The organism is Brevibacillus sp. 1238 (assembly GCF_029892995.1).
Lineage (GTDB): Bacteria > Bacillota > Bacilli > Brevibacillales > Brevibacillaceae > Brevibacillus > Brevibacillus parabrevis.
Genome location: NZ_JARXWC010000002.1, coordinates 1 through 816,630 on the forward strand (window position 1 = coordinate 1; position 816,630 = coordinate 816,630).

General features: G+C 53.1%; 733 protein-coding genes, 11 tRNA genes, 1 rRNA gene, 1 other RNA gene, 6 pseudogenes, 6 riboswitches and 4 other annotated features. Of the genes and pseudogenes, 587 read left to right on the top strand and 165 right to left on the bottom strand.

Annotated features, from left to right (window positions below; genetic code table 11):
* The 6 genes from M2298_RS03750 to M2298_RS03775 form a co-directional block, all read left to right on the top strand.
* A 23S ribosomal RNA gene (locus M2298_RS03750) occupies nucleotides 1-155 on the top strand; the annotation flags it as partial.
* Nucleotides 156-204: 49 nt separating this feature from the next.
* Nucleotides 205-295 (top strand) — tRNA-Ser (locus M2298_RS03755).
* 10 nt (nucleotides 296-305) lie between these two features.
* Nucleotides 306-382, top strand: a tRNA-Met gene (locus M2298_RS03760).
* Nucleotides 383-408: 26 nt separating this feature from the next.
* A tRNA-His gene (locus M2298_RS03765) sits at nucleotides 409-484 on the top strand.
* 5 nt (nucleotides 485-489) lie between these two features.
* Nucleotides 490-563 (top strand) — tRNA-Cys (locus M2298_RS03770).
* Nucleotides 564-655: 92 nt separating this feature from the next.
* Nucleotides 656-729: transfer RNA gene (locus M2298_RS03775), tRNA-Arg, on the top strand.
* A 391-nt stretch (nucleotides 730-1,120) separates the two neighbouring features.
* On the opposite strand, the gene M2298_RS03780 is transcribed toward M2298_RS03775, so the two are convergent.
* Both M2298_RS03780 and M2298_RS03785 read right to left on the bottom strand, forming a co-directional pair.
* Nucleotides 1,121-1,717, bottom strand: a complete 597-nt coding sequence (locus M2298_RS03780) for a class I SAM-dependent methyltransferase (protein WP_348521712.1) — start codon at nucleotides 1,715-1,717, stop codon at nucleotides 1,121-1,123.
* Nucleotides 1,669-1,857 carry a hypothetical protein gene (locus M2298_RS03785; protein ID WP_173595576.1) on the bottom strand — a complete coding sequence of 63 codons (189 nt, stop codon included), beginning with the start codon at nucleotides 1,855-1,857 and terminating at the stop codon, nucleotides 1,669-1,671. Before M2298_RS03785 ends, M2298_RS03780 begins: the two co-directional genes overlap by 49 nt.
* Nucleotides 1,858-2,397: 540 nt before the next feature.
* On the opposite strand from M2298_RS03785, the gene M2298_RS03790 reads away from it, so the two are divergent.
* Nucleotides 2,398-2,910 (top strand): hypothetical protein, encoded by a 513-nt coding sequence (locus tag M2298_RS03790; RefSeq protein ID WP_280648239.1) that lies wholly within the window; start codon nucleotides 2,398-2,400, stop codon nucleotides 2,908-2,910.
* Here M2298_RS03790 and M2298_RS03795 read toward each other — a convergent pair.
* Nucleotides 2,851-3,108, bottom strand: a complete 258-nt coding sequence (locus tag M2298_RS03795; protein ID WP_122965629.1) for a hypothetical protein — start codon at nucleotides 3,106-3,108, stop codon at nucleotides 2,851-2,853. The genes M2298_RS03790 and M2298_RS03795 overlap by 60 nt on opposite strands.
* A gap of 380 nt (nucleotides 3,109-3,488) precedes the next feature.
* Between M2298_RS03795 and M2298_RS03800 the strand changes: the two genes are divergently transcribed.
* From M2298_RS03800 to mnmL, 3 genes are all read left to right on the top strand, one after another.
* Nucleotides 3,489-3,573 (top strand) — tRNA-Leu (locus M2298_RS03800).
* Nucleotides 3,574-3,874: 301 nt separating this feature from the next.
* Nucleotides 3,875-5,113, top strand: coding sequence for a glycosyltransferase family 2 protein (locus M2298_RS03805; RefSeq protein WP_122965630.1), 1,239 nt, complete (start codon nucleotides 3,875-3,877; stop codon nucleotides 5,111-5,113).
* A gap of 165 nt (nucleotides 5,114-5,278) precedes the next feature.
* Nucleotides 5,279-6,253 carry a tRNA modification radical SAM protein MnmL/YtqA gene (gene mnmL / locus M2298_RS03810; RefSeq protein ID WP_173595578.1) on the top strand — a complete coding sequence of 325 codons (975 nt, stop codon included), beginning with the start codon at nucleotides 5,279-5,281 and terminating at the stop codon, nucleotides 6,251-6,253.
* A gap of 67 nt (nucleotides 6,254-6,320) precedes the next feature.
* On the opposite strand, the gene M2298_RS03815 is transcribed toward mnmL, so the two are convergent.
* On the bottom strand, nucleotides 6,321-7,052 hold the full coding sequence (locus M2298_RS03815; protein WP_280648240.1) for a glycerophosphodiester phosphodiesterase: 732 nt from the start codon (nucleotides 7,050-7,052) through the stop codon (nucleotides 6,321-6,323).
* Between the two features lie 96 nt (nucleotides 7,053-7,148).
* Nucleotides 7,149-7,235, bottom strand: a complete 87-nt coding sequence (locus M2298_RS28230) for a YjcZ family sporulation protein (protein ID WP_122965633.1) — start codon at nucleotides 7,233-7,235, stop codon at nucleotides 7,149-7,151.
* A gap of 190 nt (nucleotides 7,236-7,425) precedes the next feature.
* Between M2298_RS28230 and ablB the strand changes: the two genes are divergently transcribed.
* Nucleotides 7,426-8,274 (top strand): putative beta-lysine N-acetyltransferase, encoded by an 849-nt coding sequence (gene ablB / locus M2298_RS03820; RefSeq protein ID WP_274875173.1) that lies wholly within the window; start codon nucleotides 7,426-7,428, stop codon nucleotides 8,272-8,274.
* Nucleotides 8,275-8,276: 2 nt separating this feature from the next.
* Here the strand turns inward: ablB and M2298_RS03825 are convergent, their stop codons facing one another.
* Nucleotides 8,277-9,821, bottom strand: a complete 1,545-nt coding sequence (locus tag M2298_RS03825) for a PucR family transcriptional regulator (protein ID WP_280648241.1) — start codon at nucleotides 9,819-9,821, stop codon at nucleotides 8,277-8,279.
* Nucleotides 9,822-9,970: 149 nt separating this feature from the next.
* Between M2298_RS03825 and M2298_RS03830 the strand changes: the two genes are divergently transcribed.
* From M2298_RS03830 to M2298_RS03860, 7 genes are all read left to right on the top strand, one after another.
* Nucleotides 9,971-11,323 carry an aspartate aminotransferase family protein gene (locus tag M2298_RS03830; protein ID WP_122965635.1) on the top strand — a complete coding sequence of 451 codons (1,353 nt, stop codon included), beginning with the start codon at nucleotides 9,971-9,973 and terminating at the stop codon, nucleotides 11,321-11,323.
* A 16-nt stretch (nucleotides 11,324-11,339) separates the two neighbouring features.
* Complete coding sequence (locus M2298_RS03835) at nucleotides 11,340-12,032, top strand: 3-oxoacid CoA-transferase subunit A (RefSeq protein ID WP_063227722.1); 693 nt, start codon at nucleotides 11,340-11,342, stop codon at nucleotides 12,030-12,032.
* Nucleotides 12,014-12,691, top strand: a complete 678-nt coding sequence (locus tag M2298_RS03840; RefSeq protein ID WP_122965636.1) for a 3-oxoacid CoA-transferase subunit B — start codon at nucleotides 12,014-12,016, stop codon at nucleotides 12,689-12,691. Before M2298_RS03835 ends, M2298_RS03840 begins: the two co-directional genes overlap by 19 nt.
* Before the next feature lie 54 nt (nucleotides 12,692-12,745).
* Complete coding sequence (locus M2298_RS03845; protein ID WP_242771941.1) at nucleotides 12,746-14,026, top strand: peptidase; 1,281 nt, start codon at nucleotides 12,746-12,748, stop codon at nucleotides 14,024-14,026.
* A gap of 166 nt (nucleotides 14,027-14,192) precedes the next feature.
* Nucleotides 14,193-15,611, top strand: coding sequence for an aldehyde dehydrogenase family protein (locus tag M2298_RS03850; protein ID WP_173595582.1), 1,419 nt, complete (start codon nucleotides 14,193-14,195; stop codon nucleotides 15,609-15,611).
* A gap of 74 nt (nucleotides 15,612-15,685) precedes the next feature.
* Nucleotides 15,686-15,774 (top strand) — tRNA-Ser (locus M2298_RS03855).
* A 333-nt stretch (nucleotides 15,775-16,107) separates the two neighbouring features.
* A complete protein-coding gene (locus tag M2298_RS03860; protein WP_173595583.1) occupies nucleotides 16,108-17,676 on the top strand; it encodes an acyl-CoA synthetase in 1,569 nt (522 codons plus the stop codon).
* A 396-nt stretch (nucleotides 17,677-18,072) separates the two neighbouring features.
* On the opposite strand, the gene M2298_RS03865 is transcribed toward M2298_RS03860, so the two are convergent.
* Nucleotides 18,073-20,163: an exo-beta-N-acetylmuramidase NamZ domain-containing protein gene (locus M2298_RS03865; protein ID WP_280648242.1), complete on the bottom strand. Its 2,091-nt coding sequence runs from the start codon at nucleotides 20,161-20,163 to the stop codon at nucleotides 18,073-18,075.
* 256 nt (nucleotides 20,164-20,419) lie between these two features.
* Between M2298_RS03865 and M2298_RS03870 the strand changes: the two genes are divergently transcribed.
* The 7 genes from M2298_RS03870 (at nucleotide 20,420) to M2298_RS03900 (ending at nucleotide 29,023) form a co-directional block, all read left to right on the top strand.
* Entirely contained in the window at nucleotides 20,420-21,226 is an 807-nt protein-coding gene (locus M2298_RS03870; protein ID WP_173595585.1) for a copper amine oxidase N-terminal domain-containing protein, read from the top strand.
* A 65-nt stretch (nucleotides 21,227-21,291) separates the two neighbouring features.
* Nucleotides 21,292-21,915, top strand: a complete 624-nt coding sequence (locus tag M2298_RS03875; RefSeq protein ID WP_122965886.1) for a sporulation protein — start codon at nucleotides 21,292-21,294, stop codon at nucleotides 21,913-21,915.
* Between the two features lie 118 nt (nucleotides 21,916-22,033).
* Nucleotides 22,034-25,261, top strand: a complete 3,228-nt coding sequence (locus M2298_RS03880) for an AfsR/SARP family transcriptional regulator (protein ID WP_173599754.1) — start codon at nucleotides 22,034-22,036, stop codon at nucleotides 25,259-25,261.
* Between the two features lie 175 nt (nucleotides 25,262-25,436).
* On the top strand, nucleotides 25,437-26,018 hold the full coding sequence (locus tag M2298_RS03885) for a TetR/AcrR family transcriptional regulator (protein WP_122965644.1): 582 nt from the start codon (nucleotides 25,437-25,439) through the stop codon (nucleotides 26,016-26,018).
* Nucleotides 26,019-26,058: 40 nt separating this feature from the next.
* Nucleotides 26,059-27,249 (top strand): HlyD family secretion protein, encoded by a 1,191-nt coding sequence (locus tag M2298_RS03890; protein WP_173595587.1) that lies wholly within the window; start codon nucleotides 26,059-26,061, stop codon nucleotides 27,247-27,249.
* Nucleotides 27,239-28,417 (top strand): ABC transporter permease, encoded by a 1,179-nt coding sequence (locus M2298_RS03895; protein ID WP_173595976.1) that lies wholly within the window; start codon nucleotides 27,239-27,241, stop codon nucleotides 28,415-28,417. Before M2298_RS03890 ends, M2298_RS03895 begins: the two co-directional genes overlap by 11 nt.
* A gap of 93 nt (nucleotides 28,418-28,510) precedes the next feature.
* On the top strand, nucleotides 28,511-29,023 hold the full coding sequence (locus M2298_RS03900) for a DUF3907 family protein (RefSeq protein WP_063227734.1): 513 nt from the start codon (nucleotides 28,511-28,513) through the stop codon (nucleotides 29,021-29,023).
* Between the two features lie 29 nt (nucleotides 29,024-29,052).
* Here the strand turns inward: M2298_RS03900 and M2298_RS03905 are convergent, their stop codons facing one another.
* The 7 genes from M2298_RS03905 to M2298_RS03935 all read right to left on the bottom strand — a co-directional run bounded on the left by M2298_RS03905 (nucleotide 29,053) and on the right by M2298_RS03935 (nucleotide 35,946).
* Nucleotides 29,053-29,646 carry an NAD(P)H-dependent oxidoreductase gene (locus M2298_RS03905; protein ID WP_122965647.1) on the bottom strand — a complete coding sequence of 198 codons (594 nt, stop codon included), beginning with the start codon at nucleotides 29,644-29,646 and terminating at the stop codon, nucleotides 29,053-29,055.
* A 33-nt stretch (nucleotides 29,647-29,679) separates the two neighbouring features.
* Nucleotides 29,680-31,083, bottom strand: coding sequence for a S8 family peptidase (locus M2298_RS03910; protein WP_280648243.1), 1,404 nt, complete (start codon nucleotides 31,081-31,083; stop codon nucleotides 29,680-29,682).
* Nucleotides 31,084-31,153: 70 nt separating this feature from the next.
* Complete coding sequence (locus M2298_RS03915) at nucleotides 31,154-31,786, bottom strand: trimeric intracellular cation channel family protein (protein ID WP_122965649.1); 633 nt, start codon at nucleotides 31,784-31,786, stop codon at nucleotides 31,154-31,156.
* A 19-nt stretch (nucleotides 31,787-31,805) separates the two neighbouring features.
* A complete protein-coding gene (locus tag M2298_RS03920) occupies nucleotides 31,806-32,582 on the bottom strand; it encodes a Cof-type HAD-IIB family hydrolase (protein WP_122965650.1) in 777 nt (258 codons plus the stop codon).
* Between the two features lie 156 nt (nucleotides 32,583-32,738).
* Nucleotides 32,739-33,854, bottom strand: a complete 1,116-nt coding sequence (locus M2298_RS03925) for an ABC transporter ATP-binding protein (RefSeq protein WP_063227739.1) — start codon at nucleotides 33,852-33,854, stop codon at nucleotides 32,739-32,741.
* A gap of 108 nt (nucleotides 33,855-33,962) precedes the next feature.
* Nucleotides 33,963-34,997: a PucR family transcriptional regulator gene (locus tag M2298_RS03930; protein WP_280648244.1), complete on the bottom strand. Its 1,035-nt coding sequence runs from the start codon at nucleotides 34,995-34,997 to the stop codon at nucleotides 33,963-33,965.
* A 49-nt stretch (nucleotides 34,998-35,046) separates the two neighbouring features.
* Nucleotides 35,047-35,946, bottom strand: a complete 900-nt coding sequence (locus M2298_RS03935; RefSeq protein WP_280648245.1) for a metallophosphoesterase — start codon at nucleotides 35,944-35,946, stop codon at nucleotides 35,047-35,049.
* Between the two features lie 163 nt (nucleotides 35,947-36,109).
* Here M2298_RS03935 and acsA point away from each other — a divergent pair, with 163 nt between their 5' ends.
* Nucleotides 36,110-37,825, top strand: a complete 1,716-nt coding sequence (gene acsA / locus M2298_RS03940; protein WP_280648246.1) for an acetate--CoA ligase — start codon at nucleotides 36,110-36,112, stop codon at nucleotides 37,823-37,825.
* A 207-nt stretch (nucleotides 37,826-38,032) separates the two neighbouring features.
* Here the strand turns inward: acsA and M2298_RS03945 are convergent, their stop codons facing one another.
* From M2298_RS03945 to M2298_RS03955, 3 genes are all read right to left on the bottom strand, one after another.
* Nucleotides 38,033-39,091 carry a cation diffusion facilitator family transporter gene (locus tag M2298_RS03945; protein ID WP_280648247.1) on the bottom strand — a complete coding sequence of 353 codons (1,059 nt, stop codon included), beginning with the start codon at nucleotides 39,089-39,091 and terminating at the stop codon, nucleotides 38,033-38,035.
* A gap of 25 nt (nucleotides 39,092-39,116) precedes the next feature.
* Entirely contained in the window at nucleotides 39,117-40,163 is a 1,047-nt protein-coding gene (locus M2298_RS03950; RefSeq protein WP_122965654.1) for a flavin-containing monooxygenase, read from the bottom strand.
* Nucleotides 40,164-40,302: 139 nt separating this feature from the next.
* A complete protein-coding gene (locus M2298_RS03955; RefSeq protein WP_122965655.1) occupies nucleotides 40,303-40,704 on the bottom strand; it encodes an ArsR/SmtB family transcription factor in 402 nt (133 codons plus the stop codon).
* A 139-nt stretch (nucleotides 40,705-40,843) separates the two neighbouring features.
* Here M2298_RS03955 and M2298_RS03960 point away from each other — a divergent pair, with 139 nt between their 5' ends.
* Together M2298_RS03960 and M2298_RS03965 are read left to right on the top strand one after the other, a co-directional pair.
* The gene (locus M2298_RS03960) at nucleotides 40,844-41,848 is read left to right on the top strand and encodes a permease (protein WP_122965656.1); all 1,005 of its coding nucleotides are present in this window, start codon (nucleotides 40,844-40,846) and stop codon (nucleotides 41,846-41,848) included.
* A gap of 13 nt (nucleotides 41,849-41,861) precedes the next feature.
* Nucleotides 41,862-43,070 carry a TIGR03943 family putative permease subunit gene (locus M2298_RS03965; RefSeq protein ID WP_122965657.1) on the top strand — a complete coding sequence of 403 codons (1,209 nt, stop codon included), beginning with the start codon at nucleotides 41,862-41,864 and terminating at the stop codon, nucleotides 43,068-43,070.
* A 212-nt stretch (nucleotides 43,071-43,282) separates the two neighbouring features.
* On the opposite strand, the gene M2298_RS03970 is transcribed toward M2298_RS03965, so the two are convergent.
* From M2298_RS03970 to M2298_RS03980, 3 genes are all read right to left on the bottom strand, one after another.
* Nucleotides 43,283-43,684, bottom strand: coding sequence for an SET domain-containing protein (locus M2298_RS03970; RefSeq protein ID WP_122965658.1), 402 nt, complete (start codon nucleotides 43,682-43,684; stop codon nucleotides 43,283-43,285).
* Between the two features lie 97 nt (nucleotides 43,685-43,781).
* Nucleotides 43,782-44,432 (bottom strand): response regulator, encoded by a 651-nt coding sequence (locus M2298_RS03975; protein WP_063227749.1) that lies wholly within the window; start codon nucleotides 44,430-44,432, stop codon nucleotides 43,782-43,784.
* On the bottom strand, nucleotides 44,429-45,235 hold the full coding sequence (locus tag M2298_RS03980) for a sensor histidine kinase (RefSeq protein WP_122965659.1): 807 nt from the start codon (nucleotides 45,233-45,235) through the stop codon (nucleotides 44,429-44,431). Before M2298_RS03980 ends, M2298_RS03975 begins: the two co-directional genes overlap by 4 nt.
* Nucleotides 45,236-45,341: 106 nt before the next feature.
* Here M2298_RS03980 and thiD point away from each other — a divergent pair, with 106 nt between their 5' ends.
* A complete protein-coding gene (gene thiD, locus M2298_RS03985) occupies nucleotides 45,342-46,136 on the top strand; it encodes a bifunctional hydroxymethylpyrimidine kinase/phosphomethylpyrimidine kinase (protein WP_122965660.1) in 795 nt (264 codons plus the stop codon).
* A 61-nt stretch (nucleotides 46,137-46,197) separates the two neighbouring features.
* On the opposite strand, the gene M2298_RS03990 is transcribed toward thiD, so the two are convergent.
* A complete protein-coding gene (locus M2298_RS03990) occupies nucleotides 46,198-47,541 on the bottom strand; it encodes a DUF4179 domain-containing protein (protein WP_254456760.1) in 1,344 nt (447 codons plus the stop codon).
* A gap of 10 nt (nucleotides 47,542-47,551) precedes the next feature.
* Nucleotides 47,552-48,076 carry a sigma-70 family RNA polymerase sigma factor gene (locus M2298_RS03995; RefSeq protein WP_242771916.1) on the bottom strand — a complete coding sequence of 175 codons (525 nt, stop codon included), beginning with the start codon at nucleotides 48,074-48,076 and terminating at the stop codon, nucleotides 47,552-47,554.
* A gap of 141 nt (nucleotides 48,077-48,217) precedes the next feature.
* Here M2298_RS03995 and M2298_RS04000 point away from each other — a divergent pair, with 141 nt between their 5' ends.
* The 4 genes from M2298_RS04000 to M2298_RS04015 all read left to right on the top strand — a co-directional run bounded on the left by M2298_RS04000 (nucleotide 48,218) and on the right by M2298_RS04015 (nucleotide 51,107).
* The gene (locus M2298_RS04000) at nucleotides 48,218-48,427 is read left to right on the top strand and encodes a hypothetical protein (RefSeq protein ID WP_122965663.1); all 210 of its coding nucleotides are present in this window, start codon (nucleotides 48,218-48,220) and stop codon (nucleotides 48,425-48,427) included.
* A gap of 84 nt (nucleotides 48,428-48,511) precedes the next feature.
* Nucleotides 48,512-49,585, top strand: a complete 1,074-nt coding sequence (gene splB / locus M2298_RS04005; protein ID WP_173595596.1) for a spore photoproduct lyase — start codon at nucleotides 48,512-48,514, stop codon at nucleotides 49,583-49,585.
* A gap of 145 nt (nucleotides 49,586-49,730) precedes the next feature.
* Nucleotides 49,731-50,366: a deoxynucleoside kinase gene (locus M2298_RS04010; protein WP_122965665.1), complete on the top strand. Its 636-nt coding sequence runs from the start codon at nucleotides 49,731-49,733 to the stop codon at nucleotides 50,364-50,366.
* A gap of 51 nt (nucleotides 50,367-50,417) precedes the next feature.
* Nucleotides 50,418-51,107 (top strand): deoxynucleoside kinase, encoded by a 690-nt coding sequence (locus M2298_RS04015; RefSeq protein ID WP_122965666.1) that lies wholly within the window; start codon nucleotides 50,418-50,420, stop codon nucleotides 51,105-51,107.
* 98 nt (nucleotides 51,108-51,205) lie between these two features.
* On the opposite strand, the gene M2298_RS04020 is transcribed toward M2298_RS04015, so the two are convergent.
* Both M2298_RS04020 and M2298_RS04025 read right to left on the bottom strand, forming a co-directional pair.
* Nucleotides 51,206-51,796: a TetR/AcrR family transcriptional regulator gene (locus M2298_RS04020; protein ID WP_280648248.1), complete on the bottom strand. Its 591-nt coding sequence runs from the start codon at nucleotides 51,794-51,796 to the stop codon at nucleotides 51,206-51,208.
* A gap of 43 nt (nucleotides 51,797-51,839) precedes the next feature.
* On the bottom strand, nucleotides 51,840-52,262 hold the full coding sequence (locus M2298_RS04025) for a VOC family protein (RefSeq protein WP_122965668.1): 423 nt from the start codon (nucleotides 52,260-52,262) through the stop codon (nucleotides 51,840-51,842).
* A 162-nt stretch (nucleotides 52,263-52,424) separates the two neighbouring features.
* Here M2298_RS04025 and M2298_RS04030 point away from each other — a divergent pair, with 162 nt between their 5' ends.
* The 6 genes from M2298_RS04030 to M2298_RS04055 all read left to right on the top strand — a co-directional run bounded on the left by M2298_RS04030 (nucleotide 52,425) and on the right by M2298_RS04055 (nucleotide 56,305).
* The gene (locus M2298_RS04030) at nucleotides 52,425-53,162 is read left to right on the top strand and encodes a class I SAM-dependent methyltransferase (RefSeq protein WP_173595598.1); all 738 of its coding nucleotides are present in this window, start codon (nucleotides 52,425-52,427) and stop codon (nucleotides 53,160-53,162) included.
* 87 nt (nucleotides 53,163-53,249) lie between these two features.
* On the top strand, nucleotides 53,250-53,534 hold the full coding sequence (locus M2298_RS04035) for a 4a-hydroxytetrahydrobiopterin dehydratase (protein WP_122965670.1): 285 nt from the start codon (nucleotides 53,250-53,252) through the stop codon (nucleotides 53,532-53,534).
* Nucleotides 53,535-53,640: 106 nt separating this feature from the next.
* Nucleotides 53,641-53,964: a hypothetical protein gene (locus M2298_RS04040; protein WP_122965671.1), complete on the top strand. Its 324-nt coding sequence runs from the start codon at nucleotides 53,641-53,643 to the stop codon at nucleotides 53,962-53,964.
* Nucleotides 53,961-54,734, top strand: a complete 774-nt coding sequence (locus M2298_RS04045; RefSeq protein WP_122965672.1) for a DUF3109 family protein — start codon at nucleotides 53,961-53,963, stop codon at nucleotides 54,732-54,734. The genes M2298_RS04040 and M2298_RS04045 overlap by 4 nt, the downstream gene beginning before the upstream one ends.
* Before the next feature lie 68 nt (nucleotides 54,735-54,802).
* The gene (locus tag M2298_RS04050) at nucleotides 54,803-55,312 is read left to right on the top strand and encodes an acyl-CoA thioesterase (RefSeq protein WP_173595978.1); all 510 of its coding nucleotides are present in this window, start codon (nucleotides 54,803-54,805) and stop codon (nucleotides 55,310-55,312) included.
* Between the two features lie 75 nt (nucleotides 55,313-55,387).
* Nucleotides 55,388-56,305: an aldo/keto reductase gene (locus M2298_RS04055; RefSeq protein ID WP_280648249.1), complete on the top strand. Its 918-nt coding sequence runs from the start codon at nucleotides 55,388-55,390 to the stop codon at nucleotides 56,303-56,305.
* Nucleotides 56,306-56,358: 53 nt separating this feature from the next.
* On the opposite strand, the gene M2298_RS04060 is transcribed toward M2298_RS04055, so the two are convergent.
* The 5 genes from M2298_RS04060 to uvsE all read right to left on the bottom strand — a co-directional run bounded on the left by M2298_RS04060 (nucleotide 56,359) and on the right by uvsE (nucleotide 60,760).
* A complete protein-coding gene (locus M2298_RS04060) occupies nucleotides 56,359-56,787 on the bottom strand; it encodes a thiol-disulfide oxidoreductase DCC family protein (protein ID WP_173595600.1) in 429 nt (142 codons plus the stop codon).
* Nucleotides 56,788-56,978: 191 nt separating this feature from the next.
* The gene (gene hutH / locus M2298_RS04065) at nucleotides 56,979-58,484 is read right to left on the bottom strand and encodes a histidine ammonia-lyase (RefSeq protein WP_274875192.1); all 1,506 of its coding nucleotides are present in this window, start codon (nucleotides 58,482-58,484) and stop codon (nucleotides 56,979-56,981) included.
* A 327-nt stretch (nucleotides 58,485-58,811) separates the two neighbouring features.
* Nucleotides 58,812-59,405 carry a hypothetical protein gene (locus tag M2298_RS04070; protein ID WP_242771910.1) on the bottom strand — a complete coding sequence of 198 codons (594 nt, stop codon included), beginning with the start codon at nucleotides 59,403-59,405 and terminating at the stop codon, nucleotides 58,812-58,814.
* Nucleotides 59,406-59,430: 25 nt separating this feature from the next.
* Complete coding sequence (locus tag M2298_RS04075) at nucleotides 59,431-59,763, bottom strand: hypothetical protein (protein ID WP_173595601.1); 333 nt, start codon at nucleotides 59,761-59,763, stop codon at nucleotides 59,431-59,433.
* Between the two features lie 64 nt (nucleotides 59,764-59,827).
* Nucleotides 59,828-60,760, bottom strand: a complete 933-nt coding sequence (gene uvsE, locus M2298_RS04080) for a UV DNA damage repair endonuclease UvsE (protein WP_122965678.1) — start codon at nucleotides 60,758-60,760, stop codon at nucleotides 59,828-59,830.
* Nucleotides 60,761-61,072: 312 nt separating this feature from the next.
* Between uvsE and M2298_RS04085 the strand changes: the two genes are divergently transcribed.
* From M2298_RS04085 to M2298_RS04120, 8 genes are all read left to right on the top strand, one after another.
* Nucleotides 61,073-61,210 carry a hypothetical protein gene (locus tag M2298_RS04085; protein WP_167470353.1) on the top strand — a complete coding sequence of 46 codons (138 nt, stop codon included), beginning with the start codon at nucleotides 61,073-61,075 and terminating at the stop codon, nucleotides 61,208-61,210.
* 22 nt (nucleotides 61,211-61,232) lie between these two features.
* The gene (locus M2298_RS04090; RefSeq protein ID WP_122965679.1) at nucleotides 61,233-62,762 is read left to right on the top strand and encodes an amino acid permease; all 1,530 of its coding nucleotides are present in this window, start codon (nucleotides 61,233-61,235) and stop codon (nucleotides 62,760-62,762) included.
* Between the two features lie 121 nt (nucleotides 62,763-62,883).
* The gene (locus tag M2298_RS04095; protein WP_280648250.1) at nucleotides 62,884-63,408 is read left to right on the top strand and encodes a hypothetical protein; all 525 of its coding nucleotides are present in this window, start codon (nucleotides 62,884-62,886) and stop codon (nucleotides 63,406-63,408) included.
* 270 nt (nucleotides 63,409-63,678) lie between these two features.
* Complete coding sequence (locus M2298_RS04100; protein WP_122965680.1) at nucleotides 63,679-64,854, top strand: amidohydrolase; 1,176 nt, start codon at nucleotides 63,679-63,681, stop codon at nucleotides 64,852-64,854.
* Between the two features lie 34 nt (nucleotides 64,855-64,888).
* Nucleotides 64,889-65,719 (top strand): DUF3100 domain-containing protein, encoded by an 831-nt coding sequence (locus M2298_RS04105; protein WP_122965681.1) that lies wholly within the window; start codon nucleotides 64,889-64,891, stop codon nucleotides 65,717-65,719.
* Nucleotides 65,716-66,153, top strand: a complete 438-nt coding sequence (locus M2298_RS04110) for a hypothetical protein (RefSeq protein ID WP_122965682.1) — start codon at nucleotides 65,716-65,718, stop codon at nucleotides 66,151-66,153. The genes M2298_RS04105 and M2298_RS04110 overlap by 4 nt, the downstream gene beginning before the upstream one ends.
* A gap of 162 nt (nucleotides 66,154-66,315) precedes the next feature.
* On the top strand, nucleotides 66,316-67,107 hold the full coding sequence (locus tag M2298_RS04115; RefSeq protein WP_280648251.1) for an ABC transporter ATP-binding protein: 792 nt from the start codon (nucleotides 66,316-66,318) through the stop codon (nucleotides 67,105-67,107).
* Between the two features lie 97 nt (nucleotides 67,108-67,204).
* Entirely contained in the window at nucleotides 67,205-67,894 is a 690-nt protein-coding gene (locus M2298_RS04120) for an MBL fold metallo-hydrolase (protein ID WP_122965684.1), read from the top strand.
* A gap of 85 nt (nucleotides 67,895-67,979) precedes the next feature.
* On the opposite strand, the gene M2298_RS04125 is transcribed toward M2298_RS04120, so the two are convergent.
* The 3 genes from M2298_RS04125 to M2298_RS04135 all read right to left on the bottom strand — a co-directional run bounded on the left by M2298_RS04125 (nucleotide 67,980) and on the right by M2298_RS04135 (nucleotide 71,522).
* Nucleotides 67,980-68,600: a peptidylprolyl isomerase gene (locus M2298_RS04125; protein WP_173595604.1), complete on the bottom strand. Its 621-nt coding sequence runs from the start codon at nucleotides 68,598-68,600 to the stop codon at nucleotides 67,980-67,982.
* A 202-nt stretch (nucleotides 68,601-68,802) separates the two neighbouring features.
* Nucleotides 68,803-69,489 (bottom strand): tetratricopeptide repeat protein, encoded by a 687-nt coding sequence (locus M2298_RS04130; protein ID WP_173595605.1) that lies wholly within the window; start codon nucleotides 69,487-69,489, stop codon nucleotides 68,803-68,805.
* Nucleotides 69,490-69,569: 80 nt separating this feature from the next.
* On the bottom strand, nucleotides 69,570-71,522 hold the full coding sequence (locus M2298_RS04135) for a beta-propeller domain-containing protein (protein WP_280648252.1): 1,953 nt from the start codon (nucleotides 71,520-71,522) through the stop codon (nucleotides 69,570-69,572).
* A 186-nt stretch (nucleotides 71,523-71,708) separates the two neighbouring features.
* Between M2298_RS04135 and M2298_RS04140 the strand changes: the two genes are divergently transcribed.
* The 3 genes from M2298_RS04140 to M2298_RS04150 all read left to right on the top strand — a co-directional run bounded on the left by M2298_RS04140 (nucleotide 71,709) and on the right by M2298_RS04150 (nucleotide 74,195).
* Entirely contained in the window at nucleotides 71,709-73,244 is a 1,536-nt protein-coding gene (locus tag M2298_RS04140) for a fumarate hydratase (protein ID WP_280648253.1), read from the top strand.
* A 261-nt stretch (nucleotides 73,245-73,505) separates the two neighbouring features.
* Nucleotides 73,506-73,883, top strand: a complete 378-nt coding sequence (locus tag M2298_RS04145) for a LysM peptidoglycan-binding domain-containing protein (protein ID WP_122965689.1) — start codon at nucleotides 73,506-73,508, stop codon at nucleotides 73,881-73,883.
* Between the two features lie 120 nt (nucleotides 73,884-74,003).
* Complete coding sequence (locus M2298_RS04150; RefSeq protein ID WP_063227780.1) at nucleotides 74,004-74,195, top strand: hypothetical protein; 192 nt, start codon at nucleotides 74,004-74,006, stop codon at nucleotides 74,193-74,195.
* Between the two features lie 227 nt (nucleotides 74,196-74,422).
* Here M2298_RS04150 and M2298_RS04155 read toward each other — a convergent pair whose 3' ends face one another.
* Complete coding sequence (locus M2298_RS04155) at nucleotides 74,423-74,677, bottom strand: alpha/beta-type small acid-soluble spore protein (RefSeq protein WP_280648254.1); 255 nt, start codon at nucleotides 74,675-74,677, stop codon at nucleotides 74,423-74,425.
* Between the two features lie 31 nt (nucleotides 74,678-74,708).
* On the bottom strand, nucleotides 74,709-75,824 hold the full coding sequence (gene yfkAB / locus M2298_RS04160) for a radical SAM/CxCxxxxC motif protein YfkAB (RefSeq protein ID WP_173595609.1): 1,116 nt from the start codon (nucleotides 75,822-75,824) through the stop codon (nucleotides 74,709-74,711).
* Nucleotides 75,825-75,902: 78 nt separating this feature from the next.
* On the opposite strand from yfkAB, the gene M2298_RS04165 reads away from it, so the two are divergent.
* Together M2298_RS04165 and M2298_RS04170 are read left to right on the top strand one after the other, a co-directional pair.
* Entirely contained in the window at nucleotides 75,903-76,583 is a 681-nt protein-coding gene (locus M2298_RS04165; RefSeq protein WP_173595610.1) for a DUF1385 domain-containing protein, read from the top strand.
* 82 nt (nucleotides 76,584-76,665) lie between these two features.
* On the top strand, nucleotides 76,666-77,211 hold the full coding sequence (locus M2298_RS04170) for a GNAT family N-acetyltransferase (protein ID WP_280648255.1): 546 nt from the start codon (nucleotides 76,666-76,668) through the stop codon (nucleotides 77,209-77,211).
* Between the two features lie 40 nt (nucleotides 77,212-77,251).
* On the opposite strand, the gene M2298_RS04175 is transcribed toward M2298_RS04170, so the two are convergent.
* Entirely contained in the window at nucleotides 77,252-77,782 is a 531-nt protein-coding gene (locus tag M2298_RS04175) for a gamma carbonic anhydrase (RefSeq protein WP_173595612.1), read from the bottom strand.
* Between the two features lie 13 nt (nucleotides 77,783-77,795).
* On the bottom strand, nucleotides 77,796-78,104 hold the full coding sequence (locus M2298_RS04180) for an iron-sulfur cluster biosynthesis family protein (RefSeq protein ID WP_122965696.1): 309 nt from the start codon (nucleotides 78,102-78,104) through the stop codon (nucleotides 77,796-77,798).
* Between the two features lie 134 nt (nucleotides 78,105-78,238).
* Between M2298_RS04180 and rnpB the strand changes: the two genes are divergently transcribed.
* From rnpB to M2298_RS04195, 3 genes are all read left to right on the top strand, one after another.
* Nucleotides 78,239-78,627: RNase P RNA component class B (rnpB, locus tag M2298_RS04185), an RNA gene on the top strand.
* Nucleotides 78,628-78,886: 259 nt separating this feature from the next.
* The gene (locus M2298_RS04190) at nucleotides 78,887-80,929 is read left to right on the top strand and encodes a molybdopterin-containing oxidoreductase family protein (RefSeq protein ID WP_274875196.1); all 2,043 of its coding nucleotides are present in this window, start codon (nucleotides 78,887-78,889) and stop codon (nucleotides 80,927-80,929) included.
* 57 nt (nucleotides 80,930-80,986) lie between these two features.
* Nucleotides 80,987-81,616 (top strand): IseA DL-endopeptidase inhibitor family protein, encoded by a 630-nt coding sequence (locus M2298_RS04195; RefSeq protein WP_217021680.1) that lies wholly within the window; start codon nucleotides 80,987-80,989, stop codon nucleotides 81,614-81,616.
* Between the two features lie 39 nt (nucleotides 81,617-81,655).
* Here the strand turns inward: M2298_RS04195 and asnB are convergent, their stop codons facing one another.
* Complete coding sequence (asnB, locus tag M2298_RS04200) at nucleotides 81,656-83,503, bottom strand: asparagine synthase (glutamine-hydrolyzing) (protein ID WP_280648256.1); 1,848 nt, start codon at nucleotides 83,501-83,503, stop codon at nucleotides 81,656-81,658.
* Nucleotides 83,504-83,639: 136 nt separating this feature from the next.
* Here asnB and M2298_RS04205 point away from each other — a divergent pair, with 136 nt between their 5' ends.
* From M2298_RS04205 to M2298_RS04230, 6 genes are all read left to right on the top strand, one after another.
* Complete coding sequence (locus M2298_RS04205; protein WP_274875198.1) at nucleotides 83,640-85,391, top strand: LytS/YhcK type 5TM receptor domain-containing protein; 1,752 nt, start codon at nucleotides 83,640-83,642, stop codon at nucleotides 85,389-85,391.
* The gene (locus M2298_RS04210; RefSeq protein WP_274875199.1) at nucleotides 85,391-86,128 is read left to right on the top strand and encodes a LytR/AlgR family response regulator transcription factor; all 738 of its coding nucleotides are present in this window, start codon (nucleotides 85,391-85,393) and stop codon (nucleotides 86,126-86,128) included. The genes M2298_RS04205 and M2298_RS04210 overlap by 1 nt, the downstream gene beginning before the upstream one ends.
* A gap of 134 nt (nucleotides 86,129-86,262) precedes the next feature.
* The gene (locus tag M2298_RS04215; protein WP_122965702.1) at nucleotides 86,263-86,610 is read left to right on the top strand and encodes a DUF485 domain-containing protein; all 348 of its coding nucleotides are present in this window, start codon (nucleotides 86,263-86,265) and stop codon (nucleotides 86,608-86,610) included.
* Nucleotides 86,610-88,136, top strand: a complete 1,527-nt coding sequence (locus M2298_RS04220; protein WP_208715233.1) for a solute symporter family protein — start codon at nucleotides 86,610-86,612, stop codon at nucleotides 88,134-88,136. The genes M2298_RS04215 and M2298_RS04220 overlap by 1 nt, the downstream gene beginning before the upstream one ends.
* Nucleotides 88,137-88,220: 84 nt before the next feature.
* Nucleotides 88,221-89,786, top strand: coding sequence for a solute symporter family protein (locus tag M2298_RS04225; RefSeq protein WP_370641099.1), 1,566 nt, complete (start codon nucleotides 88,221-88,223; stop codon nucleotides 89,784-89,786).
* Between the two features lie 45 nt (nucleotides 89,787-89,831).
* Entirely contained in the window at nucleotides 89,832-90,143 is a 312-nt protein-coding gene (locus M2298_RS04230) for a hypothetical protein (protein WP_122965705.1), read from the top strand.
* 48 nt (nucleotides 90,144-90,191) lie between these two features.
* Here M2298_RS04230 and M2298_RS04235 read toward each other — a convergent pair whose 3' ends face one another.
* On the bottom strand, nucleotides 90,192-91,283 hold the full coding sequence (locus M2298_RS04235) for a Ger(x)C family spore germination protein (protein WP_122965706.1): 1,092 nt from the start codon (nucleotides 91,281-91,283) through the stop codon (nucleotides 90,192-90,194).
* Nucleotides 91,280-92,377, bottom strand: a complete 1,098-nt coding sequence (locus M2298_RS04240) for a GerAB/ArcD/ProY family transporter (protein WP_167470354.1) — start codon at nucleotides 92,375-92,377, stop codon at nucleotides 91,280-91,282. Before M2298_RS04240 ends, M2298_RS04235 begins: the two co-directional genes overlap by 4 nt.
* A 356-nt stretch (nucleotides 92,378-92,733) precedes the next feature.
* Between M2298_RS04240 and fdhF the strand changes: the two genes are divergently transcribed.
* The 10 genes and pseudogenes from fdhF to M2298_RS04290 all read left to right on the top strand — a co-directional run bounded on the left by fdhF (nucleotide 92,734) and on the right by M2298_RS04290 (nucleotide 103,022).
* The gene (fdhF, locus tag M2298_RS04245; RefSeq protein ID WP_280648257.1) at nucleotides 92,734-95,685 is read left to right on the top strand and encodes a formate dehydrogenase subunit alpha; all 2,952 of its coding nucleotides are present in this window, start codon (nucleotides 92,734-92,736) and stop codon (nucleotides 95,683-95,685) included.
* On the top strand, nucleotides 95,685-96,164 hold the full coding sequence (locus M2298_RS04250; RefSeq protein WP_173600090.1) for a helical membrane plugin domain-containing protein: 480 nt from the start codon (nucleotides 95,685-95,687) through the stop codon (nucleotides 96,162-96,164). Before fdhF ends, M2298_RS04250 begins: the two co-directional genes overlap by 1 nt.
* A gap of 92 nt (nucleotides 96,165-96,256) precedes the next feature.
* Nucleotides 96,257-96,523 (top strand): annotated as a pseudogene (locus tag M2298_RS04255) (phosphate-starvation-inducible protein PsiE); the annotation flags it as partial.
* Between the two features lie 105 nt (nucleotides 96,524-96,628).
* On the top strand, nucleotides 96,629-96,979 hold the full coding sequence (locus M2298_RS04260) for a Na-translocating system protein MpsC family protein (RefSeq protein WP_122965718.1): 351 nt from the start codon (nucleotides 96,629-96,631) through the stop codon (nucleotides 96,977-96,979).
* Between the two features lie 34 nt (nucleotides 96,980-97,013).
* Nucleotides 97,014-97,835 carry a formate dehydrogenase accessory sulfurtransferase FdhD gene (gene fdhD / locus M2298_RS04265; RefSeq protein ID WP_173600098.1) on the top strand — a complete coding sequence of 274 codons (822 nt, stop codon included), beginning with the start codon at nucleotides 97,014-97,016 and terminating at the stop codon, nucleotides 97,833-97,835.
* Nucleotides 97,825-98,829, top strand: coding sequence for a GTP 3',8-cyclase MoaA (gene moaA / locus M2298_RS04270; protein WP_280648396.1), 1,005 nt, complete (start codon nucleotides 97,825-97,827; stop codon nucleotides 98,827-98,829). The genes fdhD and moaA overlap by 11 nt, the downstream gene beginning before the upstream one ends.
* 5 nt (nucleotides 98,830-98,834) lie before the next feature.
* Nucleotides 98,835-100,097, top strand: a complete 1,263-nt coding sequence (locus M2298_RS04275) for a molybdopterin molybdotransferase MoeA (protein ID WP_280648258.1) — start codon at nucleotides 98,835-98,837, stop codon at nucleotides 100,095-100,097.
* Nucleotides 100,098-100,136: 39 nt separating this feature from the next.
* Nucleotides 100,137-100,760, top strand: coding sequence for an HD-GYP domain-containing protein (locus tag M2298_RS04280; protein ID WP_280648259.1), 624 nt, complete (start codon nucleotides 100,137-100,139; stop codon nucleotides 100,758-100,760).
* A gap of 183 nt (nucleotides 100,761-100,943) precedes the next feature.
* Nucleotides 100,944-102,005 carry an HD-GYP domain-containing protein gene (locus M2298_RS04285; RefSeq protein ID WP_122965722.1) on the top strand — a complete coding sequence of 354 codons (1,062 nt, stop codon included), beginning with the start codon at nucleotides 100,944-100,946 and terminating at the stop codon, nucleotides 102,003-102,005.
* A 147-nt stretch (nucleotides 102,006-102,152) separates the two neighbouring features.
* A complete protein-coding gene (locus tag M2298_RS04290; protein ID WP_122965723.1) occupies nucleotides 102,153-103,022 on the top strand; it encodes a universal stress protein in 870 nt (289 codons plus the stop codon).
* Nucleotides 103,023-103,024: 2 nt separating this feature from the next.
* Here the strand turns inward: M2298_RS04290 and M2298_RS04295 are convergent, their stop codons facing one another.
* The gene (locus M2298_RS04295) at nucleotides 103,025-104,278 is read right to left on the bottom strand and encodes an MFS transporter (RefSeq protein ID WP_280648260.1); all 1,254 of its coding nucleotides are present in this window, start codon (nucleotides 104,276-104,278) and stop codon (nucleotides 103,025-103,027) included.
* Between the two features lie 61 nt (nucleotides 104,279-104,339).
* Nucleotides 104,340-104,933: a TetR/AcrR family transcriptional regulator gene (locus M2298_RS04300; protein ID WP_122965725.1), complete on the bottom strand. Its 594-nt coding sequence runs from the start codon at nucleotides 104,931-104,933 to the stop codon at nucleotides 104,340-104,342.
* A 153-nt stretch (nucleotides 104,934-105,086) separates the two neighbouring features.
* Between M2298_RS04300 and M2298_RS04305 the strand changes: the two genes are divergently transcribed.
* Nucleotides 105,087-105,929: a deoxyribonuclease IV gene (locus tag M2298_RS04305; RefSeq protein WP_173595630.1), complete on the top strand. Its 843-nt coding sequence runs from the start codon at nucleotides 105,087-105,089 to the stop codon at nucleotides 105,927-105,929.
* Between the two features lie 59 nt (nucleotides 105,930-105,988).
* A complete protein-coding gene (locus M2298_RS04310; RefSeq protein WP_063227799.1) occupies nucleotides 105,989-106,390 on the top strand; it encodes a hypothetical protein in 402 nt (133 codons plus the stop codon).
* 205 nt (nucleotides 106,391-106,595) lie between these two features.
* Here M2298_RS04310 and M2298_RS04315 read toward each other — a convergent pair whose 3' ends face one another.
* Nucleotides 106,596-108,020 carry a sigma-54 interaction domain-containing protein gene (locus M2298_RS04315; RefSeq protein WP_122965726.1) on the bottom strand — a complete coding sequence of 475 codons (1,425 nt, stop codon included), beginning with the start codon at nucleotides 108,018-108,020 and terminating at the stop codon, nucleotides 106,596-106,598.
* Nucleotides 108,021-108,308: 288 nt separating this feature from the next.
* Here M2298_RS04315 and M2298_RS04320 point away from each other — a divergent pair, with 288 nt between their 5' ends.
* The 6 genes from M2298_RS04320 (at nucleotide 108,309) to M2298_RS04345 (ending at nucleotide 113,217) form a co-directional block, all read left to right on the top strand.
* On the top strand, nucleotides 108,309-108,974 hold the full coding sequence (locus M2298_RS04320) for a CoA transferase subunit A (protein WP_122965728.1): 666 nt from the start codon (nucleotides 108,309-108,311) through the stop codon (nucleotides 108,972-108,974).
* Nucleotides 108,974-109,636 (top strand): 3-oxoacid CoA-transferase subunit B, encoded by a 663-nt coding sequence (locus M2298_RS04325; RefSeq protein ID WP_122965729.1) that lies wholly within the window; start codon nucleotides 108,974-108,976, stop codon nucleotides 109,634-109,636. The genes M2298_RS04320 and M2298_RS04325 overlap by 1 nt, the downstream gene beginning before the upstream one ends.
* A 39-nt stretch (nucleotides 109,637-109,675) precedes the next feature.
* Complete coding sequence (locus M2298_RS04330) at nucleotides 109,676-110,485, top strand: transporter substrate-binding domain-containing protein (protein ID WP_173599195.1); 810 nt, start codon at nucleotides 109,676-109,678, stop codon at nucleotides 110,483-110,485.
* Nucleotides 110,486-110,571: 86 nt separating this feature from the next.
* Nucleotides 110,572-111,237 carry an amino acid ABC transporter permease gene (locus tag M2298_RS04335; RefSeq protein WP_063227804.1) on the top strand — a complete coding sequence of 222 codons (666 nt, stop codon included), beginning with the start codon at nucleotides 110,572-110,574 and terminating at the stop codon, nucleotides 111,235-111,237.
* 18 nt (nucleotides 111,238-111,255) lie between these two features.
* The gene (locus M2298_RS04340; protein ID WP_122965731.1) at nucleotides 111,256-111,996 is read left to right on the top strand and encodes an amino acid ABC transporter ATP-binding protein; all 741 of its coding nucleotides are present in this window, start codon (nucleotides 111,256-111,258) and stop codon (nucleotides 111,994-111,996) included.
* A gap of 33 nt (nucleotides 111,997-112,029) precedes the next feature.
* Nucleotides 112,030-113,217, top strand: a complete 1,188-nt coding sequence (locus M2298_RS04345; RefSeq protein WP_122965732.1) for a thiolase family protein — start codon at nucleotides 112,030-112,032, stop codon at nucleotides 113,215-113,217.
* A gap of 191 nt (nucleotides 113,218-113,408) precedes the next feature.
* Here the strand turns inward: M2298_RS04345 and M2298_RS04350 are convergent, their stop codons facing one another.
* The 4 genes from M2298_RS04350 to M2298_RS04365 all read right to left on the bottom strand — a co-directional run bounded on the left by M2298_RS04350 (nucleotide 113,409) and on the right by M2298_RS04365 (nucleotide 117,887).
* Nucleotides 113,409-114,686 (bottom strand): erythromycin esterase family protein, encoded by a 1,278-nt coding sequence (locus M2298_RS04350; RefSeq protein ID WP_280648261.1) that lies wholly within the window; start codon nucleotides 114,684-114,686, stop codon nucleotides 113,409-113,411.
* Between the two features lie 64 nt (nucleotides 114,687-114,750).
* A complete protein-coding gene (locus M2298_RS04355) occupies nucleotides 114,751-115,119 on the bottom strand; it encodes a hypothetical protein (RefSeq protein WP_122965734.1) in 369 nt (122 codons plus the stop codon).
* 172 nt (nucleotides 115,120-115,291) lie between these two features.
* Nucleotides 115,292-117,007, bottom strand: a complete 1,716-nt coding sequence (argS, locus tag M2298_RS04360; RefSeq protein ID WP_280648262.1) for an arginine--tRNA ligase — start codon at nucleotides 117,005-117,007, stop codon at nucleotides 115,292-115,294.
* A 76-nt stretch (nucleotides 117,008-117,083) separates the two neighbouring features.
* Nucleotides 117,084-117,349 (bottom strand) — a binding site (T-box leader).
* 43 nt (nucleotides 117,350-117,392) lie between these two features.
* The gene (locus M2298_RS04365; protein WP_122965890.1) at nucleotides 117,393-117,887 is read right to left on the bottom strand and encodes a hypothetical protein; all 495 of its coding nucleotides are present in this window, start codon (nucleotides 117,885-117,887) and stop codon (nucleotides 117,393-117,395) included.
* A gap of 207 nt (nucleotides 117,888-118,094) precedes the next feature.
* On the opposite strand from M2298_RS04365, the gene M2298_RS04370 reads away from it, so the two are divergent.
* Nucleotides 118,095-118,667, top strand: a complete 573-nt coding sequence (locus M2298_RS04370) for a sigma-70 family RNA polymerase sigma factor (RefSeq protein ID WP_122965891.1) — start codon at nucleotides 118,095-118,097, stop codon at nucleotides 118,665-118,667.
* On the top strand, nucleotides 118,658-120,826 hold the full coding sequence (locus M2298_RS04375; protein ID WP_280648263.1) for a YcdB/YcdC domain-containing protein: 2,169 nt from the start codon (nucleotides 118,658-118,660) through the stop codon (nucleotides 120,824-120,826). The genes M2298_RS04370 and M2298_RS04375 overlap by 10 nt, the downstream gene beginning before the upstream one ends.
* 69 nt (nucleotides 120,827-120,895) lie before the next feature.
* Here M2298_RS04375 and M2298_RS04380 read toward each other — a convergent pair whose 3' ends face one another.
* On the bottom strand, nucleotides 120,896-121,003 hold the full coding sequence (locus M2298_RS04380; RefSeq protein ID WP_083955646.1) for a YjcZ family sporulation protein: 108 nt from the start codon (nucleotides 121,001-121,003) through the stop codon (nucleotides 120,896-120,898).
* 209 nt (nucleotides 121,004-121,212) lie between these two features.
* Nucleotides 121,213-121,313, top strand: a riboswitch (SAM riboswitch).
* 116 nt (nucleotides 121,314-121,429) lie between these two features.
* Between M2298_RS04380 and metH the strand changes: the two genes are divergently transcribed.
* Together metH and M2298_RS04390 are read left to right on the top strand one after the other, a co-directional pair.
* Complete coding sequence (gene metH, locus M2298_RS04385; RefSeq protein WP_173595635.1) at nucleotides 121,430-124,879, top strand: methionine synthase; 3,450 nt, start codon at nucleotides 121,430-121,432, stop codon at nucleotides 124,877-124,879.
* Between the two features lie 34 nt (nucleotides 124,880-124,913).
* A complete protein-coding gene (locus M2298_RS04390; RefSeq protein WP_280648264.1) occupies nucleotides 124,914-126,779 on the top strand; it encodes a bifunctional homocysteine S-methyltransferase/methylenetetrahydrofolate reductase in 1,866 nt (621 codons plus the stop codon).
* 72 nt (nucleotides 126,780-126,851) lie between these two features.
* Here the strand turns inward: M2298_RS04390 and M2298_RS04395 are convergent, their stop codons facing one another.
* The 4 genes from M2298_RS04395 to M2298_RS04410 form a co-directional block, all read right to left on the bottom strand.
* Nucleotides 126,852-127,838 (bottom strand): phosphotransferase, encoded by a 987-nt coding sequence (locus tag M2298_RS04395; RefSeq protein WP_173595637.1) that lies wholly within the window; start codon nucleotides 127,836-127,838, stop codon nucleotides 126,852-126,854.
* Between the two features lie 77 nt (nucleotides 127,839-127,915).
* On the bottom strand, nucleotides 127,916-128,494 hold the full coding sequence (locus tag M2298_RS04400; RefSeq protein WP_217021727.1) for a mismatch-specific DNA-glycosylase: 579 nt from the start codon (nucleotides 128,492-128,494) through the stop codon (nucleotides 127,916-127,918).
* Between the two features lie 123 nt (nucleotides 128,495-128,617).
* Nucleotides 128,618-128,761 (bottom strand): hypothetical protein, encoded by a 144-nt coding sequence (locus tag M2298_RS04405; RefSeq protein WP_167470357.1) that lies wholly within the window; start codon nucleotides 128,759-128,761, stop codon nucleotides 128,618-128,620.
* 195 nt (nucleotides 128,762-128,956) lie between these two features.
* Nucleotides 128,957-130,477: a carboxypeptidase M32 gene (locus tag M2298_RS04410; RefSeq protein WP_280648265.1), complete on the bottom strand. Its 1,521-nt coding sequence runs from the start codon at nucleotides 130,475-130,477 to the stop codon at nucleotides 128,957-128,959.
* A gap of 191 nt (nucleotides 130,478-130,668) precedes the next feature.
* Here M2298_RS04410 and M2298_RS04415 point away from each other — a divergent pair, with 191 nt between their 5' ends.
* Nucleotides 130,669-132,267 (top strand): peptide chain release factor 3, encoded by a 1,599-nt coding sequence (locus tag M2298_RS04415; RefSeq protein ID WP_122965742.1) that lies wholly within the window; start codon nucleotides 130,669-130,671, stop codon nucleotides 132,265-132,267.
* Nucleotides 132,268-132,393: 126 nt separating this feature from the next.
* On the opposite strand, the gene M2298_RS04420 is transcribed toward M2298_RS04415, so the two are convergent.
* Nucleotides 132,394-132,912 carry a GNAT family N-acetyltransferase gene (locus M2298_RS04420; protein ID WP_173595639.1) on the bottom strand — a complete coding sequence of 173 codons (519 nt, stop codon included), beginning with the start codon at nucleotides 132,910-132,912 and terminating at the stop codon, nucleotides 132,394-132,396.
* Nucleotides 132,913-133,071: 159 nt separating this feature from the next.
* On the opposite strand from M2298_RS04420, the gene M2298_RS04425 reads away from it, so the two are divergent.
* The 9 genes from M2298_RS04425 (at nucleotide 133,072) to M2298_RS04465 (ending at nucleotide 147,821) form a co-directional block, all read left to right on the top strand.
* Nucleotides 133,072-134,229 (top strand): MFS transporter, encoded by a 1,158-nt coding sequence (locus tag M2298_RS04425; protein ID WP_173595640.1) that lies wholly within the window; start codon nucleotides 133,072-133,074, stop codon nucleotides 134,227-134,229.
* Nucleotides 134,230-134,619: 390 nt separating this feature from the next.
* Nucleotides 134,620-140,169: an AAA family ATPase gene (locus tag M2298_RS04430; RefSeq protein ID WP_242771876.1), complete on the top strand. Its 5,550-nt coding sequence runs from the start codon at nucleotides 134,620-134,622 to the stop codon at nucleotides 140,167-140,169.
* Nucleotide 140,170: 1 nt separating this feature from the next.
* Nucleotides 140,171-141,214 (top strand): hypothetical protein, encoded by a 1,044-nt coding sequence (locus M2298_RS04435; RefSeq protein WP_242771873.1) that lies wholly within the window; start codon nucleotides 140,171-140,173, stop codon nucleotides 141,212-141,214.
* A gap of 552 nt (nucleotides 141,215-141,766) precedes the next feature.
* Nucleotides 141,767-142,228 carry a GNAT family N-acetyltransferase gene (locus M2298_RS04440; RefSeq protein WP_280648266.1) on the top strand — a complete coding sequence of 154 codons (462 nt, stop codon included), beginning with the start codon at nucleotides 141,767-141,769 and terminating at the stop codon, nucleotides 142,226-142,228.
* A 288-nt stretch (nucleotides 142,229-142,516) separates the two neighbouring features.
* Nucleotides 142,517-143,104 carry a GNAT family N-acetyltransferase gene (locus tag M2298_RS04445; RefSeq protein WP_173595645.1) on the top strand — a complete coding sequence of 196 codons (588 nt, stop codon included), beginning with the start codon at nucleotides 142,517-142,519 and terminating at the stop codon, nucleotides 143,102-143,104.
* 440 nt (nucleotides 143,105-143,544) lie between these two features.
* Nucleotides 143,545-144,198, top strand: coding sequence for a hypothetical protein (locus M2298_RS04450; RefSeq protein ID WP_242771867.1), 654 nt, complete (start codon nucleotides 143,545-143,547; stop codon nucleotides 144,196-144,198).
* A 193-nt stretch (nucleotides 144,199-144,391) separates the two neighbouring features.
* Nucleotides 144,392-144,655, top strand: coding sequence for a hypothetical protein (locus M2298_RS04455; protein ID WP_280648267.1), 264 nt, complete (start codon nucleotides 144,392-144,394; stop codon nucleotides 144,653-144,655).
* Between the two features lie 142 nt (nucleotides 144,656-144,797).
* Nucleotides 144,798-145,316, top strand: coding sequence for a hypothetical protein (locus M2298_RS04460; RefSeq protein ID WP_280648268.1), 519 nt, complete (start codon nucleotides 144,798-144,800; stop codon nucleotides 145,314-145,316).
* Between the two features lie 582 nt (nucleotides 145,317-145,898).
* Nucleotides 145,899-147,821: an AraC family transcriptional regulator gene (locus M2298_RS04465; protein ID WP_173599187.1), complete on the top strand. Its 1,923-nt coding sequence runs from the start codon at nucleotides 145,899-145,901 to the stop codon at nucleotides 147,819-147,821.
* 365 nt (nucleotides 147,822-148,186) lie between these two features.
* Here M2298_RS04465 and M2298_RS04470 read toward each other — a convergent pair whose 3' ends face one another.
* Nucleotides 148,187-148,972: a DUF817 domain-containing protein gene (locus tag M2298_RS04470; RefSeq protein WP_280648269.1), complete on the bottom strand. Its 786-nt coding sequence runs from the start codon at nucleotides 148,970-148,972 to the stop codon at nucleotides 148,187-148,189.
* A 732-nt stretch (nucleotides 148,973-149,704) separates the two neighbouring features.
* Here M2298_RS04470 and M2298_RS04475 point away from each other — a divergent pair.
* Complete coding sequence (locus M2298_RS04475) at nucleotides 149,705-150,214, top strand: hypothetical protein (protein ID WP_280648270.1); 510 nt, start codon at nucleotides 149,705-149,707, stop codon at nucleotides 150,212-150,214.
* Nucleotides 150,215-150,354: 140 nt separating this feature from the next.
* On the opposite strand, the gene M2298_RS04480 is transcribed toward M2298_RS04475, so the two are convergent.
* The gene (locus M2298_RS04480; protein ID WP_280648271.1) at nucleotides 150,355-150,768 is read right to left on the bottom strand and encodes a DUF4288 domain-containing protein; all 414 of its coding nucleotides are present in this window, start codon (nucleotides 150,766-150,768) and stop codon (nucleotides 150,355-150,357) included.
* Nucleotides 150,769-150,912: 144 nt separating this feature from the next.
* A complete protein-coding gene (locus tag M2298_RS04485; protein WP_280648272.1) occupies nucleotides 150,913-151,740 on the bottom strand; it encodes a sulfurtransferase in 828 nt (275 codons plus the stop codon).
* 96 nt (nucleotides 151,741-151,836) lie between these two features.
* On the opposite strand from M2298_RS04485, the gene M2298_RS04490 reads away from it, so the two are divergent.
* Nucleotides 151,837-152,445 (top strand): DUF502 domain-containing protein, encoded by a 609-nt coding sequence (locus tag M2298_RS04490; RefSeq protein ID WP_122965754.1) that lies wholly within the window; start codon nucleotides 151,837-151,839, stop codon nucleotides 152,443-152,445.
* 124 nt (nucleotides 152,446-152,569) lie between these two features.
* Here M2298_RS04490 and M2298_RS04495 read toward each other — a convergent pair whose 3' ends face one another.
* Both M2298_RS04495 and M2298_RS04500 read right to left on the bottom strand, forming a co-directional pair.
* Nucleotides 152,570-152,818, bottom strand: coding sequence for an OadG family protein (locus M2298_RS04495; protein WP_122965755.1), 249 nt, complete (start codon nucleotides 152,816-152,818; stop codon nucleotides 152,570-152,572).
* A gap of 163 nt (nucleotides 152,819-152,981) precedes the next feature.
* On the bottom strand, nucleotides 152,982-153,425 hold the full coding sequence (locus M2298_RS04500; RefSeq protein ID WP_122965756.1) for a DUF2621 domain-containing protein: 444 nt from the start codon (nucleotides 153,423-153,425) through the stop codon (nucleotides 152,982-152,984).
* A 174-nt stretch (nucleotides 153,426-153,599) separates the two neighbouring features.
* Here M2298_RS04500 and M2298_RS04505 point away from each other — a divergent pair, with 174 nt between their 5' ends.
* From M2298_RS04505 to M2298_RS04515, 3 genes are all read left to right on the top strand, one after another.
* Nucleotides 153,600-153,974, top strand: coding sequence for an ATPase (locus tag M2298_RS04505; RefSeq protein WP_122965757.1), 375 nt, complete (start codon nucleotides 153,600-153,602; stop codon nucleotides 153,972-153,974).
* A gap of 98 nt (nucleotides 153,975-154,072) precedes the next feature.
* Entirely contained in the window at nucleotides 154,073-155,035 is a 963-nt protein-coding gene (locus M2298_RS04510) for a tetratricopeptide repeat protein (protein ID WP_122965758.1), read from the top strand.
* A 183-nt stretch (nucleotides 155,036-155,218) separates the two neighbouring features.
* On the top strand, nucleotides 155,219-155,608 hold the full coding sequence (locus M2298_RS04515; RefSeq protein WP_122965759.1) for a VOC family protein: 390 nt from the start codon (nucleotides 155,219-155,221) through the stop codon (nucleotides 155,606-155,608).
* Between the two features lie 27 nt (nucleotides 155,609-155,635).
* Here the strand turns inward: M2298_RS04515 and M2298_RS04520 are convergent, their stop codons facing one another.
* The 4 genes from M2298_RS04520 to M2298_RS04535 all read right to left on the bottom strand — a co-directional run bounded on the left by M2298_RS04520 (nucleotide 155,636) and on the right by M2298_RS04535 (nucleotide 158,855).
* Complete coding sequence (locus M2298_RS04520) at nucleotides 155,636-156,133, bottom strand: 8-oxo-dGTP diphosphatase (RefSeq protein WP_122965760.1); 498 nt, start codon at nucleotides 156,131-156,133, stop codon at nucleotides 155,636-155,638.
* Nucleotides 156,134-156,265: 132 nt separating this feature from the next.
* The gene (locus M2298_RS04525; RefSeq protein WP_122965761.1) at nucleotides 156,266-157,072 is read right to left on the bottom strand and encodes an ABC transporter permease; all 807 of its coding nucleotides are present in this window, start codon (nucleotides 157,070-157,072) and stop codon (nucleotides 156,266-156,268) included.
* Entirely contained in the window at nucleotides 157,053-157,856 is an 804-nt protein-coding gene (locus M2298_RS04530) for an ABC transporter ATP-binding protein (RefSeq protein ID WP_122965762.1), read from the bottom strand. Before M2298_RS04530 ends, M2298_RS04525 begins: the two co-directional genes overlap by 20 nt.
* Nucleotides 157,857-157,862: 6 nt before the next feature.
* Nucleotides 157,863-158,855 (bottom strand): ABC transporter substrate-binding protein, encoded by a 993-nt coding sequence (locus M2298_RS04535; protein WP_242771848.1) that lies wholly within the window; start codon nucleotides 158,853-158,855, stop codon nucleotides 157,863-157,865.
* A 130-nt stretch (nucleotides 158,856-158,985) separates the two neighbouring features.
* Here M2298_RS04535 and rnz point away from each other — a divergent pair, with 130 nt between their 5' ends.
* From rnz to M2298_RS04550, 3 genes are all read left to right on the top strand, one after another.
* Nucleotides 158,986-159,963 carry a ribonuclease Z gene (gene rnz, locus M2298_RS04540; protein WP_242771845.1) on the top strand — a complete coding sequence of 326 codons (978 nt, stop codon included), beginning with the start codon at nucleotides 158,986-158,988 and terminating at the stop codon, nucleotides 159,961-159,963.
* 121 nt (nucleotides 159,964-160,084) lie between these two features.
* Nucleotides 160,085-160,696: a YczE/YyaS/YitT family protein gene (locus M2298_RS04545; protein WP_217364905.1), complete on the top strand. Its 612-nt coding sequence runs from the start codon at nucleotides 160,085-160,087 to the stop codon at nucleotides 160,694-160,696.
* Nucleotides 160,697-160,828: 132 nt separating this feature from the next.
* On the top strand, nucleotides 160,829-160,918 hold the full coding sequence (locus M2298_RS04550) for a YjcZ family sporulation protein (RefSeq protein ID WP_122965765.1): 90 nt from the start codon (nucleotides 160,829-160,831) through the stop codon (nucleotides 160,916-160,918).
* An 84-nt stretch (nucleotides 160,919-161,002) separates the two neighbouring features.
* Here the strand turns inward: M2298_RS04550 and M2298_RS04555 are convergent, their stop codons facing one another.
* Nucleotides 161,003-161,242 (bottom strand): stage VI sporulation protein F, encoded by a 240-nt coding sequence (locus M2298_RS04555; RefSeq protein WP_063230750.1) that lies wholly within the window; start codon nucleotides 161,240-161,242, stop codon nucleotides 161,003-161,005.
* A 192-nt stretch (nucleotides 161,243-161,434) separates the two neighbouring features.
* Between M2298_RS04555 and M2298_RS04560 the strand changes: the two genes are divergently transcribed.
* Nucleotides 161,435-162,382, top strand: a complete 948-nt coding sequence (locus tag M2298_RS04560; protein ID WP_280648273.1) for a S8 family peptidase — start codon at nucleotides 161,435-161,437, stop codon at nucleotides 162,380-162,382.
* A 107-nt stretch (nucleotides 162,383-162,489) separates the two neighbouring features.
* On the opposite strand, the gene M2298_RS04565 is transcribed toward M2298_RS04560, so the two are convergent.
* Nucleotides 162,490-162,804, bottom strand: a complete 315-nt coding sequence (locus M2298_RS04565; RefSeq protein WP_063230752.1) for a hypothetical protein — start codon at nucleotides 162,802-162,804, stop codon at nucleotides 162,490-162,492.
* Nucleotides 162,805-162,887: 83 nt separating this feature from the next.
* Here M2298_RS04565 and M2298_RS04570 point away from each other — a divergent pair, with 83 nt between their 5' ends.
* Both M2298_RS04570 and M2298_RS04575 read left to right on the top strand, forming a co-directional pair.
* Nucleotides 162,888-163,352: a YaiI/YqxD family protein gene (locus M2298_RS04570; protein WP_122965767.1), complete on the top strand. Its 465-nt coding sequence runs from the start codon at nucleotides 162,888-162,890 to the stop codon at nucleotides 163,350-163,352.
* Entirely contained in the window at nucleotides 163,339-164,004 is a 666-nt protein-coding gene (locus M2298_RS04575) for a phosphatase PAP2 family protein (protein ID WP_122965768.1), read from the top strand. The genes M2298_RS04570 and M2298_RS04575 overlap by 14 nt, the downstream gene beginning before the upstream one ends.
* Before the next feature lie 5 nt (nucleotides 164,005-164,009).
* On the opposite strand, the gene M2298_RS04580 is transcribed toward M2298_RS04575, so the two are convergent.
* On the bottom strand, nucleotides 164,010-164,894 hold the full coding sequence (locus tag M2298_RS04580) for a LysR family transcriptional regulator (RefSeq protein WP_122965769.1): 885 nt from the start codon (nucleotides 164,892-164,894) through the stop codon (nucleotides 164,010-164,012).
* Nucleotides 164,895-165,026: 132 nt separating this feature from the next.
* Here M2298_RS04580 and M2298_RS04585 point away from each other — a divergent pair, with 132 nt between their 5' ends.
* A complete protein-coding gene (locus M2298_RS04585) occupies nucleotides 165,027-166,244 on the top strand; it encodes an MDR family MFS transporter (RefSeq protein WP_173595728.1) in 1,218 nt (405 codons plus the stop codon).
* A gap of 307 nt (nucleotides 166,245-166,551) precedes the next feature.
* Here the strand turns inward: M2298_RS04585 and M2298_RS04590 are convergent, their stop codons facing one another.
* A complete protein-coding gene (locus M2298_RS04590; protein WP_122965771.1) occupies nucleotides 166,552-167,985 on the bottom strand; it encodes an amino acid permease in 1,434 nt (477 codons plus the stop codon).
* Between the two features lie 215 nt (nucleotides 167,986-168,200).
* Complete coding sequence (locus M2298_RS04595; protein WP_229049948.1) at nucleotides 168,201-169,541, bottom strand: sigma-54 interaction domain-containing protein; 1,341 nt, start codon at nucleotides 169,539-169,541, stop codon at nucleotides 168,201-168,203.
* Between the two features lie 278 nt (nucleotides 169,542-169,819).
* On the opposite strand from M2298_RS04595, the gene M2298_RS04600 reads away from it, so the two are divergent.
* Both M2298_RS04600 and sda read left to right on the top strand, forming a co-directional pair.
* Nucleotides 169,820-171,031: an ornithine--oxo-acid transaminase gene (locus M2298_RS04600; RefSeq protein WP_122965773.1), complete on the top strand. Its 1,212-nt coding sequence runs from the start codon at nucleotides 169,820-169,822 to the stop codon at nucleotides 171,029-171,031.
* A gap of 277 nt (nucleotides 171,032-171,308) precedes the next feature.
* Complete coding sequence (gene sda, locus M2298_RS04605; RefSeq protein ID WP_063230759.1) at nucleotides 171,309-171,446, top strand: sporulation histidine kinase inhibitor Sda; 138 nt, start codon at nucleotides 171,309-171,311, stop codon at nucleotides 171,444-171,446.
* A 141-nt stretch (nucleotides 171,447-171,587) separates the two neighbouring features.
* Here the strand turns inward: sda and M2298_RS04610 are convergent, their stop codons facing one another.
* On the bottom strand, nucleotides 171,588-172,091 hold the full coding sequence (locus M2298_RS04610; RefSeq protein ID WP_122965774.1) for a hypothetical protein: 504 nt from the start codon (nucleotides 172,089-172,091) through the stop codon (nucleotides 171,588-171,590).
* A 181-nt stretch (nucleotides 172,092-172,272) separates the two neighbouring features.
* Between M2298_RS04610 and M2298_RS04615 the strand changes: the two genes are divergently transcribed.
* The 4 genes from M2298_RS04615 to M2298_RS04630 all read left to right on the top strand — a co-directional run bounded on the left by M2298_RS04615 (nucleotide 172,273) and on the right by M2298_RS04630 (nucleotide 176,869).
* On the top strand, nucleotides 172,273-173,442 hold the full coding sequence (locus M2298_RS04615) for a MalY/PatB family protein (protein ID WP_280648274.1): 1,170 nt from the start codon (nucleotides 172,273-172,275) through the stop codon (nucleotides 173,440-173,442).
* Between the two features lie 81 nt (nucleotides 173,443-173,523).
* Complete coding sequence (glsA, locus tag M2298_RS04620; protein ID WP_280648275.1) at nucleotides 173,524-174,456, top strand: glutaminase A; 933 nt, start codon at nucleotides 173,524-173,526, stop codon at nucleotides 174,454-174,456.
* A 93-nt stretch (nucleotides 174,457-174,549) separates the two neighbouring features.
* On the top strand, nucleotides 174,550-174,831 hold the full coding sequence (locus M2298_RS04625) for an Fpa/YlaN family protein (RefSeq protein WP_063230762.1): 282 nt from the start codon (nucleotides 174,550-174,552) through the stop codon (nucleotides 174,829-174,831).
* A gap of 102 nt (nucleotides 174,832-174,933) precedes the next feature.
* Nucleotides 174,934-175,175: a binding site (T-box leader), on the top strand.
* A 42-nt stretch (nucleotides 175,176-175,217) separates the two neighbouring features.
* Nucleotides 175,218-175,466, top strand: a binding site (T-box leader).
* A 62-nt stretch (nucleotides 175,467-175,528) separates the two neighbouring features.
* Nucleotides 175,529-176,869 carry a sodium-dependent transporter gene (locus M2298_RS04630; RefSeq protein ID WP_280648276.1) on the top strand — a complete coding sequence of 447 codons (1,341 nt, stop codon included), beginning with the start codon at nucleotides 175,529-175,531 and terminating at the stop codon, nucleotides 176,867-176,869.
* A gap of 116 nt (nucleotides 176,870-176,985) precedes the next feature.
* Here M2298_RS04630 and cax read toward each other — a convergent pair whose 3' ends face one another.
* Entirely contained in the window at nucleotides 176,986-178,029 is a 1,044-nt protein-coding gene (cax, locus tag M2298_RS04635; RefSeq protein WP_063230764.1) for a calcium/proton exchanger, read from the bottom strand.
* A gap of 170 nt (nucleotides 178,030-178,199) precedes the next feature.
* Here cax and M2298_RS04640 point away from each other — a divergent pair, with 170 nt between their 5' ends.
* On the top strand, nucleotides 178,200-178,460 hold the full coding sequence (locus M2298_RS04640; protein WP_122965778.1) for a hypothetical protein: 261 nt from the start codon (nucleotides 178,200-178,202) through the stop codon (nucleotides 178,458-178,460).
* Nucleotides 178,461-178,534: 74 nt separating this feature from the next.
* On the opposite strand, the pseudogene sleB reads toward M2298_RS04640, so the two are convergent.
* A pseudogene (gene sleB, locus M2298_RS04645) lies at nucleotides 178,535-179,185 on the bottom strand (spore cortex-lytic enzyme); the annotation flags it as partial.
* Nucleotides 179,186-179,442: 257 nt separating this feature from the next.
* Here sleB and M2298_RS04650 point away from each other — a divergent pair.
* Together M2298_RS04650 and M2298_RS04655 are read left to right on the top strand one after the other, a co-directional pair.
* Complete coding sequence (locus M2298_RS04650) at nucleotides 179,443-181,071, top strand: thiamine pyrophosphate-binding protein (protein WP_280648277.1); 1,629 nt, start codon at nucleotides 179,443-179,445, stop codon at nucleotides 181,069-181,071.
* A 76-nt stretch (nucleotides 181,072-181,147) separates the two neighbouring features.
* Nucleotides 181,148-181,483, top strand: a complete 336-nt coding sequence (locus M2298_RS04655) for an Asp23/Gls24 family envelope stress response protein (protein WP_173595731.1) — start codon at nucleotides 181,148-181,150, stop codon at nucleotides 181,481-181,483.
* A gap of 52 nt (nucleotides 181,484-181,535) precedes the next feature.
* Here M2298_RS04655 and ftsW read toward each other — a convergent pair whose 3' ends face one another.
* Nucleotides 181,536-182,705 (bottom strand): putative lipid II flippase FtsW, encoded by a 1,170-nt coding sequence (gene ftsW, locus M2298_RS04660; protein WP_122965782.1) that lies wholly within the window; start codon nucleotides 182,703-182,705, stop codon nucleotides 181,536-181,538.
* 71 nt (nucleotides 182,706-182,776) lie between these two features.
* The gene (locus M2298_RS04665; RefSeq protein ID WP_063230770.1) at nucleotides 182,777-183,121 is read right to left on the bottom strand and encodes a YugN family protein; all 345 of its coding nucleotides are present in this window, start codon (nucleotides 183,119-183,121) and stop codon (nucleotides 182,777-182,779) included.
* Between the two features lie 182 nt (nucleotides 183,122-183,303).
* On the opposite strand from M2298_RS04665, the gene M2298_RS04670 reads away from it, so the two are divergent.
* From M2298_RS04670 to M2298_RS04800, 27 genes are all read left to right on the top strand, one after another.
* Nucleotides 183,304-183,744 carry a CBS domain-containing protein gene (locus tag M2298_RS04670; protein ID WP_063230771.1) on the top strand — a complete coding sequence of 147 codons (441 nt, stop codon included), beginning with the start codon at nucleotides 183,304-183,306 and terminating at the stop codon, nucleotides 183,742-183,744.
* Nucleotides 183,745-183,873: 129 nt separating this feature from the next.
* The gene (locus M2298_RS04675; protein ID WP_122965783.1) at nucleotides 183,874-184,923 is read left to right on the top strand and encodes a MerR family transcriptional regulator; all 1,050 of its coding nucleotides are present in this window, start codon (nucleotides 183,874-183,876) and stop codon (nucleotides 184,921-184,923) included.
* A 403-nt stretch (nucleotides 184,924-185,326) separates the two neighbouring features.
* Entirely contained in the window at nucleotides 185,327-186,832 is a 1,506-nt protein-coding gene (locus M2298_RS04680) for a YcdB/YcdC domain-containing protein (RefSeq protein WP_280648278.1), read from the top strand.
* A gap of 81 nt (nucleotides 186,833-186,913) precedes the next feature.
* Complete coding sequence (locus M2298_RS04685) at nucleotides 186,914-187,456, top strand: RNA polymerase sigma factor (protein WP_280648279.1); 543 nt, start codon at nucleotides 186,914-186,916, stop codon at nucleotides 187,454-187,456.
* Nucleotides 187,440-188,999 carry a hypothetical protein gene (locus M2298_RS04690; RefSeq protein ID WP_274875207.1) on the top strand — a complete coding sequence of 520 codons (1,560 nt, stop codon included), beginning with the start codon at nucleotides 187,440-187,442 and terminating at the stop codon, nucleotides 188,997-188,999. Before M2298_RS04685 ends, M2298_RS04690 begins: the two co-directional genes overlap by 17 nt.
* Before the next feature lie 161 nt (nucleotides 189,000-189,160).
* The gene (locus tag M2298_RS04695; protein ID WP_217021738.1) at nucleotides 189,161-189,910 is read left to right on the top strand and encodes a thermonuclease family protein; all 750 of its coding nucleotides are present in this window, start codon (nucleotides 189,161-189,163) and stop codon (nucleotides 189,908-189,910) included.
* 40 nt (nucleotides 189,911-189,950) lie between these two features.
* Nucleotides 189,951-190,493, top strand: coding sequence for a hypothetical protein (locus M2298_RS04700; protein WP_280648280.1), 543 nt, complete (start codon nucleotides 189,951-189,953; stop codon nucleotides 190,491-190,493).
* 567 nt (nucleotides 190,494-191,060) lie between these two features.
* Nucleotides 191,061-191,714, top strand: coding sequence for a sensor histidine kinase (locus M2298_RS04705; RefSeq protein WP_280648281.1), 654 nt, complete (start codon nucleotides 191,061-191,063; stop codon nucleotides 191,712-191,714).
* The gene (locus tag M2298_RS04710) at nucleotides 191,711-192,541 is read left to right on the top strand and encodes a sensor histidine kinase (protein WP_173599170.1); all 831 of its coding nucleotides are present in this window, start codon (nucleotides 191,711-191,713) and stop codon (nucleotides 192,539-192,541) included. Before M2298_RS04705 ends, M2298_RS04710 begins: the two co-directional genes overlap by 4 nt.
* Nucleotides 192,519-193,649: a response regulator gene (locus M2298_RS04715; RefSeq protein WP_173599169.1), complete on the top strand. Its 1,131-nt coding sequence runs from the start codon at nucleotides 192,519-192,521 to the stop codon at nucleotides 193,647-193,649. The genes M2298_RS04710 and M2298_RS04715 overlap by 23 nt, the downstream gene beginning before the upstream one ends.
* A gap of 268 nt (nucleotides 193,650-193,917) precedes the next feature.
* Nucleotides 193,918-195,249, top strand: a complete 1,332-nt coding sequence (locus tag M2298_RS04720; RefSeq protein ID WP_173599168.1) for a globin-coupled sensor protein — start codon at nucleotides 193,918-193,920, stop codon at nucleotides 195,247-195,249.
* Nucleotides 195,250-195,287: 38 nt separating this feature from the next.
* Nucleotides 195,288-197,735: a bifunctional diguanylate cyclase/phosphodiesterase gene (locus M2298_RS04725; RefSeq protein ID WP_173595743.1), complete on the top strand. Its 2,448-nt coding sequence runs from the start codon at nucleotides 195,288-195,290 to the stop codon at nucleotides 197,733-197,735.
* A gap of 172 nt (nucleotides 197,736-197,907) precedes the next feature.
* Complete coding sequence (locus tag M2298_RS04730) at nucleotides 197,908-198,486, top strand: glycerol-3-phosphate responsive antiterminator (RefSeq protein WP_280648282.1); 579 nt, start codon at nucleotides 197,908-197,910, stop codon at nucleotides 198,484-198,486.
* Between the two features lie 147 nt (nucleotides 198,487-198,633).
* Nucleotides 198,634-199,896 carry a PTS galactitol transporter subunit IIC gene (locus tag M2298_RS04735; RefSeq protein ID WP_280648283.1) on the top strand — a complete coding sequence of 421 codons (1,263 nt, stop codon included), beginning with the start codon at nucleotides 198,634-198,636 and terminating at the stop codon, nucleotides 199,894-199,896.
* A gap of 21 nt (nucleotides 199,897-199,917) precedes the next feature.
* On the top strand, nucleotides 199,918-201,432 hold the full coding sequence (locus tag M2298_RS04740) for an FGGY-family carbohydrate kinase (protein WP_280648284.1): 1,515 nt from the start codon (nucleotides 199,918-199,920) through the stop codon (nucleotides 201,430-201,432).
* Nucleotides 201,433-201,446: 14 nt separating this feature from the next.
* Nucleotides 201,447-202,205, top strand: a complete 759-nt coding sequence (locus M2298_RS04745) for an SDR family NAD(P)-dependent oxidoreductase (RefSeq protein ID WP_173595745.1) — start codon at nucleotides 201,447-201,449, stop codon at nucleotides 202,203-202,205.
* Nucleotides 202,206-202,234: 29 nt separating this feature from the next.
* Complete coding sequence (locus M2298_RS04750; RefSeq protein ID WP_122965797.1) at nucleotides 202,235-203,089, top strand: class II fructose-bisphosphate aldolase; 855 nt, start codon at nucleotides 202,235-202,237, stop codon at nucleotides 203,087-203,089.
* A 20-nt stretch (nucleotides 203,090-203,109) separates the two neighbouring features.
* Complete coding sequence (locus tag M2298_RS04755) at nucleotides 203,110-204,150, top strand: 2-hydroxyacid dehydrogenase (RefSeq protein ID WP_280648285.1); 1,041 nt, start codon at nucleotides 203,110-203,112, stop codon at nucleotides 204,148-204,150.
* A 157-nt stretch (nucleotides 204,151-204,307) separates the two neighbouring features.
* On the top strand, nucleotides 204,308-204,892 hold the full coding sequence (locus M2298_RS04760; protein WP_173595748.1) for a TetR/AcrR family transcriptional regulator: 585 nt from the start codon (nucleotides 204,308-204,310) through the stop codon (nucleotides 204,890-204,892).
* Nucleotides 204,893-204,925: 33 nt separating this feature from the next.
* Nucleotides 204,926-206,242 (top strand): cytosine permease, encoded by a 1,317-nt coding sequence (locus M2298_RS04765; protein WP_280648286.1) that lies wholly within the window; start codon nucleotides 204,926-204,928, stop codon nucleotides 206,240-206,242.
* Nucleotides 206,243-206,273: 31 nt separating this feature from the next.
* The gene (locus M2298_RS04770) at nucleotides 206,274-207,371 is read left to right on the top strand and encodes a DUF917 domain-containing protein (protein ID WP_007785255.1); all 1,098 of its coding nucleotides are present in this window, start codon (nucleotides 206,274-206,276) and stop codon (nucleotides 207,369-207,371) included.
* Entirely contained in the window at nucleotides 207,368-208,921 is a 1,554-nt protein-coding gene (locus M2298_RS04775; RefSeq protein WP_007785257.1) for a hydantoinase/oxoprolinase N-terminal domain-containing protein, read from the top strand. The genes M2298_RS04770 and M2298_RS04775 overlap by 4 nt, the downstream gene beginning before the upstream one ends.
* A 150-nt stretch (nucleotides 208,922-209,071) precedes the next feature.
* On the top strand, nucleotides 209,072-209,314 hold the full coding sequence (locus M2298_RS04780; protein WP_007785259.1) for a spore coat associated protein CotJA: 243 nt from the start codon (nucleotides 209,072-209,074) through the stop codon (nucleotides 209,312-209,314).
* Nucleotides 209,304-209,570: a spore coat protein CotJB gene (locus M2298_RS04785; RefSeq protein ID WP_007785261.1), complete on the top strand. Its 267-nt coding sequence runs from the start codon at nucleotides 209,304-209,306 to the stop codon at nucleotides 209,568-209,570. Before M2298_RS04780 ends, M2298_RS04785 begins: the two co-directional genes overlap by 11 nt.
* A 20-nt stretch (nucleotides 209,571-209,590) precedes the next feature.
* A complete protein-coding gene (locus tag M2298_RS04790; protein ID WP_005827166.1) occupies nucleotides 209,591-210,160 on the top strand; it encodes a manganese catalase family protein in 570 nt (189 codons plus the stop codon).
* A gap of 225 nt (nucleotides 210,161-210,385) precedes the next feature.
* On the top strand, nucleotides 210,386-210,733 hold the full coding sequence (locus M2298_RS04795) for a hypothetical protein (RefSeq protein WP_007785263.1): 348 nt from the start codon (nucleotides 210,386-210,388) through the stop codon (nucleotides 210,731-210,733).
* Between the two features lie 108 nt (nucleotides 210,734-210,841).
* The gene (locus tag M2298_RS04800; RefSeq protein ID WP_007785265.1) at nucleotides 210,842-211,261 is read left to right on the top strand and encodes a hypothetical protein; all 420 of its coding nucleotides are present in this window, start codon (nucleotides 210,842-210,844) and stop codon (nucleotides 211,259-211,261) included.
* A gap of 86 nt (nucleotides 211,262-211,347) precedes the next feature.
* Here M2298_RS04800 and M2298_RS04805 read toward each other — a convergent pair whose 3' ends face one another.
* Entirely contained in the window at nucleotides 211,348-211,788 is a 441-nt protein-coding gene (locus M2298_RS04805) for a protease complex subunit PrcB family protein (protein WP_035317423.1), read from the bottom strand.
* Between the two features lie 40 nt (nucleotides 211,789-211,828).
* On the opposite strand from M2298_RS04805, the gene M2298_RS04810 reads away from it, so the two are divergent.
* Together M2298_RS04810 and M2298_RS04815 are read left to right on the top strand one after the other, a co-directional pair.
* The gene (locus M2298_RS04810; RefSeq protein WP_217364871.1) at nucleotides 211,829-213,751 is read left to right on the top strand and encodes a hypothetical protein; all 1,923 of its coding nucleotides are present in this window, start codon (nucleotides 211,829-211,831) and stop codon (nucleotides 213,749-213,751) included.
* 72 nt (nucleotides 213,752-213,823) lie between these two features.
* Nucleotides 213,824-214,279 carry a YlbF/YmcA family competence regulator gene (locus M2298_RS04815; RefSeq protein ID WP_007785272.1) on the top strand — a complete coding sequence of 152 codons (456 nt, stop codon included), beginning with the start codon at nucleotides 213,824-213,826 and terminating at the stop codon, nucleotides 214,277-214,279.
* A gap of 7 nt (nucleotides 214,280-214,286) precedes the next feature.
* Here the strand turns inward: M2298_RS04815 and M2298_RS04820 are convergent, their stop codons facing one another.
* Entirely contained in the window at nucleotides 214,287-214,622 is a 336-nt protein-coding gene (locus M2298_RS04820) for a hypothetical protein (protein WP_007785273.1), read from the bottom strand.
* A 75-nt stretch (nucleotides 214,623-214,697) separates the two neighbouring features.
* Between M2298_RS04820 and M2298_RS04825 the strand changes: the two genes are divergently transcribed.
* A complete protein-coding gene (locus M2298_RS04825) occupies nucleotides 214,698-215,042 on the top strand; it encodes a YlbG family protein (RefSeq protein WP_007785275.1) in 345 nt (114 codons plus the stop codon).
* Between the two features lie 159 nt (nucleotides 215,043-215,201).
* A complete protein-coding gene (locus tag M2298_RS04830) occupies nucleotides 215,202-215,966 on the top strand; it encodes a 5-oxoprolinase subunit PxpA (RefSeq protein ID WP_007785277.1) in 765 nt (254 codons plus the stop codon).
* Between the two features lie 63 nt (nucleotides 215,967-216,029).
* Here M2298_RS04830 and M2298_RS04835 read toward each other — a convergent pair whose 3' ends face one another.
* The 3 genes from M2298_RS04835 to modA form a co-directional block, all read right to left on the bottom strand.
* Complete coding sequence (locus M2298_RS04835; protein ID WP_007785279.1) at nucleotides 216,030-216,692, bottom strand: sulfate/molybdate ABC transporter ATP-binding protein; 663 nt, start codon at nucleotides 216,690-216,692, stop codon at nucleotides 216,030-216,032.
* 18 nt (nucleotides 216,693-216,710) lie between these two features.
* Complete coding sequence (gene modB / locus M2298_RS04840; protein ID WP_007785281.1) at nucleotides 216,711-217,394, bottom strand: molybdate ABC transporter permease subunit; 684 nt, start codon at nucleotides 217,392-217,394, stop codon at nucleotides 216,711-216,713.
* A gap of 101 nt (nucleotides 217,395-217,495) precedes the next feature.
* Nucleotides 217,496-218,311: a molybdate ABC transporter substrate-binding protein gene (modA, locus tag M2298_RS04845; RefSeq protein WP_007785283.1), complete on the bottom strand. Its 816-nt coding sequence runs from the start codon at nucleotides 218,309-218,311 to the stop codon at nucleotides 217,496-217,498.
* Between the two features lie 144 nt (nucleotides 218,312-218,455).
* Between modA and M2298_RS04850 the strand changes: the two genes are divergently transcribed.
* The 5 genes from M2298_RS04850 (at nucleotide 218,456) to M2298_RS04870 (ending at nucleotide 222,531) form a co-directional block, all read left to right on the top strand.
* A complete protein-coding gene (locus M2298_RS04850; RefSeq protein ID WP_173595751.1) occupies nucleotides 218,456-219,424 on the top strand; it encodes a substrate-binding domain-containing protein in 969 nt (322 codons plus the stop codon).
* Between the two features lie 201 nt (nucleotides 219,425-219,625).
* Nucleotides 219,626-221,494 (top strand): stalk domain-containing protein, encoded by a 1,869-nt coding sequence (locus tag M2298_RS04855; RefSeq protein WP_173595752.1) that lies wholly within the window; start codon nucleotides 219,626-219,628, stop codon nucleotides 221,492-221,494.
* The gene (locus tag M2298_RS04860; RefSeq protein WP_173595753.1) at nucleotides 221,491-222,012 is read left to right on the top strand and encodes a shikimate kinase; all 522 of its coding nucleotides are present in this window, start codon (nucleotides 221,491-221,493) and stop codon (nucleotides 222,010-222,012) included. The genes M2298_RS04855 and M2298_RS04860 overlap by 4 nt, the downstream gene beginning before the upstream one ends.
* Before the next feature lie 65 nt (nucleotides 222,013-222,077).
* On the top strand, nucleotides 222,078-222,239 hold the full coding sequence (locus M2298_RS04865; protein ID WP_083955784.1) for a YqzE family protein: 162 nt from the start codon (nucleotides 222,078-222,080) through the stop codon (nucleotides 222,237-222,239).
* A gap of 37 nt (nucleotides 222,240-222,276) precedes the next feature.
* The gene (locus M2298_RS04870; protein ID WP_063230799.1) at nucleotides 222,277-222,531 is read left to right on the top strand and encodes a YkuS family protein; all 255 of its coding nucleotides are present in this window, start codon (nucleotides 222,277-222,279) and stop codon (nucleotides 222,529-222,531) included.
* A 97-nt stretch (nucleotides 222,532-222,628) separates the two neighbouring features.
* Here the strand turns inward: M2298_RS04870 and M2298_RS04875 are convergent, their stop codons facing one another.
* From M2298_RS04875 to M2298_RS04885, 3 genes are all read right to left on the bottom strand, one after another.
* Nucleotides 222,629-223,477, bottom strand: a complete 849-nt coding sequence (locus M2298_RS04875; protein ID WP_122965895.1) for a hypothetical protein — start codon at nucleotides 223,475-223,477, stop codon at nucleotides 222,629-222,631.
* Between the two features lie 109 nt (nucleotides 223,478-223,586).
* Entirely contained in the window at nucleotides 223,587-224,711 is a 1,125-nt protein-coding gene (locus M2298_RS04880; RefSeq protein ID WP_173595754.1) for a YqhG family protein, read from the bottom strand.
* Between the two features lie 42 nt (nucleotides 224,712-224,753).
* Nucleotides 224,754-226,454 (bottom strand): DEAD/DEAH box helicase, encoded by a 1,701-nt coding sequence (locus M2298_RS04885; protein ID WP_173595755.1) that lies wholly within the window; start codon nucleotides 226,452-226,454, stop codon nucleotides 224,754-224,756.
* 220 nt (nucleotides 226,455-226,674) lie between these two features.
* Nucleotides 226,675-226,771, top strand: a riboswitch (glycine riboswitch).
* A riboswitch (glycine riboswitch) is annotated at nucleotides 226,772-226,888 on the top strand.
* A 91-nt stretch (nucleotides 226,889-226,979) separates the two neighbouring features.
* Between M2298_RS04885 and gcvT the strand changes: the two genes are divergently transcribed.
* The 5 genes from gcvT to M2298_RS04910 all read left to right on the top strand — a co-directional run bounded on the left by gcvT (nucleotide 226,980) and on the right by M2298_RS04910 (nucleotide 233,029).
* Complete coding sequence (gene gcvT / locus M2298_RS04890; protein ID WP_122965811.1) at nucleotides 226,980-228,080, top strand: glycine cleavage system aminomethyltransferase GcvT; 1,101 nt, start codon at nucleotides 226,980-226,982, stop codon at nucleotides 228,078-228,080.
* 46 nt (nucleotides 228,081-228,126) lie between these two features.
* Nucleotides 228,127-229,479, top strand: a complete 1,353-nt coding sequence (gcvPA, locus tag M2298_RS04895) for an aminomethyl-transferring glycine dehydrogenase subunit GcvPA (protein WP_173595756.1) — start codon at nucleotides 228,127-228,129, stop codon at nucleotides 229,477-229,479.
* Nucleotides 229,472-230,941 carry an aminomethyl-transferring glycine dehydrogenase subunit GcvPB gene (gene gcvPB, locus M2298_RS04900; RefSeq protein WP_122965813.1) on the top strand — a complete coding sequence of 490 codons (1,470 nt, stop codon included), beginning with the start codon at nucleotides 229,472-229,474 and terminating at the stop codon, nucleotides 230,939-230,941. Before gcvPA ends, gcvPB begins: the two co-directional genes overlap by 8 nt.
* 107 nt (nucleotides 230,942-231,048) lie before the next feature.
* Nucleotides 231,049-232,122 carry an undecaprenyldiphospho-muramoylpentapeptide beta-N-acetylglucosaminyltransferase gene (locus tag M2298_RS04905; protein ID WP_280648287.1) on the top strand — a complete coding sequence of 358 codons (1,074 nt, stop codon included), beginning with the start codon at nucleotides 231,049-231,051 and terminating at the stop codon, nucleotides 232,120-232,122.
* A 76-nt stretch (nucleotides 232,123-232,198) separates the two neighbouring features.
* The gene (locus tag M2298_RS04910) at nucleotides 232,199-233,029 is read left to right on the top strand and encodes a lipoate--protein ligase family protein (protein WP_063226803.1); all 831 of its coding nucleotides are present in this window, start codon (nucleotides 232,199-232,201) and stop codon (nucleotides 233,027-233,029) included.
* A gap of 93 nt (nucleotides 233,030-233,122) precedes the next feature.
* Here the strand turns inward: M2298_RS04910 and dat are convergent, their stop codons facing one another.
* Nucleotides 233,123-233,974 (bottom strand): D-amino-acid transaminase, encoded by an 852-nt coding sequence (dat, locus tag M2298_RS04915; protein WP_122965815.1) that lies wholly within the window; start codon nucleotides 233,972-233,974, stop codon nucleotides 233,123-233,125.
* Between the two features lie 353 nt (nucleotides 233,975-234,327).
* On the opposite strand from dat, the gene M2298_RS04920 reads away from it, so the two are divergent.
* Complete coding sequence (locus tag M2298_RS04920; RefSeq protein WP_280648288.1) at nucleotides 234,328-235,656, top strand: M28 family peptidase; 1,329 nt, start codon at nucleotides 234,328-234,330, stop codon at nucleotides 235,654-235,656.
* A gap of 359 nt (nucleotides 235,657-236,015) precedes the next feature.
* On the top strand, nucleotides 236,016-237,698 hold the full coding sequence (locus M2298_RS04925) for a PAS domain-containing sensor histidine kinase (protein ID WP_280648289.1): 1,683 nt from the start codon (nucleotides 236,016-236,018) through the stop codon (nucleotides 237,696-237,698).
* Here M2298_RS04925 and M2298_RS04930 read toward each other — a convergent pair.
* A complete protein-coding gene (locus M2298_RS04930) occupies nucleotides 237,689-238,699 on the bottom strand; it encodes a hypothetical protein (protein ID WP_280648290.1) in 1,011 nt (336 codons plus the stop codon). The two genes, M2298_RS04925 and M2298_RS04930, sit on opposite strands and share 10 nt — an antisense overlap.
* A 159-nt stretch (nucleotides 238,700-238,858) precedes the next feature.
* On the opposite strand from M2298_RS04930, the gene M2298_RS04935 reads away from it, so the two are divergent.
* The 3 genes from M2298_RS04935 (at nucleotide 238,859) to M2298_RS04945 (ending at nucleotide 240,995) form a co-directional block, all read left to right on the top strand.
* Entirely contained in the window at nucleotides 238,859-239,425 is a 567-nt protein-coding gene (locus tag M2298_RS04935) for an NADPH-dependent FMN reductase (protein WP_122965819.1), read from the top strand.
* 96 nt (nucleotides 239,426-239,521) lie between these two features.
* On the top strand, nucleotides 239,522-239,950 hold the full coding sequence (gene mntR, locus M2298_RS04940; RefSeq protein WP_063226809.1) for a transcriptional regulator MntR: 429 nt from the start codon (nucleotides 239,522-239,524) through the stop codon (nucleotides 239,948-239,950).
* Nucleotides 239,951-240,065: 115 nt separating this feature from the next.
* Nucleotides 240,066-240,995 carry a patatin-like phospholipase family protein gene (locus M2298_RS04945; protein WP_173595762.1) on the top strand — a complete coding sequence of 310 codons (930 nt, stop codon included), beginning with the start codon at nucleotides 240,066-240,068 and terminating at the stop codon, nucleotides 240,993-240,995.
* A gap of 55 nt (nucleotides 240,996-241,050) precedes the next feature.
* On the opposite strand, the gene M2298_RS04950 is transcribed toward M2298_RS04945, so the two are convergent.
* Both M2298_RS04950 and M2298_RS04955 read right to left on the bottom strand, forming a co-directional pair.
* Nucleotides 241,051-241,404 carry a hypothetical protein gene (locus M2298_RS04950; protein WP_063226811.1) on the bottom strand — a complete coding sequence of 118 codons (354 nt, stop codon included), beginning with the start codon at nucleotides 241,402-241,404 and terminating at the stop codon, nucleotides 241,051-241,053.
* Nucleotides 241,405-241,439: 35 nt separating this feature from the next.
* The gene (locus M2298_RS04955; RefSeq protein ID WP_167470360.1) at nucleotides 241,440-242,375 is read right to left on the bottom strand and encodes a DUF1385 domain-containing protein; all 936 of its coding nucleotides are present in this window, start codon (nucleotides 242,373-242,375) and stop codon (nucleotides 241,440-241,442) included.
* 134 nt (nucleotides 242,376-242,509) lie between these two features.
* On the opposite strand from M2298_RS04955, the gene M2298_RS04960 reads away from it, so the two are divergent.
* The 4 genes from M2298_RS04960 (at nucleotide 242,510) to efp (ending at nucleotide 245,320) form a co-directional block, all read left to right on the top strand.
* Complete coding sequence (locus tag M2298_RS04960; RefSeq protein ID WP_122965823.1) at nucleotides 242,510-243,025, top strand: YqhR family membrane protein; 516 nt, start codon at nucleotides 242,510-242,512, stop codon at nucleotides 243,023-243,025.
* Nucleotides 243,026-243,175: 150 nt separating this feature from the next.
* Nucleotides 243,176-243,616, top strand: coding sequence for a type II 3-dehydroquinate dehydratase (gene aroQ / locus M2298_RS04965; protein ID WP_122965824.1), 441 nt, complete (start codon nucleotides 243,176-243,178; stop codon nucleotides 243,614-243,616).
* A gap of 33 nt (nucleotides 243,617-243,649) precedes the next feature.
* Nucleotides 243,650-244,720: a M24 family metallopeptidase gene (locus tag M2298_RS04970; RefSeq protein WP_122965825.1), complete on the top strand. Its 1,071-nt coding sequence runs from the start codon at nucleotides 243,650-243,652 to the stop codon at nucleotides 244,718-244,720.
* A 42-nt stretch (nucleotides 244,721-244,762) separates the two neighbouring features.
* Complete coding sequence (gene efp / locus M2298_RS04975; protein WP_122965826.1) at nucleotides 244,763-245,320, top strand: elongation factor P; 558 nt, start codon at nucleotides 244,763-244,765, stop codon at nucleotides 245,318-245,320.
* A 149-nt stretch (nucleotides 245,321-245,469) separates the two neighbouring features.
* Here efp and M2298_RS04980 read toward each other — a convergent pair whose 3' ends face one another.
* Genes M2298_RS04980 through comA form a run of 3 tightly spaced genes read right to left on the bottom strand, consistent with a single transcriptional unit; the run spans nucleotide 245,470 to nucleotide 247,508 of the window.
* On the bottom strand, nucleotides 245,470-245,940 hold the full coding sequence (locus tag M2298_RS04980; RefSeq protein ID WP_063227107.1) for a DUF441 domain-containing protein: 471 nt from the start codon (nucleotides 245,938-245,940) through the stop codon (nucleotides 245,470-245,472).
* A gap of 39 nt (nucleotides 245,941-245,979) precedes the next feature.
* Nucleotides 245,980-246,696: a 2-phosphosulfolactate phosphatase gene (locus M2298_RS04985; protein WP_122965827.1), complete on the bottom strand. Its 717-nt coding sequence runs from the start codon at nucleotides 246,694-246,696 to the stop codon at nucleotides 245,980-245,982.
* Complete coding sequence (comA, locus tag M2298_RS04990) at nucleotides 246,687-247,508, bottom strand: phosphosulfolactate synthase (RefSeq protein ID WP_122965828.1); 822 nt, start codon at nucleotides 247,506-247,508, stop codon at nucleotides 246,687-246,689. The genes M2298_RS04985 and comA overlap by 10 nt, the downstream gene beginning before the upstream one ends.
* A 149-nt stretch (nucleotides 247,509-247,657) precedes the next feature.
* On the opposite strand from comA, the gene M2298_RS04995 reads away from it, so the two are divergent.
* The 21 genes from M2298_RS04995 (at nucleotide 247,658) to M2298_RS05095 (ending at nucleotide 262,490) form a co-directional block, all read left to right on the top strand.
* Nucleotides 247,658-247,921, top strand: a complete 264-nt coding sequence (locus M2298_RS04995; protein ID WP_122965829.1) for a YqhV family protein — start codon at nucleotides 247,658-247,660, stop codon at nucleotides 247,919-247,921.
* A 75-nt stretch (nucleotides 247,922-247,996) separates the two neighbouring features.
* Nucleotides 247,997-248,482 carry a CD1247 N-terminal domain-containing protein gene (locus M2298_RS05000; RefSeq protein ID WP_122965830.1) on the top strand — a complete coding sequence of 162 codons (486 nt, stop codon included), beginning with the start codon at nucleotides 247,997-247,999 and terminating at the stop codon, nucleotides 248,480-248,482.
* A 163-nt stretch (nucleotides 248,483-248,645) separates the two neighbouring features.
* Nucleotides 248,646-249,608 carry a stage III sporulation protein AA gene (gene spoIIIAA / locus M2298_RS05005; RefSeq protein ID WP_122965831.1) on the top strand — a complete coding sequence of 321 codons (963 nt, stop codon included), beginning with the start codon at nucleotides 248,646-248,648 and terminating at the stop codon, nucleotides 249,606-249,608.
* The gene (gene spoIIIAB, locus M2298_RS05010; RefSeq protein WP_280648291.1) at nucleotides 249,596-250,114 is read left to right on the top strand and encodes a stage III sporulation protein SpoIIIAB; all 519 of its coding nucleotides are present in this window, start codon (nucleotides 249,596-249,598) and stop codon (nucleotides 250,112-250,114) included. The genes spoIIIAA and spoIIIAB overlap by 13 nt, the downstream gene beginning before the upstream one ends.
* A 16-nt stretch (nucleotides 250,115-250,130) precedes the next feature.
* Nucleotides 250,131-250,334, top strand: coding sequence for a stage III sporulation protein AC (gene spoIIIAC, locus M2298_RS05015; protein ID WP_005827263.1), 204 nt, complete (start codon nucleotides 250,131-250,133; stop codon nucleotides 250,332-250,334).
* 14 nt (nucleotides 250,335-250,348) lie between these two features.
* Nucleotides 250,349-250,738: a stage III sporulation protein AD gene (gene spoIIIAD, locus M2298_RS05020; RefSeq protein ID WP_063226823.1), complete on the top strand. Its 390-nt coding sequence runs from the start codon at nucleotides 250,349-250,351 to the stop codon at nucleotides 250,736-250,738.
* A gap of 16 nt (nucleotides 250,739-250,754) precedes the next feature.
* Nucleotides 250,755-251,948, top strand: coding sequence for a stage III sporulation protein AE (spoIIIAE, locus tag M2298_RS05025; protein ID WP_122965833.1), 1,194 nt, complete (start codon nucleotides 250,755-250,757; stop codon nucleotides 251,946-251,948).
* 8 nt (nucleotides 251,949-251,956) lie between these two features.
* The gene (spoIIIAF, locus tag M2298_RS05030) at nucleotides 251,957-252,634 is read left to right on the top strand and encodes a stage III sporulation protein AF (protein WP_173595764.1); all 678 of its coding nucleotides are present in this window, start codon (nucleotides 251,957-251,959) and stop codon (nucleotides 252,632-252,634) included.
* Nucleotides 252,635-252,665: 31 nt separating this feature from the next.
* Nucleotides 252,666-253,304 (top strand): stage III sporulation protein AG, encoded by a 639-nt coding sequence (gene spoIIIAG / locus M2298_RS05035; RefSeq protein ID WP_173595765.1) that lies wholly within the window; start codon nucleotides 252,666-252,668, stop codon nucleotides 253,302-253,304.
* A 13-nt stretch (nucleotides 253,305-253,317) separates the two neighbouring features.
* Entirely contained in the window at nucleotides 253,318-253,992 is a 675-nt protein-coding gene (locus M2298_RS05040) for a SpoIIIAH-like family protein (protein ID WP_122965836.1), read from the top strand.
* A 213-nt stretch (nucleotides 253,993-254,205) separates the two neighbouring features.
* Nucleotides 254,206-254,715 (top strand): acetyl-CoA carboxylase biotin carboxyl carrier protein, encoded by a 510-nt coding sequence (accB, locus tag M2298_RS05045; protein WP_122965837.1) that lies wholly within the window; start codon nucleotides 254,206-254,208, stop codon nucleotides 254,713-254,715.
* Nucleotides 254,716-254,731: 16 nt separating this feature from the next.
* Nucleotides 254,732-256,087, top strand: a complete 1,356-nt coding sequence (gene accC, locus M2298_RS05050; protein ID WP_122965838.1) for an acetyl-CoA carboxylase biotin carboxylase subunit — start codon at nucleotides 254,732-254,734, stop codon at nucleotides 256,085-256,087.
* Nucleotides 256,088-256,157: 70 nt separating this feature from the next.
* Nucleotides 256,158-256,574 (top strand): Asp23/Gls24 family envelope stress response protein, encoded by a 417-nt coding sequence (locus M2298_RS05055; RefSeq protein ID WP_122965839.1) that lies wholly within the window; start codon nucleotides 256,158-256,160, stop codon nucleotides 256,572-256,574.
* A gap of 143 nt (nucleotides 256,575-256,717) precedes the next feature.
* Nucleotides 256,718-257,281, top strand: a complete 564-nt coding sequence (gene amaP, locus M2298_RS05060; RefSeq protein ID WP_173595766.1) for an alkaline shock response membrane anchor protein AmaP — start codon at nucleotides 256,718-256,720, stop codon at nucleotides 257,279-257,281.
* A gap of 12 nt (nucleotides 257,282-257,293) precedes the next feature.
* On the top strand, nucleotides 257,294-257,506 hold the full coding sequence (locus M2298_RS05065) for a DUF2273 domain-containing protein (protein WP_122965841.1): 213 nt from the start codon (nucleotides 257,294-257,296) through the stop codon (nucleotides 257,504-257,506).
* Between the two features lie 51 nt (nucleotides 257,507-257,557).
* Complete coding sequence (nusB, locus tag M2298_RS05070; protein ID WP_122965842.1) at nucleotides 257,558-257,962, top strand: transcription antitermination factor NusB; 405 nt, start codon at nucleotides 257,558-257,560, stop codon at nucleotides 257,960-257,962.
* An 18-nt stretch (nucleotides 257,963-257,980) separates the two neighbouring features.
* Entirely contained in the window at nucleotides 257,981-258,943 is a 963-nt protein-coding gene (locus tag M2298_RS05075; RefSeq protein ID WP_173595767.1) for a tRNA (adenosine(37)-N6)-threonylcarbamoyltransferase complex transferase subunit TsaD, read from the top strand.
* An 88-nt stretch (nucleotides 258,944-259,031) separates the two neighbouring features.
* Nucleotides 259,032-259,886: a bifunctional methylenetetrahydrofolate dehydrogenase/methenyltetrahydrofolate cyclohydrolase FolD gene (folD, locus tag M2298_RS05080; RefSeq protein WP_122965844.1), complete on the top strand. Its 855-nt coding sequence runs from the start codon at nucleotides 259,032-259,034 to the stop codon at nucleotides 259,884-259,886.
* 103 nt (nucleotides 259,887-259,989) lie between these two features.
* Entirely contained in the window at nucleotides 259,990-261,369 is a 1,380-nt protein-coding gene (xseA, locus tag M2298_RS05085; protein ID WP_122965845.1) for an exodeoxyribonuclease VII large subunit, read from the top strand.
* Entirely contained in the window at nucleotides 261,338-261,589 is a 252-nt protein-coding gene (xseB, locus tag M2298_RS05090; protein WP_005827293.1) for an exodeoxyribonuclease VII small subunit, read from the top strand. The genes xseA and xseB overlap by 32 nt, the downstream gene beginning before the upstream one ends.
* 7 nt (nucleotides 261,590-261,596) lie before the next feature.
* Nucleotides 261,597-262,490 carry a polyprenyl synthetase family protein gene (locus M2298_RS05095; protein WP_173599155.1) on the top strand — a complete coding sequence of 298 codons (894 nt, stop codon included), beginning with the start codon at nucleotides 261,597-261,599 and terminating at the stop codon, nucleotides 262,488-262,490.
* Nucleotides 262,491-262,629: 139 nt separating this feature from the next.
* On the opposite strand, the gene M2298_RS05100 is transcribed toward M2298_RS05095, so the two are convergent.
* Nucleotides 262,630-264,324: a M3 family oligoendopeptidase gene (locus M2298_RS05100; RefSeq protein ID WP_122965847.1), complete on the bottom strand. Its 1,695-nt coding sequence runs from the start codon at nucleotides 264,322-264,324 to the stop codon at nucleotides 262,630-262,632.
* Nucleotides 264,325-264,579: 255 nt separating this feature from the next.
* Between M2298_RS05100 and dxs the strand changes: the two genes are divergently transcribed.
* From dxs to M2298_RS05160, 11 genes are all read left to right on the top strand, one after another.
* A complete protein-coding gene (gene dxs, locus M2298_RS05105) occupies nucleotides 264,580-266,463 on the top strand; it encodes a 1-deoxy-D-xylulose-5-phosphate synthase (protein ID WP_173599153.1) in 1,884 nt (627 codons plus the stop codon).
* Nucleotides 266,460-267,278 carry a TlyA family rRNA (cytidine-2'-O)-methyltransferase gene (locus M2298_RS05110; RefSeq protein ID WP_122965849.1) on the top strand — a complete coding sequence of 273 codons (819 nt, stop codon included), beginning with the start codon at nucleotides 266,460-266,462 and terminating at the stop codon, nucleotides 267,276-267,278. Before dxs ends, M2298_RS05110 begins: the two co-directional genes overlap by 4 nt.
* 113 nt (nucleotides 267,279-267,391) lie before the next feature.
* Nucleotides 267,392-268,249 carry an NAD(+)/NADH kinase gene (locus M2298_RS05115; RefSeq protein ID WP_173595769.1) on the top strand — a complete coding sequence of 286 codons (858 nt, stop codon included), beginning with the start codon at nucleotides 267,392-267,394 and terminating at the stop codon, nucleotides 268,247-268,249.
* Between the two features lie 5 nt (nucleotides 268,250-268,254).
* Complete coding sequence (gene ahrC, locus M2298_RS05120) at nucleotides 268,255-268,704, top strand: transcriptional regulator AhrC/ArgR (RefSeq protein WP_122965851.1); 450 nt, start codon at nucleotides 268,255-268,257, stop codon at nucleotides 268,702-268,704.
* Between the two features lie 16 nt (nucleotides 268,705-268,720).
* On the top strand, nucleotides 268,721-270,445 hold the full coding sequence (gene recN, locus M2298_RS05125; protein ID WP_173595770.1) for a DNA repair protein RecN: 1,725 nt from the start codon (nucleotides 268,721-268,723) through the stop codon (nucleotides 270,443-270,445).
* Between the two features lie 164 nt (nucleotides 270,446-270,609).
* The gene (spoIVB, locus tag M2298_RS05130; RefSeq protein ID WP_063226844.1) at nucleotides 270,610-271,944 is read left to right on the top strand and encodes a SpoIVB peptidase; all 1,335 of its coding nucleotides are present in this window, start codon (nucleotides 270,610-270,612) and stop codon (nucleotides 271,942-271,944) included.
* 338 nt (nucleotides 271,945-272,282) lie between these two features.
* Entirely contained in the window at nucleotides 272,283-273,071 is a 789-nt protein-coding gene (spo0A, locus tag M2298_RS05135) for a sporulation transcription factor Spo0A (RefSeq protein WP_005827306.1), read from the top strand.
* 365 nt (nucleotides 273,072-273,436) lie between these two features.
* A complete protein-coding gene (locus M2298_RS05140) occupies nucleotides 273,437-273,808 on the top strand; it encodes a hypothetical protein (protein ID WP_173595771.1) in 372 nt (123 codons plus the stop codon).
* Between the two features lie 589 nt (nucleotides 273,809-274,397).
* A complete protein-coding gene (locus M2298_RS05150) occupies nucleotides 274,398-274,625 on the top strand; it encodes a hypothetical protein (RefSeq protein ID WP_122965855.1) in 228 nt (75 codons plus the stop codon).
* A gap of 94 nt (nucleotides 274,626-274,719) precedes the next feature.
* On the top strand, nucleotides 274,720-275,298 hold the full coding sequence (locus tag M2298_RS05155; RefSeq protein ID WP_122965856.1) for a beta-class carbonic anhydrase: 579 nt from the start codon (nucleotides 274,720-274,722) through the stop codon (nucleotides 275,296-275,298).
* Entirely contained in the window at nucleotides 275,267-276,157 is an 891-nt protein-coding gene (locus M2298_RS05160; RefSeq protein ID WP_242771783.1) for a metallophosphoesterase, read from the top strand. The genes M2298_RS05155 and M2298_RS05160 overlap by 32 nt, the downstream gene beginning before the upstream one ends.
* Here the strand turns inward: M2298_RS05160 and M2298_RS05165 are convergent.
* On the bottom strand, nucleotides 276,151-277,017 hold the full coding sequence (locus tag M2298_RS05165) for a LysR family transcriptional regulator (RefSeq protein ID WP_173595774.1): 867 nt from the start codon (nucleotides 277,015-277,017) through the stop codon (nucleotides 276,151-276,153). The two genes, M2298_RS05160 and M2298_RS05165, sit on opposite strands and share 7 nt — an antisense overlap.
* Before the next feature lie 97 nt (nucleotides 277,018-277,114).
* Between M2298_RS05165 and M2298_RS05170 the strand changes: the two genes are divergently transcribed.
* The 8 genes from M2298_RS05170 to M2298_RS05205 all read left to right on the top strand — a co-directional run bounded on the left by M2298_RS05170 (nucleotide 277,115) and on the right by M2298_RS05205 (nucleotide 282,748).
* A complete protein-coding gene (locus M2298_RS05170; RefSeq protein ID WP_173595775.1) occupies nucleotides 277,115-277,918 on the top strand; it encodes a class I SAM-dependent methyltransferase in 804 nt (267 codons plus the stop codon).
* A complete protein-coding gene (locus M2298_RS05175) occupies nucleotides 277,902-278,276 on the top strand; it encodes a VOC family protein (protein WP_122965860.1) in 375 nt (124 codons plus the stop codon). The genes M2298_RS05170 and M2298_RS05175 overlap by 17 nt, the downstream gene beginning before the upstream one ends.
* 1 nt (nucleotide 278,277) lies before the next feature.
* A complete protein-coding gene (locus M2298_RS05180) occupies nucleotides 278,278-279,069 on the top strand; it encodes a class I SAM-dependent methyltransferase (protein WP_280648292.1) in 792 nt (263 codons plus the stop codon).
* Nucleotides 279,070-279,190: 121 nt separating this feature from the next.
* Nucleotides 279,191-279,367, top strand: a complete 177-nt coding sequence (locus M2298_RS05185; protein ID WP_122965862.1) for a DUF2759 family protein — start codon at nucleotides 279,191-279,193, stop codon at nucleotides 279,365-279,367.
* Between the two features lie 111 nt (nucleotides 279,368-279,478).
* Complete coding sequence (gene steA, locus M2298_RS05190) at nucleotides 279,479-280,651, top strand: putative cytokinetic ring protein SteA (RefSeq protein WP_280648293.1); 1,173 nt, start codon at nucleotides 279,479-279,481, stop codon at nucleotides 280,649-280,651.
* Nucleotides 280,652-280,660: 9 nt separating this feature from the next.
* Nucleotides 280,661-281,218, top strand: a complete 558-nt coding sequence (locus M2298_RS05195) for a copper transporter (protein WP_173599148.1) — start codon at nucleotides 280,661-280,663, stop codon at nucleotides 281,216-281,218.
* The gene (locus tag M2298_RS05200) at nucleotides 281,205-281,888 is read left to right on the top strand and encodes a glycosyltransferase family 2 protein (protein ID WP_173599147.1); all 684 of its coding nucleotides are present in this window, start codon (nucleotides 281,205-281,207) and stop codon (nucleotides 281,886-281,888) included. The genes M2298_RS05195 and M2298_RS05200 overlap by 14 nt, the downstream gene beginning before the upstream one ends.
* On the top strand, nucleotides 281,885-282,748 hold the full coding sequence (locus tag M2298_RS05205; RefSeq protein ID WP_280648397.1) for an MraY family glycosyltransferase: 864 nt from the start codon (nucleotides 281,885-281,887) through the stop codon (nucleotides 282,746-282,748). The genes M2298_RS05200 and M2298_RS05205 overlap by 4 nt, the downstream gene beginning before the upstream one ends.
* A 40-nt stretch (nucleotides 282,749-282,788) precedes the next feature.
* On the opposite strand, the gene M2298_RS05210 is transcribed toward M2298_RS05205, so the two are convergent.
* Nucleotides 282,789-283,049, bottom strand: coding sequence for a DUF2627 domain-containing protein (locus M2298_RS05210; protein WP_063226857.1), 261 nt, complete (start codon nucleotides 283,047-283,049; stop codon nucleotides 282,789-282,791).
* Nucleotides 283,050-283,222: 173 nt separating this feature from the next.
* Here M2298_RS05210 and M2298_RS05215 point away from each other — a divergent pair, with 173 nt between their 5' ends.
* The 10 genes from M2298_RS05215 to M2298_RS05260 all read left to right on the top strand — a co-directional run bounded on the left by M2298_RS05215 (nucleotide 283,223) and on the right by M2298_RS05260 (nucleotide 297,345).
* Nucleotides 283,223-285,298 (top strand): sigma 54-interacting transcriptional regulator, encoded by a 2,076-nt coding sequence (locus tag M2298_RS05215; protein ID WP_122965866.1) that lies wholly within the window; start codon nucleotides 283,223-283,225, stop codon nucleotides 285,296-285,298.
* Between the two features lie 209 nt (nucleotides 285,299-285,507).
* Nucleotides 285,508-286,599: a Glu/Leu/Phe/Val dehydrogenase dimerization domain-containing protein gene (locus M2298_RS05220; protein WP_063226859.1), complete on the top strand. Its 1,092-nt coding sequence runs from the start codon at nucleotides 285,508-285,510 to the stop codon at nucleotides 286,597-286,599.
* Between the two features lie 202 nt (nucleotides 286,600-286,801).
* Nucleotides 286,802-288,223, top strand: a complete 1,422-nt coding sequence (lpdA, locus tag M2298_RS05225) for a dihydrolipoyl dehydrogenase (RefSeq protein ID WP_280648294.1) — start codon at nucleotides 286,802-286,804, stop codon at nucleotides 288,221-288,223.
* Nucleotides 288,224-288,240: 17 nt separating this feature from the next.
* On the top strand, nucleotides 288,241-289,233 hold the full coding sequence (locus M2298_RS05230; protein WP_063226861.1) for a thiamine pyrophosphate-dependent dehydrogenase E1 component subunit alpha: 993 nt from the start codon (nucleotides 288,241-288,243) through the stop codon (nucleotides 289,231-289,233).
* 13 nt (nucleotides 289,234-289,246) lie between these two features.
* Nucleotides 289,247-290,230 (top strand): alpha-ketoacid dehydrogenase subunit beta, encoded by a 984-nt coding sequence (locus tag M2298_RS05235; RefSeq protein WP_063226862.1) that lies wholly within the window; start codon nucleotides 289,247-289,249, stop codon nucleotides 290,228-290,230.
* 21 nt (nucleotides 290,231-290,251) lie between these two features.
* Complete coding sequence (locus tag M2298_RS05240; protein WP_280648295.1) at nucleotides 290,252-291,625, top strand: dihydrolipoamide acetyltransferase family protein; 1,374 nt, start codon at nucleotides 290,252-290,254, stop codon at nucleotides 291,623-291,625.
* A 249-nt stretch (nucleotides 291,626-291,874) separates the two neighbouring features.
* Nucleotides 291,875-294,007 (top strand): copper amine oxidase N-terminal domain-containing protein, encoded by a 2,133-nt coding sequence (locus tag M2298_RS05245; protein ID WP_274875222.1) that lies wholly within the window; start codon nucleotides 291,875-291,877, stop codon nucleotides 294,005-294,007.
* Nucleotides 294,008-294,351: 344 nt separating this feature from the next.
* Nucleotides 294,352-294,789 (top strand): methylmalonyl-CoA epimerase, encoded by a 438-nt coding sequence (mce, locus tag M2298_RS05250; RefSeq protein WP_122965897.1) that lies wholly within the window; start codon nucleotides 294,352-294,354, stop codon nucleotides 294,787-294,789.
* Nucleotides 294,790-294,896: 107 nt separating this feature from the next.
* On the top strand, nucleotides 294,897-296,018 hold the full coding sequence (locus M2298_RS05255; protein ID WP_122965870.1) for a M20/M25/M40 family metallo-hydrolase: 1,122 nt from the start codon (nucleotides 294,897-294,899) through the stop codon (nucleotides 296,016-296,018).
* A 118-nt stretch (nucleotides 296,019-296,136) separates the two neighbouring features.
* Nucleotides 296,137-297,345, top strand: a complete 1,209-nt coding sequence (locus tag M2298_RS05260; RefSeq protein ID WP_280648296.1) for a DUF3866 family protein — start codon at nucleotides 296,137-296,139, stop codon at nucleotides 297,343-297,345.
* A 7-nt stretch (nucleotides 297,346-297,352) separates the two neighbouring features.
* Here the strand turns inward: M2298_RS05260 and M2298_RS28185 are convergent.
* Nucleotides 297,353-297,400: pseudogene (locus M2298_RS28185) on the bottom strand (hypothetical protein); the annotation flags it as partial.
* A 102-nt stretch (nucleotides 297,401-297,502) separates the two neighbouring features.
* Between M2298_RS28185 and M2298_RS05265 the strand changes: the two are divergent.
* The 30 genes from M2298_RS05265 to M2298_RS05410 all read left to right on the top strand — a co-directional run bounded on the left by M2298_RS05265 (nucleotide 297,503) and on the right by M2298_RS05410 (nucleotide 327,588).
* The gene (locus M2298_RS05265; protein WP_122965898.1) at nucleotides 297,503-298,066 is read left to right on the top strand and encodes an NUDIX domain-containing protein; all 564 of its coding nucleotides are present in this window, start codon (nucleotides 297,503-297,505) and stop codon (nucleotides 298,064-298,066) included.
* Nucleotides 298,066-299,235 carry an endonuclease Q family protein gene (locus tag M2298_RS05270; RefSeq protein ID WP_173595782.1) on the top strand — a complete coding sequence of 390 codons (1,170 nt, stop codon included), beginning with the start codon at nucleotides 298,066-298,068 and terminating at the stop codon, nucleotides 299,233-299,235. The genes M2298_RS05265 and M2298_RS05270 overlap by 1 nt, the downstream gene beginning before the upstream one ends.
* 66 nt (nucleotides 299,236-299,301) lie before the next feature.
* A complete protein-coding gene (spoIIM, locus tag M2298_RS05275; RefSeq protein WP_122965874.1) occupies nucleotides 299,302-299,928 on the top strand; it encodes a stage II sporulation protein M in 627 nt (208 codons plus the stop codon).
* A gap of 94 nt (nucleotides 299,929-300,022) precedes the next feature.
* Nucleotides 300,023-300,487, top strand: a complete 465-nt coding sequence (fur, locus tag M2298_RS05280) for a ferric iron uptake transcriptional regulator (RefSeq protein WP_063226868.1) — start codon at nucleotides 300,023-300,025, stop codon at nucleotides 300,485-300,487.
* Nucleotides 300,488-300,603: 116 nt separating this feature from the next.
* Nucleotides 300,604-301,734 (top strand): alanine dehydrogenase, encoded by a 1,131-nt coding sequence (ald, locus tag M2298_RS05285; protein ID WP_173599143.1) that lies wholly within the window; start codon nucleotides 300,604-300,606, stop codon nucleotides 301,732-301,734.
* Nucleotides 301,735-301,792: 58 nt separating this feature from the next.
* A complete protein-coding gene (locus tag M2298_RS05290) occupies nucleotides 301,793-302,032 on the top strand; it encodes a YqzK family protein (protein WP_122965876.1) in 240 nt (79 codons plus the stop codon).
* Nucleotides 302,033-302,123: 91 nt separating this feature from the next.
* Nucleotides 302,124-303,011 (top strand): site-specific tyrosine recombinase XerD, encoded by an 888-nt coding sequence (gene xerD, locus M2298_RS05295; RefSeq protein ID WP_122965899.1) that lies wholly within the window; start codon nucleotides 302,124-302,126, stop codon nucleotides 303,009-303,011.
* Nucleotides 303,012-303,135: 124 nt separating this feature from the next.
* Nucleotides 303,136-304,308: a phosphopentomutase gene (gene deoB, locus M2298_RS05300; RefSeq protein WP_122965877.1), complete on the top strand. Its 1,173-nt coding sequence runs from the start codon at nucleotides 303,136-303,138 to the stop codon at nucleotides 304,306-304,308.
* A gap of 59 nt (nucleotides 304,309-304,367) precedes the next feature.
* Nucleotides 304,368-305,177, top strand: a complete 810-nt coding sequence (locus M2298_RS05305; RefSeq protein ID WP_122965878.1) for a purine-nucleoside phosphorylase — start codon at nucleotides 304,368-304,370, stop codon at nucleotides 305,175-305,177.
* Between the two features lie 24 nt (nucleotides 305,178-305,201).
* On the top strand, nucleotides 305,202-306,509 hold the full coding sequence (locus M2298_RS05310; RefSeq protein WP_173599142.1) for a pyrimidine-nucleoside phosphorylase: 1,308 nt from the start codon (nucleotides 305,202-305,204) through the stop codon (nucleotides 306,507-306,509).
* Nucleotides 306,510-306,838: 329 nt separating this feature from the next.
* Nucleotides 306,839-307,309 carry an Lrp/AsnC family transcriptional regulator gene (locus tag M2298_RS05315; RefSeq protein ID WP_063226874.1) on the top strand — a complete coding sequence of 157 codons (471 nt, stop codon included), beginning with the start codon at nucleotides 306,839-306,841 and terminating at the stop codon, nucleotides 307,307-307,309.
* Nucleotides 307,310-307,421: 112 nt separating this feature from the next.
* On the top strand, nucleotides 307,422-309,077 hold the full coding sequence (locus tag M2298_RS05320) for a peptide ABC transporter substrate-binding protein (protein WP_173599141.1): 1,656 nt from the start codon (nucleotides 307,422-307,424) through the stop codon (nucleotides 309,075-309,077).
* Nucleotides 309,078-309,322: 245 nt separating this feature from the next.
* Nucleotides 309,323-310,255 (top strand): ABC transporter permease, encoded by a 933-nt coding sequence (locus M2298_RS05325; protein WP_063226875.1) that lies wholly within the window; start codon nucleotides 309,323-309,325, stop codon nucleotides 310,253-310,255.
* A 7-nt stretch (nucleotides 310,256-310,262) separates the two neighbouring features.
* Entirely contained in the window at nucleotides 310,263-311,180 is a 918-nt protein-coding gene (locus tag M2298_RS05330; protein ID WP_122965880.1) for an ABC transporter permease, read from the top strand.
* 14 nt (nucleotides 311,181-311,194) lie between these two features.
* Nucleotides 311,195-312,190: an ABC transporter ATP-binding protein gene (locus M2298_RS05335; RefSeq protein ID WP_063226877.1), complete on the top strand. Its 996-nt coding sequence runs from the start codon at nucleotides 311,195-311,197 to the stop codon at nucleotides 312,188-312,190.
* A 14-nt stretch (nucleotides 312,191-312,204) separates the two neighbouring features.
* Entirely contained in the window at nucleotides 312,205-313,164 is a 960-nt protein-coding gene (locus M2298_RS05340) for an ABC transporter ATP-binding protein (protein WP_122965881.1), read from the top strand.
* A gap of 178 nt (nucleotides 313,165-313,342) precedes the next feature.
* A complete protein-coding gene (locus M2298_RS05345; protein ID WP_122965882.1) occupies nucleotides 313,343-315,415 on the top strand; it encodes a methyl-accepting chemotaxis protein in 2,073 nt (690 codons plus the stop codon).
* Nucleotides 315,416-315,514: 99 nt separating this feature from the next.
* The gene (locus M2298_RS05350; protein ID WP_122965883.1) at nucleotides 315,515-316,702 is read left to right on the top strand and encodes a D-alanyl-D-alanine carboxypeptidase family protein; all 1,188 of its coding nucleotides are present in this window, start codon (nucleotides 315,515-315,517) and stop codon (nucleotides 316,700-316,702) included.
* Between the two features lie 149 nt (nucleotides 316,703-316,851).
* Nucleotides 316,852-317,202 carry an anti-sigma F factor antagonist gene (spoIIAA, locus tag M2298_RS05355; protein ID WP_063226881.1) on the top strand — a complete coding sequence of 117 codons (351 nt, stop codon included), beginning with the start codon at nucleotides 316,852-316,854 and terminating at the stop codon, nucleotides 317,200-317,202.
* A 21-nt stretch (nucleotides 317,203-317,223) separates the two neighbouring features.
* Nucleotides 317,224-317,652, top strand: coding sequence for an anti-sigma F factor (spoIIAB, locus tag M2298_RS05360; protein ID WP_173598839.1), 429 nt, complete (start codon nucleotides 317,224-317,226; stop codon nucleotides 317,650-317,652).
* Nucleotides 317,653-317,663: 11 nt separating this feature from the next.
* Entirely contained in the window at nucleotides 317,664-318,419 is a 756-nt protein-coding gene (gene sigF / locus M2298_RS05365; RefSeq protein ID WP_063226883.1) for an RNA polymerase sporulation sigma factor SigF, read from the top strand.
* A 178-nt stretch (nucleotides 318,420-318,597) separates the two neighbouring features.
* Nucleotides 318,598-319,212, top strand: coding sequence for a stage V sporulation protein AA (locus M2298_RS05370; RefSeq protein WP_173598780.1), 615 nt, complete (start codon nucleotides 318,598-318,600; stop codon nucleotides 319,210-319,212).
* Entirely contained in the window at nucleotides 319,209-319,628 is a 420-nt protein-coding gene (locus M2298_RS05375) for a stage V sporulation protein AB (protein WP_122963635.1), read from the top strand. Before M2298_RS05370 ends, M2298_RS05375 begins: the two co-directional genes overlap by 4 nt.
* A gap of 105 nt (nucleotides 319,629-319,733) precedes the next feature.
* Nucleotides 319,734-320,219: a stage V sporulation protein AC gene (spoVAC, locus tag M2298_RS05380; RefSeq protein ID WP_122963634.1), complete on the top strand. Its 486-nt coding sequence runs from the start codon at nucleotides 319,734-319,736 to the stop codon at nucleotides 320,217-320,219.
* 16 nt (nucleotides 320,220-320,235) lie between these two features.
* A complete protein-coding gene (gene spoVAD / locus M2298_RS05385) occupies nucleotides 320,236-321,261 on the top strand; it encodes a stage V sporulation protein AD (RefSeq protein ID WP_122963633.1) in 1,026 nt (341 codons plus the stop codon).
* Entirely contained in the window at nucleotides 321,261-321,611 is a 351-nt protein-coding gene (gene spoVAE / locus M2298_RS05390; RefSeq protein WP_063226888.1) for a stage V sporulation protein AE, read from the top strand. Before spoVAD ends, spoVAE begins: the two co-directional genes overlap by 1 nt.
* 31 nt (nucleotides 321,612-321,642) lie before the next feature.
* The gene (gene spoVAEA, locus M2298_RS05395; protein ID WP_122963632.1) at nucleotides 321,643-322,257 is read left to right on the top strand and encodes a stage V sporulation protein SpoVABEA; all 615 of its coding nucleotides are present in this window, start codon (nucleotides 321,643-321,645) and stop codon (nucleotides 322,255-322,257) included.
* A complete protein-coding gene (locus M2298_RS05400) occupies nucleotides 322,211-323,680 on the top strand; it encodes a spore germination protein (protein ID WP_122963631.1) in 1,470 nt (489 codons plus the stop codon). The genes spoVAEA and M2298_RS05400 overlap by 47 nt, the downstream gene beginning before the upstream one ends.
* Before the next feature lie 174 nt (nucleotides 323,681-323,854).
* Nucleotides 323,855-325,177 (top strand): diaminopimelate decarboxylase, encoded by a 1,323-nt coding sequence (lysA, locus tag M2298_RS05405; protein WP_173598782.1) that lies wholly within the window; start codon nucleotides 323,855-323,857, stop codon nucleotides 325,175-325,177.
* A 131-nt stretch (nucleotides 325,178-325,308) separates the two neighbouring features.
* Nucleotides 325,309-327,588: a GGDEF domain-containing protein gene (locus M2298_RS05410; RefSeq protein ID WP_122963629.1), complete on the top strand. Its 2,280-nt coding sequence runs from the start codon at nucleotides 325,309-325,311 to the stop codon at nucleotides 327,586-327,588.
* A gap of 62 nt (nucleotides 327,589-327,650) precedes the next feature.
* On the opposite strand, the gene M2298_RS05415 is transcribed toward M2298_RS05410, so the two are convergent.
* Nucleotides 327,651-328,085: a peptidylprolyl isomerase gene (locus tag M2298_RS05415; protein WP_122963628.1), complete on the bottom strand. Its 435-nt coding sequence runs from the start codon at nucleotides 328,083-328,085 to the stop codon at nucleotides 327,651-327,653.
* 188 nt (nucleotides 328,086-328,273) lie between these two features.
* On the opposite strand from M2298_RS05415, the gene M2298_RS05420 reads away from it, so the two are divergent.
* The 14 genes from M2298_RS05420 (at nucleotide 328,274) to M2298_RS05485 (ending at nucleotide 341,541) form a co-directional block, all read left to right on the top strand.
* Nucleotides 328,274-328,696: a hypothetical protein gene (locus M2298_RS05420; RefSeq protein ID WP_122963627.1), complete on the top strand. Its 423-nt coding sequence runs from the start codon at nucleotides 328,274-328,276 to the stop codon at nucleotides 328,694-328,696.
* Nucleotides 328,697-328,975: 279 nt separating this feature from the next.
* Nucleotides 328,976-329,644: a site-2 protease family protein gene (locus M2298_RS05425; RefSeq protein WP_173595788.1), complete on the top strand. Its 669-nt coding sequence runs from the start codon at nucleotides 328,976-328,978 to the stop codon at nucleotides 329,642-329,644.
* A 20-nt stretch (nucleotides 329,645-329,664) separates the two neighbouring features.
* The gene (locus tag M2298_RS05430; protein WP_274875229.1) at nucleotides 329,665-330,426 is read left to right on the top strand and encodes a segregation/condensation protein A; all 762 of its coding nucleotides are present in this window, start codon (nucleotides 329,665-329,667) and stop codon (nucleotides 330,424-330,426) included.
* The gene (scpB, locus tag M2298_RS05435) at nucleotides 330,416-331,000 is read left to right on the top strand and encodes an SMC-Scp complex subunit ScpB (RefSeq protein ID WP_063226896.1); all 585 of its coding nucleotides are present in this window, start codon (nucleotides 330,416-330,418) and stop codon (nucleotides 330,998-331,000) included. The genes M2298_RS05430 and scpB overlap by 11 nt, the downstream gene beginning before the upstream one ends.
* 97 nt (nucleotides 331,001-331,097) lie before the next feature.
* Nucleotides 331,098-332,270, top strand: a complete 1,173-nt coding sequence (locus tag M2298_RS05440; RefSeq protein WP_280648297.1) for a D-alanyl-D-alanine carboxypeptidase family protein — start codon at nucleotides 331,098-331,100, stop codon at nucleotides 332,268-332,270.
* Nucleotides 332,263-332,853, top strand: coding sequence for a nucleoside recognition domain-containing protein (locus tag M2298_RS05445; protein WP_173595790.1), 591 nt, complete (start codon nucleotides 332,263-332,265; stop codon nucleotides 332,851-332,853). The genes M2298_RS05440 and M2298_RS05445 overlap by 8 nt, the downstream gene beginning before the upstream one ends.
* 11 nt (nucleotides 332,854-332,864) lie before the next feature.
* Nucleotides 332,865-333,398 (top strand): spore maturation protein, encoded by a 534-nt coding sequence (locus M2298_RS05450; RefSeq protein WP_280648298.1) that lies wholly within the window; start codon nucleotides 332,865-332,867, stop codon nucleotides 333,396-333,398.
* Nucleotides 333,399-333,512: 114 nt separating this feature from the next.
* Nucleotides 333,513-334,262 (top strand): pseudouridine synthase, encoded by a 750-nt coding sequence (locus tag M2298_RS05455; protein WP_173595792.1) that lies wholly within the window; start codon nucleotides 333,513-333,515, stop codon nucleotides 334,260-334,262.
* A gap of 109 nt (nucleotides 334,263-334,371) precedes the next feature.
* On the top strand, nucleotides 334,372-334,899 hold the full coding sequence (gene resA, locus M2298_RS05460; RefSeq protein ID WP_122963620.1) for a thiol-disulfide oxidoreductase ResA: 528 nt from the start codon (nucleotides 334,372-334,374) through the stop codon (nucleotides 334,897-334,899).
* 8 nt (nucleotides 334,900-334,907) lie between these two features.
* Nucleotides 334,908-336,536 carry a cytochrome c biogenesis protein ResB gene (gene resB / locus M2298_RS05465; RefSeq protein ID WP_122963619.1) on the top strand — a complete coding sequence of 543 codons (1,629 nt, stop codon included), beginning with the start codon at nucleotides 334,908-334,910 and terminating at the stop codon, nucleotides 336,534-336,536.
* A 23-nt stretch (nucleotides 336,537-336,559) separates the two neighbouring features.
* Nucleotides 336,560-337,789, top strand: coding sequence for a cytochrome c biogenesis protein CcsA (gene ccsA / locus M2298_RS05470; protein WP_122963618.1), 1,230 nt, complete (start codon nucleotides 336,560-336,562; stop codon nucleotides 337,787-337,789).
* An 89-nt stretch (nucleotides 337,790-337,878) separates the two neighbouring features.
* Nucleotides 337,879-338,595 (top strand): response regulator transcription factor, encoded by a 717-nt coding sequence (locus M2298_RS05475; RefSeq protein ID WP_012686105.1) that lies wholly within the window; start codon nucleotides 337,879-337,881, stop codon nucleotides 338,593-338,595.
* Nucleotides 338,596-340,386, top strand: coding sequence for an ATP-binding protein (locus M2298_RS05480; RefSeq protein WP_122963617.1), 1,791 nt, complete (start codon nucleotides 338,596-338,598; stop codon nucleotides 340,384-340,386). It abuts the gene before it with no gap.
* 15 nt (nucleotides 340,387-340,401) lie between these two features.
* The gene (locus M2298_RS05485) at nucleotides 340,402-341,541 is read left to right on the top strand and encodes an HAD family hydrolase (RefSeq protein ID WP_280648299.1); all 1,140 of its coding nucleotides are present in this window, start codon (nucleotides 340,402-340,404) and stop codon (nucleotides 341,539-341,541) included.
* A gap of 136 nt (nucleotides 341,542-341,677) precedes the next feature.
* Here the strand turns inward: M2298_RS05485 and M2298_RS05490 are convergent, their stop codons facing one another.
* The 6 genes from M2298_RS05490 to M2298_RS05515 all read right to left on the bottom strand — a co-directional run bounded on the left by M2298_RS05490 (nucleotide 341,678) and on the right by M2298_RS05515 (nucleotide 348,022).
* A complete protein-coding gene (locus M2298_RS05490) occupies nucleotides 341,678-341,953 on the bottom strand; it encodes a hypothetical protein (protein WP_242771762.1) in 276 nt (91 codons plus the stop codon).
* Between the two features lie 12 nt (nucleotides 341,954-341,965).
* Nucleotides 341,966-343,249: an ArsB/NhaD family transporter gene (locus tag M2298_RS05495; RefSeq protein WP_122963614.1), complete on the bottom strand. Its 1,284-nt coding sequence runs from the start codon at nucleotides 343,247-343,249 to the stop codon at nucleotides 341,966-341,968.
* A 134-nt stretch (nucleotides 343,250-343,383) separates the two neighbouring features.
* On the bottom strand, nucleotides 343,384-344,967 hold the full coding sequence (gene serA / locus M2298_RS05500) for a phosphoglycerate dehydrogenase (RefSeq protein WP_242771760.1): 1,584 nt from the start codon (nucleotides 344,965-344,967) through the stop codon (nucleotides 343,384-343,386).
* Entirely contained in the window at nucleotides 344,960-346,114 is a 1,155-nt protein-coding gene (locus M2298_RS05505) for a pyridoxal-phosphate-dependent aminotransferase family protein (protein WP_122963612.1), read from the bottom strand. The genes serA and M2298_RS05505 overlap by 8 nt, the downstream gene beginning before the upstream one ends.
* Nucleotides 346,115-346,181: 67 nt before the next feature.
* Nucleotides 346,182-346,431 (bottom strand) — a binding site (T-box leader).
* Between the two features lie 363 nt (nucleotides 346,432-346,794).
* Nucleotides 346,795-347,001: a ferredoxin gene (locus M2298_RS05510; protein ID WP_031305339.1), complete on the bottom strand. Its 207-nt coding sequence runs from the start codon at nucleotides 346,999-347,001 to the stop codon at nucleotides 346,795-346,797.
* Nucleotides 347,002-347,104: 103 nt separating this feature from the next.
* On the bottom strand, nucleotides 347,105-348,022 hold the full coding sequence (locus tag M2298_RS05515) for a hypothetical protein (RefSeq protein ID WP_122963611.1): 918 nt from the start codon (nucleotides 348,020-348,022) through the stop codon (nucleotides 347,105-347,107).
* A gap of 87 nt (nucleotides 348,023-348,109) precedes the next feature.
* On the opposite strand from M2298_RS05515, the gene M2298_RS05520 reads away from it, so the two are divergent.
* From M2298_RS05520 to M2298_RS05550, 7 genes are all read left to right on the top strand, one after another.
* Nucleotides 348,110-349,228: a YpbB family protein gene (locus tag M2298_RS05520; protein ID WP_280648300.1), complete on the top strand. Its 1,119-nt coding sequence runs from the start codon at nucleotides 348,110-348,112 to the stop codon at nucleotides 349,226-349,228.
* Nucleotides 349,221-350,729, top strand: coding sequence for a RecQ family ATP-dependent DNA helicase (locus tag M2298_RS05525; protein ID WP_280648301.1), 1,509 nt, complete (start codon nucleotides 349,221-349,223; stop codon nucleotides 350,727-350,729). Before M2298_RS05520 ends, M2298_RS05525 begins: the two co-directional genes overlap by 8 nt.
* A gap of 18 nt (nucleotides 350,730-350,747) precedes the next feature.
* A complete protein-coding gene (locus M2298_RS05530) occupies nucleotides 350,748-351,329 on the top strand; it encodes a CPBP family intramembrane glutamic endopeptidase (RefSeq protein WP_280648302.1) in 582 nt (193 codons plus the stop codon).
* Complete coding sequence (locus tag M2298_RS05535) at nucleotides 351,326-352,033, top strand: LysM peptidoglycan-binding domain-containing protein (RefSeq protein WP_173598788.1); 708 nt, start codon at nucleotides 351,326-351,328, stop codon at nucleotides 352,031-352,033. The genes M2298_RS05530 and M2298_RS05535 overlap by 4 nt, the downstream gene beginning before the upstream one ends.
* A gap of 60 nt (nucleotides 352,034-352,093) precedes the next feature.
* A complete protein-coding gene (locus M2298_RS05540; RefSeq protein WP_280648303.1) occupies nucleotides 352,094-353,005 on the top strand; it encodes an NAD(P)/FAD-dependent oxidoreductase in 912 nt (303 codons plus the stop codon).
* Nucleotides 353,006-353,190: 185 nt separating this feature from the next.
* Nucleotides 353,191-353,556 (top strand): hypothetical protein, encoded by a 366-nt coding sequence (locus M2298_RS05545; RefSeq protein WP_173595800.1) that lies wholly within the window; start codon nucleotides 353,191-353,193, stop codon nucleotides 353,554-353,556.
* A gap of 288 nt (nucleotides 353,557-353,844) precedes the next feature.
* The gene (locus M2298_RS05550) at nucleotides 353,845-354,444 is read left to right on the top strand and encodes a genetic competence negative regulator (RefSeq protein WP_122963604.1); all 600 of its coding nucleotides are present in this window, start codon (nucleotides 353,845-353,847) and stop codon (nucleotides 354,442-354,444) included.
* Between the two features lie 80 nt (nucleotides 354,445-354,524).
* Here the strand turns inward: M2298_RS05550 and M2298_RS05555 are convergent, their stop codons facing one another.
* The gene (locus M2298_RS05555; RefSeq protein ID WP_173595801.1) at nucleotides 354,525-355,277 is read right to left on the bottom strand and encodes a PIG-L deacetylase family protein; all 753 of its coding nucleotides are present in this window, start codon (nucleotides 355,275-355,277) and stop codon (nucleotides 354,525-354,527) included.
* Between the two features lie 313 nt (nucleotides 355,278-355,590).
* On the opposite strand from M2298_RS05555, the gene M2298_RS05560 reads away from it, so the two are divergent.
* Nucleotides 355,591-356,880: a Glu/Leu/Phe/Val family dehydrogenase gene (locus tag M2298_RS05560; protein ID WP_063226919.1), complete on the top strand. Its 1,290-nt coding sequence runs from the start codon at nucleotides 355,591-355,593 to the stop codon at nucleotides 356,878-356,880.
* 145 nt (nucleotides 356,881-357,025) lie between these two features.
* Here the strand turns inward: M2298_RS05560 and M2298_RS05565 are convergent, their stop codons facing one another.
* Nucleotides 357,026-357,997 (bottom strand): asparaginase, encoded by a 972-nt coding sequence (locus M2298_RS05565; protein WP_122963602.1) that lies wholly within the window; start codon nucleotides 357,995-357,997, stop codon nucleotides 357,026-357,028.
* Nucleotides 357,998-358,079: 82 nt separating this feature from the next.
* On the opposite strand from M2298_RS05565, the gene prsW reads away from it, so the two are divergent.
* The 17 genes and pseudogenes from prsW (at nucleotide 358,080) to M2298_RS05650 (ending at nucleotide 371,221) form a co-directional block, all read left to right on the top strand.
* The gene (prsW, locus tag M2298_RS05570; protein ID WP_063226921.1) at nucleotides 358,080-358,754 is read left to right on the top strand and encodes a glutamic-type intramembrane protease PrsW; all 675 of its coding nucleotides are present in this window, start codon (nucleotides 358,080-358,082) and stop codon (nucleotides 358,752-358,754) included.
* A gap of 21 nt (nucleotides 358,755-358,775) precedes the next feature.
* Complete coding sequence (locus tag M2298_RS05575; RefSeq protein WP_005831362.1) at nucleotides 358,776-358,934, top strand: hypothetical protein; 159 nt, start codon at nucleotides 358,776-358,778, stop codon at nucleotides 358,932-358,934.
* Between the two features lie 95 nt (nucleotides 358,935-359,029).
* Nucleotides 359,030-359,627 (top strand): annotated as a pseudogene (locus tag M2298_RS05580) (cell wall hydrolase).
* Nucleotides 359,628-359,662: 35 nt separating this feature from the next.
* Entirely contained in the window at nucleotides 359,663-361,030 is a 1,368-nt protein-coding gene (gene ypeB, locus M2298_RS05585; RefSeq protein ID WP_122963600.1) for a germination protein YpeB, read from the top strand.
* Nucleotides 361,031-361,143: 113 nt separating this feature from the next.
* Nucleotides 361,144-361,830, top strand: a complete 687-nt coding sequence (locus tag M2298_RS05590; RefSeq protein WP_122963599.1) for a flagellar brake protein — start codon at nucleotides 361,144-361,146, stop codon at nucleotides 361,828-361,830.
* 17 nt (nucleotides 361,831-361,847) lie between these two features.
* On the top strand, nucleotides 361,848-362,039 hold the full coding sequence (locus M2298_RS05595; RefSeq protein WP_229049950.1) for a hypothetical protein: 192 nt from the start codon (nucleotides 361,848-361,850) through the stop codon (nucleotides 362,037-362,039).
* A gap of 187 nt (nucleotides 362,040-362,226) precedes the next feature.
* The gene (gene cmk / locus M2298_RS05600) at nucleotides 362,227-362,898 is read left to right on the top strand and encodes a (d)CMP kinase (protein WP_063226926.1); all 672 of its coding nucleotides are present in this window, start codon (nucleotides 362,227-362,229) and stop codon (nucleotides 362,896-362,898) included.
* Nucleotides 362,895-363,488: a lysophospholipid acyltransferase family protein gene (locus M2298_RS05605; RefSeq protein WP_063226927.1), complete on the top strand. Its 594-nt coding sequence runs from the start codon at nucleotides 362,895-362,897 to the stop codon at nucleotides 363,486-363,488. Before cmk ends, M2298_RS05605 begins: the two co-directional genes overlap by 4 nt.
* Nucleotides 363,489-363,674: 186 nt before the next feature.
* On the top strand, nucleotides 363,675-364,847 hold the full coding sequence (gene rpsA, locus M2298_RS05610; RefSeq protein ID WP_122963597.1) for a 30S ribosomal protein S1: 1,173 nt from the start codon (nucleotides 363,675-363,677) through the stop codon (nucleotides 364,845-364,847).
* A 99-nt stretch (nucleotides 364,848-364,946) separates the two neighbouring features.
* Nucleotides 364,947-365,996, top strand: coding sequence for a type 2 isopentenyl-diphosphate Delta-isomerase (fni, locus tag M2298_RS05615; RefSeq protein WP_280648304.1), 1,050 nt, complete (start codon nucleotides 364,947-364,949; stop codon nucleotides 365,994-365,996).
* A gap of 82 nt (nucleotides 365,997-366,078) precedes the next feature.
* On the top strand, nucleotides 366,079-366,714 hold the full coding sequence (locus tag M2298_RS05620) for a YphA family membrane protein (RefSeq protein WP_063226930.1): 636 nt from the start codon (nucleotides 366,079-366,081) through the stop codon (nucleotides 366,712-366,714).
* 6 nt (nucleotides 366,715-366,720) lie between these two features.
* On the top strand, nucleotides 366,721-367,626 hold the full coding sequence (locus tag M2298_RS05625; protein WP_280648305.1) for a YIEGIA family protein: 906 nt from the start codon (nucleotides 366,721-366,723) through the stop codon (nucleotides 367,624-367,626).
* Nucleotides 367,627-367,629: 3 nt separating this feature from the next.
* Nucleotides 367,630-367,812, top strand: a complete 183-nt coding sequence (locus M2298_RS05630) for a capping complex subunit for YIEGIA (protein ID WP_122963594.1) — start codon at nucleotides 367,630-367,632, stop codon at nucleotides 367,810-367,812.
* A 53-nt stretch (nucleotides 367,813-367,865) separates the two neighbouring features.
* A complete protein-coding gene (gene der, locus M2298_RS05635) occupies nucleotides 367,866-369,179 on the top strand; it encodes a ribosome biogenesis GTPase Der (protein ID WP_122963593.1) in 1,314 nt (437 codons plus the stop codon).
* A 15-nt stretch (nucleotides 369,180-369,194) separates the two neighbouring features.
* Complete coding sequence (gene plsY, locus M2298_RS05640) at nucleotides 369,195-369,797, top strand: glycerol-3-phosphate 1-O-acyltransferase PlsY (protein WP_063226933.1); 603 nt, start codon at nucleotides 369,195-369,197, stop codon at nucleotides 369,795-369,797.
* A 37-nt stretch (nucleotides 369,798-369,834) separates the two neighbouring features.
* Nucleotides 369,835-370,884, top strand: coding sequence for an NAD(P)H-dependent glycerol-3-phosphate dehydrogenase (locus tag M2298_RS05645; protein WP_173598792.1), 1,050 nt, complete (start codon nucleotides 369,835-369,837; stop codon nucleotides 370,882-370,884).
* A gap of 67 nt (nucleotides 370,885-370,951) precedes the next feature.
* Nucleotides 370,952-371,221: a stage VI sporulation protein F gene (locus M2298_RS05650; protein ID WP_122963591.1), complete on the top strand. Its 270-nt coding sequence runs from the start codon at nucleotides 370,952-370,954 to the stop codon at nucleotides 371,219-371,221.
* Between the two features lie 120 nt (nucleotides 371,222-371,341).
* On the opposite strand, the gene M2298_RS05655 is transcribed toward M2298_RS05650, so the two are convergent.
* Nucleotides 371,342-371,872: a hypothetical protein gene (locus M2298_RS05655; RefSeq protein ID WP_173598793.1), complete on the bottom strand. Its 531-nt coding sequence runs from the start codon at nucleotides 371,870-371,872 to the stop codon at nucleotides 371,342-371,344.
* A gap of 129 nt (nucleotides 371,873-372,001) precedes the next feature.
* On the opposite strand from M2298_RS05655, the gene M2298_RS05660 reads away from it, so the two are divergent.
* From M2298_RS05660 to M2298_RS05875, 44 genes are all read left to right on the top strand, one after another.
* Nucleotides 372,002-372,190 carry a DUF2768 family protein gene (locus tag M2298_RS05660; protein WP_063226937.1) on the top strand — a complete coding sequence of 63 codons (189 nt, stop codon included), beginning with the start codon at nucleotides 372,002-372,004 and terminating at the stop codon, nucleotides 372,188-372,190.
* A 14-nt stretch (nucleotides 372,191-372,204) separates the two neighbouring features.
* Nucleotides 372,205-372,501: a 2Fe-2S iron-sulfur cluster-binding protein gene (locus tag M2298_RS05665; protein WP_122963589.1), complete on the top strand. Its 297-nt coding sequence runs from the start codon at nucleotides 372,205-372,207 to the stop codon at nucleotides 372,499-372,501.
* Nucleotides 372,502-372,516: 15 nt separating this feature from the next.
* Nucleotides 372,517-372,858 (top strand): 2Fe-2S iron-sulfur cluster-binding protein, encoded by a 342-nt coding sequence (locus M2298_RS05670; protein WP_063226939.1) that lies wholly within the window; start codon nucleotides 372,517-372,519, stop codon nucleotides 372,856-372,858.
* A gap of 22 nt (nucleotides 372,859-372,880) precedes the next feature.
* Nucleotides 372,881-373,609, top strand: coding sequence for a hypothetical protein (locus M2298_RS05675; protein WP_122963587.1), 729 nt, complete (start codon nucleotides 372,881-372,883; stop codon nucleotides 373,607-373,609).
* Between the two features lie 180 nt (nucleotides 373,610-373,789).
* Nucleotides 373,790-375,268 (top strand): stage IV sporulation protein A, encoded by a 1,479-nt coding sequence (spoIVA, locus tag M2298_RS05680; protein ID WP_063227114.1) that lies wholly within the window; start codon nucleotides 373,790-373,792, stop codon nucleotides 375,266-375,268.
* Between the two features lie 237 nt (nucleotides 375,269-375,505).
* Nucleotides 375,506-375,778: an HU family DNA-binding protein gene (locus M2298_RS05685; RefSeq protein WP_005831316.1), complete on the top strand. Its 273-nt coding sequence runs from the start codon at nucleotides 375,506-375,508 to the stop codon at nucleotides 375,776-375,778.
* A 326-nt stretch (nucleotides 375,779-376,104) separates the two neighbouring features.
* Nucleotides 376,105-376,671: a GTP cyclohydrolase I FolE gene (gene folE / locus M2298_RS05690; protein WP_173595995.1), complete on the top strand. Its 567-nt coding sequence runs from the start codon at nucleotides 376,105-376,107 to the stop codon at nucleotides 376,669-376,671.
* A 92-nt stretch (nucleotides 376,672-376,763) separates the two neighbouring features.
* Nucleotides 376,764-376,840: transfer RNA gene (locus M2298_RS05695), tRNA-Pro, on the top strand.
* Nucleotides 376,841-376,976: 136 nt separating this feature from the next.
* Nucleotides 376,977-377,657, top strand: a complete 681-nt coding sequence (locus M2298_RS05700; protein ID WP_173595807.1) for a lytic transglycosylase domain-containing protein — start codon at nucleotides 376,977-376,979, stop codon at nucleotides 377,655-377,657.
* 36 nt (nucleotides 377,658-377,693) lie between these two features.
* On the top strand, nucleotides 377,694-377,921 hold the full coding sequence (mtrB, locus tag M2298_RS05705; RefSeq protein ID WP_063226943.1) for a trp RNA-binding attenuation protein MtrB: 228 nt from the start codon (nucleotides 377,694-377,696) through the stop codon (nucleotides 377,919-377,921).
* 70 nt (nucleotides 377,922-377,991) lie between these two features.
* Nucleotides 377,992-378,507 (top strand): hypothetical protein, encoded by a 516-nt coding sequence (locus tag M2298_RS05710; protein ID WP_173595808.1) that lies wholly within the window; start codon nucleotides 377,992-377,994, stop codon nucleotides 378,505-378,507.
* A gap of 115 nt (nucleotides 378,508-378,622) precedes the next feature.
* Entirely contained in the window at nucleotides 378,623-379,456 is an 834-nt protein-coding gene (locus M2298_RS05715; RefSeq protein ID WP_122963584.1) for a heptaprenyl diphosphate synthase component 1, read from the top strand.
* Nucleotides 379,457-379,460: 4 nt separating this feature from the next.
* Nucleotides 379,461-380,180: a demethylmenaquinone methyltransferase gene (locus M2298_RS05720; RefSeq protein WP_278189448.1), complete on the top strand. Its 720-nt coding sequence runs from the start codon at nucleotides 379,461-379,463 to the stop codon at nucleotides 380,178-380,180.
* Nucleotides 380,181-380,230: 50 nt separating this feature from the next.
* Nucleotides 380,231-381,100 carry a UbiA-like polyprenyltransferase gene (locus M2298_RS05725; RefSeq protein ID WP_122963582.1) on the top strand — a complete coding sequence of 290 codons (870 nt, stop codon included), beginning with the start codon at nucleotides 380,231-380,233 and terminating at the stop codon, nucleotides 381,098-381,100.
* A complete protein-coding gene (locus tag M2298_RS05730) occupies nucleotides 381,097-381,693 on the top strand; it encodes a UbiX family flavin prenyltransferase (RefSeq protein ID WP_122963581.1) in 597 nt (198 codons plus the stop codon). Before M2298_RS05725 ends, M2298_RS05730 begins: the two co-directional genes overlap by 4 nt.
* 4 nt (nucleotides 381,694-381,697) lie before the next feature.
* On the top strand, nucleotides 381,698-382,561 hold the full coding sequence (locus tag M2298_RS05735) for a menaquinone biosynthesis protein (protein ID WP_173595810.1): 864 nt from the start codon (nucleotides 381,698-381,700) through the stop codon (nucleotides 382,559-382,561).
* 16 nt (nucleotides 382,562-382,577) lie between these two features.
* Complete coding sequence (locus M2298_RS05740) at nucleotides 382,578-383,543, top strand: polyprenyl synthetase family protein (protein ID WP_122963579.1); 966 nt, start codon at nucleotides 382,578-382,580, stop codon at nucleotides 383,541-383,543.
* A 104-nt stretch (nucleotides 383,544-383,647) separates the two neighbouring features.
* Complete coding sequence (ndk, locus tag M2298_RS05745) at nucleotides 383,648-384,091, top strand: nucleoside-diphosphate kinase (RefSeq protein ID WP_063226951.1); 444 nt, start codon at nucleotides 383,648-383,650, stop codon at nucleotides 384,089-384,091.
* A 130-nt stretch (nucleotides 384,092-384,221) separates the two neighbouring features.
* Nucleotides 384,222-384,995: a CheR family methyltransferase gene (locus M2298_RS05750; protein WP_122963578.1), complete on the top strand. Its 774-nt coding sequence runs from the start codon at nucleotides 384,222-384,224 to the stop codon at nucleotides 384,993-384,995.
* Nucleotides 384,996-385,072: 77 nt separating this feature from the next.
* Complete coding sequence (locus tag M2298_RS05755) at nucleotides 385,073-385,240, top strand: hypothetical protein (protein WP_007785434.1); 168 nt, start codon at nucleotides 385,073-385,075, stop codon at nucleotides 385,238-385,240.
* Between the two features lie 203 nt (nucleotides 385,241-385,443).
* The gene (aroC, locus tag M2298_RS05760; RefSeq protein WP_122963577.1) at nucleotides 385,444-386,607 is read left to right on the top strand and encodes a chorismate synthase; all 1,164 of its coding nucleotides are present in this window, start codon (nucleotides 385,444-385,446) and stop codon (nucleotides 386,605-386,607) included.
* On the top strand, nucleotides 386,607-387,710 hold the full coding sequence (aroB, locus tag M2298_RS05765; RefSeq protein ID WP_173595811.1) for a 3-dehydroquinate synthase: 1,104 nt from the start codon (nucleotides 386,607-386,609) through the stop codon (nucleotides 387,708-387,710). Before aroC ends, aroB begins: the two co-directional genes overlap by 1 nt.
* Nucleotides 387,710-388,087: a chorismate mutase gene (gene aroH, locus M2298_RS05770; RefSeq protein ID WP_122963575.1), complete on the top strand. Its 378-nt coding sequence runs from the start codon at nucleotides 387,710-387,712 to the stop codon at nucleotides 388,085-388,087. The genes aroB and aroH overlap by 1 nt, the downstream gene beginning before the upstream one ends.
* Nucleotides 388,088-388,370: 283 nt before the next feature.
* Complete coding sequence (gene trpE, locus M2298_RS05775; protein ID WP_122963574.1) at nucleotides 388,371-389,885, top strand: anthranilate synthase component I; 1,515 nt, start codon at nucleotides 388,371-388,373, stop codon at nucleotides 389,883-389,885.
* Nucleotides 389,879-390,904, top strand: coding sequence for an anthranilate phosphoribosyltransferase (gene trpD, locus M2298_RS05780; RefSeq protein WP_122963573.1), 1,026 nt, complete (start codon nucleotides 389,879-389,881; stop codon nucleotides 390,902-390,904). Before trpE ends, trpD begins: the two co-directional genes overlap by 7 nt.
* Nucleotides 390,894-391,691 carry an indole-3-glycerol phosphate synthase TrpC gene (gene trpC / locus M2298_RS05785; protein ID WP_122963572.1) on the top strand — a complete coding sequence of 266 codons (798 nt, stop codon included), beginning with the start codon at nucleotides 390,894-390,896 and terminating at the stop codon, nucleotides 391,689-391,691. Before trpD ends, trpC begins: the two co-directional genes overlap by 11 nt.
* Nucleotides 391,688-392,359, top strand: a complete 672-nt coding sequence (locus M2298_RS05790; RefSeq protein WP_280648306.1) for a phosphoribosylanthranilate isomerase — start codon at nucleotides 391,688-391,690, stop codon at nucleotides 392,357-392,359. Before trpC ends, M2298_RS05790 begins: the two co-directional genes overlap by 4 nt.
* Complete coding sequence (gene trpB / locus M2298_RS05795; RefSeq protein WP_122963570.1) at nucleotides 392,319-393,551, top strand: tryptophan synthase subunit beta; 1,233 nt, start codon at nucleotides 392,319-392,321, stop codon at nucleotides 393,549-393,551. Before M2298_RS05790 ends, trpB begins: the two co-directional genes overlap by 41 nt.
* Complete coding sequence (gene trpA, locus M2298_RS05800) at nucleotides 393,551-394,369, top strand: tryptophan synthase subunit alpha (RefSeq protein WP_122963569.1); 819 nt, start codon at nucleotides 393,551-393,553, stop codon at nucleotides 394,367-394,369. The genes trpB and trpA overlap by 1 nt, the downstream gene beginning before the upstream one ends.
* A 29-nt stretch (nucleotides 394,370-394,398) precedes the next feature.
* The gene (hisC, locus tag M2298_RS05805; protein WP_122963568.1) at nucleotides 394,399-395,493 is read left to right on the top strand and encodes a histidinol-phosphate transaminase; all 1,095 of its coding nucleotides are present in this window, start codon (nucleotides 394,399-394,401) and stop codon (nucleotides 395,491-395,493) included.
* A gap of 70 nt (nucleotides 395,494-395,563) precedes the next feature.
* Nucleotides 395,564-396,667, top strand: coding sequence for a prephenate dehydrogenase (locus tag M2298_RS05810; RefSeq protein ID WP_122963657.1), 1,104 nt, complete (start codon nucleotides 395,564-395,566; stop codon nucleotides 396,665-396,667).
* An 81-nt stretch (nucleotides 396,668-396,748) separates the two neighbouring features.
* Complete coding sequence (aroA, locus tag M2298_RS05815) at nucleotides 396,749-398,029, top strand: 3-phosphoshikimate 1-carboxyvinyltransferase (RefSeq protein WP_173598799.1); 1,281 nt, start codon at nucleotides 396,749-396,751, stop codon at nucleotides 398,027-398,029.
* Between the two features lie 389 nt (nucleotides 398,030-398,418).
* Nucleotides 398,419-399,540: an amidohydrolase family protein gene (locus tag M2298_RS05820; protein WP_122963656.1), complete on the top strand. Its 1,122-nt coding sequence runs from the start codon at nucleotides 398,419-398,421 to the stop codon at nucleotides 399,538-399,540.
* Nucleotides 399,541-399,686: 146 nt separating this feature from the next.
* Nucleotides 399,687-400,277, top strand: coding sequence for an RNA polymerase sigma factor (locus M2298_RS05825; RefSeq protein WP_063226965.1), 591 nt, complete (start codon nucleotides 399,687-399,689; stop codon nucleotides 400,275-400,277).
* Nucleotides 400,274-400,924, top strand: coding sequence for a zf-HC2 domain-containing protein (locus M2298_RS05830; protein ID WP_122963566.1), 651 nt, complete (start codon nucleotides 400,274-400,276; stop codon nucleotides 400,922-400,924). Before M2298_RS05825 ends, M2298_RS05830 begins: the two co-directional genes overlap by 4 nt.
* Before the next feature lie 101 nt (nucleotides 400,925-401,025).
* Nucleotides 401,026-401,970: a tetratricopeptide repeat protein gene (locus tag M2298_RS05835; RefSeq protein WP_122963565.1), complete on the top strand. Its 945-nt coding sequence runs from the start codon at nucleotides 401,026-401,028 to the stop codon at nucleotides 401,968-401,970.
* Nucleotides 401,971-402,099: 129 nt separating this feature from the next.
* A complete protein-coding gene (locus tag M2298_RS05840) occupies nucleotides 402,100-403,218 on the top strand; it encodes a hypothetical protein (protein ID WP_122963564.1) in 1,119 nt (372 codons plus the stop codon).
* A 9-nt stretch (nucleotides 403,219-403,227) separates the two neighbouring features.
* On the top strand, nucleotides 403,228-403,443 hold the full coding sequence (locus M2298_RS05845) for an IDEAL domain-containing protein (protein WP_063226969.1): 216 nt from the start codon (nucleotides 403,228-403,230) through the stop codon (nucleotides 403,441-403,443).
* Between the two features lie 88 nt (nucleotides 403,444-403,531).
* Entirely contained in the window at nucleotides 403,532-403,957 is a 426-nt protein-coding gene (locus M2298_RS05850; protein ID WP_173595817.1) for a DUF2487 family protein, read from the top strand.
* 222 nt (nucleotides 403,958-404,179) lie between these two features.
* Nucleotides 404,180-404,698, top strand: a complete 519-nt coding sequence (locus tag M2298_RS05855; RefSeq protein ID WP_063226971.1) for a Rieske (2Fe-2S) protein — start codon at nucleotides 404,180-404,182, stop codon at nucleotides 404,696-404,698.
* 1 nt (nucleotide 404,699) lies between these two features.
* Nucleotides 404,700-405,371: a menaquinol-cytochrome c reductase cytochrome b subunit gene (gene qcrB, locus M2298_RS05860; protein ID WP_049740092.1), complete on the top strand. Its 672-nt coding sequence runs from the start codon at nucleotides 404,700-404,702 to the stop codon at nucleotides 405,369-405,371.
* Between the two features lie 29 nt (nucleotides 405,372-405,400).
* Nucleotides 405,401-406,195 (top strand): menaquinol-cytochrome c reductase cytochrome b/c subunit, encoded by a 795-nt coding sequence (locus M2298_RS05865; RefSeq protein ID WP_122963562.1) that lies wholly within the window; start codon nucleotides 405,401-405,403, stop codon nucleotides 406,193-406,195.
* A 75-nt stretch (nucleotides 406,196-406,270) separates the two neighbouring features.
* Complete coding sequence (locus tag M2298_RS05870; RefSeq protein ID WP_217021773.1) at nucleotides 406,271-406,870, top strand: DUF1405 domain-containing protein; 600 nt, start codon at nucleotides 406,271-406,273, stop codon at nucleotides 406,868-406,870.
* Nucleotides 406,871-406,919: 49 nt separating this feature from the next.
* Entirely contained in the window at nucleotides 406,920-407,735 is an 816-nt protein-coding gene (locus tag M2298_RS05875) for a sporulation protein YpjB (RefSeq protein ID WP_122963561.1), read from the top strand.
* 69 nt (nucleotides 407,736-407,804) lie between these two features.
* On the opposite strand, the gene M2298_RS05880 is transcribed toward M2298_RS05875, so the two are convergent.
* Nucleotides 407,805-408,662 carry a YitT family protein gene (locus M2298_RS05880; RefSeq protein ID WP_063226975.1) on the bottom strand — a complete coding sequence of 286 codons (858 nt, stop codon included), beginning with the start codon at nucleotides 408,660-408,662 and terminating at the stop codon, nucleotides 407,805-407,807.
* Between the two features lie 231 nt (nucleotides 408,663-408,893).
* On the opposite strand from M2298_RS05880, the gene M2298_RS05885 reads away from it, so the two are divergent.
* The 37 genes from M2298_RS05885 (at nucleotide 408,894) to M2298_RS06065 (ending at nucleotide 451,465) form a co-directional block, all read left to right on the top strand.
* A complete protein-coding gene (locus M2298_RS05885; protein WP_122963560.1) occupies nucleotides 408,894-409,241 on the top strand; it encodes a nucleotide pyrophosphohydrolase in 348 nt (115 codons plus the stop codon).
* Nucleotides 409,234-409,986, top strand: a complete 753-nt coding sequence (dapB, locus tag M2298_RS05890) for a 4-hydroxy-tetrahydrodipicolinate reductase (protein WP_122963559.1) — start codon at nucleotides 409,234-409,236, stop codon at nucleotides 409,984-409,986. The genes M2298_RS05885 and dapB overlap by 8 nt, the downstream gene beginning before the upstream one ends.
* 50 nt (nucleotides 409,987-410,036) lie before the next feature.
* Nucleotides 410,037-410,447, top strand: coding sequence for a methylglyoxal synthase (locus M2298_RS05895; RefSeq protein ID WP_063226978.1), 411 nt, complete (start codon nucleotides 410,037-410,039; stop codon nucleotides 410,445-410,447).
* A complete protein-coding gene (gene bshB1 / locus M2298_RS05900; protein WP_122963558.1) occupies nucleotides 410,444-411,139 on the top strand; it encodes a bacillithiol biosynthesis deacetylase BshB1 in 696 nt (231 codons plus the stop codon). Before M2298_RS05895 ends, bshB1 begins: the two co-directional genes overlap by 4 nt.
* A 20-nt stretch (nucleotides 411,140-411,159) precedes the next feature.
* Entirely contained in the window at nucleotides 411,160-412,275 is a 1,116-nt protein-coding gene (bshA, locus tag M2298_RS05905; protein ID WP_122963557.1) for an N-acetyl-alpha-D-glucosaminyl L-malate synthase BshA, read from the top strand.
* Nucleotides 412,276-412,430: 155 nt separating this feature from the next.
* Nucleotides 412,431-413,654 (top strand): CCA tRNA nucleotidyltransferase, encoded by a 1,224-nt coding sequence (locus M2298_RS05910; RefSeq protein WP_122963556.1) that lies wholly within the window; start codon nucleotides 412,431-412,433, stop codon nucleotides 413,652-413,654.
* Nucleotides 413,644-414,627, top strand: a complete 984-nt coding sequence (locus tag M2298_RS05915) for a biotin--[acetyl-CoA-carboxylase] ligase (RefSeq protein WP_122963555.1) — start codon at nucleotides 413,644-413,646, stop codon at nucleotides 414,625-414,627. The genes M2298_RS05910 and M2298_RS05915 overlap by 11 nt, the downstream gene beginning before the upstream one ends.
* Nucleotides 414,628-414,889: 262 nt before the next feature.
* Nucleotides 414,890-415,744 carry a 3-methyl-2-oxobutanoate hydroxymethyltransferase gene (gene panB, locus M2298_RS05920; RefSeq protein ID WP_122963554.1) on the top strand — a complete coding sequence of 285 codons (855 nt, stop codon included), beginning with the start codon at nucleotides 414,890-414,892 and terminating at the stop codon, nucleotides 415,742-415,744.
* On the top strand, nucleotides 415,741-416,604 hold the full coding sequence (panC, locus tag M2298_RS05925; protein ID WP_122963553.1) for a pantoate--beta-alanine ligase: 864 nt from the start codon (nucleotides 415,741-415,743) through the stop codon (nucleotides 416,602-416,604). The genes panB and panC overlap by 4 nt, the downstream gene beginning before the upstream one ends.
* A 53-nt stretch (nucleotides 416,605-416,657) precedes the next feature.
* Entirely contained in the window at nucleotides 416,658-417,041 is a 384-nt protein-coding gene (gene panD / locus M2298_RS05930) for an aspartate 1-decarboxylase (RefSeq protein WP_122963551.1), read from the top strand.
* Between the two features lie 90 nt (nucleotides 417,042-417,131).
* A complete protein-coding gene (locus M2298_RS05935; protein ID WP_280648307.1) occupies nucleotides 417,132-418,655 on the top strand; it encodes a tetratricopeptide repeat protein in 1,524 nt (507 codons plus the stop codon).
* Nucleotides 418,656-418,745: 90 nt separating this feature from the next.
* Nucleotides 418,746-421,652, top strand: a complete 2,907-nt coding sequence (dinG, locus tag M2298_RS05940) for an ATP-dependent DNA helicase DinG (protein ID WP_280648308.1) — start codon at nucleotides 418,746-418,748, stop codon at nucleotides 421,650-421,652.
* 41 nt (nucleotides 421,653-421,693) lie between these two features.
* Nucleotides 421,694-422,590 (top strand): ComEC/Rec2 family competence protein, encoded by an 897-nt coding sequence (locus M2298_RS05945; RefSeq protein WP_280648309.1) that lies wholly within the window; start codon nucleotides 421,694-421,696, stop codon nucleotides 422,588-422,590.
* Nucleotides 422,591-422,605: 15 nt separating this feature from the next.
* Entirely contained in the window at nucleotides 422,606-423,229 is a 624-nt protein-coding gene (locus M2298_RS05950; protein ID WP_122963546.1) for a redox-sensing transcriptional repressor Rex, read from the top strand.
* A 15-nt stretch (nucleotides 423,230-423,244) separates the two neighbouring features.
* Complete coding sequence (locus M2298_RS05955) at nucleotides 423,245-424,549, top strand: amidohydrolase (protein ID WP_063226990.1); 1,305 nt, start codon at nucleotides 423,245-423,247, stop codon at nucleotides 424,547-424,549.
* A 377-nt stretch (nucleotides 424,550-424,926) separates the two neighbouring features.
* On the top strand, nucleotides 424,927-425,622 hold the full coding sequence (locus tag M2298_RS05960; RefSeq protein WP_122963545.1) for a hypothetical protein: 696 nt from the start codon (nucleotides 424,927-424,929) through the stop codon (nucleotides 425,620-425,622).
* A gap of 30 nt (nucleotides 425,623-425,652) precedes the next feature.
* Complete coding sequence (locus M2298_RS05965) at nucleotides 425,653-426,132, top strand: cell wall elongation regulator TseB-like domain-containing protein (protein WP_122963544.1); 480 nt, start codon at nucleotides 425,653-425,655, stop codon at nucleotides 426,130-426,132.
* A gap of 171 nt (nucleotides 426,133-426,303) precedes the next feature.
* Nucleotides 426,304-426,831, top strand: a complete 528-nt coding sequence (locus tag M2298_RS05970; RefSeq protein ID WP_122963543.1) for a hypothetical protein — start codon at nucleotides 426,304-426,306, stop codon at nucleotides 426,829-426,831.
* Complete coding sequence (locus M2298_RS05975) at nucleotides 426,824-428,338, top strand: AAA family ATPase (protein ID WP_122963542.1); 1,515 nt, start codon at nucleotides 426,824-426,826, stop codon at nucleotides 428,336-428,338. Before M2298_RS05970 ends, M2298_RS05975 begins: the two co-directional genes overlap by 8 nt.
* Nucleotides 428,339-428,515: 177 nt before the next feature.
* The gene (locus M2298_RS05980) at nucleotides 428,516-430,933 is read left to right on the top strand and encodes a WIAG-tail domain (RefSeq protein WP_229049901.1); all 2,418 of its coding nucleotides are present in this window, start codon (nucleotides 428,516-428,518) and stop codon (nucleotides 430,931-430,933) included.
* A gap of 192 nt (nucleotides 430,934-431,125) precedes the next feature.
* Complete coding sequence (gene asnS / locus M2298_RS05985) at nucleotides 431,126-432,415, top strand: asparagine--tRNA ligase (protein WP_173595822.1); 1,290 nt, start codon at nucleotides 431,126-431,128, stop codon at nucleotides 432,413-432,415.
* 111 nt (nucleotides 432,416-432,526) lie between these two features.
* On the top strand, nucleotides 432,527-433,210 hold the full coding sequence (locus tag M2298_RS05990; protein WP_063226996.1) for a DnaD domain-containing protein: 684 nt from the start codon (nucleotides 432,527-432,529) through the stop codon (nucleotides 433,208-433,210).
* Nucleotides 433,211-433,321: 111 nt separating this feature from the next.
* Nucleotides 433,322-433,744 (top strand): hypothetical protein, encoded by a 423-nt coding sequence (locus tag M2298_RS05995; protein WP_122963539.1) that lies wholly within the window; start codon nucleotides 433,322-433,324, stop codon nucleotides 433,742-433,744.
* Nucleotides 433,725-434,903 carry a glycosyltransferase family 4 protein gene (locus M2298_RS06000; RefSeq protein ID WP_122963538.1) on the top strand — a complete coding sequence of 393 codons (1,179 nt, stop codon included), beginning with the start codon at nucleotides 433,725-433,727 and terminating at the stop codon, nucleotides 434,901-434,903. The genes M2298_RS05995 and M2298_RS06000 overlap by 20 nt, the downstream gene beginning before the upstream one ends.
* 123 nt (nucleotides 434,904-435,026) lie before the next feature.
* A complete protein-coding gene (locus tag M2298_RS06005; RefSeq protein WP_122963655.1) occupies nucleotides 435,027-436,073 on the top strand; it encodes a glucose-1-phosphate thymidylyltransferase in 1,047 nt (348 codons plus the stop codon).
* Nucleotides 436,070-436,873: a glycosyltransferase family 2 protein gene (locus tag M2298_RS06010; protein WP_063226999.1), complete on the top strand. Its 804-nt coding sequence runs from the start codon at nucleotides 436,070-436,072 to the stop codon at nucleotides 436,871-436,873. Before M2298_RS06005 ends, M2298_RS06010 begins: the two co-directional genes overlap by 4 nt.
* Complete coding sequence (locus tag M2298_RS06015) at nucleotides 436,870-437,820, top strand: NAD-dependent epimerase/dehydratase family protein (RefSeq protein ID WP_122963537.1); 951 nt, start codon at nucleotides 436,870-436,872, stop codon at nucleotides 437,818-437,820. The genes M2298_RS06010 and M2298_RS06015 overlap by 4 nt, the downstream gene beginning before the upstream one ends.
* A 25-nt stretch (nucleotides 437,821-437,845) precedes the next feature.
* Nucleotides 437,846-438,919, top strand: coding sequence for a glycosyltransferase (locus M2298_RS06020; protein WP_173595823.1), 1,074 nt, complete (start codon nucleotides 437,846-437,848; stop codon nucleotides 438,917-438,919).
* Between the two features lie 12 nt (nucleotides 438,920-438,931).
* Nucleotides 438,932-440,218, top strand: coding sequence for a UDP-glucose dehydrogenase family protein (locus M2298_RS06025; RefSeq protein WP_122963535.1), 1,287 nt, complete (start codon nucleotides 438,932-438,934; stop codon nucleotides 440,216-440,218).
* A 150-nt stretch (nucleotides 440,219-440,368) separates the two neighbouring features.
* On the top strand, nucleotides 440,369-442,180 hold the full coding sequence (gene pepF, locus M2298_RS06030) for an oligoendopeptidase F (protein WP_242771728.1): 1,812 nt from the start codon (nucleotides 440,369-440,371) through the stop codon (nucleotides 442,178-442,180).
* Nucleotides 442,181-442,433: 253 nt separating this feature from the next.
* On the top strand, nucleotides 442,434-443,657 hold the full coding sequence (locus M2298_RS06035; protein WP_122963533.1) for an efflux RND transporter periplasmic adaptor subunit: 1,224 nt from the start codon (nucleotides 442,434-442,436) through the stop codon (nucleotides 443,655-443,657).
* A 4-nt stretch (nucleotides 443,658-443,661) separates the two neighbouring features.
* Nucleotides 443,662-446,757 (top strand): efflux RND transporter permease subunit, encoded by a 3,096-nt coding sequence (locus tag M2298_RS06040; protein WP_242771726.1) that lies wholly within the window; start codon nucleotides 443,662-443,664, stop codon nucleotides 446,755-446,757.
* A gap of 197 nt (nucleotides 446,758-446,954) precedes the next feature.
* Entirely contained in the window at nucleotides 446,955-447,743 is a 789-nt protein-coding gene (locus M2298_RS06045; protein ID WP_280648310.1) for an SDR family oxidoreductase, read from the top strand.
* A gap of 32 nt (nucleotides 447,744-447,775) precedes the next feature.
* Nucleotides 447,776-448,267 carry a YajQ family cyclic di-GMP-binding protein gene (locus M2298_RS06050; protein WP_063227007.1) on the top strand — a complete coding sequence of 164 codons (492 nt, stop codon included), beginning with the start codon at nucleotides 447,776-447,778 and terminating at the stop codon, nucleotides 448,265-448,267.
* Between the two features lie 91 nt (nucleotides 448,268-448,358).
* Nucleotides 448,359-448,838, top strand: a complete 480-nt coding sequence (locus M2298_RS06055) for a hypothetical protein (protein WP_122963528.1) — start codon at nucleotides 448,359-448,361, stop codon at nucleotides 448,836-448,838.
* Between the two features lie 118 nt (nucleotides 448,839-448,956).
* Nucleotides 448,957-450,615 (top strand): AMP-binding protein, encoded by a 1,659-nt coding sequence (locus M2298_RS06060; protein ID WP_173595828.1) that lies wholly within the window; start codon nucleotides 448,957-448,959, stop codon nucleotides 450,613-450,615.
* 337 nt (nucleotides 450,616-450,952) lie between these two features.
* Nucleotides 450,953-451,465, top strand: coding sequence for a GNAT family N-acetyltransferase (locus tag M2298_RS06065; protein WP_122963523.1), 513 nt, complete (start codon nucleotides 450,953-450,955; stop codon nucleotides 451,463-451,465).
* 104 nt (nucleotides 451,466-451,569) lie between these two features.
* Here M2298_RS06065 and leuD read toward each other — a convergent pair whose 3' ends face one another.
* A complete protein-coding gene (leuD, locus tag M2298_RS06070) occupies nucleotides 451,570-452,154 on the bottom strand; it encodes a 3-isopropylmalate dehydratase small subunit (protein WP_122963521.1) in 585 nt (194 codons plus the stop codon).
* On the bottom strand, nucleotides 452,151-453,581 hold the full coding sequence (leuC, locus tag M2298_RS06075) for a 3-isopropylmalate dehydratase large subunit (protein WP_122963519.1): 1,431 nt from the start codon (nucleotides 453,579-453,581) through the stop codon (nucleotides 452,151-452,153). The genes leuD and leuC overlap by 4 nt, the downstream gene beginning before the upstream one ends.
* Nucleotides 453,582-453,697: 116 nt before the next feature.
* Between leuC and M2298_RS06080 the strand changes: the two genes are divergently transcribed.
* From M2298_RS06080 to M2298_RS06095, 4 genes are all read left to right on the top strand, one after another.
* Nucleotides 453,698-454,585 carry a LysR family transcriptional regulator gene (locus tag M2298_RS06080; RefSeq protein WP_122963518.1) on the top strand — a complete coding sequence of 296 codons (888 nt, stop codon included), beginning with the start codon at nucleotides 453,698-453,700 and terminating at the stop codon, nucleotides 454,583-454,585.
* Between the two features lie 88 nt (nucleotides 454,586-454,673).
* Nucleotides 454,674-455,021 (top strand): thioredoxin family protein, encoded by a 348-nt coding sequence (locus M2298_RS06085; RefSeq protein WP_122963654.1) that lies wholly within the window; start codon nucleotides 454,674-454,676, stop codon nucleotides 455,019-455,021.
* 30 nt (nucleotides 455,022-455,051) lie between these two features.
* Entirely contained in the window at nucleotides 455,052-455,960 is a 909-nt protein-coding gene (locus tag M2298_RS06090; RefSeq protein ID WP_173595830.1) for an RluA family pseudouridine synthase, read from the top strand.
* 59 nt (nucleotides 455,961-456,019) lie between these two features.
* Entirely contained in the window at nucleotides 456,020-457,138 is a 1,119-nt protein-coding gene (locus M2298_RS06095; RefSeq protein WP_122963516.1) for a YheC/YheD family endospore coat-associated protein, read from the top strand.
* A 96-nt stretch (nucleotides 457,139-457,234) separates the two neighbouring features.
* On the opposite strand, the gene M2298_RS06100 is transcribed toward M2298_RS06095, so the two are convergent.
* The 3 genes from M2298_RS06100 to M2298_RS06110 all read right to left on the bottom strand — a co-directional run bounded on the left by M2298_RS06100 (nucleotide 457,235) and on the right by M2298_RS06110 (nucleotide 459,567).
* Nucleotides 457,235-457,984: an alpha/beta fold hydrolase gene (locus tag M2298_RS06100; protein ID WP_229049902.1), complete on the bottom strand. Its 750-nt coding sequence runs from the start codon at nucleotides 457,982-457,984 to the stop codon at nucleotides 457,235-457,237.
* Nucleotides 457,985-458,582: 598 nt separating this feature from the next.
* Entirely contained in the window at nucleotides 458,583-459,086 is a 504-nt protein-coding gene (locus M2298_RS06105) for an NUDIX hydrolase (RefSeq protein ID WP_122963515.1), read from the bottom strand.
* 28 nt (nucleotides 459,087-459,114) lie between these two features.
* Nucleotides 459,115-459,567 (bottom strand): GNAT family N-acetyltransferase, encoded by a 453-nt coding sequence (locus M2298_RS06110; RefSeq protein WP_280648311.1) that lies wholly within the window; start codon nucleotides 459,565-459,567, stop codon nucleotides 459,115-459,117.
* Nucleotides 459,568-459,770: 203 nt separating this feature from the next.
* Here M2298_RS06110 and M2298_RS06115 point away from each other — a divergent pair, with 203 nt between their 5' ends.
* Complete coding sequence (locus tag M2298_RS06115) at nucleotides 459,771-460,169, top strand: NUDIX hydrolase (RefSeq protein ID WP_280648312.1); 399 nt, start codon at nucleotides 459,771-459,773, stop codon at nucleotides 460,167-460,169.
* Between the two features lie 78 nt (nucleotides 460,170-460,247).
* On the opposite strand, the gene M2298_RS06120 is transcribed toward M2298_RS06115, so the two are convergent.
* Nucleotides 460,248-461,885, bottom strand: a complete 1,638-nt coding sequence (locus M2298_RS06120) for a helix-turn-helix domain-containing protein (RefSeq protein ID WP_280648313.1) — start codon at nucleotides 461,883-461,885, stop codon at nucleotides 460,248-460,250.
* 126 nt (nucleotides 461,886-462,011) lie between these two features.
* Nucleotides 462,012-463,043, bottom strand: coding sequence for an ABC transporter substrate-binding protein (locus M2298_RS06125; protein ID WP_280648314.1), 1,032 nt, complete (start codon nucleotides 463,041-463,043; stop codon nucleotides 462,012-462,014).
* A 312-nt stretch (nucleotides 463,044-463,355) separates the two neighbouring features.
* On the opposite strand from M2298_RS06125, the gene M2298_RS06130 reads away from it, so the two are divergent.
* From M2298_RS06130 to M2298_RS06205, 16 genes are all read left to right on the top strand, one after another.
* Nucleotides 463,356-464,726: a D-serine ammonia-lyase gene (locus M2298_RS06130; RefSeq protein WP_280648315.1), complete on the top strand. Its 1,371-nt coding sequence runs from the start codon at nucleotides 463,356-463,358 to the stop codon at nucleotides 464,724-464,726.
* Nucleotides 464,727-465,071: 345 nt separating this feature from the next.
* Nucleotides 465,072-465,740: a helix-turn-helix transcriptional regulator gene (locus M2298_RS06135; protein ID WP_122963509.1), complete on the top strand. Its 669-nt coding sequence runs from the start codon at nucleotides 465,072-465,074 to the stop codon at nucleotides 465,738-465,740.
* Nucleotides 465,737-466,843 (top strand): alanine racemase, encoded by a 1,107-nt coding sequence (locus M2298_RS06140; RefSeq protein ID WP_280648316.1) that lies wholly within the window; start codon nucleotides 465,737-465,739, stop codon nucleotides 466,841-466,843. Before M2298_RS06135 ends, M2298_RS06140 begins: the two co-directional genes overlap by 4 nt.
* Before the next feature lie 10 nt (nucleotides 466,844-466,853).
* Complete coding sequence (locus tag M2298_RS06145) at nucleotides 466,854-467,816, top strand: ornithine cyclodeaminase family protein (protein ID WP_173598810.1); 963 nt, start codon at nucleotides 466,854-466,856, stop codon at nucleotides 467,814-467,816.
* 16 nt (nucleotides 467,817-467,832) lie between these two features.
* On the top strand, nucleotides 467,833-468,783 hold the full coding sequence (locus M2298_RS06150; RefSeq protein ID WP_280648318.1) for a dipeptidase: 951 nt from the start codon (nucleotides 467,833-467,835) through the stop codon (nucleotides 468,781-468,783).
* A 30-nt stretch (nucleotides 468,784-468,813) separates the two neighbouring features.
* Nucleotides 468,814-470,478: a peptide ABC transporter substrate-binding protein gene (locus M2298_RS06155; protein WP_280648319.1), complete on the top strand. Its 1,665-nt coding sequence runs from the start codon at nucleotides 468,814-468,816 to the stop codon at nucleotides 470,476-470,478.
* Between the two features lie 37 nt (nucleotides 470,479-470,515).
* A complete protein-coding gene (locus M2298_RS06160; RefSeq protein WP_173598813.1) occupies nucleotides 470,516-471,448 on the top strand; it encodes an ABC transporter permease in 933 nt (310 codons plus the stop codon).
* Nucleotides 471,445-472,473: an oligopeptide ABC transporter permease gene (gene opp3C, locus M2298_RS06165; protein ID WP_242771696.1), complete on the top strand. Its 1,029-nt coding sequence runs from the start codon at nucleotides 471,445-471,447 to the stop codon at nucleotides 472,471-472,473. Before M2298_RS06160 ends, opp3C begins: the two co-directional genes overlap by 4 nt.
* A 13-nt stretch (nucleotides 472,474-472,486) precedes the next feature.
* The gene (locus M2298_RS06170; RefSeq protein WP_217021785.1) at nucleotides 472,487-473,503 is read left to right on the top strand and encodes an ABC transporter ATP-binding protein; all 1,017 of its coding nucleotides are present in this window, start codon (nucleotides 472,487-472,489) and stop codon (nucleotides 473,501-473,503) included.
* A gap of 8 nt (nucleotides 473,504-473,511) precedes the next feature.
* A complete protein-coding gene (locus tag M2298_RS06175) occupies nucleotides 473,512-474,489 on the top strand; it encodes an ABC transporter ATP-binding protein (RefSeq protein WP_217021786.1) in 978 nt (325 codons plus the stop codon).
* 5 nt (nucleotides 474,490-474,494) lie between these two features.
* Nucleotides 474,495-475,817 carry a serine hydrolase domain-containing protein gene (locus M2298_RS06180; RefSeq protein ID WP_280648320.1) on the top strand — a complete coding sequence of 441 codons (1,323 nt, stop codon included), beginning with the start codon at nucleotides 474,495-474,497 and terminating at the stop codon, nucleotides 475,815-475,817.
* The gene (locus M2298_RS06185; protein ID WP_173598817.1) at nucleotides 475,814-476,767 is read left to right on the top strand and encodes an alpha/beta hydrolase; all 954 of its coding nucleotides are present in this window, start codon (nucleotides 475,814-475,816) and stop codon (nucleotides 476,765-476,767) included. Before M2298_RS06180 ends, M2298_RS06185 begins: the two co-directional genes overlap by 4 nt.
* An 18-nt stretch (nucleotides 476,768-476,785) precedes the next feature.
* On the top strand, nucleotides 476,786-477,427 hold the full coding sequence (locus tag M2298_RS06190; RefSeq protein WP_280648321.1) for an FMN-binding negative transcriptional regulator: 642 nt from the start codon (nucleotides 476,786-476,788) through the stop codon (nucleotides 477,425-477,427).
* A gap of 1 nt (nucleotide 477,428) precedes the next feature.
* Nucleotides 477,429-478,499: a M42 family metallopeptidase gene (locus M2298_RS06195; protein WP_242771689.1), complete on the top strand. Its 1,071-nt coding sequence runs from the start codon at nucleotides 477,429-477,431 to the stop codon at nucleotides 478,497-478,499.
* A 72-nt stretch (nucleotides 478,500-478,571) separates the two neighbouring features.
* Nucleotides 478,572-480,173 (top strand): serine hydrolase domain-containing protein, encoded by a 1,602-nt coding sequence (locus tag M2298_RS06200; protein ID WP_280648322.1) that lies wholly within the window; start codon nucleotides 478,572-478,574, stop codon nucleotides 480,171-480,173.
* 320 nt (nucleotides 480,174-480,493) lie between these two features.
* Nucleotides 480,494-480,940: a hypothetical protein gene (locus M2298_RS06205; RefSeq protein WP_122963495.1), complete on the top strand. Its 447-nt coding sequence runs from the start codon at nucleotides 480,494-480,496 to the stop codon at nucleotides 480,938-480,940.
* An 80-nt stretch (nucleotides 480,941-481,020) separates the two neighbouring features.
* Here M2298_RS06205 and M2298_RS06210 read toward each other — a convergent pair whose 3' ends face one another.
* From M2298_RS06210 to M2298_RS06220, 3 genes are all read right to left on the bottom strand, one after another.
* Nucleotides 481,021-481,191, bottom strand: a complete 171-nt coding sequence (locus tag M2298_RS06210) for a hypothetical protein (protein ID WP_173595849.1) — start codon at nucleotides 481,189-481,191, stop codon at nucleotides 481,021-481,023.
* 113 nt (nucleotides 481,192-481,304) lie between these two features.
* The gene (locus tag M2298_RS06215) at nucleotides 481,305-481,781 is read right to left on the bottom strand and encodes a GNAT family N-acetyltransferase (protein WP_122963652.1); all 477 of its coding nucleotides are present in this window, start codon (nucleotides 481,779-481,781) and stop codon (nucleotides 481,305-481,307) included.
* Nucleotides 481,782-481,907: 126 nt separating this feature from the next.
* Entirely contained in the window at nucleotides 481,908-483,359 is a 1,452-nt protein-coding gene (locus M2298_RS06220; RefSeq protein WP_280648323.1) for an amidase family protein, read from the bottom strand.
* Between the two features lie 125 nt (nucleotides 483,360-483,484).
* Between M2298_RS06220 and M2298_RS06225 the strand changes: the two genes are divergently transcribed.
* Nucleotides 483,485-484,180: an HAD family hydrolase gene (locus M2298_RS06225; RefSeq protein ID WP_280648324.1), complete on the top strand. Its 696-nt coding sequence runs from the start codon at nucleotides 483,485-483,487 to the stop codon at nucleotides 484,178-484,180.
* On the opposite strand, the gene M2298_RS06230 is transcribed toward M2298_RS06225, so the two are convergent.
* The 3 genes from M2298_RS06230 to trhO form a co-directional block, all read right to left on the bottom strand.
* Entirely contained in the window at nucleotides 484,173-484,637 is a 465-nt protein-coding gene (locus M2298_RS06230) for an NUDIX hydrolase (protein WP_229049904.1), read from the bottom strand. The genes M2298_RS06225 and M2298_RS06230 overlap by 8 nt on opposite strands.
* Nucleotides 484,638-484,657: 20 nt before the next feature.
* Entirely contained in the window at nucleotides 484,658-484,861 is a 204-nt protein-coding gene (locus M2298_RS06235) for a hypothetical protein (protein WP_122963486.1), read from the bottom strand.
* 225 nt (nucleotides 484,862-485,086) lie between these two features.
* Nucleotides 485,087-486,031, bottom strand: a complete 945-nt coding sequence (gene trhO / locus M2298_RS06240) for an oxygen-dependent tRNA uridine(34) hydroxylase TrhO (protein WP_122963485.1) — start codon at nucleotides 486,029-486,031, stop codon at nucleotides 485,087-485,089.
* Between the two features lie 208 nt (nucleotides 486,032-486,239).
* Here trhO and dut point away from each other — a divergent pair, with 208 nt between their 5' ends.
* Nucleotides 486,240-486,776 (top strand): dUTP diphosphatase, encoded by a 537-nt coding sequence (gene dut / locus M2298_RS06245; RefSeq protein ID WP_280648325.1) that lies wholly within the window; start codon nucleotides 486,240-486,242, stop codon nucleotides 486,774-486,776.
* A gap of 93 nt (nucleotides 486,777-486,869) precedes the next feature.
* Here the strand turns inward: dut and M2298_RS06250 are convergent, their stop codons facing one another.
* Complete coding sequence (locus M2298_RS06250; RefSeq protein ID WP_122963651.1) at nucleotides 486,870-487,172, bottom strand: DUF3846 domain-containing protein; 303 nt, start codon at nucleotides 487,170-487,172, stop codon at nucleotides 486,870-486,872.
* Between the two features lie 77 nt (nucleotides 487,173-487,249).
* Between M2298_RS06250 and M2298_RS06255 the strand changes: the two genes are divergently transcribed.
* The 6 genes from M2298_RS06255 to M2298_RS06280 all read left to right on the top strand — a co-directional run bounded on the left by M2298_RS06255 (nucleotide 487,250) and on the right by M2298_RS06280 (nucleotide 493,631).
* On the top strand, nucleotides 487,250-487,435 hold the full coding sequence (locus tag M2298_RS06255; RefSeq protein ID WP_280648326.1) for a hypothetical protein: 186 nt from the start codon (nucleotides 487,250-487,252) through the stop codon (nucleotides 487,433-487,435).
* A gap of 187 nt (nucleotides 487,436-487,622) precedes the next feature.
* Nucleotides 487,623-488,690, top strand: a complete 1,068-nt coding sequence (locus M2298_RS06260) for a sulfate ABC transporter substrate-binding protein (protein WP_122963482.1) — start codon at nucleotides 487,623-487,625, stop codon at nucleotides 488,688-488,690.
* 41 nt (nucleotides 488,691-488,731) lie between these two features.
* On the top strand, nucleotides 488,732-489,568 hold the full coding sequence (gene cysT, locus M2298_RS06265) for a sulfate ABC transporter permease subunit CysT (protein WP_141254161.1): 837 nt from the start codon (nucleotides 488,732-488,734) through the stop codon (nucleotides 489,566-489,568).
* Between the two features lie 12 nt (nucleotides 489,569-489,580).
* On the top strand, nucleotides 489,581-490,447 hold the full coding sequence (cysW, locus tag M2298_RS06270) for a sulfate ABC transporter permease subunit CysW (RefSeq protein WP_141254163.1): 867 nt from the start codon (nucleotides 489,581-489,583) through the stop codon (nucleotides 490,445-490,447).
* A complete protein-coding gene (locus M2298_RS06275; RefSeq protein WP_122963481.1) occupies nucleotides 490,444-491,559 on the top strand; it encodes a sulfate/molybdate ABC transporter ATP-binding protein in 1,116 nt (371 codons plus the stop codon). The genes cysW and M2298_RS06275 overlap by 4 nt, the downstream gene beginning before the upstream one ends.
* A gap of 458 nt (nucleotides 491,560-492,017) precedes the next feature.
* A complete protein-coding gene (locus tag M2298_RS06280) occupies nucleotides 492,018-493,631 on the top strand; it encodes an ABC-F family ATP-binding cassette domain-containing protein (RefSeq protein WP_122963480.1) in 1,614 nt (537 codons plus the stop codon).
* Between the two features lie 74 nt (nucleotides 493,632-493,705).
* Here the strand turns inward: M2298_RS06280 and M2298_RS06285 are convergent, their stop codons facing one another.
* Nucleotides 493,706-493,897: a hypothetical protein gene (locus M2298_RS06285; protein ID WP_280648327.1), complete on the bottom strand. Its 192-nt coding sequence runs from the start codon at nucleotides 493,895-493,897 to the stop codon at nucleotides 493,706-493,708.
* A 40-nt stretch (nucleotides 493,898-493,937) separates the two neighbouring features.
* Nucleotides 493,938-495,596, bottom strand: coding sequence for a PucR family transcriptional regulator (locus tag M2298_RS06290; protein ID WP_280648328.1), 1,659 nt, complete (start codon nucleotides 495,594-495,596; stop codon nucleotides 493,938-493,940).
* 165 nt (nucleotides 495,597-495,761) lie between these two features.
* Between M2298_RS06290 and M2298_RS06295 the strand changes: the two genes are divergently transcribed.
* The 17 genes from M2298_RS06295 (at nucleotide 495,762) to M2298_RS06375 (ending at nucleotide 512,292) form a co-directional block, all read left to right on the top strand.
* A complete protein-coding gene (locus M2298_RS06295; RefSeq protein WP_063227036.1) occupies nucleotides 495,762-495,965 on the top strand; it encodes a DUF3311 domain-containing protein in 204 nt (67 codons plus the stop codon).
* On the top strand, nucleotides 495,962-497,455 hold the full coding sequence (locus M2298_RS06300) for a sodium:solute symporter family protein (protein ID WP_280648330.1): 1,494 nt from the start codon (nucleotides 495,962-495,964) through the stop codon (nucleotides 497,453-497,455). The genes M2298_RS06295 and M2298_RS06300 overlap by 4 nt, the downstream gene beginning before the upstream one ends.
* 45 nt (nucleotides 497,456-497,500) lie before the next feature.
* A complete protein-coding gene (locus M2298_RS06305; RefSeq protein ID WP_280648331.1) occupies nucleotides 497,501-499,123 on the top strand; it encodes an amidohydrolase in 1,623 nt (540 codons plus the stop codon).
* On the top strand, nucleotides 499,120-500,379 hold the full coding sequence (locus M2298_RS06310; RefSeq protein ID WP_280648332.1) for a M20 family metallo-hydrolase: 1,260 nt from the start codon (nucleotides 499,120-499,122) through the stop codon (nucleotides 500,377-500,379). The genes M2298_RS06305 and M2298_RS06310 overlap by 4 nt, the downstream gene beginning before the upstream one ends.
* Before the next feature lie 155 nt (nucleotides 500,380-500,534).
* Nucleotides 500,535-501,392 carry a carbon-nitrogen hydrolase family protein gene (locus tag M2298_RS06315; RefSeq protein ID WP_280648333.1) on the top strand — a complete coding sequence of 286 codons (858 nt, stop codon included), beginning with the start codon at nucleotides 500,535-500,537 and terminating at the stop codon, nucleotides 501,390-501,392.
* Nucleotides 501,393-501,418: 26 nt separating this feature from the next.
* The gene (locus tag M2298_RS06320; RefSeq protein ID WP_173595861.1) at nucleotides 501,419-502,087 is read left to right on the top strand and encodes a GNAT family N-acetyltransferase; all 669 of its coding nucleotides are present in this window, start codon (nucleotides 501,419-501,421) and stop codon (nucleotides 502,085-502,087) included.
* A gap of 36 nt (nucleotides 502,088-502,123) precedes the next feature.
* Nucleotides 502,124-502,795 carry a GNAT family N-acetyltransferase gene (locus M2298_RS06325; protein ID WP_242771654.1) on the top strand — a complete coding sequence of 224 codons (672 nt, stop codon included), beginning with the start codon at nucleotides 502,124-502,126 and terminating at the stop codon, nucleotides 502,793-502,795.
* A 110-nt stretch (nucleotides 502,796-502,905) separates the two neighbouring features.
* Nucleotides 502,906-503,151 (top strand): LPXTG cell wall anchor domain-containing protein, encoded by a 246-nt coding sequence (locus M2298_RS06330; RefSeq protein WP_122963472.1) that lies wholly within the window; start codon nucleotides 502,906-502,908, stop codon nucleotides 503,149-503,151.
* Nucleotides 503,148-504,449 carry a sigma-54 interaction domain-containing protein gene (locus M2298_RS06335; protein ID WP_122963471.1) on the top strand — a complete coding sequence of 434 codons (1,302 nt, stop codon included), beginning with the start codon at nucleotides 503,148-503,150 and terminating at the stop codon, nucleotides 504,447-504,449. Before M2298_RS06330 ends, M2298_RS06335 begins: the two co-directional genes overlap by 4 nt.
* 158 nt (nucleotides 504,450-504,607) lie before the next feature.
* Nucleotides 504,608-505,477, top strand: coding sequence for an energy-coupling factor transporter ATPase (locus tag M2298_RS06340; protein WP_173595864.1), 870 nt, complete (start codon nucleotides 504,608-504,610; stop codon nucleotides 505,475-505,477).
* On the top strand, nucleotides 505,474-506,334 hold the full coding sequence (locus M2298_RS06345) for an energy-coupling factor transporter ATPase (RefSeq protein ID WP_122963469.1): 861 nt from the start codon (nucleotides 505,474-505,476) through the stop codon (nucleotides 506,332-506,334). Before M2298_RS06340 ends, M2298_RS06345 begins: the two co-directional genes overlap by 4 nt.
* 12 nt (nucleotides 506,335-506,346) lie before the next feature.
* Entirely contained in the window at nucleotides 506,347-507,183 is an 837-nt protein-coding gene (locus M2298_RS06350) for an energy-coupling factor transporter transmembrane component T family protein (RefSeq protein WP_173595865.1), read from the top strand.
* A gap of 61 nt (nucleotides 507,184-507,244) precedes the next feature.
* The gene (locus M2298_RS06355) at nucleotides 507,245-507,802 is read left to right on the top strand and encodes an ECF transporter S component (protein ID WP_122963467.1); all 558 of its coding nucleotides are present in this window, start codon (nucleotides 507,245-507,247) and stop codon (nucleotides 507,800-507,802) included.
* A 3-nt stretch (nucleotides 507,803-507,805) separates the two neighbouring features.
* Nucleotides 507,806-508,765, top strand: coding sequence for a P1 family peptidase (locus M2298_RS06360; RefSeq protein WP_280648334.1), 960 nt, complete (start codon nucleotides 507,806-507,808; stop codon nucleotides 508,763-508,765).
* 58 nt (nucleotides 508,766-508,823) lie between these two features.
* Nucleotides 508,824-510,041 (top strand): M20 family metallopeptidase, encoded by a 1,218-nt coding sequence (locus M2298_RS06365; RefSeq protein ID WP_122963465.1) that lies wholly within the window; start codon nucleotides 508,824-508,826, stop codon nucleotides 510,039-510,041.
* A gap of 128 nt (nucleotides 510,042-510,169) precedes the next feature.
* Nucleotides 510,170-511,951, top strand: coding sequence for a M3 family oligoendopeptidase (locus M2298_RS06370; protein ID WP_280648335.1), 1,782 nt, complete (start codon nucleotides 510,170-510,172; stop codon nucleotides 511,949-511,951).
* 98 nt (nucleotides 511,952-512,049) lie between these two features.
* Nucleotides 512,050-512,292 (top strand): hypothetical protein, encoded by a 243-nt coding sequence (locus M2298_RS06375; RefSeq protein WP_063227052.1) that lies wholly within the window; start codon nucleotides 512,050-512,052, stop codon nucleotides 512,290-512,292.
* A gap of 63 nt (nucleotides 512,293-512,355) precedes the next feature.
* Here the strand turns inward: M2298_RS06375 and M2298_RS06380 are convergent, their stop codons facing one another.
* Nucleotides 512,356-513,264: a C40 family peptidase gene (locus M2298_RS06380; RefSeq protein WP_122963463.1), complete on the bottom strand. Its 909-nt coding sequence runs from the start codon at nucleotides 513,262-513,264 to the stop codon at nucleotides 512,356-512,358.
* Between the two features lie 185 nt (nucleotides 513,265-513,449).
* Here M2298_RS06380 and M2298_RS06385 point away from each other — a divergent pair.
* The 5 genes from M2298_RS06385 to M2298_RS06405 all read left to right on the top strand — a co-directional run bounded on the left by M2298_RS06385 (nucleotide 513,450) and on the right by M2298_RS06405 (nucleotide 514,455).
* Nucleotides 513,450-513,526, top strand: a tRNA-Asp gene (locus tag M2298_RS06385).
* Nucleotides 513,527-513,568: 42 nt separating this feature from the next.
* Nucleotides 513,569-513,644 (top strand) — tRNA-Thr (locus tag M2298_RS06390).
* Nucleotides 513,645-513,655: 11 nt separating this feature from the next.
* Nucleotides 513,656-513,739, top strand: a tRNA-Leu gene (locus M2298_RS06395).
* 196 nt (nucleotides 513,740-513,935) lie between these two features.
* Entirely contained in the window at nucleotides 513,936-514,076 is a 141-nt protein-coding gene (locus M2298_RS06400; protein ID WP_280648336.1) for a hypothetical protein, read from the top strand.
* 13 nt (nucleotides 514,077-514,089) lie between these two features.
* The gene (locus M2298_RS06405) at nucleotides 514,090-514,455 is read left to right on the top strand and encodes an imm11 family protein (protein ID WP_217021797.1); all 366 of its coding nucleotides are present in this window, start codon (nucleotides 514,090-514,092) and stop codon (nucleotides 514,453-514,455) included.
* 396 nt (nucleotides 514,456-514,851) lie between these two features.
* Here M2298_RS06405 and M2298_RS06410 read toward each other — a convergent pair whose 3' ends face one another.
* Complete coding sequence (locus tag M2298_RS06410) at nucleotides 514,852-515,352, bottom strand: hypothetical protein (protein WP_280648337.1); 501 nt, start codon at nucleotides 515,350-515,352, stop codon at nucleotides 514,852-514,854.
* A gap of 160 nt (nucleotides 515,353-515,512) precedes the next feature.
* Nucleotides 515,513-516,175, bottom strand: coding sequence for a hypothetical protein (locus tag M2298_RS06415; protein ID WP_122963460.1), 663 nt, complete (start codon nucleotides 516,173-516,175; stop codon nucleotides 515,513-515,515).
* Between the two features lie 218 nt (nucleotides 516,176-516,393).
* Between M2298_RS06415 and M2298_RS06420 the strand changes: the two genes are divergently transcribed.
* The 7 genes from M2298_RS06420 (at nucleotide 516,394) to M2298_RS06450 (ending at nucleotide 523,976) form a co-directional block, all read left to right on the top strand.
* Nucleotides 516,394-516,849 carry a hypothetical protein gene (locus M2298_RS06420; RefSeq protein ID WP_173598827.1) on the top strand — a complete coding sequence of 152 codons (456 nt, stop codon included), beginning with the start codon at nucleotides 516,394-516,396 and terminating at the stop codon, nucleotides 516,847-516,849.
* A gap of 219 nt (nucleotides 516,850-517,068) precedes the next feature.
* On the top strand, nucleotides 517,069-517,656 hold the full coding sequence (locus M2298_RS06425) for a TetR/AcrR family transcriptional regulator (RefSeq protein ID WP_217021800.1): 588 nt from the start codon (nucleotides 517,069-517,071) through the stop codon (nucleotides 517,654-517,656).
* A gap of 38 nt (nucleotides 517,657-517,694) precedes the next feature.
* Nucleotides 517,695-519,077: an MATE family efflux transporter gene (locus M2298_RS06430; RefSeq protein ID WP_280648338.1), complete on the top strand. Its 1,383-nt coding sequence runs from the start codon at nucleotides 517,695-517,697 to the stop codon at nucleotides 519,075-519,077.
* Between the two features lie 260 nt (nucleotides 519,078-519,337).
* Nucleotides 519,338-521,161, top strand: a complete 1,824-nt coding sequence (locus tag M2298_RS06435; RefSeq protein WP_173595874.1) for a glycerophosphoryl diester phosphodiesterase membrane domain-containing protein — start codon at nucleotides 519,338-519,340, stop codon at nucleotides 521,159-521,161.
* Nucleotides 521,162-521,763: 602 nt separating this feature from the next.
* On the top strand, nucleotides 521,764-522,825 hold the full coding sequence (locus tag M2298_RS06440; protein ID WP_122963449.1) for a methyl-accepting chemotaxis protein: 1,062 nt from the start codon (nucleotides 521,764-521,766) through the stop codon (nucleotides 522,823-522,825).
* A 43-nt stretch (nucleotides 522,826-522,868) separates the two neighbouring features.
* On the top strand, nucleotides 522,869-523,291 hold the full coding sequence (locus M2298_RS06445) for a hypothetical protein (RefSeq protein ID WP_063227061.1): 423 nt from the start codon (nucleotides 522,869-522,871) through the stop codon (nucleotides 523,289-523,291).
* Nucleotides 523,292-523,472: 181 nt separating this feature from the next.
* Nucleotides 523,473-523,976, top strand: a complete 504-nt coding sequence (locus tag M2298_RS06450) for a DinB family protein (RefSeq protein ID WP_063227062.1) — start codon at nucleotides 523,473-523,475, stop codon at nucleotides 523,974-523,976.
* A 481-nt stretch (nucleotides 523,977-524,457) separates the two neighbouring features.
* Here M2298_RS06450 and M2298_RS06455 read toward each other — a convergent pair whose 3' ends face one another.
* Nucleotides 524,458-525,114: a TetR/AcrR family transcriptional regulator gene (locus tag M2298_RS06455; protein WP_122963650.1), complete on the bottom strand. Its 657-nt coding sequence runs from the start codon at nucleotides 525,112-525,114 to the stop codon at nucleotides 524,458-524,460.
* Nucleotides 525,115-525,657: 543 nt separating this feature from the next.
* On the opposite strand from M2298_RS06455, the gene M2298_RS06460 reads away from it, so the two are divergent.
* Both M2298_RS06460 and M2298_RS06465 read left to right on the top strand, forming a co-directional pair.
* Entirely contained in the window at nucleotides 525,658-526,824 is a 1,167-nt protein-coding gene (locus M2298_RS06460; RefSeq protein WP_063227063.1) for an SMP-30/gluconolactonase/LRE family protein, read from the top strand.
* A 422-nt stretch (nucleotides 526,825-527,246) separates the two neighbouring features.
* Nucleotides 527,247-528,083 carry a hypothetical protein gene (locus tag M2298_RS06465; protein ID WP_063227064.1) on the top strand — a complete coding sequence of 279 codons (837 nt, stop codon included), beginning with the start codon at nucleotides 527,247-527,249 and terminating at the stop codon, nucleotides 528,081-528,083.
* A gap of 132 nt (nucleotides 528,084-528,215) precedes the next feature.
* On the opposite strand, the gene M2298_RS06470 is transcribed toward M2298_RS06465, so the two are convergent.
* Nucleotides 528,216-529,535, bottom strand: a complete 1,320-nt coding sequence (locus M2298_RS06470; RefSeq protein ID WP_122963448.1) for a serine hydrolase domain-containing protein — start codon at nucleotides 529,533-529,535, stop codon at nucleotides 528,216-528,218.
* 259 nt (nucleotides 529,536-529,794) lie between these two features.
* On the opposite strand from M2298_RS06470, the gene M2298_RS06475 reads away from it, so the two are divergent.
* From M2298_RS06475 to M2298_RS06550, 16 genes are all read left to right on the top strand, one after another.
* On the top strand, nucleotides 529,795-530,478 hold the full coding sequence (locus tag M2298_RS06475; RefSeq protein ID WP_217021801.1) for a response regulator transcription factor: 684 nt from the start codon (nucleotides 529,795-529,797) through the stop codon (nucleotides 530,476-530,478).
* A complete protein-coding gene (locus M2298_RS06480; RefSeq protein ID WP_242771638.1) occupies nucleotides 530,479-531,480 on the top strand; it encodes a sensor histidine kinase in 1,002 nt (333 codons plus the stop codon).
* A 101-nt stretch (nucleotides 531,481-531,581) separates the two neighbouring features.
* A complete protein-coding gene (locus M2298_RS06485) occupies nucleotides 531,582-532,265 on the top strand; it encodes an ABC transporter ATP-binding protein (protein WP_122963445.1) in 684 nt (227 codons plus the stop codon).
* Nucleotides 532,262-534,853, top strand: coding sequence for an ABC transporter permease (locus M2298_RS06490; protein WP_280648339.1), 2,592 nt, complete (start codon nucleotides 532,262-532,264; stop codon nucleotides 534,851-534,853). The genes M2298_RS06485 and M2298_RS06490 overlap by 4 nt, the downstream gene beginning before the upstream one ends.
* 28 nt (nucleotides 534,854-534,881) lie before the next feature.
* Nucleotides 534,882-535,814 (top strand): VanZ family protein, encoded by a 933-nt coding sequence (locus M2298_RS06495; protein ID WP_280648340.1) that lies wholly within the window; start codon nucleotides 534,882-534,884, stop codon nucleotides 535,812-535,814.
* Between the two features lie 237 nt (nucleotides 535,815-536,051).
* Entirely contained in the window at nucleotides 536,052-536,402 is a 351-nt protein-coding gene (locus tag M2298_RS06500; protein WP_280648341.1) for a TroA family protein, read from the top strand.
* 160 nt (nucleotides 536,403-536,562) lie between these two features.
* Nucleotides 536,563-537,231, top strand: coding sequence for a helix-turn-helix domain-containing protein (locus M2298_RS06505; RefSeq protein ID WP_280648342.1), 669 nt, complete (start codon nucleotides 536,563-536,565; stop codon nucleotides 537,229-537,231).
* Nucleotides 537,203-537,646, top strand: a complete 444-nt coding sequence (locus tag M2298_RS06510) for an ABC transporter substrate-binding protein (protein WP_280648343.1) — start codon at nucleotides 537,203-537,205, stop codon at nucleotides 537,644-537,646. The genes M2298_RS06505 and M2298_RS06510 overlap by 29 nt, the downstream gene beginning before the upstream one ends.
* A gap of 216 nt (nucleotides 537,647-537,862) precedes the next feature.
* Nucleotides 537,863-538,474, top strand: a complete 612-nt coding sequence (locus M2298_RS06515; RefSeq protein ID WP_122963439.1) for a VanW family protein — start codon at nucleotides 537,863-537,865, stop codon at nucleotides 538,472-538,474.
* 157 nt (nucleotides 538,475-538,631) lie between these two features.
* On the top strand, nucleotides 538,632-539,165 hold the full coding sequence (locus M2298_RS06520; protein ID WP_122963438.1) for a hypothetical protein: 534 nt from the start codon (nucleotides 538,632-538,634) through the stop codon (nucleotides 539,163-539,165).
* 72 nt (nucleotides 539,166-539,237) lie between these two features.
* Complete coding sequence (locus M2298_RS06525) at nucleotides 539,238-539,867, top strand: fumarylacetoacetate hydrolase family protein (RefSeq protein ID WP_280648344.1); 630 nt, start codon at nucleotides 539,238-539,240, stop codon at nucleotides 539,865-539,867.
* A gap of 280 nt (nucleotides 539,868-540,147) precedes the next feature.
* Entirely contained in the window at nucleotides 540,148-541,053 is a 906-nt protein-coding gene (locus tag M2298_RS06530) for a C40 family peptidase (RefSeq protein WP_122963436.1), read from the top strand.
* 222 nt (nucleotides 541,054-541,275) lie between these two features.
* Nucleotides 541,276-542,856 carry an acetate--CoA ligase gene (locus M2298_RS06535; RefSeq protein ID WP_280648345.1) on the top strand — a complete coding sequence of 527 codons (1,581 nt, stop codon included), beginning with the start codon at nucleotides 541,276-541,278 and terminating at the stop codon, nucleotides 542,854-542,856.
* A 109-nt stretch (nucleotides 542,857-542,965) separates the two neighbouring features.
* Complete coding sequence (locus M2298_RS06540) at nucleotides 542,966-543,799, top strand: transglycosylase domain-containing protein (protein WP_173595880.1); 834 nt, start codon at nucleotides 542,966-542,968, stop codon at nucleotides 543,797-543,799.
* Nucleotides 543,800-544,107: 308 nt separating this feature from the next.
* Nucleotides 544,108-544,356: a YuzF family protein gene (locus M2298_RS06545; RefSeq protein ID WP_173598837.1), complete on the top strand. Its 249-nt coding sequence runs from the start codon at nucleotides 544,108-544,110 to the stop codon at nucleotides 544,354-544,356.
* A 68-nt stretch (nucleotides 544,357-544,424) separates the two neighbouring features.
* Nucleotides 544,425-545,318, top strand: a complete 894-nt coding sequence (locus M2298_RS06550) for a manganese catalase family protein (protein WP_063227078.1) — start codon at nucleotides 544,425-544,427, stop codon at nucleotides 545,316-545,318.
* A 100-nt stretch (nucleotides 545,319-545,418) separates the two neighbouring features.
* Here the strand turns inward: M2298_RS06550 and xerS are convergent, their stop codons facing one another.
* The gene (gene xerS, locus M2298_RS06555; protein ID WP_122963432.1) at nucleotides 545,419-546,531 is read right to left on the bottom strand and encodes a tyrosine recombinase XerS; all 1,113 of its coding nucleotides are present in this window, start codon (nucleotides 546,529-546,531) and stop codon (nucleotides 545,419-545,421) included.
* A 173-nt stretch (nucleotides 546,532-546,704) separates the two neighbouring features.
* Here xerS and M2298_RS06560 point away from each other — a divergent pair, with 173 nt between their 5' ends.
* The 5 genes from M2298_RS06560 to M2298_RS06580 all read left to right on the top strand — a co-directional run bounded on the left by M2298_RS06560 (nucleotide 546,705) and on the right by M2298_RS06580 (nucleotide 551,036).
* The gene (locus M2298_RS06560; RefSeq protein ID WP_122963431.1) at nucleotides 546,705-547,082 is read left to right on the top strand and encodes a (2Fe-2S) ferredoxin domain-containing protein; all 378 of its coding nucleotides are present in this window, start codon (nucleotides 546,705-546,707) and stop codon (nucleotides 547,080-547,082) included.
* Between the two features lie 310 nt (nucleotides 547,083-547,392).
* Nucleotides 547,393-548,586, top strand: coding sequence for a glycine C-acetyltransferase (locus M2298_RS06565; RefSeq protein WP_280648346.1), 1,194 nt, complete (start codon nucleotides 547,393-547,395; stop codon nucleotides 548,584-548,586).
* Complete coding sequence (locus M2298_RS06570) at nucleotides 548,583-549,545, top strand: L-threonine 3-dehydrogenase (protein WP_122963430.1); 963 nt, start codon at nucleotides 548,583-548,585, stop codon at nucleotides 549,543-549,545. Before M2298_RS06565 ends, M2298_RS06570 begins: the two co-directional genes overlap by 4 nt.
* 153 nt (nucleotides 549,546-549,698) lie before the next feature.
* Nucleotides 549,699-550,505, top strand: coding sequence for a TrmB family transcriptional regulator (locus tag M2298_RS06575; protein ID WP_173598838.1), 807 nt, complete (start codon nucleotides 549,699-549,701; stop codon nucleotides 550,503-550,505).
* 57 nt (nucleotides 550,506-550,562) lie between these two features.
* Complete coding sequence (locus M2298_RS06580) at nucleotides 550,563-551,036, top strand: GNAT family N-acetyltransferase (protein ID WP_122963428.1); 474 nt, start codon at nucleotides 550,563-550,565, stop codon at nucleotides 551,034-551,036.
* A gap of 105 nt (nucleotides 551,037-551,141) precedes the next feature.
* Here M2298_RS06580 and M2298_RS06585 read toward each other — a convergent pair whose 3' ends face one another.
* Nucleotides 551,142-552,746, bottom strand: a complete 1,605-nt coding sequence (locus M2298_RS06585; protein ID WP_229049905.1) for an S-layer homology domain-containing protein — start codon at nucleotides 552,744-552,746, stop codon at nucleotides 551,142-551,144.
* A gap of 151 nt (nucleotides 552,747-552,897) precedes the next feature.
* Here M2298_RS06585 and M2298_RS06590 point away from each other — a divergent pair, with 151 nt between their 5' ends.
* The gene (locus M2298_RS06590; protein ID WP_122963427.1) at nucleotides 552,898-553,875 is read left to right on the top strand and encodes a YpdA family putative bacillithiol disulfide reductase; all 978 of its coding nucleotides are present in this window, start codon (nucleotides 552,898-552,900) and stop codon (nucleotides 553,873-553,875) included.
* Between the two features lie 17 nt (nucleotides 553,876-553,892).
* Here the strand turns inward: M2298_RS06590 and M2298_RS06595 are convergent, their stop codons facing one another.
* Both M2298_RS06595 and M2298_RS06600 read right to left on the bottom strand, forming a co-directional pair.
* Nucleotides 553,893-554,231, bottom strand: a complete 339-nt coding sequence (locus M2298_RS06595) for a histidine triad nucleotide-binding protein (RefSeq protein ID WP_122963426.1) — start codon at nucleotides 554,229-554,231, stop codon at nucleotides 553,893-553,895.
* Between the two features lie 433 nt (nucleotides 554,232-554,664).
* Complete coding sequence (locus M2298_RS06600; protein WP_173595884.1) at nucleotides 554,665-555,951, bottom strand: acyl-CoA thioesterase/bile acid-CoA:amino acid N-acyltransferase family protein; 1,287 nt, start codon at nucleotides 555,949-555,951, stop codon at nucleotides 554,665-554,667.
* A 155-nt stretch (nucleotides 555,952-556,106) separates the two neighbouring features.
* Here M2298_RS06600 and M2298_RS06605 point away from each other — a divergent pair, with 155 nt between their 5' ends.
* The 11 genes from M2298_RS06605 (at nucleotide 556,107) to M2298_RS06655 (ending at nucleotide 565,142) form a co-directional block, all read left to right on the top strand.
* Nucleotides 556,107-556,547, top strand: coding sequence for an Rrf2 family transcriptional regulator (locus M2298_RS06605; RefSeq protein WP_274875263.1), 441 nt, complete (start codon nucleotides 556,107-556,109; stop codon nucleotides 556,545-556,547).
* A gap of 265 nt (nucleotides 556,548-556,812) precedes the next feature.
* A complete protein-coding gene (locus tag M2298_RS06610; protein ID WP_122963423.1) occupies nucleotides 556,813-557,202 on the top strand; it encodes a response regulator in 390 nt (129 codons plus the stop codon).
* A 298-nt stretch (nucleotides 557,203-557,500) separates the two neighbouring features.
* The gene (locus M2298_RS06615; protein ID WP_122963422.1) at nucleotides 557,501-558,862 is read left to right on the top strand and encodes an ethanolamine ammonia-lyase subunit EutB; all 1,362 of its coding nucleotides are present in this window, start codon (nucleotides 557,501-557,503) and stop codon (nucleotides 558,860-558,862) included.
* A 22-nt stretch (nucleotides 558,863-558,884) separates the two neighbouring features.
* Entirely contained in the window at nucleotides 558,885-559,718 is an 834-nt protein-coding gene (gene eutC / locus M2298_RS06620) for an ethanolamine ammonia-lyase subunit EutC (protein ID WP_173598725.1), read from the top strand.
* A gap of 76 nt (nucleotides 559,719-559,794) precedes the next feature.
* On the top strand, nucleotides 559,795-560,004 hold the full coding sequence (locus M2298_RS06625) for a hypothetical protein (protein WP_122963420.1): 210 nt from the start codon (nucleotides 559,795-559,797) through the stop codon (nucleotides 560,002-560,004).
* A gap of 112 nt (nucleotides 560,005-560,116) precedes the next feature.
* A complete protein-coding gene (locus M2298_RS06630; RefSeq protein ID WP_280648348.1) occupies nucleotides 560,117-561,061 on the top strand; it encodes a helix-turn-helix transcriptional regulator in 945 nt (314 codons plus the stop codon).
* A 74-nt stretch (nucleotides 561,062-561,135) separates the two neighbouring features.
* Complete coding sequence (locus M2298_RS06635; RefSeq protein WP_242771608.1) at nucleotides 561,136-561,627, top strand: GyrI-like domain-containing protein; 492 nt, start codon at nucleotides 561,136-561,138, stop codon at nucleotides 561,625-561,627.
* Nucleotides 561,628-561,758: 131 nt separating this feature from the next.
* Nucleotides 561,759-562,361, top strand: coding sequence for a TVP38/TMEM64 family protein (locus tag M2298_RS06640; RefSeq protein ID WP_122963417.1), 603 nt, complete (start codon nucleotides 561,759-561,761; stop codon nucleotides 562,359-562,361).
* Nucleotides 562,362-562,384: 23 nt separating this feature from the next.
* Nucleotides 562,385-563,074, top strand: a complete 690-nt coding sequence (locus M2298_RS06645) for a response regulator transcription factor (protein WP_280648349.1) — start codon at nucleotides 562,385-562,387, stop codon at nucleotides 563,072-563,074.
* Nucleotides 563,075-563,081: 7 nt separating this feature from the next.
* Nucleotides 563,082-564,419: a sensor histidine kinase gene (locus M2298_RS06650; RefSeq protein WP_280648350.1), complete on the top strand. Its 1,338-nt coding sequence runs from the start codon at nucleotides 563,082-563,084 to the stop codon at nucleotides 564,417-564,419.
* 96 nt (nucleotides 564,420-564,515) lie between these two features.
* Nucleotides 564,516-565,142 carry a LysE family translocator gene (locus M2298_RS06655; protein WP_122963414.1) on the top strand — a complete coding sequence of 209 codons (627 nt, stop codon included), beginning with the start codon at nucleotides 564,516-564,518 and terminating at the stop codon, nucleotides 565,140-565,142.
* Nucleotides 565,143-565,295: 153 nt separating this feature from the next.
* On the opposite strand, the gene M2298_RS06660 is transcribed toward M2298_RS06655, so the two are convergent.
* The gene (locus M2298_RS06660; protein ID WP_122963413.1) at nucleotides 565,296-566,525 is read right to left on the bottom strand and encodes an MFS transporter; all 1,230 of its coding nucleotides are present in this window, start codon (nucleotides 566,523-566,525) and stop codon (nucleotides 565,296-565,298) included.
* Between the two features lie 226 nt (nucleotides 566,526-566,751).
* Entirely contained in the window at nucleotides 566,752-568,206 is a 1,455-nt protein-coding gene (locus M2298_RS06665; RefSeq protein ID WP_173595889.1) for a SulP family inorganic anion transporter, read from the bottom strand.
* A 414-nt stretch (nucleotides 568,207-568,620) separates the two neighbouring features.
* On the opposite strand from M2298_RS06665, the gene M2298_RS06670 reads away from it, so the two are divergent.
* From M2298_RS06670 to M2298_RS06685, 4 genes are all read left to right on the top strand, one after another.
* Nucleotides 568,621-569,370 carry a YheC/YheD family protein gene (locus M2298_RS06670; RefSeq protein ID WP_122963411.1) on the top strand — a complete coding sequence of 250 codons (750 nt, stop codon included), beginning with the start codon at nucleotides 568,621-568,623 and terminating at the stop codon, nucleotides 569,368-569,370.
* A 197-nt stretch (nucleotides 569,371-569,567) separates the two neighbouring features.
* The gene (locus M2298_RS06675) at nucleotides 569,568-571,316 is read left to right on the top strand and encodes an ABC transporter ATP-binding protein (RefSeq protein ID WP_122963410.1); all 1,749 of its coding nucleotides are present in this window, start codon (nucleotides 569,568-569,570) and stop codon (nucleotides 571,314-571,316) included.
* A 90-nt stretch (nucleotides 571,317-571,406) separates the two neighbouring features.
* Complete coding sequence (locus M2298_RS06680) at nucleotides 571,407-572,192, top strand: IucA/IucC family C-terminal-domain containing protein (RefSeq protein WP_242771604.1); 786 nt, start codon at nucleotides 571,407-571,409, stop codon at nucleotides 572,190-572,192.
* 185 nt (nucleotides 572,193-572,377) lie between these two features.
* Entirely contained in the window at nucleotides 572,378-574,630 is a 2,253-nt protein-coding gene (locus tag M2298_RS06685; protein WP_173598731.1) for an EAL domain-containing protein, read from the top strand.
* A gap of 64 nt (nucleotides 574,631-574,694) precedes the next feature.
* Here the strand turns inward: M2298_RS06685 and M2298_RS06690 are convergent, their stop codons facing one another.
* The 4 genes from M2298_RS06690 to M2298_RS06705 form a co-directional block, all read right to left on the bottom strand.
* Nucleotides 574,695-574,832: a hypothetical protein gene (locus tag M2298_RS06690; protein WP_173595891.1), complete on the bottom strand. Its 138-nt coding sequence runs from the start codon at nucleotides 574,830-574,832 to the stop codon at nucleotides 574,695-574,697.
* A gap of 2 nt (nucleotides 574,833-574,834) precedes the next feature.
* The gene (locus M2298_RS06695; protein WP_173598732.1) at nucleotides 574,835-577,702 is read right to left on the bottom strand and encodes a DEAD/DEAH box helicase; all 2,868 of its coding nucleotides are present in this window, start codon (nucleotides 577,700-577,702) and stop codon (nucleotides 574,835-574,837) included.
* Nucleotides 577,699-579,303 (bottom strand): SWIM zinc finger family protein, encoded by a 1,605-nt coding sequence (locus M2298_RS06700; protein WP_280648351.1) that lies wholly within the window; start codon nucleotides 579,301-579,303, stop codon nucleotides 577,699-577,701. The genes M2298_RS06695 and M2298_RS06700 overlap by 4 nt, the downstream gene beginning before the upstream one ends.
* Before the next feature lie 77 nt (nucleotides 579,304-579,380).
* A complete protein-coding gene (locus tag M2298_RS06705) occupies nucleotides 579,381-580,424 on the bottom strand; it encodes a DUF4855 domain-containing protein (protein WP_173595894.1) in 1,044 nt (347 codons plus the stop codon).
* A gap of 291 nt (nucleotides 580,425-580,715) precedes the next feature.
* Between M2298_RS06705 and M2298_RS06710 the strand changes: the two genes are divergently transcribed.
* The 7 genes from M2298_RS06710 (at nucleotide 580,716) to cdaS (ending at nucleotide 586,614) form a co-directional block, all read left to right on the top strand.
* Nucleotides 580,716-581,600, top strand: a complete 885-nt coding sequence (locus M2298_RS06710; protein WP_122963648.1) for a YitT family protein — start codon at nucleotides 580,716-580,718, stop codon at nucleotides 581,598-581,600.
* 272 nt (nucleotides 581,601-581,872) lie between these two features.
* Nucleotides 581,873-582,646 (top strand): IclR family transcriptional regulator, encoded by a 774-nt coding sequence (locus tag M2298_RS06715; RefSeq protein WP_173595896.1) that lies wholly within the window; start codon nucleotides 581,873-581,875, stop codon nucleotides 582,644-582,646.
* Nucleotides 582,647-582,677: 31 nt separating this feature from the next.
* Nucleotides 582,678-583,325 carry a pyroglutamyl-peptidase I gene (pcp, locus tag M2298_RS06720; RefSeq protein WP_173595897.1) on the top strand — a complete coding sequence of 216 codons (648 nt, stop codon included), beginning with the start codon at nucleotides 582,678-582,680 and terminating at the stop codon, nucleotides 583,323-583,325.
* Between the two features lie 57 nt (nucleotides 583,326-583,382).
* Complete coding sequence (gene pxpB / locus M2298_RS06725; protein WP_122963402.1) at nucleotides 583,383-584,096, top strand: 5-oxoprolinase subunit PxpB; 714 nt, start codon at nucleotides 583,383-583,385, stop codon at nucleotides 584,094-584,096.
* Nucleotides 584,093-585,121 (top strand): 5-oxoprolinase subunit C family protein, encoded by a 1,029-nt coding sequence (locus M2298_RS06730; RefSeq protein ID WP_122963401.1) that lies wholly within the window; start codon nucleotides 584,093-584,095, stop codon nucleotides 585,119-585,121. The genes pxpB and M2298_RS06730 overlap by 4 nt, the downstream gene beginning before the upstream one ends.
* Complete coding sequence (locus tag M2298_RS06735) at nucleotides 585,118-585,879, top strand: LamB/YcsF family protein (RefSeq protein WP_122963400.1); 762 nt, start codon at nucleotides 585,118-585,120, stop codon at nucleotides 585,877-585,879. Before M2298_RS06730 ends, M2298_RS06735 begins: the two co-directional genes overlap by 4 nt.
* Nucleotides 585,880-585,954: 75 nt before the next feature.
* A complete protein-coding gene (gene cdaS / locus M2298_RS06740) occupies nucleotides 585,955-586,614 on the top strand; it encodes a sporulation-specific diadenylate cyclase CdaS (RefSeq protein ID WP_122963399.1) in 660 nt (219 codons plus the stop codon).
* 115 nt (nucleotides 586,615-586,729) lie between these two features.
* Here the strand turns inward: cdaS and M2298_RS06745 are convergent, their stop codons facing one another.
* Nucleotides 586,730-587,956: an aminopeptidase gene (locus M2298_RS06745; RefSeq protein ID WP_173595898.1), complete on the bottom strand. Its 1,227-nt coding sequence runs from the start codon at nucleotides 587,954-587,956 to the stop codon at nucleotides 586,730-586,732.
* A gap of 238 nt (nucleotides 587,957-588,194) precedes the next feature.
* Between M2298_RS06745 and pepF (M2298_RS06750) the strand changes: the two genes are divergently transcribed.
* Together pepF (M2298_RS06750) and M2298_RS06755 are read left to right on the top strand one after the other, a co-directional pair.
* Nucleotides 588,195-590,000 (top strand): oligoendopeptidase F, encoded by a 1,806-nt coding sequence (pepF, locus tag M2298_RS06750; protein ID WP_173595899.1) that lies wholly within the window; start codon nucleotides 588,195-588,197, stop codon nucleotides 589,998-590,000.
* Between the two features lie 103 nt (nucleotides 590,001-590,103).
* On the top strand, nucleotides 590,104-590,436 hold the full coding sequence (locus M2298_RS06755; RefSeq protein ID WP_122963396.1) for an MGMT family protein: 333 nt from the start codon (nucleotides 590,104-590,106) through the stop codon (nucleotides 590,434-590,436).
* Here the strand turns inward: M2298_RS06755 and M2298_RS06760 are convergent.
* Nucleotides 590,433-590,792, bottom strand: a complete 360-nt coding sequence (locus M2298_RS06760; protein ID WP_122963395.1) for a Lin0512 family protein — start codon at nucleotides 590,790-590,792, stop codon at nucleotides 590,433-590,435. The two genes, M2298_RS06755 and M2298_RS06760, sit on opposite strands and share 4 nt — an antisense overlap.
* A 166-nt stretch (nucleotides 590,793-590,958) precedes the next feature.
* On the opposite strand from M2298_RS06760, the gene M2298_RS06765 reads away from it, so the two are divergent.
* A complete protein-coding gene (locus M2298_RS06765; RefSeq protein WP_173595900.1) occupies nucleotides 590,959-592,923 on the top strand; it encodes an ATP-dependent DNA helicase in 1,965 nt (654 codons plus the stop codon).
* Between the two features lie 104 nt (nucleotides 592,924-593,027).
* Here M2298_RS06765 and M2298_RS06770 read toward each other — a convergent pair whose 3' ends face one another.
* The 3 genes from M2298_RS06770 to M2298_RS06780 form a co-directional block, all read right to left on the bottom strand.
* A complete protein-coding gene (locus tag M2298_RS06770) occupies nucleotides 593,028-594,662 on the bottom strand; it encodes a multicopper oxidase family protein (protein WP_280648352.1) in 1,635 nt (544 codons plus the stop codon).
* A gap of 186 nt (nucleotides 594,663-594,848) precedes the next feature.
* Entirely contained in the window at nucleotides 594,849-596,036 is a 1,188-nt protein-coding gene (locus M2298_RS06775) for a multidrug effflux MFS transporter (RefSeq protein WP_173595902.1), read from the bottom strand.
* Between the two features lie 323 nt (nucleotides 596,037-596,359).
* Nucleotides 596,360-596,749 carry a hypothetical protein gene (locus tag M2298_RS06780; RefSeq protein ID WP_173595903.1) on the bottom strand — a complete coding sequence of 130 codons (390 nt, stop codon included), beginning with the start codon at nucleotides 596,747-596,749 and terminating at the stop codon, nucleotides 596,360-596,362.
* Nucleotides 596,750-597,339: 590 nt separating this feature from the next.
* Between M2298_RS06780 and M2298_RS06785 the strand changes: the two genes are divergently transcribed.
* From M2298_RS06785 to M2298_RS06795, 3 genes are all read left to right on the top strand, one after another.
* Entirely contained in the window at nucleotides 597,340-599,481 is a 2,142-nt protein-coding gene (locus M2298_RS06785) for an acyltransferase family protein (RefSeq protein ID WP_280648353.1), read from the top strand.
* Between the two features lie 203 nt (nucleotides 599,482-599,684).
* Nucleotides 599,685-600,611 (top strand): MsnO8 family LLM class oxidoreductase, encoded by a 927-nt coding sequence (locus M2298_RS06790; protein WP_280648354.1) that lies wholly within the window; start codon nucleotides 599,685-599,687, stop codon nucleotides 600,609-600,611.
* Between the two features lie 103 nt (nucleotides 600,612-600,714).
* A complete protein-coding gene (locus M2298_RS06795; RefSeq protein WP_122963388.1) occupies nucleotides 600,715-601,635 on the top strand; it encodes a DMT family transporter in 921 nt (306 codons plus the stop codon).
* Between the two features lie 323 nt (nucleotides 601,636-601,958).
* Here the strand turns inward: M2298_RS06795 and M2298_RS06800 are convergent, their stop codons facing one another.
* On the bottom strand, nucleotides 601,959-603,275 hold the full coding sequence (locus M2298_RS06800) for a helix-turn-helix domain-containing protein (RefSeq protein ID WP_217364883.1): 1,317 nt from the start codon (nucleotides 603,273-603,275) through the stop codon (nucleotides 601,959-601,961).
* Between the two features lie 389 nt (nucleotides 603,276-603,664).
* Here M2298_RS06800 and M2298_RS06805 point away from each other — a divergent pair, with 389 nt between their 5' ends.
* The 25 genes from M2298_RS06805 (at nucleotide 603,665) to M2298_RS06925 (ending at nucleotide 634,564) form a co-directional block, all read left to right on the top strand.
* A complete protein-coding gene (locus M2298_RS06805; RefSeq protein WP_122963387.1) occupies nucleotides 603,665-604,597 on the top strand; it encodes an ABC transporter permease in 933 nt (310 codons plus the stop codon).
* Between the two features lie 3 nt (nucleotides 604,598-604,600).
* A complete protein-coding gene (locus M2298_RS06810) occupies nucleotides 604,601-605,545 on the top strand; it encodes an ABC transporter permease (RefSeq protein WP_063228298.1) in 945 nt (314 codons plus the stop codon).
* Nucleotides 605,546-605,573: 28 nt separating this feature from the next.
* Nucleotides 605,574-606,593 (top strand): ABC transporter ATP-binding protein, encoded by a 1,020-nt coding sequence (locus M2298_RS06815; protein ID WP_173595904.1) that lies wholly within the window; start codon nucleotides 605,574-605,576, stop codon nucleotides 606,591-606,593.
* Nucleotides 606,594-607,541 carry an ABC transporter ATP-binding protein gene (locus M2298_RS06820; protein WP_122963385.1) on the top strand — a complete coding sequence of 316 codons (948 nt, stop codon included), beginning with the start codon at nucleotides 606,594-606,596 and terminating at the stop codon, nucleotides 607,539-607,541. It begins immediately after the preceding gene.
* A gap of 36 nt (nucleotides 607,542-607,577) precedes the next feature.
* Complete coding sequence (locus tag M2298_RS06825; protein WP_173595905.1) at nucleotides 607,578-609,215, top strand: peptide ABC transporter substrate-binding protein; 1,638 nt, start codon at nucleotides 607,578-607,580, stop codon at nucleotides 609,213-609,215.
* Nucleotides 609,216-609,348: 133 nt separating this feature from the next.
* On the top strand, nucleotides 609,349-611,142 hold the full coding sequence (locus M2298_RS06830; protein ID WP_173595906.1) for a S9 family peptidase: 1,794 nt from the start codon (nucleotides 609,349-609,351) through the stop codon (nucleotides 611,140-611,142).
* A gap of 7 nt (nucleotides 611,143-611,149) precedes the next feature.
* On the top strand, nucleotides 611,150-613,174 hold the full coding sequence (locus M2298_RS06835) for a S9 family peptidase (protein ID WP_280648355.1): 2,025 nt from the start codon (nucleotides 611,150-611,152) through the stop codon (nucleotides 613,172-613,174).
* Between the two features lie 59 nt (nucleotides 613,175-613,233).
* Nucleotides 613,234-614,616: a M20/M25/M40 family metallo-hydrolase gene (locus M2298_RS06840; protein ID WP_280648356.1), complete on the top strand. Its 1,383-nt coding sequence runs from the start codon at nucleotides 613,234-613,236 to the stop codon at nucleotides 614,614-614,616.
* A gap of 147 nt (nucleotides 614,617-614,763) precedes the next feature.
* Nucleotides 614,764-615,741 carry a peptide-methionine (S)-S-oxide reductase MsrA gene (gene msrA, locus M2298_RS06845; RefSeq protein ID WP_280648357.1) on the top strand — a complete coding sequence of 326 codons (978 nt, stop codon included), beginning with the start codon at nucleotides 614,764-614,766 and terminating at the stop codon, nucleotides 615,739-615,741.
* Nucleotides 615,742-615,858: 117 nt separating this feature from the next.
* Nucleotides 615,859-617,430: a glutathione ABC transporter substrate-binding protein gene (locus M2298_RS06850; protein ID WP_481752848.1), complete on the top strand. Its 1,572-nt coding sequence runs from the start codon at nucleotides 615,859-615,861 to the stop codon at nucleotides 617,428-617,430.
* A 239-nt stretch (nucleotides 617,431-617,669) separates the two neighbouring features.
* Nucleotides 617,670-618,596 (top strand): bile acid:sodium symporter family protein, encoded by a 927-nt coding sequence (locus tag M2298_RS06855; protein ID WP_122963380.1) that lies wholly within the window; start codon nucleotides 617,670-617,672, stop codon nucleotides 618,594-618,596.
* Between the two features lie 173 nt (nucleotides 618,597-618,769).
* Nucleotides 618,770-619,693 carry a M15 family metallopeptidase gene (locus M2298_RS06860; RefSeq protein ID WP_280648358.1) on the top strand — a complete coding sequence of 308 codons (924 nt, stop codon included), beginning with the start codon at nucleotides 618,770-618,772 and terminating at the stop codon, nucleotides 619,691-619,693.
* Between the two features lie 142 nt (nucleotides 619,694-619,835).
* Nucleotides 619,836-620,483: a TetR/AcrR family transcriptional regulator gene (locus M2298_RS06865; RefSeq protein ID WP_167470249.1), complete on the top strand. Its 648-nt coding sequence runs from the start codon at nucleotides 619,836-619,838 to the stop codon at nucleotides 620,481-620,483.
* A 237-nt stretch (nucleotides 620,484-620,720) separates the two neighbouring features.
* Entirely contained in the window at nucleotides 620,721-621,254 is a 534-nt protein-coding gene (gene accB, locus M2298_RS06870; protein ID WP_280648359.1) for an acetyl-CoA carboxylase biotin carboxyl carrier protein, read from the top strand.
* A gap of 28 nt (nucleotides 621,255-621,282) precedes the next feature.
* Entirely contained in the window at nucleotides 621,283-623,406 is a 2,124-nt protein-coding gene (locus tag M2298_RS06875; RefSeq protein WP_280648360.1) for a methylmalonyl-CoA mutase family protein, read from the top strand.
* Nucleotides 623,403-625,589, top strand: a complete 2,187-nt coding sequence (gene scpA / locus M2298_RS06880; RefSeq protein ID WP_280648361.1) for a methylmalonyl-CoA mutase — start codon at nucleotides 623,403-623,405, stop codon at nucleotides 625,587-625,589. Before M2298_RS06875 ends, scpA begins: the two co-directional genes overlap by 4 nt.
* Nucleotides 625,586-626,632, top strand: coding sequence for a methylmalonyl Co-A mutase-associated GTPase MeaB (gene meaB, locus M2298_RS06885; protein WP_122963374.1), 1,047 nt, complete (start codon nucleotides 625,586-625,588; stop codon nucleotides 626,630-626,632). Before scpA ends, meaB begins: the two co-directional genes overlap by 4 nt.
* A 21-nt stretch (nucleotides 626,633-626,653) precedes the next feature.
* Nucleotides 626,654-628,204 carry an acyl-CoA carboxylase subunit beta gene (locus M2298_RS06890; RefSeq protein ID WP_173598748.1) on the top strand — a complete coding sequence of 517 codons (1,551 nt, stop codon included), beginning with the start codon at nucleotides 626,654-626,656 and terminating at the stop codon, nucleotides 628,202-628,204.
* A gap of 16 nt (nucleotides 628,205-628,220) precedes the next feature.
* Nucleotides 628,221-628,688 carry an acetyl-CoA carboxylase biotin carboxyl carrier protein gene (locus tag M2298_RS06895; RefSeq protein WP_122963372.1) on the top strand — a complete coding sequence of 156 codons (468 nt, stop codon included), beginning with the start codon at nucleotides 628,221-628,223 and terminating at the stop codon, nucleotides 628,686-628,688.
* Nucleotides 628,689-628,702: 14 nt separating this feature from the next.
* On the top strand, nucleotides 628,703-630,076 hold the full coding sequence (gene accC / locus M2298_RS06900; RefSeq protein ID WP_173595917.1) for an acetyl-CoA carboxylase biotin carboxylase subunit: 1,374 nt from the start codon (nucleotides 628,703-628,705) through the stop codon (nucleotides 630,074-630,076).
* 337 nt (nucleotides 630,077-630,413) lie between these two features.
* Nucleotides 630,414-631,892, top strand: coding sequence for an Lsa family ABC-F type ribosomal protection protein (locus tag M2298_RS06905; RefSeq protein WP_280648362.1), 1,479 nt, complete (start codon nucleotides 630,414-630,416; stop codon nucleotides 631,890-631,892).
* A 116-nt stretch (nucleotides 631,893-632,008) separates the two neighbouring features.
* The gene (locus tag M2298_RS06910) at nucleotides 632,009-632,584 is read left to right on the top strand and encodes a hypothetical protein (protein WP_173595919.1); all 576 of its coding nucleotides are present in this window, start codon (nucleotides 632,009-632,011) and stop codon (nucleotides 632,582-632,584) included.
* A gap of 33 nt (nucleotides 632,585-632,617) precedes the next feature.
* A complete protein-coding gene (locus M2298_RS06915) occupies nucleotides 632,618-632,962 on the top strand; it encodes a hypothetical protein (RefSeq protein WP_173595920.1) in 345 nt (114 codons plus the stop codon).
* A 654-nt stretch (nucleotides 632,963-633,616) separates the two neighbouring features.
* Entirely contained in the window at nucleotides 633,617-634,228 is a 612-nt protein-coding gene (locus tag M2298_RS06920) for a DUF4304 domain-containing protein (RefSeq protein WP_173595921.1), read from the top strand.
* Between the two features lie 144 nt (nucleotides 634,229-634,372).
* Nucleotides 634,373-634,564 carry a hypothetical protein gene (locus M2298_RS06925; RefSeq protein WP_122963366.1) on the top strand — a complete coding sequence of 64 codons (192 nt, stop codon included), beginning with the start codon at nucleotides 634,373-634,375 and terminating at the stop codon, nucleotides 634,562-634,564.
* A 196-nt stretch (nucleotides 634,565-634,760) separates the two neighbouring features.
* Here M2298_RS06925 and M2298_RS06930 read toward each other — a convergent pair whose 3' ends face one another.
* Together M2298_RS06930 and M2298_RS06935 are read right to left on the bottom strand one after the other, a co-directional pair.
* The gene (locus tag M2298_RS06930) at nucleotides 634,761-635,765 is read right to left on the bottom strand and encodes a phosphotransferase (protein ID WP_173595922.1); all 1,005 of its coding nucleotides are present in this window, start codon (nucleotides 635,763-635,765) and stop codon (nucleotides 634,761-634,763) included.
* A gap of 62 nt (nucleotides 635,766-635,827) precedes the next feature.
* Nucleotides 635,828-636,550, bottom strand: a pseudogene (locus M2298_RS06935) (alpha/beta fold hydrolase).
* 204 nt (nucleotides 636,551-636,754) lie between these two features.
* Between M2298_RS06935 and M2298_RS06940 the strand changes: the two are divergent.
* Both M2298_RS06940 and M2298_RS06945 read left to right on the top strand, forming a co-directional pair.
* Complete coding sequence (locus tag M2298_RS06940) at nucleotides 636,755-637,702, top strand: helix-turn-helix transcriptional regulator (RefSeq protein ID WP_173595923.1); 948 nt, start codon at nucleotides 636,755-636,757, stop codon at nucleotides 637,700-637,702.
* A gap of 21 nt (nucleotides 637,703-637,723) precedes the next feature.
* Nucleotides 637,724-637,948 carry a helix-hairpin-helix domain-containing protein gene (locus tag M2298_RS06945; protein ID WP_173595924.1) on the top strand — a complete coding sequence of 75 codons (225 nt, stop codon included), beginning with the start codon at nucleotides 637,724-637,726 and terminating at the stop codon, nucleotides 637,946-637,948.
* 161 nt (nucleotides 637,949-638,109) lie between these two features.
* Here the strand turns inward: M2298_RS06945 and M2298_RS06950 are convergent, their stop codons facing one another.
* The gene (locus M2298_RS06950) at nucleotides 638,110-638,745 is read right to left on the bottom strand and encodes a TVP38/TMEM64 family protein (protein ID WP_167470248.1); all 636 of its coding nucleotides are present in this window, start codon (nucleotides 638,743-638,745) and stop codon (nucleotides 638,110-638,112) included.
* A 227-nt stretch (nucleotides 638,746-638,972) separates the two neighbouring features.
* On the opposite strand from M2298_RS06950, the gene M2298_RS06955 reads away from it, so the two are divergent.
* The 4 genes from M2298_RS06955 to M2298_RS06970 all read left to right on the top strand — a co-directional run bounded on the left by M2298_RS06955 (nucleotide 638,973) and on the right by M2298_RS06970 (nucleotide 644,986).
* Entirely contained in the window at nucleotides 638,973-639,251 is a 279-nt protein-coding gene (locus M2298_RS06955; protein WP_122963360.1) for a heterocycloanthracin/sonorensin family bacteriocin, read from the top strand.
* Between the two features lie 193 nt (nucleotides 639,252-639,444).
* A complete protein-coding gene (locus M2298_RS06960) occupies nucleotides 639,445-641,442 on the top strand; it encodes a putative thiazole-containing bacteriocin maturation protein (protein ID WP_280648363.1) in 1,998 nt (665 codons plus the stop codon).
* Complete coding sequence (locus M2298_RS06965; protein WP_173595926.1) at nucleotides 641,399-643,339, top strand: TOMM precursor leader peptide-binding protein; 1,941 nt, start codon at nucleotides 641,399-641,401, stop codon at nucleotides 643,337-643,339. Before M2298_RS06960 ends, M2298_RS06965 begins: the two co-directional genes overlap by 44 nt.
* Before the next feature lie 27 nt (nucleotides 643,340-643,366).
* Nucleotides 643,367-644,986 (top strand): SagB family peptide dehydrogenase, encoded by a 1,620-nt coding sequence (locus M2298_RS06970; protein ID WP_280648364.1) that lies wholly within the window; start codon nucleotides 643,367-643,369, stop codon nucleotides 644,984-644,986.
* 111 nt (nucleotides 644,987-645,097) lie between these two features.
* Here M2298_RS06970 and M2298_RS06975 read toward each other — a convergent pair whose 3' ends face one another.
* Complete coding sequence (locus tag M2298_RS06975) at nucleotides 645,098-646,351, bottom strand: cation:proton antiporter (RefSeq protein WP_122963356.1); 1,254 nt, start codon at nucleotides 646,349-646,351, stop codon at nucleotides 645,098-645,100.
* A 1-nt stretch (nucleotide 646,352) separates the two neighbouring features.
* Entirely contained in the window at nucleotides 646,353-646,850 is a 498-nt protein-coding gene (locus M2298_RS06980) for a cation:proton antiporter regulatory subunit (RefSeq protein WP_280648365.1), read from the bottom strand.
* A 253-nt stretch (nucleotides 646,851-647,103) separates the two neighbouring features.
* Between M2298_RS06980 and M2298_RS06985 the strand changes: the two genes are divergently transcribed.
* The 17 genes from M2298_RS06985 to M2298_RS07065 all read left to right on the top strand — a co-directional run bounded on the left by M2298_RS06985 (nucleotide 647,104) and on the right by M2298_RS07065 (nucleotide 669,251).
* A complete protein-coding gene (locus tag M2298_RS06985; protein ID WP_280648366.1) occupies nucleotides 647,104-647,715 on the top strand; it encodes a DedA family protein in 612 nt (203 codons plus the stop codon).
* An 87-nt stretch (nucleotides 647,716-647,802) separates the two neighbouring features.
* A complete protein-coding gene (locus M2298_RS06990; protein ID WP_122963644.1) occupies nucleotides 647,803-648,258 on the top strand; it encodes a DUF2716 domain-containing protein in 456 nt (151 codons plus the stop codon).
* A gap of 144 nt (nucleotides 648,259-648,402) precedes the next feature.
* Nucleotides 648,403-648,681 (top strand): hypothetical protein, encoded by a 279-nt coding sequence (locus tag M2298_RS06995; protein WP_229049908.1) that lies wholly within the window; start codon nucleotides 648,403-648,405, stop codon nucleotides 648,679-648,681.
* 207 nt (nucleotides 648,682-648,888) lie between these two features.
* Entirely contained in the window at nucleotides 648,889-649,749 is an 861-nt protein-coding gene (kynA, locus tag M2298_RS07000; RefSeq protein ID WP_122963353.1) for a tryptophan 2,3-dioxygenase, read from the top strand.
* Nucleotides 649,750-649,801: 52 nt separating this feature from the next.
* A complete protein-coding gene (locus tag M2298_RS07005) occupies nucleotides 649,802-650,212 on the top strand; it encodes a DUF2268 domain-containing putative Zn-dependent protease (protein ID WP_173595929.1) in 411 nt (136 codons plus the stop codon).
* A 96-nt stretch (nucleotides 650,213-650,308) separates the two neighbouring features.
* Nucleotides 650,309-651,409, top strand: coding sequence for an ATP-binding protein (locus M2298_RS07010; RefSeq protein ID WP_173595930.1), 1,101 nt, complete (start codon nucleotides 650,309-650,311; stop codon nucleotides 651,407-651,409).
* Nucleotides 651,370-653,751 (top strand): DUF5682 family protein, encoded by a 2,382-nt coding sequence (locus tag M2298_RS07015; protein WP_173595931.1) that lies wholly within the window; start codon nucleotides 651,370-651,372, stop codon nucleotides 653,749-653,751. The genes M2298_RS07010 and M2298_RS07015 overlap by 40 nt, the downstream gene beginning before the upstream one ends.
* Nucleotides 653,736-654,875: a VWA domain-containing protein gene (locus M2298_RS07020; RefSeq protein WP_122963349.1), complete on the top strand. Its 1,140-nt coding sequence runs from the start codon at nucleotides 653,736-653,738 to the stop codon at nucleotides 654,873-654,875. The genes M2298_RS07015 and M2298_RS07020 overlap by 16 nt, the downstream gene beginning before the upstream one ends.
* Before the next feature lie 26 nt (nucleotides 654,876-654,901).
* A complete protein-coding gene (locus M2298_RS07025) occupies nucleotides 654,902-658,372 on the top strand; it encodes a DUF4132 domain-containing protein (RefSeq protein WP_280648367.1) in 3,471 nt (1,156 codons plus the stop codon).
* A gap of 2 nt (nucleotides 658,373-658,374) precedes the next feature.
* Nucleotides 658,375-660,039, top strand: coding sequence for an SWIM zinc finger family protein (locus M2298_RS07030; protein ID WP_122963347.1), 1,665 nt, complete (start codon nucleotides 658,375-658,377; stop codon nucleotides 660,037-660,039).
* Between the two features lie 26 nt (nucleotides 660,040-660,065).
* Entirely contained in the window at nucleotides 660,066-660,362 is a 297-nt protein-coding gene (locus tag M2298_RS07035) for a hypothetical protein (RefSeq protein ID WP_122963346.1), read from the top strand.
* A gap of 49 nt (nucleotides 660,363-660,411) precedes the next feature.
* Nucleotides 660,412-661,392 (top strand): helix-turn-helix transcriptional regulator, encoded by a 981-nt coding sequence (locus M2298_RS07040; RefSeq protein WP_167470247.1) that lies wholly within the window; start codon nucleotides 660,412-660,414, stop codon nucleotides 661,390-661,392.
* Between the two features lie 161 nt (nucleotides 661,393-661,553).
* Nucleotides 661,554-662,735 carry an MFS transporter gene (locus M2298_RS07045; RefSeq protein WP_173595934.1) on the top strand — a complete coding sequence of 394 codons (1,182 nt, stop codon included), beginning with the start codon at nucleotides 661,554-661,556 and terminating at the stop codon, nucleotides 662,733-662,735.
* Nucleotides 662,736-663,001: 266 nt separating this feature from the next.
* Nucleotides 663,002-664,906, top strand: a complete 1,905-nt coding sequence (locus M2298_RS07050; RefSeq protein ID WP_280648368.1) for an AraC family transcriptional regulator — start codon at nucleotides 663,002-663,004, stop codon at nucleotides 664,904-664,906.
* A 498-nt stretch (nucleotides 664,907-665,404) separates the two neighbouring features.
* Entirely contained in the window at nucleotides 665,405-666,271 is an 867-nt protein-coding gene (locus tag M2298_RS07055; RefSeq protein ID WP_280648369.1) for an ABC transporter substrate-binding protein, read from the top strand.
* Nucleotides 666,272-666,297: 26 nt separating this feature from the next.
* Nucleotides 666,298-667,941 carry a helix-turn-helix domain-containing protein gene (locus M2298_RS07060; RefSeq protein ID WP_280648370.1) on the top strand — a complete coding sequence of 548 codons (1,644 nt, stop codon included), beginning with the start codon at nucleotides 666,298-666,300 and terminating at the stop codon, nucleotides 667,939-667,941.
* Nucleotides 667,917-669,251: an LLM class flavin-dependent oxidoreductase gene (locus M2298_RS07065; RefSeq protein ID WP_280648371.1), complete on the top strand. Its 1,335-nt coding sequence runs from the start codon at nucleotides 667,917-667,919 to the stop codon at nucleotides 669,249-669,251. The genes M2298_RS07060 and M2298_RS07065 overlap by 25 nt, the downstream gene beginning before the upstream one ends.
* A 219-nt stretch (nucleotides 669,252-669,470) precedes the next feature.
* On the opposite strand, the gene M2298_RS07070 is transcribed toward M2298_RS07065, so the two are convergent.
* Together M2298_RS07070 and M2298_RS07075 are read right to left on the bottom strand one after the other, a co-directional pair.
* Nucleotides 669,471-670,022 carry a hypothetical protein gene (locus M2298_RS07070; RefSeq protein ID WP_274875293.1) on the bottom strand — a complete coding sequence of 184 codons (552 nt, stop codon included), beginning with the start codon at nucleotides 670,020-670,022 and terminating at the stop codon, nucleotides 669,471-669,473.
* 48 nt (nucleotides 670,023-670,070) lie between these two features.
* A complete protein-coding gene (locus M2298_RS07075; protein ID WP_280648372.1) occupies nucleotides 670,071-670,595 on the bottom strand; it encodes a GNAT family N-acetyltransferase in 525 nt (174 codons plus the stop codon).
* Here M2298_RS07075 and M2298_RS07080 point away from each other — a divergent pair.
* Nucleotides 670,572-670,853 (top strand): hypothetical protein, encoded by a 282-nt coding sequence (locus M2298_RS07080; protein WP_280648373.1) that lies wholly within the window; start codon nucleotides 670,572-670,574, stop codon nucleotides 670,851-670,853. The genes M2298_RS07075 and M2298_RS07080 overlap by 24 nt on opposite strands.
* Before the next feature lie 284 nt (nucleotides 670,854-671,137).
* Nucleotides 671,138-671,425 carry a hypothetical protein gene (locus M2298_RS07085; protein ID WP_122963339.1) on the top strand — a complete coding sequence of 96 codons (288 nt, stop codon included), beginning with the start codon at nucleotides 671,138-671,140 and terminating at the stop codon, nucleotides 671,423-671,425.
* A gap of 66 nt (nucleotides 671,426-671,491) precedes the next feature.
* On the opposite strand, the gene M2298_RS07090 is transcribed toward M2298_RS07085, so the two are convergent.
* Entirely contained in the window at nucleotides 671,492-671,971 is a 480-nt protein-coding gene (locus M2298_RS07090) for a GAF domain-containing protein (RefSeq protein ID WP_122963338.1), read from the bottom strand.
* A gap of 198 nt (nucleotides 671,972-672,169) precedes the next feature.
* On the opposite strand from M2298_RS07090, the gene msrA (M2298_RS07095) reads away from it, so the two are divergent.
* On the top strand, nucleotides 672,170-672,685 hold the full coding sequence (msrA, locus tag M2298_RS07095; RefSeq protein WP_122963337.1) for a peptide-methionine (S)-S-oxide reductase MsrA: 516 nt from the start codon (nucleotides 672,170-672,172) through the stop codon (nucleotides 672,683-672,685).
* Nucleotides 672,686-672,783: 98 nt separating this feature from the next.
* Here msrA (M2298_RS07095) and M2298_RS07100 read toward each other — a convergent pair whose 3' ends face one another.
* Complete coding sequence (locus tag M2298_RS07100) at nucleotides 672,784-672,981, bottom strand: hypothetical protein (protein ID WP_173595942.1); 198 nt, start codon at nucleotides 672,979-672,981, stop codon at nucleotides 672,784-672,786.
* 84 nt (nucleotides 672,982-673,065) lie between these two features.
* Nucleotides 673,066-673,413 carry a YkgJ family cysteine cluster protein gene (locus M2298_RS07105; RefSeq protein WP_122963335.1) on the bottom strand — a complete coding sequence of 116 codons (348 nt, stop codon included), beginning with the start codon at nucleotides 673,411-673,413 and terminating at the stop codon, nucleotides 673,066-673,068.
* A gap of 247 nt (nucleotides 673,414-673,660) precedes the next feature.
* On the opposite strand from M2298_RS07105, the gene M2298_RS07110 reads away from it, so the two are divergent.
* Complete coding sequence (locus M2298_RS07110; RefSeq protein WP_280648374.1) at nucleotides 673,661-674,128, top strand: DUF3862 domain-containing protein; 468 nt, start codon at nucleotides 673,661-673,663, stop codon at nucleotides 674,126-674,128.
* A gap of 54 nt (nucleotides 674,129-674,182) precedes the next feature.
* On the opposite strand, the gene M2298_RS07115 is transcribed toward M2298_RS07110, so the two are convergent.
* A complete protein-coding gene (locus tag M2298_RS07115; RefSeq protein ID WP_280648375.1) occupies nucleotides 674,183-674,860 on the bottom strand; it encodes an O-methyltransferase in 678 nt (225 codons plus the stop codon).
* Between the two features lie 675 nt (nucleotides 674,861-675,535).
* On the opposite strand from M2298_RS07115, the gene M2298_RS07120 reads away from it, so the two are divergent.
* Nucleotides 675,536-675,982, top strand: coding sequence for a YhcN/YlaJ family sporulation lipoprotein (locus M2298_RS07120; protein ID WP_280648376.1), 447 nt, complete (start codon nucleotides 675,536-675,538; stop codon nucleotides 675,980-675,982).
* A gap of 95 nt (nucleotides 675,983-676,077) precedes the next feature.
* Here the strand turns inward: M2298_RS07120 and M2298_RS07125 are convergent, their stop codons facing one another.
* Entirely contained in the window at nucleotides 676,078-676,320 is a 243-nt protein-coding gene (locus M2298_RS07125; RefSeq protein WP_063231054.1) for a hypothetical protein, read from the bottom strand.
* Between the two features lie 181 nt (nucleotides 676,321-676,501).
* On the opposite strand from M2298_RS07125, the gene M2298_RS07130 reads away from it, so the two are divergent.
* The 3 genes from M2298_RS07130 to M2298_RS07140 all read left to right on the top strand — a co-directional run bounded on the left by M2298_RS07130 (nucleotide 676,502) and on the right by M2298_RS07140 (nucleotide 678,041).
* A complete protein-coding gene (locus M2298_RS07130; RefSeq protein ID WP_280648377.1) occupies nucleotides 676,502-677,476 on the top strand; it encodes a bile acid:sodium symporter family protein in 975 nt (324 codons plus the stop codon).
* An 87-nt stretch (nucleotides 677,477-677,563) separates the two neighbouring features.
* Nucleotides 677,564-677,764: a hypothetical protein gene (locus tag M2298_RS07135; RefSeq protein WP_063231052.1), complete on the top strand. Its 201-nt coding sequence runs from the start codon at nucleotides 677,564-677,566 to the stop codon at nucleotides 677,762-677,764.
* A complete protein-coding gene (locus tag M2298_RS07140; protein ID WP_122963329.1) occupies nucleotides 677,748-678,041 on the top strand; it encodes a YolD-like family protein in 294 nt (97 codons plus the stop codon). Before M2298_RS07135 ends, M2298_RS07140 begins: the two co-directional genes overlap by 17 nt.
* Before the next feature lie 242 nt (nucleotides 678,042-678,283).
* On the opposite strand, the gene M2298_RS07145 is transcribed toward M2298_RS07140, so the two are convergent.
* The 3 genes from M2298_RS07145 to M2298_RS07155 all read right to left on the bottom strand — a co-directional run bounded on the left by M2298_RS07145 (nucleotide 678,284) and on the right by M2298_RS07155 (nucleotide 679,879).
* Nucleotides 678,284-678,508: a hypothetical protein gene (locus M2298_RS07145; RefSeq protein ID WP_122963328.1), complete on the bottom strand. Its 225-nt coding sequence runs from the start codon at nucleotides 678,506-678,508 to the stop codon at nucleotides 678,284-678,286.
* Nucleotides 678,509-678,605: 97 nt separating this feature from the next.
* Nucleotides 678,606-678,797: a hypothetical protein gene (locus M2298_RS07150; protein WP_122963327.1), complete on the bottom strand. Its 192-nt coding sequence runs from the start codon at nucleotides 678,795-678,797 to the stop codon at nucleotides 678,606-678,608.
* A gap of 71 nt (nucleotides 678,798-678,868) precedes the next feature.
* Nucleotides 678,869-679,879 (bottom strand): glycerophosphodiester phosphodiesterase family protein, encoded by a 1,011-nt coding sequence (locus M2298_RS07155; protein ID WP_280648378.1) that lies wholly within the window; start codon nucleotides 679,877-679,879, stop codon nucleotides 678,869-678,871.
* Between the two features lie 170 nt (nucleotides 679,880-680,049).
* On the opposite strand from M2298_RS07155, the gene M2298_RS07160 reads away from it, so the two are divergent.
* Both M2298_RS07160 and M2298_RS07165 read left to right on the top strand, forming a co-directional pair.
* On the top strand, nucleotides 680,050-680,295 hold the full coding sequence (locus tag M2298_RS07160) for a hypothetical protein (RefSeq protein WP_173595944.1): 246 nt from the start codon (nucleotides 680,050-680,052) through the stop codon (nucleotides 680,293-680,295).
* A 30-nt stretch (nucleotides 680,296-680,325) separates the two neighbouring features.
* Complete coding sequence (locus M2298_RS07165) at nucleotides 680,326-680,676, top strand: DUF952 domain-containing protein (RefSeq protein WP_122963325.1); 351 nt, start codon at nucleotides 680,326-680,328, stop codon at nucleotides 680,674-680,676.
* 13 nt (nucleotides 680,677-680,689) lie between these two features.
* Here M2298_RS07165 and M2298_RS07170 read toward each other — a convergent pair whose 3' ends face one another.
* On the bottom strand, nucleotides 680,690-680,911 hold the full coding sequence (locus tag M2298_RS07170) for a hypothetical protein (RefSeq protein ID WP_122963324.1): 222 nt from the start codon (nucleotides 680,909-680,911) through the stop codon (nucleotides 680,690-680,692).
* A gap of 119 nt (nucleotides 680,912-681,030) precedes the next feature.
* Here M2298_RS07170 and tlp point away from each other — a divergent pair, with 119 nt between their 5' ends.
* From tlp to M2298_RS07190, 4 genes are all read left to right on the top strand, one after another.
* Nucleotides 681,031-681,246, top strand: a complete 216-nt coding sequence (gene tlp / locus M2298_RS07175; protein ID WP_122963323.1) for a small acid-soluble spore protein Tlp — start codon at nucleotides 681,031-681,033, stop codon at nucleotides 681,244-681,246.
* A gap of 148 nt (nucleotides 681,247-681,394) precedes the next feature.
* A complete protein-coding gene (mnmA, locus tag M2298_RS07180; protein ID WP_122963322.1) occupies nucleotides 681,395-682,507 on the top strand; it encodes a tRNA 2-thiouridine(34) synthase MnmA in 1,113 nt (370 codons plus the stop codon).
* A gap of 19 nt (nucleotides 682,508-682,526) precedes the next feature.
* On the top strand, nucleotides 682,527-682,859 hold the full coding sequence (locus tag M2298_RS07185) for a hypothetical protein (RefSeq protein WP_122963321.1): 333 nt from the start codon (nucleotides 682,527-682,529) through the stop codon (nucleotides 682,857-682,859).
* Nucleotides 682,860-682,893: 34 nt separating this feature from the next.
* Nucleotides 682,894-683,406, top strand: coding sequence for an ACT domain-containing protein (locus tag M2298_RS07190; RefSeq protein ID WP_063231043.1), 513 nt, complete (start codon nucleotides 682,894-682,896; stop codon nucleotides 683,404-683,406).
* Between the two features lie 113 nt (nucleotides 683,407-683,519).
* Here the strand turns inward: M2298_RS07190 and M2298_RS07195 are convergent, their stop codons facing one another.
* Nucleotides 683,520-684,341 carry an alpha/beta hydrolase gene (locus M2298_RS07195; RefSeq protein WP_280648400.1) on the bottom strand — a complete coding sequence of 274 codons (822 nt, stop codon included), beginning with the start codon at nucleotides 684,339-684,341 and terminating at the stop codon, nucleotides 683,520-683,522.
* Between the two features lie 173 nt (nucleotides 684,342-684,514).
* Nucleotides 684,515-684,712: riboswitch (cobalamin riboswitch) on the top strand.
* Nucleotides 684,713-684,866: 154 nt separating this feature from the next.
* Between M2298_RS07195 and nrdI the strand changes: the two genes are divergently transcribed.
* From nrdI to M2298_RS07265, 14 genes are all read left to right on the top strand, one after another.
* Nucleotides 684,867-685,226 carry a class Ib ribonucleoside-diphosphate reductase assembly flavoprotein NrdI gene (nrdI, locus tag M2298_RS07200; protein ID WP_173595946.1) on the top strand — a complete coding sequence of 120 codons (360 nt, stop codon included), beginning with the start codon at nucleotides 684,867-684,869 and terminating at the stop codon, nucleotides 685,224-685,226.
* The gene (gene nrdE, locus M2298_RS07205; RefSeq protein WP_063231041.1) at nucleotides 685,213-687,297 is read left to right on the top strand and encodes a class 1b ribonucleoside-diphosphate reductase subunit alpha; all 2,085 of its coding nucleotides are present in this window, start codon (nucleotides 685,213-685,215) and stop codon (nucleotides 687,295-687,297) included. The genes nrdI and nrdE overlap by 14 nt, the downstream gene beginning before the upstream one ends.
* 49 nt (nucleotides 687,298-687,346) lie before the next feature.
* Nucleotides 687,347-688,300 carry a class 1b ribonucleoside-diphosphate reductase subunit beta gene (gene nrdF / locus M2298_RS07210; protein WP_122963319.1) on the top strand — a complete coding sequence of 318 codons (954 nt, stop codon included), beginning with the start codon at nucleotides 687,347-687,349 and terminating at the stop codon, nucleotides 688,298-688,300.
* A 428-nt stretch (nucleotides 688,301-688,728) separates the two neighbouring features.
* Complete coding sequence (brnQ, locus tag M2298_RS07215; protein ID WP_122963318.1) at nucleotides 688,729-690,081, top strand: branched-chain amino acid transport system II carrier protein; 1,353 nt, start codon at nucleotides 688,729-688,731, stop codon at nucleotides 690,079-690,081.
* Nucleotides 690,082-690,239: 158 nt separating this feature from the next.
* Nucleotides 690,240-690,440, top strand: a riboswitch (cobalamin riboswitch).
* 140 nt (nucleotides 690,441-690,580) lie between these two features.
* Nucleotides 690,581-692,866, top strand: coding sequence for a 5-methyltetrahydropteroyltriglutamate--homocysteine S-methyltransferase (metE, locus tag M2298_RS07220; RefSeq protein WP_280648379.1), 2,286 nt, complete (start codon nucleotides 690,581-690,583; stop codon nucleotides 692,864-692,866).
* Nucleotides 692,867-692,897: 31 nt separating this feature from the next.
* Nucleotides 692,898-693,374 carry an acyl-CoA thioesterase gene (locus M2298_RS07225; protein WP_229049910.1) on the top strand — a complete coding sequence of 159 codons (477 nt, stop codon included), beginning with the start codon at nucleotides 692,898-692,900 and terminating at the stop codon, nucleotides 693,372-693,374.
* A gap of 132 nt (nucleotides 693,375-693,506) precedes the next feature.
* The gene (locus tag M2298_RS07230; protein WP_173595950.1) at nucleotides 693,507-694,490 is read left to right on the top strand and encodes a hypothetical protein; all 984 of its coding nucleotides are present in this window, start codon (nucleotides 693,507-693,509) and stop codon (nucleotides 694,488-694,490) included.
* A gap of 10 nt (nucleotides 694,491-694,500) precedes the next feature.
* Nucleotides 694,501-695,070: a 4Fe-4S single cluster domain-containing protein gene (locus M2298_RS07235; RefSeq protein ID WP_173595951.1), complete on the top strand. Its 570-nt coding sequence runs from the start codon at nucleotides 694,501-694,503 to the stop codon at nucleotides 695,068-695,070.
* A gap of 13 nt (nucleotides 695,071-695,083) precedes the next feature.
* The gene (locus M2298_RS07240) at nucleotides 695,084-696,706 is read left to right on the top strand and encodes an AAA family ATPase (RefSeq protein ID WP_274875296.1); all 1,623 of its coding nucleotides are present in this window, start codon (nucleotides 695,084-695,086) and stop codon (nucleotides 696,704-696,706) included.
* A gap of 17 nt (nucleotides 696,707-696,723) precedes the next feature.
* Complete coding sequence (locus tag M2298_RS07245) at nucleotides 696,724-697,347, top strand: DUF2997 domain-containing protein (RefSeq protein ID WP_280648380.1); 624 nt, start codon at nucleotides 696,724-696,726, stop codon at nucleotides 697,345-697,347.
* 290 nt (nucleotides 697,348-697,637) lie between these two features.
* On the top strand, nucleotides 697,638-698,525 hold the full coding sequence (locus M2298_RS07250) for a MurR/RpiR family transcriptional regulator (protein ID WP_063231037.1): 888 nt from the start codon (nucleotides 697,638-697,640) through the stop codon (nucleotides 698,523-698,525).
* A gap of 37 nt (nucleotides 698,526-698,562) precedes the next feature.
* Nucleotides 698,563-699,867: a CapA family protein gene (locus tag M2298_RS07255; protein ID WP_122963311.1), complete on the top strand. Its 1,305-nt coding sequence runs from the start codon at nucleotides 698,563-698,565 to the stop codon at nucleotides 699,865-699,867.
* Between the two features lie 41 nt (nucleotides 699,868-699,908).
* Nucleotides 699,909-701,165 (top strand): MFS transporter, encoded by a 1,257-nt coding sequence (locus M2298_RS07260; protein WP_274875298.1) that lies wholly within the window; start codon nucleotides 699,909-699,911, stop codon nucleotides 701,163-701,165.
* Nucleotides 701,166-701,228: 63 nt separating this feature from the next.
* The gene (locus M2298_RS07265) at nucleotides 701,229-702,725 is read left to right on the top strand and encodes a long-chain-fatty-acid--CoA ligase (RefSeq protein WP_280648381.1); all 1,497 of its coding nucleotides are present in this window, start codon (nucleotides 701,229-701,231) and stop codon (nucleotides 702,723-702,725) included.
* A gap of 61 nt (nucleotides 702,726-702,786) precedes the next feature.
* Here M2298_RS07265 and M2298_RS07270 read toward each other — a convergent pair whose 3' ends face one another.
* Nucleotides 702,787-704,919, bottom strand: a complete 2,133-nt coding sequence (locus tag M2298_RS07270; RefSeq protein ID WP_280648382.1) for a helix-turn-helix domain-containing protein — start codon at nucleotides 704,917-704,919, stop codon at nucleotides 702,787-702,789.
* 124 nt (nucleotides 704,920-705,043) lie between these two features.
* Here M2298_RS07270 and M2298_RS07275 point away from each other — a divergent pair, with 124 nt between their 5' ends.
* Nucleotides 705,044-706,495, top strand: coding sequence for an aldehyde dehydrogenase family protein (locus M2298_RS07275; protein WP_242771498.1), 1,452 nt, complete (start codon nucleotides 705,044-705,046; stop codon nucleotides 706,493-706,495).
* 26 nt (nucleotides 706,496-706,521) lie between these two features.
* A complete protein-coding gene (locus M2298_RS07280; protein ID WP_242771496.1) occupies nucleotides 706,522-707,415 on the top strand; it encodes an NAD(P)-dependent oxidoreductase in 894 nt (297 codons plus the stop codon).
* Nucleotides 707,416-707,548: 133 nt separating this feature from the next.
* Here M2298_RS07280 and M2298_RS07285 read toward each other — a convergent pair whose 3' ends face one another.
* Nucleotides 707,549-707,866: a hypothetical protein gene (locus M2298_RS07285; RefSeq protein ID WP_141254150.1), complete on the bottom strand. Its 318-nt coding sequence runs from the start codon at nucleotides 707,864-707,866 to the stop codon at nucleotides 707,549-707,551.
* Nucleotides 707,867-708,240: 374 nt separating this feature from the next.
* Here M2298_RS07285 and M2298_RS07290 point away from each other — a divergent pair, with 374 nt between their 5' ends.
* Nucleotides 708,241-708,876 (top strand): type 1 glutamine amidotransferase family protein, encoded by a 636-nt coding sequence (locus M2298_RS07290; protein ID WP_274875300.1) that lies wholly within the window; start codon nucleotides 708,241-708,243, stop codon nucleotides 708,874-708,876.
* Between the two features lie 204 nt (nucleotides 708,877-709,080).
* Here M2298_RS07290 and M2298_RS07295 read toward each other — a convergent pair whose 3' ends face one another.
* From M2298_RS07295 to M2298_RS07315, 5 genes are all read right to left on the bottom strand, one after another.
* Nucleotides 709,081-709,380: a hypothetical protein gene (locus M2298_RS07295; RefSeq protein WP_122963303.1), complete on the bottom strand. Its 300-nt coding sequence runs from the start codon at nucleotides 709,378-709,380 to the stop codon at nucleotides 709,081-709,083.
* Entirely contained in the window at nucleotides 709,377-709,583 is a 207-nt protein-coding gene (locus M2298_RS07300; protein WP_122963302.1) for a helix-turn-helix transcriptional regulator, read from the bottom strand. Before M2298_RS07300 ends, M2298_RS07295 begins: the two co-directional genes overlap by 4 nt.
* A 150-nt stretch (nucleotides 709,584-709,733) precedes the next feature.
* Complete coding sequence (locus tag M2298_RS07305; RefSeq protein WP_280648383.1) at nucleotides 709,734-710,525, bottom strand: hypothetical protein; 792 nt, start codon at nucleotides 710,523-710,525, stop codon at nucleotides 709,734-709,736.
* Nucleotides 710,526-711,161: 636 nt separating this feature from the next.
* Entirely contained in the window at nucleotides 711,162-711,413 is a 252-nt protein-coding gene (gene lepB, locus M2298_RS07310) for a signal peptidase I (protein ID WP_229049911.1), read from the bottom strand.
* A gap of 360 nt (nucleotides 711,414-711,773) precedes the next feature.
* Entirely contained in the window at nucleotides 711,774-712,157 is a 384-nt protein-coding gene (locus tag M2298_RS07315; RefSeq protein WP_208715194.1) for a DUF6979 family protein, read from the bottom strand.
* Nucleotides 712,158-712,346: 189 nt separating this feature from the next.
* Between M2298_RS07315 and M2298_RS07320 the strand changes: the two genes are divergently transcribed.
* The 3 genes from M2298_RS07320 (at nucleotide 712,347) to M2298_RS07330 (ending at nucleotide 714,522) form a co-directional block, all read left to right on the top strand.
* Nucleotides 712,347-712,655, top strand: a complete 309-nt coding sequence (locus tag M2298_RS07320; protein ID WP_280648384.1) for a thioredoxin family protein — start codon at nucleotides 712,347-712,349, stop codon at nucleotides 712,653-712,655.
* 64 nt (nucleotides 712,656-712,719) lie between these two features.
* A complete protein-coding gene (locus M2298_RS07325) occupies nucleotides 712,720-714,003 on the top strand; it encodes a glycoside hydrolase family 18 protein (protein ID WP_122963299.1) in 1,284 nt (427 codons plus the stop codon).
* Nucleotides 714,004-714,294: 291 nt separating this feature from the next.
* Nucleotides 714,295-714,522, top strand: coding sequence for a hypothetical protein (locus M2298_RS07330; RefSeq protein WP_063231025.1), 228 nt, complete (start codon nucleotides 714,295-714,297; stop codon nucleotides 714,520-714,522).
* 15 nt (nucleotides 714,523-714,537) lie between these two features.
* Here the strand turns inward: M2298_RS07330 and M2298_RS07335 are convergent, their stop codons facing one another.
* Nucleotides 714,538-714,924 carry a DUF2203 domain-containing protein gene (locus M2298_RS07335; RefSeq protein WP_063231024.1) on the bottom strand — a complete coding sequence of 129 codons (387 nt, stop codon included), beginning with the start codon at nucleotides 714,922-714,924 and terminating at the stop codon, nucleotides 714,538-714,540.
* A gap of 115 nt (nucleotides 714,925-715,039) precedes the next feature.
* Between M2298_RS07335 and M2298_RS07340 the strand changes: the two genes are divergently transcribed.
* From M2298_RS07340 to M2298_RS07415, 16 genes are all read left to right on the top strand, one after another.
* The gene (locus tag M2298_RS07340; protein ID WP_122963298.1) at nucleotides 715,040-716,251 is read left to right on the top strand and encodes an alanyl-tRNA editing protein; all 1,212 of its coding nucleotides are present in this window, start codon (nucleotides 715,040-715,042) and stop codon (nucleotides 716,249-716,251) included.
* Nucleotides 716,252-716,293: 42 nt separating this feature from the next.
* Nucleotides 716,294-716,677, top strand: a complete 384-nt coding sequence (gene kapB / locus M2298_RS07345) for a kinase-associated lipoprotein KapB (RefSeq protein ID WP_063231022.1) — start codon at nucleotides 716,294-716,296, stop codon at nucleotides 716,675-716,677.
* Between the two features lie 41 nt (nucleotides 716,678-716,718).
* Nucleotides 716,719-716,829: riboswitch (TPP riboswitch) on the top strand.
* Nucleotides 716,830-717,040: 211 nt separating this feature from the next.
* Nucleotides 717,041-717,244 (top strand): sulfur carrier protein ThiS, encoded by a 204-nt coding sequence (gene thiS / locus M2298_RS07350; protein WP_063231021.1) that lies wholly within the window; start codon nucleotides 717,041-717,043, stop codon nucleotides 717,242-717,244.
* Nucleotides 717,245-717,249: 5 nt separating this feature from the next.
* Complete coding sequence (locus M2298_RS07355) at nucleotides 717,250-718,020, top strand: thiazole synthase (protein ID WP_122963637.1); 771 nt, start codon at nucleotides 717,250-717,252, stop codon at nucleotides 718,018-718,020.
* Nucleotides 718,013-719,308, top strand: a complete 1,296-nt coding sequence (locus tag M2298_RS07360; RefSeq protein ID WP_280648385.1) for an acetylornithine deacetylase — start codon at nucleotides 718,013-718,015, stop codon at nucleotides 719,306-719,308. The genes M2298_RS07355 and M2298_RS07360 overlap by 8 nt, the downstream gene beginning before the upstream one ends.
* Before the next feature lie 6 nt (nucleotides 719,309-719,314).
* Nucleotides 719,315-719,995, top strand: a complete 681-nt coding sequence (gene tenA / locus M2298_RS07365) for a thiaminase II (protein ID WP_280648386.1) — start codon at nucleotides 719,315-719,317, stop codon at nucleotides 719,993-719,995.
* Nucleotides 719,980-720,762: an ABC transporter ATP-binding protein gene (locus tag M2298_RS07370; RefSeq protein WP_122963295.1), complete on the top strand. Its 783-nt coding sequence runs from the start codon at nucleotides 719,980-719,982 to the stop codon at nucleotides 720,760-720,762. The genes tenA and M2298_RS07370 overlap by 16 nt, the downstream gene beginning before the upstream one ends.
* The gene (locus M2298_RS07375) at nucleotides 720,759-721,520 is read left to right on the top strand and encodes an ABC transporter permease (protein ID WP_280648387.1); all 762 of its coding nucleotides are present in this window, start codon (nucleotides 720,759-720,761) and stop codon (nucleotides 721,518-721,520) included. The genes M2298_RS07370 and M2298_RS07375 overlap by 4 nt, the downstream gene beginning before the upstream one ends.
* Before the next feature lie 20 nt (nucleotides 721,521-721,540).
* Nucleotides 721,541-722,578: an ABC transporter substrate-binding protein gene (locus M2298_RS07380; RefSeq protein WP_122963293.1), complete on the top strand. Its 1,038-nt coding sequence runs from the start codon at nucleotides 721,541-721,543 to the stop codon at nucleotides 722,576-722,578.
* Between the two features lie 245 nt (nucleotides 722,579-722,823).
* Complete coding sequence (locus M2298_RS07385) at nucleotides 722,824-723,090, top strand: autorepressor SdpR family transcription factor (RefSeq protein WP_173596005.1); 267 nt, start codon at nucleotides 722,824-722,826, stop codon at nucleotides 723,088-723,090.
* A 1-nt stretch (nucleotide 723,091) separates the two neighbouring features.
* Complete coding sequence (locus M2298_RS07390) at nucleotides 723,092-723,721, top strand: SdpI family protein (RefSeq protein WP_122963291.1); 630 nt, start codon at nucleotides 723,092-723,094, stop codon at nucleotides 723,719-723,721.
* Nucleotides 723,718-724,473: a CPBP family intramembrane glutamic endopeptidase gene (locus M2298_RS07395; RefSeq protein ID WP_122963290.1), complete on the top strand. Its 756-nt coding sequence runs from the start codon at nucleotides 723,718-723,720 to the stop codon at nucleotides 724,471-724,473. The genes M2298_RS07390 and M2298_RS07395 overlap by 4 nt, the downstream gene beginning before the upstream one ends.
* Before the next feature lie 179 nt (nucleotides 724,474-724,652).
* Nucleotides 724,653-727,772 carry an efflux RND transporter permease subunit gene (locus tag M2298_RS07400; RefSeq protein WP_173598772.1) on the top strand — a complete coding sequence of 1,040 codons (3,120 nt, stop codon included), beginning with the start codon at nucleotides 724,653-724,655 and terminating at the stop codon, nucleotides 727,770-727,772.
* A gap of 20 nt (nucleotides 727,773-727,792) precedes the next feature.
* On the top strand, nucleotides 727,793-729,127 hold the full coding sequence (locus M2298_RS07405) for an efflux RND transporter periplasmic adaptor subunit (RefSeq protein WP_274875304.1): 1,335 nt from the start codon (nucleotides 727,793-727,795) through the stop codon (nucleotides 729,125-729,127).
* Nucleotides 729,128-729,147: 20 nt separating this feature from the next.
* Nucleotides 729,148-729,939: a linear gramicidin aldoreductase LgrE gene (lgrE, locus tag M2298_RS07410; protein WP_274875305.1), complete on the top strand. Its 792-nt coding sequence runs from the start codon at nucleotides 729,148-729,150 to the stop codon at nucleotides 729,937-729,939.
* Nucleotides 729,936-731,486: an aldo/keto reductase gene (locus tag M2298_RS07415; protein ID WP_280648388.1), complete on the top strand. Its 1,551-nt coding sequence runs from the start codon at nucleotides 729,936-729,938 to the stop codon at nucleotides 731,484-731,486. The genes lgrE and M2298_RS07415 overlap by 4 nt, the downstream gene beginning before the upstream one ends.
* Before the next feature lie 125 nt (nucleotides 731,487-731,611).
* Here M2298_RS07415 and M2298_RS07420 read toward each other — a convergent pair whose 3' ends face one another.
* A complete protein-coding gene (locus tag M2298_RS07420) occupies nucleotides 731,612-732,376 on the bottom strand; it encodes an ABC transporter permease (protein ID WP_274875306.1) in 765 nt (254 codons plus the stop codon).
* A gap of 1 nt (nucleotide 732,377) precedes the next feature.
* Nucleotides 732,378-733,313 (bottom strand): ABC transporter ATP-binding protein, encoded by a 936-nt coding sequence (locus tag M2298_RS07425; protein ID WP_242771484.1) that lies wholly within the window; start codon nucleotides 733,311-733,313, stop codon nucleotides 732,378-732,380.
* 480 nt (nucleotides 733,314-733,793) lie between these two features.
* On the opposite strand from M2298_RS07425, the gene lgrA reads away from it, so the two are divergent.
* The 15 genes and pseudogenes from lgrA to M2298_RS07495 all read left to right on the top strand — a co-directional run bounded on the left by lgrA (nucleotide 733,794) and on the right by M2298_RS07495 (nucleotide 816,319).
* On the top strand, nucleotides 733,794-740,615 hold the full coding sequence (lgrA, locus tag M2298_RS07430) for a linear gramicidin non-ribosomal peptide synthetase LgrA (RefSeq protein WP_280648389.1): 6,822 nt from the start codon (nucleotides 733,794-733,796) through the stop codon (nucleotides 740,613-740,615).
* Nucleotides 740,616-740,643: 28 nt separating this feature from the next.
* A complete protein-coding gene (locus M2298_RS07435) occupies nucleotides 740,644-756,132 on the top strand; it encodes a non-ribosomal peptide synthetase (protein WP_280648390.1) in 15,489 nt (5,162 codons plus the stop codon).
* Nucleotides 756,133-756,163: 31 nt separating this feature from the next.
* Nucleotides 756,164-757,564, top strand: a pseudogene (locus M2298_RS28235) (condensation domain-containing protein); the annotation flags it as partial.
* Nucleotides 757,565-757,585: 21 nt separating this feature from the next.
* Entirely contained in the window at nucleotides 757,586-779,374 is a 21,789-nt protein-coding gene (locus M2298_RS07440; RefSeq protein ID WP_481752849.1) for a non-ribosomal peptide synthase/polyketide synthase, read from the top strand.
* A 75-nt stretch (nucleotides 779,375-779,449) separates the two neighbouring features.
* Entirely contained in the window at nucleotides 779,450-794,707 is a 15,258-nt protein-coding gene (gene lgrD / locus M2298_RS07445; RefSeq protein WP_280648392.1) for a linear gramicidin non-ribosomal peptide synthetase LgrD, read from the top strand.
* 102 nt (nucleotides 794,708-794,809) lie between these two features.
* Nucleotides 794,810-795,004, top strand: a complete 195-nt coding sequence (locus M2298_RS07450; RefSeq protein ID WP_063231004.1) for a PLD nuclease N-terminal domain-containing protein — start codon at nucleotides 794,810-794,812, stop codon at nucleotides 795,002-795,004.
* A 30-nt stretch (nucleotides 795,005-795,034) separates the two neighbouring features.
* Complete coding sequence (locus tag M2298_RS07455; RefSeq protein WP_122963280.1) at nucleotides 795,035-795,955, top strand: ABC transporter ATP-binding protein; 921 nt, start codon at nucleotides 795,035-795,037, stop codon at nucleotides 795,953-795,955.
* Nucleotides 795,952-796,737, top strand: a complete 786-nt coding sequence (locus M2298_RS07460) for an ABC transporter permease (RefSeq protein ID WP_173595973.1) — start codon at nucleotides 795,952-795,954, stop codon at nucleotides 796,735-796,737. The genes M2298_RS07455 and M2298_RS07460 overlap by 4 nt, the downstream gene beginning before the upstream one ends.
* Nucleotides 796,738-796,752: 15 nt before the next feature.
* A complete protein-coding gene (locus tag M2298_RS07465; protein WP_173595974.1) occupies nucleotides 796,753-797,517 on the top strand; it encodes a CPBP family intramembrane glutamic endopeptidase in 765 nt (254 codons plus the stop codon).
* A gap of 8 nt (nucleotides 797,518-797,525) precedes the next feature.
* Entirely contained in the window at nucleotides 797,526-797,843 is a 318-nt protein-coding gene (locus M2298_RS07470; RefSeq protein WP_122963277.1) for a heavy metal-binding domain-containing protein, read from the top strand.
* A 3-nt stretch (nucleotides 797,844-797,846) separates the two neighbouring features.
* Nucleotides 797,847-798,071, top strand: a complete 225-nt coding sequence (locus tag M2298_RS07475) for a hypothetical protein (RefSeq protein WP_063230999.1) — start codon at nucleotides 797,847-797,849, stop codon at nucleotides 798,069-798,071.
* Between the two features lie 340 nt (nucleotides 798,072-798,411).
* Entirely contained in the window at nucleotides 798,412-809,451 is an 11,040-nt protein-coding gene (locus tag M2298_RS07480) for an Ig-like domain-containing protein (RefSeq protein WP_280648393.1), read from the top strand.
* A gap of 16 nt (nucleotides 809,452-809,467) precedes the next feature.
* Nucleotides 809,468-810,448, top strand: coding sequence for an RCC1 domain-containing protein (locus M2298_RS07485; RefSeq protein WP_122966898.1), 981 nt, complete (start codon nucleotides 809,468-809,470; stop codon nucleotides 810,446-810,448).
* A 57-nt stretch (nucleotides 810,449-810,505) separates the two neighbouring features.
* Complete coding sequence (locus tag M2298_RS07490) at nucleotides 810,506-815,923, top strand: RHS repeat domain-containing protein (RefSeq protein WP_280648394.1); 5,418 nt, start codon at nucleotides 810,506-810,508, stop codon at nucleotides 815,921-815,923.
* 63 nt (nucleotides 815,924-815,986) lie between these two features.
* Nucleotides 815,987-816,319: an epimerase gene (locus M2298_RS07495; RefSeq protein WP_229049917.1), complete on the top strand. Its 333-nt coding sequence runs from the start codon at nucleotides 815,987-815,989 to the stop codon at nucleotides 816,317-816,319.
* The last annotated feature ends 311 nt before the right edge of the window (nucleotides 816,320-816,630 follow it).

Consider the following 816,630-nt stretch of genomic DNA (forward strand, 5'->3'; position numbering starts at 1 on the left):
CTGAAAGCATCTAAGCGTGAAGCCCCCTCCAAGATGAGACTTCCCACAGCGCAAGCTGGTAAGACCCCTCATAGACGATGAGGTTGATAGGTTCGATGTGGAAGCGCGGTAACGCGTGGAGCTGACGAATACTAATCGGTCGAGGACTTATCCACACATGCTTAGCAATCATGCATATCCGGTTTTGAAGGAACATATAATTACGGAGAGTTACCCAAGAGGCCGAAGGGGACGGTTTGCTAAACCGTTAGTATGCGCAAGCGTAGCGAGGGTTCGAATCCCTCACTCTCCGCCATTTTTATTTTGGCGGCGTAGCTCAGCTGGTTAGAGCGTTCGGTTCATACCCGAAAGGTCGGGGGTTCGATTCCCTCCACCGCTACCAAAAACATAAGACAAGCAAAAGTTATGGCGGTCGTGGCGAAGGGGTTAACGCACCGGATTGTGGCTCCGGCACTCGTGGGTTCAAGTCCCATCGATCGCCCCATGCATGGGAGTATAGCCAAGTGGTAAGGCACGGGTCTGCAAAACCCTCACCCCCGGTTCAAATCCGGGTACTCCCTCCATAGTTGTCCCAGTAGCTCAGCAGGATAGAGCAACGTCTTCTAAGTGTAGGTACTCGTATGGAAACCACCTGCTGGAACATTCTTTTTAATGTGTCCTGATAGCTCAGCAGGATAGAGCATGCGCCTTCTAAGCGCACGGTCGGGGGTTCGAATCCCTCTCAGGACGTTAGTTTTAAAGTATTTGAAGTCGCTATAGCTGGCGGCTTTTTTGTTGTATGGAGGTACATAGCTTGGCATGGAACAAGGCGCTGGCTACAGATCAAGCTTTCATTTCACCGGTAAAAGCAGGAAAACACCACTGGCACATAGCTAGTGGTGTTTTCGAATAAAAAGCAAGTAGGTGGGGTGTACGATGTGCTGCGAGCATTGCCTTGATGGATAATATCTGCCGTTTAGCGCGTGAGTACAACGCTATAGACAGGCGTTATAGCAAGCTTGGCTGCACGCATGAAAAGGAGAAGCTGCGTATTTCAGTCCAATTGCAGTATGACTCAGCATGGAGGGCGTTGAGCGACTATCCCTTACACTCATACTAGGTTTGGTTTGCGCCGATACGGTCATGGCTGTTTTCTTGCAACGAATATAATCAGTTCATTCTTGCCAGTAAACGGTGATCGATTCCAGTTGCTATATTCACTTTGAATATCAAATCCATGTTCGCTTAACAATTTGCGAATCGATTCAGGCTCAGTAAACAAACATAAAATCTCTGATTCCCGCTCATAGCTTTGGAATTTACGAATCGTCGTCCATTTCATTATATTCGTATCAGGGTTATATTTCTGTTTCCCGCCCACTTCTACAGGATTCCCCTCATAATCCTGAAATGTATGCCAATATTCATAATCACAGTCTGTAAGATCATGGCCACTTGGGTTGCGCGTCTCAAAAATAAATTTCCCGCCTGCCTTGAGTAGCTTGTTCACATTTTCCAGCAGCGAATTTTGAGCGTCACGAGTTAAAAACGCTTGGAACGCATTACCCGTCAAATATACAAAATCATAGGCAATCGCCGAGGGAAAGGTCATGGCATCCCCAACATAAAACCGGGCATTTTCGTTTGTGTTTTTCTGTTTGGCATACTGTATCATATTCGGTAAAATGTCTACCCCGTCAATATGTACACCTCGTTCAGCGAGGTAAGCGTCGTTAATCCCGTTCCACTGGCAAGCTCAAGCACATGTTGACACGGCTTCGCTTCCTGCAGAAACAACTCGTATTTCTTCCACTCTCTACCAAATTCAGCGTCGTAGTTTTTCGGATCAACATACTCTTCAGCGTTATGAAATGTCATCAAATTCTCCTCTCATGACGTTCAAAGTTATGCCGCTATATGTATGAAATATCATAATTCCATTAATATATAATAGCTGAATTATACTTACAATCATTATGTAAAATGGGAGCCTGCCCGGCAGTGTGTCTTGTGCACCGCATGGATGCGAGAACCGGGGGAGGGCGTTCCTGTTGGCCATGCAGCGTTTATGGCTTTGCAAAGGCTAAGAATGATTGCTTGCAAGTCAAATAAAGTCCTGCTTTTTTACAGCAGAGATCACAGGAGCAGGAAGAGCAACAAAAACAAGAGCCATTTTATCGACAAAAAATGACTAAAATTGACGTACATATAATAAGGAAGCTTTTCGATAATGAGCATATTCTTTGCAAGGAGTTCCCTGTTAGTTTCACTCTCTACTCTATGTAACGTTTAGGGGAGAAAAAAGATACTCATTTTTACAAAAATGTTTTCACGGGATGTTCTTTTCTTGAGGGGCAATTCGAAGACAGGGCAGGCAGAGAACGCAGGACAGAGTACAGAAAAGAGAGCAGGCAGAGAATGCAGGACAGAGTACAGAAAAGAGAGCAGGCAGAGAATGCAGGACAGAGCACAGAAGAGAGAGCAGGAAGAGAACGCCGGACAGAGTACAGAAGAGAGAGCAGGAAGAGAATGCCGGACAGAGCACAAAAGAGAGCAGGAAGAGGAAAGCAGGACAGAGCACAGAAGAGAGAGCAGGAAGAGAACGCCGGACAGAGCACAGAAGAGAGCAGGCAGAGGAAAGCAGGACAGAGCACAGAAGAGAGAGCAGGAAGAGAACGCCGGACAGAGGACAGAAGAGAGAGCAGGACGGAGCACAAAAGAGACAGCAGGAAGAGAACGGCTAGAACAGAGAGCAGAAGAAAGCACAGAAAAGGGCGCAGAACTGATCAGAGCGCGACACCGAAGACAAAGACGAGCGCAGGCAGAGCACAAGCAAAGCACGAAGAAAGGAAGACCACGAACAGCTCGTGGTCAAATAAAAGGATTGTAGTAGTAGAGACCGTGGAAGTAGCGCCGCTCAGCTTTTTCTAATGCAATCGCTTTCTCGTTCTCCAGTGAGGCATGAAGCTTTTCCCAATAGTCTGGGGTGGCATCGCTCAAATCAACTTCCAGCTGCTCGCCAACCAGATTGCGGATCAGCTGCCAATCATCGGGATGCTCGTACTGCTTCATACCGCCACCAATTAGCCGAATATCGTGGAGCAACTGTTTGATATTTTCGGGAATCATCGGTTTCCCCCAATAACGAAAAATTTTTTTGAGAACGATGGGTTTCTACTACTGGTAATAATTTGTCTGATTCGCCATGAAATATGTAAGAAAACCAAAAAATATGGAGTCGCAGTTGATCGGTTATGGTGACGAAACCTTGAAATTTTCCATCAACACGATCGCCGCATTTTCTAGAAGAAGAGACAAAACACGCTTTCAACCGACAATGGCTTAAAGCAGAAACATGCCACAAAAATATTCCAATGATTAGCAACGAAAATAGGCGCTCTGGATGGAGAAAAACGCTATTGACTTCTAAATTTCGATTGTGTATACTCAAAAACATGATTTCGCGGCAGGAATTTTGGCAAGGAAGTCCGCGATTATCAAGGAAACAGGCGGTCGTGGTGGAATTGGCAGACACACCATCTTGAGGGGGTGGCGGGGCGACCCGTGCGAGTTCGAGTCTCGCCGACCGCACCATCGTGATACCAGACTGAGGCTATTTTCGAGCTGAAATGAGCCGTTGCGTTTTCGAAATATATCAAGCCTTTTCGACAAGGGCTTTTTTTTCTGCTCATGTCCAAGGCTTGTCGAATAGAAAGAGAAAAAGGTGGGAAAGGTGATAGCAGTGCCTTCGTTTTTCCCACTTTTGGGTCATTGATCTTGAAACGCTTTTGATGTACACTCCCAATTGGGAGAATTACAATAGAGAAATGTTGGAAAAACAACACTACCTAAATCGGATCAGACCCAATTTGATTTAGGTCGAGGAGAAGAACCCATGAGTGTAATTAGAGAGATCATTGAGGGATTATTCATCGGATTCACTTCAACGGTAGGTGTGATCAGCACGTACCAAACACTGGTTTCTTGCGCAGGTCTGTTCCGCAAAAAGGAGCAGGTGACAAGCGAGCCACAAAAGACTTTTGCTGTACTGGTTGCGGCGCATAACGAAAGTGCCGTAATCGCGCCACTGATTGAAAACCTGAAAAAGCTCGACTACCCGCGTGAAATGTACGACATCTTCGTCATTTGCGACAACTGTTCGGACAACACAGCTGAGATCAGTCGGGCACACGGAGCCATCGCGTGCGAGCGTTTTGACACGTCCAAGCGCGGAAAAGGCTACGGGATTGAGTGGATGCTGGAAAACCTCTGGGCTAGACCGAAGCAGTATGATGCAGTCGTCATGTTTGACGCCGACAACCTGGTTGAAAAGAACTTCCTGCGCGTGATGAACGACCGTCTGGTCAAAGGCGCACGCGTGATCCAGGGCTATCTCGATTCGAAAAACCCGTTTGACTCCTGGATTACCCTGTCTTATGCGGTGACGTACTGGTTTACGAACCGCATGTGGCAACTGGCCCGTCACAACCTCGGTCTGCCAAACACATTGGGCGGAACAGGCTTGTGCATCGAGAGCAACTTGCTCAAAGAAATGGGCTGGGGTGCGACAAGTCTCACGGAAGACCTGGAGTTTGCTACCCGCTGTATTGAACGCGGCATTTATCCAACCTGGGCTCACGACACGAAGGTATGGGATGAAAAACCGATTGATTTGAAAGCTTCCATGCGCCAACGTTTGCGCTGGATGCAAGGTCACTATGATGTAGCAGGGCGTTACATCGGAAGCGTACTGAAGAATGGCTTGAAGTCGAGAAAGCTGGGAATGCTCGACGCAGCGTTCTACCTGTTCCAGCCGATGTACGTGTTGATGGTGACCATGATGTCCTTGCTGTTCCTGGGCAGATTTTTTGACATTGCGGCTCTGACGCCGGCTGCGACGATCCTGCCAACTTGGCTGGTGTACGGCTCTACCGCTGTGTTTTATTTGCTGCCAGTGCTGGCGCTCTATCTGGAAAAGGTGCCGCTCAAAGGATATTTGGGACTGCTGTTGTTGCCGTTCTTTTTCCTGACCTGGCTTCCGATCATGTTTTACGCGTTTTTCACCAAGAAAAATCAAGTGTGGAGCCATACGTCCCACACGCGCGCCATTCGCATCGAGGAGATCCAGCAATAGGATTGTCAAACAAACCACAGGGACATCGGACCTGTGGTTTTCTTATGGGAAAGTAGCGAAAAAGGGCGCTGATCTGGTATAATGACGCGATCACGCGTATGAGAGCAAGAGCCGTGGGAGCAAGGCACAGGGCTTTTGGCTGTGCCACGAGGAGGAAAAGCGGTGATGAAGCTGGCACCACAACCACAACAATGCGAACAAACTACTCCCGTGTTTTGGGGAGATAAGCGTTACCATACATGGAACTATCATTTGCGCTCGACGTTTCACGAAAAGATTTTCAAGGTGCCGCTGGACGGGGGCTTCAGCTGCCCAAACCGGGATGGCAAGGTGGCGACAGGCGGCTGTACGTTTTGCAGCGCTCGTGGCTCGGGGGATTTCGCTGGCGATCGGCGGATGGATCTGGAGCGGCAGTTTCACGACGTAAAAGGCCGGATGCACGAAAAGTGGCCGCAGGCAAAATACCTCGGCTTTTTCCAGGCGTACACGAACACGTACGCACCTGTTCACGAGCTGCGCGAGATGTACGAAGTCATTCTCAGGCAGGAAGGCGTAGTCGGCTTGTCCGTCGCCACGCGTCCCGACTGCCTCCCGGACGATGTCGTCGAATACCTGGCTGAGCTGAACGAGCGGACGTACTTGTGGGTCGAGCTTGGGCTGCAAACGGTTCACGAGCATACGGCACAGCTCATCAACCGGGCGCACGACTACGCCTGCTATGTCGATGCGGTGGAAAGACTGCGCAAGCACAATATTCGCGTCTGTTCCCATATCATTTACGGGTTGCCAGGGGAAACGCACGAGCAGATGATGCAGACGGCCGATGCGGTTGCCCACCTGGATGTGCAGGGGATCAAAATTCACCTGCTGCACCTGTTGCGCAAGACGCCGATGGTCAAACAGTACGAGGCAGGGCTGCTTGAGTTTCTTTCCCTGGAAGAGTACATCAAGCTCGTCGTGGATACGCTGGAAATTTTACCGCCCGAGATGATCGTGCACCGGGTCACCGGAGACGGGCCAAAAGACTTGTTGATCGGGCCGATGTGGAGCCGCAAAAAGTGGGAAGTGCTCAACGGCATCCATGCCGAGTTGCAAAACAGAAACAGCTGGCAAGGGAAGTTTTATGTTCCGCGCGCCTGAAATGCCGCTCAAACGGCTCGATCAACTGCATAAAAAAGGGAGCCGGAAAATGGCTCCCTTTTTGACGTTACGCATCCGCCTCGATGATTTTTCTTGCGCGGCCAGGGTAATTCGTAATGATTCCGTCCACGCCGTATTCGATGGCATTCTGGATTTGCCGACTGCTGTTCACTGTCCAGCCGTAGACGGTCAGATTGCGCTGCTTGGCTTGCCGCACCAGCTCGGGTGTCAGCTGATCGTACGGCACATGCAGCTGCTCGCAGCGATACTGGCTGGCGACTGCCCACGGTTTTGCAATCGGGCCGACATAGAGCAGTCCGGTTGTCTGGGCAGGGTCCAGTTTTTTGATGCGCAGCAAGCTGTCGAAGTTGAAGGTGGAGATGATCGTCCGCTCTGTGAGCTGGTAGCGCCTGATCAGCTCGATGACCTTTTCCTCAAGCTGGGGCTGGGCCAAAAAGAAATTTTTCAACTCGATGATGAAGTGCAACGATGTATCGGAAAAGGTTTGAAATACCTCGCGCAGGACTGGAATCCGGGCTTTGGGAACACGCATGGAGCTGTCCTTGTCGGCGCGCAGCTGACGAAGCTCGCGCATCGTGTAGCCGCGCACCAGACCGGAGCCGTTCGTGGTCCGTTCGAGTCGATGGTCGTGAATGACGACGAGCTTGTCGTCGCGGCTTAGCTGAACGTCCAGCTCGATTCCGTCCGCGCGCTTGCGGACAGCAGCGTGGAACGCTTCCATCGTGTTTTCCGGATGCAGGCCGGAAGCGCCGCGATGCGCGAACACAAGTGTGGACACGGGGGCTTCCTCCCTTCTCAGACGTTACATAGCTTATTACATGCATATGTAAGTGGCCCCTCGATACTGCCTATCAAGAGGGGCACATACGAGTACCTATGAGATGGCGACGAGAACAATCACGAGAAGAACGAACAAAACCAAAACAAGGGCGAAATCGTTGTTTCCGCTGCTGCAGCTCATGAATACCCCCTCCTTCCCAGATGGAGCAACTCCTTCATCTTATGAACGTATAGGGAAAATGGCGCTCATCGAATGCCTACCCGCCTGAGATTTGTGCTTGGCAGCCCACTTTTTATACAGATTGGCAGATGACGGGAAGGTGCATTTTGCTACAATGGAGTCACAAGGCAAACAGGGGAGGGAAGGCTTCATGATACAGATCGAGGAAATGCTCGCCACGGGTGATTTGGTGGACGATCAGCAAAATCGCAGGGTCAAACTGCACGAGTACGATCGGACGCGCATCAGCGAGTACGACGAACTGCTCAAGCAGGTCGGAAAAAAGTCTGCGGCGAGCAAGCTGATCGTTTACGGAAAAAAGCAGGACGTTGGGGAATGGCTTGCGCGGGGATATCGCCAGGAGGGAATCATCGACGGCTTTTTCCAGGGGCAAAACGCTTACATGCTCACGGCTTATCTCACGGAGGATCGGGCGACATCTGCTGCTCCCAAGCTGGCCGAGGAAATTTTGGCGCTGAGTCTGGCGAAAGCGGGACCAGGCGAAGAAAAGCCGCTCCCGGAAGGATATCGCATGCGCCCGGCAACAGAAGCGGACGCAGAGGAGCTGGCGAAGCTGTACGGCCTCGTTTTCGCGACGTATCCTACGCCGATGGATGATCCCGCGTACATTCAAAAAACGATGCAGGAGGGCACGGTGTACTTCGTAGTCGAGCGGGACGGGCAAATCGCCTGTGCGGCGTCTGCGGAGGTGTCAGAGCGCATGGGATCGGCAGAGATGACCGATTGTGCCACCCATCCGGATCACGCAGGAAAAGGGCTCCTCCAGCCGTTATTCCACGCGTTGGAACACAAGATGGAGGAAGCAGGGATTTACTATTTGTACACGTTGACGCGGGCCCAATCGGCGGGCATGAACGTAACAGCCGCCAAAATGGGCTACGAATACCGGGGGCGGCTGATCAACAACTGTACGATTTTTTCCGGATTCGAAGACATGAACATCTGGGTGAAGCCACTTCGGCCTACACGCGATGAATAAGGCTACTCTTGTGAGGAAGACAGCTGCTGTTGCAGTCGGCGGGCCATAAGCGCCAACTGAAGCTGCCAGCGCTGATGCGCGTCCTCCAGGCGGTAGCCTGTTTTTTCTTCAATCTGGGTCAAGCGGTATTTCAGCGTATGCCGATGAATATATAACGCTTGGGAGGTTTGCAGGCCGTTTCCGTTTTGGGCCAAGTACACTTCCAATGTTTCGAGCAGCTGTTGATTGTACTTGCTGTCGTAGCGGATCAGCGGCTCCAGAATCGGCTTCCACAATGCCGTCATGCTGTGCTCGTCCCGGTGGTAAGGAAACAGAAACTGATAGCCCTGCATGTCCCGGTAACGCAGCAAATCGGGAGCGGTAGCGAGCAAAGGATACGCTTGCAGCGCGAACATCGCTTCTTCTGCGGCCGAGGAAACATCTGTCAGCAAATCGCGGGGATTGCTGATCGCCACTTGCAGGGTGGTGGCAGAGTGCAGCCCTTCCCACCTGGCTGCAAACTGTTCGAGCAGCTGCAGGCTCGTCCGGTCGTCGGGCAAAATGAACAAAAGACAGTGCGGGCGCTCCCGCAAAAGGTACGAACGCTGATGGCGGTCGCACAGTCTGCGCATCAGGGTAATGACGCTTTGATGCAGCTCCGCGAGCCTGTTGTGCTCGACCGTCTCGACTTTGACCGCGACCACGAGGTGCTTGCCGGAGAGCGGATAGCCGAGCATGCGACAGCGGCTTTCCAGGTCTTGCGGACTCATTGGCTTTCCGTTCAGCAGCTCCTCGACGAAATCCCCTTTCAACCGCCACTCCGTCGCTGAAACAGCGCGTTCTTTTACATATTCCAGCGCACACAAGGTGGCTGCGTGCTGGAGCGCTACGTCGTCAAGCTCTTTCCACGATTCCCGCGGCTTGCTCAGGCTGAGTGTGCCAAAATGCTCGCGACTTGCCCGGATCGGCACCGAATGCACATGCTCCTTGCCTTCTTCCGTGTACGGCTCCGCCTTGCAGCCGTGCTGGGTCACTTCAAACCCGAGGGCGTCGAGAAGCGTCACCGCACCGCCCGTAAGCTCAGCAAGCTCGCCTGCGATCGCTGGCAGCCCGCCTTTGGACAGGGCTGCTTCAATCATCCGGTTGTGAATGGCTTGCGAGTAGGCCAGTGTCTCAAACTGCCGATTGACGATCGGCTGCAAAATCGCTTTGGTAATCGTCGAGAAGTTGATTTCGGTCGGGATTTCGATGAGCGGCAACTGATGGCGGTCCGCCAGTTCGAGAAAGCTTTCGGGAATTTCCCGCATGTAAAATCCGGTATGAATAGCGACTCCGCTGAGCTTTTGCCTGGCTAACATCGGGATGAATGAACTGAGCCGCTCGACATTTTCCATCAGCCCAAATCCGGTTGTAATCAAAAATTCCCCTTCTTGCAGACGGCTGGCATCCTCCAGCACTTCCACGATCGTCACCCAGCGGATCGGATTGTCCAGCCCGCCAGCACCTGCGATCAGACGCGTCTGAACCATGTCGGGCAGTTGCAGAGCCTCTCTGATCGTAATTGTCATGAGGTACACCTCCGTGTTGCGAAGTTCTTTATACAAAATGTACAAAAGATTTTGTCTCTTTGCCACGTTTTTTTTGCCAGCGCGTCGGATGGATGAAACGGGCTGGTCAGCTAGGATAGAGGTAGAGAATAAGCGAGGTGGCGACGATTATGAGCAGAAGCTATGTAATTAAACCGGAACTGGGCAAGACATATCCGTTCATTTCTCATGGAAAAGGCATTTATTTATACGATAAAGACGGCAAGCGCTATATCGATGGCTGCGGTGGCGCTGTCACGGCGAGCATCGGTCACGGCGTGGAGGAAATAGCCGACGCGATGTATCAGCAGGCAAAAGAAGTATCTTTTGCGTACCGCTCGCATTTCAGCAGCGATGCCGTAGAGGAGCTGGGAGCCAAGCTGGCTGAGTGGGCGCCTGGTTCGCTGAACTGGACGTTTTTCGTCAGCAGCGGCTCGGAAGCGACCGAAACAGCGCAAAAGATCGCGATCCAATACTGGCAGGAAAAAGGCAAGCCGACGAAAAATCGGATCATTTCCCGCTGGATGAGCTATCACGGCATCACGATGGGCGCGCTGTCCATGTCGGGTCACGTATTGCGCCGCAAGCGTTTTGCTCCGCTTCTGGAGGACTATCCGACGATCACTGGCCCGTATCCGTACCGCAGACCTGAAGGAATGTCGCTTGAGACATACGCCTTGGAATGTGCGAACGAGCTGGAACGCGCCATTTTGCGAATCGGTGCGGAGCAAGTCGCGGCCTTCATCGCTGAGCCAGTCATTGGCGCATCCGGCGGTGCAGTCGTGCCGCCAGATGGCTACTTCCAGCGCATTCGGGAAATTTGCGACAAGTATGAAGTGCTGTTCATCGCCGACGAGGTGATGACGGGAGTAGGGCGCACAGGGAAAGCGTTCGGGATCGATCACTGGGGCGTCGTGCCTGACTTGATGACTTTGGGCAAAGGCATGAGCGCAGGCTATACGCCGATGGCCGCGACGATGGTGTCGGATGAGATCATCGAGACGATTACCCAAGGAAGCGGTCTGATCATGGCTGGCCACACGTACAGTGCCAATCCGCAGTCCGCTGCTGTCTCCCTGGCTGTTTTGCAATATGTAGAAAAAAATCAGTTGTTTGACAAAGCAGCCGAGCAAGGCGCTTACTTGCTGGCACGTCTGCAAGAGCTGGCGGATGAACTGCCGCTGATCGGCGAGGCGCGCGGTCTGGGATTGCTGTGCGGTCTGGAATTTGTCAAAGACAAGCAAACAAAAGAACCGTTCCCGCTCTCCCAAGGGGTGGCAAGCAAGGTAATTGCAAAAGCGTTCGAAAAAGGGCTGCTCATTTATCCGGCCATGGGTGGAATCGACGGGGTGGCAGGTGACTCCATCATTGTCTCTCCTCCACTGACGATTACAAAAGCAGAGATCGACGAACTGATCGGCCTCCTGAAAGAGGCGATTGTCAGCGTATCGCAGGAGTTGAAAGACAAGGCGCTGATCAACTAGAGTGGAGGGTCTATCGATGACGAATCGTTTTGATAAAGTAGTGACCATGCAGGAGGCGCTGTCCCATTTCCGCGACGGGATGACGCTTCTGGCAGGAGGCTTTGGAGGTGTGGGCAATCCGCCCACACTGATCCAGGGCATTTTGGATTTGGGTGTGCGCGATTTGACGCTGATCAGCAACGATACCGCGTTTCCACACATCGGGATCGGCAAGCTCGTGACGGAAAAGCGGGTCAAAAAAGTCATCGCATCCCACATCGGCTCCAATCCGAACGCAGGGGCGCAAATGACGGCCGGAGAGCTTGAGGTCGAGTTTTGCCCTCAAGGCATTCTCGCGGAGCGTGTACGGGCAGGCGGCGTCGGTTTGGGAGGCATTTTGTCCGACGTCGGCATCGGCACGATTGCAGAAAAAGGCAAGCAAAAGGTCGTGCTCGATGGCAAGGAATTTTTGCTGGAGACGCCTTTGACAGCGGAAGTGGCGATCGTCCATGCCAAAAAAGCGGATCGCTTCGGCAATCTGGTTTACGATACGAGCGCGCGCAACTTCAATCCGCTTGTGGCGATGGCAGGAGACATCACCATTGTCGAAGCGGACGAGATCGTCGAGGTTGGCGAGCTGAACCCGGAAGAAATCGTGACGCCGGGCGTGTTCGTCAATTACATCGTGCAAAGTGAAGGGGTGAACTGGCAATGGGCGTGGGAGAAGTAAAAGAGACCGAGAGCTACCGTGAGCGAATCGCACGCAGGGCGGCCCTGGAAGTCGAGGACGGAATGATTATCAACTTGGGAATCGGCATCCCTACGCTGGTGGCCGATTTCATTCCCGCGGACAAACGGGTGATGTTCCACGCCGAGAACGGCATCCTCGGAACCGGGCCAAGTCCGGCAAAAGGGGAAGAAAACGCGATGCTGTGCAATGCAGGCGGCTTTCCCGTCACCTTGGCGACAGGGGCGTCCTTTTTCGACAGCGCAACGGCATTTGCGATCATCCGCCGCGGCCTGTTGGATATGACCATCCTCGGAGTGCTGGAGGTCAGCCAAAACGGCGATATTGCCAACTGGATTGTGCCGGGCAAGCGCGTGCCGGGTATGGGCGGGGCGATGGAGCTGGCCCAGAAAGCGAAAAAAGTGATGGTCGTCACGACGCATCTCGATAAAAACGGCCGTTCCAAAATCGTCCGCGAATGCTCGCTTCCGCTCACTGCCACTCAGGCGGCAGACTGGATCATCACGGACATGGCTGTCATGGAAGTTACGCCAGATGGCTTGTATTTGCGCGAGGTCATGTATCCGTACAGTGTGGCGGATGTCATCGGGGCCACCGAAGCGGAACTGAAGATAGAGGGCGAAGTAGGCGTATTCCGCTAGACAATAAGCAAAAGACAAAAGGCAAAGGACGAACCCAAGAAACGGAGGAAGAACATGGCTAACTGGCAAGCGCTGATACGAGAGCAGTTGGAAAAGGATCGGGAAGCTTCTGTCAAGCTGCTGCAAGAGTGGGTGCAAAGCCCGAGCGTGCAAGGAGCAGAGGAAGCGATTCAGAAAAGCATCGCCGATCATTTGGCGGAGATGGGCCTGAGTGTCGACTTGTGGGTCATGGAAGGGGAAGAGCTGGTTTCGCATCCGTACTTCGTCTCCCCCCGGCAAACGTTTGAAGGCAGTCCGAACGTCGTCGGCGTCTGGAAAGGCGCGGGGAATGGCCGCTCGCTCATTTTGAACGGGCACGTCGATGTCGTTCCCGCTGGCGATTACGCCCAGTGGAGCGATGATCCGTTCAGCGGAAAAGTGGAGGACGGCAAACTGTACGGCAGGGGCGCAACCGACATGAAGGGCGGAAACCTGTCGTCGCTCTTGGCTATTTCCGTCCTGCAAAAGCTCGGTGTCAGCCTGAAGGGAGACGTCATTTTCCAAAGCGTGGTGGAGGAAGAAAGCGGCGGAGCCGGAACGCTTGCCACCATCCTGCGCGGCTACAAGGCAGATGCTGCGCTGATCCCTGAGCCGACGAACATGAAAATTTTCCCGAAACAGCAAGGCTCGATGTGGTTCCGTCTGACGGTCAAGGGACGCTCTGCTCATGGCGGCACCCGCTACGAAGGAGTCAGTGCCATCGAGAAAAGCATGCTCGTCGTGCAGGCGATTGGCCGTCTGGAAAAAGAGCGTAACGACCGTCTCGATGATCCGCTGTACGCCAAGCTGCCGATTCCGATCCCGATCAACATCGGGGTCATCGAAGGCGGAAAATGGCCGTCGTCTGTCGCGGATCTCGTCAAGCTGGAAGGCAGGATGGGAGTCGCGCCCGGCGAGCAGATGGAGGATGCCAAGGCAGAAATGGAAGCGGCTTTGCAGCGTCTGGCAGAAGTCGATCCGTGGTTTGCGGAGCAGCCAGTCGAGCTGGAATGGTACGGCGCGCGCTGGGTGCCAGGGGATGTCGCACAGGATCATCCGCTCATGGACATTTTGCAGGACAAGTTTGCGGCCGTGACGGGCGAGCGTGCCATTGTGGAAGCATCTCCGTGGGGAACAGACGGCGGCTTGTTGACGGCTTTGGCCGATACGCCTGCTATCGTCGTGGGACCTGGCGTTACACAAGTAGCGCACTATCGGGACGAGTACATCGTTTTGGATGACGTCTTCCGCTGTGCGGAAATTTTTGCTTTGACTCTGCTCGACTGGTGCGGGGTAGCCGAAGGGCCAGCGCAGTAAGGAAGCCGCAGCGTCTTTTTCTAGGGCGCTTTTAAGCTACTTGAGACGGTAATTGTGAAAAAAAGGAAAAAGTTTGAGCGCAGGACAAGGAAGCACCGTCTGCTCTGGAGAATGATTGGGAGAGGCTTTGAGAGATCCAATCGTGTCAGGGACGGAGGAGACGGCGATGAGAAGAGCGTGTTTTATCGGGGGAAAGTGGATACCTATGGCAGACCATGCCCCGTTGTATTCGCCTTGTACAGGTCAGGTGATCGCACACATTCCCCAGGCGGATGCTGTGGCAGTAGAGCGGGCGATTGCAGCGGCCGAAGAAGCTACAACCCCCATGCGCCGCATGCCAGCTTACCAGCGAGCAGCCATTCTGGAGAAAATCGCCATCCTGTTGGATGAGCGAATGGAGGAAGCTGCCCGGATCGTCGCGCTGGAAGCGGGAAAACCGATTCGGACAGCGCGCGGCGAAATCATCCGCACGGTGCAGACGTACAGGTTTGCAGCGGAAGAAGCCAAGCGGCTGCACGGGGAAACGATTCCGCTGGACGCTGCTATCGGTGGCGAAGGCCGTCTCGCTTACACGGTGCGCGAGCCTCTGGGAGTCGTGGGCGCGATCACGCCGTTTCCTTTTCCGTTCAATTCGATAGCGCACAAGGTCGGGCCTGCGCTCGCTGCTGGCAATACAGTCGTATTGAAGCCAGCTTCGCAGACCCCGATCAGTGCGCTTTTTCTCGCTGAGCTGGCAGAGCAGGCTGGACTCCCGGCAGGAGCGTTAAACGTCGTCACAGGCAGCGCAGAGGTCGTGGGCCACAAGCTGGTTACCGACCCGCGAGTTCGCGCCGTGACCTTTTCCGGAAGCCCTGAAGTGGGCGTCGAGGTGCGCAATCGGGCGGGCTTGAAAAAAGTAATCTTGGAGCTGGGCGCCAATTCTGCGGTCATCGTCGACCGCGATACGCCGCTGGACGAGGTCGTTTTGCGCTGCTTGTTCGGGGCTTTTGCTTATTCTGGTCAAGTGTGTGTGTCTGTGCAACGAATTTATGTCGTGACGGACATCTATGACGAATTTGTCCGCCGCTTTGTGGAACAGACGGTGGCGTTGCGCGGGGGAGATTCGCTAGAAGAAGAAGCAGACTTTTCCGCCATGGTCCATCCGAAGCAGACAGAGCGCGTGCTTGCCTGGATCGGGGAAGCGCTCGACCAAGGGGCGAAGCTCGCCTGCGGCGGCGAACTGATGGGGCGGATGCTTTTGCCGACCGTCCTGACGCATGTGCCGCGGGAGGCAAAGATTGCCCGCGAGGAAGTATTCGGGCCTGTCGTCATGATCAATCCGGTACAGTCGGTCCAGCAGGCGATCAGGCTGGTCAATGATTCGCGGTACGGCTTGCAGGCGGGGGTTTACACGAACAATTTGTCACTGGCGTTGGAAGCGGCGGACGAGCTTAGAGTGGGCGGGGTTATCATCAATGACATCCCGACGTTCCGGGTGGATCACATGCCGTTTGGCGGCGTGAAGGAGAGCGGGCTGGGACGGGAAGGTGTCGCGTGCGCCGTCGAGGAACTGAGCGAGTTGAAGCTCGTCGTCGTCAAGCGGTAAAGCGGTAGGTTCGCTTCTGCCGACGCTTGCAAGCGGTCTTGCAGCTGTGCTATAGTTAAACCAGCTATTGATGCGGAGGGATACCGAAGTGGTCATAACGGGGCGGTCTTGAAAACCGTTAGAGTGCAAGCTCACGCGGGTTCGAATCCTGCTCCCTCCGCCACCATGTTTTCATTACCCGAATAGGACACGAAGATCTCTTTCGTTTAAAGAGGTCTTTTTTATATCAGCAAAATGCAAGCGTGTGCTCCGACGCCGAAGCTGCCCATTCCAGCACACACCGTTTTTTTCCTCAAAATCCAGAAGAACCAATATCGAAGAGCGGCCCGTTTTAAGATATGCTGTACACAAGGACTCGAATGTTTCTTGGGGCCTGCGGCAGCTTCAATAATGCAGAGGGAGCTGCCGTCTTTTTTTGCTATTAAAAGTCAGAAAATAAACATAACACAGAAAATTGAGATATAATAAGGGGGAATACGGTGAGGGAGGGTTTGTGATGATGGAAGCCCAACGAGTAAGAAGAAATACGCTTGGCGATATTTTGCGACGAAGCAGGCTGCGCTACCCCGAGAAGATTGCCTTGCAATTTGAGGAAGAGGTACTTACATACACGAAGTTGGATCAACTTGTCAATCAGGCTGCGCACACCTTCCTCGCCAAAGGATTGCAAAAAGGGGAGCGAGTGGCGGTTCTGTCCAGAAACTCCATGGACTTTGTCATCCTCAACTTTGCGCTGGCCAAAGCGGGGCTGATTATGGTGCCGATCAACTTCATGCTGCATACAAACGATGTGGCTTTTATTTTCGGACATGCAGAGGTGAGCGCCTGCTTTGTGGCTCCGGAATTTCTCACGGTCGCCAAGGAAGCGCTCGAATCGGCAAACTTATCGCCCAAGCTTTTGTCGCTGATCTCCAGGCCAGCGGTGCAGGAAGGAGAGTGGGTGCCGTTTCGCCCGCTGATTGAGGGCGCCAGTACGGAAGAGCCGGAGCTGGAGCTGGCCGACGAGGATGTCGCCCACATTTTGTACACGAGCGGCACGGAATCGAGGCCAAAAGGAGTCATGCTGACGCACAGCAGCATTCTTTCGGAATACGTCAGCACGATTATAGAAGGAAATATGTCGCACGATGATGTAGCTGTGCACGCGCTTCCTTTGTTCCATAGCGCGCAGCTGCACTGCTTCCTCGGGCCGTATGTATATCTGGGTGGCACCGGCATTATTTTGGAGCAAGCGACGCCAGGCTTGATGCTTCAGGTCGTAGAGAGCCACCAGGCGACACAGCTTTTTTGCCCGCCGACTGTTTGGATTGCCTTGCTCCGCTCTCCCGAGTTTTCGTCGCGGAACTTGTCTTCGCTGCAAAAATGTTACTACGGCGCGGCGATCATGCCTGTAGAAGTGTTGAAGGAGCTGGGAACACGTCTGCCCAATGCGCAATTTTACAACTTCTACGGACAGACCGAGGTAGCTCCGCTGGCGACGGTATTGCAGCCGAAGGACCAGATTCGCAAAGCCGGATCGGCTGGCAAACCTGCGCTCAATGTAGAGACAAAAATTGTCGATGACGATGGCGTCGAGGTGCCCAGGGGCTGCGTTGGCGAGATTGTTCATCGAACGAGCCATGCGATGATCGGTTATTTCCGCGACGAAGAAAAGACGCAGGCAGCTTTTCTCGGCGGCTGGTTCCACAGCGGCGACTTGGGGATTATGGATGAAGAAGGCTATATTACTGTCGTCGACCGGAAAAAGGACATGATCAAATCAGGCGGGGAAAACGTAGCGAGCAGGGAAGTCGAGGAGCTGATCTACCAGCACCCGAAAGTATCGGAAGTAGCTGTAATCGGCATTCCCCATCCGTATTGGATCGAGGCTGTGGCGGCAGTCGTGGTGCCAAAGGCAGGCGAGACTGTGTCGGAAGAAGAAATGCTCGCCTTTTGCAAAGAGCGCCTCGCCTCGTTCAAGGCACCGAAGTATGTCTTTATCACGGACACGCTCCCGCGCAACCCGAGCGGGAAAATATTAAAGCGTGAACTGCGTCTGCGCTACGACACGCTGCCGACTTCGTAAGTCGTTTGGGGGCAGTAGGGGCTGGTTCGCCACTGCGGACAAAAGCCCGGCTCGATACATGGCTGGTTCGCCGCTGCGAACAAAAGCCTAGCTCGATGCAAGGGCTAGTCCGCCCCTGTGAACAAAAGCCTAGCTCGATGCAAGGGCTAGTCCCCCCTGCGAACAAAAGCCTAGCTCGATGCAAGGGCTAGTCCGCCCCTGTGGACAAAAGCCTAACTCGATGCAAGGGCTGGTTCGCCCCTGTGAACAAAAGCCTAACTCGATGCATGAGCTGGTCTGGTGCTACAAACAAAAGCCCGTCCCGATGCAAGGGCAGGGGCTGACCCACCCTCCAAACAAAAAACCCGCTCGATCACCGGATGTTTCGGCTGTCGGGCGGGTTTTTTTGCCTGTATCCTATTTCACATGAGACACAGTCGGCTGGTCAGGGTGGATTGCTTCAAAGCGGTAGCCTTTTGCTTTCAAAAAGGCGATTACTTCAGGCAGCGCCTGGGCCGTAGGTGTTTTCGTGCTTGCATCGTGCATGAGCACGACAATTTCTTTTTGGGCTTTTACTTGCGCCTTGACGTTGGCGAGAGCTTGCTGGGCTGTATATTTATTGCTGCGGGCGTCGCCGTTGGTCACATTCCAGTCGATGAACGTATAGCCTCTTTTGTTCGCTTCGGCTTTAATGGCGTTCATGACAGGCGCTTGCTTGCTGTATCGTTTCGTATCCTGGTATTTGAGGCTGACGGTGTTGGTGCTGCCGCCCGGATAGCGGAACAGGACGGGCTTGACTCCCGTTGCTTTTTCGATCAGCTGGTTGCCTTTTTCCAGATCGGCAAAAAAGGCTTCCATGCTTTTGTACACAATCTTGTAGTCATGCGAGTACGTATGACCACCGATAGCATGGCCTTCTGCCACAATTCGTTTCAGAATCGCTTCGTGGCCGGGCACATTTCTTCCGACGATGAAGAAAGTAGCTTTGACCTGATTTTTTTTCAGCGTATCCAAAATTTGCGGTGTTACCGGAGAAGGGCCATCGTCAAAAGTCAAATACGCGATCTTGTCGCCAGGCTTTGGTGCAGGGACTGCTGGCGGCTTCTGCGCTGGTGCAGGCGGCTTGGGAGCCGGAGTGTTCGTACCAGGCGGCTTGGCAGGCTCTGGCGTGCTTGGAGCCGGAGTGTTCGTACCAGGCGGCTTGGCAGGCTCTGGAATGCTTGGAGCTGGTGGCGTAACGGTTCCAGGCTTGCCAGCAGGCGGTGCAGGGACCGGAGCAGCGTACGGACTATGAATCGCTCCAGACGGCATGAACGGCGTCTCCCCATAGATTAAAAAGCTTTTGCGCAGCTCGACGAATTTGCCGAGCGCTTCTGCATAGGAAGCGACGATTTCTTGCGGGCTTTTGCCTTGGGCAAGCAATTGGGCGATTTTGCTGGTGCCCATGACTTGATCGAACATCGTGATTTCTTTCTCGGTGCTCTGTGGAACCGCAAACGGCTGAAGCTGTCGCGCGTAGGCAAGCGCGTACAGACCTGTGCGAACCGGATTGAAAACGCGCGAATCGTGGATGTGCAGGCGCACGCCGCCAGCGTTTTCCTTCTTCTCAGGGAGAAAAAGCACGCCAGGCAGCAAGCTGCCGTTCAACAAGTCGGCGAACTGGACGGAATCGATGCCTTCCGCGCCGATCCAGGCGAAGTTGTCCGCTTGCTTGACCGGTGTTCCTTCGCCGAGTCCGGTAGCCATGTACCCGTAGACAGATGTCAGGTCAGGAAGGTGCGGGGAGCTTGGCACCCATTTCAGCCCCGTATCGGGGTAGGTCATGCCGCGCGTGTAGCCTTCCATCGGAACGACATACAAATCAGCGCCGATCGAGCGGTTGAAGAACAGGGCAAGCTCGCCGATGGTCATCCCGTGAGCGAGAGGCAGCTCGTCGATGCCGATGAACGATTGATAAGGTTTTTCCAGGACTGGTCCCTCCACGATTGTGCCGCCAAGCGGATTCGGGCGATCGAGCACGACGATTCGTTTGCCTTGTTCCTTCGCCGCAGCCATGGCGTAGTGGAGTGTCGATATGTACGTATACGTTCGGGAGCCTGTATCTTGCAAGTCGACGAGCAAAGTGTCAAAATGCCCCATCATCTCCGGCGTCGGCTGGCGAGTCGAGCCGTACAAGCTGTAGACAGGAATCCCGTAAACCGGATGGGTGTAGCTCTTCGCCTGAGTGCCGACCTGCTCTTTGCCGTCCAGGCCATACTCCGGGGCGAAAAGAGCCGTGAGTTTGACAGAGCGGTCGCGCCGCAACAGGTCGATCGTGCTCGCTCCCTGACTGTTGATTCCGGTTTGATTCGTGATCAGCCCGACGTTTTTCCCCTCAATCAGCTGATGAAAGCGGTCAAACAGCAAATCGCTTCCCAGCTGGACCGCAGTCGTATTGGCAGAACTGCCGCCGGGAGGGATCATGGTCAAGATCAATGCGAGGATAAGAAAAGGAATAAACTTTTTCATCATCATTGCCTCTTTCGAAAAAATACTGTCGTTTCTTGCTTCATTGTAACGCGTTTTGGGAGGAATATGGTTGTATTTTTGTAACAATTTGAAATTAGGTCAAAAGATAGAGGAATATCGTCGTTTTTTACCGTTTCCAGCGCTATCCTGCTTGTCCATTCAGTCCCTTCCTTCTACAATTAACAGTACGATCTTGGTGGGCTGATTCGAGGAATGCCTTGAAACGGTTGCTATCCTATAGTAGATTAAGAATCGTGTGAATCTTATTGGAAACGGAGTGGACATTTTGCTGAAAAAAATTACGTCATTCATGTTGGCTGTTGCCCTGGTGCCTATGGCGGCCTTTTCTGCTGCGGCAGCGCCTGCGCAAGCTGCCATCAAAGTCGAGTACAATAAAAAAGAGATTGTATTCCCGGATCAAAAGCCTGTGATCCGTGATAGCCGTACACTTGTACCGATTCGTCCCATTGCAGAGTCCCTCGGATTCAAAGTCGATTGGAATGAAAAAACAAGAACCGTGACCATCGATAAAGGCAACGATAACATTCGCCTCGTCGTAACGCAAAAAATTGCGAAGAAAAATGGACAAACCATCAATCTCGATGTGCCTGCGCAAATTGTCAACCAGCGCACGGTCGTGCCTGTTCGCTTTATCGCTGAAGCGCTGAGCTACAAAGTGGACTGGGACCCGGCTTCCCAAACAGTGCTCATTGCCGATCAGCAAACGACACAGCCAGGCCAGCCGCAAACTCCGCAACCGACAAAACCGACGACTGGCGAAGAGAAAAAGCCTGATCAGGTTGTCTTGATCAACGATGAAAGTGTTGTCGGAAAGACAAGCTCCCTTTTCCAGATCGGTCTGTACCAAGTAACCGGAAAAGTGGACCCGAAATCTGAGGTTATTGTAGTCATCGGCGATGAGTCGTATGAAGCGGAAGTAAAAGCAGATGGCACGTTCGAATTTATTGGCGACGCTGAAGACGGCATCCGTCAATTTACGGTCAAAGCCGAGAAGGAAGGCAAGAAAGATACTTATGAAGGGGAATTTGTCTCCGTTGATTAAGGGAGCCACTTCCTGAGTAAGAACACCTCCTGCACACCACACTATGTGCAAGGAGGTGTTTTTTGTTGAAGCGATTTTGTGTAAGCATCTGTGCGTCTCTTCTGATCGCGGGCTTGGTGACAGGATGTTCGCCAAACAAAGAACAAGGCACCGAAGATCGGGGCGGGAATCAGGCAAAATTCGAATCGTATGGCATCAACTATCGCAATGACAACGCAGGGATGGACAAAGGTCCGGCAGCGATGATCAGCCAAAAAATGGTCCATAACCGGGAGCCTCATCTCGTCTCGTATCTGGAGCGGCATGCGGAAAAAATACCGGGAGTCGTCGATATTAAAGTGCTGGCTTACAAAGACAACCTGCTCGTCGGTGTGTTGCCAGTAGATACGCCAAAGCCAGACGAGGTCAACCCGCGTCCGACCATCCCTTATACGCCAGGCAAGATCGTCCGCAACGACAACGGACATACCGATGCGCTGCAAAAGCGGGTAGTGGACCGGATGAGGGGCAGGCTACAGACTGAATCCCGGTTCAATCTGATGTACGTGTCCACCAACCGGGCGATTTACGATCGCATTGCCGATTTGCATGAACGAATCTTGCGCGGCGAGGAAATCAACAATGAAGAATTTCAACTGCTGCTCAATGATATCGGTTATAGCGTCAAAGGTTACAATCTCGTTGACTGACAGAAGACCACCTGGCCGCCCGGGTGGGCTTTTTGTCGATCGGCGCGCGATGGCAGGAGTTTTGCAAGAAATGGGGAAATAGTCTGGAAGAGTAGGAGAACGGCAAGGAGTGCAACGCATGAGTCAATTCCAGGTACCCATTTCCAAAATTACTCTCCCCGGGCAAAAGCCATACGTGCTCAGACGCCCAGCCCTGGCGAGGAAGCTGCGGCTTCTTGCGCATGCGCAGCTCTGTCTGATTCACGCGGGAGCAGGCTACGGCAAAACAACATCGTTCGCCACGTTTTTGCACGATGAGTCCCGCAACGCTTCCTGGTATTTCATCGCAGAAGAGGATACGGCGTTAGCTGACTTTTTGTGGTGTCTGGTGGAAAGTGTCCGGCGGGTCGCACCTGATTTTGGACAGACGCTTCGCGAGTTGCTGGAAAAGGAAAAGGAAGCGAAGTCCGCTGCTGCTTTCGCGAAAGCAGCGCAGGGGGAAAACGGGAAGCGCTTCGCTGATTGGTTTGCCAGGGAATGCGCACGGCTGCCGGATCAGTTTGTGATTGTGCTCGATCGTTACGAGCGAGTGGCTGGCGACAGCGAAATCGACCGTTTCGTGTCTGAGCTGGTTCAGCATGTGCCGCACAAGGTCAAGCTGGCGATTTTGACACGCATTCGCCCTGTGTGGAAAAATTTAGAATTACTCACAGCGCGAGGCGAGTGTCTGGAGCTTACGACCGATGATTTGGCGTTTACGATCGAAGAAAGCGAAGCCTTTTATTCGGATCAGTATGATATCGCACTGACTGAGGACGAATGGCAGCAAGTTGCGGAAGTGACGCGCGGCTGGGTCATGGCGCTTCGGTCCATCGGTGAAAAAATTGCCAGAGGCTTCAAGCTGTCGGATAGCTTGCATGAGCTGTCCCGCCTGCTGCACCTGCTGGAAGCGGATGTCTGGGTCGGGCTGAAAGAAGACATGCAGCATTTCCTGATGGAGGCAGCAGCGCTTGAAACGTTCACCGAGGAAGATGGCAGGCAAGTTTTAGGGGCAAAAGCAGGGGAGATGCTGCAAGAGGCAAAGCGAAGCAATCTCTTTTTGCATGTCGACGAACGGGAACGCTATTTTTTTCATCCGTTATTTCAGCGGCTGTTATCCGGTAAACTCGCTTCGCATCAGGACATTTACACGCGGGTGAATCAGGCGGCAGCCCTCTGGTTTCGGCGAAAAGGCGAGGAAGAACAGGCTTTTGAGCGTTTGCGGCTGCTGGAGCGCTGGGACTTGCTCGGCTCCTGGGTTCGCCAGGCTGCTGAGCGGTTTTTGAGCGCGGGTGTGCTGGACGGTTTGTACAAATGGCTGGCTTTATTGCCCGACTCGGTGAAAGCAGAGGAGCATTGGCTCTGGTTTTATCAGGGGGAAGTGGAGCGGTATCGCTGTCTGTACGCCAAGGCGTTTGCCTCGTATGAGCAGTTTCTAGTGTTTTGCGAGCAAAAGCAGGACAGGATCGGGTTATGCCGCGGGCTGGAAGGCAAAGCGAGAGTACACCTGGACAGCGTTCAGGGGGTGCAGGCAGAGGCGCTGCTGATGCGCGCGATCGAACAGTTGCCTGTGCAGGAGCAGGAAAGCGAACTGGCGCCGAGGCTGTACAGGCTGTTGGCAGAAATTTATACGAACAGAGGCGATTCCAGGCAAGCGGCGGCCTGGTATGAAAAGAGCCAGGAGCTGGAGCAGCAGACAGAAGTTGAGCTGGAATCGCGGCTGTTGTTCCGTACGGGGCGGCTGCAATCGTCCATCCAGCTGCTGGAAACGAAGTGGCAGCTTGAGCAGACCAGACACCCGACCTTGACGCGCTCGTACCGGGAGACGTCCTTATTGCTTTCTTTTGTCTACGCTTTGGACGGAGAGTGGGAGCGGGGCTTCGAGGCCGCAGAGACGGCGATCCAGCTCGGACGGGCGGCGCATTCTCCGTTCGTCGAGGCCAACGGCTACGTGAGAAAAGCGCATGCCGCTCTAATCAGTCAAGGACTGCCTGCGGACGAGATTCGCAAGCTGTACGAAAAAGGTTTGCATATGATGGAAGAGTTGCAGTCGACGCGCGGCAAATCGGAGACGCTGCTCGGTCTGACGCTGTATCACGCCAGTCAAAAGGCGCTTGATCAGGCGCTTTTGTACGGCAAGCGCGGGATTGCGGAGACAGAAGCGATGCGTGACGACTGGCTGGGCAGCCTGGTGCGAATGGCGATTGGAATAGCCTACGCCAAATACGGCAAAGATGCAGAAGCATTGGAAACGTTTCGCGATTGTTCCGAGCGGTTGAGTCATTGCGGCGACAGCTATCATGTGGCGATCTGCCAGTTATGGCTCAGCTTTTTGGCATACCGGAGCAAGCGCTGGGAGTTGTTTGTCCCGGCTGTGACGCAGGCGTTGTCGTTGATGCAGACGGGAGAATACGCCTTTTTGCTGCAACGCCCTACCTTGCTCACGCCGTATGATGTGCAGCAGCTGATGCCGATATTGCTGGAAGCGGAGCGGCGCAAAGTATCGCCGGATTACATCTCACAGCTTTTGAACGACCTCGGGCTGCAAAACGTGACGTTTCACCCCGGGTATACGCTGCGCATTCAGACTTTGGGGGCGTTTCGCGTCTGGCTGGGAGAGCGGGAGCTGAGCGAAAAGGCGTGGCAGCGCGGGACGGCCAAGCTGTTGTTTCAGCTTTTGCTGACGAAACGTCACCACTTGTTGGCTCGCGAGGAAATCATGCATCGGCTGTGGCCTGACAGTATCGAGGAAGCGGCGATTCGCGACTTCAAAGTGGCGCTGAATGCGCTGAACAAAGCGTTGGAGCCGGACCGCGCCGCGCGATCGGACACGTTTTTTATCCAGCGTCACGGCAGCTCTTACGGCTTCAACCTCGCTTCCGGCTACCTTTTGGATGCAGAGGAATTTGAAAAGCTGGTCGCGCTCGGGCTGTCCGAGCAGGACGTGCGTCAAGCCACTCTTTTGCTCGAAAAAGGCTTGGGTTACTACCTCGGTGAGTATTTGCCGGAGTGCCGCTACGAGGAATGGTGCGTCGAGGAGCGGGAGCGAGTTCAGGCACTGTTTTTGCGCGGGGCGGAGCGGCTGGCAAAAATCAGGCTGGAACAAGGCCAGCAGGAGCAGGCGATTCGCTGGTGTGAAGCGATCTTGCGCGTGGACGATTGCTGGGAAGAAGCGTATCGGCTGCTGATGACAGCCTATTATGAACAAAACAACCGGACTCAGGCGATCCGCTGGTACAAAAAATGTGTCGCGAAGCTTCAGGAACAGCTCGGCGTTGCTCCGATGCAGACGACGCAGGAGACGTATTGGCGCATCAGGGAAAAGTGAAAGGCCGCATGCGTGCGGTCTTTTTTGCGTTTGGGCAGGAAACATCTTGCCTGCGCGCCGGGCAAAAGTTTGGCAACGGAATGGAAAAGTGGCCTATTGACAAAACTAGGAGCGTTTCGTAAACTAATTTTTGTACTGACCAGTCAGTTCAAATACGATAAGGAGGACGGGAGTGATGGCACCTTCGAAAAAGGATCAAATCGCTCAGGGAGCGTTGACAGCATTCGCCCAATTGGGTTACAGCGAAACGACGATGGACGCGATTGCAGAAATGGCGCAGGTGGCGAAAGGAACGCTTTACTACCATTTCTCGACCAAAGAGGAGCTTTTCTTGTACGTGATTGAAAAAGGCGTGAAGATGCTGATTTACCATGTCGATAGTGTGATGCAAAATGAACAGCTGACTTTGGAAGATCGCATGCTGAATGTGTTGGATGAGCATCTTCGCTTCTTTTCCGAAAACCGCGAGCTGTGCTTCCTGCTGCTCAGTGTCTTTACGGGAGATGAGCAGCGCGATTTGACCGTCGCCAAGCTGCTGACGGGATATTTTACGATGATGGAATCTTACATGACCCGATTGCAGGAGCAAGGGTATATACGAGCGGATGTGGAAATCGGGACGCTCGCCTCGGCGTTGTTCGGCATGGTCGGTTTTACCGCCATTCGCAAACAATACCGCAAAGAACCGCTGGACACGCCGGAAAACAAACATACGCTACGCTGCTTCCTGGCGGGCATGTTGCAGACGAAACAATAACAAACAACAAGCACATAAAGAGACAGAGGAGAAATCGAAAATGAAGAAACGTGCATGGATCGGGGTAGCCGGATTTGTAGCCGGAATTGCAGTATTGGGAACGGTTTTGCTCGGGTCTGGCGGCAGCAGCCTGGCAGGGCAAAAGGCGACACAAGTAACAGGCGTCGTGGAGGGAACGGAAGTCGATCTTTCCTTTAAAATGGGCGGATCGATCGAGCAGATCGCTTTTAAAGAAGGCGATGAAGTAAAGGCAGGCCAACTGGTCGCTACCTTGAACAGCGAAGAGTTGCTGGCGAAAAAGGAACAGGCGGAAGCAGCCTATCGCCTGGCGCAAGTGAAGCTCGATCAAGCGAAAAAAGGTGTTTCCTTGACGGACAGCTCCAGTGACGCTCAGGTCGATCAGGCGCAAGCAGTCGTCAGCTCGGCACAGGCTCAACTGGCGGCAAACAAAAACGGAGCGCGCGCCGAGGAAATTTCCCAGCTGAAAGCCAAGTTGCAGGCAGCCCAAACCTCCAATCAGATCGCCGCTTCCAACCTGGAGCGGATGAACAAACTGCTGAAAGAGGGAGCCGTTCCCCAGGTAAAAGTCGAGGAAGCGCAAATGCAGGCAGAAAAAGCAAGCGCGGAACTGAAGGCAGCCGACGAGCAGTTGAAAATGGCTACCACAGGGGCACGCCGCGAGCAAGTAGACGCAGCGCAAGCTCAGCTTGATCAGGCGAAAGCAGCTTACAAGCAAGCCGTAGCCGCACGCGGTCAAGTAGGATTGAAAGAGCTGGACGTGAAATCGGCTGAAGCGGGTGTACTGCAAGCCAAAGGAGCTTTGGCTGAGATTGAAGCGTATTTGAACAACACGAAGCTGGTTGCGCCGATGGACGGAGTCGTCAAATCTGTTGCGGTGCAAAAAGGCGAGCTGGTTGCACAAGGCTTTACCGTTTTGACCATTCAGGCAAAATCCGATAACTACGTGAAGCTTTACGTGAACGAATACACGCTGGGGCAAATCAAGACAGGCGATACGGCCAAACTGTACGTGCCAGCCTTGAAACGGGAAGTGGAAGCGAAAATCGCCACGATTGCACCAGCAGCTGATTTTGCGGTGAAAAAGGCGACACAGGAGTTGGGCGATCGCGACATTCGTTCCTTCCAGGTGAAGCTGTTCCTGGCTGATCCAGAGCTGCGGCCAGGTTTGACGGTCGAGTGGAAGATCGAAGGAGCTGTTCATAGTGAGTGATTTCTCCCGGCTCTTTTTAAGCGAATGGAAAAACATGTTTGCGAACAAAACGATCCGCAACGTCATTTTTCTCGTACCGATCATTTACTTGACCCTGTTTGGCTTTTTGTACAGTGAAAAGAAAGTGATGCACATTCCGACCGTCATGGTGGACGCGGATCAGTCAGAGCTGAGCCGCGAGCTGTATCGGGCGTTCGAGGTCGATCAGACGTTTCAGGTTACATCTATCGTAGGTACCGAAGAGGAAGCGATGCGGTTGATTGACAAGGGCGAGGCCAATATTGCCCTGATCATTCCCGCCGAGCTGGAGAAGAACGTCAAGGCTGGACGGTCAGCCGAAGTATTGACGGTCATTGACGGCAGCAACATGATGATTTCCAACACCGCTGTCCGCGCAGCGAGCACGGTCGTCAAGTCGGTGTCCGCAGGCGCCACGCTGAAAAAAATGGAGGCAAAAGGCAGTTGGGGCGAAGAAGGGGTAAATCTTTTCACCGGAATCGACTATCGCTATCGCGTGCTGTACAATCCGACTTTCAGCTACATGTCCTTCATGGTTTTCGGTTTGACAGGAACGGTATTTCAACAGGTGTTGTTCCTCGGCATCGCCCTGTCAGTAGCGCAACAGAAGGAAGAAGGAACGTGGCAGGACACGCTGAGATCCCACAGCTTCTGGGCGATCACGGCAAGCAAGCTGCTGCCTTATTTCCTCGCAGGAACCTTGAACGTATTTTTGGGCTTCGTACTGCTGCTCAAAGGGTTCGAAATCCCGTACTACGGCAGCACCCTTGACTTGATGCTGATCGCAACCGCCTTTAACCTGGCCGTGCTCGCCATCGGGTACGCGATTTCTTTCTTCTCCAAAGACCAGCTGCAAGCGACACAAGTTGCGATGATGATTGCCGTTCCTTCGTTCATGCTGTCCGGCTTTACATGGCCGCTGGCATCAATGCCGACTGCGGTCGCTGCGATTGGTAAATCTTTGCCGCTCACCTACTTTTTGAACGGCGTCAGAGAAATCTTGAGCAAAGGTCACGGGCTGTCCTACGTCACGCACGACCTGGTTGTTTTGGGCTTCATGATCTTGCTCGGTCTGTTCTCGGCCTATTGCATATACTTGTTACAGACAAGGAAAAAAAAGGAAACCATTGCCGAAACGACAACGGTTTAGCGAGATTTGCAGAAAAGAAACCCTTGTGTTGTAAAGAATCTTTCCTATATACTTACTTAAAAAAGGCAGATTCTTCAACGCAAGGGGGACATTATGTCAGCGACTCATCTGAAGCAATTGTGCGAAGAGACGTACACCAAGTTGAAAAAGGTAAGCATGGAACTGGAGCGTTATCTCAATCAGGTTACCTTGTCTAGTCTTGTATCTGCATCGGGGGACCCGGAAGAGTTTGAATCTTACTACAGAACCTATCTGTCCGATTTGCGCCACTTGCTCGTCTACTGTGAAAATGCGTACGACAGGCTGGGAGTATCTTTGCGCCGGGCAAGGTTCAACGAAGACTTTGCCGAAGAAGTGCTGTATCAGGTGTATCACACCTGCATCAATTACTTCTATTATCCAAAAGGCGAAGTGTACGAGGAAGACGGACGCTATGCTTACACAGGTCAGGACTGTATTATCTTCCGCAAGCAGGTCACACCGGAGTTGGAGCAACTGACCTTGTCCTTGTCGAGAGTTTTTGAGCAAATGCGCGATGAACTGCAATATTACGAAAATGACTATATAGCGAAAAAACGATTGGAAAGAGAAAAAGCACAGGCGTAAACCTGTGCTTTTTTGTGCTTTCCCTGCTTTCAAACGCCGACTGGCTGGTGAATCGCCGTGACGATACTCTCGACTTCCGCAAGCATGCCTTGGCGGGCAGCGTCGTCCACGTATGGGACAGCAGCGAAATTGCGGTAAGTGACATCGTAGCCGATCATCGACAAGCTGCCATCGACGATTTGCTTTTTCACTACATCGTCGAAGCCTGTCTTTTTCATTTCCGGCTCGGATTCCCTCGTCGTCGTAATGACGATAGCCTGCTTGTTTTTCAACAGGCCGACAGGGCCGTGGGCCTCGTAACGAAAAGCAAAGCCGTTGGTGAACACCCGGTCGATATAGCCTTTAAGAATGGCGGGAGCCGACCACCACCAGACAGGGTAAATCATCACGAGCAGGTCAGCTTCCGAAATCAGCTCCTGTTCAGTCATGACATCAGCAGAGGCAGTGCCGTTCGACACTTTTTGCATGTCAGCCGCCTGAAAAACAGGTTGAAACTTCATTTGATACAAATCGCGCACGTCATAGGCGATGTTTTGCTTCTGCAACGTCTGGGTGACGCGGTCGAGTATGGCATGGCAAAAGCTCTCTTTTCCTTCCTGGGCAAACACGATGCATGCTTTCATACTCCATCCCTCCGTATATATCGGTTAGACTGTCTATTCGAACCCGAAGCGCAGGCGCATGAAAAACTTGTTCAGCAGTCCGCCTACCGTCGTCTGCTTCGTTTCGGCGTGGGCCGGTTTTGCTGGTTTGGCTTGCCGCAGCGTCTGATTGACGTTGATCATCCCGTATCCGTAAAGCTGGTCGTGACCAGGAGCGCCGAGGTCTGTTGCGGACTGGCGAATCAGCTCCATCACATCACGGTTTTTCATATCCGGATGGACAGAACGCACCAGTGAGGCAAGAGCAGCGACATGCGGGCAAGCCATCGAAGTGCCGGAGAGCGAAGCGTAGTCGCTGTAAATGTACGTGCTGGGAATATCGACGCCAGGAGCGGCTACATCCACGTAATCGCCAAAGTTGGAGAAATCGGCGCGCTCTTTGCGGTGATCGACAGCGGCTACGGCGAGCACTTCGTCATAAGCAGCCGGGTAGCTCGGCTGGTTGGTCGCGTCATTGCCGGAAGCAGCTACGAGGATGACATTTTTCTCGAAGGCGTAGCGGCACGCTTCTTTCAAAGCAGCAGAAGAGGTATAGTTGCCGACGCTGAGGTTGATGACATCGGCACCGTGGTCGGTAGCCCAGTAAATGCCCTGGGCGATATCCACGGCTGACCCTGAGCCGTCTGCACCGATTGCTTTAATCGGCATCAGCTTGCTGTTCCACGACATGCCGGCAATTCCGTCGGCGTTGTTCGTCTTGGCTGCGATGACGCCTGAGACGTGTGTTCCGTGACCGTTGTCGTCTTCCGGCTTGTTGTTGTCGGTGAGCACGTTGTAGCCTTCGACCAGCTTCCCGGCGAACTCGGGATGTTTGAGATCGACGCCTGTATCGACGACGGCCACGATGACATCGCTGCTGCCTTCGCTCACATCCCAGCTTTGCTCCATGCCGATTAAAGGCAAATTCCACTGGTATTCGGTGTAGTACGTATCATTCGGTTTGCGATTGGGGAGCAGCAAATAGTTCGGTTCGGCAAACACGGAATCAGGGTGCTCGGCGAGCTTTTTCATCAGTTGTTTGGTCGTCAGGCTTTTGGATTTGATGATCAGAAATTGCTCAAAATCGCGCTTGATTTTGGCATCCAGTGACGCAACCAGCTCGTCGATTTTTTTCTGCTCCGGACGCGGTGAGAAACGGACGACGACTTCATGCTCGACGTAGTGGCTGCGGTCACGCGGGTTGTGATGCAGCGTTTTGATGTGGCTTTTCTTTTCCAGATCTCTGCGAATATCCTTGACCTGCTCGATATAGTTGATTCGCGGTATGCTCGCCTCGACGGAAGTGACGCGGGGATGAGGTTCGCGCATTTCCTGCTCTGCATTTTGATGATGGCGGTAGGGGATGACGACCAGACCAACCAGGGCTAGGGCGGCGATAATTGGGGGCAAGACGCGCAAAAAAACTCACTCCCTCCAGTGCTGATGACTATAGCGTGCACACGGAGAGAGTGATTATGAAGGAAATAGCTTACATTCGGTTGTCAAAAGGGCGAACGGGCACCGGACGAAGCGAGCGGCGCGGAAGCTTCCAGCCTTGATAGACGGAAACCATTCGGCAAGCAATAATGACGCTGAACAGCGTGTACATCTCGCCGACTGTCGATGCCCACTTCATGCCGACCGCCACTCCGGCAGCCATGGCCCAGACTGCGTAGATTTCTTCCTGGAAAACCAAAGGCTTGCGGCCTGCGAGAACATCGCGGATAATTCCTCCGCCAATTCCAGTCAGTACCGCTGCCACAATCGTGGCGCTAAGCGGATAATTCATTTGTGTCGCATAAAGCGCACCTTGAATGGCAAACGCAGAAAGCCCGACCGCGTCGAAAAACATTCCCCAGCGATTCCACAAGCCAAGGTACTTATGCGGCAGAACAAAGACGATAAGCATGGATATGAGTGCGATCGTAAACAGTGTGCCTTGATTCCAAAAAGCAGTGAGCGGGATTCCGAGCAAAATATTCCGCATGATCCCGCCGCCGAATGCGGTTGCCATTCCGAGAACGATTACCCCCAAGATGTCGTACTCTTCCTCCATGGCAATAATAGCGCCGCTGATCACGAACGCTACAGTGCCAACGATGTTAAACCATTCCCAAGACATGTATTCTTCAACGTCCTTCCTAATTGATCAATCCAAGTTGCAACAAGCCGTGCCGGATGCCGTCTTCGTTTACGTGGCGGGTCACCATATTGGCAAAAGGCTTCAGTTCTTCATGCGCATTTCCCATAGCGACACCCATTCCGACGTAAGACAGCATTTCCCTGTCGTTAAGCCCGTCTCCGAATGCGACAGCATCAGCAGGCGTCAGTCCTTCATGCTTCAGGATCGCTTCAATGCCACGCGCTTTCGAACCGCCTTTTGGCAGAATGTCGAGGACGCGATTGTGCCAGCGCACATACGACACTTGCGCAAATTTTTCGGTATAAACCGCTTCTTCTTCGGCCGTGCAGTATAGAAACGCCTGGTAGATCGGAGCGACTTCCCAGTAGCGGTCATGGTGCGCCGGGGCCGGCAAGCGCAGGAAATCAAACGAGTCAATCACGTGCGGATGATCGGCTGCATTCGCATAGCATTGTTCATGGCTCAAAAACACCATAGGGTGCTCGTGCCCATGTGCCAACTGTTCCAGCTCGGCCAAGGTCGAAGTGGCAAAAGGGGTATGGTGAATCACCTTTTGCTCGCTCACCACGTAAGAGCCGTTAAACCCGATGAATGTATCGATGCCAAGCTGTTTGGCGATCGGCATCAGGTGATAGGGGGAGCGGCCAGTGGCAATCGCCACCCGAATCCCGTTTTGCCTCAGTCTGTTTACGGCGTCCACCGTTGATTGCGGGATGGCGTGTTCCGTGTTCAGCAAAGTACCGTCGATGTCAAAAAAGACAATTTTGTACGCCATTTGTTCTCTCCACTCTTTCTCTTTATAATAGCGCCGCGAAAAACGAGCAACATGCACGAAAAACAAGCGGCCATACAGGCGCCGCCCAAGCGTTTGAAACGTTTGAAGACAACAGAAAAAGGAATGTCGGAAAAGACATTCCTTTTCACTTCGCTATTAGAATACAGCCACTTCCGTCTCGCTGTCAAATAGATGACATTTGGAAAGGTCCATGGCGAGCTTGACCGTCATTTTTGGCTTCAGCTCTTCACGGGAATCTACGCGGGCCACCATTTGCGTATTCCCGATATTATGGAAGTAAACATACAGCTCGGAGCCCATGTTTTCCACTACTTCGACCTGCGCTTCCAGCGTGCTCTCAAACGGATTGGCTTCCATGAACGCAGCATCGCTGTAGATGTCTTCCGGACGAATGCCAAAGATGGCCGGTTTGTTTACATAGCCTTTGTCGCGCAAAATTTTCGCCTTGTCGTCCGGGAAGCGGACGTGGATGTTTTCCGCGTCGAAGTACAGGGCGCCGTCTTTTTCGGAAAGCTGTCCTTTGACGAAGTTCATCGCAGGGGAGCCGATGAAGCTTGCGACGAACAGATTGACCGGATGGTTGTAAATCTCGTTCGGCGTCGCTACTTGCTGGATCAAGCCGTCTTTCATGACGACGATCCGGTCGCCCATCGTCATCGCTTCTGTCTGGTCATGGGTGACGTAAATGATCGTCGTATTCAGGCGTTGGTGCAGCTTCAAGATTTCCGTGCGCATCTGGACGCGCAGCTTGGCGTCGAGGTTGGACAACGGTTCGTCCATCAAAAAGACTTGCGGCTCGCGAACGATGGCGCGACCGAGCGCGACACGCTGCCGTTGACCGCCGGAAAGCGCTTTCGGCTTGCGGTCGAGCAAATGCGAAATATCGAGAATCCGGGCCGCTTCCTGAATGCGCGCATCGATATCGCTCTTGGAAAATTTGCGGAGTTTCAAGCCAAACGCCATGTTTTCGTATACGTTCATGTGCGGATAGAGGGCGTAGCTCTGGAAAACCATCGCGATATCCCGATCTTTCGGAGCGACGTCGTTGACGCGACGATCGCCTATGTACAAGTCACCGTCGGAAATTTCCTCCAGCCCGGCAATCATCCGCAACGTTGTCGACTTTCCGCAGCCGGATGGCCCGACGAGAACGAGAAACTCGCGATCTTGAATCTCGAGATGAAAATCGTCTACCGCTGTTACGTTTCCGGCGTACCGTTTGTATATGTGGTTCAGTGTCACTTTTGCCATGGAAAAGGCACCTCCTATAGTTTTGAAAAAGCGAGCGTGGATAACCTTTTTGCAAGAGTAACAATTTTTAGACAGTTGGACTATGGGCGAAATGTACAAAATGTTTTGTTAATGCTGCCGAAAGAGCAAATACAGCTGGAAAAGCACGGCATCGGGAAACTGCCGCGGATCAAGCCCCGTCTGTTCCGTCAGCTTGTCGAGCCTGTACAACAGCGTGTTGCGATGCAAAAAGAGCTGACGTGCCGTTTCGCTGACGTTCAACTGGCGGGCAAACAGCGTTTCCAACGTTTCCAGCTGCTCCGTACTGATCTGCGGAACGGACATGAGACTTGCCAGCTCATTGGCAATGGACTTCGCGGTTTCTTTCGGCAGCGAGGTAGCCCAGCGCTCCAGCGGATACATCCAGTCGCCAGCGACCATGACGTGCGGGCGATAATGCTGGAGAGTGCGAGACAGCAGCAACTGCCCGTAAACCGTTTTTTCCAGAGCGGAAGGGCGATGCACAGGGGCGCTGACAACAATGCGGACAGGCTCCATCCACTCCGTAGAAATCAGATCGTGCAGCCCGGATGCCCATTCCAGCAAATCGGCTTGCTCCTCGGAGCCTTCCAGGATAGAAACAGGCAGCAACAGGACAGAATAAGCATGACTTAATGGAAAGAAAGCGAGACTGGACGAACCTGGCGTGTAAGCCGTCGTCTCCCGGAAAAAGGGGTGCAGACAGCTTTGCAGCGATTCCCAGGTGCCCGTGCCTTCTGTGCGGCTGCGCTCGAGCAAAAAGGAGAGCCGCGCTTCTTTCCACGGCCAAACAAGGTCAAGACGCTCAGGCGGAGCCAGTCGGCTTCCGGTCACAAACGATTGCAACCACGCGGCAATCTGCTCGTGAAGAGTCAGAGGCGCGTTTTCTTTCGTGCGGGAAAAAAACAGACTCAACAAAGAACGGGACGTAGCGGGCCACTGTGTCGATTCAATCAGAACGAGATAGGCCATCTCGTGTTCTGACCCAAGCGAAACAAGCTCCCAGCCTTTTTGCTCCCACTCTTGTTGAGTCTGGCTGATTTCGGCTTCCAAAACTTTGACACAAATGATCGGCAAATTCGTCACTTGCTTGATTTGCTCGATTTCTCTCATCCATTTCTCCACAAGACGACCTCCGTCACAAACAACTGGCGTACGTCTATTATACCGTACTCTAGGCGAGTGTGGCGGCGGTTTCCTGCAAGCTTGCGGTTTGCACAGGCGTGCCCACAAACGGTTCCTGGGGGACGCCACCCATCGTATGCAGCGTGATTTCCGGGCGGGAACGCAGGCGGATGTTCAGTCCCGTCTGGCCGAGTCCTTCACTTATATAGAAAGGGCGCCCGTCAAACTCGTGCAGACCTTTGACCATATTCAGCCGCACGAGCTTGCCCATTTTCACCAGATGGTACGGGCGCGGCCAATGAATTTGTCCGCCGTGGAAATGTCCCGCCAGCAAATAGTCGTAGGCGTAGTCTTTCATTTGCAGGACGAGGTTCGGATCATGGGTGAGCACGAGGCGCGCCCCCGTTTTCGGAACGGATTGAAAAGCTTTTTCCAGTTGGCTTCGGCGTGTGCTGAAATCATCGACGCCGATCACATGCAGCAGTTGACCGTGATGCTCGACCGTGACGTGCTGGTTGAGGAGGACCTGACAGCCGATCCGTTCCAGCTCCGACTTGAGCTGAGCGAGTTTGAGCGGCGACAGCACGTAGTCGTGATTGCCAAAAACGACGAATGTGCCGAGCGCGGGCTGCAATTGCATCAGCTTTTCTACGTAGGCGACTGCTTTCGGGATGTTTTTGTGGCGATCTAGCAAATCTCCGGTAATCGCGAGCAGATCGACGGATTGCCCGGAAAAATCGCGGACGATTCGCATCGGGTCAATCGACAAATTTTCCATGTGCAAATCGGACAAATGCAAAATGTTGAGCGGTTCGAAATCTTGCGGATCACGCAAATGCGGCGACGAGGCGAGCGGTATGGTCACATGATTGGTATGGACGTCAAATGTATTGCGGTACGCTTTTATGAAGAGCAAGGCGAGAGCGGCAACTAGCAAAAACCATAGCATCTCTTCCGGCCATCTCCTTTATCTCTAAGGTAGTGTCATTATACTCGATTTCTTCGCTTTTCGAATAAGTAGGTTCTGGCAGAAGGAATTTATCGAAAAGTGCAGAAATATTATGAATGTTGCGTAGTGAAGAATTCTATTTGGGGTTTAGGAGAGTGAGAGTATGAATGTAGAAAAAATTCCGGCGACAGAAGGCCGATTCAACCTGGAGAACTACGACGAGACGTACGCCCAATTTGACTGGAAGGAAGTCGAGAAGCAATTTTCCTGGTATGAGACGGGAAAAGTAAACATGGCGTATGAAGCGATTGACCGCCATCTTTCTACGGAGCGCAAGGACAAGATCGCGCTTATGTACAGCGATTTGACCAGAGAAGAGACCTACACCTTTGCACAGTTGAGCGAATTGTCCAATAAATTCGGGAATGTTTTGCGCAATCTGGGGATTGTAAAAGGCGACCGCGTATTCGTCTTCATGCCGCGTACGCCAGAGCTTTATGTAAGCGTTTTAGGAACGCTCAAAGTGGGCGCGATTGTCGGCCCGCTGTTCGAGGCGTTCATGGAAGCTGCCGTGCGCGACCGTCTGGAAAACAGCGAAGCGACCGCGATCGTGACGACGCCGGCTCTCTTGCCGCGCATCCCTGTATCCGAGCTGCCAGCACTGAAGCACGTCATTGTCGTGGGGGCAAAAGAGGAGCTGAAGGAAGGACAAGTCAGCTTCGAAAAAGCGATGGCAGAAGCAGCCTCCGAGCTGGAAATCGAGTGGGTGGATCGCGAAGACGGCATGATTTTGCACTATACGTCCGGATCGACTGGCAAGCCAAAAGGCGTGCTGCACGTCCACAACGCGATGATCCAGCACTACCAGACCGGAAAATGGGTGCTCGACCTGCAAGAGGATGACGTTTACTGGTGTACAGCTGACCCGGGCTGGGTGACAGGAACTTCTTACGGAATTTTCGCACCGTGGCTGAACGGCGTGACAAACGTAATCCGCGGCGGCCGCTTCACACCGGAAGACTGGTACAAAACGATCGAAAAAAATAAGGTGACCGTCTGGTACAGCGCACCGACCGCGTTCCGCATGCTGATGGGAGCGGGCGACGAAGTGGTGAAGCGCTTCGATCTGTCCAGTCTGCGCCACGTTTTGAGCGTGGGCGAGCCACTCAACCCGGAAGTCGTGTATTGGGGACTGCGCGTGTTCAACCACCGTATTCACGACAACTGGTGGATGACGGAAACAGGCGGACAGCTGATTTCCAACTACCGCAGCATGGCGATCAAGCCAGGCTCCATGGGCAAGCCTTTCCCTGGCGTGTACGCGGCGATTATCGACGATCAGGGCAACGAGCTGCCGCCAAACCGGATGGGCAACCTGGCGATCCGCGTCGGCTGGCCGTCCATGATGAGACAAATCTGGAACAACCCTGCGAAATACCAAGAGTATTTCAGCATCCCAGGCTGGTATGTTTCCGGCGATTCCGCCTACAAGGACGAGGAAGGCTACTTCTGGTTCCAGGGCCGCATTGACGATGTGATCAATACTTCCGGCGAGCGCGTCGGCCCGTTTGAGGTCGAGAGCAAGCTGGTCGAGCATCCGGCTGTTGCGGAAGCAGGCGTAATCGGCAAGCCTGATCCGCTGCGCGGCGAAATCATCAAGGCGTTCATCTCCTTGCGCGCGGGTTACGAGCCAAGCGAAGCCTTGATGGATGACATCCGCAAGTTCGTGAAGGAAGGACTCGCTGCTCACGCTGCACCGCGTGAAATCGAGTTTCGCGACAAGCTGCCAAAAACACGCTCCGGAAAAATTATGCGCCGTGTCCTGAAGGCGTGGGAACTGGGCTTGCCGACAGGCGACCTGTCCACGATGGAAGACTAATCCGAGCGGATAAAAATGAAGAACCATCTCTAGCGCACGAGCGGGAGATGGTTCTTTTATTGTTAGTGGGGAATGGGGCGGTGCGGGTGGTTATGGTCGTGTGAGTGCTCGTGTCGTGTTGATGATCGTGCGGGTACCTGTGGTTGTGCGGCTGGCTATAATCGTGCGACTGGCTGCGAGCGTGGCAGGTGGTCATAGGCGTTTGATTTAGTTGCGGTTATGCGAATGCCCGTGGTCATGCGAGTGCTCGCGGTCGTGCTCATGGGAGTGCTCGGAGTCGTGCGAATGCCCGTGGTCATGGGAGTGCTCATGATCATGCGAATGCTCCCCCGTACCACCCTGACAATGCAACTCTCCATGCGAGATGGAAGAGTTCTCGATTTGGATCGTCGCATGGGTGATGCCAAACTCTTTTTGCAACAGCGCCAAAGCGGCATCGAGAATCGGGTAGCTCGGCAAATCGTCCTGCACAACCAGATGGCACGTCAAGGAGTCGAAGCCGGAAGTGACGGTCCAAACATGCAAATCGTGAACTTTTACCACGCCGTCAAGCTGTCCGAGCCGCGCTTCTACTTTTGTCGTATCGATACGGGAAGGCGCTCCTTCCAGCAAAATGTTGACCGACTCCTTCGTCACGCGCCATGCGCTCAGCATGATCAAAAAGGCGACGACGATGCTGATAATCGGGTCGGCGATGTACCAGCCAAAGGCGAGCATGAGCACACCGCCGAGGATTGCCCCTACGGAGCCGAGCATATCGCCCAGCACGTGCAGGTAGGCGCTGCGCACGTTTACGTTGTCCTTGTAATCGCCGCGCATGAGGACGAAGGCTGCGGCGATATTGGCGAGCAAGCCGACGGAAGCGATGATGATCATTTTGCCGCTCGCGACTTCAGGCGGCTGGAGCAGACGTTGGAATCCTTCCCAGAAGATGAACAAGGAAATCAGGACGAGCGTGACGCCATTGGTCAAAGCGGCGAGAATCTCGAAGCGCTTCATGCCGAACGTTTTTTGGGCAGAGGGCGGCCGGGCCGCAAAATGGAGCGCGACCAGACTTAGCAGCAGTGCCAAGGCATCGCTCAGCATATGTCCAGCGTCGGACAAAAGCGCGAGACTGTTGGTCAAAAAACCTCCGATCGTCTCGACGATCAAAAATACAGTGATGATCAGAAAAGAGGTGAACAGCGCTTTTTTGCTGGCGCCTTTTCCGTGGTGATGGTGGTCGTGCCCATGCCCATCTCCGTGATCGTGATGATGCAAGCCCATAATGATTCCTCCTCGATAGGATCGTTTAGCGAACGAGTCGATCTGCCAGAAAAAGGGCGTCTTTGCCTACGCCGCCCATGAGTGCGGAAGCGCGGGAATGCTGCCAGGGAAGCCCGAGAAAATACAGGCCGGACACCTCTGTCACCCCTCGCTCGTGCCGTGGCCAGCCGTTTGGATCGCGTACGTCCGGGATCGCAAGCCAGCTATAGTCAGGGCGAAATCCGGTGGCCCATAAAATGTTTGGAAAGCTCGCCTGCTCGCCGTCTGCGAAATAAGCGGTGCGATCCGCAATGCGAACGGTGCGTTCCACCAAGCGCAAGGCTCCGGTTTTCGTCAGAGCTTTCATTTCCTTGCGGTAGCCAAAAATCGGATCAGGTCGTTTCATCAATTGCTTTCCAGCCCATGAGGAGCGGGGAGCATCAAGCAAGCCGAACCGTTGCATGTAGTCAAAAATAGTTTTGCCCAAAACATACAAAGGCAAATGAAGCCGGGTCTGTCCGCTGGAAAAGATGACAGGGCGATGTCTGGCGAGTTCCACAGCAAGCTGCGCACCGGAGTTGCCTGCTCCGACTACGAGGACAGGCCCGTCCCGGAACGAATGCTCGTTTTGGTAGTCCGCCGTATGCAGCGACACGACATCGGGGGCCAATCGCTCGACAATCGGCGGGATGTACGGTATTTGAAAAGGGCCTGTCGCCACGACGACGTTTTTGGCGCGCGCTGTTCCTGCTTCTGTCTGCACCAGAAAGCCGGATGCTGTACGTTCTACCCACTGGACAGCTGTATTCAGGCGCACAGGCAGCTGGAAATGCGCAGCGTACTGTTCCAGGTAGTCTGCTGCCTCATCTTTGGTGGGAACCGTCTGCGGCTCTCCGGGAAAGGGCAGGCCGGGAAGCCCGTTGTTTTGCCGAGCGGTAAACAGCACGAGCGAATCATAACGTTTTCGCCAGCTGTCTCCCAAGCGCCCGTTTTTTTCGAAAATGACAAAGCGAGCTTTCCGTTGCTGGAGCAGAGCACCAAGCGCGAGGCCGGATTGGCCGCCACCGATGATGATGACTTCGTAATCGTGCATGGGTGAAACCTTCTTTCAAGCGGGAATTTACCTAAATCATACCACATTCAATCTTATATTCAAGCAATCGTTTGAATGTATTTTCGCAAACGAACAAAAAAAGGCCGCCACAAACGTGACGACCTTCCAAAAGTTCCGTTCAACTACGGGTTGTTTTTTTCGATTGCTTTAACTCGGACGCGTGCTCAATCCCGCACATGATCAAATGACGCACATGATCGTCGTCCAGCGCGTAGTAGACGAGCTTTCCATCTTTGCGATAACGGGCCAGCCCCATATTTCGCAGCAGGCGAAGATGGTGGGACGTATTGGCGATCGAGCTGTTGATCGTCGCGGCGACATCGCACACGCACAGTTCGCCTTCCAGAGCCAGGGCGTAAATGATTTTTGCCCGGGTATCGTCAGCCAGTGCCTTGAACAGAGGAGCGACTCCTTCTGTTTCGCTCATTTTCGGCCGCAGTCTGTTTACTTTCGCTTCGTCCACGGTTTGGATTTCACAAACGTCTGCTTCATCCGTCGTACGCTGATATTCCAGCTCCATGTTCTTCACCCCGCACAATTGGTTGTATCTATTATAAAACGGAATGATTCAGAAAAAAAGACGGGAAGCAGCAGGAAAGTGCCTAATCCGTGTCTAATTAGGAATGATGACGATTTGCAAAAAGGAGTGGACATCACAGGTGGTTGCTAAAATCCGTCATTTTCTCTTTGAGATTGTGGGGGCGCTTATACTTGGACTTGGAGTTGTATGGCTTACGGTCGGCGGAGAAGGCAACTGGTTTTCCGGTTTGGGCATAGAATGGTCTCCCCGTTGGCTGGATGTCAAAACGTTTTTTCTGAGCATCGTGCTGGAAGCGATCCCGTTTGTTTTGCTCGGCGTGTTTTTTTCCGCGTTCATTCAGACGTTTGTCTCCGAGGAGCAAGTCAGACGCTGGACGCCGAAGCATCCGCTCGTTGCGCTGCCGTTTGCCGGGCTGCTTGGCTTTTTGTTTCCCGTGTGCGAGTGCGCGATTATCCCGGTCGTTCGCCGTCTGATTCAAAAAGGAATGCCCGTGTCCGTGGGCGTGGTGTTTTTATTGGCAGGACCGATTGTCAATCCGGTGGTGCTGTCTTCCACGTACATTGCCTTTGCGCGGCAGCCGGACATGGCGCTCTACAGAGGAATCGCCGGATTTCTCGTAGCGCTGATCGCCGGGTTTCTCGTTCTGTTGTTTGTGAAAAAGAATCCGCTGCGACATGGGGTAGAAGCGGAACTCCGCCACGAAACCGCTCATGCAGAAGCGATGCGCGGCAAGCTGTCTGCGACATTTGCCCACGCCGTCGACGAGTTTTTTGACATGGGGAAATTTTTGTTGTTTGGAGCGCTGATCAGCAGCGTCCTGCAAGTGTTCATCAGCCGTGACACGCTGGTGGCTGTCGGACAAACTCCGCTTACTTCTCATCTGGTGATGATGGGCATGGCGTACTTGTTTTCGCTCTGCTCGGAAGCCGACGCCTTTATTGCGGCTTCGTTCTCCGGGACATTCCAGAGCAGCTCGCTTTTGGCTTTTCTCGTCTTTGGTCCGATGCTTGATTTCAAGACGACCTTGATGCTGCTCGGGACGTTCCGCTTGGGCTTTGTCCTCAAGCTGATTGCTGTCATTACCATACTGGTGCTCGTCGTTACGCTGTTGATGCCAATTTAGAGGAGGGAAAAGTATGCAAAAGTCGAACAGGTCCGGGCACGACTGGATGCGCAGCCTGATTTTAGCCGGATTCACCGGGCTGCTGTCTTACCTGATCTGGACGGATAAGCTGGGGCATTACCTCGCACCAAAGCTGCACATGCTCAGCTATGTCACTTTGGGCATTCTCGTGATTTTGACGTTCGTAAGCGTGCGTCAACTGGTGGCTGGCAGGCACCACGCATACGATTGTGACTGCGAAGACACGCATCACGTGCCACGTACGCGCTGGGGCTCGGTGCTGATATACGGCTTGTTTTTGTTGCCGATTTTCATGGGCTTTTTCATGCCGGACAAAATATTGGGAAGTGCCATCGCGGAAAAGCGCGGGGTGACGCTGCTGAGCAATGACGTGCGCAAATTGTCCGAGGTGGCGAGCGGCGAGCAGGCGCAAAAAGCAAAACAGGCTACGTCATCCCAAGGGGAGGAAGGGCAAGCCGTTGCTCCTGCATCGTCAGCACCCGGGGAGGAAGGGCAAGCCGTTGCTCCTGCATCGTCAGCACCCGGGGAGGAAGGGCAAGCCGTTGCTCCTGCATCGCCAGCAACCGCGCAGGAAGGACAAGCTGCTGCTTCTGCATCGCCAGCAGCCGGGGAGGAAGGGCAAGCTGCTGCTTCTGCATCGACAGCAGCCGGGCAAGAAGGGCAAGCCGCTGCTTCTGCATCGCCAGCCACCGGGCAGGAAACACAAGCCCCTGCATCTACCCCGATCAAACCGGGGATGAGCGATGCCGAATTGAAAAATCATTTTTCCAATGGCGGCTTCGGTGACTTTTACACCGATATCGCTACGTCGATGTACAAACAGCCAGTCATCAAACTGAACGACAAAATATTCCTGGACGGCCTGACGACGTTGGAGCTGTACGCCCAGGATTTTGCGGGAAAAGAGCTGGAGACGCTCGGTTTTGTCTACAAAGAGCCGGGGTTCGCCAGCAACCAGTTCGTCGTCGCCCGTTTCTCGGTCACTTGCTGCACGGCCGACGCCAGCGTCTTCGGCGTGTTGGTCGAGAGCGAGAGCGCAAGCAAATGGGCGAAGGACAGCTGGGTTCAAGTGCGCGGGAAGCTGGAGTTGCGCAAGGTAGACGGATTTGACATGCTCGTCTTGAAGGCAGCGCACATCCAGCCCGTCCAGGCTCCGAAAGACCCGTATGTGTACTACAGCTACGAAGCGCCGAGCAACTAAAGCAGCATCGGACAACGACGCCTTTAGCGCATGGGTTACATGCGTGAAGGCGTTTTCTGTTGTTGGAAAAAGAATTTGGCAAATCGCTAAAAGACGTGGCCACCACGATTGTCGAGCAGCGCAAGCTTGATCTCGACTTTGTCAGTTGAGACAGTTGAAAAAGAAAAGCAAAAAGGCAGGTGAGCGCTCACCTGCCTTGTCGTGCTGCTTGCCTATTCCTTTTGCTCGCCGGACTGCTCTTCTTCGTAAAACCAGAGCGGATCGTCACAGTCTTCATCGCCGTTGTAGTTGATCAAAATTTCTTCGCCTGCCTGAATGTCACGGTACGCGTAGAAATCGAACGTGTGGTTGTCGAAGTTGATGCTGTACGTGGCGTTTGGCGTGTAGGAATGATTGAACAACATGCCGTATCCGAGTAACAATGCGGTATGGTTCGCACCGTATTCAAATGCGTAGTCAGCCAAGAGCGTTTTCTCGATGTGCTCGTGTTCTTCATTCAAATAGGGAAGAACCGGAGCTTCATGGAGCAATTCGCCTTTTGTGAAATCGCGCAGGGCGAAAACGCCTCTGTTTAATTCTCCGTTGCTGAGCTTGGAGGTTTTGACTTCGAGCATGTGGTTCACCTGCCATTCTGGTATCTTGTATCGTAAAACAAGTCTTTCTAAGGATGACAGTGGTTGGCTTGGAAAGCAACTGTTTTCGAATGGGAGACTACTTTTTCATGATCAGATGATGGCGGACGGCGTAAGCGGCAAGCTGGACGCGATTCGCCAGTTGCAGCTTTTCCAAAATGTTTTTCAGATGGTTTTTGACCGTGTTTTCAGCGATGATCAACGCTTCGCTGATTTCCCGGTTTGTTTTGCCCGCCCCCACGTACATGACGATTTCCCGCTCGCGGGGAGTGAGCACATCCGGCACGAGATCGTCCACGTGCTCCTCCTGCCGGAAGCGGTACATCAGTCTCGTTGCCATCTCACGCGTCAGCTCGCTGTCTTCGCCCAGCAAGGCGTGCAAGTAGTTGATCCAGTCGTCCGGCTCCAAATTTTTCAAAAGGTAGCCTTGAGCGCCAAACTGGATGGCGGTAATCAGGTCGGCAACATCGTCCGAGACGCTTAAAATGACGACCTTGATGTGCGGGTACGCTTTTTTCACTTCGCGAGTCGCTTCCAGACCGCTCCATTTCGGCATGTTGATGTCCATCAGCACCAGGTCGGGCTGGAGCTTTCCACATTGGATGAAAGCTTCCTCGCCATTGTCAGCCTCTCCGATTACTTCAAACGAAGGATCGGGGTCAAGCAGCGAGCGAATCGCCATGCGAGCCATCGGGTGGTCGTCGGCGATCAGGACACGGTATGCATTCATTGCGAAAAACCTCCAGCATGAGCGGTCAGGCGGATGATCGTGCCGCCATCAGCCCGTTTTTGAATATCAATCGCGGCGTTCAGCTGTCTGGCCCGCTCGCGCATCATGGACAAGCCGTATTTTTTCGTATCCGGGTTGGTCTGGGCGATGCCCACGCCATCGTCCTCCATCACGAGCTGCCAGCTGCGCGGCTCGCCTGTGGTCAGTCGAATCCAGGAATGCTTGGCCTGCGCATGCTTGCGAATATTGGCGAACGCCTCCTGAATGATTCCGAATAGCTGCACTTCCTCGGCAGGAGTGAAAAAGCTTTCTTTCACGCGCAAATCCCAGACGACATCGACGCCGGACAAAGCGCTCCACTGGGTCAGCCATTTTTCCAGCCGCTGGTCGAAGCTGCCTTCCTCAGGCAACGATCGCAGGTTGAAAATGGCTTGGCGGACGTGATTGTCGATCGCGGAAACCGCCACGCGGGCTTCGTCCAGATGACCTTGCTTCAGCTTGACATTGAGAAAAAACAAAGATTGTGCGATGCCGTCGTGCAGCTCCCGCGCCAGACGCTCGCGCTCCTCGTAAACGGCGCGCCGGGCTTGTTCTTCCACGATCCGCGCGTTCATTTGCTTGATCGTGCGAAACATCCACGTCGCGAACAAGTAAGACAGCACCAGTGTCATCAAGGTGATGTACACATTTCCCGTTTCCATCGACATGTAGGGCAGCAAAAAATCGTGGCGGACAAATTCGAAGCCGCCGATGATAATCGTCGGGATCAGGACGGTCAGCCAGTAAAACAAGCGATAAGACATGAGAAAATCCCTTCTTTGCGGTTGGTGATCACTCCTTAGTATACCGAATGGGACATGCGGATGATATACTCGTAGGAGAAAAGGTGGTTGAGCAGGAGGGAAATTCATGAGTACGATTGCGAGAGCATTGACGATAGCAGGATCAGACAGCGGGGGAGGGGCAGGCATCCAGGCCGATCTGAAAACGTTTCACCAGCTCGGCGTCTACGGGATGAGCGCGATTACCGCTGTCACTGCACAAAATACGTTGGGAGTAGCGGGAGTATACCCGTTGCCGACAGAGGCGGTGGCGCAGCAAATGCGCGAGGTGCTTCGCGATCTCGGCGCCGATGCGGCGAAGACAGGCATGCTGTTTGACGCCCAGATTATTCGTGCGGTGTCGGCAGAAGTTCGCGACGCAGGCTTGCAAAAGCTCGTCGTAGACCCGGTGATGATCGCCAAAGGCGGAGCGAAGCTGCTGCTGGACGAAGCGATTGACGCTCTGAAAACAGAGCTGCTCCCGCTCGCCGAAGTGGTCACGCCAAACTTGCCCGAAGCCGAGTGCCTGACAGGCTTGTCCATTCATACCCCGGAAGAGATGCGGGAGGCTGCCCGCGTCATTCATGCGCTGGGAGCGCGCAATGTGTTGATGAAAGGCGGTCATCTGGAAGGGGATACCGTCGTCGATATTTTGTTTGATGGCCGCGACTTTATGGAGCTGTCGCACGAACGCATCCCAACCAGACATACTCATGGGACAGGCTGCACCTTTTCCGCTGCCCTTACCGCCGAGCTGGCGAAAAAGACGCCGCTTCACGTTGCGGTAGAAAAGGCGAACCGTTTTATTTTCGAGGCGATCAAAACGGCCCCGCAATTGGGCGGCGGCCATGGCCCGACCAACCATTGGGCAGTTGTCGATTAATTGTATGGTACAAAAGGAAGGCCCCGCAGAAGAGCACATTCTTCGCGGGGCTTTTGCTTGCTCATTTGACTTGTACCGTAATCTCGCCTTGCAGACGTGTCGGATAGTCTGTCAAGGTGAGGGAGTAATCGTCGATAGTTCCTTTGTTCGTCAATCGTTTGAAGAGCAATCCTTGTTTTTGCGTGCGCCCATCCGGCGAAGCGATTGTCGAGGTGGTTCCTTGGACATACTCATATTTGTTTTCCCGATTGTCCGTAATATCGTTGCCAAAATAGGTGAAAAGGTGGCGATCGGACTCTTCCTCCACCCGCAGTTCCAGGTCGAGCCCGACCACATCGTCAACTTGTCGCAGCGCGGCCAGCTTGAGTTTGTCGTCAGGTGCTTTGATCAGCGTCTGCTTTTTCGCATCAATAACGACTTGCAGCTTGTCGCGATCAAGTGCCCGTATCCCGCTTGCTTTCAAAAACAGCTGCTGCGGTTCCAGAAAATAAATGCTTTCCAGATTGAACACCTTGCTATTTTCTCCGTTGTTCCGAACCGGAACGCCATTACCCCAAAAAGCGTACGTCTGCCCCTTTTCGTCGACCAGCTTCAAGTCATCGAACCCGAAAATGTGCTTTTTGTTTGCCGGATCAAAGCGGATGCTCACCTCTGTTTGCGTCGGGAAGACCGTAATTTGTTCGATGGTCAGCGATTGTCCGTCTACCGTGATTTGCTTGTCGACAGGGTACACCTTTTTCTCAAAAGCGCTGTACTTGCTGCGGTCGATCGGGAACGTCACCGCGAGCGACGAATCTTGCTTGACGTCATCAATCTCAAACGTCACCTCGGCTGTCAAAGACTCGGGGATGACGCTGGCTTCCGGGACATAAACATCGATCCGGTCTTTATGTTCCACGTTCGCTGCTACTCCCATACTGCCCCAGCTCGCCCCATGCTCCCATTCCTTGCCAGATGCGTCCAAAAGTTTCACGCCGCGCAAGGCAACTTTTTGCCCTGTATGCTCGTGCTTGAGTGTGTAAAAAAGCAGCATGCGCTTCTGGTCGGTCAGCACCTGGTCGATGGTGAAGGTGATGCCGGACAAGGAAGCTTTTGTGCCAATATCCTGAACCATTTTGTGCTCCACGGCGCGTTGCAGCCCTCTGTCATCGCGGATCAGCTCCACGATCTTATCCATCCCGGGCAGCTCGCTGACATAAGCGGCGACGGCAGGGGAGATGCGCACGGACAGCACGAAGGCAAAAAGAATGCAGCACGCCGCAAGTCCTGAGTAGAGGCGTATCAGCCGATTGCGTCGCCGCATGCGTTTTTGCTCTTTGGCTTGCGCGATGCCGCGGCGAATGTACGGTTCCATGTCAGGGAGCGGCTGTGATTTTGTTTTTTCCATATCCGTATCCAAATCCATAACGTTCGATTCACCAGCCTTTCCCGAGATCTTTTCGCAAGGCGCCTAACGCTTTGTGCAGCCAAGTCTTGACGGTTCCTTCCGGATAGCCGAGTCTCGAAGCGATTTCCCGAATGGTCAGGTCTTCAAAATATTTCATGAGAATGATGCTGCGATACATCGGCGTCAGCTTGGCCAATGCTTCCTCAATGACCAGTTTTTCCGCCGTCTGCTCCATCTGGCTGCCAAACGGAATAGCAAGGCTTTCTCCGGCATGCCAGTCGGAGGCGAACCGTTTTTTGCGTTTCAGCTCGTCCAGACAGACATGAATCAGGATGCGCGTCAGCCATGTGCGAAAATGCGCGGGTTCTTTCAAGAGGGACAAGCGCAGATAGGAGCGGCAGGTGGCCTCCTGTATGGCCTCCAGCGTGTCTGCCTCGTTGCGCAAAAAGGCGTAAGCCACGCTGTACAGCTGTTTTTGCTGCTGGCAAATCAGCTGGTAAAAGGCTTCGTCGTCCCCTTGCCTGGCTTGCCTGACAAGTTGTTCGAGATTCACAATCTTCCCCTCCTACTAAACATTAGACGCCGCAAGAGCCAAAACGGTTTTGGGAAAATAGGCAATCTTGCTTTTTTGGCGAACCAATAGCCTTCTTGATGCTTACAGTAAAGGAGGAAGAAGCAACGAGGGTGAGAAGGCATGTGGACCAAGTGGGTAACGATTCATGAGTCGTACGGGCTCCCCAGGGTGGCGAGCGAGTGTCGCATCTATTTGGAGATGAAAGGCATCCGGGTCAGACTGTTGTCCAGGGAGACGAAAAAGGGCGGGCATGTGTACACGCTGCAAGTGCCCATCAGCCAGGCGGCGGAAGCGAGGGAGCGGTTGCGCGAGTTCAAAAGCGGACTGTAGCGAGAGCAGGCCAAAAGCCAGCGTTCTCCTTGAGGCGAGCAGGGCGCTGTGGGTCATACTAGGCACGGGGAGGGATCTGTGCCTATGGCGACTACACTCTTGGAAGCGCCCGCGAAAACAGGGCGAAAAGATTCCGGTTTGTTTGTGCCCGACTACGTGTTCGTCGAGCCGAATGCCCTGGACTATCCGCTCGGACAAGAGCTGTACCAGCGGTTCAAAGAGCAAGGGATTCCGCTGCAAATGACAACCAGTCACAACCAGGTTCGCGGCATTCCCGGAGAAACGGATGTTGAAAAATATCGCAATGCCAAACGGACACTCGTCATCGGCGTGCGCAAAACGATGAAGTTCGAGCCTTCCAAGCCGTCTGCCGAGTACGCGATTCCGCTGGCGACAGGGTGCGCCGCTCATTGCCACTACTGTTACTTGAATACGAATGTCGGGTCGAAGCCGTACATTCGCGTCTACGTCAATACCGACGAAATTTTTGCCCAGGCCAAAAAATATATCGAGGAACGTCCGGGGGAGATCACCAGGTTTGAGGCAGCCTGTACGTCCGATCCGGTCAGCATCGAGCATTTGACTGGCAACCTCAAACGCGCGATCGAGTTTATGGGCAAAGAAGAGTTCGGGCGACTGCGGTTTGTCACCAAATTTCACCATGTCGATTCATTGCTGGACGCGCAGCACAACAAGCACACCCGTTTTCGCTTCAGCATGAATGCCGATTTTGTGATCAAAAATTTTGAGCCGGGTACTTCCAGCTTCGCACAGCGTATTGAAGCGGCAGGCAAAGTGGCGCGAGCCGGATATCCGCTCGGCTTTATTTTGGCTCCTTTGTACTGGTTTGACGGATGGGAAGAGGGGTACACCGATTTGCTCGAACGGCTGAGCAGCCAGCTCGTCCCGGAAGCGATGACCGATCTGACCTTTGAGCTGATTCAGCATCGCTTCACGAAAATCGCCAAAAGCTTGATCCTCGCGCGCTATCCGAAGACCAAGCTGGTGATGAACGAAGAAGAACGCAAATATAAATGGGGCAAGTACGGCAAGGGCAAATACGTCTACCCGGATGTTCAGGCAAAAGCTTTGCAGGCGCATCTGGAAAAAGAAATTGCCCGGCTGTTTCCCCAGGCGAAAGTGGAGTATTTTACGTAGAAAGTCCAGACTGCCCAGCCAGCGGGGGCAGTTTTTTTGCTGGCAAAAGATGGCTAGCGACATAATGCGAATGGTTTCGACAAATACAAGGACGCGTGCTAAAATATGGAGTGCTCTCATTTTTCGGAAAGGAACAGACGCTTATATGAAGTCCATATTGATAACCGTTGAGGGACCGATCGGAATAGGAAAAACCTCCCTGGCGCGGGAACTGCACCAAACATGCGGCGTGCAATTGCTGGAAGAGATCGTCTATGAGAATCCATTTTTAGGAAAATTTTACGAAAACATCGAAGAGTGGAGCTTCCAACTGGAGATGTTCTTCCTGTGCAACCGCTACAAGCAGTTGCAAGATATTCACTCCCATTACCTCAACCAGGGCATTTCTGTCGTTTCCGATTATAATATTTTTAAAAATACGATTTTTGCCAAACGCACCCTGTCAGACAACAATCTTCCTAAGTATCTTAAAATTTATGATATCCTGACAGAAGATTTGCCGCAGGCTCATCTGGTCATTTACTTGACGGCTTCCATCGATACGGTCATGAAGCGGATTGCCATTCGCGATCGCGAAGTGGAACGGACGATGGATGTGGGTTATATGGAAAATTTGATCGCCGATTACAACGAGTTCATGGACGAGTTTGAGAAGCACCACCCGGATGTGCCTGTCATTAAATTCAACTGTGACGAGCTGGATTTCGTGCATCGCCCGGAGGATCGGCAATGGATGATGGAGCAGATTTTGCCGCGCATTGAGGAGTTGCGAAAGAAATAGAGGTTACGAATGCCGTGTGATTGGCAAGTATTTCAATAAGGAGTTGCGTACATGTCTAGGTTTCAAAACAGCCACCTTCGTGAAAAATACGGGATACCGGGCAATGCAGTGATTACCATCGGCGGAACGGTAGGTGTCGGAAAATCGACGTTTACCCATGCGCTTGCCGATCAGCTTGGTTTCCGCGTGTCTGTGGAAAAGGTGGACAACAACCCTTACCTTGGCCGTTATTATAACGATTTGTCCCGTTGGGGCTTTCATCTGCAAATCTTCTTTCTCGCGGAGCGTTTCAAGGAGCAGAAGCGGATGTTCGACTATGGCGGCGGTTTCGTCCAGGATCGCTCGATTTACGAGGACACCGGGATTTTTGCCCGCATGCTGTACGAGCAAGGCAACATGACAGAAGAAGATTACAAAACATATACCGAGCTGTTCGAAGCGATGGTCATGACCCCGTACTTCCCGCATCCCGACCTGCTGATTTACTTGGAAGGAAGCTTCGACGATATTATCGGCCGCGTTCAGGAACGTGGACGTCCGATGGAGCAGCAAACGCCGATCGATTACTGGCGCGATTTGTTCGACCGTTACGAAGGCTGGATTCATTCCTTTACATCCTGTCCGGTTCTGCGAGTAAACATCAACGAATACGATGTGGTCGATGACCCTGCTTCTGTCGAGAGCATCATTGCGCGAGCGGCGGAAAAAATTCGCCTGGGACGGGCAACGCGGTTGACTTAAGTTGACCAAACAATTCATCCAATAACATAACCCCCTATCCATACTGCCTGGCAAATGTGCCGCGAGCAGCATAGGCAGGGGGTTTTTCGTCTGGCTATTTATTTGACCCGATAGCCTTCAAGCATCAGCGTCATGGCCCTGGTCATCTGTTCCAGAGAGTGCGCCTGGTCAGGCATTTGGGCAATCCAGAGCGCAGCTTCGTTCATTGCGCCAGAGAGCAGATGAGTCAAAGCCTCGATGGGCACAGCGGCAAGGTAACCTTGCTCTGCCATGTTTTGCAGCTGGGCTTGCAGCAGTTGCATGCTGTGTTCCTCGTCCATTTTCCGCCAAGCTTCCCAGCCGAGAACGGAAGGGCCGTCAATGAGCAAAATCCGTCTGTTGCGATGTTCGACGGCTGAGGTGACAAAGGCGCGGCAACCGTTCAACAGTTGTTCCCACGGGTCCTGGCTTTTGGCAGCTTCCGTCTCTACTTGTTCTGCGATTTCTTTTTGCACGGATTCGAGCACGGCGCGGAACAGCCCTTCTTTGTTGCCAAAATGATGGTACAAGGCTCCTCGCGTCAGTCCCGCTTCCTTGACCATGTCCTCTGTTGCGGCATGGGCGTACCCTTGGGTGGAAAAATGCTCCCTCGCTATTTCCAGCAGCTTCGCGATCGTTTCTTGCCTTTGTTGTGCTTTCGATACTTTCATGCTGTTTCTCTTGCTCCTATCTGATCGAGGATGAGGCCAACCGTCAGTTTTGATCGACGTACTGGCTGCTGAACGCTTCCGTGGGAGGAATGACGGTGATGACGTCGATCAGGACGCCATTTGGATCAGAGGTAATGAAGTGGCGCTGCCCAAACGGTTCATCCCGGATATCCAGGTGCACGGGAAGTCCGGCTTTTTGGATGAGTTTGTCATATTCCGCATCAACATCATTCACTTCGAAGTTGAGAATCAGACCTTGGGTAGAGGTTCGATACCCGGACGGTATAGTGTCGTGATCGGGATGCAAAATAGCCAGCTCAAAAGGGAAGTCGCCCTTGCTGTGCTTCAAGCTCACGTACCAATCCGCTTCAAAAACGAGGTCAAATCCAAAGTGTTCCACATAAAAACGGGCACTAACGCCCACTTGCCGAGACAGGATAACCGGATAAAAACTGGATACTTTCACAACAATCTCTCCCTTCCGTTCGTAATGAAAATTTAACATACAGACTGTATGTATGTAAAGTTGTTATTGGCATTTCCTCTGCACTTTGCCCGGGGGAAATCGGCTGCGGACAAACCCTCCTGTGGTATAATAAAGAAATCTTGGTATTAAAGGAGCTAGGGAATGGCAGAAGAATGGTTTGAACGCAGCTTTCGCGAAGATTACGTGCTTGTCTACCAGCATCGGGACGATTCGGCAGCCGATGAAGAGATCGCCAACCTGTTGGAGCGATTGCCTGTCAAAGACACGGGACGCGTACTGGATCTTTGCTGTGGGAGCGGGCGGCATTCGCGTGCGTTGGTTCGCAGGGGATACGAGGTGGTCGGAGTCGACTTGTCTCCTGTATTATTGCAGCTGGCCGAAGAACAAAACAACGATCCGCGGCTCAGCTTCGCCCGCTGTGACATGCGCAATATTCCCTATCGGGACGAATTTGATATCGTGGTTAACCTCTTTACCAGTTTCGGCTACTTCTCTTCTGATGAGGAAAACGCGCAGGTCATTCGCAATATGGCGCAAGCATTGAAAACGAACGGCGAGGTCGTCATCGATTACTTGAATCCAGCCTACGTCACGAGCCATCTCGTCCCGCATTCCACGAAGCACGTCAATGGAATGTTCATTGAGGAAAAACGGTGGATCGAGGACGGAGCCGTAAAGAAACGGATATGGATTACAGACGATACGGACAAAGAAAAGCGTGAATACTTGGAGCAAGTCCGGCTTTTTTCTGTCGAACAGATGATCGCGATGTTGGAGCAGGCCGGATTCGGACAGATTCAAGTTTTTGGCAACTACCAATTCGAACCGTATATAGCCAGTCAATCGCCACGCATGATTTTTTATGCGATCAAGCAATAAGTCGTGCGGATAAGCGTGACTAACCTTTCTGTCAGGTGAATATGATGGTGTTACAACCGTTCATCGGACAAAAGGGGGGCGATGTGAGTGAGCAAGCTGTCTTTGGAGCAGGTCAAACTGTATTTGAGCAAGGTTCCGGGCTGGAAGCTGGTAGAGGACAGGATGGCGCTGTCGCGCACATACCACTGTAGAGACTTCGCCACGGCCGTAAGCTTCGTGAATCGCGTGGCGGAGATGCTTGAGCACGACAGTCAGCATGTGGAGATTCATTTGGCTGGCGGGACTGTCACCTTTACGCTCGCGACCCGTGAAGCAAAAGGGCTGACGGGCAAGGACTTCGCCCTGGCACAAACGATCAGCAAAGTAAGCTAGAACGGGACGACACACGACCGCTTCTTCGGGGAAGCGGTTTTCTTTTGGCATTTTCGCCTCACTTTGCTATGATGGGCAGTAATGAAACTTTCGGAGGGATCAAGAAATGGACATTCAACAACACGAGCAATTGCTGCGCTTGCTGACAGACGAATTTGCCAGCAAAACGGCATCTGTCACATTTACACAGTGGGATACAGACAGCGAAGAGGAAGAAGAGGTAACACAATTTCAGGGACAACTGACAGAAGTCAAGTTGACTGATAATGAATTTGAGGAAAAAGACTTGCTGCTGGTGTTTGTGTCGGAAGCGGAAGGCGAGCTGGAAATTTTGATGGAAATCCCTGGCGATGAAGTGGACCTCGCCACATTTGCAGACGGAAAGCTGAGCATTTTCGGTACGGAAGCGGAGATTGTTTTGGAGAAATGAAGAAAAAGCATTCCTTTCGCTACGTAGGCACCCCTGATCCGATGAGCGACAAAGAGGTGTACTGCTGCGAAAAATATATAAAAAAGCACAGAGCGGCGATGATCAGGGCAGGTCAGTATATAGTCGACGTCCCGGCCTTGCTCGCCCTGTTTCATCTTGACTGTTGGAACTGCCGTGCGGTTCATCGCGAGACTTGTTGCGAGGGTGGACAACCTTACGCGGTGGAGCCGTGGCAAATTCCGATCATGGAAAAAGAACTGCCGGAAATCACAGCCCGCTTGCAGTCAGCAAGCGAACGGGAAAATTGGGAGCGGCACGGCGTCTGGGACCGGGGGCAGCTGCCAGGCACGATCCGCATGCGCCACGGCAACTGCCTGTTTTATCAGGAAAACAACGGCCGCCTCGGCTGTGCGATCCATGCGTACGCCGAAGAGGCAGGACATGTGGTGGAGCCGCTAAAGCCGTTCAGTTGCCAGTTGTATCCGCTTGATCTGATCGATACGGGCGAGGCGATTTTGCTGACGGCGGTGACGGAGGAGACGTCGTCCTTTTCGCGCTGGGGAACAGACTATTTGGAGCAATTTTACTGTGCCAGCCCACAGCGCAGGAAACTGGCAACGCATCTGGATGAAAATGTGTTCGCACTCGCCGGGTACCGTCCGGCGTATGAGTGGAACTTGCCGATGCTGCGCTATTTTTTGCAGGAGGAAGCGCACGGGGTGCTTGAACACTTGCAAGCACACAACCAACTGGGAACTGTCAGGATGTAATTGGAACAGTGGATGCCTTGTGATATGATGGGGAAGGCATGAACATGATTGACAAAGGAGCAACAGTGATGAACGTCAAGACTACTCAAGAATCCCGCACGATTCAGGCATCCCTGGTTCAACCGTCCGATACCAATTACCACGGCACGATTTTTGGCGGCACGATGATGGCTTATATAGATGAGGTTGCGGCAATTGCTGCGATGAGACATTCCCGCAGGCCCGTCGTGACTGCTTCCATAGACTCCATCGATTTTCTCGCTCCGGTGAAAATGGGGCACTCGATTTGCCTGGAAGCTTTTGTTTCTTCGACAGGGCGCACTTCGATGGAAGTGTTTGTCAAAATCGTTTCGGAAAACTTGCAAACAGGGCAACGCGTGCTGACAGCTACTTCGTTTTTGACTTTTGTCGCCCTGGATGAAGCCGGAAATCCGACCGAGGTTCCTGGCATTGTCCCGCAAACCGAGGAAGAGCAAAAACTGATGGCCTCCGCAGAAGAGCGCAAAAAAATGCGCAAGGAGCGAAAAGGAAGCCTGCAAGCTTTTGTCAGCCAGTTGAACGTGGAAAAAACGATTTGATTTTCGCATGCTTTCTCCCTGAGCGACAGTTCGCTCAGGGGCTTTTCTACATAGTGGCACAAGGAGGAATCGGCGATGAAGTACCGCAGACTAGGCAAGACGGAACTGAATGTTTCGGTCATCGGCGTGGGAACGTGGCAGTTCGGCGGAGAGTGGGGGCAAGACTTCACTCAGCCTGAGGTCGACGCGATTTTGGACACGGCCAAAGAACTCGGAATCAACTTGATTGACACGGCGGAATGCTACGGAGATCATCTCTCGGAGCAGCTGATCGGGGGCTATTTGAAAAAGGGCGGCCGCGCAGACTGGATTGTCGCAACGAAGTTCGGGCATCATTTTCACGACAAGTTTTCCCGCACCGATGAGTATGGGGCAGCGCAAGTACAAGTGCAGTTAGAGAACTCGTTGCGAGCTCTGCAGACGGACTACATCGACTTGTACCAGTTCCATTCCGGGCCGGACGCAGCGTTCGACAACGACGAGTTGTGGACGTATTTGGACAAGCAAGTACAGGCAGGAACGATTCGCCACCTCGGTTTGTCGATTGCGAAAAATGACAACATGCATCAAGTTGCGAATGCAAGCTCCGTGCAGGCGAAGACGATTCAGGTCGTGTACAACCGACTGGACCGGAAGCCGGAGGAAGCGGTTTTTGCTTCGTGTACCGAACAAGACTTGGGCGTACTTGCGCGGGTGCCTTTGGCAAGCGGATTTTTGAGCGGCAAGTACAAGCCCGGTGTCGTTTTTGCCGGAAACGATGTGCGGCATCGCCGCGACCCGCAGCAAGTGGCGGAGTTGCTTGCAGAAGTAGCCAACATCAAGGAAACCGAAGTGCCGGAAGGAATGGACATGGCGCAGTGGGCGCTTGCCTGGTGCCTGAAGCATCCCGCCGTCACGGCGGTAATTCCGGGCAGCAAAAGTCCGGCGCAAGTGGAAGCGAATGCGAAAGCGGCAGCATACGCCGCGGACGACCATCCGCAAGCGCAAAAATAACAGCAAAAAGAGGAGCCGACGCCAAGTGCCGGCTCCTCTTTTTTTATGGGCGGTCAATCGAGAAAACGCGCCTTGATTTCGCGGGTCGGCAGCATGCACTGCTCTTGCTTGCCAAACCAGCGGTAACGATTCCGGGCGACCCAGTCGTAAATGAAATCGCGGGCAGGACGGGGGAGGAAGCGGCCGAGGTAAAAGCACAGCGGCCACGCTCCAGACAGTTTGCGCGCGACCTGCGAAACCGCGTCCGATTTGGTATACAAGCGACCGTTGGCCAAAAAGACGACAGATGAAAGCTGCGTGGCATCGTACTGATGCGACGACAAAATCTGTTTCGCCGTCTCTGACTGCAAGGAAGCGAAGTGAATCGCGCCGGACGAGTCGCGTTTCAAAACAAATTGTACGGCGCTGTTGCACATATGGCATTCGCCGTCAAAAAACAGCAGATTGTCAGGGTGTTGCAACGGCGTGGATATCGGTTTCATCAGCCAGCCCTCCATGCTTCCAAGCGAGTGAGTGTGGAAATCCATCCTTCTCCTTTAGGATAGCAAAGAACGGAGGGCATTCCCAGTGGCATGATGCTTTTTAGGAGCGTGGATCTGACCATTTGTGGTAAAAGCTCCTGTCTCCCGAAGCGGGTACAATGGTCAACGCTCAACAGTCGTGCCCCTTTTGTTTACACGATCACGAGTATCCCTTTTTTGATCAGTTCTTCAGCCTTGACCAAGTCCGGGTGCATCTCGCGGTCTTCGTGGAGACGGGGGATGACGCGGCGAAGTTCCGCGTATGCCTTGCTTGTGCCTGCTCCCAGATCGCCTGTTCCGAAGTCGATCGCTTGCGCTGCGGCCAAGTATTCGATGGCAAGCACTTTTGTTACGTTGGAGATCACGGTGCGCAGCTTGCGGGCAGCGGTAGTGCCCATGCTGACGTGATCTTCCTGGTTGGCCGAGGATGGAATCGAATCGACAGACGCAGGGTGGCACAGCACCTTGTTTTCGGACACGATGGAAGCGGCTACATATTGGGTGATCATAAAGCCGGAATGGAGTCCGCCGTTTTCGGTCAAAAACCCGGGCAAACCGCTAAGCTGCGGGTTCACAAGCCGCTCTGTCCGACGCTCGGAAATGTTCGCCAGCTCTGCCATGGCGATCGCGAGAAAATCGGCAGCGAATGCCATCGGCTGACCATGGAAGTTCCCGCCGGAGATGACATCGCCTGTCTCGGTAAAAAGAATCGGGTTGTCGGTCACGCTGTTGCACTCCCGGCTCACCGTCGTCCAGACGTACTCCAGCGTGTCGCGTGTCGCGCCGTGAACTTGCGGGAGGCAGCGCAGGCTGTAAGGGTCCTGGACGCGCAGCTCGCCCTGCTGCGAGGTGCGCTGGCTGCCGGACAAGTGTGCGAGCAGTCGTCTGGCCGATTCCTGTTGTCCGGGATGAGGACGAACGAGGTGCAGCTGTGGATCGAATGCTTTCGGGATTCCGCGCAAAGCTTCAATCGTCATCGAAGCGATCAGCTCTGCGCTTTCCAGCACTACCCGGGAATCATACAGCGCCAGGCAGAGCTGCGCGGTCATGGCTTGCGTGCCGTTGATCAGCGCGAGTCCTTCTTTCGCTTGCAGGCGAATCGGGGCCAGACCGACTGCTTTGAGCGCTTCGCTACCGCTCATTTGTTGCCCGTTTACATAAGCTTCCCCTTTGCCGAGCATGACCAACACCATGTGGGCGAGCGGCGCCAGGTCACCGCTGGCGCCAAGCGAGCCTTGCTGCGGGATGACCGGATGCACGCCGCGGTTGCACAGCTCTACAAGCTGGAGCAGCGTTTCTTCGCGGATGCCGGAATAGCCTTTTGCCAGAGCGTTGATGCGCAGTGCCATCATGGCGCGGACGACTTCTACCGGATACGGGTCGCCCATGCCGCACGCATGGCTCATGATCAAGTTTTCCTGAAGCTTGCTGACATCTTCGCCTTGAATCATCACATCGGAAAATTTGCCGAAGCCGGTAGTAATTCCGTACACGACTTTTTGTTGCTGGACCATCTCTTCCACCATGGCCCGGGAACGGCGCACATTTTCCAGTGCTTCCGAAGTCAATTCGATGTGGACGAACTCTCTGGCGATCAAGGCGACATCTTCAATGCGCAGTTGATCCCCGTTCATTTGGATAAGTGTTGGCTGATTCATGGATAGTTTCCTCCTTTAACAGAGCAGAGAACGAAAAGAGCGAGGGGTTAGGATACTAATATCCTAACCCCTCGCTCCTGGGTTCTATATGTGATTGGATGAAACGTGTAAGCCTGCTCGGCGGCTGCATACGTCTGTCCTCACTTTCGCTCTACAACTGTCAGATAATTTTTGTTATTAGTATTATTGTAACGGAAGTGAGCGCGCAGTCAAGAGCAAGATTGTCACGGCGGCTTCCCCAGGATAGAAAAAACGGGCTCAATCCATTTTTGGAAACTGGGCGAGTGTCGTTTCTTGAGCGGGATAAATGTCATACCATGTACTGTGTTATTTCATCAGAAAGGACGTGTTCGTTTCCGTGGAAAAGCGACGTAAGATGCCGCCAGTGCCGCCATCTTCTCCAAGGCGTCCAAAAGAAATGCCAAAACCGCCTTCCTCGATGATGCCGATGCCATCGCCATCGTTGCCGTCACCGAATGTGCCATCACCAAACGTGCCATCGCCGTCCAAACCAAATCCGCCGCAAAGCTCGGAGAATCCACAGCACAACATTCCGGCACGCCCGATGCCACAACGGCCAATCATGCCTTCGCCTAACCAGAATATGCCGAACATACCGAAGCCTATGCCACCAAAAGCGATGCCGTCGAATCCGATCCCGCCAAAAGCGATGCCGCCGAATCCAATGCCGCCAAACCGGATGCCAGCGAACCCGATGCCGCCAAACCGGATGCCAGCGAACCCGATGCCGCCGAACCGGATGCCAGAAAACCGGATGCCGGCGAACCCGATGCCGCCAAACCGGATGCCAGCGAATCCGATGCCGCCGAATCGCAGACCAGCGAATCCGATGCCGCCGAATCGCAGACCAGCCAATCCAATGCCGCCGAACTCCATGATGCCAAATCGGCGTCCGCCCAATTCTTCGCCGAACATGCGCCCGCCATCAGCGGAAAATGCACGTCCCGGAACGGAAATCGAGCTTTATTTGTTCAAATTCCATTTCCATATGGACCGGATGCAATACTTCCGCCACAAATGTGAGCAATACCGCGATCATCGCAAAAAGTACAGCGAGTACCGCAAGTATTACAAACACCATCAGCGCAGAATGAAGCATTATCACGATCGTTGCCAGGTTTGGCATCATAGGGGCGGCAGCAGTTCTTTTGGACGTGGCAGCTCCTCGTCTCATGGACATAGAGGATCTTCTTCCGGACATGGATGCGGCTGCGGTTGCGGCTGCGATTAAGCAAAGCCAAAAGGACGCCTGTTTCACCAGGGGCGTCCTTTTGTTTGTTGTTTCGCACGGAAATGGAAAGAACAGGCGTACTTTCTGGCGATCAAGGAGCGGAAGCGAACGCCTCGACTTCCAGCCCGCGCTTTTTCAAATGATGACGGAGCGACAGCAGGGCATCATCTTTGTTTTTGCATTCCAAAACAATGTCGACATGGTAATCGGCAAGGGCGCTGACAAAAGCGATAAACTCGTCGGGGTCAATATTGTCGGCATGGGCGCGAAATTCTTTGGCTGATTTTGGCGAGGACATATGCATTTTCGGAGTGCGCTTTCCCCATGTCTGGATGATGCGCGGAAGGTACTCCTTCCAATCTTCTCCATCCGAATGGCATTGATGGTGATGCATGTCAAACACCATAGGCACTCCGATTCGCTCGCATAGCCCCAGCACATCGAGCATCGTAAAAGACGTATCGTCGTTCTCGACGACCAGCCTGCGCTTTACGTGCTCGGGAAGACGCTCGAAGTTGGCGGCAAATCGATCGAGCGAAGACGCTTTATCCTCGAATACGCCGCCGACATGGGTGACCAGCACCGAGTTGTCGTCAAGCCCGAGCAGGTCGAAAACTTTGGCATGATAGGAAAAATCAGCGATGGTCGCTTCTACGACAGATGGCTTCTCGCTGTTTAAAATGCTGAAGTGGCCGGGATGCGCCGTCATGCGGATGCCGTTGTTGCGAATAAACTCCCCGGTTTTTTGAAAATCCCAGGCAAACTCTTTGGCCCAATCCCATTCTGCCGCAACCGGGTGAGTGGCGAGCGGTACAAACTCGGAAGGGAGGCGGTACAAAAAAATGCGGTTGTCCACGTTGTAGGCGAGCAAATCCATCAGGTTAAAGAAATTCGTCTGCAAAACTTGGCGAAGCTTTTTCAACCGCGCCTGCGGCTCCAGCTTGTTGATTTGGGCGACGGTCGTTTTTTTGTTCGGATTGTTTTTGAGCTTCACGCTGATGCAGGCATAGCCCAAACGGATCAAGGAAATCACCCCTAGGATCGTCGTCTTTCTGTAGTATCTCCCAAAAGCAGTCCCAAGGTCGGGATGAAAACTTCCCAGTGAAGGGAAACGAACCATGCAAGCAATCCCCCAAAGAAATATGTATGTGAGCAAAAGCAGACAGTGACTTGTTTCCGTCTGCTTTTTATGGAGAAAAAAACTTGGACGAGCCGTTAAACGGTCAGGTCGCCAAAACATGTCCGCGATCAAGCCGATAGGTCTAGCTGTCAAATTGGCACGTAAAATGTACTGATCCTGTCATTTGTTATGAGTAGGAAGGGAGGTGACGAAGACATGCTGGTACTGGGCATCATCCTGATTTTGCTGACGGTTGCCGTTGCCATTGCCATTGGCTACAGGGCGAATGAAAGCGTGCGGAAATTTGACGAAAACGAGCATGAAAGCTTTATCGGTTCCAGGACTAATTCGTGACAGGGGGAAGGAGGGAGGCAACATGCAGCAGGATAAAGAACATCAGTTGCTTGAGGATAAAAAAGACTTGAACAAGTTCGGCTATGCCCAGGAGCTGCTGCGGGATATGGGCGGATTTTCGAACTTTGCGATTTCTTTTTCGATCATTTCGATTTTGACAGGGGCTGTTTCTTTATACGGGCACGGGCTGTTGTACGGCGGGCCAGGCATGATGGGGTTTGGCTGGACGATCGTCGCCTTGTTTGTCATCCTCATCGCGGCTTCGATGTCAGAGCTGGCATCCGCGATTCCCACGGCAGGGGCGTTGTATCACTGGGCGGCTATTTTGGGCAGCAAACGCTGGGGCTGGTACACCGCCTGGATCAACCTGATCGGACAAATCGGAATCGTAGCGGGAATCGACTATTCGTTCTCCTTGTTTGCCGATCCGCTGTTAGCCAGCGCATTTGGCTATACTTCGACCGAGACGACCACCTTGATCTTGTTTGGCATCACTTTGCTTTTACACGGCATTTTCAATCATATTGGCATACGGCTTGTAGCGAGATTGAACGATTTTTCCGCCTGGTATCATATTGGCGTTGTCGTTGTGCTTGTAGGCAGTCTTGTGTTTTTCTCGCGCAATGAGTTGCAGCCGCTCGACTATTTGTTTCAGGTCGGACAAACGTTTTCCGACAAACCGTACGCCATCGCATTCCTGATCGGACTGTTGCAGGCGCAGTGGACGTTCACGGGCTATGATGCTTCTGCCCATACGATCGAAGAAACGATCAACCCGAGGGTTCGCGCCGCTTGGGGCATTTTCACTTCTGTGGCCTTTTCCTTTATTTTTGGCTTTATTATGCTTGCTTTTGTCACGCTGTCCATTCACGATGCAGCAGCTGCCAGCGCCGCGGACAATGCCTTTATTTACGTGATCAGCGCCGCGCTGGGTGGAACGTTCGGTTCCGTTGTACTGTGGCTGGTCACCTTTGCGATGTGGTTTTGCGGCCTTGCTTCGATCACTTCCTTTTCCCGCATGCTGTACGCTTTTTCCCGGGATAAAGGCATGCCGTGGAGCAGACAGTGGGCCGAAATCTCCAGGAAATACAGAACGCCTGCAAAAGCGATCTGGCTGGTGGTCATCCTCTCGTTTGCCCTTGCCCTGTTTGACTACATTTTGAAGCGGATCAACCCTGATGCCGAATACACGACGTTGGCTTTTCTCACCGCAGTAAGCGTGGTCGGACTGTATGTCGCTTACGGAATCCCGCTCTATCTCAAGCTGCGCGCCGAGTCGCGAGGGGTGTTCCAGCGAAAGCATTTTGGCCCGTGGAACCTCGGCAACTGGAGCAAGCCAATCAACGTGCTCAGCTTGCTCTGGATCGTGTTTATTTCGATCATGATGGTAATTCCTCCGAACCAGACAGCAGCGTATGCGCTGATCGCCATGTTTGTCGTCCTGATCATTATGGATCTCGCTTACTACCGCAAACATTTTGCGGGTCCGCAGGCGGCGCTCTCGACTTCGGCAGAGGAAATCAAACGCCAGGAAGCGAAATTCCGCGAGTAACTCGCGCCGATTCCAATGGAAAATCGTTACGAATATCAGCAAGCCCCCGCTCATGTGCGAGCCGAGGGGCTTTTTTGCAATCATCAGCGCTCATAACGGACGCACGCAGGAGAAAAGCTAGTTGTATCCCGGCAAAATGAATGAAAAGGAGCAGCAGATCATGCAAAAAATGAAAAGCGCGATAGCGACTGTGACGGGGATCGTCATTTTGGCCCAACTGTCGGTACCAGCAGCAGCGTGGCAAGGCATGGAGATGGGGAAGCGAGCCATCCATACGATGATCAAACAAGCTTCGGAGAAAGTGCACAACCGCTATGAAGCCGCTGGCATTACCGATCCGGTTGCCTTTGAAGCCTTTTTCCGAAAGCTGCAGGAGGCAGTACAGGCGGGAGATAAGCGCCAGGTAGCCAAAAAAGTACACTTCCCGCTGCGGATCAACAAAGACGGGAGCAGCCGCTACATCAGGGATGAGCAGCAATTTTTGGCGGAGTACGACCAGATTTTTAGCGATAAAGTCAAAAAAGCGTTGCTCGTGCAAAACGTCCAGGAGACGTTCGTCAACGCGGAGGGCGTAATGGTCGGCAACGGCGAGTTGTGGCTGGGGCAAATCGGCGGGAAATACGTGCTGTTTGCTGTCAATGAATAAACGGAAGGAGGAGGGCTTTTTTGCGGAAAAGCCCTAAAGTTTCATCAAAAAAATTTTATTGAACATTGTGTATATTTTACGTGGACATTATAGATAGAAAATTCTAAAATAACTAATAAATAGACAAGGATTGAGATGGATTCGACAGAGAATGTCCGCGCGGAATGGACATTTGTAATTTTAGTTAATACGTGGTAAGATTCACGAAAAGCTGATTTGTTTAATTAAACTTAACTGAACATGAACGTAGAGAGAAAAGGAGTGGTTACAGTGAGTTTGGATACAAAACGATTGGCGGACGAGCTGGCAGAACAGGTCGTTGCGTGGCGCAGACATCTCCACCAACATCCGGAATTGTCATTCGAAGAAGAGCAGACGTCTCAATACGTCTATGAAACGTTGCAATCTTTCGGAAATTTGGAACTGTCGCGTCCGACAAAGACGAGCGTGGTTGCCCGTTTGATTGGTTCCCAGCCAGGGCCAGTGCTCGGGATGCGCGCCGACATGGACGCCTTGCCGATTCATGAGGAAAACGCAGTGCCTTACGCTTCCGGCAAAGCTGGCGTCATGCACGCATGCGGACACGATGGACATACGGCCATGCTGCTTGGAGCGGCCAAAATATTGTCGCAATACAAAGACAAAATCAAAGGAGAAGTGCGCTTCTTCTTCCAGCACGCAGAGGAACTGCCGCCGGGTGGTGCTGTGGAGATCGTCCGGGCTGGAGCAGCGGACGGACTGGATTCCATCATCGGCATCCACCTGGCCTCGTACATGCCAGTAGGAAAATTCGGTGTGCTGTACGGAGCGCTTACCTCTTCCACAGACCGGTTTGATATCAAAATCCAGGGCAAGGGCGGGCACTCCTCGCAGCCAGAGTCGGCGATCGACCCGGTTGTCATCGGCGCTCAGGTGATTACGGCCCTGCAACAAATCGTGTCCCGCAATGTCAGCGCATTGGACAAGGTGGTCCTGTCCGTCACGATGCTGAATGCAGGCACAGCGTACAACATCATCCCGGATTCGATGACGCTGACTGGCTCAACCCGTTGCTTCGACGCCAAGATTCGCGAAAATCTCCCGGTATGGATCGAGCGGATCGTCAAAGGAACGACGGAAGCGCACGGAGCCAGCTACGAATTTTCGTTCTCCCACGGCTACACATCGGTCGTCAACGACCAGCAAGTGACCAAGCTGATGGAAGACACGATTCGCGAGAGATGGGGCGAGGAAGACATTATTTACATCGATCCGCTGATGCCGGGCGAAGACTTCTCCGAATACTTGAAAAAAGCGCCAGGCTGCTTCATTCAGCTGGGAGCCGGCAATCCGGAAAAAGGCTTTGTTTACCCGCACCATCATCCACGCTTTGATTTCGATGAAGATGCACTTGCTCGAGGTGTAGAGTTGTTTGTTCGGGCCGCACAAAAAGTAGTCATGGAATAACAGACAGGAACGAGACCGAACAGGGGGAAACATTATGACTGAGGGACGCGTGAATGTGTTCAAGCTGCATTTCTTGGTGCTTATACTGGTTGCTTTGACAGAGTTTATCGGCACGAAAAAAATTAACATCGGTATCGGGGTAATCGCTTTGTTTCCAATGCTGTACGCACTTGTTTTGGGCGGTGTGATCAGTTGGCCTTCATTTAAATTTTTGAAAGAAAAAGACATGAATGTCGCTGCGAATATTTTGGGAGTTTCGTTCTTGCTCTTCGTATGCAAGCTGGGTGCGAATATTGGGCCGGAGCTGCCAAAGCTGTGGGGAGCTGGTGTATCTCTGCTCGTGCAAGAGGTAGGGCACATCGTCGGAACGATCATTTTGGGCTTGCCGGTAGCGCTCTTGCTCGGGCTCAAGCGTGAATCGATCGGGGCCACTTATTCGCTCGACCGTGAGCCGAACCTGGCCATTGTTGTGGACAAGTTTGGCGCGAGTTCTCCTGAAGCGCGCGGCGCGCTGGGCGTCTACATTTGCGGTACGCTGTTCGGCGCGATTTTCATGTCGCTTTTGGCAAGCATTTTGGGAAGCAGCGGACTGTTCCATCCGATTTCCCTCGCGATGGGCGCGGCAGTTGGCTCAGGCAGCATGATGGCCGCAGCGACAGGATCACTGGCTGTTATTTTCCCGGAAGCACAGCAAGACATCGCCTTTTACTCAGGTGCGGCCAACCTGATGATGAGCATCATCGGCACGTATGTATGTATCTTCGTGTCGTTGCCGCTGACTCAGCGCCTGTACGCATGGCTTGAACCGATTATTGGGCGTAAAAACGCTTCTGCGGAAACAGAAGGGGGGCAAAGAAGCGCATGAATCAAGTCCTGACGATTCTCATCATTGGTGCCATCACACTTGTCGGAAACTGGATCGGCTACAAGGTTCCCATCCTGGAATCCTTGCCAGGCATTGCGCTTTTGGCGGTCATTACCTTGATCGGGATGGGCTTCACGAAAATATTGCCGTTCAAATCTCCAGTCATCGTCTGGATTTCCTTGTTTGCCATGATTGCCACTTCGCCCTTTTTCCCAGGAAGCGCGTATACGGCTGCGGCGATTGCCAAAATCAATTTGCTGGCTCTCGCTACCCCGATTCTCGCCTATGCAGGTTTGTCGCTGGGCAAAGACATCCATCTGTTCAAGCAACTGAGCTGGCGGATCGTCGTCGTGTCCCTCGTTGTTTTCACTGGTACGTTCCTGTTCGCAACCTTGTTCGCAGAGATCGTATTCAAAATTCAAGGCAAGTTTTAACGCACAAAGCATGACCGAAAACCTTCGTGGCACATAGCGCGAAGGTTTTTTCGTCTCTACCCGGGGTGTACAAAAGAATTGATCGATCAGGATTAGACAGGTATACTCTTAATAATCAGAAAGATTACGGCATACGACAAAAAGAGAGAGTGGAGGCAGCACATGATCATTGACGTAAATCAGGTCACCTGGCAGCGGGACGACACAACGATCTTGAAAAACATTGATTGGCAAGTGCAAGAAAACGAACATTGGTGTCTTGTCGGCTTGAACGGCTCCGGCAAGACAAGCTTGTTGAAAATCATCTGCGGGTACACATGGCCGACGAAAGGACAAGTAAGCGTTCTCGGCGATTTGTATGGGACGGTTGATTTGCGTGAGGTGCGAAAATCGATTGGCTGGGTAAGCACGGCCTTGATCGCGCAGCTTCACGAACACGAAACGGCTTTTCGCGTGATTTTGAGCGGGCGGGAAGCGACGATCGGCTTGTACTCTGTTCCGAGTGAGGCAGATGTGCAAAAAGCGCAAGAGCTGCTGGAGACGTTTGGCTGCGCCGAGCTGAAGGACAGGCCGTTCGGTGCGCTGTCCCAGGGCGAGCGGCAAAAGATTTTGATTTCGCGGGCACTGATGGCATCTCCGCGTCTCTTGATTCTGGATGAGCCATGTACGGGGCTTGATTTGCTCTCCAGAGAGCAGCTTTTGTCGATGATTGAGCAGATTGCCAAACAGCCGGAGGGACCGACGCTTTTGTACGTCACCCATCACATCGAGGAGATTTTGCCGTGCTTTACTCACACGCTGCTGTTGAAATCAGGTGAGGTAGAGCGGGCTGGACGAACCGATGAGGTATTGACAACCGAAGGGTTGACCCGCTTTTTCGGCGTTCCTGTCAACATCGCCCGTTCCCAGGGACGCTCCTGGGTCAGCCTGGGAGAAGAGGCATCTGTGCGTTAGCAGTCCATCATTTGGCAAGGATCGGCAATGTCGTGTATCATTGTGTATAATAATATCAATAGGAATAAAAAACTGGGAGGAGAGGAGAGATGGAAGCATGAACAACGCGATTGCGCCAATCACAGACTCCACCTGGGCGATCATCACTTATGAGGACGCATGGAACAGCTACGTGAACAGTTATGTGATCAAACAAGGTGACTCGTTTGTACTGATTGACTCCCATCAGCGGAAGCAACGGGCGTATTTTCAACAGGCATTGGAGGGAATTGGCGCCAAGCCTGAGCGGATTGACTACGTGTACTTTACGCATCGACACGCTGACCATATCGGGAATGCCGACATGTTCCCGTCTCGCAACAACTGGATTCATCTGGACGATTACTACGAACTGGACGATTTTTCGCAGACGCTGTTCGGACACACCTTCACGGGGAGCGGAGGAGATTTGCCGTCCTTGCGATTTCGTCAGCTGGCCTTTCATACGGAAGGCTCTGTCGCTTTTTTTGACCCGCAGAGCAAAATTTGCTTTGTCGGCGATCATATTTGCTTTGAGAAAACCGAGCTGGGCGAAGTGATCGGGAAGGAAAGCGAATGCCGGGCCGCATATAGGCAGCAGCTCAAAACATGGGCAGGGGAAGAACCGGATCGCGTTCCTGAATATGTAGAAAGTCTTGAAGCCTTGCTGGATTGGCCGATTGAATTTTTGGCGACCGGACACGGCCCGATTTTGCAAGGGGAGATTGCGGATTACTTGCACGAGCTGATTGGGGTGCTCCGCACGTAATGGTCGGAAGCGAAGACGTGCAAAAAGACTTGTGAAGCCAGGAGGCGACACAAGTCTTTTTGCTATCCCGATTGGCGTATGGGAACTATTCTTGCTCCGGTTCGATCAGGACAGGGTCGGAAATTTGCACATTGTATTTTTTCTTGAGTTGAGTGATCCACTCGTCGACGTTTTTGCGCTTGTTCCGATCTTGCAGCTTCTCGGCAATCTCTGGACGGGCTTCTTCCAGCGATTTTCCGAGTTTTTCCTTGTTTTTCTCGTAGTATTCCTTGATTTGCTCATCTGTCACCGGATACGCTTTTTCAAGCAGCTTGTCACGCAGCAAAATCATTTTGATACGTTCGCGCAGCTCTTTTTCGTTCGTAAAGTTTTTTTCCTTCAAGTATTGTTGGAATTTTTCCGGCGTTTTCAGCTTGTCCTTGATCGGATTGACTTTTGCGTCAACCTCCTGCTCGGATACGGTAATGCCTTGTGCGGCGCCTTCCTGTCGGCACAGCTCGATGGCGACCAGATCGGACATGACACTTGCGCCGGACTCTTTTTTCATCTGCTCGTACAGTTCGTGTTGCGAGATGGAGACGTTGCCGATCTTGGCTACTGCATTTGTATCGAGTGCAGCGGAATCTTTTGCTTGGGACACTCCGATGACTGCCAGCCCGGTCAGGAGCACGGCTACAGTCAGGATGGAAACATCAAACTTTTTCATAAAGAAACCTCTCTTTCTGGCGTACCTATGTGAAAATAGTATAGAGCAGCGATGCGGGGGAAAAATGGAACGACTTTTTACGAGAATCCCACATTTGCCTGCCAACCATGCCTAGAGCTTGGGGCGAAAAGGCGGCAATAGAAAACCGCACACCTGAATCATGTGCGGTGTTTGGTAAAATTCATGCAACGGCAAGGCGTGTTTAGCTGACGTGGGTCGATGCCTTTTGCCACTCTTCCAGGCGTTTTTCCAGCTCGGAACGGTTGAAGTGCAAGGAGCTGGCCGATTTGTCCAGCAGCTGGCGAAGATAGGTCAAAGCGTGTTCGTAATTCCCTTTGGCCGCCTCGATTTCAGCCAGGCAAAACAGCTTCCATTCCTTGGCGGAGCGCTTGCTGGCGATCAACTGGTACGCTTCCAGCGCGCTTTCGATTTCGCCCAGTCTGGCGTGCGAGCAGGCGATGAGCGCCAAAGAATCGGTCATTCCCTGGTCGCGCTGGTAAATGCGGAAAGCCACTTCGAGCGATTCGTTGTATCGGCCGGAAGAGTAGTACACGACCGCCAAATTGTAGAACAAGTAGTGAATCATCGCTTGGTTGAACAAAGAAGGGCGTTCCTTGCACACATTGATGCCGGAAACAATATATTTTTCAGCCAGTTCGTAATTGCCAATCATAATTTCATGAGTCGATTTATCCAGCATGGCTACTGCACGCGAACGGTTTTTTCGGTAGGAAGCCTCCAACCAGCTAAGCCGAACATCCAAACGGCGTTTGTACAAATTCGCCATATATTGAAAACGGAAGGGCCAGTGCAGGCGAATGAACATGACCAACAGCACGGCTGCCAAACCCGCCAGTGTCGAGGTCAAATTAAGACTCAAATACTCCACGTAGTGACACCCTCTCTTTTTGCGCTGCCTCTATTACCCCATCTTAGCACAGAACCTGTCCGGGTGACAGACCATTCCCTTTATTTCGTCAGAGTGAGTGTCCGCCCTGCTTTTGACCCGTCAAGCTGCTGGGTTTTGAGGATGTCGTCCGAGACGGTGTACAGCGTGCGGTCAATCGTCAGGATGCGTTTGATGTTTTTGCTGTTTTCGTACCAGCCTTCTCCAGCTTTGTTCAAATCTTCTTGGCTCAGGTGCGTGATCTTGTCGGTCAACGTGAAGCCTTTGGCCAAATCGAGATGATAGACGTAGGCGCCCTGGAAGGTGAAGTGGCCGTAATCGCGTATGTCCGGGCTTTGCTTTTGCTCCTCCGTTAATTCAAAGACAGTGACAGGGAAAGCGAGCAGTTCCTTTTCTTTGGAGAAAAGCAGCGCCTTGTGATTGTACAGAAGCTCGGAATCGGTGCCTCTGTCGCCAATCACGGTTTTGAACTTTTCTTTTGGCTTGCTGACGTCGCTGACATCGAACAGCGCGATTTTCATCCCTTGGTAATAGGCTCTGTCCTTGTCAGATTCGGCTTCCTTGCCAAACCCGATAATGTGATTCTCGTCGTACGGGTGCAAGTAGTCGCTGTAGCCGGGAATTTTCAGCGCTCCCAAAATGCGGGGTGCTGCGGGCTTCGACAAATCCAGCACAAACAGCGGGTCTACGTTTCTGAAAGTGACCATGTAGGCGCGCTTGCCCATGAACCGGACCGAGTAGATTCGTTCGGTAGGCGCGACGCCTTCCAGCTTGCCGTGCAGATTGAGCTTGCTGTCGAGGACGTAGACGTTGTTTTGCGAAGTGTTTTCATCGGTGCGCCAAATGTTCCCGCTCGTCGTCGCGAGCCGGAAATAGCCGTCGTACTCATCCATGGAAAACTGGTTGAGGATGCGCCCCGGCACGCTGCCTTTTGCTGCGTAGGTCACTTGGCCGTTGTTCATGCCAAAGCGATAGATGGTCGTGTCGGTTTGCATGGGCGGCGGAGCGAAGCTAGGGGCGATTGACTCTCCTTGCTTCATTTTCGTCGGCAACACTTTTTGTTCGGTCACGGCAACATACAGACTCGTTGGCGAGGCGTAAATGTTCTCGCCTGCCCCCAAATAGGCGGACAGCGACATTTTTTGCTTCGGATCGTCGAGATTGACGCCTGCGACCATCAAGTAACTCGGCTGCACGTTTTCGGGAAAATAGCGGATGTCGTCATACGGGACTGTCAGGAACTTGTCGCCCGAGGCGCTGTCGCGATAGGCAGGGCCGGGCAGTTCATTGTTTTCCTGCAAAATCCGGTACGTGTCGATGTAGCGGTTCGCTGTCAGGTACAAGCTGCCGCCGATTTTGCGGGAAGACAAATACTGGCCTTCCACATCCAGCTGCCGGATCAGGCGAGGATGCGCTTTGTCCGCAATGTCGTAGACAAACGCTTTGACCAGTTGATTGTTTTGATAGTACGGAATGCCGCGCTTGGAAGCAGGGAGGGGGGCCATTTCGACGCTTTCATTCGCCTGGCCGATCACGATCAGCCTGCGATCGTCGACGAACATTTCCAGCGGGGTGAACAAACCGTTTTCGTAGCCGATTCTGCTCACGACATGCATCTCGGTTGCAGGGTAAGCCTTGACGATTCGCACTTCCCGGTTCGTCGACTGGTACAGGTAGGTTCCGTCGGTTTTGACGATGTCGGCTTCATCTACGCCTTGTACCTGCGTGTTCGTCGTCGAAAAATCGCGGGATGCACCTGCTGCTGCATTGTCCGCAACCGCTTTCGACATCGGGGCTGCTGTTGGCATGCTTAAAGCCGATTCTGCGATGGCGTAGTTGTACTCCGTTGCTTTGAGCAGCTTTTTCAATTGCCCGTAGCTGCCGACGAGTGGCAATCCGTCTTTTTCTGCGGCCGCAGTCACTGTCGGCTCGTGGAGCGTGCCTGCCGGGAACAAGAGCGGCATGGCGCAAAGCACGATGACTGTCGCGAGCAGCCCGGCTGCTTTTCTCTTCATTTTCAATCCCCCGTTTCTCTATCTGGTCAGGATGTGGATTCAGTAGTAAGACGTGGCAAAAGGCAAGAACGTTTCACGGATGATGAAGTCTTTGCCCAGCGGTGTACGGACAGGGGGGAGAGCGTGTGCTATAATAATAGGCGGTTTAAGCTACCATTCACACTTACGTCAAAAGGGGCGTCTTAGATGGAAAACTTGAAGCAAAGCATTCTGGAACTGATCACGGATACTTCTACGAACTTGCCGCCAGACGTGCGTCGCGCCGTCAATGCTGCCAAGGTAAAAGAAGATCTCGGAACACGGGCAGCACTGTCTTTGTCCACCATCGCGCAAAACGTCGTCATGGCAGAAGAAAATGTTTCTCCGATCTGCCAAGATACGGGAATGCCGACATTTGAAGTGAAAACTCCGATTGGCGTTAACCAGCTCACGATCAAAAAAGCGATCAAGGAAGCGATTGTAGAGGCGACCAAAACAGGCAAGCTGCGTCCGAACTCCGTTGATTCTTTGACAGGGGCAAACAGCGGCGACAACCTGGGGCCAGGTACGCCTGTCATTCACTTCGAGCAATGGGAAGAGGATGAAGTTGAAATCAAGCTGATCTTGAAAGGCGGCGGCTGTGAGAACAAGAACATCCAATATTCCCTCCCCTGTGAGCTGGAAGGTCTGGGCAAAGCAGGCCGCAACCTGGATGGCGTGCGCAAGTGCATCCTGCATGCTGTTTACCAAGCCCAAGGCCAAGGCTGTAGCGCCGGCTTCATCGGCGTAGGGATCGGTGGCGATCGCACCTCCGGCTATGCGCTGGCGAAGCATCAACTGTTCCGTTCTGTAGACGATGTCAATCCAAACCCGGAGTTGGCTGCCCTGGAAAACTACATTATGGAAACAGCCAATCAACTGGGCATCGGTACGATGGGCTTCGGCGGAAACTCCACTTTGCTCGGCTGTAAGGTGGGCGTGGAAAATCGCCTGCCAGCAAGCTTTTTCGTTTCCGTCGCCTACAACTGCTGGGCATTCCGCCGTCAAGGCGTTCGTCTGCATGCAGAAACAGGCGAAATTTTGCGCTATCTGTACAAAGATGAAGCTGTGGCAATGGATCTGGCTCCGACCGCAGCGGCGAGCGAAGCGGCAGAAGAGCGCCGCGAGGTTGTGCTCCAAGCGCCGATTTCCGAGGAACAAATCCGCAGCCTGAAAGTGGGCGACGTGGTCATCATCAACGGGGAAATGCACACAGGCCGCGACGCTTTGCACAGCTACCTGATGGACCATGACTGTCCGGTCGACCTCAATGGGGGCATTATTTACCATTGCGGTCCGGTAATGCTGAAAGACGAAGCAGGCGAGTGGCATGTAAAAGCGGCTGGCCCGACAACCTCCATCCGCGAGGAGCCATACCAGGGTGACATTATCAAGAAATTCGGAATCCGCGCTGTTATCGGAAAAGGCGGAATGGGCGCAAAAACGTTGAAAGCGTTGAATGAGCATGGCGCTGTGTACCTGAATGCCATCGGCGGTGCCGCGCAATATTATGCGGAGTGCCTGGAAAAAGTCGAAGGCGTGGACTTCATGGAATTTGGAATCCCGGAAGCGATGTGGCACTTGCGCGTAAAAGGCTTCGCCGCGATTGTCACGATGGATTCGCACGGAAACAGCCTGCACGCAGATGTCGAGCAATCGTCTCTGGAAAAATTGGCGCAATTTGCCGAACCGGTATTCAAATAAGAATAATGAGATAGCCAAAAAAGCCTCTGGCGCCGCATTGTGCGCTGGGGGCTTTTTGCTTTTTTTGCCGTGACTGTACGCTGTACGCCGAGCTTTTGGCTCTGGCTGTCTTTAGCCTTTGCCGTGTTTTTTCGAGCCTGTCACGGCGAATATACTGGGTGAATGACCATTTTCGCAAAGATAGGTATTGGTTTATTTCCGTTGCTTGCGGGCGGGCATAGGTTAGTAACGAACAAAGAAACGATAGGAGGAGTGAGATTCGTGAACTACACAGTTCGTGCGGGAGATACATTGAACAGTATCGCGGCCCGCTTTGGCGTGCCGGTACAGGAATTGATCCGAGTGAACAACATTGCCTATCCGTACTACATTTACGTGGGTCAAAACTTGTACATCCCCGTCAGTACAACACCTGCCCCCACAAGCGATGTCGAGCGGAGACTGACTCGCGTGGAAAACCGGGTGGACGCGTTGCGCGACGATTATACCAAGCTCGACGATCGGGTAGATCGCCTGGAGACGCGCATGAACCGCCTGGAAGCCCGCGTAACCCGTCTGGAGCGAATTGTCCCGGCACCTCCGCCGACACCAACCGTCAGACCGACACCTAGACCAACTGCGACCCCGCGTCCGCGTTGATTGAACAAATAGCCCGGCTATCCTTTCTTTGCAAGGGGCAAAGAAAATTCCCGCTTCGCCATTTCCTCTTGGCCCCGATCTGCATAAGGTGGTACTAGAGGATTACGAGGAGGTGCGGCCATGCTAGGGTTTTTCAACGGTAAAAACGTCAGACACCATTTCATGGGCGTCTATGGGAAAGTGGTGCAAATTCGGGAGCTGGTAGAAGTGATCGACCAAGTCTTCGATTCCTTCCACAAAGTGAACAGCATCAGCAAGACGATGCTCGGGCCCCGGAAGCCGAGTGCGAAAAAACTCGACAAACTCAGATGACGACCAGCTATGAATCTGGACAGCAAAAAAACCGCCTCCAATCTCGGGGCGGTTTTTTTGTAAACAAGTATTCAGCGAGGCTTTGCACGGAGTGTTTTTCTCCGGGATGCTCCTGATCCTCATCAGCCTGGCTGCCAGTCTGCTTTTGGGCAAGGCGCGGCTAATCGAAAAAAAGAACCCCGCCGCTTGATTTCATCAAAAGGCAGGGTTCCCAAAGCGTGAGACTGTTATGATTTTGGCTTCATCGCTTGCGCAGCCATCCGCACCATTTCTTTGACCATGCTGCCGCCCAGTCTGCCGCCGATCCGGCCTGCATCGTGCGAAGTGAGCTGGCCGTTGTATCCGCGCTGCAAAGGGACGTGAAGCTCGGATGCCACTTCGTACTTGGCCTGGTTCGGGTCAGCGACATGGGCGACTTGTGCTTTCAACGCATCCAGCCCTTCTTGGGCACCCGGGACGAGAGGACGTTTTCGTCTGCTCATGGATCATCACCTCTCGTCTTAGCGTGCCCAACTAGACGAGTGCCTTGCGCATCGTGAAATTCGTCTCCGGGTAGTAAGTGTTGGCAACGAGCAGGTTTGGCCCTGCGCATTTGGCCGCTGGACAGAAGCAGTTGATTTTCTGGTTCATGGAATGTCCCTGCCAAGTGTCAAACATGCGTTGCAGCTCGTCTTTTTGAATATTGCCGAGCGGTTCCACGTCTCCGAAGTCTGTCACGATCACGTCGCCCGTAAAAATGTTGATATTCAAGCGATTCCGACCATCCGGATCGTTGCGGGTCGTGACATTTTTCGCCGTACGGAGCCGCTGGATCAACGCCCTGTCTGCTTCGTCCGCACTGCAAGCGAAAAACGGCAGCGTGCCGAACAGCATCCACAAATCTTCGTTACGGACATCGAGCATCCGGTGAATGGCCTGGCGCAGCTCATCGAGAGAAAGCACGTCGAGATCGCGGGCAAAGTCACTCGCGTACATCGGGTGCACTTCGTGTCTGCGGCTGCCCATTTCCTGGATTTGCCGATGGAGCGTCTCCAGCTTGGGCCAGGTGCGATGATTGAGCATCGTCTCCGCCGAGACAAACACGCCTGCCTCCGCGAGCTTGCGCGCGTTGTCCATCATCCGCTCAAACTGCACTTCTGCCTGTTTGCCTGAAACCGGCTGCCTGGCTTTTGCGTAAACAATATCATGAAACTCCTCCGGGGTAGACCAGTTCCAGGAAATATGCATGACATCTATGTAAGGCAAAACCAGTTCGTAGCGGGAAAAGGGCATGGACATGTTGGAGTTGATCTGGGTCCGCAGCCCGCGATCCGCGGCGTAGCGCAGGATGGGCTGGATGACTTCCTTGACAGTTCGTTCGCTGTACATCGGTTCTCCGCCTGTTATACTTAGCGTAAGCAAATCTTTGGCTTCGTCCAGGCGACGAAGGATGAGATCGACAGGCAGAGCGGGATCGTCTTTATATCGCAATGTATCGCCAACCGCACAATGCTCGCAGCGGAGATTGCACAGATTCGTTACAGTAAACTCGACGCTGGTCAATTTATAGGCGGGGGGTGTCGCATTAAACAACGGCTCCCATGGATCGTGTATCGGTGTTAGTGGTGTTGTTGGAACCATGCGGATCAATTGTGGAAACCTCCTTCATTCTGCGTACAACTCAACCTATTATAACGACATTAGAGCGGAAGGAGAATAGCTAACGACATGATTATGGGGATGTCTTTTGGGCGCGGTGTGCTTTTTCACGATCGCAATGTGCTGGCTTGTGCGGAAGTAAAAGACGGCGTTATCCACATGTGGGCGGAAAAAATCACACTCAAAACGATTGGAAAGCTATGGTATCGTATTTTTTTCTCCTTTCCCTGGTATTATCAGCTTTTTCACTTGCTTCTCGCCTGCTATGTAGTGGCGGCTCTGGTGCATCCGGCCTGGGCAGTCGTAGACCCGATGTGGGCGGCTGTCTATATCGGCGGCTTTCACTTTGTTTTTCCAAAAATGATGAAAAAGTTCCACGGTGCAGAACATAAAGTATTCAGCTATTCCGGAAGAAAATCGCTGGCCGCCTTGCCGCAAATTGCCAAGGCTGACATCGTCAATGACGGTTGCTCGACTAATCTGGTCGTCTGGTTTTTCGTTGGCTTTCTGCTCTCTGTCTGGTTTTTGCCGATGGAGTGGAGCATCGTCTGCGGCGTCGGCGGACTTTTGGTAGGAATGTTCGGAGATCGCTACGTGCGCAAATATTGCGGAGTTGTTTACAAGCTCTCGGCCTTTTTCCAAAAGCATTTTACGACGAAAGAACCGGATCGGCTGCATCTGGAGACGGCTATTCGCTCCTACATGCTGTTTGAGCACATACGCGATATGGAACGGCAGCACTCGGCATGAGAAGGAAAGAGAAGTGAGAAGCAACAAGCCTCCTGGGCAAAGGGGGCTTTTTTGGTCACGACAACGAAGGAGGCAGAGGGATATGAAAATAGCACCGCGAGATTTTGCTGGAAAAGGACTCGCTTATACGCTTCGTTCGGCCCAAGAGGAAGACGCGAGCGAGCTGGTAGCCGTACGACTGCAAATCGATGGCGAAACGGAAAATATGGACAGAGAACGAGGCGAGGGGTTTCTGGATGAAGCTGCCTTTCGCGAATTGATCCGGGCTGACTCGGAAAGTGAGCGCAATCTGTTCCTGGTCGCGGTGGCGAACGGTCGCATCGTTGCCTTTTCGCGCTGTCAAGGAAGCTCGCTCAAGCGACTGGCGCACCGGGTTGAATTTGGCGTAGGCGTTTTGCAGGAATATTGGGGATACGGCATCGGGAAGCAGCTGCTTCAAGAATCGATCGCCTGGGCAGATGAACAGGGCGTGAAAAAAATGACGCTGCAAGTTTTGGAGACGAATGAAAAGGCGATTGAGCTGTATCAACGGCTTGGCTTTGAGACAGAGGGCGTGCTGAAACAGGACAAGCTGTTATCAGACGGCAACTATTACAGCACGATCGTGATGGGACGATTTGCAAAATAAAAAAGGTCGAGGGCATACGCATTGTCCTCGACCTTTCGCTTTATCTCTCCAGCGGGTTTTCTTCCAGCTGGCGGTACGTTTTTCCTTTGTCCACATAGGACTGGCGAATGCGCACCAGTTCCTTGAAGTCGGCTTCGGTCAGCTCGCGCTTTACTTTCGCGGGATTGCCGACGACGAGCGTGCGCGGTGGCACTTTCATTCCCGGAGGAACGAGCGCTCCGGCGGCAACCATCGCCTCTTCGCCGATTTCGGCCCGGTCCAAAATGATCGCTCCCATCCCGATTAACGCGCCGCGGCGCACCACGCAGCTGTGCAGGACGGCATTGTGCCCGACGGTGACTTCATCTTCGAGGATCAGCGGATTGTTCGGGCTTTGGTGCAAGGTGCTGTTGTCCTGCACGCTCACCCGTTTGCCGATCACGGTTGGCGCGATGTCACCGCGAATTACGGTGTTGTACCAAATGGAAGAGTCTTCGCCAATCTCAACGTCGCCTGTTACGACAGAGCCTTTGGCCAGAAAAACGGTTGGATGAATGTTAGGCTTGATGTTTTCAAAGGGAAGCAGTAGCATAAAAACCTCCTGGTCAGTGAGTAAGCGTGCAGCTGTTTTCTTGCGGACGGGGATGATGAATCGAGAATCGCCCCGTGACAGGGTCGCAGTCAATGACGGTGCCAATCAGCTTGTCCACATCTTGCGGTTGATAGAAGAAGCGGATGCTGTTGATTTCCTCAATCTGGTCGCGCTTGTCCGCTTCGGTAATGGCAATGCTGTAGGTGAAGCTGCCGCATCCGGTCGTGGTTGGAACAAGCTTGATTCCGAGCTTGTCTGCGTCGTGTTCTTCCGCAATCATCAGGGCAAGGCGCGCTGCCGCCTGCGAGGTAATGTTTATCACAATCAACCCTCCTTGTAGCCTCTCTATTGTACTACAGGTTTGCGATTGGATCGAATGCGAACATTCCAGCTTCTGTTAGTTGACCGCAAACGGCGCATGTGATAGAGTATGTAGTACTGATTCGTGAATGCGGGAAATGTGGGTAGTCGCTGCCGCAATCGCTTCGGCGGTTGGCGGTAGAGGAAAGTCCAGGCTCGCCCAAGCTGAGATGCTTGGAGTGTTCGTACCTGGCGCAAGCCAGGGCAGTGAGGCGCAAGCTTTGCTGACGGCGTGGAAAGGGCTCTCTCTGAGGCCCGAGTACGCTGAAAGTGCCACAGAAACGTAGCTTTTCTGGCGACAGAAAAGATGGAACGCGGTAAACCCTGCGAGCGAGAAACCCAAATTTGGTAGGGGAACCGTCCTGAAGGAACCAAACGGAAGGGACGGATGGTATCTTTGGATGCCATAGATAGATGGCTACCGCTCTTGGTGCGAGGGCTTGGCCCGTTTGAAGCACGGGAGAGACAGAACCTGGCTTACAGCATTTCCTGCTGGATATGATTGGAATACCGGGAGGCGCCAAGCTTTGGCGACGTTCCGGTTAAAAAGCAAAGACCGCCTTCATGCGAGGGCGGTCTTTTTGCATGCCAAAAGCAAGCGCGGCACAGCGGCAAGTGTGCTTTGGAGGAGCAAAAGACAACCTTCTGTGATAAGATAAAGGTATGTTTCTCGATCTGCTTACACGGAAAAAGGCTCGGGTGAGGGATCGAAGGAAAAAAGCGCAGACGAAAGAGGGATCGACCGTGAGCTTCACGACAGAGGAAAATGGGATTTTTCCAGCCGTTTGTTCGCTGGATTGCCCGGATCAATGCGGGTTGTTGCTTCACAAGCAGGATGGCAAGCTGGTCAAAGTAGTAGGCGATCCGAATCATCCTGTGACAAAAGGAAACATTTGCAACAAAGTGCGCAACATGGCGGCGCGATTGAATGATCCCAAGCGTCTGGCCTATCCGCTCAAGCGGGTCGGGAAAAAAGGCAGCGGCGAATTTGTCCGCATCAGCTGGGAGGAAGCCATCGATACGATCGTCTCCCGCTGGCGCAGCCTGATTGCCACAGACGGACCGGAGGCGATTTTGCCGTACAGCTTTTACGGGAACATGGGCAGAATCAATGTGGAGGGAATGGATCGGCGCTTTTTCCACCGGATGGGAGCGAGCCAGCTTGACCGGACGATTTGCAACAGTGCTGGCGGAGTTGGCTACAACTACACGATGGGCGGAGCTTTCGGGACCGACCCGGAGGATACCGTTCACGCCAAGCTGATGATCATGTGGGGGATCAACACGGTCAGCACGAACATGCACCAGGTAGTCCTGGCTGAACAAGCCCGGAAAAATGGCGCGAAGATCGTCGTCATCGACGTGCACAAAAACCAGACAGGGCGTTGGGCCGACTGGTTCATTCCGATCTTGCCGGGCACGGACACGGCGCTGGCCTTGGGACTGATGCATGTGTTGTTTGCAGAAAACTTGGTTGATTCCGCCTTTTTGCAATCGTATACGGTTGGACACGAAGAATTGCGAGAGCATGTGAAGGCATACGATCCGGCAACAGTCTCTGCCATTACAGGCGTTCCGGTTGACGATATTTACAAGCTGGCCAGATGGTATGGGGAGACGTCGCCTTCGTTTATTCGCATTGGCAACGGCATCCAGCATCATGACAACGGAGGAATGTGCGTCCGGGCGATTTCCTGTCTGCCGGCGCTCACCGGACAGTGGCTGGTCCGGGGCGGCGGCGCGATCAAAGGGAACAAAGGCTTTTTGGAACACAACAAAACCGCCGTGCAACGGCCCGACTTGTTAGCGAACAAAAACACGAGAGTCATCAACATGAATGAACTGGGCAAGGTGCTGCTTGAGGTACAGCCTCCCGTGAAGTCGCTGTTTGTGTACACGAGCAACCCGGCTCTTGTCGCACCGGAAGGCAACAAGGTCAGACAAGGGCTGGCAAGAGAAGATTTGTTCACGGTCGTGCACGATCTGTTTTTGACCGAGACAGCCAAGTATGCGGATATCGTTTTGCCCGCCACGTCTTCCTACGAAAACATGGACTTCTACACGAGCTACTGGCACCATTACATCCAGCTGCAACAGCCCGTCCTCGCCCCGTATGAAGAGAGCAAGTCCAATACGGAGCTGTTCCGGTTGTTGGCAGCCGCCATGGGCTACGAGGAGCCTGCCTTCCGCGATTCCGACGAAGACATGATTCGCCAGGCGCTGGAAGGGCACGGCAATCCGCATATGGAAGATATCACCTTCGAGTCGCTGGTGGAGCACAACTACCGCAAAGCCAAGGTCGACTCGTACTTTACGGGCCGCCTGTCCACGCCGAGCGGAAAAATCGAGCTGTACTCGCAGACGATGGCGGACAGAGGGTATCCGCCGTTGCCGACCTACTCGCCGCTCGCAAAAGACGGCGATTATCCGTATCAGTTCGTGCCCGGGCCGAACCATAACTTTTTGAACTCGACGTTTTCCAACAACGAGAAGCATATGAAGATGGAAAAAATACCGAAGCTGCACATGAACCAGGCGGACGCCCAGCAAGTCGGGATTGAGGATGGGGATACCGTCCGGGTGTGGAATGACCGCGGAGAATGCGAACTGGTTGTCTCTGTTGGCGAAAATGTGCTGCCGGGCGTGGTGGTCAGCCAAGGCTTGTGGGCAGATGGACCAGAGTCCAAGCATTACGTGAACGCGTTGACCCCGGATCGGATTGCCGACATGGGCGGTGGAGCGACATTTTTCTCCGGACGGGTGGATGTAGCCCGGATCGCGCGGTAAATCGGGCGTAAAAGGGCGTACTAGCATAAGCCCTTCTCCATACGGTTTATGGAGGGGGTGAAAACGTTGGATGAATTGCGTATGTTCAAGCAGTTTATCAGTTCCGCCGAGCAAGTCTGGACGCAGATTGCCACCTCGCCCCGAGGGAAGGTTGTCTACACCGTGAACGGCGTCGATTACACGCCGTTGCCGGATAAGTACAACACCAAGCGAAAAATCTCCCGCATTTTTCGCAGGTATTGGGGAAAGCAGCTGACAGAAACGATGATCCGCAATCTCCAATTACGGCTGCTCAAAGGAAAGCTGTGCATCCCGTGTGGAACCATCCCTTCCGTACCTTGCGCGGTGCAATCCTTGCAAGTAAAGGCCAATCTGCCGAATCAGCGGACGATTGCCGCTACTTTGGTCGGGGGAGAAAAGAAGACAAAAGTAGACTATCGGTTGATCCGTTCGGGGGAGACGCAATCGTTTACGATCATGAAGCGATCCGGTCGTGAGCTGGATGTGCGATACCGTCCGCCAGTCGCTCCCGCAGCCGCACCGAAAGCCGTCGCAAAACCTGTTGCCAAGCCAGCGGCGAAAAAAGCAGCGCCGAAACCGTTGCTGAATCCAGCCGTGAAGCCGGAAGCAAGCTCAAAGCGGAAAAGCAAAGGCAAAGGGAAGCAAAAGCTCCTCAAAACCCCATGATGATGGGGTTCGGGGAGCTTTTGCCTTTTCCAAAAACGATTATGCCTTGATCGTCACGCGATATTCGCGCAGCCAGTAATCCATTTGGCCGAGGTAGGCGAACAGCTGCGGCGTGCTCATGAGCTGGCCGAAAAACGGAATGCTGGAAGCCTGGGCGTCCGACTCGGCGATTTTGCGAATGACCGGGACGTCAATCAGTTGCAGCAGCGGGGAGCTGGGATCGTTCAAAATGTCGAGCAGCCACGTGCGAACCGCTTTTGTATAGGAAGGATTGTGCGTTTTCGGATACGGGCTTTTTTTGCGGTACAGCACTTCGTCCGGCAAAATGCCCTCCATCGCTTTGCGCAGAATGCCTTTTTCGCGATTGCCGTGCGTTTTCATTTCCCAGGGGATATTCCAGACGTATTCCACGATCCGGTGATCGCAAAAAGGGACGCGCGCTTCCAGGCTTGCAGCCATGCTCATCCGATCTTTGCGATCCAGGAGCGTATTCATGAACCAGGTGATGTTGAGGTAAAACATTTCTCTTCGCCGTGCTTCAATCGGGTCCTCACTGGGCAGATGAGGCACTTCGTCCAGCGATTCCGCGTAGCGCATCGCGACGTACTCCTCCGGCTTGACCCAGGCGCGCAGCTCGGGCGACAGCCACGAAGCCCGTTCCTTGACCGCCCGCGACCAGGGGAATGTCGCTGCATGCAGCAGCTCCTCGCGGTAAAACCACGGATAGCCGCCAAATACCTCATCCGCGCATTCTCCTGAGAGAACGACGGTTGTCTCTTTTTTGATTTCCCGGCAGAACAAGTACAGGGAAGCGTCGACATCGGCCATTCCCGGCAGGTCGCGGGCGAGTGTCGCTACCTTCAGCGCATCGACCAGTTCGGCTGTGTCAAACTCAAGCGTATGGTGCTGGGTGCCCAAGTATTGCGACACGAGCTGGACGTAAGGCGCATCTTCATTTGGCTGAAAAGAGCTCGCTTGAAAATGCTTGTTGTTGTCCACGTAATCAATCGAGTAGCTGTGGAGCGTTCCCCGGCCTGTTTCCTTGAAATGCTCGGCGGCTACCGCCGTAATGACGCTGGAATCAAGCCCGCCGGACAAAAGCGTGGCAACAGGGACGTCCGCGACGAGCTGCCGCTTGATCGAATCGACGACAAGCTCTCTGACCCGTGCCGCTGTGGTTGGCAAGTCATCGGTATGCGGACGGCTCGCAAGCCGCCAGTATGTTTCCTGTTTGACACGGTCGCGCGTTACGGTCAAAAAGCAGCCGGGCCGCACCTCGTGCACTTGATGGAAGACGCCGTGACCAGGGGTGCGAGCGGGGCTGATGCCGAACACTTCCGCCAGTCCTTCCCGCGAAAGCTCCGGTTTGACGTCTGGATGCGCCAGCAGTGCTTTGAGTTCGGAGGCGAACAAGAAAGAGCTGCCTCTTTGCGCGTAAAAAAGCGGTTTGACTCCCATCCGGTCGCGGGCGACAAACAGGCGCTGCGCCCGTTCGTCCCAGATCGCAAAAGCGAAAATACCGTTCAGCTTGGCAAGGCAGTTCGTGCCCCATTCGAGATAGCAGTGCAAAAGCACTTCGGTGTCGGAGTGGGACTGAAAAGTATGACCGCAAGCAAGCAGCTCTTGCCGGAGGTCTTCCGTGTTGTACAGCTCACCGTTGTAAATCATCGTGCAGGCATGTTCGCTTTTGAGAGCTGTCATCGGCTGCTGCCCGCCGGCAGGGTCTACGACGACGAGGCGGCGATGGCCGAGGGCGGCGCGCGGAGTCAGCCAAAAGCCTTCTGCATCTGGCCCGCGATCTTTGAGGCATTGCGTCATTCGCTGGAGTACCGGACGCTCCTGGGAAAGGTCTTTTTCCCAATCAATCCAACCTACGATTCCACACATGTTCTGATCACCCTTCCCATGAAGCATTGCACACTCAGCGTATGCAGGACGCCCAGTTAGATTGCCTGTCCAGCAGGGAATTGGGAGTAAAATGCGGAATTTATAGAAGATTTCAACAAGCAAGCAGGAGGACGCCGTGGACAATCTCACGCTGTTGCTCATCGAGAGAATGGGCATTCTCTTGACTCTCGGGTTTATGTTGACGAGGATTCCGCTGTTTCGGCAGCTGCTCGATCGCGAACTGCACGTTGGCACGTCTGTTGCCTTTTCCATGATGTTTGGCTTGTTCGGTGTGGCAGGTACATATGCAGGCGTAGTGGTGCACGAGGATGGATACGTTCCGAGCTTCTGGATTTTTCCGCTTTCCGGAGACGAGATTGTGGCAAATTCCACGCTGGTCGGCGTCGTGATCGGCGGTTTGCTCGGCGGGCCAATGGTCGGGATGGGAGCCGGAATCATTGCGGGCTTGCATTTGTATGATCTCGGCGGATTTGCAGCGCTTCCGATGGGGCTGTCTGTTCCGCTCACTGGATTTTTGGCAGGCTATGTGGCGCGGTTTTTTTCCCAGGAGCGGGTCATTTCTCCGTCCAAGGCATTGTTTATCGGAATGTTCGCGCCTGTGATCCAGATGTCGCTTTTGCTGATCATGTCGGGCCCGCCTGATCTCGTGCGCACGATGGTCAATGTGATCGGCATTCCGATGGTCTTGACCAACAGCATCTCGATTGCGATTTTTACGACGATGATTCGCGTCGCTTTGCAAGAAGAGGAGCGTTCTGCTGCGCTGGAGGCTGAGCGTGCCTTCACAATTGCGCAGCGAATTTTACCACAGTTGAAAATGGGGCTGAATCCGCAAGCAGCCCAGGCGGCGGCGCTCGTGCTTCAGCGGGAGGCGAAGGCGATCGCCGTAGCGGTGACCGATCGGGAGCGGCTGCTGGCCCACGTCGGAGCGGGTACGGACCATCACGCTCCGGGAGAGCCGATCCAGAGCGACCTCGATCGGCGGGCGATGGCGAGTGGCTGCATTGAAAAAGGCCATGGCCGGGAACTGCTTGGCTGCCGACAAAAAAATTGCCAGCTGCATGCAGCCATCCTCATCCCCATCAAAGAAGGGGGCAGTGTCGCCGGACTGATCAAGCTGTACTTTCGCCGCCCCCAGCAAATCGGCAAAGTCCAGGAAGCATTGGCCAAAGGGCTGGGAAATCTGATCTCTAACCAGCTGACCATCTCGCTTGCGGAGCAGATGAAAGGGTTGATGAAGGACGCAGAGCTGCGAATGCTGCAAGCCCAGATTCATCCGCACTTTTTGTTCAATACGCTTAATTCAATCGTGACCTTGATTCGCATCGATCCGAAGCTCGCCAGACACATGACGATTCAACTGGGAGTGTTCATGCGCTTCAACCTGAAGCTTACGTCAAGCGCACAAGTAACGGTCGGTCAGGAGCTGGAGCATTTGCACGCCTATTTGGAAATTATCCGCATTCGCTTTTCCGAGCAATTTGCCGTGCAGACGCTGGTTGATCCCGGTGTGGAGGATGTGCTTATGCCGCCTGGCACCCTTCAGCCGTTGATCGAGAACTGCATCCACCACGGACTGCGCGATATGGGCGCAGGCGGAGAAATCAGGCTGTGTGTGCAGCGACAGCCAACCGCCGTTCATTTTACGATCGAAGACAACGGCAGAGGATTCCCGGAGGAACTGCTTCCTCTGTTGGGCAAAATTCCGATGGAGCGCAAGGAAGGAAACGGCATCGGGGTTCATAATGTCAATCAGCGGCTGATCAGCTTGCAAGGCCCGGATGCCCAGCTTCATTTTGCCAACAGGCCAGAAGGCGGTGCTTTGATCACATTTACGATCCCGATCAAACAGGAGGTGAGTGCCTGATGCCGATTCGCATCATGATTGCCGAAGATGAACGACTGGCACGCGAAGAGCTGAGCTATTTGTTGCAGCAGGAGGAAGATGTCGAGCTGCTTCCCTGTGCCACCAACGGAAGAGAGCTGTTGGAAATGGTAGACGAGCACGAGCCGGACGTCGTTTTTCTCGATATGAAAATGCCGGAGCTGGAAGGGGCGCAGGCTGCCAGAATGCTCGCCGCCAGAAAGCCGCAGCCGCTCATTGTGTTCTGTACAGCGTACGAGGCGTTCGCGGTGGATGCCTTTAAGCTGAACGCGGTCGATTATTTGCTAAAGCCGACCGAGCCAAAAAGACTCGTGGAAACGATGCAGCGCATACGCGAGCGACTGGTCAAGCCGAAGCCGGAGCCTGCGACTGCGACTGCCAAGCGCTCCAAGCTGCTTGTCGAAGAAAACAGCAGGCTGGTGGTGATCGACCCGGCGACGATCGTCTACGCGGTGCGGGAAGAACGGCTCGTTCGTATCATCACCCAGTCGGACGCTTACTCCACGCGGATGACCTTGACGCAGCTCGCTGACAAGCTCAGTGGCTACGATTTTTTTCGCACGCACAAAAGCTATCTCGTCAATCTGAACTACGTGAGCGAGCTTGAGCCGTGGTTCAACGGCGCGTACAACCTGCTCTTGAAAGGAGAGGCGAAAACGCGAATCCCCGTTTCCCGGACTTCCGCCAAAGACTTGCTCAAACGACTCGAAGAAACGTAAACCGCAGATCGCGATGCAAAACTTGCCGTTGGCGCACGCCCCCAGACATCTTGCGCGCAAAACCACACGAATTACCAATGATTCCCTACAATAGAGGAAGCGCTTACATTTTGTTTGAAGAGGGGGAGGTTCCCATGAGCAATCCGCTATCGGCGAAAAAAGCCGGCAGTCAAAAGCAGGACGCTACCGATTACACGGCGATTATCCAATCAGCCACCTTCAAGGAACTTTTGCGAAGCAAAAGGGCGTTCATCCTGCCATCTTCCATTTTCTTCTTCGTGTTTTACTTTACTTTGCCGATCCTGACTTCTTACTTCACGGTGCTCAATCAGCCGGCGTTCGGGGCGATCTCGTGGGCGTGGGTGTTCGCCTTTGCCCAATTTATCATGACCTGGGGGCTCTGTATTCTGTACACCAAGAAAGCGGAACGTTTTGACGAGCTGGTGGAGAAAGTCAAACAGGAGACAGGGGGCAGAGGCTGATGAATGTAACGGCATTTTTACTGTTTTTAGGAATTGTTCTGCTTACGCTTGTCATTACGTACTTCGCTTCGAAGCGGACGAATACGACGAGCGAGTTTTACACGGCAGGCGGCGGGCTGACGGGGTGGCAAAACGGGCTGGCGATCGCCGGAGATTACATGTCGGCCGCTTCCTTCCTCGGAATCGCCGGAATGATCGCTCTCAGCGGGTTTGACGGGTTCTTTTACAGCATCGGCTTTCTTGTCGCTTATTTGGTCGTGTTGTACCTGGTGGCGGAGCCGCTGCGCAACCTCGGCAAGTACACGATGGCAGACATGATTGCCGCGCGTTTTGACAATAAGCAGGTACGTGGTGTGGCCGCGCTGAACTCCATCGCCATCTCGATTTTTTACATGATCGCCCAGCTGGTCGGGGCAGGGGCGCTGATCAAGCTGCTCCTGGGGCTGGAGTACAGCACTTCGGTGTTGATCGTCGGTGCGCTGATGACGGTCTACGTCGTGTTCGGCGGCATGACGGCAACCTCGTGGGTGCAAATTGTCAAAGCGGTGCTGCTGATGCTCGGGACGTTCGTGATTTCGCTCATGGTGTTCGCCAAGTTTGATTTCAATTTGCTGACGATGTTCGAGCAAATGAAAATAGCGACACCGCTCGGGGACCAATTTCTCAATCCCGGGAACAAGTTCAAAGTCGGGCTGGATACGATCTCGCTCAATCTCGCGCTCGTACTGGGAACAGCGGGTCTGCCGCACATCCTGATTCGCTTCTTTACCGTAAAAGATGCGACGACCGCGCGCAAGTCCGTCGTGTACGCGACATGGATCATCGGGATCTTTTACGTCATGACGATCTTCCTCGGGTTCGGAGCAGCCGCTTTCGTCGGCGCTGCCAACATGGATGCGGCTGGCAATATGGGCGCTCCGTTGCTTGCCCAATCGCTCGGCGGCAACTTCCTCTTCGCTTTCGTATCGGCTGTAGCGTTCGCGACTATTTTGGCGGTCGTGGCAGGACTCGTACTGACAGCGGCTTCGGCATTCGCGCACGATTTTTACGGCCATGTGATCCGTCAAGGCAAAGCGACGGAAAAAGAGCAGATGAAAATGGCAAAATGGGCTTCGGTCGGCGTCTCGATCGTTTCGATCTTGCTCGCGCTGTTTGCCCAGAAGCTGAACGTGGCCTTTCTCGTTGCGCTCGCCTTCGCGGTGGCAGCAAGCGCGAACTTGCCCGTCATCTTGTTCACGATTTTCTGGAGAAGGTTCAACACGACAGGGGCGATCAGCGGCATGCTCGTCGGACTGTTCAGCTCACTGATTCTCGTGGCGTTGAGCCCCAACGTCTGGAACCCGGTTGCCGGAAAAGCCATTTTGGTCGGCGAAGCGCTGTTCCCGCTGCCGAATCCGGGGATCGTCTCCATCCCGCTCGGGTTTTTGGCAGCCTGGATCGGAACGCTCCTGTCCAGCTCGCGCAACGATGCGAAGTACGACGAAATTTTGGTGCGGGCCAACACAGGAATGAAAGATTCAGCGTAGAAGCAATTAACGCAAGGAAGCTCGTGCCAGTTCAAAGGCTGGGGGTCATCCCCGGTCTTTTTCCATTTGTACGGGAGAGGGGGCTTGTCGGTGACGACGATCATTTTCTTTTTGGCTGTCATCATCGGGACGATGGCGATCACGTATTCGGCGGCCAAACAAACGGGAACGACCAAAGATTTTTATGCGGCAGGCAACCGCCTGACAGGGCTGCAAAATGGCATCGCGATTGCGGGCGACTACATGAGTGCCGCGTCGTTTCTCGGCATCGCCGGGACGATTGCGATGTACGGCTTTGACGGCTTCGTCTACGCTATCGGCTTTTTCGTCTCCTACTTGATCATTTTGTTCCTGATTGCCGAGCCGTTGCACAATCTCGGGCGCTACACCTTGGCAGATGCCATCGCGGTGCGGTTTGACAGCTTGTGGCTGCGCGGAGTGGTTGCCTGTACGACTTTGCTGATCACGATTTTTTACATGATCGCCCAGCTCGTCGGGGCGGGGGCGCTGATTCACTATTTGCTTGGGGTTCACTACGATACGGCGGTGATGATCGTCGGCAGTCTGATGACTTTTTACGTCGTCTTCGGAGGGATGGTCGCTACTTCGTGGGTGCAGATCATCAAAGCGATCTTGCTTTTGACCGGGACGCTGGTGCTCAGCCTGATCGTCTTTTCCCGTTTTGGCTGGAGCCTGTCGGAAATGTTTTCCCATGTCAGCACGATTACGCCTTTGCAGGAGCAATTTTTGCATCCGGGCAACCAGTTGAACGACCCGTTGGAAACGATCTCGCTGCATCTTGCGCTCATCCTCGGGACGGCCGGGCTGCCGCACATCATCTCCCGCCTGTTTACGGTCAAGGACGCAGTGACAACCCGTTCCTCGATCTACACCGCTACGTGGGTGATCGGCGCGTTTTATTTGCTGACGATTTTTCTCGGCTTTGGTGCAAGCACGTTTGTCGGGTATGAGGCGCTGAAAAATGTAGGCTTCGGCGGCAATTTGACGGTGACGCTTTTGGCGGACGCGCTTGGCGGCGAATTTTTGATGGCATACATCGCGGCTGTCGCTTTTGCCACGATACTGGCTGTCGTGACAGGGCTGGTGCTGTCCGCCTCGTCGGCTTTTGCCCATGACGTTTACAGCCACCTGATTCGCCGCGGGCTGGCTTCGGAAAAGGAGCAGGTCGTCATGGCGAAATGCTCGTCCGTTGCGGTCGGATTCGCCTCGATCTGGCTGGCGATCGGCGCGGAAAAAATGAACGTGGCGATTCTCGTCGGCTTGACTTTTGCCGTAGCCGCTTCTGCCAATTTGCCGCTGCTGTTGTTCACCCTGTATTGGCGCCGCTTTACCGTGCGCGGTGCGATTTGCGGCGTGCTTACCGGACTGGTTGCATCTGTCGTGCTCGTCATGGCCGGGCCGACTGTGATGAATCCCGATACTGGCTTCATCCGGGCGCAGCCTTTGTTCCCGCTGACCAATCCTGGCCTGATTTCCATTCCACTCGGCTTTTTGGGGGCGGTGCTCGGGACGCTGCTGGACCGGCGCGACATACAGGCCGAGACACATTACGACCGCGTGTTGCTCCAGGCTTTGACCGGCATTCGCGCCCATGGACCAAAAGTGGCGAGTAAGGCCGACTCTGCATAAAAAACGGCCTCTGCTCCAACCTATAGGGGAAGGAGGAGGGGCCACTTGTCGAAGAAAAAAGCAGCAGATGCCGTTTCCACTGATCAGCCGGATGTGTACGAACGGGCGCGAATCGCGCTGGATGAGTTGATCGCAGAGCTGTGCGAAGCATTGGATGAAGAAAATACGGAAACGTTCAAGCGAAAAGGCTATGAAATGATCGGGCATTATTTTCGCACACCAGTCAATACGGGAGATTTGACCTTGATCGTCGCGTCTGTGCTCTCGGATATCCTTTACAAACTGGAGCTGACCCAGCAAGGGGATGACGTCTCCATGGTCCGCGATGAATACAGTGTGATGCGAAAAGAAGAGTAAGGAACGGCGACCCGTGCAAAAGGGTCGTTTTGTTTTTTGACCGGGAGATTATTTGATCCCCCCTGATCCAAGCAGGTCGATGTTCACCTTGATGTTCCAGTCGAGCCGGGGGTAGATGCTCAGCCATTTTTCCCAATCTTGATCCCGTTGGTAATGGGTTGCTCGATAGCGTAGCCCGAATCCGATCGGATCGACTTTCAGCGACTGGAGCTTCCGCAGCACATGAGCGTATCGTTTCGCCGCCTCTTTTTCCGCTTCTGCTTTATAGCGATCCCAATTCGAGTTGTAAAAAGACTGATTCGATTCCTCTGACAATCCTCTGATGTGGACGTTCATTTTCAGCTTTGGTTCCGCTTCGTTGCGTTCATCAAACTCGTACGAATAGCGGAAAGAGGTGACATTCAAGGCAAAGCGGGCCTGCTCCGTCCTGGTTTCGATATCAAAGTTGCTGATTTTCTTGGACAATTCATTGAAGATCCGCGTTTCCTCGGGACTTAATACCGCTTTGATTTTTTCTTTGTCAAAAACAGCGACTTGATCGATCAAATACGTGTCTTTGAGCGGGCGGATGACGGGCATGTACGGGTCCAGACCCTTTTCGCTCAACCGCCGATGAAAATCAAACAAAAAAGCGGTGACGATAAAAGACGATTCCGTTCCTTCCTGATCAAAGCTCAGCATCAGGCTGTCAGCAGGCATGCGTTCGGACTTGGGGCGGACGCCCAGCACTTGTTCGGCTGTCGGGGAGCCTAGCGCCATGAAGGCGATGCCCTGAATTTCCGGCTTCCGCAAAAACCAGTCGATAGTTGTCTTGTCCAACCGTTCCTCGGCCAGCTTTGTCCCGAAAACGAGAATTTTCGTCTGCGAGAAATCGAGGTCTTTATCGACTTTTGATTTCAAATGCCGCACCGCTTCGGTTATCGTCGGGGCATCGTCGCTGATGAGATGAAACGTATTCGACTGCCCGGGTCTGATTTGCGCTGTCGGAATCGCGAGCTTCAACGATACGCGATAAGGCTTGTCTTTCAGCTCCGACTTATCGACGCCGACCGCCATGACTAAATAGCGCTTGTCAATATCTTTAAAGCCGCAGCCCGTAAACAGAAACAAGACCGCGAGCCACATCCAGACATGTTTCACAAAGCTTGCCTCCACCTGCTCAAGATATAAACGGAAAAGACCACACAAATATCGAGTGGGGATCGTATCATCATCCAATACGAGGATACCGAAAACAGGTCGTCTTCACCGAGCCAATTGCCGACGATCACGGTTCCGATCCCGAATACGATACAACTGATCGCGTTCGGCAGCACAGAGTTGATGGACGACGTGTTGGGCTGGTAGTGGGAGAAACAGCCGCGTATGAACTCGGACCCGACATGCCAGGTCGTCATGGCGAATAAGTAAGAGATGCCTAAATAAACGAGCAGAAAAATATAAACAACGCGTTCAATAAAGGCATACTTCATCCGAATCGCATCTGCCGTCGAAACCCAGGTGAAAATAAATTCGTTCACGCCATCTGTGCCCAAAATGCCGATCGGCACAAAAAAGGCGGTAAACAGGATGCTGAAGCCGATGCAAGGGACGGCCCAACGGTGCTTGAGCTTGGGGATATCGGCAAACACGCGGTTAAAAATCGACAAGCTGATGTATCCCGTAACGGCGTAAGTGGATACGGACAAGCTTTTCCAGCTGGGCAGGATGTTCGAGTAGTCAATCATGGCGCGGATTTCATCGTAATTCATGTTTTGATTCGTATACGCTTTGAAAATGGAAAACAGGAGAAACGGCAAGCAGAGAACGAGAATCATTTCCGTGCTGTACAGCACCGTTTGCGACGATTGCATGGCGCCAAAGCTCGCTACGAGAACGAAGAGAATCAGCACGACATAGATCGGGGTGTTCGGGATTAAATATCTGGACACGATAAAGGCGTAATTGATCAACACGAGCGCTCCCGAGATAAACGACACGCTGCCCATCAGGAGCAGGAACGGAACCACAATGCTTTTGGGCAAAGCCTGTCGCATGATTTCCGGCAACCCTTGACCGCGAAACTTGAACATGGAGCTGGTAAACAGGTACATGAGTGCGCCGCCGATGATCACCCCGAACAGCATGGACGAAATCGCCCCGTCATAGCGCTCGTCGATCAAAATGCGCGGGACAAACAGGATGGCATTAATCAGTATGGAAAGCGTCACAAAATAGAGAAAATAACGGGACAACCGATTCACCTGCTCTTCGGCGGGATGGTGTTGCTGATTCCATCGCTGTTCCTGCTTATGCGTTTGTTTATTTTTAACGCGAAATACGTGAAAGGGAAGCTGAGTTAACAGGGTGCGAATGAAAAAAAGTTGGATTTCCCGCCAGATTCGGTGCTATAATGGACCCATAGCCGATCATTGATGATTAGTAATGCGAATTGCTGAATCATCCTGATCACTTCCATAGTTTATGGCGGGACGGATAATGGGCATCAGTTGATGCTTGATCATTAGCCCACCATAAAACAATTTGTGCATGTATTTGCCCAGATTGTTTTATGGTGGGCTTTATTATTTTTGCTGGAGGTTTTTGGGAGATGAAAAAAGTAAGCTTCGTATTAAATCAGGAGCAGCATGAGGCAGAAGAAGGGACGCGAATCCTCGATTATTTGCTGGAACATGGCATCGAGCATCCGCACATCTGCTATTCGCCGATTTTAGGCCCGATCCAGACTTGCGATACGTGCATGTGCGAGATTGACGGCAAAATCATGCGGGCCTGTTCGACTGTGATCGAAGATGGAATGAACATCCTGACTGCTTCCGAACTGGCAAAAGGCGCTCAAAACGAAGCGATGGACCGCATTTTGGAAAACCACATGCTGTACTGTACCGTGTGCGACAACAACAACGGAAATTGCCGCGTGCACAATACGGCAGAGCTGCTGGAAATCGACCACCAAACACGCCCATTCCGCGGAAAAGAATACGAAGTGGACATGTCGCATCCGTTTTATCGCTACGATCCGGATCAATGCATTCTTTGCGGACGTTGTACAGAGGTTTGTCAAGACTTGCAGGTCAATGAAACGCTCACCATCGACTGGGAACGGGAAATCCCGCGAGTTATCTGGGATGACAATAAATCAATTAATGAATCCTCGTGCGTGTCTTGCGGTCAGTGCGTGACGGTTTGCCCATGCAATGCCTTGATGGAAAAATCGATGCTGGGCGAAGCGGGCTTTATGTCCGGGATCAAAAAAGATTTGCTGAACCCGATGATCGATCTGATCAAAGAAGTCGAGCCTGGTTACAGCAGCATTTTCGCAATCTCGGAAGTCGAAGCGGCGATGCGCGAAACGCGAACCAAGAAAACAAAAACCGTGTGTACGTTCTGCGGGGTAGGCTGCACGTTTGAAGTATGGACGAAAGGCCGCCACATTTTGAAAGTGGAGCCGACGGAAAACTCTCCGGTCAACAGCGTCTCCACATGTGTCAAAGGCAAGTTCGGTTGGGATTTTGTCAATAGTGACCAGCGTTTGACGACGCCTTTGATTCGCAAGGGAGATGCATTTGTACCGTCTACGTGGGATGAGGCGCTGTCCCTGATCGCCGAGCGAATGGGCGCAATCAAGCAAACGTATGGCGGAAAAGCTCTTGGATTCGTCAGCTCCTCCAAAACGACAAACGAAGATGCGTACTTGATGCAAAAACTGGCGCGTCAAGTGTTTGAATCGAACAATGTCGACAACTGTTCCCGCTATTGCCAATCGCCTGCCACGGACGGATTGCTCGCCACTGTAGGACACGGCGGTGACTCAGGCACGATCAAAGACATCGCCAGTGCCGGACTGGTCATCATCGTCGGGGCGAACCCGACCGAAGGCCATCCTGTTTTGGCAACACGGGTGAAACGGGCGAAAAAATTGCACGGCCAAAAACTGATTGTCTCTGATTTGCGCAAGCATGAAATGGCAGAACGCTCCGATCTGTTCCTGCATCCGAAACAAGGAACCGACTTTGTCTGGCTGACGGCGGTTGCGAAGTACATCATCGACCAAGGCTGGCACGACAAGGCGTTTATCGAGCAGCGGGTGAACCAGTTTGACGAATATCGCAAGATGCTGGAAAAGTACACCTTAGATTACGCCATCGAAGTAACCGGACTGCCCAAAGAACAGTTGATCCAGACAGCGAAAATGATTCACGAAGCGGATGGCACTTGCGTCTTGTGGGGAATGGGCGTGACGCAAAATGTCGCTGGCTCGCATACGTCTGCCGCGATCTCCAACCTGCTTTTGGTGACCGGAAACTACGGCCGACCTGGTGCCGGAGCCTATCCGTTGCGCGGGCACAACAACGTCCAGGGCGCTTGCGACATGGGCACGTTGCCTACATGGCTGCCAGGGTATCAGCATATTACCGATGACGCAGCGAGAGCCAAATTTGAACAAGCATACGGCGTAACGATCTCCAATAAACCTGGTTTGACCAACATCGAAATGCTGGAAGCAGTCGAAAAAGGCGAGCTGAAAGCCATGTACCTGATGGGCGAAGACATGGCTTGGGTAGATTCCAACGCCAACCACGTGCACGATACGCTCGGCAAGCTTGACTTTTTCGTGGTACAGGATGTATTCCTGACCAAAACGGCGCAATTTGCCGATGTCGTCTTGCCCGCGTCTCCATCGCTGGAAAAAGACGGCACCTTCGCGAACACAGAGAGACGTATCCAGCGTTTGTATCAAGTGTTGGAGCCGCTGGGTGAATCCAAACCGGACTGGGCGATCATCCAATCGATCGCACAGCGCATGGGAGCCGATTGGAACTACCAGCATCCGAGTGAAATCATGGACGAAATTGCCAGTCTGGCACCGCTGTATGGCGGAGTATCCTACGAGCGCCTGGAAGGATGGAACAGCCTGCACTGGCCGGTACAAAAAGACGGCACGGATGAGCCGCTTCTGTACAAAGAGCGCTTCAACTTCCCGGACGGAAAAGCAAGACTATCCACAGTGGAATACATTCCGCCAGTCGAGTATCCGTCGGAATTTGACCTTACCTTGAATAACGGACGTTTGCTGGAACATTTCCACGAAGGCAACATGACGAATAAATCGAAGGGAATCCAGTATAAATTGCCAGAAGTATTTGTGGAAGTTTCCCCTGAGCTTGCGCGCGAACGCGGTGTGCAAGACGGTTCATTGGTGCGTCTCGTCTCGCCATACGGAGCGATCAAGCTGCGGGTGCTCGTGACAGATCGGGTAAGCGGCAACGAATTGTACGTGCCGATGCACTCCGTCAGCCATGAAAATGCGATCAACTTGTTGACAGGCAGCGTGGGAGACGTTCGCACACAGACACCTGCTTACAAGCAAACGAAGGTGCGCATGGAGTTCCTCAAAGAAAAAGGCATGACTCCGTTGCCTATGTACAATCCGCGCTATGCGAAGCGCAACCCGCAAATGGGCGTCCAGGTCGAGCGCAAGTGGGCGAGAGAAGATTATGTACCGATTGCGGAAGTAAACGTTGCGGGAGGCGAAAAATAATGGCAAGACCGATCACGAAAATCGTAAAACCAGAGGTTACCGAGGAAGAAAAGCAAGCGCAAACGGTAGATCGTGTCCTGGAATCTCTGGCGCAAAACCCCGAGGGCATTCAGGCGACGATCAAGCTGCTCCAGGAGCTGCATGACAGCGGCATCCTGGGAGCGCTCAACGCCGCCGTCGAGGCGAAAGAGGATATTGCCAAAATCGTCGTCGGACAAATGGTGCGTCCGCCTGTCACGAACATGATCAATAACGCGATGGCAGCAGCGGGAGGCTTGACAGAGCTTGATCCTGACATGACGAAAAAGCTGATGTCCGGTGTGACCAAAGGGTTGCAACGGGCTGACGAAGCGCTGCAATCGGGAACCAAGGTCGGCATTTTCGATTTGATGAAAGCACTGCGCGATCCGGACATCAACCGCGCGATGGGCTTTGGCATCAACCTGTTGAAGGGGATAGGGGAAGGGCTAAAAGAATGAGGAGAGCCGCAGCAATCCTGATCAGAAGGAGGGCAGAAGCTTGGATGCGAACAAGTAAAAACGAAGCGTCAATCGTACGCTTCTATCAAATGATGCTAAACGCGTCTCTGATCATTCTTGGATTGGTACTCAGCTTTTATTTGTTGCGTGAGCTGTACGCCATCGTAGTAGATGCGGTGCAAGGCAATACTAATGTCCATGATATTTTGGAAAAGGTTCTGGCCTTTTTTCTGTATTTTGTCTTTGTTTCGATGATCGTCAAATATTTTCATGAAGCGTACCACTTTCCCCTGCGCTATTTGATTTATATTGGAATTACGGGTACCGTGCGCTTTATTATCGTCAACCGCGACGATGCCATGAACAATCTGATTTTGTCGCTGGTCATTTTTATTCTGGTGATCAGCTATATCATGCTGGCCCCCCCGGCAAAACAAGGCGGGGGAAGCAAAGGAGATAATCGAATGACGAAAAACCTGGAACATCAATTCAGCATGCTCGTCCGCGAAATCCGCAAAGAACACGTCGGCAACGGCCCGCGGGAAATTCTCACCCGCTTTTGCGGCCCCTGGGTCATCTGCGAGATGAAGGGAAATCTGACCAACGTAGAAAAGTTCATGATTCTTTCCGAAGACGGCAAGCGCATGGTCCACGAGGCGCGCACCAAGCTGGTCAAGAACATTTACCACGATCAGGCGGTCGTAGCCAAGCTTGAGGAATTGATTGATGCCAAGATTTTGCGGATTTTTTCGGATATCAGCTTGGAAGAGGATATCGCCATGACGGTCTACGTATTGGACCGTCCTCTCGCATGATCGAGACCTGGAGGAAAGGCAGGGAGCTTTCGTGATCCAACCCGTCTTTGTTTTGTCGCCTGTCCTGCACTATGAAAACGGCTCTATGCAGGAAAAAGAAGATTCAATCGTGACAGAGTCGCCCATTACGATCGTGCTGAATGACGAGGAATTTGCGACTCTCGTATGCAGCCCGGAATACATCGAGGAGCTTGTCATCGGGTTTTTGGCGTCCGAAGGGGTGATTCAGAGCTATCAGGACATTACGGACCTGTTCATTGACGAGCCAACCGGATTCGCTTACGTTCGCGCTAAAAATGTAAACACGTATAACCAGATGTTTCATTCGAAAAGGTACGTGACTTCCTGTTGCGGAAAAAGTCGGCAAAGCTTCTACTTTTACAATGACGCCCGAACGGTGAAAAAGCGGGATGACACAGCCGTGACGATCCCGGCGGCTGACTGCTTTCGCTTCATGCAGGCGATGCAGCAATCGGCTACGCTTTTTCAGGATACGGGAGGGGTGCACAATGCTGCCCTGTGCGATCCAAACGGGATTGTCGTCTCCCGAATGGACATAGGCAGGCATAATGCCCTCGATAAACTGTACGGCTACAGTTTGATGCATGCAGTGTCCGTTCATGACAAGGTCATGGTGTTCAGTGGCCGGATTTCTTCCGAAGTATTGCTGAAGGTAGCCAAGATCGGCTGCAGCATCGTTTTGTCCAAGTCAGCGCCGACCGAATTGGCGCTTCGTCTGGCAGATGAGCTCGGCATTACTACCGTTGGCTTTATTCGCAATCAGTCGTTTAATGTGTACACCTGGCCTGAGCGAATCGTGCAGGAAAAAGGGGGGAAGTCCAGTGATTCCCAGTGAATTAGTGGACTCGTTTGGCCGGATTCACGATTATTTGCGCATTTCCGTGACAGATCGCTGCAACTTGCGGTGTGTGTACTGCATGCCTGCTGATGGCATGGAATTTGAACCCGCAGAAAACATTCTGTCTTTTCACGAGATTACCGAGGTTGTCAGAGTTTTGGCCGAAATGGGCGTGAAAAAAGTGCGGTTGACCGGCGGAGAGCCGCTCGTCCGCAAAGGATTGGAAGAGCTGATCGAGAGCGTAGCGGGGATACCGGGAATCGAAGATATTGCGCTGACGACCAACGGCATTTTTTTGGCGAAAAAGGCCAAGAAGTTAAAAGAAGCGGGCTTGAAGCGCATCAACATCAGCCTGGATACGTTGAGGCCGGAGCGTTTTTCGCTGATCACCCGCGGGGGAGACGTCAACCGCGTCCTCGACAGCATAGCGGCGTGCCAGCAAGTCGGGATTCAGCCGATCAAGCTGAACGTCGTGCTGATGAAGGGAATCAACGATGACGAGATTGCAGATTTTCTGCGGCTGACCATCGACGGTGCTCTGCAAGTCCGCTTTATCGAGTACATGCCGATCGGCCACAACGACACGAGATGGAAACAGTCGTATTTGCCGTTGTCCACCGTGCTGGATCGCTGCAAGGAAATGGGCTGGAAAGTCGCAGAGACGCATGATGGCCGCGGCAACGGGCCTGCGCAAACGTTTCGCATAGCAGGTGCCAAAGGCAGCTTTGGGCTGATTCATCCTGTGAGCGAGCATTTTTGCGAAACGTGCAATCGGCTGCGCTTGACGGCAGATGGCAATATTAAGCCGTGCCTGTACTGGTCAGATGAATTTAACGTCCGCAAATGCATCGGCGATGACGAAGCGGTTCGTCAGCTTTTTTTCAAAGCGCTGAGCATCAAGCCGCAAAATCATGAAATGGCCTTGGCTTTGGCGGGGGAAAGTCAGTCGCACGTACCAACCGTAAGACGTATGTCGCAAATCGGAGGATAGTCGACATGGAAAAAGGGGCAAGCGTCAACCGTTTTCGTCGAAATACCGTCCAGGTGGAGGAAGCGCAGCGCAGAATCGAGCAGCATCTGCGTCCGCTTGGCGTGGAACAAGTCTCGTTGGAAAATGCCTACGGCCGCACATTGGCAGAGGATGTGTTCGCGCCTTCGCACATGCCGCATTTTCGCCGCTCCGGGATGGACGGTTTCGCTATTATGTCCAGTTCTACCAAAGGAGCGTCGCCTGAATCTCCCGTCTGTTTGGAAGTGATCGAGCATATTCCGTGCGGCTTTGTCCCGACGAAAGCCGTCTCGCCCAAAACGGCTTCGCGGATCATGACGGGGGCGATGGTGCCCGAGCAAGCAGACGCTGTGATCATGCTGGAAATGACGGAGGAGAGCGAAAAAGAGGGCAAAACCTGCATTTCCATCCGAAAAGAGATTCCAGCCGGAAAAAATCTGACTCCGATCGGTGACGAAATCACGCAGGGCGATTGTGTGTTGCAGAAAGGAACAAAAATTGGCGCAGGTGAAACGGCGCTGTTGGCTACATTCGGTTTCCACCATGTCCACGTATGCAAGCGTCCGACGATTGCGATTTTCGCAACGGGCTCGGAGCTTTTGCCTGTGGAAGCGCCACTGACGCAGGGGAAAATTCGCAACAGCAACTCCTATATGCTGCAAGCGTTGATCCGCGAAGCAGGAGGAATCCCTTTGCTGATGGGCGCCATCCCGGATGAAGCGGCGAAAGCGCAGTTGCTTGTCTTGGAAGCATTTTCTCAAGCGGATTTTGTCGTGACATCCGGTGGGGTATCGGTAGGCGACTACGATATTTTGGTAGACCTGTTTCAAAACTGGGACGGGGAAATGCTGTTTAACAAAGTAGCGATGCGTCCCGGTAGTCCGACGACGGCAGGCGTTTGGAACGAGCAGTTTTTATTTGCGCTGTCAGGCAATCCGGGAGCGTGTTTTGTCGGTTTTGAGCTGTTTGTCCGCCCGGTTATTTTGGGGATGCAAGGCCAGTCCCAGAGATACCGCCAGGAATGCACAGCCTTTTTGGGAAAAGAGTTCAGCAAAGTCAATGCCTATCCGCGCTATGTTCGCGGCAAGTCTTATGTAAGCGAAGGCAAGCTATTCGTTGAGCCTGTCGGAATGGATCAGTCAAGCGTTACCGTATCGATCAAAGATTCCGATTGCCTGATCAAGATTCCCGCTGGCGGGAAAGGAGTACAACAAGGAGAGCTTATCTCCGCTCTCCTGCTCAAAGGGTAGCGAGCGTGCCGACGCATTTTTTGGATCGAGGAGGCACCATTGCAAAAACTGTTAAAAACAATGTTGTATTGTCATCAAGCCACGACGAATCTCATGATCGACACGATTCATTCGCTCATCACCAGTGTGAATGCTCGTGATCCGTATACGTACCAACACTCGCTCAACGTCGGGTTTTACGCCTGGAAAATCGCCAATCAGTTTCAACTCGACGAAGAGGAATGTGCCAATATGTATATCGCTGGCCTGCTGCATGACATCGGAAAAATCGGTACGCCAGATTCGATCTTGCGGAAATACGGCGAGCTGACGAAAGAAGAATGGGAACTGATCAAGAAACACCCGGAGACAGGGTGCGCGATCGTGCAAATGATTGGCCCGCTGCAAAATCGGGGAATCGATCAGACGATCCTGTACCATCACGAACGGATGGATGGGCAGGGCTATCCCCATGGCCTTTCTTCAGCACATATTCCGCTCGGCGCCAAAATCGTCTCTGTAGCAGAAGCTTTCGATGCGATGACAACCGTTCGACTGTACCGTCCCGCTCTCCCATACGGCGAAGCAGTCGAGCAGTTGATCGACGGCAAAGGAACGCAATTTGACCCGATTGTGGTTGATGCCTTCCTGAAAAGCATGGCTGATCGCAGCTGGTGGGACTGATTCCTTTAAAAATAACGACACGAAAGACTTTTGTGCAAAAAGTACCGGATCAATCAGGTGCTTTCTGCCCGCAAAGGTCTTTTTTGTGTGGGAATGTTCATAAAAACAGCGGCGAAACATGTTTTTTCAATGCTAATATAGGGAAAAAGCATCAGGGGAAGAGGAATCAGGAGGATTGACCCCATGAAATATGTGAGTGTGGATCAAGTCGAGCCTGGAGATGTGTTGGCTCGCAGCATTTATACAAGCGAGGGCTTGACGCTGTTGCAGACGGGCGTGCAGCTGACCGTCGGAATGATTAACAAGTTGCGTCGTTTCGGGGTGACGATGCTCAGTATCAAAGACCCTTTTTTCGACGAGATCAAAGAACAGGAAGTCGTGACAGAGACGACGAGAAAAGATGCGATCCGCAATCTGTCCGGGGCGATTGCATGTGTCCAGTCGGGCAAGCAGTTCGACGTGCGCGGCATCCAAAAGTCGGTCGGAAATATCGTCGAGGAGACGCTGCGCAATCGCAAGGTGCTGCTCAATCTGGGGGAAATTCGCACGACCGACAACGCCCTGTACATCCATTCACTCAATGTTTGCATGATGGCGACGGTCATGGGCGTGGGTCTCGGGTACAACACGACGCAGTTGAAAGAACTGGCGATTGGCGCCCTTTTGCATGACATCGGCAAACTGTCGGTCGACAAGGAAGCGCCTGCCTACAAGAAAAACAACAAGACCAATCATCATACATGGCTAGGGTTTGACATATTGCGCAAAAAACACGAGATGAGCATCGTGTCTGCGCACGTTCCCTTGCAGCACCACGAATGGGTCGACGGGACAGGCGTGCCCCGCGGCCTCAGCGGAGACGAGATTCACGATTTCGCCAAAATTGTCTCGATTTGCAATTACTACGACAATCTCATTTCGCCTTTTTCCGAAGAAGAGGAGACGATGGCGGCCTATGAAGCATGCGAGCAGGTCATGGGATTGGCGGAAAAGCGTTTCGATCACAAAATGGTCGTTCATTTTCTGCGCTCGATTGCCATGTATCCGACCGGAACGTCACTCAAGCTGAGTACAGGCGAAGTCGGCGTCGTCATCGACCAAAACCGCGGCTTGCCAGCCCGTCCGGTCGTCCGGGTCATCAGGCGAGAGCAGCAGGCCAATCGGCGGATGGCAGAGGATCACGAGATTTGCGACATCGATCTCGGCGCAGAGCCTACCATTTTTATTACAGGGGTGATGGAATAGCGAACAGCCAGTCCTAAGGGTTTTTGGAATGCCAAGATCAGGGAATTCCCCTACATACATAACTAGGGAGCAAGTCTACAATGAAAGCAGGCAAAAAGTCGTAAGAATCGACTTTTTGCGACGAAGAAGAGGAAAGGACGTGTCCTTATGTCCCGTATTCTAGTACCAGTAGATTTTTCTGCACAGTCGATCCAGGCGGTTCGCTTCGCTCTTGCGTACGCCAAAAATAAGCATGAATTGACCTTGCTTCATGCCATTCCTCCATTTCCTTCACGCAATGTCGTAAGAAAGCTCGGACAACAGAGCGTGGAAGATTTTCAATTGGACGAAGCAAAAGAAGATTTGAAAAAGTTCCTCACGATCGTAGAAGAGGCAGGCGTTCCTTACGAGCTGGAAATCGAGTTCGGAGAGCCGCATGAAGTCATCTCCAAGCACGCTACGAACGGCGAGTATGCCGCGATCGTGATGGGTACGCACGGATATGGCCGGATTACCGGATTCTTGCTGCAAAGCGTCAGCTACCCAACCATTCACGATGCGCAGTTGCCTGTGTTCCTCATTGCCGAGGAGACAGATGCCGACAGCTTCCCATGGCAAAAAGTTTTGATCACGGTGGACGGCTCGGAGCAAGCGAAAAACGCGGCGCAAAAAGCAATCGCTTTGAGCGAGGGCATTCCTGGCGTTTCTTACCTGCTCCTGAGTGTCGTCACTCCTCCGGTTGCTTACGCTGGTGTGTACGGTGTAGGCTGGGAAGACACAGCGACTCTGGAAAACTGGGGAAAAGAAACCGTTCGCACTTGCGAAGAAGTGCTGGAAGCAGCGCAAATCCCTTATGAGAGCAAAGTCGTGATTGGCGATCCTGCAACAGCGATTCGTCAAACAGCCGAAGAGGAAAACGTTGGCCTGATCGTACTCGGCCACCATGGCCTGGGCGGCATCGCGGGCACTCTGCTCGGCAGCGTCACCTTCAAAACGATCCACCGCACCAAAACACCGCTGTTGATCGTCAAATCATAAGCTCATTCATGAACTGGCAAGCTGTCCGCACTGCGGGCAGCTTCTTTGCTTTTCGGGGCGGCGGCATCCGAGGCGGTTTCCCACGGAATCCGCGAGCATCCCCAGGCAGCGACGAGGACGATGGCACCTGCGATTACAAACACGCTGATCAGCGAGGTCATCTGCATGAGCGGGCCGGCTGCGAACGAACCGATCATCATCAATCCGACGAGCAGCGGGGTAATCGTTCCGTTTACCCGACCAACGTACGCCTCGTCGACGAACTTGATCATGCGCATGCCGATCACGATTTCCAGAAAAGCCATCCCGATTCCGGTGAAAAAGCGCATGGAAGCTGTCACGACAACCCAGACAGACAAGGCTTCCACCACGATGGAAAGCGCGAAGAAGATCAAGCCGCCCGTGATGACAAAACGGCTGTTCAAGCGTTGCACGGACAAGGAGGCGAATACGCCGCCCACAAGCATGCCCAACCCTTCCAGGGCGACAAACCATTGGACCGATTCTTTCGGCAGCTGGAGCCGCTCCGTGACCAGGAACACTTCGAGCGGGTTGATCAACCCAGAGGCCAGGCCGAGGCAGGCAAAGGCAAGCGCAATTCCGCGCAAGGACGGGTGGTTTTTGACGTAGGCGAAACCTGCCTTGATCTCGGAGAAAAGTGTGCCGTTCTGTTCTTCTGGAGCTGTTGCAGCGTTAGGAAGCAGGCTCAAAATGAGCGTGGAGAGCAGAAACAGAGCTGCCATGGCTATCAGCGAAGGGTAGATGCCCCATTGTTCGTAAAAAAAACTGCCGATGACCGGGCCGCCAAGCAAAAAGAGTGCGCTCATGCTTTGCGAGATGGAGACGGCCACTCCGACGTGTTCTTCCGGGATGTGTCTTTTTAACAGCTTGGCAGACGACGGCTGGGAAAACTGGGACACGACTGCCGAGATGAAAGTAGCGAAAAAGACGGCAACCCACATCCCGTGCCAGAGCAAATACACGATCAGCAGCACGGACAAGGCACTTAACAAGTTGCCCGTCATCATCGTCCGCTTCGGATTCCAGCGGTCCGCAAGCGCCCCGCCGATGATCGAAAACAACAAGATCGGCACAAGCTCGATCGCGGTTAACAGTGACACGGCGGTCGGATTGTTGCCGCTCGTTTCCATGACGTAGTACAGCAAAGCCATATTCCTGATCCAAATCCCGATATTTTCCAAAGTATCGGTGACAAAAACGGTCAAAAAGATCCGGTTTCCCCAAATCGATTTCATTTCAACCACTCCCGCAAGAAATTAAACCGAACGTTCGGTCTAAATAAACCTGAAAAAAAAGCTACTTGGCGGCGATACCATGCAGCAAAATATCAATTCCTCTTTTCATCAGGTCAAAAAGGTTTTCTTCGCCCATATTCAAGCCGACATTGATCAGGCCCGTTATGTACCCTTCCAAAATCATCGCCAATTCCCGAGGGTCGCCATCGGCAAATTCCCCGCGCGCGATGCCCTCCTCAAAGATCGGGATGTACAGCGTGTAGGAAGAAGACAGCATCGTCAGGACCTGTTCCATGATGGCCGGATCGGCAAGCTGGCTTCCGGCAAACTCTTCTCCTGCTCGGCGAAGCGGGTGGGACAAAAAGTCTTCCAGCAAAAAAGCAGCCAGGGCATACAGCTTTTCGACAGAGGTGGCGTGCTGTTTTTCTTTTTCTTGCCACAGCCCTGACCATTCCGTGTACTGCTTCTCCAGCAAATACAAAAACAAATATTCCTTGCTTTTGAAGTGGTAGTAAAGGCTGCCTTTGCTCGCACCAGTCGCCTGGCAAATATCTTCAATGGAAGTCGCCAGGTAGCCTTTTTGCGAAAACAGCTCGGTTGCTTTTTCGGCGATATGTTGTTTCGTTTTCTCCCCATCTAGGCGGCGTCTGGACATGATGCAGTAAACTCCTTTTTATAGACTGAACGTTCGGTTTAATAAAAGTGTAGCGGAAATGCGCAAGAAGTGCAAGGGCTGTTTGCCGGAAAGGACGTGTGAGAAAGCAGGAGCCAGGGAAAAATGAAGGGAGCGTACGAGGGGGGAAGAGCGATGCAAATCGGGTGTCACGTCAGCATTCGCAACGGTTACGAAGAGGCTGCCAGAACGGCGCACAAGGAGGGGGGCGCTTCTTTTCAGTTTTTCCCGAAAAACCCGCGCAGTCTGGGAGTCAAGTCGTTTGCTTCCCGCGATACCGCGGCTTGCCGGGCGTTTTGCGAACAGCACGGCATGCTGGCGATTGCCCATACCGCTTATCTCGTCAATCTGTGTGTCGAGACGGCCGATTTGTACGAGGTAACGGTCGCTTCGGTGCGCAACGATCTGGAGATTGCGGAGGCGTGCGGGGCGCTCGGCGTCGTCGTCCATTTCGGACAGGACAAAGGGCCGGATGTGCTTGCCGGATACAGACGCATGATTCAGATGATGAACGAGATTCTCGCTGGCTGGAGCGGGCAGGCCAAACTGTTGATTGAGAACAACGCGGGGCAGGGAAACCGGATGGGCATTACGCTGGAAGAATTGACGCAAGTGCGGCAATTGCTCGCGGAACCAGAAAAGGTCGGGTTTTGTCTCGATACGTGCCACGCGTTTGCCAGCGGGCTGTGGAACGGGGAAAACTGGCGCGAGGTTGCCGAGCGGATGCGCGAGCTGGACTACTTTTCCCATCTGCGCGCGGTGCATTTGAACGATTCGGTCTATCCGAGCGGCTCGTTTCGGGATCGGCACGCCCCAATCGGAAAAGGGATGATTGGTGACGAGGCTTTCGCGGAGTTTCTGCGCACGCCTGAGCTGCACGGCTTGCCGATTGTCCTGGAGACAGCGAGAGGGACAGACGGCGGGCACCGGGAAGAAATCAGACATGTGCGTCAGTTGGCGGGTGAGTGGCAGGCTTGACCATATTGTGATACAGTGTGAAATGATGTGATGTGTGGTCAATGAGGGAGGAGTTACCAATGGCAAAACGGATCAAAGTGACGATTGCTGACTTTGCTTCGCTGAAAGAAGTGTTGAACAACCCTGAGGAGCTGGCGCTTTACGAGACAGCGAACGGGAATACATACGATGCCGATATCCAGCACGACGGGTTCGCTGTCATCGATGTGACAGAGGACGACTATATCGAGCTGGCACCAGGCGAATACCAGCTGATGATCGAGGAATGGACAAACGCGGGACAAATCGGGGATTTGACGCTGCAAACGAAGTCCGATCCGGCTGACGACACCGCTTTGCTCTACCGGAGCGTGGATGCGGCGGGCAATGAAGTGCAAGCGCCGCAATCGCTGCCGAAGCAAGTGGTGGAGCTGGTTGCGAAGACGTGGTTTGGCAAAACCGCCAAGAAAATCGAGGAATAAGTCAGACGAAAAGGTCACAGAAAAGAGCGCTCACGTGTTGAGCGCTTTTTTGCTGTTCCGTGGATGGGCTGCGAACAGCTGACAGCCCGCAGACAACCGTTTAGCTGTGAACGGAATGTCCGGCATGCTTTTTTCGCGAGTGCAAGTGGTCAGCCCTTTTACCAGCGACTTGCAGCAGGTTTCGGCTTGTCCACGGCCGCTTTTCTCAAGCGTCCTCCTCGTCTTCCAAGGCAATCCCGTATTTCTTGATCCGCCGCATCAGCAGCGACTGTGTAATCCCCAAAGCGGCAGCCGTCTTGCGGGTTGTCTTGTGAATGCGCAGCGCCTGCATAATAAACTCCACTTCGATTTTTTCCATGCGCTCCGTCAGGGACAGCGAGCCTAACGTGAGGATGCCTTCCTCCAGCTCGCGAATACTGCGTTGTTCTTCCGGCAAATCGGTGACAGAAATCTCGTCGAGCTTGGAGGTGATGACGATGCGCTCCACCAAGTTTTCCAGCTCGCGCACATTTCCTGGCCAGTCGTACTGGTGCAGCACATCCAGCACATCTGACGTAAACCGCCGCTTCTGGTTATGCTTGGCGTTGAATTTTTGCAGGTTGTGGTGCAAGAGCGGGAAGATGTCGTCTTTGCGCTCGCGCAATGGCGGCACGTTGATCGGCAAAATGTTCAGTCGGTAGTACAGGTCGTGCCGGAACTTGCCGAGGCGCACCAGCTCCTGCAAGTTCGTGTTCGTGGCGGCGATGATGCGGATGTCGGCCGTGTAGGTTTTCGTGCCGCCGATCGGCATGAATGTTTTGTTTTGCAAAAGCAGGAGCAGCTTCGATTGCAGGTGATAGGGCAGCTCGCTGATCTCGTCGAGAAACAGCGTGCCTTTGTCCGCCATTTTGACCAAGCCGATTTTGCCTGAATGGTTGGCTCCGGTAAACGCCCCTTTGTGGTAGCCGAACAGCTCCGACTCGATCAACGTTTCCGGGATGGCACTGCAGTTCACATGGATAAAAGGTCCGGTGCTGCGCTCGCTCAGCTGGTGGATTTGCTCGGCGAGATGGCTTTTGCCCACGCCGGTTTCCCCTGTGATCAGGACAGTCGTATCAGCCAAGGCGACTTTTTTGATCAGCTCCATCAGCGCCAGATAGGAGCGGCTGTTGCCGATCAGCGTCTGCGACGAGCTTTGATTCGCCTCGCGCTTCATCAGTTGCAGCTCCTCGCTGTAGCGCTTGAGCAGGGCCACGGTTTCTTCGAGCTGCGAGCTGGCCCGCGCCGCTTCTGTGATGTCGCGGGAATGGGCGACGATCAGCTCCGGATTGCCAGCTTCATCAGGGATGATATGCCCCGTCACGAGAAATTTTCCTCTGCTGTTCACCAGCTGGATTGTCGTCGTCGGCTTGCCGGATTCGAGGACGAGACGTGTCACAGACGGGCTGAAAATGCCCATCTCCTCCAGATCCGCCACGTTTTGTCCGATCAATTCTGCTTTGGGCATGCCGCACAAGTTTTCGCTCGCTTTATTCAACCAGAGAGTCGTGCCTTGCGCATCCGAGATGAAAATGCCGTCCGCCAGCGAGTTCAATATGTCGATGAAGCGATCGACAGACGACAGGGCCAAAATCTCCGCATCTTTTTCCATTGGCGATTCGCTCCCCCCATTTTTGAACTGATTGTACAGGATGAAACCGTCCGTTGTATAGTGAGTCGGATTTGAAAAAATGTGAGTCGATATCAATTCGGCGTAAACAAGCCTGTTTTTCTTGATTTCGATTCAAAAGTGAGTCTGATTCGATTCGTCAGAAAAAACATAGTTTCGGCAATTTTCGCTACGATTCAGCATTTGCGGCATTGGCACGAGACTTGCTACAACGAAGAAGACGAAAGCGACTTTGCCCAATAATCAAGAGAGATAAGGAATGGCCATGCTATGCTATCAAAACTGGTGACGCGCGACCAAGCAATGGAATGTGTACAAGACGGAGCACGGCTGATGTACGGCGGCTTTGGGACGATCGGTTCTCCGGCCTTGCTGATTGATGCGCTTCTGCAAAAGGGAGTGCGCGACCTGACCTTGATCGGGATTGACGCCGGATACCCCGATGTGGGGATTGGCAAGCTGATCAGCCACGGACGGGTCAAAAAGCTGCTGACGACCCATATCGGCTCCAATCCCGAAGCAGGTCAGCAGATGATGGACGGACGTCTTGCGGTAACATTTTGCCCCCAAGGCATTTTTGCCGAAAAAATTCGCGCCGGGGGCGTGGGCATACCCGGGATTCTCGTCGATGCGCGCATGTGGGGAGAAGCGACAGACGGCCGGGAAGCGGTGCTGTTCGAGGGAAAGCCCTGTTGGATGGAGCCGGCGCTGACGGCGGATGTGGGCATCGTCTACGCAAAACAGGCGGACACGTACGGCAACCTCATCTACGACAAGTCGGCGAGAAATTTGAACCCGCTGGTGGCGATGGCGGCGGAAATCACGATCGCTGAAGTGGAAGAAATCGTTCCGGCAGGCGAGCTGGACCCGGAAAAAATCGTGACGCCAGGCATTTTTGTCGATTACATGGTGAATCGCAGCGGGGGGAACAGCTGATGCGACTGACAATGGATCAACGCAACATGATTGCGCGCCGGGCCGCAAAGGAAATCGTGCCGGGAATGGCCGTGAATCTGGGGATCGGGATTCCCGAGCTGGTCGCTGATTTTATCCCGAACGAGTGGCACGTCATGTTCCATTCTGTGAACGGCATTCTCGGAGTCGGGCCTACGCCGATCCAGGGCGAAGAGGATCAGCATATTTCCAACGCGGGGGGAGCGCCAGTCACAATCGTTCCGGGGGCTTCCTACTTTGACAGCACCGTCGCCTACGGCATGATCCGGCGCCGAAAGCTGGATGTGGCTTTTATCGGGGCGCTGCAAGTAAATCGCCGCGGAGATTTGGCGAACTGGATCGTTCCCGGGACGAGGGTTCACGGGATCGGCGGTGGTGCCGAGCTGGCGTTTTACGCCAAAAAAGTGATTGTGCTGATGAGCCATGTGACGCTTTCCGGGGAGCCGAAAATTCGCAGGGAATGCACGTTTCCGCTGACAGCCAAGGGCTGTGTCGACCTGATTGTCACGGAGCGGGCGGTCATTGAGGTAACGCCAGAAGGGTTGATGCTGACGGAGGTGATGTATCCGTATTCATTGCAGGATGTCATTTACCATACCGGAGCGCCGCTTTTGATTTCCGAACATTTGCAAATGGTGGAGTAATGAAACAGTTTGACAGACATCATAAGGGGGCTAATTACTATGAAAAAATCACTCAAAGCCGTTGCAGGAGTATTGTTTTCCTTGTCACTTCTCGTAGCAGGGTGTGGACAAGAAGCGTCGACTGGCAATACCGGAGGACAAGGCAGCGCAGCTGCGGGTTCCTCGATGACGAAAGAAGCGGGCGTGTTCACTTTCGCGGCTTCCGGTGAATACCAGCCGTTCAGCTATTTCAAAGACGGGCAGTTGACCGGATTCGATATCGAGATCGGCAACGAAATCGCCAAGCGGCTGAATCTTACACCGAAAGCGGTTACATCACCTTTTTCCGGCATCATTGCCGGGGTAAAAGAAGGGCGTTACGACGCAGCGATTGCCAGTCATGCCATTACAGAAGAACGCAAACAGCAAATTGATTTTGCTGATCCATATTATTTGTCCGGTGGTCAACTGTTCACTCGTCCGGACGGCACAACTTCCACACTGGAAGAGTTGAAAGGCAAGGAAGTTGCGGTTGCCCTGGGCACTACGCACGAAAAAATGGCGCGCGAGTACACCGACAACATCAAGACGTACGACAGCGACGTGACTGCGCTGCGTGCCCTGGAGCAAGGAAAGCACGATGTCGTCATTACCGATAGCGTGGTTGGGGAAATCGCGATTGGCCAAGGCTTGAAGATCAAGAAAAGCGGAGCGCCGCTGTCAGAGGTTCAGCATGGAATTGCCGTGCGCAAAGGAAACACAGAACTCTTGAACAAAATCAACGAGGTGCTGAAGCAAATGCATGAAGACGGCACTTACAAACAGTTGAGCGAAAAGTATTTCCAACGCGATATCAGCAAAAACGAGTAGTTTGACGCATCGGTTCGACTGCCTGTCATCTGCGGGCGCAAAGCTGCGGGTGACAGGAACATTTTATCAGCGAGGGGTGGCATCGAGTGCCCAGTATTTCACATTTGACCGAAGAGTTTTTTCGCACACTGCCGTTTTTTTGGAAGCCGCTGCTGCTGACGTTTGAGCTGACGGTTGCTTCCGTCATCGTAGGTTCGATTATCGGGCTGTTCGTCGCCCTGTTGAAAGTGTCCAAGTTCAAGCTTGGGCAAATCATCGCCAACGTGTATATCATGGTCATTCGCGGCACGCCGCTGATTGTGCAAATTTTTGTCCTCTATTTCGGTTTTTACAAGATGATCGATCTCGGTCAATTTTGGTCAGCGGCTTTGGCTCTGGCGATTCACAGCGGGGCGTACATCGCAGAAATTTTCCGCGGCTCCATCCAGTCGATTGACAAGGGTCAGATGGAAGCAGGCTTGTCGCTCGGGATGTCCTCGTCTCAAACGATGCGCAGAATCATTTTGCCACAAGCGATGAAGCGTTCGATTCCGCCGCTCGGCAACCAGTTTATTTTGTCGCTGAAGGAATCGTCGCTGGCGGCATTTATCGCGATGGATGAGCTGTTTTCGCTGGCTCGCCGTCTGTCAGCAGAAACCTTTGACGAGATGACGTACTTTTTGATCGTCGCCTTGTACTATTTGGTGATTGTCATGATTTTCACGTATGTCGTCCATCGGATGGAAAAGCGGTTGGCCAAAGGTGACGTGTAGAGCAAAGGGGCGAAAACAATGGAAGACAAGCAAGTCATGATTCGCGTGCAAAACTTGAAGAAGAGCTTTGGACAGGTAGAAGTGTTGAAAGACGTCACGTTAGAGGTGGCAAAAGGCGAGGTCGTCGTCTTGATCGGGGCGAGCGGCTCCGGCAAGAGTACATTGATTCGCTGCATCAACTTTTTGGAAATCAAGAATGGCGGAGATATCTTGATTGAAGGAAAGAGCATCGATCCGAAAAAGGACGATTTGACCAAAGTGCGGCAAAAGGTCGGCATGGTCTTCCAGCACTTCAATCTGTTCCCGCACAAAACTGTGTTGGAAAACGTCATGGAAGCGCCGCTGATCGCGAAAAAAGCGGACAAGGAGCAAACGAAGCAGGAAGCGTTGCAGCTTTTGCAGAAGGTAGGATTGTCAGAAAAAGCAGACGTCTATCCATCCTCGCTGTCAGGCGGTCAGAAGCAGCGGGTGGCGATCGCCCGTTCGCTGGCGATGAAGCCGGAGATCATGCTGTTCGACGAGCCGACATCCGCGCTCGATCCCGAGCTGGTCGGCGAAGTGCTGGAAACGATGAAGCAGCTCGCCCAGGACGGGATGACGATGATTATTGTGACGCATGAAATGGGATTCGCCAAAGAAGTAGCGGACTGGGTCGCTTTTATGAACCAGGGGAAAATCGTGGAGATGGCGCGCCCGGAAGAAATTTTCAACAATCCGAAAGAAGAGCGGACACGCGAGTTTTTGAATCGGGTTTTGTAAGGTAACGAGGCAAAAGCGAAAGGGAGCGTAGCGATGAGAGAAGTAGTCATTGTCGCCGGGGCGCGCAGCGCAGTTGGCGCTTTCGGCAAAAGCTTGCGCGACGTGCCGGCAACGGAGCTGGGACGGCAAGTATTGGAAGGCTTGATGGAAAAGTCTGGCTTTTCCAAGCAGGAAGTCAATGAAGTGATTTTTGGCAACGGTTACGTGCACGGCGGCGGTCTGAACGCGGCTAGGATCAGTTCGCAGCTCGCCGGATTTCCGCGCCAGGTGTACGGGCATGTCGTGATCAAGGCGTGCGGATCGGGCTTGAAGGCGATCACAAGCGGCGCACTCGCGATCATGGCCGGGCAGGAAGATGTCGTCGTTGCCGGCGGCGTGGAAAACATGAGCAATGTCCCGTACTTGGTGAAAAACCGTTGGGGCAGCAAATTCGGCAACTTGACGATGGAAGACGCTCTCTTGGCGGACGGCTTGATTTGTTCTCTGGAAGGCGAGCACATGGGGATCACAGCGGAGCGGCTCGCGCTCCAGTACGGGATTTCCCGCGAAGAGCAGGATCAGTTCGCTTTTGACAGCCATAAAAAAGCCGCCGCCGCCATCGCCGCAGGCAAATTTGCCAGCGAGATCGTGCCGATTGCAATCAAGGAGCGCAAAGGGACGCGCGTCTTTGACCAGGATGAGTCGGTGCGTGCGGATATTAATCTGGACGATTTGGCGAAGCTGAAAAGTGTCTTCCAAAAAGACGGCACAGTTACGGCGGGCAACGCATGTCCGATGAACGACGGAGCAGCAGCCGTCTTGATGATGTCGCGGGAAAAAGCGGAGGAAGCGGGTCTTAAGCCGCTGGTCAAAATCAAGGCGTTTGCCAGCGCAGGAGTGGAGCCGGGCGTAATGGGAATCGGGCCTGTCCCGGCGACGCAAAAAGCGCTGGAGAAAGCAGGTCTGACGCTGGATGACATCGGGCTGATCGAGCTGAACGAGGCGTTCGCCGCACAAGCGCTGTCCGTCATCAAAGGGCTGGAGCTGGACCCGGCGAAGGTCAATGTCAACGGAGGAGCGATCGCACTCGGTCACCCGGTCGGAGCGACAGGCGCCAAGCTGACCGTGACGCTGATGAACGAAATGGTGCGCAGCCGCGTCAAGTACGGCATGGTCACGCTCTGCATGGCAGGCGGGATGGGTCTGTCCGTCATCTACGAAAACATGACGCTGTCTTCGTAAGGCCAAGCATGTAAGCGAAACAAGCACAGCACATAAAAAAGCCCCGTCAGAGAGCCGCTTTGATTTAGCGGCATTCTGGCGGGGCTTTTGCGGTGGTGTCGGGAGCGGCGCTTTGCAGTCTACTCATGTGTGCACATGCGACTGACGTAGAGTCAGGTAGATCAAGCATTCAACGGCTCGCTCGGACGCTGTCACTCTGCGAGCATGACAGAAGGCGTCGCCGTCCGCACGAACACCAGCGCATCAAACGCTTTTGCCGGAACCATTTGCAGCGTGTACATTTTCTCGATGCTGCCATACCAGCTGGCAAACATGTCGCCGATGGCGCTGATCGGCTGGGCGCGATTCACGTAGGCGGAAAAGGCTGTGTCCTGGCGGGTCTTGGCAAAATCCAAAAAGCCATCCGCCATTCCGGTCTTCGCGAACAGAACGGCTAGTCGCTGCTCTCCGCTGTTTTTGACATGGAACAGCTTGCGTTCATTGGTTGACGCGTCTTTGGCCAGAAACGAGCTTTCGTAAAATTCGCTGCCGATCGCGTAATACTGGTCGCCCCACGTTTTCGCCAGATGGGCGCCCATGGAGGCGGTGATGCCAGCCGTCGTCGACGTTTTTTCGATGTGTCCGTTATGTCCGGCGATAAACAGCTGCTGGCGTCCGTAAAATTTCTTTTCAAACGCGAGAATCCAGTTGACCCGGTCGGCCATGAAGCGGTCGCGCGTGCTGCCGTAAGGGACGTTCGTTCCGTGCAAAGTGGCATTTTGCATGATCGATTCGGCATAGGCGACAGCCAGCTCGTAGTCTTTTTCCGAGCTTTTGGCGATGTAGGCGGTTTTGTTTTGCTTGATTCGTTCGAGCATGTGGCGAGTCGAAGCAAGGCTCTCCTTTGCGAGCTTTTCGTCGGACACGGTTTGATCGGTCAGCTTGGCGAGTGCCTTTGCCGATTCAGAAGCAAGCGCAGGGTCGACTTTTTGCAAGTAGGCGAAAAGCCTTGTCTTGTTGTGATCGTAGCGCTGCATGTCAAATCCGTAAAAATGGATTTTTTGGTCGGCAGGCTGCTTTTCGTTGTAAGTGCGCATCCAGGACAGCAGATCGGCCATTTCTTGCGTGTTGTAGATGGCGAAGCCGATCGCCTTTGCCGCATCGTTTGCGGTTACATGTCCACCCAAAAGGAAGTCGTTGACCTTCTGGGCGCCGCCAAAATCACCTTCGATGGCAAACACGCGATAGCCTTGCTTCTCGACTACATGCCGGAATACGTCCAGCTTGAGCGTAGTGAACTGCTTGTTTCCGTGCGTAGCTTCGCCAAAGCCGATAATCGTCTTCGCGGGCAGCTCCATTTTCGCTACAGGAACGGCATATTTTTGCAAAGAACTTTGCAGGGAGCTTGCAGCAGGGGCAGGGGTGTCAAAGCCAGTCAGGACGCTGAGCATGAGCAGCAAGCTTGCGGCGATCAAAACAATTTTTTCCATAACAATCTCACTTTCTGTAGGGCGTTTTTTCAAAAAGAATCTGCTTCACAACGGTTGTCTGTCTTCATTCGTGTTGAGCGAGCAGATGTTGTTGCAGCGTAACGGCGATCTCGGTGGGGTTCTCCACCTGCACGACAATTTTCCGGTATTTCGCATGTCCTTCCAAATCGAGCAAAAGCAGATGATTCGTCCGCTCGAAGGAAAGGAAGTACCAATCGTTTCCGTAGAGGAATCTGCCCGCATATGTGCTGGAAAAAGGAATCTCCGTTCCCGGCATGCGCAGCGTTCCCGGCTCGGGAGTAAAGGAATCGACTTGAACATGCTTGATGAATCGATACGGCATGGTAATGCGGTTCTCGAATGCGATCACCGCGCGCCAGCCGCTGAGCGCCAATGTGCACTCCGATGGGCCAAACTGTATCGTTCTGCTCACATCCACTCACCACCGATGACGTTTTTCTTTTTATTATCGCAAAGCATGACAAAAAATGGAACGATTTAGGTGGTGAGATATCGGCAAGCGAGCCGTGGCTGCTGTTTTTCAAAAAGGAAAGCCGGCGTTTCCTGAGAGCAGGAGGCAGCCGGCTTTCGTGATCTTGCGACAGTTACATTTCCTCTGGAGCAGCCAGTCCGAGCAGGCGCAATCCTTCTTTCAGGACAGCGACTACCGCAGCTACGAGCTGGAGGCGGGACGCTTTGACGTCTTCTTCCTCGGCCAAAATGCGCACGTTGGCGTAGAACTTGTTGAACGATTGGGCAAGGTCGATGACGTACTTGCCGATTTGCGACGGATCGAAATTGTCGCTGGCCCGTTCAATCACTTCCGGGAAGCTGTTCAGCAAAGTGATGACTGCCCACGCTTCCTTGCTGTCCAATGCATCTGGTACGAGGCTGGCAGCCGTTTGCGGCTTGTACTCTCCTTTGCGCAGAAGCGAGCAAGCGCGCGCGTGCGTGTATTGCACGTACGGCCCTGTCTCGCCTTCAAAGGTGAGCATTTCTTCCCAGGAGAAGTTGATGTCGTTCAGACGGTAGTTTTTCAGGTCGTGGAAAATAACGGCACCGACCCCGACTTGGCGGGAAACTTCGTCCTTGTTCGCGAGGGAAGGATTTTTCTCCTCGATCACTTTTTGCACATCGGCAATCGCCTGCGCCAAAACTTCTTCGAGCAGGACGACCTTTCCTTTACGCGTGGACATTTTCTTGCCGTCTTTAAGCATCATGCCGAACGGGATGTGATGCATGTCGGCGGACCAGGCGTAGCCCATTTTTTCCAACACTTTGTAGAGCTGCTGGAAGTGGAGGCGCTGCTCGTTTCCTACGACGTAGAGCGCTTTTGCGAAGTCGTACGTCTCATGACGGTACAGGGCGGCTGCCAGATCGCGCGTGGCGTACAAAGTAGCGCCGTCCGACTTTTTGATCAGGCATGGCGGCATGTTGTACTCATCGAGGTTGACAACCATGGCGCCGTCCGATTCGGTCAGCAAGCCTTTTTCTTCGAGCAGGGTGACGACGCGATCCATTTTGTCGTTGTAGAAAGCTTCCCCGTGCGTGGAGTCGAAGGAGACGTTCATCAGCTCGTAAATTTTCATGAACTCCTTGAGCGATTCGTCGCGGAACCATTTCCACAGATGCTGCGCCTCGGCGTCGCCATCTTCCAGCTTTTTGAACCATTCGCGGCCCTGGTCTTCCAAGGTAGAGTCGTTTTCAACTTCTTCGTGGAAACGCACGTACAGGCTGAGCAGCTCCTTGATCGGCTCCGCTTTGACTTTCTCCTCGTCACCCCACAGGCGATAGGCGACGATCAGCTTGCCGAACTGTGTGCCCCAGTCACCCAAGTGGTTGATGCGCACAGGCTGGTAGCCGCGTTTTTCCATGATGTTCGCAATCGCGTTTCCGATGACGGTCGAACGCAAGTGCCCCATGGAAAACGGCTTGGCGATGTTAGGGGAGGAGAGGTCGATCGGCACTTTGCGGCCTTGGCCTGCTTCGCTGCTGCCGTAAGCGCTGCCTTGTGCCAGGATGGTGCCAATGACTTGCTCCGCCACGTTTTGCTGATCGAGAAACAAGTTGACGTATGGGCCGACCGCTTGTGCCGAGCGCAGCGGCGCACCTTCTATTTTTTCCGCAAGCTCTGTCGCGATCATCGGCGGAGCTTTGCGTAGTGCTTTTGCCAATTGGAAACATGGGAAAGCGATATCTCCCATAGCCGGGTTTGGCGGTGTTTCCAGCATATTGTACACCGTTTCTTGCGAGAAATCGTTCACACCGAGTCCGGTGAGGGCCGCGGCGATTTTTTCCGCCACTTGATGTTTGTAACTCATGGTAATTCTCCTTTCAGATGGGAAAAGCTTTGGAACGGAACGCTTGAAAAATAAAAAAACCTCTACGTCTCCTGTAAAAAGAGACGAGAGGTTGTGCTCCCGCGGTGCCACTCTTGTTGTTTTTGCCTGCATGATTTGGTTGAGGCAAAAACCGCTTTGCGCTGCTGTAACGGGCAGACCCGGCAAAACCCTACACAATCCAGACGCTTACATCTATAGCGTCAGATGTTCAGGCCGCATCTCCGAGGGGCGCTTCCGCACTTGGTCAGGCATCGGGCTTCCACCATCCCCGATTCGCTACAGCCGTAAGTCCAAGGGTACTGTCCTCATCAACGATTCGCTTGTTTACCTAGCATTATAGCCGTTTTTGGTGCTTTTGTGCAACTTACTCTTCCGGTTTTTTCAAAATCTTGTCGAGTGCCGCGAAATACTCCTGCGTCAGCTTTTCTCTTTCTTCCGCCGTCAAGTTTTCGGCATGCATCCATTGCGCCTTGTACTGCTCCAGTTTTTCCACCATGGCCAGCTCGGCAGCCGCTTCTTCTTCCAGATCGTAATTCTCGGATGGATCAAAAGGGATCAGCCGATTGTCGTTGCCGCTGCGCAGGTAGGAAGAGCGCCAGTTTTCCGGGAAGTGGTAATCCTGATCGCCAAACATCAGACCGAGAACGTCGTCGGAGTCGAGTGGCAAAAAGTGATCGTAATTGTCCCTTCTGCCGCCTTCGGACAGGTTGATATGCGACAAAAAGTAGCGCAAATAGTGTTCACCTGTTTCGGTATGCTTTACGATGGAATATGTTTCAAACTCGGATGTTTCCAGTTCCTTTACCGTCTCTATACAGGACAAAAACTCGTCTTTTTCACAAGCGAGCAAAGTGTTCATCGTCAATCGTTCCTTTCTGGGGGTTAGGTAAGCCTCATGATAGCAAAAGCGTTCCGCTCTGACAACGAACGCAGTGCGCGCAGGTGTCGTCTTTTCCGCTGAAAACAGAGGCGCGAAAAAAATAAATCGATTTTTGTCACAAAAAGCAGGCTGCCGGATCAAATGGATATCGTTTGCAAGAGGAGGTGAAGCAAAGTGAATGTCAATCTGAATGCCAGTGCAAAGGCTAACGCGGCAGAGCGGTCTTTGCAGCCGACCAAGGATGCGCTGCTGTCGACTTTGATGAATGACTACGGTGACAAAATCGTCCAGCTCGCCTACATGATCGTCAAAGATCGCGGAATCGCGGAAGACATCACACAGGAAGTGTTCCTGAAAGCCTATCGGTCGCTGGATCAGTTTCGCCATGAGAGCAGTTTGAAAACATGGCTGTACCGGATTGCCATCAATGAATCGCGCAAGTATTTGCGATCGTGGTCGTTCCGGCAAATCTTTTCTACGTTTGTCTCCCCGAAAGAAACCGTGCCGGAACAAGTGGCGGAAGGGAACGTGGAATCGTCCGTTTTCAAGCAACTGGACCAGGTACATATCGCCGAGAAAGTCATGATGCTGTCGCCTTTGTATCGAAAGGTCATGGTACTTCATTACTATGAAGATTTGTCAATTAAGGAAGTAGCACAAGTGCTGGATATTTCCGAGGATGCGGTACGGACGCAGCTGCATCGGGCGCGCAAACATTTTCGGGCATTGTGTGAAAAGGAGGGATTGGAATGGAACTAGATCAGGGGCTGCGTGAAGCTGTACGCGAAGCAGGGAAAGCGGCAGCTTCGGAAGTGAAGTTTACCCGGGAAATGGAAGAGAGGATTCGGATGGAGGTCGGGAAGAAAAAGCAGAAAAATCGCAATCGCGTGGTCATGGCGGGATCGCTTGCGGCTTGTCTGGCATTGACCGTGCTAGGGGTGCGAGAGGGCTTTCTGCCGTCCATGTCGCCGCAAAAAAATGGAACGAGCGCAGCGGCGGCGCATCAAACGGACAAAACCGCGGAGCAGGCCGTTTCACCGGAACAAGCGCTGGCTCCGCTGCAAAAGGCAGTCCCTGAGCTTGGCGGCGTCACACTGCGCAAAGGCGAGACGCTGGATGGGATTGCGCTTGTGACCTTGCTGCAAAAGGACAGGGCAATCGGACAAGTCGCGTATGACACCCGGACGGGGCGGATCGAAAGCTACTTGCTGGACGCGAGCAATGACGGCGAGAAAACAACGATTGCGCCCGCGCAAGCAGAGAAAGTCGCGCAAGCATTTTTGCAGACCGCGCTCGGTGAAGAAGCGAAGGCTTACGCGCATCAGGCGACAGAAGTTTATGCGGATGAGGATTGGCGCAACGGAACGTGGATGAACGTCAGCTATCAGCGGTTGGAAAACGGCAAGCCTGTCCCGTACGATGTCTTGACTGTCCAGGTGGACAAAAAGGAGCGCGTCGCCTTTTTCGGCAGGTTGAACGAGCAGGAACAGAAGCTGTTTGCCAAATTCGCCGCCTCCGTGACTGAACTGAATCCGTTCCCGGTTGTCTACAACAAACAGCTGACTCGAGATGGCTGGGCGCTGGTTTTGGGCAAAGTGAACGACGAAGGCCAGACAGCGATGGTGAGCGAAATCGGCAACGGGCAAGACATCGATCTGTACCGGATTCAGCGGGACCGCAACGAAGAAGCGCAAAAGCCAAATGAAGCAGAGGCGTTAAAGCAAGCGAAGCAGCTTCTCGGCCGATTGCTTGGAGCTGACAGCGCGAACTATCGCCATGTGGAATCGAATAGCGCGGAAAAATTCATGCGCTATCATAACGGATTACCTGTCATGGAAGATGTGCTGGATATTGAGCTGGGCAGCTCCGGACGTCTTCTGATGTTCAGCAAACCGACGAGAGCGTATTCCCCGTCTTCGTTCCCGGATGCTGCGGAAGCTGTGGCGAAAAGCGCCGCCGAAAACGAGCTGGCCGCAAATATGAAGCTTGTATACGTGCAGCACATGTCCGAAGGGAAGGCGCTGAAACAGCCGACACTGGAATACAGGGCAGCGGTTTCCTTTTTCCAACAAGGAAGGCCGGTTTTCCTTGATTGGTACATTGATGCGCATAGCGGCAAGATCAACTACGGTACGGGAAACAACGGCTTTGCCTACGATCAGCTGCAGCGGGAGCAGCCGCAGGCAGATGCGTTCGAGACACACGAACAGCCTGTCATCGTGCGTACGAAGGAAGAGGCGAAGGCGCTTTTGCAAACGGAATTTGGCGTCAACGTCGAAGGCATGTCCTATCGGGAATCCGTAGATGATCACCAAAAGAACAAATCATTCAACTGGGCAGATAGCAAAGACCGCTGGCATGAAGTGACGATCGACGCGAAGACGAGCCAGGTAGTTGGGTTGCGCGTTCCCCGCACAAATACGCAAGTGACCGTGAAGCGCGAACAGGCCGAGCAGGCAGCCGTGTTCTTTTTGGCCAAATACGCCGATCCGGGCGTAAAAGAAGTGCAGCTTGCACAAGTGATGGAACCTGGCGCAGCCAATCCGGTTTCGTCAGGCAACTGGGTATTCCGCTATGTCATGAGCAAGGATGGGATTCCGGTGTTGGACAAGGGGCCAGATGCCGCTTACGAGGTGTCGGTAGACCCTTCGACCGGGAAGGTAAACAGCTTCCGGAATTGGCGAGAGACTCACAAGTTGATAGAGCTTCCTTCGTCAGCCGAGGTCGTTTCCAAACAAAAGGCTGCCGAGTCGTTTTTGCGCGTCATGCCACTCAGGCTTGTTTACCTGTTAAAAGATCAGGAAAACGATTGGCTGGATCGTCCGAGACTCGCGTACATTCCGTGGAGCGAGGAAGAGCTGGCAAGCAGTTTCATTACCATCGATGCCAAAAGCGGCGAGGCTGTAATCGAGCCGTAAGGACAAGAAAAAGAGGCTATCCCGCAAGCCAGCTGGAAGGCGGGGGGATAGCCTCTTCTTGTCATTTACCTAGCAGTCGTCACACGAACACCCAACAATGACCAGCAGGATAAACAGTACGAGCACCAGTGCGAAGCAGTCTCCAAAGATGCCATTTCCGCAGTAAGATGTACTCACGTTTGTTCCCCCTCCTTTCCGTTATGCTACAGTCTATACACGATCGCACAGATTGGCGTGGGCGGATGCCCGGTAAGCACAAAAATGGGCGCAGTCGGGGAGAAAAGCAGTAAATAATAGACAAATTCTCAATTGACGTAGACAGGACGCGGTGTTAAGATACTGTCAAACATGAAACCTGAAAGTCAAAAATGAATACCATGGTACAACTCTTATCAAGAGAGGCAGAGGGACTGGCCTGATGAAGCCTCGGCAACCGGTTAAAATCCGGTGCCAATTCCAGCAAAGCTACGGCTTTGAAAGATGAGAGGATGGTTCAGGCGCAATTGTATCCGCGGACAAATCCTCTTCTTTCAAAGAAGAGGATTTTTTTGTGCAAAAAAACTGCCGAGAATAAACGCCGCAAGGGAGAAAAGGAGTACGTCAATGAAACCCACTTTTCGCGAACAGCTTTCCCGGAAAATTCTGATTCTGGACGGTGCGATGGGCACGATGCTGCAACAGGCGAACTTGACCGCCGATGATTTTGGCGGCGAAGCCTACGATGGTTGCAACGAGCTTTTGAACTTGACGCGACCAGACGTCATTCGATCCATCCACGAAAAATATTTGGAGGCGGGAGCGGACATCGTCGAGACGAATACATTCGGAGCCACCTCCGTCGTGTTGGCCGAGTACGATGTCGCCGACAAGGATCTGGAGTTAAACATCGCTGCGGCCCGCCTGGCGAAGGAAGCCGTAGATGCCTATAGCACAACCGAGTGGCCGCGATACGTGGCAGGGGCAATGGGACCGACGACGAAAACGCTCGCTTTGACAGGCGGCGTCACCTTCGAGGAGCTGGTGGAGTCCTACTATCGTCAGGCAAAAGGACTGATCATTGGCGGAGCCGACGTGCTGCTGCTGGAAACATCGCAGGATACGCTGAACGTCAAGGCGGGGGGAATCGGCATCCGCAAAGCGTTCGCAGAGCTGGATGTGGAGTTGCCCGTCATGCTGTCCGGGACGATTGAACCGATGGGCACGACTCTTGCCGGTCAAAACATCGAGGCGTTTTATATCTCGCTTGAGCATTTGAAGCCCGTGTCCGTTGGGCTGAACTGTGCGACCGGCCCCGAGTTCATGCGCGACCATCTGCGCACGCTGTCCGGACTGGCTCAATGCGGAGTGAGCTGTTACCCCAATGCGGGCTTGCCGGATGAAAACGGACATTACCATGAGACGCCGCAAGGGCTTGCGACGAAAATGCGCGCTTTTGCAGAACAAGGCTGGCTGAACGTGGCGGGCGGCTGCTGCGGAACGACGCCCGACCATATCAGGGCGATGGCAGAAGCATTGAAAGACTGCAAGCCACGTCAGGCTGTCGATCAGGCTGTCAGCGCGGTATCCGGCATCGAAGTCGTGTACGTGGAAGATGACAGTCGCCCGCTGTTGGTAGGGGAGCGCACAAACGTCATCGGTTCGAAAAAATTCCGCGACTTGATCGCCGCAGGCCAATACGAGGAAGCGTCAGATATCGCCCGGGCACAAGTAAAACGCGGCGCTCACGTCATCGATATTTGTTTGGCTGACCCGGATCGGGATGAATACGCCGATATGGAAAAATTCCTGCAATTCGTCGTGAAAAAGGTCAAGGCTCCGCTGATGATCGACTCGACGGATGCAAAAGTAATGGAGCTGGGCCTGCGCTATTCCCAGGGAAAAGCGATTCTCAACTCGATCAACCTGGAAGACGGCCTGGAGCGCTTTGAAGAAGTAGCGCCGCTGATCAAAAAGTTCGGAGCGGCTGTAGTCGTCGGAACGATCGAGGAAGCGGGCATGGCTGTCACGCGCGAGAAGAAGCTGGAAGTGGCGAAGCGCTCGTACGATATTTTGGTCAACCAGTACGGAATTGCCCCGCAAGACATCATTTTCGACCCGCTGGTGTTCCCGGTCGGTACAGGGGATGAGCAGTACATCGGTTCCGCCAAGGAGACGGTTGAGGGGATTCGCCTCATTAAAGAAGCGATGCCGCTGTGCAAAACGATTCTCGGGGTCAGCAACGTGTCTTTCGGGCTGCCAGCAGCGGGCCGCGAAGTGCTCAACGCCGTGTTTTTGTACCACACGACGGTTGCCGGACTCGATTTTGCCATCGTCAATACAGAAAAGCTGGAGCGCTACGCGTCGATTCCCGAGGATGAGCGCAAGCTGGCGGAAGCGCTGCTGTTCGAGACAAACGACGAAACACTGGCTGCATTCACCGAATTTTACCGCCAGAAGAAAAAAGAAGTGCGGGTGGAAGCTTCCACGCTGACTTTGGAAGAGCGCCTCGCCCGATATGTCGTCGAAGGCTCCAAGGATGGCTTGACTGACGATTTGAAGCTGGCTCTGGAAAAGTATGCGCCGCTTGAAATTATTAACGGCCCGTTGATGTCAGGAATGGAAGAGGTCGGCCGCCTGTTTAACGGAAACCAGCTGATCGTAGCGGAAGTGCTGCAAAGCGCGGAAGTCATGAAAGCGTCCGTCTCGTTTTTGGAGCCGTTTATGGAAAAGAGCGATGCGGCGGCCAAAGGCAAGATTTTGCTGGCGACAGTCAAAGGCGACGTGCACGACATCGGCAAAAATCTGGTGGAAATCATTTTGGCAAACAACGGCTACAACGTCGTGAATCTGGGGATCAAGGTGCCGCCTGAGCAACTGATTGCCGCTTGCCGGGAAGAGAAGCCGGATGCGATCGGGTTGTCCGGTCTTTTGGTCAAATCGGCCCAGCAAATGGTCATTACCGCGCAAGACTTGAAAGCAGCGGGAATCGATGTGCCGATGATGGTCGGAGGTGCGGCTTTGACGCGCAAATTCACTTCCAACCGGATCGCGCCGGAATACCACGGAATCGTGTTGTACGCCAAGGATGCGATGGACGGACTCGACCTCGTCAACCGTTTGCAAAACCCGAACGAGCGGGAGCGTCTGGTCGCTGAGCAGCAAGAACTCGCTGAAGCGGCGGCAACGGCGCAACCCGTGGTGGTACAAGAGAAAAAAGCTCCGCTGCCAGCCCGTTCGGCGATTAGCAGAACCGTTCCGATTCAGCTGCCGCCTGACTGCGAGCGACACGTGCTGCGCCAGTACCCGATCAGCCATTTGCAACCGTACCTGAATTTGCGCATGCTGCTCGGCAAGCATCTCGGTGTGCGTGGAAACGTGGAAAAATTGCTGGAAGCGGGCGACGAAAAGGCGTTGGAACTGTACGGGATAGTCGAGGAGCTGTTGAATGAAGCGAAGCAGCACGGAACGATCAAGGCGCACGGTGCCTATCAGTTTTTCCCGGCGCAAGCGGACGGCAACGATATTATCGTCTACGATCCAAACGACCACAGCAAAGTGCTGGAACGCTTCTCGTTCCCGCGTCAGCCGGAAGAGCCGCATCTGTGCCTGTCCGATTTCTTGCGTCCGGTCGAGAGCAAGGAGATGGATTACGTCGGATTTTTGACGGTGACAGCAGGCGGCGGCATTCGCGAGCGCTCGACTGAACTGAAGGAACGCGGCGACTACTTGCGCTCGCACGTTTTGCAAGCATTGGCTCTGGAGCTGGCGGAAGCTTTTGCGGAGCGGATTCACCACGTAATGCGCGATGTATGGGGGATTCCTGATCCGGCGGAAATGACCATGCTGGAGCGCTTCGGTGCCCGCTATCGAGGCATTCGCGTGTCGTTCGGCTATCCGGCTTGCCCGAACCTGGAAGACCAGGCGCAACTGTTCCGCCTGCTGCGGCCGGAAGACATCGGCATCCAGTTGACAGAAGGCTTCATGATGGAGCCGGAAGCTTCTGTATCCGCGATGGTATTTGCCCACCCGGAAGCGCGTTACTTTAACGCAGGTCCGTCGGTGTTTGAAGTATAGATCGTCTAATGAAAATGGGAGAGAAGGGATTGAGTTGACGACGAGCAAGCAAGACTTACGGGAGTATTTGCAGGAGCACCTGCTGGTCGGAGACGGAGCCATGGCGACCCAGCTGCATGCGCTGGGCGCCCCGGTTGGCGTCAGCTTTGAAGAGTTGTGTTTGTCCAATCCGCGAGTGGTGCACGAAGTTCATGCGTCGTACTATCAGGCAGGAGCGCGCCTTTTGGAGACGAATACATTTTCCGCGAACCGGGATGCGCTCAGCCGCTACGGTTTGGAGCACAAAGTGGCGCGGATCAACCGTCTTGCCGTGGCGATTGCCCGCGAAGCCGCTCAGGACGATGCGTACGTGGCAGGCAGCATCGGCTCGATTTTGGCTGGACGGGTGAAGAAAAAGGTACTGGATGAGTATCGGGACCAGTACGAGGAACAGGCGATCGCGCTGTTGCACGCAGGCGTAGACGCGCTGATTTTGGAGACGTTCCTCGATCTGGAGGAACTGCTGCTCGCCATCGAGGGCATTCGTCCGCTGACAGATGTGCCCGTCATTGCGCAACTGGCGACATTGGAAGTCGGACGCACGCGCGACGGCTACTCGCTGACGGATGCTTTTCCGCAACTGAAACAGGCAGGAGCAGACGTCATCGGTCTGAACTGCCGCTTGGGTCCGGCTGAAATTTTGCGCTCTTTTGAAAGCACAATCTTCCCGGATGATTCGCTTCTGTCAGCGTTCCCCAATGCGGGACGGCTGGGAATGACGGACGGGGAGTACGCCTTCAAGTCGTCTCCCGACTATTTTGCCGAAAGCGCCCTGCGCCTGCGCGACCAGGGAGTGCGCCTGATCGGCGGCTGCTGCGGAACGACCCCTGCACACGTGAAGGCGATAGCAGACGCGCTCGCAGGGCAAAAGCCGCAAGCACGCGTGAATCCAACGATTGCGTTGGCAGAGCGTCCGCACATAACGGTACAAAGCATTCACGAGCGCGAGAAGCCAAGCATCGTGGAACGGGTGAAAACAGCTACAACGATCATCGTCGAATTTGATCCGCCGCGCGATCTCGACGCCGAACAGTTTCTGGACGGCTGCTGCGAGCTGCACAAAGCAGGGGCAGACGCGATCACGCTGGCAGACAATTCGCTTGCGACGGTGCGGATGAGCAACATGGCGCTCGGAGCGCTGATGAAAACGAGACACGGGATCGATCCGCTTTTGCATATTGCCTGCCGTGACCGCAACTTGATCGGGCAGCAATCCCATCTGATGGGGCTGCACGCGCTTGGCATCGACCAAATTCTCGTCATCACGGGCGACCCGTCCCGCTTCGGCGATTTGCCGGGGGCAAGCTCGGTGTTTGATGTCACTTCGTTCGATTTGATCCGCATGGTGAAGCAGTTGAACGAAGGCGTCTCGTTCTCGGGACGACCGCTCAAGCAAAAAGCCCAGTTCATCGTGGGCGCAGCCTTCAACCCGAACGTGCGCAACATGGCAGCGGCTGTCGCCCGGCTGGAAAAGAAAGTCGAGGCAGGGGCTGATTACATCATGACCCAACCTGTGTATGACGTCGAATCGATTCGCCTTGTACACGAGGCGACCAAGCACATCGGCATCCCGGTTTTTATCGGCATCATGCCGCTGACCAGTTCAAGAAATGCCGAGTTCCTGCACAATGAAGTGCCTGGCATCAAGCTTTCGGCGGAAGCCTTGGAACGGATGAAAAAAGTGCAGGGACCAGCGGCCAGGCTGGAAGGCATCGCCATCGCCAAAGAACTGCTCGACACGGCTGTCCGCTATTTCAACGGGATTTACCTGATTACGCCTTTCAACTATTACGATATGGCTGCTGACCTGATTGCGTACGTGCGGCAGCAAAGCGCCCTGGTCAAAACGGCGCAACCGTAGAAGACCAGACCAGCCCAAACAGGAAAAAAGCCCAATAGGCCCTCGCGCAAGACAGGCAGCTGCCTTTCGTCTTTACGCGAGGGCTTTTAGTTCATCCAGCATATAGGCGGTCTTGATCGCCTCACGCGTGCAAAACTTCTGAATCTCGGCCACTTCCATCTCCTCATACTGCTTCATGCGCAAAAACCGTTCCATGATATGTGGGAAGGTCAGATCGACAAACAGCAAATGCAGCTGCTCGGCAGACAGCGGATTTTCCTGCAAGTAGGCCCGCAACAAAGACGTAAACAACGGCTCGTTCCAGCTTCCTGCCTTGCGCATGGCGAGCGAGAGGACGCGACTGATGTCTTTGGAAGGAAAATCGTAGCGGACGTCTTCCCAGTCGATAATCGCGATTTGCTGGTTGCGCGTGAGCAAATTGCCGTTGTTGAAATCTCCGTGGCAGAGGAAATGCTTGCGCAGGGCAAGCTTTTTCCAGCTGGAAAAGTAGGCGGATGATTTCAACTGTTCTCGCGCCGCAAGCCCTGCCTGGCGAAAATAAGGCAAGTATTCCACAATCGTCGTCGATTTCGGATTCTTTTTGCTCATGTGGCGCTGCTCCCATTTTTCCAGTGCAGCCAGGTCTGTCTTGTATTCCTCCGACCATTTTTTCGCCCCGTTGTACAGCTCGCCATGCTTGGAAGTAAAACCGAGCGATTGCAGATGGAAGCGCCCTAGTGCGGCTCCGACCTGTTCCAGCTTTTTCGGTGAGCTGTAGGCGATTTTCGGCCAGGAAAACCATTGGTGCAGCACAAACAAGTTGTCTTTGTACACAATCGAGCGCTGGTTGCTTTTCGTGCGCTGGATGCCGGGGATGAGAATGCCTTTTTTGCGCAAATGCGCTTCGGCGTTCAAAATGAAGTGCTGGCGTTCTTTCGGTAAGTACGAAATTTTGCCGATAAACTTGCCGATCGAGGTATCGAGAAAGACGACGAGCGACTTGGGCGTCTCGCGAAGTGTTTCCTGCTGCAATACTTTCAGCGCGTACTTTTGCTCGATTTTGCCGATGAGGTCGTCCATCCGTTTTGCGCCTCCCTTGCAAAAGAAACGTACGATTATCATACGCGGCGGCCCAAGCGGATGACACTCACGGCGCTTCAGTTGGGCGGCAAGGGAAGCGGATGCCAGTCTTTTTGGCGCAAAAAGTCGCTCAGCTCGGCGAATTTGGCGATGCGTTCCGCCCGTGTGAACGAGGCGTTGGCTCCACTCGTGGACGGGATGACGAACAAGTAGCTGCCTGCCCAATCGTCGGTAGCGAATGCTTTCTCTGGTTGCAGTCCCAGCGCGACAGCGGCTTTTTTCTGGCCTGTTGCATGGCGAAAAGCTGTAATTCCGTTAAAGCAGATGACGCGCGGGCGGTACGTTTGGATCATGTGCACGAACTGCTCTGCGCCTGTGTCAAAATCTTCGCGCGTGAGATCAGAAGAGGAGCGGGTAGGGCGCGTGACGAGATCGGTAATGCCGTAGTTGTAATCCAACAGCAGCGAGGTTTCTTCCGGCAGCAGTTGTCTTGCGGTAAGCCCGCCCTCGAACAAGCCGCGCCAAAACAAATTCGCCGGGTTCGCGTAGTGGAATCCGGCTGTGGCCGATACGCGCCCGGGATTGATGCCGCAAAACAACACTGTCAAATCGCGGCGGATGTAAGTAGGCAGCCATTTTTCCGTAAATTCCACCAAGATGATCCCTCCGATTGTTTTCCTTGATTTGATTGTAGCACAGAGGAGAGCGCTTACAGAAACAGGCAAAAAAAGCTGCCAAACGCTGGCAGCTTATCGGTAAAAGTGTGATTAGGTTCGATCTTACAGCTGAGCGTACGGCAGCATGTGCTCCGGCTCATTCGTGATGAATTGTTCCATTTCATTGCGGACGTATTTTTTTGTCTCGAAAGGAACGGCTTCGTGTTCTTCTTTGCCCCACAACCAGCGCGACAATTGTTGAATCATAAGGATTACCCCTCACTTGGTGGAAATGTTTTACACGCTTATCATACTCCTCTTTTGTGAGTTTGTGGCTGGGCAGGTGTGAATAAGGCGTGAAGAAATCGTGGATAGAAGGTGAACAAAAAGGAAGCGATTTCAAGCGATCCGTGAAAAAAGCGCTCCCGGATTGGGAACGCTGTGGGTACAACCATCTACACATTACAGTTTGTAGATGTCGGTATATTTTTTCTCCAAGTATTCCATCAGGTAGGTCGCGTTGGTGCCTTCGCCCGTGATCGCTTGCACGAGTTCACGCGGGCTTTTCATTTTTCCGTACTGGTGAATTTTTTCTTTCAACCAAGCGCGGATCGGAGCGAAGTCGCCGTTTGCCAGCAAGTCTTCGAAGCCGCTGATTTCCTGCTTCATGACGTGGGCAAATTGGGCCGCGTACACGTTGCCGAGCGAGTAAGTCGGGAAGTAGCCGAAGCTGCCGCCGGACCAGTGCACGTCCTGGAGAACGCCGAGTGTGTCGGTAGGCGGTTCCACGCCCAAGTATTCCTGCATTTTTTCGTTCCAGATTTTCGGCAGATCGGCAACTTGGATCGTCTGGTTGATCAAGCCTTTTTCGATCTCGTAGCGAATCATGACGTGCAGGTTGTATGTCAGCTCGTCAGCCTCTGTACGGATGAAGGACGGAGTGACAGAGTTGATCGCCCGGTACAGGTCTTCCACGGATACGCCTTCGAATTGGGCCGGGAATGCTTTTTGCAAATCAGCGAAAAAGTGGTTCCAGAACGGCAGGCTGCGTCCGATCATGTTTTCCCAGAAGCGGGACTGGGACTCGTGAATGCCCATCGAAGTACCGTCGCAGAGCGGCGTGAACAAAAGCTCAGGATTGATGTTTTGTTCGTACATGGCGTGACCCGCTTCGTGGATGCAGCTGAACAGCGCCGAGTTGAAGTCGTTTTCGTCGTAGCGAGTCGTAATGCGCACGTCTCCCGGATTGAAGGTGGTGCAGAACGGATGGGCGCTCTTGTCCATGCGGCCCGCCTTGAAGTCGTAGCCGATTTTTTCCAAAATGAAGCGGCTGAACGCCTCCTGCTCGGCAATCGGGAAGTTTTTGTTCAAGAAAGCGGTGTCCGGCTTGTTCGGCGATTCCGCGATTGCTTTGACCAGCTTGACGGTTTTCTCGCGCAGGGTGGCGAAGATCGGATCGAGCTGATCGACTGTCATGCCCGGCTCGTACAGGTCGAGTAAGGTGTTGTACTTGTTTTTGCCGTCGTGTCCCCAATATTCGATAAACTCCAGCTGGAAGTTCACGATTTTTTCCAGGTACGGCTGGAACATCGAGAAGTCGTTGTTGGCGCGGGCTTCTTCCCATACCGTTTCCGCCAGGGAGGTCAAAACGACAAATTCCTGGTATTTCTCAGCCGGAATCTGCTTGTTGCGGTCAAATTCTTTTTTGCATTCGAGCACGCTGTGACGCGTGATCTCATCGAGCGCTTCCAGTGCGGAAGGTTCGCCGAGCTCGGTTAAAAACGCTTCCATTTCTTTGGATGTCGCCAGCTTGAACTGTTCGCCAGCGAGCACGCCGATAATCTCGGAGCGGGCATCCATCCCTTTGCGTGGCGCTTGCGTTGCTTTGTCCCATTGCAGAACAGCGAGTGCCTGGTTGTAGCTGGTCATTTTTTTCACATAGGCGCGAAAATCAGCCGCGCGTGTTTCCAGATTGGTTGTCATGGGGTCCCTCCTGTGTAAGTATGAAAACGCTAATTGGTCAAGTATGTACATCATGCAGTCAAAAAATTTTTACTACTAAATATTATAACGGTTTGAAGAAAAATTACTAGGTGGATGCAGCACGCATTTGTCGGTATAATCGTATAGGAAAACAATCTGGCTACTTATTCGCGATGACAGGAGAATGATTGATGAGTCAAACCAATCCCCAATGGGAAAATGAGATAGCAAAACGACGCACCTTTGCCATCATCTCCCACCCGGATGCGGGTAAAACGACGATGACGGAAAAGCTGCTTTACTACGGCGGAGCCATTCGCGAAGCAGGGGTGGTCAAAGGCCGGAAAAACTCCAAGCACGCTACCTCCGACTGGATGGAGATCGAGAAAAAGCGCGGAATCTCCGTTACGTCCAGTGCGATGGACTTTGAATACAACGGGCACCACATCAATATTTTGGACACTCCTGGTCACCAGGACTTCAGTGAAGACACGTACCGCACCCTGACTGCTGCCGACGCTGCCGTCATGATCATCGACGTGGCAAAAGGGGTGGAGGCGCAGACGATCAAGCTGTTCAAGGTCTGTCGGATGCGCGGCATTCCGATTTTTACATTCGTCAACAAGCTGGACCGTCACGGGAAAGACCCGTTTGAGCTGTTGGAAGAAATCGAGCGCGTACTGGGCATCCGTTCGTACCCGATGAACTGGCCGATCGGCATGGGAAGCTACTTCAGCGGAGTGTACGACCGCATGAAATCCCGCGTCGAGCTGTATCAGACCAACACGCAGCATGAAGATATCTCGTTTTTCCCGGTAGAGGGAGCCGAAGACCCGCTGATCGGCGACCGCGTCGGTCAGGAGCTGTGGCAGCAACTGCAGGACGAAATTTCTCTGCTCGACGTAGCAGGGGATGAGTTCGATCCGGAACTGATTGCCCAAGGACAGCTGACACCTGTGTTCTTCGGAAGCGCGATCAACAACTTCGGCGTGCAGACTTTCCTGGACAACTTCCTGCAAATGGCGCCAGCGCCTTCCGCGAAAAAGAGCAATGCCGGCATGATCGATCCGTACACCAATCCGTTCTCCGGCTTTATTTTCAAAATCCAGGCCAACATGAACCCGGCTCACCGCGACCGTATCGCTTTCTTGCGCATTTGCTCCGGAAAGTTCGAGCGCGGCATGGCCGTGAAGCACGTGCGTCTGGGCAAAGACATCAAGCTGGCGCAGCCTGTGCAGTTCATGGCGCAAGACCGCGAGATCGTCGAGGAGTCGTTCGCAGGCGATGTCATCGGCTTGTTCGATCCGGGCATTTTCCAGATCGGAGACACGCTCTGTGTCGGCCAGTCGTTCGAGTACGAGGAAATGCCGCACTTCTCGCCTGAGTTTTTCTCCAAAGTCATGGTGAAAGACGCGATGAAGCACAAGCAGTTCCAAAAAGGCATCATGCAGCTGACAGAGGAAGGGACGGTACAATTATTCCGCACCTATCCAATGGAAGAACTGATTCTCGGCGTAGTCGGCGTCTTGCAGTTTGAGGTGCTGGAATACCGACTCAAAGCAGAGTATGGCGTCGATATTATGCTGACGAGAATGCCGTATCAGATTGCCCGCTGGCTCGAAGGCGACAAAGCGGCGCTCGATGCCGTGAAGAACAAAACCGTGACAGACCGCTACGGACGTCCGGTCATGCTGTTCGAAAGCGAGTACCAGCTTCGGGTAGCGATGGATAAGCATTCGTCCATCAAATTCCATGAAAGCTCGCTCGGGTTGAAAGCTGTTCAATCGTAAGTGGCAGGAGAGTAGAACAGGACTTCGCAGGAATTGCGGGGTCCTGTTTTTCGTGTTCCGGCGCGCTTGACTGAAAGATTTGCTCGCTTAAAGACGGGCTTGCTAACGGCTTTTTTGCCTAAAGTCTTAGGAGGGGAAATCAATGGAGAAGAACTTCAGCTCTTCCTGATCGGGCTGCTTGCGAACGTAGCCTTCCCAGCGCAAGCCCAGCTTCTCCAGCAATTTGCCGGATGCATCATTCGCCTTGTCCGTGATCGCGACGATCCGTTTCAGCCCGAACGCCTCGCGCCCGTAGTCCAAAACAGCGGAGGCCGCTTCGAAGGCGTACCCTTTTCCCCAATAGGGAGGACAGAGAGCATAGCCGATATCGACATCCTCCAGAAAATCTCTTTTTATGAGGCCACACAAGCCTACCGGAGTGCCTGTTGCTTTTTCTGCGACGACAAACAAGCCAAAGCCGTAGCTTTCGTAGCTTGCCTGCAAGCTGTTGACGATGTACTGCTGCGCATCTGCCAACGTGCGGACGCCGCGATCACCGATGTACTGCAACCAGGATGGCTCGTTCAAAAGCCCGAAAATAAAGGCCGCATCATCTTCCGCGTGCGCGCGCCGCAGAACAAGACGCTCTGTTTGCAAAACGATCATAGCTTGACTCACCAGCCTTTTCATTTTTTTCCATCATACAGGATGCAAGCGAGAAAAGCTGCTTGTTTTTGGCAATTCAGAAAGCTTTTCCTATCCTACTTGGACGACTCCCCTCATATACTGGGACAAAGACTGGCGGGATGAGAGGATGGGAATGCTTTGAGGGTTCTGCTGTTGGTCGTGTTGTTTCTCGTTGCCTTTGACATGCACGCGCAAACGCCGCTGCTGGCGCCGTACTTGAATATATTGGGCGTATCCGCTGCGATGATCGGCTTCGTGCTGGGTGGTTATGCCATCAGCAATCTGAGCGGCAATCTCATCGCAGGCCCTTTTCTCGACCGTTTTCCGAAGAAATGGTTTATTGCCGGAGGCCTGATCCTGGCTGGGGTAATGCTGATTGGACAAGGACTCGTGACGCATGCCGGGGCATTTTTTTCGTTTCGCCTGATGCTTGGCTTCGTCATGGCGTTCGTCTCGCCCGCCTGTTCCGCCATGTTGGGGGAGACAGGCAAAACCGCGCTGGAACAGGGCGAAATCATGGGCAAAAAAGGACTTGTGCTCACGACAGCCGGGATCGTCTCGCCAGCGGTCGGGAGCTTTTTTGCGGTACAGTTCGGCTACGGCCAGTCGTTCGTCATTTTGGGTTACATCATGATCGTGGCAGGCGTTTTTTCCTGGCTCGTCCTTCCTTCCAGAGTAGTGGACAGCGGCAGCGACCAGGCAGCGCCCTCCAAGCCGAACATATCGGGCAAACAGAGTCTGCTCGCGATCATGGAAAATCGGATGCTGTATCCGGCTTTTCTCGGCGGGTTTGCCATCATCTACGCGCAAGGGACGATCATTTACGAAGTGCCGCTGCTCGTGCAAAAGCAAGGGATGTCGCCAGCCGTTACGGGAATTTTGTTCAGCCTGAAAGGATTGGGAGCGCTCGCGATCCTCAGCCAGTTTTGGCTGCACAAGGTAGCGATCGAAACGCGGTCATTTGCGGGGCTTGGCATCCTCAGCCTCTTGATGTACATGCTGGCGATGGGTCTGGCGATTCCGATTCAGGTGATGATGTTCTGCCTCGGCGCATGCTTCGGAATGCTGTTCCCGGCTTTTGCCACGACCTTGACGATCCACACTCCGCGCGAAATGTACGGCAGCGTGTTCAGCATTTACTCTGCCGTGTTGTCGGTCGGGGCTGTCCTCAGTCCCGTGGTGGCAGGTCTTTTGGGCAACTGGCATCACTCGTACTTCATCGCCTTTTTTGTCACGGCGGGGGTGTGCCTGATCAGCGGGTTGCATCGGCTGTTGTTGAGCGGGGTGACAAGGTAGGGAGCGGAGAGTTTTCCTGGAGGGGGGGCAGGGAGACTCTTTTTTTTGTGCAGGGGGAAGTGGGGTGGAAAACCGTGAGAAGGTTAAGATTGCCAAGCATGTGCTCTTGTACAAAGGCTTCATGAAAATATATCTAGAAAAGTGTGAAGGTGATTTGATATGAAAATTGTTCTAAACATCATTATTTTAATTAAATTTAGGAAAAAATACCGAATAGAGAATGAATTTATAGGTCAAAAGTCTTCATGAATGTAAGATTGAATGGTAAACTGAAAATAGCTATATTTTCCAACAATTAAGGAGTGAGGTGAGATTGGCCCGAAAATATGAGATGGCAATGAGAGTGAGTGGTAAGAGGCAAACACATTATTATTAATTAGGAGGGACCGTGTGTCAGACCATCAACAAAAAATCGAAGATATGATGCAGGAGTTGATACTTGCTCGAGGGAATGCTGCTGTCCAAGTGAAAAAAATACATTCTCAACTGGAATCTGGCGAGATACTGTCAGAGGGAGTGCATGAAGCTGTAAATAAATCGTTAGCTTCAGTGTTTCAACTGCAGAATGATATTTTCAGCGTTATCCCATCAAAATATGGTAAGCCATCTACCCTGAATGAATTAAGAGATATCGCGGACGATATCGAACGTACCTCCCATCTTTTGGAGAGGGTAGAGCGGGTGCGTCAGTCTATTGAGGCATTTATTCGTCTGCAATGTTCGGATGACGGGGTTGCCTATGAATTTGTGCAGCAGCAATCCAAAGCGGAGAGTCTGCTTCAACAGCTGTCGGGTGAAGAACTGGCGGAAGCTGGGCAAATCTATGAGAGAGTTGTTCAATTTATATGTAATCCAGCCGATTCTGATAATCATGTAGAGATGTACAATCAGATTACAAAATCAATCGGGGTAGCCACTAGGTATGCACTGGAACAGGGATGGCTCTTTTGGCCAGATGTTACAAGCGCTGCTCTGGTAGAGCGTACTGTTGAAGTGGGGGAAGAAATTAAAGTTTTGGAGGAAGGTCCAGTCATAACCGGCCATTCTACTGAGACAATGATTGATGAGGAAAACTTGGAGGTTTCCCCAGAGGGGATGATCGATCACAAGGATTGTCCAACATCAGATAGCATAGGAGTATATGGAGAGAGTTCTAAAAGTGAAAGCGAATTGTCAGTAACCGACCTTAGGAACTCTCTTGCCTATTGTGAACAAGCGACAACAGCTCCCCCGATCGTTGATGAATTTGCCGGAATTCCGGACAGTTTGCTTGATTTTTCGATAGTCAAGTATGACTGCACTAGTAAGAAGAAAAATATCGACAGTTTTTCCTCAAATAAATTTGAAGGAGAATTGAAACAAGCATCAGTAATACCGCACTTGGCAGCTTTTATTATGTCCTATTTGTATAATAATGGGGCTATAGCCGACAGCCAGCTTGAAAAATTAATGGCAAATCCTATGCGGGGAAATGCCCGTACATCTGGTGATCCAGAAGAAATTATGCGAAACACCATTCGGAAGCTGGGGCAGAAAGGCTATGTGGTTGAGCATGTCATAGAGTTGGCGGAACGATCCGATGTTTTCTATACGCTCAGCGCGTATGGAGCAGTGGCATTCCAAAAAGACTCCAGCAGACGGCTTTTGCAGACACGTTCACAAATGAAGCTCTTGAGCGAAACGGAAGAAGCCCAAACAGAGTTGTATAGCGACAAGATGGCTACAGATCTTTTCCGGCTTAAACATATCAATCAAGCGTTGCAAGTGCTGAATAATCATGTGCCCAAGCGTTTGTCGATGTCACGGGTAACCATAAAGCCTTTTCCACATCGGGAAGTTTCCGATAAAAAGACCGGAAACCGTTATTTGATCATTCCTGGTATTCTTGATGCAAGGGATCCGCAGGCAGATCTTGGCCTTGTGATGGAGTTGGCAAATAACAAGGATAATTGCATTCCTCTCGTCGCAGTTGGTTCGATGGACGAAGGGTGTTACTGGGTTAAATGGCTGTCTTCCACAGGACGGCAAGCATACTTTTTGTTTGTAGAAGACCAGCTTCCTATTATCGGAGACGGGGAAGGTTCGGATCATTTGTCTGTATTGTTCGATCTGTCGGAAACGAATGCCAATAACAGTGTGGCAGAGGAGCCAACGGTAGCAGGAACCGTGATTCATGAAGCTTTGCACGCAAATAGTCAAACGCCGGCAATGGATCAGGAACGCTCGGGCTCGCAGGCAGATGCGTCAGTTTTAGCCGGAAATAAAAAAGAAAATTCGTACGCAGTAGTTGAAATAGGGCAAACTCAACAGTCCGATCAGCAAAAATCAGAATCATTCGTTTCGATAAGCGCAGAAGATCTTAAGCATGTTGTAGAAAGTTCTCTGAATATGCTTGCGGAAGGAAATCGGGCGGAAGGGATGTTGCTGTTGCACGCAGCGGCCGGGCTATCCAAAGACGTCCAGATTTTGCGTGACAAAATTTCATTCATTCTCAATGATCCGCTCTGCCGTGATGAGGACTGGCATACGCTTGCCGATATGCCAATCACGCTTCCGTTCAACAATTTCGAGATGCTTGATGACTGCGTCAAAGCAGCTATGTGGTTGAAAATTTTTTTTGATCCCAAAGATCCAAACGACTATCGCTTGAATAATCGGTGGAAGCAAATTAACAGTGACTTGTCGAGTGACGTCCTGGAAACTTTTCCGGGCATCAAGCAACTCATTAGTTACTTCTGGATGTTTATTGAACGGCATAATATCGGCATCAAGTATTGCGTGTCATCTGATGTTCGCGACCAACTCGATGTTCACTTGGCATTGAAACAGGTAGAAGAGCGCATTAAAGAGACAATCGAAACGGTTTTCCCCCGCAATACTATGACTTCAATTAACCATCCGAAGATTAAGGAGATGGCCGTTGAACTGTATGGTAACAGTGGCGTCATTACTCACTTTTTGCAACGTGCGTTCGAAATGCAGCTGGAGCAGCTGCGCGACGTATGCCAATTGTTTACCGAGACAGATCTGTCTACCGATCCGGGAGGCCTTAATCTTCAGCCGACTCACGTAAAACTGGAGCAATACCTTGACAAATATTGGGCTGGAATGGTCAATTGGTCCAGCAATGATAAGAGTGACAGGCTCATTGGGACTTATCGAAAAAAGATGATAAATTGGTTGCATGAAGCGACAGAGCCACTTTTGCGGTGCTATGCTTGCCGCTATGCCCTGTCTTCGATGAGTGGGTCAACCTATATTCCTCCAGAGACGGCAAGCAAAGCGCGTAAAAAATCGCAAGAACTGGTTCTTGAAGCGATGCGGCAGTTGGATGAACAAGCGATTTTATTGGATAAGGTAGGCCATAACCTGCTTCTTGACTCAATTCACAATTTGCAATCTGTCTTTGGAGACACAGGTGATGATCGTAAACACCCCTTTTATGAGTCATTGTTGCTCTCAGGAGAAATTGAGCTGGATTCTGACTATCTTCCTATCAAAGATGAGCAATGGCTCCAGTCGCACCAACCAGTTGCCGGGTATACCCTTTGGGAACGTGTGCTACGTCATTGCAGCAAGAAGTTCGAATCCTGGGAAGAAGCGGCTGACCAGGCGTTGCGCAACTACGACATGGGAATGTACGATTTGATTGCCAAGCGCTCTGGGGAATGGCTGGCTGATACGACGGTTAGCGAGATACGCCGCAAGGCACCTCAGCAGCTCGTGAAATATAATGATGATTTCAGAGCTGAGGTGGAACTCGCTCAAAATTATGGTCAAATGGCAAGCAATGACGAAATGTATGGCTATATCAAGTTGGCAGAAGCTGCAAAAAAACATGCGGAGAAAACGCTCAATGTCGGGTTTTTCAAACGTCTGCTTGAACACTGCCGCGCACAAATTGTGAGAGGTTCTGACACTCGCATGGAAGCAACCCGCAGCCGTTTGGATGCGTTGAAAGAGGATACACTTCTGAATGCGGATCGAGATGATCAGGCAGGCGACGAGGATGTGCTCCGGCAGTGGCCAATTCTCGATAAAATTGAACAAGCTCTCGAAAGACGCAATATGACAGTTGCCGAAGACTACATCCAGTTAGCTGCTAGCGGCCAAAAAGATACGCCGTCGCTTCAAATGCTTGACAGTGACTTGTACATGTTATTTCTTGAGCGATATCAGGTACTTTTTCAAGGATGCAACACTAATAAAAGTGCGGATCTGTATCGCGTATACAACCAATTTGTTCGTAATATGCTGTATCCGAATCAGCAAAATCGCAACACGCATAGTGCAGAGAGTTTTATCCGACAATGGTACAAGTTTCAACCACATCAAATAAGCGAGTTCATGGAACAACTGTTGTTTCACAAGGTGGAGAAAGTTGTGAAACAACGAGAGAATGAATTTTATGTTTTCCCGGCTGCCCGTGATGCTCTACTAGGTCAGTATCCTCATCCGTTCAAGGAGTTTGGCACCGAGGCTGTGCAAAAAGGAGTTCGCGTGCTGGCAATGGCCGGAGTTCGGACGGCTGACAACTTGCTGGATGAAGTGACACAGCGTGGCGCGGGCAATGGAGCGGCAACTATCGTTGTACTTGACTATGCGCTCTCGTTGGCTGACAGAAAGCTGTTAGCCAAGTCAATCAAATTGCGATCAATTCCAGAAATAATTGTTGTCATTGACAGGGTTATGGCACTGTTTTTGGCAGGATACAGTCAAATCGCTCGGGGCGATGCATTTCTTACGATTGCCTTGCCATCAAGCAAGATTCAGCCATATATCCCAGTTGGCGGGATTCCGCCAGAAATGTTTATTGGTCGAACTGATGAGATGGAAAAAATCAGAAGCATGAATGGTCCGGTATTTGTCTATGGTGGACGGCAACTTGGTAAAACGGCATTGCTTAGAGAATCAAAAAATCGGGAACACGATCCTGAAAAAGCTCGGTATGCAGTCTTCGTCGATTTACGGGAGAAGAATACAGATGCATCACTTCGTGCCATATGTGAAGAGTTGGTAATGGAAAAGGTATTGGCTCAGCCATGCTACACCTGGGATGAGTTGCGAATAGCACTGCGTGAAAGGCTTTTTGCCAAGGAGCGTCCCATTCAGAAATTAATGCTGTTGCTTGACGAAGCAGATGCGTTTCTTGCAAGCTGCGAGAGTTGCCAAAATCGGCCGCTCGAAATACTGAAGGAACTGAAAGATACATTCAATGGACAATTCAAATTTGTTCTTGCGGGACTCCGGGATGTTGTCCGATTCAACAAGCGACGGCTTGGCGGCAACAGCGTACTTGCGCATTTGGGCCACATCACAATCCGACCATTGGAATATCTGGATGCTCGTGACTTGCTGCTTCGTCCGTTGCAATACCTCGGATTTCGGATTGAAGAAAATGGCGAGGACATCATCAGCCTTATTCTTGCGAAGACAAACTACTATCCGGGTCTGATTCATCTTTATTGCCAAAAACTGATCGAAGCAATAACTGACAGCTATCGCAACGGCAATTATAATGAAAACTCCAATCCGCCCTATTTGCTTGATGAGAAGCATATCAAGACATTGCTCGGACAAAGAGAACTTCTCACAGAGATTGAAAATAAGTTTCGGATTACATTGCAGCTTGATACTGATAATTTGTATGACATTTTGGCGAAGGCGATGGCCTACCGTTATTATGAGGCTGGAATTGGCCAGAGTTCATCCGCGCAGGACATCATCAAAATTTGCAGAGAGTTCAATATCAACAAGATAGCGAGCTTGTCGGAAGATAGTGTCAAGGCACTGCTGGAGGAAATGGATGAACTGAACATCATCCGCAGGGAGACGCGTGGTTCAGATAGCTATGTGTTTAATCGTTACAGCTTCTTCCAGATGCTCGGCAGCAGTGAAGACGAGCTGTTTTATCAGCTTTACGAATTGGGAGAGTATTAACATGGAAAAACCATCGCTTTGGTGGAATTATATGTCTGGTGCTGCACGGTATCTTCAGGATACCGTGGCGGCCACCAGTAACTATCGCGTTATAGTGCTTGAAGAGCCACCTTACAAGGAGGACTTTTTTCATCTGCTCAAGGAAAGGTTGCTGCAATGTGACAGCAGTCTCCAAATCGGACAAATTCGGGCTGACGAATGGGCGCAAGATATGGATGTCGGAGAGGCACTAATGAATGATTACGCACATCAGGTTGAATATCATCCTATGGATGGAACTCGATCTGAATATATTGCAAAAAATGATTTGCTTTCAGGTCGCGTACTGATGGTGCGAGAGATGAATTGCCGAACAAAATGGATTGATTTTGCAATTGAATATGCAAAGTTTAGCTCACAGCGGAATGGTCTGCTTGTCTTGACATACAGTGTCACCTCTCCATTGCCAACCGCCCGCAAAGGGATGAAATTGTTGCAATGGAGCGACTACGTGGCACATTATGATATGCAACTGTTCGCTTCCTATTGCATTGCTGAAAGACCCGGACTTACTGTAGGGCTACGCAACTATATTACGCAGATCGCCTCAAGAATGGCCGGAACTGATCCAGAGCTGTGCAGCAAATTAACTGTTGAAGGGGTGGTGAATAATGCTTTTGAGTTACTGCGCGAGCTGGCTTCTGATTATGAGACGGCGAGAGATCTTGTAGATAATCCAGAGAAGGTGTCCTCTATAATTTGGGAGGCGCAGATTCATGTTGTCTTTCCAATTATTGAGGAAATGCGTCGCTACTTTATTAAACGTTACAGTGATGAGTTGCAAGGCGAGTTGCCGCAACGAGACAATTTTGAGAAATTACTTGAACTCCCGCAAGATATGGAGCTGCGTCATATGTGGTACTATTACTTTAAAACTAATGGCTTCCACAATTCAAATGATGAGCGCTCCTTTCGATTGCTATATGAGGCACGCAATCAATTAGCACATTTGGATCTACTAAATAGCAAAATGATAGTAGATATCCTTTCACTGCAATATGATTAATGTGCATTAATTTCTAGCCCCCTTTTTACCGAGAACAATTGCTTGCCAGGCATTTTCGTAAAAAGGGGGATTTTATGTTTTGATTTGCTTTGCAGCTATCGACTTTTGAAATGATCGCATCATGTATTTCCTTGATTTTCCTTTTTTATTTTTTGATCTTTAACACTATGCATTTCTTTGTGAATTATTAGGAATGTTTACTGTGTCTAAAGAAAGTGAGTCTTTGGTTTTGGTGCAGTAGAGGACTTATATCTTCATAACTTGCTAAAGAGTAAAGAGGCTACTGGCATTGACCACTTGAAAACTTGATGAAGGCCTGAGCTAGTAAGTGGAAGGAGCGGCAAGCTGTTTGGCAAATTGGCACGCGAGCGAAGTCTGTTCATGCTGTCAAAATATGTCCATAATTTTCATAATGTGATATGATGAGCGGGCGATCATTTTTATGATAATGCCAAAAATGAAAAAGGAGATAAACACCAAGTGAAAGACAAACGAATTACGACAGACAGACTTTTGTTAACACCGTTTACCAAAAGCAGTGCGGAGTAGATCTTGCAAGGAAACTTCGATGAGCTTCTAGCAGACGGCTATCGTCTGGGAGATGGCTGGCCGGATGAAGATGCAATCGAAACCTTGCCAAAGATCATTAAAAATCTGGAGCTTGTCGGCGAACCAACAGGTTTTGAATCATGGATGATCGTAAAACAAGACGGCAACACCATTATCGGAGATGCTGGTTTTAAGGGAAGACCAAATGATCAGGGCGAAGTCGATATCGGCTATGGGATTATTGGAAATGAACGCAAGAAAGGCTTTGCGGTGGAAGCTGCCAGAGGGTTGGTTCATTGGGCATTTTCCCAACCAGAGGTAAAGGCGATCGCGGCCAGATGCCGCATAGATAATGCTGACTCTGCGAAAATTTTGGGGAAACTGAATTTTCAAGAGAAGTTGAGAGACGAAGAAATGATTGGTTGGTCGTTGACGAGAGAGGATGTGGAGATTGTTTCGGAGTAGAGGATTCCTTCTATTAACGCTGCATTTGTGCGCCCTTTTGTCTGCCAGAGGCATCTTTCAGCAAGACAATTCGGGCGGCCCCCTGCGAGGCGAAATATTGACGATCCCAGTTGCTACGCTCTATCAATGAAGCTATTTCCCCAAAAAACAGCACATCCACGCCATTAAAACCAAGTAATTCTATGTGAAATATTGGTTCTGATAGATGCATCAGATGGAGGCTGGCTCTGTGATCGGTATTGGTTGAAGTCTGTTCAGCAAAAAAGCTCTGAAAGGATGAGATTTGGGATGAATATGACAACCCCATTGGTGCTAACTGGTGTCAATGTAACGCTGGCTCCTCTGGAACTGAGGCATGCCGAGGATTTGTATGAGGCAGGTCGGTTCCCGGATATATGGGGGCTGACACAAGGGCGAATCCAGTCACTGGAAGACGCAAAAGAGTATGTCTCGAAAGCTTTGGAACAAAAGAATGCCTTTCCGTTTGTTATCGTCGAACAAAAGACGCAAAAGGCAGTAGGCAGCACCAGATTTTACGATATCTCTATTCCAAACAAAAGCCTGGAGATTGGCTCGACCTGGCTGACTCCTGCGATGTGGAGGACTTCCATCAATACGGAAGCCAAATACTTGCTGTTAAAATATTGCTTTGAAACGGCGGGAGCCATTCGAGTTCAACTGAAAACGGACAGTCGGAATGTCAGGTCCCAAAAAGCAATTGAGCGGCTTGGCGCAGTCAAAGAGGGCGTTTTGCGAAACCATATGATTTTGCCTGACGGGTATGTAAGAGACACGATTTACTACAGCATACTCGACAGGGAGTGGCCAGCCGTCAAGGCGCGGCTTGAGGGATTTTTAAAGTCATACATTGATTAGTACATGCAGTTGCTTTTCGCTTTTCGTGTAACGAACAGACTTGGTTTGTTTAGGAAAAGCGATGTCAGTGTAAGGACAATCGAGCATTCATGCTGGCGACCTGCAATAGGAAAAGCCCAGCGATATAAAGGCGTAGAGAGAGTTTTCCTGGTGCAAACGGGGGGACTCTTTTTTGTATGGGATGTGGAATATGGCCTAGCCTGGTAAATGAGTCGGCAACGCCTATTGATGATGTCGAAGTTTCTGACCGGGTGGGTTGCACGAAACAAGTATGAACAACAAACCTTTGCCAAATTCATTTCCAACATTCAGGTGAAGGTAGACTCAGCACGAATGTTCCTTAATAATGGAAATATCAGACAACCGAGAGTCTGCTTTTAGGCGATGAGCATGTAGCAGCAATGTACTGCAATGGCAAAAAAGTGCGAGGAGGCAAACCCGTGGGCAGATCGTTCGCAAATTTGCATATCAAGTCGGGAAGTTTTGAGAAGGCTGTCGAGACGCTAAAAAAGCTAAGCGAAGAGCGCGCCGAGGTATTAGGTTATTCATCTACGCAAAATGAAGCGGCTGCGGATGTTTCAGAGCGGTCTGTTGGCGAATGGAAAAGTAATCAGCCAGACACGGAGGCGCAAAAGCCCAAAGTTGTCATGCACATAAGCAAAAGCAACGACAACTGGATCAGCGTGCTCCACGATTATTTTGTCTGGGGCACGGTGAAGAAGATCGGCAAAGCGCTGTCCCAGCTGATCGAGGAACCAGTAATGACCGCCGGATACATCAATGAGGAAATATTCGAGTTGTCGTTTTACGAGAACGGAGAGATTCAAGCGGAAAAAATCTTTTGTGAACCGTGGACGCGGGACGAGTACGGGCTGAAAGAAGAGCGTCTTCATGATGACTACATGCGAGAAGCGTTGGGGATGCGTGTGGAGGATTTTGATTCGTTCATCAAGCTGACAAGTCCGGAACAGGCCGCAGACAAGCTGTCGCAACTCACAGGGATACCGATCTGGAGTGATTCGGAGTGGCTGCCGTACGAAGAGAAGCTCAGAGATCAGTTTGGGCAATATGAATTTCGGATCGAAAATGCATGAGTGGTATAGGCGCGGTGCTTATTTTAGACGAAGCGTAGCGTGTATGCTGGTAAAACAGGAATGGCTTACGACCTCTGGGGCAACATCTTTAAACATGTCCAATTGGAGAGGATAACTGGGGATAAAAGTGCACCATTTTGGTCGTGAGATAGCAATCAGGCAAGTCTCACTAGATATTGTCAGGGAGGCATGCATGAATCTAACGTTTTCATTGGATACACACGGACCCTGTATAGGCCAGATGCTAGATGAGCTGTTGCTGTTGGAAAAGGCAACAAAAACTTGGGAATTTCCGTATGACATCCATTTTGTATGGCGGGTTTTGCCTGAAAGTTACGGTCGAAAAACGTTCAGGCGCTTTGACAGCAAGGATCGTGTGCTGGATTTGGACATCAGCATCATTTACGAGCAGTATCAACGGATAGGAGCAGTGCGCCAGATTGACTGGTTACTTTAAGAGTGTTCTTGCCTGCGAACCATAAAAAATAATTGATCAAGTACACTTTCAAGTTTCTTGGACCTTGGGCTTCCACGGCTGTAGTTCAATTTGATTAGAGAATCATCCACTATTTTCCGCAGCGGGAGGAGTTGTTTCACCTATGAAGTCAAACAATGATTATAAAAAGCAGGTTGAAGAAGAACATGGGAAATCGCTCAGAGAAATAATGTACGAATATTGTGTAGAGAAGAATCTGATCCCAGCTGAAATAAGTAGCATTTTAAACGTGCCTAAAAAAACTATTATTCAATGGAAAAACCATTTTCGATTTGGCCCTTTGCAAAGAGAGGCTGATTTATCAATTGCAAGACGTAAAGAAGTTATAGCTGATTATACTAGCGACTTGAAGAACGTTGATTTTAATCGAGATTTTATTAATAAAGACTATTCTTTGGAAGGGTTTAAAGAATTGATTGAACGATTTCTTGAACTGGAGAAACACAAGAGGACGTTGATAAGTTCAAGTGGTTTGGCAGATATGTCAGCTATGATCAGAATAGAAGGCTTGAAAGAGATGTTAAATTATTTAAAAGCCTATGAAGAACGTGAACTATATGAAAGATATAAACGAGAAGTGAAATATTTAGAATTAGTAAAAGAGGGTATCAAAGAGTTTTGAGGGGTATTCCTGAGTGGTATCGTTTAACGCTGTACCCACGATGCGTCAATTACATTTCATAGTCTGCCAGAAGAGTAAAGCTTGTAACGTCTGGCCATGTCACAACTGATTCCCGATCCATTTAAAAGACAAGGGTTATTGAAAACAAAAAGCGTTATCGTCGAAAAGCATCTGAATAGGAGTTATTTGCTTCAATAATGGATGCAGCAATAAAAGCAACGTCACCTAGGGAGAGGGGCAGGCGCCTCTCTTTTTGACTTCCGTTGCCGAAACAATCAAGCAAGGTTGAATCACGTCCCAAGTAGCCCAAAGGTTGTGATACGGACAAAATTTGTCAATTTCATCATTGAAAAAAATCGAACGGCAGTCCAGGAGATTACTCGCGCTTCATTGCCAGCGCAGCACCTTTCATCCAATCACTCCAAACCGTTATCCCCAAACCCCCCACCTGGAATTTTCCACATGTTGCTCCCCCCAACAAATTCCCTTATAATACCGATGTGTTTTCCCGATAATCATTCTCATAAAAATTAAAACAAATCAACGCTGTTCATTTCACGCAAAACAGGCAGGGGTGCTCGGATGAAGGAAGAGGAAAAGAAGAAAATCCATGATTGGTTCGCGCATTGGACGCATGCGGCTGTTCAGGTGATCGACGTTCGGCATTTTGTGTTGCAGGCGCAAGAGTCGTGGAACAGCTACCGGCTTCCGGCCTCCAGTTATTTATACGCTTGCAAGGGACAGGCTACGGTGCGGCTGGATGGACGCGAATATGCGGCGGATCGCTTTTTGTTGCTTCACGGCGGCAAAGGAATGGTGCTCGACGTGAAGCTGACGGATGAGCTGTTCGTCTTTTATTTGATCTTGTACAAAGCCAAAATGATGCTGCCGCGCTCCGTCGACCAAGCTCTGTTGAGCAATGGCGGGGAAGAGCCGTTTCATCTGCCGTATGCGCTCGTGCCGCATGAGCCGACCAAACTGTATCATCTCGTCGCGACGATGGCCCGCGAATGGGCAGCACAGGAGCGGCTTCGGGCAAAAGGCACGTTTTTGCAATTCGTCCATGAGGTCATGCAGCAGCTTCTGCGGCACGGGTTTCAACAAGAACAAGAGCCGCTCGCCAAACAGGTCGTTCGCTATTTGGAGGAGCATTATACCGAGAGAATTTCGCTGGAGAGCCTCGCGGAGCATTTTTGTTACAGTGCCAGATATTTGACTCGACTGGTCAAGGAAGAGACGGGCCACAGCCCGATCGACTATGTGATCTCGCTACGGATGGAAAAGGCGAAGGAACTGCTTTCCCAGACAGATGCGACGATGCAAGAGGTGGCGGCTTCTGTCGGGTACCACGACGTGCTCTATTTCAGTCGGCTGTTCAAAAAGCATACGGGCATGACACCCACCAGCTTTTCCGGACATGCCCCAGGTCCAGATCGTCTATATGGAAAGCCCGGATTGTGTATTGTGGACGCGCATAGGGAAAGCTATAGTGTTAACGATAATCGTTATCAGCGAAGCTTTGGGGGGAGCATCCACATGAACAAAAAATCGACGCGCCACATGGCAACTCTTTTCATGGTCAGTCTAGCACTGTTCGTGAGCGCGTGCTCCGGTACAGCCAGCCCGACACCACAGACAGGGAGCGTGCAGGAGCAAACTGGCGCGACACAGCGCGAGTTGACCGATGGCATGGGCAACAAGGTTACGGTGCCGTCACATCCGCAACGCATTATTGCGACCTACCTGGAAGATCATCTGGTGGCACTCGGAGTCAAGCCGGTTGCCCAATGGTCGGTAGGGAAGGGCGATGTTCAAGGATATTTGCAAAAAGACTTGGCCGGTATTCCGGCAATCCCGCATGATTTGCCGCCAGAAGTGGTCATGAGCTACAATCCGGATCTGATCATCATGGACAATGAAGACCTCGTAGCGGGAGACAAGTACAGCCAGTACGCCAAAATATCGCCGACATATACGATCGGAAAAGAGAAAAACAGCGATTGGCGCAAAGAGCTGCTGGTCGTGGGGGAAGTGTTGAACAAGAGCGAAGAGGCGAAAAAAGTGCTCGCGGACTACGATGCCTACGTCGCGGAATCGAAACAAAAGCTCAAGCAGGCGATCGGCGACAAAACGGCTGCGGCCCTGTGGGTGACATCCAAAAACATTTATGTAGCGCGCCAAGATTTGTCCAGTGGCGATGTGCTGTATAAAGACCTCGGGTTTACGGTGCCAGCCGTCGTCCAGGAGATTTCCAAATCCGGCGACGCGAACTGGAACGCTCTGTCTCAAGAGAAGCTGGCTCAGATGGATGCGGACTACTTGTTCATCGTGAACAGCAAAGGCGCTTCCAAGGATGAATTTTTGAAGGAGCCGGTTTGGGCGAACATCCCTGCCGTTCAAAAAGGGCAGGTCTACGATTTCTCCACAGAGTCCAGCTGGCTGTACACGGGAGTTATCGCCAATCGGCAAATGATCGAGAACGTGCTGGAAAATGTGGTGAAGTAAGCCAGTTCAAAACCCAAACCTTGTGCACGCGGCAGGCGAGCGGGGGTTTGGGTTTTTTTGTTGCAAGGTGGACGCAGGTCAAAAATGGACGAGGCTTCATCAACTGTCAACTGGGGCGGGGAACGCTCATGGCTTGGAACCTGATCGACGTTTTGCCGCAAGCGGAGCTTTTTGACGGATGGACCGCCGAACAGACAAAGCAGCAGGAAAAGTTTCATGCCTTTCATGACAAAAGACAACGAGGTTGTCGTTGTCTTTTTCTGAGCATACATTTCGCCATTTTCATAAAAAAACAGGTGAGCAGTTGCGGTCGCCCAAATGAACATGGGCTTGTTACTGCCATTTACGCTTATGAGCTTCCCGTTTTAGCGATCGGGCTTCCCGCCACCCCGCCTAGCCTTCACATGCTTCAACTCCGCCACAATGATGAAGCTGACGATCACGAGCAAAAACCACGAGCTGATTTTGCTCAGATGGACCAGCTCCCAGCCTGAGCGCTGGTTCGGGTACGCCCAGGCGCCGAAAAACGTGGCGATGTTTTCTGCGATCCAGATGAAAAAGCCGATCAGAAAGTAGCCGAGCGGGACGGGCATGGAAAAACGCTCATGGGTGACGCGGAAGTAGACCTTCGAGCGCCAGAACACGACGAACATGAGCACCATCAGCACCCAGCGAAGATCCCAGATGTAATGATGGGTGAAAAAATTCAAGTAGATCGCCGCACCGAGCGAAGTGACCAAAAACGGCCGCGGCCAGTTTGTCAGACTGACGTCCAGCCGTCGCCACGCCTGGCACAAATAGCTCGCCACGCTCGCGTACATGAATCCGCTGTAGAGCGGGACGCCAAACACTTTGCTGTACCCTTCTTCCGGATAGCTCCACGAGCCCATGTGCACTTTGTAAATTTCCAGGCACAGTCCGATCAGGTGAAAAACCGTGATGACCTTCAACTCGTCCCGCGACTCCAGTCCGCTTTTCACCATGAACACCTGGAAGGCCAGACAGAGCAGCAAAAGCAGGTCGTATCTGGGCAGGCCAGGGATGGCGACGCACTTGGAGATCGCGAGCGAGGCGAAGATGAACACGGGAAACAGACAAGACATGGCCTCCTGGTATCCGAAGTGGAGCAGGAGGCGGATAAATCGGATCATGATGTGACTCCTTCGGCAGTTGTAGCGTCTTTGGCGACAGGCAGATCGTTGGAACGCCCGTCGCTCCAGCTTCTTATTCTCCCATGAAACCAAATGCTTGAATAGTACCTAAACAAACATGCGGGGATGATCGTGCGGGCGCAATGCGAATTGCGAATGTCAGAGGAACGATAGAAGCGAACCCACCACTCTTTTTGACGCGCGGGCTGAAGGCCAATGTGCGCTTTGTTGATTAACCTCAGAAACCTCAAGCTTATCCCCTTGTATGATGCGCGGCATCCCTTCGCGAACAAAATGCGATCCCTAACCCGGGAATCAGCACGCGTATAGCCCACCTCCTTTAAACCTTCAATCAATGTTTAAACTTCGCGACGGATGTTGCTTGCAGCACAAGGCTGACTTCCGCAAAACCTTACCATTTGCATAAATATAGTACGATTAAGGAGGTCGATTGATTTCACTTAGCACAGTATTTCTTTGGGCGTGGAGGGTGGTAGCGTGTCAACCAATCGGGAGAGCGTAACAATTCCTATTTTCCCTTGCAGATCGATAGACGAACAGTTGGAGTTTTATCAGGCGCTAGGTTTTGAACTGACTTACAGGCAAGCCAAGCCAAACTTATACGCTTGCGTCCGTCACCGAATTGTGGAATTGCATTTTTTTGTATGGAAGCAATTGGACCCATCCAACTCGTACAGCATGTGCTATGTACACGTCCGCGATGTGGATGCCGTGCACAAAGAGTTTTGTGAAAACTTGAAAAATGCGTATGGCAAGGTTCCTTCCAGAGGTTTTCCGAGAATTACCAAACCGAATAATCTCGCGGAAGACCGCCGATTTAACCTCATCGACCCTGCCGGAAACCGCTTGTTAATCGGTCAGAAGCATGCATCTGCCGCGCCAGTCCAAACTGAGCAAACCGTGATGGCGCAGCCGTCCAGGTTTGCCAATGCGTTCGAAACGGCATATCGATTGGCGTATGCCAAAGACGAACCCGCAGAGGCGGCCAAGGTACTGGATCTTGTATTTTCAAAAGCAGAAGAAGCTTCGGCAAGCCTGCGCTACAAAGCTTATGTGCTGCGAGCCGATATCGCGGCCTCAATGGACGAGATAAATCTCGCGCGGGTTTTGATGCAGGAGGCAGAGCAATTATCGCTGTCTGGTCAAGAGCGGGAAGAGGTGGTGGAGGCAACAAAAAGGTTGCTTGAACTGAAAGGGGCTTTCGGGCACGGTCATTCTTGACGGGATAGGACCAGTGCAATTGTAGCTCCCGCGGACTTTGTTTTCCAGAAAAAACCAGCGCGCTACGGTCGAACACCGTCTCACGCTGGTTGCTCAGGCAATCCATATTAACAGGAGTTACGGTTACTGCTTTGCATTTTCTACTCAGAATCGCCGTCTTCATCTAAAACTTCTGGGTAATAGCGCTTGATGACATCACTAGCTGAAGTCTCTTGACCAACATGGATAAATCTTGAATAAATTTCAGTTCCAATCGTGATTTCATCATCATTTAGCTCAAATGCATGCAGCTGTCTTACAAACTGATGCTTAACTGTTTCACCAAAGCTATTCAAAGACTCATGTTCAGCCTTTTTGGCAAACTTTTCCGCAATTTCAATGGCCTTTTCCATATTCGTATCTTTTGCGAGAATAATACTTTCTTCAAAAAGTTTCATGTTGTTCTCAGCATTGACTTCATTTTTTGGCTGATCGGAACCTCCAGAGTGAACCGATTCAAATAAGACTTTGACTGCATACCATTTTGTTTGGGGCGGTTTAGAATTTGTCTCCATAATTTCACCCTTACACCTTTAATTTTTGCTGAATCTCCTGTTTTAGCATCTGCCTCCAAAACGCCAAAAAAGCCGTAACAGGCCGCATACCGCTAACCTGTTACAGCCCTACTATCGCGTCTAACTGTCTTCCTAGTAAAACTCTTACTCTTCCCCCGTAGCAACCGGATTATCGCTGTACGAAACCCAGTCGCTCCAGCTTCCTGCGTACAGTTTCGCATCTGTGCGGCCAGCCTGGTGCAGGGCGAGCAGGTTGGAGCAAGCGGTCACGCCTGAGCCGCAGTAGACGATGATTTCTTGTTCGGCGAAGTCAGCGATGCGATTGCGAAGCTGCTCGGCTGGTAGCATGGTCATGTCTGCTTGGAGGTTGTCCTTGTAAAAGAAGTGGCGGGCGCCGGGGATATGTCCTGCTTTCGGATCGAGCGGCTCTTGCTCGCCGCGATAGCGTTCGCCTGCGCGGGAGTCGAGCAGCACCGCTTCCGGCTCGCGATTTTTTACGCCTTCGACGCTGACCAGCATGTCCGGGCGCAGTTGCGGGACGAAAGTACGTGCTTGCGGCGTCGGCACTTCCGCAGTTACTTCGTAGCCAGCTTTTTTCCAGGCTGCGTATCCGCCATCGAGCACAGCGACACGATCGTGACCGAGGTAGCGCAATAGCCACCAAAGGCGTCCCGCCATCGCCATTTCCTGGTCGTCGTAAGCAATGACGGTTGTGTGCTCATCGATTCCAGCCTGGGAAAAGAGCGCGGCGAGGGCAGCCGGATCAGGAAGAGGATGGCGTCCGCCGTGTTCCTGTTTCGGGCCGGACAAGTCGCGATTCAGATGAAAATAGAGCGCTCCCGGGATGTGGTCTGTTGCGTACTCTTCGGCTCCTTGTTCGGAAGCGGAAAGGGCAAAGCGGCAATCGGCGATAACAATTCGTTCGTCGTTCCTATGATCGCGGAGCCATTGTGGCGTGACAAGTGCTTGCATCGTTCACCCTGCTTTCTGATTTTTCTTCATCATAGCAGATGGCTATCCGATGGGGTACAATATTTCTAAAAAGTGTTGGCAGAGAGGGGCAACGGAATGAAGCGTGTTATCCGCTACTTTTTGGAAGGATTGCTGTACGTCATCCCACTGGCTGTGACGATCTATATTTTGTACTACATTTTTGCGACGGTCGACAGCTGGTTTTACAACCTGGCCCGCAACAATTTCCCTCTGCACTTCCCGGGCATAGGCGTGCTGATCACGATTGTGGGGATTACGGTTGTCGGATTTCTCGCGTCGAATGTGCTGACTCGCGGGGTGCTGTCCATCGTGGACAGACTGTTTGAAAAAGTGCCATTCATCAAGCTGATCTACACCTCGATCAAAGATTTGATCGGCGCCTTTGTCGGGGATAAAAAAAGCTTCGACAAACCTGTTTTGGTCACATTGTCCAAAGACACTGGGGCGAAAGTCATCGGCTTCATCACAAAAGAAAGCATGGATACATACGGGCTTGCCGATCACGTCGCCGTCTACCTTCCGCAGTCGTACAACTTTGCTGGCAATCTGCTGCTTTTTCCAAGCGAGCAAGTACAACCGCTGGACATGGACAGCGCGGACGTCATGGCTTTTCTCGTGTCCGGTGGAGTATCGGGAAAGAAGACGGCTGCCAAGGCGGAAAACGAAGCAGCCGGGCAGGGATAAGGCAGTTTTTCAGCCAAGCATGCGCCGCCTCTATCCAAACAAGCATCCGCAGACGCTATGCAGAACGTACAAAGGGCAGCCAGACTTTAGACAAGTCGGGCTGCCCTGATTTTTGGCGAGAGGATCAACTGCTGAAAAAACCGCTGTGGCTGGAGTGTTTGCGACGACGATAGTAGTGATGTCCGTACGACTTGTGACCGAACTTCCACAACGGCCCGCGATGTCGGTAATCGCTGCTGCTGTACTTGCGATAGCCGTGTCCGCCCATTTTCCAGATGAATTTGGCTCCTTTTTTCAGCAGGACGATCACAATAATGATCGCGGCGAGGAACAGCACGAAACCGATCGCCAAAATGGTAAGTATGACTGACATCAACATCGTCTCCTTTTGTCCAACCTGGTTTTCGCGAAAAGGGTGTGGTGCAAGCTTCACGCGTTTTCGCGGGCCGGTTATCCGTATAAGTTATGTTACGGACGGGAAGACAAGAAGTTTCAAGCGAAGAGAACGAGCCTTCGGGCATGAGCGTGCAAGCTGTTTAGCCCTCCGCGTTCAAATATTTTTCGTACGGCGTGTAGTCAATCTGCTTGGATTGCAAATGGGCGATGAGCCATTTGTGGTCGCGTTTGGGGGTAGCCACGATATAGCCTTTGACGATCAGGTCGGTGGTGATTACGGTCGCCTTCTCTTCAAGGGCGATCTGCCCGATTTTGGCTGCGATCGAACGTCTGGCTACATCACGGAACAACTGCGGAACCGGGTCGACCAGTTCGTTGAGAAGCACCAGGCCGTCTTCCGTCCACATTGCGCGCGTTTTGTCGATGTAATAGTCCTGCCAGTCGAGATCGGACTTGCCGTCCTTTTTGGGCATGGACTTGAGGAACTTGCGAAACATGAAGTAGCCGCCAATCCCCATCAGTCCTACAAGCACAATCGTCCAGCCAACAATGAACAGGGAAAACCCTGTAGACATTTCATTCATTTGCGAACACCTCGTAACCGTAATCCATAAAAAAGCCTGTATAGGTAAAGTGTACCTTATTTTCGTGTACGCAACAAACTTTTTGTGCTTTTGCCCATCGCGAGGGTTTTCTCTTCCCAAGTACACATACAATTTAGTATGATTAGAATTAATCTTTATTGGGAGTGGACGCTCATGTTCAAGCTTGGACAACGCGTCGTCATTGTTGCCGACTCCTTCGAGCAAGGTTTGCCGATTGGCGAATACGGGTATTTGATCGCGCGCGACCGCAACCCGGACAGTGCGTTTGCATGGGTCATTCGCATACCCAAAATAGATAAGCACATTCCTGTGGTGGAAGAGGACATCGCCCTGGAAGAACAATTGCTGGAGGAGGAAGCGCAGCGCGTCTCGCAGGAAGCCTTGCTTGATTACGCTTTGGCTACCCGCAACGAGGCTCTCTTCAGGCAACTGATGGGCATGTCGGATGCAGATGAGGCAAATGACGAACCAGCGAAGGAATCAATGGAGGATTTTATCCGTAAAGTAAACCTGAAAGCCTGGATATAACCAATCGCGGTTTTCCTTTTGGGGAAAATCGTTCTTCTTTGCAAGACAGGGCTTGTCCCTTGATACTATTGTGAAGGAAATGAAAGCGAGGCTGTTTCATGTCTGAATTTGTGACGTTTACCAATGAATTTGGCCATACGATCGAGATGTCCAGAGAGGACTATCAGAAAAAAGTGATTCCGCACAATCTGGATATGTATTGGGACCAAAAGGAAAAGCTTCGTGACTTCGCGATGGAGTTGGTGAAGGAGCAATTTCACGAGCAAGCGGCGATTGCGGCGGACAGGCTGCTCGAATTGTACGGGCCGATCGAGTCCGCGCTCATTTTCCGTGCAGTCGTTCACATGCAGGCGAGAGAATTTGAGAGAGCGAAAACGATTTTGAACGATTGCCTGGAACGATTCCCGGCGTCGGGAACGGCTTGTACCAACCTGGCGAAAATTTACGCGTATGAAGGGGAAGAGGACAAAGCGTTCGAAATCCTGAATACCGGACTGCACAAAGATCCGAACCAGGAAAACGGACTGAACATGTACGTGGAAAGCTTTTTGCAAAATGGCAAGCGCGAGGAGCTGAGAACCCGATTGGAAGCGCTCTCCGTCAAGGAGGGAGCGTGGAGACCGCAGCTGCACTTGGCGCGTCTTGCTCTGACCGAGACCGACCTCCTGAACGCGATGAAGTGGTACACGATTGCCATCGAGGGGGCGAAAGACCGCTTTGAAGTGGTCATGACGGTAACGGGCGAGCTGGGCCAGGCAGGCTATGTCTATCAGCTGATCCAGATTTGCGAAAAGTTTTGGACGCCGCAGTTCCCGTATCCGTATGCGGGCTTCAACTACGCCAACGCTTTGCTGGCTACCGACCAAAAGGAGCGGGCGATTGCGATGCTGCGCAACATGCAGGATCATTTGCCGGACAACTACAAGCCGATGGTCGATCATTTCCTCGCACGGGTGCCTGGCGCGCTGGAAGCAGAAGAAGCAGCGAAGCAAAAAGTGGAAGCAGGCAACCACGCTGGCGATCAGACGGAGAAAAAGAGCTGGTGGAAGTTCTGGAAGTAAGATGAGACGCGTACATAACGCCCGGCATGCGATTGGTCGGGCGTTTTTTCTATGCGTATGCGGATAAAAAGGCTATGCCGGACCGGAAAGCGATTAGAATTGTGCTTAGGCTTGAAGCAAGGAAGCGGCTTTCACGTGTTTTCACGATAAAAGACAGGTAGCTGGGGCAAAGGAGGCTGGGCGATGCTGCATCATGTCGAGTTGTACGTCACAGATTTGAAGCGGTCCGCGGAATTTTGGGGCTGGCTGTTGGAGCAGCAGCTAGGCTATGAACGCTACCAGCAATGGGCGAGCGGGGTCAGTTGGAAGCATGGCAACACGTATCTGGTGTTCGTGCAGGCGGAGGAGCGGTTTCGCGATGTGCCGTATCACCGCTGTCGCGTCGGATTGAATCATCTCGCTTTTCACGCGCGCAGCCGGGAGCAGGTGGAGTCGATTCGCGAGGAACTGCGGCGGCGAGGCGTGCCGCTGCTCTACGAGGATCGCCATCCACATGCGGGCGGCCCGGAACATTACGCGCTGTTTTGCGAAGACCCGGATCGGATCAAGGTGGAGATCGTAGCGCCGGAGTAAGTAAACAGGCGGCACGTCCCGGACGGCTTACCCGAGCTGCTTGATTTTCTCGGCAATCGGTTCTTGTTTTTCTTCATCCCAGACGATGGAGATTTCAAATGTTCCCGGCTCGAAAAAGAGCGGGAAACGACGACGAAACCACGGTTGCATCGGCACCTGGTCAATCTCGTCGAGCGAAATCCAATGCAGCTCTCCCTCGGGAGGATGTGTCAACAGCTCGCCTTCAAAGCGGGTTGCCAAATAGTTGAAAACGATGTAGCGAAAGCCTGTCGCCGGGACGACATACTCATCCACGCCCTTGAAGGCAAGGTCTGTGACGCGAAGCCCTGTTTCTTCATACACTTCGCGAATGGCCGCTTCCGTCAGGCTCTCGGGAAAATCCACCTTGCCACCGGGGGCGATGTAGCCGGGGAAGCCTTTGGAACTGGGGCGATTGAGCAAAAGTACCCTGTCGCCGTCGCGGATCATGCACATAGTCATCAACTGATAAGTAAGAGCGGGAGCTTGTACATCTGATGTACCCATAAATGATTTTCCTGCTTTCTGGACTTTTTTGACCATAAGTATAGCACAGCTTTTGCACCGCAAAACGTCTGTCAGTCAAAACACAGCGCGACCATCCCCGGACGATGGTCGCGCTGTGTTGCGAAAAGGCATCTATTTAAACTGGCTGGTGAGCCGCCGTTCCAAAAACGCCACGCCTTGGTACATCAAGGTGGCGACGACCGCGATGATGGCGAGACTCATCATGACCAGGGTAAAATTGAACACTTGAAATCCATAGATGATCAGATAGCCCAAGCCTTGTTGGGAAACGAGAAACTCCCCGACGATGACTCCGACCCAGGAGAGGCCGACGTTTACTTTCAGCGTGGCGAGCAAGGTCGGGAAGGTGGCGGGGAGGATGACCAGGCGGAAAATGTGCCGTTTGTTGCCGCCGAGCGTCTGCACGACTTTGACGTAGTTTTGGTTGACTTCGCGAAAGCCGGAGTAGACGTTGATCGTGGTAATGATGATGGAGATCGCGCAGCCCATGGCGATGACGGACATGAGTCCGGGGCCGAAGCCGACGATGAAAACAGGGCCGAGCGCGACTTTTGGCATGCTGTTGGCGATGACCAGGTACGGATCGAGGACGCGGGAGAGAAAGGGCGACCACCAGATGAGCGTTGCGATCACAGCCCCGAGCAACGTTCCGAGCAAAAAGCCGATAATCGTCTCCCAGACGGTCATGCCGACGTGCGGCAGCAGGCTTCCGTCGAGCAGCTGCGACCAGAATTGCGCCCAAATTTTCGACGGGTAGCTGAAAATAAGCGCATTGATCGTGTTGGTGCGCGCAAGCACTTCCCACAGGGCGAGAAACAGCAGAAACAGCATGCATTGGGTGAAAAACACCCAGTAGCGGTTTTTTGCTTCCTGCTTCAAATAGTGGCGATGGATGCTTTCAATTTCCTTTTGCTGCATCAGATACTACCTCCATCTCCTTCCAGACGCGATGGAACAGGTCCTGGAAGCCATCCTGATTTCTGGCGTCGAAGGGCAGGGAGTCGCGGATGGCGGGCGGGATTGCGATTTCGCTGCTGACGCGGCCAGGGTTGCGCGAAAAGATGTAGATGCGGTCTCCCATGGCGATCGACTCCGACAAATCGTGCGTGACCAGGATGGCGGTTTTTTTGTGTCTGCGCAGCGTCGAGAAGATCAAGTCTTCCAGTTTCAGCTTCGTCTGGTAGTCCAGTGCGGAAAAAGGTTCGTCTAAAAGCAGCACGTCAGGCTGGCAAGCCAGGGTGCGAACGAGCGCGACACGCTGCCTCATGCCGCCGGACAGCTGCATGGGCGAAGCTTTGCGCACGTCAGACAGCTCCATTTCATCGAGCAGATGCAAGGCGTATTGCTCTGTCTCCCTGGAGCGGATTCCCTGGATGTCCAGGCCGAGAAAGACGTTGTCTTCGATCGAGCGCCAGTTGAACAAGTAATCTTGCTGAAGCATGTAGCCGACCTGGCGGGAAGTTCCGCGAACGGGTGTCCCATCAATGGACACTTTTCCCGCAGTCGGCAATTCCAGTCCCGCCATGAGCGAGAGCAATGTCGTCTTGCCACAACCACTAGGGCCAACCATACAGATGAACTCGCCTTCCTCCACGCGCAGGTTGATGTCCTGGACCGCCATGAACGCCCTGGTTGTGGATAAATAGAGGTGGGTCACGTGGGAAAGTTCAATCTTGGCTGGCGCAGAAGGAGTCTGGTTCATGACGGATTAATTCCCTTCCTTGGATTGTTTGGCGAAGGTGGTGTTGACCAGCTTGCTGTAATCGGCCCGTTGTTTCAGTTCGCCAGCGGCATCCATGATGTCTTGCAGCTGATTCCATTCCGCTTCGTCCAGGATCGGATCGGTGGCGTAAGAGCCTTGCTCCAGATAGCGTTGCACGGCTTTTTCCAGGATGGTCGGATCGATCTGTTCAAAATATTTGCCGATGACCGCAGCCGTCTCCTTGGCGCTGTGGCTTGCAACCCACTGTTGCCCTTTGTAGATCGCATTGGTAAACTTTTGGATAGTTGCCGCATTGCTGTCGATATTGCTTTGCTTCGTCATGTAGACGGTGTAGGGAACGGTGCCGCTTTCCTTGCCGAAGGAGGCGACGACATGCCCGATCCCTTCCTGCTCAAACCGCGACGCTTCCGGTTCGAACAGTTGAACGTACTCGCCTGTGCCTGAAGCGAAAGAAGAAGCGATATTTTTAAATTCGATATTCTGAATCAGCTCCAGGTCGGACTGCGGATTGATTTGATGTTTTTTCAGGACATACTCTCCGACCATTTGCGGCATTCCTCCTTTGCGCTGACCGAGGAAGACGCTGCCTTTCAGCTGGTCAAACGAAAACTGGTCGGGTTTGTTGCGGGCGACGAGGAAGGTGCCGTCCGTCTGGGTCAACTGGGCGAAGTTGACGACGACGTCTGCTGCTCCTTGCTGGGAGACGTAAATACTCGTCTCCGAGCCGACGAGCGCTACGTCGATCCCGCCAGACAAGAGCGCCGACATGACCTTGTCGCCGCCGGGAATAGTGGAAAGCTCCACATCGAGCCCCTCTTCCTTGAAAAAGCCTTTTTCCAGCGCGACGTATTGGGGGGCGTAAAAAAGCGAGCGGGTTACTTCGCCAATTCTTATTTTTTCAGGAGTGCTGGAGCAGCCGGCCAAAACGGCGATCAGAGCCAGACAGGCAGCCAGCCCCAGCGCGAAAAATCGTTTCATTATCAGGAGTACCTCCTTGCTAGGCTGTTGTTTGTTGTAAGGTATGCGCCCAGACAAAAAAGGGTGAATGCCTACAGCTGGTGACAGGCACGCTTGCGGGAAGCTCTGCACAAAGAGAGGGGCAATCATTGTGATTGTGACATTTTTAGGTACGGGATCAGGAGCGCCCACCACGCGCCGCAACGTGAGCGGAATCGGGCTTCGCTTTTTGCAGGCAGGAAAATGGTGGCTGTTTGACTGTGGGGAAGGTACGCAGCATCAGCTTTTGCGCTCTCCCATGAAAATCAGTCAGCTGGACAAAATTTTCATTACGCATTTGCATGGCGACCACTTGTACGGCTTGATCGGGTTGCTCGCTTCCCGCTCGCTGCGCAATGGCGAAGCATCGCCGCTCACGCTTTACGGACCGCCGGGGATTGACCGCTATTTTCGGGCGATCATGGATGTAAGTCCGGTGCATTTGCAATATCCGCTGGAGCTGAAAGTGGTCAGCGAAGGCGTCATTTACGAGGATGAGGAAGTCGTCGTTTCGTGCCGGAAAGCGAACCATCGGGTGACGTCTTTTGCCTACGGCGTCCTGGAAAAAGACAAACCGGGAGCTTTTCTCGTCGAGCGAGCGAAAGAGGCGGGAGTTCCGTCCGGGCCGCTCTTCGGAGCCTTGAAGCGCGGCGAGCAGGTGACGCTTGCCGACGGTCGCGTGCTGGATGGCAAAGATTTTGTCGGAGCGCCGCAGCAAGGCCGCAAAATCGTCTTCAGCGGCGACACGGAGCCGTGCCAAAGCGTCGAGGAGCTTGCGGCGAATGCCGACTTGCTCGTGCACGAAGCCACGTATGCCGATCACGACAAGGAGCTGGCGGTGCGCAGCGGACACTCCACGGCGAAAGAAGCGGCTGAGCTGGCGAAGCGTGCAGGTGTAAAAGCGCTTTGCCTGACCCATTTCAGTCCGCGCTACGAGGATGAGGACGGCGACTTTTCCATGGATGATCTGTTAAAAGAGGCGCAGGCGATCTTTCCCATGACGACGCTCGCCGAAGACTTGGGCAGCGTCGAAGTGAAGCGAGTGCGAAAAACGGTGGGAGAAACCGATCTTCCTTGTTATAATGAATAAATTATGAACGCATGGATGTGAGACTTCACCATTCAGTGAGAGAAAAATGGCAACGGGAGAGGAAAGGTGAACGACGGTGTCCGGTACACGGGTCAGCAAGTCGATTGCCGTGCGCTACGCCATGTTTGTGCTCGGATTGTTCATCGGGGCATTCGGCTGCGTGCTCGCGATCAAGGCGAATCTCGGGGTGGCGCCCTGGGATACGTTTCACATCGGCTTGCAAAAAACATTTGGTTTAACCATTGGCATCTGGTCGCAGATCGTCGGCGTAGTGGTCATTTTGTCGTCCTATCTGGTAGCCAAAATCAAGCCGACCTTTGGCATGTTTCTGAACATGATCTGCTTCGGAAGCTTCCTGGACTTGATTTTATGGCTCAACATCGTGCCGGAGTTCGAGTCATTCTGGCTGCGCTTGCTGGTGTTTTTGCTCGGCGTAGTCGTCATGACCATCGGCATCGGCATGTACTTGTCTCCGCGCCTGGGGGCAGGGCCGCGCGACAGCTTCATGCTTGCCATGAACGAGCGGTTGGGCTGGAGCATTCAAAAGGTTCGGCTGATTATCGAAGTAACAGTGTTGATTGCCGGGGCGGCGCTGGGTGGCCCGGTGTCGATCGGAACGGTGCTCATTGCCGTTTTGACGGGGCCGATGATTCAGCGGACGATTCCTTTTTGGCAGTCGGTTATGAAAAAACAGTATGGCCTGATGGAGCCAATCGAGCGTCGCGCGAGTTGATCTGACGCGGTTTTCCCTCACAGCAGCTACACTCTTATCCTGAAAAATGGGCAATGTCTGGGCGAGCGTCCAATCAAGATTGGCTATTCGCACATACATTATGATTAGTTGCTGACAAAGGAGGGAAAGCGAATGAGTCTGTTCAACGGAGGATTCGACGATTTTGCTTTGATTCTGGTGTTGTTCGTATTGCTGACAATCGTTGCTTGCGCTTGCGACTAACGAGGTAACACACCGACCGCAAAAAGGTTGGCAATAGCAAAAGGGAGAGCGTAACTGCTCTCCCTTTTTGCTGTTTCGCTCGCCTTAGTCGAGCTTTTCATGAACCTGTTTTTTGACACTGGAGATTTGTTTGTCGGACAGTTTGACGCCTACGGCTTTGCTGACTTTTTTAATCAGATCGCCGAGCTTCTTGTCGTCCTTCAAATCTTTTTTCGTGATTCCTTTCGCCAACGACTTGATGTCGCTCATTTTCCATTTTTTCTTGCTTTTCTTGTTGATTTTTTTCAAGAGATCGCCTGTGCCTTTGCCCTTCTTTTTACCCATACAGCACTCTCTCCTCTCAAGATTGGCTTTGAGCCTGCCCTAAGCAGTTATATGGGAGAAGGCATCTGTTTGCTTGGACAGATGGACTGGGGGAATCGCCTATTTTGGCGGGCGGTGTGCAGATGCCCAAGCAGACAGAGGCAGATACGACATAGGATGTGGCAACGCTGTGCATGACAGGAGGCTAGTGGGTTGAAAATCATCAGCTTTCAGCGGGAGACGTCCTTTCACGACATCCTGAGCGATTTGCAGAAAAAAGTGATGACCAAAACAGAGAGACTTCCTTGGCGATGCTTCGATGACTGGGCTTGCCTGTGCATCAAGGACAACATATACGAGCAGCACTGCGAGCATTTTCGCAGGTATCAAGCCATGGTGGAAGAGAATGTGACCGTAAGCGTCCATGCCCAAGCACAAACAGTAACACAAACAGAGGGCGAAGACGAAATCCCGTGGGGCGTCCGCTATGTCGGCGCGCAAAAGCTGTGGCGAAAAGGCCGGGGCGAAGGGGTGAAGGTGGCGGTCATTGATACGGGGATTTCCCGCGACCATTTTGACTTGAAGGATCGGATCAAAGGGGGCGTCCATTTTGTGCGCGGCAAGCAAAACGGACATGGGACGCATGTAGCCGGAATCATTGTGGCCGAGATGAACCAGCGCGGAATCGTCGGTGTCTCTCCCGAGGCGCATCTGTACGACGTACGCGCCTTCGACCACGAGGGCAAAGCGTCGCTGTCGACGATTTTGCAGGCATTGCACTGGTCGATTGCCAACAAAATGGACGTGATCAACATGAGCTTCGGCATGCCGCAATATAGCGAGGCGTTGGCGCGAGCTGTGGAAAAGGCGAAAGAGCACGGCATCGTCATGGTAGCCTCGGCGGGAAACAGCGGGGGAGAGGTCGAGTACCCTGCCAAGTACAAAGGCGTTCTCGGAGTGAGCGCAATCGATCAGTCGGGCAGGCTGGCTTCGTTCAGCTCGCGCGGAAGGGGAGCGAATACGAAAGCGCCTGGTGTGGAAATTTTATCGACGTGGCCGGGCAACCAGTTTAAAAAGCTGAACGGCACCTCGATGGCAGCTCCACACGTCTCCGGGCTGATGGCGCTGGAAATCGGCCGCAAGCGGAACAAGGCAAAGTAGACGAAAGACAACGAAACGGAAAAAAGCTCCATGGCTTCTTGCAGCCACAGAGCTTTTTTTGTGGGAAAAACGTCTCGAATGTGTTCCTCGCCGTGTTGTTTCGAGGATTATTGATGAATTTTGGTGTCATGATCTTGCTGGACGCGAAACCATATATTAAGATCATTAATGACGCTCGCCAATTCATGAATTTCGCTGTTCAGCTCACAAGAGCGCGCGAAATTTTCCTCCTCGGACATCTGCTTGGTTTTCTCGATGATCACAGCTTCCACCCGGTGAATCCGATCGGGGATGGTTGCGCGAATTTCTTCCCACTCCATCAAAATGTCCGCACGTTCCGTATGTGAATACTCCTCCCATTGCATATCCAATGCAGGAAGGCGAATGCCTAAACGTTCATCGAAAGTAAAGTAATTGCGCAAAGGTAAGTTCACTCCTCTCCAGTTCCATCATACCAAAAATGAGCGGAATCGGGGAGAGAAAAGCGCTTGAAAGGAATGGTTGGATGCAAAAAGGACGCGTCCTGATCGATGCCGATGCTTGTCCGCGCCAGGCGCTGGTGATCGCGCAACAGTTGTGCAAGGAGTTCGGGTGGCAGTGCCTCACGTTTGCCAGCTACAATCATCAGATCGGTTCCGAGCATCACGTGACAGTCGATGCCGGCCCGCAGGCGGTCGACATGAAGCTCGCCAATGAAACCCGCCCGAATGATGTCGTCGTGACGCAAGATATTGGACTGGCGGCTCTGATTCTTGGCAAGCGTGCGCAGCCGCTGACGCCGCATGGCCTGATTTTTGAACCGGAACGGATGGCTTTTCATTTGGAGGAGCGAAACGAGAAAGCCCGCTTTCGTCGCGGGGGAGGAAGAACGCGCGGCCCTGCGGCCCGTACGCGTGAAGATGACCAGCGCTTTTTGACGGCACTGCGTTCATTGCTAGAGAGAGGAGAACAACAGGATGGGAACGAGTAAAGAAAGAGGATTGATTTTTTGCGGCATCGTGTTCGCGGTGCTGGGGGCATGGATGTTTCGCCAATACATAACCGGTCAGGTAGCGGGGATGGATCAGGCAGCCTTTTCGTTGGCAGCCGCTGTTCGCTCCGCTGGCTTGACGAGCTTTTTCCAGCTGCTTACCCACTTTGGGAACGCGACTTTCCTTGCGCCGTTTGGCGTCGTGCTGATCGTCGCCCTTTTCCTCAAAAAACGCAGGCTTGAGTCTGTCGTCATCCTGCTGTCGCTCGGGGTCAGTGAAGTCGTCAACGAGATTTTGAAGCTGATTTTTGCCCGTCCTCGACCAGTTGGCTTCAATCTGATCGATCTGCCGGATTCGTTTTCTTTCCCAAGCGGCCACGCCATGATCGCGCCCGGCTTTTACTTGATGCTCGCCTTGCTGATCGCCCGCTGGTACGAGGAAAAAAGTTGGTCGGCATACGTACAGCCTGTCGTGTTTGTCTTCGTTGTGCTGCTTGCCGCGAGCCGCGTGTACTTGGGCGTGCACTTTTTGAGCGATGTGCTGACCGGGTTTTGCCTGTCGATGTGCTGGTATTTCTGCGTTCGCTGGGGTTATGAAAAAAGGCTGGGGAGACGAGATGTCGTCGTCGGCCCCATACCGCAATCGCGCTAGTTGCGCTACGTTGTTGAGTATCCCAATTCACTCATCAGACTCAGCCATTTTTCTACGCTGGGTTTATTTTTTTTGTCTTTCGGCAGGACGATATAGGCTGAGCGCTTGGGCGGCTTGTTGCCAGTGATCGGCAGTTCCTTCAGCGTCCCGGCAGCCAGCTCTGCTTTGACCGCAGAGCGGGTGAGCAAGCTGACGCCAAGCCCTTCCTTGATCAAATCGATGGCAAGCTCCGCCTTGTCGACAGTCAGCTTGGGCACGTAGTTGCGCGGCAATGTTTGCCTGATCCATTCGTTAAAAGGCGGTCCCCAGTTCATGTAGAGCAGCGGCAGGTTGCGAAGCTCGCGCGAATCCACGTGAGTCGCTTGGGCGACGCTGCTCTCTGGACAGCAGACCAGGACGATTTCATCATCCCAGGTAGGAATGACTTCAAAGTTCGGCAAGGAGGGCGGCACGTACACGATCCCGATCTGGATCACGTTGTCGAGCAAATACTGGATGACGTCCGAGGAATGCCCGGTTCTGGTGCTGATGGCAATTTGCGGATAGCGGCAATGGTACTCTTTCAAGATCGGTTCGAGGGTAGAGGTCCAGATGGCGTTCAGGCTGCCAATCGACAAGTAGTCCTCGTAGGGCTGGAGAGAAGCGACTTCGTTGAGCGCTTCGTGGGACAGTTTGAGTATGCGCTCGGCATAAGGCAAAAGCGTCAAGCCTGCCTGGGTAATTTCAACACTTCGCTTGTCACGGATGAAGAGAGGCTTTCCGACTTTTTCTTCCAGTTGCTTGATTCGCATCGTCACCGTAGACTGGACAAGATGGAGCATCTCCGCAGCCTTGGTGAAGTTTTTGGTCTGTGCCAATGTGTAGAAAGCGCGCAGTTGTTCGAAGTCCATAGCGTGTGTTTCCCTCTTATCTAAATATTTGATAACCATATACAAAAACGTTCGTTTCCCAAATTATACCCTGTTCTTTAAGCTGGGGATATCCCTAAATCATGAGAGCAAACGGGAGAGCGAGGGTATCGAATGAAGCGGGAAATGTGGAGAGAAACACCGTTTTCGGTCAAACTGCTGTTGGCGACATCCTTTATGATGAATCTCGGCTTTTACGCCCTGATTCCTTATTTGACCTTGTATTTGACAGGCAGTATCGGATGGACGCTGGCGATGGCCGGTCTGGTACTTAGTGTGCGACAATTTTCCCAGCAAGGCTTTGCGTTTATGGGCGGAGTCATTGCGGATGCCTTCGGCTACAAGGGCGCGATGGTTTTGGGTATGGCAGTGCGGGCTGTCGGCTTTGCCCTGTTTGCTTTTTGCACCGAGACTTGGCATTTTTTTATCGCAGCGATTTTGTCAGGCTTGGGTGGGGCGTTGTTTGACCCGGCTGGCTCGGCGGCGTTTGCGATTTTAACCCCTGATTCTATCCGCAAAGAAGTGTTCGCCTTTCGCAATGTGCTCGGAAATATTGCGGTGGTCGGTTCGCAAATCGTCGGTACAGCGCTGTCGGCTGTCGATTTTACCTACCTGTCCCTGTTTGCCGGAGCGGTTTTTGCCTTGAACGCGGTCGTCTCGTTCTTTTTTCTGGCCCCGATCAGCGCTACCAACACGCGGCACAGTATTTGGGAGAGCATGTTCACGGTGATTCGGGACAAGCGCTTTGTGCGCTTTACCTTGATTTTGATGGGTTACTACTATTTGAACATGCAAGTATTTTTGACGATACCACTGCTCGTGGAGCATGTGACACATAGCAAGACTTCGGTCGGAATTGTTTTGTCTGCCATGTCTTTGTTCGTCATCCTTTTTCAAATGAAAGTGACGCAATGGCTGGAAGGCTACCCGCACAGGCTCACCTTGATCGGGATCGGCACCCTCGTCATGGGGGCAGGACTGTTCCTGTTTACGTTTGCCGATTCTCTGTGGATGTTGCTCATCGATGTATTCCTGTTCGCACTGGGGACGATGATCGCCGTGCCCAATCTGGTAGACGTCGTTCCGCGTTTTGCGCCAAAAGATTTGGTAGGGGCTTACTACGGCTTCAACGGCTACTCGATCGCCATCGGAGGCTCGCTCGGCCAGATCGCAGGCGGCTGGGTGTACGATGTGGGGCTTAGGCTGGAAGCGACGTGGCTCCCCTGGACGATCTGCATCGTTGTCGGGCTGCTCGTTGCCTGGATGCTTCACCTGATGGAGCGCGATACGTACAAACTCGGCAACGATTTGACAAAAATCGCGCAGCCGTAAACTTTTTGACGAGAAAACACGAAAAAATGTTGGGCGCAAATTGAAACATTTACCATTCCTTGTGCGTATATATCGGTAGGAAACGAAATGCTGGGCGTTAACGAAAGTGAGGGAATTTTATATGGAAGATATGAAAAAATTGAAGCGGATGTTGCTGGTGACGAGTTCCCTTGGATTTGCCGTTTTTGCCATGGTAGTCATAACGGAAATCGTGCGAATCTCTCTGTAGCATGGCCAAACAAGTTTGCGTATAAAGCGAAAAGCTTGCTTCCCGTAAATGGGAGTGCAAGCTTTTCTTTTTGCTTTCTTATAGGTTGTCCGCTTTGCGATAAGAGCCAAGATCGTTTTTCGGTTGTGGCTCCAGTCGGTTTTTGAAGCGGTATTGGTAAATGAGGATCGCGATAATCATGAACGGCACCCCGCAGTAAAGGGCAATTCGCTGCTCCGGATCGAAGGCCAGGCTCACGAGAACGGTCAAGTTCAAGATCAACGAAACCAACGGAAGGACCGGATACCAAGGCGTGCGGAATTTCAGGTCTTCCAGTTTGCCGCCGTTTTTCAGATAATGGCGACGGAAAGCGAGCTGCGAAGCCGAAATGGAGATCCAGCCCACTTGTGCCCCCAGACCAGCGATAGACAAAAGCACCATAAACACGGTATCTTCCGCGAAAAAGCCAGACAACAGCGAGAGCAAGGAGATCGCGAAGGTAATCATGAGCGCATTCATCGGAATACCTTTGCGGTTTACAATGGCCAGTTTGCGGGAAGCCATTTTCTCGTTGGACAAGGAGTAGAGCATCCGGGTTGCGGCGTACAAGCCGGAGTTTGCTACGGACAGCAGGGCAGTCAATACGACGAAGTTCATGATGTCTGCCGCATAAGGGATTCCGATACTGTCGAATACGACGACAAACGGGCTTTCGATAACGCCGGCTTGCTGGTGAGGGATCATCCCTGCCACAATCGCAATCGCCAAAATGAAGAAGACGAGCGTGCGCCAAACTGTAGCGCGAATCGATTTCGGAATCGTTTTTTCCGGTTCTTTGCTCTCGCCTGCCGCGATACCGATCAATTCGGTACCCTGGAAGGAGAAGTTCACCGTGATCATCGTCATCAGCAACCCGGTAATTCCGTGGGGAAGCAGTGAGGTGCTGGTGAAGTTGGAGAACATCGGAGCAGGTTGTCCATTTTTCATGTCGATCAAGCCGAACATGGCCGCGCCACCCAAAATGATAAACAGGATGATAGCGCTTACTTTAATGCTGGAAAACCAAAACTCGGACTCACCGAACGCACGAGCAGAAAGCGCATTCAACAGGAACAAAAGGACACCGAAGATGGCGCACCACATCCAGACAGGCGAGTCTGGAAACCAACGTTGCATCAACAGACCGGACGACAAAAGCTCCAGGGCAACCGTTACCGCCCAACCGAGCCAGTACAGCCAACCTACTCCAAAACCGAGGGACGGACTTACGAACCGGGTCATGTAGGTCTGGAACGAACCGGCAACAGGCATGGCGACGGTCAATTCGCCGAGGCAGAGCATGGTGAGGTACATGATGAATCCGCCCACCAGAAAAGAAAGGATCGTACCAATAGGGCCAGCCTGGCTGAGAGTATAGCCTGAACCGAGAAACAGTCCGGTTCCGATTACGCCTCCAAGAGAAATCATGAAGAGGTGCCTACTGTTCATACTGCGTTTTAGTTCATTGTTCTGTTCGTTGCTGCTTGGTGTCATATAACCCTCTCCTTCACGCGAGAAATATTGATTCGATGAATGCGTTTTCAGGCGCGATATATGCTCTGCAAGAATGATACCAAATGAAACGGCCCAAGCAAATCGACTTTTGCAGGTAGTTTATGGAGAAAAGTGCAAAACAAATCGGCACACTTGTGCAAAAAAAATGAAAAAACGCCAAGAAATTTGGCGTCATGAAAAATGAAGCTGTTTTTTTATCCTTTGATTCCCAATTTGCGCAAGCGATATTGCAAGCTTTGCCGACTGATTTGCAGCTCCTTGGCCGCCCGGGAAATATTGCCGTGGTAACGATCGACGACGTGGTGAATATAGGCGGTTTCGAACTCCTGCATCGTTTCTTTCAATGATTTTCCTTCTTCGATAAAAGGAAGCGAACGGGGCGGCGCTTGTTCGATCACGACGGCGCTTGCAGGGGAGCGGCGCAAAAAATGCAGCGGCAGATGCTCGTAGCGGATCATCGTCTCGTCCACCATCAAATTCATCGCGCCTTCGATGAGATGCTGCAACTCGCGGACATTACCCGGCCAGTCATGCTCCTGGAAAAATTGCAGGACATCCGCCGAGACACCCGCGACTTCCATTTGAAACAGCTCGTTGTACTTTTCGATAAAATGCGAGACGAGCATGGGAATATCTTCTTTGCGTTCCCGCAGCGGGGGCAAAAACAGCGTGACGACGCCGAGACGGTAGTACAAATCTTTTCGCAGGTGCGAATTGGCGATGGCCTCGACAGGGTCTTCGTTGATGGCGGCGATGATCCGCACGTCAATGGCCCGGTCTTTCGTGTCGCCGATGCGCCGGATCGACTTCTCCTGGAGGGCGCGCAACAATTTTGCTTGCAGAGGCATACTAAGCGAGTTGATTTCGTCCAGAAACAAAGTGCCGCCCTCTGCCTGTTCGAACAAACCGGGTCTTTCCACGGCTCCGGTAAAAGCGCCGCGTGCCGTGCCGAACAGCAAGCCTTCAATGAGGCTGTCGGGAAGCGCTGCGCAGTTTTGCGAAATAAGCGGGCCGGATGAGCGCAGACTGGCGTTGTGAATGCTTTGCACGAACAGTTCTTTTCCGGCTCCGGTTTCGCCGACGACGAGGACGGAGGAGGAGGTGCGCGCCGCGCGTTTGGCGTTTTCAATCACATCGAGAATCGGGCCGCTTTTGCCGATAATCTGCTCAAAGGTGTAGCGGGAGCCGTTTTTGGCAAGCAGGTTTTCCCTGATCAGCCGTTCCATCTTCGTCACATCGTTGGCAATCTCCATCGCGCCGATGATTTGCCCGTTTTCGATGATCGGGTACGTGTTGTTGATCGTCGTAATTTCTTTTTGCTTGTCATTGAAATACGTTTGCCGCGTATTGCGTATGCTATTTCCTGTTCGCAAGCAGGTGAGCAGCGTGCTCTCCTGACCGCTGTGGAATTGGAACACTTCCGACAGAGGCTTGTGCAGAACGTCTTGGCGGGCCATCGACTCCAGCTCGGTCATTTTCTGGTTGTACACAATCGTCGTGCCAGTGGCGTCAATCACGTGGACGCCCTCGTTCATTCTGTCCAGGATATGTTCGTAAATGCGCAAAAACGTGTCGAGGGAAGATTCTTGCCTTGAAGTCGACACAATGGGTCACCAGCCTTTCTTCGTGACAGTATCATATCATAGAACAGGCGATGTGCAAAATGTCTATGCACCTGCAAAATTATAAGGAAAACGCATGCAAAAAAATTTTGCTGAAAACGGATTCCATTGCGCCGTTTCGCACGTTTTTTATATTGGCATCATTCTTGCTTGATTAAGATTGGCAAGTGAAACCGAAGGAGGCTACCACCATGACGAAAACAAAAGTTGTCATTGATCAAACCGAAAAATACGGCGCACACAACTACCATCCGCTGCCGATCGTCATTTCCAAAGCAGAAGGTGTTTGGGTAGAAGATCCAGAAGGTAACAAATACTTGGATATGCTGAGTGCTTACTCCGCTTTGAACCAAGGCCATCGCCATCCACGCATCATTCAGGCGTTGAAAGATCAGGCAGACAAAGTGACATTGACTTCCCGCGCTTTTTACAATGACCAGCTGGGCGAGTTTTACGAAAAGCTGTCCGCATTGACTGGCAAAGACATGATCCTCCCGATGAACACGGGTGCGGAAGCAGTAGAAACCGCTCTCAAAGCTGTTCGCCGCTGGGCTTACGATGTGAAAAAAGTACCGGAAAACCAGGCAGAAATCATCGTCTGTGAAGGAAACTTCCACGGCCGTACCGTAACGATTACTTCTTTCTCTTCTGCGGAAGAGTACAGACGCGGCTTCGGACCGTTCACTCCAGGCTTCAAAATCATCCCTTACGGCGATATTGAAGCACTCAAGCAAGCGATTACACCAAACACCGCAGCATTCATGCTGGAGCCGATTCAGGGCGAAGCGGGCATTATCATTCCGACAGAAGGCTTCTTGAAGGAAGCACAAGCCGTATGTAAAGCAAACAACGTGCTGCTCGTGAGCGACGAAATCCAAACAGGCTTTGGCCGTACCGGAAAACTGTTCGCAAGCGATTGGGAAGGCGTCAAGCCAGACATGTACATCATGGGGAAAGCGCTCGGCGGCGGGGTATTCCCGATCTCTGCTGTAGCTGCTGACAAAGAAATCCTCAGCGTGTTCGAGCCAGGTTCCCACGGCTCCACTTTTGGCGGAAACCCGCTTGGTTGCGCAGTAGCGATTGCCGCTATGGACGTACTTGCCGATGAAGGTCTCGTGCAACGCTCCCTGGAAATGGGAACGTACTTCATGGAAAAACTGCGTGAAATCAACAACCCGATCATCAAAGAAATTCGCGGTCGCGGTCTGTTCATCGGACTGGAACTGACTACAGCGGCTCGTCCATATTGCGAGAAGCTGAAAGAACTGGGCCTCTTGTGCAAAGAGACTCACGAAACAACGATCCGCTTTGCTCCGCCGCTCGTGATCAGCAAAGAAGATCTCGATTGGGCAATCGATCGCATCAAGCAAGTGCTGCACGTATCGGAAACTGCAAACGCGTAAAAACAGAGCAAACAGCCATCCGGCGTCAAGGATGGCTGTTTTTTTATCGTTGGCAGCGCTGAAATCTATCCTTCAATCGTTCGACAAAATTCGACTACCTGTGGATAAAAGTGGAAGAAAAATCCACATAGGGAATCCCGCGTTTTTGTTTGTTACACACAGGCTGCCCACAAGTTACTCACAACATTTCCACATGCTTTGTGGATATCAGAACGGTTGTTCGATACTCTATCATCTGGTACAATGAACTCATACGACAGGATGGAGGTGAGCAAGGGTGAAATACTTGAGTGACCAAATGCTGATAGAAGTATATCATCGTGCTGTCGACCTTCAGCTAGATTCTGCTTTTATTGAACTGCTTCGCGAAGAGATGCAGACACGAAACATTCGCATCACACAGGTCAGCGCCTGAGTGCACAGTGCAACCACAACACATAAGACCTAAACGACAAAGCCATCCTTGGCCATGAGCAGTCCTCCTGATTGATGGGAGCGACTGTTCAGTTAGAGGATGGCTTTTTCTTTCTTTTTTCAAAAACAGTGCCGTGCGGGATCAGGCAGAAAAAAACTCCAGTGCCGTGATTCCGGTAATCGGCGCTTCCTTGTTGAGCAGAACTTCCGGCAAGTAAAAGTAAACCGGCCCGTCTTCTTTAATCGGTTTTCCGGCCTTGGCAAACTGCAAAATCGCCCGTCTTGCTTCGGAAATCGGCAGGACGATCGGCTCCTGGTTTTCGCGATGAAGCCGGACATGGGTGGCTTCAGGCAGCGGAGCGGCGTTAGTGATGAACGGATCGAGCCGAATCCCGTAGTCGCCTTCCAGCACTTTGCGCTCCTCGGCCAAGCTTTTGCGCTCGGACGGCAGCTGGGCGCCTTCGCGCAATTCCTTGTCCCACTGTGTTCCTGTTCCTTGCAAATATTGCATTTGTTTGGACAAAGCAGGGTCGTCTTCACCCGTGTACGCGTTCAAATCAAACTTGCGATCGTCGAACACCCAAACAGTCGGGTCCAAAGTGATGGGGTAAGTTACGGCCCCTTTAAACACGATAACATCAGACATGATGCATACCTCCGTCATCTTTCTCAATCATCTAGCATTTTACTATACCTTTTTGAAAAAGGGCAAACGCTGCTTTCGCCTCACGCTTGGACAATCTTGCCAAGAGGGGGTATGCTGGACATAGTTGTAAAAATAAAGGACAAAATGGCCGGAAGCTTTCGGATATGCGGGAGGGGACAACGTGTACGACTTTGATGCGAGAATCGAGCGAAGAGGGACAGAGAGTGTAAAATGGGACATTGACAATCCAAAAGTGAACGGAGAAGGCGTGCTGCCGATGTGGGTGGCCGACATGGACTTCGCATGTCCCAAGGAAGTGACGGAAGCGATCACGCAGCGGGCGATGCACCCGATCTACGGGTATCCGCTGAAAAGCGCGGCTTTTTATGAAAGCTTGCAGGAGTGGATACAGAGACGGTATGGAGTAGAGGTGCAGACGAGCTGGATGACGGGCATTCCCGGTGTGATTCCTGGCATTCATGTGGCGATAGAGGCATATACATCACCAGGGGAGCGCGTCCTGATCCAGACTCCCGTGTACCATCCGTTTTTTCATGCGGTGGAAAATCGCGGCAGGCAAGTCGTGCGCAGCTCCTTGGTGGAGCAAAATGGGCATTATGAGATGGACTGGGATGATTTGGCGAACAAGCTGAGCGATCCACGGGTAAAGCTGATGCTTCTGTGCAGTCCGCACAATCCGATTGGACGGGTCTGGACGAGGCAGGAGCTTGTGCGATTGGGCACGCTCTGCGTGGAGCACGGGGTCGTCGTCGTGGCGGATGAGATTCACGCCGATCTGGTCTATGAAAAAGGCAGCCACGTTCCGTACTACTCGTTGCCAACGGAGCTGGCGAGGCAGAGCGTCACGTTTTTGGCGGCATCGAAAACATTCAATCTGGCAGGATTGTTTACTTCCTACCTGTTGACGGAAAATCGCCAATTGCTGCGTGACTTTGCCGTGACGGCTTCGCGAATGGGCTGTGAAAATGTGAACCTGTTCGGGATGGAGGCGACGATTGCTGCCTATCGCTACGGGGAGCCGTGGCTCGAAGCTTTGCTTTCCTACTTGCACAAAAACGCGACTTATATGAGCCGCTTTTTGGCCGAGCACGTGCCAGCGGTTCGCATGCCGGTTCCGCAAGCGACGTATTTGGGCTGGATGGACTTTCGCAGCCTGGGACTGAAACAGGCCGAGTTGAGCAGCCTGCTTCGGGAGAAAGGCAAGCTCGGCTTTCAGGACGGCCTTGTGTTCGGCCAGGAAGGGGAAGGCTTCCAGCGCGTCAACTTTGCTTGCCCTCACTCTGTCGTTGTGGAAGCGATGGAGCGGCTGAAGCGGGCGATCATGGAATAGCGTCCCACAATTTGACAGCCGACGCATTCAAATCTACAATCTATTCATATGCATCACGAGTATGGATAGAGGGGATAACAGATGGACATCGAGAGTGCATCCAATCAATTGGCCGAGAAAGTACAAGCGGCCAGCGAATATACAGGACAAGGCAAGGTAGCAGCATATATACCCGAATTGGCAAAAGTAGACGCGCGGATGCTGGGCGCGGCAGTCTGTATGCCGGACGGGACGATTGTATCCGCGGGAGACGCGGATGTTCCTTTCACCCTACAGAGCATTTCGAAAATTTTCTCGCTGGTCGTCGCCCTGTGCCAAAACGGACACAAGCATGTATTTGAGCGGGTAGGCAAGGAGCCTACAGGCGACCCGTTCAATTCGATTATCAAGCTGGAGACGATCAAGCCGCACAAGCCGCTCAACCCGATGATCAACGCAGGGGCGATCGCGGTTGCGGGAATGATTCAGGGCAATGGCGTGGAAGAGCGTCTGGACGCGATTCTGACCCTGCTGCGCAGCGTCACGGGGAATCCTGGGCTGTCTGTCAATGAAGCGGTGTACCGCTCGGAAAAGCGGACGGCTGACCGCAATCGCGCGCTCGCCTGGTTTTTGAAGGACAGCGGAGTGCTGACCACGGATGTGGAAGAGACGCTTGATCTGTACTTCCGTCATTGCGCCATCGAGGTAACGGCAAAAGATGTGGCGAGATTGGGCATGGTGCTCGCCGCCGATGGCCTAATCCCTCATACAGGAGAAAGAATCATTCCACGAGAAGTTGCTCGCATCTGCAAGACTTTCATGGTGACTTGCGGGATGTACAACGCATCCGGGGAGTTTGCCATCGATGTCGGGATTCCGGCGAAAAGCGGGGTGGCTGGCGGCATTATGGCAGCTGTGCCGCAGCGGATGGGGATCGGCGTGTTCGGACCTGCTCTGGATGAGAAAGGAAATTCGGTTGCCGGAGTCAAGTTGCTTGAGATTCTCTCACAAGAATGGAATCTTGGCATCTTTTAGCTTCTTGCAGTTGATCTAGCTTCTCCCCTTTTCAAATGGCCCAGAATCGCGTACTATGTATGATAAGGATGGAGGCAAACGGAGGGATAGGTTTTGACAGAAATTAAGGTTCCTGACTTGGAACAGAAAGCGCTAGCACTTCTTAAAGCGGACGCAGACAAGATTTACAAGCTAATCGACGTGCAGATGGAAAACCTGACCATGCCGCAGTGCCCACTGTATGAAGAAGTGCTTGATACACAAATGTTCGGGCTTTCCCGTGAAGTAGAGTATGCAGTGCGCCTTGGACTGATTGGTGAAGAAATCGGCCGTGATATCATGGGTTCACTGGAGCGCAAGCTGGCGACTCTCCATGAGCTGTTCAATCAAAAGTAAGGCGAGGAGAGCGGTGATCATCCTCGCTTTTCGTTTTTTGAAAAAAGTCTTGCCTATTTGTGTTGTATATATTAAATTTAACACTAGCATTTCAATAACAACTAAAATGCAATGACGGAGACCAGTACACGAATGACATCGCTTGACAGGGAGAAGCTGCCGAAGACTGCAAGCAGCTTTGAAGTGAGCCTCGTGGAATTCCCTCCAGAGCAGCCCTTTGAACGGCCCAGGCCAAGTAGGAGGAAACGGGTCATTCCGTTAACGATGAGCAAGTGAAGTGCCGGGAACGTCAAGCGTTCTTGGTGCTTAATCAGGGTGGTACCGCGAACAGACTCGTCCCTTTTTAGGACGGGTTTTTTTTATGTTCGGCCGACCCCTCGCATAGGAAAATAGCAACGAAAGAGAGTAGTATACGAAAGTGCTGCCTGACAGGGAAGCGCCGCCAAAGACTGAGAGCGGCCGCAGGAATAGTCTTCGTAGAATTCACTCTGGAGCTGACCTCTGAACGCATGGCGCCGCTAGTAGGAGAGTCCGGGTCATACCCGTTATCAATGACGAGGAGAGGCATGTCTTTTGGGAAAAAGGCGATGCCTAACTAGGGTGGTACCGCGAGAAACGAACAACTCGTCCCTTTTTGGGGCGGGTTTTTTTTATTCCATTGGAACAAGATGTATGTATAGTTGAGGAGTGATTGATCATGAAAAATCAAACAGAGCAATGGACGAGCCGTCTCGGTTTTATTTTGGCTGCGGCTGGCTCGGCGATTGGGCTGGGGGCGATCTGGAAATTCCCGTACATGGTAGGGACGAGCGGGGGAGGAGCATTTTTTTGTCTGTTTCTGATTTTTACGCTCGTCATCGGTTTGCCGCTGTTGCTTGGTGAATTTGTCATCGGCCGCAGTACGCAAAAAGAAGCGATCAGCGCCTATCGCGCGATTGCGCCGGGTACTTTGTGGCATTGGATCGGTCGGCTTGGAGTCGTGACGTGCTTTTTGCTGCTGTCGTTTTACAGTGTCGTCGGGGGCTGGATTCTTACTTACTTGCTGCGCGGGGTGACGGGGCAACTGATGGGTGCTTCGTACGAGCAACTTTTCGGAGAAGTCATTTCCGCTCCATTCGGTTCTGTTGCCGCCCAGTTCGTGTTCATGCTGATCACGGCCTGGGTCGTGGCTCGCGGCGTGCAGAGCGGGATCGAATCCGCGAACAAATACATGATGCCGGCCTTGTTTATTCTTTTTCTCGTCCTGATGTTCCGTTCTCTGACATTGCCGGGAGCGATGGAGGGCGTGTCGTTTTTCCTCCGTCCGGACTTTTCCAAGCTGAGTGCGGAATCGATCTTGTACGCGCTGGGCCAATCGTTTTTCTCGCTCAGCGTCGGGGTATCCGTGATGGTGACGTACAGCTCGTATTTGGCGAAAAACGAAAGCCTTGTCCGTTCCGCTGGCTCGATCGTCGGCCTGAACCTTTTCGTCTCCCTGTTTGCAGGACTGGCGATTTTCCCTGCGGTTTTCTCGCTCGGCATGGAGCCGACGGCTGGGCCAGGTCTGCTGTTTATCGTTTTGCCATCCGTGTTTGAAAAGATTACGTTCGGCAGCTTTTTCCTGTTGATCTTCCTCGCTTTGTTCCTGTTTGCTACGCTGACCTCGGCTTTTTCCATGCTGGAGATCATCGTCGCGTCTCTGACAAAAGGGAACGAAGCAAAAAGAAAGCGGCTGTCCTGGATCATCGGGCTGCTCATTTTCATCGTCGGAGCGCCTTCCGCCTTGTCGTTTGGCGTGTGGAGCGACATCAAGCTGTTTGACAAATCGATTTTCGACGCGTTCGATTTTCTCGTCAGCAACATTTTGATGCCGCTTGGGGCTTTGCTGATCGCGATTTTCGTCCCGCTGAAAATGAAGCGGGAAGTGCTGATCGAGGAGCTGCGGGCTGACCATTCCCCGCTCAGCAAACGGTTGTTTGTCATCTGGCTGTTGCTGTTGAAATACGTTTCCCCGCTGGCGATTGTGCTGGTGTTCATGCAAATGCTCGGGATCTGGTAATATCCATTCACGAAAAAGGAGTGCAACGGCGTCAACTGCCGCATGCACTCCTTTTTTAGTGAAACTGACTTCTCCTCTTCCCGTTGCGATAGCGAGGAAAGTCATGCGCGCGCTCGTCAAGCGAAGAAGAAGGCTGTACCCAAAATAATGTACACCGTAAGCAAAAGCACCCCTTCGAACCAGTTGGTCGCTCCGTCTTTTGTGATCGAGATCGTAATGAACGTAGCGACTCCGATGGCGGCCAGTTCAAATGGCGTAAACACGATATCCATCGGATTGCCGAGCAACAGGCTGACCAAAACGAGTGTGGGCGCCACGAACAGCGCGATTTGCAGACTGGAGCCGATGGCGATTTCCACGGCAGCGCCGATCCGTCCTTTCATGGCGAGCAACAGGGCAGCACTGTGCTCGGCGGCGTTCCCGATGATGGCGATGACGAACGCACCGACGAACAGCTCGGACCAGCCAAGCGAATGGGAGACGTGCTGGACGCCGTGCACAAGCCACTCGGAGACGACGGCGACAAACACGGTCGAGATGGCGAGCATCAGGATGGAGACGCCTTTTGACCAGACCGCGTCGCTTTCGTGCGGCTCGATATCGGACAAAAAGTCGCTGTGCGTAATCATCGAGAAAATCAGCCAGAGAACGTAGGCGATGATCAGCAAAATCGCGATGACGATGCTGAGCGTCTCAATTTTCACAGGCGGCAGCTCTCTCATGAAGACGGCAGGGATAAACAGCGCGACGATCGCCAGCGTCATCAGCGAAGCGTTGTGACCAGCGAGTCTGCTGTTGAAGTTTTGCTCCTTGTACTTGAGTCCGCCAAGCAACACGCTGAGTCCGAGCACGAGGAGCATGTTGCCGATAATCGCCCCGGTAATCGATGCCTTGACCATGTCGAACAAGCCTTCCTTGACGAGGAAAAAAGCAATGATAAGTTCTGCGGCGTTGCCAAAAGTAGCGTTCAAAAACCCGCCGATCCGGTCACCGGCGTAATGCGCGACGCTTTCCGTCGATTTGCCGAGCCAGGCCGCGAGAAAAATAATCGCCAGGGCGGAGGTAGCAAATTGGAAAAACTCGTTTTCTGTGAAGTAGTGCGCGAAGGCAGCCAGCAGCACAGATGCTCCGACGAGCGAAAAGAAAAGTCGTAAATTCATGTGATCACCTCAGATGCAGAATCAAATTACTTACCTACCTATTGAATCATACCAGCATTGTCTTCCTTTTTGTACCAAAAAGTTGGTCCCTGCGCGGAATTAGGAAGATAGGTATAGAGTTCCTCTTCTGACAGAAACTAAACGATGAAACAAGACAGGGAGGTGCTTTTATGACCAAGCCGATGCTTTGTCCTACATGCAAGTCAAACCGGATGCGCTTTACGATCATTGAGCAAGTACCGCGCTACATGCGTCTCGACCCGCAAACAGGCGAGGTAGTTCAGCAACTGTCGAGCGAGGAGCTGGACATTTTTCATCAGCCGTATAAAGGCGACTCATACATGATCCAGTGTGGAGTGTGCGGCACGACGGAATCAGAAGAGCGCTTTGTCAAAATGGCAGAGCATATGCAGACCCAGCGTTCGCAATGAACGCAGTTTCTGCGGACAAAAGGGAACAGGCACGCAGTCTTGTTGACTGTAGTGCCTGTTTTCGTGTTTCGGGCTTATCGGCAGAAGATGTGCCGGCCGATTTTTTTGATTTGCGGGCGGCTCCAAATCCAGCCGGATGTGGCTGTGTCCGGGTTGAAGTAGTAGATGGCTCCTCCGGTTGGGTCCCAGCCTTTCAGCGCATCGTTGACCGCTTTTTTGGACTGTTCGTTTGGGGTCAGCCAAATTTGTCCGTCCGCTACGGCAGTGAATGCGCGAGGCTCGAAGATTACTCCGGCTGGCGTGTTCGGGAAGGCGGGGTTTTTCGTCCGGTTCAAGATGACCGCCGCAACGGCTACCTGACCGATGTACGGCTCGCCGCGAGATTCGCCGTATACCGCGTTTGCCATCAGCCGCAAGTCGTTGGCTGATATGTTGGCGGCGTGGTACGTCTCTTTTTTCGGATTGCTTGGCGCGGGTGCGCTTGGAGCCGCCTGCGACGCGCCCAAATCCGCAGCGGTTGGCTTGTAGTTTTTGGTGGCATTGTACAGCTTCACTTTCGTTTTCGGCCCCAAAACGCCGTCTACGGGCAAACCAAACTCATACTGAAAGTTGCGGAGTGCCCAGTAAGAGCGCCAGCCGAAAATACCGTCAACCGTTCCGGTGTAAAACCCTAAATGCTTGAGACGGTATTGCATTTCGCGAACATCGCTTCCTTCTGTGCCGACTTTGACGACTTGTTGGCTGAATGCGTCAGAACGCAGCGGGGAAGCCATGACGGCGGTGGTGACGACGATTGCTACTGCTGCCAGTGCGATCAGCCATTTCACAGGCTGCTTCATTTTTGATCCTCCTTTGGGAATGTGCTTATCAGCTGATGATAATTGTTAGGTTCTCCATCTTTCTACAACAGGCCCTAGTAAAATATTGGAGAATGCGTACACTACCATTGACTTTTCGCTAACGAAGAAATGGAGGAGTAACGATGCTTGTGGCGCAATATCTTTCCAGGCAGCTCGCCGAATGGGGAGTCAAACGCATTTACGGAGTGGCCGGGGATGGCATTTTTGCCTGGCTGGATTCACTGGGGAAGCAGTCAGAGCTGCGATATATCGCATGCAAACACGAGTCTGCCGCCGCGATGATGGCGAGTGCGGAAGCGAAGCTGACTGGCAAGCCGGCGGTATGTACCGCGACGATGGGGCCGGGATTTGTCAATCTGCTCAATGGATTGGCGGACGCGCATACAGACCGCGTTCCTGTCATCGCCATTACCGGACAAGTCGAGACAGCCAAGCTCGGGGGCGGCTACAAGCAGTATGTGGCGCAGGAAGACATGATTCGCCCGATCAGCTGCTATCAGGCGACGGTGACTGAACCAGATGCCGTGGGCGAGGTGCTCCATCGCGCTTTTGTTTCCGCCGCGCAGCAAAAAGACGTCGCGCATCTGTCCATTTGCAAAAATGTGTTTGCCGAAAAAACGCAAGCGACAATCCTTCCGTCATTGCCACGCATCCCGCGCGTGCTGGGTGATCGCGTAGAGATCGAATCGGCGGCTGACCAGATCATGCAGGCCAAAGCGCCGCTCGTTTTGCTCGGGATTGGCGCGCGGCAGTCGGCGGCACTTTGCTTGCGGTTCGCTGAACAGCTTGGGGCCGGGATTGTTTTGTCTTTGGGGGCAAAAGGGGCCATCGAGGAGTCGCATCGACTTGTGCTGGGCGGCTTGGGTGAAGGGGGAAGCGAGGGGGTGCTGCAAGCGCTTGACGAAGCGGATTTGCTCGTCATTTTGGGGGCGAGCTGGTTTCCAAAAGAGTTTATTCCGAAGCATCTGCCGATTATTCAGGTCGATCATGCTGCTACGTCTATGCATGCACAGCCGAAGCTTCTTTCCGTCACTGCCGATCTGCTGGACGTATTGCCGCTGTGGCTTGCCCGTTTAAAAAATCGTCAGCGTGGCGAAGCTTGGGAACAGAGAGTAGAGAGCTGGCATGAGCAGCTTTGGGCGGAAAATGAGCAAATCAGCAAGGCGTCATCGCCCGACGAAGCGGTGAAGCCGGAGTTGTTATTGCATACAGTAGGGCGAATGGTGGCGGAGGACGCGATTGTGGCGCTCGATACCGGAGAGCATACGATCTGGTTTAATCGCGCATTTCGCGCAGTCAGGCAGTACCCGCTGTTTTCCGGGAAGTGGCGCACGATGGGCTTCGGCCTGCCAGCCGCGATTGCGGCCAAGCTCGCTTTTCCCGACAGACAAGTCGTGTGTGTGACAGGCGACGGCGGACTGCAAATGAACCTCGCGGAGCTGATGACGGCGGTGGAGCAGCAGCTTGCGATCACGCTGATCGTCGTCAACAACCAGACGCTCGGCTTGGAGGAGTTGAAAATGAAGCAGGAAGGCTACGGCTCCTTCGGCGTGAGGCTGACAAATCCAGACTTTTGCCTGTGGGCCAAGGCGTGCGGGGCTGACTCCGTGTCGGTGCGCAGCGCTGCGGAGCTGGAGCCGGCTTTGCAGCAAGCGCTCGCCAGCAATCGTTTGACACTGCTTGACATTCATTGCACCGCTCCGACATTAACCGAGAGAAAAAAACAAATCCCCTTCCAAGCCCAAGCATGATTTGTTTATAATGAAAGAAAAATCAGATAACACGGGAACAGCCGTTATCATTCGGTCAAAAGAGGAGGGCATCCTGATGGCTGAAAGACTGGGCGAGATCAGAGTGGCCGATCAAGTGATCGCGATCATTGCCGCTGTGGCAGTAGAGGATGTATTGGAGATTTCGGTGAGATCCGGCGGTTTGTATCAAGATTTGGCGAAAAAGCTGAATGGCGGTGCAAAAGGAATCACGGTAGCGGTAACGGAGGACAGGGTCATCATTGACATGCGGGTATCGGTCCGTTACGGATCGCAAATTCATCACGTTTGCCACACGCTGCAAGAAAAGGTGAAAGAAGCGGTGGAGAGCTTGACCGGACTGTTTGTGGATGCGGTCAACGTGCATGTGGAGACCGTCGATATTAGCAAATAAAAACGACCTGCGCAACAGCAGGCCGTTTTTTCTTTGGAGACGAATAGGCGCCCTACATCGAGTACGGCTGTTTTTTCATCTGTTCTTCCAGCTTTTGGCGGCTGACCTCACGTGATACGCTCAGCAAGAAGCCTGTCGAGATCAGACAAACGAGCAGGGATGACCCCCCGTAGCTGATAAAAGGCAGCGGCACGCCTGTCAGCGGGATCAGTCCGGTTACGCCACCGATATTCAAGATCGCCTGCAAGGCAATCATCGTGACGACACCGATTCCGGCCAAGCTGGCAAACGTGTCTTTGACGCGCAGGCAAATATGGATGCCGCGCAACAAAAACAGCAAATAAACCAGCAAAAACAAGGAAGCGCCGATGAAGCCAAGCTCCTCAGTAATGATCGAGAAAATAAAGTCGGTATGCATCTCGGGCAAGTACAAATACTTTTGGATGCTCTTCCCGAAGCCAGTCCCGGACAATCCTCCGTGAGCGATGGCGATCCACGACTGAATGATGTTGTACCCGGTTCCGCTTGGATCGTTCCAAGGATTGAGGTAAGAGTTGATCCGGTTCAAGGCGTGAGACTTCGTCGTGATGTAGGCAAGCAAGGCGACGGTGACAACCGGACCGCCGAGGCCGATCAGATGACGAAGTCTGGCCCCGCCGCAGATCATCACAACGAGAGCACTCCCGAGCAAAATGGCGGCGGACCCGAGATCGGGCTGCACGACAATCAGGAGAAAAAACAAACCTGTGACCATGAGCGGCGGCAGCAAACCTGACTTGAGTTTGCGTACACCTTCTCCTTTTTTCGAGAGAATGGCCGCCAGGTACAAGATCAGGCCAAGCTTGGCAAACTCTGCTGGTTGCAGGTTGGATGAGCCGATTTGGAACCAGGACCGCGCTCCCTTGATATTGACACCGATTCCCGGAATCAGTACGAGCACGAGCATGAAGAAGCTCACCATCGCAATCAGCAGGAAATTGCGTTTGTAAAAGGAGAAGGGAATATTCATGGCGACCAGCATGCCGACGACACCGATCAGGAGGAAGCGAATTTGCCGCTTCACGAAATACAGCTCGTCCCCGTTGCAATAGGAGCAGCCATTGGCTGTGAAGCTGGTCAGGGCGAAAATGGAGCTTGAGCTAAGCACCATGGTAATACCAAACCCGACAATCAGGGCAGTTAAAAACAGGAGCAGGAAGTCAGGTACGCCCCTCGTCTTCACGGTAATACCCCCTTCTACGTGAAACAGAGAGGGGATACCTCTCTGTATCGCAAGACATTTTCATTTTGAAATTAGTGCGAGGAAAGCTTTTCGCCGAGCATTTGCAGTTTCAGCTTGGCAGTTTTTACAACGGAATCAGGCATTGGATAGTCGTAGTCCAATCCGTGTGGGAAAAGGTGTTTGCCCATGTACGGCTCATCCAATTTCAGGACAGCGTGGGAATCTTCCAGCTTGCCTTCGGTCACGTTTGCTTCGATGCGCAGGTAGTAAACGTTTCCTTTATCTTGGATTTTATAATCGTATGTAGCGTGCTTGTAATCCCAGGCGCCACGATCAAAGCCGAGTTCGCTCATGTAATGTTCCAGATCAGCGAAAAAAACTTCTTTCGTGCCAATCCCCGTGTCCTTGATAACCATTCTTTTTCCTCCTACAAATGGTGAGATTTTCACTTATTAATGATAGTCTGTTTTTGGAAGAAGCGCAATGCATAACTCTGTTCCGCCACGATCTTATCATACCCTTTTGCAGCGCATGAAATGAGAGCAGAGAGGACACACTACAACCGTTCATTAGCAAACAGCAAAAGGAGGAGAACAAGATGGCGAAAGTGGAAAACCGCACACTGCGCGAAATTATGACCAAAGATGTCGCAACGGTGACGCTTAAGGATAATGTGTACGAAGTAGCTTGCAAAATGCGCGACTGGAACGTCGGTGTCATTCCGGTTGTCGATGAAAAGAACGATGTGATCGGGGTAATTACGGATCGCGATATCGTCATTCGCGGCCTGGCCGAGAAGCATGAAGGCTCGACGGCGACAGAGGTCGTCATGACCAAGGACATCGTTCTCGGCCAGCCGGGCATGACGGTCGATGAAGCAGCAAAAATCATGGCTGAGCACCAAATTCGTCGCCTGCCTGTCGTAGAAAACGGCAAGCTGGTCGGGATTGTCGCGATTGCGGACATGGCGATCCGCCAAGTACACCACGATGAGGCGAGCGATGCGCTTCAGGAAATTTCCGAGCCTGCCCGCCACTGACAGGCGGATACAAGAGAAGCAACCTGAGAAAAAGCTGCCGCACAGGCAGTTTTTTTTCGTTTTTCCCTGTACATTGACGCAACGGTAAGGTATATGATACCGATAAGAAGCTGACAGGGAGAGAAATGCATGCTGATCAATGATATGGCGCGCAGGCTGCAAATTACGCCAAGAGCGATTCGTTATTATGAAGAAAAAGAGCTGATCAAGCCAGCCAAAGCAGATGAGTCCGGGTATCGTCATTTTACCGAAGAAGATGTATGGCGATTGCAAACGATCATCACGCTGCGCGAGGTCGGCATGTCGATTGACGATATACGCGAGCTGCTCTCGCAAATGAAGGAGCAGGAAGGCAGTCTGCTGCATTATCTGGATCTCCAGCGCTCTTTCATGTACACGCGATGGGTGGAAATGGCCAAAGTCATCCAGACGACAGAAGCGATGATCGAGCGGATCGGACACAGTCAAACGATCGATCCAGCCGAGTTGTTCGAGCTGGCTGAGGCGAACAAACGGTTGCGGCAGTCCCGCGACAACTGGGTGGATCGCTGGAATTTCAACCAGATCGCCAACTATTACGATGACTGGGTCACCAGCGAATCGCAAAGCTTTAACGCCCACCAATCATACGAGACAGTGCTGGACGAGGTCGTCGCCGCACTTGGCCCGATTCACGGGGAGATCGGACTGGACGCAGGCACGGGTACAGGCAATCTCGCCAAACGGCTGGTCAGCCAGGGAGCGATCATGAGCGGCTTTGACCAGTCGCCGCAAATGCTGAACCGTTGCCGCAGCAAACTGCCTGCCATGGAAACGAAGCTCGGCACCTTTTTCGCCTTCCCGTTTCTGGAAAATCGCTTTGATTTTGTGGCGACGAGCTACGCGCTGCACCATCTCGACGATGAGCAAAAGCTGCTCGCCTTGGCGGAGTGCCGCCGTGTACTGAAGCCGACAGGGCGCCTAGTGATTGCGGATTTCATGTTTGTGGATGAAGGGCACAGGCAGGCGCACATCGCTGAGCTGACCAGAGAAGGCAAAGACGAAGCGATCATGCAAATCCACGATCGGTTTTACGCCGATCGCTCCCGGTTGCTTGCAGAGCTTGACGCTCTCGGCTTTCAAATCGAGGCGAAGCAACTGACCGTCTACACGCATTTGCTCATCGCCAGACTGCGCTAAAACATTCCTTTACTTTTGGGCTCTTCCAATCGCTGACACGTGCCTAGCCTTCTGCATAGGCTGTAACGAGAAGGAAAGGAGGACTCCACTATGGGTCTGTTCGATGGCTTTTTTGATCGCGATAACGATGAGTTTCTGTGGATTATCATTGTCGTGGTTGTTCTGCTGTTTTTGTTTAGCGCCGATCGTGACTAAGTCTGTACGTATAGACAAAACGACCTTGTGGAAGGTCGTTTTTTTCGGTTTGGCATCTGCCGGGCACAGACGCTGGGAAGCGCGCAGAGAATTTGCCTGGGACAAGCTTTTGCGAGCAAGCTGCGAAAATTTGTAACCTTTTCCAAACTCATGCGAATAACCCAGTGAGCAACAAAAAACAACATTCACCATTCAGGAGGCAAGGAAAATGAAAAAATGGAACAGTGCCGTCATGTCAATTGTCGCTGCAACCCTTTTGGCAGCAAGCCCCGCATGGGCAGTTCAAGCGAGCGCGAAGTCAGCCGACAGCACGGCAGCACAAGCCCAGGGAGCCGCGCAGCAAACGATCGCGAAACTGGAAAAGCTTCTGCCGTACATGGAGCAGTTGCCCGTTGAAAAAGTGAGTCTGGATGAGGACAGTGACGTCATCGTCGTCGAGCGCAGAAAGCTGGAAGAAGATAAAGAGGCGGCGATGACCATTTATTTGAACAAGCAAACAGGCAGCATTCAGAGCTTCGAATATGCAGCGGATGATGCAGGCGACGAAGAGCTGTCGCCCGACGAGCAGAAGAGAAAAGCGGACGTGTTTTTGCGCGAGCTGCTCGGTGATGCTGCGGAAGGCTACCAGTTCGACGCCAAACGGTCCGAAGAACTAGGAACACCAAGTTATCAGCTCGTGGTAAACGGCATTCCGTTTTTTGAGCGCAACTTGCTCGTCAGCGTGAACGGAAACGGCGAAGTGTCAGGGCTGATGGCGAATGCCGCAAGCAATCCGCTGTCTTCCGCAAACTTGCCGAAGAAAGAAGAGGCCATCTCTGTAGCGCAAGCCGAGAAAGCAATTGCCGAGTGGATGACACCTGCGTATCGTTTGCAAAAAGACGGCAAGAGCATGATGCTGACCTATCATGTGTCCTGGTCGGGCATGCTCGATGCCAAAACCGGACAATCGGTAGAGACGCAGCACTCGCAGTTTTACTATGAACCCGATCTTTCTGGTGCCCTCCTTCCCGTATCGCCGCAGGGCAAGACTTTGACGGCAAAAGACAAAGCGGAAGCAGCGGCATTGCTGAAAACGATCATCGGCTTCAATACAGAGGACGCTACTTACGTGGAGCGGGCTGCGGAAGATACGCCAGAGGGCAAGGTGCAAAACTATGTCTGGAAAAAGGGAACATTCGTTGCGAACGTATCCGTTAAAGCAGCAACCGGACAAGTCATCGATGTGAGTCTGGAACCGAGCCAATATGTGGAGCCAAAGCAGAAAGTAACCGTGGAAGCAGCGAGGAAAGCAGCCGTGCAGGTGCTGCAAGTCTACTTGGACAAAGAGACGAAAGCGGTAGCGTTAGATGCAAGCTCCTATCTGAAAGACCCGAACGCTTACCGCTTCACTTTTTACCGCACGCAAAACGGTTTGCCCGTCTTAAACCATGCTTATCAGGTGACGATCGACAAAGAAACGGGCAAAGTGATCGGACTGTTCGGTGAATTTTCCAAACCGGCAAATGTGGTCTATCCCGATCCGGCCAACATCGTTCCGCGCGAGCAAGTAGCCAAGGAGTATTTGAAACATCATCCGCTGAGCCTGGTCTATCTGGAGCCAGTATTGGATGGCAAGCGCCAGCCGAATCCGCTGCTCGTGTACAAGTCTGCGAAGAGTGAAAGTGTACAGGAATATGTGGATGCCGTGACAGGAAGCAGTATCCCTCGGAAATAGTTTACGGATAGAGCGTGTGCCTGCCCTTTCGCGGAAGCGGGCAGGCGCACCTTTTAGGGATGGGGAGACGGAGGAAACCCAATGAACGAAACGTACGAAGAGCGGATTGCGAACCTGGTCGACACGTACTACCAGGATGTCTTCTATTTCCTCTATCATTTTATCGGGAATCGGAGCGATGCCGAGGACATCACCCAGGAAGTCTTTATACGAGTGTTGCAAGCATTGCCGCGGTATGACGGAAGAGTCCGGATGAAAACATGGATTTTTTCCATAGCGAAACATGCGGCAATCGACCTGTATCGCCGCCGGAAATTTCAACGTTTTTTTGCGGATTGGTGGTTCAGCGAGTTGCCAGCCAAGGATGGCTTGCCGGAAGAGCTGTTTGTAGAAAAAGAACGGGACCAAGAGCTGAAACAGGCGATTCTCGCGCTTCCACCCAAATATCGTCTAGCTATTATTTTACGTTCCATCAAAGGGTGCAGCATAAAAGAAACAGCGGAAATTCTCGGCATATCCGAATCAAAAGTAAAAGTGGACTATCACCGCGCGATCAAGCTGATTCAAAAACAGTTGAACGTGCGAACAGCAGGTGAGGGGGGAAAGCATGTATTGGGAAGATGACGAGTTCCTGCACGAACGCATGAAAAGACTTGGCGGAAATGTACCTGCACCGCGAACAGAAGAAATCAAGCGGCTGCAAGGGGTGTTGTCCAAACAGGCGCGCGAGATGGACAGGCGCAGCAAAATGAGCAGGACGGCAAGCTGGACGCTGCAGACGGCTGCTTTTTTTGCCCTGGCTGTATGGGGCACTTCTCTGGCGTTTCCTTCCGTGAAACAGGAGCTGCCTGGCAATTCGGAGCAGGCGAAGCCCTCCTACGAAACCGTGAATCCGCCGTCTGCACAGAAGACTTCTCCGCTGGAACGAGAAAAGGACGGGAAAGCTGCTCAGGAAAAGGAACAGCAGGCGAAGCCAACTAAGCAAAAGGCAACAGAGACACGAACAGAAACGAGAAAGCAGACTGTCCCGCCGACGAGCCAAACCGTCGCGCCAGCCGAGCCGTATGCAGCAACAGCCGATGGCAGCGCAACCAAAAAGGCGGCGGCCTATTTGGAACAGCTGATCGGAGCCGAGCAGCGTCAGTACAAGCTGGTCGAATCGCTTGCCGATCCGAAGCAAAACCAGCACGTCTTTGTGCGTCAAGTAAACGGGCTTCCGTTTCTCAACGAGCATTACACGGTCGGGTTGGATGAGCGCAACAACGGGAAGGCAATTGCGGCCAAGCAGATTCAAGGAGGCAAATGGAGCGAGCAGCTTTTCCCTGATCCGGCTGCTGCCATCGAAAAAGCGGAGGCCGAAACGATTCTCGTCCAAGCATTGACGCCTTATTTTGCCGAGACGCAAACGAGTGGCTACGATCCGGCTCTGATGGGCTTCCTCGATGCGCAAAGCGGGCAGTTGATCGGCGTTGACAAGGCACATGACTCGTTGCGCGGCAAAACGTACAAGCTGGATGCCGAGCGGACAAGCTGGAAGGTGACGACGGAAGACGAGGCTGTGCAGTTGGTGGCGAGCGAGTTTGGCTTGACGGTGGAAAAAACGTTCTGGCGAGCGGAGAACGACTTTTTGGACACGCGCAACTATCGGTGGCGCTTGGAGAACGGCGGCAGCATCGCGCTAAAAACCGTTTCCTCCACGGGAGAGGTCGTGGAACTGGAGTACAAAAGTCTGCCGGCTGCTTCTGACAGGACAACCGCTCCCAAAGATGCTGCGGCAGCGACACAGACAGCGGCTTCGTTCCTGCAACATTACCTCGCTTCGGAAGTGACGGGCTTGCAAGTCATGGAAGTCGAACAGGACAAACTGGCTTACCGCATTTATTTTCAAGCGTTGTCCAAAGCAAATGACGCTGCTGCCTTGCCTGTCTACACCGTTACGGTCCAAGCAGCGACTGGTCAAATCGTCGGGTTTCAGAAGACGCCGCCGAAACAGGAGCAGGCTGCGCACAAACCAAACCGGCAAGCAAGCGCTGTCGAAGCCGCCAAACAGTACGTAGAGCGCCATCCCCTGCAATTGGCTTACGTCTGGATCAAGGGCGAGACGGCCCCTTCCCTGGTTTACGTTCCGCTGGAGCGAGATATGCTGTCTGATTATATCGAAGAGTAGAACAGGCAGGGCTTTGCTTGAAAATTGTGGGGGAGAATTATAAAATCATAAAAATCGCAATCGCGTAAAACTGACACGTTCTGGGTCAGTTTTTTCGCGTGTCAGACGGTTTTTACGAAAGCAGTCATAACGAGAAGCAATGCGGAAGAGGAGAAGACAAAATGAAACGAAAGCTAGTGATGTACCTGTTCGCGGTAGCGCTTTTGCTTGCGGCTTGTTCTACAGCAGAAGGACCAAAGGCAAACGGAGAAATGACGGCGACCGTCAAACGCGTGGTCGATGGAGATACGTTTGAGCTGGCGAGCGGGGAAAAGGTGAGGATGATCGGAGTCGATACACCGGAAACGGTCAAGCCTAACCATCCCGTCGAACCGTACGGCAAAGAAGCAAGCAATTACACGAAAGAGCTGCTGACGGGCAAAAAGGTCACGCTCAAGTTTGATGTAGAGCCGTACGACAAATACCAGCGGCTGCTCGCTTACGTGTACATGGAAGACGGGACGTTCGTCAACGAAAAGCTGGTGCGGGAAGGGTATGCGCGGATTATGACCATCCCGCCGAATGTGGCCCAGGCCGATTTGTTTTTGACCGCAGAGCGGGAAGCGCGGGAAGGCAACCGCGGGCTGTGGGGGCTGGATGTAGGCGAGCAGGGTGCAGACGCCAAGGACGCAGACAAAAAAGCGGCAGGCAAAAAGGACAAAGCCAAGGATGAGTCCAAAGCGCAGCCGAGCAAGTCCGCGGACAGCGACACCCCGCCAGAGGGCAAGGCGATCAAAGGCAACATCAACGCCAAAGGCGAGAAAATTTACCATGTTCCCGGCTCGGCCAGCTACGAGCAAACGAAGGCGGAAATGTGGTTTGCCACAGAAGAAGAGGCGCAAGCAGCAGGGTTTCGCGCTCCGAAACGATAGTCTTTGTCTGGGCAAGCCGTAAAGCGCTAGGGGGCAGGGCATGAACATAAAGCGGATTGCGATTTTGAGTGCCGTTGTAATAGCAGTGATCTGCGTCAATATGCTGTCGTTATTTGACTGGGATCACGATCCGGTAGCCAAACAAGGAGTCATGGATTTGCGCGGGTGGACGGAAGGCGCAACAAAGCCGCTCAAGCTCAAGGGAGAGTGGGAGTTTTATCCGGGCCAGCTCCTTTCGAGGCTACCGGAAAATCAGCCTGCCAGCTTCCCATACATTCAGACCCCCGGAAATTGGGGGCCAAGCTTGAATGCTGACGATGCCCGCAGCGCCATAGGCTACGGGACGTATCGGTTAACCGTGGTGATGGATGCCGAGCAAGCCGGGCAGATCGCTTTTCGCGTACCGCTGATTCGCTCTGCCCATCGGTTAATCGTTGATGGCCAGGAGATTGGCGCGAAAGGAATTGTGGTCCCAGACCCGGCGCAATATTTTGGACAAGCTGTTCCGTATGTCGCGTGGAAAAAATCGAGAAAGAGCGCTTCGATATTTTCGTTCAAGTCGTTAACTTTGACCATGCCGTAAGCGGAGGCATCATTCAGCCGATCAGCATGGGGCCTGTTGCTGCAATCGTAGGGGAACACCAGCGAATCGCTGCACTTGATTTTGCCATTCTCGTAGTATATTTGCTGTTTACCTTGTATTTCGGACTTCTCCATTTTTTTTGATCGGAAAAATAGCTGGGAGTGGCTCTCCCTGTTTTTCTTTTTTCTAGCGGTTGTTGTATCGGTGAATAGCACCAAATGGCTTTCCTACTTGCTGCCGTTTCTTTCTTTTCACGCAACTGTGACGATATGCTGGATTGCCAGGATCGGACTGAATTACTGTGTGTTCATATTCGTCTATCGTCGCTGCCAGCGGCGAGTAGACAAGTGGCTCAAAAAGTTGGTACTGCTTATAAGCTGCGCATTTATTCGCATGATCCTCGTGTTTCCGCCTGACTAGGCGACGCAGTACATAGCAGCGTGGAATCTTGTCTCTACCTTGATGTATATTTTCATACTCGTTCTGCTCATTTGGAGCTTGCGAAGCAAAGAGGAGGGGGCCTGGTATGAGTTTCTGGCTTTTTGTCTGTTTGCATCGGAAGCTTTGTTGAACGCGCTAATCATTTTTGGAATCACGGAACAAGGCGGCTGGTACTTCTTTCAAAACTTCAGCTTCCTCGTAGTCATTTCTTTTTTGTTCCTGCAACAAGTCATTCTCGCTTACCGCAAGACCGAGAAGATCACACAGGAAATGCTGCTTGTCGACAAGTTCAAAAATGAATTTATGGCGAGCATTTCCGAGCAAATGGTAACGCCGCTCAATGCGACGATCAGCATTGCAGATGCGCGATTGCATGAGGACGACAAACTGACGCCTGACCAGAGGCATGACCTGCGGATTATCACTTCTGTAGGCTGGACGATCAGAAGCATGGTCAATGACTTGCTCGACTTTTCCCGCTTGCGCAACAAAACTATGCTGCTGCAAGTTCGACCGATTGACTTTCGCTCAGTGGTCAACGAAGGAATCGAGAGGCTGTACTACCTCGATTTTGATCACAGCGTCTTGTTCGAGAACAAGATTCCTTTGGGGTTTCCGCCCATTTTAGCGGATGAGGAGAGAATGGATCAGCTGCTCATGAGCATTTTGATCCACGCTCAAAAGAAAGTGATTCGCGGGAAAATCATCATTGAGGCGAGCGTAAAGGAGCCGTTTGCCGACATTTCCATCCGGTTGCAGGGCGAGGGAATGACGGAGTGATAACGGTTCACGCTGATTCTCCTGAAGATGTCGTATACCGCCTGGCTATTCCATTGGCGAATACAGGACAGCAAGAGGTTTCGCGAAAGCTTGTTGAAGCTGTGCTGCCGAAGCCAACGATGCGAGCCGATCGTGTCAGCGTTGCGCCGAGCGGCGAGGGAGCATTGGCGGAAGCGGAAATTTTAGTCGTGGATGACGACAGCGCGGGATGGACGGGAGGCTATGCAAATTCTGGGAAACAGGATGAAAATACGCTTAATTCCATTGCGTCGCTGAGTCGGAGTGAACCTGACCGGATGGCTTCCTTGTTAAATGAATTTGGGCAATATTTGCGGGAGAGCTTCCGGTTTGAAAGCTCGGAGCCGCTCATTCCGTTCGAACGGGAATTGGCGCTGGTTCGTTCTTACTTGCACATCGAGAAGGTCAGATTTGAAGATTGGCTCTCCTATCAGATTGAAATCTCCACCACGACTGATTTTTTGATCCCGCCTCTGACGTTGCAAACGCTGGTGGAAAATGCGATTCGCCATGGCATTATGCAGCAGGCTGAAGGGGGACATGTGCTCATTCGTGTCTACCGAACAGACGAGCATGTGTGCGTCGCGGTAGAGGATGACGGCGTTGGCATCGCTGCGGATGTCCTCGAACATTTATTTACAGATTCATTGTCTGGTGGAATCGGCTTGAAAAATATCGAGCGGCGATTAAGGCAACTGTTCGGCCAAGGATTGCGGATCAACAGTGCACAAGGGACAGGAACCGAGATTTTGATTCGTCTGCCGCTGGAAAAGGTAGGGATTTCGTATGAAAGTAATCATCGTGGATGACGAGCCGCTTGCCCTTCGCCATCTCGCACAGGAGCTTGAACGCATCGGCGGGCTGAACATTTTGGGACAATACCGCAACCCGCAGTTGGCTCTCGAACGAATCACCCAGGAACCAATGGATGCGGTGTTTCTGGACATTCAGATGCCAGGTGTCAACGGAATCGAGTTAGCCGAGCGAATTTTGCAGCTGTATCCGCACATGGCGATCGTTTTTGTGACGGCATACGACGAATACGCAATCAAGGCTTTTGAGCTGAATGCGCTGGATTACATTTTGAAGCCGATTCAACATGAGCGCTTGCAAAAAACGATTCAGCGACTCGGCAAACAAGCGCCGCTTGAGGCTGTTGCAGCTCGTAATGCTGATCCGGAAAACGGATTGATCCACAGCCTTCGCTCTTTGCAACTAGAGCTGGCTGGCCAAAAGCCGCTGACGTTGCGCTGGAAAACCGTAAAAGCACAAGAAATTTTCGCCTTTTTGCTACACCACCGGGGAACGGTTGTCAAAAAACAAGTTCTTCTCGACCAGTTTTGGCCGGGAATCGATTGGAAAAAAGGGATTACGCAGCTTTATACGACCGTTTATCAGATCAGAAAAGTCATCAATGAAGAAAAAATGAGCGTTCAGATCGTCAACTGTGACGAAGGCTACTTGCTGGAGATGAATGGCACGAGACTGGACGTGCAGGAGTGGGAAGCCAACCTGAACACCGCGCCACCGCTTGATCCGGAAACATTGGACGTGCATCTGTCCGTATTACAGCAGTACCGCGGAGATTACTTGGCTGACCATCATTACTTGTGGGCTGAAACCGAACGAATCCGACTGCGCGGAAAATTTCTTCAGCATGCGCATGACATTTTTCGCTTTTTCGTAGAGCGCAACCAGTTGACACAGGCCGTTTCGCATTATTTGCACGTCCAAAAAATCTTGCCTTCCGAAGAAGCACTCTATTATGAACTGATGCGTCTTTACGCCAAGCTTGGCGATCGTTTTTCCGTGGAAAAGCAATACGACTTGCTCGTGTCTATGCTACGAACTGAGTTTGACGCCCAGGCTCATCCGGCGGTTCAAGCGTGGTTTGCGCAGTGGAAACAAAAATCATAACGAAGAGCCGACTTTTTACAGGTCGGATTTTTTGATGAAAAAAACCTATTTCTATTTTTGTTTTTAGTATTTTTTGCCTATAAATATTGCGTTTCCATGAAAAAATAGGTTTTTTCCAAAAAAAGTGCGACGGTTTCAAAAATCTTTCAGGTGGATGTTGTATCATAAAGAGGGTCTATTTGCCTAAAGAATAGGTTGCAGTTGGGGGACTGCATCTGAAGCAATGTTTGTAGCTGGTTTGAATTGGGAATAGGGGATGAAGAAGAGCATGAGCAAATGTCCATTTTCGTTTTTTCACAGTTTGTGGGGAAGCCGGAAAAAGCCGATGGAGCATTCCAGGTGGCTTGATCAGCAAGATCGCGCAAAAGCAAAGATTGACGTGACCGATCCGACGATCTTGAAGCAGCTGGAAATGATTGATTTGACCATAGAGGAAATCCGGCTGGCAAGCTCGATCCAGAAACTGATCCAGGCACATATTCGCGAGATTGTGTCCGCTTTCTACCAGACGATTACCAATGTCGAAGAACTGAAACAAATCATCCTGGACAACAGCACGCTGGAACGGCTGCAAAAGACGTTGGAGCGGCATCTGATCGAGATGTTCAGCGGGCAAATCGACGGCGAGTTTTTGCAAAAGCGGATTCGTGTAGCAGAAGTGCACTATCGAATCGGCCTGGAGCCGAAGTGGTACATGGGGGCCTTTCAAAACTTGCAAAGTACATTGCTCGATATCGTCCACGAAAATATTGAGAATCGAGTGGAAAGTGTCCGAATTGGCAAAGTGATTTCGAAAATCCTCAATTTTGAACAGCAAATCGTCCTGGAAGCTTACGAAAAAGAAAATTTGCGCCAAAAACAGAAGCAGTATGAACAGGTCAAGGAAGAGCTGAAGGCGAAAATTTTTACGGTTTGCGAGCAGATGACGTCGATTGCCGAGCAGACGAGTGCTTCGATGCAAGAACTGATCTCCAGCAGCAACGAAGTAAACCGCAGTGTTCGCTCGGGAGCGCAGACATCGAGAGAGACGCAGCATCTGGCATCGCAGGGCAAAGTGAAGCTGGGCGAGCTGGAAGGGCGGATCGAAGCGATTTTCAACCGGACGAATACGATGGAAAAAAGCGTGGAGCTGTTGAACCAATCCGTACGCGAGATTGGCACGGTCATCAAAATCGTCCAGGACATCGCAGGGCAAACCAATTTGCTGGCGCTTAATTCGGCGATTGAAGCGGCACGGGCGCAAGAGCATGGCAAAGGATTTGCTGTGGTGGCCCAGGAAGTTCGCAAGCTGTCCGAGCAAACGAAGCTGTCAGTGGAACAGATCAATTCCTACATCGTCCAAACCCGTACATATACCGAAGAGGTCGTGGGCGCGATTCAGGAGGTTCATCAACTCGTGCAGGCGAGCAAGGCGGAATCCGAAGCGACAGAAGAATCGTTTGCGCACATCGTCCAGTCGATGGCACGCAGTCTTGGCGAGGTTGAAAACGTCGAGGCAGGCATGCGCGTTCTGGTACAAAGCATGGAGGAAATTGGGGTTGCCACACAACAGGTGGTCATCTCGGCTGAAACGCTTCAAGAGGCTGCGGGCATAGCGTAACGCTGTGCAAGTCATCAGAGGAAAGCGGGGGGAAGAGAGTGCAACACCAACTTCACGGAACTTATGATAGCTTTCTTGTTGTTTTATCTTATTTAATCGCCGTCACCGCTTCCTACTCTGCTCTCGATCTGGCAGGCAGAGTGACAATCAGTCGGGGAAAACATCGCGTGCTGTGGCTGATTTTCGGAGCAACATCCATGGGGCTGGGCATCTGGTCCATGCACTTTGTCGGCATGCTGGCCCTGACTTTGCCGATCCATGTTATGTACGATATGGCCTACGTCATCTTGTCTGTCGTACTCGCTATTTTTGTTTCCAGCATCGCTTTGTACACCGTGACCAAAGACGAGCTGACGCCAAAGGAGCTCGTCATCTCGGGAGCTTTCATGGCTGCGGGGATATCCGGCATGCACTACACCGGAATGGCAGCGATGATCATCGGGATTACGTATGACAGCTGGTGGGTCGTCCTGTCCGTCATCATTGCGGGTACGGCTTCGGTGGCAGCGCTCTGGCTGCTGTTTTACTTCCGCAAAGATCAGACGCGCTACGCGTCCTTGTACAAGCTGGGCAGCGCCCTGATCATGGGAGCGGCCATCGCGGGCATGCATTACACGGGCATGGTCGCCGCCAGCTTCCACACAGACTCGCTTGTGCGGGAGCATGTGCAAATGCAGATGCAGCCGGAGACGCTTGCGTACGTCATTGTGTTTGCTACGTTTTTGCTATTGGGCGTCACGCTCATAGGCGTGTTCATCAACAAGCGCTTTTCGCAAAAAGATTCCGAGATCGAGGAAAACGAGAGCTGGTATCGATCTTTGTATAAAAACAATGAGTACGGGATTATTTCTCTGGATAAGACAGGCATGGTCATCGACATGAATCCGGCGGTGCAAAAAATAACCGGGTTGATCACCGAGCAATATATCAATCGCCACGTCGCCCAGATCGGATTGCACATTCCGAGAGCAGAGAGAGAGCAGACCAGAAGCTTGTTCTACGAGACGACGGCGCAGCATCTGAACAGCTTTGAAACAGCGTGGAGCTACCCCGGTGGCGATGTCATCAAGCTGAGCGTGATGAAAGTACCTGTGGAAATCGCGGGAGAAATCGTCGGTACACACATCATCGTCAAGGATATCACAGAAGAAAACGCAGCCAAGCAAAAAATCGAATACTTGGCGTACCATGATGAACTGACGGGCTTGCCGAATCGCAGAAGGTTCAATCAACTGCTGGAGGAGGCGATCGAGCGCAGCGCTTCCGAGCAAAAAACGTTTGCCGTCATGGTGCTCGATGTGGATCGCTTCAAGATGATCAACGATTCTTTGGGGCACACCTACGGAGACTTGTTTTTGCAGGGCGTGAGCAAGCGGATTTTGCAGAGTGCAGCTGGATGCGAGGTCACGATCGCCAGGATGGGTGGCGACGAGTTTACGATTCTTTGCAAATGCGAGCCAGACGGCCGGGAAGCATCGGAACTTGCCCAAAAAATCATCGACACATTGAAGCAGCCATTTCATCTGAAGGACAGCGACTTCTACATTTCGGCGAGCATCGGGACAGCCCTTTTTCCAGAGCACGGGTTAGATGCCGTCTCCTTGTTGAAAAAAGCGGATGCGGCGATGTACAAGGTCAAGCGACAAGGGAAAAACGGCCATCTGTTCTACACGGATGACCTCGACGCCCAACTGCTGGATCACATCGAGCTGGAGAGCGATTTGCGCAAAGCGATTGAACGAGACGAATTGGTCGTCTACTACCAGCCGCAGTTTCATTCCGAGTACAACCGGATGATCGGTGTGGAAGCGCTCGTCAGGTGGAATCACCCGACAAGAGGACTGCTCTCGCCTGGCCTGTTTATTCCACTAGCCGAAGAAACCGGCTTGATCTACGACTTGGGAACATGGGTTTTGCGCGAGGCGTGCCGCCAGATGAAACGCTGGCATGACGAAGGCGGACCGCTCATTCCTGTGTCGGTCAACCTGTCTTCCCACCAGTTTCATCAGTCCAACCTCGTGACGTATATCCGAAATATCCTGCAAGAAACGGGGCTTGCCCCGGAGTATTTGGAGCTGGAGATCACGGAGAGCATGATGATGGACCCGGCTGTCTCCATTCACATTTTGGAGGAGCTGAACAAGCTTGGCACACGCATCAGCCTGGACGACTTCGGGACAGGCTACAGCTCGCTCAGCTATCTGAAAAAATTTCCGATTCACAAGCTGAAAATCGACCGCTCCTTCATCACCGATATCTCCCAAAACCGCAACGATCGGGCCATCGTGTCCACAATCATTGCGATGGCGCAAAACCTCAAGCTGGATGTCATTGCCGAAGGCATCGAGACAAAAGACCAGCTGGACATTTTGACGGAAAACGATTGCAAAAAAATTCAGGGCTATTACTTCGCCAGCCCGTTGTCGGCGGCAGATGTTGAGACGATGTTCATCATGCCTTCCCGCGAGGCGCAGCACCTTGAATAGAGGCACAGCAGGTCAACCCGCGCTCACCGGGTTGGCCTTTTTTACGGGGAAAAGATTTATCTGAAAAAACGGAATTTCCGGTGAGGAGCAGTTGACAAACGATTCGTTCTGTTATTAAATAAATGGCGAAAGCGCTTTAATTACCAACAAGATGTCAAATGAGGGTTTCAAGATGGCGACTGATTTTTTTCCTAACCAAGTCACGATTCCTTCTGTCAGGGACTTGCGCCATTTTCAGATCGCGCTGCAAAGCGACGCTCCGGTTATCCTTTTGTCGGATGTCCATATCGGAAATTTGAAAAGCTTGACGCAAAAATGCCACGAAGCCAAGAAAAAAGTGATTGTGCACGTGGACCTGATCGGCGGCTTGAACAAGGATCAAATGGGAATCAAGCTGCTCAAGGACTTGTTTCAGGTAGATGGACTCATTTCCCCGAGTGCCAAAATTGTCAACCGTGCGAAGAACGTAGGATTGATCGGGATTCACCGATTTTTTCTCCTCGATTCACGCTCGCTGGAAAATGGTTTGAAAGGACTGGAAATGAGCGATCTCGATGCGATTGAGATTCTCCCGGGTCCTTTTGCCAAGCAGTTTGTGAACCAGTTCCGCGCCGTGAAAAATGTCCCGATTCTCGCAGGTGGCTTTATCGATTCGGCAGAAGTCGTTCACGAGCTGTTCGCAGCCGGAATCAACGGTGTGACAACAAGCAAGCGTGAACTTTGGAACATACGCGACAACAAAATACGTTAACGGGTTATGTGTAGATGCGAAACCCTACAGAGAGTTAGTGCGAAAAGGCGCTAGCTCTGTGTAGGGTTTTTTGTTTTGGAAAGGGGGTGGTGCAAGCGAACGAGCGTGCAAGGGCAAAGCGAAAAACAAATCAAAGGAGGCAACCGAATGGCGGTCATTCAGTTTTTGATCCAGTTGGGCCCATCTGTTATGATGCCGATTATTTTCTTTATTTTGGCGATGATCTTTCGGGTGAAAGTCGGACAAGGCTTCAAGGCAGCGATGCTGGTAGGGATCGGGTTTGTCGGCATCAATCTCGTAATCGGCCTGTTATTGGGAACGCTAGGCCCGGCAGCAGAAGCGATGGTAAGTCGCTTTGGCCTGTCGCTGACGGTCGTTGACCCGGGGTGGCCTGTCGGTGCGACAATTGGCTGGGGGACGCCGATTGTCCCGATCGTTGTTTTCAGTGCTGTTCTCTTGAATATTTTGTTGCTAATGTTGAAATGGACAAAGACAGTCAACATCGACATTTTCAACTATTGGCACTTCATGCTGACAGGCGGTGTCGTGTATGCGGCAACTAACAGCATCGCAGTTGGCACGATCGCTGCACTCATTCACTTCCTGATCGCGATTGTGATTGCGGACATTACGGCGCCGAAAATCCAGAAAGAGTTCGACTTGAAAGGCGTCTCCTTTGCTCATGCCACATCGGCGATTTACGTGCCCATCGGCATCGCGGTGAACTGGATCATCGAAAAAATTCCCGGTTTGCGGGACATCAAGGCCGATCCGGAGGAAATCACCAAAAAATACGGCGTGATGGGCGAACCGCTCACGCTTGGTACGATTCTCGGAGTGTTGCTCGGCATCCTTGCCGGGTTCGGAATTGCGGAAATTTTGACACTCGGCATTCAAGTAGCGGCGGTGATGGTTCTCTTGCCTGCGATGATCAACGTGCTGGTCGAAGGGCTGGAGATCGTGCGGCAGGCGGCGGAACAGTTTTTGAAAAAGCGTTTCCCGGACCGCGAGTTTTACATCGGCTTGGATACGGCTCTCTTGATCGGCAATCCGGCTGTGTTGGCTACTGGGCTGCTGCTCATTCCCGGGGCGCTGGTCCTCGCGATTTTGTTGCCTGGTAACAAAGTGCTGCCTTTTGTCGATCTGGCTTCGCTCGTGTTCTTGATCCCGATGGCGGCACCGTATTTGAAAAAGAATCTCGTTCGTCTGTTCGTCTCAGGGCTGGTCATGGTCGCGTTCGTGCTGTACGCGGCAACAAGCATTGCGCCGCTGTACACAACCGCTGCGAATCTCGTCCATGTTTCGCTGCCTGAGGGTGTCAGCGCCACAACCGAGTTGGCCAACTTGGTCGGGGGAGCAACGACTCCGCTCGGCTGGATTCTCATCAAACTAGCCTCAATCTTTGCATGAAACCAGTAAGGGGGAGAGAACGTGGCACCATTTTTGATTGGGATTGACAACGGAGGAACAGTCACGAAAGCAGCTGTCTACACGGTGGACGGACGGGAGCTGGCGGTTTCCAGCAGAAAGACCGTCATGATCATGCCACAGCCTGGCCATACCGAGAGAGACATGGAAGAACTGTGGAAAGCGAATGTGTCCGTCATAAAAGAGGTGCTGGCAAAGTCGGGCATCGATCCTAAAGAAGTGGCGGGCGTGGCTGTCACGGGACACGGCAACGGACTGTACCTCGTCGACGCAGCAGGAAAGCCAGTTGGCAACGGCATCGTCTCGACGGATACCCGCGCCAAGCACCTTGTCGAGCAGTGGTATCAGGACGGAACGGCGGAACGCGTCCTGCCGAAGACGATGCAATCGATCTGGGCAGGCCAGCCTGTGGCGCTCTTGGGCTGGCTGCAAGCGAACAGACGCGAAGCGCTGGAAAAGGCACGCTGGGTTTTGATGTGCAAAGACTTTATCCGCTATCGGCTGACAGGCGAAGCGTATGCAGAGGTGACGGACATCTCCGGCACCAACCTGTTCAACATCAAGGATGTATCCTACGACGATGAACTGCTCGCCGAATTTGGTTTGCAAGGCATCGCGGAAAAGCTGCCGCCCGTCAAATACTCCGCTGACATTTGCGGCTATGTGACGGAGCAGGCGGCGAAAGAAACCGGGCTGGCGGTAGGGACACCTGTAGCGGGGGGATTGTTCGACATCGATGCGTCGGCGATTGCCTCTGGCGTCACTGATGAGGATAAATTGTGCGTCGTAGCTGGCACATGGAGCATCAACGAATACATCACGAAAGAGCCAGTCGTCGACAAAGCGTTGTTCATGACGTCCATCTATTGCATCCCCGGCTATTGGCTGACGCTGGAGGGCAGTCCGACTTCGGCGAGCAATCTGGAGTGGTTCACCAACGAATTTTTCAGCCAGGAACACGACGCGGCGCTCAAGCAAGGCATTAGCGTGTATGAGCTGTGCAACCAGATGGTAGCCAGCACGAAGCCGGAAGATTCCCACATCGTCTTCTTTCCGTTTTTGTTCGGCTCCAACGTGGACGCCAACGCCAAAGCGTGCTTTATCGGCCTGAATGGCTGGCACACCAAAGCGCATATGGTCAGAGCCTTGTACGAAGGAGTCGTGTTCGGTCACCGCCAGCATATCGACAAGCTGCTCGTCCACCGCTCCCGGCCAAAGGCGGTGCGCCTGGCGGGAGGGGCCACGAGGTCGGAAGAGTGGATGCAAATGTTCGCTGACGTTTTGCAGCTGCCTGTCGAGGTGGTCGAAGGCACAGAGCAGGGAACGCTTGGCGCTTCCATCTGCGCCGGGGTGGCAACGAAGCACTTCGATTCGTTCTCGCAAGCGGCAGAGTCGATGGTGAAAGTCAGCAAAATGTACACGCCACAAGAACAACATAGAGACATCTACGAGCAAAAGTACCAGGCGTATTTGGAAGTGCTGGAAGCATTGCAGCCGTTGTGGAAAAAACTTTCGTGAAGGATGGAGCAGACATGGATTTTGGCATCAAAGGAAAAAGCGCGATTATTACCGGAGCCTCAAGGGGCGTAGGCCGGGCGATTGCCTTGGCGTTGGCGGAAGAGGGCGCAAAAGTCATCATCAATTACAACCGCAGCGCCGACAGTGCGAATGAGGTAGTGGAGCTGATCAGGGAACAAGGCGGCGAGTGCATCGCCATCCAGGCCGATCTCGGCCAAAAGGCAGACTGCGACCGACTGATGACTGAAGCGACCGCCGTATTTGGCAGCGTGGATATTTTGATCAACAATGCAGGCGTATGGCCGAAAAACTGGGTGACCGACATTTCCTTGGAAGAATGGAATCACACGATGGATGTCAATTTGACGTCGGTGTTTCTCACCTGCCAAAGCTTCGTCAATCATTTGCTTGCTGAAAACCGCCGAGGAAAAATTTTGAATGTGACTTCGCAGGCTGCTTTCCACGGCTCGACGACAGGTCATGCGCACTACGCCGCCAGCAAAGCGGGGGTAGTTGCGTTCACGATTTCGCTTGCCCGCGAGGTGGCGAAGCAAGGAATCAATGTCAATGCGCTCGCGCTCGGCATTGTGGAGACGGATATGATCAAGGCCGATCTGGAACAGAAAAAAGACTACTACGTCAACCGGATTCCGCTGGGACGGGTGGCCAAACCGGAAGAAATCGCGGATATCGCCGCTTTCCTCGTCTCCGAGAAAGCGAACTACATCACCGGAGCCACGATGGACGCCACTGGCGGCATGTTGATGAGATAGAAGCACGAGAGAGGATAGGAGGAAGCAAGATGTTGACCACACTGCGTGAAGTAGCAAACGATGCACGAAAAAATCAATACGCCGTTCCGGCTTTTGACTGCGTAGGCGATATTATGGTGCGTACCATTCTCGATACGGCGGAGCGGCTGCAATCGCCCGTCATCCTGATGTGTCTGGAGCACAACCTGCGAGAGCCGAAAGGGTTCGTCTACCTGGCGGAATACATCAAGGCAGTCGCCCCCTTTTACAACATCCCGATCGTTTTGCACCTGGATCACGCGATGGACGTCGATCTCGTCCAGGAAGCGATCCGCTACGGCTTTACTTCGGTGATGATCGATGGGTCGAGTCTGCCGTTTGCCGACAATGTCGCGCTGACCAGGCAAGTGACAGACTTGGCTCGCCCGCACGGAATCAGTGTAGAGGCTGAGCTGGGACATGTGGGCGGAAACGAGCTGGGCGGCGCGTACGGCACAGAGTCGAAACTGACAGAGCCGCATCAGGTGGCCGAGTTTGTCGAGCGAACAGGTGTCGATGCCTTGGCTGTCTCCATCGGGACGGCGCACGGTGTCTATACGGCAGAGCCGAACCTGAACGTGGAAAGAATGCAGGAAATCAACCAAGCAAGCCCGGTTCCGCTCGTCCTGCACGGCGGTTCGGGAACGCCGGATGCCCAAGTGCAAGCAGTGGTCAAACACGGAATCAGCAAAGTAAACTTGTACGCCGATTGCCGGATTGCGATGGCAAAAGGCGTGAAGCGGGCTGCCGCTGAAATGACCAGAATCGACCCGTTGCCGGAAGAGATGTTCCTTCCGATCAAGCAGGAGCTGGAGCAAACGGTAGAACACAAAATTCGCATGCTAGGTTCGCTGGGCAGAGCGTAAGAGATATAGGAGTGAGAGAGATGAAAGTTTTGGCGATTGCCGATCGGTTTATTCCTTCCCGCGAGATGGGAGAAGGACTGCAAGAGTTGGAAAAGCTCGGTTTTCAGGTAGAGGTGCGGGAATGGCAGCACAACTCGCTGGAAGAATTGCAAAAAGACAATCTGGCGGTGGAGCTGCACGGGCCGGAAGCGGTGACCATGCCAGACAGCGTCTTTGTCGGAATCGAGCAATATGACGTGCTTGTCGTTCAATTTGCCCCCGTCTCTGCGAAAGTGATCGCGGCGGCAAGCAAGCTGAAAATCATCGGAATTTTGCGCGGCGGCACCGAGAACGTCGCGATTGAGGCTGCAAAAGAGCGCGGCGTTAGCGTCCTGAATACGCCAGGCCGAAATGCCCGCGCCGTAGCGGAGTTTACGCTTGGCCTGATTCTTTCCGAGGTGCGCAACATCGCCCGTTCCCACGCTGCGCTCAAGCAAGCGGAATGGCGAAAGTCTTTTCCGAACAGCGAAGCGATTCCCGAGCTGTTTGCAAAAAAAGTCGGCCTGATCGGATACGGCAATGTCGGTCAGTTGATCGCCGGATTTCTCACCGCCATGGGCTGCGAGATTCTCGTGTACGATGAGTACATCGAGCAAGTGCCGGCTCCGTATCGCAAAGTGGCGCTCGACGAACTGTTGCAGCAAGCCGATATCGTTTCCTTGCATTTGCGGCTGACAGAAAAGACTCAGCATTTTATCGGGGAGCACGAGCTTGCGCAAATGAAGCCGAACGCAGTTCTGATCAATACGGCGCGCTCCGGGCTGATTGATGAAAAAGCATTGGTGGCATACCTGCAAGCAGGCCGGATTGCCGGAGCCGCTTTGGACGTGTTTGACAATGAGCCGCTGGCAGCGGATGATCCGTTGTTGCATCTCGACAATGTGACCATTACACCGCACATGGCGGGCAGTACGCGCGATGCCTTCACGAACAGTCCGAAACAGATGGCAGGCTACTTGGCCAACATCGTCCGCAAAGAGCGGAACGTCCCTGTTGTAAACGAAGTATTACCTCAACTGTAACAAGCTTCCAAAAGCCTTTGCTCATCGGTTTCGCCGCGAGCAAAGGCTTTGTTTTTTCACCGAGAAAAAGGATTGACTTGTCAGACGATTCGCTATAAGATTCACTTAATTAACGATCATTAAGTAAAAGTGTCACACAAACAAAAGGGGGGTATCCATGACGACGAGAGACAAAATCAAGGCAGTTGCCCTGACCCAGTTTGCCAAGGGCGGATATGAAGGGACGCCGCTGTCGGCGATTACAAAAGAAGTCGGGGTGACAACTCCGGCCGTGTACGCGTTTTTTGGCAGCAAGGAAGACTTGTTTTTATCGATTTTCGAAGATGTTTTGTCCAACCATTATCACTCGGTCAAAAGCGCGATTGAACAAGCGCAGGACGGTACCGTGGAAGAGCGGCTGTACCAGATTTTGCGCGGCGCCTTTACGTATCACGTCAGCCAGGAAGAAGAGACGATTTTTTACAAACGCGCGATGATGTTTCCGCCTGCGTCGCTTGAGGACAAGCTGAAAGAACGCTTCGGCGCGACAGAGGAGATGCTGACGCAGGAAATCCGCGCTTTGCTTGCGGAAGGAATCGCGGCGGGCGCAATCGCAGACCGTCCGCTTGACGATCTGTTGGACGGCTTTTTGTGCCTGATGGATGGACTGTTTTTGCAATTGCTCTACTATGACGAGTCGAAGTTTGAGCACAAGCTGCAAAACATCTGGAAGCTGTTCTGGAGTGGAATCGCCGGATCATAAAAAGACAGATACCGAACCTGGGGGTTAGATGACATGGAAGAGGCGAACAACAAGAAAAACGACTACGAACGCGAGCCGGTCCCACTCGCCTTGCGAAAAGGGTGGGTTCCGCTCAGCCTCGTCTGGATCGCCATCGGCATTGATATCTCATCAATGCTGCTCGGCGCGCAGCTTGGCTCTGGAATGAATTTTTGGGACGCCATCTGGGCGGTTATGCTCGGCTCCTTGCTTTTGGGGATCATGGGGGCCGTATGTGCTTACATGGGCGCAGCCACTGGCTTGTCGACTGCGATGATTACCCGCTACGCCTTCGGGGAGTACGGGGCGCGCCTGATTTCCGCCATCATCGGCATTTCCTTGCTGGGCTGGTTTGGCGTACAGGCCGGATTTTTTGCCCAAAATGCCCAGACAGCGCTTTCTTCCGTTTTGGGCATTGAAATGGACCAGGCAGTTCTCTCGGTCATTGGCGGACTGCTCATGATGTCTACCGCCATATACGGCTATCGAGCATTGGAAAAGCTCAGCTCCTGGGCTGTTCCGCTAATGGTCATCTTAATTGTTACCTCTATTGTTTTGACTATTCAAAATCATCCGTTTTCGCAAATGGCGCAGACTGGGTTGTCCGGAGAACCGCTGTCCTTCGGGATGGCTGTCTCGCTCGTAATCGGCATCTTCGTCGTCGGGACGATTATCACGCCTGACGTTGCCAGATGGGCGCGGACGCGAAAAGATGCGATGCTCGCCTCGTTCGTCGGTTTTTTTGTCGGCAACAGCTTCATGATCGTCGTGGCGATCATTTTGTCGAAAGCGATGGGCACGAGCGATCTGACGACGATCTTTTTGGCGCTCGGCCTGGGCATCCCCGCGATTTTGGTCATCACGCTCGCGCAGTGGACGACGAATACGAGCAACCTGTATTCCTCATCGCTCGGCTTTTCCGTCGTCTTCAGCAAAACGCCCAAGGTATGGATTACGCTGATTGCCGGCCTGTTTGCCACGGCTCTTGCCTACATGGGCATTTACGATCGGTTTATTACGTTCCTGTCGTTCATCACGATGTTGATTGCGCCCGTCGGGGGAATTTGCATCGCCGAATATTACTTCGTCAACCGTGCGGCTTTTGCTTTTGACAAAGCGCATCGCATGTTGATTGCCCGCTCGCTGGTGTCGTGGCTGCTCGCTTCGTTCATCGCTTACTGCACAACGGCGGCTCCCGATGGCTTGGGGTTGTTTCATTTGACGACGGTTCCGGCGCTCGACGGCTTTTTGTGCGGCGTGTTGTCCCAGGTTACTTTTGGAGTAGCCAGCCGCAGGAAGCAACAAGCCGAGGAAGCAGCCACAAAAGGATAATGCACACGTACACGCAGAAAGGAAGATACGCATGAGATACATTGACGCACAAGCGATCGAGGACATTGCAGCAGGCGCAGCCGTTTTGGGAACAGGAGGGGGCGGCGATCCGTACATCGGCAAAATGATGGCGTTGCAGGCGATTGAAAAGTACGGCCCGATTCCGCTCATGACGGTAGATGAGCTGGACGACGACGCGCTCGTCGTGCCTTCCAGCATGATCGGGGCACCTACGGTCATGGTGGAGAAAATTCCGGCGGAAGGCATGGTGACGCAAGCCCTCGAATTTATCGAGCAAGCGTTGGGGAAAAAGGTGGCGGTAACGATGCCGATTGAGGTCGGCGGGGTCAACTCGATCATTCCGCTGGTCGTTGCGGCGGAAAAAGGCATCCCCGTCCTCGATGCAGATGCGATGGGCAGAGCTTTTCCGGAGGCGCAAATGGTCACCTTTTACCTGGACGGGCTGGCTCCGGCTCCAACCGCGATGACAGATGAGCGCGGCAACGGGATCGTGATGTATCCGGTAGACGGCGTCATGTCGGAGAGGTTCGCGCGCAGCGTGACCATCCAGATGGGCGGCTCTGCGGCGATGTGCGACTATCCGCTGTCGGGCAAACAGGTGAAACAAAGCGCCATTCCAGGCACGCTGACCTTGGCGCAGGAGATCGGCGCCCTGTTGCGCACCGCGCGCAGCCAGGAGACGAGCCCGGTGCGTATGCTTCTGGACAAGCTTGGCGGATTTGAATTGTTTGCGGGCAAAACCGTCGACATTAGCCGCCGGACAGACAGCGGCTTTACAAAAGGCCAGGCGACTTTTGACGGGATCGACCACGATCGCGGACGCCAAATGATTCTCGGCTTTCAAAACGAGCACCTCGTCGCGCTGGAAAACGGTCAACCGCTTGCGACCACGCCTGACTTGCTCGCTGTCCTGGACAAAGAGACAGGCATGCCGATCACGACAGAAGGCTTGAAATACGGCGCGCGCGTCTCGATTGTGGCATTCCCGTGCCATGCCAAATGGCGGACGGCCAAAGGCATCGAGACAGTGGGGCCGCGCTACTTCGGGTACGATTTTGACTATGTGCCTGTGGAACAACTGGTTGCAAAGAGAGGGGAAAAGGCATGAGCTACCGGATTGGAATTGACGTAGGCGGGACGAATACAGACGCGGTGCTGCTGGATGAACAGCTGCAAGTCGTCCACGAGGTGAAATCGCCGACCACAGCAGATGTCAGCTCGGGTATTTACGAAGCGCTGCGCCGCGTTGTGGCCGAAAGCGGAGTCAATCCGCAGCATGTTCGGTACGCCATGCTCGGAACGACGCATTGCACCAATGCGATTGTAGAACGCAAGCGCTTAAACCGCGTGGGCACCATCCGCATCGGAAAGCCAGCCACGACAGCCGTTCGGCCGATGATGGGCTGGCCGGAAGACTTGCGGGCCGCCGTAGGCGAGAACTGGCATATGGTGTCTGGCGGATACGAATACGACGGTCGGACAATCGTTCCTTTGGACGAGGAAGAAATCCGCAGCGCCTGCCGCTCGATGAAAGGCGACGTGGAGACGATTGCGATTTCCGGCGTCTTTTCTCCGGCCAATGCGGATCAGGAAAAGCGGGTGGCGCACATCGTCCGCGAAGAGCTGGGCGAATCTATCTCGATCTCCGTGTCGCATGAGATCGGCAGCATCGGCCTGTTGGAACGGGAAAATGCGACGATCTTGAACGCAGCCCTCATCCAGACGGCAAAAATGGTGGCAGAAGGTTTCCGCGAGGCGCTCGGCAAAAACGGGATTGAACATGCGGGAATCTTTTTCGGACAAAATGACGGGACATTGATGTCGCTCGTGTATGCGATTCGCTACCCGATTTTGACGATCGCTTGCGGTCCGACGAACTCGATCCGCGGCGCGGCTCATCTGTCCGGGCGAAAAGACGGGCTGGTCGTCGATGTCGGCGGAACTACGACGGATATCGGCGTTCTGATCAACGGTTTCCCACGTCAGTCTTCGCTTGCCGTCGACATCGGGGGGATTCGTACCAATTTCCGCATGCCGGACATTCTCTCCGTCGCAATCGGAGGCGGCACGATTGTTCGCCGATCCGGCGAGGAAATCAAGCTTGGTCCGGACAGCGTAGGCTACCAGTTGCGCAATCGGGCATTGATCGTCGGCGGGGATACGATGACCGCGACAGATGTAGCAGTCGTCATGGGCCGCTTGGACTGGCCGGGGGCGAAAGTAGCAGGCATCGACCGGGCTTTTTGCCAGCAGGTAGACGCTCAATTGGTCGCAGCCGTGGAGGATGCGATTGATCGGATGAAGACGAGCCCGACTCCGGTCCCTGTCATTCTCGTCGGCGGCGGCAGCGTCTTGCTGCCTGATCAGATGAAAGGCGTCTCGGAAGTGATCAGGCCGAAACATTTTGGCGCAGCGAATGCGATCGGAGCGGCGCTCGGTCAAGTCAGCGGGCAAATCGAAAAAATATACGCGCTGGACGAGCAGACGAGAGAAGCAGCACTGGCGGATGCAAAAGCCGGAGCGATTCGCGAGGCAATTGCCGCAGGAGCTGATCCGCAGTCATTGGAAATCGTTCATATGGAAGACATCCCGTTGGCGTATTTGCCGGGGAATGCCTTGTTGATTCGCGTAAAAGCGGCAGGGCTTTTGCAGGCATGACCACAAAGCTGATCGCATGACGAGCAAAAACAGGAGCTGACAACAGGCTCCTGTTTTTTTGCATTCCGGGACATTTATCACGCCTTCTGGGTAGGTGGCATATCGTATTCATGACAAACCGGAAAAATCACATGGAGGAGGGCATCCTGCTTGTACCCGCAAACACGTAACTGGTTTCCCTACGTAAGTCCATACGATCCTTGCCCGCCGATTCGGGTGAAAACATACTCGGTGCCGCCACAATTGTTTATCACATTCCAGCCCCCTGATTTGCCCCAAAATTCTCCAGCCGAAGCTTTGCGCACGGGTGTATTGTGGCCGTCTCTGTACAGCCCGTACGACCCGAGGATGGATCACTTAGGAAGAGGGGGAGGGGGTTCCCATGGCACCTGAACAACGAGGAAAAGAATACTACGCTCTGTTGCAAAGGCTGCAAGAGATCGATTTCGTCCTGGTCGAGCTGAATCTGTATCTCGATACGCATCCTACCGATATGAACGCGATAGAGCAGTTCAACCAGCTCACGGAAAAGCGCTGGGCGCTGGCGAATGAGTATGAAAAGTTGTACGGCCCCTTGCAAGGGTTCGGACGCAGCTATTCCGGATATCCGTGGCAGTGGAATGACGAGCCTTGGCCATGGCAAGTGTAGAAATGAGGGGAAAATAACCGATGTGGATTTATGAGAAAAAGCTGCAATATCCGGTTCGCGTCAGCAAGTGCGACGTGAAAATGGCAAAATATTTGACCGAGCAGTACGGCGGGGCAGACGGAGAGCTGGCAGCAGCGCTGCGCTACATGAACCAGCGCTACACGATCCCGAACAAAGTAATCGGTCTCTTGACAGACATTGCCACGGAAGAGTTTGCCCACCTGGAAATGATTGCGACGATGGTGTATAAGCTGACCAAAGACGCGACTGTCGAGCAGTTGGAAGAAGCCGGGCTTGGCGCCCATTACGCCAACCACGACAGAGCGCTGTTTTACAACAATGCGGCAGGCGTGCCGTGGACGGCAACCTACATCGCGGCCAAGGGCGATCCGATCGCCGACCTGTATGAAGATATCGCCGCAGAGGAAAAAGCGCGGGCCACGTACCAATGGCTGATCGACATGACAGACGATGTGGATTTGCAGGACAGTCTGAAATTTTTGCGCGAAAGAGAAATCGTCCACTCCTTGCGCTTCCGTGAAGCCGTGGAGATTTTGAAGGAAGAACAAGGCCGCAAGACGATTTTTTAAGCAAATAGCCAGCGGGAAGACGACTAAGAACGCAAAAGAGAGCGAAAAGCTCTCTTTTTTTGTTAAACATCCACGATAACGGGCAAGGTCAACATCGCATCTTTCCTTTTCACGAAGGGGAAAGTGATTATGTACCGGATCAAGCCAATTTTGGAGAATAAACATCGACCAGGGAAAACATGATAAGTTTGTCCATAAACAAAAGCAGTGGAATGGAGGCTTCCAATGAATCCCTTTGCAAACAATAATCAAATCGCACAACAATTGGCCAAATGCGAGCAGCTCATTGCGCAACTGATCCAGCAGACACAACAAGCATCAGCCCAGTATCAACAGCTTTTGCAGCAAGAACAAAAAAATGCAATGGCGCTCGAACAAATTGCGCAAAGAGAGCATCAAGCGGCACATATGATTCAGACAGCACTTCAAGGACATGACATCGCCATTCAACAAATGCAGCAAATCGCCAACATTTGCAGGCAGGCGGGTTTGTCTGTCCATCAATCCGTCTCAAATGTCCCGCTGTCTTTGCAGCAACAAACACAAGGATACGGAAGCCAGCCGCAACATTAATCGCTGCGGTCAATCCCCTCAAGAGCACCGGGTTCAGAGCGCGGCGAATAAATGGCCTGTTTCAGGGCACAATGTGGGATGACTGAATTTGGAAAGGAGCCGTTTTCGGTGAAAACCAAACGATTGATTTTCCGCTTGTTCCTGCTGATTGCCATCGCGGCGCTCGTCGAGTGGTTCGTCTATGCGAAAAACGATGCACAGACGAATGTCATGGTAGAACAGCCGCAGGCTCACCAGGCTGCGCCTACGCTCCAGGTTACGCATACGCTCACGCAAGATGACCTGGAACTCAAGCTGGCTGTCACCAACTTTACCTTTTCTCTGGAGAACATGGGAAAAGAAAACAAGCAGGGAGAAGGCCATGTCCATCTGTACCTGGATGGGAAAAAAATCGCAAAAGTGTTTGAAGCAAGCTATGTCTTGAAAGACATCCCGAGCGGAAAGCACGAGATTACGGTCGAATTGGCCCACAACAACCACGAGTCGTATGGAGTATCCGAGCGCTTCAACATCGAGGTCAAGCCTTGATTCGCGTCCAAGCCTAAGTGGTCAGACTCCATAGAAAAAAGCCGACAGAAAAGCGCCAATGGCACTCGATTTGTCGGCTTTTTTCATTAGCGCATTTGCACTTTGACTTGCGCCTGTTGGTCAGGCAAGGCAATGACGAGCGTCGGATACGAGATCGCTTGCGTTTTCAGAGCACCAGGTGCTGGCGGCTGAACGCGAACGTGGACGGTGAAGCCGTGCGGGCCTGTCCGCTTGACCTGATCCGCTACAAGTCGGTACCCTCCCGTTGGCCGTTGTCCTGCGCTGATGACGACATACGCCTTGCCGTTCGCGCGCACGACCGTATGACCGCCATTTTTTCGCACGGTTTTCAATGCTTCCGTTACAGCAGGCGGGTACGGAGCGGCTACAGCTTCATACTCGGCTGCGAAAGGCGCAACCTCTTTTACTGCGGGCGCAGATGCGGTAGGATGGGATAGGGAAACCGATTGGGCACCTGTGACACAAAGCGAAGCTGCGAGCAACAAACTAGGGAATATATTCATCATCATTCTCCTTCCAATTGGTAAAAGTAATCGTGATGAGATCATGAAAACTGAGGTGACAGGAGTGCGTGTGAACGATTCGCTGGAATACCTGTCCGAAGCAACGAGACAAGCGATTCTAAACGAACAGACGAGGCGTTTTCGCCTTGACCAGGAACAGCAGGACTTGTCGTCCAGACTGTTGGATAGCGCGTTTATCAGCCGTGTCTGGCAAGAGGCTGATGAACTGGAAAGAACCGTCATCAAGCTGTTTCTTACCAAAGCGCCACGCGGCTTTTTCAGCAAACGGGCCTGGGAACGGGAAACGGCAAAAGAGCACAGACACTTGTCCATCGGTCTGACGAGGCTTCGACGACTGGGACTGATTTTGACTGTACGCAAAATGTGGAGTGAGATCGGTTATGTGATGCCGCAAGAAATTCGTGAGCAGCTGACCATGCAGTTGTTGCCACAATTGACTTCGGCCTATGTTTCTTTGTCAAAAACGCTCCCTTATTATATATCAGCCGGCAGAGGGATACATCTGGATCTTTTTGGGCTTCTGCTGTTCGTCCGCGATCAGCAAGTGCCTGTGACGCAAAAAGGGAGCATTCACCGCAGGGCAATGCAAAAAATGCTTCCGCTCCTGTCCATTGCGGACGAGCACGTACAAGGCATCGCCCTCGCTCCGCTGGACAAAGAGCAGAGAGATGGCCTGGCGCTCACGATTGTCCTCGATCTGGCTTTCCGGCTGGGGCTAGTGATGCGCAAAGAGAAACAGCTTGTCCCAGACGCATACCAAATCCGCCAGTGGCTCAACCATTCTTCTCCCGAGCGATTTGAACAGCTGTATCAGCTGGTTGCGGATCAGCTGCTGCCGCATGGCGATTGGTGGGATGCTTTTGCCCAGATGATGAGGCATGTTCCGCTTGATCAGTGGTGTTGTGTCGACGCGCAATTGCGCATGCTAGAGACAGCGGGTTTTGTCTTGCCAGAGGAGGCCGAAAAAGCGATTGTGGAGCAATGGCTGCACATTTTGCTCGGCATGGGCTGGATTCAGCTCGGAGCCGATGACGAGGAGCGCCTTTTCTGGCGGTGGAACAGTTTGCCGCATTTGACGGCCGAAGAAGGCTGGTTTGTCGATCCGACCGGAGCACTGACGATTCCGCCGCTCGTGCCGCTACGTGACGTGTGGGAGATCAGCGCATTTTGTCAGCTGACGTTTGAAGGCCAGTTGATCAGGGGCGAATTGCAAGCGGGAAAGCTCCAGTCGTATCTTGCTTCGGGGGGAACTAAGGAGCAGGTGATTGAAAAGCTGCGGAGCGGTTGTGCCCATCCATTGCCGGATAGCCTGGTCGAAGTGATCGGGCATTGGGCGAAGGCGGCTACGCAAATCCAGCTGGAGCCGTTTTACCGCGTCCGTACCGCACATGGCGGATTTGTGGAGGAATGGCGGCAAATTCCTGACTTTCAGCCGTTTTTGCAGCACGTTTTGTCTCCGGCGGAATTTTTCATCCCGCTCTCGCAAAAAAGGCAGCTGATCGACCTGCTCAAGCATTATGGCTACGAGCCGCATGTCGTCATGCAAACAGACGCTGCCGATGGGGAAGAAGACACGTCACCGGATGTGGCTGCGAGGGGGCTGCTTCTGATCGAACGGCCCTGGGATGGATACGCGATCGAAAATACGTTTCCTGCCCAAGATGAAGCCATGCCGCAGCTGGCGACATTGCCGAAAATGTGGACGCAGCATTTCCAGTCGTATCATCCGCAATCGCTGCGGGATTTGCTCAAGCGGGCGGCCGAGCTGCAACTGGAAGTAGAAATCCAGTTGACTGATCAGGAGCGGCTGCATGGACTGCCTGTGGAAGTCAAACTGGACATGGGCTATTGGGTCGTCTCCATCAGCGGTCCGCACGGCAAGCGCTCCTACAGGCTTGATGATCTGGGCCGAGTGCGCATTGTCGTGCCTGATTATCTGTACTAAGGGTGTAGATCGTGGTACAATCAGAAGGGACTAAAAGCTTTACGCCTTTAGTGTGAAAGGAGGTCTCGCCCTATGGAAGCAGTAGAGACTGTGGATATGGCCCAGTTGATTATGGAGTCGCATGAACTGTCCACCATGATCAATCAATCGCGCGAGGTCGTGCAATATTTGGAGGCCAAGCGTTGGATGGAGGCAGACGAAGAAGTACAGCGCCTTCTGGAGTTGTTTGAAAAGAAGAAGGAGCAGTATGAAGATGTACAACGGTTCGGGAAGTACCATCCCGATTACAACCATATATCAAAAGAAGTGCGCGAGCTGAAGCGGACGATTGAGCTTCGCGATTCCGTGCAGGCTTTCAAGCGGGCTGAGGACGCGCTGGATGAGTTGTTGTATCAGGTGAGCAGAACGATTGCCCACTCGGTATCTGACACCATCAAGGTGCCGAGCAACAATCCGTTTCTGGAAGCGCAGGGCAGTGGCTGCGGGACCGGGGGAAGCTGCGGTTGCAGCACGAAAAAGCTTTCCTGACAGGCAGTCACGCTTCGGCCTGTGGCGAGGACTTTTCACGCAACAGAAAACAGTCCTCGCACAGGTTGCCGCAGCAAAACTGCTTTTCGCTGGGCACCAGAAAGCGAAAACGGTAGACGTGCTGGTCGTCGCCTGAGCGCACATAAATGCACTCGGGCTTTAATTTGGTATGGGTGGTCAGTCGCTCCCCCGTTTCCATCAGCCGTTCAGTCAGGCGAGAAGCGGGGAGTGTGCTGCTTACATAAAAGAAGCGTTGGCCCGCATGCGTGCGCCAGCCGCTTTTTGTCACGATGCCTTCCTGGTGAAGCGCTTCCTCGAAGCTTCGATAAAAGCTAGTCAGCATAATGACCACAAATCCTTTCTGTATCGGGCGTTTACAGGTGATTATACCATGAAGGGAAAGGAGACCAACGGTTACATGAGAGAACGACGTCTTGGTGTTGCCGTGTGGGTAAAAAACACACGAGCGGCCAAAAATTTACGCAAATTTGGCACCATTCATTACATCTCCAAACGGCTGAACTACGTCTCCATGTACGTAGATGCGAATCTGCTGGACGAAACGATCCGCATCATGGAGAAACTGCATTTCGTGACCAAAATCGAGCGGTCCCATCGTCACGAGATTCCGGTGGAGTACAACAATGCAAGGCCGGACAAAGCGAAGGAATACGATTACAAACAGGAAAAAAACCAGGTGATGGCGCTGGCCGAGACAATGACGGCAGAAGAGGGAAGTCCAGCGACGGTCGGTTCGACATAAGTTGTTCACAAGCTGCCAGTTTTCGGCAGCTTTTTTCCTTTTGCCAAGGCAGTGTACATGGTATGCTAGATAAATAGGAAGACTCCAGGAGTAACGCTGATGAATGCGCTTTCAATACGCGTACATAGATCATGAGAGGAAAGGTGGGGGCGTACATACATGATTCATCTAGACATTAACTGCGACATGGCCGAATGCTTCAGCCGAGGACGACAATCAGAGGATTTGGGAATTATGAAATGGATCACCTCCGTCAACATTGCTTGCGGTTTGCACGCAGGTGATCCGCATCTCATATGCAGAACGATCGAGGCAGCGATCAAGCACGATGTAAAAATCGGAGCGCACCCTGGATACCCGGACATACAAGGCTTTGGACGACGCTCCATGAACCTGTCTGTGAACGAAGTATATGAGCTTGTTTTGTACCAGGTAGCGGCTTTGTCCGGCATGACACGCGCTTTGGGGGGAGAACTGCACCATGTCAAGCTGCACGGAGCGCTTTACAACGAAGCAGCAGAGCGTCCCGAGCTTGCCGAGGCGGTCGTCCAGGCGATTGCCGACATCGACGAGGAGCTGATCCTGTACGCGTTGTCCGGCAGCAAGCTGGTGGAAGCAGGGCTGGAGCATGGACTGCAAGTAGCCGAGGAAGTTTTCGCGGAACGGGCGTACATGCCGAATGGCCGTCTGGCTCCGCGCGAGTTGGAAGGCAGCGTGCTCATCAGCAAGGAAGAGCGGATGGAGCAGACGCGCCAGCTCGTGCTCAAGCAAAAAGTAACGACGGTCAATGGCGAGGTCATCGAGCTTGCAGCCGATACGCTTTGCGTCCATCATGAGAGTCACGACGTGCTGCAATTTTTGGTGGAAGTGCATAAATGGGCAAAGCAGAACGATGTGAAAATCGAGCCGATCACTGCCCGGTAAAAGTCATACTGGCAGCCATCCCGTAATAAAAGAAAGCCATACAGCAACGCCAACTCCTGCGATTCAGGAAGACGACGTTGCTGTATGGCTTTTTTGCGCGCTTGCTTCCACGATTCTCCCGTTTTCCATCAAAAGGATCGTATCTCCGAGCTTTTCCGCTTCGTCCCGGTCGTGGGTGACGAGCAGAAACGGAATGCCCCACATTTCGTGAAGCCGGAGCAATTCGTCCTGACATTGCTTGCGCGTGGCTGTATCCAGCGCGGAAAGCGGTTCATCCAGCAGCAAGATGTCCGGCTCCGTAGCGAGTGCCCGCACAAGCGCGACACGCTGCTTTTGCCCACCCGAAAGCTGGTGCGGGTACTTGTCCAGAAGATGATCGATTCCGACTGTCGTCAAAAGCGGTTCCAGATGCAGTTCGTGCCCTTTTCGCAGACCGTAGCGAATGTTTTGGGAAACGGTCATGTGCGGGAACAAGGCGTAATCCTGAAACAAGTAGCCAACGTTGCGCTTCTGCACGGCGAGCGGTTTTTGCCCCGCGCTGTAAAACGTGCGGCCGTTCAAGGAAATGTGCCCTCCATCGGGATGGACAAGCCCGGCTATGCTGTTCAAAATGGTCGTCTTGCCCGAACCGGATGGGCCGAAGAGGACGACAATCTCCTGTTCGGTTGAAAAGGAGACATCCAACACAAAATCTGGCAAGCGCTTCTGAATGTCTACTTCCAGCATGACGCTCTCCCTCCTGCCTTACTTTTGATTGGCGTACCTGCGCACGTTGCGTCGGCTCCACCAGTTGAGCCATAGGGTGGTGCCCATGCCGAGCGATACGATGATGACGACCCAAAACAGCGCTTTTTCCATTTGTCCGGCTTCCACGGCAAAATAGATGGCGACCGGAATCGTGTCCGTTTTTCCCGGGATGTAGCCTGCGAGCATCAGCGTGGCCCCAAATTCTCCCAAGCCGCGGGCAAACGACAGCACAAGTCCTGCCAAAAGCCCTGGCCAAGCCAGCGGGAAAGCGACGGTCCAAAAAACGCGCCACTCGGATGCGCCCATCGTGCGTGCGGCATTTTCCAGGCGTTGGTCGACTCCGGTAAAAGCTGCGGCGGCGCTCTGGTACATTAGCGGAAACGAGACGACGATCGAGGCGATCACCGCTCCCGACAGCGTAAAGACGACCTGGATACCGAACCACTGCTCAAGCAGTTGGCCCAAAAATCCGTTTTTTCCGAACAGCAACAGCAGACCGAAGCCGACAACAGTAGGGGGCAAGACGAGCGGGAGCAGGAAAAAAGACTCCAGCACGTTTTTGCCCCAAAATTCTTTTTGCGTCATCCAGCGCGCGCCAAGCATGCCAAGCACAAAAACAAAGGAGGTGGATAGCGCAGCCACTTTTAACGACAGCATCAAAGGTGTCAGATTCGTTTCCATATCGCTAACCCACCTTTTTTCTGCGAGAACGTCTCGACGTTTTTCATGAAATAGAATGTGACCGCTTGTGTGAATCACAAACGGTCATAAACTTTTGCTGCTTATTGGAATCCGTACTTCTGTAAGATCGCTTTTCCTTTGTCACTTGTCAAGTAGGCGAGGAAAGCTTTTGCTGCATCTGTATGTTTGGAAGCGCTGATGACCGCACCTGGATAGACGATTGGCTTGTGCCATTCCGGCTTCGCTGTAGCGAGTACCTTCACGTCTTTGGAGATCGCGGCATCGCTGGAATAGACGATTCCGACTTCGGCATTTTTCGATTCCACGAAGGTCAGTACCTGACGAACGTCACTGCCGAATACCATGCGGCCGTTCAACGACTCCCACATTTTCAGCGTGTCCAGCGTTTCTTTGGCGTAACGTCCCGCTGGAACCGACTCAGGCTCACCGACAGCGATGTGCTTGATGTCTGGATTGTTCAGTTCTTCAAAAGAAGTAATCGCGATCGAGCTGTCTTTTCCCGCGATCAGGACGAGCGAGTTTTTCGTAAAGTCTTGGCGCGTGTCTTTGACAATCAGTTGTTTTTCGTCCAGTCCGTCCATGTCTTTTTTGCTGGCGGACAGGAAGACGTCGGAAGGAGCGCCTTGGGCAATTTGTGTCGCCAGTTTGCCAGAGCTGCCGAAGTTGAAAGTAAGGGTTGTTCCCGGATTTTCTGCTTCAAAGCCCGTTTTCAGTTCGTTCAGGGCATCTGTCAAGCTTGCCGCTGCGGAAATCATCAGCTCTGCCTGTGGAGCCTGTTGTTGTTGGCTGTTCTCTGTTTTGGCAGGCTCATTTGCCTGCGGAGCTGTTTGGGAAGTCGAACACGCGCCGAGCATCAGGGTAAATGCTGCGCATAAAGCGAGCCATTGCTTTTTCATCAAAACTAACCTCCAATGTGATGTTTCGTTATATTTAATTATAACTGGATATAAATAGATTATAGTTCCTATATGTGAATAATCAATTGCGATTTTACGAGAATTGAAAGAAAATGAAAGGAAAGAACCGAGCGGAGGCATGACATGAGCCATGAAAAGTCGTACACAACAGAAGAAATTGCCAAGCTTTTGCGCATCTCCAAACTGACCGTTTACGATCTGATTAAAAAAGGAGAACTGCCGGCTTATCGGGTCGGGAGACAGATGCGCGTGGACGAAAGCGACCTGGAGGCGTACAAAACGCGCGCCAAAGGGGGATACCGTGCGGCTGCGCAGCCGGTGGCGTACACGTTACCTGTGCCGGGGCAAGCGCAGCAGGCGCCGGGACAAGCCCAGCCGACAACCGGACGCAATGTCATCATCAGCGGTCAGGATGTCAGCCTCGACTTGCTTTCCAGCCATCTGGAAAAAAGCGATGCAGCGCTTCGTCCGCTGCGCTCCTACCAAGGCTCGCTGAACAGTCTGGTCGCCATGTATACAGGCAAAGCCGATATCGTCAGCACCCATTTGTTTGATGGCGAGACGATGGATTACAACGTTCCTTACGTCCGCCGTCTTTTATCCGGCCATCGCTTTGTCGTCGTTAACATGTTGGCTCGTTGGGCCGGCTTTTATGTGCAGCCTGGCAATCCGAAACAGCTTTTGTCCTGGACCGATCTGACCAAGTCCGGGGTGCGGATGGTCAACCGGGAAAAAGGATCGGGGGCACGCACGCTGATCGAGGAGCAGTTTCGGCTGGCGTCCATCACAGGGCGGGACGTGAATGGCTACGAGCGGGAGGAGAACAGCCATCTGGCTGTAGCGGGAGTGGTCGCACGCAAGGAAGCGGATGTGGGAGTGGGCATTGAAAAAGCGGCTCGCATGGTCGGCGTTGAGTTTGTTCCGCTGATCAAGGAACGATACGACCTCGTCATTCTCAAAACGGGGGAAAACGAGGCGCTGCTGAAAACGGTCATGGATATTCTCCACTCCGCTGCCTTTTCCAAGGAGCTTGAGGCAGTTGGCGGCTACGACCTGTCCCAAACGGGAAAAATCATGTACGAGACGTGGTAGCACACGGAGCCGTTCACCCTTGCTGTTGCGAGGGCGGACGGCTTTTTCTCGACAGAATCTCCTGAATTTCTACTCACCCTGCCCGTTATTTGCTACAATGGAACAAAACGGTACGACTGTTTTGTCGACCCGCAAGCGGTCTATCCTATCCATTACGATAAAAAACGCACGCTTGCAGCCGAGCGATTTTTGGGGGCTGTCATGAAGACTTTGCAAAAAACAAGCTTATTAGTATGCATCACCATTCTCGTCATGTTTGGCTCCATCGGGATCATCAGCTACTGGCCGCAGATCTCGGGCTTTTTTCAAACGAGCCAGGCGACCGTGGCAGAGCAGCCGGGGGTCGATCCGTTTTCCTACGATCCGCCGTTGCCTTCCCTTGTGAAAGACTTGCATCCCGTGTATAACATTCAAGCCGAGTTGCATACGTCGGAAGCAAAAATTACCGGAAAAATGACGATCGAATTTGACAATCCGGGAACAGCGGATGTACGCCTCTTCGTCTACGATTATTTGTGGAACAAGCTGGCAGTCAAATCGATTCGCTATAAAGACAAACCGCTTGCCTTTGAGCGGGGGCTGTCGACCGTCAAGCTGGCAAACCCGCTAGGCTCGGAATTGCGTGGAGCTATTGCCATTGAGTTCGAAAATCCGGTTCCGCGGAGAGGAACCAGGTTTGGTGTCAAGGATGACATTTGGACGTTGACGACGTGGTACCCGATGCTCGGTGCCCAAAATCAGCAAGGAAAGTGGTACGATCCGCCGCAACGCGTTGATTTTGGCGATCCGTTTGTCTACCATTACGCCGATTACAACGTGTCCTTTGTCTCGCCAAAAGGCTACAACTGGGTCAGTTCCTGGGGCAGAGGAAATGCGAAAGCGATTGATGGCAGCAAGCAGCAAATTCATTACGAGGGCAAAAAGCTGTTGAATTTCGCCTTGATCGGCAGTCCGCTGTACCAGGTGGAAACCGTTCAGATTACTCCAAACCTGTCTGTTGATATCGCGTCTGTAGACAAAGGAAACATCGAGCGGATCAAGGCGATCGCCGGATCGGTCTTTCCGACGTACACCGACTGGTACGGGCCGCTTCCTTATCCGCATGTTGCCATCGCGGAGACGAGCACGGGGACAACTTATGCGATGGAATACGCCAATCTCGCCGTGTTCAAGCGCGACATGTACCAGCGCAATCTGATTGACCACTGGCTTCCGCATGAGATTGCCCATCTGTGGTGGTATAACAGCGTAGCGACATTGGAAGCGTCTCACGGCTGGCTGGACGAGGGGCTTGTGGAGCTGAGCGTGTACCACTATTTGCAAAATCGGTACGGGGCGCAATCGGCAACGACCTTGCTGGAAGAGTACAGTCATGACGCCCGCCGTTTGCAGGAGCGCTATCCGGACGGCAAGCTGGACAAGCCGTTGCAGAAGTTCGCCACGGAAGAAGAATTTCATTGGACGTGGTACTCCCGAGGTGCCCTTTTGTTCGACCATTTGCGCAAGCAGATCGGGGATGACGCCTACAAGCGTTTTCTCCACCGTGTCCAGCAAAATTACCACGGCAGCGTGATCGGGGCAGAGCATCTGGATCAGGCGCTGGGCCAGACGTTGCAAGGCGAGGCTTCATACTTCGTCACGGCAACGAAAAAATCGAACCGCGAGGGCATGGGAACGGTTCAGCTGGAGCCGTATATTACGACTGTCATCAACAATATGAGCTACTATCCGTCCATTTCGGCGCGGGCAACGGGCGGCACGGTGTATTTCCCGTTGCGCGAGCTGGGGGAAAAGATGGGGCTTGCCATTAGCTGGGACAAGGAAAAACAAATGATCCGCATCACGGGCAACGGCTACGAGGTGTACGTAAAAGAACGCGAGCGTTTTGCCATTCGCGACGGCAAGAAGCTCGATCTCGGCCATCCGCTGATGGAGATCAAGGAGCGGACGATGGTGCCGCTGTCGTTTTTCGCGACGATTCTGGAATTTGATACCCAGTACAATCCCGATGAGAGAACAGTCAAAATACAAACGCGCAGATCGAGTGGAAAGGTGTCGGAAACAAAATGAAAAACCTGATTTTGGTCGGTTTTATGGGAACAGGCAAGACGACCGTTGGCGCTGCGCTGGCCGCTTCTTTGGGGCTTGCGCATACAGACCTGGACACCGCCATCGTGGATAAGGAAGGCCGCTCGATCCCAAAGCTCTTCGAAGAGCGAGGAGAAACTTATTTTCGCGATGTGGAGTCGGCTGAGCTGTCCAGGCTGCTGAATGAAGGGCCGCAAGTGCTGACAACGGGCGGAGGGGTCGTCCTGCGCGAGCAAAATGTAAAAGTCATGCTGGAACGAGGAATCGTCATCGCCCTGCATGCAACCGTAGAAGAACTGATACGACGGCTGAAAAACGACACAGCTCGTCCTTTGCTTGCCACAGGGGTGGCAGAACGGGTGACGGCGCTCATGGCAGAACGCGCAGGAGCGTACGATTTTGCCCCGATTCAGGTGGATACGACCGGAAAAAGCCTGGAAGCAATCGTGGAGGAAATTAAGCAGCGCGTGGTTGAAAGCACAGAAGACGGGAAACAATAAAAAGGACAGCGCTTTTGCCGGTGAACGACGGCGTGCATCTGCGAGTACGAAGGAGGTCACGTGCGATGTCCTTTCAAGAATATTTGAAGTACCTGACGAAATTGTTTGTGCAGTACATGGATACTCCAAAAGACGAACGGCGTCAGCGAAAGGCTCCACGTGAGCCTTGGTCTGCACGCTGGTTTGGGGCAATTCCCATGGCGATCCGGCTGTTGTGGCGCAAATAATCCTACACCATGGTAAGCGGACGGAGGGTGCGTGCGTATGGCGAGAGTAGCGGTAGAAAACTCCCTTTCTCAAATTCGCAAAATGCTGTGCGATAACGGCTACGATGTGGTTGATTTGGGAAACTGGCAGCAAGTGGTCGATGCGATCGTGATCACTGGCCAGGATGTGAACGTTCTTGGCGATCAAAACAAGACGATTACGGGTGCGCCGATAATCAATGCGGAGGGCATGACAGCCGCGGAAGTTTTCCACGCCGTGCATGAACGCCTTTCTCCAACAGATCATCACTGATCGAAAAAATGGCGTCCGACGGCGCAAACAACGAAAAAACAAGCTCTTCTGCACGCTGGCAGGGGAGCTTGTTTTTTTATACATACGAAGCGATATGTCAGCTTTGAGGCGGCCGCACCTGCGGACTGGATACGTAAAATTTGCCGATCTTGTCAGCGTAGACGTAAGGGACAAAGCGCAGTCCTTCATCCCAGACCCCCACATAGGCAGATTGGTCGTTCCACAAATGGAGCGAGCCGACAGCGTAAGGAGCCAGCACCTGGGCGTGGTACAAGGAAACAGTGAGGGTAACCGACGCGTTGTTTTGCTGTTGCCACAGCTCTGACCACGTAACGGCGCTGCCGCGTTGCATTTGGTTGAACCAGCCGATCTGGTCGAACGGGTCTGTCTGCGCCGATTGCAAAGTGCGGGTCTGGGTCAGTTTTTGTCCTGTCTGCACCAGATTTTGCAGCACGGTTGGTTCGTTGGCTGCAAACGAAGCGGGATAAGCTTCGCCTGTTTTGGCGTTCACCATTTGCGCCGAAGACTGGCGGGCAATCAGCCAGTGGGAAGCGAATCCGTCGTAGACTGGCTCAGCGGCAATTTCCCGGGGAGCGAAGGCATCGTCGAACAAAATGTATTCCCCGACGCCGTATTCGAGCAAGACGAATTTTTCCGGGACATTCGATTCGACTGTTTCTCCGACGACGAGATAGCCTACTTGCTTGTCGGCTTTTTTGATGCTGACCAGCCATTGATGCTGGTTCGGGCCGAGCGTCTGTACTTCTGTATCAGCTTTTTGCCACTCTTTGAATTGCGGATCACGGCTTGCGAGCTCTTTCATCCAGGTCTGGATTTGAGCCTGAAACGCTTTTTCCCAGCCGCCTTGCTCCTCGGCATGAACGGGCCAGGAGATCAATACGAAAGACAAGAGGACCCCGAGAAAGGGCAGAAATCGTCTGGTCACAAACATGCACCACCTTTTGCGCTGGCTATCCTATTCCTATTGTAACCAGCTATGACAAAAAGATTTGTTGCAACTTGTCACTCCTCTCACACTACTTCTCGTTGATCTTTTACATGATTCGCCCGTTTGTGGGAAGATGGCGCACCGTTTTTGCGCCAGAAAGCTTTTGAACAGGCGGGTTCGAGTGCAAGTAAAACAGCCCGCCGTTAATGAAGTGAACCTCGATGCGCGGTTCATACTGCCAGCGCAGCTCGTCCATTCGCCGCTGTTTTTCTTCTTCCGGCGTGCTTTTTTTCCACTCTTCCTGATTGATTTCTTCCCGTGGTGTCACCTGAATGCCATTCGCACGTAAAAAGTCGAGGATTCGTCCGCCAGATGAGCGGTATTCGTCAATGGTTTGCGTTGCTTCGACAACAGGCTCCGCGACAGGAGGAGCTTCCGTTTGCGGGAGGGGAACGATGGCTTGCGCTGCTTGCGGCTCCTCGGCTTTTTCCGCTTCTTCGTCGTCCGCATCAGCCTGCTCTGCTTGCGGCTCCCGCTTCGCCAGTTCTTCGTAGTAGGCGGCGAGAATGTCCAGTTCTTCCGCCAAGCGGGCTTTTGCCTCGGCAGCCCACGCTTGGTCTTCCTTGGCGATGACCGCTTCGGCTTCCTGGCGAGCCATCTGGAGCGCATCCTCTACGGAAATTTTCCGATCAAGCGTATAGAAATAGTCCGGGATGGCCGGGGAGAGCGGCAACTGAAACAAGTACGTCGAAAAGTCGTGCACGACCCGCGGCTGGTGCAGGTTGACCCCGAGGTAGAGCATGAGATCGCGCCGCTTGTCGCACAGAAACGACACTTTTAGATTGATGCCCAGCCACGGAACGAGCGGCGTAGAACGGCGTTTGCCCGTGGCGGGGAGCGAAGCGGTATTTTGCTCGTACATGCAGACGAATTGACCGTGCTTTTTCGCCGAGGCAAAAATTTGCTGCATGCGCCCGGCGCCGAGGTGGAGGTGTTCGGCACGCAGCCCGTCCGGCATGCGGTCGGGGTGAAAGGCGAAGGTGAGCACGAGCGGCTGGTACGCCAGATTCATTTTGTCGACCCAGCTCCAGTAAAAAGGCCGGTTGCCGATATCTTTGTCGACCTCGACAGGCAGCTTGACCGTCAAGTAGTCGGGGTGGGATTCGACGATGTGAGCAGAAAAAGTCGCGAGATAGCGCTCTACGAATTGCCTGACCTGGTTGGCTTGCATCAGGGAACCTCTTTTCTTGTTGGCTAGTTGGGGGCATCCAGACTACTGCTCGGCGGCTTCCGAGAGAGCAGGGGCGACGTGCGGCTGGCGGCTTGCGCGAATCGCGTGCCCCATGTTGTCCAGCTTCAAAGCCATTTCGCGCGTGGATGCGGAGTCCATAATAATTTGCGTCAAGTTTTCTTCCAGCGAGGAACTCAGGTTGAGGCGTTCGACGATATCATCGAGTTCGCCGATGACCATTTCAAACAGATCGATTTTTTCGTACAGCAGTTTGAGAATATGTTCTTCAATCGTCCCGACCGTGGACAGATTGTAAATGTGCACATCCCGCTTTTGCCCGAGACGGTGAACGCGGCCGATTCGCTGTTCGACACGCATCGGGTTCCAAGGCATGTCGTAGTTGATCACCTGATTGCAAAATTGCAGGTTGATCCCTTCGCCGCCTGCTTCTGTCGCGATCAGCACTTGTGCGCGGTTTTGAAACAGATCGGTCATCCAGTCTTTTTTGCTGCGCTTGAAGCCGCCGCGAAACGGCACAGAGGTAATTCCGTGGTCATGCAAATATTTTTGCAAGTAATTTTGCGTGGCCCGATATTCGGTGAAAACGATCACTTTGTCGTTGATCTGCTGAATCAGCTCGACCGTTTTGGCGGCCTTGGAATGCGTCTCGATCCGCTTGATCATCTCCACCAGTTCCAGTATTTGCGCCCGCAGCAAAGACTCCTCGCTGGTGCGTTGATGCATGTTGTACAGCGTCATGAAGGAGGCTTCCTTGCTGGAGCAAACCTCGCGCTGGAGCGTGATGAGAGCGAGCGAATTGAACAGCCCGGTTCCCGTCTTGTACTGATCGTGGACAAAGCGCGTGACGCCCTCGTACAGCTTCATCTCCTCCTGCGTCAGCTCGATGGGAATCGACTGCACGCGGCGGCTGGTGAACTGGATGCCGCCGTCGCTTCGCTTGTTGCGAATCATGACCTTTTCGATTTCTTCACGCAATTTTTCGCTGTTTTTCGATTGGCGCTTTCCCTCGACGTAATTGGTGGAAAACGACGTCGAGTGGCCCAGATGCCCCGGTTTGAGCAAATTGATCAGGTTGTACAGCTCGTCCATCTCGTTCTGGATAGGGGTGGCGGTGAGCAGCAAACAGTATTTTTTGCGAATTTCCTTCACGAATTGATAGTTTCGGGTTCGCTTGTTTTTGAGCTTGTGCGCTTCGTCGATAATGAGCATGTCGTAGTCGATATCGAGCACATGGCGGCGATGCGGATCGCGTTTGGCCGTGTCGATGGAGGCGACGACGACTTCGTGCTGACGCCACATGTACTCTTTTTTTTGCGCGACGGCAGGAATGCCGAATTTTTGTTGCAGTTCTTTTGTCCACTGAATGACGAGAGAGGCGGGAACGAGGACGAGAATTTTTTTCGCCAAGCCTCTGACCATGTATTCTTTCATGATCAACCCTGCCTCGATGGTCTTGCCCAATCCGACTTCATCCGCGAGAATCGCGCGGCCGCGCATGTCATTCAGCACGCGTTCCGCCGTCTGGAGCTGATGGGGAAAAGGCGAGAGCAGCGGCAAGTAGTTCAGGCATTGCAAAGAATCGAACTCGCGAACCGCCATCGCTTCTTCTGCTTCCAGCGCCAGCTTGAACAGCTCCCACTTGTCCCATGGACCATCTTCGTGCAGCCGCTCGGTCAGCGGCGATATCCAGCTCGTGTCAAATGAAACAGGAACATTCGGCATATACGTTACTCCTTTACACAGCTCTGCCATAACTTTCATGCGTTTTAATAAAAAACTTAACATTATGGGTAATGTTCATCACTTTGTTAAGTATTTCTTGATCTGACTGTTAATTTGCATATTTTCAACTGTCGACTCTCATGGTAGGATATAGAGGAAGTTCGTTCATTAGTATGGAAATCATAGCAAAAACTTATGTATGACCATCTAACCAACGCGAATGATAGTAGCAGGGAGAGACTGCGTGAACCACTGCAGCGCCGAAGGAGCAAGCCGGTAACGGTGAATCTCTCAGGCAAAAGAACCTCTACTGGACGCAACTCTGGAGAGAGCTCGCATGTCGAGCCACCAAAGGGGAAACTTGCAAGCCCGGTGATCCCCGCCGAGCTTGATTGGCAAGGTAACTCTCAGGTACCAAGGACAGAGGAGGAGAAATGGGCACCTTTCTTTTGGTGTACCCGTTTTTTCGCCTCTGTTTTTTCATGGGGAAAAATGCCGACTATCTGCCTTTAGGAGGTGCCACACATGTCCAATCTGAAAAGAACGCCACTGTTTGATTCCTATGCAAAATACGGCGCCAAAACAATCGACTTCGGCGGTTGGGAGCTGCCTGTACAGTTTTCCAGCATTGGTCAGGAGCATGAAGCTGTTCGCACGAAAGCAGGTTTGTTTGATGTATCCCACATGGGAGAGGTGGACGTAAAAGGCGAGAGCGCGCTCGAATACTTGCAGCGCGTGACAACCAACGACGTTTCCAAGCTGGCAGTGGGACAAGCTCAATACAGCGTGCTTTGCTACCCGGACGGCGGTACGGTCGACGATTTGCTCGTTTACAAATACGCAGACGACCATTACCTGCTTGTCATCAACGCTGGCAATATTGACAAAGACTATGCATGGCTGCAGGAGCACCTGATTCCGGGCGTCACGATCGAAAATATCTCGCCGCAAACGGCGCAGATTGCGATCCAGGGGCCTTTGGCTGAATCGATTTTGCAAAAGCTGACTCAAACGGATCTGTCCCAAATCGGCTTTTTCCGTTTTGAGCGCGATGTAGAGGTTAGCGGTATTCCGGCATTGGTATCCCGTACAGGCTACACGGGCGAAGATGGCTTCGAGATTTACCTGGCTGCGGATCGTGCGGCAGAGCTGTGGGACGCCCTGCTTGAAGCAGGCAAAGAAGACGGTCTGGTTGCTTGCGGACTGGGTGCGCGTGACACGCTGCGCTTTGAAGCCAAGCTGCCACTGTACGGTCAGGAACTGAGCAAGGACATTACACCGATCGAAGCGGGTATCGGTTTCGCGGTGAAGGTAGATAAAGCAGTGCCGTTCATCGGCCAAGAGGTGTTGAAAGCGCAAAAAGAAAACGGCGCGCCTCGCAAGCTGGTAGGGATCGAGATGATCGATCGCGGCATTCCGCGCACGCACTATCCGGTCTATGTCGGAGAAGAGCTGGTAGGAGAAGTGACCACAGGGACACAATCCCCGACCTTGAAGAAAAACGTTGGTCTGGCCCTGGTCAAAAGCGAGCACACGGCGATTGGCACAGAGGTTGAAGTGGAAATTCGCGGAAAACGACTGAAAGCTGTTGTTGTTGCCGCTCCTTTTTATAAACGTGCGAAATAACCAAGCATAAGCCCACAATACATCCTATTTGAGGAGGACAACGTTCGTGAAATACCGCTACCTGCCCCAAACTGATCAGGACAAGCGCGAAATGCTCGAAACTCTGGGCATTTCCAGTGTAGAAGAACTGTTTGCAGACATTCCGGAAGAGGTGCGTTTCAAAGGTGCGCTGAACATTCCAGAAGCTCTGTCCGAGCCTGATCTGGTCAAATACTTCACTCGCCTGGCTAACAAAAACGTCAACTTCAGCACACACGTCAACTTTTTGGGTGCTGGCGTTTATCAGCACTATGCGCCAAGCACAGTCAACCACATGCTGCTCCGCGGAGAATTTTTCACGGCTTATACGCCTTACCAGCCTGAAATCAGCCAAGGCGAGCTGCAAGCAATTTTTGAATTTCAGACAATGGTGTGTGAACTGACAGGAATGGAAGTAGCGAACTCCTCCATGTACGACGGAGCGACTTCCTTGGCAGAAGCGGCTATGATGGCGGCTGGTCACACTGGCAAAAAGCGCGTCATCGTTTCCCGCGCTGTGCATCCGGAAGCGCGCGGCGTTCTGAAAACATACGCGTACGGTCAAGGCGTAGAGCTGGTTGAAGTCGGCATCAACAGCGATGGCGTAACCGACACACAAGCTCTGGAAGCGCTGATTGACGAAAACACAGCGGCTGTGATCGTGCAATATCCTAACTTCTTCGGAAACGTGGAAGACTTGGCAGCAGTTGAGCCGATTGCTCATGGCAAAGGCGCCCTGTTCGTCGTTTCTTCCAACCCGCTTGCACTGGGCGTATTGGAAGCGCCAGGCAAACTGGGCGCTGACATCGTAGTAGGCGACATGCAACCGTTCGGTATCCCGGCATCGTTTGGCGGACCGCACTGCGGATATTTTGCGACGACGAGCAAGCTGATGCGCAAAATGCCAGGACGCATCGTCGGGCAAACGAAAGACGAGAACGGCAAGCGCGGTTTCGTACTGACGCTGCAAGCTCGTGAACAGCATATCCGTCGTGAAAAAGCGACTTCGAACATTTGCTCCAACCAGGCGCTGTTGGCACTGGCGGCTGCGATCACCCTGACTGGACTCGGAAAACAAGGCGTACAGGAAATGGCGATGATGAACCTGCAAAAGGCGCATTACGCGAAGCAAGCCCTGCAAGCCAAAGGGCTGGAAGTCGTCTTTACTTCCCCGTTCTTCAACGAGTTCGTGGTCAAGCTGTCCAAGCCAGTAGCAGAAGCCAACAAGCAACTGCTCCAGGCAGGAATCATCGGCGGCTACGATCTGGGGCTGGATTACCCAGAATTTGCAGGCCACACCTTGCTCGCAGTAACCGAGCTTCGGACCAAGGAAGAAATCGACACATTGGCGGCTGAATTGGAGGCGATCACACGTGCGTAACGACCAGGAGAAAGCACTGATTTTTGAAATGAGCAAACCGGGCCGTGTGGGCTACAATCTGCCGGCATTGGATGTACCGGAAGTAGAGGTCGCAAGCCTTTTGCCAAAGCACCTCATTCGTGAAACCCCTGCTGAATTGCCAGAGGTATCCGAGCTGCAACTCGTTCGCCACTACACCGAGTTGTCCCGTCGCAACCACGGGGTAGACAACGGCTTCTACCCGCTCGGTTCTTGCACGATGAAATACAATCCGAAAATCAACGAAGACGTGGCTCGCTATGCCGGCTTCGCGCAAACTCACCCGTACCAGCCGGAAGAAACTGTACAAGGCGCACTGGAGCTTTTGTACAACCTGCAAGAAGAACTGGCTGAAATCACCGGAATGGACGCCGTTACCCTGCAACCGGCTGCCGGAGCGGCAGGCGAGTGGACGGGTCTGATGATGATCCGCGCTTACCATGAAAGCCGTGGAGAAGCTCACCGTACAAAAGTAATCGTGCCGAACTCCGCGCACGGTACAAACCCGGCGTCTGCGGCTGTAGCAGGTCTGGATACCGTTACGATTGCTTCTGACGAGCGCGGTCTGGTAGACATTCAAGCTCTGCGCGATGCGGTTGGCTCTGACACGGCAGCGCTCATGCTGACCAACCCGAACACACTCGGTCTGTTCGAGGAAGACATCGTCGAGATGGCGAAAATCGTCCACGAAGCAGGCGGCTTGCTGTACTACGATGGAGCCAATGCGAATGCGATCCTCGGCATTGCCCGTCCAGGCGACATGGGCTTTGACGTCGTGCATCTCAACTTGCACAAAACATTTACCGGACCACACGGCGGCGGCGGCCCAGGTGCTGGACCAGTCGGCGTGAAAAAGGTTCTCGAACCATTTTTGCCAACGCCAATCGTGGCGAAAAAAGAAGACGGCAGCTTCTACTGGGACAGCAACCGTCCGGAATCGATCGGCCGCGTAAAAGGCTACAACGGAAACTTCGGCATTCTCGTTCGCGCTTACAGCTACATCCGCACGATGGGTCCAGAAGGTTTGCTGCAAGTTTCGCAAAATGCGGTGCTCAGCGCCAACTACATGATGCGTCGTCTCGCTACGGCGTACAACCTGCCGTTTGACCGCGTCTGCAAGCACGAATTTGTCTTGTCTGGCGTGAACCAAAAGAAACTCGGCGTGCGCACGCTGGATATCGCAAAACGTTTGCTCGACTTCGGCTACCATCCGCCAACGATCTACTTCCCGCTGATTGTCGATGAGTGCCTGATGATCGAGCCGACTGAAACCGAGACAAAAGAAACGCTCGACGAGTTCATCGACGTCATGCTGCAAATTGCCCGCGAGTGTGAAGAAACACCTGAGCTTGTACAGGAAGCTCCGCACACGACCGTGGTAAAACGTCTGGATGAAGCGACTGCGGCGCGCAAGCCGATCCTGCGCTATCAGCCACAAGCTTAATAACTCTCTTTGGGAAAAGCCGCCTTTTTACAGGGCGGTTTTTCTTTCCGAATGATGCTATCATGAACAGATGGGGTTGATCCGACTTTCGGGGAGAGAAGACAAACATGAGCAAACGGATAGTATTTACTGGCGGCGGGTCTGCCGGGCACGTCACGCTCAACCTCGCCCTCATCCCGCATTTTTTGCAGCGGGGCTGGGAGGTGGCCTACATCGGCTCGACAGAGGGGATTGAGCGGGAGCTGGTCGAGAAGCTGGACGGCGTGCGCTACATCGGGATTGCTACAGGCAAGCTGCGCCGATATTTTGCTTGGAAAAACTTCACGGACCCGCTGCGTGTGAGCAAAGGGGCTTGGCAGGCGTACCGCTTCCTCGCTGACTGGAAGCCGAACGTAATCTTTTCCAAGGGCGGCTTCGTCTCCGTCCCGGTTGTGTTCGGCGCCTGGCTGAATCGGCTGCCTGTCGTCCTGCACGAGTCTGATTTGACGCCAGGACTGGCCAATCGCCTGTCGCTGCCTTTTGCCGACAAAGTATGCGTGACTTTTCCTGATACATTGAAGCATCTGCCAGCAGGCAAGGGAACGCACGTGGGAGCCATCGTGCGCGAGGAACTGAAAAAAGGCCGAAAAGAGCAAGGGCTGGCCCTGTGTGATTTTTCTCCGGGGAAGCCTGTGCTGCTCGTCATGGGCGGGAGTCTCGGGGCAAAACGTTTGAACGAAGTGATCAGGGGAACGCTCGATGAGCTGCTCAAACAGTATTCCATCGTACATATTTGCGGCAAAAACCAACGGGACGAAAGCTTGCAAAGGAAAGGCTACAAGCAGTTCGAGTACGTCCAGGAGGAGCTTCCCGACCTTTTGGCGATGACGGATTTGGTCGTCTCGCGCGCGGGTTCCAATGCGATTTACGAGTTTCTCGAACTGCAAAAGCCGATGCTGCTTGTGCCGTTGTCTCTTGCAGCCAGCAGGGGAGATCAGCTGTTGAACGCACGCTCATTTGAGCAGCAAGGCTTTTGTGCCGTCTTGCAGGAAGAGGCGCTGAACGAGGCGAGCTTTTTGCAAGCGTTGAAAAGCCTTGCCGAAAAGCGAAGCGCCATCGCGGAAAAGCAGCGCGTCGCGATCGGAAAACCAAAAGACGCCTTGGCGCAAGTCGTCGCGATCATCGAGGAAGCGGCTCATTGAAACAGCGCATCCAAGTCTTGCCGCCCTTTTGGGAGAAGCGTACAATGAAATCGTTGTGAGAAGGAGGTACATACATATGGAACAGTGGCGCTATGTCGTAACGGAGCCGATGTCTCCGGCGATGAATATGGCTGTAGACGAAGCGATTTTGCAACTGCACAGCGAAGGCAAGGTACCGCCGACCGTTCGTTTTTATACGTGGGACCCGGCTACTTTGTCGATTGGATATTTTCAAAAGGCGATCAAGGAAATCAATCTGGAGGAAGTACAGCGGCGCGGACTTGGCTTTGTGCGCCGGGCAACAGGCGGACGCGCCGTTCTCCACGATCAGGAGCTGACGTACAGTGTGATCGTGTCCGAAGATCATCCGCGGATGCCGTCTGGCGTGACAGAGGCTTACAAAATCATCAGCCTCGGATTGCTGCACGGCTTCCAGAACCTGGGGCTTGCCGCAGAGATGGTGTCGCTTGCCAGCGAGGAGGAAAAAGAAAAGTACAACTCGCCAGGCTCGTCTGCTTGCTTTGACTCGCCATCGTGGTATGAGCTGGTCGTCGAAGGCAAAAAGGTAGCGGGCAGTGCGCAAACGCGTCAGAAGGGAGTCATCCTCCAGCACGGCTCGATCTTGCTCGATATGGACGTCGATTTGCTGTTCTCGCTGCTGCATTTCCCGTCGGATCGCGTCAAACAGCGGATGATGGACAGCTTCCGCCAAAAAGCGGTGACGATTAACGAAGTAAGCCCGCGTCCTGTCAGCTTGCAAGAAGCGATCGAGGCATTTTCCAAAGGCTTTGCCTCCGGTCTCGACGTCGAACTGGTGCCGTCCGCACTGACAGACGAAGAGCGGGCGCTGGCAGAGGAACTCGCCGCCACCCGTTATGCGACAGACGAATGGAACTTGCGCCGATAGACGATAGCCGACAGGTGACAAACGTACAGAAAAAAGCTCGCCAGTGTGAACAATCGCTGGTGAGCTTTTTCGTTTTTCATCCGTTCCGTACGGTTAGACGAGTACGCTGTCGTGAATGTGCTGTTCAAACAAAGCTTGCAGCCTGGACGTAACCGAACCTGGCTGACCGTTGCCTACCGCTTCGCCATCGACGGAGATCAGCGGCATGATCTCTGCGGTCGTGCTGGTGAGGAACAACTCATCCGCTTGTTTGAGGAAGGCGATGTCAAACGGCTTTTCGTGAACAGCGATGCCGTTTGCCTGGGCCAGATCGATGACGACCTGACGGGTGATGCCGTGCAGGATCAGGTGATCAGCCGGATGCGTGTACAGCGCGCCGTCTTTTACCGCGAAAAGATTGGACGAACTGCATTCGGTAATGATCCCGTCGCGGTGCAAAATCGAGTCCTGTGCGCCTTTGTCCTTGGCGTACTGTTTGACGAGGACGGCTCCCAATAGATTGAGAGTCTTGATATCACAGCGCAGCCAGCGAATGTCTTCTACTAGGGAAGCGGTCCAACCCTTTTTCAAATCGTCGACTGGCCGAGCCTTGGGGCGCACGAAAGCCATGATGACCGGAGTGATGGCACTTGGGATGTCGTGGACGCGAGGAGCGGCGCCGCGAGAGATTTGCAAGTACAAGGTGGCATCGTCCTGGTCGGTAATGTTGTTTTTCGCCATCAGCTCTTGAGCCAAATCGGTCAGTGATTCCAGGCTCCACGGCAGCTCCAGCTTGATTTCCCGCGCGCTGCGGAACAGGCGGGTCAAGTGGGCGTCCCATTGATACATGCGCCCTTTATAGATTCGTACGACTTCATAGATGCCGTCCCCGAAGTTGTATCCGCGATCTTCCGGATGAACCGCTGCTTGCCCCTCTTCCACCCATTTGCCATCTACATAAAGCATGGTGAGTCCTCCTCTACTGATTCCAGCCGCTTTTTTCCAACGGTTTTTTATTTGATTCAACATTAGCAAATCGTACCTCTCAGGGTCAATTTGAAAAGCGGATTTCCGCTATCAATAATTTAGCAAGGAGAAGCGTTCATCTATTAACTTTTTAAATGGGCGTCTCCTTTCCGACAAATCGACGAGTTCCTCGTGTCGCTGTGCATGTCCAGGCAGATTTGGGCAGAAGGAGAACGAAAGCTGTCCGCCGCTGACGGCGCGTGCTGGTATTTGACTAACTATTCTGACTAGACGCTTATGGAGCAGTCTGTCCATAATAAAAGCAAAGAGCGCCAGGGAGAGGGGAGAACGTCATGCGATCCGTTGGTTATTGCGCACTAGGAGCACTGCTTGTTTGCGGGAGTTTGCTGTCCTTGCCCTTCTCTTCGCAACAGGCATATGCGAATCAGGTTCAGACAGATGCAGAGCTGTTGTACAGCCATGTAGAGCGCTTGGCGAAAGCAGCGAGACCGCCTGCGACCGAGTCGGAGTTCGCAGCAGGGGTATACGTGGAGAATCTGTGGCGCGCCTATGGCTATGAGACAGAACTCCAGCCTTTTTATTACCATACATACAAACGCCCAACGGTCTTGTCGCTTGCGATCGACGACTGGAAGCGCAGCTGGGCGATCAAAGGATTGACTTTTGCCCAGAACGGGACGGCAACAGCGGACATAGTCGATGTCGGCTACGGACGCGCCAATGATTTTGCCAATGGAGCGGCGAGAGGGAAAATCGCGCTGATCAAGCGGGGAGAAATTCCGTTTGGCGAAAAGGTCAGACAGGCAGCGGCAGCAGGAGTGGTAGCGGCGATCATCTGGAACGATCGCGAGGGGGAGTGGAAGGCGACACTGGGCGAGCCGCTGGACATGTCCGTTCCGGTCATCGGCTTGTCACAGGCGGACGGCAGCCTGCTGCAAGAGCGTTTGCGGGATCAGCAGCCGCTGCGCGCAACCGTGAAGGTAGACGGAAGCCAGACGAGCAGACATACGTCCTATAATTTCATCGCGACGAACAAAACGACAGCTGCAAACACGGAGCGGCAGGTACTCCTCCTGGCGAATCATGACTCGACCGCATCGTCCGCAGGAGCCAATGACAACGCATCCGGCGTAGCCGTCTTGCTTGAAGTGGCGCGCCAACTGGCCGAGAGCCGCTTGGATGCGCAGGTGAAGCTGGTCAGTTTGGGAGCGGAGACAGCCGGGGAACGGGGCGGACAGGCATTTTTTGATTCACTTGCGGCAAAAGACAAGGCGAAGATCGTGGCTGCCATATATGTGGATGCAGTGGGCAGGGACGGTCAACTGACCGCAGTGCCTGCACAATCGACCTCCACACAGACAGGCAGCGTGTTCACGCAAGCCGGAGTGCAAGCAAGCGCATTGGAGCAAGTGGGCGCGAGTCAGCGAAAAGAGCTGCAATTGCTTGCCGGGACAGGGATTCCGGCGGTCTTGCTTACACGTCTGCCAGCGCAGGAGGAAGCGAAGGACGGGCTTGTCCAGATTCAAAAAGAGCAGCTTGCGCAAGCGGCGAAAGTCATTTCATCTGTGGTCGGCAGCCTGACCGACTCTACTGCTCCTGCCGAACCGCGTCAGTCCGTGCAAACGGGCAGACAGCAGGAAGCGGGAGAAGATCTTCAATAGGCTTGGTTGAGGCTTGGTTGCGAGCGCATCGTAAAAACGAAGGCAAACGCAGGGCGTCCAGGAAAAGACACGGGGCGCCTTTTGTGTGCAGACGATTCTCGCCATCGCCCTCGCAAAAACTCCCGGCAAACTTTTTTCGATCAGCGGGGGATTTTGCGAATTTGTCGAAAAATGTGGAATAACAAGTCATAGCCACCCATTGGAAAAAAGTTTATAATTTTTAAGAATCCTAAAAAATTTCGTCCATTGTATATTGTTGCAGTTACATATTTCTGAAAATTATATTCAATCCAATCCATGCTAGTTACGATGATCCATCCTACACAGCAAATATTCAGCAAAGAACAGCGGAGGTTGTGATGATACCAATAGGCTCAAGTCATTTCGCCCTTTCCTTAACTCTCATCATCGGTTGGATTCCACTCAGTGTCTTTTTGCTCTACCTGTACCCCAATAAAATCAATGTGTGGTCGTTCTGCTTGTTGAACCTGCTGTATGCGCTTATGCTTGTACTCCAGTTCTATCGCATGTACAGCCAGATGAGGGAAAAGGATAGCCGGAAGCAGGAAGAAATCACGCGAATGAGAATCGAGCTGGATGAGACGAAGGAGCTGCTTGATGCCTTGCTGCAACAAACTCCAGACGCTGTTTCGATCGTGGGTCGGGACGGGAAATTCATTCATGTGAACAAGGCGTCAGTCGAACAATTCGGCTACAGCGCGTCTGATTTGCTGGGCAATGCCATTCCTTGCGTGCCGCAGGAGCATATCGCAGAAATGGAGCGGTGCCACAGCGAAGTGCTGAACGGGAAGTCCATCGTCGGCTACGAGACGGTTCGCGTCCATCAAAGCGGCTCGCTGATGCACGTATCGCTGTCATACGGCCCTGTTTTGGACAAAGCAGGGAAGGTCAAAGGGATCATTTGTTGCTCCCGTGACATAACAGAGCGAAAGCGGATGGAGCAGGCTCTGCAAGACAGCCAGGCTCATTTCCGTCTGATCACCGAAAACATGACCGAAATGATATACCTCGTAAAGCGGGATGGGACGGTTGCGTATGTCTCTCACGCGCACACGACATTTTTGGGGTACTCCAGCGAGGACATGATCGGGATGGGGCTAGCCGTCATCGACAAGATCATTCATCCGGAAGACCAAAAAAAGGTCAGCGATCTGTTCCGGCTGAGCTGGCGAAAGGAAGAAGAGGCGAGCGGGATTTATCGGCTGCGGCATAGCCAGGGGCACTGGGTCAACGTCGAGTCGCGCTTCAAGCCGATCAGCAACAGCGATGGAGTGGTGGACAGCATGTTGATCGTCTCGCGTGATGTGTCCGAGATTACGAAAACGAAAGAGCTGTTGCGCCAATCGGACAAGCTGTCTGCGATCGGTCAGCTGGCGGCGGGAATCGCGCATGAAATTCGCAATCCGCTGACATCGCTGCGCGGGTTCATCCAGCTGTTGAATGCTTCCATAACAGGCGTGCAACGCAACTACTGCCAAATCATGCTGTCCGAGCTGGACCGGATCAATCTGATTGTCAGCGAGCTGCTGGTGTTGGCGAAGCCGCAAGCGGTGAGCTTTCAGCAAAAAGACTTGTCGGTGATGATCCACAACGTCCTGTCCCTTTTGGAAAGCCAGGCGAACTTAAAAAATATCCAGATGTACGCTTCGACTGAAAAAGCGATGCCGCCAATCGCTTGCGAAGAAAACCAGATCAAGCAAGTGCTGCTCAACATTTGCAAAAATGCGATGGAAGCGCTCCCCGATGGCGGCGAGATCTACGTTCAGAGTCGGCGGATCAGTGAGGAGCACATTCAGGTCAGCATCCAGGACAACGGCTGCGGGATTGATCCGGAGCGAATCCCGCGCCTGGGAGAGCCTTTTTATACGACGAAAGAAAACGGAACGGGCCTCGGCCTGATGGTCAGCCAGCGCATTTTGGAGGATCACGGCGGAAGTCTACAGATCGAAAGCGAAAAGGGCAAGGGAACGACGGTGAACATTTTGCTTCCCGTATGTGTGCCAAGCGCCCATCAGGTCTGACGTTTCCAAATAAACCAGCCAATCAAAAACAAGCCGCAGTAAGTAGCTCCGCTTGCCACGACAGAGACGCTCCAGGGCAAAAAAAGCGGCAGCAGGGCGAACACCCCGACCAAAAGCAGCATCACGAACAGAAGCGGTGGCATTTGCAGCTGATGGCGCAGGGTCACAGGCAAGGCGAGTGAGTGCAGGAGCAAGGCGGAAAGCACGCCACCCTGAATCAGGACCAAAATCGCGAAAAGCCAGTTGCCAGCGGGCAGCAATCGGGACGATATCAATTGCACAGGCGAGAGTGAAGTATGAATATCATGCCAGTGAGACAGGAAAATCGCTTGACCGAGCAGCAAAAATAACAAGGTGATCCCCGTTCCGATGCCGACGCCCAGACGAACGGCATTCGGCTGATCGGTTCGTCCCGCTACGGGCAGCAAGACGACAAGCGCAAGCAAGAGATGCAGCGCGAGGAAAAAAACGGCGTGAATCACCCAGCTTCCGTTCATTTGGTAGCCGAGGCCAGGGATAGGGACATGGGGTTGGCGGAGGAAAAGCAGGGCGAAAAACAGCAGACCTGCGCCTAAACAAATGCCTGACCCCGTTACAATCCATTGCCAACGCTTGAAGAGGAAGCTGATCGTCACGATGAGAGACAATAAGACGAACCAGACAGACGACAGCCCTGGGATGAGCTGGGCCGACTGCTGACCGAGCATGACACCCACGTATGCCAGCAAAAAAAGATGGGTAATCATCGACAGGCTGGAAGCAAAAGCTTCTCCGAATAAGAACAGGTACAGCTCATAGAGCGAACCGACTTGATGGCGATGGCAATAATTCAGCAGCTGGAGGCAGATCCACCCGATTCCAATGCCTGCGAGGGCGATGCCGACCGTGCCCCAGGAGCCAAAATAGGTAAAGAAACGGAGCCACTCATAACCGCCCAGATAGTGTCCTCCCAGCGCGGACCCTGCAAACAGAATGGCGATTTGCCAAGCGACTTTGTCCATAGGCATCATCCTTATTCCCAACTTGCTACATGTGTATGTCCAAGCAAGGCTTGTTCAGAACCGGGAATATTAAACATACTTATTCATTTACAAAGTATGACGATGTGGATTATAATGAAAAATAAACCAGTTAAGCAGATTGCATGAGGTGACTCCAAGATGAAAATTGTAGGAATAGCGGGAAGCATGAATAGCAACAACTCGACAACGAAGCAAGCGGTAGCGATTGTTCTCGATGCAGCGAAGGCTGCAGGTGCTGATATTGAAATGATTCATCTGGCAGACTGGAGCTTGCCGATTTACGACGACCGGGAAGACGCGACGACTTATCCGGAAATCGTCCATCGTTTCGTACAAAAAATTTCCGAGGCGGATGGACTTGTGATCGGTTCGCCTGAATACCACGGCACGATTACCGGAGCATTGAAAAATGCGATCGACTTTTTGGAAGGGCGCCATCTGCGCGATAAGCAAGTGGCTCTCATCGGTGTTGCCGGGGGCAGCATGGGAGCGACGAACACGGTCAATACGCTCCAGTTGATCATGCGCAATTTGCATGCGTGGCCGTTGCCAGCAAGTCCGAGCATTCCGAGCGCTTACAATGCGTTTACGCCAGAGGGCAAACTGAAAGATGAACGGTTGCAAGCCCGGATGGAAGCGCTCGGACAGCAACTGGTGCAATTTGTCCAAATGATGAACCGCGAAACAGAAAAACAGCCACAATAGACAGGTTTCTCTTGCTAATCGTTCTCATTTAAAGGTATTATATTTCTACGTGCCTTTTTTGGCCGGAAGAAATATGGTTTGAAATGAGGGGTTCACATGCCGACGCCGAGTATGGAAGACTATTTGGAACGTATTTACAGCTTAATTGAAGAAAAGGGCTATGCTCGTGTCTCCGATATTGCTGAAGCGTTGGAAGTACATCCCTCTTCGGTCACGAAAATGGTTCAGAAGCTGGACAAAGACAAATATCTCGTTTATGAAAAATACCGTGGCCTTGTGTTGACGCCAAAAGGGAAAAAGATCGGGAAGCGTTTGGTGGATCGCCACAGCCTGCTGGAAGAGTTCATGCGGGTCATCGGCGTTGACGAAGAACATATTTATCAAGATGTCGAGGGAATCGAACATCATTTGAGCTGGGAATCGATTACATGTTTGGAATATCTTGTTCAATATTTTCAACAAGAACCGAGCCGGATGGAGGATCTCCGTCGCATCCGGTTGGAAGATGAGCAAAAAGAAGAATAAGTCTCCGAGCGCGCAGGCTGACATGGCTTGCGCTTTTCTTTTTTGGTGAAAATGACGTTTTTTAATCGTATGGGAAAAGCTGTCGCCTTATATTTTAGTGAAGGGGGGCGACAGGGTGAAAGCGGACGCGGTTTTTGAAGGCGGTGGTGTGAAGGGAATCGCTTTTATCGGAGCCTTGCGGGTCATGGAGGAAAACGGCTATACGTGGGAAAAGCTGGCGGGCACTTCGGCAGGCTCGATCGTAGCCGCTCTGCTCAGCGCAGGGTATACGAGCCATGAGCTGAAGCCGATTTTTGACGAGCTGGACTATCTGCACTTTTTGCATCGGGCGGGGATTGGCAGACTGCCGCTCATCGGGCCGATCCACGAACTGATCGTGCGGGAAGGCGTCTATCGCGCAGACAGAATGGAGCTGTTCATTGAAGACTTGCTAAGGCGCAAAAATGTGCGTACATTTGGCGATTTGGCTCCGGGCAGGCTGAAAATCGTCGCTTCTGACGTGACCTCGGGGAAAATGACGGTGCTGCCTGACGACCTTACTCGCTACGGGATTGACCCGGACAGCTTTTCTGTGGCAAGAGCAGTCCGCATGTCTTCGTCGATTCCTTTTTTCTTTCAGCCTGCCCAACTGAAAAGCGGCAACGACACCCACTATATTGTCGACGGAGCTTTGCTGAGCAATTATCCGATCTGGCTGTTTGACGTCCCCGGGATACCGCAATGGCCGACCATCGGCTTTCGGCTTTCCGACGATCAGAGCAAGCGGGAGACGAAAAAAATTACCGGGCTGTTTTCGTTTTCGCGCGGCTTGCTTGCCACGATGCTCGACGCCCATGACAGGCTTTACGTCGAAAAAGCACAGGCGGTACGGACCGTTTTCATTCATACGCTCGGCGTTCGGACGACACAGTTTCAGCTTTCCAAGGAAATGCGGGAGAAGCTGTACGCGTCCGGGGAAGCCGCAGCCCAACAGTTTTTGCAACGCTGGGACTTCGAAGAATATGTCAAAGTATTCCGCATTTCCTCTCCCAAGCATCTGGTGTAGCGAAGAGGAGCAAAACGAAAAAACAGGTTGCCAGCAGCGGCGACCTGTTTTTCTTTTAATGGGACATATTGTTTGGCGAGTTCTCGTTCTGCTTTTCTTTTGTTTTGCCTTTGTTGCCATCGATCACGCGGAACGGGTGATCTTTTCTGGAGGCCGTCGGTTGCTTTTTGTGCGCTTGTCGCATCACCGGAGGTTTTGGTTTCACCTTTTGTTGCTTTGGCTTGCCAGGTCCAGGACTTTTCGAAAAAAAGGAGCCCGTGCGCAAATAGTTGCGTACGATCAAAAACAGCGCCACAGACAATCCCAAGATGATCAGCGTATTGATCGGATCACTGATGAGCGTCAATAAAAATCCGTAAATGGCGAGCAGCACAATAATCAAAATCACGGGTGGTATGCGACGTAACATAGGCCTCACCTCAATGGGAATAAGAATGCCTCACGTTATCCGGTCGTAGCCATTTTCCCTTGAACATGCTGAAGGTCCAGCTCCCGCATCTTCTGGAAAGAAGCGATGGCTACTTCGACCTGGCTGTCATCCGGTTCACGCGTTGTGATTTTTTGCAGCCAGAGACCTGGATAGCCAAGGTAGCGTAACACAGGAGTATCACGGAGCTTGTTTGTCCATTGCAAGACTTCATAGGAGACCCCGATGACCAGCGGCAACAGGACGATCCGCTGCACAACACGCTCGGTCAAGGAGTCGTAGCTGAACAGGGAGTAGATCACAACGCCGACAAACACGGTGAAAATGAGAAAACTGCTACCGCAACGATAATGCAAGGTGGAAAATTTTTGCACATTGGCTACTGTTAATTCTACCCCGGCTTCGAAGGCGTTAATCACTTTATGCTCCGCTCCGTGATATTGAAAGAGTCTTTTGATCAGGGGAGCCTTCGCGATGGCAGTGATGTAGCCGAGCAGCAAAATGATTTTGAAGCCGCCTTCCGCCAAAGTTTGGGGCACCCCATCCGGCACCCATTTTCCCAGGAGAAAATCGGCGAGAAATACGGGAACGAGGGTAAACACAAATTTACCGAACAAGAAAGAGAGTACACCGACCAGGGCGACCCCCAGAATCATCGTCAGCTTGGAAGGACCTTCACTGACTTCTTCGCCGGATTCCATGTTGAACCGCTCCGAGGCGAAGTTCAGATGTTTGGCCCCGTTGGCGCTGGCTTCGATCAGGCCGACCAGCCCGCGAATGAACGGAATTTTTTTCAGTGGGGTAATCCATTTATATTCCGTACGCGGTGCTTCAAAATACTCAATTTCATGATTTTTTTTGCGAACAGCTGTTACAGTCATCGATTTGCCGCCGAACATAACACCTTCGATGACGGCCTGACCGCCGTAGCTGGGTACGTTTTGTTGAGCCACACTATCACCTTCCTTACCCTCCATTTTAACGGAAAGCGAGCCTTGAAGCTACAAGGAGTTCATGCTGTGCCAAGAAATGTAAACAGTTAGTGAAAAACATGGGAACAGCACATACTATCTGTGAGGTGATAGGTATGGTAGCAGGCAAAGCCACGCGAAGAAACAAAGAGCTGTTGGGCAAGCCGAGAGAGCGGGGAACGGCGGAGCGAAAGGCGGCTTCCGTCAGCAAAATCGTCGAGCTTGCTTTTTGGGGCACGATTTTGTGGGGGGTGATCCGCATGCTCGCCCACTTTTTGAATTTGACTCCGTACGGACTGGGTGCTTTTGCCCGGCCTTTGCTCAGCGGATACGAGGAGAATAGCCTGATGGGCAACTCCTTGGGAGCGATTGTTCTGTTCGTGGAGACGATCCTGGCAAGCTTTTTGTTCTCCCTCTTGTTCGGCCAGATGCGGGCATGGTGGATCGGCCTGCTCTACGGTGCGATTTTGCTTGCGATTGCAGGATTCTTCTTTCGCATCGGGAATTGGGAAGTAGGCACGCTTAGTACAGAAGGAGCCTGGTACTTGTCCTATGGATTGTTCATTGGCATGACGCTTGTCCTGGAACAATCCGACGAAGAGCAGTGGGGCGGCAAAGACAAAGAGCGATAGGGGACCGGGTTGTCCCCTCTGCATCTGCCGTTTGCAAGATTCGAAATGTTGGCCGATTTTTGTCGCCTACTGTTGTACAAGGAGAGGCTTGTGGTAAAATGTTTCATTAGTAAAAAAACTTTTTGCGAAAACAGACGGGGAGGGAAGACAATGGCTTCCGTTTTGCTTTTGAATGGCCCCAATCTCAACTTGCTGGGAACGAGGGAGCCTGACGTATACGGAAGGGAAACGCTGGAAGATCTCGTCGCGAAGCTGACTTCTGTCATGGATGAGCTGGGGGGCAAGCTTGAACATTTCCAGTCCAATCACGAGGGCGCTCTGATCGACGCGATTCATCAGGCGAGAGGCGTGCACGACGGCATTTTGATCAATCCCGGCGCTTTCACGCACTACAGCTATGCGATCCGCGATGCTCTGGCAGGCGTGGCAATCCCGACCATTGAAATACATATTTCCAACATTCATACGCGCGAGGAATTTCGTCACCATTCCGTGATTGCACCCGTTACGATTGGGCAAGTAGTCGGTTTGGGCATGGACGGATACGAATGGGCGCTGCGGGCGCTCGTCCGCAAAATCGAGAACAAATAACGGTTTGGCAAAGCGAAAGGGGAACTGGTTGTCATGAAACAACGTTTGGACAAATTGCGTGAAGCGCTCTCCCAAGTAGGGGCGAATGCTTTCATCACGGAAAAATCGGAAAATCGCTTTTATCTGAGCGGTTTCACTGGCTCTACCGGCTGGGTGATCGTCACGGAAACCGAAGCCTTTTTGGTTACGGATTTCCGCTATGTCGAACAGGCAGAGGAGCAGGCACCTGATTTCACTGTCGTCAACAACGAGCGAAAAGCGGTCGAAGCGATTGGCAAGCTGCTACAGGAAAAAGGCATCAAGCGTCTCGCTTTTGAAAGCAGCGTTTCCTTTGGTACATATCAGGAGTGGAGCAAAGGCTTTGCCGGGGTAGAGCTGGTTCCAACGAGCGGACTGCTGGAAAAAATTCGCATGTTCAAAGAAGAGTCGGAAATGGTCATCATCCGTGAAGCAGTGGGAATTGCGGAGGCGGCTTTTGCACATATTCAAGGATATATCCGTCCTGGCGTACGCGAAGTAGACGTTGCTTTGGAATTGGAATATTTCATGCGCAAACAAGGGGCGACAGGGTCTGCGTTCGACATGATCGTTGCATCCGGCGTGCGCGGAGCATTGCCGCATGGACGAGCTTCGGAAAAAGTGATCGAGGCCGGAGAAATGGTTACGCTCGACTTCGGTGCAGCGTACAAAGGCTACAACTCCGACATTACCCGCACGCTTGCTGTCGGCGAACCTAGCGCCAAAATGAAAGAGATTTACGATATCGTCTTGCGCGCACAACTGGCCGGACTGGAAGCCCTGAAACCGGGAGTGACAGCAAAGGCAGCAGACGCCGCTACGCGTGACCTGATTGCAGCGGCTGGTTATGGCGATGCCTACGGACACAGCGCGGGTCACGGTCTGGGCATCGAGGTGCACGAACTGCCGGGCTTGTCTACCGTGAGCACCTTCGTTCTGGAGCCGGGCATGCTTGTCACGATGGAACCGGGCATTTATGTGACGGGACTCGGCGGAGTGCGAATCGAGGACGACGTTCTGATCACGGCGGATGGGCATGAGAACCTCAACAAGTCTACGAAAGAGTTGCTCATTTTGCCCGTGTAATTTATACTAATCTACGTTATTGATTGATTTGGGAGGACAACGATGATCTCTGTAAACGACTTTCGGACCGGTTTGACGATCGAAGTGGACGGCAACATTTACACCGTGCTTGAGTTCCAACACGTAAAACCAGGAAAAGGTGCGGCTTTCGTACGCTCCAAACTGCGCAACCTGCGCAATGGCAACACGACAGAAATGACTTTCCGCGGCGGCGAAAAAGTAAACCCTGCCCGCATCGAATCCAGCACCATGCAGTATCTGTATGCGAGCGGTGACGATTACACTTTCATGAACACCGAAACGTATGAGCAATTGACGTTCACTCGCAAACAAATCGAGCGCGAGCTGCGTTTTCTGAAGGAAAACATGAACGTGCAAATCATGCAGTACAACGGTGAAACAATCGGAATCCAACTGCCAAACACAGTTGAGCTGGTTGTTACTGAATGTGAGCCAGGCGTTAAAGGCGATACCGCTTCCAACGTTACGAAAAAAGCAACGCTGGAAACTGGCTTCGTGGTAAACGTTCCTCTCTTCGTAGAAGAAGGCGAGCGTTTGATCATCGATACGCGTTCGGAAGCTTACGTTTCCCGCGCGTAACTTGCAAGATCGTCATGGAAAAAGCTGTGCCCTCCCGGGTGCAGCTTTTTTTAGTTGCGCATGAGTCTCGGCGTTGCCACAAAAAAAATCCCGCTTTTCCGAAAGCGAAAAGGGGATTTCAGCGGTCTGCTGTTTTTTGGCCTTGCTGCTCAGTGGGGCCAGCGCCCTCCGAACCACTCCCACAGCTTTAACACAAAGGCAGTAATCCCGGCAGCCATCAGCGGGCCGACGGGGATGCCGCGGAAAAACACAATACCAATGATCGACCCGATCACCAGTCCGACGATCATATGCGGCTCAGCCCGGAGCAAATCCAGTCCCTTGCCGTTCATCCACGTCGCAATCGCGCCGCCAGCCAGCGCTGTAAGGCCCACGACCGTAGTGAACAGCGGCGTGACGTCTTTCCACGATATTTTCTCACTGGCAAACGGCACCAGTACGGATATCGTCAAAAAAAGCAGGCCAAGCTCCAGACCTCGGCGTTCGACCGTGGGGAAAAAGCGTTCCAAGGCCGTCAGCTTCAGCACCAAAAGAATGCTGGCCGCCGTCGCGATTATCGGTGAACGGCCAATCAGTCCTATGACGATCAGGATGACGAGCATCACTTCTCCAGACATCATCATTGGCATCAAAACCCCTGTCCCTGTTCTCCTTTCACTCTATGAGACAAGGTGTGGGAGTATGCGTTTGTCCTTGACGTAGGGCACGAGCGTGTAGCGGTCAACCTGTGCGCAAAAACGCAAGTCGTCGGCAAAATGGTGCGAAACGAGGCGCTTGCCCGTGGTAGTTTGCAGCATTTGTTCGCCAAGCTTATCTGCATAGTATAAATAGCTTGCTTTCAACGCTTCGCCGAGATCGCAAATCTGCAGGTGGGCCAAAGCTTTTTGCGCCTGGACGATCATCAGTCCTGCCGCGAGTCCATCTTCCAGGGCAAATTCGGAACGCGTCCCTGCGCAGTAAAGTGTCACGTCGAGATGATACGTGAGCGCGTGGCGAATGCAGGCCGTCGCGTTCAAAAAGCAGCCGACGAGCAGCGCGGAGGCTCGCTCCGCCTTCTGAATGGCGCGAGTGCCGTTCGTCGTCGTGAGGATCAGTCGTTTGCCCGGATTTTTGGCCGCGGAGATTTCCGTCGGGGAGTTGTTGCAATCAAAGTCGGGTATTTTGCGGCAATGTCGCTCGCCAGCCAGGATGCAGTCAGCGGCTCTGAGCGAGTTCGCTTGCCCGATCGTTTCAACGGGAACGACGCAGACAAAGCCGTTGCCCAGCGCGGTGACAATCGTACTGGATGCGCGCAAAACATCGATCACAATCACAACATGATTGCTGATTTGGTCAAAGCGAATTTCCTCGACCGTGGGCACGACCTCTATTCGCACGGGGCAGACCTCCCTTCCGCAAGCATCAGGGCGGTGTCTCCGCGAAGTCCGCGGCGGAGCGTCTCGACCGACAAGACGTCCGTGCAGGCGATGTTGCCGAGATTGACATCGACACCGAGAGACTGAATCAGGCACACTTGCTGGTCTTTTTGCGGCGCTTCCCAAACGAGCCGCTCCGCGTTTGCTTTGGCGGCACGGACGACATCCAGAATGAATGACTGTTCGATCTTGCCGTTTCCGTCAAAGACGCCGACCGTTCCGCTTTCGCGTGCTTCGACGATGACGTGGCTGGCGCCTGCCTGCAAGTCAAAGGCGAGTGTCTCCAAAAGCTCGTTGCGCTCGGCGCGATAGCCTGCCGACTTTTTTCCTACCTCCGTATACACGACAAGCCCTGCGTCCACGGCCCGTTCAATCGCTTCTCTGCGCTGCTCAAACGATAGCGGGAACGTCCCGTCTGAAATCTCAACCGCTGAAAATCCGAGCGAACGGATTTGTTGCATGTACGCCTTGATCGTGCTCTGCTGAATGGCAATCTCAAAAAAAGTTCCGCCTGGCATGATGTGCAAGCCCAAGGCGGTTGCCCTGGAAAGCTTTTGCTGCAACACGTTCGGCGGATACAGGGCCGTTGTGCCAAAGCCGAGTTTGTATATATCGATATAAGGAGAAGCCAGTTCCAGCAGATCGCAGTAAGCGGTCAGCCCCAGCCCTTTGTCAATTACCATGGTCAACCCCTTTTGGCGGGGCTTCGCTCGCTTGTGCCCGAACGGATTCGCCCAGCTCGCGGGCATAAACGGATGCTCACAGTCTACCATGCAAGTTCCTCATTTCTTCTAGGCGTATGGTTCAGTGTATGCCCACCGTGGAGGAGGAGTGAAGAAGAAAGGCAGTAGGCGATTGCCCACACGAGTGCTGAAACGAACGGGTACAGGCATAGAGTGAACGGAGGGGAGGACGAGACGGTATGTGGGAAAAAGCGATTATGGGGATGGCTGCGCTGCGGATCTTGTCAGGCAGCATCGAGATTGTGGCTGCCTTGCTCATTTTGAAGGTCAATCAGGTCGAAAAGGCACTGCTCATAAATTCGGGCTTGGCAATCGTAGGGCCTGTGATTTTGATTACCACGACGACGATCGGCCTGCTCGGCATGTCTGATCGGGTCAGCTTTGCAAAAATCGCCTGGATTTTGCTCGGTATCTCCTGCATTTTGATCGGAGTGCGCAAGTGATGTCCAATTCCTTCCATTGGTAATGAGCGCCTCATCTGGGAATGCTAGTGCAAGAGACGAATGGGAGGGATTGGCATGCTTGAAACGATGGCGAACCGAATCGCCTATTTGCGCGGGCTGGCAGATGGCCTGGATGTGGGCGAAAAGAGTGCAGAAGGCAAAATTATGACTGAAATGATCGAGATCATGGACGAGGTGTACGCCCAGTTTCGCGAGCTGCACGCCCGCGTGGAAGAGGCGGAGGATTATGTAGAAGCGCTGGACGAAGACCTCGAAGACGTGGAACTCTATCTTTTCGAGGATGACGAGGCGTTGTACGAAACGATAGAGGATGACGACGATGTCGACTACGCCACCTACTATGATCTCGACGATGATGAAGATGCTGCGTTGTACGAGTCGGATGACGATACGCACTTGGCGACGGGCTACGATTTTTCCTGCCCGCACTGCCAGAAAGAGATTCACTTGCGAGAAGGTACCGATGACGACGGCTACAGTCATTACGTCATCGAGTCGGCTTCGGCCCAGCGTGACTATCAGCCGGTCAATCCGACGTAATAGAGCAGGCTCACAGCTTGTCCCAGCGCGCCACGAAAGCGCAGGGGCAAGCTTTTTCTATCTCCGGCTACTTTTTAGCATAAACCTCGTCCAGCCGCGCATAGGATGGAGGTAAGTCAATGTGGACAAACGAGAGTCAGCCACAAAAAGGAGGGTACCAGATGTGAGAGAGATCATGGCGATTTTGCCAGAAGCCATTCGCGCGATTTTGACTGCTCTTCCCTCCGCGGTCAAAGAGCATCTGGAAGAGATACGGCTTCGGCAAAATCAGCCGCTGGAAGTACGATTCGGTCAGCAATCCAGCTACGTGACGCAAGCAGGTCAGCTTACCTCCACTGCGAGTAAAGGCTGGATTTTTTCCGCAGATCAGGCAGTCAAGCTGCTGAGTCAGGTAAGCCAGCATTCTTTGTACGCGCTGGAGGAGGAGCTGAAGCGAGGCTACATTACGGTGATGGGCGGTCATCGCATCGGCATCGCGGGCAAAGTGGTGCTGGAAAAAGGCGATGTCAAAGGCATCCGGGACATTACCAGCTTCAACATCCGGATCGCCCGGGAGAAAAAAGGGGCGGCGCAAAAAGTGATGCCCTACTTGTTTGAAGGCGGCAACGTACTGAGCACACTGGTGATTTCTCCGCCGCAATGCGGGAAAACGACTCTTTTGCGCGACATGGCCCGCTCCCTCAGCTACGGCAGCGAGTGGTCTTCCAGTCGCAAAGTCGGGATCGTGGACGAGCGTTCCGAGCTGGCAGGCTGCCTGGAGGGCGTGCCGCAAAGAGACGTCGGCCCGCGCACAGATGTACTGGATGCATGCCCGAAAGCAGCAGGAATGATGATGCTGATCCGCTCCATGTCTCCTGATGTGCTGATTGTGGACGAGGTGGGGCGTGCGGAGGACGGGGATGCCGTATGGGAAGCGATTCACGCAGGAGTCGCAGTCATCTGCTCGGCTCATGGCGCTGATCTCAATGAAGTCGCTCGTCGCCCGATGCTCGGCAACCTCGTCCGGCACGGCGTGTTTTCCCGCTATATCGTCCTCAGCCGTACGAAAGGCGTAGGCACGATCCAGGCGATCTACGACCGAAGCATGAAGCCGCTGGAAAAGGAGAAGGTTGCATGGTCAAGCTGATTGGCGCGGTGCTCATCCTGTTCTCGGCCTCCATGGTCGGCTGGCAGATCGGCAGGTATTACGCCTATCGTCCCGTGCAGCTTCGCGCGCTTTTGGTCGCCCTGCAAATGCTGGAGACCGAGATCGTATACGGCATGACGCCGCTGCATCGCGCTTTTGCCAAAGTCGGTCGCCGGGTTTCCGAGGAAGTGGGCAGGCTGTTTCTTTACGCAGCAGAGCTTCTGGTCAGCGAAAAGGCGCCATCGGCAGAAGATTCCTTGCAGCAGGCAATGGGGAAGTACTGGGCACAAACCGCATTGCGCAGACAAGAGCGAGAAGTGCTGGCGAGTCTGGGGCAGGTTCTCGGATCATCCGACCGGGAAGACCAGCAGAAGCATTTGCGCCTGGCAGTTACCCATCTTAGGGGGCTTGAGGAAGAAGCGCGCGCCGAGCAGGCAAAATACGAGCGCATGTACAAAAGTCTCGGTTTTCTGGGTGGTCTTCTGGTCGTCATCCTGATGTTCTAAAGGCGAGGTGTTCACAGTGGATTTTGATTTGACACCTGTTTTCCAGATCGGAGCGGTAGGGTTCATCACAGCGATCTTGCACACGGTCCTCAAACAGGCGGGAAAGGAAGATATTGCGCACTGGGCGACACTGGTCGGATTCATCATCGTCCTGTACATGGTGTCCCACTACCTCGGCGACCTGTTCTCTGAGGTGAAACGCGTCTTCCTGTTCAACTGAGGAGGGGCTTTTCGATGGAAATCGTACAAATCGTTGGACTCGGATTGGTCGCTACCATTCTTGCCTTGGTGATCAAAGAGCAAAAGCCGATGTTCGCTTTCTTGTTGGCGATTGCGAGCGGTGTCATCATCTTTTACTTTCTCGTAGGCAAAATTGCCGAAGTCATTCGCATTCTGGAAAAGCTGGCCGTTCAGGCAGATCTGAACCTGGTGTTTCTGGAAACGATATTAAAAATCATCGGAATTGCCTACATTGCCGAATTTGGGGCGCAAATGACCCGTGACGCTGGACAGGGGGCGATTGCCTCCAAGATCGAGCTGGCGGGAAAAGTGCTGATTCTGGTCATGGCGGTACCGATTATCCAAATCATTATCGAAACAGTGATCGACTTGCTGCCGGCGTGAGAGAGGAGGGGTGTCTGTGGCGCAAACTGGCAAACTGATCCTGTTGTGGCTCATCCTTTTCATCTATCTGTCGCCTGGCCCTGGCACGGTCCATGCCGCCGGAGCAACCACAGCCAACCCGATCAACCAGATTGTCGAGGAGCAAGTGGATCACTTGCAGCTGGAGCGTGTCGAGCAATATTGGCAACAGCTTCAGCGCGAGTATAAAGGCTATTTGCCCGATTTGAAATCGCAAGGCTTCATCCAGATTTTGATGCAGCAAGAGGAACTGACGCTGTCGAGTGTGTTAAAAGGGATGGGCAAATTCGTCTTTCACGAAATTTTGATGAACGGCAAGCTGCTCAGCTCGATCATTATCATCACGGTTTTTGCCATGATTTTGGAGACGATGCAAAACGCATTCGAGCGCAACGCCGTATCCACCGTCGCCTATTCGATCGCTTACCTCGTCCTGATGGTGCTCGCCATCAACAGCTTTCACGTCGCGATCACATATGCCAAAGACGCGATCAACAGCATGTCTGATTTCATGCTCGCGATGATTCCGCTCGTGATTGCCTTGCTGGCCTCGGTCGGGAACCTGGCGACGGCCACCATGTTTCATCCGCTGATCATTTTCATGATCAACATCAGCGGCATGATGATCACGTACGTCGTCTTTCCGCTCCTGTTTCTGTCCGCGATGCTCTCGATCGTCAGCCTGTTTTCCGAACGGTACAAGGTCACCCAGCTTGCCACCTTGCTGCGAAACATCGCCATGGGGGTGCTCGGCTCCTTCCTGACGATTTTTCTGGCGGTCATCTCCATTCAGGGGGCGACCTCGGCTGTGGCTGACGGCGTCACGCTGCGGACGGCGAAGTACATTACAGGCAACTTCATCCCGATCGTCGGCCGAATGTTTTCCGATGCGGCCGATACGGTTCTGAACGCTTCGCTTCTGGTCAAAAACGCAGTCGGCTTGGCTGGAGTCGTCATTCTCATCATCTTGTGCGCTTTCCCGGCTCTCAAGATACTGGTTTTGGCCCTGATCTACAATTTGTCATCGGCTGTGCTGCAACCGCTGGGGAACAGTCCGATCATCAGTGCGCTCGGCACGATTGGCAAAAGCCTCCTGTTCGTCTTCGCCGCACTTGCGACAGTGGGATTGATGTTCTTTCTGGCGATTACCATCATTATTGCGGCAGGCAACATCTCCATGATGGTCCGGTAGGTGATGACATGACATGGTTAACACTCTGGCTCAAAAAAATCATCCTGCTCGTTCTTTTGGCCGCTTTTCTCGATCTGATCCTGCCCAATACGACCTTGCAGCGCTACGTCAAAATGGTGATGGGTCTGATCTTGCTTTTGACGATCATCTCCCCGGTGTTCAGCCTGTTCAGTCTGTCGCAGGACGATCTCGCCCTCAGACTTGATCGCTACCAGCAAAATTTGAACAAGCCAGCCGCTGTCGAATGGAAGAAAATGACTGACAAGCTGCTTGGTCAACAAAACGAACAGATGACAGCTTATGTGCAGGCACAGGTGGCATCTGCTGTAAAGGCGAGAATCAAAGCCGATTACGGCGTGGAAGTTGTCGATGTCGAGGTTGTGATCGACCAGAAGAAGCAAGGCGAGCCGACCTTGTCCCGGATGGAGTTGGTGATTGGCGAAGCTGACAGCGGCAAAAACAGCAACGACCCGCAGCAAGTCCAGCCGGTCAAGCCGATTACACCGATTGCTCCGGTACAAGTCACAGTCGGGGAGCCGCCGCAAGAACAGCAAGAAGTGGCTGTTTCAGCCCCGGAAGCGAACCCGCTGGCGAGCAAAATGGCCAGCGACCTCGCAGAACAGTGGGGGCTATCCAAAGAACAGGTGATCATCAAGGACGAGACCCGGGAAAACGAAAAGCAGTAATCACGCTGTCGACACAAGCGAGGTGAGCAACATGCTGGAAAAGCTGAAAAAATTGTGGGAAGGAAACGGCAGCAACAAAAAGCTCAAGCCATTGCACTATTTTATCGTCGTACTTGGAATCGGGATTGCTGTCATGATCTTGACAGATTTTCTGAAAGTCGAAAAAGATCAGCCTCTCGGGTTCTCGATCAACCCTGGCGAGACGTCGCCGCAGCCAACAGGCGACGGATCAGCTCCGGCGCTGGGCGGTTCACCCGCACCGGACATTATCGCCGAATATGAAAACATCTACGAAACCCAGCTTCGGGAAATCCTCGCGAATGTAGTCGGCGTGGGAGAGGTCGAAGTCATGGTCAATCTGGAATCGACGCCAGAGATTGTCGTGGAAAAAAACACCAATGTCCGCTCTTCCGTGAACCAGGAGATGGACAAGGAAAAGGCAACCCGGAATCAGAGTGACCAATCGCGCGATGCACAGGTCGTGATCGTCCAAGGCGGCAAGCAAGACCAGCCCGTCGTCGTCAAGACGTTGAAGCCGCGCGTCCGGGGAGTGCTCGTAGTGGCCAAAGGGGCCGACAACATCCAGGTGAAAGCATGGATCACCGAAGCTGTCCAAAAAGTTTTGGATGTTCCCGCTTACAAAATATCCATTTTGCCCAAAAAAGGGTAGGAGGTAATGACAAATGATTCTGCGCAAGCAAACAGTGTGGTTGTTGACAATGCTGGCTGTCATGGTTGTACTCTCCGGGTACTACCTGGTGAAGGGGCCGCAGGAACAGGTTCCGACCTCCGGACAAGAGCAGGCCGTCCAGAAGCAGGAGCAAATCTCCGGCGTGGAAGTAGAAACCAAGCAAGTCGAGCAAGCTCCTGGCGCTGCCGCCGTTGACGCTAAAAACGGCAAGCAGGAAACAACGACGGCTCCGGCCACTCCGACCGCACAAACACCGGCGCCTGAAGAAGCGAAGCAAACTTCCGGCAATGCCGTGCTCCCCGTAGCGGATACAGCAAGCGAAGTGTTCCAGGGCTTCAAGCTGAACCGGGAAGCGCAAACCGCGCAGCAAAAAGACGAGCAGCTGGCGATCATGAACAATTCCGAAGCAACGCCCCAGGCGGTAGCCGAAGCGAAAGCCAAGTACGATGAGCTGTCCACGCTGGAGACGGCCACGATGAACGTCGAAGAGATGCTCAAAGCGAGCGGCTACAAGGACGCGGTCGTCCTCGTCCAGAACGACAAAGCGACTGTCATCGTGCAAAAAGACAAACTGAGCGCAAACGAAGTGGTGGAAATTATTGCGCAAGTCAAGCAGCAATTGAATCTCCCGGCAACGAACATCCAGGTCCAGTTCCAGACGTCCTGAATGGCGAAGGCAAGCTGACCTTCGCGTTATAACGGGTGCCGTAAGTGGGCATGATGGTAAGGATTTTCTCGCTTCTTCTTGGCAGGAAGCGGGGAAATCCTTTCTTGACGTGATATGGGCAACAGGCTACCATGGATTTATGGTTTGCCAAAAAGGATACATATGGGACTCCCCGATCCTCTATTGAAACAAACGAAGGAGTGCTTTTTCGTCATGAAAATTCATGAAATCCGAGAAATTATTAAGCTGATTGATCAATCTTCCATTAATGAATTTAAGCTGGAGACAGAAGGGGCAAAAGTGACCCTGCGAAAATCCAGTGGTACAGAGACAGTAGTAGTGACTCAGCCTGTCGTACAAGCCCAGGTAGCGGCTCCTGCTGCGCCAGTGCAAGCGGCAGCCCCAGCAGCTGTACAAGCAGCTCCTGTTGCCGTGGAAGCGCCTAAGGCAGCTGCAAGCGCTCCGGCTCTTGACGATGCGAACCTGCACAAGATCGTTTCCCCGATGGTTGGAACGTTCTACAGCGCTCCGGAACCAGGCAAGCCTCCTTACGTCCAAGCGGGCGACAAAGTGAATGCGAGCAAAGTGGTCTGCATCGTGGAAGCGATGAAGCTGTTCAACGAAATCGAAGCAGAAGTAAGCGGCGAGATCGTCAAAGTGCTGGTGGAAGACGGCCAGCTCGTTGAGTACGGTCAAGCGCTGTTTTTGGTGAAGCCAGAATAAGGTGGGGGAGAGCGAAATGTTTCAAAAAGTATTGATTGCCAATCGCGGGGAGATTGCTGTACGGATCATCCGGGCATGCCGCGAGCTGGGCATTCGTACGGTCGCTGTCTACTCCGAAGCGGATCGTGAAGCGCTTCATGTGAAAATGGCCGACGAAGCTTACTGTATTGGTCCAAAAGCATCCAAGGAAAGCTACCTGAACATAGCAAACATCATGAGTGTCGCGACCAAGGTAGGGGCAGACGCCATCCATCCAGGCTATGGATTTTTGGCTGAGAACGCCGACTTTGCGGAGATTTGCACGGCATGCAACATCACGTTTATCGGTCCGGATCCGGAAGCCATCGTAAAAATGGGGGACAAGTCCACCGCAAAAGATACGATGAAAGCAGCTGGAGTGCCGACTGTTCCGGGAACAGAAGGGCTGATCGAAGATGTGGAAAGCGCCGTCGTGACAGCGAATGAGATCGGCTATCCGGTAATGGTCAAGGCTACTGCGGGCGGCGGCGGACGCGGCATGCGCGTGGCAGTCGACGACGAAGATTTGGAAAAGGCGATCCGTCAGGCGCAAAACGAAGCGAAAACCGCTTTCGGCAACCCGGGCGTCTACCTGGAAAAATTCGTGGAAGGCCCGCGTCACGTGGAAATCCAGATCATGGCCGACAAGCATGGCAACGCGGTTTATCTGGGCGAGCGCGACTGCTCCATCCAACGCCGCCACCAAAAGCTGATCGAGGAAGCTCCATCGCCTGCCTTGAGCGAAGAAACACGCAAGCAAATGGGCGAGGCAGCCGTTGCTGCTGCCAAGGCGGTAGCTTACCACGGAGCGGGTACAGTCGAGTTTTTGCTGGACAAGCACGGACAATTTTACTTCATGGAAATGAACACGCGTATTCAGGTAGAGCATCCTGTCACAGAGCTGGTTACCGGCTATGATCTGATCAAGGAACAGCTGACGGTCGCAGCTGGCCAACCGCTGTCTTTCAGCCAGGAAGACATCAAGCTTGACGGCTGGGCGATCGAATGCCGGATCAACGCAGAGAATCCTGCGAAAAACTTCATGCCGTCACCTGGACGCATCACCGAGTACTTGCCACCAGGCGGCTTCGGTGTGCGTGTGGACAGTGCTGCGTACGCAGGCTATTCCATCCCGCCGTACTACGATTCCATGATCGCCAAGCTGATCGTTTGGGGCAAGGATCGCAACGAGGCAATCGAACGCATGAAGCGTGCGCTCGGCGAATTTGTCATCGATGGCATCACCACGACGATCCCGTTCCATCAAAAAGTGCTGGAGCATGAAGTGTTCGTAAGCGGTCATTTTGACACCAAGTTCCTGGAAACCTACGAATTGAACCTGGACGAAGAATAAACAGGGCTGATTTGTAAAAAAACGGTGCGCTTGGTATAATGAATTACAAATCTAAAGGGAGGTGCGAAGCATGGAAGAGTTTACTCCGGATTTAGATAGAACAGAGCTTGGTAAAGTCCAGATCGCTCCCGAGGTACTGGAAGTGATCGCCGGCATGGCTGCGTCCGAGGTTGAAGGCGTAGCGCAAATGAGCGGCGGTTTCGTAGGGGAGATTGCTGAAAGATTGGGCCGTAAAAATATAGCTCGCGGCGTTCGTGTGGAGGTTGGCTCCCGCGAAGCGGCAGTGGATGTTTCCATCATTGTCAAATACGGACACCGCATTCCAGACGTCGCTCGTAATATTCAAGATAGTGTGCGCAATGGAATCGAAGGAATGACCGGACTTTCTGTTGTGGAAGTAAACGTACATATCGTCGATGTAGAGCTGAAAGCCGAAGAAAAAGCACCGGCGGCGCCTGTAGTCGAAGATTACCAGCGTGTGCGCTAAGCAGCACCGGATGGATGCCCCCTTTTCACAGGGGGCATTTTCCTCATTCCAATCAGTTGTTTCGCCAAGCCTTGGCTCATGGCGAAGCGTTAGCCTTTGATTGAGCCTTGTTTGTCTCCTTTCAAACATGGCGTAAAGGAGAGATGCATGTGAACTTGTTTGACCGCTTTATTTTGACGATTTACAGCTTTGCGCTGATCGTTTTGTCCTGCATCGCGATTGCGGCCACCAGCGGATTGGTCTCATCTGCTTATTTTGAGCCTTATGTGGATCAAATGCTTGAGGGTACGAACATTACGTATCTCATCGTCGCGATTATTTTCCTCATTGTGAGCCTTCGCTTCTTTTTCAGCTCGTTTCGTTCCAACAAGCCAAAAGTGGATCGCGGCATTCGCCAGCGCAGTGATTTGGGCGAAGTCAACATTACGATTCAGACGATCCAAACGATTGCGGAGCGCGCTGCCCGACGTGTAAAAGGCGTGCGCGACATGAAGACGACAGTCAAAGCGCTGGAAAGCGGGAACATCATTACCCTGCGTGTTTCTGTGGATGGCGAGACACCTTTGCCGGAGTTGACGCAAAAGCTGCAAGCGGATGTGAAAGAGCAGGTCGAAGGAATTGCTGGTGTCGTGATTTCCGAAGTAGCGGTTGTGGTGACGGAAGTGGCTCAGCAAGAAAACTACGCGGCTCGCAAGCGGGTAGAATAGAAGGTGAAGTCCATGAAATGGGAGTTAATGTGGGAACACAAGGGGAAGCTAATGGGGATTTCTGCCGGACTTTTTTTCGGCATCATCTACCTTCTCGTCGGATTTTGGGATACACTGGTCTTTGTTGTGTTTGTCGGAACCGGCTATTACATCGGTCGCAAGCTTGACCATAAGGAAGACTTGCGCGAAATACTGGATCGGATTCTGCCTGGCAAGTTTCGGTAACAAGAACGAGGGGAAAACTCCCCTGCTGACTTTAATTAGTAGGTGAATGGTATGAAGCGAAGAACAGCACGAGAAAAAGCAGTCCAATGCTTGTTTCAGATCGATATGGCCGAGGTGCCAGTAAAAGAAGCAATCGATCTGGTCATGGAAGAATCCGAGGAAAACGCGCAGTATTTGCGCTACTTGCTCGATGGAGTTTTGACCAACATGGCGGACATCGATGCAGAAATCAAAAAGTATTTGCGCGGCTGGCAGCTGGAGCGTATTGCCAACGTTGACCGCGCCATTTTGCGCCTTGCTTTTTATGAGATCATGTTTGAAGCGGATACGCCTGACAAGGTAGTCATGAACGAAGCGATCGAAATCGCGAAGCTGTTCAGTGACGATGCCTCCTATCGCTATATCAACGGTGTATTGGCGAGCTTCTTGCAATCCCGTGAAACGCAAAAGGCATAACAGGCAGGAGATACAAGCATGAGTAAGGTAATGTTGGGCATTGATACGAGCAATTACCGGACATCGCTGTGCTTGGCTCAGGAAGACGGCCGAATTGTTGCAGAAGCAAAACGCCTCCTCAAAGTGAAGGAAGGCAAACGCGGGCTGCAACAATCCGAAGCCGTCTTTCAGCATGTGATGAACTTGCCGGAATTAAGCGAGCAAATGAAGTGGAACGAGTATGAGATCGAAGCGATTTGCGTCAGTGAAAAGCCGCGGCCTGTCGATCAGTCGTACATGCCTGTGTTCAAGGTGGGAGAGGGCTTGGCCAAATCGCTGTCCACCTACCTGCGTGTTCCGCTGCATCTGACCACCCATCAGGAGGGGCATATCGCAGCGGGCGAGTACACAGCCGATGAGCGGCCAGGACAAGATCGCTTTTTGGCTGTCCATCTGTCAGGGGGAACGAGTGAGTTGCTGTTGTGCGAGCGTCACAGTGCCGGATATGCGATTGAAAAAATCGGCGGCACGATCGATTTGCACGCAGGGCAGTTGGTCGATCGGATCGGAGTGGCGCTCGGGATGGCATTTCCTGCCGGGCCGTACTTGGAGCAATTGGCAAAAGAGTCGACGGGGGAATTTCGCATTTCCTCTGCTGTGGACGGTTTGACCTTCAGCTTCTCCGGGCCGGAAGCGTCCTTGCTGCGCGCCATTGAGCGCGGCGAGACGAGCCATGCGGATATTGCGCGGGCAACCGAGCAGTGTATCGCCAACACGCTGGAAAAAACATTGCGGCACGCTGTTGAGCTGGGGCATCCAAGGGACATACTGATTGTGGGCGGGGTAGCTGCCAATCAGTACATGCGCGAGCGCCTGATCAAACGTTTGCAGCATCCGGCGGTAAAAGCCAAGCTGTATTTTTGCGACCCTGTTTACTCCGGCGATAACGCCTACGGAGTGGCAATGCTTGGGTGGATGAAGCAAAAGACGAACATTAAATAATGATAAACTTTTTATGATTCGGCTTTACAGTTGCAAACGAAATCGGTACACTAATGGTATCGACGTTTAAGAAGGAGGCTTTTTCTCCATGACTGCAACCATTCTCCAAGGAAAAGAAGTAGCAAAAAGCATTCGCGAAGAACTCGCGGTTGAAGTGGCGGAACTGAAAAAACAAGGACTTGTCCCTGGACTGACTGTTGTGCTTGTGGGTGATGATCCCGCATCGCATTCGTATGTACGCGGAAAATCGAAAGGCTGCGAGGAAGTCGGCATCCGTTCCGAGCTGATTCTCAAGGAAGCTTCGACGACAGAAGAAGAGCTGCTGGGCATTATTCGGGATTTGAACGAAAATCCGAACGTTCATGGGATTTTGGTTCAACTTCCTCTGCCAGCCCATATTTCGGAGAAAGCGGTCATCGCTGCGATTCATCCGGAAAAAGATGTCGACGGTTTCCATCCGATCAACGTGGGCAACATGGTGCTCGGCAACGAAACATTGCTGCCTTGCACTCCGCATGGCGTCATCGAGCTGATCAAGCGGACAGGCACGGAGATTTCCGGCAAGCACGCCGTCGTCATCGGCCGAAGCAACATCGTCGGCAAGCCGGTATCGCTTTTGCTGCAACAGGAAAACGCAACTGTGACCATGTGCCATTCCCGCACGCAAAACCTGGAGGAGTTCACGACGAAAGCGGACATCCTCGTGGTAGCGACAGGCCGGGCGCATATGATCGGAAAAGAGCATGTAAAGCCGGGCGCAGTTGTCATCGACGTAGGGGTAAACCGGATCGATTCCGGGAAGCTCGTCGGGGACGTCAAATTTGACGAAGTGCAAGAGATCGCAAGCTTTTTGACTCCGGTACCTGGCGGTGTTGGCCCAATGACCATCACCATGCTGTTGAAAAACACGGTTGTGGCAGCGAGAAAGCAAGCGCAACTTTAGAGGAACGACTGAGGGAATGGATAGGGCCTGCGCTTTATCCATTTCTTTTTGCATGCGTATACGAAAAGTCAATCAGACCAGGGCTTGAACAGAGGAGGGGCACATGGCTGCATCAAACATTTTGTCTGTCAGTGATCTGAACCGCTACATCAAGCTCGTCCTGGAAAAAGAGACGAACTTGCAAGACGTCTGGGTGAGGGGAGAAATCTCCAACTTCACGCATCACGCAAGCGGGCACATGTACTTTACCTTGAAGGACAACACATCGCGGATCAAGGTCGTGATGTTTGCCAGCTATAACCGCTTCTTGCGCTTTTTGCCCAAGGATGGAACGAAGGCGATCGTGCGCGGCTCCATCTCCGCTTTTGAACGGGACGGAGCGTATCAGCTCTATGCAAAAGAAATGCAGCCGGACGGTCTTGGCTCCTTGTATCTCGCTTTTGAGCAGTTGAAAGAAAAGCTGACCAAAGAAGGCTTGTTTGCTGCTGAGCGCAAGCGGACACTGCCTCGCTTCCCGAAAAGGGTCGGGGTCGTGACATCCCCGACAGGAGCGGCGATTCGCGATATTTGCACCACCATCCGCAGACGGTATCCGCAGGCGGAGATTGTCCTGTCGCCTGCCGTCGTGCAAGGGAAAGATGCCCCGGCATCGATCGTTTCGGCGATTCGGATTATTAATCAGCACCCTGACATCGACGTCTTGATCGTCGGCAGAGGTGGAGGCTCGATTGAAGAATTGTGGGCTTTCAACGATGAAAACGTGGCGCGGGCGATCGCCGGGTCGCCGATTCCGGTCATTTCCGCAGTCGGACATGAGACGGATGTGACGATCGCGGATTTTGTGGCAGACGTGCGGGCGGCGACGCCAACCGCAGCGGCAGAGCTTGCTGTCCCGCATTATTTGGAGTGGGTGGAGCGCGTTCGCCAGCTTGAAATCCGGATGCACAGGGCGGTGCGCAATCAGCTCGCAGAAGAGCGTACGCGGCTGGATCGGTTGAGCGGTTCGTACGCGATGCGGCAGCCGCAGCGCAGGCTGGAGGAAGCGGCAGAGCGGCTCGATCGGACGTATATGCGAATGCGCCAGGCGATGAAGCATTTGATGGAAAGAAGGCGGGAGCGCTACACGCGGCTTTCCGAACAGATCAAAAAATATCGGCTGTCGGATCAGGTCGGGGAGAGAAGGAAAGCGGTTGCGTCGATTCGCGCGCGTCTGGATGAAAAAATGCTGGCGCGGCTGAACCAGAACCGGATGGCTTTTGCTTCAAGGGTAGCCACTCTGGAGGCGCTCAGTCCGCTGGCGGTTATGAAGCGCGGCTTTTCGCTGGTGTACACGAATGATCAGCTGGTGAAGTCCGTGGAACAATTTGCCCCTGGCGATCAGATCGTGGTACGATTAAGTGATGGCAGTGCTACGGCACGGGTGGAACAGTTGAATCGGGAGGAGAAGCGCAATGGCTCGCAAGAAAACGGACCAAGAGACTGACATGCAGTTCGAAGAAGCGATGAAGCGGCTGGAAGAAGTCGTCGGGAAGCTGGAAGAAGGAGACATCCCGCTGGAGGAAGCAATTACGCTGTATCAAGAGGGCGTCACTCTCTCGCGTATTTGCGGACAGAAGCTGGATGCGATTGAAGCCAAAATCATTCAGCTGGTAGAAGAAGACGGCCAACTGAAGCAGAAGGCTTTTCGTGTGGAAGGGGAATAACGACATCGTGGATACATTCCAATCGTATTTGGCGGAAAAAACAGCCTACATTGAACAACATCTCACGCCTGCCCTGGAGCAGGAAGGCGTCCCGACCCATTTGTACGAATCCATGAAGTATTCACTCATGGCAGGCGGCAAAAGGCTTCGTCCGATGCTCGTTCTCGCTGTGCTGGAAGCGCTGGACAAACCGATGGAGCGCGGCGTTCCTTTTGCCGTTGCCCTGGAGATGATTCATACATACTCGCTGATCCACGATGATCTGCCAGCGATGGATGACGATGACCTGCGCCGTGGAAAGCCGACCAACCACAAAGTGTACGGAGAGGCGACCGCGATTTTGGCGGGCGATGCCCTCTTGACGCGCGCCTTTTCTCACGTAGCGGAAGCCTATCAGGAGCGGACAGATGTGACATCTGCGACGATTGTCAAACTGATTGCCGAGCTGGGCAAGCGCGCAGGCGCGACAGGCATGGTGGGCGGGCAGATGGCCGACATCGAAGGAGAGAGCAAGCAGCTCGATCTGAAGCAGTTGGAGTTCATCCATCGCCACAAGACAGGCGATCTGCTCGTGGCAGCGCTCAGGGGCGGAGGCTATTTGGCGGAAGCGAGCGAAGCGCAGATGGATGCTTTGACCCGCTACGGCGTCTGCATCGGACTGGCTTTTCAAATTCAGGATGACATCCTCAACGTGGAAGGGGACGCGGCAAAGCTGGGAAAAGCGGTTGGCAGCGACGCGGACCGGAACAAATCGACCTATCCTTCGCTGTTGGGACTTGCTGAGTCCAAAGAAAGGCTGTCTGCTTTGATCGCGGAGGCAAAAGCGGCTCTCGCCATTGCAGGCATCGAGCATTCCGCATTGAGCCCTTTGGCAGATTACGTTCAAAACCGCAACAAGTAAATGAAATGATAGGCAAAAAGCTGGCATCCACGTGGGGTGCCAGCTTTTTTCTATGACAAGCGTCTCGCCTTTTTTCATGAAATTGGCTGTGAGCGCTTGCGGTAAATAAAGCGGTCATGACCGTTCTGTTTTCTTGTGATTACAATTGCTTGTCGTCTATACCGTTCAGCCACGTCTCGATTTCACCGATGACCGACTGAATGCAACCGTCTTCAAACGGCGAGTACAGCTTCGCAACCTTCACCAGTTCCGTGAACGATTTGCTGCCGCCCTCTTTGCACAGCGTCAAGTAATCGGACCAAGCTTGTTCCGGGTTTTCCTGTGCCCGTTTCCAGAACTGGAAGGCACAAATTTGCGCCAATGTGTAATCGATGTAGTAGAACGGATCGCGGAAAATGTGTCCTTGCTGTTGCCAGAAGCCGCCTTCCTCCAAAAACTCGTTCTCGTCGTAATTGCGGTACGGCAAGTATTTGCGCTCGATTTCGCGCCAGGTGCGTTTGCGCTCCGCTGGAGTCATCTCCGGCTTTTCGTAGACGGCATGCTGGTATTCGTCGACCGCGACGCCATACGGAATGAACAGCAGCGAGCCGCTTAGATGCGAGAACTTGTATTTGGCGGTATCGTCCTCGAAGAACAGCTCCATCCAAGGCCAGGTCAAAAACTCCATGCTCATCGAATGAATTTCGCACGCTTCATACGTCGGGAAGTGGTACTCCGGTACTTCGTAACCGCGGCTGACGTACACCTGGAAGGCGTGGCCCGCTTCGTGGGTCAGCACGTCGATATCGCCGGAGGTGCCATTGAAATTGGCGAATATGTACGGCAGCTTGTACTTGCTCATGTAGGTGCAATATCCGCCTGTCGCTTTGCCCTTTTTGCTGAGCAAGTCCAGACATTCATTTTCCAGCATGAAGTTGTAGAAAGCATCCGTTTCCGGAGACAGCTGTTCGTACATCTTTTTCCCGTTTTCCACGATCCAGTCCGGGGAGCCTTTTGGCGTCGGATTGCCCGTAGCGAAGTCGAAGGCCAGATCGTAATACTTCATAACATCGACGCCAATCCGTTCGCGTTGACGTTCGACCAGCCGAGCGGCTACTGGCACGATTTGTTCCTCCACTTGACGGCGGAAGTTGGCCACCATTTCGGCGTTGTAGTCCGTCCGGTTCAAACGCGCATAAGCCAGTTCCACAAAGGTGGTGAAACCGAGCTTTTTGGCGATCCGGTCGCGAACTTTTACCAGATTGTCGTAGATGCGGTCCAGTTCTTCGGTATGCTTGCTCAGAAACTCGTACTTCGCTTCGTTTGCTTTCTTGCGCATGTTTCTGTCCGTGGACGTCTGGAACGGAAGCAGCTGCGGAAGCGTGCGCTCTTCGCCTTCAAACATGATTTTCGCCGAGGCGATCAGGGCAACGTACTGGCTCGCCAGACGGTTCTCTTCCTGCAAATCGGCAACAACTTCAGGAGAGAAGGTGCGCAGAGTTGTCTCGGCAATGCGGAAAAGCTGGGCGCCCCATTTTTGTTCCAGCTCGGAGCGGAAAGCGGACTGGGTGATGGCGGCGTAGTAACGTGAAATGATCCCTTGATACACAGGGCCTGCTTCATCCCAATAGTCTTGCTCTTCTTTGTAAAAAGGGTCCTCCGTATTGATCGTATGGCGAATTTGCGCCACTTCTCGCGCAGATTCCACCTCTTGCCGCAGCTCGTTCAACTGTCCCATTACCTTGTCTTGCTCTTCAAAGCTGGCCGCTTGTTGAAACGCTTCCAACAGTCTGGAAAATCGTTCTTCGACATTTGCCATGTCGACGCGTGTGTACGGTATTTGCGAGAACTTCACGGGGGGCCACCTCGATTTCTTGAATTTGAATGATCCATTTTATTTTACCAGAATGTAGCAGGAAATTGCGTGCAAGATTGCGCTTGCTGATCAAAAGTGGTGTTTTTATGAAGAAACCGTTATAATGAATCAAGTTGAATTTCAGCGGAGTTTAGGCTTCGGGCAACACCGAAGAAGCCTAGTTTTCCATGGGGTGGATTGAAATGCAGCATGCACAATCGCCGGAGAACGAACAGTGGAAAGTGAGGAATACCAATGCTGCTTACTACCATAAATGATCCTCAAGACCTGAAAAAGTGCACTTCGCAGCAGTTACATACGCTGGCATCCGAAATCAGGCAATTTCTCGTCGAGACGCTCTCCCAGACAGGCGGCCACCTTGCGCCCAACCTCGGAGTAGTGGAGCTGACGCTTGCTTTGCACTACGTGTTCAACAGTCCCAAGGACAAGCTGATTTGGGATGTCGGGCATCAGGCATACGTACATAAAATGTTGACTGGCCGCCGGGAGATGTTTCCGACTTTGCGCCAGTACAAAGGGCTGTGCGGCTTCCCGAAAATGATCGAAAGCCCGCATGACGTCTGGGAAACCGGACACAGCAGCACCTCCTTATCGGCAGCGATGGGGATGGCAACGGCCCGCGATTTGAAAAAAGAAAAAAACCATGTCGTGGCGGTTATCGGCGACGGCGCGCTGACGGGTGGAATGGCGCTGGAAGCGTTGAACCATATCGGTCACGAACGCAAAAATGTCATCGTCGTGCTGAACGACAACGAAATGTCGATTGCTCCGAACGTAGGCGCCCTGCACAACTACCTGGGCAAAATTCGCTCCACGGAAAACTACCAGTGGGCGAAGGACGAGGTTGAAGGGCTGTTGAAGTCCATTCCGGCTGTCGGCGGCAAACTGGCATCGATTGCCGAGCGCTTCAAAGACAGCATGAAGTATTTGCTCGTGTCCGGCGTTCTATTCGAGGAGCTTGGCTTCACGTACATCGGGCCGATCGACGGTCATAACATGGATCTTTTGGTCGATACGCTGAAAACGGCGAAGCAAACCAAAGGGCCGGTACTGATCCACGCGATCACGAAAAAAGGCAAAGGCTACGCGCCAGCCGAAGCGGATTCCGTGAAGTGGCACGGCATCGGCACGTACAAGATCGAGTCTGGAGACACGCCAAAATCCGCTCCGACGTACACCTCGGTGTTTGCCGATACGATGATCGAGCTTGCTGCCGAGTACAAGTCGCTGGTGGCGGTTACTCCTGCCATGCCAGCAGGCTCCGGCCTGATTCCGTTCGGACAAAAATACCCGGATCGCCTGTTTGACGTAGGGATCGCGGAGCAGCATGCTTGTACCTTTGCGGCTGGCCTTGCGACACAAGGCTTGAAGCCAGTGCTTGCGATCTACTCGACCTTTTTGCAAAGAGCGTACGACCAACTGATTCACGACGTTGCCCGGCAAAAGCTGAACGTGGTGTTTGCCGTCGACCGCGCAGGACTCGTCGGTGCAGACGGGGAGACGCATCAAGGGATGTACGACATTGCCTTCATGCGTATCATTCCGAACATGGTCATCATGGCACCAAAAGACGAGAACGAGCTGCGCCACATGATGAAAACAGCGATGGAGTACGACGGGCCGATTTCGTACCGTTATCCGCGTCTGCCGGCTCGCGGCGTGACGCTCGATAAAGAGTTGCAAGCTGTGCCGATCGGGAAGGCAGAAATCGTCCGCGAAGGGAAAAAGGTAGCGATTTTGTCCTTTGGCCATGTATTTGAGATCGCGGAGCAGGCGGTCAACCAGCTGAATGCGGAAGGAATCAGACCGATGCTGGTAAACGCCCGCTTTTGCAAGCCGCTGGATGAGGAGTTGCTGTTCAGGCTGGCGAAGGAAGGCTACGACATCGTGACTGTGGAGGAAGGTTCGGAGATGGGCGGATTCGGCAGCGCGGTTATCGAATGTTACAATCGGGCGGGCTACTATGGCATGAATGTGCAGATCGTAGCTGTCCCTGATTATTTTGTAGAACACGGCAGTGTAAAAGAACAGCGTCAAGAGGTTGGGCTGACAGCGGAGAACATCGCTTCCCGTGTACGCGCCTTGATGCCGATATCGAAGGGTGTACTGGAAGCATGAGCGTGAGAAAAGAACGAATCGACGTTTTGCTCGTCGAACGGGGTCATTACGAGACTCGGGAAAAAGCAAAAGCAGCCGTGATGGCGGGACTGGTTCAAGTGGCCGGGGAGCGATGTGACAAGCCCGGCACGAAATTCACCGAGGATGTCGCCATCACGGTCAAAGGCGAGGTTCATCCGTACGTCAGTCGCGGCGGACTGAAGCTGGAGAAGGCATTAAAAGTATTTGGCATCGACATGACGGACAAAGTCATGATGGACATCGGCGCTTCCACAGGCGGGTTTACGGACTGTGCCTTGCAAAATGGCGCACGCCTCGTCTATGCAATCGATGTCGGCTACGGACAGCTCGCCTGGACGTTGCGCCAGGATGAGCGGGTTGTCGTCATGGAGCGGACCAATTTCCGCCATATGGACCCGGACGCTTTCGAACAGGAACGTCCGGATGCCGCTTCGATTGACGTGTCGTTTATTTCGCTCCGGCTGATTTTGCCTGTCTTGTACCGTTTTTTGAAGCAGGATGGCGATGTCGTCGCGCTGGTCAAGCCGCAGTTTGAAGCGGGCAAGGACAAGGTCGGGAAAAACGGCATCGTCCGCGAACCGCAAGTGCATGAAGCGGTGCTGACAGACATCGGCCAGTTCGCCAGCGGCCTCGGATTTGCGCTGAAAGGGCTGGACTTTTCTCCGATCACAGGGGGAGAGGGCAATATTGAATTTGTTATGCATGTGACCAAAAGCGCTGGCGGCATGAACGCCGAAGAATGGCTGAAGCTCGTCAGCGATGTGGTCGCGCAGGCTCATGCCAAATTAAAATAGGGACAAAAAACAAAAGCCTCGGGAGTTTTGTTGCAAACGAGGCTTTTTATTTATGCATGAAAAGTTGTATACTTGTATAAGGATTTCCAACCAACCAGTTTGGGGTGGACCATGTGAAGAAGATAGGAATTATTGCAAACAAAGGAAAGCCCGAGGCCAGAATTGTGGCGCGGGAGCTTGTCTACCTCCTGGAGGTCAGGGGAGCGAATGTATTGCTGGACGAGACGATTGCATCTGATTTAGGGCGCGCGGAATTGGGCGCTCCGATTGAGGAGATCGGTAACCATGCCGACCTGGTCTGTGTGCTTGGCGGTGACGGGACCTTGCTCGGCATCGCACGCAAGCTCGCCGGGAGATCGATCCCCATTTTCGGGATCAATCTCGGTACATTGGGCTTTTTGTCAGAAGCAGAGCCGGAGCACTTGCCGCTTGCCGTCGACAATTTGCTCTCAGGCAAGTACGACATTGAGGAACGGGCCATGCTGGAAGCAGCTCTCGTCCGCAAAGGCAGCACGCTTGGGACATACACAGCGATGAATGATATCGGGATCGCCAAAGGGTCTTTTTGCCGCATCATTCAATGTGCTGTTTACTTGGATGACGAATATGTCGCGACTTTCAGCGGCGATGGTGTCATCGTGTCGACTCCGACAGGGTCGACAGCGTATTCCTTGTCGGCTGGCGGGCCTATCGTCGCTCCAAATGTGGATATGCTATTATTGACTCCGGTAGCGCCGCATTCGCTGACAGCGCGGCCAATGGTGCTGTCTGGCAACCAGACGATTCGCGTGGAAGTCGACGCCATCCATCAGGAGATGGGGCTGTCGATTGACGGACAGTTCGGCTATCGGCTGGAGGGCGGCGATCATATTTACATTAAAAAGTCTCCGTACGTCACACCGCTGATCAAGTGGAAAAAGGGCGGCTTTTTTGAAGCAATACGCACGAAACTACAAGGTGAATGGGAGTAATCCATATGAACAAGGGGCAACGACATATCCGTATTCGGGATATCATCAGTAACCAAGAGGTAGAAACTCAAGACGAACTGGTGGAGCGTCTGCGCGCTGCTGGATTCAACGTCACGCAGGCGACCGTATCCCGAGACATCAAGGAATTGCATCTGGTGAAGGTGCCACTCCCTGATGGGCGATATAAATATTCCATGCCTGCTGAACAAAAGTTTAATCCGATGCAAAAGCTCAAACGGATGATGGTCGACTCCTTCGTCAGCATTGACCAGGCAGACCATTTTATCGTGCTGAAAACCCTTTCCGGTCATGCAAATGCGGTAGCCGAGCTGATCGACAACCTGCCGTGGGACGAGATCATGGGAACGATCAGTGGAGACAATACCATTTTGATCATTTGCCGTTCCAAGGAAAATACAGCGGAAGTCACAAAGCGTTTCATGGAAATGCTGTAGAAGGTGGTCGCAACAGATGCTAGTGGAACTCTCTATCCGAAATTTTGCCATCATTAAATCGGTTACGGTCTCGTTTCAACGCGGGTTGAACATCCTGACAGGGGAAACCGGCGCGGGAAAATCGATCATCATCGACGCGCTCGGACTGCTGCTCGGTGGACGTGCGTCCGCAGATTTTGTGCGCTACGGCGAGCTGCGTGCAGAGGTGGAAGGGCTGTTTGAACTGCCTGCGGGCCATCCTGCGCTTGCAGTGTGCGCCAGCGTAGGTGTGCAAGTGGAGCAAGACGGCATGCTCGTCGTCCGCCGGGACATTTCCAACCAGGGAAAAAGCATTATTCGTCTGAACGGCCAACTGGTGACGCTTGCCATGCTGCGCGAGCTTGGACCTTGGCTGGTCACGGTTCACGGCCAGCACGACACGCACATGCTGATGCAGGCGGACAAGCATATCAACTGGTTGGATGCGTACGGCGAAGTTGCTTTGGGAGCGGCGAAGCAGGAATACGGCAAACTGTACTCCTCCTACCGGAAAACGCGACAGGATCTCGAACGGATGGCCCGCAACGAACGCGAGTTGGTACAGCGCATAGACCTTTTGCAATACCAGCTTGACGAAATCGAAAGCGCTTCGCTTACTCCAGGTGAGGACGAGAAGTTGCTGCAGCAGCGCAAAAAGTGGATGAACATTGAGAAGGTTTACGCGACCGTCCAGGACGCCTACCGCTCGCTGCACGGCGATCAGAAGGGCATGGATTGGCTCGGTCACGCCATGGGAGAGCTGGAGCGCGGCGTGATCTACGAGGAGCAGCTTGCGCCGATTTTGGAGACGGTGCAGTCTGCGTATTACCAGATTGAGGACGTGGTGCACAAGCTGCGCCAGCTTTCGTACCATCTGGACTTTGAACCGGAGCAGCTGGCAGAAGTAGAGCGCAGGCTCGACCAGATTCAGTCCTTGAAGCGCAAGTACGGAAAAAGCGTGGATGACATTTTGGAGTATGCAGCGACCATCTCCGACGAGCTGGACGAAATGCATCACTACGAGGATCGGTTGCAACAGGTGGAAAAACGGTTGCAGGAGCTGGCGGCTGATTTGGCTGTCGAGGCGCTGGAGCTGTCCGTCATTCGTCAGGAATGCGCCGCGAAGCTCGCGCAGGAAATCGAGCAGCAGCTGAAAGAACTGCATATGGAACGGGCGCGTTTTGCCATCGACGTCAGACAAACCCCTGATGAAGAAGGCGTTGAAATCGAAGGCATCAAGCGGCTCGTGGATGCGAACGGCATGGACCAGATCGAGTTTTTGATTTCGCCAAACCCGGGGGAACCGCTGCGGCCGTTAGCGAAAATCGCTTCTGGCGGAGAGCTGTCCCGCGTCATGCTGGCGATCAAGACGATCCTGGCTGGAACCGATCAGGTCGAGACGCTGATTTTTGACGAGGTAGACACGGGAGTCAGCGGCAGAGCGGCCCAGGCGATTGCGGAAAAGCTCGCCCGCGTCGCGCAAAAACGGCAAGTGCTGTGCATTACGCATTTGCCGCAAGTAGCTTCCATGGCGGATGCCCATTTTCTGATCAAAAAGGAAATGAGCGAAAACGAGACGAAAACGATCGTGACGAAGCTGTCGGAAGAAGAGACGGTGACAGAGCTTGCCCGCATGCTGAGCGGGGCAGAAGTAACGGCAAAAACAGAAGAGCACGCGCGGGAAATGATTTTGCTCGGGCGGGAAAGAAAGGCTGTCAACTAAGCTTTGGTTGGCAGTCTTTTTTATGGGCAAAAAGATTGCAGCTGGCTAACAAACATGAGTCAATTTCCTGACATAATCCGCTTGGCTGGGGGCAACATTAAAGGTACACAAGGTGGAGGTGTCTCTTTGTAGGTGTAGGTAGGGAACGGTAGGAGTGATTGCTGGTGATCCGACAAAACAAAAGAAAATGGATGGGAAGTCTCCTTCTCCTCATCACGGCGCTTGTCGTGAGTTCCACCCCGTTTCGCGATCTGTCCTCCTTTCCCCGCGAATTGCGCTTGATGGAAGGGTCTCTGGAAGAACTCAAGGTCTCCGTGCCGGTGATGGGCACGCTAATCAACAGCAATCCCGACATTTTGCACGTCAACGGGACGGAAGCGCGCGAAGTATCCGTTGATCTGAGCCAGCCTATGTCCGTAGAGCCGCGCAGAGCTGGGGAAGCACAATTGCAAGTAAAATGGCGAAACATTCCGCTGACAGCTGTCAAAGTAAATGTGCTGCCGGATTTGCGTCTGTACCCTGGTGGACAGTCGATCGGGGTCAAGCTGCAAACGGCGGGGGTATTGGTTGTCGGTCATCATCTCGTGGACAATGGCAAAAGCAAGTCTTCCCCTGGCGAGCAGGCAGGTATTCACGTCGGCGACATGATTGTCAAAATGAATGATCTGTACATCAATGACATGAATGAAGTCAAAAAGCTGATCAACGAAGCCGGAAAAAAGAATAGCACGGTACAGCTTTTGGTCGTGCGCGGAAAAGAAAAGCTGAATCTGACGCTCCAACCGGCAAAAGACCAAAAAGACGGGGAGTACCGGATGGGACTGTACATTCGCGATTCGGCTGCCGGAGTAGGCACCCTGACCTTCTACGATCCCAACTCCAAAGCGTACGGAGCACTGGGGCACGTCATTTCCGACGTCGATACAGGCCAGGCTATCGTAGTCGGGGATGGGCAAATCGTGCAGGCAAGCGTGACGTCCATCGAAAAAGGGCAGAGCGGCAATCCCGGAGAGAAATTCGCCCGCTTTTACAACGAAAGCGAAGTGCTGGGGAACATCACCAAAAATACACCGTTTGGCATTTTCGGCAAAATGAAGGACGAACCGAAGCGCAGCTATTACCGCGAGCCGCTCCCGGTAGCGCTTGCCGAGCAAGTCGTGGAAGGCCCGGCGAAAATCCTCACCGTCGTCGAAGGGCAAAAGGTGGAGGAGTTCGATATCGAGATCGCCAACGTCATCAAGCAGCATTTTCCGGCGACAAAAGGCATGATCATCAAGGTAACGGACAAACGCCTGCTGGAAAAAACGGGTGGCATTGTCCAAGGGATGAGCGGCAGCCCGATCATTCAAAATGGAAAAATCGTCGGAGCGGTCACGCACGTCTTCGTCAACGACCCGACATCCGGCTACGGCTGCTACATTGAGTGGATGCTGCAGGACGCAGGTGTGCAGGTGCGCAATGCGCCGCAATCGAACGCCAAAACCGGGCAGGCTGCCTGAGAATACGAAGAGACGAGCCGTCACGCCAATCAAGCGAGGCGGCTAATTTCATGCTGTCAAGTCTCTCTGCTCGACATGTATAACCTTCCACTGGAACAAAGCCAGCTTGCATGGTAAAGTCGTGGAGGCTCTTGACGAATGAAGGAAAAAGGAAGGTATTCTTTGTCGAAATATCAGTAAAATCATTCAATCTTTCGTCATAGGCAGGAATGAATATGCCTTTGTCGAATTATTTTTCTCAGAGAAAAAGATGGTATGGACTTATCGTTTGTAGAAATGAAAACCTCTAGAACGCCACCTTCTTTCCAAAAGACCGTCCATTGTTAGGAGGAACGACCTTGAGCAAGATTGAAGTGTTGTTGGCAGATGATAACCGAGAATTTGTAAGCCTGTTAGAAGAGTATATCAGCAGCCAGTATGACATGAATGTCATTGGCGTCGCGTACAACGGGAATGAAGTTGTGCGTTTGCTGCAGGAGCGAGTACCGGATGTACTGATTTTGGACATTATCATGCCCCACTTGGATGGCCTCGCCGTCCTGGAGCAAATCCAAGCTATGCGGTTAAGCCCGCAGCCCAAAATTATTATGCTGACAGCATTCGGACAGGAAGAGATTACGAAAAAAGCGGTTGAACTGGGAGCTGCCTACTACATCCTCAAGCCGTTTGACATGGAGGTCCTTGCGCAGCGCATCCGCCAGATCATCACAACGAAGCCAGCCTCCTCCTTCGTCACATCGGTGAAGCCACAGTCCACCCTGCAAGTGCGGGGCCGCAACCTGGACGCCAGCATTACGAGCATCATCCACGAAATCGGAGTGCCCGCACACATCAAAGGCTATTTGTATTTGCGCGAAGCGATCACGATGGTGTACAACGATGTCGAGCTGCTCGGTTCGATCACAAAAGTCCTGTACCCGGACATCGCCAAAAAATTCAACACAACGGCAAGCCGCGTAGAACGCGCCATCCGCCACGCAATCGAAGTCGCCTGGTCCCGCGGGAATCTCGATTCCATTTCCAGCCTGTTTGGATACACGATTTCGAACACGAAGGCGAAGCCGACCAACAGCGAGTTTATTGCGATGGTGGCGGATAAGTTAAGGATTGAGGCGAAGATTAGTTAGGGATAGAAATATCGCGGGTTTGAGTCACATGGAGTATTATCCCACCTTCTCGATTAGGTAGATGTAATCAACGAATTTTTCAGATGTAGTCCATCGGCTCATTTGAACGAAATGTAAAATACAAAAAGGACACTAGCACATACCAGCTAGTGTCTTTTTGTATGGATTGGACGAAAATATATTTGGCCACTTTGTAATTCTTCAACAAGTCGAAGGTTGTGGAAATCTTTGGTATGATGAGAAGGGGTAGTTAATCCAAAGAGTTCTCAGATTATTTAACTTGCCTGACTCACTCAATACTCGCGCAAGCAAAGAGCAAGATAAAACGATGACTTGATTCAATTTGAAAAAGAGGAGCCCGGCAAATGGAGCGCAAATTACTAGGTCAAGTAGGAGTAGACTCAGGTCAATTGGTTATTATCGATCCGCGTTACATTGAGAGTGAATGGAAAGGAACAGGGTCAATTCTTGGTGTTGATTATTGGGGCCAGGCACAAGAAAAAATTTATAGACTGTTAAAAGACGATGGAATTGAGTCAGAAAAGCTTGGTGGAAAATATCGGGTAATGACAGAAGAGGCTGAGACGCTTATTAAAAAAATCGAGTTTTTAGCAAAAGACATGAAACAGTTGAATAAGAATATTGACGGTTGGGGAAAGCGAATTGTCAAAGTGGAAATAGAGTTAGTGGATGATGAGTATCTTCAAAAAATAAATGAGCATTTCGGAATCAAATAAAAACAAATTTTCAATAGAAAAGGAAGAGAGTATCTATGTATGTCAATTCTGTAGAAGAGGCCATTTTCAAAGTGAAAACGGTAGGGGAATGCAAGATAAACGATAAGTTTTTACTCCCATCCGTGATTGATCAACTGAACCGACTAGGTATTAAGCATGATATCCAGCATACTTCTTTAGATTGGACAATTAAGGGCAAATGAAAAACATAAATAAGCCACAAAGCGAGGTGCCAAATGGAAAACCCAAAAGAACAGTGCCCAAAATGCGGGTGCAGTGAGATCGGAAAAGGGAAACCGTCCGGGGATGCGAGAATATTCCCCGTAGACAAGTTTTTTGTTCTCGGTTCTCTCATCACTTATCACATATGTACGGGCTGCGGCTATGTCATTGAAAGTTACGTTGAAAATCCGGCTAAATTTAAAAAGTAAAATGGTTCATGAAAAAATAAACGCCAAGCTGGCCGCACCAGAACTCGGCGTTTTTGTTCTTTTCAAAAAACAATTACAGCACCATGGATAATCCTGTAAAATATATACTAGGAATCAAACAAACCATCCCCAAAAACGCACCCAAAAAAGGAGCAAACATGGCAACCTACTTCCCTACCATCGTCCTGCTGCTCGGTGTGATCGTCACGATCTTTACCGTGAAATTTCCCGCCTATCGCCAATTGACCCTGATCAGCGGAGGAGCATTGTCCTGCGTCGTTGTGATGATCAAGCCCGATTTTTGGCCGCTGGGCCTTGGACTGCTCATCGTCACCTACCTTGTGGAAGGTTGGAAGCTCTACCGGAACAGGAACAAAGGAAAATAATCCGCCGCGAACTGCCGCAGTCGCTTGAACGACACGAAGAAGTATGTACAATAGAAAACATACAACCCACTAAAAGCGAGGAAGGTGTTGCAACATGCGCAATTTAGATGAAATTCTCGCATTTAACCGTGATTTTGTAGCGAATCGTGAGTATGAAAAATACCAGACAACCAAGTTTCCCGACAAACGCTTGGTAGTTCTCTCCTGCATGGACACGCGTCTGGAGGAGTTGCTGCCGAAGGCTATGAACATGCGCAACGGCGACATCAAGCACGTAAAGAGCGCGGGGGCGATCGTATCGCATCCGTTTGGAAGTATTATGCGCAGTATCCTTGTGGCGATTTATGAACTGAATGCCGAGGAAGTGATCGTCGTCGGCCATTACGACTGTGGGATGAGCGCCATCGACAGCAAGCGCACCATGGCGAAGATGCTGGAAAAAGGCGTTTCTGAGCAGACTTTCTCTACGCTGCAACACGCAGGAATCAATCTGCACAAATGGCTCCACGGGTTCGACCGGGTGGAGGACAGCGTGAGAAACAGCGTGGAGACGATTAAAAAGCATCCGCTGCTGCCAGCCAATGTCGATGTCCACGGATTGCTGATCGATCCGGCGACAGGCCGCCTGGATGTTGTGGTGAATGGCTACGAGCGAACGGAAGCTAGTGAATGATCCCAAGCTTGTCACGGTCTCAAGGCGGACCTTTTTACAGCGTTCGATGAAGTGGCTGGGTGGCTTGATTGGAGTCGGTCTGGCTGCTGGTACATACGGATATGCATGGGAGCGAACCTGGCTGCAAATCGAGCGGATGACACTCCGACTGCCCAGACTGCCAGACGCCTTTAACGGCTGCAAGCTGATCCAGTTCAGCGACGCGCATCTGGGACACTATTTCAAGCCGGAGCAATTGCAAGGCATTGTCGACCTGATCATGCGCGAGCAGCCGGATATCATTTGCTTTACGGGCGATATTGTCGATGAAGAGACGCGCCCCTTTTTTGCCGCTATCCCCATCCTGGCGCAGCTTCAGGCGCCGATGGGGAAGTTTGCGGTATTGGGCAACCACGATTACCGGGCGGGTCAGCAGCACGGGATTCGCCAAGGGTGGATATCTGCCGGGTTTGCAGTGTTGGACAACCGCAATGTGGCTATTCGCCAAAAGGCAGACACCTTGTACATAGCGGGAATAGACGATGCTCTAAATGGTGTGCCGGATTTGCCGAAAGCGCTGGTCGGGATTCCCGAGGGAAGCAGCGTAATTTTGCTCGCCCATGAGCCGGATGTAGCGGACGAAGCGGCGTTGTATCCGATTGATTTGCAATTGTCTGGACATAGCCACGGCGGGCAGGTGCGGTTGCCTTTTGTCGGGCATGTCTTGACGCCCAAGCTTGCGAACAAATACGTCAACGGCTTGTATCTCGCGGGCGAAAGCAACATGCAAGTCTATGTGAACAGAGGGCTGGGCACGACGATTTTGCCTGTCCGGTTTTTGTGCAGGCCCGAGCTGACCGTGTTGACTTTGCATCAATAAGCATCTTTGATCCATTGGACGAATTGCTGAAAAGCGTCGTCCTCTTTTTTTTGATGCAAATAGGCGATGAGCGTCGGGCGCTGCAAAGTTCCTTCTGCTATATCGTGGGCGACCAGTCTGCCTTCCTCTACCTCGCGCAAAATGGTTCGCTCCGGCAGCATCGTGATTCCGAGCTGGCGTTCGACCATTTTTTTGACGGCGCTGAAGCTGTCCAGCTCCATGATGACGTTTGGAAAAATGCTGTTGCGCGCCAGAAAATGATCGATGCGCTGGCGATAGGGGGCGGTATGGTTGCCGAACAAAATCATCTCCTGCGACCCCCAGCCGGAAAAGCCGGGAAAATGATTGGCCCAAGGATGCTCGGGCGACATGACGAGCAAAATCCGGTCGCTGGGCAAAAACTCCTGGTGGATGTGCGGGTGATACATTTCGCTGCCGAGAAAGGCGATATCGGCTGTTCCGGTCAAGAGGGCGCTGAGTGATTCTTCATACAGCGTAGAGCGCACGTAACAGGTGAAACCGGGATTGGCCTGGCGGTATTCGCCGATCAGGCGGGGAAGCTCGTAGGCGACAAATGCTTTTCCGGCGACGATCGTCATCGACTGGGCTTGCTCCTTTTGTTCGATGAAAGAGCGCATCTGCTCGACGATCGAGGCGGCAACAGGCAGCAATCTGCGGCCTTCTCCGGTCAGACTTACGCCAGAGGCGGTTCGCACAAACAGCGGACTGCCGATTTGCCGTTCCAACTGCTTGAGCCGATGGGTCAAAGTAGATTGGGCCAGAAACAGCGCCTGTGCAGCCCGATTGATGGACCCGTGGTGGGCGATGGTCAAAAACACTTCCAAACTTTCTTTGTCCACGAATGCCCCTCCTATCTAAAAACTCGATAACTGGTTATCAGTATTCTATAACAAAACCGCCAACGATTGGAATAGAATACAAGCAGGAGGTGGAACGATGGATAGAAGCGATGAAGTAAAACACGCGGTACAAGAGCAATTCGGCAAAAATGCGCAGCAGTATGTAGAAAGCAAGACACACGCCCAAGGAGATGACTTGCAACTTTTGGTGCAATGGCTCGCTCCGCAGACAAGCTGGAAGGTGCTCGACATCGCCACAGGTGGCGGGCATGTCGCCAGGACGCTTGCGCCGCACGTTGCGCAAGTAGTGGCAACGGATCTGACGCGCCCTATGCTTGCAGCGGCGGCACAAGCCAACCAGGCGGAAAAAAACATTTTGTACGTCCAGGCTGACGCGGAGTCGCTGCCGTTTCTGAACGAGTCGTTCGATCTGGTCACTTGCCGGATCGCGGCTCACCATTTCCCCGACCCGAACGCTTTTGTCCGGGAAGTCAGTCGCGTGCTGCGACCGGGCGGCTGGTTCCTTTTTATCGACAACGTTTCCCCGGAAGCAAACGAGCTGGCAAGCTTCGTGAACCTTGTCGAGCAAACACGCGATCCGAGCCACGTTCGCTGCCTTTCTGTCGCGGAGTGGAGAGAGCTGCACAGCGCGCATAATTTGGTCGAGTGCAAGCAACGGCTACGCAAAAAGCCATTTGCCTTTTTGCCGTGGGTGCAAAGAACGTCCGAGTCGCCCGAGCAAGAAAAAGCCGTGGAGCAGATGCTGCTTGCTGCCCCGAAAGACATCCAAGCTTATGTAGGATTGCAGATCGAGCAAGGAAGAGTCATGACCTACCAGATTGACGAATGGATGGTCATGTGCCAAAAACAGGGAGGAACACAACATGACACAAACATTTGAATGGGTAGGATTGGATCACATTCAGCTCGCAGCGCCACCGGGAGCCGAGGAGGAGGCGCGGCGCTTTTTCACCGGATTGCTCGGGATGCCGGAAGTGCCCAAGCCGGAAAAGCTTCGGGCGCGGGGAGGAGCCTGGTTTCGCTGTGGAGCGCAGTTGATTCACCTCGGGATTGAACAAGGTTTTATTCCCGCGAAAAAGGCGCATCCTGCCTTTGTTGTGCAAAATATTGAAGCGCTGATCGCCCACTTGGAAAAAGCAGGCGTCCCGCTCCGGCTCGACGACGAGATTCCTGGACTGATCCGCTTTTTCACCGAAGATCCATTCGGCAACCGATTGGAGTTCATGGAGGCGAAGTAGCATGAAAATGGATTTCCACGCGCAGGAAAATAAGGAAAGCTATACAGGCAGAGCGGCAGACGACACATGGGCGAGCACGATGCTCTCCATCGTCGACCCTTTGCAAAAACGGGTGGTCGATCTTGGCTGCGGTGGCGGCATTTACAGCAAGGCATGGGCAAAGCTGGGGGCAGGCAGCGTCACAGGAGTCGACTTTTCGCAGGTCATGCTGGAAGCGGCGCAAAAAGAGTGTGCAGACGAACCGGGCATCTCGTTTGTCCATGGTGACGCCCTGCACACAGGACTGCCGGAGCGAAGCGCGGATATTGTTTTTGCCAGAGCGCTCATCCACCATCTTGACGATCTGAACGGATTTTTCGCCGAGGTGAAGCGCATCCTCGCACCTGACGGAATCTGCCTGATCCAAGATCGGACGCTGGAAGACTGTGCTGTTCCGGCTTCGCCTGAGCACTTGCGCGGCTATTTTTTCGAGCAATTCCCGCGCCTGCTGGAAGTGGAGGCACAACGGCGACCAAAAGAACAGCAAGTAAGGCAAGCCATGCAGCAGGCAGGGCTGGAGCAAATCCAGATGCGTTCGCTGTGGGAGGTCAGGCGTGTGTATGACGACATCGCTGTTTTGCAGGCCGATTTGCGCTTGCGCAGAGGCCGTTCCTTGCTGCATGAATTGACAGACGGCGAGCTGGAGCAACTGATTTCCGCTATTTCCGCGAAAATGGCAGGACAACAACCGATTTATGAAAAAGACCGCTGGAGCATCTGGATAGGCAAAAACATTTGTGGCACAATAAAATAAAGGAATTGTGAATTTGTTTGTCACAAATTTGGATATGCTTGTCTCTTAATAGGCAAGGAGATATAATAATATTGCCATTGTATTATCGGTTAGCGTCATCATGGTGAAGGAGTTGTCGTACATGAAGATTGTGTTGTTTGATTTCCTGATGTTCGTCTTCACGTTCTTTATTGCTTGGGGCTGTCTTAACTCGATCAAGGCGAAGAACAAATTCGCGATCGGATTTGGCGTGGTTTCACTGGTAGTATTCCTGTTTGCTGACGGCTTGATTATTTACTACATAACCAAGGGAGCCTAGTTGACCAGGCCAGCGTTTCCGCCAGAAGAGAGGTTGTGCGATACATGCACAGCCTCTTTTTTGCATGCTCCGAGGAAATTTTTAGCATACTAATGGCTGGAGGTGGAAAAGATGGGCAAGCGAAAAAGCCGCGGTTTTCTTACCTATACGGGAGTGATTGCTGCGGATCGAAAAACGAAGCAGCTTTGCAAACGGCTCCACCCCCACCAGATCGCTGTCATCGATCATCCGGATGTGGATGAAATGGCAGCGCGATCGCTATTGGAAGCGGGAACGCGGGTGATTGTCAATCTTGCCCCTTTTATGACCGGACAGTATCCAGCCGAAGGAGCGCGATTGTTGCTTGGCGCGGGCGTGGCTTTGTTTGAGGCAGAGTCCGATTCAGCCCAGCCGATCCCGACAGCCTGGGAAGCGTGGGACGGCCAGGATGCCGCGATCCGCGATGGCCGGCTGGAATTGCGGCGAGAAGCGCAATGGGAAATGGTGCTGCCGCTTCGCGAAGTAAGAATGGACGTCGTGGTCAGCAAATGGGCCGAGGCGCAAAGCAGACTGGATGACACCCTTTCTTTATTTATAGATAACACGCTGCTTTACGCGCAAAAAGAAAAAGACTTGTTTCTGAAGCCGCTGCACGCCACGCCGCTGAAAACGCCATTGGAAAAAAAGCATGTCGTGGTCGTTGTGCGCGGCAAGCACTACAGGGAAGACTTGCAGACGCTCTCGTCGTACATCCGCGAATACGATCCCGTTTTGATCGGAGTCGACGGTGGCGCGGACGCGCTGTTGCAATCGGGGTACCAGCCCGACCTGATCGTAGGCGATATGGACAGCATCTCTGATAAAGCTTTGCAATGCGGTGCAGAAATCGTTGTGCATGCCTATGTGGACGGCACTGCGCCGGGGAAAGCGCGAGTCGAGCGGCTGGGGATGGCTCACCACGTGCTGCCTGCTCCGGGGACAAGCGAAGATGTCGCCATGCTTTTGGCCTACGAAAATCAGGCCGAGCTGATTGTGACGATCGGGGCGCATACGAACATGATTGATTTTCTGGAAAAGGGACGCAAAGGGATGGCGAGCACGCTTTTGGTGCGGACGAAAATCGGACCGAGGCTGATCGACGCCAAAGGGGTCAGTCAGCTGTACCAGCCTTCCGGGTCGTGGAAGCTGTGGGGCTGGTGTCTCGCTGCGATGCTTTTGCCCGTTACGGCAGCCTTGATGGTCAATCCGATTGCCCGCCACGCTGCCCAAATGCTCTGGACGCAATGGCGGACATGGGCTTTCTAAGGAGGCGCTATGATTTCTTTCCGGCATCACCTGATTACACTGGCTGCTGTATTCATCGCTCTCGGAGTCGGTATCCTGCTGGGCGGAACAGCGGGACATCCCTGGTTTTCCCAGGGCGCTCAAGAAATTTTGCTGAAAATGGAGGCGAAGTACGACCGGGCACTCAAAAGCAACCAGGACTTGAAGCAGCAAATCAATCGGCTGCTTCAGGAAGTCGAGCAACGCAACGAGGAAGTCGTCCACATGATGGCGATGCGCTACGGCAATGAATTGGGAGGAAAAAAGGTATACGTCTGGCAGGAGGGCGACAAGGAAGCCCGGCCTATTACCCGCTTGATGCACGCCATGGGGGTTGAGGTTGTTCCTTACGAGCAGGGCAAGTCGTGGGAAGACGGTTTGTTGCTCGTCGTTGCCAAGCAGCCGCCGCCATGGCTGCAACAAGGGGCGACAGCAGGGAAATGGCTGCTGGTCGAGCAAGTGCCGGACTCGGTCGGCAAGCAGTGGGCCTTGCTGGAAAAAATGCAGCAGCGACTGACGGAAATGAGGGTAGCGCGTGAAAAAAGTTAGCGTCATCATTCCGGCCTATAACGAAGCAGAGGAGATTGGCGTTACGCTGCGGGCGATTCGCGAACGCTTCTTTTGCGATGAGCTGATCGTCGTGGACGACGGCAGCGAGGATGAGACAGCGACCTTGGCCAAAAAATGGGCAGATACGGTGATATCCCACCCGTACAACCTGGGCAAAGGGGCGGCTGTCCAACTGGGCTGGCAGCGCGCGCGTGGCGATGTGATCATGCTTTTGGATGGAGACTTGCGGGAAAGTGCTGCCGAGGCTGAGCATTTGCTCCCTCCGCTTTTGGCTGACGCCTGCGACATGACCGTGGCGATTTTGCCGCCGCCGAAGCAAAAGGCCGGGATGGGCCTGGCAAAAGGGCTCGCTCATCAAGGGATCAAATGGCTGACCGGCTTTGAAGCGCGAGCGCCCTTGTCCGGGCAAAGAGCCATGCGCCGCGACTTGCTGGCCCATCTCGGCAAAGTCGACAAAGGCTTTGGCATCGAGGTCGGGCTTACAGTCGATGCGTTGCGCGCAGGATACCGCATTCACGAAGTGCCTGTCTTGTTTCAGCATCGGGAAACAGGCAACGACTGGCAAGGCTACGCTCATCGCGGCAAAGAATTTGTGGCAATCGGCAGGACGTTGTGCCGAAAGTGGTGGGAGGGAAAAGCTTGGAGATGAAGGTCGTCCTCGGGCTTGCGCTCGCTCTTGGCTTGCCGCTCGTCTGGCATCGCCCGCTGCTCGCGTTTTTTTCGCGGTTTCTGTTGAACCAGGGCATGACTCGATTCAATTACGCTGGAGAACAAGTGCTTACGGCGGGAGGGCTGGTGCTTGTAGCAAGCACGCTGCTTTCGACAGCCGTCCAGCTTTTTTGGGAGGCGTGGACAGCGGCTTTCCAGACTGTGCTGCTGCACGGCATTCTTCTTGCATGCGGAATGGCGGCAATGGCTTGCTGGGGCTGGATCGACGACCGCTCCAACGATGGCGCGACAAAAGGCTTTCGCGGTCATTTTCGCGTCTTGTGGCAAGAAAGGCGAGTGACCAGCGGCATGTGGAAGCTGATCGGCGGAGGGCTTACCGCAGTGGCTGTCTCGCTCTTCCTCACCAGCGACATTTTCGCCTGGCTGGTCGCCTGCGGCTTGCTGGCGATTTCTCCGAACATCCTCAACTTGTTTGACCTAAGACCGGGGCGGGCGATCAAAGTGTATTGGCTGCTCGTCTGCATGGCGATCGCTGTCGGGGTGCTTGCGGCGACGTCAGAGGAGGCGTTGTTTGTCTGGCTGTTCCTGCTGCCACTTCTCGTGGCCAGCGTCCTGTTGTTTCCGCACGACGCAGGAGGCAGGATGATGCTCGGGGATACCGGGGCAAATGCGCTTGGATTTTCCATCGGCTATTTGTATGTGACGACCGTACCGCTTTTGTGGCAAGTGACATTTCTCGCCGGGTTCGTGACGTTGCAGGTTGCGGCGGAGTTTGTGTCCTTTTCGCGGGTCATTGAACGACAGGCGTGGTTGCGCAGGCTGGATGAGTGGGGGAGATGAGCGGGGCATTAAAAAACAGGCAGATCATTACCTGCCTGTTCTACTCGTCGTCTTCTGGCTCGCGAATCATAAAGCGGGGCTGAACCCGATTTTTTTTTCGTTCATGGTGTAAAATGAAGCCCGCAATAAACAAAATAGGGATGACCAGAGCAAGCACGCCGAGGATCAGTTGACCCCACATGAAACCCACATCGGGTGCCGTGGAATAAAAGAAAGCATCACGGATCAGCTTGATTCCGTACATGGCAATCGCAGCCGGGATGACCATGATTAAAAGGGCAATGACTTTCTGTACGATCACTGGTGGTTCACACCTTTCTCTCTCATTTCTTCATCATAGCGAATGCCTGGTTGCTTGTCCACAAGTCCGTGTGTGCACACGAGCGAGCGCACGTTAGGGAGAAGAGCCTGTCCATCAACGGTTTGTTGCAGTACAATGGTAACGAGTAAGATGAAAAGTGAGGGGTCTAGCGCATGCACAAGCTGCTTATAGTAGGTGCTGGACGAGGCGGAACGGCTCTGCTGCGGATGCTGAACCAGATGGACAGGCTGAAAATTGTAGCCGTAGTGGATCATCGGCCTGACGCTCCCGGAATTGCCCTGGCGAAATCGTTTGGAATCAAGGTCGATACGGATTATCGGCCTTATTTGGACGACGAGCTGGACGTCATTTTGGAAGCGACGGGCGACTTGAACGAATACGAGCACCTCAGGCAGCTAAAGCAGGACAAGACGGTGCTCATCCCAGGGACCTTTACGAGAATTGTCATGCGGCTCATTCGCGAGCGTGACAAGCTGATTGCCGTCATGATGCAAAACCAGCGGGAGCGGGAAACGATGCTCGACTCCACGCACGATGCGATTATCGGGGTCAATCGGCAAGGCATTATCACGTTGTTCAACAAAGCGGCAGAACGCTTGATGGACATTGAAGCAAGCGAAGTGCTGGATACAAAAGTATCCGAGCGTATACCCAACACCAGACTACATATTGTATTAGAGACGGGCTGTCCTGAACTGAATCAGGAGCAGATTTTGCCCAATCAGACGAGAATCATTACGAACCGCGTTCCCGTGCGAAACGACAAGGGAGAAGTAGTGGGAGCCGTAGCGATTTTCCGCGACATTACCGAGGTCATGGCGCTGGCGGAGGAAGTGACCGATCTGAAAGAATTGCAAAGCATGCTGCAAGCGATTATTCAGTCTTCCGACGAAGCGATTTCTGTTGTGGATCAAAACGGCATCGGTCTGTTAATCAACCCGGCCTACACGAGACTGACCGGGCTTTCGCCGGACGATATTATCGGCAAGCCGGCTACAGTCGATATCTCCGAAGGCGACAGCATGCACATGCAAGTGTTGAAGACGAAGCGGCCTGTCAGGGGCGTGCCGATGAAGCTCGGCCCCAAGCGCAAGGACGTCGTGGTGAACGTCGCTCCGGTCGTGGTTGATGGCGAGTTGAAAGGCAGCGTCGGGGTCATTCACGACGTATCCGAGTTCAAGCGGCTGACCGAGGAACTGGAAAAAGCGAGACGGATCATCCGAACGCTGGAGGCGAAATACAGCTTCGCAGATATTATCGGCTACAGCGAACAGATGAAAAGCGCCATCGAGCAAGCAAAAAAGGCGGCGTTGACGCCAGCCACCGTGCTGCTGCGCGGCGAATCCGGCACGGGTAAGGAACTGTTTGCCCACGCGATCCACAACGCGAGCGAGCGCAAGTACAACCAGTTTATCCGCGTCAACTGCGCAGCGATCTCCGAAAGCTTGCTGGAGAGCGAGCTGTTCGGCTACGAGGAAGGGGCTTTCACAGGGGCGCGGCGCGGCGGCAAGCGCGGATTGTTCGAGGAAGCAAGCGGGGGCACGATATTTTTAGACGAAATCGGTGAGCTGTCCATGGGGATGCAGGTCATGCTTTTGCGCGTCCTGCAAGAGCGCGAAGTCGTCCGGGTCGGCGGTACGAAACCGATCAACATCGATGTCCGGGTGATTGCAGCCACGCATGTGAATCTCGAAGCGGCGATAGGAGCCGGGAAATTTCGGGAAGACTTGTACTATCGCCTGCATGTGGTGCCCATCCATATTCCTCCGCTCAGACAGCGCCTGGAAGACATCAAGCCGATTGCGATGTACTTGCTGCGCAAGGCGAATCTGGAATACGGCCGCAATGTCGAGGAGCTGCACGAAGAAACGTTGCAAATGCTGTTGTCCTATCATTGGCCGGGCAATGTGCGGGAGCTGGAGAACGTTCTGGGCAGGGCGATGATACATATGCGCATCAATGAGCGCACCATTTTGCCTGAGCATTTGCCCCCGCTGGAGCGGAAAATAAGCCATGCCCGCCAGGAAGCAGAAGTGACGGCAAGCTCCACAGGGAAAACATTGAAGCAAGCGATGGAGGAAGCAGAACGTCAGCATATCATCCGGGAGCTGGCTGCGGCCAAAGGGAACCGGACCGTGGCGGCGAAGCGGTTGGGAATTGCCATTCGCAGTTTGTATTACAAGATGGAAAAATTGGGAATCATGGATGAGCAGGAAGAAAGAAATTAAGCGTGCAATTTTTTGCATGCAAATTCCTGCGCGACCATGCAAAAACATGCACACTTGACGGATGGAGATTTCATCCACGTCCCTAATAATAAAGCGCTTTCAAAATGCGGAGGGTGTTGGCATGACTTTTGCATAAACTGCTTGACGGGAAATTCTCCACACGGAGCCCACTGTTAACCCAGAAGAATGAGACTAGGGAGGTTTCTTCATTGAACATCTTTGACTACATGCAAAAGTACGACTACGAGCAACTGGTATTTTGCCAAGACGAAAATTCCGGTTTGAAAGCAATCATTTGCATTCATGATACGACACTCGGACCAGCATTGGGCGGCACGCGCATGTGGCCGTACAAAACCGAAGAAGAAGCGATCATCGACGTACTGCGTCTCGGTCGCGGCATGACTTACAAAAATGCTGCTGCTGGCCTCAATATTGGCGGCGGTAAAGCCGTGATCATCGGAGATCCGCGCCAGCATAAAAGTGAAGAGCTGTTCCGCGCATTCGGCCGCTACATCCAAGGTCTGAATGGCCGTTACATCACAGCAGAAGACGTAGGTACGACTGTTGCTGACATGGACATGATCCACCTGGAAACCGACTACGTAACAGGCGTTTCTCCTGCATTCGGCTCCAGCGGCAACCCGTCTCCGGTCACAGCTTACGGGGTATATCGCGGTATGAAGGCATCTGCGAAGCTCGCTTTCGGATCTGATTCCTTGTCCGGCCGTGTCGTTGCTGTACAAGGTGTAGGAAACGTGGCATACAACCTGTGCCGCCACCTGCATGAGGAAGGCGCACACCTGATCGTAACCGACATCAATGAAGAAAACGTAAACCGCGCTGTCAACGATTTCGGAGCAAAAGCAGTTGGCGTCAACGACATCTTTGGCGTAGAGTGCGACATCTTCTCTCCTTGCGCGCTTGGTGCGATCATCAACGACGACACCATTCCGCTGTTGAAAGCAAAAGTAATTGCCGGTGCGGCGAACAACCAGCTGAAAGAAGAGCGTCACGGCGATCAAATCCACGAAATGGGTCTGATCTACGCGCCAGACTATGTGATCAACGCAGGCGGCGTTATCAACGTGGCTGACGAACTGCAAGGCTATAACCGCGAGCGCGCCCTGAAAAAAGTAGAAACCATCTACGACACGATCTTGAAAGTGTACGAAATTGCTGAGCGCGACGGCATGCCATCCTACAAGGCGGCTGACCGCATGGCAGAAGAGCGCATTGCCAGCGTGGGCAAATCCCGCAATACTTTCCTGCAAAACGGAAAAACGGTTTACCACCGCTAATCGTTCCTAAATGAAACCATTCCCCTGCTCCCGCTCTTTCTTTTTCTCGATGAATGGGCGGTCAGGGGGTACATATCCTCTGTTCTTAGAATATTCTCATTCTCATAAAAACGTAGGCAAACGCCACAAAAGAGCAGCAACCAGCTTTTTCGACTGTCTTCGCCAATGCGTGAAGGCGCTTCTATGAAAGGAGAGCTCAAGCATGTCACAAGAATTTGATCTGGTCGTTCTCGGTGGAGGAACCGGCGGCTATGTAGCAGCGATCCGTGCGTCCCAGTTGGGAATGAAAGTCGCGATTGTGGAAAAAGAAAAGCTGGGTGGAACGTGCCTGCATCGCGGCTGCATTCCGTCCAAAGCGCTTTTGCGCAGCGCAGAAGTATTTTCGACCTTGAAGGAAGCGGACAAATACGGTGTATCGGCAGGCGCGGTTGGCTATGATTTCAGCAAAATCCAGGAGCGCAAGCAAGGCATTATCGACCAACTTCATAAAGGGATTCAATACTTGATGAAAAAAGGCAGCATCACGATTTTCGAAGGCTTCGGTCGCGTGATGGGGCCATCCATCTTTTCGCCGCAAGCAGGTGCTGTCCGCATTGAAAAAGAAAACGGCGATCAGGAAATGATCGTGCCGCGCTTTTTGCTGCTCGCGACGGGTTCCCGCCCGCGTACGCTTCCTGGGCTGGTCATTGACGGCTCTTATGTAGTGACGAGCGACGAGGCACTCCAGTGGGAACAGTTGCCGAAGTCGGTCGTGATCGTCGGAGGCGGCGTGATCGGAATCGAGTGGGCGTCCATGCTGAACGACTTTGGCGTCGATGTGACGATTGTCGAGTACGCAGATCGCATTTTGCCATTCGAAGACGAAGAAGTGAGCAAGGAACTGGCTCGCTTGCTGAAAAAACGCAAAGTCAACATCGTCACAGGGGCGAAGGTGCTTCCCGAGATGCTGGAAAAAGGCGAGGGCAAAGTCAGCATTTCGGCTGAGACGAAAAACGGCGTCGACCGTTTTGAAGCAGAAAAAGTTCTCGTCTCGGTAGGCCGCCAAGCCAATGTAGAAAACATCGGCCTCGAAGCGACCGAGATCAAGATCGAGCGTGGAGTCGTCGTGGTCAACGAACATTTCCAGACGGCAGAATCGCATATATATGCCATTGGCGATGTGATTGGCGGCTTGCAGCTGGCTCACGTTGCTTCGCACGAAGGAATTTTGGCTGTCGAGCACATGGCTGGGCTGAATCCGCATCCGCTCGATTACACGAAGATTCCCAAATGCACGTACAGCCGTCCGGAAGTGGCGAATGTCGGCTTGACGGAAAAAGAGGCGCGCGAGCAAGGCTTTGAAGTAAAGGTAGGCAAATTCAGCTTCAAGCCATTGGGCAAGGCACTGATCCATGGCGAGAATGACGGCTTTGTGAAGTTGGTCGTTGATGCCAAAACGAATGATTTGCTAGGGGTTCACATGATCGGTACGCACGTGACCGACATGATCTCCGAGGCGGGCTTGGCCCGGGTACTGGATGCGACGCCATGGGAGATTGGACAGACCATCCATCCGCATCCATCTCTCTCAGAGGCGATTATGGAAGCGGCATTGGCCGTCGATGGAAAAGCGATTCACAATTAGCAAGGAGGGTATCCACAATGACAACCAAACGGCATGAACAAGTTGGTTTGACAGATGCGCAAGTTCTGGACATGTACTATTACATGCTGCTCGCGCGAAAAATTGACGAACGCCAGTGGCTGTTGAATCGGGCGGGCAAAGTGCCATTCGTCATTTCCTGCCAGGGTCAGGAGGCAGCACAGGTAGGAGCAGCTTTCGCTCTGGAGACGGACAAAGACTTCTTGTGCCCGTACTATCGCGATCTCGGCCTGGTGCTGGTATTTGGTCAGACTGCCCGTGATTGCATGCTCTCCGCTTTTGCCAAAGCAGAAGATCCGAACAGTGGCGGCCGCCAAATGCCTGGTCACTTCGGCGGTAAAAAATACAACATCCTGACAGGTTCCAGCCCGGTTACGACCCAAGTGCCGCATGCGGTGGGCATGGCCTTGGCAGGCAAAATGCAAAACAAAGATTTTGTCGTGTACACCTCTTTCGGGGAAGGCTCCAGCAACCAGGGGGATTTCCACGAGGGTGCCAACTTTGCGGGCGTGCACAAGCTCCCGGTCATCTTTTTCTGTGAAAACAACAAGTACGCTATCTCTGTTCCATTGAAGAAGCAACTGGCTTGCGAAAGCGTGGCGGACCGCGCTCTTGGCTACGGCTTCCCGGGTGTCAGCGTAGACGGCAACGATCCGATTGAAGTGTATCGCGTCATGAAGGAAGCTGTTGATCGCGCTCGTCGCGGTGAAGGAGCAACCTTGATCGAAGCGGTCATGTACCGTCTGGTTCCCCATTCGAGTGACGACGACGACCGCGTCTATCGCACGCGTGAAGAAGTCGAAGAAGCGAAGAAAAAAGATCCGTTGATCGTTTTCGCGGCTTACTTGAGAGAAATCGGCTTGCTCGATGAAAATACAGAAGCGGATATGCTGGCTCGTGTGCAGCTGGAAGTGGACGAAGCGACCGAGTATGCGGAAAACGCACCATATCCGACACCTGAATCGACATTGACTCACGTATACGGGAACTAAGGGGGGATCTTTCATGGCAGTCATTTCGTTTATTGATGCGATTACGATGGCGATGCGGGAAGAAATGCGTCGCGATCCCAATGTGTTTATTCTTGGAGAAGACGTAGGGGTACGCGGTGGCGTATTCCGTGCGACCAATGGATTGATTGATGAATTTGGCGAGGAGCGCGTGATTGATACTCCGCTGGCTGAATCGGCGATTGTCGGGGTAGGGATCGGGGCGGCTGCTTACGGCATGCGGCCGATTGCGGAAATCCAGTTTGCCGACTTCATCATGCCAGCCGTCAACCAGATTGTCAGCGAAGCGGCGAAGATGCGCTACCGTTCCAACAACGACTGGAATTGCCCGCTCACGATCCGGGCTCCATTCGGCGGCGGCGTGCACGGCGCTCTCTATCACTCGCAGTCGGTGGAAGCGATGTTTACGAATATCCCTGGGCTGAAAGTGGTGGCTCCGTCCACCCCGTACGATGCAAAAGGCTTGCTCAAAGCGGCGATCCGCGACGAGGACCCGGTTCTCTTTTTCGAGCACAAGCGTTGCTATCGCCTGATCAAAGGCGAAGTGCCTGAGCACGACTATGTCCTGCCGATCGGAAAAGCGGACGTCAAGCGTGAAGGTACGGACATTACGGTTATTTCTTACGGACTCGCCCTGCACTTCTGCCTGCAAGCAGCCGAGAAGCTCGCACAGGAAGGTATCAGCGCGCATGTTCTCGACTTGCGCACCTTGTACCCATTGGATAAGGAAGCGATTGCAGAAGCTGCCTCCAAGACCGGAAAAGTGCTGATCGTGCACGAAGACAACAAAGAGGGCGGAGTCGGCGGAGAGGTGGCGGCGATCGTTGCCGAGCATTGCCTGTTCGATCTCGATGCGCCAATCAAACGTCTGTGCGGACCGGATGTACCTGCAATGCCGTACAGTCCTCCGATGGAGAAATTTTTCATGCTGAATCCGGATAAAGTGTTGGAAGCAATGCGCGAGTTGGCCAACTTTTAAAGGCGAGGAGGACCACAGGTCATGGCAACGAAAGTACTTATGCCCCAACTGGGTGAGAGTGTAACCGAGGGGACTATCAGCAAATGGCTGGTCAATGTTGGCGATACCGTCAAAAAATACGATTCATTGGCTGAAGTGACGACGGACAAAGTGAATGCGGAAGTTCCTTCTACCGTATCCGGTCGGGTAACGGAGATCGTGGTTGCGGAAGGAGAAACTGTAGCAGTCGGAACGTTGATTCTATATATCGAAGAAAGTGGCGGAGGATCGGCGGAGCAAGCGAGTCCGGCAGCTGAGGCGGCTGCCCCAGCTACACCAGCCGTGGCAGCCAGCCAACCAAGCGCAGCGCCTGCGGTGGCAGCGATCTCGGTGCCATCTGCTTCTGCCGCTGCTCCACAGGCAGCTGGAAACGAAGGGCCTAAGCAACGTTATTCTCCTGCTGTGATGATGCTTTCCCAGCAGCATGGCATTGATTTGTCGCGCGTCGCAGGCACGGGTGCGGGAGGGCGCATTACGCGCAAGGACGTGCAAGCAATCATTGATGCAGGTGGTCAAAAACCTGCTGAACCAGTAGTGGAAGCTGTTGCCCAAGCGCCAGTGGCGGCAACGCCTGCGCCTGCTGCGACAACCCCTGCACCACAAGCGACCGCTGCTCCAGTTGCGACACCAGCAGCTTCAATCGACATCCCGGTTGCCAGCGGCGATCAAGTCGTTCCGGTGACGCCTATCCGCCGCACGATCGCCAGCCGCATGGTGCAGAGCAAGCACGAAGCTCCGCATGCCTGGACGATGATCGAGGTGGACGTAACCAATCTGGTCAACTTCCGCAACCAGGCCAAATCTGAGTTCGCCAAAAAAGAAGGGCTCAATCTGACTTTCTTGCCGTTCTTTATCAAGGCGGTCGTGGAAGCGCTGAAAGAATTTCCGATGATCAATTCCACCTGGGCGAATGACAAGATCATCGTGAAAAAAGACATCAACATCTCGATCGCCGTTGCGACAGAAGATGCCCTGTATGTGCCTGTCATCAAGGATGCCGATCAAAAATCCATCCTGGGCATCGCCAAGTCGGTTGACGATCTGGCTGCGCGCACGCGCGCCGGCAAGCTGACGATGGACGACATGACTGGCGGTACGTTCACCGTGAACAATACCGGGTCTTTCGGCTCTGTTCTGTCCCAGCCGATCATCAATGCACCACAGGCAGCGATTCTCAGCGTGGAATCCATCGTAAAACGCCCGGTTGTCATCAACGACATGATCGCGGTACGTTCGATGGTGAACTTGTGCATGTCTTTGGATCACCGCGTGCTCGACGGGCTCATTTGCGGACGTTTCCTGCAAAGCGTGAAGCAGAAGCTGGAGAGCATCGGGCCGGACACCAAGCTGTACTGATTTTGCCGAAGGACGGGTTACACCCTGCAACCAGGTCGAAGCAGACCTGGTTTTTTGCTTGATAAAAATTTTTGAGCTGTTTCTTTTTGGACTGTAACTTTTTCGCGGGCGACATCGTCTTAGCAATAGTAGCCAATGGGTCTCGAATCTTCCATAGAAGAGATTCCCACCAGATATCATTTATGGTAAACTGGTAGCGACCTGCTAGAGAAAAATTTCCAGATTATAGGCAAATGTGGGAGGAAAAACATGGAGAAAAGTAAAAAAGCACTACCATTAGTGCTGGCATCAGCGCTGGCCGCTACACCTTTTGTTGCTGTACCGCAAGAGGCGCATGCCGTAAGCAAGGTGTCTGTCACGGCAAAAGATGACGGGGTAGATGAAGATAGCAAGTACACGATTAAATTTACGATGAAGGACGACCTGGAAAAAGGCGACTCCATCACAATCGAATTTGACTCTGATTTCAAAATCAGCAAAAACATCGACGAAAGCGACATCGATGCCGATTTCGACATAAAAACCGTAAAAGTCAGCAGCAATGAAATCAAAATCACGGTAAACGAAAGTGTTGACGCTGGAAAAATTACCATCGATATCACTTCCGGCATCACTAACCCGAAAAGCAAAGGCACGTACGATGTCACCGTAGGTACTAGCAATGACGACGATGAAGATACCGGCGAGATCGAAATCAAAAAGAGCGGCAGCTCCAGCTCTAGCAGCGGTTCAAGCAGTGACTACGCGGTTTCGCTCGGTTCCAAGGGAGCTGGCGATGAAACCAGCATCAAGCTGGGAAAAATCTCGCTCAAAGGCAGCGACGAACTGGAAACGAACGAATACATCACTGTAGTTTTCCCAGACAAAAACATGCTGCCGTCCAGCATTGATTCGAGCGATGTCAAAGTCAACGGAACGACTGTCAAGTCTGTCAGCGTAAACAAAGGCGAAGTAGAAATCAAAGTTCCAAGCTCCGTTGACGGAGATGACTACATGACCATCGAGTTCAGCAAATCGGCTGGTATTGAAAATCCGAGCAGTGCTGACAAATATACATTCAAAGTGAAGTACGACGGGGTTACATACGAGTCCGAAAAATTCGAGATCACCAAATCCGGTTCCAGCACCAGCACGGCTACCAGTGCTTTCTCCGTCAATTTGTCTGATCCAGCTGCTGGCGCGCGCACCAGCTACACTTTTGATGCGGACTTCGGCAACAAACAGCTCCGAGCGGACGAAGACCTCATTTTGGAATTTCCTTCTTCCGACATGGTGCCAGGCATCTTGAGCGCATCCGAATTTACATTGAACGGAAAAACAGCGAAGCGTGTAAGCGCTGCGGGCAACAAAGTATACGTAACAGCTCCTTCCAACTTCTCTTCGACCAGCGAAGTGAAAGTCGTTGTTGCTGTGGGAGCATGGATCACCAATCCGAAATCGGCGGGTAGCTACACGCTCAAAGCAACGGTTGCAGGCCGCACTTTGGAATCCAAATCGTTTTCCGTTAGCGGATCTTCGGTAAATCCAACGCCAAATCCGACTCCAACGCCGACTCCAGTGCCGAACACCACAGTGAACAACAGCACTGCGACGATCGGTCTGACTTCCACAGCGGTTGGAAAAGCGACAGGCGTCAATGTGGCAATCAAAACATTGGGTGTAGGGCTTGTGAAGCAACGCGATTTCGTTGAGCTTGTATTCCCGGCAGGTTACAAAGTTCCGGCTTACATCGCTCCGGCGAACGTGTCTGTGAACGGCGTGGCAGCCAACTATGTTGCTGTGCGCGGCCAAAATGTGCTGATTTACCCATCCCAGGACATCCCTGCTGCCACTGCGGCGAACATCAGCATCAATGCAGCGGCGAATATCGTGAATCCAGCGGTGAAAAGCACTTACAGCATCAGCGTGTTTACCTCTGAAGAAAAAGGTCTGCTGTTTGCACGGGCGGTAGGTGTAGGTATGCCTGCTCCAGCTCAACCTGCTCAGCCAGCACAACCTTCCGTAGCTGTGCCTGCAAATGCGGCTCTGTTCAAAGTAGGTACTGCGAACTTCACCGTAAACGGAAAAGCGTATCCGCTGCAAGTAGCGCCTACGATTGTGAATGGCAACACGACAATGGTGCCTGCGCAATTTTTCAAAGAAGCGCTGTCCTTGACTACACAATGGAACAACAAAGACGTCGCGGTAATCAGCGGCACAAAAGTGTTGAAGTTTACTGTTGGCTCCAATAAAGCGAAGCTGGGCGCTCAAGAAATTACGCTCCCTGCGCCAGTTGTTTTGAACAATGGCATGCCGATGGTTCCAATCCGTACGGTAACCGATAACCTCGGTTATAAAGTAGGCTGGGATGCGAAAACATCCAGCGTGTTTGTCTACAAATAATAAACAGGCAACAAAACGAGAAACCCCCTGCGCAGCTTGACAAAGGCTGCAGCAGGGGGTTTTTGCTTGCAAGACAGTTGAGTCTCGCCGCTTACAGATAGTAAAAGAACGTTGGGATGATCAGGGAGAGAATCAACAACCCGATGAGGATTTTTGCGAACAGGGATTGAAATTTCATAACAGAAAAAACCTCCTTTCAGATCGGAAAATGCCCAAATAAAAGGAAAAGATCAGGTAATTTCGACCCTGGCTATGCTAGAATAAAAAAGTACGATCGAATGACCTCAACAGGATTGTACCGAAATGTCGCTTTCGAGACAACCATTTGAAAAAGGATGATGGCTGTGAGCACCCCAAACAAAATTGCCCATATCGGGATCGCGGTAAAGAGTCTGGAGAAGACGCTTCCTTTTTACACGGAGCAGTTGGGCTTGCGATTGGTAGGATCAGAAGTGGTAGAAAGCGAGCAGGTCAAGGTAGCGTTTCTGGCAATCGGGGAAAGCCGAATTGAGCTTTTGGAGCCGCTTGGCGAAGACAGCCCGATTGCCAAGTTCATCGAGAAGCGGGGAGAAGGAATCCACCACATCGCACTGGATGTAGACGACGTCACAACCCGTTTGCAGCAGTTGAAGGAACAGGGAGTGCCGCTCATTCACGAGACACCCAAAGCAGGTGCGCATGACGCCCTGATCGGGTTTTTGCATCCAAAAGCGGCTGGCGGAGTGCTGTACGAGCTGTGCCAATACCCGAAAAACGAAAATTCGCATGTGGACGAGCAATGAGTGAAAAAGAATCACGAGTGATTTCGTAGTAGAAAAAAATTTTTTGCGGTATACTGGAACTTGTGAATATGTACCAAAATCGGGCAAGTAATCGGGAGGTAACGAGTGTGAGTGTGATCAACGAAGAGCGTTTGCTAAACGAGTTTCTGGAGCTTGTGCAAATTGACAGCGAAACGAAAAACGAAGCAGCCGTAAACAAAGTGCTGAAAGAAAAGCTGATCGAGATGGGCTTTACCGTCCAAGAAGACGATGCGGCAGCGAAAACAGGACACGGCGCCAACAACCTGATTGCTACCTTGGAAGGCACAGGAAACGGCCCGGTTATTTTGTTCAGCAGCCATATGGACACGGTAGTGCCAGGAAACGGGATCAAACCGCAAATCCGCGATGGCTATGTATACTCCGATGGCACGACCATTCTGGGAGCGGACGACAAAGCCGGCATTGCTGCGATTTTTGAAGGCATTCGCACGCTGAAGGAACAAAACCTGCCGCATCCAACGATCCAGGTTGTTCTGACAGTCGGGGAAGAATCCGGCCTGGTAGGTTCCCGCGCTTTGGATTCCAGCCTGCTGAAAGCGGAGATGGGCTTCATTCTCGACTCCGAAGGTCCGGTTGGCAAAATCACCGTTGCAGGTGCTGGGCAGTACAGAATCATCACCAAAATCCACGGCAAAGCGGCTCACGCTGGCGTGAATCCAGAGGATGGAATCAGTGCGATTACTGTTGCTAGCAAGGCGATTTCCCGCATGCCTCTGGGGCGCATCGATGCGGACACGACTGCGAACATCGGTCGTTTTGAAGGTGGCCGGGCGTACAACATCGTTACGGACTATGTGGAAATCTGGTCGGAAGCGCGCAGCCTGGTCATGGACAAGCTGGAAGCGCAAGTGAAAAAAATGACGACGGCATTCGAGGAAGCGGCTGCCGAGATGGGCGCTACGTGCGAGAACGAAGTCATTTTCATGTACCATGGCTACAAATTCGATGAATCTACCCCAGTTGTAAACAAAGCGATTGGAGCGGTGAAGCGTATTGACCGCAATCCGGAGCTGGTTGCAAGTGGCGGAGGCAGCGACGGCAACGTATTCAACGGATACAACATTCCGAGCGTGAACTTTGCGATCGGTTATGAAGAAATCCATACGAAAAGCGAGCGCATGCCAATCTCCGAGCTGAACAAAGCGGCAGAACTGGTGCTGGCGATCATCGCAGAAGTACAAGAGTAAACGACAGGTGGCGGAATCCTTCAGAGGGTTCCGCTTTTTTGCTTCTTTTCGGGTTGGATGATTGGGACAATCGTGGTCTGTCATACACTGTAGGAAGGAGCGGACGAGGGGGAAGAGCATGCTGCATTTGGCAACGGGTACGGTCATTCGCGTGTTGGAGCGGCAAACAGGCATGCAAGTGCTGGAGGTAAAGCTGAGCAGGCAAGAAGCGGGAAGCCTGCAAACGCAAAAGGCGATTTCTTTTGCCCGGGAGGAATACTCCCCAGGAGACAATCTTTTGCTCAACACGACAGCGCTTCAGCTGCAGTTGGGGACAGGCGGATTTCATCTGGTCGTGGGCAAAAGCGCCGGGGAAGTCGATTGTGATGTGGCTCCGAGCGAATGGGGGCATATTATGAAAATGCGTTATTCCCCGTGGCAATTGGCAGTGGATGCCGTGGAAGAACAGGCAAGCCCTTTTCATGAGCTGTTTTTGCAGGCAGACTTGACGCTGGAAGGTACGCCTGTGTTGATCGGAGAGCTGCACAGCTTGTTGCCGCCAGCTGTTCTTGCCTTAAAAGAGAAGCATCCGCAGTTGCGGATCGTCTATGTGATGCCTGACGCTGCTTCGCTGCCGATTGCTTTCAGCCAGCACGTCCGGCAGTTGTCGCGAGCAGGCCATTTGACAGCGACAGTCACGACTGGACACGCCTGGGGAGGAAATCGCGAGGCGGTGACGATTCACAGCGGTTTGCTGGCCGCACGTCATGTGGAAAAGGCAGATGTCATCCTGTGCATGCTTGGGCCTGGCGTCGCAGGTACGGGTACAGTGTACGGATTTTCCGGCGTTCAACTGGCGGAAGTCATTCACGCCGTGTCGGCTCTTGGCGGGACCCCTTTTTTTATCCCGCGCATCAGCTTTGCTGACCAGCGCAGCAGGCATTACGGAATCAGCCATCATACGACCGCAATTTTGGGGCGGTTTGCCCTGGCGCCGACAATCGTGACGTTGCCTGTTCTCGGAGACGAGCGCGATTGTCTCATTGAGCAGCAGGCGCAGGCGATTGTCAACAGTTCCGCCAAACACGTTCTGGTCAGAGGCAAGGCTCCTGCAAGCGAGCGTTTGAAGGCGTTGGAGCAAAGGCACGGCTTGTCCTTTTCTACGATGGGCAGAAGCTGGGAAGTGGACTGCGTGCCGTTTCAAACCGCTGTGTTGGCGGCAGATATGCTGGGAAAAAGCATGCAAAGCGGCAAGCTCGCTGCTAACGGCGAGCCGCGTTTGCCCGTTTCGTCAGGTACTCTTGAAGCGTTAGGTCTTTACTTGACCAGGAACGAAGAGCAGCCTTGATTTCCCAAGCTTTCCCGACCATTCGCAATTGCTTTTCGCTGACATAGGTTTTCATCCACAATCTCCTCCGATACAATAGGGTGGACAAGCTTCATGCTCCCAACTTATGGAGGGACAAGTGGATTTAGAACGCCAAGCTGAAAAAAGGATGATGAATGTGAGCAAGCAAGATCATTTGTACGAAAAAACGATTGCCAGCCAATCGATTTACGAAGGGCGAATCATTAAACTGAAAGTGGATGACGTGCTTTTGCCTAACGGAAACACGGCGAAGCGCGAGATTGTCAATCATCCGGGGGCTGTTGCGGTTCTCGCCTTGACCGACGATAACAAGCTCGTAGCTGTACGCCAATTCCGCAAGCCGCTGGAGCAAACGATCGTGGAAATCCCGGCGGGTAAGCTGGAAGCGGGCGAGGAGCCGTTGACTTGCGCCATGCGCGAACTGGAAGAAGAGACAGGCTATGTGGCGAGCCATTACGAGCCGCTCAGTGCTTTTTACACGTCTCCGGGATTTGCCGATGAGCTTTTGCATGTGTTTGTCGCTACAGGGCTGACAAAGGGCGAGAGCAAGCCGGACGAGGACGAATTTGTGGACACCCTCGAATTGACGCTGGAGGAGGCGCGCGAGTTGCATAAAAACGGGGAGATTCGCGATGCCAAAACGGTCGTAGCCTTGTTTGCCTGGGAGAACAAATTGCTGAGAGAGCAGTTGAAGGGCTGATGCACAACTACTTTTGCGACATGCACATCCATATTGGCGGCACGTGGACGGGCAAGCCGGTGAAAATAACGGCTTCACGGCAGATGACGCTGACCAAAATATTGGAGGAAGCTTCGGAAAAAAAGGGCATGGACGTCATCGGGATCATTGATTCGCACTCGCCCGAGGTGCAGGACGAGCTGCTGTCCCTTCTGGAAGCGGGTGTAGCGGCGGAGCACGAGCACGGAGGGATTTTGTACAAGGGAACGATGCTCATCTTGGGCTGCGAACTGGAAATCAAGGAGCCGGGCAGGGGAGAAGCGCATTTTCTTGTCTACTTGCCGACGCTTTGCGCCATGCAGCAATGGACACGCTGGCTCTCGCAGCGCTGCAAAAATGTCCAGTTAAGCTCGCAGCGTGTGTCGGCGCGTTTGCGCGAGCTTCAGGAATGGGTGGAGCACCTTGGCGGCCTGTTGATTCCTGCCCATATTTTTACGCCGCACAAGGGGCTGTACGGCAGTTGTACCGATCATTTGGCTGACGTGCTGGACCCAACCTTGGTACATGCTGTGGAGCTTGGGCTGAGTGCCAATACGGACATGGCGGATCGGTTGTCCGAGCTGCACACCAAAACGTTTCTCACCAATTCGGACGCGCATTCGCTCGGGAAAATTGGCAGGGAGTATCAGAGCATCCGCATGGCTGAGCGTTCTTTTGCCGAATGGGAAAAGGCGATTCGCCGCCAGGACGGCAGAGCTGTTGCGGTCAACTACGGTTTGCATCCGCAACTGGGCAAATATCATCAGACGGCTTGCCAAGGCTGCCAGTCGCTCTTGCCGGCCGATGCTGCGGGGAGATGCCCGGAGTGCGGTCACAAGCGGATTGTGCGGGGTGTGGCAGCCCGCATTGATGAGTTGGCCGATCGGGAGGCGGGAGCGCACCCTGCGTTTCGTCCTCCTTATATCGAGCAGTTTCCGCTGGAGTTTATCCCCGGAATCGGGCCGAAACTGCTTGAGAAGCTGTACCAAGCCTTCGGGACGCAAATGAATGTGGTGCATAGAGCCACGGAGGACGAGTTGGCAAAGGTCGTCGGAGAAAAAATCGCCAAGCTCATTGTCGCGGGCAGGGACGGATCGTTGAACGTGCAAAAAGGCGGCGCGGGTACTTACGGAAAGGTGATTTTGTCATAGCGGTCATAGTCGCCACCCCCGGCGCATAAGCTGTACAGTAATCAGCGAAGCGGGAGGGGACGAACCGTGCGTTCACGAGTCGGACAAACTATCCAATCCTATATGAGAGAACATCAGTCGCTCTATTGGTTTACGATCGTCCTGTTTACCATGGGGATCATCTTCGGTGCTGTGCTCGTCAACTCGCTGCCGCTCTCGCAAAAGCAGGAGTTGTACGGATTTCTCCAATATTTTTTTAACAGCCTGAGCACAAGCGGCATCCCGGAAACGAGCGCCCATTTTCAGCAGTCGTTCGGGCATTATTCGAAGACAGTTGCGATCATGTGGGTATTGGGCTTGTCCATCATCGGCCTGCCAATGATTTTGTTGATGCTGTTTCTCAAAGGGGTCGTCATCGGATTTACTGTCGGCTTTTTGGTCAGCCAGTTGCAGTGGAAAGGAGTAACGTTCGCCATGCTGGGCGTTCTCCCGCAAAACTTGCTCGTCGTCCCGGCCTTGTTCATTGTAGGTGTAAGCGGAATTTCTTTTTCCATGCGGCTGATTCAAACCCGGTTGTTAAGCAAGCGAGACGGGATCATGCCACATTTTATGGGCTACACCGTCCTTGTCATATCGATGCTCGGCGTGCTGACGCTGGCTGCTTTGTTCGAGACTTTTGTTTCACCGAGGCTGATGCAGCTCGTAATTAATTAAGAATTATTATCAGGTAATAACTTATGCATTTGACTTATTCGACGCCCCTCTACTATAATAGGAACAGGTTTCATGCGAGCGGGGAGGGGCATTAATGTTGGAAGAAAAATTAGAGAAGATCAAGCAACAGTTGCATTCACAGAACTACAAGCTGACACCACAGCGTGAAGCCACTGTTCGCGTCTTGCTGGAAAACGAAGAAGATCACTTGAGCGCGGAAGATGTTTATTTGCTGGTGAAGGATAAAGCTCCGGAAATCGGGCTTGCTACTGTATACAGGACACTTGAGCTTTTGAGCGACTTGAAAATCCTTCATAAAATGAACTTTGGCGATGGGGTAGCGAGATACGATTTGCGCGATGACAACGCAGCTTACCACCACCATCACCTGATCTGCCTCAATTGCGGAACCGTGGACGAAATTTTTGAAGACTTGCTTGTCAGTGCAGAAGAAAAGGTCAAGAATGTTTATAACTTTGCTATTACCGACCACCGACTTACCTTTTACGGCGTTTGCAGCCGCTGCATCGATAAAGTGAACGTAGAGGACTTCAAATAAGCCAACTTCTCTGGGAACGGAGAAGTTTTTTCTTTTTCCGGGAGAGCTTTTGTAATGGCCTGCGTTTTCCTGTGGCATCCTAAAACAGTACATGGAGACAGGAGGCGAGATGGCTTTTGATTATTGGTGTGCCAAAAGAAATCAAAAACAATGAAAATCGCGTCGGACTGACGCCTGCTGGTGCAAGTTCCTACAAGCAAGCGGGACATCGCGTGCTGGTGGAGACGCAAGCAGGTGTCGGTTCCGGCTTTACCGATGAAGACTACGCAGCAGCCGGGGCCGAAATTCAGCCGTCCGCTGAGGAAGTATGGAAAAAGGCGGACATGATTTGCAAGGTAAAAGAGCCGTTGCCAGACGAGTACGCTTATTTTCGGGAAAATCAAATCTTGTTTACGTATCTGCATCTCGCCCCTGAACGGGAATTGACCGAACAGTTGCGGGCGAAAAAGGTGGTGGCGGTTGCGTACGAGACGATTCAAACCGACAGCGGTGCCCTGCCTTTGCTCATGCCGATGAGCGAAGTGGCGGGGAGAATGTCTGTGCAGATCGGAGCGCAGTTCCTGGAGAAGCCGCACGGTGGCAAAGGCGTTCTCCTGGGAGGAGTGCCTGGCGTACTGCCCGGTCATGTCGTCATCGTCGGCGGTGGCATCGTCGGAACGAATGCGGCGCGGATGGCAATCGGGCTGGGAGCGAACGTTACGCTGCTCGATATTAATGCGAATCGGCTGCGCGAGCTGGATGAGATATTTGGCGGCAGACTGCATACGCTGATGTCCAACTCGTACAATATTGCCGAAGCGGTAAGGCGCGCAGACTTGCTGATCGGCGCGGTGCTCATTCCCGGCGCCCGCGCTCCGCGGCTGGTCACAGAGGAAATGGTCAAGTCCATGACGCCTGGCTCTGTCATTGTCGATGTGGCGATTGACCAGGGAGGCTCCATCGAGACGGTAGACCGGATTTCTACGCACAGTGATCCTACGTATGTCAGACACGGCGTTGTCCACTACTCGGTCGCGAATATGCCGGGAGCTGTGCCGCGCACCTCGACGATTGCGCTGTCCAACGTCACGCTGCCGTACGGGCTGTTGCTGGCAAACAAAGGGTACCGGGCGGCGATTGCCCAACACCGTGCTTTGGCGAGAGGCGTCAACGTGCTGAACGGCCATATCGTTTACGAAGCCGTTGCCCGTTCCTTGTCCTTGCCGTACACCCCTCTGGATGATGTGTTGCAGGACTTGCCGCTGTAGGGCAGAATGGGCGAGGTGGCAGATGCATACATATGGAGAGAGCAGGGAGGTGGACAAAATGGGGGTCCCGTATCGCCGGATTATGGAGGCGCTTCGCTTTTTGCTGTTATTCGTGACATGCTCATTGCTCTCGTACGGTATCGTCACCTTGTTGGCGGATAAACTTTTGCCCGCTGATCCTTATCATGAACCGCACGGCAATGCCGTCAAGGTCGTAAAAATCATCAACTCCCCACAGACACAAGATTGGGACGGTTATCTCGCCCGTTTGCAGCTGTTTTATTTGACGGGAGAGTAATTGCACATTTTTTTGTGTACGGGCAGCAGGAGATTTTTACTTGGTGTGGAAAGCAATACTGGATACTTATCACCTTGAAGGGGACAGCTTCATGGACAGTCTGATTGATCAATTTATCCACTTCCTTTCTGTGGAAAAAGGGTTAGCGCGCAATACCCTGGAATCGTATCAGCGCGACATGGTGGCCTACACCTCGTATCTGAACGAGCAGGGCGTAACCCGTATCGAGGAATCGGCGCGGACACATATCATTGGCTATTTGCTCGTCTTGCGGGAAAAAGGACGGGCAACGGCAACGCTGTCGCGCAACATGGCATCGATCCGTGCTTTTTACCAGTTTCTCGTTCGGGACAAACTCATTGACAAAGACCCTTCGATCCATCTGGAGACGCCCAAAATCGAGAAGCGCTTGCCAAAAGTGCTCTCGGTTGACGAAGTGGAGCGCCTTTTGGACAGTCCTCCTGTCAATCATCCTGCCGGACTGCGGGATAAAGCCATGCTTGAGCTGTTGTATGCGACAGGCATTCGCGTTTCCGAGCTGGTCAATCTGGATAAAGCGGACGTCAATCTGGACATGGGCTTTGTCAAATGTATGGGAAAAGGGTCCAAGGAACGGATTATTCCGCTTGGCTCTGTTGCGATTCAAATGGTCCGCCACTACTTGCAGGCCGGACGTCCCAAATTGGTGAAGGGAAGCGGCGACTCCGCGCTGTTCCTCAATCATTTGGGCAAACAGATCACACGCCAAGGATTTTGGAAAATCATCAAGCGCTATGCCTTGAAAGCCAACATCCGGGCAGAGATTACGCCACATACATTGCGCCATTCCTTTGCGACGCACCTGCTGGAAAACGGAGCAGACCTGCGTTCGGTGCAGGAGATGCTCGGGCACGCGGATATTTCCACGACGCAAATATACACGCATGTGACCCGAACGAGAATCAAGGACATTTATGCCAAAACGCATCCAAGAGCGTAAGGCGGATGCGGCAAACAGATGACTCCGCCCGAGTCTGAGGCGGAGCAAACTTATCTCCATCAGGTCAGACGTCTGACGACCTGTTTTGGAACACTATTCCTTTTTTGAACTGGAGGCGTTAACATTGCGGTATTCTCGCGTATTTTTAATCGTTATGGATAGCGTAGGGATTGGCGAACAGCCGGATGCTCCGAAATTCCGGGACGAGGGAGCGCATACGCTTGGTCACATTGCGGAGCGCGTCGCCGGCTTTTCCTTGCCGAACCTGCAAAAGCTCGGTCTCGGCAACATTGCGCCGCTAAAAGGAGTGCCTGCGGCAGAAGCTCCTGCGGCTCACTACGGAAAAATGCAGGAAATCTCCATGGGAAAAGATACGACGACAGGCCATTGGGAGATCATGGGCCTGCATGTGTCTACGCCGTTCAATACGTACCCGGACGGTTTTCCCGCTGAACTGATCACAGAATTTGAGCAGCGCATCGGACGCAAAGTGCTGGGCAACAAAGTAGCTTCCGGCACAGATATTCTCGACGAACTTGGCGAAGAGCACATGAAGACAGGTGCTGTCATTGTGTACACTTCCGCTGATAGCGTTTTCCAGGTGGCGGCTCATGAAGAAGTTGTGCCATTGGACGAGCTGTACCGCATTTGCCAAATTGCGCGTGAGCTGACTTTGCGCGATGAATTTGCCGTTACCCGCGTGATTGCCAGACCGTTTGTCGGCGAGCCGGGCAACTTCGCGCGTACCTCCAACCGTCACGACTATTCCGTAAAACCATTCGAAGCGACCGTCATGAACCGTTTGCAGGATGCCGGGCTGACTTCGATTGCGATTGGAAAAATCAGCGACATTTACGCCGAGGAAGGAATCACCCAATCGATCCGCACCAAAGACAACATGGACGGCGTCGACCAATTGCTCGGTACGATGAAGCAGTCTTTTACAGGTCTGTCCTTTGTGAATCTCGTGGACTTTGACGCGAAGTTCGGTCATCGCCGTGATCCGGAAGGGTACGGTCAGGCGTTGATGGAGTTCGATGCGCGCATCCCGGAGATTTTGGCTGCGATGCAAGAAAACGATTTGCTCGTCATTACGGCAGACCACGGCAACGATCCGGTGCACCACGGAACCGACCATACGCGCGAATACGTTCCGCTGATCGTCTATCACAAAGGAATTGCGAACGGCGAGAACCTCGGCATTCGCGAAACATTCGCTGACTTGGGCGCAACGATTGCAGACAATTTTGGCGTAGCTGCTCCGGCAATCGGAAAAAGCTTCCTGAATCGTGTATAAAGGTTAAGTAATTATAAACATTTATATAGAAGAAACAAAATAAAGAGGAGTGTTCAAACATGGCAAACTTGCATGAAGCAGTAGCGTTTATCGAACCAAAACTTTCGGAAAAACCGACAATCGGCCTTGTACTGGGATCGGGTCTTGGCGTTTTGGCGGACGAAATCGAAAATCCGGTCGTCATTCCATACCATGAAATTCCTGGCTTCACCGTTTCCACTGTAGTGGGACACAAAGGACAGCTCGTGATCGGGAAGCTGCAAGGCAAGCAAGTCGTAGCGATGCAAGGGCGTTTTCACTTCTATGAAGGCCACGGACTGGACGCAGTTGTGTTCCCGATCCGCGTGATGAAGCTTCTCGGCGTGGAAACGATTATCGTAACCAACGCAGCGGGCGGCATTAACGAAGGCTACGATCCAGGCGATCTGATGCTGATTTCTGACCACCTCAACATGACTTTCCGCAACCCGTTGATCGGGCCAAACGACGACGAGCTGGGCGCGCGTTTCCCGGACATGTCCGAAGCGTACTCCAAAGAACTGCGCCAATTGGCTCGCCAAGTTGCGTCCGAACAAGGCATCAACCTGCGCGAAGGCGTATACGTAGGTCTGCTTGGTCCTAGCTACGAAACTCCGGCAGAGATCCGCATGCTGCGTCAATTGGGCGGGGATGCCGTGGGCATGTCCACCGTTCCTGAAGTGATTGTGGCGCGTCATATGAAAGTAAACGTGCTGGGCATTTCTTGCATCAGCAACATGGCAGCGGGCATTCTCGAACAGCCGCTTTCCCACGATGAAGTAATGGAGACAACCGAAAAGGTTAAAGCGCAGTTCCTGGCGCTGGTCAACGGGATTGTAGCGAAGCTGTAAGACACAGAAACGGAGGGACCACCTATGCGCATGGTCGATATCATCATCAAAAAGCGGGATGGCGGCGAGCTGACGACTGAGGAAATTCAGTTTCTCGTGGACGGATATACAGACGGAAGCATCCCTGACTACCAGATGTCCGCATGGGCAATGGCTGTGTTGCTCAAGGGCATGACTGCGCGCGAGACAGGCGACTTGACACTTGCCATGGCGGGATCGGGCGAACAGCTCGACCTGTCCTCGCTTTCAGGAATCAAGGTAGACAAGCACAGCACAGGCGGAGTAGGCGACAAGACCACACTTGTCGTCGCGCCTCTGGTGGCGGCAGCAGGGATTCCTGTGGCCAAAATGTCCGGACGCGGCTTGGGCTATTCAGGCGGAACGATCGACAAGCTGGAGTCCTTCAGCGGCTTTCAGGTAGAGCGCACGCGCGAGCAGTTTTTGCAGCAGGTGCGCGATATTGGCGTGTCCGTCATCGGGCAGTCCGGCAACCTGACTCCGGCAGACAAAAAGCTGTACGCCTTGCGCGATGTGACGGGCACAGTAGACACCGTTCCCCTGATCGCCAGCTCTATCATGTCCAAAAAGATCGCAGCGGGTGCTGATGCGATCCTGCTCGACGTGAAGGTAGGCAAGGGAGCCTTCATGAAAAACCTGGAGGAAGCCGAAACGTTGGCGAAAGCGATGGTAGCGATCGGCACCCAGGTAGGACGCAAAACAGTGGCGGTCATCAGCGACATGAACCAGCCGCTGGGCTTTGCCGTGGGGAATGCGCTGGAAGTGAAGGAAGCAGTAGAAACATTGGCTGGCAGAGGTCCAAAAGACTTGACTGAGCTGGTGCTTTCGATCGGCTCCCGCATGCTCGTATTGGGCGGACTCGTTGCAACCGTCGAAGAAGGACGTGCGAAGCTTGAGGACTTGATGGCGACTGGCAAGGCTGTCGACAAGCTGGCTGACATGGTGGAAGCGCAAGGCGGCGACAAGCAGGACGTGTATGACCTGTCCCGTTTGCCGCAAGCGAAGATCATCCATGAGGTTGTCGCGTCTGAGGACGGCTATGTCGAGGCGATTGACGCCGAAGCGGTAGGCCATGCTTCTGTCGTGCTTGGCGCAGGCCGTTTGACCAAGGAAATGCCGATTGATCTGGCAGTGGGCTTCGTCCTGCACAAAAAGCGCGGGGATCAGGTGCGTGCCGGAGAGGTTCTTGTTACCGTTCATGCAAATGACGAGAAACTTTTGCAAAGCGCCCTGGAAGAATTGGGCAATGCCTTCGCGATTTCGACAAAAATCCCGCTTGAGCAGCCGCTGATTTATAAAATCATCGAAGCGTAAAGCAGGCGGATGTTTGAAAGATCAACAAAGAAAGGAGTGTGCCTCAAGCGGGGTACGCACTCCTTTCTTGCTTAAAAATACAGTTTTTCGAGAAAATATAGTTGATTAAATTGTCATTTTCCTTTTCAATATGTAAGAGGAAGTGCTTGTTTGATAATATAAAAAATTTTTTACTGTTCGGCTTCACTTTATAATGTTTTATAATTCTACTTGTCAAATTTCGTTGACACCGCTATCATTTCAGATTACTTTTAATGTAACAGACAAATTATTAAAGTTTTTTTCGAATTTCGTAAAAATAGGATGGAGGTTCCCGGAAAAACGTATTTATGAAAAAGCTGGACCATGTTGACAAGCAGATTCTGCAAATCCTCCAGGAAGACGGACGAATCCCGTATACAGAAATCGCGCATCAACTTGGCGTGAGCGAGGGAACCATTCGATCGCGCATTACCCGTCTGTTACAAGATGGAGTCTTTCAATTCGTTATTCACCCCGACCCGGCGAAGCTTGGCTTGAAAGTACAAGCGATCATCGGGTTAACCACAAAGCTAGGTTTACAGAAAAGTGTGGCAGAAGAATTGAGCAAATTCTCTGCCGTCCGGTTTGTGGGTGCCTTTAGCGGTAAGCACGACTTGATCATCCAAGCGTGTTTCCATAGCAATGACGAGCTGATCACTTTCGTTAACGAACGACTCTCTCAAATTGAAGGAATTGCCGCTGCCGATGTTTCACTGGAGCTGAAGCAGTACAAAGATTCTTTCTCTTTCGTTCCGGATGACGAAGTGACCCTGCAATGAAAGGGGTTGATGCCTTCTAGCCGAAGTCAGGAAGCTTCGGAACATGTTCGTTTTTTTCGTCCTTTATTTTCTGAAAAAAGACAAAAAAGAAAACGTACGGGGGGTTATTGCGTTGAAAAAGAATGTGTTTGCACTTGTAAGCTCGATTGCGGTATTGGGTACGGCATTGGCAGGTTGCGGTGGCGGCCAACAGGCTTCGACTCCAGCTCAACCAGCGAACAATACAACTACCCAGCAGCCTGCGGCAACACCAGAGGCAGAGAAAAAACCACAAGTTCTGAAATTGAACCTGCACTCTGAGCCACCTACGGCTGACCCTGGTCTCTCCGAGGACACAACTTCCGCAGCAATTATCCGCGCTACCTTTGACGGTCTCACCCGCATCGGTCAAGACGGAAAGCCGCAAATGGCTGCTGCTGAAAAAGTGGAAGTTTCCGAGGACATGCTGACTTACAAGTTTACCATTCGCGATGCAAAATGGAGCAATGGAGAGCCTGTAACAGCGAAAGACTTCGAATACGCCTGGAAGCGGGCGCTGGATCCGGCAACCGGAGCCAACTACGCATATCAGCTCTACTATGTAAAGAACGGTGAAAAAGCGAACAAAAAAGAAGCAAAGCTTGACGATATTGGTGTGAAGGCACTGGATGACAAGACGCTGGAAGTAAAACTTGAAAATCCAACTCCATTCTTCCTGGAGCTGACTGCATTCCCAACCTACTTCCCGGTTAACGAAAAAGTGATTTCTGCCAATGCGAAGTGGGCTGGCGAAGCGAAAACACATGTGGGCAACGGCCCGTTCAAAATGGAATCCTGGGAGCACAAGAGCAAGCTGGTGCTCGTGAAAAACGACAACTATTGGGACAAGGATACCGTAAAGCTTGATCGCATCGAGTTCTCCATGGTAGAAGACGAGAACACAGAATTGTCCATGTTCGAAAACGGCGAGTTGGATTGGGCTGGTGCACCGATGAGTGCGCTGCCGACAGACGCGATTCCGGCCTTGAAAGAGCAGGGTAAAATCACTACCCAGCCAATCGCGGGCACGTACTGGTACAAATTCAACGTAGAAAAGCCTCCGTTCGATAATGTGAAGATTCGGAAAGCATTCGCTTACGCGGTTAATCGCCAAGCCCTGATTGACAATATTCTGCAAACGGGACAAATCCCGGCTACAGGCGCAGTACCGCCATCCATGGTTCTCAATCCGAATGGCTACTTCAAGGACAACGATCTGGAGACAGCGAAAAAGCTCTTGGAAGAGGGCCTGAAAGAAAAAGGTCTGACCAAGCTGCCGCCGATCACCCTGTCGTACAACACCTCTGAAGGCCACAAGAAGATTGCCGAAGCGATCCAAGACCAATGGAAGAAAAACCTTGGCGTGGACGTGAAGCTGGAGAACAAAGAGTGGAAAGTATACTTGGAAGACATGCATGCGGGTAACTTCCAAGTGGGCCGCATGGGCTGGCTGGGTGACTTCAACGACCCAATCAACTTCCTGGAGCTGTACAAGGACAAAATGGGTGGAAACAACGATACTCGTTGGGAAAATCCGAAGTTCAAGGAACTCCTGAACCAATCCGCTCTGGAGGCTGATCCGGAGAAGCGTAAGAAAATTCTCGCAGATGCTGAGCAAATCCTGATGGATGAAATGCCAATCATGCCAATTTACTTCTATACCAACTCTTGGGTGGCAAAAGAAAACGTCAAAGGCATCGTCATTGGCGGTCTGGGTGACGTTGACTGGAAATGGGCGACTGTAGAGTAACCTAACTGAAGGATCGGGTATTGCGGCAGAGGGTATATGGAAACCCATATACCTTCTGCTATGCAGTCCCTTCCCATAAATACCAGCTGGCAAAAAAGTCAGCGAAGAAAAAATAGAGAGAGAAGCTTCAACGCAAGAGATCATTTGGGTTATTTACACAGCCGATTTTTGCACTGTGTCGGTAACGTCCGCAGTGTAAAGATGGGACGTGAAAGCATTCAAAATCTGTCAAGGGGGTAAGTTAGTTGATCCGTTATCTTGGTAAGCGCATCATCTTCATGCTCATCTCGCTCTTCCTGATTGTAACGGCCACCTTCTTCATTATGAAAGCGGTACCGGGTGGACCATTTACATCAGAGAAAAACGTTCCGGATGAGATCAAAGCAGCTCTTGAGGCTAAATACAAACTCAATTTGCCAATGCATGAGCAATATCTCGAATATTTGAAGGGTGTCGTTACTTGGGATCTTGGCCCATCGTTCACAGAAAAATCTTCTACTGTAAACGAAATGATCAATCGTGGTTTCCCTGTATCTGCTCACTTGGGCGCACAAGCACTGCTTCTTGCAATCTTCGGGGGTATCATCCTTGGGGTAATTGCCGCACTGAAGCATAACAAGTGGCAAGACTACTCCGCCATGGTGATAGCGGTTTTGGGGCTATCCGTTCCAGGATTCATCTTGGCATCATTTTATCAGTATTTCTTCGCGATTCAATGGGGCCTTCTGCCTATCGCAAAATGGGAAGGTTTCGAGTACACGATTTTGCCATCTCTCGCACTCGCCGCGTCGCCAATGGCCTTTATCGCCCGCTTGACGCGTTCCAATATGATTGAAGTTCTTGGACAAGACTACATCAAAACGGCAAAAGCGAAAGGTCTTCACACTTTCACTATCACAGTGAAGCACGCTATTCGTAACGCCTTGCTGCCTGTTATTACTTACCTCGGTCCACTGATTGCCAACATCTTGACTGGTGCATTCGTTATCGAGCGTATCTTTGGTGTTCCTGGTCTGGGTCGTGAGTTCGTACTGTCTATCACTAACCGTGACTACACGGTTATCATGGGGACAACGGTCTTCTACTCCATCATCCTCGTTGTGATGATTCTGATCGTAGACATGGCGTATACCTTGGTAGACCCACGAATTAAACTGGCAGACGCAGGAAAGGAGTAATGTGAACATGCAGCAATTGACTAAAGAGCATTTTCAACCGGTTTCAGTCGATCTTCGTCAAGCTGAAGCGATCAAGCGTCCTAGCCTTTCTTTCTGGGCGGATGTATGGCGTCGCTTGAAAATGAATAAAGTTGCTATGGCTTCCCTGATTTTTATCGTTGCACTGATGGTATGTGCAATCGTCATCCCGATGGTGTCTTCCAATGACTATTTCACTACAGACCTGGCGGGCAAAAACAAAAAGCCGTCTGCTGAACACTGGTTTGGTACCGATGACCTCGGTCGCGACATGTTTGTCCGTATCTGGTATGGTGCTCGTATTTCCTTGGAGGTTGGTCTTGCTGCTGCCTTCATCGACTTGATCATTGGTGTAATCTGGGGCGGTATCGCTGGTTTCTACGGCGGAAAAGTAGATGAATTGATGATGCGTTTCGCTGATATTTTGTTCGCTATTCCTTACTTGCTCGTTGTTATTTTGCTGATGGTCGTCTTATCCCCGGGGGTCGGAACGATTATTATCGCCTTGACGATAACGGGGTGGATTGGGATGGCCCGGATTGTGCGCGGGCAGATTTTGCAGCTCAAATCACAGGAGTTCGTCCTGGCAGCTCGCTCCCTTGGTGCTGACAGCGGTCGCCTGATCTTCAAACACTTGATTCCAAACGCTTTGGGTCCAATCATCGTTACACTGAGCTTGACTGTACCTTCTGCGATTTTCGCAGAGTCCTTCCTGTCCTTTATCGGTCTGGGGGTAGCGGCGCCGGTTGCGTCGTGGGGAACCATGTCCTCTGAAGGCTTGCCTGCCATGAAGTACTATCCGTGGCGTCTGATGTTCCCGGCCATTTTCATCTCCGTGACCATCTTGGCATTCAACTTGTTTGGTGACGGTCTGCGCGATGCAGTAGACCCACGCCTGCGTAAATAGGAGGGATCATCGTTATGGAACGCATTCTCGAAGTAAAAGACCTGCATGTTTCCTTCCATACGTATGCAGGTGAAGTGAAAGCAGTACGAGGCGTTAATTTTCACGTAAATCGCGGGGAAGCAGTAGCGATTGTAGGGGAGTCCGGTTGCGGTAAATCCGTAACCGCTCAAACCCTCATGAAGCTGATCCCGATGCCGCCAGGCGATATTAAAAAAGGCGAAATCCTCTTCAATGGAGAGAATATCGTCAAAAAGTCCAATAAAGAAATGGAATCCATCCGCGGGAAAGATATCGGGATGATCTTCCAAGACCCGATGACATCGTTGAACCCAACGATGACCATCGGGAACCAAATCACAGAAGGTTTGATCAAGCACCAAAACATGAGCCGCGCAGCTGCTCGTGATCGTGCGATTGAACTGTTGACCATGGTTGGCATTCCGCAACCGGAAAAACGTGTGGAGCAATATCCACACGAGTTTTCCGGCGGTATGCGCCAACGGGCGATGATCGCTATTTCCCTCGCCTGTTCGCCCAAGCTGTTGATAGCAGATGAGCCGACAACAGCTTTGGATGTAACTATTCAGGCTCAGATTTTGGATTTGATGAAAGATCTCCAAAAGAAAACGGGTACCTCCATTATCCTCATTACACATGACTTGGGTGTCGTTGCCGAGATGTGTGACCGCGTTATCGTTATGTATGCGGGGAAAGTGATTGAAACCGGAACGGTAGATGACATTTTCTACAATCCGCAACACCCGTATACAAAAGGTCTGCTGCGCTCTGTACCGCGCCTGGACTTGAACCGCGACGAGCCGCTGACGCCGATTTTCGGAACTCCACCGGATCTTCTGCGTCCGCCAGTGGGCTGTGGTTTTACCGCTCGCTGCGAATCGGCTATGCGTGTTTGCCAGGAGATCGATCCTGAGTTGAACGAAATCAGCACGACCCAACGAGCAGCTTGCTGGTTGCAGCATCCGCTCGCTCAGAACCACGCAGGATCGTAGGAGGAGGGTAAACAGTGGATAACCGCGATACACTCATTGAAGTACGCAACTTGAAAAAGTTCTTTTCCATTGGAGATAATACTCTGAAAGCTGTGAATGATATCTCGTTTGAAATTAAACGGGGAGAAACTCTCGGCGTTGTAGGAGAATCAGGCTGTGGGAAGTCCACCGCGGGTCGTACGATTTTGCGTCTATATGACGCGACTGGCGGGGACGTCCTCTTTGAAGGCAAAAGCATCATGAATTTGAATCATCAGGAAATGAAGGCGATGCGCCGAAACATGCAAATGATTTTCCAAGACCCGTACGCTTCCTTGAACCCGCGTATGACGGTTGGAGACATCATCGGCGAAGCGCTGGACATTCACAATCTGGCATCCGGGCAAAAGCGCAAAGAGCGCATCCAAGAGCTGCTCTCTTTGGTTAGCTTGAACCCTGAGCATATGAACCGTTTTCCACATGAATTTTCCGGTGGTCAGCGTCAGCGGATCGGGATTGCCCGTGCGCTGGCGGTAGAACCGAAATTCATCGTTTGTGACGAGCCGATTTCCGCGCTGGACGTATCCGTTCAGGCGCAGGTTGTCAACTTGCTTGAGCAGCTTCAGGAAAAAATGGGCCTGACATACATGTTCATCGCCCATGACCTGTCGATGGTAAAATACATTTCGGACCGTGTAGCCGTTATGTACCTGGGTAAAATGGTTGAATTGGCTGAAAGTGATGCTTTGTATGAAAAGCCGCTTCATCCGTATACGCAAGCTCTGCTGTCTGCAATTCCGATTCCAGACCCAGAGATCGAGCGCAACCGTGAGCGCATCGTCCTGCAAGGCGACGTGCCAAGCCCAATGAACCCGCCAAGCGGTTGCCATTTCCGCACGCGTTGCCCGAAAGCAATGCCGGAATGCGCTGCTTCTGTGCCAGTATGGAAGGAAGTCGAGCCAGGACACTTCGCTGCTTGTCATTTGTACAACTAGTCCTTTCATGAAGAAAGCGAGCTCTCGGTTGAGTCTGACCGGGACTCGCTTCCCTTTCATAAATGGAGGTTTTACCACTTGGAAAACGGGGTATAAGTACCCTTGATAGCTTTCTCAGGGGTATTTTTTTTCAACACCATTACTGGTAAAATGTAGGGTATGAAAAGGGGGCAGCATCATGAGCCGATTTTTGTCGCCGAAATGGAAAAAGAAAGGGGCTGGATTCTCGCTTTCAGGTAAAGTAAACATCAAGAGCCTGCTCGCAACGGAAAAACTGCGCGGCTCCCTGGCAACAAAGATGATAGTCTTTGGCCTGATTCTTGTACTTATCATTATTGGTTCTTTGCAATACATAGCGCTTTCTTTCTCCAAATCAACTTTGTTCTCCATTACATCCAAGCAAGCAAAAATGTTGGCAGAGCAGCACGCAGCCAGCATGGAAGACTGGATACAGACGATCGTCAAAACGAGCGAATCGACAGCATCCAAGCGCGTGATGATGACAGAGCTGGAGCCGCTGATCATGGAGCAGTTCACGCTCATGCGTCAATCCCATAAGGAAATCTCCAAAATTTACTTAGTAGACAGCAATACCGGGAAATCGCTCTACTCGTTGACCGGGAAAAACGAAATCGACTTCAAGCAAAAGCAGTATTTCCAAAGGGTCATGAGTACCGGGAAAACGGTCATTTCTGACGAGGAAATCGCTGAAGGCATTAATAAAAGTTTTCTTTATATTGCGACACCTGTAGGAGAGAAAAACAGCGACAAGAGCCGCTTGTTTATTGTCGGATTCACGATCGATCAAATGATCCAGAAAATCCCTGAAATCTCCTTCATGCAAAATGGCTACGCTTTTGTTGTTCGCCAGGATGGTCTGGTTGTGGCGCACCAAAACCCGCAAAACAACAACAAGCTTGTTTTGGCGGGACAAGCAGACTACGCAGAAATGCTCGAACTGATGAAGCACGATACAAGCAACAGCTTGTTGTATTCCGATCACGGCAAAGGCTCCTTTGCAGCTTTTGCACCGATTCAACTGTTGAAGTGGAATATCGTCCTGTCGACAGGCAGCGATGAAGTATACGGGGAAGTAAACGGAATGTGGCTGTACTTTGTCCTGTTCAGCCTGCCGATTATCGGCTTGTCTGTATGGGCAATCTGGTGGTTCGCCAAGCGGATTCGCCTCTCGCTGTTTGCGATTGCAAGAGACATGGATCGCATCGGCTCCGGTCACTTCGATGTTCATGTCAAAGTAAACGGCAATGACGAGCTGGCGATGGTCGGCCGCAAAATGAATGAGATGGCTGCCGAGTTGCGCAAGCTGATTGCGCTTGTACAAGGACAAGCAACCCAGTTGAACGTGGCGACTGACGAACTGACGCAGTTTGCCCAGGACAACAAAGGGGCAATCAGCGTCATTACGGATAACATCTCGACGATCGCGCAGCGCGTGTCCACTCAAACCAACGAAGTGCAGGCGACGGCAACGACCGTCTCCGAGATTTCGCAAGGGGTTGAGCAGGTAGCGATTGCAGCGGAGTCGACGTCTATTGCGACGACACGGACGTTTGAGCGTGCCCAGGGCGGTATGCAGCTGGTGGAAAACGTAATCGATACCGTTCGCAAGGCGACAGACGAGGTAGAGCGTACCGCTACGCAGATGCACAGTTTGCGCGAGCGTGCGCGCGAGATTACCAGCATTGTCGAAATGATTACGAGTATCGCATCGCAGACCAATTTGCTGGCGTTGAACGCGGCGATTGAAGCTGCACGCGCTGGCGATGCCGGACGCGGCTTCTCTGTCGTAGCGAGCGAAGTGCGCAAGCTGGCCGAGGAGAGCAGTTCTTTCTCCGAGCGGATTGCGGCGATTGCCCATTCGATTAACGACGAAGCGATGGACATGAGCAAGCACATGGACGAAATCGTCACCATGGTCGGCGGCGGACTGAAGTCTGTCGAGTCTGTGGGTACGACCTTCCAAAACATCGTAGCCGAGATTCAATCGGCTGCCGAGCAGAGCGAATCGATGACGGCGACATCTGAGGAAATGGCTGCGGGCAATCAGGTGGTCACCAACTCGATGCAACGTCTGGCAAGCATGTCGGATGAGATCAGCGATTCGATCTCAGGCGTCGTCGAGACGGTCGATGAGCAGCTCAATTCGATTGCACGCATCAATGAAAATGTGGAACAACTGAAAAAGATGGCAGACGACTTGACCGAGAACGTCAGCCGGTTTGTGATCTAAAACGAAACCCTTCTGCGAAATGTGGAAGGGTTTTTTCTTGTGAATATTTTCCTTCCCCCTGGGTGAGAATAAAACCATGAATGGAGGGAAGAGACTGCTATGAAACGGATAGGATACTTGGCTTCTTGCTTCATCATGCTTGTAACCATCTTTTCTCCGATGGGTGCTTTGGCAAAAGAAAAAGCGGCTCCGCAACAAGGGGAGATGAATTTTGCCCCGCATGCCTCGTCTGCCATTATGATCGAAGCAGATACAGGAACGGTTTTGTACGAAAAAAATGCGAATGAAAAAATGCCACCCGCCAGCATCACCAAGGTGATGACGATGCTCTTGATTATGGAGGCGGTGGAGCGGGGAGAGCTTAAATTTACAGATAAGGTCAGGGCCAGCGAACGGGCGGCTTCGATGGGGGGATCGCAAATCTTTTTGCAACCGGGCGAAGAAATGACCGTGGAAGACATGATCAAAGGAATTGCGATCGCTTCCGGAAACGACGCCTCGGTAGCGATGGCTGAGCATCTTGGCGGCACGGAAGAGGGCTTTGTGAACCGCATGAACGAGCGGGCCAAACAACTAGGGATGAAAAACACGCACTTTGTCAACTCCAACGGCTTGCCTGCGGAAAATCACTACTCTTCTGCGGCCGATATCGCGATCATGTCGCGCGAGCTTTTGAAGCACGATGGGATCACGAAGTTTACAGGCACGTACCAGGATTACTTGCGCAAGGATTCGGCAAGTCCTTTCTGGCTGGTCAATACGAATCGGCTTGTCCGCTTTTACGAAGGCGTAGACGGCCTGAAAACAGGCTATACAGGCGAAGCCAAGTATTGTTTGACCGCGACGGCCAAGCGCAACGACATGCGGATCATTGCCGTCGTCATGGGCGAGCCGGATGTCAAAACGCGCAACAACGAAGTTTCGACCATGTTCAATTACGCTTTCACCCATTTTCAGGTGATGCCGATGTACAAAAAAGGCCAGGCGGTTCAATCGCTCACGGTGGACAAAGGGCAAGTGCCACAGATTAATGTGGTCACGCCGCACGCTGTCAGTTTGCTGATGAAAAAAGGAGAATCAGCGGACACGTACACGAAAGAAATCGTCATGAATCCTGCTGTCAACGCTCCGGTTTCCAAAGACCAGGTCGTCGGCCACATTTTTATTCGTACAAAAGACGGCCGCGAAGTGAACAGGATTGATCTGATGCCTGAGCAACAAGTGAATAAGGCAAACATGTGGGAGATTCTCAAGCGGACAACCAAGAGTGTTTTGATCAGCTACTGACACACGACAACAAAGCGCGAAAAGAATCGAGTTGCCTCGAATGCGATGGCGCGGCTGCTCGATTTTTTTGTTCTTTTGTCGCCTGGCAGGAATTGGTTTGTCCGAAGCAGAAAGAGAGGTTTATTCAAGGGAGAAGGAGTGAGTCAGCCATGAGTTTGCGGATTGCGATGGAGACCCGGCAAGACGTGCTGGTGATCCGCCTGCAAGGAGAGCTGGACCATCATACAGCGGAAGAGCTGCGGAGCAAAGTGGATGAACTTTTGCGCACCCCCAACATTCGTCATATCGTGCTGAGCCTGGCTGATTTGGCCTTTATGGACAGCTCCGGTATCGGCGTGATTTTGGGACGCTACAAGCAAATATCTGCCCGTTCGGGTGAAATGTACGTGTGCTCAATCAACCCGACCATTTACCGGATCTTTGAAATGTCTGGCCTGTTCAAGGTAATCAAGTTCCGCGAAAATGAAGCAGATGCACTGCTTGTTCTGGGGGTGGCGTAAGTGAAGGTACAGCGCAATTTTATGTCCGTATCATTTGCTGCAATGAGCCAAAACGAGGCGTTCGCACGAATTGCTGTCGCCTCCTTTATCTCGCAGCTCGATATCACGATGGATGAGCTGGAGGAAATCAAGACAGTCGTATCGGAAGCCGTCACCAATGCGATCATTCACGGCTATGACGAAAATCCGGAAGGGGTCGTACATATTACTGTGCGGATCGAAGAGGGAGCCATTGATCTGGTCGTGGAAGACAACGGAAAAGGAATTGAGGATGTGGAGCAGGCGATGCAGCCGTTGTATACGACCAAGCCTGAGCTGGAACGTTCGGGTATGGGCTTTACCATTATGGAGAATTTCATGGATTCTTTGGAAGTCGCGACGGCTGTTGGTAAAGGGACAACCGTTCGTTTGACCAAACGCCTGTCGTTTGCCAAAGCCTTGCAAAATTAGGGGTAGTGCCAATGGGTGCCGATATCAAAAATGCGAGTCAACCATTTCTGACCAATGACCAAGTGAAAGAGCTAATCGCCAAAAGCCAGGCTGGAGATACCGATGCGCGTGAGCTTCTTGTGAACAGCAATATCCGGCTGGTCTGGTCCGTCGTCCAGCGTTTTATCAACCGTGGATACGAAGCGGATGATTTGTTTCAAATTGGGTGTATTGGCCTCTTGAAAGCCGTAGATAAATTTGACCTATCCTATGACGTGCGCTTTTCGACGTATGCGGTGCCGATGATTATTGGAGAGATTCAACGGTTCTTGCGTGATGACGGGACAGTCAAGGTAAGTCGATCGCTCAAAGAGACCGCGAACAAGGTACGACGAACAAAGGATGAGCTGTACAAGCAATTTGGCCGTGCACCCACGATCGCGGAGGTAGCCGAAGCCGTGGGGATCACACCGGAGGAAGTCGTGTTTGCCCAGGAGGCGAATCGGGCGCCTTCCTCGATTCATGAGACGGTTTTTGAGAATGACGGAGATCCGATTACACTGATCGACCAGATCGCCGATGAGGGCGTAAACAAGTGGTTTGAAAAAATTGCGCTCAAAGACGCGATCAGTCGGTTGAGCGAGCGTGAGCAGCTCATTGTGTACTTGCGCTACTACAAGGATCAGACCCAATCCGAAGTCGCAGAGCGGCTCGGAATCTCGCAAGTCCAGGTTTCGCGTCTGGAAAAGCGCATTTTGCAAACGATCAAGGATCAGATTGAACACTGATAGCATGAATGAATGTACGTGCGAAAACACTCAAGCCAACGCGCCTGGGTGTTTTTTCATGTATTCATGCGGGCAGTGCGGTGCTTTGCTCTTTCAGCGCTACCTTTTCGGGTATGCGTTTTGGCTGCGGGTACATACTACCGGATAAATGAGTAGCTCGTAGCAGGGAGGAGATTTCATGAAAGACGCGCTGTTTCTTCGTCTGAGAAAGCGGTTGGCCGTCAAGCCGGAAGCGATGATTGCCTTGGGCGATATTTGCCAGCTTTTTTGGGACGGGGAACGCGAGGAAGCGTTGAAGCGAATGCCGATTTATCAAGTAAAGCCGACAGACGGAAATTTGATCGTCATCGATATTATGCAAGTGATCCAGCGTGTTCGTTCCGTCTACCCGGAGGTGGAGCTGGAAATTCAAGGCTCGCCGCAAATTATCGTGGAAGTGTTGAATCCGCGCAAAAAAGCAAATCCGGTCCTGGTCGCTCTCGTCTGGGTGCTTTTGTTTATCGGCTCTGGCCTTGCGATCATGAACTTTCACACCGATGTCAGCATGCGCGAGGTGCACGAACGCATTTTTTATTTGATCACAGGAGAGCGAAGCGAGCAGCCGCTCTGGTTGCAAATCCCGTACTCCATCGGGATCGGCATGGGGATGATCCTGTTTTTCAATCACATTTTCCAGAAAAAAATCAACGAAGAACCAAGCCCCCTGGAAGTGGAGCTGTTCATGTACCAGCAAAGTCTCGATCAATACTACATTCAAAACGAGAATAAAGAAAACCAGCGGACGAAGCTATGAGTGTATGGGAATGCGGTTTGCTGGTCTTGATTGGACTAGGGGGCGGGCTTGCGGTCGGGAGCGGGCTTGTCGCTTTCATCGCCGTGCTGGACATTATTCCGAGGCTGACGCAACTGACCAATGCTCACCGTCACATCCGCGCTTTCGAATGGGCCTTGGTGATGGGGGCGCTTTTTTTTACGTTGATCGACTTTTTTCATCTCGGTGCTCATTGGCCGAATGTGGTTACGGCTGTTTACGGCCTGTTTGCGGGAATCTTCGTCGGGACATTGGCGGCTGGACTGACGGAAGTGCTGAACGTCTTTCCGATCCTGGCAAAACGGCTCAGCATGGACGGCAGCCTGTTGTTTCTGTTGATGGCAGTCGTGTTTGGCAAAGTGACCGGATCGCTCTTGCAGTGGCTGTTGCATCTGTGAATTGGTAAATACCGCTATTCATAGGCAAAGTTTGAAAAAGGAAAGATAGAGGTATGAGACGTCTTACCTCGCAGGAAATATGGACTCACAAAGGAGTGAAAGGGCATGGCAACCAAAACGAAATCGAAGCCGGCTGGATCGTTGCAGATGACGAAGCAGCTATACCAACAGCAGGCTTCCAAATTTCAGCCCAAGCGTAATGTCCTCCTGAACTCGTTGCGGGCGTTTTGGGTAGGAGGTACGATCTGCCTTCTCGGACAGGCCGTACAAAACATGTACATCCATTTCTTCGGCTTTACAGAGAAGACGGCGAGCAATCCGACGGTTGCCACGCTGATCTTTTTATCGGTTTTGCTGACGGGGCTTGGCGTCTATGACAACATCGGCCAGTATGCCGGGGCAGGCTCGGCTGTTCCGGTAACAGGGTTTGCCAACTCCATCGCTTCGGCTGCCATCGAGCATCGCAGCGAAGGACTTGTCCTCGGAGTGGGCGGCAACATGTTCAAGCTGGCAGGCTCGGTCATTGTGTTTGGGGTAGTGGCAGCCTTTGTCGCAGGCATTTTAAAAAGCTTGATCAACATGTTTTTCTAAGACGGGAGGGCTGGCTGTGTCGAGCAATCCACATCTGAAACGGGTGAGCCGCCAAACCTGGCACTTCGACCAGAATGTCCGCTTGCAAAGCTCGGCGGTAGCTGTCGGCCCCAAGGAAGGGGAAGGGCCGCTCGCCTCTTTGTTTGACGTCATTCACGACGACATGTACGCCGGGCAGAATACGTGGGAGAACGCCGAGCGACAGCTGCTGGAGGACGCTGTTTCGGCTGCGCTGAAAAAAGCGGGGATCGCGGGCAGCGAAGTCGATGCCATTTTGGCGGGCGATTTGCTGAATCAAAACATCACGACCAATTTCACTGCCGAAAAGCTGGAGATCCCGCTTCTGGGCATGTACGGGGCGTGCTCGACGTCCATGCTCACTTTGGCTACGGCTGCCGCTCTGGTGAATGCCGGATATGCCAACAGAGCGATTGCCGCTTGCAGCAGCCACAACGCCACAGCCGAGCGCCAATATCGCTATCCGACGGAATACGGCGGACAAAAGCCGCCCACGGCGCAATGGACGGTCACGGGCGCAGGGGCTGGGCTGGTTGGCATCGGAGGGACGGGACCGCGCATCACGTATGCGACGATGGGCAAAGTAGTGGACATGGGAATCAAGGACCCGCTGGATATGGGCTCAGCGATGGCGCCAGCAGCCGTCTCGACTTTTTTGGCTCATTTTCAGGACACGGGCAGAAAGCCGCAAGACTACGATTTGATCGTGACGGGCGATCTCGCATCGGTCGGCTATCCGATCGTAAAAGAGCTGATGCTGGCGGAAGGCTACGACATGGATCAGGTGTACAACGATTGCGGCCTGATGATCTACACGCCCGATCAGGATGTGTTCGCTGGCGGCAGCGGCTGTGCAAGCAGCGCGGTCGTGACCTACAGCCATATTGTGGATCAGTTGAACCGCGGGTTGCTGAAAAAAGTGCTCGTATGCGCGACAGGCGCGCTGTTAAGCCCGGTCAGCACCCAGCAAGGCAATTCGATTCCGTGCATCGCGCACGCGGTCGCGCTCGAAGGAGGACAATGATGGAATATGTGATTGCTTTTGTCGTGGGCGGGCTTGTATGCGTCGTCGGACAGCTTTTGCTCGACGTCGGCAAGCTCACGCCAGCCCATGTCATGAGTACGTTGGTTGTCGCAGGTGTCGTGCTTGATTTTGTTGGCGTTTACGACAAATTCATCGACTTCGCCGGAGCGGGTGCTACGGTGCCGATCACAAGCTTCGGCCATGCGCTGTATCACGGAGCGATCAGCGAGGCGGAGCAACATGGCCTGATCGGGGTGACTACCGGCATTTTCGAGGTCACCAGTGCAGGGATATCGGCGGCGATCGCGTTCGGTTTTCTGGCTTCACTCGTCTTCAAACCAAAAGGCTGACGTCTAGGCGAGCAGAGGCGGTGAGCAAACGATGGAGCAAATGCGGCGCAAGGTCATTTTGGTAACAGATGGCGATCATATCGCACAAAAAGCTGTAGAAAGCGTCGCGCGAGAGCTGGGAGGCAGATGCATCTCGCTTTCGGCCGGAAACCCGACTCCTGTAAGGGGCGAACAGGTGGTAGAGCTGATCAAAATGACTCCGCATGATCCGGTCATCGTCATGTTTGATGACAACGGCGATTACGGCAAAGGGCGCGGGGAGCGGGCGATTGAGTACGTCGCTTTGCATCCTGACATTGAAGTAATCGGCGTCATTGCCGTTGCTTCCAATACGAAATGGGTTCATGGAGCGACTGTGGCCTATTCAGTCGACAACCAGGGACAGATCGTAGAAGAAGCGGTGGATAAGGACGGATATGCAGACGGGCAGCTCCAGCATCGCATTTACGGCGATACTGTTGACATTTTGAACACGTTGAAGCTGCCGAATGTCATCGGAATCGGAGACATCGGGAAAATGGACGGCCGTGACAGCTTGCAAAATGGCTGCCCGATCACCAAGAGAGCAGTGCAGTGGATCATGGAAAGGAGCGGCGCCTATGACGACAGTCACAGAGAAAAGACGGCCGATCTCAGAGCGGATTGAGGAAAACAAGGAGTATTTGAACGACAGGCTTGGCGTAGGAAAAAGCTTCGACATCGGAGTTCACGAATTTTTTGTGGGCAATACGAAGCTGCTCATGTACTACATAAACGGTTTTGCCGAGAGTATGCTCGTCTCGCAAATCATGCGCGAAATCAACGACTTGCGCGGCCGGGACATCACAGATAGCCTGTTTGAAACGCTGTTTTACAAATTCATTCCTTTCTACCAGCTTGCCAAGGTCGATACGACAGACGAATTTATGGACAAGCTGCTCGTCGGGCAAGTTGGCCTGATCCTCGATCGCTCGAATCACGCGATCATCATGGATACGAAAATTTTGCCGACGCGTTCCCCGCAAGAGCCAGACACCGAGCGGATCGTGCGCGGGGCGCATGACGGTTTCACGGAGACGCTTGTCATCAACACGGTTTTGACGCGCAGAAGAATCCGCGACGAGCGATTGCGGTTTGAAATCATGCAAGTGGGGGAGCGCACCAAAACGGATGTAGCGGTCGCCTATTTGCAAGATGTGGCGAACCCGCAGCTTGTCGATGAGTTGAAAGAACGGCTGCAAAATATCCAGATCGACGGGATTCCGATGGCGGAAAAGACGATTGAGGAGTTTATTATCGGAAAAACGTTGAATCCGTTTCCGCTCGTTCGCTACACGGAACGGCCAGACGTAGCCGCTGTCCACCTTTTGGAGGGGCACGTCCTGATCTATGTGGATACGTCTCCGAGCGTAATGATTACACCAGCGACTTACTTTCATCACGTTCAGCACGCGGAGGAGTATCGGCAAACCCCTGTGGTCGGTGCCTACTTGCGGTGGGTGCGCTTTTTCGGGATTTTCGCTTCCGTCTTCGTCCTGCCAATCTGGCTGCTCATGGTGATGCACCCATCGATGATTCCGGAGCAGCTTGATTTTATCGGAATGAAGGACAAGGGCAGTATCCCGCTGCTGGTGCAGTTTCTGCTCGCAGAGGTGGGACTTGATCTCATGCGGATGGCGGCGATTCATACGCCTGCGCCGCTGTCAGTGGCCATGGGCCTGTTAGCTGCGATTCTGGTCGGTGACGTTGCGATCAAGGTCGGACTGTTTGCGCCCGAAGTCATTCTCTATCTGGCCGTGGCGGCCATCGGGATGTTTGCGACGCCTAGCTATGAGTTGGGACTGGCGAATCGGCTCGTCCGCATCTTTTTGATTCTGATGGTGGGCTTCTTCTCCACACCTGGCTTGATGATCGGCTTTTTGGCTGTGCTGGTCGGACTCGCTGCGACGCGTTCCCTCAACACGCCGTATTTGTGGCCGTTCATCCCTTTCAACTACAAGGCGATGAAGGATGTGGTCGTCCGGCTTGCCGTTCCTAGCAAAAATAATCGGCCCAGCATCGTTCGCTCCCAAAATTCCTCGCGGCAATAATATTCTGAAAACGGATGCCAACACCCATTGTCAAACGCACAGCCTTGTAGTACATTGAATGGGGAAGCCTTACGATGCTTGTTATGTTTGGCAACTGACGCTTTTTGTCGGTTGCCTTTCTCTATAGGATCTGGGCTATTAGGATCGGCGTGATCAGACTGGGAGGAGCCAAATATGTTTTTACACGGGACAAGTCGAGTAAACGAGCAGGGGCATCTTGAAATCGGGGGCTGTGACACAACAAGTCTGGCGGCTACGTACGGAACACCGCTGTACGTCTATGACGAGGCGCAAATTCGCGCGAAATGCCGCAGCTTTGTGGAGGCGTTCAGCCAGACGGGATTCTCTTTTCAGGTAGCTTACGCAAGCAAAGCTTTCTGTACGATGGCGATGTGCAAGCTGATCGAGGAGGAAGGGCTTTCGCTCGACGTCGTATCGGGCGGGGAGCTGTACACAGCCTTGCAAGCGGGCTTTCCTGCTGACCGCATTCACTTCCACGGCAACAACAAGTCGCTGGACGAAATCAACATGGCTTTGGATGCGAAGATCGGCTGTTTTGTGGTAGACAACTTTTATGAGCTGCACACGCTGGCAGAAGTTGCGAAGGAGCGCGGCGAAAAGGTTGCCGTCCTCTTGCGCGTAACGCCTGGCGTAGAAGCTCATACGCACGAATATATTTCCACCGGGCAAATCGACTCGAAATTCGGCTTCGATGTGCAAAACGGGCAAGCTCTGGAAGCGATCCGCTATGCGCACGAGAGCAATCATCTGCACTTATTGGGCGTTCATAGCCATATCGGCTCGCAAATTTTTGAGACAGACGGTTTCCTTGTTGCGGTGAAGCGGTTGACTGAGTTGCTTGGTGACGCAAAAGACAAGCATGGCTTCCTTCCAGAGGTACTGAATGTCGGCGGCGGCTTCGGAATCCGCTACGTAGAGGGCGATACGCCACAGCCAGCCGAGACGTACATCAAGGCGATTACCGATCTCGTGCGCGAGGAGCTGACAGCGCGTGAAATCCCGTTGCCTGAGCTGTGGATCGAGCCGGGCCGCAGCATTGTCGGAGATGCAGGCACCACTTTGTACCGAATCGGTTCGCATAAAGAAATTCCGAATGTGCGCAAATACGTTGCCGTTGACGGCGGAATGACGGACAACTTGCGTCCGGCGCTGTACAACGCGCAATACGAAGCGGCGATTGCCAACAAAATGAACGAGAGTGCCACAGAAGTCGTCTCCATCGCCGGAAAATGCTGTGAGTCTGGCGATATGCTGATCTGGGACGTGAAGCTTCCTCCTGCTGCGGCTGGCGACATTTTGGCTGTAACCAGCACGGGCGCATACGGATATTCCATGTCCAACAACTACAACCGCATCGCTCGTCCGGCTGTTGTGTTCGTCAAAGAGGGAGAAGCCGAGCTGGTAGTAAAACGCGAGACGTACGCAGATGTCGTCGGCCACGATCTTTTGCCGAAACGGGCGCAATTGCAGCGCTAACCGATCCAAAAAAGCAGACCAAGACCCTTCCGAAAAGCACAGGAAGGGTCTTTATATTTCCTTCATCTGGCATTCACGAAAAATTAAATCTTCCCTGCCATAATGGAGGTGGCGAGGAGGACAGATACAGCATGTTGTCGACTCTCATCAAAAAGTTTCGGCGCTTTCCCTATTTTTCCCTGGATAAGCGTCAATGGATGAAGAACGTCATTCGGCAGGAAATCGAGAAAGGCCGCAACGTCGTCATGTTTTATGTCGATATTGTCAAAATGACGGAAGTGGAGCAGCGCTACGGCGATACGAGCGCCAAACGCGTGCTGCACATTTTTGAAGGAATATTGCCGGGAGTAGCTCGCCAGGCATTCGAAATAAAAGGCAAGATTTTGGCGATTCAGAAGCTGTGGGGCGACGATTTCGCCATTTATGTGTCTTTTGGCGGACAGGTAAGCGATGAAGATTGCCGCATGCTTTCCATCCATTTTCAGGAGCTGGCGGAGCGGCAGCTGAATCGTCAGGTCAGCTTCGTCAACCGGGAAGATTTGCGGGTGCATATCGGCTATGCTACCATCGCAGGTCATGATATCGTCCGGGAAATGTACACGTCGGTGAAACACGCCGTCCATATGGCGAAGTACGGGATTACATCGGAAAAGTACACGCACATGACCCAATTTCACAAGCTGCTTGCGGAAGAAAATGTGAACATGCATTTTATGCCGATCATTCACCTGCCAGACGGCCAGGCGTTAGGGTGGGAGGCGCTTGCTCGCGGCCCGCAAAACAGTCCGTTTGCGACGCCCGCGACATTGTTCAGCTATGCGGAGGAGACGGATACCGTGTTTCGGCTGGAGCATATTTGCCGCAAGCGAGCATTGGAACAGCTGCGCTATTTAAATCCGAATGAAAAGTTGTTCATTAACCTTGATCCAAGGGCGATAGACGATCCCTTTTTGCTGAGGGGAAAGGTTCAGAGCTTGCTCGCCAATTACGGCCTGAACCCGCATAACATCGTCTTTGAAATAACGGAGCGTCACGCGATTACGAACTACGCGGTGTTTCGCAAAATTATCGAAGAGTACCGGAAAAAAGGCTATTTGATCGCGGTCGATGATGCAGGTGCGGGCTATTCCAGCCTGGAATCGATTACGGAGATTTACCCCGATTTCATCAAACTGGACATGTCGCTCATCCGCAATATCGATGTCGACCCGATCAAGCAGGCGCTGCTGGAGACGTTCGTCTCATTCGCCGAGAAGGTCAATTGCAAGATTATTGCGGAAGGCATCGAGACGGAGCGCGAGCTGGAGACGCTGATGGACGTAGGGGTGGTTTACGGCCAAGGCTACTATTTGGGCAAGCCGGACAAAGGGATGGCGCAAGTATCGGGTCAGGCGATGAACTTTTTGCGCTATATGCAGGAGAAGCAAAGAGACGGTGCGAAAGAGACGATCATCGTCGCGCCAGACATGACGGAGATTTTGGCCAAGACGATTTGCGTGGAAAAGCACGTCAGGGTGCGGCGCGTCCATGAAATTTTCGAGCAAAACCAGCGAATTGAAAGCGTAGTCGTCCTGGAAGAGGGCAGACCGATCGGGTTGGTCATGCGCTTTTCGCTCTATCAAATTCTTGGCGGCCAGTACGGCATCGCCCTCTATTACGAGCGGCCTGTTTCCCACATCATGAACACGAACCCGCTGAAGGCCAGCAAAAACGACCGGCTGGACGAGGTAGCGAAACGAGCCATGGCGCGCGACGCCTATCATCTCTATGACGTCGTGATCATCGTCGGGGAGCAGAACGAGTATTTGGGCATTGTGACCGTGCAAAATTTGCTCGACAAGATGGCTTCGATCAAGCTGGAGATGGCCAGTTCCGCCAATCCGCTGACAGGGCTTCCAGGCAACGTGCAAATCGAGCGCGAACTGAACGGGCGGATCAAGCAGCGAGAGGCGCAGATGGTGATTTACTGCGATCTCGACCGCTTCAAATGGTTTAATGACCGCTACGGCTTTGAAGTGGGCGATCAAATCATCGTGCGGACGGCGAATTTGCTGCGGGATGCCTCCCGGCGCTTTGGAAGCGGCAATGACTTCATCGGGCATATCGGCGGCGACGACTTTATCCTCATCACCGCGGCAGATCATGTGGATGCGCTTGTCACGTATTTGATCGACTCGTTTTCCTCCTATTTTACGGACATCTACGAAAAATGCCGGATGGGCGACGATGTGCAATTGTCAATGTCCATGGCAGGCGTGGACTTGGGGCCAGGCATGTTTACGAGCGCGGAAGCCGTGGCGCGCCGGGCGGCCGATGTGAAAAAGTGGGCGAAATCGTACCCGGGAACGGTGTTTGTTCGCGACCGCGAGAGGGAAGAGCAGGCGAGTGTGGAGACTGCGGGTGGATGTTGAAAAAATCAAATAAAAAAGACACTAGCAAATTACTGCTAGTGTCTTTTTGTACTAGGTGAGTCTTATTCTCCCAATACCTTGACTTCTTTCATTTTATCGCCTTGCTTGATCGCGTCAACATGCTCCAAACCGGAAGTCACGCGGCCAAATACAGTATGTACGCCATCGAGGTGAGGGAACGCGTCGTAGCAGATGAAGAACTGGCTGCCGCCTGTGTCTTTTCCTGCGTGCGCCATCGAGAGGGCACCGCGTTGGTGTTTGTGCGGGTTTCCTTTGGTTTCACATTTGATAGTGTAACCAGGACCGCCAGTGCCAGTTCCGTATGGGCAACCGCCTTGTGCTACGAAGCCAGGGATGACACGGTGGAAAGACAGACCATTGTAGAAACCTTCGTTTGCCAGCTTTTCAAAGTTGCCGACAGTTCCTGGAGCTTCTTGATCGAACAGCTCCAGCTCGATTTGATTACCATTTTCCATGGTGATGTGCGCTTTTTTCATGGATGAGCCTCCAGACCTTGTAAAGTTAACGTTCCTATTTTACCACGCGTCATGGTTGTCGTCCAATTACATCCCGCTGGTTTAGTTATTTCAGCTTATTCCCCACAACACTGCCATTTTAAGCAAAAGTTATACAGGAAACTGTTAGATTCTGTCGAATCGGTTGTAATCAGGAGGGGGAGAAGAGAGTGGCTATAACGCAAAGAGGTAGACTTGATTTATTGAAAGAAGTGTACAAAAATCAACAGACAGAGGGAAAGTTTACGCATGAGACATTAAATTGCAACGATAAAAGTTCGCTATTAAAATATACAGCCTACTTGTATTTGGAGGATCATGGATGGCTTGCAATAAATGAGGTAAATCAAAGTGAATATGTAGTGAGAATAACTGGAAAAGGGATTGATATTGTAGAAAAGAGAGCCAAAAAGAAGCTCTTAAAAGTGTTTTTAAATTGGGCGGTAGTAGGCTATACACTCTTTGTTATTTGGTTCTTATTTCGATTGTTTCAGTTTGGGGAAATCAGTAACGGTGATAACAGCTTCATTGCTTTGGTTGGTTTCCTATTCACTATGTTGGGTACTTTAATTGCAGTGAATGACAGAGAATAGGACTTAGCCTTCGAATCAATTTTGGCTACTCTATTACTCTATTAATCAACGATTTGCGGCACCGACAGGCTTTTGCTTGTCGGTGCTTTTCTTTTCGCACGCCTGAAAAAGCCAATGACTCGCTCGCATCACGCCCGGCTCTTTCAGCCTGATATGCCAGCCTTGAAGAGACTTGTAAGCCTATCCATCTGCTGGTATCCTAGAAGGTAGACGATTTTTTGCCGAGCGAAGCCTGGGGAATTGCGCTGGGCTTTTTGCGAAGCTGTTAAGGGGGAACCAATGGATCTATTTCATTTTGATTGGAAAACGGTACCGTTTCGCATGATTGCATTCGTTATCGCTTTCAGCTTGCACGAATGGGCGCACGCCTTTGTCGCCTGGAAACTGGGCGACAATACCGCCAAAAACGAGGGCCGCTTAACGATAAATCCGATCCCGCACATCGATCCGTTCGGGTTGATTCTCATTTTGTTTGGACCGTTCGGCTGGGCCAAGCCTGTGCCGATCAATCCGCTGCAATTTCGCGGGAACAAGCGACTCGGTATCGTGTATGTGTCGGCAGCGGGGCCGTTGATCAACCTGGTGTTGGCGATTCTGTTCTGTATTGTTTACATACTTACACGTTATTACGGCGTGATGGACGGAATGAGCGAAAAAGCTGCATTCGCATTGAAAACAACACTGGAATACTGTGTCTTCATCAATGTGGGCTTGTTTGTGTTCAACCTGCTGCCAGTTCCCCCGCTCGACGGGTATAAGATTTTGCGCTTCCTGTCTCCGCGCAGATGGGATGGAGCCTTTTACAATTTCGAAATCTATGGTCCTTGGTTGTTGCTTCTGCTGATTTTCATCCCGGGTGTTAGCGCAACCATTTTCGGTATACCTATGGGATTAATGGTGATGTGGGTGCAAAAAGTTGCCGGAAGCATCATCAGCGTGTTCATTTAAAGGAAACGAGGGGACGTCTTTTGGCCTACAGCATCAAACTTGATTCATTTGAAGGGCCCCTTGACCTTTTGCTTCATCTGATCGACAAGGCAGAAGTAGACATTTACGACATTCCGATTGCGGAAATTACCGAGCAATACCTCGCGACGATCGATCGCATGCAGGAGCTGCAACTCGATGTGGCCAGCGAGTTTGTCGTGATGGCGGCGACCCTGCTTTCCATCAAAAGCAAAATGCTTTTGCCGCGAAAAGAAGAGCACGTGTTCCAGCCTTTTCTCGACATGGACGTCGACGAGATCGATCCGCGGGAAGAGCTGGTGGCGCGACTGTTGGAATACAAGCGCTACAAGCTGCTGGCTGAGCAACTTCGCGAGATGGAAATCGGCCGCAACCAGGTGTTTACCCGCCCTGCGGAAAATTTGGCTCCGTATGCGCGCGAGGAAGATACGACCGTCAAAAACGTGACGTTGTACGATCTGGTCAATGCGCTGGAAAAACTCGTGCAAAAAGCGAAAGACAAGGAACCGATGACAAAGGTTTCCCGCGATGAAATCTCTATCAAGGACCGGATGACGCAGATTCGCCAGCTGGTTCGCGTCGGAGGGGGCATGGTGCGCTTCTCCCAGCTTTTTGCCCAGGGAGCGACCCGCTCGGAAATCGTCACGACGTTTCTCGCTTTGCTGGAGCTGATGAAGGCAAAGCAAATTACGTGTGTGCAAAATCAACTGTTTCAAGACATCATGATCTGTGATGCGGAAGGAGCCCACAACGATGGACTATGACAAGCTCAAAGGCGTGATCGAAGGCTTGCTGTTCATCTCGGGAGATGAAGGAATCGATGCCAAGGAGATTAGTGAAATCGTCGAGGTATCGGAAGAAGAGGTCGTTGACTTGATCGAGGACATGAAAGCGGACTTTCGCCGGGCAGGGCGCGGCGTGCAAATCGTCGAAGTGGCCAAAGCGTATCAGTTGACGACCTTGCCCGAGCATGTTCCTTATTTCGAGCGACTAGCCACTTCGCCTGGGCAATCGACGCTGTCCCAGGCAGCACTGGAGACGCTTGCCATCATTGCCTACAAGCAGCCGTTGACGCGCTCGGAAATCGAAGAAATACGCGGTGTAAAATGCGAAAAGGCACTCAATACGCTTTTGTCGAAACAGTTGATTCGCGAAGCGGGGAGAGCCGAAGGGATTGGACGCCCGATTTTGTACGCGACCACCAAAGAGTTTCTCGAGCATTTCGGACTGCGCGAAATTGCCGATCTACCCGAACCGCCTGTCAACCTGGATATCGAGGAAGTCCGCATGGAAGCCTCTGCTCTTTTTGGCAGACAGGAAGAAAAAGCAAACGATTAGTCGCTCCGGACAGTTTTTCGTACTACCGCCCGACTCGTCCCCATATATATGTACAAACCTGTGTATCGTTGTACTTTTGGGGATGGGGAGGACGTGTATGAACGTACGAAAACTTCTGTCCGGCGGACTCGTCGTTTTTCTTTTTATACAGCTATTGCTGGCTGGGCCACCCGCAGCACAGGCGCAAACGGCGCAGCCAAGCCTCTCGGCCGAAGGCGCTGCCTTGATTGATGTGGCGAGCGGGCGGATTCTGTATTCGAAAAACGGCACGAAAAAGATGCGGATCGCCAGCCTGACGAAGACGATGACGGCGATTGTCGCCATTGAGATGGGGAAGCTCGACGACCAGGTGACCGTACCGCCAGAAGCTGTCGGGGTCGAAGGCTCGTCTATCTACTTGAAGCGATCCGAAAAGCTGACGTTGGAAGAGCTGCTCTACGGTCTCATGCTGCGCTCAGGCAATGATGCTGCCGTTACGATTGCCACCCACATTGGCGGCTCGGTTCCGGGCTTCACTTATATGATGAACGAAAAGGCAGCCATGATCGGAATGGAGCATACGAATTTTACCAACCCGCACGGACTGGATGACAGCAACCAGCACTATTCTACGGCCGAAGATATGGCGAAGCTGTCCGCCTATGCTTTGCGCAATCCGGTTTTTCGGCAAATTGTTTCCACCAAGGTCAAAGACATCTCCTGGGAAGGGGAGCAGTGGGACAGACGGCTGCTCAACAAAAACAAGATGCTGCATCTGTACAACGGAGCAGACGGGGTGAAAACAGGCTACACGAAGCTGGCGAAGCGTTGTCTCGCCGCCTCGGCTACCCGCGAAGGAAGACAGCTCGCGACCATCACTTTAAATGCTTCGGACGACTGGAATGATTCTGCAAAGCTTTTGGACTACGGCTTTGCCAACTTTCCGGTCAAGCAGTTGGTCGGTGAAGGCCAGGACATCCAGCCAGAAACTCCGGTTACGATGGAAGCGGGCGCCCATTTGGTGACACAAAACGCTTTTCGCTACCCGCTCCAGTCTGCGGAAGAGGCAGCGATCAAACAACGCGTTGTGATGGGACAGTCGACAATCACCCCCCAGATGGAAGGGCAGCTCGTCGGTTTCTTGCAGGTGTACATGAAGGAAAACATGATCGGACAGGTGCCGCTCGTCGTGCGCGCCGACGCTCCGACGGCAAGTCAGCCTGCGGGCGGTGAGCACTTGTTCTGGAAGCAGTTCTGGGACATTGTGGCAGGGGGGCTGTGGCGTGCTTAATGTCATCTGGCTCGCTTTGATCGTCATCTCAATCGTCGTCGCCGCCTTCACAGGTCGCATGGAGGCAATCAACGCGGCAGCTTTTGAAGGCGCGAAGACAGGCGTCACCGTATGCTTCGGCTTGCTCAGCGTCCTCGCCTTTTGGCTGGGCATTATGCGCGTAGCGGAAAAATCCGGGTTGCTTGCGCTGTTGTCCAAAGCGCTGTCTCCGCTTATTCAGCTGCTGTTTCCCGATGTGCCAAAAGGCCATCCAGCCATGGGCTATATTTTGTCGAACATGAGTGCCAATCTGCTCGGTCTTGGCAATGCCGCAACGCCGATGGGGCTGAAAGCGATGGAGGAATTGCAGAAGCTGAATCCAGACAAGCAAAAAGCTTCCCCGGCGATGTGCACGCTGCTGGCGATCAACACGGCGAGCATCACGATCATTCCGACGACCATGATTGCGATTCGCATGCAGTACGGCTCCGTCAATCCGGTGGAAATTGTCGGGACGACGCTCGTCTCTTCCTTTGCGGCAACGATCGTGGCCTTGTTGATTGATCGCTGGTATCGCTATCGTCACTTACGACGTCACAATTAGGGGGAAACCGTATGTATCAATGGGTATCCCTGATCTCGCTCTGGGCGATTCCCGTTACGATTGCGTTTGTCCTCTTGTACGGATGGCGCCGACAGGTTCCGGTATACGAGACATTTGTCGAGGGAGCAAAAGGCGGGCTTTCGACGACGATTCGCATTTTGCCCCATCTGATTGCGATGATGGTGGCGGTCAGCATGTTCCGCGAGTCTGGGGCACTTGACATGCTGTTGCGCGGCATAAAGCCTGTGCTAGACTTTCTCCACTTTCCCGAGGAACTGGTGCCGCTCGCTCTGTTGCGCCCGCTGACCGGGACGGGGTCGCTTGCCATCGCTACCGATTTGATCGCGCAGTACGGGCCGGACTCGTTTTTCGGAAGACTGGCGGCTACGATGCAAGGGAGCACGGACACGACCTTGTACGTCCTGACTGTTTATTTTGGGGCTGTCGGCATTCGCAACTCCGGCTACGCCTTGAAGGTCGGGCTATGGTCTGATCTGGCGGGGGTCGTTTTCTCCTTGCTGATCGTCTCGTACGTTTTTTCCTGAACGCAAGAATTGTCAAATACGCAGGGAAAACTTCCTCGAAACATGGGGAAGTTTTTCCCTTTTTCTTGTCCACACTGGTAAGAATGGGTATGATGTTGTAGAGGTGATCCAACGATGGAACGATTGCAAAAGGTATTGGCGCATGCTGGAGTCGCCTCTCGCCGGCATTGTGAGGAATTGATCGCACAGGGACATGTGCAGGTAAACGGCAAGGTTGTTCACGAGCAGGGAATCAAGGTCGACCCTGCGACAGACAAGATTACGGTAAAAGGCCGGGAAATCGTGCTGGAGCAGCACGTCTACTATTTGCTGTACAAGCCGACAGGTGTGATTACGAGCGCAAGCGACCCTCAAGGGCGCAAAGTGGTCACGGAACTGCTCGCGGGGGTAAAAGAACGCGTCTATCCGGTAGGACGGCTTGACTACGACACATCCGGCTTGCTGCTGTTGACCAATGACGGCGATCTGGCCAACAAGCTTGCCCACCCGAGCTACGAAATCGACAAAGTATACCGCGCCTGGGTAAAAGGCGTACCTAGCCAGGACAAGCTGAAAAAGCTCGCAACGGGCATTCTCCTGGAAGATGGCATGACTTCGCCGGGGGCGTCCAAATTGCTCAAAACCGAGCAAGGGAATGCCAAGGCGCTGATCGAGCTGACGATTCACGAAGGACGCAATCGCCAGGTGCGGCGAATGTGCGCGGCGATCGGGCATCCGGTACTCACGCTGGAGCGTGTTCGCTTAGGATTTTTGACGCTGGAAGGACTGCGCGCAGGCCAGTTTCGAGCGCTGAGCAAGCAGGAAGTAGACAAGCTGAAGCAAGGATTGGTGCAAAACAGACGGAGCAGAGGGCCAAAAGCGTGATTCGTTCAAAATCTGTTCATAAGTTATGCGCTGGCGGAAAATCTAGGAACGCTATAATAGAATGGATAATGCTTGCAATTTACAAGTAGTAGATGGGAGTATGGGCATCATGAACAAAACCAACCGTACATATGTCAGGGTCGCGGTACTGGGTCTTTTGCTTGTCGCTCTGGTTTTTGCTCTCTATTCCAGCTTCGTGAAGGACCCGAATGCTGTCAAAGTAGGGGGCGATGCTCCGAATTTCAGTTTGGAGCAGTTGAACGGACCAGAACTGGCGCTTGACGATTTGAAAGGGAAGGGCGTCGTGCTCAATTTCTGGGGCACATGGTGCGAGCCCTGTAAAAAGGAAATGCCAGCCTTGCAGGAGCAGTACAACAAGTTCAAGGACAAAGGACTGGTTGTCGTCGGTGTGAACATTGGAGAAGCTCCCGTTGCCGTAGAGCCGTTTGTGAAGCAGTTCGGTGTCGACTTCCCGATTTTGCTGGATCGCCAATCGCAAATTACGAAGTTGTACCGGATCGGTCCTATTCCTACGACGTTTTTTATTGCGCCGGATGGAGAAGTGAAGGAGATTTTCATCGGGCAACTAAATGAAGCAATGATTGCGGACAAAATGTCCAAAATCTTGCCCAAGTGAGGAGCATTATGGATCAGCGAAAATGTGAATGTGGGCACACGAATCCGGTAGGGACGCTGCTCTGTGAGTCGTGCGGGAAGCCGTTGAACGTCGAAGTATACGAGCAGACGGCATTTCCTGACATGCGCTACGAAGGGATGGCACGGCGTTCCCAGACGTATACGAAAAAATGGATTGACCGGATCTGGAATTATTTTTCCTCGGTCAAAATTGCAATCGGTATCATTATCGTCATTCTGGTTGCTTCGGCGGTCGGAACGATCTTCCCGCAGCAGCAATACATCCCCGTTCCGGTTCCGACAGAAGCGGATGTGGCGCGATTCTACACGGATACATACGGAGTGCTCGGGACGGTTTACTACGGACTTGGCTTTCACAATCTGTACTCTTCCTGGTGGTTCGTGACTCTGCTCGTGCTTTTGGGAACATCGCTTGTCATCTGTAGTCTCGACCGGGTCATTCCGCTCTACAAGGCGCTCAGCAAACCGCGTCTCAATCAGCACAAGTCCTTTTTGAAGGGGCAAAAGCTGTTTGCCGAAGGAGAGCTTGCCCCGGATGTCGATCAGGCCGAGCTTTTGGACAGCTCCGCACTGGCTCTGAAGAAAAAAGGGTACCGGATTTTCCGGGCAGAGCGTGCGATCATGGCGGAAAAAGGCCGCTTCAGCCGCTGGGGGCCTTATGTGAACCACATCGGTCTGATTCTGTTTCTGATCGGCGTACTCATGCGCAACATTCCGGGATTTTACATGGACGAGTTTGTGTGGGTGCGGGAAGGGCAGACGGTCGCGATACCGGATACGCCTTATTACATAAAAAGCGAAAACTACCATACCGAGTATTGGTCGGAAGAAGAGATGCCGGCAAAGCTGGAGTTGAATGGAGGCGTCATTCCAAAAAGCTTCCAGACGGACGCCATCCTGTACGTAAACAAAAATGCAGAAGTGCCGGGGAAAAAGCCTGATTTGATCGAAGTGCAGAAAGGCCCTATTATCGTGAACCATCCGATGATGGAGGGGGACCTCGCGATTTATCAGTCTGGCGTTCAGGAAATGCAGCTTGGCGCTCTCAATTTTGTGCTGGTCGATGTGAAACAAGGGAACAAGGAACTGGGGCCAATCAAGATTGACTTGTACAATCCGGCGGCGGAGCAAGAGATTGCGGCGGGCATCAAAGTGCGCGTTCTGGATTACTTCCCGGATTTCGTCATGGGCAAAGACGGCAAGCCTGCTACGCAAACCAATTTGCCGAAAAATCCGATGGTCGCACTGGAAATTGCGGACGAGTCCACGAACCAGAACGAGAAGCTGGTCTACCTGCAAGGTTCGGTTTTGACGCAAAAATCCGATGGCCGCTTCGGGCTGGTTTTCAAAAAGCCTGATCTGATCGATATTTCCGGTTTGAACGTACGGATCGACAAAGCTGTGCCGCTCATCTACTTCGGAGCCTTCATTTTTATGATCGGGGTCGTAATGGGCTTCTTCTGGCAGCACCGTCGGGTCTGGGTGCAGACGCAGGAAGGAACGGTTCTTCTGGCAGCGCATACAAACAAAAACTGGTTCGGGCTTCGCAGGGAGGTCGACGGACTGGTGGAACAGCTCAAGCTTCCTGTAACGGTTGAAGAAAAAACGAAGGCGTAAAGCTCCAAGGGGGTACACTCGACGTGCAGCTCATACAATTGAGTGACTGGTTACTAGATATCGCGTTTTTGCTGTACGTAATCTCTTCGATTGTGTTTGTCGTAGCGATGACGGGGAAAAACTGGGCGGGACGCGATCCAAAGCAACATGAACAACGTTACGGCAGGATCGCGTACTGGCTCGCGGTGGTTGGCTTTTTGGCGCAGACGGGCTATGTCGTGGCTCGCTGGGTTGGGGGAGGACACAGCCCGACGAGCAACATGTTTGAGTTCATGGCCTTTTTGGATTACTGTATTATCCTGGCCTATTTGATCATTTACCGGATTTACAAGCTGAACGTAATCGGGGCGTTTGTGCTTCCGCTCGGGGTCATCATGCTGGCGTATTCGTACGTCTTCCCGAAAGAGGTAACCCCGCTGATTCCTTCGCTGCAAAGCTACTGGCTGCACATTCACGTGACGACAGCAGCGCTCGGGGAAGGGATTTTGGCAGTCGGTTTCGCAGCCGGGCTGATGTATTTGATCCGCACTGTGCCGCAGCACGTATCGGCACGCAGCACCAAGTGGCTGGAATTTGTACTCGCGGTTGTTTTGATGCTTGTCGGATTCATTTTGATGGAATCGACCTTTGCGAGAATGGATCACAAGACGATTTTTGAAATGAACAAAGAGCAGATGAACCCGGTCGGGACGATGGAAAAAGTGCGGGTAGAATACACGATGCCTGCGATTGTCGCTCCTGCCGATTCCAAAATCGTGCAAGCCGGACCGATGAATCCGTGGTTTGCTGCACCAAGCTGGATGGAAGGAAAAGACGCTGCCCGCAAACTGAATACGATGCTGTGGTCGGTCATCACGGGTGTAATTTTGTACGGCGGACTGCGCCTGATTTTCCGCAAGCGTCTGGGTGCTTTGATCCAGCCTTCTGTAGAAGGAATCGAGCCGGATTTGCTGGATGAGATCAGCTACCGGGCGATCAGCATCGGCTATCCTGTCTTCACGCTCGGTGCTTTGATTTTCGCCATGATCTGGGCACAGGAAGCGTGGGGACGATTCTGGGGCTGGGACCCGAAAGAGGTATGGGCATTGATCGTCTGGCTGTTTTACAGCGCGTACCTCCATCTGCGCCTTTCTCGCGGGTGGATCGGCGCGAAATCGGCCTGGATGTCTGTCATCGGATTCGTTATCATTTTAATTACGCTGGTCGTGGTCAACCTGGTCATTGCCGGTTTGCACTCCTATGCAGGCGTGTAACATACCCCTTCAAAAAGCTGGTGATTTTGCCAGCTTTTTGGACTATATTCAAATGAGTACGATAACATGAGGCCAAGAGGTGTTTTTGAATGGAAAAAATGGCACGAATTTTGGTAGTAGACGATGAGGAGCGCATCCGCCGCTTGCTTAAAATGTATCTGGAAAGAGAGAACTTTCTGATTGACGAGGCTGACAACGGCGAGCAAGCAGTAGAAATGGCTGTTGGCAGCGATTACGATATTATTTTGCTCGACTTGATGCTTCCCGGGATGGACGGGATTGAGGTATGCCAGCGCGTGCGCGAGTTCAAGGCGACTCCGATCATCATGCTGACGGCAAAAGGCGAAGAGACAAACCGCGTCCATGGCTTTGAAGCAGGCGTGGATGACTATGTGGTCAAACCGTTCAGCCCGCGAGAGGTCATGTACCGGGTAAAGGCGATTTTGCGTCGTTCCTCGGCTACCGCCTACCTCAAGACGGAGACGTTCAACAGCCATTCTGTGCTCGTCTTCCCTGAACTGACGATTGATCACGACGCGCACAAAGTCATTGCGAGCGGACAGGAAGTCAGCCTGACGCCGAAAGAGTACGAGCTGTTGCACTATCTCGCTTTGTCGCCGGACAAAGTGTTCACGCGCGAAGAACTGCTCAAAGACGTGTGGCACTACGAATTTTTCGGTGATTTGCGCACGGTGGATACGCACATCAAGCGTCTGCGCGAAAAATTGAACCGGGTTTCTCCGCAAGCGGCCAACATGATCGCCACTGTCTGGGGAGTCGGCTACAAGCTTGAGGTGCCGAAATAAGTGGACGTTATTTTTCGCAGCGTTGTCGGAAAGCTATGGATGACGATTATTGCTTTGTTTGCACTCGTTTTGACGATATTCAGCCTGTTGCTGGTGCAGTCTTTTGACAGCTTCTACAGCAACCGCCAGACGAAAAATCTGCAAGAGTTGGCGGAAGGGCTGTCGACAGGACTGGCGGCCAGCACCGACAAGCGCGGGGCGCTGGAGATGGCTTCGACGTTTAGTCTCGTTCACCATACCGGAATGCTGGTCTTGAACGACCAAGGCCAGGTGATTGGCAAAAGCGAAGGAACGGGCCTGCCGAACATTCCGGTTGAGCAACTGTTGAAAGACCAGACTTTACACCTGGCGGATGCATTGGCTGGCAAGCATCCCGCTCCGCAACGCATTTATTTGCAGGTGGCTTCGAACAACCCGAACGATCACATGAGCAGCGTGCAAATGCTCGCAGTCGCCGTCCCGCTTGAGGAAAGCCCTGGCAAGCAAGGGGCGGTCGTGATGTACCAGGCCATCGAAGACTTTGATGATACCGTAAACGAAGTGAGATTTTTGATTTTTGTCGTCGGAGTTATCGCCTTCGTTGCTACCACCGTGTTTGCTTTCTTCCTGTCGTCGCGGATTACGATTCCGCTGCGGCAAATGAAAGAGACGGCCCACCGGATCGCGGAAGGCGATTTCCATGCGGAAGTTCCGATTAAAACTGCGGATGAGACAGGTGAGCTGGCCGCATCGTTCAATACGATGGCGAGCAAGCTGAACCAGCTGGTCGATGCCTTGTCCAAAGAAAAGGAACAGTTGGCAAGCGTATTGCGCTCGATGGTGGACGGGGTTGTCATGATCGACGCGAACGGGAAGGTTGCGGTGACGAACCCGCCAGCCGAACGCTTTTTGCGGGACTGGGAATATGAACACCAGGACGAGCCTGTGCCGTTGTTTACGTTTTACCAGCAGGTGGTGCAGACAGGGCAGGAGGTCATCGAGGACATTCCTGTCCAAGGGCGCATTTGGGCGTTGGTGATGGTGCCGCTGAATGACCGGGAACAAATCCGCGGGGCGGTTGCGGTGCTGCGCGATATTACCCAGGAGCGCAAGCTGGACAAAATGCGCAACGACTTTGTCGCCAATGTCTCGCACGAGCTGCGCACACCGCTGTCGATGCTGCAAGGCTACAGCGAAGCGATCGTCGACGATATTGCGACGTCGCCTGAAGAGCACAAAGAGCTGGCGCAGATCATTTACGACGAGTCCGTGCGCATGACGAAGCTGGTCAACGAGCTGCTCAGTCTGGCGCGGATGGAAGCGGGACACGTGGAGCTGTTCCAGGAAGTGTTGGAGCTGCGCCCGTACATGGAGCGAATCCACCGCAAGTTTACCGGGTTGGCCCGGGAACGCGGAATTACGCTGTTGCTGGAAGTAACGACGACACACACCGATGTGAATATCGATCCGGATCGGATGGAGCAGGTGCTTACCAACCTGATCGACAACGCGCTCAGACACACGCCAAGCGGCGGCAGTGTCACGATTCGCGCTCGCGGAGACAAGACATTGCTGATCGAGGTCAGCGATACGGGCAGCGGCATCCCGCAAGAGGACTTGCCGTTTGTGTTCGAGCGGTTTTACAAAGCCGACAAGGCGCGTACGCGCGGGCGAGTCGGCGGCACAGGTCTGGGCTTGGCGATTGCGAGAAACATCGTCGAGGCACACGGAGGTACGATTGGCGTGCAAAGCAAATTGGGAGAGGGCACGACATTTACGATTGCCTTGGCGTTGCAGGCGAAAAATAAATAGGAGTGTAGAGAGAAAATGATCAAAACGATCTTGTTTGATGTGGATGGGGTTATGCTCAGCGAAGAACGCTATTTCGATGCTTCCGCTCTCACGGTTTGGGAGCTTTTGTTCAGCCCGCAGTATGCCGGTTTGCAAGGCGAGTCGTTTCATCCGGCGCCAGCGGAAGCGGTTATCCGACGCGTTCGCGAGCAAGTGTTTGTGCAGGATGAAGTGCTGAACTTCATCAAATCTCGTGGCATCAACTCAAACTGGGATATGGTCTTTCTCGCTGTTTCCTACCAGTTGGTCCGATTGATCGAAAGGCTTGTGCCGCATGTGCCGGAAGCGGCAAGTTTGCTTGCTGACGAGCTTGGACGGCAAGAGCTTGCCCGTCTGCGGCAGTGGGCAAACGACTACACTCCTGATTTTGCAGTCGATTACGCAGCAATTCTCCCTGATTTCGCCAAAAGCTCAGCGCAAAAGGCGGATTTGCTGCTGTATGTGAATCAATTGGCAAAAGAGCGCTGCGGGGTCGAGACGGACAAGTTTTCGGCTAACTGCGCGCTGTGGCAGCTAGTGCAGGAAACGTTTCAAGAATGGTACCTCGGCGATGAGCGCGTAGCGGCTTCCATTGGCCGTGAGACGATGCAGCCAGGCAAGAAAGGTTTTTTGACCGACGAGATTCCCATTGTTCCCCCGACAGAGATGGCGGAGCTGTTCCGCGTGTTGAATGAGCGCGGGTACACATTGGGAATTGGCACGGGGCGTCCGACGATTGAGACGCATGTCCCGCTGCGGGCGATGAACCTGCTGGAATGGTTTGATCCGAATCGGGTTGTGACAGCCTCGCATGTTCTCGAAGCAGAAGAGGCACACCCCGACTATGTGCCCTTGTCCAAGCCGCATCCTTTTTCGTACGTAAAAGGCTTGCTCGGTCTGGAGACGCCGCATAGCGATGTGCTTCGTCATCCTCTGCCGATCGAGAATGGAGAGGAAGTATTGGTAGTGGGAGATTCCCTGGCCGATCTGCTGGCGGCGCGTTCCATGGGCTGCCAGTTCGCCGCCACGCTGACGGGATTGTCTGGTCAAAAGGCGCGCAGCAAGTTTGCGGAAGAAAAGGCCGACTACATTTTGGATGACATTCGCGGTCTGCTGACGGTCTTGAATGAAAAGTAAAAAGGATGATGGCTGAGACGGCTTGGCGTAAGCAAGTTGTAACGTTGCTCTCTCAACAATCGTCCAAAAGGTTCTCGTAGAAAAAGACTCCACCGTACTTCATCCCGGTGGAGTCTTTTTGCAATTGCTTATGGAATCAAGCCCAGCGCAACGATGTCAGGCATTGAAAACGGAAGGCGTGGATGAGAAACGCGTTTTTCACATCCTCACGAACGATAGCTTCATAAGTGCCGTCCTCCCGCGAGTAAAACATGACATCGGTATAATCGCGGTTCTCATCGAAAAACTGGCGAACCTGCTTTAGCCGCGCTCGCATTTCTTCCGATTTTACTTCGATGACATAAGTCGTATCCTGCTGCGAGGCACGTTCCTGAATACTGATCATTTTTTCATCAAATGTATATTGGAGCAAGCATAGCCCTCCTCACCAAATAAAATAGCGCAAGTAGACGTACAAATGCGAGACGACGATCGACATGATCATCAGCGGGAAAGCCACCTTCATGAAGCTGACAAAGCCGATGTGATGGCCTTCCTTGGCTGCCAGCCCTGCGACGATGACGTTGGCGCTGGCTCCGATGAGCGTTCCGTTTCCACCCAGGCAGGCGCCGAGAGCAAGGCTCCACCAAAGCGGCTCCAGGTTGGTGATGCCCAAAGCGCCCATTTCTTTGATCATCGGGATCATCGTGGCGACAAACGGGATGTTGTCGACAAAAGCGGAGGCAATGGCGCTCATCCACAAAATCAGCAGGGAGGTCTTCAACGAATCGCCGCCTGTCAGCTGGATCGCCTGACTCGCCAGCTTGGCAATCACGCCTGTTTCCACCAGCCCCGACACGAGGACAAACAAGCCGATGAAAAAGAAGATCGTATTCCACTCCACTTTGCTGATCGCTTCCTCCAAATAATGCTCTCCGGTGATGAGGAGAAGCAGGAAAGCGCCAGTGAGCGCAATCGTGGCCGATTCGAGATGGAGCGCGCCGTGCAGCATGAAGCCGACAATCGTCAGAGCCATTACTGTCAGCGATTTTTTCAGCAAGACCGAATCCGTAATTTCGTCGCGCTCATTGAGCTGCATGATTCGCGCACTCAACTCAGGCGACGTATGTAGTTGCTTGCGATAAATGAACACGAGACACAAGATCGTCAGCGCCATGATGATGACAATGACCGGGCTTAAATTGACGAGAAACGCCATGAAATCCAGTTCTGGAACCGAACTGCCGATCATGATATTGGGCGGGTCACCAATCAATGTCGCTGTACCACCCGCGTTCGATGCAATAATTTCGCTGATCAAAAACGGGATCGGATTCAGTTCCAGCTGTCTGGCGATGCTGAAAGTAACTGGAACGATCAGCAGCACGGTTGTCACGTTGTCCAAAAAGGCGGAAGCAACAGCCGTGATGATGCTCAAGTACACGAGGATGCGAACGGGCTTGCCTTTTGCCAGCTTGGCGGCGCGAATCGCCACGTATTTGAACACCCCGGTTTTAGCCGTCACCGTCACGAGGATCATCATCCCGATCAACAGGCCCAACGTGTTGAAATCAATGTGATGTATCGCTTGCTCCTGCGAGACGATGCCAAACAGAACCATCAAAATCCCGCCGCACATGGCGACGATCGTCCTGTGCAATTTTTCGCTGATAATAAATGCGTAGGTAACTAAAAAGATGCCGATGGCGAACAACGCCTGGTTCGTCATAAGAAACTCCTTTCTTGGTGTAAAATCATCTCGTCCCATTATAGCGCTAACAAAAATAAGGGTAAAGGAAAAGACCCGGCAGATGAATAGCCAGGTCTTTTTGGCGATCAGGAGCAAAAGGGGAGGGCCCCTGTCTACAGTTCGATTTGCGTAACGCTTTTCACTTCAGCCAGCTCGCCCATCGTGTCGAGCAGCTCAGGCGTAAGCGGCTTGTCGACGGAGAGCATCATAATCGCGTCTCCGCCAATGTCGCGACGGCCCACTTGCATCGTTGCGATATTCACGCTGTTTTCGCCCAAAATGGAACCGACGCGTCCGATTACACCAGGGCGGTCGTTGTGGTGAATGTAGAGCAAGTAGCCTTCTGGAGCCACGTCGATCGCAAAGTCGTCGATTTTGACGATGCGCGCGCCGTATCCGTTGAGGCGCGTACCAGCAACGGTGCGAGTTTCCTGCGTCGTTTTCAGGCTGACGGTCAGCAGGTTGGTAAAGCCTTTGTTTTGCGCCGTTTTTTGCTCCGTAACGGTGATGTCCCGGACTTTTGCCAGAAGCGGTGCATTCACGTAGTTTGCAACCTCACCCAGACGGAAGGACAAAACGCCTTTCAAGACGGTGCGGGTCAGCGGCGAAGTATCCACATCGGTCAGCTCGCCGCTGTACTTGATCGCGACCTCGGAGATCGAGCCAACCGTGACTTGTGCGAGGAAATGCCCCAGTTTTTCGCCCAGTTGGAAGTACGGTTGCACCTTTTCCATGACGTGCGCAGGGATGGACGGCAAGTTCACCGCATTTTTGAACGGCTCGCCGCGCAGCACCTTCAAGATTTCTTCGGACACATCGACCGCCACGTTTTCTTGCGCTTCGACTGTCGATGCTCCCAGGTGAGGAGTGGTAACGACTTGCGGCAAACCTACGAGCGGGTTGTCTACTGGAGGCTCTTCCTCAAACACGTCCAGGGCGGCTCCGGCAACTTTGCCGCTTGTGATCGCTTCGTACAGCGCCTTTTCGTCGATGATCCCGCCGCGTGCGCAGTTGATCAGGCGGACGCCTTCTTTCATTTTGGCAAATTCGCGCGTGCTGATGATGTGGCGGGTTTCTTTTGTCAATGGGGTATGCACCGTGATGAAATCAGCTTGACGGCAAATGTCATCGACAGTGGCGTGGATGACGCCCATTTTTTGCGCGCGTTCCTCGGTCATGAACGGGTCGAAGCCCATGACGCTCATGCCGAATGCTTTGGCGCGCTTGGCAACTTCAGAACCGATCCGGCCCATTCCGACTACGCCGAGCACTTTTTTGTTCAGCTCGACCCCTTGGAAGCTTTTGCGATCCCATGTTCCGTCCACGAGTTTTTTGTGTGCTTGCGGGATGTTGCGGGCGACCGCCATCAGCATGGCAAAGGAATGCTCCGCCGTAGAAATCGTATTGCCGTCCGGGGCATTGATGACCGGAATACCAGCTTGCGTAGCTGCGGCGATATCGATGTTGTCTACGCCGACCCCGGCGCGTCCTACCGCCTTCAAATTTTTTCCGGCCTGGAGAACTTCCGCTGTCACTTGTGTCTGGCTGCGGACGAGCAAAGCGTCGTAATCGCCGATGATTTCCAAAAGCTCGGCAGGGGAGAGGTTGGTTTTGCGGACGACTTCCACGTCCTCGGCGTCCAGCAATTGTTGAATACCAAATTCGCTAAGTGGGTCAGTAATCAGAACTTTATACATGTGCGATGAGCACCTCCTGGGCAGCTTTGACACCGGCACCCAGCTCGACTGGGGCACCGATTTGGTGAAGCGACATTTCAATGGCAGAGATCACTTGCAGAACATCGAGCGGTTCGCAGTAGCCCATGTGTCCGATGCGGAAAATTTTCCCCTTCATGTGCTGTTGGCCGCCAGCGATGGTGATGTTGTACTGCTTCGTCAATACTTTGCGCAGCGCCTCCGCGTCAAAAGCGCCTTGTGGGTCGCAGGAGGTGACGGTGGCAGCGGCATAGGCGTCCTCGGCCATCAGGTTGACGTTCAGTGCGCGCATGGCAGCGCGGGTCATGTCGCGCATCAGCTCGTGGCGCTTGATGATCGCAGGCAGCCCTTCCTCATCGAGTATATCGAGTACCTCGGCCAGACCAAAAATCAGGGAAACGGCCGGAGTGTACGGTGTTGTCTGATCGGCGAGGCTTTTCCGGTACGCTTTCAGGTCGAGATAGAAAGCGAGCGGCTTGTTTGCCTCAATGACTTTCCAGGCTCGTTCGCTTGCAGCGAGGAAGGCGAGACCTGTCGGCAGCATGAACGCTTTTTGCGAGCCCGTTACGACGATGTCGACGCCCCAGGCATCCATTTCGCAAGCCACTGCGCCCAGGCAGCTGACTGCATCTACGATAAACAGGGCATCGGAATGAGTGCGGATCGTTTTCGCCAGCTCGGCAATCGGATTTTGTACCCCGGTAGAAGTCTCACAGTACGTTGCAAAAACAGCTTTTACTTGCGGCTTTTCTTTGAGAAAAGCTTCGACCAGCTCCGGTGTAACAGCTTCGCCCCACGGTACTTCCAGGCGGTGGGCAATCACGCCGTAACGCTCGCATATTTTCGCAAAGCGTTCGCCGAAAGCGCCGCTGATGAGCACGGCAGCTTCATCTCCGGGTTGCAGCGTGTTGACCACGCCTGTCTCCAGCGCGCTGGTTCCGCTGCCTGCGAGGATGTACACGTCTTGGGTCGTGCCGAAATAAGGTTTCAGTCTTTCCGCCGTGCGTGCGAACAGAGCAGAGAATTTGCCGCTGCGGTGTCCAATCATCGGCTGGCTCATCGCCAACTGCACGCGAGGGGGGATGGGGGTAGGGCCTGGAATGCGCAAAATCAATTTGTCAGTGAACATGTCTCTCTCCTCCTAAATAAATCAATAAAAAAACCTCCCGTTCTCACACTGCTCCTATTACAGAACAGTGAGGGACGAGAGGCTTGCTTCGCGGTGCCACCCTCATTCGCTCTTCTTTTCTCAAAAAAGAGCCTTGGCAGGTACATGACCTGTAGAGATAACGGATCTACCGTTCGCGCCTACTTGTGACGACTTCATCGCCTGTTCGACGCAGCAGCTCAGAAGTGCTTATCTGTGGAAGAAACCGCCGATTCGCAGCAATTCATCGGCTCTCTGAGGATTTCTTTGGCACAGCATTTCTTCGTCATCGCTGTTAGTGATGTGGTGTTTCCTAAGATTTGTACTTAAGATATCACGGCAAAATGACAGCGTCAAGCAGAAAAACAAGAAAAAATGAACGATGCCAAGAAAAATAGATTTATCGTTCGTGAATATTAGTTGATTGGAGTGTAGTTAATGGACAAAAACAACTCAAAACCGAACGTTAGGATATTAGTCTCACAAAAAATGGGAAAAACGCGCGAGAATGTTCGGTTTTTCTGCATGATTTTATCTTACCGAAAAATCAAAAAATAAGAAACGGGAAAATGCCGACTGTCCGTTCAGAATGGCGGAGTAGTGGAAAAAAACTGAAAAACCTCTTACATACAAAGTACGTAAGAGGTTTGGTTGCTGGAATACTATTCCACTTTGATAGAATCGGTCGGGCATCCTTCTGCAGCGTCGCGAACGTCGTCTTGAAGGATATCCGGGATTTCAACGCTGTTTGCGTTGTCATCCAACTTGTTGAACGCAAGGCCCTCGTCGTCGTAATCAAAGACGTCAGGAGCCGTGGCGCCACAAGCACCGCAAGCAATACAAGTGTCTTTATCTACCCATGTAGTCATCGTGGTTTCACCTCCCGTTGCGAAGTGGTACGTCCACTATCATAGACCATTGTATGCTCTTGTTCACAAGATTTCAAGATTGAATCAGTCTAAAAATGTACGACTACTTGTAAAGCGGAATTTCAGGGGTACTTAGGACAGAATAAAGCTTGCCATTCAACTTTTTGAAATCACCAGCATGGACAGCATCTGTTGCGTTCAAAACCTTCACTGCCGCGGCCACGTCCTTGATTCCCAGCGTTTGCGACTCAGTAGAGGCCAGGAGCAGATCCAGACGCGCGGTCAAGTCTTCCGGATTGTAGCTGCCCCATTGTTTGTTCGCCGACATAAACAAAGCAGCCAGATAGGTCCGGTAGTGGAACGGATACTGCTTCCACTGTTCCACAGAAACGGTCGCAGGCGCTGCTTTTGGCATCGGCTTTTTCTCGACGTAGGCCGATTCCCAGGCAGCAACCGAATGGTAGACCATTTCCTGGGCCGTCAGCCAGCTGTTTTGGGCAAGCGTCAAGCCGGAAGCGATGACGGCAGGCGTTGAGGCATTACTATTCTGAGCGGATCGGATATTCTCCATACTATCCAAATAAGCCCGTACACTGTTCGTAAATTGCGTGTGGGCCTGTGCCAGCAGTGGGGAGGTCGGGAGCGGCACGGTTTTGTCCAGGTCTTTGATCGTCTGATCGGCTTGTTTCTCCAATTGCTTGAGCGCATCCGTGCGCGCTTTTTGATCGAGGCTGCCCCAGTTCGCCATCGTTTCGAAATGCGCCTGCTTCAGTTCAAGCACGGGAGCGTAAACCGCATAATAAAACCGGATGAAGTCCTGTTCACTGTAAAGCTTTTGTTCACGCAGCATCTTTTCCTTTTCGGCTTCTTTTTGTTTGGCTTCCATAGCTGCCGCTTGCTCGGCCTCAATGGATGTCTTCATATAATGTGCGCCGAAAAAAAATCCACCAACGGTACATGCAAGTGTTATGATGATCATGTACGCCATCATAAATTCTGACTTTTTCAATCGTTTTGTCATAAAGAAATCCTCCAAATCCAATCCAGTGAAAAGTGTGCAGTCGTTAGGGCCGCAAAAAGAATAAAAGAACAATAGCAAGGAGTACACATGAACAGTCAAAACAGTGTGGCAGAGGAACGAGAGCTTTTATGCGCTGTCGCTCTGAATGCGATGCTTCCTCTGGCGAACGAAAGAACGCTTCAGGCAGCTTACTACATCCTTCGCGGCAGAAAAGCAAACCAGACTCTTCAGGATGTGCATTTGTACAACCTTTATCCGTATTATCGGATGTTTCCGGGTTTTTCAAAAGAGGATTGGGATAAAATTGTTGCAACTTTGTTTCAAAACGACTATTTGCAACCGTGCGAAGGGGAGGGACCAAGTCCCAAACCGACGTTTTTGGTCACGGCGAACGGACGCCAGTTTGCCGAGCATGCTTATGAGAAGTACGGTTTTGCTGTCTGGTTCGCGCCGTTTACCCGCTTTGATTTGGCAGCCCGCATCGAATCGTTCTGGCAGCGGCTGCACTTGCTTGTGCAAACTGTATCGCAATTGCTTGGAAAAGATCTTGGATTCGTGCCGGTCGTGATGGACAAGTCCGTCCAGCAGTGGGTAAAAGAACAGGTCGGGCCAGCGAGGTTGCGGGAAGCATGGGAAGCGGGGCTGTCAGAGGAGCTTTTCCGCCTGTGGGAGCCGTTGCAGCCGCAAGTACAGGAATTGTTGGTCGCTCAGCTATCTGGCGTCTCGCAAGTGGGGAAGACGCTCGGGCAGCTGGCGAAGCAAAAGCAATCGTCCAAAGTGTACCTCACGCTGCTGTTTCGGTACGGGCTGGCTGCCTCCATTTTGCGACTGAGCGAGGAGCAGCAGGCATTTCCCCTGCTTTCACGGCTCGTCGTCCAGGAAAACAAGCTCGATCCACGGCTGAGCGACAGCGCGGCCCGCACGTATGCTTTGGTCCAGCGCGGAATACACAAAGCAGAGATTGCTGCGCAAAGACAGGTGAAAGAGAGCACCGTCGAAGATCATTTGGTGGAGATCGCCTTGCGCTGCCCGGAGTGGGACGCTGCGGATTACTTGTCTTCGGAAACGCGCGCGGCGATTATGGCCGCCAGCGAGCAGCTACAAACGAGCAGACTCAGACTCATCAAGGATCGTGTCGGCCCGACTGTCAGTTACTTGCAAATCCGGCTGGCTTTGGCCCGCAGGCAGGAGGAGTCGAATGAATAACGAATGGCAGCAGCAGTTGCAACAGCATTTTGGCTACGGGGAATTTCGACCCGGTCAAGAGTCGATCATAAAGAGGGTGCTGGCGGGAAAAAGCGTGCTTGGCCTGATGGCAACGGGCGGCGGAAAATCGGTGACCTATCAGCTTCCCGCGTTGTTGTTGCCGGGTATCACGGTGGTCGTTTCCCCGTTGATCTCGCTGATGGTCGATCAGGTGCAGCAGCTGCGAACGAAAAGAAAAATTCCGGCTGCCTATCTGAACAGCACACAGGAAGCGGCAGAAGCGCGGGAAGTGCTGCAAAAGATCGCGTCCGGCCAGTGCAAGCTGTTGTATATCTCGCCGGAAAAGCTGCAACAGCCGTATGTCCAGCAAGCGCTCAAACGCGCCACTGTCTCCCTTTTTGCCATCGATGAAGCCCACTGCATCTCTGCGTGGGGCCATGATTTTCGCACGGACTACTTGCGCTTGCCTGATACGGTCAAACAACTGGGGAACCCTCCCGTTTTGGCGGTGACCGCGACAGCTACCACTGCGGTACGTGAGGAAATTTGCTCCCTGTTTGGCATTGACCGGGAAAATGTGGTGGTGCAAACGCTCAATCGCGCCAACATTGCCTACGATTTGGCGGAAGTCGGCGGCGAGAGCGAGCGCCGCCAGCTGACCTTTGATCTGATTGACCAGCTTGCGGGGCCGGGGATCGTCTATTGCAGCACGCGCCAGGCGGTAGAGGTGCTCGTGGCAGCTTACCAGCTCGAAGGAAAACGGCACGTAGACGGCTATCACGGCGGCATGAACAGCATGGAGCGAATGCTGATCCAGACGCAGTTTCTGGCGGGAGAGCTGGATGTCATCATCGCCACGAACGCTTTTGGCATGGGCATTGACAAGCCGGACATCCGCTATGTCATTCACTACCAGCTGCCCGCCAGCTTGGAGGCGTATTCGCAGGAAATCGGCAGGATCGGGCGGGATGGTCAGCCTGGCTATGCGATGCTGCTTTACTCCCAGGACGATATCCACCTTCACCAGTACATGCTGGACAAAGAATATCCCACACCCGCGCAGATTCAGCAGTTTTGCCAACTTTACGGTGCGGGAGCGCCTCCCGATGCAAAAGCACTGGCTGCGATTGACATGTCCGAGGAAATGGCAGCGATGCTCACGTTTTATACCGAAAGAGCACTGGTCAAGGCGCAGGTGAGCACGACGACGGAAATGGCGAATCCTGTGCAGGACATTTGGCAGGAGACGGAAAAACGCAAAGCGGTCAAACAGAAAAAGTTGGCTGAGATGAGATCGTACGTACTGACGGATCGTTGTCTGCGCAAGCATTTGAATCAATACTTCGGGGAATCCGACCTCGGCTTTACCCGCTTTTGTTGCTCGCGCTGCGGCTTGCAGCAGGAAAGCTACGAAGGCAGACAGACAGCGCTTTTGCAAAGAGAAGTACAAAACAGTTGGAACTTGCGGCAGGCGTTGGACATGCTTTTGCCGAAAAAATAAGAAGGAGAGATTACGCAAGTGAAAGAAAGTGGGCTAGAGGTGGATGAAGCCACGCTGCGCATGAATCTGTGGCTGACGCAAGGATTGGTCTTGGCAGCAGCGGCGATAAGCAGCTTCTGGGTCCACGGATGGAAAGGCACGCTCGGCCTGTTAAGCTTTCAAGGCTGGCCGGGAATAGGGATTGCGTGCTGTGTAGCAGTAGGCATCGTTGTGCTTAACCTGGTCATGGAGATTTTTTTACCCAAGCGCTGGCAGGACGATGGCAGCTTGAACGAGAAGATTTTTGGAGCCATGTCTCCGGGCATGACCGTCATGATCTGTGTGATCGTCGGATTTGCTGAGGAGTGGCTGTTTCGCGGTGTGATCCAACCGTTTGCCGGAAATGGCTGGACGAGCTTTCTTTTTACGCTCGTGCATGTGCGCTATTTGAAAAAGCCGCTCCTGATCGTAAGCGTATTTGGCACTAGCTGGCTGTTGGGGATGCTGATGGAGCAGCAAATGTCTTTATGGCCGCCGATTGTCGCCCATATTGTCATTGATGTTTCGCTGGCGTTTTATTTGCAAAGGACACTCAAAAAGGCAAAGGGGGAGGAAGAGTGAATCTGGAAATGAACCAATTGCCGCCTCGACGCTCCCGGCATAATCGGACAAAAACGTCGTCGGTACGGTTTAAAACATGGGTCAAATCAGGACTCTTCGTATTCGGGATTTTGTTTTTCGGATTGATTGGCTTTGAACTGTATAAAGCGAACGTTGCCCGCAGCACAGAAGGAAACACGGAAGCCGTAGAGACACAAGCGGTTAGCGAGAGCGACGAGACGGTGGCGAAGGCGGAAAGCACTCCAACTACATCAGAGAGCGAACCGACTTCGGTTGTTCTTCCGGCTACGCCTGCCGAGACATCAGCAGCAGCCGAGCAAAAAGGGACAGAGGAAGCGACCAGCAAGCCTGCTTCTGCCCCTGTGGAGCCAACTTCGGGCGTTTCTGCCACCCCTGCTCCGGTCACTCCAGTCGCGAGCAGCACTCCGGCAACCACTCCCAAAAAGGAAAACAAGCCCGTTCAGACGCAAGCCAAGCCACCAGCGGCGCCCGCGACGGCAACTCCTGTGCAGAAGCCGGCAGAGACGGCGCAAAAACCGCGAGTCGTCAAGCATGTCGTGCAAAAAGGCGAGACGCTGTTCATGTTGTCTCGCAAGTACTTCGGCAACAATTCCAACGTTTCGCGCATCGCCAGATATAACGGCTTTCATACGCAGGCACAGCTTGTAGAAGGAAAAGTCGTGCTTGTCCCGCTCGCTCCGTAATGGTTTCGGAGCGCAGCGGTTATGCTAATGGCAAACCGTTGGAGCAGTGGGGGACTTGCGATGTACGATACCATCATTGTAGGCGGCGGAATTGCAGGACTCCAGACGGCAATTCAGCTCGCCAGAAGCTTGCGGCGCGTAGTCGTGATCGATGCGCCGGGAGGACGATCAGCAGTCGCCAAAGCCTACCGGAACATCCTCGGATTTTCCGAAGGGGTCAGTGGCGATTTTTTTCGTCAGGAAGGGCAAAAGCACGCGGCCCGGTTTGGTGCCGAGTTCATCGTGGATGAGGTTACGGACCTTTCAGTTGCTGCGAATGGAGAGTTTTTCGTGACAGTCAAGGGTCAGGCCAATAAACTGCGGGCGAAAACGCTGGTCATGGCAACGGGAATGGCCGATCCTTTCCCGGCAATTGCCGAGCTGCGCGACTGTCTTGGGCTATCGGTATTCATTTGCCCGGATTGTGACGGCTATGAATGTGTCGAGCAAACAACAGCGGTCATCGGCGATGGCAAGCACGCTGTCCAGATGGCCGAGGAGCTGTCGTATTACACGCGCAGTCTGCTCGTGATCAACCATGGGGGCAGCGCGGTCAGCGACCAGGAGCATGCCATCCTCAACCGTCTGAAGATCGCCTACCATGAAGCGCGGGTCGAACAGTTGGTGCAAGCCGATGGCCTTCTGCAAACTGTGCAGCTTGCTTCCGGCGAAAAGCTGGCTGTGTCACGGGCGTTTTTGGCCTTTCCTGGTGCGACGGCCAAGGCCGGACTGTTGCAAGCCTTTTCTGTACATATCGATGAAAAAGGCCACGTAAGAACGAACCCGCGCACAAAGGAGACGGATCATCCCAACGTTTGGGCAGTCGGGGACATCGCTTGCCACTCCCAGCAAGTTGCAATCGCCATGGGAGACGGCGCGCAGGCTGCTATCTGGATTCACAAGCGGCTGCGCGAACAGGAAAACAAGGCGTGAAGCGGACGCAGAAAGACAAACGGCAAAGCGAAGGGGCAACAGGAGAGCGAAAAAGGATTGCGCGAGAACAAACGCCCAAGCATGCGGCGTTTTTTTTCTGTTCGGACTAGGCGCGCCCGGAACCCGAACGAGCGGGATTCAATATATATGGGGGGAAGATAAAAATCGGGAGGCTTCGAAAAATCATGCTGGTCATGGGGAGGAGCTTGTTCGTCGGACTTCTGGCATGGCTATTGGGAAGTGCTGCCCAGCAGGTTTTTCCTGCGAAACATTTGCATGCAGAGCGAATCGGGGATTGGGTGTCGATGTTTCTGTTTTCGCCTGTGGAGATCATTCTGTCTGCGCTCCTGTTCATCGGAGCTACTGCCTTGCTGTTCGGGCTGTTGCATTTTCACATCAGCCAGTACCTGTACGGCCGCATGCTGCAAACGGGCTGGCTCCATGGACCGTTATGCTTCTTCTCCTTTTTTGTCCTGCTGATCCAATTTGTCAAAATGCCCGTTCCCACCTTCCTGGCGGCCACAGTCGCGCTCATGATTGGATGGCGATAACGCGAGCAGCTTTTCCTGGGAAAGCGCAGGAAATGACAGGCTGCTACAAAGTTTGCTTTTCAAACGTCCGAATCGACACGTGTGTGCGAAAGTGCACGAAGAGCCGCGTAGAGTGTCAGGTGGCTATGTTCCCGCTACTAAATGTGATATGATAGGACTACCCCGGATTTTCCCAAATGCGAAAAAAATGGTTGAATGCAGCGCAGGCATTCGTCGGAAAATGCGGAGAACTCTTACAGGCTCAGCATCATATTTTGTAGTACGACTGGATGGCGAGGAGGGACAGTCATGCGTGTTGAACGCCTTGGTCAAGACAAAATACGAATCTTTTTAACGTTTGACGACCTAACAGAGCGCGGGATAGAAAAAGAAGACATGTGGCGTGACATTCCTAAAGTTCATGAACTGTTCAACGACATGATGGAGCAGGCTTATCACGAGTTAGGGTTTGAAGTGTCAGGGCCTGTTGCAGTTGAAGTGTTCGCCTTGCCAGCTCAGGGTATGGTCGTGATCGTTACTCGCGGCAAAACAGGCTCAAAGGACGGAAAAGAAGAAGAATTCGAGGACGAGGAAGTATATGAATTAGAAGTCACCCTAGAGGAAAGCGATCTAATCATTTACGCCTTCCGTGACTTTGAGCATATGGTTGAAGCTGCCCACCGTATCAATGCTTTGCTGACCAATGGAGGGGCGGCCTACTTCTACCAGGGGAAATATCATCTGGTGTTAGAAGAGGTGGAATTGGATCAGGAGCGATACCACAAATTGATTGCGATTCTCTCTGAGTACGGGGAAGCGACGCCGACAACGATTTATGTCCTGGAAGAATACGGCAAGGTTGTCGTTGCCGACGATGCTGTCAAGGAAATATGCAGACATTTCACGTGAGACGCAAGGAAATGGTGAAGTGCCTGGGAGAATAAACAGCACCTAGTGGCTACTAGGTGCTTTTGCTGTCTCGATTATTTTCAGACGCCCATGCCTTCGAACAAGTCGGCTTCTTTTTTGTCAGCGGAAACGGAATAGCTAGGCAGATTGTGCCAGGCCAAAATGTAGTGGTTGCTTGGCGGAACCGCGTCAAATCCGCCGGAAGGAACACCCGGGAAGACGCGCTCTACCGAGAGGTGCTGCGTTTTGTGCGCACGCAGGGCGGCTGCCACTTGCGGTTTGTACTCGGGAGCGTTGATGATGGTAGTAATGTTCTCGATCGGATCGGAAAACGGCGGCTCGATCGCTCCGAACGGTCCATTGGAAGGGCGTGTCGCGTAGTAGAGCTTGCGCACGCTCGTCTCAGCACCCAACGTCTGGACAGCCTTGGTTGTGGCTTGGGAAATCGCCTGATGGTCCGGGTGTCCCGAGATGCCATGCGGGGCAAACGTAACGAGGACAGCAGGCTGCAATACCTCGATCGCTTGATGAATGCGCTTGACCAGCTCGTCGACGGGCACTGTATTCAACAGCTTATCCTGATAATCCCACAGCTCCACGCTCGCAAGTCCGAGAAGGGAAGCAGCCTCTCGCAATTCCTGCTCGCGGTATGCGGGCAATTGTTCGATGGAGCAAAGCGGGGGATTGCCTGGCTTGCCAGCTTGGCCTCTCGTAGCGCAAAGCAAGTGGCACTCTGCCTTGTTTTCCTGGGTGTATTTGGAAATCGTAATGCCGGACGCGAAGGTTTCGTCGTCTGGATGAGCGTAAACGAACAAAATGTTATTTTTTTTCATAAAAACGCCTCCATGAATAAACTTCCAGAATTACTGTTTCCATTATGACATAAATCGATGGGTTCGGTAATGAAAGTGTGCACTTTGGGAACACTACAACGACCAAGCAGTGTGCGTTTTTAGGGACAGGAAGCCGCGTCCGGGCCATTCGTTTGCTGATACAAGCGGCTGGTAAATAGTTGTATTTATATGCAGGCAAACAGAAGAAAACGTTTTCGAAATGGAAAAAAAACTTTTTTTCGCTTCTCATACCTGATACAAGCGTGTATACTAAAGGCTGCATTGACCGATAACATTTTTGAGGTGGTAAGTAATGGGTAATCAAGACGTGGTAACCGAAAGCACCGAAGGGAAAGAAAAGCAAGAAACATTGAACTTGCTGCACTCGACTCAAACGGTGATCAAGGAAGCACTGGATAAACTAGGTTACCAAGAATCGATGTTTGAACTCTTGAAGGAGCCGCTACGCGTTTTGACCGTACGCATTCCGGTTCGCATGGATAACGGCGAAGTAAAGGTGTTTACGGGCTATCGTGCTCAGCACAACGATGCAGTTGGTCCGACCAAGGGGGGCATTCGTTTCCACCCGGAAGTTACTGAGGATGAAGTTAAAGCACTTTCTATCTGGATGAGCCTCAAAGCCGGTATCGTCGACCTGCCATATGGCGGTGGTAAAGGCGGTATCATTTGCGACCCGCGTGAAATGTCCTTCCGTGAACTGGAAAGACTGAGCCGCGGTTACGTTCGCGCAATCAGCCAACTTGTGGGTCCAACGAAAGACATTCCGGCTCCGGACGTCTTCACGAACTCGCAAATCATGGCATGGATGATGGACGAATATAGCCGTATCCGTGAATTTGACTCGCCTGGTTTCATTACCGGTAAACCGATTGCACTTGGTGGTTCGCATGGACGTGAAACAGCAACAGCCAAAGGGGTTACCATTTGCATTCGCGAAGCAGCAAAACGCCGCAACATCGATGTAAAAGGTGCACGCGTTGTCGTTCAAGGTTTTGGTAACGCTGGTAGCTACCTGGCGAAATTCATGCACGATGCAGGAGCAAAAGTAGTAGGTATCTCCGATGCTTACGGCGCTCTGCATGATCCAAACGGTTTGGATATCGACTATTTGCTCGATCGTCGCGATTCCTTCGGTACCGTAACGAAGTTGTTCAACAACACCATCACGAACAAAGAGCTGCTTGAACTGGATTGCGACATTCTCGTACCAGCGGCTATCGAAAACCAAATCACTGCTGCAAACGCTCACAACATCAAGGCGCAAATCGTCGTAGAAGCGGCTAACGGCCCGACTACACTCGAAGCAACCAAGATTTTGACTGAGCGCGGCATTCTGCTTGTACCAGACGTACTGGCAAGTGCTGGTGGTGTAACCGTTTCTTACTTCGAGTGGGTACAGAACAACCAAGGTTACTACTGGAGCGAAGAAGAAGTAGAAGAGAAATTGGAAAAAGTAATGGTTCGCTCGTTTGAAAGTGTTTATTCCTTGTCGCAAACGCGCCGTGTGGACATGCGCCTTTCCGCTTACATGGTCGGTGCACGCAAAATGGCAGAAGCTTCTCGCTTCCGCGGCTGGGTTTAATCAAACAAACGACCCTCCATATATTGAGAAGAAACAGGCTTCGCCTCATGTGGGCGAAGCCTTTGTTTTTTGGTTGAACAAAAGCGGAAAAGCAATGAAAACCCCCTCCTTGTCGAAGCAAAGAGGGGGTTTGTTCATTTCATTTTTATTGATCAAACAACTTTTGCAGTTCCTGGAAGTCGCGCGTCGTCTGCAAGGTGACGATCAGCTTGAGGCGAGCTTTTTGACCATTCAGACCGTTAGAGAAAATAATGCCCATTTCTTTCAGCTTGCGGCCGCCGCCTTCGTAGTCGTAAATGTCCTGAACTTGTCCATTGTAGCAGCGGGACACGAGAACGATGGGGATTCCGCGATCCAGCAGTTGCTGCAGCGTCGGGATGATCGCTGGCGGCAGATTGCCGAGACCGAATGCTTCGATGACCAATCCGTCAATCGGTTGCTCCAGCAAAAATTGCAGCCAAGCTGGCTCCATGCCGGCAACGGCCTTGATCAGCGGCACATTCGCATCGGCGTGGGTGATGTTGTAATGCTCGCGATCCAATGGAGCGTGATGATACTGCACGCTTTTTTTCGCGATTGTTCCGATCGGGCCGTATTGCGGCGATTGGAATGTGGCGACGTTGCTCGTATGGGTTTTCGTCACATGGCAAGCGGCGTGGATTTCATCGTTGAACACGACAATCACGCCTTTGTTCAGACTGGCTGGATCAGCGGCAGCGCGAACGGAGGAAATCAGATTGACCGGACCGTCAGCGCCAAGCTCGTTGCTGCTGCGCATAGCCCCGGTAACAACGATCGGAACATTGACGGAAAGCGTCAGGTCAAGGAAATACGCTGTCTCTTCCAATGTATCGGTTCCGTGCGTGATGACGACCCCATCATACTGCTCCTGGCGAAATTCTTCTTCGATTTGCAGACGCAAGTCGTTCATGATCTTGGGAGTCATGTGCGGGCTTGGCAAATTCAGTACGTTTTTCATGGTGACGTCCGCGTAACGCTCTAAAAAAGGAAGGATTTTGTTTACAGCTTGGTCATCCAGCGGTTTGACGCCTTCTGTGTCATCTACGGACATGGCGATCGTGCCACCAGTATTGACTACCAATATTTTTTTTGTCATGATCTCTCTCCTGTAGCGGGTTTTCATCAACCATTATTCATGGTACGATGAATAACAGCCTTGTGTAAAGGAGCAATAAAAGATGATCGCAATGATCGGCGCGGCAATTGCCCCCGGTATCGCCATCATGAGTTATTTTTACCTGCGTGACAGTCTCGAACCGGAACCGATTTCCATGGTTATCCGGTCGTTTATCTTTGGGATGCTGCTGGTGATTCCGATTATGGTACTCCAGTACATCATGCAGAATGAATGGAACTGGCGGAGCGGAATTGTCGCGGAAATCATCCAGTCCGCTGTAGTAGAAGAGTTTTTCAAATGGATGGTCATCTTTTTCACAGTCTACAAGCATGTGGAATTTGATGAGCCTTACGATGGAATTGTGTATGCAGTCGCCGTGTCGCTCGGTTTTGCCACTTTGGAAAACTTGTTTTATTTGATCATCAACGGGATGAATATTGCCTTCTGGCGCGCCTTTTTGCCTGTCTCCAGCCACGCGCTTTTCGCTGTATGGATGGGCTATTATTTGGGGCGGGCCAAGTTCTCGCAAAACAGCAAGCAGGAAAAAACGTTTCTCTGGCTGTCCATCGTCCTGCCGATTGGACTTCACGCTTTGTACAACGCCATTTTTCTTTCGATCCAAAACTGGCTGGTAGTCATCGTGCCATTCATGCTGATCCTTTGGTGGCAAGGCTTGAAAAAGGTGCAGCGCGCTCATGAATACGGTTCTAAAAATCTTTCTTCGCGTCCACAATAGACGTTAAGGAGGAGACGAGACGTGCTGAAATCCGAACGAGCAAAAGTGACCATTCAATGCAATGTATGTGGAGAAAAATTTACCCTCCGCGGTCGCAGGGAACCAGGCGGGCAAGTGGAAACGGGATTCAAGCAATGCCTGTGCGACAACGACCAGCATTTTCGCATTGACGAATCGTAAAAAACAAATAGCAAGCCAGACAAAAAGACCGATGCCAAGCGTATCGGTCTTTTTGTGCTGGAAGCCTCTGGATTGGCGATTCCTCTCGCATTTTCATGCATAATCCATTCTTCCTCCACTAACACTATGCAAAGATTTCAATTCATGCCAAGGAGGTCTTATGCCGTGCAAAAAATCTGGATCGCAGGTGTGCTGATCTTGTTCGTGGTGGCAGGCTTTTGCGGGTACGAGATTTTCTCCAATGAAAACAGCGCGGTGGCCGCACGCGGGACACAGATGGCAGCACCGGCAAAGCAAAGCCAGACAAAGTCCAAAGCGAGCTTTCATCCTTCGCGGATATCGGAGAACGACCTCAAGCTGATGGCGAACGCCGTGTACGGAGAGGCCAGAGGAGAACCGTTTGAAGGCCAGGTGGCGATTGCTGCCGTCATTTTAAACCGCGTCAAAAGCCCGTCCTTTCCTGATACGCCATCGGCTGTCATTTTTGAGCCGCGAGCATTCACGGCAGTGGCGGACGGGCAAATCTGGCTGGCCCCGAACGAGAGTGCGCGCAAGGCTGTCAAAAATGCATTGAACGGGTGGGACCCATCGGGAGGCTGCACCTACTACTTCAACCCGGTAACAGCGACGTCCAAATGGATTTGGAGCAGGCCGCAAGTCAAAAAAATCGGGAAGCATATTTTTTGCAGGTAAAGGCTTTTCAATCAGAATAGAAGGAGTGGCAAGGGATGGTATATGGAGCAACGGCGCGCGTCTTGTTACCCATAGCCTTGGTTGCCTTGGTAGGCGCGGGGATGTGGGGGTACCAGGAGCACAACGAAAAAAACTCGGTTTTGATCAAAGCGGAAAACTCGTATCAGCGGGCTTTTCACGATTTGACTTACCATATCGACAAATTGCATGACGAACTGGGCAAGTCATTGGTCGTCAATTCCCGCCGGCAAATGACGCCGACCTTGACCAACGTTTGGCGTCTAGCCTACGCAGCCCAATCGGATGTGGGCCAGCTTCCGCTTACGTTGATGCCTTTCAGCAACACAGAGGAGATGCTTTCGCGTGTAGCCGATTTCTCTTACCGGGTTGCTGTGCGCGATCTGGACAAGGAGCCGCTTAGCGACAAGGAGTACGGCACCTTGAAAAGCTTGCATAAACAAGCCCAGGACATTCAGGATCAGTTGCGCAACGTCCAGGCCAATGTCATCGACAAGCAACTGCGCTGGATGGACGTAGAGACGGCGCTCGCGTCAGACGACAAGAAGTCGGACAACACAATCGTAGACGGATTCCAGACGATCGAGAAAAAAGTGCAGGAGTTTCCGGATTTGGACTGGGGAGTGGGCATCCAGAGCCTGGACAAGAAAAAACAGCAACGAATCCAGGGAATTGACGGCAAGCCCGCCACCGCTGAGGATGCGAAGAAAAGCGCACTGGAATTTTTGCGCATCAACGCGTCTGACGCCAAGGTGGAAGTCGATGAAAACGGAAAAGGACAAACGTACACAGCTTACAGTGTCCGCGTCATTCCGAACGGACAGAAAGCGGCGATCAACCTCGATGTGACCAAACGCGGCGGCAAAGTCGTCTGGATGATGAACGAGCGTGAGATCGGGGAAGAAAAACTCGATATGAAGCAAGCGCAAGAGAGAGGCGAAGAGTTTTTGCGCAAGCATGGCTTCGGGGATATGGTTGTTTCCGAGATCGACAGCTATGACCGCAATGCGCTGTTCACGTTTGTGCCCGTCCAGGATGGCGTGCGCATCTATCCGGATTCCGTGACGATTGAGATCGCGCTGGACAACGGAGAAGTGACCGCATTCAACTCTACGGAATACTTGTTCAATCACAAACAACGCCTGCTGTCCAAGCCGCGTCTGTCCAAAGAAGAGGCGCGCAAAAAAGTAAATCCGAGCGTGAAAGTCACCAGCGAGCGGCTGGCTTTGATCGAAGGGAAAAATGACGGCAAAGAAGTTTTGACCTGGGAGCTGACGGGCAGCTTTGAAGGAAATTCATACATGGTGTACATCAACGCCATGAACGGCGACGAGGAAGAAGTCGTGAAAATGGAGACTGGCACAGACCGGGAGAATCAGCAATAAGCGCGGAAAAATGCAAGGGGAAAGCTGAATTTGACGGCTTTCCCTATTTGCTGATTCGAAAGAAAAGAGTATATAATGAGGGGGTGAGAGGGAAAAGGAGGAACATTTGCTATATGATGCTTCCACGAGTAGGACAAACCATACGACTTCACTTCACGGGTTCCTCTGAAGAAGAAACAGAGTTGGATGCTTTCAAAAGCCGCGTCACCGACTTGACAGAAGAGGTAGCTTCTATCGAATTGCCGACCAGTGAAAACACGGGAAGAACCGGAGTATTTCGGCCCGGCACAAGCTGCCTGGTCTGGTACGTAGGAGAGGACGGCTCTCGCTATGAGTTCCATACCTCCATCGTCGGCAGAGAAAGCGCGCATATCCCGGTGCTGTTGTTGCAATTGCCGAATAAAGAGGAGATTGTGCGCACACAACGGCGCAATTACTTGCGTATCGAAACGACGCTGGACATCGCCGTAAAGCATCAGGACCCGATGCGGCGCTATCATTTTTTGGCGCGAACGATCGACATCAGCGGTGGCGGTCTGTCTTTCAGCTGCGACGAGTCCTATCGTTTGCGGGAAAAGGATTTGCTCCAGGTCTGGATATCGCTGCCTAGCCGAACTGGCCAGGTGCAGCATGCATTTGCCGAACTGGAGGTCGTCAGACAAAAGGCGCCGGAAGAGAAGGGCTTGCATCAGTGGATATCAGGGAAGTTTACGAATATCAGTGAACAGGATCGGGTAAAAGTGGTTAGGGCGTGTTACGAAAGACAGCTAGAGCTTCGCAAAAAAGGCGTCGAGGATTGACGCTTTGCCAAAAGGAAGTGACCCCATTGACCAGTCAGTACGACGAGCGTTTTCGCCGATTTTCCAGACGGGTAGAGAAAGGCATCATGATTGGAATTGTGGCCTGCGCCATCGCGCTGACAGCCGGGGAAATCCTGATACAATACGTTCCTGCTCGCGCTTTTCTGATCGAGACAGAACGCTTGGAAGGCGTGTCAGACAAGCCCTAAAGGTTTGCGCATGCTTCCATACTATGGTACTATTATAGATAACATAGAAAACGGCAATGATCGTTTTCGTAGACCGTTTACGGTCATATGTGTGTTTTTCTCCACATGAATGGGAACAGGCTTCGGGCAGAAGCTTTTCTTGTTTTACTCCCTTTCTGAACTACTGTACATAGCAGGTGAGAAGTGAATGAACATAGCAATTGATGGACCTGCGGGAGCAGGGAAAAGCACCGTCGCACAGAAGGTGGCAGGGCAACTGGAATACGTCTATATCGACACGGGTGCCATGTACCGTGCTCTTGCCTGGGGCGTTTCCCACGAGCAGCTTCCGATCAGCGACGAGTCCGCAGTTTCTGCGCTTTTGAAAAACAACAAGATTGGGCTGGTGCGCCAAGCTGGTCGCCAACGCGTGTTCTGGAATGACATCGACGTAACAGATCAGATTCGTTCCACAGAGGTCAGCCAGTACGCCTCTATTGTAGCGAGCTACGGTCCTGTTCGCGAACAAATGCTGGTACTGCAGAGACAGCTCGCCGAACAAGGGAATGTGGTCATGGACGGCAGAGATATCGGAACACATGTCCTGCCTGATGCCGAGGTGAAAATTTTTCTGACAGCTTCCAGTCGTGAACGAGCAGAGAGACGCTGGAAAGAACTGCGTGAAAAAGGAACCGAGACAGACCTTGCCGAGCTGGAAAAAGAAATCGAGGAGCGGGATCGTCGGGATACACAGCGAGAGGTGGCACCGTTGCGCCAGGCGGAAGATGCCGTTTTGGTGGATACAACAGGCATGTCGATTGAGCAGGTGGTTGATCACATCTTGCAAATCTGCGAGCGAACGGGAGAGTCTGCCAAGTGACCTATTACCGTTTATTCCGCGGAATATTCCGCATCATATTTTCGCTTGTCTATCGTTGGCAAGTGATTGGGCGTGAACATATACCTAAGGAAGGCCCGGTGATTTTGTGTGCCAACCACATTTCGCTCTGGGACCCGCCTTTGCTCGGGTCCGGAATTGAACGACAGGTACATTTCATGGCCAAGGAAGAGCTTTTTAAAATCCCGGTATTATCTTTTCTAATCACGAAGTTCGGCGCTTTTCCCGTCAAGAGGGGCGCGGGTGATCGGGCGGCAATCCGCACGACGCTCAAATTGCTCGAAGATGGAAAAATCTTTGGAATTTTCCCTGAGGGAACCCGCAGCAAAACGGGTGAACCGGGAGAAGCGATGTCAGGCGTAGCGATGTTTGCGCTCAAATCGCAAGCCGCGGTCATTCCGGTGGCGATTGTCGGGCCATATCGCGCTTTTCGTCCGATCAAGATCGTCTACGGAAAGCCGATTGATCTCGCCAGCCTGCGCGAAGCGAAAAGCAGCGCTGAAGTGCTGAAAGAGACGAGCGACCTGATCATGACCCACATCAAAGAACTGCGGAGCCAGCATCTTCCCTAAGTCCGGTATAGAATTGACAAAGGGACGAATACTACATTTGCTGGAACTTACTGGCTATGTCAGTGCTAACTGCCAGCCTTCGGGCGACAGTAAAAAATATACTTGCTCCCGCTTCGTGTAATGTGGTTGCTTACAACCTGTACATAGATGGCCTGGGACTGGATGGTATTCAAGGAGGTTTTTTGGATGATGGATGAAACAAACGTAAGCTTGACGGATGCAACAACCATTTCCGTAGGGGATGTCGTAAAAGCGACGGTAACGAAAGTCGAAGACAAACAGGCTCTTGTGGATGTGGGCTACAAATACGACGGCCTAATTCCGATCAGCGAGCTTTCCCCGCTGCATGTAGAAAAAGTGGCTGACGTCGTTTCGGTTGGCGACACGTTTGAAGTGAAAGTAATCAAGCTCAATGATGAAAAAGAAGAACTCGTCGTGTCCAAAAAAGCTGTCGCGATGGAATCTTCCTGGGCTGATCTGGAGCAAAAAATGCAGGCTGGCACCATCATCGAAGCAACCGTAAAAGAAGTAGTAAAAGGCGGCCTGGTTGTAGATGTAGGCGTTCGCGGCTTCATTCCTGCATCCATGGTAGAGCGTCACTTCGTAGAAGATTTCTCCGATTACAAAGGCAAGTCCCTGACGCTGAAAGTGGTCGAGATGGACAAAGAGAAGAACAAAGTGATTCTCTCCCACAAAGCGGTGCTGGAAGATGAAGCAAAAGCGCAAAAACAGTCCATTCTGGATCAAATCCAAGTAGGTCAAGTGCTGGAAGGAACCGTTCAACGCATGACTGACTTTGGCGTATTCGTGGACATCGGCGGAGTAGACGGTCTGGTGCACGTATCCGAGCTGGCTTGGAACCGCGTTGAAAAACCGTCCGATGTAGTGAAGGAAGGCGACAAAGTACAGGTGAAGGTGCTCAAGATCGACCGTGAAAATGAGCGGATTGGCCTGAGCATCAAGGAAACGCAAGCGGGTCCTTGGGCGAAAGTAGCGGAAGAGTTCAAAGCAGGCTCTGTGGCTACTGGTACGGTTAAACGCCTTGTTTCCTTCGGTGCTTTCGTGGAAGTGGCTCCTGGAATCGAAGGATTGGTTCACATTTCCCAAATCGCGAATCGTCGCGTAAACACTCCTGGCGAGGTGCTCAAAGAAGGTCAGGAAGTGCAAGTGAAGATTCTCGATGTCGTTCCGCAAGAGCAGCGCATCAGCTTGAGCATTCGCGCGGTTGAAGAAGAGCGCGTTGAGCAGGCAGAGCGTGCGAGCAAGCGTGAGCAACAACAATTCACGCAAGAAAACAATCAGCCTATGGGCGTGACGCTTGGTGAACTGTTTGCCGATCTGAAAGACAAGTTCAAGTAAGCGGTATAGACGTGAAATGAGGGGGTACGCTTTTGCGTATCCCTTTTTGCTTGGCTGTCAATCAGAGAGGAAAGATAGTTTGACGGGAGGGATACATGCATGGATCGATCCACACGGAAGCTCGATCATATTCGCAACGCGCTGGCAACGGCTGAAAATGGGACAAACTGCTTCGATGATGTCAGTTTTGTCCCAAACAGTGTGCCGAATACAGGATATGAGGAGACGAAGCTTGCGACGGAGTTTGCCACGTTTCGTCTGCCATCCCCTTTTGTCATTAACGCAATGACGGGGGGAGCCGAGGCGACGACGCCAATCAATCAAAAGCTTGCAATTATTGCCAGAGAACGGCAATTGGCGATGGCTGTCGGTTCGCAAATGGCGGCGCTCCGGGACCCGTCCCTAGCTTCCAGCTATCAGATTGTCCGCAAAGAAAATCCACACGGGATCATCTGGGCCAATGTCGGGGCAGAGGCAACGGTTGAGCAGGCGAAAGCAGCGATTGACATGCTGGAGGCGGACGGCCTGCAAATTCATCTGAATGTGATGCAGGAGCTGTTGATGCCGGAGGGAGATCGCGACTTCCGCGGCTATTTGGAGCGCATTCAAAACATCAGCGAAGCAGTAAATGTCCCGGTCATCGTCAAAGAAGTCGGGTTTGGCATGACAAAGGAAACGATGCGCAAACTGCTGGAAGCCGGAATCCGCAGCATCGATGTCGGCGGAAGGGGCGGAACGAATTTTGCCAAAGTGGAAAACATGCGGAGCAGTCACCCGCTGACCATGTTTGAAGACTGGGGCTTTACGACTGTAGAAAGCTTGCTGGAAGCGGACAGCCACATCCACGCCCAGTCGTCCGTTATGGCGACAGGAGGCATACGCCACGGGCTGGATGCATTCAAGGCAATCAGCTTGGGAGCGAAAGCGGTCGGTGTGGCCGGAGCTTTGCTGCGGTTGATTCATACAAAATCGCTTGCAGAATGCCTGGAGGAAGTGGACGCGTGGCATCATCAGATTCGGGTGGCGATGACGGCGCTAGGGATTGTGCAGCTGGCAGACGCAATCAACGTGCCGCTTTTGGTTACAGGAAAAACGGCGGAGCGCGCCCGTTTGCGGGGAATCGTGCTTGATCAGTTGGCCCAGCGCTAAACACGGACAAGCGGGTGATTCATGAAAGGGGAGCGCTTGAGGCATACTTTGGGGAGACAACCACAATTTTGAGGAGATGAACATGAACGAGGGAACCATTGCGCTTCTCATCCAGTGGTCTCTGCTTTGTCTTGTCTGGATGGGAAGCTTTGACGCGCAGCTGCGGGAAATGAACATGGAAAGAAGACGCGTGCTTGCCGTGCTTTGTGCGTTTCTGATCTGCTCCTTTGTCAGCTGGAAATTGTTCTTCGCTCCCATCCAGGTGAGTCTCAGCGGAACGTTGTTGCCCCTTTTTGCAAGTGTGGTCCTCTACACGCGCCTCCCCAAAGCGACGAGAAGACTGTATGTGGTAGGTGCGTTAGGCATCTCTGTCATGGTCTTTTGGCTGCGCTGGCTGTTTTTTACCGATCCGATCCTGCTGTTTTGGGACGAGCGGGTCATTGTGCCAGGAATTAGTGTTGCGGTTGCCTTTTCCATCAGCAAGCTGAACGCGGCCCGGCTGTTCGCGCTTATGCTTGCGCTACCGATGGCGGATGCTCTCCACACGCTCTATTTTTGGCAAGCTTCTGGCACGTGCAGCCTGGGGACGGATTATGCGCAAGATCTTTTGTGGAGCGGCATCTCCTTGCTGGGGCTGGTCAGTTTGCTCTGGTCTGCCATTCGTCGGCTGTTTGGACGGAGAGAGACAGAGCCTTCCCATTCCGACACAGGCAGGTGATCGCGAGTGTTTAAAGAGCTGTTAGCCAATGAATTTGTCGTTCCTTTGACGATTGGATTCGTCTTCGGAATCATGTGCAGAATCAATTTGCTGCGAACGGATTATCGGCAATATCCGACCTATCCTCACGGAAAAATTATTCATGTTTCGCTCGGCGTAATCGCTTCGGCATTGGGGGCACTGGCTGTTCCAGCCTTGCTCAAGGAAAACTATACGGCCGTTACCTTTTTAACCGTGGCCGCTCAACAGTTCAGGGATGTGCGCAACATGGAGCGCACGACGCTGACGGAAATCGACAAGCAAGAACTGGTGCCGCGCGGCGGGCCGTATATCGAAGGGATCGCCATGGTGTTTGAAGGCCGCAACTACATGGTGATTTTTACCTCGCTGGTGGCGACGACTGCCACGATTTTGTTCAACTGGTGGGGCGGAATCATTGCCGGAGTCATCGCCCTCCTCATCTCGCGCAAGCTGCGTTCGGGAAAGACGCTCTCCCTGATCGCCGAGACGAGTCCGGCAGAGGTGCGGGTGGAAGGAAAGGATTTGTACGTCGGGGATATTTACATCATGAACGTGGGACTGGAAGATGCGCAAAAGATCATCCGGGAGCATGGCGTTGGGTTTATTGTGAGTCCAAAAGACGCCAATGCCAAGGTGACGATCGCGCATCCCGGCCAGCGACAGGCGATTTTGCATGATGTCGCCACGCAGCTTGGCGTGTACACCGATACGGGGGAGCCTTCCTTGACCCCACTCGTGAAGCGCGACCTGCAATCAGGGCGGCTCGGCGTATTTTTGCTGCCGCAAGAAAAAGACGCGGAGCATGGCAAACAAGTCATCGATGCCGTGCCGATTTTGGAAAGCGTCTTCCGAATGCCGCAAAAGACCAAATTAGCGAAGAAGGAGCTGTAGACCATGACCGGGACCATTTTGGCCGTGATTACCGTGAACAAGGAGAGAATCGCGGGCGGAGCGCCCATTTTCATCGAGTCTACGCACGAGAGCATGCAGCAAACAGCCTTTACGCTGGAAAAGATTCTGGACGCCATGGTGCATGAGGTGAGCAAGGATACCCTTATCATTGTTCGTCACAAGTAGTGTATGGTATGATTAGCTAGTCAAAACGTAAATGAGAGAGAGTGTTGTTGATTATGGGATTACCTGTGGTAGCCATTGTGGGGAGACCCAACGTGGGGAAGTCCACGATATTTAACAGACTGGTCGGCGAGCGCATCGCGATCGTGGAGGATATGCCGGGAGTAACCCGTGACCGCCTGTACGGCAAAGGAGAATGGTTAACTCATACTTTCCACGTCATTGATACGGGCGGGATTGAGTTTGGCGAGACCGATGAAATTCTCACGCAAATGCGCTATCAGGCTGAGCTGGCGATTGATGAGGCCAACGTCATCATCATGATTACCGACAGCCGAACAGGCGTAACGGACGCTGACCTTGAGCTGGCTCGCATGCTGAACCGTACGGGTAAGCCAGTTGTTCTGGCTGTAAACAAAGCGGACAACCCGGACATGCGTGCCGATATTTACGACTTTTACTCGCTTGGCTTGGGTGAGCCGTTCCCGGTTTCCGGCAGCCATGGTCTCGGCTTGGGCGACATGCTGGAGGAAGTGGTTCGCTTTTTCCCGGCGGAAGACGACGAGGAGCGAAAAGAAGACGTCATCCGCGTGTCGATCATCGGACGTCCGAATGTAGGGAAGTCTTCCTTGACCAACGCCATTTTGGGCGAAGAGCGCGTCATTGTCAGTGATGTCGCAGGTACAACGCGCGATGCGATCGATACTCCGTTTGAACGGGAAGGTCAAAGCTACGTTCTCGTTGACACGGCGGGTATGCGCAAGCGCGGGAAAGTGTACGAGACGACGGAAAAATACAGCGTCATGCGCGCCATGCGTTCCATCGAGGACAGTGATGTCGTTCTCGTTGTCATCAACGGGGAAGAAGGCATCATCGAGCAAGACAAAAAAATCGCCGGTTATGCCCATGAAGCTGGTCGCGGCGTGATCATCATCGTCAACAAGTGGGATGCCATTGAAAAAGACGACAAAACGATGCAGCGCTTTACCGAGCTGATCCGCGAAGAGTTCAAATACCTCGATTACGCGCCAATCATGTATGTATCAGCCAAATCCAAGCAGCGTGTTCACACGATCCTTCCAAAAGTAAACGAGGTAGCGCAAGCACACTCGATGCGCATTCCGACCTCCGTCCTCAACGATATCGTTACGGATGCAACGATCCGCACGCCGCCGCCATCTGACCGAGGCAAGCGTCTGAAAATCAACTACGCGACGCAAGCGACAGTCAAGCCTCCAACATTCATCCTGTTTGTGAATGATCCGGAGCTTATGCATTTTTCCTATGAGCGCTACATAGAGAACAAAATCCGCGAAGCATTTGTCTTTGAAGGTACTCCTGTTCGGATATGGACGCGGAAAAAAACGTAGGGAGAGGAAACCGCCATGGTGTTATTAGCCTGGGTGCTCAGCTATTTGATCGGCTCAATTAGCTTCAGCTATCTTATTGCCAAAAAAGTTGCAGGAATTGATATTCGCTCACATGGCAGCGGGAACGCAGGGGCGACGAATACGCTTCGCGTGCTGGGGAAAGGTCCGGGTATTGCCGTACTGATCCTTGACGCACTAAAAGGGTTGGCGGCGATGGGAATAACACACCTCATGACAGGTGATGCCGCTGCCTATGCAGTAGCGGGCTTGTTTGTCATCGCGGGGCACAATTGGCCTATCTATTTTGGATTTCGCGGGGGAAAGGGCGTTGCAACTACGCTCGGCGTGGTGCTCGGCTTCTCTCCCCTCGCCTTTTTGATTGCAGCGGTACTGGCTGTGCTGGTTATTGCCATTACCCGTTACGTCTCCCTTGGATCGCTTGTCCTCGTTACGGTGATTCCTATTTCTTTGTACCTGCTGGATAAACCGATTTCCTTTGTTTGGACAAGTTTGGTAATCGCGGTGTTTGCGTATGTTCGCCATTATAACAATATCCAAAATCTTATAGCAGGTACGGAACGGAAGCTGGGAGACAAGTCCAATCGCAAGCTGGGATAGATCTGAATGGGTCTGAATCGTTCTCGCAGAACGAAGGATGGAGGGGGATCTATTGAGAAAAGAGGTTACAGTAGTCGGTGCAGGTAGTTGGGGGACAGCTCTCGCTTCTGTGTTGGCTGAAAACGGCCACCAGGTTCGGCTGTGGGTGCGCGATCCCAAACTGGCTGACGAAGTGAACGCAAAGCACACCAATGCCAAATATTTGCCTGAAGTGAAGCTCGCCGAAAGCATCGTGGCGACAACGGATCTGGAAGCGGCTGTTTCCGGCAAGCCGATTGTTCTCTTGGCAGTGCCTTCGCACGCCATGCGGCAAATTTGCAGGCAGTTGGCACCGTTTTTACATAGCGACACACTTTTGATCCATGCCACAAAAGGCTTTGAACTGGAAAGTCTGAAACGGATGTCTGAGGTCATCATGGAAGAGGTGCCTCGCGAAATATCTGGACGGCTTGCCGTCTTGTCCGGGCCGAGCCATGCAGAAGAGGTAGTCCGCAGGCAGCCTACTACGGTCGTGGTTGCATCCGAGTCGGAGGACAGCATGCTGCGTGCGCAAGATCTTTTGATGAACGCCAATTTCCGGGTGTACACCAACCCGGACTTGATCGGAGCGGAAATCGCCGGGGCGTTGAAAAACATCATCGCACTCGGAGCGGGCATGTCAGATGGGCTGGGGTTCGGCGACAACGCAAAAGCGGCGCTTTTGACGCGCGGCCTGGCGGAAATCAGTCGCCTCGGCATCAAGCTTGGCGCTATGCCGCTTACTTTCTCCGGGCTGGCTGGGGTCGGTGATTTGATCGTGACGTGCACGAGCCGCCATAGCCGCAACTGGCGCGCAGGCTACATGCTCGGACAAGGCAAAAAGCTCGATGACGTCCTGGCGCAGATGGGCATGGTAGTCGAAGGGGTGCGTACGACACATGCGGCACACGCGCTCGCACAACGGGAGCAGGTTGAAATGCCGATCACGTCCGTTCTGTACGGCATCTTGTTCGAAGGCAAAGAACCGCGCCAAGGGGTAGAGGAACTGATGGGCAGAGGAAAGACGTTTGAAATGGGCTATCTGAATCCGGATGAGACGCAAGCGTAGCGTTTCACACATTTAGGCTCCTGCACATACGATAGGGTGAAAGCCCAGATGCAGGAGGAGAGCGCAGATGAATAACAATCTTTCCAAGCGTTTTTTGGAGCGTTTGCAGGGAAAAGGCAGCGAGAAGGTCGACGAGGGCAAATTGCGGTCGCTTGCGAGTCAGATGAAGCGCAGCGACTTTGAGGATGAAGCAAAGCTTCGGCAAATTTTGCAGACGCTCGCGACCATGAGCGGCAAACAGCTCAATCCGGAAAAGGAAGACAAGATCATCGAGATGTTCCGCAACAAGGAAATCAATTTGAATGACATGTCATCCTTGTCCAAGCTGCTAAAGTGAGAGAAATGGGCGATTATGCCCGTTACCTGCTGTCAAAAGCATCATACAGTAAAATTAGGAACAATCATGGCTCTACAGGGACATGGCTGACCTACAGATACCAAGAAAAAAAGAGGGATCTCATCCCTCTTTTTTTCGTTGCTTGCTTGAGCCGCTCACCGTCTGGGTCAACAGGTTTTGCACCAATGGAGATTGCAGCAGGCCGAGAATTTGCCCGATGTCAATGTTGCCGAGCGGGTTTCCTGAGCCAGAGCCTGAGGCTGCGCTCGATTCCTGGGGTGTTTCCACTGCTTTCGCTGTTTCTCTGCCCTTTGCACTGTCCCTCGCTGATTCTGCGTTTCCTTTGCGCTTGGTCGAGACTGGTTTTTCGGCAGCAACTTCCGGTTCAGCCGTACGTTTGCCCAGGTTCTCGATGATTTCCATGGCACCGTACAGCGTATCCATCGTTTCTTCCACCTGGCGAATCGTGGTGCTGATCCCTTTGATGTTGTTGCGCATTTTGGAGACGGAGGATCTAAGGTCCACGGCTGGCAAGATTTTTTTCGGGGTAATGGCTAATGAGACGTCGGCCACTTGGTCGCTCAATTTTTTGCTCGGTATGGGAGCGTACGGGTTTCGCCATTTTCGACCATTTACTTTGTTGCTCAACATTCATCCCTCCCATGGGCGGATTCATCAGAATAGTCTATGCGAACGTCCAGATAGAGGTTCACAAGGTCAGACGAGAGCTGGGAAGTATGGTATAATGAAGCAAAAAATGCAAAGGATGCTGCAAGCCAGATGTATATCGATCCTATGACGAAGATGAACATTTCACTACTGGCCATCGGCCTGATGTTCGTCTGCAATTTGTTGATGATCTTTGCCAGAAAAATGACGAATGCGCTTGTCAGATTTCTCGTGAAGACTTGCGCTTTCCTGATGTTAATCGCGGTATTTGTCATGATTTTGATCGTGATTTTTGTGTAAGGGGAGGATAGGGGATGTCTCAGGTAACACTGATCACTCGCTCAGGAACGTATGAAGTGCCTGTGGAGTTGAATGAGACGATCGTTGCGATTGCCAAAAAACATAAAGTTCCGTGGGGGCATGCTTGCCAGAGAGGCGTGTGTGCTCAATGCCGCACGCAAGTGGTAGAAGGCGCGGAGTACCTGAGTGAGATCACGAGCGAGGAAAAGCTGCGCCTGCGCAAAGCAGAGCGGGCCGAAGGGTTCAGACTTGGCTGCCAAATCAAGATCGTCGGGCAAGGAACGGTGAAGCTGGCCCATCGCCCGTATTGAAAAAGGAGTGACGACATGGGGAAGGTGACTTTTCTTCCCGGCGGTAAAAGCGTGAAAGCGAGGGCGGGCCAATCGCTTGTCAGTGTTGCTGGCAATGCCCGGATCGTGATCCCGCAAAGGTGTGGAGGCCACGCCTCCTGTCTGATGTGCCGTGTCATTGTGGAGAGCGGAGAACTTGCTCCTCCTACCGTGCTGGAGCTGCGCAAAATGCCGGAGCAGGACTTGCGGCAGGGGCTGCGCCTGGCTTGTCAGGCCAAGGCGACAGAGAACGACTGCACGGTCCGAATCCCGGAGAGCCGGTTAAAATCGGTGGTGGCTGCGGCACTTGAGCGACAGCGCTTGGAAAACGAAGAATGAGGGTTTGAGGTGTATACATAAGATGTGGCAATCATGGCGTAAAACTTTCAAGCTGACGATCAGCTTGTGCATGCTTTCTGTTTTGTTGTCCGGATGTTTGTATCCGAACGAGCGGAAGGCGGAAAATCAGGTGCCCAGCTCATTTTTTCTGGAGGCGGCGCAAAAAGGTATCGACGAGTTCAAAAAAGATACCGCTGTGCTCCCGATTGTGACGAAACCGCTGGACACTCCCATTTTTGAGAAATACGAGATTGATTTTCGCAAAATGATTCCCAAGTACATCCCGGATGTGCCTGGAAACGCCTTTGAAAAGGGCGGGCTGTACAAATACATCCTGATTGACGTGGAGACGAAGCCAACCGTCAAGCTCATCCATCTAGGGGCTGTCAGCACGGTTGCCGATGTACAGACGGCTGTAGACCGCTATCGCGGCTATTTTAACAAGCTGCCGGTGCAAGCCGACCTCGGCAACGGCTACTACTCGATCGACCATACGGAGATCGGTGTGAAGGCGTGGCAAGTGCCATCGACCATGGGCAATTATTTGCTGCCGCTGGTCATGAATGCGGATGGGCAAGTAGGAATTGACTACGCGGCAGATATTGCGACGATGCTGCGCGAGAACAAAGCGACTGTCACGCCAAACACAGACCCGAGATACGTCCTGTCGCGCGTATCGATGTTTGTTCCCGCCAAATCGTTCCCGTACGAGTTGGTAGACGGTGAGCCGAGGCTGCTGCAAATCAAATAGCGAACACAAAAAACAACTCTGATCGGAGTTGTTTTTTTGTTCTAGTTGGTCCAGTCGCACATATACTTGTACTGTCCACGAAACTAGTACGAGATTCCCTACGAAAATACTGACGGTCAGGGATAATTCGGAAAATCGGTCATAGTGTAAAAATAGACAAATAGAAGGAGGTCATCGATGGTGGAACGAGTCGACATCTTTAAAGACATTGCCGAACGGACGGGCGGAGACATCTACCTCGGGGTAGTAGGCCCGGTTCGTACGGGAAAGTCGACCTTTATCAAGCGGTTTATGGAGCAGGTCGTCATCCCGAATATCCAATCGGAAGCAGAGCGGATCAGAGCGACAGATGAACTGCCGCAGAGTGCTTCTGGCCGAACAATCATGACGACAGAGCCGAAGTTTGTTCCGAATCAAGCCGTAAACGTACATGTGACAGAAGGACTCAGCATCAATGTCCGCCTCGTTGACTGCGTAGGTTATACGGTTCAGGGGGCAAAAGGCTTCGAGGATGACAACGGTCCACGAATGGTGAACACTCCGTGGTATGAGGAGCCAGTGCCATTCGAGGAAGCAGCTGAAGTCGGAACACGTAAAGTCATCCAGGAGCATTCGACTATCGGAATCGTTGTTACGACAGATGGCAGCATCGCGGAAATTCCGCGTGTAGGATACATTGACGCGGAGGAGCGGGTCGTCAATGAACTGAAGGAAGTGGGCAAACCGTTCGTCATCGTGGTGAACTCGACGCGTCCACGCTCTGACGAGGCGCAAAACCTGCGTTTGCAGCTTCAGGAAAAGTACGACGTGCCAGTAGTGGCCTTGTCTGTCGATCACATGACAGAACAGGAAATCCTCCTCTTGATGCGTGAAGTGCTGTTCGAGTTCCCTGTGCATGAAGTAAACGTGAACCTGCCTAGCTGGGTCATGGTGCTGGAGAACGGCCACTGGCTCCGTCAGAACTATGAAGAAGCCGTACGTGAAACCGTGCAGGATATCCGCCGGTTGCGCGACGTGGACCGCGTCGTCGGCTTCTTCAATGACTATGACTTCGTGGAGCGGGCGTCTCTTGCGGGAATGCACATGGGCCAAGGGATTGCGGAGATCGACCTGTTCGCGCCGGATGAACTGTATGATCGCATCCTGATGGAAATCGTGGGCGTCGAGATCAACGGCAAGGACCATTTGCTGAAGATTATGCAGGAATTTGCCCACGCCAAGCGAGAGTACGACCAGGTAGCGGAAGCCTTGCATATGGTGCGCAGTACGGGCTACGGAATCGCTGCTCCGTCGCTGCATGAAATGACCTTGGACGAACCTGAGCTGATCCGCCAGGGACCGCGTTTTGGCGTCAGACTGAAAGCGACTGCGCCATCCATTCACATGATCCGCGTCGATGTCGAATCGGAATTTGCTCCGATCATCGGGACCGAGAAGCAGAGCGAAGAGCTTGTCCGTTACTTGATGCAGGACTTCGACAAAGATCCGCTGTCGATCTGGAATTCGGACATTTTCGGCAGATCGCTGCACTCGATTGTGCGGGAAGGCATCCAGGCAAAAATTACGATGATGCCGGACAATGCGCGGTATAAATTGCAAGAAACATTGGGGCGGATCATCAACGAAGGCTCCGGCGGTCTGATTGCCATCATACTTTAAGGACTAGGTAGATAGACCTAGACAATTGATTCCAAAAGGGGGCACCCGGCGTGACGGGATGCCTTTTTTTCTTGTATTTCGTTCAATTTCGACAGGAGGGGCTTGAATTTAAGAAATTGGTGTATTACTATAAGCTTGTCAGATCGGTAAATACCACCAATCGTGTATAAAACGCTTCGTTTCGGTTAAGAAAAATAATAGCTAGGACTTGGTGTTCTTTGAGGGGAGGTGAAGAAAATGAACAAAACAGAATTGATTGCAAAAGTGGCTGAAACCACCGAACTCACCAAGAAAGATGCAACTAAAGCAGTTGACGCTGTTCTCGATGCAATTGCTGATGCTTTGAAAACTGGTGATAAAGTCCAACTGATCGGCTTTGGTAACTTCGAAGTTCGTGAGCGCGCGGCTCGTAAAGGTCGTAACCCACAAACAGGTGAAGAGATCGAAATCGCTTCCAGCAAAGTACCTGCGTTTAAACCAGGTAAACAACTCAAAGACTCCATCAAGTAGTTGTTTCTTTTGAGAACGAAGCACTTACATAAAAAAATCCACATTGATGAAATGTGGATTTTTTTTAACGTCCGGGATGCGAACGTTTGTGCACGTAGAGGACGGCTGCCCTTTTTGGTTGAAGACAGGCAACAAAGGGCGGACAACTTTGGCTTGGTGTACATACAGTTGTCTTGTCAGATGTTTTTGTTTTTTTGAAATGAGTATGGTAAGATTGGCGTGGGTTCGGCTGCGTACAACGGAGCATGACAAACGGATCTGGTCAGGGCCAGCCGGAGAAGCCGCAAGCTTCGCAAACGGGATGGGCCGCTAGGTAGGAGGTACAAATAATGAACGTTGATTTGGATAAAATTCAACAGGCTGTCCGCATGATTCTGGAGGCGGTCGGAGAAAATCCCGATCGCGAAGGATTGCTGGATACCCCTAAACGCGTCGCAAAAATGTATGCAGAAGTATTCGAGGGCATGCATATCAACGAGGAACAGTACTTTGAGACCGTTTTTAGCGAAGATCACGAAGAAATGGTTTTGGTCAAAGACATTCCTTTTTACTCCATGTGCGAGCATCACCTGGTTCCGTTTTTCGGCAAGGCGCATGTGGCCTACGTTCCACGCGGTGGACGGGTTGTCGGTTTGAGCAAGCTGGCGAGAGCGGTTGAAGCAGTAGCCAAGCGCCCGCAGCTGCAAGAGCGAATTACGACGACGATTGCCGAGTCGATCGTCCGCAAGCTTGACCCTCATGGCGTGATCGTCGTGGTTGAAGCAGAGCATATGTGCATGACCATGCGCGGCGTGAAAAAGCCCGGCTCGAAAACGATCACCTCTGCGGTGCGCGGCATGTTTGAAAAAGATGCGGCGGCGCGTGCAGAAGTATTCAGTCTCATCCGCTCCTGATCGGACAGGCGCTAGGCCTGGGATGAACTGCCAAATCCAGCAATTTTCTATTGACTCTACAGGTAAAATATTGTAAAGTACAGATGTACAGTCGGGATGTGGCGCAGCCCGGTAGCGCGCACCCTTGGGGTGGGTGAGGTCCAGGGTTCGAATCCCTGCATTCCGACCATCTGAATAAAAAACCAGGAAGCCTTTTGCGAGGCTTCTTTTTTTGTTCTTGACAATTGCCATTTTTGCTATTGGCTTCCTGATCTTTCTTTTTTATAATAGAAGGGAGACAAGCAAGGGAAGGGTTGTTTAGTGCCATGAAGGTGCCTGTATCGCTTCAGCCGTATTTACAATCAACACAGCAATCCTATTCAAGCAATCGCGCAGCTTCCTCCTTGTCCTACGGGGAGCAGGATCTCTTTTCTGACGTGTTGCAATCACAGTTGGCGCAAGGACAGCGCGTCATCTCCTCGCAAGAGATTTTGGCCAAGCTCGACGGCAGCAGAGAATGGAAGCTGGCCGCAGACTATGAGTCAGAGTTGAATCCGACGATGGAAAAAGGAGCAGCGGTTGCTCCCGGAGCTATTTTGGAGAAAATTGAACGAACCGCCAAATCGCTTGGCGTCGATCCCGATTTGATCCGGGAAGTCGTCAGAGCCGAGTCGAATTTCAATCCGAATGTCGTGTCCAAAGCGGGTGCCAAAGGTTTGATGCAACTGATGGACAAAACAGCACAGGCGATGAGTGTCCGCAATTCATACGACCCGGATGAAAACCTGGCGGGTGGAACGAAATATTTGAAATCGCTTCTCGACCGCTACGACGGCAATGTCAAGGTGGCGCTGGCGGCGTACAATGCAGGCCCGGGCCGGGTAGGCCGGCTGGGTATCGACAGTGACGAGGAGCTGGAGGCAAAGTACAGCCAGCTGCCTCGGGAAACGCAGAAGTATGTAGCAAAAATCATGGGCCGTTTGGAGACAGACGGGACATCATACTAGACGAGGCGCATCACGCACTGGTCAGGAGGAAACAACTTGTCACAGCCAACAATCAACCAGGACTATTTTGTCGTCAAAGCCAAGGAAAACGGCGTGCATGTCATCGGGCTTACGAGAGGCTCGGACACCCGTTTTCATCACACAGAAAAGCTCGACAAGGGCGAAGTGATGATCTTTCAATTCACGGAGCATACTTCGGCCATCAAAGTTCGGGGAAAAGCCGTCATTTACTCGCAGCACGGTGTTGTCGATACGACAGAATAAACAGCTCCAGCGGAAAAGCAGGCATAGCCTGCTTTTTTTGTTTGTACAATGGTGAAGAGGAGGGATGTCTATGCCGCGCCAACTGCTCATGGCGATCGCTGTTTCCACTTTTCTGGCTCTGATGCTGTCGATGGTCCCGAGTGCTTTATGGAGGCAGGCAGATGTGCCCACTTTTCAGACATCACACCCTGTTCAGCTGAGCGAGCGAAATGTCCTGGATTTGTTTACATTGACGCCCACACATTATAAAATGAAGCGTATAAAATGGGAAAATCCGTCGGTTTATGTCGATTTGATCGTGAAACCGGGTGAAAAAGTGGATGAAAGTCAAGTTTATCGTGATTTTTACGGATTGACATACGGCTTGCTAACGCACACGGATAATGTTGGTCAAGTGTATTTCCGTTTGCTGGAAGAAAGCGAACAGCCAAAAGAGTCGAGACTCCTTGTTGCCATTCAAACAACTGGGACGAATTTGAAGTCATTTTCCAAACCGGCGGCGGAGATCGCCGATGTGGATTCGTTTGTGAAAAACACATTTCCCGTGCGAATCGATCCGTATTTTTATGAGAGAATTAGTCCCTGATGGTAGAAGTATGGTATGATAGCAAGGACGGCCTTTTGACCGGATGGTAAAGGTAGACGGAAGTGTACGGAACAGGCAGACATCTTTAGGTTGCGCAGCTTGTGGAGGAGGACGCATGAGCAAAGAACATACCCCCTATGTAGAAGAGGTTCGATCAATCATCGAGCAGATCTACAAGCGAACCACCCATTCCTATGTAGAATATTACGTGGACGTTCCTTCCATGGCGGAGAATCGCCTGGAACTCTTGTATTTGTTTTTGCTGGAGCAAGGCATGACGAAGGAACGGGCATCCATTTTCTGCACAGCGACTGGACTTGTCCAGCTGGGACTGGACATGCATGAAAATGTGGAAAATCAATACGAACATTCCTTGAGCGCAGAGCGAAACAGACAGTTGACTGTGCTCGCCGGAGATTACTACAGCAGCCGCTACTACAACCTGCTGGCGGAAACGGGCGAGATTGAAGCGATTCAAGTGTTGTCCGGAGCCATTCAGCGCGTGAATGAAGCCAAAATGAAGCTGTACATTGCGGGACGCGATTCCAGAAGCTTGTCGGATGAAGAGTACTGGGAATTGCGCAACGCCATCGACACAGGTTTGTACGTAGCAATCGTAGAGAAGTATGCCGATTCGGATGATCGCCGCCGCCTGTGGGTCGATCTGATGAAAGAAACGGCCAAGGTAGAAAGCGTTATCGGAGAGTGGGAGCAAATCAAGTGGCAAGAGCAGGTTCCCTTTGGTTTTGCTCGTTTTTTGCTGCAAAAACCGGGTGCTACGCTTGCCCAGGTACTGTCGGGCGTTGAGATGAAAGCCATGGAAATGATCGGCATGTGCGAGCAAATGGTGCGTTCGCTGCCAGCAGAAACACGCAATGTGCTTGCTTCCATAACAGCTCGTTACTCCCATCGAGTGAATCGCCTGAAACGAGTTATTGAGGAGATGTAGCCTAGTGGACCAGACACAAATGAACGAGAAGGCAAAATACGTTCACTCCGTATTTGAAAGCATCGCGAGCGACTACGACAAAATGAACAACGTCATCAGTTTTGGCAGCCATCTGGCCTGGCGCAACTACACCATGAAGCAGATGAACATTCAACCGGGCCATACCGCATTGGATGTAGCCTGCGGCACGGCGGACTGGACGATCGCGCTTGCCAAGGCAGTAGGGAAAGACGGCCGGGTGGTCGGGCTCGACTTCAGCCAGAACATGCTGGATGTAGGCGCGTACAAGGTGGCGAATGAGGGAGTCAGCAACAACGTCAAGCTGGTGAATGCCGATGCGATGAATTTGCCTTACGAGGATAATACATTCGATTTTGCCACGATCGGCTTTGCCCTGCGCAACGTTCCGGATGTGCAGCAAGTGCTCAACGAAATGGCGCGCGTAGTCAAACCGGGCGGGAAAGTCGTTTCTCTGGAAGTGTCCAAGCCTCCATTCATTCCGTATCGCAAGCTATTTTACTTATACTTCTATAAAATTTTGCCATTGATTGCGAAAATGACCGTGAACAAATACGAGGAATATGCCTGGCTTCCGCACTCGCTGACCAATTTTCCAGACAGTCGCGAGCTTGCCGGGATGTTTAGAAAAGCAGGCTTGGACCCGGTTCAAGTCAAGCTGTTCATGGGCGGCGTATCTGCGCTGCACATGGGCACGAAGCCGTAACCGCGCCTCGACAACAACGGTATTTTTTCAGTAGATAGGAAGTGTCATAGATGGGTCTACGTAAATTGAAAATCATCTTGGAAATGATAAAATTCGAGCATTCCCTGTTTGCTTTGCCGTTTGCTTTTATGGGGGCGGTTTTGGGAAGTATTGTAGTGGAGAAGGCGTGGCCGACCTGGATGGAGATTTTCTGGGTGACGGTTGCGATGGTCGGGGCGCGCAGTGCAGCAATGTCGTTGAATCGGCTGATTGACCGCGTCATTGACGCCAAAAACCCGCGGACAGCTACACGAGCGATTCCGGCGGGGCTTATTTCCGTCCTGGAAGTTGTTTTGTTTATCGTCGTTTCGTTCGCTGTGCTGTTCATTGCGGCGTTCCAGTTGAACGATTTGGCAGTCAAGCTGTTGCCGCTTGCTGTGTTTGTCCTGGTGCTGTATTCCTACACCAAACGCTTCACCTGGCTGTGCCACTTTGTTTTGGGAGTAGCAATCGGGTTCGGACCGTTGGGAGGATGGGTCGCCACGACAGGTCAGGTAGACGCGGTTGGCTTGCTCCTGTTTGTGTCCGTTCTGTTTTGGACGGCGGGCTTCGATATTATTTACGCCTGCCAGGATGCTGACTTTGACCGCAAGGAAGGGCTGTTTTCCATGCCGAGCCGCTTTGGGGTTGCCAGCGCCTTGGTTGTGGCGAGACTGTGCCACATCATCACTTTTGTTGGACTGATGTCGCTGTATGTAGTGGCTGACTTGTCGATTTGGTTCCTGCTCGGCGTACTCATTTCCGGCGCGATCCTGATCTACGAGCACACGCTGGTGAAGCCGACGGACTTGTCCAAGGTAAACGTTGCGTTTTTCAACATGAACGGCATTTTGAGCGTAGTCATGTTCGTGTTTACTATGATTGATCTGGTGATCGCATGAGCCAACAAAAATGGGTAGTCGGAATTACAGGGGCAAGTGGCGCGATTTACGGTGTGCGTGTGGTGACCGAGCTTTTGCGCGCAGGTCATATCGTTCACTTGATGATTACCGAGGCAGGCTGGCAAGTCTTTCACGATGAGCTGGACTGGCATTCAGACGACCGGGAAGGTTTGCTGCGAGAAAAGCTGCAACAATCCTTCCCGGGAGAGCTGCACTACTGGGGGCTTCGCGATTTCAACTGCCCGGCGGCGAGCGGATCGTATCGCTGCGACGGCATGATCGTGGTTCCGTGCTCGATGGGAACGGTTTCCGGGATTGCACACGGCGCTTCGGGCAATTTGCTGGAACGCGTCGCTGACGTTATGATCAAGGAAGGCAGACGACTGGTCCTCGTTCCGCGGGAGACGCCGCTCAATGCGATCCAGCTGGAAAACATGCTGACATTGAGCAAGCTGGGTGTGCGGATCTTGCCAGCCATGCCTGGTTATTATCAAAAACCGCAAACGATGGATGACTTGATTAATTTTGTCGTGGGGAAAGCTTTGGATGCACTTGATGTACCACATTCGCTGTTTCGGCGTTGGGGGGAATAGACGCATGCAAAAGTCTTTGCGGATCGGGCAAATCTTGTATACCAACGTACTGCCTGTTTACTATTATTTTGAACAAGCAAAATTCGAGGATCGCATCGCGTTCATCCGCCAGGTGCCTGCCCAGTTGAATCTGGCGATGGCCAAAGGCGAGATTGACATGGGGCCGATTTCCTCGTTTAGCTATGCTGAGCATGCCTCCCAATATGTGGCATTGGCAGACCTGTCTGTCAGTGCCAACGGGAGAGTAGGCTCCCTTTTCTTATTCAGCAAAAAGCCGATTGAGCAGCTGAACGGGGCCAAAATTGCCCTGACCAACACGTCGGCAACGACAGTGAACTTGCTGAAAATCATTCTCCACAAGTTTTACGATTACGAGATCACCTACGTTACACAAGAGCCGAATCTCGCACACATGCTGCAAGACGCGGATGCTGCCCTGCTCATTGGCGATGATGCGATTACCGCAGAGCGGACAGCTAGTGAGCTGCACGTATACGATCTCGGCGAATTGTGGCACCGCTTCACAGGCTATTCCATGACGTTTGCCATTTGGGCGCTGCGACGCGAGGTGATTGACGAGCATTTTGCGTTGATTGCGGAAGTGCACGCCTCTTTTTTGACGAGCAAGAAGAAGACGAAAGCAAATCCTGGCCCGTTGGTCGATTACGTATGCACGCATTTTGGCGGGACAAAAGAGGAGTGGCTTCGTTACTTCGCGGGACTGCAACACGATTTTGGCGAAGTGCAGCGGGTAGGACTGGAGTATTATTACCGATGCGCGGCAGAGCTGGGGCTTCTTGCGGCACCCGCGACAGTCGAGTTGTGGCAGGCGGATGGCCACAAGACCAATATTACGCTTGCGAGATAGGTGGAACGGATAACGGATGAACCTAGTCGATATTTACTTCAAGATGAAAAAGGATGTCCAGTACATTGAAGATGAGCTGGAAAAATCGATTGATACGGATGTGCGGGAACTGTATCAGTCCTCGACTCATTTGCTTAAAGCTGGGGGAAAGCGCATTCGTCCGGTTTTTGTGCTGCTCGGAGGCAAATGGGGCAAGTACGACGTAAAAGTATTGAAGCATGTAGCTGTGCCGCTTGAGCTGATTCATATGGCTTCGCTGGTGCACGACGACGTCATTGACGACGCCGACAAGCGTCGGGGCAAAGACACGGTGCGCATGAAATGGGACAACAAGGTGGCGATGTACGCAGGCGATTACATTTTCGCCCGTGCGCTTGCAGTCGCTTCCCAATTGCCGAATCCGAAGCTGCACCAGATTTTGTCCAGAGCGATTGTCGAGGTGTGCAAAGGCGAGATCGAGCAAGTCAAGGATTTGAACAACTGGGATCAAAACTTCCGGACGTATTTGCGCAGAATCAAGCGGAAAACGGCGCTGCTCATTGCGATCAGCTGTCAGTTGGGTGCCGTTGCCAGCGGTGCCACTGAAGAGCTGGTACGCAAAATGTACTGGTACGGGTACAACGTGGGGATGGCTTTTCAAATTACCGATGACATTCTCGATTTCACCGGAACGGAGAAGCAGTTGGGAAAACCGGCAGGGAGCGACCTTTTGCATGGAAACATCACGCTGCCAGCCCTTTACACCGCTTTTCATGGCAAGGCGAGCGGACAGTTCCAGGAGTGGATCAAGGAAAATACGTTTTGGGAGCACACGGACGAAGCGATTCGCCTGGTGCGCGCTGACGAAGGAATCGCATTTTCCCAGCGGCTGGCCGAGCGCTATATTGCCCGCGCGCATGCCATTATAAGCGATTTGCCCAATACGCAGGCAAAAACATCGTTGACAGGAATTGCCAATTTTATCGTCGATCGCAAATTTTAATGAGATTTTAACGGTCTGACTGTTGCTTGACCACCCCAGTTTTGATAAAATTTTCGTTGGTGTTGTATACACCAATACATAGCTTTGATGGAGGCATACTTACAATGGAAAAAACATTCCTTATGGTAAAACCTGACGGCGTACAACGTAACCTGATCGGAGAAATCGTATCCCGTTTCGAGAAAAAAGGCTACCAACTCGTTGGCGCTAAGCTGATGACTGTAAGCCGCGAACTGGCTGAAGAACATTATGCTGAGCACAAAGAGCGCCCATTCTTCGGCGAACTGGTTGACTTCATCACTTCCGGTCCTGTATTCGCTATGGTATGGCAAGGTAACAACGTGATCTCCACAGCTCGTGCTATGATGGGCAAAACAAACCCAGTAGATGCAGCTTCCGGCACAATCCGTGGCGATTTCGCTACTTCCGTTGGCATGAACATCATCCACGGTTCCGATTCCCCAGAAAGCGCTGAGCGTGAAATCGGTCTCTGGTTCTCCGCTGAAGAAGTTCTCTCCTTCGAGAAAACAATCCAACGCTGGATCTAAGATATCACCACAAAAACCCCTTTTTGGGGTTTTTTCTTTTTTTCGTCAAAAACTCCCGCGAAATGGATAGGAATTTGGCGAACGATAGCGAAATGATGAACAACAGGTATGAAAGGGGGTACGATTCTGAATGGAAGATAAAGACTTTCTCCAATTTATTGCAAGCGTTAAAAAAATGACCGGAATTGATCTTGCCCTCTACAAGGAAGCACAGATGAAGCGGCGCCTGACTTCGTTGCGGCAAAAGCGGGGCTACGGCACGTTTGTCCAATATTTTGATGCGATTGCAAAGGACAAGGAGCTTTTTTACGAGTTTCTCGATCGGATGACGATTAACGTCTCCGAGTTTTTCCGCAACCCAGGTCGTTGGGAGGTGCTGGAGAACAAAATTTTGCCGCGGCTTGCCAAGCAATCGTCGCGTGTCAAGTGCTGGAGCGCGGCTTGCTCCACTGGCGAAGAACCGTACACGCTCTCCCTGATTTTGCTGCGCAAGCGTCTGGATGCTACCGTGTTGGCATCGGATATCGATGAGGGCGCTTTGTCCAAGGCAAAGCAAGGCGTGTACACAGACCGTTCCTTGCAAGATTGTCCGAAAGAGCTTGTGGACAAATACTTCGTCAAAGACACGCTCAGCTACCGGATTTCCGAAGAGGTGAAAAAGCGTGTCACGTTCAAAAAGCATAACTTGCTGGCGGATACGTTTGATACCCAGTTCGATTTGATCATTTGCCGCAATGTGATGATCTATTTTACAGAGGAAGCCAAGCACGAGCTGTACCACAAATTCAGCCGGGCGCTCAAACCGGGCGGCGTGCTGTTTGTCGGCAGCACGGAGCAAATCTTCCAGCCGCAGCAATACCAGCTGGAGACGGAAGACACATTCTTTTACCGAAAAATGGGATGATTCTCTATGGCCGTGTGTATAACTCTGCTCCTTTTTCCCAAGACTAGGAATACTTACTTTGCCAAGGGAGGCAGCAGATGGATAAGCACAAGGTCATCGAAGCATACCGTCGGGGTTTGATTACGTTGCAAGAATGCGGACAAATACTTGGGGCTGAAAAAACTCAGCTGGATGATTTGATACGTGTGGATCATTCCAGAAGGCCGCTGAGCCCCAATCCATTTTTGATGGTCGATCCTTTCTAGTCAGCGCCATCTGCAAGCGAAGCGCTTCTCCATTGGAGGGGCGTTTTTTCTTCAAGCGAAAGGTTTTCGCGTAGGATTGTACTTTTTGTGTTTCCAGAGCGAGACAGGTATGATATTATAGCGCTTAAAAGTGATAAAGGACAGCGACCCGAACCGGAAGGAACTGGGGACATGAGCTGCCTGGAGGATGGAGGAAGGAAGAGATGCGTTACTTGACAGCGGGGGAGTCCCACGGACCGCAGCTTACAGCGATCATCGAGGGAATCCCAAGCAACTTGCCGATTTCCATTGAGGCAATCAACGAACAGCTGGCGCGCCGCCAAAAAGGTCACGGGCGGGGCCGGAGAATGCAAATTGAAAAGGACCAGGTGAAAATTTTGTCTGGCGTGCGCCACGGGTATACGACAGGAGCGCCGATCACGCTGGTTGTTGAAAATAAGGATTGGACGCACTGGCAGACGATCATGAGTGCCGAGCCGGTAGAAGAGGGCGCAGAGGAAAAACGCCGCGTGTCTCGCCCGCGCCCAGGCCATGCTGATTTGAACGGTGCGATTAAATATCATCAACGGGATATGCGAAATATTCTGGAACGTTCCAGCGCCCGCGAAACAACTGTGCGTGTTGCTGTCGGCGCAGTAGCGCGTCAATTGCTCGCCGCTTTTGGCATCCAGATCGGCGGACAAGTGTTGCAGATCAATGATGTCGTGGCTAAACGCCAGGAAGTCAGCCTGGAAGAGCTGATCGCCCGCACGGAAGAATCACCTGTCCGTTGCCTGGACAAAGAAGCGGAGCCGCTTATGATGGCAGCGATCGACAAGGCCAAAGAAGACGGGGATTCCCTCGGCGGCGTGGTTGAAGTCATCGTGGAAGGCGTGCCGATCGGCTTGGGCAGCCACGTGCAATGGGACCGCAAGCTGGACGGACGACTCGCTCAGGCGATCATGAGCATTCAAGCCTTCAAAGGCGTGGAGATCGGAATCGGGTTTGAAGCTGCGGATTTGAAAGGCTCCCAAGTTCATGACGAGATCGTTTGGAACGAGGAAACAGGCTACAGTCGCAAAACAAACCGGGCAGGCGGACTGGAAGGCGGCATGACCACAGGCATGCCTGTCGTTGTCAGAGGCGTGATGAAGCCGATCCCGACGCTGTATAAGCCGCTGATGAGCGTCGATATCGACTCCAGAGAGCCGTTCTCGGCCAGCATCGAGCGCTCCGACAGCTGCGCGGTTCCGGCAGCGAGTGTCGTGGCAGAAGCTGTGGTTGCATGGGAAATCGCCCAAGCGATGTGCGAGAAATTCCCGAGTGATTCCATGGACGACATGATCGAAAACGTGCGTGAATACCGCGCATACACGGAGAAATTCTAATGGATACCAACAGACTGACAGTAGAGCTGGGAGAGCGTTCCTACGAGATTGTGATCGGTGATTCTCTATTGCAGCAGGTGCCTGGTTTGCTTGCGGAGGCGGGGGTTGTCTCCACAAGCAAACTCATGATTATAACAGATGAGCACGTGGCGGTTCGTTACTTAGAGCCGCTGCGTGATGCTCTGCGCGCTGCCGGATACAACGCGACAGCGAGCGTAGTGGAAGCGGGCGAGCAATCGAAAAGTCTTCCAGTCTATGAGCGGCTGATGACCGAAGCGATTCAAGCGGGATTGGATCGCCAATCTGCGATTCTCGCATTGGGCGGCGGAGTCGTGGGAGATTTGGCTGGCTTCGTGGCAGCTACGTTTATGCGCGGCATTCATTTTGTCCAGTTGCCGACTACTTTGCTTGCCCACGACAGCTCCGTCGGAGGGAAAGTGGCGATCAATCACCCGTTGGGGAAAAACTTGATCGGCGCTTTTCATCAGCCTCGCGTCGTGATCTATGACACAAAAGTGCTGCACACTTTGCCCAAGCGTGAAGTGGCTGCCGGCTTTGCCGAGGTAATCAAGCACGCCCTTATTTCCGATGCTTCCTTTGCAGATTGGCTGGAGGAGAACGCCGCAAGCCTGTGGGAGCTTGATTCAGAATTGTTAGGGAAAGCGATTGAAAAAGGCTGCGCAGTGAAGGCTGCGATTGTCTCTGCTGACGAGACGGAGCAGGGCCCGCGGGCGCTATTGAATTTGGGGCATACGTTCGGGCATGCGTTTGAAGCGTTGTCAGCTTACTCCACGCTGAATCACGGCGAAGCGATTTCAATCGGGATGTGTCTGGCTGCCAAACTAGCAGAGCGAATCGGTCTTGCGCCAAACGGTGTGTACGACCGCACGAAGCACTTGATTGGTTTGTACCATTTGCCTACGGCTTGGCCAAAAGGACTGCTGCCGCAAGATGTACTCGATGCGATGAAGCGGGACAAGAAGACCGTTGGCGGCAAGCTTGCCCTCGTATTGCCTAGCGCAATCGGGCAGGCGGAGATTGTGAAAAATGTAGACGAACAGCTCATCCTGACAGTAATGAGTGAAGAAGCGGGGGCTTTGTAATGGGGATGCGAGGAATTAGAGGCGCAGTCACGGTGGAAGCCGATACGCGAGACGAGATTGTCTCTTCCACCAAGTGGCTGCTGGAAGAAATGGTTACGCGCAATGAAGTGAATCCTGAAGAGATTGGCAGCATCATCATCACGACGACAGAGGATTTGTGTGCGACATTTCCCGCCCAGGCGGCACGTCTTCTTGAAGGGGAAGCGTGGCAGTATGTTCCCCTGATGTGCGCACGCGAAATTCCTGTACCAGGCAGCTTGCCGCTCTGTATACGTGTCATGATGCATGTCAACACAGAGAAATCGGCAAAAGAGATTCAACACGTCTTCTTGCGGGATGCTGTAAAGCTTCGACCTGATTTGACAAATCGCAGTTGACAATCAGGGCGCTCTCTTTTACCATAAGTGAAACGAGAGCGCCTCGTTTGTTCGTGAAGAGCCAATTCCGGCTGAGATGAGAATGAGTAGAGCAGAGTAGAGATGAGTTAGGTTGAGGAGAGAAGAGCAGGCTGGGTACATATTTATCTACCCGATCCAGTTCTTTTTGCTGGATTTTTTTGTATATTTTTTTCTCCCCCTACCTCTCGCTCTAGAAAGCGGGTGGTGAAAAGACGGGTGTCTTCGTCCTTTTCGCTCCCACTAAAAAGGAGATGAGAGTTCCATGTATTTTCCCTCCCTTGCCGAAGTCAAGACCCTTTCGGCGTCGTATTCCCTGATTCCTGTGAGCTTGAAACTTCTGGCTGATCAGGAGACTCCTATCCGTTTGTATCAGAAGATTCGCACCAGCGATTCGTTTTTGCTGGAAAGCGTAGAAGGCGGCGCGCGCTGGGCACGCTTTTCCTTCATCGGGATGAACCCTTTTCAGATCGTGGAAGCAAAAGGAGCAGACATCTCCGTTGTGTCGAGAAGCGGTGAGCGCAAAGCGATGACAGGCAACCCCGTCGACTTTTTGCGCGAGGAGACAGATCGCTTCAAAAGCCCCAAGCTGCCGGGCTTTCCCCGGCTTAGCGGCGGAGCGGTCGGCTTTTTTGGCTACAATACGCTGCGCTATTTTGAAAACCTCCCGGCCCATCGCAAGGAAGCGGTTCAAGCTCCTGACATGCGTTTTCTGTTCGTCGACGAGATGATCGCGTTCGATCACCTGAAACAAGAAATTCAGTTGATCGTGAATTTGCACGTCGAGCCAGGAGATTCGCCAGCCATTATTGACGAAAAATACAGGCTAGTCTGCGAACGGCTGGAGCAATTGGCGGAAAAAGTCACCGCTCCGTTGGAACAGGACAGCCGGATTCAAGTGGCAGTCGATTCGCCCAAACCGCTGCAGGTCGAGCCAAACATGAGCCGCGAGCAATACGAGCGCATGGTCGAACAGGCGAAAGAGTACATCGCCGCAGGAGACATTTTTCAGGTCGTGCTCTCCCAGCGCTTTTCCGTGAAGACCGATGTCGACCCGTTTGCCGTGTACCGGCTGCTGCGTACGCTGAATCCTTCTCCGTACATGTACTACCTCGAATACGCAGGCGAGACGGTGGTCGGAACATCTCCTGAGCTGCTCGTGCGGGTGGAGGATGAAAAAGTCGAGATGCGCCCGATTGCCGGGACGAGAAAAAGAGGCGCGACACCGCAAGAGGACGAGGAGCTGGCCGCAGACCTTTTGGCAGACAAAAAAGAGCGGGCCGAACATTACATGCTGCTCGATTTGGGCCGAAATGACGTCGGCAAAGTCTCCGCATACGGAAGCGTGCAAGTGGAGGAGGCGCTCGTCATCGAAAATTACTCGCATGTGATGCACATGGTATCGCATGTGACAGGCAAGCTGCGCGAGGGACTGCACGCGTTTGACGCCCTGTTGAGCGCCTTTCCTGCGGGAACTGTCTCAGGCTCGCCGAAGCTGCGGGCGATGGAAATTATAGCCGAGCTGGAACAGGATGAGCGCCATTTGTATGCGGGAGCGATCGGCTACATTTCCTTTGACGGCTCGCTCGACAGTTGCATTACGATTCGCACTTTGTTCTTCCAGGATGGATACGCGCATGTGCAGGCTGGCGCAGGCATCGTGGCGGATTCCATTCCGGCAAGCGAATATCAGGAAACGGTAAACAAGGCGGCCGCGATGATTTCGGCCCTGGAAAAAGCAGAACAGCTATTTGCGCGCAAGGAGGAATTGCTATGCTGACCTATGCACTGGAACAAATTTTGCAAGGAAGCGATTTGACACGAGCAATCGCTGAGGAAGCAATGGGAGAGATCATGGACGGCAAAGCGACTCCTGCCCAGATCGGCGCCTTTTTGGCCAGCATGCGGCTCAAGGGAGAGCAGGTTGAGGAAATTATCGGGTTTGCCCAGGCGATGCGGGCACGAGCGATGCGTTTTCCGATCGATCATCCCGGTTTGGTCGATACGTGCGGCACCGGAGGAGACGGCAGCAACACGTTCAACATCTCGACGGCGAGTGCGATTGTGGCGGCAAGCGACGGCGTGCGGATCGCCAAGCACGGCAATCGTGCCGTATCGAGCAAGAGCGGCAGTGCGGATGTGCTGGAAGCGCTGGGAGTCCCAGTCAACCTGTCGCCAAAAGAGGCTGCGGATTGCTTGCGTGCTACCAATCTGTGCTTCCTGTTTGCCCCGCTGTACCATCAGGCGATGAAGCATGCAGCCGGACCGCGCAAGGAGCTGGCTGTACGCACCGTGTTTAATTTGCTCGGCCCTCTGACCAACCCGGCAAACGCCAGTCACCAACTCATGGGCGTCTACGATGCGAAGCTGCTCCCGACGGTTGCGGCTGTACTGCGAGAGCTGCACGTAGAGCGGGCGCTGGTTGTGGCAGGCTCGGACGGACTCGATGAGCTGACCGTGACGGGAACGAGCCAGATCGCTGAACTGCGAGATGGCCAGATTCGCACGTACGAGATCGATCCCAAGCAGTTCGGATTGCGCCGACATGACAAAGAGGCGCTGCGCGGCGGGGATTCGAGCGAAAATGCCGAGATCATTCGCGATGTATTCGCTGGCAAGCGCGGTGCGGCACGCGACATCGTGCTGTTGAATGCAGGAGCGATCCTCTACTTGTCTGATCGCGTGCGTTCCATTGAGGCAGGAGTGATTCGGGCGGCAGAGCTGATCGACGACGGACTGGTCATGCGCAAGCTGGAGCACATCCGGCAAATTGCAGGAGGAATGATTCATGCTTCTTAACATTGTGGAAAAGAAACGCGGAGAAATTGCTCACCTGAAACAAGTGACGACGATCGCAAACTTGCTTGAGCAAGCGAAAAACCAGGATCGTCCGCGCGGCTTCCATCAAGCGCTTGTGCAAAGTTCCCGTCCAGTCAGCGTCATCGCAGAAGTGAAGAAGGCGTCTCCGTCCAAAGGGCTGATTCGCCCGGATTTTGATCCGCTGCAAATCGCGCAGGCGTATCAAGCTGCCGAAGCGGAATGCTTGTCCGTCTTGACCGACGAGACATTTTTCCAAGGAAGTTTGGCTTATTTGCAAGGCATCCGCGAAGTGGTAAACCGTCCGCTCCTGCGCAAAGATTTTCTCATCGAGGACATCCAGGTCGTGGAAGCGCGGGCAGCGGGCGCGGATTGCATTTTGCTCATCGCGGCGATTCTCGATCACGAGCAACTGCGGCATTTGTATCAAACCGCAGAAGAGCTGGGGATGGACGTACTTGTCGAAGTGCATGACAAGCCGGAATGCGACCGCGTATTCCGGGCGATCGAACCGAAGCTGCTCGGAATCAACAACCGGAATTTGCGCACATTCGAGACGAATCTCGCTGTGACAGACGAACTGATTGGCGGACTGCCTGCTTCGTTGACAGTCGTGAGCGAAAGCGGCATTTCCAAAGCGGAGGATGTCGAGAAGGTAAGGAGAGCAGGTGCGCGCGCCGTTTTGGTGGGAGAGCATTTCATGCGTCAGCCAGACGTAGCGCAAGCGGTGATCGAGCTGGTTGGAGCGAAAGCGGGGGTGAGTTTGTGACCCGATTAAAAATTTGCGGGATCAAACGCCCGGAAACGCTTGCGCTTTTGAAAGAGCTGGATGTCGACTACGTGGGCCTGGTTTTTGCCTCGAGCAAGCGCAGGATCGACGCACGGACGGCTGGAGAGCTGCTTGCAGCCGTCCCGGCTCATCCGCCAGCGGTAGGCGTGTTCGTCAACCCGACGCTGGACGAGTTGGCGGAGGTGTTGCAGGAAGTGCCGCTCGCTGCCGTGCAGCTGCACGGGCAGGAGACGCCGGAATTTTGCCGTCAAGTGCGGGACCGTTTTTCCGTGGAAGTGTGGAAAGCGCTGGCTGTCGGCGGCGAAGAGGATGCAGCCCGGGCGATTGGAGCGTATCAAGGGATCGTAAGCGCCTTTTTGTTCGATACGTATGACCCTGCCCAAGCCGGGGGAACCGGGAAAAAGTTTTCGTGGGAGCAGATTCCTCTGTTGAAGGCTGCGTGCCAAGCGGCTGATTGCATCATCGCGGGCGGCATTCACGCCGAAAATGTCGGAGAGCTGCTCGAAACGTATCAGGCCCCTGTGATCGATGTGTCCAGCGGAGTGGAAACGGATGGAGAGAAAGACGGAGAAAAGATAAAAAAACTGGTGGAGAGGGTGAAGGCGCATGCCAAGCAATACACAGACAACCGCGCGGGTCGTGCCTGACGAAAATGGACGTTTTGGAGCGTTTGGAGGGAAATTCGTCCCGGAAACGTTGATGAACGCTTTGTACGAGCTGGAGACTGCTTTTGAGGAAGCGCGACGTGATCCACAGTTCGTAGCAGAGCTGAATGAGCTGCTGAGCAAATACGCTGGGCGTCCTACGCCGTTGACGTACGCTGAACGGTTGACGCAAGAGCTTGGCGGGGCGCAAATCTACCTCAAGCGCGAAGACCTCAACCATACCGGGGCGCACAAACTGAACAACGCGCTCGGTCAAGCCCTTTTGGCAAAACGGATGGGCAAAAAATCGATTATCGCGGAAACAGGAGCGGGCCAGCACGGTGTCGCGAGCGCTACCGTAGCAGCGAAGCTGGGGCTTTCCTGCAAAGTATTCATGGGCGAGGAAGACATTCGCCGTCAGTCGCTGAACGTGTTTCGCATGAACTTGCTCGGAGCGGAAGTCATTCCGGCGGTATCAGGTTCGCGCACACTCAAAGACGCGACGAATGAAGCGATTCGCCACTGGGTTTCTCACGTAGAGGAAACGTTTTACGTCATCGGATCGGTCGTCGGCCCGCATCCTTATCCGTACATGGTCCGCGAGTTCCAGAAAATCATCGGAGAGGAAACCCGGCGTCAAGTGTTGGAACAGCTCGGCAAATTGCCTGACGAAGTGGTCGCGTGCGTAGGAGGCGGAAGCAATGCGATCGGCATGTTCTATCCGTTCATCCAGGATGAGTCTGTTGCGCTGCGCGGCGTGGAAGCGGCGGGAAAAGGAATCGATACGGACAAACACGCGGCAACCTTGACGCTTGGACGTCCAGGAGTGATTCACGGCTCGCTTACCTACTTGCTGCAAGATGAGCATGGACAGGTGCAAGAAGCGCATTCCATCTCCGCCGGGCTGGATTATCCGGGTGTCGGTCCCGAGCATGCGTATTTGAAAGATACGGACAGAGTGACGTATACGTCTGTCACAGATGCGGAGGCGCTGGCGGCAGTCGAGCTTTTGTGCCGGACGGAAGGCATCATCCCCGCGCTGGAGAGCGCTCATGCGATTGCGGAAGTGATCAAGCGCGCTCCGCAAATGTCTCCTGAGCAAGTGCTGGTCATTTGCCTGTCGGGGCGCGGAGACAAAGACGTGCTGACCATTCAGGAAGCGTTGGCAGAACGGACAGAAGGAGGCGAGGCGTAATGACGGCAGCTACCAATCGAATCGACCGTTTGTTTGCGGATCGCAGTCGCAAGCGTTTTATCCCGTTCATTACGGTGGGCGATCCAACTATCGAAGCGACTTTTCAGCTTGTGACCGCCATGGCGGAGGCCGGAGCCGATGTGATCGAGCTGGGCATACCTTACTCTGACCCGCTGGCAGACGGCCCTACCATTCAGCGAGCTTCCCAGCGCGCACTGGAAAACGGCGTGTCGATTGCAGACGCTTTGCAACTGGTGAGCCGTTTGCGCCAGTCGAAAGTAGAAGCGGGCATCGTGTTGTTCTCCTACTTCAACCCGGTGCTGCAATATGGAGTCGAGCGGTTTTTTGCGGAAATGGCGGCACACGGGGCAGATGGCGTCGTCATTCCCGATTTGCCGATTGAAGAAAACGGCCCTTGCGTTGCGGCGGCGAAGCAAAACGGCCTTCATGTCATTTCGCTGGTCGCGCCGACTTCCGAAGCGCGCATCCAAACGATTGGCGAACAGGCGACAGGCTTTTTGTATTGCGTCTCGTCGCTCGGCGTGACAGGGGCGAGGACGGATTTGCGCGAGGATCTGGCAGACTTTTTGCAACGGGTGAAGGCGAGTACGAGTGCGCCGACTGCTGTCGGATTCGGCATTTCTACACCAGAGCAGGTGCGGGCCGTGGCTCCTCATGCGGACGGGGTAATCGTGGGCAGTGCGATTGTGCAGCAGATTGAAAACTACGAGAACGAACTGAAAGATCCGGCACGAATGCCAGATGCTGTTGAAAAAATAAAAACGTTTGTACATCAGTTGGCGAGTGCGCTACAATAGTGGGAAAAATGTGACTGGAGTGAACGTGGATGCAACCGAAGCAACGCATACTCAATGCCCCGGTATATCAGCCAGGGAAACCCATTGAAGACGTCAAACGGGAGTTTGGTTTGACAGAAGTGATCAAGCTGGCGTCCAACGAGAATCCTTATGGCTGCTCGCCAAAGGCAAAGGCAGCTATTGCGGAACAACTGGACAATCTCGCTCTTTATCCGGACGGCGCAAGCCTCAACCTGCGCTGGGACTTGGCAGATGCCCTCGGTGTGAAGCCTAGTCAACTGATCTTCGGAAATGGTTCCGATGAAATCTTGTTGATGATCTCTCGCGCTTTCCTGAGCGAAGGCACGAACACCGTCATGGCTACGCCGACGTTCTCCCAATATCGCTCCAATGCGATTATCGAAGGGGCAGAGCTGATCGAGGTTCCGCTCAAGGATGGCGTGCACGATCTGGAAGCGATGGCGGCTGCCATCAACGAGCAGACGAAAGTCGTCTGGGTATGTAATCCGAACAACCCTTCCGGCACGATCGTTACGGCGACAGAGCTGGAAGCGTTCCTGCAAAAAGTGCCGAGCAGCGTTCTCGTCGTCATGGATGAGGCTTATTACGAGTATGTCGTTGATTCCGCGTATCCGCAAACCGTTCCGATGCTGTCCCAGTATCCGAACCTGATCATTTTGCGCACGTTCTCCAAGATTTACGGCTTGGCAACGCTGCGCATCGGCTACGGCATCGCCTCCGAAGAGCTTGTGTCCGCTCTGGAGCACGTCCGCGAGCCGTTCAATACCGGAGCGCTTGGTCAGGTGGCAGCACGCGCGGCCCTGCACGATCAGGAGTTTGTCATCTCTTGCCGCGACCGCAACCGCGAAGGCTTGAAGCAATTGACTGACGCATTCGACGATTGGGGACTTTCCTACTTCCCGACGCAAACCAACTTCATTTTGGTAGACCTGAAAATGGATTCCGATGAAGTATTCAAAAAGCTCTTGATGAACGGAATCATCGTTCGCTCGGGCAATGCGCTCGGCTTCCCTGGATATCAACGGATTACAGTGGGAACAAAAGAACAGAACGAAAAGATTTTGTCTGTGCTAAAAGAAATCGTAACTGGCGCATTGAAATAACGGACACGAGATGCCGGGCGTTCCCCGGCATCTTTGTCTACGCGCATATGAGGAAGGACAGGAAGTGGAGATGAAAAAAGTAACCATCACTGTAATCGGTGTCGGATTGATTGGCGGTTCGATCGCTTTGTCCATGCGACGTGACCCCAATATCCGTGTTGTCGGTTACGATGTACGACAAGAACCATTAGATAAAGCGTTGACACTTGGAGTGATTCACGCTGGAACGACTGATTTGCAAACGGCTGTCCGCGAAGCCAATGTCATTTTCCTCGCAGCCCCCGTCGAGCAAATCGTAGCTACACTGCGCTTGTTGCAAGACATGGAGCTGCAACCAGACGTCATCGTCACAGACGTGGGGAGCACCAAGTCAGGCATTGTCAGACAGGCGGTAGAAGTCATTCCGCCGCATGTGACGTTTATCGGCGGGCATCCGATGGCCGGATCGCACAAATCAGGCGTGGAGGCGGCTTCGGACAGACTGTTGGAAAATGCCTACTACGTTTTGACGCCAGCCCCTGGCACGGCAGCAGAAAAAGTGGAGCGTCTAACCGAGCTTCTCTCCCTCACGCGGGCAAAAGTAGTACAGATGGACGCGGATTCCCACGATCAGGTAGTGGGAGCAGTCAGCCATTTCCCGCATGTCCTGGCATCTGCTCTGGTCAACCTGGTCGCCGGATACGACGAAGAGAACGCGTGGCATGCGCGTCTGGCCGCAGGCGGCTTCCGTGACATTACCCGCATTGCTTCGAGCAATCCGCGCATGTGGCGCGACGTATTGCTGCAAAACCGCGAGCATATTGTGAAGATCGCCAAAGACTGGGCAAAAGCTTTGGAAGATGTCGTCGAGCTTGTGGAAGAAGGCGACCCGGATGGAATCGAGCGGTTCTTCCAGACAGCCCGCGACTTCCGCGACGGTTTGCCTGAGCGCAAAACAGGAGCTTTGCCGCCTTTGAACGATTTGTATATCGACATTCCTGACCATCCAGGGGAGATCGGGCGCATTACAACGCTGCTCGGTGCGAAGCAAATCAACATCACCAACCTGCAAATCAGGGAGACGCGTGAAGATATATACGGTGCGCTGCGCATCACCTTCCATTCCCAGGAGGAGATGGAAAAGGGGGAGGAACTTCTCCGCTTTTTCGATTACAATGTATACAGGCGTACATGAGCCTGGTCGCGCAAACACGCTTTACAACGAAGACGCTTCACAGTATGACTAACGGGTGAAGAGAAAAAGGGGAGTGGCACTGTGCTTCGAGTTCGTCCAGCAAAGAAAATAGCAGGAACCGTACGTGTTCCGGGAGATAAATCCATTTCGCACCGTGCGGTCATGTTCGGAGCCTTGGCAGAAGGCGTTACGACGATCGAAGGCTTCCTGCCTGGCGCGGATTGCCTCAGTACGATCAGTTGCTTCCGCCGCATGGGCATCGAGATCGAGCAGCAGGGTGACAAAGTAACGGTACAAGGCAAAGGCTGGTACGGCTTGCAAGAGCCGATGCAGCATCTGGATGTAGGCAACTCCGGTACCACGATTCGCCTGATGTCCGGCATTTTGGCGACACAGCCGTTTCATACGGTCATGGAAGGCGACGAGTCGATTGCCAAAAGACCGATGCGCCGTGTCATCGGACCGCTGCGCCAGATGGGGGCAAAAATTGACGGCAGAAAAGACGGGGAGTTTACCCCTTTGTCCATTCGCGGCGGCAAGCTGCAAAGCATGGCGTACCAGTCTCCGGTCGCGAGCGCGCAAGTCAAATCGGCGATTTTGCTCGCCGGCTTGCAAGCAGAAGGCGTGACCAGCGTAACCGAACCGCACTTGTCCCGTGACCATACGGAGCGGATGATGCAAGCGTTTGGCGTTTCTGTCGTTCGCGATGGGCTGACGGTGTCTGTAGAGGGCGGCCAAAAGCTGACCGGACGAGCTATTTCCGTCCCGGGCGACATTTCCTCTGCGGCCTTTTTGATCGCGGCGGTCATGGTAGTGCCAGGCAGTTCGCTTTTGATTGAAAATGTCGGGATCAACCCGAGCCGTACAGGCATCATCGACGTGGTGAAAGCGATGGGCGGAAGCCTGGAGCTGCAAAACGAGCGAATTGTCAACGAAGAGCCGGTCGCCGACCTGCTCGTGACCCATTCGCAGCTGCACGGGATCGAAATCAGCGGGGATATCATTCCGCGACTGATTGACGAGATTCCGGTCATTGCCGTCATGGCTACGCAGGCAATCGGACAGACGGTCATTCGTGATGCAGAAGAACTGAAAGTAAAAGAAACCGACCGGATCGCTACGGTCGTGAGCCAGCTGTCCAAATTCGGAGGCCGGGTCACGCCGACGGACGACGGAATGATCATCGAAGGACAGACAGCCTTGACAGGGGCGGTGATCGACAGCATGGGCGATCACCGTATCGGCATGGCGATGGCGATTGCTGGCCTTGCTGCGACAGGAGAGACGGGGATTGAGAACGAGGAAGCGATCGATGTATCGTTCCCGGGCTTTGAAGAACTGCTGAAAAACATCAGCCAATAAGGGAACCGGAGAGAGAGCCTGTTGTTGACGAGACAGCAGGCTCCTTTCTATATGAGCAATGGGGCCTAGAAGAGGAGGAACTGCTCTGACGTTTTTTAGCAAAAATGATTTGACAAGCGCTTACATTCCGTTTATTATAAAAATACAGTATGGTTTCTCTCCACTCCTATCCAATATTATAAAAGCACACATGTGCTACCGCCGTTTGAATGCGCTTACAATCAACGGCGGTCTTTTTTTTTGTGAAAAACGTCTCGACGTTTTTCATGAAACGGGATGTCACCGCTTGCGGTCAACAAAACGGCCATGGCCGTTTTGCATTTTTTCCCTTTTCCGCGCATATGCTCGTACAAATCGCAGTGCGATGCGAGGGTCGGGAGGGGACAAGCATGTCGGAGCAAGGAATGGTCATTCGAGGGGGAGCCGTTGTTACTGCATACGGAATCAAGGAAGCGGATTTGTGGGTGCACGAAGGAAAGATCGTCCGCATCGCCAAAGACACCTTGCCCAAGACGACAGGCGAGACTGCTTTTGCCGAAGTAGACGCGTCCGATATGTATCTTTTGCCTGGCTTTGTCGCACTGCCGACACAATCTTTATATAAAATAAAAGATAGGCACACATACATAGAAGTGATGCAGGGATTTGTCAGGAGCGGCTGCACCAGTTTCGCCGATGTGTTTTTGCACGAAAGCTGGATGAGCAAGCCGCAGATGGAATACCAGCAAACTCGCCATTTCAACAGTCCGCTGGATTACGTCTGGCATGTCGGGATCGGGGCTGACCAGCTACAGGCGAAAACGGTGGCGAGATACGGTGAACATGGCTTGGCGGCCTTTCACGTATCGGTTCGCAGCCCAGAAGAAATTTCCACAATAAAATGGGAAACGCTTTTGCAACTTCATACGTCTAAACAAACGATTCTGCATTTGCACATACAAAATGATGCGTCCGTAAAAAAAGAACAGCGTGATCAAATTCGGCAGCTTTGGCTGGACGCTACTAAATACTGGAAGGTGCGTACCGTCATCGCTGATCCGTCAGTGGCCTTTGAAACAAGAGAACACGATCCGTTTTTGCACATTTTTCGTTTGCCAACAGAAGTGACAGACCGGGCCATTCGCCACATGCACCAGCACTTTTACGACAGTTGGCAAGTCGCTGCTCCCCTTCACGATGTTCGCATTGATTATCGCCGGAGATGGTATTCGCCGGAAAGGTTGCTTTGTCTACTCGTCAGACTTGCTTCGACAAACGTTGCCAAGGCAGTCGGGCTTTATCCGCAAAAAGGGAGCTTGACACCAGGGGCAGACGCTGATATTGTCTTCCTGAAAAAGGAAAACTGGTTGACAAAGTATGATCTTTCCACTATTCTCAATTTTAGCGAAATGCATCTTCCAACATCTGTTATGTCGAACGGTAAATGGTTGTATCGAAACGCGCAGTTTAGCTCGTCTGTTGGGATGGGCAGACGCCTTTTCGACACAAAGCCCTACGCATATGTCATTTAACCCCAAAAATGGGGGTTTTTTCGTGAAGGATTCCCGCAGTCTGACGAGAAAAAGAATCGTAAGGTCGCGCAACTTTTTACATCCCCAGCAGTCTAATGTTACAAAGGCCGCTGAGGGATCGGAATCGCAAGGAGGTAATCCTGATCATGACCGATTCCCAGCTTATCCGAGAAATTAAAGAAGGTAATCTGGAATGCTATGCTGAACTGATTCGTCGATATGAAAAAAAGATCCTCTCATTTGTCACTCATCTTTTGCGTCAGGCACATCTGGAGCATATTGCTGAGGATATTTGTCAGGAGACGTTTTACAAGGCGTATAAGAGCATTCATTCTTTCCGTGATGTAGAAGCAACCTTCTCTACTTGGCTCTATACGATTGCCCGTAACTCTGTACTCAGCGAATTGCGCAAAAGCCGCAACTCCGACGTGTATCTCGATGATACACTGCAAGTGCCGATGGCATCTCCCAAAACTTTGCCCGAGCAGGTTTTGTTGCGCAACGAGCGGGAGAGCATGGTCAGACTGGCTATTAACAACTTGCCGGAGAAGCAGCGCTCAGCCTTGATTTTGCGAGAGTACGAACAAATGGATTACACAGAGATCGCCACGATTCTCGATTTGACCGTCAGCTCCGTGAAATCCTTGCTGTTTCGGGCACGCCAAAGTATAAAAGGCCAGCTGGAAACCTACATCCTGGACCCTCAATTGGATGAAGCTGAAGGGATGAATCGATGATGAAATGTGAAGAAGTTCAGGAAATTCTGCCTGAATACGCCGAAAATCTGTTGTCAGAGGTGACGCAACGCCGTGTTGATCACCATATGGCATCGTGTTATGCCTGTCGTGCCGACTATGAAATCTGGTCGGACAGCGGGGAGTGGATGGAAATGGACAAGGAAGAGTACCATTCCGTTACGCCTTCCCGTTCCATTGTTGATGCTGTCATGGCCCGGATTTTGTCCGAGGAGCAATGGGCGATCCCGATTGGCAGAAAAATTTTCAGTGTAACAGCCAGAATGAGACGCATGGGAGCAAGTGTAGCCGTTTTGTTGCTATTGTTGTTTACTTTTACTTTATATGTCAATTCCACTTCGACCGAGCAAGCCAATTCCCTCGTGATCAACGGGGAAGTGATGGCGATGAACACGCCAAAAGCGCAAGTCATCTCCTCTTCCATGCAGACAGACGATGGTACATACGTGGTAGAAGCACAGCCGCTCACTTCGCAAAGTGATGCACTGGCTAGTGCGACCGCCTCGATCGTTCCGCTGGATGGAAAACCGGCAGCAACGGATTCAGCGAAGCCAAACTACCCGATTGTGCTCAGTGTGTTCGGGATTTTGATGACCGTATTGACAATGAGCTGGCTTACACGTGCATAATGGTATATGATCAAGAGAAATGAAAAGACCGTCTTAGGACGGTCTTTTGTGGCTATTCATCCAGAATACGGCCTAAGCATAATACATATGAGGTGAGCACGATGCCAAAAAAATGGCTGTATGTCATAGATGAGGCAATTAAGCGAATTGAGAACGACGAAGTGGAACTGGGTTTGACAGCCTTGCAAAAAGTGCAGGAGCACGGGGCTGACTTGCCTGATGTCATGATGTATTTGGCGGAAGTGTGGTACCGTCTGGGCCATTTGGACGTGGCAGGCAAACTGTTGTCGGAGGTTCTGGAAAACAATCCGCAGCTAGACCCTTCCTTGCGCAGAGAGTGCCAATTGCTGCTTGCCGAAATCGCGCTTGATTCCAGTGATTTTGAAACGGCGCAGCATTTGCTCTACGAGTGCAAAGAATCGGGCTATGACAGCATTCAACTCGATTTGCTATTGGCAGATTTGTACGCGCTGCAAGATTTGGACGAGGTGGCTGTCAAATATTTGGAGCAGGCCAGACAAAAAGAGCCTGACAACCAGGATATTTTAGCTGCGCTCGGCAACCTGTATTTCCGCATCGGGGAAGATGAAGTCGCGATGCAGCTTCTGGAGCAGGCGGGCAGTGAAAGTCTGGAGCTGCTCTTGACCAAAGGACGCTCGTTGGCGCAAAACGGGCAGTTCGAGCAGGCGTATCAAGTATTCCGCCAGGCGCTTGTGCTCGATCGCTCGCCGGAAGTGCTGTATGGAGCGACACTGATGGCTTTCCACGTGGGACGACTGGAGGAAGCGGTGGAGCTGGTAACCACGCTGCAAGCCATTGACGAAGAGTACGTGGCTTCGTACCCGCTGGCGGCAGACATTTACTTGTCGCTGGGCAAAACCGAGCAAGCTATCGACGCCTTGAAGCAATACGTGACGCTGTCCGGCTTTGACCTCGATCAAATTCGCCGACTGATTGCGCTGTTGACGCAAGCGGGACGATACGACGAAGCGAAAGAATACCAGCAATTGCACGATCAGTGGGATCACGAAACAGAAGAAGAGTAAGCAAAAAAAGCTTCAGCGCATAAAAAAATCGACGAACAGGAAGTCACTCATGTGGCTTCCTGTTTATTTTTCCGCTTATTGGCAAGAATGAGGGATACAAGAAAGCCATCGCAAAGAAGGGATGCACAGATGAACTTGGCTGAGATCTTGGTCTACACCGATATCCGGCAGCTCCATCAGATTGCCAACCACTACGGATGCGAATGCAACCCTCATTCCAAAAACGAATTGATCACTTCTCTCTTGTCCAGTCTGCGTCATCGGTTGACAATCTCTCAGGAAGTAGCGCAGTTGTCTCAAGCCGAAATACACTTTTTGCTGCAGCTTTTGCTCGACAAGCGAACCGTCATGTCGCTGGAGGATTTGCTCGCCAAAGCGGGCGTGGCTCTTTTGGCAGCAAAAGAAAAAAAGCAGGATTCGGCAAGGCAATTTGTCGCGGCGGCGATGAAAAGAGGCTGGATATTTCCTGCCAAAAGCAAAACGGTCGGGCAGTATCAAATTCCGTTGGACATCCGAGAACCTTTCATACAAGCCTGGCTCGATCAGTGGCGCGAGGAGAACGATCTGGTGATCCCGGGGCCGCAGGCGTACAGGGACGAAGGAACGGCTCTTTGCGACGATATCATGCAATTTTTACAATTCCTTCAGCAGGAGCCTGTACCGCTTACGGCTGAGGGAGGCATGTACAAACGGCATCAGCAGCAGTTGTTTCAATTTTTGTACGTGAAGGAAGAGCCGCTTTTGCCGCAAAAATGGCGCTTTGGATACGGGCTGCACTTCGATGTATACCCGGATCGCTTCTCTTTGCTTTACGACTTCTGCTACTACAACAAATGGATGGAGGAGGCGGAGGGGAGAGTAGGCATTACCGAGGCGGGACGGGAGCGGTTGGAACAGCCGTATTCCGATCAGCTTTACCATGATGTGATCCGCTTCTGGATGCGATTGTACAAGCGGGCGATCCCGAATTTGCCGATGCTTGTCCAGTTGATTCCGCTCATCGCCTCTGGCGGCTGGGTGCGGCAGGAATCGCTGCTGCATACGCTGGTTCCCTGGATCAAAGAGTTCTACTACGATGCACCCGCAGATATTTTGATCAATCGAGTCTGCAAAATGATGGTGCATCTCGGATTGCTTCGAGTCGGCCAAGACGAGCATGAACAGTGGTTGTACACTGCCACCTATGCGAGCCAGACTTGGCTTCGAAAATACAACGGCTTTACGGAAACGACTATTTTATTGAAGTGAGGGATGGGTATGGAGTGGCCAAATTTCTATTCCAACGCGTACGGAACGAACAATCAAATGGTGTCCGGGTTGCTGTCCGAGATGGTAATCGACGAGCAAATGCGGCAGTACCGCAAGCGGACGCTGTACCAGGAAATTGACGAGGCGTTGGCTACCAAAAACAAAGAGCTGTTCATCCGCCTGACGGGCGAATTGAAAGAGATCATGGCTTACGAAAAGGCGTAGCTGCCTTGGCCGGAAGCTGTGTTGCGAGACTTTGCCGATTCATGGTACGCTAGTTTCCAGAATCTACACGAGAAGAGGAGACGGCGTTATGCAATGGAATGTAAACGAATTTGAAAATTGGGAGGAGCTGCGACCCTATGTGGATACCGCGCTGCTCCCTCTTTATTTGTACAAGGACGGTATCGGGGTAGAAGAACACGTGCTGCGCATGAACTATTTGCTGAATATAGCGGCAGGCATCGAACAGCGGCTCAAGGGGCGAGTTCTTCTGTTTCCGCTCAGCTATCAGTTTGCAGAAGCGAGTCAAGGCCAGAAGACGCCGCGAGACTTCGCTTTTTCAGTCGGATTGCATTTTTCGCAGGACAAAATTCGCTTGGACGAGCAGGGGCAGGAAGGCTGTCTCATGCTTCCGGTCGGAGAAGAAGATCTGGACTCAGCCTTGCGTTTTGAAGTGACTGTGGATGTTTTGGTCCAGGAAATTATTCGTCTGTGGCAGCGAAAGACGGCGCAATAGAGAAAGCGTTTTCCGGTAATACTACAGGAAAACGGGAGGGACAAGGAGCAAATTTTGACAAAATGGCAACAATCTATCAGCAGGCAGGGGTTGGCTTCTACCATGCCCGCTGGACATTCTTGACATCTTTATAGGCGTTAGCTATGATTGGGATTGACCTAGTGTATATGTATGAAAACGCCATCGTAGCGCTATTTTACAGGATAAGGAGGGAAAAAAGAGATGGGAGACAAACGCGAAATTTCCAGACGTACTTTTTTGAACTACGCTCTGATGGGAACTGGCGGGTTCCTTGCTGCGGGTATGATCACCCCGATGATTCGCTTTGCGGTTGACCCTTTACTGCAGGGACATGCAGGTGGAGATAAAGTAGCAGTTGGTTCTCCAGATGAATTCAGCGCAGTACCTAAGCGCGTTGAATTTAAGGTACATACCAAGGACGGTTGGTATGAATCCGAATCTACGTTGTCTGCATGGGTAACCAAAAACGACAAGGGTGAGATCCTTGCTCTGTCCCCAATCTGTAAGCACTTGGGCTGTACCGTTGACTGGAATACCAGTCCGGAACATCCAGATCAGTATTTCTGTCCATGCCACTTGGGCCGTTACACGATCAACGGTGAACACATCTTGGGTACACCGCCGACAGCATCTCTTGATGAGTACGAAACAGAAGTAAAAGACGGCAAGCTTTATTTGGGTAAGGTAAAGGCAAATCCTCGTCCGGGGGTGAACGGCTAAGATGTTACAAAAAATGTATGATTGGGTCGATGAGCGCCTGAATATCACTCCGATGTGGCGCGACTTGGCCGACCACGAAGTACCTGAGCACGTGAACCCGGCACACCATTTCTCTGCTTTCGTTTACTGCTTTGGGGGCCTAACGTTCTTTATTACGGTTATTCAAATCTTGTCTGGTATGTTTTTGACGATGTACTATGTACCAGACATTATCAACGCCTACGAGTCTGTTAAATACCTCCAGAACGAAGTTGCATTCGGGGTAATCGTACGCGGTATGCATCACTGGGGCGCGAGCTTGGTCATCGTGATGATGTTCCTACATACTTTGCGTGTTTTCTTTACAGGTGCATACAAAAAGCCTCGCGAGCTGAACTGGGTTGTGGGCATGCTGATCTTCTTCGTCATGCTGGGCCTCGGTTTCACAGGCTACCTCTTGCCATGGGACAACACCGCATACTTTGCGACAAAAGTAGGTTTGGAGATTGCAAACTCCGTTCCGCTCATCGGTCCGTATGTAAAAATGTTGCTCACAGGTGGAGACATCGTAGGTGCGCAAACGCTTTCTCGCTTCTTCGCGATTCACGTATTCTTCCTGCCAGGCGCATTGCTCGGCCTGTTGGGCGCTCACTTTGTTATGATCCGTTCGCAAGGTATCTCGGGTCCACTATAATGGGTCTTCGATAAAAAGGAGGAAATAGCATGGCAAAACAAGATAAAGATGCTACCTTCGTCGGAGATTCCCGAGTATCGGCGAAGCGTATCCCTAATATTTCTCCATCTTACTCCGACTTTCCGGGAAAAAATGAGCCGTTCTGGCCGAACTTCCTGCTGAAAGAGTGGATGGTGGCAGCTGTTTGCTTGGTCGGCTTCCTCGTGCTGACGGTTTCTCATCCATCGCCGCTGACTGACAAGGCAAACCCGAATGATACGTCATTCGTTCCGTTGCCAGACTGGTACTTCCTGTTCCTGTACCAAATGCTGAAATACCCTTGGGCTGCGGGAGATTGGGTAGTCCTCGGTACGATCATTATTCCGGGTATCGCCTTTGGCGGACTGATGCTTGCTCCTTGGCTGGATACCAGCAAAGAGCGCCGTCCTTCCAAGCGTCCGGTAGCAACTGGTTTGATGCTGACAGCTCTGGTAGGCGTTTTCTACCTTACGTGGGCTGCGGATCACGAGCACTCCCTGAGCCATCCATCCAGCAAGGATTCTGGTGGCGCTGGCCATGGCTCCAACGCAACGGCTCCGGCACCTGCTGACACCAGCTTTACAGCAGATGCTGTATGGAAAGCTCAAACAAGCTGCATGGGTTGCCACGGCAAAAACATGGAGGGCGGCATGGGTCCAAACCTCCAGAAGATCGGTGAAAAATACGATGCAACGCAGATTGCCGATATCATCAAAAATGGTAAGCCACCTGCAATGCCAGGCGGCATGATCAAGGATGATGCGGAAATCACGAAGTTGGCCGAGTACATGGCAACCTTGAAATAAGCTAATAGAGAAAAAGCTGGCTGACGATGCGGTCAGCTTTTTCTTTAGCGGCGTACACAGCGGGAGACGATAAACATGATCTGGATATGGGAGTGGTTCAAGCATTCTTTGGGGAAAAGATGGTTTCTATGGACGCTGTTTATCGTAAACCTGCTGGGAACTATATACGGATTCATCTGGTATAAAAACCAGCTGGCAGAAACGCCAGCGTACTTGACTCCTTTTGTCCCAGACAGCCCAACAGGTAGTGGCCTTTTTACTTTGGTCATCCTTACCTATTTGTTGGGTCGCCACATCCCGGTACTGGAAGCACTGGCAGGCATCACGAATTTCAAGTATGGTGTATGGGCCGTTTGCATTATCTTGGCGGGTTGGATGATGGGGAATGAAGTACGCTGGACAGATGTGATGTTAATTATTTCACATGCTGGAATGGCGGCTGAATCGGTGCTGTATGCACGCTTTTACAAATTGAGCATCCTGCCAGTGGGGATCGCTGCGCTGTGGACTTTAAACAACGACTTTTTGGATTACGTGATGGATATCCACCCATGGCTGCCAAGTGTGCTTGACCCGTACGATGGTTTCGTCGGGCTGTTTACTGTGCTTCTCAGCCTGATATCCATATCGGTTATTTGGATTGCAAACAGCAAGCACACGATAAACAAGGTCTAATCTTGTCCTCCTTTCCATAGGCTGTACTAGGGGAAGGAGGTTTTTTGCGTTGAAGAAAAACATCCGGTTTTTACTGTTCTTTTTGGCGATCGGATTGTTTTTGTCCTGGCCGATACACAGTTTGTACTCCAAGCTGAATCAACCGATCGAAGCACAGCAATTAGTGGCTCTGGATCAGATTGCCAATGATTTTTTGAATTACGCAAAAAAAGGGGATATTGAAGGCGCACAAGAGCGGATTGTGCAACTGGCGGAGAAGTTCCCGAACCAGCATTTGACGTCTCCGCTCAAAATCGAGAGCCTGAACGCGGTAACGCAGTCGATTTTGGCGGCGAAAAAAAGCTTTTCTTCGGCCAACGTGAGCGAGCAGCAGCTGTTGTGGCATGCCACGCAAGTTCGGGTAGCGATTGATGCTTTGACGCATGAACATCAACCAATGTGGCGCAGCTATTATCCCTCTCTTGTCACCCAAGTGCAAAACTTGCAGCAATCTGCGGTAGAGCGTAATTTCACCCAATTTCGCGAGCAGTTCGACGAGAATTATCGGCTGTTTTTGGCGATCAAACCGGGCATGAGCATCCAGCTGCCGGAGGAGCAATTGGCTTCGATTTCCTCGGCTTACGATGTCATTTCCAAAGAGATGAGAAACGCGCAAATGGACTGGCAGCTCATCAGGGAAGCTTTGCGCGATTTGAACGGTTCCATCCAGACGGCATTTGTCGGCGAGGAGAAGAGCACCTTTGCCCGCCTGATGATGCGGCCTGATTCGCCCATGACGATGCTGCTCTCGATTGCGATTGCGCTCGTTGCCGCTTTGGCTTATGTGGCGTGGAAAAAGTACGATGGCGAAATTCGCTCCACCTGAAAATGGAAGGAAGCGTACACAAAAAACCTTGCCCTTATGCTCAGGCAAGGTTTTGTTGCGTTTGAAGCTTTAATCATGCAGCGGCTTTTTATTCTCATCAAGCGTAAAGCCTTCGCCCAGCACCTCGTGCACGTCATTGACGATCACGAAAGCGTGCGGATCAATCTCTTGCACGATGTTTTTAAAGCGCATGACTTCGTTGCGGCTGACGACGACGTAAATCACTTTCTTTTCTTCCCCGGAGTAGGCTCCTTTACCCGCCAGAAGCGTTACGCCACGGCCGAGATCGAGAATTTGCTTCGAGATTTGCTCGGCGTGATTGGAAATGATGGTTAGCGCTTTTCCGGCGTAAGCCCCATCCTGGAAAAAGTCGATGACGCGCGCTGCGATAAATACGACGACGAGCGTGTACATCGCGCTCTCCAGGTTCAAGTAGATGAGCGATGCGCCGATGACGAGGATGTCGCCGAAAAACAGCGTTCTACCCATGCTGACACCCATGTATTTTTGCAGCAAGCGGGCGATGATGTCTACTCCGCCAGTCGTTCCGCCATAGCGGAAAATAATGCCCAAACCGACGCCGACAGCTACACCAGCGTACAGGGAAGCGAGCAGTCGATCTTTCATCACGAGCGGCATGACGCCGTCAAAGACGGAGAGAAAGACGGAAAGGGCGACCGTTCCTAAAATCGTGTAGAAAAAAGACGTGCGGCCGAGAATTTTCCAACCTAACAAAAACAGCGGTACGTTCAAGACGAAGAAGACAATCCCTTGATCTACGACCGGGAACAATAGCTTGATCAAAATGCTAATCCCCGTGATACCGCCCTCGGCAAGATGGTTGGGGATGTTAAAGGCGTTAATGCCGAATCCCATGATGGCAGAACCGATAATGATGGCGATGATGCTCTTTAAACGGATGTTCATAGTGTCCTCCTGTTTTGCCGGAGCCGAAATGGATGCTTTTTTGTCCGACATGTTGTGCAGTTGTGCGAGCGAAAACCTTGATGCCTGAGGGTCATACGAAAGCCATTATAAATGACCGATTATTTGATTGTCCATATGTTGGAAGAGGAAGTATTGAGATTTGGCAAACGCAGCCTTTTTGTGTACGATAGGTGAAAGAGAGAAGGATGAAAACAACAAAGGAGTGGGCGAATGGAACGGCAAAAAACAATGCAAGAAATCCAGCAGGAAGTGGACCAATACATATCGCAATTCAAGGAAGGGTACTTTTCACCGCTGTCCATGCTGGCTCGCATGACGGAAGAAGTCGGGGAACTGGCACGGGAGATCAATCATTTTTACGGCGAAAAGCCCAAAAAGAAAGACGAAGGCGAGAAAACGGTCGAAGAAGAACTGGGCGACGTCCTGTTTATTGTGATCTGCTTCGCCAACTCGCTTGGCATTGATTTGCAGGAAGCGTTTGATCGTATTATGCACAAATTCAACACACGCGATAAAGATCGCTGGACAAGAATTGAGGAGAACGATCCGCATGAATAAACAAATACGCGTAGCGGTGGCGGGCGCCAACGGACGCATGGGACAGGAAGTTGTCAAAATGCTGGCGCAGGACGACCAGATGATCTATACCGGCAATCTGGATACGCGCCTTGACGCGGAACAAATTGCCAAACAAATGGAAGAAATGCAGCCTGACGTGCTTGTCGATTTTACGACACCGCATAGCGTGTACAAAAACATGGAGCTGTGTTTGGCACACGGCGTTCGACCTGTGATCGGGACGACCGGGTTGACTCCCGAGCAGTTGCAGGAAATGACCGATCGCTACAAAGAAGCGGGTCTGGGGGCGATCATTGCTCCGAATTTTGCGATTGGGGCCATTCTTTGCATGAAATTTTCCGCGATGGCAGCGAAGTACATGCCGCATGTGGAGATCATCGAGCTGCACCACGACCGCAAGCTGGATGCGCCAAGCGGCACAGCACTAAAGACGGCGGAAATGATCGCTGCTGTGCGCCAGGAGCTGAAGCAGGGACACCCGGAAGAAGTGGAGACGATTCCGGGTGCGCGGGGAGCCGAGTACGAAGGTTTCCGCATTCACAGCGTCCGCTTGCCGGGAATGGTTGCTCACCAGGAAGTGCTGTTCGGTGCGACCGGGCAAACGTTGTCGATTCGCCACGATTCCATCAATCGCGAGTCGTTTATGCCAGGCGTCAACTTGGCGATCAAAGCTGTGATGAGCATGTACGGTTTGATTTACGGGCTGGAACATTTGATTGATTAAACGTTTGATTAAAAAAGCGATCTCTATCGAGACATAAGGGAGAGTTTCTCGTGAAAATTGCATTGATAGCGCATGATCGAATGAAAGAAGAGATTGTCCAATTGGCAACGGCCTACGAGTCGATCCTGGCCGAGCATGAGCTGTATGCCACGGGTACGACAGGCGCAAGAATCATGGATGCCACTTCGCTGAAACTCACCAGATTTTTGTCAGGACCTCTGGGGGGCGACCAGCAAATCGGGGCGAAAATTGCCCGAAACGAGATGGATCTGATTATTTTCTTGCGTGATCCGCTTACTTCGCAGCCGCATGAGCCGGACATTATTGCGCTGCTCAGGCTGTGTGATGTGCATAAAATTCCGTTTGCCACCAACCTTGGGTCTGCGGAAATCATGCTCAAGGCGCTGGAGCGCGGGGAGTTGTCCTGGCGCGAGGTGCTGCACGAGGAGAATGAGGCATGAGTTCACTCGACATTTTGGCGATTGGTGCGCATCCTGATGACGTGGAGATCGGCGCGGCGGGGAGCCTGCTTTTGGCGGCGCAATCCGGGAAGCGTACAGCGATTCTCGATCTGACGTACGCCGAGCTGTCGTCGAATGGCACGGTGGAGCGCAGACAACAGGAAGCGGCTGCGGCTGACAAGCTGCTAGGGGTTGCGGCGCGCTACAATTTTGGCTTGCCTGACCGCGGGCTGGAGAGCGTCAGGGAGCAAGCGATCGAGCGGGTCGTGAAGCTGATCCGCGAAACGCGTCCGCGTACAGTGCTCGCTCCGTATTTTTCCGATCGGCATCCCGATCATGAGAGCGTAAGCCGCATCGTGCGGGAAGCTATCTTCAATGCGGGTATCCGCAAGTATTTGCCTGATTCGGAGCTGCCAGCGTATCGCCCTGCTCAATTTCTGTACTATTTTATTAATTCGACGGTCACACCCCAGTTTGTGGTCGACATTACCGCGATCTACCCGCAAAAAATGGAAGTGCTCCGCTGCTACCGCAGTCAATTCGAGCTGGAAGAAGGCAGTGTGCAGACTCCGTTGACCAACGGGTATCTGGAATCGGTCGAGTATCGCGAGCGCTTGTTTGGGCAACAAGCAGGCGTGACGTATGCAGAAGGATTTGTCAGTGCTGCGCCTTATGTATTGAACAGCTTGTGAAAAGGGGTGACACCTAAGAAATGAACATTGGGATTACTTGTTACCCATCTTTGGGAGGCTCAGGGGTTGTCGCGACAGAGCTTGGCAAGCTGTTGGCGGAGCGCGGGCATCAGGTGCATTTTATTACCGGCGGGATGCCTTTTCGCCTGGGAGCCTTCCATCCGAATATTTTTTACCACGAAGTAGAAGTGAACCATTATGACGTGTTCAAATATCCGCCGTACGATTTGACGCTGGCAAACCGGATGGCGCAGGTGGCCAAAAATGAAAAGCTGGACTTATTGCACGTACATTATGCCGTGCCACATGCGCTGTGTGCGTTTTTAGCGAAACAAATGGTCGGGGATCATCTGAAAATCGTCACGACTCTGCACGGGACCGATATTACCGTGTTGGGGTATGACTCGAACTTGAGCGACATGATTCGCTTCGGCATTGAGCGCAGCGATCTCGTGACGGCTGTATCCAAAGATTTGATCAAGCAGACAAAAGAGCTTTTGCACGTCGAAAAAGAAATCGTTCCGGTGTACAACTTCGTCGACAAGCGGCGCTACTACCCGAAAGAGGTAGAGCACCTGAAAAAAGTGTTCGCTCCAAACGGGGAGAAAATCCTCATGCACATATCCAACTTCCGTCCGGTCAAGCGCGTTCCGGATGTCATTGACATCTTTGCGCGAGTCAGACAAGAGATGCCTGCGCGTCTGATCCTGATTGGGGAAGGACCGGAGATGGGGGCCGTCCGCAAGCAAATCGCCGAGCAAGATTTGACAGAGGACGTATGCTTTTTGGGCAAACAGGAGGACGTAGCGGAAGTGTTGTCCATGGCAGACTTGATGCTCTTGCCGTCGGAAAAGGAAAGCTTCGGCCTGGTTGCGCTGGAGGCAATGGCGTGTGGCGTTCCTGTCGTGGCTTCCGTGGCTGGCGGGATTCCCGAAGTGGTTGTCGATGGCGTCAACGGCTTTTTGCGTCCGATCGGAGACGTCGAAGGCATGGCGCAAGCGGCGATTCGTCTGTTGCAAAATGAAGAAATGTATCGCCAGTTTTCCGCGAACAGCATCGAACGCTCCTGCAAAACGTTTTGTCACGAAACGATTGCCTCCGAGTACGAGGCGCTCTACGCCAAGCTGCTCGGATAAGCACTCGATACGGGCAACAACAGCTATTGGCGGGACAATCGGCTTTTCACCAATTGATGCAACTTGGATACAAAAATGAACAGCCCATACAAAAATCTCATGAGTGTCGCCTCCTCATAACATCGGGTGAACCATGCGAGAAAGGGGGGAGCGGTATGACGCTCCATCTGGCAAACCGGGTTCTTGAGACGTTGGAGAATCACGGATTTGAAGCTTACTATGTCGGCGGATGCGTCCGCGATTGGCTGCTGTCTCGGCCCGTGCACGATATAGATATATGTACGAATGCCCATCCTGGCGACGTCATCCGCTTGTTTCCCGATCACGTTCCGACCGGACTCAAGCATGGGACAGTGTCTGTCAGGATCGAGGGGCAATTTTTTGAAGTGACGACTTATCGGACGGAAGGCAAGTATGAAGACTATCGCCGTCCGGCAGACGTCCAGTTCGTGTCCGATCTCAGACTGGATTTGGAGCGCAGGGATTTTACGATGAATGCCATGGCGATGAATCGGATGAAAGAGCTTCAGGACCCGTTTGGCGGTCAGGCAGATATGGCAGCGCGACTGGTCAGGGCCGTGGGACAACCGCTGGAGCGCTTTCGGGAAGATGCGCTGCGATTGCTCCGAGCCGTTCGCTTTGCGGCGCAGCTCGGTTTTGCGATTGAGGCCAGGACGCTTGCTGCCATGAGCGAGACGGCTTCGCTTTTGGCGCATATCGCTGTGGAGCGTGTCCGGGAAGAGCTGAATAAAATGCTCGGCAGCCAAGCCCCGCAAATCGGTTGCGATCTGATCAACGAAACGGAACTGTTTGGCTATTCACCTGTCTTGCAGCGATTGTTTCGCGATTCGGCTTCCCAATTTTGGCGGAGTGCGCATGTAAACAGTCTGCCGCAAAAATGGGCGCTTCTGTTCTACGCAGCGCAGTTTACCTCCGAGGAAGCGATCGCTGCCTGCCAGCTTTTGCGAATGTCCAAGCGGGAGACGGAAGCAATCGGTTTTTTTGTGGAGCAATTGCGGCATTTGCAACCGGAGTGGGATCAGCCAAAACCGCTTGAGTGGGGGCAGTTGTTGCTCGAAGCAGGCTGGGAAAAATGCGAGCAGCTCGCCCAGCTTTTGCTGGCATGCTGGTGGAATCAACAGCCGCAAGCCATGCTGGCGAGCCTGTCCGAACAATATCACGCGATGCCGGTCAAAACCATGAAGGAACTTGCGATAACCGGGCTTGATCTGCAACTCGCCCTGCAAAAGAAACCGGGGGAATGGATTGTCCACGTGTTGCGGACGCTGCTGCGGCAAGCGGCCCTGCACGGATTGCCGAACACCCCCCATGATTTGATTGAAGCTGCAAAGAAAGAGGTTGCGCAAGATGAACATTAAACAAGTCATTCTTCAAGCCTTTCGCGATCAGCCGGGACGCTTTATTTCCGGCGAAGAGCTGAGCCAGACGTGCGGCTGTTCGCGAACAGCGGTCTGGAAGCACATCGAGGAGTTGCGGCGGGATGGGTACGAGGTAGAAGCTGTCCGCAAGTCGGGCTATCGCTTGCTTGCAGCGCCTGATCGGCTGTCTGCGGCAGAAATCATGGCGGGGCTGTCTACCGCGCGGATCGGACAGCATGTCATCGCCCATGATGAGGTCGTCTCCACGCAGCCGCTCGCGCACGAGGCTGCGGCAAAAGGCGCACAGGAAGGCACGCTCGTTTTGGCGGAGCAACAGACGGGGGGGAAAGGGCGGCTGGGACGTCCCTGGCACTCTCCGAAAGGGACAGGCATCTGGATGAGCCTGATCGTCCGCCCTGCGATCCCGCTGCCGAAAACGCCGCAGATGACTTTGCTGACAGCGGTGACTGTCGCGAGAACGATTCGCGAGGAAACAGGGCTTCCTGTCAAAATCAAGTGGCCGAACGACATTTTTATCGGGGACAAAAAAGTGTGTGGGGTATTGACCGAGCTGAACGCGGAATCGGATCGCGTCAATTACTTGGTGATCGGCATTGGGCTGAACGCCAACAGTGTACAGGCTGACTTTCCCGAAGAGTTGTTGTCTATCGCGACTTCTTTGCGAATCGAGTCAGGCACTCCGATCAAGCGCGTTTCGTTCATCCAGCGCTTTTGCCAAAACTTCGAGGAAGAGTACGACCATTACTTGCGCGCAGGCTTCGCGCGTGTGAAGCAAGAGTGGGAAGCCAACTCCTATTCGATTGGCCGCTGGGTAACCGTCCAGACGATCTCGCAAAAGCTGGAAGGTCAAGCGATAGGGCTTGATGAGGAAGGCGTGCTCATGGTGGAAGATCGGGCAGGCCAGATCCATAAAGTGTATTCGGCGGACGTCAATTATCGTGCAAATGTGTAGATGATTTGCTATACTCCAAAAGGGAGGCTGTATCTTTTCAAGAACGGTACTCCCGGAGTATTTTTGCAGCAAATGGTGTATAGATAAGGCAAATACGCAAGGACAAAAATCTGCTCAGAGCCTTTGTGGACCGAGACAGAAGGAATCCGTTCAAGACAAGTATGTCTCTTTGGCATGGACAACCTTCTCCCTTTTATGAGCGAGAAGGTTTTTTTATTCCTCTCTATCCACGAAGCTTGGCGCGAAAGAGGAGAAGACGCAAATGACAAAACAAGTCACGACTTCGGACATCCGCAAAAAGAAAGAAGCGGGCATTCCCATCACGATGGTGACAGCTTACGATTTTCCATCGGCAAAGCTGGTGGAGGACGCTGGCGCGGACATGATTCTCGTTGGCGACTCGCTCGGCATGGTCGTGCTTGGCTACGACTCCACGCTGCCTGTGACGATGGACGATATGGTCCACCATACGAAGGCGGTGACAAGAGCGGCCAAACGCGCTTTTGTCGTTTCGGACATGCCGTTTCTCAGCTATCACGGCACGATCGAAGAAGCGGTGAAAAATGCGGGAAGACTAATGCAGGAGGGACTCGCCAGAGCAGTCAAGCTGGAGGGCGGAAGCGAACTTGCGCCTCTGATCACCCGATTGGTTCAGGCAGGCATTCCGGTAGTGGGACATATCGGCCTGACTCCGCAGTCGGTTCATCAGCTTGGCGGTTATAAAGTGCAGGGACGCGATCTGGAAGCGGCAAAAAAATTGCTGGATGACGCATTGGCTTTGCAGCAAGCTGGCGCTTTTGCGATTGTGCTGGAATGCGTGCCGCAAGAGGTAGCCAAAATGATTGCCCAAAAGCTGGAGATTGCCGTAATCGGCATCGGTGCTGGGGCAGACTGTGATGGACAAGTGCTCGTGTTCCACGACCTGGTTGGTTACGCTTCCCAATTGACGCCGAAATTCGTCAAGCGCTACGCTGACATCGGCACATCCATTCGCGAGGCAGTCGCCACGTACGTCAAAGAAGTCGAGCTTCGTCACTTTCCGGGGCCTGATCACGTGTTTCGTGCATCGGAAGAGACGATCAAGGAGCTGTACGGAGAAGGAGTGACCCAATCATGATTCAAACGATGCAGCAGCTATCCACAATCGAGGATGTGCGCGTTCAAATACAAGCAGCACGGCGGCAAGGCAAGACAATCGGCTTTGTGCCCACGATGGGCTTTTTGCATGAAGGACACCTCAGTCTGGTCAAGGCAGCGAGAGAAAAGTGCGACCTCGTCGTCATGAGCATTTTTGTCAATCCGCTGCAATTTGGCCCGAATGAAGATTTTGAACGGTATCCGCGCGATATCGAGCGTGACAGCCGGATGGCGTCTGAAGCGGGAGTCGATCTGCTGTTCACACCAACTGTCGAAGAAATGTATCCCAAGCCGATCTTGACGACGGTATCGGTAGCGAACGTCACGACACCTTTGTGCGGCGCTTCTCGGCCGGGGCATTTTGACGGAGTGTCGACGGTGGTCTTGAAGCTGTTCTCCATCGTCCAGCCTGACTATGCGTTTTTCGGTCAAAAAGATGCACAGCAAGTAGCCGTGGTCACGCAAATGGTCAAAGACTTGTCCGTTCCGGTCGAGGTAGTGCCATGCCCGATCGTTCGGGAAGCAGATGGACTGGCGATGAGCTCGCGCAATGTGTATTTGTCCGCAGAAGAACGCTCACAGGCACTCATCCTGTCGCAAAGCTTGCAGCAGGCAGCAGAGTGGCTCGCAGAGGGCAAGCCGCTTGCCGAGATCAAAGAGCGTATCGAGCAAATGATTGCAGCAAAACCGCTGGCAGATATCGACTATATCCAAATTTTGGGTTATCCTGATTTGGAGCCAATCGAAAAAGAGACATCCGGACAAGACATTATCGTGGCGCTTGCTGTCCGTTTTGGCAAGACACGTTTGATTGACAACCTGATCGCGTCTGTCCGTTAATCATACGTGGTAAGCGAAAAAGTTCCATAAGGATGACAAGGGAGGTAATGCCTGTGTTTCGCACTATGATGAAAGCGAAAATCCATCGCGCAACAGTGACAGAAGCGAACCTCAACTACGTGGGGAGCATCACGATCGACAAAAATATTTTGGATGCGCTCGATATTTTGCCCAATGAAAAAGTGCAAATCGTGAACAACAACAACGGGGCGCGTCTGGAAACGTATGTGATTGAAGGAGCGCCAGGAAGTGGCGTAATTTGCCTGAATGGCGCAGCAGCCCGTCTCGTTCAGGAAGGCGATATCGTGATCATTATCGCCTACGCCATGATGACCGATGAGCAAGCTCGTACGTACAAGCCAAAAGTGGCGATCATGGACGAGAAGAACCGGATCAAGGAAATGCTTGGCGAGGAAGTACACGCGACGATCCTGTAGACAAAGCATTTGCCTTTGGCTTTGCGCATAGAGCCACCTGCCTTGTGAGACAATGAAACTACTCATGCCTCACAGGGGGGTGGCTTTTTCGTGAAGATCGAAGACTGGTTTCAGACGTTGCGCACAAAAGCACAGACGATAGAGGAACGGTGGCAGGAAGCATCGGAGCAGGAAAGGCTTCAATTAGCGGATCAACTGTTTTACTTGCGGCAGGTCAGCGATACGGTCGTCGATTTGTGGCTGCAATTTGAAGAGAAGCTGTCCAACGCGATCCGGCACATCAAGCAAATGGAAGGGCAGCTGCCGACAGAGACGCAAGAGGAAAAAGCCAAGCCCGTTTCCTTAAAAAAAGAACCGTTAGCGACGGACCATAAACAGGATGGCCAAAAAGGGACGGCAAGCGAGGCCAAGAACGAGACTAAAAGCGAGTCAAAATCCGAGCCGAAATTCGAAGCCAAAGCCGACAAACTGCCACAAGCGATGCACGCTTACGAGCCTGTATTTCGCCGCGGAGAAGGATTTTACCATCTGCGCATGTTTCAGGACGCGAAAAAGTGTTTTGCCGAGCTGGTGAAAGAAGCGCCGGACTGGGAAAGCGGTCGGCTGTATTACGCTTACAGCCTGTTGTTTTGCGACGACAAGGAAATGGCTTTTCGCGAGTTTCGGCTGTTGGGAAAATCGGCAAGCTCGCCTGCGATCGTGGCGATCAGCAGCAATGCCATCGGCTGCATATTAGCGGAGGAGAAGCAGTGGCTGGAGGCCGCGCAAGCTTTTAAAACCTCGCTGGAAGTAAAGCCTGAGCAGGAGGAAGCCAAGTACAACCTCGCTCTCTGCTACTTGATGGACGGCGATGCCCAGGAAGCGCTCGATGAGATCGAATGTTATTTGCAAAAACACGAGCAAGATTGGGAGGCACAGCTGTTATGGCTTCGCGCCGCCAAACTGCTGATGCAGATGGACGAGACGGCAGAGCTTGTTGCCCCATCGAGCCTGACTTTGCCCAACCGCGAGCTCGATAACGAGACGTTGCAGGAAATGGCTCATTTGTACGAAGCTGTGGGCAATTACCACCGGGCACAGGTGTGCTATCATTTTTTGACGGAACGGTTGCCCAAGGAAGGCTGGACGTGGCACGGGCTGGCGTGGAACACCTGGCTGATCGCCGGGAGCAAACGAGCGCTGACGCTTGTGAAAAAAGCGATCAGTCTGGCGCCAGAGCAGGATGACTTCGTGTTCAGCTACGGCTGGATGCAGCTGTTTGATGGCAATATCCCGGGGGCCATCGCAGCGTTTCGCGGCATTTTGGCAAAAAACAGCAAAAACCGCCTGGGGCAGTCCGGAATGATCTCCGCTTTTGAAAAAATTGGAGAAACGCTGGAAGCGAAGCGGTTGGCCAAGCTGTTTCTGGATGATGCGGACCCGTATATCCGTTCTCTTGGGTACTTCCACTTGGGGAGACTGGCGATGGTGGAGGAAAACTGGCGGCTGGCTGAGCAGTATTTCCAGCGAACGTTGCCTCACGCAGACCAGTTTCGGGAAATCCCGCTTTACTTGCAGCTGTGCGCGAGCAAGCTCGGCGCAGAAGCTGTGCAAAACGAGCTTGTGCAGCCGTAATTGCAGTCGGAAGCAGGAATATTTCCCACTGTTGCCGAATGTGAATGAGTGCGGATGACAGGTTCCGCCCAGGTTACGAGGTGACAACGCTTGAATCGATTACTGGTAGTAGACTTTGAAACGACGGGGAGCCATCCGCGGCAGGGAGACAGCATTATTCAGATCGGCGCTGTGGCGATCGACGACGGGCAGATCACAGAATGCTTCTCGACCCTGATTCATCCCGGACAGGACATCCCCCCTTTTATTACGCAACTGACAGGGATCACCAACGAAATGGTGGCTGACGCGCCTACTTTGGAAGAGGTGTTCCCGACATTTTTGCGCTTATTGGATGGACGAGCTTTTGTTGCCCATAATGCAAGCTTTGATCTCCAATTTTTACAAGAAGCCCTGCTGAGCCAGGGCTATTATGCGTTTGACGGATATGTGCTCGACACAGTCGAGTTGTCCCGCTTGCTTTTGCCGATGCAAAACAGCTACAGGCTTGGGGAACTGGCGTCGGAGCTTGCGATCGAGCATGACAATCCTCACCAGGCCGACAGTGACGCGCTGGCAACCGCCCAGCTCTTCTTGCACTTGCTCGATATTTTGCAGCAGTTGCCGCTCGTGACGATTCAACGGCTGCAAATGCTCGTATCGTCGTTTCGTTCGGACATCGCGACACTTTTGCGGCAAATGGAAATGGAAAAGCTGGCGGAGCTGCCACAACTGGGCGACGAGCCAGCACGGCAAGCTTCACCGCTGTGGGATATATACCGCCAACTGGCTTTGAAAAAGCGCGAGGAAAAGCTGAAAGCGAGTTTCCAGCGCCCGCAGACGGAACGGAGCTACGGAAAAGCGTTCAGCGAGCAGCTGGAAGAAATGCTGAACGAAAAAGGCCAGATGCATGCCAGCATGAGCGGCTACCAGCGCCGGGAAGCACAGGAAGCGATGATGCACGCTGTCTTCGACGCCATGCAGGAGGGCACGCACCTTTTGGTGGAGGCAGGGACAGGCACAGGGAAGTCGCTGGCGTACTTGCTGCCCGGGATCATTTGGGCGTATCAAAATCAACAGCAGCTTGTAGTGAGCACGAACACGATTCAACTGCAAGAGCAGCTGTTCCATAAAGAGATCGCCACGTTGCAGCAGACACTTCCTTTTGCTTTTACGGCGTCGACGTTGAAAGGCCGGGGCAACTATTTGTGCCTGCGCAAATTCGAGATGGCATTGGAGGAGCCGGTAGAGGGCAGCAACCAGGAGATGCGGCTGGCAAAAGGTCAGCTTCTCACGTGGCTAACGCAGACCGAAACGGGCGATGTGGAGGAGCTGAGCCTGCCTCCGAGCGGACAGCTTTTCTGGCAGCAGGTGAAAAGCGATACAAGCTCTTGCTTGAACCGGGCCTGTCCGTGGTTTAGCCGCTGCTATTATTTTCAGGCGAAAGACCGGGCAAAAGAAGCAGATGTGCTCATCGTCAACCACGCTCTCTTCATCAGCGACTTGCAGGCAGAGAACCGGATTCTCCCGCCGTACGAGGTCGCGATTCTCGACGAGGCACACCATCTGGAAGATGCCGCGACACAGCACTTGGGCAAGCAACTGACAACGACACAGGTGATGTTTTTGCTGGATCGCGCTTCTGTTGAGGAGGGGGGAGCGATTGCACGCTTTGCCGAGGAAATGCAAAGCTGGCAGCCGTCTGTCCAGGAAGAGCTGTCCGCGGTTCTTCTGGAGTGCAAGAAGCTGTCTGCGTCTTTGCGCGACAAGGCTCAGCAATGGACGCAGTTTCTGTACGCATGGGCTTCCGAGCGCGCCGAGGAGACGACAGATGCAGGCAGGGAGACGGTGCGGTATCGGGTAGCTTCTTTCACGGGAAAACAAGAAAAAATTCGCAAGGTGACGAAAAAGCTGATCGACGCCATGACAGACTTCGCCTCCAGACTGGAACAGATGCTGAAGCTGGTTCCCGTTCCCCAAGAGGAGAAGCCGCCCTTCCTCATCCGCAGCTTGCAGACGGATTTGTTCGGGCTGGTGAAGGAATGGCAAAATGTGATGGAGCTATTGCATTTCTTTTTGCAGGAGCAAGATCCGAACTACGTCTACTGGATGGAGGTCGAGTCGCGCACGGCCCGCAAGCAGGTGCACTTGTCTGCGGCGCTGCTCGATGTCGCGGATTCGCTTGCCGAGCCGCTTTTTTCCCAGAAGCGCAGCCTGATCATGACTTCCGCTACGCTGACGGTCAGAAACAGCTTTTCTTACGTCATGAGCCGCTTTGGCCTCGACAAGCTGCCTGCCGAACGGGTACGCACGCTGTCGCTGCCATCGCCGTTCCATTACGAAGAGCAGGGGCTGCTATTGATTCCTTCCGATTTTCCGGCGCCGGGAAAAGAAAACGACCAGACGTATCTCGAAGCGATCATCCAAGGCTGTGTAGACGTGGTTGTGGCGTCAAAAGGCAGGACGCTGATTTTGTTCACCTCGCATTCGATGTTGCGGCTGGTGTATCAAGCCATGAAAGAGCGTCTGGCCGGGGAACCGGAGCCGTACACGCTGTTTGGACACGGCATCGACAGCAACAACCGCAGCAAGCTGGTCAGTCTGTTTCGTTCGATGGAACGAAGCGTTTTGCTTGGCACGAGCAGCTTCTGGGAGGGCGTGGACATCCAAGGAGAGTGGCTGAGCAGTCTGGTTATCATCAAGCTGCCGTTCACGCCGCCCAACCACCCGGTTTACCAGGGACGCGCGGAAGCTTTGAAAGCAGACGGAAAAAACGCATTCATGTCGCTGGCGCTGCCGCAAGCCGTCATTTTGTTCAAGCAAGGAGTCGGACGGTTGATTCGTCACCATTTGGACCGGGGCGTTGTGGTCGTGTTCGATACGCGTGTGGTCGAATCCCGCTACGGCCGTTCCTTTTTGCAATCGCTCCCGCCGTTTCAGGTGGAGACAGGCTCCTGGCCGACGCTGCGCGAACGAATTGAACCGTTCTTACGTATGCAATCCCTGCCAGATTCATAAAATGAAGCAATAGTCTAGCAGGGATTTAGGTGATAAAATAAATGTTATGGAAAAAAAAGTGGACCTGGCTGCTTCTCGTCGCATGTGTGGCATTGCTATGTTCATGCTCCATCGATACTCATTTGCAGGAAGCCGTTAAGGTGGACGACCCGTTTGCAACCGAGAACGAAGCGGAGTTTACGGGTCTTGTCATCACTTACTGGGCGCTTCCTCATGGAGAAAGCACCTTGGTGCGGATGCCGAGCGGGAAAACCATGCTGATTGATACGGGCAGCGCGGAGGATTGGCCAGCTTTGGCTGCGCATCTTTCCGCTGCGAAGTTGACGCGCCTGGACTATCTGGTCTTGACGAACGATCAGCCTGAACATGCAGGAGGATTCCCTTTTTTACACCAGCAAATCATCATTGATTCCGTCATTGTGCCCAAGCTGATTGCGCCTTCGATCCGCCAGTTCGTTCCGTACGACAAGATCGCGAAGCAAAGAGAACTCGAGGAGAACCAGGAACTGATTCTCGATACCGACATCACGATGGATGTATTGCTGCCCAGCGAGCCGCTGTTTTTGTCGCCGCAAAACAATTCGCTCGTTTTTGCGCTGACGCATGATCAGTTGCGCTTTTTGTTTGTGAGCGGCATCAACGAACAGGCCGAGGAGCGCTTGCTCGCCCGCCATCCCGAGCAGTTGAAGTCGGCTGTGCTGAAAGTGGGAGACCAGGGCAGCAATCAAGGAACTTCGCAGCCTTTTCTCTCCCGGGTCGATCCGCAGGTCGCCATCATCCAGAGCAATACAGAGCGCGACATGCAAAAAGAGGGCAAGACCGAGGTGCTGGAGCGGTTGGGCGAGTCGTGGGCGGAGACGTATATGACGGGCCGGGACGGATCGATCACGATCTTGTCCAACGGGAAAGATTACAGGGTATTCAAGCAAAAGAAATAGGGGGGAAGACCGAGCGTGGCTAAACACGAAAAGATTTCGGAAGCGGTCGTCCGCCGCCTGCCGATTTATCTGCGTTACCTCAGCTATTTGCAGCAAAACGAGGTAACTACTGTTTCCTCCCAGCAAATGGGCAAAAACTTGGATGTGAATCCGGCCCAAATCCGAAAAGACCTGGCAACATTCGGCGATTTCGGGAAAAAAGGAATTGGCTATGACGTCAATTACTTGGTGGAAAAAATTCGCCAGATTTTGAAGCTGACGGATGAGATACGCGTCGCGCTCGTTGGAGCAGGCCATTTGGGCCATGCGATCAGCAACTACAACGCTTATTTGAAAGATAACATGCGGATTGCGGCCATTTTTGACAATGATCCCGGCAAGCTGGGAAAAGAAGTGGCGGGCATCCCGATTCAGCCATTGAATGAGCTGGCGGACACGATTGCGCAAAGACAAATCAAGCTGGCGATTATCACCGTGCCCGCACCGGCTGCGCAATCCGTATGTGATCAGTTGACTCAAGCGGGTATCAAGGGAATCCTCAATTTTGCTCCTACGACAATTCGCGCGAAAAAGGATGTGCGCATCCACTATGCGGATGTGACTTCCAATTTGCAGAGCCTGGCCTACTACTTAACGTAAGAATGGAGTGTAGTCATGAAAAAGACCATCCTCATCCACGCAACAGTGATTACGGTAAATGAACAAAACGAGGTTATCCACGATGGAGCTGTCGCGTTCGAAGGCGACAAAATCACATATGTAGGCCCTACCCCTGAAGACCTTTCCGATGCAGGCTACGATGAAGTCATCGACCAAAAAGGCGACTTCATCCTGCCTGGTTTGATCAATACACACGGACACGCGGGCATGTCGCTTTTGCGTGGCTATGCGGACGATTTGCCGTTGCAACAATGGCTGGAAGAGAAAATGTGGCCGCTGGAAGCGCAATTTACCGCTGATTCTGTCAAATGGGGAACCCAACTGTCCCTGATTGAAATGATCCGTACCGGAACCACGACATTCGTCGATATGTACGATCATATGGACGAAGTAGCCAAGGCAGTCGATGCATCCGGCATGCGTGCCCGCCTGTGCCGCGGCATGATCGGTCTGTGCTCCGAGGAAGAAAGACAGACCAAGCTGCGCGATGCGACCGCTTTTGCCAAAGAATGGCACAACCAGGCGGATGGCCGTATCACCGTAATGATGGCACCGCATGCACCGTATACGTGCTCGCCTGAGTTTATCAGCCAAATTATTGAAAAAGCGGACGAGCTGTCTTTGCCGCTGCATATCCATATGTCTGAAACGGCATGGGAAGTGGGCCAAAACGAGAAAGATTACGGTTTGCGTCCAGTCGCTCACCTGGAAAAGCTGGGCATGTTCAACCGCCCTACGCTGGTTGCCCACGCCGTGCATTTGACGGATGAAGAGATTGACATCTTGGCAAAATATCAAGTGAAAGTTTCCCATAACGTCGTCAGCAACCTGAAGCTGGCAAGCGGGGTAGCACCTGTACCGAAAATGCTGGCAAAAGGCGTGAGCGTCTCGCTCGGAACAGACAGCTCGGCGAGCAACAACAACCTCAACCTGTTTGAAGAATTGAAGCTCGCAGCGATTTTGCACAAAGGCGTGAACAACGACCCGGTAGCCGTTCCGGCTGAAGAGGCGCTGCGCATGGCTACTCGCTACGGGGCAGACGGTGTGTTCCAGGCTGATACGCTCGGCAGCATTGAAGTAGGCAAAAAGGCTGACCTGATCGTTCTCGACAGCCACCAGGCGCATTTCCATCCTGCGCATGAGCCGATTTCCCATGTCGTGTATGCGGCAAACGGCCGTGATGTCAAAGACACAATCGTTGCGGGCAAGTTCCTGATGCGCAACCACAAGCTGCTCACCATCGACGAAGAGCGTGCCATCTACGAAGCCAATCGCGTATTCGCTGCGCTGAAACGGTAAAAGGCTCCTGTCTGGTGTGGGACAGGAGTAAGGGAGTGTAGGTGTAGGTAGGGGAATTTGGGTATTACATCGTGCCGTGCTCATTTTCGCCACAGCTCTGTCAGGGGATGATGGCGAAAATGCAGTGTGGGTGTGTGCGACAGTTGACGCAAGGGAGAAGACAGTCCAGCCCAGGAGACGCGGTATTCTTGTAGCAAAAACCCAAGTATGTCAGGAGATGCGTTTTGTTGCGGCGACTTCACGCGCTCACCTCCTTGCGGGTGTATAAGTAGTATGACCGCTTGGCCCCGAGCTATGATTAGCAAGTTTTCCGTGCCGTTCTAAAACCTTCCCGTATAGCATAGGCTATGACAAAAATGGGACAGGGGGAACGCCAGATGTACGTCCGGCCCAAACAGCTATGGTGGCTGATCCCGATCTTTCTCGGCCTGTTTGGCCTCGGGATGGCGCTCGGCTCTTTTGGTTTGTGGAACCGTTCAGCTGCCGATGCCGGGAATGAACAGGGCTTGATTGGCAAACGAGAGGCGTATGCCGTGCCGCAACTTTTGGAACAGCTGACTCGGTCAGAGGAGCGCTCGTTTCTCGTTTACATGCAGGACCAAGCGCTGAATGGCCGCTATCGGCATGAGACATTCAGCCTGGACGGAGAAATCGGCGGGCACAAGCTGGCCATCAGCCGTAACCAGGAGCAGCCGGTTACCGTAACAATAGACGGACAAGTTCAGGATCATGCAGCACTCCCTTACGCCCTGTTTACGCCGTATGAACACGCTGTCCTGTTGCAAAGCGTGCTGTCATCGGTCGAGCCGCAGACGATCGCCGATACTTCGGGAAGCGACTGGAGCGGTTATCGTCTCACGGTGCCGCCGGAAAAAGTGACATCCTTGTTGGCGATGTGGCTCGGGCCGTCCTTTCCGATCGCTGATATTACCCCTGAGCTTGCCAAAGGGATCAACATCGAATATCAGCTCTGGTATGAGCCTGACACAGGCGCGCTTCGCCAACTGGAGCTGGAAATGCAAATCAGAACCGTGGCGGGGATCAAACAGGACCAGCTTCGTTTCCGATTGTAATGTCAACCGCATAAAGGAGTTACCAAAAACGTGTTAGTGAGAATTATCGTGGGAGTAATCGCCGCGCTGTTGTTGACAATCGCGGGATTCGCCTATCATTTGACTGCTTCCGTAGCAGGAGAGCGCACGCAATTCGATGCGACCGTACGTGAGTGGGTGCAGACGAGGACGACGATTGCCGAAATCGAATCCATCGACGAATATCGCGGTACGGAAAGCTATGCCGTGGTGATCGGGAAGAACAAAGCCGGTACGCCTGTAGTAGCCTGGATGACCGCAGACAAAGTATCGTTTGATCGCATGGATCTTGCCGTTCCGCGCAAAAATGTGGAGGATGCGGTAAACAAGGCTTTTCCGAAGTCCGAGATTACCCATATCGTGCCCGGACTTGAAAAGGACAAGAAGTTTTGGGAAGTGACCGTGAAGGATGCAAACGGTCGCTATCATTACTTGCACTATGACTTGTTCAGTGGCGCCCTGCTCGCTTCTTATGTATTGTCGCCTACCTGATTGCTTGTTTTGACCCAGAGGGTATATACGCTCGCGACAGGTCTTTTCCTTGTTGGAAAAGGCCTGTTTGGCATGCCACCCAACATCTGTATAAAAAATTGATATACTCATGTGATATACTGGGTTCGTTGACAAGAGAGAAAACGAGAACGCGATATGGGGGGACTAGCTGTGCAGTTGAAAAAAAGTGCAATCGGGTTGTCCTTGCTGGCGACACTGGCTCTCCTGTTTGGAGGATGGTTCTTGTATCAGAAGATGGAGATTGAAGAGCCGATCCGTACAGAAGTCAGCCAGATGCAATCAGCTACACTCAGTAATTTCCATGTAGGCAAAGATAAAATTCAGATAGATGTAAAAGTGACGAATCCGCAGGCATTTCCGGCGGAGTATCGCGATCTGGTTGCGCGAACGAAAAATATTGCGGGCGACAAGCAAGTCGCTATCGTGGTAGCGAATCAGTCGGAAGCCATGACACAGGTTTGGAAAAGCGGCCAGTTTATTTTCACCGAAGCGCTGGATTTGCATCAATACAGCCGCATTCCTGCCTTGATTGCGGAGTGGAAACAGACGAACAAGCTCGATGCGGCAGATGCTTTTATGGATGACGCAAACATCTACGTTTATTTGAAAAAAGGAACGGAGGACTTTTATACGATTGTTCCCCGTTCCGAGGCAAAAGAGGTGACGGCTCGTGGGTAAAGAGGTACTGATCGGCGTCGTTCCTGCGATACTCGTTTTTCTTGTGTTTCTGGGCGTGAATATCACACCGTTTATTTTGTTCGCCGCCGTGCTGGGGGCGATTTATTTCCTCGTCATCCGTCAGCAAAACGGTCAGGGCGGCAATGTGGCGCTCGGCGGCAAACGGAAGCAGAACAAGCACGAGATTCCCAAGTCGGACGTGCAGTTTGCCGATATCGGCGGTCAGGAACGCGCCAAAAAAGAGCTGAAAGAATCGCTTGATTTTCTCGTCTACAAAGACAAGATTGAGCAATACGGCATTCGTCCGATCAAAGGCGTGCTGCTGACCGGGCCTCCTGGTACCGGGAAGACGTTGATGGCAAAAGCGGCAGCGAACTACACCAACTCTGCCTTTGTCGCGGCTTCCGGCTCGCAATTCGTGGAGATGTATGTAGGTGTCGGAGCGCAGCGTGTCCGTGAGCTGTTTAAAGAGGCGAAGACGATGGCCGAGAAAAACGGACAGGACAGCGCGATTATTTTTATCGATGAGATTGATGTTGTCGGCGGAAAAAGGGATGGGCAGCAACAACGGGAGTACGACCAAACGTTGAACCAGCTGCTGACCGAGATGGATGGCGTAGCGACGAGCGAGAAACCGCGCATTTTGGTCATGGCGGCAACCAACCGCAAAGACATGCTGGATGCCGCGTTGCTTCGACCAGGACGTTTTGATCGGCACATTACGGTAGATTTGCCTGACAAGCCTGCGCGCGAGCAGATTTTGACCATCCATACAGCAAACAAGCCGCTGGGCGCGGATGTGGTGTTGGAAAAGGTGGCGCAGGAGACGTTCGGCTTCTCGGGAGCGCAGTTGGAAAGTGTCGCGAACGAGGCAGCGATTTACGCCATGCGCGACAAAAGCGACAAGATCATGGCCAAGCATTTTGCTTACGCCGTAGACAAGGTCATGCTCGGAGAAAAAGTCGACCGCCAGGCTTCCGAGGAAGAGAAAAAGCGCGTCGCCTTGCATGAATTGGGACATGCGATCATCAGTGAGGTCGTGCGTCCGGGTTCTGTCTCGCAAGTAACGCTCAGCCCGCGCGGCAAAGCGCTCGGCTACGTTCGGCAAAATCCGATGGAAGACCGCTATTTGTACACAAGGGACGCTTTGGAGAAACAGATCATGGTCAGCCTCGCCGGAGCAGTAGCAGAGGAAATCTACTACGGCGGACGCAGTACCGGCTCCAAAAACGACTTCGAGCAAGCGCTGGGCATGTCTCAGGAAATCGTGTCCAGCGGGATGTCGGACCTCGGGATTGTCCACCTGCAATACGTAGACAAAACGAGGATTCACGATGAGGTAGAGCGACTCTTGTCCCGTTTGCTGGAGGAGACGCACCGCTTGCTTCGCCAGTACGATGCGGTGTTCCAGACTGGTTTGGGTACGCTGCTGGAAGCAGAAGTGCTGCAAGGAGATGAATTTAGGGCGCTCTTGTCCCAAACGAGACAGGAAGCGGCTGTATCGTAATCAAATCGCGACGAAAAACCTGCTAGCCAGCAGCTGATGTTGGCCTGGCAGGTTTTTTTGCGTGGGGGAAAACTTGTGAACGGGCGAAACAAATTTTGCGTTGCGGTGCCAAATGCCTATAGGGTTGAATATCTTACAGAATGATCCGGGAATGACATCAGGAGGCAAGGAGACTCTATGGCAAACGCGAACCGAAAAAAAATGAGCAGAGGTCTGTCCAAAACGTTCAGGCAAACCTTGCATGAAATTCCGCTTATGCAAACATCTTCTACATCGGAGCAGGATTGGATGGCTGATCTGGAGCTGGAACTGCTGGAGTCCGCTGTCAACAGCCCCAAGCCAAGCTCCCATGCACCGACAAGCCCGATACAACAACCATTGCAGAAAATGCCCAAGCAGGGTGTGTCGTCCAACCAGACGACTTTTTCCAAGATCATCAAAGATCGCAATGATGACCGGGTGCAATCGTTTGTTTATACCGATGATTTGACGGATCAGTCTGTCACTACGGAAAAAATCGCCAACCGCGCTGTCGATTCGTCCAAAATCAAGCCGGGAACGATTGATACGTCGCTGTTGAAGGACTACGCCGTCGACAGCAACAAGCTGGCAGACAAAAGCGTCACTTCAAACAAAATCGCTCCGTACGCGATCCTCGGAGAGCATCTGGGACGGCATGTGGTCACCAGCGAAAATGTGCAGGACCATTCCATTACCGGGCAAAAGCTTGTCAACAACAGCATTACGTCCGACAAATTGGCTGACAAGACCATTGATTCCATGAAGTTTGCAGAGTCTGCGATCCAGACGAAGCACATCCAGGATCAGGCGATTACGAATGAGCTGCTTCAAGATCAGTCTGTCACATCGGACAAAATCAAGATGGGCAGCATTCAGACTCGCAACCTCGCCAACTATGTGATCAACTCCGTCAAGCTGGAGGACGGCGCGGTCACGACCGACAAAATCCGGGATGGGGCCGTGACTTCCACCAAGCTGGAGGAGGATTCGATCGAGTCCCAGCATATTCGCGAGGGAGCGATTTTGCATCATCATCTGGCGGAGAACAGCGTAGACGGCGGGCATCTTTCGGCGGGCTGCGTCACGGATCAGCACATCGCTTTTCATTCCATTTACAGCCAGCATTTGCAGCCGGAAGCGGTCACAAGCGATAAAATCAGTCCTTACGCCGTCCTCACCGAACATCTGGATCACGCCAGCGTCACTTCGGAAAAAGTGGCAAAAGAGTCGATCGCAAGCGTCCACGTGCAAGCAAGCAGCATTCAAACGACGCATCTTCAAGATGGACTCGTCACGACCAGAAAAATCGGGGAGCAACAGGTCACGGCAGCCAAGCTGGCGGACAAAGCCGTCACGCTCGACAAATTGGCCAATCGCAGCGTAGGCGAGCAGCAATTGGTGGAGGAGAGCGTCAACAGCAGGCATTTGGCTGACGGGGCTGTTCGTGCGGAGAAAATCGCGCGGCGCTCAATCGAGGAGCAGCATATCGGTGAACGCGTCATCGGCAGCAGTCATCTGCGGGAATATGCGATCCAGACGCAGCATTTGCACGATCATGTAGTGACGACGTCAAAACTCGCTCCCGAGTCTGTTTCGACCGACAAAGTGACGGATTTGAGCATTACCGCAAATAAACTGGCCGATTCGGCGGTTACGTCTCCCAAGCTGGCGACAGAGGCCATCAAGACAAGGCACTTGGGCAAAGGAGCCGTCACTGGCGAAAAAATCGGCGAAAAAGCAGTGACCGCCCAGCATCTTGCCAATCAATCCGTGCAGCACGAACATATCCAGCCCAAGTCCATCTCCAAAGAAAAGCTGCAAGAGAATAGCGTCACACGCGAAAAACTGGCGGATCACGCTGTCGACGGAAGCAAGCTCGAAATGCATGCGATTACAGGCATACATGTGGAAAAGAGCAGCTTGAGCGGTGACCATCTCGTCAAGGGAACACTCACGGGCGAGCATCTTGCCGTCAACTCCATCGAAAGTCAGCATCTGCAAACAAATACGGTAACGGAAGAAAAGCTGGCCGATCATGCCGTTAGCGGAGCGAAAATAGCGCCGAGAACCGTCACGGCAGAGCATCTGGCCGACAAGTCGATTACGCGGGAGAAGCTGGCTTTTCAAACGGTTGAGACGAATGTTCAGCTGGGCACGACGCTTCAGCAGTTTGGCTTTGTCCCATTCCGCATCCCGGCGCAAAGCCAGACGGCAGACGTCACGGTCCGCTTGCCCACTCCCTATGCAGACGTCCATTATTGCCTGGTTGCGATGACGAATCAGGTCGGGGTGTCCGTGTCGCTCAAATACACCAAACGCACCTCGGCTGTGCTTACCGTTTTTCGTCAGGAAACCGGGCAGGAAGACAGCGGCGTTTTGCAGTGGATCGCCATTGGCGAAAAAGGCGAGCAGGTGCATGACGAGGTGACAGCCCTGCATCATGAGCAGCAAGAGGATGACGACTTGGGGGAAGAATGGGAAGAGGGCGAGTACGAAGCAGATGAAGATGCCGGCGAGGAAAAAGCAGCGGATGAGCATGAAACATTCCGTGATGAGGACGATTTGCGTTCCTGAGCAATGAGAAACAAGAAGCGAGGGGCCGTTGGTGGGAAGTGCAGTCGGCTTCCTCGCTTTTTGTTAACATAATTATATTATGGTAACCATCCGTTCAAGGGAGTCTTTGATTGAATTTGCCTGTCCCCAATAGTATAATTGTTGGGTACACTTAGTCTGTTGTGTGGCATGGTAAATGGAGGGAATTATTCGATGTTGACGACGATTGCCCAAGTAGGGCAGCATGTTGGACAAGAAGTACGCATTGGATGCTGGCTGTACAACAAGCGCAGCAGCGGGAAAATTCAATTTCTGCAGCTTCGCGACGGGTCCGGCTTCATTCAGGGCGTAGTAGTGAAAGCAGAAGTAGCGGAAAACGTTTGGGAAAATGCATCCCAACTGACTCAGGAAAGCTCTTTATACATAACCGGCGTCGTTCGCGCAGATGATCGTGCACCAAGCGGTTACGAACTGACGGTAACAGGCGTTGACATCATTCAGATCGCCCAGGAATATCCGATCTCCCTGAAGGAGCACGGTGTAGACTTCCTGATGGATCATCGCCACCTGTGGCTGCGCACTCCGCGCCAGCGTGCGGTTATGGCGATTCGTTCCGAAGTGATTCGCGCTGTATACGAGTATTTCCATGAAAACGGATTTGTGAAAGTAGACCCGCCAATCCTGACACCGACTTCAGCAGAAGGAACAACGAACCTGTTCCATACCAAATATTTTGATGAAGACGCGTATTTGTCCCAATCCGGTCAGCTCTATATGGAAGCGGCCGCAATGGCATTGGGGCGCGTTTATTCCTTCGGTCCGACCTTCCGTGCAGAGAAATCGAAAACGCGTCGTCACTTGATCGAGTTTTGGATGATCGAGCCGGAGATGGCTTTCGTCGATCACGAGGAAAACTTGCGCATTCAGGAAGCTTTTGTGTCCCATGTGGTGCAATCCGTCCTGAAAAACTGCCAGCGCGAACTGAAAACGCTGGAGCGCGATACAACCAAACTGCAAAACGTAACGGGTTCTTTCCCGCGCATCACGTATGACGATGCGATCAAGCTGTTGCAGGAAAAAGGCAGCGAGATCAAGTGGGGCGACGATTTCGGAGCGCCAGACGAGACATTGATTGCGGACCATTTCGACAAGCCTGTGTTCATCACGCACTATCCGACCGAGATCAAGGCATTCTACATGAAGCCGCATCCTGAGCGTCCGGAAGTAGTGCTGTGCGCAGACATGATCGCGCCGGAAGGCTATGGCGAAATCATCGGCGGCAGCCAGCGCATCGACGATCCGGAGCTGTTGGAAAAACGGTTTGCCGAGCACGAGCTGTCCGAGGAAGCGTATCGCTGGTACTTGGACCTGCGCAAATACGGAACCGTTCCTCACTCCGGCTTCGGTCTGGGGCTTGAGCGGACAGTTGCCTGGATTTGCGGTCTGGATCACGTGCGTGAAACGATTCCGTTCCCGCGTATGCTCTATCGTCTCTATCCGTAAGTTCGTGTTTCTCATACACCCTGTTGCGAGAGGGCAGCAGGGTGTTCCTATTGTGTGACAGCGCGTTTTACGCACTTCCTTGTTAATCCAACCCAGAGGTGAACATGCGTTATGGATTCCCATATATTGCAATTGTTGCAAGAAGGTGCAACATCCGTCTCCAACCTTCTTCTAAAGATGTACAAACGAATGTCTCTGGCAGACGACGAAATGATGCTGCTCATTCATCTGCTTTCTTTTCAGCAGGAAGGGAATCGCTTTCCGACCTTGACCGAGCTGGAGGAGCGCATGTCCATGTCCAGCATGAGATTGATCCAATCGCTGCAAAAGCTGCTGAAGGAAGACTGGATCAGCATTGACGAATTTATCGATCCGCAGACGGGAATGCGCCATGAGCAGTACAATTTGACTCCTTTGTATAAAAAGCTGTATCAGACCTGGCGCGAGCAGCAAGCTGATCCGCGGATGATGGAGCCGTTCATGGAGGCTGCTGCGACATTGGATGCAGAGCCGGTTGCGATTTATTCCCGTTTTGAGCAGGCGTTTGGTCGACCTTTGTCTCCTTTTGAGTTGGAGAGTATCCACATGTGGACAGAGCAGGACGGTTACCAGGAAGAGCTGATCCTAACAGCATTGCGTGAGGCCGCAACGGTAGGCAAGCTTCATATTCGCTACATCGACAGAATCCTTTTGGAGTGGCAAAAGCAGCAAATTACCACGGTAGAGCAAGCCCGCTTGTACAGTTTGAATTTTCGCCGCCAAAATCAGTCCAAAGATTATCGACAGCCGCTTTGATGCTACCAATCAAAGCGGTTTTTTCTATTGTCTGTCTCCTTTGTACACGTACCCATTTTCCGCGTTTGTCATAGCATATTACGTAGAAGCACGTTGCAGGAGGGAAGGCTTATGGAAAAGCGGAAAAAAGGGGATTTGCCCCACTGGGTAACACCAGGCGTTTTTTCGGGGCATTTTGTCGTCGATGAAGCGGTGGAGCGCATCTCGATTGTGAAACCCGTGGAAAAAGCCCAGGAGGCCGTGATCGAGCAAGTTCCAAAACAGCCGGCAGACGAAAAGCCGGATGAGGAAAAACAACTGGTGCTTGAGCCTACATTCGAAATTATTATGCGAGAAACCGACGTGGCGACGAGCGAACAGCTGGAAAAGCTGGAGCAGGAAGTGGCAGCACTGAAGGAATCGCTTGCGGCATGGGAAAAACGCTGGAAAAAGGCAGAGGAGGAACAGTCCAAAGAGAGACAGCATCTGTATCAGGTGGTTCTGTCCTTGAAAAAGGAGTGGGAGAGCGAGCGGAATGAACATCGCCATAATTAGCCCGGGGCCATTTTCCGTACCACCCGTCAAAGGAAGCTCGGTGGAGCACGATATCGACGAAGTGACCAAAATGATCGATCCCGAGCACAAAGTGACGATCTACACCCGGCGCTGCGCGACTTACCCCAAGTCGACGGTAGAGGAAAACCGCGAGTTCATCCGTTTTTCCTACGATGGCCCAGGTCCTTATTTGCGAAAGATCATCAAGCATATCCGCAAGCACAAGCCGGATGTCATTTTGGTGGAAAATCGGCCGATTTACGTGTTGCAGCTCAAGAGGCATTTTCCAAAGATTCCGGTCTTTGTCAATATGCATTCCCATGTGTACGGATCGCCGGGCATGATCAGCAAGGAAAAAATGAAGCGTGTCGTTCGCCTGGCGTCCGGCTTTATTACGAACAGCGAATTTTTGCGGCAACATTTTATCAAGTCATGCAAAATTCCCGCGGAAAAAATTCATGCGGTTCATCTCGGAGTGGATGTGTCGCCTTACCAGGTGGCAAAGCTGCATTACACGATCAAAAAGCTGCGCAAGCAAGTCGGTTTGTCGCCGGATGACCGCGTGCTTTTTTACGCGGGCAGGCTGATGCGCGGCAAAGGCGTCCATATTCTGATCAAAGCGTTTCACCAGGTCAGCAAGCAAGACCCACGCGCACGGCTGGTCATCGTCGGAGGCACAGGCTACGGCAGCAATCGCCTGAATCCGTATGTGCGGGAACTGAAAAGGCTGGCGAAACCGCTCGGTGACAAAGTCCGCTTCGTCAATTTTGTCCCCAGTGCCCAAATGCCGCTTTACTATCAGATTGGCGACGTGGTAGCGACTCCGTCGATTTGGAAAGAGGCATTTTGCCGCGTCAATCTGGAGGCGATGGCTTCGAGCAAGCCAGTGATTTCCACGACGCGCGGCGGGATCAAAGAGGTTGTCACCCATCAGGGCAGCGGCTTCTTGATTCCTCCCAAAGATTGGGAAAAAGAATTGCCAGCGGTTTGGGAGCTTTTGTGGAGCGCGCCCTATGTTCGGACGGAAATGGGGAAACAGGCGCTGCTGCGTGCCAAGCAGTTTTCCTGGTACGCGACGGCGCAAGGCTACCTGCGCGTCTTTGAGAATGCAGTCGGAAAGCGCCAAAAAGAAAAGCTTCCGCTCCTCAAAACCGGATAACTTTTTTTCGGGCATCGCTAGGTTTATGCCCTTTCTTCAAGGAGAATGGACGTCTGCCCTGTCCAGATATCACGAGACGCATACCTTATAAGTATCGCAGAGCACAACTGGGGAGTGATACTTGTGAAAGGGTTAATCTTGTGTGCTGGACGTGGTACGCGACTGCACCCGTTCTCCTATTCGCAACCAAAAACCCTCCTCCCTGTGGCCAATCATCCGGTATTACACTACTGCATCAGCAAACTGCGTGAAGTGGGTGTGCAAGAGATCGGAATTGTCATACACCCTTCCCAAGTGCAGATTCCTCCTTTGGTGGGCAATGGTAGTCAATTTGGGGCTACCATTACTTTTATCGAGCAGGAGGTGCCGCTTGGAATCGCACATGCTGTCCATTTAGCGCAACCGTTCTTGCAAGACGAACCGTTTATTTTGTTACTTGGTGACAACTTGTTGATGGATTCGCTGCACGGGCTCATGCGTGCGTTTACCAGTGATAATTCAGACGGTGCTGTGATGCTAAGTGAAGTGGAGAGACCACAGGATTATGGGATTGCCGAAGTACAGGAAGGGCGTCTGGTCTCGGTCGAGGAAAAACCCCGCCAGCCGAAGAGTAATCTGGCTGTCATTGGCGCATACCTGTTTACCCCACCCATTTTTGAGTCGATTGCTACACTACAGCCATCCGCCCGTGGTGAATACGAGATCACGGATGCGATCCAGTCCATGATTGACCGCGGTTTCCATATCGCGCACGCCCTTACAAGCGGCAAGTATTCAGATGTCGGAACGATTGACCGTTGGCTGGAGGCCAACCGCTGGATGCTGGCAAAAGATTTGGGCAACACTCATCGGGTTGGGGAAGGGTCAATCGTCACAAATTGCGAGATCGTCGGGCCTGTGTTGATCGGCGAGGGCTGTCATATCGAAAACTGCCGATTGGGACCGTACGTATCGATCCAAAACGGGGTACATCTGCAAAATTGCGCCCATATCGAAAATAGTATTATGTTGGAAAACAGTTCGCTTATGGATGTCGCTTGGAGCATTACGGACAGTGTATTCGGGCGTTCCTCCCATCTGGTCGGGCAGTCAACGGATACGAGCGGGGTCTTTATTTTGAGCGACAAGTCATCGATTCGCATTCCAGCTGTGAAGAGGGAGGACACATGAACCCAACTTTTACTGTGGTCATCCCGACGTACAATCGTGCCAAGTTCATCCGCAAAGCAATCAACAGCGTCTTGAAGCAGACGTCAAAAGACTGGAAGCTGCTGATTATCGATGATGCATCGACTGACAAGACGCGCAAAAAGGTCGAAAAGTATTTGTACCATCCCAACATCATGTACTACCGGATGGAGAAAAACTCAGGCATCGGCAAAGTGATGAATCAGGCTTTGTCGATGGTTGATACTCCGTACTTGTTGCAGCTGGATTCGGACGATTGGCTGCCCAAACGGACGCTGGCGGTCATCAAAAGGTACATTCGCAAAAGCAAGAAAAGCACCGCGCTTTACTACGGGAACGTGAAAATTTGGCGCGTGCGGCGCGGGAAGTATTACAATCCGTTTCTCGTCAAGCACAAGCATTTTCGCAACAAATACCAATTTTTGAAATACAATCGCTGGATGGTCGCGCCGCGCTGCTACCGGGTCGAAGCGCTTCACGAAGTAGGGGGCTGGGACACCTCTGACAAATACGAAGGCCGCATCATGGAAGATCGCCGCATCATTTTGCGGCTGATCGAAAAATACCGCGTCCGCTTTATTAACAAGAAGCTGTACAACCGGACGAAACACAGAGGGCAGCTGACCGACAATAAAATGAAGCGCAGACGGAATCATTTGCGCAAAAAGACGTTCAAATACTACCTCAAGCGTTGGGGCAAAAAGTACAAAGCTGTCTACGGCTACAAGGACGGATATCTCGTGATCAAAAGGTTGAAGAAAGTGAGGCGGCGGAAGCGATGACAAAAGCGCTTGTCACCGGTTGTGCTGGTTTTATCGGGTCACATTTGACTCAGCGCTTGCTAAATGACGGGGTGACAGTGATCGGCATCGATGGCTTCGTCGACAACTACGACGTTGCTGCCAAGCTTCGCAATCTCGCTGAGATCGGAAGCCATCCCGCCTTTACTTTTCATTCAACCATGTTGCAGGCAGAGCGTTGGAACGATTGGTTGGACCAAGTCGATGTCGTCTATCACCTGGCTGCGCTGCCCGGCGTGCGGAACAGCTGGGGCAAGGCATTCTCCGAGTACGTCAGCCACAATATTTTGGCGACCCAACTGCTGCTGGAGGCATGCCTGCAAAGACCGAAACCGCCTGTCATCGTAGTCTCTTCCTCCTCATCTGTATACGGAACGATGCAAGGGACGCTGACGGACGAATCCGCTCCGCTGCGTCCCGTATCGCCTTATGGGGTGACGAAGGAAGCGATGGAGCAGGTTTGTTCCGTCTATGTGAAAGCGTTCGGTTTGCCGATTACGATGTTGCGCTACTTTACCGTATACGGCCCGAGGCAGCGGCCGGATATGGCGTTTCACCGCTTTTTCCGGCAGATGATGAAGGGAGATCCTGTCGTCATTTATGGAGATGGCCAGCAATCGCGGGACTTCACCTACGTAACCGATGCAGTAGAGGCGAACATACTCGCTGGCCGCCACGCTGCGCCCGGCGAGATTTTCAATGTAGGCGGCAACCGCGAAATCAAGCTGATCGATGTCCTTACCATCATGGGCACGCTCTTGAACACGACGCCCAACATCCGGTTTCAGCCTGGTCCGGCCGGTGATTCGCAGCGGACTTGCGCAGATATACGGCTTGCCGAGCAACGGTTGGGCTATCGTCCGCAAGTTTCCCTGGAAGAAGGGCTGCGCCGACAGTTGGCGGATATGCGTTTCCAACTGAGGAGCTAAAACTCGAAAATAGGAGGCCAGTTGCATGCATCGGGTCCTCGTCTATCGGAGAAAATTTCTGCCCAGAAGTGAAACCTTCATCTACGAGCAGCTGCTTGGACATCAGAGAGTCAAACCTGTCGTCTTGACCAGGCAGCGGCCGTTCAATCGCAAACAGTTCCCGTATGCGCCTGTCTATGTGCGAAATTCCATGGCAGGACTCTCCGGGTGGATGAAGCGCAAAAAAATCAAATGCTTGCATGCCCGCTTTGGTCCCGCTGGCCTGGAGCTTCTTCCCTACGCGCGAAAAGCGGGGTTGCCGCTGATCACTTCTTTTCACGGCTTCGATGCGACCAAGCGCGTACGGGAAAATCCGGGCTATCGTCGTTCGCTCAAGCGCCTGTTCAAAAAGGGCAAGGCGTTTACGGTCGTCAGCAACCATATGAAAAAGCGTCTGATCCGCCTGGGCTGTTCGGGTGACAAAATCACACTGATTCGCTCGGGGATCGACTTGCGCAAATTCCCGATGCTGCCACCGCAGCCTGTTCAGAACGGCGAGTATCGCCTGCTCAGCGTCGGCCGCCTGACGGAGAAGAAAGGCATGGACACATTGATCAAGGCGTTTGTGCAAGTGCACGAAAAGCATCCGCGAGCCAAGCTGATCATCGTCGGGGATGGCGACGAAAAGAAAAAACTGCGGCGCATGATCAAAAAATACAAGCTGGGCAAGCAAGTCGTGCTCAAGGGAGCCTTGCCGCATCAGGACGTGCAGCGCGAACTGGCGAGATGCCACTTGTTTGTCATCGCCTGCAAAACGGCTCGCAACGGCGACCAGGAAGGGATTCCGAACGTGCTGATGGAAGCGATGGCTTCCGGCCGCCCGGTTGTTTCCACCTACCATTCCGGGATTCCCGAGCTGATCGAGCACGGAGAGTCGGGCTATCTCGTGCCGGAGCGTTCGCCTGCGAAGCTCGGCAGAATGATCAACCATGTCCTCGCCTCCGAGCACGAGTGGCCGGAAATGACCGCCCGAGCCAGGATGAAGGTGGAGAAAAACCACGATGTTTCCAAACAGCGACTGAAGCTGGAAGAACTGTATTTGCGCGTGATGAAAAAATGATGAGGTGAAGCAATGAAAGTTGCCGTGATCGGTACCGGCTATGTAGGTTTGACGACTGCCGTTTCCCTTGCCATGAACGGCCATCATGTGATCGGGATTGATCTTGTCGAAGCGAAGATTGTCAAATTGCGGCAAGGCATCTCTCCGATCTATGAGCCGGGATTGGAGGAAGCGCTGCGACAAGTGCTTGCAGCAGGTACCCTGGCTTTTTCCACGCAGCTGTCGGAAGCGAAAGACGCGGATGTTTTTTTCGTCTGCGTAGGGACTCCCGAAGCGGATGACGGAACCGCTGATTTGACTTACTTGTACAGCGCGGTAGCAGCGATCAAAGAAGTGCACAACTCAGCTTTGCAAAAACGGGTTGTGGTGATCAAAAGTACGGTGCCAGTAGGGACCGGAGACAAAGTGGCCGACCTGCTTGACGGCTGCCAGGAACTGTCTGTCGCGTCCAACCCGGAGTTTTTGCGGGAAGGGAGCGCCTTGCTGGATGCCATCGAGCCTTCGCGAATTGTCATCGGCGTGAGCGATCCGTCGACGGGGGAAGTGATGGAACAACTGTACAAAGGCGTGAATGCCCCGCGCGTGGTGACGACCAGGGCGAATGCGGAGCTGATCAAGTACGCTTCCAACGCCTTTTTGGCGACACGCATCTCGTTCATGAATGAGCTGGCGAGACTGAGCACGGCACTGGGTACAGATATCGCCACGATCGCGCACGGGATGGGGCTCGACAGCAGGATTGGCCCGGAATTTTTGCGGGCGGGTGTCGGCTACGGCGGCTCCTGTTTTCCGAAAGACACGATCGCTTTGCTGCAACTGGCAGCCCAGAACGGCATCTCGCTTTCGATTCTGGAAAAAGTACGGGAGGTCAACGCCACACAGCCCGTGTGGTTTTTGCAGCAGTTGCAAAAGCTCGTGCCGGATTGTCGCGGCAAACGGATTGCCGTACTGGGGCTGGCGTTCAAACCGGATACGGACGACATCCGGGAGGCTCCGTCTCTTTCCATTTTGCATGAGCTGACAGAGCAGGGAGCTGCCGTCTTTGCCTATGATCCGGTTGCCGAAGACGCTGTGAAGCAATCTTTTCCGAATGTGACCTATACGAAGACAGCCGAAGAAGCGTTAGCGGGCGCCGATGCTGCGCTTTTGGTCACCGAGTGGAAAGAGTGCGTGCAGCTAGATTGGGAGCGAATCCGCCAGAGCATGGCTCAGCCCGTGCTGCTCGACGGACGCAACGCCTGGCCTGCCCAGACCGTCAAGCAAGCAGGCTTTACGTATATCGGGGTAGGAAAAAGCTGACTTTTCCTTGGGAAAGCTCAGCTTTTTTCTTTTGGCTGGCAACTTGGCGCAAGTGCAGGCTAATGATTTGAACAAGTTGGCATAATACGGTAGGATAGTCACATATGGATGATTTGACCATCTAGCGCAAATTACGAGGGAGTGATCACGGTGAACAAAAGCAAAACACTGCCAAAACGCAGTGACGTCCCCGCTGAATACAAATGGCGGTTGGAGGATATTTACCCAACCGACGCGGATTGGGAAAAAGATGTGCAAAAGGCGAAACAACTCACCGAGCAAGTGGCTGCCTTGAAAGGGACGCTGGCCCAGTCCGGGGAGCAGCTGCTCGCAGCATTGACGCTTCAGGACGAGCTGACGAAGACGCTCGATACGGTGTACGTCTACGCTCGCATGCGCCGTGACGAGGATAACGCAAACAGCACGTACCAGGGACTGACTGATCGTGCTACCAGCCTGAGCACGCAAGTATACGGTGCGCTCGCTTACATACAGCCGGAGATTTTGACCATCCCGACGGATAAGCTGGAAGCGTGGATCAACGAAACAGAAGGTCTGGCGCACTACCGGATTTTGCTGGACGAGATTACGCGCTTCAAGCCGCATACGCTTTCCTCGGAGGAAGAGGCGCTCCTGGCGAACATGAGCGAACTGGCTTCGGCTCCTTCGAAAATTTTTGGCATGCTGAACAACGCCGACATGAAGTTCCCGATGATTACGGACGAAAACGGCGAAGAAGTCGAGCTGACAAAAGGTCGCTACACGCAGTTCATGGAGAGCAAGGACAGACGCGTGCGCAAGGAAGCTTTTGAAGCGCTGTACACTACGTACGGCAAGTTTCGCAATACGATTGCCGCATCGCTGACCTCGGCGATCAAGGGCGATGTGTTTTACGCCCGGACGCGCAAATATCCGTCCGCCTTGTATGCGGCCCTGTTCGCGGACAACGTGGACTTGTCTGTGTACGACAACCTGATTTCGACGATTCACGAGCACTTGCCGCTGATGCACAAATACATCGCGCTGCGCAAAAAACTGCTCGGGGTCGACGAGCTGCACATGTACGATTTGTACGTGCCGATCGTGCCCGAGGTAGACATGAAAATCCCGTACGATCAGGCGGTCGCAACGATCAAGGAGGCGCTCCATCCACTCGGCGAGGAGTACGGTCGCGTGCTGGCGGAAGGCTTCTCCAACGGCTGGATCGACGTGCATGAAAACGAAGGCAAGACGAGCGGGGCGTACTCATGGGGAGCATTCACGACCCATCCGTACGTGCTCATGAACTACCAGGACAACGTGAACAACATGTTTACGCTGGCCCACGAAATGGGGCATGCCCTGCACAGCTACCACTCCAATCAGGCCCAGCCATATACGTATGCCGATTACAAGATTTTCGTGGCGGAAGTAGCTTCCACGCTCAACGAAGCCCTGCTGATGCACCACCTGCTCAAGACCACGACAGACAAGAAGCAGCGTCTGTACTTGATCAACTACTATCTGGAGCAATTCCGCGGCACGGTTTTCCGTCAGACGATGTTCGCCGAGTTCGAGAAAATCGTCCATGCCAAAGAAGAGCAGGGCGAACCGCTGACAGCCGACTCGCTCAGTGCGATCTACCGTGAGCTGAACGTCGCTTACCATGGACCAGATATGGTTGTAGATAAAGAAGTAGATTTGGAGTGGGCGCGCATTCCTCACTTCTATCGCAATTTTTATGTCTACAAGTACGCCACGGGCTTCTCGGCGGCGACTTCCTTGTCCAAGCAGATTTTGGAGGAAGGACAGCCAGCTGTTGACCGCTACTTGGAGTTCCTCAAGGGCGGCAGCTCCGACTATCCGCTCAACCTGCTGAAAAAGGCGGGCGTCGACATGACCTCTCCCGCCCCGGTTGCAGAAGCGTTGAGTGTTTTCAAAGAGTTGCTGGACGAAATGGAGCAGCTCTTAAACGAGAAGTAAAGCGATGCTAAAAAAGCAGTCAAGTAATTCTACTTGGCTGCTTTTTCCTGTTTTAGATTTTTTCTGCTGAAAGCCCAAAAAACGGTAACGGTCTTCTATGTTGTTCGTATATACTTATGAAACTGGTAGGGATTATGTCCTCCTCCGCCTTGGGACGGAGACGAAATTCCAACCGCTGACTGTTTTGCAGCGAAGGTAAAAACTGGCACAATTACGCAAGGGGAACAGATTGTGAAAATTTGGAGGAATCATTGTGAAAAAACGGGCATCGATCATCATGGCCTCTCTATTGCTGGTTACGGCTGGTTGCGGAGGCCCAGCACCAGAGCCTCCAACGCAGGCTGAGGCAAAAGCGAAAGTCGTTGAAGTGGTTACGGTTCAAAAAGCTGCACAGCCAGTCGTGCTGCGTGTTACCGGAATGGTAGAGGCAAAGCGTGACGCCGTACTGCCTTTTGGAACGGGAGGAACGATTTCATCCATCCCGGTAAGTAAAGGGATGAAGATCGCGCAAGGCCAGTTGTTGGCAACGCTTGACTCGCGTTACTACCAAAAGGAAGTAGAAGCAGCTGCAAGCCAGGTGGAAGAGGCAGCGGCGCGCAAAAACAAAGCATTGAAGGGAGCAACTGCCGAGGCGATTGAACAGCAACGACTGCAAGTGCAAAGTGCCCAAAGCCGTCTGGAAAAAGCAAAGCAGGACCTGACAGCAGGCGAAAAGCTGTTTGCTGGCGGAGCTATTTCACAGACCGAAATAAATGACTTGAAACGCGCCCTGACTCAAGCGGAAATTTCTGCGCGAGACGCACAACTGTCCCTCACCGAATTGCAACGCGGTGCGCAGCCAGAGGACATCGCCATGGCCAACGCATCGATCAAATCGGCAGCCGGACAGGTTGAGCGGGCGAAAAAGAGTCTGGATGATGCGAAAATTCATGCTCCTTTTGCCGGAACGGTCGTGGATGTATACAAACAAACAGGCGAACAGGCTTCGCCAGGCGATCAAATCATTCATCTGGTGGACTTGAGCGAAGTGAAAGTCACTCTTGATATTACCAATGATCTCATCAGTCAATTCCAGGAAAAAACGAAGGTGCAGGCTGTATCCGATGACGGCAAACAAAGCCAGGGAACGATTACTTTTGTCTCCCCGGTCGTGAGCAAGGAAACAGGCAAGTATCGGGTGGAAGTAACGATCCCGAATGCAGATGGATTCTGGCGCGGCGGAATGGCTGCAACGATTGAGGCTCCGCGCAAAGTGAACGGATTTTTGGTGCCGCTGGAAAGTGTCGGAGTTAACTCTACAGAGCACTATGTCATGGCGGTGGAAGATGGCCTTACTGTGAAGAAGGAAGTGAAGACCGGACAGATCGTCGACGATCAAATCGAGATTCTCTCGGGCGTCAAAGAAGGCGACCAGCTTTTGCGCAGCGGCATTACTTTCTACGTCGAGGGGCAAAAAGTAGAGGCGAAGGGAGAATAGTAGCATGGAAAAGTTGATTCTCTTTTTGCTGAAACGACGCCTGATTGTGTACTTGTTTACCTTTTTGCTTGTGCTTGCTGGCTTGGGCTCGCTGTTCAGCTTCAATGTCGAGCTGCTTCCGAAAACAAACTTCCCATCGATCTTCGTCAATGTATCGGGTGGGGCACTTCCCCCGGAAGAGATGGAAGAGAAGGTAACGAAGAACATCGAGCAAAATATCAAGTCAATTGCAAACATTAAAGAATACTCTTCTACTACAGGTACAGGTTACGCCAATATTACGATTATCGCCTTGGAAGGCAAAGGGGAACAAGTTAAGCAAGATGTGCAAAATACCGTTAACCGGCTGCGCAACGGCTTCCCGAAAGCGATTGACACGGTCAGCGTAACCCAGAACAGCTTCGGGGACGATCAAATGATCGACTACGCGCTTGTGGGAGCCGATCCGAAAGCGATGCTGAGCCTGGCAAAAACAACGCTCAAAGACCGGATCGAAGAAGTGCCAGGCGTAAAAGAAGTGTCTGTATCAGATCGCAGCTTTGAGAACAAAATCGCGATCACTTTGCGCCCTGAGAGACTGAACGCCTACCGCACAACGCCATCCGAGGTTGTTTCCCAGCTACAGGAAACGAACTGGAAGCAGGCGATCGGCACGCTCGAAAACACAGGCTTTGACACGGTCATCATGATCGACAACAGCTTCCATTCTGTACAGGAAATGAATGTGCTGCCGATCAACACGCCAAACGGAACCGTCACGCTGGAGCAATTGGCGACTGTGGAAGACATGCGCGGAAAAGTGAAAGACTCGGTAGCGCTGACTGATGGCATGGTATTCGTACACCTTAGCGTGTCGCGCTCAGACGGTTACGATCTGATTACTACCCAGCGCAATGTCGAGCAACTCATCAAGCAGATCAATACGGAAGCCGATGGAAAATATCAAATAAAAGTCATGTTTGAGGCTGCTTCCTTCATCGAGCATGCGGTATCGAACCTCAGCCGCGATGTGGCCATTGGTGGGGCATTGGCGATCATCATCCTGTTTGTGTTCTTGCGCAACTGGAGGGTGACGCTCGTCATCGCAACGACATTGCCATTGTCAGCTCTCATGACCTTTATCGCCATGAAAATGGCTGGCTACAACATCGACATGGTCAGCTTGCTCTCGATGAGCTTGTCGGTCGGCTTGATTGTCGACGCCGCGATCGTCGTACTGGAGAGCATCTATCATTTCCGTGAAAAAGGCGAGCAGCTGAAACAGGCGATCATCAAAGGAACGAAAGAGGTACTGACGCCTGTATTTACTTCGCAGCTTACGATCATCGTCGTATTTTTGCCGCTCGTTTTTGCAGACTTTGCCGATTGGCTCAAACCGATCATGGCGACGATTGCCTTTACCGTATCGGCTGCCATCATCGCTTCGACCATTGCCGCGTTCTTTTTCGTACCCGTGTTTTCCGATCGCTTTTTGCAGAAAGATAAAAAGGTCTCGCTGGAGGGCGAAGGAAAAGAACACGCTGTCAATCGGTTGTTCAACGGGCTGTTGAATATGGCTTTGCGCCACCGGGTCAAGACGATTATCGTGGCGGTGCTCATGCTTGTCGCCGTAACTTTCCTTACCCCTTTTGTGAAGATGGGGAACGGACTCGATCCGAACGAAAACTTTATTTTTGCCACGCTGAAGATGCCGACGGGTTCAACGCTGGAACGCACGCAAAAAGCTGCGGTGGTCGGAGAAGAAGCACTGCGGGGCATTCCCGAAGTAAAAGACGTCTTCTTCATAGCGTCCAAAAGTGATTCGGACATCTTCATCTCACTCGTGCCGAAGTCGCAACGCAATCGTACCAAGGAAGCTTTGACGGCTGATATCAACGAGCGCCTGAATGCGATTCCAGGCATTGAGTCCATCTCCATGTCTTTCGGACAACAAGGTGGATCAGCCCCGGTTCAGCTCAACATCACCGGGGACGATATGGAGCAAATGCGCAAGATCGCCACGGAGCTTGAGGGCATGCTGTCCACGATCAATGGCGTAACGAATATTCGCAACGATTTCAAAGAAGGAAAAGAAAAAGTAACGCTGATTCCGAAGCAAGATGCACTTGCCAGACTGAACGTTGACCATCGCTCCTTGCTCCAGCAACTGAGCGTTCTGATTGGCAACCAGCACATTACGTCCATCACAAAAGATGGCATCGATGTGGATGTGGTCGCCAAAATGCCGGACAACTGGCTGAAGCATCCAGAGCAGCTCAAGGGGATTACGGTAACATCCGAGAAAGGGGCACAAGTGCCGCTTGCTGACCTCGTAGATTGGGTCTACAGCAAATCGCCGATTACGCTTACACATCAAAAAGGCGAACGGATCATCAGTGTGTCCGCAGAGCTGTTGGGAAGCGATTTGGGTACGGTTGGACGTGAAATCAACGAGAAGCTGCCGGGCATGGTCATTCCAGAGGGATACAAAGTGGAAATTGCCGGCCAGTTGAAAGAACAAAGCGCCAACATGACACAAGGGATTCTTGTTTTCCTCGGCGTTCTTGCGCTGATCTATGTCATCATGGTCGCCCAGTTCGGCCGACTGTCGCAGCCGTTCATCATCATGCTGACAATTCCGATGGCACTGGTTGGCGTGGTACTTGGCTTCGTGCTCACGCAACGAACGTTTGGCGAGATGGCGATGATCGGGATTATCATGCTGGTCGGTATCGTGGTCTCCAACGCGATCTTGCTGATCGACCGGATCAACCTGCTGCGCGGTCGCGGCATGGCTACGGCAGAAGCGATCGTGCAAGGAACGAAAGACCGCGTGCGTCCGGTTATCATGACGAAGCTGACAGCAATCCTGGGGATGCTGCCGATGGGATTGGCAATGGCGGAAGGCTCCGACATGGAAGCTCCGCTTGCGACAGCCGTTATTGCCGGCTTGATTTTCCATACGATGGTTACCTTGATCCTCGTGCCTGTGCTGTACTCTTTGTTCGAAGGGGCAAAAGAAAAACGCCTGGCTCGCAAGGCAGCGCGTCAAGCGAAACGGGAAGCCAAGCGTTTGGCGAAACAAAACAAAAACAACGAGGTTTCCAAAACCGAGCTGTAGCACGATGCAGTCAGACTGCTTCGCCTGCCGCAAGCAAGCGGGGCACATCTGATCAACGAAGTGCGTTCCAATACGATAGCGAAAAGAAGAGAAGGGAAGGTGTGCTTTTGCCCCTTCTCTTTGCTTTTCGTTCGTCAGAAAGTTCTGTAGAATAGAAACTAAGGAAGATACATACGCACCGCGAAAGGAGTCTGACTATGGATCTGCAACTGAAGGGTAAGACAGCTCTTGTGCTTGCGTCGACAAAAGGGCTGGGAAAAGCGACAGCGCTTTGCCTCGCTCACGAGGGAGCAAACGTAACGATTTGCGGCAGAGACGAAGGCGCTCTGGAAGCTGTTCGCGCCGAGATTGAACAGGCAACAGGAAAAGCTCCGCTTGCAGTGGTCGTCGATGTGACCAAGCCGGAAGATATCGAGCGGGTTGTGCAGGCGACCGTCAGCGAGTTTGGCAGCGTGGATATTTTAATCAACAATTCAGGCGGGCCTGCCGCGGGCAAGTTTGACCAGTTGACGGACGAGCAGTGGATTTCCGCCTTTGAGCTGAACTTGCTGAGCTATGTCCGGGCGATCCGCGCCGTTTTGCCGCATATGCGCGCCAACCAGTTTGGGCGCATCGTCAACTTTGCCTCTTCTTCGTTCAAGCAGCCGTTGGAAAACTTGATTTTGTCCAACACGTTCCGCACGGGCGTTTTGGGCTTGGCGAAAACGTTGTCTTCCGAGCTGGGGCCGGAAGGCATTTTGATTAACACAATCGGCCCGGGACGAATCGCCACAGACCGCGTGCAGCAACTGGACGGACTAAGCGCGAATGCAAACGGCGTTACGGCAGATGAAGTCCGCGCAAACTGGGAGCAGCAAATTCCGCTTGGCAGGTACGGTCACCCGGATGAATTTGCCCGCACGGTGACTTTTTTGGCGTCGCCAGCCAACAGCTATGTCACCGGACAATCGTTTCTCGTTGACGGCGGCCTGGTCCGGGCGATCTAGGGCACTATTTCCCATTCAAAGGAGGAAAGAAAATGAGCAAAGAAAGCTCGTTTGACATCGTATCCAAGGTGGACTTGTCGGAAGTGAACAACGCCATCCAGACGGCTTTGAAGGAAATCGAGAATCGCTTTGATTTCAAAGGGAGCAAAAGCAGCATCTCATTGGAAAAGGAAGAGCTTGTCCTCATCTCGGATGACGAATTTAAGCTCGGCCAGGTCAAAGACATTTTGCTCGGCAAGCTGGTCAAGCGCGACGTCCCGATCAAAAACCTGGACTATCAAAAAGTGGAGCCGGCAGCGGGCGGGACGGTTCGGCAGCGCGTGAAGCTGGTGCAAGGAATTGACAAGGAAAACGCCAAAAAGATCAACAGCATCATTAAAGACGCAGGGTTGAAGGTGAAAACGCAAGTGCAGGACGATCAAATCCGCGTGACCGGAAAAAGCCGGGATGAACTGCAACAGATCATTCAGGCGATCCGCAAGGCAGATTTGGCGCTCGACGTGCAATTTATCAACTACCGCTGATTGCTAGAAAAGTTTTGCGTCTAACTCTCTTTGCTCTCGCATATGCATGTACAAATAAGTGACAAGCACTTGCGAAAGGGAGAGTAGAGACATGAAGGTCTTTATTATCAGTATGCGCAATCTCATTTTGGGCGGGATCGTCTTTGTAGTTGTTTTGGTGGCGGGAATCGTGCTATTGGTCAAAGACCCGTTGCACGTCTCTGACTCCTATCGACCAGGTGACACGAGTGTGCCGACTACCACGGCCAACACTCCGGTGAGCCAGCCGACCGATGCCGCCAAGCCGTCTTTGAACATGGATATTTCCGTGGACGGAACGACAGCAGAAGTGTCGCTTTTGACGCAAAACTTCGAGTTCGTTCAGGAGAGCAGCGAGCTTGGGCAAACCCCGGTGTTTGGCAAAGGCCACGCCCATCTGTACCTCGATGGAGAATCCAAAGGAATGATCTACCATCCGGAGTTCATGCTGAAAAAGCTGCCAAAAGGCGAGCACGAAATCCGCGTGGAGCTGAATTACAGCAACCATCTGCCCTACAAGGTAGAAGCGACGCAAAAAATTGTGGTGAAATAAGCGAAAAGCGTTCCGATGAGGGCGCTTTTCTTTTTTCTGTTCGGAAGGAATATGATGGAAAAGAACGAATCCTAGTTGATAAAGATGGAATAGTCTGAATGTTTTTGGGGGTGCTTGCATGCTGCGGATGATTACGATTGGCAACTTGCTGGATGAGACAACCAGACTTTATCAGGATAAGGAAGCGCTAGTCTACCATGAACGATCGTTGCGTTATTCGTTTGCCGAGTTTCAGGAAGTGTGTAACCAGGCGGCAAGGGGATTTATGTCGCTCGGCATTCAAAAAGGGGAGAACATTGCGATCTGGGCGACAAATGTGCCGGAATGGGTGATTTCCCAGTTTGGAACGGCCAAGATGGGCGGAGTGCTTGTGACGGTGAATACAAGCTACCGCGTCCATGAGCTGGAGTATTTGCTGCGGCAGTCTGAATCGACCACACTGCTGCTCATCGACGGGTATCGGGACGCGAACTACCTCGACATGATCAAGGAAATTTGTCCCGAGCTGGAGACGTGTGAGCCGGGCGCTCTCCAGTCGAAGCGGCTTCCCCATTTGCGCAATGTCATCTACTTGGGCGAGGAGCGGCAGCCGGGGATGTTTTTATGGGCAGATTTGCTCGCGCGGGCCGAGCTGGTCAGCGAGGAAGAACGGCGTTTGCGGCAAGAGTCGCTTTCGCCCGACGACGTTATCAACATGCAATATACGTCAGGGACGACTGGCTTCCCCAAAGGAGTCATGCTGTCGCATGTGAACATCGTCAACAACGCCATCAAGGTAGCGGAATGTCAAGGGCTCGGCATCGAAGACCGGGTGTGCATCCCCGTGCCGTTTTTTCACTGCTTTGGCTGCGTGATGGGCACGCTCGCCTGCGTTGCCACGGGAGCGACGATGGTCCCGGTCACCGCCTTCGATCCCGGATTGGTGCTCTCGATTGTCGAAGCCGAACGATGCACGGCGCTGTACGGAGTGCCGACCATGTTCATCGCCGAGCTGAACCATCCGTCTTTTGCCGAGCGCGATCTCAGCTCGCTGCGCACAGGCATTATGGCGGGTTCTCTTTGCCCGATCGAGGTAATGAAAAACGTAGTGGACAAAATGGGCATCCGCGACATCACGATCGCCTATGGACAGACGGAAGCTTCCCCGGTCATCACCCAGACCCGGCCGGAAGATTCCATCGAGCGCAAGGTATCCACCGTAGGCAGGCTGCACGAAGGAGTGGAAGCGAAGGTCATCGACCCAGCGACGGGAGAGACGCTACCTCCTGGCGTCCAGGGCGAGCTGTGTACACGCGGATATTTGGTGATGAAAGGGTATTACAATATGCCGGATCAAACCGCGAAGGCGATCGATGAAGAGGGCTGGCTGCATACGGGAGATTTGGCGACGGTCGACGAGGAAGGCTACTACCGGATCACAGGCAGATTGAAGGATATGATCATTCGCGGCGGGGAAAATATTTATCCGCGTGAGGTCGAGGAGTTTCTGTACACGCATCCGAAAATACTGGACGTGCAAATCGTCGGTGTTCCAGACGCCAAATACGGAGAGCAGGTGCTGGCCTGCATTCGGGTAAAGCCGGGCGAGACGCTGACAGAGGAGGAAGTGTTGGCGTACTGCGAAGGCAAAATTGCCCGTTTCAAAACGCCGCGCTACATCCAGTTCGTCGCCGAATACCCGATGACAGCGTCAGGCAAAATTCAAAAGTTCAAGCTGCGTGAACAGGCGCTGGCATCGTTTGATCTTGCCGATTCGGCCCGGAACGAGCTTGCCTGAGCAACGAATAAGTGGTGAAAAGAAGCGCCGGGGGATGCTGTCCTGGCGTTTTTTTGTTCCGGTCAGGCTGGTGATCTGGAAGCATAGCCGCTTTGTGCCGACCGGACAGCCGATCCAGTAGCGGTACCGCTTCGTTCCGTCAGCAGTGGAGAAAATGCAGCTTCCAGTTCCGCAACACCGCTTGTCGTCTCTGTAGCTTGGCGGGAAAGCGAACGCACCTTCCAGGAAAACTTTTCTCCGTTACAAAAATGGTTTAAAAAGGAATTTTTCAACCTTTACAACCTGGCAACTCTTTACTATTATGAGTGGAAATGCGAGGAGAGAGGGGAAACGCACAATGGAAGTCCGCCGATTGGGGCCAGAAGATGCAGAAGCTTTTGTAAAAGTAAGATTGGAAGGGTTGCAAACCGACCCGGATGCATTCGGTGCTACGTATGAAGAAGATGCGGCACGGCCTATGGCGGAGTGGAAGGAGCGGCTGTCTCAGGGACCACAAGGCGACAGCGGTTATTTTGGCGCTTTCGTCGCAGGGGAGCTGGTAGGGATCATCGGCTATTTCCGCCATCGCGGCATCAAGGCGCGGCATAAGGCAGCGGTCGTGTCTATGTACGTCCGGGAAGCGCATCGCGGGACAGGTATCGCGCAAGCGTTGATGCACGAAGAGCTGGCGTATTTGAAAGCGCGCGGAGACATTAGCCAGGTTCAGCTTGCGGTTGTGACGAGCAACCCTGGGGCTGTGCGTTTTTACGAGAAAATGGGTTTTGTGCCGTACGGTTATGAAAAACAAGCTTTGAAGGTAGGGGAGCGCTACGTCGACGAGACGCTGATGTATGTACTCTTGCACGAGTAGTGGCTACCGCTTGAAAACGAACGCTTGACCAGACGAAAAAGCGAAGGCATGTGTGGCAGCATGCCTTCGCTTCTGTATGGAAAAACATGTTTCGAGCAAAAGGTTTAACGATTCGCTTCGTAGGCAGCGATTTTGTCCTCGTATTGCAACGTAATTCCGATGTCGTCGAGGCCGTTCAACAGGCAGTAGCGGCGGTACGGGTCAACCTCGAACGGATAGGACAAACCATCGCTGTCGCGCACGACTTGCTGTTCGAGATCAATCGTCAGCTCGTAATTTTCGCGGCTTTGTGTGCGCAAGAACAGTTCATCGACTTGCTCTTCGCTGAGCTTGATCGGCAGGATGCCGTTTTTGAAGCAGTTGTTGTAAAAAATGTCGGCAAAAGACGGAGCGATCACGCATCGGAAGCCGTAGTCGAGCAAAGCCCACGGAGCGTGCTCGCGCGACGAGCCACAGCCGAAGTTGTTGCGGGCGAGAAGCACAGTCGAGTCTTTGTAGGCAGGGGTGTTCAGGATGAACGAGTCGATCGGCGAGCCATCGACGTTAAAGCGCCATTCATAAAACAGGAACTGGCCAAAGCCGCTGCGCTCGATGCGTTTCAGGAACTGTTTCGGGATGATTGCGTCTGTATCTACGTTGACACGGTCCAGTGGCGCGACCAGTCCGGTGTGGATGACAAATGGGTTCATTGGAATACCTCCTCGCTTGCGCTCTCTCTTTTCCATTCACGTACGTCTACGAAGCGGCCTGCGATGGCAGCCGCGGCAGCCATTTCCGGGCTGACGAGGTGAGTGCGTCCGCCACGGCCTTGACGTCCTTCAAAGTTGCGGTTGGAAGTGGAAGCGCAACGCTCTCCTTCTGACAAGATGTCCGGGTTCATGGCGAGGCACATGGAGCAGCCGGATTCACGCCAGTCAAAACCGGCTTCCTGGAAAATGAGGTGCAAGCCTTCTTGCTCAGCCAACTGCTTGACTGCCTGGGAGCCAGGTACGACCATCGCGTGTACGGAAGGGGAGACTTTGCGTCCCTTGGCAACTTCCGCCGCTTTGCGCAAGTCTTCAATCCGTCCGTTTGTACAGGAGCCGATGAAGACGCGGTCGATTTTGATTTCGCTCATAGGCGTTCCCGGAGCAAGATCCATGTAAGCGAGAGCGTCCTGAGCCGCTTTGCGCTGTGCCGTAGTCTCAAAAGCTTCCGGGTCTGGAACCGTGCTGGTGATGTTCGTGCCCATGCCTGGGCTGGTGCCCCATGTCACTTGCGGTTCGATGGCAGCGGCGTCGATTTCGACACATGTATCGTACGTAGCGCCTTCGTCTGTGCACAGCTCTTTCCATGCTTCCACTGCTGCCAGGAAGTCTTCGCCTTGCGGAACGTAGCGGCGGCCTTGCAGATAGTCAAACGTCGTTTGGTCCGGAGCGATCAGCCCGGCGCGTGCGCCACCTTCAATCGTCATGTTGCACACGGTCATGCGCTCTTCCATTGTCAGCTTGCGGATCGCTTCGCCTGTGTACTCTACGACGTACCCGGTGGCAAAGTCAGTTCCGTATTTTGCGATAATCGCCAATATTAAGTCTTTTGCGCTGACACCGAAAGGCAGGTCGCCGTTCACGCGGACTTCCATCGTTTTTGGCTTCAGCTGCGGCAAGCATTGTGTGGCGAGTACGTGTTCGACCTCGCTCGTCCCGATCCCAAAGGCGAGGGCGCCGAATGCCCCGTGCGTGGAAGTGTGGCTGTCGCCGCACACGATCGTTTTGCCGGGATGTGTCAGGCCAAGCTCAGGGCCGATGACGTGGACGATTCCTTGATCCGGGCTGTTCAGGTCAGCGAGTGTAATGCCAAATTCCCGGCAGTTATCAGTCAGTGTTTCCATTTGCTGACGGGAGATCGGGTCTTTGATATTGAAGCGATCCGCTGTCGGCACGTTGTGGTCCATGGTGGCAAAAGTCAGTTCTGGACGGCGGACTTTGCGGCCAGCCAGGCGGAGCCCTTCAAACGCTTGCGGAGAAGTCACCTCGTGCACCAGATGCAGATCAATGTACAAAAGGCTCGGTTTGCCAGCTTCCTCGTGAATCACGTGATTGTCCCAAATCTTTTCAAACATTGTACGGGGTTTCATTAGTGAATGCCTCCTTCGTGCGAAAACTCTTAACAAGGTTGTATCATGGCAAAGAAAATAGTTCAAAGATATAATAATTATGAGAAGGATAGCTTTTGCCTATCGGGAGGTTTTTTATGGAGTTACGACAGATTCGTTATGTGCTTGCAGTAGCGGAGGAACGCAGCTTTTCGCGTGCGGCCAACCGCTTGCATCTGGCTCAGCCATCGCTTAGCCAGCAAATCGCCAAGCTGGAAAAAATATTGGGTGTGAGTCTGTTTCACCGTTTGCCCCAGCATGTGGAGCTGACAGATGCGGGCCAACGTTTTGTGCAGGTGGCGCAGACGCTGGTAGACATGTCGGAAGGGCTGGAGCGGGAAATGCGCGCGTATGCAGTGGGGGAGAGCGGCCGACTGCTGGTTGGCAGCTTGCCGATCACGGGCGCTTACGTCCTGCCGCGTGTGTTGCCGACGTTTACCAAGTTGTTCCCCGGAGTCGAGCTGCAACTGATGGAGGAAACATCCAGCCATCTGGAACAGTTGCTCGTGCGCGGAAAAATCGACGTCAGCTTGCTGACGATGCCGATCAGCGACCCTTCGCTGGAGATCATTCCGGCGATCAATGAAGAAATTTTCCTGGCGGTGCCGCCGAATCATCCATTGGCTGGCAAAAAGCAGGTCGACTTGGCCGAGCTTGCGGATCAGCCGTTCATTTTGCTGAAGGAAGGGCAAGGCTTCCGGACGATTTCCTTGCGGTTGTGCGAGCAAGCTGGCTTCCGTCCGCGCATCGTCTTTGAAAGCACCAACATCCAGACCGTCCAATCGCTGGTCGCGGCGGGCATGGGGCTGTCTTTTGCCCCGGAAATGATTACGCTGGCGCCAGGGACGATAGAGCCGCCCGCCTACGTACGGCTTACGACGAAGCCATACCGGACACTCGTCGTTGCCTATCGCAAAGACAAGCCGCTGTCGCGCCCGGCTGAAGCGTTTGTGCGCTGTTTGGTGGAGCAGGGCGGGGCGTTGTAAAAAGCGGATGAAGTGTCAGCCGCGTGCGACAAACAGGCAGGCTTTGTGCTACACTGTTCCCAAATCATTCTAGGAAGGAAGATCCATGATGAGAGAACTCAAGACAGAAGCAGAATTTGAACAGGCGATTGCCGCCGAGAAGCCCGTCGTGGTCAAATTTTTTACCGATTGGTGCCCGGACTGTCACCGCATCGATCCGTTCATGCCGGAAGTGGAAGAACAATATAAAGAGCAAGTGGACATGGTCGCTGTCAATCGCGATACGCTGCCTGATTTGTCCCAGAAGCACGATGTGTTCGGGATTCCCAGCTTCATCGCGTTCAGCCGGGGCAAAGAGCTCGTTCGCTTCGTCAGCAAGCTCGGCAAAAGCCGCGAAGAGATCGAGCGTTTTCTCGACCGCGCCGTTCAGGTAAACAACGGTTTGAACGCAGAGTAATGCAACGAACATAAGGCAGGGAGATTGACCATGCGATCGATGAAAAAAGAAGGGGAATGGCTCGTCTGCCACTTGCAGGCGGAGGACGACGCCATTCCGATCGGGAACCTGCTGCGCGAGGGATGGAAGCTGCCACGCAAGCAGGTCCATCTTTTGTTTCAGCATAAAGAAGTGCTTGTAGACGGCGCTCCTTGTGCCCAGCACACGCAAGTGCGAGAGGGACAGGAAATTCGCATGCGCTTGTGCCAGCCAGAGCCGCTCGGACTGGACCCGGCGAGCGAAACGGTGCCGATTTTGTACGAAGACGACCATCTGCTGATCGTGAACAAGCCTGCGGGCATGCTGCTTCATCCAACCGAGCCGAACCATCACCTGACTTTGGATCATTTGGTGTCCGGGCACTTTTTCCGCACCGGACTGCAAGCGAAAGTGCGTCATGTGCACAGGCTGGATCAGGATACGTCCGGGGTGGTTTTGTACGCCAAGCACGCCTGGGCGTCGGCCTTGCTGGACGAAATGCTGCGCGAGCGCAAAATCAAGCGGACATACCTCGCTTTCGTCTCCGGGCAGATGGCAAAAGGGAACGGCAAAATCAATGAGCCGATCGGCAAGGACAGGTATCATGCCACCCGCAGAAGAGTCGCGCCCAACGGCGATTCTGCCGTCACGCACTATGAAGTCAAGGAGCGCTACAAGACGGCGACAAAAGTCGAGTGCAGACTGGAGACGGGGCGCACGCATCAAATTCGCGTCCACCTGAGTCATATCGGGCATCCGTTGCTGGGCGACGAGCTGTATGGAGGGAAGCAAGATTTGATCAGAAGACAGGCGCTGCACGCGGCGGTACTGACGCTTGCCCATCCGTTCGGGGGAGAGCTGGTGCAGGCGTCGGCCCCGCTGCCGCTCGATTTGCTCGCTTTGGAAAAGAAGCTGCGCTAAGCGCCATTTTGCCGAATCGTGAATAAACTGCCAAGGAAGAAACGAGAGAGGGTGGCAGGATGAAACGACCCACAATCGGCATCTTGACTTGGCGGGAGGGCAAGCGATTCGCGGAGCCAACCTATTTTCGCCGATTGCTGAAGGCGGGACAAGAACTGGGCTGCACTGCCTTTTTATTTTCGCCAAAAGACGTGCTGGCATCAGGCAAGCAGGTGAGAGGGTACGTCCTGGATGCAAACGGCAAGTGGCAATCGCGCTTGTTTGACCGTCCGGACGCTGTGTTCGACCGTTACCGCTACACACCGACCCAGGCGTTCAAGGATTATGTGGCATTTCGCCGCACAAGCCCGTTCTTGTACGCCAACAATCGTCTGGCGAACAAATGGCGCGTCCATGAGGTATTGCACCGCGATTCGCGCATGCATCGCTGGCTGCCGGAAACGCTTTTGTACAATCGGCAAAATCTCATCAAAATGCTCGGCAGGCATTCGCTCTTGTACGTAAAGCCGTTGAATGGAACAGGCGGACGCAACATCCTCTCGATCGAGAAGCACGGCGGAGGGTATCGTCTGCTTGGGCGCGACAAGCAAAGGGCGAAGATTTCCAAGGTCTTTTCCGACATCTCCGCCGTTTTGCGCTGGACGGATCGGTGGACAAGGCAAGAGAAGTACATCGTTCAGCAAGGCTTGCGGCTGCAACTGGTGCCAGCGCGAGCCGTAGACATGCGGCTTTTGATCCAGAAAAACGGCCAGGGCGAGTGGAGCATCACAGGCCACGGCTTCCGGGTAGGGGGGGAGCGCAGCGCTACTTCCAACCTGCACGGGGGCGGAAAAGCTGTGCCGGTTCCCGCCTTTTTAAAGCCCAAATTCGGCGAGGAACGCTCGGCGCAAATCGTCCGCGACTGTGAAGACCTCGCCCATCAAACAGCGGAGACGCTGGAAGATCACTTTGGGCGAATGGTGGAGTTCGGACTGGACATCGGGATCGATGTAGACGGTCGCGCCTGGCTGATCGAAGTCAACCCCAAGCCAGCGCGAGAAATTTTTCGCGAGATGGGGGCTACGGAACAGTACAAACGCGCGATCCAACGGCCGCTGGAGTACGCCATCTACCTGGCGAAAACGCAAGGGCGCGAAGGACGCGAGCCTTTGCTGAAACGAAAGGTTGCGAGTCGGTAAGAAATCAAGCAAGCAGAAAGCGGAGCAAACAGCCGGGCTGATGAAGCTGCGGCTGTTTGGTGCGGGTAAAAGCGGATGAAGCGGGAGATCACTTGGTTATCTGATTTGCTTCGCACACGCAAGGATCGTCTCGATGACGAGCTGCGGTTCCGTAAATTGCGGGAAATGTCCGCTGTTTTTGGCGACGACATGCTGGCTTTGCGGGGAGAGGGCGAGCAATTCCCGTTGGTTCTCCCACCTTTTTCGCCGCGCTGCTTCTGGCATCATGCGGTTTTCCTTGCCTCCGGTGATGACGTACAGCGGGATGTCAGGGAATGCCGCGTGATCATTCAACTGGGCGACGGTTTGCTGGACAAAATGCACCTCACTGAACTTTTTGTGTGCAGACCAGGAGTCGAACAGGGCGAGCAGTCTGTTGATTGCCTTGACCGCGCTGGTTTGGTAGTCCCCGAGCAGGAGATCTTTCGGATGGCTGGCTTCAATCAGGACCATCCCGGATACTTCAGCAGGATAGCGGCGGGCATACAAATTGGCGTACAGCCCTCCCAAAGAATGTCCCACCAGCAAAAAGGGCGGCTCCCAGCCGGCAGCGGCTAGTGCTTCGCGCAGCGTTTCCACAATCGTGACGCCATCCTGAGGCTCTTGCGGTTTGTCGCTGCCCGAGACGCCCAAGCGATTGTAGGAAAAAACGGAGCTTTCCGCAGACAAGGCGGGGAGGACTCGCATCCAGCCTTCGATGGGACCAGACCCGCCGTTGATCAGCACCAGCTTGGGCGAGCCGTCGCCGCTGATGTTGTATTGCAGCATTCCTTTTGAAGTACGGATGTTCTTGATCTCGATCGCCAAAGCAAGCCACCTTCTTTTAGGTTGATATGGTTACATACGTGGACAAACCGATCAAGTTCCGCAAAATGGAAAAGGTTTTTAGGGGGAATAGAGAGAGTAGGATCGTGCTGTTAGGTGAACCATAATTTAATTATGTAAACTAAATGCTGGTTTCCAACATGCCAAAGTGGAGTTGCCAACTTGCCAGATACCTCGTCTGGCTGTTTTGTCTGAGTGAGGGGAGAGCAGTTGGGCGAATTGCCCAATGGTTGCCGAGATGGAGTTAGGGGAAGGTTTCGCAGTGTTCGATATAGCTAAACAGCCAGGACCACCCGCTTTCTTGACTGGAACTGGGCATCGCAGAGAGTTTGATCTTAGTGAATATCGCGCCTGATCAAAAAACGATGCGCAGAAAAAGTTATAAACCTCCCATATAAAAAATTCTACGCGATACAACCGCACGGGAAATGATTTGTTGTTTCGCAAAAGAACAGGAGCTTGCGGTCTTTCAGTGCCAGATGCTAGATTGTTGTTCAGTAACATATCCGCCTTTTCCCCATAAAAAACCTCCCTTGCCACGCCATGGTGGAGGGAGGTGAACCTGAACCGATCGGCAAAGCTATCCGTTTTTCACCGCTTCTGCCACTTCCGGGAGCGGCAGGCGCTCGTACTGGATTACCCGATCGCCCTCATAAGTAAAAACGTGCTGGATCGGCTGCTCGTGTTCCAGCATGTACGGCAAAAACTGCGGAACATTTTCGGCGATCCCTTCGTTCTTCGGATGCAGCATCCAGTCGAGACTAAGCCAGTCCAGGATGCCTTCCTCTACGCGACGTGGCGTCAGCGGACGCTCAAACGTCTCAGGCAGTTCCGCCACATAGGCGTACATGCCGCCAACGACATCTCCGTCCAGCTTCCACGAAACGACCCCTTTGTAAGTGGCGGAGGACAAGGCAATGCCTGTCTCCTCGAAAACTTCGCGCAGCACGCAGTCAAGCGGAGACTCGTTTGGCGCGAGCTTGCCGCCGACGCCGTTCCAGCGGCCCATCAGCGGCGGTTTGCGCCGATTCAACAGAAGGTATTCGTTTGCATGCTTGAGAAAACAGATGGTGTACGTGTACATATCGTTCCTTTCCAGGTGACGCCCGCTCTCAAATGTCTTGGGAGAAGCGAACCATGTCTGTCAGCTGAATGCCGTTTTCATAGATTTCTTCCTCATAATGGCGCAGAAAGAAGTCCCGGTCAATCCAGGTCATGCGAAAGCCGCATTTTTGGTAGAGGGCCAGTTGATCCAGGCTGGAGTTGCCTGTGCCGACCTCAATCGTTTTGTAGCCGGACACTTTCGCTGTCTCGATGGCATGCAAAACGAGCTGCTTGCCGATGCCCTGTCCTTGATGCGCTTCGTCTACAGCGACGTTGACCAGCTCAATCGTATCGGGGCGCGTAGAGATGAGGACGTAGACGCCAACAAACTGTTCATCCTGGGCGGCAACATAGCACTGGCCCCTTTGCAAATAGTCTTCCACCAATTTTTGCGAAGGATCTGCGAGCAAGAGCAGATGCATGGGCGCTTCTTCATGGGGAGCCAGCTTTCTGATTTCCATTTCGTTCTCTCCTTTTGCCAAAAACCTATCCACATCGGGGAAAAGGAACCGCGCTGTCAGCGGCCATTCCTCGCGTGTGGAAAGCTTGTAATTTGTGCTATTATAACAATCGTTGCGAAAGTTTGTAAAATGTGCCAATCCAAAAGCGGGAATCAAGCTACAGGATGGGACCAGTCAAGTCGAGAAAAGAGAGGAAAGCAGCTATGGATTTGATTCACGTAAATGTGGCCTACGTCTTGCTGTATGACCAAGATACCGATAAAGTGCTCATGGTGCAAAATGAGGAGTATTGGAGTTTGCCAGGCGGGAAGCGGGAAAATGGCGAGCTGCTCTGCGACGCAGCGAAGCGCGAGGCTATGGAAGAGACGGGGCTTTCCGTGCAGGTCGGCAAGATCGTGCATGTCAGCGAAAAGGTCATTGGCAACGAGTTTGCGACATTTGTCACGTTTATGGGCGAGATTGTCGGCGGCGAGTTGGGAACGACCGATTCCGAGATTCAGGCGATCGAGTGGAAAAGCATTGCGGAAGCAGAAAAGTTGATGCCGTATTTGCCCAACATCCGTGAACTGATGCGCAATCAGGCACATTACCAGGTAGAATAAATTGCCCAAAAAAGCTCACGGTTGCAACAGCCGCGAGCTTTTTTCATGTGCACACTGATCCACTCCGTGCAAAAAACACTATGAAGTTTGCCCGAGCAGCACAGGCAGTTCGTCGAGCAAATACTGCTTGGTGATCGGGTCGTCGTAGTTCCATTTGTCGTCGATCAGGTAAGCCTGTCCGTTTTGCACGGCTGGCAGATTGCTCCACTGAGCCGTCCGCTCCAGCTGTTGGCGGGTCTGGCTGTCATTGGCCGACTGAATCAAGTAGACGCGGTCGCCGGCGAACAAGGGCAGTTGCTCCGGCGTGACTTCGGCAAAGGCGACATGTTGCGCGATCAGCTTCCGGATGTTGGCCTGAGCGTTCACCATGCCCGAGCCGTAAAGCGTAGAGAGCAGCCCTTTTCCGGCCATGACGAACAGTTTCCCATCCTGACAAATGAAAGAAGACGCCGTTTCTTCCCGATTCGGCAAAGGCAAGTGCCGTTTGAGCGCATTCAGCTTCTGCTCATGCGTTGCGATCCATTCCTCTGCAAGCTGTTGCCTACCGACGATCGTGGCAATCGTCCGAAAGCGTTGGTACAGCGGGGCGTATTTGTTGTACGTCACAATCGGGGTGATCCGGGAAAGCTTCCGGATCAGCTCTTCGTCCTCGCAAAAACCGAGCAGGATCAGATCGGGCTGCAACTCCGCGATCTTTTCCCAATCGACCGGGTGACCGATGTCAGCGACGCCAAAGAGTTGTTCCTGGTACAAAATGCCCGAACTGTTTGCTTTGTTGATACCGACGGGACTTACGCCGAGCGCGAGCAGTTCCCCCGGGGCATCGCCGATCATCACGATCCGCTCCGGGGCAGGGGGCAGGGCGATTTTGCGTCCAGTTGCGTCCCGGTAGCTCAGTCTCTCCTGCTGCATGCGGATGAACTGCCGCGGCGTCACCCCGGTGGCTTGGCGGAAGCGACGGTTAAAGTAGTATTGGTCTTTGAAACCGACCTGGTCCGCAATCTCGTAAAGCCGATCATCCGAGTAGAGCAACAGTTCCTTTGCCCGCCTGATCCGCAAATCGGTCAAGTAATCGAGCGGCTTTTGCCCTGTCAGCGACTTGAACAGATGAGAGTATTGCCAACGGGGAAGGTGGGCGAGAGAAGCCAGCTGTTCCACGGTAATCGGCTCTTGAAAGTGCGTGTGCAAAAAAGCGCGTGTTTGCTCGACAGCGAGCTCCGGCGACAGGCGCGTATCCGCGTTTCGTTTGGCAGCGAAAATCAATTCCAGCAGCTCATGAAACAAAATGCGCTCGCGCATTCCGCCGGGATCGTTGTCCGGGTGACGAGTGGCATACAACGTTTGCAGTTTTTGCAAAACGGGTGAAAACGGATGAACGACAAAATCATCCGCCCCGGCGAACAGCTTTCCCCGATACGGATGAGACGACTGATCCTCCATTTGATAGACAAAGAAATCGAGCCGAAAATAGCTGACGCTTTCTTCCGCAGCGGGCGCAACGAGGCACGATGTATCCGGCGGCAACAGGAAGCAGGTTCCTTTTGCCAACATCAGGCTTGTCTCGTCTACTTGCACGGCACCTGACCCGCCTGTACATGCCAAAAGCGTATGATGAGCGCCAGGCGAAATCCGTTCAGGCTCGGCAGGCGACTGAAACAGCATTTCATGGAACGAGAACAGAAGCGTGCGCAGGGGAGGGATGGCAAGTTGGTTCAAAAAGGAGAGCCTCCTTTTGCTAACAATCGAGAATAATAATCATTATCTATCATACGCAAAGAAAAACAGCCTTTCAACGAAAAGGTTGAAAAGCTGTTCACAGGCAATGCAAGGTGTCGAATCGATCTACTTTTTGGCTTGCATAATGGTTGGCAGCTCGCCCAAAATGCGTTGCTTGGTAATGGCGTCGTCATAGCCCCATTTTGCGTCTACGAGATAGGCGTGGCCGTTTTTGACGGCAGGCAAGTTTTTCCACAGCGGGTTTTCGATGAAACGCTCAAATTCGGCTTTGGAGTCGTCGAGCGACACCATCAGGAACAGGTGAGCCCCGGCGACTTCGCCGAGCCGTTCTTTGGAAAACTCCTCAAAAGACACGCCGTTGTCCAGCATTTTTTGAATAGCCCCGGTAGGCTTGAAGCCTTTTTCGTGATACAGGCTGGAGGACAGTCCTTGCGTGCCAAGCGCGTAAAGGCTTTTGCCGCCGTCGTAAAAAATAAAGACGCTGGCCGTTTCGTTCGGCTTCACCTGACCTTGGGCTTGCATGTTGCTCCAGAACTGCTCTGTTTGCTTTTCGTAGTCGGCGATCCACGCCTTGGCTTCTGGTTGTCTGTCCAAAATGTCACCCAACGTCAGCAAGCGCTCCTTCACAGGCCGATATTTGTCAAAAGCGACGGTCGGAGCGATTTTCGAAAACACTTGCAGCCGCTCTTCCTCGATGTTCACACCGAGAATAATCAGATCGGGATTGAGCGCGAGCATTTTTTCCGGATCGCCCGGATGGCCCACGTCCTCGACGCCTTGCAGCTCGCCGCCGAACACGGTCGGCTTCGCATCGATCATATTCAGCCCGACAGGCTTGACGCCGAGGGCGAGCAAATCTCCAGCCGTATTGCCGATGAAGATAACGCGTTCGGCGTGCGCGGGAATTTCCACTTCGCGATTCATGAAGTCTTTGTACAGTCGCGTTTGCTTCTGGCTGTCGCCCGTCGGTTGCGTGGTTGCAGCGGCTCCTTTTGCAGTGGCGGGCGCTTCCGCTGTCTTCTGGGCAGCATCGGTTGGGGCGGGGGTAGGTGCTGATTGCCCGCACCCGGAGAGCAAGAGCGCTGCGGAGAAGAAGACAGCTTGCAAGGTGGTGATGAGTGGTCGTACCTGTATCATTTTGCGAGGACATCTCCCTTGTAAAAATGTATCGATAATGATTATCAATCAACCTCATCTTAGGAGATCGCAGGAGGTTGCTCAATGGACAAACGTAAATTCTTTTAATAGAAAAACAAGAGAACAAGGCTGGCAGTGTAATGCTTGCGTCCGAAAAGAGGGCTTTCTTTTCCGGCAAATGGGTTGCTTCCCGCTTCCTTGTTGCACTATCATACTAAAGGACAAGCTTCATCACACAGATGACTTACAACGGTTGAAAAGACGAAATATTCCCGAATATCAAATGCCTAAGGGTGGAGGTTTGCGATTGCGATGGAAAACGGTGTGAGAGTTGAAGGAAAAACAATCGAGCAATGGAAAAGCGAGTATCCATTGTTGTCCGAGCTGATGGCAACAGCGGAAGTATTTTGGACAAATCCGCGTCTGACTCCGGTGGCGGAAGCAGAAATGACGGTTACGGCGGAAGAGGTGCAAGATGCAGAGGAGCGTTTGCGCCGATTTGCCCCGTTTATCCAGCAGGCTTTTCCGGAAACGAGCTCGGCTTCCGGGCTGATCGAGTCGCCGCTTGCTTCGATCCCCAACATGCAAGACGAGCTGGCAAGGCGTTTTGGTCAGGCAATACCGGGTCGTCTCCTGCTGAAGTGCGACAGCCATTTGCCGATCGCGGGTTCCATCAAGGCGCGAGGCGGGATTTACGAGGTGCTTGCCCACGCAGAAGAACTGGCGAAAAAGCACGATAGGCTGCCCGCAGACGGCGATTACTCCGTGTTTGCCACAGAAGAGTACCGCGCGTTCTTTTCCCAATACTCCATCGCCGTAGGATCGACAGGCAATCTTGGACTGAGCATCGGGATCATCAGCGCGAAGCTCGGGTTTCGGGTGACGGTTCATATGTCTGCGGATGCAAAAGCGTGGAAAAAAGATTTGCTGCGCGCAAAAGGCGTGCAAGTCGTCGAGTATCAATCCGATTACGGCAAAGCGGTCGAAGAGGGAAGAAAGCAGGCAGAAGCCGACCCGCAGTGCTATTTCATTGACGATGAAAACTCCAAGCGGCTGTTTCTCGGCTATGCCGTCGCCGCCGGACGGTTGCAAAAGCAGCTGGAGGAGCAGCAGGTGATCGTGGACAGCGAGCATCCGCTTTTCGTGTACTTGCCGTGCGGGGTAGGCGGCGGGCCGGGTGGCGTTGCCTACGGATTGAAGCTGCTTTACGGCGATCGCGTCCACTGCTTTTTTGCGGAGCCGACTCATTCGCCTTGCATGCTGCTCGGCTTGATGACGGGGTATCATGACAAGCTGGCTGTGCAAGACTTTGGCATCGACAACAAGACAGACGCTGACGGACTCGCCGTAGGACGTCCTTCGCGCTTCGTCGGCAAAGTCATGGAACCGTTGCTCAGCGGCGTCTATACGGTGGCGGACGGGGAGCTGTACAGGCTGCTGCGGGCTTTGCGCGACAGCGAATCCGTGCGGCTTGAGCCGTCTGCGCTGGCTGGCATGCCAGGGCCGATCCGTTTGCTTGCGCAAGCAGCGGGGCAGCAGTACATCGAGCAGCACGGTCTTGCGGACAAAATGAAAAACGCAACCCATATCGTCTGGGCGACAGGGGGCAGCATGGTGCCTGCGCATATTCAGGAAGCGTACTATGCCAAAGGATTGGAATGCGAAGAGCAGAGCCATTCGTAACATCGTTTCATTCATACACGAGAACGCCGTTGGTCTGCGAGGAGCGAGGGCGTTCTTTTTTTAGGCGATGCGTTATCTGGTGTAGAAAAAAATATAGAGAAACGCAGAAAGGGCAGAGAAGTTTATATATATAACTTTTTCTGCTCTCGTTCTTGTGAACTGGAGGGAAAAGCTGTTACTTCGCTGCATTAACGGATGATTCTGGCTCTGGTCAGCTTTGATAAGAAAGTCTATTCGTCAGAATTTTATAGAAAAAATTATATTTTATCTTGAATAAATTATATGGACAAGTATAATGAGGGATAACAAATAGCACCACCATCCCGGAGGAAAGGAGAGTGAAGCATGGGAAAATACGCCGAGGAACTGCGCCGATACATTCCGATCGCCGATGCCATGGCTCAGACGTTTGGCAAAAACTGCGAAGTTGTGCTCCACGATTTGAGTTCGCCGCAGTCGTCTGTCATCTACACCGCGAACAACCACGTCACGGGCAGAGCTGTCGGGCAATCGTTCAACCATTTGATCACACAAGTTCTTTTGTCTCAAAAGCTGCAAAATGACGTCGTCGCCAATTACCGGACCGAGACGGAGGATGGGCGGACGATCAAGTCGACGACCGCGCTGATCCGCAATGCAGACGGGGAAGCCATCGGCGCTTTTTGCATCAACATCGACATTCACCCACTGGTGAGCACCCGCGAGTTCATCGAGGACTTCATCCGCATGGACGAGGAGCCGCTGGAGCGCGAAGAAGTGGAAGTGGTGCAAAATGTGTGGGAGATCGTAGAGCAGATGATTAACCAGATGATCGCCGAGAAAGACGTGGAGAAAATCGACAAGAACGAAAAAATGCAAATCGTCCAGTTCATGGACAAAAAAGGGGTATTTCTGATCAAGGGCGCGCTGGAAAAAGTCGCTGCCGAGCTGAAAATTTCCAAGGTAACCATGTACAGCTACCTAGACGAGCTGCGCAGGAATCAGAAGCAGGAGCAAGAGGAGTTGAGCAGATGAAGCTGATCGGATCAAGCGTGGACGAACTGGACACGCCCGCTCTGCTCATCGATCTGAACCGTCTGGAGAAAAATGTGCAGGAGATGCAGTCGCTCGCCGATTCAGGAGGGGCTGCTCTTCGCCCCCACATCAAGACGCACAAATGCGCAAAAATCGCCCAGATGCAGATCGATGGCGGAGCACAAGGGATTACCGTGGCAAAGCTTGGCGAGGCGGAAGTCATGGCCGACTATGGACTGACAGACATTTTTGTGGCGACGCAAATTGTCGGGAGAAAAAAGCTTGCCAGACTGGAAGCACTGGCGAGGCGAGCACGCATCAGGCTGGCGGTCGATTCGCTTGTTCAGCTAGAACAGCTTTCCGAGTACGGGGGAGAGGCTCGCTCCGTCGGAATCATGATCGAGGTCAATACCGGGTTGCAGCGCTGTGGCGTGGAACCGGATCAGGTAGAGAGCCTTGTCGAGAAAATTATCAGAAAATTCACTGAAACAAAAATAGATGGAATATTCACTCATGAAGGACAAGTGTATAACGCGGCAGACAGAAGCGAGCTGGAAAAAGTGGCGCGCCAAGCGCAGGAGACAATGGTCGAGATCGGGAGGCGAATCCGCTCGCGCTGGGGCTTTCCTTGCGAGGTCAGTGTCGGTTGCACGCTCGGTTTGCTTGGGGCAGGCGTCGTTCCCGGAGTCACCGAGATACGTCCGGGCACCTACGTGTTTTACGACAGGACGCACGCCGCCTTTTTCGGAGATACGGAGCACTGTGCCGCGACGATTCTCGGCACGGTTATTTCCAGGCCGAATGGCGAACGTGCTGTGGCTGATGCAGGGGCGAAAGCGATGACAATCGACTCGCGGGCGAGCGGCCTGCTTGCGACCAGCGGTTTTGGGCAGGTACGAGGGCAGCAGGATGTACACATCCGCAAACTGTCGGATGAGCATGCGATTATGGTGCCGGGAACGTCCTTTTCCATCGGCCAGCGCATCGAAATCATTCCGAACCACATTTGTCCAACCGTCAATTTGTACCAGGTGGCTTACGGAATACGCGACGGAAAAGTCGAAACCGTGTTTCCGATCCATGCGCGAGGATGCAATCAATAGGGGTGTAGTCATGGCAAAAGTGCTCGTAATCAATCAGGAACTGTTTGCGGAGATGTTGAGCTTCCGTGAAGCGATGGAGACGGTGGAGCTGGCCTTTTCCCAGTTTGCTCAAGGCAAAAGCGCCGTTTTCCCGTCCGTTCGCGAAAAAATCGGGGAGCACAACGGGATTTACAGCATCAAATCAGCGTATTTGAGCGAGGAGTCAGCGATTGGCCTGAAGACAGGCGGCTTCTGGAGCGACAATTGGCAAAGCGGCAAAACAAACCATCAATCCGTCATGCTGCTGCTTTGTCCGCAAACGGGCGAGCCGACGTGCCTTCTGGACGCCAATCTGCTGACGGCGATCCGCACAGCGGCGGCAGGGGCGATTGCGGCCAAATATTTAGCCCGCCAAAAGAGCAAGTCGGTCGCACTGATTGGCGCGGGCGTCCAGGCAAGAGCGCAGCTGGAAGGGCTGCTGCACCTGTTTCCGCTTGAAACCGTTTCCGTCTACTCCCGCACAGATGCTTCGGCAGCCAGACTGACCGAGGAAATCACGCGGATGGGACTCGGCGCCAGACAAGCCGCTTCGGCGCAGGAAGCGGTCGAGCAAGCCGATATTGTCGTCACGACGACACCTGCCTTTTCGCCCGTGCTCAAGTCGTCGTGGCTGCAGGCGGGAACTCATGTGAATGCGATGGGAAGCGATACGAGCGGGAAAAGGGAGATCGAGCTGGATCGGCTGCCGGACAAGCTCGTCTGCGATTGGTGGGAGCAAGCTTCGCACCTGGGAGAATTGCAAGGGCAGCCTTCCCGCGACAGTCTGTTTGCAGAGCTGGGACAAATTACGAGCAAGGAAAAGCCGGGACGCCAATCGGCGAGCGAGATTACCTTGTTCGACTCGACGGGGATCGCCGTTCAAGATTTGAGCGTTGCCGCGTTTGTGTATCGCAAGGCGAAGGAGACGGGCAAGGGCATGTATGTAGACTTGTAAGGGGGGACAGCCTGTTATGCACGTAGTTGATCTGCATTGCGACACGTTGTTGAAAATGTGGCTGTCAAAAGGCGAGCTTGCTTTCGCCAGTGCGCCACAGTTGGAGTCGAACAAAGCGCGTTTGCAGCAAGGCGGAGTAAAAGTTCAAGTTTTCGCGCTGTTTCCGCCGCCGGACTTGTCTGTGGAGCAAAAGCTTTCGTCTGTGCTTGCGCAAATGGATTATTTCCATGAGGACGTCTTGGGGAAAAATCCCGAGATGAAGCAAATCAAGGAATGGGACGACATCGATCGGCTGCGAGACGGAGAAATCGGAGCGCTGCTCTCGCTGGAAGGAGTGGATGCGATCGGAGAAGACTTGTCCATGTTGACGACGCTGTATCAGTTGGGGGTGCGCTCTGTCGGATTGACCTGGAATCATGGGAATCTCGCTGCGGGCGGAGCGTTGGACAAAACGTTGGACAAAACGGCTACGGGATTGACTTCGTTCGGCGTAAAAGTAGTGAATTTTCTGAATGAAAATCAACTTTTTACAGATGTCTCGCATTTGCATGAACAGGCTTTCTGGGACGTGATCGAGCTGGCAGCTCATCCTATCGCAAGCCACTCCAATGCAAGGGCGATCCTCGACCATCCGCGGAATTTGTCTGATGAACAGGCGCGGGCGCTGTTCGCCAAAGGGGGTCTGGTCCACGTGTTTTTTTCTCCCGCCTTCGTCAAGGAGGGACGAAAGGCTGCGATCCCGGATTTGATCCGCCATATCGAACATTTTTGCGGGTTGGGCGGTGAGCGGTACATCGGAATCGGCTCCGACTTCGACGGCATCTCGATTCCCGAACGCATCGAAGGACTTTCCCATGCAGGCATGATGCAAAATTTGCTGCACGAGCTTTCGCGGTACTATACAGACGAGCAAGTGCGCGGGTTTGCTTCGGAAAATTTTATGCGCAACAGACCACAAAAACGGTAAACAGACAGGAGCATAAGGGGGAAAAGAATCATGAGGGTAGCAAGCAAGCGGTTCCTTTGTTTCGTGACAGCCGCTCTCGTAAGCGGTGTGGCGCTCGCAGGATGCAACTTCGGGTCGGCTGGGAAAAATGACACTTCTCCTGCCAGTGAAGGAAAGCAGGGCGAAGCGAGTGCCGTCAAGCAAGTGCTGAATGTGTCCGAAGGCGCGGAGATCGCCACGCTCGATGTGGCCCAGATTTCCGATGCGGTCAGCTCTACGGTGCTCAACAACATCAACGAAGGGTTGTTCCGCTTCGACGACAAGCACCAACCGATCCTCGCGATTGCGCAGGAGCATAAAACGAGCGAGGACGCTTTGACGCATACGTTTTTGTTGCGCGATGCGAAATGGGCGAACGGCGATCCGGTAACGGCCCAAGATTTTGAATACGGCTGGAAGCGGGTGTTGCGGGAAGTGGGGCCATTCGGCGTATTTTTCGAAATGGCCGGGATTGCGAATGCCGACAAGATTTTGCAAGGCGAGAAGAAGCCGGACGATTTGGGCATCAAGGCGATTGATGCGAAGACGCTGGAAGTGAAGCTGGACAGAGCGAATCCACTGTTCCTGCCGCTTCTGCCACTTGCCCCGTTTTTGCCGCAAAACGAGAAATTCGTGGAAAAAGCAGGCGACAAGTATGGCCTGGAGTACGACCAGGTGCTGGCGAACGGACCTTTTGTTCTGAACGACTGGAAGCACGAGCAAAGCTGGCAATACAAGAAAAACGAATCCTACTGGGACGCCGCGAACGTCCAGTTGGACGAGATCAATGTCTATATCGTAAAGGAACCTTCGGCAGCCGTCAACCTGTATGAAACGGGGAAGCTTGATCGCGTGACAGGTTTGACCTCCTCTTTGGCTGACGCTTACAAAGGCAAGGAAGACTACCAAAAAGTAGCGACTCCGACGACCATTTTTATGCGTCTGAATCCCGATGTTGCCGCTTTCCAAAACGAAAATATCCGCCGGGCGATCGGCATGGCGATTGACAAGGAAAGCTTGACAGATGTCGTGTTAAACGATGGTTCAATCCCGCTGTACGGCTTGGTGCCAGCAGCGTTCTCGCTCTCGCCGGACATGAAAGATTATCGTGTGCTGAACGGACAATTGAACAAAGGAACGGTCGAAGAAGCGAAAACATTGTGGCAAAAAGGCTTGGCTGAAATCGGACAAAGCGGCCTTGCGACGTCCATGATTGTGGCGGATCAGGAATACATGCGACAAACTTCCGAGTATTTGAAAGCGCAGTTGGAAACGAATTTGCCCGGCTTCAAGCTCAAGCTGAAAACCGTTCCGTTCCAGCAGCGGATCAAACAGGAAAAAGCGTTTGAGTATGAGATCGCTTTGTCCACATGGGGGCCGGATTACATCGACCCGATGACGTATTTGGACATGTGGGTGACGGGCGGACCGGCGAACCGGATGAAGTATTCCAACCCGCAGTTTGACCAGCTGGTGGCACAGGCCAACAAGGAGCTGGACCCGCGGAAACGGTACGACATCTTGCTGCAGCTAGAAAAAATCATCATCGAAAAAGATGCGGCGGTCGTCCCGCTGTATCAATACGGGGAAGTCATTTTGCAGAGCCAAAAAATCAAAGGGCTGATCTGGCATCCGAGCGGTCCGGAGTTTACGTACAAATGGACGCATATGGAGTAAGTTTGAAAAGCCAGGCGCGGAAATGGGAGGCATGCGAATGAGACTGTATTTTTTGAAACGACTGGGAGTCATGCTGACGACTTTGTTCATCATTGCGACCGTGACCTTTTTCCTGATGAAATTGCTTCCAGGCACCCCGTACAGCAACCCGGACAAGCTGTCCGAGCAGCAATTGGCTTCGTTGAATCAAAAATACGGACTGGATCAGCCGCTGCCCGTTCAATACGCCCGCTACCTGGGGAATTTGGTTCAAGGTGATTGGGGCGTCTCCTTTCAATTCAAGGGGCGCCTGGTCACGGACATCATTTTCAAGCGGATCGGTCCGTCTGTTTTGATCGGCTTTCAAGCCATGCTGATCGGCTCGATTGTCGGACTGGGGCTGGGGATTCTCTCGGCGCTGCGTCAGAACAGCCTGTTTGACCTGGGAGCCGTCACGATGGCTGTCCTGGGCATGTCGATCCCTTCGTTCGTATTCGCGGCGCTGTTGCAATACTACGTGGGCGTCAAGCTCGGCTGGCTGCCGCCCGGACTTTGGGAGGATTACTCTTATTCCATCCTGCCTTCCTTGGCGCTATCCGTGACGGTGATAGCGGCAGTCGCCAGGTTCATCCGCACGGAAATGCTGGAGGTGCTCACGCAGGACTATATTTTGAGCGCGCGGGCCAAAGGGATTTCGGAGTTTGCCGTGGTGTGGAAGCACGTCGTGCGCAATTCGCTGATCCCGGTCGTGACCATGCTTGGGCCAATGGCGGTGTCGATCATGACCGGAACATTGGTGATTGAGAAAATTTTTTCGGTGCCAGGGCTGGGGGAGCAGTTCATTTTATCCATCATGGTGAACGACTACAGTGTGATCATGGGCATTACGCTCTTTTACAGCACGTTGTTCATTCTGGTCGTGCTTTTGGTCGATATGATCTACGGGATTTTGGACCCGCGCATTCGTGAAAAATGGGGGGAAAGCACATGAGGACTTTGCCGGCAACCGGGACGTCCCCGCATGAAATAACAGACGATTTGTTTGTGCACGAGCCATTTGCAGCAGAAGCAGCGATGGAGGTTGCGGCTTCAGCTGCGGATTCGCCCTGGAAGGCTGCGCTCAAACGGCTGGGAAAAAATCGCGGAGTCGTCCCTGCCTTCGTGTTGATCATGGTCATTACGGTGCTGGCTTTTGTCGGGCCGCTGCTGACCCCATACACTTATGACGGGCAAAATGTGGCCCATTCCAACCTGCCGCCGAAAATAAGCGGGCTGGGGTGGCTCGGGTTTGACGGGCTGGACAGCAACGGAGCCGATCTGTACGCGAAACGGAATATAACGGAGGCGCACTGGTTCGGCACGGACGAATTTGGCCGGGATATGTGGATGCGGGTGTGGAAGGGCACGCAAATTTCGCTGTTGATTGCCCTCGTAGCTGCCTTGCTGGACTTGTTCATCGGCGTCCTTTATGGCGGGATCTCGGCTTATTACGGCGGAAAAATCGACAACGTCATGCAGCGCATCATTGAAGTGCTCGTCGGCATCCCCAATCTGATCGTCATTATCTTGTTCATTCTCATCTTGGAGCCGGGAATCACGTCGATCATTTTGGCGATGGCGATTACAGGCTGGGTCGGGATGGCGCGGATTGTCCGCGGACAAATTTTGCAGCTAAAAGGTCAGGAATTTGTGCTGGCTGCGCGGTCGCTCGGGGTTTCCAACAGCCGGATCATGTTCAAGCATTTGATCCCGAACGCGCTGGGGCCGATCATCGTCACTTTGATGTTCACACTGCCGACCGCGATATTTTTTGAAGCGTTTCTGAGCTTTATCGGGCTTGGTCTACAGGCGCCGCTCGCCTCGCTTGGGGTTCTGATCAACGACGGCTACAAAGGGATGCGGCTGTTCCCTTACAAGCTGGTGATTCCCGCCGTGATGATCAGTTTGATCATGATCAGCTTCAACCTGCTTGCGGACGGGCTGCGCGATGCGCTCGATCCGAAAATGACGAAATAAGGAGGGGATGTCGATGAATCAACCGATCCTGACAGTAGACGGCTTGCATGTTGCGTTTCATTCCCAGCGAGGCGAGGTGCATGCGGTAAGAGGGGTCAGCTTTTGCTTGCAAAAGCAGGAGACGCTCGCCATCGTGGGTGAATCCGGCTCTGGCAAATCGGTCACGGCCAAAGCGATCATGCGGCTTTTGCCGAAGCAGAGCACGAGCATCCCCGCCGGGCAGATCACCTATGCAGGACAAAACGTGCTGGCGTTGCCTCCGCGAGAGCTTCAGTCGCTTCGGGGAGCGGAAATCTCCATGGTGTTCCAGGACCCGATGACGTCGCTGAATCCGACGATGACGATCGGCCAGCAACTGGTAGAAGGGATCAGCAAGCACCAGCGGCTCGACAAAGCCGCCGCCTATGAAAAAGCGGTCAACATGCTGCAACTGGTCGGCATTCCGAACGCGCAGGAGCGGATCAGGGCGTACCCGCACCATTTTTCCGGGGGAATGCGCCAGCGTGTCGGGATTGCGATGGCGCTTGCCTGCGACCCGAAAGTCCTGATCGCCGACGAGCCGACGACTGCGCTCGACGTGACGGTGCAGGCGCAAATTTTGGAGCTGATGAAGTCGCTTCAGCAACGGACGGGGACGGGCATCATTTTGATCACGCATGACTTGGGCGTTGTCGCCAACATGGCGCAAAAAGTGGCTGTGATGTATGCCGGAGAGGTAGTGGAGACAGGGCTGATTGCGGAAATTTTTTACCGTCCCAAACATCCGTACACGTGGGGATTGCTGCGCTCGATGCCTCGTCTGGATGCCGCTGGCACCGAGCCGCTCATCCCGATTCCGGGTACGCCGCCTGATCTCGCCCGCCAGCAACAAGGCTGCCCGTTCGCCCCGAGATGTGCGCACGTGATGAAGGTGTGCAAACATTTTTCGCCGCCACTCACAGAAGTGTCGAGCGGGCATACAGCCAAGTGCTGGCTGCTCGATCAGCGGGCGCAGCAGCAAGAGCGGCTGGCAGGAGTCGCAGGAGGGTGAATGAGGCCATGAACAACCGCGTACTACTTGAAGTGAACCATCTCAGCAAGCATTTCCAGCTCGGGCCGAATCAGACGCTGCGCGCAGTCGATGATGTCAGCTTTCACATTTGGCAAGGAGAGACGTTGGGACTGGTTGGAGAGTCCGGGTGTGGCAAATCGACGGTGGGCCGGACGCTGTTGCAGCTGTACAAGCCGACTGGCGGCGAAATTCGCTTTGCGGGCGAGCGTGTAAGCGACATGACCGAGCGCAAGGGGCACAAGGCGTACACCAGCCAGATGCAAATGATTTTTCAAGACCCGTACTCGTCGTTGAATCCGCGAATGACTGTCACCGAGATCATTTCCGAAGGGCTGATGATCCATCGTCCGAATCTTGCGAAAAAAGAGCGGAAAGAGCAGGTCAGCGCGCTTCTGGAGCTTGTCGGACTCAGTTCCAGACAGGCGAATCGTTACCCGCACGAATTTAGCGGCGGGCAGCGTCAGCGGATCGGGATTGCCCGGGCGTTGGCAGTCGAGCCTTCCTTTATCGTGGCGGATGAGCCGATTGCCGCCCTCGATGTGTCGATTCAGGCGCAAATCGTCAACCTGCTGATGGATTTGCAGCGGCAAAAACAGCTGACCTATTTGTTTATCGCTCACGACTTGTCCATGGTGAAGCATATTAGCGACCGGATCGCCGTCATGTACCTCGGGCAACTGGTCGAGCTTGCCGCAAGCGATGAGCTGTATGCGCGACCGCTGCATCCGTACACGGAAGCGCTGCTGTCCGCCATTCCCTTGCCTGACCCGGTTCAGGAGCAGTCCAGAGAACGAATCGTTTTGCAAGGCGAGATTCCCAATCCGCTGAATCCGCCAAGCGGTTGTCGCTTTCACACGCGCTGTCCGAAAGCGTTCGACATTTGCGCCAAGGAAATACCGAGCTTTGCGGAAGTGCTTCCGCAGCGTTATGTCAAATGCCATTTGTATGGGGAGAAGGGGGAGTGACACAGATGGCAGTGGAAAACTGGCCTGAGTTCGAAGCATACGTCACCAAGCGGATGGACGAAGAGCAAATTCCGGGCATCGCCATCGCTGTTGCGAAAAACGGAACGGTTGTATACGAGCGCGGCTTTGGCTATGCCGATTTGCAAACGAAGCGGCCGATTGGCCCCGACACGCTGTTCGGGTGCGGCTCCGTCACGAAGTCGCTGACGGTGCTGGCGCTGCTTTCGCTGGTGGAAGCAGGGCGCTTATCCCTGGATGATCCGGTATGCGCGCATCTTCCCGAGTTCAAGCTGTGCGGCATGGATGACCCCGGCATGGTAAAAGTCCATCATTTGATGTCGCACACGAGCGGCTTGCCGTCTCTTCCCCGCAAACCGGAAATCAACAGGCTGGAAGACCACCTCACGTACATCGCGGGGCAGGAGTACGAGCTGTTGGGCAAACCGGGCGAGTATTTCAGCTACTCGAACGATGCCTTTTTGCTGCAAGGCGCGATCATCGAACGGCTGACGAACCGTCTCTACCGCAGATTCGTCACGGAAACGATCCTCGCTCCGCTTGGCATGCACCGCTCCACGTACAGTCTGGAAGAAATTGCGAAAATGGCTGACGTCTCTGTACCGTATATGAAAAACAACGAGACAGGCAAGTTGGAAGCGGTGCCGTGGCCGAGTCTGGGAAATTACGAGGTGGGCGGCGGCTTGCGCTCTACGGTCAACGATCTGTTGCGCTACGGCGCGGCTTTTGTAGGCGGCGAAAATCCGGTCGCAAGCGAAGAGCTGCTGCGCAAAATGTGGCAGCCTGTTCATCAGGTTGGCCGCAAGCAATTTTACGGACTGGCGCTGGAGATCGTTCCCGATTATTCGGGCGTGACGCTCGTCAGCCACGGCGGAAGTCAGCAAGGGGTATCGTCTTGCTTCGGTTTCGTCCCGGAACAGGGGCTTGTCGCAGCTGTCCTGATCAACGCGACGGATATGCCAGCAGGAGACATTTGGCTGGCGGCGGTCAACCAGGCGCTCGGCTTGCCGCTCACGCAAAAAGCAAGCCAGGAGCCGCACTATACGGCGACAAAGGAACAACTGGAAAAGCTCGCAGGCACGTATCAGTCCAGAGAGGGGGGCAGCTTGCAGATTGAGCTTGCCCAAGACAAGCCGACTCTCGTTTTTGGCGGCGAGCGCTACGATTTGCGCGCCAGCGACAGTCAGACACTTGTCATGGAAAAGGACGAGTACCCGATCCGGTTTTTTGCCAATGACGACGAGCAGGCGTGGGCGGCCTTTTTCGGATTTCGCATGTGGACTCGTCAAGAGAAGGGGAGGAAGGCATGAGTGTACATCCGCAAGTAAAGGAAGTATTTCGCAAACAAAGCTTGCTTGGACTGCCAGATACCGAATCTATGACGCCCGCAGAAGCGCGTCTCGCTTTTTCACGAGCGCGGGCCAATCTCTCGGAGCTTGAGACGTCTGTAGCAGCGGTAGAGGATCGGGTGATTGCGGTGGCAGAACAAGGGGGAGCAGAGCTGCCGATTCGTTTGTACACCCCAGGCGGGGAAGGGTTGCCGGAGCTGCTGCCTGTGTTCGTCTTTTTTCACGGGGGCGGCTTCGTGCTCGGGAATATCGAGATAACCGATCGCATTTGTCGCTATTATGCACAAGCGGCGAGCTGCATCGTCGTCTCTGTCGACTATCGCCTCGCGCCTGAGCACAAGTTCCCGACAGCCGTCTCGGATGCGTATGCGGCGACCAAGTGGGTAGTTGAGCATGCGGCTTCCTTCAACGGAGACAGCAAGCGAATCGCTGTTGGCGGAGAGAGCGCAGGCGGCAACTTGGCGGCTGTCGTCTCCTTGCTGGCGCGCGATCGCGGCGAGTTTGGCTTGTGCTGCCAGCTGCTGATCTATCCGGTTGTCTCGTTTGCCCTCGATACGGCGTCTTGTCGGGAATGCGGGAATCAATACAACTTGACTTACGACGAGATGCTCTGGTTCCGCGCTCATTACTTGCAGGATGAGGAACAGATCAACGACCCGCTCGCCTCTCCCTTGCTTGCTGCCGATTTAAGCGGCTTGCCGCAAGCTGTAATCGTCACGGCCGAGTTCGATCCTTTGCGCGACGAAGGAGAGCTGTATGCCGAGCGGCTGGCTTCGTTCGGTGTCGCGGCAAAAGCAAAGCGCTACCTTGGCATGGTGCACAGCTTTTTCAACTTTTCCGGCGAGGTAGACGCGAGCAAAGAAGCGTTGGCCGAAACGGCTGCCGAGCTGAAACGCGTGTTTTACACCTGACAGACAAGGAGGTCGACGATGTTTATTCCCCCATCTTATCGCGAAAACGATATAGAGACGCTAGTAGCCTTTATGAAAAAGTACCATTTTGCTACCATCGTCAGCTTCGACGGGACGATTCCGCTGGCGACCCATTTGCCTTTTTTGGTGGAGCATGAGCACGAGCAGGCGAAGATCACGCTGGTCAGCCACATGGCTTTGGCGAATCCGCAATGGCGAACGTTTGCGGAGCAGGACGTGCTGGTCATGTTCCAAGGGCCGCATGCGTATATTTCGCCGCAATATTATGAAAGCCGCTACGGTGTGCCGACTTGGAACTACGCGGCTGTGCACGTCTACGGCAAGCCTGTCATTTATTCGCAGGCAGAAGACGTCGCGCAGACGCTGTTGCAGACGATCCGCACGTTCGAGCCTGCTTATGAAAAGCATTTTGACGCCATTCCACAAGATTATACAGAAAAGCTGAAACAAGAGCTGGTTGCTTTCGAGATCCAGGTAACGAAAATCGAAGGGGCGTTCAAGCTGAGCCAGGACAAGCCGCTGCCGATTCGCCAACGGGTGGCGGACGCGCTGGCACAAAGCCCGGACACGGTGGTGGCAGAGCTAGGGAACATGATGCAGCGCCAGTTGCCCAAAGCAGAATCAGGAGAGGAGCAATGACATGAGTTTGCAAAAATGGCTGACCGAACTGGACGCGATCCCCGGTGTGGCGGGGGATGAGGAGCGGGTTGCCGCTTACTTGCGGGAAAATTTGCTGGATGTGGTGGACGAGCACCAAAGCGATGCGCTAGGCAACCAGTTTTTCATTAAAAAAGGGAGCGATCCCGACCTGAAAATCATGTTGTGCGCGCATATGGACGAGATCGGCTTTATCGTCAGCTACATTGACGAAAAAGGATTTGTCTGGTTTCACCCGGTCGGCGGTCACGATAGCCGCATGGTGATCAACCAGGTGCTGGACATTCATACGGACAAAGGCGTCGTCAAGGGAGTCACAGGAGCGAAGCCGTCCCATATCGTGACGGCGGAAGAGGCGAAGCTGGCGATTCCGCTTAGCGAGCTGTATGTGGACGTAGGGACGGCGAGCCGAGAGGAAACAGAAGCGCTTGGCGTCACGGTCGGCGATTTCGTCACCTTTTCGCGGGAGGGGCAATTTTTGAACGGCGGCAAAGTGTTTACCGGAAAAGCAGTCGATGACCGCTCCGGCTGCGCCGTCATGCTCGAAGTCATGAAGCGGCTCGCGGGCAAACAGCTCACCGCATCGGTCTATGCGGTCGGCTCGGTTCAGGAAGAAGTCGGGATGCGCGGCGCAGGCCCTGCCGCTTTTGCCGTTCAGCCGGACGTTGCGCTGGCGCTCGATGTCGCGCTCACTGGCGGAACGCCGAAGATCGAAGAGAAAATGATTCCGCTGACGCTTGGCGGCGGCCCGGTCATCCTGTTTTACGAGTGGGTCACCGACAACTGGGCGGGAAGCAGCGTCCCGAAAAAGCTGACGAGAAAGCTGGTGCAAACGGCAGAAGAAAATCACATCCCGTACCAGCGTGGCGTGTATTTGAACTGCGTGACAGACACGTACTCGATCAGCCTCGCTGGCAAAGGAACGGTAGCCGGATGCATCTCGGTCCCGTCCCGTTACATTCACTCTGCCACTGGACTCGTGCATCTGGACGATCTGGAAAACGCGGTTCAACTCCTCGTCGCTTTCATTGAAAGCTTTCGGCAGAAGTGGTAGAGTTGGGAAAAAGAGGCAGAGGTCGACTGATGTAACAGGAAGCTGGTCTGCTGAGCCAGAGGAGGCAAGGTTGTGAGTAGATATGATGCGGAGATAGCGGCAAAAATCGATGACTTGTTCGCAGATTGGCAGCAAGGCGTATGCCCGGGCGGACAGGTTGTGGTTCGCAAAGGCGGGGAAATCGTCTACGAAAACTGCTTTGGCTACGCCAGCGTGGAGCATAGGTTGCCGATCACGGGCGAGACGGTGTTTCATGTTGCATCGGTGTCCAAGCAAGTGACAGTGATGTGTGTACTGCTGCTTCAGGAAGACGGTCTACTGAACGTAGATGACGACATTCGCAGCTACGTGTCGGACATGGTTTCGTTCGCCGAGCCTGTATCGGTGCGCAATCTGATGAACAACGTGAGCGGCATCCGGGATCAGTGGGAGCTGCTCATGCTGCAAGGAGTCCGGCTTGATGACACGATCACACAGTCTGACGCCAAAGACGTTATTTCCACGCAAACGGAGCTGAATTTTCCGCCACTTACCCGCTATATGTACTGCAACTCGAATTTTACCCTCCTGGCCGAAATCGCTGAAAGAGTGTCCGGCAAAAGTTTGAACGAGTTTGCCCGTGAGCGGATTTTTGCCCCGCTCGGCATGGCGCAAACGTGCTTCAAGGATCGGTATTGGCAGGTGATTCCAAATGGCGCGGATTCTTACAAGCGCGTCGGCGGGGAGCTGATTCATGCCGTGCTGAACTACGGCACGTATGGCGCCACTTCGCTGCACACGACCGCAACTGATTTTATGAAGTGGATGGCCAACTTCAAGGAGCCGGTCATTTGCAAACGGGAGACACTTTCCGAGATGTTTGCCTGCCCGACACTGCTGGACGGAACGAAGATTCATTACGCGGGCGGATTGATCGTGAATGATCCTGCTCTGTACCAGGGGCGTCCTTTTATCGGGCACGACGGTTCAGACGCGGCATTCCGCAGTTGTACCGTCCGGTTTCCTGTAGAGGATATCGATATCGCCATTTTCAGCAACACGGATACGGTAGTAATCGGCAGGGCTGCGGAGAAAATCGTCGACTTGCTGCTGGGAGTGGAGCGGAGCGAGGTGGAGCCGCAGGTTTTGCCTGACTTTTACGATGCCGATTTTGCAGACGAGGACGTGGCAGGGACGTATTATTCCGACGGAACGTACGCGCTCATCGCGCAAGTGGTGGGCAAGGGAGATCAGCTGTATTTGCTTGAAGAGTACGGAGCTGCGCCCCTTGTTCAGGTGGAGGGAAACCGCTATCAAGCGGGAACGGCCAACTACGAGCTGTATCTCGGTTCAACAGCCGGATTTCGCTTTGGAACGCGCTGTATCCCACTGAAAAAATGGCAGCCTGATCAGGAATGCGAGGCAGACGGGCTGGCATATGCGGGCACGTACGAGAGCGCGGAGCTGGGAACCGCCTACGAGGTGCTGGTCGAGGACGGGGCGCTCTATCTCTCGCATCGCCGGAACAAAAAGCAGCTGCTGCTGCGCACGGCCCCCGATCAGTTTATCGCCGGAGTCGGAGGAAGCTTGTATGGCGTAACTCTCACTTTTGCGCGAGCAGCCAATCAAGCGGTCAGCGGGTTCCGGGTGTCGACGGGCAGAGCACAAGCAGTAGCCTTCGCCAAAAGGAACTAAGCAGGCACTGAGCCAAAAGAAAAACAGGCTGCCGTACGGACTGGAAAGGTTATCCGTACGGCAGCCTTCATTGCGCTTGTCTCCACCATCAGCTTTCCCGCATTTGTCATTGATTTGTCGCCGTTTTTGCGCTTCGTGGCAGGACTCGATGCGGCAGTTGTCGAATGGTGTTACAGATTGAAAAGTTGTGCCGAAAGAGTCCGTCCGCACCTTTGCGGCGGTTTTTTCTACTTTTCAAAAAAAAGCGCCATTTTCTCTGTCGTCTGTGATTAGGGACCGCCCTTTTTTGGCGAAAATGAAATGGTGAAGGAGTGATGAGGATGGAGCAAGTTCTTCAACTCGTGAAAGATTACTGGCCCGTCGCGGTTTGTATCATAGTCCTGATCTTGGCAGCTCAATGGGTCGTGCGCAGCTTGATTCGGATCATCTCGCTTGCAGCCATCATCGGAGTCGTACTGGTGTTGTTTTTTCACTTCAGCCCGGAGGAAGTCATCCAGATGGGACGGCAAGCGGCGGTGGCTACGCAGGAAGTGGTGGACAAGACGATCACGCCTGTGCTCGACAGCGAACTGAAAGATGCAGACATTACGTTTCAGCCGGACGGCACCTACGAGGTCAAGACGGCGAGCATTCGCATCGTAGGCAAAAAAGGCGAGACGAAGGCGACCGTCTACTACAAGGACGACAAGTGGGAAGTGGACATCGGCCAGCTCGGCAAGCTTTTCGAGGACCGACTGGGCAAGGCAGAACAGCAAACGACTATGTAAAGAAAAACGCATGCACCGATTCGGGGTACATGCGTTTTTTGTGGGCGGAAACAGAAAGGGCAGTCAGGGCGCTCAGGCTGTCAACCAATCAGCCAGTACCCGCCCCAGTAGAGCACACCGCTGATGACAACCAGGCCGAGAAAAAAGCCGAGACGCATCCGCCATTTTCCCGGGGCAGGGCCGAACAGAAATTCTGCGCCAGCCCAGGCGAACAAGAGGATGGCAGCCAGTATGTTGCCGAAAAGAGCCACGGCACTTCCCTCCTGTGGAGACATTCTCGGTTCTATGTGTGTATACGATTGGAAGATGCTGGGGTTTCAGAGCGTTTCGAGGCGTTGGCGTCACTTATGCTGCCGTCAAGCCGTCAACCTTCCCGCACCATGATCAGCTCCTCGACATCACAGCCGCGGGCATTGGAAAATCCCGCGTCTTCTCCTGCCTGGCGGAAGCCGCATTTGTGCAGGACGCGGATCGAACCGACGTTGTCTTTGGCGACGCGGGCGTAAACAGGTCGGACGGGGAGAAGCGCGAGAAAGGCGGTAAGCGCCTGTGTCGCGATCCCTTTGCCCCAAAATGGTTTGCCGAGCCAATATCCGACGGAAGGGCTGCCAAATTGCTCGAAGAAAACGATGTAGCCCGCGATCTGTCCATCGGCAAGTACGGTCATTTTCTCAATCGAGTCGTCTGCCAAAATCTTGTTCCAATGGGCGGTAAAAGCTTGCCTGTCACTCGGGTCTTTAGCGGTAAAGGCGGCCATATGGTTTGCCTCCGGGTCGAGCTGCTGCTCAAACAAAATCGGCAAATCTTCCGCAGTGGTCGGGCGCAAACGAACGTTTTCCAACAAAAATTCACCTTCGATCCTACTGAGCTTGGGATTGGCGTTCTGGCGATTGGTTTGCGACACGAATGGGCGAGAGCAGTGTATCGTCTGTGCCGCTCGCCAGGTTCTCAACAAGGAGTTAAGCTATCAAGCTTGCTCCGTCAAGACAGGCGGGACACGCAGCAAAGTCGCTTGCTCGTAGGCGAAGCCCATGCGCAGAAGAGCAGGCTCCGAGAAGGCCAGTCCAGTCAGCATGATGCCAAAAGGCTTTCCTTGCGCAGTGTAGCCGGAGGGAAGGGCAATGGACGGGTAGCCCGCTTTCGCCGCAATGTCACAGCCCGTGTCTCCCGGGAACAGCAGAGCGTCCAGGTCGTGTTCCTTGAGTGCGGCGTCGATCCCTTGGCGTTGCGACATTTCCAGATCGTACAGCCTTTGCCGCAAATAGGCAGGATCGGTCAAGGTGCCGCTGGTTTGCTCGGACTGCTCCAGTACGCTTTGCCCAAACCGGAGCGCTCTTGCTTCGTGCTTGCGATTGAAGGCGACAATATCTTTCAGGGTGCGGATTGGGAAAGAGGCGGGCAATGTTTTCAAATAGGCATTTACACCTGTCTTAAACTCGTGATACAAAACTTGCGAGTTCCAATCGGCATTTTCAGAAGGAATGCTTACGGAATCGATGACAGTAGCGCCAGCCTGCCGCAGCTGCGAGATAGCGGCTTCGTAAAGAGCGGCTTCTTCCTCGTCGCATTCAGCCAAATAGCCGGAACGCACGACACCGATTCGGGCACCTTGCAGTCCGTTTGCGTCGAGGAAGGGAAGATAGTCGCGGTGGGCCAGCCCTGCGCTTTTTCCGGTCGCCGCGTCCTGCGGATCGACACCTGTCAGGACGCCGAGCAAAATGGCCGCGTCCGTTACGTTCCGCGTCATCGGGCCTGCCGTGTCCTGGCTGTGGGAAATCGGGATAATGCCCTGGCGGCTGATCAAGCCTACCGTCGGTTTGATGCCGACGAGCGAATTTTTTTTGGCAGGGCCGAGGATTGACCCGGAAGTCTCTGTTCCGACAGCCGCTACGGCAAAGCCTGCCGCGATTCCTGCGCCTGAACCGGAGCTGGAGCCGCCGACATCGAACGCAGGGTCATACGGATTGAGGACTTGTCCGCCGCGCGAGCTGTAGCCGTTCAGCATGTTGTCAGCCATGAAATTCGCCCATTCGGTCAGATTGGTTTTGCCCAACAGGACGGCGCCTGCTTCGCGCAGACGTGCGGCGACAAACGAGTCTGCCGACGCGTACGAATCGGCCAAGGCGAGCGACCCGGCTGTCGTGTGCATGTTGTCTCCGGTCGCAATGTTGTCTTTAATCAATATCGGAATGCCGTGAAGCGGCCCGCGACTGCCGGATATCGCCCGCTCCCTGTCCAGAGCTTCGGCAATATGCAAGGCATCGGGATTGATTTCACTGATGGCGTTAATGGTCGGTCCCTGTTTGTCGTAGGCAGCGATCCGTTCCAAAAACAGAATGGTCAGCTCACGGGACGTCGTTTGTCCTGCTTCTAATGCAGCTTGCCATTCCAGGATGCTTGCTTCATGGTTCGGCGACATAATTTTCACCTTTTTCTGTTTGATTTGATCTTTCTTAGTTTACCAAATGCAGGGAAGCGGGCAAATGGTTGTGGAACAATTACATGCGGGAATGTTCGTATCATTCAAAAAGGAGCGTGATGCAGATGATACAAGCGGTACTATTCGATCTGGACGGCACTTTGCTCGACCGCGACACTTCGCTCATCCGGTTTGTCCACGACCAGTATGAGCGAATTTCCCAGCTTCAGCACGTCCGACAGGAAACATTCGTGCAGCGTTTTATCGAGCTGGATCAGCACGGATACGTATGGAAGGACAAAGTGTACGCGCAGCTCATTGAGGAGCTGGCCATTGCGAAGCTGGAAGCGGCCTTTTTGCTGCAAGACTACCTCTGTCATTTTCAAAAGCATTGTGTCGCGTTCCCGCATCTGCATGAAATGCTTGCCGACCTGCAAAAGCAGGGCATCCGGCTGGGCTTGATCTCAAACGGTTTCGGGCAGTTCCAGTACGACAATGTCAAGGCACTGGGCATCGCGCCTTATTTTGACGAGGTGCTCATGTCGGAATGGGAAGGCTTGCGCAAGCCTGATCCGGCGATTTTTCACCGGGCATTGGACAAGCTTGGAGTGCCTGCTGAACAGGCGATGTACATAGGTGACCACCCCGACAACGATGTTCGCGCCAGCAGGGCGGTCGGTATGAAGGCGGTATGGAAACGCAGCCCCCAGTATGCAGCAGTTGCCGAGGCTCATGTCGTCATTGACGATTTGGCAGAGATCAGCGCATGGGTACTTCCGTCTTTTCAAGGCCAGATGGGGAGAGGCGCAGGCTTCACCTGACAATCGGCGGGGTCACTCCATGTACCCAGTCCAAAATGAACGGAGCCTGATGGGGGTTCAGACTGTCCGGCAATTCGTTTTTGGCAAAAAACTGTTGGCGGGTGCTCTCTTCATTTGTCTGGAGCACGCCTGCGTAGTCTGTGACGCGAAAGATCAGCTGGACGCTAAACACTTTATCCCCATTGGCATACTGGGCGAAGCCGTTTTTTCCTGAGTAGAGGCCAAACAATTGCCACTGCAAGACAGTCAGACTGGTTTCCTCCAGCACTTCGCGTTTGAGCGTCTCCACGAACGTTTCGCCAAGCTCCAGCAGACCGCCGGGAATGCCCCAGATGCGGTTGTGTTTTTGTTGCAAAAGGATGCGTCCCGATTCGTCTTCCAAAATGGCTCCGCAGCCGACTGTGAGCAGCGTTTCGTGGCCGATGAGCTTTCGCATGGTCGAGATATAGTCATTCACAAGCGTTGTTCCCTCCATTATCAACTGGACCGAATGGCTTTCCAAGCGTCGAATAGCAAGGTGAGTCCACAGAACAAAGCGCCTACAAAACCGATTGTCTTGACGGCCGCTCGCACAAAAGCAGGATCGACATTCATTTCGAGCAGAAAAGAATAGTCAAAGTCGAAGTTGACGAACACAAGCCCGACAATGAAGCCGAGAATGATGCTGAGCTTTTTTTCCATGGCATACGTCTCCTGTTTTTTTGACACTTCGCCAAGTAATACGAGTGAGGGAGCTTTTTGGCAACGACCAAACAAAAAAATCAGAAGAAAGCAGCAGGGGGAAGAGTGGGATGACCGAACACCGATTGTGCAGCTCGCCGCGTTTCGCACCGAATCAGACAGCGGCAAATAAAAAACAAGCTGACTGGCACAAAGGCACGGTCAGCTTGTTTCCTTTTCGTATGGTTATGCGTTCGCTCCAGCGGCTTGCAGCTTCGCTTTTTCTTCCTCTTCAACGAAGCGGTTGCGCGGATGCTCGCGGCATTCGTCGGAGCAGGAACGTTTGAATTTTTGCTCGCACTCTGTGCAGCAGAAGTGCTGTTTGTTGCAGAAAGGGTTGGCGCAGTTCACGTAGCGATCTTCCACAGTGCCGCAGTAGTGGCAACGGCCGATAACCACATCTTCTTCGGTATGGTTGATCGGTACGGAGATACGCTCGTCGAATACGTAGCATTTTCCGTCCCACAGGCGGCCTTTTACTTCCGGATCTTTTCCGTAGGTGACGATTCCGCCGTGAAGCTGGTACACATTTTCAAAGCCTTGATCCAAAAGCACGCCTGTCAGCTTTTCACAGCGGATGCCGCCTGTGCAGTAGGTGAGGACTTTTTTGTCTTTGAATTGGCTCATGTTTTCCGCAATCCACTCAGGGAACTCGCGGGAAGAATCCACTTCTGGACGAATCGCGCCACGGAAGTGTCCGAGGTCGTATTCGTAGTAGTTGCGGCCGTCGAGGATGACAACGTCCTCTTGCTGCATCATTTCGTAAAACTCTTTCGGGCTCAAATAGTGTCCTGTTTTCTCATTCGGATCAACGTCGTTTTCCAGACGCCAGGTCACCAGTTCTTTTTTCGCGCGAACAAACATTTTTTTGAATGCGTGTTCTTCCGATTCGTCTATTTTAAACCACATGTCCGCGAAGCGCGGGTCTTTTCGCACGTATTCCATGTAAGCGTCGGTCTGCTCGACAGTGCCGGATACCGTTCCGTTAATTCCTTCCGGAGCGATGATGATCCGTCCTTTGAGTCCGTTTTCCTTGCAAAATTGCAAGTGTTCAGCAGCATACTCCTCGTAGTTTTCCAACGGAGTATACTTGTAGTAGAGCAAAATGCGGTATGGTTTTTGTACTTGCAAGGTACAATCCACCTTTCTTTTTTCAATTGTAGTTTATGACGCAACGGTGATTATATCATAATCCGCAAACAAAAGTGTAGAAAAAGACAGGAATTTGTGATCGTTCTATGAAAACGCGGGCAAGTGGCTGAACTTGCTGGATGGTGGCCCATCTTGTACACTATGGGAGGACATTAGCAGAATGGTGATAGATGAGGAGAGACTTTTGATGAATCAGACAAATGATCGCCTGGTTGCCCAGGTCAAATTAAAAAAACTGCACCCGGAGGCAGTCATTCCCCAATACGCCCGTGCCTTGGACGCGGGATTTGACCTCGTTGCCGTCGAAGACGTGTTGATTGCTCCGGGGCAAACCGTCAAAATCCCGACCGGACTTGCTTTTGCACTGCCAGAGGGCTACGAGCTGCAAGTGCGTCCGCGCTCCGGCATTGGCGCGAAAACAAAACTGCGCCTGCCGAACGCTCCGGGCACGATCGATGCGGGATACCGCGGAGAAGTGTGCGTCTTGATGGAAAACATCCGCATTCCGTCCGGCAAGATCGGCAACGTCTGCCTGGATGCGGGAGAAAAAGAAGTGACGGTAGACACAGAAGTGGATTCTCACAGCTATTTCATCAAAAAAGGCGACCGCGTCGCGCAAGGCGTAATCGGTGTCGTGCCTGTTGCCCGTTTCGAAGTGGTAGACGAGCTGGATGAGACTGAGAGAGGCGCTGACGGCTTCGGCAGCAGCGGCATTAACGGATAAGACAGCCCTAAAAAAGAACAGACCCCTGACTCCGGGCAAGTGTGCGAGACACATGCGCTGACGGAGGAGGGGTCTTTTTGTTTTTGGCAGCTGCTATTTTTTGGCGGCGAGAAACTGGTCGATGACACGAATGTCGTCCTCGCTAAGAGAACGGCCGTCTGCCTTGACGAACACACACGGGCCATATACCCAGTCGAGGTAGCCGTCTGCGGTAATCGGAAAATTGTTGGCCAATACACCTCGTCCGTCTTCATTCACGATCAGCGAGATTCCTTCCAGATGGTCGTCCGTCACCACTTCAAAATCCCCATCGACCAGCTCGGATAAAGCATCCGTATCGGCAATTTCAGCAATCGTTGCGTCCTCATGCGGACGTTTGACATAAACGGTGATCACGATCATTCACTCCTTTTGTCCCATCATAACCGAAAGCCAAAAAATGCGCGAGAGTGTTGGCTGGGATTGCGCGGAATATGCTGCGAGCGGATGGAAAAAGCGGCAGTGCGGAATGGCAAAAAGGCGGCGAGAAGCGAAAAAACGGTGTGCGAAGCAAAAAAAACGGCTGTACGAAGCGGAAAACCGATAGCGAGAAGCGAAACAACGACAGCGGGGAACAAATCACTGGGATTAGGAAGCTGCTCCCCCTGCTTACCGAGTAGCTAAACGAACGTACAGCCACACGCCATACGTCTTTTTTGCGCCGCCATTTCTCACCTCGCCCAGCTAGTGGGCATAAAGTGGATGGGAATATGATTGACAGCGATAAAAAGGCAGGTATAATCGTAGATAACTAAGTATTCCGAGTAAAATAGTATAGATTAAAAACGGGGAGTGAAGGTCACCAGTATGAACACCACAAAGGGCAATATTCAATCCATCCTGCAACGCATCGGGATCGTTGCCGTAGCTATCGCTTTGGGAGGATGCTCGGCTGCGTCGCAAGGAACAGGGACAAACGGGAGCGGGGAAGCGGGCGGCTCACAGACCGTCGAGCTGCTGAACGTCTCGTATGACCCGACCAGAGAATTTTATCAGGAAGTCAATGCGGAATTTGCCCAGGAGTGGAAGGCGAAAACCGGACAGACGCTCAACGTCAAGCAGTCGCACGGCGGCTCCGGCAAGCAATCCCGATCCGTCATCGACGGTTTGGAAGCGGACGTGGTGACATTGGCTTTGGCGTACGACATCGACGCGATCGCCGAGCAGGGACTGATTGCGGCAGACTGGCAAAAAAAGCTTCCGGAAAACAGCTCTCCCTACACGTCTACCATCGTTTTTCTCGTGCGCAAAGGCAACCCGAAGCAGATCAAAGATTGGGATGATCTGGTCAAACCGGGCATCTCCGTCATCACGCCGAACCCGAAAACTTCCGGTGGCGCCAGATGGAACTACCTCGCCGCATGGGGATACGCCCTGAAGAAAAATGGCGGTGACGAAGCCAAGGCAAAAGAGTTCGTGGGAGCCTTGTTTAAAAACGTGCCTGTGCTCGATTCGGGAGCGCGCGGATCGACGACGACGTTTGTCGAGCGCGGGATTGGCGATGTGCTGATCGCCTGGGAAAATGAAGCGTACTTGGCTGTGAACGAGCTGGGCAAAGACAAATTCGAAATCGTCAACCCGTCTCTCAGCATCCTGGCAGAACCTCCGGTGACCGTCGTCGACAAGTATGCGGAAAAGCACAAGACAAAAGAAGTCGCCGACGCCTACTTGCAATTCCTGTACACGAAAAAAGGGCAGGAAATTGCGGCGAAGCATTACTATCGCCCACGTTCCGCGGAAGTGCTCAAAGCGCATACGCCTGCGTTTCCTGAAATCGAAATGTTCACAATAGATGAACTTTTTGGTGGCTGGACAAAAGCTCAACAAACGCACTTCTCCGACCAGGGCGTCTTTGATCAGCTGTACAAACCGTAATCCAGTCCATAACCTATCCTGCCATCAGAGGAGTTAGCTCCATGAGAAAATCATTTTTGCGCAGGGGGTTCCTGCCGGGCTTTGGCATGACGATGGGCTATACCATCATCTACTTGAGCCTCTTGGTATTAATCCCCCTGTCTGTCCTTTTTTTGAAGGCCACTACCATGAGCTGGGAGCAGTTCGTGGGAACGATCCTCGATCCGAGGGTGATCGCTTCGATTCGCGTCAGCATCCTCACGTCTTTTTTCGCCGCTTGTGTCAATGCGGTATTCGGTGTACTGGTCGCCTGGGTGTTGACCCGGTACGATTTTTTTGGCAAGCGGATCATTGACGGAATCGTCGATCTGCCTTTCGCCTTGCCGACAGCGGTAGGCGGGATTGCTCTCACCTCCATATACGCCGAAAACGGCTGGATCGGGCAGTATTTGGCCGAGTGGGGCGTAAAAGTGGCGTATACGCCGATCGGCATCTGGGTTGCTTTGACCTTTATCGGGCTGCCGTTTGTGGTGCGAACCGTGCAGCCTGTCTTGCAGGACTGGGACTTGCAGATGGAGGAAGCGGCTGCGACGCTGGGAGCCACGCGGTTTGCCACGTTTACCCGCGTCATTTTGCCGCATTTGCTGCCGGCGATCATTACGGGCTTTGCCCTCGCTTTTGCCCGGGCGCTTGGCGAATACGGCTCTGTCGTCTTTATCTCCGGAAACATGCCGCTCAAGACGGAAATCGTGCCGCTTTTGATCATGACCAAGCTGGAGCAGTTCGATTACGCGGGAGCTACCGCCATTGCAACCGTCATGCTCGTCGCATCGTTTGTCATGCTTCTGCTCATTAACTACTTGCAATGGCGAATCAACAAGTTCGATGCGGCACGATAGGAGGTGGGACAAATGAAACATGTAACCGAGCCAGCCTACGTTCGCTGGAGCCTGATCGCAGTCGCTTTTCTGTTTTTGGGCCTGTTTCTCATTTTGCCGCTGATCGCCGTGTTCACTGAGGCGTTCAAGCAAGGGGCGGGTGTTTTTCTGGCTGCGATTGCCGAGCCGGAAACGCTGTCTGCGGTCAAATTGACCTTGCTCGTAGCGGCGATTAGCGTACCGCTGAACGTCACGTTTGGGATTGCCGCCGCTTGGGCGATTGCGAAGTTTTCGTTTCGCGGCAAAAATGTGCTGCTTACGCTGATTGATCTGCCTTTTGCCGTGTCGCCTGTCATCGCCGGGCTGATTTTCGTCCTGTTGTTCGGCAGTCAGGGGGTTGCTGCGCCATGGCTGGCTGCGCTTGATCTGAAAATCATTTTCGCGGTGCCCGGGATCGTGCTTGCGACGACTTTTGTGACGTTTCCGTTCGTGGCCCGCGAGCTGATTCCGGTGATGGAAGCGCAGGGCAAAGACGAGGAAGAAGCGGCTGTATCGCTGGGAGCGAGCGGCTGGAAAACGTTTTGGCGCGTCACGCTGCCAAACGTCAAATGGGGGATTTTGTACGGTGTGATCCTCTGCAACGCCAGGGCGATGGGGGAGTTTGGCGCGGTATCGGTCGTCTCCGGCCACATTCGCGGCATGACCAATACGCTGCCGTTGCACGTGGAGATTTTGTACAACGAGTACCAGTTCGCCGCTGCGTTTGCCGTCGCAACGCTGCTCGCTGTGCTGGCGCTGGTCACGCTCGTACTGAAAAGCTTGATCGAATGGAAAACCGAGCGGAAGTCCAAGGCGGAAGAGGATTATTACTTTGACGCGTCAGGGGAGAAAGCAGGATGAGCATAGAAGTTGTCAACATTACCAAGTCGTATAAAAATTTTACCGCGCTGGAAAATGTCAATCTGCACATACCCGAGGGGGAGCTGGTTGCGCTTCTGGGACCTTCCGGTTCAGGCAAAACGACCTTGCTCCGGCTGATTGCCGGGCTGGAACAGGCGCAGCAAGGAAGCATTCTGTTCAACGGCGAGGACAATACGAACCGCGATGTCCGCGAGCGCAAAGTCGGCTTCGTCTTTCAGCATTACGCCTTGTTTCGGCACATGAACATTTTTGACAACATCGCGTTCGGGTTGACGGTTCGTTCACGCAAAACCAGACCGAGCAAGGAAGAAATTCGCGAAAAAGTGCATTCCTTGCTCAGGCTCGTGCAATTGGAAGGGCTGGCGCACCGCTATCCGTCGCAGCTGTCCGGGGGGCAGCGTCAGCGCGTGGCGTTGGCAAGAGCGCTTGCGGTCGAGCCGAAGTTTTTGCTGCTGGATGAACCGTTTGGCGCCTTGGATACAAAAGTCAGACAGGAGTTGCGGCGTTGGTTGCGGCACTTGCATGGAAAGCTCGGCTTGACGATTTTGTTCGTCACCCACGACCAGGAAGAGGCGATGGAGCTGGCTGATCGCGTCGTCGTCATGAACGAAGGGCGCGTCGAGCAGGTCGGTTCTCCCGAAGAAATTTATCTCAAGCCAGCCAACCCGTTTGTGTACAGCTTCCTGGGGCGCGTCAATCTGTTTCGCGGACGCATTCAAAACGGGCGGATCAAACTGGGCGAGGCGGAGTTCACAGCAGAGCAAGGTGTCAGCGAAGGCCCGGCGATCGGCTACATGCGTCCGCATGATGCAGAAGTGTCGCTGCATCCGCCACAATCAGCAGCCGCTACGGCTGTTCAGGCGCATATCGAGCGGATTACGCTGCTCGGCCCGCTCGTGCGTCTGGAGTTGAGACGCCTCGATACGAAAGAGGTGTTTGAAGCGGAGATGGGCCGGCAGCGCTTCCTCGAACTTCTCGTGGAAGAAGGCGACGTCGTATATGTCACGCTGAACAATTTGTCCATCTACGTGGAATCCGAACTGCAATCTGTACCGACACCTGCCTTGACTCCCGTTCACGTCACCGTTTGATTTCGCACTTCGCACTTCGCCATTCGTCATGGCAAAAACCAGTCTGCCGTTTACTCATCAGCAGACTGGTTTTTGTGTGAGGAAACGAACCTCAACGAATTTTACTCGCCGCGCTGCTTGGAGCGGGTTTCTTCTTTGCCTACAGTAGTGGAAGATCTGGTTTGCGAAGGATTTTCCTTGTTTCCCATCTCATTTTTCACGCCGTTTTTCTTGGACATAACCCCAACCTCCCTCGCTCGAGATACAGAGACATCACATAATGTGCCCGAGCGTCCTGATTTTTATTTATCAGGGATTTTCTGGTAAAATAGACAAGGTGGAGGAGGGGAGATTGTCACGTATTTGTCGGCCGACGCCGGAGAAGCGCGCGGCGTTTTCGCCCGATATTTTTTGCAAAATGCAGCTATCTCTGATAAGATAAGTGTTTGAACGATTCAAAAAAGGCAGGTATTGCGACGATGATAAGCACTCAGAACGTGACGCTGCGCTACGGCAAACGCGCACTGTTTGAAGATGTATCGATTAAGTTTACCCCTGGTAACTGCTACGGCCTCATCGGTGCGAACGGTGCCGGGAAGTCTACGTTTGTCAAAATTCTCTCCGGAGAGATCGAGCCGACAAGCGGACACGTTTCGGTGACACCAGGCGAGCGTATCGCTGTGTTGAAACAGAACCACTTCGAGTTTGACGAGTATGAAGTTCTGAAAACGGTCATCATGGGCCACAAGCGCCTCTATGAGATCATGGAAGAAAAGACTGCGCTCTACATGAAAGAAGACTTCTCCGAAGCGGACGGCAACCGTGCCTCCCAACTGGAAGGGGAATTTGAAGAGCTGAACGGCTGGATGGCGGAAGCAGATGCAGCGAGCCTTTTGATCGGTTTGGGCATCCCGACAGACCTGCACGACAAGCTGATGAAAGACCTATCCGGTACGGAAAAAGTACGGGTATTGCTCGCGCAAGCGCTGTTTGGCAACCCGCACATCCTGCTCCTGGACGAGCCGACGAACCACCTGGATATCGAGTCGATTCGCTGGCTGGAAAACTTCCTCGCCGATTATGAGAACACCGTCATTGTCGTATCCCATGACCGTCACTTCCTGAACAAAGTGTGCACGCACATTGCGGATATCGACTTCGGCAAGATTCAAATGTACGTGGGGAACTACGACTTCTGGTACGAGTCCAGCCAATTGGCGCTGAAGATGGTTCGCGATCAGAACAAGAAAAAAGAAGAGAAGATGAAGGAACTCCAGGAGTTTATCGCGCGTTTCTCCGCCAACGCTTCCAAGTCGAAGCAAGCGACCTCGCGGAAAAAGCTGTTGGAAAAAATTACACTGGAAGACATTCGTCCGTCCAGCCGTAAATATCCGTTCATCAACTTCAAGCCGGAGCGCGAAGCAGGCAAAAATTTGCTCGCTATCGAAGGCTTGAGCAAGACAGTCGAAGGCGAGAAGCTGTTTGAAAACTTGCACCTTGTCATCAACAAGGGAGACAAAGTAGCGTTTGTCGGACCAAACGAGCTGGCAAAAACGACTTTCTTCCAAATTTTGATGGGCGAAGTACAGGCAGACAGCGGTTCTTTCGAATGGGGCGTAACGACTTCGCAAGCGTACTTCCCGAAAGACAACGCTGAATACTTCAACTCCGAGCTGAGTCTCGTGGATTGGCTCCGTCAATACTCGAAAGAGCAGGATGAAACGTTCATCCGCGGCTTCCTCGGCCGCATGCTGTTCTCCGGCGACGAAGCGCTGAAAAAAGCAAACGTGCTGTCCGGAGGCGAAAAAGTTCGCTGCATGCTGTCCAAAATGATGCTGGCGAGCGCAAACGTCCTGATCATGGATGAGCCGACGAACCACTTGGACTTGGAATCCATCACAGCCTTGAACAACGGCTTGATCGATTTCGACGGAACCTTGCTGTTCGTTTCCCATGACCACCAGTTCGTGCAAACGATCGCCAACCGCATCATCGAGTTCACTCCGAAAGGCGTTATCGACAAGATGATGACGTATGACGAGTACCTCGAAAGCGACGAGATCAAGCGTCTTCGCGACGAACACTACGCGTAAACCTGCTTGTTTCCATAAAAAATCCCGTGTCAAAGGCATTAGTCAGATGCCAGACACGGGATTTTTTGCGTGGGTCAGTTCGGGGGTGCTACTTCTTCGACGAACTCGATTTTGTTCAAAAAAGCTTCCTTGCTCGAAAAAATGACGCGTTCCTTGCGCGGCAACGTAAAGAAAACAACGATGTACTGATCATCTATGTATTCGACGATTCCTCGCTTTTTGGGCCGTTCCTTCGTCTTAACCGGCTTGTTCAGCCACTCATCCATCTACATTCCCCCTAAGTCGCTCTGTTGCCATTATACCAGCTTAGCCTTTGGCAAAACCAATCGATTGCACCGTCATGGCGATGCGCAGCAACAGCAAGTCATGGCCGTGATCCGGGTTTAAGCCCGTCAGTTCGCGAATGAGCGCCAGCCGATATTTGATCGTATTTTTATGCACGTACAGCCGTGACGCCGCTTCTGCGTGATTGCCGTCCACTTGCAAAAAGACGTGAAGCGTATCCAGCAGTTGCCCGTTTTTTTCGCGATCGTATTCGTTGATTTTGTCCAAGTATTCCTGAGCGAGCAAGCGTGCCTCTCTGTCCGGCTGCTCGGCAAACAGGATGCGCTCCAGCCCGAGGTCGTGAAAATCGACGATGACCGTATTCGCTGCTGCCTTGGCATCAAGCCCGCGCATCGCCGCACGAAAGCTGATTTGCGCCTCGCGATAGCTGGCAGCAATGCCCTTGTATCCGGCGTGAAACCGCCCCAGACCGACAAACACGCGCTGTTGCCACGAAAAAGCGAGCAAAGCAGCGAGAACTTGTTTGGTGCTGGTCAGGCAAGCAGTGGAATCACTAGAGCCACTGGCTGTCGGGATCAGCAGCACGATGCGGTTTTGCTGATCGAGTCCAAGCAAAATGGCGTCATCAAGGGCGGACAGGGAAGGAGTCAGAGCCAAAAGCAAGTCGCGGTTGTCGTTCCAGTTCTCGATCCCTGTCCGCTCCAGAGGGGAGACGCCGAGAACAGCGACCGTGTAGTGATCGGCGAGCTTCCAGCCTACCTCATCCGCTTTGCGCGTGAGCACGTCTCGCGCGTGCATCTGATCGCTTAGCAACAGCTGCAAAAAGTCATTGCGAAACCGCTGGTACGTCTCGTTTACGGAACGCTGCCGCTCGATTTCCAGCGATAGCAGGGCGGCGCTTTGCTCGATCGCGACTTTTTCCCAGGCGTATAAATCCCGCTCGATGATTCCGGTGCAGATCGCGCCTTGTACGTTCCGCTCCTGAAGCAGCCAGCGCACGTGACGGCCATCTGCCCTTTTGACGAGCGGATTTTTCAGCATGGAAGGCGATGCGGCTTGTCCGAACGGGATGTCGTGCCCCTCGTCGGTTGCAAAGCCAAAGCCGCCAGGGGGAGCGTCAGGCGAAGCGGCCCACTTCCATCTCAGGCTCGGCACTTCGATGCTGATCGGCGTTTGCAGCAAGTCTGCGAGCAGTGCCGCGAGCTTGGACACCGGATCATTGGCAGTCAGATGCAGGTGAAACCGCTCGTAGATCGCATGTGTGCGATTCAGCTCAAGGCGCTGTTTGTCGTTGATGTACTGCGTGACAGGCACGATGACGTCCGACCACGCTTTATCCTTCGGAAAGGACAAAATCGGCATTTGCCTTTTCGCGGCGTGGGCGAGGACGGCAGCAGGCACGCTCGCCATGTAGCGGCCGAGTTTGATCGCCAGACCAGGCGTTCCGATGGCAGCCAACTCGTCGATCAATTGAATCAAGGTAGCTTCACACGTATTTTGGCGGATCAGAAAAGGAAAGCCTGTCGTCAGCACAAATTCACCTGCGCGCAGCCATCTGTGTCCATCCGGCGAGTCAAACGAGGTAACCCCAAGCAGTTCTTTGTCGAGAAAGTCTTCCCCGGCAAGCACGGATTCTTCCGTAAAGCCTCCAACTTCGATCAGTTCACGGACTGTTATCACGCCATTTCCCTCCGTCTTTCAATGCTTTTGGCTCAAGAAACAAAAGAACGCGATGTTTTCTGGTCAGCAGGACAAAGGAGAAAATTGAATTTTTCGATAATAATAGAGTACATGTCCAAAGCGCGCGCAGGCAATGGGACAAATCGAGTAAACAGGGGGATCTGCATGAAAGCAAGAGATTGGCTTGGAGTCGTGCCGTTTATCGGCATGCTTGGCGGAGTGCCGTTTGTGAACCGGGTGGAGCCTTATGTGCTGGGCATGCCTTTTGTCTTGTTCTGGATTGTCCTGTGGGTTGTGCTGACTTCTGTCATTATGGCGGTCATCCATCAACTCGATCCGGCTACAAAAGAGGAGGAGAGTTCATCATGAACATTGCTCTGCTGATCATTTTTGCCTTCCTGCTGTTGTCGTTCTACTCCGGGATTCGCGCACGCCAAGGCAAAGACATGGACATGGAGCAATGGACAGTAGGCGGCAGAGGCTTTGGCTCGATCTTTATTTTCCTGCTGGTCGCCGGGGAGATTTACACGACGTTCACCTTCCTCGGAGGGAGCGGCTGGGCTTACTCCAAAGGAGCGCCATCTTACTACGTCCTGTCCTACATTTCGCTTGCCTACGTCATCTCCTACTGGCTGTTGCCCCCGATCTGGCGCTATGCCAAAGAGCACAAGCTCGTTTCCCAATCCGATTTTTTCGTGAGCAAGTACAACAGCCCGATGCTGGGGATTCTCGTCGCCGCCGTTGGCGTGATCGCGATCATTCCTTACCTCGTGCTGCAATTCAAAGGGCTGGGCATCATCGTTTCCGAAGCCTCGTACGGCACGATCTCGCCAGCAGCCGCTGTCTGGCTCGGAGTCATTGCCGTCACCATCTACGTCATGCTCTCCGGCATTCACGGCTCGGCCTGGACGGCGGCGATCAAAGACATCATGATTTTTTTCGTGGTCGTTTTTCTCGGGATTTATTTGCCGTATCACTATTACGGTGGCATCCAGCCGATGTTTGCAGCCGTGCATGCGGCTAATCCGGGCTTTTTGACCTTCCCGACAGAAGGGCTTAGCACCTCCTGGTATATTTCTACCGTACTCATCACGGTTTTTGGTTTTTACATGTGGCCGCACACGTTCGGTTCCGTGTTTTCCGCCAAAAACGAAAACGTGTTCCGCAAAAATACGATCATGCTCCCGCTGTACACCTTGATGCTGTTGTTTGTGTTCTTCGTCGGCTTTACGGCGATTTTGCAAGTGCCCGGCTTGAAAGGGGCAGATGGGGATTTATCGCTTTTGCGTTTGTCGCTGAAGACGTTTGACCCGTGGATCGTCGGCATCATCGGCGCGGCTGGGCTGCTGACGGCTCTCGTTCCAGGCTCGATGCTGCTGATGACGGGAGCGACCCTTTTGGCGAAAAACGTCTACAAAGTCATGGCGCCAGCCACCTCGGATGTCCAGATCGCCAAAGTCGCCAAGCTGCTTGTTCCGGTTTTGTCGCTCATCTCGCTGTACTTTACGCTCAGCGGCGGAGACACGCTCGTCACCTTGCTGTTGATGGGCTACAGCTTGGTGACCCAGTTGTTTCCCGCTTTGCTGTTCAGCTTGGGCAAACAGCCGCTCGTCAATAAATACGGGGCGTTTGCCGGAATTGCAGCCGGAGTGTTGACGGTCGCCTATACGACGGTCTCGCAGGCGACGCTCGCGACGCTGTTTCCGCACTTGCCTTCCGTCATCCAGGATCTGAACATCGGGGTCGTGGCGCTGTTGGTGAACATCGTCGTAATGTTCGGCGTGACGCTTATCACCAAACCGCTGTTCGTCAACGGACAGCAGGCGGCCAATACGGAAGGAACGCCTACGTTCAAATAAAGCAAAAGGCCCAAACACGGCTGACGACAAAAAGGAGGAAATGAAATGGCAGAAACGGTGTTTCTCAATGGACATGTAGTGACAGTGGATGCAAACAATCGGATCGCAGAGGCGGTAGCTGTCAGAGAGAACCGCATTGTCGCGGTCGGAACGACGGAGGAGATCAAGCGCTGGATCACCCCGCAGACAAACGTGATTGATCTGCAAGGCAAAAGCCTTTTGCCAGGCTTTATTGACGCGCATTTGCACATGACGATTTACGGCACGAACAAATTGGGGGTGGACTGCAAGGCGCGCGGCATTCGCTCGATTGACGAACTGCTCGCCGCGCTCAAAGAGCAGGCGCAAAAAACCCTGGCGGGCGAGTGGGTGCGGGCGTGCGGATTCGATGAAAACGGGATGGCAGAGCAGCGCTATCCGACATTGGCCGAGCTGGACGACGTCTCGACTGATCATCCGATTTTTGTCATGCGCACTTGCGCCCATCACAGTGTCGTCAACAGCAGGGCACTGGCGCTTGCCGGCTACGATCGGCACACGCCTGACCCGCAGGGCGGACGGATTGACCGCGATGAGCATGGGAACCTGACAGGCTTTTTGGTCGAGACGGCACACATGAAAATGTTCGAGCAGGCTGCTTTTACCGAAGCGGAATACAGGGAAGGGCTGCGGCTGGCTTCGGAAGACTTTGTGGCGGCAGGGATCACCAGCATACACGACGCGGGCGGGTATGGCCCTGAAAACTTCCGGGCGATGCAAAAGGCGGTGCTCGCCGGAGACGTCAAGGTGCGCATCTACGCCATCGTCTGCTCGTTGAATCAGTCGGAGGAATTTGTGCGGCGGATGATCGACGCGGGAATGGTGACAGGTACTGGCGATGAGCGCTTTCGCATCGGCCCGGCGAAAGTTTTTACAGATGGAGCGAGCATTGCGCCGACGATGGCGATGCGCGAGCCGTTCACCAGTCGCCCCGACGATTGCGGAATCCTCTACTATGAGCAGGACGAGTTGAATACGATTTTGGGAGAGGCCCATGCAAAAGGGTTCCAGATTACTGCCCATGCACAGGGAGATCGTGCGATTGACATGCTGCTCACTTGCTTCGAAGCCGCTCTCGTTGCCCATCCGCGCGAAAATCACCGCCACCGGATCGAGCATGCAGGCGTCTCTTCTCCTGACTTGCTTGCGCGAATGGCGAAACTCGGTGTCGTGCCGATCCCGAACCCGGCGTTTATTTACGACCATGGCGATTCGTACGTGCGAAATATCGGGGAGCGGGTTCGCCACATGTTTCCGGCCAAGGATCAGTTTGCGTGCGGAATCGTGGCCGCAGGCGCTTCGGACAGCCCTGTTACCGATTTTAACCCGCTGATCGGGATTCATGCGGCGGTCAATCGCCAGAGCAAAACGGGCCAATCGGTGGGAGCCAACCAGCGAGTGAGTGTGCCGGAAGCGATCCGCATGTTCACCTGGAACGGGGCGTACGCCAGCTTTGAGGAAGGGCAAAAAGGCAGCATCGAACCTGGCAAGCTGGCTGATCTCGTCGTGCTCAGCGGCAATATTCTCGCCACTCCGCATGACCGGATCAAGGAACTGAAGGTCGAACAGACGATGATCGACGGCAAGCTGGTTTACCAAAGACAAGACGAGGAGGTTATCCAGGCATGACTGAAAAAGCGAGGACGCTTGCGATCAACGCAGAACGATTGCGCAAACGGATCGAGGCGCTGGCCCAAATCGGCAAAATCGGCGAGACGGGCGTATGTCGGCTGGCTTTGTCCGCAGAGGATCGGGCAGGGGTGGACTTGGTGCGCTCGTGGATGGAGGAAGCGGGACTTGCTGCCCGGGTGGATCATTTTGGCAACCTGATCGGGCGAATGGCGGGGAAAAGCCCGGAAGCGCCTGTGCTGATGATCGGCTCGCACATCGACTCCCAACCGTACGGCGGCAGATTCGACGGCGTGATCGGCGTGCTGGGCGCTCTGGAAGCCGTGCAGACGATGCGCGAACAAGGGATCGTGCCGCAGCAACCGATCGAAGTGGTCGCGTTTTGCGACGAGGAAGGCTGTCGGTTTCAAAAAGGCTTGTTCGGATCAAAAGGAATTTTGGGACAATGGGCTGAGGAAGATTTGGCGCGAGCCGACAAAGATGGCGTGACACGCAGGGAAGCGCTCGTCGCCTTTGGCTGCGACCCGGATCGGTTGGCCGAATCTGTCTATCCGGAAGGCAGCATCGGGGCTTACCTGGAGCTGCATATCGAGCAAGGCCCTGTGCTCGATGGCGCGGACGAGCCGATCGGCATTGTCTCCGGGATCTCCGGCCCGCTTTGGTGGACGGTGGAGCTGACGGGCTTTGCCGGACATGCCGGATCGGTGCCCATGCCGATGCGAAAAGACGCCTTGGTCGGCGCAGCGAAGGTCATTCTCGCGGTCAACGAGCTGGCGAAGCTCGACCCTGCGGCGCCTACTGTCGGCACGGTAGGGCATTTGCAGGTGTTTCCTGATTCGCGCAACATCATCCCGGAGCGCGTGCGTTTTTCCGTCGACTTGCGCGACATCGACCTGGCCCGGCGCGACGAGCGGGAAATGGCGCTGCGCGAGGCGATCGCGACGGCAGCAGAAGAAGGCGGCTTGCAATACACGATTACCGAAGATACGAACAGCGACCCTCGCTACTGTGCGGACTGGATCAAGGCGATCATGCACGAAGAGAGCCGCGCACTCGGCCTAGAGCCGCGGGAATTGATGAGCGGCCCGTTTCACGACGCCCTGGCGTTATCGTACGTATGCGACTACGGGATGATTTTTGTCCGCTGCAAAGACGGAATCAGCCATAACCCGCAAGAGTTTTCCACCTACGAGGATATCGCGCTCGGGACAGAGCTGCTGTACCAAACGGCGCTGCGCATGAGCGCGAGCAGCTAGACGGACACCGCGCCGCGGCCGCATAAAAAATCGCCTGCCGATCCACTGGCAGGCGACTTTTCGTGAAGCGAAACCTTTGCGGCGCATGGAAAGGAAGACTTTGCCGATCGTTTTTGATATATTTTAAGGATAAGAAAACAGGAAGGAAGAATGCAATGAAAATGCGCGTTTCCGCTGTGCAGTACCACTTGCACACGATACATAGTTTTGCAGATTTTGCGAATCAGGTCGAGCACTACGTTCGCAACGCCGATGAGTACGAAACCGAGTTTCTGCTGTTTCCCGAGCTGTTCACCACCCAGCTGATGTCCATTGGCGATGAGCAGGGACGCGCTTTGCCGATTACCGCGCTGCCTTCGTTCACCGAGCAGTACGTCCAGCTGTTTTCTTCCTTGGCGGCCAAGTACAACATGCACTTGATCGGGGGCACGCACATCATCGAGGAGAACGGCAAGCTGTACAACACGGCTTTTCTGTTCTACCCGGATGGACGAGTCGGCCAGCAAAAGAAAATCCACATCACCCCGTGGGAAGTCAAAGGCTGGAACATGGGCGCGGGCGACTCCCTGCAAATTTTTGAAACCGACAAAGGCAAAGTCGCGATGATCATTTGCTACGACATCGAGTTCCCAGAGTGGGTGCGGATTGCCAAAGCGCGCGGAGCGGATGTCATTTTCTGTCCGTCCTGCACAGACGACCGCCACGCCTTCCATCGCGTGCGCTACACCAGCCACGCGCGCACGATCGAAAATCAGGTGTACGTCGTGCTGACAGGCACAATCGGTTCGCTGCCGACTGTCGACTTTATGCGCGCCAATTTTGGCCAGGCAGCGATTCTGACGCCAAACGATGTGCCGTTCCCGCCGCGCGGAGTGCTTGCCGAAGGGGAGATCAACCACGACATGCTCGTGACTGCCGACCTCGACCTGTCGCTTTTGTATGAAGTGCGGGAAAAAGGCTCCGTGACGACCTGGCGTGACCGCCGGACAGACTTGTACACCGATTGGAACTAGCATCAGCGCACGTAAGGAGGATGGCAATGTACCGCAAAGAGCTGTATGTGTTTGAAGGGGACAAGCCGCGCAAGGCTGTGATCCGCAACTACAACCGCTCCGACTTTTTCGAGCTGATCCAGATTCAGGCGGAGAGCTTCCCGCCGCCGTTTCCATCCGAACTGTGGTGGAACCAGGAGCAGCTCACCAACCATATCACGCTGTTTCCCGAGGGCGCGATTTGCGTTGAGGTAGACGGAGTGCTGGCCGGATCAATGACGGCGCTGCTCGTGTCGTTCGATCCGGCGCACCCCGAGCACAAATGGGCGGACGTGACGGACGACGGCTATATCAGGAGCCACAATCCTGGCGGCGACACCTTGTACATCGTGGACATATGCATTCGGCCAAGCCACCGCAAGCTCGGACTGGGACAGCTGATGATGCAGGCGATGTATGAGCTGGTTGTGCAAAAAGGCTTGACGCGCTTGCTCGGCGGCGGAAGAATGCCGGGCTACGGACGCTATGCGAACCAATGGACGCCAGAGCAATACGTGGAGCATGTGGTTTCGGGCGAAGTGAAAGACCCCGTCATCACGTTTCTGATGCGCTGCGGGCGCGTGCCTGTGCAGATCGTGGCCGATTATTTGGAGGACGAGGAATCCCGCAACTACGCCGTGCTGATGGAATGGAAAAACCCGTTTCTGGCACGATAAGCCAAAAGAGAATCATTTTTCAGGAGGACGAAACCGATGGAATTTGTACGCATTCAACATATCGACAACCCGCTGTTCGCCAACATGCACCGCTTGATGCAGGACGTTTTTCCGCCGGAGGAAGTGCTTGACTACGATCTGTGGAAAGAACCGCTCGAAGACCCGTCCATCCGCGTGTTTGTGGCCGTTCATGAAGGAGAAGTGGTAGGCGCTACCGAATACCGTTATTACCCGGACATGAACGTCGCCATGACCGACTTCACTATCATTGGCCGCGAAGGACTGGGAGTGGGCCGCTTCCTGGCGAGAGAGCGCCAAAAAGACTTGCTCGCGCTCGCTGCGGAAAACGGCAAAGAACTGTACGGCATGTTTGCGGAAATTTACGACCCGTACCGCGTGGAAGAGCACAGCTTCGGCGGCATCAAGCCGATGGACCCGTTCGTTCGCCGCGAAGTGCTGTCCCATCTCGGCTACAAGCGCACCAATTTCCAATACGTCCATCCATCCTGGCAAAACGACGGAGAAGCAGTCGCAGGACTGGACCTTGGCTTCATGCCGACCAATGAAGAGCAAACCACGCTGGAAGCTGATTTGATCGTCACTTTCCTCAAGCGCTACTACGCCGTCCTCCCGCAAAAGCCGCAAGCTTGGCTGGACATGGTCGCAGAGCTTGAAAGCAAAGACAGCGTGGAGCTTTTGCCGATCTAAACGAAACGATCTGACAGCAAGAACCGACACTCCTGTGGGGCTATTCATCGTGGCTTCACGGGAGTTTTTCTTCTACCGCCCCCAACATTGTCCATAGAGGAGGGAAGAGAGTGAATGCGCCAAACCTCGCATCCATTCTTCTCTACATAGCCGTCCTGCTCCATCTGTTGCTCATGAGCGGCTGGGTCAGCGCGAAAATGTCTCAGCCCATCCAGCTTGCGATGCTCGCTTTGATGCTGCTCGCCCTGTTCGTCTTGCGGAAAAAGAAGCGAAAAACGAAGCGCCGGACCAGACGGCCGCCAGCAGAAGTGGCTGCTCTCGTGGACCGTGCCGAGGAAGGAGAGCCAGGCCAATGATTAGCGACATTCACATTCAAGCCATCCTCGATGCTTCTCATGACGGGATCATCGCAGTCGACCACGACTATACGATCATCTGGGTCAACCAGAACGCGACAGAAATACTCGGGTTGCCGTCCCATGTCGTCGGCGAAAAAATAACCCGTTACATCCCGAACTCGGACATGTTGCGCATTTTGGCGACCGGAAAAAAGGAAATCGGTGACATTGCTACCGTGCTGAATCGGCAAATTATTATCAATCGGCTGCCGATTGTCGTGAACGGAGAGATTGTCGGAGCTGTCTCGACCTTTAAAGAGATTACGGACATTCAAAAAATGGAGATGCGCATTCGCAAACAAAGCATGGAAAGCGGCTTGGAAGCCAAATTCCGCCTGGAAGATATCGTCGGGCATTCCAAAGCGATGCAAGAGGCGAAAGAATGGGCCGAAACGTTTGCCAGAACGGATGCGACTGTGCTGATTCAAGGGGAGTCAGGGACAGGCAAGGAGTTGTTCGCCCAAGGCATTCATCTGAGCAGTCAGCGAGCGACAGGGCCGTTTATCGCGGTGAACTGTGCCGCGCTTCCGGGCAATCTGCTGGAGAGCGAGCTGTTCGGTTACGAAGAAGGGGCATTTACCGGAGCGCGAAAAGGCGGGAAGCCCGGCCTGTTTGAGCTGGCTCACGGAGGGACGCTGTTTCTCGACGAGATCGGGGAAATGTCCATCACGATTCAGGCATTGCTGTTGCGCGTCCTTCAGGAAAAAAAGGTGCGCCGGGTCAGCGGCGAGCGAATCGTGCCTGTCGATGTGCGCATCATTGCCGCAACGAATCGGAATCTGGAGCAGATGATGGAAGAAAAGCTGTTTCGCTCCGACCTGTACTATCGGCTGAACGTGCTGACGTTGGAGCTGCCGCCTTTGCGCGAACGCACGGAGGACATCCCGCTTTTGATGGAGGCCATCATGGAGGAAATCGCACAGCGAGGAGACAGGCGGCTGCAAGGCGTCGATGAAGCGGTGTACCATTTTCTCGGGCAATACGACTGGCCGGGGAATGTGCGCGAGCTGCGCAATGTCGTGGAACGGATGGTGCTGTTGTGCAAAAGCGACTACTTGCGGCTGGAAGACACGCAGTTTCTGTCCAAAAAACTCGCCCGCAAACAAGCGCTCAGACAGCAGCAGGATGATGAGGAAGAGATGATTCGCAAGGTTCTGGAAGCGACAAAAGGAAACAAGCGAGAAGCAGCGAAGATGTTGGGAATGGATCGCACGACGCTGTGGAGAAAGATGAAGAAGTATGAGGAATGGAACTAATGTTGCAAACGCAACGGAAATGATGCTGGATGCAACAGGTGAGCCAACAAAATTTGTGTAATTTACAGAAAATTTAAAACATAAAGACTTGGCACGGGAGTTGCTTACTTTCAAGGCATAGCATACATACGCACACCCGTGGAAAGGGAGGGAAGCACATGTCTATGGAGCCTATCATACGTGTTGAAAACGTCTCGTTTGCCTACCAGGTGAGTCAGGACCAGCAAATCCCGGTGCTGCAAAACATCTCTCTCGAAGTGTACCCCGGTGAGTATTTGGCGATCATCGGGCACAATGGGTCTGGAAAATCGACGTTGTCCAAACACCTCAACGGCATTTTGACGCCAAAAGAGGGCGATGTCCTGGTCAATGGCATCAACACGAAGGAAAAAGCGCGGATTCACGAAGTGCGCAGCCGCGTAGGAATGGTGTTCCAGCATCCTGACAATCAAATTGTGGCGACGATTGTGGAGGATGATGTCGCATTTGGCCTGGAGAACATCGGGGTAGGCTTGGAGGAAATGAAGGAGCGGGTCGATTTCGCTCTGGAAGCGGTCGGGATGAGTGCTTTTCGCCATCGTCCGCCGCATCATCTGTCCGGCGGGCAAAAGCAGCGGATCGCCATTGCCGGCATTCTCGCGATGAAGCCGCAATGCCTCGTTCTCGATGAAGCGACGAGTATGCTCGATAGCTACGGCCGACAGGACATCCTGGCAGTCGTTCGCAAGCTGCACGGGGAAGGGATGACGATTGTGACCGTCACACACCACATGTCAGAGGTGGCGGAGGCGGACAGGGTCGTTGTGATGGAGGGCGGCCAAATCGTGCTGGAAGGAACGCCGCGAGAAGTGTTCGCGCATCAGGACAGGCTGCGCGAGCTGCATCTGGACGTTCCGGACGCAAGCCGGATCGCCGCACTGGTTCATGCGGAGCTGCCAGCGTTTGCCCCCGATCTGATCCACAATGCGGAAGTCGTGGCGGAAGTCGACCGCCTGTACGTCAGACAGGCGGAGGCGAGCGGGTCATGACACAGCCGATTGTAGACGTGCAAAAGCTGTCCCATGTGTACATGCAAGGAACCCCGCTGTCGCATGTGGCGCTGAATGAAGTCAGCCTGCAAGTGCAAGCGGGCGAGTGCCTGGCGATCATCGGTCATACAGGCTCCGGCAAATCAACCTTGATCCAGCATTTCAACGGCTTGATTCGGCCGCAATCAGGGAAAGTCATCGTGAACGGCATGGATGTTTCCCAGCCGAAAATCGACATTCGTTCCTTGCGCAGACAAGTCGGCCTCGTTTTTCAAAACCCGGAAGACCAGCTGTTCGAAAAGCTGGTCGGAGACGATGTGGCCTACGGTCCGTTTAAAATGGGACTTCCGCTGGAAGAAGTGAAAAACCGCGTGAAATGGGCGATGGACCTCGTTGGCCTGAACTTCCAGGAAATGAAGGATCGGCCGACCTACGCACTGAGTGGCGGTCAAAAGCGCAAGGTCGCGCTGGCTGGCGTTCTGTCTTTGCAGCCAAAAGTGCTGGTGCTCGACGAGCCTACCGCTGGTCTCGATCCCCGTTCCCGCCTGGAACTGCTCGGGCGAATCAGACGCTTGAATCGCGAAGAAGGACTGACGGTAATTTTTGTTTCCCACAACATGGAAGAGGTATCGCAGCTCGCGGACCGCGTCTACGTGATGGCAAATGGCAAGGCGGTCTGCGAAGGAACGCCGCGGCAAATTTTCGGAAACCAGGAGCTGCTGCGCGAGCATCATATCGGCACGCCGGAATCGGTCGATATTTTGTACCGTCTGCGCGAACGCGGCTACGACATCAATCCGGGAGCGTTTTTGCCGGAAGAAACCGCCTGCGAAATTTTGAAGCTGATCCAACGCTAGGGAGGGGAGTCCATGTCTGCGGAATTTGAATTGACGCGCAATATTACCATCGGCCAGTATTTGCCGACTGCTTCTGTCGTGCATCGCCTCGACCCCCGGTTCAAGCTTGGCGCTTTTGCCATCCTGATCGTAGCGATTGCCATCTGCAACACATACGTCGGCAACCTGTTTGCGCTGGCGGTGTGCCTGTGGCTGTTCCAGGTATCGAAAATCCCGCTGCACTACGGCATTTCCGGCATCAAGCCAGCGATTCCGTTCATCATTATTTTGGCCATCATGCAATTGCTTTTTTACGGCGAGATCGCCAATGGCGGCACAGTCTACTTCCAGTACGGCATTATCTCGATCTCCAGCGAAAGCATCCGGCTCGTCATCGTCTCGGCGATGCGCTTCGTGGAAGTGATTTTCCTCTCCAGCGTGCTGACGCTGAGCACCTCGACGACCGAGCTGACACACGGGATGGAGCGGCTTTTGGGGCCGTTGGAAAAAGTCAAGTTTCCCGTCCATGCGTTTGCCTTGATCATTACGATCGCGATTCGCTTCGTCCCGACGTTTGCGATGGAAATGGAAAAAATGATGAAAGCGCAGGCTTCGCGCGGCGCAGACTTCGGCACGGGCGAGTGGTGGCGGATCGTGCAGCGCACCAAAGACATGTTCCCGATCATCATCCCGCTATTCAATGTCGCGCTGTCCCGCGCCGAGGATCTGATTTTGGCGATGGAAGCAAGGTGCTATATGCCAGGTGCATCCCGGACGCGTTATACGCAGTACAAGGCCAAAGGCATCGACTATGCGGCGCTGGTTGCAAGCGTAGTCATTTCCGTCGTCATGCTGGGGATACCGTGGTAGTATTCGGGAGTTCTCCCTACAGAGGGTTCCATATCAATCGCAGGTAAAAGGAGGAGTAAGCATGGAAAAAGGATTGACCGTACGCAAGATCGTCATTGCCGGGGTTCTCGGAGCGATTGCGATTTTGCTCGGGGTGACGCGCCTCGGCTACATTCCTGTTCCTACGGCGGCAGGCAATGCCACCATCATGCACATCCCGGCAGTCATTGGCGGCATCATGGAGGGCTGGGGCGTTGGAATGATCATTGGTCTCATTTTTGGAGTTTCTTCCTTCCTGAACGCCACTGTTCCGCTCTTTAAAGATCCGCTGGTAGCGATCCTCCCGCGCTTGTTTATCGGGGTGACGGCGTATTTGACCTACGTCGGGTTGAAAAATGTCAACCAGTACCTCGCCATTGGCGCAGCCGGATTCATCGGAGCGTTGACGAACACCGTCCTGGTGCTCGGGCTGGCCGTAATTCGCGGCTACATGCCATTCGGGGTAGCGGCGACGGTTGCCGTTACGAACGGTTTGCCGGAAGCGGTCGTTTCCGTGATCGTCACCTTGGCGGTCGTGGCAGCGTGGAAAAAGCTTGGAAGCTCCGGGAGACAAAAATCAAAAATTTCAGGAGATTTTTAGCCAATGACAGGAACGATTGTCGACGTGCCAGGCGTCAAAGTCGGGCACGCCCAAAACGAAGAAGCATTGACAGGCTGCAGCGTCATTTTGCTCGACAAGCCGTCTGTCTGCGGCGTGGATGTCCGGGGTTCTGCCCCGGGCACCCGCGAGACGGATTTGCTTGACCCGCTCAATCTCGTGAGCGTCGTGCATGCCATCTGCCTTTCCGGAGGCAGCGCGTACGGCCTCGACGCCGCCACAGGGGTTATGCAGTATCTAGAGGAAAAAGGCGTTGGTCTGGATGTTGGCTACGGGGTCGTGCCCATCGTGCCTGCTGCGGTTTTGTTTGATCTTGCCGTCGGGGATCATCGGGTGCGGCCGGATCGCCACATGGGCTATCAGGCGGCAGCGGCGGCGACTTCGGAAGCGGTCAGCGAAGGAAATGTCGGCGCGGGTACAGGCGCTTCGGTGGGCAAGCTGAACGGGTTTGCCAACGCGATGAAAAGCGGTCTGGGCAGTGCTTCGCTAAGCTTGCCGAACGGTCTGGTCATCGGTGCGCTCGTCGCAGTCAACGCGGTCGGGCATGTGATGGAGCCAAAGACGGGCGAGATTCTCGCAGGCCCTTTGGATGAGCACCGCGAGATTCGCGACAGCGTGGACATGATGCTCCAACACGCTTTTTCCCCGATTCCCCCGGGCACGAACACGACGATTGCCGTCGTCGCCAGCAATGCGAAGCTGACCAAGGCCGGGGCGCAAAAAGTCGCGCAAATGGCGCACGACGGGCTTGCCCGCACCATTCGGCCGATCCATACGATGTACGATGGCGACACGATTTTTTCCGTCGCGACAGGAGAGATGGAAGCTGCGGTAGATGTAGTGGGAGCCTTGTCGGCAGATGTGCTGGCTGCGGCTGTCGTGAACGCGGTCAAGGCGGCGAAAGAAGCGGGCGGTCTTCCGGCCTACAGCAGCTTTCACAACTGACGAAAACAGAAAACAGCCTATTGATCACGCATAGGGACGCAGGGGAGGAGACGGTCTGATGAATCAGGTAATATCCTTTGTAGACGAGCAAGAGGTTGTGCGCTTGACGCAGGAGCTGGTGCGGATTCCGAGCGTGTTTCGCCCGGAGCAGGCGGGGGCAAACGAGGAGCGGGTCGCTTTGTTTGTGGCCGATTACCTGCGCAAGATGGGGCTGCAAGTCTTTTACGAAGAAGTCGTTCCAGGACGTCCGAATGTCATCGCTTTTTACGACTCGGGCAGACCGGGGAAAACGTTGCTGTTCGAAGCGCATACCGACGTCGTGACAGAAGGCGATCGCGATGCCTGGAGCTACGATCCGTTCGGTGCGGCTATTTCCGGCGGGCGGATTTACGGACGGGGCGCGTGCGATACAAAAGGAAACCTCGCCGCCGCGATTTGCGCGGTCAAGGCCATTCAACGTTCCAAGGAAGCGTTTGCGGGCAAAATTTTGTTGTGCATCCCGTGCGATGAAGAAGGCATGATGATCGGGATCAAGGACTTTATCAAAAGGGGCTGGGCAAAAGGCGTCGATGCCGCCATCATCTGCGAGCCGGAAGAAAACCAGCTGTGCATCACCCAAAAAGGAGCGATGCGGGCGATCTTGCGTACATATGGCAAAATGGCGCACGGCGCGATGCCGCTGACAGGGATCAATCCCAATACGCGGATGGCCCGAGCCATCGTGGCCCTGGAAGAGCTGGAGCGCCGGGAGATGGCGAGACTGGGCGAGCACCCGATGCTTGGCTGGCCGAGCATTACGCCAACGATTGTTCAGGCGCCGGTCAAAGGCGATGCGCAAATCAACGTCGTGCCCGATCAGTGCATGACGACGCTGGATATTCGGACTGTTCCCGGACAAGAGCATGAACGGCTCCACGAAGAGATGCAAGCGATTTTGCAAGCGTTGGCCAGAGAGGACGACAAATTCAAGGCGACACTGGAAGTCATCGAGGAGCGTCCGTGGACGTTGACCGCGATGGAAGCGGAAGTCGTCACGTCCGTTGCCAGCGCCTACCGCGAGATCACCGGAAAGGCACCGATTTACAACGGAGTGCCGGGAGCGACGGACGGAACCTTTTTGCACAAGGCCGGAATCCCGATCTTGACGACCGGAGCGGGCGATCGCCACATTCCGCATCATGCCGATGAGTACGTGGACATTGATGAGTTGGTGGAATCGACTCAGCTGTTTGCCTTGTCTGCCTTGACCTTCTTGACACAGCCTGTCCGTGCGTGAGAAAAAGCTGACTTTGCCAAAGCGTGTGGCAAAGTCTTTTTCGCGTTGCAATTTGATAAAAACTTGCTTAATCTATCCAAATTTTTTTACAATAGAGACTGATACATACGCAAGAGGAGGCCGGGCCTATGAATATGCGCTGGAATTTGGATGTGTTGTACACATCGTTTGATTCGCCGGAGTGCAAGCAAGACTGGGAGAAACTTTGCCGGGAGATGGACGAGGTAAAAAGCTGGGCGCAAGCGAGCCTGCAAACGGCAGATGGCGCTGTGCAAAAGATGGAGACATACATTGCGAAGATGACTTCGATTTTGCAGACGCAATATCGCTTGTACGCTTATGGCGAACTGACCGCGAGCGTTGACGCCAAAAATGAAAAAGCGCTGCAATTCATCGAGAAAATCCAGGATCAGTCTGTTGAACTGGTGGAGCCGGGCGTCCTGTTCCAAAAATGGCTCGGCCAACTGGACAATCTGAGCGAGCTGATCAGCCAGTCCGACCTGCTGGAAACCCATCGCTACATGCTGACGGAACTGTCCGAGAAGAGCAAGTACATGCTCAGCGAAAAAGAAGAAATCATTTTGGCCAAAATGAAAAACACAGGTTCCAATGCCTGGACGAAGCTGCAAGAAATGCTGACGTCGACGCTTTTGGTCGACATTACCATCGACGGAGAGGCGAAGCAATTGCCGTTGCCTGTCGTTCGCAACATGGCGCATGAAAAAGATGCGGCCCTGCGCAAAACGGCTTACGAGGCTGAACTGGCAGCCTACAAGAAGATCGAGGAATCGTCTGCGGCGAGCCTGAATGGGATCAAGGGCGAAGTCATTACGGTAGCGAAGCTGCGCGGCTATGAATCGCCTCTGGAAAAAACGCTGCTCGACTCGCGCATGGACAAGGCTACACTCGACGCGATGCTGACCGCAATGAAGGAAAGCTTGCCAGCTTTTACAAAATACTTCCAGGCCAAAGCGAAGCTGCTCGGCCATGAGAACGGTCTGCCGTTCTACGATTTGTTCGCTCCGGTTGGCGAAGCGGACATGCGCTTTACGTATCAGGAAGCGCGTGATTTCATCGTGAAGCACTTTGGTAGCTTTAGCGAAAAACTGGCGAATTATGCTGCCCGCGCGTTCGACAACCAGTGGATTGACGCCGAGACTCGCGAAGGCAAGCGCGGCGGAGCATTTTGCTACAACTTGCACATGGTAGGAGAAAGCCGGATCATGGCAAACTACACGGGCAGCTACAACGACGTGAGCACATTGGCGCACGAGCTGGGCCACGGCTATCACGGAGAATGTCTGGTGCAGGAAGCGTTTTACAACAGCGACTACCCGATGCCGATCGCGGAAACCGCGTCGATTTTGTGCGAGACGATCATCGCCAAAGCGGCGTTGGCTCAGGCAACCCCGGAAGAAGCCTTTTCGATTTTGGAAAATGACATCTCCGGTGCAAGCCAGGTCATCGTCGATATTTACAGCCGTTACTTGTTTGAAAGCGCTGTGTTTGCCCGCCGTTCCGAAGGCTCCCTGTCGGTTGGCGAGTTGAAGGAACTGATGCTGCAAGCGCAAAAAGACGCATATGGAGCAGGGCTGGATTCTTCCGTGCTGCATCCGTACATGTGGGTGTGCAAACCGCACTACTACAGCGCCGATTTCAACTTCTACAACTTCCCGTACGCATTTGGCCTGCTGTTTGCCAAAGGGCTATACGCCGAGTATGTGAAGCGCGGTGAAGCGTTTGTGCAGCAATATGACGAGCTGTTGTCCGTGACCGGAAAAATGAGCATCGCCGACGTCGCTGCGATTATGGACGTAGATGTTCGCTCCGTTGACTTCTGGCGCAACTCGCTCGCCCTGATTGCCAAAGATATCGATACGTTTGTAGAGCTGGCGGCTGCGCGCGCCTAGCTGCAGGAAAAAGCCCGATCTGAGCATCGGGCTTTTTTTTGTGCGCATAGCAACTTGCTGACAGGGAGAAAGTAAGAAAAAACAAATGAGGTGATCACGTGGTAAACGGATTGCAGTTACTCGACCTACTACGGGAAACAGAGAACAAAATGCTGCATCTACATAGAGCTATCGACAGGGTCAGCAGCGAACCGGATTTCAAGGAATCGGTCAGCGTTCTCACCGTAGTGGTGCGCGATTACCAGCTTCAGCTCGACAAAATGAAGCAAGCTCTGGGCAAGATCGAAATCGGGGCGAACCAACAGCCGCCCCAGGCAGGACATAACACCGAAATTCACTGAGCCGATCCAACATGCGAACAGCCCACAACCTGATGACAGGTGTGGGCTGTATGCGTGGATTCCTTATTGCAGATCGATGTAGCGCTTGACGCCGTAAAATGGATACAGCTTGTGCATGTATTCCACTTTTCCGTAGCGAACGTCATCCCCGTTTGCGTGGACGATCGTTCCGTTCCCCAAGTAAATCGCTACGTGGGAAACGCGTCCTTTTCCAAGCGCATCATAGAAGAGCAGATCGCCCGGCTGGGCTTGATCCAGCGGAATCGATGTCCCGCCGCGGAATTGTTCTTCGGATGTGCGAGGAAGTGTAACCCCAAGGCGGTTAAAAACGTAAGAAGTAAAGCCGCTGCAATCAAATCCGTCCGGCGTGGTCCCGCCAAGCACGTACGGAGTTTTCAGCAAAGGTTCAAAAATCGTTTCCAGATGCTTCAGGCTGGCGGAATCAACGTCACCAGAAAAAGTAACATCCGGAGTGAGCTTTGGACTCAGGTAAGAGGTGAAGACGTACGCTTCATCATCTTCAAATTCGATTTTTGTCCATTCACTGCCAGTTTGGACGACCTCAACTACATCACCAAATTTGAGCTTGCCTAATACTTTTGCATCGGTGGACGCTTTTTTGCGAACATTGAGAACGTCAACCGTCACACGAGCCTTTTCGCCAGCGGTCAATTCTGCTGGTTCTTCCTGCGCGAAGTCGGAAGGCGCGGTTACGACATCATGAGGAGCGTCGGAGTCACCACTTGTCGACAGACTGCCATCAGGCAAAGACAACGTCTGACCAATCGACAGCTGGTCGCTTTGCAGTTGGTTGACTTGCATGAGCTGGCTCACGGTAGTCTGGTGCTCGCGGGCGATTTTACTCAACGTATCACCTGCTGATACCACATACACTCCTGAGGCGGCGTGGGCAGCAGTAGGCAGCAGAGTGAAGAGGGCGAGGGAGGTGAGTAGCTTCGAAGTAAGTTTCATATCATCGTCTCCACCAATCTACTATTTTCTGCATATCTAGATAAAATTCTAGCGGATTTTCAATGGTAAATCTATGAAAAAATGATGTTTTAAAAAAGATTTCAAAAACTATTGCATAATTGATAGGGAACATGCTATATTACAAGAGTGCCCACGAGAGTGAGCAAAAAATGGAAAAACCACATGGAGCTGTGGTGAAGTTGGAGTTCACGCCGGTCTGTCACACCGGAGGTCGCGGGTTCGAGTCCCGTCAGCTCCGCCATTCTTTTACGAGAAGCACGGCGAAAAGCAAATCAGCAAACATGCCGGTATAGCTCAATTGGTAGAGCACCTGACTTGTAATCAGGGGGTTGTGGGTTCAAGTCCTATTGCCGGCACCATATTTTCATATGCGGTCGTGGCGGAATTGGCAGACGCGCTAGATTCAGGTTCTAGTGGTGGCAACACCGTGGAGGTTCAAGTCCTCTCGACCGCATCATTTGCGAACATAATAAAAGACCCTTAAATTGCTTAGTTTCGTAATTTAAGGGTCTTTTATTTATCGTCACCGCTCCGGCTAGATTCCTCGGCGATTCCGTTGCTGCCTGTACTCTTTTGGAGAATACTGGTGAACCTATGAGCAATTAGAGTTAAAATAGACATGTTGGCTTATTCTATGAGGGAGGGAAGGGATGAAATATTTTCTGCTCGGACATACCTATCCGGACGGCGGCTACATCGATGGCGATGTCGTATTTGACCCTCCGCTGGAAGCATACTACCAAGTCGGGGCATGCAGTAACGACCTCAGGGGCTTTTTTTGCATCGGTTGAATTGGCTGCGCTCTTGAAGCTTCATAAATGTGACGTACAGATCATACAAGCAGATACGCGCTACTCCAACGGCAAAAATACCGAGAAAACATATTTTCTCGTTCATGCAGAGCAACGCTTGTCCTGCTTTGACTATCAGCAGTCGGAATACGCGGGCAAGGCTCTGGCTCTGGAGCGGCTTGCGCAGGGCGAGCATCCCGATAGCTTCTTAGTCAAGGGAGTCCGGTCCGTAGTTATTGATGAGAAGTGCGCGGCAGACGCCGATTTCTTTTTTCTCAAGAACGTTGTTCTGGTTGACCCGATCGTGTCGGAGACGCTTGCCAAGTCGATGTTAAACGAGCGCTTGAAGGTGCACCTGGAAGAGCTTGTCATCAAATAAAACCGGGTCATCCGCATGCGTTACAGACGTTTCTTCATCCCGCAGGTTAATTTCTGAGACGGACAGCTCGACGTTGCTTGGTATGAGGTCAATGTCGTACGTTACCAACAGGTGACTACGGGATTTTTTCTGTGAAAAACGTCTCGGCGTTTTTAGGAAAGTGGATGTGACCGCTCATGACCTGTATGCTTGAAAAATTCAACGTGCTTATCGTTTTTAAAATGGAAAGATCCCAGCCAAAGTTTGTCATTGGCCGGGATCTTTTTCACTTCACAACTTTGCGTATCGTGTGTATGAACATAAGTGTTGTACGTAATTAACAATAATGATGTACAACTTGATCATTGCAAACCATTGAATTTGCTTGCCAGTGTCACGGAGCGAAGCGTTGTGTGTTTAGACCATTACTTTTCGCACAAAAAGCGCGTTCGGATATTCTTTGGTTTCCAGGAAAACGCGAGGTCGAGTTTTTGTGATGATCTTCCAATGATTAATCCAAACTCTCCCTTTTGGGGCGAGGCGGTTTTGTAGAGAACAGACTAATAGACCATTTTTCGCATCCAATCCAGATGGCGTGTTCGCTTTATTTATTTTGACAACGACACAATCGCCTACACGCAGATTCGGATTGGTAGTAGAGGGACATTTTAAGGCGAACGTCGGGTTATTGATGGTCCGCAGCACCTGGTTCACATTTTGCAATTTGCGTGTTTGCCGTACGAGTTTGCCAGTCTTTTGATTCACGACGAAATGAATGATTGTAACGGTATTCGGCGGCTTGTTGCCATCCGCAATCGGCGCAGTCAAAACTCCGTCATGCACTTTCCAAACGCCCGCTTGTTTGTACACGACTCCGACGCATTCTCCTTTTTTCAGATTGAGGTTTGGATTTGCCATCGTTTGGATCGCTTCCTTTCTAGTATCCAATACACTTCAAAGGGTGGGGCAACAGACCTGATCCTGTTACGGAAAATTCAACAATAGGCAGGCAAGTTTAAATAGGGGGACTTGTAACGGGGAATGTAACCGCCATTTGTAGTCCCCTGCAATCTTGCATTTAGTTACGGCAAGTATATTTAAATTCAGGGCCTGTTTGAATAAAGTAACCGCTGCGCACTTGCCCTGCCCAGTTTTGCAAAGCTTCCTTCCACTGGACACTATCAAAAAACTCATTCACGGTTACACCGGTTGAAGAGTGCCAGGTCAGTGGCGTGTAGGGAGCAAGCGGACCGGCATCACCCCAAATTCCTCCTGCTGAAATCGTATCTTGTTTCACAAGGAGCAAAGGGAGCCCGTATTGCAGTGCCATGGAAGGTTCAATCTGCAAGAAGGGGGTATAAGGTTCTCCTTGACCTGTTGCACTTGTTGGCTTTAATAAAGCAGCTGCCGCACCGTAACTGGAGTTGATCATCGTCCGGATATTTTCCAAGGTTGTATTCGGATATTGGTCGGTGTTCGGTATCGTCCTAGGAAAAAGCAGAACTTTTTTGATTTCCTTAAACATCCGAATGATGAATTTTTGCTCCGGTGATAACGGTGGCTGCGATGGTCCAAGAGTAAACAGGTTTTGGTGGCTAAAAAAAACAGGGATTCGAAAAAACGCGCTTGCCGCTTCATTTAAATCATTCATATCAGCGTAAGTCTGTCTATACTCTTCGTTGGATAAAGGTTCCTTTAAAGAGCTATCGGTATATTTTACCTTTAGTTTGTCTTTGCTCAATTTATTTCACCTCCATGCGATAATCTATTCGAAAATGCAGATGGGGGATTGGACAAAAAAACGAATGAATCGTAATTGGTCTGTTCCCCATTCGCGGGGCAAAGGAAAGAAAAGGAGCGAGATGATCGATGGGCAGGAAGCTATTTTTGTTCCAGGGTACACTTGTCCGTTGCCGACTTTTTGTTTCCAGCATTTGTTGATAGAGGAGGTGACAAGCGATGGCAGTAAAAAAATCTTCCCCTGTCAAGAAACTGAAACTGAAGCATAAACCTAAGAGAATCCGCGCGCGAGTGATTCGTCTCGAAAGATTCTCCTTGAGCGGCAATGTAGGTGGGGCCAAGTCCTTTCAAATCGCTCCGAAGCAACGAAGGAACATTCAAGTGATCACAGTCGGGATCATTTCTTCGGCTTTTCTCGTGCTGAACGCTGCACGTTTTCATTTCCAAAACCGGAGTATACGACTGAGAGTGCAAGTGCGGGGAGCGCAAGCCTTTTTTCAGTCAACGTCCAGCAAACAGGATTTTCCGGGACCGAACAAAGTGCTGTTTGTTGAATCGGAGGAAGCGCGAGCAGTGGAGCTTGTGATTTCGGCTGTAAACGTCGGCAATAGCCCTGCTTTCCTGCATCCGCAAGATGGCTGGTGGCTGGATTTTCTCATCAACAAGCAAGGCTAGAGACGAAGGATTTTTACGATAGAGCGGATCTTCATGATGGGAAGACAGCAAGCTCAGCAAAATGGTCAGATGATTCGTACAACAAAAAGAGTAATAACCTCAAACTGACTGCGGTCAGTTTTTTGTTGCTGCTTACATTTTCGCATGGTATTATGTTTTTGTTCCAAAAACTGACTGTGGTCAGGTATTGAGAGAAGTCATTCGAAAGGTGGGACGTTTGTGAGCCGAAGAGAAGAGATTAAAAAAGTCGCGGTCAGTCATCTTCTGCAGTACGGGTTCGAGGGAACGAAGCTTGCGGATATTGCCGATGCGGTCGGGATTAAGAAGCAGTCGATGTACGCGCATTTTGCCAGCAAAAAAGAGCTTGTCATAGAGATTCACGAGGAAGCGACCAAGCAGGAGATGGCTTTTCTGACCTCTTTCTTCGATGAGCACAAGGGGGAGCCGATGCGCCCGCTGCTTGATCGGTTTGTGATCGAAATGAAAGACCGCTATCTGGACAATCAAAATGTCAAGCTGATGTTTCTGATGGCTTTTATGCCCCCGGAGCAATTGCGGGAGCTGTTCATTACAATGTATGAATTGTACTCGTATCACCTGCTGCATTTGCTGGAGCTTGCTTTCCGGAGAGACTCGACTATTCAGGCCGACGCCAAGGCGAGCGCTTTGGCTGTGCATACCATTTACGAAGGGGCGACCGCCAAGCTCATTTTCGAAAATCCGGATTATTTTCTCCATGTGACAAATACGACCTTTTCTTTGCTTTGGCGAGGACTTGTTCCCGGCAGCGACGGGCGGGAAGAGTGAGTCTGGCCAGTTTCAGCTCATCGAATAGAGGTGCAGGCATGAATACCAATCAAGATCATAACCAATTGTTGTCTTTGGAAAACGATTCTGTGGGGAAAGTATTTGTCCGTTACTTGGTTCCTTCTGTCATCGGTATGCTCATGATGTCAGTGAACGTTGTCGTGGACGGCATTTTTGTCGGGCAACGGCTTGGTGAAGTGGCGCTTGCCGGTGTCAACGTTACATTTCCGCTGTTCTCCATCTATTTTGCCTTATCGTTGTGGATCGGCATCGGAGGGGCGACGATCTGCTCGCGTCATTTGGGAGCCAAGCAAATCAAGGAGGCACGCTCCGTATTTACCCATTCGTTGACGCTGATTTTCGGCTTGACGTTGCTGCTGGCAGCGCTCGCTTTCCTGTTTCGCGAGCCGTTGGCCGTCTTTCTCGGGGCGAACGACGATACGTTGCCTTATGTGAAGGAATATATGAACGTACTGCTGGTCGGCGGGTTCGCCATTACTGTGCAAAACACGTTCAGTGTCTTCGTCCGCAACGACGGAAACCCGAATCTGGCGATGATATCGCTACTCGTCACCGCATTTTTCAATATTCTTTTGAACTATGTGTTTCTGTTTGTGCTCGATTACGGAGTAGCGGGCTCAGCACTTGCCCTCGTCATTGCCGCGACTTTGGGAGCTGTCGTGTTGTCGCTGCATTTTTTACGCAAGGATAGTGCATTGCGCTTCGCCGTTCCCCGTTTTTCCCGGGAACTTTCGAAAGAAACGTTTACGATTGGCTTTCCCAGTTTTGTGGCGGAAATCGGCATCGCCGTCTTTACCGCAGGCTATAACATGGCGATGGTACGCTGGGCAGGAACCGTTGGCGTATCTGCGTTCTCGATCTTGAATTACATACATAGCGTCATGCTGATGACGTTTCTCGGGATGGGCTCGGCCATCCAGCCGTTGATCAGCTATTATCGGGGAGCGAAGCTGGTGGAGCGGCAAAAGGCGACAATGAGGATCGCCGTTCGCACCGCTTTTGGAACCGGGCTTGTTGTATTTCTGATCGGGCTGGTCGCCGCGCACGGCATCGTCGCAGCATTCGGTTCGTTCGCCGAAGAAGTGCAAGAGCTGGCTGTTACGGGCATTCGCCTGTTTTTCGCAGGGTATTTGTTTATGGGCATCAATTTTGTCATGATGACGTATTTCCAGGCGACGGATCAGGTGCGGATGGCAACCTGGATTACAGTAGCTCGTGAAATGCTGCTGATGGTCGCCATTTTGCTCACGCTGCCTCATTGGCTCGGCACATCGGGGATTTGGCTGGCGATTCCGCTTTCGGAGCTGATCGTTTTGCTGACGGTCTACGCTTACGTGCGTCGACGTTCCAGAAGCTTGCCAGCAACTGGCTCGTCCATACGCGGAACATTGGAAGGGTGACTGGTGCCAAGGCTGAAAGAACGAACAACTTACAGGAAGCTTGGCAATACACGCGCTGCTACGCAGGGTTACTTGAAGCTAATATTTCCTACTAATACAAATTTTTTCTTTCCATCCTTCTACCATTTCTGTCAATTGGTCAAAAAGATCGGGGATTTGGCGGCGTAGAAGTGCGGGAGCAAGCCGTCATGCGGCGGAGCCAAGGCTTTTATGCTAAAATGAAGCGACCTGATATCTTTTTTGAAAGCAGGAACCAAAACATGAGCACTACCAAGAAAGCCCCTGTACATAGTCTGATTGCCGATATTTTCAAAACGTTGGCTTTTACGTACCGGGAGATTTTCCTTTTCGAGCTGCTGTACAAGGTCATCACGATATTCATATTCATTCCGGCGATTTCGTTCGTCTTCCACAGTCTGCTTCGGTTGGGTGGATACGCTGGTGCGACGAATTACGAGCTGCTGTCTTTCGTTATGAGCAGGTACGGTTTTTTATGCATGCTGATATTAATTCCTGCCGCTACGATATTGATCTTTTTGGAATTCTCGGTGCAGATTATAATCTCGTATTATGGGCAAAAGAGACAGAGAATCGGACTGATTCCGGCATTTTTGCAATCTGTTTCGTATATCCCTTCGCTTTTCAAGTACGGTTTTGTTGGCTGGGCCGTTTACTTGCTGCTGTTTTTGCCCCTGTTGAGCGCGGGAGGAGGCTCCACCTTGCTGCCTTCCTTGCAAATTCCGAACTTTATTTCGGGAGAGCTGTTGAAAACGGGCTGGGGAACGCTGCTTTATGCAGGGGTGTTTGCCGTCCTGACCTTTTTCAATATCAGGTGGACTTTCCTGTTGCATATGATCGTCATCGAGGGAACGAGCAGCTTCCGGCAGGCCGCCAAAAGAAGCGCAGCGATCCTGAGAAAGAGCTACCTGAAAATGTTTGTGGTGCTGCTGTCCGTTTTTCTGTTGTTTATCATCGTCGTAGTCTTGATCCTGGCCGTAGTGATTTTCCTCTACGTCATGTTGCCGCAAGGGGAAGCTTTTGCCGAAACGGCGCGATCTGTCGTATCGAAGGGCGTTGTCATTGCGTTGTACCTGGCGATTTTGTTTGTATCGCCCATTTACATCACCACGCTGACCCGTATATACATGGCGAAAGCGGACCCGCGGCATGCCGTCTTGCAAATGCCGGAAGGAAGCGCCGTTGAAAACCGTTCACCCCAGAGCTATCAGCTGTTTCACAGGCATGGAAAAAAGCTGATTGCGTTCGGGTCGATCATCGCCTTCGGAACGGCAATGGTGCTGGCTCCCGCCCTCAGCGAAGTGGCCCCTGGCGAGCAAAAGTTGACGGTGATGGCCCATCGCGGCTATGTTGCGGAAGGCCCCGAGAATACGATCGAAGCGATTCAAGGCGGGATAAATGCTCGCGCGGATTATGCAGAAATAGACATCCTGGAAACGAAAGACGGGCAACTGGCTGTCATTCACGACACCAATCTGAAAAGACTGACGGGGCGCAACGCAGAAGTGTATGAGTTGACGATGGATGAGCTAAGGCAGCTTGAGGTCAAGCAAGGCACTTTCACAAGCCGGATCAGCACCCTCGAAGAAGTCATGCAGGTCGCTCGCGGAAAAATCAAGCTGAATATAGAAGTGAAAACACACGGGGAAGAACGCGACCTGGTCAACACATTTATCAAGACCATCCGCGCCAATGATTTTCAGAACGAATGCGTCGTCCAGTCGCTGGATTATGGAATCGTTCAGGAGTTAAAAGAGGCGGCTCCAGAGCTTCAGGTCGGGTTCATCATGTTCGCCGGGGTCCCTGATCTGGAACAGCTCCATGCCGATTTTGTCGTCATGGAAGAATATATGGTCAACGAATCCATCGTCGCTTCTGCCAAACAACATAACAAACCTCTCTACGTATGGACGGTGAACGACAGGGACAATATGGAGCTTTTTTTCAGTATGGGCGTGGATGGGATTATCACGGATGAGCCGGAGGAAGCGTTGTCCGTTGTGGAAGAGCTGAGAAGTGGATCTGTGGTTTCGTTCACCAATTGGCTGACTTTCCTGCGGATTTAGCGAGCAAAGGACAGTCCGCGCAGATGCAGTCTGATTTGATAACGATTATTTCCAATAATCGGATATATCTGCTTCTATGTGCCGTTCTATCTTTTGTTGTTGGACGGAGGTGGAGTTTGTAGAACTCGTAGAAAAGACGAGTGCATCTACATTGTGGCGCTTGTCCGATAATTTTCTTTGACTCGAAAACGATTTGTGTTACAATAACAAAGGCGATTGAGACGGAAACAGTCTTGATCACACCAACTTTCGCATTCTCTAACAGATTGCCTGGACGCGGTCCAGGTTTTTTTATGGGTTTTTCACAAAAATGCATCTGTACAAAATAAAAAGGGGCTGTCCCACAAGTCGATTTTCGGCTGAGGGACACCCCTTGTTTAGTGAGGGGCGTCTATTTTTTCGACAAATTTTAACACAAAATGCCAAGAAGCTTAACGATACTGGTATAAAATACCCATATAACGCAATCATTTGAGAAACAATGAGTAATTATTCCTAGTTATGTCTGCGGTTAAGGCAGAAGATGATGCAACGTAATAGCGGCTTTGCGTAAGTAAGAGATTAAGAAGTATCAGGCTTAGAAGATCAGGAGGGAAAGCGCCTTGTTAAAGACAACAAGAAGCCTGTGGAGCAAAGTTTCAATGAGCTCGAAAAAGAGCATCGTTGCAGAGACGGAAATAGTTCCTTTCTCAACACAATTGGCCAGTTCCGCTTTTGATGAAAGAATCGAAAAGTTTGTGGCGTGTACAGAGGAAATTAACGAATTTGTGTTTGCCTCTTCCTCGGAACTACTGGAGGAAATCAAGGGCGTTCGAAATGGAATCGATCAAATCTTTTTGGCTACCTCGGAGCTTGCCAAAGGAGCTGTCAATAATTGCAATTCCATTGAGCGGGCTGCTGTTTCCGGCAAGAGTATTCTGGATATTATTGAAAAGATTTCAGGCGATTTGACAACGTCTGCCATCATGGTCAGGCAAGTGAATCAAGCGATTGAGGAAGGCAACTTGATGATTGAGAAGCAAAAAGAAACCATGAGAATAAACATGATGGTCATTGAAAATCTGGTCGCTTCCATGAGTAATGTGAAGCAAAAAGCCAGTCAAATCGAAAAAATTACCAAACTAATCGATGAGATTGCTCAGCAAACCAATCTTCTCTCCATTAATGCTTCGATTGAGGCTGCACGAGTTGGGAAGAACGGGAGCGGGTTTGCTGTGGTAGCCAGTGAAATCCGCAAGCTGTCGGATGATTCTAAGAAGCAAGCGACTGGGATTAATAAGATCATTTTCGACATTAATGAAGCAATTGGCATTACGTATTCGGAGTTTGAAACCATTAATGAGATTGTACATGATCAGAATGAAGTAGTGGCTAACGTTACTGCTTCTTTTGCTACCATTGGTCACTCCGTTATTCATATCGATGAAGATATCCATAACACGATGCGCGAAATGAGAAGCTTGAATGAAAATATGCAGCATGTGCAAGCTTTATTCGAAAATATTGGGGCAGTTTCTCAGGAAACGGCTGCTTCTACGGAACAAGTGTCAAGTACCATAGCGGAGCAGTCTGGGTATATCAAAAGTGCTAGTATCAAAATTCAAGAACTGAACAATATGGCAGAAGAGATGCGCCGAGTTGTAGAAGAGTTCAAAGAAATCTAAATAGGTGAACCAGCGTTGTTCACAAACCAAGGAGGAAGAACAAATGAAAGAAGGTTCAGGGACGTATCGGATGATTGTGGACAAAGAGACTCGTATCTTTATTGCTTTTGCCGAGGGGCTTTTTGATTTGGAGCAGGGCGGGGCTTTCTGCATGGAGTTTATGAATACGGCCAATCAAATTCCGAACCAAAGCGAATACGCACTGATTGTGGATGTCAAGGACGTCAAACCATCCTCTACAGAGGTACAAACCGCTCTCGTCAACGCCTTGACTCTTTATGTGTCGGACGACTTTTCGTTCAAACATAGATTTATGACCAAATTAACCTCTGCAATCGCCCAATCTCAAATTGCGAGACTGACGAAGCAAATTCCCGATTTTGACCGTAAGCTGATGTTTGTCAATACCAGAGAAGAAGCGTTAAGTAGGCTAGCGGATATTAACAAAACTTTGTGGAGAAAGTAGACGTTGGTTTCGTGACGACTTTCGCTTCATAATCGAGAGCATAAGCGGATTGGGAGGCAACAATGGGAGATACGTACAAGTTTGAAATGATCGCCAATCTGTTCGCTTTCGTGTTTGGGAGGATTATCCATTTGTGCGGCGAACTGATCATCAATAACGATCAGGGAGGTGGAGGTTGGCTATGTTCCAAACCTTGGACCATTTTGTAAAATCGTGGGAGTACGAAGCCGCAGCAACACAAAGAGTGCTCAATCATCTGACGGATGAGTCGCTGAAACAGGAAATCACTCCGGAGAACTGGAATTTGGGACGCACGGCCTGGCATACGGTAGCGGCCATTCGCATCATTACTTCCAATACCGACTTAACATTTGAAGCTACAGAAAAAGATTGGCCTGTTCCTACTTCGGCGTCATTCATAGCAGAGCGTTACCAGCAAGCCAGTCATGCCTTTGTGCAGGCTGTACAAACGCAATGGAGCGACGATGCTTTGCAAGAACGGATAGATTTTCTCGGTCAAAAAATGCCCAATGGAGCGCTCTTGATGTTTTTGATTTTGCACCAAAGCCATCATCGCGGACAAATGACCGTTTTGATGCGACAGGCAGGTTTAACCGTTCCAGGGATTTACGGCCCGGCAAAAGAAGAATGGGCGATTTTCGGGATGGAAGCCCCGAAAATGTAACGTGAGTAAAACGGCATATAATCGCAGTAGTCTAAGACTTTATGCGCAAGGTCTTGCACTGCTGCTTTTTTATGTGTGCAGAGAGAGGTGAAAGGGTTCCAAATCGAGGTGGAGCAATCCTCTTTTCTTGAAGCCGTTTCTTGAAGCCGTGAAAAAGGTAGAGGCAACCTGTCTGCCAGCGGAAAAGTTCAAATCCACAAGCAGATTTGTCCACAGGAACTATTCTCGGAGTGAGCTTGACCATCTTGCAGAGCTGATACAGCAGCCCGCTGAGGTGAACCGTATCACAAATAGTGGTAAAGCAAAGAATGGAAGTTGAAATTATCATGGAATGTACGCTTAAAAGACAAGAGGCTGTCCCAAAAAGTCGATTTTCGGCTGAGGGACGCCCCTTATTCATTTCAAAAACGTTGATAAATCAATGTTTCCGCTTGCTTAATGTTAGCTAATCTGCCTTTTTTAAAAAGCCTCTTGCCGTTTTTTAAGTTTTATTCGGAATTAACGAGTTTACAATGAAAGACAATGTTTGCCTATATACCGCATGTGCAGACTGTACATCTCCCAAATGTCCCCCCATGTAAAGATGAATGACACCATGGAGCGAAGCCCAGAATACGCGTATAACTAATTCAGGGGCATACTGGCCAGCGATGAGACCTTGCTTTTGTGCATTGTTGATCACTGTCAATAATTGCTGCATGGCCGTTTTGGTACCATTTAGGCTTTCCTCATCCGGTTTGAAATCCGCGAATGCGCCTCCGAACATCAATTTATAATAACTTGAGTAACGCTGCCCGAACTGCCAAAAGGCTTCGCCTAAATTCTGCAAATGCTGTGCAGGATCAGCAGCTTGCGGCGTTCCGTCTAATTCGTTAGCGAGAAGTTTACAACCGTCCAGATACAACTGCTGAGCCAATCCCTCTTTATTGACAAACAAGTTATAAATGATTTTTGTCGAGCAACCCATTTGCTGCGCTACTTTACGTACCGTAACGGCTTCCGGACCTTCTTCTTGCAAGAGCATTGCAGCAGCGTCAACAACGAGCTTGCGGAGATTTTCAATATTTTGCAAGCGGGCTTCTTGGTAAGTTTTCAACACTCGTGAGTTCGCAGTGGAGGAGATATCTTGATCGCTAATAATCATCACCTTCGGTTATCAGGTTTTCGTCAGGAAACAAAGTTTCTGACGCTCTTGCAAGGAATTTTATACAGTTGTTAAGCGATTGTCAATGAGACGGCAGATGTTCAACGATATTCAAAGAGCATGTTGACTTTCTAATAAAGCACGGATACAATGAGATCGAATAGAAACACTGTTACCAAATGAAAAGATTGTTGTTGCGTCCCTTGAGCATCGGCAATAGTAACTTTTGCTCATTCGGTAACGGTGTTTCCAAAATAAAACGAAGTATCTAAAGGGAGAGTGGCGTTATGAAGATTTAAGGTAAATGGACGCGCATCATGGGAGCTTCTTCGGTATTGGAGAGCCATTCGCGAGGCAACTGGCCAAACAAGAAAAACGTTTAGCATCAAAGCCGAGGCTATAGTTATGGATCTTGCGAGAGAGGGAACCCAGCTTTAGCCGAAACTGGAGAAGCATTCACGCTCTTAGCTTGATAAAAGCAATATTTTGGAAGTCAAAATCTAAAATCACGCTTAAATGAAAAAAGGAGTCACGCTAATGCCTAATACACAAGTTCGATCCGTTACATCTGCTGGAGAAGTGAATCGCCCTAAACGCTCACGATTACGTGCGAGGATATACAGATGGGGGCTATCGCTGCTCGCAGTGCTCGTTCTAGGAATACTCGTTTTCTTGCTTGTACCTTCACCGATCCAGCCTGCAAAATGGTTAGCACCGACGGCTCCGTCTTTTGAGGAAACGGGTCCGTGGAAACAAAACAGGAAACTCAGCTCGGCTCAGCTTGTGACTGATGCTCCGCAATTCCCTGAATTTATTACATTCGATAAAGCAGGTCAGCTATATACAGGAGATTCGGATGGGAAAATTTACAAGGTTCCTTTCGATGCAGAGGGGAATCCGCAAAAAGCCCAACTTTTTGCAGACACCAAAGGAACCCCTAATGGGCTTATATTCGATGCCAAAGGCGATTTGATCGTTACTGACATCAAGAGAGGACTACTTTCCATTAATCCATCCGGGAACATAGAGGTATTGGCTGATCAAGTGGATGGTAAGCCGATCTATCTAGCTAACGAGCTTGATATTGCCAAGGACGGCTCCATTTATTTTTCGGATACTTCGAATTATGGTAGTGTAACTTTCAAAGAAATTGCCGAGAACAAGCCGCATGGTCGTTTGCTGAAGTACGATCCAAAAACCAAGCAAACGACCGTCTTGTTAGAAAACCTTTATTTTGCAAACGGAGTTGCCTTGTCTGCGGATGAAGATTTTGTGTTAGTGGCCGAATCGTATCGTTATCAATTAACCAGATACTGGATTAAAGGACCGAAGAAGGGTACATCTGATATTTTCGCAGATAATCTCGCAGGCTTTCCAGACAACATTACGCGTGATGATCAAGGTCATTTCTGGGTAGGTATTTACACGACTCGCATTTCTTTTGTAGATCAGATGCATAGCAATCCTTGGCTAGCCAGTACCATGGCCAAATTGCCGGAGTCGCTGCTTAGCGGGGCTAGCGCACCGGCAAAGCATGGGCTTGCTGTAGAGCTCAGCCCGCAGGGGGAGCTGATCGGAAGCTGGCATGATCCGGAAGGCAAACTGTATGGCGTAACTACGGCTGTAAGCCATAACGGATATTTATATATAGGAACGGCACCGGGAGGCAGCAAGGGTGTTCATCGCGTGCTTTTAACAAAATAATGTTTGGATCTTGGCACGATCCACAGCTCCCAAAAGACGGCGATTCGCACGATCACGATACTGCGCGGGCGGAAGTGAGAGCAGTGGGGCGCGCTGTGCCGTGCCGTAGCAGTATCAGTATCACCCGATTAATCCATTAAGCAAAGAAGCATCCTGTATGATTTCCAAGAGTTGGGATGTTTGACCCTGTTGCCAATCTTTTCATGTGATACAATAAGCTGAACGGGTAAGAGGAAAGCTCTACCAGATTGATTTGCAGACCATTCCGGCTGAAACGCACTGCTTTTGCGAGAAAACGAGAAACTGCGCTGGAACAACAATGGAAAGGGCGATTGGATTTGCTCGTCAGCCAATAAACGATAGAGGCAGGCTCATGGGAGAAAAGGAAGAGGCTTGAGCCTGCTCACCAACGGAGGAAAAACTTGCTAAAGTGGGATAGCGATATATGGGGAAAGCTGACAGGACCTTACAGTACCGCAGACAACGTACCTGTGTTATTACAGCAATTGATACAGGAATATGACCAGGGCATTTTTGACGAACTTTTTCAGGAACACTTGTTCCACCAAAATACGATCTATACGGCTACATATGCGGCGATGCCGTTTTTGGCACAAATAGCCTGCTCTACATCTGATGCGGAAGTGCGCAAAGAGCTGTTTATCAATTGCGGTGTCATCGAGGCAAGCCGCGATGAGCGCGACGAGGACCCATTTCCCGAATCTTGGGCGGAGTTGGCTGAAGATGCAGGCAGCTCTGTCTGTATGGAATTGTATCGTGAATATGAAGAGGCCATTGCGAAGCTCAAGGCGCTAACAAAAGAAGTATTCTCCTATGCAGCCGATTCTTCCCTGGATGAGACGGAGAAGCGTTATATTTTGGTGGCGGATGCCGCTTATCGAGGTTCGCATGCTGTTGCCAATATGTTGATGACTTTTATGAACGGCGACGAGTATGTGGCCGTGTGCCCGGCCTGCACAGAAGATGTATACATATGGCCTCAGGAAGATCATCCGGCAAAAATCCTGCAAGTGTTTCAACAAGATCCCGTCTTTCACACGGAGCAGACACCCCATGAAATCGTTCCGGCCCCGTCTTTTGCAGAGGAAGAAATTCGAACATTAGCGGAGCAGGCGGAAGCGATCGGGGAGCAAACATTGGTGAGGCAGCTGCATTATTTAGCGGGGGAAACAGTATGTCCACACTGCCGCGAGAACATTTCTGTATGGCCGTCTTTGCTTGGCACGTTTGTCGGCTAGAGCACAAGTCGTATGAACCTATTGGATTTCTAGGAGCTGTCATGTTGTGACAAGCTCCTTTTTATTTTTCGCTGGATAAGCCAGCCGAGGTGTTAAGGGGAGGCTTGACCGGAAAGGGAGTGCTTTATCCGGTCATGTATGGCCCAACGATTCTACCTTACACGCCTTATGAATATCGCCGTAATAGTCGGTGTACTCCAGCTGTGTTATTTCGCCGGACGCTGAATGATAAAACGTAAGCTGTTCATAAATGGTTTCCGTGATAAAAGTTGTCTTGGTAGAGTCATGACTGACCGGAGTAAGCTTGAATTTATATAACACGCCATACATTTTCGGAACCGTTAAATAAAGTTCCTGATTTTTCGCAGAAACTTCCAGGGATATATTGATCTTGTTTTCAATGAAATAGCTTCCCGTTAGAAAGTCCAGCTTTGTGAACTCAATACGGTCAGCGGGGGGTGGGAAAGTGACATGTTCCTCAAATATGGTTTTTGCTATTTCTCTACTTAAATGTGTGACAGGGGTAACATTTAAATTGCTCAAAAAGATGATCGTAACTTGATTCTCCAAAAATCTGAGGAAATCACTAAAGAATCCGCTAATATCTCCAAAGTGGTGCATACATTTTCTACCGAATAATTCAGTGATCATCCAACCACAAGCATAGGAGCCGAGATTCGGAGTAAACATTTTCTCCGATAGTTCTTGGTTAAGAAGCTTCGCTGATTGTAAGGCTTGATCCCAAATAAGCAAATCTTCCGTAGTAGAGTACATGCCATATGCTCCTAACGGAAAAGACATATCTGGATGGGCGGGATGAATCGGTTCTTCCCAAAATGAATATCCGGAAGCCAAACCAGGTATAACTTTTACGCCATCATCACATCCCGTATGATACATACCCAACGGAAGACAAATATGCTGCTGTAAATATTCAGCATAGGACATGCCTGAAACAGCTTCAATGATGGCAGTCAATAACGCATAGCCAGAGTTTGAGTAACCGTAGTTACTTCCAGGCTCAAAGTCCAAATCTTGCTCTTTAAATGAATCGATAAGTTGATGCAACGAGGAGGGAAGTCTCATGGTACGCAACCAAAAGTCTGGATGACTTGTATAATTGGGAATGCCAGATGTATTTGTTAAGCAATGATAAATCGTGACGCCGTTCCTATTGGGATAATAGGGGAGATACTTGCTGACATAATCCGTTATGTTCAATTTTTGTTTCTCGTGTAATTGAAAAATGCACATAGCTGTAAAAGCCTTCGTAATGGAACCGATGCGAAATTTCGTGTTAGGCGTATTCGGTACCTGATGTTCCCGATTCGCCATACCAAATCCTTTGTTTAGGAGAATTTTTCCATTGGAAGCAACCAATATTGACCCGTTCAGGTAACCATTTCTCTCGTATGACTCGAACCAATGATGAATCCGTTCCTCTACTGTCATGAGTTTCCCCCTGCCTATGAAGTTACACAACGCAACATGCTAACTATCAACATGATAACAAATAACTTAGGAATTAGGAATTTTCTGGTGGAAGGTCGGATAACTCATTCCGCAATCAGAATCAAGCAACCAAAACAGCCGTTTCGCCATTCACGCGCGTCGAAACGGCCATTTTTTTGCCTGTTGCTGAAAAAATTTGTTATAATGCCGAAATTAAGTCGGAAAATGAATGTGATTCTATCGTAAGGATGATCTGCGGATGAAAATTTTAGTAGTCGAAGATGACAAAACGATCGCGTCCGGTCTGGAATATTCGCTGCAACAAGATCGTTTTTCCACCGTGCTTTGCCATGATGTCGCCTCAGCGAAAAAGGTGCTCGCCGAAGACATCGATCAATTTGCTTTATGCTTGTTTGATTTATCGCTTCCGGACGGAAATGGCTATGAACTGTGCAAAATGGTGAAAGACCGCCGAGACATCCCGGTTATCTTTTTGACGGTGATCGACGATGAAGTCAATGTCGTGATGGGGCTTGACATGGGGGCCGACGATTATATTACCAAACCTTTTCGGATTCGCGAGCTTCTCTCCCGAATCAAGTCTGTCTTGCGCAGATACCAGAAGCTGTCTCAAACGAAAACGATCATAGACATCGACCATGTCCGCATCAATACGTTGGAGGGCAAAGTGCATAAAAACGGCACTGAAATTCCGTTGACCGCCTTGGAGTATCGCTTGTTGCTAATTTTTGGAAACCATATTGGACAAGTGCTCACAAGAAATCAGTTGTTGGAGCAAATCTGGGACGTGGCTGGCGACTTCGTGAACGATAATACGTTAACCGTTTATATCAAAAGGCTGCGGGAAAAGCTGGAGGATGATCCGCAACATCCGACATTGATCAAAACGGTCCGCGGTTTCGGCTATAAGGTTGGTGAGTAGATGCTGCGAAATCGGGAAATTCAAATGTTATTGTTCGTCATGGGCTTGATCAGTGTAACGGCGCTCGTTGCCGCCGCTTTTATTTCGCCTGTCGCCGCAGCGCTCGTGTTCATTTTATCGATTTTGCTCATGGGCAGCAGTTTGTTATTTACCAGATGGAGATATCGCGAGCTTGACAAGCTGTCCGTCTATTTGCGGGAAATTAGCAACGGCAATGACTCCCTTGACGTTCGCGATAATCAAGAAGGCGAGCTGAGCATTTTAAAAAACAATATATACAAAGTGACGCTCATGCTCTCGGAGCACCGCTCGCTTTTGCAACGGGATAAAAGGCAACTGACGGATGCGATTTCCGATATTTCGCATCAGCTCAAAACGCCGCTCACCTCTATGACGGTCATGGCGGATTTAGTAAGCGACCCCGACCTCCCTCCGGCCAAAAGAACGGAGTTCACCCACAATATTCGCATCCAGCTGGAACGCATCGATTGGCTTGTTTCTTCCTTATTAAAGCTGTCGAAAATCGACGCGAAGACGGTCCCATTCAAAAAAGATCGAATCCCGGTGAACAGCCTGATCGAAAAGGCGCTGGAGCCGGTGATGATTCCGCTGGACATCAAGCGACAAACGGTTTCCATCGCAGGCGATGCCGACGTCTCTTTTGTCGGCGATTTCAATTGGACAGCCGAAGCAATCATCAACATTTTGAAAAATGCTGTGGAGCACACGCATGAAGGCGGAGCAATCGCGATCACCTTTTTCGAAAACGCGTTGTTTACCGAAATAATCATTGCCGACAACGGAAAAGGCATTCCGAAAGAAGATTTGCCGTATATTTTTAAACGTTTTTACAAAGGCAAGAACGCCAGTGAAGGGAGCATCGGCATCGGGCTTGCGATGGCGCATAGCATCGTTGCCAGCCAGAACGGCGTGATCGATGTGACGAGCAGCAGCGAGAAGGGGACCGAGTTTCGGATTAAATTTTATAAGCAAGTGATTTAGCGGCAGTCCGTAAGTGACTAAATTGTCACCTTCATCGTCACTTGAAAGTCATTTTAGCCCATTAAAATGATAGCCATCAGCACAGCTATGGAGGTTTGACAATGGAAATTTTAAAGATTGAGCATTTGTCCAAAACATACGGCAAAGGCGAGTCGGCGGTGAAGGCGCTTGACGATGTTTCTTTTTCGGTCCAAAAAGGCGAATTTGTCGCGATTATCGGACCGTCCGGCTCGGGAAAATCAACGCTCCTGCATATGCTGGGCGGCGTAGATCGTCCGACTGGCGGCAACGTTTTTGTGGAAGAGACGGACATGTATGCCTTGAACGAAACGCAGCTCGCCATCTTTCGGCGCAGACAAATCGGTCTGATCTACCAGTTTTTCAATCTGATTCCCGTCCTGACGGTGGAAGAGAACATGACACTGCCGCTCTTGCTGGATCAACAAAAGGTAGATAAAAAGCAGCTGGACAGTCTTGTGAATACGTTGAATTTGCAGCATCGCTTAAACCACTTGCCCAATCAATTATCCGGCGGGCAGCAGCAGCGGGTTTCGATCGGCCGCGCGCTGATCAGCAATCCTGCGATCATGCTGGCAGACGAACCGACCGGGAATCTGGACAGCAAAAACAGCAGCGAGATCGTCGACTTGTTAAAAATGTTGAATAAAACTTATCATCAGACGCTGATCGTCATCACGCACGACGAACGCATCGCCTTGCAAGCCGACAGGATCATTTCGATTGAAGACGGAAGGATTGCCAAAGACGAGGTGATCCGGCGATGAACATTGTCCATACGCTAACCATCCGGCATTTGCAGCAAAACAAGAGACGAACGCTCGTAACGATCATCGGCGTCATCATTTCCGTCGCGATGGTGACCGCTGTTGCTACGCTCGTTTTTTCCTTTGCGGATTTAATGATCAGGCAAGCCATCGCAGATAATGGGGAGTGGCACGTCCAATATCAAGATGTAAACAAAGAACAGCTTGCGGCGATCCGCGACGATGAGGCAACCAAAACCGTTGCGATCACACGAGATCTCGGCTATTCCCGATTGGCAGGGAGCCAAAATGAAAACAAGCCGTATTTGTTCATCAAGCAATATGATGCGCAAGGCTTCGCGCAATTTCCGGTTGAATTGAGCAAGGGGCGTCTTCCGCAAACGGACAAGGAAGTCGTTATTTCCGAAGCCGTTGCCACGAACGCCAAAGTGAAGTACGAAATCGGCGATCGTCTCACCCTTCACGTCGGCGAACGCTTCGAAAATGGGGGCGATCATCCCCTGGATCAAACCGAACCGCTGCGCAGGGCAGAAAACCAATTGACTGAAACGTTGCAGCATCTAAAGACGAGAGAGTACACGGTGGTAGGCTTCATCAAGCGTCCACAATGGGAAACGGCGTTGGCACCGGGGTATACGGTCATTAGCTATGTCGATGAAACCATCATGGGGGCAAACGATCGGGTTAATGCAGCGGTAGCTTTGCAGAAAGTCAATCCGACCTTGTTCGCTCATGCGGAAAATTTGGCTGAGAGCAACCAGATCGAAACCGTTCACTATAATAACGACTTGCTTCATTATTACGGCTTGTCCAAAAGCGAAGCGTCGTACAGCATGATGTTTTCATTAACGGCGATTCTGATGGCGGTCATTATGATCGGCTCGGTGTCGCTCATCTACAATGCTTTTGCCATATCCGTCTCGGAACGTTCCCGCCATTTAGGGATGCTTGCGAGCGTGGGGGCTACGAAAAGGCAGAAGAGAAATTCAGTGCTTTTTGAAGGTGTCGTCATCGGCTTGATCAGCATTCCCGTTGGCATCCTGTGCGGTCTTGCCGGGATTGGGATTACGATTTGGTTCATAAACTCCATGATTCAAGGGGCATTATGGACGGCGGAAAAGCTGACGCTCGTCGTCACACCGTTATCGCTTGTGATTACCTGTGTTGTCTCGATGTTGACGATTTTCATTTCCACGTATCTCCCGGCAGTCAAAGCATCCAAGATTTCCGCCATGGACGCGATTCGCCAAACTACCGATGTAAAGCTTACGGCCAAAGCGGTGAAAACGTCAAAGCTCGTTCGCAAGCTGTTTGGCATCGAAGCGGAGATCGGCTTGAAAAACTTGAAAAGGAACAAACGGAGATACCATGCCATCGTTTTTTCGCTCGTCGTCAGCATCGTTTTGTTTTTATCGGTATCGTTTTTTACCGCCAGTCTGAAGCAATCCATCGAACTGTCGCAGGAAGGCGTCAATTACGATATGGAAGTATCGTACGGCGATGGAAAAAGAATCGACGACAGGCTGGTTCAATCCATTGCCTCCCTTGATAACGTAACGGAGTACAACGTGATTCACGCGTTGTACCGAAACGCTTGGGTCGACGAAGCGCTCATCGCCGATGAATTGCGAGAGAAGGTTAAGCAGGATAGGAGTTTGCTCCGGAACGGAAAATATGCTTACGATATAATAATTCACGCCTTAGACGATTCGAGTCTGCAAGCTTATGCCAAAGCGGTCGGCGCAGATTACGAACAGCTTACGAATCCGGATCAGCCTGCCGCGATTGTGCTGGATACGATTCATTACAAAGAGATGGCTACGGGAAAATATGTCCAAGCGAAAGCGATCTATACGCAAGTCGGTGAAAGTATCGAGTTTGCGAAAAGCGATAAAGAAACGGGAGAAAAAACGAAGGGAAACAAAGTGACCGTTGCTGCGTTGACGGATCAAGCTCCTATGGGGATGAACACGCCAGAAATAGGCTGGTTAAACATCGTCGTTTCGGAACGCGTCATGAATCGACTCGCTGATGCCGAGGAGCTGGCTCACGTTCAGACCTTTCTCCATTTGAAAAGTACGGAACCGTTGAAAACGCAGCAAGAAATCGAAGAGCTGCATGAGACCAATCTGCACGTCTACAATTTGTATCAATCCAGAAAAAGCAAAGAACAACGGATTTTGTTGATGTCCGTCTTTTCCTATGGCTTTATCGTATTAATTTCAGCGATTTCCATTGCGAACATTTTTAACACGATCTCGACGGGTGTAGCCCTTCGCAAGCGAGAATTTGCGATGCTGAAATCTGTTGGAATGACGCCAAAAGGCTTTGCGAAGATGCTGAACTACGAAAGTATTTTTTACGGGGTCAAGGCGCTGCTGTTTGGGCTTCCCGTCAGCTTCGTCGTGATGTATCTGATCTATCGAGCATTGGCGAACAAATTCAGCTATGGATTCGCCCTGCCCTGGATGAGTATTTTGTCTGTCATTGTCGCCGTATTTGTCATCGTCGGCTCCGCCATGCTGTATGCCGGCGCGAAAGTAAAAGGGGAAAACATTATCGATGCGTTGAAGCAAGAGCATGCATGATAGGCAATCGTCTTTGGAGGAGCAAACCATGACTACCCAGCAGCGCAAGATCATTCTTGCCCTAACCATACTTTATACCATGGTGATTCTGTATTTTATCTTTCTCGCTTTCGGCAGGTTAGATACGATCGGGCAAATGACCGACTACACCTTTCTTTTTGTACCGGACAGTTTTTTCAAGCTGCCAAGTATAGCAGATTTGCTTCATCCTACACTGATGGATTTTGTGGATTTTGGCAACATTGCCGCTTTCATCCCTTTTGGCGTGTTGATTCCGTTGCTATACCGGACCAGCTTTGTTCGATTCATCGCATGGTTTTTGCTGTCCATTCTTGTGCTGGAAACCATTCAGGCGCTCACTTTGCTCGGCAGCTTCGATGTGAACGACGTCATTCAAAACTCATCAGGGGCAGCAATCGGATTCGGGGCGTACAAACTTGGCATACGGACCAAAAACGTCTGGAGAAATATAGCTGCGACAGGCATTTCTATTGCCGTCCTGATGATCGGGGTGTGGGGATTTTGCGCGATTGTTGACAAAGTGTTCACCAAAGAAGCAGGACCTTTTGTGGCGTTACATGAACTGACAGATAGCACCGGAAATCCAGCAACGGGAAGCAAACCATACAGCTTTAAAATCGGCGGTCAACAGGTAGAACCCACATACAATGTGTACAGCGTCGAAGGCAAAAACAGGGAAACGTACACGTATACGTTGGGCAACAAGGAGCTTTTTCTCTCCTTGTATTATGGGATTCCCGACCAAAAGGATTTTACTGGAAGCATAAGGGTTGCCGTCGATGGACATGAGTTTCTGTTCGCGGCTGCAGAAGATCAACTCCATGAGCCGGGAGTGTTTGAAATTTTCCTCGAACAAGCAAATGAGCTGACGATCACCATTGAGGGAAATGAACAACTATGGGATGTGGGATTTAGAGAGATGAAATATTTCTGGAATTGAGCCAGGCATTACGCAACGGGGAAACTATTTCCTTGGCCAAATTCCTCACAACAGCGGCAGTCCAGGACTTCGTTTCAGGTCTTGGCTCGCCGCTGTTTCTTTTATGGAAACCAGCAACAGACAAATTTTGTATAAACGCCACTGTCGAGAAAGTGCATTGAGGGAAGGGGAGGCATGGGATACAATGCTTGTGAATCAGTGATAATGAGAATTATTTGTATTGTAGGAGTGGTTGATGTGAAGCGGTTGAGTTCCAGAAAAACGGGTCTGCTGGTGTTCGCATTGTCAGCGGCGATTGCGCTGACAGGCTGCGCGGCAAAAGAAGGGGCGAGCGGACAGGCAGTGCAAAGCGACTCGTTGCCGCAGCTTGACGCCGATCATCTGATTATTTTGCCGTCGAATGGAACGTGGGCAGAGGCGGGCAACGAGCAGGCATTGCAGGAGCTGTTGAAAAATCCGGTCTGGCAGACGGTCCCTGCGGTGAAAAAAGGCAACGTCTATCCGGTGGAGCGTTCTTACTGGCAGAAGGGCGCGATTATGGCGAACCACAAAAAAATGGACGAGCTGCTGAAGCTGTTTGCCAGCTAAAACAATAGCGCGATTGACGCAGAAGAAAGTTTTTCAACATAGGTTGAAGAGCTTTCTTTTTTTCGCTACAATCGGAGTTGATGATAATGAATTTCATTTTCAAAATGTGAAAAAGCTCATGGTAGATACCTAGCAATCAGTTTACTGGCTCGCTTTTTCGATGCACAGGCAGAAGCCGAACAGCGCCGATGATCCAGGCGAAGAAGGGGAGCCGTACAAGCACTTTCCTTGCTGGGGAGCGGTGCAAGGTGTTCCGTTTTCGCTCTGTCTGGAATGGCTGGATGAAATGATGCGCTGTCGTTTCGCGCAGAAGGAGACAGCGGCGTTTGCCTGTCCGGTTCGGTTTCAGCAATTGCTTTTGTTACTGTTCCAAAACAAGCGGCTGTCTGCCGAGTCCGCAAGCGTGCCCGACAAGCGCGAAGCCGTGAAGCGCTCGATCCAGCACATGCTTCATTATTGCCAGGAGACGTTGACCGTAGAAGAGTTGGCGCGTATCGTCCAGGTGGATCGTTGGCGGTTTACACGATTGTTTAAACAGGCGACAGGGCAGCTGCCGCTCGATTTTTTGAACGACGTGCGGATTGAGCGCACGAAAAAAATGCTGGCGCAAACCGACGACCGTTTGCAAGATATCGCTGCGCATATGGGATTCAACAACGAATATTACTTGTACGAGCAGTGCCGACGCATCTCCCACACGTGCGTGTTGCCGCAATCAAGCGAGAATTGGCGCTTTTTGCTGCGCAAAGTAGCCGATTATTTCGGGCGGACAGAGCAGGCGGAGGAACAGATTGCTGCCTATGAAGCAAAAGCCCAGCGCGCGCCGTGATTTGCAAGGCATCGCGGACAAGCAGTCGGTTGCTTGCCTGCGCATTTCCGCCGACCATATTTTTCTGTACGCAAATGCAGAAAAAGGGTTCAGCGGCTCTGTATTGTATCGTGATTTGGGGCTGCATCCGTATCGGCAATACCCTGGTTTTACCGAGACGGAGCATGCACCGATGGTCAGCCTGACCAGGGAGCAATTAGCGCATCTGCAAGCTGACCATCTGTTTGTGACCTTTGACAAGTGGCATACGCAAGCGCCCGGAGCGGAGCGTGACATACTCGCTGATCCTATGTGGAGCGCACTTCCAGCCGTTCGCAACCAGCACGTTTACGAGGTCGACTTTTTGACGTGGATGAACAACGGAATGATTGCCAACACCAAGAAGCTGGAGCAGGTCGTCCAGGCATTGGGCTGAGCGATCATTCCCGTTTGTGCAAAAGAAAAGCCACATAGCCAGGACAGACCGCCCGGATGGGAGCGGTCTTCCTTTTTCTAGGAAAGCGGTCCAAGATTTGCAGGTTGCTCGCTCATTCATGCATGGGCTACAGTAGGATAGCGAGGTTGTGGCTTGGTTCTTGCAAGCCCGACTGATACACAGACAGCATGAATGGAAGCGAGGGAGAAGAGGAGCATGAACAAACTTCGGCTTTGGCGAGTAGGTGTGATGACGGCTTTATTGTTTTCCGGATGGACGCACGCTTTGTCCGTTCCTGCCTTTGCCTTGGATACGGCTGAGCTTTCCTTGACTGAGCAGCGCGAAGCCTTTTTGGACAAAATGGACATCAAAGACAAAGACGTCCTCGGCTTTTACCATACGACGATGAAAGACAGCACAGATGCACGCAAGCACAACATCAAAAAGGCGATGAAAAAAATCAACAACGAGAAGATCGCGCCACAAGCTGTCTTTTCTTATAATAAAGAAGTCGGAAACTCCAATCTGGAGGAAGACGGCTGGAAGCAGGCTGGCGTCATCTTGAACGGACAGCTTACAGACGATTTCGGCGGCGGGATTTGCCAAGTCTCCAGCACCTTGTACAACGCGACAGCGGAGGCGGGAATGACGATCGTCGAGCGCCACAATCACAGCAAGTCTGTGGGCTACGTGCCAGCGGGCCAGGATGCGACCGTTGCCTTCGGTGTGCTTGATTTTCAATTTCAAAATCCGTACGATTTTCCCGTTAAAGTGAAAGCCAAAACATACAAAGACAGCGATGTAGTGATCGCCATCGTGCGTGCCTAATCGCGAATAGCCAGGCAAATCCGGGGAGGACATCAAATTGGGATGTACCTCTCTGTTTTTTTGTCTTCAGGAAAAGTAAAATAATGGATAGAGCCACACACAATTTGGTTTTGAGGCAGGCATTCGTGACCATACTGTGTGAAAAGGAGGTGCCGCAATGTACGTACAGGTGACAGGCGAGAAAAAGAACCAGCGCGTGCTCGTGATGGGGGAGCCTCTCAGCTCTTGCCAGCAAGATGAATACTATCTTTTGCCGGGAAGGTTTGTCGGAGCACTGAAGCCGGAAGACTTGCCTGTAGGAATTGCATTCAAGCTTCAAGGCGCCCTTCCTTCTGGATACGGATTTTATCGCGAAGACTCTGTTGTCTTTCGCCGGAAAAACGATGCTTGCGCTCTCTGGATCGAGGTGACTTCCACTTATGTCATCTCGGAGTGGGATGGATTGTTTTCGCTCGACGCAACCGTTCTGGCGCGCAAAGCGGTCATTGAGCAGCACCAGCAGCTGGAGTTCGTCCTGTATGAAAAGAACGAACAAATGGTCAGACTCCGCTACGGGTTCATGTGGGCTTCTGATGAAGCAACGGATTTGGAGAGCGCGCTGGAAGCGATTTGCGATACCGTATTTGAAGTGGAGGCCAGAGGAAACGCAAGGCTGTGGCCGGGCTATGACAACTGCTTTGACGAGTATTGAGCGGCTTTTGCCGTCCTCTCTGCCATGATATAGTAAATGGGAGCGACAAGCTTTCATAAGGAGAGGACAAAAATGGAACAAATCCGCAATATATACTGTGTGGGCCGCAACTACCGACTGCACGCGGCTGAGCTGGGGAATGACGTACCGAAAAAGCCGATGATATTTGCCAAGCCGACACACGCTTTGGCCATGACGAACGGGCAGGAAATCGCGCTGCCTGGCACGCGCGGCGAGCTTCATTATGAAGCGGAGATTGTCGTGCATATCGCAAGACCGTATGAGCCAGGCTGTGCGCTTGAGCAGGTGATTGACAAAGTCGCCTTGGGCATTGATTTTACGTTGCGCGATGTGCAAAGCGAGCTGAAAAGCGCTGGCCATCCGTGGTTGCTTGCCAAAGGGTTTAAAAATTCCGCAATCTTGACGCCGTTTCAGCCGTTCTCGGGGCTGTCTGCCTTGCAGCAAGCCGACTTTTCGCTGCATAAAAACGGCGAGCAAGTTCAGCGAGGTAATATTAGCGACGTCATCTTTGATCTGGAAACGATTTTGGCTTATGTAGAAGAACATTTCGGTCTGGGAGCTGGCGACATCATTTACACGGGAACACCAGCGGGTGTCGGGCCAGTGGCAGACGGCGATGTGCTGACACTCAAATGGGGCGACGAAGAGTGGGGCCAGTTTACCGCCAGATTGAAAGGATAACGAGCCTTACTCCGCCAAGAGAAAACCCATCTTCTGACATGATCAGGCAGAAGATGGGTTTTTTTCGTGCATCGCGCCATTGAAATCGTTTCTCAATGGCTTCTGGTGCTATGGAACTAAAAGGCAAGAACAGCCTACTTTGCCGCTTGTTTTCTGAGTAGTCCGATGCTACTAATTCCTGAATTGGTAAATTTTACGGTCTTATCCTCCTGTTTCCTCCTGCGGTAATCTGTCCATGTACCCAAGACGGGTGCCACAACATAACAAGGAGGAAAAGAAAGTGACGAAACGAGATTGGGTAATGAAGTCAACAATAGCAGTCCTACTGAGTACGTCCCTGTTAATGGGTGGTCAAGTTGGACAGGCGGCCGCTAAGACGCAAGATTCAAAACAATCTGATGTAGTCAATATTGCCACATCGCTGATTGGGAAAGATTATGAATATAAAGCAAAAGGTCCAAAACAATTCGGTTCCGCAGAGCTGGCTACGTACACGTACAAACAAGTCGGCATCACAATCGGCAGCACGATCTCAAGCTTGTCCAAGGCAGGCAAAAAAGTCTCCCAAGACAGCGTTGAGCCGGGAGACCTGGTATTCTTCTCATCGACAGGAAGCGGAAGCGCATCTTTTATGGGAATATACATAGGCAATGATCAATTCGTCTATTCCTCCCAAGGCGAGGATGCCGTTGTCGTGAAAAGCTATTCCGAGTACAGCGACAAATTCGTAGGGGCTCGCCGCATTTTGGAAGAGACAAGCTCTTCGGATAATTCCGGAGACGATACACAGCAAGCTCCAAGCGATCTTGCCAACAAAGTAATCAAGATCGGTGAAAAGTATATGGGAACGAAATACAAGTACGGTTCTTCCAGCAGCAGCACCAAAACGTTTGACTGCTCTTCCTTCACGCAGCGCGTCTTCAAGGAAGCGGGAATCACGTTGCCGCGCGACTCCCGCCAGCAATCCACAGTAGGTACGACTGTGTCCAAGAAGAACCTGCAAAAAGGTGACCTGCTCTTCATGAAGGCTTCCGCCAACAGCTCCTCCGACCGGATCACGCACGTGGCGATCTATGCTGGAAACGGCAAAATCTTGCACACGTACGGCAGTCCTGGTGTGACGTATTCCAAGTACGATGGGACGAACTGGGAAAAGCGTGTTGTCAAAGTCAAGCGCGTTCTGTAACCTTCATACAGTGTCATCAGTTCGAATCGGCTCTCGTGCATCTGCATGGGGGCCTTTGTTATGTATGACGTAGGAAGTGCCATAATCGTTTCGCCCGTATGGCGTGCCAATTTTTGTATCATGACGCTGTTTTTCTTTTGTTTGAATAGAGTGTAAAGAGGAAAAATTAAAAAAACGTCGAAGTGTCTTTTTACATACGTAAACAAAGTGGGGGTGTGTCATTTGAAATTGAACATGCCAGTCAAATACAACTTCGCGGCGCAAGTCGATGAGTGGGCGAAAAAGAACCCGGAAAGACGCGCTGTCTGGGAGTTGGACGAGCAAGGAAACGAACACATTTTGACCTATGAGGAGTTGCGCCGCTATTCCAATCGCATCGCCAATGCACTTGGCTCCATCGGGATTGGCGAAAAGGATCGGGTGCTGGTGCTCGTCTCTCGCGGCACACTTGCCTACGGACTGTACCTCGCCTTGCTGAAGCTGGGCGCCGTCATCATGCCCGGATCGGAAATGCTGCGCTACAAAGACATCGAATATCGGGTGAACCACGCCAGAGCGAAAGCAGTCATCAGCTTTGACGGGGTGATGGACGAGGTGGAGCCGACTCGCGGCAACTGCCCAAGCTTGACGTATTACATCACAACAGGAGCAGGCAAAGACGGCTGGGTATCGCTTGCCGGACTGATGGAAGGGCAGAGTGAAGAATGTACCGCAGCAGATACGGACGCTGACGAGCTTGCGTTTTTGTCCTACACGTCCGGGACGACAGGCGGGCCAAAAGGCGTCATGCACGTCCACGGCTGGCCGTTCGCCCATCTGGCGGTAGCAGCCAAGCAGTGGCTCGATGTGCGCGAAGGCGACCTGGTCTGGGCGACAGCAGGCCCTGGGTGGGCGAAGTGGATCTGGAGTCCGTTCGTATCCACGTTGGGGATGGGAGCGACGGCGTTCGTCTACAAAGGACGGTTCGTTGCCGAAAACTATTTGACTATTTTGCAAAATTACCCCGTTTCCGTGCTGTGTGCCACGCCAACCGAATACAGGCTGATGGCAAAAGTATCCGATCTGTCGCAGTACAAGCTGCAAGCGCTGCGCTCGGCATGTTCGGCAGGCGAGCCGTTGAATCGGGAAGTGATTGACACGTTCCGCCGCGAATTTGCGTTGACGGTGCGCGACGGCTATGGACAGACGGAAAGCACGCTTTTGGTCGGCACCTTTGTCGGCATGGAGCCGAAGCCTGGTTCGATGGGCAAGCCTTCGCCAGTCGTGCGGATTGCAATTATTGACGAGGAAGGGCACGAGCTGCCCGTCGGCAAAGTCGGCGATATTGCCATTGACCGCAATCTGGTGGCGCTGTTCAAAGGGTACCTGGACGATCCCGAGCGCACGGCGAGAGCTTTCCGTGGCGACTGGTACGTCACGGGCGATCAGGGGCAGATGGATGAGGACGGCTACATCTGGTTCGAAGGCCGCTCGGATGACATCATCATCTCTGGCGGCTATACGATCGGGCCGTTCGAAGTGGAAGATGCGCTGGTCAAGCATCCGGCAGTGGCCGAGTGCGCGGCGGTCGCCAGTCCCGATCCGGAACGCGGACATGTGGTGAAGGCGTTTGTGATTTTGAAAAAAGGCCAGACGCCGTCTGACGGGCTGGTTGCCGAGCTTCAGGATCATGTCAAAACATTGACTGCGCCGTACAAATATCCGCGCAAGATCGAATTTGTCCAGGAACTGCCGAAAACGACATCGGGCAAGATCAGACGGATCGAGCTGCGCCAGCAGGAGGCCGGAACGCATCGTTATTGATCGGGGCAAGCCTTACGAAATTGTAAGCTTGCTGTAAGTGGATTCGATGGGAGATAACATCCCCCTTCCTTACAATGAAGGTGTACTGCAAGGCAAGGGGGAATGTAGCATGAACCAGCTTTCCGTCCCGGTAGGGGGAAACGCGAATCCATATGCAGCAGCAACCGTAAACCAGCCAGCGCGAAAGCGGGCATGGTCGTGGAAAAAAAGAGCGGGCATTTTGCTTGTTTTCATGTTGATTGTTACGATTTTGACTCCGGTTGTCTTGACCTGGGCCGGCAACTGGTGGATCGATGACCAAAAGCTGGCGGCCGTGCAGCACCCGGCTCACGGTGCCTACGTCAAGCTCGACGAGATGCCTGATTATGTCTGGAAGTCGTTCGTGGCAATTGAAGATCATCGGTACATGCAGCATCCGGGAGTCGATCCGTACGGGCTTGCCCGGGCGATCTGGATCGATGTTCGCGAAGGCGCCTACGTGCAGGGGGGCAGCACGATCACGATGCAGCTCGCCCGCAACCTGTTTTTGACCCATGACAAAACGATGGGCAGAAAAGTCAAGGAAATGGCGATTGCCTTGCAACTGGAACAGCGCTACAGCAAAAAAGAGCTGCTGGAAATGTACCTGAACGTGATTTACTTCGGACACGGGCACTACGGCATCGGCGAAGCTGCCGAGTTTTACTTCAACAAATCTGCGGCAACAGCAGGGGGAAAAGTTCCGCTGACGATCGGGGAAACAGCGATCCTCGCGTCTTTGCCAAAGGCGCCGGAAGCGTATTCGCCTGTGAAGCATTGGGAAAAGGCCAAGTCCCGTCAGGCGGTTGTCCTGAACAGAATGGCGGAGCTGAACGTCATCGATCAAGAGACGCTCAAAGCGGCCAAGCTGGAAAACGTAGTGGTTACGGGAGCGAAGAACAGCAAGGGCAAGTCTTCGCTGTAACTCCATCCTTACACGATTAATGAAGCGAGGCTCGGTCTTCTGTCTGAAAGGCAGGGGGCCGGGCTTTTTTTTGCGGGGGGCACTCGTCAGTTACAGAGGAGGCGGCAGGGTTGCTGTTCACTCATCTGTCGAAGGGCAGGCAGTAGGGTTGTAGCTGTTTGCTCATCAGTCACAGGGCAGGCAGTAGGGGTTGTAGCTGTTCACTCATCTGTCGCAGAGCGTGCGGCATGGATGAGCTGTGCTCTCACCCATATCCCGAACGCTGCATAAAGTAAGGGGAGGAACTACAGGAAGGAGCCACGAGTGTCATGAATGCGTATCCGTATCAGCCCCAGTCCCAGCCGGGATCAAACACCCCGTCGATGACGTCGTTGATTGACCCGTTCGTGTATCAAACGTTGTTAGGCGTTGTGCAGCGTGATGTTACCATCCAAACGACGCAAGGAAACCTCCGAGGAAACGTAGTCAACGTCCTGCCCGACCACGTCGTTTTGCGAGTCGGCGGCTCTACGTTTTTCGTGCGCATACAGCAAATCGTCTGGGTCATGCCGAGTTAGTGACATGATACAACCTTTCCCCCTCATAAAACAGTAAAGACAGGAGGATGACGGGGGAGGGAATCGCGTTGTTTACACGGATTAACCGATTGGCTATCGAGCTTCCGGAGCCGGAATACGGAGACGCCAACGCCGCTGCGGCCGTCCAGGAGCTATTGGGCGGCCGTTTTGGCGAGATGTCGACTTTGAACAACTATTTGTATCAATCGTTCAATTTTCGCGGGAAAAGAAAGCTGAAGCCGTTTTACGACCTCGTCGCGAGCATCACGGCAGAAGAGGTAGGACACGTCGAGCTGGTATCCAATGCGATCAACTTGTGCATGAAAGGCATTACGCGGCCTGGCGATCCCGACACTACACCGCTCGCAAACGGCTTGAACAAGCGCAACACATACCATTTCATTGCCTCGGCACAGACCGCGCTGCCCGGTGATTCGATGGGCAAATCGTGGACGGGCGACTACGTGTTCACCAGCGGCAATCTCGTGCTCGATCTGCTGCACAACTTTTTTCTCGAATGCGGGGCGCGCACCCACAAAATGCGCGTGTACCAGATGACCGATCACCCGACGGCACGAGCGATGATTGGCTATTTGCTCGTCAGAGGCGGCGTGCATGTGGTGGCCTACGCCAAGGCGCTGGAAATTGCTACGGGAGTCGATTTGACGAAAATGCTTCCTGTCCCGGATTTGGACAACGAGCAGTTTGACGCGACTCATCCGTATATTGCCATGGGGCTAAACCGCAAGCTGTTTACGTTCAGCTACCAGGACTATCAGGATATCGCGATGATCTGGCGCGGACCTTTGCCGGACGGATCAACCGCGGAGGTCATTCAAGGCGTCCCGGATGGCGGGCCTGTTCCCGATCTGGATGAATTGCCGGAGGAGTTTGCGCCAGGGGTGTCGCGGGAAGACTTTTTGGAAATTGCCAAACGGTTACAGCGATCAGCCGGGCTGTAGGGGAAAAAGAGGATGAACGCAAAGGCAAAACAAAGACCAATCAGCTTGAGTTCGCCAGGGCGAGGGCTGATTGGTCGATTGCTTTTTTAGGGGAGTCAGGTCAGGTTGTGCGATTGACCGCTTTCTCCAGCGCATCTTCGAGGACGTGGGCGTATTGCATCGTCGTCTCGATTTTCGAGTGTCCCAACTGCGCTTGCAGCTGGTGAGGGTCGGGATTCAGCCGCAAAAACTGGGTGGCAAAGCTGTGCCGCAGCTTGTGGACGGACAGATCAGGGATCCCGAATGCTTTCGCGTATTTTTTGACCAGCTTTTGTACCGAGCGCACTTCGATTCGGTGGCCGTGCGGCTTCGTTGGCGATACCGCGAGGAAAACAGCGTCCTCCTGGGAGCCAGGATGATACTTGTCGCGCAGAGCCAGGTAACGACCGAGATACTCCTTGCCCCAGTCGCTGAAAAAAGGAGCGTCTTCCTTCTTGCCTTTTCTGATCATTTTCAACTGATTTTTTTCCATGACGATGTCGGACAAGTCCAGGCTGACGATCTCCGAGACGCGAAACCCGCCAGAGAGAATCAGCGCGATCATTGCCGTATCCCGGTCGCGATTTTGCAGGTGGTACTGCCGCTTTTTTTCCGTGTCACAGTGGGCGAGGTAGCCGTTGTAAACAAAATCGACGAACTGATAAATTTCATCGTCGATCAAAATTTTTGCCCGGATGGCGTGGGCGCGGGCGAGCGGTGTCATCTCTGTTGCGTCCAGCTCGATTTTGGCCAGGACATTGCGCTTCAAATACGCCTCGCCATGCTCGTCTTCCGCCAGCGCCGCTAAATAATGAAACAACGACTTCAGGCTGGAAATTTTTCGGCTGATCGTCCGGTCGCTGTACTCTTTTTTCGCGCTGCGCGTCGGGTTGGTCAGCAGGGCGGCGCGTTCGTACAGATGCGATTCCTGCAAGTACAAGACGTAGCTTTCGATCGTCTCCTTTTTCAGCTCGTTCAGATCAGAGAGGGGCATGTCCTTGAGCTCTGTCGCCTGCGTCAAACCTTCTGTCATCATCCAGCGAAAGAAAAAGGCGATGTCGCGCAAATACCCGAGCAAGGTGGAAGGGGAGCTTTTTTTCGTCTTTTTATGGTCGATAAATTTTTCTACATACCAGGGAAAAGACCCGATTGTCTGGAGCAGTTGCAAGGCATCTCGCTGCTTGGTTACGGACATGTGATCCACCGCCCTCCAAAGATTGGAATAGTTGTATACGAACATATATTCTAGCAAAAAGGAAACGTTCTGGGAATTGCAAATTGCGCTATTTACAGTCATGATGAGAAAAAGTAAAGTAGAAAAGTAAATAAAACGTAATCGTTACGATTATTTCGCGGGAGGAATGTTCATTGGCAACGTGGGATTTGTCTCAAACGCGTCACCATGTGTTGCTCTGCAATGGCGGGAGCTGTATGCGCAACGGGGGCGAGGAAGTGACGGTAGCGCTGCGGGAAGCGATCACCGAGGCTGGTCTGGACGACTATGTACATACGAGCCGCACGCGCTGCAACGGGCGCTGTGAGGATGCCTGTGTCGTAGTCGTCTATCCGGAAGGCATCTGGTATCAGAACGTGACCCCGGAAGACGCCAAGCAGATGGTCGATCAGCATTTTCGCCTGGGTCAACCGATCGAAGCTTTGATGACGCATCGCTTTGCAGGGGATGGATTTGCCCGCACGTCCGATGCCAAACCGGGGATGTTGAAATCGGCCAAAGCGAAAAAGTAAGCAAGAGCCACGCTCCACTGGAAAAGAGGAGGGTGGTTTTTTGTTGCGCGGCTTTGTCTAAGATTCCAACAAAAGGAGAACTTATGTAGGAATAGGTTTTTCTGCGATTTGCCTGAAAGCGTCATCAAATATGTCTTTGTGATATGGACATTTAAAGAAAATGGTGGTAACCTATTAGTAAATAAGGTTGATTTAAAGGGATTTTCATAAGAAAAATATGTCCGCGTAGGGTGCACATTTGTTTTCGTGGGAATTACTTCCACGATGGTCAGATGTAAGGCCCGATGGCTGGATGCTGGAGGGATTCTCGTTGGCGAGCAAAACATTGGAGCATTTTTTACACGAAAATCTGGCTGATTTGAAAAGCAAAGGTCTGTACAACGTCATCGATCCTTTGCAAAGCGCAAACGGCCCTGTCATCACCATTGCGGGAAAAGAACTGGTTAACCTGTCTTCCAACAACTATTTGGGACTGGCAACAGACCAGCGCCTGATCGAAGCGGCGACTGCTGCTGCGCAAAAATACGGAGTTGGAGCAGGGGCGGTTCGCACCATCAATGGTACGCTTGATCTGCATGTCAAACTCGAAGAAAAACTCGCTGCCTTCAAGCATACAGAAGCAGCCATCGCTTATCAGTCCGGCTTTAACTGCAACATGGCAGCTATTTCTGCCGTGATGGACAAGGACGATGCGATTTTGTCAGACGAGCTGAACCATGCGTCGATCATCGACGGCTGCCGTCTGTCGCGCGCGCAAATCATTCGCGTTAACCACTCCGACATCGACGACCTTCGCACCAAGGCGAGAGAAGCGAAAGAGTCCGGTAAATATAAAAAACTGATGGTCATCACCGATGGCGTCTTCTCGATGGATGGCGATATTGCCAAGCTGCCGGAAATCGTCGAGGTGGCCGAAGAATTTGACCTCATTACGTATGTAGATGATGCTCACGGTTCCGGCGTGCTCGGAAAAGGCGCTGGAACAGTCAAGCATTTTGGCTTGTCCGATAAAATTGACTTCCAGATCGGTACGCTCTCGAAAGCGATCGGGGTAGTCGGCGGTTATGTCGCTGGACGCCAGGAGCTGATTGACTGGCTCAAAGTACGCAGCAGACCGTTCCTGTTCTCCACTGCATTGACGCCAGCCGACGTGGCTGCAAGCATCGCCGCTATTGAAATTTTGCAAAGCAGCACAGAGCTTCACGACAAGCTGTGGGATAACGGCCACTATTTGAAAAAAGGCTTGAAAGAGCTTGGCTTCAACATCGGAGCGAGCGAAACACCGATCACGCCTTGCATCATTGGCGACGAACAACAGACACAGGAGTTCAGCAAACGCCTGTACGAAGCGGGCGTGTACGCCAAGGCGATCGTGTTCCCGACCGTGCCAAAAGGAACAGGCCGTGTACGCAACATGCCGACTGCCGCTCACACCAAGGAAATGCTGGATCGCGCCCTTGGCATCTATGAAAAAGTTGGGAAAGAAATGGGGATCCTGTCATGAAAAAGATATTAGTTACGGGAGCATTGGGGCAAATCGGTTCTGAGCTGATCATGAAGCTGCGCGAAGTTTACGGAGCCGATCAGGTTGTCGCGACAGATATCCGCAAAAAAGAAGCTGACCCTGTGGTGGATTCCGGGCCATTCGAGATTTTGGATGTAACGGACGGAAATCGCATGTTCGAGCTGGCGAAAACCCATCAGGTCGATACGATCATGCATTTGGCTGCACTGCTTTCGGCTACCGCTGAAGCGAAACCGCTGCTTGCCTGGAACCTGAACATGGGCGGACTGGTCAACGCACTGGAAGCAGCTCGCGAGCTGAACTGCCAGTTTTTCACCCCTAGTTCCATCGGCGCATTCGGGCCGTCCACGCCAAAAGACAACACGCCACAGGATACGATCCAACGCCCGACGACGATGTACGGGGTCAACAAAGTGTCCGGGGAGCTGCTGTGCGATTACTACTACCAAAAGTTCGGCGTCGATACGCGCGGCGTTCGTTTTCCGGGACTGATCTCCTACGTGGCGCCTCCAGGCGGGGGAACGACCGATTACGCGGTAGATATTTACTACAAAGCGATTCTCGACGGGGCTTACACTTCCTACATCGGCAAAGGCACGTACATGGACATGATGTACATGCCCGATGCTTTGAACGCGATCATCGCGTTGATGGAAGCAGACCCATCCAAGCTCATTCACCGCAACGCGTTCAACGTAACGGCGATGAGCATCGAGCCGGAAGATGTAGCGGCAGCGATCCGCAAGCACATCCCGACGTTTGCGCTCTCGTACGACGTAGACCCGGTGCGTCAGGCGATCGCCGACAGCTGGCCTAACTCGATTGACGCGACAGCAGCGATGAATGAGTGGGGCTTCAAAGCCGAATTTGATCTCGAAAAAATGACCGAAGACATGCTGACCAAACTGCGGGGAAAGCTGCTACAGCAGGTTGGCTAAACGAATAGCATCAAAGAGGAAACCGTCGCTTTGCGTAACAGGCAAAGCGGCGGTTTTTTTATGGCATTGGCCGGAGCAGCGCGAATCAGGTTGCTTCGTCAAACGGATTGAGTTATAGTAGTCATATCTATTACAACTAAAAAGGGTGTTGTTATGGAGCTGCTACTGGACAAGTTTGAGGAAATCGGTTTTTCCAAAAATGAAGCAAAAGTATACGTGACATTGCTGAAAGAACCGCTGCAAAACGGGTACGAAATCAGCAAAAAGAGCGGGGTTCCTAGGTCGATGGTGTACGCGGTTATTGCCAAGCTGGTGAGCAAGCAGGCTGTCATCGAACTGCGGACAGAGCCGCCAACGTATCGGCCTGTGCCGATCAAGGAACTGATGGCGAATCTGAAAAAGCAGCATGTCGAGACGATTGACTATTTGGAGCAAGAGCTGCAAGCGATGGAAAAGCCGGTGGAGGTTCACGTGATCAGGCATATGGAGGAGCGGGCGAAAATTTTGTCCGCTATGCAAAGCTTGCTCACACATGCAAAAGAGGAAGTGTGGCTGTCGGCGTGGGACGAGGAGCTGGATGAATTGAAGGGGGCGGCCGAAGCGGCACAAGCGCAAGGAATCAGGCTGTTCTCCCTGTTGTTTGCCGATCAAAAAACGGCTTCTTTCGGCAACGCCTTCTATCACGAAGAAACTTCCGCGATCGAAAAACGGCGCATGGGCCAGCGACTGACCATCGTGATCCAGGACGACCAGCAGGTGTTGATCGCCAGCTTCCTCGATGGCCGCGTGCCGCAAGCGATTCAGACGACAGACCCGATGCTGATTTTGCTTGCCAAGGAGTACATTCGCCACGATATGACGCTGAAAGCAGTGAGTGCGAAATGGGGCGTTGGCAACTTGGCAGACTTTTGCCAAAGCGATGAACGGTTGGCGTATATCGTTCACAGCGCAAGAAAATAAGCAGCGATTTTTCACATCGAGACAGACAAAACAGACAGGCAGGAGAGGAAAGAACAGATGATCGAATTTCGTTATGTGACAGAAGAACACGAGGCAGAGCTGGAGAGCGTGAAGCAGCTTTTCCGCGAATACACCGAGTCGCTCGGGCTTGACCTGGGCTTTCAGGACTTCGAAGCAGAATGCGAATCGTTACCTGGGAAGTATGCGGCTCCAGATGGGGTGCTGATCCTCGCGCTGGTAGACGGAGAAGCAGCGGGCTGCATCGCCCTGCGCAAAAGCGAGGAACGGATTTGCGAGATGAAAAGACTGTATGTGCGCGACCGATATCGCGGGTTGAAAATCGGCAGGGCGCTCGTGCAAAAAGTGATTGAGGCAGCGGAACAGCTTCCGTACGATTTCATGCGGCTCGATACGCTGGCGACGATGACGAGCGCGCAGGCGTTGTATCGGGCGTTCGGGTTTTCCGAGACGACGCCTTACATCTACAACCCGCTGGAAGGCGCCATGTTCATGGAGCGAAAATTGCGTTAGTGCGCTAGGCTAGAGGTTGCGTATGATCGTGGTCACCCCCGCTCTCACAAAATAAACCGCCTCCGCTGCACGTATCGTCAGCGGAGGCGGTTTTGCTGTTGTCCGTCAGGAAAGTTTGGCTCGCACCTGTTTCAGCTTGATCGCATTGGCGATGGCCGGCCACACATCGGTAGACTCGGAGCCTACATACCAGTAAGCCAGACCGCCGATTTGCCATTGCAGGCTTGCTTGAACCTTGAGGCCCAGCGAACGGCTTTCTTCCAGCCAAATCGAATGGGTCACCCCTTGTTTGCTGTACGCAGAGCGGTACTGTCCGAGGCTCGCATCCCATTTGGTGCTCGCTCTGTATTGCGAGAGCAGCTGATATGACTCGGGGATGCTGATATCGGTCGATTGCACGCCGCCTTTTGCCTGATACCAGTCTCTGGTGTAAAGCGGCAAACCGACGATCAATTTTTGCACCGGAATATCATCCAACAAATCTTCCGTCACTTTTTTCAACCACGGAAGCGAAGCGACGGAGCCGGCTTTCGGGCCACCCACCCAATGCTCCTCGTAAGCCATGACGATCAAATAGTCTGCGGCTTTTGCCAGTTTGGCAAAGTCGTAAGGTTCACTCCAATCGGTTTTGGTATCAGGTGGAATATCGACGGAGACGACAGCTCCTTTGGTTTGCAGCGCAGTTGACAGCTCCTGGATGAACAGCGTGAAGTTGTTGCGGTCAGCAGGTGAAAAGCCTTCAAAATCAACGTTGATGCCATCCAGCTCGTACTTGTCCACAAAGGCAGCGAGCTTTTGCACGATTGCCTTGCGCTTGTCCGCACTGGACAGCGCTGCATGTGTGGCGGCGGAATCAAAGCGATTTCCGAACAAAGGCCAGATCTGTTTGCCGTTTGCGTGTGCCCAGTGAACGAGGGCAGCGTCGGAAAAGTCGCTGACCGTACCGTCTTTTTGCAGGAAGTACCAGCGTGGCGACAGCGTGTTGACACCGCTTTTCTTGACTTGGGCAATAAACTCGTCCGTAGTGGACTGGTATTGCCAGCCAAGCGAAACCAGCGGCGCTGACGTACCAGGTTTTTTGTTCAGCTCGGTCAAAATACGCTGCAAAATGACGGCTGTCTCTTCACGCGACAAGGCATCGTTCGGACGGAAGTTGCCTTCGTAGCCGACGAGCCACTTGTTCTGGAGCGCCTTGGCGACCGCAGCTTTTGCCCAGCTGGAGATGGAAGCGGCGTCGCTGACGGCTGGATTGGCTTGTGCCGGAACATTTTGCACGAGAGCCCGCACGAGAAAAGTCGCTGCTTCTTCGCGCGAGATCGTGCGTTTCGGCCCGAAGGCAGTAGCGCTGATCCCGCTTGAGATGCCTGCCGCAGCCGCTGCCTGCACCGAGCCGTACGCCCAGGAATTTTTCGCGACATCGGTGTAAGCGGGGATGTTGCTCGCAACAGGCTGGATGCCCAGCGTGCGTGTCAGCATCGCGACGAACTCGGCACGAGTGACCGAACGAGTCGGATGGAAATAGCCTTTTTCATCTCCTGCGATTACACCTGCCTCGTGCAAGGAGCGGATTTGCTCTTTGGCGTAGCTGTTGGCAATGTCCTTCAACGCTTTTGTGGAAGCGGTGGAGGCAGGGACGCCGACAGCCAGAGTCAGGCAGTATGTCAGAAATGCCAGAGAAACCAACCAAATATGTATGTTTTGTTTTTTCATCATACATCCAGTATAAGGAGACATAACCAATCTTTCATTGGTCATTTATTGGTAAGAGAACAGCCGGGAACTCTTTTGCGGAAATTCCGATATGGTATGATAAGGATTGGAAAGAGAAGAGAGAGAAATGAAGAAGTGAGGCGGAAGAGAAATGGAAGACGTACTGATTATTGGCGGCGGGCCTTGCGGTCTGGCAGCAGCCATCGCTTGCAAAAAAGCCGGACTTGATCCGCTCATTATTGAAAAAGGGTCGCTTGTGCATTCCATTTATCGCTATCCGACGTACATGGTTTTTCACAGCACGCCGGACTTGCTGGAGATTGGCGGCATTCCTTTTGCCACAGCCAACGATAAACCGACCAGGCAAGAAGCGCTCAATTACTATCGGCTGGTAGCCTCCCGCGAGGACTTGCGCGTGCACGTATACGAAACCGTGACAGAAGCGAAGCGCGTGGGAGAAGGTTTTCACGTTACGACGACGGACCGTTTTTCCAAGACACATCACTACGAAGCGAAAAAGCTGGTCATCGCTACTGGCTACTTCGACAATCCGAATCGGTTGAACGTGCCGGGGGAAGACTTGCCGAAAGTTTCTTCTTTTTACAAGGAAGCGCACCCGTACGCCGGCTTGCAAGTGGCGATTGTGGGCGGCAACAACTCCGCTGTAGACGCCGCGATGGAACTGGAACGGGCAGGGGCGCATGTCACCGTCATCTGCCGCAGAACCGAGCTGTCAGACAAAGTCAAGGCGTGGACTCGTCCGGTGTTTGAAAGTCTCATAAAAAAAGGCCGCATCCAAATGTTTTTCGGAGCGACGGTTTCTGCTATCGAGGAACGGGCGATTCACGTCAATACGGCTGACGGTGAGATTACGCTTGCCAACGATCACGTTTTCGCGCTGATCGGCTATCGTCCCGACCGGACGTTCCTGCGGTCGCTCGGCGTGCAGACGGATGAGGAGACAGGCGTGCCAGCCCATGATCCCGAAACGATGGAAACGAACGTTCCGGGTCTGTACATAGCGGGCGTGATTGCGGCGGGCCACCACGCCAATGCCATTTTCATCGAAAACGGCAGATTTCACGGCGAAGGGATCGCCCGCCACATCGTCTCGCAAAACAACGCCTGACGAAAAATGTATTCGTGCTAGAACTGCCACTCCAGCTGTCTGCCGCCAATGAGGTGGTAGTGCAGGTGGAACACCGTTTGCTGTCCGTGTTTTCCGATGTTCGTCACGACGCGGAAGCCGGACTCGGTTACCTCCATGGTCTCGGCTACCTTTTGCAAGGAGAGGTGCAGGTGGCCGATCAGCTCTTTGTCCTCCGGTTCAATCGCCATTACGGACTGGATATGTTTTTTCGGGATGACCAGCACGTGGACTGGCGCGACAGGGTTGATGTCATGAAAAGCGAGAACATGCTCGTCCTCGTACACTTTCTTGGAGGGAATGTCACCGTTGACGATTTTGCAAAAAAGGCAATCCATTTGTTTTTTCATCCTCTCTGAAATTTGAATAGTCACATGTCTAAAGCCTACTTCGTCACGGGAGTAGGCTTTACCTGTTGGAGAGGCGGAAGTTTTTGGGAGGGAAGCTTCCGACGCTTATGCTGCGATCTTGCTTGCGAAAAAACAAAACCCTCCACCCATTGCGGGAAGAGGGGAAATCTATTTATACATTCTTCTGAGGAGCGCATAGCATTTTTGCAGCAAAACTTTGCCAGGATGCCGGAAGCTGCTCCATGAGCGTGTCAACTTCCAGCGCGTCATGCGAAAAGTTTGCCCGATTCTTGCTGTGAATCGCCTGAGCTGTCCTTGCCTTCTCCAGTTCACATGGCTTCACCGCCGTTTATGAAAAGTCATGACTAGCTGTTCTTTACAGCTTATGTAAGCGGGCAAGAAAAAGCATGTGCTTATGCGGTTATGCAAACGTTTCTTCCAAAAACGCGAGCACTTCTTTCCACGAATGCTCGGACGCTTGCGCATTGTTTTTCGGCGTTCCTCCGTTCTGGGCGATTCGCGTCGTAGGAATGTACGGAAACCGAATGCCATGACCCGTGTCGGCGTAGCGCAAATGCACGACCGGATGGGCAAACTGCTTGGCCTTCAGCCGTGCTACCATGCGCTCGCAATGTTCGGCAGCAGGCCACCAGTGATCGTCGTCAGCGGAAAGCAGCAAAATCGGGCCGTTGATCTTTTCCACAGGAATTTCGGCGTCCGCAAGCCACTCGCAGGCGCGCCACGCGTCTTTGTGAATTTGATCGATGCGTTGTCCGGCATCGAGCAGCTCGCGGAATTGGCGGGATTGCTCCTCTGTCCATGGAACGAATGGCAGAGGTTCGCCGCGAAACGACCAGGACGATTGCGGTGAAAATATCTCGGAATCGGCAAAAGCCCTGTCTGTCCCGATGTTGACGGTTGAGCTGGGGCTGGACGCGATGACGGCGTGGATATCCGGTTCGAGCGAAGCGGTGACCAAGGCCAGCTCGGCGCCTTTGGAGCGGCCAAACACAGTTATTTTGTCAGGATGCACGGTTGGCTGCTGCTTGAGCCAATGTACGGCGCGCTGGACGTATTCAACCGGAATTTGCTGAATGTCCGTCGGCAAGTCGTCGCATTGAAAATAGGCGAGAGCAAGCGCCGGATAGCCGTGAGAGGCGAACAAGGCGGCAAATTGTGAACAGGAGCCGATCCCGCCCTCGCTGCCTCCCAGGACGAGCACGGCAGGCTTCGGCTCAGGGTGAGGCTTGCTGAAAAACAGACCGACCAGGCCGTCTTCCTTGACTTTTGTAATCGAGACGTCGCGGGAAACGAAAACGCGTTTGACAACAGCCTTGGCGACTGGTTTTTGATTGACTTCTGCCGTCAGGTGAATCTCGGTAGAGCGGGGAGTAAACTGGAAGTCATCGAGTGAATAGGCACTGTAAAAGCGCAGTGTTTGCACGTTCATCGACCAGAAAAGCCCCATCGGATCGATTCCTTCGTACGTTCCGAACAAGGGAGCCTGGGAGACGAGATCAACAGAGCCGTTCTCGTCTGCCTGAAAAATCGCATGGGAAGACGCTGTCAGTTCTCCTCCTGGCAATCCGTTCGTCAGGGTAGCGTTGAGCGTGATTAACTGATGCGGCTGAAAACCGCTTAGTGTAATATGGACAGGAACATCGAGCAAGGCCGTTGCTGGTGAAACATCGATCTGTGGATGCATCATACAGTCAACACTCCTCATCAACAATATGGGATTTTATGACACCGTAATTATAGTAGAATTCACAAATGCGCCACAGCAGCAAATGTGACGGAACGGTTAACTTGACTTCCAAATGAAGGTGTAACTATAATCATTACAACGAAAGGGTGACCGACATGAAAATCAGCAGCCGTTTTTCCATTGCGGTTCATATACTATCACTTCTCTCTATCGATGCAAACTCCCATCATACGTCCGAGTGGATCGCCGGAAGCGTGAATACGAATCCGGTCATTATCCGCCGGGTACTCGGCCAATTGAAAAAGGCGGGCTTGGTGAACGTCCGGGCCGGAGCAGGCGGCGCATCACTCGCCAAAGAGCTTGCGAGCATTACCTTGCTCGACATTTACCGGGCGGTTGAGGTCGTGGAAGAAGGCCAGCTTTTTCACATTCATGACCAGCCGAATCCAGCCTGTCCGGTGGGGGCGAACATCCAGTTCGTCCTGGAATTGATCCTGCTTCGTGCCGAGCATGCGATGGAAGCGATTTTGCAAAGCGTGACGATGCAGGAGCTAGTCTCGGATTTGCGGCAAAAGATTACGGAGCAGGCCAGGTAGAAAGTCTGCTAGTGCGACGGTGAACGGAAGGAATGCCCAGATCGTTTCTGCGGTCGCGAGGATCGATAGAAAGTCAGCAAGCCGCTTTGAAAAAACGGGACAGCAGGCGGCAAAGGACGGGATTAAGGGTAGAAATAGCCAACGGTAATAAGATATAATGAGAGTATTCAAAAAGCTGCAAAAAAACCCGACAACGGCGTCGGTTGCAGGTTTGACCGTATGATGAGCAGTTGGCACGTCCATTCTCTTAGCGGGAGGTGGAGTATTGCGTCAGCGTTACCGAATCATAATCATAGACGACGACCCCATCACGCGAATGGACCTGGTCGAGATGTTGCAGGAACAAGGCTACAACGTTGTGGCTGACGGGAAGAACGGCGAGGAAGCCGTTGCTCTGACGCAACTGTGGGACCCGCACCTCATCATCATGGATGTAAAAATGCCTGTTATGGATGGATTGACGGCAACAGGGATCATCAGAGGACAATCGGATGCATCCATCCTCCTGTTAACGGCATACAGTCACAAAGACGTGGTAGCAAAAGCGAAAACAAAAGGAGTTTGCGCGTTTTTGGTCAAGCCGGTCATGGAGGAGGAATTTCTCCCGGCGGTGGAAACGCTCCTTTTGGAAAAACAGCATACGCTTGAAAAGTGAATCGCAACAAAAGCAATGGCGCTTGAATGAAGACGGATGACCGTCTCCTTTTCCAGGCGTCTTTTTGACGTATATGGACGAAAGAAACAAGCGCAACGACGCGCTCGAAAAGCAGCAAGCATATCCCCGCCAGGCATATTTTGGGTAATATCATCCGCACGAACGCGGTTGCTCAATGATGAGCTGGTCTCACACGAATTTTTCCGGGGAGAAACGCGAAAGTATGCAGGATGGCCGTGTTCACTCAAAGAATGTCGGGCGGACAAAAAGTTCCACCAAAGAAAGCGAGTGAAGCGAGATGAAATTGGCATGCGTCATCCGTAAAGAACATTACCAGTTCACATCCGTTCGCGATGTATTGGCCAAAGCGAGCGAGGAGAAGTCAGGCGACCACATGAGCAAACTTGCTGCAAATTCCGCACTGGAGCGGATGGCAGCCAAAGTCGTACTGAGCGAGCTCCAACTCAAGGACATTTACGAAAATCCGGTGATTCCGTACGAAAAGGATGAGGTCACCCGGATTATTTACGACGATTTGAACTTGTCGATCTACGAGGAAATCAAAAACTGGACAGTGGGCGAGCTCCGCGAGTACGTTTTGTCCTTCTCGACGGGCATGCCGGAGCTTACCCGCATCAGTCGCGGTCTGACGAGCGAGATGATTGCTGCTACAGCCAAGCTGATGTCCAGCATTGACCTGGTGATGGCTTCGCAAAAAATGAAGCACCAGGCGTATTGCAACACGCTGATCGGCGAGCCGGGCAGACTGGCGTTCCGTTGTCAGCCCAACCACCCGATTGACGATCCGGAAGGCATTCTCGCCTCGATGAAAGAAGGCTTGTCTTACGGCTCCGGGGATGCTGTTATCGGAATCAACCCGAATAACGATTCCGTTGAAAGCGTTATCAAGCTGCTGAAAATGTCCCACGATTTTATGCAAAAATGGGAAATCCCGACGCAAAACTGCGTGCTCGCCCACATTACGACCCAGATGCAGGCGCTGCGCGGTGGTGCTCCTATCTCTTTGATGTTCCAGAGTCTGGCTGGCTCGCAGCGGGCGAATGACGCATTTGGCGTCTCTAAAGATTTGCTGGATGAAGCAATGGAATTGATGCTGCGCAAAGGTACGGCGTCGGGACCGAACGTGATGTATTTTGAAACCGGGCAAGGCTCGGAAGTGTCGCTGGACTCGCACGAAGGAGTGGACATGCAGACGCTGGAGGCGCGCACATACGGTTTTTGCCGTCACTGGAAGCCGTTCATGGTCAACAACGTCTCGGGCTTCATCGGGCCGGAAACGCTGTACGACGGCAGACAAATGATTCGCGCCGATCTGGAAGATTTGTTCATGGGCAAGCTGCACGGCCTGCCGATGGGAATTGCCCCTACCTATACCAACCACATGTACGCGGACCAAAACGACCAGGAGATCGCCGGAATGCTCACCACGCTTGGCGGAGCGAATTTTTACATGGGTGTGCCGGGCGGAGACGACGTCATGCTGAGCTATCAGGATACGAGCTATCACGACGATGCCAGCTACCGCGAGCTTTTGGGCTTGCGTCCGTTGCGCGAGTTTGAAAAATGGATGGAAAAAATGGGACTGATGGAAAACGGGCGGCTGACAGAGCGTGCGGGCGATCTATCGGTGTTCGACTAACGATTGGGGGAGGGCAAACACGATGAGACAGATCAACATGGATGACCTTGTCCAGCGGGTCATGGATGAGCTTTCCAAAAAGACGCAGGAAGTCATTCACTTCCCGGAGCAAAAAGTGCGCGGGGTAGACAATCCGCACAATCCGGAAGCGCTGGAGCGGGCGATGAACAGAACTCCGGCGCGGATCGGGATCGGCCGGACAGGCACGCGGATGAAGACAACCAGCTACTTGCAGTTCCGCATCGACCAGGCGGCAGCACATGACGCGGTGATGAAAGCAATCAGCCCGGAATGGCTTGCGCGTCTGCAACTTCCTGAGCTGCATTCCAGGGCGACAAGCATGCAGGAGTACCTGATGAACCTCGATTCGGGGCGAATGCTGTCCGATGAATCGGCGAAGTGGCTGGAACAGCATGGCGACAAAGGAAAAGACGTGCAGATCGTCATTTCCGACGGGCTTAGCACGTCTGCCTGCGAAGCGACCATTCCCGATTTGCTGCCCGCTCTGCAACAAGGCTTGGCGATGCGCAACATCAGCGTGGGCAAGCCGATCTTCATCAACAAAGGCCGCGTCTGGATTCAGGATCAGGTCGCCAAAATCGTCGGCTGCAAAGTCGTCATCTCCCTGATCGGGGAAAGACCGGGACTCGCGACGGCAGAAAGTCTCAGCGCTTACATGATTTACAAACCGGATGCGAATACGGTAGAATCGGATCGTACGGTTATTTCTAATATTCACCGGGGCGGGACTCTGCCGATTGAAGCAGGAGCTTATCTTGCAGAGCTTTTGGAGGAAATTTTGAAGTATCAGGCGAGCGGCGTAAAATATATGCAGCTTCGCGCCAAAAACGGCTAGATTACTACTGGCGAATCCTCCGGTCTTGCACTAGAATACATAGAAGATAACCAATTTCTATGAGGAGTTGCTACGCATGACCGAGCCAAACCAAAACGAACTGGAAACGAAAGAAGAAAAACCGGGAAAAATCAGTCTCCAGGAAGCGATGAAACGCAAATTGGCGGAAAAGAAACAGGCACAGGCGCAAGCAAACAGTCCTGTGAACCAAAAAGCGAAAAACCAATCGATGAAAAGCCAGCTGACCAAGAAACCAAACAATCAGCGCAGACGTATGGGTGTCTAGTTTTTCCTCCAAACGAAAGAACGAACAAAGGAGAATTTGCAGCAGGACAATTTGCTGCGGGTTCTCCTTTTTAAATAGGCTCCTCTGGAAGCGAAAAAAGGTGGAACGAGATTTGAAAGTAGAACGATTGCTGGCGATCGTCATGATGCTCCTGAACAAAAGGCGAATGAGCGCTCGCGAGCTTGCCGACCATTTTGAAGTGTCGCTGCGCACCGTATACCGTGATTTGGAGACGATCAATGCGGCGGGCATCCCGATTGTTGCCTATCCGGGCACAAGCGGAGGCTACGAAATCATGGAAAACTTTACGATCGATCGGCAATACCTTTCGGCCGACGAGCTGGTTGCCGTGATTGCCGCTTTGAAAGGCGTGCATTCTTCCACAGACGACAAGCAAATCGGTCAACTGCTGGAAAAAATCAAGGCATTGCTCGCAACGGCTCCGTCTGCCTTTCAGGGCGGGGAGCATCCGGTGGTGTACGACTTCAATCCGTGGGGCAGCACTCCGGCCATCGAGCAAAAAGTGAGCAGCTTGCGCGAGGCGATCCTGTGCCGCAAGCGAGTCAAAATCGTCTATACGAAGATGCAGGGCGAGTCGAGCGAACGGGTCATCGAGCCAGTGAGGCTGATCATCAAAGGTTACGTCTGGTACGTGTACGCCTTTTGCCAAAGCAAGCAAGAGTTTCGGCTGTTTCGGCTGTCGCGCATCGCTGATCTGGCGCTTTTGCCGGAGGAGTTTGCCGCCCGTGATTGCCAGCTGGAAAAGCTGCAATGGGAAGAGCAGTGGAATTGCGGGGAACGAATCGCGCTGGTTCTGCAATTTGCCCCGCGCGCTCACGTCCGGGTAAGAGACATGTTTGATCCGCAATCGATCGAGACGGCTCCTGATGGGAAAATGACGGTTCGCACGACGATGACAGACGATGAGTGGCTGGCAGGCATGCTGCTCAGCTACGGGGATAGTCTGAAGGTGCTGGAGCCAGCTCACATCCGGCAAAGAATCGCGGATAGCGCCAAAAAAATAGCGGCATTTTATGTGGATGAGCCGGAACGTTGACAAACAGTTGTCAAGGTAGGGCAGTTATACTGGACGATGTAAGCTACTTTTTCCGGACAGGAGCGTGCAACAATATGAACCCCAAAATCGTCAAACTGGGCCACATGCGTGTAGCAGGATTGCAAATACGGACAACCAATGAAGCGGAGTGCGGGCCAAACGCGAAAATTGGAGCGCTATGGAATCGCTATTACCAGGAAGGTTATCCGGCGAGTACGCCAGGACAAAAGGACCCTGCTGTCGTGTTTGGCGTCTACGCTGACTACGAGAGCGACGAGAACGGGGCTTACTCCCTGCTCGTCGGAAAAGAAGTCGAGGCAGAAGCGCCGTTGCCTGCTGAACTGACTGTGAAGGAGATTCCTGCTTCCACCTATGCCGTCTTTACGACAAGAGTCGGCCCGACGGTGGAAGTGATCACGGAAGCGTGGAAGCATATATGGGAATGGTCCCAGCAGCCGGGTGTAACACGGACGTTTGTCGCCGACTTTGAGCTGTACGATGGCGTGCGCTGCGCGGACATGAATCAGGCGCAGATCGATATTTACATCGGCATCGCCGACGAGTAGTTTTTTGCACATGGTTTCTTCGCTCAGTCGCTTCCCCCGTCGGAAGCGATTGTTTGTTTTTTTCCATGATTTCTTCACAAGTTTCGTATACGCTTATAGGAACAGTATGTGAGAGGAGTCTGTATGCGTAGATGGATTGGTTGATGAATATAGAAGGCTTGGCCGAATGGATTCGCTCCTGGGGCGTGCTTGCGATCGTCGGCAGCATCGCGCTGAATATCGTGATCAGCGTGGCAGGCGTGCTGCCATCGATTTTTTTGTCCGGGGCAAATGCGGTTGTCTTCGGCCTGTACGGCGGTTTTTTCATCTCTTTGACTGGGGAGGTGCTGGGTGCGGGGATCGCCTTTTTCTTCTACCGCTATGTGATCAAAAAAGCTGACAAAAAACAGAAACTGGCGTCATTCCAATGGGTGTCGGCTATCAACGGCGCGACGAGAGGCAAGAAGACACTCGCTGTCGTTTTGTTGCGGCTCAATCCGCTGATCCCCTCGGGTGTGATCAATCTCGGCGCAGCCATGACGAATATGTCGTTCGCTGACTTTCTTCTGGCGACATTGCTCGGAAAAGTGCCTTCGATGGTGTTTGAGACGTTCGTCGGACACGATCTCATCTACTTTGGGGAAAACAAGCTGCGGCTTTTGCTTGCTCTCGTGGCGGGCGCCCTTGTCCTGTTGCTTTTCTGGCGGCGAAAACCAGCGCAATCCGAGCAAACCGGGCAATCTGAGCAGCCGTAAAAGAGAGGAAAGGAGGACAGGGCATGTCAACCATTTTGCTGGTCGATGACGAGACGCAAATTCTGGAAATTTTAACATCGTATTTGCAAAAAGACGGCTACCACGTGTTGACTGCGATGACAGGCGAAACCGCGATTCAGATCGCCGATTCGGCTGCGGTCGATTGCATCATTCTCGATTTGATGCTTCCCGATGTCAGCGGGGAAGAGGTTTGTCGGCGGATTCGCAAGCATTCCCGCGTCCCGATTTTGATGCTGACCGCAAAAAGTCAGGAGGCAGACCGGATTCATGGCTTGGAGATCGGTGCGGACGACTACTTGATCAAGCCGTTCAGTCCGCGCGAGCTGGTTGCTCGTGTGCGTGCTGTCATGCGGCGAGCGGGTGATTATTCAGCCCTGAGCGATGAGTTTGCGGCAGGGCAGCTCATCATTTCCATTCGCGACAAAACGATTCGCAAAAACAACATCGCGCTGGACGTCACTCCGAACGAGTATCGCTTGCTCACGACGCTGGCTCGCTATCCTGGGCGTACGTGGAGCAGGGACGAGCTTGTGCGCGAGGTGCTTGGCTACGATTTTGAAGGGTACGATCGCACGATTGACACGCATGTGAAAAATTTGCGGCAAAAAATCGAGGACGACCCGAAGCAGCCTGTCTACATTAAAACGATATACGGGCTGGGCTATCGGTTTGACGTTCCGGTGAAGAAATGAGGTTCGGATGAAACGGATTTGGCTGAAGCTGGCACTCGCCTTCATGGCAGTAGGCGTGGGGGCCGTCCTGATCACGACGCTGCTTGCCGTCAAAGAGATGGACGATCATTTTTTGATGTACACGGATGAAGTAAAGAGCCAACAGAGCGAGGAGATTGTCCAGGCAGCTTTGACAGCCTACCGGGACAGCAAAGGCTGGGACAGGCAAGCCTTTTGGCAGCTGGAAGCGATCTCCTCTGTGCTGGGTTTGCATCTCGTCCTGTACGATCCGCAGGGAAGCAAGCTGGGGGAATGGGGGCAAGTCACGGGTGCCGGAGCGGACTTCGACCGTGCGACCCAATCGATTACGCTGTACGATGACAAGCAGACAGTTGTGGGGCGCATCGGCATCAGCCACAAAGATCAAAATGCGTACAAGGCGCTGGAAGGACATTTCCAATGGGCTCATAAAAATACGGCGATTTGGACGACGGCAGTCCTGCTCGTGCTCGTTGTGCTGCTCTGTATCCCGCTGGCTCGCTCCATGGTCCGTCCGGTTGAGCAGGTGAGTGCGGCCGCGCAGCAAGTAGCGAGAGGGAACTTGCAGGTTCGCGTGCCTGCGCCTGAACAAAAAGACGAGATGGCTTCCCTCGTGCTGGCGTTCAACCATTTGGTGGCGAGTCTGAACGAGCAGGAAGAGCTGCGCAAAAGGCTTACTTCGGACATCGCCCATGAGCTGCGCACTCCGCTCAATACGCTGCTTGCGCAAACGGAAGGGATGATCGACGGAATTTGGGAAGCGAGCCCGAAGCATCTGGAGCGTACGCGTGCGGAAGTTTTGCGGTTGATTCGGCTGGTGAACGATTTGGATCAGGTGATTCAGGTAGAAGCGGGAGCGTTGCCGATCCGCCGCGAACAAGTCTTGCTGCGGGCCATCGTGGAGGAAGTCAGCGAAGCGATGCATGTCGCTTTTGCCCGTTCCGCGATTCAGTTTCAACTGGAAGGCGGACAGGACGCGTGGATTACGGGCGACAGGCAACGAATCGCGCAAGTCATCACCAACCTGTTGACGAACGCTTGCAAGCATACAGCGCCGAACGGCCGCATAGCCGTGACGATTGCAAAATCAGCGGATTCCGTCAGGCTGGACGTACGGGACAACGGCTCTGGAATCGCTCCGGCTGATCTGCCGCACGTCTTTGAACGGTTTTACCGGGGAGATCGCTCACGTGCGCGAGAGCGGGGAGGAGCCGGTCTGGGGCTGACGATTGCCAAAGGGATCATGGAGGCGCACGGCGGGACGATTACGGTGGAAAGCAGTCTCGGTGCAGGGACTGTGTTTACGCTGCTGTTTCCGGTGCGCTAGACGGTTGTAAGCACATGATCCTGTCGCCACGAATCTCGCGGCGCGATATAATGAGAGCATCCATAGACAACGAGAGAGAAAGAGGAGGGGAGCTGTTTGTTTGATCTGGCGACAATGAGCACGTTTTTGGCGGTCGTGATCGGCCTTTTTTTAATTCCCGGCCCTGCGGTGCTGCTGACGGCTACACGGACTGTTCAGGGCGGCCGTCGGGCGGGCATCATGGCGGGACTCGGGATCGCGACGGGCGATTTCATTCACACGATTTTTGCCGCGGTCGGTTTGTCGGCGATCTTGATGACATCGGCATGGGCGTTCAACATCGTGAAAATCGCCGGGGCTGTGTACCTCGTCTATTTGGGCATCAAGGCGATCATGGAAAAGCCGAGCGATCCGCAGCTGCCGAAAGTGTCGCCTTTGCCGCCGGGCAAGGCGTATATGCAAGCAATCGTGGCTGAGCTGCTGAACCCGAAGACAGCCCTGTTTTTCCTCGCGTTTTTGCCGCAGTTCGTCCATCCCGAGCGGGGAGCATCTGTGGTGCAGTTTTTGATCCTGGGACTGATTTTTGCGATTCTCGGATTTTTTTACACGACGCTGATCGCCCTGTCGGTTCGTCCGCTGGGGCACTTGGTCAAGCGCATCTCCTGGCTCGGCCGTTGGAGCGGAAAAATCATCGGCTCCGTCTACATTTTGCTTGGCTTGAAAGTAGCTCTGCAACAAAAGTGAGGTTGGCCGCAGCCGCATGTTCGCGGTCGCTAGAGCCATCACAGCTGCTGGCAAGGCAACTGCACAGTGCGACAGCATGAAAAAGCACGAAAAACTCCCTCCTGCTAACACCGGACAATCTCGCCGGACGAAAGCGGAAGGGAGTTTTTTGCGCTATTTGGCTGCAAGCTGCGGGTCGGAGGATTGTGGTGACGCTTGCTTTCCGAGCTGGCCCGGCCTTTTCGTGCGAATGACGATAGCCGTAGCGAGCAAAGCGACCCCGTTGATGATGAACACGTAGCGGATCGGGATGATTCCGCCGAGCACGCCGCCCAGCACAGGGCCGAGCATGGTCGCCAGCTGGTTGACGGATTGGTTCAAACTGAACGCTCTGCCGCGGAACTCAGGGTCGGTCACCTTGACAATCATCGCGTTGATCGAAGGGTACACCGCGGCAAAAAACAAGCCGTACGCGAAGCGCAAAATCCCGAAGCCGGACAGACTGGTGAAGAAAAACTGCAACAGGTTGCCGACCGCGCCGCCAAGCAAGCCGATGAACAAAATTTTCGTGTAGCCGACTTTGCCGCCGAGCTTACCCCACTGCGGCGCAGCAATGACGGTAGCGATTCCGACCGCGGCGAAAATGATTCCGGCGCTGAGCGATGCTTCCTGCTGCGATGCGCCAAGCTGCAAGACGTACACCGTCAACAGCGGCTCCAGCAGCATGACGGAGATCGTCACCATCAGGCTAAGCCCGAGAATCGTCATCAGCGAGCGGTTGGCGATGGCCGAGCGCAAATCTTCCCGCACATTGGAACGGCTGCCTGAGCGGTTCATATTCGTCTCCTTGACGAGGAAGGTAGCGATGAGCGCCGCTACGAGCACCACGCAGCCGGAGAAAAGGAAGGCTTCCGCATTGCCCCATGCATGGCTGACGACTCCGCCGACCAGCGGCCCGACAATCCCGCCTGTTGCGCCGGAGGTAGCCATGACGCCGAGCGCGTAGCCGACGTTTTTTTCCGGAGTATTGGTGGCTACAAGGGCAATTGCTGCCGGAACATATCCAGCCAGAAGGCCCTGAAACACACGCAGTACCAGGAAAAGGTAAGGATCTGTAATAAAGTAAGTCAGGAAATACAGCAAAGCCAGGCTAAAACCGGAGCGGATCAACATCGGTTTTCGCCCGTATTTGTCTGCCAGCGAGCCCCAGTACGGCGAGATCAGGGCGCTGGCCAAAAACGTAATGCCGAACGAGATACCAGACCAGGCTTCCAAATGCTCGTGAACACCCAAAGATGTATGGAGGAAGATGGGCAAGAATGGTATGGAGATCGAGTAGGCCGTGCTGCAAAAAAAGACGCCGACCCATAGTACAAACAAATTGCGCTTCCATGAAAATTCCATCTTTCTGTCACAACCTTTGCCGCATAGAAGCAGGGGAATTTAATATTGATCATTCTAGCACTGGTTTTCCGTACTGACCAATCAAGAATTGTGATCGGACTATTGCAAAATTGAAATAAGCAAAAAACCTTGACGTTCGACAAGCATGAAAAAGTCGCATAAAAAACCCCTCTTTTCGCAAGCGAGCTGTGCGCTTTTGCCTGCAAAAAGAGGGGGCTGTCGGTGGTTAATGTCCAGCCGGAACGCTGATTCCGAGCTGATCCACGAGCTGTTTGCTTTCTTCGTTCAAACCTGTGATCACGACGAATTTATCCAGCTCGCGGTATTTGGCGACGACCTTGGAGATAGCGGTTACAGCTGACATATCCCAGACATGCGAGCGGGAAAAATCGATGACAATTTGCCCTGGATCATCCTGAAAATCAAATTGCTCGATAAAATGCGTCATCGTACCGAAGAACAATTGCCCGGAAATGACGTACACTTTTTCGCCCAGCTCACTCTTGTACGAAGTGGAATGCAGCCGGGCCATTTTCCAGCCAAAAATCAGGGCGCTGAGCACGACGCCAGAGAGGACGCCTTTTGCCAAATCGTGTGTGGCTACGACGACGAGAACCGTTGCGACCATGACGACAGCATCGCCGAGCGGCATTTTTCGCAGGTCGAGCACAGACTTCCAGTTGAAAGTGCCGATGGAAACCATCACCATGACGCCGACGAGCGCGGCCATCGGGATTTGTTTCACGACATCGCCCAAGACGAGAATCAAAAACAGCAGAAACACGCCGGCTACCAATGTGGACAAGCGGCCTCGCCCGCCAGATTTGACGTTGATCACAGACTGGCCGATCATGGCACAACCCGCCATCCCGCCGAAAAATCCGGTGACAATGTTGGCGATTCCTTGCCCTTTGACTTCCTTGTTTTTATCGCTGCGCGTATCCGTCATCTCATCGAGAATCGCCGCAGTCATGAGCGATTCCAAAATCCCGACCAGTGCGAGCGGAAGCGAGTACGGCAAAATGATCAAAAGCGTTTCCATGTCGAGCGGCACCACAGGGGCGTGAAACAGCGGGAGCTGGCGCGTGATCTCGCCCATGTCGCCGACTGTGCGCATATCCAGTCCACAGAGGATGGTCAGGGCAGTCATGAAGACAATCGCGACGAGAGCAGACGGTACTGCTTTGGTCAGGCGCGGCAACAAGTAAATAATCGCGAGCGTCCCTGCCAGCATGGCGTACATCGTCCATGATGCCCCGACAAAATGCGGCAGTTGCGCCATGAAAATGAGAATCGCAAGCGCGTTGACAAACCCGATCACAACAGTGTGCGGGACAAAAGTCATCAGGCGACCGATTTTACAGGCGCCGAATACGATTTGCAAAAGTCCGGTCAGAATAGTGGCTGCAAACAAATACTCGATCCCGTGTTCCTTGACGAGCGTAATCATCAGCAGGGCCATGGCACCCGTCGCAGCCGAGATCATCCCGGGACGCCCCCCGACAAACGCAATCGTCACGGCAATGCAAAAAGACGCGTACAAGCCGACCATCGGATCGACCCCGGCAATAATCGAGAAGGCAATCGCTTCGGGAATCAAAGCGAGCGCGACGGTAACGCCAGCCAGCACGTCAGCGCGGACGTTTGCGAACCAGTCCAGTTTCCATTGGGTAAGATTCAAAACGGTACCTCTTTTCTGTTCAGTATGGTGACTTTCCCCTTTCAGAAAAGTCGGGGCCGTTTTTCACAAGTCACTATTATAAGAAAAACCCCTCACGATATCCAGCCTTTTTTGTTCAGGTGCAGACAAGGGCAGCAGAAGCAGCCGGAGGGGTTCCTGCTTATCGCGATCTGTCGCGCCTAGCAGAAGGAAGCTCGCGTCCAACCGGGAAAGCGTACAATGGCCAGAAACGAAACGGCTCGAAATGGCTGGCCGTTTCTTCTTGTTTGAAGCGGATGCTTTTTCGGGCTTTCTTTGGATAGGGGCGATCGTCCCGTCTTTGGCGAAGTGCCGTGCCGCTTTGCCGCCGGAAAGATATATTGGCAAAAGAGACACTGGCAAGGCTACTTTGCACAGGAAAGGGGATTAACGCTTATGCCGTTTCACTCCTCCAAGTGGGCATTGCACAACTATTACTCCCGTTCCGCAAGTTTGAGAAGGTATTTGCCACCCACTGCGATATTCAGCCGCAAAACGCTGCGCGATTACATGTCCCGTTATTCCTCCGTATTCATCAAGCCGGACAACGAGCACATGGGCAGGGGCGTAATCAAGGCGTGGAAGGAAAAGGGCCGCTACACATTCGTGAAAGAAAAGGGTTCCCAAAAGCACGCCAGCTCGATTGATCAGCTGTACAAAAAGGTTCGCCAAAAAAGCGGCAGCACCCGGCATATTATCCAAAAAACCATTCCGCTCGCCAAAGTACACGGCAGACGGTTTGATATCCGGGTCATGATGATGCGCAATGCCGCCGGGAAGTGGGAATTTGCCGCGATGCTGGCAAAAGTGGCAGGGAAGGACAGCATCATTACGAATGTGCGCCGCGGGGGCGGTTATGCGCTGAAAGTCAGCACGGCTCTGGCTCCGACACTGTCCAAGGCACAAATCGAGCGTGTCACGAAGCGGCTGATCCAGCTTGGATACGAGATCAGCGCACATTTTAACCAGTTCAAGCGCCGCTCTGAGCTGGGCATCGACTTCGCCGTGGATCGTTCGGGGCGAATTTATTTGATCGAAGTGAATCATGAGGTTCCTTCGCATGTCCTGTTTTTGCGCTTGAAGGACAAAGCGCCTTATCGCAATATAAGACGATTGGCACGCGCCTATCGAAACAGGAAGAAATGAGACAGCGAGCGCAAAAGGCCGTCCGGTCTTTTGCTTTTCCAAAGCAGACAAGCCCACCTGGCAAACTGCACTTTCAGCAAATCACTGGCAAATTCCTGATCGATCTTCAAAAGAAATCCAGCTATAATGAAAATGATTTTCAAAAACATTGGGGAGCTGTGTTTATGTAGCTTGTCAACGAGAGAGGAGTGGCTGCGATGCTTCGCAGATTTTTTTCTTATTACCGGCCTTATCGCGGATTGTTTGTGCTCGATTTTACGTGCGCGATTTTCGTCGCTCTTCTGGAGCTGGGATTCCCGCTTGCTGTGAACATGGTTGTCGACCAGCTTTTGCCAAGCAAAGACTGGGAGCTGATCATGTGGGCCTGTCTCGGGCTGCTCGTCCTGTACGCAATCAATGCCGGGATGAACTACGTCGTGACGTATTGGGGGCACATGCTAGGCATTAACATCGAGACGGATATGCGCAAACAGTTGTATGACCATATCCAGAAGCTGTCCTTCCGCTTTTTCGACAATACGAAGACAGGACATCTGTTGTCTCGCCTGACCAATGACTTGATGGAAATTGGCGAGGTTGCCCACCACGGGCCGGAGGATTTGTTCATTGCAATCATGACGCTGGTTGGAGCCTTTATTTTGATGTTCAGCATCAATGAAGAAATGGCGTTGCTTACGTTTGTGGTGATCCCCATCATGACGTTTTTTGTCGTGTACTTCAACCGCAAAATGACGAAAGCTTTCCACCGCTTGTATGGCGACATGGCTGATTTCAATGCCCGCGTCGAAGACAATGTGGGCGGTATGCGCGTGATTCAGGCATTCGCCAACGAAAGCTTTGAAAAGGAGCGCTTTGCGGAAAACAACCTGCGCTTTCGCCTGACCAAGCTGTTGTCCTACAAAATCATGGCGCAAAACGCTTCGGTCAGCTACATTTTGATGCGTCTGGTCATTTTGTTCGTGCTGATTTGCGGAAGCTGGTTCGTCATCGAAGGTTCGCTCTCCTACGGGGAGTTTGTCGCGTTTTTGCTGTTGACGAACGTCTTTTTCCGCCCGTTGGAGAAAATCAACGCGATCATCGAAAGTTACCCGAAAGGCATTGCCGGTTTCAAGCGTTACATAGAAATCATGGATACGGCGCCTGATATTGCCGATGCTCCCGATGCCGTCAAGGTCGAGGCACTTGCGGGCGATATCGAATACAAGGGTGTTTCGTTCGGTTACGAGCACGAAGCGAATGTGTTGCAAAAGATCGATTTGCAGATTCGCGCAGGGGAAACGGTAGCTTTTGTCGGCCCGTCTGGCGCTGGGAAGACGACATTGTGCAGCTTGCTGCCACGCTTTTACGAGGTGCAGGATGGCAGCATTACGATCGACGGGCTGGATATCCGCAAAATGACACTGGCTTCGCTGCGCAGCCAGATCGGGATCGTACAGCAGGACGTGTTCTTGTTCTCTGGCACGATCCGTGAAAATATCGCCTACGGCAAGCAGCAGGCATCGGAAGAAGAGATTTGGCAGGCAGCACGGCGAGCCAAGCTGGAAGATTTTATCCGCTCGCAGCCGACTGGCCTGGATACTGTTATCGGCGAGCGCGGCGTGAAGCTGTCCGGGGGGCAAAAACAACGGCTCGCGATTGCCCGCATGTTCTTGAAAAACCCGCCGATTCTCATCCTGGACGAAGCGACCTCGGCGCTGGACACGGAGACGGAAGCAGCGATCCAGCAATCGCTTGCGGAATTGTCGCAAGGCCGGACGACACTGGTGATTGCCCACCGCTTGGCGACGATCAAAAATGCCGATCGCATCGTTGTCGTGACAGAGCAAGGCATCACAGAGCAGGGGAACCATGAGCAGCTGCTGGCCCAGGACGGCATTTACAGCCGGTTGTACCACGCGCAGTTCGGTTCGTACCTGGAGCAGACGCAGAGCGCTTTTTCCAGATAAGCCATTTTTCGTGTACTGCGGTGAAGGGGCACCTTCATGGGTGTCGCCCTTGCCGTTTTCCCCAACCGAAAAAAGAAAGGAAGATCATGCTTGTTAAGCTGGAACGAACATTTTTTAGCAGAGCATTTTCGCCTGACGTCAGAGCTGAGAGCGGATACGTTGCTTTCCATGAAAGCGAGCGACCTGGTGAAGCCGGAAAACATGGATCAGCTGGTTAGCCTGTACGCTCCGCTCATCAAGGCAAACGACAGCAAACCTGTCGGCACGTACATCGGGGGCTGGCTGGGCGGCGTGGCGCTCGGATTGCAGTACATGCAGTCGGTGTGGAACGTTTCGCTCCACCTGTCGCTCGATCAACTGACTGTGCAGCTTTACGTTGCAGATGACTACGCCCAATTTTCCTTTGTCGTAGACGAATGGAACAAAGTCGAGGCACCGGAAAACGGGCGTGCAGCTTGGCTGGATCAGCAATACCGCGCGTTTTACCAGCATAGTTTGCGACCGTTGATCCAGTCGCTTGCCAAGGCTACGGATAACCCGGAAAAGCTGATCTGGGGGCAGTTGCCGACCAGATTCAATTACTATCTGGATTACTTCGTCGAGCAGAGTCAAGACGAGCGCGTCCGGCAGCATTTGCGCGATGACTACGACTCGCTCTGTCGGCAGCTCGAAGGAGCGTGCTTCGGTCTGGACAAAAATCCGTTCGACGTAAAAGTGCGTTGGGTGGAAGACATGCGCGATCCGAGCAAGAAGGTACGCCTGAAAAATCAATGCTGTTTGTACTATCAGACCGGGGAAGGACAATATTGCTATACGTGTCCGCGGCTGAAAGAAGACGCGCGCGCCGTTCGCAGACAAGCGGCCTTGCAAGCTTGAGCAAGCGAAAGAGCATGGCAAAAAAGCACCCTCTTCTTGTGAGAGGGTGTTTGTCGTTGTTGCGGATATCTGGACAGGGTATGCATTCTTCCTATAAAGTAGAAAGAGAGAAAGAGTCAGAATAGTTCGGAATTGCAAAGCTTGAAATGGCTGATCGTGCTTGATGACTAACCAATAGGAGGGAAGTGGTTCGTATTCAAACAATGGACCAGGATGAGCAAAAGCAGAGTGATGAAGACTTGTATCAAGCGATTGTGAACCGCAAGCTCACGCTCCATTACCAGCCTTTTTTCGATTTGAGAACGGGAGGAATGAGGGGGGTGGAGGCGCTTGTCCAATGGCACCACCCAAAGCGGGGATTTTTGTCGCCGAAAGCATTGCTTGTGCTTGCCAAAAGGAGCGGAGTGGTGCATCTGCTGGAAGAATGGGTCTTGCGGGCAGCGTGCGAGCAGTGCAAGCAGTGGATTGATGCCGGTTTTGGGCCATTGGTCATAGCGGTTAATTTGTCCGCGCATGCTTTTGAGTCTGTCGGACTGGCGGACACCGTCCAGGCAATTCTCCGCGATTGTCAATTGCCTGCCCGCTATCTGGAACTGGAAATTACGGAAGAGGCAAAGACGCATGGGGAGAGGATGATGGTGCTTTCCCAACTGAAGCAGCTTGGCGTCCAGGTAAGTCTGGACCACTTTGGGAGAGGCGCCAGCTCTATCTCGGTTATCTCGCGCATGCCTTTGGATAAGTTGAAAATAGATTCCTCCCTGATCCAGCAAGCGACGACAGATTCTGCTCAGGAGATGGCGGTCAAATCGCTTTTGGCGGTCGCACGAGCCATGGATATTCAGGCGACAGTCGATGGCGTAGAGCATCGCGAGCAAGTGGAGCTTTTGCTGAAACTGGATTGCGATCTCGCACAAGGTCATTATTTTTGTGAACCGCTTTCGGCCGACGAGCTGGAAGTGCGAATGCGAGAACAAGGAAAAGCCATGCTTGACCTGGCTGTGCATGCACACAAGGAGCGGGGCGAGCCTTTCGTCTACTTGCGAGAGGTGATGCGCAATCAGCAAGGAATGACATTTACGTTTCGCAAACAGGACGCGACGTTCATCCACACGTTTTGCGCCGGAGAATTGATCTACCGCATCGGCTTGACGCCAGAGCAAGTGGTAGGCAGCGAGTTGCGCGATATTTTACCGATGCAGGAGGCTCTGCGCAAGACGATGTATTACGAGCGGGCATGGAGTGGCGAAGAACATGTCACATACGAAGGTGTCGTCAATGGCGTCTGCTATCTGGCAGCCATGCGGCCGATTTTTCGCGATGGCCGTGTGAAGGAAGTGATTGCCTCCTGTGTCGACATCACCGAACTGAAAAAAGCAGAAGAAGCAAAGCGGGTAAGCGAAGCCAAGTACCGTCTGATAGCGGAAAACATATCGGATATGATCGTGGTCATCGATTGCCACGGATATGTTACATACGTGTCGCCGTCCGTTCGCGCCGTGCTGGAGGTAGCTCCGGAGGTTCTCCTGCATCAAAACCTGCAAAACTTATTGCCAGCCGAACAGTTGAAACGGGTTTGGCAGACGTTTCAGGAAATTATGGAGTGGAAGCTGCCGCGGCTGATTACGTTCTCCTGCCAGCATAAAAATGGCAGCAAACTCATTTTGGAGGCAAAAGGAACGCCCGTCCAGAGCGAGCAAGGAGAAGTGTCGCAAGTCGTTTTCATCATTCGCAACAGTACAGCCCAGGTGCAAGCGGAGGAGTTTTTGCGCAAAATGGACAAGCTGACGGTCGTTGGTCAGCTGGCCGCAGGAGTAGCGCACGAAATCAGAAATCCGGTTACCTCGATCAAAGGTTTCGTCCAGCTGTTGCGACGCGATCAATGGAAGAACGAATATTTCGATATCATGCTCGCGGAGTTTCACCAATTGGAAAGCATTTTGCGCGAGTTTGTGTTTTTGACCCAGAAAAGATCGCATCAGTTTGAAGCGCTGTCCATCGCGAACTTGCTGCGCGGCGTTGCCCGGATGGTTCAGGAAGAAGCACCGAACCATCAACTGCTGCTGGATGTGGAAGAGGTGGAGGGGATACGTCTGTGGGGCGATCAAAGCCAAATCAGGCAAGTCTTCATCAATCTGCTGTCCAATGCCGTAGAGTCCATGCCAGATGGAGGCCCGATTCGGATCACGGCTTTGCGGACAGAGCACGAGCACATCTTGATTCGGATTGTGGACAAAGGCTGCGGCATGTCGGAAGAGAGATTGCAGCGGCTGGGTGAGCCTTTTTACAGTACAAAAGAAAAGGGGACAGGGCTTGGCCTAATGATTACTTATAAAATTATTCAGTATCACGACGGGTACATTCATTTTTCCAGCACGCCGAACAAAGGTACGACGGTTGAAGTGTACTTCCCTTTGAATCGGCCGCCGGATACGGCTTGAAGCGAATAGACTGAAAAAGCAAGGTCCGAACGCCAGGCTGGCAGGTCGGACCTTTTTCGCATTGTCATGGACGAGGGCGCTTTTGCTCGGCAAACCGGGTCTGGATCGTCTGCAAAAACCGTTTCCAGACGTCGGGCAAGTCTGCCTTTTGCTGGTCAGAGGACACGGGAACAGAAGTTTTTTCTTCATCTGGAGATTTCATGGTCACAGTCCTTTCGTATCGTTCCAATCGTGGCGCAGGGCGAACAGCTCGCGCAGCTCAGCCGTAGACAGCTCTGTAATCCACGCTTCCTGGCTGCTGCTGACGATTTGCTGGCTGAGCGACAGCTTCCGCTCCATCATTTCATCAATCCGCTCTTCGATGGTGCCGAGTGAAATGAACTTGTACACTTGGACATTGCGGCGTTGCCCGATCCGGTGCGCCCGGTCGGTAGCCTGGTTTTCCACAGCCGGATTCCACCAGCGGTCGACGTGAATGACGTGGTTGGCTTCGGTCAGGTTCAACCCTGTGCCGCCCGCGCGCAGCGAAAGAATAAAGATAGCGCCGCGTTCCTCATCGGGCAGGGACGTATCCTGGAAGCGGGCGATCATTTCGTCGCGCTTTTCCTTTTTGGTCGCCCCGTTCAAAAAGAACACCGGACCGTAGCCTTCGCGTGTCAACACGCGCTGGAGCAAATTGCCCATTTCGATATACTGCGTGAAGATCAGGCAGCGCTCGTTTTTTTGCCGAATTTCCTCGATCAACTCAAGAAGTCTTTCGAGCTTGTGGGAGCGGCTTGCTTCATCTGCAGTCGTGATCTCGTTCAAGATCAGCGCGGGATGGTCGCACAGCTGCTTCAACCGGGTCAATGTCGTGAGAATCAGACCGCGCCGTTCCATGGCGGAGACGTTTTCCATCCGCGAAAACATTTCCTGAATCGCTGTTTCATAGAGCGCACCTTGCTCGGCGGTCAACGGAACGTATTCCTTGCTCTCGTTTTTCTCCGGCAGATCAAGCTGGATGGCTGGATCGGTCTTGGCCCGGCGCAGCAAAAACGGCTGAATGAGCCGCTGCACGGTCTGAATCAGCTGCTGATCGCGGTCGCGCTCAATCGGCTGCACAAAGCGGTGCGTAAATTCGCCCAGACTGCCCAAATAGCCGGGATTGAGGAAATCAAAGATCGACCAAAGCTCGCTCAATCGATTTTCGATCGGCGTTCCCGTCAGCGCGATGCGGTGCCACGCCTTCAAGTCCCTGACGGCGGATGCCTGCTTCGTGTAGGCGTTTTTGATGTTTTGCGCCTCGTCCAGACAAATCGTACTCCAGGTGATCGTGGACAGCTCCTGTTCGTCGAGATGGGAGAGGGCATAGGACGTGATGACCAGATCGGCCCCCGCGATGGCAGGCTCGAACTCTGCTTTTTTGGGACGATTGTTCCCATAGTGAATGAACACTTTCAACGAAGGGGCAAACCGCTGCAATTCCTTCTGCCAATTGCCGATGACCGACGTCGGACAGATGAGCAGCGAAGGCGACTGGCTCGCGCCGGAAGCCTTTACGTGCAGCAAGTACGTGATGAACTGCACCGTTTTTCCCAGCCCCATGTCGTCAGCGAGACACGCTCCCAAGCCGAATTGCCGCAAAAACAACAGCCACGAGCTTCCTTCCAACTGATAGTTGCGCAGCGTCCCGTGAAAAGCGTCCGGCTGGGGCAAAATCGGGATGCGCTTCGTCTCCTGCAAACGGTGCATCAGCTCCAGCAGATGGGCATTGAGCTGGATTTCCACGGTGAGCGGGTACGGTTCATCCGGATCGTGGTCGTCAGGCGATTCCTCGACCTCGGTATTGGCGGTGAGATGCATGCTCATCACGTCGCGCAAGGTCAGGCCGTTTTTGGCGTTCGTTTTTTGCAACGCTTGCTGAAGCTCAGCAAACAGATCGGGCGTGAGCTGAACCCAATGCCCTCTTATTTTCAGCAGCCGTTGCTTTTGGCGAATCAGTTGGGCAAACTCTTCTTCGCTCAGCTCGACAGGGCCGAGGGCGAGCTTCCATTCGAAGTCCATGACTTGGGAGATGCCGAGAAAAGACTGTCTGCTCGCACCGACAGACGAGGAAACTTTTGCCTTGAGCTTTGGTTTGACCCGGCGTACTTGCTCCCACCAGGCGGGCAAAAAGACGTGAATGCCCGCTTGCACGAGTTGCAGGCTGCAAGAGGTAAGAAAAATCCACGCCTCCTCATTCGTGAGCTGGGTGCGCAGTTCAGACCGTTCACCTGCACCGGATCGTTGCCAAGGAAAAATCTCGCGGCATTTTTCCAGATCGCTCTGCAAGCGCCGCCAATGCTCTTTCCATTCCAGCGGGATTTTCGCCATTTGCGCAGTAGCCGCCCCCAACAAATGAGGCTCGATCACGAACAGCCGATCCGGTTCTTCCCGGTCCTGCAAGTAAATTTGCAGCAGCCAGTCGCTTTCCGAATGGGCAGGCTCGATAATTTGCAAACAAGTGCGAAACGGCGTCACATCCGGGAGCCAGCCGATCGATTGCAGCCATTCTCCTTCTTGCAAATGGACGGAAAGCTCGTCGCCCGCAACCAACAGAGCGGGAAAATGGGCGACAAGCTGATCCCAGGCACGACCGACTTCTCCAGGCGCATCGACCAATTCTTCGAGGACGTGCGAGAGCCACCTGTCGCCGTAGGAGGGGAGCGTCGAAGGAGCAGGCTCCGCTTTCCAGCCAAACCGCCCCCGTTTCCATTCGGCAAAATCGGGGAGGATGGCACCGGCGGCAAGCGTATGCGTCAGTGTGACAGCCGCATCGCGGTACTCCGCAAAACGCTCGTCCACAGAGTAACTCCCGTGCAAGAGCCATGGCGGATCGGAAAAAAAGGACAGGGCCTCCAGCGGACTGAGCAGCAAGCCTTGCTCGTTTTTTTCCACAAATGTGCCGTAGTAGGATGATTCATCCCAGGCAAAAAGCGCTGCCGCAACCTCCTCCGGATCGATTGCCTGACCTTCTTGATCGCATCCGGCGATGAGAAAACGGCCGTCTGCCAAAAGCTCCGCTGTTAGCACCATGGTTGTAACCGTGTTCATAGATTCAGATTTCCTCTCCTTAGCTCCTCCTGGAAAGCCCGCAGGCGGTTGTGCTTGGCAGACAGTCTGTCCACGAAGCGTTCCCAGTCGGCCTCCTGATCTGCCTTGGCGTAAGTGGCGCGCCCTCTTTTCAACAGTTTGATCGCTTCTTTGTAAGCCGTGCGATTGCGCTCGCGAATCAGCCGATTCACTTCACGCACATAGTACGGATACAACAGGGCAGGATCGGCTTCCTCGATTTCTTTCAACTGGACAGCCGAGAGATCGGCAAAAGGGACCCGAAAAGACATCTGCAAGTCGATCCATGACTTGAACTGCTTTTCCTCATACAAATAGAGCGCGTATTCGGGATAGCTGCTGGGCAAAAACGTTTTCAGCATCGCTCCGCACTCGGCTTCTCGACCGACCTGTTTCATCGCTTCCCGCCAGACCGTGAGCACAAAGCGGTACTGCTGCGCTTCTGCCTGGCCGATCCGTCCGGTAAGGGCTGTTGTCCAGTCCAGGAAACGTTGCCACTGCGCTTCGCGGGCAAAAGCTTTCATGTACGGCAAATAAAAAGCCAGGGGCAGGCGACGCATGGGCATCCAGACCGCCAAGGCGAGATCGTCCTGCCGATCCATCACGGAAAAGTGGGCGCGAAGCAAGCGAGCTTTTTCCAGCACCGCCTCTGACGTATTAGGCGAAGCGATCGTCTCGTCAAGCTCCGCTTTCTCCTGCTCGATCCACTCGGGGGCGTCAAGCAGCGACCACCAGACCAGGCGATAGGCGTACATCCAATAAAGCGAGGAGAGGTCGTTTTCCTTCCAACGGCGGATGATCGTGAGCGTCTCTTCCAGCGCAGGCCGATGTTTGCTCCACAAAGCCTGCCGATCGGAGAAATAGATCGCGCCCTCCAATTGCTCCAGCAATCGTTCCGCGGTTTGGGCGAGATCCGGGTACCAGTGGGACTGCCGATACGTTTGGACGTATTGCTGCAATTTTTGCAGGTGAAACAAATTGGCGTGGATGTGGAACAGTTGGGCGCGTTCGGTCGGCCAGCCAGCGGTCACGGACAACACGTTTTGGTAGCTGGAAAAAATCTCGGAGGAAGCGCGGAACGATTCCATCGCCGATAACAAATTGCGCGTCCAGCTCTCGAAAAAGGCCCACCAGTCGTGAACGGAACTGGCTGCGGTAAGCCCTGATTGCACAGGAGCGGTCTCGTTTCCTTGCGGCGGGCTGACCGCTGGCCGATAGTTCGGGATGAGCATGGCAGGTGAAAATGTCGCCCGGCGTGGCTGCTGGGCTTTGCCCAAAAAATGGCGCGGGTTTTCAAAGACGCTATACATTTGAAAAAAAGTCGCCGCGATGTGCTTGCAAAGACGGGTGTAGGGGCAGGTACAGGAGCTGCCTTGCACTTCCTCCAAATCGAGGCGCACATGGTACACTTGTGATCCTTGCACATCGCTGCATAGTGTGCGGTTATTCTCGACGCGCGTATTGAAAACAACCCCATCGGAAAAGTACGAATACCCACGCTCGATAATCGTGCCTTCCACATGTTGCAGGACTTGCTCTGCAACAGCTATCGCCTGTTCCCGTGTCAACTCTCTTTGCAACATCTGCTTTGATCCTCCGAACGAAGTGTCATCCCTCCATTATAACGCAAAAGTCGGGTGAATGGAAAAAACAAGCGTATTTACGGTGGCGTCATTCCATTTAAAAAGTAGAAAAGCTGCTCATAAAGCGGATCGCCCGATTGGTACAGGCTGACCATTGCCTGTTTGCGCCCGTTTTTGCCAAAAAACCAGCCGCCCGTGTACCAGGCGAGCGGCGAATCGTATTGGAACGGCCCGTAGCTTTGGCCTTGCCGATCTGTTCCGCCAGCAGCTCCGGCCCGCAAATATTCCAGCAGTCGCGCCCGTTTGTCCTGATCATAAGTCACGCCGAGGTCAAATTCGATTTCGACGCCCATTTGCTGGTCGTAGCTGGCAACCGCCGCCGCATCCAGACTTTTTTTCGGATTGAAGTAAGCATTGGGCTGCAAAAAGGCGAGGTCGAAGCCGAGCTGTGACCATTCGTTCCAGCCAGCGGCCTGCTGGTACGGAATCCAGATGCTGCGGAGCGGTTGCCCAGCCATTTTGCAACTGTGGATCGCCGCGTTGACAGCCTGAATCACCCGCCGATCGTCGTACTCTGGCCCTTGGAAGTACAAGCTTTCTTGAAGCCAGTAAAAACCTCTCAGGCATAGGCAATCTTGCCACGGCTTTGTCGCCCAGCGCTCAAGAAACAGACACATCCAGTCGACGACAGCCTGGATGCGGCACTCGTCGTCACCGAAAACTTGCGGATTCGGGTAAGGCAGCGCAATCCACACATTCGTGCGCGACAACGGCGAACAGCGCACCGCCTGGCACAAGGCATCCAGGTTCCGGTCGCACAAAAACAGCTCATCCATATAGCGCAGCCATTCGTTCCAGTTGGCGGGTGCCTTGTCATGTCGCGCCAAAAAGCGTCCTTCTCCCGACTGGTTCAAAATGCCGAGAGCCAAAAAGAGAAAATCGGTGAACATGACACCATCTGTCAGCCCGGTTGCCGGGTCCGTGTGAAACAGCAGAGGAAGAAAGTCGGTACACTCCCAAAACTGATAGTGCGGCGTTCCGTCCGTGCCGATGCTGTAGCCAGTATACGTGAGGAAAAGTTGATCGATCGGGCTGTTTCGCAGCGAAGGGTAGGGGGCCATGATGCAACACCTCTTTTTCCTCGGATTCATGGCGAAAAGAAACCTTCGCTAACACGTATGTACCTCCATTTGCGAAAAGAAGCTTCATTTTTTGGCGGGATGGGTGTGGCGACTGACGATGTCGTCTGTGATTACCGTCGGCATTATTTTGATCGCGTTTTGGGGATAGCCCGTATTTTAGCAGGAAAACAAGGGCGGATTCGCCAGCCAGCCAGGAAAAACGGCTGGCTATTTTTTTGCCAACCGGGGAAAGCTGATGCAGAAAGAAAAAAACGGGTAAGGATGATTTTCATGGAAGCGGCAAAAACGAGTCCGATTACCCACAGGCGGGCGAAAAAACGAAGGATTGTCACCCGGGCGCTCGCCATTGTGATCGGGGCGCTGATGGTTGCAGTCGGACTGGAAATTTTTCTCGTGCCGAACAATATTATCGACGGCGGCGTGACGGGTCTGTCGATCATGATGTCGCACCTGACCGGGATCAAGCTCGGGGTTTTCCTCTTTCTGCTCAACTTGCCGTTTTTGTTGATCGGCTACAAGCAGATCGGAAAAACGTTCGCGATCTCCACGCTGTTTGGCGTCGCGGTCATGTCGTTGGGCACGAATTTTTTGCACCATGTCCCAAGCCTGACCGACGACTTGCTGTTGTCTGCGGTGTTCGGCGGAATCATCATCGGGATTGGCGTCGGACTGGTGATTCGTGCAGGCGGTTCGCTGGATGGCACTGAAATCGTCGCCATTTTGCTGACGCGGAAAAGTCCTTTTTCGGTCGGCGAGGTCGTGATGTTTTTCAATATTTTTATTCTCGGCAGCGCAGGCTTCATTTTTGGCTGGGATCGGGCGATGTACTCGCTGATTGCCTACTACATCGCTTATAAAATGATTGACTTGACGATGGTCGGACTGGAGCAATCGAGGTCGGTCTGGATCATCAGCGACTTTCCTGACGAGATCGGCGATGCCTTGTCAGCCAGGCTGGGAAGAGGCATTACGTATTTGCGCGGCGAGGGCGGCTATTCCGGCGACGATAAAAAAGTCATTTTCTGTGTGATCACGCGACTGGAGGAAGCGAAGCTGAAGTCGATCGTCGAGGAGATCGACACTTCTGCCTTTCTCGCAATTGGACATATTCACGATGTATCAGGCGGACGGTTCAAGAAAAAGAACATTCACTAACAGCGGGAAGTGTTACGGCAAGCGAACAGCTTGCTTTTTTTGCGTGCAGATAAGAATTTACAAGATTCTTATCCAGTACAAGTGCAACTAAGGCTGCGCCAAAGGCTTGACGCAGCCACGTTTTCTAATGTGGCAAAAGGAAGTGCTCATTTTCTGAAAACTCGAAAAGCAGCAATTGATTTTTGGCAGACAGAAAATTATGATGGAGATAACAAAAATGAAACTGATGTTCCGAAATTCGGAACAAAATTCGCGACAAACGGGAGCTTTTTATGAACCAACACCAAAACAAGACGGTTGTGAAGTCGATGGAGCTGCTCCAATTGTTCATCGAGCACGAGCGACTTAGCCTGAATGAAATGATCGCGTACGCGCAAATGCCAAAAACGTCTGTTCACCGCATGGCAGGGTCACTGGAAGCGATGGGCTTTTTGCAGCGGGGAGAAGATGGCAAGTATGCGTTGGGGCTGCTGTTTTTGCAGTTCGGACAACTGGTGGCGGAGCGGCTGGATATTCGGCAGCTCGCTTTGCCCGTGATGAGTGTCCTGCGCGACGAGGTAGAGGAAGCAGTTCACCTGATCATGCGGGATGGCGACGAGGCGATCTATGTGGAAAAGCTCGATACTCCGCATCCGGTGCGCCTGTATACGAAGATCGGGAGACGGGCGCCTTTGTACGCGGGAGCGTGTTCGCGAATCATTCTTGCTTTTTTGGCGGAACAGGAGCGCGAACGCTATTTGCAAGAGGTGGATTTGCAGCCAATCGGTCGCGGGACGATTACGGACAAGGACGAGCTGCGCCGTCTGTTGGCTGAGTCTCGGGCCAAAGGGTTTACGATCAGCCATTCCGAGCTGGAAAACGATACGGTAGCGATTGCTGCACCGATTTTTGACCATCTCGGCCGGATTTGTGCGGGCATCAGTATTGCCGGGCCACAGGAGCGGTTCTCGCAGGCGCGGCTACCTGAACTGGTTGCTCACCTGACGAATGCGGCGGAGCGGATCTCGACGGCGCTTGGCTATCGGCGGGCAAACGGGAATGAGTAATCTACTTTTAGAAAAAAGGGAGAGAAGCGAAATGAAAACGATTTTGGTCACAGGATTTGACCCGTTTGGCGGGGAGGCGATCAATCCGGCCTGGGAGTCGGTGAAACGGCTGGCTGAGGTGGAAGCTGGGGAGTACCGCATCGTGGCAAGGCAGCTCCCGACGGTGTTCGGCAAATCGGTCGAACTGCTTTTGCAAGCGATCCGCGAGATTTCGCCCGATCTCGTTTTTTGCATCGGACAGGCTGGCGGACGTGCGGATATTAGCATCGAGCGGGTAGCGATCAACGTAGACGATGCGCGAATCCCGGACAACGCGGGCAAGCAGCCGATCGACACGCCAATCGTGGAAGACGGCCCTGTCGCCTATTGGTCGAGTTTGCCGATCAAAGCTATCGTCAAAGAAATGCGGGCAAAAGGGATACCTGCCTCCGTGTCGCAAACAGCGGGCACGTTTGTCTGCAATCATCTGTTTTACGGGCTGATGCACGCCTTGGACAAAGAATATCCGGCTGTTCGCGGAGGCTTTGTCCATATTCCGTATTTGCCTGAACAAGCGGCCAAGCATCCGGGGCAGCCGAGCATGTCGGTAGAGACGATTGTCAACGGTTTGCAGATTGCCATCGAAACGGCTGTGAATCACGAACGCGACATCGTGGAGGGCGGCGGACAAATCAGCTGACACCAAGATCGCGTGGCACAGCAGCGTAGCGACACAGATGGGCAGGAGGAGTGCAGAGTGGAGCGACTGGAGTTTTTTCCGCTCGGAGATGCAGGAATTGTTCTCAAGCTGGGGGATGTGATCGACGAACAGACGCGGCAAAAGATCATGGCGATCTCCGCGTATTTGGAGCAGCAGCCGCTGTCGGGAATGACCGAATACGTGCCTGGCTACACGACTGTGACGATTTATTACGACCCGCTCGCATGGCGCGATCCGCTTGGACAAGAGTTGGCGTACGATCGTTTCCAGGCAGCGCTCGAAAATCAGTTGCGCCAATTGTCTTTTTCCGCCGCATCGGAGCAACGGGTGGTGGACATCCCGGTCTGCTACGGCGGACAGTACGGCCCGGATTTGCAAGAAGTGTCCGAATACCACGGTTTGACGCAGGAAGAAGTCATCCAGATTCACAGCGGTCAAGCGTACATCGTGCACATGATCGGCTTCGCCCCCGGTTTCCCGTATTTGGGCGGGCTGGACAAGCGGATCGCCACTCCGCGCAGGTCGACGCCACGTACGGCGATTGCGCCGGGCAGCGTCGGGATCGGCGGGGCACAGACAGGCGTATACCCGCTGGAAAGTCCCGGCGGTTGGCAAATTATCGGTCGCACGCCAGAGCGTCTGTTTCGCCCGGAAGAGCATCCGCCCAGCTTGCTGCGCGCAGGTGATCGGGTGCGCTTCGTTCCGATTTCTGCGGCTGAGTATGAACAGAGAAAGCAGGTGGGGCGATGAGTGTCGAAGTCATCTCGCCAGGCTTGTTCACGACCGTACAAGATTTGGGCAGATACGGGTATCAGCGGCATGGCGTCCATGTCAACGGAGCGATGGACGCGCTGGCGCTGCGAGTGGCGAACCTGCTCGTCGGCAACGAGCCTGACGCAGCTGTTTTGGAGCTGACCATGAAAGGGCCAGCGCTGCGCTTTCACCAGGATGTGCTCGTGGCGGTATGCGGGGCGGACATGCAGCCTGTTTTAGATGAGCGCCGTCTTCGCCGCAATCGCCCAGTCTTGGTCCAAAGCGGCAGTGTCCTCCGCTTCGGGCATGCGAGAGAAGGCTGCCGCGCCTATCTCGCCATCGCAGGCGGCTTTGACGTGCCGCTCGTGATGAACAGCCGAAGCACGAACGTGCGGGCCAAATTTGGCGGGGCATGGGGCAGAGCGCTTGCGGAAACAGACAGGCTGTCCCTGGGAAAGCCGGGAAAAAAGAATGTACGGCTTGCCCGGCAACTGCAAGACCGGAGCGTGAACAGAGCCGATTCCTTTTGCGAGGCCGACTGGTTTGTCCCACAATCATTTTTCCCTTATCCACAGCAAAAAGACGCGGTCGTACGGGTCATGCCCGGGGCCGAGAGCGAGCTGTTCACCGCGCAAAGCCGCCGCGATTTTTGGACAACGCCCTATCAAATCAGCGTGCAGTCAGACCGGATGGGATATCGGCTGCACGGGCCAGAGCTTGCGCTGAACGAACCTGTCGAGCTGATCTCTTCCGCTGTGTCTGCCGGAACGATCCAAGTTCCGCCGAGTGGAATGCCGATCGTATTGCTGGCAGATCGGCAAACGGTAGGCGGCTATCCGAAAATCGGCCATGTGGCGACTGTCGATTTGCCCATCCTGGCCCAGCTGCGTCCACATGATCGGGTACAGTTTCAACAAGTGACCTTGCGCGCTGCCCAGCAGGCATGGTACGAGCAGGAAAAGGCGCTCGCAGAACTCGAAACGGGAATTGAGCTTTACTTGGGAGGGAGGAGCAAACGATGAAGACTGTCGATTTGAACTGCGACATGGGGGAAAGCTTCGGCGTGTATCGCCTGGGCAATGATCAGGCGATTTTGCCGTATATCAGTTCAGCGAATATCGCTTGCGGCCTGCATGCGGGCGATCCGGCGACGATGCGAAAAACAGTGAAGCTGGCTCTGGAAAACGAAGTGGCAATCGGCGCCCATCCTGGCCTGGCCGATCTGGTTGGGTTCGGTCGTCGCAATCTGGATATCTCCGCGCAGGACGCCTACGAGCTGACGGTCTACCAGATCGGTGCGCTGCAAGCTTTTGTCCAGGCAGAAGGCGGCACGATGCAGCACGTCAAGCCGCACGGAGCCTTGTACAACATGGCAGCAACGCGCCCGGCCCTGGCGGAAGCGATAGCGGAAGCAGTGTTCAAGGTTAACCCGGAGCTGGTGCTGTTTGGGCTGGCCGGGAGCGAATTGACACGGGCAGCGGAAAAAATCGGGCTACGCGCCGCCCATGAGGTGTTTGCCGACCGGACGTATCAGGCAGACGGGACATTGACGCCCCGCACAGAGCCAAACGCCCTGATCACGGACGATCAGGCAGCCGTGCGGCAGGTCGTGCGGATGGTGACAGAAGGAGTCGTGCAATCTGTGCAAGGCGCAGATGTGTCGATACGGGCTGATACGATTTGCATTCATGGAGACGGTGCCCACGCTCTGGAGTTTGCCCAGTGCATTCGTCAGGCGCTTGCCGCCGCGCATATTTCCATCCGTCCCGTGCGCTCGTAAGCAGATGAGCTAGATCAAAACGGGTCAGCCTCCGGAAAAGGCGCACAGGCAACTGGCAGGATGAAACCGGAGTGAATGGGGAACAATCAGAGGAAAAGCTGGTGGAGGGAGAGGACGACCATCGTACAGATGAACTGCGATACATCCTCCTTGAAAGCGGAGCTGAAGCAGGAATTGACCAGCATCCTCGCGGTTATGCAGCAAAGCTTGCTCGCTCTCGATCAAGCGGAAGGCTGCTTGCTGGGCACTTTTGACGAGATTCGCAGCAGATTCAGCCGACTGGAGACGACAGCGGCTTCCTTTTATTTGCAATGCTATCTCGCTCCGTATTCGTCTACATATACCGACTTGTCTTTGGCTGTTTCGCATTTGGCGCAAAAGCGTCAAGGTGCCCTGGTCGTCATGGAGCGGGAAGATTCCGTAGCTCCCTTTTTGCAGGCGGGCATCCCGATTGGGGCCGTGTTGAGCCATTCCTTGCTCGAATCGATCTTTTTTCCGGGCAGTCCGCTGCACGATGGGGCGGTGTACATTCGCGGAGATCAGATTGTCTCGGCTGCCAACGTCCTGCCGCTGTCGCAGATTACCGTCGGGGAAAAGAAACTGGGAACGAGGCACCGCGCGGCATTGGGACTCAGCGAGCAATGCGACGCGCTGATCATCGTCGTCTCCGAGGAGACAGGCAAAGCATCGTTTGCCTTGCAAGGCAGGCTTTACCCGATCATTACCCATATGTAGCAGGAACGAAAAAGAGGACCGGGGCACCTGAAAAGGGCGCGCGGTCCTCTTGCGCATGCGCTGGAACGGTTCCGTGAATCCGGCAAACCGCTTTGCCGTTTTGCTTGCCGCTTGCTTATGCCCAGTTTCCGTTGCGGAATACAGGCTCGCGGACACCGTCAGCTGTTTCGCCATCGATGTTCATCTGCTCGGAGCCAACCATGAAATCGACGTGCACCAGGCTCGTATTGATGCCGTGTGCCGCCAATTGCTCCTGGCTCATGTCTGCACCGCCCTCGATGTTAACCGAGTAAGCGCTGCCAATCGCCAGGTGATTTGAGGCATTTTCGTCAAACAGCGTGTTGTAAAAAATGATGTTGGACAAAGAGATCGGAGACTGGTGGGGAACCAGCGCGACTTCTCCGAGATAGTGCGAGCCTTCGTCCGTTGCGACGAGCTGCTTCAGCGCTTCTTCGCCTTTTTCGGCAGTGACCGAAACGATTTTTCCCTGCTCAAACGTCAAGCTGAAATTCTCGATGATGTTTCCTTGATAACTGAGCGGCTTCGTGCTGCGGACGGTTCCGTTCACGCCGTCTCTTTTCGGAGCGGTGAACACTTCTTCGGTAGGCATGTTCGCCATGAAGGAAACGCCTTTTTCGTTCACGCTGCCCCCTCCGATCCAGACGTGGCGGTCAGGAAGCTCGATCGTCAATTGGGTCCCTGGCGCTTCGTAGTGGAGGTAACGATACTGCTTCGCGTTCAAATACGCGACTTTGCTGTTGAGCGTAGCATGGTGGTCGTGCCAAGCCTGAACCGGATCAGCCGCGTCTGTGCGAGTCGCTTTGAAGATCGCGTCCCACAGAGCGGGGACTTGCTCGTCCGCTGGCAAGTCAGGAAACACGGTAGCGGCCCATGCCTCGGATGGAACGGCGAGCACGCACCAGCTTACTTTGTCTGACATCGTGTAGCTGCGGAACGTCTGCAAGGCTTGTCCGGCTGCCTTGTTCGCGCTGGAGATTCGCTCAAGCTTCACGCCTTTGAGCAAGTCAGGGTTGGTGGAGGAAACGTACAAGAAGGCAGCGCCGTTTTTCGCCAGTTCCTCCATGCCTTGCGCTTTCCACTGCGGATACTCGGCAAAAGCTTCATCGGGTGCCAGATCGTATTTCATGCGGGTCAATTCGTCGTCGGTCCATTCGATATGTACGTGTTTTGCTCCCGCTTCGTACGCTTTGCGCGCTACTTTGCGCACAAACGGAGCGGAGGAGAGCGGTGCGCTAACAACAAGGGTCTGCATCGGCTGTACGTTGACGCCGACTTTTACAGCGAGATCGGCATAGCGATCAAACATCACTTCAAAAGACATAAGAAAACCTCCCTTTCCTTGGCGATAAATTCTTTTCTATTATACCTGGGAATTTGGAATGGCTTGCTAGTTATTTTCGAAAGAATTTCCTCGGAAAGCGCAGGAAAAGACAGATTACGGCGGATTTCGCGTGCAAAGCGGACTTGTATATTTTCGCGAATTGGAGGAAAATTCAAATAGAATCAAACTTGAATAATCAAAAACATTTTACTGAGGGAATGACAAGGAGGCAGACAGAGTGAAAACGAGACTCATGCGTGACCAGGTGGCCGTAGAACATACGTGGAACCTGGACGATTTATTTGCCAGCCAAGAAGCATGGGAGCAGGAGCTTGACGAGATTGTCAATCAGCTGCCGATTGTCACCGCATTCCAAGGACAGCTACATACAGGAGCAGAGACATTGCTCGCATGTCTGGAAGCAAAAGAAGCAATGGAGGTGCGGGCGAATCTGGTGGCGACATACGCCCGCCTGCGTTCCTCCGAAGATGGCACCAATCCGCTCAATCAGGCAAATTCTGCGCGGGTGGGCGATGTCGTGTCGACGCTGAACGCAGCGCTTTCGTTTGTGCCTTCCGAAATTTTGGCGCTGCCAGATGGCACGATTGAGAAATACCTGCAAGAAGAGCCGGGACTTGCGCCTTTTGCCAGAAGTCTTTCCGACTTGCTGGAAACGAAGCCGTATCGACTGTCTGCGGATACGGAGTCTGCCATTGCCGCACTCGGTGAAGTGTTTGCAGCGCCTTACACGATTTATCAACGCGGGAAGCTGTCCGACATGTCCTTCGCGCCTGTCAAAGATGGGGCGGGGGCAGAACGTCCGGTTTCGTTTGCTTTGTTTGAAGCGGACTATGAAATGTCTTCCGATACGACATTGCGCCGCGCTGCCTACGAATCTTTTTCGAAAACGTTGGCGGCTTATCAAAACTCGTTCGCTGCCGTCTATGCCACAGAGGTGAAGAAGCAGACCGTCCTGTCCAGATTGCGCGGCTTCGACAGCGTCACCGACATGCTGCTGCATCCTCAACAAGTATCGCTCGAACTGTACCACAACATTCTCGATATTATCGGAACAGAGCTGGCTCCGCACATGCGCCGCTACGCCAAGCTCAAAGCGCGAGAGCTGGGACTGGAAAAGCTGACGTTTTGCGATTTGAAAGCGCCGCTCGATCCTGAATTTAGCCCGCCGATTACGATTGAGGAAGCGGGTCGCCTGATCAAGTCCGCTTTGCAGGTGATGGGACCGGAATACGCAGAGATCATGGACAAAGCGCTGTCCGAGCGCTGGATCGATTACGTCGACAACGTGGGCAAATCGACAGGGGCTTTCTGCTCGACGCCGTACAGCAATCATTCCTATATTCTGATCACCTGGTCGGGCAACATGCGCAGCGCCTTCACACTGGCTCATGAGCTGGGACATTGCGGTCACTTCACGTTGGCTACCCGTGAGCAAAGCTATACCAACTCGCGTCCGTCCTTGTACTTTATCGAGGCACCGTCCACGATCAACGAGCTGCTGCTCGCCCAGCACATCATGGAGCAGTCTGACGATCCGCGCCTCAAGCGCTGGGTCATTTTGCAGCTGATGAACACGTACTACCACAACTTCGTGACGCATCTGCTGGAAGGCCGCATGCAGCGCAAAGTGTACGAAGCCGCGCAAAACGACGTGCCGTTGACAGCGAAAAAGCTGTCGGAGTGGAAAGGGCAAGTGCTGGCAGAGTTCTGGGGAGACGCCGTGGAGCTTGACGAGGCAGCCAGCCTGACCTGGATGCGCCAGCCGCACTACTACATGGGATTGTATCCGTACACGTATGCGGCGGGATTGACCGCTTCCACTGCGATGGCGGCAAGCATTAAAGCGGAAGGGCAACCAGCTGTCGACCGTTGGCTTTCTGTTTTGAAAGCAGGGGGCACGCTGAAGCCGCTGGAGCTGATGAAAAAAGCAGGCGTAGATATGTCAGAGCCGCAGCCGATCCGCGATGCCGTGGCGTATGTCGGCAGTCTCGTAGACGAGCTGGAAAGACTGTTTGAAAAATAACGAGTTGCCCAAAGCTTAGCTGAACAGGAAAAAAGGCTTGTGATGACGAAAGCATCACGAGCCTTTTTCGACTTTTGGATGAAAGAGAACAGGAGAACGGGAAATGACCGAATTTACGAAGCGCGCCATTCAGATTATCGCCAGCATTCCAGCAGGCACTGTCATGACGTACGGACAGATCGCCGCATTGGCCGGGAGTCCGCGGGGAGCCAGACAAATCGTGCGGATACTCCACTCCATGTCGCAAAAGCACAAGCTCCCGTGGCACCGGGTCATCAATGCCAAAGGAAAAATCGGGTTGCAAGACTTCGATTCCATGACGCTGCAAAAAATGTTGCTGGAAGGCGAAGGCGTAACGGTGTCCAAGACGGGCGACATCGATCTGGAACGGTTTCAACACCACCCTGAACCTGGACTGGCTCGATTTCCTGATTAGTAGCCGACTTCCACCGAAGCGATCACGACGTACGCCAGATCGTTTTTGTCTTCCTTTTCCGCAATGACGACGCCACTGCTCGTCAGCATGCCGCCGTCCACGACTTCAAACGACACTTCTCCGTAAGGCAGCTCCGCCCGCACGGTATCAAGATCGAGCTTGTCGCGGTCGGCAGGCACAGCGAGACGCACGTTGACTTTCATTTTGTGAATATCATTTCCGGGCAGCACAGAGCGCAGACCCGGCATCGAGTTGTGATGGATGGCGTTTTGGACAGCGCGAACGGCTGCTTTGGTGACGTTTTGTCCATGGAGATCGATCCCCATGCCGATTTCGATAAACATGACTTTGTCCATTGTCGCATTCACTCCTACTATTTTCCTTCGTCGTTTCTCTCCCATCTTACCACGAATCGCGATTTTTTCCTGCCTGACGTATTGTGTTTATCCATGACTCGTGTCATCATTACACTTTGGCATCATTGCTCGACGATTCTTGGTTCATAATGGAGGCAGGTTTGAAGTGGAACGGTATCCTTTTGCCTACGATCCCGCCCAGCCGTTTATCTCGCAAGTAAGTGACTGGGTAGCGGACGTGTTTTACGATATTTTGCCTGAGGCTGGCTTCGAAGTGCGCGACGAGCAGATTTACATGGCTTTTCAGCTGGAGCGGGCCTTCCAGGAGAAACAGACGATTTTTGCTGAAGCAGGCGTGGGCACGGGAAAAACGCTCGCTTATTTGCTGTACGCCATCTGCTATGCGCGTTATACGAGAAAGCCGGCGATTATCGCCTGTGCCAACGAGTCGTTGATCGAACAGCTGGTGAAGCCGGAAGGAGATATCGCCAAGCTGGCCAAGCATCTCGACTTGACCATTGACGCGAGGCTCGGCAAGTCGCCAGACCAGTACATTTGCTTGCGCAAGCTGGACGAGGCGCGTTACAAGCTGGACAGCGACGAAGTGTTTATGCACATTTACGAGGAGCTGCCATCGTTTGTCCACAAGCATGAAGCGCTTCAATCGTTTACTCCATACGGCGACCGCAGCGCCTACTCCGCACTGAACGACCAGCAGTGGTCGCAAATGAACTGGGATGCTTTCCAGGACTGTTTTGTCTGCGACAGACAGCATCGGTGCGGACAGACCTTGTCGCGCAACCATTACCGCCAGTCTGCCGATCTGATCATTTGCTCGCACGATTTTTACATGGAGCATGTCTGGACGTATGAGGCGCGAAAGCGGGGAGGGCAACTGCCGCTTTTGCCTAATCACAGCTCTGTCATCTTCGACGAAGGGCATCTGCTGGAGCCTGCGGCGCAAAAGGCGTTGACCTACAAGCTGAATCATTCCGTTTTTGAAGAAATCATTACGCGCCTGCTGCAAGGCGAAATCAGGGAGTCGCTGGCCGTAGCGATTGAAGAAGCGATTATCCAGAGCGAAGATTTGTTTTTGCGACTGAACGCCGAAAGCAAGCCGGTTGCCGGTTCGACGCGCAAGGAGATCTCCTTCCATCCGCAGCTGATTGCCTCGATCCACCGTTTTACGAGCCTGATTGCTTCGATTGAAGAGGAGCTGGCGCTGGAGAGCGGCCTGTATTCTTTGGACGAGTTCCAATTGCGGATTGTGGAAGAGCATCTGGAAATGATGCAGCTGGCTCTCGGCTTGTTCCAGAAGCCTGATCACGTCATTTCCTGGATGAGCGAAGAATGGACGGGCCCTACGTTGGTCGTCATGCCGAAAATGGTGCAGGAAGTTTTGCGGGAACGCGTTTTCGCGCAAAACATGCCGATTATTTTCTCTTCCGCGACCTTGTCGGTAGAAGGCTCGTTTGACTACATCGCGGACAGTCTCGGCATCGAAGACTATTTGTCGTTCTCCGTCGCTTCGCCTTACGAATATGCGGAGCAGATGGAAGCTTTCGTGCCGCCGTTGTCCTGTACGCAGCCGTTTGCGGAAAAAATGGATTTGGCTGTGTCGCTGCTGCAAAAAACGGGCGGTCGTGCGCTGCTGCTGTTTTCGTCGATGGAGGAAATGCAGGAGTTCAAAGCGGCTGTGGGAGCTTACCCGGAGTGCGCCTCCATGCGTTTCTGGTACGAAGGCGATGCGGAAATCAGCCACCTGATCTCCTGTTTTCAGAACGACGAGGAGAGCATCCTGTGCGCCGTGACGTTGTGGGAAGGGCTGGATGTGCCGGGGCCGTCGCTGTCCAACGTGATCATCTGGTCGCTGCCGTTTCCTCCGAACGATCCGGTGTTTGCCGCCAAGCGGAAAAGCGCGGCGTCGCCGTTCGCCGAGGTCGATTTGCCATACATGCTGCTGCGTCTGCGCCAAGGGATTGGCCGTCTGATTCGGACGCGCGAGGACAGCGGCATCGTCTCGATTTTAAGCCCGGAGCTGTGGAACGACGAGCAGCTGCGAAAACATGTGCAGAGCGTCTTTCCCGCCGGGGTCGAGTGGCGTGATGCCTGGGCAAGCGAATTGGTGTAGACGTGTGCAGGAGACGGGAACGGGAGCATGCACGCCGTTCTTCTGTTGTGGAAAAAAGGAAAGCAAAAAAGAGGCAGGAGCCAAGGCGGCGTCCTGCTTCTTTTTTATTCCGGCATGTTGCCGACAGTCGGATCGACGGTGAAATCGCGCTGAAAGCCTGCGTACTTGACTTCGGACACCATGCCTTTTGCCGCGTGCCCCAGATCGTGACAGTGGAACATCCACTCGCCCGGATTGTCGGCTGCAAAAGCGACGACATAAGACTCGCCGGGCTGCACGTTCAACGTATCTTTCCGCAGCGGCGAGCCGGAAATAGGCTTGCCGTTTTTGCTCAACACCTGGAAAAAGTGTCCGTGCAAATGCATCGGGTGCACATCCTCCGGCGAGTTATTGACGAGTGTGACTTTGATCAGATCGCCTTTTTGCACATCGAGGGGAGGGACGTTCGGAAACGTTTGCCCATTGATCGTAAACGCCATTTGTCCATCGCGCGTGTCCGTGTTCAAATCCATCCGGTACGTCACGTCATAGGCTTGATCGAGTGAAAAGCTGCTTTTCGCTGCCTCGCCATAAGTCGTGATGTCGACGACAGGCAGGGGGTTCGCCGATTCGGCTTGGCGTTGCGCGTGCTCCTGACCTTCGTAGACGATGGGAACGGCCAACGATTTGGCTCCGGGATTGCTGCTCTTTTCTTCCAGCAGCCACGCTCCCGGCTGGTTTGCGACAAATTCGAGGTCGTATCGTTCGCCAGGGGCGATGTTGAGCAGCTGATCTTTGACAAGCGGCGGATTGTGCAGCGGTTGCCCATCTGTGGAGACGATCTTGAACGCATGTCCTTGCAAATTCAGCTTGTGGGACAAATACCCGGCATTGATCAGGCGGATGCGCACCTTTTCCCCTTCCTTCACCCGCAGGGGCGCAATCGCCGAACCTGTCTTGCCATTGACGGAAAAGATCGTGTACATGAGCGGCATCATTTTCGCATCACTCATGCCATTCATATCCGGCATGTCGTGGCCGCTTCCGGCCGAGGTGCCCGGCGAAGCGGGAGTAGTCCCGTGATTCATGCCTGCCATCGCGCCTGATCCTCCGTGCATCTCTGCCATGCTGTCGTCCTGCATCCACTCGTCCAGGACGAGCGTAAAGTCTTTGTCCACTGGGGCGGACGTTTTCGGTTCGACGACGAGCGAGCCGTACAGTCCTTTGTCTACTTGCTTCGAGCTGTTCTGGTGCGAGTGGTACCAGTACGTGCCTGCGACATCGGCTGTGAAGCGGTACGTAAAGCTTTCGTTTGGCTTTACCGCATTTTGCGTAACGCCGGGGATGCCGTCCATGTTGTTGGGTACGGGCAGTCCGTGCCAGTGGATCGTCACAGGCTCCGGCAGTTCATTTTTCAGTGTGACGGAAACGGTTTCGCCTTGCTTGACGCGCAGCTGCGGGCCTGGAACAGTTCCGTTGTACGTCCAAGCCGTTTTCATCGTCTGGTCATCGAGATGCAGCATGCTTTCTTTTGCCGTCAAAGTGAACGCATTGCCAGTCAGCACCTGCATGGGACTGTCGCTTGCCGCTGCCATCGGCTGGGTCACAGGGGCGGTTGCCTGCGTGTTGTCCTGGGTAGCCGCCATATTGTGTCCGGCATGCTCTGTAGTGGAAGCTTGGTCCGGCGAGCAAGCGGCGAGAAGTACCAGACCGCCAAGCAACACGGGAAAAACGCTGCTTCGCAACATAGATTGATTCATGGATTTCTGCATCCTCCTCATAATGTTTTTCGAAAAAAGCGTAGCAAAGGAATGTGGAGAAACCATGAAGGCACGGCAACAGGAAGCAGCAGAGCAAGCGTCAAGCACGCAAAAAGCCGATCTTCCCGCAACAGGAAAATCGGCTTGAAAAGGGTAACGGCTAGTTGCTACATCTGTCTGTGTGGTTTAACGATTTTTGGGAGCGGCAAGTTTTTGGCTGACCAGCGACATGAGCAGTGCCAACGCGAAAAAGTACAGCGGCATCGTGACGAGCGAGCCGTTGTGCAAGTAGCTCATGCCAGTCGTAATCAGGCTGACCAGCACGTAGTAGCCTAGCCCCAAAATCGCGCCAGCCGTTCCGAGCACCGCGCCGTAGTCGACGAGCGCGAGACTCAGGCAATTGGGAATGGCGATGCCGATTCCAAGCAGCAGCATAAAAATCGCCGCGAGCATGAGGCACAGCGAGAGCGGATTCGGCTCCACGCCAGCCAAAGTCAAAACAGTCAAGCATGCTGCACCGCCTGTCGCCACCAAAGAACCGATCAAAATGATCTTTTCCGCAGCAAACCGGGGCAGCCATTTTTTCGCTAACATGGCTCCGCAGATCGAGGACAGGGCGACAAGCACGCCCAAAAACCCGAACCAGCCTGGTGTCATCTGAAAAAATTCAATGAAGATGAACGGGGCTTCGGCATAATAACTGAACAAAATGCCGTTCGTCGCCCCGATCAAAAAGGCAAAGGCCCAAATTCTCCGGTCCGCAAGCATCTGCTTGAAAACGGTACGAACAGTTGCCTTGACCGGGGACGCCACCCTTGTTTCAGGCAGCGAGAAAAAGGTCGCGAAGAACAGCCCGACACTCATCAAGACGAGCGTAAAAAATACCGCCGAAAACCCGAACCATTGGTCGACCCAGCCCCCGATCAACGGTCCGATAGCAGGGGTAAAAGCGAGCGCGGCGGAAATTTGCGCAAAAGCGGCATGCCGTCTGGGACCGTCCATGCACTCCCGCAAGATCGTCTGTGTGACCACAGAACCTGTACTTGCGCCGAAAGCTTGCACAAAACGGCTAACGAGCAGCCACTCGACCGAAGCGGACAAATAGCAGCCAAGGCTGCCCAATCCATAGACGACGATTCCCCAGAGCATGGCCGGGCGGCGTCCGATGGCGTCAGAGAGCCTGCCCCAGCAAAACACACCGAAGGCGAAACCGAGAAAATATATACTGAGCGTCAGTTGAACCGTGCTGTTGCCAACGTGAAGCTGTCTGGCGAGATCCGGCAGCGACGGCGTGTAGATCGTCTCGCTGATTTGCGGAAAACCGACGAGCAAAATGAGCAAAAACAGTGACGGTGTTGAGATTTTGGTATGCAAAATACTTCCCCCTATTCGTTGAAAAATCTCAAACGGTCAGAGGGAAATTACGGGATCGGGGGTTTGCACTTCGTCAGTTGTGAGAATGCCATCATTTGATTTCACCAATCTTTTTTCATAGGGGAAGTTTTGTTAGCGCTGATTATAGCAAAAAACATCCTGGCGGAACTAGCAGAATGCGATCAGGAAGCGTTCTGGCCAAAAACATATGACACTTCTGTTACGATCTGAGTGAAATTGGCAAATCAAGGGGCGATCAATGTTATAATGGAGTATCCTTTATGCAAAAATGAAAGAAAAGTAGATTGGTACAGGGATGGTGTTCACTTTTGGGTAACGTGGATTTTGCGAGCCTGCCTTGGAATGTGTTTTGGGTCGGGATTTCCTATTTTTTGGTAACGGGTGTGTTTTTCTGTGTAGGCTTTATGCGTTTGCTCTCCCAACGGGTGCGCAGCGGCATCGTCTGTATGGCCATTGCCGTCATTAGTGGGGGATTTTTCCTGAACTATTTGTTTACTCATCACATTTAATAGACGATCCCATGCGGGCCTGATATGTAGCGGACATCCTTTTTTGATATCCAGGACAAAAGTAGAGCTGACGGTGGAAATTCCCCGTCGGCTTTTTTTGTCTGCAAACGGGAAGAGGAAGCTTTCCGCCTGTCTTTTGCCGCGTTTTTCTGCCCGGAAAAAATCGGGAAGGAATGTAAACAATTTGTAACGCGTTTTTACTGTTTTGCGTCTTATAATCAGGTTACAAGAAGTTGCCGGACACGACGCAAGACGACAGAAAAACATGACCGGGCAATTTTTTTAGGTCGATCAGAAGGAAGCCCATTTCCAGTCGGCCAAAAGGCAGGCCAGGCTCCTTTCATGCAAAAAGGAAAGCCGAGTGTGCCGAAAAAATCCAAGGAAGGAAAGAGGGGAAACAGCCATACATAAGAAGAAGGAGCACATTTCACAGGAAAAACGTTGGGCACCACATCCTGAATACGGGCAATGATGATTGGAACAATTCATTTTCCATAAAGATAATGAACGAGACCAACCCCCGTTTTCTTCAGCGGACCAAAGAAACCAGGGGTTTTTGCATTCATAAAGCACGCAATTCCCGATGTGTAATGACTGCCCCCGTCAACTCATGAACAAAACAGAACGGAAATTAAAGGGGAGAATGCAGATGAACTGCATGGCGAGCACGGTAAGCAAGAAGCAAGCAAGGAATGTTACGAATGGCAAGGATCTGACGAACACACGCAAGGAAGTACGGACTCGCCAAACAACAAGCAGAGGAGGCCGCCAGCATGCCTGAACCGATCAAGGCTGCCCACAGCCGCTACATGCCCGGGATCGACGGGCTTAGGGCTCTGGCGGTACTCGCAGTCATTATTTATCACCTGAATTACAATTGGGCGCCAGGAGGACTCCTTGGAGTCGGCATCTTTTTCGTCCTCTCTGGTTACCTGATTACCGATTTGCTGATTGCCCAGTGGAGCAGAAACGGGCGATTGGATATGAAAGACTTCTGGCTGCGCAGGGCCAGACGGCTTTTACCGGCATTGCTGTTGCTTCTGGTGGTGGTTGTCGCCAGTGTCGCGCTGTTTTCGCCCGAGCAGATGGGGCGCTTGCGCGGAGACGTCTGGGCCGCTCTTTTCTACGTCAGCAACTGGTGGCTGGTCTTTTCCGAAGTATCGTACTTCGAGAAGTTCGGTCCGCCTTCGCCGCTTGGACATCTGTGGTCTTTGGCGGTAGAAGAGCAGTTTTACCTGATTTGGCCGCTCTTGGTCGCGCTCGGACTTTCCTTGATCAAGCGCCGCGGCCCGCTCGTGATTTTGACGCTCGGCCTGGCAGCCGTTTCCGCCGTGTTGATGGCTGTCATGTATGAACCGGGAGAGGACCCGAGCCGGATTTACTACGGGACGGATACGCGGGTATTCGCTCTGTTGATCGGGGCCGCCCTGGCGATGATGTGGCCGAGTCGCAAGCTGTCCACAACTATCTCCGGCAAAGCGCGGGCCACGCTGGATGTGATCGGATGCGTGAGCCTGGCGATTTTGCTCTTGGCGATCTGGAAGACAAACCAGTACGACGATTTTCTGTATCAGGGCGGACTTGTCCTGTTGTCGATTGTCAGTGCGATACTGGTAGCTGTGCTGGCTCACCCGGCAAGCTCGTTGGCAAAATGGATGGGCTGCAAGCCGCTCAAGTGGCTCGGCGTGCGCTCGTACGGCATTTATTTGTGGCACTACCCGGTGATTGTGCTCACCAGCCCGACTGCTGCGGCTGAGGAAAGCGGGGCGTTCGCCGTGTTGCGGGCGTGTCTGCAAGTGTTGGCGTGCATCGTGCTCGCAGCCCTGTCGTGGAAGTACATGGAGGAGCCGATTCGCCACGGCGCTTTGGGAAAACTGTGGGCGAAGCTCGGCACAAGCAAGCAGCAGGGCGCTCCCAAGCGTTCCAAAAAGATTCTCGCCTCAGGCTGCGCCTTCGCACTGGCTGTGCTCTACTTTGGGGTGGCATCGCTGACCTCCGGAGCGACAGCGGGAGACACGTCTGCCATGCAAAAACTTGCGGAAGCGTCAGCAGCGGCCGAAAATTCGGGACAAAAAGACCATTCACAAGAGCAAGACGTGGATGCCAAACCGCACGGCCCGCAAGTACCGGTGACACAGAAAAAGCCGGAACCAACACAAAAGCCGAGTACGCAAACCGCGACGAAGCCGAAAACCGAGTCAAAACCGAACACTGGAAAGCCTGTCCAAGGCGGAACGGCTCCCGCAAAAAATCAGGACAATTCCGCTGCTTCCAAACAGCCAAAAGCATCAGAGGAGCCTGATGTTGCCGCTACTTCCGGAAAAGGAATTACCGCCATCGGCGATTCGGTCATGCTCGATATCGAGCCGTACTTGGCGAAGCTGTTGCCAGGCATCGTCATTGACGGCAAGGTAGGCAGACAAATGGCGCAAGCGCCCGATGTCATCAAGGCGCTGCGAGCGAAGGGACAGCTTGGCAGCCGGGTGATTATCGAACTGGGAACGAATGGCTCGTTCAGCAAGGGTCAGCTCGACAAGCTGTTGAAGGCGCTGGATGGCGTTGACCAGGTCATTTTGATCAATACGCGTGTGCCGCGACCGTGGGAGAGCGTCGTCAACGAGACGTTGGCAGAGGTGGCAGCTGCCCATCCGAACATGACGCTGATCGATTGGCATTCCGCGAGTGCCGGAAAAAATACGTATTTTTACAAGGACGGCGTGCATCTCAACTCGGAAGGCGCGCGGGCGTATGCTTTGCTCGTCGCGAAAACTTTTGCTCCGGTAAAAGCCGAAAAGCCAGCCAACGAGGCAACACCAGCGCCAGCACCGAAGCCGGAGGAGAGCCAAAAGCCAGCTTCGGACGAAAACAAACAGGAGACTGCCGCTCCAAAAGAAGCACAAGATACACAGGAATAAAGCAGGAGCCTGTAGGCAGGCCCGTCATCCGAAAGGGGAGCGGGCCTGTTTTTTTGTCGTTACGTCACCGATCAGGGGAGCATGGACAAGGAAAAGGGAAAAGCTTCGGGGCACCGGAGCGGTTGTGCACGCAAGGCGGATCGCGCTATGCTAGAGGGAACGAAAGAAACAGTTGCGACTAAAAAAACAGGTGGAATGCTTTTATGCCGATACAAAAATGGAGTGTGCTGGACCTAGCGCCGATTTATGAGGGCGTTGATCCTGCTTGCGCCTTGAAGCAAGCAGTCTTGCTCGCGCAAACTGCCGAGCAGCTCGGGTATTGCCGTTATTGGGTTGCCGAGCATCACGACATGCCCGGACTGGCTTCGTCCACACCGGAAGTTTTGCTCGCCCATATCGGGGCGCAGACGCACCGTATCCGAATCGGGTCGGGAGCGGTGCTGCTGCCTCATTACAAGCCGTATAAAGTTGCCGAGGCGTTTCACTTGCTGGCTACCTTGTATCCGGGGCGAATCGATCTGGGCGTGGGCCGCGCTCCGGGTGGCTCTGCCCATGCGACGCTTGCGTTGAACGACCGTTTTTTGCAGGACGTTGGCCGCATGCCGGAGCTGGTGCAACAGCTGTCTGCCTTGCTGCGTCAGGAGTTTACCGTAGAGGGCGAGTCTGTGGTGGCTCGTCCGATCCCGCCGCTGCCGCCCAAGCTGTGGCTTTTGGGCACGAATCAAAAAAGCGCGGGCTACGCCGCAGAAAACGGGGCCGGATACGTCTACGGCCTGTTCATGAGCGAAGCGGAGGGGGAGGAAGTCGTTGCTGCCTACAGGCGAGACTACAAGCCGTCCGTTCATCAGCCAAATCCGGAGGTAATCGTCGCCGTCGGGGTTATTTGCGCGGAAACGATGGAGGAAGCAAACGCCTGTGTCCGGTTGAGCCAAAAAGCTTTCCGCAGGCCGCCAATTGTCGGCGACCCGTCGCATGTTCGCGAAAAGCTGGAAGAAATTGCGTGGCGCTATCAGGCAGAGGAAATCATGGTCATTACCGACTTCCCCGATTACGCCAGGAGACTGCGTTCGTACGAGCTAATCGCCAATTCCGTGTTTGACCGTGGTTCGTCAGGATGTGGAAAGACATAAATTAGTTCAGAGTATAGCGCATCTTCACATGGACTTTTTCGGGCTTCTCATGTACGATTGCATACGTGATTCTATCATGTAACGGGTGAAAGAAGGAAAAACAATGATTCGGTCGTACTTGTTGTTGCTTTTTTGTGTGACGCTGTGGGGGAGTAACTTTGTGTTCGGGAGCATGCTCGTCAAAGAATTTCCTCCGCTTTTTCTGGCTGATGTCCGGCTGCTGTTCACGTCGCTGTTTCTCGTCCTGTACGCGTGGGTGACGAAAAAGTTCGTGAAAATCAAGCTGCGTGAGCTGGGACTGCTCGTTTTGCTCGGGCTTGTCGGTACATTGGCAAACCAAACCGCTTATTTCAATGGCCTGTTGACGACTGACGCCACGACCGCCTCGCTGATTTTGTCGCTGGCTCCGATTGTGACAGCGGTTTTGGCCTCGATGTTTTTAAAGGAGCAGTTTACGCTGCGCATGAAAATCGGTTCGGGGATCGCGCTGCTCGGCACCTTTTTCGTCGTCGGGATCGGAGCGGGCCTGTCGATCTCCAAAGGAGTGCTGCTGATTGTCATTGCGATGGTGACTTTCTCGGCGTCGATGATCATCATTCGCAAGCTGACGCAGACGATGCAGCCGTTTATTACGACGGTGTATTCGACGACAGTAGGGACGCTGTTTTTGACGCCTGCGGCCTTGCTGACGCTCGACTCCTCGGCGCACATCAGCCATGAAGCGTGGGCGTGGGGCATGCTGATCGTCACGGCTATCCTCATGCAAGGGGTTTGCGGGATCGTCTGGAACTCGCAACTGCAAATCGTCGGGACGGGCAAAGCGGCGATTTTCCTCAATTTGCAGCCGTTCGTCGCGATGCTGGTCGGCTTTTTGCTGCTCGGCTCGCAAGTCACCGCGATTCAGGCGGGCGGTTCCCTGCTGATTGTCGCAGGGGTGGTCGTCGCCAGCATGCGGAAAAAGCAATCGGTTCAGACGGCGGCAGCACAGCGGATGGCAGATGGCCCGAATCGCTGCAACGTTTAGAATGTTGTGCGCCACACAAAAAAACCAGTCCGACACGGCACTTCCGAGTGCGTCGTGCCTGCGACTGGTTTTTTTGCGTAAAAAACGAAATGGCTTGCTGTTTTTTCTGAAAAGGGATGTGGCTGTCTGCGCAGGGCGCCATGGTCGTGCCTGCGACTGGTTTTTTGCGTGAAAAACGAAATGGCTTGATGCTTTTCCTGAAAAGGGAGGTGGCCGCCTGCGCAGGGCGACGTGTTCGTGCCTGTTTGGTATGATGGCGCAGGCCACCATGGCGTTGCCCGTATGGTTTGCTGGCGCAAGGTGGACATGTCAGATGGCAGGCGTTACGGACTTTCGGACAAAGCGGGGAGCACGCGGTATATTTTGCGTGGCCGCCCGCGGTTGGTCGGCGTCTCCTCGCCAATTTGCTCGATGACGTTGTGCTCCGCCAAATCGCTTAAAATTCGCCGGGCATTGCGCGGTGTCATGCCCATCCATTCCGCCATCTCCGCTGCGCTGATATAGTTTTGGCCCAAAGCTTTTTGCACCGAGATAATTTTGTTCAGCGTCGTGATGCTGACGCCCGCCTTTTTCAGCCCCTCGCTGATCTCCTTGTCTTCTGTCCAATATTCGTAGCTGATGCTTTTCGCCTGGCGCAGCGGGCCTTCGATCGAGCCGTCGTGGTCGACGAGGACAGCGGCGTTCCCGTGTTTCTTCGCATGCACGAGAGCCAGTTGCGCATTGCGTTCTGCCGCCAGAGCAGAGACGCCGAACCCGATGCCCATATTGGCCGAAGAGCTGGTGAGCAGCATGATTTTTTCCAGCAGGGTAGTGGGGTGAAACGCCGGATTGTCCTCAAAAGAGCCGCGAGTCGAAAACAAAATGAACTTGTAATTGCCCAAGGAGACAAAGCTGCCGGAAATCGACTCGGCATAATCGAGCACAAGCTCTTGCAGCTTGAGATCGAGGCGACGCAAATCGTAAGCGTTTGCAGGCTCGCTGGCGAGCTTCTCCACTTCTGATACTTCGAGCAGCTGAACGGCGATTTGCGAGCGCTTGAAGTGCAAAGTCTCGCCTTCCTGCAAAATTTGCTTGAAAATCTCGCGGAACGTCAAGCGGGTGAACCCCATCCGATACACCTGGATGCCTTGGCGTTGCAATTCTTCGGTGACAGAGAGCATCCCGGTGACGCAAGCGTCTACTTTTCCTTCCCGCACGAGCGCGGTATGGTAAGCCACCAAATGGTTGGTCAGGCGAAATTCCTGGTACGGATTGAGAAAAGGCTGGTCGCATTGCAGGCCAAGCTCTTCCAGCGTCTCGCGGAAATGCATTTCGGACACCGTATCGAAGCTGACACGATCAAGTGACAGGCCATCGCGGTATACCAATTCCAAAAGAACTTTCGTAAGCACGCTGGCGTTGATCTGCGGATAAAAAGCTTTCTGCTTTTGCAAATGCTGTCTAGCCATGGAATAAGGGCCAATCCCGGAGAAAAACCAGATGTCTACATCCATTTCGTTTTCTGCGACAATGGTGGCGGCTTCCTCCGCACGCTGGTATATAAACGGAATGAGCACGATGCGGTCTGCGAACTCTCGCCCGACCCTTTTCATTAATTCCACGGAATCTTTTGGACCAACTATGCCGACTCGTATGATCATTATGTCCTCCAACTAAACGGTAAAGTACGGGTTTACTCTATTCGTCGCGAAGCGGATCGATCCTCTTTTCGGCATCATAGTATGTTTTGATTTCTTATGCAAATGCCATATATCGCCGGTGAGAGAAAAGGAAATCCAACAGGCAACGAAAAAGTGTTTAAGGGATGTTTTAGGGAAAAATTCCGTATTAGGGTAGTTTACTATGGAACCGGCATCATTTCAATTGTTGCAAAAATAGTCAGTAAAATAAAAAATCAGAATTGACATTAAATACAGACAGGTCTATATTGTTGATTTAAGGAATGTTTTAGGTTAATTTCCGTTAAAGAAAAACAGCGGGCGAAGCATACGTCGTTTTTGCAAGCCTGGATAGGGGGGATAAGTAAAACATGGCGCGTTATCTGCTAAAAAGAATTTTGATGATGATCGTGACCTTGTGGATTATCGTGACGCTGACCTTTTCGCTGATGCATATGATCCCGGGCGATCCGTTTGCATCCGAATCCGATCAACTGCCGGAGCAAATTTTGCTGAATTTGCGCGCCAAGTACCATTTGGATGAGCCACTGCCGATGCAGTATTTGTCTTATCTGAAAAGTTTGGCGATGCTTGACCTGGGGCCTTCGATCAAGTCTGAGACGCGCGGCGTCAACGATATGATCAAGGACGGTTTTGGCTCATCAGCGCTGATCGGGATGCAGGCAATCGCTGTCGCACTTTTTTTTGGACTTATATTCGGAATAATTGCGGCATTAAACCGAAATACCTGGATTGATTACATGGCAATGGTCATGGCGGTGTTGGGAATTGCTGTACCAAGCTTCATTATGGCGCCGCTGCTCATCAACTATTTGGCGATCAAGCTGCCGCTGTTTCCGGTTGCGACGCTCGCCAGCTGGAAGCACTCCGTGTTGCCGTCGCTTGCGCTCGCTTTCGGGCCGCTCGCGATCATCACTCGCTACATGCGGACGAGCATGATCGAGGTCATGAATCAGAACTACATACGGACTGCCGAGGCAAAAGGGATTCCGACTTTTCTGATCGTGGTCAGACACGGCATTCGCAATGCGATTCTTCCAGTCGTCACTTTTCTCGGGCCGCTGGTTGCGGGATTGCTGACAGGAACGTTTGTCGTCGAGAAAATTTTCGCCGTCCCTGGCGTCGGCAAATATTTCGTCGATGGCATTTTCAACCGCGACTATCCGGTTATTTTGGGAACGACCGTCTTTTACAGCGCGATTCTCGTACTGATCATTTTCTTGATTGACCTGGCTTATATGTTCATTGATCCACGCATCAAATTGTCGGGAAGGGGGAGGTAGCCAATGGCGGCAGAACAATCAGCGAATGAGCTGTTTCGACCAAGATCACAAAAAACAGACGGACAAGTCGTCGCGATGCGGCCGAGCCTGACTCATTTTCAGCAAGTGACCCGCAAGCTGGTCCGCAACAAGCTCGCCATGGTTGGCTTTACCCTCATCGTACTGATGGTGCTCATGGCGCTCATCGGGCCGCATCTGGTGCCGTACAGCTATTCGGATCAGAGCCTTTTGACAGCCAATCAGGAACTTTCCGCCGAGCACTGGTTTGGGACGGACGAGCTTGGACGCGACATGTTTTCCCGTACGTGGTACGGAGCGCGCATCTCGCTCATCATCGGAATTACGGCGGCACTGATCGACCTGGTGATCGGCGTTACCGTCGGAGGAATTGCCGGATATATGGCAGGCCGGGGAAAACGCGGCGATCGGATCGATACGATCATCATGCGTCTGATTGAAGTGTTGTACGGACTGCCGTACTTGCTCGTCGTGATCATGCTGATGGTTGTCATGGAGCCGGGGATCGTGACGATTATTATCGCCTTGTCGGCCACAGGCTGGACAGGGATGGCCCGTCTCGTACGCGGGCAGATTTTGCAGCTGAAAAACCAGGAGTTCATCATGGCTGCACAGGTGCTCGGGGCAAAATTTCCGCGCATTCTGCTGCGCCACCTGATTCCGAACACGATTGGCGTCATTATTGTCAACCTGACTTTCACGATACCGTCTGCGATTTTTGCCGAGTCGTTTCTGAGCTTCCTCGGCTTGGGCGTCCAGGCTCCCATCGCAAGCTGGGGGACGATGACCAACGATGCGTTAGGCGTGATTTTGACAGGCGACTGGTGGAGACTGTTCTTCCCGGCCCTGATGATCTCGCTGACCATGTTCGCCTTCAACGTTTTTGGCGATGGCTTGCAGGACGCACTCGACCCGCGGATTCGTGAGTAACCGCGCCCAAGGATAGGAGGAACCAGACATGACAGAGCATTTGCTGCAAGTAGAAAACCTCCGCGTTCATTTCAAAACGTACGGGGGAGAAGTACAGGCGGTCAGGGGTGTCACGTTTCACGTCGATCGTGGCGAGACGCTGGCTGTGGTCGGAGAGAGCGGCTGTGGCAAGAGCGTGACCGCCCAGGCGATCATGGGGCTGATCCCGAATCCGCCGGGCCGGATCGTCGACGGACAGATTCGTTTTGACGGACAAGACATTACCCGACTGAGCAAAAAAGAACTGCTTTCGCTGCGGGGAACCGAGATCGGGATGGTGTTTCAAGACCCGATGACAGCGCTGAATCCGACGATGAAGGTCGGAACGCAGATCGTCGAAGGCTTTGTGCGGACTCACCACGTCTCGAAGGAGGAAGCGCGCAAAAAAGCGATGGAAATGCTGCGGCTGGTCGGCATTCCCGATCCGGAAAAACGGGTGGATCAATACCCGCATGAATTTTCCGGCGGAATGCGGCAGCGCGTGGTCATCGCGATTGCGCTGGCGAACAATCCGAAGCTGGTGATTGCCGACGAACCGACAACCGCCCTCGATGTGACGATTCAGGCGCAAATTTTGGACTTGCTGAAAGAACTGCAAGAAAAGCAACAGCTTTCCATTGTCATGATCACGCACGATCTGGGGGTCGTAGCTGAAATCGCTCACCGCGCTGTCGTGATGTACGCGGGAATCGTCGTGGAGACGGGAAAAGTCGAAGATATTTTCAAGAGTCCCAAGCATCCGTACACGTGGGGCCTGATGCGCTCGATGCCGCGAATTGACGGCGAAGAAAAAGAGCGGCTGGTGCCGATTGACGGATCGCCGCCAGATTTGTTCCACCCGCCAAAAGGCTGTCCGTTTGCAGCGCGTTGCCAGTTTGCCATGGATATTTGCGAGCAGCAAATGCCAGAGGCAACCGTGTTCGAAAATGCGCACCAGGCGGCATGCTGGCTGCATGATCCGCGGGCGCCGAAGCTGGATGAACTCGTGGCGGCAGGGAGGCAGACGTAGATGAGAGACACTTTAATAGAAGTAACAGGGTTAAAGAAACACTTCGAGATCGGCAACGGCATCCAGCTCAAGGCGGTGGATGGAGTCACGTTTACGATCAATCGGGGGGAAACGCTCGGGCTGGTGGGTGAAAGCGGCTGTGGCAAATCTACGCTCGGCAGGACGATGATTCGCCTGTACGACCGTACAGATGGAGAAGTGTTGTTCAAGGGCAAAAATGTGCATCAGCTGAAAGGCAAAGACTCTGCGCAGTTCAACCGCGACGTGCAGATGATCTTCCAGGACCCGCAGGCCAGTCTCAACCCGCGCATGACGGTGTTGGACATTATCGCCGAAGGGCTGGACATTCACGGCTTTCCTCGCAAAGATCGCGCAGACCGCGTCAAGGAGCTGTTGGAGCTGGTGGGCCTCTCCAAGCAGCATGCGAGCCGGTTCCCGCACGAATTTTCCGGCGGGCAGCGGCAGCGGATCGGCATCGCACGCGCTCTTGCCGTCGAACCGGAATTTATTATCGCCGATGAGCCGATCTCTGCGCTCGACGTCTCGATTCAGGCGCAGGTCGTCAATTTGCTTGAAGATTTGCAACAGGACAAAGGGCTGACGTATTTGTTCATCGCCCACGACCTGTCCATGGTCAAGCATATCTCCACGAAAATTGGCGTCATGTATTTAGGAAAAATGGTGGAAATGGCCGACAGCTTCGAGCTGTACGCCAAACCGCTGCATCCTTATACACAAGCATTGCTGTCTTCCATCCCGATTCCCGATCCTACGATCAAGCGGGAGCGGATCATTTTGCAAGGCGATTTGCCCAGCCCGGCCAACGCTCCGAGCGGCTGCGTCTTCCGGACGCGTTGCCCGAAAGCAACGGCGCAGTGCGCCGAGCAGGTGCCGGAATGGATGGAAGCAGCGCCCAATCACTGGGTCGCCTGCCATCTCTACAGGTAGTACGATTTTATATCTTTATATACAGGGGGAACCATTGTGAAGAAATTAGCTGCATTTGCCCTGTCCGTCTCGCTCGTAGTACCAGCGCTTGCTGGCTGCGGCGGAAGCTCAGGGACAGCAACGAACAACCCGGGTACGGCGTCCAGCACTCCTGCTGCTGCCGTCAAACAAGAAGTCGTATTCAACGCCAAGTCCGAACCACCCGATTTGAATCCGCTCACTTCGACGGATACGACATCGTTCTGGATCATGGATCACTTGGGCGAAGGCTTGTACACGAAAGACAAAGAAGGCAATCCGGTTCTCGGGGTAGCCAAAGAAGTGAAGCTGTCTGACGACAAGCTCAAGTACACCTTTACTTTGCGCGACGATGCCAAATGGACAAACGGCGAGCCTGTAACCGCAGAAGATTTCGCCTATACGTTCATGAAGCATATCGATCCGGCGACAGCCTCTACGACAGCGTATCTCCTCTATTATATTAAGGGAGCAGAAGCGTACAACAAAGGAACAGGCAAAGCAGAAGACGTCGGAATCAAGGCTCTCGATGCGAAAACATTGGAAATCGAACTGGTAGCTCCAACTTCTTACTTTGACAAGATGCTTGCTACCCGCTACTGGCACCCGATCAACAAAAAGCAGGCGGAAGCCGATCCGAAATGGGCAGCCAATGCCGAGACGTATATTTCCAACGGTGCTTACAAGCTCGTTTCCTGGAAGCATGACTCCGAACTGGTGATTGAAAAGAACGAGAATTATTGGAACAAGGACGACGTAAAAATGGAGAAGATCACCTGGAAAATGGTGAACGATGCCACAACGTCCTACCAGATGTACAAGAGCGGAGAGCTTGATTTCAACAAAGAGATGCCATCTGACATTCTCGCTCAGGAAAAATCAAGCCCTGACTACAAATCCGTTCCTTACTACGGCACGTACATGTACATGTTCAACGTGACGAAAGAGCCGTTCACCAACAAAAAAGTGCGCCGTGCATTCGCTATGGCGATCGATCGCAAAGCACTGACCGAAATGGTGAGCCAAGGCGGCGAAACTCCGGCTTACTCCATGGTGCCGCGCGGAGCGATTACGCCAACAGGCAAAGACTTCCGCGAAGAAGGCGGCGACTACTTCAAGGAAGATCCGGCGGAAGCGAAAAAACTGCTGGCGGAAGGCATGCAGGAAGCAGGCTGGTCTACGCTGCCTGAAGTAACACTTATGTACAACACCGATGAAAGCCACAAAAAAATAGCCCAAGCCCTCCAGGAAATGCTGAAGAAAAACTTGGGTGTAGATGTGAAGCTGACCAACCAAGAGTGGAAAGTATACCTCGATACAACGAGACAAAAGAACTACCAAATGGGCCGCATGGGCTGGGTAGGTCAAATCAGCGATCCGGCGTTCAACCTCGATTACTACTTGGGTGACAGCCCGAACAACCGTACAGGCTGGGTAAACAAAGAGTACGACGACCTGAACATGGCAGCAAAAGTGGAGCAAGATCCGAACAAGCGCATGGAACTGTTGCACAAAGCAGAGGCTGTTTTGATGGAAGAAATGCCGTTCATCCCGATCTACCACTATCAACAAAACTATCTAGTAAAACCAGGTTTGGAAGGATTGACGTATCCGGTCAATGCATTCCCAAGCGCACGCTGGGCAACGAAAAAATAGAAAAAAGAGGAGTCTCTCCTCTTTTTTCCCTTTTCACACGGAACAGTCAGCTGCTTTTGGCTGTTCTTGGCGATTCGTCAACCATGAATCACTATACATACACTTCTTGATGACGAGGAAAGGGTGATGGCACATGATTATGGACTATTTGCAAGTCAAGTCGGCCTATCAGCTGAAAGTGGTGCCGAAAACGAACGAGCTGACTTTTTTGACGAAGCTCACAGGCATTGCCCAGGTGTGGAGTTGGGATGAGCAAACTGCGAGCGTACGTCAGGTGACTTCTTTGCCTGACCGGGTTGTCGAGTTCGCCCATTCTCCATGCGGGACGAAGACCGTTGTCGGCATGGACAACAAAGGAGACGAGCGCCAGCAGTTTTTTTTGCTGAAAGAGGGTGGAGCAGTCGTCAAGCCATTGACGGATGTGCCCGAATTTTTCCATTACTTCGGCGGCTGGTCGCCTTGCAGCGAGAAAATTGCCTGGTCGAGCAACCGTCGCGAGCCACGCTGCTTCGATATTTTTGTGCAGGACGTAGAGAGCGGCCAGTACGAAGAAGTGTACCGTCATGACGGGCGCTGCGATCCGATTGCCTGGCTGCCGAACGGCACAGGGCTGATTTTCAGCGTACAGGAAACGAATATCGACAATGCCTTGTACCTGTTGGATTTGCAGACCAGACAAGCCCGGAAGCTGCCGATTTGCAGCAAGCAAGCGCGCTTTCACTCGTTGCAGTTGACCCGTGACGGACAACACGGCTACATCGTGACCGATCGCGATGACAACACGATGGCGCTTTGCCGCTTTGCGCTGGATGGCGCCGAACTGGAAAAGCTCGTCCAGATCGACAAGTGGGACGTGGAGGAAGCGAAACTTTCGCACAGCGAGGAAGTGCTTGCTTTCGCCATCAATGAAGGCGGGCGTTCGGCTCTCGGCTTTTACTCTTTGACCGAGCAGCGTCAAGTAATGGCAGAGAACATCCCGGGTGGCGTCATCAGCGGACTCGCGTTCCGCTCGGATGAACAGCTTGCCTTTGCCCTGAAAAGCCCGACATTGCCCGGCGACATCTGGACGTATTCGCTTGCGGAAAAATCGAGTGAGCGCGTGACTTATGTTGGCGTGGCAAAAGAAATTCAAGACAGCCTCGTGGAGCCAGAGCTGTGCAGCTTCCGTTCTTTTGACGGGCTGGAGGTGCCGTATTTTCTCTACAGCAAAAACCATTCCGGCAAAAGTCCGGTTGTCGTCTACGTCCACGGCGGGCCGGAGAGCCAGATTCGCGCAGAGTACCACCCGGTCTTTCAATATTTGGTCAACCAGGGCTTCACGGTAGTGGCACCGAACGTGCGCGGCAGCATGGGCTATGGCCGTACGTACGTGCAACTCGACGATCGCCGCAAGCGGATGGACTCTGTCGCCGACCTCGCCTGGCTGGTCAAAGACTTGTCGCAAAAGGAAACGGTCGACCCGCAGGCAATCGGGATTATGGGCCGCAGCTACGGCGGTTTCATGGTGCTTGCCGCCCTCACCCATTACCCGGATTTGTGGGCAGCCGGAGTCGATATCGTCGGCATCTCGCATTTTGGCACCTTCCTGAAAAACACGGGAGAGTGGCGGAGAAAGCTGCGCGAAGTCGAATACGGCTACTTGGGCGAGGACGACGATTTCTTCGAACAAATCGCGCCGCTGAATCACTCTGCCAAAATCAAGGCACCGTTGCTCGTCTTTCACGGGCGTAACGATACCCGGGTCCCTGTCAGCGAGGCGGAGCAGCTTGTGGCAGACATGCAAGGCCGGGGGCAACAGGTGGCTTTGCACGTTTTCGAAGACGAAGGCCACTTTACCGAAAAACTGGACAACCACATCACGCTGAATCAGGGCATTACCCGCTTTTTCCTGGAGCATTTGAAAACGGTCCACAGTGAAAAGGAGTGAGTGACAAATGAACAGCCAAAAAAGAAAAGTCGCAGCAGAAGATTTGTATCAACTGACGTACGCAAGCGACCCGCAGCTTTCCCCGCAGGGAGATGCGGTTGTTTACGTGAAGACGATGATCGACGAAGAGCGGGCGTATCGCAACCACTTGTTCGTCCGCGACTTGCAGACAGGAGAAACGGTGCAACTGACGAGCGGTGCTGTGCGTGACACGTATCCGCGCTGGTCGCCGGATGGTACGCGCATCTCTTTCGTCTCCAAGCGTTCCGGGACAGCACAAGTTTGGCTGATTGACGCCAAAGGTGGCGAGCCGCGCCAGTTGACGCACTGCAAAACAGGGGTGAGCACTCCGCTCTGGTCGCCGGATGGACAGCTTATCGTCTTTTCTTCCTTGATAGATCGCGGCGAGACGTTTGACGATCAGGAAGGCGAAGCAAAAGAAGCAGTCGTTCCGAAAGTAATCCATGTCGAGCGGATGAAATACAAATCGGACGATTACGGCTATTTGTACGAAAAAACACGGCAACTCGCCCTCGTGCATGTGGAAACGGGAGAAGTAAAAGCGTTGACAGACGGGCCTTACCATCATACGATCGGCTCCTGGTCGCCGGACGGAAAATGGCTGGCGATCACAGCCAACCGCAACGATAATCCTGACATGCTGCACACGGTCGACGTGTATTTGCTGCCGACAGCGGGAGGAGAATGGAAGAAGCTGACGAGCAGTAACGGGACATTTTCCCACCCAACCTGGTCTGCTGACAGCCAAAAGCTCGCGTTCATCGGCAGCTTGGCGGACGGAATTTACTTGAACGCAACGCAAAAGCGAGTATGGACATGCGATCTCGACAGCGGCGAGCTGACTTGCGTGACCGCTGATTGGGACGTGCAAATCGGCGATTCGACGATTGGCGATGTGCGCTCGCCGGGCCACCCGACTCCAGGAGCGGTCTGGACGGAGGACGGAACCGCGTTGTACGTGATTGTAAGCGAGCGCGGCAATTCCGGCATTTACCGCGTAGCTCTGGACGGACAAAAAGAGCACATCGTCAGCGGCAACCGCAACGTGTACGGATTCACGATTGACGAGCAAAAGCAGACGCTGATCGCAGCGATCAGTGATCCGCTCATTCCGGGAGACTTGTATCAATTCGACCTAGGAACGAAGGCAGAGCAACGTTTGACCGAACTGAACCGCGACTTTTTTGCGAATGTGGAGCTGGCTGTGCCGGAAGAAATCGAATTTGCAGCGCAAGACGGCTGGAAGGTGCACGGCTGGATGCTGAAACCAGTCGGTTACAAGCCAGGTGAAAAATACCCGCTCGTCTTGCAAATCCACGGCGGGCCGCACTCCATGTACGGCAATACGTTTTTCCACGAGTTTCAGATTTTGGCGGCAAAAGGCTACGCGGTGCTTTACACCAATCCGCGCGGCAGCTACGGGTACGGCGAGCGCTTCATGCAGGCGTGCTGCGGAGATTACGGCGGCAAGGACTATCTCGACCTGATGAGCGCAGTCGACTACGCGTGCCAGCAGTTTGATTTCGTGGACGAGTCCCGCCTGGGAGTGGCAGGCGGAAGCTACGGCGGCCTGATGACCAACTGGATCGTAGGGCAGACGAACAGATTCCGCGCAGGTGTGACGGATCGCAGCATTTGCAACTGGGTGAGCTTTTACGGCGTGAGCGACATCGGCTACTACTTCAGCGCCGAAGAAATTCAGGCCAATCCGTTCACCAATCCGGAGAAAATGTGGCAGCATTCGCCGATTCGTCTGGTCGCAAACATCGAGACGCCGCTTCTGATCATGCACGGGGAACAGGATCACCGCTGCCCGATCGAGCAGGCTGAACAGCTGTACATCACGCTCAAACACCAAGGCAAGGCACCCGTGTCCTTCATTCGCTTCCCCGGAGCCGGACATGAGCTGTCCCGCAGCGGAGATCCCGAGCAGCGCGTGCTGAGATTGCAGTATACAGAGGACTGGTTCGCGACGTATATGGAGCCAAAAGTGCCAAGCTTGCAGCAGTAGTAGTCGTATCGATGCCAAATCCAAATCCGCCAAAGAGCGCTCACGAGGAGGAACGAAAGATGAACAAGGAACAAGTATTGGGCTGCGTACAGGAGATACTCCCGGAGGCGATTGACCGCCTGAAGCAATACTTGAGTTACCCCACCGTTTCTGCCCAGCACAAAGCGATTCCGGAAACAGTCGACTACGTCGTGCAGATGATCCACGAGGCTGGCGGCGAGACGAAGGTGCTCGACGATCTTGGCGGCAACCCCGTCGTCTATGCTTTTTTTGCAGCAGGCAGCAATGGCGATGCCAGCAAGACGCTGCTCTACTACAACCATTACGATGTTCAGCCGCCAGAACCGTTCAGCGAATGGCATACCGAGCCGTTCACGCCGACTGTGATCGAGGGCAAGCTGTTCGCACGCGGCGCAGCCGACAACAAAGGCGACCTGGTAGCGCGGCTGAGCGCGATCAAAATTTTGCAAAAGCAGGGCGGCTTGCCGTGCAACATCAAGTTCCTGATCGAAGGGGAAGAGGAGATCGGCAGTCCGAACCTGGAACCGTATTTGCGCCAATATAAAGACCTGTTCGCAGCGGATGCGTGCATTTGGGAATTTGGCGGAAAAGACGAATCCGAGCGCATCAGCATGGTTGCCGGAATCAAAGGCATGGCGTATTTGGAGCTGACCTGCACAGGCGCGGACATCGACATGCACTCTTCTGTCGGCGCTTATGTAGACAACGCAGCATGGCGTCTGGTACAAGCACTGGCGACGATGAAAAATGAGCAAAACGAAATTTTGGTCGAAGGCTTTTTCGACGGCATCGAAGAACCGACAGCAGATGAAAAGAAAGTCGTGTCCGAGCTGCCGTTCAGCGAGGAAGCGACGGCAGAACTGTACGGCCTGAAACGCCCGCTGATCACGAAGGCAAAAGGCGTGGACCCGCGCGAGGCGATGGTGTTCCACCCGACGATGACGATTTGCGGACTGGACAGCGGGTATACCGGAGAAGGCGCGAAGACGGTGCTGCCGAAAAACGCCAGAGCCAAAGTGGATTGCCGTCTCGTGCCGGGACAAGACCCGCAGCACATCTTGCGTTGCATCGAGGCGCATCTGAAGAAGCATGGCTACGACGACATTACGGTGACGATGATCAACGGGCAAAAAGCGTACCGCTCCGATTTCCACCATCCGTTCGTTGCCCATGTGCTGGATACCGCCCGCGTCGTCTACGAGAACGAGCCTGTTCTCGCACCGAACTCGGCAGGGACAGGCCCGATGTACATTTTCGGCGAACAGCTTAAGCTTCCGGTTGTCAGTACGGGAGTAGGCTGGGTCGGCTGCAAGGTGCACGCGCCGAACGAGTCGATTCGGCTGAAAGATTTCGAAGAAGGAATCGCCCACATGGTTGTGATGCTTTCCGGATTTGCCCAGGCGCTTTCCCTGACCAAATAAATGCTTTGCCAACAAAGACCTCGACACGATGCGGGGTCTTTTTTTCGGTTAACTGTTTTTGCGGCAGCTACGGAGTGGACTTTCATTTTGCAAAACATGTACAATCGAGGGTATCGAAGCTTTCGTATAGATCAGGAGGCGAACTGCATGAACAGCGAAATTTCACGATGGGAAACCGCAACCTTTGCCGGCGGCTGCTTCTGGTGCATGGTCAGTCCGTTTGACAAGCTGCCAGGAATCATCAAGGTCGTCTCGGGCTACACAGGCGGCCACGTCGAAAATCCGACCTATGAACAAGTGTGCTCGGATACAACCGGACACTATGAAGCCGTGCAAATCACCTACGATCCGGCGCGCATCTCGTATGAAGAGCTGTTGCAGATGTTTTGGAGACAGATCGATCCGACAGATGCAGGCGGCCAATTCGGTGATCGGGGGCAATCGTACGCCCCGGCGATTTTCTTTCACACGCCAGAGCAGGAACGACTGGCGATCCGCTCGCGTGAGGAACTGGAGCAAAGCGGCATTTTTCAAAAGCCGATAGCGACCTTGATTTTGCCTGCCAAGCCGTTTTACCCGGCAGAGGATTACCACCAGGACTATTACAAGAAAAACCCTGTGCGCTACCAGTATTACCGGGCGGCGTCGGGAAGAGCGAAGTTCGTGAAGGAAGCATGGCGCGACAAAAAGAAGCAGGAAGAACTGAAACAGGTACTGACGCCGATTCAGTACGAAGTGACGCAAAACAGCGGCACGGAGCGCCCGTTTGCCAATGAGTTCTGGAATCACAAAGAGGAAGGCATCTACGTGGATATCGTGTCGAACGAGCCGTTGTTTTCTTCCTTGGACAAATTCGATTCCGGCTGCGGCTGGCCGTCGTTTACCCAACCGCTGGCCAGCGAGAATGTCACCGAGCAGCTCGATTTGACCCACAACATGATTCGGACAGAAGTGCGCAGCAAGCACGCAGACTCGCATCTGGGGCATGTGTTCGAAGACGGACCGGGAGAAAACGGCTTGCGCTACTGCATCAACTCTGCGGCGCTGCGCTTTATTCCGAAAGACAAGCTGGAAGAAGAGGGCTTCGGCGAGTACAAGTCGTTGTTTGATAAACAAAAAGACTGACCTGTCCTTAGCGCGTTGCCAGCATCGGGCCGCCGTTCTCTGTGAATCATTCGGGAAGGCGGTCTTTTTGTACAAAATAGGCGTATATCTCGCGAAAGAAAGGGTGCGACAGAGTCCATGATGATACGAAAGAGATGGTTTTTCAGCTTGATTGGACTGCTGCTCGCCGTGACGATGCTTGCGGCCTGTTCCATGGCAACGGAACCGTCTGCCGAAAAGGAAGACCTTCCCGCGAAAGCGGTGGAAGGAGGGACGCTGACGATTGTCAGAATGTCCGATGCTGGCAATCTCGATCCGCACTTCATCTCCACGATCAATGCCGCGAGTGTCGTCCATCAAAAAGTGTACGAAGGGCTGGTCAGACGGGATGCCAACATGGTGATCGTGCCGCAGCTCGCCCTCTCCTGGCGGCAAGTCAGCGATCTTGTCTGGGAGTTCAAGCTGCGACAGGGCGTTTTCTTTCACGATGGCACACCGTTTGACGCCACCGCAGTGAAGCGAACCTTGGACCGGGTCATGGACCCGAAGATCGCTTCGCCGCGAGCTGCGATGTTTGACAAGATCAAGCAAATCAAAATCGTCGATCCGTACACCGTACAGTTTATTTTGGAGCGGCCGTTTACGCCGCTGCTCTCCATATTAGCCAGTCACGAAGGCAGCATGATTAGCCCGAAAGCGATCGAGCAGTACGGGCGCAAGCTGGCGGAGCATCCGGTTGGAACTGGGCCGTTTGTGTTTCGCTCCTGGGAGCCGGGAAATCAGATCGTGCTGGACAAAAACCAGCAGTATTGGGGCGACAAGCCGAAAATCGATCATGTGATTTTTCGCGTCGTGGCGGACGATCAGAAGCGTATTGCCATGGTCGAAAACGGCGAGGCCCACGTAGCCGAATCGATTCCGGTGCAGGAGATCGATCGGCTGTCCGCATCGAATCGCTTGCATGTGTATCGCAGCGAAGCGTTGGGAACCGAGTTTATCGGGTTCAATGTGGCGCAAGAGCCGCTTAACGACATTCGCGTCAGGCAGGCTATCAGTTCAGCCATCGAAACAGGAGCCATCATCAAAGGCGTCTACAACAATGTAGGCACGCAGGCCAACTCGCCGCTCGGGCCAAAAGTATTCGGCTACAGTTCGTCCGTCCAAAGCTATCCGTACGACCTGAACAAGGCGCGCGAGCTGCTCGCCAAAGCAGGATACCCCAACGGCTTTTCCATCCATATGCTGACATACGACCGCAACGATCGGGTCATGGTTGCGCAAGTCATCCGTTCCCAGCTCAAAGGAATCGGGATCGACGCCAAAATAGATGTGGTCAGCTACGCCGATTTCGTCACGACGATCGAAAAGACGCGGACGCACCAGATTTTCGTCAGCGGCTGGGGGAACGCGACGGGTGACGCGGACTACAACCAGTACAACCTGTTTCACACGATGGGCGGCGGGGCTGGAAACAGCTTTCAGTACAGCAACCAGGAACTGGACAGGCTGCTCGAAGCCGGACGAGTCGAGTCAGACCCGGCCAAGCGTCTCGCCATCTACGCGAAGGCGCAGGAGCTGGAGATGCAGGATGCGCTGCTGGTGCCGATTCGCAATCTGGAAAATCTCGCCGTCATCAGCATCGACATTCAAGGCTTTTCCATCAGTCCGGCTGGCTATCTCATGCTCGACCAGGTCAGCATTCAAAAATAAGCGGACAACTGCTGCCGGACGGGCGCTGCACTCGCTGGTGCTTGGGTGACGAACAAGATCATAAGGGACAGACGCGCTGGTGTATACGGCGCGTCTTTTTTACTTGTTTGGCTCAGACTATAGCTGTATAGGTTTTTGGTATAGACGGAATTGCCGAAAAGCATAGAACAATGCAAAAACGTGCAGTATAATCAAAAATATTTTAAATAGACATAAAACGAAAAACAGGAGAGAGAAACATGAATACTGTGGAGAGAATCAGCAAGTTTGTTGGCAGCACGTTCTCGTTGTGGGTAATTTTGTTTGCCATTCTCGGCTTTTTTGTGCCGGAAGCGTTCGTCGGCGGAAAAGGCTACATTTCGTTCCTGCTCGGCGTCATCATGTTCGGAATGGGGCTGACTTTGTCTTCGGAAGATTTCCGCGAAGTGTTTCGCAGGCCGGTCGATGTGTTGATCGGCGTAGTCGGTCACTACCTGATCATGCCTTCGCTTGCGTTTGTGCTCGCGATCACGTTGCAGCTTCCGCCGGATATTGCGGTTGGTGTCATTTTGGTCGGCTGCTGTCCGAGCGGGACGGCGTCCAATGTCATGACGTACTTGTCAAAAGGCGATGTCGCTCTCGGGGTTTCCATCGCGGCTGTGTCCACCTTGATCGCCCCGATCGCTACCCCTGCACTCATCTCGCTTTTGGCTGGAAAATGGATGGCGATTGATACGAAGTCGCTATTTCTCGATATTGTGATGGTCGTCATTGTCCCGATCGTACTCGGTGTGATCGTCAAAGCGTTTTTCGGCAAGCAGGCGGAAGCGAGCGCCAAGGCATTGCCGCTCGTGTCTACCATTGCTATCGTTTTGATCGTGGCGATTGTCGTTGCCCTGAACAAAGGCAAAATCGTCGAGACAGGCATGATCATTTTTGCTGTCGTCATTTTGCACAATATTCTCGGCTACGTGCTCGGCTATTTTTTCGCCAAGCTGTTCGGCTTGAATCTGGCGAAGCGCAAAGCGGTGACGTTGGAGACAGGCATGCAAAACTCCGGTTTGGGCGCGGCTTTGGCGGCGGCTCACTTCAATCCGCTCGCAGCGGTGCCGAGCGCCATCTTCAGCGTGTGGCACAACCTTTCCGGCTCTGTGCTGGCCACCTATTTTGCCAAAAAAGAAGAGTAGGCGACTGGCATCCTCGCGGCAAAGGCGCGCTGATTTTTTGCCAAAATGGCACGTTCCTGTAACGAAAAAGGCCCGATTTATGTCATAATGGGTACGTACTTCCATGCTGGATAAGTACCTAACACCTATGCGGGCTGACTGTACAGCCGGGCCCGATTCGAAAGGACGTCATGATGAAACGTTTTGCCAATCGTACGAATCATTCCATCATACTGGTAACAGCCGCGATTCTCGCGCTGTCTGGATGCAGCAGCATGGCTGCGCCAAACGAAGAACAGGCAAAGCCGTCGCAGGAGACGACCCAGCCTGCTCCAGCAGAAGTGCCCAAACCTGCCGAGGAAGCCAAACAACCGGAAACCAAGCCAGCCGAGACGGCGAAGCCGGAAGAAACGAAACCGGAAGAAACCAAGCAGCCAGAGGCCCAACCGCCGAAAAAGCCGTCTGCCGAAGGGGCAGGCAAGTACGAAGAGCTGCTTGCGGATATCGAGGTAGTCGCTGAACCGCAAAGTGTAGCGGTCCTGGTCAACAAACAGCGCAAGCTTCCCGAAAACTATACGCCAAACGACCTGGTATTCCCGAAAGTCCCGTACCTGCTCCCGGAAAAGAGCGAGAAGCGGAAAATGCGCAAGGAAGCGGCGGCTGCGCTGGAGGAATTGTTTGCAGCGGCAAAAGCGGACGGAGTAGCGCTTGCAGGAGTATCGGCCTACCGCTCTCACGCTTACCAGAAAGCGCTGTTCAACCGCTACGTGCAAAAAGACGGCGTGGAAAAAGCGCGCACTTACAGCGCCGTGCCAGGTACGAGTGAACACGAAACCGGGCTTGCGATCGACGTATCCGGCGTAGACGGCAAATGCGCGGCGACGAGCTGCTTTGGCGGCACGAAGGAAGCATTGTGGCTTGCCGAGCACGCGGCAGAACACGGCTTTATCATCCGCTATCCGGATGGAAAAGAAGCGATCACAGGCTATATGTACGAGCCGTGGCACTTGCGCTACGTCGGCGTGGAGATCGCCAAACAAATCAGCGAGCAAGGCATCACGCTGGAGGAGTATTCAGGTGTGGTTCCCGCCGCGGCCAATGAGACTGAGTCAAACTAAACCTAAGCTTTTCGGAAAAAAGGAGACGCCGATTTTTCGCTACGGAAGAATCGGCGTTTTTCTTGTAGCGCGAATACACATGCGCATGCAAACGTCCTTCGGCAAAAGAATTTCTATGCTATAATGATCACGGGTGAAGATAATGAGCGAAAAATCAATCAGGGAACGAATTATTGATACGGCCATGCGCCTGTTTGAAGCACATGGCTACCACCGGGTCACCGTCGACCAGATCGTCAAAGAAAGCGGCACCTCCAAGGGAGGCTTTTACCACAACTTCAAGTCCAAGGATGAACTGCTCTACATCATTCACGACCAGTTCATTACGTACGTGCTGGAAAAAGCGGAAGAAGCGTACGAGAAGTGGGATACGCCAACCGAGCGCCTGCAAGCAATCGTCAAATCGTTTGTGATGATGATCGATCTGTACCGCTCGCAGGTCACGATCTTTTATCAGGAAAGCCTGTTTTTGACCCCGGAGTATTTCACTGATATTGAAACGAAGCGGGACCGCTACAAGCAAATCATGTTTACCGTCATTTCCGACGGGATCAAATCGGGCGAGTTCCGGCCGGAGCTGCCTGTGCCAATCGTCTCTATGGCGATTTTCGGCATGGTCAACTGGATTTACAAATGGTATCAAAAAACAGGGACGTATTCGATCGAGCAGATTGCGGACATTTACGCCGACATGGTTCTGCATTCCGTCCTGAAGCCAGAAGCGATGAAAAATCCGGACTTCAACCGCTTTTTCCTGGCTTCGCCCGAAGCGCCGTTCAAATTGTTGTAAACGAATATGGATCAGGCGACTACTCGTCATTGCTAAAAATGGGAGCAGAGGCATAGTCGCTTCACGGTCCGGTCAGCGATGTACCATTCAGACTGACTGGTTGGTCTGTACGACGATTCAGACATTTGCTATAATGTTTAAAAGACCAACTGGTCGGTCTTGCGCATTCATCACAGACCAACCAGTCGGTTCGTTGGCAAATCAGCCGCAATGAGTCGGGACATGGGAGGAATACGTATGTTTTCGATCTATGAACTGAGAGAACTGGTCAAGCTGCTGGAGCAGACAGACATAGAGTCTATCGATGTCAGCGATGACGAATCCCGTTTGCGCATCAAACGCCGGACTGCCGGGCAAACAGCAAGAGTTGCTGCCGTGACTGCGCCGACGTTGCCAGCGGTCACTGCCAAGTCAGCTTCATCCGTCGTCAACCTGCCGCAAAAAGCAGGAACTCAACCGCTCCAAACAGAACCTATAGCAACAAAGCGGCAGGAGGCAACAGCTCATCCCGCAGAAAAGACGGAAAACTTGCATAAAATCACCTCCCCGATGGTCGGGACCTTTTACGCGGCTTCTGCCGAGGATGCGCCACCGTATGTAGCGGTACACGATCGCGTGGAGCCGTCCAGCATTGTCTGTATCGTGGAAGCCATGAAGCTGTTCAACGAGATTGAAGCAGAGGTAAAAGGGGAAATCGTTTCGATACTGGTACAAAACGGCCAACTGGTTGACCACGGCCAGCCGCTGTTTTTGGTGAAGCTTGCCGAGTAGAATCGGCGAATGAGGGGAGGTCTGGATCGTGAATAAAGATACACTGTTTACGCAATTTCCTGTGCCGACGTACGAGCAATGGCGGGAGGCAGCCGAAAAATCGTTGAAGGGAGCTGCCTTCGATGCCAAGCTGTTGAACAAAACACAGGAAGGAATTATCCGCCAGCCGATCTATCGGGCGGAAGATGTCGCAACATTGCCACGACGAGGGGGGCCGGGCGAGGCTCCTTTTGTCAGGGGAACGAGAAGTCCGCTGGATCAGCAGGCTGGGCGCTGGGAGGTCTGCCAGGAAATGGCGGGCCCGGACGCGAAATCGTTTCATGAAGCGGCATTGACAGATTTGGCGCGCGGGCAAACGGCGCTGCACATCGTATTCGATCGCGCTGTGCGCGCAGGGCTTGATCCAGATGAAGCACTGCCGGAAGACATCGGTAAAGACGGCTTGTCCATTTTTGCGCTGGAAGAACTGGGGGAAGCTTTGCGCGGACTGAATTTGGAAGAGCTGCCTTTGTTCGTGCAGTCGGGAGCATTGGGTTTGCCAGTCTTTTCCCTGCTGTTCGCTCATATGAAGGCGAGCGGCCACAGTCCGGCAAACTTGCGGGGATGCATCGGGCAAGACCCGCTGACGCCGCTGCTCGTGGAAGGGCAGCTTCCGCACTCGCTTGACACTGCTTTTGCCGCCATGGCGAAAATGACGAGTTGGGCCAGTCAGCATGCGCCCAAGCTCAAAACGATTCTCGTTCAGGGCAATCCGTATTGCGAGAGCGGCGGTCATGCTGTGGCCGAGCTGGCTTTTTCGCTGGCAACGGGCGTCGAGTATATTCAGGCGATGCTTGACCGCGGCCTTTCGATTGAAGAAGTGGCGGGCCGGATGCAGTTTTCTTTTGCGGTCGGTTCCGATGTGTTCATGGAAATTGCCAAGCTTCGGGCCGTGAAAATGCTGTGGGCGAATATTGTGGACGCGTACGGCGGTTCGGTCGAGGCGCAAAAAATAGCGATTCACGCCCGCACAGCGGCTTGGACGAAAACGGTCTGCGACCCGTACGTCAACATGCTGCGCGCAACTACGGAAGCGTTTTCTGCGATTGTTGGCGGCGTCGACAGCTTGCATGTATCTGCTTTTGACGAAGCGATTCGTCCAGCCAACGAGTTTTCCCGCCGGATCGCACGCAATACACAAATCATTTTGGAACAGGAGGCGCATCTGGCAAAAGTCGCTGACCCTGCTGGCGGCTCCTGGTATGTCGAGTGGCTCACGGACGAATTGGCGAAAAAGGCGTGGGAGCTGTTTGTGCAAGTAGAGGAGCAGGGCGGCTTGCTTCGTGCTTTGGAGTCCGGCTTCGTGCAAGAAACGATTGCCCAGACAGCGGCCCGCAAGCAAAAAGACATCCAAGAGCGCAAAAGCCGCATCGTCGGCACCAACATGTATCCGAATCCTGCGGAGCAACTGCTCACGCGTCCAGCCAACCCAGCGCTTCACAAGCAGCGAGTCGCGGAATTGCGCGCATACCGCAGCCAAAAAACTCCGGCTGATGCCGCAGAAGCCTTGGAAAAACTGGCGCAACATACGGTTGATTGGGTGGAAGCGGCGGCAAAAGCAGCGCTTGACGGCGCGACCGTAGGCGATATTGCCAAGGCGCTGACCGCAGGCAAGCAAGCAGCGACGGTGATTGCTCCGCTTCGCGTTCACCGGGCGGCTGAAGCTTTCGAAACATTGCGCAAGCAAGCGGAAGCGTACGCAGAGAAAACAGGGCAGCGGCCATCCGTGTTTCTGGCGGCGCTTGGCCCTGTCGCCAAGCATAAGGCGCGAGCGGACTTTGCCGCAGAGTTTTTTGCCGTCGGCGGTTTTGCAGCGCTGCGAACAGCAGCGTACAGCTCGGCAGCAGAGGCGGCACAAGCGGCAATCGCATCGGGAGCGCGGATTACCGTCATTTGCTCCGACGATGCAAGCTATCCCGAGCTGGTGCCGCCACTCGCCCAGGCGATCAAGCAGGCGGCTCCGGATATGACCGTGCTTTTGGCTGGATTGCCGGATGCCGAGCAGCTGGCGCAGTACAAAGCGGCTGGAGTGGATGATTGCATTCATCTGCGCTCCAATTGCTATCAGATGCTGCGAGAACTTCAGGAGCGGACAGGAGTGAGCTCACGATGAAGAGACCTGATTTTTCCAAAATGCCGTATTCGTCCAGGCGGGACATCTCCGACCTGTTTCCGGCGGAGGCTTCTGCCGGGGCAAAGGCGTTTGAGTTTGCGGAGCAGCAGTTGTGGCAGACGATGGAGCAAATCCCCGTCAAGCCTGTTTATACAAAAGAAGATGTGCAAGACATGACGCATCTGGGCTACATGCCGGGCCTGCCTCCTTATTTCCGCGGCCCGTATCCGACGATGTACGTCACCCAGCCTTGGACCGTGCGCCAGTATGCCGGATTTTCCACGGCAGAGGAGAGCAACGCCTTTTATCGCCGCAACCTGGCTGCCGGACAAAAAGGGCTGTCGATTGCCTTTGACCTCGCCACACACCGCGGATACGATTCCGACCACCCGCGCGTAGTCGGGGATGTCGGCAAGGCGGGAGTGGCTGTAGACTCGATTCTCGACATGAAAATTTTGTTCGACGGGATTCCGCTGGATAAAATGTCTGTTTCCATGACGATGAACGGAGCGGTATTGCCGATCATGGCCTTTTACATCGTGGCGGCGGAGGAGCAGGGCGTATCGCAGGCTGAGCTGACCGGGACGATTCAAAACGACATTTTGAAAGAATACATGGTGCGCAATACGTACATTTACCCGCCAGAGGCGTCGATGAAAATTATTTCCGACATCTTCGCCTACACCTCGAAGCACATGCCCAAGTTCAACAGCATCAGTATTTCCGGCTACCATCTGCAAGAAGCAGGCGCGACAGCGGACATCGAGCTGGCGTATACGCTCGCGGACGGTTTGGAATACGTGCGAACGGGGCTTGCGGCTGGCATCGACATTAACGCTTTCGCACCGCGCCTGTCGTTTTTCTGGGCGATTGGCATGAACTACTTCATGGAGGTAGCGAAAATGCGGGCGGCACGCCTGATTTGGGCGAGCCTGATCAAGCAGTTCAACCCGAAAAACGAAAAGTCGATGGCGTTGCGCACGCACTCGCAAACATCCGGCTGGAGCCTGACCGAGCAAGACCCGTACAACAACGTCGTGCGGACGTGCGTGGAAGCGATGGCGGCGGCGCTCGGACATACGCAGTCGCTGCATACGAATGCGCTCGATGAGGCGATTGCGCTTCCGACCGACTTTTCCGCGCGAATCGCCCGCAACACACAGTTGTTTTTGCAGGACGAAACCCAGATTACGAAGGTCGTGGACCCGTGGGCAGGCTCGTACTACGTCGAGTCGCTGACAGCGCAGCTCGTGGAAAAAGCGTGGGCGCACATCGAGGAGATCGAAGCTTTGGGCGGCATGGCGAAAGCGATTGAGACGGGATTGCCCAAAATGAAAATCGAGGAAGCGGCAGCCAGACGCCAGGCGCATATCGATTCGGCGAAAGAAGCTATCATCGGTGTGAACAAGTACCGTCTGGACAAGGAAGACCCGCTGGAAATTCTCGAAGTCGACAACACAGCGGTACGCGAAGCGCAAATTCGCCGATTGCAAGAGCTTCGCGAAAATCGGGACGAGGCGCGGGTGCAGGCGGCCCTGTCTGCTATCACCGAGTGTGCGCGCACGGGCGAAGGCAATTTGCTGGCGCTGGCGATTGAAGCGGCGCGGGCAAGGGCGTCGCTCGGCGAAATCTCGGATGCGTATGAAAAGGTGGTCGGACGGCACAAAGCGGTGATCCGCTCGATCAGCGGCGTCTACAGTGCGGAGTACGCCGATGCGGATGAAGTGGCAGCGGTGCGCAAAATGGCGGATGAATTTGAGCAGTGGGAAGGGCGGCGTCCGCGCATCATGATCGCCAAGATGGGCCAGGACGGGCACGACCGGGGAGCAAAAGTCATCGCGACCGCTTTTGCCGACCTGGGCTTTGATGTCGATATCGGGCCGTTGTTCCAGACACCGGAGGAAACGGCAAAACAAGCGGTGGAAAACGACGTGCATGTGATCGGCTTCAGCTCGCTCGCTGCCGGACACAAGACATTGCTGCCGCAACTCGTGGAGGAGCTGAAAAAGCTGGGCCGCGAAGATATCGTCGTCGTCATCGGCGGGGTCATTCCGCCGCAGGATTACGCCTTTTTGCGCGAGCATGGCGCTGCCGCCATCTTCGGTCCGGGAACCGTCATTCCGGTAGCAGCCCAGCACGTTTTGCAGGAAATCGTACATCGACTGGAGGCTGCCGGCCTATGAGCGGCGGTGGAGACGGCAAAACATCCCTGAACTTTTCTTCCAAAGTCCGCCTCCCGCGCCTTTCTGTCGAGCAGTATGTCGAGGGCGTGCGGGCAAACAACCGGACCGTGCTCGCCCAGGCCATCACGCTGGTCGAGAGCAATTCCGCCGCCCATATGGACATGGCGCAGGAAGTGATCCGCCAGCTTTTGCCCCACACCGGGCAATCGATTCGCATCGGGGTGTCGGGAGTGCCGGGAGCAGGCAAAAGCACGTTTATCGAGGCATTTGGCACGATGCTGTGCGAAAAAGGCCATCGGGTGGCTGTGCTTGCGGTCGATCCGAGCAGTACGGTCACGCGCGGGAGCATTCTCGGCGACAAGACGCGGATGGAGCTGCTCTCGCGCAACCCGAACGCGTTCATCCGCCCGTCCGCTACCGGAGGGACGCTGGGCGGGGTCAACCGGAAAACGCGGGAAACGATGCTGATTTGCGAAGCGGCTGGCTACGATGTCATTTTGGTCGAGACGGTTGGCGTCGGACAGAGCGAGACGACCGTCCGATCGATGGTCGATTTCTTCCTGCTGTTGATGCTGACCGGAGCTGGCGACGAGCTGCAAGGGATCAAAAAGGGGATCATGGAAATTGCCGACGCGCTGTTGATCAACAAAGCGGACGGGGAGAACCGCACGCGGGCTTTGATTGCCAAAGGCGAGTACAACCGGGTGCTGCACTATTTGCAGCCAGCAACATCCGGCTGGGAGACGAAAGCGTACATGTGCTCGGCGGTGACCGGAGAAGGCATCGCGGACATATGGGAGGTCGTTGGCGCATTTCGCCATGTGACGGGACTATCGGGCAGCTTCGAGGCCCGGCGCAAGGCGCAGCTGCTCGACTGGATGCACAGCATGGCCCAAGACTACTTGCGCACTACGTTTTTTGGCAATCCGCAAGTAGCCAAGATGCTCCCGGCCATCGAGCAATCCGTGACGAGCGGACAATTGTCGCCGACGAGCGCGGTACAACAGCTTGTAGCCATTTTCGAAAAAGCGATCATGAAATAGAGAGAGGAAGAAGGTCGGACGATGAGCGACATGCACAAAAAAATCGATGACTTGATGGAGCGAAAATTCAAAATCGAGCTGGGCGGCGGTGACGCCCGGATTGATGCCCAGCATAACCGAGGCAAGCTGACTGCCCGCGAGCGGATCGAGCTGTTGCTCGACCCGGATACGTTCATGGAGCTGAATCCGTTCGTCGAGCACAGAGCGACGCATTTCGGACTGGATCAGATGGAAGCGCCGGGCGAAGGCGTCGTAACCGGATACGGCAAAATCAACGGTCGCCCTGTTTATTTGTTCGCGCAGGACTTCACTGTATTTGGCGGTGCGCTCGGCGAGATGCACGCCATGAAGATCGCCAAAGTCATGGATTTGGCCGCGAAAAACGGCGCTCCGTTCATCGGATTGAACGACTCCGGCGGCGCACGCATTCAGGAAGGCGTCAGCTCGCTGGACGGATACGGCACGATTTTTTACCGCAATGCGATCTACTCCGGGGTGATTCCGCAAATCTCGGTCATTTTGGGGCCTTGCGCGGGCGGAGCGGTCTACTCTCCGGCCATTACCGACTTCGTGTTTATGGTCGAAAAGACGAGCCAAATGTTCATCACCGGACCGAAAGTGATCGAGACAGTAACCGGCGAGAAAATTTCCGCGGAAGACTTGGGCGGCGCGCGCGTCCACTCCACGGTCAGTGGCAATGCCCACTTTACGGCCGAATCCGAGCAAGAGGTGCTGGAATCAGTGCGCAGGCTGCTCAGCTTCCTGCCGCAAAACAACCGCGACCGCGCTCCTGTCCTCGAAGCTGCGGGCGGCGAAGAATGGCAGGAAGAGCTGCTGGAGCTGGTTCCGGCCGAGAGCACGAAAGTGTATGACGTTCGCAAAGTGATCGAGAAAATCGTGGATCACGGCGACTTCATGGAAGTGCAGCCGAATTTTGCCCGCAACATCGTCATCGGACTGGCGCGGATCGACGGACACAGTGTCGGGATCATCGCCAACCAGCCGAAAGTAATGGCGGGCGGACTCGACATTCATTCTTCCGACAAGCTGGCCAGGTTCATCCGCTTCTGCGATTGCTTCAACATCCCGCTGTTGACCTTTGAGGATGTCTCCGGCTTTTTCCCGGGGATCAACCAGGAGCACGGAGGAATCATCCGCCACGGGGCGAAGATTTTGTATGCGTACTCGGAAGCGACCGTGCCGAAAATTACCGTCATTTTGCGCAAAGCGTACGGCGGCGCATACGTGGCGCTCAATTCCAAGTCGATTGGCGCAGATATCGTCTACGCCTGGCCAAATGCGGAAATTGCCGTCATGGGCCCAGAAGGTGCTGCGAACGTCATTTTCGCAAAAGAAATCGAGAGCAGCGCAAATCCGGCGGCAACCCGCGCGGAAAAAATCGCGCTCTACCGCGAGAAATTCGCCAATCCGTACGTGGCGGCAAGCCTCGGCATGGTCGACGACGTCATCGACCCGCGGGAAACCCGGATGAAGGTCGCCCAGGCGTTGGAGATGCTCAGAAACAAGCAGGAAGACCGTCCGTACAAAAAGCATGGGAACATCCCATTGTAAGAGGGGAGCATCTTGCATGAAGCTGCATGAACTGCGTGAATTGATCAAGCTGGTCAACCAGTCGTCCATCGAGGAGCTGGAATGGGAAAAGGGCAAAGAGCGAATCGTCATCAAAAAAAGCGAGCCTGCGGCAGTGAGCGCGACGCCGCTTCCGGTTCAGACAGACGAGGTGGATCAAGGCTACCAGCAGGCAGCCGCCACAACTGAAACAGCGACACTTGCCGTCGAGAAGGAGCAGGAAACTCCCGCGCCGGAAAAAACACCTCAGCTCGTCCTGTCCACGTCAGTCGGACTGTTTTACGCCCAGGTGAAGGTCGGGCAGACGATCAAGGCAGATGATGTGATCGGCCGCTGCACGGTCGACGCTTTGCAACTGTCCTCGGACATCGTTTCCACGGCGAATGGGGTTGTGGCCGAAATGTTGGTGCAGGATGGTCAATTGGTCGATTACGGAAAACCGTTGCTTGTTGTCAAGCCACAGTAAGAAGGAGCGTTCCTATGTTCAGGAAAGTATTGGTTGCCAATCGCGGCGAAATCGCCGTGCGCATTATTCGAGCGTGCCAGGAGTTGGGAATCGCTACGGTAGCGATCTACTCGGAAGCTGACCGCGAAGCGCTGCATGTCGAGCTGGCGGATGAAGCTTACTGCATCGGGCCGAAAGAGTCCAGGGAGAGCTATTTGAACATGCCCCGCATCATGACGGTCGCTTTGCTCACAGGGGTGGATGCGATTCATCCCGGCTACGGCTTTTTGGCGGAAAACGCTTCGTTTGCCCAGCTTTGCCAAGATTGCTCCATCACGTTCATCGGGCCAGATCCCGAAGCGATTACGAAAATGGGCGACAAAGCCGTCGCGAAAGCAACGATGAGTGCTGCCAATGTTCCGCTCGTTCCGGGAACAGACGGATTGATCGACGACATCGAGGAAGCAGTGCAAGTGGCCGGGGAAATCGGCTACCCTGTGATCGTCAAAGCTACGGCGGGGGGAGGCGGTCGCGGCATGCGCGTCGCTTATGACGCCGAGGAACTGGAAAAAGCGATTCGCCAGGCGCAAAAAGAAGCGGAAACCGCTTTTGGCAACGCGGGCGTGTATTTGGAAAAGTACGTCGAGGAGCCGCGCCACGTAGAGATTCAGGTCATGGGCGACAAGCACGGTAACGTCGTCCACCTCGGCGAACGGGATTGCTCGATTCAGCGCCGCCATCAAAAGCTGGTGGAGGAAGCGCCATCGCCAGCGTTGGATCAGGAATTGCGCGAGCGGATGGGGCAAGCTGCCGTGGCAGCGGCAAAAGCTGTTTCTTACCACGGAGCAGGTACGGTGGAATTTTTGCTCGATCGTCACGGGCAGTTTTACTTCATGGAAATGAACACGCGCATTCAGGTAGAGCATCCGGTCACGGAAATGATTACCGGGATCGACCTGATCAAAGAGCAAATCTCCGTCGCCGCGGGCAATCCGCTGTCTTTTACCCAGGATGAGGTGAAGATCAACGGCTGGGCCATCGAATGCCGGATCAACGCGGAAAATCCTGCGAAAAACTTCATGCCATCGCCGGGAAAAGTGACCAATTACTTGCCTCCAGGCGGCTACGGCGTGCGCGTGGACAGCGCTGTTTATCCGGGCTATGACATCTCGCCTTTTTACGATTCGATGGTCGCCAAGCTGATTGTGTGGGGTGGCAGCCGCGAGGAAGCGTTGGCCCGCATGAAGCGCGCCTTGCGCGAATTTGTGATCGAAGGCGTGCACACGACAGTACCGTTTCACGAAAAATTGCTGGAGCATCCGGATTTTGTCTCCGGCCAATTCGCTACCAACTTTTTGGAGAAAAATCCGCTCGATCTGAAAGAAAGCGAGCCTGTTTCCGGCAAGTAAAGCGTGAGGATGGTTGCTTGCTGGCAATGGGAAACGTACTCTAGTGGTGGTCAACCCTGCTTGCGGTTGAATGGTGTTAGCAGATATGGTAAGATGAGGTTACTTTGATGACTGGAGTTGAAGCCGATGTAGGAAGCTTTCTTGCTAGTAAAGGAAAACAATTGCGATGGATTTCGCATGTTTATTTCCTTATACGCAAGAAAGTTACGACATCTGTTCACTCAAACGGTATATGCAATCTGACTCCTTCTGGGGTTTGGTTTGTTATATGTATTTGAGCTGCGAGAGAGTAACTTTCTTGCAGCTCTTTTTGATTTTTTCCAAGGAGGACGATTGTATGTCGACCATCAAAGTGACGAATTTGACTTTTGCCTACGACGGCAGTTTTGATCACATTTTTGAAAATGTCAGCTTCCAGATTGATACGGACTGGAAGCTCGGCTTTACCGGACGAAACGGAAGGGGAAAGACGACGTTTCTCCAGCTGTTGCTCGGTCGCCACGAGTACAGCGGAACGATCTCTTCCCAGGTGACGTTTGAATATTTTCCGTACCTGATTGAAAACAAGCAGCAAAACACAGCGGATGTCATTAGCGAAGTAATCCCTGACTATATGGAGTGGGAGCTTTTGCGCGAGTTCTCTTATTTGCAAATCGACGAGGAAGTTTTGTATCGGCCGTTTGCTACGCTGTCCAACGGCGAACAGACCAAGGTGCTTCTCGCCGCCCTGTTTTTGAAGGAAAACAGCTTCCTGCTCATTGACGAGCCGACGAACCATCTGGACATGGAAGGCAGGAAGCTGGTCAGCGACTATTTGCAGACCAAGCACGGCTTTATTCTCGTGTCTCATGACCGCGCCTTCCTCGACAATTGCGTCGACCATATTTTGTCGATCAACAAAACCAACATCGAGATTCAAAAAGGCCACTTCTCGACCTGGTGGGAAAACAAGCAGCGCCAGGATCACTTTGAGCGGGCTGAAAACGAGCGGCTGAAAAAAGACATCAAACGCCTGTCCGAGTCCGCGAAGCGCACCAGCGGCTGGTCGCATGAGGTGGAAAAAACGAAAAACGGTACGACCAATTCCGGCTCCAAGGTCGACAAAGGCTATATTGGTCACAAGGCAGCGAAAATGATGAAGCGCTCCAAATCGATCGAGCAAAGGCAGCATTCGGCTATCGAAGACAAGGCGAAGCTGCTGAAAAATGTGGAGCAGAGCGAAGCACTGAAAATCTCTCCGCTGACGTATCATAAAGATCGCCTGATCGAACTGGAAGATGTGGCGATTTTCTACGGAGATAAGCAGGTGACGGGCAGCGTTCGTTTTTCTATTTCACAAGGCGAGCGAATTGCTCTGTCCGGGAAAAATGGTTCGGGGAAATCGAGCATTCTCAAGCTGATTTGCGGCGAGGACGTGAGCTGCACGGGAACGTTTCGCCAAGGAAGCCAGCTGAAAATCTCCTACGTCTCTCAGGATACGTCGCACTTGCAGGGCAGCTTGACGGCCTATGCGAAAAGCAACGACATAGACGAAAGCTTGTTCAAAGCCATTTTGCGCAAGCTGGATTTTTCCCGGACGCAATTCGAAAAAGACATGGCTTCGTTCAGCGGCGGGCAAAAGAAAAAGGTGCTGATCGCGAAAAGTCTTTCCGAGCGGGCGCATTTGTACGTTTGGGATGAGCCGTTGAACTTTATCGATGTGCTGTCGCGCATGCAGTTGGAGGAGCTGCTTTTGGAGCATGCGCCGACGATTTTGTTTGTCGAGCATGACCGGGAGTTTTGCCAAAACATCGCGACGAAAGTGGTTGAGCTGTGACGTGTCAGGCGTGCCCGGTTTGTCGGCTATCTCTTTGATTCGCCGCGCGTTCTTGTCCTGTTTTGCCACTCGTGGACATACGGTGTAGGGAGGGACATATACGTAGAGGTGGTATCATGAGCGCCGTTTGGCAAATATTTGCGTTCGTACTGATCGGGTACGTCTGGTTTACCGGCTTGGTCTGGCGAAGGAGGGCGCACATCCAGCCGATGCACGGAATGGTGAGCGCGATGGCTGTCGCCATGCTGGTGGGCTTATTGACAGGTCTGCTTTTCGGTCTGCTGTTCCAGGGGAATCTGTCCCGCTCCACGCTGTGGGGAATGACTTGCGGCGCTTTTGCCGGATTCGTCTTCGGCTTGCGCTTGTCCGTGCTGACGATTGTGGAAGGGACGCTATCCGGGGTGATGGCTGGCATGATGGGCGCGATGCTCGGCGAGATGATGACGCTGGAGCAGGCAGAGCCGCTGTTGTTTTTCTTGGCGATGCTGTATACGGCGTGTCTGTTGCTGATGGAGCGATGGCATGGAGTGGAGCAAGCGAATGAGGCAAGCGTCTTTGGCAAACTAAGGCATCCGGTTGTCAGCGCGCTCCTGCTCATTATCGTTTTCGCCTGGTTTCAGTCGCTGACATTTGCGCTGCCGGTTGCAGGCGAGCGGTCGCAGGAGCAGATGCATCATGAAAACAGCCCGTAGTCTGTAACGGGCGAGAAAAGTCAGGAGGAGTAGATGGCTTTACCGAAAAAAGGAACGCGGAGCATAACGGTTCAGCAAAAAGCGTACCGCTGGGTCGTCAGCTCAGCGGGGCAAGGAATGCTTGTCGTGACGATTCAGAGCGCCGGGGAGGCCGGGCAGTTGATCCGGGTGTACATGAAGGCGGACGTGCCCGTAATGTCTGCGGCGACGGAGCAGGCAGGCGATTCGCCGCTTGCACAGGAGCGGCGAGCGATCAAGCCTTCCGATGTGGAGGCGATCATCGCCGAAGCCGTGCAGCGAGGGTGGGAGCCGGAGAAGAAAGGGACGCCGCTCAGTTTTGAGTGGCGGGGGAGTGTGCTTTTTTCAAAAGGCAAGTAGGTAGTAGCGTCTTGGAAGTGGAGACAGCTTCTTGTGCACGGAGATAGCTTCTTGTGCACGGAGACAGTTTCTTGTGTACGGAGACAGTTTCTTGTGCACGGAGATAGCTTCTTGTGCACGGAGACAGTTTCTTGTGCACGGAGACAGTTTCTTGTGCACGGAGACAGCTTCTTGTGCACGGAGACAGCTTCTTGTACACGAAGACAGCTTCTTGCACACGCAATATTGGCGAGCCATAAGGTGATTAAAACGAACAGCGGTCAACAAGGAGTAATGACAGCAGTATACTCCGGGTTGACCGCTGTTTTTTATGGAGCAGTGATTGTATACGTTGAAGAGTGCAGGCGTCGCTTTACGGATTGCGGGCAGCTGCAAATCATTTTTGTTTACCATAATAACATTCTGTAGACAGCGATCTGCTCATTTGTCGGCCAAGCTGTCGAGATGTTGCGGCATCAGCACAGCCAGATCATTTTTTGCCGAACGGACAGGCGGGGCACCGTTCCTGAACGGTTTTTCTCCTGATTCAGATTCCGATTTTTCCACTTTTCCCCAATCAAAGCAATGCCAAAAGGTGCATACGCTGCACCTTTCGTGAGATAGCTGCCAAATAAATGCTATAATATGGACAAATTGTATCTTCCAGGGGGGAGTATGTTGCAACAGCTTTTTAACGAGATGATCAAGCAGGACGTGAAGCCGTTCCTTGCGCAGCATGGCTTTGTCAAGAAAAGTTTGAATTTCCACAAAATAACAGACAATCTCATTTACATGCTCAACTTCCAAAAATCCGCTGGCAATTCAGCTGATCATCTCATGTTTTATGTGAACTGCGGCATTTATTCGGCGGAGCTGGCGCAGATCCAAGCGAAGGACGTTTTGACTGAGCCGAAAGAAGCAGATTGTCATTTCAGGGCAAGAATCAGGGAAATTGCCGAGGTGGCTCCAGATCGCTTTGCCATCACTCCTGATACGAAAATGGATGACGTACGCAAAACGCTGTTAAGTGGATTGCAACAAGTTGTTCAATTCTATCGTACGATGACCAGTGCCCGGTCCATCGTGGATTACTACACGTCAGGCCCGTTTTTGCATTTGGGCGAAGAGAGCTTTCATTTGCTGTTGCAAACGAATGATGTAGCAGCGGCCAAACAGTATTTGCAGGCGTTGCAGGAAAAGCATGGGGCAGAACAGCGATGGACGATATTTGAAAAGCAATATGAGGCGATATTTAAGCAGTATGGAGTGGAGTTTACGAAGCTGTAGGGGGAACCTCTAGGCACGATCCTGTCGGGGAACGATAGCTGAATGAGGGGAAGAGGATAGCAAAAGCATGGGCTGCCGGGAGAACTATCCGGTAGCTTTGCCATTTGCATCTGTCCCTTATGGGTGTACAAGGAGGATAGAGATATGCAACAGTTGGCCAACATCATTCTAATCTTTTCTTTATCTTTCACGGCCATATGTATTGTCAGAGCAGTAAGCCAGTATAAGAAAGGAAGTGTTGCTGAGAAGAAAAAACAAGTAACGACGGGTCTTATTTCCCTTGGGATAACATTAATTACAGTGGTATTTGCAACAATGTTTGTTACTTCCTCTTGAGGGCACTGCCAGCAAAACGCCGTAGGAAACCAGCCCTTGTTAAGATAAGCCCGGCAAAACACCATCATCAAAAAGACGAAGAAACCTCCACGCCAAATGGAGGTTCTTTGTTTATCACAAGAACTGAAAGCGCCGGAAAATCTTGCTAGAATTAGCTCCTTTCAGCATTTAGTTAACCGTAATTTTATTCTGTAAACTACAAATCGCCCAGCAAATCAGGCAAGCTGTCGAGATGCTTAGCGAGCCAGATCATTTCTTTGGCAAAACGGGCGGGCGGGGCACTGTGCCGATCCATGTCTGCCGTAATCCACCAAACGCTTTCCAAGTACCACAACAGCTGGATTCCAGTCGTCAAATAGCCATGTTCCACTGGGTGCACTTCCTTGTAGCCGGATAGGAATGCCCGCGCAAGCGCAGGGTCAAGCTGCTCGTCCAGCGCGCAAGACAGGATCGCTCTCGCCACATCGAGTTGTGGGTAGTCGTATTTCATCCGGTCAAAGTCGAGCACGGCGGTGACGCGATCCGCAGCGAACAGCAAGTTGTCCACCCATAAATCGCGGTGAGCCCATCCGCTGTGCAAAGCTTCGAAAGGCGACAGCTCAAGCTTTTCCGTCGCAATGATTTGCTGTTCTACGAATCCTTGCAGCTCGGTGTTCCCCGCATGCTGCACATTTTGCCAAACAGAGTGCCAATGGGCCAGTCGCTGTGCCCGCTCCGGGGGAACGAACTGCGGCTGTTTCCGGCCTGCAATCGCAATCGATCCATCGTTCAGCAAACGGTGCATCCGCCCGGTCACTCGGCCCAGATCGTACATCTGCGCCTGTGAAGCTTTCCCCGGCGACACCAACTGCCCCTCGCAAAATTCCATGACCAGAAAGCGCTCTCCGTGAGCGGATTCCAGCAAAAATCGTCCGTCATGAGCGAACAGCAGCGGGCAGGGCAGGCCCGCGGCATGCAGTCTCGCTTGCTCGGAAAAAGCGACAGCCAAATCAGCCGGATCGTATAAAGCAAACCTTTTTTGGTTGTATTGCTTCAACAAATATGTGCCTTCCTCTGTCCGAATGTGCCATTTCAAATTGAGCCAGCCCCGGTTGATCGGTGTGGCTTCCCGGATGTGCAAGCCGAAATAGCGCTGGACCGCTGCTGTCAGGTCAGCCAAAATCGCTTCTGCGGCAGCGGGCGAGTGGGAATGGTTGTTCATGGAGCGCCTCCCGTCCTTGGATGAACTCCATACGATTTCGTTTGAGGAGGCGCAAATCCTTTTTATGAGCGGGCGATCTCGTCCAGAAATACTTGTACTTCCCGCTGAAACCCGTCTGGATCAGACGAATGAATATCGTGCCCGCACTCGGCAAACACGGCAAGCCGCGTGTTCGTTCTGCGTTCGGCCATCAGCTTGGCATGTGCTTCGTCCATCACAAAGCTGTGTTTGCCGTGAATGAGCAGAGCCGGGCATGCAGAGGCCAGCCAATCTGCCCACCATTCGCCGTTGCAATGCTCCTGCGAGATGCGCATGCCAGACAGATCAGAGCGAAAAGCGCAGCCGTTCTCGTCCTCCAACACGCTTTCCGCAAAATAATCCACGGCGCGCACGCCAACTTGCCGCAGCGATTGTTTCAGTTCTTCGAGGGAAGCGGAGCGTTGCGGCAGGCGCTCGACAAAGGACAGGTCAACATGAATTTCGGTTCCGATATCTTCCACGATCAGCGCTTTTACATACGCCGGGTAACGCGCAGCGAATTGATAAGCATTGAGGCCGCCAAGAGAATGGCCGAGCAAGACGATTTGCTGCCCGCCAAGTTCGTTTTGGACGAAAGCGAGAATGTCCTGCACGTAGGCGTTGCGGGAGTAATCTTATTCCGGCGAATGCTCACTCCAGCCATGGCCGCGCTGATCCAGGCTAATGACGCGCCAGCCGCTCAGTTTGCTGGCAAATTCCGCAAACACACGCCCATCATTCATGTGACCGTGCAAGCAAAGCAGCACGTTGGGGCTGTCGCCGCCAAAGTCGAGATAAGAGAGACGCAAGTTTTGCGATGAAAAGTATTTGCGGGTTGCTGCTTGGTGTTGTGTGGTCAAGGGATATTCCTCCTTAATGGGGTGCCCAAAAGAGCACCTGACTGGACTTTATCTTGACGATAACAGATAATCATGACAAAAGCTGTCATAGATAAAAAGGACGAAACCGATATGGCGAAAACACAAAGACTGCTGGAACTGTTAATGACGGTCAACCGGAAACGCAAATTTACCGTCGGCGAGCTGGCGCAAGAATTTGGCGTGTCGCAGCGAACGATTTTGCGAGATTTGCAGGAATTATCTGAGTGGGGCGTGCCGCTTTATTCCGAAGTAGGGCCGCACGGCGGCTACCGCGTCCTGAAAGAGCGAATTTTGCCGCCTATCGCCTTTTCCGAGGAAGAAGCCGTCGCCATCTTTTTTGCGATCCAATCGCTTCGCCATTACTCCGCTTTGCCTTTTGCAGCGGAAGCGGCGTCTGCCACGAGCAAGTTTTACGCTTACATGCCGCCAGATGTCCGCGAGCGGATCGACGAGATGAGGCACCGCGTTGATTTTGTCACACCGAAAAGGCAGGCAGATTCTCCGCACTTGTCGATTCTTTTGGATGCAGCCGTGAACCAAAAGGTGCTCGCGATCGCATACGAATCCCGGGAGAAACAGACAAATCGTCGCATTCAGCCAATCGGGATTTACACGCAAAATGGCCTGTGGTACTGTCCAGCCTATTGCTTTTACACCAGCAGCTATCGCGTCTTTCGCTGCGACCGGATTCAAGCGGCTGTCGAGTGTGCAGAGGCAGAACCGCTTGATTTGCGAGATATTCATTTGGACAATCGGGAGTCCAGACTTGCGGGAGAAGAAAAGAACAGCATCGCGATCCGTGCGGAACTGACAAGGGTGGGAGTGCAAAAGTGCGAAGCGGAGCGTTGGTCTGCCTCGATGCTGACGATTCGCCCGGATGGAACAGGATCGCTTTCGGGCCAGATTGCAGAGAGCGACCGCGATTTTTTCGCCGCCTTTTTCATCGGCCTGGGGCGGGAAGCGACGGTTACTCATTCACCGGAGCTTTTGGCAAGCATGAGAAGCTATTTGGCGGAGCTTTCTGGCAAATATCCATAACGAGGGGAAGGGGGCGCAGAGATGACGGGCACAAATGCGGAAGACCGGGAAAGCGATTTGCCAAAAGAGCTGGCGAAGCCTGCGAAAAGAGCGCTTGCGAACGCAGGCTACCATCAGTTGAAACAGTTGACGGCAGTGAGCGAGGCAGATGTGCGCAAGCTGCACGGGATGGGGCCAAAAGCGCTGGAACAGCTCAGACGTGCGCTCGCTGACAAAGGAATGTCGTTTAGCGAGACTCGTCCATGATGTCGGCGTTACGCCGGGAAGAAAAGAATATGTACTAGCGCAAAAGCCGCTTGCCTGCCATTCTGGTCTGATGAGGGTGGCGGTGCCCCAATCACTTACTGCCCGAGATTCTGGTTTCGTCTTTGGAAATCAGTCTGTTTCGTGTGGGCCGCCCTGTACGACTAGGAAGGAGCCTTCACTTTCTTGCTGCGCCCTTGCCAGACGCGGTAGAGAAGATAGGCGAGACCGAGAAAGCCAGCGTAACACAACAGCGTCCAGAACGAGCGCTGGGCATTATGAAACAGCTGGTCGCCCAAAAAGGCGAACACCAGCATGGTCGGGATTTTTCCGATGGCGGTAGCCAGCGCAAAGGACAAAATCGGGATGGCACTGATTCCCGCATATATATTGATCACCGGAGAGGGAATGATCGGGATGAGTCGGGCGAACAGCACGGCGATGAAGGCGTTTTGCTCAAATGCACGCGTAAACAGAGCCAACCGGGGAGATTTCGTCAAATAATCGCGCCCGGCTTTCTGGTAGCCGTAGCGTATGAACAGAAAAAACAGGAACGCCGAGCCGACAGAGCCTGTCCAGTTGATCAGCGTTCCCCAAAATGGCCCGAATTTGGCTCCCATCATGCCTGCGAAAATCCCAAACGGAATAACGGGAAACAAGCCGAGAAAAACGGCAGCCAAAAACATGAACGGCAACAGGTCGGGCGAATCGCTGGAGAGCCAGTTCAGCAAAACGTCTCTGTATACAAAGCCGATGGCAAAAATGAGCGCATACAGGAACAAGAGCAGCCACTTTTTCATGATGATCCCCTTTCCTCGCTCCCGTGCACTTGAAAGAAAGCGCATGGTAATCAACAACATTATAGCCAGCGACCCGATTTTTACACCTTGTCCGTGTGGAAGCATACGCATGGCCTGTGCCTGGATCGACAGCACACCCGAAAAATGGGCGGTCGTGGATGGAACGAATACCTAGTGTCCCCACATAAATGTAGAGTAGCTACATGCAGTGGCGGAGGTGATTGGTAATGAATGAGTTCAAAAAAGAGCTGAAGAAACTGAAAGCTTCTGAATTTAAGGCGGATCGAGTGACCCCCTGGGATAAAAACAGTGAGAAAGAAACGATGCTGGTGCGCGGCCGATGCGGTCATGGGCGATGTGGAGGCTGCGGCGGTTGCGGTCGATGTGGCGGTTGTGCAAGGTGCAACTGCTCTTGCAGTTGTTCGTGCAGCTGTTCATGCAGTTGCTTCGGTACGTGTTTCTTCCCGTGCTTTTTTCCGTGTACGTCGTGTGCGCGTTGCGTTTAGCCGGGGAATCTCATCCTGGCAGCGGCAACAACACAACCAAAGCTCTGGTTTGGCTTGCGCCAGGCTGGGGCTTTTTTAGCGTGCTCCCGGCATTATTTGCAATAGCATGTCGGACAAAGAGCCGCTCATACAATGACGGTGACACCTTCATGGCACATAAAGTGGCGAGCGCAGCCAAGCAAGGAGGAGGAGCATGGTCAAACTGAACCCAGCGATGCGTCTTGCAGTGAAGCGGGATACGTTCTTTTTGCCCAATCCCGATGGCAGCGTGTATTTTCGCAATAACGTCGGGACGTTTCGGATGGAAGGAGAAATGATCGATCAATGGGTTTCGCAGCTGGTGCCCATTTTCAACGGAGAGCACACGCTGGCGGAAATTACGGACGATTTGCCAGCGGAGTACCAGGCTCAGATTCATAAAATCGCCAGTCTTTTGCTGGAAAACGGGTTTGCCCAAGATGTCAGCCAGCGTTTGCCGCATGAGCTTTCTCCCGCGGTGGTGGAGCAGTTTTCGGCACAAATTGCCTTTTTGGATCACCTGATTGGCTCGGGCGGTCATGCTTTCCAGGCGTATCGGCAGCAAAAGCCGCTCGTTGCAGGAAGCGGGAGCTTTGTGCCCGCGCTGATCCATGCGCTGTGGGAATCGGGGTGCCCGCATGTTCATTACGCCGTCACGGACGCGAGCCTGGTCAACAAAGCTCGTCTGACCGAGCTGCATGCACATGTCCGGCAAAAAGATGACGAGGCCAAGCTGACAGAACTAACCGTGCGCGAGCAAAGCCGGGCCTGCTGGGAAAAGACGCTGGCGCCAGTTTCTGCGGTGCTGTACGGCTCAGATTCCGGGGATCGCAGCGAGATGGAGCTGGTGTATGCGCTTTGCCAGGAGCGGGGCATTGTGTTCATTCCTGTGTTTTTGCTTTTGCAAAAGGGCATTGCAGGCCCGGTGATGCAGCCGTCTTCGCCCGTGTGCCTCGACTCGGTCGTACGCCGTTTCCACCGGGTCTTTTTGAGCGGGAATGCAGAAGATCATCCTTTTACAGCTACGTCAGCCGCTCTGTTGGCAAACGCGGCGGTCATGGAATGGTTCAAGCATGTGACTGGCGTGGTGAAGGCAGAGTCGGCGGGCAAGCTTTTTCTGCTCGATCTGGATACGCTCACGGGGAGCTGGCGAACGGCCATGCCGCATCCTCTCGTCAAAAGCAAACCGCGCTTTTTGCCTGTTGATGAACAGTCGTTTTTCGCAGAGACTACATCGCCAAAGGACGGCTTGCTTGCGGCTTTTCAGTCCTGGACCTCGCCTGACGTCGGCATTTTTCACACGTGGGAGGAAGGCGAGCTGATGCAACTTCCGCTCTCCCAGTGTCAGGTGCAGGCGGTCGATCCCGTTGCAGTTGGCCCCGCCGAGCTGTTGCCTGTCCGCATTTGCCCGGGGTATACGCATGAGGAAGCGCGCAAGGAAGCGGGTTTGACAGGGACGGAGATGTACGTTTCGCGCCTGATGAGTGCGTGCGGCATCCGGGCGGCTGGCATTCATCTGCACGATGATGCCCCCTCTATGCCGGACAGTGCGGGGGAGATCGGTTTTGCGATTGGCGCGGGAGAATCGGCGGCAGAAGCAGCGTGCCGGGCTTTGGAGCACTATTTGCAAGCTGTATTGGCAAAAGAAGTGCGGGAGCAGCCGCCAGCAGCCGCTCTCGTGCAGTGGACGGGGCAAGACGAGCCGTGTTTGTTTTACACGCGTGCGCTGGCGCTCCAGAAGCAAGGGCATAAAATCGCCAAAGGAGCGGATTTGTGCGGATTTCCGGTGTACTGGGTAGGAACGGAGAACGGTTGGTACGGCAGCGTAGGCTTGCACGATACGCTCGCGTTGCGCAAGGCACTGCAAACGGCGCTGCAAAACAGCCAAGGAGTGCCGGATGAGCAAATCGCCTATGCGGTAAAGGCTCTGGAGGTTGCTCTGGATGAGCGCGAACAGCAAGTGGAACTTCCGCCTTTTCCGGAGAGCGAGGAAACGCTTTGGCAGCAGGCGCGGGACGTCCTTGCCAAGGAACGGCTGGTGCCTGTGCTGCGCAATGCGGCTGTAGAGACGTTTTTGCAGGAAGATTTGTCAAGGGTGATCGCCCTTGCATTGCGAGCGGAGGAGGGGCATGAGCATGGAGATTATGATTGTGGGCGAAGGACTGCTGGCTGATCTCGTCTTCATGCAGCTTCCGAAACAATATCGCGTGATCCGGCAGCGTACGCTGAAACCGATCGACGAACAGGTTGATTTGGCGCTTGTGCTGCAAGACGGATGGCGGCCGCATGAGCATACGGAAGCCGAAAAGCTTTTCCAGGCATCCGGGATTCCGTGGCTGAGGGCGTTCGTTTCGTTTGGCGAAGCCGTGATCGGGCCGCTCGTTCGTCCGGGCGTGCCTGGCTGTTCCCAGTGCGCGGACATGCGGCGGCTCATGGCTGGGCGCGATCGCAAAGAAATGTGGGAGTACCAGTTCCAGCTTACAGAGGAAGGCGGAACGGCAGTCGACGTGTGGTCGTCGCGAACGGGATTATGGCAGGTGTGTCACTATGTAATTGACGAGGTACAGCGAATAGCCAGCCGCCAGCAAGCCCGTCTGCACGAACATATCCAATTGCTCGACCTACAGACGCTGGCAAGCTCCCGGCACTTTTTCCTGGCTGATCCGCTTTGCGGCCATTGCGGGCGTCTGCCGGATGACGCGCCAGAACTGGCCACATTTACTTGGCAGCCGAATCCCAAGCCTTCCTCGACAAGCTACCGCGTGAAGTCGCTGGACGATTGGAAGCAAGCGCTCCGCTCCGACTATGTAGATGCGAGAACAGGCTTTTTTAACGGGAAAATGCGCGACCTTGTCTCCGTCTTTTCCGATGTCAGCGTCAATTTGCCTTTGTTCCCCCATGACGAAGCGACGGCAGGCCGCTCCCATTCTTACGTCCATAGTGAAGGGACGGCGATTTTGGAAGGGCTGGAACGATATTGCGGACTGACGCCGCGCGGCAAAAAGACAGTCGTCTACGATTGTTACGCCAACCTGGGGGAGCAGGCGCTCAATCCGGTCACTGCCGGCGTCCATTCAAAAGAGCAGTATGCGCTGCCGGGATTTCCTTTTCAACCGTTTGATCCGAAGCGGCCGTTAAACTGGGTTTGGGGCTATTCCTGCATCCGCGAGCGGCCCGTGCTCGTTCCCGAACGGATGGCTTACTACAGCCTTGGCTTCGGTGACGGCACCGTATTTGAGACGTCGAATGGCTGTGCGATCGGCGGGAGTCTGGAGGAAGCGATCTTTTACGGAATCATGGAAGTGGTGGAGCGCGATGCGTTTTTGCTGACGTGGTATGCGCAACTGCCGCTGCCGCGACTCGATCCGCACACATCTGGCGATACGGAGCTGGAACTGATGATCGCACGGCTCCAATCCGTCACCGACTACGAGCTGTTTTTGTACAACGCGACGATGGAAAACGGGATTCCCAGCGTGTGGACGATCGCGAAAAATAAGAAACAGACAGGACTGCATCTCGTCTGCGCGGGTGGTGCGCACCCTGATCCGGTTCGCGCCGTCAAGGGCGCCCTTCACGAGACGGCTGCCATGCTGAATACGCTGCACGACAAATTTGAAGCGAATCGCGCCGCGTATTTGCGGATGTACCACGACTCGTCGCTGGTGAAAAAAATGGATGACCACGCCATGCTTTACGGCTTGCCAGAGGCGGCAGAGCGTCTCGACTTTTTGCTTGGGAACAACAGACCGATGCAGTCTTTTGCGGAAGCTTTTTCCTGGCAAGGCGGCCACACCGATTTGACAGACGACCTGAAGGACATTTTGCAAGTGTTTCGCAAGCTGGAGCTCGACGTCATTGTCATCGACCAGACGACACCGGAAGTGAGCCGCATCGGGTTGTCCTGCGTGCGCGTACTGATTCCGGGAATGCTGCCCATGACGTTCGGACAGCATCAGACGCGAGTGACCAATCTGAAACGCGTGCTGCACGTGCCTGTCACGCTAGGCTATGCCAAACAACCGCTTGCTTTGGATCAGTTGAACCCGCATCCTCACCCGTTTCCGTAAAAGCATGGCACAAAGGGAGGGCGAGTGATGAAGCTTGCGACGTTTTTGCACGACTTGCATTTTGCTACCGAAAAAGTCCGGCCGCCCGATCTGGAAGTGAATTGGGACGATGCGCCACTGCCATACAAGCTGTACAAAGGCTTGCCTGCCGTAACGCTGCCCGGGGAAGTCGCTTTGTCGCTCACAGGCGAACAGATCACAGGGGAGCCGTCGCTTGTCCAACTGGGCAGCATGCTTTATTACGCGTACGGATTGACAAAAGTCAGCCAGATGACTTTCGGGCAAGGGGCCCCGGAAGAAGAGAGCTTTTTCGTTCAGTCGTACCGCAGGGCGATTCCTTCCGGCGGAGCGCTGTACCCGAACGAGGTGTATTTGTATCTGAAGCTCTCCTATTTGAGGCAAGGGATTTATCATTACGATGTGGCGCATCATCGCCTCGTCCTGTTGCGCGAGGGAGATTTCGATGACTATGTAACCAGCTCGCTCGGCCAGCGTTTTGCGCTCCGCGACTGCTTTGGAGTTGTTTTCGTGTCCACTTACTTTTGGAAAAATGCTTTTAAATACGATCTGTTTTCGTACCGTTTGCAAGGGTTGGATACGGGTGTGCTGCTCGGGCAATGGCTGGCTTTGGCCGATGAGTACGGCATTCAGGCCAGTGTCCACTACTTGTTTCTGGATCGGGCTGTCAACGGGCTGCTCGGCTTGGACGGGAACGAGGAAAGCGTGTATGCAATCCTGCCGCTTGCGCTGAGTCCGCAGCAGACAGGCGAGACAACGGCAGACTCGGCATTAACATTGACTGAGAGCAGCGCGGATGCGCAAGAGCCTGTCTCGGCGGAACAGCTCGTGCAATCGCTACAGCCGTTGAGCCACCGCCATCAGATCGGTTCGAACGCGCGAAAAGACTACCCTTTGCTACGCCAGATGCACCAGGCTGCGCTGTATGAGTCAACGGACTGTTTTGTCAGGGAAAGACCGTTTGGTGCGGAAAAAGACGGCGGAAAACTGCGGGGAAAGCCCGGAGAGACAGAAGCGGCAAAAGACAGGCTGCCAGCGCTGGATTTCGCGGAATTTTGCCGCAGCCGAAGTTCGCCGGAGCTGGATTTTGTCGCGGGCAAGCTGACGCGAGAAGAGTTGGAAACGCTTGTGCGGCGTGCGTATACAGCCTTGCACTACCAGCATGACCTGGGACACGAGAACAACGGATGTTTGGCGTATTGCGTCTGTCTTCACCAGGTGGACGAACTGGAGGACGGAGCGTACTTTTGCGCTCCCGCAAGCGGCTTGTTGACACAGCGGCGGCACGGCGACCAGCGGGCAGAACTGCAAGCCGGAATGACCCTCGACAATGTCAGTCTGTACCAGGTGCCGCTTTGCTTTCATATCGCAGGGGAAAGCAACCATCTGCTGGAGCGCTGGGGGTATCGCGGCTATCGCATTCAGCAGATGCAGGCGGGGATCGCCTTGCACGCGCTATTGCTCGCTGCCTTTTCCTGCGGATTGGGCGGACATCCGTTGCTTGGGTACGATGTGGCGAGCAGCGACGAGATTTACGGCTTGCCGCAGGAAAGCAAGACGTGTCTCATCCAAGTGCCTGTCGGCTTTTACCGCCAGCGGGCGCGGTTGCAGGGGAGCTTGCATGGCTAGAAAAGGAGAAGTCAAAAAAACAGGATCACTCCCGTGACGTGTATGTTCGCAGCGGGGGCATCCTGTTTTTTTGTGTACAGCTAGTTGCAGAGTGCTGGCGTCAAAGTGTGGTTATCCCGAATGGTTCTCCGTTTTTTGCGCGGCAGCCGGAGCGGTTGCGCCTCTTTTTTGGAACATTTTCTCCAGAGGAACCACTTTGCACAGCAAATTGTGGATATGCTTGGACTCTTTGGTCAATACGGGGCCAAGAATCGCCAGAATGAGTACGTAAAGCGCCGTAAATGGCTGCAAAATTTCCAACAGTCCGCCTGCCTTGCCCATATTTGCAATGAGAATGGAAAATTCCCCGCGTGCGGTAATCGTCAACCCGATATTCGAGGAGGCGCGTGCCGACAAGCCTGCGCTGCGGCCAGCCAAAAGCCCTGCCGTGTAGTTCCCGATCAGGGTAATGGCGACGGCTGCCAGGGAAAGCCAGACCGCTCCGCCAAGCTGAAGCGGATCAATGGATAAGCCGAAGCTGAAAAAGAACATGGCGCCAAAAAAGTCGCGGAAGGGGAGAATCATGTGCTCAATTCTCTTCATATGGACCGTTTCTGCAAGGACCAGACCGACGAGCAAGGCTCCAATCGCCTCGGCTACGTGGATGGTTTCCGAGAAGCCGGCTACGAGGAACAGACCTGCAAAGACCGTCAACATGAAAAGTTCATTCGATTTGATATTGAGCCCGCGATTGAGCAACGGAACCAGCTTGCGCCCGACAATGATGAACAGAAGCATATAGCCGAGTGCAATCAGCGCAGAGGTGAGCACGCCAACGACAGAAGTTGCACCGCTGAGCACGAGACCGGACATGATCGACAAGTAAACAGCGAGGAACAAATCGTCAAACATGATCATTCCGAGAATCATTTCCGTCTCCGGATTGGCGGTCCGTTTGAGATCGACCAGCACTTTTGCCACGATAGCGGTAGAGGAGATGGTCGTAATTCCGGCAATGATGAGAATTTCTTTGAACGGAACCCCGGCAAAGTAGCCGAAGAGCAGACCAAGCGTAAAGTTGATGCCTATATAGATAGTGCCGCCGATCGCAATAGAGCGTCCTGCCTTGATCAGACGGCCAACCGAAAATTCAAGCCCGACGTAAAACAAGAGGAACAAAACACCCATCCGACCCATGAAGTCAATGAGCGGTTCGCTTTCAATAAATCGAAAATCGATCAAGCCGATCGAGGCGGCGTGCGGCCCTACGGCCATGCCGATGAGGATGTAGAACGGTACGATGGAAAAGCGGAGTTTTTGCGAGATAAACCCGGCAATTGCGATTAAACCGATAGCCAGACCAATTTCAAAGACGATGTGTTCCAAATCAAGCCCCCCCTGTTATGAGTGTAGATTTTAACACTTTCACCTGCCCTCTCTCGCCTGCCACAACTAACGTAACGCCTGCCGTCAGGACGCATTCCGGTCCCGGACTCACTTTTTGCTTTTGGTTTTTCTCGATAATGGCGATGATCGTAGCACCTGTTCGCTGGCGAATGTCCAGTTCCCCAATGGATTTTCCGATGCACGCGGCCCCCGGCTCGATTTTGTACCATTCAATCACGAGCTGATCGAGAGCCATCTCAATCGTTTCCAGCGCTTTTGGCTTGTAGGTCATCCCGCCAATAATTCCGGCCAGCTGGCGCGATTCCTGATCATCCAGAGTGACCATGGAGATGCTTTCATCCCAGTCGTCTTTGTCAAAATGGTAAATCTCCCTTTGCCCGTCGTCGTGGAGGATAATAATCAGCTTGTCGCCGTTTATTGTCTCCACCTGGTATTTGCGCCCGATTCCCGGCAAATCCGATTCCCTGATATTCAACATTGTGTACGCCTCCTAAAAGTGGAATCCACTAATTTCGACAAACAAATAATTGTTTGCTAATATAATCATATACTTAAATGATGCGAAAAGTCTACATTTCGAAACAGTTTGCAAAAAATATGACACATTTCATTTGAGGTCTGATTCAGGCGGACAAACTTTTGCTTCCTTCGGTTCGCTTTCCATTTGAACTGGAAGGAAATCGTCTCTATACTTGAAGAAAAAGCTTCGGATGAGATAAAAGAGGGGTAGCATGCAAAACTGGCTGACGCATTTTATTGAACAATACAGCTATCTGGGCATTTTCCTGATGATGGCGCTGGAAAACGTGTTTCCGCCGATCCCGTCAGAAGTCATTTTGACGTTCGGCGGCTTTATGACGACGCGCACGACCTTGACGGTGCCTGGTGTCATTTTTGCGGCGACATTGGGCTCGGTGCTGGGGGCGGTCCTGCTGTACGCAATTGGCCGCTATCTGGATGTGAGCAAAATCGAAAAGGTCGTGGAGCGGTACGGGCACTTGCTGCGGATCAAAAAGACAGACATCCAGAAGGCGGACGCCTGGTTTGACAAATACGGCTACTGGACAATCCTGTTCTGCCGGATGATTCCGCTCGTGCGCAGTCTCATTTCCATCCCGGCTGGCATGACCGGGATGGGCTTGCCGTTGTTTTTGCTGTTTACGACGATCGGGACGTTGCTGTGGAATATTGCCCTGGTGCTGGTGGGGGCGCTGCTTGGCGAGTCGTGGGAGCAGGTTTTGCACGTGATGGATGTGTATTCGAAGTTTGTGTACATAGGGATTGGTGTAGTAGGGGTGGGTTTTTTGGTGGTGTTTGTGCGGAAGCGTCGGAGTGGAGGGTGAGTGGTTGGGTTTGGGGAGTTGTTTGGTTGTTGGTTAAGAGCCACTTTTCTTGTTGTTGCGGGAGAATCGATTTTGGGGGGATGTAACATGAATAGTTGGATTCCTATGACGAGTGATCAGTATCGTCTGGCTTGGGATAAAATGTACGAGGATTTCAAATTCAAACCAAGTATCCATAGCAGTGATTGGCCTTCCTTTCGGTTACCGTCCCCTTTCGTTACTTATGATGTTACTGAATATACGGATGCAGATATCGATGATCTTGAGGAAAAGTGCATTAGCTGTCTAAGAGCGATCACTGTGCCGGAAGAATATATCTACGCACTGGATTGGCAGCACCAATGCTACCTCTATTATCCGCATCGGGAGCGCGGCGATGTCGGGGCAAGGATAGGGTTTTACCCAGATGGGGACTATTGTTTCTTTTTGCAAAAAGATTTTAAGTGGGGATATTTAGGGCACCCTTGGGAACATTCCATTAGTTTGTTTGGAGAGACGCTCATTCATCAGTTTGAAGCTGATCGACCAACTATATTTGGGTAGCTAGTGCGCAGCAGGTCTTACCATGCCTCTTGATCATCTGATCAGGAGGTTTTGTCGTTTTATATCAGTCGAATGATGTAGGTATTTGGAAATATTCAACGAATAGTACAAGAGATACAGAAACGACTCCTTGGAGGGATCAGAATGGATCAAAGAGATTCTGAAAAAATAATTCGATTAGCGCGAGAAGGTAAACAAATCTCGAAAATTTGGGAAGAGGATTTTCCAAACTATGATTACTGGGAGATTTACGTAGAAGTTCACGCGGCTGGCGAACGTAGCTCTCTTGGAATAAAGCGAATGATAACTGGCAGATTAAATAAACTGCAAACAGCCAAGAAAATGAAGTTTTATGCCGATTTCTTCTTTATGGAAGATACTCGCTTCATTAAAAACGGTTTTATCGCTTCTTGTAACGTCTAAGACCAATTTTTTGCAAGACGCATGCTACCTAGTACCTCCAGAAAGTCCACTCGGCAAAAATCCGCCAAAACCAGCAGGAACAAACCCGCCCAAGAAGAAATAAAACTTTTATAGAAAGAACAAGCGCTACCAGAGGTTAAACACAACTTATGAAAGCGCATACATCACATCCATTCCCTCTCCACCCAAAAAAGGAGGCCATCACAGATGAATCCCCACCAACACGAAAGCAACGAACAAGACAAGACCTCGCTGGAAAAGGAAATCCATACCGATTTTCAAAAAGAAATGACGTACGGCGACTATTTGCATCTGGACAAGATTTTGGCGAGTCAGGAGCGGCTCTCCACTCATCATGACGAGATGCTGTTCATCATTATTCACCAGGTAAGCGAGCTGTGGATGAAGCAAATTTTGCATGAATTGGGCGCTGCCATGGACTGTATTTCGAAGCACGAGCTGGAGCCTGCCTTCAAGATGTTTTCCCGGGTGTCGCGGATTCAGCAGCAGCTGATTAAATCGTGGGACGTGCTCTCGACGCTCACGCCTGCGGATTACTTGCAGTTCCGCGACAAGTTGGGGCATTCGTCCGGTTTTCAATCGTTTCAAAACAGGCTGATCGAATTTACGCTTGGCTACAAGAACGGCCATGTGCTGGCTGTGTACGAGCATCAGCCTGAGCTTCATGCCAAGCTGGACGCGGTTTTGCATGCTCCCAGCATTTACGATGCGGCGATCAAGGAGATGGCGGCGCGGGGCTTGCCGATTGACGCCGAGTGCCTGGAACGCGACTGGTCGCAGCCGTACCAGCCGAATCATAGTGTCGAGCAGGCATGGCTGACCGTGTACCGCAATGTGAATCAATATTGGGATTTGTACGAGCTGGCGGAAAAGCTTGTCGATATCGCCAGCCAACAGCAACAGTGGCGCTTCAATCATATGACGACTGTTGAGCGGATTATTGGACAAAAGCAGGGAACGGGCGGTTCTTCCGGCGTCGGCTATTTGCGCAGAGCGCTGGACCATCGTTTCTTCCCTGAGCTGTGGAGCTTGCGCACGCAACTGTAGGACAAACCAGGAGAGAACTGTAAAAGGCTACACCATACAGGCGTGCGGACAGATGTGTTCGATCACGCTTGTTTCTATTGAAACGGCTCTTTTCAATATCGTCGATACCTACCCGGACGACGAACAGGTAGAAAGCAGGCGCACCATGCTACAGCATCTGGACTCCACCCAGCTTGCGTTGCAGCAAAAGATCATGTTTGGCGGCCAGGATGGCATTCCGCAAGTGTTCGGCTACAGCGAAGGCTACAGGCTGGTGCAGACGTTTTTGCATGATCATCCCGACTTGACAGTAGAGCAATGGACCGCGACCTCACCGGAAGAGCTGCTCCGCGAAGTGCAAACATCCCACCCCGAATTACCGCGCAACAGGACTCCAAGCGCAAATTTTCACATATTCTTCCTAATATTGGGCACAAATACCCTTCATTTACCAAGATCATTTTGCTTATTATTTTTTAGATGAGCCATTTTGTGGACTGTAAGCAGTCGCAGTCCCATTTTCAGAAGAACGTCGAGAAATGATTGCACGACAAAAAGCGGAAACGGAGTGGGCATTTGGATGGAAACGATGAAGCCGCCTATGGAAGTCTTGTACGCAGCGCAGCTTAATGCGTTGCGGGCCAACGATACGGGAGCAAAGCCGCCAAACTGGCAAATGTCGCCACGAGCGGTCCGCGACTTTATCTTGGGTGCTGACAAACCGCTTCCCTACGAGGGAGAGGCAATCGAGATCACGAAGAAGTTTTACGGCGACGATGCCCTGATCGAAAGAGCGATTGTGACACTTGCAGGAAACCGCGGCCTGATGCTGGTCGGCGAACCGGGAACAGCCAAGACCATGCTGAGCGAACTGCTGTCTGCTGCCATTAGCGGCACGAGCACCAACACGATTCAAGGTACGGCAGGCACAACCGAAGACATGATCAAATACTCGTGGAACTACGCCATGCTGCTGGACAAAGGTCCTTCTTTGCAAGCTTTGGTTCCATCGCCTTTGTACACGGGGATGAACAAAGGCATTATTACCCGGTTTGAGGAAATCACTCGCTGCCCTTTTGAAGTGCAAGACGTGTTGATCAGTATTTTGAGCGACAAAGTCATGAACATTCCCGAGCTTGCGGACGGCATTTTGTTTGCCAAGCCCGGATTCAATATTATCGCCACCGCCAACCTGAGAGACAAGGGCGTCAACGAGATGAGCAGCGCCCTCAAGCGTCGGTTCAACTTCGAGACGATTGCGCCGATCAATCACGTGAAAATGGAAGCGCAAATTATCGAATCGCAGGCGAAAATGATCTTGCAGCGCAGCGGCGTGGATATCGAGATCGACCGCGATGTCGTGGAAATTTTGGCGACGACTTTCATGGAACTGCGCACAGGGCAGACGAAGGAAGGCTACAAAATCGACTCGCCACAATCGGTGATGAGCACGGCTGAAGCTGTATCGGTGTACGTGCAAAGCGCGATGACCGCTCATTACTACGAAGGCAAGCCGATGACGATGGAGCGACTCGTGCAAAATTTGCAGGGAGCTGTCGTCAAGGAGAACCAGAAGGATGCTGGCGTGCTGAAAACGTACTTCACGAAGGTGGTCAAAGAACGGGCAAAGGAAGAGGGCCTATGGGGAGCGTACTACAACGAGAAGAAATGGATCAAATAAACAGGCTGGTCGAGCAGGAAGTGTACGATCTGGCGAAGCAGGTCGTCTATTTTCCGATCAGACACCACAGTCCTGCTTGCGCCTTTCATCTGCAAAAGACGATTGCGGAATACGAGCCGCAGATCATCTTGATCGAAGGGCCGGACAACAGCAACCATCTCATCCCGATATTGACGGCTGAGCAGACGAAGCCGCCCGTAAGCATCTACTACGCCTACGCTTCGGGCGAGAAAAAATACGTCTGCTATTTCCCGTTTCTCACCTATTCGCCGGAGTATGTCGCCCTCGTCGAGGCAAAGCGCAGGGAGATTCCCGCCGCTTTCATCGATCTTGGCTACGGCAGTCGGCTGGAGAGCATGGAAGACGGACACGATCTGAAAAAGCAGAACCAGAAGCTCTCCTACCACGATGAGCGGATGCTGGCCGGGTCGCAATTTATTGCCCGGCTGTGCGAAACGATGAGATGCCGCAACTTCGACGAACTGTGGGAACGGGTTTTCGAGGTCGAAGGCATTCGCAAGCCGACGCGAGAGTTTGTCAAAGACGTGTTCGCCTACTGCTATTTGTCGCGAAAATGTTACGACGACGCCACGCTCGAAGCAGAGGGAGACTTGATCCGCGAAGCGTATATGCGCCAAAAAATTGCAGAAGCCAAAGCGAAGTATCAAAAAATTCTCGTGGTGACGGGCGGGTTTCATACATACGGGCTTTTGGAGAGCCGAAAGACGACTTACAAGATCCAAAAAGTCAAAGACGAAAAAATATATCCGATGGTGTACACCTACCAGGAAGCCGACCAGTTGAATGGCTACGCCAGCGGCATGCCGTACGTCCACTATTACGAGACGGTATGGAATGCCATGGGGAAAAAGGAGCAGACGCCTTTTTCAAAAAGCGCGCTGTCGTACTTGGCGCAACTCGTGAAGCGGCTGCGCGAAAAGGGCGAGATCGTCTCGACGGCAGATGCGATTGAGGCGTACAGCCTGATCAGCGGACTTGCCGTGATGCGCGAAAAGTCGGAGGGCGGGGCGTATGAGCTGCAAGACTCCGTGCTGTCTGCCTTTACAAAAGGCGAGCGTTCCATCGCCACCGCGAAGCCGATCGAGACACTGCGCGAGCTGATGACAGGCGAAGGCATCGGCGAAGTGGCGCCCAACGACCTCGACGTCCCGATTGTCCGCGATTTTAAGGAAACGTGCAAAGCGTTCAAACTGACGATTACGACAACGGGGCGCAACCAAAAAGTGTTGGAATTGTACGCCAAGCGATCGCACAGGGAAGCGAGCCGTTTTTTGCACTGTGTCCACTTTTTGGGCACGGAGTTTTGCACGAAGGAAGCCGGGCCGGACTGGCTGAACGACAAGTACGTCAATCTCGTGCGCGAGACGTGGCGCTACAGCTATTCTTCCTACGTGGAGGCGCGGTTGATCGAGGCTTCTGTCTACGGCGGAACCGTGAAAGAAGCGGCGGCGCAAAAGCTGGAAGAAATGATGAAGGAGCTGCCGCAGCACCAAAGCCACATGTTGGCGAAATGGCTGCTCATGGCGGTTGTCATGGGACTGGAGAAGCTTGGCGAGCGGTTGTTTGCAGCTGTCGTGTCGGCAGTCAGGGAAGACGGACACTTTTTGTCCTTGTGCAAAACGTTGAAAACACTGTCGATTTTGCACGAGCAAAGGCGCTTGTTCGGATTGACAGACACGGCACGGCTGGAGTCGCTTGTCGATGAGGTGTACTACCAGGCTGTGGCGAAAATTTCCGAGCTGAGCAGCCCCAACCCTGACGAATGCCCGGAAATCGCCGAGCAGTTCAAATTTTTGTACATGGTCAGCGAGCAAAAACAGGCGGAAGCTTCCCGGGACATTTTTCTCGACCAACTGGAGACGCTGCTTGCGGTTCCGACGTTGCCAGCGATGCTGGAAGGGGCCGCCGCCGCGATTTTGTGCAATCTTGGTGCCTTGGAGCGCGGGGAGATCAGCGTCAGGGCACGGGCTTACATGTTCGGCACACCGGAAAAGATGCAGCACACCGCCGCCTACTTGCACGGTGTTTTCCTCGTCGGCCGGGATTATTTGTTTGACGATGACAGCATCTTGTCCGATTTGAACCAGATGATTATCAGGCTCGACTACGACAGTTTTTTGCAGCTTGTGCCGCAGCTTCGGCTGGCTTTCGCGTTTTTCGGACCAATGGAAATCAGCATGCTGGCGGAAAAAGTCGGGGCGTTGTTCGAGACGACAGCCGAAGAAATGACGGCTCCAGCCGTTGCCGAGCCAGTTTTGCAGCGGGCGCGGTTGCTTGACGACAGGATCAGGGGGGAGTTTGCCAGATGGAACCTCATTTGAAGCGGGAAGCCATGAACCGCTGGCGGCTTCTGTTAGGCGCGCAGGCAGAAGATGCGCTGGAAGAGTGCGGTGACTACAGCCGCTCCGATTTTGCCTACCGCGAGCTGGATTCGATCCTCGATTTCCTGTACGGCCGGGAGCACGGCGAAGAGCAAGGCTACCGCAAAGAAGGCGGCCGGGAAGGCTCCACGCTGACGGTGCCGACCTGGCTGCAAAAAATCCGCAAGCTATTCCCGAAAGAAACGGTGGAAATTTTGGAAAAGCAGGCGCTGGAGCGCTACAACATGACCGAGCTGCTTACAGACAAAAAAGTGCTGGAAAGCCTTGAGCCAAACATGACCCTGCTGAAAAACATCCTCCAGTTCAAGGGCAGGATGAAGGGCGAGGTCGTCAGAAGCGCCAAGGAAATCGTCCGCAAAGTCGTCGAGGAGCTGCGCCGCCAACTGGAAGCGGAAATCCAGACGAGCATCGTGGGCAAGCGCAACCGTTTCCGGCGCGGCTACACGAAAACGATGCGCAATCTGGACGTCCACAAAACGATTCGCAAAAACTTGAAAAACTACGACCGGGCCAACAAGCGCTTTGTGATCGACGAGCTGTATTTTCACAGCAACATCCAGCACCACAACAAATGGAACATCGTGATCGTCGTCGACGAGAGCGGCAGCATGATGGACTCGGTCATTTACAGCGCCGTGATGGCGAGCATTTTTTACAAGCTGGCGGCGCTGAAAACGAACCTGGTCATTTTCGACACCAAGGTCGTCGATTTGAGCGACAGGCTGGATGACCCGGTCGATGTGCTGATGAGCGTGCAACTGGGCGGGGGGACCCACATTGCGCAGGCGCTCCGCTACGGCAAGTCGCTTTTGGAGAATCCGTCCAAGACGATCTTCATTTTGGTCAGCGACCTGGAGGAAGGTTATCCGATCAAAGAGATGTACCGCCAAAGCAAAGAGATCATCGACTCAGGCTGCAAGTTTCTCGTGCTGACCGCGCTTGATTTCAACGGAAACGCTACATACAACAAGCATGCTGCCCGCGTGCTTGCGGACATGGGCGCGCACGTCGCTGCGCTAACGCCTGACCAGCTATCGCAATGGATTGGCAAGATCATCAAATAAACGGGGAAGACAAGGGAGGAAGCCAGATGGTACTGAAAAAACTCGACGCCCATCCGATCATTGGGACATTTTTGGAGCGCTACAAATCAGACAGCCCGCAGAACGCTCATTTGATCGACAGCATCTCGGACTACTTGACGCAAGAGACAAACGAAAGCCCGCCGATTGTCGAAGATCAGCGCTATTACGGATATGCGCTCATGCCGCAGTTGGACAAACTGAAAAAGCGCGGAGACGAGACCGCTTTTTATCGTGCCGCGGAAGTATTGTACAAGACCAGCCACCGCTTTTACGAAAAGCAAAACGTCATGGAGCGCTGCTTCCTGGATGCGATTGAGTTGCGCGACGTCGACGTGGATGCAAGCCGCCTGCAAGAGCTTCTGGCTGTCGAGCAAAAATCGTATGACGCGATGAAAAAGACTGTGGAGCAGTTCGGTATGCCGTTGTTCCGCGAGTTTTTGCGCAAAACGGTGGAAGACTACCGGGCAAGCATCAGCCGGGACTACACTTCTGTCTTTGCGCGCTCCAAGCACATCCTTTTGCTCGCCTACGCCTACGCCATCTCGCCAAACTTGCTGGAATCATTGGGAGAGAAGCTTGAGCCTGTTTACTATCACCTGGTGACGGGCGATACCCGTGCATACGTCGCAGAAATATGGCAAATGGCCAAAAAAGTTGCCGTGCTGCCAGTCAACAGCAACACGTTGACCAGCGAGTCGCTCTATCCGGCGTACTGCAAGGAGAAAAAAGCGCAGGTGCGCGAGACGCACTTCCCGGATGAATCTACACCGGAAAGCTCTTTGCTTAATCAGAGGCATTTGAAGCGCTACTTCGAAATCATGCTCAGCCTGGCGTATTACCGGATGCATGTCAAGGGCGGAATGACAGCGTTTCTCGCGGAGCCTGAAGAGAGCGACCGCGAGCTGCTTGCGGCTTTGCAAGTGATGTTCGAGCTGTACCCGCTCGACATTTTGGATCACGACGTCCGCCTGCGCGAGCTCGTGAAGATGGAGGAGCCATACGACTTGCTTTTAGCCATGCGAAGCCACTTGCTCCAGCCGCCTACCAATTGGGAGCAGCTGGAAAAGGTCGTGCTGGCTGACCTCGGAAAATCCAGACGCGCCCTGGACATCGCTGCGATTCCGATTGTGAAAGGGTATTTGTACAAAAAGCTGACCGATCAGGGAGTCGACCTGTCCACTGCGGACACGACGCTGGAAGCGATTGCGCTGGATGCGCTGCGCCGGATGAAAGGAACGCAAAAGCTGGCCAATTATTTGGAGGGCAAAGACACGCTGGAAGAAGCGCTGGCAAACGTCCATCTGGAAGATTTCGACCGCGTCAGACAGCAAATGATTTTGCTCAGCTTCTTGCCAGTGGAGCATCCTTTTGTAGCTCGACTCACGGCGGCGATGAGCAAATTCGTCGGCAAGTCGGGGCGCATGGTTGGACATATGTGCTACGTCCATGCTTTCCAGAACGACTTGATCAAGCTGGTAGGCATGTACGAACAAGATCCTGAGACAGATATCAAACAGCTTGTTCACCAAATTTTGGCGATCAAAAATTCTCTCTACTACCACGTAGAAGTCAAAGCAGAGCACTATCAGTCGCTCGTTCGCGCCTATCCGCAAATATGCCTCGACGCATTCGACAAGTTTGATACAGAAGTTCGCCTGTTTGTGCTGGAAACGCTTCTGGACGCCAACCAGCCTGTGTCGCGCGAGGTGCGCAACCAGGCCATTCGCCTCGGTCTGTCCGATTCGTCGAAAAAAGTGACGGGACTCGCCAATGCGGCTTTGTTGCACGCGAAGGACGAGGAACTGTGCGTAGAAGTGTACACCACGGAAAAGAAAGCGAAAGTCAAGGAATGGGCGCTTGATGCGATTCGCACCTTGGATAACCGCAAAGACATTTTTGCGGACCTGTTGCAAAAGGAGAAAAACAGCAAGTTCAAGGCGCTGCTCGAAAATTTGATCGAGGCAGACGGCCAAGGGCCAGATGCCAGCATCGCCAATTTGGGCAATCTGATCGACAAACGCAAGCTCGCCCGGATCAAATGGCTGCCGATCGAACTGCTCCCGCAACTGCGCGACGAGCAAGGCAACGAGCTGGGCAAAGAACTGATCGAGTACATTTTGACGCAATCGCTGGAATCGCCAACGGCCCCATCTCCGCATGTGTTGCTGCTGAAAGCTCAGTTCACCGCCGCGTCGGCCGCCGATTTTGTTGCCGAAGTGCTTCGTGCGTGGCTCGACCAGGGAGCGGTGGCAAAAGAAAAATGGGTCATGCCGCTCGCGATTGCGCTCGGTGACAGACGGACGGTCGATACGATCAGCCAGATGATCAAGGAATGGACGGACTACTCCCGCGGAGCGCTCGCCGCAGAAGGAGTGCGGGCGTTGTCCTTCTCGGAAGATTTGGCAGCGCTGCGGCAGATCGATTCGATCAAACGGACGATTAAAAACAAGCAAGTCCGCTCTGCGGCAGAGGAAGCGCTGGGCATGGCGGCGGCCAACCTGAAAATTTCAGCGGAAGAACTGGAAGATCGGCTGGTTACCCAGCTTGGCTTCGATGCGTCCGGCAAGCAAGTTTTCTCTTATGGCGAACGCACGTTTACGGTAAAAGTCAGCAACGAGCTGGAGCTGGAAGTGACCAACGACAGCACGGGCAAGGCGGTCAAAAATTTGCCTGCTCCGACGCAAAAAGACGATCAGCAGCTGGCGGAAGAGGCACGAGCGACTTTTGCCCAGTTGAAAAAAGACCTGAAAAGCATGGTCAAGCTGCAGGCGCTGCGACTGGAAGAATCGTTGTCCAAGTCGCGCTACTGGACGACAGAAGCGTGGAACCGCCTGTTTGTGGAAAATGTGCTGATGCAAAAATTCGCGATTGGCCTGATCTGGGGCGTTTACGAGGACGGTTCGCTCGCGGCCACTTTCCGCTATATGGATGACGGAACGTTCAACACCGTTGACGAGGACGAATACGAGTTGCCAGAACAAGCGCAAATCGGCCTGGTGCATCCGCTGGAGCTGGACGAAGAGACGCTGGCAGGCTGGCGCACTCAGCTGGAAGATTACGAAATTTCCCAGCCGTTTGACCAATTGAACCGCGAACTGTTCTTGCCGACAGAAGAAGAACTGAAAGCGGACGAAGTGCTGCGGCTCCCGGACGGCGCCTACACGCCAACCGCTTTTGCCAAAACGATGGAGAAATACGGCTGGATCAAAGGCACTCCGCAGGATGCGGGCTTCTACTACGAGTTTTACAAGCTGTACGGCAATGTCGTGGCCGAGCTGAAAATCAGCGGAGCGAGCATTTCGTACTACGACGGCATGGATGACGTCACTTTGGAGAGCCTCGCTTTTTACCCGAATGACGACAGCCAGTACAAGTACATGTACTTCAAGCCGATCGACCGTTTGAAGCTGGCGACGCTTCCGGCGCGGATTTTCAGTGAAACGCTCTACGATGTCGTGCGTGCTACCGGGAAGTAATCATGGCAGATTTCAAAAGCGATTTTCAGCGATGGATCGGACTGTGCAACGAGGAATATTTGATCAAGTACGCCAACAAGGGCCTTTACAATCGCGCATGCAAGGAAATCGAGAAGGGCGTTACGGTTTCGTATGAGTTCATGGATGATCATGTCAGGTGCGCGCTGTCGGATGACAGCGTGTGCCTGTTGTACGGAGACATCGAGCGTTTTTCCTGCTCGTGCCCGTCAGATAAAATATGCAAGCATGTCATCCTGGCGATCGTCGCTTACGCCACACAGCATCAGCCAGCAGCTGGCATGGGTGACGCGGGTGATGAGCCTGCCGTATTCAAGCCTGACTTTGGCTGGTTGTTGCAGCTTCATCCGTCCGATTTTTTGCAGGCTTTTACCGCGGCACAGATCGAGGAAGTGCTGTTCCGCTTAGAGTACGGCGAGGCGCTGGAAGTTGCGGAAACGTCCTTTTTGACCGTGACGCTGCAGCTTCAACAGGTCGAGGTTTCGTTCGACCAGGAAGCCGATCTGAGCCGGGCGATGTGCAGTTGCAAGGCAAAAGGCAACTGCATTCACAAGCTGGAATGCCTCTTGCGCTATCGTCTCGTCCATGAGATCGACGACCGGGAAGCGTTGCAGGCAGACATCACGGATGTCAGCTATGACGCAGAGGTGGCGGCGGAGGCGAGAGCTTTGCTGGCCGAAGTGCTCGGAATCGGATTGGCGAAGCTGCCGGAGACGGTTTGTACGCGCTTCGAGCTTTTGGCGATTGCGGCCCATAACGGGAACTTGCCTGCCTTGGAAAAAGATTTGCGCGGGATCAAAGGAGAGCTTGGCCTGTTTTTCCAGCGCCACGTGAAGTTTTCGCAAGACGTGCTGTTAGACAGACTGGCCCGCGTCTACCTGGGGCTGGCTGCCCTGGAAAAAAGCGAGCGTCCAGAGCTGAAAAAACAGTTGCTGGGCAGCTTTAAAAGCAAATACCACACAGTGCCGCACCTGACGCTGTACGCGCTGGGGGCCAATCCATGGGAGACGCGCTCCGGCTACAAGGGTGTGACGTATTACTTTTTCTCGCTGGCAGACAAGCGCATTTACACGTATACCGAGGCCCGGCCTGTCTACTACGAGGGAACGAGCTTTACGTATGCGACGAGCTACAAAAGCAAGGCGCCATGGGGCGGACTGGTGACGATGGAGGAGCTGTCCCATTCCCAGGTGAGCCTGACGAGTGCGAAGACGAACCGGGAGCAGCGGCTGTCATCGAGCGATGAGACGAAGCTTGTCGTGTTGCCGAGGGAAAACATCGAGGAACTCGATCTGGGCGAGACGCTGTGCCGCGATTTGGCCGAGCGCATGGGCGAGGGAGCAGGCGTCCTGTTTGAGCAGGCGACAGAGCACGTCTTTTTGCTCCCAACGAAGTCCGTTCTGCAAGTGTTTTATGAAGCAGCCACGCAGCAGCTGATCATTACGGTCGAAGCGCACGACGGCGAGAGCATCCCGCTTGTCATTCCATACCAGGGCGAGTTCGACAAAACGATTCGCTATCTGGAAAACAACAAGCGGCTGCTGGAGCTGCGGGACGTGTATTGGCTTGTTCAAGTCAGAGGGGATGAGCTGTACCCGATCAGCATGCTGCAAGGCAAATCATTGACGAGCTTGAAGCTTGATTTATAACGGCAGTGGAGTGTGAGGATTCGCACATGGAGGAGATTTTTGCTTTTCGCGAAAAACTGGAAGATTGGGTGGAGCGCATGCTGCTCAAAGGCATCCGCAAATTCGAGTCTGCTGACTTGGCAACGCTCGCCCGGCTCGAAGCGAGTGCGCGGGAATACGGGATGGACTTTCTTGCCGAGCTGATCGCACGCCTGGCTGAGGCGGGCGGCCACTATATGCGCGATGCAAAAGCGGGAGTTGAGTTGTTGACCGAACGATATTTGTATATGGTACAATACGTCAACATGATGAAAAAGCCTCTGTCACAAGCAGTGGCAGACTGAAGGGGCACGACCAGCCGCTCCCTTCCGTTACGGGGAAGGATAGATGACGATGAAATTCCATATACAGTTATCGGATATGCAAGAATATTTCCCGCAGTTTCTGGCGTCCATGCAGGCGACTTTGCTTGACCGTTCCTGGGAACAACAGGCGATCGCTCCCGCGCATATCGGCTCGGGCGGCATCACTCGGCTGCGGATTCGCCCTGGCATGGAGATCGTCATGACCGACTTGTTGCTGGAAGAAGACATGAAGTACACGATTCAGGAAAACTTCCAGCTGCTGGAGTTGAATTACAGCTTGAGCGGCCAGACGTATTGCGCCTGGAACGGCAAGGAAAAGCAGATCGCAAGCAAGGAAGGCAGCGTCGTCTTTTTGGCAGACGAGAAGGTGTACCTGGAACGAAAAGCGGGGATTCGCAACCAGCACGTGGAGATTCGCATGAGTCCCGAGCATTTTCTCAGCTATTCCGAACAAAGCGAGGATGGCTCGATTTTCGAAGCGTTTTTGAATCGGCATCAGGGCGGCGTAGAGCCTTATGACACGTCACCAGCGATTCAGAAATGCATCCACGATATGTTCTTTTGCACGTACCAGGGGCCGCTCAAACGGTTGTACATGGAGAGCAAGGCGATGGAAATCATCGCGCTGGTCAGCCAAAGTCCCGGCACGGCAAAAGCGCGCAGCAGCGTCAACTTGCGCAAGCAGGATGTGGAGATGCTGGCTCGCGTGCAGGCAACGATTGTGCAAAACTTGGAGAACCCGTACAGCATTCGCCAGCTGTCCCGCATGGCGGGGATGAATGAGAGCAAGCTCAAGCAAGGCTTTCGCGAGATGTACGGCATGAGCATTTTCGAACAGGTTCGGCAGGCGCGGATGGAAAAAGCGCTGGCGCTCATGGAGACGGAACAGCTCACCATCGGGCAGGCAGCCGCTGCTGTCGGGTACAGCAATGCGAGCAATTTTACGGCAGCTTTTCGCAAGCAATACGGCATGAACCCAAGTGAATACGTAAGACGGCAGTTCTCCTAACAACAACCCGAGCGACGTTCGGGTTGTTTTTCTTCTTTTGCAGGCAGAAAAACAACCGCTACAGGTAGAGGCGCGACGGCTTCGCGAGTGATAATCACTATCAGATGGGCGGCAGCGTCAAGTCGTTGCAGCTTGCAAAGGAATGAGAGGAGAGAAGCAGATTGAAAAAACATTTTTGGATGATCTTCGCTACCGTCCTAGTCGCGATGACGTCGATCGCTACCTTCAATCCGATTTTGGGACTTTTGGCGCGAACGCTGGGCTTTAGCGAAATCCAGTCGGGCAGTCTGGTGACGATTACCGGATTGTTCTGGATCGTCGGCAGTTTTTTATGGGAGAAATGGTCGCGCACCAATCGCAAGCGCTTGATGGTCATTGCGATTCTCGGGTATACGCTGACCTTGGCGAGCTTTGCCTTACTCGCTGACTGGGCAAAAGCAACTCCCGGCAATGCGGTTGTCCTGTATTGGGAGTTGTTCGCGCTGCGCGCTGTTGGCGGCTTTTTCTTCGGGGCGATTCCGACGATGGCCCAAGGCTACTTGATGGAATGGACGACGGCGCAAAATCGCGCTTCCGGCATGGCGTTATTCGGAGGGGCGAGCGGGATGGGCTTTGTTCTCGGGCCAGCTCTCGGGGCGGCTTTGACGCCGATCGGGTTCACTTCCCCGATGTATGTATCGACCGCGTTGCTTGTCGTTGTCGCTATTTTGAGCGGGATCATTTTGCCGGATAGCAAGGGCGGTCAGGTGAAGAAAGCAGCGGTCAAGCTCTCGATGACCGATCCGCGCATTCGCTTGTACATCTTGATCGGCCTGTTGCTGTCCACCGTCATGATCATGCTGCAAGTAACGTGCGGGATTTACATGCAAGATCAGCTTCAATTAAGCGATAAGGCAGCGGCGCAATCGATCGGTGTCGGCCTGTCTGTTGCGGGTGTGATTGTCGTTGTCGTGCAGCTTTTGGTTGGGCGTTATCTCAGATGGCAGCCCGCCCGCCTGCTGAAAATCGGGTTGAGCTCGCTGTTTGTCGCCTTTACTTTGTTTATGCTCGCTCCGGCCTGGTACATCGTCGCTTTTCTTTTCCACGGAATCGGGATCGGATTTACATTGCCCGGCTATATTACGGCAGCGTCTCTGGCCGTTTCGGCGGAAGAACAGTCGGCTGTGGCTTCTTACACAGGGGCGGCGCAGGGTGTCGGCTCGTTTGTCGGCCCGCTGGCGGGGACGATGCTGTACAGCTGGCAGATGTCCATTCCGTATCTCGTTTGCTCGCTGTCGCTGGCGTGCGTTGCTTTGCTCGTGTTTGCCAAGCATCGCGGAGGTCAGCCAGCCAGCGTCTCCTAGGAACTGTTCATGAAGAGAGGTTCGATTGCGAATCTCTCTTTTTTTTGTGAGAAACGTGTCGCTGTTTTTCCAGAAAAGAAAAGGGGATAGAGCCGCTTGCCGTTCACGCAGCATTCATGGCCCTTTAGTGCGATGCGTGAATTGACAGTGAGAATGGTTATCGATAGAGTGTTGTAGAGAACAGTCCAGTCTGCTGGAAAAAAGAGGGGGAGATTCATCTGCAACTGGAACAGTACATCGCCTTGTGGAACCAGGCGACAATCAAAATGATCGATGTTCGGCAGCATCGTCTGCGAGGCGATGAAGCCCCGTTTTCCTACCGCTTGCCAGCCAGCGCATTTTTGTACACGACGATCGGGCACGCCCATGTCTACTTGGATGGGCGTTTTTACGACGCCCGTCCTTTCCACGTCTTGCACAGCGGAAAAGGCTCGCGGGTGGAGATTTATTGCCTGGACGATGCCGTCGTCTTTTATTTGATCCTCTATCAGGCAAAAGTGTTTCTGCCTTGGCGAAAAGAGCTTCGCGTCCTGCTTGAGACAGCCAATCCTTTCGCTCGCACGTACGAAGTCAAGCCGAAAGCCCCGCTCGAACTGCTAGACTTGCTTGTCGCCATGTACGAGGAATGGCAGTCGTCCACACCTTTGCAGCGATTTCACGTCAAAACGCTGTTTCAGCTGTGGGTGCACCAGATTTTGCAGCAGCTCCAGGAGCAGGACGGGAAGACGGGGGCGCTTTCTGTTGTCGAGCAAGCGATTTTATACATACAAGACAAGTACGCGGAGCCTCTGTCAGTGGAGACGATCTCGCAGCGCTTCGGCTATAGCGCCAAGCATCTGTCCAAGCTGTTTAAAAAACAGACGGGGCACAGCTTGATGGAGTTTGTGATCCAGGTCAGGATGGAGCAAGCCAAAGCGTTTTTGCTGCATTCGGATGCCACTGTGCAGGAAATTGCCGAAAAAGTCGGCTACGCCGATCGTTTTTATTTTTCGCGACTGTTTGCGAAATACGTGGGGATGTCGCCGATCCGCTTCAAAAAACAGGGGGAAGCGCTCGGGACGGAAATTTGTCCATACGCTTTGCGCCGTTCGTCCATTGTTCCGCTTTCCGTCCGCCGTTATATTGATAGTGGTTATGAGAATCATTATCGATATAAAGGAAGGAATGAAACATCGATGAACAGTCGCAAGTTGTCAATCGTCGCGACGATGCTGGTCTGCTTCGCCCTGGTGTTGAGCGCATGCGGTGCAGGTACTGGTGGCGGGGCAGGCGCTGCTTCCGGCAATCCGCAAGCGGTTGCGGTCAAAGAGCAAAGTGCCGCGAGCGCAGATAGCCAAAAACAGGTGCGCATCATGAAAACGATCAAAGGAGAGATTGAGATTCCTTCAGCGCCGAAGCGAGTGATCGTCGATTTGTACCTCGGCAGCTTCATCGCCTTGCAGTTCAAGCCGATCGGCACGCCGGAGCTGAATTTGAAAAACCCGTACTTTGCGGAGTCCCTTGTCGGAGTGAAGAACATCGGGGATTACGAAAATATTTCCCTGGAGAAAATGCTGGAACTTCAACCTGACTTGATCTTCACCGGAAACGAGGCCGCTTTTGAGCAGTACCAGAAAATCGCGCCGACGGTTGTCGTTCCGTTTGGACAGCTGAAAAATGTGCACGAAGAGATTACGTTTGTCGGACAGTTGTTGGGCAAAGAGGCGGAAGCAAAGGCATGGCTCACGGAGTATGACCAGCGAATCGCGCAGGCGCGAGAAAAGATAGCCAAAGTCGTTCCGGCAGATGCCACCGTTTCCATCATGCAAGATTGGGGCAAGCAAACAGGCGTCTTCGGCGACAACTTCGGACGTGGCGGCCAAGCCGTCTATGGCGGGCTCGGCTTGAAACCTCCTGCTGCCATCGCCAAGGAGATCATGGAGAAGCAGGAAGTGGAAGTTTCCAGCGAGAGGTTGCCGACTTACGCGGGTGACTATATCATCTTGACCTCCGAAGAGCGGACGATGGCTGATCTGAAAGCCGATCCGATCTGGCGCACGCTCGACGCCGTGAAAAACGATCGCGTCTACATTTGGAAAAAAGCGAAATCATGGTATTTCGACCCGATCGCCACCTTGTCGCAAACGGAAGAGCTGGCGGATTGGTTGGTGAGCACGGGAGCGAAAAAATAGGCAGTTGAATCAGAGCAAGTGCCTTCCTTTCAGGGGTGCTTGCTCTTTTCGTAGGCAAACCGCTGGATAAATCGGTCGGCGGCCAGGTTGGCGCGGTTCGCTTCTGCGTGATTGGGGTTACGGTTCAAATCCCGAGTGACGAAGGCAGTGCTCAAATGGGAAAACGATGATATGTTTTCGTCTCACCAGAGCAGGAGAGGGGCAGGTGATTGATGGGCAACTGGAGCTAGTGACTGGGACGTCGCCCTGGTAGCGCCAATTGCATGTCGCAATTGTTTAATCGAAACAAGTCCTGTTCCTCCATTGAATAGCCTTTGTTATCCGATTATAATAGCCAAGTGAAAATGATAATCAATATTATCGGAGGGGTTGTAGTTGTTTCGTTACAAGACAATGATCGGTGCGGCCGCTTTGCTTTTGAGCCTAACAGTTGTACTGTCCGCTTGCGGAAGCAATGCAGATGGTAACAGAAGTTCTCAGTCTGGGGCAGCGCAAAGCTTGAGTTCAAGCGCGCAGTCCGCTTCCGAGGCGGAAAAAGGAGAAATGAGAACGTTTAAAGATTCGTTGAATCGGGAAGTGGTGATTCCCGTTCGGCCCCAAAGGGTGGTCGCTTTGGCCTTTGTCGGCGAAATGTTGGCCCTCGGGCAAAAACCGATCGGAGCGACAGACCAGTTACTGCGATTTTTTTCTGCCGAGGAGAAGCAAGGCATTGCCAACATCGCTGTGGACACAGCGAGCAAGGAAGCCGTATTGGCGCTAAATCCCGACTTGATTCTCGTCTCCGCCCGCATGGCGCCAGAAGAAATCGAAGCCTACAGCAAAATCGCGCCAGTCGTGGCGGTCCCTTTCTTCGGGGACGCATTTGAATCGCTGCATCTCGCCGCAGACATTTTGGGAAAGGAGCAGGAGGAGAAGGCATGGATCGAGCGCTATGAAACGAAAGCCAAACAGTTGCAGGACAAAGTCAAGCCAATGTTCAAGGAAGGGGAAACAGGCGTCGTCATTCAATTTGCCTTAAAGCAAATCTATACATACCGGACAAGCACGTTTCCGACCGTCTATCAGGTGCTGGGCCTGATTCCGCCGAAAAAGCTGCAGGAATTGGAGCAGCAAGAGAATTTCAAGGGAGTTGTACCGCTGGCGGAGGAGGTGTTGCCGGAGTTTGCGGCAGATCGTATTTTCGTCATCGTGAATGACGAGGAATCGCAACAGACGTTTGAAGACGCGAAGAAAGGTGCTGTTTGGAAAAACTTGCCTGCCGTTCAAAATAACCAGGTGTATGTGATTGACAAACGGTTATCTATAGCCGATGCCAGCACGTTGGATTGGGCGTTTGGTGAAGTGGAAAGGCTCTTGCTGAAATAAGCACGAAAGCGAAAGGGGGTTCGGACATGGGAAACGCATCGGATGAAAACACGAGGAATCAGTTCCCTTTGTTCGTACTTGAAGAGGTCGAAAAAGTTTGCGTACTTGCGAAGGATACCAGGCGGTTTCGGGCGGAAAGCAGCTTTAGTCTTATGGCTGTGGCAGATGGACAAGGCAAGCTCTGGCTTCAGGAAAACGCTGAGCAGATTGCCAAGGGAGCCTGCTGGATGGTGGAGCCTGCAACCTTTTGCGAAATAGCTAATACGGGGCAAAAGGAGCTGCGGCTGTACCGCCTGTTATTTCGGACAGTGGAGCGCAGTAAAGGGAATAAGGGCGGGGAAACGTTCCGGTTCCGTTTCGATCACGTTTTCAACATGAAGCCGGCTCATCGCGTGCTCGTCGACTGTCAAGCTTTGCTGCGGCGTTGGCCGGCGGAGGATGATATCGAGCAATTCAAAATGCAGATCGCCTTTCAGCAGTTGCTGTGCTTCCTTTTTGAGCAAACGCGAACGGTCGATGCGGAGGAGAACTCGGCCGCTGCAATCGAGCGTTCGATTGCATATTTGCACGATCATTATGCCGACGAACTGACCGTGCAGCAATTGGCGAAGCAAGCGAATCTCGGTGTTCGCCAGTATACCCGTTTGTTCAAAAGGACGACGGGAAAAAGCCCGATCGATTACTTGACCACCTATCGGATCAATCGGTCGAAGGAGGAACTCCTTATCGGTGGCGAGCTGCTGCATACCATCTCGCGCAACAGCGGGTTCAAAGACACGCATTATTTCAATCGGCGATTCAAACAAATCGTCGGCCTTCCCCCGAAACAATATGCGTGCAGTCGTGGCTGCGATACGAAAATCGTCACGCCGCACTATGTTGGGGACATGCTGGCGCTTGGCGTTAAGCCGATTGGCGCGCTCGACATTTCGCTCGATTCGCTTCGGGAAATCGCGAGCAGTATCAAGAGTATCGGCGACAACCAAGTGGAGCTGGCGAGAATTGAACCTCTGCAGCCGGATTTGATCGTGGCTTCAGATTTTATGGTAAGCTCGGAGTTTTCCGTCATTTCCCGACTGGCACCTGTTATCGTCGTACCTTGGGACGAACGGCCGTTCGAGCGCCTTCAGCGAATCTCCCGGGTGCTCGGCAAAGAGGCGGAAGCCAGCCAGTGGCTGGAGCGCTACGAGTTGAAGAAAAAGGTTGTTCAGAAGCGAGTGCGTCCATTGGTCGCTCCGGAAATAACGGCTGCTGTTCTGCGCATAGACAATGGCAAGGTGTGGCTGCACGCCCCGCGTTTTTTTCCGACCGTCTACGAGGTGCTCGGTTTTTCTGCTCCAAGCCTGCTGGTGAACCACGTCCAGCAGGATGAACACATTCGCCGAGTGCCGATTGACTTTGCTCGATTCGCGGATTTGCAGGCAGATAAGCTGATCGTCATCCGCGGGAGAGAACAACAATTTCAGGAATGGTTCGACGAATTGCAGCGTACGAAAGGCTGGAAAAACCATGAAGCAGTACGGAGGGGCCAGGTGCATGTGCTTGAGCATCGCTGGGCTTCCTATGAAGCGATCACATTGGAATGGCAGCTGGACCAGGTTGACCGTCTACTATCCCATTTACCAACGACAGGAGTGGGCCGATCATGCTCCATTGTAAAAAGCAGTTGAAGCTGTCTACCTTGCTTATAACGCCGGGTTCGTCTGGCGGGGGATGGCGGGATCAGACGGCGCAGCCGGAACGGATACTGGACTTTGCCTTTTATCGCGAGCTGGCGCGAACGGCAGAGGAAGGCAAGCTCGATTATATTTTTCAACCGGATAAATATACGATATCAGCAAACAGCCCGGAAGAACTTCGCCGGGGGATTAACATTTGGCCCGAGCCTGTGACGTTGCTGTCTGCTCTTGCAGGGGCGACCTCGCATATCGGTTTGTCCGCGACGATATCGACGACCTACCATGAACCGTTTCATGTCGCGCGCATGCTGGCGACGCTCGATCATCTGAGCGGCGGCCGCGCTTCCTGGAACGTCGTCACCTCGATCGGCGATCTGGATGCGCACAACTTTCGCAACGATCACCGTCCGTTGCACGAGCAGCGGCATGCGCATTCTGAGGAATTTCTTGATGTGGTTAAGGCGCTGTGGGACAGCTGGGAGGACGATGCGATCAAGATTGACCGGGAAACGGGCGATTTTGCCGATCCTGCCAAAATTCACACGTTGCATCATGAAGGGGCGTGGTTTTCCGTGCGCGGGCCGCTGAATGTGGCAAGGCCGATTCAGGGTCATCCCGTCATTATCCAAGCCGGACGGTCTGATACTTTCAGGGAACGGGCGGCCCAGCAGGCGGACGTCGTGTTCACCGCTTTACGCACCTTGCCGGAAGCACAAGCTTTTTATTTCGACCTGAAACGGCGCTTGGCCAAATACGGCCGGGCCACGTCTGATTTGCTGCTGATGCCGGGCTTGAATGTGGTAGTCGGCGCAACGGAAGCCGAGGCGAAGGAGAAGCGGGAGCATCAGGAGCGTTTGTTGCTTCCGGAGGCGCGCAAGGATATCGTTTCATCCTCGCTTGGGCTCGACGTATCTGGATACTCGCTCGACGATCCGCTTCCCGAACCGGATCTGGCTGACGCTGGAACGGCTTCGTACAGACAGTGGAAGCAAACAGCGGATCAGCTCGGTTTGGTTACGATTCGCCAGTTGTACGAGCATGTGAGGCAGCAGAGCGGGCATTTTTCGATCACAGGCACTCCAGCGCAAATTGCCGATCGCTTGGAAGAATGGCTGACGAACGATGCTGCGGACGGATTCACCTTCATTCCGCACCTGCTGCCGCAATCGCTGCACGATCTCGTTCATTTTGTCATCCCCGAACTGCAAAATCGTGGCATTTTTCGCACGGAGTACAGCGGAAGTACGCTGCGTGAGCATCTGGGCGTGCCGCGCCCGTCCAATCGGTTCGTGGTGGGGTGAACCTGAAACAGTCCCGAACCGATTAAAGAAATAGAGCAAGGCAATTGCGTTTAAGCGAGAATGGGAAGCGGAGAGCTGAATCAACACATGACCGTGCTTATCTTTACTGAGTGTTTGCAGGCTATACAAGCATCAGATGGATGGGGCGGCGTGCGTGGACACAAATGTAAAGTACAAGAAACCCCCGTCAACAGCACGGGGGTTGGTCACGTTTCATGCTTATTTTTTGGTAGGGTCCAGAGGGCTGATCATAACGCTATTATAGTAGACTTGCTCCTTGGAATCCGTGTGGGTAAATATGAGCATGTAGCGATCCAGCTTGTAAATGATCTGGTGTTGCCTTTTGCCGCCATACCAAGGCTGATCGCCAGCCACTTCAAAAATTTCCTCTTTTGTCAACGGGGCAAAGGGAGCTTGGATGACCATGACAGTCGATTCGCCATTGATGCGATTGAGGAAGTAACGGTAGCCGTCCCGCTCAAAAAAATGGGCGTTCGGGACTGGCGATACGATTTCGCTTTCCTGCAAACCATAGTTTGCTTGCAGCTCGTCGCGCGTCGTCTGTAAAGGGATGCTGCCGCCCATGGTTCCCTCAGACAGATGTTTCACGGTATGGGCAAGGAATTTTTGTGCATTTGCGGAAGATTCATATGGACGATAGCTTTCGTACGCACTCCTGTCTGCTGGCTCGTTTTCGAATGCAGCGAAGACAGGCAGGCTGCCAAATAGCAGTAAGCCAATGACGATGATCATTTGTTGCCAGAGCTTCATTAGTACCTCTCCTTATGCGAACGGGGCCGTTATCTTTGTAACAACCTTTCATTTTTCCAACGAATAAAAACAGTCATTCACCATGGTGCCAGCAATTTCAGTATGTTCCGGCACGATTTTATCCAGCTTCATTCCCGCCTTTTCCAACACCTTTCTGGAAGCTGCGTGCTCTTCAGAACAAACAGCTGTGAATTTTCGGAAGCCATATGCATGAGCAGCGTGGTCCAGGACAAAAGCAAGCGCTTCGGTTGCATAGCCTTTGCCTTTGTGCGTATCCAAAATAATAAAGCCTACTTCCGCAGTGAGCACGTCACGATCACGGGTGCAGATGCTGATCAAGCCAACGTCGTTTCCGGTGTCTGTTTCGCGAATGATCCAGGTGAGCCAGTGGGTGGAGTCGAGAGTCCACGGAGCCAACTCTTTCGCAAAGTTGCTTCGGATCGCTTCCTCGCTCATAGGGGAGCCGATATGCTGCATAAGTGCCGGATTGGTGTAAATGGAGCGAATCAATTCCCAGTCGGGCGGAGCCAGTTTGGTGAGAGTCAAGTGTTGGCTGGTCAATGGATTGGACATGGCAGTCTCCTTTTTACATCCGAAGTAGTGTGGCTGTCAGCCGGGAAGGCAAAAGAACGCCGAGCAGCAGAGCGAATGGCGTCAGCATCATTCCTTTGTCAGTTGATTTGGAGTTGGGATAATATTACAACAAGAGCGATCGAAAATCATCTCTATTTTCCAGCGACAGCGAAATATTTTCATGATGATCATAAAAAGCTTCCTTTTGCTTATCGCGGTCTGTTTATTTTGAAAACGTGGAAGATGGTGGTAATATAAAAAGAACTTCTTTACGCTTTGCATCCAACGATGTGCGACGGAAAACGCAAAAAGGGGAGAAAGGAGACGAGAAGTGTGCTCGATTTTGGCGCTGTTTCTTTAGAATGGGGCACTCTGCTTACGCAGCTGTCGGAGCATTTGCGCAAGTGATGCGGGAAGCTGTTTGCCCGCTGAGACTGTAGGCGGTACTAGCAACGGGCACGTAAGAACCAGGAGCGTCTGGAAAGGAGGGCGTCGATGAAGGAGACAAATTACGGTCATTAGCTTCCAAAAGGAGGTTAATGATGAGCAGAAGCTACAAGCACTTTCCAGTTGTCAAAGATCAGACGGGACCAGGCAAGCGATATGCCAAAAGGTTGGCGAGCAAGGCTGTTCGCAGATACCAGAAAGGCATTTCTATCGGCGCGATGTACCGCAAGCTGTTTTGCTCCTGGGACATCAACGATTTTCGCTTCTACCGAACTCTTGCGGCTGCCATCCGCGAATGGGAAACGAGCCAGGTGCCGCGGGTGAGAGCAAAGTCAAAAAAGCAAATCCAAAACGAATGGGCCAAGCACTACTACCGAAAATAACAAATCGCCATGAAAAAAAGAGCAGAAGGAAGCCTGCTCTTTTTTCGCGTGGAAAAGAAGGCGCGATCACAAAAAACGCACGAGCGCCTGGACGAACTTTTCCAAATAAGCTTGATCGATTTCGTCAAAACGGTTTTTGCGCGGGCTGTCGATGTCGAGGACGCCGAGCAGTTGTCCGTCTTTTACGATCGGGACGACGATCTCCGACTCGGAAGCTGCATCGCACGCGATATGCCCTGGAAACAAGTGCACATCCTCTACGCGAACCGTTTCCTGCTTCTGCGCGGCGGTGCCGCATACGCCTTTTCCGAACGGGATGCGCACGCATGCAGGCAGTCCTTGGAACGGACCGAGCACGAGTTCATTTCCGTCGTTCAGATAAAAGCCCACCCAGTTGACTTCCTCAAAAAACTGGTTCAGCAGCGCTGCGGCATTGGCCAGATTGGCAACCTGATTGGACTCGCCAGCGAGCAAGGCTTCCAACTGCTTGATGACCAGTTCGTATTGCTCTTCTCTATTTCCTTGAAATTTTTCGACTTGGAACATGGATGGTCCTCCTAACAGCTAATTGTCTATGGCTTTACTCAGATATTATAAAACATCTCGGAAGCATTGGCTTCACGAGATTCTATGGACGAGCAGATTTGTTGCCCACTTTTTCCTAGAAGCGAGCCGAAAGCTCTTGTACAATGAATGAGAGCAGAACATGGAGACTACCTGTAGCTGGGACTGGAGGAAACACAGATGGAAAAAGCGACATTTGCAGGCGGATGCTTCTGGTGCATGGTGACACCGTTTGATGAGCTGCCGGGCATCGGAGGCATCATCTCCGGGTATACCGGGGGAACGGTGGAAAACCCGACCTATGAACAAGTAAAAACAGGCGAAACCGGACACTGGGAAGCGGTCGAGATTACGTTCGATCCCGAGTTGTTTCCATATGAAAGACTGCTGGAGCTGTTTTGGCAGCAAATCGATCCGACTGACCCGGATGGACAGTTTCACGATCGGGGCAGCCAATATCGCACCGCGATTTTTACCCATAACGAAAAGCAGCATGAGCTGGCGGTCGCATCGAAACAAGCGCTGGCGGCGAGCGGTCGCTTCTCCAAGCCAATCGTCACGGATATTTTGCCTGCGTCCGTTTTTTATCCCGCCGAAGAATATCACCAAGGCTACCACAAGAAAAATCCGAAGCATTACAAGGAAGACCGGGAAAAGTCCGGCCGCGATGCGTACATTCAGCAGCATTGGAAATAAAAGCAGCTTCCTAAAAAGCAGCAGGCAAGCCCGACATGGTCTGCTTGCGATCCAAACCCGTCCTGTGCAAAGGGCGGGTTTTTGTTGGACTTGCCAAATCAGGATGAGAACAGGTCGCTAAACCAAGGCAGTGACAAATAGACGCCTGCACAAATCAACAAGAAAATGACCGTTTTCATGATCGCACCCGCCCAAAAATGCTGGGGATGCACGGCGCGTTCGACCAGCCTTTCCAGTACGAGAAACAGCAGGATGGCAAGAAAGGCGAGAATGACAAACCCGATAAACGGTTCCATTTGACTGGCACCTCCCGAATATTTCCTGGCACTTCCATGCTTGCAATCGCTGCGCCGTGCCACCTTACGTCCAGCCTAGATACGTCACTGAAAATCTTTCCACGTAAAATCGATCGAGAGGTAGCCGACATGCCGTTCTTTGATCGGCGCTTTCCCTTTTGTCGCCAGTTCCGGTTTGCGAAAACAGACGAGGTCTTCGTGATAGCCAAACAGGCGGCAAACGTCTGGACGAAACGAATGAATGCCGCAACGATCGTGATTGACGTCGTAGAAAATGCAAGTGCCGGGAAAGCGCTGCTGATGCGCCAAGCCTTCGCGGAGCTTTTTCGGCATGGCTTTCAGCTTTTTATGTATGAGCTTTCGTTCCTTGTCAGTGATGGGTACCGGGCCACAGCATAAGCCTTTGCAGCCCTGACATGGCAATGTGTTCATTACAGCACATCCTTTCATCCAGTTCTTCGCTGTCCCTTGCGTAAAGAATAGTATGAAAGGTTTAAAAGCTGATGTAAATGATTAAATATTTTAATATAACACAAAAATAAATTTTTGTCAACAATTATTCCGATTGTATTCCCTGCTTGTCTCTGCTTGGAAAAAGGTCGCCAATTAGGAAAATATTCTCATGAAACTGGTAATATTTTGGATTAAGGTGTAGAGATGAAAAGGGGGATTTGTTACCGTGAAAAAAATATGTGCATTGCTACTCAGTATCGGACTGGGACTGACAGGTTGCGCTGCTGCACCAGCGGAAACGCCAACTGCGGGAACGCAGGCAAGCTCTTCTGAGAGTTCCGCACCGACCAATGCGGCTTCGACTGGCGCTGCACCAGCAGAAACACCCGCTGCGGGAACACAGGCAAGCTCTTCTGAGAGTTCCTCGCCGACCAATGCAGCGCCGGCTTCTGCTGCCAATGAAAAAACGAAAATTTCCAAGGCTGCCTTTGACAAGATCGAAAACGGCATGACGTATGAGGAAGTAACGGGGATCATTGGGGGAGAAGGCGAGCTGCTGTCGGAAGCAGGAAACAAAGGGGAGCAGCATCATGCTGTCGTCTACATGTATGAAGGAGAAACGCTCGGAAGCAGTGCCAGTTTGGCATTCCTGGATGGCAAACTGCAAGTCAAATCCCAAATCGGTCTGCAATGAACGAAACCCGTCTGTGCGCTCAGCATCGGACGGGTTTTTATTGGGAGATGTGTGTTAGTTAGGATCTGCTGTCACCAGGGCGATGGCAAAACCGTCGTAGCCTTTGCTGCCGACTGTTTGAATGGCAGTCGCACTCACTCTTGGCTCTGCGGCAACGAGATCGGCGAACTGGCGAACGCCGAGGATGTTAGGATCGGTGCTCGTTTCGTCGATGACCGCCCCTTTTCTCACGACATTATCCGTGATGATCACACTGCCTTTGCGCGAGAATTTGAGCGCATAGCGGAAGTAGTCCGGGTTGTTCTTCTTGTCTGCATCAATGAAGATCAGGTCGAACGGCCCTTGATTCTCGCGATCGAGAGCGGCGAGGCTGTCCAGAGCGTCGCCAAGGCGGATTTCCACCAGCGATTCGAGTCCGGCACGAGCAATGTTCGCTTTTGCTACCTCTGCATGCTTCGGTGCGGCTTCGAGCGTGATCAGTCGGCCGTCTTGAGGCAAGGCGCGAGCGAGCCAAATCGTACTGTAGCCACCGAGTGTACCAATCTCCAGAATGGAGCGTGCCCCTTGAATCTGGGCGAGCAAATGCAGGAACTTCCCCTGGTTGGGGGCCACGTCGATTGGCGGAAGGCCAGATGCTGCGTTGTGTTCCAAAACGGCGTCGAGTACAGGATCTGCTGAAACCAGTTTCGTCGTAAAATATTCATCTACAGCTGTCCATTGATCGCGATTCATCGTCTCACTCCTTTTTATGGCAAAACTAGCATACCATAAAAGCATTTTCGCCGAAATATTGGAAAAGCGCTACGATTCAAAGCGACACGAAACAAAATCAAGCGGAAAGTATTGCGTTTGTTACCATAATTTTCGCATGGTATGATCGACCAATTCGGTAGATAATAGAAAAGTAATCCAAGCTAGCTAGTATAATCCAACTTGGGGATTGAATGCGTTCGACTTAATTCAGGCAGATAGGTCGGCGCTATTTTTTTGTTCCATTCATAGGTATTATTACCTAAAAGTGATGGTTGTTGCGAGTTCTATTGTCCTATATCATGAAATCATTCACGTATGACATATGCGTACTACCCCGTACGCCCCGGCCGGAAGCAGCGGCTGGGATTTTTTTTGTTCACCAAAAGCCATCCAGTGATCTCCTATCGCTTACAAAGCCATATTTGGTATATCCTATTGGAGGACTCGCAATGTTCTTGGGGTCTGCGGCGGCTCAATAATGCAGATGAGCCGCCGCATTTTTTTATGCCAAAATCGCAGGCGGGGATAAATAGTTACATAGTCCTGGACGGTCAAGTCCGTCTTCTGCGTCTCTATATTGGAAAGAACCCGCACTCATACATGCTCCATTTCCGGTCATCCTAAAGTAAGGATAACTTGTCAGGAGGTGTTTGCATGCGTACGATACTGGCAATTTTGGCGATCGCGCTGGTCATGACAGGATGCTCGGGAAAAAACAATGCGCAGACACAGCAACAGAACAAGGCAGAGCCGTTGTGCACACCTGTGCCTGTCCGGCATGCGGAGTGGGAAGAGCAGGCGAAAGCGATTGCCACTAAAGTGGATGGGATCGATGAAGTGGTTGCTGTCCAGATTGACAACGATTTGAACCTCGCCATCAAGGTTAGCAACTTCAATCGCTTTAAACTGCAATCGATTGAAAAAGAAGTGGCGGGCAAGCTGAAAACGGCATTTCCCGATTCGAAAGTTCACGTCACTTCTGATAAGAAACTGTTTATGGACTTGCAATCGATGAGCGGTACGCCATGGCCGACGGATGTAAAAGAGGCGTGCCAGAAGAAAAAAGCTGCAAAAGAGCTGGAAAAGAAAATGAAAGGGTAACTGGGACGAAGACCTCACCATCGCAAGCGGATGGATTGAGGTTTTTTGCTTCGTGTAAAAAAAGAAAAACTCCCGATTGGGGAGTTGAGTTTCTTCTAGTAACGGTCATGATCGTGATGGTCGCGATCGCGTTCGCCACGATCACGATGCAAGTCGATGCCACGCAGCTCGCTTTTTGCTTTTTCAACCAATACTTGATAATCTCTGACCACTTCGGTCAGAGCGGAGACGGATTCTTTATAATCCGGTTCGTTACAAATCCCATCAATCGCCCGATGGAGGTGAAACATTTTATCTTCGGTTTTTCGGATAAATTCTACCCAATCCATGCCGTTCATAAAAATACCTCCTTTCTAAAGCTTAGGCTTTACCCGTTCGCCAAAAAGTATGCAAGTGTGCCTTTGTTTGCCCGTCAAAGTGCGGCGCCCGTCATTTTCTCTAGAAATAAAGTTGTCCAGTACGTAATATAGAAAGATGGGTTTTCATCAGGCGTTCGCAAAAGCAAATGAGGTGCAGGAAATGGATGTATTCGCAAAAGTAAACAAGTCGCTGGAAAAAATCATGCCGTTGTTGACCCCGAGCAGTGTGGCGATTGGCGTGCTTGCGGGATCGCACCTGCAGCCGTTCGCGTTTTTGTCTCCGTGGGTTTTCGCTTTTATGACCTTTGCAGGGAGCCTGGGATCTGGGTTCAAGGAGTTTGCCAAAGTGCTGGCACGTCCGTTGCCGCTGCTTGTCAATTTGATGATTTTGCATGTCATCATGCCGTTCATTGCCTGGGGAGTGGCGCATCTGTTCTATCCCGACGATGTCCATGTCATTACCGGCTTTTTGCTGGCGGCGCTCATTCCGACGGGCATCTCCAGTTTTTTGTGGTCTTCGATTTACATGGGAAACGTCGCGCTGACGCTGTCGATTATTTTGCTCGACACGATGATTTCGCCGCTTGTGGTTCCTTTCGGCATGTACGTGTTGCTCGGGGCGAAAGTAGAGATGGATACATGGGACATGATGCAGGGACTCTTTTTCATGATCGTGCTGCCGTCGCTTGCCGGTATGCTGTTGCATCATCTGTCGCGGGGGAGAGTAAAACAGACGCTGGCTCCCAAGCTTTCTCCGTTTTCCAAACTGGGCATGGGTGTGGTCGTCGCGATTAACAGCTCGATGGTGTCGAATTATTTCCAGGCATGGGACGCCAAGCTGTTCGGGATGGCTGTGCTGGTGCTTTTGCTCGCCATTCTCGGTTACTTGCTAGGCTGGTGGATGGCAAGACTGTTTGGCTGGGAACGGGACGTAATCGTCGCGCTGACTTTTAATAGCGGGATGCGCAATATTAGTGCCGGAGCCGTTATGGCGATTACGTATTTCCCTGCTACAGTGGCCCTGCCTGTCGTGCTCGGGATGCTGTTCCAGCAGACGCTCGCCTCTACGTTCGGCAAGTTTTTGGATGTGGTGGAAAAGCGGCCGCAATCAATCAGGAAGGAAGTCGCCCAGTAGAAAGCGGGAAGATTCTGCTTTTTCATATTGCCTGTTCGCATATTGTTCGTATATAATGAAGCAAACGTACGTTCGAGGGTGATGTTTATGCTGGAGACCATTCTCGTTCCTGTGAACAAGGAGATGCAGCGGGTTCCCGTGCTTACAGCCGTACATCTTCGCGTCTACAGAATGCTGGAAAATGGAACAGAGATTCAGACGATCGCGTCCAATCGTCAAATGAGACGGGCAGTAAACGATTTGTACAGGCTAGGGTGGGTGAAATCAAGTGATGAGCGGTATTCGTAACGGCGGAGGACGTCAGCTTTTTCCGCAAGACATGGCTCAGCCAGTGATCACAAAGCAGGAGCGTGAATCGTTTTTGTACATGCTCCGTGATTCCGGCAGGGAAGATTATGGCGTGACAGTCAGCTGGTGGGTGTCCATGGATGGCGAGCGCGGGAATACGCACAGCATGTGGGGCGTAGTCAAGTGGGTTGATCCCAAGGCACGCAAGGTTCAACTGGTCAATGAGGCGAGAAGCGAGTGGATCGGTTTGGAGCAGATCGTGAACGTTCTTGGATAAACGAAACGACCGAAAAAACAAGAAAAGGAGGGGCGCGAAGTCCCTCCTTTTTGCGTGCGAACAGATAGAGAATGATAACGGAAAGAAATGATGTAAGAAAAACTAACATAAAAACTCAAAAAAATGACAAAACAAGTTGACAATCACTCGTTTCATGTTAGTATATATTACATAGCATGCATTCTCTCCACTTCCTATCTTCGGCCCAGAAATGGGTCCCTTTTTTTGCCCGAGGCCATCGATTATTGCGGATAGGGCTTGCCTTCCCCTTGAAAGAGCTTGCTTACCATTTGATACAAGCGGCCGGACATATCCGGGAACACAAAGGAATACTGATTGGCCCCTTCCTTGAGCAAAGCGACTGGCGCTTCAATCGTGTAGGGGATTTTCATTAAATCGAGCATTTTTTTGTATTCATCTACCATGGAGTGATCAACGGTATAATAAAACGATTTGGAAGGGTTCATTTCAGCACGCTCCTTTTCCATATTGTAGCATACGTAAACAAGAAACACTCTGCTGCAGAAGCTGGCAGAGTGTTTTTGCGTACCAAGAGCAGGTCGTTTAGCTGCTGAAAAAGCTCCTGCTGGAATGTTTTCTTTTGTAGTGGGAACTGCCGTAATGAGAGTGTCCGTGCCCCCTGTGGCTGGACCCGTAACCTTTCCGGTATTTGCGGTCGCTGCTGCTGTATTTCCGGTATTTGTGGGAAGCATTCGAGTGATTACCCAGTAAATTTTTCAAAAGCTTTTTGAACATCCCCATCACTCCCAATTGTCTTGTCAGATTCGGCTGCGTATTCGTATATACGCATATGTCTGGAGACAGTTTCACTTTGTTTCGCTTTTTTTATGCAAAAGCGGTCCGATGCGATCAATCCGATTTGTCCAGATTCCTCCGTTGAACTTCTCGGGAACCCGGTTCAAATCGGCCGGGGTATCGAAGCCTTGGGAGAAGTCGCCGCTTCCTGCCACCAGGATGACGCGAGTATCCGCTGCTTCCATTCTTTCCATGAAGCGATTAGGCCAACCCCACAGCCAGGGAGCGATTTGATCGGGAATATGCAGCTGGGTCCCGGCGCAGGCGTCCGGAACGTATCCGGACCAGCCGACAGCGATGTAAGGAATCAGGCAGCTTTTCATCGTGCTCATCGACATGACGCGCAGCTCCGGCATTGCTTGCTTCAGCGTGGCAACAGGCTCGTCGCCGCCGTATACAGCGAGCTTCGCCAGCCGTTCTTTCGGCAAGGGCTGCAAAAAGGCGGCAAGCGCTTTGCCTTCGTTTGGATCGTGGCTTTTGATGTGGATCAACAATGACTCCGTCGGAAATTCTGTCAGAACCTCGTCGAGAGAAGGCATCAGTCCGACACCTTTGCCGCGAAAAGGATACGTGCGCCCGCCGTCTGCCGTGTAGTTGTAGCCCACGTCCAGCTTTTTCAGCTCGGACATGGTGAAGTCTCTCGTCACCCCTTCGCCATTGGTGCGACATCCGAGCGTCCAGTCGTGAAAGACGGCGAATTGAGAATCTTTCGTCCAGTGGACATCGAGTTCAACGGCATCGGCTCCGGCTGCGAAAGCCGCGCGCATGGAAGGAAGCGTATTTTCCAGGTAAGGATGTTCTGGCGGGTAAATTCGCTCGGCTGTGCACGTTTCGTTTGTGATTCCTTCCATATGAAAGGTTTGCGCCACTCCGCGGTGAGCCAGCAAAAAAGGAGAGCCGTCAGGCGGACTCGCCAAAAAAGAGCTGTTGACGACCCACATATAGAGAAGGAGCGTCAGGAATGCCCAAAAGAAGATGCGGCGCAACCGCTTCTTTTTCGGTGCCGATTTGATGTTTTCCATAGATGGAGCGGCCTCCGGTGCTGTATGACCTGTTTTTCTACCGCTATTTTACCAAAGCAGGCGCCAGGAGGAAAACATGTCTCTGTGCGCAAGAGGGACTTGGCACGGGGAAAAAAGACTGGCAGAATAGAGCGTACGTATGGATTGACTTACCGAGCAGGGGGAGTTCGATGAAAATAGCGCTGCACCAGATCGCCTATCAAATCGGGATGCACCCAAACGAGATGGCCAAGCTGGTTTACGAGGGAGAAATTACGGGTGAAGTGCCTAACCGCAATCCGCAAGCGAAGGATGCGTGGGTGGATTTGCATTCATTGAAAAACTTCATTGAATGGAAGTTCGATCAAGGGGCATTTGACCAGATGTTTTTCGATAAAGCCATGCGGCATGTCAACAAAGCGATGGGAAACAAATAAAGCGCAAGCGAAAAAGGAGACATACTTTCGATGCAGGAATCGATCATTTATTGCATGGTGCCAAAAGCTTACTGGGAACAGTGGAAAGAGAAGGAGCATTACCTGCCCCGCGACTACGAGCAGGAAGGTTTTATTCATGCCACAAAAGGCGACGAGCTGTTGGGGAAGGTAGCGGACCGGGTATACGGCGCATTTGAAGGGGAGTTGTTCGTCCTCGTAGTCGACGAGAGCAAATCCGCTTCTCCGATCAAATACGAGCAGGCGAGCGACGGACTGCTTTATCCGCATATTTACGGTCCGCTCAATCACGATGCCATTGCCGATATTCGCCGGATGGAAAAAGTGGACGGGCATTGGCGCATCGGCGAATCTATTCGCTAGTCGTTTATCCGGTTTATCCGTTCCAGTTGAACTGATTCAGCAAATCGCGTACTTCCTCGCGCTTGGATGCAGGCAGCTTGTCGAGTCTGCGCAGCAATAGCGCGATCCTTTTGCGCTGCTCGATCTCGGGGAACGGCTCGGCATGTCTGCTCACCCATTGGCGCTTGAGCCGCACCGGGTCTGTCTCCGCGATGATTTTTAACAGCTTTCGTTCCAGAAAATCAAGGGAAGCCATCGGTCAAACTCCTCTTCGTCCAAAATCAGATGCTACCAGTTTATCATACATACTTCTGGCGTGAACGGAGAACAATGGTACAGGTAGTGAATCTAGTTGGAACCAGAGGAGGAATTGTGATGGCAAAACCGGATGATCGCTCTGACAACGCTGCCAAGCTGCAAGAAATGGCGCGAAATACAGAGGAAAATATCAACGAGGCGAATGACTATCTGGCTGCGCACGCAGGGGAGATTTCCGCCAAGGAACGTGCGGACATCGAGGCGAAGAACGAGCGTCGTGCAGAAAGTGCAGAAGGCTTCCGTTCGGAAATCGAGGATGAGACGTCCCAGTGAGCTGAAAATCATCTCGCATCGACACCTGCCACAAGAGTTGCGGCAGGTGTTTTTGGCATGGAGCGGGGAAAAGTGCAACAAAACATGAATTGTTTTGCGAAACATGGTAATCTGTAGAAGAACAAATTGAATCAAGAGGAGAAAGACTATGAAACGACCAGAAGACACACGCGTCGTTGTCGGCATGTCCGGCGGAGTCGACTCCTCCGTGACGGCTTACCTGCTCAAGCAACAGGGATATGACGTCATCGGCATCTTCATGAAAAACTGGGATGATACCGATGAATTCGGCCACTGCACGGCGGAAGAAGACTTCCAGGATGTCCGGCGCGTCTGTGAACAGATCGGCATTCCATATTACACCGTCAATTTTGAAAAAGAATACATGGATAAAGTATTCCAGTATTTTTTGGATGAATATAAACGCGGGCGCACTCCGAACCCGGACGTCATGTGCAACCGCGAAATCAAGTTTGGCGAACTGCTGGCAAAAGTGATGGACCTGGGAGCCGATTACATCGCGACAGGCCACTATGCGCAGGTGAAATTCATCGACGGGGAGTACAAGCTGATCCGAGGCGCGGACAACAACAAGGACCAGACGTATTTCCTCAACGTGCTCGGCCAGGAGCAGTTGTCCAAAACGATGTTTCCCATCGGACATTTGCCAAAGCCCGAGGTGCGCAAAATTGCCGAGGAAGCAGGGCTTTACACCGCAAAGAAAAAGGACAGCACAGGGATTTGCTTCATTGGCGAACGCAACTTCCGCGAGTTTTTGCAAAACTACTTGCCAGCGAAGCCCGGCAATATCGAGACTGTCGAGGGAACCGTGATCGGGCAGCACGATGGACTGATGTACTACACGCTCGGTCAGCGCCAAGGGCTTGGAATCGGCGGCGGACACGGCACGAGCGGTCAACCGTGGTTTGTCGTGGACAAGGATCTGGAACGCAACGCACTGATTGTCGGGGAAGGCTCCGATCATCCCCGCCTGTACTCAAGCAGTCTTTTGGCGACAGACGTGAGCTGGGTTAGCGCCAACAAGCCAACCGGATCGTTTGTCTGCACCGCGAAGTTCCGTTATCGTCAGCCGGATCAGCAAGTGACGGTACACGTGCAGGAAGGCAACACCGTAGAGGTCGTTTTCGCTCAACCGCAAAAAGCCGTTACTCCTGGACAGGCCGTCGTCTTCTACGATGGCGAAGTTTGTCTCGGCGGAGGAACGATCGACAAGGTGCGTTCGATAGATAAAGAGAATTAATATACGGGGGAAGCGCTTGGTGGATGCAACGAAAAAATCCAAAGTGATTATCGTTTCGTTTTTGGCGGGAGCACTCCTCTTGGGGTTTCTCGCTTACATGGGAATGTCGGCTACGAGCAGTGAGCACATGGCGACGATCCAGGCTGTCATCAAGGAAAAAGGCGGCGTGATTGAACCGGGCGGCGTGACCGCTGTTCCTGCCGATGAAAGCCCTTTTGCCAAAAGCGGAAAAGGCAATACGATTTACCGCATTGTGTACAAAAAGGACGGGGAAAGCCTGACAGCCTGGTACCGTTCCGAAAACCATTCCTCCATCATCAAAGAGCCGGAAGAGTGGATTCTTCCGAAATGAAGAATAACCTTGACTGGGAGAGTGAGGGCATTACATGACCCAATACGCTGGACTTCGTGAGTTGGCCCAATTGATTAGCAGACTGGAGCCGCAGCTTGCAGGGGCAACCTTGAGCATTTTGGCCCATGAAAACAAAGAGCAGATCGCGTCCTTGCTTCTGGAAGGGCTGGGCAGCGGCGTTTCCGTGCAAAACAGCTCAGGTGAATACGCCAACCATTTGGCGAATTTGCGCGTGGGCGCGAACAAATATACGTTCGCCCAGGACTGGCGCGAGGTGTACATCAGTGAGATCAATTACTGCGCCTGTCGGATTCCGCCGGGCGGTCACGGTCTTTTGGTGCACCATACCGACTATCCCGGGGTCATTTACGACGTATCCCGCAAACTGGCTGACCACGAAATCAATATTTCCAAGCTGAACGTGTCGCGCGAGCAAAAAGGGAAGAACGCCCTGCTTGTTTGCGTCACGGATGAAGAGATTACGCCAACAGTTGTAGCGGCGATTGAAGAGCTGCCGCAGATCAACAAGGTGTTGTCCCTCCAGTAAGCCGAAAAAGAGCAGAAATGCGTGCATGACCGCTCATATGTTTCGTATGGGCGGTTTTTTGCGTGCGTGGAGCGGTTGTTGGCCGGTTTTGGGAAAAGAAAAAGCTGCCCTGGTTAGCGGGCAGCGGTTTTGGAAGCGAAGCGGATCGCGTGGCTGATCAGGACGTGCAAGACAGAGGTGTGATTTTCGTCCGGGAATTGACGGAACGTGGCTTGTATCTGACCTGTGCCGAGAGCGGACAGCCTTTTTGCCATGGCCTCAGCTTTGACGTTGACGTGGAAGCGCCCGTCGTTCTCCAGTTCCCCGATCGTCAGGAGCGCTCTGACTTTCAGCTCGTCTGTAAGCCGTTCAGGCAAGCGCCGCTCTTCTTCGAGCAGGACGCTTTCGTTCCAGTGAATGGACGGGCTGCCGGCGATATAGCATTGGTACTCGTGCGGCCGCGTCAACAGGGCGTGCAGCACCAGCAAGCCGCCGAGAGAATGACCGAAGATCGTCTGGCGGGTACGATCGATAGGAAAATCTTTTTCGATAGCAGGCTTCACCGTTTTCTCGATAAACGAAAGAAACCTTTCGGCGCCGCCCATTTCCGGCCATTCTCCGCCGCGCGGATGAGCGGGCAGCTCGTCTTGCGGAACGACATGCGTGAAGTCGTAGTAGCGGGACGGATGGAAAGGCGCTTCCGTCGGATAGCCGATGCCGACGACGATGGCTGGTTGCACGCCTGTTTTTTCAGGAGCGCGGCATTGCAGGCGAATGGCTTCGGTCATCGTGCCGAAAACCGAGTTGGCGTCCAGCAAATAGATGACAGGAAAGCCTGTTGGCGGCGGGGCTGTGTCTGGCGTGCTCACAAATAGGTGGAACGTACGATCGTTGTATGTTATTTTTCTCGTTTGGGAACGGGGAATCGCTACTGCCTCGTAAGTCGTACTGTCCATCATGGGTCACTCTCCATTCGTCCGTAGGCGTTAACTTTTATGTACACGAAACTTATTATATGGACGAAAACCAGAGATTGGCAATAGAGAAATGAGAGAGATTATCACTACGAAAATTGAACATGCCAAGCTTGACTCCTACGATATATTGAGGTAAAGTAAGTTTTACCAACTACATATTGATGCGGACAGGTGTTTACCACGCTATATTTGGTAGACTTAATAGGGAAGTCGGTGAGATTCCGACGCGGTCCCGCCACTGTGATGAGAGAGTTCCATTTGCTTGTGATCGCCACTGATTGAGCCAATCGGGAAGGCCAAATGGAGCAATGACCCCAAGCCAGGAGACCTGCCTGACTGCAAGCACTGTGTAACCTACGGAAGATAGGGAAGTGTTCGAGCGCTCCATTCGTTTGTCATGCTGAATGGATACGATGGGAATCATCATGCGCATTCGACATTTTGGCGTCGAATGCGCTTTTACTTTGGCTAAAAAGTATACAATTGCAGTAAAGGATGAGGGACATGATAATCGCTTTTGATTCAAAAACAGGAAACGTGAGACGATTCGTAAACAAAATCGATCTGCCGCGCGTGGAAATCGATCCGGAGATGGTGCTAGACGAGCCGTTCATCCTGGTGACGTACACGACAGGCTTCGGGCAGGTGCCAGAGAAGGTGGACCGTTTCCTGAAGCGAAATCATGTCTATTTGCGCGGAGTGTCTGCCAGCGGCAATCGCAACTGGGGCACCAGCTTTGCCAAAAGCGCAGATACAATCGCGATCCAGTATGGCGTTCCGGTGATTTCCAAGTTTGAATTGTCCGGTACCGGCCGTGACGTGGAACAATTTACGAGTGGGGTGGCAGCAATTGCGGCACATTGAATTGAACAACCAACTAATGCAGCGTGGAAACGACGGGTTTTACCAATTGGAAAAAGACAGAGAGGCAGTCGCCGTCTTCATGGAGGAAGTGCAGGCGAAGACCATGACCTTCAACAGTGTCAAAGAGCGGATGGACTATTTGATCCAGCATGATTTTTATGAAAATGTGTATGAGGACTACACCGTTGAACAGGTCGACGAAGTTTTCCGACTGGCGCATGACACTGGTTTTCAATTCGCGTCGTACATGGCCATCTCCAAGTTTTACAAAGACTACGCTCTGAAAACGGACGACAAGTCCACGTATTTGGAACAGTACCCGGATCGGGTAGCGATTGTTGCTCTCTCGCTCGGCCGCGGAGACTTCGAGCTTGCGAAGCGCCTGACTGTTTCCATGATGGAACAGCGTCTCCAGCCGGCTACACCGACATTCCTCAATGCAGGGAAAAGCCGCCGCGGGGAAATGGTCTCCTGCTTCTTGCTGGAAATGGACGACTCCCTGAACTCGATCAACTACGTGCTCGGAACTTGCATGCAGCTCTCGAAAATCGGCGGCGGCGTAGCGGTCAATCTGTCCAAGCTTCGCGGGCGGGGAGAGCCGATCAAAGGCGTCGAGGGCGCAGCCAAAGGCGTCATGCCTGTACTCAAGCTTTTGGAAGATGCGTTTTCCTACGCCGATCAGATGGGACAGCGCAAAGGCTCCGGGGCAGCTTATTACAACATTTTTGGCTGGGACATCAACGAGTTTCTCGATTGCAAAAAGATCAACGCTGACGAAAAATCGCGGATCAAGACATTGTCGATCGGCCTGATTGTGCCGAATGTGTTTTACAAGCTGGCAGAGGAGAACAAGCCTCTGACCGTGTTCGCTCCTTACTCGGTCTACAAGGAATACGGCGTTCATCTGGATGATCTGGATCTCGATCAGATGTACGACGAGCTGGTCGCAAACGAGCGCATCAAGAAAAAGATCGTCATGAGCGCCCGCGAGATGCTTACCAAGATCGCGATGATCCAGATGGAATCGGGCTATCCGTACATCATGAACAAGACGAATGCGAACAAAAACCACGCGCTCAAAGATATTGGAGCGGTCAAAATGTCCAACCTGTGCACGGAAATTTTCCAGTTGCAGGAGACTACCACGATCACGAATTACGGCGAGGAAGACATTATCCGCCGCGACATCAGTTGCAATCTGGCTTCCCTGAACATCGTCAACGTGATGGAGCACAAAAAAATCCGTGAATCCGTGCGCGAAGGCATCGAAGCGATTACGTCCGTCAGCGATGTAACCCGTGTGGAAAATGCGCCGGGCGTGCAAAAAGCGAACCGCGAGCTGCATTCTGTCGGATTGGGTGCGATGAACCTCAACGGCTACCTCGCGAAAAACAAAATCGCGTATGAGAGTGAAGAAGCAAAAGATTTTGCCCGCACGTTCTTCATGATGATGAACTTTTACTCGCTGGAGATGAGCGCCGAGATTGCCAAGGCAAAAGGGGAAACCTTCATGGGCTTTGAGCAGTCGGAGTACGCCAAGGGCACTTATTTTGACAAATATCTCGCAACCGATTACCGTCCGCGTACGGAAAAAGGCAAGCAGCTGTTCGAGGGCGTGCACATTCCGACGCCAGAGGACTGGGCTTCTCTCAAGCAAAAAGTGCAGGAGAACGGGCTGTATCACGCCTATCGTCTGGCGATTGCTCCGACACAGAGCATTTCCTACATTCAGAATGCGACATCGAGCGTAATGCCGATCGTGGAGCATATCGAGACGAGAACGTATGCGAACTCGACCACGTATTACCCGATGCCGTACTTGACGCAAGAGAACTATTTTTACTACAAGTCTGCCTATGTGATCGACCAGTTCAAAGTCATCGATCTGATTGCCGAAATCCAGGAGCATGTGGATCAAGGGATTTCTACCGTGCTGCACGTCAACAGCAACATCTCGACAAGAGAGCTGGCTCGCTACTATATTTACGCGGCGAAAAAAGGCTTGAAGTCGCTCTACTACACGCGCACCAAGCATCTGACGGTAGAAGAGTGCATTAGCTGCGCCGTTTAACAACAGATGTAGGTCATTGGAACAAGTTGATAGAGAAGAGGAACGCCTTATGAAAGCAGTCAATTGGAACAGGCCGGACGACGATTTTACGATGACGTTTTGGAATCAGAACATCATGCAGTTCTGGACCGATGACGAGATTCCGCTGTCGGACGACAAAATGTCCTGGATGGAGCTGAGCGCTACCGAGCGGGACACGTATAAAAAAGTGCTGGGTGGCCTTACCTTGCTCGATACGGTGCAAGGCGGCGTCGGAATGCCGAAAATCATGGAGCATGTGGACGGATTGCAGCGAAAAGCCGTCCTGGCTTTCATGGGCATGATGGAGCAAATTCACGCCAAGTCTTACAGCAGCATTTTCACGACTTTGGCTGCCACCGAAGAAATCGACGAGATTTTTGCCTGGGTGGAGCGCAATCCGCATCTGCAAAAGAAAGCGGCGTTGATCTCGCAACGCTATCAAAGCATCGAGACAGCGAAAGACTTGTACATGGCGATGGTTGCCTCTGTTTTTCTGGAAAGCTATTTGTTTTACAGCGGCTTCTTCTACCCGCTCTTTTTGGCTGGACAGGGCAAGATGACGAGCAGTGGCGAGATCATCGACCTGATTGTGCGCGACGAAAGCATTCACGGCCTGTACGTCGGCGTGCTTGCGCAAGAAGTGTATCAACGCCTCAGCGTCGTCGAGCAGACAGCTGTGAAAGAGGAGCTGTACGCGTTGCTGCACGAGCTGCATGAGAACGAAGAGGCGTATACCGTGTCTCTATATACGGAAATTGGCTTGGCGGACGAAGTGCTGGCTTACGTGCGTTACAACGCGAACAAAGCGTTGATGAACCTGGGACTGGACCCGTTCTTCCCGGAGGAAGAAGTCAATCCGATCGTTTTGAACGGGATTCGGACGCATACGAAGCAGCATGATTTCTTCTCGAAAAAAGGAAATGGCTATGTCCGCACGCTCAACGTCGAGCCGCTGACAGATGATGATTTCCGCTTTGAGTAAAAAGTTAAACGTATGTTTAAAAAGACTGCCGCTCATTGGCAGTCTTTTTTCGATTCTGATCCAAAAATGCGCCAGTAGAATATACGTGAGGTTTGCTCGATAAATAATATTTTAATAGATGGGAAGGAAATGAATCGCCTATTTTCAATATCTTTTCATTTATATTTATGTTATAAATAAATGACGTAACGAGCTGTTTTACTTCTGGTTGTCCAGATAGAATCGTGATCAGCGCGGAAGTGGCAAGCGAGAAGCGATCTGGTCATCGATTACCGATTTGGTCGACTGATTTATCTGACAATTATTCCCGCTCGATCTGATCCCGGTTGTTGGGGCATGAGCGGGCGGAGTGATTGTGTGAATTTTTTCACTAATCAGAGGGTTGCTGAAAAGCACCTTTGCTTTGGAATTACAGGAGGGTTTGTGTCATGCATCAAAAAGGTTCTTCTTCGTTCATCCTCATCATCGGCTTTATGCTGTTCGCTCTGTTCTTCGGAGCGGGGAATCTGATTTTTCCACCAATGCTGGGGCAAATGGCTGGAACGAACGTATGGACGGCCAATGCGGGCTTCCTGGTGACGGGAGTCGGGCTGCCGCTGCTGGCGATTATCGCTCTGGTTTATTCGGGAATGGATGATTTGCGTTCGTTGGCGAGTCGTGTGCATCCGGTATTTGGTCTTGTGTTTACGATTTTGCTCTACTTGGCAATCGGGCCGTTTTTCGCCATTCCGCGATCCGGGAACGTCTCGTTTGAGATCGGAATCAAGCCATTTTTGTCCGAGCAAGCTGGTCCGGTTCCACTGATCGTCTTCACCGTCTTGTTCTTTACACTCGCTTGCCTGTTATCTCTCAATCCTGGAAAAATTATCAATGTAGTCGGAAAAGTCTTGACACCGATCAAGCTGACTTTTATCGGCGTGATTGTGTTGACGGCGATTTTGTTCCCGATTGGCGCGCTGCAAGCACCTGTGACGGACTATCAGTCCAAAGCGTTTTACAAAGGCTTTCAGGACGGCTATTTAACCTTGGACGCTTTGGGGGCATTTGTGTTTGGAATCATCATCGTGAATGCGATCAAGCAAAGAGGCATCACGGCGAAAAAGCAAATTTTGCTCACGTGCGCAAAAGCAACGATGATCGCGGGCGCACTTCTGGCGTTCTTTTACACGGTGCTTGCCTATATGGGCGCTTCCAGTGTGGAGAAGCTTGGTCATCTGGAAAACGGGGCGCAAATTTTGGCCAAGGTGTCCAATTACTACTTCGGCTCTTACGGCGCCGTTTTGCTTGGCCTCATGATTACGATCGCATGCCTGACCACCAGTGTCGGCCTCATTACAGCTTGCTCTTCGTTTTTCCATTCGCTGTTTCCGGCGATCTCGTATAAAAAGTTTGCCGTCATTCTGGCTGTGTTCAGTACACTCGTCGCCAATATCGGCTTGACGGCGCTGATCAAAGTGTCGGTTCCGATCTTGATGACCATGTACCCGATTGCGATTTCCCTCGTCTTTTTAACGTTTATGCACAAAGGATTTGGCGGAAGACCAGAGGTGTATCAGGGAAGCTTGCTCGCTACTTTTCTGATCAGCCTGTTTGACGGACTGAACGCGGCAGGTGCCCAGCTTCCCGTCATCAACGACTTCTTTACTCGCTACTTGCCGATGTATACGATCGGGCTTGGCTGGATGCTGCCCGCTGTTGCAGGCGCTGTGATCGGCTACACTATTTACATGATTCGCAAACCTTCTCTGCGGGCACAGGAGCTGCGATTGACCAAGCAATAAACCGGAAAGCTGGCAGAGTAGAGGCAATCAGGCTGAACTTTGAAATAATTTTGGTGAGTGGAAATAGTTTAGCATGACAAAAACTGGTTTACGTGTTACTGTAAGGAGAAAGGTGCTCTTTTGCTAGATGCGAGAGCACATGCACTCATACCGACAATTTCATATGAGTGGGAACAGGTTCTTTGGCCGCGAAAATCGGCGCAAGGATGAAAAGGGAAGTCGGTGAGAATCCGACACGGTCCCGCCACTGTATGAGGGGAGTTTGCACAGCGATAAGCCACTGGTCGAGACGGACTGGGAAGGCGTTGTGCAGATCGTGATCCTCAAGTCAGGAGACCTGCCTGTTTCGACAACACTGCTTAACCTACGGGAGATAGGGAGGTGTTAGGATGCTGTGATCTCAGTGCTTATTTGGCATTTCTAACGTTCTTTTTGACCGTTGGAAGTGCCTTTTTTGATTGGCTTTACAAATACCTTCAATGGATGGGAGAGAAAGCTCATGAAAAGCAGCAACCTGGGATATCCGCGAATCGGCAAAGACCGGGAGTGGAAAAAAGCATTGGAGTCCTTTTGGGCAGGCAAATTGGAAGAGTCAGCGTTCCTTGCGCAAATGGAGCAAATCCGCCAGCAGCATCTGATCAAGCAAAAAGACAAAGGCATCGAGTGGATTCCCGTCAACGACTTTACTTACTACGATCACATGCTGGACATGGCTGTCATGTTCGGACTCGTTCCGAAGCGTTTTGCCTATGATGGCGGCCCGGTACCGCTCGATACGTACTTCGCCATGGCGCGCGGCAACAAAGAAGCTGTCGCAAGCGAAATGACCAAGTGGTTCAATACGAACTATCACTACATCGTTCCTGAGTTTGGCGAACGCCCGCCAGTGCTGGCAGAGAACAGGCCGCTGAAAGCGTACCTGGAGGCCAGGGATCAGCTGGGCATCGTCGGGAAGCCGGTGATTGTCGGGCCGTACACGTTTGTCAAGCTGGCGAAAGGATATGCGAAAGACGAGTTCGAACGCGTTGTCGATCAGATCGTGCCGCTTTACGTGGACGTGCTTCGTGAACTCGAACTGCATGGCGTGGAATGGGTGCAAATCGATGAGCCGGCTTTCGTCCAAGATATTTCCGAGCAGGACAGAGCGCTCATTCGCCGGGTGTACGAACAGTTCAGTCAGGCGCTGCCACACCTCAAGCTGATGGTTCAGACGTATTTCGAAGCGGTGGATTGGTACGAGGAGCTGATCGCGCTGCCAGTGGAAGGCTTGGGCCTGGACTTTGTCCACGGAGGAAAAGCGAATTTGGCCAACCTGACGGCACATGGTTTCCCGCAGGAAAAAGTGCTCGGCGCAGGAATCATCGATGGCCGCAACATTTGGCGCTCGGCCCTGGAGGAAAAGTGGGAGCTGGTCAAGACGATCAGCAATGTGGTCGACCCGGACCGGATTTGGCTACAGCCATCGAGCAGCCTTTTGCATGTTCCCGTCACTGTTGAAGCAGAAACCGATTTGCCTGGGGAAGTTCAAGCGGCATTAGCCTTTGCGGACGAAAAATTGGGAGAAGTGCAGCTTTTAGTCCAAGGATTCCGATTTGGAAAGTATGTTATCTCGAAGGAAATTGCCCAGAACGAAAAGGACTTGCTCCGCCTGGCCGAGTCTCCGGCGAGAAACCGGGAGAAAGTACAGCAGGCTCGAAAAGCGCTGGAGACGACAGAAGCCAAACGCGACGTGCCGTTCCACGAGCGCCGCGATATCCAGCAAGCCGCCTGGAAGCTGCCGCTTTTGCCTACAACGACGATCGGCAGTTTCCCGCAGACGGCAGAGGTTCGTCAGGCCAGACAGCAGTACAAAAAAGGGAACTGGACAGTCGAGCAGTACGATGCCTTCATCGCGGAGCAAATCAAGCAGTGGATTGCGATTCAGGAAGAGATCGGGCTGGACGTGCTTGTCCACGGCGAGTTTGAACGGACAGACATGGTCGAATATTTCGGGGAAAAGCTCGACGGCTTCGTCTTCACGAAAAATGGCTGGGTTCAGTCGTACGGTTCCCGTTGCGTCAAGCCACCTGTCATCTACGGCGATGTGCAGTTCGTCGCTCCCATGACCGTCAAAGAGAGCGTATACGCCAAGTCGTTGACGGAAAAACCAGTAAAAGGCATGCTGACAGGCCCGGCGACCATTTTGAACTGGTCATTTGTCCGCGATGACGTGTCCCGCCAAGAGGTGTGCGAACAGATCGCCCTGGCGCTGCAAGCAGAAGTGGAGGCGCTGGAAGCGGCGGGAATCCGCATGATTCAGGTGGATGAGCCTGCGCTGCGGGAAGGCTTGCCGCTCAAGCAGGCAGACAGGGCGGCGTATCTGGACTGGGCCGTCAAATCGTTCCGCGTGGCTACCTCGACAGTTGCCGCGAGCACGCAAATTCACACGCATATGTGCTATTGCGAATTTCACGACTTCATCGACGTCATCAGCGAGCTGGATGCCGACGTCATCTCGATCGAGACGTCCCGCAGCCACGGCGAGCTTGTCTCCGTCTTCGAGACTTGCACGTACGATAAAGGAATCGGCCTGGGCGTATACGACATCCACAGCCCGCGCGTTCCAGCTGTCGCGGAGATCGAAGAGATGGTGTCGCGCGGCGTGCAAGTATTGCCGCCAGCCCAATTCTGGATCAACCCGGATTGCGGTCTGAAGACGCGCGGAAGAGCAGAGACAGTGGAAGCTTTGAAAAACATGGTGGCGGCGACGCATGCTGTGCGTGACCGTTTGACACAAAAAGCATAATCGTATGATGGCAACGAGAGGAGCAGCACAGATGGCAACAGAAGCATGCCCGACCGGACAATCCCGAACCTATTTGACTGATCTCGTGTTCCCGCCGGATACGAACCATCACAATACGATTTTTGGCGGAAAAGTCATGGCGTACGTCGACAAAATCGCCTGCATAGCGGCGATGCGTCATTGCCGGAAGCCTGTCGTCACTGCTTCCAGCGATTCCTTTGATTTTCTCGCGCCGATCAAAACGGGCGAAGCGATCAATCTGGAAGCATACGTCACCTGGACACACAACACGTCGATGGAAGTGTTCGTCAAGGTCGAGTCGGAAAATTTGCTGACGGGCGAAAAGAAAATGACAGCGAGGGCGTACTTGACGATGATCGCGCTCGACGACCAAGGAAAGCCAACGTTAGTGCCGGCTGTCATTCCCGAGACGGAAGAAGAGCGCATCCAGCATGAAAAGGCAAAGCACCGCTACGCATTGAGAAAACAGCGCAAAGCGGAACAATAGAATTTTGCAGCAAAACCCTCACTTTGGTGGGGGTTTTTTGCTGGCACCGATTTATTTACTCACCTTCTTGTCTCTACTATAATAGGCATAGGAAAAAAGTAGTAAATAATGGAGTGGAGGTTGGGCACAAACTTGCAAAACCAGAACGAAGCAGTTGCAGAGATTCACAAGAAAATCAGGACACTTTGGATCACCAGCGCCTTTTTCGGATTGATGTCACTGTTCGGCATCATGACGGGCAATTTTCTTCTGCTCCTGTTGGGGTTGGTGTTTGTTGTACCTGGCATTTGGGCGATTGGAAAATTTAAAAGAATGCTGCAAAACCAGCTTGCCGACTATCAGCCCGGAAAAGGGTTCTCGTTTTTTCGCAAGACAGGAGAACAAAAAATCAAAGTGATCACGTACACCCAAATTGGCATGGCTGGCTTGATTTTGTTCAGCCTGATCACAAAGCTTTCTGTCGGGCCTACGCTGTTTATCGGCCTTTCCGCGCTTGTTTACTTGCAGTTCGTAATGAAGCGCCGGATCAAGGTACATACGAAAATTGACGATGCCACCTTGTTTGAGCTGGAGGAAATCGGGATTATTACGCCAAAAGATATCGTGAAGGCGCTGTACAAAGATTTCGAGAGCTGGCGACATGTGCAGCCCAACAACAAAATCTTTTTGGTCAAACAGGACGCGCTCGTCTGCATCGTCATGCAGGAGCGGCACGAAGCCGTGCGGATGGAATGTCGGCTGCGCGATATCCAAAAGCTTGGCATCGTCGGCAGCGGAAAGAATGGCGAAGGCTTGCTTCTGCTGATCGGGACCGTCCATGATAACGCTGTTCGCCTGAAGCTGGACGGAAAAAGCTTTCAGGATTCCCCCGAAGAGTTTGTCTCGCATTTTTTGCAAGCGTTGGATGAAGCTCTTCAGACTGCTTCACCCGGTACACCCGCTCTTATTCGCGATGGGCGGATGATGCCGCGTCCCGAACTTCAGGAACACGCACCTAGTGAAAAGCCAAGGGTGGTCATTCGGGAAATTGAGCTTCCGTCAAGTGCGGCCAGCAACAACGACAGCGGGCAAGTACCGAGAAAGACAGGTGCGACAGGAAGGCAGTTGGACTTGTAGGAGGGAGAGCATGTTGGCGCAGTCATTGCGAGTCCATGAAATATGCAAGCAAAGCAGGGTAAACGGACCTGGCAACCGTGCTGTCGTCTGGGTGCAAGGCTGCTCCATTGGCTGCCGCGGCTGCTTTAATCCGAATACGCACCCGGACAAGCAAGGCGGTCGGCTCTATGAACCAGACTCTTTAGGGCAAGAACTGGGACGGCTGCCAGTTGACGGACTGACCGTTTCCGGAGGAGAACCGCTGGATCAGCCGGAGCAAGTAAGGCGGCTGGTTCAGTCGTTTCGCCAGGTTCACTCGGGCACCGTCCTTTTGTTCACAGGCTATACAGCGGAAGCAATTTTGCGTTGCGAGGAAAAGCGCAAAGCCTTGCTTCTGTTTGACGTGGCGATTGCGGGGCCTTATCAGGCGCAGTCGGAGGAGATTTGGCATGGCAAGAAACTGATTGTGCTGACGAACCGGATCACGCCGGAAGAGTTGATTCCACAACGAAAAGTCGAACTGGTTCAAGGGGAGCGTTCCTTGCATCTGACTGGTTTTCCTACCGCGAATATTCAATCGAGCCTGTACACATGGCTGTAGGAGGAGTACATACATGCTGCAAGATTTTGTCAAGGAAGTGGAGTATCTGATTCGCGCCAGATACAGCATCCTGTACATTTTTACATCGGAAGAGGAGCGGGCGCTCGATGTGTTCCAAGGGATTGGCGCCAGCCTGAACAAGCGGATTGTGACATGGACAGCGACAAAAGGTCTTGTGCTGAACGGGGAAGAGCTTGACCACAAGAGCACAGATTTTCGCATCGCTCTGACGATGGCCGAAGATTTGGCGAAAGAGCCTACGCTGTTTTTATGGTTTGATCTGCACCCGCTGCTGCGCGGATCGCATGTAAACATCAGAACGTTTCGCGAATTTGCGCAAAAGACGCGGACAGGCTTCCCTTCCAATTCGATTATCATCGCTCCTTCCCTGGAAATTCCTGTAGAGTTGCAGCATGAGATCACGATTCTCGACCTGCCTCTGCCTGACCTGGATGAAGTAAAGCAAATCATCCGCAGCTTTACCGATGCGTACGTCGGTCGTCCGGGCATCGTGATCGACCAATCCCCGGAAGTCATAGAAGCGCTGGCCCGGGCCGCCGTAGGTTTGGGGCGCAACGAGATCGAGAACTGTTTGGCGAAGGCGCTGGTAAAAAATCGCGGAATATCCGCAAGCGATGTTTCTACCATTTTGGAAGAGAAGAAGCAGATTGTGCGAAAATCGGGGGTTCTGGAATACATCTCGACAGAATCACTGAACCTGGAGCAGATCGGCGGACTGGAAAACTTGAAGCGCTGGCTGCTGAGACGAAAAGCGTCGTACTCGGAGGAAGCGAGACAGTTCGGCATCCAGTGGCCAAAAGGGGTCATGCTGGTCGGCGTTCCCGGTTGCGGAAAAAGCTTGTGTGCGAAAAGTGTGGCGGCTGCTTGGCAAATGCCGCTGCTCCGCCTGGACTTGGGACGGGTATTCGCGGGCATCGTCGGTTCGTCCGAAGCGAATATTCGCTCGGCGCTCATGATGTGTGAAGCCGTATCGCCGTCGATCGTCTGGATCGATGAAATCGAGAAAGGCTTGTCCGGCGTGGGCAGCGGTTTTTCCGACGGGGGAGTCGCCACGCGCATTTTTGGAACGTTGTTGACCTGGATGCAGGAGAAAAAGAGTCCTGTATTTGTCTTCGCGACTGCCAACAAGATCGAGCAGCTTCCAGCAGAGCTTTTGCGAAAAGGACGGTTTGACGAAATCTTTTTCGTGGACTTGCCTACACCGGAAGAGCGCGAAGAAATTCTCAAAATCCACCTGGAGCGGCTGAAGCGCAACCCGGCCCGTTTTGACATCGATAAGCTCGTCGAAGTATCGGGCGAGAAATACTGGGGGGAAGGCATACGCCTGACGGGTGCCGAGATTGAGGCTTCGCTCCATGAAGGGCTGATCGATGCTTTTGCGAAGCGCAGTAATCCCGAGGAAAAAGATCGGGATATCGACACGGAAGATATTTTGCTGGCCATGCAGCGCACAGTTCCCTTGGCTAAAGCCAGGCGGGAGGAAATCGAGAAGCTGCGTTCGTGGGCAAAAGAGTTTGCCGTCCGCGCCAGCCTGGCAAGCCCAGCAAGCCCGGCAAATGCCGTGGCAGATGGAGTCGCTCGCGAGGAGGCAGTCGGCAGAAATATCGATTTTTAGCCCGGGGAGGGATTCGCTTGAGCCACTGCACGACATTTTCGATGTCATTCCAGGACAAACGCACGCTTTTTCGAGCGTTGCGAACTTTGGGCTACCAGCCGGAGAACGTTGTCTGGACAGAATACAAAAACATGTTCAGTAAAGAATTGATGATTGGCGGAACCGTGCTCGGCAAGCTGCTGACCGGGTTCAAGGATGGGATTCACGTCTATTTCGAGGAGACAAAAGACGGGCTTATCCCTTACTTTGAATCGCATGATTTGTCGCCTGGCCTCCTTCGCCAGCGCTCCGCGTCGCTGCTCTCCGAAATCAGGGAGGGGTATTTGCAGGGAACCGTCGAAGCTCTGCGCGACTCGATTGTGGCTGCGGGAGGAACGGTGACGGTAAGCGAGGAAAAGAGCGGGCAAGTGATTTCCTATGTGCTGACGATCGGAACAGATGCGCGGAAGCTGCGGATTTCCATGAACGAGCAGGGAACGGTTGAAGAAGCGGTCGAAGGCGTGCTGGGACGTTCCTGTGCGGAGTTGACGGAAGGAATCGAGCAAAAGCTCTCCAGCCCAAGCCAGCTGGAACGAACATGGACACATGAGTACAACGCGACAGTGGAAGATCAGCAGATTCAAATTTTGAGGTTATATTAGCACAACAGGCAACCGCAAGATCGCCGCACTCCATGCCGGATGCGACGGTCTTTTTCTTTTTCAATCAACTTTTGCCCGGTTGAAAAAGGAGGCGGCATGCAAACCACCCCGGTTTTTCCGCCTGCAATCTTGCCTTGCGAAAAGCGCAATAACTCCTGTCAAAATGCGTTTTTTCGCTTCAAAATGAAGGGTATACTACATTTTCTAAGATGTATTGAAGTGAATTATTTCAAGATATATACTATTCTTGAAAATGGGTTCGCAAAGCAACCGCAAAGGAGTTTTCCGGCATGGATCAGCTCATAACGGAACGGATTCGCAAGCAGTATGGAAACTTGACAGCCAGCCAAAAAATCATCTCCAAAATCGCCCTCGAAAAGCCGAGCCTGCTCGCGATCCACACAGCCAAAAAAATCGCCGAGCTGACCAATACGAGCGAAGCGACGGTCATTCGTTTTTGCTACGCGCTAGGTTATTCCGGCTATACCGAGCTGCAGCAGGAGATCAAGAAATCGCTCTTGACCAGCGAGCAGACAAAAGGGCCGATCCAGAAGTACCGCGACACGGAGGCCGCACTGACGCGCAACAATTACGCCCACCAAGTCATGGAAACCGATATCGCCTACCTCCAGCAAGCTTTGCACCAGATCGACTACGAGTTGTTGCACCAGGCCGTGCAGAGCATCATTTCTGCCAACCGCATCGTTGTCGTCGGTTTTCGCTGGTGCCACATCCCGGCGAAGTGGCTGTTTTCTACCTTAAACGCGATCAAGGGCAACACCCATTTATACACAGGAGCGGTAGACAATGCCGACTATTTTTTGACCGAGCGGGATCAGGAGTGGCTTGTGATTGCGCTGTCCTTTCCTCGCCATCCGAGTGAAACAGTAGCGATGGTGAACTCGGCAAAAGCTTTGGGCGCGAAGGTGCTGGCGATTACCGAAGGCGAGCTGGCCCCGATCAGCCAGGCGGCGGATTTGTTGTTGAAAATCTCCACGCCGCAGCCCGTCGCCACCAGCGGCATGCCTACCTTGTTCTCTGTGCTGAATGCCCTTGTCAAAGGCGTCATGATCCACGACCCCGTCTCTGTGCAAAAAAGGCTCCAGCACTATGACGAAATCAGCTCGACGCTTTATTCGTTCGTGGGAGAGGGGGAGGACGACTTCACGATTTATTGAAACAGCCATTACGCGACTCATAAAGGAGGAACTTTTCATGTCTGTGCCTGTTTGGTTTGCAGCGACGGGAGACAGCTTCATCACCCGCGACCTGCCCTATCGAGACAATGCTTTTCGCGAGATTGCCAGCTTGCTTCAGCGCGCTGATGTGCGCATTGCCAATCTGGAGACGACCGTCCATGACAACGAAGGGTATCCGAGTGCGCAAAGCGGCGGAACCTGGGCCATGTCGCCGCCGTCATCGCTGCAAGTGATGAAAGACTACGGCTTCAACATGATCGGATGGGCGAACAATCACACCCTCGACTATTTGTACGGCGGGCTGGAAGCGACAGAGCGCCACTTGAACGAATACGGATTTGTCCATGCCGGAGCTGGCAAAAATCTGGCGGAGGCTTCTGCTCCCCGCTATCTCGAATGCGAGTCGGCCCGAGTCGCGCTGATCGCGGCGACATCGACCTTTCATCCGTGGTGGGCGGCGGGAGAGCAGCGTGCAGACAGCATCGGACGGCCGGGCGTCAACCCGATGCGCTATGTCATGACCCATCATCTGCCGCCAGAAAAGCTCGCCCAACTGCAAGAGCTGGCGGATTCGACAGACATTAACGCTTTCAGCAAAGTGTTGATCGAGGAAGGCTTCATGAATCATCCGGGCAAAGACGTGTTTTTGTTCGGTGCCTCCCGGTTTATGGCAGGGGAAGAGGCGGGAACATCGACACAGCCGCACCCACGCGATCTGGACAGGATGGTCAGACGAATCGGGGAGGCGAAGCGGCGCGCGGATTACGTCGTCGTAAGCATCCACGCGCACGAGATGAAAGGCTTGGACAAAGAAGTGCCTGCCGACTTTTTGCCGACTTTCGCCAAGGCGTGCATCGACGCCGGGGCACACGCGGTCGTCGGACACGGCCCGCATCTGTTGCGCGGCATTGAAATTTACAAAAACCGCCCGATTTTCTACAGCTTGGGAGACTTCGTGTTCCAAACCGAGCTTGTCACTTCGCAGCCAGCGGACTTTTACGAGCAATACGGACTGGATCATTCGCACAACGTCGCCGATGCGCTGGAAGCGATGAGCGCTGGCTATACGCGCGGACTGTGCGTGCACAAAGAAGTGTGGCAGTCCGTCATCCCGCTTTGGAAAATGGAGGGTGGCGAGCTAAGCGAGTTGGAGCTGCACCCGATTGAACTCGGCTTCGAGGAGCCTGTCTACCGGATGGGCTGGCCGAGGTTGAGTGCAGATCCCGAGATATTGCAAGGACTGAAAACGATGAGTGAAGCGTATGGAACCGTGATTGAGATCGAGGATGGAATCGGCCGCGTGAGGTTGAGAAAAGACTGAGTAATTGCCTTGCCCCCACCTATTGGAATGGAGTGATTCAGATGATGGCGAGAATCACCATGATCATGCTGTTCGTGCTGTACATGATTAACTACGCCGATAAAACGATTGCGGGTTATTCGGCTGTTCCTATTATGGCGGAATTTTCTTTGTCCCAGAAAGAATGGGGACTTGTCGGTAGCAGTTTCTTCTGGTTTTTCTCGATCGCTGGTATTTTGGGAGCGGCGTTGTCCGACCGGATCGGGACGAAAAAGATGCTCGCCATCATGGCCTTGTCCTGGACGGTTATCCAGTTTGGCGCCTACGCCATTGCCGGATTGCCGATGCTTGTAATCGCCAGGGTGTTGCTCGGAATTGGCGAAGGACCATTTTGGGCGACAGTCGTCAGCCACTTGAACAAATGGTTTCCCGAAGAAAAGCGCGGGCTTGTTTACTCCACGGTCAACTTCGGCGCTTTTGTAGGGGCAGTCGCTTCGGCACCGCTCATCGTTTCGCTCATTGACAGCAACGGATGGCGGTTTGCCTGGGCGTTTATGGGTGCGCTCAGCCTGATCTGGCTTTTGATCTGGCTGTGGGTCGGCAAAGACAGGCCGCAAGTCAGCATCGAGGCGGCGAAGACTGTGCAAGCACTGCCCAAGGCAAAATGGTCGGACTTATCCAAAGTTTTTCTGTCATCCACCTTTTTGTTCAGCTTTTTGATTTATTTCGCGCAAATGTGGGGCACAACCTTTGCCGCTGTGTGGGAACCTGTCTACCTGGTGCAAGTGATTCATCTGACGAGTCAACAAATGGCTTACGCGATTGCTGGCATGGGACTTTTGGCCGGATTGATGACGATCTTGATCTCCTGGACAGGCGATCGTCTGTACAAAAAACATCGGAGTTATCGCAAATCGTACGTGCTGGTGGGAGGAGCGTCCATCATCCTGGGCGGAATTTGCTTCTACGCCGTGACGCTGGTACAGTCTTTGCCGCTCGTGTTGATCGCGCTTTGCTTGGGAAAAGGGTTTGCCTTTTCCGTAGGGACGGCTGCCTCTGTCATCGTCAGCAGCATGTTGCCGGAGCGCACAGGTTTGCTGGTGGGCACGCTCTCCAGCCTCGTTACGCTCGCCGGAATCATTTCTCCGCTCGTCACAGGCTCGATTGTGCAAGCAGCGCCCAATGTGGGCATCGGTTTTGGCCAGGCGATGATCGTAAATGCCTTGTTGTTTGTCGGTTGCGGCGTGCTGTTCCTGCTCTTTGCCAAACGGGAAGAAAACAAGACAGCGACAGCAGCGCAAATCCCCACGATTTCCTAAAAGAAAAGCTTTATCATGCTCGTCTCAGGTGTTAAAATTTTCTGAAAAGGGGGTAGATGAGCGATGTATCATTTGAACGAAAATTTGCTGCAAAGCGCGCAAAATTTGCCAGACCATCCGGCCTACATATTTTTGGGGGAGACGACTACCTTCCAGGAGCTGAACCGCCGGGTCGATGAGCTGGCGCAAGGCTTGTCCAAGCTCGGGATTGGCAAGGGAGACGCTGTAGCGCTGATCATGGACAATCGACCCGATTTTGTAAGCGCTTACTACGCGATTTTGCGCGTGGGTGCGGCCGTTGTCCCGATGAACCCGATCTACACGCCGCGAGAAATCAGCTTCATTCTCGCCAACAGCCAGACAAAAGCGGTCATTGCCCTCGCTGCGCTCGAACCTGTCCTGACACCCCTGAAGGAACAACTGGAGCATTTGACACATCTCATCTACAACGAAGCGACAGGCGACGAGCTGACGTTGGCGCAGGTAGCACAAGCGGGAGACGGCAGCTTTGTGGAGCCGGAGCGAAACGAAGACGATTTGGCGGTCATTTTGTACACGTCCGGTACGACCGGGCAGCCAAAAGGGGCAATGCTGTCCCACCGCAACATGGCCTCCAACGCAGAGGCGATGGGAATTTTGTTCGAGCTGATCCCGGAAGATCGGGTAGTCGCGGTATTGCCGATGTTCCACGTCTTTTGCATGACGGTGTGCCTGAACGGTCCGATTCGCTACGGAGCGGCGATGATCATCATTCCGCGTTTCCACCCTGTCGAAGTGGTCAATACGATCCGCGAGCAACAGGCGACCTGCTTTGCCGGGGTGCCGACGATGTACAATTACATGCTGCAACTGCCGCATGCGACGAAGGAAGATTTCGCTTCGATCCGTCTCTGCTGCTCGGGTGGCGCATCGATGCCTGTCGAGCTGCTGCACAAATTCGAGGCCAAGTACGAAGTGAAGGTACTGGAAGGCTACGGGCTGTCCGAAGCGGCTCCGGCAACAGCCTTCAACCCGCTGCGCGGCACGAGAAAGCCCGGTTCGGTCGGGATAAACTTGCCGCATGTTTTGAACAAGGTCGTCGACCCGGAAGGCAACGAATTGCCGCGGGGCGAGGTAGGCGAGCTGGCTGTGCAAGGGCCGAATGTCATGCTCGGCTACCTGGGGCTGCCGGAAGATACGAAGGCCGCGCTCAAGGACGGCTGGCTGTACACAGGAGATATGGCGCGGATGGACGAGGAGGGGTATGTCTACATCGTCGACCGCAAAAAGGACATGATTCTCGTCGATGGCTACAACGTCTATCCGCGTGAAGTGGAGGAAGTGCTGTACCAGCACCCTGCCGTGATCGAGGCGGCGGTCATCGGAGTTCCCGACGAGGTGCACGGGGAAGCGGTCAAAGCTTTTGTCGCGCTAAAAGAAGTGGCGGTTTCGCAGGAAGACATCGTCGCCTTTTGCCAGGATAAGCTGGCGAAATACAAGGTGCCGCGCCAGGTGGAAATCGTGCCGGAGCTTCCGAAAAACACCACAGGCAAAATTTTGCGCCGTTCCTTGCGCAAGTAAAACGATACGAAAAAACCAGACCCACGTCGAAGTGAGTCTGGTTTTTCTTTGCGCGAAAAAGCTATTCGTAACGGAGATGGCAGGCGAGCTGGACCTTGAGCAAGTCTTCGGGACGGTGCAGGTCGATTTCCAGCAGTTCCTCCACTTTTTTCAGCCGCTGGTAGAGCGTGTTGACGTGGATGTGCAGCTCGCGGGCGGTTTGCTGCGGCGACTGGCTGCATTTGATATACGTCACAAGCGTGTGCTCCCACTCCTGATATTTTTGTGGCTCAGCCCAAAAGGGAGCAAACACGTCGGCGACAAAAGCGTCAATGTCAGCCTGGCTTTGGTTGAGCATCAGGCGATTGACGCCCAGGTCGGTGTAATGGATGACACCGCTGCGATTTCGTGCCGACAAGTAGTGCGCCGCTTTTCTCGCTTCCTCAAAGCTTTTGCCCAGATGCTCGACGCCTTCGATCATGCTGCCCACCCCAATCGACAAGGACGCTTCCTGGGCCCGCTCCCATTCCTCCACGGCTGTTTGCAGTTGCTCGCTCAATGCTTTTCGCTCCTCTGTTCCATTCATTTGCAGCAGGAGTGTGACGTGATTGTGAAAGCCGTAGGTCAGCACTTGCGCAGGGGCAAAATCGCGCTTCCAGCGGTTCACTAGCCGATGGATGTTGGCTTCGAGCAGAGCGAGATCGTGGCAGTGACTCAGATGAGCGTAGACCACGAGGTAGTGGGCGTGCGGCACCAGTCCGAGTGTGCGGGCGCGTTCCAACAGGTCGTTGCCTTTGCTGCCGATTACTTCCTGGAAAAGGTCGTGGGCACGTTTGTACAAGACAGAGCTGATCGACTGCTTTTTCACCAAATCGAGAGTGAGCACGGACCGCCCTTGCTCAATCGTCATTCTCGCCAGCTCCGACAAGCCTGTTTTGGCGGAAGGGATGATCAGGCAGCCGAGCAGCACGCTGCCGTTGATCAGCGGATACAGGTAACAGTATTCGCTGTCCGCACGCCCTGCGGAATACAAGTGGACAAAAAGCGGGTGGCGACGTCCAGCCAGCAAAGTGTGCAGCTCGTCGCGGTTGAAGTAGGGGAGCTGGGCAAAAGTTTCGTGGCCCTCTTCCAGCCAGTCTACGAACTGAATGGGCTTGGCGGTCATGCGCGACAGTGCCTTCACAATTGTGGCCGCGTCTTTGTTTTGCAGGGACATTTGCTTGATCGATTCGTGAATTTTGTTGCGCTTGATCAGATCATCATGCCGGGCTTGCAGTTGGGCGCTGAGCGTGGCCATGTTTTCATAAGCCTGCTTCGTCTCGGCGTACAGCTCGGCATTTTGCAGCGCGACAGAGGTTTGATCGGCGAAGCCTTGCAACAGGGCGAGGTCGTAGTCGGTAAACTCGTTGTCTTGGTGAAATTGGTGCAGGACGAGCACGCCAATTCGCTTTTCGGCAATCGAGATCGGCACACATAAAAGCCCGTTCAAATTTTGCAAGTCTTTCGCGTGGTTCAACGAGTGAAAATTGTCCGCGGAAATGTCTCTCATCGCTTGCGTCGTCTCGGGATGGGAGCGATACAGGCGGGGTTGTCCGTCCAAAAAGACTTTCCCGGCGATCGACTCGCCGATTTTCAGGCGAAAGTCTTTGAACAGCGTGTCGTGAAAGCCGACGGTCGCTTTCGGCACGAGGCGGTCGATGGCAGGATCGTACAAATGCAGCAGTCCGGCGTCAGCGGCAGGGATGACGGACAGGGCATTGCCGATGATGTCGCGAATGATCGCTTCGGTATCAAGCGTACCGGAAATCGAGCGGATGCCTGCCAAAAGTTTGCTCCATTCGGCGTTTTTGCTCGCAATCGCTTCTTCTGCGAGATGCAGTTTCAACCCGAGCCACAATAGCTCCCATTGATCTTCCGTCAACGTGGAGGCCGCTTCCGAGGGGGAGTCCAACCAGATGAGCGCTTGTCCTTCCTCAGCGAAAAAGAACCGCAGCAAATGTTTGTCCTCGATTTTTTCATATCGGTAGCGCTCTTGCTCATGAGCCGGGAGCGTGGCGGGAGCGGTCAGCAAGGTCCCGAAAGCGACGGCAGCTGACGGCGTCACTGTATAGGCCAGCCGAAATTGGCGGTCGCGCGGGAGGCGAACCCAGATCGACGCAGGCGCAATGGCAAGCCACGCACTCAACTTTTCGTTCAAGTAGGAAAGAGTATGCATGTGGACACCTTCCATGTAGAGAAATGTATATAAAATTCATTTTATTTGTGTGTGTGTCTACATTGTATAAACAATTTTGAATTTATACAATATGGTTATCGAAGACGGAAGGTGGGAGTCATACATGACGACAACGTACAAGAACTACATCAACGGTGAATGGGTGGATAGCCATACCGGACAAGTATTTCCTAGCACGAACCCTGCCAATACGAGCGAGGTGCTCGGCTATTTTCAAAAATCCGATGGACTGGATGCGCGGTCTGCCATCGAAGCGGCAGCACAAGCTTTTCCTGACTGGACCAAAAAATCGGCTCCGGTGCGCGGAGAGTTTCTGTTTACGCTCATTCGCCTGCTGGAAGAGCAGAGAGAAGAACTGGCTGCGATCATTACAAGCGAAGTAGGAAAAACATTGCGGGAAGCGCGGGGCGAGGTGCTCAAGACGATTGCCTCCATGAAGCAGTTGACAGGAGAAGCCACTCGTTTGACGGGGCAAACCGTCCCTTCGTTTGATGAGCGTGTGCTGGGCTACACGGTGCGCGAGCCGATTGGCGTCTTCGCGATTATCGCGCCGTGGAACTTCCCGCTCGGAATCGGCCTGTGGAAAATCGTTCCGGCTATTCTCGCGGGCAACACAGTCGTCTTCAAGCCTGCCAGCAACACCTCCTTGATCAGCGTCAAGCTGACGGAACTCCTGATTGAAAGCGGCGTGCCAAAAGGCGTTGTCAATCTGGTGACTGGTCCTGGCTCGGTAATCGGGGACGAGCTGTCCAATCATCCGCTGATCAAAGGGATTTCGTTTACGGGATCGTCGGAGGTCGGTTTGGCGTTAGGAAAAGCGGTCGGTGCCCGCGGCGGCAAAATTCAGGCGGAAATGGGCGGGAAAAACCCGGCAATCATTTTGGCGGATGCAGATATTGACCTTGCCATCGATTGCATCGTGACCAGCGGCTTTTTTGACAACGGACAGCGGTGCACGGGAACAAGCCGCGTCCTGGTCGTACCGGAAGTGGCGGAGGAAGTGAAGCGCAAGCTGGTGGAGCGCGCACGCAGCCTGAAAGTTGGCAATGGCTTCGATCCGGAAAGCCATAACGGCCCGGTCGTGGACGAGCATCAGCTCAACCTGTATTTGCATTATGTTCAAAAAGGCATCGAGGAAGGCGGCGTGCTGGAATGCGGCGGCCAGCGGCTGACAGACGGAGATTTGGCGAACGGTTACTTCGTCGCTCCAACCGTCTTTACCGGAATCACGCAGGAGATGACGATTGCCAAAGAAGAGATTTTCGCGCCCGTGATCGCGGTCATTGACGTCGACTCGTTCGATCACGCCATGGAAATCGCGAACCAGGTGGAGTTCGGCTTGTCTTCCACGATCTTTACCAACGATCTGCAAAAAGCGTTCCAGTTTGTAAAAGGAATCCAGTCAGGCGTGACGCACGTCAATATGCCGTCTACCCATTTTGAATCGCAATTTCCGTTTGGCGGCAAAAAAATCTCCGGCCTGGGGCCGAGAGAGCAGGGCGAATCCGCGCTCGATTTCTATGTCGAAACGAAGACGGTTTACATCCGGCCATAAGTTCTGGATAGATAGGGGGAAGAGAGATGGAAGCGACGATTGGAGTCATTGGCATCGGCGCAATGGGCAAAGGGATGATCGGCAGCCTGTTGCAAAAAGGCTATCAAGTGTACGCGTATGATCCAAGTCCGGCGGCAAAAGAGTGGGCTGCGGAAAAAGGGGCCGTTGTCGTAGACAGCGTGCAAGCGATAGGGAGCGTGGCAAAAGCTGTTTTCGCCTCGCTGCCTGGTCCCTCTGTCGTGGAGGAGGTCATGCTGGGACAGGCCGGACTTTTTGCCGAGCTTCGCCCAGGCAGCTTCGTCTTTGACACGAGCACGATCGATCCGGCGACGGCCAAACGGTTGAATCAGGCCGGGCTTGAGCGGGGCATTTCCTACTTTGATTGCCCGGTTAGCGGCGGGCCAGCAGGCTCGGCAGCAGGGACCTTGACGATCATGGTCGGGGGAGATGAAAGCAAGCTGCCTGAGATCATGCCGTACTTGCAAGGAATCGGCAAAGAAATTTTTTACCTCGGAGAGTCCGGTTCCGGTCAGGTAGCCAAGCTGTGTCACAACTCTGTCGTCGCTGTCATCACGGCCGCTCTTGGCGAAGCATTCAGTGTAGGGGCAAAAGCAGGAGTGGACCCGCACAAGCTTGCCGCCGTCATCGAGAAAGGCTCCGCCCACAATCGCGTGCTGTCTGTGTTTGGCCCGAATATTTTGTATGGCACGTACGAAAATGCGATCTTTTCGCTCGATCATATGCACAAAGACTTGCAACTGTACGCGGCTGCGGCTCGCGAGCAACACGTTCCCGTCCTCGTCGGCGGCACCGTGGCGCAAATGTATGAAGCAGCCAAGGCGCAAGGGAAAGGCAGCTGGGATTCTTCCGCTGTGTGCACGGTGACGGAAGAGCTGGCTGGTACGACGATCGCCAGATAAAGGTTTTGGCAAAAGCCGATGTTCCCGTTGGAGGGGCGTCGGCTTTTTTGCTGGAATGGCACCGGATGAAAGCAGTACGCCTATTCAGATAAGAAAATACCCCCGGGTGATCCCGAGGGGCGTTGAAGGCAAGTTAGTTAATCCGCAGCTCATCCCATGTCAAAGAAACAGGATAGGAGCCGTTTGGATAGTTGGGAGCTTTTTGCCACATGTAGAAGACTACGGTTCGATTTTGGTTGTCGATCCCAATGTCGAGCGTATACCGATAACCTGGAACTTCCCAGCGTTTGACTTCCTGATTGTTGGAATCAAAGGCGACGACAACCAGTACAAGGTCATTCGTCGAAGGTGTATACGACCAGTACGTATAATCACCGCATTTGATGATGACTGGAGATTGGCTAATCGAAAGTCCAGCAGGTTCCAAAATTTGAGCAGGTCTCATAATCACTTGATAGCTATTCCCGACTTATCCCCTTCTGTGGGTGAGGGTGTTCGTTCGAGCCTACACCGTGCGGGCGACTTTCATCGCACACGGCGTTCCATCAACAGTAAAAGAGAGAAAATGTACAACGGGCTATTCGATTGTACCAATTTTTATGTTTTTGAAGGCCTAACTAAAGTTATAGATTGACGGGATTTCCTCCTCTTTTTTGCATTTCTCCGATTGATATGGATATAGCCGACAAGCTCAATAAAAAAATGGGGGCAGACGTGAGAGATCATTGACATGCTGTTGTCAACATTGGACGTTTACAATTCGGTATAGACAAGGATTCGACGCCCTTATCAGTGGAGAAATCAGAGAAACCCCGGGAGGATCATATGAAGTACGCTTACGTTTACGTGCTGGATACGATGGCAGATTGGGAGCTTGGCTTGGTAATTGCCGAGTTGAACTCGGGTCAATATTTTAAAAACAGGGGGAGCCGTCTTCTTGTCAAAACGGTCGGGGCTTCCAAACGTCCGATCACGACAAAGGGCGGCATGACGGTTGTACCGGATGTGACGGTCGATGAGATCACGCTTAAAACCGCCGCGATCTTGCTCTTGCCGGGAGCAGACCGTTGGAATGATCCCGAGCATGCCCCGATCGTCGAGACAGCAAAACAACTGCTGGACGCAGGCGGCAATGTGGCAGCGATATGTGGAGCGACGGCCGCCCTTGCCAATGCCGGTTTATTGGATAAGCGTAAGCATACGAGCAACAGCTTGGATTATTTGACGATGTTTTGTCCGACATACAAAGGCGCTGCCTTTTATCAGGACGAGCAGATCGTCGTAGACGGCAATCTGATCACGACCAGCGCTGCTGGCAGTCTGCTATTGGCGCGGGAAGTGATTGCGCTGCTCGATCTGTTTAAAAAGGACACGTTGGAGGCGTGGTATCGCTACTTCCAGACTGGCGATGGCCGCTATTTTTATACGATGATGGAGACGATGCAGGAGCAGGAGGGATAGATTAAGCAAAAATGGAAGCAGCCATGAGCGTGGTTCCCTTTTTCGGGGGAAAAGTGCTGATTACAGGCGCTAACCCCCGCTTTTATGAAAAAAGTCGAGACGTTCTCTGCCTTGTATATGGGGCGCTTCTCAGAACAAAACCCGTCCCTCTTGTTCAAGCGGCGGGTTTTGTCGCGGATAGGCAATGCCCAAGTGTTCGCCTGTTCAATATTTCGTCTGGTAATAAAAGATGAAGCAGCACCAGCTGCCTAACTGCACCAGTATGATCATCGCGAGGACAAAAGCAAGCGAGACGCCCGGATTCAAAATGGCAACGGCAAACAGAACGTAGACGGCTGCCAGCGTGATGATCCACGAGGACGATTTTGCCTTCGTGCGGATCAGGTGGTGGCGTTCGTCCAATCCACGCCTTTTCCCGGCCAGTTTGTTGCCCCAATATAGACCGGATAAGCCGATGATCAGCCCGCCAAGCAAACCGAACAAACCGAAATAGGTATCGATCATATATTCTCATCTCCTTCAAAAATAAACAGCTCTTCAATGATGCAGCCGAATACTTGTGCCAGCTTATGCGCGAGGATCAAGGAAGCGTTGTATTTTCCATTTTCCAAAGAAATGATCGTTTGTCGTGAAACACCCACCTTTTCCGATAACGCATCTTGTGACCAGCCTTGCTCCAGACGTCTTTCACGAACGCGATTTTTCATCATACACCACCTGTAAAGCTAACTTTACGTAAAGTGTACTTTACAGGTGGTGGTGTGTCAAGTTAGCTTTACATGGAGTGGGAGCGGCTTTGCACCCAAACGTCAGCTTGCTTGACTGCTCGATGCTTTTTAGCAAAAAAATGACCTGCGCTATGAGCAAGGCAGGTCATTTCTTGCGCGTATGATCGATGTCAAGGCGATGATATACCCAATCATTGGCGAGACGCCGTATCCGATGATCGGTACAGGAAAATTGCCGAAAAGCGCTGTCAGGAAAAGCACAGCAAAATGCACGCCGAGCGCGATGGAAACGATTTTGGCATGCGCAGAATGCAGCAACAGAAAAGGGGCAATCAGTGCGAAAATGGAAAGGACTTCGACAAGCAGCCAAACCATTCCCATGTCAACAACCAGGTACAAAATTTTTTCGACATAGGGAACAGGCAATAAGCGATCGAGATTGATCCGCGATATAACTGCGAAAATAAAGAGCAGGCCCACAACGACAAAACGAAGGATGCTTCGATCTGCTCGACTCCATAAAAGAATAGCCATGGAGACAGTGAAGGCAGTAAGTTGCGAGGCATCTGGTTGCAAAAACAACAGCAAGGACGTTGCTGCCGTCAGCAGAAAGGAAAACCACCAGTTTTCGGCTTTCAATAGTCGCCATAATTGCATAATGAAAAAGGGGATGACGATGCTGGCCACATGAAAACGCAAAGGACCGAGCGCAATCCAGCGGTGCACATTGTCGATGCCGCTGTCCCAGAAGGTTAGCAGCAGGAAAAGAAAGAGCACTGCGATCGTGAGGATAATGTTCCGCGATCGATTTGCATGGGGGTGTCTGTTTCTGGCAAGGATGAGTGCGGATACGCTCCCGCCAATGATGAATACGACTATATTTTGCAGCCATATCGAGGGCGGGACTTCATGCACGCTCATCGCCAAAGCACCAACGAAGGTGGCGGGTAGTAAAACGAGCAATGGCAGGAAAAATAGCAATCTGAATTTCAGTAGGCTCTCTCCCTTTTGTCAATTCTGCGATGAAAATTTGAAAAGCGAATGTATGCTTACTTGTAGCACAATACCATCATCTGGATATCGCGCGGTAGAGGAATCGGGGGAAGAGAGAGAAGGCATACAGTAAAGTTTTTGTTTACATAATATTCATTATGTCAAAATGATTTTGCCAGGAAGAGACGCCGATTCAGACGCATATTACACATTTTTCCATATAGCGGGTAAATAATCGCAATCGCATGTCAAATCTCCCAAAAAGAAAGGGTGCTTTTTCAGCACCCGGGTGGCATTTCTATCGAAGCAGCGGCAAATATCCAGTTCCCTGGTAAGCGAGAGCACTGCCGCAAATCGACATGATCATCACAGCGGTAAAAATCATCGCAACAACCTTTTTCACAAAGATCACCTCCTTTTGACAGGAATAGAAGAGTGAAACAAGCACTCTACTAAAAAGTCGTAAAAGAGAGGGAAAAAGTCACCAATTTATGTAAAAAAATTATGTTAATTCCATTTATTTTTTCAAAGAGGCATATAAGCCCAATGAACCAATGCCTGAAATCAGCGCTTTTCTGCGAGTTTTTTGGCTGCTTTCCCGATCACTTGTGCAATGGGTACAGGTCCAACAGAGCGGCTGTCATAGCTGTTCAAGCGATTATCTCCCATCACAAAGGCGGCATCGTTTGGAATCGTGATCGGGCCAAAATCATCTGTAAACGGGATGTTGTCTTCGTGGACAGTCTTTTTGCCCGATGACAAATACGGCTCATCAACCAGCAGGAAAAGCGATAAGAAAAGAGTGATGCTTTTCATGAGAGCCACCTTATGTTTTTCCTCCATCATACTTATAGATGAGATGCCCCAAAAGTACCTTACCCCAGGTTTTGGGCAAGAACGGCGATGGACAGAATCATGCTGATTACGCAACTTTGCTCCGGATAGGAAGTCTAATAGAGGAAAGAGGAGGGAAATCATGGAAGCAGTGAGCTTGAACCAAGTGGAACTCATCTCGGCAATCGGTGACGTTTCTTTTCCGATCGTTATTACCCTAATCGCGATCCCGATTATCGTGAGCAAATTGCGGAACAGATAAATGGCACCTGACGGGGTGCTTTTTCTTTTGCAAGGAGAGGGGGATTCTCTTGATCATAGGAAGAAGAGGCGCGCGTTTTTCTAGCGATCGATATAGCCATGATTCCACAGCGAGAGGACAACATCCATCTGATTGTTGTGGCTTTTCGGAATGTGAAGCGCTTTCCACAACTGGGTTGGTTTTGGTGAAAGAGAAGGGTTTTTCTTTAGCCATTCAACTGCTTGAAGGGCGTAAGCTTTGTTGTCCACTGAGGTTGTGTAACTTCCAGGCTCAATGCCACGAACGAATCCCTCTTCACAAAGTCCGAAAAATGCACTTTTCGGGCAACCCTTTTTCTGACTAGCTGTACCTGCTCCAAACATATGGATAGACGCTCTCTCCCAAGCTTCCAGTGGACTACTGGCTTCTTGGGATTCAACCAGCTTCATGGTCATAAGTGCTGTATCTCCGTATTTTCCCATCATAAAAAACCTCCCGTCTTTACTAACAGCTAGGATGAGCTGCTTCATTACGGACATTGTAAGCAAGAAACGAACCACGATCAATCCTTCTCGCAGAATAATAGATATGAGCTTTCCTCCCCCCATCCATTGACAAAAAAGCCGCGACCTGCCTAGCATAAAGAATCCGAGAAAAAAGGAGACTCCCGCACCATGCAAGACATAGACACAAGCACGCTCGCCCGTTTGTGCCAGGAAAAAGCGGTCTTGGCGCTGTTTGTTTACACACCGATGTGCGGCACTTGCAAGCTGGCGGAGCGGATGCTTTCCGTCATCAGCGCAGCGCGGCCCGAGCTTCCGTTGTACCAGCTCAATATTAATCTGGCTCCGGCATTGGCGGAGCAGTTGCAAATTACCAGCGTTCCCGCATTGTTTGTGTTTCGTGGCGGGTCGGTCGAAAGCAGGCATTATGCCTTGCACTCTGTCGGCTATTTGTACGATGTGCTGAAAACACTCGTCTAGACAAACACCTATCCCCTTCGCCTTGAATAAAAGAAAGAGAGACATTTTGCGAAGGGGGAGGCTCATGCAAATCCATGTAGTGGAAGAAGGACAGACACTGACCGGGATTGCCTCGACGTACGGGACGACTGCCGAGGCGATTGCGAAAGCAAATGAGCTGCCCGATCCAGGCAAGCTTGTCGTGGGACAGGCGATGGTGATTCCGATTGTTGGCAGTTACTACTGGGTCAGGCAGGGAGACACCTTGTACACGATCGGGCAGCGTTATCAGATCAGTGCCGCCGAGCTGGCCCGCGTTAACGGGATATCGCAATACCGCCCGCTGCAAATCGGGCAACGCCTGTACATTCCACCCCGCCCGCGCCGAGCGGCCGATTTCAATGCGTATGTGGAGCCGCGCCAGACAGTGCCGCCAGCCTTGGAAGCCGATGTGCGCACCGCGGCACCGCATTTGACCTATTTGGCGCCGTTCAGCTTTCGGATCAAACGGGATGGCACGCTGGCCCGTCCGACGTTGAACGATTTCCCGGCTATTGCCAAAGAAAACCAGGTCGTCTTGATGCTCGTCGTCACGAACCTGGAGGGCGGGCAGTTCAGCACGGAACTGGGCAGTCTTGTTTTGAATAACCAGGAGCTGCAAAACAAGCTGCTGGACAACATTTTTGCCACCGCGCGCGAGCTGGGTATGGGAGACATCCACTTTGACATGGAGGCGCTTCCGGCCCAGGATCGGGAGGCGTACATCCGGTTTTTGCGCCGCGCACGCGATCGCGCACATGCTCAGGGGATGATGGTTTCCGTCGCTTTGGCGCCAAAGACGAGTGCAGAGCAGCAGGGCAGATGGTATAGTGCGCACGACTATCGGGCGATTGGGGAAATTGCCGATTTCGTCGTGATCATGACGTACGAATGGGGCTACAGCGGCGGACCGCCGATGGCCGTGTCTCCGATTGGCCCGGTGCGGCGGGTTCTCCAGTACGCCATAACGGAAATGCCGGCGGAGAAGATTTTAATGGGACAAAATTTGTACGGCTACGACTGGACGCTGCCTTTCCAGCAAGGGACGACGGCAAAAGCGTTAAGTCCGCAGGCTGCCATCGCGCTGGCGGCGCAGCAAAACGCCGTCATTCGCTACGACTACCGCGCGCAAGCCCCGTTTTTCACTTATATGGATGAAGAAGGCAGGCAGCATGAGGTTTGGTTCGAGGATGCCCGATCTATCCAGGCCAAATTTGATCTCGTCAAACAACTGGGGCTGCGCGGAGTCAGCTACTGGAAGCTTGGCTTGCCGTTTCCGCAGAACTGGCTCCTGATCGAAAGCAACTTCCGTGTCCGCAAGCGGGCGTAGGTGAAAGCGGCTGTCCCAAAAGCGCAGACTAGCTAACGTCAAACAAACAATCGAAACCGTGGATGTATCCACGTTTTTGAAAGACAAAAAGGGCGTCTCTCAGTCGGAAATCGGCTTTTGGGACAGCCCCTTTTTATTGACAAAACGAGATGCAGGGCAGCCGGGGGCAGATGCGCTCAGACGCAGCGGCACAGGACATGCGCCAGCTGGCACTTGTGGCGGCGCGGATACGTTTTCGAAAGGGGATGATCGTGGTATGATGGGAGTAAATACCGGAAAAGGAGAGAAACCATGGGAGAATGCAAACTGGATCACAGCAAAGAGGATGTGCAGAAAAAGCTCGCCGAGCAAGCCCCCTATTTGTCGGAACAGCGGGTCGGACAATTTCAGAGCATGCTTGCAGGCGAGCTTGACCAGGAGCGTTTGAACGAGCTGTTTCACCTGTTGAAAAAATACGACTTGGCAAGCCCCGAGGAACGGCTCGTCCGCGAACAGCAGATGGATCGGCTGTTTGGCTAAAGGAAAAGGTGGCCGTTACACGATCGGCTTGCGGCCCATGAAGCCATCGTGCAAGCCGTGGTAGTGCGTGATCGATTCCTCGCCTTCGCGCCAGCACAGCAGCACTTCCTCTCCGTCGATCATCGCTGGAAAGTCAAACAGACCGATATCGATGTCTTTGACCTGGATTCCTTTGGAGATTAATTGGGTGACGTGCATTTTCGCTTCCAATTCGAGAAACTCAAGCTGGCATTCCAGGGAAAAGATCGCCCCTTCATCGAGGGGCTGCTGTTTTTTGAGCTGCTCGCGTTTTTGATACAGTTCATAGAAAGAGCGCTTCGATTTTTGCAAAAAAGATAGCTCTTCGCGTACATATGGCAACAATTCGTTTGCTTCTGCAAGCGTAAACATTTTTTTGTTCAAGGATAACCCCTCCTCGATCTGTATGGTACCAGTATACTAAGAACCCCTGGCGGGAGAAAACGGCCGGAATGCGAAAAAAGCAGTTGTCTTTTCCTTCCGGCGGCAAGGAGCAAACATGGAAGACAGACTTTATTACCAGGATGCGTATACGAGAACGTTTGCGGCACACGTACAAAAGCGCGGTCAGGAAGCAGATGGCACGCCATATGTCGTGTTGAGCCAGACGGCTTTTTACCCGACGGGAGGCGGACAGCCCTCCGATCTCGGCAGCTTGAACGAATGCCGGGTCGTGGATGTGGAGGAAGTAGACGGCGAAGTGCGCCATCGGCTGGAAGTGCCCCTTCCGGAAGAGTGCACGGAAGTAACGGGACAAATCGACTGGGATCGCCGCTTTGATCACATGCAGCAGCATGCCGGGCAGCACATTTTGTCCGCTGCGTTTCTGGAAGTCGCCCAGGCGGAGACGGTTGCGTTTCACTTGGGAAAAGAGCGCGTGACCATCGACGTGCGACTGGATGAGCTGACGGCTGATGTATGGGAAGCTGTCGAGCAGCGAGCCAATCAGGTTGTGCTGGAAAATCATCCGATCATCGCCCGTTTTGTGGACGACGAGGAGCTTGCCAGCTTGCCGTTGAAAAAGCAGCCGACCGTGACAGAAAACGTCCGGGTCGTCATCATCCCCGAATACGACTACAATCCATGCGGGGGAACCCATCCAGCGCGCACGGGTGAGGTGGGCGCCATCAAAATTCTCGGCTGGGAGCGCCATCGCGGGAACATCCGCCTGGAATTTATTTGCGGTTTGCGCGCTTTGCGGGATTACACGCGCAAGCAGGCGACTGTCCGCGAACTGGCCAAGCTGCTCGTCACGAGCGAGGCCGAGCTGATCGTCCAGGCGGAGCGTGTTTTGTCCGAGCGCGATTCGCTAAAAGCCAAGCTCGCCGAAGTGGAAAAACAATTGCTTGAGGTCGAGGTGCGAAAACAGCTCGCCACGGCTGAGCGGGAGGGTGGCGCGCGCGTGATCGCCCGTGTGTTCCCGGACAAATCAATCCAGCAATTGCAGCAGTTTGCCCAGTTGATGGTCGCGGAAGCTCCAGATGCCGTCTGCCTGCTCGCGGCTGCAACAGACGACAAAACCCAGCTTGTGTTTGCACGCGGGCAAGAAGTCAATGTCGCCGTGAATCAGCTGATCAAAGACACCTTGCCATTGATTGCCGGAAAAGGCGGCGGCAACCCGGCGATGGCCCAAGGCGGCGGACAGTCCGAGCCGCATGCTGACGAAGTAATTGCCCACGCGCGCAAGCTGCTTGCCCAGCTGCTGGCTTAATACGACGCGCAACCATAACGACAATGCAAGGAGGAGTCTATCATGTTCTGGAATCCCGGAGACAAAGTCCGCGTCAAACAGCGGACAGGAGAATACATCGCCGAAGTGCTGGAAATTCACGATACAAAACTTTTGGTCAAAGTGCTGGCAGTGACGAAATACCCGCAACAGGGCGATCTGCACACTTCCTATGAAGTAGACGTGCCGCTGTTCCACCAGCGTCCAGCGCTTTCTTATCTGGAAAAATTCATGGCCCCGGTGTCGGCAGTGATGCGTTACAACGGCGAGGTGCCCGAGTACAAAGAATCTGTGCGCATCGCCATGGAGAGCGAGATGGACAAGCTGAGAAAAATGGCGGCTTGGGCACAGCGCTGCCTGACGGAACTGGAAGCAATGCACAAGGAAACCTTTACAAACCCGAAATAGAGTGGTACTGTAATACTCGAACGTAAGACAATTGCATAGGTTTACTACCAAACGGGGGCCGAGCGTCGTTGGCTGAGATTGTAACGAGTGTGTTACTGACCGTTGAACCTGACCTGGGTCATGCCAGCGGAGGAAGAGGTATATGAATCGATTTCACTAGGGCGGTCGTTTGCGAGATTTTTCGCAGAGGATGCGCACCAGTTGATGAGATCAACTCAACCATCCCACGGCGGATGGTTTTTTTATTCCATCTGTCCGTTTGGATACGTATACGGCTTCCACCGTTTGACTGGAGTGACTTCCGGCAGGCGAGGGAAGCCGTTTTTTGTCCCTCGGCAAGTGCCACCAAGAAGGAGGAATACAATGGTTGTTGTGCTGAATGGAAAAACAGCAGAGCTTTCGGCCGAAATCAATACGGTTCGCGCTTTGCTCGCTTCGTATTCCCTGCAAGAGAAAATCGTGGTCGTGGAGCGCAACGGAGAAATTATCGACCGCTCCCTGTATGAACAAACGCCGATTGCCGATGGAGACCGCATCGAAATCGTTCATTTTGTCGGAGGAGGATGATCATCATGGATACTTTGAAAATTGGACCTTACGAGTTTCGCTCCCGTTTGTTGCTCGGAACTGGAAAATTCGCAGACTTGGAAACGCAAGGGAAAGCGGTGGAAGTGTCGGAAGCGGAAATTTTGACGTTTGCCATTCGCCGACTGAATTTGGAAAATCCGCAAGAACCGAACTTTTTGGAACAGCTCGATCTGAAAAAATTCACCCTGCTGCCAAATACAGCAGGAGCCTATACAGCCGAGGAAGCGGTGCGCATCGCCCGCCTGGCGAAAGCGTCCGGCTTGTGCGACATGATCAAGGTAGAGGTCATCGGTGACCCGAAAACATTGCTGCCTGATCCGATCGGCACATTGGAAGCGTCGAAAATTTTGGTCGAGGAAGGCTTCATCGTGTTGACTTACACGAACGACGATCCGATTCTCGCCAAGCGCTTGCAGGATGTAGGCGTTCATGCCGTCATGCCAGGAGCGTCGCCGATCGGTTCCGGCCAGGGAATCGTCAACGAAAACAACTTGCGCTTCATCATCGAGGACGCCAAAGTGCCGATCATCGTCGATGCGGGAATCGGTTCTCCGGCAGATTGCGCGAAAGCAATGGAGCTGGGCGCAGACGGTGTCTTGTTGAATACGGCTGTTGCTCTCGCGGACAATCCGGTTTTGATGGCAGAAGCGATGAAGCTGGGCGTGGAAGCGGGACGCAAAGGCTTTTTGGCAGGACGCATCCCGAAAAAACGTTACGCGCAAGCGAGCAGCCCAGTGGAAGGGATGATTGAGTAGCGTGGATCGTCTGACAGAAGCGGTAGAGTCGATCGCCAATCGCAAGGACGAGCTGTTCGCCCTGTTGGCAAAGCTCGTTTCCCAGCCGACCGTCAGTCCGCCCGCGCGAAACAGCGACGAGGCGCAATCCGTCATCGCAAGCGAGCTTGCAGCCATGGGCTTTGCGGTGGATCGCTTCCAGGTTTACCCCGGCGACGACAACGTGGTAGGTCGTCTTCCCGGCAGCGATTCGGCGCGGGCAAACAGCCTGATTGTCAATGGGCATATCGATGTGGCCGAGGTTGGAGACGAAACGGGCTGGACGTATCCGCCCTTTTCGCTGACGCTCGGCGCAGACGGTCGCTTGTACGGACGCGGGGTCGCGGACATGAAGGGCGGGCTCGCTGCGAGTTTGTTTGCCATCCAAATGCTTCGCGAGCATGGCGTCGAGCTGGCAGGCGATCTGCTGTTCCAATCCGTGATCGGAGAGGAAGCCGGAGAGGCGGGGACGCTCGTTGCCATTGAACGCGGCTACCAGGCTGACTACGCAGTCGTCGTCGACACGAGCAACTTGCATATGCAAGGGCAGGGCGGCGTCATCACTGGCTGGATTACGATTGAAAGCCCGACTACGCTGCACGACGGCATGCGGGCACAGACGATCCATGCCGGAGGACGAGTGCGCGGAGCTTCTGCGATTGAGAAAATGATGAAGGTAATCTCGGCTCTGCAAGAGCTGGAGCGCGACTGGGCTGTGATGAAAGCGTATCCCGGTTTTCCTGCCGGCAGCAACACCATCAACCCGGCCGTCATCGAAGGAGGCCGACACGCGGCCTTTATCGCCGACCGTTGCGCCTTGTGGATTACGGTTCACTTTTATCCGAACGAATCATATGAGCAAATGATTGGCGAGATCGAGGATCATATTAGAAGAGCGGCGGCGGCCGATGTGTGGCTGCGGGAACATCCACCCGTGTTTCGCTGGGGCGGTCGCTCCATGATCGAGGAGCGGGGAGAAATTTTCCCTTCCCTGGAGCTGGACGCCAATCATCCGGCACTCGCCCAGCTGCAAGCGGCTTATGAGCGCGAGCTGCACGCGGCACCCGTCGTGGACATGTCTTCAACGGTCACGGACGCTGGCTGGTTCGCCCATGCCGGAATCCCCGCTGTCCTGTTCGGGCCAGGCGAACTGAAGCATGCGCACGCCGTAGACGAATCGATCGATCCTGACCAGCTCGTCCAGTTTGCCCAGATCATGGCCCGCTTCATCGCCAGTTGGTGCAATACGCCGAAGGAAGCAAAGGAGTGAGGAAGCATGGCGACTTTTACAGACCGTTTGTTGCGCAGTGTGGCTCCGATCTGGGAGCAGGTTCACCAGCATCCGTTTGTTACCGGACTTGGTGACGGGACATTGCCAGTGGACGCATTCAAATTTTACATGAAGCAAGACTACATCTACCTGATCGACTACGCCAAAATGTTTGCGCTCGCAAGCGTGAAAGCATACGATCTGGAAACAAGCGCGCGCTTCGCCGCTTTGCAGGAGTCGACGCTGAACACGGAAATGGAGCTGCACCGCCAATACGCAGCGCGCTTCGGAATTTCCCGCGAAGAGCTGGAAGCGACAGAGCCGTCTTTTGTCATGCTCGGCTATACCAGCTACATGCTGCGTGTCGCGCATCAAGGCTCGCTGGCAGAACTGGTCAGCTCGCTGCTGCCGTGCACGTGGAGCTATTGGGAGATCGGCAAGCGATTGGCCCAGGTCGAAGGGGCGCTCGATCACGAGCTTTATGGCGAGTGGGTGCGCATGTACAGCTCCGATGAGTTCGGGCAGCTGGCAATCTGGCTGATCGACATCATGAACGAGCTGGCAGAGGGCAAAAACGAGCAGGAGCTGGCGAGACTGGAAGAGTATTTCGTCAATACGTCCAAGATGGAGTACATGTTCTGGGATATGGCCTATAGAGAGGAAATGTGGCCGTGCGCGATCAACTAGCTTTTTCCCAAGTCCGCTTTTCGTACAGCCATACGCCGATTCTCGAAGATTTTGATCTGCGGGTGAAAAAAGGCGAGTTCGTCAGCATGATCGGGCCAAGCGGGATCGGAAAAAGCACGTTGTTCCAGCTGATCGCAGGACTTTTGCAGCCTGACCAGGGAGAAATCCGGCTGGGGGAGGCACGGATGGACGAGCGGTTGGGGCAAGTAGGCTATATGCCCCAACGCGATTTGCTCATGCCGTGGCGCACGATTGTGGAAAATGCGGCGTTGCCCTTGGAAATCAAAGGGATGTCCAAAAAGGAAGCGCAGCAGCGGGTGCGGCAGGAGCTGCCCAGGTACGGACTTCAAGATTGGGCGGATGCCTATCCGGCCCAGCTTTCCGGCGGCATGCGGCAGCGCGTCTCCTTTTTGCGTGCCTTGCTGTCCGGTACCGATCTCATGCTGCTCGACGAGCCGTTCAGTGCGCTGGATGGAATTACGCGCCTGGACATGCAGGAGTGGCTGATGGACAAGTGGCAGGAAACAGGCAGCACGATGCTGATGATTACGCATGACATCGACGAAGCGATCCTGCTTGCAGACCGTGTGATCGTCCTGCTCGGCAAGCCGATCCGCACACCCGTAGAGTTGAATGTCACCATTCCGCGTCCTCGCTCTGTCACGAGCAGGAATCAACCAGCCTTTTTGGCTTTGCGCGAAGAAATTTGGGGCTTGCTGCGAGCTGAGCAGACCAAGCTACAATTGCTGGGGAGGGAGGCAAGATGAGCAGAGGAATTTGGTTCGGCATCTCCATCGCGATCTTTTTCGCCGCGTGGGAAGCCGTTTGCCGCATATTTGCCGTGCCTCCGTTCATTTTGCCGCCGCCAAGCACGGTTGTTGTGGCGCTTTGGGATTTGCGCGAGTCGCTGCTCGGTGTGCACTTGTGGGCGACCTTGAAAGAAGTGCTGCTCGGGCTGTCCGTCTCGATTGTGTTTGGTGTGCTGCTGGCTTTTGCCATGAGCATGAGCAAACTGATCGAACGACTGGTCTATCCGTATATCGTCATATCCCAAACGATCCCAATTATAGCATTATCACCCGTATTTATTTTATGGTTCGGGTACGATTTATCGGGAAAAATCGCGGTGACGATCTTGTTTACGTTTTTTCCGATCGTCGTCAACACGTATGACGGTCTGCGCTCCACCGATCAAGAGATGTTGCAACTGATCAAGACGATGGGCGCTAACCGCTGGCAAATATTCACGAAGCTTCAGCTGCCGTCCTGCCTGCCGCATTTTTTCAGCGGCTTAAAGGTAGCCGCGACTTACAGTGTCGCGGGGGCAACCATCGGCGAATGGCTGGGGGCGAGCGAAGGGCTTGGCTACTTCGGCAGACGGGCGTCCGGCAATTTTCAGGCGCCAGCTTTGTTCGCTTCTGTGCTGCTCTTGTCCGTCCTGGGAATGCTCCTGTTCTGGCTCGTCGGCCGGATCGAGCGCCAGCTTTCCCCGCACACGAAAAACAAACAACCATCATCCAAGTGAGAAAAGTAGGGAGAACAACGATGAAACCAATTCGTACATGGACCAAAACGCTTTTGGCACTGACGCTTGCCACCGGGCTTGCTGCGTGCGGCAATCAGTCCGGAGCAGGCACGACTGCGCCGGAAACAGCTACTCCGGGACAAAAAGCGGCAGAGCCTGCCGAACTGACAGTAGCTCTCGACTGGTACCCGAACGCCGTGCACTCTTTCTTGTACGCCGCAGAGGAACAAGGCTTTTTCAAGGAAGAAAACCTCAAGGTCAACCTGCAAATGCCTTCTGACAGCAACGATCCGCTGAAAATGGCGGCAGCAGGCAAAGTAGATTTGGCGATCAGCTACCAGCCGCAGCTCATTCAGGCGCGCGCGGAAGGCATTCCCGTCGTTTCTGTAGCGGCGCTCGTTCGCCATCCATTGAATGTAATCATGACGCGCAAAGACGGCGAGATCGACAGTCCGCAAAAGCTGGCGGGCAAAAATATCGGCTATCCGTCCATTCCACTCGACGAGTCGATCGTTCGCCAAGTCGTCAAGCATGCTGGCGCGGACGATTCCGGCCTGTCCTTCACCGATATTGGCTTTGACATCGTTCCGGCTTTGACCGCGAAGAAGGTCGATGCGGTAGTAGGCGGCTACATCAATCACGAGCAGCTCATTTTGGAGAAAAACGGTGTGCCTGTCAACGTGATCAAGCCATCCGACTTCGGCGTGCCGGACTACTATGAGCTTGTGCTGGCTACGAGCGACGACACATTGGGCAAAAAGCAACAGGCTGTAGAAGGCTTCCTGCGCGCGATTGCCAAAGGGCAAGACTACGTGAAAAACAACAAGGAAAAAGCGCTCGATTTGCTGCTCGCCAAACAAGCCGCGGAGTTCCCGCTGGAAAAAGACATCGAGACAAAAAGCCTCGATATTTTGATCCCGCTGATGGACGCAGGCGACAAAAAGTTCGGTGCGATGACAGCCGAGTCGTGGCAGACGCTGATCGACTGGATGAAACAAGAAAAGCTGATCACGACCGATGTGAAAGTGGAAGACATCATGCGTGATCTGGTGAAATAAGCGATAAGCGCAGAAGGAAACGGTAAAACCCCGACCGTCCAACTTCCTGGAACGATGCTTCGTTCCCGCAGGAAGCTGGATGATCGGGGTTTTTGTGCAGTTATAACATACAATTTATGGATAATGAGAATCTTTTTACCTATTGACTGGGTATATTTTCCATGGTATTTTTTGGTTAGTTGTTTCGATAAATTTCTAAATATCTAATAAAGATGTTCCGAAAGTAGGATCGATGAACTATGTCCATGAATCATGCGTTTAAGGCGCTGTCTGATCCGACAAGGAGAAAGATGCTTGACTTGTTGCGGGAGAAAGACATGACGGCTGGCGAAATCGCCGAGCATTTTGCAATGACGAAACCGAGCATTTCCCATCACCTCAATCTGTTGAAGCAGGCGGAGATGGTTTTCGACGAGCGAAAAGGCCAAAACATCTACTATTCCTTAAATACCACCGTGTTTCAAGATCTCTTGAAATGGGTTATCCAATTTCATGCGAAAGAGGAGTCATAACATGAAAATCTCGGGTTTGACGATTTTGTTTTTTCTGATCAGCGTGGCGATGGGGCTGATCTGTTATCCATCCATGCCTGACAAAATGACCATTCACTGGGGCATGAATGGCGAGCCGAATGGATTTGCGCCCAAACTGTTGGGTGTCTCGTTTGTTCCGATCATGATGGTCGTTATCTTCGTGTCCTCGCTCTGGCGCAGGCAGAACTACCAAAAGTTCGAGAGCAGCAAAGACGCGATCTTGAATACGCTCATGTTTGCGCTTCTCGTCATCCACGGTTTGATCATCGCATATGGTTACGGATATATGGTAAACATATCCATTTTTGTGACGCTGATCTTGGGCGTTCTGTTTATCACGATGGGCAATTTCATGCCGCGCTTTCGCCATAATTATTTGATCGGCATACGCACGCCATGGGCGCTGGGCAGTGAACAAGTGTGGAAAATGACGCATCATTTCGGTTCCCGCGTATTTTTCCTCGGCGGGATTCTCATTGTCCTCACTGCCTTTTTGCCGCAGCCGATCCACTCGTTTGCGCTGCTGCTGGTCGTCGTGGCGACGATTGTGATCACTATCGGGAGCAGCTACTACTTTGCCAAAAAAATCCGGAAGGGGAGAGTACGATGAAAAATGTGAAAATTGCCTTGCTCTTGGCAGGGATCAGTGCGATCGGTTTTATCGCGGCTACGCCTTATTTGTTAGCGATGGTGGGAGATGCGCTCGCTGTGGTGCCGCTGCCGTTGCCCGCCGTGATCGTGCTGTTTGTCGTGCAGGGCAGCATCTCGGCGTTTTTGCTGGCATGGGCTGGACTGACGCTGGCAGGAAAGGTCGGACTCGATGCTCCGATCCTGCGAAATTGGATGTACAAAACTGGCGGTGCGACTTTTAACAGGCAAGGCATCGTGCAAGCGGTCATTTTCGGGCTGCTCGGGACGTTCATGATCTACCTGCTGGAACGACTGATTTTCCAACCGCTCTTGCCGATTCTCACGGAAAAGGCACAAGCCTTGAATACGCCAATTTGGGCAGGTGTCCTCACCTCCATCCAGGGCGGGGTGTACGAGGAAGTCATGGTGCGGCTGTTCATGATGACGCTGATCGTCTGGATTTTGAGCAAGCTGTTTGGGCGTCACTCCTCGCCCAAGGCTTGGATGTACTGGATCGGAATTGTCGGTGCAGCCTTTTTGTTCGGGCTAGGCCATCTGCCAGCGGCCGCCACTTATTTTGGCGAGATTACTCCGCTGTTGTTCATTCGCACTATCGCGCTTAACGGAGTGGCGGGAATTTTGTTTGGCTACCTTTACTGGAAGCGCGGGCTGGAGTATGCGATGATTGCTCACGCGATCGGGGATATCCTGCTGCACGGCTTTTTAAGCTAAGGGAGCGGGATTGTTTTTGGGCAATGCCGTGGGAGAAGGGGCAGCATTGCCCAAAACGCACAATTTTTTGAAAGGTAATAAAAAGCAATTTTTAATTTTAATGGAAATTTATTGAAAAGGGAAATCGTTTAAGCGTAATATAGTAATTGGAATTTATTAGCAATAAGGGGGGGCATTCCTTGCGCTTTCTCACGAATTTTTCGCTTAGAAACTCGACAGCAATCATCATTATCAGCCTCCTGGTCGTCATAAGTGGAATCGTTGCTGCCATGTCTCTCAAGGTGGAGCACATGCCGGATGTGTCTTTTCCTGTGCTTCTTGTCAGCACTCCTTACCCGGAGGCATCGCCGGAAGACGTTCTGGATGATGTGACGAAACCGTTGGAACGAGAGCTGGGTCATGTATCAGGCATCAAGGCGTTGGAATCTTACTCGAACAGCAATAGCTCCGTGCTAAAAATTTATTTGGAGACCGGCTCGGACGTACAGGCTGTCCGGGATGAGCTGGAACGAAAAGTCTCCGGCATCTCGCTTCCCGCCAAAGCAGGTCGACCGCAAGTCATGATCCAAGGATTCAGCAGTCAGCCTGTCTACTATTTGTATGTGGCAGACAAGGAGCAAAACAGCGGATCGGACTCCTTTGACAGCGAAGTAAAGGAGTCGGTGCTAAAAGAGCTGGAAGGCATTGCCGGAGTCGATAAAGTGTCGACAGTCGGCGGGCAAGGGCAAGAAATGAAAGTGTTGCCGAACGTCGATGCACTCAACTATTACGGAATCTCTCCGCTCCAGTTGAAGCAGCTGTTGCTCGACAGCCACGTGGCGATGCCGATCGGGACGCTCACCGAAGACGGCGAAGAACGGATCATTCGCGTCGTAAGCCGCTACCTCCATGTAGAAGATATTCGCGACACCAAGCTGTTTCTCCCGGGAGATCCGAAAAACGGGCTTGCTTACGTCAGGCTTGGCGACATCGCGGACGTCCGCTTTGACCAGGTAGCTCACTCGATCAGCCGTTTTAACGGCCAAAATGGCATCAGCATCAACATCTACAAAACACGGGACGCCAATGCGGTAGAAACAGGCGATGCGATCCATGCGAAAATAGCCCGGTTGCAAGCCGAGTACCCAAATTTGACCTTTACCACGATTTACGACACGTCCCTCGATATCAAAAATTCGATTAACGGCATGCTCAAGGAAGGGTTGCTCGGAGCCGTGATGGCGTCCCTGATCATCCTTTTGTTTTTGCGCCATGTGAAAGCGACGATGATCGTCCTCGTTTCCATTCCGACCTCGATCCTGGTCAGCCTGATTTTCATGTCCTGGATGGGGATCACGCTCAACATGATTACCTTGTTCGGGATGGCAGTCGCTGTCGGGCGGGTCGTGGATGACAGCATCGTCGTGATCGAAAATATTTTCCGCCATTTGCAGTTGAACAAGGAACGCAAAGAAAGCCTGATTCAGATGGCTACCCATGAAATGCTCCACGCGATTACCTCATCGACGTTTACCACCACTGCCGTATTTTTGCCGATTGTGTTTGTCGGCGGGATGATTGGAGAAGTATTCCGGCCGTTTGCCCTGACCGTCGTCTGCTCGTTGTTCGCCTCGTTGCTGGTGGCCGTGACGATCGTTCCGCTGCTGGCCAAGCTCATCATCCTGAAAAATCGCAATATCAAGGAACATGAGCCGGGCAAAGGGACGAATCTGTACCGGAAGCTGCTTCACTGGTCGCTCAACCACAAGCCAGCGGTCGGACTTTTGTCTTTTGTTCTGTTCGTAGCGAGTCTGGCCTTGCTTCCTTATATGAAATACGGGTTGCTGCCTGACTCGGAAGCCAAATACATATTCGTTCAAGTAACGATGCCAAAAGGGACCCAGCTCAACACCCTCGACCAAACGGTCAGTCAGATCGAGGCCAAATTGCGCGAACAGCCGGGAGTTGCTTCGATACAGAGCAGCCTTGGTTCTGAAGAGGAAGCGGACATCCGCCGGACGAACGAAGCCGTTCTGCTGATCAAAACAGGGGATGACGTGAACCTCGATCAGGCCATTAAAAAATGGGAGGGCATCATCAAGCCCGATATCCCGATCGGAACCGAGATGGTATTGACCAAGCCGGGCAGCAATGAAAGCAATCAGTTCAAGCTCATCCTGCACGGGCCGGACCTGGAACGGTTGAAAGAGGCGCGCGAAATCGTCAAGGCCAAAATGAAGGAAAGTCCGCTGTTGACCAACGTGCGCGACAATTTGAACGATGTGAACAAGGAGATCGTCATCAAGGTCAACCGGGACGCGGCCGCAGAACTGGGAATTTCGCCGATCCAGGTGGCGCAAGAAGTGAACCTCCTAGTATCAGACACGAAAATCGGAAAAATCAAAATCAACGAAAAAGACTACGATCTGTCCTTTGGACTGAGCGACAATCACGCGAGAACGCTGGATGAGCTGAAAAACGTCTACATTCAAACGCCGAGCAAACAGCAAGTACGTCTGCTGGACTTCGTCGAGATCGATCAGGAAAAAGTGCAGTCCCAGATCAATCGCAAGGATGAGCAACAATTCGTGCAGATTACGGCTGATATTACGAGCGATAACAAAGGCGGCGCGAGCAGTTTCCTGTTTGCCATGCTCAAAGCGGAAAAGCTGCCGAACGGCGTCACGCTGTCATCCGAAGGCGTCTCAAGCGACATGGAAAAGAGCTTCAAAGACATGCTGCTCGCCATCGGCGCTGCGATTTTCATCGTGTACGTCGTCATGCTGATCACGTTTGGCAATGCGACGGCGCCGCTTGCCATTTTGCTGTCACTGCCATTGGCTGCGATTGGCGGCTTGTTCGGCTTGTTCGTGACAGACTCCGTTCTCGATGCGACAGCGCTCATCGGCTTTTTGATGCTCGTAGGCATCGTCGTGACCAACGCGATCGTCTATGTGGACAATATCCAGCAGCGGAGGCTGGCGGGTGCTTCCATGCGCGAGGCGGTTGTCCAAGCGGGCCTGACACGCTTGCGTCCGATTGTCATGACGGCAGTTGCGACGGTCTGTGCCCTTTTGCCGCTTTGCCTCGGCTTTTCAGAAGGGGCCTTGATGACGAAAAGCTTGGCGATTGTCGTCATCGGCGGGCTGATTACTTCGACGATCCTGACCTTGATCGTCGTTCCGATCGGGTATGAACTGTTGTACCGGATCAAAAAAGAGTTTTTTACTCCTGATACCCAAGAACCAGATATGGAGCCAGGTGAGGATATGTTTATTTCAGTGCTGCGAAGTTTACGCGATATGAAAAAGTCTGGGTAGAGACGGAGGGCTTTTCGGGAATGAAGAAAAGGAAGCTAATCAACGCAGGTGTGGTTTGCCTGATCGGAGCTGCGATCATCACAGGATGCAATGCACAAAGCACGGCAACAGAAGAGAGCAGCAAAGGACAGGCGCAAAGCGAAAAACCGTCCGGTACGGAGATCGAGATGATCAAAGCGGAAAATTCCCTCGACGTCAAAGTAGCGGAAGTGACGGAGGGCGAGCTGAAAGAGTCGGACAAGCTGCTGGCGGAAATTTTCGCGAATACGGATGTGAGCATCCTCGGCAAAACGAGCGGGACCGTCTCGCAAATCCTCGTGAAAAAAGGGGACGCCGTCAAAAAAGGACAAGTCATCGCCAAGCTGGACAATACCGAGGCGCTGCTCAGGCTGCAACAGGCAGAAGCGAGCTTGGCCGTCGCCAAAGCCAATCTGGAAAGCGCAAACCGGATGGGAACGTCCACGCAACTGGCCGAAAGTCAGTTGAAGCTGGCGGAACAAACGTATGCGAATGCAAAAGGTTCGATTGCGCAAGGAATGGAGCTGGCACAGGCGAACTACGACCGGGCCAAAAAGCTGTATGAGCAGCGCGCCATGTCGAAGGGCGAGCTGGAAAACGCCCACAATGCGTTTTTGCAGGCGAAAAATCAGTACCAGAGCCAGCTGGATCAGGCGGAAACAGCTTTGAACAATGCCCGCACACAGGTGAATCAGGCAGATAAAAACGGGCGGGTCACGAAAGCCAATGTCCAGCAGGGGCAAGCCGAGGTGAATATCGCCCGAAATGCTTTGGACAACACGCTGATCAAGGCTACCGTCGACGGCATTGTCACGGAAATCCTCGTGCAGGAAGGGGATACGATCACCCTGCAAAAGCCTGTTGCGACGATCATTAACCTCGATCCGGTCATTGTGAAGGTAAACGTTTCCGAAAAAGCGTTGCCCAGCTTGCCAAAAGGCACGCAACTGGATTTGCAAGTCCCGTCCCAGGGCGTCAAGGTCAAGGGAAGTGTCTCCTACGTCGGCCTGAGCGCTTTTGAGCAATCAAGGCTGTTCCCTGTGGAAATTGAAGTGCCGAATCCGAAAGGCACGCTGCTTCCCGGGATGAAGGCTGAAGTGTCTGCGAAAAAAGGACAGGCGGGCATTCTCGTTCCAACCGACGCGATTGTGGAGCGAAATGGGAAGTCGGTCGTCTACGTCGTGAATGAAACAAGAGTGGCTGAACAGGAAATCTCGATCGCGCTGAAAGGAACAGAGATGACGTTGATCGAGTCTGGTGTGAAGCAGGGAGACAAAGTTGTGATCAAAGGCCAGTCCCAGTTGAAAGACGGCGCAAAAATCAACATCGTTCCCTAGCAATCCAAGGAGGATCTCTTATGCAAAAGACACACGTTTCCCCGAGCCGTTGGCTGCTTTCCCCGAAAATGACGGCGGAGGCAGAGGTGCTTTTATTCAGCTTTCACTATGCAGGCGGACATGCCGGCATCTATCGCGAGTGGCAAAAAAAGCTGCCTGTGCAGATCGGGGTGTGCCCCGTGCAGCTGCCAGGCAGGAGCAATCGGTTTATGGAGCCGTACTACACCGACTTGTCCGTGATGATCCGCGAGCTGGCGGAAGCGCTTTTGCCCCATCTGAATCGCCCGTTTGCCTTTTTTGGACATAGCATGGGAGCGCTGGTCAGCTTCGAGCTGGCCAGATATTTGCGCAACCAGTACGGTCTCAAGCCGCGGCATATGTTCGCTTCAGGACGGCATGCGCCCCATCTGCCTGATCCGGGTGAAGCGATCCATCACTTGCCTGACGCCGAGTTTCTGAAAGGGCTGCGCACGCTGAACGGCACGCCGAAGGAGCTTTTTGAAAACGAGGAAAACGAAGAGATCTTGCAAATGCTTCTGCCGATGCTGCGGGCAGATTTCACCATCTGCGAGCAGTATCAATACCAGGAGGAAGAGCCGCTCGGTTGCGGATTGACGGCGATTGGCGGTTGGCAGGACCCCGACATTACCGTGGCGCACATGGAAGCATGGAGAAAGCACACCAGTGCTTCGTTCCAAATGCACATGCTGCAAGGCGACCATTTCTTTCTCCATTCGGAACAGGAACAACTTTTGGCGATCATCGAATCAACATTACAAAGCTATCTGGTTGGGTACAGGGGGATCGGATGATTACAGGAAAAGCGACACTGGAAGGGACACAGCGACTGGCACAAGCCAATCCGCATCTGGCTTACAAGCCGTTTGGCAGCTTCGAGGTTTGGATCAGCCAGGTCGGATTCGGAACGTATCGCATTGATGAACAGGACGAACAGTATCAGCACGCCTTGCGCAAAGCGCTGCTCGAAGGAATCAACCTGATCGACACCAGCAGCATGTACGCGAACGGCAGCGCGGAGAAAGTCATCGGCAGCGTCCTGAAACAGCTTGTGGAGGAAGCAAAAATCAAGCGGGAAGAGCTTGTGATCGTATCCAAGGCAGGCATTGTGGTCGGCGAAGACTCTGAAGAGACGATGAAGCGGACGGCGGAAGGCAAGCCGTACCAGGACTTCACGACGGTGCATGAAGGGATGTCGATTTGCATCCATCCCGAGTATTTGAGAGATCAGCTGACGCGCAGCCTGGAGCGTTTGCAGCTGGACATGATCGATTGTTACATGCTGCACAATCCGGAATGGTATATGTTGTGGGCGAAAATGAACAAAATCAAGCAGCAGGAAGCGTACGAAGAGCTGCTGGAGCGAATCGGGAAAGCTTTTCGCCACTTGGAACAAGAAGTCGAGGCAGGGCGAATCCAATGCTACGGAGTCAGTGTCAACTCGTTTGGCAGCAATCCAAAGGAATTTGACTTTGTTGCGCTCGATACGCTCTGGGAGATAGCGGAGGCGATTACGCCGAACCACCATTTTCGCGTGATCCAGTTTCCGATGAACATGTACGAGTCGGGTGCCTTGCTGGAAAAAAGCCATGCGCAGGGCAAGAGTGCCTTGCTGTTTGCCAAGGAAAAAGCACTCGGAGTGATGACCAACCGGACGCTCGACGTCACGGCGAAGGACAAAATTTTCCGTCTGACAGACATTCGCCTGGATCAGAACACGGTCATCGACGAGAAGGAAGCGACCCAGCAAATCAAAGCTTGCCTGGATCGCGTGGATGATGTGGAAGACCATATCGTCTATCACATTTTGCCTGCGTTGAAAATGGAAAAAGAAGAAGTGAAAGAGCTGAAGAAAAAAGTATCAGCTGGCGCAATGCTGCGCAAGTATTGGAAGAAGCTGTACTCCTCGGCAAACGTAAACAACGTGCAAACGATGCTGTTTGATCCCGTCATTACGGATATTCGCAAAACGATCGAGAAGCATGGCGGGGGAGGCGAAGAGACGCTGCGCTGGCTGGATACATACAAGGAAGCGCTCACGGAAGCCGCCCAGGCGTTGAAGAATTACTATACGCCGAAAGACTACCAGCGGGCGCAAGACATCCGCACAGAGCTGTCGAGAGTGCGGCCGCATCTCGTGGCGACGGATACGCTGAGCCAGACGGCGATCCGTACGATGCGCGCTACGCCAGAGGTACACAGCGTCCTCGTAGGGATGAGACGGGAGCATTATGTGGATGATGTGCTGACGGAATTGCAAAGACCTTTGGATTCGCACATGCAAGAAGAAGACTGGCACACGATTACCCAGACGCTCAAAGCCGTCATTGGCGCGAGGTAACGAATCATGTAGCCGACTGCGGGCTGCCTTCGGGTAGCCCTTTTTCGCATGGCAAGAAAAAGCGGGAGCACGAAAAAACCTCCTGCAATCGCGGACGGCAACGATTGCAGGAGGCGGTTTTTTCGCTATTTCCACTTGCTGATGATATGCTCGCGGTCAAACAGCTGGACACTGATCTGGAACGTAATCAGGGCGAGAACGGCACATCCTGTCACCAGGCCCAGATAGATCAGCGGATTGCTCATCATCGAGAGGAAAATCACCTGGCTGATGGCGAGTCCGATGATCGGCAGTACAAGCAAGGCGCCGAATTGCTGGGCTGCTGCGACGTTGTCCACTTTGGAGGAAACTACGACGCTCAAGGACAAGCTGATGATCGAGACAAACGGGACGAGCAGGATCATCGCGAGAATGAAAACGATGGAAAAATGGGTACTGGCGTTGTCAAAGCTCGCAAAGATGAAGCCTAAAAAGATGAGCTGGATGACCCAAGTCAGCGCAACGGACGGCAAGGCGAAGGCAAGAATTTTGCCGAGCAAGAACTCCTTGGTCGAGATGGGAGTGACCAGCACGCTCTCCAATGTCCCTGTCATTTTTTCCGTGATGATGCTCGTGGTGGCAAAGGTCAGCGGGATCATCGCCGGGACGATCAAAAACAGGAGGAAGTAGAAGCGGGCAATCGCGATCTGGCCATCGTCTCCAGCCATGTTCAGCAGCGGATTGGTCAATTTCATCAAGGTAAGGACGAACTCCATTTTGCCATTTTGGGCAAACACAGTCGTGATCAAAGCCATGATCAAGATCACGAATGGCGCGGCCAGATTCGTAATCAGCACGGAACGGTTGGCAAACAGTTCTTTCCACTCGCGGAGAATGACGAATGTCGGCATGTTAGATCGCCTCCTTTTCTTGATCGAGCAAGCTCAGGTAAGAGTCTTCCAGCGAAACAGAGAGAGGCGTTATGTATTTGATAGTGACATCGGCTGCGACCAGCTTTTTGATCAACTGCGGGTTGGCTGTCTCCGGATCGGTTACTCTCAGGTGGAACTGATTTTCCGAACGCTTGTAGGCTTCGACTTCCTTCGCTTCCCTGATAATCTGTTCCGACTTTTGCACATCCGATCCGACATCGAGGATCACATTGTAGGTGGTCCATTCTTCACGGAACTGCTGCGGAGTGGTCAAGCGAATGACTTCCCCCTTGATAATGGCGAACTCATGGCATAGCTCGTCAACCTCGGTCAAGATATGCGAGCAAAAAATGATCGTCTTGCCAGAGGCGGCCCATTCACGAATCAAATCTTTCAGCTTGCGAATGCTGACGGGGTCGAGGTTCGCGGTCACCTCGTCGAGGAACAAGATTTCGGGATCGTGCAAAATCGCGCAAATGATCGAAAGCTTCTGCTTCATCCCTTTGGACAGTCGCCCGGCAGGATCATTTCTTCTGTCCCACAAGTCGAACTGGCGAAGCAAATATTCGATGCGGGAAGCGCGCTTGGCTTTGGGAATCTGGTAGCAGGCGGCGAAAAACTCCAGGTTGTCCAACAGGGAAAGCTTGTCGTAAACACCGGGGGATTCTGTGACACAACCGATTTTTTTGCGAATCTCTTCTTTGTGCGTGCTGATTTGGCGGCCAAGGATGGTGATATCCCCAGAGGTAGGCTCGATGAGGCAGGACAAGATGCGCATGGTAGTCGTTTTTCCCGAGCCATTCGGGCCGAGCAGACCAAAAATTCGCCCTTTGCCAATCGAGAGAGAAATACCGTTCAGAACTTTTTTGTCGCCAAACGATTTTTTGAGATCTTTAATTTCGATTACATGCTCCACAAAGTATCACCTTTTTCTGAAGTTTTCCTCGCTTGACATTCACAAAATTGTAATTATTTTACATATATACCATTCCTTCTTGATGGTCGATTCTAAAACCTCCTTTCACAGTGATTGTTCACGAAAATTCCATATTGCTTGCTGGATCACTTCCTCTCATTCCGCCACGTTTGGCCTGTCCATTTTCCTGTCAGCTTCTGGCGCGCAGAACCAGCCAGAAAATCAGGTTTTTGGATTTTTATACCAAATTATTCCGTAACGGAAAACGCCGCGATCCCTACGTAAATCAAGTTTTTTCCAGGTTTATCATCGCTGATTGCATTCATTTGTCAAATATAAGACCTTGACCGTTAACTGTTTACAAATTAACATGATTTTGTGTGTTATGTAAAAAAGTACCAAAATTGGTATCTACCAAAGATTTTCATTCGAAGTTACTTTTTTGTCAACGAAATTTTAGGAAGTACTGGTGGTGTTTTTGTGAGAATACTATTCCTAACAACATTTATGAGCAAAGGAAACAAAGTTGTACGGTACTTGGAATCATTACACCACGAAGTCGTCATCTGCCAGGAAAAAGTGCACGCGCAGTCGGCCAATTTGCAAGAGATCGACTGGATTGTCAGCTATGCATACGGGTATATTTTGGACAAAGAAATCGTCTCCCGGTTTCGCGGGCGCATCATCAACCTTCATCCTTCTCTTTTGCCCTGGAACAAGGGACGAGATCCTGTTTTCTGGAGCGTTTGGGACGAGACACCCAAGGGCGTGACGATCCACCTCATCGACGAGCATGTAGATACAGGCGACATTCTCGTGCAGGAAGAGATTGCGTTTGCCGACGAAGATACGCTGCTCGATTGTTACAACAAAGCCAATCAGGCGATCGAGGAACTGTTCATTCGCGAGTGGGAAAATATCGTGCATGGACGGATCGCTCCGTATCGGCAAACTGCTGGCGGAACGATCCACTTCAAAGCAGACCGGGATTTTTACAAAAACCTGAACATGACGACAGTACGAGAATTGTTGGCATTAAAGCGGCTTTGTGCAGAGCCAAAACAGGGTGAAAAGCCGATCGACAAAACGTTCCATCAGCTGTTCGAACAGCAGGTGGAAGTGACGCCAGACCACGTGGCTGTCGTCGATCGGGGCCAATCCTTGACATACAAGCAACTAAACGAACGGGCCAATCAGCTGGCGCACCATCTCAGGGGCAAAGGCGTCAAGCCTGACGATCAGGTAGCGATCATGCTGGACAAGTCTCTGGACATGATCGTGAGCATTCTCGCGGTAATGAAAGCAGGAGGGGCGTATGTGCCCATCGACCCGGATTATCCGGGAGAGCGGATTGCCTACATGCTGGCTGACAGCAGTGCCGCGATCTTGCTGACAAACGCTTTGCATGAGGAGAAAGCGAACGGTGCCTGCGACATCATCGACGTGCACGATCCTGACAGCTACAGCGAGAACACGAACAATTTGCCGCACGTCAATCGCCCGGATGACCTCGTGTACGTCATGTACACATCAGGATCGACAGGTTTGGCAAAAGGCGTCATGATCGAGCATCACAATCTGGTCAACTTTTGCGAGTGGTATCGGCCGTACTTTGGCGTAACCCCTGCGGACAAGGCGTTGGTTTATTCCAGTTTTTCCTTTGACGGGTCTGCACTGGATATATTTACGCATTTGCTCGCTGGCGCTGCGCTGCACATCGTGCCTTCCGAACGGAAGTACGATTTGGACGCTTTAAACGATTACTGCAACCAGGAAGGGATCACGATCAGCTATTTGCCGACGGGTGCCGCTGAACAGTTCATGCAAATGGACAACCAGTCGTTTCGCGTGGTGATTACGGGCGGGGATGTGCTGAAAAAAATCGAGCGGAACGGAACGTACAAGCTCTACAACGGGTACGGGCCGACAGAGTGCACCATCATGGTGACGATGTTCGAGGTGGACAAGCCGTATGCGAATATTCCGATTGGCAAGCCGATTGACCGCACCCGCATCCTGATTTTGGACGAAGCGCTGGCGTTGCAGCCGATCGGGGTGGCAGGCGAGCTGTTTATTGTCGGGGAAGGGCTGGGGCGCGGATATTTGAACCGTCCGGAGCTGACGGCGGAAAAGTTCATCGTCCATCCGCAGACGGGCGAGCGAATGTACCGCACGGGCGATCGGGCACGCTTTTTGCCTGACGGAAACATCGAGTTTCTCGGCCGCCTGGACAATTTGGTCAAAATTCGCGGATACCGCATCGAGCCAGGAGAAATCGAGCCATTTTTGATGAATCATCCGCTGATTGAACTGACAACGGTATTGGCGAAGGAGCAAGCGGACGGGCGCAAATACTTGGTTGGCTATTACGTTGCTCCTGAAGAAATTCCGCATGGCGAGCTGCGGGAATGGCTCGGGAACGATCTCCCCGATTACATGATCCCCACGTACTTTGTTCACATGAAGGCTTTCCCGTTGACCGCGAATGGGAAAGTAGACAGGCGCGCCTTGCCAGACGTGCAGGCCGATGCGGAGTTGCTGGGGGAAGATTATGTCGCGCCAACTGATGAGCTTGAACAGCAACTGGCACAGGTGTGGAGCCACGTGCTGGGGATTCCGCAAATGGGGATCGACGACCATTTTCTGGAGCGAGGCGGAGACTCGATCAAAGTCATGCAGCTGATTCACCAGCTCAAAAACATCGGGCTTTCGCTCAGATACGACCAGCTTTTCACGCATCCGACCATCCGGCAGTTGAAACGTCTGCTTACGGAGCAAAAGCAGGTGAGCCTGGAGCCTTTGCGAGAGCTGGACGAGCAAGCGGAGTACGAGACTTCCGCCGTCGAGAAGCGAATGTACATCATCCAGCAGCAAGATGTGGAGTCGATTGCCTACAACGTGGTCTATACGATCAACTTCCCCCTGACTGTCGATACGGAGCAAATTCGGGTGGCCCTGGAGCAGTTGGTGCTGCGGCACGAAGGTTTGCGCAGCACGTATCACATGCGCGGCGACGAGATTGTAAAACGGATTGTTCCTCGGGCAGAGCTGTCCTTTGTGCGCCAGACTGGCGAGGAGGAGTCGGTACAAAGCTTGCTTGCGGAGCAGATCAAGCCGTTCGATCTGGCGAAAGCGCCGTTGCTGCGGGCGGGAGTCATTGAGACGGCGGACAAAAAGGTTCTCTGGTTCGATTCCCATCACATTTTGCTGGACGGTCTGTCCAAGTCGATCCTGGCGCGCGAGCTGCAAGCTTTGCTCGGACAGCAGGTGTTGTCGCCTGTGGAAAAAACGTACAAGTCGTTTGCGCGCTGGCAAAATGAATGGTTCGCAAGCGACGAATACGAACAGCAGATAGCGTACTGGAAAACGCTTTTGCAAGGAGAGCTTCCCGCCGTCCAACTTCCGACGAAAAAACGCCCGCCGCAGTTGACGTTTGACGGAGCGATCCAGATGTATCGCGTGAACCCGGAAATTACGCGAAAGCTCAAGGCGACAGCGGCCAAGCATGACTTGACTCTGTACATGCTGATGCTCACGATCGTGTCCATCTGGCTGTCCAAAATGAACAGCGACAGCAATCAAGTCATTCTCGGCACCGTTACGGACGGCAGACAGCATCCAGATACGCGAGAACTGCTGGGGATGTTCGTCAATACGCTGCCGCTTTTGCTCTCCATTGATCATGAAGAAAGCTTTTTACATAACTTGCAACAGGTCAAGGCAAAGCTTTTGCCGGCTTTGCAAAACCAGTACGTGCCTTTTGACAAAATTCTTGAGGCTGCCCGTGTCAAGCGGGAAGGGAACCGTCACCCGTTGTTCGATGTGATGTTCATGATGCAAGGCGCACCGGAAACCGAGCTGGAGAGCAACATGCACCATATAAACGCCGGGATCAGCAAGTTCGATCTGACACTCGAAGTCCTGGAGCGGGAAAACGGGCTGAACATCGTGTTTGAATACAACACGCACCTGTTTGACGAGGGAATGATCCTCCGCATGGTCGCGCAGTTTGAGCACCTGCTTTTGCAAGCCGTGCACGGGCTGGACCAACAGGTGAAAAGGTTTGAACTGGTAACGGAAGACGAAAAACGCGATTTGTTTTTGCGGGTGAACGATACAGCCAAGGCGTATCCGAACAAGCTGATCATGTCGATGCTGGAGGATTGGGCGGCGGCTACCCCTGACAAAACAGCGCTAGTCTTCCGCGAACAACGCGTGACGTATCGCGAGCTGAACGAGCGGGTCAACCAGTTGGCACACACTTTGCGCGAAAAAGGGGTGCAACCTGACGATCTCGTGATGCTGATGGCAGAGCGGTCGGTCGAGATGATGGTGGCGATTTTCGCTGTGTTGAAAGCGGGCGGAGCGTACTTGCCCATCGACCCGCACAGTCCGGCGGAGCGAATCGCCTACATTTTCGCAGACAGCGGAGCCAAGCTGGTGCTGGCACAGTCGCCGTTTGTGGAAAAGGCAAGCGTGGCGGAAGTGGTCCTTGATCTGAACAGTGCGAGCAGCTATGCGGCGGATACGAGCAACCCGCCACTGGTCAACCAGCCAGGCGACCTGGTGTATGTCATGTACACTTCCGGCTCAACGGGAAAACCAAAAGGCGTGATGATCGAGCACGGAGCGCTGCTCAATGTGCTTCACGGAATGCAGGACGAGTACCCGCTTTTGCAGGACGATGCCTTCTTGCTCAAGACAACCTACATATTCGATATTTCAGTCGCGGAAATTTTCGGGTGGGTTCCGGGTCGTGGCAAACTGGTGATTTTGGAACCGGAGGCGGAAAAGAACCCGAAGGCTATTTGGCAGGCGGTAGTCGGAGCGGGAATTACCCACATCAACTTCGTGCCCTCCATGCTGATCCCGTTTGTCGAGTATTTGGAAGGGCGAACAGAAGCAAATCGCTTGCGGTACATCTTGGCTTGCGGCGAAGCGATGCCGGATGAACTCGTGCCAAAAGTGTACGAAGTATTGCCAGAGGTGAAGCTGGAAAACATCTACGGCCCGACAGAAGCGACGATTTACGCTTCCCGTTACTCGCTCGCGAAAGGCTCGCAGGAAAGTCCTGTTCCAATCGGAAAGCCGCTGCCCAACTATCGCATGTATATCATCAATCGGCATGGACAACTGCAACCAATCGGCGTACCAGGAGAGCTATGCATCGCAGGAGCAAGTCTGGCGAGAGGGTATTTGAACAATCCAGCGCTGACAGAAGAAAAATTCACTCCTCATCCGTTGGAGAAAGGCGAGCGGATTTATCGCACGGGTGATCTCGCCCGTTATCGCGAGGATGGCAACATCGAATACCTCGGACGCATGGACCATCAGGTGAAAATTCGCGGATACCGGATCGAACTGGACGAAATCCGCAGCAAGCTGATTCAGGAGGAAACGATTCAGGACGCGGTGGTCGTAGCCCGAAACGATCAAAACGGCCAAGCGTACTTGTGCGCCTACCTGCTGTCCGAACAGGAGTGGACAGTCGGTCAACTGCGCGAGTTGCTTCGCCGTGAACTGCCTGAATACATGATTCCGGCCCATTTCGTTTTGCTGAAACAGTTCCCGCTCACAGCCAATGGCAAGCTCGATCGCAAGGCTTTGCCAGAACCGGACGGCAGTGTGAAAGCGGAAGCGGAATATGCAGCGCCGCGCACGGAACTGGAAGCGACTTTGGCGCACATCTGGGGCGAAGTGCTCGGAATCGAACGGGTCGGGATTCGCGACAACTTTTTCGAACTGGGCGGAGATTCGATCAAAGGGTTGCAAATCGCCTCTCGACTGCAACGGATCAATTGGACGATGGTGATCAACCACCTGTTCCTGTACCCGACGATTGAACAGATTGCCCCATTCGTCACGTCCGAGCAGGTCGTCATCGAACAGGGACTGGTAGAGGGGCTTGTCAAGCTGACGCCGATCCAGCGCGATTTCTTTGAACGGATCACAGCCGATCGACATCACTGGAACCAGGCGAGGATGCTGTTTTGCCGGGATGGCCTGGAGCGTGAGTGGGTCGTGGAGACGCTGAACGCGCTCGTTTTGCAGCACGATGCCTTGCGCATGCGTTTCCGCGAGACAGAGCAGGGGATTGTCCAGTTCCATCAGGGGAACGAAGGCAAGCTGTTCGGCTTCCGCGCGTTTGATTGTACGGAGGAGCTGGATATAGCGGGAAAAGTGGAAGAAAAAGCAAACGAATGGCAAGCCGGGATGAATTTGCAGGAAGGGCCGCTCGTGCAGGCTGCGCTGTTCATGACGAGGACAGGCGACCATCTGCTCCTGGCGATTCATCAGCTGGTTGTGGACGATGCTTCCTGGCGGATCATTCTGGAAGACTTCCAAACCGCCTACAAGCAAAAAGTGGCTGGCGAGCCAATCGCCTTGCCAAACAAAACCCACTCGTATCAGAGCTGGGCGGAAGAACTGCACAACGCAGCCAACAGCAAGAAGCTGACGAGCGAACTGGGCTATTGGAGAAAAATCGCGTCCAGCCAGACCCGTCCGCTGCCACAAGATCAGGAGCCGCTTTCCCGAACGGAACAAAGCACGGCCACAGCAGCCATTCGTTTCGCGAAAGCAGAGACAGCCAATCTGCTGCACGAGGCCAATCACGCCTATCAGACGGAAGCGCAGGAGCTTTTGCTGGCCGCCTTGGGCATGGCGTTGCGGGACTGGACAAAAGCAGGCGATGTCACCGTCTTTTTGGAAAAAGACGGGCGCGAGTCGGCAGCGAAAGGCTTGGATGTGTCGCGGACGGTGGGCTGGTTCCATTCGCTGTTCCCGGTTGTCCTCTCCGCTGCGAAGTCAGGCGATCCGGGGGAGCAGATCAAGCAGGTCAAAGAAATGCTGCGGGCGATTCCGCATCAAGGAAGCGGGTATTCCATCCTCAAGCAGCTCACTGACCTTCGGCACAAGCATCCGGACGATTTTACGCTCCAGCCAAAGATCGTCGTTCATGCATGGGAGCAGCTCGATGCCGGACTGGAAACCGATTGGCTCACGCTTTCGCATCTTCCGCAGGGAAGTGTGCGCGGAGCAAATGCTGAGCGCACGCAGCAACTGGATGTATTTGCCAAAATCAGCAACGGAGAGCTGACCATTCACATACAGTACCATCGCGATGAGTACCGCAAAGCGACGATCGACAAGCTGCTGGAGCTTTATCAAGCGCATCTGAATGCGCTGCTTGCCCACTGCCTGCAAAAGACAGAAACCGAGCTGACACCGAGCGATTTTGTGGACAAGAACCTCTCGCGGAGTGAGCTGGACGACATTATGGACTTGATTAGCGATTTGTAAGTAACTGGAACTCAGGAGGAGAGTAGTCGTGTCAAGGAAAAAGGTCGACAATATATACCCGTTAACTCCTATGCAGGAGGGAATGTTGTTTCATTCCCTCCTGGACGAAGGAAGCGAGTCCTATTTTGAACAAATGCGCTTTACGATCAAAGGGCTCATCGATCCAGCTATCCTGGAACAAAGCTTGAACGCGCTGATTGAACGACACGATATTCTCCGAACGGTCTTTCTCCTGGAAAAAGTGCAAAAGCCCCGGCAAATCGTGCTCAGGGAAAGAAAGACAAAGGTTCAGGTGCTGGATATTACCCACCTTTCTGAAGAGGAGCAAGCTGCCTACCTGGAAGACTTTGCGCAGAAAGACCGCCAAACAAGCTTCGATTTGGCCAAAGACGTACTGATCCGTCTCACTCTTGTCCGGACTTCGGCTGACACGCATACCCTTTTCTGGAGTCACCATCATATTTTGCTGGACGGTTGGTGCATTCCGATTGTCCTCAACGACTTTTTTCAAATTTATCAACAGCGAAAAGGCGGCCTGCCCGTCGAGCTTGGCCCGGTTTACCCTTACAGCACGTATATCAGTTGGCTGGGAGAGCAGGACGCCGAAGAGGCAAAAGCGAGCTGGGCTGAGTATATAAGCGGCTATGAACCGACCAGCTTTATACACAAGCAGGGCGGCAAAAACAGCTACAGACAGGCGGAATTGGTGTTTGCGATTGAGCAGGCGTTGACGGATAGCTTGAACAAGCTCGCCAAGCAATTGCACGTGACGGTCAACAATTTGTTCCGCGCGATTTGGGGGCTGATGCTGCAACGCCAGTGCAACACGGAAGACGTCGTGTTCGGCTCGGTTGTCTCCGGACGTCCGAGCCACCTGCCGAACGTCGAACAGATGGTCGGACTGTTCATCAACACGGTGCCGATCCGCGTCCAGGCGGGAGCGGAGCAAACGTTTTCCGAGCTGGTGAAGCAAGTGCAGCAGGAAGCGCTCTCGCTTGCCAAATACCATTATCTTTCCTTGGCTGACATTCAGGGCAACCAGCAACTGATTGACCATATTCTGCTGTTCCAGAACTATCCGATGGGCCAGCAATTTCTGACTCGTCTGAACCAGTACAACGAAGAGTTTACCCTCACTCATCTATCTGCTTTTGAACAAACCAACTACGACCTGAACGTAATGGTTACCCCAAGTGATGTCATCACCATCAAATATATATACAATGCCGCTGTTTTTAGCGAAGAACAGCTCCTTCACATCAGTCGACAACTCACCACCATCATGACACAAGTGACAAATGCGCCAGACATCCTTTTGCAAAAGCTCGAAGTGGTTGATCCGGCAGAGAAACAGCTGCAACTGCATTCCTTTAACGATACGTACCGCCATTATCCTACAGATAAGCTGATCCACCAGATTTTTGAAGAGCGCGCCGAGAGGGAGCCAGAGCGCATCGCGCTGGTCATGGGAGAACAAGTCCTTACTTATCGGGAGATGAACGAAAAGGCAAATCAACTGGCGAAGCTGTTGCGGGCGAGAGGAATCGGCCCGGAAAGCATGGTCAGTTTGCTTACCGAGCGTTCCGCAGAGATGATGATTGCGATTTTGGCCATTTTTAAGGCGGGCGGGGCGTACTTGCCGATTGATCCGTCCCATCCGAAGGAACGCATTGAATATATTTTGCAAGATAGCCGAAGTGAATTGTTGCTGGTGAACCATCGCTTTCTTGGAGCGGTTGACTTTGCGGATCGGATCATCGATCTGGAAGCAGCTAAGATTTACCAGGGAGCAGCGGACAATCTGGAGTGCGTCTCCCATGCGAACCATTTGGCTTACGTCATCTACACATCGGGTTCGACGGGCAAGCCGAAGGGCGTCATGATCGAGCATGCGAGCTTGTTGAACATCATTTTTGCCTTGCAGGAACTGTATCCGCTGCTGGAAAACGATGCGTATTTGCTGAAGACGACCTACACTTTTGACGTTTCGGTCGCAGAAATTTTTGGCTGGATTTTGGGGAGCGGCAGATTGGTCATTCTCGATCCCGGAGCGGAGAAGGAGCCTGCCCACATCTGGGAGACGATGGTCAATCACGGCGTGACACATGTCAATTTTGTGCCGTCGATGTTGATTCCGTTCGTCGACTATGTCCGGGATCAACAGCAAGAAAGTCCATTGCGCTATATATTTGCCGCCGGGGAAGCGATGCCGTCCGAGCTGGTGGGCAAAGTGTACGAGGCGCTGCCTGGCGTCATTTTGGAAAACATTTATGGCCCGACCGAATCGACGATTTATGCCACGAAGTATTCCTTGGCAAAAGATTCGCAAGACGTGCTGGTGCCAATCGGCAAGCCGCTTGCCAATATTCAGACGCATATCGTGAACAAGCATGGACAATTGCAGCCAGTCGGCGTGCCTGGTGAATTGTGCATCGCCGGAGCGAGCTTGGCGAGAGGCTATTGGAACAACGAAGCATTGACGAACGAAAAATTTGTGCCTCATCCGTTTGCAGCGGGACAACGCATGTACCGCACGGGCGACTTGGCACGCTACCGGCAGGATGGCAACATCGAGTACCTTGGACGGATCGACCATCAAGTAAAAATTCGCGGCTATCGGATTGAACTGGACGAAATTCGCGCTCAGCTGATTCAGGAAGCTTCGATTCGCGACGCTGTCGTGATCGCTCGCACAGACCATAACGGGCAAGCGTATTTGTGCGCGTATTTCATCGCAGACAAGCAGTGGACCGTCAACGCGCTGCGTGAAGCGCTTCGCCAAGCATTGCCGGACTACATGGTGCCGTCCCATTTTATTCAGATGGAAGAGTTCCCGCTGACATCGAGCGGAAAAATCGATCGCAAAGCGCTGCCGCTCCCGGATGGCCGCGTGCATACAGGCAACGTCTACCTTGCGCCGCGCAATCCGGTTGAGGAACTGGTTGTCCGCATCTGGGAGGAAGTGCTCAATGTATCGCAGGTCGGGGTGCACGACAACTTTTTTGAATTGGGCGGGCACTCGCTTTTGGCGACACAGGTGCTTTCCCGCACAGCCAAGCTGTTTCATGTCCGGCTTCCGATGCGCGAAATTTTTACCCATCAGACAGTAGCCGAATTGGCTCGGCGGATTCAAGCGTTGCGGCATGGAGCAGAAGCGGACAAGCACAGCCCGATTCAGCCGTCCGCGCTCCAGCGTGCCGACGAGTTGCCGCTGTCTTACGCCCAGCAGCGTCTCTGGTTCCTCGATCGGCTCATCCCGGACAGCGCCATGTACAACATCCCCGTCGGCTTCCGGCTGCGCGGAACAGTCGATGAGCTTGTGCTGGAACGCGCTTTGAATGAAATCATCCAGCGGCATGAATCGCTCCGCACCACGTTCGTCGATGTGGACGGGCGAGCGTTGCAGGTGATTCATACGGATGTGCATCTGTCGCTTGGCGTCACCGATCTTCGCGACAAGCCAGCCGCGGCAAAAGACGCGGAGTGGAAGCAAATGGCCGAGGAAGATGCAGCAACGCCGTTCCGCCTCGATCAATGGCCGCTGCTGCGGGCGATGCTGATTCGCTTGGAGGAGCAGGAGTCTGTCCTTTGGCTGAACGTGCACCACATCATCTCCGACGGTTGGTCGATGGATGTACTGGTGAACGAACTGAGCGAAGTGTACGAAGCGTTGCTCAAAGGAGAAGCGCTGCCGCTTGCTGCCTTGCCGATCCAGTATCGGGACTATGCCGTCTGGCAGCGCGAGAAATCGCAAGACGACGTATGGAAAGAACAGCTTCGTTACTGGAAAAACAAACTGGACGGCAGCGAGCCGCTGTTGCCGCTTCCGACAGATCGGCCACGAGCGGTCGTTCAAAGTTATCGCGGAGACCATTTGTCTTTTTACGTGCCGGGTGAGGTCGGGCAAAAGCTGCGCGAGCTGGGACGGCAAGAGGGCGCTACGCTGTTCATGACGCTCCTTGCGGCATTCAAAAGCTTTTTGTACCGCTATACGCATGCGAACGACATTTTGATTGGCACCCCTGTCGCCGGACGCAATCGGCAAGAGATCGAAAACTTGATCGGCTTTTTCGTCAACATGCTCGTCCTGCGCACTGATTTGTCCGATGATCCTACGTTTGTGGAGCTGTTGCGTCGCGTGCGCGAGACGGCGTTCGATGCGTTTGCCAACGAAGATGTGCCTTTTGAAAAACTGGTCGATGAGCTGCAAATCGAACGCAGTCTGAGCTACTCGCCGCTGTTTCAGGTGCTTTTTGCTGTGCAGGGTATGTCGACAGGCGTGCGTGAAGGCGAGACATTGGCGATTGCGCCCGATGAAGTCACGCTCAACCAGACGACCAAGTTCGATCTGACTCTGACGATGATTGAAGCGGCGGACAACGGATTGAAAGGCGTGTTTGAATACAGCACCGATTTGTTTGACCGTACGACGATCGAGCGCATGGCCGAGCATTTTGGCAATCTGCTGCAAGCCATCGCTGCCGATCCGGGGCAAAAAATTGTGGAGCTTCCCCTGTTGGGCGATGCGGAACAAAGCCGGATGCTCGTCGAATGGAACCAGACAGATGTCGCCTATTCCCTCGACCTGCTAGTGCATGAACGGGTCGCGCGCATCGCACAGGAGCTGCCGGAACAGTTTGCCGTGATCGGGGAGCAAGGGGCGCTGACGTACGCACAGCTCGACGCGAAAGCCAACCAGCTTGCGCATGCTTTGTTGAAAAGAGGGATTGGTTCGGAGGATTTGGTGGGCATTTGCGTGGAGCGTTCCAGCGAGATGCTGATCGGTCAACTGGCGATTCTCAAGGCAGGTGCTGCTTACGTCCCGATGGACCCGGCGTACCCGCGCGAACGGCTCGCTTTCATGATCAAAGATGCGGGAATGTCGCTCGTTTTGACCCAGGAGCGCTTGCTTGACGCATTGCCGCAGGAAGCAGCGGCGCTTCTGTGCCTGGATCGGGATTGGCAGGAGATTGCGGCGGAAAGCACGGCTGCGCCTGCAATCAAGACGAATGCGGATCAACTTGCCTACGTCATTTATACGTCAGGCTCGACGGGGACACCAAAAGGCGTAGAGATCGAGCACGGATCGCTCCTGAATCTGGTCAACTGGCACCAGCGCGCCTACAGCGTGTCGGCAGAAGATCGCGCTTCGCAAATTGCCGGTACGGCGTTTGACGCTTCCGTATGGGAGACTTGGCCGTATTTGACCGCAGGTGCGACGATTTGCCAGCCGCGGGACGAGATTCGCCTATCGCCGGAAAAACTGCGGGACTGGCTGGTCGAGACAGGCATCACCATCAGCTTTTTGCCGACTCCGCTGGCTGAGAACTTGCTTCCGCTGCCATGGCCGACGGGAGCGGCGCTGCGCTACATGCTGACGGGCGGTGATACGCTGCACCAATACCCGACTGCGGACGTGCCGTTTACGCTCGTGAACCAGTACGGGCCGACAGAAAATACGGTGGTTGCGACAGCAGGGGTAGTGCCTGTTTTGGGCGAGCGCGAGTCTGCGCCGACGATTGGTCGCCCGATCGACAATGTGTCTGTCTACGTGTTGGATGAAAACAGACAGCCTGTACCTGTAGGGGTAGTCGGAGAGCTGTATATCGGGGGAAAAAGTCTGGCGCGCGGCTATCGGAACCGTCCTGACTTGACGGAAGCGAGCTTTGTGCCGAATCCGTTCTCTCCGATTGAAGGTGCCCGGATGTACCGGACTGGTGACCTGGTGCGCTATGCAGCAGATGGCAGCATCGAGTTTATCGGACGTGCCGACGATCAAGTAAGCATTCGCGGGTTCCGGGTTGAGCTGGGCGAGATTGAATCGGCCTTGTACGCTCATCCGGCGGTTGCGGAGTCCGTGGTGATCGTCCGCGAAGATGTGACCCCCGGAGTGAAGCGGCTTGTTGCGTATGTCGTGCTCCATGAAGGAGAGGAGCGACAGACGAGCGAGTTGCGCCAGTCCTTGAAAGAAATGTTGCCAGATTACATGGTGCCGTCTGCCATCGTGCTGATGGAAGCCCTGCCGCTCACGCCAAACGGAAAAGTAGACCGTCGCGCCTTGCCGCTGCCGGATGTCGCGAAAACAGAGTGGGAAGGCAGCTTCGTCGAACCGCAATCGGATGTGGAACGCAAGCTGGCCGAAATTTGGCAAGAGGTGCTGGGCGTAGAGACGATCGGGGTTCACGACAACTTTTTCGAACTGGGCGGCGACTCGATTTTGACCATTCAGATCGTTTCGCGGGCCCATCAGGCTGGTTTGCAGTTAACGCCGAAGCATTTGTTTGACGCGCAAACATTGGCAGAGCTGGCGGCAAGCGCAGTGGTGCTGGAAAAAGCGCCGGAAATGCAGGCCGAACAAGGAATCGTGACAGGCGAAATGCCTTTGACGCCGATTCAGACGTGGTTTTTCGAGCAGGATGTCCGCCACGTTCATCACTGGAACCAGTCGGTCATGCTCGCAGTGCGGGAAGAACTCGATATGACGGCGCTGACGCAAGCTTTTGCCGCGCTGCCTCGCCAGCATGATGCCCTGCGCCTGCGCTTTCAGCAGGTCAACGGAACATGGCAGGCAGCGCATGGTGAGATTGCGGATGAAGATGTGCTGCTGGTCGCCGATTTGTCGTCCGTTCCTGAGGCGGAGAGAGAAGCACGGATGCGGCACATCACAGACGAACTGCAAGCAAGCCTGGATATCGAAAAAGGACCTTTGCACCGTGCCGCCTATTTCCAACTCGGAGCGGAACAGCGGCTGTTTATCGTGATTCACCATCTCGTGGTCGATGGCGTCTCCTGGCGCATTATTTTGGAAGACCTGCAAACCGCTTACGAACAGGTTAAAGCCGGGCAAAAGATTGCATGGCCGCAAAAGACGACTTCGTTCAAAAGCTGGGCGGAGGAGCTGACAACGTACGCGGAGCAAAGCGCTGTCGATGAGTATTGGACTGGCATGGTCAGCGAACAGGCATGCGGGCTGCCTGTTGATCATCCACAAGGCACGAACACGGAAGGTCTGGCCGTGCAAGTAAAGGCAAAGCTGAGCGCGGACGAGACTCGGGCGCTGCTGCAAGAAGTGCCAGCCGCTTATCGCACGCAGATCAACGATGTGTTGCTCAGTGCCTTGACGCGCACGATTACGGATTGGACGAACAAGCGGGCACTGTATGTCTCGATAGAGGGACACGGTCGCGAGCCGATCGTGGATGGCGTGGACGTGTCGCGTACGGTGGGCTGGTTCACGAGCCTGTATCCGGTCTTGCTGGAAACGGAGCCGGATTTGGCCTGGGGTGACTTGCTGAAGTCGATCAAAGAACAAGTGCGGGCGATCCCGGACAAAGGGATTGGCTACGGTATTCACCGCTATTTGAGCCGGGATGGGCAAACGGCTGAAATGTTGCGAGCCAAGCCGCAGCCGGAGATCAGCTTCAACTACTTGGGACAATTCGGCCAAGGCCAAACGACTGACGCGGCGTTGTTCCAAATCATTCCGAACTGGTCGGCATCCAATGTGAGCGAGGATGAGACGCGTCTTTACAAGCTCGATGTCATGAGCATGGTGGCGCAAGACCAGCTGGAGATGAGCTGGACATTCAGCCGCGATCTGTACGAGCCGGGCACGATTGAAAAGCTCGCTCATGACTATGTGCAAGCGTTGCGAGCGATTATTGCCCATTGCCGCACGGAGCAAGCAGGGGGCTATACGCCTTCCGACTTCCCGCTCGCGGAACTGGATCAAAACAGTCTCGACAAGTTTATCGGTCACAATCGCCTGATCGAGAACGTTTATACGCTTACGCCGTTGCAGGAAGGGATGCTGTTCCATTCCTTGTATGAGCAAGCAGGCGGGGATTACGTGGTGCAGCTCGCTTTGAAACTGGAGCATGTGAATGTAGAGGCATTTTCGGCAGCCTGGCAAAAAGTCGTCGAGCGCCACGCGATTTTGCGAACGTCCTTCCTGTGGAGCGGATTGGAGAAGCCGCATCAGGTCGTGCACGCGAAAGTCAAAACGTTTGTCGAGCGACTGGACTGGCGCCATCTGACAGCGGCTGAGCAAGAAGCGGGCTTGCAGACATATTTGGAACAAGATCGCAAGCGGGGTTTTGATCTCACCCGTCCGCCGCTGATGCGCTGGACGTTGATTCGCCAGGATGCGAGCACGTTTCAGTTTGTATGGAGCTTCCATCACATGTTGCTCGATGGCTGGAGCACGCCGATTGTGTTCCAGGACTGGCAGGCGTTTTATGCCGCAGCCTCGCATGGCAAGGAAGCGAGCTTGCCCGCCATTCCTCCGTTTTCAGCCTATATTGCCTGGCTGAAACGACAAAACCTGGAAGAAGCGCAGCAGTATTGGCGCGACTATTTGCAGGGCTTTGGCGTGCCGACGCCGCTTGGCATGGGGAAATCGGGTGGCAGCGCGGGTCAGCCAAAAGAATACGCAGACCACAAGCTGCTTTTGTCCGAACGGGCGACAGCGAACTTGCTCGCTTTTGCCCGCAAGCACCAGTTGACGCTGAATACGGTTGTGCAAGGGGCTTGGGCGCTGATCCTGGCGCGTTATGCAGGCGAAGCGGAAGTCGTTTTTGGCACGACCAATCTGGGACGGCCAACCGACTTGCCTGACGCAGAAGCGATGGTGGGGCTGTTTATCAACACGTTGCCTGTCCGTGTGCTTTTCCCGGAACAGACGACGGTCATCGACTGGCTGCAAAGCTTGCAGCAGGCCCAAAGCGAGATGCGCCAGTACGAGTTTACGCCGCTCGTGGACATCCAGAGCTGGAGCGAGGTGCCGCGCGGCCAGTCGTTGTTTGACAGCATTTTCGTCTTTGAGAACTACTTGTCCGGCACAAGTGCGGATTCCGAATCCGGCATGTTGCTCGGGGAAGTCAAAGCGGTCGAGCAGACGAGCTATCCGCTGACGCTCGTGGTAGCGCCCGGCGAGGAACTGATGCTCAAACTGATTTATGAAACGGGCCGATTCGAGCAGCCAGCCATGGACAAGGTGCTGGCCCAGTTGAGCAGTGTGCTGGAAGCAATCATGCGTGAGCCGCACGAACAGCTCGCAGACTTGTCCATCATCACGGAAGCGGAGCGCCACAAGCTGTTGGTGCAATGGAATGCGACCGACATGCCGTACGAGCGCAATCTGGTGATGCACCAGCTGTTCGAGGCGCAAGTGGAGGCAACGCCGGACGCGCAAGCTCTGGTCGTCGGAACTGAGCGTTTGACATATGCGGAACTGAACAAACGGGCGAACCAGCTGGCACATTACCTGCGGTCGCAGGGCGTCGGGCCGGAAGTATTGGTCGCTGTCCTGATGGAGCGGACGGCCGAGATGATTGTCGCCTTGCTGGGAATTATCAAGGCGGGCGGTGCGTACGTGCCGATTGATCCTGCCTATCCACAAAACAGGATTGGCTACACGCTGGAAGATTCGCAGGCGGCGATCGTGCTGACGCAAGAACGCTTGCTTCCGATGTTGCCTGAGCATACAGCACAAGTGATTTGCCTGGATCGCGACTGGGCGTGCATGACGCTTCAGCCGGAAGCAAATGTGCCGAATTTGGCTGCGCCAACCAACCTTTCTTACGTGATTTACACATCTGGCTCGACAGGTCTGCCAAAAGGGGTGGCGATTCAGCACAGCAGCGTCATTGCCTTCATTTTCTGGGCGAAAACCGTCTTCTCGGCTGAAGAAATGAGCGGCGTGCTCGCGTCCACTTCGATTTGCTTCGACTTGTCCGTGTATGAAATATTCGTGACCTTGAGTTGCGGCGGCAAAGTGATTTTGGCGGACAACGCCTTGCATTTGCCAAGCCTGCCAGCGGCAAAAGAGGTGACTTTGATCAATACCGTGCCATCTGCGGCCAAGGAACTGGTGCGGATGAACGCGATACCGCCGAGCGTGCGGGTCGTCAATCTCGCCGGAGAGCCGCTGCCGAACACGCTGGCGCAAAGTCTGTACGCGCTTGGGCATGTGCAAAAAGTTTTCAACCTGTACGGCCCATCGGAAGATACGACGTACTCCACCTATGTCCAGGTGACAAAAGGGGCAAAGACAGAGCCGACGATTGGCCGTCCTCTGGCCAACACGCAAGCGTATGTTCTCGATGCCAAGCTGCAGCCTGTGCCGTTGGGCTTGCCTGGGGAGCTGTATTTGGGCGGTGACGGCTTGGCGCGCGGTTACTTGAAGCGCCCGAAAATGACGGCAGAACGCTTTTTGCCCAATCCGTTCCACCCCGATCCGCATGCGCGGATGTACAGCACAGGCGATCTCGTTCGTTACTTGCCCGACGGACAGCTGGAGTATTTGGGCCGCATCGACCACCAGGTCAAAATTCGCGGCTACCGGATCGAATTGGGCGAGCTGGAGGCTGTCCTGCGCAGCCATCCACAGATCAAGGAAGCAGTGGTCGTGGCAAAAGAAGACAAGCTGGGCGAAAAGCGTCTCGTTGCCTACATCACGACAAAAGACGGGGAGTGCGGCGATCGTGCCGTCTTGACGAGCTGGGCCAAGGCAAAATTGCCCGAGTTTATGGTTCCCTCCTTCTTTGTCTGGCTGGACGCGATGCCGCTGACACCGAACGGCAAGATCGACCGCAAGCAACTGCCGGAACCGGAGTGGGGGCAAGTCGCTTCTGCCGCTGGCTACGTAGCGCCGCGCAATCAGACGGAAGCGTTGGTCGCCAGCATCTGGGCTGATGTGCTCGGAATCGAGCAAGTAGGGGTGCACGACAACTTTTTCGAACTGGGCGGGCATTCTCTCCTGGCGACACGAGTAGCTTCCCGTCTGCGCGAAACGTTTGCGAAAGAAGTGCCGATCCGCGCGATTTTTGAGCGGCCGACTGTTGCAGAGCTGTCCGAGACACTTGGAGCGATTGGGCAGAACGAAACGGAAGCGCAGATGCTGCCTGTCTCACGGGAAGCTCATTTGCCGCTGTCGTTCGCGCAACAGCGCCTCTGGTTTCTGGATCGCCTGATGCCGGACAGCACGTTGTACAACATTCCGTCAGCCGTGCGCTTGTTGGGAGATTTGGATATCGCCGCTTGGGAAAAGAGCCTGCAAGTGCTGATCCAGCGCCACGAAAGCTTGCGGACGACTTTTGGCGATGTGGATGGGGAAGCGGTGCAAGTGATTCACTCCCGGCTGGATGGAAAGCTGAACGTGATCGACTTGCGCGGGATGCCAGCAGACGAGCGGGAAGCGGAAGCTCATCGCTTGGCCGGATTGGAAGCGGCGACGCCGTTTGACCTGAGCCAAGGTCCTTTGCTGCGCACCACCCTGATTCGTCTGGCGGAGCAAGAGTGCGTCTTCTTATTCAACCTGCACCATATCATTTTCGACGGCTGGTCGATCGGCATTTTCCTCAAAGAAATGCGGGCGCTGTACGAAGCGTTTGTGCGGGAAGAAGCGCCTGAATTGGCCGAGATTACGGTGCAATACGCAGATTACGCCGTCTGGCAGCGGAAGTGGCTGGAAGGGGAAGTGCTTGCCGAGCAGCTTGCGTACTGGAAAGAAAAGCTGAGCGGAGCCGAACCGCTGCTGGCTTTGCCGACAGATCAGCCGCGTCCTGCCGTCCAGACGCATGATGGCGCGATGCATACGATCAAGCTTTCAGGCGAGCTGTACGCAAAGCTGAACAAGCTCAGCCAGGAAGAAGGCGCGACCTTGTTCATGACCTTGCTCGCTGCCTTCCAAGTCTTGCTCTACCGCTATAGCGGGCAGGAGGACATCCTCGTCGGCAGCCCTGTCGCGGGACGGAACAGACAAGAGACGGAGCCGCTGATCGGCTTTTTCATCAACACATTGGTGCTGCGGACGGACTTGTCAGGAGAACCGACCTTCCGCGAGTTGCTGGCACGAGTGCGGGAGACGGCGTTCGAAGCATACGCCCATCAAGATTTGCCGTTTGAAAAGTTGGTCGACGAGTTGGAGCTGGAGCGCAGTCTCAGCTACTCGCCGCTGTTCCAGGTGATGTTTGTCCTGCAAAACTTCCAGCTGAACTTGGACGAAAAAGCTGGTATCCGTGTGGCTGATTTTGAGATGGACAAGCATCTGGTCACTTCCAAATACGATCTGACGCTGACGATGGCGGAAAAACAAAACGGACTGTTCGCCACGTTTGAATACAACACAGCGCTGTTCCATGAGGCGACGATGGAGCGACTGTCGCAGCATTTTGTTCAGCTGCTGGAAGCTATCGTTCATATGCCGGATCAGGGTATTGCCCGATTGCCGCTGCTGAACCAGAGCGAGCGAGCGCAATTGCTGGTGGAGTGGAACGACACGACGACCGCTTATCCGCGAAACAAACGGGTGGATCAATTGTTCCGGGAAACGGCGCTGCTTTATCCTGAGCGACTGGCGGTCGTTGCGGGAAATCAGACGCTTACGTACGCGGAATTGGAGCGCCGGGCCAACCAGACAGCCAACTACTTGCAACAAAAAGGAGTGCGGCCGGGTGCGCTCGTCGGCCTCTGCGTCAAACGTTCGCCGGAAATGCTGATCGGGATGCTCGGCATACTCAAGGCTGGTGGAGCCTATGTGCCGCTCGATCCTGATTATCCAGAGGAGCGTCTGGCCTACATGATGGGCGACGCCGGAATCACGGTCTTGCTGACGCAGGAGCAGCTCATGCCCGGCTTGCCGTCAGGGGAACGGACTACGATTGCCCTGGATCGCGATTGGCCGCTGATTGCCAAGGAGAGCGAGCAGGCGCCTGACGTGGACACGACAGCGGAAAGTCTCGCTTACGTCATCTACACATCCGGCTCGACCGGACTGCCAAAAGGAACGCTTGTCGTTCATCGCGGCATCGTCCGCCTCGTCAAGGAAACGGATTATGTGACGATCACGGAGCAAGACGTGTTCCTGCAAGCGTCCACCGTGTCGTTCGATGCGGCGACTTTCGAGATATGGGGCAGCCTTTTGAACGGGGCGAAGCTCGTCCTGCTGCCGCCAGAACTGCCGTCGCTCGCAGAAATCGGGCAAGCGATCCAGTCGCACCACGTGACGACACTTTGGCTGACAGCCGGGCTGTTCACGCTGATGGTCGACCATCACAAGGAATATTTGTCCGGGGTTCGCCAACTGCTCGTCGGCGGAGATATCGTATCCGTTCCGCATGTGAAAAAAGCGCTGGAAATCGCAGGGCTGACGGTGATCAACGGGTACGGCCCGACCGAAAACACGACATTCACTTGCTGCAATCCGGTCACGATTATGCCCGAATCGGCCCACACTTTCCCGATCGGCCGTCCGATCAAAAACACGACGGCATACGTGCTCGATCGTCACATGCAGCCCGTTCCGATTGGCGTGACTGGCGAGCTGTACATCGGCGGCGACGGTCTGGCGGAAGGCTACCTGAACCGCCCAGATTTGACGGCAGAGCGGTTTGTGCCCAATCCGTTTGCAACTGATCAGGCGGCACGTCTTTATCGCACAGGCGACCTGGTGCGCTACTTGCCGGACGGTCTGATCGAGTTCATCGGGCGGCTCGACAACCAGGTAAAAATTCGCGGGTTCCGCATCGAGTTGAGCGAAGTGGAAGCGGTCTTGGCCAAACACCCGGCAATTACGGCCTCGGTGGTGATCGTCCACGAAAATGAGGCGGGCATGAAGCAGCTCGTCGCCTACGCAGTCAAGGACGCCGAGCAAGAGCTTGGGACAGCCGAGCTGCGCCAGCACTTCAAAGCACACGTACCGGACTACATGGTGCCTGCCGCCTTTGTCATGCTGGATGCTTTGCCGCTTACTCCGAACGGAAAAGTGGACCGCAAAGCGCTGCCAGCCCCTGTTTTTGAACGCAGCCGGGAAGAGGACACATTTGCAGCGGCTACAAGCCATGTCGAACAAACGCTGGCAGACATTTGGTGCGCTGTACTGCGCATGGATCGCATCGGCATTCATGATAACTTTTTTGAGCTTGGAGGAGACTCGATTCTCAGCATTCAAATCGTCGCCCGCGCGAACAAGGCCGGCATCCATTTGACTCCCAAGCAATTGTTCGATCAGCAAACCATTGCCGAGCTGGCAAAAGTTGCAGGCCAAAGTACAAAAGTGGACGCGGAGCAAGGGAACGTGACGGGCGAGGTGCCGCTTTTGCCGATCCAGACATGGTTTTTCGAGCAAGAGCAACCGACGCCGCACCATTGGAACCAATCCATGCTGCTGCAAGTGAACGAACCGTTGGAGGAAGAGTATTTGAGCCAAGCCGTTGCCCAACTGCTTGCTCATCACGACGCGCTCCGCTTGCGCTACACCTTCGCAGACGGACAGTGGAAGCAGACGTATGCCGACGTCGATTCGGAAGTGCCGCTGCAAGTGGAGGATTTGTCCATGAGTCCGCCAGCCCAGCAGGCGCGGAAGATCGAAAAGCTCGCACAGCAGGCCCAAGCAAGCCTGGATTTGCAGAACGGGCCGCTGCTGAAAGTCGTCTACTTCGATCTCGGGTACGACCGACCAGGCCGTCTTTTGATGGTCATTCATCACTTGGCAGTCGACGGTGTCTCGTGGCGCATCCTGATCGAAGACTTGCAAACAGCGTACGGGCAAGCGGAAAAAGGCAACAAGATTCAACTGCCGCCGAAAACGACCTCTTACAAGGCATGGGCAGAAAAATTGCATAAATACGCGTCCTCTGAGCGGATGCTGGTTGATCAGGATTACTGGCTCAAGGCGGCAGACGAACTGTCGGGTCACCCACTGCCCGTGCATGACTGGGCGGAAAACACAGAAGCAAACGGCCGGATGTTGACGATCCACCTGGAAGAAGAAGAGACGGACGCCCTGCTGCAAAAAGTTCCATCCCGCTACCGCGTGCAAATCAACGATATTTTGTTGACGGCGCTGGCGTTGGCATACGGCAAATGGACGGGCGAGTCCGCGCTTTTGGTCAATCTCGAAGGACACGGTCGCGAAGAGTTGTTCGAGGACGTCGACCTTTCCCGCACCGTCGGCTGGTTTACGTCGATGTACCCGCTCCTGATTCAACTGGAGCCAAACACGTCTTCCGAGGATGCGCTTGCGCGAGTCAAAGAAAAGCTGCAACAAATTCCGCACAAAGGTCTCGGCTACGGCCTGCTGCGCTACATGGCGCAAGACCCTGAACTGGTCGAAAAGCTAAAGGCGATTCCGCAAGCACCGCTCAGCTTCAACTATTTGGGACAATTCCACCAGGCGGCAGATGCGAAAGCGCTTCTGGCATACGCAGAAGGCGAGCGGGGCGCAAACAGCGGCCCGGACAACAGACGGACTCACCTGATCGATGTCGTGGGGGCCGTCACCGAAGGCAAGCTCGGTCTCAGCTTCCTCTACAACGGAAGACTGTACAGCGAATCGCATATCGAAACATTTGCCCGTCACTACACGGACGCTTTGCAATCATTGATCCAGGCGGAGAAACAAAGCTACAGAGCGGAAGACTTCGAGGATGCAGACTTGAGTCAGAGCGCTTTGAACAAGGTGCTCGCAAGGTTAAAAAATAGAAAGGGGAATGAACTCCATGGGGGATCTCACTGATCTATATACGCTAACCCCACTGCAAGAAGGCATGCTGTTCCACTCGCTGTACTCGGAAGGATCGGCTTACATGATTCAAACTACGGCGATTCTTACAGGCGAGCTTGACATCGTTCCCTTTGAAAAAGCGTGGAAGAAAGTGATTCAGCGCCACTCGATCTTGCGTACCGGATTCATCTGGGAAGAGACGGAGAAGCCGCTGCAGGCGGTCTTCGAAAGCGTTCCTTTTTCTATCCGGCAAAAAGACTGGTCGTCATACGGAAGTGACGAGCAGGAGAGCATGCTGGCGGCGTTTTTGCAAAATGAAAAAGCGGCGGGCTTCGACTTGAGCGAAGCCCCGCTCATGCGCGTGACGATCATCAAGCTGGGCGAAGCCGTACACCGACTGATCTGGAGCTTCCACCACCTGCTGCTGGACGGTTGGAGCAGCCCGATCGTGTTTCAGGAAGTTCTCGATTTTTATGAAGCGTACCGCCAAGGCAAAGACTTGCGACTGCCGCAGGCAAGGCCATTCAAAGACTACGTCTCCTGGCTCCGCCGTCAGGACAAGACGGCGTCCGAGCAGTTTTGGCGCGAGTTTTTGGGGCCGATGGAAAATCCTACGCCGATTCCGTTCGAAACGCACGCCAAGCGCACCGCGGGCCATGAGGGACTGGAAAAGCAGATCGGGGAAGCGACCCGCGCTCTGACTGGGCAAGTGACCAAAGCGCTTGCCAAACTGGCGCGAACGAATAAAGTCACGGTCAACACGATCGTGCAAGGGGCATGGGCGATTTTGCTCAGCCGGTTGAGCGGCGAGGAAAACGTCGTGTACGGAGTAACCGGCTCCGGCCGTCCGAGCGACCTGCCTGGCGTCGAGCAAATGGTCGGGATGTTTATCAACACGTTGCCGATGAAAGCGAAGATCGAACCGGAGCAATCATTGGCTGACTGGTTCAAAGCTTTGCAGGAACAGCAATCCAAAGTGCGCCAGTATGAATACACGTCGTTGGTCGACATTCAGGGCTGGACGGACGTTCCGCGCGGGACACCGCTGTTCGAGAGCATTTTCGTATTCGAGAACTATCCGCTTGGCGAAGAGGACGAGAAAGAAGTCGGCTTTACCATCTCCGCTGTGCAGCACTTCCAGGAGGTGGATAATCCGCTTACGGTTGTCGGGATTCCGGGTGATCCGTTCAGCATCAAAATGATGTATGCGACAGACCGTTTTGAACAAGCGGCGATCGAACGAACACTCGACCAGCTGGCGCTTATTTTGGAAGCTATCGTCGACAATCCGGAGCGGTCCCTGTCTGCGCTGTCATTGCTCCGTCCCGAAGAAAGACAGCATCTGCTTGTCGGGCTGAACGACACGGCAACCAACTATCCGAGCGACAAAACGGTGCACCAGTTGTTTGCGGAAACGGCAGCCCGGCACCCGGAGCGCATTGCCGCAGTTGCGGGTGATCAGCAATTGACCTATGCCGAGCTGGAAGCGAGAGCGAATCAGCTTGCCAACTACTTGCAAAAGCAAGGCGTGGAAGCAGGCACTCTCGTCGGGCTGTGCGTCGACCGTTCGCTGGATATGCTCATCGGTCTGCTTGCGATTTTGAAAGCAGGCGGAGCGTATGTGCCGATCGATCCGGCTTATCCCGAAGAGCGCCTTGCTTTCATGCTGGCAGATGCGAAAATTTCTATTTTGCTGACGCAAAAACATCTAGGCAAGCAATGGAAAGGACGCAAGCGCCGCACGGTCTATCTCGACCGCGACGCGAAAAAGTGGGCAGAGGAAAGCCCGCTTGCGCCTGATGTGGATACGACAAAAGACAGTCTCGCCTACGTCATTTACACGTCCGGCTCGACAGGTACGCCAAAAGGGGTTCTCGCCGTGCATCGCGGCGTCGTTCGCCTGGTCAAAAACACGAACTACGTCACGATTAGCGAAGCGGACGTATTCCTGCAAGCGTCTACGGTTTCGTTTGACGCGGCTACTTTTGAAATCTGGGGCGCATTGTTGAACGGAGCCAAGCTGGTGCTGATGCCGCCGGATTTGCCATCCCTCGATGAACTCGGAGAGGCGATTGTGCAGCACAAAGTAACGACGCTTTGGCTGACGGCAGGCTTGTTCTCGATCATGGTCGACCATAACGCGGACTATTTGCGCGGGGTGCGCCAACTGCTCGTCGGCGGCGATGTCGTCTCTGTTCCGCACGTGCGCAAAGTGCTGGCGCTGGGCGGAGTGACGGTAATCAACGGCTACGGCCCGACGGAGAATACGACTTTTACGTGCTGCTATCCTGTCACGGAGTTGTCTGAAGATATTACTTCCTTCCCGATTGGCCGACCGATCAGCAATACGACCGTATACGTATTGGACAAACACAAGCAGCCTGTCCCGTATGGAGCAGCAGGCGAGTTATACATAGGGGGAGACGGCCTTGCTCTTGGTTACTTGAACAATGCGGAGCTGACCGCAGAGCGGTTCGTGGAGAATCCGTTCGATCCGCAAAAAGGATCGCGTCTGTACCGGACGGGCGATCTGGTGCGCTACTTGCCGAACGGCACGATTGAATTTATCGGGCGGATCGACAACCAGGTGAAAATCCGCGGTTTCCGCATCGAATTGGGGGAAGTGGAAGCAGCGCTTGCCTTGCACCCGGAAGTGAGTGAAACGGTCGTGATGGCGCGGGAAAACGACCGTGGCGAGAAGCATTTGACAGCGTATGTGACGGTTGCCAAAGACGATGCGCCAGAAGTTGCCGATTTGCAGGCATGGCTCAAAACGAAACTGCCTGAATACATGGTGCCTTCTGCTTATGTGTTCCTAGACGCGATGCCGCTGACAGCAAACGGCAAGATCGACCGCAGGCGCTTGCCGGAGCCGGAGTGGGGGAACCGTTCAGAGACAAAAGCATACACAGAGCCGCGCAATCAGGCGGAAGAGCTGATCGCAAGCATATGGTCGCAGGTGCTTGGAGTCGAAAAAGTGGGGATTCACGATAACTTTTTCGAGCTTGGCGGTCACTCCCTTTTGGCGACACGGGTCATTTCCCGGCTGCGCGAAGTGTTTGGAGTCGAGCAGTCTGTGCGCTCGATTTTTGAGCACCCGACGATTGACGCGTGGAGTGAACAAACGGCCGCTCTTCAGCTGGGAGGGCCGGGCACGGATGGCAGCTCGACTCAGATTCAGCCTGTGCCAAGAGATGGCGCTTTGCCGCTGTCTTTTGCCCAGCAACGCTTGTGGTTCTTCGATCAGTTGATGCCGGACAACCCGATGTACAACATTCCGTTTGCGCTGCGTTTGCAGGGGGAACTCGACGTCGCAGCATGGGAGAAAAGCTTGCAAGCGATTATCGCCCGTCACGAAAGCTTGCGTACGACGTTCACTGACATAGACGGACAAGCCGTACAGGTGATTCATCCGCAGCTGGACTGGAAACTGGATACCGTGGACTTGCGCGACCGTTCCAGCGAGGAAAAGCAGCAAGCAAGCGCGCGTCTGGCTGCTGACGATGCCGCCCGGCCGTTCGATCTGCGCCAAGGTCCGTTGATGCGCGCGACGATGATCCGGACAGAGGAGCAAGCGCACGTCTTTTTGATCAACATGCATCACATTGTTTCTGACGGCTGGTCAGTGGGTGTCTTCCTGCGCGAGTTGTTTGCCCATTACGAAGCGTACAGCAAAGGCGAAGTGCCGCAGCTCGCGCCAATGCCGATTCAGTATGCCGATTTTGCCGCCTGGCAGCGCGAGTGGCTGGAGGGCGAAGTATTGGAGCAGCAAGTCGCCTACTGGAAAGAGAAGCTCGGCGGGGCGGAACCGCTGCTCGCTTTGCCGACAGACCGACCGCGTCCTGCCTTGCAAAGCTACGAAGGGGCGACTTACACGACGAGCTTTTCGCACGATTTGCTCGCTAAATTGAAAAAGCTCAGCAAGGAAGCCAACACGACCTTGTTCATGACATTGCTCGCCGCTTTCCAAACGTTGCTGTATCGCTACAGCGGTCAGGAAGACATCGTCGTGGGCAGTCCGGTAGCTGGACGCAATCGTCAGGAAACCGAGAAATTGATCGGCTTCTTCGTCAACACGCTTGCTTTGCGCACGAGCTTGTCAGGAGATTTGCCCTTTACCGAATTGCTGGCACGAGTACGCGAAACAGCGCTGGCAGCTTATGCGCATCAAGATGTGCCGTTTGAAAAGCTGGTCGATGAACTGCAACTGGAGCGCAGCCTCAGCTACTCGCAGCTGTTCCAGGTCATGTTCGTTCTGCAAAACTTCCCGCTGGAGGACGTCGAGACAGCAGGTCTTCACGTTGCGCCAGTGGATACCGAGAGCCATCTGACGACTTCCAAGTTCGACCTGACTTTGACGATGCGAGAGAAGGAAGACACCCTCGTCGCTGCATTTGAGTACAGCACGGACTTGTTCGACCGCACGACGATTGAGCGAATGGCTGAGCATTTGCAACATTTGTTGGCGTCGATCGTCACGCAACCGGAAGCGTCGCTCGATCAGCTTGCCCTCCTCGGCGAGAGCGAATGGAATAGGCTGGTGGTGGAGCAAAACGAGACAGCCACCGACTATCCGCGTGACAAAACGGCGCACCAACTGTTTGCGGAAACGGCAGCCCGGTACCCGGAGCGCATCGCCGCAGTTGCGGGTGACCAGCAATTGACCTACGCCGAACTGGATACAAAAGCGAATCAGCTCGCCAACTACTTGCAAAAGCAAGGCGTGGAAGCAGGCACTCTCGTCGGGCTGTGCGTCGACCGTTCGCTGGACATGCTCGTCGGTCTGCTTGCGATTTTGAAAGCAGGCGGAGCGTATGTGCCGCTTGATCCGGCTTATCCCGAAGAGCGCCTCGCCTTCATGCTGGCAGATGCCAACGTATCGATTTTGCTGACGCAAAAACATTTAGGCAAGCAATGGAAAGGACGCAAGCGCCGCACGGTCTATCTCGACCGCGATGCGAAAAAGTGGACAGCGGAAAGTCCGCTTGCGCCTGCCGTGGATGCGACAAAAGACAGTCTCGCCTACGTCATTTACACGTCCGGTTCGACAGGCACGCCAAAAGGGGTTCTCGTCGCTCATCGCGGCATCGTCCGCCTGGTCAAAAACACAAACTACGTCACGATCACCGAAGAGGATGTATTCCTGCAAGCGTCTACGGTTTCGTTTGACGCGGCTACTTTTGAAATCTGGGGCGCATTGTTGAACGGAGCCAAGCTGGTGCTGATGCCGCCGGATTTGCCATCCCTCGATGAACTGGGCGAAGCGATTGTGCAGCACAAAGTAACGACGCTTTGGCTGACGGCAGGTTTGTTCTCGATCATGGTCGACCATAACGCAGACTATTTGCGCGGGGTGCGCCAACTGCTCGTCGGCGGCGATGTCGTCTCTGTTCCGCACGTGCGCAAAGTGCTGGCGCTGGACGGAGTGACGGTGATCAACGGCTACGGCCCGACGGAAAACACGACTTTTACGTGCTGCTATCCTGTCACAGAGCTGGCGGAAGAGATTACTTCCTTCCCGATTGGCCGACCGATCAGCAACACAACCGTGTACGTCTTGGACAAAAACAGACAGCCCGTTCCGCTGGGCGTGGCTGGCGAATTGTATATAGGCGGCGATGGGCTTGCCAGCGGTTACTTGAACAACCCGGAACTGACCGCAGAGCGGTTCGTCGACAATCCGTTCGACCCGCAAAAAGCTTCGCGTCTGTACCGGACGGGCGATCTGGTGCGTTATTTGCCAGACGGCGCGATCGAGTTTATCGGGCGGATCGACAACCAGGTGAAAATCCGCGGTTTCCGCATCGAATTGGGCGAGATCGAGACGGCACTGCTTCGCCATCCGGCTGTGCAAGAAGCGTTTCTCATGGTGCGCGAGGATGCCCCTGGCGACAAACGGCTTGCCGCTTACCTCGTTTTTGCAGGCGGCCAAACCGTCGAGCCTGTCGAGATGCGTTCGTATTTGAAAGATAAGCTGCCTGAGTACATGATCCCGTCCGCTTTCGTGCAGATGGACAGCTTCCCGTTGACTCCGAACGGAAAAGTGGATCGCCGGGCGCTGCCGACTCCCGAGTATGCGCGCAGCGAGGCCGCCAGCGGTTATGTCGCTCCTGCAACGGAGCTGGAAGTGAAGCTTGCGGATATATGGAAAACGGTGCTGGGTGTCGCTGATGTGGGCATCCACGACAACTTTTTTGAACTGGGCGGCGATTCGATTCTCAGCATCCAGATCGTGGCCCGGGCCAACCAGCTCGGGATTCGGCTCACGCCAAAGCAACTGTTCGAAAACCAGACGATTGCCGAATTGCTGCGCGTCGTGGCGGATTCCAGCCAGTTGCCCCATACGAAATGGGAAAACGAACAGGGCATCGTGACGGGAAATGTGCCGCTTACCCCGATTCAGAAGTGGTTTTTTGCAGCCGACCAACCGTCGTTGCACCATTGGAATCAATCTTTGCTGCTGACCGTTCAGCAACCGGTTGACGTATCCGTGCTGGAGCGTGCCATCGCAAGCTTGCTGTCCCACCACGATGCGTTGCGCATGAGCTTTTCTTTCGTGGATGGCGCGTGGACGCAGCAAATGAACGGACTTGGCGACCACACCCCGTTCCGTTGCGTGGATTTGTCCGACCTTTCGACACAAGAACAAGAGCAGGCAGCCCGCCTGGAGGAAATCGCCAGCGAGGTGCAAGCGAGCCTGAATATTGCGGAAGGCAATGTCGTTCAAGCCGTGTATTTCAATCTGGGTGAACAGAAAGCGGGCCGATTGCTGCTCGTCGTTCACCACCTGGTCGTCGACGGCGTCTCGTGGCGCATTTTGCTCGAAGATTTGCAGCATGCCTACGAGCAATTGGCGAACCATGCAGACGTGTCGTTCCCGGCGAAAACGACTTCGTTCAAAATGTGGGCGGAAAAATTGGCTGACTATGCCGACTCGGATGCGCTAGAGCAGGAAAAAGCGTACTGGCTGCAACAAAGCAGCGGCGGAAGCCCGCTTCCGGTCGATCATCCGTACGAGCCGAACGAGAATACAGAAGCGGCTGCGAAGCAAGTGACGCTTTCGCTTCGGGCAGACGAGACGCGCGCCTTGCTGCATGAGACGCTTACCGCTTACCGCCTGCAAATCAACGATGTATTGCTGGCCGCTTTGGCGAAAGCGATGCAGCGTTGGACAGGGCAAAAGACGTTGCATGTCCATCTGGAAGGGCACGGACGCGAGGAAATCATCGAAGGCGCGGATTTGTCCCGGACGGTTGGCTGGTTCACGAGCATGTATCCGGTACAGCTTGACTTTGACCAGTCGAAGCCATGGGGGCATGTGCTGAAAGCAGTCAAGGAGCAGCTGCGCCACATTCCGCAAAAAGGCATCGGCTACGGCATCCTGCAATACCTCAGCAATGATGACGAGTGGAAAGAGCAGTTGCAAGCCTATACGAAGCCGGAGATCAGCTTCAACTACCTCGGGCAGTTTGACCAGGTAGTATCGGCTGGCGCGAAGTTTGCCATGGCCGAGGAGTCGCGAGGGGCGAATATCGCCGCAGACGCGATTCGCGCTCATTTGATTGATGTAAACAGCGCCATTTCCGGGGAGCAATTGCATATCACCTGGATGTACAACGCGAACATCCATAACCAAGAAACAATCGAAGCGCTTGCCCGTGATTACATGGAGTCTTTGCGCGAGATTATGGAACATTGCCGATCAGAAGAGGCAGGGGGCTACACCCCATCCGATTTCCCGTTAGCGCGACTGGATCAGCGCGCTATCGACAACTACGTGGGCCGGGATCGCTCTATCGAGAACGTCTATCCGCTGACGCCATTGCAGGAAGGAATGCTTTTCCATTCCTTGTACGAACATGCGGGCGGAGACTACGTGGTTCAGTTTTCCATGACGATGCACCATGTCGAGGTCGACGTCTTCCGGCAGGCGTGGCAAAAAGTCGTGGATCGCCACTCCATTTTGCGTACATCGTTTATTTGGGACGGGGTGTCCACGCCGCATCAGATCGTTCGCAAGCACGTCCAGGTTGTCGTGGATGAACAAGATTGGCGGCATGTGCCAGCCGATCAGCAGAAAGCGGAGCGGGACGCCTTTTTGGAGGAGGATCGCAAGCGCAGCTTCGCGATCACAGAACCGCCGCTCATGCGCTGGACGTTGCTGCGCATCAGCGATACGGCCTATCGGTTTATTTGGAGCTTCCACCACGTCTTGCTTGACGGCTGGAGCGTGCCGCTGGTCATGAAAGACTGGTTCGCTGCCTATATGGCTCTGGCTGACGGAAAAGACATTCAGCTCGGCGCTGTCCATCCGTTTTCCCAGTATGTCGCGTGGATTCAGCGCCAGGACTTGCAAGCGGCTGAACGCTTCTGGCGCAACCATCTGAAAGGGATCTACGCACCGACGCAAGTGAACTTCGGGCAGACCGTGCAAGCTGTCGGGGAGACGAAAAGCTACGACGAGCGCAGCATCCGCTTCTCCGCAGAGCGGACGCGAGAGCTGCAAGCTTTTGCCCGCCAGCATCAGGTGACGCTGAACACATTGGTGCAAAGTGCCTGGGCGATGATCCTCGGCACGTACAGCAAAGAAGCAGATGTCGTATTCGGGGCAACTGGATCAGGACGTCCTGCCGATTTGCCTGGCGTAGAAAACATGGTGGGGCTGTTCATCAATACGTTGCCGATTCGCGTGACGCTGGACCCCGGCAAAAAAGTCCGGGAGTGGCTGCGCGAACTGCAAGAGCTGCAAGTGGAGCTGCGCCAGTACGAATACACGCCGCTGGTCGACATCCACGGCTGGAGCGAAATGGCCCGCAACGCTCCGCTGTTCGAGAGCATTTTCATCTTCGAGAACTACCCGATTGACGAGTCGGTCAAAGAAGTCGATCACAGCTTCCAGATCGCGGATGTGGACTCGGTCGAGCAGACGAACTACCCGCTTACGGTTGTTTGCGGCCCTGGCGCCGAGTTTCTCGTGAAAATCAAGTTCGACCAAAGCCGATTTGACGGTGGACGCATCGAACGCGTGCTGGAGCAAATGACGCTTTTGCTCCAATCGATGACCGCCAACCCGGATCAGCTGTTGGCTGACGTGAACATGATTAGTCAGAGTGAACAAAAGCAGGTTTTGATCGAGTGGAACGAGACGAAGGTGGACTATCCGACCGGGCTTTGCGTGCAGCAAGCCTTTGAACAGCAAGTGGAAAAGACGCCGGATGCCGTGGCGCTCATCTACAAAGACGTGGAGCTGACGTACGCCGAGCTGAACCAGCGGGCAAACCAACTGGCGCATCGGCTGCTTGCGCAAGAAGTGAAGCCGGACACCTTGGTCGGCATCTGCGTCGAACGCTCCCCGGAAATGATCATCGGAATTTTCGGGGTGATGAAAGCAGGAGCTGCCTACGTGCCAATCGACCCGGCTTTGCCGCAAGAGCGCATCGCCTACATGGTCGAAGATTCGCAGGCGAGCATTTTGCTGACGCAGCAATCTTTGGCTGAGCTTTTGCCAAAAACGCAGGCTCGCGTGATTTGCCTGGACGGTGATTCGCTGGCAAATGAGCCTGTTGCCAATCCGGCAAGCGAGGTAACGGAGCAAAATCTGGCTTATGTCATGTACACATCTGGTTCAACCGGATTGCCAAAAGGGGTCATGGTGGAGCATCACAGCGTGGTGAATCTGGCTCATGCCTTGATCGAGGCGTTCCGGATTCAGCCATCCAGCCGCGTCTTGCAGTTTACGTCGTTCAGTTTTGACGTGTCTGTGTCCGAGATCGTCATGGCGTTGCTCGCAGGTGCGGCCTTGGTGATCGAGGATCGCGAAGTGCTTTTGCCTGGCCCGGAATTAATCTCGGTTTTGCAACAAAAGCGCATCACGACAGTCTCGATGGTGTCTTCGGTTCTGGCGGCACTGCCCGCTGCCGATCTGCCTGATTTGCAGACGCTGATCGTGGGCGGAGAAGCACCGAGCCGCGAGCTTGTCGCCCGCTATGCGGATCGTCGTCAGTTTTTCAACTGCTACGGGCCGACAGAGGCAACGGTTTGCTCCACGATGATGCTTTGCAACGCGGGGATGAAGAGCGCGCCGATCGGTCGTCCGCTCGCCAACGCGACCTTGTACGTGCTGGATGCGAATCAAAAGCCTGTACCTGTAGGGGTGCCCGGCGAGCTGTACATCGGTGGAAAAGGACTGGCGCGCGGCTACTGGAACCGCCCGGAGCTTACCGCAGAGCGCTTTATCGCGCATCCGTTCGGAGCAAAAGGAGAGCGTCTGTATCGCACGGGCGACCTCGTTCGCTATTTGCCAGACGGCAACCTTGAGTTCCTCGGACGCATCGATACCCAAGTGAAAATTCGCGGGTACCGCATCGAGCTGGGCGAAATCGAAAGTGCGCTCAGCCAGCACCCGGCGATTCAGGAAGCGGTTGTCATCGCATGGGAGCAGCGTCTGGCCGCGTATATGGTGGCAGCGAGCGAAGCACAACCAGCGGCAGAGGAGCTTGCCCGTTATTTGAAAGAGACATTGCCCGACTACATGATCCCGGCAGGCTTTGTCTTTATGGACGCGATTCCGCTCACGGTGAACGGAAAAGTCGACCGCAGAGCATTGCCCGCACCGGATTGGGGGATTTTGGCGACACGTCAAGAGTATGTCGCGCCGCGGACGCCGACGGAGGAAATGGTAGCGAATATATGGGCGCAGCTGCTTTCCGTCGAGAAAATCGGCGTGCATGACGATTTCTTTGAGCGGGGCGGACATTCGCTCCTGGCGACACAAGCGATTTCCCGCTTGCGGCAAGCATTTGGCGTAGAATTGCCGCTGCGCATGCTGTTCGATCACCCGACGACGGCGGCGATCAGTACACAGATTGCGTCCCTTTTGCAAGGGGAAACCGCTCTTCGCAGCCTGCCAATCGTGCCAGTGCCGCGCGACCAGCATGTACCGCTTTCGTTTGCGCAACAACGGTTGTGGTTCCTGGACAGGCTGATCCCGAACAGCTCCCTGTACAACATCCCGTCTGCTGCCCGTTTGCACGGGGAACTGGATGTCGAGGCGTGGGAACGCAGTCTCAAGCTGCTGATCCAGCGTCACGAGAGCTTGCGGACGACTTTTTCGGATCGAGACGGGGAAGCGGTGCAAATCATTCACCCGGCAATCGAGTGGAGCCTGGGCCGAGTGGATTTGCGCGAATGGGCCGAAGCTGAGCGCGAAGCGAAGGCATTGCAGCTCGCGATAGAAGATGCCAAGCGGCCGTTTGGCCTGGAGCGCGGCCCGTTGCTGCGGGCGAGCTTGCTCGTCATGGCTCAGCAAGAGTACGTCTTTTTGCTCAACCTGCACCATATCGTTGCGGATGGCTGGTCGATGAACGTATTCATGGAAGAGCTTGTGACCATATACGAAGCATTGTCTGCCGGAGAAACGCCGCAGCTTGCCGAACTGCCGCTGCAATACGCTGACTATGCCGCATGGCAGCGCGATTGGCTGCAAGGCGACGTGCTGGAGCAGCAGCTTGCGTATTGGAAAGCAAAAGTCGGTGGCGCAGAACCGCTGCTTGCCCTGCCGACAGACCGTCCGCGTCCGGCCGTGCAAAGCCACAAAGGAGCCATGCATACGATCACGCTTCCGGCAGAACGGCTTGCGGCTTTGAAAACACTCAGCCGGGAAGAAGGCTCGACTTTGTTCATGACCTTGCTCGCTGCCTTCCAGACCTTGCTTTATCGCTACAGCGGCCAAAGCGACATCGTCGTCGGCAGTCCGGTCGCGGGACGCAACAGACAGGAAACCGAGTCGCTGATCGGCTTCTTCATTAATACACTGGCGATGCGCACGGACCTGTCCGGTGAACCGACCTTCCGCGATTTGCTCGGAAAAGTGCGCGAGACGGCGCTGGAAGCGTACGCCCATCAAGACCTGCCGTTTGAAAAGCTGGTCGATGAACTGGAGCTGGAACGAAGCCTTAGCTACTCGCCGCTGTTCCAGGTGATGTTCGTTTTGCAAAACATCCCGATGGACGCCCAAGCGCTGTCGCACATTCGCCTTGAGCCGTTCCACATCGGTCAAGAGGGAGTCAGCGCGAAGTTTGACATCACCTTGACCACGGTCGAATTGCCTGCAGGGCTGATGGCGACCTTTGAATACAATACCGATCTGTTTGATCCGGCGACGATTGAGCGCATGGCGGGCCATTACGCCAACCTGCTTGCAGCTGTGTCGGTCAATCCGCTGCAACCGATCACTGCCATTCCGCTTGTCAGCGACCAGGAGCGTAAGCAAGTGCTTTTCCAATGGAACGATACGAGCGTGCCGTCAGAACGCGATACGTGCGTGCATGAGCAGGTTGCCCGAATCGCGCAGCAGCTGCCGAATCAGCTGGCAGTCGTCTCGGACGAAGGACAGATCACCTATGCCGAGCTGGATGCCAAAGCGAATCAAGTAGCGAATTACTTGCACAAGCAGGGAATTACCTCTGAAACGCTTGTCGGAGTTTGCCTGGATCGCTCCATCGACATGCTCGTCGCTCAGCTGGGGATACTCAAAGCGGGCGGTGCCTACGTCCCGATGGACCCGGCGTATCCGCAAGAGCGGCTCGCATTCATGATGCAAGATGCCGAGATGCCAGTCGTATTGACCCAGGAGCATCTGCTTGCGCAATTGCCAGAGGCGAGAGCGACGTTCCTTTGCCTGGATCGCGATTGGAGTCTCATTGCAGAAGAGAGCGACGTGGCTCCGGTGATCGCTACAAACCGCGACAATTTGGCTTACGTCATTTACACGTCTGGTTCGACCGGAACGCCAAAAGGGGTAGAGATCGAGCATGCTGCCTTGTTAAATCTCGTCTCTTGGCACCAGCGCGCGTACGAGGTGGGCGCAGAAGACCGGGCGACGCAAATTGCCGGGACAGCTTTTGACGCTTCTGTCTGGGAAATCTGGCCGTATTTGACAAAGGGAGCGACGCTGTACCTCCCGTCTGAAGAAATCCGTCTCGTGCCGGAGCAGCTGCGAGATTGGCTCGTCGCGTCAGGCATCACCATCAGCTTTTTGCCGACGCCATTGGCGGAACGGTTGCTGACCTTGGAGTGGCCGAGCGATGCCAAGCTGCGCTACATGCTGACAGGGGGAGACAAGCTGCACGACTACCCGCCGGCAACGCTGCCGTTTGTTTTGGCGAACCAATACGGGCCGACGGAAAACGCCGTCGTCGCCACGGCAGGCATCGTTCCGGCAGCAGCGGGCCAAGTATCCGCGCCATCAATCGGCCGTCCGATCGACAATGTGCAGGTGTACGTGCTCGATGAAAAGCTGCAACCCGTGCCGATTGGCGTAGCGGGAGAGCTGTACATCGCCGGAGACAGCCTGGCGCGCGGTTATTTGCATCGCCCTGACTTGACCAGAGAACGCTTCATCGCGAATCCGTATGGGCAAAAAGCGGGCGCGCGCATGTACAAGACCGGGGACCTTGTCCGCTACTTGCCGGATGGAAACATCGAGTTCATCGGGCGCGCTGACGACCAGGTGAGCATTCGCGGCTTCCGCGTCGAACTCGGTGAAATCGAAACGGCTCTGTACAGCCACCCGGCGGTCAAAGAAACGATTGTCCTCGTTCGCGAAGACATGCCGGGGATGAAGCGGCTTGTCGCCTATATCGTGCAGCGAGAAGGGCAGGAAGGACAAGCCGTTCAAGCAGGCGACTTCCGCAGCTACTTGAAGGAACTGTTGCCTGAGTACATGGTGCCAGCGGCTTTTGTCTTCATGGCTGACCTGCCGCTGACTCCGAACGGCAAAGTGGATCGCCGCGCATTGCCAGCGCCTGATCTGTTCAATAGCGAGGCGGACGGCACTTATGTAGCTCCGGCAACCGAGCTGGAGATCAAGCTTGCGCATATATGGAAAAATGTTCTTGGATTAGCGGATGTTGGGATACACGATAACTTTTTCGAACTGGGTGGCGACTCGATTCTGAGCATCCAGATCGTGTCCCGGGCCAACCAGGCGGGGATTCGCCTGACGCCGAAACAGCTTTTGGCAAACCAGACGATTGCGGAATTGGCAAGCGTCGCTACAGTGACGGACGAAAGCGAAGCAACAAAACTGCCGAATGAACAGGGCATCGTGACAGGTGACGTGCCGCTCACGCCGATTCAAACGTGGTTCTTCGCCTCCGAACAGCCGTCTGTGCACCATTGGAATCAATCCTTGCTTTTGACGGTGCAGCAGCCTGTGGATTTGGCTGTTTTGGAGCGCACCATCGAGTGCCTGCTCGCTCATCATGACGCATTGCGCATGCGCTATAGCCGGACAGAGCAAGGCTGGACACAGCGGATTGAAGGACTTCCCGAGACAATTCCTTTCCGCAGCGTCGACCTTTCCGCCTTCCCGACGACGGCGGAGCAAGAGATGCGACTGGAGGAAATAGCCAGCGAAGTGCAAGCGAGCCTCGATCTGACTGAGGGGCCTGTTGTCCAAGCGGTTTACTTCCAGCTAGGGGCCGAACAGCCGGGCCGTCTGTTGATCGTCGCTCACCATCTTGTGGTAGACGGTGTATCTTGGCGCATTTTGCTCGAAGACTTGCAAACCGCTTACGAGCAATTGGCAAAAGGACAAGCGGTGCAGCTTGCGGCGAAGACGACCTCGTTCAAGACGTGGGCCGAGCAATTGCGATTGTACGCGACGTCCGAAGCGCTTGATCAGGAAAAAGCATTTTGGCTGGAACAAATGGACGAGGTAAAACCGCTGCCGATTGACCGCATCTTCGAGCCAAGCGAAAACACGGAAGCGACCGTTAAACAAGTCATGCTTTCCTTGAACGCGGAAGAGACTCGCGCCTTGCTGCAAGATACGCTCTCGCCATATCGTCTGCAAATCAATGACGTGTTGCTTGCCGCTTTGACCAAAGCGCTCCATCGCTGGACAGGCGAGCAGACAGTCGCGATTCATCTGGAAGGGCATGGGCGCGAGGAGTTGATCGAGGGCGCAGACTTGTCCCGGACGGTTGGCTGGTTTACGAGCCTGTACCCGGTACAGCTTTCGGTCGACCCGACGAAGCCGTGGGGAGACACGCTGAAAGCGGTCAAGGAACAACTGCGCAGCATTCCGAACAAAGGCGTCGGTTACGGCATTTTGCGCTATTTGAGCGAGGATGAGGAGCTGCAAAAGCGTCTGGCAGAAAAGGCGCAGGCAGAAATCAGCTTCAACTACCTCGGACAATTTGATCAGGCAGTTGTACCCGAGTCGAAATTCGGGATGGCGCAAGAAGCGAGAGGCGCCAATGTGGGGCAGCAGGCGATTCGCCAGCACCTGCTCGACGTAAACAGCGTGATTGCAGGGGAGCAGCTCCACGTCACGTGGATGTACAGCGAAAACATTCACGAGGAAGCCACGATCCAGCAGCTTGCCCGCAACTATTTGGAAGCGCTGCGTGAAATCATTGCGCATGCCCAGTCCGAAGCGGCAGGCGGCTATACGCCATCTGACTTCCCGCTTGCACGGATGGATCAGCGCGCGCTCGACAAGTATTTGGGACAAAATCGCTCGATCGAAAACGTCTATCCGCTAAGCCCGTTGCAAGGCGGCATGTTGTTCCACTCTCTGTACGAGCAGGAGGGAGGAGACTACGTCGTTCAACTGGCGATGACGGTGGAAGGACTGGATGTCGAAGCGTTTGAGCAGGCGTGGCAAAAGGTTGTGGATCGCCATTCGATTTTGCGCACCTCGTTTATATGGGAAGGCTTGACGGAACCGCATCAAGTCGTCCGCAAGCAAGTGAAGGCGTGCGTGGAAAAAATCGACCTGCGCCATCTGACGCCTGACCAGCAAAAAGCGGAGCTGAGCGAATACTTGGCGGCTGACCGCCGACGCAGCTTCGAGATCGCTGTGGCACCACTCATGCGCTGGACGCTGTTCCGGTTGAGCGAGAGTGCGTATCGCTTCACATGGAGCTTCCACCACGTCTTGCTCGATGGCTGGAGCATCCCGATTGTGCTGAAAGACTGGTTTAGCGCTTATTTGTCTCTGGCAGAAGGAAAAGAAGTCGCGCACAGCTTTGTTCAACCGTTCGCTCATTACCTAGAGTGGGTACAGCGGCAAGACTTGCAAGCCGCCGAACAATTTTGGCGTGAGCAGCTTGCAGGCTTTTACGAGCCAACTCCACTGGCGATGGGCAACAGCACTGGCGGCCGGGCTGATTTGCCAAAAGGGTACGAGGAGCAAGAAATTCGTCTGGCGAAAGACGCGACCGCCCGCTTGCAAGCTTTTGTCCGTACGCACCAGTTGACGCTGAATACGTTGGTGCAAGGGGCGTGGGCGCTGATGCTTGGCCGCTACGGCGGAACGGATGACGTCGTCTTCGGTGCGACAGGGTCCGGGCGTCCCGCCGATCTGCCTGGCGTAGAGAGCATGGTGGGACTTTTCATCAACACTTTGCCGATTCGCGTTGCTTTGGATGCGAACCAATCCGTTCGGGAATGGCTGCGCGGCATGCAGGAGCAGCAAGTGGAGCTTCGCCAGTATGAGTACACGCCATTGGTCGACATCCAGGGCTGGAGTGAAATGACGCGCAACACCGCCTTGTTCGAAAGCATTTTCATTTTTGAAAATTACCCGATCGGGGAGTCGGTGAAAGACGAACAGCACCAGCTGCGCTTGTCTGACGTGGAGACGATCGAGCAGACGAACTATCCGCTTACGGTCGTCTGCGGCCCGGGCGAAGAGTTGATTGTAAAAATCAAGTACGAGCAAAACCGATTTGCGCCTGAGCAAATCGAGCGCGTGTTGCAGCAGATGTCTCAGTTGCTTCAGGACATGACAGCAAAGCCGGAACAACGTCTCCAGGACGTGTCGATGATCAGTGAGCGCGAGTGCCAGCAAGTTTTGGTCGACTGGAACGAGACGAGCGTGGCCTACCCGCAGCAGCTATGCGTCCATCAGGCGTTTGAACAGCAAGTGGAAAAGACGCCGGATGCCGTTGCTCTCGTCTACAAGGACGTGGAACTGACCTATACCGAGTTGAACGAACGGGCAAACCAGTTGGCCCACCGATTGCTTGCTGAAGGGGTAAAACCGGATGAACTGGTAGGGATTTGCGTCGAGCGTTCTCCGGAAATGATCGTCGCTTTCCTCGGCGTGATGAAAGCAGGGGCAGCTTACGTTCCGCTCGACCCGGCGCACCCGCAAGAACGGATTGCCTACATGATCGAGGATTCGCAGGCGAGCGTTTTGTTGACGCAGGCTTCACTTACAGACAGACTGCCAGCTTCGTCCCGTCAGGTCATTTGCCTGGACAGCGACGAATTGGCGAACGAGCCTGTCACAAACGCGGAAACGAGCGTCGGCGAGCACAATCTCGCTTACGTGATCTATACGTCCGGCTCGACCGGATTGCCAAAAGGCGTAATGATCGAGCATCGCAGCGTGATCAATTTGGCCTATGACTTGATCCGCCATTTCCAGATCGATGCGACCAGCCGCGTCCTGCAATTCATCTCGTTCAGTTTCGACGTGTCGGTCTCGGAGATCGTCATGAGTTTGCTTGCCGGAGCGACACTCGTGATCGAGGATCGCGAGTCGCTTTTGCCGGGGCCAGAGCTGATCCGGGTGCTCCAGGAGCAACGAATTACGACTTTCGCGATGGTTTCCTCTGTGCTGGCTGCCTTGCCAGAAGCAGATTTGCCAGACTTGCGGACGATCATTGTCGGCGGGGAAGCGCCGAGCCGGGAGCTTGTCGCCCGCTACGCTACAGGCCGTCAATTCATCAACTGCTACGGACCGACCGAAACGACCGTCACGGCTACGCTCAAGCATTGCCAGGACGACGGAAAAAATCCGCCAATCGGCCGCCCGATCGCCAATACGACGGTCTACGTGCTGGACGCTCATCTGCAACCTGTGCCAATCGGCGTGCCAGGTGAGCTGTACATCGGCGGAAAAGGGGTGGCGAGAGGTTACTGGAACCGTCCCGAGCTTACAGCAGAGCGCTTTATCGCGAACCCGTTCGGCCAAGCAGGCGAGCGACTGTACCGGACGGGCGACCTGGTGCGTTACTTGGAAAACGGCGAGCTGGAATTTCTCGGCCGGATCGACGACCAGGTGAAAATCCGCGGCTACCGCATCGAGCTGGGGGAAATCGAAAATGCGCTCAGACAGCATCCAGCGGTGCAAAATGTCGTCGTGATCGCACGGCAGGAGGGAGCGGGAGACAAACGTCTGGCGGCTTATCTGGTCGCCGCGACCGGGCAGCAGCCGGATGAAGCAGAGCTTGTCCGCTACTTGAAGTCGACCTTGCCGGAATACATGGTGCCAGCAGGCTACGTCTGGCTGGAAAAAATTCCGCTCACGGTCAACGGAAAAGTGGATCGCCGCGCCCTTCCAGCTCCTGACTACGGACATGCCGAGACAGGCAAAGCGTACGTGGCGCCGCGCAAGCCGATCGAAGAAATCGTGGCGAACATTTGGGCACAAGTGCTTTCTGTAGAGCGCGTCGGCGTTTACGATGATTTCTTTGAACTGGGCGGACATTCGCTTTTGGCTACGCAAGCCGTCTCCCGTTTAAAAGAAGCATTTGGCGTCAATGTCCCGCTGCGCACGCTGTTCGAACATCCTGATGTGGCCGGAATGAGCGAAAAGCTTGCCGGGCTGCTAGAGGAGCAATCAGGCGTCACCAGCATTCCGCTCGTCCCTGTACCGCGGGACAAACAGTTGCCGCTGTCTTTCGCCCAGCAAAGGCTGTGGTTCCTGGATCGCCTGATGCCGGACAGCGCCTTGTACAACATCCCGTCTGCCGTACGGATTCAAGGGCAGCTCAACATCCGGGCATGGGAGCGCAGTCTGCAAACGATCATCGAGCGGCACGAAAGCTTGCGCACGACTTTCACCGACATCGGCGGAGAAGCGGTGCAAGTCATTCACGAGATGATGGAATGGCGTCTCGTTGAAATCGACCTGCGCGATTTGCCGGACGAAGAGCGCGAAGCTGCGGTACAGCGTCTGGAAAAGGCAGAGGCCAGCCAGCCGTTCAACTTGCGTACAGGGCCGTTGCTGCGAGCTACGCTGATTCAGACGGGTGAAGAAGATTTCGTCTTCCTGCTCAACATGCACCATATCGTCTCTGACGGTTGGTCGATGAGCATTTTCATGGGAGAGCTTGCGACGATTTACGAAGCGCTCTCCAAGGGAGATACGCCGCAGCTCGCCGAAATGCCGCTGCAATACGCCGATTTTGCCGCGTGGCAGCGCGATTGGCTACAAGGCGAGGTGCTCGAACAGCAGCTGGCTTACTGGAGAGAAAAACTCGGTGCCGCCGAGCCGATGCTGGCTTTGCCGACAGATCGTCCGCGCCCGGCTGTGCAAACGCATCACGGAGCCTTGTACACGACGGCGTTCCCGCTGGCGTTGACAGAAAAGCTGCACGCTTTAAGCCGCCAAGAAGGCGCGACGCTGTTCATGACGTTGCTTGCGGCGTTCCAGACTTTGCTCTATCGCTACAGCGGTCAAGACGACATCATCGTCGGCAGCCCGGTCGCCGGACGCAACAAACAGGAAACCGAGTCGATGATCGGCTTTTTCATCAACACCTTGGCGATGAGAACGGACATGTCCGGCGCACCTACTTTCCGCGAACTGCTGTCGAGAGTACGCGATACGGCGCTGGAAGCCTACACCCATCAAGACCTGCCCTTTGAAAAGTTAATAGACGAACTGGAGCTGGAGCGCAGCCTGAGCTACTCGCCGCTTTTCCAAGTCATGTTTGCCCTGCAAAACTTCCAGATGCTGACCCGTGAATTTGAGGGCATCGAGATCGTACCGTTTGAAAGCAAGAACGAAGCCGTCATGTCCAAGTACGACATCAGCCTGACGATGGCGGAAACGCAAAACGGCTTGGTCGCTACGTTTGACTACAACACCGATCTGTTCGACCACAGCACGATCGTGCGCATGGTCAATCATTTCCATCAGCTGCTGGAGGGCATCGTCGCCCGACCGGACAGCTCGATTCAGGCGTTGCCGCTGCTTGCGACAGATGAGTGCGAGCAGCTTGTATCCGCTTGGAACAACACGGCTGCCGCTTACACGTACGAGCAAACCGTGCACGAGCTGGTTGCCGCTATGGCTGAAAAAATGCCGGAGCAACTGGCGGTCGTCTCCGCCGAAGGCTCGCTCACGTACGCACAACTGGATGCAAAAGCGAACCAGCTGGCGAACTACCTGCAACAGCAAGGGATTACACCAGAGACGCTCGTCGGGATTTGCGTCGAACGCTCCAGCGAGATGATCGTTGGACAACTGGGCATTCTCAAGGCGGGCGGCGCGTTTGTTCCGATGGACCCAGCCTATCCGCAAGAGCGTCTGGCTTTCATGATGGCAGACACAGGCATGCCGTTTGTGCTGACGCAAGAACGCTTGCTGGAAACATTGCCTGCGGGCGATGCCGCGTTCATTTGCCTCGATGCGGACTGGGAGGTCATTGCCGAAGAGAGCACGCAAGCGCCGGAATTGGCAGCGACAACCGACCAGCTCGCCTACGTGATCTACACGTCCGGCTCAACGGGAACGCCAAAAGGGGTAGAGATCGAGCACCGCGCTCTGTTGAACCTCATTTATTGGCACCAACGTGCCTACGCCATCACGCTAGATGATCGGGCATCGCAAATCGCGGGAACAGCTTTCGACGCCGCTGTCTGGGAAATTTGGCCGTACATGACGGCAGGAGCCACGCTGTACTTGCCGCAGGAAGAGATTCGTCTCATCCCGGAAAAACTGCGCGACTGGCTCGTTGCCGAAGGAATCACGATCAGCTTCCTGCCGACGCCATTGGCAGAGAGCATGCTGTCTGTTGACTGGCCGTCCCATGCTGCCTTGCGTTACGTGCTGACAGGCGGCGACAAGCTGCATCATTACCCGGCGGAGCATGTGCCGTTTACGCTGGTCAACCAGTACGGCCCTACGGAAAATGCGGTCGTCGCCACAGCAGGCATCGTCGCGGTTCAAGCTGGTCAGGTCACTCCGCCTTCGATCGGGCGACCGATTGACAACGTGCAAGTGTACATTTTGGACGAACAGCGCCAGCCAGTGCCGATTGGTGTGACAGGCGAGTTGTACATTGCCGGCAGCAGCTTGGCTCGCGGTTACTACAAGCGTCCTGATCTGACGCAGGAACGCTTCGTCGACAATCCGTTCACAGCGAATCGCGGGGCGAAAATGTACCGGACGGGGGATCTCGTGCGCTATTTGCCAGACGGCCAGATCGAATTTATCGGCCGCTCCGACGACCAGGTGAGCATCCGCGGTTTCCGCGTCGAGTTGGGCGAGATTGAGAGTGTGCTGTATCAGCACCCAGCGGTCAAAGAGGCGATCGTTCTTGCCCGCGAAGATATGCCGGGCGTGAAACGACTGGCCGCCTATGTCGTGGTGGCAGAAGACGATGCGGAACAAGCTGACGATTTGCGCGGCTACCTCAAGGAGAAACTGCCGGAATACATGGTGCCAGCGGCCTTTGTCACGCTGAAAGCTCTGCCGCTCACGCCAAACGGCAAAGTAGACCGCCGGGCCTTGCCTGTACCGGAGTACACAGCTGCTGATGGTGAATATGTAGCTCCAGAGACGTTCGTCGAAAAAGTTTTGGCGCAAATATGGAAGGAAGTGCTCGGAGTCGAGGAAGTCGGGATTCACGACAACTTCTTTGAACTCGGCGGCGATTCGATCCTGAGCATTCAGATTGTGGCCAGAGCAGGGCAGTCCGGCATCCGCCTGTCGCCCAAGCTTTTATTCGAAAATCAGACGATTGCCGAGCTGTCGCATGCTGTGGGAGATTCGGTCCACATTTGCGCGGAACAAGGTCTCGTCACAGGCGAAGTGCCACTCCTGCCGATTCAGCACTGGTTCTTCGAGCAAAAACTGGCGGATCGCAACCATTGGAACCAATCCGTCCTGCTCACCGTTCAGCCGATCGATCCGGAGATTTTGAAACAAGCCTTTTATCACTTGCTCGGTCACCATGATGCCTTGCGTCTCCGTTTCTACCATCAAAATGGAGCGTGGAAGCAGGCGGGCGCTGAGTGGACCGATATCATTCCGTTTTATGTGGTGGAGCTGGGAGATTTGCCAGCGAACCAGCAAGTGGAGCAGATCGAGAAGCTGTCCGGGGAAGCGCAGGCAAGCTTGCACCTGGCAGATGGCCCGTTGCTCCGTGCCGTTTACTTCGACATGGGCGCCGGGCAGGAAGGCCGTTTGCTGATCGTCATTCACCACCTGGCAGTCGACGGGGTGTCATGGCGAATCATCACGGAAGACTTGAACAAGGCGTGCAACCAGCTTTTGCAAGGCAAGCAGGTACAACTGCCGCCGAAGACAAGCTCCTACAAATATTGGGCGGAAAAACTGGTCGAGTACGCCGTGTCCGACAGTCTCACGGAAGAGGCCGACTACTGGCTGAGCCGTCTCGATACAGAGGTAGCTGCTCTGCCAAAAGATTACGAGCATGGTCAAAACCGCGAGCTTGCAGCCAGAACCGTTTCCGTCGCCTTGACGCAGGAAGAGACGAAAGTGCTGTTGCAAGAGCTGCCAGCCGTCTACCAAACCCAGATCAACGACGTCTTGCTGACTGCCTTGGCAGAAGCGGTCTTCGTCTGGACGGGCAATCAGACCACTTTGGTGCATCTGGAAGGGCACGGACGCGAAGACATTTTTGACGATGTCGATCTGTCCCGGACAGTCGGCTGGTTCACGAGCATGTACACGATTTTGCTGGATACGCGGGGAACAAGCTCGCTTACAGAAGCGCTGCAAATGACGAAAGAACAGTTGCGCAGCATTCCGCACAAAGGAATCGGCTACGGCATCCTCCGTTACTTGAACAAGGAAACAGTGGAGAAGTTCAAGTCTTTGCCCAAAGCGCAGATCAGCTTCAACTACCTCGGCCAGTTGGATCAGGCGGTTCGTGACACGGACTCCCTGTTCGGCTTTGCCAGCGAAGCGAGAGGCGACAACTTCAACCGCAACTCGGATCGCCAACACCTGCTCGATTTCGGGTGCTCGGTCGTCGGTGGTCAACTGGTGGTGAGCATCGCCTTCAGCAAAGAAATTTACCGCAAAGAAACGATCGAAGCGCTGGCAGATTACTACATCACTGCCTTGCGCCAATTGCTTGCACACGCAAAGACAGACAAAGCCGCCGCACCAGCCCAATCGGCTGCGAGCAACTTGTCCGAATTTGGCTGGGATGACGAAGAGATTGCCGACTTGCTTGATCTCATCCAAGACAAGTAAGGCATACAACCTGCCAGGAGGCGTCAAACGCCGGCGCCTCCTTTGGCAAATTTTTATAGGAGTGAGCAGGAGAAGATGAATAACATTGAAACGTATTATCCCGTTACTCCTTTGCAGCAGGGCCTCATTTTTCACAGTTTGCTGGAGCCGGAGTCCGGAGCCTACATCGTACAGATGGGGTTGAAGCTGCAAGGTCCTCTGAATATTCCGCTGTTTGAACAAGCGTGGCAGTGCCTCGTTGACAGGCACGCGATTTTTCGCACCAGATTCGTTGGCGGAAAAGTAAAAGAATACGTCCAGGTCGTCTTGAAGGATTTGAAAATTTCCCTGGTCGAACACGATCTTATTCATCTTTCTTCCTCTGAACAAGAAGCGTTTCTGCACCATTTTGCCAAAGAAGACCGCAAACGCGGTTTCGATATCGAGCAAGCGCCGTTGATGCGGCTGAATGTGTTTCATTTGAACAGCGAAACGGTTCATTTTTTGTGGACATTGCACCATGTATTGATCGACGGATGGAGTATGCCGCTTGTTTTCGGGGAAGTGTTTGCGGCGTACGAGATGCTCAGCAAAGGGCAGCCGCTGAGCCTCCCTCCGGTCAGAGCTTACCGCGATTACATTGTCTGGCTGAAAAAGCAGGATTTGCAGCAGGCGGAAGCGTTTTGGCGCACGTATATGCAAGGTTTTACCGAAGCCACGCCGCTTTCGTTCGGACGAGCCTACAAAAATCCGTACCTCGATCAAAAACAGTATCGGGAGCTGGATTTGACCGTCAGCGAGCAAACTTCCAAAGCGCTGCAAACATTGGCTCGCCAGCACCGCCTGACGGTCAATACGATCGTGCAAGGCGCGTGGGCGCTGTTGTTGAATCGCTACAGCGGCCAGGATGACATCGTATTTGGAGCCACCGTTTCGGGACGCCCGGCTGACTTGCCCGGAGTCGAGACGATGATCGGCTTGTTTATCAATACATTGCCAGTCCGCGTGCAAGTCAACGCGGAGGAAAGCGTCATCAACTGGCTCAAAACGCTGCAACAGCAGCAAGCGGATTTTCGCCAGTATGAATACACCCCGCTTGTGGAAATCCAGGGGTGGAGCGACGTCCCGCGCGGCCAGTCTTTGTTCGAAAGCATTCTCGTTTTTGAAAACATGCCTGTCGGAAAATCGGGAGGCGGGGAAAGCGCCATCTCGATTGTGGACGTCTATTCCGAGGAGCAGACCAACTATCCGTTTACGCTGGTTGCAGCTTCAGGCAAAACGATCGACATCAAAGTCAAATTCGATGAAAGCCAGTTTGAGCTTGCGGCGATTGAGCGGGTAGTCGACCAGCTTCATTCGCTCTTGAGCTCGATTGCCAAAAACGCGAAGCAGCGGATTGGCGATCTGTCCCTGATCAGCGAGAGCGAGCGGCAACAAGTTTTGGTCGAGTGGAACCAGACGGCAGAGGATTACCCGAGCGGGCTTTGCATTCACCAAGCTTTTGAACAGCAAGCAGAAAAGACGCCCGATGCAGTAGCGGTCGCCTATAAAAACAGAGAGCTGACCTACGCGCAGCTGAACGAGCGGGCAAACCAACTGGCGCATCGGCTTATCCGCAAAGGGGTCAAACCGGATACGCTCGTCGGCATTTGCCTGGAACGTTCCCCGGAAATGATTATCGGAATACTCGGGGTCATGAAAGCGGGAGCCGCCTACGTGCCGATTGACCCGGCCCATCCGCAGGAACGCATCGCCTATATGGTTGCCGACTCACAAGCGAGCGCATTGCTGACCCAGCAGTCGCTGCTGGAGATTTTGCCAGTGACAGCCGCACACGTGATTTGCCTCGACAGCGATCTTTTGGCGGATGAACCTGTTGACAACGCGTCTTCCGAGGTGACGGAGCAAAACCTTGCTTACGTGATCTACACGTCCGGCTCTACCGGATTGCCAAAAGGGGTCATGATCGAGCACCACAGCGCGATCAATTTGGCTTATGCGCTGATCGACGCTTTTGACATTCAGCCGACCAGCCGCGTTTTGCAATTCACCTCGTTCAGCTTTGACGTGTCAGTTTCCGAAGTTGTAATGGCTCTGCTCGCGGGTGCGACACTTGTCATCGAGGATCGGGAGTCGCTTTTGCCAGGCCCTGAACTAATTCAGGTTTTGCAAGAGCAACGCATTACAACCGTCTCCATGGTGTCTTCCGTTCTGGCGGCTTTGCCTGATGCTGATCTGCCTGACCTGCACACCTTGATTGTCGGCGGAGAAGCGCCGAGCCGCGAGCTTGTGGCACGCTATGCGCCAGGCCGTCAGTTTTTCAATTGCTACGGGCCGACAGAAGCAACCGTTTGCTCCACGATGATGCTCTGCCAGGCCGGGATGAACAACCCGCCGATTGGCCGCCCGATTGCCAACGCAACCGTGTACGTGTTGGATGCCAACCTCAATCCCGTTCCCGTCGGCGTGCCAGGGGAGCTGTACATCGGAGGCAAAGGCTTGGCTCGCGGCTACTGGAACCGCCCCGAGCTTACAGCCGAGAGCTTTATCCCGCATCCTTTTGGCACGGCAGGCGAGCGGCTTTACCGGACAGGCGATCTCGTTCGCTATCGGCAAGACGGCAATCTCGAATTTTTGGGTCGCATCGACCATCAGGTGAAAATTCGCGGCTACCGCATCGAATTGGGCGAGATTGAAAATGCAATCCGGCAGCACCCTGCCGTACAGGAGGCTGTCGTCATCGCCCGCGAAGAAAAAGCGGGAGACAAGCGTCTGGCCGCCTATCTGGTGGCAGCGGGAAAAGTACAGCCGCCTGCAGAGGAGATCGCGCTTTTCCTGAAAGAGACACTGCCTGAATACATGGTTCCGGCTGGTGTTGTTTGGCTCGATGCCATTCCGCTCACCGTCAACGGAAAAGTAGATCGCCGCGCGCTGCCCGTCCCGGATTGGGGCCAGCTTTCCACGAAGCGGGAGTATGTGGCGCCGCGCACGCCTACAGAGGAAATAGTAGCCAACATCTGGTCGCAAGTGCTTTCGGTAGAGCGGGTCGGCAGCTTCGACGACTTTTTCGAGCTTGGCGGGCATTCGCTGTTGGCTACGCAAACCGTTTCCCGTCTGAAAGAAGCGTTTGGCGTCGATTTGCCGCTGCGTGTGCTGTTTGAATGCTCGACAGTGAACAAGCTGAGCGAATGGATCGCGGCTGCTGGCGAAGACCAATCAGGGCTGTCGCGCATCCCGCTCGTTCCCGTTTCCCGCGATCGGCATTTGCCGCTTTCTTTTGCCCAACAGCGCTTGTGGTTCTTTGATCGGTTGATGCCAAACAGTGCGCTCTACAACATCCCGACAGCCGTACGCTTGCAAGGGGAGCTGGATATGGACGCTCTGGAGCAAAGCTTGCAGACGATCATCCAGCGTCACGAAAGCTTGCGCACGACGTTCACGGACCATAACGGAGAAGCCGTGTCGGTGATTCACCCCGAGATCGACTGGAAGCTGGAACGGATCGATCTGCGCGAACGGTCGGAGGAAATGCGCAATGAAGCAGGACTGCGCTTGGCGAAAGAGGAGGCGAACAGACCGTTTGACCTCGTCACAGGCCCGCTCATGCGCGCGACGATCATCCAGACAGACGAGCGTGATTTCATCTTCCTTTTAAATGTGCATCATATCATCGCCGATGGCTGGTCGGCAGGCATTTTGATCCGTGAATTGTTCCATTGCTATCAGGCGTTTGCCAAGGCGGAAGCTCCGCAACTGGCTGAATTGCCGATTCAATACGCCGATTATGCTTACTGGCAGCGCGAATGGCTCACAAGCGATGTTTTGGACGAGCAACTGTCGTACTGGCGGGCGAAGCTTGGGGGAGCAGAACCGCTGCTTGCCTTGCCGACAGATCGTCCTCGTCCCGCTGTGCAGTCTTATGCAGGCAGCAGCATCTCGTTGCTGTTCGATGACGAGCTGAGAGCGAATCTCCTTGCCTTGAGCAAAAGGGAAGGAACGACGCTGTTCATGACGCTGCTCGCAGCCTTCCAAGTGTTCCTGTACCGCTATACAGGCCAGGACGACATTCTCGTCGGCACGCCGGAAGCGGGCCGCAGTCGCCAGGAGACAGAAGGATTGATCGGCTTTTTCATCAACACACTCGTCATGCGAACCGACTTGTCAGGCGAGCCGAGCTTCAAAGAAGTGCTTGCCCGCGTGCGGGAGACGGCTTTGGGCGCGTATGCCCATCAAGACTTGCCTTTTGAAAAGCTGGTCGACGAGTTGAACGTGGAGCGCAGCCTGAGCTACTCGCCGCTGTTCCAGGTGATGTTTGTCCTGCAAAACATTCCGGTTCAGGCAGACGCGCTGGATGGAATCCGCATTTTGCCGCTGGAAGGCAGCCAGCAGGTGGAGACGACCAAGTTCGATCTCACCTTGACGATGGCAGAAGCGGCAAACGGTTTGGCGGCGACGTTCGAGTACAACACGGCGCTGTTTGAGCGAAGTACGGTGGAGCGGATGATCGGGCACTTTAGCTCGTTGCTGAAAGCCGTTGCTGCCAATGCGAACCAGGCGATCACTGCTTTGCCGCTGATGAGCGAAGTGGAGGAGCAGCAACTGGTCCTGGAATGGAACGATACGGCTGTGGCCTACTCCACGGAGCAGCTTGTCCATGAGCTGGTGGCACAAGTGGCCCGCGACATGCCAGACCAGCCTGCTGTCGTCACGCGTGATCAACTCCTGACGTACGGACAACTGGAAGCCAAAGCGAACCAGTTGGCGCACTATTTGCAAAAGCAAGGCGTGGGTCGAGGCAGTCTGGTCGGCATTTGCGTCGAGCGTTCTGTCGAGATGGTCATCGGGCAGCTGGCGATCATGAAAGCGGGAGCTGCCTACATTCCGATGGACCCGGCGTATCCGAAAGAGCGTCTCGCCTTCATGATGCACGATGCGAGCATGGCGATTGTGCTTACGCAAGCAAAACTCAGGCAAAAACTGCCCGCAGACACGAGTCGGCTGATTTGCCTGGACGCCGATTGGGAGACGATTGCGCAAGAGCCTACAGCAGCTCTGGTCAACACAACTGCCGCAAGCGACCTGGCCTACGTCATCTACACATCCGGTTCGACAGGCACGCCAAAAGGAGTCGAGATCGAGCACGCCGCTCTCTTGAATCTGATTTTCTGGCATCAGCGGGCGTATGATGTTACGGCGACAGACCGGGCATCGCAAATTGCAGGGACAGCTTTTGACGCATCCGTCTGGGAAATTTGGCCTTATGTAACAAAAGGAGCCACCTTGTATTTGCCGGAGGAGGAAATCCGGCTTGTCCCGGAAAAACTGCGTGACTGGCTCGTCGCTTCGAACATTACCGTAAGCTTTTTGCCGACGCCGCTGACGGAGAGCATGCTCGCTTTGGAGTGGCCGGGCGATACTGCGCTTCGCTACATGCTGACAGGCGGAGACAAGCTGCATCACTACCCGTCAGAGAAGATTCCGTTCACTCTCGTAAACCAATACGGCCCTACTGAAAATACGGTCGTGGCGACGGCGGGCATCGTTCCGAAAGAGGCAGGGCAAACGGCCGCTCCCACGATTGGCCGTCCGATCGACAACGTTCAGGTGTACATTCTCGATGCCCATAGGCAGCCTGTTCCTGTAGGCGTTTCCGGTGAACTGTACATCGGCGGAAGTTCCCTTGCGCGCGGTTACCTGAATCGTCCCGATTTGACGCAAGAGCGCTTTGTCGCTCATCCGTTCACGGAGAAAGCAGGGGCACGTCTCTATCGCACAGGGGATTTGGTGCGTTACTTGCCGGACGGCAGTATCGAGTTCATCGGTCGTGCCGACGATCAGACGAGCATTCGCGGATTCCGTGTGGAGCTGGGAGAAGTGGAGACGGCAATTGTTGCCTTGCCAGCGGTAAAAGAAGCGGTCGTCACCGTTTGCACCGACAAGCAAGGGACGAAGCGCCTGGCTGCCTACCTCGTTTTGGAGGAAGGGGCGGCGCTTGCGACAGGCGATATTCGCAAAGCGCTCAAGGAAACATTGCCGGATTACATGGTTCCGGCATTTTTCACCCAGCTGGCGTACTTGCCGCTCACGCCAAACGGCAAGGTAGACCGTAAAAATTTGCCCGCGCCGGATTTCCAGCGTCCGGAACTGGAAGGAGAGTTCGTCTCGCCTTCGACAGAAAAAGAACGGCGCTTGGCGGCCATCTGGAAAGACGTGCTCGGGATCGAACAAATCGGGATACACGACAATTTCTTCGAGCTGGGCGGCGACTCGATTCTCAGCATCCAGATCGTGTCCCGCGCGAATCAGGCAGGGTTGTCGCTTGCGCCGAAGCAGCTGTTCGAATACCAGACGATCGCGGAACTGGCGGAGATCGTGGAGGAAAAAGCAGCGGTGCAAGCGGAACAAGGAGCCGTCACAGGCGAGCTGCCGCTTTTGCCGATTCAGAAGTGGTTCTTCCGGCTTCCTTTGGCAAACCGCGATCATTGGAACCAGTCCGTGCTGCTTTCCATTCAGGCTGGCATCGATCCTGCGGCGCTGAAACAAGCGGTCGGACAGTTGATGCTCCAGCACGATGCCTTCCGCATGCGCTATACACAAAGCGAAAGCGGCTGGCTGCAAGCGATGGATGCGCCAAGCGAGACGATTCCGTTTCGCGTGGAAGATTTGTCCCAGCTGGCACCAGAGGAACAATCCAGTGCCATCGAAGCGATTGCCAACGAGACGCAGACGCAACTGAATTTGCGTGCCGGGCAAGTCGTGCAAACCATCTACTTCCATCTCGGAAAAGAGGTGCCGGGCCGCCTCCTGATCGTCGCCCATCACCTGGTTGTAGACGGCGTGTCGTGGCGGATCATCCTCGAAGACTTGCAGCATGCCTACCAGCAAATCGCCGCAGGTCAAGAGGTGAAGCTGCCAGCGAAAACTACGTCCTACAAAGAGTGGGCGCAAGAACTGGAGCGCTACGCGCATTCCGAAGCGTTCAAGCATGAAAAAAGCTATTGGCTGTCCAAGTCCTCCGTCCATTCGGCTGAACTGCCCGTAGACATGCCAGATAGTGCGGAAAATACGGAAGCGACAGTCAAGTCCGTTCATTTTTCCTTGACCGTCGAAGAGACGAAAGCACTTTTGCAGCAGGTGCCGCAAGCGTACCGTACCCAGATCAACGACGTCTTGCTGGCCGCTTTGGCCAAGGCGCTCGGTCAGTGGACGGGCAAACGCTCGGTGTTCGTCAACGTCGAAGGACACGGACGCGAAGAACTGGCGGAACATCTGGATTTGTCCCGCACCGTCGGCTGGTTCACCAGCATGTATCCGGTACACCTGCAATGGGACGAGACATTTTCGGTGAGACGGGCGCTTTTGACAACGAAAGAAGAACTGCGCGCCATCCCGAACAAAGGACTTGGCTACGGCGTGCTCCGCTACCTCCATGCGGAACAGGAGATCGTCGATTCCATATCCCGCATACAAGCCGACGTATTGTTCAACTACATGGGCAAAATTGATCAGATCGTCGGCAGCGATTCCTTGTTTGGCTCGGCACCTGAGTCCAGCGGAGCGAATCTTTGCCCGAGCGCGCAAAGGCATCACCTGCTCGACGTAAACAGCGTAGTGGCAGGGGAACAGCTCCACGTGACTTGGCGGTACAGCGAGAAGCTTCACCGGGAGAGTACGATTGCGGCAGTAGCGGAGAGCTTCATGGCTGCCTTGCGCGAGATTGTCGCCCATTGCACACTGCCGGAAGCAGGAGGGTACTCCCCGTCCGACTTCCCGTTGGCTGTACTGGAGCAAAAGCAGATCGACAAACACATCGGTTTCGACCGGCAAATCGAGGATGTGTACACGTTGTCTCCGCTTCAGCAAGGGATGCTGTTCCATTCCTTGTACAACCAGGACAGCGGCGATTACGTCGTGCAATTTGCGGTCACGTTCCAAAATCTGGACGTGTCTGTCCTGGAAAAAGCGTGGCAAAACGTGCTGGATCGCCACTCCATTTTGCGGACGCACTTCGTTTGGGAAGGACTGAGCGAGCCGCACCAGGTCGTGCGAAAAGACGTGAAAGTCACGCTCACCAAGGAAGACTGGCGCCACCTGCAAGCAGATGTGCAGGACGAGATGCTGGCAGCTTTTCTGGAAGAAGACCGCAGACGCAGCTTCGATATTGCGCAAGCGCCATTGTCTCGCTGGGTCGTCTTCCAGACCAAAGACGAGGAGTATCGCTTCGTCTGGAGCTTCCATCACGTTTTGCTTGACGGTTGGAGCGTTCCGATCGTGTTGAACGAACTGCTTGCCCACTATGCTGCAATCAGCGAGGGGCGAGAAGGAAAGCTTGTGCCTTCGCAGCCGTTCTCCCAGTACATTGCCTGGCTGAAGCGCCAGGATAGGGAAAAAGCGAAGCCATTCTGGACAGATCAGCTAAAAGGCTTCCACGAGCCGACTTCTTTGGGAATGGGCAAAAATGTTGCCGCTTCGCAGCAGAAGCAGTACAAGGAGCAAAGCGTCCTTTTGTCAGAGGAAGCGACCGAGCATTTGCAAAGCTTCACGCGCGAGCATCAGCTGACGCTCAATACACTCGTGCAAGGGGCATGGGGCTGGATTTTGGGAAGCTACAGCGGGGAAGAGGAAGTGCTTTTCGGGGCGACAGGTTCAGGGCGTCCGGCTGACCTTCCCGGTGTCGAGACGATGGTCGGTTCGTTCATCAATACGCTGCCTGTGCGGGTTCCGTTGCAGACAGATGCGACCTTGCTTGCCTGGCTGAAAGACTTGCAGCGACGACAGTTGGAAATTCGCGAGTACGAATACACGCCGCTGTTCGACATCCAGGGCTGGAGTGAACTGCCGCGCGGGTCTGCGCTGTTTGAATCGATTCTCGTGTTTGAGAACTATCCGACTGTGCAAGCAGCCAAAAAAGGCGAAGACGAGGCTGCATCTGCGACATCCGGCGTTTCTCTGGAAATTCACGATGTAGCGGCAGTCGAGCAAACGAACTATCCGCTGACGTTGGTCGCAGCGCCAGGCAAACAAGTGGCGTTCAAGCTGAAGTATGACCAGGATCGCTTCGATGACGCCATGATCGAGCGCGTGTTGAACCAGATGACCCGTCTGATGGTCTATATGAGCAAATCGCCAGAACTGCGTCTGAATGACGTCGCGTTGATGGATGAAGACGAGCGCAAGCAGGTACTGATCGACTGGAACCGCACGGAAAAAGAGTATCCGCGCGAGCTTTGCCTCCATCACGCCTTTGAACAGCAAGCGGCGAAAACGCCCGACAACATTGCGCTTGAATACAAAGAGCAAAGCTTGAGCTACGCCGGACTGAACGAGCGAGCAAACCAGCTGGCTCATCTGCTGCTCGCCCAAGGCGTTAAGCCTGACACGACTGTAGCGATTTGCGTGGAGCGCTCCATGGAAATGATCATCGGCATTCTCGGCGTGCTGAAAGCGGGAGCTGCCTATGTCCCGATTGATCCTGCCCATCCCGAAGAACGGATCGCCTACATGCTGGATGACTCGCAAGCGGTCGTCGTGCTGACCCAAGCGGGACTTGCGGACAAGTTCACGCAAGCGGCAGCTCCGGTCATTTGCCTGGGCGAGAAGCTGTTCGCGGATCGTGCGCATGTAGACGTGGACAACATTCAGACGGATGTTGCGTCCACGAATCTCGCTTATGTCATCTACACATCAGGTACGACCGGGCTGCCAAAAGGGGTAGCTGTCGAGCATCGCAGTGCGATGAACATGGTGCAGGCGTACATCGCCTATTTCGGATTGGACGAATCCAGTCGGGTCCTGCAATTCACCTCATTCAGTTTCGACGTCTCGGTTTCGGAAATTTGGCAGGCGCTGCTTTCAGGCGGGACGCTGGTCATCGAAGATCGCGAGTCGCTGTTGCCAGGGCCGGACCTCGTCCGCACGTTGCGCGAGCGCCGCATCAGCAAAGTATCGATGGCATCCTCCTTGCTGGCTTCGCTACCTGTGGCGGAATACCCGGATCTCGCCGTGCTGGAAGTAGGAGGAGATGCTTGCAGCCGCGAACTGGTTGCCCGTTATGCAACAGGACGAAAATTTTTCAACTGCTACGGCCCGACCGAAGCGACAGTCGGTACCGTGATCAAACAGTTGACGCTTGACGACGATACCCCGACAATCGGCCGTCCGTTCCCGAACACCAAGCTGTACGTGCTGGATCAAAACCGCAAGCCCGTTCCTGTCGGCGTGCCGGGAGAGCTGTACATCGGCGGCGAGTGCCTGGCGCGCGGATATTGGAACCGCCCCGAGCTTACAGCGGAGCGTTTTGTCGCCAATCCATTCGGACAACCGGGCGAACGGCTTTACCGGACTGGCGACCTCGTGCGCTACCTGCCGGATGGCAACGTCGACTACCTCGGCCGTTTCGACGATCAGGTAAAAATTCGCGGCTATCGTATCGAGCTGGGCGAAATCGCAGAGGCGCTCAGACAGCACGCAGCGATCCGTGAAGCAGTCGTGCTTGCGCGAGAAGTGCGACCGGGTGACAAGCGTTTGGCTGCCTATTTGACCAGCGCCGCCGAGCAAGAATTGTCCGTGGACGAGATCAAGCAATGGCTCAAGGAAAAGCTGCCAGACTACATGGTTCCGGCGAGCTACACGTGGCTTCCGGCCATTCCGCTGAACGTGAACGGAAAAGTCGATCGCAAAGCGTTGCCAGCTCCTGATTGGGGGCAAATCACGGCTGCGTACGTCGCTCCGCGCAACCCGCTGGAAGAAATGATCGCCAACGTCTTCGCAGAAGTGCTCGCCGTGGAAAAAGTCGGGATCGACGACAACTTTTTCGAGCTGGGCGGTCACTCCTTGCTTGCGACGCAGACGGTTTCTCGCCTGCGGGAAATCGTTGGCGTGGAACTGCAACTGCGCACGTTGTTTGAACACCCGACAGTCGCCGGGCTTGGCGAACAGCTGGAGCTGCTCACGAAGCAGTCATCCCGCAAGCTCGCGCCACCGATTGGAAAAGTATCCCGCAAGGAGCCGCTGCCTTTGTCCTTTACGCAGCAGCGCTTGTGGTTCCTGGAGCAATTTACGCAAAACAGCTCGATCAACAACATTCCGTCTTTCCTGCGCATCCAGGGCGAGCTAGACGTGGCCGCTTGGGAAGCGAGCTTTTCCGCGATCATTTTGCGCCACGAAAGCTTGCGAACCAGCTTCGAAGTTCGGGACGGCCGACCTGTGCAGGTCATTCAGCCGCATGGCGATTGGGCAATGACCCGGATCGATCTGCGTGCGCTGGAGCCTGCCGAACGGGAAGCAGAAATCAAGCGCCTGGCAGAACAGGCGATTGTCCAGCCATTTGACTTGACCAAAGGGCTGCTGCTCCGGGCGAGTCTGGTTCAGCTCGATGCCAATGACTTCGTTTTCCTGTTCGTCATGCACCACATTGCGTCAGACGGATGGTCGATGGGAATTTTGCTGAGTGAGCTTATGACCAACTACAAGGCGTTCCGTCAGGGAGAAGCGTCACCGCTTGGGGAATTGCCGATCCAGTACGCGGATTTCGCCGTCTGGCAACGGGAATGGCTGAGCGGAGAAGTTCTCGCTGAACAGCTCGGCTACTGGCGAGAAAAATTGAAGGGCAGCGAGCCGCTTTTGCAACTGCCGACAGACCGTCCGCGCCCGCCCGTCCAGACGTACGAAGGGGAGAAAATGTCCGTCCAGTTTGAAGCGGAGCTTTTGGAACAATTGCAAAGCCTGAGCCGAAAAGAAGGGGCAACCTTGTTCATGACGCTCTTTGCCGCGTTCCAAACTTTGCTGTACCGCTACACCAACCAGGACGACATTCTCGTCGGAACGCCGATTGCCGGACGCAACAAGCAAGAGACGGAGCAGTTGATCGGCTACTTCATCAATACACTCGTCCTGCGCACGGACATGTCCGGCCACCCAAGCTTCCGCGAGCTGCTTGCGCGCGTTCGCGAAACCGCGCTGGAAGCTTATGCGCACCAGGATGTTCCGTTTGAAAAACTGCTGGACGAGCTGCAACTGGAGCGCAGCATGAGCTACTCTCCGCTGTTCCAGGTGATGTTTATTTTGCAAAACATCCCGGTACAGGCTGAACCTGCTGGCGACATTCAACTGAGCAGCTTTGACCTTGAGCTGGGCGCTGTCACCTCGAAGTTCGACATGACGGTGACGATGGTGGAAACGCCGGACGGACTGCTTGCCACGTTAGAGTACAACAAGGCTCTGTTTGACAGCAGCACGATCACTCGCATGGTCGAGCACTTCCACAAACTGATGGAAGAGATCGTAGCGAACCCGGATCAGTCGATTACGTTGCTTCCGCTTATGCGCGAGGAAGAGGAGCAGCTGCTGATTACGGAATGGAACCGCACGGAAGTACCGTATTCGCGGGAAAAATGCGTCCATGAAATGATCGAGGAAATGGTGAGCAAAGCACCGGACAGCATCGCCCTGATCGTGGGTGAGCAGCGCGTAACGTACGGCGAGTTGAACAGGCAGGCGAACCAACTGGCGCATTCTTTGCGCAAGCAGGGAGTTGGCCCGGAAGTGCTCGTCGGCATATGCGCAGAGCGGACGGTCGAGATGATGATCGGACTTTTGGCGATCCTCAAGGCTGGCGGCGCTTATGTGCCTATCGATCCGGCGTATCCGGCAGAGCGGATTGCCTACATCATCGGGCATTCGCAAATTCCGGTTCTGCTTACGCAAGAACATCTGCTGCCGACGCTGCCTGAGCACCAGGCCAACGTCATTTGCCTGGATCGCGATTGGGCAACGGTAGCGGTTGAGTCCGAGGAAAATCCAGGCAAGCTTGCGACCTCCGACAATTTGATCTACGTCATTTACACATCAGGCTCTACCGGCAATCCAAAAGGGGTGGCACTGGAACACCGCAGCGTGATTTACTTCCTCTCTTGGGCGCATGACACTTATACGCCTGAGGAGATGAGCGGCGTCCTGTTCTCCACGTCGATCTGCTTCGACTTGTCTGTGTACGAGATGTTTGCCACCTTGACCATGGGCGGCAAAGTGATCATGGCGGAAAATGCCTTGCAATTGCCAGCCTTGCCAGCAGCCGATCAGGTGACGCTCGTCAATACAGTGCCGTCGGCCGCGACAGAGCTTGTCCGCATGAAGGGCATACCCGCTTCGGTGCGAGTCATCAACTTGTGCGGCGAGCCGCTTTCCAACCGATTGGCACAAGAGCTGTACGCCTTCCCGCACGTGGAAAAAGTGTTCAATTTGTACGGGCCGACGGAAGACACCGTTTACTCCACACACGCGATCGTGACAAAAGGAGCGACGAACGAACCGCTAATCGGCAGACCGCAGTTCAATACGCACGTCTTCGTGCTGGACAGCCACCGCAAGCCTGTGCCAGTAGGGGTGCCGGGGGAATTGTACCTCAGCGGTTCCGGCTTGGCGCGCGGCTACTTGCACCGTCCCGATCTGACCGCAGAACGTTTTGTGCAAAATCCGTTCCGCGAACCGGGAGCGAGAATGTACCGGACTGGCGACCTCGTGCGCTACTTGCCGGACGGAAATCTCCAGTTTGTCGGCCGCGTCGATTACCAGGTGAAAATCCGTGGCTACCGCATCGAGCTGGGCGAAATCGAGTCCGTGCTGAACCGCTTCCCGGGCGTCAAAGAGGTCGTGCTGCTCGCCCGTGAAGATCGGGAAGGCGACAAGTGCCTGGTTGCGTACATCGTGTTCGAGGCAGATTGCACAAGCAAGATTCACGATCTGAATCACTTTTTGGCCGACAAGCTGCCAGCGTACATGATTCCGCAGCATTACATGATTTTGGACAGCTTGCCGAAGACGCCAAATGGCAAACTCGATCGCAAAGCGCTGCCGAAGCCGGAATACGACCGCTCGGAAGCGGGAGTCGAATACGTCGCGCCGCAAACGCCAGTGGAAATCATGCTGCACGCGCATTGGGCTGCGGTGCTGGAAATGGAAACGATCGGGGTGCACGACAATTTCTTTGAGATCGGCGGACACTCGCTGCTCGCTACGCAACTGATTTTTAAAGTGCGCGAAGAGCTGCAACTGGAAGTGCCGTTGCGCATCTTGTTCGAGACGCCGACGATCGCGGGGATGGCCAAGACGATCGAGGAAATTATCAAACACGGTTTGACGTCCGTTTCCCAGGAGATCGACGCCAAAGGTCTTCAGGATGAAGTCGCGCTCGATCCGGCGATTTTGGCCGAACAGCCGTACGAAGGCGACCCGAGCCAGTTCCAGGCGGCGTTATTGACAGGAGCTACAGGCTTCCTCGGAGCCTTCCTGCTGCGCGACCTGTTGCAGATGACAGATGCAGACATTTACTGCCTCGTTCGCGCTTCTGGCGAAGAAGAAGGACTGGCCCGCCTGCGCAAAACGTTGCAGCTGTACGAGCTGTGGGATGAAGCTCAGGCACACAGAATCATTCCGGTAATCGGCGATTTGGCCCAGCCGCGACTCGGACTGTCTGCCGGGCAGTTTGACGCGCTGGCCGCAACAGTCGATGTCATCTACCACAACGGCGCCTTGGTCAACTTCGTTTATCCGTACGCCGCCTTGAAAAAGGCAAACGTCATCGGCACGGAGGAAATTATTCGCCTGGCTGCGGCCAAAAAGACCAAGCCTGTCCACTTCGTCTCGACGATTTTCACCTTTGCCTCGGAGGAAGGCGAGGAATCCGTCGCTGTTCGCGAGGAAGACATGCCGGAGAACAGCCGCATCCTCACTTCCGGCTATACGCAGAGCAAATGGGTCGCCGAGCACATCGTCAACCTGGCTCGTCAGCGCGGTATTCCGACAGCGATCTACCGTTGCGGCCGGATGACGGGCGACAGCGAAACAGGGGCATGCCAAAAAGACGACCTGATGTGGAGAATTGCCGCCGGAATCATCGATTTGGGCAAAGCTCCTGACATGAGCGGCGATCTGGACATGATGCCAGTCGATTTTGCAAGTAAAGGAATCGTTCACCTCTCCATGACCGAGCACAGCGTGAACAGCAACTTCCACCTGCTCAATCCGAACGCAACCGATTACGACGACTTGATCGCAGCCATCGAGAACAAAGGCTTTGAGCTGGAACGAGTCACGATGGACGAATGGATCGAAGCCGTGCAGGAAGACGCGAAGGACAAAGGCATGGACGCCAACTCGGCCGCACCGCTCGGCAATCTGTTCTCGGACGGTCACAGCAGCAGGGGCAGCGTCGTTTACGTCGGCAATAAAACGACTCGCCTGTTGCGCCAGGCTGACATCGAGTGCCCGGAAATCGATGAAGAGGTGTTTGCGAAAGTTCTCGATTACTTTGCCAGAACCGGTCAATTGCGTGTGACACAAAATACACGGAACTGACACAAAAACAGTCCACCCGACATCTCAATACAGGATGTTGGGTGGAAAAAAATGAAATTAATGGTAAACTTTAAATAACTATAAAATTTGGAGGTTTTATCCATGGAAGTAGATATGCAGCTCCTCGCTCCGCTGATTGGGATTCAATTGCTCCTGATGGTGATCGCGCTGATTGATCTTGTTCGCCGCGATGCCGGGAGAGTGGCGGGCGGAAAAAAATGGCCGTGGGCGCTCGGCATCATCTTTATCAATACGTTGGGGCCTATTGTGTATTTCTTTGTCGGCCGAAAAGACTAGCCCAAGAAACGAAGAAAGGGTTGACCTTCTTTGCGAGTAATCGAATGCGACGGCCTCACCAAGGAATACAAGGACCATAAAGCGCTCAAGAACGTTACTTTTTCCATCGACAATATCGGCTGCATCGGGTTCCTCGGGGGAAATGGCGCGGGGAAAACGACGACGATTCGCGTTTTGACTGGCCTGGCCGCACCGACAGCCGGAAAAGTGAAAGTGGTTGGCTACGACGTCGTAACCGAACGCAACAAAGTTACCAGTGAAGTAGGCTACTGCCCGCAAATTCCTGCCTTTTACAACTACATGACAGCAGTGGAGTGGATGCACTGGGTTGGCAAACTGTACGGATTGGACAAGCATACGATTGCGCAGCGCACGGATGAACTGCTGGAACTGTGCGGAATTAATGAAGCGCGCAATCGTCCGATCAGCGGCTACAGCGGGGGAATGAAGCAGCGTCTGGGAATTGCCCAGGCGCTGATCCACAACCCGAAGCTGCTCGTCCTCGACGAACCCGTTTCCGCTCTCGACCCCATGGGGCGGCATGACGTCTTGCTCCTGATCGAAAAGCTGAAACGGCACATGACGGTCTTCATGTCGACACACATCCTGGATGACGTCGAGAGAATCGCCGATCATATCGTGATCATCAAGGACGGCACGGTGCTTTTGTCATCCAGTCTGGAAGAGTTGCGGGCCAGCCATGTAGAGCCGTTGATCGAGTTCAAGCTGGATCAGGAGGACATCGATTTGGCGGACGTGCTGGACGGGCTTGCCTGGGTGAAAGAGTGGAGTCAGGATGGCGGCGTTTACAAGGTTTTCGCCAATGACATGCCGCAAGCCAAGGCTCGTCTGCCGCACATCGTTCTAGAATCTGGCGGGACGCTTGCGTATTATCGCCTGTCGGCATTGACCCTTCAGGATATTTTCCTCAAGGTGGTGAACAACGGATGACTTCCTACCCGATGATCCGCAAAGAATTTCATGAATTGATGAAGACCTACAAAATTCTCATCGTCCCGATCGTGTTTATCGCTTTGATGATCACGCAGCCGATCACGATGAAAATGCTGCCGGAAATTTTGGCCAATTCTACGGGACTGCCAAAAGGGACGGTCATCAATATCCCCACCCCGTCTGCTCCGGAAGTGCTCTCGACGGCGATCAGCAAATTCAGCTCGCTGGGCACGTTCGTGCTGATTCTCGTCGCGATGGGAACGATTGCCGGAGAAAAAGCGTCCGGGGTCGCCTCCATGGTATTCGTCAAGCCAGTCAGCCGGGCCAAGTATTACCTCGCCAAAGCCGTCACTTATTACGCCTTGACCGTCGGCAGCATGCTGATCGGGATCGGGATCACCGCATACTACACGCAGCTGCTTTTCGGCCAACTCGATTGGGCGCACGTGTGGCTCGGTACGCTCATTTACATACCGAACTTATTGCTTGTCGTAACGACGACAATTTGCGCCTCCAGCTTTTTCAACAACGCTGTCGGCGCTGGCGGGGCCTCGCTGCTTTTCAACATCGTGATTTTTACCGTGCCGCAGTTTCTCGGCAAGTTTTTGGACATGGTGTCACCGGGCGGACTGACAAACGCCGCGATCATGATGATCCAGGAAAACTCGACAATTGCCGAAGCCGCCATTACAGCTGTGCCGGGGCTTGCAGGCGTCTTGACGCTCAACTTCGTCTTTTTCTTCATGGGCTGGTACTTGCTGGAACGATCTGAAATCTAGGTGGGGGGCGTCGCTGTGGAACACTTTTGGCTAATCTGGGTGATCAGCGTCTTGTGCGCTCTAGGGATCATCCCGATTCAGTTCAGAACGATTCGCCAGCAAGTGCAGCTGCAAGCAGAGATGCATCCTGCCAGCAACAGCAAGGTTCCGCCAGTGCCTGTCATGGTTGCGCTGACGATGATTCAGACCTGCGTCATTCTCGCTATCGCGACTGCTGCAGGCTTGTGGCTCCTGCCTGCAACTGAGCTTCGGCTGTTTGTGCTCGATCACTGGTCGTCCGGGGCGGCGCTGCCTTTTTCCATGCAAAGCTTTTGGGCGGTGTCGCTTGGATCGGGCATCGCAGTAGGACTTGTGGTCAAATGGCTGGACCGCTTCTTTTTCCAGCCGCACATGATGGCGAAAAGAGGCAAAGAGCCGATCTCGTCGCGGCTACTCGGTGTCCTCTCGTCTTTTTACGGAGGGTTCTGCGAAGAAGTGCTCATGCGGCTCGGCGTCATGACGGTCGTCGTATTTTTGGCACAGAAGCTCGGTCTTGCAGACACCGCCTACTGGCTGGGCATTGGGGTTGCGGCTCTCGCTTTTGCTTGCGCCCACCTCCCGGCGAATTTCATGACGTACGGAAAAGGCAAAGTCGTCACGCTGTGGACACTGCTTTTGAACGGCATCATGGGCATCCTGTTTGGCTGCCTGTTCTGGCAATACGGCTTGGAAGCTGCCATCATCAGTCATTTCAGCGCAGATATCGTGCTGCATGTGATTTTCAAAAAAAGCAGAAAGTAGGGAAGCAAATGCTCGTAGTAACAACCGAAAACATTCCAGGTTATCGCATCGTTGAAGTGAAAGGAACGACATTCGGCCTGATCGTCCGCGCGCGAGGAATCGGCGGAGACATCATGGCTGGGCTGCGCTCTGTAGTCGGCGGAGAAATCAAGGAATATACCGTTTTGTTGGAAGATGCGCGCAAACAGGCGCTCGATCGCATGATCAAAAACGCCAACGCGATGGGAGCAAACGCTGTCGTCATGTTCCGCTACGACTCGGGAAGCATGGGCAACATGGGCGAAGTCGTCGCGTACGGCACAGCGGTCGTCGTTGAAAAGGTGTAGTGGATGATTTTTTTCGTCTATTACCTCATTTTTCAGGTCGTGCTCCTGCTCGTTCTGTTGATCTTGTCGAAAATCAAGGACAAGCGGCTGCACGAAGACCATGGAGAAGAAATCCCGCCCGGATTTGAGTGGACGAACGAAGTGAATATCGACCCCGTCTCGCAGGAAAAGCGCCGCGTCTACTACAATCCGAAGACAGGGGATCGGTATTACCGGATTGAGAAATGATCGGTTTGGATAGATTTCCGGTTGGAAAGAGCGGTCTTTTTGCAGGCTGGTTTGTTGAGGAACCCCGTGGGTAAACGGGGTTTCTTTTTTATGGGTTATTTTCTACAAGTCGTTTTTGTCGAAAAAATTCTATTAATGTCGAAAAAACGACTTTTAAGTAAATTCCTGTTGAACCAAATTTTTGAAAATAATATAATTCGCCTGAATGCAACAGGAATATTTTCCTATCTTTGCTTTTTTATCAATTTAAACCAACTATTGGCGAAAAGGAGTGGGAGCCATTGGACTGCTGATGCACAAGCGCAACCAACAAACCAAACCTAGATAAGGAGTCACGTGAATGAACCAGGCCTTCATCCGTTTATTCAGTATGTTCCAAGCGTTCCTCCTGGTGTCGCTCCTGCTTTTGCAGCTCGTTCCCGCGCATGCGGCGGCGAGTGCGGACAGCAAGACGTACCTGATCGGCTTCAAGAAACAGGAACGCGCCAAGGTCCGGGCGATCCAGCGGTCATCGGTGGAGCCACTCACCGGACAAATCGTGGTCGCCGAACTGACCGAAAGCGAGAAACAGGCGATGCTGGAAGACGAACATGTCGCCTACATCGAAGAAGACAGCGAAACCGAGCTGGCGGAAGCAAGTCTCTCGCCGAGCCAAAGCCAGCAAGTGCCGTGGGGCGTCGAGCATATCGGTGCCGCCGCTGCGCACAGCCAGCAGTACAAAGGGCAACGCATCAAAATCGGGGTGCTGGATACGGGAATTTCCGCTCATCCAGACTTGGAGATCAAGGGCGGTGTGTCCTACATCGAAGGAGAGGACGATTTTGGCGACCAGCACGGCCACGGTACGGCTGTAGCGGGAGTCATCGCCGCCCAGGATAACGATTTTGGTATCGTCGGCGTCGCGCCGGAAGCGGAATTGTACGCGATTAAAGTGTTGGACAAAAAAGGCCACGGGACCTACTCCAGCATGATCCAGGGGATCGAATGGGCGATTCAAAACCGGATGAACATCCTCTCGATCAGCGCGGGCGGTTATGTAAACAGCCGCGCCTTGCACGACCAGATCAAACGGGCGAACGAGCACGGCATTCTGGTCATTGCGGCGGCGGGCAACCGGGGCTTGGGCGAAGAAACCGAGCTGTTTCCAGCCCAGTATGCGGAAACGATTTCGGTCGGTGCGGTTGACCGGGAAGACCAGCGCGCCGATTTTTCCAGTGTCGGAAAAGAGCTGGACCTCATGGCGCCAGGGGTGGATATTCGCAGTACCGCGCCTGATGGAGATTTTCAGACGAGGTCCGGCACTTCGCTCGCTGCTCCGCACGTAGCGGGGGCGGCGGCCGTGATTTGGTCGGCGAAAGGAAACATTTCTAGCGCCGAGCTGCGCGATCTGTTGACGAAAAGCGCTACGCCGCTGGGCGAGTCCCGTTTTTATGGCAAAGGGCTGGTGCATTTGGAGAAAGCGCTAGGGCAAGGGGAAGCTTCTGCGGAAATCGCAGCGCTTTTGCCTTCTGTTTCAGAACTCAAGCTGGCACAGGGGGAAAGCCATCCGCTCAAAGTCACAGCCAAGCGCACAGATGGTTCGGAGCAAGACGTGACCAAGCGGGTCAGCTATGCCGTGCAGGATGAGGCCATCGCCAAGGTAAGGGCAGCAGGACTTGTGAGTGCTGTCGGGCCGGGTGAAACCAAAGTAACCGGAGAGTTGGAGGGACATCACTTCGAGATTTCCGTTACGGTGACCCCGCCGGAACCGCTGCGTCCACTGGCAGGGCTGGACAGTCCGGAAAATGGCGAATGGACGAGCGGCCTGTTGAATGGAAAAGGGTGGTATCTTGACCCTGCGGGAGTGGCGAGCATTCATGTGTTAGTCGATGGAGCCGAAGCAGGAGAAGCGCAGTACGGTCAGCCACGCCCGGATATCGCGGCGAAATATCCGGCGTATGGCAATCCAAACGCAGGGTTTACGTTCCAACTGGACACGCAAACACTAGCGAGCGGAGCGCATACACTTGCGGTGATCATAGAAAATGCGGCTGGCGAGAAAACGACCATTGAGGGCCGATCCTTTTATGTCGGGGAAACGCCGTTGCCGGAGGGCTTGCAGGCGGATGTCCAGAAGCTGGAGTTGGCTCCTGGCAATAGCCATCCGTTGAAGATATCCGTCATTTTGGAGGATCGCTCGGTCCAAGACGTGACGCAGCAGGCGACCTATGTTTCCTCTGACCCGGGAGTTGCTACCGTGAGCGAGACGGGAGTCGTGCAAGCGGTTGGAGTCGGCAGTGCAAACCTTACCGTTACCTACGAAGATAAGACGCTGGTCATCCCGGTACAGGCTCAAGTCAAGGAAGAAACGCCGCTCCCTGCGCGCGGGGAAGTGGAGCGCCCGGCAAACAACGCCACCGTAGCGGGTCAAGTGCTGGTGGAAGGCTGGTATCTGGACCCGGCAGGCGTGGCGAAGATCGAAGTGCAACTGGACGGAACGCGGCTGGGGGATGCGCAGTACGGGCTTGCCCGTCGCGACATCGAAACAGCTTACCCGGACTACCGCAATCCGGCGGCAGGTTTTCAGTTCCTTTTCCAGACGAACGCTGATCAAGAAGGATCGCATGTGCTGAAAGTCATCGCAACAAGCAAGGACGGCACCGAGCACGTACTGGCGGAGCGCACCATTTTGGTAGAACAAGAACAGCCAACGACAAGCATCTCGGCTGCGCCTGAAAAAGTAGAAGTGGCTCGCGGGAAAACGCAACAGCTGCGCATTTCGGCTGTCCTTTCCGATCAAGAGACAAAAGACGTGACCGCAGGAGCGACCTATACCGCAGAACATCCGCATGTGGCCAGTATTTCGCCAAGCGGAATGGTTACGGGATTAGAAGCTGGACAAACAACCATCACCGTCCACTACCAGGAACATGTGCTGACCGTTCCCGTAACGGTGCGGGAAGCGGCAGGCTTGATCCAAGGCGGAATCGATACCCCACCGGACAACGCGACCATTAGCGGCGTGTACCCGATTACGGGCTGGTATTTCCACTCAGGTGGAGTCGCCAAGGTAGAAGTGCTGGTAGACGGTGCCCTCCAAGGGGAAGCCGCCTACGGCATACCACGTCCAGAAGTAGAGATCACGGATGTCTCCTCGCCGAATCACGATATCGGCTATCAATTCGATCTCGATACAAGCAAGCTCCAGGAAGGAACGCATACGCTTTCCGTACGCGGAACGGGCCAAGACGGGACGCAGACGATGCTTGGGGAAAGAAAGATCCACGTCGTTCCGCTTTTGCCAGCGAAAAGCTTGCGGGCAGACCGCACTGAACTGAGCCTCGCAGAGGGAAAAACGCATCTACTCGTGATCAAGGCGATCTTGGAAGATCAGAGTGAGCATGACGTCACTAAGTTAGCTCGCTATATGGTGGATAACGCGTTAGTAGCGAAAGTAAACACAGATGGCCTCGTCACCGCCATTACACCTGGCACGGCAAACCTGACCATTACCTACGGACAGCAGAGCCTCTCGATCCCCATCACCGTTACGGAAGCCGGACCACTGTCCGCAATGGGCGAATTGGAGACGCCCGTCCAGGGAGCTGTCATCGAGGGCACAAGCACGATCGCCGGATGGTTTTTAGCGACGACACCTATTACGCGTTACGAAGTGTTGGTGGACGGAACGAAGAAAGGCGAAGCAAAAGCAGGCATCGCTCGCCCGGATATCGCCTTGCTGCACCCGGAGTATGCAAACAGCCACGCCGGTTTTAGCCTGACGCTGGAGGGATCCGACCTGCCAGCCGGGGAGCATACCGTTGCCGTGGTGGCCATTGACCCGGAAGGCAAGTCGCATCCGTTGCCAGAAAAACGCTTCGTCATTGGAAAACAACCCCCGATCCTTCGTTTGCAGCCACAAGAGCCAACCGTCACCTTGCCGAAAGATTCCAGCCAAAAGCTGACCATCTCCGCGCTGCTGACGGAGCAAACGACCAAAGAGATCACAGGAGAAGCACAGTACACGGCAGAAAAGGCTGAGATCATCCACATCAGCCCTCTCGGTGTGGTAACGGGGCTGCAAGTTGGCCAGACCAACATAGTCGCAAGCTACGGCGGGCAATCCGTTACCATCCCGATCACCGTAACAGAGACAGAAGCCGGGTCCACGCAGCCAAAAGGGCAATTAGAGCTGCCATTTGACCGCGCTGTCATCGGTGGCGTGACCACCGTCCAAGGCTGGCTGCTCGACCCGTCTGGCATCGCCAAAGTCGAGGTGCTCGTGGATGGACAAGCTGTGGGCCCAGCCGAATACGGCGAGCCTCGCCCGGATATTGCAGCGATGTATCCGCATTACCGCCAGGCAAACGCCGGGTTCCGCTACCAATGGGACACGCTTCCGTTCGCCGAAGGCACGCACAAGCTGACCATCCGCGCCACGAATCAGACGGGACAGGAAAGCCTGGTGCTGGAAAGAGACGTGGTCATTGGTCCCGTTGCCAAACTGACCGCCAATCTCACCCAGATCGCGCTGGAAAAAGACAAAACGGTGACCTTCCAACTGACCGCCACCCATCGTGACAACAGCTCCAAAGACGTCACCGCCGAAGCGACCTACGCGTTTGAAAACCCGGCCCTCGCCAAAATCGAGGCGTCCACTGGCTTGATCACGGGCCTGTTGCCAGGCAGCACCCATCTGCGCGTATCGTATGCCGGAATCGTGCAGACGTATCCGGTGCAGGTCCAAGGAGACGGACCGAGCCACGGTGGAGAAATCGACACGCCGTCAGACAACGAAGTCATCAGCGGAAACTACCTCGTCACGGGTTGGTTCCTCCCTGAGGGTGAGTTGGACAAAATCGAGGTGCTGCTGGACGAAACCGTTTTGGGCGAGGCGCTGTACGGCACCGAGCGCCCTGATGTGCTGCGCACGTACCCGGGCAGCCAAGGCGCGAAGCCAGGCTTTTCCTATAGGCTGCGTGCAGAGGAGCAACCAAAAGGAACGCACAAGCTGACCGTACGGGTTACCGAAAAAGACGGAAAACAAACCAACCTGGAGAGAACCGTCACGATTGTCGAGGCGATCACCGAAGAAAATCGCTACTGGCTGCAATTTTCCAAGGAACAGGGCAAACACAACTGGTCCTACCTGGAGGCCAAGGAAGAGCGCTACACCGAGCTTATGTGGAACCAGGAAAGCGAGCAGTGGAAAAGCCCGCAAGGCGAGACGATCATCGGGAATACGTGGATGCACATCGGCGGCTCCGATCCGGTCATTCGCTGGGAAGCGCCGCGTTCCGGGAAGATTCACGTCGGCGGCTGGGCGTCCATGCTCGAAGGAAGCGAAGGAGACGGCGTTAACCTCCGCCTTTTGAAAAACGATACCCAAATCTGGCCGTCTGCGGGCTGGCAGTCCATTGCGTTCAACGATCAGGTTGGGGTGGAGCTAGCGCAAGAGCTGGAAGTCGAGGCGGGAGACAAGCTGTATTTCCAGGCGCAGGCAAAAGAAACCGAGGTGGGGGATTCATTCAAATGGACCCCGGAGATTGACTATCTCTCCACGAACATCCCGGATAACGCCGCGCCGCGTGTGTACGTCACCACCCCCGTTACGGGAAAAGTCATCGATCAGGTGAACGGACAGGATGTGATTCCCCTTTCCGGTTGGGTCATGGACCCGAATCTGGGGGATCGCGTCAGCCTCTGGTATCAAATCGACGAAGGGGAAGTGCACCAGATCGCTTCGTTCCTGGCGTCAGAAAACGCCTCCGCCTTTTTGTACCATGCTCCGGTGCAAGACCTGAAGCCAGACGACGTATACTCCCTGAAAGTCTGGGCCACCGATCAGAAGCAGGACCTGTCTCCCGTGCAGCAGGTGGATTTCACCCTGGATATGCGCGCACAGGCCAAGGAAAAAGACCCGATCGATGTCGGGGCCACATGGAATAGTCCAGCCAATAACGCGGAGATTAACTTGGGAGAACGGGTGATCCTCACTTGGGATTACTCGACAAGCTATGGCTCCTACTTGGACAAAATAACGGGCCAGGAATTGACGATTTACATTTCCGAGGCGGGTCATGTCACTTCCACCGTTAAGGAAAAACTGTCGGCGAATACCCGCTCCTATGAGTTGAATACTTCCACCATTTCCAAAAGCGCCAACGTGGAAGCGCGGCTGCGCACTATTTTGAGCAGCAACGTGCCCGCATACGTCAGCGGCACCACCGTCAAACGGTTTTTCAAAATCCTGAACGGCAACCAAGCTCCGGTTTTGGAAAGCACGGAACTCATCGTCATTTACGGAGGGAAGACCGGACAAATCAGCTTCACGATTGCGGATAAGGATGCTACGGACAAACTGGTAGCACGGAAAATTCGGATTGGCTGGACACCGGGTGGAAATGAGGTAAGAGAGACGATGGAGGGTATTTATGAGGTGGATCAAGGGCGAAAATTCACAGGTCGCTACCAATTTCCCATCACCAAAGACATGCTGTTTCGGACCATCTATTGGACCGCACAGGCCCAAGATAACCGCGGAGCCTGGTCGGAGCCGCAAGTCTACTCGGCTCGTCTGGTGGATCACCTCCCAGAGCTGGCAGTCTACACCCCTACAGAGAAGCGCATTATCGACTTGAAAGAAACGTTTACCCTGGACGGCACGTACAGCCGCTTGCAGGCAGGAGACACGCTCACAGGAACGATTTACCCGGCGACGTATGCCAAGAAAACGACGACTACGACTGGTTCAGCTGGTTATTGGAGTATGAGCTGGCTGGGCCAGGAGCTGGGTGAAGGTACGTATACGAATACGGAGGTACGCAGCGCAAGCGGTCGAGCCGCTTCTTACAGCGGAGTCCTGGTCGTCGAACGGAAACCGGGAGCGCCGGTCATTGTCAAGACCGAGCCGACCAAGAACGCCATCACGGTGTACTGGAACCCGAGCCCCGGAGCCAGCACCTACCAGATCCGCCTGGATAACCATCCTCTGGCGCGAGATGTAGGGAACGTCACCAGCTACACGTTCTCTGGCCTCCAGCCAGGCCGCGCCTATACGATCATGCTGTGGGCCTACAGCCCATCCGGAATCAGCAGCTACCCGGCTTCGATCTCCGTCGAGACGCTGCCTGCGGAGGAAAACTTCACGTTGTTGCAGGAAAACAGCCCGATTCGTATGTACTACCCGGCGGAGCAGGCGAAATATTTCAAGCTCACCGCCAAGACGAGCGGCACGTACCAGTTTACGTTGACCAACGATTCCAGTTCCCTCGCCTCAGGGAAAATCGCGGTGTTCCGCAGCGCGTCTCTGCAAACGCCGGACCAAATCGCTTCCGGTGAAAACGGGAGTGTCAGCGCGGCATTGGTCGCAGGCAAAACGTACTATCTGTCCGTCCAGTCCCGCAGCTCCTTGTACGCGACGCTCCTGGCCAAGGCGAGCGGAGAAGCGATTGTGTTCAACCAGGCCAAGGAACTCACGATCCCGGCCGGGCAATCGGTCGAGCTGTCCATGAATGCAGTGATCCCTGGAACCTACCGCACCGTGGTCCAGCTGAAAAATCCAGGCAGCAAATACCCGACGGTCGCTGTGCTGTCCAACGGCACGCTCGTCAGTCCGAAGCAAAAGCCAAGCGAGGCCGAGGCCGTGTACGAGCTGGCATCCGGCAGCTACACCGTCCGGCTGACGAACAACGACACCACTGCGCTTAGCCTGTCGTTTACCGTCTTTGCTCCACTGGCAGGAGGCACGCTGTATGAATACGTCTACGATGCCAACAACCGGATCACGGCGATCAAGGAAAACGGCGCCAACAGCGTCACCTTCACCCATGATGAGAACGGAAACTTGCTCAAAAGCGTCAAGCAAGCCGTCTCGCCTCAGCCAAAGGCAACCGCATTAAAGCTCGATTCGGACAAAGTGGATGTGTCCTCCGGCGGCTCGGCGTCCATCCAGGTAACCGCGACGCTGGAAAATGGCAGTCAGGTGGACGTCACCTCGCAAGTGACGGTCATCGTGGAAAATCCATCCGTGGCGTACATCAGCAACGGGCGCGTCTACGCCGTCAACGGCGGGACCACCCAGGCACGGCTGTACTATGGCGGACAAACGAAGACACTCACGATTACCGTAAGCGCTCCGGCGATCTCTTTGTCGTCCATCAGCCTGAGCCCGGCGCAAACGACCCTGGCAGAAGGACAAATCCAGCGCGTGTACGCCACCGCCTACTACACCGATGGCAGCAGCAAAGACATCAACAGCGTCGCCAGCTTTTCTTCCTCCAGCCCATCCGTGGCCCAGGTGAGTAGCCAGGGCGTCGTGACCGGGATCGCCCCAGGAACCGCGACGATTACGGCTTCCTATAACGGCAAAAGCGCTTCTGCTCAAGTAACGGTGCAGGGAGCTTACTTGCTGGGGCTGAAAGCCAGTCCCGCGCAGCTTTCGCTGGCAGCCGGAAACAAGGGACAACTGAGCATCTACGCGCAGTATTCCAACGGAGTCGAGGAAAACGTTTCGGCCAAAGCCCAATACACCAGCGGCAACCCTGCGATTGCCTCGGTCGATGGCATGGGAGGCGTGCTGGCAACTACGACCGGAACGACAACCATCCAGGTCACCTACGGAGCGAAAAGCTTGTCCGTTCCCGTCACGGTGACAGGAACGGTCGTCACCTTGCAGACCATCTCGGTTCGTCCAGAGTCCGTCAGCATGAAAAAGGGTGCAACCCAGCAACTGGAAGTCAAAGCAACGTATAGCGATAACAAGGTGACCGATGTGACCAGCCAAGCCACCTACCAAATCGCCCAACCCGCGATTGCCACGGTTTCAGCGACTGGATTGATTACAGGGGTGGCAGTAGGTTCCACGACAGTTACTGTTACATTTGGCGGCAAAACGGTCTCTGTGCCCGTTCAAATCACAGAAGCCCGGGAGCCCGTCCAGAGCCTGACCGTAACCCCTGCCCAACTGGATCTTTTAGTAGGAAAGACGCAGACCTTGCAAGTAGCGGCAACCTACAAAGACGGCAAGGAAGAAAATGTTTCCCAAAAGGCCACGTACACCAGCAGCAACGCCACGATTGCTTCCGTAAGTAGCAGCGGTGTGGTTACGACATTGGCGGAAGGCACGGCGCAAATCACGGTTCAATATGGCGGGAAGAGCGTTGTAGCTCCAGTCACCGTGAAGAAAGAGGCAGCTACCGTCGTGTCTTTAGCCGTCCAGCCGACGACGATCCAGTTGAAACAGGGAACGACCCAGCAACTGGAAGTGAAGGCAACTTACAATGACAACAACGTGATCGATGTGACCAGCCAAGCCTTGTACCAAAGTCAAAGTGCCCAGCCTGCGATTGTTACGGTTTCGTCCACCGGATTGATTACAGGAACAGCAGTAGGTTCCACGACAGTTACCGTTACATTTGGCGGCAAAACGGTCTCTGTGCCCGTTCAAATCACCGAAGCCCGGGAGCCCGTCCAGAGCTTGACCGTAACCCCTGCCAAACTGGATCTTTTGGTAGGCAAAACGCAAACCTTGCAAGTAACGGCCACCTACCAAGACGGCAAAACGGCAGACGTATCCAAGCAAGTTACGTACTTGTCGCAAGATTCATCCATCGCAACCGTCCAGCCTGACGGACTCGTCACTGCTGTCCAGGCCGGAAGTACGAGCCTCACTGTGACGTATGAAGGCATGAGCGTCAACGTACCCGTTGTCGTCACGGCGGAGAACGCGGTAGTGGACATCAAGATCGTTCCAGAGGCCATTACCTTGCTGGAACATGCGACGAAGCAGCTCGCAGTCAAGGCTGTACACGCAGATGGAACAGAGTCCGACATTACCGACAAGGCTCAGTACACTGTCGATGACCCGTCCATCACATCCGTAAGTACGGGCGGTTTGCTGACAGCTAAAAAAGCAGGAACGGCGACACTTGCCGCAGCATTTTCCGGCAAGCAGCGGAGCGTGGCGGTGAAAGTAATCGAAGGAACGGAACCAGGTAGCAAGGTACGGAGGTTGTCAACGGGTAGTGATCACGTCCTGATAGTCAAGGAAGACGGAATCGTGTGGGCATGGGGTCGAAACGACAAAGGACAACTGGGAGACGGCACGACACAAAATCAGACGACACCAGTAGCAAGTGTACGAGTGATCACGCCCAACCAGTTGGTAGCAGTCCCAAGTTCCATCCAATTGCTTCCAGCGCAAAGCAAGCCGTTGAAAGTAACGGCAACCTATGCAAGCGGCGATTCACAAGATGTAACAACGCAAGCAACGTATGAAAGCAGCTATCCCGAAATCGCTGCCGTAGATGCGACAGGTGTAATTACAGCCGGAGGAACAGCAGGGACAGCGACGATTACAGTTCGTTATTACAACCAGACACTCACCATTTCAGTACAGGTTAAAGAAATAGCCCCTCAAGCCAAACGCCTGTCAACAGGTAGCTATCACGCCCTGATAATCAAGGAAGATGGAACAGCCTGGGCATGGGGTCGAAACGACAAAGGACAACTGGGAGACGGCACGACACAAAACCGGACAACGCCAGTAGCAAGTGTACGAGTGATTACGCCCAACCAGTTGATAGCAGTCCCAAGCTCTATCCAGTTGCTTCCAGAACAAAACAAGCCGTTGAAAGTAACGGCAACCTATGCAAGCGGCGATTCACAAGATGTAACGACGCAAGCAACGTATGAAAGCAGCTATCCCGAAATCGCTGCCGTAAATGCGACAGGTGTAATTACAGCCGGAGGAACAGCAGGGACAGCGACGATTACAGTTCGTTATTACAACCAGACACTCACCATTTCAGTACAGGTTAAAGAAATAGCCCCTCAAGCCAAACGCCTGTCAACAGGTAGCTATCACGCCCTGATGATCAAGGAAGATGGAACAGCCTGGGCATGGGGTCGAAACGACAAAGGACAACTGGGAGACGGCACGACACAAAACCGGACAACGCCAGTAGCAAGTGTACGAGTGATTACGCCCAACCAGTTGATAGCAGTCCCAAGCTCTATCCAGTTGCTTCCAGAACAAAACAAGCCGTTGAAAGTAACGGCAACCTATGCAAGCGGCGACTCGCAAGATGTAACGACGCAAGCAACGTATGAAAGTAGCCATCCCGAAATCGCTGCCGTAAATGCGACAGGTGTAATTACAGCCGGAGGAACAGCAGGGACAGCGACGATTACAGTTCGTTATTACAACCAGACACTCACCATTTCAGTACAGGTTAAAGAAATAGCCCCTCAAGCCAAACGCCTGTCAACAGGTAGCTATCACGCCCTGATGATCAAGGAAGATGGAACAGCCTGGGCATGGGGGCGAAACGACAAAGGACAATTGGGAGACGGCACCACTATAAACAGGATAGTTCCTGTTCAAACGAATGGACAATAGCATGGAGGTAAACAAAATGAAAAAAAGAAGCACGATTGTCAAAAGAGTAACCAATCTGTTTTTAGCATCGATGACCATTCTTGCCCTCGCACAAAATCCTGCACATGCAGCAGATAGTATGGTGAGCAGTGCTGCGGGGAATAAGCACTCTCTTGCTTTGAAGGAAGATGGAACAGTTTGGGCGTGGGGGGACAATACTAGTGGTCAGCTAGGAGATGGCACTACGGTTCGAAAGAATGTGCCGGTTCTGGTAAAAGGATTGATAAACGTTACGCGCATTTCAGCAGGAAGTGAGTATAGCATGGCTTTAAAATCTGATGGAACAGTCTGGAGCTGGGGGAATAATAGCTCAGGCCAGTTGGGGGACGGGACAACAAACAGCAGTATTACTCCAGTTCAAGCAGTTGGTCTCACCGACATAGTCGAGATAGCTGCCGGATCTTCTCATGGATTAGCCCTGAAAAAAGATGGGACAGTTTGGATGTGGGGATCATTTTTAGACAGCAACTATCAGCAGCCTATTAAAGTAGCAGATATCGACGATGTAAAGGATATTGCTGCAGGGCAAGGAGTTAATCTTGCTGTCAAAAAAGACGGAACTGTCTGGGCATGGGGGGCAAATAAATTTGGTCAACTAGGTTTAAACCACACCAATAACGTACCATCTCCAACAAAAATAGTTTCTCTTTCCAATATTGTGTCGGTGGCGGCAGGAAGTGTATGCGGCTATGCCCTTGATATAGATGGAAATGTTTACGCTTGGGGAGACAATTATTTTGGCCAATTAGGTGATGGTACGAATAAAAACAGATACGCACCAGTGCAAGTAATCGATTTAACTGACGTTGAAGAAATTGCTAGCGGGGCTAATGCGGATCGTGGCTTAGCCAGAAAAAAAGATGGAACCATTTATGCTTGGGGATCTGGTGACTATGGCTCACTCGGCAACGGCACAACTACTCATAGCAACAAACCCATCCAAATCACACTCCCCTAACCAACACCAATCCCCCCTTCTCACCAAGGGGGGACTACTACCCATGATGGAGGCCCTATGAAACACCTTTCCATAAAAGCACTCATCTACCTTCTCTGCCTGGCCCTATGCATCACCCTGCTGCCACCAGGAGCAGCCCTGGCCAACGAACCGTCCCAAGAGCCGCTCCCACAGGAAGCGCAGGACACACCAACCACCGCATCCACACCGGAAGCCGTGGCCAACGAACTCCAGCAGTCCATCGCGGACGAGCAACTTGTTCCGATCGAACAACAAGCCGCGAAAAGCGATCCGACCACCTTTACCGAAGCGGATATCGCCAAGCTGCCCTGGACACAACTGGACGCTTCCACCGCCAGCGAAATCCACCGCACGTTTGACCGGGAGCTATTGACATTTGCCGCCTATTTCTACTCGGATCTGGAACAACTCCTCACCGAAGAAGAGCGCGCGCAAGCCAAAGCCTTCACCGACACAGACCTTCTTTCCCGTTATCAATCGGTGACGCCAGACCAACAGCAGTTGCTCCAGAAGCTCACACCGCTTATCCCGGCGAAAATGGCGGAAATCCACAAGCTCGCAGAAACGATGGACATCCAGGCAGCGACGCCGCTGCCGCCTACGCAGTACACGGAAAAAGAGCAGGAGTTTCACTTCGCCCGTTCCAAGACCGAATCATCGGTAGACGACGTGTACCGGGCGGCCAATCTGGTCGAGCAAGATGTGTACCTGCAAGGCAAACATGGCCTGGACGTGGTCCTGCAACGCCGCTACCATTCTCTGGGCAGCAAAATCAGCGTGCCCGGCTGGAACGAAACCGAGACAGGCAACGAAGCCCATTCCTCTCCGGAACGATTTGCGACCGGCTGGGACTTCAACGTGCCGAAATTGGAGATCGTCTCCCGCGAGCACTCCGCCTCCGTGAGCGACGATTCCCGCAACCCGGGGCAAGAAATCTACACCACCCGGGTCTACGATCTGCCGGCGGGCAACCGTTATTTTATTACGCTCGAAGACGGAACGTCGCTCGAATACCACTACAACCAGTTTGTCAATTACCCGTACAAAGATGCCAGCTTCTCCGTGGAGCGACTGAACAGCAACTACACCTTGTCCTTCCGCAACTGGATTTACGAGTTTGACTTGCTGAGAGGGACGATCGTCAAATCGAACATCTACGGCGATAAAATCACGTACACGGTCAGTAGTGACGGCGAGCTCATCTCCATCGAGGACAGCGTCGGGCGGTATGTGGTCCTGAAAAGAAGGGGCGTCAACGACCGGACCCAAGACCTGATCGTCTACAAGGACAAATCGGAAACGACGGTGCTCAAGCACATCCGCTACCATTTGGAACAAAAATCGGGCTTGGCCATCTACACCCAGCTCACTCGTGTAGAGGTGCTCCCGCCAGGCGGCAAAGGAAACGGCGCCTACACCACCGCCCGCTACTCGTACCATAACCCGCGCACCAAAGGAATGGCCTATTTCAACCTGAACAAAAAGTACACGTTGGACAAGGTCGCAACGGATCAGGCGCTCCAGGAGTCGCCGAAATATTGGGCCGAAGACAAAAAGACGCGGAAGGAATTCGACTATTTGCTCATGCAGGAGGCCAGCTACCCGCTGCAAGGGCTGTCGATCCAGTATGAGTATCGGCCATACACACTCGATCAGACGTCGATCAAAGACGGACTGGTGCGCATGTTCCAAGACCGTTACGCCCTAAGCTACATCTCCTATCATCCCGTGAACAAGGTCACGTACAGCTACGCTCTGCAAACGCCAAAAGGCACGAACACGTACCGTTTGGAAAAAAGCTATGCCGACAACGACACCTTTTACGAAATATGGAAAATGCCGAAAGAGCAGCTGCCCCGGCTGAAAAACATGGCCGATCGGCATGGCGATACGTTCCAGGTCACGGAAACGGAGCCGTCCCGCTACACCCGTTCGCTGTTTTACCGCATCAACGCAGACGGAACGCCGCTGCTGCGAAGCGCGAAGACGACCGGAATCAGCCAGGGAGGAACGTCGATTGCGGGGGCGAAATATGCCGTATCGTACAACCCGACAACGTATACCACCTATGCCTATTCCGGCCGCCAAACGAAGCCGACCTACCAGTACGTATTTCTGGAACCCGTCTCCGTGTCCGACCCGGATGTGTTTTCGTCCTATTTAAAAGAACCCGTTCTGTCCAAGCGCGCCGCGTACGCCGCCAAACTCAACAACTACGCGCAAGAGACGTACTACGAATACAACGAGTACGGACACCTGGTCAAACAACTCGGGCCAGACGGCATCTTGACGACATGGACGTACGATCTGGAAAGCCAAGGGAGATTCCGCACCTTTTCCTTGCTGAAGGCGACGCGGACGCAAGCCACCGCCGCTTCCGGCGATCCGTATTACTCCAATCTGTCCTACGAGTACAACGATCAGTATTTGCTGCGAAAAGAAACGGAGATCTACTCGTATCCAGCGAATCTGGCGGGGTACAAAAGCCAGACGACGGAACGCACCTACGAATACACGAACAAACAGCTTTACTCCGTCACGGAAAACTTCGGCGGCAAGACGAGAACGCAAACGTTTCCCGCCTACGACGCCTACGGCTTGCAGCCAACGCAAATCACGGTGGCTGGGATCGAGCTGGAAAGCGGCAAGACCGACGTCCTGAATTTTACGCTAGACATCGATGAACAAAGCCAGGTCAAAAGCCAAACGTACCCGGACGGGGGCAAAGTCACCTACGACTACGACACGCTGGGCCGCCTCCTTTCCGAGAGCTATCGGAACCAGGGATCAACGCGCACGATTTCGTACACGTACCGCGATGGCGATGCCACGGGCACCAAGACGGCAGGGCCAGGGGTTGTCGAACGAACCTTGCCAGACTCGTCGCGGGTTATTACGTACTACACCCCGTATGGCGATATCGCCTATCAGGAGCAAAAGGGGAAAAACGGCGGCACGCGCCCGCTCGTGGAAAACGAGTTTACGCCAGACGGTTTGCAGGTCAGCCGCACGATCCCCTACGGAAACCAGGCCAAGAGCACCTCTTATGCTTACGATTGGGACGGCTTTGTTTACCAAACGACGAACGCTCTCGGAACGACCCGCTCCCATCGCAACAACGCCTACCGCGACGGCAGCAGCTACTTGCCGCGCCTGACCGAACAAACCGTGGCACCAAACGGCTACATCGTCACCACCTACCGCGACCTGTACGGCCGGGTAGAGAGCACCGAGGAAACCGCGCAACAAGGCGGAAAGCGCCGTGTCACGAATATCCAGACAGACCGTTTCGGAAAAGTGACAGACAAAGAAGTGACCGACGGCAGCACCTCCCAACGCTGGACCTTGCGCTACGATGCCAACGGCCAACTCGTTTACCTGCGCGACCCGGAGAACAACGTCAACGAATACGGCTACGACGGACTCGGCAACCTCGTCACCGTCGTCGAAAACGGCACGACCTCCGCCGTGTACACGTATAACGCGCTGTCTTGGAAGCTATCGGAAAAGAACCCGGAAACCAAAGCCGAGCAGTACACCTACGACAAAAACGGCTCGGTGAAAACCTTCCAGGACAAAAACGGCGTCCTGTTCAGCTACCAATATTCGCCGTTTTACGAAATGACGAAAGTATCTGCTGGCAATGGCTTCTACGAAGAACGCACCTACGATCCGCTCGCTGGCTCGCTTTTGACGGAAACCAATAACTACGGCCAAACCGTCCGCTACAGCTACGACGAGTTCCACCGCCTGAACAACCAAACGATGATGGGAAAAGACTACCAGCTCGTACACACCGATCAGGACGATGCCATCGACGCCCTGATTTACCCGTCGCGCAGCGCGGTATCCGGCTCGGCCCCTTCCATGCGGGTCGATTACAGCTACGACAGCGCCGACCGCCTGAGCAGCGTGACCATCCCAAGCGTCGGCACCACGACCTACACGTACGACATCAAGAACAGCGGCGAAACCAACACCGTTTCGTACCCCGGTCAACCGAACGCGATGCAGAAAACGATGAGCTCCTTTGCCGAAATTACTGGAATCAATCACGCCGATGGCTGGAGCGAGACGAACGGCTACGATCTGTTTGGCAACATCACGAGTCAAAAGCGCGGAGGAACCACCTACGGCACATTCGCCTACGACAAGCTGTCCCGGATCAAGGAAGAGACCATCCAGGGCAACACCCGTCAATACGCCTACGACCGCCGCGGCAACCGCCAAGCGTATGCCAACGCACCCGCAGACTCAACGCGCTCGTACGAACTGAAACACGACCTGCTCAACCGCCTGACCGAATACAAGGACGACAAAGGAACCACGACCTACACGTACTACCCGGGCGGCCTGCGTGCCACAAAGCAACAGACTGGAGCCGTTACCGACACCACCCACTACGTGTACCTGAACGGCCAAGTGATTGAGGAACTAACCCAAGACGGCCGCGTCAAAGCCCGCAATGTCTTCGGTAACCAACTAATCTGGCGCAAAGACTACACGACGAACCAGGAAGGCACTTACTACTACAACAGCCACGGCGATGTCGTGAAGATCAAGGGGCCAAGCGGCAACGTCCTGAATACGTATGAGTACGACATCTGGGGCAACCTGCTCGCGGACAAGGTCAAGGAAGCGATGCCCAACCCGTTTACGTATGCGGGGGAGATGTACGACAAGGAGAGCAATTTTTACTACTTGCGGGCGCGGTATTATGATCCGAAGATGGGGAGGTTTATATCGGAGGATACGTATAAGGGGCAAGTGGATAATCCGCTTAGTTTGAATCGGTATACGTATGTGGAGAATAATCCGTTGAGGTATGTTGACCCAACGGGGCACTGGAAACAAGGAGACGAGTTATTACCTTCCAACATTCAAGACCAAATTAGAGTTTTTACTAAGATGTGGGAGAATGGGGACGCTCATACAAAAGTAATTGCTGAAATGTCTGCTGATTATCTCAGAGACCAGTACATGTATAGTGTTGCCAATGAAATTGATAAAGTGGTATATAATATCCAGTTAATGTCATCACTTGACAGTCTGATGACTAATGCTGGAAAAGCACTAAGTAATCAATTGCGTAAGGATATCGCAAAGCAACTCGGAAAATATAAAGATGTTGGTGGGCATCATGTTCATGCGAAGGCTGGATTTAAAGGACATGCAACGTATAGTCCAGAAGAGGGATTTGCTATAAGCCAATCATTTATGAAAGAACGAGGGTGGAGTCATCAAGATATGACTACAGCACAACGTCGTCTCTTCAAGGAACTTAAAGAAAGTGGTAGACCGAACACATTGTTTGAGCACACAAGAATTGCAGTAGAAGCGTTAAAAGCAGGGGGAGCATCCAGAGATGAAGCAAGATATCTTGTTACGCAGTCCTTGCTCAATTTACGAGAACAGCTTGTTCGAAACCCAACAAGAATCCCTTGGTATGACTGACAAAATACAGAAAGGAAAGTTGATATGAGTAAGCGACCCTTGGATTACTTTGGAGAAGTATTGATGCAAAAGGTACGTGATGAAGCAATTGATGACTGGGATAGAATTATTACAGGAGGGATGAAAAGCCCCAGAGCACAAATGGTTTACAATAAAATCATTGAAGAAAACCCAGCTTCAGTTGAGTTGCTTAAATGGATAATTCCTAAAATTGTAGATACAACATTACACCATCTACTTTGCACGCTTGAACAAGAAGAAGGAATAGTTATCAAAGTAATTAGCGATGATGAACAGGTTGAAAGTATTAGAGATGTAAGTGATGGTTTGGCAGGCGAATTGTATACAGAAGACGGTTGGATAACTCGATTCAGTAAGCAACGATACGAGGAATAGAAGTTAACATTTAAGAAATAGTAGACCCTAGGTGATTACAAACATCATCTAGGGTCTTCATATCTTAGTGTCTACTCAGTCCTGAACGATGCTTTATAGTTCTATAGAAAAAGGAGGACATTTGAAGTAACCCCCCAGTGCCGAATGAACCGACTTGGATCGGCTACAGTGAATTGGACAATTCTCTTAGGGTCTAGTAGATTGAAATCAAATCGACATGGAACGGAGAGAATGTCATGGGGAAACGTGAGCGTCGGTCATTTACAGATCAATTCAAACAGCAGATGATTCAGCTTTATGAAAATGGCAAA

Excerpts from the sequence above, each read along its gene's own strand:
- lpdA (WP_280648294.1), top strand. The coding sequence starts at position 286,802 with ATGTCACAAGAATTTGATCTGGTCGTTCTCGGTGGAGGAACCGGCGGC.
- M2298_RS06785 (WP_280648353.1), top strand. The coding sequence starts at position 597,340 with ATGCCTGAACCGATCAAGGCTGCCCACAGCCGCTACATGCCCGGGATC.
- kynA (WP_122963353.1), top strand. The coding sequence starts at position 648,889 with ATGAATCCCCACCAACACGAAAGCAACGAACAAGACAAGACCTCGCTG.
- M2298_RS04170 (WP_280648255.1), top strand. The coding sequence starts at position 76,666 with ATGAAAATAGCACCGCGAGATTTTGCTGGAAAAGGACTCGCTTATACG.
- M2298_RS04175 (WP_173595612.1), bottom strand. The coding sequence starts at position 77,782 with ATGCTACTGCTTCCCTTTGAAAACATCAAGCCTAACATTCATCCAACC.
- M2298_RS05835 (WP_122963565.1), top strand. The coding sequence starts at position 401,026 with ATGCCAAAAAAATGGCTGTATGTCATAGATGAGGCAATTAAGCGAATT.
- M2298_RS07320 (WP_280648384.1), top strand. The coding sequence starts at position 712,347 with ATGCAAGACATAGACACAAGCACGCTCGCCCGTTTGTGCCAGGAAAAA.
- M2298_RS07340 (WP_122963298.1), top strand. The coding sequence starts at position 715,040 with ATGGAAGACAGACTTTATTACCAGGATGCGTATACGAGAACGTTTGCG.
- M2298_RS04555 (WP_063230750.1), bottom strand. The coding sequence starts at position 161,242 with ATGGGTAAAAAGAAGGGCAAAGGCACAGGCGATCTCTTGAAAAAAATC.
- M2298_RS05400 (WP_122963631.1), top strand. The coding sequence starts at position 322,211 with ATGACGACAGTCACAGAGAAAAGACGGCCGATCTCAGAGCGGATTGAG.
- M2298_RS05550 (WP_122963604.1), top strand. The coding sequence starts at position 353,845 with ATGCGTGTTGAACGCCTTGGTCAAGACAAAATACGAATCTTTTTAACG.
- eutC (WP_173598725.1), top strand. The coding sequence starts at position 558,885 with ATGAGACAGATCAACATGGATGACCTTGTCCAGCGGGTCATGGATGAG.
- M2298_RS05810 (WP_122963657.1), top strand. The coding sequence starts at position 395,564 with ATGAAAAAAGTAACCATCACTGTAATCGGTGTCGGATTGATTGGCGGT.
- M2298_RS07150 (WP_122963327.1), bottom strand. The coding sequence starts at position 678,797 with ATGTTCAAAAAGCTTTTGAAAAATTTACTGGGTAATCACTCGAATGCT.
- hutH (WP_274875192.1), bottom strand. The coding sequence starts at position 58,484 with ATGAATCAGCCAACACTTATCCAAATGAACGGGGATCAACTGCGCATT.
- pcp (WP_173595897.1), top strand. The coding sequence starts at position 582,678 with ATGAAAACGATTTTGGTCACAGGATTTGACCCGTTTGGCGGGGAGGCG.
- opp3C (WP_242771696.1), top strand. The coding sequence starts at position 471,445 with ATGAGGACTTTGCCGGCAACCGGGACGTCCCCGCATGAAATAACAGAC.
- thiD (WP_122965660.1), top strand. The coding sequence starts at position 45,342 with ATGAGTACGATTGCGAGAGCATTGACGATAGCAGGATCAGACAGCGGG.
- M2298_RS06985 (WP_280648366.1), top strand. The coding sequence starts at position 647,104 with ATGCAAAACTGGCTGACGCATTTTATTGAACAATACAGCTATCTGGGC.
- M2298_RS06300 (WP_280648330.1), top strand. The coding sequence starts at position 495,962 with ATGAACATTGCTCTGCTGATCATTTTTGCCTTCCTGCTGTTGTCGTTC.
- M2298_RS06925 (WP_122963366.1), top strand. The coding sequence starts at position 634,373 with ATGCAACAGTTGGCCAACATCATTCTAATCTTTTCTTTATCTTTCACG.
- M2298_RS05525 (WP_280648301.1), top strand. The coding sequence starts at position 349,221 with ATGAATAACGAATGGCAGCAGCAGTTGCAACAGCATTTTGGCTACGGG.
- asnS (WP_173595822.1), top strand. The coding sequence starts at position 431,126 with ATGTTGACGACGATTGCCCAAGTAGGGCAGCATGTTGGACAAGAAGTA.
- M2298_RS07075 (WP_280648372.1), bottom strand. The coding sequence starts at position 670,595 with ATGTCCAATCCATTGACCAGCCAACACTTGACTCTCACCAAACTGGCT.
- M2298_RS06260 (WP_122963482.1), top strand. The coding sequence starts at position 487,623 with ATGAACACCACAAAGGGCAATATTCAATCCATCCTGCAACGCATCGGG.
- M2298_RS04525 (WP_122965761.1), bottom strand. The coding sequence starts at position 157,072 with ATGCAGCAAAAGGAAATTGAAAGCATCCATCGCCACTATTTGAAGCAG.
- cysT (WP_141254161.1), top strand. The coding sequence starts at position 488,732 with ATGAGAAAATCATTTTTGCGCAGGGGGTTCCTGCCGGGCTTTGGCATG.
- M2298_RS07060 (WP_280648370.1), top strand. The coding sequence starts at position 666,298 with ATGGGAAACGCATCGGATGAAAACACGAGGAATCAGTTCCCTTTGTTC.
- M2298_RS06025 (WP_122963535.1), top strand. The coding sequence starts at position 438,932 with ATGAAAGTTGCCGTGATCGGTACCGGCTATGTAGGTTTGACGACTGCC.
- M2298_RS04775 (WP_007785257.1), top strand. The coding sequence starts at position 207,368 with ATGAGCTACCGGATTGGAATTGACGTAGGCGGGACGAATACAGACGCG.
- M2298_RS06130 (WP_280648315.1), top strand. The coding sequence starts at position 463,356 with ATGGAAAACGGTGTGAGAGTTGAAGGAAAAACAATCGAGCAATGGAAA.
- hisC (WP_122963568.1), top strand. The coding sequence starts at position 394,399 with ATGCAACCGAAGCAACGCATACTCAATGCCCCGGTATATCAGCCAGGG.
- M2298_RS06595 (WP_122963426.1), bottom strand. The coding sequence starts at position 554,231 with ATGGATTGCCTTTTTTGCAAAATCGTCAACGGTGACATTCCCTCCAAG.
- M2298_RS05455 (WP_173595792.1), top strand. The coding sequence starts at position 333,513 with ATGGAACGATTGCAAAAGGTATTGGCGCATGCTGGAGTCGCCTCTCGC.
- M2298_RS04655 (WP_173595731.1), top strand. The coding sequence starts at position 181,148 with ATGGCTGAAAGACTGGGCGAGATCAGAGTGGCCGATCAAGTGATCGCG.
- acsA (WP_280648246.1), top strand. The coding sequence starts at position 36,110 with ATGAATGTAGAAAAAATTCCGGCGACAGAAGGCCGATTCAACCTGGAG.
- M2298_RS07395 (WP_122963290.1), top strand. The coding sequence starts at position 723,718 with ATGAAAAATGTGAAAATTGCCTTGCTCTTGGCAGGGATCAGTGCGATC.
- M2298_RS05830 (WP_122963566.1), top strand. The coding sequence starts at position 400,274 with ATGATGAAATGTGAAGAAGTTCAGGAAATTCTGCCTGAATACGCCGAA.
- argS (WP_280648262.1), bottom strand. The coding sequence starts at position 117,007 with ATGAGTTACAAACATCAAGTGGCGGAAAAAATCGCCGCGGCCCTCACC.
- M2298_RS04000 (WP_122965663.1), top strand. The coding sequence starts at position 48,218 with ATGTGGACCAAGTGGGTAACGATTCATGAGTCGTACGGGCTCCCCAGG.
- M2298_RS03920 (WP_122965650.1), bottom strand. The coding sequence starts at position 32,582 with ATGGCGTACAAAATTGTCTTTTTTGACATCGACGGTACTTTGCTGAAC.
- scpB (WP_063226896.1), top strand. The coding sequence starts at position 330,416 with ATGGACTATGACAAGCTCAAAGGCGTGATCGAAGGCTTGCTGTTCATC.
- M2298_RS03975 (WP_063227749.1), bottom strand. The coding sequence starts at position 44,432 with ATGAATGCATACCGTGTCCTGATCGCCGACGACCACCCGATGGCTCGC.
- trpB (WP_122963570.1), top strand. The coding sequence starts at position 392,319 with ATGCCAAGCAATACACAGACAACCGCGCGGGTCGTGCCTGACGAAAAT.
- M2298_RS06850 (WP_481752848.1), top strand. The coding sequence starts at position 615,859 with ATGATGATACGAAAGAGATGGTTTTTCAGCTTGATTGGACTGCTGCTC.
- M2298_RS07255 (WP_122963311.1), top strand. The coding sequence starts at position 698,563 with ATGTCTGTGCCTGTTTGGTTTGCAGCGACGGGAGACAGCTTCATCACC.
- M2298_RS04690 (WP_274875207.1), top strand. The coding sequence starts at position 187,440 with ATGTATTGGGAAGATGACGAGTTCCTGCACGAACGCATGAAAAGACTT.
- M2298_RS06160 (WP_173598813.1), top strand. The coding sequence starts at position 470,516 with ATGAGACTGTATTTTTTGAAACGACTGGGAGTCATGCTGACGACTTTG.
- M2298_RS06460 (WP_063227063.1), top strand. The coding sequence starts at position 525,658 with ATGCCTAATACACAAGTTCGATCCGTTACATCTGCTGGAGAAGTGAAT.
- spoVAC (WP_122963634.1), top strand. The coding sequence starts at position 319,734 with ATGGCAACCAAAACGAAATCGAAGCCGGCTGGATCGTTGCAGATGACG.
- accC (WP_173595917.1), top strand. The coding sequence starts at position 628,703 with ATGTTCAGGAAAGTATTGGTTGCCAATCGCGGCGAAATCGCCGTGCGC.
- M2298_RS05350 (WP_122965883.1), top strand. The coding sequence starts at position 315,515 with ATGAAACGGATAGGATACTTGGCTTCTTGCTTCATCATGCTTGTAACC.
- M2298_RS06540 (WP_173595880.1), top strand. The coding sequence starts at position 542,966 with ATGAACCAGCTTTCCGTCCCGGTAGGGGGAAACGCGAATCCATATGCA.
- M2298_RS04665 (WP_063230770.1), bottom strand. The coding sequence starts at position 183,121 with ATGGTTATCAAGGACACGGGGATTGGCACGAAAGAAGTTTTTTTCGCT.
- M2298_RS07380 (WP_122963293.1), top strand. The coding sequence starts at position 721,541 with ATGAAACCAATTCGTACATGGACCAAAACGCTTTTGGCACTGACGCTT.
- M2298_RS06770 (WP_280648352.1), bottom strand. The coding sequence starts at position 594,662 with ATGAATCAATCTATGTTGCGAAGCAGCGTTTTTCCCGTGTTGCTTGGC.
- M2298_RS07115 (WP_280648375.1), bottom strand. The coding sequence starts at position 674,860 with ATGAATCGCGATCAATGGACAGCTGTAGATGAATATTTTACGACGAAA.
- M2298_RS06515 (WP_122963439.1), top strand. The coding sequence starts at position 537,863 with ATGAACAAACTTCGGCTTTGGCGAGTAGGTGTGATGACGGCTTTATTG.
- M2298_RS07025 (WP_280648367.1), top strand. The coding sequence starts at position 654,902 with ATGGTACTGAAAAAACTCGACGCCCATCCGATCATTGGGACATTTTTG.
- M2298_RS05425 (WP_173595788.1), top strand. The coding sequence starts at position 328,976 with ATGGATCTATTTCATTTTGATTGGAAAACGGTACCGTTTCGCATGATT.
- M2298_RS06790 (WP_280648354.1), top strand. The coding sequence starts at position 599,685 with ATGCCGATACAAAAATGGAGTGTGCTGGACCTAGCGCCGATTTATGAG.
- M2298_RS05865 (WP_122963562.1), top strand. The coding sequence starts at position 405,401 with ATGGCAAAACAAGATAAAGATGCTACCTTCGTCGGAGATTCCCGAGTA.
- M2298_RS05485 (WP_280648299.1), top strand. The coding sequence starts at position 340,402 with ATGATCAAAACGATCTTGTTTGATGTGGATGGGGTTATGCTCAGCGAA.
- M2298_RS04300 (WP_122965725.1), bottom strand. The coding sequence starts at position 104,933 with ATGTCCAGACGCCGCCTAGATGGGGAGAAAACGAAACAACATATCGCC.
- M2298_RS04575 (WP_122965768.1), top strand. The coding sequence starts at position 163,339 with ATGGGAACGAGTAAAGAAAGAGGATTGATTTTTTGCGGCATCGTGTTC.
- M2298_RS04920 (WP_280648288.1), top strand. The coding sequence starts at position 234,328 with ATGCGATCCGTTGGTTATTGCGCACTAGGAGCACTGCTTGTTTGCGGG.
- ypeB (WP_122963600.1), top strand. The coding sequence starts at position 359,663 with ATGGTATATGGAGCAACGGCGCGCGTCTTGTTACCCATAGCCTTGGTT.
- M2298_RS04010 (WP_122965665.1), top strand. The coding sequence starts at position 49,731 with ATGAAGTCCATATTGATAACCGTTGAGGGACCGATCGGAATAGGAAAA.
- M2298_RS05245 (WP_274875222.1), top strand. The coding sequence starts at position 291,875 with ATGGAGAAAAGTAAAAAAGCACTACCATTAGTGCTGGCATCAGCGCTG.
- M2298_RS04830 (WP_007785277.1), top strand. The coding sequence starts at position 215,202 with ATGATTCATCTAGACATTAACTGCGACATGGCCGAATGCTTCAGCCGA.
- M2298_RS04835 (WP_007785279.1), bottom strand. The coding sequence starts at position 216,692 with ATGCTGGAAGTAGACATTCAGAAGCGCTTGCCAGATTTTGTGTTGGAT.
- M2298_RS04320 (WP_122965728.1), top strand. The coding sequence starts at position 108,309 with ATGCTATCAAAACTGGTGACGCGCGACCAAGCAATGGAATGTGTACAA.
- M2298_RS07190 (WP_063231043.1), top strand. The coding sequence starts at position 682,894 with ATGACCCAATACGCTGGACTTCGTGAGTTGGCCCAATTGATTAGCAGA.
- M2298_RS04435 (WP_242771873.1), top strand. The coding sequence starts at position 140,171 with ATGGAAAAACCATCGCTTTGGTGGAATTATATGTCTGGTGCTGCACGG.
- M2298_RS04285 (WP_122965722.1), top strand. The coding sequence starts at position 100,944 with ATGAAATATGTGAGTGTGGATCAAGTCGAGCCTGGAGATGTGTTGGCT.
- M2298_RS04970 (WP_122965825.1), top strand. The coding sequence starts at position 243,650 with ATGAAACAACGTTTGGACAAATTGCGTGAAGCGCTCTCCCAAGTAGGG.
- aroQ (WP_122965824.1), top strand. The coding sequence starts at position 243,176 with ATGGCTTCCGTTTTGCTTTTGAATGGCCCCAATCTCAACTTGCTGGGA.
- M2298_RS04420 (WP_173595639.1), bottom strand. The coding sequence starts at position 132,912 with ATGATCGTTTTGCAAACAGAGCGTCTTGTTCTGCGGCGCGCGCACGCG.
- M2298_RS04110 (WP_122965682.1), top strand. The coding sequence starts at position 65,716 with ATGAATCAAGTCCTGACGATTCTCATCATTGGTGCCATCACACTTGTC.
- glsA (WP_280648275.1), top strand. The coding sequence starts at position 173,524 with ATGGACATCGAGAGTGCATCCAATCAATTGGCCGAGAAAGTACAAGCG.
- M2298_RS04570 (WP_122965767.1), top strand. The coding sequence starts at position 162,888 with ATGCAAAAAGGACGCGTCCTGATCGATGCCGATGCTTGTCCGCGCCAG.
- M2298_RS04870 (WP_063230799.1), top strand. The coding sequence starts at position 222,277 with ATGGCGAGAGTAGCGGTAGAAAACTCCCTTTCTCAAATTCGCAAAATG.
- M2298_RS07100 (WP_173595942.1), bottom strand. The coding sequence starts at position 672,981 with ATGGAACCGTTTATCGGGTTTGTCATTCTCGCCTTTCTTGCCATCCTG.
- M2298_RS06295 (WP_063227036.1), top strand. The coding sequence starts at position 495,762 with ATGAAAGCAAGAGATTGGCTTGGAGTCGTGCCGTTTATCGGCATGCTT.
- M2298_RS05185 (WP_122965862.1), top strand. The coding sequence starts at position 279,191 with ATGAAGATTGTGTTGTTTGATTTCCTGATGTTCGTCTTCACGTTCTTT.
- M2298_RS05740 (WP_122963579.1), top strand. The coding sequence starts at position 382,578 with ATGAACCTAGTCGATATTTACTTCAAGATGAAAAAGGATGTCCAGTAC.
- M2298_RS07065 (WP_280648371.1), top strand. The coding sequence starts at position 667,917 with ATGCTCCATTGTAAAAAGCAGTTGAAGCTGTCTACCTTGCTTATAACG.
- M2298_RS07470 (WP_122963277.1), top strand. The coding sequence starts at position 797,526 with ATGCTCGTAGTAACAACCGAAAACATTCCAGGTTATCGCATCGTTGAA.
- M2298_RS04670 (WP_063230771.1), top strand. The coding sequence starts at position 183,304 with ATGGCGAAAGTGGAAAACCGCACACTGCGCGAAATTATGACCAAAGAT.
- M2298_RS05650 (WP_122963591.1), top strand. The coding sequence starts at position 370,952 with ATGAATAACAATCTTTCCAAGCGTTTTTTGGAGCGTTTGCAGGGAAAA.
- M2298_RS05370 (WP_173598780.1), top strand. The coding sequence starts at position 318,598 with ATGAAAGACGCGCTGTTTCTTCGTCTGAGAAAGCGGTTGGCCGTCAAG.
- M2298_RS07225 (WP_229049910.1), top strand. The coding sequence starts at position 692,898 with ATGGCAACAGAAGCATGCCCGACCGGACAATCCCGAACCTATTTGACT.
- xseA (WP_122965845.1), top strand. The coding sequence starts at position 259,990 with ATGGCTGCATCAAACATTTTGTCTGTCAGTGATCTGAACCGCTACATC.
- M2298_RS06710 (WP_122963648.1), top strand. The coding sequence starts at position 580,716 with ATGGAAGCGGCAAAAACGAGTCCGATTACCCACAGGCGGGCGAAAAAA.
- msrA (WP_280648357.1), top strand. The coding sequence starts at position 614,764 with ATGAACAGCGAAATTTCACGATGGGAAACCGCAACCTTTGCCGGCGGC.
- xerD (WP_122965899.1), top strand. The coding sequence starts at position 302,124 with ATGGACAGTCTGATTGATCAATTTATCCACTTCCTTTCTGTGGAAAAA.
- M2298_RS05235 (WP_063226862.1), top strand. The coding sequence starts at position 289,247 with ATGGCAGTCATTTCGTTTATTGATGCGATTACGATGGCGATGCGGGAA.
- M2298_RS03860 (WP_173595583.1), top strand. The coding sequence starts at position 16,108 with ATGATGGAAGCCCAACGAGTAAGAAGAAATACGCTTGGCGATATTTTG.
- M2298_RS04020 (WP_280648248.1), bottom strand. The coding sequence starts at position 51,796 with ATGAAAGTATCGAAAGCACAACAAAGGCAAGAAACGATCGCGAAGCTG.
- M2298_RS06955 (WP_122963360.1), top strand. The coding sequence starts at position 638,973 with ATGAATGAGTTCAAAAAAGAGCTGAAGAAACTGAAAGCTTCTGAATTT.
- M2298_RS05155 (WP_122965856.1), top strand. The coding sequence starts at position 274,720 with ATGCGCAATTTAGATGAAATTCTCGCATTTAACCGTGATTTTGTAGCG.
- M2298_RS05505 (WP_122963612.1), bottom strand. The coding sequence starts at position 346,114 with ATGTTCACTGACAAATTGATTTTGCGCATTCCAGGCCCTACCCCCATC.
- recN (WP_173595770.1), top strand. The coding sequence starts at position 268,721 with ATGCTAGTGGAACTCTCTATCCGAAATTTTGCCATCATTAAATCGGTT.
- M2298_RS03890 (WP_173595587.1), top strand. The coding sequence starts at position 26,059 with ATGAAGAAACGTGCATGGATCGGGGTAGCCGGATTTGTAGCCGGAATT.
- M2298_RS07145 (WP_122963328.1), bottom strand. The coding sequence starts at position 678,508 with ATGAACCCTTCCAAATCGTTTTATTATACCGTTGATCACTCCATGGTA.
- nrdF (WP_122963319.1), top strand. The coding sequence starts at position 687,347 with ATGAAAGCAGTCAATTGGAACAGGCCGGACGACGATTTTACGATGACG.
- M2298_RS04125 (WP_173595604.1), bottom strand. The coding sequence starts at position 68,600 with ATGAAAAAGTTTGATGTTTCCATCCTGACTGTAGCCGTGCTCCTGACC.
- M2298_RS05945 (WP_280648309.1), top strand. The coding sequence starts at position 421,694 with ATGTTATGGAAAAAAAAGTGGACCTGGCTGCTTCTCGTCGCATGTGTG.
- aroH (WP_122963575.1), top strand. The coding sequence starts at position 387,710 with ATGGGGATGCGAGGAATTAGAGGCGCAGTCACGGTGGAAGCCGATACG.
- M2298_RS07300 (WP_122963302.1), bottom strand. The coding sequence starts at position 709,583 with ATGAAAAATCGCGTTCGTGAAAGACGTCTGGAGCAAGGCTGGTCACAA.
- M2298_RS06445 (WP_063227061.1), top strand. The coding sequence starts at position 522,869 with ATGAAAGAAGGTTCAGGGACGTATCGGATGATTGTGGACAAAGAGACT.
- M2298_RS03970 (WP_122965658.1), bottom strand. The coding sequence starts at position 43,684 with ATGCTCGAAGTCAAAACCTCCAAGCTCAGCAACGGAGAATTAAACAGA.
- M2298_RS05515 (WP_122963611.1), bottom strand. The coding sequence starts at position 348,022 with ATGACAAAACGATTGAAAAAGTCAGAATTTATGATGGCGTACATGATC.
- M2298_RS05195 (WP_173599148.1), top strand. The coding sequence starts at position 280,661 with ATGATTTCTTTCCGGCATCACCTGATTACACTGGCTGCTGTATTCATC.
- M2298_RS06485 (WP_122963445.1), top strand. The coding sequence starts at position 531,582 with ATGGAAATTTTAAAGATTGAGCATTTGTCCAAAACATACGGCAAAGGC.
- M2298_RS06170 (WP_217021785.1), top strand. The coding sequence starts at position 472,487 with ATGAATCAACCGATCCTGACAGTAGACGGCTTGCATGTTGCGTTTCAT.
- M2298_RS05305 (WP_122965878.1), top strand. The coding sequence starts at position 304,368 with ATGGCAAACTTGCATGAAGCAGTAGCGTTTATCGAACCAAAACTTTCG.
- M2298_RS05510 (WP_031305339.1), bottom strand. The coding sequence starts at position 347,001 with ATGACTACATGGGTAGATAAAGACACTTGTATTGCTTGCGGTGCTTGT.
- M2298_RS06040 (WP_242771726.1), top strand. The coding sequence starts at position 443,662 with ATGGAAAAGTTGATTCTCTTTTTGCTGAAACGACGCCTGATTGTGTAC.
- M2298_RS06345 (WP_122963469.1), top strand. The coding sequence starts at position 505,474 with ATGACACAGCCGATTGTAGACGTGCAAAAGCTGTCCCATGTGTACATG.
- M2298_RS04735 (WP_280648283.1), top strand. The coding sequence starts at position 198,634 with ATGGCGGTCATTCAGTTTTTGATCCAGTTGGGCCCATCTGTTATGATG.
- M2298_RS06275 (WP_122963481.1), top strand. The coding sequence starts at position 490,444 with ATGAGCATAGAAGTTGTCAACATTACCAAGTCGTATAAAAATTTTACC.
- M2298_RS05675 (WP_122963587.1), top strand. The coding sequence starts at position 372,881 with ATGTGGCAATCATGGCGTAAAACTTTCAAGCTGACGATCAGCTTGTGC.
- M2298_RS03825 (WP_280648241.1), bottom strand. The coding sequence starts at position 9,821 with ATGACAATTACGATCAGAGAGGCTCTGCAACTGCCCGACATGGTTCAG.
- M2298_RS04505 (WP_122965757.1), top strand. The coding sequence starts at position 153,600 with ATGTTCAAGCTTGGACAACGCGTCGTCATTGTTGCCGACTCCTTCGAG.
- M2298_RS06450 (WP_063227062.1), top strand. The coding sequence starts at position 523,473 with ATGTTCCAAACCTTGGACCATTTTGTAAAATCGTGGGAGTACGAAGCC.
- M2298_RS04595 (WP_229049948.1), bottom strand. The coding sequence starts at position 169,541 with ATGAACGAGGGCGTCCACGTGATTGACGCCACTGGCACGACGATTGTG.
- M2298_RS06150 (WP_280648318.1), top strand. The coding sequence starts at position 467,833 with ATGCACGTAGTTGATCTGCATTGCGACACGTTGTTGAAAATGTGGCTG.
- M2298_RS06370 (WP_280648335.1), top strand. The coding sequence starts at position 510,170 with ATGAATATGCGCTGGAATTTGGATGTGTTGTACACATCGTTTGATTCG.
- sigF (WP_063226883.1), top strand. The coding sequence starts at position 317,664 with ATGGGTGCCGATATCAAAAATGCGAGTCAACCATTTCTGACCAATGAC.
- M2298_RS05440 (WP_280648297.1), top strand. The coding sequence starts at position 331,098 with ATGAACGTACGAAAACTTCTGTCCGGCGGACTCGTCGTTTTTCTTTTT.
- M2298_RS04350 (WP_280648261.1), bottom strand. The coding sequence starts at position 114,686 with ATGGAAAAAATTGTTTTGATCGCCGCAAGCTTGCTGCTCATGCTCAGC.
- M2298_RS06235 (WP_122963486.1), bottom strand. The coding sequence starts at position 484,861 with ATGGAAAAAAAGCTCAGCATCATTCTCGGCTTCATTGTCGGGCTTGTG.
- M2298_RS04925 (WP_280648289.1), top strand. The coding sequence starts at position 236,016 with ATGATACCAATAGGCTCAAGTCATTTCGCCCTTTCCTTAACTCTCATC.
- M2298_RS28230 (WP_122965633.1), bottom strand. The coding sequence starts at position 7,235 with ATGAGCTGCAGCAGCGGAAACAACGATTTCGCCCTTGTTTTGGTTTTG.
- M2298_RS04640 (WP_122965778.1), top strand. The coding sequence starts at position 178,200 with ATGACCAAGCCGATGCTTTGTCCTACATGCAAGTCAAACCGGATGCGC.
- M2298_RS06675 (WP_122963410.1), top strand. The coding sequence starts at position 569,568 with ATGCTTCGCAGATTTTTTTCTTATTACCGGCCTTATCGCGGATTGTTT.
- M2298_RS06360 (WP_280648334.1), top strand. The coding sequence starts at position 507,806 with ATGACAGGAACGATTGTCGACGTGCCAGGCGTCAAAGTCGGGCACGCC.
- M2298_RS06505 (WP_280648342.1), top strand. The coding sequence starts at position 536,563 with ATGCACAGGCAGAAGCCGAACAGCGCCGATGATCCAGGCGAAGAAGGG.
- M2298_RS06340 (WP_173595864.1), top strand. The coding sequence starts at position 504,608 with ATGTCTATGGAGCCTATCATACGTGTTGAAAACGTCTCGTTTGCCTAC.
- M2298_RS06435 (WP_173595874.1), top strand. The coding sequence starts at position 519,338 with ATGAGCACTACCAAGAAAGCCCCTGTACATAGTCTGATTGCCGATATT.
- M2298_RS03795 (WP_122965629.1), bottom strand. The coding sequence starts at position 3,108 with ATGATTCCCGAAAATATCAAACAGTTGCTCCACGATATTCGGCTAATT.
- M2298_RS06890 (WP_173598748.1), top strand. The coding sequence starts at position 626,654 with ATGAGCGACATGCACAAAAAAATCGATGACTTGATGGAGCGAAAATTC.
- M2298_RS05205 (WP_280648397.1), top strand. The coding sequence starts at position 281,885 with ATGAAGGTCGTCCTCGGGCTTGCGCTCGCTCTTGGCTTGCCGCTCGTC.
- M2298_RS05180 (WP_280648292.1), top strand. The coding sequence starts at position 278,278 with ATGAAAATGGATTTCCACGCGCAGGAAAATAAGGAAAGCTATACAGGC.
- M2298_RS06950 (WP_167470248.1), bottom strand. The coding sequence starts at position 638,745 with ATGAAAAAGTGGCTGCTCTTGTTCCTGTATGCGCTCATTTTTGCCATC.
- M2298_RS04600 (WP_122965773.1), top strand. The coding sequence starts at position 169,820 with ATGACGAAAACAAAAGTTGTCATTGATCAAACCGAAAAATACGGCGCA.
- trpD (WP_122963573.1), top strand. The coding sequence starts at position 389,879 with ATGCTGACCTATGCACTGGAACAAATTTTGCAAGGAAGCGATTTGACA.
- M2298_RS07330 (WP_063231025.1), top strand. The coding sequence starts at position 714,295 with ATGGGAGAATGCAAACTGGATCACAGCAAAGAGGATGTGCAGAAAAAG.
- M2298_RS04395 (WP_173595637.1), bottom strand. The coding sequence starts at position 127,838 with ATGGACGACCTCATCGGCAAAATCGAGCAAAAGTACGCGCTGAAAGTA.
- M2298_RS07480 (WP_280648393.1), top strand. The coding sequence starts at position 798,412 with ATGAACCAGGCCTTCATCCGTTTATTCAGTATGTTCCAAGCGTTCCTC.
- M2298_RS04515 (WP_122965759.1), top strand. The coding sequence starts at position 155,219 with ATGCTGCATCATGTCGAGTTGTACGTCACAGATTTGAAGCGGTCCGCG.
- M2298_RS05160 (WP_242771783.1), top strand. The coding sequence starts at position 275,267 with ATGGCTACGAGCGAACGGAAGCTAGTGAATGATCCCAAGCTTGTCACG.
- M2298_RS05710 (WP_173595808.1), top strand. The coding sequence starts at position 377,992 with ATGCCGCGCCAACTGCTCATGGCGATCGCTGTTTCCACTTTTCTGGCT.
- M2298_RS04445 (WP_173595645.1), top strand. The coding sequence starts at position 142,517 with ATGAATATGACAACCCCATTGGTGCTAACTGGTGTCAATGTAACGCTG.
- M2298_RS04325 (WP_122965729.1), top strand. The coding sequence starts at position 108,974 with ATGCGACTGACAATGGATCAACGCAACATGATTGCGCGCCGGGCCGCA.
- bshB1 (WP_122963558.1), top strand. The coding sequence starts at position 410,444 with ATGAGTTCACTCGACATTTTGGCGATTGGTGCGCATCCTGATGACGTG.
- M2298_RS04580 (WP_122965769.1), bottom strand. The coding sequence starts at position 164,894 with ATGGACTTCGAACAACTGCGCGCTTTCTACACATTGGCACAGACCAAA.
- M2298_RS05230 (WP_063226861.1), top strand. The coding sequence starts at position 288,241 with ATGACAACCAAACGGCATGAACAAGTTGGTTTGACAGATGCGCAAGTT.
- M2298_RS05175 (WP_122965860.1), top strand. The coding sequence starts at position 277,902 with ATGACACAAACATTTGAATGGGTAGGATTGGATCACATTCAGCTCGCA.
- M2298_RS04825 (WP_007785275.1), top strand. The coding sequence starts at position 214,698 with ATGAGAGAACGACGTCTTGGTGTTGCCGTGTGGGTAAAAAACACACGA.
- M2298_RS06315 (WP_280648333.1), top strand. The coding sequence starts at position 500,535 with ATGAAAATGCGCGTTTCCGCTGTGCAGTACCACTTGCACACGATACAT.
- M2298_RS05495 (WP_122963614.1), bottom strand. The coding sequence starts at position 343,249 with ATGACGAACCAGGCGTTGTTCGCCATCGGCATCTTTTTAGTTACCTAC.
- M2298_RS06335 (WP_122963471.1), top strand. The coding sequence starts at position 503,148 with ATGATTAGCGACATTCACATTCAAGCCATCCTCGATGCTTCTCATGAC.
- M2298_RS05545 (WP_173595800.1), top strand. The coding sequence starts at position 353,191 with ATGCTGGTCATGGGGAGGAGCTTGTTCGTCGGACTTCTGGCATGGCTA.
- M2298_RS04105 (WP_122965681.1), top strand. The coding sequence starts at position 64,889 with ATGACTGAGGGACGCGTGAATGTGTTCAAGCTGCATTTCTTGGTGCTT.
- M2298_RS04820 (WP_007785273.1), bottom strand. The coding sequence starts at position 214,622 with ATGCTGACTAGCTTTTATCGAAGCTTCGAGGAAGCGCTTCACCAGGAA.
- M2298_RS04275 (WP_280648258.1), top strand. The coding sequence starts at position 98,835 with ATGGAAAAAGGGGCAAGCGTCAACCGTTTTCGTCGAAATACCGTCCAG.
- M2298_RS07305 (WP_280648383.1), bottom strand. The coding sequence starts at position 710,525 with ATGAGCGTGCATGAAGTCCCGCCCTCGATATGGCTGCAAAATATAGTC.
- modA (WP_007785283.1), bottom strand. The coding sequence starts at position 218,311 with ATGAAAAAGCAATGGCTCGCTTTATGCGCAGCATTTACCCTGATGCTC.
- M2298_RS06180 (WP_280648320.1), top strand. The coding sequence starts at position 474,495 with ATGGCAGTGGAAAACTGGCCTGAGTTCGAAGCATACGTCACCAAGCGG.
- M2298_RS07375 (WP_280648387.1), top strand. The coding sequence starts at position 720,759 with ATGAGCAGAGGAATTTGGTTCGGCATCTCCATCGCGATCTTTTTCGCC.
- M2298_RS06835 (WP_280648355.1), top strand. The coding sequence starts at position 611,150 with ATGAACAGCCAAAAAAGAAAAGTCGCAGCAGAAGATTTGTATCAACTG.
- M2298_RS04455 (WP_280648267.1), top strand. The coding sequence starts at position 144,392 with ATGAATCTAACGTTTTCATTGGATACACACGGACCCTGTATAGGCCAG.
- M2298_RS03965 (WP_122965657.1), top strand. The coding sequence starts at position 41,862 with ATGCAAAAGTCGAACAGGTCCGGGCACGACTGGATGCGCAGCCTGATT.
- M2298_RS05345 (WP_122965882.1), top strand. The coding sequence starts at position 313,343 with ATGAGCCGATTTTTGTCGCCGAAATGGAAAAAGAAAGGGGCTGGATTC.
- M2298_RS07460 (WP_173595973.1), top strand. The coding sequence starts at position 795,952 with ATGACTTCCTACCCGATGATCCGCAAAGAATTTCATGAATTGATGAAG.
- M2298_RS03850 (WP_173595582.1), top strand. The coding sequence starts at position 14,193 with ATGAGAAGAGCGTGTTTTATCGGGGGAAAGTGGATACCTATGGCAGAC.
- M2298_RS05850 (WP_173595817.1), top strand. The coding sequence starts at position 403,532 with ATGCAATGGAATGTAAACGAATTTGAAAATTGGGAGGAGCTGCGACCC.
- M2298_RS06860 (WP_280648358.1), top strand. The coding sequence starts at position 618,770 with ATGAAACGTTTTGCCAATCGTACGAATCATTCCATCATACTGGTAACA.
- M2298_RS07135 (WP_063231052.1), top strand. The coding sequence starts at position 677,564 with ATGCTGGAGACCATTCTCGTTCCTGTGAACAAGGAGATGCAGCGGGTT.
- fdhF (WP_280648257.1), top strand. The coding sequence starts at position 92,734 with ATGAAAAAAGTAAGCTTCGTATTAAATCAGGAGCAGCATGAGGCAGAA.
- leuC (WP_122963519.1), bottom strand. The coding sequence starts at position 453,581 with ATGAAACCCCGTACAATGTTTGAAAAGATTTGGGACAATCACGTGATT.
- M2298_RS03880 (WP_173599754.1), top strand. The coding sequence starts at position 22,034 with ATGAGTCAATTCCAGGTACCCATTTCCAAAATTACTCTCCCCGGGCAA.
- M2298_RS04750 (WP_122965797.1), top strand. The coding sequence starts at position 202,235 with ATGTTGACCACACTGCGTGAAGTAGCAAACGATGCACGAAAAAATCAA.
- M2298_RS04545 (WP_217364905.1), top strand. The coding sequence starts at position 160,085 with ATGTTTGTGCTCGGATTGTTCATCGGGGCATTCGGCTGCGTGCTCGCG.
- mnmA (WP_122963322.1), top strand. The coding sequence starts at position 681,395 with ATGAAACGACCAGAAGACACACGCGTCGTTGTCGGCATGTCCGGCGGA.
- plsY (WP_063226933.1), top strand. The coding sequence starts at position 369,195 with ATGGTGTTATTAGCCTGGGTGCTCAGCTATTTGATCGGCTCAATTAGC.
- M2298_RS05310 (WP_173599142.1), top strand. The coding sequence starts at position 305,202 with ATGCGCATGGTCGATATCATCATCAAAAAGCGGGATGGCGGCGAGCTG.
- M2298_RS06280 (WP_122963480.1), top strand. The coding sequence starts at position 492,018 with ATGATAAGCACTCAGAACGTGACGCTGCGCTACGGCAAACGCGCACTG.
- efp (WP_122965826.1), top strand. The coding sequence starts at position 244,763 with ATGATCTCTGTAAACGACTTTCGGACCGGTTTGACGATCGAAGTGGAC.
- cax (WP_063230764.1), bottom strand. The coding sequence starts at position 178,029 with ATGAATTTACGACTTTTCTTTTCGCTCGTCGGAGCATCTGTGCTGCTG.
- M2298_RS04795 (WP_007785263.1), top strand. The coding sequence starts at position 210,386 with ATGAATCCCTTTGCAAACAATAATCAAATCGCACAACAATTGGCCAAA.
- M2298_RS06650 (WP_280648350.1), top strand. The coding sequence starts at position 563,082 with ATGAAACGGATTTGGCTGAAGCTGGCACTCGCCTTCATGGCAGTAGGC.
- M2298_RS03835 (WP_063227722.1), top strand. The coding sequence starts at position 11,340 with ATGACGAATCGTTTTGATAAAGTAGTGACCATGCAGGAGGCGCTGTCC.
- M2298_RS04055 (WP_280648249.1), top strand. The coding sequence starts at position 55,388 with ATGAAGTACCGCAGACTAGGCAAGACGGAACTGAATGTTTCGGTCATC.
- M2298_RS05560 (WP_063226919.1), top strand. The coding sequence starts at position 355,591 with ATGGGTAATCAAGACGTGGTAACCGAAAGCACCGAAGGGAAAGAAAAG.
- M2298_RS04810 (WP_217364871.1), top strand. The coding sequence starts at position 211,829 with ATGAAAACTGAGGTGACAGGAGTGCGTGTGAACGATTCGCTGGAATAC.
- M2298_RS04790 (WP_005827166.1), top strand. The coding sequence starts at position 209,591 with ATGTGGATTTATGAGAAAAAGCTGCAATATCCGGTTCGCGTCAGCAAG.
- M2298_RS03790 (WP_280648239.1), top strand. The coding sequence starts at position 2,398 with ATGCAGGACAGAGTACAGAAAAGAGAGCAGGCAGAGAATGCAGGACAG.
- dat (WP_122965815.1), bottom strand. The coding sequence starts at position 233,974 with ATGCTTTATGTAGATGGCAAATGGGTGGAAGAGGGGCAAGCAGCGGTT.
- spoIIAB (WP_173598839.1), top strand. The coding sequence starts at position 317,224 with ATGTCCGTATCATTTGCTGCAATGAGCCAAAACGAGGCGTTCGCACGA.
- M2298_RS06325 (WP_242771654.1), top strand. The coding sequence starts at position 502,124 with ATGGAATTTGTACGCATTCAACATATCGACAACCCGCTGTTCGCCAAC.
- M2298_RS05110 (WP_122965849.1), top strand. The coding sequence starts at position 266,460 with ATGAGCGTGAGAAAAGAACGAATCGACGTTTTGCTCGTCGAACGGGGT.
- M2298_RS06480 (WP_242771638.1), top strand. The coding sequence starts at position 530,479 with ATGCTGCGAAATCGGGAAATTCAAATGTTATTGTTCGTCATGGGCTTG.
- lysA (WP_173598782.1), top strand. The coding sequence starts at position 323,855 with ATGTTTTTACACGGGACAAGTCGAGTAAACGAGCAGGGGCATCTTGAA.
- M2298_RS06705 (WP_173595894.1), bottom strand. The coding sequence starts at position 580,424 with ATGGCCCCCTACCCTTCGCTGCGAAACAGCCCGATCGATCAACTTTTC.
- M2298_RS05075 (WP_173595767.1), top strand. The coding sequence starts at position 257,981 with ATGAGTAAGGTAATGTTGGGCATTGATACGAGCAATTACCGGACATCG.
- ahrC (WP_122965851.1), top strand. The coding sequence starts at position 268,255 with ATGAACAAGGGGCAACGACATATCCGTATTCGGGATATCATCAGTAAC.
- M2298_RS05315 (WP_063226874.1), top strand. The coding sequence starts at position 306,839 with ATGAAAAAGCTGGACCATGTTGACAAGCAGATTCTGCAAATCCTCCAG.
- M2298_RS05755 (WP_007785434.1), top strand. The coding sequence starts at position 385,073 with ATGGATAAGCACAAGGTCATCGAAGCATACCGTCGGGGTTTGATTACG.
- M2298_RS05215 (WP_122965866.1), top strand. The coding sequence starts at position 283,223 with ATGCACAAGCTGCTTATAGTAGGTGCTGGACGAGGCGGAACGGCTCTG.
- M2298_RS06125 (WP_280648314.1), bottom strand. The coding sequence starts at position 463,043 with ATGATACAGGTACGACCACTCATCACCACCTTGCAAGCTGTCTTCTTC.
- M2298_RS03905 (WP_122965647.1), bottom strand. The coding sequence starts at position 29,646 with ATGAAAGCATGCATCGTGTTTGCCCAGGAAGGAAAAGAGAGCTTTTGC.
- M2298_RS05055 (WP_122965839.1), top strand. The coding sequence starts at position 256,158 with ATGGAAGAGTTTACTCCGGATTTAGATAGAACAGAGCTTGGTAAAGTC.
- M2298_RS05910 (WP_122963556.1), top strand. The coding sequence starts at position 412,431 with ATGACGCTCCATCTGGCAAACCGGGTTCTTGAGACGTTGGAGAATCAC.
- M2298_RS06475 (WP_217021801.1), top strand. The coding sequence starts at position 529,795 with ATGAAAATTTTAGTAGTCGAAGATGACAAAACGATCGCGTCCGGTCTG.
- gcvT (WP_122965811.1), top strand. The coding sequence starts at position 226,980 with ATGTCCAATCTGAAAAGAACGCCACTGTTTGATTCCTATGCAAAATAC.
- tlp (WP_122963323.1), top strand. The coding sequence starts at position 681,031 with ATGGCAAAACCGGATGATCGCTCTGACAACGCTGCCAAGCTGCAAGAA.
- M2298_RS07295 (WP_122963303.1), bottom strand. The coding sequence starts at position 709,380 with ATGATCGATACCTATTTCGGTTTGTTCGGTTTGCTTGGCGGGCTGATC.
- M2298_RS07010 (WP_173595930.1), top strand. The coding sequence starts at position 650,309 with ATGGAAACGATGAAGCCGCCTATGGAAGTCTTGTACGCAGCGCAGCTT.
- M2298_RS06470 (WP_122963448.1), bottom strand. The coding sequence starts at position 529,535 with ATGACAGTAGAGGAACGGATTCATCATTGGTTCGAGTCATACGAGAGA.
- M2298_RS04295 (WP_280648260.1), bottom strand. The coding sequence starts at position 104,278 with ATGAAATCGATTTGGGGAAACCGGATCTTTTTGACCGTTTTTGTCACC.
- M2298_RS04030 (WP_173595598.1), top strand. The coding sequence starts at position 52,425 with ATGGCAGAAGAATGGTTTGAACGCAGCTTTCGCGAAGATTACGTGCTT.
- M2298_RS04785 (WP_007785261.1), top strand. The coding sequence starts at position 209,304 with ATGGCACCTGAACAACGAGGAAAAGAATACTACGCTCTGTTGCAAAGG.
- M2298_RS07260 (WP_274875298.1), top strand. The coding sequence starts at position 699,909 with ATGATGGCGAGAATCACCATGATCATGCTGTTCGTGCTGTACATGATT.
- M2298_RS07085 (WP_122963339.1), top strand. The coding sequence starts at position 671,138 with ATGAGCAGAAGCTACAAGCACTTTCCAGTTGTCAAAGATCAGACGGGA.
- M2298_RS05375 (WP_122963635.1), top strand. The coding sequence starts at position 319,209 with ATGAGTGTATGGGAATGCGGTTTGCTGGTCTTGATTGGACTAGGGGGC.
- asnB (WP_280648256.1), bottom strand. The coding sequence starts at position 83,503 with ATGTGTGGAATCGTAGGTTGGATTGATTGGGAAAAAGACCTTTCCCAG.
- M2298_RS06810 (WP_063228298.1), top strand. The coding sequence starts at position 604,601 with ATGGCGGCAGAACAATCAGCGAATGAGCTGTTTCGACCAAGATCACAA.
- dut (WP_280648325.1), top strand. The coding sequence starts at position 486,240 with ATGAATCAGACAAATGATCGCCTGGTTGCCCAGGTCAAATTAAAAAAA.
- M2298_RS06255 (WP_280648326.1), top strand. The coding sequence starts at position 487,250 with ATGCTGCGAGCGGATGGAAAAAGCGGCAGTGCGGAATGGCAAAAAGGC.
- M2298_RS05980 (WP_229049901.1), top strand. The coding sequence starts at position 428,516 with ATGGCAAACGCGAACCGAAAAAAAATGAGCAGAGGTCTGTCCAAAACG.
- M2298_RS07420 (WP_274875306.1), bottom strand. The coding sequence starts at position 732,376 with ATGCCGACATTCGTCATTCTCCGCGAGTGGAAAGAACTGTTTGCCAAC.
- M2298_RS05040 (WP_122965836.1), top strand. The coding sequence starts at position 253,318 with ATGATTCTGCGCAAGCAAACAGTGTGGTTGTTGACAATGCTGGCTGTC.
- M2298_RS06110 (WP_280648311.1), bottom strand. The coding sequence starts at position 459,567 with ATGGAAATCAGAAAGCTGGCTCCCCATGAAGAAGCGCCCATGCATCTG.
- M2298_RS04715 (WP_173599169.1), top strand. The coding sequence starts at position 192,519 with ATGAAAGTAATCATCGTGGATGACGAGCCGCTTGCCCTTCGCCATCTC.
- M2298_RS04365 (WP_122965890.1), bottom strand. The coding sequence starts at position 117,887 with ATGAACACTTTGCTCGCTTGTGAAAAAGACGAGTTTTTGTCCTGTATA.
- M2298_RS03950 (WP_122965654.1), bottom strand. The coding sequence starts at position 40,163 with ATGCACGATTACGAAGTCATCATCATCGGTGGCGGCCAATCCGGCCTC.
- M2298_RS06145 (WP_173598810.1), top strand. The coding sequence starts at position 466,854 with ATGGCAAAAGTGCTCGTAATCAATCAGGAACTGTTTGCGGAGATGTTG.
- accB (WP_122965837.1), top strand. The coding sequence starts at position 254,206 with ATGAAAATTCATGAAATCCGAGAAATTATTAAGCTGATTGATCAATCT.
- rpsA (WP_122963597.1), top strand. The coding sequence starts at position 363,675 with ATGATGGATGAAACAAACGTAAGCTTGACGGATGCAACAACCATTTCC.
- M2298_RS04120 (WP_122965684.1), top strand. The coding sequence starts at position 67,205 with ATGAACAACGCGATTGCGCCAATCACAGACTCCACCTGGGCGATCATC.
- M2298_RS06220 (WP_280648323.1), bottom strand. The coding sequence starts at position 483,359 with ATGTCGCCGAACCATGAAGCAAGCATCCTGGAATGGCAAGCTGCATTA.
- M2298_RS04695 (WP_217021738.1), top strand. The coding sequence starts at position 189,161 with ATGAAACGAAAGCTAGTGATGTACCTGTTCGCGGTAGCGCTTTTGCTT.
- M2298_RS06365 (WP_122963465.1), top strand. The coding sequence starts at position 508,824 with ATGAATCAGGTAATATCCTTTGTAGACGAGCAAGAGGTTGTGCGCTTG.
- M2298_RS06350 (WP_173595865.1), top strand. The coding sequence starts at position 506,347 with ATGTCTGCGGAATTTGAATTGACGCGCAATATTACCATCGGCCAGTAT.
- M2298_RS04250 (WP_173600090.1), top strand. The coding sequence starts at position 95,685 with ATGGCAAGACCGATCACGAAAATCGTAAAACCAGAGGTTACCGAGGAA.
- msrA (WP_122963337.1), top strand. The coding sequence starts at position 672,170 with ATGGAAAAAGCGACATTTGCAGGCGGATGCTTCTGGTGCATGGTGACA.
- spoIIAA (WP_063226881.1), top strand. The coding sequence starts at position 316,852 with ATGAGTTTGCGGATTGCGATGGAGACCCGGCAAGACGTGCTGGTGATC.
- M2298_RS03805 (WP_122965630.1), top strand. The coding sequence starts at position 3,875 with ATGAGTGTAATTAGAGAGATCATTGAGGGATTATTCATCGGATTCACT.
- M2298_RS05840 (WP_122963564.1), top strand. The coding sequence starts at position 402,100 with ATGAACTTGGCTGAGATCTTGGTCTACACCGATATCCGGCAGCTCCAT.
- M2298_RS06855 (WP_122963380.1), top strand. The coding sequence starts at position 617,670 with ATGAATACTGTGGAGAGAATCAGCAAGTTTGTTGGCAGCACGTTCTCG.
- M2298_RS04720 (WP_173599168.1), top strand. The coding sequence starts at position 193,918 with ATGAGCAAATGTCCATTTTCGTTTTTTCACAGTTTGTGGGGAAGCCGG.
- tenA (WP_280648386.1), top strand. The coding sequence starts at position 719,315 with ATGGCGACTTTTACAGACCGTTTGTTGCGCAGTGTGGCTCCGATCTGG.
- M2298_RS07015 (WP_173595931.1), top strand. The coding sequence starts at position 651,370 with ATGGGGAGCGTACTACAACGAGAAGAAATGGATCAAATAAACAGGCTG.
- M2298_RS07450 (WP_063231004.1), top strand. The coding sequence starts at position 794,810 with ATGGAAGTAGATATGCAGCTCCTCGCTCCGCTGATTGGGATTCAATTG.
- M2298_RS05735 (WP_173595810.1), top strand. The coding sequence starts at position 381,698 with ATGCAAAAGTCTTTGCGGATCGGGCAAATCTTGTATACCAACGTACTG.
- M2298_RS04165 (WP_173595610.1), top strand. The coding sequence starts at position 75,903 with ATGATTATGGGGATGTCTTTTGGGCGCGGTGTGCTTTTTCACGATCGC.
- M2298_RS06195 (WP_242771689.1), top strand. The coding sequence starts at position 477,429 with ATGAGTTTGCAAAAATGGCTGACCGAACTGGACGCGATCCCCGGTGTG.
- M2298_RS04315 (WP_122965726.1), bottom strand. The coding sequence starts at position 108,020 with ATGGAAAAAGATGCGGAGATTTTGGCCCTGTCGTCTGTCGATCGCTTC.
- M2298_RS05820 (WP_122963656.1), top strand. The coding sequence starts at position 398,419 with ATGTCGGAGCAAGGAATGGTCATTCGAGGGGGAGCCGTTGTTACTGCA.
- M2298_RS05620 (WP_063226930.1), top strand. The coding sequence starts at position 366,079 with ATGAACGAGGGAACCATTGCGCTTCTCATCCAGTGGTCTCTGCTTTGT.
- xseB (WP_005827293.1), top strand. The coding sequence starts at position 261,338 with ATGGCTCGCAAGAAAACGGACCAAGAGACTGACATGCAGTTCGAAGAA.
- M2298_RS07355 (WP_122963637.1), top strand. The coding sequence starts at position 717,250 with ATGGATACTTTGAAAATTGGACCTTACGAGTTTCGCTCCCGTTTGTTG.
- M2298_RS06940 (WP_173595923.1), top strand. The coding sequence starts at position 636,755 with ATGGCGAAAACACAAAGACTGCTGGAACTGTTAATGACGGTCAACCGG.
- M2298_RS06910 (WP_173595919.1), top strand. The coding sequence starts at position 632,009 with ATGAGCGCCGTTTGGCAAATATTTGCGTTCGTACTGATCGGGTACGTC.
- M2298_RS04215 (WP_122965702.1), top strand. The coding sequence starts at position 86,263 with ATGAGCAATCCGCTATCGGCGAAAAAAGCCGGCAGTCAAAAGCAGGAC.
- M2298_RS06865 (WP_167470249.1), top strand. The coding sequence starts at position 619,836 with ATGAGCGAAAAATCAATCAGGGAACGAATTATTGATACGGCCATGCGC.
- M2298_RS06690 (WP_173595891.1), bottom strand. The coding sequence starts at position 574,832 with ATGAAATCTCCAGATGAAGAAAAAACTTCTGTTCCCGTGTCCTCTGAC.
- M2298_RS04090 (WP_122965679.1), top strand. The coding sequence starts at position 61,233 with ATGCAGCAGGATAAAGAACATCAGTTGCTTGAGGATAAAAAAGACTTG.
- M2298_RS05415 (WP_122963628.1), bottom strand. The coding sequence starts at position 328,085 with ATGAAAAAAGCGCACATCACCATGGAAAATGGTAATCAAATCGAGCTG.
- M2298_RS04115 (WP_280648251.1), top strand. The coding sequence starts at position 66,316 with ATGATCATTGACGTAAATCAGGTCACCTGGCAGCGGGACGACACAACG.
- ablB (WP_274875173.1), top strand. The coding sequence starts at position 7,426 with ATGATACAGATCGAGGAAATGCTCGCCACGGGTGATTTGGTGGACGAT.
- M2298_RS05885 (WP_122963560.1), top strand. The coding sequence starts at position 408,894 with ATGGAACGGCAAAAAACAATGCAAGAAATCCAGCAGGAAGTGGACCAA.
- M2298_RS06175 (WP_217021786.1), top strand. The coding sequence starts at position 473,512 with ATGAACAACCGCGTACTACTTGAAGTGAACCATCTCAGCAAGCATTTC.
- M2298_RS04680 (WP_280648278.1), top strand. The coding sequence starts at position 185,327 with ATGAAAAAATGGAACAGTGCCGTCATGTCAATTGTCGCTGCAACCCTT.
- M2298_RS07040 (WP_167470247.1), top strand. The coding sequence starts at position 660,412 with ATGAAATTCCATATACAGTTATCGGATATGCAAGAATATTTCCCGCAG.
- M2298_RS04980 (WP_063227107.1), bottom strand. The coding sequence starts at position 245,940 with ATGATGTCTGGAGAAGTGATGCTCGTCATCCTGATCGTCATAGGACTG.
- M2298_RS04650 (WP_280648277.1), top strand. The coding sequence starts at position 179,443 with ATGCTTGTGGCGCAATATCTTTCCAGGCAGCTCGCCGAATGGGGAGTC.
- aroB (WP_173595811.1), top strand. The coding sequence starts at position 386,607 with ATGGATACCAACAGACTGACAGTAGAGCTGGGAGAGCGTTCCTACGAG.
- M2298_RS06640 (WP_122963417.1), top strand. The coding sequence starts at position 561,759 with ATGGATTGGTTGATGAATATAGAAGGCTTGGCCGAATGGATTCGCTCC.
- M2298_RS04150 (WP_063227780.1), top strand. The coding sequence starts at position 74,004 with ATGCTAGGGTTTTTCAACGGTAAAAACGTCAGACACCATTTCATGGGC.
- resA (WP_122963620.1), top strand. The coding sequence starts at position 334,372 with ATGAACAAAACCAACCGTACATATGTCAGGGTCGCGGTACTGGGTCTT.
- M2298_RS03830 (WP_122965635.1), top strand. The coding sequence starts at position 9,971 with ATGAGCAGAAGCTATGTAATTAAACCGGAACTGGGCAAGACATATCCG.
- M2298_RS06625 (WP_122963420.1), top strand. The coding sequence starts at position 559,795 with ATGACCGAGCCAAACCAAAACGAACTGGAAACGAAAGAAGAAAAACCG.
- M2298_RS06905 (WP_280648362.1), top strand. The coding sequence starts at position 630,414 with ATGTCGACCATCAAAGTGACGAATTTGACTTTTGCCTACGACGGCAGT.
- M2298_RS03915 (WP_122965649.1), bottom strand. The coding sequence starts at position 31,786 with ATGTCTTGGGAATGGTTTAACATCGTTGGCACTGTAGCGTTCGTGATC.
- M2298_RS06700 (WP_280648351.1), bottom strand. The coding sequence starts at position 579,303 with ATGTTGCAAAGAGAGTTGACACGGGAACAGGCGATAGCTGTTGCAGAG.
- M2298_RS06575 (WP_173598838.1), top strand. The coding sequence starts at position 549,699 with ATGGAGCTGCTACTGGACAAGTTTGAGGAAATCGGTTTTTCCAAAAAT.
- M2298_RS06795 (WP_122963388.1), top strand. The coding sequence starts at position 600,715 with ATGATTCGGTCGTACTTGTTGTTGCTTTTTTGTGTGACGCTGTGGGGG.
- nusB (WP_122965842.1), top strand. The coding sequence starts at position 257,558 with ATGAAGCGAAGAACAGCACGAGAAAAAGCAGTCCAATGCTTGTTTCAG.
- M2298_RS06135 (WP_122963509.1), top strand. The coding sequence starts at position 465,072 with ATGGGAAAATACGCCGAGGAACTGCGCCGATACATTCCGATCGCCGAT.
- M2298_RS03885 (WP_122965644.1), top strand. The coding sequence starts at position 25,437 with ATGGCACCTTCGAAAAAGGATCAAATCGCTCAGGGAGCGTTGACAGCA.
- M2298_RS05955 (WP_063226990.1), top strand. The coding sequence starts at position 423,245 with ATGAAAAAGACCATCCTCATCCACGCAACAGTGATTACGGTAAATGAA.
- M2298_RS06745 (WP_173595898.1), bottom strand. The coding sequence starts at position 587,956 with ATGTCTTTTGAAGTGATGTTTGATCGCTATGCCGATCTCGCTGTAAAA.
- accB (WP_280648359.1), top strand. The coding sequence starts at position 620,721 with ATGTTTTCGATCTATGAACTGAGAGAACTGGTCAAGCTGCTGGAGCAG.
- M2298_RS04155 (WP_280648254.1), bottom strand. The coding sequence starts at position 74,677 with ATGAGCAGACGAAAACGTCCTCTCGTCCCGGGTGCCCAAGAAGGGCTG.
- M2298_RS04815 (WP_007785272.1), top strand. The coding sequence starts at position 213,824 with ATGGAAGCAGTAGAGACTGTGGATATGGCCCAGTTGATTATGGAGTCG.
- dapB (WP_122963559.1), top strand. The coding sequence starts at position 409,234 with ATGAATAAACAAATACGCGTAGCGGTGGCGGGCGCCAACGGACGCATG.
- scpA (WP_280648361.1), top strand. The coding sequence starts at position 623,403 with ATGAAGAGACCTGATTTTTCCAAAATGCCGTATTCGTCCAGGCGGGAC.
- M2298_RS03840 (WP_122965636.1), top strand. The coding sequence starts at position 12,014 with ATGGGCGTGGGAGAAGTAAAAGAGACCGAGAGCTACCGTGAGCGAATC.
- M2298_RS07105 (WP_122963335.1), bottom strand. The coding sequence starts at position 673,413 with ATGAACACATTGCCATGTCAGGGCTGCAAAGGCTTATGCTGTGGCCCG.
- aroC (WP_122963577.1), top strand. The coding sequence starts at position 385,444 with ATGCGTTACTTGACAGCGGGGGAGTCCCACGGACCGCAGCTTACAGCG.
- M2298_RS06755 (WP_122963396.1), top strand. The coding sequence starts at position 590,104 with ATGACCGAATTTACGAAGCGCGCCATTCAGATTATCGCCAGCATTCCA.
- M2298_RS03785 (WP_173595576.1), bottom strand. The coding sequence starts at position 1,857 with ATGACATTTCATAACGCTGAAGAGTATGTTGATCCGAAAAACTACGAC.
- M2298_RS04510 (WP_122965758.1), top strand. The coding sequence starts at position 154,073 with ATGTCTGAATTTGTGACGTTTACCAATGAATTTGGCCATACGATCGAG.
- M2298_RS04805 (WP_035317423.1), bottom strand. The coding sequence starts at position 211,788 with ATGATGAATATATTCCCTAGTTTGTTGCTCGCAGCTTCGCTTTGTGTC.
- M2298_RS05645 (WP_173598792.1), top strand. The coding sequence starts at position 369,835 with ATGGAGGGGGATCTATTGAGAAAAGAGGTTACAGTAGTCGGTGCAGGT.
- mnmL (WP_173595578.1), top strand. The coding sequence starts at position 5,279 with ATGAAGCTGGCACCACAACCACAACAATGCGAACAAACTACTCCCGTG.
- M2298_RS06080 (WP_122963518.1), top strand. The coding sequence starts at position 453,698 with ATGGAGTTACGACAGATTCGTTATGTGCTTGCAGTAGCGGAGGAACGC.
- M2298_RS06020 (WP_173595823.1), top strand. The coding sequence starts at position 437,846 with ATGCATCGGGTCCTCGTCTATCGGAGAAAATTTCTGCCCAGAAGTGAA.
- M2298_RS06585 (WP_229049905.1), bottom strand. The coding sequence starts at position 552,746 with ATGAAAAAACAAAACATACATATTTGGTTGGTTTCTCTGGCATTTCTG.
- M2298_RS05240 (WP_280648295.1), top strand. The coding sequence starts at position 290,252 with ATGGCAACGAAAGTACTTATGCCCCAACTGGGTGAGAGTGTAACCGAG.
- M2298_RS03955 (WP_122965655.1), bottom strand. The coding sequence starts at position 40,704 with ATGGAGCTGGAATATCAGCGTACGACGGATGAAGCAGACGTTTGTGAA.
- M2298_RS04480 (WP_280648271.1), bottom strand. The coding sequence starts at position 150,768 with ATGGAGACAAATTCTAAACCGCCCCAAACAAAATGGTATGCAGTCAAA.
- der (WP_122963593.1), top strand. The coding sequence starts at position 367,866 with ATGGGATTACCTGTGGTAGCCATTGTGGGGAGACCCAACGTGGGGAAG.
- M2298_RS05410 (WP_122963629.1), top strand. The coding sequence starts at position 325,309 with ATGTTGTCGACTCTCATCAAAAAGTTTCGGCGCTTTCCCTATTTTTCC.
- M2298_RS06410 (WP_280648337.1), bottom strand. The coding sequence starts at position 515,352 with ATGGCAAATCCAAACCTCAATCTGAAAAAAGGAGAATGCGTCGGAGTC.
- M2298_RS07165 (WP_122963325.1), top strand. The coding sequence starts at position 680,326 with ATGCAGGAATCGATCATTTATTGCATGGTGCCAAAAGCTTACTGGGAA.
- M2298_RS07050 (WP_280648368.1), top strand. The coding sequence starts at position 663,002 with ATGATCGATGTTCGGCAGCATCGTCTGCGAGGCGATGAAGCCCCGTTT.
- M2298_RS06965 (WP_173595926.1), top strand. The coding sequence starts at position 641,399 with ATGAGCATGGAGATTATGATTGTGGGCGAAGGACTGCTGGCTGATCTC.
- M2298_RS07235 (WP_173595951.1), top strand. The coding sequence starts at position 694,501 with ATGTTGGCGCAGTCATTGCGAGTCCATGAAATATGCAAGCAAAGCAGG.
- M2298_RS04930 (WP_280648290.1), bottom strand. The coding sequence starts at position 238,699 with ATGGACAAAGTCGCTTGGCAAATCGCCATTCTGTTTGCAGGGTCCGCG.
- cdaS (WP_122963399.1), top strand. The coding sequence starts at position 585,955 with ATGGGGAACAATCAGAGGAAAAGCTGGTGGAGGGAGAGGACGACCATC.
- M2298_RS04135 (WP_280648252.1), bottom strand. The coding sequence starts at position 71,522 with ATGAAGAGAAAAGCAGCCGGGCTGCTCGCGACAGTCATCGTGCTTTGC.
- M2298_RS04995 (WP_122965829.1), top strand. The coding sequence starts at position 247,658 with ATGTGGGAAAAAGCGATTATGGGGATGGCTGCGCTGCGGATCTTGTCA.
- M2298_RS04770 (WP_007785255.1), top strand. The coding sequence starts at position 206,274 with ATGAGATACATTGACGCACAAGCGATCGAGGACATTGCAGCAGGCGCA.
- M2298_RS07385 (WP_173596005.1), top strand. The coding sequence starts at position 722,824 with ATGAATCATGCGTTTAAGGCGCTGTCTGATCCGACAAGGAGAAAGATG.
- M2298_RS06015 (WP_122963537.1), top strand. The coding sequence starts at position 436,870 with ATGACAAAAGCGCTTGTCACCGGTTGTGCTGGTTTTATCGGGTCACAT.
- M2298_RS06840 (WP_280648356.1), top strand. The coding sequence starts at position 613,234 with ATGAACAAGGAACAAGTATTGGGCTGCGTACAGGAGATACTCCCGGAG.
- ndk (WP_063226951.1), top strand. The coding sequence starts at position 383,648 with ATGGAAAAAACATTCCTTATGGTAAAACCTGACGGCGTACAACGTAAC.
- dxs (WP_173599153.1), top strand. The coding sequence starts at position 264,580 with ATGCTGCTTACTACCATAAATGATCCTCAAGACCTGAAAAAGTGCACT.
- M2298_RS05960 (WP_122963545.1), top strand. The coding sequence starts at position 424,927 with ATGTACGTCCGGCCCAAACAGCTATGGTGGCTGATCCCGATCTTTCTC.
- M2298_RS07495 (WP_229049917.1), top strand. The coding sequence starts at position 815,987 with ATGCAAAAGGTACGTGATGAAGCAATTGATGACTGGGATAGAATTATT.
- M2298_RS06830 (WP_173595906.1), top strand. The coding sequence starts at position 609,349 with ATGATTATGGACTATTTGCAAGTCAAGTCGGCCTATCAGCTGAAAGTG.
- M2298_RS06605 (WP_274875263.1), top strand. The coding sequence starts at position 556,107 with ATGAAAATCAGCAGCCGTTTTTCCATTGCGGTTCATATACTATCACTT.
- M2298_RS07160 (WP_173595944.1), top strand. The coding sequence starts at position 680,050 with ATGAAAATAGCGCTGCACCAGATCGCCTATCAAATCGGGATGCACCCA.
- M2298_RS04960 (WP_122965823.1), top strand. The coding sequence starts at position 242,510 with ATGGTAGCAGGCAAAGCCACGCGAAGAAACAAAGAGCTGTTGGGCAAG.
- M2298_RS06760 (WP_122963395.1), bottom strand. The coding sequence starts at position 590,792 with ATGGACAAAGTCATGTTTATCGAAATCGGCATGGGGATCGATCTCCAT.
- M2298_RS04700 (WP_280648280.1), top strand. The coding sequence starts at position 189,951 with ATGAACATAAAGCGGATTGCGATTTTGAGTGCCGTTGTAATAGCAGTG.
- prsW (WP_063226921.1), top strand. The coding sequence starts at position 358,080 with ATGATCGCAATGATCGGCGCGGCAATTGCCCCCGGTATCGCCATCATG.
- M2298_RS06615 (WP_122963422.1), top strand. The coding sequence starts at position 557,501 with ATGAAATTGGCATGCGTCATCCGTAAAGAACATTACCAGTTCACATCC.
- M2298_RS06945 (WP_173595924.1), top strand. The coding sequence starts at position 637,724 with ATGACGGGCACAAATGCGGAAGACCGGGAAAGCGATTTGCCAAAAGAG.
- M2298_RS04085 (WP_167470353.1), top strand. The coding sequence starts at position 61,073 with ATGCTGGTACTGGGCATCATCCTGATTTTGCTGACGGTTGCCGTTGCC.
- M2298_RS05660 (WP_063226937.1), top strand. The coding sequence starts at position 372,002 with ATGTATATCGATCCTATGACGAAGATGAACATTTCACTACTGGCCATC.
- M2298_RS06490 (WP_280648339.1), top strand. The coding sequence starts at position 532,262 with ATGAACATTGTCCATACGCTAACCATCCGGCATTTGCAGCAAAACAAG.
- M2298_RS04495 (WP_122965755.1), bottom strand. The coding sequence starts at position 152,818 with ATGTCAGTCATACTTACCATTTTGGCGATCGGTTTCGTGCTGTTCCTC.
- M2298_RS07475 (WP_063230999.1), top strand. The coding sequence starts at position 797,847 with ATGATTTTTTTCGTCTATTACCTCATTTTTCAGGTCGTGCTCCTGCTC.
- M2298_RS07030 (WP_122963347.1), top strand. The coding sequence starts at position 658,375 with ATGGCAGATTTCAAAAGCGATTTTCAGCGATGGATCGGACTGTGCAAC.
- M2298_RS05825 (WP_063226965.1), top strand. The coding sequence starts at position 399,687 with ATGACCGATTCCCAGCTTATCCGAGAAATTAAAGAAGGTAATCTGGAA.
- M2298_RS04535 (WP_242771848.1), bottom strand. The coding sequence starts at position 158,855 with ATGAAACGATTTTTCGCGCTGGGGCTGGCTGCCTGTCTGGCTCTGATC.
- M2298_RS06995 (WP_229049908.1), top strand. The coding sequence starts at position 648,403 with ATGGATCAAAGAGATTCTGAAAAAATAATTCGATTAGCGCGAGAAGGT.
- M2298_RS06730 (WP_122963401.1), top strand. The coding sequence starts at position 584,093 with ATGAGTGTCGAAGTCATCTCGCCAGGCTTGTTCACGACCGTACAAGAT.
- M2298_RS06815 (WP_173595904.1), top strand. The coding sequence starts at position 605,574 with ATGACAGAGCATTTGCTGCAAGTAGAAAACCTCCGCGTTCATTTCAAA.
- M2298_RS06495 (WP_280648340.1), top strand. The coding sequence starts at position 534,882 with ATGACTACCCAGCAGCGCAAGATCATTCTTGCCCTAACCATACTTTAT.
- M2298_RS05000 (WP_122965830.1), top strand. The coding sequence starts at position 247,997 with ATGCTTGAAACGATGGCGAACCGAATCGCCTATTTGCGCGGGCTGGCA.
- folD (WP_122965844.1), top strand. The coding sequence starts at position 259,032 with ATGACTGCAACCATTCTCCAAGGAAAAGAAGTAGCAAAAAGCATTCGC.
- M2298_RS04465 (WP_173599187.1), top strand. The coding sequence starts at position 145,899 with ATGAAGGAAGAGGAAAAGAAGAAAATCCATGATTGGTTCGCGCATTGG.
- M2298_RS07005 (WP_173595929.1), top strand. The coding sequence starts at position 649,802 with ATGTGTTCGATCACGCTTGTTTCTATTGAAACGGCTCTTTTCAATATC.
- xerS (WP_122963432.1), bottom strand. The coding sequence starts at position 546,531 with ATGTCCGTAACCAAGCAGCGAGATGCCTTGCAACTGCTCCAGACAATC.
- M2298_RS05630 (WP_122963594.1), top strand. The coding sequence starts at position 367,630 with ATGACCGGGACCATTTTGGCCGTGATTACCGTGAACAAGGAGAGAATC.
- M2298_RS05730 (WP_122963581.1), top strand. The coding sequence starts at position 381,097 with ATGAGCCAACAAAAATGGGTAGTCGGAATTACAGGGGCAAGTGGCGCG.
- spoIIIAG (WP_173595765.1), top strand. The coding sequence starts at position 252,666 with ATGCTGGAAAAGCTGAAAAAATTGTGGGAAGGAAACGGCAGCAACAAA.
- M2298_RS07020 (WP_122963349.1), top strand. The coding sequence starts at position 653,736 with ATGGAACCTCATTTGAAGCGGGAAGCCATGAACCGCTGGCGGCTTCTG.
- M2298_RS04880 (WP_173595754.1), bottom strand. The coding sequence starts at position 224,711 with ATGCAAGCCAACCAGGTCAGGCAATTCGTAGAGCGCTATCTCGCGACT.
- amaP (WP_173595766.1), top strand. The coding sequence starts at position 256,718 with ATGCATGTGAACTTGTTTGACCGCTTTATTTTGACGATTTACAGCTTT.
- M2298_RS04015 (WP_122965666.1), top strand. The coding sequence starts at position 50,418 with ATGTCTAGGTTTCAAAACAGCCACCTTCGTGAAAAATACGGGATACCG.
- M2298_RS06970 (WP_280648364.1), top strand. The coding sequence starts at position 643,367 with ATGAAGCTTGCGACGTTTTTGCACGACTTGCATTTTGCTACCGAAAAA.
- qcrB (WP_049740092.1), top strand. The coding sequence starts at position 404,700 with ATGTTACAAAAAATGTATGATTGGGTCGATGAGCGCCTGAATATCACT.
- M2298_RS03990 (WP_254456760.1), bottom strand. The coding sequence starts at position 47,541 with ATGGATTTGGATACGGATATGGAAAAAACAAAATCACAGCCGCTCCCT.
- M2298_RS06310 (WP_280648332.1), top strand. The coding sequence starts at position 499,120 with ATGACTGAAAAAGCGAGGACGCTTGCGATCAACGCAGAACGATTGCGC.
- M2298_RS06660 (WP_122963413.1), bottom strand. The coding sequence starts at position 566,525 with ATGGAATTTTCATGGAAGCGCAATTTGTTTGTACTATGGGTCGGCGTC.
- M2298_RS06715 (WP_173595896.1), top strand. The coding sequence starts at position 581,873 with ATGAACCAACACCAAAACAAGACGGTTGTGAAGTCGATGGAGCTGCTC.
- M2298_RS06980 (WP_280648365.1), bottom strand. The coding sequence starts at position 646,850 with ATGTTGAATATCAGGGAATCGGATTTGCCGGGAATCGGGCGCAAATAC.
- splB (WP_173595596.1), top strand. The coding sequence starts at position 48,512 with ATGGCGACTACACTCTTGGAAGCGCCCGCGAAAACAGGGCGAAAAGAT.
- M2298_RS07405 (WP_274875304.1), top strand. The coding sequence starts at position 727,793 with ATGAAGAAAAGGAAGCTAATCAACGCAGGTGTGGTTTGCCTGATCGGA.
- M2298_RS04550 (WP_122965765.1), top strand. The coding sequence starts at position 160,829 with ATGAGTCTGTTCAACGGAGGATTCGACGATTTTGCTTTGATTCTGGTG.
- spoIIIAD (WP_063226823.1), top strand. The coding sequence starts at position 250,349 with ATGGAAATCGTACAAATCGTTGGACTCGGATTGGTCGCTACCATTCTT.
- M2298_RS06155 (WP_280648319.1), top strand. The coding sequence starts at position 468,814 with ATGAGGGTAGCAAGCAAGCGGTTCCTTTGTTTCGTGACAGCCGCTCTC.
- leuD (WP_122963521.1), bottom strand. The coding sequence starts at position 452,154 with ATGAACCCATTTGTCATCCACACCGGACTGGTCGCGCCACTGGACCGT.
- cysW (WP_141254163.1), top strand. The coding sequence starts at position 489,581 with ATGAAACATGTAACCGAGCCAGCCTACGTTCGCTGGAGCCTGATCGCA.
- resB (WP_122963619.1), top strand. The coding sequence starts at position 334,908 with ATGGATCAGCGAAAATGTGAATGTGGGCACACGAATCCGGTAGGGACG.
- M2298_RS04585 (WP_173595728.1), top strand. The coding sequence starts at position 165,027 with ATGAAGCGGGAAATGTGGAGAGAAACACCGTTTTCGGTCAAACTGCTG.
- M2298_RS06140 (WP_280648316.1), top strand. The coding sequence starts at position 465,737 with ATGAAGCTGATCGGATCAAGCGTGGACGAACTGGACACGCCCGCTCTG.
- M2298_RS06805 (WP_122963387.1), top strand. The coding sequence starts at position 603,665 with ATGGCGCGTTATCTGCTAAAAAGAATTTTGATGATGATCGTGACCTTG.
- M2298_RS06895 (WP_122963372.1), top strand. The coding sequence starts at position 628,221 with ATGAAGCTGCATGAACTGCGTGAATTGATCAAGCTGGTCAACCAGTCG.
- M2298_RS05565 (WP_122963602.1), bottom strand. The coding sequence starts at position 357,997 with ATGACAAAAAAAATATTGGTAGTCAATACTGGTGGCACGATCGCCATG.
- M2298_RS06090 (WP_173595830.1), top strand. The coding sequence starts at position 455,052 with ATGCGATCGATGAAAAAAGAAGGGGAATGGCTCGTCTGCCACTTGCAG.
- M2298_RS06920 (WP_173595921.1), top strand. The coding sequence starts at position 633,617 with ATGTTGCAACAGCTTTTTAACGAGATGATCAAGCAGGACGTGAAGCCG.
- M2298_RS06010 (WP_063226999.1), top strand. The coding sequence starts at position 436,070 with ATGAACCCAACTTTTACTGTGGTCATCCCGACGTACAATCGTGCCAAG.
- M2298_RS05450 (WP_280648298.1), top strand. The coding sequence starts at position 332,865 with ATGTATCAATGGGTATCCCTGATCTCGCTCTGGGCGATTCCCGTTACG.
- M2298_RS04040 (WP_122965671.1), top strand. The coding sequence starts at position 53,641 with ATGGACATTCAACAACACGAGCAATTGCTGCGCTTGCTGACAGACGAA.
- M2298_RS05170 (WP_173595775.1), top strand. The coding sequence starts at position 277,115 with ATGGATAGAAGCGATGAAGTAAAACACGCGGTACAAGAGCAATTCGGC.
- M2298_RS04630 (WP_280648276.1), top strand. The coding sequence starts at position 175,529 with ATGAAAAATCAAACAGAGCAATGGACGAGCCGTCTCGGTTTTATTTTG.
- M2298_RS07195 (WP_280648400.1), bottom strand. The coding sequence starts at position 684,341 with ATGGACAGTACGACTTACGAGGCAGTAGCGATTCCCCGTTCCCAAACG.
- M2298_RS04305 (WP_173595630.1), top strand. The coding sequence starts at position 105,087 with ATGCAAATCGGGTGTCACGTCAGCATTCGCAACGGTTACGAAGAGGCT.
- M2298_RS06525 (WP_280648344.1), top strand. The coding sequence starts at position 539,238 with ATGGAACAAATCCGCAATATATACTGTGTGGGCCGCAACTACCGACTG.
- M2298_RS06735 (WP_122963400.1), top strand. The coding sequence starts at position 585,118 with ATGAAGACTGTCGATTTGAACTGCGACATGGGGGAAAGCTTCGGCGTG.
- M2298_RS06205 (WP_122963495.1), top strand. The coding sequence starts at position 480,494 with ATGGAGCAAGTTCTTCAACTCGTGAAAGATTACTGGCCCGTCGCGGTT.
- M2298_RS03980 (WP_122965659.1), bottom strand. The coding sequence starts at position 45,235 with ATGTCTTATCGCTTGTTTTACTGGCTGACCGTCCTGATCCCGACGATT.
- M2298_RS07140 (WP_122963329.1), top strand. The coding sequence starts at position 677,748 with ATGAGCGGTATTCGTAACGGCGGAGGACGTCAGCTTTTTCCGCAAGAC.
- M2298_RS05995 (WP_122963539.1), top strand. The coding sequence starts at position 433,322 with ATGGAAAAGCGGAAAAAAGGGGATTTGCCCCACTGGGTAACACCAGGC.
- M2298_RS05880 (WP_063226975.1), bottom strand. The coding sequence starts at position 408,662 with ATGAACATCCGTTTAAAGAGCATCATCGCCATCATTATCGGTTCTGCC.
- mntR (WP_063226809.1), top strand. The coding sequence starts at position 239,522 with ATGCCGACGCCGAGTATGGAAGACTATTTGGAACGTATTTACAGCTTA.
- M2298_RS05590 (WP_122963599.1), top strand. The coding sequence starts at position 361,144 with ATGATGCTTCCACGAGTAGGACAAACCATACGACTTCACTTCACGGGT.
- M2298_RS04460 (WP_280648268.1), top strand. The coding sequence starts at position 144,798 with ATGAAGTCAAACAATGATTATAAAAAGCAGGTTGAAGAAGAACATGGG.
- M2298_RS06990 (WP_122963644.1), top strand. The coding sequence starts at position 647,803 with ATGAATAGTTGGATTCCTATGACGAGTGATCAGTATCGTCTGGCTTGG.
- M2298_RS04345 (WP_122965732.1), top strand. The coding sequence starts at position 112,030 with ATGAGAGAAGTAGTCATTGTCGCCGGGGCGCGCAGCGCAGTTGGCGCT.
- M2298_RS04140 (WP_280648253.1), top strand. The coding sequence starts at position 71,709 with ATGGAAAACTTGAAGCAAAGCATTCTGGAACTGATCACGGATACTTCT.
- M2298_RS06430 (WP_280648338.1), top strand. The coding sequence starts at position 517,695 with ATGAATACCAATCAAGATCATAACCAATTGTTGTCTTTGGAAAACGAT.
- M2298_RS04590 (WP_122965771.1), bottom strand. The coding sequence starts at position 167,985 with ATGACACCAAGCAGCAACGAACAGAACAATGAACTAAAACGCAGTATG.
- nrdI (WP_173595946.1), top strand. The coding sequence starts at position 684,867 with ATGATAATCGCTTTTGATTCAAAAACAGGAAACGTGAGACGATTCGTA.
- M2298_RS07265 (WP_280648381.1), top strand. The coding sequence starts at position 701,229 with ATGTATCATTTGAACGAAAATTTGCTGCAAAGCGCGCAAAATTTGCCA.
- M2298_RS04530 (WP_122965762.1), bottom strand. The coding sequence starts at position 157,856 with ATGAACCAGACTCCTTCTGCGCCAGCCAAGATTGAACTTTCCCACGTG.
- M2298_RS07125 (WP_063231054.1), bottom strand. The coding sequence starts at position 676,320 with ATGAACGGCATGGATTGGGTAGAATTTATCCGAAAAACCGAAGATAAA.
- trpE (WP_122963574.1), top strand. The coding sequence starts at position 388,371 with ATGTATTTTCCCTCCCTTGCCGAAGTCAAGACCCTTTCGGCGTCGTAT.
- metH (WP_173595635.1), top strand. The coding sequence starts at position 121,430 with ATGAAACCCACTTTTCGCGAACAGCTTTCCCGGAAAATTCTGATTCTG.
- M2298_RS06420 (WP_173598827.1), top strand. The coding sequence starts at position 516,394 with ATGGCAGTAAAAAAATCTTCCCCTGTCAAGAAACTGAAACTGAAGCAT.
- M2298_RS05665 (WP_122963589.1), top strand. The coding sequence starts at position 372,205 with ATGTCTCAGGTAACACTGATCACTCGCTCAGGAACGTATGAAGTGCCT.
- cmk (WP_063226926.1), top strand. The coding sequence starts at position 362,227 with ATGAACATAGCAATTGATGGACCTGCGGGAGCAGGGAAAAGCACCGTC.
- M2298_RS04755 (WP_280648285.1), top strand. The coding sequence starts at position 203,110 with ATGAAAGTTTTGGCGATTGCCGATCGGTTTATTCCTTCCCGCGAGATG.
- lgrE (WP_274875305.1), top strand. The coding sequence starts at position 729,148 with ATGCAAAAGACACACGTTTCCCCGAGCCGTTGGCTGCTTTCCCCGAAA.
- M2298_RS05150 (WP_122965855.1), top strand. The coding sequence starts at position 274,398 with ATGGCAACCTACTTCCCTACCATCGTCCTGCTGCTCGGTGTGATCGTC.
- M2298_RS03845 (WP_242771941.1), top strand. The coding sequence starts at position 12,746 with ATGGCTAACTGGCAAGCGCTGATACGAGAGCAGTTGGAAAAGGATCGG.
- M2298_RS06570 (WP_122963430.1), top strand. The coding sequence starts at position 548,583 with ATGAAAAAGATATTAGTTACGGGAGCATTGGGGCAAATCGGTTCTGAG.
- M2298_RS07155 (WP_280648378.1), bottom strand. The coding sequence starts at position 679,879 with ATGGAAAACATCAAATCGGCACCGAAAAAGAAGCGGTTGCGCCGCATC.
- M2298_RS04675 (WP_122965783.1), top strand. The coding sequence starts at position 183,874 with ATGCTGATCAATGATATGGCGCGCAGGCTGCAAATTACGCCAAGAGCG.
- M2298_RS07485 (WP_122966898.1), top strand. The coding sequence starts at position 809,468 with ATGAAAAAAAGAAGCACGATTGTCAAAAGAGTAACCAATCTGTTTTTA.
- M2298_RS04950 (WP_063226811.1), bottom strand. The coding sequence starts at position 241,404 with ATGTTACGTCGCATACCACCCGTGATTTTGATTATTGTGCTGCTCGCC.
- M2298_RS04220 (WP_208715233.1), top strand. The coding sequence starts at position 86,610 with ATGAATGTAACGGCATTTTTACTGTTTTTAGGAATTGTTCTGCTTACG.
- M2298_RS07315 (WP_208715194.1), bottom strand. The coding sequence starts at position 712,157 with ATGATGGGAAAATACGGAGATACAGCACTTATGACCATGAAGCTGGTT.
- M2298_RS05555 (WP_173595801.1), bottom strand. The coding sequence starts at position 355,277 with ATGAAAAAAAATAACATTTTGTTCGTTTACGCTCATCCAGACGACGAA.
- M2298_RS04730 (WP_280648282.1), top strand. The coding sequence starts at position 197,908 with ATGGCGACTGATTTTTTTCCTAACCAAGTCACGATTCCTTCTGTCAGG.
- serA (WP_242771760.1), bottom strand. The coding sequence starts at position 344,967 with ATGTATAAAGTTCTGATTACTGACCCACTTAGCGAATTTGGTATTCAA.
- M2298_RS03925 (WP_063227739.1), bottom strand. The coding sequence starts at position 33,854 with ATGGCAAAAGTGACACTGAACCACATATACAAACGGTACGCCGGAAAC.
- M2298_RS04860 (WP_173595753.1), top strand. The coding sequence starts at position 221,491 with ATGAAAAACCTGATTTTGGTCGGTTTTATGGGAACAGGCAAGACGACC.
- M2298_RS05520 (WP_280648300.1), top strand. The coding sequence starts at position 348,110 with ATGAACAGTCAAAACAGTGTGGCAGAGGAACGAGAGCTTTTATGCGCT.
- M2298_RS04415 (WP_122965742.1), top strand. The coding sequence starts at position 130,669 with ATGAGTCAAACCAATCCCCAATGGGAAAATGAGATAGCAAAACGACGC.
- M2298_RS04760 (WP_173595748.1), top strand. The coding sequence starts at position 204,308 with ATGACGACGAGAGACAAAATCAAGGCAGTTGCCCTGACCCAGTTTGCC.
- spoVAEA (WP_122963632.1), top strand. The coding sequence starts at position 321,643 with ATGGAGCAAATGCGGCGCAAGGTCATTTTGGTAACAGATGGCGATCAT.
- M2298_RS05260 (WP_280648296.1), top strand. The coding sequence starts at position 296,137 with ATGCTGCATTTGGCAACGGGTACGGTCATTCGCGTGTTGGAGCGGCAA.
- fur (WP_063226868.1), top strand. The coding sequence starts at position 300,023 with ATGTTGGAAGAAAAATTAGAGAAGATCAAGCAACAGTTGCATTCACAG.
- M2298_RS04490 (WP_122965754.1), top strand. The coding sequence starts at position 151,837 with ATGAAGCGTGTTATCCGCTACTTTTTGGAAGGATTGCTGTACGTCATC.
- spoIIIAF (WP_173595764.1), top strand. The coding sequence starts at position 251,957 with ATGACATGGTTAACACTCTGGCTCAAAAAAATCATCCTGCTCGTTCTT.
- M2298_RS05540 (WP_280648303.1), top strand. The coding sequence starts at position 352,094 with ATGTACGATACCATCATTGTAGGCGGCGGAATTGCAGGACTCCAGACG.
- M2298_RS05870 (WP_217021773.1), top strand. The coding sequence starts at position 406,271 with ATGATCTGGATATGGGAGTGGTTCAAGCATTCTTTGGGGAAAAGATGG.
- M2298_RS07415 (WP_280648388.1), top strand. The coding sequence starts at position 729,936 with ATGATTACAGGAAAAGCGACACTGGAAGGGACACAGCGACTGGCACAA.
- M2298_RS06510 (WP_280648343.1), top strand. The coding sequence starts at position 537,203 with ATGAAGCAAAAGCCCAGCGCGCGCCGTGATTTGCAAGGCATCGCGGAC.
- M2298_RS05855 (WP_063226971.1), top strand. The coding sequence starts at position 404,180 with ATGGGAGACAAACGCGAAATTTCCAGACGTACTTTTTTGAACTACGCT.
- M2298_RS06600 (WP_173595884.1), bottom strand. The coding sequence starts at position 555,951 with ATGATGCATCCACAGATCGATGTTTCACCAGCAACGGCCTTGCTCGAT.
- spoIIIAB (WP_280648291.1), top strand. The coding sequence starts at position 249,596 with ATGGTCAAGCTGATTGGCGCGGTGCTCATCCTGTTCTCGGCCTCCATG.
- steA (WP_280648293.1), top strand. The coding sequence starts at position 279,479 with ATGGGCAAGCGAAAAAGCCGCGGTTTTCTTACCTATACGGGAGTGATT.
- M2298_RS03865 (WP_280648242.1), bottom strand. The coding sequence starts at position 20,163 with ATGAAAAAGTTTATTCCTTTTCTTATCCTCGCATTGATCTTGACCATG.
- M2298_RS03900 (WP_063227734.1), top strand. The coding sequence starts at position 28,511 with ATGTCAGCGACTCATCTGAAGCAATTGTGCGAAGAGACGTACACCAAG.
- comA (WP_122965828.1), bottom strand. The coding sequence starts at position 247,508 with ATGGTAGACTGTGAGCATCCGTTTATGCCCGCGAGCTGGGCGAATCCG.
- M2298_RS04935 (WP_122965819.1), top strand. The coding sequence starts at position 238,859 with ATGAAAATTGTAGGAATAGCGGGAAGCATGAATAGCAACAACTCGACA.
- M2298_RS06635 (WP_242771608.1), top strand. The coding sequence starts at position 561,136 with ATGAACCCCAAAATCGTCAAACTGGGCCACATGCGTGTAGCAGGATTG.
- M2298_RS04865 (WP_083955784.1), top strand. The coding sequence starts at position 222,078 with ATGTCCTTTCAAGAATATTTGAAGTACCTGACGAAATTGTTTGTGCAG.
- M2298_RS06930 (WP_173595922.1), bottom strand. The coding sequence starts at position 635,765 with ATGAACAACCATTCCCACTCGCCCGCTGCCGCAGAAGCGATTTTGGCT.
- M2298_RS06190 (WP_280648321.1), top strand. The coding sequence starts at position 476,786 with ATGTTTATTCCCCCATCTTATCGCGAAAACGATATAGAGACGCTAGTA.
- M2298_RS04520 (WP_122965760.1), bottom strand. The coding sequence starts at position 156,133 with ATGGGTACATCAGATGTACAAGCTCCCGCTCTTACTTATCAGTTGATG.
- M2298_RS05750 (WP_122963578.1), top strand. The coding sequence starts at position 384,222 with ATGGAAGATAAAGACTTTCTCCAATTTATTGCAAGCGTTAAAAAAATG.
- M2298_RS06380 (WP_122963463.1), bottom strand. The coding sequence starts at position 513,264 with ATGAAACTTACTTCGAAGCTACTCACCTCCCTCGCCCTCTTCACTCTG.
- M2298_RS05990 (WP_063226996.1), top strand. The coding sequence starts at position 432,527 with ATGGATTCCCATATATTGCAATTGTTGCAAGAAGGTGCAACATCCGTC.
- M2298_RS04290 (WP_122965723.1), top strand. The coding sequence starts at position 102,153 with ATGTCCCGTATTCTAGTACCAGTAGATTTTTCTGCACAGTCGATCCAG.
- M2298_RS04500 (WP_122965756.1), bottom strand. The coding sequence starts at position 153,425 with ATGAATGAAATGTCTACAGGGTTTTCCCTGTTCATTGTTGGCTGGACG.
- M2298_RS06225 (WP_280648324.1), top strand. The coding sequence starts at position 483,485 with ATGATACAAGCGGTACTATTCGATCTGGACGGCACTTTGCTCGACCGC.
- M2298_RS05290 (WP_122965876.1), top strand. The coding sequence starts at position 301,793 with ATGGGGGTCCCGTATCGCCGGATTATGGAGGCGCTTCGCTTTTTGCTG.
- trpC (WP_122963572.1), top strand. The coding sequence starts at position 390,894 with ATGCTTCTTAACATTGTGGAAAAGAAACGCGGAGAAATTGCTCACCTG.
- M2298_RS05670 (WP_063226939.1), top strand. The coding sequence starts at position 372,517 with ATGGGGAAGGTGACTTTTCTTCCCGGCGGTAAAAGCGTGAAAGCGAGG.
- M2298_RS06065 (WP_122963523.1), top strand. The coding sequence starts at position 450,953 with ATGGAAGTCCGCCGATTGGGGCCAGAAGATGCAGAAGCTTTTGTAAAA.
- M2298_RS07240 (WP_274875296.1), top strand. The coding sequence starts at position 695,084 with ATGCTGCAAGATTTTGTCAAGGAAGTGGAGTATCTGATTCGCGCCAGA.
- M2298_RS06400 (WP_280648336.1), top strand. The coding sequence starts at position 513,936 with ATGAAATATTTTCTGCTCGGACATACCTATCCGGACGGCGGCTACATC.
- M2298_RS06050 (WP_063227007.1), top strand. The coding sequence starts at position 447,776 with ATGAGCAAAGAAAGCTCGTTTGACATCGTATCCAAGGTGGACTTGTCG.
- M2298_RS07280 (WP_242771496.1), top strand. The coding sequence starts at position 706,522 with ATGGAAGCGACGATTGGAGTCATTGGCATCGGCGCAATGGGCAAAGGG.
- bshA (WP_122963557.1), top strand. The coding sequence starts at position 411,160 with ATGAACATTGGGATTACTTGTTACCCATCTTTGGGAGGCTCAGGGGTT.
- M2298_RS05335 (WP_063226877.1), top strand. The coding sequence starts at position 311,195 with ATGGAACGCATTCTCGAAGTAAAAGACCTGCATGTTTCCTTCCATACG.
- M2298_RS04260 (WP_122965718.1), top strand. The coding sequence starts at position 96,629 with ATGACGAAAAACCTGGAACATCAATTCAGCATGCTCGTCCGCGAAATC.
- M2298_RS06520 (WP_122963438.1), top strand. The coding sequence starts at position 538,632 with ATGTACGTACAGGTGACAGGCGAGAAAAAGAACCAGCGCGTGCTCGTG.
- M2298_RS06055 (WP_122963528.1), top strand. The coding sequence starts at position 448,359 with ATGAAGGTCTTTATTATCAGTATGCGCAATCTCATTTTGGGCGGGATC.
- M2298_RS06000 (WP_122963538.1), top strand. The coding sequence starts at position 433,725 with ATGAACATCGCCATAATTAGCCCGGGGCCATTTTCCGTACCACCCGTC.
- M2298_RS06105 (WP_122963515.1), bottom strand. The coding sequence starts at position 459,086 with ATGTACACGTACACCATCTGTTTTCTCAAGCATGCAAACGAATACCTT.
- M2298_RS05475 (WP_012686105.1), top strand. The coding sequence starts at position 337,879 with ATGGAAAAAATGGCACGAATTTTGGTAGTAGACGATGAGGAGCGCATC.
- M2298_RS06285 (WP_280648327.1), bottom strand. The coding sequence starts at position 493,897 with ATGGATGAGTGGCTGAACAAGCCGGTTAAGACGAAGGAACGGCCCAAA.
- M2298_RS05685 (WP_005831316.1), top strand. The coding sequence starts at position 375,506 with ATGAACAAAACAGAATTGATTGCAAAAGTGGCTGAAACCACCGAACTC.
- M2298_RS06960 (WP_280648363.1), top strand. The coding sequence starts at position 639,445 with ATGGTCAAACTGAACCCAGCGATGCGTCTTGCAGTGAAGCGGGATACG.
- M2298_RS06355 (WP_122963467.1), top strand. The coding sequence starts at position 507,245 with ATGGAAAAAGGATTGACCGTACGCAAGATCGTCATTGCCGGGGTTCTC.
- modB (WP_007785281.1), bottom strand. The coding sequence starts at position 217,394 with ATGGAAACGAATCTGACACCTTTGATGCTGTCGTTAAAAGTGGCTGCG.
- M2298_RS06060 (WP_173595828.1), top strand. The coding sequence starts at position 448,957 with ATGCTGCGGATGATTACGATTGGCAACTTGCTGGATGAGACAACCAGA.
- meaB (WP_122963374.1), top strand. The coding sequence starts at position 625,586 with ATGAGCGGCGGTGGAGACGGCAAAACATCCCTGAACTTTTCTTCCAAA.
- M2298_RS07120 (WP_280648376.1), top strand. The coding sequence starts at position 675,536 with ATGCGTACGATACTGGCAATTTTGGCGATCGCGCTGGTCATGACAGGA.
- M2298_RS04685 (WP_280648279.1), top strand. The coding sequence starts at position 186,914 with ATGAACGAAACGTACGAAGAGCGGATTGCGAACCTGGTCGACACGTAC.
- M2298_RS07275 (WP_242771498.1), top strand. The coding sequence starts at position 705,044 with ATGACGACAACGTACAAGAACTACATCAACGGTGAATGGGTGGATAGC.
- M2298_RS05845 (WP_063226969.1), top strand. The coding sequence starts at position 403,228 with ATGGAGTGGCCAAATTTCTATTCCAACGCGTACGGAACGAACAATCAA.
- M2298_RS07035 (WP_122963346.1), top strand. The coding sequence starts at position 660,066 with ATGGAGGAGATTTTTGCTTTTCGCGAAAAACTGGAAGATTGGGTGGAG.
- M2298_RS07325 (WP_122963299.1), top strand. The coding sequence starts at position 712,720 with ATGCAAATCCATGTAGTGGAAGAAGGACAGACACTGACCGGGATTGCC.
- M2298_RS06915 (WP_173595920.1), top strand. The coding sequence starts at position 632,618 with ATGGCTTTACCGAAAAAAGGAACGCGGAGCATAACGGTTCAGCAAAAA.
- M2298_RS06185 (WP_173598817.1), top strand. The coding sequence starts at position 475,814 with ATGAGTGTACATCCGCAAGTAAAGGAAGTATTTCGCAAACAAAGCTTG.
- M2298_RS04470 (WP_280648269.1), bottom strand. The coding sequence starts at position 148,972 with ATGATCCGATTTATCCGCCTCCTGCTCCACTTCGGATACCAGGAGGCC.
- M2298_RS05655 (WP_173598793.1), bottom strand. The coding sequence starts at position 371,872 with ATGTTGAGCAACAAAGTAAATGGTCGAAAATGGCGAAACCCGTACGCT.
- M2298_RS04340 (WP_122965731.1), top strand. The coding sequence starts at position 111,256 with ATGGAAGACAAGCAAGTCATGATTCGCGTGCAAAACTTGAAGAAGAGC.
- M2298_RS06085 (WP_122963654.1), top strand. The coding sequence starts at position 454,674 with ATGAGAGAACTCAAGACAGAAGCAGAATTTGAACAGGCGATTGCCGCC.
- panB (WP_122963554.1), top strand. The coding sequence starts at position 414,890 with ATGACAAAACAAGTCACGACTTCGGACATCCGCAAAAAGAAAGAAGCG.
- M2298_RS04045 (WP_122965672.1), top strand. The coding sequence starts at position 53,961 with ATGAAGAAAAAGCATTCCTTTCGCTACGTAGGCACCCCTGATCCGATG.
- M2298_RS07490 (WP_280648394.1), top strand. The coding sequence starts at position 810,506 with ATGAAACACCTTTCCATAAAAGCACTCATCTACCTTCTCTGCCTGGCC.
- M2298_RS06695 (WP_173598732.1), bottom strand. The coding sequence starts at position 577,702 with ATGAACACGGTTACAACCATGGTGCTAACAGCGGAGCTTTTGGCAGAC.
- M2298_RS04765 (WP_280648286.1), top strand. The coding sequence starts at position 204,926 with ATGGAAGAGGCGAACAACAAGAAAAACGACTACGAACGCGAGCCGGTC.
- M2298_RS04375 (WP_280648263.1), top strand. The coding sequence starts at position 118,658 with ATGGAACTAGATCAGGGGCTGCGTGAAGCTGTACGCGAAGCAGGGAAA.
- M2298_RS06580 (WP_122963428.1), top strand. The coding sequence starts at position 550,563 with ATGATCGAATTTCGTTATGTGACAGAAGAACACGAGGCAGAGCTGGAG.
- M2298_RS03935 (WP_280648245.1), bottom strand. The coding sequence starts at position 35,946 with ATGCTATGGTTTTTGCTAGTTGCCGCTCTCGCCTTGCTCTTCATAAAA.
- M2298_RS04485 (WP_280648272.1), bottom strand. The coding sequence starts at position 151,740 with ATGCAAGCACTTGTCACGCCACAATGGCTCCGCGATCATAGGAACGAC.
- metE (WP_280648379.1), top strand. The coding sequence starts at position 690,581 with ATGAAAAGCAGCAACCTGGGATATCCGCGAATCGGCAAAGACCGGGAG.
- spoVAE (WP_063226888.1), top strand. The coding sequence starts at position 321,261 with ATGGAATATGTGATTGCTTTTGTCGTGGGCGGGCTTGTATGCGTCGTC.
- M2298_RS04330 (WP_173599195.1), top strand. The coding sequence starts at position 109,676 with ATGAAAAAATCACTCAAAGCCGTTGCAGGAGTATTGTTTTCCTTGTCA.
- M2298_RS06305 (WP_280648331.1), top strand. The coding sequence starts at position 497,501 with ATGGCAGAAACGGTGTTTCTCAATGGACATGTAGTGACAGTGGATGCA.
- M2298_RS04410 (WP_280648265.1), bottom strand. The coding sequence starts at position 130,477 with ATGACAACCAATCTGGAAACACGCGCGGCTGATTTTCGCGCCTATGTG.
- M2298_RS07070 (WP_274875293.1), bottom strand. The coding sequence starts at position 670,022 with ATGAAGCTCTGGCAACAAATGATCATCGTCATTGGCTTACTGCTATTT.
- M2298_RS07390 (WP_122963291.1), top strand. The coding sequence starts at position 723,092 with ATGAAAATCTCGGGTTTGACGATTTTGTTTTTTCTGATCAGCGTGGCG.
- M2298_RS07290 (WP_274875300.1), top strand. The coding sequence starts at position 708,241 with ATGAAGTACGCTTACGTTTACGTGCTGGATACGATGGCAGATTGGGAG.
- kapB (WP_063231022.1), top strand. The coding sequence starts at position 716,294 with ATGTTCTGGAATCCCGGAGACAAAGTCCGCGTCAAACAGCGGACAGGA.
- M2298_RS06095 (WP_122963516.1), top strand. The coding sequence starts at position 456,020 with ATGAAACGACCCACAATCGGCATCTTGACTTGGCGGGAGGGCAAGCGA.
- M2298_RS06800 (WP_217364883.1), bottom strand. The coding sequence starts at position 603,275 with ATGATCATACGAGTCGGCATAGTTGGTCCAAAAGATTCCGTGGAATTA.
- M2298_RS04310 (WP_063227799.1), top strand. The coding sequence starts at position 105,989 with ATGGCAAAACGGATCAAAGTGACGATTGCTGACTTTGCTTCGCTGAAA.
- M2298_RS04210 (WP_274875199.1), top strand. The coding sequence starts at position 85,391 with ATGCCGATTCGCATCATGATTGCCGAAGATGAACGACTGGCACGCGAA.
- M2298_RS06545 (WP_173598837.1), top strand. The coding sequence starts at position 544,108 with ATGAATGCGTATCCGTATCAGCCCCAGTCCCAGCCGGGATCAAACACC.
- M2298_RS04855 (WP_173595752.1), top strand. The coding sequence starts at position 219,626 with ATGAAGACTTTGCAAAAAACAAGCTTATTAGTATGCATCACCATTCTC.
- accC (WP_122965838.1), top strand. The coding sequence starts at position 254,732 with ATGTTTCAAAAAGTATTGATTGCCAATCGCGGGGAGATTGCTGTACGG.
- M2298_RS06115 (WP_280648312.1), top strand. The coding sequence starts at position 459,771 with ATGGATTTGATTCACGTAAATGTGGCCTACGTCTTGCTGTATGACCAA.
- M2298_RS04060 (WP_173595600.1), bottom strand. The coding sequence starts at position 56,787 with ATGAAACCGATATCCACGCCGTTGCAACACCCTGACAATCTGCTGTTT.
- lgrD (WP_280648392.1), top strand. The coding sequence starts at position 779,450 with ATGAATAACATTGAAACGTATTATCCCGTTACTCCTTTGCAGCAGGGC.
- M2298_RS05725 (WP_122963582.1), top strand. The coding sequence starts at position 380,231 with ATGGGTCTACGTAAATTGAAAATCATCTTGGAAATGATAAAATTCGAG.
- M2298_RS05715 (WP_122963584.1), top strand. The coding sequence starts at position 378,623 with ATGAGCAAAGAACATACCCCCTATGTAGAAGAGGTTCGATCAATCATC.
- M2298_RS06320 (WP_173595861.1), top strand. The coding sequence starts at position 501,419 with ATGTACCGCAAAGAGCTGTATGTGTTTGAAGGGGACAAGCCGCGCAAG.
- M2298_RS05330 (WP_122965880.1), top strand. The coding sequence starts at position 310,263 with ATGCAGCAATTGACTAAAGAGCATTTTCAACCGGTTTCAGTCGATCTT.
- M2298_RS04850 (WP_173595751.1), top strand. The coding sequence starts at position 218,456 with ATGAGCCATGAAAAGTCGTACACAACAGAAGAAATTGCCAAGCTTTTG.
- M2298_RS04745 (WP_173595745.1), top strand. The coding sequence starts at position 201,447 with ATGGATTTTGGCATCAAAGGAAAAAGCGCGATTATTACCGGAGCCTCA.
- M2298_RS06670 (WP_122963411.1), top strand. The coding sequence starts at position 568,621 with ATGCCGTTTCACTCCTCCAAGTGGGCATTGCACAACTATTACTCCCGT.
- lepB (WP_229049911.1), bottom strand. The coding sequence starts at position 711,413 with ATGAAAAGCATCACTCTTTTCTTATCGCTTTTCCTGCTGGTTGATGAG.
- brnQ (WP_122963318.1), top strand. The coding sequence starts at position 688,729 with ATGCATCAAAAAGGTTCTTCTTCGTTCATCCTCATCATCGGCTTTATG.
- M2298_RS04405 (WP_167470357.1), bottom strand. The coding sequence starts at position 128,761 with ATGATTCAACAATTGTCGCGCTGGTTGTGGGGCAAAGAAGAACACGAA.
- M2298_RS07130 (WP_280648377.1), top strand. The coding sequence starts at position 676,502 with ATGGATGTATTCGCAAAAGTAAACAAGTCGCTGGAAAAAATCATGCCG.
- M2298_RS05700 (WP_173595807.1), top strand. The coding sequence starts at position 376,977 with ATGAAGGTGCCTGTATCGCTTCAGCCGTATTTACAATCAACACAGCAA.
- M2298_RS06820 (WP_122963385.1), top strand. The coding sequence starts at position 606,594 with ATGAGAGACACTTTAATAGAAGTAACAGGGTTAAAGAAACACTTCGAG.
- M2298_RS07170 (WP_122963324.1), bottom strand. The coding sequence starts at position 680,911 with ATGGCTTCCCTTGATTTTCTGGAACGAAAGCTGTTAAAAATCATCGCG.
- M2298_RS05915 (WP_122963555.1), top strand. The coding sequence starts at position 413,644 with ATGAACATTAAACAAGTCATTCTTCAAGCCTTTCGCGATCAGCCGGGA.
- M2298_RS06045 (WP_280648310.1), top strand. The coding sequence starts at position 446,955 with ATGGATCTGCAACTGAAGGGTAAGACAGCTCTTGTGCTTGCGTCGACA.
- M2298_RS04905 (WP_280648287.1), top strand. The coding sequence starts at position 231,049 with ATGAGCAAACGGATAGTATTTACTGGCGGCGGGTCTGCCGGGCACGTC.
- panC (WP_122963553.1), top strand. The coding sequence starts at position 415,741 with ATGATTCAAACGATGCAGCAGCTATCCACAATCGAGGATGTGCGCGTT.
- M2298_RS05140 (WP_173595771.1), top strand. The coding sequence starts at position 273,437 with ATGGAGCGCAAATTACTAGGTCAAGTAGGAGTAGACTCAGGTCAATTG.
- M2298_RS04910 (WP_063226803.1), top strand. The coding sequence starts at position 232,199 with ATGGAACAGTGGCGCTATGTCGTAACGGAGCCGATGTCTCCGGCGATG.
- M2298_RS04050 (WP_173595978.1), top strand. The coding sequence starts at position 54,803 with ATGAACGTCAAGACTACTCAAGAATCCCGCACGATTCAGGCATCCCTG.
- M2298_RS04610 (WP_122965774.1), bottom strand. The coding sequence starts at position 172,091 with ATGTCTGATGTTATCGTGTTTAAAGGGGCCGTAACTTACCCCATCACT.
- M2298_RS06590 (WP_122963427.1), top strand. The coding sequence starts at position 552,898 with ATGGAAGACGTACTGATTATTGGCGGCGGGCCTTGCGGTCTGGCAGCA.
- M2298_RS04885 (WP_173595755.1), bottom strand. The coding sequence starts at position 226,454 with ATGCCGAATGTTCCTGTTTCATTTGACACGAGCTGGATATCGCCGCTG.
- M2298_RS07250 (WP_063231037.1), top strand. The coding sequence starts at position 697,638 with ATGGATCAGCTCATAACGGAACGGATTCGCAAGCAGTATGGAAACTTG.
- M2298_RS07090 (WP_122963338.1), bottom strand. The coding sequence starts at position 671,971 with ATGTTCCAAGTCGAAAAATTTCAAGGAAATAGAGAAGAGCAATACGAA.
- trpA (WP_122963569.1), top strand. The coding sequence starts at position 393,551 with ATGACGGCAGCTACCAATCGAATCGACCGTTTGTTTGCGGATCGCAGT.
- M2298_RS06645 (WP_280648349.1), top strand. The coding sequence starts at position 562,385 with ATGTCAACCATTTTGCTGGTCGATGACGAGACGCAAATTCTGGAAATT.
- M2298_RS07270 (WP_280648382.1), bottom strand. The coding sequence starts at position 704,919 with ATGCATACTCTTTCCTACTTGAACGAAAAGTTGAGTGCGTGGCTTGCC.
- M2298_RS05065 (WP_122965841.1), top strand. The coding sequence starts at position 257,294 with ATGAAATGGGAGTTAATGTGGGAACACAAGGGGAAGCTAATGGGGATT.
- M2298_RS03945 (WP_280648247.1), bottom strand. The coding sequence starts at position 39,091 with ATGGGCTTGCATCATCACGATCACGGAGATGGGCATGGGCACGACCAC.
- M2298_RS05270 (WP_173595782.1), top strand. The coding sequence starts at position 298,066 with ATGCACAACTACTTTTGCGACATGCACATCCATATTGGCGGCACGTGG.
- fni (WP_280648304.1), top strand. The coding sequence starts at position 364,947 with ATGGATCGATCCACACGGAAGCTCGATCATATTCGCAACGCGCTGGCA.
- thiS (WP_063231021.1), top strand. The coding sequence starts at position 717,041 with ATGGTTGTTGTGCTGAATGGAAAAACAGCAGAGCTTTCGGCCGAAATC.